Source organism: Campylobacter concisus (assembly GCF_050447505.1).
In the GTDB taxonomy this organism is placed as follows: domain Bacteria; phylum Campylobacterota; class Campylobacteria; order Campylobacterales; family Campylobacteraceae; genus Campylobacter_A; species Campylobacter_A concisus_BP.
This window is the reverse complement of record NZ_JALMFZ010000001.1, coordinates 170,884-1,093,629: the sequence shown is the minus strand read 5'-3', so window position 1 is coordinate 1,093,629 and position 922,746 is coordinate 170,884. Positions and strand designations below refer to the sequence as shown.

Genomic DNA, 922,746 nt, shown 5'->3' with positions numbered 1-922,746 from the left:
AAAGATGACATGGGCATGAAAGACGACATGAAAAAAGATGACATGGGCATGAAAAAAGACGACATGGGTATGAAAAAAGACGAAATGAAAAAAGGCATGTAAAGGTGCTTAATGGTTAGAATTTTGCTCGTTGAAGATGATGAAATTTTACTTGATCTCATCAGTGAGTATCTAAGCGAAAATGGCTACGATGTCACCACTTCAAACAATGCAAAAGATGCACTTGATCTTGCTTATGAGCAAAATTTCGACCTTTTGATCCTTGATGTCAAGCTCCCAAAAGGGGACGGCTTTTCACTTCTTTCTTCCTTAAGAGAGCTAGGTGTTAGCGCACCTAGCATCTTTACCACTTCACTAAACACCATTGACGATCTTGAAAAAGGCTATAAAAGTGGCTGCGATGACTATCTAAAAAAGCCATTTGAGCTAAAAGAGCTACTTATCCGCATACAAGCGCTTCTAAAGAGAAATTTCTCGCACAACAACGACGAATTGGTCGTTATTTCAAACGAGCTTAGCTTTCATCCACAAAGTAAAATTCTAAGTAAAAATGGCGAAAAGATAAGTATCTCAAGCAAAGAGAGCGACCTGCTCGCCCTATTTTTGCAAAACAAAGGCAAAATTTTAACCAAAGATGAAATTTTTAATAAAATTTGGAAATTTGACGAGGAGCCAAGCGAGCTTAGCCTTCGTGTCTATATCAAAAATTTACGCCAAATTTTAGGCAAAGATGCCATTTTAAACAGGCGTGGAGATGGCTATATCTATGTCTGAAAAGACGCAAATTTTATTTAAAATTTTATCCCTCTATCTTGTTAGCTCCGTGCTCTTTCTGGGCTATTTTTTCATAAATGACTATAAAAATAAAAAAAATGCGCTCATCTTAAACGAGGTCAAAATGCTAAAAGAGATAAAGATGGGCATTTACATGAAAGCTAGAATGAATGGACTTGACTCAATCTCAAGTCTAACAAAAGAAAAAGGTGTACATGCTTGTATCGTGCTAAAAAATGATGAGAAAATTTACAAAGACTTTGACTGCCAAAAGATAGACAAAAGCAAAAATGTAAATTTGATAGACGGCAAGGTCGCGATATTTGAAAATATCCAGTACATGGAGGATAACGCCACGGACGAGCTCGCACGCGCAGATATTTTTCTAGTTGGCAAAGATATCAAGGCTGAAATTTTATCTTTGCAAATTTCGACCACACTAAAGGCGCTCTTTTTCCTTTTTGCCCTGCTCTTTATCGCCTTTTACCTAGCAAAACTAAGCCTAAAACCGCTTTATAAAAAGATAGAGACGCTAAACCGCTTCATAAAAGACTCAACGCACGAGATAAACACGCCTCTTAGCGTCATCTCTATGAGCATAGAAACAGCCGATCGTGACAACCTAAATGAGCGAAATTTAAAGCGTTTTAACAACATCAGCCTTGCCGCAAAGAGCCTAAATAACATCTATGACGCACTCGTTCATCTAAGCTTTAACCTAAATAAACCTGGCAAAAAAGAGCCGATAGACCTAAATTTACTAACCACGCAAAGACTAAACTACTTCTCGCCATTTTTTGCTAAACGCGGACTTAAGATAGATGCCATACTAAAGCCTAGCTTCATAAACGCAGACATTGAAGATGTGAGTAAAATTTTAGACAACCTTCTTAGCAACGCCTCAAAATATGCAGCGCCAAATTCAAAGGTTAGCATCATTTTAGAGCCAAATTTCTTTAGCATAAGCAACACTGGGCGTGGCATCAGTAAAGAGCAGCAGATGAAAATTTTTGATCGTTACACGAGATTTAACGACGATCAAGGTGGCTTTGGCATAGGGCTAAATTTAGTTAAAGAGTGCTGCAAGAAAAATGGCATCACCGTAAAATGCCAAAGCGAACTTGATGGCGAGACTACGTTTTCGCTCTCCTGGCAGAGTTAAATTTAAAACACCACCCTATTCTAAACAATAAAATTTATTAAAAAAGAGAATTTATACCAAAAATTTATTTTTGATAAATTTTATTAATATTATAATCCTTTTACAAAATCTTAATCAAGGAGAAAAGTATGAAACTACTTGAAAAATACGGGCTTTTCATAAATGGTGAGTGGCGTGACGCAAAAGACGGCGCTACACTTGATGCTAAAAATCCAGCAAACGGCGAGCACCTTGCAAAGATCGCTGACGCTACCGAAGAAGATGTAAATGACGCAGTTCGCGCTGCACGTGAGGCTTTTAAGAAATTTAAACACACCACAATTAGTGAGCGAGCAAAGCTACTAAACAAGATCGCTGATATCATCGACGAGCACAAAGAGCACTTAGCAAAAGTTGAAAGCATGGACAACGGCAAGCCAATCCGTGAGACGCTAAATGTCGATATCCCTTTTGCAGCCGAGCATTTTAGGTACTTTGCTGGCGTTATCATGGGCGAAGAAGGCAGCGCAAACGTGCTTGATGAGAAGCAACTCTCTATCGTTTTACGCGAGCCAATAGGTGTAGTGGGTCAGATCGTGCCTTGGAATTTTCCATTTTTAATGGCAGCTTGGAAGCTAGCTCCAGTGATCGCAGCAGGCGATGCGAGCGTCTTTAAACCTTCAAGCGAGACAAGTCTAAGCGTGCTTGAGCTATTTAGGCTGATAGATAAAATTTTGCCAAAAGGCTTAATAAATATAGTAACAGGCAGAGGCAGCAAGAGCGGCGAGTGGATCAAAAACCACCCAGGCCTTGACAAGCTAGCCTTTACAGGTTCAACCGAGATCGGCCGTGATATCGCCATAGCTGCTGCACGTCGTATCATCCCAGCCACACTTGAGCTTGGCGGCAAGAGCGCAAATATCTTCTTTAGCGACGCAAATTTAGACAAGGCGCTTGACGGTCTTCAGCTTGGAATTTTATTTAACCAAGGTCAAGTTTGCTGCGCAGGGTCTAGAATTTTCGTAGAAGAGAGCTTTTATGACAAATTTATCGAGGCTGCTGTTAAGAAATTTAGCACCATAAAAGTTGGCGATCCGCTTGATCCTAAGACTCAAATGGGCTCTCAGATCAATAAAAAACAAGCCGAGCAAATTTTAAACTACGTAGAGATCGGCAAAAAAGAAGGCGCAAAAGTAGCAGTCGGCGGCAAAGCCTACACCGCAAATGGTTGCGACAATGGCGCATTTGTCGAGCCAACGCTGCTAGTTGATGTGACAAATGATATGAGAGTGGCTCAGGAAGAAATTTTTGGACCAGTTGGCGTCGTCATCAAATTTAAAGATGAAGCCGAGCTTATCAAAATGGTAAATGACAGCGAATACGGCCTTGGTGGTGGAATTTTCACGCAAGACATCACAAAAGCACTCCGTGTAGCAAGGTCTATGGAGACTGGCAGAGTTTGGATCAACACTTACAACCAAATCCCAGCAGGAAGCCCATTTGGTGGATATAAAAACTCAGGCATCGGCCGTGAAACGCACAAGATCATACTTGAGCACTACACTCAGATGAAAAACATCATGATAGATCTAACCGGCAAGGTTAGCGGCTTTTACGCACAATGATTTTAGGGGGTTTTGCCCCCCTACTGCTTTAAATTTCATAAATAAAATTTCATTCTAAATTTATCAACAATTAACAATCTTTATTTTTAAGCTTAATAGACTAAAATTTGGCGTAAAGGAGAAAATTTGAGCGAGCAAATTTACATTATCGGCGACGTTCACGGCTGTTTTAACACGCTTTTAGAGCTTATCAAGCAGTTTCCAAACAAAGAAAAATCTCAAATTTGCTTTGTTGGCGACGTGATAGATCGGGGGCTTTTTAGCTGCGACGTAGTCGAGCTTATCATGCAAAATGACTATAAAATGGTAATGGGAAATCACGAGCGAAGGCTACTAAACAATAAATTTGAGTTTTTAAACAACAAAGTGCCATTTGACAGGAGCTGGTTCTTTGGAAACGGCGGAGAAGCGACATATAGATCATATCTTGGACAAAGCACGGAGTTTAAGCAAAGGCATGTGGATTTTTTAGAAAGCAGGCCAGTTTATCTGGAATTTAAAGGGTGCAAAAACCAAAATAGCGAGCATCTGGTAGTCTCTCACTCAGCCGTTGGCAATATGTGGGAGCTAAGAAACGATAAATATGCTAGCGAAGAGTTTAGAAGGCACCTGCTCTCAGGCAGAGGCGACGAGATGCAAGTTAGTGGCATATTTAACGTCTATGGACACACGCCAGTAAGAGAGGTAAAATTTTATAAAAATAGCGCAGATATCGACACAGGCTGTGTTTTTAACGAAGTTGGTTTTGATAAACTAAGTGCGTTAGAGTTTCCATCGATGAAAATTTATACGCAAAGAAATGTAGAAAATTTTAACAAAAAGGATAAAGATGTGGTTTTCTAAAAAGAGTTCTAGCTTTGCTAGTAGGGTTGATAAATTTTGGAGCGAGCTTGGTAAAAATTTAGATGCTATAAAGCGTAATTTAGAGGATAAAGAGTACGATACAGCGAGCAAAATGACTGAAGAGGCGCTAAATTTATGTTTAGTAGATCCAACCTTTATGATAGGTATTGTTAATGACAAGATCGATCTAGTGCTCACCCCAGAAGGGATGAAATATAGGCTTTTTTGGCTTAAATTTATCAAATCACGCATGCCAAAAGAGTATGAGGCAAAGCTTACTTGCACGCTTGGCAAACCACGTGCACCACGCGAAGTAGCAACTATACAGATGTATGGCGTGAGTGTTGATGCAAACGAGGTCATGGTCTATGCAAATTTTGAAGAAAAAAGCGTGGATATGTGCCTATACAACGAGACTTTAAGCAAGCTAAAAAGCGAAGATGAAAATAAGGCCTACACACTAGCTTTTATACTTTGCGACAACGTTGTTGGCGAGACGGCGATGATAAACACGCTTGGCGACTTTGAGATCGTAGATGAGCCAAGAGAAAAAGGCGTCGCGCTTACCGACTTTGCCGATCTTATAGATGATAAATTTGGCAAAGAAGCATCAAGCGAGCCGCTAAAGCAGTTTAGTTTTTATGAGCTTGAACCCCGCTCAGACGCACTAAGAGATGATGTATTTATGGGATATACAAGCCTAATCCCACTGCTAAATGAGTACTATGACGGCAAAAGCGATATCTATAATGAAGCCTACGAGCTTGGCATAAATTTCTGCTTTTTAGTATTGTATCACGGCGGCGATGTGCAGTTTGGCGTTGATAGCAAAACCAAGATAGAAGATGAGCTTGAAACTAGCACTTTTTGCGAAGGCATGGGAGCAGCGACTGGCACTAAGCACTCTTACGTTGATCTTATCTGCTTTGACAAAGATGAGCTTGAAAAGGCTGTTAGTAAATTTAGCAAAGAGCTTGATATCAAGATTGAAATTTGCGAATTTAAACGCTAGATACATAAAATTTCACATAAAATATTACATATCCTGCTAGCTGGCAAATTTAAAAAGTCAGCTAGCAATAAATTTATCCTTTAAATTTAGAGCTATTTGAGAGATAGGCGCAAAATTTAAGCCCATATAAAAAGATGATCCACGAGATGTAGATCCACACAAAGAAGAAAAGCACAGCTGAAAACGAGCCATATACGCTTAGATAGGTCTTGTTGTAAAGGACGTAATAGACAAAGGCTGACTTGCCAAGATACCAAACGAGCGAGGCGGCAAACGAGCTAAAAAACGCGCTTTTAAATTTTATCTCGTCATTTACAGAGATGAGATATGTGACACAAAATATCACCCAGATGATGAGATATGGCACGATGCTTAAGAAATTTATCGAGCTTGTGATCACGTTTGAATTTAACATCTCTTGAATAAGGCTTGAGAGGTAAAAACTGCCAGCAAGTCCGAGCGGTGCAAGTGTGATGAGTGTCCAGTACGAGCTAAGTGCCGACCAAAAGCCCCTAGCCTTGCTAGCTCTTGTCACTTTTAAGACTACGTATTCATAATCGCTAAAAAACATAGCTGAAGTAAATATCATCGCCACAAAGCCAACTATGCCTAAATTTCCGCTATTTTGGAGGAAATTTTGCAAGTAGTTTGAGATGATCTCTTGGTTGCTTGGCAAAAGAGCCGAGAAGACAAAGTCTTGAATTTTGGCGTAATAATCCTCAAAGCTAGGCAGTTTTGTAAAGATAGAAAACGATATAAGAAGTATCGGTATGATCGATAAGATCGTGTGAAAACTAAGGCTTGCTGCGTAGTGAAAGAGCTCTTTGTCCTTAAGAGCAGCTAGCAAATTTAAACCACTCTTTAAATCGCTCTTGCTTAAGGACAAACGGCTCATTTATCAGTTGTCTTCTTCAAAAAGTTTTTCGTAGTGAGCATCGTAGTTGTTGATGTGCTCGCTATTTAGCTTCCAAAATACAGTGTCTATGTCGCTAACTCTTGTATAAAATGGTAGTTGATAGTACTCAACCTCGCCAGTTTTAAACTCTTTTAGCACCTTAAAGCTTTGGCAATCAGCAAAAACGCTTCTGCCATCCATCGCAACAAAGATAAGACCAGCTGCACTTTGAGCGCACATTTTTCTAAAGTCATCTCTGCTTGGATTTGGCTTGTATTCGTAGCTTAAGTATGCTCCAACAAGGTCTGGATGGATAAATATCATATTAGGAAATGCGCCCAAAACCTCTTCATAAATTTCTTTATTTGGCACGACGATTAGCGAGCGGTTATAAAGGTAGTTTAGCACGACTATATCGCCACTTACAGGTGCGATGCCAGGGAGTGGGAGAGCCTTTTGCTCAAGTAGGTCAAACACCTCAAATCTAACCTTCGCAAAGCCAGCATTTTTTGAGACAACGCTCACTCTTGCGATGATAGAGCTATCAGTGTCAAATTTATGAAGTACGACGCCGCTTGATCCGATCAAAATTTCAGGACTATCAACTATCGTTGCTGTGCCGTCACTCTCGACGCTAATAAGAGGAGTTCTATACTCATTTAAAGAAAAATCAGCCCCAAAAGCAAAGCCAAAAAACAGCGATAAAATCACGATTATACGTTTCAAAAATATCTCCTAAGTTTAAATTTTTAGAGCGATTATAGCCTAAAATGCTTTATCTTTTGCAAAATTAAAGCAAGTTTTAGTTAAAATCCCTCCCAGCTTTTTAAAAGGATATCGATGCCTCGTATTTTTGTGATTTTTGCAATATTATGTATAAATTTATATGCCATAAAACCAACTGTTGACGAGCTTAGTTGGCCAAATGGCAGCAGCTTTTTAAATTTCCTAGAGACAAATAAAATCCCACTTTCACTTTACTACAACCTAGCAAGCGAAGATCAAGAGCTAACAGAAGAGATCATCGCTGGCACAAAATATCAAATTTACAAAGACGATAACGGCGAGGTAAAACAAGCTCTCATCCCAGTTAGTGACGAGCTTCAGATACATATTTATAGAGATGACAAGGGTAAATTTCAGCTTGAGTTTATTCCGATCTTATACCAAAGCGAAGATAAAGTTTTAGCCCTAAAAGTCGATAAATCAGTCTCTGAAGATATCTTTGACTACACTGGCTCTGGCACGCTAGCGCTTGGTTTTAAAGAGGTTTTTAGCGGCAGCGGGATCGATTTTAAAAAGATAAACAAAGGCGATACGATCGCTATTGTATATAACCAAAAACTACGCATGGGACGCTCTTTTGGCACGCCTGAAATTTACGCAGCGATGATAGAGACTAAAAACAAACGCTATGTGATGTATAAATTTGAAGATAAATTTTATGATAAAAACGGCAAGAAAAATGATAAATTTTTGCTCGTTCGTCCTCTTGCAAACGCTAGGATCACATCAAATTTCACTCTAAAAAGATGGCATCCGATCCTTCAAAGATATAGAGCGCACCTTGGAGTTGATTATGGTGCTCCAAAAGGCACACCGATCAAGGCAGCAGGCGACGGCACGGTCAAATTTGTCGGACAAAAGAGTGGCTACGGCAGAACCGTCATCATCTCTCACGCTGGCGGCTACGAGACGCTTTACGCGCACCTAAATGGCTTTGCAAAGGGCATAAGAAGCGGCCTTAAAGTAAAACAAGGCACGCTAATAGCATACGTTGGTACAAGCGGTATGAGCACTGGCCCTCACTTGCACTTTGGCCTCTATCTAGGCGGCAAGCCGATCAATCCAGAAAGCGCCATCAAAGTCGTAAAAAATATAGAAGATAAAAAAGAGTCGGCTAAATTTAAAGCAGTCATAAATAGAAATGATGAGCTGATAAGACAAGCTCTAAGCAACGACAAAGAGTATCACAAGGTGGAATTTTTCCCTAACGTAATAGATTTTTAAAGGTAAAACTTGAGCCAAGAACTAGAAGAAGCAAAAGAGCTGATAGATCAGCACTTAAATGAAAATTTAGAAGATGGCGAGCTCTCTGCTTACGAGCTAGCCCAGCATCTTAAAACACTTAAAAAGCACGATGAAGAGCTTTTTGCCAAGTACCTTGAAAAGCTAGATCCTGAAATTTTGGGTGATGTGGCGATAGAGTTACCTGATCACATGCTAAAAGACGTGATCGACACGCTCCCAGCTGAAAAGATCGTAGAAGCGCTTGAAGAGCTAGAGAGTGACGATGCGACAGACCTACTTCAATATATCGAAGATATCGATGAGGACAAGGCTAGAGAGCTTTTTAACGAGCTAGATAAAGAAAATCAAAACGAAATTTTAAGACTTAGAAGCTACGACGAAGATAGAGCTGGTGCGCACATGCAAACAGAGCTATTTTCAGCTCATCTTGAAGAGAAGCTTGGCAGCGCAGTCGCAAGACTAAGACAAGAGAAGCAAGAAGGCAAACTAGAAAACGTCTCACAGCTTTTCATCATCGATAAAAACAGTGTCTTGCAATACGCTATCCCGCTTGAAGATCTCATCCTCTTTGACTTCACAAAGACACTAAAACAAAATATCGAATCAACCCAGATCGACCACTACAAGCCTCACATGGCAAACGATATGGATCTCATGCAAGATGTCGCTGATATGTTTCAAGAGTACGATCTAAACGTTATCGCAGTTACAAGTAGCACTGGAATTTTGCTAGGTCGTATCACGTATGATGATATCCACGACTACATCCAAGAGAGCGCAACAGAGCAAATTTATAACCTAGCTGGTGTTGATGACGAGTCAGAAGAGGACGATACGCTATTTAAAGCTGGTCGCGGCCGTGCGGTTTGGCTTGGTGTAAATTTACTAACAGCACTTTTTAGCTCATCTATCATCGGGCTTTTTGACGAGACGATCGCAGCTTACGTCGCACTTGCCGTGCTTATGCCAATAGTTGCTTCAATGGGTGGCAACACTGGCACGCAAGCACTTGCTGTTACGGTTCGTCGTTTGGCACTTGGCGAGATAGAATTTAAAGATGCAAAGAGCGTTTTAAAGCGTGAGGTGACGATCTCACTCGTAAATGGCCTCATCTTTGGCGCTATCATGGGCGTCATCGCCGCTGTTTGGTTTGATAAAGGTATGCTTGGCGTGGTCATTAGCCTTAGTATGGTTACAAATTTATTCTTTGCTGGCTTTTTTGGCACGATCATACCTTTGACACTAAGGCGCTTTAACATCGATCCTGCCGTTGGCTCGGCGGTCATTCTTACTACATTTACTGATGCGATAGGATTTTTTAGCTTTTTAGGACTTGCAAAATGGATACTACTATAACAAATTTAGAAATTTTACCTCTTGGTGAGTCAAAATACCTAAAGCCATTTAAGATGAAATTTGAACAAAACGGCGTGAAAAGAGAGTGGGACTGTGTCAAAGTGATGAATAGCGTCAGTATATTTTTATATCACGAGCAAAAAGATGCATTTTTGTTTGTAAAGCAGTTTCGCCCAGCCGTTTGGTACTCGCAAGAAAAAGAGGGCATCAAAACAAACGAGCAAGGCTTTACTTATGAGCTTTGCGCAGGGCTTATGGATAAGGGGCTAAGCGAAGAGCAGACCGCTAGAGAAGAGGCAGTCGAAGAGGTCGGATACGAGCTAAAAGAGATGGAGCGCATCACGATGACATATGGCGCTTTTGGCTTTGGTGGCAACATGCAAACGATGTTTTACGCAAAGATCGATGAGAGCATGAAGGTAAATGCAGGCGGTGGCGTCGATGGCGAGGATATCGAGCTAGTTTTTATAAAACGAGAAGATATGATGAAATTTGCCTTTGACGAGAGCAAGGTCAAGGGCTTTGGGCTCATCTTTGCCTACTTGTGGTGGGAGAAATTTAAAGGCTAAAAAGAGACCTTTTTGATAAGCGCAAAGACAACAACCGCCACAACAAAAATGCCAACTAAAATAATATAATCCGACATAAGAAACCTTTACGTTTAAAATTTGCACTATTGTAACTAAATTTTTAACAAAATAAGAACTTTATAACCGCACATATCATAAAATAATCAAAAATTATAAGGAGAAAATGATGAGCGAAAATGAAACTCTTTTTATCAACCGCGAATTAAGCTGGCTACGCTTTAACTCAAGGGTGCTCGCTCAGTGTGAAAAGGACATACCTTTACTTGAAAAGCTAAAATTTATAGCCATTTATATGACAAATCTTGATGAATTTTATATGATAAGAGTGGCTGGTCTAAAGCAGCTTTTTGCAGCTGGAGTGACGACAAGTAGCAGCGATGGCATGAGTCCGCTCGATCAGCTAAGAGAGATCAGAAAGTATCTGCAAGATGAGCAAAATTTAGTCGAGGCTCACTATAAAAGCACCGTCGATGCGCTTAGCCAAGAGAGTCTTTTTATCAAAAACTATGACGAGCTTGACGATAGTTTAAAGCAAAAATGCGACGAATACTTTTTCTCAAACATCCTTCCAGTCATCGTGCCTATCGCTGTTGATGCAACCCATCCATTCCCTCACCTAAACAACCTTAGCTTCTCGCTCGCCGTTAAGCTTGCTGACATAGAGCATCCTGAAATTTTAAAATACGGCATGATAAGAATTTCAAGAGTATTGCCAAGATTTACCCAGCCAAGCAGCAACGTTTTCGTGCCGATTGAAACAATCGTGCACCGCCACGCAGAAGAAATTTTCCCAGGATATAAGCTACTTAGCTCAGCTGCCTTTAGAGTGACAAGAAACGCTGATATCGTCATCGAAGAAGAAGAAGCGGATGACTTTATGATGATACTTGAGCAAGGGCTAAAGCTTCGCAGAAAAGGGGCTTTTGTGCGCATGCAGATAGATAAAGACGCAGACGCTGATATCTTAGAGTTCTTAAATTTTCACATGAAAATTTTTCATAAAGATATCTACTTTTCAAGCATTCCACTCACACTTAGCTCTCTTTGGGAGATAGCTGGAAGTAAAAATTTTAGCCACCTAGCAAACCCGCCCTACGCCCCAAAAACCCTGCCTCCATTTGGCAACGGCGTCTCGATCTTTGACGCCATAGACAAAGAGGATGTGCTGTTAGTTCATCCATTTGAGAGCTTTGATCCAGTCGTTAGCTTTATAAGAGAGGCTAGCAAAGATCCAAAGGTGATCTCGATACGCATGACGCTTTACAGGGTCGATAAAAACTCACCGATCATCCAAAGCTTGATAGACGCCGCAAGCGACGGCAAACAAGTAACCGTGATGGTCGAGCTAAAAGCAAGGTTTGATGAAGAGAACAACTTGCACTGGGCAAAGGCACTTGAGGATGCTGGCGCACATGTGATATATGGTATCACAGGATTTAAAGTGCATGCAAAAGTTAGCCAAGTGATCCGCCAGATCGGCGATAAACTCAAATTTTACATGCACTTTGGCACTGGCAACTACAATGGCAGCTCAGCTAAAATTTACACTGACGTGAGCCTATTTACGAGCAAAGAGGAATTTAGCCAAGATACGACCTCGTTTTTTCACATCCTATCAGGATATAACAAAAACCGCCGTCTAAACGCCCTTAGCATGTCGCCCTTTCAGATAAAAGAGCGCATCATCGAAAAGATAAGAGTGGAGGCTAGCAAAGGCAGCGAGGGCAGGATCATCGCCAAGATGAACGCTCTAATAGACGAAGACGTGATAAACGAGCTTAGCCGTGCTTCAAATGCAGGCGTAAAGATCGACTTAATCGTCCGAGGTGTTTGCGGACTAAGGCCTGGTGTAAAAGGCAAAAGCGAAAACATCAGAGTTCGCTCGATCATCGGCAAATACTTAGAGCATGCTAGAATTTTATATTTTAAACACGCTAATCCAAAAATTTACATCTCAAGCGCTGATTGGATGCCACGAAATTTAGAGCGCCGCTTGGAGCTCATGACACCTATCTTTGAGCCAAGGCTTCAAGAGAGACTGCTTGAAATTTTAGAGCTTCAGCTAAGCGATAACGACCTAGCATTTGAGCTACAAAATAACGGCGAATACACAAAAGTAGCTAGACGCGAGGGCGAAAAAGTGATCTCTTGCCACGAAGTTTTAGAAAACTATATCTCTAAAATTTACAAATCCGTCAAGAAAGACACCGACAAAGCAAAAGCAGATATGCTGGCAAGCAAGCTTTTAAAAGAGAGCTAAAAGATAAATGGCTTTTAAATTTAAGTTTAGAAGCCATTTTTACTATAAATCCTAAATCTTAAATCCAAAGACTAATTTTAGTTTCTAGCTAAATTTAACTCCAAATTTAGCTAGCAATTTTAGCAAAAGTAAAATTTCACATTAGCACAAGCTCTAAATTTAGCTACAAAAGCAACCCGCCTAGCAAGCTGCGTCATCAGTAGCGACGGTTTGGCTGTTTTACGCATACAAAAACTGGCATTCACAAGAAATTTATCACAATGGCAACGTTGTTTCAGGGCTTTTATAAAGATCGGCGCTTGCAGGGCGATAGATCGCGACTTTATTGAAAACATAATGATCGCAAACCGCAAAAAGATAGGCGATCTCGTTTAAATAGGTCATAGCTAAATCAAATTTCTAAATTCCCAGCCAAGTGGCTTAAATTTATACGAGCCCTACTCTAAAGCTTTTAAAACTGGCTCTGGTTTTAGCTTTACGCTTGGGGCATTTTTGCTAAAGCTTATGAGATCCTCTGTCGTTTGGATGCTAAAAGGTAGGCGATTGAGGCAGACTTTAAAGATTTCAGCTGCTGCTACCGCGTCATTTAGGGCTCTGTGGTGAGTATTATTTATGCCAAGGAGTTCTTTTAGCGAGCCAAGGCCGTATTTTTGCGAGGCGATGGTGCGGCGGCTAAGATCGATGGTGCAAAGCTTTCTATTTAGCAGTATGCCAAGTCCGATCTCATTTAGACTATGCGAGATAAATCCGTAGTCAAAATTTACGTTGTGTGCGATAAAGACGCTAGTTCCTAGAAAAATTTTAAACCGCTCAAGCACGTTTAGCAAATTTGGCGCACCGACTAGATCGCTCGCTCTTATGCCAGTTAGCTCTGTGATATTTTCAGGCACCACACTAGCTGCTACAAAGCTTTCAAAGCGCCCTATTTCGGTGCCATTTTTCATTTTTATAGCGCCTATTTCTATGATTTGTCCATTTGTTGTGCCACCAGTCGTTTCGATATCAACCACACAAAATTCCTGCTCGCTAATATCTCTAAATCTCGTGCCAAGCTCGATCTCGTTGCTTTCATTTCTAGTGATGTCAAGCCCGAGAGTTCGCCACATATCAAGGTCACGCACGTCAATGAGCGATGAAATTTCCTCGATATCACTAAATTTCAAGATAAACTCGTGATAGCCTAAATTTTGCCTAGTTAAAATTTCAATGCTATTTTCTAAACGCTGTTTTTTTGGTTTCAAAACTCAAGCTTTATGGCGCGAATGGCTTGTTCGTATGAATTTGACGAAAAGATATAGCTGCCAGCCACCAAGATATCAGCCCCAGCCTCTTCAAGATCAGGCGCATTTAGCCCATTTACGCCGCCATCTACTTCGATGAGGCACTTGGCGTTTTTGCGCTCTATTAGCTCCCTTAGCGCCCTTGTTTTCTCAAGCACGACTGGCATAAATTTCTGACCGCCAAAGCCGGGATTTACGCTCATTAAAAGCACCATATCGACTTCATCGATGATGTGCTCGATCGCACTAACTGGCGTGTGTGGATTTAGCACGATACCAGGGCTTACGCCGTTTTTTCTGATGTGATCGATGAGCCTCATTGGATGCTTCTCTTCTTCTATGTGAAAGGTTAGAAATTTTGGCTTTAGTGGCAAAAAAAGGTCAGCAAAAAATGAGTTATTTTCAACCATCAAATGAATATCAAGTGGCTTTGTAGCAGCCTTTGCAACGGCATTTACCACGACTGGGCCGATGGTTAAATTTGGCACAAAATGCCCATCCATAACATCAACATGCACCAGATCACACCCAGCCTCGCAAATGGCTCTTATCTCAGCTGCCAAATTTCCAAAATCAGCCGACAAAATACTAGGTGCAACGTACATTTTAAATCCTTATTTACTTATAAAAATCACGCCAGTTTGGCTCTCTTTTGCATTTAGTGTGGCAAAAATTCCACTGCTTGCTCTGTCAAAAAACATCTCATTTTCGAAAAATTTAAAGTTGCTAAGTTTTACCTTTAAATTTCTCTCGATGAAAATATCTAAAATTTTGCTTGCAATGATACTAAAAATTTGAGAAAATCCGCTTAAACAGCCACACTCTAGATCGCCATTATCTGAAAAAATAGAGCAAATTTTACCAAGCTTGTCCTTTTTAACACCAAGCAAAATTCTCATCTGTACGTCGCCATAAAAGAGGACGCAAGCCCTCAAATAGTCATTTTCGCCCTCTACGTTAAAGTTGCTGATCTTTGCATCAAGGCATAAAATTTCACTCTCTATCAAAGGCGAGAGCACGTCTGTGACACTTGAGATCACAAGTGGCAAAAACTCAACCAAGTTTTTATTCATCTTTGTTGGCTCTATATCGATAAGGCGCTTTTTAAAATAAAGCGTCGAGTCATCTTTGAAAAAGTCATCCATCTTTTTATATAAAAGTATCTTTGCCGCTTTTAAATTTGATGCAAGTGTCTCTGAGATGTTGCCCTCATTTAAGCCACAAATTGCCAATATACCGCCACTTTTTTGGCTCAGCTCAGATAGCTTTATCAAAAAACTAGCACCTATGGTATTTAAAGCGCCAACCGAATCAGACCAAAAAACAAAGAATTTAAAGCCAATTTTTTGCAACCTTTCGTGAAATTTATAGTCAAAATTCTGCACAAAAGAGCTATCTATAAGCCCTGCTGCCTTGTAAATGACAACGTCGCCTCTTACAAAGGTGCTAAACTCTTTTTTACCTAAAACGATGTGATTTAAGGTGCTAATGGTATATTTATAGGCTTGTTTGGCAGCGTTAAATTCTTCTACACTTTTTACAAATTTACACTTGTAGCACTTTTGCTCCAAAAGCGAGTTGATGTAGTCTTTATACTGCTCATTTTTGTTATAAATCACGATGGCTTCGCTGCTATCTGCTAAAGTATCATTTAAAAATAGCGTCGCAACTTTTTCATTTTCAAAGAGCGAAAATCTCAAAATATTTTTTGAAGTCTTTGCGACAAGCTCGTAAAAAGTATCGTCATAGTCGCAAACTGCAAACTCAGCGCCTATCTGCTTAGCGATGCTTGATAGATGCTCGCATGTGCTATTTAGCCAAAGTGGGCTAAAAAATGTGACATTTTTTAATGAAAGCAAAATGGCACTTATCTGCCTTGCGCAAATTTGCTCTATATCGGCCTTTTTGATACTTGAAGGGGTGATATTAACCTCTAAAAATCCAAATGGCCTAACAATGGCTAAAGAGCCCTCAAAAGTTACTTTCATTTTCTAAGAGCCTTTTTTAAATTTATAACCATATCAGCCGAAGCATGGACGCTAACATCGGTGATCCTATCTATGCCAAAGTCAAAAAATTTAGCAGTGCTTGCCTCATAAGAGAGCAAAATTTTAAAGTATTTTAAAACTAAAACCTCTTCTCTATTGAGCCTGTCGCTATCCCATCCTGCAAGCTTTAAAAGTACTCCAAATAGCGAAATGTCAAACCTTCGCTGCAAGATCCTATCAAAGCTCATATCAGAAAAGCCAACGATATGTTTAAGCGAGTGTGGATACTTCAAAAAGATCAGCTCGCAAAATATAAGCAAAATTAGCGCGTAGGCAGCTAGAAACAAATTTTTTTGATTTTTTAGCCCAAGGTAGTTTAGAAGTTTGCTCCAGTCAGATAGAAATTTGGCATTAAACTCCATCATCGAGTGTAAATTTACACCAAAATTTTTATATCTTTTTGGAGATTTGATAAAAACAAAATAAGAGCAAATTATCATTTTTAGGTTGTCTATGCCTAGTGGATAAGCCATAGCATAGATATCTCTAGTGTGGTTTTGAACGCCAAAATCGCCTAAATTTACTATCGTAGCAAAGTACGCTTTAAAAGTCTCACTACCCCTAAAAAGTTCCATAGCAGCAGTGATGTCGCCCTCATCTAAGTGCTTTTGGCACTCATAAAAAACATCGGGCATTGTATAGATAAAATTTGAAATTTCATCTATTTGATTTTTAGTTAGCATTTTTGTTTTACCGATTTTTTATTTTGGGGCTATTTTAGCCTTAATTAAATAAAAAATCAACAAAACTTATAAATATAAATCTCCATTTTAAGCAATACTTTGGTTTTGTTTAGATAAAATCAGCAGAAATTTTTGTTTATAAGGAAAAAAAATGTCAAAAAGATGTGCGATAACTGGCAAAGGACCAATGGTAGGCAACAACGTGAGCCACGCCAACAATAAAACTAAAAGAAGATTTTTACCAAATCTTAGAACTATCCGTGTTACCCTAGAAGATGGAACAACAAGAAGAATAAAAGTTGCTGCTTCTACTCTAAGAACTATGAAAAAGCAGTCAAACTAAGAGATAAAATGAAGAGGAATTTATGTCTTTTCTCTCAAGACTTTTAAAATTCCTCAACTGGTCAAACTCCGCAAAACCAGAAATAAGCCTAGATACTGAGCTTTACGAACAACTAAAACCTTTTAGATTTCCACTAATTTCAGTGGTACTACTGTTACTTTTTGGAACACTAGGTTATATCTTTATAGATAACTTCTCTCTCATAGATGCCTTTTACCAAGCAGGTATGACCTTCACGACGGTCGGTTTTACCGAAGTTGCGCCCATAACTCCAAAGGGGCGAATTTTTACTATAACATTTATCCTTGTTGGCTTCATTATTTTCACGCTATCAATCGGTATCGTTGTAGAAGTTCTAAAAAGAGGCACATTAATTAGCATTTTAAAGGAAAGGCGCATGCTTTACAAGATCGCAAGACTAAAAAATCACTTCGTTATTTGTTACCACAACCTTTACACGATCGAGCTTAGCGCTCAGTTTCGTGAAAATCACATACCATTTGTAGTGGTTGATGACAGAGAAGATATCGCAGAATTAGCTCAAATTTACAAGTATCCATACTTCATAAAAGCTCAGCCTCACACTCAAATCGCCTTTTTAAAAACGCATCTTTCAAGCGCGAAAGGGCTAATCACTCTTAGCCCAAATATCGCTGATAATATCGCACTTATCGCATCTGTTAGACTTTACGAAAAAGAGATAGGCCGCAAAAAACCTTACCATATCATCACAAACTCCGATAGTGAAGATGACACACAAAGACTTAAAAAACTTGGTGCTGATAACGTAGTCAGCCCATCTCGCCTGGTCGCACAGCGTCTAAGTGCCATGAGCGTAAGACCTGATATGGAAAATTTACTCGAGCAATTTCTATACACAAAAAGCTCACCTATCGACATAGAAGAAATTCTTGTGCCTGACTACTCTTGGATCAGGTTTAAAAGACTAAAAGAGACGCACCTAAGAAATATCACAAATGCTGACGTGGTAGGCATTAGAGACATAAATAACAAATTTATCCCGATGCCAAATGGTGACACTCTAATCGGTACAGGCACAAAACTTTTAGTCATCGGCACAGTTGATGGCATACGTCTAACCAAACGCCTAGTAAAGAGCAAGCATAAGCCAGAAGAGCTAAAATACGTTTAGTTTTTTGCATTTTGTGATAAATTTGGCTTAACCACTAAGACTTTATAGATCTAAATTTAGATAGCCAAACATTTACAAAGCCTTGTTAGAATTTATAAATTTTTTACAGGAGCTACGTATGTTACACGAATACACTGATCTCATAAACGAGTTGAAAAAAGTTGATGTTCATTTTGCCGCACTTTGCAAAAAGCATGACGAGCTAAATGAAAAAATAGATAGCAAAGCAGCGCAAGCCTCTGAGCTTGATGCCTTGAAAAAAGAAAAATTAAAACTAAAAGATGAAATTTACGCTCAAATTTTAAAATACAAAGAGCAAAAATAAGCAAAAGCCAAACTAACGATGGAGCTAAATTTCGCTTAGCTCGCATTTTAGGCTTTTATTAGACTACAAATTTAAAAAAGCCCAAATTTCTTTGGGCTTACAAATTTTATATAGCTTTTATCATCACTTTTGTTAGAAGTTCTGAAAATTTAGCTGGATTTTCTAGGCTCATGCCCTCATTTAGCCTTGCCATATCAAGAAGCAAAGGCGCTATGTCATATATCATCGCCTCATTTTTCTCAAGTTTTGCAAAAATTTCATGATCAGCATTGATCTCTAAGATCGGCTTAACTTTTGGAGCATTTGCGCCTTGTCCCATCTGTTTTAACATCTCTTGCATAGCGTAATCAGGGTCGTTTTTATCATATATTAGCACCGCAGCCGAGCTTGAGAGCCTTGAGCTTAGCCTAACATCTTTTACCTCGTCTTTTAATATCTCTTTCATCTTAACAAGAGTGTTTGCAACCTTGCTCTCATCGACTTTCTCGTCGTTTTTGATCTCGTCATTTATATCAGCGTGCGAGACTGATTTTAGAGGCGTTTTGTCAAATTCATTTACCATTGGCATGACGATCGTATCGATCTCTTCATCCATTATTAACACTTCGATGTCATTTTTCTTAAAGCTCTCAAGAAGCGGCGAATTTCTTAGCATATTTTCGTTGTTGCCGCTGATGTAGTAGATCGACTTTTGATCCTCTTTCATCGCCTCTTTGTACTCTTTTAGACTGATAAGCCCATCTCTTTTTGAGCTTTTAAATAGGCAAAGATCCAAAATTTGCTCTTTTTCAGCGTTAAAGCCATAAAGTCCCTCTTTTAAAACCTTGCCAAATAGTTTGTAAAATTTTATGTATTTTTCATGGTCGTTATCTTTTACTTTTGCAAGCTCGCTTAAAATTTTCTTCACACTTTGCTCTTTAACGGTTCGCATGATCGCATTTTCTTGTAAAATTTCGCGGCTAACGTTTAGCGGCAGATCCTCAACATCGATCACACCTTTGATAAATCTAAGATACGGCGGCAAAAGCTCTTTTGCATCGTCAGTTATAAAAACCCTCTTCACATAGAGCTTCACACCACTTTGATAATCAACCCTAAAGAGGTCAAACGGCTCAGTGCTTGGCACATAAAATAGTGTCGAGTACTCGATCTTGCCCTCGGCCTTTGTGTGGATATAAAGTAGCGGGTCGCTGCTGTCATGTGAAATTTGTTTATAAAAGTCGTTGTAGTCTTGCTCTTTGAGGCTAGCTTTATTTAGCCTCCAAAGCGCATTTGCCTTGTTTATCTGCTCGTTTTTAGTCTCATAAGTGCCTTCTTTTTCGCCTTCTTTTGGTGCGACATAGCTCTCTTTATCCATAAATATAGGATAAGGGATGTGGTTTGAATACTTTTTAACTATCTCTTCGATACGCCAAGAATTTGCAAACTCATCGTCGTTTAAATGCAAGATGATATCCGTACCAAAGCCATCTTTGCTAGCCTCTTCTATCTCATAGCTTTTTGCGTCAGATGTCCATTTATAGGCCTTCTCGCCAAGCGCACGTTTGCTTATGACCTCGATCTTGCTTGCCACCATAAACGCTGAGTAAAAGCCCACGCCAAACTGGCCGATCAGTGAGCTATCTTTCTTTGCATCGCCGCTTAAGCTTTGCATAAAGCCCTTTGTACCACTTCTTGCAATGGTGCCTAAATTTGCGATGAGCTCATCTTTATCCATGCCTATACCGTTGTCACTGATCATTAAAGTCTTAGCTTTTTCATCTACTTTGATGTCGATCCTTGGAGTGTAGCTTAAGCTTTTATACTTTTCATCGGTCAAGCATAGGTAGTTAAGCTTGTCAAGTGCGTCGTTTGAGTTTGATATAAGCTCTCTTAAAAATATCTCTTTGTTTGAGTAAAGAGAGTGGATCATCAAATTTAAAAGGTCATTGACCTCGGTCTGAAATTCAAATTTATCTGCCATTTCCTTTTCCTTGTTTTAAATTTTTGGCAGATTATAGCACAAAGTGATAAAAATATACTTAACCTTGATAGCATTACTATCAAGTTTTTTAACATTTTTTTAGGCATATAATGCAATTTATAAATAAAATAAAAATTTATATTTAATTTTCATTATTTAAAATGCTAATTTGTATAGTATTTATTTAAAATAGTGCAAATTTAGCTATAAATCTTTTAGAAAATGTTGCTAGTCTGTCTTTTAAAATAAGAAACAAATACCGATACAAATGGACAACAAAGATCAAAAACCAATAAATTTAAACTATTTGGCTTGAAGTTTTAAACGTTTTATCTATCTTTTAACGCTGCATTAGGTGAAAATTTGAGTTTGAAAACTAAAAAAGTTCTGTGATGTTTGACTTGAAAGGCATGCAAATAATAGCCGCTTTAAAAAATTTAATTTACCAATAATCACTATGCAAGCAATCTTTAATGCCATGCTTTGCAAAATTTTAGCCACTCTAGCTTAATCGCAAAATACGACATAAACGCTGTGTCTTTCATCAAATTTAGCAACAGTAACAAACTAAAAACTAGTCAAAAAAATTCATACGAAAGCAAACATCAAAATAGCAGCTAGAAAGAATCAAATTTAAAGAGGTAGCAGTGGATAAACCACCTCTTCATAAAAGAGGTGGCTATAAATTTCAGTGGTTTAGCAAATTTTGTTTATGAAATTTTCTTTTGTTTTGGGCGGAAAACTTTCATCACGTTTTCATCAGTCTCGATAAACGCACCCTCGATCAAGTCGATGCAGTATGGCACCGCTGGAAATACCGGCTCCAAGCACTCTTTTATCGCTTTTGGCTGACCTGGTAAATTTATGATGAGCGCGTGGCCTCTGATGCCTGCTGTTTGGCGTGATAGGATCGCTGTTGGGACATATTTTAAGCTCGCAGCTCTCATTAGCTCGCCAAAGCCTGGCATCATCTTCTCGCAAACTGCCTCAGTAGCCTCTGGGGTGACATCTCTCACTGCTGGTCCTGTGCCCCCAGTAGTTAGCACAAGGTCGCATCCTAGCACGTCTATCATGTGCACGAGCCTCTCTTTTATGAGATCAAGCTCATCAGGGATCACCTCGTAAAAATACTCTCTCTCGCTTACTATCCAGCCGTCAAGCACCTCTTTGATCGCTGGTCCTGATTTATCCTCGTATGTGCCTTCGCTTGCGCGATCTGACATAGTTAGAATTCCTATTTTTGCTTTCATTTTTTCTCCTTTATTAGTAGTTTTCATTTAAAATTTTAGCAAGCGTCTCTTTATCTACGCTCTCATAAGTAAGCAGATATGAGCTTATCCTTGCGATTTGCTCGTTTGTGCCCTTTAAAAATGAGATTATCTCATCTTTTGCTTGTTTTAAAATTTCTTCCACATCGTTTGGATTTGGCACGAAAGAATTTCCCATGCCATACTCATAAACCATCTTTGAAGCGATCTCTTTTGCCAAATTTAGATCGTTGCTTGAGTTTGAAAAGATGTCGTTCTCATCTATCTCGAGCTTGCACATGCCAGAGATTAAAACCTTTATGCGTGAGAGCATCTGTGACTTTGACTCGATCTCTTGCTCAGTCGCCATAAAGCGGTCTTCAATGAGCGAAATTTTTTCAAATTTCACATCAAACCAGTAAGCACTTAGCGCTTTTGCGCCTTGATAGATGGCTTGAATTTTCTTCTCGCTCTCGCTGTAGCTTAGCACCTTTTTCTTGCCGAGCAAGACCTTGTTTAAAACAGCCTCAAAGTCTCTCATCCTAAGCACGCTCTCGCCATTTCTAAGGGCATTTATCGCAGCTTCATTTACAAGCGTGCTAAGTGCTGCACCAGAAAAGCCAACGCTCATCCTAGCGATATCCTCAGCTGGCACTTCGCAGTTTTTATCTTTTAGATATGTGTTTAGGATCGCCACCCTGTCGTTATAATCAGGCATTGATAAAAATATACGCCTATCAAAGCGGCCCGATCTAAGTAGCGCCTCGTCGATCATCTCGATCCTATTTGTAGCAGCTATGACGATGACGCCAGAATTGTCCTCAAAGCCGTCCATCTCGGTTAGCAGCTGATTTAGCGTGGCTTCTCGCTCGTCGTTTCTAGTGCCACCCCTACTCTTGCCAACAGCATCTATCTCGTCGATAAAGATGATTGATGGTGCGTAGGATTTGGCTCTGCTAAAGAGTTCTCTAACTCTTTTTGCGCCCATGCCGACGTAAATTTGCACAAAGCTTGCACCATTTTGGTAAAAAAACGGCACATTTGCCTCGCCAGCGACTGCCTTTGCCACAAGTGTCTTGCCAACGCCTGGAGGGCCAATCATTAGCACGCCTTTTGGCATTTTGATACCAAAATTTCTATATTTTTGCGGATTTTTAAGAAAATCAACTATCTCACTAAGCTCGCTTTTGACCTCGCTAATGCCTGCTACATCGCTAAATCTCACGTTTGAAATGACTGGCATCGCATTTTGATTTAGTACGCTTTCTATCTCAAAAGCGCCATCTTTTTTGCTTAAAAGGCTCTCCTCTTTCTTCTTGATAGCCCTAAAAATATATGCATACCAAAGCACAAGACAAACAAAGATGATGCTTCCCCAGACCATGCCTGGCGTGATATACTGCACACTTCGCTCGACTGGGACCTTTTTGATGAGCTCTTTTATATCTATGCCCTCTTTTATGATGGCAAAGCGGTTATTTTGCGCATAGAGGATGACCTCATCTTCGTCGATGACTGCTTTATCGATGAAATTTCCATCCATTAGTTGCATATATTGCGAGTAGGTGATGTTTCGTGGCTCTTTACTCACAGCAAAAAGTAGCGCTATTATTAGAGCCACAGCGGCTATTATTAGGATATTTTTCTTGTTAAATTTAAATTTTTGCATAATTGGCATCTGGCTTAATTTCATATTCGCTTACCTCCAACCACTCTTTTGTTATGTCGTTTTGACTAGAAATTTTAGCTTTGTTGTAAAACTGATCAAAGCCCTCGTAAAAGTCGCCGTTTTTTTGCTCGACTAAAATTTTTAAAGCCCCGTTATGTCTTTTTCTAAAATTTTCATTGTTTTTAAAAGCAATGCCCTGTAAAACTTTCAGCCTTGCCTTTGCCACATCGCCACTTACGTCGCTTTTTAGCGTCGCTGAGTGCGTATCACGCCTAGGCGAATAGACAAAAGCATGCAGGTGCGTGATAGGAAATTTCTTGAAATTTTCCACCGCTTCTGCCCAAATTTCTTCACTTTCCCCTGGATGACCCACGATGTAGTCAGTCCCCAAAGCAAAACCAAGGGAGCTTAGCTCATTAAAAAGCTCTAGGTCGCTAAATGCGTTATTTCGCCTGCGCATGATCTTTAGCATCGCCTCGCTCGTGTGCTGAAGTGCGATGTGAAGATGACGCTCCAGCCACTCCTCTTTTAAAATTTCTCTAAAGCTCTCATCTATCTGGCTTGGCTCGATACTGCCAAGTCTTATGCGTCTGATGCCTGAAATTTTGCCTAAATTTGCTAGCAATTTGCCAAGAGAGCTGTTTGTATCTTTGCCGTAGCTGCCTATGTTTGTGCCAGTTAAAACGAGCTCATTATAGCCATTTTGAGCTAAAATTCTAGCTTCTTTTAGTATCATCGCCTCGTCCATGCTCCTAGCTCTGCCGCGCACTGATGGGATGATGCAGTAGCTGCAGTTAAAGTTGCAGCCTTCTTGAATTTTTATAAAAGCCTTTGTGTGATTTTCGTAGTTTGTGACGATGTTTTTATCGACTGAGTTTAAATTTCCAAGCTCAAAAAATGGCTTATCTTGTTTTAAAAGCTCGTTTAGATCACTCTTTTTGCTAGCTCCTAGCACGCCAAAGACGCCACTACTAAAAAGCTCCTTGCCCTTACTAACTGCGCCACATCCTGTTAGTATGACCTTTGCGCCACGTCTTTTTACGCCGTTTATATAGTTTCTAACGCCGCTATCAGCCGAGTTTGTCACGGTGCATGAGTTTATCACGACGATATCAGCGACCTCTTCGTCGTTTGTGATCTCGTAGTCTTTTATGTAGCTCTTTAAAAGCTCGGTGTCATAGATGTTTGTGCGGCATCCAAATGTTTTAAAAAATATCTTTTGCATTAGATATTTTCGCCCTCTTGCTCAGCGTGAGCTACGTGATCGCTTGGCGTTTCTTTTTTGCCTATAAACATAGTTTGTGTTGGGTAAGCTATCTTTATATCATCGTGAGCCAAAAATGCCTCTATGATCTCAGCACTTATCGTGCTTCTTAGAGCGAGCGTGGCGTATGAGTTGGACATATACCAGCATGAGATATTGATGCCATATGGCTCAAAAAATGTGTAAATTCTTGGCTCTACATTTGGATTTTTGATGCTGTACTGGCTTCTTAGCTTGTTCATCTGACGTTTTGCGATGTCTGTATAGCCTTTTGAATATTTTTTAACGATATTTTTTGCTAGATAGGCTGCCTTTTTATGATTGCTATCAAAGCTTATCACGACATCTATGCCGTCCCAAACTGTCTTCATGCCGTAGTGCGAGTAGTTTGCGATGAGGTCTGTAAAGATGTAGTTATTTGGTACAAAGATGATCCTACCTGCACGGCGGTTTGTCTTATAGGTCGAGTAGCTAACGTCTTCAAAAACGGTTAAGCGAAGCAGCGAAATGTCTATCACATCGCCCACAAATTCGCTACCGTCGTGATAGACCCTGACGCGATCTCCCACGTGGATCGTACCACCAAACATGATAACCATCCAACCAAGCATACTCATAAACATATCTTTCATCGCGATGGCGATACCAGCTGAGGCAAAACCTAGCACGGTGACTAGATACGTGACGTTTTCGATGTATGAAAAGAGCAAAATTATGATGATAACGGTTATGTTTAGTACGTTTAAAAATTTATTGACCGTGTAAAATCTCTCGTTATCCGTGATCGTTCTTTTAACGATAAATTTAGCGATAAATGTTAGTCCGATCGTTAAAAGGATGACGATGGCTGTGTAGCCCATGCTTAAAAACTGAGCCTTGATGTCAGAGGTCGTCAAATTTATCGCTTCATCTGCCCTTTTTTCATAGACGCTATAAGTGGTATCAGCGATCTGTTTTGCCGCTTTGAAGTCGCCTATCTCTTGCTTTGCAAGGTTTAGACTTGCCCTATTTTGCTCGCTATCATCTATCAAATTTAGTCTATTTAGCAAATTCTCTTTTGCTTCAAGCTTCTCAAGCAAGGTGTCAAGCTCTTTGATGTGCCTTTGGTACTCGATCTTGTCGCTTCTTATCTTTTTTATGTATGAAAAGCCAGACACCAGCGCCACTGGGCTATTTATCCTAGGCGGATTTTCCATTTCTGGGGCTGCTAGCATATTTGAAAATGGCGTTTTCTCATACTCTTTTAGCAAATTTATCTGCTCTTTTAGGGTTTGACTTCTCTTTATGAGATCGCCACCTCTTTTTGAGCCTTTATCGAGCTTTTTAAGCTCATTTTCATTTTGCTCTAGCTCATCAAGAAGCTTTTGATAGGTGTTGTAGTTAGCGTATCTTGTGATCCAGATATTGTTTTTTAGGGAGTTATCTAGGTTTGAAATTTCTTTTATAAGCTCGCTATTTTGTAAATTTTGTGAGACATTTTGCTCAAGCGTGGCGTTCTCTTCAGCGTAAAGTGCAAAGCAAAAAAGTAGAAAAACTAGGATCTTTTTCATTTAAATTCTCTCAAAGTTTCTAAAACGTCCTCTTTTTTGACGTCATTTTTGATGAACGCACTGCCGATTTTATCTGCGATTATGAAATTTATCTTATCACCTTTTGTCTTTTTATCCATAAAAAACGCCTCGTAAAATGCATATTCGTTTTCTATTTTGTAGCTTACAGGCAGATCAAATTTCACTAATACCTGCTTGATCTCCTCTGCCTGCGCCTCACTCATGAGACCCAGTCTAACGCTTAGGCGATTTGCCATATTCATACCTATCGCCACCGCTTCGCCGTGTAAAAATTCTTTATAATTTGTCTCGTTTTCGATGACGTGAGCAAAGGTATGACCGTAGTTTAGGATGGCTCTTAGACCCTTTTCTTTTTCATCTTGCTCGACTACTCTAGCCTTTAAATTTATAGACTTTTCAACTAGCTTTGCTAAATTTCCATCGTCTAAATTTACGCTCTTTAGCCAGCTAAACATCTCTTTATCAAAGGTTATCGCCATCTTTAAAGCCTCTGCCACGCCAGCTGCAAATTCTCTCTTTGGCAATGTTTTTAAGAAATTTATCTCACAAAAAACTGCCTTTGGCTGATAAAATGAGCCGATTAAATTTTTGCCAAATTTGTTATTTACCCCTGTTTTTCCGCCCACACTTGCATCGACTTGCGCTAAAAGCGTGGTTGGGATATTTATAAAGCTTATCCCTCTTTCATATATGCTTGCCGCAAAGCCGGTCATATCGCTGATGACGCCACCACCAAGGGCTATGAGCGTAGATGCGCGGTCAAATTTACTAACAAAAAGCTGCTCTAAAATTTGCTCTATTGTCTCAAGGTTTTTATATTCCTCGCCGTCTGGCACGCTTATGATAAATTTCTCATCGCACTTTAAAACGCTAAGCAGCTTTTCAAGGTGAAGCCCTGCTACTTTGGCATTTGTGACGATGCCGACCTTGCCCTTTAGCTCTAATCTCTCAAGCTCGTTTATATAAATTTTATAGCTTGACGCCTTTTCCTTAAGGTTTAAATTTATCTGCATTTTCTACTCACTTACTGGCACAAAAAGCTGTGCGTTTTTGCTTAGTTTTTTATAAAGTCTATTTAAATTTGTCGATAAAAAGGCAAAAGCGCTACCATTTGCCACGCTCTTGCTAAACATCACAAAATGAAGCAGATCATTTGTGCCTTTTAGCTTTACAAGCGGGTTTTTGAGGCTGTGATTTTCTATCTTTATGCGCTTTGAAAAGAGCGTGCTAATGCTCTCAAAGTGCTCTTTTAGCGCCTCATCGTCGCTATGTTTGTTGTCAAAATAGTAAAATCTCATCTCCAAATCAAGCTGCGCGCAGCAGTCTGTAATGACGGCTGATTGATTTTCCACCTCTTGGCTTTGATCGCCCAGTATCACGCCCTCTTTTACCTTTGAGAGCAAAATTTTACCTGTTTTTAGCACTGGAATTTTAAGCTCATAAAATAGCTTTTGAAATTTAAAAAAGTATCTATCGTCGCTTATGATTAGTCCGATATCGTGTTTTAAAACGTCATCTTTTATCGATTTATTGTCGCTGTTAAAATAATCCATCAAAACAAGGATATTTTTCTCTTTTATCGCCTTTAGCGTCTCTAAATTTTCGCCTAAAGTTGGGTTTATCACTCTAAAGATAAGGCGTTTGTTATTTAGCTTTGAATGCACATATAAGCTATCTTTTATAAGCTTGCCAACTCGCTCTTTGCTCATTGATCTCATATCGATTAGCGTGTAGATGTTGCTGCCAAATGGACTTGGAAACTGCCCACTCTCGCGTTTTATCGAGCGATAAACGTTTTGAAGCACATTTGGATCACCAACGATTAGCAAGATATCGCTTGGCTGGATCATTGTATTTGGCTTTGGCAAGATGATCTCAGCGCCCCTGTAAATAAGCGCTATCCGCCATCTTTTTTGAGCGATCGAGCTTACATGGCGATACATATATGAGCTACCAATAGGCACCTTAACCTCCATGATCTCGCCCTCACTAAAGCCGATATTATCAGCATATACAGGCATATCTGGCAGATAGTCCATGAGCCTTGAAGCTGCGATATCTCTGATATCAACCACGCTTAGGTGCTTATCGCTTGCAAAAGTCTCCTTGCACTTTTCATCAAGCTCCCACGAGTTCATAAAAATGGTCTCAGTCTTTGTGCTGATCTGTCTTAAATTTTCATAAACAGCAACCGCCTCTTTTTCATTGTCACTCATGATGCAAAACTGGCTAAAATAGCCGTCGCTTACGCTCTTTAGCTTTGAAAGGCTCGTTGGGTCAAACTGATAAAATGTAAAATTTTCGTAATTTGCCTTTTGGCTGTGATCTTCGTTTGAAACAACGATATAGTGGTGTAAATTTGACTTTGCTCCAAGAAGTCTGCTCAAAAAATTTCTAGCAAAAGTTCCGTCTGCGATTATTAAAATTTTCTTCATTAATTCTCCGTATTTTAAAGCCACATTATAACAAAAGGTCTTTAAAATAAGCTATTTTTGGCTGTAAATTTAAGCTTTCACAGCCAAAAAATTTAAGAAAATTTTAGTAGATTATTTCAGAGATTAAAGTATCGATAGCTGAATTTGCAGCCTTATTTATCGTCTCAAAAATGGTGCTTGAGCTTGGATCTGGGCAGAAAATTTCTTTTGTTATCATGCCTGATTTGAGCGAGGTGTTTGCGTTAAATAGCTCATACGCTAGCGAAACTTCGGCCTTGTCGCCACGTATTTGAAGTGAGATGATGCTAACTTTTAGCCTAAGATCCTTTGCATTTGGCGAAAATATCGGCTTTGCAGCGCAGTTTGAGTATAGTCCTTTTACGAGTGATTTATAGACCATCTCGCTTGGTTCAGAGACAAATTTAGCATCGCTCAAATATCTTATCTTGTTATTTTCAGCGACGATTAGTATCTTTCTGGTATCGACCATATCAAGGGCGCTCACGTTTTCGATGAAGACATTTTTTAGCTCTTTTTGCTTGTTTTCAGCCGAGCACTCCTTATTTGAGTAGTGTATCTCATACATCGTAGCTTGTGGTACGTCGGTCTTTAGCGAGCAGCCAAAAAATAAAAATGCAGCCGCTAGAAAGATTAAATTTCTCATTTTTTATCTCCTTTATCATTTTTATCATTTGGCACTGGATTTGTGAAGAAAAACTCGTAAGGATTGTCCTCAAGTCTTTGAAGCGCACCCCTAAACTCACGAAGCGTCTTGTCAAATCCATTTAAAAAATCGCTAGCCTCTCTAAGCAGCGGTGAAACGGTATTTCTAAGGTCATACTCGCCGTTTTTTACCTTTTGAGTGAGGATATCTTGAAGCGAGCTATATCCAGTGACGGCTGAATTTGCTGATTTGAAAACTGAATTTGCGCTTGCGATTAGAGTGTTTAAATTTTTAGCAAGCTCTTTTGTGTCGGTTTTGTTTAAACTATCGGTGAAATTTTTTACATTTTTAACGATGCTATCAACCTCGCTTAGACCATTTTCATCGGTTAAAACCTGAGTAAATTTATCGATATTTCTTAGGATTGACTCGATGTGAGAGATATTTTCAGCCGAGAAAAAGCCATCAACTTTATCAAGGGTTTGATTTATCTTTAAAGTGATGTTTTCAGCGTTGTTTCCAAGCTTTGAAAAAAGGCTCTCTTCAAGCTTTAAAATAGGCTTATCGCCCAGTTTAAAATCCTTCGTGCCTCGGCTTATATTTATACTAGCCACACCGCTAATAGCCTGAACTTCGATACTTGCTATGCTATCAGCCTTGATAGGCAGATCCTCTCTTATCTTCATTGTGATGTTTATAAGAGCGTTTTTATCATCGACAAAATTTATATCACTAACGCTTCCTGCTGGCACGCCGATAAATTTAACCGTAGAATCCACCTTTAGGCCGCTTGGCAGCTCAGTCGTGTGGATGTAATACTCCTTAAAATCAACCTTTGTGTTATTTTTGCTAGTCATCCACCAGATAAATATCGCAAATGCTGTAAGGCAGGCTATGAAAAACATGCCAACAATGGTATAAGAATTTCTATTTTCCATCTACTTTTTCCTCATTTTAAATAGCTCTTCAAGCGGGTTATTTTCAAGATGCTCAAGCTCTTTTATATCTCCCTCAAAGGCTATTTTTTTATTATCTATTATCAAAAATCTATCCAAAATATCAAAAATACTATCCGCATCATGCGTCACCATGACGACTGTTACGCCGATGCTATCACGAAGCTCTTTTATGAGCGCGTCCATCTGGCGCGAGCTAACTGGATCAAGGCCGCTATTTGGCTCGTCCAAAAATAGCACCCTAGGACTTAGCACCAAGGCTCTTGCAAGCGCGGCACGCTTTTTCATACCCCCACTTAGCTCACTTGGATATAGCATTGATACCTCTTTTTTAAGCCCCACTTTTTGTATCCAAAACATCGCTATCTCATCGATCTGGCGCTTGTTAAATTTAGAGTACTCATGGAGCAAAACACCCACATTATCAAGTATCGTCATCGAGCTATAAAGCGCTCCAAACTGAAACATCGTCCCACTTTTTAGCTTTATCTCTTGCTGTTCTTGTTGGCTACTTTTCCACATATTGACGCCGTCAAACGTTATATCGCCCTTATTTGGCTTTTTTAGATATATCATCGTCTTCATTAGCGTCGTTTTACCAGTGCCACTGCCGCCTAAAAAGCCGTAAATTTCAGCCTCTTTGACGCTCCAACTCACATTATCGTGCATTATCTTGTCACCATAACTTGTCGTTATGTTTTTTCCAACTATTATCTCGTTCATATCTTTAGCCACATAAAAATTATCGCAAAAAATGCATCAAGCGCGATAACCCAAAATATCGCATTTACAACGCTAACGGTTGTCATCGCTCCAAGACTTTGGGCGTTTTGACTAACGCCAAATCCCCTCATGCACCCAATGATCGCTATCACCGCGCCAAAAAACGGAGCCTTTATCATACCAACAGCAAAGTGCCTAAGCTCAACCATCTCGCGAAATCTATTGAGATAGTCGCTAAAGCTGATATCAAGTATCGTTTGGCAAATGATCATCTGCCCTAAGATGCTTATGCTATCAGCTATAAAGATGATGACAGGCACGCAAAGCACCATGGCGATGATGCGCGGCAGCACCAAGAAGTTAAATGGTTCAAAACCCATCGTCTTCATCGCGTCTATCTCCTCAGTTAGCTTCATAGCGCCAATTTGAGCGGTAAAACTGGAGGCCGACCTGCCCGCCACGACGATAGCAGCGATGAGCGGAGCGACCTCTCTAAGCGTTAGCATGCCCATGATCTCAACTATAAATATACTTGCCCCAAAGCTTGCAAGCATCGCACTGCCAAGATAAGCAAGCACAACGCCTATCAAAAAAGCGGTGAGCGATACGATGAAAACGGCATTTACGCCGCCATCTTTTATATAGTTGCTAAATTCTCTAAACCTTAAATTTGCAGGATTAAATAAAATCCTTACGCTCTTTATCAAAAACTCGCCCAAAAACGAGCCAAACTCAAGCAAATTTACAAATCCCTCGCAAATTTTCTCCCCCAATCGTGAGAAAAAATTTAGGCTATTGTGCGGTGGCATATAGTTAAAGTCGATCTTTTCGTCATTTAAAAGATCGCTCATCGCCTTTATCTTCTCGTCGTTTGTGATGATCTCAAATTTCTTGCCATTTAGCGTGTTTTTTAAAAGGATCAAAACAGCGTAATCAATGCTCTTTAGCTCGCTAAAGTCAAATTTAACATTGCCGTTAAGCTTTTGGATTTTTTTAAAAATGCTTTGTAAATTTTTAGCCTCTTTGTAGCTAAACTCGCCTGCAAATTTTATGGTCGCAGTGCCGTTTGCTTCGGTAAAAACGATATCATTTCTTTTTTGCAAAAAGTTCCTTTGCCTTAAAATTTCTGGATTATACTATAAATTTTGTTAAAATAAAAAATCAAAAAATTTAAGGACTTAGATGAAATTTGAAGTTATAAAAAAAGATGGCAACGCAAGGCGCGGCGTCCTAACAACCGCTCACAGCGTGATACAAACGCCAGTTTTCATGCCAGTTGGCACGGTTGGCGCAGTTAAAAGCCTAGACGCCTTTGATATGAGTGAAATTTTAGACGCAAAGATAATTTTAGCAAACACCTACCACATGTATCTGCGCCCTGGCAGCAAGGTCGTGCGTGAGTTTGGCGGACTTCATGGATTTTCTAAATTTGAGCGCTCGTTTTTAACTGATAGCGGCGGATTTCAGGCATTTTCGCTTAGATCAAACACCAAAAACGATGATGGCGGGATAAAATTTAAAAGCCACATCGACGGCAGCACGCACTACTTCACGCCAAGATCCGTCCTTGACACGCAGTATGACCTAGGCAGCGACATCATGATGATACTTGATGACCTAGTCGCCTTGCCAGCTGAGCCAAAAAGGATAGATCTAAGCATAAAGCGAACGATAAAATGGGCAAAAGAGGCGATTGATTATCACAAATTTATGCAAAGCAAGGGCGTTGGCTTGCAGCAAAATATCTTTGGTATCGTTCAAGGCGGCACCGACTATGAGGCACGTAAATTTTGCGCCGAAGCGCTAAATGAGATGCCATTTGACGGCCTTGCCATAGGAGGACTAAGTGTTGGCGAGAGCAATGAGGCGATGTATGAGACGGTTGAGGCGGTTATGCCATTTATGGATGAGCTAAGACCACGCTATCTAATGGGCGTTGGCACGCCTGAAGATCTTGTTGAAAATGTGGAGCGAGGCGTTGATATGTTTGACTGCGTCATGCCAACAAGAAACGCAAGAAACGGCACGCTTTTTACTAGCTTTGGCAAGATAAATATAAAATCAGCCAAATTTATAAACGACCACGCGCCGATAGACCCAGCTTGCCAGTGCTACACCTGCAAGCGCTACTCCAGAGGCTATCTAAACCACCTTTTTAAGGCTAGAGAGCTCACATTTTTTAGACTAGCAAGCCTTCACAACCTGCACTACTATCTAAATTTGATGAAAGAGATGAGAGAGGCGATAGAGGTCGGCGAATTTGCTAAATTTAAGCGAAATTTCTACGCAAAAAGGAGCGCAGATGAGCTATAAAAACGTGGTTTGTGGATATTTTTATGGAGATGCATTTGACTACATCACGCTCATCTCGCCGTCACAAAAGCAAGTTTTTAAATTTTTATTTAAGGACGGCAAAATTTATAAAGAAGACTTTGATCATGAGTGTGATAAAGATATGTTTGAAGCTGCTCTTAAGGGACTTTGCAATGAATTTGCAAATAAAATTTTAGAGCACCAAGACGAGCTAAATGAGTATGAGAAAATTTATGCTAGCCAAAAAAATTTTGACAAATTTATAAAAAGACATCACTTTTTAAAGTATGAGATCAGGAAATTTCAAAATAGCATTTCGCACTTTTACGAAGCTCTTGCGATCTGCCAAAGTGAGCAACAAGGTCTTAAAAAAGAGCTTAAAAACAGCATCCATGAAGCAAGCGTCTTTAAGACCATAGCTAACGAATATGCCTGCAGGGTCGAAGACATCTATACATTTATACAAAGCGCCAAAAACGACAAGATAAATAAAAATATCTATCTCTTGACGCTCATTTCGGCTCTATTTTTGCCGCTAAATTTCATCACTGGCTTTTTTGGGATGAATACAAATGGTATGTTTTTAAGCTCATTTAAAGATGGCACATTGATAGTTTTTGCCTTTATAGCGATGCTTTGTGTGCTATTTTTTATATTTTATTACAGATCAAATAAGGATATTAGTTAAATTTATAGTAGGCTTGGCAAGTTGATCCAACCTGCCAAGTAAATTTGAAGTTATTTTTTCTTAATGATGATCTTCTCGCCGTTGCTATCAATGGTGATCTTATCGCCACTTTCAAGCTCATCTTTTAAAATCATATCAGCGATCTTATCTTCAACTAGCTCATAAAGCGCTCTTCTAAGAGGTCTTGCGCCATAAACTATGTCAAAGCCAGCTTTTGCGATAAATTTCTTAGCCTCTTCGCTTAAAACTGCCTTGATACCACGGTTGTGAAGAGTTTTTTCAAGCTCTTTAAACATGATCTCAACGATAGATATCAAGCCTTGCTCGTTTAGAGGATTAAAGATGATAGTATCATCAAGCCTATTTAAAAACTCAGGTTTAAAGTAGTTCTTAAGCTCGTTTTTAACAGCCACGTCACGGTCTTCACCCTTTAGCTCCATTATGAAATTTGAAGCGATGTTTGAAGTTAAAATGATGATCGTGTTTTTAAAATCAACCGTTACACCTTTGTTATCAGTCGCACGTCCGTCATCAAGTATGCCAAGAAGTATGTTAAATACATCCTTGTGAGCCTTTTCAACCTCGTCAAAAAGTATGACTGAGTAAGGTCTTCTGCGAACTGCCTCTGTTAGTTGACCGCCCTCATCGTAGCCTACATATCCTGGAGGCGCACCAAGAAGCCTGCTCACGCTGTGTTTTTCCATATATTCGCTCATATCAAAGCGGATAAGCGCCTTCTCATCATCAAATAAGAACTTAGCCAAAGCCTTAGCTGACTGAGTTTTACCAACGCCTGTTGGTCCAAGAAATAAAAATGAACCAATCGGCCTTTGACCCTCATTTAGTCCAGCTTTGTTTCTCTTAACAGCACGTGCAAGTGCGTGCAGTGCGTCATCTTGACCGACAACACTCTCTCTTATATGCTCTTCGATGCGCAGATATTTCTCTTTTTCGCTTGTTAGCATCTTTTTAACTGAAATTCCAGTCCATTTGCTCAAAATTTCAGCCACAAGCTCTTCATCGACTTGATTTTTAAGAAGCACGCCCTCTTTTTTCATGTGCTCCCATTTTTCCTCAAGCTCGTGTTTGTGCTTTTTAGCGTCAGCTATCTTGCCGTATTCTATCTCGGCAGCCTTTTGAAGATCGCCATTTCTTTTTGCTATCTCAGCTTGTGATTTTAAGCTATCGATCTCTTTTGTTTCTTTTGAAATTCCACCAAAAACAGCCTTTTCGTTTTCAAATTTAGTATCAAGCGCTAGCTTTTTCTCATTTAGATCAGCTATCTCTTTTTCGATCTCGCCAAGTCTTTCTTTGTTTTTATCCGCATCCTCCATCTTTAGCGCTTCTTTTTCTACTTGAAGCGTTACAATCTCGCGTTTTATCTTTGAAAGCTCGTATGGCTCGCTCTCTATTTGCATCTTAAGCTCAGCTGCTGCCTCGTCTATAAGGTCTATCGCCTTATCTGGCAAGAAGCGGTTTGCTATGTATCGGTCGCTTAGCCTTGCAGCGGCAACTAGCGCGCTATCTGTTATCGTGATGCCGTGGTGAACTTCAAGACGCTCTTTTATACCACGTAAAATTTGAAGTGCCTCATTTACGCTTGGCTCTTTGACGTCTATTGGTTGAAAACGTCTTTGAAGTGCTGCATCTTTTTCAAAGTATTTTCTATACTCTTTTAATGTTGTCGCACCAACAGCGTGAAGCTCGCCACGTGCAAGAGCTGGTTTTAGGATATTTGCTGCGTCCATGCCACCCTCGCTCGCACCAGCTCCAACTATGGTGTGAATTTCATCTATAAAAAGTATGATATTGCCAGCTTTTTTAACCTCGTCTATGACAGCTTTTAGCCTATCTTCAAACTCGCCTCTATACTTTGCGCCAGCTACAACCGCACTCATATCAAGCGCGATGACACGCTTGTTTGCAAGACTTGTTGGCACATCGCGAGCCACTATCTTTTGAGCTAGCCCCTCAACGATAGCTGTTTTACCAACGCCTGGCTCACCAAGCAAGATAGGGTTATTTTTGCTCTTTCTTATTAAAATTTGCATCATCCTAGTGATCTCTTCATCACGTCCAATGACTGGATCAAGCTCTTTATTTAGCGCTTTTTGCGTTAGATCGATACCAAATTTCTCTAAGCTATCAAGGGTATCATCGCCAGTTTGGCTATCTATCTTTTTGCCACCTCTTATGCTCTCAAGGTTCTTTTTGATCTCTAAGATGTCGCAAAATTTGCTTAAAATTTGTTTGATCTCACTAAGCTCAAGAGCCGAGATGATCCATGTATCAACAGCTATGTAGCTATCGCCCATACTTACCATTAAAGCTTTTGCATTTTCAAGTGAATTTATAAGCTCTCTTGAAACTGAAACGTTATCTTTTGTGACATTTGAGCTGCTTGGGAGTGACGAGATCTTGCTTTTTATCTCAAGCTCGACTGCGTCCTTGCTTATGTTCATCTTATTAAATACTTGATTCAAAATAGAATTACTATCAGCGAGCAAAGCCCAAAAGACGTGAAGTGGCACAACTTGTGGATTTTTAGAAAAGATCGCTAAGCTAACGCCTTTTTCAAGTGTCTCTTGCATCTGCGCTGTTAAATTTTCTGTTATGTCAGCCATTAAAGCTCCTTAAGTTATTTTATAATGGCAGCATTATATAACTTTAGTCTGATATTGTCAAGTATTTTTATAACCTTTGTCACTCTTTTTATTTAATTGCTAAAATTTGCTGTTATAAATTTGTGTTAAAAATAGACAAAAGCTAAAAATATAAGGTTAAATTTATGCTTTTTTTAGCCAAATGTTAATAAAATTGAGCCAAAAAATATAGGAGATATTTTGAACAAATTTACTAGATCTTTTGCGCTAAAAATAACAGGCGCCCTACTCATCTCAAGCGTAGCAGTAAATGCACTTTTCGCTAAAACTGAAGATGAGGCGAGTGCGAAACTTGAAGCACTTTCAAAACTTACAAAAACCATTTCAACTGTTGAAAAATACTACGTTGATGACATTAAATTTAAAGAGATAATCGACAAAGCCATCGCTGGTTTGATGCAAAATTTGGACGCTCACTCGAGCTTTTTAAATGAAAAAGCATATAAAGATATGCAGGTGCAAACAAGCGGCGAATTTGGCGGGCTTGGCATAACAGTTGGCATGAAAGATAGCGCACTAACAGTTATCTCGCCTATCGAGGACACTCCAGCTGATAAAGCAGGCATAAAAGCAGGCGATATCATTTTAAGGATCGATGGCAACTCAACTATCGGAACAACGATAGATGAAGCTGTAAATAAGATGCGCGGCAAGCCAAAAACTCCGATAACAATTACGATTTTGCGAAAAGGCGAGCAAAAGCCATTTGACGTAAAGATCATAAGGGATCTTATAAAGGTTGAGTCTGTCTATGCAAAAATGATAGAAAATGAAAACATCCTTTATATACGCGTCACAAATTTTGACAAAAACGTTGTCACAAAGGTAAAAGATGCGATCAAAGAGCATCCAAAAGCAAATGGCATCATACTTGATCTTAGAAACAACCCTGGCGGTCTTTTAAATCAAGCTGTTGATCTAGTGGATCTTTTCGTAGATAATGGCATCATCGTATCTCAAAAAGGTCGTGAAGCATCTGAAAATGTAGAGTATAAAGCAAGCGCTAGCAAAACCTTATCAAAACTCCCACTTGTTGTCCTTGTAAATGGCGGAAGTGCAAGCGCTAGCGAGATCGTCAGTGGCTCACTGCAAGATCATAAGCGTGCGGTGATAATCGGCGAAAATACATTTGGTAAAGGCAGCGTTCAGGTGATCTTACCAATAGATGATACAGAAGCGCTAAGACTAACCATTGCAAGATACTATTTACCAAGTGGCAGAACTATCCAAGCTGTTGGCGTAACGCCTGATGTAGTCGTGCATCCTGGCAAAGTGCCGCAAAGCGATGATAGTGCATTTAGCATCAAAGAGAGCGAGCTAAAAGCACACCTCAAAAGCGAGCTAAACAAGATAAATCCAACAAGCGAGGGCAATAAAACTGAAGCAAAAGATGATAAAAATATAATCACACAGAAAAAAGTCGATGAAGACATTCAGTTAAAAACAGCGATTGATACGATTAAAATTTTAAAGATAAAACAACAATAATCTAAAGGAGAACAACATGCAAAAAAGAGAGCTTATCTACGAGGGAAAAGGCAAGAAAATGTACGCCACAGACGATCCAAATCTACTTGTGGCTGAATTTAAAGACGATTTAACAGCATTTGACGCTCAAAAAAGAGGCAACGAAGCTGGCAAAGGCGCACTAAACAACAAAATCTCTACTCAGCTTTTTAAACTACTAGAGAGCAAAGGTATCGTTACTGACCTAGTTGAGACAATAAGCGACACTGAGCAAGTGGTCAAAAAATGTGAGATCATACCTCTTGAAGTTGTTGTGAGAAATATCGCAACTGGCTCACTTAGCAAAAGGCTTGGCATAAAAGAAGGCACAGTTCTGCCTTTTACACTTGTTGAGTTCTACTACAAAAACGACGATTTGCACGATCCACTAGTTACCGACGAGCACTGCATCATCATGGGTCTAGTAAAGAGCGAAAAAGATCTTCAAACATTAAGACACACAGCAAGAGAGATCAACTCTATCTTATTTAAATTCTTTGCAGAGAGAAATTTAAAACTAGTTGATTTCAAAGTCGAATTTGGTATCGACAAAGATGGCAACATCATCTTAGCTGACGAGATAAGCCCTGATAGTTGCAGATTTTGGGATGCGACAACAAACGAAAAACTTGACAAAGATAGATTTAGACAAGACCTTGGTAGCGTAAAAGTAGCTTACGAAGAAGTTTTAAGAAGAATTCTTTCTTAAGGACAAAGATGAAAGCTGTCGTAAATATAGCATTAAGAAGCGGGGTCCTTGACCCTGCTGGTAAGGCAGTGGAACACGCGCTAAATTCACTTGGATTTAGCGGTGTTTCAAATGTCAGGATAGGCAAACAAATCGTTTTAGACATCGACGAGAGCGATAAAAACAAAGCAAAAGAGCAGCTAAAAGTGATGTGTGAAGAGCTTCTAGCAAACACCGTCATCGAAGACTACGAGATCGTGCTATGAAAGTAGCCATCATACTTTTTCCTGGCACAAACTGCGAAGAAGACACAGCTCACGCCTTTAAACTACTTGGCAGCCAAACGCAGATCATCTGGCACAAAGAGGATAAGATCGATGCTGATCTAGTCGTTTTGCCTGGTGGTTTTAGCTATGGCGACTATCTAAGGACAGCTGCGATAGCTAAATTTAGCCCAGCTATGCAGGCTGTAAAAGAGCATGCGAAAAAAGGTGGCTACATATTGGGAATTTGCAATGGCTTTCAGATGCTTCTAGAGCTTGGACTTTTAAAAGGTGCGATGAGAAGAAATGAAAATTTAAATTTCGTCTCAAAATACCACCATCTAAAAGTGATCTCAAATAACAATAAATTCCTAGCAAATTTAGCCAAAAACGAAGTGGTAAATATCCCTATCGCTCATGGCGAGGGCAACTACTACACCGACGAAGATACGCTAAAAAGCCTATATGATAACGAGCAAGTCCTGCTAAAGTACTGCGACAGCCACGGCAAAGAGATAAATCCAAATGGCTCAGTTGATAGCATAGCTGGGATTTGCGATGAGAGCAAAAAGGTCTTTGGTCTTATGCCTCACCCAGAGCGCGCTTGCGAGAAAATTTTAGGCACAGATGATGGCATGAAGATGTTAAAAGGGCTAGTTTGGTAAAACGAACACTTTTTATCGCCCTACTCGCGCTAAATTTATTTGCCGCAAACACTGATGAAGTCAGCGTTTTTGACATGATGGATGAGGCAAGAGAGGATAAATTTGTAAATAGCCCAAGTTCAAAGCCACAAACAAAGACTCCAAGTGAAGAAGAAATATCAAGAAAGCTCGTATCTCCACGCTCTATCGCCCCACAGCCAGAGCGTATCACTCCAGAGCAGATGCGAAATATCGTGCCGACAAACGAACCAGACATCAGCGTCCCTGATAATCAAGTCTATGACAAGATAAAAATAAAAGACCTCCTTTTAAAAGCGACAAATATCCCTAAAAATGTCGTAGTAGGAGAAATTTTTAGCATTGAGATCGTGGCTGATACGCAAAGTGACCTTGAGTTTGAGTTTGAGACACAGCTTGATGAGACAAATATCAAATGGCTAAATAAGAAGAATTTTCAATGGGTAAAAGGCGATGAAAACAAATACATCGGCACTTTCTACCTTGAAGCAACGAGCATTGACGCAAAGACTTTACGAGTTAGCTTGGATCTAAAAAGAAATGGTGAGAACTATCAAAACTCAAACATAAACATCTTTTTACCAAAGCTAAAAGAGCTTAGAAGTGACGAAAACTACAACCACATCGTCGCTGATAACCTTGAGGTAAAGAAATTTAAAACGACTAAATTTGATGATATAAACAACATCATGGTCGTTGAAATTTACGGCAACAATATCGATCTAAGCGCCTTTAATATCGAAAATAAAACGATCCTAAAGCAAGGCGTAGATACGATAAATGGCGACTTTAACTCGCAAAGTGCATATTATTTTGCAGTATTTAAGCCAAACAAAAAGACGCTTGACTTTAACTACTACAACCTAAAAAAAGCTAAATTTGAGAGCTTTTCACTGCCTGTGAGCGTCGAAGAGGACGAGGTTAGCACGCAAATCGGTCTAAATCCAAAACAAAGCGAATTTAGCACCTACAAAGATATCACGATCTACTCTTTGGTCGCTATCTTTATCTTGCTAGCGATCTGGCGTAGAAAGCTAAGCTACTTCTTTGTGGCAGCTATTTTTATCGCACTTGGAATTTACACTTACAATCCTTTTGGCAAAGCAGTGCTTAAGCCAGATGTGAGCGTCACTATCCTGCCAACTAAAAATTCAACCGTTTTCTATACATCTCGTAAAAACGAAAATGTTGAAATTTTAGACACAAAAGATGACTACTCAAAAATTTTATTTGCAGACGGTAAAATAGGCTGGGTAAGAAAGGGTGATCTTGTCAAAAATTAGAGCTTTTTTCTTTTCTATTGAATTTGTGATAAGCGTCGTTCTTGTCGTATTTTTTATGTGGCTCTTTAACTCTAAAAATAGAGCCATAAGAAAATTTTGGGGCAGATCGCAGAGATTTTTTGGCGGATATAAGCTTGAAGTGATCGGTAAATTTAGCGACGAAGCAAATATCTTGCTGATAAATCACCAAAGCATGCTTGATATCATCGCACTTGAAGAGATCCATCCTAAAAATATATGCTGGATCGCAAAGGCGCAGATAGGCAAGATCCCGATCATCGGTAAAATTTTAAGCCTTCCAAAGATGATAGCAGTCGAGCGAGAAAATAAGCATTCACTGATAAAGCTTTTAAGCGAAGCAAAAGACAGAGTAGAAAATGGACGTGTTTTAGCGATATTTCCAGAAGGCACAAGGTCACAAACTAAAGAGCTCTTGCCATTTAAAGGTGGCGCAAAACTGCTAGTTGAAAAGCTAAATTTAAAGGTTCAGCCTATCGTAATCGTCGGAAGCGATGCGATGAAAGTGAAAGAATTTAGCTTTAAAAAAGCTGACATCAAGCTCTTTTGTCTTGATCTAGTCGATACCTCAAAACAAAACTGGCTAGAGGCGACTAGGGAGAGCATGCAAAAAGTCCTAGACGAAAATAGAAAATAAATTTATCTTTGTAAATTTATTTTCTAGATTTCACATTTTAAGCAACCGCCATAAAGAGTTAAAATTAATAAGCGATAAAACAAGTGTTGGTGTGATATTACCTTATAAATTTAGGCAAATCACCTTAGTAAAAGGAATTTTATCCACCAGCGTTTTGCTAATATCTTTTAGAAGTTTTTATATATCAAAGCATGTATCCAAATTTGCTTTTTACCTCCACGAGCAAACAAGCTTTAGTAGATGGGCTGCTCTATACATCATTAAATATAAAAATAACTACATCTTATAACATTTGCTCATATTAGTTCAGCCATTTCATTATGAGCATTAAATTTTATTTAAGCCTAATGCTTAAATTAGATCTCTTGCTGGCTATTTTTATTAGCCATAAATGTGGTTTATGATTGCGGTAATAATAAAACAATAGAAAAATTTAAATTATAAAGATATGACAACTATTTGGCGGAGAGCTCCGCCAAATTTAGTTTTTCTTAAAAAATCTCAATATCTTTGCTTGTAGTTTAAACTGCTCTGAAAGCTCCATTATAGGATATGCTCCAGCGTATTTTTTGCTGCCAGGTAGGTCTTTGCTAACGCCGCCGCGTGCTGCGATCTGTGCGAAGTCACCCACTTTTACATGGCCAGCTGAGCCGCTTTGTCCGCCCATTACGACGTTTCTGCCAAGCACTGTTGAGCCAGCAAGTCCAGTTTGTGAGACGATGAGGCAGCCATTTCCAAGCTCGCAGTTGTGGCCTATTTGAACGAGATTGTCTATCTTTGTGTAGTTTGCGATCATCGTGCTTTCAAAGACGCCGCGATCTATCGTCGTGCAAGCTCCGATCTCGACAAAATCGCCCAAAACAACGTTGCCATTGTGATAAATTTTCACATGCTCACCAGTTTTTGTATGCGCATAGCCAAAGCCGTCGCTGCCTATAACGCAGTTTGCCAGTAGGTGACACTCATTGCCGATGACGCAGTCATTGTAGATGACGACATTTGGATGGATGATGCAATTTTTGCCGATAGTTACGTTATCACCCAAAAAAGCTCCAGCCATCACTATCGTATTTTCACCAACGCTCACGTTTGAGCCGATATAGACATTTGGCATTATAGTGGCGCTCTGGGCGATGTTTGAAGGTTTTGGCTCGCAAAAAAGCGGCTTAGCGTAAATTTTGCTAAGGATAGCAAATGCAAGATGCGGATTGTCGCACACAAGCGCTACCATGCCAGCTGGCACTAAGTCCAAAAGCGATTTTGTCACCAAGATAGCTCCAGCGTTTGAGGTGCTTATAAATTTGGCATTTTTCTCGCCGTCGCAATATGTTAGCTCAGCTTTATTTGCATTTTTTAAAGAATTTAGAGCAAAAATTTCAAGATCTTCTCCGCTAAAAGTGGCGTCTACTTTTAAGGCTATTTCGCTTAGTTTCATCATATATCCATTATCACAGATCCGCCGCGCACGACATCAACTGGGTTAAATTTCTTTATCGATTTTAAAAAGCTCTCTACCCTGCTCGCATCGTCAGCCACCATGACGACGATGTAGTTTTCATTTGTGTTTGTGACGATGCCATTATATGTCTTTAGTATCGCCTCAAGGCCGGCGAAATTTTCGCCAAGCGGGATTTTCACGAGCGCCATCTCTTTTTCGACAAATTCGCCACTTTCTATGACTTTATATGTTGGGATAAGCTTGTGAAGCTGCTTTACGATCTGCTCTAAAACCCTCTCGTCGCCGCTTGTGACGATGCTTAGCCTTGAGAAGTTGCTCTCAGGTATCGGAGCAACTGTGAGCGTGTCGATGTTGTAGCCCCTGCCCGCAAAAAGCCCAGAAATTCTAGCCAAAACGCCATGTTCATTTAAAACTATAACCGAAATCGTTCTTCTGATACTCATTTTTCTTCCTTGCTCTTTAATATCATATTATAAATCGCAGCCCCAGCTGGAACCATAGGAAGCACGTCCTCAAAGCGGTCGATCCTCACGTCGATAAGAGCTGATTTTTTACTCTTGATCGCCTCTTTTAAAGCCTTTTTAAACTCATCTTTACTCTTGCAAACAAAGCCAACGCCGCCAAATCCCTCAGCGATCTTTACAAAATCGGGCTGCAAGCTAAGATCAGTCGATGAGTAGCGCTTTTCATAGAAAAATGTCTGCCACTGGCGCACCATGCCTAAGAAGTTGTTGTTTAAGATAATGTTTATGACAGGGACATTTGTCTCATAAGCAGTCATTAGCTCTTGGATGTTCATAAGTATCGAGCCATCGCCTGTAAAATTTACAACCAAATGCTCAGGCTTGGCGCACTTTGCGCCGATCGCTGCAGGGAGACCATATCCCATCGTGCCAAGGCCGCCACTTGTGACAAGCTGTCTTGGGCGGTTAAATGGATAAAACTGCGCTACCCACATCTGGTGCTGACCAACGTCCGTTGCGATGATAGCCTCAGGACCAACTATCTTTGCAGTCTCTTCAACTACCCATTGAGGTTTTAAGACCTTGTCACTATCTGTGTAGCCAAGTGGGTTTAGCTTTTGATATCTATCTAAAATTTCTCTCCAAGGCGCATAGTTTTTAGGCTCACCTTTCACCTCTTCGTAAAGCTCGCTTAGCACGTTTGTCAGGTCGCCAACTATCGGATAGTGCGCGTTTATGATCTTTGAGATAGAGCTTGGATCGATGTCGATATGAATGATCTTAGCATGCTTGGCAAACTCGTCAGTTTTGCCTGTGACCCTATCGCAAAATCTAGCGCCAAGCGATATGAGAAGGTCGCACTCGCTAAGAGCCATATTTGAAGCGTAGCTGCCGTGCATGCCTGCCATGCCTAAATTTAGCTCATCTTTTGCATCAAGCACGCCAAGAGCCATAAGCGTCTCGACCGCTGGGATGCCAGTTTTTTTCATAAATTTACGTATGATCTCGCTTGCATTTGATGCGACTGCACCGCCACCGATGTAAAGAAGTGGTCTTTTTGCTTCATTTATCGCAGCTGCAGCTTTTTTGATCTGCTTAGAGTTGCCTTTATGTGTCGGTTTGTAGCTTGGGATAGAAATTTCTTTTGGATAGACAAAGTCGCCAAGCCTTGAAGTGACGTTTTTTGGGATATCGATATGAACTGGTCCTGGGCGGCCTGATCTAGCGATATAAAACGCCTCTTTTATAATGCGAGGTAGCTCCTCGACGCTATTAACCAAGAAGTTATGTTTGACACAGGGGCGTGAAATGCCGACTGCATCGATCTCTTGAAAGGCATCTGTGCCGATCATAAAGGTTGGTACTTGACCGCTTATAAGCACAACTGGGATGCTGTCGCTGTAGGCTGTGGCAAGGCCTGTGACTGCGTTTGTAAAGCCAGGGCCGCTCGTCACAAAAGCCACGCCAACTTTACCGCTAACCCTAGCGTATCCGTCCGCTGCGTGAACGGCTGCTTGCTCGTGGCGAACCAAGACGTGCTTAAAATAAGTTTGCTTATATGTCTCGTCGTAGATATTTAAAGCTGCACCGCCAGGATAGCCAAAAACTATCTCAACGCCCTCTTCGTGCAAGGCTTCGCTTATCATCTGTGAACCAGAAATTTGTTTTATCATCACTTTAGCCTTTTGATAAATTTATCGCAAATTATATCCCAAAGCATTTTAAATCCATTTTAACTTTTTGGCGAAATTTGGGCGTTATCTTAAATTTTTTGAAAAAAATTTGAGCTAGAAAAGTAAAGAATACAAAATATTTTACATATATTTATACATATTATTTTTAGTATTTTGATAAATTTGGCAAATTTAGAGCAAAATTTAAAAAAAGTGGAGGGGCGACAGCCAACCAAGCCAACCAAGCCAACCAAGCCAACCAAGCCAACCAAGCCAACCAAGCCAACCAAGCCAACCAAGCCAACCAAGCCAACCAAGCCAACCAAGCCAACCAAGCCAACCAAGCCAACCAAGCCAACCAAGCCAACCAAGCCAAGCCAACCAAGCCAACCAAGCCAACCAAGCCAACCAAGCCAACCAAGCCAACCAAGCCAACCAAGCCAACCAAGCCAACCAAGCCAACCAAGCCAACCAAGCCAACCAAGCCAACCAAGCCAACCAAGCCAACCAAGCCAACCAAGCCAACCAAGCCAACCAAGCCAACCAAGCCAACCAAGCCAACCAAGCCAACCAAGCCAACCAAGCCAACCAAGCCAACCAAGCCAACCAAGAAAAACAGATAAATTTAACTAAAAATTTTATGCTGTGATATAAAAATGGTCTTAAACTAAGCCATTTTTAAGCGCAAAAAACGATCTATTTTAAATTTAAAAACAAATTTAAATTTAGAGGTGAAATTTAGCTCAAATAAAGCGCCAAAAGGATTTAAAATTTAGCCTCAGCTCTTATCAAATTTAGCTTTTTTACAGCCTCTTCGAAGTCGTCAGAGCTTATAAAAACATCAATATTTTCATTTTTCTTATAGACCTTGTCGTAGTATTTTGTGAGTAAAATTTCAGCCACTTTGGTGATGTCGTTTTCGTTAAATTTAGCCACCGCCTCATCTCTGGCCTCTTTGTCGATAAAGGGCGAAATTTTCTTTATACACTCATCAAAAAAGGCTTTATCCACGCTTCTATAGTCGCTTGTGATGCAAGAAATTCTATTTTCTAAACTTGCGCTAACCTCGACACAGATGCCGCTGCGCATCGCCTCATAAAGGCTTTTTGGAAGTGTTAGCGAGCCGATCCTTCTGCTCTCGCCCTCGATGAAGCAAATTTGATCTTTTAGCGTGATGAGCTTTTCAAAGAGCGCATCTTCAAAGCTTTTTTGGCTAGGCTGTGCGCCGTTTATCGCGCCAAAGACTGAGCCTAAATGATTTGCCATCGCTTCAAGGTCGATTGACGGCGAGAGTGCCCTTATTAGCTTACTTTTATAGCAGCCAGTGTTGCCAAAAAGAGTGATAAATTTCGTGCTTAAAGGACGCTCTAAAAACTCCAAAACGTGATTTCTATAAGCCTTATAGCCGCCATTTAGTCTATAAATTCTATATCCTATCATGCTTAGCACATAGGCAACCGAGCTTGATCTAAGTCCGCCCTTTGCGCAGTATATCCCAACTGCTGAGCCAACCTTAGCCCTTTTATAGACCTCATCGATGATACTTTGTAAATTTTTGCAGATGTATTTTGCTCCAAGGCTCTTGGCTAGGGCCCTGTCACTTTTGTAGATCGTGCCTACCTCTTTGTGCTCAGCGTCATCAAGCGCGTATAAATTTAGAGCATCTTTTATATGCGAGTAGGCATACTCGTGCGGCGATCTAGCGTCTATCAGGACTTCAAACTCGCCTCTTTTTTTAAGCCACTGCTCTATATCAAGCTCAAATAACGCCACTAAAAGCCTTTTTTAGCTTTTGATAAAGCGGATGAAACGGAGTGCCATTTACCCTGACATCGGCGATCGTTGTGATGAAATTTGTATCCCCGCTCCACCTTGGCACAAGGTGATAATGCACATGCTCAGCTATGCCAGCGCCTGCTGCCTTGCCTAAATTCATACCGATATTTACGCCTTGCGCGTGAAGCTCGCGCTTTAAAATTTCAACCCCAAGCCTTACAAATTTACTCATCTCAAACCACGTCTGTTCGTCAAGCTCCTCGATCTTGTCGGTGTGGTGATTTGGTATGATCATAAAGTGCCCTGGCGAATATGGATATAAATTCATGATCCCAAAGCAGTGCTTGGCACGAAAAAGCACGCCATTTTTCTCGTCGTCCTCTTTTGAATTTATGACCTCGCAAAAGACACAACTATCTTTTTTTGCGCTGAAATACTCGCTTCTCCAAGGGGCACAAAGGTGCTGCATCACTCGCCCTCCTTTATCTTTTTAACGGCATTTTTTATATCATCTTGCCTCATGAAATGCTCTCCTATCAAGAAGGCATCAACTCCGATCTTGTTTAGCTCGCGAAGCTGCTCATGCTCGTAAAGACCGCTTTCAGCGACTATTATCTTGCCGTTTGGCAAAAGCGACACGAGCTTCTCGCAAAGGCTCATATCCATCGTAAAATCATCTAAATTTCTATGATTTATCCCTATTATATTTGCTCCTGCAAAGACCGCCTTTTTCACATCGCTCGCGTCATGGGTCTCTACTAAGACCTCAAGCCCCAAGTGGTGCGCGTATTCAAGTAGCTCTTTTAGCTCGCCTTGAGTTAGCGCCTTGGCGATGAGCAGAATAAAGTCCGCTCCATAAACAAGTGCTTCTAAAATTTGATACTTGTCAACGATAAAGTCTTTTCTAAGGATCGGCCTTGAAGCGTAGCGGCGAACCTGCGTGATGTACTCGATGTTACCCTTAAACCAGTGAGGCTCTGTTAGGATACTAAAAGCATTTGCGTACTGCTCGTACTCCTGAGCGATCTTGATCGGCTCGAAGTCCTCTCTTATCACGCCCTTGCTTGGGCTTGCTTTTTTTATCTCGGCTATGATCTTTATAGGCTCGCTCTCACTTGCTCTAAGTGCGCCCAAAACGTCTCTTGGCACGTATGGGTTGTATGCGAGCGAGCGGCCCAGCCACTCCTGCGGATAGTCTGCTTTTCGCTTTTTTAGATCCTCTTTTGTCTTTTTTATGATCTCATCAAGTATCATTTTTTAAGCCTTTTATTTAAATTTATTATGCAGCGCTCGATTAGATGCAAGTGCTCTTTTGCCTCTTTTGAAGTCCTAAAATCAACATCTTTCATCGCGTGCATCATTATGCCCTTTGCCTTTTTGCACTCGCCAAGCTTGAAGTAGCCCCACGCTAGCGAGTCCTCGTAGTAAGGCGAGTCAGGCGAGATCTCAAGTGCTTTTTGCACCATCTCCACGCCCTTTCTAGGGTCTATCTCGTGATCAATGAGCAAGTAGCCGTAGTAGTTAAAAAACATATCGTTATTAAGCTTTGGCACGCTAGCTTCAAATTTATCTAAGATATCAGTGATCTTCTTTTCATCCAGGCTATCTTTGTTCATCTCATACTCGTAGATGGCGGCCTTTGCTAAGAAATTTAGATCCCTGCTGTCGTTATAAATTTTAACCGCCAAAACGTATGCATCGCCAAAATTTCCAGTCGCAGCGTAAAGATCCATCAGCGTGGCGTCGTTGTAGCCATATTTTTTCAAAATTTCAATAGCCGCTTTGTAATTTTTAGCATAGACAAAATACTGCACGATCTTGTCAAGATAAGAGGTGTCGTGAGTGATGTCGTATATCTCTTCAAAAAGCTCGATCACCTTTGGGAAATTTCTTTGCTGAGAGTAAATTTCGGCCAAAAGCTCGCATGTCTTTTGAGTGCAGCCCTGCTCCTCGCGGAATTTCTCGAGGTATTTTGTCGCATCATTTACATTATCCATGCGGTTTAAAAGTATATCAACGATGCGGAGTAAATTCTCCTCTTCAGGCTTTAGCGAGTATGCCTCTTCAAAGTATTTTAGCGCCGTTACCGTATCATTTTGCATCATACAAATAGTGCCAAGCATGAGCAAATTTTGAGCGTTTGGCTCTTTTGTGGCAAGCTCTTGCATCAGCTCTTTTGCCTCGTTTAGCTTAGAGAGATTGACTAAATTTGCGACCTTGATCCTAATAAAATCGCTATCATCTTTTAAGCTCTTCTCGCCCTCAGCCATGAGGCTATCTAAATTTTCATTTTTTGTAGCAAAGGCTAGCTTGATCGCCTCTTTTAGATAGGTTTTTTGATTTGTCTCTTTAAAAAGCCCTAGATAGGTCTGGATGCTAGCATTTACATCGCCACTATCTTGCGAGATGAGAGCTTGCATTAGGCGTAAATTTACACTTTTGTTATCATCTGCAAGCAGATGTGTGCTAAAAAATACGCTTATAAAAATTATTAAAATTTTACGCCAATGCATTCTGCTCTTAGCTCCTTTAAATTTTTTTTAAAATAATCCCAAAACGGAAATGTCCTGCACTGCTTAGGTCTTAGCTCATAAACCGAGCAGTTTTTATTTTTCTCATCAAAAAATATGCAAGCAAAACCGTCATCATAAGGCTTTTCTTTGATGCTTCGCCTTACGCCCACTTTTATTAGAAATTTGCTCTCAAACTCATCTTTTGGCATATCAAAAGCGGCACAAAATTTTAAAATTTCACCCTCATCTATCCAGATGTAGCCGCTCTCGCCAGTGCAGCATTTGCCTCCGCAACTCTCGCAAAAGCTAGGATCAAACTCATAGCTAAAACCATCAGCTCTCACGCTATCTCCTTGTAAGAGATGCTGCTTGTATCTGCTTTTTTAAAGATCTCGCTTGCCTCTTTCGTGTGCGAGCCATCTTCGCTCATCACAAGAGGAGGCAGGACTTTTAGCTTTGAGTTTGAGTTGTTTCGCACTTCAAGCAAAGCCAAATTTGCTGGCTTATCCTTTTTAGTATGGACAAATTTTAAGCTCACCAAATTTAGCTTATACTCTTTTAAGCAAGCCGCTATCTCGCTAAGATCATCTGGCGCATAGCAAAAAAACGCCCTTTTATGTGGCTTTAAATTTACGCTTATGCCTCTTATAAAATCCTTTAAATTTAGCGAGCTTGCATATCTGCTAACTTTTATGTGCTCATTTTGGCTTTTTGTAACACCGTCATGATAAAAGGGCGGATTTGAGATGATTAGATCAAATTTCTCACTATCTTTAAAATTTGCAAAATCAGCCGTTATAGCTCTAGCCTCTAGGCAGTTGCTCTTTGCGTTAAAGCTAGAAATTTCGCTATTTAGCTCCAAAATATCAAGCATGCTTAGATCTATCTTTTTAAAGTCACGCTTAAGCAAAAGTCCAAGTATCCCGCACCCTGCTCCAACATCCAAAACTCTGCCAGAAATTTCGCCTACGCCAGAGCAGATAAAATCATAAAGAACAAGCGTATCGCTGTTGTAGCGATAGCCATTTTCAAGCTGGGCTAAGATCATCTATAAACCTTGATGATAAAGCCGCGCGTCACATCTTTTACGATCACTTCGGAGCTAAAGCTGATCCTTGCAAAGTCGCCAAATTCCTCTTTGATAAGCTCAGCAGCTGCCTTTGCACGCTCCTTGCCAACGCCGTAATTTACGTAGTTGTTTAGCTTGCCAAGGTCATCTTTTTTGATATTTTGAGCGACATTTGATGGGATGACAAAATTTTTCTTATCCACGATCGGGATGATCTCATACATATAGTTTGAGTTAAATCTCTGCAAAAACTCACTCACTCTGTTTTTGCACATTATGCTCACTTTGTCCTTTGCGTCCATATCGTCGCACTCGATGCTAGAGATGAGGACGAGCTTTGTTGGAGTTTCAGGCTTTGTCGTAGCTTGTAAGATATTTTTTAAATTTACATTTTCATTTTCAAGCTCGTCTTGCCTGTTTAAATTTTGCTCTATATCTTTTTGAAGCTCGATGATCTGAGCATTTACAGCTCCGCCTTTATGACCGCTCGAGCTTAGCTCGTTTATCTTTGAGTTTAGCCGCTCGATCGTCTTGTTGCTCTCATTTAGCTTTTGCTTTGCATTTTCTAGTTCATTTTGCAAGCTTAGTAAATTTTTGCCGCCACTTTTGTTGTTATCAGTTAAAAATGTTGAGGTATCTACTATCTTTTTTTGTAGCATATTTATCTGCTGGCGCAAAATTTCGTAGTTTTGCATGTCGATCTTTAGCGTTCTTTTTTGAGCTTCAAGCTCGGTTTGCTTAGAAAAGAGCATTTGGCTAGTTTGTGTGACGTTGTTTTCTAGCTCTTTTATCTTTTCATCTTTTGAGCTTAGCTTTAAATTTAGGCTCTTTAGCTCATTTTCGTTTGAACTAAGCTTTTGGCTCTGCAAAGAGATCGTTTGGTTTTGATCAAAAAGTGTCTTTAAAAATTTAGCCATCTTTGCCTCATATAGCTTTAGCTCATCTTGCGCCTTTTTAAGGCTCTCTTCGCTTAAATTTAGCTTTTTACTTAGCTCATTTATGCTCGCATTTGACTCTAAATTTTGCTTATCAAGCTTTTTGTTTGCCACGCTTGCTCGCTCAAGCTCTTTTTTGAGTGAATTTATATTTTCATTTGCCAGCTTGTTCTCTTGCTCACTCTTTAAACTCTTTTGCTTTAGATCGTCAAAACTCTTATGAAGTGCCGCTAACGAGGCATTTAGCTCCACATTTTTGCCGCTATAGTTTTCAACCGCTAGATCTTTTGAGTTTAAATTTTTCTTTATCTCATCAAGCTCGTAAACGCTATCTTTTAGAGCAGTTTTGCTTGCCTCTAGCGCCTCTTCTAGGTCGATGATCTTATTTGTCTTTTTAGAAAGCTCATCTTCCATAACGCTTTTTTGCGTCTCAAAGCCGTCATTTAGCGCATTTATCTCTTTTTCGTAGCTAAATTTTTGAGTGTCGGCGTCATTTTTAACTCGCTCGATCTCCTCTTTTAAAAGCAAAATTTCTTTTTTCTCGCTTCTATCTTTTTCGTTTTGAGCTTTTTCATACTCTTTTATAAGAGCCTCTTTTTGCGCAAGTGTCGCATTTAGCTCGTTATTTTGCTCTTTTAAAGCGGTGTAGTTTGCCTCAAAACTCTCTTTAAATTTATTAAAGCTGGCCTTGGCATCTTTAAGCTTGCTCTCATCGTCACTTCTAGCGTCATTTATCGCATTTTCAAGGTCGATTATCTTTTTCTCGTAAGCTTTTGAACTCTCTATCATATCAGCTTGCGCTTCATTTAGGCGCTTTGTCAAAGCTTGGATATTTTCAAAGTGTTGCGCCTCAAGCTCGCCAAGAGCCTTTTGATTTTTTTCAACTATCTCGTTTTTTTCATTTTCGATATTTCTTTTCATCTCTGAAATTTTGCTTATGAAGTCTAAATTTTTCTCGCTCATATCGACATTATCAGCGGCTAAAATTTCATTTTTTTTGCTTAGCTCGCGCACTTGTTCTTGAAGCTCTTTTACATTGTTTGATAAATTTAGATCCTTATCATCAACAAAATTTTGCATGTAGCTTTTTGGCGTGATGTAGCCGCCATACTCGTAAAGATCATCTTTGCTTACATATCTTTGCTTCTCTTCTTCAGGGAGATCATCAAAATTTATAGAATAAATCGTTTGATTAGTATCTTTTGGCGCCTCGTCCTCTTTTTGAAATTTCAAAAACGAGAGGCAAAAGCCAGCTATCAGACAAACAATAGCTAGTGCGATTTTATTTATCAAGCTTGTGCCTTGCCTTTTAAGATATCTTTGATAACGCTATGAGCGTGATTTAGTCCGACTACTATCGAGCCACCATTTTTTAAAACGATGTCGCCTCCCACGTATAGTCCTGGCACGCTACTTTGGTAATTGCTATCAACTATCGGAGTGCCTTTTTCATCAGTTTTTATCTGGCATTTTTGTAAAAAATCAACCGGACTTGAGCCACCGATCGCATAAACAACCCTATCATAGACACGGATCTTGCCATTTTCATAATGCACTCTTACCTTGCCTGATTCATTATCGATCTCGGTTATATCGTGATTTAGCCTTACTTTTATTTTATTATGCTTCTCAAGCTCCCAAAGTGCGCTTAAATTTGTCTCATTTACACGGCTAAATTTATCTTTTCTGTAAGCGATCGTAGTTTTGTTATACTGACAAAGCTCGATAGCATACTCAACTGCAGAGTTGCCACCGCCCACAACTAGCACTTTTTCGCCGTTTGTGCAGTTATCAAGGTTAAAATTTACAACTGAATTTAGTGATGGCGGGATCTTATAGTCAGGCTTGTTTGGTCGTCCCATTTTGCCGATCGAGACCATCACGTTTTTGGCTTCATAGACAGCTTTTGAGGTAGTTACTTTAAAAATTTCTCCCTCTTTTTTTACGCTTTCAACCTCAGAGTTAAAAAACGCCTCGATATTCTCAGAGTCAAGTAGCTTGTCAAAATAATCAAGCGTGCTCTCTTTTGTGCCATCTTCGAACGAAACTAGCCCATGTATCGTGCTATCTTGCCCTTTATACTCTTTATCCACGCGTTTATTGTCTTTATAAAATTTTCTGATCGTTTGGCTGTGGTTATCGCCTTTTTCAAGGAGCAAAACATTACTTAAGCCATTTCTTTTAGCCTCTACTACGCTAGCTATGCCACAAGGTCCGCCGCCAACTACTATTAGGTCATAAACATTTGTCATATTTTTCTCCAAATTTTATAAATTTCAAGCTTTTTTAACTAGATCAGCCATCAAAAATGCAAGCTCAAGCGCCTGATCAGCGTTTAGTCTTGGATCGCACTGCGTCTCGTATCTCTCTTTTAGCGAGCTTTCAGTGATGTTTAGCGCGCCGCCAGTGCACTCAGTCACATCTTTGCCAGTCATCTCAAGATGCACACCACCTGCCCTTGTGCCCTCAGCTTTGTGAATTTCAAAAAAGCTTCTAACCTCGCTTAAGACCTTGTCAAATTCACGAGTTTTGTAGTTATTTGAAGTCTTGACGGTGTTGCCGTGCATCGGGTCTATGCTATAAACGATATTTAGCCCCTCACGTTTTAGCTCTCTTAAAATTTTAGGTAAATTTTCGCCGATCTTATCAGCACCCATTCTGATTATCACATTTAGTCTGCCAGCTTCATTCTCTGGGTTTAGCTTATTTGCAAGAGCAATGACGTCTTCTGCTTTCGCACTTGGTCCGATCTTAACGCCGATAGGATTTTTCACGCCACTTAAAAAATGCACGTGAGCGTCGTTTATACCGCGTGTTCTCTCGCCTATCCAAAGCATATGAGCCGAGCAGTCGTACCACTCGCCACTAAGGCTATCAACCCTAGTTAGCGCCTCTTCATAAGGCAAAAGTAGCGCTTCGTGAGATGTATAGACTGCGGTTTGATTTATCGCTGGCGTATTTGCTGAAGTGATACCGCAAGCTGCCATGAAAGATAGAGTTTTAGTTAGATCATCGGCTAGTTTTGCGTACTGCTCGCTGATCTCTGGCTTTTTAACAAAGCCTAAATTCCACTTATGCACTTGATGAAGGTCAGCCAAACCGCCCCTTGAAAAGGCTCTAAGTAGGTTCATCGTCGATGCGCTTTGATAGTAGGCCTCTATCATGCGTTTTGGGTCAGGGATTCTTGCCTGCTCGTCAAATTCAAAGCCATTTATGATGTCGCCTCTATAGCTTGATAATTTAACGCCATTTACCTCTTCGTAATCACTACTTCTAGGCTTTGCAAACTGCCCTGCCACGCGGCCTACTTTGACCACCGGACAGCCACCACCAAAGGTTAAAACTATCGCCATTTGAAGCAAGACCTTAAACATATCTCTGATGTTGTTTGCGTTAAAATTTGTAAAGCTCTCAGCGCAGTCGCCACCTTGAAGCAAAAATGCCTCGCCATTGCAAACTTTTGCAAGCTCATCTTTAAGGCTTCTAGCCTCTCCGGCAAATACCAAAGGTGGAAGTGTTTTTAGCTTTTCTTCGATCTCTTTTAGCTCTTGTAAATTTGGATAAGTTGGTTGTTGCAAGATGTTAAATTCTCTCCAGCTATCTCTGTTCCAAGTCATTCATTTTCCCTATCTTTTTACCTTAATATGGCGCAGATTATATCACGCAAAACTTAAAAAATAAAAGCCATTAATGGGTTATTAAAGATATTTTGCATACAATCGCTACTTTAAATTTACCCAGAAAAAGAGAAGATTTTTTTCATGATAAAAGGCATTTTTTATTCGCTTTTGGCATCAGTTTTATTTAACTGCATTTACTACATGTCAGTGCTCATGAACCCCATCAGCACACAAGCTCTTATTGGATACCGCATGATCTTTGCCATGCCTTTTGTCATCGCCGCCATTTTTTTGTTAAAACAGCAGCGAAATTTCAAATTTTTACTTCTAAAAATAAAGCTAAAACCTAAAATTTTACTAGTTTTGCTTGCTACCTCGCTCATCGTCTCATTTCAGATGTGGCTCTATCTCTGGGCACCAAGCAACGGTGCAGCGCTAAAAGTTTCTATTGGCTACCTCATCATGCCAATAGTCATGGTCCTTTTTGGACGGATATTTTTCAAAGAGCACCTCTCAAAAACAAAGATGGCGTCGATATTTTTTGCAGCCCTTGGCGTCTTTAGCACAGCAGTCATTAGTGGTGGCATCTCGTGGGAGAGCGCTGTAGTTTTTTGCCTTTATCCAGTCTATTTTGCCATTAGAAAGTACTACAACCTTGCAAATTTCTCAAGCTTTGTTATAGAGATAATTTTTATGTTTTTATTCTCATTTTATTTTGCGCTCACAGCCGATATGAACTACGTGATGAGCCAAAATCCAAACATCTACTATCTGCTCATCTTGCTTGGTGCTATAAGCGGCATAGCCCTCATCGCCCAGATCCTCTCAAGCACGCTAGTGCCGATAAATGTACTAGGTTTGCTTACATATTTTGAGCCTATAATGATGCTTTTTGTCTCATTTGCCATCGGCGAGAGACTGGAGAAAAGCTCATACTTTTTGATGATCTGCCTAGCCATCTCGGTCACACTTTTGATGATAGATAGTATAAATTCTATAAAAGGCGACAAAAATACCAAGACTAAATGAGAGCCAAAAAGGCGTTATTCTCGCGCTTAGCGCCTTTTTTATGTGGGGCTTTTTAGCGGTTTATTTCAACCTCTTTAGCAAAGAGGTGGACGCTTATGAAATTTTAGCCCACAGGATCATCTGGTCGTTTTTTCTAATGGCTGCAGTCATATATCTTAGCGGCAAAATGAATGAAATTTTGACATTGCTTAAAGACATAGGCTCGCTCAAAGCGCTATTTTTAAGCGGCACGCTCATTAGCATAAACTGGGGCGTCTACGTCTATGCTGTCGGCAACGGTAAAATTTTAGATACCAGCATCGGCTACTTTATCAATCCTTTGATAAACATGCTACTTGGCGTCATCGTCTTTAAAGAGCGCCTTGGCAAAAGTGGCGTCGTGGCCGTTTGTATCGTCATGGTCGCTGTTTTTGTACAAATTTATTTTCAAGGCGGCCTACCGCTAGTCTCTATCATCTTGCCGCTATCCTTTGGACTTTACGGCGTCGTTAGAAAAAAGGCAAAGATCAGCGCATTTAACGGACTTTTTATAGAAACACTCTTTATTTTTCCGTTTGCCTTTGGCTACATTTTGTGGCTGGTTTTTCACTCGCAAAGCCACTTTGGACTAAACAAAGACTCGGTTTTAATGATCACTTCAAGCCTCGTAACCATCGTGCCATTAGTCGCTTTTAACGCAGCTGCCACAAGGATAAATTTAACCACTATCGGCTACTTGCAATACATCTCGCCGACCATAGCGATCCTTTGCGCGGTCTTTATCTTTAACGAAACCTTAGACGTCTATAAGATCGTCTCGTTTTGCCTCATCTGGCTGGCACTCGCCATCATCAGCATAAACAAAATCACAAAAAGGAATAAAAATGAATAGCATCACGATCTACCTGCTCTTAGCGTTTTTTGCGGCGCTTATTTTATACTTTCAGGTGCAAAAACTCACCAAAAAGCTTGACGAAGAAGGGGCGGTACCTGCCTATCAAAAAGCTGCGCAAGAGGTTTTGGAAAATTTAAACAACGCTGAAAAATACCCTAAATTTTGCAATATCATACAAAAAAAGATAAATGCTTTAAGACAAGATATACTCTTTGAAGATGCGCTAAATGAGGCTAATGATAAAGACAAGGCGCTTGATAAGCTCGAGCAGACAAGAGATAAGCTAGAGGCGCTTTTAAAACAAGAAAATGCAAACTGGGAGAGCGAACTTGTTGAAATTTTAGACGAGATCGATGGCTTTGTAAAGGCAAATTTAAAAAACGGCGAAGATAGAGCCGAAGAGCTAAGGGACGAACTAAAAAAAGACTTTGATGGGTTGTGAAAGCGACTTTGCTAAATTTTGAAAATTAAAGGAGTAAGTGTGTTTGAGGATATAGACTATGACGGTTTTAAAGACTACTGCGATAATAATAAATATATGAAGAATAGCTCTGTTAAAGCCTATCATTCTTATTTAAAAAACTTCGTTAGTTTTTTAGAAGATAATAAAATTTATTCATTTTCTGATTATAGTAATACAAATACAACATATTTAGAAAAAGAATTTATAAAAACAGGCAAAAATGAACAAACTTTTGATAAATATATGCGTGCAGCAAATTATTACATGGATTTTGAAAATAGCAAAGGAATAACAATGCCAACAACAGACAACAAACAAGGAAAAAGCAAAACAGATTTATCACTTAATCAAATTTTATACGGCCCTCCAGGAACCGGAAAGACATACACCACAGTGACAAAAGCTATCGAGATAATAGAAGAAAGAAAAGTTGATATAAGCGAAAACAGAAATGATCTAAAAAAGAAATTTGATGGATATATACGAAGTGGACAAATAAAATTTATAACATTTCACCAAAGCTATGGATATGAGGAATTTGTTGAGGGTATAAAGCCAGTATTTGATGACGAAAACGAAGATGGCGATATAACTTATGAGATATCAAAAGGCATTTTTTATCAGTGCTGCGAAAATGCCTTGCTTCTTAGTGATTACAAAGGCAAACTTAGGGATTTTTGCGATTTGCCAAAAGATGAGCGACAAAAGTTTTTTAATGAAAACACACCAAAATATGCCATCTTTATCGACGAGATCAACCGCGGAAATATCTCTAAAATTTTTGGTGAGCTCATAACTCTTATAGAGCCGTCAAAAAGGCTAGGTGCAGATGATGAGATAATAGTCGAGCTGCCATACTCAAAAGAAAAATTTGGAGTGCCGTCAAATTTATACATAATAGGCACGATGAATACGGCGGATCGCAGCATAGCTCTTATGGATACGGCACTTAGAAGAAGGTTTGAGTTTGTAGAGATGATGCCAGAGTATAGTGACCTAAAAAAAGTCGCTGATATAGATATCGGAAAAATGCTAAAAACGATAAACGAGCGCATAGAGTATCTTTACGACAGAGATCACACGATAGGGCATGCTTATTTTATAAATGTGTCAGACTTAAAAACGCTTGCAAATGTCTTTAAAAACAAAATTTTACCGCTACTACAAGAGTATTTTTACGACGACTGGGAGAAGATAAGGCTGGTTTTAGGTGAGAGTCAATTTATCAAAGAAAAGAAGTCAGCAAATGCTTTATTTAAAAGCAACACGGACTATATAAACGATAAAATTTTATACGAAATAGACAAAGATGCTTTTTATAACGAGCAAAACTATCTAAAAATTTACAATTCAACAAGTAGCCAAGTAGATGAAGCAAAGTCAGATAACGATAACTGAGTTTGAGCGTATATATAAGCACGATATAGACAAAAAAGACTTTGGCGATATAGAAAATTTTATCCTTAAAAATAGCGATGAAAATGCGCCTTTTTTAAGGATAGCAAGCGGGGTTGGCGGGAAATTTATACAAGCTAGAAACTATGTCGGGGTTTTGCAAACAAAAAGTGGTTTAACGATAGAAATTTTGCCAAAAATAGCAGACAAAAACGATGCCGAAAGATCGAAAGCAGTTTTTATAAAAATGCTAAGAACGCTAAAAAATTTCCCATTTAAAAGCTCAAATTTAGCCAGTTTAAAAACACAAAATTTACCGCTTTTGGAAATTTTTATCTCTATGTTTTTGTGCGAGCTTGAAGCTCTTGTAAAAAAGGGGATAAAAAGCGACTATGTGGCGCTAGAAGAGAACCTAAATTTCCTAAAAGGGAAGCTTAATATAAACGAGCAGATAAAAAGAAATAGCATCCACAAAGAGCGGTTTTACGTAGGATACAGCAAATTTTTAAGCGACATAAAGATAAATCAAATCATAAAAACAACGCTTAAATTTCTATACAAAAAGTCAAATTCTAGTAAAAATCAGCAAAAAATACGCGAGTTTTTGTTTATATTTGATGAGGTTTCGGAGTGTGAGGATTATAAAAATTTCTTTGCAAAGCTTGTTATAAACCGCCAAGTAAAGCACTATGAGCAAACTCTTTTATGGTGTAAGATCTTTTTGCTTAGCAATTCTTTTACACCATACAAGGGCGATGATCTAGCCTTTGCCTTGTTATTTGATATGAATGCGCTTTTTGAAAGCTATGTTGGAGATTTTATAAAGAAAAGCTTTCCAGGCACTATATTACAGCACTCAGAAAAACATCTCGTAGAAGAGCCAAAAAGTTTTAAACTAAGGCCTGATATATTTTTAGAAAGCAAATTTATAGCTGACACAAAATGGAAGATCATAAAGTCAAAAGATGATATCTCACAAGCCGACCTATATCAACTCTACGCCTACGGCAAAAAACACGAGTGTGACAAGCTTTACCTAATATATCCAAAGATAGAGGATATAAAACAAGAGTTTATGAAGTTTGGATACGACGATGAAATGTGGCTTGAAATTTTATATTTTGATCTTGAAAAAGACGAAAATAACGCAAATTTGCTAGCCTAACTTATAAAAGCCAAATTTAAATCTTCGCTTTTAGAGCCATTATCCTCTTATATGAAGCGTCGATTCGCTCTTTGCTGATCTTTTTCTCATTTACAGCATCGATTATGATCTGAGTGATCAGATCAGCCGTTCTTTGGTTGTTTATTTTAAACTCGCTAAAGAGCAAGATATCGCCACCAGCGTTTATAAATTTCACCACTTTTTGAGCTAATGTCTCGTCGCCAACGCCTTTCATCAGCATATCATCGCTGATAACCACACCATTAAATTTAAGCTCATTTCGCAAAAGATCGGTTATTATTTTTTTAGAAAGTGTGGCTGGATTGTCCTCGTCGATGCCTTTTACAAAAAGGTGTCCGACCATGATGATCTGCGCTCTACCAGTGCTTATGGCGTCTTTGTATGGCAAAAGCGCGTCTTTACTTAGCGTGACCTCACTCTTATTTTTATGTGAGTCCTCTTTTGAGCTGCCATGCCCTGGAAAGTGTTTAAGTGTCGTTAGGATGCCCTGCTCTTTAAATGCGTCCATAAAGGCATCAGCGTAGATCACAACCTTGCTCGCATACTCGCTAAAAGCCCTTTGTTTAGCGGCGATGATCGGTGAGTTTTCATCGTGCAGATCAACCACTGGGGCGAAATTTAAATTTATGCCGCACTCTTTTAAATTTATAGCCATTTTTGAGTAGAGATCGTATGCACTTTTGATATCAAGCGTGCTTGCGACCTCGTATGCGCTAGGATATGGGCCATCAAAGCTCTTGTCCTTCATACGGCTTACGTTGCCGCCCTCTTCGTCGATAGCGATGAAAATTTTAGGGCTTTTCTCTTTAATCGCCTTTATGCTCGCTTTTAGCTGGGCTTTGCTGGTGACATTTCTGCCAAGTAGCATCACTCCGCCAAATCTCTCGTACCCAGCATCGCTTAACATCGCGCGAAACGCAGCGTCTTTTGTGCTAGCGCCGTTAAAGCCGACCATTATCATCTGCGAGACCTTGGCTCTTAGGCTCACCTCAGCGCCATTTAGCCCCAGAGCAAAAATAGCCCCAAAAAGTATAAATTTAAAAGCTCTCATCTTCTTCCCAAAAGCGATTTAACGCTCTCAAAAACGTCTTTGCCATTTAGCATATTTTCTACCTCACTGGCAATCGGCACGTAAATGCCTCTCTCTTTTGCGATCTTGCTAATAGCCCTTGCAGTATCCACGCCCTCTGCCACCTCGCCAAGCTCATTTAAAATTTTCTCCAGTCTCTCGTGCCTTGCGATGCCAAGACCCACGCGGTAGTTGCGTGAAAGTATCGATGAAGCGGTTAAAAACAGGTCCCCTGCGCCACTTAGCCCCATAAATGTCTCATCTTTTGCACCAAAAAATTTGCCAAATCTAGCCATCTCGACAAGCCCACGTGAAATGAGACTTGCTCTTGCGTTGTTACCAAGACCAAGTCCGTCGCAGATACCACCAGCTATGGCGATCACGTTTTTATAGGCTCCACACACCTCAGCGCCGATCACATCATCAGATGTGTATGCCTTCATATAGCTTGGGAAAAATGAGGCAAATTTTAAAGCTAAATTTTGGTTTTTAGAATTTACCACCAATGCGCAAGGCAGCTTTTGCATGATCTCTTTTGCAAAGGTCGGCCCAGAAAGAAAAGCCAAATTTTCACTATCCACAAAGTCTTCATAAATTTCATTTAGAAATTTGAGATTTGCCGTGTCTATGCCCTTGCTGGCGACTAAGATCTTTTGACCTTTGTTTTTGTAGTTTTGCTTTAGCCATAAATTTGTAGCTTGCGTTGGGATCGTGCAGACTAGGTACTCGCACTCCAAAGCCTCCTCTAAGCTTACAAAATTTGGCATCTCTCTTGGCGTTCTTGAGCTAATGACGCACTCGTTATTTTCACTAAATGCGTGAAATAGCGCACTGCCCCACTTACCAGCTCCGATGACTGCTATGCTCATTTTAGCCCTTTTTTAGCCTATTTTGGCCTTTAAAAGCTCATTGACCTTGCCTGGGTTAAAGGCACCCTTGCCCTCTTTCATCACTTGACCGACAAAGAAGCCAAACATCTTATCTTTGCCGTTTTTATACTCTTCGACTTTGTCGGCGTTTGCAGCTAAAATTTGATCTATGATCGCGATGATCGCTGAGTCGTCGCTCACTTGTTTTAAGCCAAGCTTTTCGATGACACTATCTACGTCCGCGTCATGCTCCATTAGATAGTCTAGCACATCTTTTGCAGCCTTGCCGCTTATCGTGCCATCTTCTATGCGTTTTAGTAAATTTATCATCTTGGCGCTGCTAACTGGGCTTGTCTCGATCGTTACGCCGTTATTTAAACGACCAAGAAGCTCGACTATGAGCCACGTAGTAGCAAGCTTTGGCTGAATTCCAGCGGCGATCAGCTCCTCAAAATATCTAGCCATCTCAACGCTTTGGGTTAAATTTAGCGCATCACTCTCTTTTACACCTAGCTCGCTAACATATCTTGCGACCTTTTGCTCGGCAAGCTCTGGAATTTTGATCGCTTCATTATACATCTCTTCTGATACTTCAACAGGCAGCAAGTCAGGGTCAGGAAAATACCTATACTCCGCACTATCCTCTTTGCCACGCATAGATCTTGTCACTAAATTTGTCGTGTCAAACAGCCTTGTCTCTTGATAGACCTCTTCATCGTATTTGCCATCTTCCCATGCTGCACTTTGGCGCTCTACCTCATAATCAATCGCCTTTTGGATAAATTTAAATGAGTTTAGGTTCTTTATCTCGACCCTTGTGTAAAGCTTGGTGTCGCCTTTTGGACGGATAGAAACGTTTGCGTCGCAGCGGAAACTACCTTCTTGCATATTTGCGTCGCTGATGTTTAAAAAGCGAAGGATAGAGTGCAATTTTTTAAGATAAGCCACCGCCTCGTCGCTACTTCTAAGGTCTGGCTCGCTAACTATCTCAAGAAGCGGCGTGCCGGCCCTGTTTAGATCGACTAAACTCTCGTTTTCTTCGTGGATGTTCTTGCCAGCGTCCTCTTCAAGGTGCGCTCTTGTTACGCCGATGCGTTTTTTAGTGCCATTTACGTCGATGATGAGCTCGCCACCTTCAACGATAGGTATCTCAAACTGTGAAATTTGATATGCCTTTGGAAGGTCTGGGTAGAAGTAGTTTTTTCTATTAAAGACTGATTTTTTATTTATCTTAGCGTTTATCGCTGTGCCAAAGCTGATCGCCTTTTTGACCGCCTCTTTATTTAGCACAGGTAGCGCTCCAGGCAGAGCTAGGCAGGTCGGACAAACGTGAGTGTTCGCCTCGTCGCCAAAGCTAGTTGAGCAAGAGCAGAAAATTTTAGTTTTTGTATTAAGCTGAGTGTGAACTTCTAAACCGATAACGACTTCAAACATATTTTTACCTTTAAATTTATGCAAATTTTTAGTGCGTATTTTAGCGATACTTTCTTTTAAAATATCTAAAGGAGTGCTTTGGTGATATATTTATATGGGTTAAAAAGGTTTTTGAAGAATAAATTTAAAAGAGAAAAGCCATATAAAAATATGGCTTTAAATTTTAATGTTCGTGCTCGCTAATAGCGACTGCGCCAGCTAGATAAACGTAAGTTAGCATCATGAAGATAAATGTTTGCAAAACAGCCATAAGTGTTAGAAGTGCAAAGGCAGGAAGTGGAGCAAACCAAGGTGCAAGTGTAAGCATCGCAAGCAAGAACAAGTCGTCACCTTTGATGTTACCAAAAAGACGGAAAGATAGCGAAACTACACGTGAAAGATGTGAGATGACTTCGACTGGAAACATTATAGGAGCTAGAAATTTGTTTGGTCCCATGAAGTGTCCAAAGTATTTGAAAAAGCCATTTTCTCTAATGCCCTCAAAGTTGTAGTAAATAAATACAACCAAAGCCAAAACTAGAGTTAAATTTAAGCTTGAGCTTGGTGACTCAAAGCCAGGGATGATGCCGATGACGTTTGAGAAAAATACGATAAAGCCGATAGTTGCGACAAGTGGAAGGTATTTTCTAGCTAGCTTTTCGCTACCTAAAGTATCCTTGCCCATAGAGATAACACCCTCTAAATAAGCCTCAACTATGTTTTGAAGGCCTCTTGGCACAAGCTGCATCTTGCTTCTTGCGATGTAAGCAACTATGAGGATGATCAAAGCTACAAGGCAAAAGTGAAACGCATAGACAAAGGCATGTGAATGGTTTAGCAAATTTGAGAATAGAAACAAATCTTTCATTGATTTACCTTAGATTTAGAATTTTGCGTGATTGTAACAAAATTATTGTTAAAACATTTTTAATTTTAAGTCTTGAAATAGTCAAAAAGCAGTTTGCAAATGGTCGCTGCGACAACTATCAAAAACATCGTTCTAATAAATTTGACCTCTTTTTTGATGACCAAATTTGAGCCAAAATAAGCTCCTAAAATTTGCCCTACAGCCATCAAAAAGCCAACTAGCCAAAGTATCTGCCCGCCTGCTATAAAAACGCCAAGTGCTACGATGTTGCTGGTGAAATTTAAAGCTTTTGTGTGAGCGACCGCCTTTTTTAAATTTAGCCCAATTAAAGCCACCATCGCAAACATCCAAAACGAGCCTGCACCTGGGCCAAAAAAGCCATCATAAAAGCCAAGAATTAGTCCAAAAACGACGTAAAATAGCCTCTCATTCATCTTTGCAGCCCTGTCGCTCTCGCCTATTTTTGGCATAAAAAGCGTGTAGATGAAGATGGCGATTAGTAAAAATGGGATGATTATTTTTAAGAAATTTGCATTTAAAAATAAGATGAGCGTTGCGCCAATGAGGGCTCCAATAAATGTAAAAACTATTCCAACAAAGCACTCTTTGTAATTAATCAGCCCTTTTTTAGTGAAATTTAGCGTTGCCGTGAAGCTGCCAAATACGCCTTGAAGCTTGTTTGTGCCAAGGGCAAGATGAGGTGGCACGCCCATAGCCATGATGGCTGGCAGAGTGATCAGTCCGCCGCCTCCTGCGATCGCGTCGATAAAACCACCCAAAAACGCGGCGATAAAAAAGACAGTGTAGCTAAGTAGGTCAAATTCCATTTTTATTCTTTGTAAATTTAAGTTTAAAATTTTGAAATTTCATCTTAGAAATGGGGTTAAATTTGAGCACTAAATTTAAAAAGCCTTTAAATATATAAATTTAAAGGCTTTTTGTGAGGTTTAATTATTTAATAACGCCGCAAAGCATTCTAGCACCGCCACCGCCAAGTGCTTTTGGCTGGTCGCTGTGGTTATCGCCACCGACATGAACCATTAGTGAGTGACCTTTTAGCTCGTCAAGATTTTTTATCTTTGGAGCTAGCACTGGGTAGTTTGCATTACCCTCAGCGTCTACGTAAAGCGCAGGTAGATCGCCTTTGTGGCCATTGTCGTCCCATGCAAATGAGTGCATTTTTGTTTCAGCTGGATCCCAGTGACCGCCTGCTTTCATACCAAGACCTTTTTCAGTCGCGCCACAGTCAGCATTTTGGTGAACGTGGAAGCCGTGAAGTCCTGCAGGAAGACCTTTAAGATTTGGGAAAAGTGCAACGCCGTAGTTTGTCTTAACAGCTACTACTTCGCCAACGTTTTTGTCGCCTTTTTCGCTTAGTTCGCTAACTGGGATCACAAGATGCTCGCCAGCCTTTGGATCAAAGTGATGACCCTCGTGAGCAAAAAGTAGTGTTCCTAGAACAGCACTTAGTAAAACGATTTTTTTCATACACACTCCTTATGGATAAAATTGTAGGTGAAGTCTATCTAAAATTTAAAAATTTAGCAATAATTTTTATTTTTTGAGATTTTTTACGATAGTTTCTAGCTCTTTGCTTTGGCCTATTCTGTAAAGTGCAAAGTCATATTTTATCGGGTCAAGCTCGTCAAATTCTCTAAGTTTTTTTGTAAGCTCCATGACTGCTTTGAAGTCGTAGCTCTTTCTATTTATAAGGCCTAAATTTAACGAAACTCTATGCGTGTGCACGTCAAGTGGCATCAAAAGTCTATCTTTTGGCAAATTTTTAAATAGCCCAAGGTCGATGTCGCTATCTCGTACCATCCAGCGAAGGTACATATTGTAGCGTTTATATGGGCTTTGTGGCTCTTTGCTAAAGCTCTTACCAAAGAAAAACTCATATCCGTCCGAGCGGTAAGAATTTAGCCCATAAATAAATTTAATAAGCTCATTTACGCCCTCTATCATCTCGCCATTTTTTGCTAGCCCTCTACCTAAAATTTCCTCTATACCACCCTCTTTTTTCAGGCGTGAGAGCGTGATAAAAATTTCTCTCACATCATTTTCATTTTGAAAGCGGTATTTAAAATTTGACAGATTTTTCTTGATATTTTGCTCGCTCTCATCAAGCAGGTTAAATTCAAGCGAATTTAGAAATTTCACTATCATTTTTGCGTTGCCATAGGCAAATAACGCGCAAATGAGTGCTATGTTTGGCTCTTTAAATTTAGTAGCTACTTGAAGTGGGTCCGGGGCGTCAAATAGCCCCGAATTTGTATTTTTACTAAGTACGTGTGAGTCTAAAAGGCTCTTTAGTTCGCTCATTGTTTTAGTGAAAGAAGCGTATCAAGCATCTGATCAACGGTCGTGATGATCTTTGCAGCTGCGCCGTAGCTTGCTTGAAAGCGGATCAAGTTTGTAAGCTCTTCGTTGGTATCTACGCCACTTGTTGATTGAAACTCCTCTTCGGCAGTCCTTTGCAAAGATGTATTTGTGTCGTGGATAGTGTTGTTTGCCTCGGTATCGCTCGCCATATCGGTCGTAAAATATCGGTAATATCCCTCGATCGTCTCATCTCTATCAAGCGCAGTGCCACTTGAGTAAAATGTCTGCTTTTGGTACTGAAGCTGTATCATCTTGTTTGCGACTTCGTTGTTTCCCACGACTGGCTTTGAGTATGCGCGAAGCTTTGTATGATCTTGGGTGAAATTTTGATTGATGCCTATTGTATTTGAGTTTGTGCCAGAAAAAAATCTGTTGATACCAACAACGCCTGGGAAATTTGTGCCGTGATCGACTATTGAGATGCTATAAAGCCCTTGAGCTTGCTTTGGTATGAGCGCAAATGTGCCTTGGTGCGTGTTTTTATCATAAAAATACGACGCTTCAAAAAAGTCATCGACGTCATTTAGCATGTTGTTGTCGTTGTTATCGTCTGAATTTGAGTTAAAATCCTGCACAACAGAGTTGCCGTATTTTGTATCATTCATCGTCGTTGTGCCGTTTATCTCGATAGTTTTTTTAGCTACGACGTTACCTTTGTTGTCATAAACGATAGCATCAAAACTGCCGTTTCTTATGCTGTTGTCGTGGTTCATAAGTGTCTTGTCATTTTCTAGATAGCTGATCGGATCTGAGTTTGAAATTTCAACCGCAGACTCAGCATAGACGTTGTTTGTGCTAGTTATTAAAGTTTTTGAAAATGTATTTAGGTTGTCGATATATTTTTGGATGATACCATCGCTAAATTTATCATTATCTGGCTCGTAGTTGCGGCCTCTAAGATCAAGTGCAGCGCCTATCTTGCCATTTGTGATCTTCTCCTCCATAGGGATGCGTCTGCCATCTTCTCTTTCATAGTAAATTTTTGTGTATTGCCCACTCTCGGTTGAGCTCATAGAAATTTCATGAAAATTTACGCCATCAACGATGCTCACACCGCCTATGTTTAGGTTGTAGTATCTTCCTTGATCGCTTATGCCTGTATCTATCCTTGACTCGCTTTTTAGATCGCTTTTATAAACGGCTGTATTTACTAGCTTTGACATAGCAAGCTCTAGCTCATCGCGCTTGTCACGAAGATCGTTTGCATTTATCTTGATGCCAGCATCTGCGCCAGATTCAACTCTTTGAATTTGTTTATTGATATTTGCTATTTGCTTGCCAAGTGAGTTTATCTCGTTTATATTTATCTTTATAGTCTCATCTATCTGCGTGTGCATATCATAAAGCATCTTTGATGAGCGGTTGATGCTAGCTGTTAAAACGCTAGCTTTGTTTATCAAATTTACCTTTTGAGCGCCCTCGTCTGGGTTTGAAGCAAAGTTGTTCCACGCAGCAAAATACTCCTGTATATCTTTTACCATGCCGTTATCTTTTAGATCTGGGAAGTATTTTGTCGCCTCTTGTAAAATTCTTTGCTTATAGCCTGTATTTTCTAAATTTGATGATGAATATTTTAATCTTGAATAGGCAAACTCGTCGTGAAGTCTTGTCACAGTATCTACTTGCGTACCTGTGCCAACGCCACCAGGGACAGTGTTCATCGCTGGAGATGCAGACTGGACTACACGTTGTCTTGTGTAGTAGTTACTATCGGCGTTTGTGATGTTGTTTCCAGTTGTGCTTATTTGCACTTGGGCTGCATTTAGCCCTGAAACGCCCGTGCCTAATGACATAAAGATATTAGCCATTTTTTAAACCCTTGATTTGTAAAAATTATTATCTGTGCCGCTGCCGTCTTGGCCGTATTCATTAGTCTGAGTACCAAAGACTTTTTTGCTAAGCGAGTCAAAAAACTCCTTAACAACAACGACGTGTCTTGCATATTCTTTATTTACTTTATGCAAAATTTCAAGCTTTGAACGCATAAGCACCAGCTTTGACTTCACTTCATCATATAAAACGTTTGCAAGTGTCGTAGTGCCACTCTCTTTTGAAACCCTTAATAGCTCTTTATCCAAAGATCTTTTAGTATCTTCAAAAGCGCGCACGAGAGCATTTTTCTTCTTCACACTCTCATCAACGCTTGAGTGCTTTGCCTCTTTTATGTTGGCGATATCTTGCATCGTTAAATTTATAAGCTCGTCTAGCTCGCCTATGGCCTCGTCCAAAAGCTTCTTTATCATTTAAATTCCTTTAAATTTAGAGCAACGCATCAGCCACAGCTTTTGCTGTTTTAGAGATATCTACCTGATAGGTGCCATTTGCTATTGCATCAGCTATCTCTTTTACTCTTGCGTTTTCGTTTGTTTTTACTTCTTTGTTTTCATTTTCAACTCTAGCATCGCTATTTTTATTTAGCGTATTTGCCTGGTAGTTTGGTCTTTGGTTCAAAGGAGTTATCATATCCATACCTCTTAAAATAAAATGTTTATATCACTACATCGGCAAAATATAAATTTACTTAAGAGTCTCTCTTCAAAAAATCGTATAAAAGTTCTGAAAAACCTAAATTTCCACTCAAAGCTTTGCTCATAGCGTCGTTATACATAGACTTGTAAATGTCGCTGCCAGCGGCTTTTGGATAGAGTGAGTTCTTATCATCTTCTTTTAAAGCGATATCAAGAACAGCTTTTACCATAAATGCTTCAAAAGCATCAGTTTGCTCTTTTAAAAGTGCATCTTGTTTGGCATTTGCGTTTTTTATCTTGTTTGCTGAGATATCACTATATGAATTTAGTGCTAGGGTGTTGTCTATTTGCATTATATTATCTCCAGATCGACTTGTATCGCGCCAACTCTTTTTAAATTTTCAAGTATCGAGATGATGTCGCTTGGTGTTGCTCCAAGCTTGTTTAGCGCTCTTGTCACGTTTGCAACGGTTGTTTTCTCGCCTGAAATTTTAAGTAAATTTTGACTAGGAGCTACTGAGGTGTCGCTACCTATATTTACATCATTTTGTGCTGCCTCTTCGTAGCTATTTGGCTCTATCTTTATAGTTATGGCGCCATGAGTTATCACGACTGGACTAACTACCGCGTTTATACCGCTAACTATCGTGCCAGTTCTCTCATCAACTACGATCTTCTCATCTGGCTTATACTCCACATCAAGATCAAGCACAGCGCTTGCAAGCTCGATGATACTAACATCATCTGGCTTTTTAACAATAACCGTTCTTGGATCGATCGCCTTTGCTGTATCGTCTGAAATGTTTGCATTTATGGCATTTTGGATATCAAGAGCGATTTTAAAATTTGTATCTTTTAGGCTTAGTTTTATGCTATCTTGGTTGTAGATATCGTAAGTTACTTCACGCTCCACAAGGGCGCCATTTAAGATAGTGCCAACGGTTGGGTGGTTGCCACCACTTCTGCCCGCGCTCTTGCCACCGATGCTTAGAGGTCCTTGAGCCAAAGCGTAGATATCGCCATCAACGCCTTTTAGTGGAGTCATAAGAAGGGTGCCACCTTGCAAGCTTTTTGCATCGCCGATAGACGAGATCTCTATATCAAGCTTGTCGCCATGTCTTGCAAATGCAGGCAATTTTGCTGTGACCATAACAGCGGCTGCGTTTTTTGACTTGATATCATCTGGATTTATCTTGACATTTACGCCTTGAAGCATGTTTGATAGCGACTGGATCGTAAATTTTGACGTTGAGCCATCCCCTGTGCCGTTTAGTCCAACGACTAAACCATAGCCTATTAGCTGGTTATCCCTTACGCCAACGATGTTTGCAAGCTCTTTTATCTGCGTAGCAAAGGCTGAAGTAGCTATCACTGAAGCTGCTACAAAAGATAAAATTTTTTTCATATTTTTTCCTAAAATTTAGCTATTTTAGGTTTTTAAAGCAAAAGATGTTCCAAATTTTACTGAAAATAAGAGAGAGAAGTAGCTCCAAATTTTTTAAATTTAACAAGCTTATACGCAGAAATTTCATCGCCAAATTTAAAGTCGCTGTTATGCTCAAAAACTATCATATAAATTTTCTCTTTTTTTAGCTGCGAGATCAAATTTACAAGCTTTTCGTAGATATCATCAAAGCCAGCTCTTATGTCAAATGGCGGGTCAAGATAGAGCAAAACCTTGCCATTTTGCGAATTTACAAGATCAGGCAAAAGCGCAAAGCTGTCGCCATTTATCGCTTTTAAATTTGCACACTCTAAGCTAGCAAGATTGCTTTGAGTGATCTTAAAAGCGGCTCTATCTTTTTCGATAGCGATAGCCTCGCGCGCTCCGTTACTAACAGCCTCGCTTGCCATCACGCCGCTTCCGCCAAAACCCTCTATAAATGTAAGCGAGTAAATTTCATCTCTAATGACATTAAAAAAGGACTCTTTTACGATGCTTTTTGTGCTTCTAGTCGTGCTTAGACTTGGTAGCTCAAGCCTTTTGCCTTTAAATTTACCACTTGAAATTTTGGTGTAGAGTTTCACTGATTTGCCCTTAAAATTTCAAGCAGATCAGCTTTAAATTTATCTATTAAAAGTGATACTTTTTGCTCCAAACTCTTTTCATTTACTATCTGATCTGGCTCTTTTGCCTTTGAAATTTGCGTGGCTGAGTAAAACTCCTCGAGCGTATCAAGAAGAGTGGCTCTTGTGAATGGATGAGAGAGATGAGCGTTCTTACCTATTATAAATAGCGGTTTTTTTGTGACGATTTCGCGGTCACTTACTACAAAATCACAATCCTTATGATGAGCGGCTAAATTTCCACAAAAAAGCAGCAAGGTCTTTTGCAGCAAAATGCAGTCGCATTCAAATGAAATTTTCATATCCCGTCCTATAAATTTTGCTCGATTTTAACCTAAATAATCAAAAATTTATATAAATACTAAAGGAATTTAAAATTTTACCGATGTAGGAGCTAGCGTAAGTTTTAAGGAGTAAAACTATGGAAATTTTCAAAGCAGCGGCAAATCAAACACTTGATGCAAACATGAGCACGTCGGCTCAGCGTCAGATAGATAGCAGACCTATCGAGCACTCAGATGTAAAAGTAAATGCCGACAAAAACGGCAAATCAAAGGATGCTAACGAGCTTGACGGACTTAGCAACGAGGATCTTGCTAGAAAGACAAGAGAGGTTACTGATAGGCTAAACTATCAGATGCAGCAGCTCGATACTAATGTAAGATTTGCTTACAACGAGAAGTTAAATTTAATGGTAGTGCAAGTAAAAGACGCCAAAACGGGCGAAGAGATAACACAGCTTCCAAGCAAAGAAGCTATAAAAATCAGCGAGTATTTCAAAGAAAGTATCGGAATACTTTTTGACAAGGAGAGTTAAAAATGGCAGTAGGTAACGTAACAAATTTAGGCATCGGTACAAAAAATAGCGGCCTAAACGATGAGCTTATCAAGAAACTAAAAGAGGCTGATGAGGCTGGACAGATCAAGCCACTTACAACAAGGCTTGAGAAAAATGAGCTTAAGCAAAAGGACCTTGCGGCTCTAAAAACTCTTGTTAGCAACGTAAATGTTAGTGGCAAAACACTTGGCGGCGAGGCACTTTATCTAAAAAGAAATACAAATAACGCTGGCAAAAGCGTCACAGCTTCTGCTGCAAACGGCGTTAGCGTGCAAAGCTTTAATATCGATGTGCAAAAACTTGCTCAAAAAGATACATTTCAAAGCAAAAATTTCAAAAAAGCTTCAGAAATAGTGGGCGCAACAAGCACTGGCTCATTTGACGTTGAGATCGACGGACAAAAATTCTCTATCGGCGTGACAAGATCGACAACTTATCAAGATATCGTTGATAAGATAAATGACATAAGTGGTGGCAAGTTGCAAGCTAGAATTTTAAATGTTGGTGGCGACAAACCAAATCAAATAATGCTTCAATCAGGCAAAACTGGCGCTACGCAGACTATCAAAATTTCAAACGATACATCTGGTATCTTAGACAAGCTTGGCTGGGATGATACGCAGTTTCAAGACACAGATGAGAGCGGCGCACTATTAACAAATCCTGATGGTTCGCCAAAGATGACATCAAATTTGGAAAAAAATAGAATTCAAAAAGCACAAGACGCAGAATTTACATATAATGGCGTAAATGTTAAAAGGGATAAAAATACATTTGATAATCTAAGACCAGGTGTTACTATAACACTAAATGAGGTTGGTAAAACAAATGTTAGCATTTCACAAAATACAGACGAAGTCATAAAAGCGGTTGAAGAGTTTATAAAAGACTACAACTTAATGACCATGAACCTTGGCATCGCGACAAGCTATGATGAGGAAAAAGGCGCCGGCACCTTCCAAGGCGTGAGCGAAATTTCAGGCCTTAGATCAAACATCGGCCGTCTCATAAACGGACAAGATAGTGAAGGAAAGGCGTTAAGTAAATTTGGCATAACGCCTGATAAAGATGGTCAGCTTCAGCTTGATCTAAATAAATTTAACGCTGCTCTTAGCAAAGATCCTGAGGAAATTCAGAGATTTTTCATGGGATCAAACAAGACTGAGCCGATAACTCACATGGGAAATGCTCCAGTTAGCGCCGGAGCTCTAAACATAGCAGCTGGTGATCTTACGATAAATGGCAAGTCAGTTATTTTCTCAACCGCAGCTGGCTCATCAGCTGAGGACAACGCTCTAAAGCTTCAACAAGCTATAAATGACGCAGGTATTGAGGGTGTCACAGCTAGCCTTGATCAAAGTGGCAAGAGAATAATCCTAAAAAGAAATGACGGTCAAAGTTTGGAGATAAAAGGCAACAGCACAGCCCTTGCAAGCCTAGGCATGAGCGAAGCAACTGTAAATCCAGTGACCAAAAAGACAGATGGTCTATTTACAAGACTTAATAAGATGCTTGATGGTGTCGTTGGCAAAGATGGCACAATGATTGCTATGCAAAATCAGCTAAGAGATGAAAACAAATCAATTGCAGACAACAAAGAGGCTACACAAAAGCTTTTAGATGAGAAGTATACAACGATGCAAGAGCGCTTCATCAAGTATAACGCTATCATCGCAAGTTTAGAAAATCAGTTCTCAACTCTAAAATCAATGATAGATGCTGAAATAAACAGTAGAAAATAAGAGAAAAAAATGAATCAAAGCGCATATAGTGCATACGCACAGTCGAGTTTTGGGGGCATTGAGTCCCCAACTAAATTAATAGAAATGCTTTATGATGGGATTTTGAAATTTATATTTCGCACCAAAAAAGCGATCGAAGCTGGAGATATAGAGAAAAAAGTCTATTATATAAACAGAGCAAACGCTATCTTTGTCGAGCTTTTAAACTCGCTTGATTATTCTCAAGGCGATGTGGCTCACTATCTTAGCGGACTTTATACAAGACAGATGCAGCTTCTTGCTATGGCAAATATCCAAAACGATATTAACGCGCTAAATGAAGTAACAAATGTCGTAAAGCAGTTATCAGAAGCATGGAGGGAGGTAACATCAGGTGAATAGCTGGATCAATGAATTTAAGCTAGCGTTAATAAACGAAGATACAAGAAAGCTAGCTGCACTATCACAAAGCTTTAGCAAAGATATGTTTAAAAGCTTAGCTTCGGCTCAAGAGGCAAAGGCCTTGATAGGTGGCGCGATAGAGCTTTTTAAAACTAAATCTTCACACATCCAAAACGAGCTTACAAAACTACAAAAAGCTCAAAAATACGTAAAAAACTAATCTAAACTCAAACTTTCAAGGCACGGCATATCTGCCGGTTCTGTCTTGAAAATCTTTTAAATTTACAAACTGCTTGCTACTTGAAATTTACTCTAAATTTAAGGGAGGCACGGCGTTAAGCCGAGTTCTGTCTTGAGCGATCATTTATCTACGCTTGCTTTTACAAACAAGCTCTAGCGAAGGGTTTTAATATAAGACCAAAACCATCCCTTCTTACTGCAAGTTGGGTTTATATGGCCACGCAAGTTACCAAGCGTGCCGGTGGGCTCTTACCCCGCCGTTTCACCTTTACCGCCAAGGCGGAAGTTTGCTTTCTGTTACACTATCCCTTAGGTTTCCCTAGCCATCCGTTAGATGGAACTTTGTCTTATCGCAGCTCGGACTTTCCTCTTTTGCAAGATGCAAAAGCGACCGCTTACCGTGCCAGAGCGTGATTATATTTAAAAATATATAAATTTACCCTGCGACCAAATTTTTCATTAAATTTTGCAAATTTATCTAGGAATTTTTTTGATTTTTGAGCATAAATTTTGTCACAACTTGGTATGAAATTAATTTTTTTATTTAATCTTTTTAAAATTTCTTTACAAAAACAAGAGTAAAACGCTCCAAATTTCACTTTTTTGTTATTTTGCTTTGGACCTTAAACTAATCTAATAAAACAGACGACAAATCAACAAAAAGATACAAATTTAAATTTTAATCCCTCAAAAGCGCAAATTTCTTGCTTTTGCCAAACTATAAATTTTGCTTAAAAAGCTAAATTTAAATAGCAATTTTTTATAAATTTTTGCTCCAGTTTCATAAAAGTTATAATTATAAATACAAAGCAAACAAAAATTTAAAATTCATTATTTTTCCCTAAAATTCTATATGTTTTACGAGAAAAAATTTGTATAATAAGACCTTAAAATCTAAACCAAGGAGGATATAGATGAATTTGCGTAGCATCTTAGTCAAGGTCTCAGCGATCATCGCTTTAGTTCTTGCCATTTGTATGGCTTGCTTTGTATTTTTTATATCACATGTCTTAGAGCGTGAGATCAAGGAGGGAGTAGAAACAACTATCCAGCAAAACGTTGCGCTTGCGATGGACACAGTTGAGCTATTTGATGAAGATAACGAAGACAATGCAAAACTATATATGCATGTCTTAAAAGAGGCTTTAGGTAATATAAGAGCCACTAGCCAAACCATAAAAACTGAAAATGACGATGCTTTAGAGCTTATCTCAGATAAAATGGGCGTGTTAAATAACAACCACGAGATATCTGATAAGATCAAAAAGCTAACAAACGGCGGCATCCCAACCATCTTTGCAAAATCAGGCAATGAATTTGCTGCTGTATCTACCTCACTTTTACTAGACGATGGCAGTAGAGCGCTTGGTATGCTAAATAAAACGATCTATCCAAAGATGATGAACAAAGAAACATATGTGGGTGCTTTAAATATTTTTGGTAGAAACTATATGTGTGTTTATGAGCCAGTCATTCAAAACGGCGAGGTTGTAGCAGTTTTATTTATAGGTTACGACTTTACTGAAGGCCTAGAAGATCTTCAAAAGACAATGTCACAAATGAAGCTAGGCGAGCATGGCTACTTCTCTATCTTTAATACAAAAACTAACAAATTTGAAATCCACCCAACTCAAGCTGGTAAAGAGCTAAGCAGTGATGTTAAAGCTGCTATGGAAAAAATAGCGAAACAAAAAGAAGGTGTTGAATTCGCTAATACTGGTGATGTTGAACGAATAGTTGCTTTTGAGCCATTTGACAAACTAAACTGGATCGTGCTTGGCTCAGCTGTTACTGATGACTTTTTAACACCTCAAAAGGTAGTTAGTAAAAACTTCATCATCGCAAGCATCATAGTTACATTGCTTCTTATCATAGTATCTATCTTCTTGCTTAAAAAGCTAGTTGCAAATCCTATCGATAGACTAGGAGCAAATTTAAATGCTATAACATCTGACTTTACTCTTAAAATCCCGATCTACGGCAAAGATGAGATAGCTAAAATAAGTAATGATATAAACAACTTCATAGAGCGCATAAGAGTGCTTATAAGCGATACTAAAAACCTTTCAAGTGAAAACAGCTCAGTCGCAAATGAGCTTAGCTCTACATCTCTTCAAACAGGCAAACGCGTAGAAGAATCAACCCAGATCGTTGAAGAGACAAATCAAAGATGCAAGTCTATGCAAGAAAGCATGAAAGAGTCACTTTCAATTGCTCAAGCTGGCAAAGATGATCTTCAAAAGGCAAGCACTCATATAAAAACAGCTACTGAGGCTATCAGATCTCTATCATCTCAGATCATAGACTCTGCTAATGTAGAAAATCAAATGGCTGGCAAGATCGAGCAGCTTAGCCGTGATGCTGAGCAGGTAAAATCAGTCCTTGTGGTTATCAACGACATCGCTGATCAGACAAATTTACTTGCACTTAACGCTGCCATAGAAGCAGCACGTGCTGGCGAGCATGGACGCGGCTTTGCAGTCGTGGCTGATGAAGTTAGACAGCTAGCTGAGAGAACTCAAAAATCTCTAACAGAGATAAATGCAACTATCAACGTTATCGTTCAAGCGATCAATGACAGCAGCGAGCAAATGGGTATCAACTCTAAGCAAATTCAAGAGCTAACCCACGTTGCAAGCGACGTTGAAAAGACTATAAATGATATGAGCGCAACGATGAATAACGCCATAGCGATGTCAGATAAGACTATGCAAGACTACATCGCAACTGGTAAAAACGTAAATGAGATCATGGATGGCATCTCAGAGATCAATCAAATTTCATCTGAAAATGCTAGAAGTGTAGAAGAGATAGCTTCTGCGGCTGAGCATCTAAATAAGATGACAGATGCGCTAAATACTAAACTTAGCGTCTTTAGAACTTAAGTTTTTACCTCTTTTACTTCTTAAATTTAATGTTTTAGGTCTAGCTTTGGCTAGACCTTTTTAAATTTAAACCAGCTAAATTTAGCCAGCCACCCTTTTAAATCTATCTTTAAATTTACCCTACTCAAATATATTTTTATGCAAAATTTCTTCTAGCACAACAGTGGCGTATGAGCCCTTTTGAAGTGTGAAATTTAAGCTAAAATGAGCGTTTTCTTCGTTATATTTGTAGCTTGTATCTTCAAGATACGCCCAGTTAAAGCGCCTTGAGCCAGCGATCTTTGAAGTAAGCGAAAATGCCTCAGCGAAAATTTCATCCTCAAGCTCTTTTGCCACGCCGCTTGCCTCATAGGCCTTTGCACCGACTATGAGTCCAAGGCTTGTGATATCACGCTTAGCAAATCTTTGCGCCTCTTGATCTAAATTTTCACATAAAAAGAGCTTGCCAAACGGATAGTGCCCCAAAACCTCTCCTGGCAAAAGCTTAAAAAAGCTCTCCTGCGCCTTCATCGCCTTTAGATCATCCTTGCTAAAGTTTTTATAAATTTCGCCTAGCTCACTTAGGCTAAAGTCGCTTACAAACCTTGAAATTTCGACCCTTTTGCTAAGATAGCGGTTAAAAAGATCACTTTGATAGGCTGAGATCAAAAAGTCATTTAGCTTTACATTTTTGCTCTTTTTGCCATTTATAGTGCCGTTTTTAAGTAGCTCAAGGCCAGTTTTAGCATTGTCGCCAAATTTACCAAAGCGCTGGTAGCCAAAGTAGTTTGCATAGCCCATTTTATCGATGCTGACAAAGGCCTGCTCGAGCTTTTTAGCGCTACTTTGCAGCACCTTTTTTAGGCGGATAAAAAAGCTATTGCCCTTTAGATGTCCGATACGAAGCTTGTTTTTATGCACGTTTAAATTTAAAATTTTCATCTTTTCGTGGCTAAAGTTTGCAAGCGCACTCTCAAATTTACGAGGCATCGAGATAAACTGCGTCGTCATGCCCTGCTTGTCCTTTAGTCCAGCATAGCCAAAGTCGCGCATCTTAGCCCCTGTAACCTCGCTTAAGGCGTGCAAAGCGTCACTTGTCGTCATATCTTTTTTAGAAATTTCAACGATCAAGTGTTCGCCGTCACCACTAAATTCATAAAGCGGTATCTCGCGCACGACAAAATCATCTGAATTTTTAGAAAAATATGCCTCTATGGGCGCATGGGTGAGCGCATATAGCGGCTTAAAAGTGGTGGCTTCTTGCATTTTGTCTTAACCTTTTGTGTGAAATTTTTGCAAAGATGTTGATCTTTGTCCTAGTTTTTGCGGCGATCCTTTTTATAGCGCTTAAATTTTTAGGGCTAAAGGTAAATAAAACCTCGTACTCCTCGCCGCTACTAAGCTCAAATTTGCTTAGTTTTTTTGTAAATTTAGCGCCCTTTTTGCTAGCCTTTAAAAGCTTGCCAAGGTCGGTTTTTAGCCCGTCTGAGATATCCATGGCAGAGTTTATAAGATGAGCTGCTTTGTAAAAAAACTTATCTCTTAAGATAGGCTTTCTAAAGCGTGAGTTTTTTGAAATTTGAGCCAGTCTTAGAAGCGAGTTTAGCCCCTTTTGGCTGCCTCCAAGCTTGCCTGTAAATGCAACAAGATCGCCAAATTTAGCATTTTTCCTTAGCACTGCTCTGCCCTTTAGCTCGCCGATCACGCTAACGCTTATGTTTAAAAGGGGGCTACTTATCGTGTCGCCGCCGATTATCTTTACGCCAAACTCCTCGCACGCCCTATTTATGCCGCTAGTTAGCTCGCTGATCTGGCGCGGCGTGAAGCTCTTTGGCAGACTAAGTCCAAGAAGGGCAAATTTAGGCTTTGCGTTCATCACGATCGTATCTGAAAAATTTACGATCATCGCCTTGTAGCCGATCTCTTCAAGGCTTAGCCAGCCAAGCTTAAAGTGCGAATTTTGCGCAAAAATGTCCTTGCTAAAGACCATTTTGCCAGCAACCGCCGCATCATCGCCGATATATGCGTTACTAAAGCGTTCAATCGTGAAATTTTCTTTATCCATTGAGCTATTATAATGAAACTCCTTTTAAATTTAGGATAAAATAAGCCCAAAAAAAGGATAGAGATGCAAAGAGTTGAGATTTTTAGATTTGACGCAAAAAGAGATGTTTTGGCATATTTTAAGCCCTATTTTTTAGAGATTTCAGACTTTGCAAACTTAAACGAGCTTTTTGCCCACGTAAAGAGCATAGACCCCTACTTTAGCCCATTTGAAGGCTTTGTCAAGGCAAATGACGTCGTAGTTAGCACCGCCCAGCCACTTGAAAATTTAGCTCAAAAATTTGGAGACGAGCTTTGCATCGCCCCGCTTGATGAAAAAAGAGCGGTTTTAGATCTTGCCATAAACGATGATGACTTTTGGGCGAAATTTGAGCCATTTGCTAGCTTTTGTAAAAGAGCCGACAAAGAGCTTTACGCTAGCTTTAAGCCTTATTTTTACGCTGATTTTGTGAGAGACTACGAGCCAAATTTTATAGGAGCTGCCGCGATAATGCTAGCTCATCATCTTTACAAAAATGAGAAAAACGATGAAATTTTAAAGCTAGTTGGCGATAAAAACGGCGTTTTGATAGCCTGCGAGCTTGATGATTTGCTATTTGAAGGTAGCGAAATTTATAGTGAGGCGATTAGATTTTTCAAAGAAATTTTAGGCGTAAAAGCTGCGCCAAAATATGAAAACGAGCTTAAAAAGATAGAAAAACTTAGTAAATTTAAAGAGTTTAAGATAGCCATAAAAGACAGACTGCCTGCAAATTTAAGCGCATATAGGGCAAATTTTATAGAGCTAAACGCCAAAACGCCTTGTGGATATGATCTTTTAAATGCTGATGAAGAGCTAGCTTGCAAGCTTGCTAGCAAGATAGTTTTTGCTGCATTTGATAGTGGGGCTGACTTTTTACTAGCAAGCAATGAGGCTGAGTTTCATATCTTTGACACGCTAGCAAAAAAGCTTGAGAAGTCTGCCAACAGAAGCTTGCAAGACTTTTATGTCCTAAAAGCGAGCGAGCTAATGGCGCTTGAAAATGGCGAGATACCAAGTGGGCTAAAAGAGCATGTTTTAAAAGTAGGCCTAGTAAATTTGTAAGCTAAATTTATTACGTCAAATTTAAAGCATTATGGCACTTGTGCGATTTTTCAACCTTGCATTTTAGATTTATAAATTTTCTTAAAACAAAAATAAGCTATTTTAAACGCTTGTAATATTAGTCGATGTTTTAATGGCTAGCTAAAATACACCATAAATTTGCCACTAAAGCAACAAAAACTAAGAGCGCTCAAATCAAGAAGTATTTTAAAATCAGATAGCAGTTTTACGATCTAATTTTAGATAAATCTAAAATTTAAGAGTTTTAAGCCAACCAAAACCCCAGATAAAACAGATAAATTTAACTAGAAATTTTTATAAATGGCAAGAAATTTTATGCTCTGATATAAAAATAACCTTAAACTAAGCCATTTTTAAGTGCAAAAAACGATCTGTTTTAAAATTAAAAGCAAATTTTGTAAAACGACTTTTCAAATCAAAGTGATTTTACGCTTAAAATCAAAGTGAGCTAAAAACCGCAGTTTTTCACTTTGATTTCTAACGTAAATTTTTATATTTTTAAATAGCTTTTTATAACCTTTTAAAACATATTAAATAACTAAAATTTTACCCCTCAAACTCTATATCTATTTCATACCCACTCGTGCTAAGCTTATGGCTTACTTCTTTTATGCTAAACTCATTTGCTTCTAGCCCAGGAACTCCACCAAATTTAAGCTTGCCGCCTGCTATGATGTTTTTCCCTTCGCAGCTACATCTACCATTTATTCCGCCACGCTGCAGTTCATTTAGTTTAGCTTCTGCTTGTTTAAAGGCCTCATTATCACTCTTTGGCTGAGCTATCTGCATCTTATATACTTGTTCCCCACTTCCCACCTTAATGCTTTTTACCTTACCAGCTTCGATGTCTTGCCACTCTACTATTACGGCTGTATAAGAGTTTCTATTAGCTTCAGTGATCTCTAGCGAGTAAAGATCAGTTAAATTTAGTGTAAAAGTGGGCAAATTCTCGTTTTTTGAAGTATTTGAGGTTTGGCTAGCATCACCCTTAGCATCTTTGGCTGTTATGATGATGTTATCATTTTTAACAGCCATTAAAAAGCCAAATTTGACGCATAGATCATATAAAAACTCTATGTCGCTTACATTATCCTGGATAACAGAAGCTATGTTTTGGTCGCTACCGCTTGTTTTTAAAGATAGTGCATTGGCACTAGCTATCTTTTTAGCTATCCCAAAAAGCGTTGTATTTTCCCAGCTCACACGTCTTTTCTCTTTTGCAGGACTTGCAAAATTTACAGCAGTTGCTCTAACCTCTGTTGTATTTGCTTTGTAGTCTCTGCTAGCCGTTTGCACGCTAAAAGAGCCACAAAGATAAAGATCATCTCCATATCCGAGCCATAGTTTTAAGCTATCTCCGAATACTGGCTTTGCATATATGCCAAATAGGGTAAAGCTGATTTCATCACTTTCATTGCCCTCTTTATCGGTAAAGCTTAGACTTATTAGGTTTTGTCTGATGATGTTTGTTATGTCTTTGCCGCTAGCTTCTAGCTTGAAAGCCGGTTTTCTCACCATAGTTTTGCCTGCTCTTTCGCTGTTTCTTTTATATCAGGCAAAAACACGCTATCGCCTGCATGAAGTGTTGTGTTAAGCTTTGGGTTTATAGTTAGAATTTGCTCAAAAAACCTTAGATGTCCGTAGTGGTTGTAGGTGATAGTATCAAGCCTATCACCGTCTTTAGCTATGTAAATTTTATCCATCATAATCCCTTTTTAGCTCCAAACTAAAACTTTGTGTAAAAAATGCTCCATTTGGAGTAAAAATCGCTTGTTTTTCACTGATTTTTACTATAACAAAGCGACCAAAATATTTACCATTTCCATTTGTAAGCGGCAAGCTTTGACGTAAGGCAGCTAAGGCATAAAGTGGCTTTAGTGCGCCTTGTTTGTCGCCGTGATATGGCAGTGTTTGACCCTCTATATTAAGTGTGCTGCTCCCTAAATTTGCACTAAATAAGGCTGGATAGTTTTGTATACGCTCTTGTTCGCTTATCCCAAAATCTGTTTGAGTATCGATACTATTAGTTTGCTCCCATCTAAATTTAAACCCACCAAGATTTAGCACCATATTATCCCCTTACATCAGTATTTTTACGATTAAACTCATCACGTCTTAGTGCGTCTTTAACGCCTTTTACTATTTGAGCCTTAAAGCTCTCTAGGTCAAATTTACCATTGTCTGAGTTAAGTAAAAAATCACCATTAAAGCTAATGTTGATGGCGCCACCACCTGTGCTGGCTGCCACTAAAGCTGGAGCCTCTTTTACGTGAGTATCACTCCCTGAGCCAAATGTAGAGCTAAAAAAGCCACCGCCATCATCTTTTGGTTTTAGCTCACTACTTGCTTGCTCATCGTCTCCAAAGCCAAAGAATTCTTTTGTCTTGCTCCAAGCACTACTTAGCCCCTTAATGGCCTCACCGACCATGTCGTTTATCCAGCCAAATTTCTCAGCTATCCAGTCAAAAAAACCGCCAAAGAGCTCATCCCATATCTTGATAACTGGCTCAAAAATAGCACTTAGAAAGTCGCTCACTCCTTGCCAAAGATCACTAAAAAACTTTGTCGTGCTCTGCCAATATGGCTTGACGCTCTCCCATATCTCAAGAAAAAAGGCCTTTACTTCGTCCCAATTTTCTATAAGATAAGCTGCTGCCATACCAAGAGCTACTACTATAGCACCAATGCCTGTGCTAATAAGAGCAAATTTCATAGCCTTTGTAGCTAGAGTTACCACCATTAATCCGCTACGCATAACACCACACGCTACACCAAAGGCTTTTGAAGTAGCGCTATAAGCAGTAGTGATAGCTAGAGTTGCTCTTAGTCTTGCACCAACTAGCCAAATGCTAAAAGCATGAGCTTTGGCAGCTATCGTGGCGCTTGATATACTTACAGCATGAGCCAACCATCTGAGCTTTGCTATTAAGAGCATAGGATTTAAAAATTTCACTACCCTTATAACGCCCAAAAATCCATCTGCTACACTTAAAAGTGCTATCTTGCTAAGAAGCAACACCGGTTTAAAGATCATAAAGCCAGCTGCAGCGCTAACAACTATGGCACTTAGTCTTGGAAATTTTTCATTTAGCGAGCTTAACAATCCAGCTACCTTACTTAAGATAGAAGCTAATAAATTTGTAAGTGGCAAAAAGGTTTCTCCAAGGCTTGAACCTAAATTTCTCCATGCTTGTGTAACCCTTTCGATACCACTTTTTGTAGTGTTTAGCTTTGTTTGTAGCTCACGCTGCATAGATCCTGTGGCTTCGTCCGAGTGTGCCATTTTGATATTTGCTTTAAGAGCATCGATATTTGTTACAAGCCCTGCTATCTCATCGTTAAAATTTCCACCAACTAGATCATAAAGTAGCCCTGCTTGTTTATCTTTATCAGCTCTTGAGATCGCTTCTAAAAACGTAGTTATGGCTCCAGCAGCATCTTTTTGTAGGGCTGTTTTTAGATATGTTGCATCCATACCTATGCTTGCTAGCGCTTCTTGAAAATTTTTACCCTTTTTGTCGGCCATTGAGAGTGTGGAGTAAAGAGCATTTAAGCTAGTGCCTACGACCGAGCTAGCTTTGCCAGTGCTTAGCATTGTAGCACTTATGGCACTAGCGCTTTTACTATCTAGGCCTATTAAGCTGGCATTTGCAGCTGTTAGCGAAGTAGCCTCAAATATATCAGAAGCATTTGCATTAGTAACCTTATTGTCGAGCAAGTTTACACTATCAAAAAAGCTATTAAGCTCCTTTATATCGTTCATCTTAAAGCCAACTTTCATATTATTGGCCGCCTTTGATAAGGCTTCAGAGCTCATTTCAAATGCAACTGAGCCGGTTGCAAGCATCTTTGTATAAGTTACTAGCTCCTCACCAGCTAAATTTATCTTACCACCGCCAGCTGCAATGTCAGCTATATTACTAAAGCTCTCTCCAAGCTGTGAGCTTAACCCTCTCATCTCATTTTTTAGCTTAGCTAGGTTCTCATCGCTATCATCAACATACTTTTTTACATTCGCAAAAGCAGCCTCATCATCAATGGCAAGTTTTATTGGCACTCCTATGGCTACTGAGTTTGTAAGATTGCTAAAATTTGTCGTAAGTTCACCTAAAAGTGCTTTTTGGCTCTCTCTTATTTGGCTAGATAGATTTGATAACCTAGTGTTATCTAAAGATGTTATGGCTTTTTTTGCTTCTGCTATCTTACCTTTTAAACCATCAAACCCTTTTTTTAGCTCTGATATTTTACTTAGCCCTTTTACTGCTAGACCAATACTAATACCAACTTGTGCGTTATCCATATCTTTCCTTTAAAATACGATATAATCCCTTTTAAAAAGGATTTAAAATGGCTTTAATCATTCCTATTTTTATCGTTTTATTCTTCTTCGTTTCACCAAGTGGCTTTTTTGAAACGTTTATTGCCTTAGTTTTTGGCTTAGGGATACTTGGTAGCCTTATTGGCACCGCTGGCTTAGCATTAGGTAAAACCAAAGAAGTTATAACTCGCTCTTAGCCTTTAAGATTTTTACTGAAATTTCTAAAAACTCACTAAAATCACTCAAACTAAGATTTATTATCTCGCTATATCCATAGCCTAAAACATGAGCTATAAGGGCGATATTTTCGTTATTTACTCCGCCCTTACATCTAAAAAATCATTTAACGCCTTTTGTAAAGACATAAATTCTTTAAACTCCAAATTTTCAACTTCATCTTGTGTCTTATTACAAAGTGCAGCTATCATATAGATAGTCTTTGCCATATCGCTACCACCATTTTCATCCGCCATCTTAATGGTTCTTACTTTTGGTGCGTGCATTTGCCAAATTTCATCTTTTATCTTTATCTCTTTCATTTTTGTATCCTTTTGTTGTTTTTGCCTGCTTGGCTACATATCAAAGTAAAACAAGCAGGCTTAGTATAAAAAATCACTCTCCTAAATTTGAGCGAACCCCTGCCATATAATCAACTCCGCCTATAACGCATATCATATTTTCACTATCTTTTAACACCATCGGCACACCATCCACGTTGATGTCCACAAAATGAGCTGATAGCTTAATAGTAACTTCTAGCTCTTTTCCGCTTTCAAACTCAGATACTTCATAACTGATAATATCTCCGGTAAAAGCTGCACTAAAAGGCACGGTTTTACTTTTGCCACTTTGGAAAATGCTAGCTTTAAAAAGCCATGGAATGCGGTTGGTAAAGCTGTTTAGTCCTAAATTTACCCACATGTTTTTATCTAGCACGCTAACCGTAAATTCAACCTCTGTTGCCTTTAGCATGCCAGTTGTGTAATTTGTGCTAAGAGCTCCTTTGCTCTCTATCATTTCAAACTCTATTGTGGGAAGCTTCAGCTTTTTTGTTACACCAAGATAGCCGATGCCATCTATATAAACGTTACCTTCTTGGATTACTTGAGGAATTTGTCTTTTCATTGTTTATCTCCTTTATTTGTTTAACTCATCCATCAAAACGCTACCGTATTTATCCACATAGATAAAATCAAGTGTAAGCTGCTTAACGATTGGATTGTTTTGCATTCTGACATCAAGGTAAAATTTACCAGCCGTGATAGTTGCGTCTGTGTTTTTTGCACTCCAGCTAAGCTCATATCCAAGAAGTACCTTTGCTCCAACTAGCTGACGAAGGAGCTCACTAACCGATCTTTTTGCATGATAAAGCTCACTAGCTTTTCTATCGATCGCAAACAGCACTCCCTTTTGGCAAGCTTGCGAAATACGATCAAATATCCTAACACGTGCTAGATCTTGCCAAATAGTATCTTGATCGCTCGTTTCGCCACCCCAAGCCCTAAAGCCACTCTCTCTAATGATGGTAGAAATTTTAGCCGCCCTTAGCTCATCGGCCGTGCAAGTTTCCCCAAGCTCAAAATCCACGTCTATTTGCGTGCCTGAAACCCCTATCATAACCCTGTTTGAATAGCTATCTGAATATCCAAACTCGCTTGCGCCGTCTGTGTGAGCTATCATGCCGGCTATTCTCGCACTTTGTCCCTCATAGACATAAGCGTTCGTTTCATCATCCCAAACCTTGACATTTGGATAAGCGGCAACTAGCCTATTTGTACCAAAATCGCCCATTTTAACAATGGCTGCTGCTGCGTCATCTGCTTTTAGATCTACAATGCCGGTTGCTTTTAGCCTGGTTGCCATCTTTTCTATCTCGCCTTTTATCGCATCTTCATGGCTAAAGCCAGGTGCGATTATTAAATTTGGGCTATAACCAAAGCGTGATTTAGCTTTAGCAAACGCTGTAACGGCACTTTTACACTCCGTGATCTCATCGTTCGTATCGCTATCGTCGTCTTTGGTGAATACGCTTACAATAATCTGCGTATTAACCGCCTGATCTTCGATGGCCTTTAAAGCCCTATAAATAGAGCCTTTTTTAAAAGCTTGGCTCGCATCCTTTTTTGCTTTGTATTTTGCTTCAAGAGCTTCAAGTGCCTTTGCTGTTGTCATATAAAAATGTAGGCCATTTTCTAACACCTCTTCATACCCTGCTATACCAATAGGCGTAGTACTTTCTACTGCTATTGGTCTTGCCGCCTCAGCTGATACGGTTACGTTTACACCAAATTTTGCTGCCATTTTTATTCTCCTTTTTGATTTACTTTTTTTAATGGATTTATACACCACACTGTTTTTAGATGTTTCTTATCATCTTTCTGGGTGAACTCTTTAAAATTTAAGGCATTTGCCCCTGCTATATCCATAAGCTTCCATCCGACATAAATGCGACAATAAAAGCCGCTTAAAAAGCCTTTGTATCGGACTACTTTATAAAGTCCAAAACGCTCCCTGCCATCTTTTAAAGTGCAAGTAACTTTACAAAAACCACTCTTTTTACCACCATTGCTGGTGATATAGGGATCGCCTAAAGTTTCTATGCTATATGGATTTACATCATCTACTTTGACGCCGTTAATCTCACTCGAAAAGCGTCCTATCTTATTGCGTAAGAGCCAAAGAAGTCTTGCTTTATATGTTCTATTGGTTGGTTCAGGATAGTGCTTCTCTCTCCAGCCACTATCGCCATTGATAGCAGCACACTTGCCATCGTAATAGTCGTTTGCATCCTCAAACCACCTAAATATCTTTGGCAAATGCTCATCATCCTTTTTGCAAAATAGTAATGCAACTGGCACAACTACAAATGAGAGGATCTCAAGCATAAGCTCTACTAAAATGATCGCTATAAGACGCAATATCTCTTTACTCTTTAGCATCATTTTCCTTTTTTGACTTCTTGCTCGGCTTCTCATTCTCTTTTGTTTCGCCCTGTTTGTATTCTGGGCACTTAGGACACTCGCTCCAAGTGCAGTTGCCATCTTTGTCTAACTTGCTGGCACACACTTCACATCTTTTTATTCTTACTCTCATTTATTCTCCTTTGGTCTAGTTTTTACAACATCAGTAAATTCATCACCGCTCAAGTACCAAAACGGCTTTTGTCCGTCTTCGTATTGCATTTTTGCAAAGTCGTCAGGATGTGTTGCCAAGTGACTAAACACTCGTAAAATATTTGTCATATTGCTATTGTCCCAGCCCTCGCACTTGCGTGCTCTTAAAAAGATTACGATAGGGCAAAGTAACACGCCCAAGATTAGCGATAAAACGCAGATTAAAAAATAGCTCATTTTAATTCCTCTCTTTGTGTTATTAGTTCTTTTAACTCCGCCCTTAAGCTTTCAAGCACGGCATTGTTGCCTATGATTAGTGCATGGCGGATGTGATTTTCACACTCGGCGATCTCTGCTTCAAGTTCTGCCAGCTGTTTAGTTCTTTCGTCTATGGTGCTGCTTAAAATATCGTTTATTTCAGTTTCTAAAATGGCCTTAAGATTAAGTCTAGCAATATCACTAGACGCATCAAAGTCATCGTTAAAAGCAAATATCTCATTGTTGTCATTTTTATAATATTTCATTCTCTATCCTTATTTTAGTTCTAGCCATTGTGGACCCACAATGGCTGTTTTGTAAAAATATCCTGCTGGGATTATTATTTCGCATTCTCCTGCTGTTGATGCTGCTGGATGAGATACCCAGTTAATACCATCCTGAGATGTTTGGATAGGAACTGTATTAATATAACAGCTTATTTGTATTGAGCGACCAGTTTCGTTTTTATACGTAACGTTGTTTTGTCTATTAGGTTTTTCATTTATCCATCTCTGCCCTACACCTAGCTCTTTGCTGCTTGGATATATGTTTTCAAAATTAACTGATGTAATACTTTTTGATGTAACTATCACAGAATAAGGTAAGTAAGTTTGTGGCTGCAACCTTACGCCAGTTTTATCATACCAAGAGCCATCAAGGTAGTATTCAGCTGTTGTTGATTTGTGATGAAACTCTGGACGTATATCAACTAGCTCTAGTGAATTATCTTGCTTAACCTTTATGAAGTAAGTACCATTGGCTTTTTGTTGGGCTTTAGGTAATTGAGCTTCTATAGCCTTAGTAGTATTTAAATATCTACCTGGCACCGATGATTTGTCTGATAGATATACTGTGCCTTGTAATGCAAGTGTTGTACTTCCAGCACTGCTTGCTTCATTTTTTACGTTAAAGATTTCTCTGTCACTTAATGCTTTATTAAAAATACGGACTTGGTCAATGCCACCTTTGAAAGGCTGTGCACCTAAGCCTAATTCTATTGCATTAGTTGCTAATGAGCCGTCAGTTGTAAAATTGTCTATTTCGTCTATTTTTTCATCATTCATAAAGAACTCGACTTTAGCACCAGTCCTTTTTATAACTGCAAAGTTCCAATCATCTGTTTTATATTTTGCAAAGGTTGTAAAAGGTTTTTCAGCTCTAGCTACTGTCCACCTACCATTGTTACCTACTCCACAACCTATACCATTTACTATACTAGATATTGATAAGTCTATAAAGAACTGAATACTAAAAATCCTATGGTCTTTATGTACAGCAGCATTTGCTGTGTTATCATAATTAAACCAAAGTGTTACTGTAAAATCATTCTTAAATGCTATCTTATCTGAGTCTTTTAATTTTACAGTTTCACCAGCTACTTGATTAAATCTCAATGCTCTTGTACCAAACTTGGCTTGATTTGAATATTCAGCTTTAGTTAATACAGCTCCCTCTGAGTCATTTTCAAAGGTATATAAAGATACACAGCTATTGTCACCTAGTATATTCTTAGTATTCACAGTGCTACCTATACCTATAAAATCAAACACATCGACTTCAACCTTATTGTAAGGCTCAAATGAAAATGCATTGTTAGCAACTGCTTTTTCAGTTACCACCACATCACTTCTACTGCCAGTTATCTCATTAGTAACTTTAAAGATGCCAGCGCTATCTTCGGTGGCGATGTCTGTCTTTGCTACAAATTTATCATCACTTTCTTGCTTGGTGTATGCGTCGATCTTGTCTTTTAACTTAAGAAACATCTTTTCGCACCATTTTCTGGTTGCTAACACTATATTGTTATCAACCTTTAAAATGATGCTCTCGCTCGCATTTGCGATTTGGAGTTTAAAATTTAATGTGATGTCTTTACTTGACCCCTCATTTAAAAGCGGCTTATAAGTATCTGCTAACCTTGCTATCGCAAAGAGTGAGCCATCATCGCAGTATATGCCAGCCGTTTTTATATAAAATCCGCCAACTTCAGGCGGTATTATGGCATCGACGTCGAGAATGTTATTATCGTTTTCGTCTATCGTTACGGCGTTTATTGCGCCCCTATACTTTTCATTTGGTATTGATGTGGTCTGCTCGCTTAGTTCTCCTTCGTAATCGCTTACTACAACTTCTTTTAATGCGATCTTTGATCCATCGCTAGCGGTTTTTAAAAGCTTATTTATGCCATTAGCTGTTAAAAGTGTGTATTGCTTCATTTATCCGTCCTTTATCTTGTTAAAACTTTTATTGCATCGATTGGTATGCTTATGATCTCGTTTATCTGCGTAGTAGCTCCTACTTTAAAGCTTGCTCTTTGGCTTATATTTGATATTACGTAAGGATCTACGCTTATGTTTTCACCACTAAATGTGTAAGAGTAGGCTTTTAAATTTATGCTAGCTATCGCTTTTATGCTTGCTCCATCATATACGCTACGCACGTTTTTGTAGGTGTTTATGATCTCATCAGATCTCTTTAGCGTCTGTGGGCTTACTCCATTTTTACTTGCATCAAGCTCTAGTTTAAAGTGATAAGGTAGTCCTGCATAATCAAACCACTCTTTAACCTTGGCATCTGCATAAAGTGCGCTTAACGCCTTATTCAGACTGTAAAAAGTGCCTGAGTAGTAATGTATCTCAAAAGCATTTTTTATGAGCTCTCTGGCTTCATTCTCGTTTAGTCCATCAATATCTACATCAAAGCTGGCTGCAAGTACTGGCAGTAAATTTTTTGGAGCTTTGCTTGCAAGAGTATTTATGACGCCAATGTCTAAATCCTCAAACCTTACGCCAAAAAGCAAGTCAAATTTCTTATCAAATTTACTTTTGTGATTAGGTAGTAAGCTCATAATTCAGCCTTTTTGTAGCTTATCTCATAGCTTAAATTTACAAATTCTTTTACGCTTATCTTTTTATCATTAAGTGGTTCTTTAAGGCTTGCTCTATAAACGCCATTAATGTGCAAGTTTTTATAGATGTAGCTTAAATTTAGATCTTCTCCAAGGCTAAGGCTAGTTGGCAGAGCTGATATAGCTTTAGCAATTTCATCTTGAAAGAGCATATCTGTTAGCTCAAGAGTAGCTACTACCTTTATGTCTATTTTTGTGGCATTTAACACGCTTAGATTATCGGTTAGCGGACGCACCTTTTCGGCACTTAAAAAGCTCTCCACATCAGCTCTAGTCTCTTCACTCATGTCGGTAGTTTTTAGATAAATTTGAACTACTCCAGCACCGCCATTTAGCACACTACACTCCAGCACCTTTGCATTTGCGCTAAGTGTTTGATAAGTATATGCTTTAGCACTGCCTGCAGTTGAGAAACGCTCTAGGCTTAAAACTGCACGCTCTCTTAGCCTATCATCGCTTTCACGCTCAGTTCCGCCTTCAAACTCACTTAGCTGTTTTGCTTTTAATACGAAAGGAAGTGGTGTTTGGATATATTCGCACTTTGCTTTGCTGGTTTTTGTAAACTCATCCAAGATGATCACTCCAACAGCTTTTAGCTCGTTTGCTCTTATTACAACTTCACTTTTTAAACTAGCTATTTCACCATTTTCGCTGCGTAAAATTAGCCCTTTTGGCAAATATGTATCGCTGCTTCTTGGCATAGAGAGCGTAAATTCACTCTGCGCAGTTGGCTTCTCTCCTTTTAGTCTCTCTATGCCATAAATCGCTACTATGTTATCAAGGTCGTTTCCAGTAGAAAATGGCAGCAGCATCGCCTTAACGCTATCATTTATCCTGGCTCGCAAGAGCAACTCTCTATACGCTAGTGTTTCAAGTAAAGCCGAGTAGTTGTCGCTTTCAAGTAGTGAAATTTCATCATCAGTTAAATGTTCTTTAAAAAGGTTTTTAACATTATTTAAAATTTCATCATATTTAAGCACCTCAATAACGTTTGGATATGGAAGTTGTTTTAAATTCATGCTCTTACCTCTATCTCATCACCACTCATAAGCACTACTTTAAAGCTAAGCTTATGATCTTTTAAACCTATAAGACGAACTTCATCGATCTTGACTCTCTTTTCCCATTTTTCAACCGCCTCTATCACAAAGCACGCCAGATCAGCACGAAATTCATCATCCACCTTGCGATCTATTAGCTCATAAATTCTGCTGCCATACTCAGGCAGCATCACTCTACTGCCAAGCGGAGTTAGGAGTATGTCTTTGATAGAATTTTCTATATCAATTAGATATTTCATCACTAATCCCTCGCAAGTCCGTTATTTTTATGATCTGTTAGGCTGCCACGCGCATCACTTACGCTGCCGCCAAAGTTTGCATTACCACCTGTTGTGATTGAGCCAGTGATTTTTACATCTCCGTTTATCTCAAAACTACCGCTATCACCATCAACTCCAGCTGTATTTATCGCCCCTTGTATCAAAGTGTTGCCAAGTAGCTTGATGCTTGGACTTTTTATAGTGGTATCGCTAGCTTCTACCATCACATTTTTAGCCTTTACATTTGCGTTATCACAAGTTATGTTTATAAGCTTTGGAGATGAAATTTCAAGGCAAGAGCTAGAGCTGTCATAGCTCATCTTTATGCCATCTTCAAAACTTACATGCACCTTTTTATCAGTAGCGTCTGCCTTGTGAGAACTTTGATAAAGCCCACGAAGCACCACGCCTGAGTTTAACTCATCATGCACAGGTAGCACTAGCACTTGCTCTCCTACACGTATTGGTGAAAAGCTCACTGCATAAGAATTGGCATGTGCTTGAAATACCGGCAAAAAATCAGTTACCATCGAACCAATGGCAACTTTTGCACGGTCTGCTCTTACTTCACTGATAATTCCAACTTCAATCATTTATATGCTCGCTAAATTTTTTATTTCTTGGCATTCTTGTGTACTTTACGCTATGCTTGATCTCTTTTACATCATCATGTATTTCATTGAGCTTCTCTTTATTTATGGCAAAATTTGCTGCTAAAATATCGCTTAGTTTTTCAGTGGCGCTACTTTGTTTATTTATCGCTTCACTATTTTTATTCACCACATCGATCATCAAATCAGTGTTTTTGCTCGTGTATCTGCTAAGCAGCCAAAAGATCACCACGAAGCCTATAAAACCAAAAATCGCCATAAAAACGATAAATTCATTTAACCCCCATGATCCAGCTAAATTTATTAGTCCTGCTGTCTCTCTTATCTCGTCACTAAAATTTAAGCTACTATTTTCCATCCGCTATCCCTATGCATTGTTTTAATAGATCCTCGCACTTTAAAAAATAAATCATCTTCGCCTTGTGTGCTTCAAAGCTACCATCATTATTTGGCTTGTCTGGCATTACAGCATTGCAGCGCACTGGTGTTAGTTTTTCTTTGTAGATGATGGTTGGCTCTTTAAAAGCACAACCACAAAGAAGCACACCTAATGGCAATAAGCCTAATCGCATCAATTTCATCTCTCGCCCTCAAAAAATAACTCTTGGTAAGCCTTTAGCTTGGCCTCACAACTTTCATCTTTTAAGTAAATTTTTTCTACTCTCTTAACCTCTTTGATAGGCTTTTGCTCTACCTTTACACTCATCTTTGAAATAGCTTCATTTTGACTTTCAATGACGCTATTTGCAGCTTTTAAGTTTTGCTTTGACGTGTTAAGATCAAGAGCAATGCTTTTTATCTCAAGATTCTTTTTGTCGATGCTTGCATTTAAAAAATGTATTTTTAGCGCCAAACTACCAATACATAGCAAAAAAACGGCACTAAAAATGATGCAAATTTTGGTATTAAGCAAGTAACCCACTTAGCACCTTCTTTGCACGGTTTGGCGTTTGTTTTGCCCAAAGGCTATTTAGCCCATTTTTATAGGCTGCCTCATATTCGCCAGACTTTATAAAATTAAGAGTGGTAACAAATTTTTTAACTTTTGGCACTCCCATTTGATAGCACATTTCTATTACCACGTCTTGGACATTTTTTGGCTTGTCTTCTAGCCAAGGAAATGCCTCACAAACGCTAGAGGTAAGCTTAATTAGCTTCATCTCTAAAATCTGATCTGCTACCGCTTTACTCATAGGCTCAACCTTGCCACCATTTAAAAATAGTTCGTCTTTACTAAGAGATGAAACCTCAAAGCCATATCCGACAGTAGGATACCCACGAGTATCCTGATATATGTAGCTTTTAAAGCCTTCGTTCTCTTTTATGTTTTCTTTTAAGCTCATAAATCTTCGTTCCCCTCATCTCTATATATATCAACTTCTACTACAAAGCTATACTTAAAAAGGCTATCTTCAAAGCCATCAAATTTCATCTCACTTATGGCATCTTCACCAAAGATAGCAGACTTTGCAATAAATCTTTGCCTTAACTCATCAAGCCTAGATAGAGCGCTAAAATTATCATCAACTAGCGAATGCGATGCAAAAATGATCCTAAAACTTGCGCGATCCTTTTTCCACGCCACACTTTTTATGCCATCAAAAAGTAGATAAACTCCGCCCTGAGGGCTTGCCTTTGATATGCAAATAGCTTCAGGTGCTATCTGTTTTAAAGACTTGTAAATTTGGACTAGATCATTCATACGCACTCCAGCCTAATGAAACTGTTAAATGTTGGCTTGCTTTCAAGTGGGCTTGCTTTTATCTCGCTTATAGCTTTACTTAAAAGCAAACTATCCTCTTCGCTTAGAGCGATTTTTAGATACAGTTTTAAGCGGATGAGAGCAAAGTCCATCATCGCCCAGCTCTTTACTACTCGTCCATTGCACTCTTCGTAGGTCTCAAGAGTAGCTACATCAAGAGCCTCATCTGTGATCTCTTCTGGGTTGAAAAGTACCGATTTAGCTCTTTTTGAAAAAGCCTCTCTAAATTCAGCTTGCGCGATCATTTCTGTTTATTTTTCTTGTCTGGCTTTACAGATGAACCAAGCTCATCTTTGGAATCAGCTCCGTCAGTTGGATCCTGTACTAAAGACGTGTCTGACTTCGTAGACGATAGCTCAGGTTCTGCAGATGGCTCAGGCTTGTTTAGTGGCTCTATCATTAGAGCTTTTTCATAAGCCTCTGCTTTTTCTTGCTCTAAAGTTACGATCTCGCCAGTCCTTACAAAGCTGCCATCTATCGCACTATCTTTTAAAACTATAAATTCCATTAATTTTCCTTTTAAAGAGTTGCTATGCTGACCCATTTTTTGATTATGATCTCATAGTCCACACTTGCATCAAAGATGTATTTTAGTGCTCTCTCTTCTGGGTCATACCAACGGTTGCGATTTATATCAAGGCATACGCCAAGAACTAAATTTTTAAGCGGAGTAGCCATGTAAACGCCTTTTGGCATTAAAGGACTAACTTCAAGCTTTACACCAAGCACACGATCAGCATTGCCATTTATTAGGTAGGTTGGTGCATTTAATGCTGAAATTTCTTTGTTGTACTCCTGCATGTCAGCTGTACTTATTAAGATTACGCTATCGACTAAGGCGTCTGGGTTGATTGATTGGGCAAGTGCTGTTAAGCGTTTGCTTACACTATCATTTGCAACATAAGTAACTTTTGTGACGTCGTTACTATCTTTTGCTGTTTGGATCCAGCCTTTATGTAGCGTCTCAAAGCTATTTGCATAAGTATCACTTGTACCACTAAAGCCAAGGAGTGCAAGATCATTACCAAAAATTTTTCCAAAAGAGTTAAATGTTTCACTCTCAAAATTTGGATTATTTTGGTTGTCTGCTAGTGTATCTTGAAGTACCCTTGCAAAAAGTTGTACGCTTTTTGCTTCTAGCTTTACACCTGCTTTTTTAAGCTGCGTTCTTTGTGTATCGCTTGGTTTTTCGCCACTTGCTACACGTACCAAAACGCCCCTCATAGCATCCCAGCCATCAATCTCTTTAGTTAAGCGGCTCATCTTTTCAACATGAATTTTTTGCAAAAATTCACTATTGTCTTTAATCACATTTATAAGACTAGTTGCTTGCTCTGGAGTTAAGCTACCACTCAGTGTTGCACTAGTAGCATTCATGCTGCCTTTTGCAATATCTTTTAAACCAAGTCCCTCTAACATTAAAGTATTCCTCCTACTATTTTGTCATCTGTTTTCTCTATATTTTTGCTTTGTTTGCTATCTTTTGCGATATCCTCAAGCTCGCTTATACGCTTCTCAAAGCCAAGGAGCTTCTTGTTAAGCTCATCCATACCTTCAACAAGCGTCTTTTTTATCTCTTCTGCTTGTGAAATTTCTTTTGTCTCTTTTTCCACTTTGTCCTCTCCTTTTTTAGTTTTTTCAAATTTCTTTAGTAGCTCGTTAAAACCATTTGCTATGGCAGCAGCTATTGAAGTATCGTTTTTTTGTACCTCTTCACGCTTCGCAAATCCTGCCATTGAAAGCCCTGCGATCTCACCACTTTTTATAAGTTCTTTTAGCTCGTCGCTTTCTATCTTGATACCAACTGCCCAGCTTCCTACCTTCTCGCTCTTAAAGAGAGCATCGTTTTCTCTTACTATCCAGCTCTCAGCCACGTATGCTTTGCCGTCTGGCTTAAAGTCATGCTCCTTGTCTATGTTTTGGCCTTTTAGATCCTTCATAAAAGCATAGGCAGCCTTTTCAATCTCGGCCGCGTCCGTAAAATCCCCCTGAGTATCTACTTCATCTGGTGAATACACAATCCCATATACAACGCCTTTTTCTTCGTCAAATTTGGCGATGCTCACATCTTTTTCAAAGCTTGGCTCACTTGCGTCACTTTTATAAATGATGCTCTTTTTGTTTGCACCAGCTTTTACAAGAGATATGTGCGTGATACTTAGGTTAGTTAGTTTATTTGCCATCTTTTTACCTCTTTCATTTTTAAGCCAAAAGGCTCTTTGCTAGTGGGCATTTTATAAGAAAGGCTATTTTTAGAAATGCTAAATAATGGTCATTTGCTAATGTTTTAAAAAATTTTTCAGATAAATTTACCCCTAGCGTAGATTAAAGATTTATGGTCTTAGTCTTTGCTCAAATTTAGGTAATAAGAAGGAGTGAGTGTGGAGAACAAATTTATTTTTAAGTCAGATGCTCCGAGCTTACAGCTCTCGTCTGATGTGCAAAACGGTGATTATATAGAGCCTTTTATAAGTTTTAGTGATCTTTTAGAGCTTCACTATGCAAACGTATATCACCGCCGTGCCATAAAAATAAAAGCCAATATGCTCTCTCAGATAGAAATAGACGAGAGCGATCTAGCAAAGTTTTTACCTCAAAATGTAAGTGAAAAAGAGTTTTTATTTGAGTTTTGCTATAACCTAGAGCTTTTTGGCAATGCTCCTATTGAAAAAGCTGGAGCTAAGACAAACTATAAACTCTACAATATACCAGCTCATGAGTGGCGAACCAATAAAGACAAGCAAATGTTTCAGGTAGACAAATTTGGCAAAAAGATAAAACTTGATGGATACTATCTTAAATTTTATTCTCCAAGCTCAAGATACTACGGCGAGCCAGACTACCTTGCAGCTATGTGTCAGATTTTGACAAATAGGCAAGCAGACATGTATAACTACTCATTTTTCCAAAATGGAGCAAGACCTGATCTTGCTATCATTCATGAAAACTCAGAGCCTAGCGAAGAACAAATAGCAGCTTACAAAAAATTTTTTAGTGAAAACTATAAAGGAAGTGCCAACGCACACAAAACACTCCTTTGCTATACAAACTCGATTGGTGAAAAGGATGCAAAAATTCGTTTTGAAAAGCTATCAGAAGTACAAGACCTGAGCTTTAAAGCACTAAAGGAAGTAAGCCGTGATGAGATAGCAGTAGCTCATGGTATTCCGCCACGTCTGCTTGGTATTATTCAAAGTGCCCAGCTTGGCGGAAGTGGAGAGCTTATAGGCCAACTTCACCAGTTTAACGAGCTTGAGATAAAACCAAAAATAGAGCTAATAGAAGGCTTTTTTAGAAGCATCGGTATAAAAGTGGTATTAAGTGCTGTTGATGTAACGAATTTTAAAGATGATGGCGAGATAGTTACCCAGCTTGTTGAAAGAGGGATCATCTCAATTTCTGAGGCCAGAAGTATACTTGGCTGGCAAAAGAATATTGAGTAGGATAAAAATAGTGTTTAAAAACGTTTAAACCCCCTTTAAAAACGTTTAAATAATAAAAGGCAATACAAATGTATTCTAATAATATAAAAAGGCTTTAAATGGCTTATAAAGAAGAGTTCAAAAAAGAGTGTATAAATTTATTAAAAAGTGGCGTGAGCTCAGTGCTCGTTTCAAAGCAAATGAACGTATCTCGCCCAACATTACAAAAGTGGTTAGAGCAAGCAAATGATGAATTTAGTCTTGATGATGGCGTAAAGGCACTAAAAAAGCAGGTTGAGTGTTTAAGCAAAAAGAAAAAATTAGTCCCTGATGAGACAGCCCAGCTTGCTGATCTTATAGTGGCGCTAAATAAGATTGAGAGCAAAAACAAAGCAGCCAAAGAGCAAAAAGCCTATGTTTTGCCACCAGTAAGCTTAGACAAAAGTGCCAAAATTTTAAGAGATGAGATACTAAAAAATGGCGAACTTTTTGCTTATCAAAAAGAATTTTTGCAGAGCGATGCTCAGTTTCGTATCGTACTAAAATCGCGCCAGATAGGCTTTAGCTACGTGGCAGCTGCTGACGCACTTATAGGAGCAGTTGGCGGTAGGAACCAGCTATTTTTATCCGCTTCAGAAGAACAAGCGTTAATCCTAATGAGATATTTAAAACTATGGTCTGATAGGTTTGGAGTGGCTTTGGCAAAAGATAGTGAGACTGAGATAAAGCTAGAAAATGGCGCTATTATAAAAGCTCTCGCTCATAACTTTCGTACAGTTCAAGGTTTTACTGGCGATATTTGGATGGATGAGTTTGCATGGTACCCAAATCCTAAGAAAATTTGGCACGCTTTTGTGCCAAGTATCGGTGCTGTTAAAGGTCGCTTAACAATACTTTCAACACCATTTGAAGAAAAGAGCCTTTTTCATGAGCTATACTTTGACGAGCAAAAATATAAGATGTTTAAACGCTTTCATGTTGATATTTATAGAGCTATGGAAGATGGGCTAGAGTTTGACCTTGAGACCATGAAGGCACTCTTTGATGCTGATACATGGGCTAGTGCTTATGAATGCGTCTTTATAGATGATGAGAGCAGCCTACTGTCTATTACGCTTATCAAAAGCTGCATAGATGAAAAGCTAAGCTATTTTAGTCCAAGCTCAAACACTCCGCTTCTTTGTGGGTATGATATAGGAAGAGTTAGCGACCGTTCAACACTTGCAAGTGTGATCAATAGCGATGATACATATACTCTTGCTATGCTTAACGTGCTTGCAAAAGCTAGCTTTAAAGAGCAAGAAGACGTCTTAAGCTCTCACCTGCGCTCATATCCACTAGCAACCCTTGATATGGATAAAACCGGCATCGGTCTAAATTTAACAGAAACTATGCATGCTAAATTTAAAAGTAGGGTAAATGGAGTGTATTTTACAGCCGGCACAAAGGAGCAAATGGCTCTAAATTTAAAGAAACTCTTTGAGGACAAAAAGATAAGCATACCAAACGATCCACTTTTAATCAGTGATCTTCACGCCATAAAACGTACAGCAGGAACAAAAAGCTTTAAGTATGATGCTAAAAGAAACGAGTATGGTCACGCAGATAGGTTTTGGGCATTAGCTTTAGCTTGTCGTAAAATAGAGGCTGTTGTAAAAAGAAAAGGCGGCGGAGCGGTGATATTAAGATAAATTCTCTAATCGAATTTTTGACCAAATAGCCAAGTATTTTGATCTTCGCTAATTTGGAGTATTACTTTTGATTCTATGAATTTTTTATCTTCATTATTTAATATACCTGTATCGTCATTTAATATCTCATTAAATGAAGTATCTCCTATATTTACAAAATACTGCAAATTGTTATCTCTAACCTCGTCTAATATGATCTTGAATATGGTGGCTTTTTGCCTTTTGTCCATTTCTGAAAATAGCTCGCCATCATGTGCTAAAAAACCTAAGATATTAGTATTTAATGTATAAAGCAACATGTCATAGCAAAAGGTCTTCACATTTCCGATAGAAAAAGAACCGTCTTTGGGGATTTCCACATCTATATTAAACAAATTTTTTGCATTTTGAGCCATTGTGATTTTAAGAGAACCTCCGTTGTTGTTATAAAATTTTTTAACGATATCTCTAAATTTGTTTTCTATAGCATCAAGTTTGAGCTTATTGTCCTCTATATATTTAATTGTGTCCTTTTTGATCTCTGCTATTTTATAGTCGATATCGGTCTTATCTTTTTGAAAATTCTCCAAAGTTACGCTATAAATTTCTAAGTCTTTTTTTTCTTTTTCTAGCGTCAATATCCTATCTTTTAATGTATCTCGTTCCTCTAATGCACCACTATTTTTCAGGTCTTTTAAAAGCCCATCTCTTTGGCTTCCTATCAAATCTCTTTCATCTTCTAGTTCTTTGAGTTTTTGGCGTATCTCATCTATTTCTGCCGAGATTCTATCTTTTCTACTTTTAGCTAATTGATTGTGAAAGTTCTGAGCCTCATTAAGTCTTTTTAATACTTTATCCTCAAAAAATACTTTAGCCTCGTCATAGATATTTTTTATCTCTTCTAGGTCTATACTTATATTTTCGGATGTGAGTAAATTTTTTTCTTTTAGTGCTATATTTGTTTGGAGTTTATAAATTTCATTTCTAATATTATTTAAATTTTCAGTCAAAGAATTTGCACGCTCTTTTAATTCATTATAGTTTTTAGCCACAATAAAAAGGTTTAAATTTTCTTGTGTGCTTCGTATCTCATCCTCTATATCTTTAATATTCTTCTTTGGTACTTGTTTTTCATATTTTTCTAGCTCTTTTTTGGCTGTTTTTAGACTATCTAATGCCTCTTTTAGTTTATGGTTTTCCTCTTGTAGCTTTGTATCTATACCCAACAAAAAAAGATTAACAAGTCTTTGATTGTAATCATTTATATCCATGCCTTGCTGTCTTAACGTATCATAATATCCGCTTCTTCTAGCAAAGCAATTAAATACCTGTCTAAAAGAAATTTTATCAGAATTTATTGTGTTGCTAAAAATATTATTTAGTTCAGTTGCATAAGTTGCTTGATTGTATTCATTGTCATTTATAACCCACTTAGTCTCTTTGAATTTTTTTTCTACCGTATAACTTTTGTTATCATGTATAAAACTTAAACTAAATTTTCCGTAGTCTTTTAAAAAATCTTTCATTTTTTGCGGAATTTTTGCATTTAGCATATAGTGAAGCATTTCCAATGACAAGCTTTTGCCTATGCCATTTACTGTGTCTTTTTGGTCATGGTTTAGTTGTTTTCCTACTACTATATTTAGACCTTTATTAAATTTTAAAGCTTTAAATTTTGGGTTATCGCAAATTAAGCTCAATAATGTCATTATCACTCCTTATTTTGCCGATTATAAATAAAAAATCTAAACATAAAAGCATTTTCTCAATAGTAATTTCTTTAAAATAAACCGTATTTAGCTCTCTAAGTAAACTGTCTGTATTAATACTGCCATTTCTTAAAATTTTAAGTATATATGCCGATATGCTAATTATCGAATCAGCTGGTTTGATTATTTTAGTCGGCATTATCATTTTTTGCACCTATATCACAAATTTCAAAGAAATAACTAATAATTATCCAAGTTATGTTTGCTTCGTTAAAATCTTTTATATCAAAGTAACTTGTAATCTCATCATATAACTCGGAAAATATTTCGTTAAAGTCCAAAGATCTATAAAAATTGTAGTGTAGCTCATCAATGCTTTTTGTTTTTATGTCACTAATATCAGCATTTATCTCTTTGATATGTTTTAACAATATCTCTCTATATATTTTACGTACTATAAAATCCTGTAAATTAGACATTGTCGTATCGTCATTAAGCTCTTCTATGCTATCTCTATAATCTAACCCGCGCTTAATTTCAATACTTGTTCTTTCAATGAGGCTATTTATTTTTAGTTTTTCATCAACTTCTTTTGTATTATTAAAATCATCTAAATAATTAATTTTTATTTTTCTATATTGTCTTAAAATATGCTTGATTACTAAATTTAAAACCATCTCTGTTGTATAGGTTTTTAAAATTTTGATATCAAAAAAACTATAAATTTCTCCCAGTTTTGTTTGCTCTAAATTATTGATATCTTTTAATAGGTCTTTTGTATCTATTAGACATTTTTCAACATCTATGCTATATTTGTTTCTCCATTCGTCAAAACTACTATCACGCGGACTAGGCTTGTCTAACAAATATAAGATTTTGATTTTAAAATTCGGTTTTGTTTCTAAAATTTTAAGAGTATTATCTATTTTTGCTTTTGTTTTTGTCGAAGTGACTTGGATAAAAATTTTATTTTTATCATCTACTAGGTCAATATACTCTGCATTTTTATTGTCGGCATTGGCATTTTCAAGATCATATCCATATATAACGTTTAGCATATCTCTGTAGAGATTCTCTGAATATATATTTAAAGAATAGTCACTAAGACTTTGCTTGTGCTCTATCTCATATTTAAGTATAGCTATACTTTTAGTTATACTATCTATAATTTCTTTTCTACTCACACGATACTCCTAGTATATAGGATTATACATCATTTTATATAATTATGTGCTAAAAACATTACCCTTATATCTCTTACCACTTCCTCGCTCATATCGCTAGCTAATTGCTCTTTTGCCTTTACAAAACTAGCACTAGCTACATACTCGCTAAAAGCTTTCTCAAGATATGGGTTTGCCTTTGTGCCAGGGTGGTTTACGCTTTTGCCAAAAATTTGGCCGCTCTTTTTGTTTGCAAGAGCCTTCATCTTTTTTGGTTTTATAACATGTGGCTTTGTGCCAAAATATACAAATTTAGCATAAGGTGCAAGTTTTGTATTTCCCACACTTATGCTAAAACTATCTATTCTCTCATCAAAAACTTGTATGTCTTTTTTAAGGTTGCCAGTTTTATATGGTGCTACTTGCTTCGCTCTATATCTTACCCCTGATCCTATGCGAAATAAAAACCTTTTTAAAGCACTATTAAAATTCATTAAAACCTACTAAGTTCTCTTTTTGGCTACATACTCTAAGCACGAGCACAAATCTCCGCTAAATTTTTCACCATTATCAAAGAAAAAATCATGCTCGCTTCCATCATCTATTGCAGTCTTTACATACTCTATAAAGCTGGTAAGGTCGCCTACACATGAACATACATCAGCACTTTTATCCTTTAGGCTTTTATCGCTTGTTATAATAAGTTCTATGCCACTATCAAAAACAAAATATTTCATATCTGCCACCATCTCTTTATGACTTCGATTTTATCCTTTTTGGCATAATTTTCAAAGTATTTTTTTAATGCTTGATTGTCTTTTGTAGGAAATATAGTGTCTATTTTATCGCCATCAAAAATTATAATATAGCCATTTTGTGTTTTTGCTATTGATTTTTGCTCAACATTCGCATGTGGAGCTATATGTGTGATAGAGTTAAGCGCTGAAACTATCTTTGCTGCCGATGTACGTTGCAACAAATTTGCACTATGCTTTTTATCATTTGCGTTTGTAAAAGTCAGCACCCTCTCCACGCCCATTTTATCTATATGCCTTATGATCTCGTCTTTGCCCGGTGCTTCGCTGGCTCTCATTGTTACGCCATCATTTTCATATTCATCAACCCATGCTGGCACGATCTCAGTCCTACACCTAAAATGATATGGTGGCATGCCAAAGTTACTATCCATCTTATCGCTTCTGCCATTATATGGTGCTTTTGCCCATGTAGCTGCTGCCTTTTTGCTGGCCATATCCTTTGCATTCATGATATTATCGCACTGTCTTTCTATGTGCTCTGCTGGTATGAGCCTACCATTCATCGATCTACATATAGCGCTCGTTCTACTATCCATCACAGCTACTACTTTATAGTATTTTACACCGTATTTCCTAGCCTGATTTACTGTTGATATGTTTTGATTTTGGCTGATGATATGATCACTCACTCCCTCAAAGTATCTCACGCTTTGCTTTAGCTCACTTGCAAATTCGTCTTTTAGTCTCTGTGCTAGTTCGCTTCTTGCTACCTCGCCACGAAAAGCACTCTCAATGATATCTTTTAGCCTATCGCTAAAACCTTTGTTAAACTCTTTGCCAACCCAATAGAAGTTATTTCTCATAGCGTTTATAGCCCTTATGTCTATCTCATCAAAGACTACATTTACAGCTATATTTTTACCTGCAAGCACGGCGTAAATTTCTTCAAGATTATTTGGATTTATACTTAGCCCCATTGATGAAATTTTAGAATTTACAAGCTCTTTTAACACCTTTTTATCAATGTTATAATTCTCATTTATAAATATAAGTAAATTTGCAAGCTGTGCCTCTAGCTCCTTTTTAGCTAGCTTCGCATTTTGCTTTATAAACTCATCTACTAGCTCGCTAACGCTCTTGTTTTTGTCAAATTTAGCCTTTAAAAGTGTGCTTAGAAGTAGCTCGTTATTCATTTTTTATACCCTTAAGATCGCCAAGCTCTTTAGTAGCCTTAGCATACTCTTGCCAGTACGGATCACAAAAAAGTGCTTCGATACTCACAAAGCTTCTTTTACACTTATCACAAACCCTATAACGCTTGTTTTGCAAGCCTTTCATGGTATTTAAAACCTTTGTCTTTTCAAAACCGCAGTAAGGACAAAACATAAAAATCCTTTTTATATATTTTTAAAAAATATTAGCTTTTTTTGGGATTTTTTTCACATTTTATAACGGCACTTAGCCCAGTAATGATCTTTGTAGCTTGGCTTGAGTTTAGTAAGGCTATGTTTGTCACAAGTGCTCCGATCTGGCGGTAGTAAAATCTCCTAGCACTATTGTCATCCCAACCAAGAACATCTAGCAAAACCTCTATCTTTTTAAGCTGTTTTTGTGTGATAGCATCTTTTTTTAAAATGCGCCTACCTTTAATGTCTGGCTCAAAGCCTAACCTATCATCTACTCTCTCTTGCAATATATCAAGGGCCAAATTTAGCTCGCTTATGCTAAGCTCCTTGCTGCTCTCTACACCAAAGCGAAGCATTAGCCACTCTTGCCAAGCTCCATTTTCTACGATCTGCTTGTAAAGTGGGTTTATATGGATGAGTGTTAAAAGTTTCTTTCTATACTCACTTTGGTTCATATTAGCCCCCTTATATCAAGCTCACGTCTTGCAAATTTTTCGCTCACTCCAGCACATCTTGCAAGCTTAGCTACATTTAGTCTGCCATTTTTAAATTTATAAAAATCCTCATCGTAACCAAGTGCATTTTTCAGCCTAAAAAGTGCATTTTCGTGTCTTTTAATAGCTAAATTTCTTAGGTGTTCTCTTTGCTTAAAGCTCATCTCTTGCCCTTATTGCTTCTCTTAATTGGTCAAAGAGGTTGGCTAGATCTTTATCTATCTGCTTTTTAGGCTCCTTTTGTGCCAGCTTTGCGATTACATCGGTGAAGTAAATTCCACTTTGCTTTATCTCTTTGGCGTGTATCTTCCAAAACTCACGCAAATTTGCCTTTATAGGCTCTAAATTGTTGTTAAAATACGCTTGATCATTTGGTGAAACAAAGTAAAAGATCAATGTTTGATACTCTATGCTTGCCCCTTTTAGTGAGTATTTTAGGCAGCTATCTTTTAAAGCATATTCACTCATATCTTTTAAAAGTTCCATTTAATACCCCTTTGTATTTTAGGCTCTCTCATTTAGCTCAAAGCCTTTTAAAATTTGCAAAGCTAGTAGCTCTTTGCCTGCAAATTTCTCTTTTATTTCTGGCTCAAGCATACTAAGCCAATATGCATCGAGCTTTTGGTTAAACTCGGCTATCACTTCATCTCTAGGACGCAAGCATCTAAATTCTTTTGTCTGTGCCTCTTTGTTAGCTGTGTGAAAATTAGCTACCGCTTCTTCAAAAGTCAAAATAGTTCCTTTTTGTTTTTAAACCTTAATCAAGCCCTAAATTTTAGGGCTTTGTTAAAGCTTAGAGCACACTAACGGCTGGTGCTTTCTCCTTTATCTCTAAACACTCTTTTAAGCCATCATCATTTAGTGCAAGCTCCTTTAATTTCTTTTCAGGCTTATAGACGCACTCAGTTTTTACAAGTAGATCAAATTTGTCTGCAAGCAAATTTCTAAGCATCTCTTCATCACTCACTTTTACATCCCAGCCAAAACTAACTTTTACGCCGTTTTCTTCGCCTACAAAGCTTATGGTGGTAGCTTCATTCTCGCGTAGTGCATCCCTAGCAAAACAAACAATAACATCTTTATGCTCCTTTAGCTTCTCGTTAAGAGCATCTATTTGCATCTTTATCTCGCAAAAATCCTCTACTGCGCGAGTTAGTTTTTTGTCGCTTATCTCGTTCTCGCTTTTGCCTATTTTTACTCTCATTTTTTCTCTCCTTTCTTAGATTTTTTAGCCTTTTTAGGCTTTTGTGCTAGTTTTTTGTCTAAACTCGCCATCTTTTCTCCTTTAAATTTCTAACTCACTTATACCAAGCTCTCTTGCATATTCTCTTTCTGTATCCATACCTTTTGAAAACTCACTAGCTGGATGCTTTGAAAAATATACATAAGAGCAGTGGCTAAGCATTTCAAGTCCAGCCTTTAGCACCTCATCTCTTTGCTCCTCACTAAACACACCACTAAATGCAAGCACGGGGCTAAGCGGTATATATCCAGCTTCTTTTACCTTTCTGCACTCATCTCTAGCGACCATGCAAGCCATAAAATCAGCATTTACCTTACCGCTTTTAAAGGCAGCATAAGGGCTAGCAACATATACAAGTCTCATTGTCTCTTTCAAGCTCTTCTCCTTTCTTTTTGCCTGCTTGTCTGGCTTTGCATAGCTTCGTTGTGATTTCGCTTGCCGCACTGCGCCGGACAAAGCGTCCGTCTCATTTGCAAACTTATCACGCCTCGCTCTGCTTTGCCATACTTTGCGATAACATTTTTAGTCAAATTTTGACTTAAAAAAGCCCTCTATTAAGGGCTTTGTAAAATCAAATACTTAAAGTATCAACTACAAAATCACTATCTTTTACATAGATATATAAGCCTCTTACTTCGTAAAATTTCTTTGAGTAAGATGCAAACATTCCCTTTATCATGGCTCTCTCCTTATGCTTTTATGCCTTGATATATCTCATCGCTATCGCTTTTTGCCTTATGCTCTTCAAGCAAAGCCATAAGCTCTCTTATCTCTTGCCATTTTTTAAAATTTCTTGGGTGAGATAGCTTTAAAAGTGCGCCTTTTTCTATTCTGCGCACTTGCTCTACACTTAGATTTAGCACCAAAGCTATCTCTTTTAGTGTCATTTTCTATCCCAAGATAACCATATCAAGTGCCCTAGCAACGACACTCTCATCAACAAGGCATCCATTTAGCTCAGCTAGCCTCAAAGCCTTTTTATATAGCTTTGCACTGCTTCTAAAGTTACCTTTGCAGTAGGGAAATATCTCTTTTATATAGATCTTTTCACTCTCATCTTTGCTAAGTCCTTGCATGCACCATTTGCCACAAATTCTGCTAAAAAGCTGCCTTAGCTCCTTGTTTTTACCCATTAGATTTTTTAGTAGTATCTCTGTGCCGCAAAGTATCAGCGGAGTGCGTGAGAAGTCATAAATTCTTCTTAGATCTTCAAGCGCCTTTAGCGGTAGATGCTCCGCCTCATCTACCATTATCACCTTATCGCTACTCTTTAAAAACCTAGCCACCGCCTTTAGCTTTGTGCTTAGCCCACCAGTAGCATCTATCTTTAAAGCCTCGCATAGATCTTCAAGCAAAACCTTAGCGCTCGTGTGACAAGTCGCCTCTATCAAAACCACATTTGGATTAGTCCTAGCAAACTCTTTTAGAGCTGTTGTCTTGCCACTTCCAGCAAAGCCATATATTAGCCCTATCTCTTTTTCAGCTATCGCCTCACTTATGATGAAATTTGCCATCTTTACATCGCTAGTTACGTAAAACTCATTTTCTTTTGCGTTTGCGTGAAAATTCTTAGCTTTTTTGTTAAAATTATCGATGTAAGCATTGATTTTTGCATTTACTGCATCGCTATCACCATTGTATCTTCCAGCACGAAGTTGGCTTATTAGCGATGCGCTCACTCCTATTGCACGTGCAAGTGCTGATGCGGTTATGTTGTTGCTAGATAAAAATTCATCTAGCTTTTTTATACTTTCACTCATTACTACTCCTTTTAGTTAGTTTCATTGACTATTTCTTGCCAACTTTTTATCTTTTTCTCTTTTTTTACATCACTGCCAGCCACAGCCAAAAGCTCATCATCAAGAGCTCTATTTTTAGTCAGTGATCGGCTGCTTTTTTTGGCTGCTTCGATCTCTTTGCTCTCATTATTTGCGCCTTTTAGCTCAGGCTTTAGCGCTCTTTTGGCTTCAAGGCCAATAACCATTTGTTTAAACTCTTCTTGGCTCTTATCTCTTGCCTCGCTAGCATCAGCTTTTATATCACGCAAGCGTTTGCTAAAGAGCTTTCTAGCTGCTTTTGCTTCCTCAACACTTACGCCCTCATCCATATCAAGAACATTTGCCACGCCTATAAAATTCTTATCATCTTCATCCCAAACAAAGCACTCATTTATATTGTCTATGTTTTCTCGGATGGTAACTCGCTCATATCCAAACATCTGAGCGTTATAAAAATTCACGCCACCCACGCTTACACCCTTTTTATTCACATGCTTTAGCTCTTTTTTACTAAGTCTTGCACTAAGACTTATTGCATCCATAGCCACAGCGTCAGCGATCTTTTCGTTATATGCTTCGTTGCATGTTTTACCAAGGCGCTCTAGGTAGCGTGCGTTTAAGAATTTTTCAGCGTAAATATCCATAAGGTTTTGTACTTCGCTTAGCTCTTTTAGTTTTGCTATATTAGTTTTTACGCCCTTTTTAAGGCGTCTCTCTTTTTTAGAGTAGAAAAACTCTATCGCTTGTCTTTCAGTTATGTTATGTCCGATATATCCAGCTAAATTTTCACTAAAGCTATGTTGAAGCGCTCTAAAATTTCTCTCTACATAAGGTTTTAGCCAGCCACTATATGCTCTAACAGCCTCATAGCGTATCTCAAGCGAACCAAGAACCGAGCTCATATATTCACTCTTAAAGGCCTTGCCATTGTCGCCTTTTATCATTTTTGGTTTGCCATACCTTATTATGTATTTAGCCACAGCTCTTGCTATTGCTAGGCTATTTTCGCTATCGCTTATATGAAAGCTTGCCACCCTTGAGTAGGTGTCGATTAGTGCTATGATCGTATAGCGTTTTTGCCACTGCCTTACGTAGCTCTCAAACTCCTCTTTGCTTGAAAAGATATTATTTACAGCCTCATATCCTATTCTTTCGCATATATCACTAGCATTACATATCATGTCAAGTGGGCTAGCATCTATCTCAACGACTTCATTTATCGTTCTTGCTGCCCAGTTGCTCACTCCAAGTGCTGGCATTTGTCTGCCTATAACACCATCTTCGCCGTAAAGTATTAGATTTTTAAGAAATTTGTTTTTCTTTAGGTAGTTATTTACATACCTATTTACCACCTCATAGCTCACACACTCATCTTTTTTGGCTAAAAACTCATCAAAACTTAGCTCACCGATCTGCGAAGCTACCAAAGCTTTTTGATCGCTCTTAGCGATCTTAGTCTTTAGTGCGGGATCCAACCGATGGGGTTGGTCGTAAGCATGAGCTTGGCTCATCTGCGAAGTTATATAATAGTAGTTAAGCATCTTATGGATGTTTGTTATATTTATTCCACCTTTACCAACGCAAGACTTTATTAGCTCTTCACATTTTTTGCTAAGCCCAAGCTCTTCTAGCTTTAAAGTCTTATTGTTGCTCCTGCTATCCACAAGTGCATCTAAGCCACCCTTTTTAAATTTTCTTTGCCAGTCATAAAGCTTATTTGAGCTTACTTTTATAGGGTATTTATTGTTTGTGTTTAAAAACTCTATAAAACTACTCTCATCTATCTTCCCTTTTGCCTTATCCCACTCCAAAACTATTGCACGCTTACATAGTGCATCAGCTCTTTTTTCATCGCTACAAGTTGCTATTAGCGGCAAATTTGCTAAAGAGTTGCCGCTATTATTAGTGCTGCTACCATACATGGTTCTAGTAGCAGCGCAGCCATTGCCATCATCTATCTTCTCCAATACACCATTACCACAAGGCTCAACAAGTAAGCCATCATTGCTATCATTACCACATTGCTCATCTCTTTTTACCTCCTCTTGTATCCATATATTCCGTGTTTTGTTACTCTTATCACAAAGCCCATCTCTTGCATATTCATCACAAATTCTTCCAGCGCTCTCTTTGCTTTTATCTCCTGCCTCTTTTGCTCCATTGCTTGCTCTTCTATCGCCCTTTGCATTAGCTCCATCTCTTCCGCCCAGCTCATCTGCTCTGGCACGTCCTGTGCTGATACATCTCTCATCATTAGCGCTAGCCCCTTTGCCTGACTTCGCTCCACTTGCTGCATTGTAAGGCACGTCATAGCTCTCTCCTTCTCTTGTTTTACTGATCCTCTCTACGATCTCTGGGTAAATTCTCTCGTCTATATCTATTCGAAGGGTTTTGCCGCCACGACCAATGCCGTCTATATACATAAAACCTAATATATTAGGCTTTATACAGCAAAATTTTTTGCCTGATTTTTCAGCTCTTTTTACTGCTTTTACCAAAGCATCATATTTTATAGCTAAAATTTCAGCTGCAACCCTTGAATTTACCCACATTTAGGCTACCTTTATTCCATCTTTCTCTAGTATTTTTTTAGCCTTTTGGCTCACAAAACCTTTATAAAGGCTACTAAGACTAAGTCCTCTCATCTCACAATAGTCCTTGAGGTCGTGCTTTAGCTTCTGTTTTACCTCTCTTGTCACTTGCTTGACCCTATATGCTCTCATTTTTTCACTCCTTTATTTTAAATTTTTATATAATTTCATTATTAAGATGAGTTAAAAGGAGCAAAGATGTATAAAGACACACTAAGAAAGAAAAAAGATGATAGCTTTATAGTAAAAAACTATGAAAGTAACCTAAAGTTAAGCTACGACTCTATTAGGAAAGATTATGACATTATACTTACAAGTATCATACCAACTCAAAAAAATCTCATAAAAACATATTTATGGCTTAATACTTTCATTCTTGGTATATGCTTTTTCTTTGTCAAGGAAAAACTGATAACATCTTTTGTTCTATTTGAACTATTTATAACTCTCTTACCTTGTGTTATATCAATGGGTATTTTGCTTTTTGCTCTATATCACAATAAGGAAAAACTGTTTATATACTTTGAGCCAAAAACTATTGCCAATATCAAGAATGATAAATGGGGCTATGCTCAAGGGCTTATAAATTGTATAAAAGACACCAAAGAAGCCTTTGACTTTAACTCTAAAATAGTTAGTTTTAGAGCCTCCCTTATTAGATGGGGAGCTGCTTTTCTATTTTTATCCTTTTTATTTTTTGCCTTAACTACAGCTCATATATCATATAACTATTTTTATACAAATTATAGAAAGGAGGTAAAAACTATGGCTGATGATAAACCACCAGTAGAATCTGATGGCAACGACGCAACTAAGATGTTTCTAAGCACCAACAATCAAGTAAAAGTCAACAAAGAAAGCCTTAACGAGAGTGTTGAAATCAGAAAAAGTGGTAGCATTTCTATTACTGCAAGCAAAAAACCAAAACCAAGCAGCGAAACAAATGCTACTGTTTATAAGAAGGACAAAAAGTAGCCACTCATTCTTACAGCTCCTTGCTCTACAAAGCAAGGAGCTATTCATCAAATAAAAATATCCAGCCAAATAGCATAAAAGCCATAAAAAGCATCAATTCATCCATTTTTGCTCCTATATTCATCTCAACAATAAAATTTTAAAAGAACCTTTTAGAAACTTTTTACTTTTTTTAAAGTAATATTTTTCCAAATACATTTTGAATTATAGCCTAATATATTAGGTGTTGTCAAGGACTTTTTATGGATTTAGCACAAAAAATTAAATTTTTACGTTCAGAAAATGGTTGGACACAAGAGGATTTAGCTAATAAATCAGGTATTGGAAAATCTACTATCCAATTATATGAAGGAAAGACAGGTAACAAAAATCCTACGAATGAAAATTTAAAAAAATTAGCCAATGCTTTTCGTATTAGTGTTTCAGAATTAGCCAATGAAAATTTGTCCATAAGTAAGTCCATAAGTGAAAATGAAAATTTGTCCATAAGTAATAAAAATTTAGTTCGTAAGTCTAAAAATTTGTCCATAAGTCCTACAAACCTTAAAAACTCACAAATACAGCAGTTAAAAGAAGATCAGATCCTTATATGTGAGCTAAGCTCTAAAGTCGGAGCAGGCGAAAGTGTCGATATAAACGGCATTGAAGTCTATGACACAACCAAGCTCGTCCCATTTTCTCAGATGCTCTTTAAAACTCGCCTAAAAAACACAAACAACCTACGCTGCATGCAAGTAGAAGGCTACTCTATGGTTCCTATGCTATACCCTGATAGCTGGGTCATTGCTGACGTTACAGCCAGATTTGAAGGCGATGGACTATACATTATAAATTTTTGCGGAAATTTCATGGTTAAATTGCTCCAAAAAAGCCCTGACGGCGTGCTTCATATCATAAGCATCAACAAAGACTATCAAAGCTACGAGATAGATGAAGATAGTAACGTTGAGGTCTATATAGTAGGTAAAGTATTAAGATGTGTGATTTAAAGCCCTTTTAAACGGCTTTTAAAATAGTTTGTAAAAAGATGTAAAGCTTTTGTAAAGTGATGTAAAGAAATTTTTGCCACTTTGATTTTGACCAAAACTCACTCTAACTACGAATTAATCGCACTTTCCTATGCCTTTTTATAACTTTGATATCTAACATAACTTTACAAATTTGAGCTAGCCAAAAGCTGGGTAAATTTAAAGCCAACCTACCCAAATATCTCAAATTTATAAAAAAGCTCTGGCTCATCTTTTACTACGCCTCGCCTAATAAGATCAGCCACCACTTCGCGCTTGCAGTCAGTTTGCATAGGCCAGCCACGCGTGTAGCCCTCTAGCTCACTCTTGCTCGTCGCATCCACGCAAAAATTTTCGCTATCTATGTAGATATCTCGCAAGGCATCTATGTTATTTGTCACGCGCCAAAGCAGCATATATGGGTTTTCTAGGTAGTTTTGCATATCCACTACGACTAAAAGCTTGAAAAACTCCCTAAACTCCAAAAGCTTAGAAAATAGCTCTTTTACAGGGCGATCTTTTTCAAATTTCACCACGCAAATAGGCGTTTTACTCTCTTTTTTAAACTGCCTAAGCTCCTTAACATTTGGCGCAACGCTTTGAAATTTAGCTAAAAGCTCATCGTCGCTTAAAACCGCAGGGGTAAATTTACAAAAGTCATGCGTCGCATCGATGCCAAGCTTACCGCCAAAGCACGAGTTTGGACTAGCGTGATCGAGTTGGTCGCACACACCTTGGCTTATCAGCACGCTCTCACTGCCAAATCTATCAAGCACAAAGTCCGTAAATTTCTCATAGTCTTCAAGCGCAGGTCCCTCGGTGCCCACAAAGATAGCATGCTTTACAAAGCTCATCTGTCCAACTCCCCAAAATGCGTGCATCGCCTGCTTTGCGTGAGCTGGATAAAGGGCGTTGATCTTGGCTAGGATAAGGTTGTGAAAGACGCCATTTTCAGGCATGTTGTAGTCTAGTAGCTCTGGCACGGTCGTTCGCAAAAGTGGCAAGAATATGCGCTCAGTCGCCCAGCCCATATACTTATCCTCAAGCGGCGGCTTGCCAACCACGGTCGCGTGAAAGACAGGGTCTTGCTTGCTCGTTATCGCCGTGACATCCATCACTGGAAATGGCTCAACCGGCGTATAAAAGCCAGTGTGATCGCCAAATGGCCCCTCAAGCTCGCTCTTAGCCGTATCCACAAAGCCCTCGATCACGTAGTCTGCGTCGTGCGGGACGTAAATTTCATTCGTTAGCGACTTTACAAGCTTGGCTGGCTCTTTGCGGATGAAGCCGTAAAGTAACAGCTCAAAGACGCCCTTTGGCAGCGGCGCTTGACCGCACCAGATGTAGAGTGGATCGCCGCCGATCGCCACAGAGACTGGCATCTTACGGCCAGCGCGCTTATACTCGTGAAAGAAATTTGCGCCGTCTTTATGGATCTGCCAGTGCATGCCAAGGCGATTTTTATCATAAATTTGCAGTCTATACATGCCTAAATTTTGCAGCGCGCCATCAAGACTTTGCGTATAGACCTGCCCCATCGTGATAAAAGCACCTCCGTCATGCGGCCATGTCTTTAGCGCAGGTAAGCTCAAAAGATCAGCCTGCTCGCCCATAAATTTGACCTGCTGGCACTCGCCCTCACCTTTTAGCCTTTTTGTAAAAATCTTTCTCATGCTAAAAAGATAGGCTAAAAAATCAAGCTTTTCTTTGAAATTCTCAGGTTTTTTGGGCTTTAAAAGCTTCTCTATCTCAGCTGCGATCTCATCAGGCTGCCCGCCAAATATCAGCTCAAGCGCCCTTTTTGAGCCGTAGATATTTGTAAGCACTGGGGCAAATTTACGTCCAGTTTTTTTGCAAACTGGATTTGTAAAAAGTAGTGCTTGCGAGCCCGCGCGTTTGACCTCGATGTAGCTAGCGTGCGCGATCTCTAGGTCGATATCAGTTGGCTCCTCGATCACCCTAAGTAGGCCGTTATCTTTTAAAAGCTTGATGTAGTCCATATTTTTCCCTTAAATTTTCAAAAATGATAGCCAAAATTTACTTTATTTATCACAGGCAGTTAGCTCGTAAAAAGGCGTTTTGCCTGCCATGTTCTGAAAAATAAATTTACGCCACGCAGATACTATTTGAAATTTAGCAAAAATGGGCTAAATTTGTCGTTTTATTAAGAAATTCTAAAGAGAGATATATGGAAAATTTACTAAAAATAGGCGATCACGTCTTTGTGGATAGAAGCGTGCTTGGTATAAAGCTTTACGAGCATCACGGAATTTACGTCGGAGACGATATGGTCGTGCATTATAACGGCTTGGCGCATGGGATCGTGCTTGAAAAGAGCTGTTTTGAGGAGATATTAAGCAATGTCGTGCCGCTAGATAAACGCAACATCGCAAAGGTGGAGATGACCAGCCTTGAGGAGTTTGCAAGTGGCGACGTTTTGCAGGTAAAAAAGCATGCAGATGCGCCATTTAGCGGGCAAGAGGTGGCACTTCGAGCAAAGGAGCGCATAGGCGAGCAAAAATACAACCTAATCATCAACAACTGCGAGCATTTTTGCAATGAATGTGTATTTGGCGAGCATGTGAGCGAGCAAGTGCAAAATGTGAAGCAAAATTCTGCCATTTTTAACGAGGTAGAGCCGTTTTTAGAGCAGATCATAGGTGAGCTTTTCGGCGCACAAAGCAAGGACGATGTCAAGCAAGTTTTTACAAAGTCACTCACCAAACTCACCCAAAATAGCAGGGATAGCGCAGAACAGAAAGCTCGTGAGATGATAAAAGAAAAAGGCGATAAGATAAATTTACAAATAGAAAAATTTATGAGCAAAAATACCAAAATGAACGCTGCGTTTCAAAATATCAGAAAGGACGTAAAAGCAAAAATTGCAAGGGATTTTAATATCAAAATTTAGATTCAGACAAAGCTGGCTTGAAAAGTGTTTTTTAAAGGGCTTTTTTGGCTATTAAAGCGTTGTAATGTGGTTTTAGTCAAATTTAAAGTGCTAATTTACCTATATACAAAAATTTAATAAAAAACACTTCGTCACTATAAGCTAGCTAGTAGCTTCAAAAAAGTGCAGCAAATTTACTAAATTTAACGCTCTCTACTCTAACAACTCGCCAAATACCTATGTGTTTTTAACTAAATTTTACTAGTGTCTTGCATCAAAATGGCAGTAAATTTAGAAATTTGATCTTTTTTTGACAAATTGATTAAATTTAAAAACTATTCTAGCAGCTCACCAAATATCTCTTTGCAGTATTTCATAAAGCGCTCATTAAGCTTTACACCCTCGGTATCTACGCAAATGAGACTATCTTGCACCTCAAAAATGATGCTCTTATCAGTGATCTTTACTCGTTTGCAAGCGTTGTAGCAAACGTCGCCATTGCACTCGGCGTATAGGCCGTTCATGTCGGCATTTTCGTCGTCATCTTTTTTGAGTTTGATCGGTCTTTGAAAGATTATGTAGTTTTTGTAGTTATATTTGTCGTCTGCAAGACCGATCATATAGTAGTTGTCTTTGATATTTTTGGTAGCACTTAGGGCTTTTGCCTTAAAATTTAGCTCAAACACGCTTACGCCATCTCTTCAGCGCGCTTTAAAAGCTCTTTCGCCCCTTTTTCTATAAATTTATGCGCTAGCTCTTTGCCGATGCTTTGAAATTTATCTTTGCTAGTCTTTAAGCTATCTTTTATATACTCGCTCCCATCAGGCAGGCCAACGATCGCATCGATAGAAATTTCATCGCCTTTTAGCCTTGCGCTGATGCCTATTGGCACTTGGCAGCCACCCTCTAAAACACTTACAAAGTCACGCTCTATGGTCGTTTCTATGACTGCATTTTCGTCGTTTAGAAAAGAGATCTCATCTAAAATTTGCTTCTCATCTCTAGCCTCGACGCCAAGAGCGCCCTGACCCATCGCAGGTATCATCTCGTCAAAGCCAAATGTGTAGATGTGCGCCACTTCAGCCTTGATATTTAGGCGGTTTATGCCAGCCATCGCCAAAATGATCGCGTCAAATTCGCCCTCTTTTAGCTTTCTAAGTCTAGTTTGCACATTACCTCGAAGCGAGATGATCTCAAGATCAGGCCTCATGATAAGTAGCTGCATCTTGCGGCGTAGGCTCGTTGTGCCAACCTTTGCGCCGTGCGGTAGGTCGCTAAATTTAGCAAATTTCTCACTTATCATCGCATCTCTAGTATCCTCACGTGAGCAAATGGCAGCTAGTTTAAGCCCTTTTGGAAAGACTACAGGGACGTCTTTTAGGCTATGCACGGCGATATCGGTCTCGCCTTTTAGCATGCTATCTTCAAGCTCTTTTGTAAAAAGCCCCTTGCCGCCGATCTTTGCAAGTGGCGTGTCAAGTATCACGTCGCCCTTTGTCTTCATGCCCTCAAGCACGACCTTCATGCCCTTGTGCTGCGCCTCGATCCTAGCCTTGATATGCTCGCTTTGCCAAAGCGCTAAGATGCTCTTTCTAGTTGCTATTTTTATCTCTTTCATCATCTCTCCTAATTTACTCTTTTTGGCTCTTCAACGACCTCAACGTCGATGATCTCACCCTCATTTTCTCTTTGGGTGCGCTCGCTAAAATTTTGAAATTTAAACTCCTGATAGCTCTCATTTTTCGCTGCATTTTTCTTAAACACTAAAGAAAAAACGACCACGGCGATACCAAAAATGTCTGTCAAAATCCCTGGCAAAAAGAGCAGCGCTCCGCCAAAGCTAAGCCCTAACTGGCTAAATAAATTTCCGCCAAGAAAGCTCTTAAACGCCACTTGAGGCGAATTTAAGCTAGAAAATCCAGCATTAAAAAGAAGTGCGATGCCAACAAATCCAGAGACCAGCACCTCAAGAAAGTAGTTCAAAAAGCCAAATTTATCAACAAAAAGATAGATAAATACCGCTTCTATCAAAAAAAACAAAAATGCAAAAAATCTCATAAGCTTTCTTTTATCTTTCTAAAGGCATCGTTTGCCTCTATCGTCTCTTTGCTTAGCCCATCTCTCGTGATAAACTCAACCTTGCCATTTGCAAATTCTTTACCCACAAGCAGCGCGTAAGGAAAGCCGATAAGTTCAAAATCATTCATTTTAACGCCAAATCTCTCGTTTCTATCGTCGATAATGACGCTAACGCCAGCTTTTTTGAGGCTCTCATAAAGCTCAAATGCAAATTTCACGCCCGCTTCATCTTTTAAATTTGAGATGATGATCTCCACATCAAACGGCGCGCACTCTTTTTTCCAAATGCAGCCCTTTTCATCGTGACTAGCTTCTATCATCACAGCGATAAGCCTGCTTATGCCAATGCCGTAGCAGCCCATCAAAAATGGCTTAGCCTTGCCATTTTCATCAAGATATGTCGCGTTCATCGCAGCTGAATATTTATCGCCTAGCTGAAATATATGACCGACTTCTATACCTTTGCTAAGTTTTAAATTTCCGCCGCAAACTGGGCATTTATCGCCCTCTTTTACCTTTACAAGGTCTTTAAATCTCTCTTCGTTAAATCCGCTAACACTAACGCCAACAAAGTGATAGTCTTTTTCGTTAGCGCCACATATCATGTTATTTGCGCCTTTTAGCTCGTTATCTATGAAAAATTTAACATCCTTTAGCCCAACTGGCCCGCAAAAACCAGCCACAAGCCCAGCTTTAGCCACGTCAGCCTCGCTAGCATCGACAAGCTCTAGCGCCTTGCAAGCGTTTTGCGCCTTTGTCTCTTGAAGCTCATCATCGCCCCTTACGAAAAAGACCACAACCTCCTCTTTGTCCTCATAGATCGCCTTTTTCATAACAGCTTTTATGCAGTAAAACTCGCTAACTTTGAAAAACTCCGCCACATCTTTTATAGTTTTTGCATTTGGCGTTAGAAATTTAGCCGCGTCCGCCTCTGGCGCCTCAGCCTCGCTAACTCTTGGCTTGCGCCTTGCAGCCTCGACGTTTGCAGCGTATCTGCAAGCCTCACAGCAAAGTATGTCATCCTCGCCGTTACTTGCAAGCACCATAAATTCTTTACTGCCACTTCCTCCTATGGCTCCGCTATCAGCCTCAACAGCTCTAAAATTTAGCCCCAAGCGGGTAAAAATCTTACTATAAGTTGCCTCCATAAGGTCAAACTCACGCTTAAGATCCTCTTTGCTCGAGTGAAAGCTATAGCCATCTTTCATCGTAAATTCGCGACCTCTTAGTAAGCCAAATCGTGGTCTTGCCTCGTCACGAAATTTGGTGTTTATCTGGTATAAATTTAGCGGTAGCTGCTTATAGCTAGTCACCTTGCCACGCACCAAAGCAACGGCTGCCTCTTCGTTTGTCGGGCTTATAACAAAGTCATTATCCTTTCTATCTTTAAAGCGCAAAAGCTCCTTGCCAAAGACATTGTAGCGACCACTTTGCTTCCAAAGCTCGCCTGAAGTGACCACGCTAAAGCTAACCTCCAGCGCGCCAGCCTCGTTCATCTCCTCTTTTACCACGCGTGAAATTTTATCGTGCATGATCTTTCCAAGCGGCAGATAGTTGTAAAGCCCAGAGCCGATCTGTTCGACAAAGCCACCTCTTATCAAAAACTGATGGCTTGGTAAAGATGCATCTTTTGGCGCTTCTTTGGTCGTTGGGGCGTAAAATTTACTAAATTTCATCTATATCTCCTGCTTGAAAATTTTGTTCATCTTTTATGTCAAATAAAAATTTAACTCCGTTTGAAAGCTCGCTCGCTCTCTCCTCGTCTGCAAGCCCTTTTAGCTTCATTGTTGGCTGGTGCAAAAAGGCTTTAAAGACCTGATGGATGAGCTTTTGTGCCTCATCGTAATCGCTATGCTTTAAATAGCCCTTTTTTATCGCCTTTTCTAACTCATTTTTAGCGCAAATTTCAGCCTGTTTGCGGATTGATTTTATAAGAGGCACGCTCATATCTTCTTTTAAAGTCTTTAAAAACTCGCTCGTATCTTGACCAACGATCGAGTAGGCTTTTTGCGCCTGCTCCTCTCTAAGGGCTAAATTTTTACGCACGATCTCCTCCAAACTATCGACCGTATAGACGCTGATAAGCTCTGTGTTTAAAAGATCGATATCTCTTGGCACGGCGATATCAAAAAAGTATCTGTGAAATTCTTTTGGCTCGATGATCTCGCCTGTGATGATGGCGTGCGGGGCTGCGGTGCTTGAAAATATAAGGTCGTAGTTATTTACATACTCTTTTAACTTCAAAATACTATCCCAGCTCGCGTTATCTCCTAGACTATCAACTAGCTGCTCGACGCGCTCAGAGCTTCTGTTTATGATGATGACCTCTGCGCCGCTTGATATGAGGTGCTTTGCTGCTAGCTCGCCCATCTCGCCAGCGCCCACGACGATAGCCGTTTTGCCCTCAAGCGTGCCAAAAATTTCTTTTGCTTTTGCTACGGCGACGCTTGAAACAGAGATTGGGTTTTTAGAAATTTGAGTTTCGTTTCTAACCTTGGCAGCGCACTTACATGCGTAGTGGATGATCTTACTGATATCTTCGCCACATGAGTTGTTGTCATAAGCAAATTTAAAGGCATTTTTTAGCTGGCCAACTATCTGCGTTTCGCCAACGACTAGGCTATCAAGCGAGCTTGCCACAGCAAATAAGTGGTGGGCGGCACCGCTGTTTTCGTAGATGTCAGCTCTCTCATAAAGCTCATCTTCAAAAACGCCTGAAAATATCGACATACACCTGATGATATGAGCAGTGGCAGCCTTTACATCCTCCACGCTAGCTATGATCTCGACGCGGTTGCAGGTGTTTAGCACCATGCTTTCTTTTATGTTTTTGTTTGAGTTTATCAGCTTTAAAATTTGCTCTTTTTTCTCGTCACTATCAAATGCAAGCTTTTCTCTGACCGAAATATCAGTATTTTTATATGTAAAACTTATGTCTAAATAGTGCATCAAAATTCCCTATCTATCATGCTTTTTATAATCCCTTCAAGCTCGGCGTTTTTATACTCTTTTATCGCTTCTATCGCTTCATTTCCAAGCCTTTTGGCTTCGTTTATGGCTTTGCCAACCGAGCTAGTTTTATCAAAATTTTCTTTTAGCCACAAAATTTCGTCCGCGTCAAGCTTCTTTGCCCAAAGCGATCTAAGCTTTGTTTTGCCAGCCTCATCTAGGCTCTTATAAAGATATATGTAAGGAAGTGTCGTTTTGCCCTCGACAAAGTCGTTAAGCGCTGGTTTGCCAAGCGTTTTTTCATCTTGAGTTATGTCTAAGATATCATCAACTATCTGAAATGCAAGACCTAAATTTTTGCCATAAAGTCCAAATTTCTCACTATCTTTGCCAGCTAGCTTTGCCCCACAAATAGCCGTAGCTTCTATCAAAACAGCTGTTTTATAATAAATCATCTTTAGATATTCTTGCTCGTTTTCATTAAAATTTTCAGCCATTTTAACATCCATCATCTCACCGATGCTTAGCTTACTGACCGCATCTGAGATGACAGCTGCGATGCTTGGGTCAAATTTTGTAAGCTCAAAATAAGCCTTTGAGTAGAGAATGTCACCCAGCATGACTGAGTTTTTACTGCCAAAAAGCGCGTTTATGCTTGGCTTGCCGCGTCTTATATTTGCCTCGTCTATGACGTCGTCGTGTAGCAAGCTTGCGAGGTGGATGAGCTCGATGATAGCGCAAAGTTTAAGTGAAATTTCACTCTCACCTGCGATTTTTAATAGAAGTTTTGAGCGCAGCTTCTTGCCTGAGTTTATCTTTAAAAACATCTCAAACGCCTCTTTGTAGCCAAGCTCGTTTATAAATTTGCTCATTATTTCATCGATTTTATCCATTTTTATCCTTCTATTTATCCTCGTGCGGATCTCTAAAACCCACATCCACACGTTTGCTTTCATCCAGCAGCGCCACCCTAAAATGCGCCTTTTTATCCTTAAAATCAACAAATGATATATAAAGGCTCACGCTCTCGTTTGGTGGCATCATAAAATCAGGCAAAACTTGCTGCATGTAGGTGTTTTGTCCTTGTCTTAGCGAAAAGACCATCTGCCTTGGATAGCGCCTAAAAAAGCTTTGCACAGTGATATTTGTGCTGTCAAATAGCGTCCAACGAAAGTCAAATGTTTCAACTTTTTGAGTTTTTTTCTCGGTTATAAAGACCCTCGCCCACTCATCTTTTTTAAGCTCAAACGTATGGACCGAATTTGGGTCAAAATTTGGCTCTTTTGCAAAAAGAAGAGCGGCTAGCAAGGCCGCAAGCGAAAAAATTCTACTCATTTTGGCTTAAAATTTCTCCGCTAAGCTCGATATACAGGTCATTTACTCCGTTATAAATTTTATCTTGTTCGCTGAAAATAAAATTTCTGATCTCATCTTCGCTAACGCCATGCTTTTCGCAAAGCTCACTCATAGCTACAAATTTCTCAAAAATTTTATCTATCTCGTTTTTAACCAAAACGGCATTTGCGTTAAACAAAATGTCATAAAATTTATCTCTCGCACTGCCCTCAAATATATCTATCATCGCTGTTTCTTTGAAAATTTCTTAAGATTATAGCCAATTAAAACTAAGTTAAAAATTTAATATTATCTCCCACGCCTCGCTGACATTTTTAGCATTATAGGTGGCACGTTTGCTCTCCTCGCCAAATCCCCAGCAAACTTGCACGTAAGGCATATTTGCATTTTTAGCGGCTAGCTCGTCTTTTAAGCTATCTCCTACAAAGATCGCCTTGCTAGCTTTAGTTTTACTAACAGCTAGGTGAAGCATCGCAGGATCTGGCTTTTGCGGTATCTCCTTGCTAGCGCCGATGACCTCGTCAAATAGCTCATAAATTTCATTTTTCTTTAAAATTTTCTCTAGCGTATCGTGCGGTGCGTTGCTTGCCAAAACGACCTTATAATGAGCATCTCTACACTTTTGCAAAAGCTCTTTTACGCCATCATAGGTAGTCGCACACTCATCGTAAAATTTCTTAAATTTCTCTTCAAAACCCTCTTTTAAGCTCCTGCTTGGCGTGTCGATGCCGTAAAACTCAAGGGCCAAATTTCTACCTGGCTCGTTGATCGCTTTTATGATAAATTCTTTTTCAAGTGGCGGCAAATTTAGCTCATCTCTTACTTCATTTACCGTCTTATATATCGCCTCGCCACTATCGATCACCGTGCCATCCATATCAAAAATAACTACTTTCAATCCTCATCCTTAAATTTATTTTTATGTTTTTCTTTCTTATATGTCTTTTGATTTTTTAGCTTATCAAGTAGATTTGCCGCCTTTAAAAGCTCCTCTTTTTGGGCGTTTTTGATAAGCAAATTTATAAAATTTTCTAGCGCCTTTGAGTATGGCTGATCAAGATAGACAGCTTCGACTTTTTCGATGACTTTCGCGTTTTTCTCCACTCTTTGGCGAAATTCAGTCTCGTCAAAGTCATCTCTTTTTAGCCCGTTTATCGCTGATTTTGCAAATTTTTCTAGCGCACGAAGATATTTTACACGCTTAAATTTGTCCGTGACTTGGTTCAAATTTTTCCTTTTTTTTGGCAAATTATATCAAAATTTGATTTTATCCCCTAAATTTTGGCTTTGCTAATGTATAATTTACGCCAAAATTACTTAAACAAGGAGCAAAAATGAGGCAAGAAACCGCTGCGATCCACGTAGGCTACGATACAAACGAGGGCTTTGGCACGATGGCTGTGCCTATTTTTCAAAGCACAGCTTATGACTTTGGAAGTGCCGAGACAGCAGCTGCTAGGTTTGATCTAAAAGATAACGGCTACATCTACACAAGACTTAGCAACCCAACGACAGATATCTTTGAAAAAAGGGTCGCCGCACTTGAGGGCGGAGCCGCTGCGATAGCGACGGCAAGCGGTCAGTCAGCTTTGTTTTACAGCATCATAAATTTAGCCCAAGCAGGCGATAATATCATCATCGCTAAGAAAATTTATGGCGGCACAACAGTGCTTTTTACGCACACGCTAAAAAGATTTGGCATAGAGGCTAGAGTTTTTGACAGCGACACTGCTGATGATCTGGAGGGCTTGATAGACGAAAAAACTAGGGCTATATTTTTTGAAACGCTTTCAAATCCGCAAATTTCTATCCCAAATATCGAGAAAATCGTAGAAATCGCAAACAAATATGGCATTATCAGCATCACCGATAACACCGTGCCAACGCCTATCATCTTTCAGCCACTTCGCCACGGAGTCGATGTTTGCGTGCATAGCGCTAGCAAATATATGAGCGGTCAGGGTCTTAGCCTAGCAGGCGTGGTCGTCAGCGCAAACCACCTAAACGAAAAACTAAAAGGCAACAAGAGATATGAGCACTTTAACGTGCCAGATGCGAGCTATCACGACATCGTATATGCCGATATGACGGATCGTTTTGATATCTACACGCTAAGAATGAGGCTTGCCATCGTGCGTGACATCGGCGCTGTGATATCTCCGTTTAACTCTTGGCAGCTCATACAAGGGCTCGAAACGCTCGCTGTTAGAGTTGAGAGACACTCGCAAAATGCTCTAAAAGTGGCTAAATTTCTAAAATCACACAAGCATATAAAAAGCGTGGCATATCCTGGGCTTGCTGACAACGTAGATCACGCAAAGGCACAAAGATACTTTAAAGACGGCATGGCTAGCGGGTTATTTTGCTTTGAGACTGATAGCTTTGAGCGTGCAAAAAGGATGCTAGAGCGCGTAAAACTCTTTAAGATCGTGGTAAATATCGGCGATACAAAGTCGCTCATCACACACCCAGCCTCGACAACTCACCAACAGCTAAGCAGCGAAGAGCTTGTAAAAGCTGGCATCACAAAAGAGCTGATAAGAGTTAGCATAGGTCTTGAAAACGCCGAGGATCTGATAGCCGACCTAGCCCAAGCCTTAGAATAAACAAATTTCTAGCTCATTTTTCTAGCTCATTTTGGGCTAGAAATTTAAAATTTACTCAAGCTTGCCGCATATCCTCTCGCACTCTTTTGCATGCCTTATAAATTTCATAACGATATAGATGACAAGTAGCGGCACGCTTATATACCAAAATGCAAAAAAGGCGAGTATAAAAAACATAAATAAGAATGTTGCAAAATATACCAAGACCGCAAGGATGATACTATCAAGCATTTTGCCTCCCATTTTGCTAGTGTTTTGGTGATTTTATAAAAAGCAAAATAAAATGAGACTGAACGGATTTGTTTTCGGCTCTAAAATTTGAGCTAAGCGGTAAGCGAAGCTAAATTTTAGTAGTCAATTCTTAGGGGTGAGTAGAATTTTGAAATTTGCGCGATAGTAAATTTCTATTTTTAAAAATACAGACCTTAAATTTAAAAACTCTTTTATTCAAAAGGGAGACAAGGGGACTCGAGTTACGAGGCCGTCCCCTTATCCCCCTTTTTAAATCCCCTAAACCCCTCGCACGTTAGAAGTGCATGCGATAAGCACTATCGTGCCGCATGCGGCTAAAAACTCTAGCAAATTTTAAATTTCATGAACGAGTAATTTCGGCTCTAAAATTTGAGCTAAGCGATAAGCGAAGCTAAATTTTAGTAGCCAACTCTTGCGAGTAAATGGAATTTTAAAATTTACAAAAAAGAGGTGGCTAAAAACTAAATAAATTTTTCAAATTTACTTTCAAGAAGTCAAATACTTAACCGTATCTTGGTAGAGCACTTGGTTTTCGCATTGCACCAAAAGTAGGTCGTTTTCTTCAAAGATGGTCGAGCCAGTTGGTTTTAGATATTCGTTTTTGCGCTTTACAAGCAGGATCAAAAACTCACTTGGTAGCTCAAGCTGAGCCAAATCTTTGCCAATTAGTTTTGAGCCATGGTGGATGGTGTGCTGGCGAAGCGTGTAGGTAAGGATCGGCGAGTTTTCTACTGCCTTAACATCCTCTTGCTCACTCTCTTTAACCTTAAATTTATCAGCCGCAAAGCCGATCGACATGCCCTGCATCAAAATGGAGATCAAAACCATGAAAAATATAATGTTAAAAATCATATCCGAATCCGGAATACCATCTACATAAACATAGGTCGCAAGCACGATAGGCACGACGCCTCTTAGCCCAACCCATGAGATGAAAATTTGCTCATTTATCTTAAATTTTGAAAAGGCAAGCGAGGCAAAAACGCCAAGCGGCCTAGCAATAAGCATAAGCCATAATGCCAAAATAAGCGCTAACAGCGCAGTTGCAGGAAGTTGTGAGGGATTTACCAAAAGACCAAGCGTCAAAAAGACCACTATCTGCATCGTCCAAGCGATACCGTCGTGAAAGCCGATCAAATTTTTCTTGTGTGAAAACTCTTTTTTATTTATAAAAATTCCCGCTATATAAACAGCCAGATAGCCGTTTCCGCCGGTCTTGAAACAAAGCGTATACAAAAGTAGTATCCAAGCGATAGAAAAAACTGGATAAAGTCCCCAGTTCTTTAGGCGAAGTCTATTAAAAATGGCCGGCAAAGCAACGCCAAATAAATAGCCCATAGCAATACCTATGCCAAACTGCTTAACCAGTGTAATTGCCCACTCTGACGCACTTGGAGTGCTATTTAGTGAGATCATCTGAATGATCGTCATAGTTAAAAATATCGCCATCGGATCGTTTGAGCCAGATTCAAGTTCAAGAAGCGGTGCTATGCCATTTTTTAGTGAAATTTTCTTCGCTCTTAGTATGGCAAAGACTGCTGCTGCGTCGGTTGATGAGATGATAGAGCCTAGCAAAAAGGCCTCTGCCCATGTAAAATCAAGCAGATATTTTGCAACTGTAGCGATCGCAAGCGCTGTTAGAAAAACACCAAGTGTGGCTAGGGTTAGACCTCTGCCAAAGACTGGCTTTATCGCTGCAAAGTCAGTGTCAAGCCCGCCAGCGTAGAGTATAAAGATAAGTGCTAGCATGCCGACATTTTGAGCAACCACCTGATCGTCAAAATTTACACCCAATAGGCCGTCTGAGCCTGCTAGCATGCCGACACCTAGAAATATTATTAAGGAAGGAATTCCAAATTTATCAGAGATTTTGCTAAATAAAATGCTAGCTATCAGTAAAACTGCAAAAAATAGTAGTAAATTTTCCAATCATCCTCCAAATTTAGATCAAACGATGTCTTCAAAAACTTCAAATTTGTCGTTATTTACTAGCATTTCTAGTAAAACGCCGTAGTTATCCTTGATCTCGTCTTGTAGCTTGATAGTAAGCTCTTTAGCGTCTTTGCCGTCTCTTGGATAGCTTACTACAAGATCGACTGGCTCAGCGTTTAAAAACTCCTGTATGCCAGTTAGTAGCTCGCTAGCGCCTCTCTCGTTTGTGCCGTGAAGCACGACTACATAGTGCTCATTTTCTCTTATAACGACGTCAGTTTGTCTTAAAATTTTCTCAAAAATTTCGCCGTACTCTTTGCTGTTTGGTAAAGAAAAATATATCAAAGATAAATTTTTCGCATAGTCCTTTACGTTTTTGTAGCGTTTGATTATTGCTATCTCAAGATCGATTATTGATAAAAGATCAACTGCTGAGAAGATTTTTGCCGCCATTTTTTTCACTCCCTTTATTTACGGTTTTTATTTTAAGCCGCTATTATATCTTGTAAATTCTCAAAAACAAAGACATTCATTCCGTTTTTGTATTCGTAGCCAAATTTTAGCCCATGAGCCTCAAGGATATTGCTAACTATATATAAACCTAGACCAAAGCTCTTTTGCGCATCCTCGCCTTTGATAAATGGCTGGATGTAAAAGTCAAGGTCGTTTTTTAGCTTCTCGCCTTGAGTTATAAATTTCATATGATCTTTGCTAACCATGATATTTACGTGCTTATCGGTTGAATACTTTATGCCATTATCTATCATATTTTTTATAGCGACTGAAAATAGCTTAAAATCAACCATCACCCTAACCTCGTCAAGCTCGCTGATACCAACGTGCTCTTTTTCAATCATCGCTATATCTATCGCCTCGTCGATAAGGTCTCTCATAAGGCAAGGCGTCTTATTTGTTAGGCCTATTTTTGAAGTGATCTGCTCGATCGCAGCAAGCTCGTTTATCAAATTTTCAAGCTTGTGAAAAACTGAGATGAGCCTCTCTTGATTTTTGCTTTTTTCTATCATTTGAGCGGCGATCAGCCCCTTTGTGATAGGCGTTTTTAGCTCGTGCATGATATTTCTTAAGAAAAGATGCCTTGAGTCATTTAGTGCTTTGATCTGACAAACAGCCTCATAAAATGCCTCTGAAACCTCAGAAATTTCATCCTTGCCGTTGCCGACATTTTGCACGCCGTTTAGCTCGCCATTTGCAAATTTAACGATCTGACGCTTTAGCTTTCTAAGCGGCTTTATCTTATAGATGACAAATATATAAGCAGCCAGCAAAATGACCGCAACTACGGCAAATACAGCCTTTATCACCTCATATCTATATGGCTGAAATTCCTTATCCATAAGCAGTTTTAGCTCGTCTAAATGCTCGATCTTTAGGTAGTGATGCTTGTCGTAAAGCAAGATCGCACTAGATCCTAGATCGCTTGAAATTTCTTCTAAAACGGCTGCATTTTTTAAAATTTCTTCTTTTTCGTTTTTAGCTGTGATCTCTGGCATGTCGATGTTTGAGAGCTGGCGGTCATACTGAGCTTTATTTATGATGCCACCCATGTAGAGTAAATTTGTCCTAGCGACGTTTGAGTATTTGTTATTTAGCTCTCTTGTGTAGTTTTGTTTATCAAAACCCATGAGCCACAAAAAGGCTAGAAATATCGAAACAAGCGCAAGTCCAAAGATAAATGTTATCGTGATAAATATAGATGATCTTGGCATCAAAGGACCAACTTGTAGCCGATGCCGCGGATAGCGTGGATGTATTTTGGCTCTTTTGGATTTTCATTTAGTTTTTGGCGAATTCTGCCGATGATGACGTCGATACTTTTGTTTGAGCTATCTTCATTTATGCTCTCGCAGTTGTAGATGAGCTCCTCTCTAGTGACCGCCCCACCCTCTTTTTGAAGCAGATATTTTAAGATGTCATACTCCGCTGCGGTTAAATTTAGCACGCTGCCTTTAAATAAAATTTCCCGTTCAAATTCTTTTAAAACTAAGTCTTTGTTTAAATTTCTTGCCTCATTTGCAGGGGCTATGCTCTGCCTTCTTAGATGGCTTTTTATGCGAGCTAGAAGCTCTTGTGGGTCATAAGGCTTTGGCAAATAATCATCCGCGCCGTTATCTAGGGCATTTACTTTGTCCGTTATATCGTGCCTTGCGCTTGAGATGATTATAGGGATGTTGTGCTTTTTTCTTATCTCTTTGCACACCTCTAGTCCGTCCATGCCAGGGAGCGTAAGATCAAGGATAACTAGGTCAAATTCGCTTGTGTTTAAAGTAGATAGTCCGATATATGGCTCCTCGGCCGTCGTTACTTTTATGTCGTAGTTTTCTAGGTATTCAGTTAAAATTTCAGCAAGCTCCATATCATCTTCTATCATTAAAATTCTAGTCATGATCTTTCCTGATGTAAATTTATTTTTAAGGATTATAGCAGATAAAGGTTTTAAAAATTTAAAAGAGTTAAGAGCTGAAATTTCAGCTCTTAAGTGGTTATTTTATAACAAGGCCTTGCATGATGCCACCGCGGTTTATCCACACTAGCGTCTTTTTGCCTTTTGCATTTTTAACAGTGCTTGCAAATGTTTGAATATCTTTTATGCTCTCTTCGCCAACTTGAACGATCACATCGCCTCTTTCAAAGCCAAAGTCTTCAGCTTTTGAGCCAGATTTTACGTCAGTTACAAGCACGCCTTGAGTATCTGGGCTGATCTTATATTTAAATCTTATCTCATCACTTAGATTACTAACGCTAAGACCTTCTATGATGACGCTTTTTGTCGCATCTTTTGCGTTGTGATCCATATTTACAAGTTTGATTTTTGTATTCATAACTTTATTTGATCGCTCGTAAGTTATATCAACGCTGCTATTTGGAGTTAGTGAGCCGATGAAATTTTTAAGATCATTTGCGTTTTTGATAGCTTTGCCGTTTGCTGAAATAACCAAGTCGCCTCTTTTTAGCCCTGCTTCATCTGCTGGCATGCCCTGCTCTACGCCGCTTATTAGCGCACCCTCTTTATTTGTATAAAGCTCTTTTTGCTCATCGGTTAAATTTGCTATCGTTACGCCGATAAATCCACGCTCGATCTTGCCGTCAGCTATCAGCTTTTTAGCGATATCTTTTACCATATTTGATGGTATGGCAAAGCCTATGCCGTTGTTGCCACCACTTTTTGAAAGTATGGCTGAGTTTATACCGACTAAATAGCCCCTACTATCAACCAAAGCACCACCTGAGTTACCAGGGTTTATAGAGGCGTCTGTTTGGATGAAATTTTCATATTGATTAAGTCCGATATCATCTTTATTTAGCCCTGAGACGATGCCTTGAGTGATGCTCTCGCCTACGCCAAAAGGATTGCCTATGGCAAAGACTACGTCCGCATCAAGCAGCTTTGATGAGTCGGCAAATGTTATCGCATTTAGCCCGTTTGCCTCTATCTTTATAACAGCTAGATCGGTCTTTGGATCGCTACCTATTAGCTTCGCTTTATACTCCTTGCCACCCTTTGCCAAGGTCACAACGATCTGGTCGCTATCTTCGATGACGTGGTTGTTTGTAACGATGTAGCCGTCATTTGAGATGATAACGCCAGAGCCAAGAGAGGTTGTCTTTTCTTTCTCTTTTGGTTTTGCAAAGTTAAATCCAAAAAATTCATTAAAAAACGGGTCATTAAACATCTGTTCGATGCCAGCGTTGCTTACTGTTTTTGTAGTTGAGATATTTACAACTGAAAGTTTTGCCTGAGCGATAGAGTCATAGTATGAGAGTACACTATTTTTATCGCTTAACGGCGAAACTCTAGTTACATCTTGGTTTGCTTCGTTAAATTTAATATCAGCTCCCATTAGCAAAGAAGCTGCTGCTAATGAAATTAGCATAAATTTTTTCATTTTTTTCCTTTAAATTGAAAATTTTTTGAAATTATAAATAGAGCTTAAAAATAAAAACTTAACGCTTTTTTCTCCTTTGTAAATAAAAATAAACTTGACTTGCATAGACTAAAGTTTTGTGATATAATCCGTGTCAAAAAACATAAGGAGAATATATGAGCGAAAGCTTATATGAAACTTTAGGAGTTTCAAAAGGCGCATCAAGCGACGAGATAAAAAAAGCTTATAGAAAACTTGCTAGAAAGTACCACCCAGACATCAACAAAGACCCTGGAGCAGAGGATAAATTTAAAGAGATAAACGCTGCTTATGAAATTTTAAGTGACGAGAAAAAACGTGCCCAGTATGATCAATACGGCGATAATATGTTTGGCGGTCAAAATTTCCATGACTTTGCCAGAGGTTCAGCCGATATGGGCGATCTAAACGATATCTTGAAAAATATCTTCTCAGGCGGATTTGGTGGGGGCGGCGCTAAATTTAGCGGTGGCTTTGGCGGAGGTTTTGAAGGATTTGAAGGCTTTGGTGGAGGTGGATTTGGCTTTGGCGGAGCTGATCTAGACGTAAATGCCAAAATTTCTATACCATTTGACGTGGCTGTAACTGGCGGCGAACATAAGATAAATTTTAATGGCGAAAGCATCAAGATAAAGATCCCAAGCGGCATAGAGGGCGGCGAAAAACTTCGCATAAAAGGCAAAGGCAAGAGTGCTGGCGGTCAAACTGGCGATCTAATACTTGCCATTAGTGTTGAGCCAAGTGACGAGTACGAAAGAGTTGGCGATGATCTATATAAAGATGTAGAAATTCCACTAAAAACTATGCTCTTTGGCGGTAAGATAAATGTGCATACATATAAAAAAGATGTCACGATAAAGATCGCTGAAAACTCAAAAACAGGCACGAAGATCCGCTTGAAAGGATACGGCGTGCAAAATAGAAAGAGTGGAATTTATGGCGATCTTTACTTAAAAGCTAGGGTAAAACTTCCAAATATCAGTGAGCTTGACGAGGGCTTAGTAAAAGAGTTAAAAGAAAAATTACCGGAGTAAAAAATGCAAAATTACGAAGAACCACTTTTTTTAATAAGCGTTGTAGCAAAGGTTTTAAGCATACATCCACAAACTTTAAGACAATACGAAAGAGAGGGACTAGTTGAACCCTCAAGAACAGATGGCAAGATGAGGCTCTACTCTCAAAAAGACGTTGATCGCGTCAAAACGATACTAAATTTGACCCGTGAGCTTGGCGTAAATTTAGCAGGTGTTGATGTGATACTTCAGTTAAAAGAGAAAATTGACGATTTAGAAGCAACTATTGATGATTTAAATAAAAAATTACACGAAGCTACCAGTCAAACTAGTACCAAAAGATCGCTAGTAAAGAGGAAAAGTAGCTTTGATCTTGTATTTTACGAAGGCAAAAAATAATATATGGAACAAATTTTAGAAGGCTTCTTGCTTGTCGCTGCGATCTCAGTCGCGTTAAATGTCATTTTTAAGAAATTTCAGATACCAACCATCATCGGCTACATCGTAACCGGCACGCTTATATCAGAATTTTTTAACCTAAAAAGCAACGATGAAATTTCTCATATAGCGGAATTTGGTATCGCATTTTTGATGTTTACGATCGGACTTGAGTTTAGCTTTAAGCACCTGATGAGCATGAAAAAAGAGGTCTTTCTAAATGGCGGTCTGCAAGTTTGCTTAAGCGGCTTTGTGATGGGTGTGATGCTTTACTACGCGCTTCATCTAAAGGACGAGACAGCGCTTATCGCAGGTCTTGCCTTTGCGCTATCATCAACTGCGATCGTGCTAAAAACGCTAAATGACAACGGCGATGTGAGTAAAATTTATGGTAGAAAGGCACTTGGAATTTTGCTATTTCAAGATATCGCCGTCATCCCGATCTTGCTTATGATAGATATGTTTAGCTCGCAAGATGCCTCGATAAATGAGCTTTTACTAAAGACATTTACTAGTGCTGCGATCCTTATAGTCGTGCTATTTTTACTCGGCAAATATGTCATCAACTGGATATTTTACAAAGTCGTTCAGACAAACTCTCAAGAGGTCTTCATCGCAACGATCCTCTTTCTAGTAGTTGGCGCCAGCACGCTAGCTCACTTCTTTGGCTTTTCATACTCTCTTGGTGCATTCTTAGCTGGTATGATGATGGCGGAAACGCAGTATAAGCACCAAATAGAGGTCGATCTTATACCTTTTAGAGATCTGCTGCTTGGACTATTTTTTATAACTGTTGGTATGCAGATAAATTTTGTAGTCGTGCTTTCAAATATCTGGTTAGTTCTAGGTCTAGTCTTTAGCATAATGGTCGTAAAAGCCATCGTTGTTTTTGCCATTTTAAATATCTATTTAAAACGCAGAGTAGCTGCTAAGACAGCACTTAGCGTCTGTCAGATCGGCGAATTTGCACTGGCTGTCTTTGGTCTGATGACTACTAGAAACCTGCTTGACGTTCAAACAGCTCAAATTTTCATCGCAGCCACTGTTATATCTATGTTTGCAACACCTTTTATACTTAAAAAGCTTGACGTCATAGCTGATCTTGTCGAGCGCGAGGTGGTAGTCGAGTCAAACGAGACCTTAAAGCCACAAAAACTAAAAAATCACATCGTAGTCTTTGGCTACGACAGACTTGGCCAAGAGGTCGTTTTAAGGCTAAAAGAGACAAAGCTTTTATATCTAGTGCTTGATAACGACATCAGCCTAGTCGAGCTTGGTAGGAGCCGCGGGGAAAATGTATTTTTAGGAAACGTGCTCCAAAGCGACACTCTTGAAAATGCCTGCCTAAACGACGCAGCAGCCGTTATCATAACAGTTAACAACGAGCAAAGAGTTGAGCTCATCGCACAAAAGATCAAAGACTACGGAGCAAATATCCAAACGATCATCAAAGCAAACGGCGAGGGCAACAAAGATATCTTTGGTGAGCTAGGTGCAAATTTCCACCTAATAAGCGAAGAGCGCGTCATGGCAAAAACCCTTGTTCACGAAGCTCTTCAGTGCAAGATCGACCACGACGTAAGAGCGTAAATTTATCACTACCTATATAAATACTAAATTTTATAAAAAAGATAATAACTCAAATTTAGCATTTAAATTTGAGTTATCACTGCATTTTAAATTTGACTTTACAATTACTCATTTCTCAAAGTTTGAAGGACATTTATCTGGGTTGCTTTTTTGGCTGGATAAAATGAAGAGATAGCCACGATAAACACAGCTCCAACTACGATAAGCACAAGATCGATAGTTGAGAGTTCAAGCGGTAGTTTGCTTGAGCCATAGACATCAGCTGGCAGGTCTATGATGTTGAAATTTCCAAGTAGAAATAGCCCCAAAAAGCCAAGCACTAAGCCAAATATAATGCCGCCTCCGCCGATAACTAGCCCTTGATAAAAGAAGCTTCTTTTTATCTCGCCTTTGCTAGCTCCAAGTGCTAGAAGCAAGGCGATCTCTTGCCTGCGGTTCATCACAGTCATTAGTAGAGAGCTTATTATATTTAGCGACGCCACAAGGATAATAAGCATCAAAACTATAAAAAGTGCTCTTTTTTCAAGTGCAAGCGCTGAGAAAAAGTTGCCATTTTGCTCCCACCAGCCTATGGCAACCGTGCCTGCTGGAAGCCCCTCGCGCACCCTTTTTATATCATCAAATGGCTTGCTTGAAAAGATGTGAATTCCATCATAAACGCCCTTTGGATAGTCCAAAATTTTTCTCAAAGCATCAACTGAAGTATATGAAAACGCCTTATCGTAGGCGATGAGCCCAGATGTAAATGAGCCGCCGATGTCAAAGCGCTTCATCTTTGGCGTTAGTGAAAAGCCAGCAGGATCAGCCTTTGTAAAGATAAGCGTTAGTTTTTCATCATCTCTTAGTCTAAACTCGCTCGTTATGCCGCTTCCCACAAGTATCTCAAAGCCCTCTAGCTCTTTATCTTTTAAAGCTTCATTTACGACAGAGTTTATCTGCTTTTCATCTTTAAAATTTACGCCATAAATTAGCCCGCCTTCAAGCGCATTTGCCGAGCGGTAAATGACCTGCGTGCTGATATATGGACTAAATTTAAGGTCGCTAAATTTATCCTTTAGCTCATCTACAAAGCCATCATCGATCGATCCTTTAAAGGCACTTTGAACGGTGATGGGGTAGTTCATCGTAAAAAGTTTGCGCTCAAATTCTTTATCAAATCCGTTCATAATAGCCATCGCAACTATTAAAACCATAAGTCCGATGCTAACACCAAGAAAGGCGAGCAAGGCGCTTAGAGCGATAAATGGCTGAGTTTTATCAAATCTTAAATATTTAAAAAGTAGGTACTTTGGTAAGCTTGTCATCAAATAGCCTTTAAAAGATTAAGGCGCTTGGCGCCTTAAAAGTAGAAATTTTAAGCAAATATGCCTTTTTTAGGGCCACTTTTGCCGTGGCAATCTTTATATTTTTTACCGCTTCCGCAAGGGCATGGAGCGTTTCTTGGTATCTTTTTTTCTGGCGTAAAATTTTCATCTTCGCCTTGGTTGCTATAGTTTAGAGGCTCATTTTCAGCATTTTGACTAGCTTCAAGCATCATCCTAGCTTGCTCTTCTTGCTCCTCACGGCTCTTAAATCTAACGATTTGAAGCGTTTTAACGCTCTCAGTTTTTAGTCTGCCAACTAGCTCCATAAAGAGGTTGTAGCTCTCTTTTTTATATTCAACTAGCGGATCTTTTTGGTTATACCCTCTTAGACCTATACCAGTTTTTAGGATATCCATCTGATAAAGGTGCTCTCTCCACGCATTATCAAGCACTTGAAGGTATAAAATTTTCTCTATATCTTTTCTTTGCTCTTCATTTAGCACGCTCATCTTTTCGTTATATCTAGCCTCTAAAATTTGCGCTATTTTTTCTACTAGTTCGTTATACTCTAGCCCTTTTAGCTCGCTCTCGTCGATCTCTTCGCCACAGTCTGCAAGGACAATAGAGCATAAATTTTTAATGTCATAGTCATCTTTCAAGCCACCATGGAAAATTTCAGCCGTATCAAGTAAATTTGTAGCGTATTCAACTCTATTTTGAGCTATCTTTTCGCTCATATCGTAATTTTTATCAAGTAGCTCGTCGCGGTATTTATAGATAGTCTTTCTTTGCTCATTTGCCACGTCGTCATACTCAAGCAAGTGCTTTCTGGCCTCAAAGTGCAAGCTCTCGACCTTCTTTTGAGCGTTTTCAACAGCCCTTGTTACCATGCGGCTCTCGATGCTTTCGCCCTCGTCGATACCAAGCCTATCCATGATCGCTTTTATGCGGTCGCTACCAAAAATTCTTAAAAGATTATCCTCTAAGCTTAGGTAAAATCTACTCATACCAGGGTCACCCTGACGGCCAGCACGGCCACGCAGCTGATTATCTATCCTTCTACTTTCGTGCCTTTCGGTGCCGATGATATATAAGCCGCCAAGGTCTCTTACCTCGTCATTTATCCTAATATCAACACCACGTCCAGCCATGTTTGTAGCGATAGTCACAGCACCTTTTACACCAGCTTGTGCGATGATCTCGGCCTCTTTTTCGTGGTTTTTAGCATTTAGCACAGAGTGTGGGATGCCAGCTTTTTTAAGCATCTCGTGAAGCACCTCACTGCGCTCGATACTTGCAGTTCCCACAAGCACTGGCTGACCTTTTTCATGAGCCTTTTTAATCTCGTCGATGACAGCTTTAAATTTCTCGTTTTGAGTTTTATAGATAAGATCGTTTTGATCGATCCTCTTAACTGGCACGTTTGTTGGGATCGAGATAACTTCAAGGTTGTAAATTTGAGAAAACTCAGTAGCCTCTGTCTGAGCTGTACCAGTCATACCTGCAAGTTTTTTATACATCCTAAAGTAGTTTTGGTATGTTGTATCGGCAAGCGTTTGACTCTCTTCTTGGATTTTCACGCCCTCTTTTGCCTCAAGCGCTTGGTGAAGCCCCTCGCTAAAGCGCCTGCCCTCGCTTAGACGTCCTGTAAATTCATCAACGATGACAACCTCGCCATCTTTTACGACATAATGAACGTCTTTTTCAAAGAGATTGTGCGCCTTTAGAGCTTGATCTAAGTGGTGGCTTAGCACAGCATTTTCAAGGTTGTATAAATTTTCAACACCAAAGAGCTTTTCAGCCTTGCTTATGCCAGCCTCTGTGATCATTATTGTTCTATTTTTTTCATCTACTATAAAGTCCCCCGTTGGCTTTGAGCCTGGCACGTTTGGATCGGCTGGAGTGCCTCTGGTAAGCTGTTTTGCGACTTGATCGGCTCTTATATAGCCATCAAGCGTGCGGTTTGTTGGACCAGAGATGATAAGTGGCGTTCTAGCCTCATCTATCAAGATACTATCGACCTCGTCCACGATGACGAAGTTATGGCCTCTTTGCACCTTTTGGCTAGCTTCAAATTTCATATTATCACGCAAATAGTCAAAGCCAAATTCTGAGTTTGTGCCGTATGTTATGTCAGCGTTATAGGCAGCTTGTCTTACTTCATCGTCATATCCGCCACTTAGTATCACATCTACGCTTAAGCCTAAAAAGTTATAAAGCTCGCCCATTTGCGTCGCGTCACGCTTTGCAAGGTAGTCATTTACGGTAACTACATGCACGCCGTTGCCACTCATCGCATTTAAGATAACTGGCAAAGTCGCAACCAAAGTCTTACCCTCGCCTGTCTTCATCTCAGCGATCCTGCCCTCGTTTAGCACCATACCACCGATTAGCTGCACGTCAAAATGGCGCATCTTAAGCACCCTTTTGCTAGCCTCTCTAACGATCGCAAAAACATCATTTAAAATTTGATCTAAAGCGACTTTTTCTTCGACAACTTGGGCTTTAAGCTCGTTAAATTTAATCTTAAGCTCATCATCGCTCATCTTCTCATAAGTTGGCTCTAGCGCATTTATCTGCGCCACACGTTTTATATATTTTTTGACTTCTCTATCGTTTTTCGTGCCAAAAATCTTTCTAAATACCGATGAAATCATTATTTTACCTTCCTAAATTTTTAAACTTTGGATCTTAGCATAGTTTAACTATTTATTTAATTAAACTGGGCTAGAATACGCCAAAAAAGGATAAAAAATGAGAAAATTTTTGATAGCTTCTCTCGTTGCAGTTTGCTCATTTGGCTCTGGCTTAAATTTTAAAAGCCTGCAAAGTGACTTTACACAAACTGTCTTTAGCGAGGGCAAAAGTGTAAATTATAAGGGTAGATTTTACGCTAAAAGCGACAACACCGCGCTTTGGATATATGAAAGCCCAACACCAAAGAGGATTTATTTCGACAAAGACAAGGTGGTCGTGATCGAAGATGAGCTTGAGCAAGCCATCATTTCAAGATTAGATGACACGCCAAATTTGACGCAGGTTTTGGCTCACGCAGAGCAAATTCAGCCGACACTTTATAAGGCGATATATGACGGAGTTGAGTACTTTATAACGATCAAAAATACGCTTCCAACGACGATTGACTATAAAGACAAGCTCTCAAATAAGATAAAAATCACTCTAAGCAACCCAGTAAAAGACGCGCTTATCCCAAAAGAGACGCTAACACCAGTCATCCCACAAGGTTACGACATCGTAAATCAATAAATTTGGCTAGCTTTTAGCCAAATTTACTCACTTCTCTCCGAAGTCTTTTCCAAATTCTTGCACATTATTTAAATCGATCGGCTTTTGCACCACGTCATTTGGATCGGGCGAGATGATGATCTCGTTGCCTTTTTTCTTCTTTTCTGGCTTTGTCATCACATCTTCATTTACGCTTGGATCAGAGCATAAATTTTGGCTTTTTATCGCTTTTATGATCTCGCTTAGCTCTAGATTATTTATCACTTTGATATTTAAAATAAGCACGTCATCGATGTCAAGCGAGTGTTTTTTGGCTGCATATTTCATAAAGAGCTCTTTAAATTTCTCTTTTCCCATTGAGGTGAGGATATCCTCCACGTAAAAGCTACCAACAACGACGTTTAGCGCGTCAAGCACGTATGCTTCGTTCTCCTCCACGTCACGTCCGACAACTTCAAGGTTCATGCTTATCTTTTTTGTTAAATTTTGTCCAGCTTTTGAGTAGATATCTGTTTGAAAGTCACTCACTTTTAGCACATCTGCAAATGCAAAAACGCCAAAAACAAGGCTTAAAAGTAGCTTTTTCATAAACTCTCCTTAATATGCAAAAATACGTTTTCTTGGTAAAATTTCTTAACTTCGTCGTCAATTTTAACCACTTTTCTTAAATGCTGCCTAAAATCACTTTTCTTATCATAAAAAAGTTTTAAATTTTTAGGATTTACCGCACGAGAAAGTGCGACGTAGAGCTGTCCTTTGGCAAAAATGTGGTTGATGTTGCAAATGAGTGAGTTTATACTCATGCCTTGAGACTTGTGGATAGTTAGCGCATAGGCTAGCTTAAATGGAAACTGATAAAGCGAAGCTTGCACATTCTCCTCGATCTCGTCTTCGTTTAAATTTAGCGCACAAAAGTTATAAGCGCACTTTTCTATCTCGCAGATCTCGCCACTATCTTTTTGCACGATCACACTTGAAATGGCGCCATTTTCTTTTAAAATTTGCATGATCTTGCCCTGCTCGCCGTTGTAGTATTCGCCCCATTTATTTGAAGTAAAGATGATTTTTGCGCCTATCTTCATCTCCAAATTTCGCGAGATATTTAGCGTATTTGCCCACTTTTCAAACTCTTTTTTGTCTAAATTTTCATCCATAACAAGCACGTCCGAGTTTGAAATTTCAAGTGGTGCATTAAGTGCAAGAAGCCTCTTTTGATTTAGCATCTCAGCCTCTGCATTTCTACCAAAAAGCACGCTAGTCTCGCTATCTGGCTCAATGACATCCACTCGCAAGCTCTCGATATAAGCCATCATCTCATCATCTAGCTCGCCAACTCTAAGACGAGAGAGAATTTCATAAAATTTAAGATCATTTGTGCGTTTTGAGACGAGCAGCTCAACATTTGTAAATTTCATATCCTCCCACGCACTGGAGTTAAAAGCGTATAAAAAGTTAAAAAGTTTGCCCTCATTTTGCTCTTTTTGCACGGGTGGCAGCTGATAAAAGTCGCCCACTATAAGCACCCTGCCCTTAAATTTAGAAGTAAGCAAGCGGTATCTTATCATCTCCATAACATTTGAGCTAACCATCGAAATTTCGTCTATTACTAGCAGATCGCAAGCATCTAGCATATTTCGTAACTTGCTTAGCTTATCTTTTTGGCGGTAGTCAAGCCGTCTTAGCTCCTCGTAGTCCTTGCAGTAGCCAAATTTAAAAAAGCTATGCAAGCTCACGCCTCCAAGGCTAACAGCGCTTATGCCAGTTGAGCCAAGGATGACGACATTTTTGAAATTTTCTTTGTAGTGTCTGATGATGGAGGCGGTTAGATAGCTCTTGCCAACACCGCCGCCGCCAGTTAAAAAGACATTTGAGCGAGATAAAATTTCTAAAATTTGATCTTTCATCTACTCAAACATCTCTGGGCGATACTCAAAATGCATCGTATCAAAGTGCTTCCAGCGTCCGCCCCAGATAAATTTATGCTTCTCGAAAACTCGCACGATCTTTTCAGGGATCAAGTTCTCATAGCCCTTGCTCCACTGCCAGTAGTGGCTCTTTTTTACATTTATATCTATCGCGATGCCGTAGCTGTGAGCGCTTAGGCGGTTTGTGCCAGCGATGATGCGCCACTTAAATGTCCCACCTGGATCTTTTAGGTATTCAAGCAAGGCTGGATCGCTCTTTGCCATCTCATTTAGCTCGTTGCTCACATCCTGCAAGGCGGCTGCAGCGCCATTTTTAGAGTTAAATTTTAAAGGTAAATTTAAAAAATCCTTTAGCCAGATGACATCTACTAAATTTGCTTTTACCGCGCTCTCGCTTGAGCCATAAATTTTGCCTAAAAGCTCGTAGTTTCTGCATCTGCCAGCATCACTAAGTGCTGCACTAAGTGGCGAAAACGCAGCGTAATCGAGCGCGTTCATATCCTCTATGTCAGCGCCAGTGCTACACTCTTCATCTTTTTGTTTAAAATCATCATAGATTAAGCTAGTGCCATCACTAAATTTGACTAAATTTTCCTCCACTTTAACCCCATAAGCACGTTCAAGTGCTGAAATTTTTCTCGCTTTGTCGCTTATAAAATTTTCAGGTTTTATGACGTTTATAGAGTCCACCTTTGAGATTAGCAAATTTGCACTTTGTATGTCGCTTCTATTTTGTCCGATATTTAGCGTAGTTATCGCGGTCGCTCCGATTAGCGCACGGCCGTTGTTTGCAGTCTTTAGCCCCCAAGCATCATGCACCACGTAGATATCATCGCCCTTGTATCCCGCATAAAGCATGATATGGCCTGGCAGATGCACGAGCGTGAGATATGGCACGCCCTTTTCTTTTATCTCTTTGCTCTTTGCAGCGTTGCTAAGGCCTTTTAGATTGATCTTTTCTCCCATATTTGCCTGCGCCCTTGAGTTCCTAGGCAACCACACGCCAAAGCTTGCTAGCAAGTCTTTTGTAAAAAGCGAGCAGTCTCTTAGCTTATCCACCCCACCCCAGCCATAAGGCTGAGTAAGAAGTGAGCTAAGAAGTGTCTTTAAATTTGAGTCATTAAATTTAAGTGGAAAAAGGGCGCTAAAAGACTTTGGGAGAACAAACTCCCTAAGCATATTTCTTACATAAATTTTGCCGTAGTAGTTTTTGTCATCTTGCGCTAAAACTGGCAGTATCGCGCCGACACGTGAGTAAAATAAAAAGTTTCCGCCCTTGTCATAAACTGGCATCTTGTCGGTTTTTATCGTTACAAAGCTTGATTTTTGATAGGCAAGCGCCTCTTCATCGCTTATAAATTTGATATCTTCAACCTTCACCCAGCCCCAAACCGCATCATCACTCACAAACGCCCATGCCCTATCTTTTGAGAGGTGCGATACAAAGAGCGGATGAGCGATGCTTAGGGTGGATTCTTGCAGATAGTCAAACGGATAGCCCTCACCTGGAGTTTGCGGGTTTAAAAATATCGGCTCGTCGGTTGGGAAATTTCTTACAGCTGTGTTTGCCGAAGTTAGAGCGTAAGCTGAAATTTGCAAAAAGCCAGCGAAATTTGCATTCTCCTTTTGCGCGTCAAACCAGCTTTGAGGTATCTGCCTAAAATTTGAGCCAAAATACTTTCTCTTCTCGCTTGGTTTATATACATTAAACGCCCAAAAAGCGTCGTTTGGGTTAAATTTCACTCCTCTTAGAGTAAAAACTTTAAATCTTCTTTTTAAAATTTCATCTTGAGCAAAACTCGCACTTTGCATATTTTGAGGTAGCGACGAGGCGTCTTGTTTTACTTCAAATTCAAGCAAGCTGATGCGCTCATTTGGCTTATAAACATTTTCGTCTGGCAGGGCATTTTGCTGCTTGTTTGGCTCTGGTTTTGTTGTCTGCGAACAACCCAAAAACAAAGCAACACTAAGTGCTAAAAATATACCTTTTTTCAAATTTCTTCCTTATCCTTAAATATAGCTTCGACGATCAAAACAAAGATATAAAACATCTTTTCATCGTTGTTTTTGCAAATTTGCTTCATCGTCTCGTTTTGATCCCTGACCTTTATATCGTTTGATCTTAAAATTTCTGCAATGTCTGAGCCAAATTTCTTTGAAATTTCCCCAACTTTGACATCATTTAGCGCGTTTAAAAACCTCGTAGTATTACAGTCCATCTGCACTGGCTTATGCTTTAAGATATTTTTAAACTCAAGGCTTAGCTTTTTTAGCTTTTTCTTCTTGACGTAGCTGTGAATGATAGTTAAAACAACCAAGCTAAAGCCAAAGAAAATGTGTAAATTTAGCGAATTTTCGCTCATCTCTCCCTTTAAAAAGAGCACGCCGCTTACAAAAAGCCCCACCACGCAGACAAAAAGTAGCAGCAAGATGATGTATTTAAAGACGACCTCGAGCCAGACGTTATCTTTTAGCCTCTCAAACATCAAGCCGCCCTATCTCATCTTCGCTAAAAACTAAAATTTCATTTTCTTTTAGCAGTTTTGCCGCCACGCCGTCACCTAAAATGAGCTTTTTAGTGAAGCTTCCATCATAAATTTGCCCGCTGCCGCAGCTTGGACTTCTAGCTTTTAAAATAGCCTTTTTGCAGCCATTTAGCTTAGCTATCTTTAGGCAAATCTCAGCCCCAAATTTAAAATTTTCGCTCACATCTTTAGCGGTTTTTGTGACGACTAAGCCCTCTTTCATCTCGGCTGGCTCTCTTGGCGTGCTAAGTCCGCCAAAGACCTCTGGACAGATAAAAAGCAGATGATATTTTTTTGAAATTTCATCCAAAATGCCACTATCCAAAAGGTTGTTTTCGCCGTTAAATTTGCAGTTTATGCCAGCAAGACAAGCGCTTATTAAGACCTTTTCTCTCAAAGTCCAGCTTCTTTTAAAAGCTCACTAGCATAAATTTCACGAAGTTTGCTTGAGATTTCGCCCACTTTTGCGCCGTTTATCGCCTTGCCATCAGCATAGATGACTGGCAAAAGGATGAGCGTAGCAGCCGAGATAAAGACTTCATCAGCGCTATAAACCTCGTCCATGCTAAATTTACGCTCCTCTATCTTTAAACCAATATCTTTAGCGATCCTTAAAAGCCTCATACGGCGGATCCCTGGCAAAATTTCATTTGAAAGTGGCTTGGTGATGAGTGTTTTATCTTTGATGATAAAAGCACTCGAGCTACACCCCTCTGTGACAAAGCCGTTTTCTACCATAAAGCCCTCGTCCGCGCCCTTTTTGTGAGCCTCGTTTTTAGCGTAACACTGAGCTAGAAGCGAGATCGATTTGATATCGCGTCTTTTCCACCTGATGTCCTCGACGCTTACCACTTTTATGCCAGTTTTTGCGGCTGGGTTGTTTAAAATTTCACTCTCGTAGCAAAAGATGAAGACGCTTGGGGTTAAATTTTCCATAAAATAGAAATTTCTAAACGCCACGCCTCTTGTTACTTGCATGTAAATTCCGCCCTCTTTTAAGGCGTTTTTTGCGATCATCTCATTTAAGATCGCTTCAAATTTATCTTTTTCGTAAGGCAGGCTTATATCTATCTCGTTTAAGCTTCTCTCAAACCTCGCCCAAAAGCCCTCTTTATCAACCATTTTTGAATTTATCACAGGCACTACTTCATAAATTCCATCGCCAAATATAAATCCTCTATCAAATGCGCTAACTTTTGCCTCATCTTTTGGCAAAAACTCGCCATTTAAAAAGACCGTTTCTAAAGCTTTATCTGCCATTTTTAGCTCCTTAAGTTTGTGCAAATTGTATCTAATTTTGTTTGAATTTATAGATTTTTAGATACAATGAGCTGAAATTTTTAAGGTAAAAAGTCTATAAAAAATGAAAGAAAATCTAAGAAACACTATCATTAAAAATATTTTTTTCGTCTCAAAACAGCCAGTTTTATTTAGAGATTTGCTAGAAGCAAATGCCCTTTTTAACGAAGGTATGCTAGTTGATGGCGCAAAGCTAAATTTTAGATTTAACCACGTGAAGCTCTATCAAATTTACGCACTTATCTGCTTTGTAGTCTTATTTCCGCTTCTCATCATCACGCACCACTTTTTAGCAAAGGCCGACGCGCACATCTCGATAATAGCAACCACCATCGTCACTTCAGCTGTTTTTATCGGCTTTGACATGTTTAAGGTTTGGGCAAGAAGAGAGATAAGCCTAGATCTTATAAAAAAGGCTTGGAGCGTGCATTTTCCATATTTTGGATATGAAAAGTATTCAAGTAAGGTTGAAGAAATTTACAACACCGCTCTTAAAAATGACGTTTCAAAAAAAGATTTAGAACAATATATATATGAAAAGCTAATCTCTCAAAAAGAGAGCGCTGAGTAAATTTCATTTTGTTTTAAGGCAACTCGTAAAATTAGCTTTTTAGCGTTTTCATCTTTGCAAAGTAGCTTCGCTTCTATCTCACTTATGAAATAATATGGAAGTTTTTTGATCTTTTTATCTAGCATCAAAAACCTATCTGAGATGATTTTTATATCATTTTGCAAGGCGTTTTTCTCTTTTAGCTCGTCTAAATTTAGATAATTTCTAAGCTTAACCAGATCGCTATTTATATCATCAAGCTTGCTAGCTATAAATTTTGCATTTTTCATATTATCATCGTCTAAATTTTTACTAACTTTTATAGCGTAGTTTAGCTCATTTATCGAGCCTAAAACCCTTTTTTCATCCGTGCTAAAAGCATCTTTGTTTGACTCATTTAGAGAAATTTGCACTAAATTTCTAAAACCTATCAAGGCACTGCTTAAGCTATCTTTTATCGCTGTATAGTCATTTTTCTTAGTTAGCAGATAGGTAGCAAAAACTATCAAAAAGCCAGCTGCTACGTCAAGCAATCTATCGACCATAAGGGCTAAAAAGTCTCTTTTTATAAGCGAAAAAATGGCTGTAAATTCAAACATAAAAGCCGTTGCAAAGACGATTTGTTTGTAAGATTTAAGATAATAAACCAAAAACATACCGATAAAGACAACCACGTAAAATGCGTATGATTCACCCATAAATTTGACAAAAACAAGCGCGATAAAAAAGCCGATAACCCCGCCAAGAAGGCTATCTCTGCCTGCATTTTTTAAAGCATCTTCGTCGCTTTTGTTTAGGCTCATCACCGCTATGGCGATCCAAATTCCATGATTTATATGCATCGCCTGCGCTATAAAAATGGCTAGCGACATACAAATGGCAAGCCTTAAAGACTCTTTTAATACTTCATTTTTTAAATTTATCTTTTTAAATGCCTCTTTTAGCGTGATCTTTTTTGTGTTGTTAAACGAGAGCTTATCCTCGCCGCCCTCTTTTATAAGTAAAAATTTATCATATAGCACGCCAAGCGAGCTTGCAAAAATTTTAAAATTTGAGTTTTTGGCTAAATTTAGCGCTTCAAATTTTAGCTTTGGAGTTTGATTTTTGAAAATTTTTTTAAGCTCAAAAAGGTTGTAAGCGATCTCATTTTTTACCTCATTTAAAAGCGCCTTGTCCTCAATCCTTTCAAACGAAGCCCCTAATGTTCGAAGCAAAAGAGCGATCTCTTCAACTTTATAAAAATAAAATAGCGCCTTGGCTTGATTTCTAACTAGCTTAACATCTTTTATCTTTAGGCTTTTGTTTGCAAAAATTTCTTTTGATTTGTCAATCGAGCTCATCAAATCTGCAATACTTGCGTAAAAATGGCTCGTGCCAAGCGCTTTGCTCGACAAGATGGCGTTATCTAGCAAAAAGCTGATGCTCTTTTTAGTAAATTTGCCGTATTTGCCAAAATTTTCAAATTTTATGATGATGCTTAGCACGCCAGCAAGCACCAGACCGCCGATGCTATCAGGCACATTTAGCCCTACTGCGGCCTTTGTCACAAAAGCAACAAGCCCTGTTGCATTTACGGCGAGTAAAATTTTATTTAAATTTGAGCTATAAATTTGGCTAATGCCTACAACAAATATCCAGACAAATACGATAGGCGAGAGCCAAACGCCAAGACTGATAAATGGATCAACAAAGGGCATAAAAGCGCAAGAAAGCGCGATGTAAAGTAGCAAAAATGCAAATTTGCTCCTATCTTTGCACTCAAGCTCGCCAAGAAAAAATATACCCATCGTGATATTTACAGCCATGATAGCGCCGCTTAGATGAAAGAAGTAAAAGCACAAAAAGCAGTTAAAAGCGATGGTTGTAGCAGCTTTTAGCGAGTAGATGAGCTGGAAATTTGCAGGGTCGTAGTAGCGGATAAAGCTTTTAAATTTCTTAATTATTTCCATTGACGCTCTTGCATATTGTTTAAAATTTGATTTTTATAACGCAAATTTTCAAGCTTTATGCTAAGAGCTCTGTTTTCTTCAAGGAGCATATCTCGTTTGCCGCTGATGTCGGCGATATCTCTACTTATATAATAAATTTGATTTGCTATATAAATTTTTGGTAAAAATAGAGCCAACGCTATAAAAACCGCCAGATAGATCATCACTAGCGTCTTAAAGCTTAAATTTACCTCACGTTTTTGCTCCTCGTCGTGAAGTGTTAGCAGCTCTTCTTTTTCTTGCATCTTTATCCTTTTATCTTAAAAACACGCAGTTTTGCGCTCTTGCTTCGTGAGTTTTGTGCCAGCTCACTTTGGCTTGCTGTTAGTGGCTTTTTGGTTAAAATTTCACCCAGTTCGTGGTTGTTTCCGCACTCACATCGGTAGATGCCAGGCGGACAGATACAGCTGTTTGCCCACTTTTTGAAGCGCTCTTTTACGATCCTATCTTCAAGTGAGTGAAATGTTATGATCGCCACCAAGCAATCTTTAAAACCACCCTTTTCTATACTATCAAGCAAATTTGTTAGCTCATCTAGCTCGCCATTTACCTCTATCCTAATCGCCTGAAAGGCAAGGATCGCAGGGCTAACACCGCGCCCTTTTATCTGAGCTGTGCCTATTATGTTTGCAAGCTCTTTTGCGCTCGTTATCTCGCCTAAATTTCTAGCATTTATTATCTTATTTGCAACCCCAGCGGCATTTTTTAGCTCACCGTAATCCCTAAAAATCCTAACTAACTCATCAAACGAGTAGCCATTTACCACATCATAGGCGCTAAAACATCGCTCTTTATCCATACGCATATCAAGCGTGTTTGAGCCGATACTAAAGCCCCTATCATCTTTATCTATCTGTAAAGAGCTAACGCCAATATCAGCTAAAATTCCTCTAACGTTTGAAATTTCATCGCTGCTAAGTTTGTTAATAAGCTCAGAGAAATTGCTCTTATAAATTTTCACTCTGCTGCCAAATGGCTCAAGTTTTTTGAGCGAGAAATTTATAGCCTCGCTGTCTCTATCGCAAGCAATCAAATTTAAATTTTCATTTTGAGACAAAATAGCACTAGAATGTCCAGCATATCCAAGCGTGCAATCTATAAAATTTCCACTCAGGTCTTTAAAAAAAGATAGAACTTCGTCAAGTAAAACGCTAATATGCGGACTTTGCAACACTGCCTCTTTAATGAAATTAGTGTAAAAATTTATCGAAATTTTACTTAAAAAGCTATCATTACATAAAATTTTACACAAATTTTAAGATAGCTTAAATATAATCACCCAAACATAGGAGAAAAAATGGACTTATTGCACTCAACAAATGAGATAAAAAAGATATCTCTTTCGATGTTTAGAAAGAATTTTTTTGGTGTTTTTCATGGTTCTATCTCAGCAAGGGTAGAAAAAAATCAATTTATCATCAACAAGCAAAGTGCCATTTTTGACGACTTGCAAGATAGTGATCTAACGCTTCTTTCATCTAAAAAAGACTACCGCTGGAATGATGCGAGCTTAGATGCTGATATACACTTAAATATCTACAAAAACATAAATGAAGCAAAATTTGTCTGCTACGCCATGCCTCCATACGTGACAGCTTATGCAATGAAACATGAAAAGATCGCACCAAAAGACTATTTTGGATGCATGAGGTTTAATGAAATTTTAGTCTATGATCCAAAGCAGTTTGACGACTGGTATGAGCGTGCTGAGACAGAAATTTATAGAGCGATGATAGAGAAAAATACTAACGTTGTCGTGATCAAAGGATACGGCGTTTACGCGTATAGCAGGAGCCCTCAACTACTTGCAAAAGATATAGCTTTGTTAGAAAACAGCTGCAAACTGCTTCATTTTACTGGTGATTACAGCGATTTTAGCATTTAAATTTTTGCTAACAAAGATAAAAAATGTTAGTAAAAATTTAGCAAGAAACGTTTTTATAAAGCCCCATTTTAAGCTTATTTAAGCCAAATTTCTATAAAATATCGCACAAGCTTTGTTAGTATTTTAAAGGAAGAACTTAATGTTATCTTGGATGCAAAAACATAAAAAATACCTAGTCGTGACAATTTGGGTAAGCACGATAGCTTTTGTCGGTGCTGGTTTTGTCGGCTGGGGCGCATACGATCTAAACAGCAACAGAGCTACTTCGGTAGCCAAAGTAGGACATAGAAATATAAGCGTTCAAGAGTTGCAACAAAAATATGATAGGTTGTATCAGTACTACAACAATGTATTTGAAGGCAAATTAACTCAAGAAAAAGCTGAAGAGTTAGGTTTAGAAAATGCTGCACTTCAAGCTGCTATTCAAGAAAATTTACTATTAAATTTTGCAGACGACATCGGTCTAAGCGTTAATAAAGACGATGTTTTAAAGTATATAATCGTCGATCCAACATTTCAAAAAGACGGCGTTTTTGACAAAAATTTATACTACGACGTGCTAAGAAGAGCCAGGATAAACCCAACTGATTTTGAAGACAATCTAAAACTAACTATCTTACTAGATAAACTTAGAACTATTTTAAATTTACCTGCTAGCAAAGAAGATATTGCCATGATGGAAGCTAGCTTTTTCATGCAAGATAAATTAGCTGTGCAAGTAGTAAATGCTGATCAAAACGATATCAAAGTAGATGAGAAAGAACTAAAAGATCTTTGGGAGATAAATAAAAATAACTATATGACAAAGACACTTTATGGCATAGATACATACTTTGTCGAGTCAGAAAAAAGTGACGCAAACGAAAGTGTTTTAAAATCTTACTATAACGAGAACCAAGATAAATATAAGGGTTCTGATGACAAGATAAAACCTTTTAGCGAGGTAAAAGCTGAAGTCAATAAAGACTACAACATAGAGCAAAGCAAAACTAACGCTTTAGAAAAGTATGTCGCTGTTAAAAAAGCTGAACTTGCAACTAATGGTTTTATAAGTGTAAATGAAGACAACGCTACTTTTTCACTTGATGAGATAAAGGGTGCAAAAGTTGGCGAAGTGATAAAACCATTTATCTATAAAGATGGCTATTTAATAGCTAGAATAAAAAGCATAACTCCTCCACAACATATGAGCTTTGAACAAGCAAGAGCCAATGTACTTGAAATTTATAAAAGTAAAAAAGAAAAAGAAATTTTAACAGCAAAAGCAAAAGAGACTCTACAAAACTTCAAAGGCACAGATGTTGGCTTTGTTAGCAGAGAGGTAAATGGCTCTATTGCGGGCTTAAATGAGAGCGATACAAGAGCTTTTGTATCTCAACTTTTTGACACTAACAACACAAAAGGTTATGTTATATTAGATGACAAAGCCGTAGTGTACGATATTTTGGAACAAAGATTGCTTACTAACAATATAAATAACAACTATAAGCAAATAACACAACAAAATGTTGCAATGCTTAAAAACAACGAGTTGATAAAAGATTTAACAAACAAACTTCTAAAATATTATGAAGTTAAAGAATATGTCAAAAGGTAAAATATTTTGAGTACTAGAATTTTAGGCATAGATGTCGGATCATTTCAAATTTGCGCCGTTATAGCAGAGCAAAATGATGATGGCATAAAAATAATAGGAATAGGCACAGAAAAAGCACAAGGTATAAAAAAAGGTGCTATAAACAACATTGAACTAGCTGCAAAATCTATAAAAAATGCACTCATAGAAGCGCAAAAAGTTGCGGGCACACACTACGAAAGAGTAGTAGTTTCGATATCTGGCAAATATACTAAAAGCGTAAATAGTAGTGGCGTAGTAAATATACCAAATCATGAGATAGGCATAAAAGAGATAGAGCGTGCTATGCAGATGGCAGATCACAATGCCGAGACTTCCCCAGAATATGAAAAACTTCATGTCTTACCATATAACTTTAAAGTGGATGGACAAGAATTTATAGAAGATCCTATTGGCATGAATGGCACTAGACTTGAAGTGCAAACACATATCATAAGTATCCAAAAATCACAACTAAGCAATCTAAGAAAGGCTGTAAATTTAGCAGGCGTGCAGGTTGATAATGTAGTTCTTTCTGGTTACGCTTCAGCCATAGCAACACTAACAAAAGATGAAAAAGAACTTGGTGTTGCACTTATAGATATGGGCGGCGAGACATGTAATATGGTAGTGCACGCTGGAAATTCACTAAGATATAACTCATATCTACACGTTGGCTCTGCAAATATAACTATAGATCTTTCAATGGCGCTTCATACTCCTTTGCCAAAAGCTGAAGAGATAAAACTAGAATATGGCAAACTGGTAAATAAATCAGTTGATCTTATCGAGCTTCCAAGACTTGGCGATGAGCAAAAAACTCACGAAGTTTCACTTGATGTTATATCAAATGTCATCTCAGCTAGAGCAGAAGAGACTGTGATGGTGCTTGCAAATATGCTTGAAGATAGTGGATATAAAGATCTTGTTGGTGCTGGCATAGTACTAACTGGCGGCATGACAAAGCTTGATGGGTTAAAAGACCTAGCTTCTGCGATATTTGACAACATGCCAGTCAGGATCGCTAGGCCAAAAGAGATGGATGGTTTATATGAGATTTTAAGAGATCCAGCAAATTCTTGTGCGATAGGACTTTGCATGTATGGCGCTGGCGAATTTACACCTTATGAGATAGACTCAGAAAAAAAGATGAGATATAAAGGTGAGTTAAGATCAAAGCCAAAAGCAAATTTCAATATTTTTGAAGAAGAGAAAAAAGAGAAATTTGAAGTAAAAAAACAGGATAAAGATGATTTTGAAGAGGGCATTGAGCTTGTAAATATGGATATAAATTTAGAGCAAACAAACAACAAAAACGAGCTTGCAAATATCGCTGATATAAGCAAGCAAGAAAAAAAACCAAGTGCTTTAAAGAAATTTTGGCACAGCATGACACAACTATTTTGAGGAGAATTTTTACAATGAGCAACAGTTTCACAATCGAAGAGAACAAGAGCCTATATAGCGCAAAGATAAAGGTAGTAGGCGTAGGTGGTGGCGGTGGTAATATGATAAACCACATCATAAGAGAGAATCCAAATTTAGACATCGATCTAATGATAGCAAATACAGATGCTAAGGCACTTGACAATTCTCCTGCACACACAAAGATACAGCTTGGTGAGAAAAAGACAAAAGGTCTTGGCGCTGGTATGAGACCAGAAGTTGGCAAAGAAGCTGCACAAGAGAGCTACGAAGAGATAAAAAGTGCTCTTGAGACTTCTGATGTTGTGTTTATCGCTTCTGGTCTTGGCGGTGGTACAGGTACAGGCGCTGCTCCAGTTGTTGCACAAGCTGCAAAAGAGATAGGTGCGCTAACAGTTGCTGTTGTGACTATGCCTTTTTCATTTGAGGGTAAAAAGCGCAGCAAACTAGCTGATATCGGTCTAAGCGAGCTTAGAAAAGAGAGCGACTCTATCGTTATCATACCAAACGACAGACTTTTAACTTTGATAGATAAAAAATCAGGCATCAAAGAGAGCTTTAAAATGGTTGATGAAGTGCTTGCAAGAGCGGTAAATGGTATGTGCTCTATCGTGCTTGACTCTGGTGTCAGCGATATCAACCTCGACTTTGCTGACGTTAAAACAGTTATGAGCCACAGAGGTCATGCTTTGATGGGTGTTGGCGAGGCTTATGGCGAGGGCGCAGCTCAAGAAGCTATCAAAAATGCTATCCAATCACCACTACTTGATAACATGAATATAAACGGAGCACTTGGCGTTTTAGTTCATTTCAAAATGCATCCAAACTGCTCACTTGATGATCTTCATAGTGCGATGTCAATGATCGAAGAGGCATCTGATGATGATGCAGATGTGATCTTTGGTACAACAACTGATGAAAATATAGAAGACAATAAAGTCGAAGTTACTATTATTGCAACAGGTTTTAAAGGCGCTGAAAAAGAAAGCGAAGAAAAAAAAATAGCCCAAGAGCCTGAAAACGATCTTTTAAATAAAAATATCGTTTTAAAAAGAAGAGTAAGTGGTGGATATAACAGCGATGAGTACATCTCTCAACTAGATATCCCATCATATCTTCGTCATCAAATGGACTAAGTCCTAACTAAAAATTCTCCTGTTAAATTGCAAGTTTATCTTGCAATTTACCTTTTTATATATTCAAATTTTAACCATTATCTAGCAAACACCTAAAATTATATTCTATAACTCGCATTTTTTTAGTTTTTATTTGAATAAATTTATATGTAAATTTATTCAAAAATTTAAGCGCTCCAAAACAAATTTAACTACGCTTTTATGATTTTTTTAAAATTTAAAGTAGAAGCTTAAGAAGAAAAGCTAGAAATTTGTTAGCTAAGCTAAATTTCTAGCCAAATTTATTAATTCACTCCAAGTTGTGCTTTTACAAAGTCGCTTGCCATTTGGATATTCCACTCAGGCTCCCAAACTAGGTCGATCTCGCACTCTTTCACACCCTTCACACCAAGCACAGCCGTTTCAACCCAGCCAAGTATCATCTCATGAAGCGGGCATGACTTAGTTGAAAGCGTCATCGTCACCTTTGCTTTGCCATTTTCATCGCAGCTCGCATCATATATGAGCCCAAGCGAAACGATGTCAAAGCCAACCTCTGGATCGACGATATTTGACAAAGCATCATAAATTTTTTCTTTCATTTTTTATCCTTTAAAACCAGTAAATTTAAAAACGTTTATCATATTTATAGCAAGCAAAATGATGCTTAAAGCCATAAAAATCATACTTACATAGACTAAATTTCTTATCTCAAAGCTAACCGCCAAAGGGTAGCACACAAGCGAAATGGCATTAAATACTATGGCAAAATAGGCCACCTTTTTTAGTATCATCGCATCGAGCAGCGGCATTTTTGCCTTGCCAACAAATGGCGCCACATAGTGATACCAGATGAGAAATGGCGCTATCTTATAAAGATGAGCCACGATAAAAGCAAACAAAAAGCCATATATCATAAAAAATGCAGCCAAATTTAGCTTTTCAAAAATCATAAATATAGCAGCACAAAGCAAGGCAAGCAGCGAAAGAGCGATATTTACATTCCAGTAGTCATACGCCTTTCTCACGCGCTTTTTCAAGATATAAAAGGCCTGTGCTATAAAGAGTAAAGCTGCCACAGCCACCGCAAAAATGGCTAAATTTTCATCGATTGCCAGCAAAACTCCAGCCAAAATGTAGCATGCAAGTGAAGCCTTACTAAGTGTAAATTTAAGATCATGTGCCAGCGCAAACATCGGCAAAAGCACGCTTGCAGCCCCAAGTATCACGAAAAATACAAAGCCAAGCACAAAATATACATGAAATTTTAACGTCATCATAAAATCAAGCATAAGTGTGCCGCCAAGTATCATCACTAGGCAAAATCCAAGCGTTATGCCAACTAGCAAAAATATCGCCGAGGCAAAGAGTGCAAAGGCAGCAAAGCTTCTTTTTTGATTATTTAAAAAGCTTAGCGCATAGGTCGAGCCAAAAAACACGAGCGAGAAAAATAGCAAAACTGCGCTGATTTGTAAAATTTTAGCCTCGCCAAATATCATCGCATAGCTCATGGCAAGCAGTGAAAAGCAAAAAATGGCTAAATTTATAATAGCCCCTTTGACCGTAAAAAATGGCTTTTCTAGTATGACCGAGGTTAGCTGATAGAGCGCTCCGATGATGATACTCATCACAAAGCCCACGAAAAATATATGCAAAAAGCCAGCCGTATTTAGCGAGCTAATCGCCTCAAAATCAGCGTAGAAAAAGGCCGGAACGCTAAGCGCTAAAAAGAAAATTCCAGTGATAAAGTAGCCGCCAACTAGCTTAAATGGCGGCGCATAGGTGTTTAAAAGCATCTTAGTGGCAAAGGCTCGTGTCTATGTTTTCTATACTTGCACCCTCTTTTAGGCTAAAAGTCATCTTCACAGCCCCGCCATCAAGGTCCTCGCGCTCCACATCAAAGCTCTTTTCTATCTTTGGGATGAGCCCAGCTGGAAATTTGTGATTTACCATCACGATATTTGTATCTTTATCAGCAAATTTTATCGCCAAAAGCGCGTTCATCATAGGCTCTGGCGGCACGCAAGGACGTGAGTCAAAACCAACAAAATTTACTCCATTTTCACTAAATTTATAAAATGGCACCGTCGCACCCTCTACGTTAAACTGCTCTGCATTTTTGAAAAATTCACTCATTTTTTCTCCTTTTGATTTTGGAGAATTATACTCTGATTAAACTTTTCAAACCATTGATTTGCTTCAACAAAAGCTACTTTACGTAGGGGATAAACTCCTCGTATCCAAGCCTAGCCATATCTTCAAGCGGTATAAATTTCAGGCTAGCTCCGTTTATGCAGTACCTTAGCCAGCCCTTGTCACTTGGCCCATCGTCAAATACATGCCCAAGGTGCGCATCGCTGTTTTGCGACTTCACCTCGACCCTTTTCATCATAAAAGAGTTGTCTTCTTTATACGTAAGCGCCGTTGTCGTGATAGGCTTTGTAAAGCTTGGCCAGCCACATCCTGCGTCAAATTTATCTGCGCTTGAAAAAAGCGGCTTGCCGCTTGTGATATCGACATAGATGCCCTTTTTGTCAAATTTATCATACTCGCTGCTAAATGGTCTCTCAGTCGCCGCCTCCTGCGTCACGGCATACTGCTCACTGCTTAAATTTCTCTTTAGCTCCTCTTTGCTAAGCGGCTTAAATTTAGCCTCATCATAAAGCGGTTTATTTGCCAAATTTAGGTCGATGTGGCAGTATCCAAAAGGGTTTTTATCAAGATAGTCTTGGTGATACTCCTCGGCAATGATAAAATTTTTAAGAGGTGCTACCTCAACCACGATCTTATCTTTAAATTTCTTTTGCTCGATCTTTATAAAGCTCTCAATAACTGGTAGATCGTCCTTGCTAACATAGTAAATCCCGCTTCTATACTGCCTGCCAACGTCATTGCCCTGTTTATTTAGCGAGGTCGGGTCGATCACCCTAAAAAAATGAGCCAAAATTTCAGCCAAAGCAACCCTGTTTTCATCAAATTTCACATAAAGCGTCTCGGCGTGATCGCTCTCATGAAGCTCGCGGTAGCTCGTGCTCTCGCTCTTGCCATTTGCGTAGCCCACTTTTGTATCTACCACGCCAAATATCTTTTTAAAATATCCCTGCATGCCCCAAAAACAGCCACCTGCTAAATAAATTTCTTTCAAATTTTGCCCTGCCATCGTCTGCTCCTTTAAAAACTCATCTTTTGCCATCAAATTTACACCCAAAAATACCGCCAAAACCAAGAGAAAATTTAATATCTTTTTCATGAGAGCTCCTTTTTTGAAGGATTATATAAAATTTAAAGTTATAAAGTGTGAAGTAAGGGGCAAAGCGCCCCTAAATTTTAGTGCAAGAAGTGTCTAACGCCAGTGAAATATAGCGACATGCCGTGCTCGTCAGCAGCCTCTATCACCTCATCATCTCTGATGCTGCCACCTGGCTCGATGACGCATTTTACGCCCACTTTGCTAGCGATGTCGATGCTATCTCTAAATGGGAAGAATGCCTCGCTTGCAAGCACGCAGCCATTTAGGTCGATCTTTAGCTCTTTTGCCTTTGCCACGGCCGCACGAGCAGCATCCACGCGGCTAGTCATACCCATGCCAATAGCCACCATAGCGCCATCTTTTACATAAACTACGCAGTTGCTCTTCGTTAGCGCAGCCACTTTCCACGCTATCTGAGCGTCTTTTAGCTCGCTGCCAGTTGCAAATTTCTTGCTCATTTGCTTCATATTTTCAAGCTCTTCGTCTTTTACAAAGTCTCTTTCTTGAAATACAAATCCACCATCGATGTGTTTAAAGTCAAATTTATCATTTGCACGTACTAAAAATTTATTATCCTGAGTGAAAATTTTGATGCGTTTTTTGCTCTCAAATACCTTAAGAGCGGCATCATCAACATTTGCAGCGATGATTACTTCAACGTAAATTTCATTTATCTTTTTAGCTAGCTCCTCATCAAGTGTGCCATTTATCGCGACCACGCCGCCGTATGCTGAGATCGGGTCACACTTAAGCGCTGCTACGTAGCTCTCTAGCAACGTATCTTTTACCGCAAAGCCGCAAGGGTTAGCGTGCTTGATGATAGCCACTGCTGGCGCGTCATCAAAGCTAGTTGCAAGCATTAGCGCGCCATTTATATCGGTCATGTTATTGAAGCTTGCCTCGCCTTTTAGCGCTCTAAAGTTGTTTGTGAAGAAATAATCAAACTCATAAAGCGCGCCTTTTTGGTGTGGATTTTCGCCATATCTAGTGTCAAAAACCTTGCTTCCCACGATAAATCTAGCATCACCAAAACCGCCATTAAATCTATCATTCATATAGTTTGCGATCATGCTGTCATAGGCTGCTGTATGCTCGAACGCCTTTATCATCAGCGATCTTCTAAACTCGTAATCATCGCTTTTTTCTTTTAGGCGCTTTAAAATTTCATCATAATCAAGCACGCTTGTGACTATAATCACGTCTTTAAAGTTTTTAGCAGCGCTTCTTACCATAGCTGGGCCGCCGATGTCGATATTTTCGATGATCTCGCCAAAGTCATCAGTTCTAATCGTAGTCTCTTTGAATGGATATAAATTTACGCAAACTAGGTCGATGCCCTCGATGCCATGCTCCTTTGCCTGAGCCACGTGCGTAGCGTCATCGCGTTTGTGCAAGATGCCACCATGGATCTTTGGATGAAGCGTCTTTACCCTGCCCTCAAACATCTCAGGTGACGCCGTAAATTCGCTAACCTCAGTAGCTTTGACGCCCTCAGCCTTTAAAAGTTTATAGGTGCCACCAGTTGAAAGTATCTGCCAGCCAAGCTCTTCTAGCCCCTTTGCAAACTCTACAATGCCCTCTTTATCGCTAACGCTAAGCAACGCTCTCATTTTTTCTCCTTTATTAAATTTTACTATCTACACTCTCTACTCAAAATATCTCTTATAAATTTTAGCTTATAAGAGGCATATAGCTTGATTATCTCTCCTCTAATCACTTTTGATTTTTCCTCGCCACCATTAGCATCTAAGAAACTTCTACTAACATACAATTCGTTAATTTTTTGCATTTTGGACTCTCTTTTGTCTAACGTGCCCTCAAAAGTGTATGAAAAAAGTATATCTTGTTTGTTATAAACACTTGCAAATCCACTAATATCTAAATTCTCTCCTGCCATATAAGAGTAACAAATACTATCGCCACTACCCGTTGTTGTGATAGTAGAAAATTCCGATCCTCGCTCAAACAGATATATAGTTGCCGACTTCACACCTTTTGTTTTATAAACATTGAAATTTACATAGGATTTGCCACTATTATCTCTAAGTAATACCTGTGTTGCCCGTGAGATATTAGTGTAGTCTCCGAGCAATTTTCCATCTTCATATAATTTACCTTTGTCGTCAAAACTATATTCGACAACCTTGTCTTTCGTCTTAAAATACATAGGCTTTGGCGGAGCAAAACACCCGCTTAATCCTATCGCTATCACAACCGCTAGCAAAATTTCTCTCATTTGTCTTCCTTTTTAAATTTACTTCTCCGCCAAACACATCGCTTTTTCAAGCACCAGTAGCCCCATGGCGGTATCTTTTTTGATATTTTCTTCTGTTAAGTTTTCAAGTTTTTCTAAATTTGCGCCACTTGTTTTTACAGCAAAGTCTCTCTTTTTGACTAAATTTTGAAACTCTCCGCCTGCGATATCCACGCTAAAAGCGTAGCTTGAAATTTGCCTACCGTTAAAGTAGCTAGAATTTAGCACGCTTAAATTTACTGGCTCATTTTTACTAAAAGCTTCACAAATCGGGCTTTTAGCGCTAAATTTCACCACCTTTATGCCGCCCTCATCTGAAAATATATACTCTTTAAACTCATTTAAATTTTTGGTTCTAACTGCCTTAAAATCAACCTCAACGCCACCACTACCAGCTAGGATGATGCTAGCAGCGCTTGTCTTATTGTATTCGCCGATCTTTTTGCCATTTTCATAAAGTGCGCTATCTTTTAGCTCAAATTTGATCTCATTTCCATTAAGATCGCTAACACTTAGCTCTCTGCAAAAGCCAGCCACAGCCAAAAGTAAAATCACAAATTTCTTCATCTAAACTCCAAATTTCTCTTTTAATCGCCCATAAGCCTCGTTTATCTCCTGAAGCTTCTTAGTCGAGCGCTCTATCACCTCTTTGCTCTCGCCCCTGCCCATCAAAATGTCAGGATGATACTGCCTCACAAGCTCTTTGTAGCGAGCCTTTACCTCTTCAAGGCTTGCATTTTTGCTAAGTCCTAAAACCTCAAACGCATCGTTTTTTTGGCTCATCTCATCATGGTCTGCACCAAACCTCGAGCCATAGAAGCTATCAAATTTAAAGATTATCTCATCAAGCGTCTCTTTGTCGATGCCAAATCCATAAGCGATATTTCTTATGACGTCTTGCTCGCTCTTGTTAAACTCACCGTCTATATAGGCTAAATTTAGAAAAAAAGTGAGCCTAGCCACGCAGGTATCGTAGTTTAGATTAAACGCGCGCTTGTAGTTCCTGGCGGTTTCATAGGCATTATCTACATTTTCTTTTTGGCTCTTATAAACCTCTTTTAGATACTCACGCACGCCGCTAACACCGCTAACTTTCTGACTTAGATCATCAAGCACCTGAGTGATCAGCCTAGCCTCTAGCTCGCTAACTCTGCCGTCACTTTTAGCGACTTTTGCAAGCAGTGATACTAGAAATTTAGCCTCATCTACATTTGCTTGCTTCTTGCGGTTACTACCTATTTGGACATTCATAAAGAGAAATATCGCACCGCCTAATATCAGTAAAAACAGGACTCCAGACATATTACCACAAGTGATAGATAGTATTTTTTATCTTGCCATTTACTAGCTCATTTTTGCGCCATGAGCTCTCGTCATTCATCACGTTCCAGCGACGCTCCTCAGGGCGATAAAACCAGTCTTTATCGATCTGATAGTAAATTTGCTTGCCGTTTGTCTCGATGATGTTTGCGATATTGTTATCATGATAGCTGTTCTCATCGTAGTCGGTAAAGGCGCGCTGTCCCATCTCCGAGTAAAGTAGCGTTAGCTCCTGAAGCATCTCGTTTAGATCATCGTCCATTTTCTTAACATGCAGACCGATCTCCTGCGCCTCACGAAAGAGTATCGGATACTCGTGCGCTGGGTAGTCTGCGTTTAGTCGCTCTGAAATTTCAACGATCTTTTTATCATCATCTATGTGATATCTAAGTAGCTCAGAGCAAATTTTAAGAGAGAGCGAACTAGCGCGATCAACCGCACCAAAAACTAGCGGATGGATATACTCATATAGCGAGTTATAGGGGTTTGTGTCGTTTGGTCTATCTTTGTCCTGCTCTTTCCAAAGCTTGACTACACGGCTAAGCTCGTCCATAGAGACACTAACAAGCTCATTGCCCTTATTTGTAGGGCTAAGTTCATGCTTGAGAGAAGTATCAACTGGCGTTAGATAGGCAAGCGGACCCATGACGATCTCGTTTGCGCCAAGCGCCATCATCGTAGCAGCTGAAGCGCAGTTTGATGGGATCAGCGCTATTAAATTTTTGCAGTAGTTTCTAAGCGTGCTAATGATCCTAAGTGCGGCTATACCGCTTCCGCCATCACTTTTTATGAAAAGATAGGCAGTATCTATCTTTTTACCCTTTAAAATTTCATACATCGCGCTTGCGTCGTTACCGCATACGCTGCCGGCATTTGAGTTGTAGTAGGTGATCAAAGTGGCGTTTAGTCTCTTTTCGATCGCACTTATCAAGTCTTGTGTCTGACTAAACAGCACTGGCGGTTTTGCCACGCCCTTTTTCTCGTTTTGCTCTACTTCCTTTTCCCCACTTGCTTTTTCCTTTTTAGAAAACATCTCTTAGTCCTCCTTTTTTACGATTTTCGCAAACTCATTTAGATAAATTTCTCTTACGTCCTCTAAGTTCTCATCTATCTCATTTAGCTTAAATCTCTTGCCTCCGCTAACGCCGATCTTTCCAAATTTCACACCAAATTTAGTCACAAGTGCTTCAAATTTAGCCTCGTCTTTCACGCCCACAACCGCTCTTGAAAAGCTCTCGTCAAAGATGAAATTTGGCTCTTTAAATTTAACTTCACATTTTACGCCGATGTTTGAGATGCTAGCCATTTTTGCCAGCGTGATAGCAAGACCGCCTACGCCTACACTATTTGCAAACTCTAAAATTTGCTCTTTATTTGCCTCTATCACTAAGTCCCAAAGGGCTCTCTCAGCTTTATAATCAACCTCCTTTAACTTGCCGCCAACCACGTTAAATAGTGCCTTTGCGTAAAGCGAAGCTGCAAATTTACCGCTTGTCTCGCCAAGTAGATATATCGCCCTGCCCTCGCTTAAAAATGTGCTTTTTAGGTTTAAATTTGCGTCCTCATTTACACCAACTGTGACGATGGCTGGCGTTGGATAGACGCTAACGCCGTCAGTGTCGTTATAAAGGCTCACATTACCGCTCACAACTGGCGTATTTAGCTCACGGCAAGCCTCTTTTATGCCTTCACATCCCTCTTTGAACTGCCACATAACCTCTGGATTTTGCGGATTGCCGTAGTTTAGGCAGTCGGTGATCGCAAGTGGCACAGCGCCACTCATCGCGACCTTTCTACCAGCTGCAGCGACAGCTCTTGCAGCGCCAATTTTTGGATCAACAAAATTTGCTCTAGGATCGCACTGCGCAGCCATAGAGACGGCCTTTTTAGTGCCTTTTACTCTAATGCTTGCAGCGCCTAAGTGACCTGGCTGTTTTATCGTATTTGTCTGGATATTTGCGTCGTATTGATCGTAGATGAAGCTTTTATTTAGCACCTCTGGCTCTTTTAAAAGCTTGAAAAATGCAGTTTTGTTATCAACATTATTTGGGATTTTTAAATTTACTATCTCATCAAGGTATTTTGGACGTGCGACTGGACGATCAAGCACCGGAGCTGCCTCGCTAAGTGGTCCAATAGGGATTTCGCCTGCAAGCTCACCGTGCCAGTAAAGCTGCATCACGCCGCTACTTGTGACCTCGCCTATGATCTCAGCGTCAAGGTCCCACTTTCTAAAAATTTCAAGCACCTTTTGCTCATAGCCTTTTTTAGCGCATATTAGCATACGCTCTTGAGACTCGCTTAGCATTAGTTCATAAGGCGTCATGCCAACTTCGCGCATCGGTACGCGCTCTAAATACATCTTCATGCCGCTGCCACTTCTGCCTGCCATCTCAAAGCTAGAGCTTGTAAGTCCTGCTGCGCCCATATCTTGGATGCCGATGATGTAGTCTTTTTTAAAGAGCTCCAAGCACGCCTCCATGAGCAATTTCTCGGCAAATGGGTCGCCTACTTGCACCGTTGGGCGAAGTGATTTATTTTCATCGTTAAAGCTATCGCTCGCCATCACAGCGCCACCAAGTCCGTCTCTGCCGGTCTTTGAGCCCACGTAAATAACTGGATTGCCCACGCCTTCAGCCTTGCCGTAGAAAATTTCATCACTTTTGCAAAGTCCAAGCGCGAAAGCGTTGATTAGGATATTGCCATTAAAGCTAGGATCAAATGTAGTTTCGCCGCCGATCGTTGGGATGCCCATGCAGTTGCCATAGTGTCCGATACCAGCCACACTTCCTTTTAACAGATATCTATGCTTTTTAGCTAGCTCGCTCTCGCCTCTTATCTCGCCAAAACGAAGCGAGTTCATATTCGCAACGACTCTTGCGCCCATCGTAAAGACGTCTCTTAAAATTCCACCAACGCCAGTTGCAGCGCCCTGAAACGGCTCGATAAAGCTTGGATGGTTGTGACTCTCCATCTTAAACACAGCTGCAACCCCGTCGCCAACGTCGATGACGCCAGCATTTTCGCCAGGTCCTTGAATGACCCAAGGTGCCTTTGTCGGAAAGCCGTTTAGGTATTTTTTGCTTGATTTGTAGCTGCAGTGCTCGCTCCACATAGCCGAAAATATGCCAAGCTCTAGCAAATTTGGCTCACGTCCTAAAATTTTTAAGATCTCTTCATACTCTTCGTCGCTGATTTTATGTGCTTGTATGGTAGCTTTATCCATTGATGTAACCTTTTAAGAATTTTAAGCTATTTTACAACCTTGCTTATAAAAAGTTACTAAAAAGCCTTTTGAAATTTACTAAAACAAAGCACATTTGAGAGAATTTCACCTTGTCTCACGAGGTCACTTTCGATAAATGTTTTGTAAAAATTTTGCGTTAGCGTCTCAGCCTTAATCTTCTCTTCATCTTCGCTTGAAAGGTTGAAATAATACCTCGTCTCTCTTAGAAAAAAGCCTTGATCATTAGATATATCTGAGCTTAATATCACTGTAAAAAAGCCATTTTTTAAAGGGTGATTTGTCACACTTTTTACTTTTATCGCCTCTTTACCGCCTGCAAAAGCTTCGCAAACCGGCACGCTTTTTGTGCTATAAACCACGCTTTTGATAGCTCCATTTAAAATTTCATAAAATTTGATATTTTTTGCATTTACGAGCTCCTCTATGTCACTAGCATTTGACAAGATGAGCTCATGGTTAGTGCTTAAATTTTTAACAAGCACCATTTTGTCTGCCGCGCTGCCTTGCATGAGATCACCAAGAGTGCTAAATCCTGCATTTGCGCTGACTGCTTTTATCTCAGCCGTGCCGACAATGTTTGCAAATTTATTAAAATCATCTAGGCTGTTTTGAAGCTTATAGAATTTCATCTCATGCAAGGTTTCGTTATTTTCAAGGTAGAGTAAATTTGACTTTTCGCTTGGCGCTAAAATTTGCTTGCCAGCGCACCCTGCAAATAATATAACAGCAGCTAAAAATAGAAATTTTGTCCTCATTTTCCCCACACAAGATAGATATAAATTTAAATGCCCTCTAGCGTAAATGGCTAGAGAGTGGTAGAAATATTTTACGCTTTGAAAACTTTTTCAAGATGCGTCTCATACTCTTTTAGATATCTTGGTACGTCTGGCATCTTGATAACATCGCAGCAGATAAAGTGCGGAAGCGACTTTAAGCCCATAAATTCATTTGCCTTTCTAAAATGAAAATAAACTCCATCAACGCCGCGCGCCTCAAAAAATTCGTTTGGATCGCTAAATGCCTCAGCTGGAGCATTCCAAGTAAGGCTTAGCATAAATTTCTTGCCATTTAACAAGCCGCCTTTGCCATAGTTTTTAGTTGGATCAACCCTATGCCTGCCATCACTCGTATAAAGCTTGCCGTGTCCTGCGGTAAAAACCTCGTCGATATATTTTTTCACTATCCAAGGCTCGCCCATCCACCAAGCTGGCATCTGCCAAACTACCGCATCCATCCAGAGAAATTTCTCAACTTCAGCCTCGATGTCATAGCCTTGATCTATCACGGTTTGCTTTACCTCGTGACCCATTTTTGCTAGTTTTTCATACGCAAGATCATGAAGTGTTTGATTGAGCCTGCCATCTGAATGGCCAAATTTTTTGCCACCATTTATAAGTAAAATTTTCATATTCTCTCCTTTAAAAAGTACAAATTTTAACCAAAAAAGTATCATTTTCCTAAACAAAAATGGCTAAACATCTCGTCTAAAATTTCACTTCTCTCAAATGGCTTTGTGATACTAGCAAGCGCCTTTATCGCGGTATTTAGCTCATAAGCAAAAATTTCTAGTTCCTCTTCATTTAGCCTTAAAAATGCTCTTTTAAAAGCCTCGCTCGCCTCTTTGCAGCTTAAAATTTGGCGGTTTGAGCTTAGCATGATCTCGTCGGTGTCTTGCGTCTTGAGGTAGCCCTCAAGCTCTTTTAAAACTACGCTCGTATCATTTTTTGCTGAAATTTTGATAGCACCGTCCAAATTTATGTCAAATTTAAACGCAAGATCGCTTTTGTTTAGGATAAAAAAGGCTTTTTTATTTGAGTTAGAAACGAGCTTTATTATCTCTTTGTCTTGCTCGTCGCTTAAAGATGAGCCGTCAAAGACAGCTAGGATGATGTCGGCCTCATTTATGGCTGAGATCGAGTAGTTTATGCCGATTTGCTCGATCTTTCCAGCGTCTTTTCTGATTCCTGCGGTGTCTATTATGCGAACTAGATGCGAGCCGATCTTGAAATTTTCTTCTATCCTATCTCTAGTTGTACCAGCCTCGTCGCTAACGATCGCGCGCTCATAAGCCAAAAATGAGTTTAAAATGGAGCTTTTGCCGACATTTGGCTTACCAACGATAGCGATCTTAAAGCCATCTATGAGCCCTCTTCTTTGCTTGCTAAGAGTGGCTATGCGCTCTAACTTCTCGCTATTTTTTAAAAGCATCTCTTTGGTTTGCTCTAGCAAATTTGCAGGCAGATCATCATCAGCGTAGTCGATCATAGTCTCGACAAAAGCGAGAGTTTTGACCACTTCACCCCTGATCTCGCCTACAAATTTACTAAGATCACCTTGCATTTGGCGGGTCAAAATTTTAGCAGCGATCTCGCTTTTTGAAGTGATGAGCCCTTGCATCGCCTCGGCCTTGGCTAGATCCATTTTGCCATTTAAAAATGCTCGCTTGCTAAACTCGCCTGGCATTGCCAGCCTTGCACCAGCTCTTATTAGCTCATTTAAAATTCTCTCGCTCACCATCACACCGCCATGAGTTTGAAACTCAACAATGTCCTCACCAGTAAAGCTTGCTGGGGCTTTAAAATATATAACTATGCCCTCGTCTAAAATTTCATCATCAATGGAGTAAATTTTGGCTAGCTTTGCGTATCTTGGCTCTAAATTTGAAAGTTTAAGAAGTTTTAAAGATGTGGCCAGGGCGTCCTTGCCACTAAGCCTTACGATAGAAACTGAGCCGATGCCATAAGCTGTGGCAAGGGCTGCAATAGTTTCACTCATTTTTTGAAAAAGTCATTTACGACGACAAATTTGCCGTCATTGCCACTTTTTATGCCGACATATTTATCTGGGAATTTATCTCTAAGCTTCTCAAGCGCGATCTTAACCAAAACCCCATCAAGTGGCTTTGTTTGGGCTCTACCGCTATTTTGCACACGCTCGATCACACCATTTAGATATTGATCCATCATCGCTTCTTGATTTTGTAAAAACTGCGCGATCTCTAGGCGGATAGCAAGGTTGTATTTTGAATTTAGCCAGTTGTAAAGCATATAAGATATTGCTTTATATCTATAGCCCTCTTTGCCGATAAGTAGCGCCGCATCAGCTCCGTCTAGCTCGATAAGCACGGTCTCATCGTTAAATTTACTAACCTCTACCTTATCTATCTCAAAGCAGCTTGCTTTAAAGAGACGTGTCATGCCCTCTTTTATCTCAGGCAAAATTTTATCAAAGTCGATTACAACTTTCTCTTTTTTCTCTTTTGGCAAAGCTTGAGGCTCGTTCTCTTCATCTGTATGGTTGAAATTTTCGATGATTGAAGTATCTAGGATATTTTTAGGAGTACTTTTGCTAGCTTGTGACTCTTTTGCTTCTTTTTGCTCTCTTTGTTCTTTAGGCTCTTTTGGCTCATCAAGCCTTTTTATAACATATCCTGGCTCTTCAGCCTCTTTTTCGCCCTTTTCAGCAAAGGCATCTTTTGCAAGAGCTGAGTTTTTCTCGCTTAAATTTTGCTTTTCATTTTTATGCTCTTTTTGCTCAGGCTTAGCCTCATTTTTCTCATCTTTATGCTTTTTAGGATTTCGCTTTTTATCATTATGATCGTGTTTTTTGCTCTGTTTTTTCTCTTCTTTTACAGGCTCGTTTTCATCGCTTTTTTTAGCAAAATTTCTATCATTTTTTGGTTTTTGCTGTGGTTTTGGCTGATTTTCTAAATTTGCCTCAATGATCGCTGTCTTTTTAAAAAATCCAAAAATTCCACCGCTTGGGTGTTGCAAGACCTTTATATCAAGCTCAGTAACCGAACAGTTAAGCTGCTGGGCTGCCTTTTGAAATGCCTCTTGGAGAGTATTTGCTTCTATTTTCATTAAGCCTTTACCTCCGCAGCTTTTTTATGTTTTTCAAAAAGTTTATTTACAAAGACTTGTTGAACGACCGAACAAACGTTATTTACAAACCAGTAAAGCGTAAGACCTGCTGGGAATGTCACAAAGAAAAATGTGAAGATCAAAGGCAAGAATTTCATAACCTTTTCTTGCATAGGATCGGTAAATGTCGTTGGTGTAAGTTTTTGTTGTAAAAACATCGTTAGACCCATCAAGATAGGTAGCACAAAGTATGGATCCATCACTGAAAGATCGTGTATCCAAAGTATCCAAGGGGCACCTTTTAGCTCGATCGCATTTAGTAAAACGCGGTAGATCGCAAAGAATACCGGAATTTGAAGCAAGATCGGCAAGCAGCCACCCATCGGGTTTGCACCATGTTTTTTGTATAGCTCCATCATGTGAACTTGCATCTTTTGCTTATCATCTTTATATTTTGTTTGGATCTCTTTTACCTTTGGAGCAAGCTCTTTTAGCTTATTCATCGATAGCATGCCCTTATATGTAAGCGGGAATAAAACTATCCTTATAACAAGCGTTAGCACAACTATCGCCCAACCCCAGTTGCCGATGTAGTTATGTAAGAAATTTAAGAATGCAAACATCGGCTTTGCTATAAATGTAAACCAACCATACTCGATAACGTCATTTAGTCTCTCATCCATCGAGCTTAAAATTTTATGCTCTTTTGGTCCGATGTAAGCGCCTAGTTTTAGACTATCATTTGCCTTTACAAAGACGATAGGATTGTTATTTGCATCTTTATCCACAACAGCTTCAAATGGCTTGTTAAATGAGTAAAATAGCGTTGTGTAGTATCTATCAGATGCAGCTGCTATGGTTGTGTTTGCATAGTTTTTAACCTCTTTTGCATCGCCATCTTCTATGATGTTTAGGCTATCATCTGTATTTCTAAGCATGACACCATGAACTGTGTAACTATCTATCGCGATATTTGGTCTAAAGCCAGGAGTGATGAAATAATCAACACTTTTACTTAAATTTACTTCAACCTCGTAACGACCATTTGGGTAAAATTTGATATTTTTTGTGACTGTAACACCATCTAAATTTTGAGTGAGTTTTATAGTTTTAGGCTCGCTGCTAGCATCTACCTCGCTAGCGTCACTGCTATATGCAACCTTAAAAGCATCAGTATTTAAAGTGCTATCGTTAAATCTAATCTCAAGTGGCAACGGACTTTGTGAAACAAGTTCGATCTTGTTGCCATCTTCGGTTTTATACTTCTCTTCAGTTAGGTAAAATTTAGAAATTCTTCCTAGTTTATCTATCTTTGCTTCGTAGCTTTGACCTTTGATGGTAGCTATTATCTCATTTGAAGCTAAATTTTCATTTGCTGCTGGAGCATTTTGGTTTGTGCTTGGTGCTTTGCTTTGATCCATTGTTTGAGACATTGTGGTTTGGTTTTGTTCAAGCGGCACTCTTTTTGGCATAAAAAAGTCATATACTATGAAAAACACAATAGACAAAAGTGCTGCAAGAAGCAACCTTTTTTGCATAGACATCTGTTCCATTTAATTTTTTTCCTTTAATTTATCTAATACTTTTACGACATAAAATTTACTATTTTGGCAAGGGATAAACCAGAAATTTACATTTTTGGCATCGCTTTTTTGAAATATAAAACATGAGTTAAATTTTTTGCGGATGATTGGGTAGTTGATACCGCCTTTGAAAAGTTGATTGCATCTTAAAATTCGCATGAATGTTGCAAAAAAAGCAGAGAAAAAGCTGTTTGTTTGAAATTCCCAAATGGCGTATTGTGAGCAAGTCGGATAGTAGCGACAGCTTTTTGGCAGAAGTATGGAAATATATTTTTGATAAAAAGCGATAAATTTAATCGCAAATTTTTTCATTTTAGACATCCCATTTTTTTTGTAGACCAGCTCAAATTTTTACAAATTTTGTCAAATGAAATTTCTGTAATTCCATTTTTTGCGACCATAATGTAAGTGCCATCTTTTAGCTCATTAGAAATAGAAAAAAAAGCAGCTCTTAAAAGTCTCTTTGCTCTATTTCTAACTACTGCTTTTCCCACTTTTTTGCTAGCAACAACTGCTAATTTTTTTTCAATTGTAGGTTTATAAAAAACTACGCAAGCGTCGCAGTGCCATTTGCTGGCCTCTTTATAAACCTGAGAAAATTCTCTCGAGTCACTTAGTGACTCAAAACCAGCTAAGCAGCCAATCTTTTTCTACCTTTAGCACGTCTAGCGTTGATAACCTTGCGGCCATTTTTAGTTTTCATTCTTAAACGAAAGCCGTGAGTGCGTTTTTTAGGGGTTTTATGAGGTTGATAAGTCCTTTTCATTTCTATCCTTAAAGTTAATATAAAAAGTGGGATTTTATCAAAGCAATACTTAAATTCCTTTGAATAAATCAGCCCAAAAAAACTATAATTTAAACTTTAAGTAAATCAAGTTATAATCCAAAAATGAAATTTCATAAGAATAAAGATCTCTTAGAAAAATTACTTTTTTTAAAAGCGATCGGTTACAATTTTATAGATGAAAATTTTCTTAATTTAAGTAAATATCAAGATTATAACAGCATAGACGAGCTAAATAGTGAGATAAAAAAGTGCTCTCTTTGCTTTTTAAGAAATAGCTCAAAGTGCGTTTTTACTGGCTTTGGCGATAAAAATAGCAAGATAATGTTTGTATCGCTTTGCAAAAAAGATGATTATTTTGAAGGCACAAGTGGCAAAATTTTAGAAAATGCTATAAACAATGGCTTAAATTTAGAAAAAGATAGTGTTTATATAAGCTTGCTTTTGCGCTGTGAAATTTCAAATAGTGACGCGAAAAATCCAGCGTTAAAGAGCTCGTTTGAGCTTTGTAGGCCATATCTTTTAGAAGAGATAAGACTTATTAAGCCAAAAATTATCATCACTTTAGGAGAGGAAGCTTTCATGCATCTTTATCCAAATTTGCTCTCAAAGGGCGGATTTTCAAGCATAAGAGGGAGCATTTTAAAAGATGATGATAGGTTTATAATGCCAACTTTTTCACCAGAGTTGATCAGTAAAAACCCAAGTTTTGAAGAAAATTTTATAGATGATTTAAAAAAAATCAAGGGAGTGATATGAAAAGAATTTTTCTTTTTTTAGTTATATTTATAAGCCTTCTTGCAGCGCAAAATGAAGCCTTCAGCGAGATGCAAGACGAGATCACTGAGGCAAAATTTGAAAGCAACATCACTAAAAATCAAAGCCTCTCAAGCATACCGCCAGCAAAGATCACTTACATAAATTTAGAGCCAGAATTTTGTGATAGCTCTTGCCTAAATGAGCTTATTAAGAGCGACATGCTAGCTAGTTTTATGGCGAGATTTGAGCCAGCAAAGATAGATGATAAGGCACTTTTGGACCTTTACACTTCGCTTGGTGGAGAGATGGTTTTAAAGCTTGCCACAAGTGATAAGATAGCAGTCATTGTCCCTCAAAAGGTCATAAAATCATACGCAAATGTCGTATCAAACGCGATCTTAAGCTACATCTTAAAGCAAGATACAAATGTCGAAGTGAAATTTATAAATAGCAGTGACGAGAGTTTGCCTAGCCTTCAAAACGCGCTTCAAAACGCTAGAAACGAGGGTTTTATCTACTTTATAGCAGCCCTTACTCAAAATGGCGCAAACACGTTAAATTCTCTCATCTTGCCAAACGAACTCATCTACATCCCAAGCGTTCATAGCTCTTTTGTGGTAGCTCCAAAGCCAAATTTGATCTTTGGCGGAGTTGATTACAAAGCACAAATTTCAGCCCTGCTCGCTTTTGCCAACGAAAAAATAGTCGCCTTTGACGATGGTAGCGCGCTAGCACAAAAGCTAAATGAGTATGTACGCATGCAAAGTAGCGACTACTACGAGAGCTCGATCACAGGTAAAGATATAAATTTAAACGATACTTTAAGCAAAAAGCCTAAATTTGATAACGCAAGCATCTTTTTAAACATCCCTATAGTTAAAGCTTCTCTTGTGGCAACGCAGATGAGAGGCTTTGAGATAAAGCCTTACGCGCTTTTAAGCACGCAGATAAATTTCTTGCCAAATATCTTTAGCGCCATCACGCAAAGAGATAGACAAAACCTCTTTGTGGCAAATTCGCTAAATTCGCTTGACGAGAGATTTTTAGGGCTTGGAGATCTTTTTGGAGTTGATTTTAGATACTCACAGATCGGCTACTCAAGTGCCTTGGGAGTGGAGTATATCTATACAAATTTCATAAACAAAAGTGCCAGCAAAATTTTTGCTGAGAGAGTTGAGGGCTCACAAGTTTTATATGATGTAAAAATTTATGATACAAAAAGCGATCACTTTAATGAGGTAAATTCGCAGGAGCAAAATTTAGAGCAAAACAGCACAAGCGGGATTTAGCAGTTTTGCTTGCTAAAATTTAACCTCACTTATAAAAGCTTTCATGCTCTCATCTATCTTTGCTAGCCTGCCATCTTTCATAAAAGCTAGCGTGATAGTCGCTTTAAAGAGCATTTTTTCGGCATCTTTTTCACCAAATTTATAAATTTCTTGCTCTAAAACAAGGCTTGCCTTTTTAAGCTCCATGAGCTTTGTTCTCACAAAAACCTCATCGCCAAGCACAGCTGAAGCGAGAAATTTAGCCTCAAGAGCTGAAACGACAAAGTATCCGCCCTCTTTTGTGAAATTTAGCCCAGCTTCAAAAAATGCTTCACTTCTGGCTCGCTCGCAATATTTAATATAGTTTGTATGATAGACAATGCCGCCTGCATCGGTATCTTCGTAATAAATTCTTATCTTCACTGCAAAGCTCCTTTAAATTTTCATTTGCTCTTACTAGGCTTACCTTTAGCGCCTCTAGTTATCGTAAGTGACTGATCATAAAACAAGATAAGCACCACCGAAACGCCCACACCAAGCGCTAGCGAAACCGTCGTAGTCGTGATAGCATTATCAAAAAATATGATCAAATACTCGTTTTTCTTAGCGATACTTGTCTCATTTAAAAATGAAAAAAGCGCCAAAATGCCTTTATACGCAAAAACTCCTGGTACCATCGGCAAAAGCGCTGGAAATGCGATGATCTCAGCTGGCACCTTTAGCCGTTTGGCAAAGAGCATGCCTAAAATTCCGCTCATAAAAGAGACGATGAGTGTTGCGACACTGATGTTAAAAAATCCCATCTGCATGATCCAAAAGCGGCTAGCATGCGCAAATGCAGCGAGCAAGGCACAAAATATGAGAGTTCTTTTTGGAGGCGAGCTAGCATAGGCAAAGCCCAGCCCAGCCACCGCAGCAAAGCCAGCATCTACAAGCGTTTCACTCAAAAGCTCAAACATTTAGTATCTCCGCACTGCTAAGTGTAAGCGTGATATAGACGCCAACAGCCATGCAAAGTATGAGGATGCCCGTGCTTATGGCTCTACTGATGCCAACAAGGGTGTTGTCGTTTAGGATATCAAAGACTGAATTTATGAGAAAAACACCCGGCATCATAAAGAGCACAGACGAGCCTATCGCCACGTCGCTTGTGTGCGTAAGCCCGTAAGATACGCCAAGATAGGCGATAAATGAGACGACAAAGGATGTTAGGACGTATTGAATTTTTAAATTTACGCCCATTTTTGCAAGGGCAAATTTAAGAGTGTAGCCAACAAGCGTTGCAAAAAATATGCAAACAACTGAGCCAGCATCGCCTCCAAAAAGTCTGCAAAATGCCGCATTTGCAAGGCTTATCAAGATAAGCGAGCTAGCAAATTTATTTGCACTCACACTCATCACGCCATCAAAGCTCTCTTTAGCTTCATCTAAGCTCAAGCCCTCATCTAAAATTTGCCAGCTAAGCGATGATAGCTCAGAAATTCTGTTAAAACTAACGTGCCCTAGAGGGATCTTTCTTACATAAGTTCGGCGCAATGAGTTATCCTGTGAGTCCATCACGCTAATAGTAAAATACTTCACAAAAATGGTCACACTAACGTCGTAGCCGTAGTGATTAGCTATGCGGTCGACGCACTTTTCTACACGTGCTGTGTATGTGCCAGCGCTCACCATCGCTGTTGTGTATTCGGCTAAAAAATTCGTTAAGATTTGGATATCAGGCTTGGCGTTCATCTTGACTGATCTTAAATTTCACAAAAAACAAAATGAGCTGCAAAACAAGCATCACTTTCATCACATATTCGCTTGCGCTATGCATCTTGGCAAACTCTGCTGTCTGCGTCGCCTCAGCACCAAGCCCCTGAGCCTGCACGATAAAAGGCGTGAAGATAAAGACAAAGCTAAGCGCTAGGGCTAAGCTTAAAAACGAGAGCATAAATGTGCTAAATTTTAGTGAAAATGCAAGCTTTTTTCTTAGATCAAAGAGCTCGCTAACTGCCACAAATGCGCTTACAAATAGCAAAACATAGTTAAATTTTAAAAATATCTTTGTCATCATCTGTCCGCTCATAAAATGCGTGAGCACCCCCTCGCCTATGATGCTTTGTGGGAAAAATATGACTGGCGCGACCAAAATTCCAAGCGTTAGCTCAGTGCCTATCACCGCTGCTAATAGTAAAAAATAGATACTTCTCAACCTCTCTCCTTTATAGTTTTAATCTCGCGCAAAAGCCTCTGTCAAAGCCCGCTAAGTCCTTGTAAAACGTGCTTTTAAAGCCATTAAATTTTAGCGCCATCTCCATGCTCGCTCTTTGATCATATCCCATCTCGCAGGCGATATTTTTTATGCCGCGGTTTCTAGCGATAAGGATGATGTTTTTTAAAATTTCATCTCCGACCTCGCCACCAAATAGCGCCTCATGCGGCTCGTTTATGACAAATTTATCAAGTTTATAGCCTCGCGCTATATATGGTGGGTTTGAGACCAAGATGTCGATATCGCCTGAAATTTCATCAATATATGAGCACCTTACAAAGTCGATTTTATTACTTACATTAAATTTAATCGCATTTTTTTTAGCTAGTTTTAGAGCCTTTTCGTTTATATCGGTGGCTACTATTTTAGCGTTTGTTTTTAGAGCTAGCATGACGCTTATTATCCCGCTGCCAGTGCCGATCTCAGCAATCTTTGGCTCTTTATAGCTGCTTGCTATCTCTAGCACTTTATCAACTAAAATTTCAGTCTCAGGGCGCGGTATCAAAACGCCACTTTCTACCTCAAACTCCAGCCCATAAAAGCCAGCCTTGCCGGTAATGTACTCAAGTGGCTCGTAGTCTTCAAAGCGCTTTACAAGGGCAAAGTAGCCGACCCCATCAAATTCGCTCTTTTGATTTAAAAATATCCACTCGATGCTCACATTAAGGTAGCTCATGAGCAAAATTTTAGCCACCCTGCTTGGGTTATCACAAAGTGGCTTTAGCCTTAAATTTGCCTCTTTTAGAGCCTCTTCAACTCTCATTTTCTAGCTCATTTATCCGCTCAAAAAGGCTTGGGTGCGAGTGATAGACAAATGAGTAAAGCCAGTGCGACTTCGGAAATGCTTTGTTTTCGCTGCCAAGCTTGGTTAGGGCGTTTATCATGTCAGTTTTGTTTGAAATTTCTTTTGAAAACCTATCTGCGCCAAATTCATTTTTACGGCTAAAGTGCGAGATGATCGGCGAGAAAAGAAAGCTAAAAATAGGCGAGAAAAGCACCAAAAAGATGATGATACTAGCGCCATTTTGCCCTAGTCCTATCGCCTCGTATGCGCTTACGCCAACGTTTCCAAAGATGAAAAATAGACAAAATAGCATAATGGCACTTAGCGCTATCATTTTTAGGATGTCTTTATGTTTAAAGTGCCCAAGCTCGTGCCCCAAAACCGCCACGATCTCTTCGGTGCTTAGCTTTTTTACGAGCGTATCAAAAAGCACCACTCGCTTTGTCGCTCCAAGCCCGCCAAAATAGGCATTTAAGCGGTTGTCGCGCTTGCTAGCGTCTATCGTAAAAACGCCACTACTTTTAAAGCCGCATTTTTTAAGCAAATCCTCTATCGAGCCTTTTAGCTCGCCATCTTCAAGCGGCGACATCTTATTAAAAATAGGCGCGATGAGCGTTGGGTATATTAAATTTATAATTAAAGCGATGCCAAAACTTAGCAAAAACGCCCAAAACCACCAAAACTCTCCAAGAAAATTTATACATAAAAGCACGAGCCAGACGAAGGCCGAGCCAAAAATGAGCATTAGCGCTAGCGACTTTATAGTATCAACTAAAAATATCTTTGCGCTCATATTTGAAAAGCCAAGCTTTTTGTCTTTTACAAAGCTCTCGTAGATATTTAGCGGTAGATCAAGCAGCGACGATATCAGCAAAAAGCTCATCACAAAGAGGATATTTTCAAACGTAGTGCCATCTTTTAGGCAAGCGCTTGAGAGCATTTTTAGCCCAAAGCTTATCCACGCAAAGAAGATAACGGCGTGATAGATGAGGCTAAAAATTTCAAATTTTAGGTTTGTCACGGCGGCGTCTGCGGCGTTTTTGTATTCGCTCGCTTCAAGCACGACTGGCTCTTTTTTGGACTCAGCTCTTACAAAGCTGATCTGCAAATTCGCCAAAAAAAGCTTAAAAATCACATAAAAAATATAGATAAATAAAAGTGTATAAAACATATTCTCCCTTAAATTTCATAAAGACTAAAGCAGCCATAGTCCGTTCTAACTGCGAGTTTGCCATCTATAAATTTAGCCTCACAGCTCTTTACGACATGATCTAGCGTAAATTCCGCCATCACATCGCCACTTTTTAGATTGGCGGCGTATGCCCTGCTTTGATCAATAACCACAAGCTTGCCAGCTACGGCGTCAATGCAAAACTCGCTCACTCTTAAATACTCGTCCTTTATCCAAGGCTGCTTTGTCACTTTTGCGCTCTTTATATCAAGGCAAAATAGCTTGTTTTCAAGATACTTTCTAACTAAAAGTGTCTTTTTGTTCAAAAAACAAATTTTATCAAGCGCGCCAAATTCGGCTCTTAGCTCACTTAAAATTTCGCCATTTTTTGCGTTTAAAATTTGCACTTCGTTCTCTTTGGTGCAAAGCGCAAGCATGCTAGCATTCGCACTAAGAGCCGCACAGAGTATCGGCACGTGGCTTTTTGTACTGCATTTATACTCGCCAAGCATTGAAATTTTACCCTCGTAAAAGGTAAAAATCTGCCCAAACATGCCAAAAACTGCCACATTATTTGAAGCACAGATAAAGCTCGCTATCTCGCTATTTTTCTTAACATTTTGCTCGGCTGAAATTTGGCGAAATTTAGCCTCTTTTGGCTCAAAAATGTAAATTTCATGATCAAGGTCTAAAAGTAAATTTTCGCCTACATTCTCGGCATGCCATGCAAGCGGCTTTGGCAAGGCGATCTGCTCTTTTATAGCGCCGCTTCGATCAAGCTTCACTAAAATATCGCTAGGCATGCTGCCATCTTTTTGACCGCCACTTTTATAGACATAAATTTCATCTCTTACGCTGGCAAATGAGAGTGCTCCAGTGTATCCACCACCGATATAAACGTGTAAGCACGCTTTGCCAGCTTTTGCCTCGCTATCTTGCAGGATAAAGCCCTTTTTTAGGCTCTCCCACTCCTTTTTCGCGCAGGCTTTTTTGGCATCTTGCTCGCTTGCAAATTCTTTTTTACTCTGCTTTGTTTTGCCACCTTTTAAGCTCACGCTCACTAAAGCTTTATCCTCTACGCTAAGCCCTAAACGCTCACCGCTATCAAAATTTACAAGCTCGCGCATATTTTACTTCAAAAAGTTGTCGTAAAAACTACTAATAAATAGCACCAAAATGACAAAAGGCACGATAAATTTGATGTAGAAAAACCAAATGTTTATAAGCTTTGCGTATTTTTCACTGCCTTGCAAGATCTCTTTTTTCGCTTCATCTTTTAGCACCCAGCCGACAAATATCGCACATCCAAGCGAGGTTAGCACGAAAAATATGGTCGCACTTATCGCGTCGTATGCGTCAAAGATATTTTTACCAAAAACACTCACATGGCTTAGCAAATTTGTAGCCATAAGTGATGGTAAATTTCCTAGCACGAAAATGACGCTAAGCACTAAAAATATCGCTTTTTTGCGCTTTATCTTAAATTTCTCTTGCAGCGTAGTAATGATCACTTCATATATCGGTAACGACGTCGTAAGCGCAGCGATCATAAGTAGCGCAAAAAATGCCACCGCGAAAAATCCGCCAAACGGCATGTGCGAAAAGACGATCGGAAGCGACTTGAAAACTAGGCTAGGACCGCTATCTGGCGAGACACCGTAGCTAAAGAGCGACGGAAATATCATAAAGCCAGCAAGCACGGCTATGACGGTGTTTAAGATGCCTGTGATGATAGAAATTTTAACCAGCCCTTCGTCCTTTTTAACAAAACTTGAGAGCGTTATCATCACGCCAAATCCAAGCGAAAGCGCAAAGAAAACCTGCCCCAAAACCTCGACAAAAAGCTTTAAGCTTATCTTTGAAAAATCAGGCGTTAAGTAAAATTTCACACCCTCCATCGCGCCATCAAGTGTGATATTTTTAGCGATCATGACGAGCATTAGGATAAAAAGAAGTGGCATTAGATATTTTGCTGAGCGCTCGATGCCGCCAACCGCGCCTTGCACCAAGATAGCGTAATTAACCAGAACAAAAACAAGGGTCGCAAAGCTTATGGCAAGCGGATTGCTAACGATATTTTGTTCGTAAAATGCGCTAGTTTGCTCAAAGCTCACGATGTGCGAGAGATCAAGCAGTCCAAATGAAATTTGAGCGATATAGTTTAAAACCCAGCCGCCGATAACCATATAATAAGCCATGATACCAAATGCGCCAACAAGCCCCATCCAGCCGACTACCTGCCACTTTTTGCTGATCTTTTTTCCATTTATCGTGCCGCCAAATGCATCAACGGCGTTGCACTTTAGGCGCCTGCCGATGGCGTTTTCAACCAAAATCATAGGAATACCAATGACTATCATCGCTATGCAAAACACGAGAACATAGGCCCCACCGCCGTTTTGACCGACCAAGTAAGGAAACCGCCACGTCGCGCCAAAGCCGACCGTAGCCCCTGCAACAGCTAAAATATATGTAAGTCTTGAACTCCACGATTTTCTATCCATCTATCTACCTTTGTGAAAAATAGGGATTATATAAAAAAAATGATTAAATTTTACTAGCGACAGGCGATACTTGCGTGTAAATTTGGCTTTTTTGATAAATTTTAGGACTTTTATGGACGGAATTTTTATCTTTGCAGGATAATTTTAAATCTATTAATGCAAAACACCAAATTCCACATACCCCTCCATCGCAACGAGCAATATCCAACCCTCTTTGGGGCTGCAAAAATAGTGATGTTGCGCGATATTTTCAACCATAAATTTTAAAAAATCATAAAAATAATCAGGCGTAAATTTAAGCTCTGCGCTTGTCAGACCATCGCCGACGTAGCCTATCTCGCTACTTAAAATTTTGCTTTGGATACTTGGATATGAGCTTAGAAAATTTTTAATATCAACGAAATTTTCATAATCAGCAGTTTTATAATCTTTTAAATTTCGTAAAAGCGGTTTTGAGCCGACAAATGTAAAATTTCGCTCTATAAAATTTGCTACATCATCGCTTTTGTGCCATTTTTGACCCAAATTTGACAAAAAAGAAAGCATCTCATCATAGGCGGAGATGAAATTTGAAACTGGATTTTTCTCGCTCATTTGCCTCCTTTTTGTAAAGTCGCTATACCTTTGTAAAAGAGGGATTATATAAAATTTTATTTAAGCTTTTGATGTGATATTGCAATTTTACGTATCAAAACCTGTGCGTAGCACAGCAACTTCTAACGTGCGAGGGGTTTGGGGGATCTAAAGGGGGATAAGGGGACGGCTTCGTAATTCAAGTCCCCTTGTCTCCCTTTTTAATAAAAATTTGAAAATTTTAAAAAAATAAAAAATTATAGCTCTAGTTTTTGTAAGCTGCTAAGGCGAGTGAATAAGATTTTAAAATTTGCAAAATAACCAGATTAAATTTGCAAATTTGCCCAGAATTTTAAAAATCTAGGCAAATTTCACTCAAATTTACTCTCTTACAACGTGTAAAAATTGCATATGTTTGCGGTATTGCTCGATGACGTCATTTATCAGCGTCGCTTCGCTCCAGCCAAGCACATCGTAGTCCTGACCGCCCTCTTTCAGATAGACCTCAGCCCTGTAGTAAAGATCGTCGCCGTCAAGCTCTCTAGTGTAGTCTGGACTATGGCTCTTGGTGAGATAGACGCCATATCTAAAGTCCATCTCATCGCCAAGTCCAACGTTTAAATTTACAAAATTTTCACCATTTGTAACATTTGCTTCAAGGCCGTTTTTAGCAAATTCCTCTTTTAGCTCGTTAAAAGCTTTTAGCACGACTTCGTTTAAAAATTTCTTGCCATCTTTCTTGCCTGGCAGTGTAATGATCGCACTTAGGCGCTCTTGCCACGGCTTTGAAAGATCACTAATGGGCATGTTGTTAAAGTTATTTGTCTCTTTTTTGGTTAGATCCACACGTAACGCCTTAAATAGCCCGTAAATGGCGCCAAGTAGCACTATGGAAAATGGCAGTGCTGTCGTGATCGTAAGTGCCTGAAGTGAGCCAAGACCACCAGCTAGCATCAAAAATGCCGCCACGACGCCCACTGTAACGCTCCAAAAGACCTTTTGCCAAACTGGCGTATCGTCCTTGCCGTTTGAGCAAAGCATATTCATAACGATCGCCGCAGAGTCAGCGGAAGTGACGAAAAATATGACGATCATAAAGACTGCTATCACGCTTAGCACGCCTGAGAAGCTAAATTTCTCCAAAAACATAAAAAGCGCTGAGGCTGAGTCAGAATTTACCGTGGTCGCTAGCTCGCTAAAGCCACTTTGAACAAGCGCGATCGCCGAGTTACCAAAAAAGCTCATCCAAGCAAAGGTAAAGCCAGTTGGCACGAGAAGCACGCCGATCACAAATTCTCTAATCGTTCTGCCCTTTGAAATTTTAGCGATAAATAGCCCCACAAACGGCGACCAAGATAGCCACCAAGCCCAGTATAGCAGCGTCCAGCCGCCAAGCCAGCTCTCATTTTGCCTCTCGTAGGCGTAGAGATTAAAGGTGTTTGAGATGAGCGTAGAGATGTAGTCGCCGCTGTTTTGCACAAACGACTTTAGAAGCTGCGTCGTATCGCCCAAAAATAGTATCAAAAACATAAAACATATAGCTAGCGCGATATTTGCGTTTGACAAGATTTTGATGCCCTTATCGACACCACTTGCCGCTGAGATGGTAGCTGCAAAACAAAGCACTATTAGAAGCGTGATATGCATAGTCGGCAGGCCAAAAACGTGCGTAAGACCGGCATTTACCTGAAGCACGCCATATCCCAGCGAGGTCGCCACACCAAAAAGGGTCGCTACGACGGCAAATGTATCAATGGCACTACCTATCTTGCCGTAAATTTTATCTCCGATGATCGGATAAAACGCCGATCTAAGCGTGAGTGGCAAGCCGTGTCTATACGAGAAAAAGGCTAGAATTAGCGCTACGATAGCATAAACTGACCATGCGCTCATGCCCCAGTGAAAAAATGTGATATTCAACGCAAGCTTTTGCGCTGCGATAGTTTGCGCGTCGCCAACTGGCGGGTTTAGATAGTGCATGAGCGGCTCGGCCACACCAAAAAATACTAGACCTATGCCCATGCCAGCGGCAAAAAGCATAGAAAACCACGAGATATTTTTGTGCTCTGGCTTTACGTGATCGGCTCCTAGCTTGATCTCGCCAAGCTTACTAAAGCCAAGAATGATGACGCTTAGCAGTATGACGGCAACAACCAGGATGTAAAACCAGCCAAATTTGGCCGCGATGTAGTTTTGCATACCCTTAAAAAACTCATTTGAGAAATTTGGAAATATCGCTGCAAATGCCGCTATTAAAAATATGACAATAAGCGATGGGATAAATACTGAATTATTAAATTTTGACCTTTGAAATTTAAACATTTTTCTCCTTTTTATAAATTTCAGTCTCGCTTTAAAATAACAAAAAAGAGTAAATAGGTCAAATTTTCTCTTTAAATTTTTATGAAATTTTAAGCTTTAGCCACCAAAAATAGCTACTTTGAAATTTATCTCAAGTCTCTTTTATCTCTCTTTGGTTTTGCAAGAGTTGTTAGCACTATGACGACAAAAGCGATGCCAAATGTGATATACAAAATGATCTTTGGCGAGTCAAACTCTATCCTCGACCTTGCGACCTCTTCGCCGCTTGCCTCCACTAGCTCGCCGCGCTTTATCATCTGGCTGATATCTTTTGCGCTAAGCTCTTTAGACGGCCTTGTTAAAATTTCTATGACGCTAAGATCTGCCACCTCATAAACGCTATGTCTAATGCCATAAAATGGCTTTATGCTGCTAAAAAAATAGACCTTATCGCCGTTTGCATAGACCGCGCCATACTCGCCATCTTTTACCAGTCCTATCTCGCGCCATGATGAGCTTGGGGCAAATTTATACAAAGAGACGGTTTGTGCCACTAAGTGCCTGCCGTGCTTTGAGCGCTGCCACTCTTCGCCTTGTTGTAAAAAATATGCTGAGCTATCATCTACAAAAACGTCAGCATAGAGCCTTTTTAGCTCGCCTTTTAGCTGGTAGTCTGAAATTTTAGCCTGCTCGTTTTTACTGCCATCCCAAAAGTAAATTCCATCTTTGCTGGCAAAAAGAGGCCAAAACGAATGCACGTTATCCACGCTATAAATGGCGCTATAAGGCATATTTTGAGCGCTAAATTTACGCTCATTTGCAAACGCCGCCCCACTTTTTGGCTCAAAAAGATATTCTATATCGTGCTTTGGGTCGTAGCATATCTGGCGCGTCTCATCTGAGTAGCTTGTATCAAGCCTATAAAAGCCCATAAACAAGCTTTTGCCATCTGTGTAATATCCGCTAGGAGCGCCATTTTCTGTCGTGATATATCTTAGCTCGCTAGGATCTGCGTCAAGCTTTTCGCCCTTGTAGTAAAGTATGCTGCCATCTCTTGCAAAGCCAGCGTCAAAGATAGGCTCTAAATTTATGCTTTCGACTCTTTTTGTCCTGTAAAAATAAGGGCTATCATCGTAGCTTTTTATAAAGGTGTGAGCAAGGTTTTTCATAATGGCGCCAAATTCGCTAAATCCGGGCTCTTTCTCACTTCTAGTGCTGCAATAATAGCTTATCTTGCCGTCACTTATATAGCCATTACCAAGCACTTTGATGCTGTTTGGATCAAGACCAGGCAAAATTTCTCTAGCGCAATAGACACTGTTTTTATCAGCCGCTACGTTTGAGTAATCATACGCGTGTTTTAGCTTTAAGACCCTAAAACTAGCCTCATCGACGCCTTTTAGCTCATACTTGCCACTGCCTGAAATTTGAACGTAAATTTTACCCTCAGGCGAGCGGTAAAACTCGCTATTATCAATGTTTGCAAAGCTTCTTTGATACTCGCCTTCATGCCAGAGATAAAGCATCGCCAAAACAAAAAATAGCGTCAAAATGACAAAAAGATAAAGTATCTTAGTCGCAATTTTTCTCATTATCTATAGTCATCCACCCTTTTTTTAAGCTCGCTTTTTTGCGTTTTATTTTTAAAAATAGCGCCAACCACCGAGGCCACAAATGCAATGGCAAGAAATATCCAGTAGGCATATTTTTGCGAGTAATCATCAAAGTCGCTTATCGCATCAATCACCACCTCGCCCTCAGCTGGCGTCATAGCGCCTTGATCTACCATTTTTACTATCTCATCAAGTTTTAAATTCTTAACATTTGGACCATAAGGACGAGTGAGAATTTCAACTACGCCAAGGTCGTTTATATCATAAACACTGCTGTTAAAACGCCAGCCATAGCCGACGTTATCAAAATAATATGTCTTATCGCCGTTTGCATAGACTGCTCCGTGGCCATCATTTCTTACAAGCCCTATCTTTCGCCACTGCTCTTTTGTATCAAGCCTTACGATACACGTGTGGCGTGAGCTTAGACTGTGATCATTTTTCGTGTTGTGCCAAATTTCATAGGTTTTTAGAAAATATGTCTTGCCATCACTTATCACCACGTCGCCATATAGCGGCGTTATCTCGCCTTTAAAAGGATCGTCGCCATCTCTTACAAACTCACCCTCATCTATGCTGTTATACCACTGCCACTTTCGCTCCCAGTGATAGATACCGCCTTTACCGCGAAAAAGAGCGTGATAGGCGTGCTCATCTTTTAGGTTAAAAAGTGGCTCGTATGGGGCAAATTTTGGGTCAAATTCATGGTCGTTTGCATAGACCATTCCAGAATTTGGCTCATAAAGATAGTGAATGCGCCATATCTCGCCGATATCACGCATTTGCGGGCTAAATTTGATCCTTAGCTTTGTGCTGTCATAATAGACATTTTCCCCGTCAGTCGTAAAATGCACGCTCTTTCTGCCAGATGCCTGCTCGATGTAGCGCATTTTGCTGGCATTTGCGCCATCTAGCTCTTTGCCCTCATGATAGACCTTCACGCCGTCACTTGCGTAGCCAAAGCCCAAGATCGCTGCTAAATTTGCGTTATCAACCTGCCTAAATTTATAGATATGGGTTTGCGCTTTTGGGGTTTTAAACATTTTATGTGAGAGGATGTCCCAAAACTCTTTAAGTGCGGATATTTCGAGGTTTGTCTCGCTTTCGCTATCGCAAAAATATGTTACATTGCCATCGCCAAAGTAGCCATTGCCAAGCGCTCTAACGCCATTTGGATCAAGCCCACTCATCACAAGGTTACCGCAATACACCGCCTTATCGCTTGCGCCAACGTTTCTGTTGTCGTATTTGCCAGTGTCAATGTATCTAAATTTGCTGGCCCTCACGCCTATTAGCTCAAATTCACCACCACTTGGCACTAAGGCATAGACCTTGTCGTCTTTGACGTAAAAATAGCTATTATTTAACTCTTTACTATCACCAATGTCGTCATCTAAAACAGAAACTAACCCAAAGACAAAAAAGTAGGTAGCAAAAAATATCACAACAATGGCGATTATTACTGAGATTAGCGGATGTTTTTTTAGCATTTTAGCTCCGTTTCAAACAAATTTAGCGACCTCATCATGTCACAAAAACCTTTCATAAATTTAAATTTCAAAGTACCTATCCAAATATAAAATATCTAAAAATCATAAGCCTATAATATACTATCCTAACTGCTGTATTTAGTAGCCAAACAGCATATAATGCCAAAATAGCTCCAATAATACTAAATTTCTTCAAAACCACATAATAAATCACCATCAACAAAAAAAGAGAAAAGCAAAAAAACATAATCATAAAAAATAAATTTTTAATCCTTGCAAAAAGCCCTGACTCTTCGCTGTTTTTTGCGATTAGCCTAATAGTCTCTATCTTATTTAAAAATCCAACCTTTTTATATTTTATCTGGACTAGATCGCCTACTTCATATTTATATATAACAGGTGAAAATGTCTCACTAAACCTCATCTTATCAACGATAATGCTAAGGCTTACAACAGAATTTTGCCTAACAACTCTCGTATTTAGCGCGCTTATCCTACCGATCTTTTTCAAGCTACTCTAGCTCCTCGGCGATCTCTAAAACTTCAAAATACTCATTTTCTAGGCTTTCAAGCTCAGCTTTTGCCTTTTCAAGCTCTTCATAAAGTTTAGTAAGTCCCACTTCTTGATAAATTTTTGGATCACTAAGCCCCTCATTTAGCTCAGCCACCCTTGCTTCAAGGGCTGAAATTTTATCTGGATATGTGTTTAAAATTTGCGTTTGTTTGTAGCTTAGTTTTGCACTGGTTTTGCTCTTTTGCTTGGCTTCATTTTGGCTATTTGCTAGCTCTTTTTCAAATTTATCAAGCTCTTTCATCTCATCTTCAAGCTCCAAATAGACGCTATACTCCTCGTGCAAGACATTTATCTTTGTCCCCTCAAACGCCCAGAGCTTATTTGCCATCTTATCGACAAAATATCTATCGTGACTAACTAGCAAGATAGCCCCCTCAAAGCTTTGCAAGTAGTCTTCTAAGATGTTGATAGTTGCGATATCAAGGTCGTTTGTCGGCTCGTCAAGCACCAGCACATCGTAAGTTTTGGTAAAAAGCATCGCAAGTGCCACGCGGTTTTTCTCGCCGCCACTTAAAACGCCTATCTTTTTATCTAGAAATTCCTTTGGAAAGAGGAAATTTTTAAGATAGCCATAAACATGCATATTTCGCCCACGCACCAGCACGTGATCGCCACCATTTGGGCAAAATGTCTCTATAAGGCTCTTGTCATCATCAAGGACATTTCTAGCTTGATCAAAGTAGCCGATACTCACCTCGCCTCTTTTTATCTCGCCGCTACTTGGCTTTTCAAGTCCTAGCAAAATTTTAAGCAGCGTGCTTTTGCCACTGCCGTTACGCCCGACTATGGCGATCCTCTCGCCCTGCAAGACCCTTGCGTCAAATTTTTCAAAAAGCACCTTGCCGTCTATACTTTTGCTTAAATTTTTAAACTCAAAGAGCATTTTTTTGCGGTTTTGGCTCTGCGTTTGGTTGAAATTTTTACTAGCACGCTCAAGTTCTAGCCTCACGCGCCTTATCACGCCTGGGTTTTTCTTAGCCTCCTCGCGCATGGCAAGCACTCGCTCTTTTCTGCCCTCGTTTCGCTTTAGCCTAGCTTTTACGCCACGCCTTAGCCACTCCTCTTCAGCCTTTAGCTGTTTTAGCAGCGTCTCATGTGACTTTGCAAGGCTTGCTAAAATCTCCTCTTTTTTGGTTAGATAGTTTGCATATCCGCCCTCGAAATTTTTTAAGCTTGCATCCTCGACCTCAACGCACCTAGTAGCGAGTGCATCGATAAAATACCTATCGTGGCTTATAAAAACTATGCTTTGATTTGAGCTTTTAAGCATATCTTCAAGAAATTTGACCATATAGACGTCAAGGTGGTTTGTAGGCTCATCAAGCAAAAGCACATCTGGCTTTTTAAGGATGAGAGCGCCCAGTGCCACGCGCCTGATCTCGCCACCACTTAGTGAGCAAATGGGTCTGTTTTCATACTCTTTTAGCTTAAATTCTTGCAAAATTCGCTCGATCTTGTGCTCGATATTCCAGCCGTCTTTTGCCTCTATAAATTTTAAAAGCCTCTCTTGCTCTTTTAAAATTTCTTTGTTTTCAGGATCATTTGCTAGCAAGACGCCACTTTTTTCATACTCGCTTATCGCGTCAAATATCTCTTTTAGCTCGTTATTTAGCGCATCTCTTACGCTAAATGTGGCGTTAAAATTTGGATTTTGCGCTAGCATCTCGACGCTTATTAAGCTCTGCACTATGCGTCTGCCACTATCTGCTGCCACCTCGCCAGAGATGATCTTCATAAGCGTGCTCTTGCCACTGCCGTTTTTACCGATGATAGCTATCTTTTCATTTTCATTTACGCTAAGACTTACACTGTTTAAAATTTCATTTGCGCCAAATTTTTTACTTACGTCTATTAGGTCGATTAATGCCATTTTTCTCTCAAATTTTAAATTTTTTGGATTATATCAAAAGGGAGCTAAAACCTAATTTGGCTATAATCGCCCAAAATTTAAAAAAGGAGAAATTTATGAATCTTTCTATGAAAAAGCTGGTCGTCCCTATATTTTTAGATATGTTTTTACACTTTATAACGCTTATCATAAACACCTACATGGTGACAAAAGTGAGCGTGCATCTAGTTGGCGCCATGGGTGCGGGCAATCAAGTGATGGACCTTTTTATGACCATTTTTAACTTTTTAAGCATGGGCTGCTCAGTCGTCGTCGCACAAGCACTTGGAGCAAAGCAAAACGAGCTAGCTTCAAGCGTCATACACGCAAGCATCACGTCAAATACGGTCTTTGGCATCTTTTCAGCCATCATCATCTACGTCTTTGGCTACAACATCTTAAATTTACTAAACGTTCCAAACGATCTCATAAACGATAGTTTCTCATACCTTCACATACTTGGCTTTGCATTGCTCTTTGATGGCATCGGCATGGTGCTAGCTGCGGTGCTTCGCGTCTATAATCTAGCAACCGCTGTGATGCTAACCTCGGTTTTAATGAACATCATCACCATCTTTGGCAACGCCATCGCTCTTTTTGGCTGGTTTGATCTGCCAAATTTAGGCCTGCAAGGTGTTGCTATCTCGACATTTGTGGGCAGACTAATAGGCGTTTTTGTCCTACTTTACATGCTCATACGCGTGGCAAAAGTTAGAATTTATCTTAGCAAACTGCTTGTAGTGCCGTTTGGAATTTTAAAGAAAATACTCTCAGTTGGCTTGCCAAGCGCTGGCGAAAATTTACTCTGGATGGCGCAGTACATGGTCGCATTTGGCTTTATCGCGAGCATGGGCGAGGCAACTCTTAGCGTGCAGACTATCTACTTTCAGATCACGCTTCTCATCTTGCTTTGTGGAGCGAGTATCAGCGTGGCAAACGAGGTCATCGTGGGACACTTGGTTGGGGCAAGCGAGTTTAACGAGGCCTATACGAGGACCTTTAAAGCCTTGTGGCTTGGCATTTTTATAACGCTCGTCGTCGTTTTGATCGCCTATGCCTTAAAGTATAAGATCATGGACGCGCTAAATTTAGATGAGGGCTTGCGCAAGATAATGCTACCGCTCTTTACCCTCTCGATCGTGCTAGAAGCTGGCAGAACCTTTAACATCGTCATAGTAAATGCCCTTCGTGCAAGTGGTGACGCTAAATTTCCACTAGCAACTGGGCTTATCTTTATGTGGGGGCTTTCGCTGCCGCTTGGATATTTCTTAGGCATACACCTTGGCTGGGGCATCGTTGGCGTTTGGATAGGATTTTGCGCTGATGAGTGGCTAAGAGGCCTTGCAAATACATGGCGCTGGAGAAGCAAAAAGTGGCAAGAAAAACGCCTAGTTTGAGGCAAAAGAGCCTAAATTTAGACTTTTATGGTCTAAGCGTTTTAGTAAATTTTAAAACAAATGTAAAGGCTATGCGATTAAGAGTTGGCAAGGATGCTAAGATCACGCTTTCTATGCCATTTTACAGCACGCAAAAGATGGCTCTTAGCTTTCTTGAGACGCACAGAATTTGGCTTGAAAACTCATATAAAAAAGCTCTTTTAAATTTACCAAAAGATGATGAGATGAAATTTCTTGGGCAAATTTATAAGATCAAATTTGATGAGAGCGTAAATGTGCCATTTTTTGAAGATAAATTTATCATAACGCCAAATTTAAAGGCACTTGAGCGCTTTAAAAAAGCAAGAGCAAAAGAGCTATTTTTAGAGCTTGTAAGCCATTTTGAGCCTTTTATAAACAAGCCAGTTAGTCGCATCGTCATACGAAATAGCAAAACTCGCTGGGGCAGCTGCAACCACAAAAAAGGCTATATAAACTTAAGCCTAAGGCTCATAGAAAAGCCGCTCTCAGCCGTGCGATATGTCGTGCTTCACGAGCTTACTCACCTACTCTACCCGCATCATCAAAGCAGTTTTTATAAATTTATAGAAGCCATCATGCCTGATTACAAAGCGCAAGAGCAAATTTTAAAATCGTAATTATTTTTCATCAAGTAAGTGTAAATTTAATATGATAAAATTGCATATTACTTTACAAAAGGAAAATTTGATGAAAAAGATGATTTTTATCTCTCTTCTAGCAGCTTGCGCTCTAGCAGGCGACTTTGAAGATGGTTTGAAAGCTTATGCTGACTCAAATTTCAAAGAAGCCTTGGCTAAATTTGAAGCAGGTTGCGCGGCAAATGACGCAAGATCATGCCTAAAAGCAGGTGCGATCTATCAGCTAGGCAAAACTGACGTGCCAGATAGTAACAAAGCGCTAGAGCTTTACAATAAAGCTTGCCAAGGCGGCGAAAAAGAGGGTTGCTCGGCAGCTGGTGGAATTTATCTAGATAATGATCCACAAAAAGCAAGAGAGCTTTTTAACAAAGCTTGCGAACAAAATGACGGCTACTCTTGCGGCATGATAGGCTCGATACTAATAGAAGCTAAGAAATTTAAAGAGGCTTACACCTTCTTAGTAAAAGGCTGCAAGCTAAGCGACAAGCTCGCTTGCGAGTTTGCAGGCGATCTAAAACGCTCAAAACAACTTTGATCTTTAGGCTTTAAAAGCCTAAATTCTCACTTTTTACAAAATCAATGAAAATTTTATCAATAAATTTAAAAGTTTAGGCAAGAGGGCTCTTGCCTAGTGTTAAATCGCTCTTATTTGATCAAGCGGTTTATCTTTTATGCCCCACTGAGTCATAAAGACAAAGCCATAAAGAGCAGCTGCCACGATGTAGGCTGTGTATTCGTTTGGCATCAGACCAAATTTCACGCAGATATTTGGCACAAGAGCTAAAGGCACGACAGGGATAAGTAGCAACCTTTCCCAAATTCTAAGCTTTGTGACGTAGTAGCCTTGCAGCAAGCTAGAAAAGGCAAACATTCCCACGATCGCCATGCCAAATACAAGTAAAATTTCAAGCGGATTGCTCATCCAGACTATCCCTTTTGAATCAAGCGGATCGCTCGTGTTTATGCTCTCAATTAGCATAAGTTTGTTGTTAAAGAAAAAGGCAAATGGCAAGATCGCTGTTCTTAAATCGTAAAAAAATCCTTGCACGCCAACGGTTATTGGATTTGCCTTGGCAATACCCGCTGCTGCGTAGGCTGCGATGCCAACTGGCGGCGTATCATCAGCTAAAATTCCAAAGTAAAATACAAAAAGATGCACGGCGATGGCTGGGATTAAGAAGCCATTTTTGTGCGCTAAAAACAAGATAACTGGCGCAACAAGGCTTGAGACAACGATGTAGTTTGCTGTCGTTGGAAGTCCCATACCAAGGATGAGCGACATAAGAGCCGTTAAAAGTAGGATCATCATGATATTATCGCCTGCTAAAAGCTCGACTAGATCAGAAAGTACTTGACCAAGGCCAGTTAGCGAGATAGAGCCCACGATGATGCCAGCAAGCGCTGTTGCGATGGCTATTGTAGTCATGCTCTTTGCAGCCGTAACCATTGCCCAAAATATATCCTCAAAACCAAGAAGCACGTCGTTTAGCCCTACTTTTTCGCCTGAAGCTAGCTTTTTAGTTGGCTCTTGAAAGATCATTATCAAAAATAAAAATCCAATCGCATTAAAAGCCGCTGAGATAGCTGATTCTTTTGCGATTAGTAGCGTATAAAGTAAAATCAAGATCGGCGTTATATAGTGAAGACCGCTTACAAAAATTTTAAATCTTGAGTGAAATTCGCTCTGATTTATGCCTTTTAGTCCAAGCTTAACGCTCTCTAAATGCACGATGAAAAATAGTGACAAATAACAAGCAAATGCTGGGATAACCGCTGCCATCATGACATTTGTATATGTCATACCTAAAAACTCAGCGATGATAAAAGCAGCCGCACCCATAATAGGAGGCATGAGCTGTCCATTTACGCCAGCTGCGACCTCGATGGCTCCAGCTTTTGTGCGTGAAAGGCCAGCTTTTTTCATAAGCGGTATGGTAAATGTACCAACGGTTACGACGTTTGCTGTTGAGCTACCTGAAACCATGCCTGTTAGGCCGCTTGCGATGACTGAAGCCTTAGCTGGGCCACCTCTATATTTGCCAAGAAGAGAAAAGGCTAAATTTATAAAGTATTGTCCAGCGCCTGCTCGCTCTAACAATGAACCAAAAAGAACAAAAAGGTAGATAAAACTAACGCTAACGCCGATAGGCACGCCAAAAACGCCCTCGGTTGTTAAAAACATGTGCCCTGCGATCTTTTCAAAGCTAGCGCCTTGGTGAGCGATGATGTCTGGCATATAAGGGCCAAAGTGATCATATATCAAAAATAATATACAAATGATAGGAAGCGCTGGTCCCATGACACGCCTGCCAGCCTCAAGTAAGACAATGATAGCCAAAAACGATATGACGATATCTTGAGTGATATAATCCCCTGTCCTATCAGCTAGCTCGTAAAAATAAACCGCTGGATAAAGCACGGCAACAACGCCTACCACGCAAAAAACTAGGTCGTAAAGTGGCAAACTTGAGTGAGCCTTTTTATGAAAAGTGACTGGATAGAGCAAAAATACAAGCCCAACCGCAAAGGCTAGGTGCACTGAGCGCGAAATGTTAGTATTTAGTGGGAAATACGCTATATAAAGCTGAAAAACCGACCAAGAGAAACACGCAAATGCGATGAAATAGTTGTAAATATTGCTATTTATCTCTCTTGTCTTTACTTCGACAAATTGTTCTTCGTTGTCATTAACTTCGTTCATCTCTCTCCTTTAAAATTTAAATATATAAATTTAGAAGAAATTTGCATATTTAAATTTTATCCAGAGGCAAAGCCCCTGGAGATGGATTATTTTAAGATACCAGCCTCTTTAAATGCAGCCTCTGCAGCTGGGTGAAGCGGAGCTGAAAGACCTTGAACGAGATCTTCTTTATTTACTGATTTTAGCGCTGGGTGAAGAGTTTTATACTCATCAAAGTTATCTAAGATAGCTTTTATCACAGCTTTTACAGCCTCATCTTTTGTATCTTTGCTAGTTACCAAAACAGCCTTTACGCCGATAGTATTTACATCGTGATCGACGCCATCATATGAGCCTTTTGGGATCACACCTTTTGCAAAGTATGGTTTTTCTTTAAGAAGATTATCGATCTCGCTACCTTCGATATTTAGGATATCGATAGGCAAAGATGTCGCAGCATCAGTGATGTTTGCAGTTGGGTGACCAACGACAAAGCTATAACCATCTATCTTTTTATCTTTTAGTGCGTGTGGGCATTCGCCAACTGTTAAAACGCCGCGATATCCTAGTTTTGAAACGTCAAAGCCTTTTGCTTTAAAGACTTCAAGCGTACTCACTTCGTTGCCGCTACCTGGGTTTCCGACGTTATATTTTTTGCCTGCAAAAGACTGGATATCACTTGTTAGGCCGCTATCTTTTGCCACGACAAATGCAAGAAGCTCTGGATAGATAGCCACTACTGAGCGTAGATTTTCATCTTTTGCTCCGTCAAATTTGCCAGTGCCGTTATATTTGTCATAGACGACGTCGCTTTGAACAAAGCCAAATGTAAGCTCTTTTTTAAGGACGTTATTTACGTTATAAACAGAGCCGCCAGTTGATTGGACAGAGCATTTTACGTCTGTATTTTTGTTTGCCAAACGGCAGATCGCTCCACCTATCGGATAGTACGTGCCTGTCATGCCGCCAGTGCCGATACTGATAAATTCTTTTGCTGAAAGTGTTGTTGCCAAAAGCAATCCAGCAAGTGCCAAAGAAGTAGTTTTCATCTAAAATCCTTTCAAAAAATTTAAGGCTATTTTATTCTATAAATTTAGCTTTGTATCTTTTTGATATGATATTTTTATGCCATTTTGGTAAAGTTGCAACTATTCTACACAATCAAGGCTTAAAAAAATATTTTCTTAAGAATAAATTTATATTTCTTTTACGAGCATTCTAAATTTTAAGAGCTAGAAGTAAAATTTCTAGCTCCAAATTTAATCGATAAATCTCTTTGTGATATTTGCGTAGGCATCGATCCTGCGGTCTCTTAAAAATGGCCAAATTCTGCGCACTTCTTCGCTTCTTTTCATATCTATCTCAACGATCTTGCAAAGCTCATCTGTGCTGTTTGCACGGAAAAGTTGCTCGCCTTGAGGCCCAAAAACAAAGCTATTTCCCCAAAACTTAATCCCATCCATCACGCCGCTATCATCTTTTTCAAAGCCCACGCGATTTACTGCGACCACTGGCAGGCCGTTTGCCACGCTGTGACCTCTTTGCACCGCCACCCACGCTTCAAGCTGTCTTGACTTTTCATCATCACTATCGCCCTCAAACCAGCCAATAGCCGTTGGATAGATGAGAATTTTTGCCCCTTTTAGCGCCATCAGCCTTGCTGCTTCTGGATACCACTGATCCCAGCAGACCAAAACGCCAAGCTTGCCAAGGCTCGTCTCAATAGGCTCAAAGCCGATATCGCCAGGCGTGAAGTAAAATTTCTCGTAAAATCCAGGATCATCAGGGATGTGCATTTTTCGGTATTTGCCAGCCACACTGCCGTCACGCTCGAAGACAAAGGCGGTGTTGTGATAAAGTCCGTCAGCCCTCTTTTCAAAGAGCGAAGTGACTAAAACTACGCCATTTTCTTTTGCAACCCTGCCCCAAAAAGCGATGTCTTCTTGCCAGTCGTTTGCATGATCAAAGAAATTTGTATCCTCGCTTTGGCAAAAGTACTGCGTCTGGTGTAGCTCTTGGCAGACCACGAGATCAGCGCCACCTTTTTTTGCCTCAGCTATTAGCTCAAGCGTCTTTGCGATAGTTGCCTCTTTTGTCCCTTTAAATTCTTGTTGAAGTAGTGCTACTTTCATCTCATCTCCCTTCTTTGTCGTTGTATGGGTCTAAATGCGTGGTTATCTGCCACGAAAATTCCTTAAATTTCTCTCTTATCTCAGCTTCAAGCGAGTCAGCCACCTCGTGCGCGTCGTAAAGCGAGATATCTTTGTCAAAAACTAAATGCAGCGTTAAAAATATGGTATTTGCGCTCTGTCTTGTGTTTAGGTAGTGAAAGTCTGAAATTCTCTGCTTTGCCTTTATCATCTTGATGATCTCAGCTGTGATCTTGGGGCTTGCTGCGTGATCTAGCAAGACACCAAGGGCGTCCTTGCCAAGACTTATGGCACTTTGAGCGATGTAGCCGCTTATCACGATACCAAAGATCGCATCTATCATCACAAATCCACTAAATTTAATGATAAGTAGCGAGATAATGACTGCAAGGTTGCTAAAAAGGTCGATCTTATAGTGCAGCGCGTCTGCTTTGATGATAAGGTTGCCACTTTTTTTAGAAATTTGGTTTAAAAATAGCACCAAACATAGCGTCACTATGACCGAAAATACCATCACGCCAAGGCTTAAGCCAAGGTCTATCTCTAAATTTGGCTCGCTAAATTTCTTAACACTCTCATAAAATATATATCCAGCAGCCAGCACGATGATGACGCACTCAAATAACGCTGCTAACGCCTCTAGCTTTGTGTAGCCAAAGTTAAATCTCTCATCGGCTTGCTTTCTTGACTTTCTAAGCGCAAATAAATTTAAAAGCGAAACGATAAAATCAAGCATCGAATCAATCGCCGAGCCAAGCACAGCGACTGAGCCACTAAAAAGTCCAGCTGCAAATTTCACAAGTGCGAGCAAAAAGGCGCAAGCTCCAGCTGCGATAACGGCCTTATTTTCGCCTTGCGTGCACTCTTGCTTATTTATGCTGTTAAACTCATAATCAAACGGACTTGACAAGGCTAAGCCCTCTTGTATCTATTTTGACTTGAGCAGTGAAGCGAGCCATTTTGACGGACAAAAACTAGCGAATTTACACCGATGATCTTTCTATCTGGCAGTGCCTTGGCAAGTAAATTTAGCACCTTTTCGTCGTTTTCGTCGTTATATGTTGGCACGATTAGCGCACCATTTATAAAGATAAAATTTGCATAGGTGCAGCCAAGCCTTTTGCCCTCATAAAATTTAGGCTTAGGTAGTGGCAGAGCAAGTAGCTTAAAGCCAGTTTTTTTAAGCTCATCCTCCATCCTTTTTAGCTCATCAAAGTGCTCGTCGCTCTTGTCATCGCAAGCTACGTAAGCAATAGTATCAGGCGTGATAAAACGCGCTAAAGTGTCGATGTGGCTATCTGTGTCATCACCTTTTATAAAGCCATTTTCAAGCCAGATGATACGCTTTAAGCCAAATAAATTTTTTAGTTTTTCTTCTATCTGCTCTTTGCTAAGTGCTTTGTTTCTATTTTCATTTAGTAGGCATTTTGAAGTAGTTAAAAGCACGCCATCTCCATTAAACTCGACACTTCCGCCCTCTAGTATCATATCAACAGGCTCAAGCTTAGTTTTGTAAATTTTAGCTAGCTCTAAATTTATCGCATCATCTTTTGAGCTCTTAAATTTACCGCCCCAGGCGTTAAATTTAAAGTCATAGCTCTTTACACCGTCCTTGGTGCAAACGTCGATCATACCGTAATCTCTAATCCAAGTATCGTCAGTATCAAGCTTAACAAACTCAACATTTTTAAATTTCTTAAACCTAGTGAAATTTGCCTCATCAGGGCAGATAAGCACCACCTTTTCAAAGGGCGTAACAGCAGCCACAAGCTCCTCATAGCCCGCCAAAATCTCCTCTAAATAAGGCTCCCAGTCGCTCTTACTATGTGGCAGCGATAAAAACAAAAGCTCCTGCTCTTCCCACTCTGCATACGCTCTCACGCTTTCTCCTTGTAAATTTTATAAATTCCATAAATCGTAATGATTATCCAAAAGACCTCTATAAAAAATGAGCCGAGGTTAAAATGCACAAAAAGCGAGATTATAAGTAGCACTGCGCCTGCTAAATTTATTATCTGATAGGCTAGATCGTGGCTATTTAGACGGCCGATCTGAAGCAAAAAGTAGCCCATCACGATACAAATCATCCCTAAAAAGCCGATGATCTGAAAAAGATCGATCAAATTTTATCCTTTTTGTAAGCTTAAATTTAAAGCGTGATCATATCTAATTAGTTTTAAATTTATGATTATGGGATAAAATAACTCCATTTTTCAGATTGGATTAAAGTTTATGGATTTTGAGTTTATTGAGAAATTTTACCCCCTTTTTGTAAAAGCTGGGGTGCTCACCTGTCAGATCGCCTTTTTGGGGATCGTCTTTTCTATTTTGATAGGCATTTTTTGCATGGCTGTGAAATTTTACAAGCTAAAATTTCTCTCAAAGCTCGTTGATTGCTACGTTGAGCTTTCAAGAAACACGCCGCTTCTTATCCAGCTCTTCTTTTTATACTACGGCTTGCCAAAGCTTGGAGTATCGATGAGCGGCTTTGCCTGTGCGGTCGCGGGACTTAGCTTTCTTGGTGGCAGCTACATGAGCGAGAGCTTTAGACTTGGTTTTGAGGCGGTGAGAAAGTCGCAGATAGAAGCAGGACTTAGCATCGCTCTTAGTAAAAATCAGCTCCTAAGATATGTCATCTTGCCACAAGCCTTTAGCGTGGCACTGCCAAGCATCAGCGCAAACGTCATATTTTTGCTAAAAGAGACAAGTATCGTTAGTATCGTAGCCCTTGCTGATCTAGTCTATGTCGCAAAAGATCTCATCGGGCTTTACTACAAGACAGATGAGGCGCTTTTTATGCTGGTTATTAGCTATCTTGTCATCATCTTGCCAGTCTCGCTGGCGCTTAGCTACGTCGAAAAAAGGGTGAGAAATGCAAGGAGTTAGTATATTATTTGACACGCAAAATTTGCTAAGACTGCTTGAAGGTCTTGTGGTAAGCACCGAAATTTCGCTTATTTCTATCGTCATCTCCATTATCGGCGGCCTCATACTTGGCGTTTTGATGAGTATGAAAAACAAATTTATCTATTTTGTTTTAAAAATTTGCCTAGAGATCGTTCGTATCATGCCTCAGATCGTCTGGTTATTTTTATTTTATTTTGGCGTTAGCAAGGCTTTTGATATCCATATCTCGGCATTTACCACCTCACTCATCGTCTTTAGCCTTTGGGGCATTTTTGAGATGATGGATATCGTGCGAGGAGCGATCACCTCGATACCAAAGCACCAGTTTGAGTCAGCCGCCTCGCTGGGGCTTAGCAAATTTCAAATTTACTTTTATGTCATCATCCCGCTTGCTACAAGAAGACTGGTGCCTGGAGCTGTAAATTTACTAAGCCGTATGATAAAAACGACCTCTATCGTCGTTCTAATCGGCGTTGTAGAGGTGGTCAAAGTCGGCCAGCAGATCATCGAGCGAAATGTATTTACAAATCCTATGGCGCCATTTTGGATATACACGCTCATATTCTTTTTATATTTTGCGATCTGCTATCCAGTCTCAAAGCTATCAAAAAAATTAGAAGAAAAATGGAGCTAAAATGAGCGAAAATATCTTAGAACTTAAAAATTTAAATAAATTTTATGGAGAGCTTCACGCCTTAAAGGATATAAATTTAGAGGTAAAAAGTGGCGAAGTGGTCGTGCTTCTTGGACCATCGGGATGTGGCAAGAGCACAACTCTTAGGTGTATAAACGGCCTTGAGAGCATAGCAAGCGGCGAGATCATCATAGACGGCGAAGTGATAGACGCTAAATTTAAAGAGTGGCAAAGGATCCGCCAAAAGGTCGGCATGGTCTTTCAAAGCTACGAGCTGTTTGATCATATGAACGTCATCGATAACGTCCTTCTTGGGCCTTTGAAGGTGCAAAAAAGAGATAGGGTCGAGGCTGAAAAAACGGCTGATATGTGGCTTAGCAAGGTTGGGCTACTTGATAAGAAATTTGCCTATCCAAAGGAGCTAAGCGGCGGTCAAAAGCAGCGCATAGCAATAGTAAGAAGCCTTTGCTTAAACCCTGAGATCATGCTATTTGACGAGGTTACGGCTGCACTTGATCCAGAGATCGTTAGAGAAGTGCTCGATGTGATACTAAATTTAGCCAAAGATGGCATGACGATGCTAATAGTAACCCACGAGATGAGCTTTGCAAGGGCGGTTGCTAACAAGATCGTATTTATGGACGCTGGAGCGATCGTGGAGATCAGCGAACCAGAGGAGTTTTTTACTAATCCAAAGAGCGAGCGAGCGAAGAAATTTCTAAATTTATTCTCGTTTTAGAAAAAATAAGAGATAATTTGCCGTTTTTTCAAAATGCGTTTAGAGCGAGACTTGGTCGCTCTTATTTACTAAATTTTCTAAAGGAGAAAGAGTGAGAAAATTTAAATTTTTCTTATTAGCATTAGTCGCTACCGTCTTTCTAACGGGTTGTGGTGATGACAAAGGTGCGGACAAATCGGCCGCTTCAAACCAAGCTGATACGATCGCAAAGATCAAAGAGCGTGGATATATAAGGATAGGCGTTTTTAGCGACAAACCGCCATTTGGCTACGTCGATAAAGACGGCAAAAACCAAGGCTATGACATTTACTTTGCAAAACGCATCGCAAAAGACTTACTTGGCGATGAGAGTAAGGTCAAATTTGAGCTAGTAGAGGCTGCTGGCAGGGTCGAAGTGCTCACAGCCGACAAGGTCGATATCACGCTTGCAAATTTCACAAAGACGCCTGAGCGCGCGCAAGTTGTTGATTTTGCGCTTCCATATATGAAGGTCTCACTTGGCATCGTTAGCCCAGAAGGTGCTGTGATAAAGAGCGTCGATGAGCTAAAAGATAAGACACTAATCGTCAATAAAGGCACAACAGCGGACGCATTTTTTACAAAAAATTATCCTGATATCAAGCTTTTAAAGTATGATCAAAACACCGAAACTTTCGCAGCTTTGGTTGATAAAAGAGGTGCTGCTCTAGCGCATGATAATGCCCTACTTTTTGCCTGGGCGAAAGAGACTCCTGGCTTTGTCGTTGGCGTTGAGGCGCTTGGCGATGTGGATGTGATAGCTCCAGCTGTCAAAAAGGGCAACAAAGCCTTGCTTGAGTGGCTAAACAACGAGATCGTCGAGCTTGGAAAAGAAAATTTCTTCCACAAAGACTATGATGCAACACTAAAACCAATCTATGGCGATAGTGTCAATCCTGAATCTCTAGTCGTCGAAGGCGGCAAACTCTAAATTCAAAGTGAGTGATCATAGTGAATGAATTTAATGAATATGTTCGCGATAGATTTTCTGAATTCGGCGATATTGTCATAAAATCCATGATGGGTGGATACCTTGTATATTTTAACGGTAAACTGATAGGTGACATTTGTAATAATGAACTGTTTTTAAAGAGAACGCCGACATCGGACAGACTTCTTGCAGACTCAGAACTACGTTATCCTTATAATGGCTCAAAGACGTTAATGCATGTATTCGAGAAATTTGAGGATGCGAATTTGATTGGAGAATTGTTGTGCGGCATGTATGCGGAACTGCCCGAAAAGAAACCAGCAAAAGCCAGATAAGTTGGATGTTTAAATAAAAATTTAAAAAGCATTTTGGAGTAAATTTAACCCAAAATGCTTTTATTGGCTACATCAAGCTCTTTAGTAAATTTGTCACTTTTTGTTCAATCTCTTCTAAGAATTCCTTACTCTTTGCCTCAAATCTAGTAACGATAACTGGCGTTGTATTTGACGCACGCACCAGTGCCCAGCCATTTTCAAACTGAATTCTTATGCCATCAATATCAATGATATTTTTTATCTTTGGCAGGTCGCAGCCTTCATTTTTCACGCACTCTTTTAGCTTAGCAACTATCTTAAATTTAGCCTCGTCAGTCGTCTTTATCTTGATCTCATCGGTGCTAAAGACAAGCGGCATCTTATCAAGCTCGCCGTCAAGGTCAAAGCCCTTATGAACTAGCTCAAGCACCCTCATCATCGCATAAAGCGCATCATCAAAGCCAAAATAGCGCTCTTTAAAGAAGATATGACCGCTCACTTCAGCCGCAAGATCTACGTTTAGCTCTTTCATCATTTTTTTGATGTTGCTGTGTCCAGTCTTGCCCATGAAAACTTCGCCGATTTTTGCGATCTCATCATACATATTTTGTGAGCATTTTACTTCGCCAAGCACCTTTGGATGTTTCATATTTAGCGCATAAAGATAGGCAAGCTCATCGCCTTTTATATCTCTTTTTGGCGTTATCACGGCGATCCTGTCGCCATCTCCGTCAAAGCCAAATCCAAGGTCAAATTCCTTCTTTTCGATGAGCGAAAATATCTCTTTTAAATTCTCTTTTTCGCTTGGGTCTGGGTGGTGATTTGGGAAATTTCCGTCTGGATCTTCATATAAAATTTTCGCATTTAGCCCAAGCGCCTTGACGATAGGCACCAAGCTCACGCCTACAGCGCCATTTGCGCAGTCGATGACAAAAGGCTTTTTGAAATTTTTAAGCTCGCTAAATTCTTTTACAAAAAACTCGACATATTTTTCTAAGATGTTAAATTTCTCACAGCTCTCATCGTCTGATATTTGCTCACCAGAGGCGATTATCTCGTTCACCTTATCTTTTAAAATTTGCAAATCTTTGCCAAAAAAACTATCTTTTTTAATGGTGATCTTAAAGCCGTTATAATCTTTTGGATTGTGAGAGCCCGTGATCATGATATTTGCGTCAAAATAGTCAGCATAAACGCTAAAATAGCCAACAGGAGTTGGTAGCAAGCCGATGCTATAAATTTTAAAGCCGCCAGCCTTGTTTAGGCCACTTAACAGACACCTAAAAAGCGTGCTAGCACTTAGCCTTGCGTCAAAACCAACGCTTAAAGTTTTCACGCCAAATTCGTTAAATTTCTTACCCAAAGCAAGTCCTATAGCCTTGACGCTATCTTCTGTCAAGTCTTTTTCAAAAATGCCGCGGATGTCGTATTCTCTAAAAATTTCATCATATTTCATTGTAAATTCTCCCTAAAAGAATGCAAAAATGATACAAGAATAAATTTAAAAAGGAGTAAATAATTTTATAAATTTAGTGAGGTTAAAATTTAAATTCGAGCTAGAAAAGGCTCTAGCTCGAAAAGGGCTGCTACATCATGCCGCCCATGCCACCCATTCCGCTCATGTCAGGCATTGCAGGCATTGCTTTTTCTTCTTTTATCTCACTGATAGTTGCTTCAGTCGTTAGTAGCAAGCTAGCCACGCTAACAGCGTTTTGAAGCGCAACTCTTTCAACTTTAACTGGATCGATGATGCCAGCTTCAAACATATTTACATATTCGCCAGTTGCAGCGTTAAAGCCAAAATTTGCATCTTTGCTTGTCTCAACTGCATTTGCTACCACACCAGCGTCAAAGCCAGCGTTCTCAGCGATTTGGCGAAGTGGAGCACGAAGCGCTCTTCTAACGATCTCAGCACCGATTGCCTCATCACCTTGTAAATTTAAATTTACACTCTTTGAAGCGAGGATAAGAGCTGAGCCGCCACCTACTACGATGCCCTCTTCTACAGCTGCACGAGTAGCGCTTAGAGCGTCATCTACGCGGTCTTTTTTCTCTTTCATCTCAGTTTCAGTCGCAGCACCTACTTTGATAACTGCCACGCCGCCACTTAGTTTTGCAAGGCGCTCTTGAAGTTTTTCTTTGTCATAGTCGCTTGTAGTCTCGGCGATTTGAGCTTTGATCTGAGTTATTCTAGCATCAATAGCTGACTTCTCGCCTGCACCATTTACGATAGTAGTGTTGTCTTTGTCGATAACTACACTTGAAGCTTGTCCAAGGTCGTTTATAGTAGCGCTCTCAAGTGTTCTGCCTAGCTCTTCACTGATGACTTCACCGCCTGTTAAGATAGCGATATCTTCAAGCATAGCTTTTCTTCTATCGCCAAAGCCAGGAGCTTTAACAGCTGAGATGTTTAGCACGCCGCGAAGTTTATTTACAACAAGCGTTGCAAGTGCCTCGCCTTCGATATCTTCAGCGATGATTAGAAGTGGTTTGCCGCTCTTTTGTACTTGCTCAAGCACTGGAAGCAGGTCTTTTAAATTTGTGATCTTCTTGTCAAATAATAATATAAATGGATTGCTTAGTTCAACTTGCATCTTTTCAGGGTTTGTGATGAAGTATGGGCTTAGATATCCGCGGTCAAACTGCATACCCTCAACTACGCTTAGCTCGTCTTGGATAGACTTTGCCTCTTCTACTGTTATGACGCCATCTTTGCCGACTTTTTCCATCGCATCAGCGATAAGTTTGCCGATACTCTCGTCTGAGTTTGCAGAAATAGTAGCGATCTGAGCGATCTCTTTTGAGCCAGAAACTTTTTTAGAGATATTTTTTAGTGCATCTATAAGAGCTGCTACTTCTTTATCCATACCGCGTTTTACTTCGATAGGATTTGCACCAGCAGTTACGTTTCTAAGACCCTCTTTAAATATCGCGTGAGCTAGCACAGTTGCTGTTGTAGTGCCGTCGCCTGCTTGGTCGTTTGTCTTGCTTGCTACTTCTCTAACTAGGCTTGCACCCATGTTTTCGATAGTATCTTTTAGCTCAACTTCTTTAGCCACGCTAACGCCGTCTTTTGTGATGTTTGGAGCGCCAAAGCTCTTTTGGATAAGGACATTTCTGCCTCTTGGTCCCATTGTCACTTTTACAGCGTCATTTAGTTTTTTTACGCCCTCGTATAGGCGATTTCTTGCATCATCAGAGTAAAAAATTTCTTTTGCCATTGTCTTTCCTTTTTAAATTATTTAATCACGCCTAAAATGTCGTCGATGTTTAAAACAAGATATGTCTTATCATCTAAATTTACCTCAGTGCCAGCGTATTTAGCAAATACTACTTTTTCGCCAACTTTTACGCCCTCAGCTTCAGCACCAACTGCTTTTACCTCGCCGCTTAAAGGTTTTTCTTTTGCGTTATCAGGTATAATTATGCCCGAAGCTGTCGTCTTTGTCTCTTCTACGCGTTCGACTAGGACACGCTTGCCTAATGGTTGAAAGTTCATTGTTCATCCTTTTAGTTTAATTGTCTTTTTTAGCACTCTTTATTTTTGAGTGATGAAATGCTAGCATTTTTTTCTGAAAAAGTCAATAATTTATAGTGAATTTTATTAAAAACTTTAGTCTAAGTGACTAAAGTTTTATGATATGTAAAACTAATATAAAGGAATTTTATGAAAAAAGTAGCTTACGTAGTTGGTGCGCTTGTGCTCATAGTGGCTTGCATTTTTGGCTTTATCTTTAGCTCTTTTGGCAATAAATTTATAGCCAGTAAAATAGAAAAAGAGGCACTCGCTCGCGGTATCGATGTCAAATTTAAAGAGTTTAATTTAGGGCTTAGCACCTTAAATTTAGAAGCGACCGTGATGAATGCCATAAATTTAAAGGCAAATGGCGATCTATCCTTGCTTGCTCAAAGTATGAATTTAAGCATAGATATAAACGCCGACAAGGTAAAGGCTAGTGAGCTTGGGCTAAAAAAGGACGTCGCGCTTAAAGCAAACGTGGCTGGTAAATTTAGCGACTTCAAGCTAACGGCAACTGGCACGGCGCTTGGTTCAAACATAAATTTAAACGCAAATTTAAAAGACTACCTGCCAAAAGCGCTAAATCTTGACGCTAAAAACATCGAGCTTTCTGAGATATCAGCTCTTGTGCAAAAGCCAAATTTAGCTAGCGGCAAGCTTGATCTAACGAGCAATATGCAAGGAGTTGATGAGAAAAATGAGCCCATCATAAACGCTCAAATTTTAGCAAGCGATGCAGCGATAAACAAAGAAATTCTTAAAAACGAATTTGGGCTAAATTTAGCAAAAGATATAAACTTTAAAGGCGGTGTAAATGCTAAATTTGCAAATGAAAAAGTGAGCGCAAAAACCCTTATCATCGCACCTGAAGCCACTTTAAAAGCAAACGAGACGACTTATGATCTGGCTAGCAAAAATTTAAAGAGCGACTTTTTGCTAAACGTGCCTGATCTTGCCCTTTTTGGCAAGCTCTTAGGCGAGCAACTAAGCGGCGCCGTGGATGCAAACGGCGAAATTACAATGCAAGAAAATGCTCTTAAAAACCTAAAAGCTGAGATAAACGGTCTTGGCGGCAAGATAAATGCAAATTTTGATAGCAAAAACTTAGCCCTAAATGCGACTAATATCAAGCTAAAAGAGCTTCTAGCGCTTGCCTTGCAGCCTAGCTACGCAGACGGGCAGATAAATTTAAACGCAAATTTTAGTGGCTTTGACGAGCTAAAAAAGCTTGCAGGCGAGGCTAAATTTGAGATAAAAAACGGTCTTATAGATAATGGTCTTGCAAAGCTTAAAAACGCAGCTAAATTTGAGCTAAAAGGCGGTGCCACAGCAAAAGGTGAGCTTGTAAATTTTGACGCAAACGTGCTTAGCGACCTTGGCGAGCTAAAGGATGTAAAGGGCGTTTATGACCTAAAAAACAGCCAAATTTTTAGCAAATTTGCCCTGCTCATTAGCGACCCCGAGAAATTTAAGGCAGTTAGCGGCTTCGAGGTTGACTCAAAGATGGCGCTTGCGGGCGATGTGAAGGTCAAAGATAGCAAGATAGATGAGCTAAATTTAGGTGGCGATGCCTTTGCTGGCAAGTTAAACGCCACCATAAAAAATGAAAATCTTAATCTTAGCCTAAAAGAAGCGCAGCTAGGAGAAATTTTAGCACTTAGCGGCAACGATAGGCTGCTAAATGCCAAGGCAAATCTCCAAGCAAAGGGGCAAAATATCTTTAGCAAAAGCCCAAACGTCACCGCAACTATCGCTTTAAATGATGGCAAATTTAACGCCGCAGCACTTAGTAAAATGCTTGATAAAAAATTCCCTGAAAACGAGAAATTTAGCTCAAATTTGAGCCTAGACTATAAAGGCGACGTAGCGAAATTTAGTGGTGACTTTCTTAGCTCGCTTGCTGATATAAAGGGCATAGATGGCAGTTTTGACGTGGGCAAAAGCACGCTAAACTTAAAGCTTCAAGCGGTAGTTTCAGAGCTAAATAAGCTTGCATTTTTAGCTGGCCGCGAGCTTCACGGTAAATTTGCAGCCCTAGTAACAGCAAATGGCACAATGGATGATCTAAGCGTGAAAGTCACCTCTGATGATCTATTTAAGGGCAAACTAGAGGCAAACTACAAAGGTGGCGCGCTTGATGCGGTCCTAAAAAACTTCGAGGTCAAGGGGCTAACGCAGACTTTGGGGTTAGATCATCTTTATGATGGCTACGGCGATGCTAAATTTGACTACGAGACAAAGCAAAGGCTCGGCAAATTTGACATCTTACTAAAAGAGGGTCACCTAGCCAGCACAAATCTCACAAACAATATAAAAACCTTCACCGGCAAGGACATCACAAAAGAAATTTATAAAGACGGCAAAATTTATGGCGATATAAAGGGCGATAACGTCATCTTTAACGTAAATTTAAGCTCGCCAAAGAGCGATATAAAGGTTGCAGGCGGCACTTATAATACCGCCACAAAAATGCTTAACGCGCCGCTTGTTTGCAGGCTAGAAAAGACCGATCTAAACGTGCAAATCTCAGGCACGACAGACAAGCTAAAATACGACGTCAGATCGCAATATCTCGAAAATAAGGTCAAAAAAGAGATAGGTAGATTTTTAGATAAAAAGCTTGGCAAAGATGATGACGCAAGCGGCGAAAAGCAAAATTTAAAGGGGCTTTTAAAAGGGCTATTTTAGATGAAAAAGGCGGAAAATTTAAAGTATCTAATGGGGCTTGGGCACTTTTGTAGTGACATAAACCAAAGTGCGCTTGGTGCGATGCTGCCCTTTTTCATCGCGAGCTACCACTACGACTACGCTACAGCTGCCTCGCTCGTGACAGCCACAAATTTAGCAAGCTCGCTCATCCAACCGCTTATCGGCCGCCTAAGCGACAAAAAAGAGCTGCCCTACGTCATCCCGCTTGGGCTACTGCTTGCTGGCGGGGGCATGAGCCTCACTGGCTTTGTGACAAACTACTACATCATCTTGGTTTGCGTGATGATAAGCGGTATCGGCGCCGCGCTCTTTCACCCAAGTGCCGCAAGGATCATAAACTATGCCTCAAACACCAAAAATAGAGCCAAAAGCATAAGCATATTTTCATTTGGTGGCAACGTGGGCTTTGCAGTTGGACCCATTTTAGTCGCCGTTTTTGTGGGGAATTTTGGCCTAAAAGGGACGCTGGTCTTTATAATCCCTCAAATTTTTCTAACGCTTTTATACCTTAAAAAGGGCAAATTTATAAAAGCGCTAGAAGACAATCACAAAAAGCAAATTTCACAAAAAACAAGCGCCCTAAAAGACGATCTGGGCGCATTTTTGAGGCTTTGTCTGTGTATATTTTCACGCTCTATCGTCGCTTTTGGCTTTGCGGCATTTTTTAGCATCTATCTCATTAAAATTTTTGGCCTTAGCAAAGAAGTTGCAAATGTAAATTTAAGTATGTTTTTTGCTGCAGGTGCGATCTCTACGCTATTTGGCGGAGCGCTAGCAGATAGATACGGCCTAGTTAGGCTCATCAAAATAAGCCTAAGTATCGCCGCACCGCTAGTCGTGCTAATGCTCTTTATCGACAGCTACGCGCTATTTCTCGCAGCCTCCATGTGCGTGAGTGCCTGCATCAGCCTGTCTTTTAGTCCATCAATCGCCCTTGCACAGCTTTATCTGCCAAATCAAATCGGACTAGCCTCTGGCGTAACGCTCGGGCTTAGTATCACGATCGGCGGTATATTCGCAACAGTCATTGGCAAGATCGCTGACATCTTTAGCCTAACGCACTCGTTTTACTTTATCGCCGTAGTTTCGCTTATCTGCGCGGTGTCGAGCTACTTTTTAAAGCCAGTTAGCAAGATATAAATTTACAAAAATAGCTTGCTAACAGCGGATAGCAACGATAGACGCAGTCAAATGTCTCACCCCTAGCGTTGATTTTGTAAATTTTACTTTTGCTTGGTAGGTGAAATTTGATGTGAGCTGAAATTTAGATAAGCCTTGCCAAAGAGAATAAGTTTTTTGCCTTTTTTGCAAAGAGGTAGCAAGACTAAATTTAAAGATATAAAAGAAACAAACCATGATGCTTAGGGCGGCGGTATTTTGCAGTAATTTTTATTTTAAAATTTAACAACCAAGCATCAAGACAAAGTATCTTGTGACGATTTTAAATGTTTTGCTTCGCTTTGCTCGCAACGAGACTTCGCTACGAGGAGACAAGGCGGATGAGAAAAAACAAGTAACAAAACATGGTTTATCAAATTTAAAAGCATAGAAAAAATTTAAATTCATATAACGGCAGTATTTTGTGATAGATTTAAATGTTGCGTAGTTAAAATTTGCACAAACCAGACAAATATAAATTTAAATTTTAGTTACAAAGCATCAAGGCAAAGTATCTTGTGATGATTTTAAATGTTTTGCTTCGCAAGCTCGCAACAGCAAGCAGAAACGAAGAAATTTTCGACCGAAGACAGAACAAATAAATTTAAGCAATTAAGACAAGAAAATTTTTGTTTTTTGCTTCGCTTTGCTCGCAACGAGACTTCGCTACGAGGAGATAAGGCGGATGAGCAAAACGAGGGAGTGTATAAAAAATACTAAATGCGCGAAACATTAAAATTTAATTTTATTTGGCGGCAGTATTTTGTGATAGATTTAAATGTTGCGCAGTTAAAATTTGCGCAGACTAGACACATAGTCTGTCGAGCAAAATTTTAGCAAGCTCATTTAAAGATGCACAAAAGATAACGCTTATAACTTTCTCATCTTTGCTATTTCGTCGCGTAATGCCGCCGCCTTCTCAAACTCCAGCTGCGCTGCCGCTTCAAGCATCTGCTTTCTTAGCTCTTTTACGATCGCGGCTCGCTCGCTCGCAGGCATTTTTTCCAGATTTGCGCCTTTTCTTAAAATCTCCGTACCGTCCTCGACGTGCAGGCTCTCTTCGATATTTCTGCTGGCAGAGTGTGGCGTTATGCCGTGAGCTTTGTTGTACTCATCTTGAAATTTACGCCTAGCAGTCGTCGTATCGATCGCCTCTTTCATAGATTTTGTTATCTTTTTGGCAAACATTAGCACCTTGCCATTTACGTTTCTAGCCGCACGCCCCATCGTCTGTATAAGGCTCGTGGTAGAGCGCAAAAAGCCCTCTTTATCAGCGTCCATTATGGCTATCAAGCTCACTTCAGGTAGGTCAAGCCCCTCACGGAGCAAATTTATGCCTATTAGCATATCAAACTCGCCACTTCTAAGCCCTCTAATGATCTCATTTCGCTCGATCGCGTCGATGTCTGAGTGCATATACTTGACCTTTATGCCAAGCTCGATGTAGTAGCGGCTTAACTCCTCAGCCATCTTTTTAGTTAGTACCGTAACTAACACACGCTCACCTCTTGCGATGACCGCCTTTGCCTCGTCAAATAGCGCCTCTACTTGATTGTCACTATCTTTTATCTCGATGATCGGATCAAGTAGCCCCGTAGGTCGCAAAATTTGCTCATAGACATGCCCCTGGCTGATACCAAGCTCATACTCGTTTGGCGTTGCTGAGACAAAGAGAAATTTCGCCTTTTTGCTTATAAATTCGTCAAATTTAAGCGGCCTGTTATCAAGCGCTGATGGCAAACGAAATCCATACTCCACAAGCACCTCTTTACGGCTCCTATCGCCTGCATACATGCCCCTAAACTGCGGCAAACTCACGTGGCTCTCATCGACGATAACCAGATAGTCCTCGCCACTTATCTCAAAGTAGTCAAACATCGAGTACGGCGTCTCTCCGGGCTTTTGTCCAGTTAGGTGGCGCGCGTAGTTTTCGATACCTTTGCACATGCCAGTGCTTGCCATCATCTCAAGGTCAAACTCCACTCTCTGCTTTAGTCTCTGCGCCTCAACTAGCTTGCCCTGCTCGTTAAATTCTTTCAAGCGCACATCAAGCTCCTCTTCGATCTCTTTCATAGCGATCTTTAGCCTATCAGCGCCCACGATAAACTGGCTGGTCGGGTAGAGGATAAATTTTTTCAGGTCGTGTCTTTTTTTGTTTTCCAGCACGTCCAGGCTATACATCGTCTCGATCTCGTCGCCGAAAAACTCGATCCTAAACGCCTCGTCGTTAAAATATGCGGGATATACGTCCACCACGTCGCCGTTTACGCGAAAGTCGCCTCGGTCGAAATAAACGTCGTTTCGCTTGTATCCCATATCCACTAGCTTTTGCAGTAGCGTGCGCTGGTTGATTTTATCGCCGACGTTTAGGTATGCGACCATGCCTTTATACTCGCTTGGATTACCAAGGCCGTAGTTTGCAGAGACTGAAGCCACACAGACGACGTCATCAAAGCTTAGCAAGCTAGCAGTCGCAGAGAGACGCAGGCGCTCAAGCTCATCATTTACCGAGCTATCCTTTTCTATATATAGGTCGCTTCGTGGGATGTAGGCCTCTGGCTGATAGTAGTCGTAGTAACTTATGAAGTACTCGACGTGATTTTTTGGGAAAAAGCCTTTAAATTCGCTGTAAAGCTGCGCGGCTAAGGATTTATTATGCGTCATTATCAGAGTTGGCATATTTAGCTCGCGTATGACGTTTGCCATGGTAAAAGTCTTACCAGATCCTGTCACACCTAGAAGAGTTTGATATTTATTGCCTGATTTTATACTTTTTACTATCTCTTTTATCGCTCTTGCTTGGTCACTGCTTGGGCTAAATTTAGATGAAATTTCAAATTTACTCATTAACTACCTTTAAATTTGGGCGAATTTTATAGCAAAGATAGTGCTTTGTCAAATGAGAATTTTAAAAAGAATTTAGCCTCTGCGTGTTAGAATACGGCATTAATTATTATTTTAAAGGAACCTTTATGTTTGAAGATAATGCGATCTTAACCACACTAAGCGATAAAGTAAATGACCTCATCACAAAATACGATGAAGTTTGCAAAGTAAATGAAGAGCTACGTAACGAGATCGTAACATTAAAAGCACAAAATGAGGCAAAGACTAATCAGATCATGCGCCTAGAAGAGGACCTAGATAAGAAAAATAGCGAAGCTGATGATGTAATGAAAAAGATCGAAGCCGTCCTTGGTAGATAAGCTAGGCATTTTTGGCATAAAAGATGAAACAGATCACGCTCACCGTATCATCTCGCGACTACACGATAACGCTTGATGATGATTTTGCTGAAGTTTTTGAGCGTGACTGGCAGAAATTTATGGGGGGAAAGAAATTTATCGAGCCTCGTGAGCTTATAAACGCCTTTGTCGAAAAGAGCTACGAGAGCTACACAAATTTGCGCGTCGTAAAGGACGTCACAAAAGAGATAGAAGAGATACTAAAACCGGAAAATAAATGAAAAAAAAAGCTTTTACCCTAATAGAAATTATATTTGTCATCGTCATACTTGGCGTCTTGAGCGCTATTGCTATACCAAAGCTTTTCTTTACTAGAAGCGACGCCATAGTCGCAAATGCAAAAACGCAAATCGCTGCCATAAAAAGCGGCATCTCACTAAAATACAACGATAGCGTCCTAAAAGGCACTCCAGCATATCCTGACGCGCTTGATGATGGGAATAAACTTTTCAACAAAGTAATAAGCGTAAATATCGCGGACAGCGGCACAAAAAACGGCTGGCACAAAACTGGAGCAACCACTTATACCTTCAAACTAGACGGGCAAACAGCAAATTTCACTTATAACAAAACCACTGGCGAATTTGACTGCCAAAGCAGCGACGGACTTTGCAGCGCCCTTGAGTGATGAGATACTACGAGGTCGTATTTAGCGGGGTAAATTTAGCTGCGCTCACATATAAAAGCGAGCTAGATATTGCGCCATTTCGCGCCGTCACTGCAAAGCTTAGGGGCAAAAGCTTAACTGGCTTTATCCTGCGCGAAGTGGATGAGCCAAGCTTTAAAACAACTCTCATTGATGAAATTTTACCCATTAAGCTAAACGATATCCAAGCAACTTTAGCTAAATTTATCGCCTACTACTACACCTGCGAGCTTGGCGTTGCTATAAATTTATTTGAGCCACAAAGCCTTACTGATGATGAAATTTACAAAGGCGAAAGCGACTTCAAATCACCAAATTTAAGCCCAAAGCAGCTTGAAGCGTTAAATTTTATAAACGAGCGAAAAAGCTCGCTCATCTTTGGCGACACGGGAAGTGGCAAAAGCGAAATTTACATCGCTAAAATTAGAGAAATTTTAAACGCAGGCAGCCAAGCGCTATTTTTAATGCCTGAAATTTCACTCACACCGCAGATGCAAAAGCGCTTAGAAGGCTTCTTTGGCGAGGCTGTGGCTGTGTGGCACTCAAAGATCACACCAAAGAAAAAAGAGCAAATTTTAAAAGACATCAAAAGCGGCAAGGCTAGGCTTATTGCAGGAGCTAGGTCTGCCCTATTTTTGCCACTTGAGAGGCTAAAACTCATCATCATCGACGAAGAGCACGACGATAGCTACAAAAACACAGGCTCAAAGCCCCATTACAATGCAAGGGATCTAGCCCTCTTTTTAACTAGCAAATTTGACCTGCAAGTAGTTCTGGGTAGTGCTACGCCAAGCCTTACTAGCTTTTACAAGCAAGAATGTTTTCGCCTAAAAGGGACATATTTTGTGTCGCAAAAGAGCTATATATTTGACGAGAGCGAGACTGGCATAAGCGAAATTTTAAAAGAGCAGATCGCAAAAACGCTTGAAAACAAAAAGCAAGCCGTCATCTGCCTACCAACAAGGGCAAATTTCAAATATCTTGTCTGCAAAAACTGCGGCGAGACGGTGAAGTGTCCATTTTGTAGCATCGGCATGAGCTACTATAAAAAGCAAAACTTGCTAAAGTGCCAATACTGCGAGCACAAAATGGCCGTGCCAAAGACCTGCCACCAGTGCGGCAGCGAGATGATAGAGGCTAAAAAGATCGGCACGAGCGAGCTTTTAGAGAGGCTGCAAGCTGAGTTTGCAAACGCTAGGATCGCTAAATTTGATAGAGACGAGATCACGACGCAAAATAAGCTCGTAAAGGCCTTGAAGGAATTTAACGATGGCAAGATAGATATCCTGCTTGGTACGCAGATGCTAAGTAAGGGGCATGACTATCACAACGTCGAGCTTGCCGTCATCATGGGCTTTGACGAGCTTTTAAATTTTCCTGATTACAGAGCTAGAGAGCGGACACTTGCCCTTGCCATGCAAGTAGCTGGCAGAGCCGGCAGAAACGGAGCTGGCAAGGTCATTATTCAAAGCAAGCAAAGGGAGTTTTTTGAGAGTTATATCAGCGACTATGATGCGTTTTTAAAGGAGGAGATAAGCTACCGAGAGGGGCTGTATCCGCCATTTACTAGGCTGCTTCGCGTGGTCGTTTCGCACAAAGATGAGAGCACGGCAAAGGGCGCAATGAACGAATTTGTGCAAAGGCTAGAGCCACTAAAAAGCGATGAGCTAGAGATCGTTGGATACGGCAAGTGCCAGGCTGAGTATCTTGTGGGTAAATTTAGATATGAAATTCTGCTTCGCTCAAACTCGCACACCATGCTTTTAAAAGCGGCAAACCTCTGCAAAAGCGAACTTAGCGATATCGATATAGATCCGGTAAATTTTAGCTAGAGATTAACTAATGTTTATTATAATCCCACCAAAAATTTAACGGATACCTATGCTTTTTAACTCTTACGAATTTATATTTTTATTCTTGCCATTTACATTTTTTATATATTTTTATCTAAATAAAAAGCGCCTTACAGAAGTAGCAAAGGGCTTTTTGGTTCTATCGTCTCTATTTTTTTACAGCTGGTGGAATGTCATTTATCTGCCGCTAATCTTAGGCTCAATGGTGTTCAACTACTGCTTTGGGGTGGAGCTAAACAAAGAAAATAGTAAAATTTCTAAAAAATTTATTCTTATACTAGGCATTGTGGCAAATTTAATGCTACTTGGATATTTCAAATATTCAGACTTTTTCATAAGCAATGTAAATTTTATCTTTAACACCCAGATACCTCATTTAAATTTACTATTGCCCCTTGCGATATCATTTTTTACTTTTCAGCAAATAGCATATTTGGTCGATAGTGCTACGGGGGGGGGTACGAAGCAGTATGATTTTTTAAACTACTGCTTATTTGTTACCTTTTTTCCGCAACTAATCGCTGGTCCGATCGTTCATCACAAAGAGATGATGCCGCAGTTTGCAAATTTAAAAAATAGAGTAATCAACTATAAAAATATAGCACTTGGTCTATTTATATTTTCGATAGGACTTTTTAAAAAGGTAGTTATCGCTGATAGTTTTGCTGTTTGGGCAACAAATGGTTTTGACAATGCGGCTGTCTTAAATTTATTTGAAGCATGGGCGACTAGCCTAAGCTATACATTTCAGCTCTACTTTGACTTTAGCGGATACTGCGATATGGCTATCGGTGCGGCACTTCTTTTTAATATCAAGCTTCCAATAAATTTTAACTCACCCTATAAAGCCTTAAACATTCAAGACTTTTGGCGTAGATGGCACATAACACTAAGCAGGTTTTTAAGAGACTATATCTATATCCCGCTAGGTGGTAACCGCAAAGGCAGGCTTCGAACATACGCAAATTTAATGGCAACCTTTATAATAGGTGGTATATGGCACGGGGCTGGCTGGACATTTGTCTTTTGGGGATTTTTGCATGGCGTTGCCTTGGTTATTCACAGAATTTGGAGCGAACTTGGCTTTAAGATGAATAAAATTTTGGCTTGGTTTATAACATTTAACTTTATAAATATCGCTTGGGTCTTTTTTAGAGCAAAAGATTGGGACGATGCTTTAAAAGTTTTAAAAGGAATGTTTGGGCTGAGTGGTATTGTTTTGCCAAATTTTCTATTGGCAAAGCTTGGGTTTTTAAAATCTTTTGGTGTAAGTTTTGGTGATTTTATAGCCAGCATTGAAGGAGATAGATATACTTTCCTATATATTGCATCTGGTTTTGTTTTAATCTTGCTTTTCAAAAACTCTGTCGAGAAAACAGCCATATTTAAACCAAGCTACTTAAACGTCATATATCTTATATTGATTTTATTGTTATCCTTTTGTTCAATGATCGCTGTAAAAACAGAATTTCTATATTTTAATTTTTAGGATTTTAAATGCTAACAAACAAAAAATTTTCTATCATTATATTTTTTACATTTATTGTTACATTTTTTTTAGTATCAATACCTTCTTTTTTCGTTTATAAATTATTACTTAAAGCAAAAGAAGATTTGTCATTACAAGAAGCTACAAAATTTCAATTAGAAAAGAATGCAATATATAACTACTTGAACTTAGATATGTTTCAATACAAATTAGAGTTAATCAAAAACATTAAGCCAAAAATTATAGCACTGGGTTCATCAAGAGTTATGCAATTTAGAGAAGAAAGCTTTAATACAAGTTTTATTACAACTGGCGGAGCAATGCATCATCTAAACGAAGGATATTTATTTTTACAAGAAATGAAAAAAATCTATAAACCAGAAATCATAATTTTAGGTTTAGATTTTTGGTGGTTTAATGAAAAACTTTATCAACCAAGAGTTTTTAATTACTTAAATAAAACAGAAATTGATATAAAAGCAAAAATCAACCAAACACTATCCATAATCCTAAAAAGAGAAATTGACCTTGATATTTTTAAATATATTTTAAAAGACAAAAATGACATAACAAACTACCAAAACATAGGACTAAGGTCCCTTAAATACTCAAATGGCTTTAGGAAAGATGGTTCTTACCAGTATACTAGTTTTATTTTAGGAGATGAAAAAAATTCAGATATAAAATTTTCAGATACTTTAAAAAGAGTAAAAAATAGCGATTCTAGATTTGAATACGCTAACCACATCTCTAAAGAAAGAGTTGAAATTTTCAATGAGATTATAAAATTTGCAAAAGATAATGATATAAAATTAATACTCTTTATACCGCCTTTGGCAAACGAAGTTGTTGAAAAGATGAATAGTCTTGGCGATAAATATAACTATGTTTCTGAATTTAGAAAACTCGTAAAAGAGACGGATATAGAAAATTATGACTTTCACGACATGAGAGATTATTACAATAATAGTTGCGAATTTGTTGATGGTTTTCATGGTGGCGATGTGGCCTATCAAAGGATATTAAAAAAGATGTATGATCAAAACTCAAGCCTATCAAAATACTTAAATATAGAATTAATCAACAAATCAATTAGTGAAAATGCAGGAAAAACTCTAACTATTTTTGACAAGACAAAATACAAAATATATAAAGAGAGAGATTTTTTAGAACTGGGATGTGTAAAATAAAATTTACACACTAGATTATGTTGCTGGCATATAACAAAAATATTTATAACTATTTTTAACAAATTTATTTAAAAGCCAAGATTTTATATAATCCCCAATAAAATTTAAAGGCAAAATTTTGCAACGATACCAGACAAAACAGATAAAAATTCGCGATGTTTTAATAGGCGGTGACGCACCGATCTCCGTGCAGTCGATGACATTTTCAAAGACAAAGGACGTAAAAGGCACGCTAGAGCAGATACAAAGGCTATACTTTGCAGGCTGTGACATCGTGCGCTGCGCAGTTTTTGACAAAGAGGACGCCAGCGCGCTAAAGCAAATCGTCGCAAGTTCCCCAATCCCAGTCGTTGCAGACATACATTTTAACCACACCTACGCGCTCATCGTTAGCGAATTTGTCGATGCTATCCGCATAAATCCAGGCAACATAGGCTCCGCTAAAAACATAAAAGCAGTCGTTGATGCCTGCAAGCAGAGAAATTTACCCATCCGCATAGGCGTAAATTCTGGCTCGCTTGAAAAGCAGTTTGAGGAGCGCTACGGCCGCACAGTGGAGGCTATGGTGGAGAGTGCGATGTATAATATCAAGCTTCTTGAGGATTTTGACTTTACAGACATTAAAATTTCACTTAAATCAAGCGACGTCGAGCGCACGATGCAAGCTTACAGAGCACTTCGCCCAAAGACAAACTACCCATTTCATCTAGGCGTAACAGAGGCTGGCACGGCGTTTCACGCCACGATCAAGTCCGCGATCGCACTTGGCGGGCTTTTGCTTGAGGGCATCGGCGACACGATGAGAGTTAGCATCACTGGCGAGCTTGAAGAGGAGATCAAAGTCGCAAAGGCGATCTTAAAAGATAGTGGCCGCCAAAAAGAGGGACTAAACATCATCTCATGCCCAACTTGTGGGCGTTTGCAAGCTGACCTCATGGCAGCAGTAAAGCTCGTCGAAGAAAAGACAAAAAATATAAAAGAGCCACTAAACGTCTCAGTGATGGGCTGTGTGGTAAATGCTATAGGCGAGGCAAAGGGCGCAGATGTAGCCATAGCCTTTGGCAAGGGAAATGGCATGATCATGCGCCACGGCGAAGTGGTCGCAAGGCTGCCTGAGAGCGAGCTTGTGGATAGATTTTTACAAGAGATCGACGACGAGATAAAGAGCAGAGGATAGAGCCGTGGCAAAAGAGAGACTTAACGAGATAGAATTTAGCAACCTTTACGACCTTGATATGGAGCGAGCTATACTAAGCTCGATCATCGCAAACAACGACGCTTTGGGCGAAATTTTTGACACGATAAAGGCTGGGGACTTTTACTTAAAGGCTCACGCGCAAATTTACAAAGCGATGGTTGATTGTCTAAACGGCGACGTACCTATCGCATCGACATTTATCAAAAACAAGCTTGGCGAGAGCTACGATGATAACATTATGGCGAGCATCTTAGCCACAAACTCTATCATCGACATCCAAAGATACGCAAATGAGCTAAAAGAGAAGTCAATCAAACGCAGTCTAGTCAAGATCGCCCACGACATCCCAAGCAAGGTAAATGAAGACAAAGCTAGCCGCGATATGGTCGATGAGCTAAGCCAGGAGTTTTACTCTCTTGTCGATGGCAGCGGCACTGGTAGCATTAGAGATAGCGAAGATATCATAAAAAGCTTGATCGTACATATGCAAAAGCAAGCGGCCCTAAACGAGCGCGACATCATCGGACTAAACACCGGCTTTAAAAAGCTAAATGAGATGATAAAAGGCTTTAAAAATGGCGACCTCATCATCATCGCAGCGCGCCCTGGCATGGGTAAAACGACGCTTTGCCTAAATTTCATGGGGCACGTTTTAAAAAGTGGCGCTGGCGTCGTCTTTTTCTCACTTGAGATGCCAGCAGAGCAGATCATGATGAGGATGCTAGCCGACAAGACCTCGATCCCACTTCAAGAGATAATGACAGCAACCTTGGACGACGAGAAGCTCGCTCACTTTAGCCACGCATGCAGCGAATTTTCGCACGCCAAACTCTTCGTGCATGATAGCGGATACGTAAATATCCACCAAGTAAGGACACAGCTTCGCAAGCTAAAGTCGGCTCACCCTGAAATTTCACTCTGCGTCATCGACTACATCGGCCTTATGATGAGTACAAATAATTACGCCGACCGCCACATACAAATAGCTGAAATTTCTCGTGGCCTAAAGCTTCTAGCGCGCGAGCTGGATATGCCTATCATCGCACTTTCGCAGCTAAACCGTGGCCTTGAAGCACGTGCGAACAAGCGCCCTATGCTAAGCGACCTAAGAGAGTCTGGTGCGATCGAGCAAGACGCCGACATCATCCTTTTTGTCTATAGGAACGAGGTCTATCTGGAGCAAGAGGAGAACGAGAAAAAGAGCAAGGCAGCAGCTGAGGGCAAAGAGTATAAGAGCGAGCACGTTTTTAACAAGCTTCAAGAAAACGCAGAGATCATCGTTGGCAAAAACAGAAATGGCGAAGTGGGATCTATCGATGTGCTCTTTCAAAAGCAGTACTCTCGCTTTTGCGATATAGCCACCGCGCCGGTGCAATCAACTGAATTTAAAGAGTAAATTTGCCAAAAAGCAGGCGTATATTTTATTTTATCCTGCTTTGCCTATTTATTTTTTGTATAAATTTAGCTATTAAATTTCACGAATATAGCGCGTTTATGGAGCTTGGCGAGCATGACACCCAAGGCAAAGTAAGCGTAAATTTCACCAAAGAGAAAAACGGCAAAAAACGCCAGATAATAAGGATCGACACCTCAAATTTTAGCTTTTACAGCGTTGCTTCTAAAAAAGATGAGATCAGCCTTTATGATGTCGTGGCGCTTAGCGTTCAGCCAATAGACGTTAGTTTTAAAGACTATCTTTCTGACTCATTTTACATGCCTAGCTACGATAGAGCCGTCATCAAAAGAGATGATAGTCTAAGGCAAAGAGCCATAAATTTCATCTCCGCCCAGCACGAAGACGCCAAAATTTCGCAACTTTACTCAGCGCTCTTTCTTGGCACAAATGTCTTTGGCGAGCTAAGAGATGACGTCTCAAACTGGGGCGTGGCGCACCTCATCGCCATTAGCGGCTATCATCTTGGCGTTATAAGCGCGGTTTGCTTTTTTGTTTTAAGGCTCGTTTTAAGGCCCTTTTACGCAAGATATATGCCATATCGCTCATATATCTTTGACATCTCTATCGCCGTATTTTTGGTGCTTTGCTTCTACTTTTATATGATCGGCTTTATCGCAAGCTTTTTGCGGGCATTTTTGATGAGCATGGCTGGCTTTTACATGATCTGCAAAAAGATAAAGATCTTAAATTTCTACACACTCTTTGGCGTTATTTTATTTAGCGTCGCCCTATTTCCACAGCTTCTTTTTAGTGTTGGCTTTTATTTTTCATGCCTTGGCGTCTTTTATATCTTCGTCTATCTTTTCTATTTTGCGCCCAAATTTAGCCTGCTAGCAAACTCACTACTTTTAAATTTATATGTCTTTTTTGCTATGGAGGTTGCGGTGCTTTACTTTTTCCCGCTCATTAGCCTCTTGCAGCTTAGCGTGCTAGCTATCAACTACCTATTTGGCGTATTTTATCCACTAAGCTTCTTACTTCATCTATTTGGATATGGTGGCATTTTTGATGAAATTTTAAGCAAGATGCTAGCTTTTAGGCTAGGCTCAGACAATCTTCACATAAGCACATCTGTCTTTTTACTTTATAACGCCATCACGCTTTTTTGCGTTAAATTTAAGCCAGCAGCATTTTTACCACCGCTCTTTGGTGTGGCATCGTTTTTGCTCTTTTTGATAAATTTTTCATAGTCAAAGTTTTATCTAAATTTGCCGATATGCTTTTAAATTTAAAGGCGAGGCGATGCAGATAAACTCAAATTTTATAAATTTAAACAAAAATGGCTCTTCAAATAGTGCAAATTTAAAGGCTGATGAAGCAAATTTAAAAAGCCAAAATTCACAAAATAGCGATAAAAGCACTATCTTGCATGACGCTTCAAATTTAGTTAGCGAGACAAATAACGAGAGTGAGAGTAGCGCCGATGTCATAAAAAAGCAGTTAGAAAAACTGCAAAAACAGCTAAAAGAGATTGAAGCTGCGATAAAGCAGGCAAGTGCTAGCAAAAATCCATACGCAAAAGAGCTGGTTGCCTCACTTCAGACCAAAAAAGCGGCTATCTTTGCTCAGATAATGCAGCTAAACGCCCAGCTTGTAAAGATGCAAGGCGCTTAAATAGCTCAAATTTAACCCTAAATTTAACCTCAGGCAGCCTTTACGCCGTAAAATTTCATCACTCTATTGTGAATTAATAGCGAGATATACATTATCACAGCGCCTAAAATAAGCCTTGTTAGATTGGTGTCCTTTTGCCAAAAGACCAAATTTACGATGATAGCAGCTGGTATGAGGGCGTTATTCATGATGGCAAGCACGCCGCTATCGACCTCGCAAGCGCCTTTGTTCCACATAAAATATCCCAGCCCACTAGCGACCGCACCAAGCCACAAAAGCACCAAAGTTTGGGTTAGATCAACGTGAAATTTAGCTGGATTGCCAAGTGTTACGAGTGCGATCACTGCTACAAAAAACGCTCCAAAGTGAAAGTAGCCAAAGACCTTTTTTTGATCCACTTCAAACTTCTCCAAAAGCGCCTTATACGCACTCTGCCCTGCTCCAAAGCAGATATTTGCCCCTTGCACCAGCAAAAAGCCCTTTAGCACGCCCTCATTTATCGCGCCATACTTGATGATAAGCGCGCCAAAGACCGCCACGCCAACGCTAAAGAGATAAAGCGGCCTAAATTTAAAGCTAAATGCGTCATATATAAGCGTCACATAAAACGGCGTAAAAATGGTAAAAAGGGCGACTTCTGGCACGCTTAGATACAAAAACGAGTTGTAGTAGCAAAGATACATTAGCCCTATTTGCACTGCTCCGATCGCCATTATGCCAAGGGCGAGCTTTGGACTAACGCCTCGAAATTTCGTAAATGGCAAAAAAACCAAGCTTGCAAGCGTTACACGCACAAAAACAGCCAAATAGCTATCTACTTTGCCAGCTAAAAACTCGCCTATCAAACTAAAGCTAAACGCCCACAAAATGGTCACGAAGATCAGTTTATTCATTCTATCACCACCTCATTTATATTTCTTGCGCATTCAAAAAAGTATTCAAGCTTGTTTAGCTCGAGCAAATCGCCATTTAAGATGAAATTTGCCCTATCGCTAAAATTTTTCTCACTCACAAATAAAAACTGCTCAAATTTTACCTTGCCGCTAAGATAGCCATTTAGCAGGTCATTAAAGTCGCTATCAAGGCTCTCTTGCTTTAGTGAGTCTAAATTTAGCCTAGCACTTAGGCCCTCTATCACGCCCCTTAGATCCTTTAGCCTAGCCATTATCCTGTTTTCTTCGTCGCTTAGATCAAGCGCAGCCTTTTGCTCCTCTATGCGCTTAGTTTGGCTTTGCTTGCTAAGGCTTAGGCTATCTGGCAGCTTCCACTCAAACTCCACCCTAGGCTTGTTCGCATCAGCGTATGCCTCAGCCATCTGCGAAGTCGTCCTATCGCCTTTTTTAAAGCTGTTATTATTCACACTTTGCGTATCTTTTAAGTAAATTTTTGGAGCAAATTTGCTCTTTTGCTTCTCATTTTCTTGCTCTTTTATAAATTTTTCTTGCTCCATCGCCCCAAGCTTGGCACTTAGATCATCCTTGCTAAAATCAGGCATCACTATCTTTGAGCCAGCATTAAAGCCGATCTCGCCGTTTGAAAGCAAATTTATCCTTGAGTTTAGCTCCGCTAGCTTAAGCCCAAGCTCGTCAAGCTCGGCTCTTTTTTTATTAAGAGTGAAATTTATCGCATCAAATTCGCTCTTATCTATCTCACCATACTCAAACCAAAACTCATTTTCAGCCGCAGCCTTGGCAAAGCTATCCACAAATTTTGTCTCTAAATTTATAAGAGAATTTAGTGCAACGGCGTTGAAATAGACCTTTGCGACCTGAAAAGCGGTTAAATTCATCAGCTCTTCGTCCTTGTAAATTTTCTCCACGCCCTTGTGGTCTAAAATCTTATCTGAAGCCTCGCTCGCACCGCCGTCAAAGATGAGATACTCGACCTTTGCCGTGATCGACCCAGCCTTTGTCATATATCCGCCCTTTAGCTCGTCAGGCACAAAGGTATATCTGCCATCAAGGGATAAATTTAGCTTGTTGCTCTTGTTTTTATTTATATATTCATTTTTATTAAATTCTTTCAAACTCTCAAGCTTCGCACTTTGCGCCAGAGCGATGATCTCTAGTAAATTTCCAGCCCAAAGAGGCAAAGCAAAGAGCAAAACCGCTAAAATATTCTTCAAATTCTCTCCCTTTCATAAAATTTTCTTATAAATTTATCAAGATTATAGACCCATGCAAAAAGCACTGGCACGACAAGCAAGCTTAGCAAAGTCGAGCTAATGAGCCCAAAGATGATGCTTATAGCCATAGGCGAGTTGGCCTCATAGCCAGCACCCCTACTAAGCGCAAGTGGCAGCATGGCAAATATCATCGCAAAAGTGGTCATCAAAACAGCCCTTAGACGCTTTTTAGCAGCCATTTTCACAGCTTCGTTTGCTTCCATGCCGCTATTTGCAAAGTGATTTGCAAAATCAACGACCAAAATGGCGTTTTTACCGACCATGCCAAAGAGCAAGATGACGCCAACCATGACAAATAGGCTAAATGGATTGCCGCTTATAAAAAGCCCGATCACGACGCCACAAAAGGCAAGCGGCATGGCGAGCATGATGAGAAATGGCAGCAAAAAGCTCTCATAAAGTGCAGCTAGCACCATGTAAATAAGCACCGCGCTCGCACTTACCGTAAAGATAAACGAAGCGTTTGTATCGTCCATGAGCTCGACAAATCCAAGAAATTTATACTTGAAATTTGCTGGCAAAATTTCATCAAGCTTCTTTGAAATTTCATTTGCCACGCTATTTAGCGGAGCGTTGTTTTTGGTATTTGCTAAAAATTTGATCTCATCGGCTCTATTAAATCTTGAAATACTAGCTGGCTTTTGCTCAAAACTAATCGTCGCCACGTCGCCAAGTGTCACGAAAAAGCCCTCATTACTTCTTATCTTGGTCTTTAAGATATCATCTGTATCGCTTCTAAATTTATCATCAAGGCGCATGTAAAGCTCATACTCTTTGCCATTTTCGTTTTCAAAAACAGAAACCTCATTCTGGCTAAATGCGCTATAAACGGCGCTTGCAACGCTGGCTTTATCTAAATTTAGCCTTTTTGCCTTATCTTCATCGATAGAAATTTGCACACGCTTTAGCAGATCTTCTTCGGGCGAATTTACGTCCGTTGCGTCATTTATCTCTTTTAGCATCTTGCTGATCTTTGGCACAAATTTCTCTAACTCCTTGCCATTTTCAGAGGTGATAGTAAGCTTAACTGGCTGCACATCGCCGCCTTCAACCACCGGAAGATCAGCTACAATGACGCTCATATCATCACTTTTTAGCTTGTCACGAAACCTCTGCATGATAGCGTTTTGCCGCTCGTGGTTAGCTCTATCTTTTAGCTCCTTTAGCCTGACGTAAGCCTTTACAAGATAAGGCTGTTTGGCATCTGTGTATCCAAGGATGAAGTAGGCGTAAGCTACCTGAGGATCGGCATTTATGAGTGAAATTTTATCTTTTAGCCTCTCTTTGCTAGCTTGCAGGCTAAGTGAGGGATCGAGCTTAAAGTAGATGTTAAACTCCGAGTTATCCTCGCTTGGCATGAAGTCGCCGCCTACAAATTTAGCCAGAGCAAACGAGCAAACAACGACCACAAGCGTTATGGCTAAAAATATGAGCTTAAATTTAAGCGCTAAGGCTAAAAGCTTCTCATAGCCATTTTCAAGTGCCTCAAAAAAGGGCTCACTCTTTAGAAAAAAGCCGCTTTCTTTGGCATTTACAAACCTAGCACTAAGCGTTGGCACAAGAAATATGCTCACAAAAAACGAGATGACGATGCCAGCTGCCACGCTCATCGCAAAGGAGTTAAAGTATTTGCCAACGATGCCACTCATAAAGGCTATTGGCACAAAGACGCAAAGTAGCACGAGCGAGATCGCAAAGACGCTAAATGCTATCTCTTTTATGCCTGCAAAGCTTGCTTTTAGGGCATTTGGCTCATCTTTTAGCTTGCTAGCGATATTTTCAGTGACAACTATCGCGTCGTCGATGAAAATTCCGATGCCAAGCGTTAGTGCTATGAGGCTTAAGCGGTTTATGTCGTATCCTAGGGCATTTATGATGAAAAATGTCGCTACGATGCTAGTTGGTATCGCTACGACTGAGATGATAGTGATCGAGAAATTTCTTAAAAACAGATAGACGATCACGATGGTTAGCAAGACGCCTAGGATCATATCAAAGGCGGTTTGATCGATGTGCTTTTGTATCACTTCGCTCTTATCGTAGGCTATTTTTACGTCGTATTCATTGCCAAGCAAGCTTTTAAACTGCTCTAGCTTTGATTTAGCTAGGGCGATCACGGTTAGTGCGTTTGCGTCTGGAGCTAGCTCAAGACCAAGCAAGACGCCACTTTTTTTATCCATTATCGCTGCTTCGTTTGCGTCTTTGTAAGCGAGATCAACACTTGCGATATCTTTTAAAAAGACCCCTTGCTTGATCGTTAAATTTCTTATCTCATCTATGCTTTTGGCGCTGAAATTTGACTTGATCGCCATTTGGATTTTTTCATTTTCTATCTTGCCCAGTGGCGCTTTTAAATTTTCAATCTTTATCAAATTTGCCACTTCGTTTGCGCTAAGAGCAGCCTTATCTAGCTTAAACCTATCAAGTAAAATTTTCACCGCTGGCTCTAAAAAGCCATTTGTCTTGACCTTTGAAACGCCACTAATGCGCTCTAAAAATGGCTTTGCCACATCATCTATCTCTTGCATGAGCTTAGTTTCGTTACCATCAAGCCTTGTGATAAAAAGGCTAAAGACGGCTGAAGAGAGGCCATTTAGCTTTTCTATCTCGTAGTTTGCGTTTAACCTTGCCTTTTGCATCTTGTCGCGGACGTCGTTTGTAGCGCTCTCTAGGTCTTTGTTTAGCTCAAATTCGATGCTTACCACGCTTAGGTTGTCAAAGCTAGTTGAGTAAAGCTTTTTTATCCCCTCGATGCTTGAGACCTCATCCTCGATCTTTTGCGTGATCTTTGTCTTGATGTAGTTCATATCGCCATTTGCGTAGGTTGTGATCTTAACGATTGGGATATTTACTTGCGGGTATAAATTTACATTCATCGTCTTTAGCGAGTAGATACCAAAGACAACGAGGCTTAAAAATATCATAAGCGTAGTTATGGGGCGGTTTATGGCTGTTTTTATCATTTATTTTCGCCGATTATCACTTTTCCTTGACCAAACATGCCTGGCTTTAGCCCGCTGTCATAAGCCTGGGCGTAAAATTTTCTAGTCTCTCGCTTAATCTCTGGGTAAATTAGCGCGATTTTAACCTCTTTTTCCTCGTTTGTTGCGTCAAGCCTAAATTTAAACGTATCGCCAACTTTTACTAAATTTGCATATTTTTCATCGATCGCTATTAAAATTTTAGCCTCCTCGGAGTTTAAGACAAAGGCTGGCTGAAGTGGCGAAGCACTCTCGCCAAGCTCGACATTTTTACTAGCTATTACACCATCAAACGGAGCTTTTAAAACGGCCTTTTTAAGATGATCATCTGCATTTAAAATGGCGATCTCCGCTGCTTGAACTCTTAGAGCTGCCTCGTCAAATTTATACTTTACCTCATCAAATTCTTGCTTTGAAGTGACGTCCTTTACTTGACTAAATTTATTAAAGGTGCTTTTAGCAAATTCTTTGGCATTTTTGGCAAGTGCTAGGTCGCTTTTTGCCTTTTTCAGAGCGATCTCAAGGCTTGTTTGATCAAGGCTAGCTAAAGTGTCGCCCTTTTTAACGTGGCTTGAGACATCTACAAAAATTTTATCCACCTTGCCGCTGCTCTCAAATGCAAGCTTTGAGCTTTGCCTAGCATAGACTTCAAAATCAGCAAAAATCTCCTCCCTTGCAAATGAAAAGATGCAAAATATCATTAAAATTATCAGCTTTTTCAATCCCTAATCCTCTCTAAAATACTCTCGCCACTTTCAAAAAAATACTCCGCCTTTTTTATCTCCAGCTCGTCTTTCGCCCCTTCAAAAAGGCTAATAGCGTCAAATTTTTGCGAGAGTGCTTCAAGCAAGTCGCTATATCCCAAAAGCCCAGAGTTATACTTCTCAAAGCTCGCTCTAAGTGCTAGATCGCTTGCTTTTACATACTCATTTAGCGAGGCGATCTTTGAGCTAAGCGAAATGATCTCGTTTTGTAAATTTTTAAGTTTTGTCTCGTTTTCGCGCTTTTTATACTCTAAATTTAGTCTCGCCTCATCAAGCGCGATCTTGCTAGCTTGGCTCATCTTGCTAGTGGTAAAAAAGTCAAAAATTTTCCACCTAAAGCTAACGCCAAATTTATTGCCGTGCGTATCTTCTTTTAGATATTTGTCAAGATATGGGCGGTAAGCGCTATATTTGCCAAGGTCGATGTCGTAGTTATTTTTGTAAAATCCATAGGTGTCATAAAGCGAAATTTGAGGCAAAAAGCCAGCTCTTGTCTCGCTAAGCTTAGCTTCGCTTAAAGATATATCTTGATTTAGTCTGTCAAGCTCGGCATTTTTTGAAGCTAAATTTGAGCTAATCTCAGCCATTTTTGCCCCGCTAAGTGGCGAAATTTGCTCGCCTGTTAGCAAATTTATCTCGTTTAAAATTTGCTCCATTTTATTTTTGTATTCAAGCTGCGTGCTGTTTGCTAGGTGGTATTTTGCCCGCACATTTTCTAGCTCATCTTTTGCGGCAAGTCCTGCAATGTTCGCCTTTTCAAGCTTGTCTAAAACGCCTTTTAAAAAATTTGCCTGAGCGTTTTTGGCAGCTATTATATTTTCAAGTGCGCAGGCGTTAAAATATAAATTTACAGCCTTAAATGCAAGGTAGTTTTTGGCTTCATCACTTGCGATGGCGGCTTTGTTTTTTAAAAGCTGGCTCATCTTTAGCCTAGCCTCTCTCGCCCCGCCGTCATATAGTAAAAAATCAATCCTTGCCAGCACGCCAGCTGACTCTTTGGCGACTATGCTTGGGAAGGTGCTTGCGTTTTTGCCGTATGAGCCCTCTAGGCTAAGGCTTGGCAAGTAGGCGCTTGATGTCGCCTCGTCATTTAAATTTGCTCTTTTTAGCTCAAGCTCTTTGATCTTTGAAATTTCGTTTTGAGTGGCCTTGTTTGCTATCTCGCTTAAATTTGATCCAAATAGCGCCAAAGGCAAAAGTGCTAATAAAATTTTCTTCATCAGTGAAAGCTTTTTACTAAATTTCCTATTAGCAAATTCCAGCCGTCTACCAGCACGAAGATGAGTAGCTTAAATGGCAGCGAGATCATGACAGGAGGCAGCATCATCATACCCATCGCCATCAAAACGGAGCTTACGACCATGTCGATAACTAAAAACGGCAGATAGAGCAAAAATGCTATCTCAAAAGATGTCTTTAGCTCGCTTATCATGAAAGCTGACATAGCGATGCTTAGCGGGATATCCTCTATATTTGCTGGATTTTGCAAATTTCTTATCCTAAAAAATAGCGCAAGATCCTTCTCTCTAGTGTTTTTCACCATAAATTCTTTAAACGGCTTTAAGCTTTTATCAAGCATCTCCTCATAGCCTATCTGCTCGGCTATATAAGGCTTTATGCCCTCATCGTAGCTTCTTTGCCCGACTGGCTCCATGATAAAAAATGTAAGCACCATCGCAAGCGAGATGAGCACCGTTGAAGGCGGCACTTGCTGTGTGCCCATCGCTTGACGCAAAAATGAAAAGACAATGACAAGGCGCAAAAAGCTAGTCATCATAAAGATGAGTGAAGGAGCAAGTGCAAGAGCAGTGAGGATTAGTAAAACATTTAGAGAATTTACAAGCTGCTCGGCATTTTGCGGTGAATTTAGGCTTAAATTTATAGTTGGTAGCGCAGGATCAGCGCCAAAAACTACACAAAACAAAACCGCTAAACTAAGCAGTGCTTTCACGACTAATTCCTCGTATCAAGGATACTTTTCTTAGTAGCCTCTTTGTTTTTTGGCTCAAGCGAGACGAAGTGAATTTCTACTCTATTGTTTTTAGCTCTGCCCTCGTCTGTGCTGTTGCTAGCGATCGGATCAAAAGAGGCTCTGCCAGAAGTGATAAGCCTCTCTTGTGGTACGCCGTCGCTAACTAGCTCTTCAAGCACGCTTAGCGCCCTTGCAGTTGAGAGCTGCCAGTTGTTTTTGTATATAGAGTCTTTGCTTGGATTTGTATTATCAGTGTATCCGATGATATCTGTTTTTACCTCATTTGGCATTTTGGCTATGATCATGCCTATTCGCTTTAAAAAGAGCTTCGCATCCTCGCCAGAAATTTCAGCGCTATCTTTGTCAAAGAGCATCGCAGCTGGAAGCCTAACGATAAAGCCATCCTCGCTCTCCTCCATCGTGATCTCAGGTGCCGCACTAGCCGTTAGTAGCTCATTTATCTTTTTAACAGTCGAGGTAACCTCATTTTGAGCGCCTTTTTGAGCTTTTGGCTTTGGAGTGCGTCTGCTTTCAGGATCTGTCTCTTTTTCTACCTGACTATCTGGTCTTGCGCCACCCTCTAGCACGCTTAGCGCACCAGCTAGCGAGCCAACAGCAGCCTCCATCTTTTTAGCATCCATCGTCGCCATAGAAAGGAGCAAAACAAAGAAGCAAAGTAGGAGTGACATAAGGTCACCAAAGGCAGCCAGCCACTCAGGCATACACTTTGGGCACTCTTCTGGTTTTATTAATTTACCCATTATTCAAACTGACTTTTTCTATCTTTTGGAGGTAAAAAAGCTAAGAGCTTAGCCTCAAGCGTTCTTGGGTTGTCCCCTGCTTGTATCGCCATGATGCCCTCTAAAATGACTTGCTTCTCAAGCGCCTCATCAGCATCGCGGATCGAGAGGATATTTGCAACAGGCGAGCCGATGATGTTACCTATCATCGCACCATAAAGTGTCGTAAGCAAGGCAACCGCCATAGATGGACCGATCGCACTAGGGTCTGACATGTTAAGAAGCATCGCAACAAGACCGATAAGCGTTCCGATCATACCCATCGCACCCGCAAAACCACCGACTTGCTCGAAAATTTTGATGTTGTTTGCATGCCTTGTGCTAGTCTGATCAATATCGATCTCCAAAAGCGCTCTGATCGCATCTGGCTCATTGCCATCGACCGCCATCGAAAGGCCTTTTTTTAAAAACTGATTTGATTCGTTATTTACTTCGCTCTCAAGTGCTAAGATGCCATCTCGCCTAGCTTTGGTTGAGTAATCAACTACTTTTTTTATAGTCTCAGGTAAATTTACAACAACTGATGGCTTAACAGCGACACCATAAAATTTACCAACACCTTTAAGCGTCTCCATCTTGAAGCCAACCATCATAACGCCGATAGTACCACCAAAAACGATCATCACAGAAGGGATATCGATGTATGGTCCTATACCAACGCCTATCGCCATTGATCCAAACAAAAGCACCAAGGTCAAAACCCAGCCGACGACGGTTCCTAAATCCATTTAAACTCGCTTTATTTATAAATTCTTAAGAATTGCTATTTTATTAGCTTTTTGTTGAAACAATCGTTAAATTAAAAAAAATGTTTGCCATTTTTTGCTACAATCTGCGAAATTTTTAACGTTAAAAGGCTTAAAAATGAACAATAATACTTCAATCATAATCCTAGCTGCTGGTCTTGGTACCAGGATGAAATCAAAACGCCCAAAAGTCCTATTTGAGCTATGTGGCGAGCCAATGATCATTCACATCTTAAAGCAAGCCTATGCGATCACAAATGACGTTAGCGTCGTGCTTCACTACGAAAAAGAGTTAATTAGCAAAAAGATAAAAGAAATTTTCCCTCAAACTAAAATTTTCGAACAAGATCTAGCAAATTTCCCAGGCACTGCTGGCGCGATAAAAGGCGTAAATTTAAGTGGCGAAAAGGTGCTTGTCACTTGCGGCGATATGCCACTTGTTAGATCAACTGATCTTATGCGTCTAGCAAATGCCGAAGCAGACGTGGTTATGAGCTCATTTGAAGCGGCAAATCCTTTTGGCTACGGCAGAGTTATCATAAAAAACGGCAAAGTTGAGGCCATCGTCGAGCAAAAAGATGCGAGCGAAGCGCAACTTGCTATAAAAAGCGTAAATGCTGGCTGCTACTGCTTTAAACGCGAGGCACTAGAGCAAATTTTACCGCTCATAAGCAACCAAAACGCACAAAAAGAGTACTACTTAACTGACGCCATAAAAATAGCAAATGAAAAAGGTTTAAAGTGCGTTGCAGTAAATGTTAATGAGCAAAATTTCATGGGCATAAATGATAAATTTCAGCTAAGCATCGCTGAAAAAATCATGCAAGATGAGATCAAGCAAAATTTGATGAAAGCTGGCGTTTTGATGCGCATGCCTGAGAGCATTTTCATAGATAGCAGGGCTAAATTTGAAGGCGAGTGCGTACTAGAAGAAAACGTAAGTATCCTTGGCGAGTGCGTTATCTCTGAGAGCATCATCAAAAGCTCATCAGTGATAGAAAGCAGCGTCATCAAAAACTCAGACATCGGCCCACTAGCTCACATAAGACCAAATTCTGAAATTTCTGACACACACATAGGAAATTTCGTCGAGGTTAAAAAAGGCGTTCTTAGTGGCGTAAAAGCTGGACACTTGAGCTATCTTGGCGACTGCGAGATAGAAAGTGGCACAAACATCGGTTGTGGCACGATCACATGCAACTACGATGGCAAGGCAAAATACAAAACCAAGATCGGCAAAAACGTCTTTGTTGGCTCAGATACGCAGCTGGTCGCCCCTGTAAATATCGCTGATAACGTCATCATCGCAGCTGGTAGCACCATCACAAAAGACGTTGAAAGCGGCGCTCTAGCTATCAGCAGAGGTCGCCAAGAGAACAAAAGCGGCTTTTTTGAGAAATTCTTTGGCAAAGACGATGTTAAAAAATAAGAAAATTTTACTTGCCGTTTGCGGCAGTATCGCCTTTTATAAGGCATTCGAAATTTTATCGCTGCTTAAAAAGCAAGGCGCTGATGTTTATGTGGCTTTAAGTGACGGAGCGCTTGAATTTTGCAGTGTAAGCGGCTTTGAGGCACTAAGTGAGCATAAAATTTTAAGCTCACAAACGCAAAACTGGCAAGACGGCGTAAATCACATAGCCTACTCTAAAATGGATCTAGTTCTCATCGCACCTGCCTCGGTAAATACGATAAATAAGCTAACAGCTGGCATCTGTGACAACGTCTTTATGCAAACGCTAATCGCCGCCTCACACGTGCCTTTAGTAGTTGCCCCAGCTGCAAATAACAATATGATCGAGCATTTTGCGACGCAAAATTCACTTGAAATTTTAAAGAAAAACGGCGCTTTAGTGGCTGAGCCAGTTCTTAAAACTCTAGCTTGTGGCGACATTGGCAAGGGCGGTCTTGCAAGTCCTGAAGTGATAGTTGAAGCTGCCATTAAAAGGCTTAGCAGGCCACTTTTTGCAGGCAAAAAAGTGGTGATAACTGGTGGCGCAACAACCGAAAAGATAGATGATGTTAGAGCCATTACAAATTTCTCAAGCGGAAAGATGGCAAGAGCCTTGGCTAGAGCCTTTTACTACGCAGGTGCGGAGGTAAAACTGCTTGCTAGCTTTGAAACCGCAAACGAGCCGTTTCTTAGCCTTAAATTTAGCTCAAGTAGCAAGCTTTTAGAGCTTTGCAAGAGAGAGTGCGAGGGGGCAAATTTACTTGTAATGTGCGCTGCGGTGAGTGATTTTGTACCGACAAAGATAGATGGCAAGATAAAAAAAGAGGACGTTGGAGAGAGCTTAAATTTAAGCCTAAAGAGAAATGTCGATATTTTGCAAAGCTTAAAAGAGCTTAAATGTAAAAAGATCGGCTTTAAGCTTGAAATCTCAAACGAAAACGCTCTTAAAAGCGCTAGATCGATGCTAGAGAAAAAAAGGCTTGATGCAGTTTGTCTAAATATTTTAGGCGAGAAAAATGGCTTTGCAAGCGAGCAAAACGAGGTAAATTTCATTACAAAGGGCGGCGAAACCCTACTGCCGCTTGCCTCAAAAGACGAGATCGCGGGGCGTATCGTGGAGCTAGCAGCAAATTTATGATAGAGCAGATCTCACGCGTCCAAAAGATAGCAAAAAACAGCCAAGCTCCGCTAGTAGCGATAAATTCGTCCTTGCCACTTAGCATTTTGGTGAGCCAAAAAGTCGGCTTTAACAGATACATCTTAAATTTCGCAAATAGAAATTTAAACACAAAAAGCGTAAAAGAGCTAAACGTAGGCTCAAGATACTGGGGCGAGGTGCATAGTCAGGGCGAAAACATCGTCATAAAAAATTTATACGAAAAACCAAAAATTTTAGATGAGGACGTTTTGGCTGATGGGCTAAATTTGATAGAAAATTTGGTAAAAAATGAGAATTTATCGTGGCTTTACAACTATTTATTTAAAAACTTAAGCGAAGTTAAAACAAAAGATGAGATGAGAGTGCTAGCAAAAATGCTCTTTGCCCTGCAAGAAAATGTCGTGCATATACCATTTGCGTATAGCGGTACAAACGGCATTTTTCAGCTTAAAAAAGAGAAAAATGAGATGAGAGTTTTTCTTGTTTTTTCAAATTTTGCGCCGCTTATTTTTAAATTTAAAGATGAAAATTTATATGAGATCGCAACTCCATTTAGCAACGTCGCGAGCTTGCTAAAAAGCGAATTCAGCGCCGCAGTTATGGTGCAAAACGTAAGCGCTCTTTGGAGTAAAAAAGAGCAGATAATTGACTTTAAAGGCTAAATATTGAACAAACTTAACCACCTTGCTATCATCATGGACGGCAACGGACGCTGGGCGAAAAAGCGTGGATTTTTGCGGACAAATGGGCACGAGGCCGGGGCAAATGTGGTGAGCGATATGTGCGAATTTTGTATCGATAATGGGGTGAAAATTTTAAGCCTTTACGCATTTAGCACCGAAAACTGGAAAAGACCGCAAAAAGAGGTTGATTTTTTGATGAATTTGCTTAAAAAATTTCTTCTTTTAAAGCGTGATGATTTTATAAAAAATGGGATCAAATTTAACACGATCGGCGACATCTCGCCATTTAGCGATGAGCTAAAAAATGAGATAGAGATCACAAAAAATGCGACAAGGGAAAATGCAAATTTGCTTTTAAATTTAGCGATAAACTACGGCTCAAAAGATGAGATCATTAGAGCTGTGCAAAAACTAAATTTAAAAGGCTGCGAGATAAGTGAAGCGAGCCTAAATGCGGCACTTGACGAGAGTGAGCCGGTGGATCTTCTCATTAGAACTGGTGGCGAGAGCAGGCTTTCAAATTTCATGCTCTGGCAGGCAAGCTACGCGGAGCTATTTTTCACGCCGACACTTTGGCCTGACTTTGGCAAGGATGAACTTGCAAGCATCGTTGCCAAATTTAAAGATATAGAGCGAAGATTTGGCGGAGTTTAGTGAGATAATGGATATTTTGGTCATCTTTTTTGCCGTTTTTGCTTTTGTTTTTGGCATCTGCGTGGGGTCGTTTTCAAATGTGCTGATATACCGCTTGCCACGAAGTGAAAGTATAAATTTCCCAGCCTCACACTGCCCAAAATGCTCTCACAAGCTAAATTTTTATCACAATATCCCGCTTTTTTCGTGGCTATTTTTAGGCGGCAAATGCGCCTTTTGCAAGCAAAAGATAAGCCTTATCTATCCTCTAGTTGAGCTAGCCTCTGGATTGCTTTTTCTGATCTGCTTTTTTAAAGAGTGCGGCGAAATTTTAAGCGTAGAAACTCTGCTTTATGCGCTATTTTTAGGGCTTTGCTTTATCATGCTACTAGCCCTTAGTGTCATAGACATAAGGTATAAAGCCGTGCCAGATGCGCTTCTTTTTGCGGCGCTGTTTTTTGCACTTGCCTATGCCTTGCTGCCTTTTATCTTTAAAGGGAATTTTGCTCAAATTTTAAATTTAATCCTCTTTGGATTTATCTTTTGGACGCTTAGATTTGTCGTGAGCTATGCGATGAAGCGCGAAGCCATGGGCAGTGCCGACATCTTTATCGCAGCGATCATCGGAGCCATTTTACCAGCCAAGCTAGCCCTTGTGGCGATCTATCTGGCGGCACTTCTCACACTCCCAGTCTATGCGATCGTTCGTAAAAAGGGCTATGAGCTAGCCTTTGTGCCGTTTTTAAGCCTGGGGCTGCTTGTCACTTACGCTTTTGATAGGCAAATTTTAGAAATTTTAAGGTTCATTTATGAGTAGAGTAAATAAATATCTTTTGTTTAACTTTTTAGGCACGTTCGCATCGCTATTTAGTACGCTTTTTTTGATCATGTCGATCGTCTTTTTCATCCAGATCGCGCGTATCACTTCATACATCGAGATCAGCTTTGGCGAACTCTTTAAACTCTACTCATTTATGCTCCCACGCGTACTGCTCTTTGTCGTGCCTATCGCGTTTTTCGTCTCACTTGCGATGACGCTCTTTAGACTATCAAAAGAGAATGAAAGTATTGTTATCTTCACACTCGGTGGCTCGCCAAACAAAATAGCAAGATTTTTCTTAGCTTTTTCAGCCATTTTAAGCGCTGCCTTGCTGGTAATTGCCATCGTCATGATACCAATAGCCGCTCAGCTAAATGCAAATTTCATCGACTATAAAAAGACGGTTGCAAAGCTAAATTTAAAGCCAACCCAGTTTGGACAAAAATTCTCCGACTGGATGGTCTATGTGGGCAGCGAGATAGAGGATAGCAACGGCACTACTTACAAAGATATCGTGATGTTTAACCCATTTGTAAAAGACTCACAGCGCCTAATAACCGCTAAAAACGCAAAGATAACAAATGTCAATCAAAGCATCGAACTTTCCTTAAACGAAGGAAAAATGTACGACATAAAAGATGAAATTTACCACCAAAGTAACTTCAAATCAATGAAGATAAGAACCGCTCAAAGTGAAGAGATAAGCGATGTTGGCAGCATCAAAGAGTACTGGATGGATGCAGCTAGCAGCGATAAGCGCAGAAAAGACCTTAGCACCTACGTCCTAGTGGCCCTCTTCCCGCTTGCAAGCACGCTCTTTGCGATCAGCCTTGGCATCGTCACATATAGATACGAAAAGGGCATGGTCTATGTTGGCACTTTTGGCGTTTTGTTTGGCTACTTTACGCTCATAATGCTCTTTTCATCAAAGCCAGCACTTGCCATACCGCTCATATTTTTCGTATTTTTACTAGCTGGCGTCTTGCTTTATAGAGCCAAGATCGCACGAAGATACTGATGAAAATTCAGCTAATCTACAGCTACGATGGCTCGAAATTTCAAGGCTCTCAGACCCAGCCACACGAAAACGGCGTAGAAGATGAACTTGCGCGCGCCCTAGCCCACGTTGGCATTTTTGAAAGAGTGGTCTCTAGCTCGCGCACCGACAAAAGCGTGCACGCAAACAACCAAAGCTCAAGCGTCGTTTGTGGCGATCACTTTAAAGATTTAAATCGTCTAAAAGATCTTATAAACCGTCACGCACACCCAAGCATTCACATAAAACGCATAAATTTAGTGAGTGATAGCTTTCAAGCAAGATTTGATGCAGTCGCAAGGTCGTATAGATATGTGATAGATCACGGTAAATTTGATGTTTTTAGCTCAAACTACAAGGTGTTTTTGCCTAAATTTGATATCAAAAAGGCAAATGAAATTTTGCGTAATTTTATCGGCGAGCATGATTTTAGCGCATATATGAAAACTGGAAGCGATACAAAAAGCCCAGTGCGCGAAATTTACAAAGCATTTTGCTACACATACAAAGAGCAGACTATCATCGTTTTTAAGGCAAATGGCTTTTTACGCGGCCAGGTGCGCCTCATGGTTGCAAATTTACTAAAAGCGCTAAAGCAAAAAGACGGCAGCGAGCTCATCAAAGCTTCACTAAATGGACGTCCTGCTCTAACTCGCATACCAGCGCCTGCTGAAGGTCTATATCTAAATAGAGTTTTTTATAAATTTAACTAATCTAAAAAGTGGTCTGAAAATAAAATTTGGAGAGAAAAAGATGGTGCGCCCGAGAGAATTCGAATCTCTGACCTTTTGAACCGCAATCAAATGCTCTATCCAGCTGAGCTACGAGCGCACATGAAAAATTAAGTTGTGATATTAACCAAACTTTCCTTAAAAAGAGATTGTATTCATTTTAAATTTATAACCTTTTTAGTAGAATCCTTTGAGTAAAAGGAGCAAAAATGAACGATTTTTTCGATAGTCTAAAAGAGATAAAAAAAGAGCTTACAAAAGAGCAAGAAGTGGCAAAAAAGCCCCAAAAAGAGGTCGCTTCTCATACAAAAGAGGAGGCGATCTTGCACAAAGAACAAAAGCTAAGAGATGAGTTTTTGGCATATACAAAAGATGGCAATATCAGGAAAATTTAACTTTGGAACGCTAGTTGCTTTAAATGGGGATATTTTGAATGGAGAAACCCATGAATATAACCCAAACTTTAGAATCTTTAAGCATTTTAACAGATAGCGACACTCTTTTTTGCGAGCTTCGCGCACTGATAAGTAAAAATTTCACAAAAACCCTAGCAAACAAAGACAAGATCATCTCTTTTTACGAAGAGAGCGAGATCCCGCAACGAAAATGCTTCTTAAATTTTATAAAAAAACTCTACGAAAAACAGGGCAACAAGCTTGACGTAACCTTTGCAAAATACAAAACCATAAAACTATCTTTAGTGCAAAGAAACGCCCTAACAAATATCTACAACATCGACATTGAGTTTTTATATGGCGAGATGATCTTTACGCTAAATAACACTCCAAGAGCTTTTGCTAGCTACATTTTGCAAAATTTTAAAGGAAATGAGTCTAAATTTGACGAGAAAAATCACAAATTTAGCCTAAAAATAAAAAAAGATAGCGACTTTGACTTGATAGAAGAGATCATTTCAAGACGCGAGCATCTAAAATTTATAGTAAATTTTAACTACAACGAGAGCAAATTTAAAGAGTTCAAAAGAAACTACAAGGTCCAAAACTCGGCCAAATTTAAAAGTCGCTTCAGTGCTTTGGCAAATTTACTAGAAGAAAATTTTGAAATTTTAGGCTGCTCAAATAGCGACAGCTTCGAAACCGTAAGAGACAGCTACCTAGCCCTTGCTAAAATTTACCACCCGGATAGACACTCAAACAAGAGTGAAAGCATCAAAAACGAGTATAACGCTAAATTTAAAAAGATCCAAACAGCCTATGAGGCACTAAAACCATTTTTTAAAAACCAAGAGAATTTTATAAAAGTTGGTTAAATAAGATAACACTTAATATAAATTTGCTTAGCGGTTTTTGCCTAAGAGCATTTATCGTTCTTGGAGCAATTTATATATTTTAATAAACTTTCTCCCTTTAAAAACTAGACCAGATAGGATCTGGCCTAGCTATCTAATCATTTCTCACCAAGCGGCCAGTAAACAACTGGTTTAGCTCCCAGTCTAGCCTCACCATGATACATACCAAGCTTATCTTTAGTCCAAGCAAAGCCTGTCTTGCCAGACTTATCAATAGAGATGATACCACCACTGCCACCTAGTGTTGCTACCTCTTTTACAGCCTCTTCGGCTGCTTTTTGCACATCTGAAGTTTTGTATTTATAAAGAGCTGAGACTTCATGAGCAGCATTTACACGCATGTAGATATCACCTGTGCCTGTGCAAGAGACTGCCACTGAGTCATTATCTGCATAGGTTCCAGAGCCAATTATCGGACTATCACCTATACGGCCAGTCATTTTATTTGTCATGCCACCAGTACTTGTTGCTGCGGCTAGGTTGCCATTTTTATCAAGAGCAATCGCTCCAACAGTACCAAGATATGGACGCTCATATAAATTTAGCGAAGTTTTCTTTGTCTTTTCGCTATCAAGCATGAGCTTTTGTTTCTCTTTAGCCCTTTGGAGTGCATCATATCTAAACTGCGTGAAAAAGTACTTTTGATCAACCATCTCTAGGCCGTTTTCTTTGGCTAGCTTGTCAGCTCCCTCGCCAGCAACAAGAGTGTGCCAAGTCTTGTCCATTACAACTCTTGCACCAAGGATTGGGTTTTTGATATGCCTTGCCATCGCTACTGCACCTGCTTTTTTAGTAGAGCCATCCATGATCGAGGCATCCAGCTCATTAAAGCCGTCAGCTGTAAATACTGCGCCCTTGCCAGCATTAAAATTTGGATCGTCTTCTAACACCATAATGGCTGCCGTAACTGCATCCATAGCACTACCGCCCTTTTCAAGCACGGCCTGACCAGCTAAAAGCGCCTTTTTCATAGGCTCTTCGCGCACTTTAAACTCATCTTTAGTAAGCTCAAGTCCGCTAGTGCCACCATGTATGACAATAACAGGGCTAAATTTATCCTCTGCGTTTAAGAGTGAGCCTGCGAATAAGGCAACGCCAGCTGCTACAAAAACAGCTTTTGAAAATGCTAGTTTCATACGCTCTCCTTTAAAGAAATTTGATAAATCTTAAAAAAATAATATAACTTAATACTTTTCGTTTAGCTTAATATAAGTATATACTTTTGCATGAGGCAGTGTTAAATTTAATAAATTTAGCATCGTGTTCATTTGTGTGTAATAAAACTTTAACAAGAATGATAAAAATAAGAAACTATCAATACATCACCTCAAAAATGACTTTTTGAAGATCAGCTTAGAGGTCATGCTAATATCAAATAGTTAAGGTTCTGCATTTTTAATAAGCAATGGAATAAATATAGCATAGCAGAAAACCAATTAGACAACTTGTTGGTCTAATATTTGTGCGATAGGTGGCGAATGTAACTAAATAACCAACAACCCTAGCACAAAGCATTGTGTTTACACACCAAAAACACACAATTACAGCATACAGCACAAAATAAAGGTCGCTAAACCAATAATCTAATAATAAAAAAATAAAAACTACTATTTTATACTTAAATAGAAATAAACACTAATAAAAACCAGAATTAATAATATAAGAATTAAAGCAGATAAACAACAAAGCCCGCAACGACCTACTTTTCCAACATCCCAGTAAGGGAGAGTATCATCAGCCAGGACGAGCTTAGCTTCTTGGTTCGAGATGGAGCAAGGCGTTTCCTCGTCTGTATAGTCACGGGCAGTGTTAAATAAAAGATATACTAGATAAATCTCTTATTTAACACTACTAAATAAAGTTAAAAGTCATAAACAAAGTTTTATAAAAACATATCTTATTAAGTTTTTATCCTTAACAAGGAAGTGATGCTTATTAAAAGATAAGCAGACGAGCTATTAGTACTGGTCAGCTAAAGGACTTTCATCCATTACACACCCAGCCTATCAAACACATAGTCTATATGAGCTCTTAAAAGAAGATTCATCTTGGAGTTGGCTTCCTGCTTAGATGCTTTCAGCAGTTATCACATCCCAACATAGCTACCGAGCGGTGCCCTTGGCAGGACAACTCGTACACCAGTGGTTGGTTCGACCCGGTCCTCTCGTACTAGGGTCAACTCTCCTCAATCTTCTTGCGCCCACGGCAGATAGGGACCGAACTGTCTCACGACGTTCTGAACCCAGCTCGCGTACCGCTTTAAATGGCGAACAGCCATACCCTTGGGACCTGCTCCAGCCCCAGGATGCGATGAGCCGACATCGAGGTGCCAAACCTCCCCGTCGATGTGAGCTCTTGGGGGAGATCAGCCTGTTATCCCCGGGGTACCTTTTATCCTTTGAGCGATGGCCCTTCCACACAGAACCACCGGATCACTAAGACCGACTTTCGTCTCTGCTTGACGTGTATGTCTCGCAGTTAAGCTGGCTTATGCCTTTATACTCTACGAACGATTTCCAACCGTTCTGAGCCAACCTTTGTAAGCCTCCGTTACATTTTGGGAGGCGACCGCCCCAGTCAAACTACCCACCAGACATTGTCCTACTTGAGGATAACTCAAGCTAGTTAGCTATCAGAATAAAAAAGAGCGGTATCTCAACAATGGCTCACCATAAACTGACGTCTATGGATCAAAGCCTCCCGCCTATCCTGCACATTTTTATCCCAATAGCAGTGTCAAGCTGTAGTAAAGGTCCACGGGGTCTTTCCGTCTTGCCGCGGGTAGGAGGAATTTTCACCTCCACTACAATTTCACTGGATCCCTCTTCGAGACAGCTCCCATCTCGTTACGCCATTCATGCAGGTCGATATTTAATCGACAAGGAATTTCGCTACCTTAGGACCGTTATAGTTACGGCCGCCGTTTACTCGGGCTTCGATCAAACGCTTCGCAGAGCTAACGTCATCAATTAACCTTCGAGCACCGGGCAGGCGTCACACCCTATACATCCTCTTACGAGTTAGCAGAGTGCTGTGTTTTTGGTAAACAGTCGGGAGGGACTCTTTGTTGTAACCTTCAATGCTTACGGAGTAAATCCTTCACAAAGTTAGGCACACCTTATACCGAAGATACGGTGCTATTTTGCAGAGTTCCTTGAAGAGAGTTCTTCCACGCGCCTTAGAATACTCATCCCACCCACCTGTGTCGGTTTACGGTACGGGCAACTATAACTAAACTTAGAAACTTTTCTTGGCTCGACAGTATCAAGGATTTACGATTCATTCCGAAGAACTTCACGCACCTGTAAGGCCTCGGCTTAAAGGAGTTCGGATTTGCCTGAACTCCAACCTGCACCTTTCGACCAGCACTACCATCCGCTGGCTCCTCTAACTCTAAGCGTCCTTCCATCGCACATTATAGTTGGCATTGGAATATTAACCAATTTTCCATCGCATACCCCTTTCGGACTTTGCTTAGGACCCGGCTAACCCTACGATGACGAGCATCGCGTAGGAAACCTTGGGTTTACGGCGTTGGGGATTCTCACCCCAATTATCGCTACTCATGCCTGCATGCTCACTTGTATTCGCTCCAGCACTCCTTACCGGTATACCTTCAACGCAAATACAACGCTCTCCTACCACTTAGTAAACTAAGTCTAAAGCTTCGGTACTCATTTTAGCCCCGTTATATTTTCCGCGCAGAATCACTAGACCAGTGAGCTATTACGCTTTCTTTAAAGGATGGCTGCTTCTAAGCCAACCTCCTGGTTGTTTAAGTAACTCCACATCGTTTTCCACTTAAATGAGATTTAGGGACCTTAGCTGTTAGTCTGGGTTGTTCCCCTCTCGACGACGGATTTTATCACTCGCCGCCTGACTGCCATGATTACACACTAGGTATTCGGAGTTTGATAGGGTTTGGTACATTGGTGTATGCCCTAGCCCATTCAGTGCTCTACCCCCTAGTGTTACTACATGACGCTATACCTAAATATATTTCGGAGAGAACCAGCTATCACGATGTTTGATTGGCCTTTCACCCCTATCCACAAGTCATCCCATAGCTTTTCAACGCTAGCGGGTTCGGTCCTCCACCGGCTCTTACACCGGTTTCAACCTGCTCATGGATAGATCACATCGTTTCGGGTCTGCAACGTCTGACTAAACGCCCTATTAAGACTCGCTTTCGCTACGGCTCCGGGTTTCCTTAACCTCGCCAGACATCACAACTCGCAGGCTCATTATGCAAAAGGCAGTCCATCACCCTGATAAATCATAGGGCTCTGAATGATTGTAAGCAAATGGTTTCAGGTTCTATTTCACTCTGATCACCTCAGTTCTTTTCACCTTTCCCTCACGGTACTTGTGCACTATCGGTCTAGTAGTAGTATTTAGGGTTGGATAGTGGTCTACCCAGCTTCAGACAGAATATCACGTGTTCCGCCCTACTCAGGATACTGCTAAGTAAAACAAAGCTTTCATATACGGGGGTATCACCCTCTGTGCCTAACCTTTCCAGGTTGTTCTATTAGCTAAGTTTAGTCTATATTGCAGTCCTACAACCCCACTAGTAAACTAGTGGTTTGCCCTCTTACGCGTTCGCTCGCCGCTACTAGCGTAATCTCTTTTGATTTCTTTTCCTGAGGGTACTAAGATGTTTCAATTCCCCTCGTTCGCTCCGTTATACGGTAACTAATATCTCTATTAGTTGGGTTGCCCCATTCAGAAATTCCCGGATCAAAGCCCCTTGACGGCTCCCCGAGACTTATCGCAGCCTGGCACGTCTTTCATCGCCTCTACTAGCCAAGGCATCCACCACTTGCTCTTTGTAGCTTACCTTTTCTATATTAGATTATTCTAATTCGCATCACTTCCTTGTTAAAGATAACTTTATGTTACTACATTTAAATTCTAGCTCTCAAGACGGAAAGCATTGACTACTATTTAGATAAGTTTTAAATCCTAAATAGATTGTGATGTCAAACTTTTGCATTAAATGCAAAGAGAATAGAAATTTAAATCTTTAACAAGTCCTGTAAAATTGTTTTTAAAACTTGCTTGTGACTATTAACAATATTAATTAAAAGAACATTTAGACTTCGCAGACTAGCAAGCTAGCCTTTACGACCAAAGAGTTGCACCCTTTGGAAACCCCTAAAGCACAAAGTTGCTTTCGGCAACTTTATAATCAATAAAGATCAAGTACGCTTAAAAGTCTAAAGTAAATGTTTCTTAAAACACTTAATATAGACTTTTGCTGTTAAACTATTTTATGGTGGAGAATAGCGGGATCGAACCGCTGACCTCCTGCGTGCAAAGCAGGCGCTCTCCCAGCTGAGCTAATTCCCCAATTAAATTCTCTGGTGGGCCTAACAAGACTTGAACTTGTGACCTCACCCTTATCAGGGGTGCACTCTAACCAGCTGAGCTATAGGCCCCTATAGGTCTATCAATCTTTCAAAACTAAACAAGGATGATTGAGAATATCTTTCTTATAGATATCTTGTGAGAGAATATCTATATGTACTCTAGAAAGGAGGTGATCCAACCGCAGGTTCTCCTACGGTTACCTTGTTACGACTTCACCCCAGTCGCTGATTCCACTGTGGACGGTAACTAATTTAGTATTCCGGCTTCGAGTGAAATCAACTCCCATGGTGTGACGGGCGGTGAGTACAAGACCCGGGAACGTATTCACCGTAGCATGGCTGATCTACGATTACTAGCGATTCCGGCTTCATGGAGTCGAGTTGCAGACTCCAATCCGAACTGGGACATATTTTATAGATTTGCTCCATCTCGCGATATTGCTTCTCATTGTATATGCCATTGTAGCACGTGTGTCGCCCCGGACATAAGGGCCATGATGACTTGACGTCGTCCACACCTTCCTCCTCCTTACGAAGGCAGTCTCATTAGAGTGCTCAGCCGAACTGTTAGCAACTAATGACGTGGGTTGCGCTCGTTGCGGGACTTAACCCAACATCTCACGACACGAGCTGACGACAGCCGTGCAGCACCTGTCTTAACATTTCTGCAAGCAGACACTCTTCTATCTCTAGATGATTTGTTAGATATCAAGTCCGGGTAAGGTTCTTCGCGTATCTTCGAATTAAACCACATGCTCCACCGCTTGTGCGGGTCCCCGTCTATTCCTTTGAGTTTTAATCTTGCGACCGTACTCCCCAGGCGGTATACTTAATCCGTTAGGTGCATTACTGCCAAGACTAGCTTAGCAACAACTAGTATACATCGTTTAGGGCGTGGACTACCAGGGTATCTAATCCTGTTTGCTCCCCACGCTTTCACGCATTAGCGTCAGTTGAGTTCCAGCAGATCGCCTTCGCAATGGGTATTCCTGGTGATCTCTACGGATTTTACCCCTACACCACCAATTCCATCTGCCTCTCCCTCACTCTAGATTATCAGTTTCCCAAGCAGTTCTATGGTTAAGCCATAGGATTTCACAAGAGACTTGATAATCCGCCTACGCGTCCTTTACGCCCAGTGATTCCGAGTAACGCTTGCACCCTCCGTATTACCGCGGCTGCTGGCACGGAGTTAGCCGGTGCTTATTCGTTAGGTACCGTCATTATTCTTCCCTAACAAAAGGAGTTTACGCTCCGAAAAGTGTCATCCTCCACGCGGCGTTGCTGCTTCAGGGTTTCCCCCATTGAGCAATATTCCCTACTGCTGCCTCCCGTAGGAGTCTGGACCGTGTCTCAGTTCCAGTGTGACTGATCATCCTCTCAGACCAGTTATGCGTCATAGCCTTGGTGAGCCATTACCTCACCAACTAGCTGATACAATATAGCCTCATCCTACACCGAAAAACTTTCCCTATCTAACTTATGCTAGAGAGGAGTATAGAGTATTAGCAGTCGTTTCCAACTGTTGTCCTCTAGTGTAGGGCAGATTAGCTATACATTACTCACCCGTGCGCCACTAACTCATAAGAGCAAGCTCTTACTTGTCCGTTCGACTTGCATGTATTAGGCACGCCGCCAGCGTTCACTCTGAGCCAGGATCAAACTCTCCATATTAACCTTCTTTAACGTAAAGCAAAGCTTTACTAAGAAGCAACACTAAAGACTAAGATTGCTAATGCAATCTAGTAATAATGTTTTTACTAAAATTGCTTTTAGTATTTATTATGAAGTTTTTAATCAAAAAAAACCTTTAGTTTTTATATTAGTTTGTCTAATCTATTATTTAATCATAATAGACTGGCTCAATCGATCACTTGTTTAGATTTCAAAGATTGACTAATAGTTTAACAATTGTAAGTTAAAAGAACAACGATAAGAAAAAGGCTTTATTAACGTTGAAGTTAAAGGTGGTTTCTCGTTTCGTGAGCTGGAATTATATATGAGGGATGCTTAAATGCAGATTAAAAAATGGCAACTTTTTTTTAAAAAATAAAAACTATAAATTTTTAACTAAATTTAACTATTCTCTTTTATAGATGCAAAACCACTTTCTTTTTCTATAGTAATAGTTGTTTGATTGCCACGTTTATCAGTTATTGTTATACTGCAATCTTTTTTAACAAGTCTATCGTATGGTCGCTTTATACCACCGCCAACTGTGCTTATTGACCACATCGGTCGTCCCATTTCATCAAAAGCGATTTTTTTCTTAGCATTTCCTTTTACACATCCGCCAGACAGAGTTACATCTGTTATACCAAATCTTTTTTCTATATTTAGCTCTTTGTTTATCTTTTTGCAGTCACCACCTGACATACCACTCCAGCCAGCTGTTAATAACTTTCCAGTCTTATAAATATCACTTGCAAACTCATCTTGAGAATTTGGATTTCCGGTCATACTTTTATCATAATAAACGCTATATTTCCAAGTTTGCTCATTATTTTTATCAACCGAACAACCATCTACTTTATCTTTTGCAAAAGCTATCGTCCAGCGCTGTTTTGCCCATCCTTTTTCAGTGATAGAATATTTATCATCCTGCATAGCGAGGTGTTGAGTGTATCTTATATGAGTTAGGATCTGATTTGCGGCTTCTTTTGAGGCATTTCTATTTAGTTTTGGGATCATAATGGCAGCTAAAATTCCAACAACAACAATAACAAAAACAAGCTCTATCATCGTAAAAGCTCTTTTTTTCATATTTTATCGTTCCTTGATATTGAAATTTGCAACTACTTTTCCCATTTTTTCTATACTAAATTTTGACTTCTCATCTAAATCGGCACTTGCTAATAAATTTTTAGAGTAGCTTTTTGTTTTTATCCCATAAAATTTAAGCCTAAGAGCAAGCCTTGTGTCATCAGTCGCAATATCTTGCACTCCAGCCTCTTTTAGTTTATCTGCCAGCTCTTTTGCTACATCAAATTTATAAGTGAGATGTTTTGTAGGATCGTTTAAAAAGATGTAAAAAATTTGATTAAAGATGATCGCTGACCAGTTAAATACCAAAAAAAGCATCACTAAACCAGTGCAAATTTTGTGTCCTTTTCTAAATTTTGGCAGTCTCACGCGATAAGAGTTGAAAAAAACTCTTACCATAAGTGGCGTTGCGATCACGCAAAATGGCAAGAACTGCTCAAGCTCTAGCCTTTGGCGCACAGAGACTATCATACAAAAGCAAAATGAGCAAATGGCGATAAACCACAAAAGATCCTTCTTCTCCTTAACCCAAATTCTATAAATCGTATATACAAAAAAAATAAAGACAAATGGCGAAAATACAGCAGCAAATATGCCAAAAGTATCGATAAAGTGCCCACTTGGTCTGCCATTTGTTTCAAAGCCAAAAAAGTAAAGTGTCAGAAAAAATAAAATGGCACTGAGCCAAGCAAGTGGCGGCTTTCTTTTATAAAGTGCAAATATAAAAAATCCTGCATAAAATATCAAAAAATCGCCATCTATGAAAAAGGCTAGGCAGAAAAAGAGACTAAATAAAATTTTCTTTTTAATATGAAAAAGATATATGCACAAAAGCGCTAAAGTGATGCAAATTCCAGCGTTATTTATGATAAGGGCTGAAGCTAGTGTGCCAGGGAGTAGCACAAAAAGTAGGACGGCTATGATCCTGTCAAACTCAAGCTTGATGTAAAATTTGCTCACCTTATACATCAAAACCACGCTTGCGATGTGAAAAAAGATCATCACGCCTCGCACAGCAAGGTCATTTTGACCAAAAAAATGGGCGCTTAGTTTTAAAATATAGCCAAGAAGGCTGTGCTTTTGAAAGAAAATTTCAGCCTCGTTGTAGCTTATACTAAGAGAATTTGCCGCATAAAGCAGAAAAACAAAATCAATCAAACATATCAAAAATACGCTAAAAGCGATGTGTCTGCTAGCAAATTCTCTAACTCTTTCTAACAAATTTAGCCCTTAAATATGTATATCCCAGAAAAACTCAACCCAGTCATGAGCCTCTTTTACCTTAAATTCAGGCAAAAGCAGAGCCTTTTCTTTATAAAATACAGTCGCTATCTTTATATCTAAATTTGGATAGCGTTTAAGCAGTTCTCTTTTTATCTCGACCATGCTCTCGCCGCTATCGATGATATCATCAACAAGCAAAATTTTAGTGTATTTGCTAAGATCTGGCACGTTAAAAATTTGTATCGTATCAAGCTTGTTTGTATCCTCGTAGTGGATAGAATTTAATGTAAATAAATTTCTATTTTCAAGCGCAACAGCTAGCGAGTGACCAAGCGTTAGACCACCCCTTGCCACAGCTAGTATCACCTCTGGATCAAACTCATCTTTTATCTGTTTTGCCATCTTTTTAGCATCAACGGCAAATTCATCGTAGCTATAAAATATCATCTTTCATCCTTATCAATGCACTAAAAATACGATAAAACTAATGAGCGCTAGCACAACTACGCCTAAATTTATATCGCTAAATTCTCTCTTTATGAGCTTAACTATGACGTATGACATAAAGCCAAATGCAAGACCGTTTGTGATCGAGTAAGTAAGCGGGATGAGCACAACTATGAAAAATGTCGCAACGGCGATGGCTGGATCTTTGAAATTTATGCTAGCAAGCTCAGCAAACATAAGCACGCCAACCATTACAAGGATCGGATAGATGGCGTTACCAGGGATCGCTTTAAAAAGTGGCAACATAAATAATGTAAGTATAAATAAAAGTCCGCAAAATACAGCCGTTAGACCAGTCCTACCGCCCTCTTCTACGCCGCTTGCACTCTCTACAAACGATGTGGTCGTACTTACACCTACAAGTGAGCCGGCTGCAGTAGCAACAGCGTCAGCTTCAAGAGTTTTTTCAAGTTTTATGACGCCATCTTTTTTGTTTTCGTCAAATATCCCTGCCCTCGTGCCAACGCCAGCTAGCGTGCCTATCGAGTCAAAAAGATCGGTCACAAAAAATGTGATGACAACTGGTAGCAAGGCTAGGCTAAAGGCACCTTTTATATCAAGCTCTAAAAATATCGGTGAGATAGAGGCTGGAGTTGAGAAAATTTCTTTTGGATGAGGAGCGATGCCAAGCACCCAAGCTATCACTGAAGTAGCAAGCACAGCTAGGATAAATGCGCCCTTTATCTTCCATGCCCAAAAGCAAACAACCAAAAATAACCCCAAAACGCCAAGAAGCACGTTTGGATCTTTGAAATTTCCTATGCCAACTAAAACCGCATCGTTATTTACGATAAAGCCCATTTGCTGAAATGCCACAAAGCTGATAAATGTGCCTATACCAGCGCTTATCGCTCTTCTTAGATCAAGCGGAATGGATCTTATTATCCACATCCTAAAATTTGTAAAAGATAAGACGACAAATATCACGCCACTTAAGAAAACAACGCCAAGAGCCGTTTGCCAAGGCACTTTCATACCGATGCAAAGACCAAATGTAAAGTAGGCGTTAAGCCCCATGCCAACGCTCATCGCAACTGGCGTGTTCGCCCAAAGACCATTTAATACAGTAGAAAATATGGTAATTAGCGCTGTTGCAGTGATTAATGCCTCATAAGGCATGCCAGTTTTGCTCATAATGATCGCATTTACCGGCACAATATACATCATCGCTAAAAATGTCGTAAGTCCCGCTCCAAATTCCTGCTTCACACTCGTTTTGTTTTGTGCTAAGTCAAAAAATTTCACCCCAAGCTCCTTTAGTAAATTTTAAGTTCGTTATATAAGCTGTCACGCTCAACCGGCGTAAAACCAGATGTTTTAATAAGATCGCAAAATGTCTTTAGTGTAACACCATTTGCGCTATTTGCACCAGCTGCACTTTGTATGCTCTCTTTTTCTATCGTGCCATCAAGATCATCAGCGCCAAATTCCTGAGCGATCATCGCCAAATTTAAGGTCGATGTAGCCCAGTATGCCTTTATGTGTGGGACATTATCAAGCACCAAGCGAGATATCGCCATAGTCTTTAAAATTTCAGCCGATCCTAGAAATTTCACATCTTTTAAGTAGTTATTTTCTCTTTGATAAACTAGCGGGATAAATGCATTAAATCCGCCAGTTTCGTCCTGCAAGTCCCTTATCCTTAGCATGTGATCGATCCTATTTTCGCGGCTTTCTATGTGTCCAAAGAGCATTGTTGCGTTGCTTTGTCTGCCTTTATCGTGCCACATTTTATGGATCTTTAGCCAGTTCTCGCTACTTACTTTGCCTTTGCAAATTTTAGCCCTGATCTCTTCATCAAAAATTTCAGCCCCACCCCCTGGCATGCTATCGACGCCGTATTCGAGCATCTTTTCTATCACCTCATCGTAGCTTAAGCCGTAATGCCTTGATAAAAAGTCGATCTCAGCCGCCGTCATCGCCTTTACATGAAGCTCTGGATGAGCTGCCTTTATCTTTTTAAAAATTTCTAAGTACCACTGCCAGCCGCTAGTTGCGTTGTGGGCGGAGACAATGTGTATCTCTTTTGCGCCGTGGCTAACGCTCTCATCAACGATCTTTAAAATTTCTTCGTGGCTCATTAAGTATGGATTTGGATTTTTTCTGTGGGCTGAAAATGCGCAAAATTTACAGATATCAGCACAGATATTTGTTGGATTGATATGGCGATTTACATTAAAAAAGACCTTGTTGCCGTGCAGTTTTCTGCGCTTTTTATCGGCAAATTTAGCCAAGGTAAAAAGATCAAGCGCATAAAGCGAAAAAGCCTCTTGCTTGCTTAATCTCTCGCCACTTTCTAGTTTTTGTAATAGATTCATTATTTATATCGTCCTAAAGCTGAACTTAAGGCTTCATTATAAGCAAATAAAGCTTTGTTTTTGCAAAAATTATGTAACATTTGCCAAGATATTTTTAACAATGGAAACACTAAATGCTAGCTGATAAAAGTGCCAAAAATAGCGATAATTATTCAAAGATCAAAGAGAAATTTCTTGATTTTAAGGCAAATTTGCCAAAACATTTTCAAAAAAATCAAGGCAGAAATTTCACAAATTTCTTAGCCAAAGAGTATGATGATTTTATAAAATCTTATTTAAATGAAACTATGCGAGAATTTTTTGATGAGTTTGTACCACAAAACGACAGCTTTGCCTTTAGCGTTCTAGCCACTGGCAAATACGCCCAAACGCTACTTAGCGCAAATAGCGAGCTTGAAATTTTGCTAGTTTATAAAAATTTAAAGGGCTACAATATAAAAAATTTCTTAAAAGAACTTTCTGAAATTTTAGATAGCTCTGGCATGAAATTTGTGATAAAAAGCGCCGAAGTGGATGAAATTTTTATAAATTTCAAAGATGACCTTAAATTTAAAAGCGAAACCTCGCAACTTCGCTACATCTGCGGCTCAAAAAGCCTCTACCGCTTAGTAAAAAGCGAGATCATAAAGATAAAAGAATTTGATAAAAAAGCCTTTTTAAACTACCATTTAAAGGCATTTTTGCCATTTTCTAGCATAAGCTACTTAGCGCAAGAGCCAAATTTAAAAAGTGGCTTTGGTGGGATCGATGAAATTTACCGCTTAAACTGCATACTAAACTGCCTTGATAGCGACGTTTCGGTTAGATCACAAGCTCTTAAAGTGATGAATGAAAAAGAGATAGCTAGTTTTAATCTAAATGTGGATTTTTTACTAAGCTTGCTAAGTGCTTTAAATTTAACCCAAAACACCGACACATTTAGCGCTTCAAGTGTCGAGATCACGACAAATTTTATGCAGACAAAGTCCAAAAAGCTGCAAGACAACGAAAGCGTCATCAGTCAAAAGATGCTAAGCTCGATGAATAATGTAGCTATTTATTCAAGATTTATCGCAGCTTCGCTTTGCAGGCCATTTTTCAAAAGCGAGCTAAGTTTCGAGCAGAGAAAATTTGCTAGGCTAAAAAATGGCTTTTACGAGATAAATGGCGTCATCTACGTGCCACTTCACAAAAAGCCAGCCCTTATCGAGGATCTCATAAATGAGCTTTTGGAGCTAAAAGATGTGGATTATAAATTTGATATAAGCGCGATCTTTTATATCAAGCGAGCTATCATCACAAAAGATGGCTTAGAGCGCGCTATAAGCGAGTTTAAGAAGATATTTTTAAGAGAAAATTCCTACGCTATCTTAAAATCCTTGCTCGATGCGCAGATGATACAAATTTTGATAAAACCGATGGAGCACATCTCTCAGCTAGCAGAATATGACGGCTATCACGAATTTACGGTTGATGAGCATAGCATTTTAAGTGTCAAATTTCTTGAAAATATAAAAGATAAATTTATAAAAAATCTCTACTCCGAGCTTTGCTTGGAGGGCAAAACGATGCTAAAGATCGTGACGCTTATGCATGACGTTGGCAAAGGACTTGGCGGCAAAGATCACGCAAACATCGGTGCAAACATCTTTAGAGCCTATGCTAACAAGCTAAATTTAAGCCAAAAAGCTATCAACGTCGGCGTCATCTTGATAAAATACCACACCCTAATGAGCAACGTCTCAAACAGAGAGGACATCTACTCGCAGCGCGTCATATTTGCCTTCATATCAAAGCTTGGCGACAAGCAGGTCTTAAAGCTGCTTTACATCCTTAGCTACTGCGTGATAAACGCCACAAATGAGAGGCTTTACAACGCCTACACAGCAAAGCTTTTAAGAGAGCTTTATGAAATTTCTCTTAGCGCATTTAGCGATGAAAATTTACTTGATGAAGCGACAAGGCGAGTAAAAAAAGAGCAGTCTATAAAACGAAATAGCGAGTTTTTGGCGCTTGAGCCAAAGCTACAAGAGAAAATTTTTAAGATCACATCAAATTTGGTCTTTACAAAATATAGCGCGAGTGAGATCATAAATTTAAGCAAAGTGGCTGACAGCCTAAACGAAACCGAAATTTTCATAAACAATAGTAAAAATTTAAGCATTCAAATTTATACAAACAAGAGCCTAAATTTAAGCGCCCTGCTCTATGAATTTGCTAAATTTGACCTTGCTTATATGGAGATATTTGAGCTTTTTGAGAAGAAATTTTATATCAGGCTTGACTTTAACCAAAATGTAAAAAATCATGAGTTTGAAAATACTAAAATTTTAGCCCTAAAATCCCTAAATAGCGAGGTTTTAAGAGAGCCTTTGAAACCAAATATTAACAAAGATGAGATAAACTTCGAGCTAAATCACTCAAAAGATTACGCCAAACTTAGCATCAACGCAAAAGATCAGCGCGGACTAATGGCTTATGTGATGAGTGTTTTTGATAGGCTTCATTTTCAAGTCACGAGTGCTAGAATTCAGACGGTTAAAAATAGAACGAGAAATCTCTTTTTGATCGAGAAAAACGAGCGACTTGAGAGTAAAGGCGAAGAGATATTAAATTTATTAATAAGCGAGTAAAACATGTGTGGAATCGTAGGATACATCGGAGATAAAGAGAAAAAAGAGGTCATTTTAAGCGGTCTAAAAGAGCTTGAGTATCGCGGATACGACAGCGCTGGTATGGCTGTGATGAGTGATGGCAAGATCGACTTTTTCAAGGCTGTTGGCAAGCTTGAAAATTTAGCCCTAAAGACAAAGGACTTTACATCAGAGGGCTTTGGCGTGGCGATAGGTCACACACGCTGGGCGACTCATGGCAAACCAACTGAGATAAACGCTCACCCACACCTTGGCGAGCACTCATTTGTCGTTCATAACGGCATCATCGAAAACTACAAAGAGCTTAAAGATGAGCTTGAGGCAAAGGGCGTGAAATTTGTCAGCCAAACCGACACCGAAGTGATCGTGCACCTTTTTGAAGAAATTTTAAAAGAGAAAAAAGACCCATTTAAAGCTTATGAGGCGACTATCGCAAAGCTAAGAGGCGCTTATGCGACACTACTTATCACCAAAACTGCACCTGATAAGATATTTTTCGCAAAAGATGCCGCTCCTATGGCGATAGGCAAAAGCGACAAAAAAGAGTTATATTTTGCTTCATCAGATGCGCCGTTAATCGGTAACGCAACAGAAGTAGCATACCTTGATGATAACAACTACGGCTACGTGAGCTTAGACGAGATAGCTGTTTTCAAACACGGCAAAAAGGCTAGCATAACATTTAATGCTTTGCCAAAAGATAAGAGCTATGCCCAAAAAGAGGGTTATACATTTTTTATGGAAAAAGAAATTTACGAGCAAGGCGCTGTCGTATCTGAAACCATCATGGGCAGAGTTAAAAACCACAAAGTGACCCTTGAAAATTTAGACGATGAATACCTAAAAGGCATCGATGATGTCGTGCTTTGTGCGTGCGGTACGAGCTACCATGCAGCGCTAACTGCAAGCTATCTTTTTGAAAGACTTGCTAAAGTTAGAACAAAGGTCGAAGTGGCAAGCGAATTTAGATATAGAAAGCCTTATCTAAACAAAAACTCGCTCTTCATCGTCATCTCACAAAGTGGCGAAACAGCCGACACACTTGAGGCACTTAGGATCGCAAAAGAGGCTGGACTAAAGACGCTTGCGATTTGCAATGTCGATAACTCATCTATCGTTAGACTAGCTGATAATACGCTTCTAACTCGCGCTGGCATCGAAAAAGGTGTGGCAAGTACAAAGGCCTTTGCAACGCAGATCATCGTACTTTGGATGCTTGTGCTTCAAATGGCATCAGCAAAGGGTTCTATCAGCAAAAAAGAGCTTGATCACGAGATCAAAACGCTTCTTCACATCCCACAAATTTTAAATATAGATAACTCTTTGCAAGAGAAGCTTCACCGCCTAAGCAAGCACTATTTGCACGGTCATGGCTTCTTCTTCATCGGTAGAGACATCTTCTATCCGCTGGCACTTGAAGGTGCGTTAAAACTTAAAGAGATTTCATATCTTCACGCCGAGGGCTATCCATCAGGTGAGATGAAGCACGGACCTATCGCGCTTGCAGATGAGAAGCTATTTACGATCGCTTTAATGCCTCAAAATTTGTTATATGAAAAGACAAAAAGTAACGTCGAAGAGCTCGCTGCAAGAGATGCATATATCCTAGCGATAAGTCCGCTTGAGTTTGAACTAAGCGATGACTACGTAAAAACTAGCGTTCAAGATCACTATATGAGCGAATTTTTTGAGATGATGCTAGTACTTCAGCTGCTTGCACTTGAAATTTCTGTTAGACTTGGCAACAACGTCGATATGCCAAGAAATCTCGCAAAAAGCGTAACTGTCGAATAATTTATGCGGCTAGCATCTTGCTGGCCGCTTAAATTTTACTTTTATATTTTTCTTTTAAAATTTAAGTTTTCACAAAATATTATTTTCTTATAATATTTGCACTTCTAATTACATTAAAAAGGATCTTCATGAAAAAGAGATTTTTAGCATCTAAGGTCTTTAGCAGCGTTGCCGCTCTTTGTTTATTTGCTGGATGCGCTAGCAGCAATAGCGGTGTAACTGGTGCCGCAGCAGGTGATACAGCAAAAAATGCCAACACAAAAATCGAGCGTTGCAGCCAAACGCTAGGAACATTGTCTTTTTACGAAGATCAAAGTAGCTCATGGTACTCATATCTAACTAGAGATTATCAGCTTGGCTCAACCGTACCAGTGCTAAGGATCTTAGCTCAGCAAACTGGCTGCTTCGTCATAGTAGAGCGTGGCAGAAGTATGGATAATATGATGCAAGAGCGCGCGCTTGAAGCTAGTGGCGAGCTAAGAAAAGGCTCTAAATTTCACAAAGGTCAAGTCGTAGCGGCTGATTATACCATGCAGCCAGAGATCACATTTAGCAAAGAGGATACTGGCGGTATCAGCGGACTTGTAGGCGCTGTCTTTGGTAACGTTGCTGGCAAGGTAAGCGGAGGCTTTTCAAAGAGCGAAACACAAACATCTTTACTTCTCATAGACAACCGCTCAGGCGTACAGATCGCTGGCGCAGTCGGCAGTGATAGCAACTTTGACTTCTTTGGCATGGGGTCAAATTCATTTTCACGTGTGAGCACTGGACTTGGTGGCTACACAAAGACACCAGAGGGCAGGATGATCGTAAATGCCTTTATGGATGCAATGAACCAACTTATAGTCGCGCTAAAAGACTATAAAGTCCAAAATGTAAAAGGCGGTCTTGGCAAAGGCGGAAATATAAAAATAGGAGACTAAGATGAAATTTATAGCCATTTTGTTTTGTACATTTACGATGTTGCTAGCTGCTAACTATACTAAAAAGATAGAGATCGGGCTTTGCAAACTTATAAACGAAAGAGAAATGGCTAAATTTTATGGCGACACGAGAAACTATGACGCCCTTAGTAAAAAGATAGACGGATATAAATTTCGTTTTGGATTAAAAGATTTTGATGAGGATAGTTGCCGCATGAGTGGCTACTATCCTGTTGATCCAAACTATGCGCCATATCCGCCTAACTACCGCCCATACTATCAAAATGAGTACGAAAGATTTGATAGATTTCAGCGTAGTTACCGCGGAGGCTACTATAATGATGACGACTACGATGATGGTTTTGAGCGTGGATATAGACGTGGCTACAATGACGCTAGAAGAGAGTATAGAAGACCTTATAGATAGGCGAAAGCCATAATCTTTAAAGAAATTTGATGAAAAACCTGTGGATATGGCAACATCCTGACTACCCAATTTCTTTCGATAAAAGTGCAATAGACATCCTTGCAAATAAGCTAAAACAAGATCACGAAATTTTAAAAGAGATAACAAGTAAGACCAGCAGAGATGATCTTTTAAAGGCGCAAATTAGCGCACTTGCAGATGAAATAATAAGCTCATCTCTCATAGAGGGCGAAAGGCTTAATAAATCAAGCATTCGCTCATCGGTAAAAAAGAGACTGGATGAAAATTTTGACTGGCTAGCCGACACTCATGCGACCAGACATAGCGATAATCTAGCCTCGCTAATGCTTGAAGCAAATTTAAACAAAGCCCCTATGAACTTCGAGCGGCTACATGGCTGGCACAATGCCTTGTTTGAATATAGCCATAGCAAAATTTACAAGATAAAAAGAGCTAAATTTAGAGATGATGAGATGAGCGTCGTCTCAGGCTCACAAGAAAATGTGCAAATCCACTACGAAGCCTTGCCAACAGAGCGCATAGAAGATGAGAAATTTTTTAAATTTTATCAATAAAAATCACGAAAACGCCTATGTAAAAAGTGCCTTAGCGCACCTTTGGTTTGCAATCATCCATCCTTATGATGACGGCAATGGCCGCATGGCAAGGGCTTTGGCAAACTACTGCTTGGCTAGTGAAAGCATTAAGCCGTTTTCTATCTCGAGCATTATTTACGCAAATAAAAAAGATTATTATGAAATTTTAGAGCAGACAACAAAGCTTGAAAATAATTTAATCTTTGACTTCACAGCGTGGATAAAGTGGCATTTAGAAGCGGTAAATAGCGCCACGAAACAAGCTATAAGCTCATTAAAAAGATAAAATTTCTATCAAATTTAAGAGCCAAAGCCCTTAAATTTTATCTTTACTTAGGATTTTTGCGAGCTGCTCTTTGATCTCGTCATCAAATTCGCTCACACTTATCACACCCCTACTCTCGCACATCTTAGCGTCATTTACCTCGCAGTAGCCACTCAGCGCGTTTTTGTATCCGCCCCTTATGCAAGCCTCTCTATCCTCTAAAAATCCAGCCCCGCCAAGGATGAGCATGCCAAGGTCAAAGCCGATCTTAAATTTCGCGCTCGCTGAGCTTTTTATCCAGCTTAAAAATATCTCATCATACCTTAGCCCAAGCGCTCCAACGCCATCTGGCACGACCAAGATATCCACGCCATAAAGGCTCTCAGCGTAAATTTCAGGATGAAGCCTGACGCCAAATTCATCGACTATCTCAGGCTTTAGGGCGTAGGTTTTGATGTTAAAACCTTCAAATTTATGCAAAAAATCATAAATTTTGGCAAAGCTTAACAAATTTATCTTGTCAAACATCAAAATGCCAACTTTCATGTTAGCTCCTTTTAATGAAGTGCCTCATTTAGCTTGATTGCCCTTTTGCTCGCACTTGCAGTGATCTGACCTGTTTGGCTATTTTGTCTAAAATGAAGCCCGTTTAACCCGCCAAGCTCAAGCGCTTTGTAAATTTCAGCTTCAAATTTAAAGTTAGGATTTAGCTTAGCTAGCTTTTCGCGCTCACTGGCTGAGATATAGACCTTTGTGCCCTCAAGCACCGCTATGCCAGCATCCACGATGCAGTTATCACCAAGTGGCACGCCTGTGACTGAGTTTGCGCCAAGCAAGCAGTGTTTGCCGATGCTTACAGGATTGCCGTTTGTGCCGCTTAGCACGCCAAGTATGCTAGCTCCGCCACCAACGTCGCTGCCCTCGCCCACGACGACAGAACTGCTAACCCTGCCCTCAACCATCACGCCACCAGTCGTGCCTGCGTTAAAGTTGATATAAGCAGCTCCTGGCATGACGACCGTGCCAGGATGCACAGCAGCGCCCATGCGGACTTTGGCAGCGTCTAAAATTCTCGTGTTATCAGCTGGGATGATGTGACTTAGAAATCTTGGGAATTTATCCACGCTCACGATCGCTGGATACTCACCAAACATCTTTAGAGAAATTTCATTTTCTCTTAGCCACTCAAGCTCGATCGGGATATTTTGGCTAGTCCATGCGACATTTGGTAACACTCCAAAGGCTCCATCAAGCACGATCGTCCTAGGTGCGACCTTGCCAAGTGAGATCAAGTAGAGCTTGAGATAGACGGCCTCCACGCTAAGTGGCTTTGCGTCATCGAACAAAAATACAAGCTTAAATTTATTCTCATTTAGCTCAAGATCGTCATCAAATGCCATCTTCACAGCGTGTAAATTCTCCACGTTTTTATGCGATTTTATATCTTTTTCAAAGACGCCAAAGAGCTTGCTAGCCTTTTTTACTACCTTTGGCGTGAGATCAGCGACAAACTCGGATGCATCAAAATCAACCTCAACATCGCACTTTTGCAAGGCGTAGATAAAAGCAGCTGCGCTTAAAAAGCTCTCTTTATAATTTACAACGGCGTAACTTGCTTGCAAAATTTTGTCGCTATTTTTTTGTCCGCGATCGACCCTTGCGATGCCAAAAGCAACTGGATCTTTGTAACCATCTTTTTTTCTAAATTCTTCAAAAAATTCCTTAAATTCGTTTGCGTCTTTAAACTCTTTAGACATCTATTCTCCTTTAAATTTTTTCTTAGTCTAGCCAAAAATGGCTAAAAATTTTATGATTTTGGATGTTTAAAAAGTTGATAAAACTAAAGTCCAAGCGACTGCTGCAACACATAGCTTACAAATTTGCTGTTTTGGGCGCAAAACCTAAAGCAGCAAAATTTAATCATTTAAAAAACTCTAGCGCCTCTTGATCGCAGCCAATACATAAAAACAAATTTTACTCATTTTTGCAAAGCTTGAAAATCTTAACTAGCTTTTAATGCGTAAATTTAAAAATTTAAACGTTTAGCACTCCTCGCTAAGCTCTAAATTTTCTAAACAAAGCGGCCTTTCACCCTCAAAGATCACCCCTATACCATAAGGTTCACAGATATCAAGCGCGCCATCGGCAAATCTCATCAGCCACTGCTTATCGTGCACATAAAAGGTACATTGCGGTGAGCTAAAGGGCAGTTCACAAACTGGCAAATCAAGCAATTTAATCTCGTCCTTGTTCAAAAAGCGCCCTCGCCTAAGCTCATCTTTTAAAAAGACAAGTGCCTCTTTTATATGCCTGTCAACATCGCTGGCGATGCGCTCTGATAGCATTGTAGTCTCATCATCCACGTCTGCCCTATCTGCGCTAACAAGGCAAAATGGCACCTGCCCAAAAATTTCGCTTCTTAGCTCTGTCTCCGCATACCAAATGAAACCATCATCAGTTGCAACTTTTTTAAGTTCGCCAAATTTCAAAGTCATTTTTTGTTCTCATTTTTTGTGATTTTGCTACTCTTCTAAAAGAGCGAAATTTAAGCAAATTTGTTGTGATTTAAAATAGAGACAGCTTGTAAATTTGTTCTTTTAGCATAAAGCAAAAGCTAAATTTACAAGCAAATTTTCAGTTTTTATCGCTACTTAAAAGCAAAATTTCTCATCAGTGCCATTTTGCTTGCGCATAGCTTTAAAGTTAGCAAGATTGTCTTTGTCTAAAAAGTAATCTTTCTCTTTTTTATTGCGGGCTTCTAGCTTTTCTATGCCTTTTGCAAGGGCTGCTTTTCTATCTTCGTGAGGCGAGCTAAATTCTGGCGAAAACATCGCTTCATAGGCATTTTTCTTAGTCCATTCAAGCGCTTTATCAGCGATCTCTTGTTGCTTTTTGATATCGCAAAATGCATAAGGATTGACCACGTCGCCAACAAGCTTCATAAACGCCCCTATCGCAGCCACCACGTCAGTAAATTTCTCGCCCTCCATGTCTATAACGCCTCTTAGCAAGATCGCGCGATTTTTTGCCGCATAAAACCAAAATACCGCATCATCGCGAAGTCCAAGATCATAAGCGCGAGCTGAGAGGACAAAAAGAGTTATCGGAGAGACCATTTGTGGGGCATCTTGCACGATCTTTTCAGCCTTTTTGAAGTCCTCCTCTTTACCACTTTTTAAAAGCTCATCTATCTTGTCATAGACCTTAACATACTCCACCTTGCCAGCGTTTGCTGAGTAGTAAGGCGTGACGTAGATGTCGATACTTCTTACTTTGCCATCGTTTGCAAAGCCACATACCGCCCCAAAAAGTAGCGCCGTAAGCAGTGATAAAATTTTCATTTTAGCTCCTTGGTTTAAAATTTTTATTATTTTAACTAAAAGCAGTTGAAAAGTTTGGGTAAATTTAAGAAAAAGTCCGCAAATTTAAAGCGGACTTTGAAGATTAGTTTTTAAAACTATGAATTGGTGCTGGAATTTGTCCGCCACGAGCGATGAAATCAGCACTTGAGGCTTTGTTTATCTTCATCACAGGCGCTCTTCCTAAAAGGCCGCCAAACTCGATCATATCGCCCTCTTTACCTAAAGGTATGATACGAACGGCTGTTGTTTTTTGATTTATCACACCGATAGCCGCCTCATCAGCGATCATCGCAGCTATACTCTCGCTTGGCGTGTCCGCAGGTATGGCGATCATATCAAGTCCTACCGAACATATCGCCGTCATCGCTTCAAGCTTTTCTAAATTTAGTGATCCCGCGCGCACCGCAGCTATCATGCCCTCATCTTCTGATACTGGGATAAACGCACCACTTAAGCCACCCACTTGATTGCACGCCATGACGCCACCCTTTTTGACCGCGTCGTTTAGCAGAGCAAGTGCCGCGGTCGTGCCGTGTGTACCAACAGCCTCAAGCCCCATCTCCTCAAGCACGCGAGCCACCGAGTCGCCCACAGCAGGCGTTGGAGCAAGAGAAAGATCGACGATACCAAATTTCACCCCAAGGCGCTCGCTCGCCATTTGACCAACTAACTGACCGATACGAGTGATCTTAAATGCCGTCTTTTTCACAGTCTCAGCCACCACGTCAAAGCTCTCGCCACGCACCTTTTCAAGGGCTCTTTTTACGACACCTGGGCCTGAAACGCCGACATTTATCACCACATCAGCCTCGCCCACGCCGTGAAATGCACCAGCCATGAAAGGATTGTCCTCGACTGCGTTAGCAAAGACAACAAGCTTCGCACAGCCCATCTCTGAAGCCGCCGCCGTCTCTTTTATGATGCGTCCCATGTCACGCACTGCGCTCATGTTTATGCCACTTTTTGTTGAGCCGACATTGACGCTTGAGCACACTTTTGCGGTTTGTGCTAGTGCTTGTGGGATAGAATTTATCAAAATTTCATCGCCCTTTTGATAGCCCTTTTGCACTAAAGCCGAAAAACCACCTATAAAATCAATACCAACCTCAATAGCCGCCCTATCAAGCGTCTTTGCGATCATCACGTAGTCTTTTGCATCCGTTGCGGCGCCGATTATCGAGATAGGCGTCACGCTCACTCTTTTATTGACGATTGGTATGCCTAGCTCGGCAGAAATTTCGTTGCCCACTCTAACTAGGTCTTTGGCTTTAGTGGTGATTTTTGCGTAAATTTTGTCGCAGGCTTTACCTATGTCAGGATCGATGCAATCAAGCAAACTAATGCCCATCGTGATCGTTCTGATGTCAAAATTTTGCTCCTCGATCATCGAGATCGTTTCGGTTACATTTTTGATATCCATCTTTTGTCCTTAAATTTTGTGCATCGCATCAAAAATGGCTGAGCTTTGGATATTTATCTTTACTTTTAGGCTCTCTCCAAGCTTATCTAGCTCCGCTCTTAAGGCTGTAAAGTCCTTATTTTCATCGCTTGAAACCACCGCCATCATCGTGAAAAAGTCGCTCAAAATAGTCTGACTTATATCATCTATGTTTAGACCTAGCTCGCTAAGCTTTGCTGAGACGCCAGCAACGATGCCAACTCTATCTTTTCCGACTACGGTTACGATCGCTTTCATCTTTTCTCCTGTTAAATTTTCTTTTTAAAGTGCATTTTGGCTCCAAAATTTAAGCCCTACATCAAGCAAGCCAAATTTTGGTAGCCAAATTTAAACTGGCAAATTTTAAAATTTGCTCTAAATTTTATCTTTTATAAATTTACTTCGAGCAAGCACTCTTGCCATCATTTACTGGCTGGATCGCTGAGTTATCAGCCCCACCGCCGTTATTTATGTTTTCTATTATCTCCCAAAGCCTTGCAGCTGCGCTCTCGTAGCGTTTTGCAGTGACTGAGTTTGGCTCATAAAAGCTTACCGGCTTGCCATTATCGCCGCCCACTCTAACAGCTGGCTCGATAGGAATTTCAGCCAAAATTTGAGTATTGTAAGCCTTTGCTACCTCTTCAGTCGTGCCTTTGCCAAAGATGTCATACTCTTTGCCATTATCTGGGCAGATGAAGCCGCTCATATTTTCGATGACACCAGCGATTGGGATGTGAAGCTTCTCAAACATATCAAGCGCACGCTTGCTATCGTCAAGCGCTACTACTTGAGGCGTTGTGACGCATACACCTGCTGTTACTGGCACGCTTTGAGCTAGAGTTAGCTGCGCGTCGCCCGTTCCTGGAGGCATATCGAGAAACAATACATCAAGCTCGCTCCAAAGCACGTCCCTTAGCAGCTGCTCGATCGCTTTCATGATCATCGAGCCACGCCAGATAAGGCTCATGCCCTCCTCCATCAAAACGCCCATACTCATCATCTCCACGCCATGGCTAAGTATCGGCTTTAGCTTGTTGCCAACGACTTGTGGCTGAGTATTTACTTCGCCAAGCATCCTTGGGATGTTTGGTCCGTAGATGTCAGCGTCTAGAATTCCCACTTTTTTGCCTAGTTTTGCCATTGAGATGGCTAAATTTAGCGTTGTGGTTGATTTACCAACGCCGCCTTTGCCAGAGCTTACCATTACGAAATTTTTAACTTGCGGCGCGATATTTTTGCCACTTTGAGTGTTACTTTTCTCCTCAGGTATCTTTGGCTGGATCAAATTTAGCACGTACTCGTTTGAGCCCATGACACGTTTGATGTCTGTTTTTAGCTCGTTTGCCACCTCTGGGCTTGAGCTAACGATCTCGACTTCGATTAAAATTTTCTCGCCGATCTCCACGTTTTTTACAAAGCCAAAGTTAACTATATCCTTTTCAAACCCCGGATATATGACGCCTTTTAGTCTATTTAAGACCTCTTCTTTATTTAACATTTTTCTCCTTTTTCTAGATCTTTTGAAATTTTATATGCACAAAATTTTGGTCCGCACATCGAACAAAAATGAGCGCTCTTAAACGCATCTTCTGGCAAGCTCTCATCGTGAAGCTCTCTAGCCTTTTTTGGATCAAAGCTAAGCTCAAACTGCTTGTTCCAGTCAAACGCATATCTCGCGTCACTCATCGCATGATCTTTTTCGATAGCACCAGCTTTGCCAAGCGCGACGTCTGCGGCATGAGCTGCTATCTTGTGAGCTACGATGCCCTCTCTTACGTCATTTTCGTTTGGTAGTCCTAGATGCTCTTTTTGCGTCACATAACAAAGCATGCTAGCGCCATGATATGCTGCCATCGTGCCACCGATAGCCGACGTGATATGATCATACCCTGCGCCGATGTCACTGACAAGTGGCCCAAGCACGTAAAATGGGGCGTCATGGCAGAGCTCTTGTTCGATTTTCATATTATACTCAATTTGACTTAATGGCACATGACCAGGGCCTTCTATCATCACCTGAACATCTTTTTGCCACGCACGAAGTGTAAGCTCTCCAAGCACTTTTAGCTCACTAAGCTGTGCCTCGTCTGTCGCATCATAAAGACATCCCGGGCGTAGTCCGTCGCCAAGCGAGAGCGAGACGTCGTATCTTGCGCAAATTTCTAAAATTTGATCAAAAATTTCATAAAATGGATTTTGCCTATTTAGCTTTGACATATAGCTCGCACTCAAGCTGCCGCCCCTGCTAACTATGCCCATTTTACGCTTTTTCACAAGCGGCAAAAACTCACGCAAAAAGCCAGCGTGTATCGTAAAGTAACTAACCCCTTGCCTTGCTTGCTTCTCTAGCACGCTTAAAATCAGCTCATTTGTGATATTTGTAACCTCTTTTGACTCTTTTAAAATTTCATACATCGGCACTGTGCCAACTGGCACGCTTGAATGCTCTATGATCGCACTTCTGATGGCATCTAGATCGCCGTCCGTGCTTAGATCCATAACCGTATCAGCACCAAATTCTAAGCAAATTTCAAGCTTTCTAAGCTCAGCGCAAATGTCGCTACTTAGGCTTGAGTTGCCGATATTTGCATTGACCTTTGTCTTTAGCTTTCTGCCTATGCCCATTGGCTTTAAATTTATGTGATTTACATTTGCTGGGATGATGATCCTGCCTTTTGCCACCTCATCCATAAGCAAATTTTCGCTCACTCCCTCAATCTTTGCCACATAGCTCATCTCCTTTGTGAGCTCGCCTCGCCTAGCATAGTACATCTGCGTCTTATCTCTCATGAGTAGCCTTTTTAAATTTATAAAAAGCTAATTTTAATCCTTTTCATATTTGAATTAACTAAATAAATCTAAATTTCTACTCTTTTTTAAAAAGATTTTTTCAAGTTTTAGAATGTATAATTCCGTAACAATCTTCAAAGGAGCTACCTTGCTTGATATCTCACTTATAATGCTTGGAGCCGGAAATTCCAGCCGTTTTGAGCTACCTGTAAAGAAGCAATGGCTTCGTATGGGCAGCGACCCACTTTGGCTATTTGCCACTAAAAATTTGAGTAACTTTTACACATTTAAAGAGATCATCGTCGTTAGCAAAGAGTGCAAATATATGTCCAAATTTGCTCCAAACTATAAATTTGTTGATGGCGGCGAGACAAGGCAAGATAGCCTAAAAAACGCACTTGGGCTAGTAAATAGTGAATTTGTCCTAGTTAGCGACATCGCACGCCCTTGCATATCAAGCGAACTCTTTCACAAGATCATCGAGGCGGCCACTCAGGCTGACTGCGTGGTGCCTGCGCTAAAGATCGCAGACACTGCCTATCTTGGCGAAAATGCAATAGACAGAGAAAAGGTAAAACTTATCCAAACGCCGCAGCTCTCGCGCACGGCGCTTCTTAAAAAGGCTCTTAGTAGCGGCGAAATTTACACAGATGATAGCTCGGCTATGAGAGCCATTGGCGCAAGTGTTTGGCACATTTTGGGCGATGAGATGGCTAGAAAGATCACTTTTAAAGAGGATCTTGCCAAAATTTCAGCCCTAAAAGCACCAGAAAACGAGCTCTTTGTCGGCAACGGCTTTGATGTGCATGAGTTTGAAAAGGGCCGTCCGCTTGTGCTTTGTGGCGAAAAGATCGACTATGAGTTTGGGCTAAAGGCTCACAGCGACGGCGACGTGGCACTTCATGCGCTAACAGACGCTATCTTGGGAGCTGCTGGGCTTGGCGACATAGGCGAGCTCTTTCCTGATACGGACGCTAAATTTAAGGATATTAGCTCTATTTATCTGCTGCAGGAGGCCTATAAAAGAGTGCAAAGCGTGGGGTTTGTGCTAACAAATGCTGATATCACGATAATGGCGCAAAAGCCAAAACTTTCAAAACTAAAATCAAAAATGGAGGCAAATATCGCGCAGGCTCTAAATTTAAGCCAGAGCCGCATAAATGTAAAGGCGACGACGACTGAGGGGCTTGGCTTTGTCGGCAGATGCGAGGGGATCGCTGTCATGGCAAGTGCTAGCCTTAAATTTTACAACTGGACACAAATATGAAAATTTTAATAGTAGAAAACGAAATTTACCTAGCTGGCTCGATGGCTAGCAAACTAGCTGACTTTGGCTACGACTGTGAGATCGCAAAGAGCGTAAAAGAGGCTTTGAAATTTGAAAATTTTGACGTAGTGTTACTTTCTACCACACTCCCAGGGCAAGACTTCTACCCTGTCATAGAGAAATTTAAGAGCTCTATCATCATCTTACTCATCGCATACATAAATAGCGACACCGTGATAAAGCCGATACAAGCGGGTGCGGTGGATTACATCCAAAAGCCATTTATGATAGAAGAGCTTGTTAGAAAGATAAGACATTTTGAAGAGTTTAGAGGCTTTAAAAACGAGATCAAAAACTACGAAAACTACATAAATTTCGCCTTAAAAGACTACGAGATAGCTTGCTTTGAAGCTAAAAAGATCAAATTTCCACTTCTTTTAAAATCAAGCAAAAATGGCTACAGCGATAAATTTATCTTTAACTATGTAAAGGGTGGAAATTTGCCATTTTTGTTTTTGGGTAAAGCCTGTTTTAGCGAGCTTGAAAAAGCACTTGCTCAAAGTGGCAACGAGCTAATATACATCACAAATCTTGAAGAGCTAAAAGATGATGAAAAAGAGAAAATTTTAGAGCTTTGCAAAAAGAAAAAAGTGGCTATACAAACTAGCGATTTTGCGCAAAGCGCGCCATTTGACGAGCTTGAACTATCCATCAGAGATAAAAACTTTGACATCGGCGAGATCGTCACGATCGATGAATATATAAAATATATCATCGTTAATTATCAAGATAAATTCCCCGACACCGAGCTTAGCAAAAAGCTTGGAATTTCTAGAAAATCACTTTGGGAAAAGAGAAAGAAATATGACGTCAGCAAGAAAAAATAGTGAAATTTCTATAAACACCGAAGTTTATGGCGCCTTAGAGCTTATCAAAAACAAAATTCTCTCAAATTTTAGTGCTCTAATGAATGATGAGCAGATCAAAGAGGTCGCAAAAAAGGGCTACTTTAACGGCGAGCCGATGCCTTACTCTTTTGGCTTTGCTCCATTTGGCGAGATCAATCAAAATATCGCTAGCAAGCTGCATGCTGGGCAAAGAGTAAATTTAAATATGGACGGCAAGATCGTTGGACACATCGACGTGGCAAAGGTCTTTAAATTTGACGAGAGCATGCGAGCTAAAAATATATTTTTAGCAAATGAATCAAACAGCGAAATGTCGCTAAATTTAGGCAAATACGGCATAAGCGGCGAGTTTGAGCTATATGATGAGAGCCTTCAAATTAGCAAAGATGCGCTAAATGAGCTGATAAAAGAGAGTGGCGCCAAGAAGATAACCGCCGTATTTTTAACGGCTGATCCATTTAACCGCGCTCATGAACGCCTAGTTAGGATGACTATCGATAAGGCCGATCTTGTGGTCGTTTTTCTCATCAGAACGCGCGAAGAGAGGCATATTGATTACGAGATCAGAAAGCAAGTGCTTGACTTTTTTAACCAAAACTATCTGCCGACAAAAAAGGTCTTTGTCTTTGCACTGAAAAACACAACCCTTTTTAGCTCGCACGCCAACCCAACGCTTGAGTGCATCGCGGCTTCAAGACTTGGCGCAAACAAGCTAGTCATCGGGCAAAACCACTCGGGCATCGGCATGTTTTTTGACCACAACGAAGTTCATACTATCCTTGATATCTACAAAAACGATCTAAATTTAGACGTGATCGTCCTACCTGAGCTGGTTTATTGCAACAAGTGTAAGACGCTAGTTAGCACCAAAAGCTGCCCGCACGGACAGCACCACCAGATCAAATACCACCCAGACGTGATCAAGGAGTTGCTATTTAACGGCATCATGCCACCAGCCATACTCGTTAGGCCTGAAATTTCAGCACTCATCTTAAGCAAGCTCTATGTAAATCGCTTTAAAGATATACAAAAGCTCTGCGACGATCTATTTGTAAATTCTGGACTGCTTGAAAACAAAACCGACCGCGACTTTTACGAGGAGCTAATGAAGCTATATCAGACATCATCACTCACTTAAGGAAATTTATGCAAAAGCTATTTTTGACATTTTTTGGATTTGGACTTTTACCAAAGGCACCTGGCACTTGGGGCTCTGTGGCTGGAGCTGTGGCAGCTTATTTTGTGTTATATTTTTTCTCAGCGACCACACTTTTACTGGCTAGCATTTTGCTATTTTTGGTGAGCATTAGTGTTATTGATGATTTTGAAAAAAAGGTAAATTCGCACGACGAGAGCTTTATCGTGATCGATGAAGTTGCCGGCGTTTGGCTTGCTATAGCCATTAGCGGAGCGACGATCTCACAGCAAGTTCTCTCACTCGTGCTTTTTAGAGTGCTTGACATCAAAAAACCATCGATCATTGGCAGGATCGACCGCAATGTAAAGGGCGGACTTGGTGTCATGGGTGATGATATGGTCGCTGGATTTTTCGCTGGTATTATTAGCGCGATGATATATGGTATGGCTATGAAATTTGGCGTAGTTTTGCCGTAAGCTGAGCTAGCTATCTTGCTGGCTCTTTTTAAATTTAACTCTCCCTGCTTTTTATTTTAGACCTCTTTTGAGATGAGAGCTTTATCGATAGAAATTTTCTCATCCCTGCCTGCAAATTTCTCTTTGTAGTGAATTTTTCTAAAAACAATCATATTATAAAGCGAAAATTTTAGCTCTTCAAAAATACTTAAATTTTTAACATTTTCAGGGGTTATCTCATTGCTATTTTTATCGCTATTTTTGCCACCCAAAAATAGTAGATAAAGAAATGGGGTCATGAAGTTAAATCTTAAAAGTAACGCCAAGAAGCAGTTTAAGAAGCCCTGATTGTATTTAATGCAAACATAAAAACCAAAAACGGCGTAAATGGCTATTATAAAAAGTATAGTGTAAAAAATATAAGCTAACCCATCATCGTTTGAAACGTCAAAATACTCACATACTGCACAAAAGATAGCCACAAAGATGGGAAATATCACGAGCGGAAAGATCAGATACAGTCCAACTATGTCAAATTTACTCACATAGACTTTTATATTTCGCCTGCCAGCAAAGATCATCAACAAAATAGCTAGCACTATCGGCGCAAAGACCAAACCAGTATAGAGATCATTGATGTCCAAGTTGCGCTCCTATTTTTACTGATTGCATTTTGCAAATTTGAGTTTTGCTAATGATATTTTGTGCTCTTAAATTTAAAAATAGAGCTAAATTTACCTACGATTTTTGCGGTTTTCTATGCCTATCCTCTCGCTATCTTCGATCTCTGCAACATAGCTTGGATTTTTCTTTTTAGCCTCTTTGTCTAAAAAGCTAATAAGCTTTGCATCGGCATTTTGATGAGAGCAGATGAGGATTATAAAATTTATGTAGTTGCTAGCTTCTTTTGGAGCGATCTGATTTTTTTTTGCTGGTATTATAAATTTCTCTCCAAAAATTTGTATAAGCTCGAAAAGCTCGTTTTTGCTTAGAGTTTTATCGCTAGCAAGCTCTTCAAGCTTTTCGATCGTGATCTCTTCTTCACCCTCGGGCTTTAGCCCTCTTGCCAAGACTTGATGATCTTTGTTCTTTAGCAAAAGATAGATTAGCGCGCAAATGGCCACTATAAGCAAAAAGACAAAAAAGACTATCAAGCCTTTAAGAAGCATCTATAGCCTTGTGCAAAGAGAGCGTTTCGTAAATGCAAGAACGCTCATCGCTATCATCACTACGATGCTTATCCAGACAAAATCAGGCACCGGAAGCGGATCTCCAGCTGCGTATGAGTGCATGCCAGCTAGATAGAAATTTACCCCAAAATAGGTCATTATGATCGACCAATAGGCAAAAAATGATGCAACGGCAAATGCGTATTGGTTATTAAGCTTTGGTATAAATCTCATGTGAAGCACCGCCGCATAGACAAGGATCGAAACTAGCGCCCAAGTCTCCTTGCTATCCCAGCCCCAGTATCTACCCCAGCTCTCATTTGCCCAGACGCCACCTAAAAAGTTTCCAAGCGTGAGCAAGCTAAGACCAAGTATCATCGCCATCTCATTTATACGTGTCGCTTCAGTGATATTGCGTGCGATCTCTGCATTTGGCTTTTTCTTGTTTTGCAAGATGATAAGCAGCAAAGTAAATCCACCAAGCAACGCACAAAGGCCTAAAAATCCATAACTTGCAGTAATGATAGAGACGTGGATAGTTAGCCAGTAGCTCTGAAGCACAGGCACAAGCGTCGTGATCTGCGGATCCATCCAGCTAAGGTGTGCGACAAATAGCGTAACGCCGGCTAATATAGATGTAAGCGCAAGTGCGATCGGACTGCGTTTTGCAAAGATGATGCCAGATAGACCAAGTGCCCAAGCGATATAGACCATCGACTCGTAGGCGTTACTCCAAGGGGCGTGCTCAGCGATGTACCAGCGAAGACCAAGGCCTGCTGTGTGCGCAAGAAAGGCTAGTAAATTTATAATATATACAGCTTTAACTATGCCATTTATCTGCACTTTTGGCGCTAGCATTTTTACAAAAACAAATAGTAAAAGCGCAAGTCCAGCCAAAAGATATATCGGTGTCAAGCGGTCAAATACTTGAAATTTATTAAATAAAATTTCTATATCTATCTTTCTTTCACTTGGCATGACTGCAGCACCGTATTTGTGCTGATAGGCTGAAATTTTCTCAAGCGCCGCATCTGCCTTGCTCCAGTCATTATCCTTTGAGGCTGCATCAACAGCCGAGAAATACTCTCTCATCATGCCAACTACTAGCTCAGCCTCTTTTGGCGAGAAGTACATCATCGCACTAGCAGGCGAATACCAAGAATTTGATGGATCGTCTTGTTTTGGGAAAATTTTGAAAATTTCACCGATAAATATCATATAAAATACATTTAGTCTCTCGTCGATCTTTATCACATCTTTGTCAAAAGTATTGCGTGAGCCTGGGTGCTTGCGGTTTGCTATCTCGGCAAATTTTGTTAGTTTATACTCGCTTCCACCATCTTTTGTTGCTTTAAAAAATTCATCAAAGCTTGCGTATCTTGCATTCTCATCGACACCTAGCTCTTTTTTTAGCTCCTTGCTCTGACCAAGCGCGATGATCTTCTCATTTCGCCAAAAATCAGGCGTTACCATTATAGAAAGCATAGCTTGGTTTGAATTTAGACTACCTATGCTCTCGCCTCTGTGAATTTTATTTAAAACCTCTTTACTAAGCGTATCAAATGGCTTCATCCTGCCGTCTGGACTTTGCACGATGAGTCTAGCAAGCTTGTCTGCATGCTCTTTGCTGATACGTGGCAAGAAGTCCTCAGCCTTTAGCGAGCTAAAATTTAAGCCCAAAAGTAAGACCGCTATGAGCGCAGCCACTTTTTTACCGCTTTTTGTTGATTCATTATCTATTAGTTTTGCTAGCTTTCTAAAGCGGCTGTTAGGGTTTATGACATTTAGCAAGAAGCCAAGACCTAGCAAAAAGTAGCCGATATATGTCGGGATCTTGCCTGGGTCTTTATTGACAGAGAGGATCGTGCCTTTCTCGTCAGTATCGTATGAGCTTTGGAAAAATCTATATCCATCGTAATCAAGCACGTGGTTCATATAAATTCTATAGTCAAACCCAGGATCATTCGTGCCGTCTTTTACCACAACCTCACTTGAGTAGCTCATAGGCGAATTTGAGCCAGGATATCTTTTTAGCTCAAAGTCTTTTAAGTAGAGGCTAAATGGGAGTTTTATCTGCTGAGCTCCCCATGAGGCGTTAAATTTCTGCCCAGCCACGGCGATACGTGAAGGCTCCATTAGGTTGTAAAATATATGCATCTCTTTACTCTCACCTTTGTAGTTTAGCTCAGCTATCAACGCATTAAACTCGCTATCCTTCGAGCTAACTAGCTTTCTTGAAGCGTGCGCTGAGACTAGCCTTGGGGCAAAATTTATATTTGAGATAGTATATAAGCTACCTGTGCCAAATTCATTCACGCTACCAGCTTTTAGCTCAGTTTTAGAGCTATCCGCCATAGTAAATTTTGAAAGATCGGCATTTGAAGTAACCGTAAAATTTCCATCATTTAGTCTAAAAAGAACGTATTTTTTATTTTCATCTGGTTTGGCATTAAAGATAAAGCTGATATCTCCAACCTTTGCCTCTTCTTCTTCAAGCAAAAATATCTCTTCACTTTCGCTCTCGTTTGATACTACAAATTCTACAACAGGCTTCCCGCTATCATCATTTACAAATTTATAGCTTGCATTTGGCACAAATTCTTTAAATTTTAAACTAGCCTCACCGTCTGCCGTTTTTAGCTTTAGATCAAAGCCCTTCTTCACATCAGCAAGTCCCAAAGGCATAGCTGAGCTGATCTCCTCGCCTTTGTCGTTAAGCGCAGTTAAATTTATATACGAAACCTTTGTGCTAACAACGTTTGAAGCAGTGTTTTCACGTATATGCATATCAGCTTCAAAGCCAAGATATCTTGTGATGCCAGCACCGATTAAGATGACGATAAAACCTAAGTGAAAGATGAGTGATGGGAGTTTTTTAGGATCGATTAGGTTGTATCTAAAGATGTTGAAAGCTAAATTTATACCAAGAAGTAGCTGGATGAGCGCAAACCAGCCAGCACCATAAACATAGTACCATGCTGCTTCAGTGCTAGTTTTACTCTCTATTATTGTGGCGGCTCCACTAGCTATGGCAAAGATTATCATCAAAACGATAGCTGAGCCCATACTTAAAAATAATGTTTTTGGATTTAACATCTGCTTCCTTTTATTTATATTGTGGCAAAGCTACCGAAGTGAAATTTATCTTAAATAACTGCCCTGCTTTGTTTCGGTTGAAACTGGTTTATTTTCGTTTGTATCTTGATCTGCAAGTGCGTCTTTACCTTTTAGATAAGCTAGTATTGCACCTAAGTCATTGTTTGAGACGATCTTAGCTTGGTTTTGCATCACGTTTTTACCGCTACCACCAAAGCTTGAGTCGCTTCTATAAGAGATGATGCTATCTTCTATATCTTTAGCATCCATGTTTTTAAGAGGTGTTGAGCCAAATGGTCTTTTGTCTGCGCTTTCGCCATGACAGCTAGCGCATTGTTTCTCATAAAGCTCTTTTCCTAAAGATACGCTATATCTACCTTTTCTATCAACACCAAATTTTAAAATTCTATTATCTTTATAGCGTCTTGGATCTTCATCGACATAGACATTTACTTTTTCATTTCTGTCATTAGCCTGCTTTTTTGCCATTTCGGCAAGCTCTTTACCAAACTCACCACGAGCCTCTATATAATAAACCTGAGAAGCTGCAAAGGCATTAGCCACCAAAAAACACGCCAAAAAAGAAATTTTGATATTTTTCATAAGTTTCCTTAAAATTTTGCTCTAAATTTAAAAATCCCGAATCAGATTGCTCCGACCCGGGATTATATCATAAGTTGATTAACGAGCTAATATTAGAATGAGTATTTAGCTTCAAATCTAAATTTGTCTTCTTTCTTTTTATCACTATCATTATCTTTGGTAGTTTTAAAAGCATAGAACGAACTAAATTTCAACTTTTTGTTGTATTGGTAAGCAAATCTTGGAACAAATTCCTCGATCTTTTCTTTTCTATCATTATTGCTATTTACACCAGCAGTTTTAATATTGCCTCTTACATAGTCTAAACCAGCTGTAAATTTATCAAATGTATATGCACTTGTTGCATAGAAAAAGTTACCTTTTCCTTCTGCATGAGTCCAGTCAAATACATCTTCGCCAGCGTCTATTAAACCACCTTGATCTTCAAAAGTAAATGCTGAAATAGCTTTATCCTGAGATTTCCAGCCAATATAACCACCAGCTAGATCAAGACCAAATAGTGAAGTTGAAAGTTCTCCAGCATAGAAGTTACCATCATTGTAACCAAGCTTGCTTTTTGCACTAACGTCAGCTGTACTATTTACATAGTTAAGTCTTGCGCCTAATTTTACATCATCAGTGATAGCAAAATTTGCTGAAACATCTGCACCAAGTAGATCAGCTAGGTTTGTTAAACTAGCATACCATAGTTGGAAATTTACTGGATCATATGAACCAGCTATACCAGCTGCATATAGGTTGCCTACGTCATAGCTCTTTGCTGCAATTTCTTTATGAAGGTCGCCATCAGCCCATTCGTTTTCAATCGCATCAAAAGCTAAAGCTGTAAGTGTAAGACCTTCGATGTCTTTATTTACTACTCTAATACCTGTACCAACTGCGTCATCAGTAAAGTATGAACCTATAACTTGTTTACCAGCTGTTATAGTAGTACCACCTACATTGTAACCTAGATAAAACTGATGAACTTTAAATGTTCCAGTTGTATTTGTTAGGTCTGTTCCAGTTGCATTATCACCTGAACCATCATTTTCACTGTATCTTAGGCCGATAACACCAAAGAAGTTATCATCAATAGCGGCTTTGAAGTTAGTCACCATTCTGAATTGATGATTTGCATTACTTCTATTTTCTCCTTTTGAAGCAACAGCACTTTTATCTCTAGTATTTGTATATCTATATCTTGCAAATCCAGAAAGATCTACATTTTTTATAGCTTCTTCAAGTGGAGTAGCACTTGCTACACTTGAGAATGCGCCTAAAGCAACCAAAGCGGCTAAACTAATTTTTGTTAGTTTCATTTTTTCTCCTTTTAAGGTTTTTGTGTCGACGATTATAATCAATAAATTTTAAGATGAAGCTTAAAAAATCATAAAATTTTGCATTTTTGTTACCGATCGTTTACCGATTTTAACCAAAAAGAGGTATATTTTGATAATTTAACTTTCAAAAATGAGACTTTAAAAAAGGGATATAAAAAGAAAAAGGGGCCGTTGCTTTGCCCCTTAAAAGGAGTTCTAGTTTTGATTGCTGATGAAATTATATACGCTAGCAGTAAATCAACGGTAATCTAAAAAGAAATTTTCTCCTCTTTTGGTATCTCTATATTTGTTTTTATATTTTTTCTTTTAACAACTACTTCATTTTGCGGTTTTCTTATGCCATTATATGCACCTCTGGAGCCGCCCTCTTTTATAAGAAGCATGTCTATGAGCTTATCTGCGTAAAAAGTCGCATAGACAAGATCACCCTTATCGTAATAATATCTGTTTGCACAAAAATTTGCTTTGTTTAGTTTGTGATTTTTCACATCGCTGGCTACTATCTCGTAGCAGTATTTCGAATCTTTATAGCTAACATCTTTTATGAAACCTTTAATGGAGCTTTTTGCGGGTATAGTTTTAGTGGCTTGCCTTGGTTGCTTGCGGACTGGTGGGTTGTCATCAAAAAATGAACATCCCAAAAACATAGTGGCTACTGCTAAGGGAAGTAAAATTTTAGCTTTCATCTTTTCTCCTTGATATAAAGAGCAAAGTATAGCTTTTAAGATTAAATAAAATTTGCGAGTTTTAAAATTTGAGTTTTGTGCTTACATTACTATATGTAAATTTCTTGGGAGAGCCCCAAGAAATTTAAGCCGATACGTTTAAGACGTTACCGCCAAGCTCGGCGATCTTTTTATCGAGCGTCTCAAGGGTCTTTTCGATAGTCTTTTGTGAAATTTCAGGAAGCTCTCCGCCCCAAATTTTCTTTGCATCCTCAAAGCCCTTTGCCACGCCATCTCTACCAGCTTTTAGCTTCTCTACATCATCACCTGCGCCATTTAGCACAAAGCCAGCTATCCTATCAGCTGTATTTGCGACGCCAAAAAAACCATTTTCACCAACTAGCTCGCTCGCCTCATCGCTACTTAGCTCTCCTAGAGCTTTGCCGTTGTAGCCGATGCCTGCTAGATCAAGTCCAGCTAAAATGTCTGATAAATTTTCAGGCACGTTAAAGCTTAGACCACCTTGAGCTAGTAAATTTGAACTAGCATTTTGAGTAATATCTTTTTGATACTGCAAAAAGTAGCTATTTGAGATCTCTTTTGCACTTAAATTTGAAATCTCAGGCTGCTTTTTAGAAACCTCTTTTTCATCTTTATGAAGCGAAATTTCTGATTTTACATTTTCTTTTACGCTTGAAGTGTTGTATGAGCTTACTATTTGACTGATTTGCATATTTGGCTCCTATAAGTTTATAAAAACTATATCGCCAAAAGGTGGAATTTATTTAGGGTAAAGCGGGAGAGCTCCCGCTGTGATTATTTGCCAAGTGTTGCGTTTAGCATCCAGATGGCTTTTTCAAATTTAGCTATTTGATCTTGTGCGTACATCTGAGTTGTTGTGTCGCCTTCTGCAAGCTCATCAAGCTTTTTAAACTCACCCAAAAGGTGCTTGTAATCAGCCAAAACGATCTCTAAAACTTCAGTCGGAGTGTAGCTCTCTTTTGGCTCGTGTTTTATGTGAGCGACTTTTGCTAGCTCCTCAGCCTTGACGATAGGTCTGCCACCAAGCATAAGAGCTCTCTCAGCTGCGTCATCAAAAATCTCACTCATATCCTCATAAGCTTTTTCAGTATACTCGTGGACGCTAAAAAATTGGATGCCTTTTACATTCCAGTGAAGATCATGAAATTTAATATAAAGTGCATTTGCATCAGCCTGAATTGTGTTTAACTGTAAAATAACTTTTGACATTTTGTCTCCTTCTTTATTGTTTAAATGTGATGAAATTATATTGACTTAGAGTTAATCACTGGTTAATCAAATAATAAAATTTATTATTTAGTATAAATTTTGACTACAAAATAAATTTATCTTGTAGTCAAATGTAGAATTTAGGGATTTGTCTATTTTTTATAAGGTGTAGTTTTATAGCCTTGCTCGATCAAACTACTCATGCCACCATCTAAATTTATAATCTTAAGATCTGTGCTATCTATCGCTGCAGCTGCTGCTGTGCTTCTTCTACCACTTCTACAAACAAGAGCGATAGGTTTTTTGATATCAACCGCCTTTGAAAGCTCATCTAAAAATGCACTCTTATTGCTTGGATCAAAAGTGATGGTCTTTGCACCAGCTATGATGCCAGTCTCTTGCCATTCGGATGGAGTTCTAATATCAACGATCTGATCATATTTTTTGATCTCATCTGGACTTATATTAACAGTTTTAACATCAGCTGACAACATACAACAAACAGCTCCTAAAAGTAAAATTTTTTTCATCTACTCTCCTTAAATAAATTTTTGAAATGTTAGCATGGATTATTAAATATATAAAATTTTTGTTGATAAATTTTATTGATAGTGAGGTCATACAAATAATTCATTAAAAAATAAATTTATTTATATGCCAAACACAACTACTTATAAAAATAAGAATTCTAAATATAAATGATTTAAAGCACTCTATAAAAGATTTTTATGAGGTGGTATTTAAAGCAGGAGTGGTGTCCCCAGCGAGGTTCGAACTCACGACCTCAGAATTAGGAATTCTGCGCTCTATCCAGCTGAGCTATGAGGACAAATTTACAAGATATTTTAAATTTTTATCCAAGTAGTTAAATTTTAAAGGGCAGATCGCTCTGCCCTATTTTGGCTAATTAGCCATTTCTCTTTTTAATGATCTCTTCACTTACGTTTTTAGGAACTTCTTCGTAGTGATCAAATTCCATAGAGTAAGTCGCACGACCTTGAGTCATTGAGCGAAGATCTGTTGAGTAGCCAAACATTTGAGCAAGTGGACAATAAGCAGCAATGATTTTTACACCATTTCTATCATCCATTGAATTTACTTGGCCACGGCGCTTATTGAGGTCACCTATAACATCACCCATATACTCTTCTGGAGTCTCGACTTCAACTTTCATCATAGGCTCAAGGATAACCGCACCTGCTTTTCTAGCTCCCTCTTTAAAGCCCATTGAAGCAGCAAGTTTAAATGCCATTTCAGATGAGTCAACTTCGTGGTAGCTACCATCAAAAAGTGTAACTTTAACATCTTCAACTGGATATCCAGCAAGAACACCGCTTTGAAGCGCTTCTTTACAACCTTTTTCAACAGCTGGGATATACTCTTTTGGAACAACACCACCTTTGATGTCATTAACAAATTCAAATCCACTAGCAGCTGGAAGTGGCTCGATGCGTAAGAATACGTGACCGTATTGACCACGACCACCTGATTGTTTAGCATACTTATACTCTTGTTCAACTGCCTTACGGATAGTTTCGCGGTATGCAACTTGTGGCTGACCAACTTCAGCATCAACTTTAAATTCACGAAGCATACGATCAACAATGATCTCTAGGTGAAGCTCACCCATACCGCTAATAATAGTTTGTCCGCTCTCTTCATCAGTGCTAACTCTAAAGCTTGGATCTTCTTGAGCTAGTTTTTGAAGAGCAATCGCCATTTTTTCTTGATCTGCTTTTGTTTTTGGCTCAACCGCAACGCTAATAACTGGCTCTGGGAAGTCCATCCTCTCAAGGATAACTTTATCTTTTTCGCTTGCAAGAGTATCACCAGTTAGAGTACTTTTTAGACCAACAACGGCGCCGATTTCACCAGCGAAAAGCTCAGTAATCTCTTCACGTTTATTTGAGTGCATTTTTAGTAAGCGGCCAATTCTCTCTTTGCAGTCTTGAACTGTGTTGTAAGCATAGCTACCGCTTTCAAGGCTTCCTCTATAAACACGGATAAATGTTAGCTGTCCAACAAATGGATCGGTCATAATCTTAAACGCAAGAGCAGCAAATTCGCCATCATCTGTACTTTCAACAGTCACTTCAGTGCCATCTTCATAAACACCATTTATCGCTGCAATCTCATCTGGAGCTGGTAAATAGTCAACAACAGCATCAAGTAGAGGTTGGATACCTTTATTCTTAAACGCAGTTCCGCAAAGCATAGGTGTGATAGTCATTCTTAAGCAGCCTGCTTTTATACCTTTTTTAATCTCTTCTTCAGTTAGTTCTTCACCTGCAAAGAATTTCTCCATCAAGCTATCATCTGTCTCAGAAACAGCTTCGATTAGTTTTGCACGGTATTCTTCAGCTTTATCTTTAACTTCAGCTGGAATTTCTTCTTCTACATAGTCAGTTGGCTTTTTCTCGTCATTCCAAACGTATGCTTTCATCCTTACAAGATCAACCACGCCTTTGAAGTTATCTTCAGCACCAATAGGAATTTGGATAGGTACTGGATTTGCTTTTAATCTTTCTCTAATCTGCTCTTCAACTCTAAAGAAATTTGCACCAATTCTGTCCATTTTATTAACAAAAACAATTCTTGGTACATGATATTTATTTGCTTGTCTCCAAACAGTTTCAGACTGTGGCTGAACACCACCAACAGAACAAAATACCGCAACAGCACCGTCAAGAACACGCATAGAACGCTCAACTTCAATAGTAAAGTCAACGTGTCCCGGAGTGTCGATTAGGTTTACTTGATAGCCCTTCCAAAACGCTGTAGTTGCAGCTGATGTAATAGTAATACCACGCTCTTTTTCTTGCTCCATCCAGTCCATAGTAGCAGCGCCATCATGCACCTCACCTATCTTATGGCTCATACCAGTGAAGAATAAAATTCTCTCACTAGTAGTTGTCTTTCCAGCATCAATGTGAGCCGCAATACCGATATTTCTTACCTTATGTAAAGGCGTTTTTCTCTCTGCCATACTAATTCTTTCTTACCAGCGGTAGTGAGCAAATGCTTTATTAGCCTCTGCCATCTTGTAAGTATCTTCCTTCTTCTTGAAAGATGCACCTTTTGAATTTGCCGCATCTAAAAGCTCATTTGCTAGTTTATCAACCATTGTTCTTTCGCTTCTTTTTCTAGCAAAAGTTATAAGCCAGCGGATAGCAAGAGCTTGTTGGCGAGCTGGGCGAACCTCAACTGGTACTTGATAAGTAGCACCACCAACACGGCGTGATTTAACTTCTAAAATAGGTTTTACATTTTCGATAGCGTCGTTAAAAACGTCGATGCCTTTAACCTCAGCATTTTTCTTTTCAATAGCTTTAATAGCACCATACATTATCTCTGTAGCGACGCTTTTTTTGCCATCATACATAAGAGAATTAATAAATTTAGTGATTATTTTATTTCCGTAAATCGGATCAGGTAAAACTTCCCTTACAGGAGCTTTTCTTCTTCTCATTTTGATTTTTCCTTCAAATTTTTATGAAATTTTACTCAAACGTTTGCAAATTTAAGCAACGTCTGCGAACCTAACTTTTTACTTTTTTGGAGCAGCAGCGCCAGCTTTAGGGCGTTTTGCACCATATTTAGAACGAGAAACTGTTCTTTTTGCAACACCAGCAGTATCAAGTGCACCACGAACGATATGATATTTAACACCTGGTAAGTCTTTAACCCTACCGCCGCGAACTAAAACGATACTGTGTTCTTGTAGGTTGTGACCTTCACCGCCGATATAGCTGATGACTTCAAAACCGCTTGTAAGCCTAACTTTGGCAACTTTTCTCAAAGCTGAGTTTGGTTTTTTAGGAGTTGTAGTATAAACCCTAGTGCAAACTCCTCTTCTTTGAGGGCACTCTTTTAACGCTGGAGATTTTGACTTAACAGTCACTTTCTTGCGTTCATTTCTGACCAATTGATTTATGGTTGGCACAATAATTCCTTTCAACTAAATTTATTAAAAAGACCTAATTTTATTTAAAAAAAGCTTAAATAACGGTTAATAAGTTAGACTTATTCATACGTTCCTTTTTTTATAAAACCGCTGTCATCTTTTAAAATTTCACCCTTTGCAACGACAAATTTAATCTCAAATTTATCATCTATTAGCAAAATATCTGCATCGTAATTTTCTTTTATCTCGCCTTTTTTATTTTGCAAGGCCACACTTCTTGCCACGTTTGTCGTAAAATATGGCAACGCCTCCTCGATACTAAAACTATCTTTTACAAAATTTATAAACTCTTCATATAGGCTCTTAACGCTAGCGATGCCTATTTTTAGTAAATTTCCGTCGCTATCATAGCTAGAGTAGCTACCAAAGCCGTCTGAGCTAATGGTTATCTTATTTGTCGGTAAATTTTCTTTTTTGATGCGCTTTACAGCTTCAAGTGGCGTAAGTCCTGGCATGCAGGTAAAGTCGATATACCCGCCATCTTTTATAAATTTAAAGCTTTGTTTAAAAAGCTCCTCGTTTCTATTTACGTGCGTTGGCTGAAATAGTGTGATCGGCATGTCATACTCATTTAGCACTTCGTAGATCAAATTTAAGCCCTTTTTGCCATCACCCATGTGAAGGGTGGTGTGGCCTGACTTTGAGCTGATCATACCAGCCACCCTGCCAGCGGAGACTATGTGAGCGAGCTCATCTTTGCTTACACTTGATGAGCGGTGGTCGCTTATGGCTAGCTTGGTGCCGATTATCGGATCAACAAAGACAATATCTTTTTCGATCTCGCCAGTTATGGTTGGCGTTTTAGAGCTGTATGCGCCGGTGTGGGCGTAGCATGTGATGCCCTCGTCGTTTAGCGCGTGTGCTTTTGCGACTAAATTTTCAACGCTTCTTGTCGTGCTGTCAGTTCCAAGTAAGCCAACAGCCGTCGTTATGCCAGCTTCTATTAAATTTGATAGCATGATCTCAGGCACCCTAGTCTTAAAGCCACCCTCGCCACCGCCTCCAGTGATATGCACGTGCTTATCAATGAGACCTGGTATCGCCGTGAAATTTGAAGCGTCGATCACCTTTACATTTGGTAAATTTGGCTCTAAATTTTCGGCTATGCAGATGATCTTGCCATTACATATAAATATATCTTTTTTGCCAATAAATTTTGGCGAGTAAATTTTGACGTTTTTTATAAGTATCATTTGGCGTCCTTGTTTATCTTAGCTATGCCGATGCCTGTGAGTGCTAAAATGATAGCAAAGACAACGCCCATGTAGTTTAGTATCGCCCATGGCAAATACTCTACCGTTGGCACACCAAGTGTGGCTGTCATATATGCGCCAGCTGCTGACCAAGGTATGAGTGGGACGATCACGGTGCCAGAGTCCTCAAGCGTTCTTGAGAGGTTTTTGGCTGCTAAATTTTTCTCTTTGTAGAAATCTTTAAACATCTCGCCAGGGATGAGGATAGAAAGATATGAGCTACCTGTGACAAATGCGACAGTTAGGCATGAGCCGATAGTTGAGATGATGACGCCTGCTGTTGATTTGACCTTCGCCATGATAGTGTGGAGCACCTTTGTAAGCATGCCAGTTTTTGAGATGATACCTGCAAAGCCCATAGCGCAGATAACTAGGATAGTGGTTGAATTTACCGAGCTCACGCCGCCTCTATTTAAAAGCTTGGTGATATCTTTTGAAAACTCCATATTAATGCCGCTCATCGTGACGTTAAAGCCAGTCATCACTGAGATAAAACCATTTTTAAAGCTAAAATCTTGAACTATAACACCAAGAAGCACTGAAAATAGCGAGGCTATGATCATGACAGGTATCGTTGGCCACTTTAGCACCGAGCCAGCCAAGACAAAAAGCACAGGCAAAAGCAAGATGATGTTCCAGTGAAAAATTTTATCAAGCTGACCTTGAAGTGCCAAAACCGACTCTGAAACATTTGCACCACTGCTTGCTGCCTCGCTACCAAAGAATAGATAAGCCGCTATCGCAACGATAGTTGCTGGGATAGTCGTATAAAACATATGTCTGATGTGCTCATAAAGCTCTGAGCCAGCAGCTATCGGAGCTAGGTTTGTCGTGTCTGAGAGCGGGGAGAGCTTATCGCCAAAGTATGCTCCTGCGACTACCGCACCAGCAGTTGCTGCTAAATTTACATCAAGACCTTGAGCTATGCCCATGATGGCAACACCGACTGTGCCAGCAGAACCCCAAGATGTGCCAGTTACGGTTGAGATGATAGCTGCGATGATAAAAGCAGTTAGGACTAGATACTGCGGACTTATAAGATCCACGCCGTAGTAGATGATCATAGGGATGGTGCCTGAAAATACCCACGAGCCAATGAGCAGACCGACTGCCCAAAGTATCATAAGAGCAGGCAGTGAGCTAGAAATTTTCTCTATCACCCCTTCTTGAAGCTCGCTCCAACTATATCCTAGTCTCCAAGCGATGCCACCAGCCACAAGGGCTGCTATCAAAATGATCGGCTCAACCTTTAGTTTCATATAACCAACACCAAGCGCAAGACCTACGATCATAACCAAGATAGGCGTAAGGGCTAGCAGAAACGAAGGCTCTTTTTTTATAGAGTTCATCATGTGTCCTTTAAATTTGAGATATCTTTGAATTTAAAGGCTAGAAACTTAAATTGTTATAAAAAAATAAAATAAATTTAAATTTTAAACAAAACGTGTGAAAATTTAGCACATCTAATATGTGCTAAATTTAGATCAGTCTTGTTTGATAGCGTATTTGCCACTACCAGTCGAGATGATGCAAAGTGACATAGCGATATAAAGATATATAAGCTCTGCTTTAAAGCCATTTACATTAGTTAGCTCAAGTAAATTTGATAAACCAAAATATGAATACAAAATGACAAGACTAGAGCCAAAAACTAGGAGCGCGCCAAGCCTTGAGTAAAAGCCAACAGCGATCATAATAGGGGCCAAAACCTCGCTAAGATAGGCAAAATATGCCAGAAAACTAGGTAGCCCAGCATCAACCAAAATGCTCTTTACACCGCCGACTCCGTGTAGAATTTTGCCAAAGCCATGCATAAAAAGGCAAATTCCAAGGCCTAAGCGCAGAAATAAAAGTCCAAGATCGACATTTTTCATAATATCTCCGTTACATATTTTTAGTTATGGATTTTATTTAATATTGATTAACGGCTTGTAAATTTTGAAATTTTGCAAATTTAAGTGGATAAATTTATGAGAGGTTTAAGCCCCAGATGCGGGGCTTAATATATTAGTTTTCTTTGATCTTTATCTTTTTATCTTTGTAAAAACCAGTACCAACTGGGATCATACGTCCAAGGATGACGTTCTCTTTTAGATCTTCAAGATAGTCAAATTTAGCAGCGATTGAGGCTTCTGTTAAGACCTTAGTTGTCTCTTGGAATGACGCAGCAGAGATCACACTATCACTTCCGATAGCCGCTCTTGTAACACCAAGAAGGATCGGCTCAGCGATAGCTGGCTCGCCACCCATTTTCATGATGCGCTCGTTCTCTTCTTTAAATTTGTTTCTTGAAACCATGTCGCCAACGATGAAATTTGTATTTCCGCTATCGACGATTTTGACTTGGCGAAGCATTTGAGAGACGATAATCTCGATGTGCTTATCAGCGATCGCAACACCTTGGCGACGATAAACTTGCTGAATTTCACTGATCAAATAGTAGTGAAGTGCCTTTTCACCAAGAATTCTTAAGATATCATGGCTTGAGATAAGTCCGTCTGTTAGTTTCTCGCCAGCATGGACAAATTCGCCGTCTCTTACTTGGATCTGGCGGCTCTTCTCTATCAAATACTCAGCTGTCGTGCCATCTTCTGCTTGGATGATGATGCGCTCTTTTGAGCGAAGCGGCTTGTCAAATCTAACAACACCGTCGATCTCTGCAACGATAGCTGTATTTTTAGGGCGTCTTGCTTCAAATAGCTCACTAACTCTTGGAAGACCACCGGTGATATCTTTTGACTTAGCAACAGCTTTTGGTGTTTTAGCTAAGATGTCAGCTTGAGCTACTTCATCGCCACTTGAAACAAAGATAGCAGTTTTTGGATCAAGTGGATACTTGATCAAATGTCCGCTCTTTGTAGTGATAATGATCGCTGGTTTTACGCCACTTGGCAAGTACTCATTGATAACAAGACGTCTTTGGCCAGTTGCCTCGTCAGCTTGCTCAGTCGCACTATATCCTGGCTCGACATCTTCAAAGCTAACCACACCAGCCTCTTCTGCGATAGTTGGAGTTGAGTATGGATCCCACTCAGCGATTATTAGTTTGTCATCTTTTTCAGGTAGTGAGACTACTGTCGCTCTTTCTACCGCATCATTATCTGATACTTGGATGATAGAATTTCTTGGGATGTAGTGGCGAACTGCCTCACGTCCGTCCTTGTCAGAAACGACAACAAAGAAGCCTTTTTCAGTTACTTTGTGACCTTTTTTGATATCTTTTAGTCTATCAAGGAAGTCACCTTTTAGTATGAAAAATTTAACCACACCATTTGCATCTGCTGTGATCTTTCTAGTTACTGGATCGCCGTCTGAAATTTTAAGCTCACTAGCATAAGGGATACGATTTGGAACGTTCCAGCCCTCTTTGATTATCTCAACGATACTCTCATTCTCTTTTACCTTGTCGCCATTTGCATAAGGGATATACATCTTGCCTTCGATCTTACCGCTAACGCCAGCTAGTTCGTTTGGCTTAGCAAGGTCGTTTCTTCTGATTGTATATTTAACCTCTTCTTTTTTGCCCTTGATAACGATATTTACATCTTCGTGAGCATATTCGATCTCGATTTTACCATCGATTGTTGATTTTATCTTTGGCTCAACAAGTAGTACAGCTGCACTTCTTCTGTTTGCAACGATCTTTTTGCCGTTGTTCTCGTATGTGCTAAGGTTGTAATATCTAATAAAGCCCTCTTTTTGAGCGATGACTTGGCGATCCTGTTGCTCAGTAGAAGCCGTACCACCGATGTGGAATGTTCTTAGCGTTAGCTGAGTGCCTGGCTCACCGATTGATTGAGCCGAGATGATACCGACAGCCTCGCCTGGTTTTACAAGTTTGCCCTCACCCAAATTTAATCCATAACATTTTGCACAAACGCCCTTTGGCGCCTTGCACGTGATAGGTGTTCTAATGCTTACTGATTTTATGCCAGCTTCTGTTATAGCCTTAGCTTTCTCTTCATCAAGCAATGTGCCTTCACTAAATAAAATTTCATTTGTTATAGGATCGATCACATCATCTGCTAAAACACGGCCCAAGACTCTCTCTTCAAGGCTCTCTATTAGCTCGCCGCTCTCTGTGATATCTGTGATCTCAACGCCCTCGTGCGTACCGCAATCATGCATCGTGACTTTAACGTTTTGAGCAACGTCGATTAGCTTTCTTGTTAAGTAACCAGCGTTGGCAGTTTTTAGCGCGGTATCTGCAAGACCCTTTCTAGCTCCGTGGGTAGAGTTGAAGTACTCCATTATGTTTAGACCTTCACGGAAGTTTGAAATGATCGGTGTTTCGATGATCGAGCCGTCAGGTTTTGCCATAAGACCACGCATACCAGCTAGCTGACGAATTTGCGCAGCACTACCTCTCGCACCTGAGTCTGCCATCATATAAATTGAGTTAAATCCGCCTTTATCATTTTGGATAAGCTTCATCATCTCGCTTGCAACGCTGTTGTTTGTATCTGTCCAGATATCGATGATCTTGTTGTATCTCTCGCTATCTGTTAAAAGACCAGCGCCGTATTGCTTTTGAATTTCACGAACTTTTTTCTTAGCTTCATCGATATATTTTTGCTTGCTATCTGGCACGATGATGTCTGCAATAGAGATAGAAATTCCCGCTTTTGTAGCATATCTAAAGCCTAAATTTTTAAGCTTATCAAGGAAGTCAGCCGTTACTTCAAGGCCGCCATTTCTATAAACATAATCAACCAAATTTGCAATATCTTTTTTCTTCATGATCTTATTCCACATATTATCAGGAACAAAATCAGGTAGTATCGCTCTTAAAATCAAACGACCAGCTGTTGTGAAGATGATCTTATTATCGACCATTGTCTTAATTTTTGCGTGAAGACCAAGAGTATTAGCCTCTTCAGCGATCATTACTTCATCAACACTTGAGAAAATTTTATTTGCACCTTTTTCGTCATTTCTCTCTAAGCTTAAATAATAAATTCCTAAAACCATATCTTGTGAAGGGACTGTGATAGCCTTACCACTTGCAGGAAGCAAGATGTTCATTGAACTAAGCATCAAAATTTTACACTCTGCTATAGCCTCTTGAGATAGTGGCACGTGAACAGCCATTTGGTCGCCGTCGAAGTCCGCGTTGAACGCCGCACAAACTAGTGGGTGAAGCTGGATCGCCTTACCTTCAACAAGCACTGGGTGAAACGCCTGGATAGAGAGCTTGTGAAGTGTCGGAGCACGGTTTAGCATAACTGGATAGTCTTTAACGACCTCTTCTAAGCACTCCCAAACCTCATTTGTCTTATCTTCTATCATCTTTTTAGCTTGCTTAACGGTTGTCGCATAGCCTTTTTCTTCAAGGCGAGCAAGCAAATGTGGCTTAAATAGCTCTAAAGCCATCTTCTTTGGAAGACCGCACTGATCCATTTTTAGCTTTGGACCAACGACGATAACAGAACGTCCAGAGAAATCAACACGCTTACCTAGCAAATTCTGACGGAAGCGGCCTTGCTTACCTTTGATAATCTCGCTTAGTGATTTTAGTGGGCGTTTATTTGCACCTTTTACCGCATTTGCTCTACGGCCATTGTCAAAAAGCGCATCAACAGCCTCTTGAAGCATTCTCTTTTCGTTTCTAATAATGATCTCAGGCGCATCAAGCTCAAGTAGGCGTTTTAGACGGCTATTTCTATTTATTACACGGCGATATAGATCATTTACGTCTGAAACAGCAAATTTACCGCCATCAAGATTAACAAGCGGTCTAAGGTCAGGTGGAAGAACTGGTAAATTTGTTATCATCATCCACTCTGGACGGTTGCCTGAATTTAAAAAGCTCTCGATAACCTTTAGACGTTTTACGATAGTTTTTTTCTTGGCCTCAGAATTTGTAGCCTCCATCTCTTCTTGTAGCTGATTTAAAATTTGAGTTAAATCAAGCTCAGCTAGCATATCATAGATGACCTCGCCACCCATTCTAGCACTAAAGCCAGTTTCTTCATATCTTGAAGCTAGGCTTTGATATTGCTCCTCGTTTAAAACGTCATACTTTTCAACTTTTTTAGAATTTTCATTGTCATAATAAGCCTCACCAGCATTATCAACAATGTATGCCTCATAGTAAAGCACGCGCTCGAGGTCTTTCATCTTGATACCAAGAAGCGCACCTATACGGCTTGGCAAGAAATTTACATACCAGATGTGAGCCACTGGAGTTACAAGCTCTATGTGACCCATGCGAGAGCGACGAACCTTAGATGTTGTTACTTCAACGCCGCACTTTTCACACTTGATACCTTTATAGCGCATCTTTTTATATTTACCGCAAAGGCACTCATAGTCGCGGATCGGTCCGAAAATTTTGGCACAAAACAGACCGTCACGCTCAGGTTTTAGCGTGCGGTAATTGATAGTTTCTGGTTTTTTAACCTCGCCATAACTCCAAGACTTGATCTTCTCAGGACTTGCTAAACGAAGTTGAAAAGCTTCAAAATCACGAGGTCTATGCTCTTCTTTTATCTCAACTGGTTTTAAATTAGTTAGTTTCATTTGTCTCATCCTCATCATATACTTCCACATCAAGAGCTAGTGATTTTAGCTCGTTTGTTAGAACAAAGAACGTCTCAGGGATGCCAGTCTCAGGAACGTTTTCACCTCTTGTTAAAGCTTTGTAAGCAGAAAGTCTTCCCTCAACATCGTCTGATTTTACAGTTAGCATCTCTCTTAGTGTATGAGCAGCACCATAAGCCTCAAGTGCCCAAACCTCCATCTCACCAAACCTTTGACCACCAAATAGCGCCTTACCGCCGACAGGTTGTTGTGTAACAAGGCTGTATGGTCCAGTACTTCTTGCGTGAACTTTTTCATCAACCAAGTGGTGAAGTTTTAGCATATACATACAACCAACATTAACGCGTTCTCTTATCTTTGAGCCTGTACGTCCGTCATATAGCTCAGTTTTACCGTCACTATCTATCTTTGCCATCTCAAATAGTTTTGCAAATTCGTCAGCTTTAACGCCTTCAAAAATCGGAGTTGCAAATCTTACACCATTGCTCCAATCTTTTGCATACTCAAGAAGCTTCTCATCACTCATCTTACCAAGAGCTTTTTTAGCGTCCATTAGCTTAGCAACGCTTGCGATCTCTATCATCTTAGCTCTTAGCTCTTTTATCCACTCGCCTTTTTTGGTCTCAAAAATTTCATTGATCTGCTCGCCCAAGCGGTAACCAACAAGACCAAGGTGGCTCTCTAAAATTTGACCGATGTTCATACGGCTTGGAACGCCTAGTGGGTTTAGCACGATATCAACGATCTGACCGCTTGGAAGATACGGCATATCGACTTCTCTAACTATATTTGAAACGATACCTTTGTTTCCGTGACGTCCAGCCATTTTGTCACCAACTTTTAGTTTGCGTTTTGTAGCTATATAAACTTTTACAAGTTTTACAACGCCACTTGGCAAAATGTCATCTTTTTCTAAAATTTCTATCTTAGCGTCGTGCTCTTCTTTGAGCTTTTTCTTCTCATTTTGGAAGTAATTTTTTAGCTCGTCATATTTCTTTTGGATATCTTTTGAAAAGCTCTTTACGATAGCATTTAGAGTAAATCTATTGATATTCTCAAAGTCAGCTTTGTTGATCTTTGAGCCTTTTTTATACTCTTTTTTATTTACCTCTTGATCGCTCGCTAGTGGGTTTTTAGAAAGAAGCGCTGTAACTTTTAGCATCTCTTCGCGGTCTAGCATAAGCAATCTATCGTGGTGCTCTTTTTCTAAAAGTGTCTTCTCCTCTTCATAAGCTTTGTTTGTTCTGCTATCTTTTTCATAGCCTTTTTTAGTGAAAATTTTAACATCAACAACAACGCCTTCCATCGAAGCTGAAGCGTAGAGTGATTTATTTACCACGTGACCAGCTTTTTCACCAAAGATCGCACGCAAAAGTCTTTCTTCCGGAGTTGGCTTAACCTCGCCTTTTGGAGATACCTTACCAACAAGGATCATACCAGGCTTGATCTCTGTACCGATTTTAACGATACCGCTTTCGTCAAGGTGCATAAGCTCCTCTTCTTTGACGTTTGGTATATCTTTTGTTATCTCTTCAACGCCGTCTTTTAGCTCACGAGCCTCGATCTCTTTTTCATAGATATGAACACTTGTAAAGGCATCTTCACGTATCATTTTTTCGCTAATAACGATCGCATCCTCATAGTTGTAGCCATTCCAAGGCATAAATGCGATTAGTGCGTTTTTACCAATAGCTAGCTCACCCTTTTCCATGCTAGGACCATCGGCTATGATTTGATTAGCCTTGATCTCATCGCCTTTTTTAACGATTGGATGTTGTGAAAATGTCGTATTTTGGTTTGTTCTTAAATTTTTCTCTAAAGAGTAGTGATCGATATATGGACCAGCTTCATCTTCACCAAGGATAAAAATGTTTTTATTATCAACCTTTTCAACTACGCCGCCACGTTTTGCCTTAACGCTCTCCCAAGCATCTCTTGCGATAACACTCTCCATGCCTGTTCCAACGATAGGAGCAGTTGAACGAAGTAGTGGCACCGCTTGACGCTGCATGTTTGAGCCCATAAGTGCACGGTTAGCGTCGTCGTGCTCTAAGAATGGGATAAGCGAAGCTGCAACACCAGCTATCATACCAGAGCAAAGGTCGATCAAGGTAACATCTTCTCTACGAGCAAGCATCATCTCGCCCTCTTTTCTAACCTCGATCAAATCCTCAACGATATGTCCATTTTCATCAAGCTTAGTTGATGCTGGAGCTATAACATTACCCTCTTCTTGCGTCGCTGTTAGATAGACTATCTCATCAGTCACTTTGCCATCGACGACCTTTTTATAAGGCGCCTCAACAAAGCCAAGGTCATTTACTTTTGCATAAGTTGAAAGAGTGTTTATAAGACCGATATTTTGACCTTCTGGGGTCTCAACCGGACAAATTCTGCCGTAGTGAGTTGGGTGAACGTCACGCACCTCAAATCCAGCACGCTCTTTTACCAAGCCGCCCTCGCCAAGTGCAGAAAGACGACGCTTGTGTGTAACCTCACTAAGTGGGTTTGTCTGATCCATAAACTGGCTTAACTGACCGCCTGTGAAAAATTCCATGATTGTTGCCGTGATCATTTTTGGATTAATAAGATCATAAGGCATGATCTCATCAGTATTGTTGCTTAGACTTGTAAATTTATCACGGATAGCCTTTTGCATCTTAACAAAACCAAGGTGAAGTTCGCTAGCAAGTAGCTCGCCAATCGATCTTATACGGCGGTTACCAAGGTGATCACGGTCATCAATGTGACCTTGTCCATTTTTAACTTTTATAAGATACTTTGCAGTTTTAATAATATCTTCACTAGTTAGCACAGTAACATACTCTGGCACATCAAGTGAGAGCTTGTGGTTCATCTTCATACGACCAACTTTTGTTAGGTCATATCTTTCAGGATTAAACAATATATCATTTACAAAGCTTTTTGCAGCCTCTTTAACTACCGGCTCACCAGGTCTCATAACCTTGTAAATTCTAATAGCAGCAAGGTCATTTTCATCATCAACGCCCTCAGTTTGTTTTAAAACCTTAAGCATATCATTATCAGCTATAAATGAATTTATGATAGCGTCATCAACGCCAGCAGCAGAGTTGTTTATAATATCAATACTTTCATGCTCAGCTAAAATTTTTGCAAGTTTATTCTCATCAAGAGCAGATAGTGTGTCATATAAAATTTCGCCGCTTTCTGTGTTTATCACAGGGTTTGCCAAATATCTACCTATAAGTGCTTCTATCGGATACTCAACAAATTTAACGCCATCTTCGATTAATTTATCAGCTTTTTTCTTTGTTAAGCGCTTGCCAGCTTGGTGAAGAATCTCTCCATCTTCATTTTTTATATCATACTCAACTCTTCCTAGATAATCCTCTGGATTGAAAAGAGTTAAAAATTTATTATTTTTAATAACTAAATTTTGTATCGGATAAAATAGCTTAATAATGTCTTGTTTTTTATATCCTAATGCCCTAAACAAGATAGTTACAGGCACTTTTCTGCGCTTATTTATCCTAACATATAAAATATCTTTTGTATCATATTCAAAGTGTAACCAAGAGCCACGATCTGGGATTATTTGAGCTGTATAGATAAGTTTATTTGCAACAGTCGCACTCTCCTCTTGTTTAAAGATAACACCAGGGCTTCTATGAAGTTGATTGACAACAACACGCTCAACACCATTTATAATAAATGAAATTCTATCTGTCATCAACGGAATTTCACGTATGAAAATTTCTTGCTCTTTTATATCTTTAACGCCAACTTTATCACCAGTCTTATCATCTTTTTCATGCACGATAAGGCGTATTTTCATTTTTAAATTTACAGAGTATGTAAGACCTCTTTCTATACACTCTCTGATTGTATATTTTGGTTTTCCAATCTCTGAGCTAACATATTCTAAAGTCAAACGATTTTGCGGATCATGTATAGGGAAAATCGACTTAAAAACTTTTTCGATACCGCTTTCTGTCTGATTGTTATTTAGATTTAAAAAATTATCAAAGCTCTTTTTTTGTAGTTGTAGTAGGTTCGGAACGTCTATCTCTTTAACGACATTAGAGAAGTCAACTCTAAGACGATTTCCTGAGTATAAGCTATTTAACATTGCATCTACCTCGTGGTAATTTTGAAAGAAAAGTATAGCCTTTTACAAGGCATCTAAAATTTAAAAAAGAGAGAGCCTCTGCCCTCTCTTGAAATATTAAGCCTAAATAATAAAAAATTATTTAAGTTCAACCTTGGCACCAGCCTCTTCAAGCTCTTTTTTAGCTGCTTCAGCTTCGTCTTTGCTAACGCCTTCTTTAAGAACAGATGGAGTTCCTTCAACTGCGTCTTTAGCCTCTTTAAGACCAAGACCAGTAAGTGCTCTAACAACCTTAATAACATTGATTTTCTTATCACCAGAATCAACCAAAACAATGTTAAATTCTGTTTTTTCTTCAGCAGCAGCTGCACCGCCTGCAGCAACTGTACCGCCAGCTACCATTACAGGAGCTGCGCTAACACCAAATTTCTCTTCAAACTCTTTTACAAGTTCGCTAAGCTCAAGTACAGAAAGATTAGATATAAACTCTAATACGTCTTCTTTTGTAATTGCCATTTTTTATCCTTATTATTTTTTAATTTTAATTAAGCTGATTGTTCTTTTTTCTCTTTAAGCGCATTCAAACCAATTGTGAAATTTTGAATTGGCGCATTCCAAACTTGCAAAAGCATCGCAATAAGCTCATCACGGCTAGGCATTTTAGATAGAGCTTTAACTTTATCAACGCTTGCAACTTCGCCATCAATATAAGCTGTTTTAATTTTGAAAAGATCAGCATTAGACTCTTCAAATTTTGCGGCTACTTTAGTTACTGCTAATTGATCTTCACTCCAAAGATAGATATTTGTATCTTTAAGTTCCATTCCGACTTTATCAGAATTTTTAAGAGCAATATTTGCAAGAGTATTTTTAATAACTTGAACTTTTACATTTTGTTCTTTAGCAGAATTTCTTAAAACTTCAAGTTTTTTAACTGAAAGACCACGGTAGTCACAAACTACAATAGCTTCAGCAGTTTTAAATTCACTCTCTAATTTTGCAACAACTTCAGTTTTTTCGTTACGTGTCACTTTTTCTCCTTTCCGACCGGTAATTTCAAGCAGAGCGGGTCGAATCAATTAAGCCCAATGGCCTCGGCTATCTCCAATCTAAGATATAAATTTCTCTAAATTCTTATTTTAAATCCATAACTTCTTGAGTATCAAGAGTTACAGAAGGGCTCATTGTTAAAGACAATGAAGCATTTTTTACATATCTACCTTTTGCAGTCGCAGGTTTATGCTTATTAATAGCTTTAATAAATGTTGAAATATTTTCATTTAATTGCTCTTTAGTAAAATTGACCTTACCAAGACCTGCATGTATATTTCCTTGCTTATCAACACGGAAATTTACTTGTCCACTTTTTGCGTTATTAACAGCTTGTGCAACATCCATTGTAACTGTTCCAGTTTTTGGATTTGGCATTAAACCTTTAGGTCCTAAAATTCTACCAACTTTACCTACAAGACCCATTAAATTTGGAGTAGCTATAAGAACATCAAAGTTCATTATACCTTTTTGGATATCCTCAACTAGATCATCGGCACCAACTATGTCAGCACCAGCAGCTTTTGCCTCATCAGCTTTAGCATCTTTTGCTATAACAGCAACTCTTACAACTTTGCCTGTACCAGCTGGTAAAACAACAGAACCGCGAACCATTTGATCTGCATGTCTTGGATCAACATTTAATTTTAATGCAATCTCAACTGTCTCATTAAATTTAGCAGAAGCTAGAGTTTTAACTGTATCGATAGCCTCGCTAAGGTTATAAATTTTATCTTGCTCTACTTTTTTGAGCAATTCTTGAAATCTCTTACTAGTTTTTCCCATAAATTTCTCCGCATATAAATTGCTTCCGTCTTTTGAAAATCAACCTGACGGTAAAGGTTTTAGTCTACTACTTCGACACCCATTGAACGAGCTGAACCAGCGATAATCTTAGCTGCTTGCTCTTTATCATTTGTATTCAAATCAACAAGTTTTTTCTCAACAATTTCTAAAACTTGAGCTTTTGTTAATTTACCTACTTTATTTTTTAAAGGATTATCTGTTCCTTTTGTTATACCCGCAGCCTTCTTAATAAGATCTGTAGCAGGTGGTTGCTTTGTGATAAATGTAAAACTTTTATCCGCATAAACTGTTATAACAACTGGGATATTAAATCCAACCATATCTTTTGTTTTTTCATTAAAGGCTTTACAAAATTCCATAATATTAACGCCCTTTTGTCCTAATGCTGGACCAACTGGCGGGCTAGGATTTGCTTTTGTTGCGGCAATTTGTAATTTTATTTCACCTATAACTTTTTTAGCCATTTCTTGCTCCTTAAATTATCTTCTCAACTTGTGAATACAAAATATCAACAGGGGTACTTCTACCAAAAATAGAAACATTGAGTCTAAGCTTACCATGTATCATATCGTATTCTTCAACGATACCTGTAAAGTTAGCAAAAGGACCTTCTGTTATGCGAACGCTTTCACCATCCTCAAAAAATATTTTAGGTTTTGGTGCCGCTCTTTTTTGAACTTTCTCCAAGATAGTATTTATATCTTTTTCAGTCAATGGTGTAGGCTTTTTAGCCTCACCGATAAAACGTCCAACCTTTGGCAAAGACTGAATCTTATGCCAAAGAGCTGTATCAAGATCTAAACATGCAAAAGCATATCCAGGATAAAGAGTTCTTTCATTAATTTTTTGCTTACCGTTTTTTATCTCTATTACGTCTTCTGTAGGAACTATAACTTCTTTTAGTTGATCTTCAATACCGTGATCTCTAACTAAATTTTCAATTCCTCTTTTTACTGCCATTTCGCTACCAGCGTAAGTTTGTATAGCATACCATTTATGTGACATTATTTTTCCTTACTCTATATAACTTTAGAAAGAACAAAGGACATAATAACATCAACAAGAGCTAAAAAAAGTGAAACAACAGCGACCACGATAAAAACTGCAATAAAAGCATTTCTAATTTGTTCTTTAGTAGGAAAGATAACTTTCATTATTTCCAATTTAGATAGCTTTATATAATTTATAAATTTTTCCATAATCTTAACCTTAATTGTGGCAGGGCAAGAGGGATTCGAACCCCCAACCATTGGATTTGGAATCCAGCGCTCTACCGTTGGAGCTATTGCCCTAATAGCTACTTATTCTTAATTAGCTTTTTAACTTAACTTCTTTATGAACAGTATGTTTTTTTAATCTTGGGCAATATTTTTTGAGCTCAACCTTATCTGTAGTGGTTTTGCTGTTTTTTGTAGTAGTATAATTGATATCACCACACTCAGAGCATTTTAAACCGATTTTAATTCTCATATATATTCCTTATAGAAAGCCAAAGGGTTTCCCCTTTGGCATAATTTTATAAATTAACCAAGTATTTTTGAAACAACACCTGAACCAACAGTTCTACCACCTTCACGGATAGCAAAACGAGTACCTTCCTCAAGTGCAACTGGAGCGATAAGCTCAACAGAAATTCTTACGTTATCGCCTGGCATAACCATCTCTGTACCTTCTGGCAATGTAATAGAACCAGTAACGTCAGTTGTTCTTACATAGAATTGTGGTCTATAGTTGTTAAAGAAAGGAGTGTGGCGACCGCCCTCTTCTTTAGTTAGAATATAAACCTCACCCTCAAATTTTGTGTGAGGAGTAATTGATTTAGGTTTGCAAAGAACCATACCACGTTCAACGTCTTCTTTTTTAGTACCACGAAGAAGAACACCAACGTTATCGCCAGCTTCACCTTGATCCATCTCTTTTCTAAACATCTCAACACCAGTAACTGTTGTTGTTTGTGTAGGTTTGATACCAACGATTTCTATTGTGTCACCAACCTTAACAACACCTTTCTCAATTCTACCTGTTACAACTGTACCACGACCTGAAATTGAGAAAACATCTTCGATTGGCATAAGAAGATCTTTATCTGTAGCACGAACTGGAGTTGGGATATAGCTATCAACCGCATCCATTAGTTCCATAATTTTTGCTGACCATTCGCCATCTTGACCAGCTTTAGCCTCTTCAAGAGCTTTAAGTGCTGAACCAGAAACTATCGGAGTATCATCACCTGGAAAGTTGTACTCGTTAAGTAGTTCGCGAATTTCCATTTCAACTAGTTCAAGTAACTCAGCATCATCAACCATATCTGCTTTGTTCATGAAAACAACGATATAAGGAACACCAACTTGGCGAGATAGCAAGATGTGCTCTCTTGTTTGTGGCATTGGGCCGTCTGCTGCAGAAACAACTAGAATAGCACCGTCCATTTGAGCAGCACCTGTAATCATGTTTTTTACATAGTCGGCGTGGCCTGGGCAGTCAACGTGAGCATAGTGACGTTTCTCTGTCTCATACTCAATGTGTGAAGTAGCAATTGTAATACCACGCTCTTTCTCTTCTGGAGCATTATCAATATTATCATAATCTTTTAGCTCAGCAAGACCTTTGCGTGAAAGAACAGCAGATATTGCAGCTGTTAAAGTAGTTTTACCATGGTCAACGTGACCGATAGTGCCTATGTTTACGTGTGGCTTGTTGCGTGAAAATTTTTCTTTAGCCATCTTTTCCTCCGTTATGATATGTGTCTTTATCTAATTCAAATTCGTATAGTAATATAAAATCATATAAACCAGTGGAGCTCATAGCGGGACTTGAACCCGCGACCTCTTCCTTACCAAGGAAGTGCTCTACCTCTGAGCCATATGAGCGAAAAACGCTTGGCTGAGATGATTTTAATCAACATACAAACAACTAAAAATTCATGAAAATAAAGATGGAATAACTGTGTTTAGTAAAATCTAGATACAGCTCCCAGTTTACTTTCCCAAATTTTGGAGCGGGAAACGGGGCTCGAACCCGCGACCCTCAGCTTGGAAGGCTGATGCTCTAGCCAACTGAGCTACTCCCGCATAACAATGGTGGTGAGACGTGGATTCGAACCACGGAAGACATAGTCAGCAGATTTACAGTCTGCCCTCGTTGGCCGCTTGAGTATCTCACCTTAAACATTAATAAGTTATTTTGGTATTTTCTGGTCAAACACTGTTACAAAATGGAGCTGGTGAACGGACTTGAACCGCCGACCCACTGCTTACAAGGCAGTAGCTCTACCAACTGAGCTACACCAGCACCTGTTTTGTGAAGTGGCAATTATAGCCCAAAATAAAATAAAAGTCAAGGAGATTTTGAAAAATATTTTATCTAATTTTTTTTGTAATTAAAACCTATAAATTTTATAAAAAATTTTAAAAATACCTGCTAGACTGAGCCACTTTTACCAAAAATCGAAGATAAATTTTACATATATAAAATTTCATATTTTCATAGTTTTATTTTTTTTAAAAGCTAAAATTTCTATAATTACGAAAAATTACAAAGGATTTAATATGCAATTTTTACCTTGGGCGGTAATTTTACTGCTAATTTACGTGATCTACTTCTTGATGATCCGCTATGAAAAAAAGATAGCGACGCTAAGTAAGATGATCGAGCAAAACAGTGATGGCATCAAAGAAAATAGAGACCTTATAGGTCAAAACAGATCACTAATCGAGAAAAATAAACACAACATTGAGAAAAATACCAAAGATATTACAACAAATGTTGAAAAAATAGACATCGACTTGGAAGATTAATTCTTCCAAAATTTCTCTTCTTTTTCTTTTTTTATCAAATTTTCGTAAGTTTGCATTCTTATATTTACTGGCTCTAAATTTATGCCATCTTTTTTTATCTTAAAATATTTTCCATCCATCAAACAATACTCTGGCACAAGGTCATAACGCTTCGAAAGTGGCAAAACTCTAAAGCTTAGATTATCTAGTATCAAAGGCTCTTTGTGTAAATTTTCCCAAACAGCTAGCACCATATGATATTTTTTCGTATTTTTTTCCTGAACGACTAGAAGGCATTTTTGATTATCTACACCAAGATCTTTTAGGCTATCACGCTTTGATATCGCATACTCTTCGCAGTCTCCACCACCTCGCCTTAAAAACTCGCTCCTAGTACTCCACACATCGACATTTGTATTGTAAAAATCATCATATCTTGGCATTAAGGAATTTAAGTATGAATTTATGAGTTCTAGCTTTCTTATAAAGCTTTCGTGTTCTATTTTTTTCATAAAATTTGCATAGTGATTTAGGATATTTTTGCAAATTTGATTTTTACATTGAGATATATTTTTTGGGGAAATTTCAAAATTATTTGCAAAAAGAGAAGAGACAAAAAAAAGAAGCAAAATTTTACGCATGTAGCTGCTTCATCAAAAGTACAAGACCTATTCTATCTTTCACATTTAGTTTGCTATAAATCGACGTGGTGTGCGCCTTTACTGTCCTTAAAGTAATGCCTGTTTGCTCTGAAATTTCATTGTTTGTTAGACCTTGGTAGATTAAGTTTGCGATCTCTTTTTCGCGTGAACTAAGCTCGCTTAGATCAGACTTTTTCTCCAAAGTTTCACTTTCATTATTTATATATGAGCCAGTTAGCTCTCCGATCATCGCTTGGATAAATTCTGGATAAAGCCAAACTTTGCCATTTAAAATCGTCTCAAAGGCATCTTCAAAGTGAGTTTTTCTCATGTGTGAGTTTGCATATCCTTTGACGCCAAGAGCTAGCAGATGTTTGCCTTCACTAAATTTTGGTTCGTTTGCAAGGATTAGACATTTTATATTTGGAAAAGTTTCATGAATGGTTTTAATATTTTCATCAAGGCTATCTTTAAAAGCATTTGTATCGATACCGACGATATCAACCTCGTCGTTTAAATTTGCAAAAAAATCCTTTTTGTTGTGAGTAAATTTTACATCTTCATCTGAAAAATACCCTCGCCAAAGATTATTAAGCGAACCATTTTGAGTAAAAAAAACCACATTCATAATCATATTTCCTTATATCACATATAGGTTTGCTCGTAAATTTTTGACTCATTTACGAAAACGATCAAGTAGCGTTCCTTGCCACTATTTGCCTCAAATTTATAACTAAAAGTGGATAAAAATTTCTCAACCACTTCTTTGTCTTCTTTTAAAAAGATACTCATCTCAAAACAACCATTTGATATAGCATATCTATATGGCACGCTAAGAGATAGTAAATTTAGATCAAAGTCCAAGCTATCGCTGCTTTCATCGTAGCCACTAATTGATATTTTGATGCTGCTTACTAGCTCATCCTCTATCTTTAGCCCAGCTAAGCTGATGTGCTCTTCTCTTTTTAAATTTATCATCTCATCAAAGCTTTTTTCACAGTCTTTAAAGAGAAATTTAACGACCCCTCTTCCGATTAGATCGCATATTTTGCCATCATTTACAATGACAAATTCCTCAGCCAACTTTGCTCTTGAAATTTGATATTCGCTAAAATTTTGCTCAAAGCTAGCCGACTTTTGCATTATCGCTCCGTTAAAGCGTTTTGTTTTGCTTTTAAGATAGGTTTTAACAGATAGTCAAGTATCGTCTTTTTACCAGTGATGATATCAGCTGAAACTATCATACCAACCTTGATCCTAAGTGGCTTCTCTTCGCTACCAAGATAGTTTTTCTCAGTTTCTATCCTGACTAGATAGTAGCTCTCGCCTGTTTTTTCATTTGTCTCGGTATCGGCACTGATCTGTGTTACTTTGCCTTTTAAGCCGCCATAAATACTAAAATCATACGCCGTAAATTTAACCATCGTATCAAGTCCAGGTCTCAAGAACGCAACGTCAGCTGGCTTAACCTTTACCTCAGCGATGAGCTTATCTTCTAGTGGGACGATCTCAGCGATATTTTCACCTGGTTTGATAACGCCTGAGACGGTATGCACCATCATCTTACTAACGATACCATTTACCGGAGATCTTACATAAGTTCTTTCAACCCTGTCGCTTAGGCTGATTTGCGACTCGTTTATCCTTGCGATCTCAGCAGAGACTTCGTTTAGCTCTTTTTTTGCATTATTTTTAAACGCCAGCTTTGCCTCTTCTATCTTATTTTTCGCCTCTTTTATGGTTGATTCGACCCTTGGCACGGCAAGCACAGATGCGTCAAGCTCGCCCTTTAGGTCATTTACACGTCTTTGAAGCTGGATATACTCGACCTCACTAACAAGACCTTTTTTAAAGATAGGCTCCATGATCGCTTTTTCTTTTAAAACAAGGTTATAGCTATTTTGAGTTTGAGAAATTTTATTTCTAAGCTCGGTTAGCTCACTTTGGCGCTGGTGAATTTGCTCTGTTAAAATTCCTATTTGCTCGTTTAGGTGATCGATGTTTGAGTTATGCAAGCTTATCTCGTATCTTACAGCTTTGCTATTGTTCGCATCTCTTGTTTCGTTGTAGTCAAATTCTTTATCATTTGCCTCAGCATCAAGCCTCATAAATTTAGCCTGAAGCTCATCAAGTCTTAGTTTTGACTCGCCGTAGCTACTTGTAAAATTTTTATTATCAAGCCTGATGAGGATCTGATCTTTTTTAACCTCATCGCCCTCTTTTACAAAAATTTGATCTACGATACCGCCCTCAAGGTTTTGTATCGCTTGGTTTTTACCTGATGGGATGATCTTGCCGCTACCTCTTGTTATCTCGTCTATCTGTGCCCACGAAGCCCATAAAAGTAGCCAAAATACAGTTATACTAACTGCATAAAGTATCTTTTTTGAGGTTGATGGAGCCTTTGCCAAAACCGCTTCTGAGAGGCTTGACATAAATTTTAAGTCATAGGCATCGTAGTTTTTAGCTTGGATGTTTGACTTGATGCCATCTACGCTATTTAAAATTTGATCTCCAGCACTCTCTTGCTCTTTTATGTCGCTTTTTTGAACCGGCTTTTCGTCTGACTTTAAATTTTCATTTTGTTGATTTTTTATATCTTCTTGCATAATCACTTCCCACTAAGTCTAGCTAAAACTTCGTCTCTTGGACCATCTAGTAAAATTTTGCCGTTATCCATCACTATGAGCCTATCTACAAGATCGAGCATTGATGTTCTATGAGTTACTAAAATCATAGTTTTATTTACGGTATTTACCTTTAAATTTGCTTTTAGCTTGCTCTCAACTGTATTATCAAGCGAATTTGTAGGCTCGTCAAGCAAGATGATAGGACTATCAAGCAAAAATGCCCTAGCCACGGCTATACTTTGACGCTGACCGCCGCTAATGCCATCGCCTCTTTCAAAGACAGGCATATCAAAACCAAGCGGGTGAGCATTGACATACTCGTCTACGCCACTCACTTTTGCAGCCTTGATGATCTGCATATCATCAACGTATGGAGCTTTTTGAACGATATTTTCTCTAACCGTTCCCTTAAATAGCACAACATCTTGTGGCACGTAGCCGATATTTCTTCTAAGATCAGCTGGGTCTATTTGATTTATATCGATACCATCAATTAGCACTGAGCCTTCAGTCGGTGCGTAAAGGCCTAGGATTATCTTTTGCAAGGTTGTCTTACCAGAGCCATTTCTACCGATGATGCCTACTTTCTCACCCGGTTGAATGACAAAATTTATCCTATCAAGTGAGCCTTTTGTGGTGTCTGGATAAGTAAAGCTAACGTTTTTAAACTCTATCTTGCCATCAAAAGAATTTCTTCTAACAAATTTCTTGCCCTCAGGTCTTTCAACTGGCATCTGCATGATCTTGCTAAGGCTTTGGTAAGCTGTCTTTGTCTGCTCGAAATTTGCAGCTAGTGAGGCTACTTGACCCATAGGGGCGATCGCACGAGAGCTAAGCATAACAGCAGCGATCAAACCACCCATAGTAAGGTGCGTATCTTGTATCATATAAACACCAAGAACGATGATAGCGATAGTGTTTAGCTGAACCAAAAATGAAGTCACGGTTGTGATTGAAGTAGTGATGATCTTTGACTTGATACTTCTGTTTGCTATCTCGCCAGTCGCCTCCTCCCAGTTCCACTGCACGTGACCGCTAGCACCAAGAGTTTTAATGGTCTCCAAGCTACTAAGGCTCTCTATCAAAATTCCATTTTTCATAGCTGAAGCTTCAAATGTGCTCTTGATCGCATTTTGAAGCGGATCTTTTATAAAAAATGTGTAGCACAAAATAGCTATCATAATAACGATAGGCACAAGCACAAGGTAGCTTCCTATAAAGTAGGTAACTATCAAGAAGATTAACGCAAATGGCAGATCCACAATGGCAGCAAGCGACGCAGATGAGAAGAAATTTCTAACTGTGTCAAATTCTTTCAAGTTGCTAGCAAATGAACCAACAGATTTTGGTTTGTTGCTAAATTTCATATCCATGACGCGCTCAAAGAGGATTGAGCTCATGATGATATCACTCTTCTTGCCTGCGATCTCAAGAAAATATGAACGAACAAATTTTAAAAATAGATCGATGCCATAAACGACGCTCACGCCAAGCGCTAGAACCCAAAGTGTCTCAACTGCGTTATTTGGCACAACGCGGTCATAGACGTTCATCGTAAAGAGCGGGCTTGCAAGGACAAATAAGTTTATGATAAAGCTTGCTATCACGACGTCAAAGTAAATTTTCTTAGAGCGCTTTAAAGTGCCCCAAAACCAGTGATCATTGCCAGCGTCAATAAGCTTTGTCGAGCTTGTATCTTCTGGGACAAATTCGCGTTTTAGATAGTAAGCATAGCCTAGATACTCATCTTTTAGCTTGCTTGTTTCTATCGTGCTAGTGCCAGTTGAAAGATCAGGCGTGATGATGTTTGCCATCTTTTTGTCTTCACTGAAAGATTGCAGGATGCAAGCTTTTTTGCCTCTAAGCATCAAAATACAAGGCAAAACTAAAGGCGAAATTTGATCAAGATCTTTTCTGACAAGCGTCGATGCAAAGCCAGCACGTGAAGCTGCACGAGAAAATAAAGACTTCGAGCTCTTTAGTGAAAAAAGCTCGATCTCTTCGCCATCTTTTACAGGCAGACCGATAGTCAAAGCATCGGCACTATATGGGTTATTGTGAAGTTTGGTAAAGATCACCAAACATTGAAGCAGTTCGTCTTTTATCTTATCGCTATGCATCTATCATCCAATATTTTTGATTTCATCTATGTAAATTCCTTGCATATTTTTAATGCCAAGCTCAATTAGCTTACTCTTTTGCTCTTCACTCTCAACACCAATCGCAATCAATATGATATCTTTTGAGCTTAAAACAACATCTAGTGATTGTTTTGTATTTGCTCCTGATTTATCACTTAAAAAGTCGATTAAGACGCTCGACTGGATCTTTACGTAGTCTGGATTAAATTCTTTTAACTTCTCAATGCCTTTTGCATTAAGATCAAAGTGGTCAAATCCAAAACCAAAGCCGAGTTCTTTTAATTTTTTAGTAAGTCTAACTATACTTTCGATACTAATATCGTCTTTGTTTGGAATTTCTATATAGTTCTTAGACTTTGAAATTTGAGCGATTTTTTTAAGCGTGGCTTCAAGTTTTGAGAAATTTTCATCCGAACTTAATATCTCTTTTCCTAAATTTATCGCCAAGCTTCCTTGAGGCAAGATATTTTCAGGCAAAATTCTAGCGATCCTATTTAGGATATGAAGATCAAGCATCGCACCTAAATTTAGCTCATTTACCATTGGCATAAAGTATGATGCCATGCGCCATTTGCCCTCACTATCAACGAGCCTTAGATAGAGTTCGTACTGCTCAAAGTTTGAGTCAAAACCAACTACTTTTTGAGCTGCAAATTTAAATTTATCCTCTTTTATAGAGTCAAAGATAAGCTCTTTGTATTTCTCTTTGCCGATGACTAGGGTGTTTTGATTTGCATTAAATTCTTTGCAAGCAAAGCAGCCAGCCAGTCTTGCACTAGCCAAAGTGACGTCAGCTGATGTAAGTAGCGTCCTCATGTCAGTGCTTGGCGAGTACTCGACAATAGCAGCATTGACTGGGCATTCGCTATCGTTTATAGAGAAATTTGCATAGAGTTTTTTAAACTCAGCCATGATCTTATCGTCTAAAGCTGAGAAATTTGATGAGTTTTTACCGTAAGAAAGCAAGATAAAATCGTTGTCATTTAGCCTTGCAACGATCGCATTTTGGTCATTTTCGGTTGATTTTTCTTGTAAAATTTGAGCTATTTTTATGATGACACTTTGCCATTTTTCAAAGCCAAGAACGCCTTTTAGCCCTGCTAGATCTTTAAAGCTAACAAGCGAAGCAACACCGCTTGAATACTCTTCACTCGCTAAATACTCACTAAATTTAGTTTGAAAAAATCTTCTATTGTAAGTGCCGCTCATAGAGTCTTTATATAAAAGCTCTTGATACTTGCTAAGTGTAGCCGCCTCTCTTTCAAAGATGTCTTGAACCTTGCTAACCATTGAGTTCATGGCGAGCACCATCTTTTTAAGGTCGGTTGTGAATGGAATTCTCTTTTGAATGATAAATTTATTATCAAGTATCGCTTCAGCTTGATCTTGCACCTTAACAAGTGGTCTAAATATCGCTTTTAGGGCGAAAAATGCCACGATAAGAGCGATGATGATCATTAAAGCTAGAAAGTTAAAAATATTTTTTGAGTTTGAGTAAAGCTCATTGTAAGCAAGTGCCGTGCTACCTTGAACATAGAGTGTGCCAAATTTTGCCCAGCCAGTCATGATCTCACTTGTTGCTACTGGAGCTTCAAATTTAGCGATCTTATAAAACCACTCAGGGATATCTTTAACAATAGTTTGTTGAGAATTTTCTATAAGCACCTTACCATCGACATCTTCAAGCTTAATGAGCTTGTATCTGCCGCTATCAAACATAGAATTTATCATCGTTTGTGCCAAAGACATATCCTCAGGATCGACAATCGGCTTTAAAGCAAGTCCAAGTGAGTTTGCTGTGTGTCTTGCGTTTTCACCGAGCTGGTCGTTGATGTATCCATTTAGGCTCTTAAAATTTAAGTAGCCAACAGCCATAAAAATCACGATGCCAAAAGCTATCACAGCGATCATAATCTGTTTAAATAGCGTCATAAATCCTCTTTTCCTATCCTATCTATTAGTTCCATCCACTTAGGATTTTGTTTTTTATTTCCACCTGGTATTGCCTGACCAAGACCTTCTTGTTTTGCCAAGTATAGCGAATCACCGTTGAAACTATAAACTGGCACGAGGTCTGTTCTTTGCGTTGCGATTTTTATTTTACCATTTATGTTGTCTAAAATTAATGGAATAGACTTTGGTGTATCATAATATGCCAAAACCATATGTGCTTGGTTGTATCTTAAGGCTTTAACGTATGTGAAGTATAATTTTTGAGTTGGAATTCCAAGTTGCTTTAGGGTGAAATACTTTGCGATAACGTAGTCTTCGCAGTCACCAGCGCCTTTTCCTACAAATTCCATTCTGGTAGCCCAGTAATCTTTTTTATGCCAAAGTTGCATATCATCAACCCACCTAAAAGAGTTAAAAAAATCATTTACTTTTATTAATTTCTCTTGTTCGGTTGCATCTTGCAATGAAGTCATTAAAGAATTTAATGCCGATGCCCTTCTTCTTGCATCTTCTCCATAAATTTTAGCCACCTTTGCTATCGTTGTTTGTTTTATAAAATCCCCGACAGCATTTAATGCTAATAACGAAAAAAGGACGCTTAAAGTAAGCGTCCAGAATTTTGCTTTGACCCTCATGGTCATCACTTTTTAAATTTTTATCTTAAGTCGTTTTGAATACTGCAAGCGCCTTGAATATACCTCTTAGCAAAGCCTGGCTCAAAACTATCTGAAACCATACCCATGTTATCTAGCAATCTATATTTTGCATAAGATAGTGCAGTCTCAGTTGTAGCGATCTCTTTTAAAGCTGTGTTGTACTCGTTTTCTGCATCAAGTAGGTTGATAAGGTCGCGGCGACCGATTCTAAACTCATCTTGGTAAGCATCAAGTGTAGCTTTTGCATACTCAACGTGTTGATTTAGGTAGCCCATTTTCTCTTGGTTAAGAACATAGTTTTGCCATGAGAATTCTAAAGACTCTTTAAGCTCTCTTACAAGGTTATCCATAGTTTGTTGCTCTTGTTGAACAGCAAGTTGGCTCTTCTCTTTATCTAGCTTATCGTTACCTTTGTTGTAAAGGTTGTAGTTTAGTCTTAAAAGAGCATCAAATGTTTGCTCTTCATAATCATCATATAAAACATTTGAGTGATCATAAGCACCTGACACAACAAGATCTAGTTTTGGTAAGAATGGTGCATTTTTCTCTTTTACAACAGATTCTGCCATAGCGATGTTTGATCTTTGAACTAGAAGTGTTGGGTTACAAAGAACAGCTTTGTCATAAACAGCTTCTTTAGTGCTTGGTAATGGCAGGTTAAATTCAGGCATTACTAGATTTTTAGCTGCAACTTTTCTTCCATATAGTTTTTCAAATGTAGAAAGTGCGTCTTCATAGTTATTTTTAGCAGCTATATAGTTTGATTGAGCCAAAGTATAGCGTGATCCAGCTTGTCTCTCTTCAGAAGCTACGCCGTAACCTGATCTTGCTCTATCTTTGATCTGGCTATAAATTTCTTCATGGCTTTTTACGTTTTCTTCTTCAATGTCAAGAATTCTCTTTGTTTGAAGAACTTGTAGATAAGCATTTGCAGCGCTTAGTGTTAGTCTATCTGCAGCTTGAGCTACTGTGTAAGCAGCTGAGTCAAGTCTTGCACTTTGAGAGTTGATTCTGTTTTTATCAGCACCACCATTATAAAGGTTTTCAACTAAAGTTAAAGATGCGCCAGATACTCTGCCATCGCCTCTTCTTGTTGAGATGCCATCATCAAGACGTTTTCTCTCATATCCTACTCTAGCAGCTGCATCAAGTGTTGGATAGTAGGCATTTTTAGCTATTTTTAGGTCTTTGCCTACTTGTAAGTAGTTAAATTCTGTAGCTTTTAAGCTTGGGTTTTCATTTAAAATAGTTTTTACAACTTGATCCAAAGTCAATACGCTATCATCAGCTTGTGCTGTAGCTGCTGCTTTAGGCTCTGCTGATATAGTTTGCTCTATATTAGATTTTTTAGCTGACTGAGCATTTGTTACAGGTGACTTAGCTCTCATTAAAGCATCTTTATAACCTGACTCATTTTGAACTTTAGCTAACAACTCATTAGCTTCATTTTCAGAAACTGGAGTTGTATCAACATATAAAAACTTTCTTCCACCAACTTCATAAACGCCAGTAGTTAGTCTGCTATCTGATATTTTGCTGTTTACTTTACTAACAGCACTATCGATTCTAGCAGCGCTATCATCTTGAGCGAATGAAGCTAGAAAAATCCTATAAGGGACATCTTGAGCAGACAGCAACGTTGCTGCGGCCAAAGCACTAATTGCTAACATCTTTTTCATAACTAGATCCTTTTACCTTTTTATTGTCAAGCTTTGGCTCGACTTTTAGTGCGAATTATACACCAAGAAATATTAAACGTATTTTAAATACCTTATGACAAAAAAATAATTTTTATATCGTCTTAGAAAATCGCCTTAAATTTTCAGGAATTTTCTTAAGATACTCATCAAAACACATTGCAATATTTCGTATTATCAGCGTTCCTGTCTCATTTACGCTGATTTTATCTGTCGTAACATCGACAAATTCACTTAAATTCTTTAGCTCCTCAAGCTCATTTTTGAAATGTTCAAAGAAATTTATATGAAATTCATCCTCGACTGCCTTGATATTAAGCCCAAAATTACTCATCAAACTCATGATCACACTTTTTCTAAGCAAGTCTTCATTACTTAGATAAATTCCCTTTGCGTATGGCAACTTTCCGCTATCGATCGCTTTTTCATACTCATCCATATCTTTATGATTTTGCGCGTAGTGTCTTTTGCACTCACCGATACTTGTGATGCCTATGCCGATAAGATCAGCGCCACCCTTTGTCGTATATCCTTGGAAATTTCTATGCAAAGTACCATTTGCCAAAGCGCCAAAAAGCTCATCATTTGGCTTTGCAAAGTGATCCATTCCTATCATTTTGTAGCCATTTTTAGTTAAAAACTCAGCTGTAAATTTTAAAATTTCAAGCTTCACTTCTGGATTTGGCAAGGTTGTCTCATCAAATTTACGCATCGACTTTTTTATCCACGGCACGTGAGCGTAGTTAAATACTGCGAGCCTGTCAGGATCAAGTGTAAGAGCAAGCTCAAGCGTCTTTTTAAAGCTCTCCAGACTTTGATATGGCAGGCCGTAGATCAGGTCCATGTTGATTGATTTTATACCCTTTTGCCTAGCCATTTTTACGGCATTTTGAGTGATCTCATAAGGCTGAATTCTATGAATTTCTTTTTGCACTTTCTCATCAAAGTCCTGCACGCCATAGCTTATGCGGTTAAAGCCGTGAGATATGAGCACATCAAGCTGCTCATTTGTCAAAAATCTCGGGTCTATCTCGCAGCTTATCTCAGCCTCTTTTGAGAAATTTTTAAATTTAGCCTTGATAAGTTTGATGATCTCATCAAGCTGAGCGGCATTGTAAAATGTCGGAGTACCGCCACCAAAGTGCATCTGCAAGACCTCAGTGCTTGTATCTAGGTGGCGAGCTAAAATTTCAAGCTCTTTTTCTATATATCTTATATATCTCTCTTTGCGGTCTTCTTTGCTCGTGTAGATGACGTTACAGCCACAAAAATAGCAAGCGCTCCTGCAAAAAGGCAGGTGTAAATAAAGCGAAAGCGGTCTTTTTTTATCGCGGTTTTCAAGCTCCTTTACGTAAGCCTCATAGCTAAATTTATCACTAAACTCCGGTGCTGTCGGATAGCTCGTATATCTTGGCCCTGGCCTTGAATACTTCACATACGCACTAAAATCAATCATCTGCCCTGCTCCTTGCCATTTGGATCATCTCTTTTATATCTACAAATAAATTTGGATGCTCTTTTTTGATATTTTTTACCAGCTTATCAAGGTCGATGTTAAACTGCCTGCTCTTTTTATCGTGAGCGATCTTTTTGATCTCATCCATCGCAACCACCCAAACATCGCTAAAATCAACCGGTATATTTTGCCAGATCGTCTTTTCAAGCCTTAGGTCAAAATTCTCTTTTTGTGACTCTTTTAAGGCCTCTATTAAAGCTGAGAGCGATTGTACAGAAATGACCGTGTGTAAATTTTGATTTTCATCAATGCCAAACCACGGCTCTTTCGAGTCCCAAGAGCCACTTTTTAAATTTAAAATGTGCTCGTTTGGATTTTTCGTTGAAACTATCTCAAAGACCGTTTTTTCAGGCTCGCTTAACCCAAGGTTATTACCGATCTCATCTATCTCATCATATATATTTTTCTCTTCACTCATATTCTTCTCTCATCTAACCAGACCATCACGCCTTTTTGCGCATGAAGTCTATTTTCCGCCTCGCTAAAAATTTCATCCGCGTGCCTTTCAAAGACCGCCTCGCTCACCTCGTAGCCTCTGTAAGCTGGCAAGCAGTGCAAAAATATCGCATCTTTTTTAGCTAAACTCATCAAATTTTCATCCACGCAGTATCCAGCAAAGTCTTTTAGCCTCTTTTCTTTCTCGGCCTCTTGACCCATCGATACCCAAGTGTCCGTAGTCACTACATCGGCACCATTTACCGCTTCTTTTATATCATTTGTGATAAAAATTTTCGCACCTGAAATTTTTGCGTTTTCATTAGCCATTTTTAAAATTTCAGCGTCCACCTCGTAGCCTTTTGGCGTGGCGACTCTTAGCTCAAGTCCTAGCTTGCTAGCTAGCATGAGCCACGAGTGAGTCATGTTGTTGCCATCTCCTACATATGCGACCTTCTCTCCTGCGCTAAATTCTAGCATGGTTAGATAGTCCGCCATGAGCTGAACTGGGTGAAATTTATCACTTAGCCCGTTTATCACTGGCACGCTTGAAAATTTAGCAAATTCTTCTAGTGTCTCGTGACGATCAACCCTTAGCATAGCCATGTCGCACATCCTGCTTATCACTCTAGCGGTGTCACGGATTGGCTCGCCACGGCCTATTTGTATATCATTTTTGCTTAAAAATAGCGCATATCCGCCAAGCTCATGCATGCCAACATCAAAGCTAACTCTCGTTCTAGTCGAGCTTTTTTCAAATATCATCGCAAGCTTTTGGTCTTTAAGATATGGCTTAAATTCTCTAGCCTTCGCCTCTTTTTTGATTTTGCGAGCTAAATTTATCATCTGCTCGATTTCATCTTTGCTAAAGTCATTTAGCGTCAAAAAGTGCCTCATCTTAGCCCCTTAAAATTTTAGCCGCTTCTTTTGCGTGATAGGTGATGATTAAATTTGCCCCTGCTCTTTTAAAGCCGATCAAGGTCTCCATCATAACGCGCTCATAGTCGATGATGCCAGCTTTTGCGCCAGCTTTTAGCAGTGCGTACTCGCCGCTTACGTTATAGACGCAAAGTGGCAGAAGTGTTAAATTTCTTAGCTCTCTAACGACGTCAAGATAGGCAAGCGCTGGCTTTACCATCAAGATATCTGCACCCTGTGCCTCGTCCTGCAAGCTCTCATTTATAGCTTCAAGGCGGTTTGCGCTGTCCATTTGGTAGCTCTTTCTATCGCCAAAGCTTGGAGCGCTTTGCGCCACGTCACGAAATGGTCCGTAGTAAGCTGAGGCAAATTTAGTCGAGTACGCCATCACTGGTAAATTTTCAAAGCCATTGTTATCAAGTTTCTCTCTTAGCGTTGCGATGATGCCATCCATCATGCCGCTTGGTGCGATCATGTCGGCGCCATTTTGAGCGTGTATCAAGGCTTGTTTAGCTGAAATTTCAAGCGTTGCGTCGTTGTCGATCGTGTTATGTACATGATCGATTATGCCGCAGTGGCCGTGGTCTGTGTATTCGCAAAAGCAAAGATCGGTGACGACTACTAAATTTGGAAATTTATCTTTTATGGCACGAAGCGCAGTTGCGATGATGCCGTTGTTGCTTAGTGCGTCGCTGCCAACGCTATCTTTTAGGCTTGATATGCCAAATAAAATGATCGATTTTATGCCTAAATTTACTATCTCTTCGCACTCTTTTAAAATTTCATCGATACTCATTTGATAGACGCCTGGCATCGAAGCAATCTCGTTTTTAACGCCTTTGCCCTCGACCACAAAGAGCGGATAGATGAAGTCATTTACGCTAAGGCTAGTCTCTCTTACCATGTCTCTTAAAGCTGGATTTATTCTTAATCTTCTAAAACGTTTAAACATATTTTTGCCTTTTCTTTGTTAAAATGCGTGATTTTTAGCTAGTTTAGCACAGTTGGAGTAAATTTAAAATGAAAATAGAAATTTCAAACGCCGCAAATCTACCCTCAAGATTTGGCACTTATAAGGTTCAAGCATTCAAAGAAGGGGCAAAAGAGCACCTCGTGATCTACAAAGAGCCTTTGAGCGAAGTCGTAAATCTTAGAATTCACTCTGAGTGCCTAACTGGCGATGCGATCGGAAGCCTAAAGTGCGACTGTCGCGATCAGCTTGAAGCGAGTCTAAAATATATCGAAGAAAATGGCGGCATGGTCATCTACCTGCGTCAAGAGGGCAGAAATATCGGGCTTTTAAATAAGATAAACGCTTACAGTCTGCAAGACAAGGGCTTTGATACGATAGAAGCCAATCACCAGCTAGGTTTTAAGGCTGATGAGAGGACGTATGAAGTGGTCGATTTTATCCTAAATCACTACGGCATAAAAGAGGTAAATTTACTCACAAATAACCCATTAAAACTTCACGGACTAAGCTCAGTAAAGATCGTAAAACGCGTGCCTATCGTCATCAAGCCAAATAAATTTAATGAAGGCTACTTAAAGGTCAAAAAAGAGCAAATGGGGCACATCTTGTGATGAAAAATGAGCTCTGCTTGCCAGCTGAATTTAGTGAAAAGGTAAAGGCTTACGCTCAAATTTTTGCTAAATTTAACAAGGTTCATAGCTTAAGCAACTATAAAGATATAAGCGAGCAGGTGCTTGATAGCATAAAACCGCTTGAGATTTTTGACCTAAGTGCCAAAACTGCGATCGATGTAGGTAGCGGAGCTGGCTTTCCAGCGATATTTTTAGCACTTGCGATGCCGCAAACGAAGTGGCACCTTTTTGAGCCGATAGCCAAAAAGTCATCATTTCTAAGCTACGCTAAGATCGAGCTTGGCTTGCAAAATTTAGAAGTTCATAGCCAAAAGATCGAGCTTGCAGATAAATTTACAGCTGATCTCATCACTTCAAGGGCGCTTAGCAAGACGAAAGAGCTTATAAAAATTTGCGACGGATTTTATGATGAAAACACCAAATTCCTCATCTACAAGGGCTCAAGCGTCATGGAGGAAATTTCAGGCATCGACGCGCAAATTTATAATGAAAAGAATAGAAACTACATATATTTTAATCTCAAAAACCAAGAGGAGATACGTTGAAATACTTGCTTTTTGTAGCGATTTTGGTTGCGATTTACATCATATTTTTTAAAAATAGAAAAAAAAGCGACAAGATAAGCACCAGTAACTTCGAGGAGTGCAGCAAATGCGGTGTCTTTAGCGACATCGACCAAATGGTGCTAAGGGACGGAAAATACATCTGTAAAGAGTGCATAAAGGGTGAGAGATGAAAATTTTGGGTGATGAGCTGATCAAATTTGAACCGCTATTTCTTTGCAAAAGTGAAGATGAAATTTCAAGCGGCAGGCAAAATCTCTTTAAATTTGATAGAAATTTGATAAAAAGAGCGCTAGAAGCTGGAGCAAGCTTTAGCATCATCGCAAATGACATCAACGAAGCTATCATTGCAAATGCCGCTGGAGCAAAATTTATTATTGCCGATATTACGCTAGCAAAAGATCTGGCAAAAGTTGCGCAAAACTACCTATTTGACGCACTTATCGCTGTTTTGATAGAAAGTGAAGCAAGCCTTTGTGAGCTTGCGAAATTTGAGATCGACGCGGCGATCCTGCCAAATGCTATAAAAGAATAAGGACAAAAATGGAAATTTTCAAAACCGCTTTTTTAATGGTTGCTTTAATGCTAGTTTTTATCGCTGTTGGTGGCTATGTGGGCGGCGAGCAAGGCATGATGATCGCATTTTTAATGGCAGCTGGCATGAACCTATTTTCTTATTTTTTCAGCGACAAGCTCGTGCTAAAAAGATATAACGCCATCCCAGTCGATGAGAGCAACGCTCACGGCCTTTACGAGATCGTCTCTCGCCTCACACAAAAGGCGAATTTGCCGATGCCAAAAATTTACATCATCCCAGAAGAGGTGCCAAATGCCTTTGCCACAGGCCGCAACCCAAGCCACGCAGCCGTCGCAGTAACCGAGGGGCTTTTAAAAATTTTAAATGAAAACGAGGTCGAGGGCGTGCTAGCTCACGAGTTAAGCCACGTAAGGCACTACGACATCCTAACTGGCTCAGTCGCTGCCATACTAGCTGGTGCCATCGCGATGGTCGCAAATTTCGCCAAGATAGGCACCATAGCAGGGCAAAATCAAAACTCACAGCGAAACGCCAACCCAGTAATTATGCTAATCATCGCCGTTGTGATGCCACTAGCTGCTACGATCATCCAAATGGCGATCTCAAGGGAGCGAGAGTACAAGGCAGACAAAGGCGCAGCCTATCTCACAGGACACCCAGAGTGGCTAGCTAGCGCGCTAAGAAAGCTTGAAAACTACTCAAATTCTTACGTCATGCAAAACGCAAGCGAGCAAAGCGCACATATGTTTATCGTAAATCCATTTGGCTCGCTAACTAGCAAGCTTGGCGTGCTTTTTAGAACACATCCTAGCACTAGCGACAGGATAGCTGAGCTTCAAAGACTAGAGCAAGAGATAAAAAGAGGCATGTAAAAATTTAGCCCTTAGTAAATTTGGGCAAAATTTTTTGTTTTTGCTTTAAATTTTAAATAAAGATAGGCAAATTTTAAAATTTCATTGGCAAGCATATCACGCTTCTAAATTTAGTAAGTTGCTAAGGTAAATGAGTGAAGTTTTAAAAATTTGCAAAATAGTAAATTTCTATTTTTAAGAATATAAACTTTAAATTCCAAAACTTTTATCCAAAAGGGAGACAAGGGGACTCGAGTTACGAGGCCATCCCCTTATCCCCCTTTTTAAATCCTCCAAACCCCTCGCACGTTAGAGGTGGCATGCAATAGTGCTGGCGCACTGCATGCATTTGTGTGAGAGAATTTATAGCAAATTTTAAAATTTCATGAACGAGTAATTTCGGCTCTAAAATTTGAGCTAAGCTGCAAGCGAAGCCAAATTTTAGTAGTCAATTCTTGCGAGTGAATGGAATTTTAAAATTTGCAAAGCAATCTAATCAACTTTGCAAGCGAAAAAGCTAAAATTTAACCCCAAATTTCACTGCACTCTCTTGCAATCTTCATCTTTTATCGTGTATTCAAAGATTAGTTCGCCGTTTTCTGAGTAGAAAATTTCATCCAAGCTAACGCCGATACTTAGCATATTTAAGATTTCTTTATCCTTGCAGGCGGTTCTTAAATTTTCTTTTTTTATAGCCTCGATAAATTCCAAAAGCTCTTTTTCTTCAAGCCTTTTGATCTCTTGTTTTCTTGCGTGTTTGACGGCATATCTGTAGATGAGCGTATCGCCCACGTTTAAGATATCATTAAGCGTTAGCGTCGGTGTGCAGATAAATGGGAGCTTTTTTTTGTAGTATGTTGCGTGATTTTTCGCTGCCATATCTGGCGTCAGAGCCAAAGCTAGCGAGCAAAAAAACAGCGCAAAAATGGCTACTCGCAACTACTCTTATCCAGCTTCAAATCAAAAAGGTGTCTGCCCTCAAAGCCGTAGCTGCCACTTAGCGTGATGCCGCGATTTAGCGCAGCTCTTGCCATGCCTGAGTTGCAAAGCGCCTCTTTTCCATTTTGATAAAATTCATCTTTTAAAGCCAAAATTTGAGCTTTGTTGTAGCCTTTTAGCTTCTTTGTCTTGGTCTCGTTTAAGACAAACTCGCCATGTATGTTCAGCCCGTCGCTGCTTACATCTTTTAGCGTGATCATCTCATCGACCCTGCTTGGCAAATTTGGCTTTGCAGTTTGGACAACAAAGGCTGGGATCTGCTTTGTATCAAGCTGATTTAGTATCTGCTCATAGACTTTAAACTCACTCTCTTGCACACCAAAAGCAAGGCTTGCAAGAGCTAATAAAACGATCTTTTTCACATATTACCTTTATATAAATTTTCTAGTGATATTTGGCGAGAGTTTGACCAAGATGTCGTAGTTTATCGTGTCAAAAAAGTTAGCCCAAACATTTGCGTCCTCAAAGACACAAACCCACTCGCCACTATCTTTGCAGCTAAAGCTATCCATCGAAATTTTGCCAAGTATCAGCTCGCCGCTTGCAAGCCTTAGCTCGCCCTCTCCGCTATATCTTAGCAGTCCATCGCCATATCCAAGATCATAAGTAGCGACGTTTATATCATCTTTTGCTATAAATTTAGCCCCATATCCCACGCTTTGACCACTTTTTAAGACCCGCCTGCTAACGCGCTTTGCCCAAAGTGAAAGCACTGGTTTTAAATTTAAAGAGCTATTAAACTGAGCATATCCATACTGAGCGATGCCCACGCGCACCATCTCATCTTTTATCTCGCTCGCTCTTTCGAGGGCGGCTGAGTTGTGAGAGTGAAAGATCGGTTTTTTAAAGCCAAATTCATCGCAAAGAGCTAAAATTTTCGCTTTTGCGGCGTTAAAGTTTTCTCTTTGCACGAAATAATCAGCATTTAGCTCATCGCTTGCTCGAAAGTGAGTATAAGCGCCAAGAAGCTCTAAATTTCTTCTAGCTAAAATTTCAAATGCATAATCAAGCTCGCTTATATCAAGCCCATTTCTATGCATGCCAGTGTCAATGGCGAGGTTGATTTTTGTATTTTCTTTTATCTTTAAAAGTGCGTCTATGTCGTTTATGGCGTAGGTAAATTTAGCGCTCTCATCGCCTGTTGCGATGTGCGATAGGATCAAGATATTTTCAAAGATATCAGCAAGCTCATTTGCTTCAAATTCGCTCTTTACAGCGCAGTTTTTTATGCCAAATTTCCTAGCCTCGCTAGCTATGAGCCTTGCGCCGTGCCCATAAGCGTTATCTTTTAGCACGACGATCACTTTTTCTTTTCCGCCAGCTTTGTCACAAATTTTAGTTAGATTGTGGATATAGGCTGCTTTGTTTAAGCGTATCTCAGACATTGAAATTCACATTATAAGCTTTATAAACGTCAGGCAAGAGCTTTCTTACGTTGTAGTCAAATGCATAAAATTTAGCGTAAATTTCTTTTAGATCAGCCTCTTTGACCTTGCTAAAGTCAAAGACGTCAGTGCCATTTTTCTTTGGCACTTGGCGGTCTAGCTCAGCAAAAAATGCAGACCTCGCCTCTAAAATTTTCTCTATCTTCTCTTTAACTTCTTGAGATTTTTCCACTTCTACTCCTCTATAAAAATTTTCATCTCATCGCCATAAAGCTTGACGTAAAGGGTCTTTTGACCTGCAAATTTATGCGTATCAGCAGCATAATCCTCATAAAAACTCACACGAAAGAGCTTGTCGTTTTTAAGGTTTGGATAAGGTGTGATGAGAAAATTTGAAAAAGCGATATGTTTTTTCTCTTTTTTAGAAAAGATCGCTCGTTTCATATTTTTAAAATTTTCTAAACTCATGCCGTCATATCGCTCAAAATCTTTATCATAAAATTTCAAATAGCTATCGATGTCGCTCTCGCTCCAAGTCTTCTTCCAGTTAAGAATTCCAGAGATGATCACCGCTATGTCGTTCACGCTTGCTTCTGGGCGCTTGTCCTCGTAGATAAAAGCGAGCGTTTTTTTGTGGTCTATAACTTCGTCAAATTTCATCAAGATGTCATTTTGCATAGCTACGCAGCCTTTTGTCTTTAGCTCATCTGTCCTTTGACCATCGAGCGGATAGCCATGTATCCAGATGCCGCTGCCATTACGTTTGGCAAGTTTATCAAGTAAATTTGGATATGAAAGAGAAAAAGCAAGTGGGCCAAGATATCTGTCGTTTGGCGTAAATCTACGCGTGAGCTGATAGACGCCAACTGGCGTTTTTAGGTCGCCCTCAAGCAGTTTATCGCCATTTTTACCAACGATGACGCTTGAGCTAAAGAGTTTTTTTGTAACTCCGTCTTTATAAGAGATGACTTCAAGCTCTTTGTCAGTCTTATCAACCACGCTTAGAAGTATCTCGTTGTCGTAATATCCGTATCTAACGTCCTTGTCTTTGAGCTTGTTTAGCCAGTAGTCCTTACTTAAAATATTTTTTTCAATGGCTTCTATGACGGCAGATGGGCCATTTTTTAAGTAAATTTCTTCGTAATTTTGGGCAAAAAGACAAGGCGCTAACGCGATGAAGAAAAATAGTATCTTTTTCAAGTGAAGTGTCCCAAAAAGTAAAATTTAGTGCGTAATTATAACCTAAAAAATTTCAATTTTTAAATTTTAAAGGGAATTTTAGTTTCTTTATATGTATAATCTGAAAACCATTATTAATTTACCATAAAGGAAAAAATATGAAAAAACTTGTTTTTGGTGCATTACTTGCGGCATCTACTCTTATGGCGGCTGATATAAGCCTAGAAAATGTTAGAGCAAGAGACACAAAGCCTGGCACAAACAACAGCGCTATTTTCATGAATATCAAAAATGCTTCAAATGCCGATGTAAAGCTAGTTGGCGTTCATTCAAGTGTTTGCAAAAGCACTGAAATTCACACTCACAAGATGGAAAATGGCATGATGGCTATGGTTCAAGTTGAGGACGCTGTTATCCCAAAAAATGGTGAGACAAAGCTAGCGCCTGGCGGTCTTCACATCATGCTTATGGATCTAAATAAGCCCATAAAAGATGGCGACAAGGTTGATCTGGAGCTTAAATTTAGCAACGGCGAGAGCATCAAGCTTGATAATATCGGAGTAACTAAAAACTTTAAATAATGAAAAAAATTCTAATCATTTTTTCACTCATATTTATCGTGGCAGGCGCTTTTTGGATAGGTCATAAATTTATGGTAAGCAAAGAGGATCCGCCTGAATTTGCCGATGTAAATACATCGCTTGACCCTCTAAAATGCGATCTAAACAAAGATGCTTGCGAGGTGAAATTTAATGGCGTTAAGCTAAAGATAGACATCTCGCCAAGACCGATCTTTGCGATGAGGCCGTTTAGCTTTAAGATCATTAATGGCAAAAATTTAGGACTAAAAGATCCAAATCTTGTAATCGATGGCATAAATATGAACATGGGTTCTATAAAGGCAAGACTTGATCAAAGGGGCGATAACCTAATAGCCCAAGTCGTGCTAAGTGCTTGTGTGGTCGATCTTATGAGATATAGATTTAAGCTGCTTGATGGCGAAAAAGATACTGGATTTTTTGTCGATCTCGATCTAAAAATGTAAGGGCAAATGATGAAAAAGACACTTTGGGGCTTAATAATAATCTTAATATGTGCTGGTCTTGCGATGCTTTTTATAAAGCCAAACAAGTATGATTTTAAGGCGCTTTCAGAGCATGGCGAAGTGAGCCTTAAAAACTATAACGGCAAATATAAAGCGATATATTTTGGTTATCTTTACTGCCCCGATGTCTGCCCTACTACGCTCTCTCTTGTGGGCGATGAGCTAAATAAACTAAAAAGAGACGACTTTGAGCTACTTTTCGTCACCCTTGATCCTGAGCGTGACACACCTGAAAATTTAACCCTAATGGCTAAAAATTTCTACAAAGATGCAGACGGACTAAAGCTAAACGATCTGCCAAAAGTCGCTAAAAACTACGGCGTAAAATACCAAAAAGTGCATCTTAAAAACTCTGCTATGGGCTACTCTGTCGCTCACAGCTCTGCTATCTATCTACTAGATAAAGATGGAAATTTTTACAGCGAAATTTCAAATTTAACTAGTGAAAATATCAAAGAAAATCTCTTAAATTTGATAAAAGATAGACCATAAATTTATCTTGTAGATCAAAATTTCTTATTTTTTAAAAAAATTTCTTAAACAGCTATACAATTCTTTTTAAACTAGCCGATATTGCGATAATGTAAATCATATGTAAAGGAATTCGTGTGAAGTCAATCACCAATAAAATAGCACTAATGCTAATAGTTGCTCTATGTATATCGTTTGTGGCTATGTCAGCCGCTAGTTACTACACCGCCCAAAACAAAACCATCGAGCTAGTCATCCAATCTCAACGTCAAATTTTAAAAGATGTAAAAAACGCTATGAATACATTTTTTGACGAGAATACACATGCCGCAAATGGCATCGCCCAAAGACTAGGAAAGCTAGAGGATAGAAGCCAGATAAATGAAATTTTAAGCACGACAAAGCTAATCGTATCGCCTGAGATAGAGAGAATTTTTGTTGGATATGAGAGCGATGGTGCGATGTACCGCTCAAATGGTAAGAATGAGATGCCAAAAGACAATGGCTACGACCCAAGAACAAGAGACTGGTATAAGATCGCAAAAGGCGCAAAAGCAACTTTTTCTGATCCTTATAAATCATCAAGCTCAAATGCCATAATGATAGCATTTTCAGCACCTATCGGTGATAAAGGTGTCGCTGCCATGAATGCTGATATTTCAAGCCTCAGTGAAGAGATCATGAGTATCAGCAAGACTGATTATAGTTATGCTTACGTAGTAGATAAAGATGGCAAGATCATCATCCACCCTAATAAAGAGCTAGTTGGCAAAGAAAATGCTACAACGACAAAGCTGGTTGAAAGATATAAAAATAAAGACTTCAATGAAAATGGCCTTATTGCTTATAAAAACTCAAAAGGCGAAGAGAGATATGCTGACTTCATAGAGCTAAACGATCGTGGCTGGCTAGCTATCTCTGCCATGCAAAAAGATGTATTTACGTCAAATACTATGCCCCTCCTAAAGATCCAGCTAATCCTAGCAGTGCTATTTATCGTTATCCTCTCAGCATTTGTCTATTTCTTACTTAAAAAGTCTCTTAACCCTATAAAAACCATCCAGTCTAAGCTTGATGATGTGTTTAAATTTGTAACTTACGAAGCAAAAGCACCAAGCAAGCTAGAGGTAAGATCAAATGACGAATTTGGCGAGATGAGTAAAGCGATAAATGAGAACATCGATAAAGTCGTAGCTGGCATCAAAAAAGATAGCACTATGATAGATGAGCTAAATAAGGTAGCAAATTTAATGATCAAAGGAAACCTTGGAGCAAAGATAAGCTCAACTCCAAACAACCCATCGCTAAATGAGCTAAAAGAGCTACTAAATAAATTCTTTACATCTATCTCGGCAAATTTAAAGGGCATAACAAATGTTCTTAGCTCATATACTAAAAATGACTTTACAGCAAAGGTTGAGATAAATGAAGAGCTAGAGGCTGACCTAAAGGCTATGATACTTGGAGTATCAAATATGGGTGAAGTAATTTGCACTATGCTAAACTCAAATTTAAATGATGCCAAGATGCTTGAAGAAAAAGCTAAACTACTAGCTAGCTCAGTATCAAAAGTAGCAAGCTCAGCAAACACTCAAGCAAATAGCTTACAAGAATCTGCTGCTGCAGTTGAACAAATGTCTAGCTCAATGAATGCCATATCTCAAAAGACAGCTGATGTTATAAGACAAAGTGATGAGATCAAAAACATCATAACTATCATTAGAGATATAGCAGATCAAACAAACCTTCTAGCACTTAATGCTGCAATAGAAGCTGCACGTGCTGGAGAGCATGGTAGAGGCTTTGCCGTCGTGGCTGATGAAGTTAGAAAACTAGCTGAGAGAACTCAAAAATCACTTGGTGAGATAGAAGCAAATACAAATGTCCTAGCTCAATCAATAAATGAGATGAGTGAATCTATAAAAGAGCAAAGTGAAGGCATAAACATGATAAATCAATCAGTTGCTCAAATAGATAATCTAACAAAAGAGAATGTGGTAATTGCAAACCAAGCAAACGAAGTAACAAGCGATGTTGATAACATGGCTAAGACAATAGTAAGCGAAGTAAGAAAGAATAAATTTTAATTCAAACTGCTTCATAAATCTTCATAAATTTCAACCTGGTTTAAGCTGGGTTGGGGTTTGTATGTTTTTAAATTTAATTTTTATCCAACTGCTTTAAATTTAATAATCAAAAAGCTAAAACAAAAATGCATGCAGTGCTTTAGCACAATTGCATGCACCTCTAACGTGCGAGGGGATTGGGGGATTTAAAAAGGGGGATAAGGGGACGGCTTCGTAATTTAAGTCCCCTTGTCTTCCTTTTGAATAATTTGAATAAAAAGAAATTTACAAATTTAATCAAGCTATTTTACAAATTTTAAAATTTCATGAGCGAGTAATTTCGACTCTAAAATTTGAGCTAAGCGATAAGCGAAGCCAAATTTTAGTAGTCAATTCTTAGGGGTGAGTGAAAGTTTAAAATTTGCTTTGAGATGTAAATTTATCAAAAAGGGAGACAAGAGCTTAAATTTAATAAGTTGCTAGAGCGACCGAGTAAAATTTAAAAATTTACAAAACCTATCAACATATTGATTAAATTTCAAACCAAAATGGAGTTAAATTTCACCTCACCTTATAATGCACGCTACCGCCATATGCGATATCTTCGGCTTTTACATCATCGCTTGTTAAAATTTCACTTATCTTGCCGTTTGCTTCAAGCCTTTCTCTATTTTCCTGAGCGTCTTCTTGGTAGCTATAAACCATCGCAACGCTCACCACACCGCTAATGCCCTCTATCATCTTAAAAACTCTGATCTCATCTTCTATGCTCTCTGAGCTAACAACCACCACGATCCTATCTTCTGCGTCAGTGATGATCTCGCACTCTTTTAGCTTGCCTATCTCGCTTTTTACGCTCTCGTTTTTATTATCCGTATAGACTATCAGGCTTGAAATATTCATCTAACTCTCCAAAATAAAATTTTCTTCTCATAAGCAGAGGTTACGACCTCGTTGTCGCTTATAAAAACTATGCTATTTATCGTGCTTTGCCCAGTTTTTAGCATCGCGATATTTTCCAGGCTAGCACTATCAACTAAATTTACATCGCTCATCTCATCGCTCATATATGCAGCGATCTTGCCATCACTACTAAGCCCCACGCCATAAACCAAAAAGCCAGTATTTATCTTTTTTAGCGTTCCAGCTGAGAAGATGCCAACGATCCTGTCGGTGCCTCCACTTATCATGACGCCATTTTTATAAGCGATGTCGTAGATATTATCAGTGTGGATATCTAAAATTCTATCCATCTTTTTAGTGCGAACGTTGTAAAAATAGACCTTACCACTCTCGCAAGCGATCGCTAGCGTGCCTCTGTCCTCGCTTATCTCCATGTCTGAGAGCATTGCGATTGATATCTTAAAGCTATCATAAATTTCGCCACTTTTTAGGTTTAAAAAGTAAATTTCATTGCTGATCGAGGCAAGTGCTATATGCTCATCATCTAAAAATAGAGCCTTTTTTATCGCTTGATTAGCCATTTTTATGCTTCTCATCTGCCCATTTTCTCTTATATAAAGCACCTTTGTAGCGTAGTCACCCTCGCTTAGGATGAGTACCTTGCCATTTAGCTCATCGACATTTAAAATTTTTGGCCTCTCATGATCGCTCACATATGTTTTTATATCATCCATTTTAATGATCTCATCAAATTTAGACTCTTTTGGATCGTAAATTTCAACCGTGCCACCATCAGTTGCGATAAAAAGTTTGCCATTTATCAGCGTGGTATTAAGCACATTTGCACTAGTTTCTATCTCTTTAATAGGCGTTGTGATCTCATTTGCAAAGATAAAATTTAACAAGAAAAAAAGAAAAAACAAAACTCTCATAAAGCCTCCATCTCAAGCGAATTTTTAAAACAAACATCAAAGCATTCGCCGCAGCTCACGCAATTTTGATTGATTATAGGGCGAAAAACACCAAGAAACTCAACCGCTTTAAATTTACAAGCATCAAGGCAGTTGTAGCAAATCGTGTCATTCCACGCCAGGCAGCTAGCGACATTGATGCTAACCTTTGCGTTTATGCTCTTTGGCGAGTTTAAGCTTAGTGTCACGTGACCGCTACTTTGACAAGCCTTCGCACACTCTTCGCAAAAGTCACAGCCTAGCTTTTTAACTTTAAAAACAACTCTTTCATTTTCAAAGCTAAGAAGCTCTTTTTCACAGGCACTTACACAGCTAGCCTCACAGCCAGCGCAGTCAAATTCACCGCTAAAAAATGGTGGATTTATAAATTTGGGAGCAGGTTTTGCCCCCAAAATTTTGCTAAAAAGCTCTCGCCTGCTTTGCATTACTTAACGCCGTCATTTAAAACATCTAGTAAATTTGACTTATGTGAGCCATTTTTGTCTCTAAAGTCAGGCTTAAATTTATTGCCAACAAGCTGAGTTACGCCATTTTGTTGCTCGACGTGGCAAGTTGTGCAGTTATATCTCTCATCATCAAGCTTGCCTGCAAGATCTTTTTTATTTCTGATGTCATAAAGGTGAGAAGCTGGGATCGCAGTTGCTCCGCTATCTTTTGCAAACTCAGGCATGTGGCAGGTTACGCACATATTTGAATCTTTTGTGATCGGCACCAAGCCCTCAGTGTCGTGTGGGATAAATGGAGGTGCATTTTCAAAAGATCTGTCAAATCTCTTTGCCATACCTGCTGGCTCTTTTGTATAGTTGATGTCTTTTAAAACAACGTCTTTATCGTCTAACAAATCGACATTTCTAAGGCCGATTTGCGAATCGCTAATGCTTGGATTATTCAATGCACATGCCGCTAAAAAGGCAGCGCATAGTGCTCCAAGCGCCATTATTTTCATTTTCATTTTTCTCTCCTTAAATTTCTAATACTAAAATTTAACGCCCCGTCGCCGCAAACGTCGATGCATCTACCACAGCTTATGCACTCGCTTGAGCTAACTGCGCGGCTCTCTTTGCCGATCATATCTAGCACTTGCACCTCTGGGCAGACGAGCTTGCACTTCATGCATTTTGTACAGGCATTTGCGTCGTGTTTTACTCTGATGAGTGCAAATTTTGATATCACCGCATAAAATGCACCAAGCGGGCAGACGTGTGAGCAAATTCCGCGCTTTAGCACGAACATATCAAATGCCACTATGCCAAGGGCGATGCCAATGGCGCTAACTGAGCCATAGATGATGCCACGCTGAATGATACCAACAAAGCTAATGCTCTCAAAAGCTGGCAGTGAAAGAGCAAGGCTTAAGACAAGAGCAAGCGCTAGCAAGTAGTAGCGCAAATTTTTACTTACGTTTAAAATTTTCTCACCCTTAAAGCCAAATTTCTCTCTTAGCTTGTAAGCAATGTCGGTTAGTAAATTTACTGGGCAAACCCACGAGCAAAATGCCCTAGAAGCGACGAGTGCATAAAATGCAAAGACGATGATAGCGCCGATTATCGCATTTATGCCTACGCTAAAGCCTGCTAGTAAAATTTGAAGCACCGCAAATGGATCGCTTAGTGAAATTTGTCCAAAAAGCAAAGATGAGCTTAAATTTCCGCTAAGTATCTTAACTCCATAAACATTTCCTAGGATAAATAGCACTAGGATAGAAATTTGAGTTATTCGTCTTAAGATTAAAAATTTCATAGCTCACCACCATTTAGATACTCAGTCGCCTTTTTGATGTCGAGCTTTATCTTGCTGTTGGCATCATCCACGCGCCTTTCATCTTCTTTTACCCAGCCTTTGACGTAGTTATCGCCAACTTTACCAAGCACAACTTCGCGGTTTAGCACGGTAATGGCTGCTTTTTCGGTGATACAGGCTCGCTCGCACACGCCACAACCTGTGCAGATATCGCTATCAACTACTGGTAGTAAAAAGGCATGCTTTTGTGTCCTTTCGTTGCGGCGATACTCAAGATACAAGGCCTTATCTATGAGCGGACAAGATCTATAACAAGCGTCGCACTGTATGCCCCAGTATGCCACGCAGTTTTTCATATCGACCACTGCAACGCCCATTTTGGCTTTGTTTATGTCTAGTTTGCCAGCTGTGCTAACTAAATTTGCGTCCAGTGCCCCAGTCGGACAGGCTGGCACGCAAGGGATATGCTCGCACATATGACAAGGAATTTTTCTAGGCTCAAAATAAGGCGTACCGACGCTTATACCATCTTCAAGAGTAGCAAGTTTTAGCGTGTCAAATGGACAGGCCTCTACGCAGAGCCCACACCTAATACAGCTTTTCAAAAACTGCTTCTCCGCTTTCGCACCAGGCGGTCTAAGAAGTACAAGCGGTGAGGCTTTGGCACTAAGTGACCATATAAAGCCTCCGCCAAGAGCTAAGATCGCTGCCTTAGCTCCAAATTTCAAAGCTTCTCGCCTACTTGAAAATTCCATATCAGCCACTTTTACGCCTTGTAAATTTTAACCGCGCACTTTTTATAGTCAGTCTCTTTTGAGATAGGGCAAGTAGCGTCAAGGCAGACTTTATTTATAAATACGTTTTCGTCAAAGAAAGGCACATAGACAAGTCCTACTGGCGGCTTATTTCTACCTTTTAGATCTACTCTTGCTTTTACTTTGCCGCGGCGTGACTCGACCCAAACGATCTCATTTTGAAGCACGCCAAGCTTTTTAGCGTCATCTTCGTGCATGTAGCAAAGCGCCTCTGGGACGGCTCTATAAAGCTCAGGAACACGCATAGTCATCGTACCTGTATGCCAGTGCTCTAGAACACGGCCAGTACATAGCCAGAATGGATAATCTTTGCTTGGCATCTCGCATGGATCCATGTAAGGGCGGAAGAAAATTTTTGCTTTGTTTGCAAGAGGAGTTTTCTCTTGATTTTTCACACCTTTTAGATCGCCTGTTGGAAGGGCTGCGTTTTTGTTGCCGTAGAATGCAAATTTATCATTTGGAGCGGCTTTTTTAGCGTATGGGTCAAATTTAGTGTTAAATCTCCACTGAGTCTCTTTACCATCGACAACTGGCCATCTAAGACCTCTTACTCTGTGGTAAGTGTCAAAGTCAGCTAGGTCGTGACCGTGGCCAACGCCAAATTTTCTATACTCTTCCCAAAGATATTTGTGGATGAAAAATCCATATCCTTTAAATTCTTTACCATCTGAGCCAATCACTTTTCTGCTGTCGCCAAAGACTTCTGTGTTGTCATAGTTTTCCATGATCGGATCGTTTGCGCTAAATTTCTTAGCATCTTCATTTGCAAAAAGCACGTCAAATAGCGTATCTTCTTCGCTATATCCCATAGCTTTTGCAGCCTCAAGCACGCTTGGAAGTGTCACTTTGTCATTTAGCTTTTTCTCGCCCCAAACATCTTTTAGTTTAAAGCGCTTACTAAACTCAAGCATCTGCCAGATATCAGGCATCGCTTCGCCAACAGGGAGCACTTGCTGTCTCCAGTGCTGTGTCCTTCTCTCAGCATTACCGTATGCGCCCCATTTTTCGTAGATCATCGCAGTTGGGAGGATAAGGTCAGCTACTTTTGCAGAAATTCCTGGATAAGGGTCACTTACGACGATGAAGTTGTCCATTTCGCGAGCTGCTTTGATCCAGTGGTTTGCGTTTGCAGTGTTTTGCCATGGGTTATTTACTTGAACCCAGATAAATTTAACCTTGCCATCTTCAAGATCACGCATCATTTTTACATAGTGTGAGCCTGGAGTGCCGCTTAGTGTGCCAGCAGGAAGTTTCCAAATTTTTTCAGTGATCTCTCTGTGTTTTGGATTGCCGACAACCATGTCAGCTGGCAAGCGGTGAACGAATGTTCCAACCTCTCTTGCAGTACCACACGCACTTGGCTGGCCAGTTAGAGAAAAGGCGCCTGAGCCTGGGAGTGCTTGCTTGCCAAGCAAGAAATGCACCATATAAGCTTGCTCATTTACCCATGTGCCGCGTTGGTGTTGGTTAAAGCCCATAGTCCAGAAGCTAACGACTTTGCGGTTTTTCTCGATGTAAAGATCAGCAAGTGCTTTTAGTTTTTTCTTAAATTCATTGATATCTTCGTTAGGATCGCCTTTTGCTACCTTAGCTGTAAAGTCAAGTGTGTAAGGCGCAAGAGCTTTTTTAAACTCTTCAAATGTTATTTGCCAGTGATCGCCAGCTTTTGCAGCATTTTTATTTTCTAGTGTATCGCCAGCTTTTAGGCCAAGGTAAGAAAGCGTAACGCCCTCAGCCTCGCTTAGCACCTTTGACTTCTCAGTCGCAGCTGTGTCTAGCTCGCTTGGAGCATATTTTTTGTGGTGGATGTCTGGACGAAGACCATATCCAATGTCAGCTGGCCCAGCTGTGAAGACGCAGTGTTTTTTAACAAATTCTTCATCTATCATCTCTGGGTGGTTATAAACTATCTCACGAGCGATGTAGTTCCATATAGCAAGGTCAGATGATGGAGCAAAAATGATCTCGATATCAGCTAAATTTGATGTTCTAGTTGAGTAAGTACTTAAATTTACGACCTTTACTCTATCAGGATCGCTAAGCTTTCTATCGCTCACGCGTGCCCAAAGGATCGGGTGCATCTCAGCCATATTTGCGCCCCAAGCTATGACAGTATCAGTTAGCTCGATGTCATCAAAGCAGCCTGCTGGCTCATCGATACCAAAAACCTGCATAAAACCAAGAACCGCACTTGCCATGCAGTGTCTTGCGTTTGGATCGATACTGTTGCTTCTAAAGCCACCTTTCATAAGTTTAACCGCTGTGTAGCCCTCTGGGATAGTGTATTGACCAGAGCCAAGGACGCCAACGCCGTGAGGTCCAAGCTCATTATAAGTCTTTCTAAACTGAGCTTCCATCACGTCAAATGCTTGTTTCCAGCTTACTTGCTTGAATTTACCTTTTTTGTCAAATTCGCCCTTTTCATTTACACGTAAAAGTGGATGAGTGATCCTATCTTCGCCGTACATGATCTTAGCGTTAAAGTAGCCTTTGATGCAGTTTAGACCGCGATTTACCGGTGCTTCTGGATCGCCTTTTACAGCTACTATCTTGCCCTCTTTTGTAGCAACCATGATGCCACATCCGGTTCCACAAAATCTACAGGCAGCCTTATCCCAACGCCAGCCTTTTTCAGCTTCATTTGCCGCACTTAGCGAGCTTGGCACAGCGATACCGGCACTAGCACAAGCAGCACTAGCTGCAGCACTTTTGATGAAATCTCGTCGATTCATTTTTTCTCCTTAAAAGATTTAAACAAATTTAATAGATATTATCCTCATTAAACTTATTTACCCCTGATTTACATAGATGAAAATTTTGATAAGCTTAAAATATAAAATTACATATTAGTTTAAGAAAATTTATATAAATAGCCCTTGATAAAAGAGATGATATAATAGTTTAAAGCAATTTTTCTACATATTTATTGGGATTTTACAAGTAAATCTTAAAAAAATAAATTATAAATTTATTTAAATAGTTGAGTAGAAAAGTAACACATATAATAGGATAAAATTATGTTTTATTTGGTAAATGAAGTAAATTTTATTAAATATCTTAATTATTTTTATAAATTAAATTTAAAGTCTCCCTCAAGCATAAACTTGAGGGATATAAATGGGGATAAACGGACGGCTTTGTTTCACAAGCTCGTAACTACAAGCAGAGCGTAATTTAAGTCTCCTTGTCCCCCTTTTGAATAAAAAGAAATTTATAAATTCAATAAAGCTTTTTTGCAAATTTTAAACTTTCATTCACTCGCAAGAAATAACTACTGATTTTAGGTCTCGCAAAGCTTGCCACTAAAATTAGAGTCAAAATTACTTGTTTATGAAATTTTAAAATTAAAGGTAAGCTTTTTAGAATAAACCGCGTGCAGTGCGCTAGCACTAAAGCATGCCACCTCTAACGTGCGAGGGGTTTGGGGGATTTAAAGGGGGATAAGGGGACGGCCTCGTAACTCGAGTCCCCTTGTCTCCCTTTTGGATAAAATTTGACAAAATTTAATTGAGTTGCTTTGTAAATTTTAAAATCTTACTCACTCGCCTTAGCAGACTACTAAATCTAGGCTGCACTTCGTTTGGCACTAAATTTAGAGCCGTGATATGCTCGCTTATAAATTTTTAAAATTTGATAGATAATTCTTGAGTCTTAAATTTAAAATTTAGAATTTAAAAAGATTAAACCCCAACCCAGCCTAAACCAGGTTGGAGTTTATTAAATTAAGTAGTTTGCATTAAATAAATTTAAGTTTGTTTATTAAGAAGTTAAAACCTCTTCTTCCTAACCTCTTCAACTATAGCTTTAGCCATCTCATCTACTTCTGATGTTACTTCATTTGCTTGGTTTGCAATTACTACGTTTTCTTTTGTTAGATTATCTATTTGAGCAACTGATTGATTTATCATGTTTATGCCTTCACTTTGCTCTTTTATAGATTCACTCATCTCATTTATTGATTGAGCTAATACATTTGTATTAGCTTCTATCTCACCTAGAGATTTTTGAGTTCTCTCAGCTAGTTTTCTAACTTCATCAGCAACAACGGCAAATCCTCTGCCGTGTTCTCCAGCTCTTGCTGCTTCAATTGCAGCATTAAGAGCTAGAAGGTTTGTTTGATCTGCTATATCTCTAATGATAGTTATGATGTTTTTGATCTCATCACTTTGTCTTATAACATCAGCTGTCTTTTGAGAGATGGCATTCATTGAACTAGACATTTGCTCAACTGCAGCAGCACTTTCTTGAAGTGAGCTTGCTTGTGTGTTTGCTGAGCTTGCTACTTTAGATACTGAGCTTGCTAGAAGTTTAGCTTTTTCTTCTAGTACTTGTGCTTGATTTAGATTGTCATTTAGCATTTTAGATATTTCTATGCCAAGAGAGTTTATACCACTTGCTATCTTACCATCATCATCAAGTCTTTTTGTAAAGTCTTGGTTTTTATAAGTATTTAGTAGATCAAGTACATCTTTACCATTACTTGATATTGCATTTTTAAGAGCAAGTTGTAGATCTTTAAATGTGCTTTTTAGTTGATTTAGAGCTGGGTTATTTGTATCAGCTTCTAGGCTTGCTTCATAGTTGCCATCTTTTATCTCGTTTACGAAGGTGTTGGCTTTTTGGATGAAGGTGTTCTCTTTTTCTTTAGATGTTTGGATCTTTTGGATGTTTTCGTTTATAAGAGAAGACATAACGCCAAATTCATCTTTAGAAACGATATTTGACTTAACTGGCTCTTTGATCTCGTAGTTTAGAAATTTAAAGAACGAAATAAGCGAATCAGATATCTTTGAGAGTGGCTTAAGCGATCTGCTAACGATAAATATAAGAAGCGCTACGATGACTATTATAAATATAACTGAAGAGATGACTTGTGAGACAAGTGTTTTACTAAGGCTTCCGTCATAATCGCTCCAAGAGTTTGCAGAGCATACAAGCCAGTTTGCTTGATCATAAAGCTCGCAAGCAAGAAGCCTCTCTGTGCCTCTAAGATTATAAGTAAATGTTTTATCTCCATTTTTCTTATACTCATTTGAGTAGTCATCAATGATCTTCATAGCTTCGCTAGAGTCTGAAAGGACAAGATCCTTATGAACGAAATGAATTATCTTTTTATGCTCTAAATCAAATAGAGCTATTGCACTACTTGGAGTTTGTTTTATCTTATTAAGCTCATTATCAAGCTTATCTATACCCATATCCACGCCAAAGACACCAACAACCTTACCACCAACTACTACCTTTTTAGCAATAGTTAAATTTAAGCCACCAGCTGAGCTTGTGTATGGAGCTGAAAAGATGATGCCCTCTTTTGCAATAGCGTCCTTGTACCAGCCTTTAACCCTCGCATCATAGTTTTTTCTCTGATCAAAAACCATAAATTTACGCTCTTTGCCATCAAGCACAGCGTTATAAACAGCACCATCAGCTGCATAGCCAAAGTAAAACTCAGAAAAATCAGTAACCTGCGCTGCGTTCATCAGCACTTTTTCTAAAGCCTCTTTGTCATCCAAAATTTGCGGATGCGCCTCGATGTAACTAGCAAAATTTTGAACGGCTGCAAGCTTATCTTCAAAAAATGCATTCATATAAAACTGCAAAATTTTTGAAGATGAAGTCTTAGACTCCTTTGCTAGATCGTAAATCCTCTCCTTGGTATTTGTGTAATTCACCGTTGAAAACACGCCAAGCGAGACAACTAAAAGCACCACGATAATGAGTGCAATCTTGTTTGCTGCTTTTTTCATAAACAAAATCCCTTTGTGTAAAATTTTATCTTTATATCGGCAAAAAATTTTTATGGTTAATAGCTATTTACAATTATTGAGGTATAAAATTTCAAGCTAAATTTCATATAAAACTTAGTTTCTAGCATCTGCTAAAACAAGTGCAAAAAGCACTCTAGTGCCTGCTTTTTGAAGTGTTTCTCTAGCCTCTAGTATCGTTGTGCCAGTGGTTACGATGTCATCGACTAAGATAACTGGCGCAGTGATCTTTTTTAAAATTTTAAAATTTCTTGGATTGTTTTGTCTAAATTTAAGATCCTTGCCACTGTAGCTGACACTGCTTGTGGCATGCAAGGCGTGAAAGATGGGTTTAAGATTTTTAGCACGAAGTTCATTTGCCAAAATAGCCGTGTGTGAGTAGCCATGATGCACTCTATCATCTACCGGTAGGGCGTAAATTTGCTCTGGGAAGCTAAAGCTTTTAGCAAATTTCTTAAATGCAAATTTAGCTAAATTTTTATAGATAAAAAGTCCGTGCATTTGGTGCTTTGAGTGGATGAGCTCTTTGATCTCAGAGTAGCCGTAGAAGCTATAAATTTTAAAGCCCTCTAGCTCTCTTACTACAGGGCTTGGCTCGCTTAAAATTTGCGAGCAGGTTTTACAAAATGTCTTTAGCGTAAAGCTCTTGCAAAACGCACAAAACATCAGCTATTTAAGATAGCGATCGCAGAGCGTTTAACGGCGTCGTTGATGATGTCTGTTAAGAATGGCTTAAATGCTCCGCCAGTGCGAACTAGCTCAAATTTGGTTTGGTTGTTTGAGATATTTTTGATGATACTTTGATCGCCTTTTTGGATTTTAAGAGTGATTCTTATCTTGCCCTTTGTGTTATCGCTGCCATATCCGCTCATATTTGCTTCAAATTCGTTTATGAAAACTTCAACCACGACGCCACCCATGCCATTTACATTTGCGCCACGTGCTGCAAGCTCTCTTTTAAGGGAGTCGCTAAAATAAGTCGCAAGATCGTTTTGAAGCACGACATACTCTTTTACAGTGCCTCTGCCATCTGTTATAGTTGCAATAGTGCTTTTGTTTTTGCGACTATCATGCACCGCACTTATATAGACTTCAAGTCCGTTAGCTTGCTGACTTGCAGCAGTTTTGTAAGGATCAAAGGCAACTACTGTCTGAGTAGGCGCACAACCACTCAAAAATAGGACAAAAAGTCCAAAGATAGCTAGAAATTTAAATTTACTCATATTTTTCCTTTCAAAGTTTAGTGATCTCATCAGCCACTTTTATGGCAGCTTGCTTTACTAAAAGCGCGATGAAGAAGTCAAACTGACCGCTTTTTGACGCCTCAAGCTCCTCCACGTGGTGTCTAGTCGAGATAGGAATTCGTTTTTTGAAATTTATATCTGAAAGCACAAGCTCGCCATATAGATGTCCGTTTAAAATTTCAGAGTTTCTAGAGTAAGTGCCTCTAAGCTCGTTAAATCTAAAATCAAGCCTATATGTATAAGGTGATGTTTGCGTATCCACGACAACGATGCCGCGCGAATTTAGCTCACGTTTTAAAAACATATAAAAGAGCACTTCAAGGCGTGGATTTGAGTTAAAGACTACGCCGCTACCATCTTCTCTTGTGTAGTAAATCGACCTTGCGCTGCTTCTAGCATCCACGATCCTATGAAAATAGACCTTCTTTAGCCCGACATTTATGTCGATCATATTTTTTTCTAAGCAGCAGTTTATCGCCACGTCGCTTCTATACTTGACGCCATTTATAAAGACGCCATCGCCCCTGCCCCTGCAAGCGCTACAGTCAGCTGGGATCCTCATAACCTCTTCAAAATAGATCTTATCTTCGCTACTTATGCTTGCACTTTGCACGCCGTCTATGCCCTCGCACGATAGACAAAGGCTAGCTTTTGCCACGCAGCCAGTTAGAAAGACGGCTGCAAAAATTGCTAATAATGTCGCTCTTAGCATTTCACTTCCTTTTGCTCTTTTTGTTTTTTGCGGAGATTTTTCACGCTCTCGCCTGCGATGCCGTAGTTGTTCATATCGATCTCATCGATAATGACAACGGTATTTTGAGCGCTTCTACCTAAAATTTCGCTTATTAGCTTTGTAACTCCGCTTATCATCTTCTCTTTTTGCTCCACACTTGGGCTATCACCCTCTTTTGTCACGCAAATTTTCACAAACGGCATAGCACTCCTTTTTGTAAATTTAGCACTTAAATTTTAATCAAAACCTATTTGCCAAAATAGTATCCTTGCTGCGGCCGTATCGCAAAGTCAGACGAGGCGTGGGTAAAATTTACGATGGGAGTTACCATGGCAGGTAATGACCGAGTAAATTTTAGACACAACAAAGTATGACAAAGCGAGACAACGCATTAGTCTATTTTTAGGACGGATAAAAACGCCTCCTGCGGCAAATTCACCTTTCCTATGGCTTTCATGCGTTTTTTGCCCTCTTTTTGCTTTTCTAGTAACTTCCTCTTACGAGTGATGTCGCCGCCGTAGCACTTGGCTGTGACGTTTTTACCCATTGATTTTACGGTTTCGCGAGCTATGATTTTGTTGCCGATGCTCGCTTGTATCGCCACCTCAAAAAGCTGACGTGGCACGATCTCTTTCATCGCCTTTACGAAGTCCCTGCCCTTTGTCTGCGCCTTGCTCTCAGGCACGATGATAGAGAGCGCATCGACCGTCTCGCCAGCCACTTTGACATCAAGCTTCACCAGATCGCCCACACGGTAGTCGCTTGGCTCATAGTCAAAGCTCGCGTAGCCTTTGGTGCTTGACTTTAGCTTGTCGTAAAAGTCCATCACGATCTCGTTCATCGGTATGTCATACTCGAGTAAAACCCGGTCAGTCGTGATGTAGTCCATCTTTGTTTGTATGCCGCGGCGGTTGTTTAAGAGTGTGATTATATTGCCCAAAAACTCACTTGGCGTGATGATAGTCGCTTTCACGTATGGCTCAAGGATCGAGTCTATTTTATTGACTGGCGGCAACTGGCTTGGGTTTTGGATCTTTAAATTTAGCCCATCAGTTTGGATGACTTCATAAGTCACAGTCGGCGCTGTGGCGATGAGATCAAGGTCAAATTCACGCTCTAGCCTCTCTTTGACGACCTCCATATGAAGAAGACCTAAAAAGCCAACCCTAAAGCCAAATCCAAGCGCGACCGAGGTCTCTGGCTCGTAGCTAATGGAGCTGTCATTTAGCTTTAGCTTATCCAGCGCGTCACGCAGATCTTCAAATTTATCAGTTTCTATTGGATAAAGTCCCGCAAAAACAAACGGCTTAGCCCTCTCAAAGCCGCCAACTGGCTCTTTTAGAGGATTTCTTGACTGCGTTATCGTGTCACCAACTTGCACGTCGCTAACGTTTTTAAGCCCTAAAACAACGATGCCAACCTCGCCAGCTGCAAGGCTCTTTGTCTTGATCGGAGCTATAGGATTTGGATACATGAGGTCTAGTACGATGTGTTTTTTGCCCGTGCCCATGACCAAAATTTCATCATTTTTTGAAATTTCACCATCATAAACACGCACAAGAGCAAGCGCGCCAAGGTAGTTGTCAAACCAACTATCATAAATGAGCGCCTTTGTAGGCTTGCTTACGTCGCCATTTGGCGCTGGGATCCTCGTGATGATCGCTTCAAGTAGCTCTTTTATACCAACGCCTGTTTTTGCGCTCACTTCGATCGCTCCTGAGCAGTCAAGTCCGATGATGTGCTCGATCTCGTCTTTTACCCTAGCAGGGTCAGCCGCTGGTAGGTCGATCTTGTTGATGACTGGGATGATCTCTAGGTTGTTTTCAAGTGCGATATAGACGTTTGCGATGGTTTGCGCCTCCACGCCCTGGCTAGCATCCACGACAAGAAGCGCGCCCTCGCAGCTAGCTAGGCTACGGCTTACCTCGTAGCTAAAATCGACGTGTCCTGGGGTGTCTATCAAATTTAGAAGAAAATTTTGCCCATTTAGTGCGTAGTTTAGGCGAACAGACTGGGCTTTGATCGTGATGCCACGCTCTTTTTCGATGTCCATCGTGTCCATGATCTGCGAGCTCATCTCACGGTCACTTACGGCGCCACACTCCTGAATGAGGCGATCAGCAAGCGTGCTTTTGCCGTGGTCGATGTGAGCGATGATGCTAAAATTTCTAATGTTTTTCATAAAATCCCTAGTTAAATTTTAGACGATTTTATAAAAAAAATCGTTAAAGTTGAGTAAAAATGAGTTTGCTAGGCTAGCAAGGCTTAAATTTAAAGCTCAAATTTAGCTCTTAAACTTTCACGCAAAGCGCAGAGCACAACGCAAAGTGAATATAAAAAATAAAGATAAGCAAGAAGCGGCAAAAAAACAAGAAAACCTGAAGCATAAACTAAAGCGATAAGCATGTATGTCGCATTTGCAAGCGCTGGCACGTGAGCTCTGGTTGTTCAAACGGAGCATCAATGACATTAAAATACAGAGCAAAATTTAACGCCAGCAATAAAATAAATATATAATCCTTTTTCATACAAAATAGAGCACAGATCAAGGCTACTGCAAAATTTACTGCGATAAGAGAGGTTATATCAATAAAAATACCAAGTAAACCGATAGCCACGACTACCAGATATTCATTTTTTATGCGAAACATTAAATTTAAGCCTTTTGCGTCAAATTTTAGTGATGATGTCCAAAATGCTCGTCTTTATGCGCGCTTTTTAGCTCGCAGATGAGATCGTCTTTATGTCCAAGGCTCTCACTCTCAAACTGAAGCGTGACATGGCCGATGCCTGCGTGAGAAAGCTCGTGTTCTATGCGCTTTATCATCTTTGAAATTTCAGCCACGCTTAGCGCATCATCCACCACCACGTGGGCTATGAGCGCGTTTGTGCCAGCATTTATCGCCCAGATATGCAGGTCATGCACGATTTTAACGCCATCTACGCCCTTTATAACTCCTAAAATTTCATCAGTATCAAGCTTAAGCGGCACAGCTTCGATTAGGATATTAAAGCTATCTTTTAGCAAGCTAGCACCGCTTTTTATGATGAGTAGTGAGACAAAGATACTTGCGATGCTATCGGCCTGCGTGAAGTCAAATTTCATCACAAGAAGCGCCGCGACGATCGCTCCAACCGAGCCAAGCGTGTCACCAAGCACGTGCAGATAAGCCCCTTTCATATTTAAATTTTCTTTTGTATCAGCACTTTTGTGCATGTAAATAGCCACGACTAAATTTACCACAAGCCCCAAAATACTAACAAAAAGCATCGTCTCAGCTTTGATCTCTGGCTCGTTAAAAAGCCTAATGATCGCTTCAACTATGACAAAGATAGCAAGCGCGATAAGAGCGATAGCATTTATGAATGCAGCGATGATCTCGACCCTTTTGTAGCCAAAGGTCTTTTGCAAATTCGCCCTTTTTTCTGCGATCTTAAAAGCAATCAGCGACAAAAAGAGAGCCGCGGCGTCTGAGAGCATGTGAAATGCGTCGCTAATAAGCGCAAGCGAGTTTGAAACGAAGCCAAAAACGGCCTCAACTATCATAAACGTGAAAATTAGAAAAAATGAATTTCTAAGAACGCTCTTGTTGTGCATCATTGTCCTTTTTTTGGGTGTCGATCCTCTTACCGATATCTTTTAAATTTGAAAACTCTTTGATGAGCTTTGGCGAGTCGTCAAGACTGATGACGAAATTCCATATATAGGTCATCACAGAGTAGATGTGGCCGACATTTGTCTGCTGCGAGCTTAGCACTATTATCGCCACCAAAAAGAGCAGCGAAGCGCTAATGCCGATAATAAAATAGCTCATCGCCTCCCTGTTTGAGATCGCTATACGAAATTTAGAAACGACATCGTAGTGCCTATTTAGCGTGCTTTTATTAAAAACACTTATCACCTTTGCCTCTTTTTCTAGGCGGTCATTTAAGCGAAGATAAAGATCGTCATTTTTCTTGATATATCTTGGCAAAAATATAAGAAAAAAGATCATCACTACAAAGCACGCCACAGCGACCTTTGGCCGGGCAAAATGAGCATAAACGCTGAGCCGATGATCGAAATAACCGATGTAAAAAACATAGGAAAATGCGTCTCAAAAAAATTTACAAACTCTCGCTCTCGCGAGAGCGCTACTCTGGCGATGATGGCGGAGTCATCTTTGGCGTTTTGCTTTTCATTCATGATGACATTTACAGCAAGCTTTGCGTAGATATTTGCAAAAACTTGCGTATCCACGCGGCGCCTAATTGCTCCTACAAGCCACGCTATGAGCACAAAAAGTGCGTAAATGAGGGCATTTAACGTGTTTCCTTGCATGATTGCGTTGATCGCATAGCCCGCAAATATCGGATAGGCTAGAAAAAGCCCGTTCTCAGCTAGCACAAAAGCAAAGGTCAAAAAGAGCTTTTTGTTATGCTCGGCCGCTATGCCTTTTAGCGTTTTAAAGGCGTTATTTTGCAAATTTACTCCTAAAAATTTTGCGAATTTTAGCTCAAATTTATAAATTTTGAAAAATTTTTGTTGTAACTCTTGACATTACAACAAAAAATCATTATACTTCGTTCATCGGTTGTAAATAAAAATATTACAACATAAAAAATAAGGAGAACAAAATGAAAAATTATCAGGTTGCAAAGGTCGCAAACGAGCCAAGAGTTGAGCTAAAAGAGGCTTTAAATTTAACTGGCTGTGAGGTATCTATAAACGAGCTTCCAGCAAACGCGAGCGTGCCATTTGTCCATGCGCACAAGCAAAACGAGGAGCTTTACATCATCACTGATGGCGATGGCGAGCTTTTCATCGACGGCGAAGTGATAAAAGTAAGCAAAGGTGACGCGGTGCGCATAGATCCAGATGGCAAAAGGTGCTTTAAAGCTGGCAAAAACGGCATCAAAATGATCTGCATCCAGACAAAACGTGGTAGCCTAGAGCAATACACAATGAGTGACGGCGTGATAGTTGATGACGTAAAGCCAAGCTGGCTGTAAATTTAAAAAGCAAAATTTAAATAGCAATCTTAGGCATAAACGGCAAAAGCGGCGTAAATTTATCTAAAAATGGCTTCAAGTCTCGGCGATCGTTAAAAAGCAAAGAGTAAAACTACGACGTAAAAGTCATCTATAAAAGATATTTTCGAGCCTACAAAAGCTTGATCTAGCAGGCTTTGACGCGGTTATCAGCGCATTTGCAGCATGGAGCGAAGAGACTTTCCCGCTTCACAAAAAAGTGGCCGCTCACCTTTTAAATTTACTAGAAGGCACTAGCACAAGGCTCATCGTAGTTGGCGGCGCTGGCACGTTATTTGTTGATAGCAAAGGCACTATGGTCATGGATACGCCAGACTTTCCAGCAGCATATATGGGCGTGGCAAAGGCTACGGCAGAGTCATATTTTGAACTAAAAGGTAGCACAAATGTGCTTTGGACGTATGTAAGTCCAGCAGGAGACTACGACGCAAACGGCGCTCGCACTGGCAAATACGTGCTTGGCGGGGATGATCTCATACTAAACTCAAAAAATGAGAGCTACATAAGCTACGCAGACCTTGCACTTGCGATCATCGATGAGCTAAAGAACAAGAAATTTATCCAAAAGCGCTTTACCGCGGTCGGCGAGAGAGCGTGAGTTTATAAATTTGACAGCCAGCAAAGGCTCGTAAGTCAAATTTAGCCGGGTCTTTGGTAGAAAATTTAAGTATAATCACGAAAAATTTAAGGACGATCATGCAAGTTGGCATCAAATTTTCAACTGCGATACACGCGCTTTTGTGTGCTAAATTTTTTGAAAACGAGAAGGTTACAAGCGAATTTATAGCTGGCAGCATAAACACAAACCCAGTTATCATTAGGCGTCTACTTGGCACTCTAAAGGCCGCAGGGCTCGTAAATGTCGCAGCTGGAGTTGGAGGAGTGAGCCTTGCAAAAGAGCCAAAAGATATAAATTTGCTTGAAATTTTTAACGCAGTAAATGAAAAAGAAAAACTTTTTAAAATTCACTCTGACTCACCAAAAGCCTGCCCTGTTGGTGGCAGGATAGAAGAGCTTTTATCTGGGCACTTTTTAAGAGCACAAACTGCCCTAGAAAACGAGCTAAAAAGCGTTACTTTGCAAGACTTGCTAGACGAACTTGCGAGATAAATTTAGGCTAGAGCTTGATCCTTTCTAGCCTAAAAATAAATTTACAAACTATTCTTGCATTGCGATCCATTTTTGTGCGATCCTAACGGCATTTGTCGCAGCTCCCACGCGGATCTGATCGGCACTGCACCAAAGGTGAAGCACATTTGATCTAAAGTTATCAACCCTGATCCTACCAACATAAGTCTCGTTTGTATCGCTTGAGATAGTAGGCATCGGATACTCTTTTTTAGCTGGATTATCGACTACGACGACGCTTGGGGCTTTGCTTAAAACCTCTCTTGCCGCATCTGCGCTCACATCTTTGTCAAAGTGGATAGTGATCGCCTCAGAGTGGCTTCTAAGCACTGGCACACGCACACATGTCGCGCTCACTTCGATATCTTTGTGAAGAATTTTTTGCGTTTCATTGACCATTTTCATCTCTTCTTTTGTGTAGTCATTGTCCAAAAAGACGTCGATGTGAGGGATCACGTTTAGCGCTAGGCGGTGCGCAAAGACCTTTGGCTCGCACTCATCAAGCTTAAACTCAAAAAACTTTTGCATCTGCACAACAAGCTCCTCCATGCCCTCTTTGCCAGCGCCACTTGCTGCTTGGTAAGTAGAAACATCGACCCTGTTGATGCCAAAAGCGTCATTTAGGGGCTTTAAAATTTGCACCATTTGGATGGTTGAGCAGTTTGGATTAGCGATGATGCCACGGTTTTTCCACATGGCGATATCACTTGGGTTACACTCAGGCACAACTAGTGGGATATCTTTATCCATCCTAAAATGGCTGGTGTTATCGATGACTACTGCGCCACTGTCAGCTGCAAATTTGGCAAATTTCTCTGAAACTGAGCCGCCTGCGCTAAAAAATGCGATATCGATCTCGTGCTCGCTAAAAACTTTCTCGGTTAGCTCTTTTACTTTGTAGTGTTTGCCCTTAAATTCGATCTCCATGCCAACACTCTTTGCGCTTGCAAGTGGCAAAAGCTCGCCAACTGGGAAATCAACCTCCTCCATAACTCTAAAAAGCTCTTCGCCGACCGCTCCAGTAGCACCAACGACCGCTACGTTAAATTTTCTCATCTGCTCTCCTTGGTTTCTTTTAATTTTCTTAATTTGCATAATTTTACTAGCCAAAAACTTAAATTTTTACCTATTTTTTACTTCTTGCTTGCAAAAATAGATCTTTTGGCAAAATTTCATCGCCCTCGCTTAGTATCGCTGCACGCTGCACGACTGAGATGAGCTCTCTTATGTTGCCTGGATAGTCGTAGCCTAAAAGCTCCTCTTTGGCTGCTTTTGAGAAATTTTTAGCCTCAAAGCCATACTCTTTACAGCACTTTTCCAAAGCATCATTCGCGATAGGCAAAATTTCATCCTTTCGCTCGCGAAGTGGCGGAATGAAAAGCGGGATCGTGTTTAGGCGGTAGAAAAGATCCTCTCTGAACCTGCCCTCTTTCATCGCAAGCTCTAAATTTGCATTTGTAGCGCAGATGATGCGAACGTCTATCTTTTCGCTCTTTGTGGCACCAAGTCTTGTTATCTCGCGCTCCTGCAAGGCACGAAGCAATTTTGGCTGTAAATTTATAGGCATCTCACCGATCTCATCTAAAAATAGCGTTCCGCCATTTGCCAGCTCAAACTGCCCTTTTTTGGTAGTCGCAGCGTCAGTAAATGCGCCTTTTTCAAAGCCAAAAAGCTCACTTTCTATCAAATTTTCAGGTATCGCAGCCATATTTAGAGCGATAAATGCAGCATCTTTTCTAGGTGAGTTTGCGTGGATAAATTTAGCAAAGACCTCCTTGCCAACGCCGCTTTCGCCACTAAGCATGACTGAAGCGTCTGTTCTTGCAGCTTTTAGTGCGATATTTAGCGTCGCTTCAAGCGCCTTTGAAGTGGCTAAAAAGCCGTTATTTTCGCTTTTAGTTTCAACTTTTTTTATGCTTTTTGGAGTCTTTTGCTTTAGCGCTTCTACCCTTTTTATCGCTTCATATAGCGTCGAGACGTCAAATGGCTTGGTTAAAAAGTCCTTCACGCCAAGTCTCACGCTCTCGATCGCCTTATTAAGTGTCGCGTTTCCAGTCATTATGATGACGTCAAATTTGCCGTTTAGCTCCTTAATGAACTCAAGTCCGTCCATTTGTGGCATGTTTATGTCGGTGATTATTAGATCAGTGTCGTCGCTCATCTTTTTTAGAGCCTCAACTGCGCTCTTGTAGCTTTTGATGTTTAGCTCTTCATACTCGCCAAGTGCGATCTCAAGCGACTTTCGCATATTGATGTCATCTTCTACTATGACGATATTCATTTGATCTCTTTTTTATTGAAGTGTGCCGATGATAGCGGATTTTGGCTTAAATTCCACCATAAATCTAACTGGCAAAATTTTCAAATTTGAAGCATTTGTGACCTGCGCATTTTTGACATTTAGCTCATTTTTTATCATCACTTTTTTTAAGGCAAAGCAGTCAAAAATCTCATCTTTGTGTAAATTTAAAAAGCCAAGAGTTGTGGTATTTTCATCTTTAAAAGCGTCTATCTGGCAAAGAAATTTTGGCTTTGGTTTTGGCGAAAGAGTCATCGCCTTTGAAAATGAAATTTCCTCATGCGCGATGATATGATTTGTCGTATCAACCTTCGCCCAGAAGATAAACTCCTCTAGGCAAAAGGCGAAATTTAAAAGTATCGTTAGTAAGAAAAGACTTCTCGCCACTTATCTTCGTCTATCTTAAGCTCCATATTTACCTTATAAAGCCCGTCTTTGAAATTTTCACTTACGATCCTTGCATTTTTGACAAGACCTTGAACCTTTGAAGTGATAGATGAGTCGTTTAGCATCGCATCTCTTACGGTGTCTTCAGCATTGATCTTTACACCATAAAGCTTGCCAGCAAGCTGCGAATAAGCATCAGCCATCGCCGCTCTTTTTGCAAGAGTGACTGACTGAGCGTATGAGAGCGAATTTAGCGGGGCTATGCCCTCGCCTGTGGCTCTAAAAGTGGTCTCTCTTGGAGCGCTATCATATATCATCTTCTCTTTTTTCATCACCTCTCTAAGATCGTCTTTATCGACCTTTTGGATGACTACGTTGCGGTTTGATGTGCTAGTTGGCTCGCCCATAAAACCGTTAAATGAGCAACCGCTAAAAATAGCGATCATCAAAGCAAAAGATAAAATTTTAACCTTCATAAACAACCTTTTTTATGCTTTTATTTAAAATTTAATAGCAAAATTTATTCCAAAAGCCCCATATCTTCGCTTGGTGCTTCATCCTCATCTTCGCCATCATCTGCCTTAGGGCATCTTGCGATACTTACGACATCATCTCCATCGACATTTACGACGATCACGCCACTTGTGTTACGTCCTGCTTTGCGGATGCTTTGCATATCTACTCTTATCATCTTGCCGCTTGATGTTAGAGCCATTAGATCTTGCTCTTCATCAACCATCACAACGCCCACAAGATCACCTGTTCTGCTTGTTAGCTTCATGCAGATGACGCCTTTGCCGCCGCGATTTGTCAAGCGGTACTCATCAGCGGTTGTGCGCTTGCCGATACCTTTTTGAGATATGCTTAAAATTTCTTGATCATTGCTTTCGATGACTGCTGCGCCTACGACCTCGTCGCCTGGCTCTTTAAATTTGATACCAGTTACGCCGCGTGCAGTTCTTCCCATTTGGCGAACCTTGCTGATCTTAAATTTAAGACACATACCCTTTTTGGTAACTACAAACAGCATTGTCTCATCGCCTGAGTTTGCGTCCTCTTCGGCGTTTGCACTATCTTCATCGATCTCGTTTTGTATCTCTTCTATCTCAAGCACTTCGCTCTCTACGCTTAGCTCATTTTCAGGGTAGGTTACTGGCATATCATCGTATGTTTGAGCGATGAGTGCAGTTACTAGCTCGTCGTTCTCATCAAGACTGATCGCTCTTACGCCAACTGAGCGGATGTTTTTAAACTCGCTTAAATTTGTGCGTTTTACGATGCCGTTTTTAGTAAAGAACGCTAGCGATTTGCTCTCGTCAAAGTCAGTCGTTGGGATGATCGCTTTGATCTTCTCATCAGGCTGCAACTGGATCAAATTTACAACTGCTTTGCCCTTTGCTGTGCGGCTTCCCTCTGGGATCTTATAGACTTTTAGCCAGTAGAGCTGTCCGCGGTCTGTCACAAACATAAGCGTATCGTGAGTATTTGAAGTAAAGAAGCTCTCTATAAAGTCATCATCGTATGTCGTGACCGCTACTTTGCCCTTGCCACCGCGTTTTTGCTTCTCGTACTGCTTGCTTGGCACACGCTTGATGTAGCCGCGGTGAGTTATGGTTACGACCATATTTTCATTTGGTATAAGATCTTCAATGTCGATATCATCGTAGTCATCAACGATCTCAGTAACTCTTGGTACTTTAAATTTATTTTTGATCTCAAGAAGCTCTTCTTTGATCAAATTTTCAAGTAATGTCTCGCTCTTTAAAATTTCATCAAGTCTTGCGATCTCAGCCATAAGCTCAGCTAGCTCGGCTTCTAGTTTTTCTCTCTCTAGGCCTGTAAGCTTGCTTAGGCGCATATCAAGGATAGCGTTTGCTTGAAGCTCTGAGAGGTTAAATTTACTCATCAAGCCTTCTCTAGCAACCGCCGTATCAGCACTATTTCTAATGAGCTCGATCACCTCATCGATGTTATCAAGTGCAATCTTTAGACCCTCTAAGATGTGGGCTCTTGCGCGCGCTTTTTCAAGCTCAAATATCGTCCTTCTAATGATAACTGTTTTTCTATGATTTAAAAATAGCTTAAGTAGCTCGATAAGGTTAAATACCTTTGGCTCCTTGTTATTAATAGCAAGCATAATAACGCCAAAAGTGCTCTCCATCGTGGTTGATTTAAATAGGTTATTTAGCACGATGTCGCTCATAGCGTCGCGTTTTAGCTCGATGACTACGCGGATGCCGTCCTTGTCAGACTCATCTCTAACCTCGCTGATGCCCTCTATCTGCTTATCTTTTACAAGTTCGGCGATCTGCTCGATAAGTCTTGCTTTGTTTGTCTGATAAGGTAACTCGTCGATGACGATGACATCTTTGTTTGGCTTTTTTTCTATGTGGGTTTTTGCTCTTAGTTTGACCCTGCCACGACCTGTGCGGTAGGCCTCTATGATGCCCTTTTTACCAAAGATGATACCACCAGTTGGGAAGTCTGGACCTTTTATAAATTCCATCACCTCTTCAAGTGTTGCTTCTTTGTTTTCAAGAAGGAGCAAAAGACCGTCTATTAGCTCATCAAGGCTGTGTGGCGGGATATTTGTCGCCATACCAACAGCGATACCGCTTGAGCCATTTAATAATAAATTTGGCACACGGCTAGGCAAAACATCTGGCTCAACCTCTCTATCGTCGTAGTTTGGCACAAAATCAACCGTGTCTTTGTCGATATCTTTTAAAAGCTCTTCAGTAAGCATAGTCATTCTAGCTTCTGTATAACGCATCGCAGCTGCGCTGTCGCCATCAATCGAGCCAAAGTTTCCTTGTCCATCAACGACTGGATAGCGCATAGAAAATTTCTGAGCCATACGAACAAGTGCGTCATAAACCGCTATGTCGCCATGTGGGTGGTACTTACCGATGACTTCACCGACGATACGAGCTGACTTCATATAAGCACTTCTGCTGCCAACGCCGAGGTTATCCATAGCGTATAAAATTCTTCTATGAACTGGCTTTAGTCCGTCTCTAGCGTCAGGCAAAGCACGTCCGACGATGACGCTCATAGAGTAGTCAAGATAGCTATTTTTTATAGAATCTTCGATATCAACTGAAGCGATATCTTGAGTTAATTCAAGTAGATTGTCTTTCATTTTTATCCTTAAATTTAGCTTGTGGGATTTTAGCCAAAAATTGATAAAAACTTTCTAAGGGCAAAGCGGGCTGGGTTAAATTTAACCCTTAAGCACGCTCATAATATGTAGCTCCGTTTGAAAAACGCTTTGTGTAAAGTGGAGTGTAAGGCACAAGATCAGCGTGTCCTGCGTAGAGTCTGCCCTCTGGTTTAAGCATCCTATGCAGCCTCTCAACGCACTTTAGTCTAAATTCGTCGTCAAAATATATCATCATATTTCTTGAAAGGACGATGTCAAATTTACCAAGATTAAACATCGCATCGTCAAAAACATTTAAAATTTTAAACTCACACCTTGGTAAAATTTCTTTTTTGATGAAAAATTTGTCATCTTTTTTTGTAAAAAATCTCTCCTTTTGAAACTCGCTTAGCCTATGTAAGCTCCTCTCGCCATAGCTTCCGACGCTACAAGCTTGTATGGCTTCTGAGTTTATGTCAATGCCAGTTAGCTGGATATCACTTTGTTTAAGACCAAATTCATAAGCAAGCATAGCAAGCGAATAGACCTCATCGCCAGTTGAGCAAGGCGCGCATAAAATTCTAGCCTCCCCAAGCTCTTTTGCGTAGTAGATCACGTCTTTTAGCTGTGCTAGCTCTCTATAAAAATATGTCTCATTTACGGTGACTAAATTTAAAAGATCTTGCCTAAGCAGCGTGTCAAATCTTATCATCGAAACTAGATCTTTAAAGCTTTTTATCTGGCGATTTTTGGCAAATATACTAACTCTTTGCAGAGTGATGTCCCGCTTTGGCTCTAGATCAACACCGCAAAGCGTCTTTATAGTGCTCATAAATTCGTTAAATCCATCCATATCGCTTGGTGCTTTTGCCTCTAAAACTTCGCTTTGTTTATCCACTTTGTTAAAAAGCATTTAAAAACTCCTCAAGCTCTTTTCTTATCATCATTAAATTTAACGATTTTAAATTTTGATTTAGCTCTTTAGCACGCTTTGGCATGCCATAAACTATCGCGCTCTCTTCGTTTTCAGCTATGCATTTTGCACCTGCTTTATAGAGCTTATCAAGCCCAGCTGCGCCATCATCGCCGATGCCAGTTAGCAAGATCGCAAGTAAATTTACATTTTTGGAGATCTGCGTGCCTGAGTTAAAAAGCACATCAACATTTGGCGTATATATCGTTTTTATCTCAGGTTGTGGCTTTGCGCTAACTGGCAAAGTCGCTGAAATTTCAAAATTTTGATCACAGATATAGACGATATTTTCTCTTAAATTTGTCTTTTCGCTTAAAATTTCAACATTTATGTTGCACTCCCTGCCCATTTGCGTGACAAATGAGTTTATAAACATCTTATTCATATGCTGAGCGATGACGACCATCGCACCATTTAAATTTATATCTTTTAATAGTTTTTTTATATGACCTGGGCCTCCTGTAGAAGCCCCTATTAAGACCAGTTTTTGAGCCACTAATTGCCTTTAAATTTAAAATTTACCACACAAATCAAGTTCTAAATTCGCCAAGTTTTGCATTTAGCGTATCTGTCATCTTATTTAGATGCTCAGCAGCTGAAGCTATCTCTTCTACGCTTCTTGCACTTTGAGATGAAATTTGACTTATGCCCTCCATGCTTTTTACTATATCGTCAATATCCTTGCCAGTCTTTATATAGTCCTCGATAGTTTTATCAGATAGTCCTATGGCTGATCTCATGATATCGCTCATATCTCTTATAGTGTTTTGCGCGTTGTTTGCCACGCCTGTTAGCTCGCTTATTTGTTTAGAATTTATACTCATTTGCTCGCTACTTTCATTTATCGCTTGAACGATGACGTTGATAGTTGCATTTATCTCAGTGAGGCTCTTTTGAGTGCGCTCAGCTAGCTTTCTAACCTCGTCAGCAACGACTGCAAAGCCACGTCCGTGTTCTCCTGCACGTGCTGCTTCGATGGCTGCATTAAGTGCAAGTAAATTTGTCTGATCAGCGATATCGTTGATAACAACAAGCACTGATTTTACCTGCTCCGCATCTCGGCTAAGCTGCTCGATCTTACCAGCCATTTGATTTTCAATATCAGATGTCTGAGCGATCTCTGAAGATAAATTTGAGATAGTATTTAGCGTCTCATCAACGTAGGTTAGCGCCTTTTTAAGATCATCTTTGCCACCTTTTGCAACTTCTATTGAATCTTTCATATATGATTGTATCTCAGTGCAATCCTTCCCAGCACTCTCAACTATCTTACTTGAGTTTTCTACCCCACGACCAGTTTGGACAGAGGTTGAGCTAAGCTCGTTTGCAATGGAGCTGTTTTCATTTGAGATATCTTTTGCCTGAGCTATTAAAACCCTTACTTTTTCTATAAATTTATTTATGGCCTCGCTTGCTTTGGCTATCTCATCTTTGCCTACAACTTCTAGTTTTCTTGTTAGATCGCCATCTCCACTTGAGAGGTTTGTAGCTCGCATGATTAGCTCATTTAGCGGTTTTGTGATAGAAAATTTAGAGTAAAGCATAGCAACTATTAGTGAGATGATTAAAACTACGACGGCTATGACGATGAAATTTGTAGTGTTTGCCTTGGCGTCATTTTGCATGGTAGCTGAAATTTTATCTATCTCTTTATACATACCCTCAAGGCCAACAACAGACATCAGCACCACATCTTCATGAAAGAGGCTTAGTTTTAGCCCTTTTCCTATCTTTCTCGTAGTTGAGCCATCTTTTGACTTAGCCACAAAATTTACAAAAGCGCCCTCGCTATTTTCTGAGGCTTTTTGCATGAGATCTTTTATGTATTTATAGCCATTTGCATCAGTTGCTTCAAGTCTATCAAGGCCGTTATACTCAGGCACTCCAGGACTTGATATAACAACGCCTTTTGTGGTGTAGATACTAAAGTATCCCTTTTTATCATCGCCAAATCTAGCCTTTGAGAGGTAGTCGATAATATCTTCTTTTTGATCTTCAACGGTCTCATTTGCGTCGTCATAGACCTCTTGAATTTTTAGCAAAATGTTTGAAACGATATCCATCTCTTCGCTTAAAGCTGCCCTTTTATCGGCCAAGACCGTTTCGGTTAGCTGCTTGGTAGAAAATTCTATCGCTTTGTTTTGCTCGTAAATGTTTAGAAAGACTAAAATGGCTCCAAGCACCAGTAGGGACGAGACGATCATCATCGTCACTTTTGATGAAATTTTCATAATACCTCCTTTTTAATGTCTAAATTTCCTTAATTTTGAGATTATAGCACTATTAAAGTGCAATATTTACTTTTTATTTGTGATCTTATATAAAAAGCTAAATATCTCAGCCACCGCCTTATATAAATTTGGCGGTATCTCTTGATCGACCTCGACCTTGCTTAAAATTTCAATGAGATCAGGATCCTCTTTGATCGGTATGTCATGCTCTTTTGCAAGGCTTATTATCTTATTTGCTATCTCTCCAGCACCGCTTGCAAGCACCTTTGGAGCGTTATCTTGCGATCTGTTGTAGCCAAGAGCAACGGCTTTTTTCTTATTTACTTGCATCAAATTTTCTTATCAAAGCCCACATCAAGGCCGCCAAAATTTTTAAATCTATCGTTTAGCTTCACCTTTGGCAAGGTTTTGATGTTAAAATTTGAAACGATTAGTCCAAGCTTTGAGATAGCTTGTTTTAGCTCGCTTGAATTTCCTAAGATAAGCTCTTTAAACTCATTTGTCTGCGTTGCCACCGATAGATCGATATAGCGTTTATCCACAAGCCCAACCATCACATTTATCTGCCCAAATTTCTTGAAATTTAGATCGATCTGGGCATAAAATTTATCCTTTTTGCCCTGCTTAAACGCGACATTTCCGCCCTCAACGCCATCCCAGATATAAGGCATATAAGTTTGTATGCCTCCTTGCAAACTTGAGACCATCTGGTGCATCTCGATTTGAGATATCATTTTGTTTGCAGCATTGACGGTCTGGGCATTTTGGCTCTTTTCACTTATGTTTAAAAGCGTGCTTTTTACATCTTGATTTAGCACCTTTGAAATTTCACTGCCGCTCTTTGTCGTGATGTTGTTTATATCATTAGTGGCTAGTTTTAGCTGTTTTAAAAGCGCCTTGCTCTCAGATAGCTCGCTTTTAGCTGTGCTTGCTTCTGGGTCTGCTAGACTTAGGCTATGAGCGAGACGTCTTGCCGCACTTTGGAGCTTATCTTGCAAGCTGCCCTCTTTTGAGACGTCGCTAACCTCGTTAAATGCCTTTACAAGCCCAGCCTCATCGCCTATGTTATTTAGCATTTTTAGATCGTTTTTTAGGTTTTCAAGGATAGCTTTTAACTCTTTGTGATTTGAGCTAAAAGCCACACTTTGATTTAGCTTTTCGCTCGCTAAATTTGCTACCTTTTCGCTTAAATTTGAGATGAAATTCTCCATCTTGCCGATCTGGCTTTTAACCGCGTCTGCGCTTTGCTCTTTTGAGAAGTTTTTATCAAGAAATTTAGCCACATTATCAAGCTTATCCACATCTTTCAAAAGCGTTTTTATGCTTGAGTTATCAAGAATATTTTTAGCGTCACCACTCGCTTTTTCAAGCATAGAAGTAAGCTTCATAAATGAGTTTTGATTATCCAAACTCTCATCATTTAGAGTTAAAATTTGACTAAGTAAATTTTGATTTGAGAGATTTTTTATATCGCTTAGTAGCTTTTGTATCGAGCTTGGCAGTTTTTCTGGAGTAAGCGCATCTTTTAAATTTGCTTCAAGCATGACGCCAGAGTTTTTGATCTGATCATTTAGCGAGCCAGCTTTGAGACCTGCTATTGGTTTTAGAAATTCTTTTAGTTTTAGTGCAAGGCTCTTTATCTCAGGGCTTTCATTTTGTGTAGCTTCTGTCTCTAGGCTTTTTGCAAGGTCTGAGAGCTCACTTGCTAAATTTGGAGCGATCTTCGTATCTTTTGCCTGAGATAAAATTTGCTCTGCTTTACTAAGGCTTGAAGCGCTTTTTAGATCATCAAGCACCCTTGCAACTAACTTACCAACGTTATCAAGAGCATTTGAGACGGTCTGCTCGCTTGGCGTCCCAGCTGGCTGATTTTTAAAAAGCGAACCCTCGTTTTTACGAACAGGCGCGTTTTGGGCGGCATTTTGCCCAGTTTGAACCGAGGTGTTTGAGATATTTAGAGAATTTGCTACGTCCATTTTCTACTTTTTATTTTCTCTATCGGCAAAATTGCCATTTTGCTGAATAGTCGCGATGCCAGCCGTCCTTGCAACGAGCCTGTCGTTGTACTCTTTTCTCATGTGCTGCGGTATGGTCTTTTGCGTTAGCGCAAATAAAATGAGCCCAACATAAAGCACCAAATAGACATAGATAAAGCCAAATGCGCCAAAAATTTTCATCGCATAGCTCATAAGAAGCGGCGAGAAAAGCGAGGCAAAAGAGTAGCTAAAAAGCAGCGCGCGTGCCACTTGGACGCTCTTTGTCTTGTCTGTGATCTCGTCATTTGCCCTAGCAAGTGAAAGTCCGTATGTGCAAAAAATGCCGCCGCCAAAGAAAAACGAAAGTATGTATTGAACGATCAAATTTGAGCCATTTAACAAAAATAAAACCGCACTGATTAAAGATACAACGCTACAAAGCAAGAGCGCTGGGCGTCTGCCATATTTATCTGAAAAGCCTCCGATAAATGTTTGAGCCAAAAAGCCCCCAGCCATCGCTATGGTCATGAAAAATGACGCCTCTTTTGCGCTATATCCTTGAAGCAGGACAAAGAGGCTTGCCATAGAAAAAAAGCCATTTATCGCAAGGCCTGCAACGAGCGCTCCCACGAGTGCTAGCGGGACGATGCCAAAAATTTTTGGGATGTTTATGGGTTGGCGCTGTGGGATTTGAGGCTGGTTGATGCGGATTAAATTTAAAGGTATGCTTGAGAGCATGATAAAGGCTGCGCTGATGATGAAAATTTCAAATGCGCTAAGATCAAGTGCTAAGATCAAAATTCCAAGTCCAAAACTCGTGTAGAAAACGCACTCGTAAAAGGCGATGACGCGCGATCTTATCTTGTTTGGGATCTTAGCGTTTAGCCAGCTTTCTATAACCATCAAAAGTGCGTAGTAGCAATATCCCAAAAAGGCTCGCAAAATCGCCCAAAATATTAAATTTTCACTTATGGCGTGAAGCATGGCTGAGACTGCAAATATAGCTGAAAAGATAGCAAAAGCTCTGATGTGGCCGGTGGTTGAGATGATCCTGTGCGCTGTGATCGTGCTAATTAACGCTCCTATGAAAAATCCAGTGTTAATTAGTCCAATCGCAAGCTCACCTACGCCATTTTGCTTAAGAAGTGCGCTACAAGATGCGATGACTAGGCCATTGCCTATAAAAAGTAGGCTCATGCCTAAAAATAGCGGCCCCATCGAGCGAATGATCCTAAAGCTACTTGCCATCTGCGTCCTTTCTCAAATTATTTTGCATTATCCCAAAGATAAAAGCTCCAATGGGCATCGGAGCAAGCCCCACCAAAAAGCCAGGCACGTTTAGTAAATTTTCATTTTTTAAAAATATAAATCCAAAAAAAAGTATCGCATACGCAACCAAGCGATAAGGCATAAAGGCCGCTGCAAAGCTTCTATCTTTAAATGAAAATTTCTGCTTTTTTAGCCTTGCTTTTTCATCTTTTAGACTAAATTCTTTTGCCTCATTTTGGGGCAAAATTTCATCATCTTCTTCGTCCTCTTCTTCTATCTTGGCTAAAATTTCATCTCTTGCATTTTCTAGCCTTGAGTTTATGCGATTTTTATAGGCTAAAAAGCTAGCCGTTAGGATGATAAGCGAGGCAAAAAATGAAATTTGCGAGCTTATAAAAAATTGATTTGATATAAATTTGCCAACCACGCTAAGGGCTAACCAAAGCGCAAAGTAGCAAATAAAAAGCCTGCTAATCGTCCTCGTCATCATCGTCTTTTGTGTAGCCCTTATATCTAGTCTCATCCTTTAGCTCATCTAGGCTTTTAACCTGCGCTTTGTAGGCTTTATAGACATTTAAAATAGCAGCTGCGATGCCAATAGCAAAGCCTATCCAAAGTGCTGGCGTGAAATTTGTAGCCTTTTTTACAAGATATCCTAGCCCAGTGCCAAGCAAGATCGCAACTACGATTGAAACGCCAAGGCTTAGCTGCTCAGCTCCTGCTACGATATCTTTTATCTTAAATTTTGCCATTAAGCTTTTATCTCCAAAAATGCCTCTTTAGCTGCATTTACCGCTAGATCGATATCCGCTTCACTCATCGCATCGCAGATAAATCCCGTCTCAAACTGACTAGGTGCAAGATAAATTCCGCGTCTAAGCATCACTTGGTGAAATTTAGCAAAGAGTTTTGTATCGCTCTTTAGCGCATCATCGTAGTTTTTCACTGCATGATCTGTAAAAAAGTAGCCAAACATAGAGCCACGAACCTCGGTTTGGATAGTGATACCAGCGCTTTTTGCTGCCTCTTTGAAGCCGTCCATTAATCTTTTCGCTAGTTTTTCAAGTCTAGCGTATAAATTTGCGTCGTTATTTATCTTTGAAATAGCTGCTATACCAGCGCTCATCGCCACTGGGTTGCCACTTAGCGTGCCTGCTTGATAGACAGCGCCCTCTGGGCTTAAGCAGTCCATTATCTTAGCCTTGCCACCAAATGCAGCGACGTTCATGCCTCCGCCTATAACCTTGCCAAATGTGACAAGGTCAGCATCCACCTCGTGAAATGGATATGAGCCAAGGCGAGAAGCCCTAAAACCGCTCATAACCTCATCAAGGATGAGCACAGCGCCAAATTTATCGCAAAGCTCTCTAAGCTCACGTAAGAATTTCTTATCAGCTGGAACAAGCCCCATATTTCCAGCTATTGGCTCGATTATGACGACGCCTATTTTGTCTTTGTTGTTATCAAAAATGGCTTTTACGCTCTCTATATCGTTGTAGATAGCTAAAAATGTATTTTTCACAACATCTTGTGGCACGCCGCCGCTTGAAGCGTTGCCGTATGTCGTAGCGCCACTTCCTGCTTTGATAAGAAGCGCGTCGCTGTGTCCGTGGTAGCAGCCTTCAAATTTTATAAGTCCATCTTTTTTGGCATATCCTCTAGCCACTCTGATAGCGCTCATGGTAGCCTCCGTGCCAGAGCTAACGAAGCGAATTTTATCTATTTGTTTAAACTCGTCACATATTAGCTTTGCTAGAGCGGTCTCTTTTGGAGAGGGAGCACCGTAAGATATGCCTTGTTTTACAGCAGAGATGATCGCTTCTTCTATGTCTTTGTCGCAGTGACCAAAGATGAGCGGACCCCAGCTTTGGATGAAGTCAAGGTATTTTTTGCCCTCGACATCGTATAGATAAGCTCCCCTAGCATGATCTATCATCACAGGCTCGCCACCAACACTGCCAAATGCACGAACTGGAGAATTTACACCGCCTGGGATATATTTTTTAGCTTCACTAAATGCCTCTTTATTTGTCATTTTTTATCCTTTTGATTTTGTGTTTTTAAATTTGTCTTTTGATTATCTTTTTGATTTATTGCTGGTTTTACTGGGGCCTTTTGTGCCTGGGTATTAGCTGGTTTTACGGGCTCAGCTGGCTTAGTTGGTGTGCTCTTAGCTGGCTCTACTGCTTTTGCGCTTGGGGCAGCTTTAGCAGGTTGCTCTGGCTGTTTTTGCGTAGCAGCAGGAGCGGCTGACTTGGTTAAATTTTGCGATTTTGCCGTTTTTGCGGGAGGCTTCATCTGATTTGTGATGTATTCATAAAGGATGGTCGTCTCCTCGTCTGTCAAAAAGTAGCTTGGCATGACGCCTTTTGGCTTTGTAAGAGCTGCTTTAAAGCTTTCAAAGTCTATATCATTTATCTTTGGCGCTCTAAGCTCATCATCGACCGTTTTATTTGCCTTTTTGTCAAAGTGTTTGTATTTAGAGATTAGACTGCCCTCGCCCTTTGCGCCGTGACATTTATCACAGCCTATGCCACGTGGATTTAGGTAGAGCATCTTGGCGTACTCGGTCTTTGTGATAAAATCAGCTCCAAAAATCGCCACGCAAAATAGCAAAATCAAAAAAACAGACCTCATAAACCTCTCTTTTAAAAATTTAATTTATTTTTAGGTATGATACCACCCTTGTGATTAAAAAAGCTTTTAAGTAAGGATCGAATATGAAAATTTTAGACGGAAAAGCCGTATCTTTAAAGGTCAAAGAAAGCGTAAAAGTAAGAGCTGATGAGCTAAAGAAATTTGGTGTCGAGCCAACCTTAGCCGTCGTCTTGGTCGGCGAAGATAAGGCATCTCAAACATACGTTAGAGCCAAAGAGAAAGCCTGCAACGAATACGGCATAAAAAGCGTGGCTCACCGTCTAAGCGAAAATACAACCCAAAACGAGCTACTTGCCCTTATAAACGTGCTAAATTTAGACGATAGCATCCATGGCATCTTGGTTCAGTTACCACTGCCAAAACATATCGATACAAACGTCGTGCTCGCAGCGATCGATCCACGAAAAGATGTAGATGGATTTCACGCTGTAAATGTTGGCAAGCTTGTTAGCGGACTAGATGGCTTCGTGCCTTGCACACCGCTTGGCGTGATGGAAATTTTAAAAGAGTATGGCATTGATGTGGCTGGACTAAATGCGGTGGTGATCGGTAGAAGTAACATCGTTGGCAAACCTATGGCAAATTTACTCCTAAACGCCTCTGCAACGGTTACTGTGACGCACAGCAAGACTAAAAATTTAAAAGAAATTTGCAAAAATGCTGACCTTATAGTCGCAGCCATTGGCAAGCCATTTTTCTTAAAGGCTGATATGGTAAAAGATGGCGCAGTAGTCGTTGATGTGGGCATAAACAGACTAGATGATGGCAAACTTGTGGGCGATGTGGATTTTGACGAGGTCGCACCAAAATGCTCATACATCACGCCTGTTCCTGGCGGCGTTGGTCCGATGACCATAGCCATGCTTTTAAACAACACAATCCTTGCTGCACAAGCAAAAAAAATTAAAGAGTGAGATAATGAAGAGAGCTTTTACTAAATTTTATGACTTTTGCTCGAGCTGGACAGGCACGGTTATCATCGTTTTGCTTGTCATTTTCTTTGTAGCTCAAGCTTTTGTGATCCCGTCTGGTTCGATGAAAAACACGCTTTTGGTTGGGGATTTTTTATTTGCTAAAAAGTATGTTTATGGCATACCAACACCAAGAATTCCATGGCTTGAGGTGAAAATTTTACCTGAGCTAAATGACAATGGGCACCTCATCACAGGCGATGGTCCTGCAAGGGGCGATATAGTCGTATTTCGCTATCCAAAAGAGGAGAAAACTCACTTTGTAAAGCGCTGCTTTGCAACTAGCGAGGACGAGATCGTTTTTACTGAAAAAGCCCTCTATCTGCGCCCAAAAGAGGGAGATAGCTTCATAAAGGCAAACTGCCGTGAAAATTTAAATGGCAAAGAGAGTAAATTTGGCTACTCATGCAGCGACATAGCCGAGCTTGATGGCAAACTTTTCATAAAAGAGCCATATAGATTTAGCGGCATCCACTACGATGAAAATGTAAATTTATTTGAGCAGATGGTTTTCATGCTAAATACAAACAAATCAAACGTTTTTATGAAGCCAGCACTCATTAGCTCACTACCGCAAAATCCAAATTTTAACTTTAATGCATTTTACGTAAAAGTGCCAAAGGATGAGTACTTTATGATAGGCGACAACCGCGATCACTCAAACGACAGCCGTTTTTGGGGAAGCGTGGCTTACAAGGACATAGTCGGTCAGCCTTGGTTTATTTATTTTAGCTGGGACAATAACTACAATGTGCGCTGGGAGCGTATCGGACGCTTTGTAGATACGATAGAAAACGATGAGTTTTTCACAAAACAAGCTCTAAAAGAGGGAGAAGTTGATGGACTTCACTAATTTTGACCCCATAAAGGTCGCCACTATCGTCATATCTTTAATAATCGCCATCGTAGGCCACGAGATCGCTCACGGATATGTCGCTTATAAATTTGGCGACAACACCGCAAAAAGCCTTGGCAGACTTAGCATAAATCCCATAAAACACATCGATCCTATCGGCACTATCATCGTGCCACTGGTGCTTTATCTAAGCACTGGCATGATGTTTGGCTGGGCAAAACCAGTGCCTGTAAATACCTACACAGTCGTGCGAAATGGCGGATACAAGGCAGCTATCTACGTAAGTCTAGCTGGCATTTGCTACAACGTCATCCTAGGCGTCTTGTCGCTTTTTGTGCTAAAGGCTCTATTAAATATAGAAACCTTTGAAATTTTACTTCAGTTTTTATTTACGCTTGCGCTTTTAAATTTGATGTTAGCCATCTTTAACCTCTATCCGATTCCGCCACTTGATGGCTTTCACGCACTGGAGTATGCACTTAGAAATTTTGGCTTTCATGCACTGGCAGAAAAGCTTGAGGGTATCTCAAGATATGGCTTTGTCATCCTTATCATCATCCTCATTTCGCCTTTAAAAGATACTATCTTTTATCCGACAAGATACGTTCTAGATATCGCAAGTGCCTTTATAAATGGCTAAATTTAGAGCAAATTTGCTCTAAATTTTTGGCTTTGTGATCTTATAAGAGTACTCTTTTTTAAATTCCTCTTTTGGCGCAAGGCTAAATTTAAGCTCCACCTTGCCATCTTTGCTGATATCTTTTTTATCAAAGCCCTTTATCTCGACCTTTACCGCCTCGTCAGCAGATACTGGCACGCGATCAACCAAAGTGACATCGACACTTTTACTTGAGTTATTTTTGACACTTATCTCATAGCCCTCTTCGCTTATGCGGTCTTTGCCAAGAATCGAGCTCTTTTTAAATTTATTTAAGCGTTCTTTTTTAAGCTCGATTAGCTCGTTTTGTCCTAAAAATAACTGCACCGGCTCATCTTTAGCTTTCATCTCAAACTCGCTTGGGTTGCCGACACTCACACCATTAACATAAAACTGTGTTTTAGCTGGAGTTAGATCGTCATTTAGCTTAAAACTAGCTACGTTATATGCCTTCAGTGAGCCGTAAAAATCAGCAAAAACGCTAAAATTTGCATCCATTTTTTGTGTATCGTAAGTTATATATTTGCTCTCGCCTTTTGCTAAATTTATCCCATCTATCTTCCAAATTTTGGCAAACTCGTTCTCATCTCTTTGCACACGCATATCAGCGACCTCAGCAGTGACTTTCGCAGCTCTTAGCATATTTTTTGAAGCACCGTAACCATCAGCCTCTACCTCACTCTCCTCGTACCAAGGGTAAAATTTACTTGGAGCAAGCTCTTTTTGATATCTGGTCGGATAGATAGCGAGTTTTAAATTTTTAACATCGCTGGCAAATGGGTTGGTGAGCAAAATTTCTTGTTTTATCAAGATATTTTTGTTTTTTGTGTCTGCATAAATTTCATTTAGCGTCTTTGGGGCCTCATCATCCATATATGATAGCGTCGCCTCTTTTGGGTCGCAAGCAAATTTCATATCAAGCTGCAAAAATCCAGCCATCTCGCTCTTTGGCTCATTTTCTTTAAGCGCTTCAAGCTCACTTTTAGCAGCTGAAATTTTCTCGATATTTTCTAGGCTAAATTTATAAAACTCATCAGCTCTTTTTGTCACATCGTTACTTTTGTTTTCTTCCACCAAAGCTTGTTCTATAAACCTACCTCTTGCATCTAGCGCCTCAATCTTACTACTTAAATTTGCAACTTCTTGCTTCCATTTTATGTAACTTGGGCTATTTTCTTCGCTGATCTTTTTTAGATAAGCATTCGCGTCACAATCCCCATTTATAGTGATGTTCTCACTCTGCACACCCTCTGGCACAAAGGCGCTAAAAGAGCTATTTGCGTCACTAAATTTTTGAGTGATGATGGTTTGATCTGTGTAGATCTCTATTAGATTTTCATTTGCAAAGGCTAGCGTAGAAGCTACTAAAAAGAGTGCTTTTTTCACATTTTCTCCTTTAAATTTTTGGTAAATTATAGCTTCATTTTGGCTGAGAGTAAAATTTTATTTTAATGCAACTTTGACTATAATCAACAAAAAATTTAACGGACTTTTCATGAAGATAGACAAAGTTTTCTTAGCTAGCGATCACGCTGGTTTTGAGCTAAAAAACGAGCTTAAAGAGGCTATTAAAGGGCTTGGATACGAAGTAGTTGATCTTGGCACAAACGATAAAAATAGCGTTGATTACCCTGATTATGCGCATTTGCTAGCAAGCAAACTTGAGCCTAACTGCTACGGCGTGCTAGTTTGTGGCACAGGCATAGGTATATCAATAGCTGCAAACAGGCATGAAAACGTAAGATGTGCCCTTTGCCACGACGAATTTACCGCTAGACTTGCCAGAGAGCACAACGACGCAAACGTGATTGCTTTTGGCGCAAGGGTTATTGGCGCAGGCGTGGCTATCTCGGCGGTTGAAGCCTTTTTAAAGACTGAGTTTGCAGGCGGCAGACACGAAAGAAGAGTCAAAAAAATAGAGCTTGAGGCAGGCAAATGATAGGCGAGTGGATCGTTTTTACCGCTCTTGTTTGTGCTGCGATCTACCTAACCGTCATGGTTTTTTACTTCAAAACGCTTCTAAAAAAAGAGCGTGCGACAAAAGATTTTATGAAAAATAACCTCCAAGATACCGAGGTCGTCATAAGAAAATTTCAGATCCAACTTCAACGAAGTCTGGGCAACATCGACATCTTGACAGACGAGCTAAACAAAACTAAAAACGACGTAACCTCACTTCGCACAAGAAACTCCCAGTACCGCTTAGAAAACGACAAGCTAAGACAACGCATACGTGAGCTTGAAGGCAAGATCGAAGCGCTACTATAACCTCAAATTTAAGGAAATTTATGAAAATTTTAGATCAAAAAGGCAAAGAATTTTTACTAAACTCTATTCGCTGCATAAACGACTTTCCAAAGCCTGGCATAGTCTTTCGCGACATCACGACGCTACTAAATAACAAAGAGGCATTTAACTTTTTGATAGATCATTTGGTGGCTAGATATGAGGACGCAAAGATTGACTACATCACTGGCATCGAGTCACGTGGTTTCATCTTTGGCGCGGCGCTTGCAGCAAGACTAAGGCTGCCTTTTGTGCCTATTCGCAAGCCAAAAAAACTGCCTTTTATCACGCTTTCTCAAAAATATAGCCTAGAGTACGGCGTCGATGAAGTGCAAATTCACATCGATGCTTTTGGAGAAAAAGCGGGTGCAAGAGTGCTTTTGATGGATGATCTCATAGCCACTGGAGGCACTGCAAAGGCTTCAGTTGAGCTTATCAATCAAACTAACGCAACCTGCGTAGAGGCGTGCTTTCTCATAGATCTAGTCGATCTAAAAGGTAGCGAAAAGCTAAAGTCGCTTACTAAAATTTACAGCGTTTTAGAGGTTTAGAATGGAAGAGTTTTTTATAGAACTGCTTAAAGAGTACGGCTACATCATACTTTTTGTCTGGTGTATCATGGAGGGCGAGATGGCCTTAATAATGGCTGGAATTCTCGCTCACACCACGCACATGCACATCGCACTTGCTATCTTTGTGGCTGGACTTGGAGGCTTTGTGGGAGATCAAATTTACTTCTACCTTGGCCGTTACAATAAAAAATACATCGCAAAAAGGCTTCACACGCAGCGGAGAAAATTTGCAGTGGCGCACATAATGCTGAAAAAATACGGCTGGCCAATCATCTTTTTGCAACGCTATATGTATGGCTTTCGTGTCATCATCCCACTTTGCATAGGACTTACCGGCTATGATGCTAAAAAATATGCCTTTATAAATTTGATCAGCGCTTGGTGCTGGGCGGCGATCACTACCATACCTGCTTGGATACTTGGCGAGCATATACTTGTGCTTTTACAAGAAGCAAAAGAGCACTGGTATGTCGCCATCCCAGTGGTTGCCATATTTATGGGGCTTTTGATCTACACATTTAAGCGCATCGAAAATAAAATTTTAAACGAAAGGAGAGACAGAAGACATGCAGTTTCAAATAGTTGATAAGAAATTAAAAAATATAAAAGCTGATATTGAACTAATTTTCGTAGTGGATAAGGAGTTAAAACATAAATTTATAGGCGATAAAGAGGCTATTAAATTTAACAATTACAAAGGCGATAGCGTCCTTATCCTAAGCGAGGCAAAAAGGGCTTACGTGCCACTTTCTAAGCTTGATCTTGACGAGCTTAGAGTTGCGGCCGCGAAAGCTTATAACGCGTTAAAGTCACTAAACATCAAGAGTATAAAGCTAGCTTCTTACGTAGCGGAGTGCCAAAAACTAAGCTTTGAAGCACTTGCTGAGGGCTTTTTACTTGGAAGCTATGAATTTAACAAATATAAAGAGAAAAAAGAGAAATACACCCTAAAAGAGATCATCTTTTCTACTGAAGAATTTGCTGGCAAAAAGATCGATCTAAAGGCAGCAGACGAGGGCTTTAAAGAGGCAGTGATAATAGCAAGCGCTACAAATTTCACAAAAGATATCGTAAATGAAATCCCAGAAATTTACACACCACAAAAGATGGCCGAGGACGCTTTAAATTTAGCCAAAAACATCACAAGCATAAAGTGCGAGGTCTATGACGAGAAATTTCTAGCTAAAGAGAATATGAACGCATTTTTGGCGGTAAATCGCGCAAGCGTGCATAAACCAAGGCTCATCCACCTAACCTATAAGCCTAAAAAGTCTAAAAAACGCATCATCTTTGTTGGCAAAGGCCTAACATACGATAGCGGCGGACTTAGCTTGAAGCCGGCTGATTATATGCTAACAATGAAGTCAGACAAAAGCGGTGCAGCAGCAGCACTTGGCATCATAAAAGGTGCAGCGGAACTAAATTTACCATTTGAAATTCACGCCATTTTGGGCGCAACTGAAAATATGATCGGCGGCAACGCCTATAAGCCAGACGATGTGCTTATTTCAAGAAGTGGCGTTAGCATAGAGGTTAGAAACACCGACGCAGAGGGACGTTTGGTCTTGGCTGATTGCCTAAGCTACGCTCAAGACTTTAAACCAGACATCCTAATCGACATGGCAACCCTAACTGGCGCTTGCGTCGTGGGACTTGGCGAATACACAACAGGCATCATGGGCAACAGCGAGAGCCTAAAAAGCGAGTTTAAAAACAAGATAAAAGATAGTGGCGAGCTAGCGACTACGCTTGATTTTAACCCTTATCTTAGCGAGCTTATCAAAAGCCAGATCGCAGACGTTAGCAACTGCGCCTCAAGCAGATATGGCGGCGCGATCACAGCTGGCATGTTTTTAGCTAAATTTATCAAAGATGAGTACAAAGATAAGTGGCTACACCTTGATATCGCAGGCCCAGCATACCGCGAAAAGGCTTGGGGATACAACCAAGCAGGTGCGAGTGGAGCGGGCGTGAGGATGAATTTATACTTTTTACAAGCACTTAGCAAGGAGAATTGATGGGACTTTCAGTTGGAATAGTAGGCCTGCCAAATGTGGGCAAATCAACGACATTTAACGCACTTACAAAGGCGCAAAACGCCGAGAGTGCGAACTATCCGTTTTGCACTATCGAGCCAAACAAAGCCATCGTGCCAGTGCCTGATAAACGCCTAAACGAGCTTGCAAAGATAGTTAGTCCTAATAAAATTCAATACTCAACCATCGAATTTGTCGATATCGCAGGCCTTGTAAAAGGAGCAAGCTCAGGCGAGGGACTTGGCAATAAATTTTTATCAAACATCAGAGAAACCGAGCTTATTTTGCACATAGTTCGCTGCTTTGAGGATGAAAACATCACTCACGTCGAGGGCAGCGTCGATCCAGTAAGAGACATCGAGATCATCCAAACCGAGCTGATACTAGCTGACATCGAGCAGCTAAATAAAAAGATAGAAAAGCTCACAAGAGAGGCAAAAGCAAATGCAAAAGGTGCTAAAGAGGCGCTTGAGATAGCAAATTTACTTCTAGCTCACCTAAATGATGGCAAAAGTGCGAGCAGCTTTGAGCAAAGAGAGAGCGAGGCGTTTTTAGCGCTCAACAAAGAGCTAAGGCTTCTAAGCGCTAAAGAGGTAGTTTATGGCGCAAATGTCGATGAAGAGGGGCTTAGCGAAGATAATAAATTTGTAAAAGCGCTAAAAGAGTATGCTAAAGCTTCAGATCACGAGGTGATCAAGCTTTGCGCCAAGGTCGAAGAGGAGCTAATAGGTCTAAGCGATGAGGAAGCTCACGAGTTTTTAGCATCTCTTGGCACGAGTGAGAGCGGTCTTGAAAAGATCATCAAAACGTCTTTTGCTAAGCTAAATTTGATAAGCTATTTCACCGCTGGCGTCGTTGAAGTTAGAGCTTGGACGATCACAAATGGCTGGAAAGCGCCAAAAGCAGCAAGCGTCATCCACAACGACTTTGAGAGAGGCTTTATCAGAGCTGAAGTGATAAGCTATGATGACTACATCGCACATGGCGGCGAAAACGGAGCCAAAGAGGCTGGCAAGATGAGACTTGAGGGCAAAGACTACGTCGTGCAAGATGGCGACGTGATGCACTTTAGGTTTAATGTCTAAATTTAGCCCTTTTTGGGCTAAATAGCTAAATTTTGTAGATAAAATATTTAAGCCTTGGGTTGCAAGGCAAATTTAATTTTTTTTATAACAAGTTAATAAAATATCTTTTAAAAATATCAAGTCATAATCCTATGAGCCAATTAAGTATTAAGAAAAATACTAAGCCTAGAGAAATTTCAATATATAAAATAATGCGCTCACTATCTCTTACAAGCTTTCACGTCTATGATAAATTTTAAATACTATGAGTTTATGGATCAAAAACTGTGATACTGTTTTAAGCTTATATAATGAACACGTGAAAACACCACCAAAGTTTAGGTAAATAGACCAATCCTAATAAACAACATTGACCAAGTATAAAAATTTACCTATATGCTTAGCTTATTTATTTTATAAGCCTGATCGCCTCAGTAAATTTAAGCTCTTTGTTTTTAAAGAGGTTAAATTTGGTCGTATCTTTTTTGCTAAGTATAACGATGGTTGAGCCAAGCTCGAAATTTCCAAGACGCTCGCCCTTTTTGATGTGTAAATTTTCATACTCATAAATTTGTGTGAAATTTGCCACCACATTTATTTGGATGTGCTCATCAAAACAAAATCTCATCTTGCTAGCGTTTAGCGCGCCCACAAAAATAAGGTCGTTAGATAGGCTAAATTTATATTGGCATTAGTTATTCTTTTTAAAGCCAAATAATACAAATTTGTTTTTGCAGGTTGATTTACCGCCTTACAAATTTAATTATTTATCTTTTTGCAAATTCTTTTTATAATCCTTATGCACCATAAAGCATGCACATATAAAAACAAAAATCGTTACAGCTAGGATTAGATTAAATTTTGCCCTGGCATAAAAACTCCTACTTTGTAAATTTAAACCTCTTTTGCGCTGTTTTTAAAGACATTTACCACGCTGGCTCGTTTGTGGCAAATTTCAGCATACTCTTTTTCGCTCTTTGAGTCATAGACTATGCCAGCTCCAGCTCCGATATATACGTCACTAAAGCCGTTTTTAGCTGGCACAAAGATGGCTGAGCGGATAAGGATCGCCACCTGAGCGTCGCCACTAAAATGCAAAAATCCAATGCCCCCGCCATAGATATTTCGCTCAAAAATTTCAAGCTCATTGATTATCTGCATCGCTCTGATCTTTGGCGCACCGCTTAACGTGCCAGCTGGGAAGATGCTAGCTAACACGTCAAAAAGGTTAAGCTCCCTAGCGCACTTGCCATAGACGTCGCTCACGATGTGCATCACTTTTTCAAATTTCTGGATATGCATCGCATTTTTTACCGCCACACTCTTTGGCTCTGAGACCCTGCCGATGTCATTTCTGGCAAGGTCGATTAGCATCTTATGTTCAGCGAGCTCCTTTTCATCACTTAATAGCTCATTTTCAAGCGCCAAGTCAGCGTTTGCATCGCCACCTCTTGGTCTTGTGCCTGCGATTGGTGCTACAAAAATTTGCTCACTTTTCATCTCAAAAACAAGCTCAGGCGACGAGCCAACCACATCGCCATAAGGCGTAGGAAAATGAAACATATATGGGCTTGGATTTGCGGTGGCTAGCTTTTTGTAAAAGTCCAAGCTGCTCATATTCGTTGAAATTTCAAGTAGCTCGCCAAGCACCACTTGAAAGACGTCGCCACTTCTTATGTATTCTTTTGCCACTTCAACCATATCTTCAAAGTGTTTCTTTTCACTACTAAGATCAGTTTTTATGCTAAATTCACACTCTTTTTCGCCCTTATGCTCTGCCTTTAAATTTAGCAAAAAGTCATAATACCTCTCTTTATCTCCATAAAAAGTGTAAATTTTACTCATCTTATCAAAGTGCAGATATGCTTTAGCATCGGCGTAGATAAATTTTGGAAACTCATACTTTTTAGCCTTCTCTTCGCCGATATACTCAAAGTATCTCACGCCATCATAAGCAAAAACGCCAAAAAGCCCAGCAAAAGGTGCAAGCGATCTGTTACGATTAGTATCAAAGTAGCTTCTAAGTCCGTAAAAGTCCATATCCTTTTCGTCGATATATTCGCAGTCGATGCCGATTATCGTCTGTGTCTTGTCTTCAGCAAGGTAGCTATTTTTAAATTTTTCTCTGATCGCTTCGTAATAAAAAAGTGGTTGTTCTAAGAGCATATTTTTCCTTTTAAATTTTTATTGATTATAAAAAATTTTCGCTTTTACTTTTTAGAATTTTGGCTAAATTTTTAAATTTACGCCTTTTTTACTATTTTTTTAAGAGCCCCTTGGCTAAAATTTGCACCAGTCAAGGGAGAAAAAATGCTTTTTGTAGAACTATTTATAATCGGTATCGGCGTTGGTTACATTGCTGGGTTTTTTGGCATCGGTGGCGGCACGGTCGTCGTTCCTATCATGGTCGCCTTTGGATATGACGTGAAAACAGCCATTGGCATAAGCGTCATGCAGATGATCTTTAGCGCGACATTTGGCTCGTATCTAAACTACAAAGCCGGCCTTTTAAAGCTAGATCGTGGTGTGGTTTTGGGGCTTGGAGGCTTGGTTGGAGCTAGCTTTAGTGGCATCATCGTATCGCACGCGCCTGCACTTTTGCTTGAGTCTATGCTTCTAGCGACGTTTATCTTTTCGCTTATCAAGTTATACTTTTCACCAAACAGCGACGGCTCAAATGCGAATAATTCGCTCTTTTTGCTATTTTTAGTTGGCGTTTTTGTTGGCGTTTTTGCCATTAGTATCGGCATCGGCGGAGGCGTCTTTATCGCTCCTATCTTGGTAGGCTTTTTGCGTTATGAGCTGAAAAAAGCCGTTTCTATGGGCGTATTTTTCGTTATGTTTGCAGCCATTGCCGGCTTCACCTCACTCTCACTAAATGGTCACATCTCATACGCTGAGGGCACATTTTTAGGTCTTGGCTCGCTAATAGGCGCATACTTTGGCACCAAAAAGACGCAACATACCGACAAAAAAACACTTAAAAAATGGTTTTTGGTCTTTTACATAGCGATGATATGTTTGATATTAAAAGATATGTTTTTTGAGTAAGAGCATGGCTAAATTGCCACGCTCTTTTTTAAATTTCTTCAAAAAAGTAAGCTTCGCTTAGTTTAAAAGCAAGCTCTTTTAGCTCATCTTCGCTTAAATTTACGCCATTTGCGATCTCTTTAAAGCTAGCCTTGCCGTCAAATTTCAATGCAGCTTTGATCTCTTCAACGCTTAAACTAAGCTTGCCGTTTAGCTCATTTGCCAAAGAAATAACTGGCGAGCTAGCCTCCAGAAAATACCCAAGATAGGCCGCTGTCATAGGCTTTAGCCTAGTTTTTTTAGGCTCATAAGCAAGTGCAGCAAGCTTTGAGGATGAAATTTTGGTGTTTTGATCATTTAAAATTTCAAGTAGCCCCATAAATGCTTCACTCTCGCTCTCACCAAGTGCAGCCTTTACTTCACTTAAATTTAGGCTTTGCGGATAGGCTTTGCTCAAAATTTCTTGCGTTTTTGTCCTTGGCTGCTCACTAAAATACGCAAAATAAATCCTATCAAGCTCGCTCTCTCCAAGCACTGCGTCAAAGTCCTCAGCGCCTTCAAGCCTTTCTTTGTGCGCGATGAGGCTCTTTCTAAAGGATCTATTAAACAAAAAGTCGTTTAGCTGCTCTTTTTTGATGCGAGTGTTGTAGCTTTGCTCGATGTGCGCGTCAAAGCGATATATCCCAGTTGAGCTTGCAAAGATGTCATTTAGCGAGGCGTCTATGACGTAGCAAAGCCCGTGTTTATCGATATGCCTAGCAAATTTATGAAAGTATGTTGGCTCGTTGCTAGCCTCCAAAAAGTCATGCAAAATGTAATAATCACTCCCCTTTGCGATGATGCCTTGTAAGAAATTTAGCTGCGTCAAAAGTAGTTTCATGCTGTCTTTATAGACGACGTCGCTTTGGTTTTGCAGGCTAAATTTCAAATAATCCTGCAAGAAATTTAGCTCCTCTTTGACGTGAGAAAGCGCCTCTTTGCTCTCCTTGCCAGCGCTCGAAAAAAGCATGAAGTCTCTTAAGATATCAAGGCTCTTCCAGCCTGGGTAGGTGTTATAAGAGACGTAGGCGATGCCATCTTTGCTAAGTAGCGCCTTTATCGTAGCTAGCAGCGCGTCTCTTACGTTTGGGCTCACCCAGCTATAAACGCCGTGGGCGATGATGTAGTCAAACTCGCCAAGCTCTTTGATATCGTGCTCATTCATGTGTAAAAAGTCACGCTCAAGAAGGGTGAAATTTTTTAATTTCATCTTCTTTGCGATCTTGTTGCCCTCTTCTACTTGGTGGCTTGAGATGTCGATGCCAACGACCTTTGCCTCTTTGTGAGAAGCTGCAAATGGCAAGATATTGCCGCCGTATGACGAGCCAAGCTCCAGTACTCTAGCATCTTTTAAATTTGCTGCCTTTAGGCCTAGAAATTTAGCAACCGCCTCTATCCTAACGGGCGAGCAGTCACTAAATGCAGCTGAGAAATAGGGAATTTCGTCGTAAGCTTTTTTTGCCTTGTTCATCAGCCGTGCTTTCTGGCAAATTCTCTCATGAACTCGCCAAGTTTATCAACGTCGCTTTGGCTAACGGCGTTGTAAATAGAGGCTCTTATGCCGCCAAGATGTCTGTGGCCTTTTAGCCCAAGCATGCCCTCTTTTAGCGCTTCTTCGACGAAAACTGGCTCAAGCGCATGATCTTTTGGTATCGTAAAGCTCACGTTCATATCTGACCTGCTTGATTTTTTAGCGTGACCCACGTAAAAGCCATTTGAGCTGTCTATTATGCTATAAAGCGTGCTTGCTTTTTTAGCATTTATCTTCTCAACCTCGGCAAGTCCGCCAAGATCTAGTAGGTGCTGCATGGTTAAATTTAAAAGATAAATTCCAAAAGTTGGCGGTGTGTTGTAAAGCGAGTTTGCCTCTACGTGCGTTTTGTAGCGCAAAAACATAGGGACGTTTTGGCTGCTCACGCGATCGACTAGATCTTTTCTTAAAATGACGATAGTCACACCGCTTGGGCCTGCATTTTTCTGAGCGCCGCCGTAAAGCAAGCCGATACTGCTAAAATCAAGCGGTCTAGCGAAAAAATCGCTCGAAGCATCGACAACAAGGGGCGATTTGGTCTTTGGCATAGCCTTATACTGCGTGCCATAAATCGTGTTATTTGAGCAGATGTAGGCGTAGTCGGCGTCGTCGCTAAATTTAAACTCAGGGATGTAAGAGAAATTTTCATCCTCGCTACTTGCTACGACATCTACATTTACGCCAAGCACTTTTGCCTCTTTAATGGCTTTGTTTGTCCAAACGCCGGTGTTTGCGTACTCGGCCCTGCCACCTTGATATAAATTCATCGGTATCATGCTAAATTGCAAGTGTGCGCCGCCTTGCAAAAATAAAATTTCATACTCATCGCCGATGCCGTAAAGCTTTCTTATCTTCTCCATCGCGCCAAAGTGGATCTCCTCAAAGGTCTTGCTTCTGTGGCTGATCTCCATGATCGAGTAGCCCTCGCCTCTGTAGTCGGTAAATTCGGCCTTTGCGTGCTCTAAAACCTCTAATGGTATCGCACTTGGGCCTGCGCTAAAGTTGATTTTTCTACTCATTTTTACTCCTTGATAATTGCTTTTTTATGTGTATTTTGCGAGACAAGCTCGATCTCATCATTCAAATTTAAATCCCTAAGATCAGCCCTCTTGCCATCTTTTCTAACCTCGATAAGCCCCTTAGTGCTCTCAAAAAAGAGCTCCCTCATCTCATAAGCCTTCTCTAGCGAGCTAAGGGCTGAGCCAAGAAGCAAGATCTTTCTTTGCACGGCGTTTATTAGGGTGTTTTGCTTGTTTGCCACCTCGCTAAATTTTAGCTCGATCCTAGCTTTTAGGGCGTTTGATGAAAATTTAGAAAGTAGTAAATTTAGCAGATTTTGCTTTTTTGTGATCTTTAAATTTAAAGCGCTATCAAGATCGTCGCTGAGCCTATCAAGATACTGGAAAAACGCCTCTTCATCAGGCAAAAGATCAAGCATGGCTGCACTTGGCGTAAGTGATCTGCAGTCTGCTACAAAGTCACTTATAACGTAGTCTATCTCATGTCCGATAGCACTTATGACTGGCGTTTTTGTAGCGTAAATTTCACGTGCCAAACCCTCGTCGTTAAAGCACCAAAGATCCTCTTTGCTGCCGCCTCCTCTAGCTAAAACGATCACATCAACGCCGTATTTATCGGCTCTGCGTAAGGCTTTTATAAGCGAGCTTGGAGCACTTTCGCCCTGAGTTAGCGCGTCAAATATATAAATTTCACTTAGCCTCCAGCGGCTCTTTACCACCTTTAACATATCCTGAAGTGCAGCTGAAGTGGCGCTTGTGACAAGGGCTATTTTCTTAGGTAAATTTGGTATCTCTTTTTTTGCGCTGATGTCAAAAAGCCCCTCGTTTTCGAGCTTTTCTTTAAGCTGCCTAAACGCAAGCTCAAGCTCGCCCTCGCCATCAGGCAGCATCGCACTAGCCACTAGCTGATACGACCCACTTGGCGAATAAATGGTCACTTTGCCATAAATTTTGACCTTCAAACCCTCTTTTGGCAAAAACTTCACCTTTTGGTTATTCATGCGGTACATCACAGCTGAGATGCTTGACTTTTCGTCCTTTAGCGTGAAGTACCAGTGCCCAGAGGCGTGCTTTGTAAGGCGCGAAATTTCGCCACTTACCTCGACGTAGTCAAGTGTCGCTTCAAGCAGCGCCTTTGCTTTTTCGTTTAGCTCAGATACGCTAAGCATTGATCTCTCTTACCTTTTTAGCGATAAATAGCGTCGAGATATCCATGCTAAAGCCCTTGCAAAGCTCTATCTCAAAGCCAGCTTCAACCAGCTCATCACAAAAACTCTTTGCGTCCAAGAAATTTTCGATCGAGCTTGGCAGATACTCGTATGCCTGTTTGTTTTTTGAGATAAAGCCGCCTATACTTGGCAAAATTTTACTTAGGTAAAAATCTCTTAGCGCAGTTATAAAGCCCTTTTTCTGGCGTTTAGTAAATTCAAGCACGACTACGTAGCCGCCATCAGCCAAAACCCTGTTAAACTCCCTAAGCGCAGCCTTTCGCTCGACCACGTTTCTTATGCCGTAGCTTATGCTTAAAATTTGAGCCTCACCGCTTGCAAGCGTTGTATTATCAGCGTAGGCTTCTATAAATTTAAAATTTGGAAATTTCGCCCTCGCCTTTTTTAGCATGCCACTTGATGGGTCGATGCCAGTTAGGCTTTTTACTTCTACGCCAAATTCTTTTGAAATTTCACTCCAAAGCCCCATCATATCGCCAGTGCCGCAAGCCACGTCCACGATATTTATGCTTTTATTTTTAAAAATTTCTAGCATATATCTGCAGGCAAATTTCCTCCAGCTCACATCCACGCCAAGGCTTAACACCCTGTTTGCGACGTCGTAAGTCGGAGCGATCTGGTTAAACATATCAACTATTTTTTCTTGTTTTTGCATAAATTTGCCCTTTTATATGTAGTAAATTTTTAAATTTCGCGAGATTTTGCGAGTTGCTTTTATAAATTTAAGCCGTTTTTTTAGTATCTCTTCTCTGGTTTTGTAAATTTGTTTGTAAATTTTACTCTCAAGTTTTTCTTTGCCAGCAGCCACTGGCAAGCGCTCCAAGATGCCCAGCCAGACGTCGTAGTCTTGAAGCGCACCAAATATCTCTTGCATATCTTTTAGCCGCTCTTCATACTTTTTAAGCCCGTCAAAATAAAAAATCTCACTCAAAAACTCGTAAGTGTATCTCACCTTTTTAAGCTCGATCCTGATCTTGTGAAAGCTCTCGTTTGGGCAGTCTTGATCTAGGCTTTTTAACCTTTTTTGAGCCAAAACTAGAAGCGTTCTAAGTTTAAACGAGCCAAGGCGCGAAAGGCTCACGTCAAAGAGCTTTGATCTATAAAACTCGCCCTCGTTTAAAAATATCTCCCACTCTTTTAAAAATGCGTAGTTTTCCTCATCACCTAGGTAGCTTTTAACGTTTTCATACTCTAAATTTAGAGCCTTTTGCACAAAATAAATTAGCTCATTTGCATGCTTTTGCTCGCTTAAAAAGCCTAGAAATATGTCTAAGTCTCGCTTTTTGTTGGTTGAGTTTGCCAAAATTTTAAAATTCTCTCCAAAAAAGAGCGTCACTTTTTCATCAAAAACGCCGTTAAAAATTTTAAGTAGCGACCTAACTTTTCTTAAATTTACTCGCAGATTGTGCAAAATTTCTTCGTCGTGATCTTGCAGATAGTCGCTCTTTAGCCTCTTTATCTCTTTAAATATGCTTAAAAACAAAGCTCTAAGAGCCTCGCCGCTCTTTAAATTTGCAGCAAAATTTGGTGAAATTTCTTTGTTTTTAAAGACATTGTAGGCTCTTTTGTAATCAATTTGTTCATTTTCGTTTGCGTGGATGGCTAGAAATTTGTTTTTATATCTTTTATCGCAGGTGACATCGGCCTTACAAAACTGCTCCAAAAATGGTGGCAACTTAAAATATACAGCCTCATTTTCATCAGCAAATTCGATCTCAAATGTGCAAAGTCCATTTAAGCCGTCTTTAAAAACGTCGATGTTGCAGGGGTTATTATTTAGCCGAAAAATGTATCTATCTTTTGTGATTACGCGCCCGATGCGGTTTTTTAGAGCCTTTTTAAACTCCGCCTTTTCGCAAAATTCCTCATTTTCTTCTCTTATAAGATCTTTACCGACCTTGATCGTTTTTATAAATTTGCCCTCTTCACTTCTGAAGCGGATCTCTTCATTTTGCGTGATCTTGGTGTAAAACTGAGAAATTTCAAGGTGCTTAAAAACTACTCCAGCCTCTTTTAGAAAATCTAGAATTTGAGAATTTTTGAGTAAAAATTTACGCTCTATCTCCAAACCCACATTTTTCTCCGAAATTTTTTGTTTATTTTAGCGAGTTAGTGCTTAAAATAATGAGAAAAAAGCTAATTTCAGGCTTGTTTGAAGTGTTTTATGAAGAAAAATAAAAATTTATGTTGCGTAGTGCAACATAAATTTTGCCTTATCGGCAGTGTTTACAGCTTTTTACGCTAGCAACGATATTTAGGCGCTCGATGATGTTACCGATCTTTTTTTCAAGCGCTTCTTGGTATTTGCCAAGCTCTGAGTCATCATAGCTCATATCCTCGACGCTACCGCAGTTTTCGCAAACCACGTGGATGTGCGGATGCTCGTAAATGTCGTATCTCGCCTTTTGATTGACGATATTTACTTCAACCACCAACCCCTCGTCTTTTAGAGTGTTTAGGTTTTTATAAACAGTTGCGAGCGAAACTGATGGATTTTCTTTCAAAATTTCATCATAAAGCTCATCGATCGTTGGATGTGTGTGACGATCAAGAATTCTCAAAACGCTAAGACGCTGCGGCGTTACTTTAAGCCCAGACTGTTTTAGCAACGATACATATTGCATAATTTTCCCCTATACAAATTTTTGCTTTATGCTAGCAAAAGTAATATTAAACGTTTCTTTATTAAATGATATTAATTATTCTCTAGTAATTTTTGGGTAATTTGCTCAGCGCTTATGCCAAGGCTCTTTTCGACCTCAGCTGTCGAGCCATGCTGGATAAATTTATCATCATACTCAAAACTAACAACGCTTACATTTGATATGCCATTTTCTTGTAAAAAGGCACTTACGATCTCGCCAACACCGCCTTTTTTAGCGCTATCGCTAAAGATATACCACTTTTTAGTGCGTTTTGCAAGATCCAGCAAAAGCCCTCTATCAAGCGGCTTTACAAAGACTAGATCGACAAGGATAGATTCGAGCTTGCCAGCTAGTAAATTTCTAACCAAATTTGCCCTGCCAACGCCGTTGCCATAGCCTAAAAATGCGGTCTCACTCTTTGCGTCAGCTAAAATTTCACCCTTGCCAAACTCAAGCGGTTTAGCTTTAAACTCATCTCTTAAGATAAATGCCCCACGCGGATATCTAAACGCACTAACACCCTTGTAAGAGTAGGCAAATTTCATAACATTTTTCATGCTCTCTTCGCACCTTGGAGCAAAAAGAACCATATTTGGCACAGCGTTTAAGAAGCTAATGTCAAAAGCGCCCTGATGCGTTTCGCCGTCCTCGCCCACGATGCCTGCCCTATCCATCGCAAATGTGATGTTTAAATTTAAGATAGAAGCGTCGTGAATGACCTGATCATAGGCTCTTTGCATAAAGGTCGAGTATATCGCGACAAATGGCTTAAAGCCCTCTTTCGCCATGGCTGACATTGAGGTGACAGCGTGCTGCTCGGCTATCGCCACGTCCCAAAAGCGGTCTGGAAACTCATGTATGAGCGCATCCATGCCAGTGCCTGTTGGCATCGCAGCTGTTACGCCAACGATGTCGCTGTGCTCTCTTGCCATCTTTAAAAGCTGCTCGCTAAAGATCGCCGTAGCTGACTTGTTTGACTGTCTTTTTATAAATTCGCCACTTTTTAGATCAAATGGCCCAACTCCGTGCCAATTTTCATAGTAACCCTCAGCAAATTCATACCCTTTGCCCTTTAGCGTCTGCACGTGCACGATGACTGGTTTTTTTATGTTTTTGGCAGTTTCAAATGTGCTAAGAAGTGCCAAGAGGTCGTGTCCATCGACAGGGCCTATGTACTCAAGTCCAAGCTCTTCAAAAAACATGCCAGGAGTGATGAGCCTGATGCCTTCCTCCATGCGTCTAGCCATGTAGGCTGCGGAGTCTGGCATATAGCTTAAAAAGCGCTCAACCCTGCCTTTAAATTTTTGATAAAACTGCCCAGCCATCATCTGGCTTAGATACTTGCTAAGCGCGCCTATTGGCTTACTTATGCTCATCTCGTTGTCGTTTAGGATGATGACGCAAGGATATTTTCTATCCCCCAGCTCATTAAGCGCCTCATACGCCATGCCGCCACTTAGCGAGCCATCGCCTATGACAGCTACTGGCAAGCGCTCTTCATTTTTTAGTTTGATCGCCTTTGCAGCGCCAACTGCAAGCGATATGGATGTCGAGCTGTGGCCTGCTACAAAGTAGTCAAATTTGCTCTCGCTTGGCTTTGTGTAGCCGCTGATGCCGTTAAATTTTCTAAGCGTATCAAAGCTCTCCCAGCGCCCAGTTAGTAGCTTGTGCGCGTAGCTTTGGTGGCTCACGTCAAAGATAAACGGATCTTTTGTAACGTCAAAAATTTTATGCATCGCAACGATGATCTCGACTGCGCCGATGTTTGAGCTAAGGTGGCCACCATTTTTGCTAACGGTGGATAGAATTTTATCTCTGATGTCGTGGCAAAGCGCATTTAGCTCATCGATATTTAGGCTTTTAACGTCTTTATTCATTATTTACCAGCATTTTTAGCTTCTCAAGCCTTGTTTGCATCGTCGCATCGATATTTCCGCCCTCACTTATTATCACCACGCCACCTTTGCTTATGGCATCATCAGCGCTTACTTTTACGCGTTCGTTTTTACTAAACTGCTCTTTTAGATAGTCGCTATCTTCAGGATTTACGCGAATTTCTATATTTTTTACGTCGCTTAGCTCTTTTATAAGCGAATTTGCTAGGTGATGAGCGATCTGGCTAGATGCACTTGAAACCTCTTTTTCTATCACCTCTTTTGCGATCTTTATCGCAGTTTGCCCAAGCTCTTCTTCGCTCTTTTTCAAAAACTCATCAAATTTAACGTACTGCTCATCTAGCTTTGCAGCTGAAGCGCTAAATTTAGCCTCAAGCTCCTTTATCTTTGCTTCATTTGCAGCGTTTGTTTGGGCTATGCCTTCATTTTTGCCATCCTCTTTTGCACGGGCGATCTCAGCTTCAAGACGCTTTGCAAATTCGCTCTCTTGGTTTTCTATTTGCATTTGAAGCTTGATGATGTTGCTACTTAGTTCATCTGTCTTTTTAAGTAGCTCCTCGACAAAACTCGAGTCAAATCCAGGCTGGTGAGCTTGGTTATTTTGAGGCTGAGGCGCAAAGTGATTTTGCATGTTTGGTTGCACTGGGTGCGGCATCTGAGGTGCAAAATTTTCACCACCTTGCTCTAAATTTTGCTCATTTAGCTCTTCACTAAGATTATTTTCTTCTATCAAAACAGGTGCGCTATCTTGGGCTCTTTCATTGCTCCCAAGCACCTTAAATCTATAATTTTCTATAAAGTGAGCCGGCGAGGTCTCACTTGTTATCACGCTACTTTTCATTCTATCATCTCATCTGCTTCGCCAACTTGGAAGACGCCCTGATCAGCTAAGCCTTGGACTACCTCAACGATGCGTCTTTGCGCCTCTTCAACGTCTTTTACACGCACAGCGCCAAGGTATTGCATCTCCTCTTTAAAGGCTTCGGCTGCACGCTGAGACATATTTGATAAAAATTTATCCTTAATGCCATCGCTTGAACCCTTAAATGCAACCATAAGGTCTTTTTTATCGACATTTTTGAGAATTTCTCTAATCGCAGTTGCGTTAAGATTGATAATATCTTCAAAGGTAAACATAAGCTCTTTGATCGTTGTAGCAAGCTTATCGTCACTTTGCTCGATGCGCTCAATGGTGCTTTTGCTAGCTTTTTGACCAAGTCTGTTAAGCACTTCTGCCACAGCTCTTGGACCGCCGACCTCGACCTTGTAAGATGTAAGGCTCTCAAGCTTGCCCTCAAGCACGGTTGAGACACGTTTGATCACTGATGGGCTGATCTCGCCAAGATTTGCCATCCTGATCACGACCTCACTTCTTAGCTCATCTGAGAAAAAGCTTAACGTCTCGGCAGCACTTGTTGAGTCCATGTGGGCTAGGATTAGCGCGATAGTTTGAGGGTGCTCTTTTACGATGAAGTCTGCAAGTTGCTGTGGTTTTATCTTATCAAGATAGCCAAAGCTCTTTGAGTTTTCCATGCTTTTTGCAAGCTTGTCTAAAATTTTCTGAGCAGCCTCTGGACCAAATGTGCGGTATAAAATTTCTTTTGCATACTCTAAGCCGCCACTTCTCATATATTGATTTGACTGCATTAGAGCGTAAAATTCTTCCAAAATAGCGCCTGCAACTTGCTTGTCTATATTTTTTGCAGTTGCTATGTAGCCTGAAATTTCAGTGATGACATCAACATCCATGTGTGAAAATATAAGAGCTGTCGCCTCTTCACCAAGCTGGATCAGTAAAATAGCGATCTTTTCTGGCATCGAAAGATCATCATATATCATCTTTTGCTTATCGGTTAGTTTTATAGACATCAAATTTCCTTACGCATGTTAAAGTCACTATCATTTTTAACCATATCTTGGAGTAAATTTGAAATTTCCTCGCTTCTTTCAGTGACTACTATCTTCATCTTTTCAAGAAGGACGTCGTATTTTAGCTCGTCTTCGTTAAATTCACCGCTAAGACCAAGCTGCTCCTCGACCTTCTTGCGAGCGGCTTTAAATTTCTCAAGCGTATCTTCAGCATCCACCTCGATATCTTCAAGATCGTCCTGGGCTTGCTCCTCTTCTTCTTTCGTCTCTTCAAGCATCTTTTGCATAAATGGCACGATGACTTTTTTGTAGAAGATGTAGAGTAGCAGCGCTGCAAAGATGTATTTAAGTAGCGGCAAGAAAGGCATCACGTAGTTGTTCATAAAGCCATCCATCTTCTCGCCAGTGCTGACATCTTTGCCAGTTTTAAACTCGAAGTTATCTAGGCTCACCTCATCGCCTCTATTTTGATTGTAGCCGATTGATTGTTTGATCAAATTTGTGATTGATTCTCTTTGCTCTTTGGTAAGCGGGGCAAATTCAAGCTCGCCAGTTGGCTTGCCGTCTTTGTCCTTTTTGCTCTGATAAAGCCCGTCTATAACGACAGCTGCACTTACTCTGTTTATGCTAGCAAACTGCCCTTTGACATTTGTCACTTTCTTTGAAATTTCGTAGTTTGTCTGCTGTGAGCTTTTGTTGTACTGCTCTTTTAAAGTGCTGTCATCTAGTCCTTGAACAGGACCTATGTTGCTAACTGCACCAGGCACACCACCCACTTCATTTGGAGCTGAGCCTTGACGCTTTTCTTCGATGTTGCTCTCGCTTCTTACGACGTTATTTGGGTCATAAACCTCGCTTTTTGTATCTTTTTTATCAAAGTCAAAGTCGATATTTACCTTTGCTACGACCTTATCTGCCCCGCCCACGATAGGAGCTAGGACATTTACGATCTTTTGCTCGTAGTTATTTTCAAACTCGCGCTTATAGCGGATCTGCTGAGCTATGGTATCACTATCAAACTCTCCGTCTTCATCGCCAAGTGCAACGCCGTCTTGATTGACGATCTTTACATTTTCGGTGCTTAAATTTGTGACAGAGGCGGCGACTAGGTTTTTAATGCCAAAAATTTGCTTCGCATTTAAACTAACGCCTGGCTTTAGCTCAACAACGATAGAAGCGGTCGGCAGTGCTTGTCTTTCAGTAAAGACACTCTCTTTTGGTATGGCTATTCTTACGGTTGCTTTTTGGATAGATGAGAGGCTCTCGATCGTTCTAGCTAGCTCGCCTTCAAGCGCTCTTTGAAATTTAACTCTCTGCTCAGCGTCTGTTGCGCCAAATTCTTGCTTGTCAAAAATTTCAAAACCGATCTTGCTCTCTTTTGGTATGCCAAGCGTTGCAACAGCGATACGCTCTTTATATACATCGCTAGTTGGCACCAGTATTGTGCCTTCATTTGCTAGTTTATACTTGATACCATCTTTGTTTAGCTGATCAACTATTAAGGCTGAGTCGCTTGGACTGATGTTTTCAAAAAGGACGCTATATCCTGCAAAGCTATCACTTTTACTTTTGTAAAGCGTTAAAAATACCAAAAAAGCCACTACTAAGACGATCGAACTACCTGCGACGATCTTTTGTTTTAGTGAAAGCTTTTGATAAATTTGACTTATTTGATGAAGTAATGCCTTAAAATCCATATCCCTACTTTAAAATTTGCTCTAACTCTTCAAAAACTCTATCGTTTTGCCATGCCTGACCGATGGTGATTCTCACCGCATTTAAGGCGTAGCTTTTTAAATCTCGTAAAATTATACCTTTTTTTAGCATCTTTTCGCATATCTGGCTTGATTTTGGCTCGTTAAATTTAAAAGTTATGAAATTTGTATAGCTTGGGATAAACTCGATGCCATTTTGCTCTGCAAATTCCTCATATCTCTTCATCTGCTCGAAGTTGTTTTGCATAGTTTTTTGCACAAACTCATCATCACCAAGTGCTACGATCGCTGCTCTTAGGCTTGGAGTTGTGATGTTAAATGGAGCTCTTAGCTTTGAAAGAGCGCCTATGATCTCTTCATTTGCCACGCCGTATCCAACGCGCATGCCCCCAAGTGCGTAGGCCTTTGAAAAAGTGCCAAGATAGATGGCATTTTTAAATTTCACCACCTCGCTTGGCTTTATCTCTTTTTTGCTATCTTTAAATTTAGCAAATTCGTTGTAAGCGCAGTCAAGCACCACAAGCGTGTTTTCATCAATGTTTTTTATAAATTTATAGACCTCGTCAGCATCGATGCACTCGCCTAATGGGTTGTTTGGCAAGCAAAGAAAGACGACAGAAATTTCATCTTTGTGCGCGTTATAAATTTCTAAAAACTCGCTCAAATTATGCTCCACACTCTTTGTGCGGTAAATTTTAGCTCCAGTTTGTTTTGCGTAAATTTCATACATCGCAAACGTCACGCCAGCCATCAAAACACCACTTTGTTTGTTCGCCTTTGCGTGAAGTGCAAACTCTATGATTTGGTCGCTTCCAGAGCCGATGATTAAATTTTTGCTAGTTACGCCAAATTTATTAGCTAGCCCCTCTTTTAGCTCAAAGTAGCTATCGTCTGGATAGAGATGTGCGTTTTTAGCGACCTCTTTTAGCGCCTCTTCTACGCGTTTGCTCGTGCCAAAAGGGTTTTCATTGCTCGCTAGCTTTATCACATCTTTTGCATCGATGCCAAACTCTCTAACCACAAGCTCGATCGGCTTTCCAGCCTCGTAATTTACTAGATCATCTAAAAAGTCATTAAATTTCATTACTCATCTCCGTTTAAATAGCTTCCAAGCCAAGTTATCTCAGCGCCGCTCTCTTTTGCGAGCTCAAAGGCGTTTTGCACCTTCTCATCGTCGATATGCCCTTCAAAGTCAAGATAAAAAATTGACTTAAATTCGCGCTGCTTTATAGGACGTGACTCAAGTTTTGTGATATTGATATTCTCATTTTTAAAGATAGAAAGCAGATCAGCAAGGCGTCCTGGACTGTGATCAGTTTTAGCCAGGATCGAAGTTTTTGAGTTTTCAACCTTGGCATTTTTAAAATCGCTTAAGATCAAAAATCTCGTTCTATTTGCCATATTATCTTCGATCGTTTCATAGACGATTGGCACGTTGTAAATTTTAGCTGCTATTTTTGAGCAAATAGCGGCTGATTCTCTATCCATAGATGCCATATATGCAGCTGCTGCGGTTGATTTAGCTGGGACAAATTCGACCTCATTTAGCAAGTGATCTTCTAAAAATTTACGGCACTGGTTGTAGCCTTGCGGATGTGAGTAAATTCGCTTTATCTCTTTTAAATTTTCATTTATGCTAACAAAGCTGTGGTGGATATCTACGTAGAGCTCTGCCACTATCTTTATATCATCAAATTTACTCAAACAATCAAGCGTAGCTCCAACAGCACCTTCAGTGTTGTTTTCGATAGGCACGACGCCGTATTTTGCCTCTTTTTGAGCTAGCTTCGTAAAAACTGCCTCGATCGTAGCAAGAGGCAGATAGGCGCTCATCGCACCAAATCTACTCTGCGCCGCTTGATGCGTATAAGTGCCCTCAGGTCCTAGATAGACGATCTTTTGAGGCATCTCTAAATTTCTACTAACAGCAAAAATTTCAAGATAAATGGCCTCGATCGCAGCCTTATTTAAAGCTTTATCTTTGCTAAGGCTAGTTAAGCGGTTTATGATAGCTCGCTCACGCTCAGGGCGATATATAGGCGTCCCAGTCGTTTGCTTTAGCTTGCCGATCTGCTCGACAAGCTTCATTCTTTCATTTAGTTTATTTAAGATGAGATCATCGATACTATCGATCTCTTTTCTAAGCTCATTTAGCTCTTGCATCAGCGCTCTCCAAAAACTCAATCTCAGGTGCCACGACGTCCTCGAAACTCTCGCGTCTTCTTATCAGCTTATCTTTGCCATCAAGCACGCAAACTTCAGCGGCTCTGTTTCTTGTGTTGTAGTTTGAGCTCATGCTAAATCCATAAGCTCCTGCCCCTTTAACCACGATGACGTCGCCACTCTTGCACTCTGGCAGATTGATATCTTTTGCTAAAAAGTCGCCGCTTTCACAAACTGGACCGACCACATCGCAAGTGCCTAAATTTTCATCCTTGCCGTAGGCGAAAATTTTGTGATGCGCGCCATAAAGGCTTGGTCTTATGAGATCATTCATCGCGCCATCAGTGATGACAAATCTCTTTTTGCCATTAAATTTCTCATATAAAACACTTGCTACAAAGTAGCCAGCATTGCCCACGATAAAGCGTCCTGGCTCGCAAACGACGGTCACATCTTGACCTTTTAGTGCGCCTAAAATTCCTTGTGCGTAGTCGTATAAATTTATCTCTTTTTCATCGTTATAGATGATGCCAAGTCCGCCACCAACGTCAAAGAATTTGATATCGATCTCAAGTGCTCTTAGCTCTCTTAAAAGCTCGCTTACGATCTTTGCAGCGTCTATTATCGGGCTTAGTGAAGTTAGCTGCGAGCCGATGTGAAAATGTATGCCAGTTGGCTCAAGAAACTCTGATGCTTTAGCGTGGATATACATCTTTTTAGCTGTCTGCGCATCAACGCCAAATTTGTTTTCATTTAGCCCTGTCGAGATATATGGGTGAGTTTTTGCATCGACACCTGGATTTACCCTGATGCTGATCCTTGCCTTTAAATTTAGCCCTTTTGCTATCTCTTCAAGCCTTAAAAGTTCGGCAAAACTCTCAACATTTATAAGCAAAATTTCATTTTCCAAAGCCTCTTTTAGCTCTTCATCGCTCTTGCCAACGCCGCTAAAGATGATCTGATATCTCTTAGCACCTGCAAGAAGCGCCCTTTTGACCTCGCCGATGCTCACGCAGTCAAATCCAGCTCCAAGATCAGCCAGAAATTTTAAAACGCTTAAATTTGAGTTTGCTTTTACAGCGTAGCAAACTAGAGATTTTCTAGCGTAAAATGCGTTTTTTAGCGCCTCGTAGCGCTCTTTAATGTAGTTAAAATCATAGACGTAAAGTGGGGTTTTGTATTTGCTTGCAAGCTCTTTAAAATCCATAAAATAGCCTTTTTTAAAATGGCTTGATTTTACAAAAAAGTTGCCAAAATTTGGCTTAACGATGCGATTTTATGAGATAAATGGCGTATGCAAAAAGCAAAATAATAGGAAGCACCATGCCAATCTCTGGCAAGATGACTGAGGTTTGAGCAAATTTACTTAAAATAAAGAGAAGCCCCCAAACTACGAGTGTTATCACAACAAAGATAAATGTTGAGAGTGCGAGGTTAAAAAACCTACCAGTCACTGGCAAATGATAGTAGAAGATAAGCAATAAAAATGGCGCAAAAAATGGCGTGATGGCAAGGTTATAAAATGCAGTCCTTGCGCTATCAAGCCCTATGCCTTCGTTTTTAAATGTCTTTATAAAATTTATCGCATCAGGTATGTTAAATTTCGAGTTTTCAACACTTGCAGCACTCTCGATGCTCTTTGGCTTAAAGCCTCTTAGCGCATCTAAATTTTCACTTTTTACCTTACTAAAGCCACTTTCGCCAAGTTCTAAGCTTTGAGGCAAAAAGGTCTGATTTACATCTTCTAAAACCCACTCATTGTCTTTAAATTTAGCGTGGTCGGCAAAAGTTGTCGAGAGCAAGTCAGTGCCATTAATGTCAAAAATTCTCACGTCATTTGCCCTTTGCTTGGCTGAATTTAGCTCTTTTATATAGATAAATTTACCTTCAAATTTCAAAAATGAGTCGTTTGTGCTTTTTGAAAAAGCGGTGTTTTTAGCGATACTCTTTTGATAGTCATGCGCATAAGCAAACGGCGTAAAATTTAGCCCGACGTAAAAAAACGTCACAAAAAGCGCGATAAGAAATGGCGGCAAAATGAGCTTGTTTTTGTTGATACCAAGAGCATAAAAGCTGATTAGCTCGTTTGAGCGAACCATATTTACATGCAAAATTATTAGCGCAAAGATGATTGAGAGTGGCAAAACGTAGCTAATGGCACTTAGTGCAGTAAGGCCGACGTAGAGTAGCTGAAGGTTCGCAGATGGCGGCAGATCTTTTAAATTTGTAAGCAGATCAATGCCAACATAAAATAGCTCAAGTGCTAAAAATACGATAAGAAAAGATTTTATATAGACCCAGCCAACGTATCTGGCGTATAGTTTCATTTGATAAGACCTTTTTTTACCGTAAATTTTTGTGAAATTTCGTTGATGTCTCTCTTTAGCAGCTCACAAACCGCATTTTTTGTATAGGCTAAAATTTCATCTAAAGCCTTTTTTTCTTCATCGCTAAACTCTCCAAGGACGAAATTTTTAGCATCACCCTCATGCCCTATGCCAACGCGCACTCTTTCGTAGTCGTTGCCGATTAGATTATCGATCGATTTTATGCCGTTATGTCCGCCGCTACTGCCGCCTTTTTTAAATTTAACCGCGCCAAAACTAAGGTCAAGATCGTCGTGGATGACGATGATCCTATCTGGCTTATAAAAGTCTTTTACTGCCTTTACGCTTTGACCTGAGAGGTTCATAAAGGTTGTTGGTTTTAGCAAGATAATGTCGTTAAATTTAAAAACTTCGCCTTGAAATTTAGCTGAGCTAACATCTTTGAAATTTGAGTCTTTTAGGAGGTCTATAAGCATAAAGCCTATGTTGTGTCTAGTGTTTTCGTATTTGGGGCCAGGATTTCCCAGCCCCGCTATTAGTGTCACAAAAGCCCTTTTTATTTAGCTTTAATAACTCCAAGTACCGCAACACGGTCAGCGTCAATGATAGTAACGCCTTTAGGAGCTGTGATATCACGAACCAAAATCGTATCATCAATGTCAAGTTTGCTTACATCAACGTCAAATGAATTTGGTAAATTTTCAGCCGTGCATTTTACGCAAAGACGTCTTTTTGACTGGATCAAAACGCCCTTATTTTTAAGACCAATAGGTGTTCCAACTGGCTTAACTGGGATCATATATTTTGATAAAACGCCTGGAAGTGCTACTTTTAGATCTACGTGTTTAAGATCGCTTGTAACAACATCTCTTTGGTAATCAACAATAACGACATTATAAACTTTTCCGCCTACTTTTACATCAAAAGCAAGGCTCTCTTTTTTGCGTGCCTCTTTTATAAAGTCATTTACTTTAAAAGCAGCTGCAACATTCTCTAATCCCTTGCCATAAATGTTGGCGATTAGATAACCATCTCTTCTCAAAGCCTTCGCAGACTTCTTACCGATACTCTCTCTAACGATACCTTCTAACATCGTTTTCCTTTCATAAAAAATAGGTGCTGATTTTATCTAATGCTTTATAAATTTCACATAAAGCTTATTAAATTTCTTTAAGTGCGATCACTTCAGGTTGATCTTGTTTGCTTTGAGGTTTGCCAAAATTTACACCATTTTCAAAGCTAAAACCTGCCACATTTGAGCTTTTTATCTTAAGCTGCAAATCGCCCCTATTGCTAGCATTGTCAAGCGCCACTTCGGCACTAATTATCTTATTTTCATAAAGCTCAAGCAGGTGCTGATCAAAAGTTTGCATGCCGTAAGTATTTTTTGACTCAGCTATGGCAAGATCGATCTCATCAAATTTCTCTTCAGATATGAGCTCTTTTATGCGGGTATTTTTTCTCATGATCTCAACTGCTGGGCGTCTTGTGCCAAAAAGCGTCTTAACTAACCTTTGTGAGATGACGCAAGCAAGCACTGAAGAGAACATAAGGCTGACCTTATCTCTCTCGCCTTGCGGGAAGCTATTTACTATCCTATTTACGCTCTCTTTTGCATCAAGGGTGTGAAGTGTCGAAAGCACCAAGTGACCAGTCTCAGCAGCTCTAATGGCAGTCTCAATCGTCTCAAGATCTCTCATCTCACCCACCAAAATGATGTCAGGATCTTCTCTTAATGAAGCTCTTAGCGCATCTGAGAAATTTAGCGCATCTGCCCCGATAGAGCGCTGGTTGATTATACTTTTATCGTCGTTAAATACGTATTCGATCGGATCTTCAATAGTCACGATGTGCGATCTTTTTGTTTGGTTGATGAAATTTATCATGCTTGCAAGCGTCGTTGTCTTGCCACTTCCAGTTGGACCAGTCACTAAAATGATGCCACGAGTGGTCTCTGCGCAAATTTTTTCTACCACGCTTGGTAAATTTAGATCTTTTATGGTTGGAATTTTCGTTGGAGTGACACGAAATACAGCAGAAATTCCATTTATCTGCAAAAACATATTTACACGAAAGCAGTACTCGTCATTTAATTTATAAGAAAAATCTATATCTTTTTTATCCATAAACTCATCAAATTTAGCCCCCAAAAGCTCATTTGCGATAGCTATTGCGTCACTTGGGTCTAAATTTTCTTCACTAAGTGGCATGATCTCACCATTAAATCTGCCATAAACAAGACTTGCAGATTTTAGGTGAAGGTCGCTGCCGCCTTTATCGACTAAAGAGCACAGATATGAGTCTAGGTCTTTTTTGGTCATTAAAGTGATTTCATAATCTCATCAAATGCTGCAACAAACTGCTTTAAGCCGTCATTTAAAAGCTCTTTATAAGTAGCATTTATATCGATCTCATTATTTTTTATGATGTGAAAAAAGCTTGAGATATTCTCTTTGCTAGGGGCATTTTTTGCCTCAGCTTTTTCTTTTATAAATTCTTTTATCGTCTCTATCGGAGCTGTGTTTATAGAGTTTTTATACATTAGCTCCCTAACGTAATAATCCCCTCTTAAGCCCCCGCCTTTTATGCCAGTGCTTGCAAAAAGTGTTCTTACGTTTTCCAAGCCAAAATCCTCAATGATATGATAGATATTTGCAGCATTCATTATGCCGATCTGTCCTGTTGGTAGGCTCTTTGCAGACATTGTCTCATCAAGCTTTCTATCAAATCTACTAACAAAAACGCTGATAACGCCTTTTGGCATCGTCGTATCCACAAAGCGGCTTGCATAAGCCTTACTACCCTCTTTAAAAGCCTCTAGGCAGTTTTTAGCCTGATCTGGCGAGAAAATGAGCGTCGCATTTACGCTGATGCCTCTTGCCATAAGCGCACTCATCGCTTCATAGCCTTCTTTTGTGGCTGGAATTTTTATCATAACATTTGGCATTGAGATAAGGTTGTGAAGCCTGATGCCCTCTTCTATCGTTGCAGCTGTTTCGCCACTTAAATTTGGATCAACCTCGATGCTAACAAAGCCATCATCGCCATTTGCGTAGTTTTTTAACATTTTACATGCGGCGATCTTGATATCTTGGGTCGCTAAAATTTCATAAAGATCTTTTGGATGACGCTTGTTGCTATTTTGTATGATCTGTTTGTAAGCAGGTGATGCAAAAGCTGTTTTAAAGATAGCTGGGTTGCTTGTAGCTCCGTTTATAGCACCTTTTTCTAATAAAGAGTTGAATTCGTTTTGTAAAAAATCTCTCTCTATAAAGTCACACCAAAGAGAAAATTTAGCTTCATTGTCATACATTTTTTTACCTTATATAATTTAAAATTTCACACAGATCCTTGACATCCACGCAATGCGTCGCCTCTTTTTTTAAAATTTCTTTCGCACAAAAGGCAATTTTTAGATCACATTTTCTAAACATAGACACATCGTTAGCTCCGTCGCCAACGCACATGATCTCACTTTTATCTAAATTTAATAGCCCCTTTAAGCGATCTATCATCTCGCCTTTTGAGCTACCAAACATCATCTCTCCGCCAACTTCACCTGTTAAAATTCCATCTTTGTGGTGCAAGATATTTGCAAAATTTGCATCAAATTTAAGTTTTTCTTGCATCTTATCAGTTGCGATGTGAAAACCACCACTAAAGACCACGACTTTTATATCCTTTTGCTTTAGAGCAGCTATAAGTTCGCTAGCTCCTGGCATGATGGGTAAATTTTTACAAATTTCATCTGCCTTTGAGAGCGGCATTCCTTTTAAAAATTTTACTCTTGCTGTAAGACTTTCAAAAAAATCAAGTTCGCCGTTCATTGAACGCTTAGTTATGCTAGCCACCTCATCGCTGGCGTTATTAACGGCGGCGAGGATATCAATCGTCTCGCCGTCCATTATCGTAGAGTCAAAGTCAAAAACGCAAAGTTTTATCAAGCTATGCCCTAAAAATCACGCTTTAAAAGGCTCTCGACCTTTAAAATCGTAAGGATGTTTTGATCGCGTTTGCCGATACCATAGATCATGCCTTTGTCTTTTACCAAAGTCTCTGGCGGCGGATCGATCCTGTTGCGGTCTATTCTGATAGCCTCCGTCAAGCGGTCTATCACGAAGCCTGCGATATTATCCTCATCTTTCATGACGATATATCTTGTATTTGAGCTTTGCTTTGTAACATTTAGTGAAAAACGTTTTCTCAAATCAATAAGCGGTATAACGTTTCCACGTAGGTTAAAGACACCAAGAACATAGTCAGGCACGCTAGGAACACGGGTGTATTCGATAGGTTTGATTATCTCTTGGATATTTAAAATAGGTATCGCATACTCTTCCTCGCCAACAACGAAGCCTACAAGTTGGACTATATCTTCGTTGTTTTTTATCTCAGGCTCGTCAATTTGTTGTTTTTGTTTGCTTAAAACTTGGTTTAGTTTATCATTCATCGCCTAACCCCTAACCTAATTTAATATTTTTTCTAACAACGTTTTCAAGGTATTCTGACGAATATGGTTTTGTGATATATTCTGTCATACCAACCTCTACTCCACGCAATCTATCAGTTTTAGACGTTCTTGATGTTACTGCTATTAGCGGTAAAGTGCGATACTTAGAGTATTTGCGAATTTCACCAGCTAGAGTATATCCGTCCATCCTTGGCATCTCAATATCAATGAGCACCGCATCAAATGCATGCTCGCCTGATTTAATTATATTGAGTGCTTCTACTCCGTTAGTTGCTTCTATTATTGTGACGCCGATTGGCTCAAGCGATTTTTGCATGATGGTTCTATCCATCTTAGAGTCATCAACGATTAGGACCTTATAGTCGCTTGGTTTCTCTTTTGCTTTAGCACTATCTTCCATTTCGGCTCTAATATTTACCTTAATATCCTTTGCCATCTCCATCATAGCACCAACATCTATGATAAGAGTTACGCGGCCATCGCCTCTAATAGTAGCTCCAGCGATGCCTGGGATATTTTGTAGATAATCACCCATTGACTTAATAACGATCTCTTCTTGACCAACTAAAGTATCTACTATGATGCCCAGTTTTGCCTCAGCAACGCCGATGATAACGACATAAGTTTGATCTCCGCCATCAAAGACTTTATTAACACCAAAGACGTCTGAAAGCCTAACAAGAGATAAAACCTCATCTCTTAGTCTTAAAACGTTTTTGCCATCGATCGTGTAAATATCATCAATTGGCACGCGAACAGTCTCAAGAACGCTCGCAAGTGGTATCGCATAAAATTCCTCTTGTGTTCCGACAAGAAGTGACTGAATGATCGCAAGTGTGAGTGGAATTTTAAGCTTCATAACTGTGCCTTTTCCAACTTCACTCTCGATATCAATGATACCATTTAGCTTTTCAATATTTGTCTTAACAACGTCCATGCCAACGCCACGACCAGATACGTTTGTAACCTTGGCTGCAGTTGAAAATCCTGGCTTAAATATAAGACCAAATGCCTCTTTCTCACTCATCGCATCAGCTTCGCGCTCAGTGATGATGCCTTTTTCTATAGACTTAGCTTTAAGCATATCAGCATCCAAGCCCTTACCATCATCAACTATCTCAACAACGATGTGGTTGCCCTCATTATAGGCTTTTAGCTGAACAAGGCCTTTTTCAGGTTTGCCCATTGCTTTTCTTGTCTCAGGATCTTCGATACCATGATCGCATGAGTTTCTAATGATATGTACTAGCGGATCGCCGATCTCTTCAACGATTGATTTATCAAGCTCAGTCTCTTCACCTGAAATTTCAAGGTCGATCTGCTTACCAAGCTCACGGCTAAGATCGCGTATCATACGTGGGAATTTATTAAAGACTTTTGCTATTGGAAGCATCCTCGTCTTCATAACAGCTAGCTGGATATCAGTCGTAACTAGACTTAGGCTTGATACTACTTGATTTAGCTCTTCTAAGAATTTCTCGCCCTCATATCTCTCTTCTACGTCATCATAAATTTTTAACAAGCGGTTTTTACCAAGAACAAGCTCGCCGATTAAATTCATCAAGTGATCAAGTCTTTTTACTTCAACACGTATCGTTTGCTCTTGTGCTACTGCACTGCTGCTGCTACTAGCTGCTGGCACTTTTTTATCTGCATCTCTTTCTCTACTAGGAGCTGGCTTAGGTGCTGGTGCTGGTGCAGCGCTTGCAGCTGGTGCTATCTCTTCAGGAGATTTTGGAGCTATGCCTTTTGAAGCACGTCTTGCTTGATCTTCTGCTTTTCTAACTTTTAAAAGTCTCTCTATCTCAGCTTCAACCTCAGAGTCACTTAGCTTTGAAAGCTCAGCATCGCTTACTTCAGGAGCTGCTTCTTCAGCTGGTGCGGCTGGCTCTGGCTCTTTTACTGGCTCAGGAGCTGGTGCTGCTGCTGGAGCTTCTGTGGCTGCACTTGGTGCTTCACCTTCAGAAATTTGAGTAAGTCTTACACAAATATTTTTAATATCGATGCCAGCGGCTGCGTCACTACCGTTATCTCTAATGCTCTCAAGTAGTCTTTTCATCATATCAACTGACTCAAGAACAACGTCCATGATATCTGGAGTGATCTTTAGCTCGCCTTTTCTAGCTTTGTTTAAAACATCCTCCATATGGTGAGTAAGCTCTGTTAAAACGTCAAAATTTAAAAAGCTTGAGCTACCTTTTACTGTGTGAGCAACACGGAAAATTCTATTTAAAAGCTCCAAATCTTCAGGGTTTGCCTCTAGTTCAACAAGGTCATGGTCTATCTGCTCAATAAGTTCGAAAGCCTCTATTAAAAAGTCTTCCATTATTTCTTTCATATCATCCATACTTCACCTCACTTCGCAGATTTAGAATGTGCTTCAATCACTTTTAGCACCTCTTGATAAAATACACCAGCATCAAATTTTGTAAGATACGCAGCACCACCGGCTTCTTTACTCTTAACCTCACTAAATTCATTGCTTAATGAAGAGTTAAACACAACTGGAACATCTTTAAATCTATCATCATTTTTAATAGTTGAAGCAAAGCGGTATCCATCCATTTGTGGCATTTCGATATCACTTAAGATAACTCTAAGCTCTTTTGTTAAGTTATCTCCATATCTTTGATAAAGCTCCTCCATCCTCTCTAAGCCCTCAACGCCGTTTTTAGCTTCAACTACGCTAAGGCCCATCTTCTCAAGTGCATCTTTTACTAGCTTTCTAGCAGTTGAGCTATCATCTAGAACCAAAGCAGCACCTTTGATCTTTTGATCGTCTGTTACGTCAAATTCGATCTTTGGTGAGTAAATTCCTAGCTCTTCAACGATGCTTTCAAGATCAAGAATAAGAAGTACTTCGTCGTTTTCTATTCTCGTTACACCTGTGATCTTGCCCTTATCTAGAGTACCAGCTCCGGCAGCAAAATTTGCAGGCTCTATGTCTTTCCAGTTTATACGTCTGATCCTCTTGGCCTCATGGACGATAAAACCGATCAATATACCGCTAAATTCAGCGATAATAACACGTGGTTTTATGACTACACCCTCAGTTGGCTCGACTATATTCATCCATCTTGCCAAATTTATAACAGGGATAACCACACCTCTTAAATCAAAAATTCCCTCGATATACTCAGGAACGCCAGGAAGCTCGGTAAGATTTGGCATCTTAATGATCTCCCGCACCTTTGCGACATTGACTCCGTATATTCCTTCATATACTTTGTTTTCGGCCTTTTTAAAGATACGAAAATCAACAAGTTCCATCTCGTTTGAGCCCGTTTTTAGTACGTTGTCTCCAAACATCAATGTCCTTTCAAACTCATTTTGAGCAAATTCAACTTTTGCTGGGCGTATTCTACAACAAAATAACTTTGCTCGCATGCAAAACAAGGTAAATTTATATAAAATCTATCGTAAATATCAAATAGCTCACCTTGATGATAGTGTCCCTCTATCACTATACTTGCGTCAAAGCCCTGCAAATGCTTGCTCATTAGCTCCTTGAAGTTTGAAATTTTATAGTGCAGATTTTTCTTAGTAAGTTTGGCTAGTATCGCTTTTGAAATTTTAAAATCCAAAATTTTATCAAGCGCGTTCATAAATTTCAAAAACCATCTAAGCCTTAAAAACCTAAGCGCATACTTATCTATAAAAGGCAAAAATATATCGCCATGCGCGATCTGGACGTGCTCGCCACTTATAGTTCTAAATTTCACTGGCTGAGCGCAAATATCATAGACCTTTACCCCCTCAAAGCTTAGCCTCTCCCCTTTGTCCCAAAAATCTCTAGTTTTATTAAATAAATTTGAAAGTCTAAAATCGTGGTTGCCCTCGAAGTAAAAAATTTCCACCTTTTGTGAAATTTTATTTATAAGCCTTAAGTGCTCAGCGTAAAATTTTTGCGTATATTCGCCCTCGCCCGTTAAAAAATCAAATATATCGCCGAGCAAGAAAATCTGCGGTGGCTCCTTGATCTCTCCGCCATCAACGGCGCGCAAGAATTTCAAAAATCCATCGCGGTTTATGTTTTCATGCGCATCAGCCAAAAAGATCGCACCTTCTTTTATAACGGGGGCATATAGATATTCGCTCAAATTTTGCCTTAATTAAAAATTAACGGAGCCAAAAAGTAGTTTTTAGCTCTTTGCCTCATCTTTTTAGTCAAATTTTATAGGCTTGTAGCAGATCTTAACGATCTCAACGTCGCTTCTGCCTTTTGGTAAATTTAGCGCGACCTCATCGCCTTCAGCCTTGCCTAAAAGCTGCTTTGCAAGAGGTGAGTTTATCGAGATATAGCCCTTGTCTAGGTCACTTTCGCTAACGCCAACTATCGTGTAAGTATGCTCAACCTCAGTCTCTTCGTCCATTATCGTCACACTTGAGCCAAACCTCACCCTATCATGCTCGTAGCTACTTGGATCGATCACTTCTGCGTTTGCCAAAAGTGCGCTAAGCTCAGCGATCCTAGCGTCTATAAAGGCTTGCTTCTCTTTTGCGGCGTGATACTCGGCGTTTTCTTTAAGATCGCCGTGGCTTCTTGCGATGTCGATCTCTATTACGATTTGAGGGCGCTGCACCAGCCTTAGATCCTTTAGCTCAGCTTCTATCTTCTCATATCCGTGCATTGTCATTGGTTCACTCATTTTTTTACTCCATATTTTTTAAAATTTTTACTACATTTTTACTGCTGCCATGCCCTAGGTAGGCCCTTAGCTCATCGCAGCCTTTTAAGAATTTTTGCCTATCGCAGCTCTCATAAGCTCTTAGCAAATTTTCAGCCGTTGCAAACTCCTGGATAAACTCCTCATGAAGCGGCTCTTTGCCCATGAAATCAAACATTATATTTGCAAGTCCCGCGTGCTTGATCTTTACAAATTTTCTAGCGATGAAAACATCTATCGCTTTTGCCTTATATGCTAGCACAAATGGCGTGCCAATGAGCGCTGCCTCAAGCGTAGCAGTGCCAGAGCAAACAAAGGCAAAATCACTCTCATACAAGGCTTCAGGCGTGTTTGAGACGATATCAAAATCGCTCACATCGCCATAAATTTCGCCCACTTTATCAAGCAAAAATGGCGGCACGACAAGTAGCCTTTTAGCCTCTATCTTTTTAGCAAGCTCTCTATAAACTGGCATCAGCCTAGAAATCTCTGACCTTCTTGATCCTGGCAAAAATGCCACTTTGCCACTGCTACTTAGGCTAGTTTTTTTAAGCTTTATCTCATCCATCAAAGGATGACCCACGTAGGTCGAGCGGCTATAAAATTTCGCATCAAATGGTAGGATCGAAGCTAGGTTGTCACAATACCTCTCCACAACGCTTACTCTTTTTGGCTTCCACGCCCAAACTTGAGGCAAGATATAGTATGTCACGGCTGCTTTTGCGCCGGCCTCTTTTATCGCCTTTGCAAGTGGGAGGTTAAAAGCTGGACTATCTATTAGCAGCACTGCATCAGCCTCTTTTGCCATTTGACTCATCACTTTCATCGCCTTTTTTGCTTTAAAGATGAGCGGCAAAACCTCAACAAAGCCCATCGCAGAAAATTCGCTAGTTTTTATATATGGCGTGCCAAATTCTTCGCTAAAAATTCCCATTAGTTCAAATTCGCCCTCGAAATTTTTTAAAATTTCTTTTAAATGCAAATTTGCTGATGGCTCAAGAGCGGAGACTAAAATTTTCATTTTTACACTTTCGGTTTGTCTTTTTTTAGGGGCATTATACGCAAAAATTCTTTAATTTTTTAAGAAAGCTGTGATAAAATCCAAGCCTTTAAAGGATAAAATTTGAAAGAAATTTTGATAACAAATGACGATGGATTTGAGGCCGCAGGGCTGCTAGCCTTAAGAGATGCTTTAAGAGAGCTAAATGACGTAAATGTCACGATCGTAGCGCCAAGCTCTGAAAAATCAGCCTGCGCCCACTCGCTAACTCTCACAAGGCCTCTTAGGTTTATCAAGCTTGATGATGGCTTTTTTAAGCTTGACGACGCAACGCCTAGCGACTGCGTCTATCTCGCACTTCACGCACTTTATAACAAAAAGCCAGACCTTATCATAAGCGGCATAAACCATGGGGCAAATTTAGGCGAGGACATCACTTACTCTGGCACGTGCGGAGCGGCTATGGAGGGCGTTTTACAGGGCATTAGGAGCATTGCATTTTCGCAGTTTTATGTAAATAACTCGATAAATGAGCTTGGATTTGACCTGGCAAAAGAGGTCGTGAAATTTATCGTGCCAAAGGTGCTTGAGGGCGAAATTTCGCTAAATCAAAGGGAATTTCTAAACGTAAATATCCCAGCCGTAACAAGCAAAAATTTCAAAGGCTATACCGCCGTGCCAGCTGGCAGACGCACCTACGCCACGCACGCCGCGCTTAACCGCAACCCAAGGGGAGTCGAGTACTACTGGCTTGGAAACGCAGCACTTGACTACGAGGGTGGCGAGCTAAGCGATATCAGCAAGGTAAATGAGGGCTTTGCGACGATCACGCCGATAAAGCTTGATATGACCTCATACGAGAGCCTAGCGGCTCTACAAGGGAAATTTTGATGCAAGATGATAGATTTACAAGGATAAGATGGCTATTTGGCGAGGATGGTTTTAGCAAGCTTCAAAGCGCAAAAGTGCTAGTTTGCGGAGCTGGAGGCGTTGGTGGGATGTGCGTAGATGCGCTTGCTAGAAGCGGGGTCGGAAGCATCACGCTGATCGATAAAGACATCTTTGACGTGACAAATCAAAACCGCCAAATTTACAGCGAAAACGTAGGCGGCGTAAAGGTGGATGAGTTTGCCAAAATTTATCCTTGCATCACGCCTATGCAGACGCTGATCACGCCTGAGTTTGTCGCTGGATTTGACTTTAGTAAATTTGACGTGGTGATCGATGCGATCGATGATATCACCGCCAAGATCGCCCTTGCAAATGCGGTAGATCCTAGCAAATTTATAGCCTCGATGGGTGGGGCAAAAAGGGTTGATCCAACCAAGATCAAGGTGGCCTGCGTTTGGAAAACTTCGGTCGATCCACTAGCTAGAAAATATAGATATGAGCTCAAAAAATCAGGTTTTAGCGGTAAATTTGACGTGGTTTTTTCAACAGAAGAGCCACTTTGCAAGCAACTTGGCAGCTTCATGGGTGTGACTGCCTGCTTTGGACTAAATTTAGCCTCACTGGCTGTTAAAAAGATAGTTGAGCAGTAAGCCCAGATTTACACTCCGAGTAAAATTTCAAATTAGAGCTGACATTTTTGGATATAAATTTAATAGCTAGCTCTACAAGAGACAAAATCAACAATCCAAGATGAGCAATCTAACAAATTTTAAAATTTCATGAACGAATAATTTTGGCTCTAAAATTTGTGTTTAGCTGTAAGCGAAGCCAAATTTTAGTAGCCAATCCTTGCGAGTGAGTGAAGGTTTTAAAATTTGTAAAGCAATCTAATCAAATTTAAATGTTTGCTTCTTTGTTAAAAAAAAGGGGGAGAGGCTTAAATTACGATCTGCTTGCAGTTACGAGCTTTCGAAGCAAAGAAGCTCCCTTGCCCTTTAACAATCCACCCTAACCCCTACGACGTTCAAGGTGGCATGCTTCAGCGCTTCGCACTGCATGCGTTTAAAAATTCAAGCAAATTTTAAAATTTGTAAAAATAGCTTGATTAAATTTGATTTATCCAAGAAGGAGACAAGGGGGCTTAAATTTTGCTTCTCAGGCTCGCAACTAGGATAGACACGAAACTCCGTCCCTTTATCCCTCTTTAGACCTCACGTCTGCTTGCAGTTACGAAACGAAGCCTTAGTAAAAACCTGCGCGCGTTAGAAGTGCATGCTTTAATGCTGGCGCATCGCAAACCACAACAAATTTCTATTTTAAAATATAGCTTTAAATTTATAAGTCCTAAATTTTAGTAAGTAGTTTAAATAAAAATTTAAAATAGACCTAAAGTTTACATATTTATCTGATCGTGTTTGCTGTTTTTACAACCAAATGCGATTTATCATTTAAATTTTATCTCATCTTTTTTATATTTTCTAAGCAGCTCATTTATCTGGTTTTGAAATTTACCCCATCTTGCTTCGCTGCCGTGCTTTGCGTAAAGCTTTTTGGCATGAGAGATCAAAATTTCACTTTTATCTTTTATCAAAAGATATTCGTAGAGTTGATTTATCGCTGCAAGGCCGTTTTGTTCGAGCATTAGCTCTATTAAATTTTCCTCCGAGCTATTTTGCTCAAAAAATTCAAAAACAAAACCAAGGTCGTTTGCTACATTTTCATAAATTTTAGCCACGTCACTATCTGGCTCTAGCTCGTAGTGCGCAGAAGCAGTGCTGGAAATTTCATGTACTCTGGCTCTAAAATGACACTCATACTCTTTTGGCTTATTAAGCGCTTCTTTGCCAAGAGTAGCCCCTATAAAAGGGGTGTAAATGCCGCAATTTATATAAAATCTCGTATGCTCTGAGCTATTGCCACTACTTTTTTGAAAATTTACAACATATATAAAATTTGTTGTATTTTTGCAGAAATTTAAAGCGCTCTTACTAAAGCCATTATCCTTAAATAGCGACTTTAGCAGAGCAATAAGCTCGTCAAATTTCTCTTTCATAAATTTAACGTGCCAGATGTGTGATTATTTATTTGCGCGCTCGATGTACTCGCCACGAACGGTATCAACGCGGATGACCTCGCCTTCTAGTACGTGAAATGGTATCTGAACTACCGCGCCACTCTCAAGAGTAGCTGGCTTTTTGCCACCTTGTGTATCGCCCTTGAAATTTGGTGGAGTTTCAACTATCTTAAGCTCTACTACTTGTGGCACTTCGACGCCGATTGCGTTGCCATTGTGAAATAAAATTTCAACCATCATGCCATCGATCATCCATTTTTTAACATCGCCCACGTCCTCGTCACTGATCGCAACTTGCTCGTAAGTAGTCGTGTCCATAAATTGGCAAAACTCGCCATCATCATAGAGGTATTGCATCTCTTTTTCTTCAAGGTGCGGCTGCTCGCACTTATCGCCTGCGTGAAAAGTCTTTTCAAGAACCTTTCCATCGACAAAAGATTTGATCTTTGCACGAACAAAAGCTGCGCCTTTGCCCGGTTTAACGTGTTGATATTCTACGATTTTATAAGGAACGCCGTCGATCTCGATCTTTAGTCCCTTTTTTAGATCGCCCATTGAATATGAAGCCATTTTTTATCCTTTCGTAATTTGTTATATAACTGCGTATTGAGCCCAAACACAAGCTTCAAGTGCGTTTAATCTCTCTAGCGTTTCTGTTTTTATATGTTCATCGACCAAGATGACCGCAAGCGCCATGCCGTGCTCATCTCTACCAAGACGGAAGTCTGCGATGTTTATCTTCTCATCAGCCAAAATTTTACTGATCTGAGCGATAACGCCTGGTACATCGTGGTTTTTAAAGATGATCATCTTACCTTTTGGCTTGAAGTCAGTCTTGAAGCCATTTACGGTTACGATGCGTTGTTGATTTTCACCAAACACCGTACCGCCAACGCTTACGATGCCGTTTTCAGTCGTCAGACGAACTGTGATCTTGTTTTTAAAGATGCTGTCTCCACCTGTGCTAGTTTCGGTAGTTATGCCTTTTTCATCGCATAAAAATTTAGCATTTACGTAGTTTATCGCATCGCCAAGACTCTCTTTTAAAGCACCCACAATCGCAAAAGTTAGCATTGAATTTGCATATTCGCCAATCTGCCCGTGAGTCTCTATACGGATAGCTTTGATGGCACTTTTGTTTATCTGAGCTGCAAGAAATGCCATCTTGCTTGTAAGATCGATATAAGGCTCAACAAACGGCGGAAGATCTTCTGTTTTTATAGGTAAATTTAGAGCGTTTGGATAGCTTATACCGCGTGCTGCCAAGATAGCCTGCTCGACTGCCTCTACTGCGATATTTCGCTGCGACTCAAGGGTGTTTGCCCCAAGATGTGGTGTGACGCTTACATTATTTAGATCAAGAAGCGGATGGCTTGTCGCTGGCTCTTTTGTAAAGACGTCGATGCCAGCAAATGCTACCTTGCCACTTTTTAGCCCTTCATAAAGCGCCTCTTCGTTATAAAGACCACCTCTAGCGCAGTTTATAAGCCTTACGCCATCTTTCATCTTTGCTATCTCTTTAGCGCCGATCATATCGGTTGTCTCTTTGGTCTTTGGAGTGTGGATCGTGATGAAGTCGCATGCCAAGATGTCATCAAAATTTTTAGTATAAGTGCCGCCCATATCGATGACTTTAGATGGATCGATATATGGATCGTATGCGATGATATCCATGCCAAAAGCTTTTGCGCGAGCTGCTACTCTTGAGCCGATGTTACCAAAGCCGATCACGCCTAGCTTTTTCTTAAAAAGCTCAACTCCGTACCACTTCTCGCGTTTCCAAATTCTATCTAGCTTTAGATCGTTGTGAGCGTATTCAAGTGATCTTGCAGCTGCTAGCATGTGTGCCATAGTTAGCTCAACTGCTGCGATAGTATTTGCAGTTGGGACGTTCATGGCGATGATGCCTCTTCTTGAACAGCCATCTATATCAACGTTATCCACGCCAACACCAGCTCTAACGATAGCTTTTAGTTTCTTACCAGCTTCTAAAAACGCCTCATTTACCTCAGTCGAGCTTCTAGTGATCGCTACATCAGCCTCGCCTAAAATTTTTAAAAGCTCGTCTTTTGGGATATTAACTGCGTCTATTACATTTATATCTTGTTCTTTTTTTAAAAGTTCAAAACCTACTGGGTGTATCGCATCGCAAACAATGATAGTTTTCATAATTTTACCTCTCTCACACTTGAGTGGATATCGTAAACTCTTAGCTGCAAAATGATATTTTGCAAAAGCCTTGAGTCTTGGGTATTTAAAAAGATCTGGCTCTTAGCGCCATCTCTTACTACAGTAAAATCAACCTCGCTATTTCGCAAAGTCTGCATCAAGCAGAACATAGAGTAGATGTCGTTTTTATCTATCATAAGTTCGTATGCTGTGATCTTTGGCTTTTCTATCTTAGGTCGGTTGTATTCTATAAAAATTTCATTTACGGGCAATACGTAATCTTTTTTCTTAATAGTTGCCAGCTCGTTGATCCAGTTTTCACTGCCAGCTGTATTTTTGGTTATATTTTGCTCATTTGTCATATTTTTTTCAGTAGTTTGGCTGAAATTTACACTTGCAAATTTAACAAGATAAACTCCAACCAAACCTAACATCACAAAGAGCAGAACAACTACTAATAAAAGTGTGCGTCTGCCCATTTATACTAGCGTAATTGTTCTTTTATGATGTCGCCAAGTGTTACTTTGTCGTCGTTGTCATTGATCTCATTTAACACTTCACGCTCTTTTTGTTTTGCTAAACGGCGTATGCTTAGGCGAATTCTATTTTTCTTCTCATCGATAAATGCAATGGCAGCTTCGATCTCGTCGCCGATCTTTAACGTGCTAGCATCTACACTACCTAGATCTTCTTTGCGGATTAACGCATCGACATTATCGCCAAGCTCGACAAATACGCCAAAGTCTTTAATGTCACGGATCGTTCCTTTTACGATGTCGCCTACACTAAATTTATTAGCAAATGCTTGAACTGGGCTTTGTTTTAGATCTTTTAGGCTTAGAGAAATTTTTTGCTCAGCGCTGTCGATTTTGATGATCTTTACTTCTAGCTCATCACCAGCCTTAAACATATCTTTGCACTTGTCATTTCTGTCCCAAGATGCATCTTCATTGTGTAGCAAGCCCTCAACGCAGCCTACTCTAACAAATGCACCAAAATTTGTGATAGTTGTTACAACGCCTTTTACTACATCGCCCTCTTTAAATTTAGCTTTAAATTCATCAAATGGCTTTGGAAGTAAATTTTTAAGGCTCACTCTTAAGCGGTGTCCTTTTGCGTCTATTTCGATAACCTCAACATCGATCTCTTGACCTTCGCTGATGTGATCTTTTGGATTTTTGATATTTTTGTCCCATGAAATTTCAGATATATGTAAAAATCCTTCAATATCATTTCCAAGATCGACAAATGCGCCATAAGGCTCGATATTACTAACTGTTACTTTTATAGTGTCGCCAACTTCTAGACCATCATTTATGATCTCTTCCCAAGGATCTGGAGTAGCAGCCTTGATAGATAGAGATAGGTGGCGTTTTTCGTTGTCATAGCTGATAACTTTAACTAAAACTTTATCACCTTCTTTGTATAAAGAGCTAGGATTTACTGGGCCTTTGTAGCTTATCTCGCTGTAATGCACAAGTCCGTCTACACCGCCAACATCAACAAACATACCATAAGTTGTGATTTTCTTAACTGTGCCCTCTATAACACTATCGTTTTCTACTATATTTGATAGAGCTTCTTTGCGTTTTTTGCGGTCGTCATCTAAAATTTTCTTTCTTGAGACAACGATGCTATTCTCTTCTTTATCAACTTTTATAACTCTTACTTTGTATGATTTTCCAACTACGCCCTCAGCGTTTTTAAATCCGCTGTGCGTTCTTGGTAAGAAAAATTCTACGCCATTTGCATCTTGAGTGATAAAACCACCTTTATTTTTTCCAACTACTTTTACGTCGATTTCGCCAGAATTTTCAGGATCGTAAGCTTCGATGAAAGCTTTAACTTTCTCTTTTCTAAGTGCTTTTTTGTGCGACACTATAGGTCTTCCATTTCTTGATCCAGTTATTACAACTTTGATCGTATCGCCAACTTTATGCGTCAGGTTACCGTTTGCGTCAGTGATCTCAGAAACATTTAAAATGCCTTCTGACTTCTTGCCAACGTCGATTAAAACCTCATCGCCATTGATACTGACGATCTTTGCGTCACTATCTTCTTCAGTCTTTTTAAAAGACTCCTCTAACATCGCAGCAAAATCGATATCTTCGATATCTTCGTCTTTTGCTTTTCCTAATTGAACACTTTTGTTCACAGCCATCTTGATCCTTTAAATTTTATTATGCCAGTAGAGGCAAATTGGCTTATTATAGTTAATTGTGGCTTTAGCTAGGATAAATTTTATACTTTTTTGATTCTGTCAACGACTTTTTGTATGATCCAGTCAGGTGTGCTAGCGCCCGCACTTATGCCGCACAAATTTTTGCCGTCAAACCATGATCCCTCAAGCTCTTCTTCGCTTTCAATGAGGTAGCTATCTTCGCAGAAATTTTTAGATATTAGGTAGAGTTGTTTTGTGTTCGAGCTGTTTTTTCCGCCGATGATTATCATCACGTCAGCTCTTTTTGCTAAATTTTTAGCAGCCTCTTGGTTTTCAAATGTCGCGTTGCAGATCGTGTTAAAAACGCGTAGCTCTTTTACATGAAGCATGAGATAGTTTGCGATCTGCATAAATTTCTCAACTTTTCTAGTAGTTTGGCTAACAAGCGCGACCTTTTGCTTAAATTTAACGCCCTCTAGCTCGCTCTCTTCAAGCACGACATAGACATTGCCCTTGGCATACGACTTCACGCCTTTTACTTCTGGGTGATGCATGTCGCCAAAGATCACCACATCATAGCCCTCTTCGCTCATTTTTTCGCAAATTTGTTGTGGCTTTGTCACAAACGGGCAAGTTGCGTCGATCACTTTTATGTCTGTTTTTTTTAGCTCTGCAAGGTCGTTTTTAGTGATGCCATGAGTGCGGATGATCGCCTTTTTCTCATCTTTTAGCTCACCTATGCCCTCAAGCGTCTTTACATTGTAGTTTTTCTCTAGCCTATTTATCTCTTCGTTATTATGTATGAGTGGGCCGATAGTTGCGGCATCTCCAGCATTTTCAGCTATCTTTATCGCCCTTTTTACGCCAAAGCAAAATCCATAACTACTAGCAAGCTCGATCTTCAACTCTAGCTCCCATTTTCTTTAAAATTTCAGCAAAATTTGGAAACGAAGTAGCGATAAATTCGCTCTTTTCTATCTGCATGCCACATTTTAGTCCAAGTATGGCAAAGCTCATGGCGATCCTGTGATCTCCGTGGCTATCTATCGTGGCAAATTTCGCCTCAGAGCCATTTATGATAAAGCCGTCTTCAAGCTCGCTAGCATCGACACCGCACTGCTTTAGCGCATTTATCGTGACAGCTATCCTGTCGCTCTCTTTTACGCGAAGCTCTTTTGCATTTATTAGCTTGCTTTGACCTTTAGCGCAGGCAAATGCGATGGCTAAAGCTGGGGCTTCGTCGATGAGCCACGAGATATTTTCGCTAACCTCTACACCTTTTAAATTTGGCGAGTATCTAACCTCAATATCGCCGATATCTTCGTATTTGCTTGAGGTTTTATGAAATTTTATCTCAGCGCCCATTTTTTCTAAAACCCTGTAAGCTTCGATGCGAGTTTTATTTAGCAAGATATTTTTTAAAATGATATGCGAATTTGGGATAATTAAAGCTGCGACCGCGAAGAAAAATGCCGAGCTTGGGTCATTTGGCACGTCTATATCAAGTGGCGCAAGTGGGCCTTTCATCGGCTCTAGAGTGATCTCTAGGCCGTCACGCTTTATACCAGCCCCCATACCTGCAAGCATACGCTCAGTGTGGTCTCTGCTTAGCTCAGGCTCGCTAAATTTGCAGCCATTTGAGTAAAGAGCCGCCAGCAAAAGCGCGCTTTTTACCTGAGCTGAAGCGATCTTGCTATCAAAACTAAATCTTTCAAATTTAGTCCCTCTTATGCAAAGAGGAGCGTTGTTTGCGTTATTTGCACCATCTATCTTTGCACCCATCTCACTTAGAGGCTTTGCTATCCTTGCCATCGGACGAGAATTTAAGTATTTATCGCCACTTAGCACGAAAAAGCCATCCTGTGCGGCTAGTAACCCCATAAAAAGCCTCATCGCCGTGCCTGAGTTGCCACACTCTAAAATTTCATTTGGCTCTTTTATCTTTTGTGGCGGAGTGATCGTTATTTCAGCGCCGTTATCTTCGATCTTTGCGCCTAAGAGCTCGACTATTTTTAAGGTATTTAGCGTGTCGCCTGCTCTTAGGTAGTTTCTAACGCGAGATGGCTTGTCACTTAAAAGCGAAAACATCGTGCATCTATGCGAGATAGACTTGTCAGCTGCGATGTCATCGATGGTTAAATTTAGACTTTTTTCTAGTGGATAAATTCTCATCTTATTCCGATATTTAGTTTCTCTTTTAGCTCGCTTAAAATTTTATCCATAAGCGCGTTTATATCGTCATCTTCAAGCGTTTTTTCCATATCTTGGAATGTAAATTTAAGGCTAAGGCTGATCGCGCCGTTTAGTTTCGTATCTTTATAGATATCAACCGGCAAGAACTCTTTTAGCTCTTTTAAATTTAGCCCTCTTATGCACTCATAAATTCGTCCAGCCTCGAAATTTTCAGGCACGATGAGGCTAAGATCTCTTGTCGTGCTTTGAAATTTTGAGTATGGCACTGCTAAGATCGGCTCAAATTTAAGCCTCGCAAAATCAATCTCACAAACATAAGTTTTAGGCAGATCCCTTTTTGCCTCTACTCTTGCATCGACTCTGCCGATATAGCCGATCTTTTCGCCATTTTGATATATGTGTGCTTGCTCGTATGGGCTAAGATATGATATTTCGCGGCAAGGTTTTAGCTCAAATTTACCTATGACATTTTGCACCATCGCTGCAAATGCGTAGAAATTTGCCTCCTCGCCCTTTGCGCCATTTATAAGTGTTGGCTCTTTTAAAAGCCCAGATACGACAAAGCCTAAATTTAAGCCTTGGTTTGCATTTTCATCAAAAACTTCGCCAAGCTCAAAAAGTCTAACTGAGCGTTTTGAGTTTTTGATGTTTTTCTCGCTTGAGCTTAGAAGGTGATTAACAAGTGCTGGTCTAAGCGTGTTTAGCTCGTTGTTTATAGGATTTAGTATCTTGATCTTACAAGGTTTGAAATTTAGCTCACTTAGCTCATCAAGGCTGTCAAATACGTAATGCACGCTTTCAAAAAAGCCATTACTAGCTGCGCGGTGTCTTAAATTTAAAGCATTTTTATAGTCAAAATATGTCTTATTTAGCCTATTTTTCTCTGCGAAATTTAGCGGCGTTGAGGCGATATTGTCGATGCCTATTATCCTTACGATCTCCTCGCAGATATCATGAGAATTTACGATATCGTGGCGAAATAGCGGCACTTTTACATTAAAGCTCTCTTGCTCGACATTTACGCTGATCTCAAAGCCAAGTTTCTTTAAAATTTTAACGACATCGTTTCTAGCAACCTCTTGCCCTATCATATTTTTAAGCTCGCCAAGCGAGATGCTAAGCGTGATAGGCTCGGTGCCAAGTAGCGACTGCTGAGAGCCCGCAAAAAGACTTAGGTTATCTTTAAAGCCTGCAAGCTTTTTGAAAAGATAGTCCGCCCCATAACCTAAATTTGGCTCGCTACCACGGCTTGAGCGATAAACTTGATCGCCTTTTGGTAAATTTTTATTTTCAAAAATGGCTTTTGAAACAACATCTGGTTTTACGTAGCTAGCCTCTACCAAGATCACCTTTGAGCCCTCATCAACCCTAGCTTCATCACTTTGGTAAATTCCAGCAACACCTAAATTTTTATCCTCGCAAAAGACCACGCACTCGCCATTTTCGCCATTTTTGATGTCAAAAACTGCTTTTTCGCCCTCGCCTACAAGCTTAGCGTGATCATAAGCTCTAAACAAGACGCCCGTGCAAAATGTCGCGTATTCAAGCAGTCTTTCTACTAAATTTGTCTTTTGACAATCAATTAAAGCTAGTCTCAACCTAGTTAATAAATTTTCACTTAATGCATTTTTTAGCTCAAAGGCTTTATACAAAAACGAGCCATTTACCTTATCTTCGGTTCGCACAGACGCGATCCTGCCGATGCCTAGTAAATTTTCGCTATCTTCATTTTCGTGGCTATCTTTCATATTTAGATCAAGTGCGGTGCAAATTTCTCTTGCGATGCCGTGTAAATTTTGGCAGTCGCCTCTGTTTGCTGTGACATCAACCTCGATGATCACATCTTTAAACGCTTCAAATTCGCCAAGACTTGTGCCAAGTTTTAGCTTGCCGATACTCTCATCAAGTGGCAATATACCGTCATTTGTCTTAGGTAGTCCTAGCTCAGTTGAAGAGCAGATCATACCGCATGACTCGATGCCTCTTAGCTTTGCCTTTTTGATCTCAAGACCATTTGGCATAGTCGTGCCAATGAGCGCTACTGGCACAAACTGACCAGCCTCGACGTTTTTAGCCCCACACACGATCTGAAGCGTTTCGCTGCCAACATCAACCTGACAAACGCTTAGCTTATCGGCGTCTGGGTGCTTTTCTCTACTTTTTACGTAGCCAACTACGATGCTCTTTGGTAAATTTATCTCTTTATAGCTATCAACTTCTAAACCGATTGAATTTAATGTCTTTGAAAGTGTCTCGCCGCTAACCTCGCTAAGGTCGACCCACTCGTTTAACCAATGCTTTGAAATTATCATTTAAACTGCTCCAACAATCTTAAATCTCCCTCAAAAAGTGACCTTAGATCAGGCACTCTATGAAGCAACATCGCAAATCTCTCAACCCCAAGGCCAAAAGCATATCCACTTACATTTTTATAGCCAACCGCCTTAAATACATTTGGATCCACGACGCCGCATCCAAGCACCTCAAGCCATGTAGTCTGCTTGCACACCCTGCAACCCTTACCATGGCAAAATATACAACTAATATCAACCTCTGCACTAGGCTCCGTAAATGGGAAAAAGCTAGGGCGAAAACGCACTTCAACGTCGCCAAACATGTGCTTTAAAAAGCCCTCTAGCATTGATTTTAAATTTGCAAAGCTAACTTTCTCAGCATCCTCCACCACAAGGCCCTCGACCTGGTGAAACATCGGTGTATGCGTTAAGTCCATATCACGTCTAAAGACCGTACCTGGCGCTATCATGCGGATAGGCGGCTTTTGATTTAGCATAGTTCGCACCTGAACTGGGCTCGTATGCGTCCTTAAAAGCCTAAAATCATCTAGGTAAAATGTATCTTGCATATCCCTTGCTGGGTGGTATTTTGGTAAATTTAGCGCCTCAAAGTTCTGAAAATCATCTTCTATAAGCGGCCCAGTCTCGAGCGAGAAATTTAGAGCTAAAAAATACTCAATTATCTTATCCATCGTGGCCATCACTGGGTGCAGCGCCCCGCTAGCAACAGGCTCGTTAAAGAGCGTAATATCAGCGGCCTCTTTTTTCATCTTGCTATCTATCTCTTGCTCGCTAAGCTCAGCCTTTTTAGCTTCTATAAGCGCGCTTAGTTCATCTCTTTGCTTGTTTAAATTTGCTGCAAATTCCTTTTTCTCATCCTCGCCAAGCTCTTTTAGCTTTGCAAAACCTTGCGCCAAGATGCCCTTTTTGCCAAAAATTTCTACCCTGACCTTCTCAAGATCATCAAGAGTTGAAATTTCATTTTTGATTTTGTTAATGAAATCTTGCAATTTTTTACCTTTATGAATTTTTGCATCGATTTTATAGAAAAAGAGTTAAAATCAAGATAAAAAGCGCGAAATTTAAGCACACTTTGATATAATTTCTCAAACTTTCAAAGGAGCTAAAATGACCATATTTGAAAAGATCGTTGCTGGTGAAATTCCTTGTAACAAAGTGCTTGAAAGCGAGAAATTTCTAGCTTTTAATGACATCAACCCAAAAGCGCCGATCCACATCCTCATCATTCCTAAAAAACACTACAAAAACTTCCAAGAGATGGATCCAGTTTTGATGGGTGAGATGACTAAATTTATCCAAGAAGTGGCGAGCTTAATGGGCGTTGATAAGAGCGGATACCGACTCATAACAAACTGCGGCGAAAACGGCGGTCAAGAGGTCATGCACCTGCACTTTCACCTACTTGCTGGCGCAAAACTTGGCTGGAGCGAAGGCGTAGCTGATCCACAAAGCACATTTTAAAAATAAAATTTAGACTCTTTTTGAGTCTAAATTTCACTTCAAATTTTTACTTCAAAACTCAAATCTTAAATTTTATAAGCTGAAATGCCGTAAAATAGGCATTTAAATAAATAAAAAAGGGGTGAAAAGTCATCTACTTTTTTAAATTAAATTAGTATATTATAGCATATTTTTATCAAAAAGTGTCTATTTTTTTAAAATTTTAAATTGTTATATTCTTTAAAAAAGTTGCTCTTTGTCTAGTATCTTTTGGTAGATATTTAGCATAAGAGCGATAGGTCTCATTTAAATTTTTATGACCCATCATTTTACAACCAACCCACATCGGCTCCTCACCACGACTTAACATTACAGAAGCGAATGAGTGTCTAGTATCATAAAGCTTATGTATTTTAAAGCCAAGGGATCTCTGCAAATCATTAAATTTTAATCTGATAACTGCTCGTGAAAGAGAAAAAATATTTTGATTAATATCGGTATAATCGAGTTTTATCAGTTCATTATAAACAATATCAAGCATATCAATTGTACGATTGCTGGATTTAGTTTTAGGAGAATCCAAAACACCTAGCTCCGATAGAGTTTTATTAATACGTATCTCCTTATTTTGAAAATCCAAGTCATTAAAAGTCAAAGCCAAAATCTCGCCAGTCCTAGCCCCAGTAAAGAATGCAACTATTAAAAATAAGCGTAGCTCGCCCTCGGCATGTTTTATAAGTTGCAAAATCTCACTTAAATTAAAAGGGGTAAAATCACCATTGTCGGCATTATGTAATTCTTGTTTGAACCTAGGTATATAGAATGGATTTTTTGAGATTATATCATTGGCAATAGCATAACGAAAAACCATTTTAAAAAAAGAGCAATACCCATTAATTGAGCTATCTTTTAAGCCCTTGTTTTTACAAAATTTTACAAAATCAATACTATCCTGCCTTTCAAAATCGGACAGATAAAAGATATTTTTTGAATGCAAAAAGTCTATAACAGCCTGACTAGCAACATTATAAAACCTGATTGTTTTATCCTTTAAAAAGGATTTTTCATTAAGCAATCTATAAATAATCCCCTCAAAGCTAAACTCACTAGTATTTTTAATAGGCTCCAGCTTTTGTTCCCCTTTTCTGATTATGCGATCAGTTTGCATATCCTCGAGCTCGTAATATTTGCTCTTAGCAAGTTCAATATCCTCTTCAGAGCCAAGAAATAAATTATAGTTTTTTCGAATAAAATCAAATGCTAAAGTGGATTTTTTCAGTCCAGTGGCACGGCGAATTCTTACGCCATCCTTTTGATAGTCAATATAAAAACGATTATGCTTAATATATATATTTCTATTTTTTTCTAAATTTTTCATGCGGTGATTTTAGCAAAAATTTAAACATAACACAAAAATTCACTTTAAATTAATTTTATTATTTAAGATTTTTAAAAAAGAGTATTTATATCTTTTAAAGCTTAAATAACCATATAAAGGGAAATAAATATTAATAAATGCTTAATATACCTTGCTTTAATGGCTTTATTTTACAAAATGTCCTTTTATTTGTTATTTTTATTTTAAGTTATAAATAAAAAGAATTAATCAAAAATACCAAAGAATAGGGATATTTTTAACTAAGGAAAAATTAAATAAAAAGTTTAATATTTTACAAAATGTCCGCCACGCTAAACACTAATATATAAATACATAAAATTTAAAAAGGGAAAGAAATTTTTTATTAGAGATGTTGTTAATAAGAAAATTTAAATTTTAATAGAATAAGTAGAAGCTTAAAAATTTTTTAAAGTTGTTTTATATTGTTTTGAGTTTTTAAATTTTTTTATTGTTTTATGTGTTGAAAAAATTTAAAAAAGGAATTAGCGTTTAAATTGATTTTAAAGGGGTGTGTTGGCTTTTAAAAAATAATTTAAAGAAAGGATAGCATTAAACGCTTATTTTTGATTGTAGAGCATTTAAAGATTGATTGTGGCTTTTATTAAATTTAGCTTAAAAATGGTTGCTTTATATATCACTTTTTAAAAGTTAGTTGAATTTAATAAAGGGTAAAATTAATTAAATAATCTATCGTTTAAGGAAAGAAAATGGCAGAAGAGCTAACTCAAGATCAATTGGCTGAATGGAGTTATTTGAAAGAGCAAGAAATGGTGATGCCATCCGAAGAATTAAAACAAAGCAGTGTAAAAGAGCAGGTGCTAACATGTAAAGAAGCTATCGATAACACAGGAATTTTTAAAAGCAACGAAACAGGTGCAGTAGCATGTGCCAGAGAATTTTATACAGCTTATGGTAGCAACGACGATAATGAAGTAAGAGAAGCTATTAACAATATCTATAAAACAGACATAAGTGCAGAAGATCTCAATAAAATTAAAACACTCACGATAAGAGAAATGGATATGGATTTGAAAGAGAACTTTGACAATGAAAAAGAATACACAATCCAAGATATAAATCGTAAATTTATTTTTGAAACAGCAGAATTAAAATTAAATAAGAATTTGAATGAAGCCGTTAATACCCTAGAAGAAAAAGAAAAGATAGATGAGCAGATCAAGGCAAAAGAAGCTGAGTTTAATGAATTTAAAAGTCCAAAAGAAAAGAGAGACTTTGTAAGCGATAAGCTGAATGAAATAGACGGCAATGACACCCTAAAAAGTAGCCTTGAAATTTTAAAAGAAAAAGAAAAGATAGATGAGCAGATCAAGGCAAAAGAAGCTGAGCTAGAGAATAAAAATGAAGCCAAGCAGGATATCGCAATTACAACACACTCACAAGAAAGAGAAGCAGAACAAGAAGACTGGAGCAGAAAAGCTGATGAGCTAGAAAACCAGCACGAAAAAGAGCTTGAAAAATTAAGAGATGAACAATCTAGGCTTGAAGCCAATTTTCAAAAATCAATTGACAATCTGATGAATAGTGGCGATATAAAAGACATAATGACTGCTCTGCAGGAGATGGATAGAAGCTTAGAAATGATGATGCGACAGGGCAAAGAAGAAAGCGAAACAAAAGAACGCCAGCGACAAGAAAAGCTAGAGCTAGCCTTTGATAGTCCCAAATTTAAAGATGCAGTGGGAGATCTGGTTAAAGAAGTTTATAAGCAACGCAAAGAAGTCAAGGGCGGTTTAAAAGAATTAGAGAACGAGCATGCAAACTACGCAAAACTAAAAACAACGTATGAAAAAGAAATTAAAAAAGGGCTTGATATAAAAGGATACGAAAAATTAAATAAAATGTTGAACGAAATAGAGAAAGAAACGCCAAATTTTAAAAATAGTTATCCTAAATTTTATAAAAAAGTTAATGATAGTTTAGCGCAGAGCAAAGAAAAAATACTAAACAAGACAAAAGAGAAAGACCAAGAACAAAGCAGGAGCTTATAAAAAATGAGTAGAAAAGGGAAAAAATAATGAAAAGAATGATTATATCAGTTGCCGTAGCATCCTCACTATTTTTAAGTAGTGTTAATGCTAGTGGTATACCAACTATTGACGTAGCTGCGATAGCCCAACAAGTTATGGGATACACCCAAACACTGAAAGACTACGCAGAACAGATCAAACAATACGAGCAAATGGTAAAAGATACACTAAATTTCGAGAAACAAATGCAAGAGCTTGGTGTAGATATGAACAGCGTTTATGAGATATTAGGCGATGCACAAAGTTTAATATCGCAAATGCAAAGCATATACGAAGATGTAAAAAATTTGCCAAAAGACATAATGGGGGATATAGCAAGAGTTAAGACAGCCTGCTCATTCTTAGAACAAAACAGCCAATTTTTTAGTCACTCAGTAAAAGCATCAGGCAATAAACTAGCAAATAAGCTAAATAGATGTACATTTGCACTACGTGATGGAGCAAATATAAGCAAGAGCATAGAAGAATTAACTCAAAAAATGAATAAGGCAGTTGATCCAATAGAACGAGCAAACTATCAGGCGCAGATCAGTAATATTAAAAATGCGGAAAGATTTTTACAAGAGAGAGATAATATAGAAAAAACAAACAATTTATTAGCATTTGAAGACACATTTCATAATGGCGATAAAACGAAAGAGTATACAAGAGATAGAATGAGAGATGATTTAAAGCAGCTATCTAAACAACTAAATAAGGCTAATAATCAGAAACAGGCTCAAGCATTGACAAATACTATACTGCTTAAAATTTTAGAAAATATGCAACAGCAATATGAGCTAAATATCAATTACACCAGCGCAATGGCATCGAGCAGACAAGCCATGAAAGACAATAGTGCTAGAGATTTAACGCCAGATAGCTTTAACCAAAAAGTTGTTGAATATAAGCGAAATGATGCAATATTTGACCCAGAAACAAAGCAAATGCCAAAAGATGAGCTAGGGCTTCCAAAATTTGTATTTTTTAAATAAGGAGTAAAAATGAAAAAAATAGTTTTAAGTATTGTTGCCATAACAATGTTTGCAGGTAGTGCAGTAGCACAGGAAATAACAGGAGATGCAAAGCTGGCATGCGAAGCATTATTGTGCTTATCAAGCCCAACAAGACCGAGCGAATGTGCTCCAGCACTTAAAAAATATTTTTCAATAACAGACAAAAAACCACACAAACAAGCAAAGAAGCGTGAGAACTTTTTAAAATTATGTCCTAAACAATGAACAAAGAAAATTTAGTCGAACTCCCACTAGATGAAATTTTAAAGAATAATGGCTACTTTGAAAAACGAGAGAAAAGTAGCCAAAATTACAAGACACTCACAAACAACAACTCCGATACAATTATCATAACAAGAAAAAGCAACGGACACTATTTATACTTTAACCCAAGCGATGATAATGATAGGGGAAATATATATAATTTCGCCAAAAATCGTGGCGTATCAATAAAAGATTTAATAGATGAAAATATAATAAACGATGTAAAAACATTAAAAAACAATACTAAAGAAATAATAAAACAAAAAGAAAATGATAGTATTATAGTAGAAAAATTTAAAAAATTAAATAAGATAGATGAAAACTCGTTTTTGACTAGCAAAAGAAAAATTAAAAGCGATATCCTGATAAAATTTAGTAGCCTCAAGCAGGATGAAAAATTTAAGAATGCAATAGTGCCAACATATACATTAAGTGTATTGGAACTAAGCAGTGGCAAAAGAGAATTTCTAAAGCAGACAGGGTATATAAGCTACTTATCAAAGCCTTTAACGCAGGATCAGCAAGGAAAGGCATATGCTAAGCCGATAAAACAGCTCTGCAATGGAATAAAGGGGCTTGAAATACTCAAGGCAGACGAAGCACACAAGAATCCAAAGGATTTTAAAAATATTGTAATCTGTGAGAGCATGATAGATACATTATCATATTGTGAAATGAAAGACGTAAATTTAAAAGAAACACTCCTATGCTCAACAAATGGTCAAATATCGGCAACGCAAAAGGAAGTCATAAAAGCATTGACAAAGCTGGCACCAAATGCAGGAGTTGTACTAGGATTTGATAATGACGAACGTGGCAAAGAATTTACAAAAACGATACTAGAAATAGTACCAAATGCGAGATCAGCCAAGCCAATCCTAAAGGACTTTAATGATGATTTGGTAGCAGGCACGGCATTGGGTATAAGTAGTAATAAAATTAGTCTCGACAGCATAACAAAGCCTTTAAAGGAGTTTTCTCGGCAAGTTGAGTATTTGTCAAAGAAATACGACTTTCTCGAGCCAGATGCTAAGAAAAGTAGAATAAAAGACCTATACGCCCTTAATATTGAAAAATTTAGAGAAATAGAACCAAAGATCAAGACATTACAGGGAATGAGAGAAAGCTATAAGCGACTTAACTTGATAAACACAAAAATTGAAAAAGACTACGAAAGATCATCTAAGACACGATAAAAAACAGCCATCTGCTTTTTAGACTTTAAGCTTTAAATAAGTATTGATGAAGTTAGGTTTAGCCCCTTTGTGTGGGAGTTTGACGCATTGTTGAGTAAATTTATTTTTACAAATTGTCCGAAATTTTATGAGCCGTAATCGAATGCAAGCCCTCTGCTTTTTGGACTTTAAGCTTTAAATAAGTATTGATGAAGTTAGGTTTAGTCCCATTGTATCGGCGTTTGTAAGGCTTTTAAATAGTAAGAAGTTTTACATTTTCTCGTCATTAGTTCAGGATTTGGCTAGTCAGGATAAAGCTATGCTTTTTAGACTTTAAGCTTTAAATAAGTATTGATGAAGTTAGGTTTAGCCCCTTTGTGTGGGAGTTTGACGCATTGTTGAGTAAATTTATTTTTACAAATTGTCCGAAATTTTATGAGCCGTAATCGAATGCAAGCCCTCTGCTTTTTGGACTTTAAGCTTTAAATAAGTATTGATGAAGTTAGGTTTAGTCCCATTGTATCGGCGTTTGTAAGGCTTTTAAATAGTAAGAAGTTTTACATTTTCTCGTCATTAGTTCAGGATTTGGCTAGTCAGGATAAAGCTATGCTTTTTAGACTTTAAGCTTTAAATAAGTATTGATGAAGTTAGGTTTAGCCCCTTTGTGTGGGAGTTTGACGCATTGTTGAGTAAATTTATTTTTACAAATTGTCCGAAATTTATGGCAGGCGACCTGCACTAGAGTGCTGGAACGCCAGATCCGAGCCTAGGTCTCGGCTCTTTATGGTATTAAGCGGGGATACCCCGCAACGCCCCGCAATATAGTAGCATCGCCAAAAGCGATGTGTAAATTTAAAAAGGGGGAAGAAAAAAGCATAATGTAACTTAAAAAATGCTTAAATATTATGCTTGTATTTTGATTATTTTATTTTATAAGTTATTTTTTTACTACTGAATATTTTAATTATATAATATTTTATTATTTATAGTTTTATTATTTATTAAGTTTATTTTGGATATAATCTTATTATAAAAAGAAAGGATAAGAGATGAAAGCAAACAGCATAATTAACCTACTTAGTCAATACGGAAAGATAAATGGCGATGAAAAGCATATATCGATGCAAAGAAATGGTGTGGTATACGAAGCTATGTTAAACGACACGGACACAACTAACGTAGTTTATGTGACCTACAATAAAGGTGAAAAGACCGAGTTTACATCATTTTGTGAGTCACTAAGAGCCACAAAAGATGTTATAGAGCAAAATATAAGAGAAAATAGATAAGGAGTAGAAGATGAGAGAGATATTTATGAGCTATTGCAGGCATGAAATGACGCTAAAGGCGTTAAAAGAATGCAAGTGGTTAGGGGATTTGGATGATGAAAGCGAAGAAGTCATAGCCGAATGTGCTAGGCTTCAAAAGTACATAATTGAGCTAGCAGACGAGTTTGGTTGCGAAATTACAAATAAAGAAGATGTAATTAAGAGCATAGAAGATGAAAAGTCAAATTTACTAGCAAACCTAAACAATTAAGGAGTCTAAAATGCAAAAATTTAAATCAAATGACAGCATAGTCCTAAAAAAGCACATGGACAGACCACTTGATAAATTCGAATCTATCTATAGAGTAGTAGATTTTTATAAAGCAACTAGCGACAATGAATACTACTATGTTATAGAACCAGCCGAGCCAGCAGATAAATTTGATAATAGCATGGCACTTAAACAGGGGTATGTTGAAGAAAGCTACATCAATATGGATGAAGTGTATTGGTATTTTGAGAAAAGAGATATTGAAGGTGGGTGGATAAAATATGATGATCGTAGGCATACTTTTAAAGAGATAATAAAAACCATGGCTAAAAATGGTTTTATAGAGAATGTGTATCCGATTTATGCAATAGGTTTTAAATTACCATAAAAGGGACAAGCATGAATAGAGATTATAATAAATTTGAGAGAGCAAATGAAATAATGAATGAGTTAATTAAAGCTCCGCTCCCACTAGAGTCAAGAGAGCTTGCAAACATAAGTGATAGAGAGCTCTCGTTTTTAAAAAGCAGTGTTAGGCTAATGGTTGAATACTTAGACTCTCTTGGGTGCATGATATGGCACGACGACGAAGTAGTGTGTCAGATCGACGAAGAAGAGCAAAGAAGAGCCAGAGTATGATAAAGCTGGTCGAGAAACCAAATAGCCTTATAACGTAAAATTTTATACAATATGTTATAATTTTTCTTAAAAAAAGGATTTACAATGAAAGTAAATAAGGTTTTGATAATTGCAGCAATAGCTGGGTTGTTTTTAAGCGGATGTGCAGAGTTTCAACTGCCAAAGGTACAAAAACAAAAGCACGAGTTGAGTGACGAAGAATGTGAAATCATTTTAAAGAAATACAGAAATACCGAACCAAGCACATCAGACGCATATAATAAATTGAAGTATGACGCATATGAATGTAATACTAGGTATAAATCACCTATAGTTATTCCAGACTTTGAAAAATAGAGAGCAAACACATGAAAACTATAACTATTACAGGCGAAAATTTAAACCAACAAATTATCCAAGCTATAAAAAACGCTGTCGCCAAAGCCAGCAATCCAACATATACGATAAAGTATATCAACACATCGAAAGATAAGATCGACAGCGAAGCCTTGCAGGACATTGAAGATGCAAAGCTTGGAGCAAAGCTTTATTCTGAATATTTGGCTAGCGGAAGCAAATCAACCTCATGGGCTGATATAAAGAAAGAAAATGGCTTATAAGATACGATTTAGCGATTATGCTAAAGAGAAGTTTAATGAACTTGACGGCTCAATCAAAAAACCAATTCAAAAGTTTCTTGATCGACTCGAGGAAAGTGATGATCCACGCAGTAGCGGAAAAGGATTAACTGAGAATTTGAGTGGATTATGGAGATATAGAGTAAAAAACTATCGCTTGATATGTTTTATACAAGATGAAGAGCTTATAGTACTTTTTCTCGACATAAGTAAAAGAGATGAAGTTTATACCGATAGGAATGTAAAAAGTATTTTAAAGAACGTGCCAACAAAATAACACATTTTTTTAATATTTACTATCTTAATTTTTATAAAAAATTACTTTTTTTACTATTCTTAACTTTTATTAATTTTAATTATATATATTTTTTTTGTTATATATTTTATTATTTTTTTAGCAAACTATCAAACAACAATCAAAGAAATTTTAAAATAGTAGATAATAGCATTTATCTACTACGATCGTTATTTTTTTCATTTTGAGTTTTATCATACGAAGAGTAAGAATTTAAGCCCATAGCCTCACGCTCAGCCAAAACATCCTTATAAAGCCTACGCTCATTTTTAATCCTAACAAGTCGTTCGTTAGCAGTAGCCTCAAGCATAGATACGCCTTTAAAATACTCTTTTAAAAGAAAATCGTCCTTACTAATCTTTTCAGATTTTAATAGCTTATTTTCAATGTATGAAAAGCGTTTTTTACATATATCGGCTATAAAATCCTTATTATCATCTAGTCGCTTTTTAAATTCATTTTTCTCAGTATCGCCAAGCTCAGAGTGATGTAAAATATAAAGGCTTTGATCTAAAATTTCAAGTTTTTTATTAAGTTTAAAAAGACTTTCATTGCGACCCAAAAGACGTGTAGCAACTAAGCTATCATCAAAGTATTTTTTAGCATTATCATCACGCCCACGAAGCACAGCAATAGATCGTTTTACCTTTTTAGAAAATAACCAGTCGGCTTTGCTAGAGCCTTTGCCGTGCGGATAAATTTTATTAAAGTTATAACTAAAATTTTCAAGTAATTTAAGGGTATCGGATTGATCCTTGTAGTGAGCCAAATGCATATCATTGATCTGAGTAGCTTTATATGAAATACTATCAAGCTTTTTAATCTCTTTTATTAAATCCTTGCGTTTTTGAAGTAATATTTTATTATTCTCCTTTAGCTCTTTGCCCAGCTTAAAACGTTTTTTGCCCTTTTTCTGAACGTATAGTAAAAATTGCCTAGTCAGCTCATCATTAGCTTTTTTTAACAAATCAATCTCATCATTCATAGCCTTAATACGGCTGGAAGTTGCATTATATTCTCTCTTATTTTTTTCTTGCATTTGCTCGTAAAATTCTAGTGTTTTATCCTTTGCCGTATAGCTATCCTGCTCAAGGTTGACACTAGATTTTATTTTAGAAAATTCTTTTTTTAAATCCTTATGCATAGCGTTTTTATTTTCATATTTTAACCCTCTTGCACCAAGCGAATAGGCAAAATCAGTGCGAACTTCGTCGAAGAAGTCTTTAATCTCGTCACGAGTATCAAAATGAATTTTACGCCTAGTTATATCATTACGCTTGTTAAGAACTACATGCACGTGTGGGTTATTTTGATGTGTGTGAAGCACCAAAGCATACTTATGCCCCATAAAATTTCTACTTAGAATTTCGCTAACACTATCAACTAGAGCGTTTAGTGTTTTTTCGTCATTGCATGGCTCATTGATTGAGAAAATAAGATGCCAAGCGTCTTTTGAATTTTTATTTGTGCCAAAATCCTTACTCCAATTTTTCATAATCTCGTCACTACTTACTCTCTCCCCTTTTTCATTGATGGCAGAGCCATCAATTGAGTTATTTAGAGTGTAGTCAATACATCTTTTAATACTTTCACGTGGTAAATTTGAAATCATCTTCACAACAGATTGTTTTGTATTTTTTGAGAAAGAATTTTTAATCGATGAAATATGGCTCGAGCTAAAAGATATATTTTTGTGCTCATTTATTGAATTTTTTGTTCGTCCAGCTCTGATAGTTTTTAAAAATTCATCCCATTGTGCTTCTGTTCTAGCCAAAATAAAAACTCCAACTATTTAAAAGATTTGTAATGATGTTAGTGTAAGTAAAGTTAAAAAAATATAATGCGAGAAGATAGGCAGGATAACCCCTTTTGTATATCACTTTTTACACTAAACGCCGATAGTATCGGCTTTATAGTGTGATTTTTATTCTTTTTACAAAAGAATAAAAATAAAAAATAAAATTTCATTTTATTTTTTTAAATAAGAATAGTAATTAAAAAGAATATTTGTAAAAAATATAAAATATGTAAAATAGAGATGATAAGAAAAACTATATTTATAAAAAAATAAATTAAAATAGAATATATAAAATTAAAAATATATAGTCAAAGATACAAAATATAATTAAAAATAAAAAAAATACAAATTTTTTATAAAGTGACATTTTGTAAAAGAAAAAATTTATAAAAAAAATAAATGAAGTGCCAAAAAAACGTTACTTTATAAAAATTAAAAAGTAAATAAAAAATTAAGAAAAACTTATATCATATTTCAGAACTCCCTTAAAAACATACATCTTAAAAATATCTATACAAAAAGTCCGTTTTTTAAAAATAATATAGTAACGGAAACAAAATAAATTACAAAGGAGTAGGGAATGAAAAAAATCCTATCAAAAGCTAAAAAGCTTTTCTATATGGCAATGTGCTCACCATTGTTTCTTTTTGGATCAGGTGGCGGACAAAATGTGCTAAAAACACTTGAGCAAAACGTAAATACTCAAGTAACCGAAGCAGGAAGTAGTCTTGCAAGTGTTCTCAATACGATTATACTCGTTATTGGAATTCTCTGGATAATTGTCCTCATGCTTACAGCACTTTTTAACGTGGAACAAATTAAACAGCACATAAGGTTTGTAATTATCGCATCAATAATCCTAGGAGTTTGCTACGGGCTAACCGCCGCAGCAATGTAGATTAAAGCGAGTATAAAATGGTTGTAACTGACTGCTATATGGATTTAACACGAAAAACAAAAATAATGGGGCTAACTACAACAAGCTTACTAATTATTTTTGTAATTGGATTTATCTCATGGTTTATCTTGATTTTGTATTCGTTGGCAGTCGTTGCAGTTTTATATTGCCTTTTTTTCATTTTGGAATTTTTCGATGAAGATATCTATGAGATCATCGGCTCAAATTTGAAAATTTCACAAAGAAAATTTTTTGCATAGGACTAAATAATGGCTCGTGGACTTATAGATGTTTTTAGGGATTGGAAACAAAACAAACAAGACAAGCAAGAGCTTGGAACTGAAACAAAAAAAGAAAAAAATAGCGATATCCGCTCAAAAATAAGTCAAATAAATAAAAAAGCTGACAGAATAATAATGCTGGGCGAACCTGAAATATACACAATGGCAAAAGAGAACAATATCGCATGCAAATACGGCGAGAATGCTATTGTAACGAAAGATGGCAACATAACAATTGCAGTGGAACTAAAGGGGACAAGCTACGCAGGAATTAGTCTTGACGCTGAAATGGACTATCTCTTAAGTCGAATTATGTTTTTTACAACGCTTAAAGATAGCGTAGAAACTAATTTAATTATCAAGAAAACTAAGATCAAGGCTAAGGATTACATAGAAAAAAATATAAATCAATATGCAAATGAGATAATTGAAAAATGGGAAAAAAATCAAGATATTTACTCAATTAAATATTTTTTATTAATTTCAACTACAACTAAAAATATAACTGGATTTCTTGAAAGTTTTAAGACAAAAGTAACTAGCGAACAAGACGAAAGAAAAGAAAGCTCAAACTATAAACAAAAAATGGAGTTGTTAAATAACACACTCTTAAATATAAAAAATCATTTGGCAACGTATCAGCCACGCCAGATGAGTAGCGATGAAATAATTAATTTTTATGCGACGTACTCAAACGCACAGGAAACAAATTTAAGATACACAAACGAGCTAATTACAGATAGCTACATTAACTCTTATGTCGAATTTAAAAAAGATTATATCGAATTCTATAGAAATGATGGCACAACAAAATATGCGAGATTTATTAGCGTTAAGGCATACGAAACAGAGCAAATAAAGTCAATCATTACGTCAAATTTGATTAAGAGTGATCATGAGTTTATGACGATGATTTACTTTAAGGCGTATGAAAAACGCAAAGCGATCAAAAAAATAAAAGATACTAGAGTTTTCTCAGTTGAACTAGTCCAACAAGAACTGGATCATTTGATGGAGTTAATCCAAGCAGATAGAGAAAACCTAGTTGAAACGAGCTTTTCTATATATTGCCTAGCCGACAATCTAGCGGAACTGAATAATCGCACAAACGAACTAAAAAATATCCTTGAAAATCAAGGTTTAAATGTTGTTAGAGAAACCATAAACCAAAAGGCACTATATTTTAGCCTCTTCCCAAGTCGTGGAAATTTGAACGCAAGAAAGAAAACGCTAAACATAAGCAACCTAGCTACGATCGCAAATTTTGAAAACGAAGTAACTGGTTTCAACCAAAATGATTGGGGCGACGAAGCAGTTACGACCTTTAAACACTTAAATGGCACACCATTTTTGTTTAACTTCCACTGCCAGCCTGATGGAGATAGACCAGCAGGTCATACAATGATCATAGGCGGAACAGGAACTGGCAAAACAACAACAATTCAGTTCTTAATGACAAACCTCTTTAAGTATCCTGTAAGTATTTTTGCAATGGACAAGCTAAGAGGTATGTATTGCTTTACAAATTACATGGACGGCGAATATCATGATAGCGAAAGCGATGGGTTTAAGCTAAATCCATTCAGCCTAGCCGATACAGCAGAGAATAGAGAATTTTTAGCGTCATGGCTAAGCTCAATGGCAGAGCTAAAGCCTGAAGAGCATGATGCAACAAAAGATATTAGAGAAACAATAAATAGGCTTTTTGATAATAAGCAAGCGGATCAAATATTGTCGTTAAGTGATTTTATAGACTCACTGCCAGCCGATAATGAAGCAAGATTAAAGACTAGATTTGGAAATTATAAGGGCTCAATATTCGACAACAAAGAAGATGCCCTAAATTTCACAAAACAGCTATCAGTACTAAACATGGATGGAATATTGCCAAACAAAAAGGTATCAGCTCTCACCGCAATGTATGTATTTCACAGACTGAAAAATCAGGCAAAAAATAGCGAAAATATACGTGGCTTTTTTTGTTTCATAGACGAGTTGAAGGACTATTTAAGAGATGAAGTAATGTCAGAGAAAATCCTTGAAGGTATTTTGGAGTGGAGAAAGATAGGCGGTGTTGGATGCTTTGGCTTTCAAAACATAAGCTTATTTAACGGAAATGAGCGTGGCTCATCATTTCTTGACAATATCGCAAATTTTCTTATCTTCCCAACAAACAATGAAGATACGCTAAATCAGCTAAGCGAGATAATAGGACTAACGCCTACGGAAGCTAAATTCTTAAAAGACACTCAATCAAATGCTAGGCAGGTGCTTTTAAACATGAAGCTACGAAACGAGAGCGCAAAACTAAATGTCAATTTGTCAAGCCTAGGAAATTATTTAAGAGTATTTTCGTCAAGCTCAGATAGCGTAAATTTGATAAAAAAATTAAAGACTGAAAGCCCAATACATTGGCGTAAATACTATATAGAACACAAAGAACAAAGGAGCTAAAAATGAAACTAGCAGTAATTGTAACAACGGCTTTAATGATATTTTTAAGCGGATGTGCTGATAAGCCAAGCAAAATAGAAAAAGTAAGCCCTTGCGCTTGCTACGACATCATACAAGTAGGTTAATATGGCATACGAAGACAAAAAAGTAGACCCAAATTTTATTTTTAAGGCGGAGCGAAACATAAAAGCGTATATGTTTTATGTGATCATTGCTTTAACAATAGTCAGCATAAGTTTATCCGTTGCGATAGCACTACTAACGCCTCTTAAAGAGACAAAGCCTGTATTGTTAAAATTTTCAGATGGTGACTCAAGGTTTGTGACAATAGACGATACCAGTCTAAACGTTAGAAACAATGAAGAGCTTTTAAAAAGCATACTTGCAGGATATGTGAAAAATAGAGAGCTAATTAATCGCATAGATGATGCCGAGCGTTACAACGAAATACGTACGCAAAGTAGTAGACAGGTATGGGAAGCGTTCGAAAATTTGGTTAGTGATCCTAATTCAATTTACACTACCAAAAACTACTATAGGGATATAAAAATTCTAAACGTAGCGATTTTAAGCAAAGATGTAGCTACGATAGATTTTCAAGCAGAAATTACAAATCCAACTCGCACTGAAGTTAGCTATAAAAAATATAGAAGTGCAATAGAGTATGACTTCCGTAACCAAACTAGTAATTATGCGGACACAATGAAAAACCCAACAGGCTTTATAGTGAACAAATATCAAGTAACGCAGATAATAGATGAAAAGGATAAGAAATGAAAAATTTAACTAGATTATCTTTAATAGCATTATTTGTTTTAAATTTAAATGCAGCACAAGACCAAGGCGGATTAAGCGAAGAACAAATGAATGAAGTCCGTGCAATTATGCGACAGACACAAGAACTAGTTAATGAACAGCAAAAAAACGGCTCAATGGGCGAAGATATTTTTAATGACAAAAACAAGGATGTTAATAGCCAAGTTCAATCAAATTTTAAGGTAAAACCATTTGGTATGGGGCAGAACAATCATCCGCAACTAGCAAAATTTAATAATTCTCAACCACAAATGGCGCAAATGCCAGAGCAAGATGGAATGGGTGTGGAGCAATCACAAGATATAAGCAAAGAAGAGCTTGAGCTCATGCAAAACGCTATAAGAAATCAAGATTTAAAAGCACTACAAAACAAATTCCACACTAAAAATTATAGCGGATATGAAAATACACAAACAATAAAATACGTACCAAATAAGACGCATAAAATACGTACTCGCCAAGCAATGGCAACAACGCTTATATTTGATAATGATATAGATAATTTTGTATTGGGTGACCAAACAGGATTTAAAGTAGAGCAAATACCAAGCAAAGCAAATGCGATAGCGATAATCCCACAGCTTATAGGAATTGATACAAGTCTAACTATTTTTACAAGCGATGGAAAAATCCACACATTTTACTTGTATTCGACAGATTACAAGAATACGAATGATCCAAGCTTTGTAATTCGCATACAAGACGATGAAGTACAAAAAGCAAAGCAAGCCAAAGCAAAAGATGAAAGCGATAAATATAAAATCATAAAAGATGGCATAGCAGAGCTAAAAGTGCTAAAGAGCGATATTTATACTGGCTATACGCAAAAAGCAAAAAAAGAAAATGAATGGCTTTTGTCAGCAGAAATTTTTAGCGACAAGAAATTTACATATTTTAAATATGCCAAAGATGAAATGCCACAAATTCCTACAATTTTTGCAGTTATCGACAAGCAGGACAGCCCAGTGGAAACAAGAGTAATAGGAGATTACATTATAGCCGAAACCATAAATCCAAAATTTACTATTAAAAGTGGCGATAGCTATGTGTGCGTAGAGAGAAAAGAAACGCAAGAAGAAAGAGATAGAAAAGAAATAAGAAAAAACCTAAATACAGATAAAGAAGCAATAAGACAGCACCAAAAAGAAAACAAAAAAACAATAAATGAAACTAAAGGAATTTAAAATGAAAAAGGGGAATAGACTATTTTTAAGCATAGTTACAATTAGCGTTATATCTGCCCCCCTTTTTGCCACCAATACAGCTACGGCTGAAATATTTGATGACGAAAATATAAGCAAAAAAGCAAAAGATGAGAAGATCAGGAATTTGCAAAATCAAACAAATTTAAATCATCTATTCGAAAATTCAAAATTCCCAGTAGATGATTATATTTATAAAGCTGGCAAGAGAGAGCCAAATGAAGATCAGAATTTAACTGAGATTTTAAACAGACTCGAGAAGCTAGGCAACAAACAACAAAATGCTTTAAATGCACAAAGAAATCAAAATTTGCAAGATCAGACGCCTGAGCAAGATATACAAGAGCAGGAGCAAATGGCACAGCGTGCAAGAGAACAACAAGCCAAGCTTCAAGCCAAACAAGAACAATTGCGACAAGAAATGGCAATAGACAACCAAAGAGCATATAAAAAACGAATGCAGGAGCTAATGCGAGCGCAAATTTTAGCAAATCGCAATAATGAAGTAAAAAGCGTAAATCAAAACAGCTCAAAATATGGCGTTGATAGCTTTTCAAATCAAAAGCCAGTTGATATAAGCACAAATGAGCATAGGCTGTATCGCACAATTAGAGCTGGCAGACTAATCCCAGCCATATTAACTAGTGCAATAAGCTCGGATTTAAGCGGAATAGTTACGGCTCAAATAGAGCAAGATATATATGCCGCAATGGGGCGAGCCGTATTGATACCACGTGGAAGTAAAGCAATAGGATTTTATACCAACGACACCAAAATCGGAAACGAACGATTAGAAATTAGATGGCGAGAGATTATCACGCCACAAGGCATAAACATAATGCTAACAGATGCAATAGTGGCTGATAATATGGGTATGACAGGAGCAGTTGGAGCAGTCAATAACAAATATTGGGAAAGATACGGCATAGCATATTCAATCTCAACAATTACAAATGCTTTGCTTTTAGGCATAGCATCGAAAATTAATAGCGGAAACAATGCAAACAACACCTATGTAAATGAAATTTACTCTAATTCAAGAAGCGATGTAAGTAGTGTAGTTCAAGACATAATCCAACAACAAAGTCAAATTAAACCAACAATTGAAATTAAAAGCGGAAGCCGTATATTTTTAGTACCAACAAATCACATGTGGTTTGCTAAACCTAAAAATGGCGAAGTTTTAATGCAATATTTCAACGATTAAGGAGCAAGTGTGCAACTAGAAGATATTAAAGCGGAAATCAAAAACCAAAACGCTTATAACAAAATTTTGGAGCGTATAGCAAAACAGGTAAAGAAAACCGAGAAAGCTCAAGTGAATGCAGATAAAGAGAAACAAAAGCTTGAGATGTTGCTAGAAGAAAAAAGAAATTTAATGAGCCAAACACCAGACCAAAAGCAAAACGAGCAAGATGAGTGAAAGTATAATTTTAAAAAACATTCTTAATGTTTTAAAGCCATATCTAAATCTAAACGCAAATGAGCTAATTTTTAACCAGCCTTGCGAAATTAATATAGATTATGGCGACCACTGGGAAGTGGTAAAAGACGAAAAACTAGATGCTAAATTTTTAAATAGTTTTTTAGTCGAGTTGGCAACTAGAAGAAATCAACGTTTTGATGAAAGCCATTGTCACTTATCTTGTGAATTGCCAAGTCCATTTTTGCGATATCGTGTCCAAGCACAGCATAAATCAAGCCTATTTAATAGCGAAATAGCAATCTGTATAAGGATACCAAGCAAAGAAATTTATCCACTCGAAAGCTTTATCCTAAGTGAAAAATGCATAAATAACGGCTGGAGCTATGAAAAAATAAAAGACTTGATACACGAAAAAAAGAATGTGCTTTTAAGTGGTGGAACTGGAAGCGGAAAGACAAGTTTTTTAAACTCACTAATGGGGGAAATAGACCCAAGCGAGCGAGTAGTAACCATAGAAGATAGCCAAGAACTAAGAGTTGAAAACATAAATAAAACTCAACTTGCCGTCCCTAAAATAGCAACAGAAATTTATAGCTACCAAGTAGCGATCGACAATGCAATGCGTTTGCGACCTGATAGGCTTTTCTTAGGCGAGATAGATATCAGAAATACGTTTTCATTTTTAAGAGTAAATAATACAGGACACGCAGGCAACCTAAGCACACTACATGCGAACAACCCAAAAGATGCCATAAAAGCAATAAAAACAAACATTATATTAGGCGGTGGATTATCAAATGTAGACGAAAGTATGCTTGATAGCCTAATAATGACAGCAATTGACTATATCATTCAAATAGCAAGGGTAAAAAATAAAAGAGTAATTACAGATATCCTCAATTTGAAAGAGATAGATATTGCAAGGATGATCGCATGAAAAAAGTATCTAGTCATTTTATTTATTTTACCGAAGCCGATGCAAGAATTTTAACAAAAATGATGCAGGCAAGAAATGAAAGTAAATCTGCGATCGTTAGAAAATTAATTCATGTTGAAAAATATGCACAAACCCTAAAACAAATTGAGATTAATAATGAAATTTTAGCTGATTTTTTGAAAGAATTTAAGCATCTCGGAAAAAATCTAAATCAAATAGCATATCACCTAAATGCTCACATTATAAAAAAAGAAGAAGCTAAAAGCGACCTAGAAAAGACTATGTATGAGTTTTTTGACGCAATAGGAAGACTAAGTAATAAGATCGGTAAGCTAAAAATAAAAATAGACGTAGAACGTACAAAGCAACCTAATAACAAAGAGATAAAAGGATTGCAAGGTGAATAGCAAAGAATTTACAGCTAAAAAGTGGATATTAATATACATAACATCCATAATAATGGGGGTAATTGCATATTTGGTAGTTGTAAAACTTATTTTTAACCCTGACATAGTAAATGTGCCAATTGTGGCATTTAAAATTTTACAAAATATTGGCACGCCAACGTTAAAAATGAAAGCCTATGTCGCGGTATTTGCACTAATAGCACCACTCTTGGTCGCTATAATTTGGTGGCTAATGCCATATCTAAGAGATAATGAAGATTATGGATCAGCAAGGTTTGCAACGCCAGCAGATTTTGAAAAGATGAAGATAAACTACAAAACAGGACTTGTGCTAGGATGTTTTGACATTGACAGCACAAGCCCAAAATTTATACGTGCAACGCAACCACTCTCAACATTAGTAGTAGCACCTCCTGGAAGCGGAAAAACGGCTGGTATGATTATCCCAAATTTATTAAGTGTGCCAAATTCTTGCGTAGTATTGGATATTAAAGGGGAGCTTTACGCAAAAACAGCAGGCTATCGTCAAAAATATTTTAACAATGAAATCCAGCTATTCTCCCCTTTTAGCTGGGATAATACATTATTTTTTAATCCGTTTGATCATAGCCTAGTTAAAGATTTACAATATCTTCACATAAAAAAATTAGCCGAGCAGATCGCCTCCACAATATTTGTAGGCGAAAAAGGTAGAGAAAACGATCACTGGATAATATCGGCAAAAACAATGTTTGTATTTTTTGCAGAGTATTTTATGCAAAAAGACAAGCACGCAACACTGGCACAATTAGCACAAGCACCAAAGGCTGATTATTTCGACTATCTTGATGAGAAATTTGGTGAAGAAGCCATGAAAGAGCCTGATGAAGACGATCCAACGAAACCAAGAGAACGAGATTATGATGTAGATACTTTCAAAATTTGGCTCAAGCAGACTAGTTTTGATGAAACTATAGATGAGAATACAAGAAATCAAGCTAGAGCCTACTCAAAATCTGCCGAAAATGAGTTTGCATCGATAAAATCGACATACGATACTTTTATGAAAGTTTTTATAAACCCACAAGTTGCTAGTGCCACCAGCAAAATGAGCTTCACATTTGAAGACCTAAGAGAAAAAAGAATATCGATGTACGTAGTCGTTCAAACCGAAGATATGGACATCCTAGCGCCACTTATTAGAATTTTTATAGAAACATTATTTAAAAAGCTTATGAGTGGAAAAGAATGCAGTGATTTAAACAAATTTATTTATGCATTTTTTGACGAAATTGCTAGATTTGGAAAAATGCCATTCTTGCTAGAAGCACCAGCACTATGTCGAAGCTATGGTTTATTGCCTGTATTTGTGACCCAAAGCTATGAGCAAATCAAAAAATATTATGGCGAAGATGATATGAATATCCTTAAAAATAACAGCGGTTATCAAGTAATTTTTGGCATGAACAGCGACAAAGACGCTGAAGACACAAGCAAACTAATAGGCGATTACACCAATATAAAAATAAGTAAATCGCAAGGCAATATGGATCTTTTTAAAAGCAATATCTCAAAAAGCAAAGAAGCAAAGAAGCTGGTCACAGCACAAGACCTAAAAAATCAGGATAGTAGCGATATTTTGATACTTGTAAAAGGATTTTTTAAAATGCCAATCAAGGCAAAAGTGCCGTATTGGTTCAAAATAGAGCAATTTAAAGGGGCAGATAAAGTAGAAGTAGTATCTACTCAAGAAATTATAGAAACAGCAGAAACAACTAAGACAATTACAAATCAAGAACAAACACAAGTAAAAGATGAAAGAAAAGAGCAAAGAGATGAATTATTAAAATCATTAAGAATAAAAATAGATAAAGAGTAAAAATTTTTTAAAAAAATTTATAAATATTACCAATAATTTTAAAGCAATAGTATTTATAAACTTTAAATATTTTTACTTTTTAATATTTTATTGTTATATATTTTATTATTTATAAAGTTTTTAATCTAAAATTTAATAAAAAACCTAAATTTTAGATTAGAGCCTAAAAACTCTAAAAATCTGTCCTAAGGAGTAGAAAATGACCTATGCAGAAAAGCTAAAGCAAGAAGAAGCATATAAAGAGTATGAGATGTATCTTGCAAAGCAATTCGAAGAGAGCCAAGACGGCGAGTTTGAAATCAACGATGATGAAAGCAAGAAGTGGGATTACCTAAAAAAAGACCACCAAAGCCTCGAAATCATAGAAGAAGAAAATGAGCCTAACTCAAACTTATAGCCCAAAAGTTATAGGTTATTAACAGATGTAAAGGATAAAAAAATGGCTGATTTTAAAAAGTATATCAAGTCAGAACAACAAGAAAATGCCACTCAACAAGAGAGAAAAAGCTGGAATCAGATGGATAACGCTGAAAAGAAAGAGAGCTTTGATAAGTACATGAAATATAAGCTCTTTGAAGCCCACAAGACAGCAAAAGCAGACTGGCAAAAAGATATGAGTAAAGAAGAAGTCGATAGGACAATTCCATACAACGCAAAGACTGGAGCCACGTACTCGAGAGAGACTAGTATGCTATTGAGAGCCGAAATGGCTATAAAAGGTTATGACAAGCCTCAATTTGTGACAATGGAGCAAGGTAACGCAATGGGCGGAATACTAAAGCTAAAACACGATGAGAAAACAGGCGAAATCCTAACCACTAAAAATGGCTTACAAGCTAGAGTCGATGGTGTCAAAATGCTCTATATTGCAGACCACGAGATTAGACCAAAACTAGACAGAGATGGTAAAGAAATCATGGCTGTTGTTAAAGACAAAGACGGCAATATAAAGTATGACAAAGAGACAGGGGAAGCAATGACCTATGTTGTAAAGGAAAAAATCCCAATTAATCCACGCCTAGAAACAAAAACTCTATATCACGTAAGTCAGTTTGATGGACTAGACGAGAGCAAGATCAAAGAAAGAGATCTAACAGCAATCCAGCACTATAGAGAGCAAGCGAAAAATCAAGATTTTGAAGTAAAAATAGATTACAACAAGACCTTGGGAATAAGCGGAAATTTAGAGAAACAGCTAAACAACCTAACGCTAGCTCAAATTAAAGGTGTAGATTATTTTAATCCAGCTAAAAAGATCGACATGACCAAAGAAAAAGCTCAAACCAAAGAGCAAAACAAGGGCATGGAGAGATAAATAGGTCATAAACGAAACTTAGGACAAATAGGGAGCAAAGCTCCCTATTATTTGTAAAAAGGGAAAAAGATGTTAAGCGATTTTATAAATTTTTTAGGGCTGAGCGACAAAAAGAACAATAGCAAAATTCAAACAAATGTGGGCAACCCTGCCACAAAAGAAAATACGGAAAATTTTATCATAGAAATGCAAAGTCCATACTTTGAAGAAGAAATCGCGACAGAAACAATTATAAAAAATAATAAAAAAATAGAAATTAAAAAAATAAAAACAAAAAAGCCATTAGATAATGGAAAAGCACTAATATCAATAAAAACATATATGAAAGAAATAACAAAGGCGTAAAATGGCACAGACAGAAGTAGCAAAAGACATATTAACCGATAGTAATTGGATTAATAAAGTACAAGCCGTTATGCAAGAAAACGTAATGAGCTTATTTGAAAAATTTTATAACGGATCGCATGATTTAGTATATTCAACTGCATCGGAAACTATAATAATTCTTATAGTGGTGTTTTGGCTATTGGGTAGAGTAAAAAATGGCTACCCAACAAGAGATGAGATCTTCGGAGCTATAAAATATTTAATATTGCTATGTTTTATATTTGCAACTCTTAGCTCCTTTAACGCCTATATGGGCGTTTTATATATCCTAACAATCCCAGAAAACGCAATAACTGCAATAGTCAGCTCAATTTTTGAAAATAAAGACTTTGGATCGATTGTGACAGAGTCAGCAAACAGGATCGATAATCTAAGAGAAATGATGTGGAGCTACGGAACAAAAGAGTATTTACAATCGCAAGAGTGGTCATTTTTAGGCATTAGCTTTAACGGCGTAATGGATTATTTATCGGCAGGTGTGATAACAGCAATTCGTATGATACCTTTTTGGATTTTTTATTTAGCATTTTTTATACTTTTGATAGGAATTACAATAGTGATTTTCTTTAGTAAATTTATGGCATTTCTAATACTTAGCACCTTGCCTTTAGTCATACCATTTTTAATAATGCCAAAATTTTTACCATATTTATGGAGCTGGTATAAGCTCTATTTATCATACGCAATTATTGCACCATTAGCGTTTATAGCCCTAAATTTAGCAATGAACCCAATTTTAGAACTAGAGAAATACCAAGATTATATAGGCGAACTATTTACTAAACAATTCGAATACCTAATTACAGGATCGATAACTTGCATAACAGCATTGTTTTTATTAAGGAAAATTCCAAGTTGGATCAACGCAGTGCTTGGTACGCAGATGGAAAATGGAAGTGGCGGTGTAACTGGCGGAATAGTGGCTGGTGCAGTAGCAGGCAAGACCATATTAAGCGGATTAGCTAGAAAAGCTGGTGGCGGAAGTTTTATAGGCGGAGCAGTAAGTGGATTTGGATCAGCTACAGGAGCTGGAGTAGCAGGACAAATAGCTAGTGCAAGTATAGGAGCAGGTGCAAATTTGATAAAAGATATCGGCGCAGGCTCAAAAGCAATAGGACAAGGCGTAGGAAAAGCATATGAAAAGTATAAAACATTTCGTGGCGGATATGTAGCACCATAAAATAGGAGAATAAAGCAATGAATAAATTGGTAATAAATATTTATGGTAGTCCAGGAGCTGGCAAAAGTACGCTAGCTAAAAATTTAAAAAAATACATGAGAGAAAAAAGAATAGATGTTGGCTTAATTTCGGAATTTGCAACGGAACTCATCGAAAACAACCAAAAAGAGAGGCTAAAAGACCAGCCATACGTTACCAAAGGACAGATGTTAAACATCGCCAAAGTGCTTAAAGAGCACGACATAGCAATCAGTGACAGCCCTATAGAGCTTGGTAAATTTTATTGCGATCCAAAAGATAAGAAAAGAACAAATGAACTCATAAAAAAATGTAAAAACTTCTATACGAGTATCAACTTCTTTTTAAAACTTGACAAACAAGCCAAACAGGACTACACAATGGAAAGCAGAGTTCACACATACGCACAAAGCCAAAAATTGCAAGAAAGAATGCTGGCTTCGTCTATTCTTAGAGATGAAACGTTTATGATTATAGACAGAAACACGCAAATCAAGGAAGTTTTAAAAATGATTGAAAAATCAAAACAATGGAAAGAACACCAAAATCAAAGCAAAGGATTAGAGCTATGAACGAAAACACAATAATCATAATTGAAAGTCCAAACAAGGTCAATAAGATAGAGCAAATAACTGGAGCAAAAGTTTATGCTACAAAAGGGCATTTTAAAGAGCTTACAAATCAAATAGTGGTTGATTTTAAGAACTATGAGCCAATATTTGATTTCAAAGAAGATAGCAAAAGCCGAATAAATGCAATATTTAACGATTGCAAAGGGAAAGATGTCGTAATTGCGACAGACCCTGATAGAGAGGGATACGGAATAGGCTATATGGTTTATCAAACTATTAAAAATATAGCAAAAAGCGTTAAACGTGCAGAATTTCACGAGATCACAGAGAGTGGAATAAAAAAGGGACTAGATAGTGCTGTGCCTTTTGCAAACTCAAATTTAAAAGAATTTGATAGCTTCAAGGCAAGAGCGGTAGGCGATAAGCTAGTTGGATTTATCATGTCGCCAACATACATCAATAAGCTAAATGATAAAAACAATAGCGTAGGCAGGGTGCAAACCCCAGCTCTTGCTCTAATTGTAAAGCGAGAATTGGAAATAAAAGAATTTCTAGAAAATAAGGCAAACGCAAAGATCGATTATAAAATAAAAGTAAAACTTAAAACAAAGGACGGCATAGAATTTAATGCGGTAAATGACAATATATTTACAGACAAAGATGAAGCAAACGCCAAAATATCTGAATTAGCTGGTAGCCTAGCAAAGGTATATAAAATTGATGTTAAGCAGGCACAACAAAAGCCTAAAGTACCTTTTAGAACCTCACAACTACAAGAGTACGCAAATAAAAGATTGGGCTTTAGCCCTGACAAGACGATGAGCCTTGCTCAAAAATTATTTGAAAAAGGCTTAATTACTTATCATAGAACCGATAGTAACAGCTTATCAAACGAATTTATAGATGAAGTAGGCGTTAAATTTGGCAATGAAGAATGGTATGAGAAAAAAGAATATAAAGCAGGAAGCCAAAGCCAAGCAGAAGCACATGAAGCAATACGTATCTCACACATACATGATTTTAACCAAATAGAAGAAATAGCAAAAAAAGAAAGCCTAACGGATGACGAAAAAAGCCTTTATGAGCTTATCTTTTTAAATTCGGTTCAAAGTCAAGCCAAAAATGCGATTAACGAAAATACTATATATGATATAGATATAAAGACGCTAAGCTTCAAGGCAAAAACGAGCAAATGTATCTATAAAGGATTTAAAAATGCTATCGTAGCCACAACTGAAGATGAAGACGACAAAGATAAAGAAATTCAAGAGATAACATTAAATCTAGCTCAAGGAGATGAGCTCCAAATATTAGAATTTAATCTACAGGAAGTAAAAAAGCAAGCGCCACAGCACTATAAAGAAAGTAATTTTATATCTCTTTTGGAAAAAGAAGGTATCGGACGTCCAAGCACGTATGCAACATTTTTACCAACACTTATTAAAAGAGAGTACGTAAGCATCGAAACAAAAGGCAAAAATAGCAATATCATAGCAACGCCAAAGGGTATAAATTTTATTGAAACTATAAAAACAAACAACGATGAGTGGATCACGCAAAGCGAATTTACGAAACAAATGGAAAGTGTGCTAGATGAAATTAGCAATGGAAAGGTTGACTATTTAGACTTTATAAGACCACTCCATGAGAAAATGGGCTTCAAAGAGCTAAACGATAGCATACAAAAGCCACCAAGCGAGAAACAACTCGAGTGGGCTAAAAATATAGCACATAGTTTAAATATGCAATTGCCAGACGGCATCGAAAAAGACTGGAAGATTTGCTCTAATTTTATTGATAAAAATAAAGACAAAGTCATAGTACCACCAAGCGAGAAACAAATAGAATTGGCTAAAAAGCTATCTAAAGACAAAGGAATGGCACTGCCAAAAGATTACGAAAAAAATCTACAAATTTGTAAAGATTTTATAAACAAAGCAATAAAGAAAAAATAATAAAACAATAAAAAGGAGAAAACATGCATACATATGTGTCAGTAATAGGAAATTTAACAAGGGATGTTGAGCTCAGATACACACCATCAGGGCTAGCCATAGGCAACACGGCTATCGCATCAACATACAAGTACACTATTAACAATGAGAAAAAAGAAGAAATCTGCTTTATAGATATCACTTTTATGGGTAAGACCGCAGAGATCGCAAATCAATATCTCAAAAAGGGGTCAAAAGTTTTCGTAGATGGTAGATTAAAATTCGACCAATGGACAGACAATAATGGACAAAATAGGAGCAAACATAGCATTGTCGTTGATAAAATGGTAATGCTTGATGGCAAAAAGCAGGAAATTACGCCGAACGAGCGAGAAGAACAAGCTGAAAAAACCGAGTATGTGCAAGGGGAATAAGCAGTAAAATGCAAAATTTAACCCAAAGCGAAAGAGCTCAAAGCTGGTTATCGGACAAAGATAAAAGAGCCAATATCTACTTCATGAGTGCAAAATATGACGTAGATGATGAGTTTTATACGAGTTTCGATGAGATAAGAGCCGAAATACAAGATTATAGAACACATTTTAAAGGCAAAGTAGTAGTATGCCCTTGCAACGACGGCAAGAAAAGCAACTTTTATAGATACTTTGCCTTAAATTTTAAATCCCTAGAGCTAAAAAAGCTAATTACAACGACGTACAATATTAAAGAGCCAAAATCAAAGGGGATGAAAATAGAGATCAGCGAGAGCGGAATAAATGAGACGATGTTGCAAGGAGACGGTGATTTTAGAAGCGAAGAAGTAAGACATATTATAGCAAGTGGCGATATAATAGTCACAAATCCACCTTTCTCCCTTTTTCGTGACCTAATAGAAATTGTAGAAGAACAAAACAAGAAATTTTTAATAGTTGGCGGAACCTACTCAATTACGTACAAAAAGATATTTGAGCTATACAAAAAGGGTAAAATTTGGCTAGGCAATCATCAAGTAAATATTTTCACACGACCAGACGGCAGTAAGAAGCGTTTTAGCAACATATCATGGTTTACAAATTTAAAAAGCATAAAACACCAAAATGGTATAAGATTAACCCAAAAGTATAAGGGTAATGAAAATAAATACCCAGAGTACGATAATTACAAGATCATAGAAGTCAAAAATTGCAAGGACATACCAATTGACTATGACGGAGTAATTGGTATACCGCTAACATTTTTTTTAAGGCACAACCCAGCACAATTTAAAATTTTAGGCTGTGACTTTGAAATTAAAGACAAATACCCTGAGCTAGTTAAGCATACCTACAAAGAAAACAACACAAAATCAGCGGTTCTAAAAGGGCAAGAACTTTTTACAAGGATCATCATACAAAGAAAAGGTGGATTAAAGCCTAGAGCAAGAATATTAAATCAATTTTAGGTAGCAAAAGGACAAAAGTGCATGAAGAAGAAAAACAAGCTACAGCTTTTCAATACCCCAGCAAAGCGGTTTATGTGGGTTTTTGCATTTATAAATTTATTTGGGATCGGCATAAATACTATTTTATATCTTTTAAAAAAACCAAATAAAATAGAGACCCTACTCAATGCAGATGCCTTTTTTATAGCCCTCGCTATTATGTGCTATATAATTTTTAACGTAATGCTATATTTTATTATCAAGATAAATTTTATTATTTCAGAAAGAAAAGAGTAATTTTTTATAAAATACTATTGTTTTATTTATAAAAAAATATTCAATATATAATTTTTATTTTTTAGATATTTATTTAAAATACTATTTAATAATTTGATATTTTATTATTTATTAAGTTTAAAAGTATATAATTATTTAAAAATCTAAGGCAAAGGAATAAAAATGATTGTTTCTATATGTAATGAAAAAGGCGGAAGCGGTAAAAGCACCCTAGCTACTAATATAGCGATAAACCAAGGCATTGTAAAAGGCGAACCACTATTATTGGTCGATACAGACCCACAGAAGTCAATAGCCACATTTTTAAATATACGAAACGAAGAAAATCACCCAAAAGCATTTGACTTTGCATATAAATACGGCGAAGAACTAAAAGTATTCCTGCAGGACAACAAAACAAAAAGGGATATAGTAATCGATACAGGCGGACGAGATAGTCGAGAAATGAGAATAGCAATAGCACTAAGCGATATTGTTATAATTCCGACAATTCCAAGCCAGTTTGACGTAAGCGTCCTTGATAAAATGGTAAACATAATCAAGATGGCAAAGGAGCAAAACACTAATCTGCAAACATATATTGTAATCAATAGAGCGTCCACAAATCCATTTTTAGCCAAAAAAGTAGAAAGTCTCAAGAACTTTATAAAAGAAATTCAAGAAGACTATATAAAACTAGCAGAAACAATTATATTTGAAAGAGAGCGATATAAAATTGCGACCCAGCTAGGACTAAGTGTAGTTGAAATGAACGACGGCAACAAAACTGAACAAGAAATCAAAAATTTATGCAGTGAGATATTTTAAAAAATGAAGATAATAGTAGCATCGCCAAAAGCGATGTGTAAATTTAAAAAGGGGGAAGAAGAAAAGCATTTTTTTATATTTTACTTATAATTTTCACTGAAAAAATATTTTTATGTTATTTAAATTTTATATATTTTTTAATTATTTATTAGTTTATTTTTACTTATTTTATTATTTTTTAAGTAAATTTTCACTATAATAAACTAAATTCAATAAGAAAAGGATACAAAATGGAAAAAACAAGAGATGAGCTAATCAAGGTTGGAGCTTACATAGAATCTAAAAATGGTATAGAGTTCTATGTTAAAATCACTAAGGTAGAAGGCTCAAATGTAACCGTTAGTTGGAGAAATGATTACTACGAAGAAAACTCTCAGGTAATTCCTAAGTCTATCATTAAAGTAGATGGCGATGGCGAATTAAGTGTTCCAAATTGGACAATAAGAAGGTAGTCAGCGGATTGTTAAAATATAGCAAGAAGAAGATATAAAAATGAGACCAACTAACTTCAAACAAGAGACAATGGAACTCATAGGAGATCACAAAGTAGATGAGTATATGCTTAAATTCTCAAGAGATTGGTGTTGCTCTACTATTACCAGCTACAAGGGTAAAGGAGAAATCCCTTGGAATGAGATACAAGCAAGTATGCTTAACTATGACAAAGGATATGGCTCACAATACTGGAAGGGTTGGATAACCTTTAAGGACATCCCTGATTGGCTAGAACGTGAAGAATATGATGGTGCTGAGTGGTGGGCTTGGAGAAGTAAGCCTAGTTTATAAAAAGGCTTAGTATTAGTAGGCAAAGGGATAAAAATGGCGTTAGATACATTATCAACAAATTTCGTAGATTTTATAAATTATACGTTTTCAGCTTTTTCGATTATGCTTTTGACAACTGGAATGTTTTTATCATATCCATTTTTAAGAGGCGAAATCGAAGATGAAGAAAAAAATGAAAGAGAGGCAAAGGCATTTGCTGTCGGTCTTGCTATTAGCATTTTAATGACAATGATATGTCTTTTTGTGATGATTATAACGCCTATTTATGCGATGTTTAATGGCATAAATATAATTGAATTTATAAAAGTCGCATTTAGTATCGTTGGTTACGCAAAGGACGATGGGGATGAAACTTATATTTTTTTAATGCTAATTATCCTTCTCGTCAATTTTTCAGTCATCGCTTGGATAGGTGGTTTAATAACCAGATTTTGGGGAAATAAAATTTTTTATAAAAAAAGATAAAGTAGAAGAAATATGATAAAAGAACAAAAGCTACTAAAATTTATCTGTAAAAAGGAGTAAAAGATGAGTAGAGAAGCTATAGGGTAGTAATAAATTTTATAAAATGTTACAATCAAATTAAAAAAAGGAAAAAGAGATGGATTTTAAAAGAACAAGCAATTCTACTGACAAATTAGATGAATTTATAGCTGGAGCAGATAGTCAAAAGGAACAATCTACAAAAAAAGGCAAGGTATCGGTTGGAACTAAATTTTCTAAAGAACTAGGCATAAAAATACGCAAGAAATATCCAACATACACGCTAGCAAAATTTATAGAATTAGCATTAACAACACCTATACCATATATAAAAGATGAAGTGCTTGTAACGATCTATGACCAAGCAAAATGGCACAATACGAGCATGAGCGAATTTGTAAGATTTAAAATGGGATTAATAGAAGCCCCACAGCCAAATGACGCAAAAGAGAAAGAGCATCAGCAAAACTATATAGTATTTGTAAGCGAAGCAAAAAAAGAAAAGATAAGACAAATCGCAGAAAGCCTAGAAATAAGTATTTTAACCTACTCAGACATTAAAATTCTAGCAACATACGAGCTAAAAGATATTTTCACATTTGATGAACTAATGCAATTTAAGGCGGAAGCGAACAACTTTGACCTAGATCTGGAAGAGTACATAGCCATGAGAATAAGAGGTTGATAAGCCAAGAAACAAAAAATGACTAAAAAAATTAAAAATAACCTTATAAAAATCCATAAAATTTTAGTAAGAATGTTTAAAAATAAAAATAACGATGGTGATAGTAAAAGGCAAAATTTACCTACCCCAAAAGCTGAGCAAATAAATTTTGACGTTCAAAAGCTAGAGCTAGATTATTAGGATAAGTAAGAGTGATCGTAGCTCTAAGCAAAATCAAGCATCCTCATTTAACATAAACCTAAAAGAGTAGCCGATAACGTTCTTTTTAGAGCCTTCAGCAATTTTCTTCTCGAGAACAATCTTTTTAAAGTAGTTTTCGTTTAACTCTTCTATGGCAGGATTTATTACACGGCGATCCAAATCTCTCGTTTCGTATTTTTCAGGAACGCTCATAAATCTTTCGAAATCAGGTCTATTAAAATTTACACACTTAAAGCCATCTTTGTCGGATCTGATATTTTGATATTGTAGTAAGAGGCGATAAAGAGACTTTGCAAATTTACTTCGAATTGAAATAAAATCGTGTAAATTTATTCTCATAAATTTTAGAGTACCAAATAAAATATCGAGAGCTTCTGTATTTAATTTAAATTTTAAAATTTGCGTATTTCTAAAGGCTTTAATAGAAATGAAAAAAACTCCAGCCGTCATAATTTCATCATTATTTGTAATCTCTAAACTTTTGTAGATTGCCGATCCGTTTTCGCCTAAAACCTTTTTACAAAACTCAAGCACCTCGTTATTAAAACGAGTTTTATTTAGACCTTCAGCAAAGAATTGTGATATCTTAGAATACGGCATTTCAATATAATTTCTGCTATCCGAATACCCCAATTGCTTTGCATACCAGCAAATAGTAAAGAAAATATCATAATCCCTAGATGTAAAATTTACTGGAAACAATATAGAATTCATTTTATTACGGAAAACGAGCGTTCCATTGCTTTCTATATGAGCGACTCTTGTGGTTTTAAGCACGAAATTACCTTTCTCAAAATAGAAAGACATTTCACACATTTTTTTTACCTCAAAGTTCAATTTTAGAATCTCGATAGTAAAATACGTTCAATTTATTACAGCTTAAATTTTATAAACTTAAAGTTGTTCTTTAGTTCATTTTGGGTCGAATTTATCTCGCCAAGCTCTGATTTTACGAAGTTTGTAAGCTCTATCTTGCTCACGCTTGGAGATAGGATTTTTATATACTCTTTTTGATTTTTAAGCTCTAAGTTGTTGCTAAAAAGAAGCACTCTAGCATCTAGCTTTAGCCCAGCTCTAAGCTCAGATATCGTAGCTAAAAGCTCTTTTATATCAAAGCCCTCCGCCGTTTCATCCACAAGTGCTAGTGAGCAAGGTTTTGTCTTTATCTTTATCAAAAGTTCGCTAAAGCTATTTGCGATCTCAAGCGTGTTTTGAAACTCGCCAAGAGCGCCAGCAAATATCTTATTTTCAAGCTTCGTGCTCTTGTAAATAACGATATTTTCATTTTTACTAAAGTATCTATTTTCTTTACTTGGCTTATAGTTTTTTATAAATTTAGGCAAAATTTGATTTAGCTCATCTTTGCTAAAAGGCTTTCTGATCTTCTCATCAAACGCTGGCAGCAGCTCTCTTTCAGGGATGTTTGAGGTATTTGAGACCACGGCGACCAAATTTATCTTCTCTTCTTGAAGCGATCTTATCTCTTTTACGAAATTTGCCACGCCATTTTCAAAAAATGAAGCATCGATAAAGGCTGCGTTAAATCTATTTAAAAGCAGTGCTTGTTTAAGCTCTTTGTGGCTGCTAACGCCTATGACTTCGCAGTCTAGGAAGCTAAAAGCACGTGAAAACATCTCAAGACTAAGTGGGTTTTTGTCGCATAGCAAAAAGAGCACCTTCTCTTCAGCCAAGCTCTCGCCCCTATTTTTCTCCATATAGACAAGCCTTGCAACGCTAAGTGGCGTGAGTGGATCTTTTAGCAAGACCGCATTTTTTATATTTATATTTTTACTAGCACTTTGCCTTGCAAAGACGATATCGTAGTTTTTCGCTAGTGCTTGGTTGTTTGAGATGATATTTTGAAACCTAAGTCCCATATCTTCTAAGGTGGCTGCGAAAAATTCATTATATTTTGCATTTATATCAGGCAGATACGCGATCCTTAGCTCGTGATTTAGGCTGAAATTTTGCAGTTTTTGCACCTTTTTTAGACTAAGGATAAATTTAAACTCATTACCAGCTCCACCAAGTGTGCTTATGTCAAGGCTTGAGTTAAAAAGCTTTAGATAAAAGCTAGCAAGTCTTAGATAAAACTCGCTCTCTTCATCATTTATCTCGCTTTCATCTTCTGTGTTTAAAGCTTTTATCTGCTCTTCATTTATGAAAATTTGATTTGTCCTTATCTTTGTTTCGATGAGCAAAAGACCGCTTTGACTAAGAGCATCGCTGACATTTTTTATCTCCACTATCAAGTTGGCAAATTTATCGCATTTTGTCACGACAGCTTGCATGATAGAGCCAAAGACGACGCTTATCTTCTCGCTATCGCCCTCTAGCTCGTCGCTAATGTTTGCATCAAGATAGGTTAAGAAATTTAGCTTTTTCTCTTGCGTGAAAGGTATCTGCGCTTCAAGGATATTTGAAAACAAAATTTGTGGGTTAAATGGCTTTAAATTTAGGCTTATCTCGCCATTTTTGCTATCAAGCAAGCCTTTTATATTGCTATAATTTATCGCGATTATCTGGCTATTTTTTTCTAAATTTTCAAAAACAAGCTCATTTTTTACCACGTTTTCATCTTTTTTTAGCGTAGCGACCGAGCTTAAAATTTGCTCTTTTGAGAGGTAAAATTTCTTATTTAGCCTAACTAGCAGCCTATCTTTTATCGCTGTAAAGCTTCTTTCTTGCTCATACTTTTGAAGTAGCTCTTTATATAGCGCGATGAAATTTTCTATTAAATTTTGTGGATTTCTATCTCCTCTTTTTAAAACCTCATCTCTTACAAGCTTCATTTTTTGGTTTAAATTTTCTAAATTTTTTAGCCAGATATATGTTTTATAGCCAGCGTAAAAGAGCCAAAGTGAAAGAAAAAACATCAAAAATGTTAGACTAAGCACCTTTACTCTAAAGTTATCATTTAGTCTCTTTAGCTCGTCACTTAAGACATTTGCTATCTTGCTAAAGAGCTTGGCTCTATTGCTTTCAAAGGTATATATCTGCAAAATTTCATCACGTGTTAGCTCATTTTTTAGCTTTAGCTTAAGGCGGATCTCGTCATAGCCCTGAGAGGTCTCTATATTATCAAGCCTATCTATATCTCTTATTATGTTGTCTTTTATATCGCCATTTGGGAGCAAATTTGCATTTATATCGTTGTATTTAAGGCTATCTAGAGATTGTTTTAGCGAACTTTCGGTAATTTTTTCTTTGCCCATAAGCACAGCCAAGATATGCTCTTTTGTGGTATTTACGTTTTGAAGCAGCTCATAGGTTCTAAGTAAAGAGAGTATATAGCGCTTGATATCAATATCTAAAGCAACATCTCTAAATAAAATTTGCCCACTTTCAACAGCAGAATTTGCTAACTCAACAAAGCTAAGAAACGAGAGATTAGAGCTCTCCCAACTTGCATTTGCGTTTTTTAAAACATCATTTAGCCTATCTCTCATCCTCATGTCATCTGGTGTGTTAGAAAGGCTGTTTGATAAACTTTTTACAAACAAATTCTTAGCAGCATTTGCCTCTCTTAAAGCCGTCTCGTCTTGTGGCGACCTAGTTTTTTCATATCTTTCGTAAGCTATTCTTTCTGAAACGATCGCATCTAAGGTTTTTCTTATCAAACTTTCTCTTTTTACCTCGCTATTTATGCCATAAGAGATCCTAAATTTATCAAAGTAGAGAGCGCCACTATAAAAGCAAGCCATAGCCGCCAAAAATATCGGCAAAAGAACTAAAAATTTACTAACCCTCATTGCCAAGCCTTTTTGAAAATTTATTGCAAAGTGTGCTTATTTCGCTTAGTCTTTCATTTATCTGAGCGATTTTTTTAATCTTGTTTGGTCTAGTAAGAAGCGCATCGAAATTTGCCACAAGCGGAGTGATCTTTAAATTTAGCGCTGGCTCTTTTAAGATCTTTATGCTCTCTTCTAAAAATTTAGCATCTCGCGCTTGCACCGCACTTTGGATAAAGATCATCTTATCTTTTGCCTTACTTAAAAATATACCAAGGTAGGTCGCAAACTCGCTTTTGCTTAAATTTAAAAAGCTAGCAGTTTCGCTAAACCAGCTCTCGTTTAAGACCTCTTCTTCTTTGTCCAAAAGCTCTTTTTCATCGACCTTTAAATTTGGCAAGCGAAGTTTGGTCTTTGCTTTTATCGCAGCTTGCTGGTTTTGGCTGTAAATTTCTGTTTGATCGAGGATCAAAAGCTCAAAATACTCTTCATTTTTTACTGAGCTGATCTTTGAAAATTTAAGCGTCGCATTTAAAATTTTGCCGTTTTTGGTCTTTAAATTTACTCTTAAATTTGGTCTTTTAGCTAGATAATCTATAAAAACTCCAGACTCTTTGTAGTCTAAAACTAGCTCGTCAATATCTTTATGCTCGCTTAAAAACTCCCTTATATCTTTAAATTCAAGCAGGCCAAGAGAGATATCTCCCATCGCTAAAATTTGACCGTTTTTGTCGTATATTATCACTTCAAATTTCCTTCTTTGAGCGTTAAAAGCTTTGCTGCTACGCTTTTGTTTGTTATTTTTGCCACTTCGTCTAAATTTGCTTCGCTGATTTTATCAAAACTTCCGTAAAAGCTGATTAATTTCGCGATACTGCCCTCAGAAACGCCAGCTTGTCTTAGCACTGATCTTTGCATATCGTTTTTCTGCCTTGTTTTTCTGTGAAAACTGATGACAAATCTATGGCTCTCGTCGCGCATTTTTTGAAAAAACTGCAGCTTTTTATCGCTCGTGCTTAGGCTAAAGCTGCCATTTTTTGTATAAATTTTATCTTTCGCCTCGCCTTTTGCGCGGTGAGCTTTGGCATCGATCTTTTCTTTTGAGATAGCGATCACATCGACGTTTGCGCCGCTACTTGCTAAAATTTCGCAGGCTAAGCTTAAAAGCGCCTCGCCACCATCAATAACCCAAAGATCAGGTGGGCTAAGCTTATCAAACCTAAGTGCCCTAGCAGTTAGGCTCTCTCTCATCTGGTCGTAGTCGTTTTTAGAGCCAAGGTGCATGTGGCGGTAGTTTTGCTTCGCCCACTCGCCATGCTCATAGCGCACCATCGCCCCCACACTTGCCTCGCCAAAAAGGTGCGAGTTGTCGTAAGCCTCGACCACGTAAGGCGTGTGAGCTAGATTAAAATACTCTTTTATCTCGTTTAAGAGCTCGTTATCGTGTGTTTTTAGGTATTTTTCGATGCTAACTTCGGCGTTTTTGGTGGCGATCTCACAAATTTTACGCTTATCGCCTATTTTTGGGCAAGTGATGCTAAATTTACGCCCAAACCTCTCGTTTAAAATTTCCTCAACCAGCTCGCTATCTTCAAAGTCTTCGTGGACGTAAATTTTGGTGCTGATTATTGGCTGACCGGCGATGAAGCTTTTTAAAATAGCCTGCTTATAAGCCTCGTTTATCTCGTCTTTTTGAGCGTTTTTAGCCTGTGTGATATCGGTTTTTACGCCTGTTATCTTGCCACTTTGCACGCTAAATCTCACCGCACAGATCATATCGTGCACGCAAGCGACCGAGTAGGCCTCAAAGTCCTCAAGCTTGGCAAGATCGACTTCGACCTTTGTTTGCATATTTTTAAGCGTTTGCATCTTATCTCTAGTCGCGGCTGCTTGCTCGTAGTCTTCGGCCTTGGCGTAGTTTAGCATGAGCTCTTCAAGGCGAGCGATTAGCAAATTTGGATTTTGCAAAGCGGCTGTGGCGTCAGCGACTATTTTGGCGTAGCTCTCTTTTGAAATTTTGCCCTCACATGGGGCGTAACAGCGTTTTAGCTGGTAAAATAGGCAGGCTTTTTTACCTTTGATGCAGGACTTTTTCTGAACTAGGTTGAAATTTAGATAAAGCGCTTCAAGTAGCTCTCCTGCTCCACTAAAATATGGTCCAAAATAGCGTATATTTGAGCCTTTTACCACCTTTCTAGTGATCTCAAATCTAGGAAATTCATCGTTTAAATTTATAAAGATATAAGGGTAGGTCTTGTCGTCACGAAGCAAGATGTTGTATTTTGGCTTAAGCTGCTTTATGAATGAATTTTCAAGTATGAGCGCGTCTGCCTCGCTTGGTGTGACGATGTATTCAAGATGCACGGCCTCGCTTATCATTTTTGAAATTCTTGGGCTTAGTTTTTCAGCTGGGGCTAGGCTTGGGGTAAATTTAAAGTAGCTTTTGACCCTGTTTTTTAAAATTTTGGCCTTACCGACATATAAAAGTCTGTTTTGAGCGTCAAAATATTGATATACGCCAGGCTCGTTTGGAAGCGTTCTTATCTCGTCTATTAGCATCTTGCCTGCTCGTTTTTCTTTAGCAAAATTTCTCTTAGCTCTTCAAATTTCTTATAAATTTGCTCATTTGTGGCTAAATTTTTAAACTCGCCCTTGCTAGCTGGCATTATAAAATTTGACCTTTGTGTAGGTTGTGGCGTGAAAAATTTTAGATATTTGCTCACGATAAATCTTATATTTTCTTCTTTTTTATTTTTTATATAGTTGATCTCATTAAGAGGTTTTGGCTCGATGACGCTTGCAAAAATGCTATTTTTATTAAATTTGCAAAAGGTTTTTAATAACCCTTTTATATCATTTATACTACTATCACGTCTAAGCTCCAAAAGCCCTGAGGGATGAGTGAGAACGAAGGTTAAAATGCCTTCTCTAACATAGCAAAAAGCTATGTAAAATCGCTTTGCTTTACCCATGAGGCGAAGAAGCTCTTGGCACTCGTCTGCCATGCTTAATTTTTCTTTATACAAAGGATTTTCGTGGATAGCATCTATCATAAATTTGGCGTCTTTCATAAGGCAATCTTATCATCTTTTATTTTAATTTTCGCTCTTTTTGCACTTAGTGGCTGCGGCTACAAGGACGATCCATTTTATGGCGATGCACCTGTGAAAGAGAAAAAAACTGACAAGATCAATAAAATTTGATCTTAAATTTGGCGTAAGATAAAAATGTAATGCAAGCTTAATAAATTTAACTAACCTAAATTTTAGGCTCATTTAAGTAAAATACGCAAATTTTTATCTTACAAGGAGAGTATATGAGGTTATTTGGACTTCTAGGCTTGTTTTTTGCTATAGCCTTTGGTGCTGACGGAGAAGCTGCGGCTATTGACTTAACTACTACATGGGCGGGAATTTTATCGCTTATCATTTTTGTTGTTGGATACTTTTTCATAGCAGCAGAAGAGAATTTCCACATCGACAAGGCAAAACCTGCCATCTTTATCGGCACTTTTATGTTTTTGCTAATCGGCGTTTATATGCTTATAAACGGCATGGATGTGCATTCGCTAGAGCACGAGGTAAATCACCTGATCTTAGAGATAGCTCAGATCGTCTTTTTCTTAATGGTAGCGATGACATTTATCGAAGCACTTGTTGAAAGAGATGTATTTAACGCACTTAAATACAACCTAGTTTCAAAAGGCTACACTTACAGAAAGCTATTTTGGCTAACTGGAATTTTGGCATTTTTCATTAGCCCAGTAGCTGATAACCTAACAACAGCGCTTATCCTATCAACAGTTCTTTTAACGATAGATAGAAATAATACAAATTTCCTAGTCGCAGGTGCGATAAACATCGTCGTAGCAGCAAATGCAGGCGGAGCGTGGAGTCCATTTGGCGATATCACTACACTTATGGTTTGGGCAGCTGGCAAGTCACCATTTTTAGACTTTTTTGCACTTTTCCCAGCTTCATTTATCGGCTGGTTTGTGACAGCGTTTTTACTTTCACGCATCGTGCCAAATACTGCGCCTCATTTTGACGTGGCAAATGAGCCAAAAGTGGTTATGAAAAAGGGCGGTAAAGCGGTTATCTTCATAGGTGCATTTACTATCTTTTGTGCAGTTATGATGCACCAGTTATTTCACTTACCAGCGATGTGGGGCATGATGTTTGGCTTCTCACTGCTTAGCCTTTATACATATTATTTCAAAAAAGCTCACAAAGACGAAGAGCCTATGAATGTCTTTCACTATATGTCAAAGATCGAGAACAACACGCTATTTTTCTTCTTTGGGATTTTAGCTGCAGTTGGCGCTCTTCACTTTGCTGGATTTTTAAATTACGCTGTGTCACTTTATGATAAATTTGGCTCAACACCTGTAAATATCGGAGTTGGCTTCCTCTCAGCAGTCGTTGATAACGTCCCTGTTATGTCAGCTGTGCTAAAAGCAAATCCAGCTATGGGAGCTGATGCGGGCGAGGCTATGAGTCAGTGGTTACTAGTGACACTTACAGCTGGTATCGGCGGTTCGATGATCAGCTTTGGCTCAGCAGCTGGCGTTGGAGTAATGGGTAAATTAAAAGGAATTTATACCTTTGGTGCGCATATGAAATATGCATGGATGGTAGTTTTAGGATACATCGTATCACTCATTGTTTGGTATGTGCAGTTTGAAATTTTTCACATCTACTTTTAAAAGGTTATAAATGAACAATACGATTATAGTTTTGGACTTTGGTTCGCAGTATACTCAGCTAATAGCTAGAAGGCTAAGAGAAGAGGGAGTTTATACTGAAATTTTGCCATTTAACGCAAAACTAAGCGATATAAAGGCGAAAGATCCAAAAGGTATCATTCTAAGTGGTGGTCCAGCTAGCGTTTATGCCAAAGATGCCTACTTTTGCGATAACGGCGTCTTTGAGCTAAACATCCCTATACTTGGCGTTTGCTACGGTATGCAGCTACTTGCTCACACGCATGGTGCTGAGGTTTTAGCCGCTGATCACAAAGAGTACGGCAAGGCTGAACTTAGCGTCGTAAAAGAGCACGATCTTTTTAAAGATACACCTTCAAAACAAATCGTATGGATGAGCCATAGCGACTATGTAAAAGATCTACCAAAGGGCTTTGAGGCGATTGCGATTAGCGAAAATTCGCCTTATTGCGCTTTTGGCGATGATAAGCGTAAATTTTATGCGATCCAGTTTCATGCAGAGGTGCAACATAGCGAGTATGGCACGCAAATTTTAAAGAATTTTGCTAAATATATCTGCGGCTGCGAGAGCACATGGAACATGGGAAGCTTCGCTAAGAATAAGATAGAAGAGATCAGAAGAACAGTGGGCACTCACAAGGTGCTTTGCGCAGTTAGTGGCGGCGTGGATAGCTCTGTGACTGCGGCACTTTTAGCAGCTGCTGTGCCTGAAAATTTGATCCTTGTTTTTGTCGATAACGGACTTCTTAGAACAAACGAAAAAGAGCAGGTTGAGGCTACATTTAGAACAAAGCTTGGTGTTGAGCTAGTTAGTATAGATGCGAGCGAGATCTTTCTTAGCCGCTTGGCCGGCGTCGTTGATCCTGAGAAAAAACGCAAGATCATAGGCGAGACATTTATAGAAATTTTTGAAAAAGAGGCTAAAAAGCATGGCGATGTGAAATTTCTAGCTCAAGGCACTCTTTATACTGATATCATCGAAAGCTCAGTCGTTGGCTCAAGCAAGACGATAAAGAGCCACCACAACGTTGGAGGCTTGCCTGACTGGATGACGTTTGAGCTGATAGAGCCTTTAAGAGAGATTTTTAAAGACGAGGTTAGAAAGCTAGGACTCGAGCTTGGACTAAGTCGCGAGCTAGTTTTCCGCCATCCTTTCCCTGGGCCTGGCCTTGCTATCCGCATCATGGGCGAGGTAAATAAACAAAGCCTAGAGCTACTTCGCAAAGCTGACGTGATCTTGCGCGATGAGCTAAAAAGTAGTGGCTGGTATAACAAAACTTGGCAGGCATTTTGCGTACTTTTAAATGTAAATTCTGTTGGCGTTATGGGCGATAACCGAACCTATGAAAACGCTGTTTGTGTGCGTGTGGTAGATGCGAGCGATGGCATGACTGCAAGCTTCTCAAGGCTTCCTTATGATCTGCTTGAAAACGTAAGCCGCCGCATCATAAACGAAGTAAATGGCATAAACCGCGTAGTCTATGACATCTCAAGCAAGCCACCTGCAACTATCGAGTGGGAGTAAGAACCTCTTTAAAGCTGGCCGATAGATGATATATTACGCTAGCTTTAATCCTAAAATCAAAATATAAAATTAGCTCTTTTAAATAAATGCTTTCAATAAGCTATTTAAAGACAAAAAAAGAGCACTTGAATTTATACCTTTTTTTTAAAGTAAAAATGTAGATTTAAGTTACACAACAAAGTTTCTGTTAGATATAAGCAAAATAGTAAATTTGCAGCTGCCTAGACGGTCATAGAAAATTTATGAGCTAAAAACATTTTGCATCATCTTATAAATACCACTTAAAAAATTATGCAAGTATCAAAAAATGTTTTTCTGAAATTGATGCGTTTTTATAAAAAACCAAACACTTTTTGCTTATTTAATAAGTTCAAACCAAATTCTCAAAAATTGGCTGTAAATTTATATTTCTCTGATCCTGCCGATCGCTTCAGCGAATTTAAGCTCTTTGTTTTCAAAAAGGTTGTATTCGATCGCATCTTTTTCGCTAAGTATGACAATGGTTGAGCCAAGCTCGAAATTTCCTAGGCGCTCGCCCTTTTTGATATGTAAATTTTCATACTCATAAATTTGCGTAAAATTTGCCATAGCATTTGTTTGAATGCGCTCATCAAAGCAAAATTTCATCTTGCCAACGTTTAAGGCACCAACGAAGACTAGCCAAAGTTTTTTGCCATTTTTCATCTCGCAAAGTAGCGCCACACGCTCGTTTTTAGTATAAAGGCTATCGACCTTGCCAAGCCATTTTACTGCCACACTGTAAAGCTTACCAGGGATATAGACCGCTTTTTTTATCGTAATGTCGCAAGGTGCATGATAGTGGTGATAGTCTTTTGGGCTAAGATAGATGTTTGCAAAGTCAAACTCGCCTTCAAGCTCGCCCTGCCCTAAAAGCTCCTTTAGACCGTAATTCATACCTTTTATGCTAAAAGCTTCTAGCTCTTTTGTGGTACCAAAGCTAAGGCAGGTGCCATCAACCGGACTTATAAATATCTCATCTGCTGCGTCAAATTCTCTTGGCTTTAAGAGCTCTCTGGTGAAAAGTTCGTTTAAATTTTTATACTCATTTGCCGGCTTAAACTCACTCATATCGATCTTAAAAAGCTTTACGTAAAAGGAGTTGATGAGCTCTTGAAGCGGTTTGAAAAAATTTAATTTTGCAACTTTACCAAAAATTTGAGAGAAGAGATTGTCCTTGTTCATTTTATTCCTTGCTTAAATTTAAAATAGCGATCTCACTTGGAGCAAAGATCCTAACTGGAGGCCCCCAAAATCCTGCGCCGCTACTAACATAAGCTTGCATTTTATCATTAATCTTATAAAGCCCATGTAAAAAACCCTGATCCAGCAAAACTAGGATACTAAAAGGGAAAATTTGTCCAGCATGCGTGTGGCCGCAAAGGACTAGATCGACATCTTTTTGCATAGTTTTTATAAATTTTGGCTGATGAGAGAGTAGGATGGTCGGCAAATTTGGGTCACATCCTGCTAGCGCTTCGTCTAAATTTGGCTCTAAATTTTTAAATCTTATGCCAGCTAGATCATAGACCCCAGCTAAATTTATGCCAGCTATTTTTTCATTTTTATTGCCAAGTATCCTAATGTCAAGAGCGCGAATTTTTTCTAGTATCCCATCAACTCCGTGGTAGTATTCGTGATTGCCAGGGACATAAAAGGTGCCGTAGGTGCTTTTAAGATTTTTTAATGGATCTAAAAAATCACCTATAAGTTCAGCTCTCATATCAACCAAGTCGCCAACTATCACCACCAGATCTGGTCTAGCTAAATTTATCTCTTTTACAAGCTCAGCCACAAAATCCTTCTGCAAAAACTCGCCAATGTGCACATCGGTTATCATAGCTATTTTTAGATCACTTTGTAAATTTTTTATTTTTATACTAATCTGTCTGATCTTTGGCGGAGTAAGTGCATTAAAAATTCCTTTCAAAAAGCAAGCAACTAAAAAAATGACAAATGTCACATCAAAGCAAAATTTAATAAATTTTCGTCTTGTGGGATTAAAACGCGCTTTTGAGCAAACGGATCTAACAATATCATAAAACAAACTAACACCAAATAAAAATAAAGAAAAACCAATGAGAGTTCCTGCTATCAAATATAGCTCTATATTTAAAAAAGAAAATCTTAGTTGAAGAACAAATACAAACTCAAGCACACTAATAATGTAGAAGAATATGCGAATTTTTTTAAGATGTGGAGTAAAAAAAGATACCTTTTTTATAAAACGTTTATATGAGTATAAATTTGTAAAAACACTAAAGATAAATGCCCCAATAATGATCCGAAAAAGTCCCAAAATATCTCCTTGAAAACAAAGATTATATTTTATATTTTTAAATTTACATTATAAATTTTATTAATTATTTAGAACAATTTGTAGTGCTAAACCGTATGATTTTATAATTTAAATTTATAAAAATAATTATTAAAAGGTATTTGCTTTAGGATAATAACTAAAAGATAAAATTTGGAATTTAAAAATAAAAAGGTGGGAAAACTCCCACCTTAAAAAAGATTACTGGACTTTGCCAGATTCAATTCTTTCTTTATAGATTTTGCGAAGTTTTCTAATGTCGTTCTTAACTTCGAATACACCATGCCAGTGTGAGTAGTCAGGACCACCCATTAGAGCGCCTTGTCTCATACGACGACCTTCGTGGTGCCACATATGATAGTAGATATCTTGGAATTCATCTTCCCAAGCATCTGCAAGTAGTAAGTTTTTAGCTTTCAACTCTTCAAGCATCTTAGTTGCTTCAGCATTGTAAACATTATAAAGCTCTACTTGCTTATCACCCATAATGAAGAAGTTATCTGTATGAGTTGATGTATGGCAAGCTTTACAAACTAGCTTCATCTCAGCTCTTGCTGCTTCTGGTCCATTTGGATGACCTGCAAGTGGCGTTCCTATGGTTAGTTTGCCAGTTTTTTCGTAAACAACAGCAGCTTGTTCATCACCAGCTGTTCTTAGCTTACTGCTGACGCCCCATAGGTTCCATTTTAGTCTTCTTGAAACATTGTGAGTTGTTGTTGTTTCACCAACACCACTCATGTGGCAAGCTGCACAAGTTGGAGCTCTAAAGTCTGGTACATCCCATGTATCAGGAGCAGCATCAAAATTCCATTTGTGAGCTTCGCTATTATAGATATGTCCGTGCATTGAGTTGTTAAAGATCTCAATATCTGGGTGATCAGGTCCAAGGTGGCAAGATGCACAAGCAGCTGGTTTTCTAGCTTCAGCTACGCTAAATGTGTGCGCGCTGTGACATGATTTACAGTTACCTACGCCACCATCTGGATAAACATTGCCTATACCATAGTTTGGCCAAGTCTCTTTTGTAGGTTTGTGATCAGCGTCTAGTTTGATGACGGTTCCGTGGCACTGTGTACAACCAGTAGCGTCTGGAGCCATTTTGTATTCTGGATGATCCATACCTTCATAGTGATACATTAGTTTCACCATTGCAGGATTAGCATACATTTGCATAGCAGCTCTTGCGTGACCGCTCTTTACTAGTTCATCAACTTCGTTTTCGTGGCACTTAGCACAAGTTTTTGGGCTAACTAGCATTGAAACATGGTTGTTAGAATCTTTTGGATGCACCTTAACTGAAGCCATAGGATTATCTGCATTTACAGAGTGGCAATCCATACAACTTACGCCAACGTGAGCGTGGCGACTATTTTTCCAATCGGCAACTATGCCGGGTGTCTCTTTAGCGTGGCACTCAACACAGCTTTTTGATAAGTCTGACATTTTGTGAGCAACTTTAATGTTTTTTACAACATTAAGGTTTAAAGCGTCAGATTTATTTGCATCCATGTTTGCGGCAAAGCCAAAAGACATTAGACAGGCTAATAACATTAGCGACTTTTTAAACATCTCTCCTCCTTACTTGGTTTTATTGTTTTCTTGTTTTTTAATTGCTTCAAATTTATCGATTTGTAGTCCTAAATTCTTGTGACCAACATGCTCGTGGCAGTCAACACATGATTTCTTATTAGGATTTCCAAGAACAAAATAATCTCTATGTGGCAAGAATGATTTACCAGCTTGAATAACATTTTTTAAATTTGAGTGACAAGTCAAACATCCACTATCATAGACAAAGTGAGATGCGTGCTCGCGCTTTTTACGCCAGTCGATCTTGTCCGTATCTGTAAAAAATGTCTTATAGCCATCATTTATCGATACTTTAAGTTTTGTAAGTACATAGGTATAGGCACTTGTATGATTTAGGTGACAGGCTGAACATTCAGCTTTTATGCCAAGCTTGTTATTGCCGCCGTGTACATCTTCATGATATGCAGCATTCATAGGATCCATCGTGTGACAAATGGTACAGATGTAGCCGCTACCAGTCGCATGAAGTGCATCAGCTATGCCCATAGAAGCGATAAGGCCGATTACGATGCCTATTATCACAGATGACCAAACAAAAAATTTCTTCTTAACTTCAGCCAAAATTTCCTCCTGAATTTATCAATATATCGTAAATTTTTACGAAAATTTTAGACGAATACTATCCAAAAATATATAAATTTTTTCTTTAAGTAAATGAAAATATTTATTTGATATTAACTTTCAATAAGAATAAATTTCTTGTAGGCCACCTACATTTTTTTCCAAAATTTGGTTCTTCTCATCAAGTTTGACTAAACCATTTGTTTTAAATTTATTTAAAATTCTCGAAAAAGTTTCTGGAGTCATATTAAGTATTGATGAAATTTTTGTATGCTTTAGTTCATTAAATAGATCTTCGTGATTTAAAATGAACCTAGCCACCTTCTCTTCGGAGCTAAGTATTAGTTCCTGGTGTAGTAAATTTGTAGTTATTCTTATCTTTTGAGCCATTGATTTTAGAAATTTCATGCAAATTTCTGGCTTTGTTAAAAATTGTGCTTCAAATTTTTCATAATTTATCTTTAAAACCTCGCCAGAGATAGTAAAAATGGCGCTTGCTGGATAAGGGATATTTTCAAAATTTACAACTTCGGCCACAAAATTCATAGGCGCAAGCTGATGGATAAAAATTTCCTTGCCATTTGCCGTAGTTTTATAAAGTTTAACCGAGCCAGTTATCAAAAATGTAAGCCACTTTGGCTCCTCGCCCTCTATAAATAAAAACTCGCCTTTTTTGTATTTTTTAACAACGCTTATTGTTTCAAGTTTAGTTAGGTCATCGGCGCTAAGACCTTGAAAAAATGGAATTTGTTCTATCATATTTTACTCGCTTTTAAGATGAAAAAGCATTTTAGCATAAAAAATAGGACAAAATTTAACGGATTTCAAAGGGAGCTTTCTCCCTTTGATTTAAGAATTTATTTTTTAAGAAGATCTCTGATCTCAGTTAGAAGTGCTATATCAGCTGGAGTTTCAGGCTCTGCAGGAGCTGCCTCTTCTTCTTTTGGTAATTTATTTTTAAGTGTATTTAAAGCTTTGATGACGCAAAAAATACAAAACGCAATGATTAAAAAATCAACCATTGTTTGTATAAATGAGCCATAGTTTATCGTAACAGCTGGCGCACCTTCTGCAGCTTCTTTTAGTGTTAGCTTAAGATCAGTGAAATTTACACCGCCTGTTATAGCGCCAACTACTGGCATGATAATATCGCCAACTAGTGATGAGACAATCTTTCCAAATGCTCCACCGATAACAACACCAACTGCCATATCTATGACATTTCCGCGCATCGCAAATTCTTTAAATTCGCTGATAAAACTCATTGCTTTCTCCTATAAATAGTTAAATTTTCGTGCGGATTTTATAAAAACTATGCTTTGCTTAGCCTAAAAATTTAAAATTACATAACTTTAAATTTATCAAGCTAGTGTTATAATCCAAACTTCAAATTTAACGTAAGGAATGAGCTTATGTATCGTTTTGCACCCTCTCCAACAGGAGATATGCACATAGGAAATTTACGTGCTGCTATTTTCAACTATATTTGCTCTTTGCAAGATAAAAGTGGCTTTATTTTACGCATAGAAGATACCGACAAAGAGCGAAATATCGAGGGAAAAGAGAAAGATATCTTAGAAATTTTAAGCAAATTTGGCATAAAACCAGAGCAAATTTACATCCAAAGTGAAAATTTAAAATTCCACAGACAGCTTGCATCAAAGCTCCTCATCGATAAAAAGGCCTTTGCCTGCTTTTGCACCGAAGAAGAGCTTGAGGCAAAAAAACAAAAAGCAAAAGAGCAAGGTGTGGCATATAGGTACGACGGCACCTGCGAGAGACTAAGCGATGCTGAAGTTTTAAACTGCGAGAAGCCATTTGTCATCCGCATGAAAAAACCAGCTGGCACTATGAGCTTTACAGACGCTATAAAAGGCGAGCTAAGCTTCGAGCCAGAGGCCGTTGATAGCTTTGTCATCATGAGAGCAGACAAGACTCCAACTTATAACTTTGCCTGCGCAGTCGATGATATGCTAGAAGGCGTGACCTTTGTCATACGTGGCGAGGATCACGTGAGCAACACACCAAAGCAAGACCTCATACGCGAGGGACTTGGCTACACCGGCAAGATGAACTACGCGCATTTGCCTATCCTTTTAAATATAGAGGGCAAAAAAATGAGCAAACGTGAGAACGAATCAAGCGTAAAATGGCTCTTTGAGCAGGGATTTTTACCTGAGGCGATCGCAAACTATCTGATACTTCTTGGCAACAAAACTCCAACTGAAATTTTTACGATCGAAGATGCAGTAAAGTGGTTTGATATAACCAAAATTTCACGCTCACCTGCTAGATTTGACGTGAAAAAGCTTGAGCAGATAAATAGAGAACACATCAAACTTGCTTCAAAAGAGCGCATAAAAGAGATCTTTGGCGTGGATGAGAGCAAGATTGAGCTAGTTAAATTTTACACTCAAGAGAGCTCACTAGTGCCTGAGATAAAGGCAAAAGTTGAGGCTATTTACTCACCAAAAATAGCTCCAGATGAGTACAAAAATGAATTTGAGATCATCAAAAAAGCAGCTCTAAATTTAAAACCGTGCGAAACATTTGATGAGTTTAAAAAAGAGCTTATGAGTGCTACAAATTTAAAAGGTAAAAACTTTTTCATGCCGCTACGTGCGCTGCTTACAAACGACCTTCATGGCCCCGAGCTAAGCGAGCTCTACCCGCTCATCAAAGATGATCTAGGCAAAATTTTAATCTAGGAGCAAAAATGATACTTTCCACCCTATTTTCAGCGGTCGCAAACATTTTGCACCTTATCATCACGGTCTATACGTGGATCGTCATCGCAGCGGCTCTCATTAGCTGGGTCAAGCCTGATCCTAGCTCGCCGATCGTGCAGCTACTTTACAGGCTGACCGATCCTGTTTATAGCTTCATTAGACGCTACGTCAAAACAGAATTTAACGGCATCGACTTTGCCCCACTCATCGTGCTTTTAGCACTTCAACTCATAGATCAATTTTTAATAAGGCTTTTATTTGTTTTTGCTGCGTCACTTTAGTATCCTCTCTTTAGCCTGCGTTGCTCTTTTAGCTAAAATTTACACCTACGAGGAGCTAAAAAACGAGCCAAAAAGCCTTGCAAAAGACTACTACATAAACCGCCTTATAAACGAGGGCAGCTACACAAAGGAGCAGATAGCTGAGCTTTCACGCGACGTTTTTAGAAAAAGTGGCTTAGTTCAAAAATCAATCAATAAAATTTTACCTCCCAAAGCAGCCCCTAGCAAGTGCCCTGGCATAAACGCAAGCAACATCACAACTGCTAACTTGGCTTGCCAAAATTTACTAACAACGATGAGCTTTTCTCTAAAGCTTGATAGCAAAACTCGTGAAATTTTAGCGGCAAATCTTGCAAATACAAATCCAGAAAAAGCTAGAATTTTACGCACTTTAAACGAGCCAAATCCAGCTCTTAGCTTTGCAAATGCAAACGATACAAAGAGCTTTTTAGAGCTTTTTAACGCTTCAAACCCGCAAAGTAAAAGTGCTCTTTTTAGCGTAAATTTTGAAGCAAATTTTATGAACAAGCTCTACATGCAAAAGGGCTTTACAAATTTACTAAACGATGTAGTTTTTAATAAAAAATATGAAGGCTTTAGAAGAAATTTAATTAGCATAGATCCTGCAGTCACTGAAAAAAGCGACGCATTTACACTTGGACTAAACGCCATCTTGCTTGGTCAAAATGACGTTGCATTTAGTTTTTTCACAAGAGCTAAAAGCACCTTTGATAGGGCTTGGCAAAGAGACAATGCCACATTTTGGCAGTATGAGCTAAGTGGCGATGAGAGCTTTTTAAAAGAGCTAAGTGCTAGTAAAGATGCAAATATCTACTCACTTTACGCAAGAGATTTGGTCGGTGGCGAGCCACTTGAGGTGATCGTACCAAGACCTAGCAAGCAAAATATCGAAAATTTTGATGTGAGCGATCCATTTTTATGGAACAAAACCGCTGCCCTTGCAAAGGATATGAACGCCACACAAGCAAGCGAATTTGCGATGAAATTTTACACAAACGAGAGCATCGGCGCATACGCATACTTCATGCAAAAGGCGCATGGCTGGGAGAAGCAATACTTTTTGATGCCAAGCTCACCAGAGCTTGAGGGCATCAGCACTGAGCGAAAGTCGATGATCTACGCACTTGCTAGGCAAGAGAGCCTCTTTATCCCAAGTGTCGTTTCTACCTCTTACGCCCTTGGTATGATGCAGTTTATGCCATTTCTTGCAAATGCGATCGGCAAAAAAGAGCTAAAAATTCCAAATTTTGACCAAGACGATCTTTTTAAAACAGATGTCGCCTTTAAATTTGCAAATCACCACCTAAACTACCTTGATAAATTTCTTTATCATCCGCTCTTTACGGCCTACGCGTATAACGGCGGTATCGGTTTTACCAAAAAAGTCATAACAAGAGATGATATGTTTAAAGAGGGTAAATTTGAGCCGTTTTTATCGATCGAGCTAGTCCCAGTGGCTGAGACTAGAAACTACGGCAAGAAGGTGCTTGCAAACTACGTGATCTATATGGCGCTTAATGGTTCCAGTATAAAGATTTCGCAACTTTTCGAAAATTTAACAAAACCGGCTTTGACTGATAAATTTCGAAACTAAGCGCGAGATCGTCGCTTTGCTTACTTGGTGCGGTCACTTCATAATAAACCGCCCAAGGCATAGAAAATCCAGCAAATTTAAGCATCTCGTCACTTTCATCAAGCAGCCTTGCATTTGTGGCATTTGAGTCACCATTTACCTTTATATTACTTAAATTTTGCGCATGCTCTTTTGGGTTTATCGCTACTAAAAAGTGCTCTTTGCTCTCGTCTAAATTTGAGTTGTATATTGGATTTAGATAGGTTGCGATTATGAGCGTTCTATCGGTGCCATCAATGATCTCGCTCTTGCTTGTGTAGGCTAAAAGCTCATTTTTTAGTGGCTCATGCACGATCACTTTTTGATCGGCACAACCAAATATCATCAAAATAAATATAAAAAATAGTGTAAATTTTCTCATAAAAAACTCTTAAAACATTAAATTTTCTCGCATTTTAGCATTTTATTTTTTAAATTTCACTCATAAATTTTAAAGCCAATATGAGCTATAATCGCAAGAAATTTTAACGAAAAAGGCTCTTATGAAAAGACTTGCCATTGCTTTTTCTGGCCCTTCAAATAGCGGAAAAACGACGCTTATCTTAAAAGTCGCAAAAAAATTTATAGATGATGGGCTAAAGGTCGTTGTAGTCAAGCACGACCCAGGCGACAAGGCCAAATTTGACGTTGAAGGCAAGGATAGCTTTAAATTTTCTCAGGCAGGAGCTGACGTAGTCGTGATGAGTCCGACTAGAACGACTTACTTTTCGCAAAGCTCACAAGGCATAGACGAGGTCATAAGGATGATCGGCGAGTTTGACATGCTCTTAGTCGAGGGACTAAAGACACTGCCACTGCCAAGACTAAGCGTCTTTAGAGGCGAGATCGACGAAGCATATCTTAGCTTTTCAGATGCGATCGCCACTTATAAAGAGCAGATCCCCTACGAGATCACAAATATAAATTTAGACGATATAGACGCCATTTGTGCGTGGATAATCAAAAATGCAAAGGCTGTATAATGCAAGAACTAAACCAAATTTTTAACACCATTAAAGATATCGCAAAAGAGATAAGCGAGGTCATAAAATACGCCGATCTTGGCTACACAACTCACGAAAACGCAACTGGCGACACCCAGCTAAAACTTGATGTCAAAAGCGATGAGATCATCACAGCTAAATTTAAGCAGCTTTCATGCGTAAAAGCGCTAATTAGCGAAGAGAAAGAGGACGAGCTTGAGATAAATAAAAATGCTAAATTTATCATCGCTTACGATCCACTTGATGGCTCAAGCCTAGTAGATGTAAATTTCGCCGTTGGCTCGATCTTTGGCATCTACGAAGACGAGGTAAAACCAGAAAATTTAATAGCCGCAGCTTACAGCATCTATGGTCCAAGGCTTGAGCTAGTAATTGCTGAGAAAAAGGGCGCTTTACCTAAATTTTATAGGCTTGGCAAAGATGGCGAGTTTAAATTTGTAAAAGAGCTTGAGCTAAAAGAAAAAGGCAAGCTAAACGCCACGGGAGCTACGCAAAAGGGCTGGAGCCAAACGCATAGAAACTTCATAAACGAGCTATTTAACGAGGGCTATAGGCTAAGATACTCAGGTGCGATGGTGAGCGACTTGCATCAAATTTTACTAAAAGGCGGCGGTCTTTTTAGCTACCCAGCAACGAGCGATCATCCAAATGGCAAGCTAAGGGTTGTCTTTGAGGTGTTGCCATTTGCCTTTATATATGAAAACGCAAAGGGCGCAACCTCAAACGGTAAAAACCAAACACTTTTTGATATAAAAATAGAAAAAATTCACCAAACTACGCCATGCTTCTTTGGCTCACGTGATGAAATTTCGCTTTTGCATAAATTTTACGAGCAAAAATGATGCAAGAGGCACAAGCAAACGAACCACTTGACGCATTTGAACTAGCCCTAAAACAAAAGGCTAAAATCATGCAAGAGTGCCAAGAGCAAAAAGGTCGCAAAAGCTGTTTTAACTGCGAGGCTTTTTTTGACTGCGAGACGAGGATAGAGTATGTAAATAGCTGCTACAACTCGATGTCAAAAGGCAACACCGGCAGTGACGGCGGATTTGATTTTTAAATTTAAAGGAAAAATATGAAAGAAAAAGCTTATATAACCACTCCGATTTATTACGTAAATGACGTGCCACACATCGGCCACGCCTACACGACTATCATCGCTGATACGCTAGCTAGATTTAACCGCTTGCAAGGCAAAGAGACCTACTTCATGACTGGCACGGACGAGCATGGTCAAAAGATCGAGCAAGCAGCTCGCGCTAGAGGCAAAACGCCAAAAGAGTATGCTGATGAGATCAGTGCGAAATTTAGATCGCTTTGGGATGAATTTGAGATAAGCTACGACCACTTCATAAGGACGACCGACGAAGAGCACAAGCAAACCGTGCAAAATGTCTTTGAAAAGATGCAAGCAAACGGCGATATCTACAAGGGTGAGTACGAGGGCTTTTACTGCGTTAGCTGCGAGACATTTTTTAACCAAAGAGACCTACTTGAGGACAACCGCTGTCCAGACTGCGGCCGCGTGACATCTTTAGTCAAAGAAGAGAGCTACTTTTTCAAACTTTCAAAATACGAAGACGCACTTTTAAAATGGTACGAAAACGACGAGCTTTGCGTCATCCCAAAGGGTAAGAAAAACGAGGTTGTAAGCTTTGTAAAAGGCGGACTAAAAGACCTCTCTGTGACAAGAACGAGCTTTGACTGGGGCATAAAACTGCCAAAGAGCGCAAACGACGACAAACACGTTATGTATGTCTGGCTTGATGCGCTCATAAACTACTTAACAACACTAGGATACTCAAGAGATAACGCTAGAATGGACTTTTGGCCGCACACGACACACATCGTTGGCAAGGACATTTTGCGTTTTCACGCAGTTTATTGGCCGGCATTTTTGATGAGCCTTGGCTTGCCACTACCAAAACACGTCGCAGCGCACGGCTGGTGGACGATAGATGGCGAAAAGATGAGCAAAAGCAAGGGCAACGTCATAAACCCAAGAGAGGTCGCAAACGCTTATGGACTTGAAAATTTCAGATACTTTTTGCTTAGAGAGGTGCCCTTTGGTCAAGATGGCGACTACAGCCAAAAAGCCTTAATCGAGCGCATAAACTCAGAGCTTGGCAACGGACTTGGCAACCTGCTAAGCCGCATAGTAGGCATGAGCGCAAAGTATAGCGACTATAAAATTGGCTCAAAAGACGTGATCAAATTTCATAAAGCCGAGCTTGATGAGGCGAAGGGCTACCTTGATGAGGCAATTAAAAATTTAGAAAATTTAGCGACAAACCGCTATTTAGAGGATCTTTGGAAGGTCGTAACGCTTGCAAATGCAGCCGTTGCGAAGTATGAGCCATGGTCGCTTGTAAAAGCTGGCAAAAGTGACGAGGCAAACGCACTTGTGGCACTTTGCGCAAATTTACTTGCAAAAGTGGCGATACTACTTAGCCCAGCTATGCCAAAAACTTGCGCCAAGATAGCTGATACGCTTGGCTTTAGCATAGATACTGCTTCTTACGAAAGCCTTGTATTAAAAAATGAAATTTCAAATTTTACTGCAAAAGCCACTGAGCCACTCTTCCCAAGGATAGAAAAAGAGCTAATGGGCGAGGCAAGAGACCTAAAAGAAGGGCCAAAAGTAGAGGCAAAAGCTGAGCCAAAAGAGGAGAAAAAAGAAGAAGATATCATTAGCATCGATGACTTTGCCAAGATCGTGATAAAAGTAGGCGAAGTGCTCGAGTGTGAGAGAGTTGAGGGTAGTGAGAAGCTGCTTAAATTTAAGATAGATCTTGGCGAGGAGCAGCCACGTCAAATTTTATCTGGCATCGCCAAATACTACGAGCCTAGCTCGCTTGTGGGCAAGCAAGTTTGCGTTTTAGCAAATTTAAAAGAGCGAACAATGATGAAAAAATATGTCTCACAAGGCATGATACTAAGCGCATCAGACGGCTCGCTAACGCTTCTTGGCACGCAGGACAAGGTCAAAAACGGCGCGATCGTTGGCTAAATGACGATAGAAAATTTAACCCACATAATAAATGGGCAAATTTTAAACAACCCAAGCATCTCAAGCGTGACTAGCTTCGCGTTTGAGGCTAAAAATATAAAACGAGGCTACGCTCTCATCGCCACGCAAAGCGATCAGATCGCACCTGCGATAAAGCAAGGCGCTTACGCTATCATCAGTGAAGAGGAGATCGTGCCAAGCGACGATGAGATAGCCTTTATCAAGGTGGCAAGCCTACAAACGGCTATCATCAAGTTAATGCGCTTTGAGGCGATCCACAAAAATATCAAATTTTGCGCGGTCAATCCCTTCATAAAAGCGCTTTTAGAGAAGTCGCACCTCGAAAAAAACGCCCACGTCATACCTGAAAATTTGACCGAGCTTTTTTACAAAATTTTTCATGCAAATTTGTTTGACACATTTTTTAGCGACGATACGAGGATACTTCAAAGGCTCTCGCTACTTTACGAGACAGCCTGGACTGACACAAACATAAGCGTGCTAAATCCAAGCTCGATCTTTTTTACAACGCTCATTTACGATGACAAATACTATCAAAATTTATCCATTCCTAGGGTTTTTGCTGGGATGTTTTGCGGACTTCTTGGCTATCTTAAGAAAAACAATATCGGCTTTAAAGTGACAGAAAGCAGGATTTCATCGCACTTTGACCCAGTCTTTATCGACAAAGACTTTAAGCCAGTTGGTTTTGGTGGCAGTTTTAGAGCGGTGATAGCTGAAGAAGACGAGGAGCTATTTTTGACTGAAAGTATATTTCTAAGGCGAAATTTCAGCGAAAGCGAGCTTAAATTTTGCCTGCCAAAAGATAGCACGCTAAAGGTTGAAAACGCCATTTTTTATGAAAATTTAGACGAGATAAAGAAGCTACAAAATTTCGTCTACGCCCTTGTACTTTGCAAAAAAGAAGAACTACTTGATAGCCTTAGCCAAAGCAAAGAGCAAGGCGGGCTGTTTTAAATTTAGAGCCAGAGCCTAAGCCCTGGCAGTTTTTTACTCACCTAAGAAGTATTTTAGATCAGCTTGCGCGTCGCCGCTAATTGGTCTAACGTTAAATTTATCCACTAAGAAATTTATGATCTCTTCATTGAAAAATTTAGGCAAACTTGGTCCTACGTTGATGTTTTTGATACCAAGGCTAAATAGTGCTAGCAAGATGATGACCGCTTTTTGCTCCATCCACATTAGCACGATAGAAACTGGCAAGTCATTTACTGCGATGCCCGTTGCCTCGCTTAGCGCAAGAGCGATCTTAACTGCGCCGTTGCTGTCGTTGCACTGGCCAAGGTCGATGTAGCGTGGTAGCTCGGTGCCTGGGACGTTGCCAAAGTCGATGTCGTTAAATCTAAATTTACCGCAGCTTGAAGTAAGTATCACACAGTCTTTTGGAAGGCTAGCAGCTAGCTCTCTATAGTACTCACGTCCCTTGCCAGGCGCGTCACAGCCAGCGATCACGAAAAATCTGCGGATCTTGCCTGTCTTTATCGCGTCTAAAATTTGAGGAGCTAAAGTTAGGATAGTCTTGTAGTGACCGCCAGTTACTAGGCTCTCGTCGCTATCAAAGCCGCTAACGTCGCCGCAAGCTAAAGCGCACTCGATAAGTGGTGTGAAGTCGTCGTTTTCGATGTGTTTTACGCCGTTTGTGCCTGCGATCGAGTAGCCAAATAGCCTATCAGCGTATGTGCAGTTTGAGCGTAGTGGCACGATGCAGTTTGTTGTCATTAGTATCGCGCCTTTAAATTCGTTAAATAGCTTAGTTTGGTCAAACCATGCCTTGCCGACGTTGCCTTTTAGGTGGCTATACTTGCGTAGTTCTGGGTATCCGTGAGCTGGTAGCATCTCTGAGTGAGTGTAGATGTTGATGCCTTTATCTTTTGTCGCCTCAAGTAGCGCTTTTAGGGCATGCAAGTTGTGACCACTTACCAAAATCGCCTTGCCCTCGACCTTGTTTTGGCTCACTCTAACTGGTGTTGGGATGCCAAATTTAGCTGTGTGAGCCTCGCTTAGCAGGTTCATCACCTCAACGCCAGCACCGCCTACTTCAAGAAGCTGCTTGATGTGCTCATCGAAGTTGAAATTTGAGTTTGTAAGCGTAAAATAAAGCGTATCAGCCATAACGCGATCAACATTGCTAGTATCAGCGCCAAGCTCGTGTGCATGGTGGCGGTATGCGCTAAGGCCTTTTAAGCCAAAAACCATCGTATCTTGCAAAAGCGCTAGTGTGTCGCTCTTGCCACAGGTGCCCATAGGCTGGCCTTTTGCACCGCATCCATCCTCAGCGCTCATCTCGCACTGATGGCAAAACATCTTCATATCTTTCATCTTTTCTCCTTGTGAATTTAAAAATTTAAGCGGATTTTATCCTAGGTGGCTAGCCATTTTGGTTGATAGCAGTCAAGGAAAGTTAAATTTAAATTTTAGTTATTAAATTTAAGATTTTATGATTATGGATATCAAAATATAAATTTGAAATTTGCAAAAAATAGTTAATAAAATTTACAAAAAAACGATTTACATTTGAAATTTATTTAAAAGGATGAAAATGAAAAATTTATTACTAGCGATATTTGCCGCTTTTATGCTTTGTGGCTGCGCTCCAAAAGGGATATTTGTGAGTTTGCCAGACGAGCAAGCACCTTCAAGCATTAGCAAAAAGACAAAAATTTACATCGAAAGCGTCAAAGATGTGAGAGCCTTTGAAAACGACCCAAAACAAGCAAGCACCCCATCTTTATATAAGCACAATGTAAATGAAGTTAGCGCAAAAGAGAAGCAAAAATATATCGGTAGGACGAGAAACGGCTATGGCAAGGGGCTATGGAACGTCATTTTAGAAAACAACCAAAACGTGAGCTCAGTGCTAAGGTCACACATAGAGGAGGCCTTTAAGGAAAACGGCTATCAAGTCGTAAAAGACAAAAGCCTAATCGATGAAAACACGCTCACCGCAAGCGCAAGGATAGTCAAATTTTGGTCGTACATATCGCTTGGTTTTAGCAAGGTTGGGCTAAATATGGATATAGACACACTTTTAAGCGTCAAAGACAAAGAGATAAAGACCGATCTTAAGCACTCTGAGTTTTATTTTCTAGTGACAAATGATGACTTTTCAAACATCATAAAAACATCTTTAAAAGAGTATAAAGAGAAACTTGCAAAGCAGATAAGCGAGCTAAATTTAGAGTAAATTTTAGGCTAGCTACTAAATTTATAGTGGCTAGCTTTTAAATTTCAAGGCAAATTTCACTTTTTGTAAGGGATTTTATCAACGGCGTTTGCTTTTTTAAAGCCATTTAGCCTTAGCCTGCAGCTATCACAAAGCCCACACGCCTCATCCTCGCTCTCGTAGCAGCTCCATGTAAGCTCTATTGGAGAATTAAGTTCAAGCGACTTTGAGACGATATCAGCCTTGCTTAAATTTACAAGCGGCGTGACGATCTCGCAAGAAAAATCAGCCGAAGTGCCTAAATTTATCGCCTCATTTATGCTTTTTATAAAGCTCTCTTTACAGTCAGGATACCCGGAGCTATCCTCCTCGACCACGCCTATGTAGATCGCCTGCGCTCCTTCTTTTTCGGCAAGTGCGGCGGCGATAGAGATAAATACGCCATTTCTAAACGGCACGTAGGTGTTTGGCACGTCCTTGCTAACGCCATCTTTTCTTATCTGCAGGCTCTTATCGGTTAGCGAATTTCCGCCTATTTGAGCGATAAAGCTAACGTCTAAATTTATCTTTTTAACCACACCCAGTCGCTCACATATCTCGTCAAACGCGCGCTTTTCTCGCTTCATTGTTCTTTGTCCGTAATCAAAATGAAGTGCGACCACATCATGCCCAGCCCTCTTTGCCATCACAGCGCAAAGCGTGCTATCCATGCCGCCGCTCATTATACAAACTGCTTTTTTCATATTTTGCCCTTTAAATTTGCTAAAATTATACAAAAATTTACTAAGGACAAGCCAAAAATGATACTTTGCGAAGAGAGTTATCCAGAAATTTTAGATCAAATTTGCTCATATCTAACGCCTGGTGAAGTTGAGCTTCTTTTTATCAATAAAGATGAGATGAGAGAGCTAAATAGATCTGAGCGTGGCATAGATAAAACTACTGACGTCTTAAGCTTCCCCCTTGAGCTTGTCATACACGCCCCACTTGGCTCAATCGTCATAAACAAAGATATGGTAAAAGAAAAAGCTGCCGAACTAAATCACAGCGAAGAGGCCGAAACTGCGCTACTTTTTACACATGGCTTGCTACATATCTTGGGCTTTGACCACGAAAAAGATGACGGGCAGATGAGAGAAAAAGAGTGCGAAGTGATAGCTAAATTTAACTTACCAAAGAGCCTAATCGTAAGAAGCGAAGATGTTAGGCTCATTGATCTTATAAACAAAAAGGGCTGATCTAGCCCCTGATTTAAACAGCTTCTTTTTTTGTCTCTAAATTTTCAACTTTTGGCACAAAAGCCTTGTTTATCTTTCTTATCCAGATAACAAGCGAAATAAATAAGATGAAGTAAAGCACGTAGCTAGCGATAGGCCAGCTGGTGTTTGTGCCACTATCTTTTATCGAGATAGCGTTTCTAAACTCATTTAGCATAGAAATTCTATATCCATAGTATTTGATAGTGACGTTTTTATCGCTATTTGTAAAGCCTTGAGCCTTGGCTTGGATGTCGGCTGAGTTAAATTTAAAATAAAATGGAAAACCCCACGCCGTATCTTCGTTTCTATAAGCCATAACTTTTTCAGCGTTTTTCGCATCTTTTGTGTAGATAAAATAGACATCTCTTACAGGGCCGTCGGCTGGGTTTTTAGCGTCTATTATGCCATCTTTGTCCATGCGTTTTACGTCGCCGCCAGTTATCTGCACGCTTGCGTAGTGCGGAAATGAAAAATCAACCAAAAACGCCAAAAATAGGTGCAAAAGCACAACAAATGTAACGCAAATTCTCTTTAAAAATGTCATCATTTCTATCCTTTAAATTTGCACTATTTTATGAAAAGATAGCTTAAATAAAGGGGCAAAGCGCCCCCATAAATTTAAGCCTTTTTATTAAGCATAAATTTTAAAAGCTGAGCAAAGAAGCAGATGCCGCCGATTATTAAAATCGTATCGCCAAGCATCCTTAACCATCTTAAATTTTGCAAGTGCGACTGCTGTAAAAGCTCAGCACTTCTTGCATACCACATGCCCTGCTCCAAGCTTGCAAATGCTTGATAAATTCCTATTGGAAGTAGTGAAAGCACGATCATTAGCATAAGTCCTGCATTTAGTCCCCAAAAGCCAACTTTCATCAGATTTTCATCAAATTCTTGCCCTTTAAATAGATAAGTAGCCACAAGCCAAACAAAGCCAAGTGCCAAAAATCCATAAACACCAAATAGTGCCGCGTGTGCGTGAACTGGCGTTGTATTTAGTCCTTGGATGTAAAATAGCGAAATTGGAGGATTTATCAAAAATCCAAAGACACCAGCACCTAGCATATTCCAAAAGGCAACTGCGATGAAGCAGTAAAGTGGCCACTTAAGCGTTTTAGCCCAGCTTTGAGCAAACTGGAGTTTGTAGTGCTCATACGCCTCAGCTCCAAGCAAGACCAAAGGCACGACCTCAAGCGCTGAAAAGCTTGCACCAATAGCCATTATAGGCGTTGTAGTGCCTGCAAAGTAGAGGTGATGGAAGGTGCCTGGGATCCCACCTACCATAAAGAGTGACGCACTTGCAAGCGTTGAAAATGTCGCAAATCTTTTTGAGACAAGACCCAGTGAGACAAAGACAAAGGCGAGCGAAGCCGTCGCAAATACCTCAAAAAAGCCCTCAACCCAAAGATGCACGACCCACCAGCGCCAGTACTCCATCACTGGCAATGGACTTCTTTGTCCATAAAATAGCCCTGCTCCGTAAAATAAGCCAACCGCAACCGCTGACATAGCAAAGATAGCAAGTAAATTTTTATCGCCTTTGTTTTTAAACCCACCTGCAAATCCGCGAAGAAGCAGAAGCATCCAGATGACAAGACCGACAAACAAAATGATCTGCCAAACACGCCCAAGATCGATGTATTCATATCCTTGATGTCCAAGCCAGAAGCTTAAATTTATAGGCATGATGTTTGCGATGGCTAAATATTCGCCCACAAAACTGCCAACTACAAGGATAAGTAGTGCGTAAAAGAGCAGATCAACACCAAGCTTTTGAAATTTTGGATCCTTGCCGCCATTTATGATAGGGGCTAAAAATAGTCCAGCTGCTAAAAATCCAGTCGCTATCCAAAATATGCTAGCTTGTATATGCCACGTTCTGGCAAGCGAATAAGGAATGTAGGCTGATAAATTTATGCCATAAAATTCTTGTCCTTCGACTGTGTAGTGAGCTGTAAAGCCGCCTATTAAAATTTGAAACGCAAATAGCGCTAGCGTGACAAAGAGATACTTTTTAAGCGCCTTTTGTGATGGTGTTAAATCTAGCTTTTTAAGCGGATCTTCACTGATAGGCTCAAGCTTTTCATCGTCTTTTTTGCCATAAAACGAGCTAAACCAAACAAGTAATCCAATACCAGTTAGAAGTATCACGACGCTTGCAATCGACCAAAAGACATTCTCACTTGTTGGCACGTTATCGATTAGTGGTTCGTGCGGCCAATTGTTTGTATAAGTTGCCTCGCTACCAGGTCTGTTTGTCGCTGTCGCCCAGGCTGACCAGAAGAAGAAGTTGTTAAGATCGGCTCTGTCGCTAGCATTTGGAAGCGTATTTTCTTTCATCGCATAAGCTTCTCTTAAAGGCTTAAATTTAGGGTCATTACCAAAAAGTGCGGCATACTCGCTAGCTACTTGACTTATCGCTTTTAGTCTATCAGCGCTTAGCACAAATTTATCGTCCTTTACGCTATTTTCTCTATACTCTTTTTTAAGCAAAATCTTTAAATTTGCCTTTTGCTCGTCGTTTAGATCGGAGTATTTTAGATGATAAATTTCATCAGCCTTGATCTCTAAAAAGGCAACTAACTCTTTGTGAAGCCAGTCCGCACTCCAATCAGGCGCTTGATATGCCCCGTGCCCCCAAACAGAGCCAACCTGCATACCGCCTATGCTTTGCCAAGCCTCTTGACCTTTGTAGATGCTCTCTTTATCGATCACGACCTTGCCATTTTCGTCAGTGAAATTTACAACTGGAGGCGAATTTCTATAAACCTCAACGCCGTAGTAGCCTAAAATACTAAAGCAAACTACCAGCACAGCAACAAGTGCGAGCCAGTATCTTTTGTATTCACGCATTGATTCTCCTTTTTTAAAATTTAGGAGAAAGTTTATCTCATTTCAAAATAGTGACTAATGACATATATCAATAAAAGGAGAATATTTATCCTATTAGTTTTATAGAAATTTACAAAAATATGCAAATTTTTCACAATGTATATGCAAATTTTACATAATATTAATGTAAATAGCGGTAACATATCAATCAAACTATTTCACACGAAAAAAGGAAAAAATATGCAAATGAATTTCATGCACAAAGTGGCTAAAATAGGTCTTGTTGCTTCACTTTTTGCGGCTCTTAGTCTAAGCGCTGCTGAGTCTGCTAGAAGCATCACAGATATGAAAGGCGTAAAAGTAAGCGTCCCAGAAAAAGTTGAGAAGATCGCAGCACTGTGGAATGCAAACAACGAGATCATCCTAGCACTTGGCGGTATGGATAAGGTTGTAGCCACAACTGATCTGATCAAAACCAACAAGTGGTTTGAGCACATCTATCCAAAACTTAAAAATTTACCAGCTGCACTAAACGGCAAAGACCTTCAGATCGAAGAGCTAGTTAAGCTTGCCCCTGATGTTATCATAGTTTCTAACAAAAACTACCAAGACGAGCTTATCAAAAACGGCTTTAGCGCGGTAAATTTGATCTTTAGAGACTACCCAGATATGGAAAAAAGCATCTACGCAACAGCTGAAGTTATAGGCACTGATGACGCTAGAAAAAAAGCTGAAAAACTTGCTAGTAAAATCCACGATAACTCTGAGTTTGTAACAGCAAGAACAAAAAGCATCCCTGATGCTAAACGTCCAAAAATACTTCACCTTCTTGGTGGTGCAAATTTGCTAAAAGTTGATGGTACAAACACCATCCAAAACACTTGGATAAAGCTAGGTGGCGGTGTAAATGCTATCAATACTGAGGGTTCAATGATCGAAGTTAGCGCTGAAGAGATCATCAATGCAAACCCTGATATCATCATCGTTGGCGGCAATGACACAGACGCACAGATCAAAAAGATAAAAGAGCACCCTGCATTCTCTGGCTCAAACGCTGTTAAAAAAGGCAAAATTTACGGCAACCCAAAAGGTGTATTTAGCTGGGATAGATATGGCGCTGAAAACGTACTTCAAATTTTATGGGCAGCAAAAACTATCCAACCAGATCTATTTAAAGATGTCGATATGAAAGTAAAAACAAAAGAGTTTTATAAAGAGTTCTTAGGTCACGAGCTTACCGACACAGAGTATGGCTATATCTTAAAAGGCCTAAACCCTGACGGTAGCAGCAAGTAAGATTATGAAAAACGCAAATTTTTCAATAGTTGCTATATTTTTAGCCCTACTAACGCTTGTTTGCGCCTTTGTCGCACTTGGCGTTGGTAGATTTTACATACCATTTAACGACGTCTTTAGCGTGCTAGCTCACGGCTTTGGCTACGGCGAGGGTGCAGCTAGCAACATCACAAACGTAATAGAAAATTTACGCATCCCACGTATCATCGCAGCCATCCTTGTTGGAGCTGCTCTTAGCGTGAGTGGTGCAGCCTATCAAGGCGTCTTTAAAAACCAGCTTGTAAGCCCTGACCTTCTAGGCGTATCAGCAGGCGCTTGCGTGGGTGCTGCAACTGCTATCATCTTTGATCTATCGCTAATTTGGATACAAATTTTTGCATTTGGCTTTGGCCTAGCAGCCGTTGCTATCACTCTAGCCATACCTAAGATGATGGGGCGCACGAGCACGCTTATGCTGGTTCTTTCTGGTATCATCGTAAGTGGCCTCATGGGCTCAATCATCGGCTTTTTAAAGTATGTCGCAGACCCTGAGACAAAGCTACCTGACATTGTTTATTGGCAGCTTGGTAGCCTTGCTAAGCTTGATAGCGATAACTTAATATACATCGCCCCAGTGATGATCATCTGCGCCATTTTGCTAATAGCCATGAGCTGGCGTATAAATTTGCTCTCTCTTGGCGACGAGAGTGCGGCAAGACTGGGCGTAAATGTGGCTTTTGAGCGCGCTGTCATCATCATCTGCGCTACGCTTCTTACGGCGTGTAGCGTCTGCATAAGCGGTATAGTCGCTTGGGTGGGACTTCTCATGCCTCACCTAGCCCGCATGCTAGTTGGCGCAAATAACATAAAAAGCATGCCTGCAAGCATATTTATGGGTGCGATATTTTTGCTTTTTGTTGATACCTTAGCGCGCAGCATAAGCGTGAGCGAAGTGCCACTTGGCGTACTTACTGGCTTTATCGGCACGGTATTTTTCGTCTGGGTTTTATGGCGAAATAAAAAGGTTGCGTGATGCTTGAAGTTAGAAATTTAAACTTTAGCTACCCAAATGGGGCTGGCAAACTAGAAAATGTAAATTTAAAGATAGGCGCAGGTGAGATTTTAACCATTCTTGGTCGAAATGGAGCTGGCAAATCAACAACTCTTGGGCTAATAAGTGGCTCGCTAAAGCCAGTTTCAGGCGAGATCTTTCTTGATGGCAAAAATGTAGATAGCCTAAGCAACAAAGAGCGCGCTAAGATTATGGCGTACGTGGCTCAAAGCGAGGTTACAGAGTATGACTACACCGGACTTGAGTTTATCACGATGGGACGTGCGGCGCACCTTGGCATCTTTGCAAGACCTAGCAAAGAGGACGAAGAGATCGCTAGAATTTACATAAAAAAGCTTGAGATCGAGTATCTTGAGGATCGCTTTATCACGCAGATGAGTGGTGGTCAAAAGCAGATGTGTATGATCGCTCGTGCGATGGCTGCGCAGCCAAAGATGATCATATTTGACGAGCCAACGAGCGCGCTTGACTTTGGCAACCAGTATAAATTCCTACGCACCGTCAAGTGGCTAAAAGAGCTTGGCTACTCGGTCGTGCTAACCACTCACAACCCTGACTTTGCCGTGCTTCTTGGCGGATATGTGGCACTTGTAAAGGGTGATGGCGAGGTTGGATTTGGCACGGTTGATGAGATCATCAGAAGTGAGAATTTAAGCCAGCTTTACGGACTAAATTTAAACGTGAGCTACATAGACGAAGTAAAAAGAAACTGCTGCCTCACTTATCCACTCTAAATTTATCTGCTCTTAATTTTTAAGGGCAGATAGTCGTTTTATCTAAAATTTCTACTTAAATTTGCTAACCATAAATGCTAAAATGCAAAATAAATTTGAAAGGATAACAATGGCTTACCCACTACTAGGCACAAAGATCGTGATCGATGAAGAAAAGGTTTTAAGAGTGAAAAAGTATAATCTAGACGCGATATATGAGTATTTAGACAAACTTGCTAAGCAGTGCGACTTGATCAAAATTGATAAAAATACCTTTCACGCAAAAGGCGATGAGAATGACCTAGCGAATTTGGGTCTGTTTATGTGTAGATATGCAGTAGAGAACGAATGGCTGACAAAAAATATCAAAGAGTGGATTTGCATTAGCGAGCGAAGTGGAAATGAGGATATGGTAGCAAGGTTTAAAAGAGAGAAAATGGGAGTTTGGGAGTGAGCGATAAAAAATCTCGCCATATCAAATTTTCATGTAAATTTTAAAAATAGTCTTCGAGAGATTAGATTTGCTAGGCAAGATAAATTTAGATATAGCAGTTTTAAACCAATTTGTTAGCTATATTTTTTAATAGCGACATTAAAATCGGTCGCGATAAAGCTAAATCAACCACGTAATGGTTGCCATTTTCTATCAAATTTAAAGCTAGCCGTAAAAGTTTGCATCCTCATCTTAAATTTGACGCAAATTTATATCCTCTTAGCCAAAAGTAATTTTCTACTCTAAATTTAACGCAATCCGCAAGCTCAAATTTGAGCTTTATTTTTAAACTCAGCCACTCTGGCCTTTGCAGCCTGCGTGATATCATCCTCGTAGTCATAGAAGTTAAAGGTCGCTCCGTGCTGAAAAAAGCCGTTTAGTATATCGCCGCTTTGGCGGTTTTTCAGATCAAGCTCTGCCACCTTAAAGCCGTCATTTGTCGCGCAAAATTCCTTTAGCCTAGCTGGCGCCTCTTTTAGCTTGGTAAATAAAAAACAGTATCCATCGCCGCCATTTCGCCCAACTCTGCCTCGTAGCTGATGAAGCGTGGCAAGCCCTAGCCGCTCAGCGCCCACGATCACTATCGTATTTAGCCTTGGCAGCGAGATCCCCACCTCAACAACGGTTGTTGAGAGCAAAATTTCGCCCTCTTCTCTAAACCGCCTTAAAATTTCCTCTTTCTCTTTGTCCTTGCCGTGCGTGACGAAGACATTTTTGAAATTCTTTAGCCAAAAGCCCTGCGCCTCGCTTAGACTTTGGTAGTTTGAGCTCTCGCTGCTCTCAACTAGCGGATAGATGATGGCTACTTGAAAGCCGCCCGCAAGCTGCTTTTTAATGTGAGTTAGCAAAAAGCCAAACTCGCTAGTGCCTAAAATTTGGCTCGTTATATTTTTCTTAAATGGCATCTGCTTTAAAAAGCTAAAATTTACGATCTCAGACTGGATTAAACTTAGCGTTCTTGGTATTGGCGTAGCTGAAAACTGCACGAAATTTGCTCGCTCGTCCTCGTTTGAGGCCAGCTCCTCTATCTTTTTGCGCTGATTTGAGCCAAAGCGGTGCTGCTCATCGACCATGACAAGCGGCGAGTTTGGCAGCTCGTGAAAGAGCAGCGCATGCGTGCCAACGATCAAATTTGCCCCGCTAAAGTCTATCTTTTTCTCCCCGCTTCGCACCAGCATCACATTCATAAAAGGCGGCAGCAGTCTCTTTGCTTCGTTATAAATTTGCTCGCTTAAGATGCTTGTTGGCGCCATCAAAATGGCACTTTGCGGATAGACGCTAAGTGCAGCTGCTAGGATCACCAGCGTCTTGCCACTTCCCACGTCGCCCATTATGACGCGCCTTTTTGCCTGCACGGCACTAAGGTCGTCTCTGATGTCATTTACCGCGTTTAGCTGATCATTTGTCGGTGTAAATGGCAAGCTCTTAAGCCAAGAGTCTATATCAAAAAGCTTGATTTTTGGACTTTTAAAGTAGGTTTTTTTCGTACTTAGCTTTTTTATGTAGTTAAAAATTTCTACAAATTTTAAGATTTCTAAGCCATCGCCATCATTTTTTAGGCGGTATAAAATTTGCACGCTTTGCTCGTCTAGCCGCTGCAAATCGGCTAGAAATTTGGCCTCTTTTTCGTTTAAGCCCTCGGCCAGTAAATTTTGCAAATTTAGATATTTTAAGATGAGTTTTTTTAGCTCCTCATCTTTTAGCTCGGTCTTAAATTTAGGCACGATCTGACCTATTTTTGTGGTGATTTTTGGATTTACGATCTGCCATGAGCCAAAGGCGTAGGAGCAAAGCCCATATATCGCCATCTCCTTGCCCGTTTTAAAAGCGCCGTAGTGCCAAGACTTTGCGTTAAAAATGACGATCTTTACGCTACTTTGCCACTGCTCGCAAAAGGCAAGCGCCGTTAGCATGCCAGGGCGCGAGGCGAGCGAGGTGATCTTTACATTTATACAGACTTGCCCCTCTCTTGGGCTCTTAGCGATCGTCGTATCCTCAAAGCCCTTTGGTAGCACGAGAGCAAGGTCAAGCAGGCTAAGCACGCCTATTTTTAGAAGTTTTGCTCTGTCGCTTGCTTCAAATTTCATTTTTTAAGACGCAAAAACTTAGCTGATTGATCTCTGCGTGGGCTTTTATAAAGCTATTTAGCTCACTTAGCGAAAGGGCTGAAATTTTATCCAGGTCCTTTAAAAATGCCCCGAGCTCGCCATGCTCATAAAACTCGCCCTGCGCGATGTCAAGGCGTTTAAATAGCGTCTCAAGTCTAAGCGGCAACGAGCCAAGTAAAAATTTCTTCGCCTGCTCAAGCTCGGCCTTGCTAACGCCTTTTTTACTAAATTTTAAAATTTCCTCTTTTATAACGGCGATCGCCTCATCTTTTTTCTCATTTTTTGTCTGCATGTAGCCGTAAAGCTGGCTGTAAGAGAGATTTAGCAAATTTCTAGCGTAGGCACTATATGCAAGCCCTCTTTTCACGCGTATCTCCTCCATGAGTCTCGAGCCAAAGCCACCCTCGCCTAAGATAAATGTCGCCACTGCGGCCTTGTATTTTTCTTCAGGCTTTACATCAAATGGCGCGCCAAAGTAGATGTAGGCCTGCTCGCTTTGCCTGATGATCTCGCTGCTTTCGCACTTGTCACTTGGGCTAAAGCGCTCTAGTTTTCGCACCTTGCCAGGTTTTAGAATTTCTAAAACGCTAGCAAGCTCTTTTGTCTGCTTCTCGTCGATGTCGCCACCTAGCACACAAAGCAAATTTGAAAGGTCTAAATGCTCGTTTAAAAATTTACTTACATCTTCAAGCGTGATCGCTTTTACGCTCTTTTTTGTGCCGATGCTTGGCTCTGAAAGCACGCTTTTTGGATACAAAAGCTCAAAAAGCCCCTGCCTTGCCACGTAGTCAAAGTCGTTTTCATTTGCTGCGATCTCGCCAAGTGTGACGGTTTTGCACCTATTTAGAATTTCTTCTGTTAAATTTGGAGCGCTTATAAGCTCTTTTAGCTTGCCGCACGCAAAGGCAAAGTGCTCTTTTAGGCAGTTTATTTCGATACAAAATGTCTCAAAGCCGCAGCTTGCATTTAGGCTAATCGCCCTTACTTCAAGCTCTTTAGCAAATTTAGCCGAGCCTAGCTTCATATCGCCCTCGTTTAGCAAATTTGCACTTAGTCTTGCAAGGCCTGCTAGCTTGCCATTTTGTGAGCTACCAGCTGCTTTAAAAACTAGCTTTAGGCTCACTACTGGCATCGCTTTTGAGCTTTCAAAAACGACTGGGATTTTTACATTTTTTACATTGATATCTAAAATTTTCATCTAAAATTTCTCCAAAATATCGTAGTTTGTGTTGCGCTTGGCTGGAATTTCTCCAACATCTTTTATAAGCTCGATCATCTGGTCTTGATTCATCCTAAAGCTAGCACCTGCCGCCTTTACGACGTTTTCTTCCATCATTGTGCTACCAAGATCGTTTGCACCAAAAAGAAGTGCAAGCTGACCTACGTAGCTACCCTGCGTGACCCAGCTGCTTTGGATATTTTTAAAGTTATCCAAAAAGAGCCTTGAAACCGCAAGAAGCCTTAGATAGACGTTTGAGCTTTGCTTTTTGATCTCTGGGAATTCTTGCATGAGCTTTGTATTTAGCCCTTGAAAGCTCCAAAGTATAAATGCCCTAAATCCAGCCGTTTCATCTTGTAAATTTCTGATGTGCTCCCAGTGTTCCACGATCTCGCGAGTGCTCTCAACCGTGCCAAACATCATCGTAGCAGTCGTCTTCATACCAAGCTCATGCGCCTCTTTGTGTATGCGAAGCCAGTCTGCGGTGTCGCACTTTTTAGGGGCGATGATGTCACGCACCCTGTCGCTTAAAATCTCCGCTCCAGCCCCTGGCATCGAGTATAAGCCCTTTTCGTTTAGGCGTCTTAAGACCTCTTTTGTAGAAATTTTTGAAACTCTTGCGATATAGTCGATCTCAACGGCAGAAAAACCATGTATCGTGATGCTTGGATAGTGCTTGCTGATGTAGCCGACAAGCTCCTCGTACCACTCGATCTTTAGCTTTGGATGAACGCCACCTTGAAATAAAATTTGCGTGCCTCCAATGGCGATTAGCTCCTCGATCTTCTTGCCGATCTCCTCAAAACTTAGCACATAAGCGTCTTCCTCTTTTGCGTGGCGGTAAAATGCGCAAAATTTACAATCCACCCAGCAGACGTTTGTATAGTTGATGTTGCGATCTACGATGAAGGTCGTTATACCCTCTGGATGAAGCTCTTTTTTTCTAGCTAGCGCCATCTTGCCAAGCTCGTAAAGCGGTGCATTTTCTATGAGATCGATGGCTTCATTTACACTAAGTCTTTTCAAATTTAACCTTTTATTTTGCTTATTTTTGGGCGAGAGTTTAGCCAAAAATGCTTTTAAATATGATAAATCAGGCGTTATGAAAAATTAATTTTTAAAGGCTAAAATGTGAGAAATTCTTTAAAGGAGCGAGTTATGAAAAAGGTGATATTTGCCGTTATCTGCGGGCTATTTTTAGTTGGTTGTGCCAAAAACGAGCCAAAGCCAGCTGGGCCACAAGGAGCAAGTTGCGGATGTGCTCATCATCAAAAAATGATGCAAGAAAATATGCCAAGCTGCCCACATCATGGCATGCAAGGTGCGATGCATGAGCAAATGCCAGCAGGCTGCCCAGCCCACGCAAAATAGATAAAGTGCCAAATGGCACTTTATTTTAATATAACTTTGTCGCCTTTAGTGCCTAAAACTTGCACTTTCTCGCCGTTTTTTAGCGCTCCGTCATACTTCCAAAGAGTGCCTTTAAAATAGACCATATTTTCTCTGATCTCGCCAACGCCTGGCTCATCTAAAAATTCCTCGTTATAGCTCTCTTTTTTGGCCATAAATTTACTCTTTAAAGGCGCTTTTAAGAGCGCAAGCAAGATAAATGCAAGCACTAAAACAGCTAAAATTTGAAAGCTCCACTCAAAACCAAAGCCAAAATTTACCGCCCCAACGATGATAAAAGCGACGCCAAAAAAGAGCAGATAAAATGAAAATAGCATAAGCTCAGCCACGCACAAGAGCGCGCCGATGGCTATCATTATAAAAGGACTTATCACGCCTTATCCTTAGCTAAGAAATTTTTTAAAACGCTAAGCGAGCCGATGAGTTCAGTCGCCTCGTAAGGGACTAAAATTTTATCTTTTGAGCTATTTTTAGCTAGCTCGCTAAATGCCCCGACCCTGTCACGCGCAAGCAAAAATTCAGCCGCATTTGCATTTTTGCTCATGCTATCATTTATCATATCCATAGCCTCTTTTTGAGCCGTTGCGATGGCGATTTGCTCATATTTTTTCGCATCAGCCATACGCTCGATCGCCTCTGCTTGAAGCACCTTTTCTTGTTTTAGCGCCTCTGCGTTTCGGATTAGCGCCTCTTTTTCAGCCAAGGCTTTTAGCTCGATCGCGCGCTTTTCACGCTCAGCCTTCATCTGCATATTCATCGCCTCTTCGATGCCAAGTGGGACAGAAATTTCAGAAATTTCAACCCTCATGATCTTTACGCCCCAGTTGCCAGCTGCGTCACCAAGAGCCACTTGAAGTGCGGCATTTAGGCGGTCACGTGAGCTTAGTGTATCATCAAGGTTCATCGCTCCTATCTCGCCACGAAGCGTTGTCATGGCTAAATTTGCAATGGCGCGTTTGTAGTTATCTACGTTATAAACCGCCATTTTTGCATCAAATACCTTTAAAAAGACGATGCCATCGACGCTAATATTAACGTTATCTTTTGTGATGACTTGCTGTTTTGTGATATCAACAAGCTGCTCTTTTATAGTTATGATCGCCCTTATCTGATCGACAAATGGGATTATGATGTGAAATCCCCCGTCAAGCACCTTGTGAAATTTACCAAGTCGCTCGATCAGCAAGTTATCAGCTTGCGATACGATCTTGATGCCAGCTTTTAAAAACAAAAATGCAAAAATGACCAAAACAACGACTAAAACGCCAAATGTCTCAACTTGCATCTTCTCTCCTTTAATTTATAATTTGTTATTTTCTTAAGTATTATAATACATTTTAAATTTTATTTTCAAAAAGGATCAGCATGAAAAATTTTATCTTTGCACTAAGTGCGGCTCTACTTTTAGCAGGTTGCGCTACGTCAAACCAAAGCGCGAGCGTCCCACAAGGCAAATGTGAAGTAAAAGGTAGTTGCATGGCTCCAGTAAGCAGCATCGAAGGCACTTATAAGGCGTTTTTACCTTGCGCTAGCTGCATGGGCATAGACTCAACCCTCACACTAAAAAAGGACGGCACATTTGAAAGTGTGATGAACTACAAGTCAAAAGACAACTACAAAGCCGTTAGCAAGGGTAAATACTCTATAAATAATGGCGTTATCACAACCGTTGATGAGTATAAAGAGAAGAGCTTTTATAAGATCGATGGCGAGAGCCTAAAGATGCTTGACATGGATCAAAAAGAGGTCACTGGCGAGCTAAAAGATAAATATATCTTTAAACGCGTAAAATAAATTTTAAAGGCAAAATGATATAATTTTGCAATTTTTAAGGAGTTGCAAATGAAATATCTTTTTGCCATACTTATCTCATTTTTCATCATTGGCTGCGCGAAAAATGAAAATTTAAAGCCACAAAATCAAGAGCAAACACAAAAATCAAAAGAAGAAAAACCCCTAGTTCGAGACGAAAAACCTAAAAAACCAGAAAAACTAACACTTTCAAACTCTATCTACACGAGCTACTACACGACCTTGCCATGCTCAAACTGCGAGGGTGTGAAGACTATCTTAACTCTAAATAAAGACAAAACCTACACAAAAACTATGCTTACGATGGATAAGGCTGCCACCTTGGTAGAAAAAGGTGGCACATTTGATGTCGATGAGAGTGCTATCGTGCTAAAAGATGAAAGCGGCACGCTTAGCTACTTTGTGCCAAACAAAAACTCACTTCTTCAGCTTGATGATAAGAAAAATAAACGAGTTGGCGTGCTAGCTCAAATTTATAACTACGAGCCGGTAAATAAGGCATACAAAGATAGTTTTTTTGCTAGATTTTCTAAATTTAAAGATAAAAATGGCTTTTTAGAGCTCGTGCTTGTGCCTAGCAAAAATGGCGCAAAGATAAGCTTTTATTCATCGCTAAAAGATGGCTCACCACTTTGTAAATTTAACTCAGAGCTGCTTTATGACAAGGGCATTTTTTACCTTTTGGATGAAAAAGGCGTGGCTTTAAGCGTGCATAAAACCGCTAACGACATCTTCATAATTGCAAACGATAAAATTTGCAAAAATGCTCACATAAGCGGACACTACAAAAGAGAAAAAGGCAGATCCAGCCTCTTTGGCAAGGGCTTTTTTGCAAAACTTACAAACGAGTCAGCAAACGCTGATGTGATGAAATTTTATGGCGCAAAAAACATAAAAAGAGACAATACTAAAAAAGAAAATAGCTACATCGTCACAAACAAAAACGAGAGAATTTTTGAATACACCTTGCTAAATGGCATCATCACGAGTATTGAAATTTACTCAAATGAGTTTAAAACTCCTGAAAACATCAGCCTAAAATCAAATTTTAAAGATATAAAAAAAGCACTTGTCATCTCTAAATTTCAAAGCGACGCAAACAATATCTATCTAAAAATAGATAGTCACGACATGCTTATAAAGCTTAAAAATCCGCTCGCACAAGAGATAACAAGCTTAAGCCAGATCCCAGACGAGGCGCAAATAGAGCAGATAACTCTGATGTGGAACCAGTAGTTTGAAAGAGTATCTTAAGCTTTTAAAGGACGAGAGAAATTTCCGCCTTTTAAGCACCATCCAGCTCATGTGCTACTTTGGTGTGTGGTTCTCGCACACTGGCATCTTTACGCTGCTTATCTCGCTTGACGCTCCTGTGTGGGCGCTTACACTAAGTGCGGCGATGGCGTTTATCCCAGGTGTTGTCATCGCTCCATTTAGTGGTATTTTGGTTGATAAATTTAGCCCAAAACCGATGCTTGTTATCATGATGGCAGTTGAGACCATAAGCGTTTTTATGCTGCTTTTTATAAATTCACTTGATTTTTTATGGCTGCTTTTGCTTATCATTTTTATTAGAAACGGCGTTGGCGGGATGTATTTTCAAGTAGAAATGAGCGTGCTACCAAAAATTCTAAGCAAAGAGAGCCTAAAGCTTGCAAACGAGATCCACTCGATCATCTGGGCGGTCTCATATACCGCTGGCATGGGACTTGCTGGGGTTTATATATATTTTTTTGGCATCAAAAGCGCCTTTTTGCTTGACGGCATGCTCTACATTTTTAGCTTTTTCTTTTTGTACTTTTTAAATTTACAAGGCCTAAAACCAGAGCTTATAGAACGCCCACTAAAAATGCTAAAAAACGGCCTTATCTACCTAAAAGAAAATAGGCTCATCGTGCATCTTATATTTTTACACGCCTTTGTTGGCATCACAGCTTATGACGCGTTGATCGCGCTTCTAGCTGACTATAAATACGCAAATTTACTCTCAACCTCGCTAGTTATTGGCTTGCTAAATGCCTCAAGGTCGATCTCGCTTATGTTTGCACCGGCCATGCTTAGTAAATTTATGAATAAAAAAACGCTCAACTACATCTATATCGGTCAAGGAGTTGGCATCATCATCTGGGCGCTCTCTTTGCAAAATTTTTATCTCTCGCTAATTGGTATCATCTTTGCTGGATTTTGCACGTCAAGCCTTTGGAGCTACACTTACACGCTGCTTCAGCAAAACTGCCAAAAAGAGTTTTACGGTAGAGTGATCGCGTATAATGATATGGTTTTTCTTGGATTTAGCGCGCTTATCTCATTTGCGATTGGCTTTTTATACGAGCTTGGACTAAGCGTGGAGATGATCGCAGCCTTTATGGGAAGCCTCTTTTTCGTTGGAGCCTTTTACTACCACGTAGTTTCAAAAAGGTATGAGATAAGATAGTTGCGTCTAAATGGCTAGAAATCCAGCCATTTATATTTGCTTACTTTCTAGCGGCTTTTACCGCTTCAAGCAGCTCTTCAAAGCCTGCTTTACTTGAGTGCTCGACATCTTTTAGTATCTCGACACCTGCTAAATGTCCCTTATCTTTGTCAGCAAAAATCGCCATAGCCTTATCTAGTCCGTGATGGACATTTTCGTGGTGCGCAGCTATGCTTGAGAGGGTTCTTGGATCTTTGATGATGGTATTTTTCACATCTTTTTCATACCACTTGCCAAATCTACACTCATGCACACTTTGAATTTTATTTATCTCGCCAAGAAGCACGCCTCGGTAGCCATTTAGCTTCATGTTAATGTGATCTATCTTGCCGTTACTTACATTAACCTCGTTTGTTACGTTTAGGGCTTGATTTAGGATGTTTTGCGTGTTGGCATTTACGCTTGAGATGTTGCCCTCAAAACCGCCTAAAATTTGCATCGCATTTGCTGAAATTTTATAGAAACTCTCGCTCATTTCGATCATTGTGTTTGCACTTTGCTTAAGGCCATTTATATTTACTTCAACCTCAAGTGTCGCCTTTTGCGTGCGCTCAGCAAGCTTTCTAACCTCATCAGCCACAACAGCAAAACCTCGTCCATGTTCGCCCGCACGAGCCGCCTCGATAGCAGCATTTAATGCTAGCAAATTTGTCTGATCTGAGATATCTTTTATGAGATTTATGATCTCAACGATAGAATTTACGCTTCCATCAAGCGAAGAGGCATCGTTTGAGAGATCGCCGCTCATCTGGCTTACTTGCTCGATCGAGCTTAAAATTTCAGCCGTTTGAGACTTGAGCTCGCCTGTCTCTTTAAAAGTTTTTTCATTTAAATGGTTTATATTTTCAAGCATTTTTAGGTTTTCTTCGATGGTTGATTGTAAGAAATTCATGCCATCTTGATAGCTAGTAAGCAGCAAATTTACAGCCTCTTGCTTATCCTTAGCTTGCTCTTTTGGCTCGCAAGTTTTGGCATTTTTTAGCTCATTTTTAAGTGCTAAAATCTCAGCCTTTAAAGCTTCATTTTCTCTCTCTAAAGCTTCATTTTTACTACCAAGCTCTTTGCTTTTGCTGTCAAAAAACATTTTTCATCCTTTAAAATTCGTAAATTTTGCGTAATTATAACTCTTTTTACTTAAGCCAGTCGTCTAAAATTTTAATTTGCTCTTCAACACTTTTATTTGCCGTGCCACCTTTTGAAGTGCGAGCCTCTTTTGAAGCGTGCAGATCTAGAAATTTAATGGCATTTTCATCTAAATTTTCATCGACACTTTTTAGCTGCTCTTTGTTTAGCTCACTTAGATCAAGCCCCAAGCTTTCAGCCTTTGCGACAGCCTTGCCGGTGATAAAATGCGCCGTTCTAAATGGGATATTTTTCTCACGCACTAGATAGTCCGCCAGATCAGTAGCACTTAGATGCCCTGTTTTTGTCGCTTTTAGCATATTTTTTTCATTAAATTTAGCCGTTTTTATCATCTCATTTAGGATAGTAGCAGAGCTTAAAATGGTCGCAACACTATCAAAAACGCCCTCTTTATCTTCTTGCATATCTTTATTATAAGCAAGTGGCAAGCCCTTCATCGTAGTTAGCAGCGCTACTAAATTTCCATTTACACGCCCAGTTTTGCCGCGTATGAGTTCAGCGACGTCTGGATTTTTCTTTTGAGGCATGATGGAGCTACCCGTGCTATAAGCGTCGCTAATACTTACAAAGCCAAATTCCTGCGAGCTCCAAAGTATGAGCTCCTCACAAAGCCTAGAAGCGTGCGTCATAAAAACGCTAATGTTAAACAAAATCTCCAGCGCATAGTCGCGGTCGCTCACGCTATCCATCGCATTTTGCGTGCAACCAGCAAAGCCAAGCTCGTTTGCAACGATAGTTCTATCTATCTTGTGCGGCGTGCCTGCAAGGGCTGCTGAGCCAAGAGGACTTAGGTTGTTTCGCTCATACGAGCTAACAAATCGCTCAAAATCCCTCTTAAACATAAACGCGTAGGCTAGCAAATGGTAGCTAAGGCTTACTGGCTGGGCGTGTTGAAGGTGCGTGTAGCCTGGCATTAGCGTATCTTTGTGGTTTTTGGCTAAATTTGCAAGCGTGGCGATGATCTCTTTAATGAGAGATGAAATTTCTAAATTTTTCTTCAAAACATAAAATTTAAAATCAAGCGCGACTTGATCATTTCTGCTTCTAGCTGTGTGAAGTCTGCCGCCAAGCTCGGCACCAATGATCTCGCTAAGGCGCTTTTCAACCGCCATGTGGATATCCTCATCCTCTATCTTAAAAGCAAATTTACCAGCCCTTATCTCAGCCAAAACCTCATCAAGCCCCTTTATGATCGCCTCTGACTCGTCTTTTTTCAAAATTCCGCAAATTCCTAGCATTTTAGCGTGCGCCTTACTGCCAGCGATATCCTCTTCAAAAAGATTTTTATCAAAATTTATAGAAGCGTTAAATTCCTCAAGCAACTTCGAGCTAGCCTCGTTAAATCTACCCTCCCACATCTTTTTATGTGCGTTTTCATCTTTTTTCATAGCTTTGCCTTTGATTAATTTTGCGTGATTTTAACAAAATGGTGCTTAACTAGGCTTTTACAAGCATTTTAAAAATAAATTTTTTGGTCAAAAAAGTGAAATGTAATATAAAAATTATGCTAGAGTAGTAAAAAAGTTATATATATAATTTACATTTAAGGTTATTAAAATATAATTCGCCCAGCAACTTTTTAAAAACTATTTCAAGTTTTTTGATTTATTGCCGATATAGTTTTAAATAAAGAAATAAACTAAAAAGGAAGGACGATATGCAAATTGATGCAAATATGAACTCAAATGTTTTCTATCATAACGGCTACACATCTATATCATCAAGTAGCGCTAAAACCAGCATATTAGTATCTTCTGGCTATGGCACAAAAGATATCGTTAGAAGTAATGATGTGCATGTCGAACAAAGAGAAGAAGTTAGACAAAAACCTACAATTATTAGAAAAGAAGATGTCACAGAGTTACAAAAAAATTTAGAAAAATTACAAGATCAAAGAAGCGATATAGCTGATCAAATTTCAAGCATCCAGCACCTGAAAGATCGTGATTCTATGCAGATGCTTCATCATCTAAATTTAGAACAATCAAGCATTCAGAATAACATTTTAAGTATTAAAACTCAGATGACAGAAATGGTACAGGCTTAAGACTAAGCCTTACCGATCATAGTTCTTAGAACTAAACAAAAATCCTCTAAAAAGTATCCCATTGACTTATAGAAGTTACTGCTAGCATTTTGTTCAAGCTCTTTTGCAAGTTGCTCGGCATATGGCAAGAAAAAAGAGAGGCTAAAAGCAGCAAGAAGCTGCATAGACTCTTTTGTCGCCTCTTTTTTTAAGATATTTGCTATCAAAATGAGCTGATTCGAGATGCTATCAACCTCACCCATTTTTGGCTCAAAATTTATAGCCTTGTAAAATTGTGCCAAATCATCTTTTGCGCTTGAGAAATAGTAGCTTGCTTCAAATTTTGCCTTCAAAATGACAAAATCATCACACAAGGCCGCACTACTCTCATCTTTGATAAATTTAGCGTAAAGCTCATTTCCTTTTATGTTCGCATCGCTCTTTGTCTGCGTTATCCACGCATTTGTCTTTTTGATACGCATAAAAGATGAGACACCCAAGATACCATTAAAATTTGTAGCAAGTGCAGCCGCTACGACGCTATAAAGCTCTCCAAGTCTCAAATTTAATCCTTAAGCTTCAAATATCTAAGTCTAAGCGCATTTAGCACGACAGTGACCGAGCTTAGGCACATCGCCATCGAGCCATAAACTGGACTTAGAAGCAGTCCAAATACCGGATAAAGCACGCCAGCAGCCACTGGTATGCAAATGGCGTTATACATAAATGCCCAAAACAAATTCTCTTTTATGTTAGCAATAGTCGCATTTGCAAGCTTTACAAGCCCGCTCACGCCGCGCAAATCGTTTTTTACAAGCACGATATCGCCAGCACCTTTAGCGATGTCTGAGCCTGAGTTCATAGCGATGCCAACGCTTGCTTCTTTAAGCGATGGCGAGTCGTTTATACCATCTCCCACGAAGATCACGCCACCTCGGCTCATAAGCTCTTTTACCTTGTTAAATTTATCCTCAGGCAGCATATTTGCGTAGTATTCGCTCACATTTAGCTTGCTAGCGATATTTGCCACTACTTTTTTATCATCGCCTGAGAGGATCACACTTTGTAAATTTAACCTTGCAAGCTCGTTTATAACGCTATCTGCCTCATTTTTTAACTCATCGCTTAGCGTTAAAAATCCGCTAAATTTTTGATTGACTGCGCAAAGTATGACGCCGCTTCCATCATTTGTAGCCTCTTTTATCGCCAAACTTTCAGCTTCATTTAGCAAGATATTGTTTGCCGCAAGCAGTTTTTCGTTGCCTATTATTATCTTATTGCTTTCATCTTCATAGACGATGCCTTGACCAACTACGTTTTGAAATTTGCCATTTAGCTTTTGTAAATTTATGCAATTTTGTTTTGCATATCTTACGATCGCTTTTGAGATCGGATGCTCGCTTAAATTTTCAGCAGATGCCACTAACTCTAACTCTTTTTCGCTCAAATTTGAACTTTTGACGCTGATTAGTCCCTTACTTAGCGTGCCAGTTTTATCAAATGCTACAAATTTAGCATCTTTTATCAGCTCTAAAACCTCTGGGTTTTTAACCAAAATTCCAGCTTTTGCGCCACGCGCGAGGGAGCTTACTATTGCTATTGGCGTAGCAAGACCAAGCGCGCACGGGCATGAGATGATAAGCACGCAGATCGCGCAAGAGATAGCATAGGCGAAATTTCCACTAAAAATTATCCATATTAAAAATGTAAGAACTGAGATCGCCACGACGCTTGGCACAAAGATATTTGCTATCTTATCAGCCAGCCGTCCGATAGGCATCTTTTTGGAGCTAGCGTCGCTTAACAAGCTTAAAATTTGAGATAGTAAGCTTTCAAAAGAACTCTTTGTTACCTTGACGCTTATGTAGCCATTTGTGTTTAGAGTGCCGGCAAATACGCTATCGCCTACCTCTTTATAAACAGGCAAGCTCTCTCCTGTAAGCATCGAAGCATCGATCTCAGCGCCACCCTGGACTATCACGCCGTCGCTTGGGACGTTGTAGCCATTTTTTACGATGACGATATCCCCTACTTTTAGCTCATTTACATTTACCTCTTTGCTCTGCCCGTCTGGCATGACCAAAAAGGCGGTCTTTGGTGAAATTTTAAGTAGCGTCTTTAGGTAGTCGCCCGCCTTTGCCTTTGAGCGCTCCTCGAGGTATTTGCCAAGCAGCACAAAGGCTATGATCATCGCCACGCCTGATACATATATATGTTTTAGATCGTTTGGGAGAAAATTTGAAAAAGCCACGGCAAATAGCGAGTACAAAAAGGCACTGCCGCTTCCAAGTGCGACAAGTACGTTCATATCGTAGTTTTTGTTTTTTACAGCCTCTATGGCGTGGGTAAAGAAGTCTTTGCCACTAAAAGCTAGCACCAAAAATGCTAAAACTAGCATGAGTAAATTTACTAGTATATTGTGAGGTGCGAACATCTCAAGCGCCATTATCACGACGCTTGCGATAAATGCAAATATAAATTTGTTTCTTATCGAGGTTATATGCTCGTCTCTTTTGGCTTCAAATTCATCGATATTTGTTGCCACAAAGTAGCCAAGCTTCTTTATCTTTTGCTCTAAAACTTCACGCACGCTGGCGTCTTTTAGGACAAACTCACCGCTTGCATTTGCGAAATTTACATTTGCATCAAGCACGCCATCTATCTTTTTAGAAACCTTTTCGATAGCGTTTGAGCAATTTACACAGCTCATTCCCGCTATATTTAGCTTGACTTTTAAAGGCATATCAAAGCTCTTTTATCACGTCAAATCCCAGATCAGCCATTTCTGATTTAAATTTCTCTACATCACCATCTTTTATATTTACACTTACTTGCCTTGGCTCTTTGCTAAGATCGACTTTTATCTCGCCAAAGTCATCTTCAAGTGCGTTTTTTATAGTGTTTGCGCAGTTTTGGCAATGCACATTATTTACCTCAAATGTTTTCATATTATCTCCTTTATCATGTGGTCGTATTCGTGTAAATTTATGATCTTTTTGGTGTTAAATTTAAAGCCAAGGCTCTCGTAAAATTTACGAACTTTTGGCTTATTTACATCAACTATCAGCGAAACCTTTTTATGTCCTAGCTCTTTTGCTCTTGCAAATGAGTGCAAGATAAGCTCTTTTGCTAGCCCTTGCCTTCTAAATTTCTCATCTACGGCGATGCTATCTATATAAAACTCATCATCAAAGCACTCTTTTTCTATCTGGGCATCTTTGCCAAGAGCCTTTAGATGCTGTGAAATTTCTCTATCAAGCTGCCATGCGTCACCGCCAAAGTAAGCGCACATCGCAGCGATGATCACGTCGTCACGTTTATAGACATAGACATTTTTATAGCTAAGTCTGTTTGTCTCGCTTTTAAAAAATTTCTCTAAAATTTCGTCGCTTTTTACAGGATCGTCGTAGCCACTTAGCTTGTAGGCGATATCCTCCATCGCTAAATTTAGTAGTTTTATGCAGATTTTTGCATCTTGTTTTTGAGCATTTTTTATCATGGGTATGATTATATGCCTTTAGCTTAAATTTTTACCAAATATTATTCTCAAATTTACAAATTAAGCGCTTTAGCAGGCAAACTAAAAATGTTTTAAAAAAGTATAAAATTTTTTTAGTTATAATCCGTAAAAAATTTATTTAAGGATATTTATGGGACGAGCATTTGAGTACCGAAGAGCGGCAAAAGAAGCTAGATGGGATAAGATGAGCAAGGTATTTCCAAAACTTGCAAAGGCTATAACAGTAGCGGCAAAAGATGGCGGATGTGATCCAGATATGAACCCAAAACTTCGCGCAGCCATCGCAGCAGCAAAAGCTGAAAATATGCCAAAAGATAACATCGATGCGGCTATAAAAAGAGCAAATGGCAAAGATAGCGCTGACATCAAGACTATCTTTTATGACGGCAAAGCAGCTCACGGCGTGCAAATCATCGTTGAGTGCGCGACTGACAACCCAACAAGAACAGTTGCAAATGTAAAAGCGATATTTAGCAAAAATGGCGGAGAAATTTTGCCAAGTGGCAGCCTTAGTTTTATGTTTACAAGAAAGAGCGTTTTTGAGCTTGAAAAACCAAGTGCAGATATCGAAGAGATCGAGCTTGAGCTCATTGATTACGGACTAAGTGACATCGAAGAAGATGAAAACGCACTATTTGTTTATGGCGATTACGCAAATTTTGGCACACTTCATGAAGGCATAGAGAAGCTAAATTTAGTAGTTAAAAAAGCTTCACTTCAATACTTACCAAATCAAACCGTGAGCCTAGATGAAGAGCAAATGCTTGAGGTTGAGAGGCTTCTTGACAAGCTAGAAGACGACGATGACGTCCAAGCAGTTTATACAAATATCGAGTAAAAAGGAGCAACATGCGTTTTGATGAGTTAAAAGTTTATGATATAAATTTAGACGAGCTAAAAAAAGATAAATTTGCGGTTTTAAAGACAGAAAAAGGCGATATCAAACTTGAGCTTTTTGCCGAGGATGCACCGCAAGCTGTTGCAAATTTTGTCCATTTGATAAAAACAGGCTTTTATAATGGCCTAAATTTCCACAGAGTTATACCAAATTTCGTCATCCAAGGCGGCTGCCCAAATGGCACAGGCACAGGCGGTCCTGGCTGGAGGATAAAATGCGAATGCGACAACCAAAAGGTAAAACACGAGCGTGGCAGCCTTAGCATGGCTCACGCAGGTCGCGACACTGGCGGATCGCAGTTTTTCATCTGCCACAGCAAGCAACCTCATCTTGACGGCGTGCATACAGTCTTTGGAAAGTGCGTTGATGACGAGAGCTTAAAGGTGCTTGATGCTATCAGACAAGGCGACAAGATCCTCTCAGCAGAGATCAAAGAGAGCCTATAAAAGGGGAATTTATGGAGAGTGCAAAAACGCAAAAAAGTCTCTTTGTGAGACTATTTACCAATCTCGCCATTTGGGTTGTGATAGGTATAGTTGGCGGTGTTATCGTCGGTATGGTCGCACCTGAGCTTGGCATAGCGAGCAAGCCAGGCATTGATTATTTTATAAAAGCCCTTAAAATTTTAATCGGCCCTATCATCTTTTTAACAATCGTCTCAGGCATCGTCGGACTTGAGAGCTTAAAAGATCTTGGCACCATCGGACTTAAGGCATTTATCTACTTTGAGATAGTTAGCACGCTCGCTCTTGCTGTTGGTATCATCTTTGGCGAGACGCTTCGTCCAGGACATGGCATGAACCTTGACTACACCCAGCTTGACGCCTCAAGCGTGGCTAAATTTACATCTCAAGCTGGCAACATGGACGCAAATAGCGGCTTTTTAGCACATACGCTTCATCTTTTAAGAGGCGCTGTGCCAGTAGATGACATCTTTCCTTACGTGCATATACTTGATCCATTTATAAAATCAAACACACTTCAAGTGCTTTTCATGGCGATAGTCGTTGCCATCGTGCTTTCACTACTTGCTCATGATAAAAAGCAAGCTTGCCTAAAACCGCTTGAATTTATCCAGCACTACGTCTTAAAGCTACTTACTTGGCTTATGCTATTTAGCCCAGTGGCAGCCTTTTCAGCGATGGCTTACTTGATCGGTAAATTTGGCATTGGAACGCTTCTTGGTATGATGGAGCTTCTTGTTGTTATGGCACTTGCAAGCTGCTTTTTCATCTTTGTCGTGCTTGGCGTCATTTGCTACTTTGCCAAAGTCAATGTCTTTAAATTTATGCGCTTTATCTCAAAAGAGGTCTTGGTCGTTTTTGCGACAAGCTCGAGCGAGACAGCTCTTGCACCACTTATGCAAAAGCTAGAAGCAGCTGGTATAAATAGAGGCGCAGTTGGCCTTATCATCCCGACTGGCTACTCATTTAACCTTGACTGCACCAACATCTACCTAAGCCTAAGCGTTATCTTCTTAGCTCAAGCATTTAATATCCCGCTAAGTTTTGAGCACCTAATAAGCATACTAATCGTGCTAATGATCACAAGTAAAGGCGCGGTTGGCGTTACAGGATCTGGCTTTGTCGTCCTTGCTGGCACACTAAGCGCACTTCCAAGCACTGGCATACCAGTCGTAACCGTAGCTGTGCTACTTGGCGTTGATAAATTTATGTCAGAGATGCGTGCTGTTGGTAACCTTTGCGGCAATGCCGTTGGCTGCATGATAGTTTCTATCTGGGATAAAAAGGTCGATATGGAGAAATTTAGATACGCACTAGACCATCCAGACGAATTTCACTTCCACTCATAATAGAATTTTTAAGGGGCAATCGCCCCTTTTTATCTTAAAATTTACTTCAAAACTTAAAGTGCTTATCCCCTATTTTTACAATATCCAATGAAAATTTAGAAATTTTATTTTTAAATATAGAAACTAATATTATAATTATTGAAAATTTTAATTTGGAGGAGTTATGAAGACATTAGGCATCATAGGCGGCATGGGACCACTTGCCACGGCTGATTTATACAAGAAGATCATCGATATAACCCCAGCAACTTGCGATCAAGAGCACCTACACATCGTTATCGACTCATACGCACAGATAGAAGATAGGACAAAATTTATCATGGGCGAGGGAGAAAGTCCGCTTCCAAAGCTAATTCAAAGTGCTAAACTTTTAAAAAATGCAGGCTGCGAGGCGATGCTAATGGCTTGTAACACAGCTCACTACTTTGCTCCAAGCATCGAAAAAGAGGCTGGAGTGAAGATTTTGCACATTGCAAAAGTTACCATAGATGCCTTGCAAAAGAAATATCCACACGCTAAAAATATCGCTGTCATCGCAACAAGCGGCACAAAAAAGGCTGGCGTTTATGATCAAATTTTAAAAGAGCGCGGGCTAAAGAGCGTGGATTTTAGCAAAGAGACGCAAGATGTCATCATGGAGTGCATCTACAAAGGTGTCAAAGCTGGTAAGCTAGAAGAGTATGTGCCGGTATTTTATGAAGTGCTTTCAAACATTGAAGCTGACGTTTATATCGCAGGTTGCACCGAGATACCGATGTTTTTACCATTTATCAGCAGCGAGTATAAATTTATAGATGCGACATTTGAGCTAGCAAAAGCTGGCGTAGAATTTGGACTAGAAAAGAGAGTATTTTGATTAAATTTAGCCAGATACCTGGCTAAATTTTTGTTTTAACTGCAACTTACACTAAGTACAACAGCGACTTTTATAGTAGAAATTTGATATCAAATTTAGCTGGAGTGTTCTGGCTAAATTTTAGCTCTAACTGTAAAGATTGCTTAAATTAAAATTTTTTGATATCTGAAGGGTGATTTTTAGAGCTTAATAAGTGTGGTTTTATAACGAGAAGCTTTAGAAAATCTAGTGAAATTTAGTATTTTGCTTTAAATTTAGCTGGAGTGTTTTGGCTAAATTTTAGTTCTAACTACAAAGATCACTTGTATTAAATTTTTCAGGCTTATAAAGAGTGGCTTTTGGTTAGAAATTTTAGAAAGTCTATTTAAATTTAACCGAGCTATTTCGCAAAATGTTTTAAATTTTATATTAGAAATTTAAAAAAGAGCTATATTTTATAGCTCTAAAATTTTTGCTATTTGATAGTTTAAATTTAAAAAAGCCTTGCAGGGATTTACCCACAAGGCTATAAATTTAAGCTTTTGGACCAGCTTTGGCGTACTCAACGCCCTCTTTTACATCTTCATAGCGTTTGAAATTTTCAACAAACATTTTAGCAAGCTTGTCGCGTGAAATATTGTACTCAGCTGGGTGCGTCCATGTATTTATTGGATTTAGCAGTTTTGTCTCGACACCATCTAGCTCTTTTGGGATAGCAAAGTTAAATTTATCAAAATTTTCAAATTCGCATTTTGTGATGCTGCCATCAAGGATCGCATTTATGCAAGCACGTGTTGCTTTTATGCTCATACGCTTGCCAACGCCGTAAGCACCGCCGCTCCAGCCTGTATTTACAAGATAGACATTAACGCCGTGTTTATCGATCTTCTCACCAAGTAGTTTTGCATAGACAGTTGGGTGAAGCGGCATAAATGGCTCGCCAAAGCAAGCACTAAAAGTAGCGACTGGCTCGGTGATACCGCGCTCTGTGCCAGCAACTTTTGCTGTGTAGCCACTTAAGAAATAATACATCGCCTGCTCTTTTGTCAGCTTTGCAACTGGAGGAAGCACGCCAAAAGCGTCAGCGCTTAAAAAGATGATATTTTTTGGATGGCCAGCGCTTGAGCTTGGCTCGTAGTTATCGATGTGATAGATCGGATAGCTCACGCGTGTGTTTTCAGTCTTTGAGCCATCTTTATAATCAACCACGCCGTTTTCGTCAGCCACGACGTTTTCAAGTAGCGCATCACGCCTGATCGCTGCGTAAATTTCTGGCTCGCTGCTCGGATCAAGGTTGATACATTTTGCATAGCAGCCACCCTCAAAGTTAAATACCCCATCATCGTCCCAGCCGTGCTCGTCATCGCCTATTAGTTTGCGTTTTGGATCGGTTGAAAGTGTCGTTTTACCAGTGCCAGATAGGCCAAAAAATAGCGCCGTATCGCCCTTTTCGCCTACGTTTGCAGAGCAGTGCATGCTTAGCTTGCCCTCAAGTGGCAACCAGTAGTTCATCATAGAAAAAATGCCTTTTTTCATCTCGCCACCGTACCATGTGCCACCGATCACTGCGACATTTTCCTCGACGTTAAAGATGACAAAGACGTCTGAGTGTAGTCCATCAGCCTTGTAGTCCTCATTTTTTGTCTTGCAAGCGTTATATACTACAAAGTCAGGCTCAAATTTAGCCAACTCCGCTTCACTTGGGCGGATGAACATATTTTTTACAAAGTGCGCTTGCCACGCTACTTCAGTGACAAAGCGGACTGATTTTTGGCTCTTTTTGCTAGCTCCACAAAATGCATCTTGGATGAAAATTTCTTTGCCACTTAGCTGCTCTTTTGCTTTTTTAAGAAGCTTGTCAAAGAGCTCTTTTGTGATAGGCTGATTTATCTTTCCCCAAGCGATGTATTTTTGGCTTGGATCTTGCTTGACAAAGTACTTGTCTTTTGGGCTTCTGCCTGTAAAAATCCCAGTATCAACCATAAATGTGCCGTTACTTGAGACTCTGCCCTCATTGTTTGCCTTTTCAAGCTCAAAAAGCTCGTCGTAGCTTAGATTGTGATTTATCTTTTTGATCTCTTTTAGACCTAGCTCGTCTAGTTTATTTATCATGTTGTTTCCTTTTAAATTTTCGTTTCTTTATAAATTCTGACCTAAAAGTCATCAAAATGTTAATCAAATTTCGCTTAACACTATCTTTTTAAAAGTGGCAAATTTATTTAAATTTAGCCACCACTTGATTGTTTGCGACACTTTGACCTTTGCTAACCTCGATAGAGCCTATGACGCCATCTTTTGGGGCCTTAACCTCTATCTCCATCTTCATCGCTTCAAGCACGACTATGGCCTGACCTTTTTTGACATGGTCTCCTGCGCTTACTAAAATTTTATGCACAGCGCCTGGCAAGCTTGCGACGATGTCATTTTCTGTTGCGCCTGCTGCTGCGCTTTTGGCACTTTTTACACTCTTGCCTTCAACTTCAGTGATCGATTTTACTTGGATGCTGTCGTTAAAGCCTTCGCTTACTTCGACATTGTAGCGGCTGCCATTTACGACGACACTATATCTGCCGCTTTGAGTTTGTCTGCCCTCGTTTGCTTTGGCATTTGGATCGATTTTTCTTACATTTACTTTGGCTTCACCTTTTAAGAACGCGATGCCCTTTTCTTTACAAGCTGCTGCAATAAAGACGTTTTCTTCGGTAACCTTGATCTTATTTTGTTTTAAAATTTCTTTTACATGTGCAAGTGACTTGCTCTCATCTTTATCAGCTATATCAACTGCGTGTTTTGTAGTTGGTTTTAGTCCTAGTTGCTCGCTAGCAAGCTTAATGATCTCTTTATCAGGCGTAACTGGGGTCTTACCAAAGTAGCCAAGCACCATTTTGCCGTATCCCTCAGCGATCTTTTTCCACTTGCCAAACATTACATTATTAAATGCTTGTTGGAAGTAAAACTGGCTAACAGGAGTTACTGAAGTGCCGTATCCGCCCTTTTGCACCACTTCACGCATCGCAAGGATGACCTCTGGGAATTTATCTAAGATGTTGTTATCTCTCATCATCTGGGTATTTGCAGTGAGCGCGCCACCAGGCATCGGTGAAAATGGTATTAGAGGGCTTACTTGCACAGCTTCAGGCGGTAAGAAATACTCTTTTAAACAATCATTCAAAACACTTTCATATTTTAAAATTTTCTCCACGTCAAGGCCGCCAAGATCGTAGTTTTTACCTTTTACTGCGTGAAGCATGGTTAGGATATCTGGCTGACTTGTACCACCACTTACTGGGCTTGCGGCTAGATCTATGCCATCGACACCAGCTTCAAGCGCTGCAAGATAGCAAGCCACGCTTACGCCTGCAGTTTCATGCGTGTGAAGTCTGATATGAGTTTTTTCTGGTAACAATTTTCTAGCCATTTTTATGGTTTCATAGACCTTTTGTGGGCTGCTTGTACCACTTGCATCTTTGAAGCAAACGCTGTGATAAGGAATATTTGCATCTAAAATTTCTCTTAAAATTTTCTCATAAAATTTAACATCATGAGCTCCCACACAGCCACTAGGCAAATCCATCATAGTAACGACGACTTCGTGTTTTAGCCCGTGATGAGCGATCCTCTCGCCTGAATATTTTAAATTTTCAACATCATTTAGTGCGTCAAAATTTCTAATAGTAGTAGTTCCATGTTTTTTGAAAAGTTTTGCGTGAAGGTCGATCAGCTCGCGGCTACCAGTGTCAAGGGTGACGGTATTTACGCCCCTGCTTAGGGTTTGAAGATTTGCTTTTGGTCCTACGATGCTTCTAAATTTATCCATCATCGCAAAAGCGTCTTCATTTAGGTAAAAATAAAGGCTTTGAAACCTCGCTCCTCCGCCAAATTCAAAATGCTCTATGCCAGCCTCTTTGGCTGCTTCAAGCGCGGGCAAAAAGTCGTTCATAAGCACTCTGGCGCCATAAGCTGACTGAAAGCCATCTCTAAAGGTCGTATCCATAACATCGATAAATTTCTTTGCCATATTTCACCTCATTAAATTTATAAATTTACTAAAAAGCGGTCATAAAAAATGGCTAAGTTGGGCAGAAACTCAAATTAGCCATTTTGCTTGTTTTTGGTATTTTACAACCAAAAACTTTTATATCATTTAAAAAGTGAGAGTAAGAAGTTAAATAATCCGCCGTGGCTCGCATCTAGCACCGGCTTTATCTCCATCAAAAAGACACAGAAAAAGACCAAAACTGCCACTTGGATGATGATGTAAGGCACTACACCTTTATAAATAGCAGCTGTTTTTATCTCAGCAGGTGCGACTGATCTTAAGAAAAATAGACTAAATCCAAATGGCGGCGTCAAGAATGAAGTTTGTAAATTCATAGCAACCAAGATCGCTAGATAGACTGGGTTTATGCCAAGTTTTGCAGCGATTGGCACCAAGATAGGAAGCACGATATATGAAATTTCAACAAAATCGATAAAAAAGCCAAGCACAAAGATAACAGCCATACTAAAGATGATAAAGCCCCACTTCTCGCCTGGTAAATTTGTCATGAAATTTTCAACTATCTCATCGCCTCCAGTGTAGCTAAAGACCATAGAAAAGGCAGTCGCACCAACAAGTATGGCAAAGACTAGAGCTGTCGTTTTTACGCTCTCAGCCAAAGCCTCTTTCATCATAGAAAAAGAAAATGTCCTATAAAATATTGCTAAGATGATAGCTCCCACACAGCCAAATGCTGAGCTTTCAGTTGGTGTAGCAATACCTGCAAAAATGGATCCTAGCACACAAATAACTAGCAAAAGTGGAGGAAAGATCGCAATTAGCGCTCTAACAATCTGCTTAAATTTACTAACGCCACTCTCATCTTTTACGATAGGAGCGACCTCTGGTTTAAGATAAGCAACTATCAAAATATAAACTATATAAACCCCAACTAGCGTAAGTCCTGGCACAATGGCTTGGTGAAAAAGCTCGCCAACTGGCACTGAAAAGATATCGCCCAAGATGATAAGCACGATAGAAGGAGGGATGATCTGACCAAGCGTACCAGCAGCACATATCGTACCACAACCAAGGGATTGATCGTATTTATACTTTAGCATTACAGGTAAGCTTATAACGCCCATAGCAACGACGCTAGCTCCTACGACGCCAGTTGATGCTGCAAGAAGCGCACCAACCAAAATGGTGCTTATCGCGATACCGCCTCTGATTTCTCCAAAGAGCATACCCATACTCTCAAGCAGTCTCTCAGCTAGCTTTGACTTTTGAAGCACGACGCCCATAAAGACAAAGAGTGGAACTGCTATAAAAATTCTACTCTCCATGATAGAGAAAATTCTATAAGGCATGAAGTTAAACATATCTTTAAATACTTCTATACTGCCGAGTAGTCCATCGCCATCGCTAAGGCTCTCTACAACGCTGCCAACCATGCCAAATATCATCGCGACCGCACCAAAGGTAAATGCCACTGGAAAGCCAATGCCAAGCATCAATAGTGCAGCTATAAACATTATCAAACCAGCCATTATTCCCCCTTTTTAGCTTTTTTATAAAGGTTAAAATTTCTTATAAAAAAGCCAATCGCAAAAAATACAAGCACATAAAATGAAACAGGGATCATCGCTTTTATGATCCATCTGTGAGTAAGGCCGCCTGGATCTGCGCTAGCCTCTGCTGAGCTATAAGCATCTCCTACAAATCCAAATGATAAATTTGAAACCAAAAGCGCAAATGGTATGACAAAAAATACAGTGCCAAGCATATTTACAAGGGCTTTGTTTTTTGGCGAAAATTTAGCATAAAAGATATCAACTCTGACGTGCGCGTCCTCTTTTAGAGCATAGCTCATGCCAAGTAGAAATATCACAGCAAAAAAGTGCCACTCAAGCTCCTGAAATGCAACGTTGCCGTAGGAGAAAAAGTATCTTGCCACAACGTTAAAAAATACGTCTATTATCATCAAAGCCATAATAAACATACAAATATAGCCGACTATATCGCCAGCTTTGTCAAAAAATCTCTCAATCTTATCCATTAAAAACCTTTAATAGTTCATTTATCATGATAATGAGCACACAAACTGGTGCTACATATCTTAGTAAAAAATACCATGCATTAAATACAAAATCGCTCATATATGGGCTAAATAGCACATATAAAGCATCTCTTTTCATAAAATATCCAACAAATATCGCTCCGCCGATACCACTAATTGGTAGCAAAATATTTGAAGCGGTAAAATCTAGGAAGTCAAAGAAATTTTTACCAAAGAGCATAAATTTATCGCCAACATTTTCTATATTTGATAAAAGGCATAAAAATCCCACTATGAAAATCCCAGCTCCAACTATGCTAAGAGCCTTTCTTCTACTCATGCCATACTCTCTGATCAAGAAAAATACAAATGGCTCAACGATAGAAATAGCTGAAGTGATACCAGCAAAGATAAGTGCAGCAAAAAATGCCACCGCTAAAATTTGACCTATCACACCAAGCTTAGCAAAGAGCGTTGGTAGCGAGATAAAGACAAGTCCTGGTCCTTGAGACGGAGTAGCTCCAAATTCAAATATAAAGGTAAAAATAACTAGACCTATCATGATAGCAAGAGCGATATTTATAAAGACGATACTTAGCGTTGAAGTGGCTAAATTTGTATCATCGCTTAGGCTAGCTGAATAAGTAATGATCGCTGCCATACCAAGAGATAGCGTCCAAAATGCAAGTCCAAGAGCCAGCAAGAGTGAGTTAAATGAAATTTTACTAAAGTCAGGGATGAGCAAAAACTCGGCTGATTTAGAAAAGCCATCCATCGTCATAGAAAATATAAGCATGATCAAAACCATGATAAATAGGCTTGGCATCATCCAAACATTTAGCTTCTCTATGCCGCTTTTTACGCCTTTTGAAAGGATGTAAAAGCAAGCTGCAAATGCTATAACAAAATAAAGCGTCTGCTCTCCAAGACCATGTGTCAAAAGATCGTTAAATATCACTTTTGAGCTATCTATATCACTTGGCAAGCCAGAAAAAGATAGGACAAAATACTTAAACACCCAGCCTATTATCACGATGTAATATGATGAGATGATGGCTGCTGTGACCATGGCTAAAATTCCAACCAGCTGCCATAAATTTTTATTTTTAGCTGCTAGCTTTCTAAAAGCATTTACACTGTCGCTCTCGCTAAGCTTACCGATACTAAGCTCTGCCATAAAGATAGGCACGCCGACTAGAAAAGTTATCAAAAGATATAGGATAATAAACGCCGAACCGCCGTTTTCACCAACCATGTATGGAAATTTCCATGCATTGCCAAGTCCGACAGCCGATCCAGCGACTGCTAGGACATAGCCTATTTTAGAAAATTGTTCTTTTGCCATTATGAGATCTCCCTTATTAGCACCACTAAGACTAAAATAGGTGCTACAAACCTTATTAAAAAATACCAAATTTTAAATATAACCTTGCCCATATAAGGCACAAATAGCTCTTTTAAAAGCTCAAATTTCATAAAGTAGCCAACAAATATTGCAAACAAGATGCCACCAAGTGGAAGCATGATGTTTGAGCTAAGGTAATCAAGCAAGTCAAAAAAGCTCTTACCAAAAAATGTAAGTGCATCTTTAAATTCGCTTGTGCCACTTAATGCACATAAAATTCCTAAAATATAAACCACACAAGCAACGATTAGGATCGATTTGTTTCTACTAAATTTTAGGCTTTTGCTTAAGAAAAATATAAATGGCTCAACCATCGAGATAACCGAGGTGATGCCAGCAAAAAATAGTGATATAAAAAATGTAAATGCCAAGAAATTTCCAAGCAAGCCAAGCTTAGCAAATAGCGTCGGTAGCGAGATAAAAGCAAGTCCTGCGCCTTTTGATGGCTCTGAGCCAAACTCAAATGTAAATGTAAATACGATAAGGCCGATGATGACGCTTATTATGATGTTCGCAAAGACGACATAGAGCGAAGAGGTAAATAAATTTGTATCATCACTTAGACTTGATGAGTAAGTAAGTATGCAGCCGATACCAACGCACATCGTAAAAAAGGCAAGTCCAAGAGCGTTTAAAACAGCTGCTTGATCTATCTTTGAAAAATCAGGCACTAGTAGAAATTTAGCCGCTTTATCAAAGCCCTCCATGCCAAAAGAGTAGCCAAGCATAAGCAAAAGCAGGATAAAAAGAGCTGGTATAAGATAGACATTTATGCGCTCGATGCCGCTTTTTACGCCTTTTGTAAGGATGAAAAAGTAGGCAAAAAATGCAATACTAAAGTATAAAATTTGCTCACCTATGCCATTTGAAGTGAAATTTACAAAAAGCGTCTCTGAGCTTGCCATATCTTTAGGTAGCTCGCCAAAGCTTAAAATGACGTATTTTAAAACCCAGCCAATGATGAGCGTGTAAAAAGAGGCGATAAATAGTCCAGTCACCATGATAATACCGGCAAATTTCCAAGAATTTGCCCCTTTTGTAGCTAGGCTTTTAAACGCTCCAACAGTATCAAGACGTGAAATTTTACCCATCGCCATCTCAGCAAAAAATATGCTAAGACCAACAGCAAAGGCAAAAAATAGATATATAAGGATAAATGCCGAACCGCCGTTGCTGCCGACCATGTATGGAAATTTCCATGCGTTGCCAAGGCCGATAGCCGCTCCAATTATCGATAAGACAAAGCCAATTTTACTAAATCTCTCTGCCATTATTTACCTGCCATCTGGTAGATCATTATCGCACAAATGGCAACTGGCACGACATATCTTAAGAAAAAGTACCAAATTTCAAAAAATGCTCTTCCCATAAAATCACCAAAGAGCAGATACAAACTCTCTTTTTTAAGTTTATAACCAACAAAAAAGCTAAATACGATAGCGCCTATTGGCATCATGATATTTGATGTGAGAAAGTCAAGCGCGTCAAAAAACGGCTTACCACAAATGCTAAAAGCACTTGATGTGTCTGAATAATATGAAAGTATGCAAAAGATGCCCAAGATATAGACAAAAGCGCCGATGTAAAGAAGCGCCATTTTTCTTGAAATTTCAAATTTCCTAACCAAATAATAAGCAAAAGGCTCGATCATCGAAACCGCGCTCGTAATACCAGCAAACAATAACGATACGAAAAATGCGACCGCCATAACGTTGCCAACCATGCCAAGCTTTGCAAAAAGTGTGACAAGCGAGATAAAGATAAGGCCCGGACCACTCGCCGTGCTATCAGCCCCATAAGCAAATATAAAGGTAAATACGACAAGTCCCATCATAATACCTATTAAGATGTTTATAAAGATAATAGAGAGCGTTGATTTTATTAAATTTGTCTTCTCTGGTAAATTTGCAGCGTATGTCGGTATGACGCCAACGCCCATAGATAGTGAGAAAAACGCAAGGCCGAGAGCCTGTAAGACAACATCTGGCGTGATCGCACTAAAATTTGGCACAAATAAAAATTTAGCCGCCTTCACAAAGCCATCACCCATGCTAAGCGCGTAAAAAAGCATGCAAACTAGCAAGACAAAAAGGCTTGGCATCATCCATATATTTAGCTTTTCTATGCCACTTTTTACGCCTTTTGAAACGGCAAAAAATACCATTAAAAAAACTAAGCTAAAGCAAAGCACGGCACTGCTTAGATCATTTGACAAAAGCGTGTTAAACTGCTCGCCTGCCGCTTTTGTATCAGATAAAAGTGGCGAAAAACTAAGATAGATATACTTTAAAATCCAGCCAATAACAACCATATAAAATGAAGCTATAAGTATCGCGCCGATCATGAAAAAGCCAGATAATGACCAAGCTTTTTTGTTTTTTGGAGCGAGCTTATAAAGAGAGCTTACGATGTCGCTTTCGCCAAGTTTGCCGATGCTAAGCTCCGCTAAAAACGCCACAAACGCGATAGCAAATGTAAGAAGCAAATATAAAATTATAAATGCCGAACCGCCGTTATTTCCCACCATAGTAGGAAATTTCCATGCATTGCCAAGACCCACAGCAGAACCAGCCATCGCAAGGACAAAGCCTATCTTCGAAAATTTCTCGTTTATCATTGAAAACCTAAGATTAAGAATAAATTAAATTCTTTCAAAGATAGCATAAAAAAACTTTCATTTTTCTAAGCCAAGAATTTTTTATAGGCAATTTAAAATTTTAGTGTTTTTATTTGAAACAAAGTTTTGTTTTTGTAATATTACGGCTCATAAAGTTTAAGTAGGGGACAGATCCGAAAGAGCTTTAAAATTTTAAAGGAGCAACGATGAAAAAGATCGTGTTTTTAATTCTTGGTCTTGCTGCATTCGCATTTGGTGCCGACGGCGAGATGATCAGATCATATTCAGTTATCGCTGGCGGTATCGGCCTTGGCCTTGCAGCTCTTGGCGGTGCTATAGGTATGGGTAACACAGCTGCTGCAACTATCAGCGGAACAGCTAGAAACCCAGGTGTAGGTAGCAAACTTATGACTACAATGTTTATCGCTCTTGCGATGATCGAAGCACAAGTTATCTACGCACTTGTTATTACACTTATCGTTCTTTACGCAAACCCAATGCTTGGCTAAGCGTAAAGCTTAAATTTAGCCCCTCTTTTGGGGCTTTTGTTCTTTTTTGCGATCATGGTGGAATTGGTAGACACGCTATCTTGAGGGGGTAGTGCCGCTAGGTGTGCGAGTTCGAGTCTCGCTGATCGCACCATCTTATCTCTCTTTCTAAATCAAAATCTTAAATTTCTAAGCTATAAAAAAGGAAAATTTTATGTTAGACAAAAGACTTGCTTTAAAACAATTGCAAAATGAAGCAGACGATGCCGCTATATACTCACTTCTTGAAGCTAGCGAAAAAGTCGAAGAGAACAAAAAGGTACTTCGCAAATTAATCACCGAAGAGAGACGCCACTATGCTTTTTGTCAAAAGATAACTGGCGAGAGCAGAAGTGCAAATTTATTCAAAGTCATCTTCTATACGATACTTGTTAAAATTTTTGGCACATCTTTTACTCTAAAATTTATGGAGTCACGCGAAGAAAATGCTGAGAAATTTTATCTTGACATAGTAGATGAATATCCTGAAGCTCGTGATATTTACGAAGAGGAGATGAACCACGAAAATAGTCTAATCTCAATGTTAAAAGACACAAAGCTCGTAAATGCTGGTGGCATCGTGCTTGGCATGAATGATGCTTTAGTTGAGCTAACAGGCACACTTAGCGGCATCGCGCTTGCCTTTTCAAATACAAAATCAGTTGGCGCAACAGGCCTTATCATGGGCGTGGCAGCTGCACTCTCTATGGCTGGCTCAGCATATCTCGAGTCAAAAGAAAATCCAAGCGACGAAATCAAACCACTTACCTACTCGCTCTACACAGGCGGTTCATACATCATAACAACGGCATTTTTGATACTTCCATTTTTCATCTTTACAAGCGGTCTTTACGCCGTCTTGTCGATGTTTTTCTTTGCGCTGGTTGCCATCATCACTTACAACTTTTATATAAGTGTGGCAAAGGAGCTTAAATTTTTACCAAGAGTGATTGAGATGTGTGTGATAACTTTTGGCGTTGCGATAATATCTTTTGGCATCGGCTTTTTGGTTAAACACTATTTTGGACTAGATATTTAATCCAAAATTTCATACCAAGTGTAACTATCGTCCCCAAAATTCCCACTAAAAAGTGGTTTTAAATTTAGATCAAGGCTCAAATTTTCACCAATTTTGAAATTTGAGCTTTGATAGATAAGTAGCCACTTTACATTTGCTAGCTTGCCCTCTTTTGCAAGTTTTAAAAACTCGCCAGCTCCTTCAAACATGCAAAGTCCTTTTAAATTTAGCTCTTTTTGAATGCTAACTTTGCGATTTGGCACACTAAAAAGTGGCAATGTTTTATCAAATTTATCGCCTCTTGAGTAGATTATGACGTCTGGGTTTTTGCCATTTTTTATAAGTCTGGTATCGAGCCTTGGTCGGTCTGTCCGCACTGTGTTGCCACCGATCACCAATGTATCTATTACGCTTCTTAGTTTATGCACATGTGTGCGACTAAGCTCATTTGTGATGATGCCACCACTTGCCACGCCGTTTTTACTAATGGCGATTTTTAAAAAGCTAAATCCACCATTTTGATATGCTAAAAATGGCTTAAGTAGCTTATCGCAGCGCTCTTTTAAAATGCCAAATTTAACTTTCACTCCAGCGCTTTTAAGTAAATTAGCGCCGCCACTTGCTATTTTATTTTCATCGTGGCTGCCAATTATAACCTCACCAAAACCAAGCTCTTTTAGTAAATTTGCACAAGGTGGCGTTTTACCGTGATGTGAGCAAGGCTCAAGAGTGACATAGGCTTTTGCATTTTTTAGTAAATTTGAGTGGTTGTTTAGTATAAATTCGTAGGTAAATTTTGGCTCTAAAAGGCCAAATTCGCCCTCTTTTATATTAGAGCTAAATTTAGCGTTATACGCTTTTATAAAATCATCTTTAAATTTTTCACTTTTTTTGCAAAGCGCAAAGAGTATCGCTGTCGGTTCAGCGTGTAAATATCCAGCCTTTTCATGAGCCTTGCAAGATAAAATTTGCCCATTTTCATCAAGGACAAGGCATCCAACGGCTGGATTTGGATAGGTCAGGATCTGAAATTTCCAAGCCTCACTTAAAGCAAGGCCCATGTAAAATTCGTCGTTCATCCATGCCTCTTTAAAAAACACACCAGCCTTTGCCAGTGTGTTTTCTTAAATTTACGACAAGCCGTCGATCTTGCCGTCTGCGTCTATCCTCATATTGACCGCAGCTGGCACTTTTGGAAGTCCTGGCATCAGCATGATCTTACCGCAAACCGCGACGATAAAGCCAGCTCCCGTTCTAATGTCAAGGTCTTTTACACTAAAAGTAAAGCCCTTTGCTCTACCCAAAAGCTTCGCATCGTCGCTAAATGAATACTGCGTTTTTGCGATACAAACTGGCAAATGGCTTAAATTTAGCTCTTTTATCATCTCAAGCTTTTTAAGAGCAGCCTCTTCAAAGACCACCTCGCCAGCTCCATAAATTTCTTTAGCGACCTTTTCTATTTTAGTTTTCGTATCGTCGCTCATCTCGTAGGTGAAATTTATCTTGCTTGGCTTATCACACGCCTTTAAAACTAGCTCGGCAAGCTCAAGCGCGCCTTTGCCGCCTTTTAAGAAATTCTCGCAAACTGCCACTTCTACGCCAAGCTCACGGCAGTACTCTTTTACAAAATTTATCTCTTCATCAGTGTCAAAGCCAAATTTATTAAGCGCCACAACTACGTTTTGACCAAATTTACCTTTTAAATTTTCGATGTGGCCGCCAAGGTTTTCGATACCTTTTTTAAGGGCATTCATATCTGGTTTTGTGATCTCGTCTTTATTTGCTTCGCCGTTATATTTTAGCGATCTGATCGTGCTTACAAGCACCACAGCGCTTGGTTTAATCTCAGCAACCCTGCATTTTATATCTAAAAATTTCTCCGCGCCAAGCTCCGAGCCAAAGCCAGCTTCAGTGATGACGTAGTCGGCTAAATTTAGAGCTGTTTTTGTTGCGATGACTGAGTTGCAGCCATGTGCGATGTTTGCAAATGGGCCACCATGCACGAGCGTAGGTGTGTGTTCTAGTGTTTGAAATAAATTTGGCTTGATCGCATCTTTTAAAAGTATGCAAACAGCGTCTTGGCAGCCTAGATCACGCACATAGATAGGCTTTTTATCGCTATCGTAAGCAACCATGATGTTTGCCACGCGCTCTTTTAGATCAGAAAGGCTTGTTGCCAGACAAAGCACAGCCATGATCTCGCTTGCAGCGGTTATATTAAAGCCATCTTCTCTTGGCACGCCATCAGTCCTGCCGCCCTGACCAACGGTGATAAATCTTAGCGCGCGGTCGTTCATATCCATACAGCGCTTCCATAAAATTTTCTCGATTTTTAGTGGATTTTCTTGATAAAGGCTATTATCTATCATCGCTGAAATGAGGTTATTTGCCGATGTTATCGCGTGAAAATCGCCAGTAAAGTGTAAATTTAGATCCTCCATCGGCGCAAGCTGCGAATAGCCGCCACCTGCTGCTCCGCCCTTTATGCCAAAAACTGGCCCAAGAGATGGCTCACGAAGTGCTAGACAGACCTTTTTATTAAGTAAATTTAGTGCGTCGGCTAGACCTATCGACATAGTCGTTTTGCCCTCGCCGTATGGGGTTGGATTAGTCGCGGTGACTAAGATAAGCCTTGAGTTTGATGGCTCAAGTCTAGGGGAAATTTTAGCCTTAAATTTGCCGTAAAGCTCAAGCTCGTCTTCGTTTAAGCCTAGTCTTGCGGCAACTTTACTGATGTGTTCAAGTTTCGTTTGGTGAGTTATCTCGATGTCGCTTAGCATTTTACCACTCCAAATATGTTTTTGCTTTTTTTATCTCACTGATGTTGATCTCAAAAATTCCCTCTTCGTTTTCTACTGCGATGCTCTCTTCGTCCGCTTTTACAAGCCTTCCTGCAAATTTCTCAGCCTCGGTTTGAACTTTAACTAGCTCACCAACGCTCGCTTTAAAATGAGATGGCTTACTAAGCTTTCTCTCAAGGCCAGGTGAGCTAACCTCAAGGTTATAATCCCCGCTAACTGGCGGTGTCACGTCAAAGATAGGCGAGAGTAGACGGCTCACTTTTTCGCAGTCATCAAGGCTCACTCCGCCATCTTTTGTGATATAAACTCTAAAAATAGCCCTGCCATTTTCATTTGCGATCTCGCTGTCGTAAAGCTCAACGCCGCATTCGCGTACTAGTTTGTCTAAATTATCCATTTTTGTTTAAATCCTTTGAAATTTTATCAAACAACTTATCCATATGGTTTTGATACTCTAATCTATCATCAAATTTAAAGTGAAAATTTGGACATCTATACCAGCCCTCAGCCGCCATGCAGTGGTTTTGCAAGTGCCTGCAAACGCGCTTTAGATGCCCCAAAATATACTCTTGCTCGCGCTCGTCAAACATCATCTTGTCAAGATAGACAAAGGCGTCGTATCTGCCCTTTTTGCACTCGACATCAGTGACGCAAAGTCCCTTTAAAATGCTATCTTCAAGAGTGGCTAGAGCCTCTGGTATGAGCTCTTTTAGCACACTCTCTGTTCTCATACGCTTTATTTCGTTAGCGTTCATAGAGTAGCTTTCTCCTTGACTTCTTTGAAGCTTTCGATGTAATCATTTTCTCTAATGTCGTTAAAATTCTCGATGCCAACGCCACACTCGTAGCCTTTTGCAACCTCTTTGACGTCATCTTTGAAGCGTTTTAGCGAGCTAACTAAGCCCTCATAAACGACCACACCTTCTCTAATAAGGCGAATTTTTGCCCCTCTGTTTATCGTGCCCTCAGTGACGATACATCCAGCGATAGTGCCAACCTTTGGCACGTGGATCACTTGGCGAACCTGAGCTTGACCAAGCTGCTCTTCTCTGATGATCGGCGACATTAGTCCGCCTAAAATCGCCTTCACATCGTCGATTAGATTATAAATAACATTGTAAGTTTTTATCTCGACGCCGCTCTCTTTTGCCTTCTCTTTTATCTCGCCAGTTGGCCTTATGTTAAAGCCAAGAATGATACAATCGTTACTTGCGCTTGCAAGTGCAACGTCGCTTTGCGTGATGCCGCCAACACCTGAGTGGATCACATTTACTCTGATCTCGTCATTTGCTAGTTTTTCTAGGCTTGCTTTTAGCGCCTCAAGCGAGCCGCCAACGTCAGCTTTGATGATGACTGGAAGTGTTTTTAGCTCACCCTCAGCGATCTTGGCGCTAAGCTCATCGATACTAACTTTCGTGCTCTTGCTAAGCTCTTTTTGGCGGATATATTCAGCCTTTTTCTGTGCGTATTCACGAGCCTCTTTATCAGTTTTTACGCCTATTAGCGTCTCGCCAGCCTCTGCTATCTCGCTAAGGCCTACTATCACACCACATTCGCCTGGTTTTATCTCTTTTAATGCCCTACCCTGATCATCAAGCAAGCTTCTTATCTTACCGTATGCAACGCCTGCTACGACTGTGTCTCCGACATGAAGCGTACCGTTTTCAACGATGATGGTAGCTACTGGACCACGGCCTTTTTGAAGTGAGCTCTCGATGACAGTAGCTTTTGCATTTGCCTTTGGATTTGCCTTTAGCTCCAAAAGATCAGCTTGTAAAAGCACGATCTCAAGTAGATCATCTATGCCCATGCCTGTTTTTGCAGAGATCGGCACAAATTCATACTTGCCACCCCACTCTGTTGGCATGATGTCAAGCTCAGCAAGACCAGTTTTTACTAGATCAGGATTTGCTGACTCTTTATCCATTTTGTTTATAGCGATGATTATTGGCACGCCAGCGGCTTTTGCGTGGCTAACTGCCTCTTTTGTCTGTGGTTTTACACCGTCATCTGCTGCAACAACGATGATAACTATATCAGTTACACCAGCACCCCTTGCACGCATAGCTGTAAATGCCTCGTGGCCTGGAGTGTCGATAAATGTGATGTTTCTGCCATTTTTATTTACCATATAAGCGCCCACGTGCTGAGTGATGCCACCAGCCTCGCCTGCTGCTACGCGAGACTTTCTTATGTAGTCAAGTAGTGAGGTTTTGCCGTGGTCGACGTGACCCATAATGGTTATGACTGGTGCTCTTGGCTGGAGATTTTCATCATCTTTTATCTCCTCCTCGTAGGCTGCTACGTAGTCAAATTCTTTTTGATCGTCAATGATATTTACCTCGACATTAAACTCATCGGCCAAAATTTCTATCGCATCCTCATCCAAAAAGTCGTTTTTAGTTGTCATCATACCAAGCATAAATAGCTTACCTATGACCTCGCTTGGCTGTTTATTTAGCTTTTCAGCAAATTCATAAACACGAATTTCTTTTGGGATATTTATCGAAGTTACAGCTTCGCTATTTTGTTTATTTTCAGGCTTTTTGTGTTTTTTTCTAGCTCTTCTTTGTATGCCACCCTCGCCAAATGAATTTATCGTGTTATTGACGGTTGTCTTCATCGCACTTGGCTGTTTTGTCCTTTGCATCGGAGCTGGAGCTGGGGTCTTAAAGCTAAAATCAGGTAGCACTACCACGTCTTCATCTTCAAGCACGATGTCACCAAAGTCGCTTCCGCCAAGCAAGTCCATCTTCTCAGCGCTATCTTTTTTGCTTACAACTGCTACTTTTTTCTCTTTTTTCTTTTTTCTAGCCAAATTTTCATCGCTAGCAGAGAACATACTCTTAAAATCACTAATGTTAGTAACAGCCGCCTCGGCCTTTTTCTCCTCTTTTACAGGAGCTGGCGCCTCGTAATCTTTTTTCTTTTTAACTATCACAAGGCCGCGTCTTTTTTGGGTCACATCAGCCAAGCTCTCTTTTGGCTTTGGCGCTTCAGCTGGCTTTTGCTCGACCTTTACAGGCTCTTCTTTTTTAGGCTCAGCTTTAGGTTTTTCCTCTGAAATTTGAACCTCTTTTTTAGGCTCTGCTTTTACCTTTTCAGATTTTGGTTCAGCCTTAGTAGCTGCCTTTTTAGGCTCATTTTTAGGCTTTTCTTCTTTTTTTGATGGCTCTTTTTCCGCCTCTTTTTTAGACTCTTTTTTTGCCTTTGGCTCGCTCTTTTTCTTTTTAAATTTATCTGGTATTACGCCAGTTTGAACGTATTCATATATTGCTTCAGCCTCTTCAAGGCTCACAGCATTTGAGTGAGTTTTGACCTTTAGGCCTAGTTCTTGAGCTTTTTCTACTATCTCTTTACTTGGGTAGCCAAGCTCATTTGCGATCTCTGAAATCCTAACATTGCTCATTTAAGAGTATCTCCTTTAACTTCGGTGCGTCAAGTCCGAGGGCACCTTTAGTTTGTTTATCAATTATTTTTTTTAAAATTTTGTCGTCTTTTTGCAAACAGCCATCACATAGATAAAAACTGCGACCGTTTCCTTTGCCGCACTCTAAATTCTTGCCTACCAAGCGGTATCTTTTTAGCAAGTTTTGAGAAAATTTAACTTTGCAAGCGACGCATGTCCTTACTGGATTATTTTTATTCATTATACCTTTTTAAACTTGTTTTTAGCTTTGCGTAATTTCGTATCCATCGTTATCAAATGAAAAAATTTCCACTCTAAAATCATTAAATTTACTCTTTAAAACATCTTGTAAATTTTTAGCGTCATCTTTATAAGCGATATTTAAAAAGCTTGAGCCTGAGCCTGAAAGCGTGCTCATTAGCGCTCCATTTTCATAGGCTACCTTTCGCACCTCAAAAAGCTCCTCTAAAGCGCTCATTCTGCGCTCTTCGTGCATCATATCTTCACTTGCTACCTTTAAAAGATCATACCTTTTTTCATAAAAACAAGATGTTAAAAATGCAGCGTGAGAGAGGTTATTTACGCACTCTTTCATGGTGTAGTTTTTTGGCAAAATTTGTCTTGATGATGCCGTACTCATCGGCTTATTTGGGATGACAACAACCGTTTTTATATCATCGCTTAAATTTATTTTATTTGCATAAACATTGCCATTTTTTACGATAGCACTGATAAATCCACCGTGAACTGCTGGCGAGATATTATCTGGATGGGTTTCATAGATGATCGCTTTATTTAAAACGACGCTTTTGCTAGCCTTAAATCCAGCCATCTCGTAAGCTGAAGCTATGGCTCCAACGATCACTGCAGAGCTGCTACCAAGTCCTCTTGAAAATGGGATATTGTTTTCAAAAACTATTCTGAAGTTTTCATTTTTGCCAGTTAACTCTAAAAAAATTTCATTGAAAATACTTAGAAAAATGTTGTTTCTTTTTAAATTTACACTATCGCTTCCCTCGCCATTTATCGAGACCGAGCTAAATTTAGATGGTTCGATCTTTACGCTATTAAAAAGCTTTAAACTAAGCCCCAAAGCGTCAAAACCTGGTCCTAAATTTGCACTTGTGGCAGGGATTAAGATATTCAAATTTTCTCCTAAACAGCTTGGATGATATAATCTGGAAGTGTATCTGAATTTAGTTTTAATTCATCTAAATTTAAAGGCAACACAAATCTCACTGGCTCAACTTTTTCAAGTGAAATTTCACCCTCTTTTAGCACAAAACTTAAATTTTTATTTGCCCTGATCGCTTGACCGCCATTTAGACTAAAGCCACTAACTGCGTAAAACTCACAGCCCTTTGCCAAAGAAAAAGTCTTTAAGATAATGTAGGCCACCTTTAGTCCCATAAAACTGCCTGGTGTGTTTGCGTATATGATCTTTGTGATATTAAATTTAGAGGATAAATTTTCTAGGATTTTTATTAGAGCTTCGCTGACATGCTCGTCAGTTGTGATCTCATCAAATTTTACGCCATCTTTATAGACTCCAACTAAAAGCGGAGTCGATAAAGAGACTACAAAAATTTCAATATTTTTTATGCAAATACCTTTTGATACTCTTTTAAAAGCTCGCCACTAAGCGTTGCGATCTCATAATTTTTCTCATCTGCCATTAAAGCAAGCGTTAGTTTGTGATTTAGATCGTGACTACCAGCAAATGCTGTGTAATCCCCAAGCAATGGTGCTCCAAGCAAGCTTAAATCGCCAACTGCATCTAAAATTTTATGCCTTACAAACTCATTTTCAAATCTCAAACCCTCTGGATTTAAAATATGTGTATCATCGATAGCCACGGCGTTATCAAGCGATGCACCAAGGGCTAAATTTTGAGCTTGCAAGCGTTGCAAATCTTTTAAAAAGCCAAAAGTTCTAGCACGAGCGATATTTTTTACAAATGAGCTCTTGCTAAATTCAAAAACATATCTTTGCTCGCCGATAACTGGGTGGTCAAATTTGATCGTATAGTCAAATTTTGGATTTCTTGAAGGCGAAGTTCGCACAAATTTTGACCCCTCAACCACCTCGACCTCGCGGCGGACAAGGATGACTTTTTTACCAGCGTCAAGATGTCTTATACCAGCTTCATCAAGCAACATACAAAAGCTTATCGCACTGCCGTCCATGACAGGAATTTCATTTGCATCAACTGAAATTCTAATATTATCAATGCCATATCCATTTACAGCTGCCATTAGGTGCTCTATCGTGCTGATAAAGCCCTTTTCGTTGCCAACGACGGTTGCCATTTGCGTATTTATAACGTTTTTAGGCTCAGCTTTAAAACTAATACCAAGATCTTCGCGGTGCAAAATAATACCTGAATTTGCATCAAGAGGTTCTAGTATAAGTCTTATCGGCTCACCCTTATGAAGCCCTATACCAACGGTCTCAACGCGTCTTGCGATAGTAGTTTGTTTCAAAAATTTTCCTTATATTTTTTTGTTCGCTTATGATAGCACTAAAAAATCAAATTTGCAAATTTAATTCTTATCTATCATCGCCTTTGCGGCATCCAAGACACTTGTCACATTGTCTTTTATCCACTTTTTATCCATCCATTGTTGAGGCCTTACCTCTTCGCCTTGGACCAAAATTCCAAAGTGAAGGTGATCTCCAAGCGCAAGACCGCTCGTTCCAGTTGTGCCTATTTGATCTCCAGCAGCAACCATGTCACCCTCTTTTACCTTAGCACTTGAGCAGTGACCGTAAAGTGAGTAAAGTCCAAATCCATGATCGATCACAATATTTAAACCATAAATTCCATTCTCAGAAGCTAGCACAACGCGACCTGCATTGCTGGCTATTATCGGAGCTGATGCCACGCTTGCAAAATCTATACCCATGTGCCATGACTCACTTACTTGCTCGTTATTATATGTATAGAAGCGGTGATCGGCAAAATCAGCTACTTTTTTGCCATTTCTAAGCGGGTAAAATGGGATGATATTAAAGCTATTCGTGATTTCAGTATCGACGTTTGAAGTAAGTGCTGTTATCTTCTCTTCGTTTGAATTTCTTAGTGTTTCATTGACAAATTTCATCTTCTCAAGCCTTGAAAGAGCGTTTGGATCTTTGGCGTATTGATCTGTTAGATCAACGATCTTTCCGTCTAAAAATCTATCATTTAAAGCAATAGTTGAAGTTTTGTATTTTACATTTTCATAAAAATATCTCACGTGAGATTTGCTCTCATTGCCTGCAAAGTCTCTTGCGATGACCTCAGCGCTAAAGTTTTCAACCTGTACTGGCCAAGCTACAAGTGCTGCGTAAAAGCCCTCTTTGTAAAATGGCACAGCCTTAAATTTCTTACCAAAATTTGTCTGGACATAGACCTCTTTTAGCTGATTATCAGTCGCTCTAAAGACGACAACTGCACTACCGCCTTTTGAGATAGAGTAAGACTGAGAAAGCACGTAAAGATCAGGCTTAGAGGTATCAAGTACGACTTCAACTTTTTTACTTGCTTTATTGCCTGTAAAAAAGCCCCATTTGCTAGTATCGACCGCTTCTATGCTCATCTCATAAGTATCTTTTTGGGCGAAAAAGCCAGTTTTTGGGAAGGTTAAATTTACATCAAGCTCAGTGCTTGGATTTTGTATGATTTGATTTAGTAAATTTAGGTCATTTTTGCCGTCATTTATGCTAATGCGCACAAATTTTATGCCGCTGTCATCTTTAAATTTGATATTCATAGGCGAGCGAAGGTTCCAATAAACCTTATCAGCAACGCCGATAATTGGCTCATTTCGCTCAAAGTCTTTCGACATCAAAGCATAGCCAAAGCCACCAGCCAATATCAAAACAAGTAAAACTACAACAATACCAAAACCGCCTATTCCACGTCTATACATATATTATTACCTTAAATTTTATTTGCGAAATTTTACATTTTATCAATAAATTTTTAGTTAATTACAAAATTTCTCTTACAGCCCTAGCTTCGCTCATCCAGTCAAAAAGCTCGTCCCAGCGCTCATCTTTTATGATATCTTTGCACAAATTTAGCTCTTTTTCAAACATATTTATCGCTGCAACGACATTATTTTTATTTTGCTTAAAGATATCACTCCACATAAATGGCGAACTCTTTGCGACACGTATCATGCCCTTAAATGTCGGCCCTCCAAGTGCAACGATGTGCCTTTTATCCTCTTCTTTTAAGATCCCGCTAGCAAGCGAAAATGCAATAGCGTGAGGCAGATGTGAGATAAGACCCACGTGGTGATCATGCTCTTTTGCGCTCATGAAAATGATCTTCATACAAAGGCAAGAAAATAGCTCAACGCTTCTTTTTACATGTTTTTCTGCGCTCTCAGCAAAGTCGCAAACTATGACAGTAGCCCCTGTGTAAAGTGACTTAAAGGCAGCCTCTGGACCAGAGTACTCGGTACCTGCCATCGGGTGAGCTGGGATGAAATTTTTACGAATTTTTTCTGGCACGGCTTCTATTATCTTTTGCTTTGTCGAGCCAAAATCAATGATCGTCGTATCTTCGCTAATGTCGGTTAAATTTTGAACGATGCTCACGATGGCTTCGACTGGCACAGCCAAAAAGATGATGTCACACTTCTTTTTCATCTCATCGATGCTTAAAATTTCATGTACCAAGCCAAGTTCGAGCGCTTTTTTGCTGTGATTTTCATCTTTATCATATCCGCTGACACATGAAATTAATTTTTCATCTTTTAACGCAAGACCAAGCGAGCCACCCATAAGACCAAGTCCGATGATACCTATTTTCATAAAAAACCTTTAAAATTATAAAATTTAAATTTTTTAAAAATAAAATATGGTATTATACGCACTTATACTAAAACTCTAGGTTAAATTTAATGAAAAAGAAATTATTTTTACTAGCACTAGCTTTAAGCGGTCTAAATGCACAAACAATTCAGTCAATAAATTTCAAAGGTCTAATCCACCTTTCACCTGATGTAGCCACTCAGATAATGGGGCTAAAAGTCGGTCAAGAGCTAACGCCAAAGCTTAGCGACAAGGCTATCACAAATTTATACAAGCAAAATTATTTTGATGATATCTACATAGAAGATACAGGTAATGGCAATCTTTTAGTAAAAGTAAAAGAGAAGCCAAGCGTGGCTAGAGTCGATCTAAAGGGCGTTGTGACAAACGACAAAACTGCGATCGAATCGCTAATCAACATAAAACCTGGCAATATGTATGATGAGCTAACTATCGAAAAAACAAAAGAGAGAATTCGCCAGTACTACGAGTCAAAGGGCTACTTTGACACAGTTGTAGATGTAGAAAAACAGCCAGTTGCAGACAACGACAGCTCACTTTTCATCACTCTAAACATCAACCGCGGCGAAAATATGATAATCAAAAAGGTAAATTTAGTCGGTGCAAAAGAGTTTGACTATGATGATATCGAGCCAGTAGTTGCAAACAAAAGTAGAGAATTTATGGGCTGGCTTTGGGGCAGAAACGACGGAAAAGTTAAACTTTTCGAGCTTGAAAATGACCCAGCAAGGATTCAAGATAAATATTTTCAGAAAGGCTATTTAGACGCGACTGTTTCATCACCTTATCTAAATGCGTCATTTGATAACTACACAGCTGATCTTACATACTATATCCACGAGGGAGAGCCTTATAAGGTTTCAAATGTAAGCATCACAGCACCTGAAGAGCTAGGACTTGATACTAAAAAGATTATAGATGACTTTAGACTTGAAGCTGGCGATACGATGAACTCAGCAAGACTTCGTCAAGACATGAAAAAGCTTGACGATATGGTCGCTGACAAGGGTTATGCATTTGTCAAAGTCTATCCAAAGACTGATAAATTTGATGAAAATAAAACAGTTGATATCGACTACGAAGTTGATCCGGGCGAAAAAGTATATATAAGAAATGTTCAAATTTCAGGCAATGATAGAACAGTTGATCGTGTCGTAAGACGTGAGCTATATCTAACTGAGGGAAATTTATATAGTAGAACCGACCTTCAAGACTCAAAAGATGCACTAAAAAGAACAAGCTACTTTGATGATGTAGAGATAGAAGAAGATCCGGTTGATAAAAACACAGTCGATCTAAAAGTAAAAGTAAAAGAGGCCTCAACTGGCTCGATAAGTGGCGGTATCGGATACGGAAGTAGTGATGGCTTGCTACTAAACGCTGCACTTTCTGACACAAACATCTTTGGCTCTGGTCTTCAAGGACAAGTAAGCGTTGATAAGAGTGATAGAGAGCTTTCAGGTCAGATAAGTCTTACAAATCCAAGAATTTTTGACTCAGAGTATAGCCTTGGCGGAACACTCTATGCAAACGACTATGACTGGAGAACATATAAAGAGAGAAGCTATGGCTTTAGCACAACGCTTGGTAGAAAATTAACCAGAAATTTAAGTGCATCACTTACTTATAACATCGAGCAAAGTAAAGTTACTCTAAAAGACGATGAGCTAAGAGATATAAATAGATACACAGGCAAAGAAATTTATAGAGAAGGCAAGGCTATAAAAAGTGCTATAACCCCAGCTTTAACATATAATAGCACTGATGATTACTACTTGCCAAGACGCGGTATCATAGCTAGCACATCATTTGAGATAGCAGGACTTGGTGGTGATATGGATTTTGTTAAAAACCGCACAAATTTCAACTACTATCTAGGTCTTAGAGAATACATCGACTACGATCTTATCTTAAGATATAAAGCAAGCTTTGGCAAAATTTGGGAGAGAGGCTATACTCCGATCAACGAAAGGCTTTACCTTGGTGGTATAAGAAGCTTACGTGGTTATGAGAGCAGAACCGTATCTCCAAAAGTAAAATATAATGGCGACTACTATGAATACGGCGGCGAAACATCATTTAACAACTCAGTTGAGATGAGCTTCCCTATAATAGAGCGTGTCAAAATGCGTGGTGTTGTATTTTATGACTATGGTATGATCGGCGAAAATAGTCTAAATGAGATAAAAAGATCATCAGTTGGTACTGGTATCGAGTGGATAACACCTATCGGACCACTTCAACTAATCTTCGCAAAAGCTCTTAAACCTAAAGAGGGCGATGATACAAATACATTTGAATTTACTATCGGAAGACGCTTCTAATAAGATACTTTTAAGGGGCTAGTTTGCCCCTTAAATCCCCCACAAACAAACAAACTTTAAGTCATATAAGAAAAAGCAAGGCTAACATTAGATATAATCCCACAATTTTTAATATAAGTGGGTAAAAAGATGAATTTCTCAGACATTTTTTCAAAGATAAGAAAAGCTCAACCTCGTCCAGAAGAAGCACCTACACACTGGGTAAAATGCGACAACTGTCACTCACTGATGTATTACAAAGAAGTTGAAGCTTGTTTTAATGTATGCCCAAAATGCGGCTATCACATGAGATTAAAAGCTGATGATCGCATAAATTTGATCTGCGATGAAGGTAGCTTTGTAGAATTTGACGCAAATTTAAAACCAGTAGATCCTTTAAATTTTGTCGATAAAAAATCATACAAAAAAAGAATCACAGAAAATAAAGAAAAAACAGGACGCACAAGCTCAGTGATATGTGGCGAAGGCAAATGCAACGGACAAGAGATCCAGCTAGTTGTTTTTGACTTTGGCTTCATGGGCGGCTCACTAGCTTCAGTCGAGGGCGAAAAGATCGTAAGAGCGATAAAACGCGCGATCGAAAAACGCCAAGCCTTAATCATCGTAAGCGCATCTGGTGGCGCTAGAATGCAAGAAAGCACATTTTCTTTGATGCAGATGTCAAAGACTTCAGCAGCCCTAAAACTTCTTGATAGAGCAAGGCTCCCATATATTTCTATCCTTACAGATCCTACGATGGGCGGCGTTAGCGCATCATTTGCATGGCTTGGAGATCTAATAATCGCTGAACCTGGCGCACTAATAGGCTTTGCAGGACAAAGGGTCATCAAACAAACCATAGGCGCTGATCTCCCAGAGGGCTTTCAAAGGGCTGAATTTTTGCTTGAGCATGGCCTCATAGATGACATCGTGCCAAGAAGCGAGCACAAAAAATATATAAGCGATATGGTTAAATTTCTTACAAATAACAAAGCTATGATCTCTAAAAGCGAAGTGACAACTGGAAACGAAGCTGGCTTTGAGCTAAAGCTAAAAACCAAAGGGTAAGTTTGGAAATTTCGGTTTTTAGCATTCAAAAATCATCGCGTGACAACTTTGAAAACGAGATACAAGAATATATAAAAATGAGTGCAAAATTTGCCAAGATAAACGATAAAATCATATTTAATGAAAAGATAGCAAAGGCTCAAAGTAGTGGCAGAAGCGATGCGCTAAGAGCTTATGATGAAATTTACGAGCCAAATTTAAAAGGCTTTTGCGTGATGCTTGATGAAAATGGCTCACAGCTTGACAGCCAAGAATTTGCTCAAATTTTAAACTCAAATTCACAAATCAATTTTTTTATAGGTGGAGCTTATGGGCTTAGCCAAAATCTAAAAAACAAGGCACAAAAAGTCGTAAGCTTAAGCAAGATGACTATGGCGCACAAAGTCGCCAAGCTCGTACTTTTTGAGCAAATTTTTAGAGGGCTTTGCATAAATGCAAACCACCCATATCACAAATAAAGGAATATAAAATGACTCAAAACGAGCTAAATTTTTTCAAAAAGCTACTTGAGGAGCGAAAATTACAAATCAAAAAAAATATTTATGACTCATCAGTTGAAGTAAGCGGTTTAAGAGATAGTGGCGTAAGCGATGAATTTGACATCGCCTCAGTAAATACCGACCAGCTTATAGAGCAGTCTATCTCAACCCAGCAAAGAGCCGAGCTAATGGAGATCGACGAGGCGCTTGAGAAGATAGCAAACAAGACTTATGGAATTTGCGACATGTGCGAAGAGGAGATCGGCGTCCCTCGCCTAAAAGTAAAACCGCATGCAAAATACTGCATAGCTTGTCGTGAGATAATAGAAAAAACAGCAAAAAACTAAGGAGAAAATATGAAAACCAGAAAATTTCTCGTCTACTGCATCATCTACACAGCAGTTGTTGCAGGACTTACCTATTCTCTTAATAGTTCAGACTTCACCTTTGAGCTCTTAGGTCAAGCCATAACCTTGCCAGTAGCTGTCTGGGTGGCACTTCCAGTAGCTCTTTTGGCGCTCCTTGCCATACTTCACATCGCATATCACGGATACGCCTTTTATAGATATAAAAAATGGATAAAAAAAGATAGCCAACTTTACAAAGACCTTGCAAAAGAGACGCTTCTTGGCTTTGAGAGTAACAAAGACTTTAAAACCGATACTTACAAGATCGCCTCACAGCTCACTCGCTCTATCTCACCAGTAGGCGAGCTTAAAGACGTTGGCGTCGATGACGGCGAGATAAACAACATATTACAAACTATAAAAAGCATAAAAAACAAAGAGATCGTCGATCTAAAGAAATTTAGACTAGCAAAAGATAGCAAGCTAAACATCCTAAACGAGCTAAACAAGATCGAACAGCTGCCTACTTACTATCTTGACGTGCTTAAAAATCAAGAACAAAACGAGAGCCTTAAAAAGGCAGCCTTTAACAAGCTCATAAAAACAGCTTCATTTAGTGAGATTAAAAAAATCGATCCAGAGCTAGCAAGTGAAGATATAATGACCATTATCACGCGTTTTGTAGATGATGAGATCGACCTAAGTAGCGATGAAATTTTCGATCTTTTAAACAACGCAAAAGTGACAAAAGCACAATACGACAAAGCAGCTATAATGCTTAAAAATAAACTAAAACCAGACGCATTTATCGGCATCTTTGAGAAGCTAAAAAGCATCCATGCTGACGCTGATGAAGCCTACGTATATGCGCTATTTGAGCTTCAGATGCTTGATAAAGTAAGAGAAGCCATCGAGGGTAGCGACCCTGATGAGTTTAAAGAGATAAAGGTTTTACTATTTTTGCGAGATAACGGCAAAATGGTGCCTAGCTCGCTATTTTTTAAATGATAGACTTTAGCAAAAAGCCACTTTTCTTAGCGCCACTTGCTGGCTTTTCTGACCTGCCGTTACGAAGCGTCGTCAAGAAATTTGGCTGCGACGTCACTGTTAGCGAGATGATCAGCGCAAATGCTCTGGTCTATGAGGGCAGTGACAAAACCCTTGAAATGCTTAAAAAATCCCCAAACGAAGAGCCTTACGTCGTTCAAATAGCTGGTAGCGATATAGAAAATCTAAAAAAAGCCGTGTTGATAATCAATAAATTTGATGGGATTTATGGGCTCGATCTAAACTGTGGCTGCCCCGTGCCAAAGGTCGTTAGACAAGGCGCAGGATCGGCTTTGCTAAACGATCTAGACAAACTTCAAAGCATAATCGAAGCCATAAAAAGCGTCTCAAACAAAGAGAGCCTAAGCGTTAAATTTAGACTTGGCTTTAACGACAAAAACGAAGAGCGGATAGCAAAAGCCTGCGAAGAAGCTGGCGCAGACTATATCGCAGTACATGGTCGCACCAGAGCTGGTGGATACACTGCAAAGGTTGATTATGAAGCGATCGCCAGAGTAAAGGCGAGCGTGAAAATCCCAGTCGTTGCAAATGGCGATATCAACGCGCAAAATGCAGATGAAATTTTAAATCTCACAAAATGCGACGCCCTAATGATCGGCAGGGCAAGCATCGGCAACCCTTGGATATTTCACGAGATAAAGACCAAAAGTAGCGTGGATAAGACGCTAAAACAAGAGATCATCCTAGCTCACTTCGACGCTATGATCGAGCACTACGGCGAGCACGGACTTTGCATATTTAGAAAGCATTTGCACCAATACAGCAAGGGCATCGACGGCGCAACAACCTTTAGAAACGATATAAATTTCATCAAAGATGCCCACGTGATGAGAGAGCGCATAAGGGAGTTTTTTGCCTAGATGCAAGGCTACATCCTGCGCGTGCAAAAGGTCAGAGACGAGGACCTTTTAGTCTTTGTGCTAACGCCAAATTTGCTCGTAAAGTCATATAGATTTTTTGGCGCTCGCCACTCAAACATCATGACTGGCTACAAGATCGACTTTGAGCTCGAGCAAGAGGCGAAATTTCTACCAAAGCTTAGAAGCATACTTCACCTTGGCTTTAAATGGCTGCTAGAGCGCGACAAACTCATCATTTGGCAGCAGTTTATGCGCCTACTTTATGATCATCTAAAAGAGGTCGAGCAGCTCGATGAAATTTACTTTTTTGAGCTTGATCGCTGCGCCAAACAGATGCAGCTACAAAACCCAAAGCGCCTTATCATCGAAAGCTACGTCAAAATTTTAGAGTATGAAGGCAGGCTTCACAGCGAGCTTGAGTGCTTTATCTGCGACGAGGAGATAGAAAGCGAGCTTTGCCTCACTCGTGGCTTTTTGCCATCTCACAAGCACTGCCTTGATAGGAGCGAATTTGACGCTAGCAAGATCAAAAATTTGTTTGATACAAAAAGCACGATCGAGCTAAATGACGATGAGATAAACCGCCTTTATAAAATTTTACTTGACGGACTTTAGGCTTTTACCTTCGTCCTCTCATCAAATTCTTTTAAAACGTCCATTATTTTATTTGCTAGCCCCTCAAGCGTTTGATCTTTTTTAAGCTCTAAATTTCTAAGCTTTAAAATCCTAGCTAGTATATCTTTTATATCTTTCTTGCCAGACAGTATCTCATCATAATAAGCCTTTGGTATGCCTATCTCGCTTCTATCTTGCTTTGTAAGTATGAGTTTGTCTCTATATACATTGCGAGCCTCATCAGTTATCCTTGTTGTGCCACCTTGCAACACAAGACCTTGCTCGTTTTTTAAAAATGCTACAAAGATTTGCTCCTTTGTATAGCCTTGTTCGTTATCATATACAGACATATCAGGCTTGAAGTCATACCCAGCACTACTAACCCACATATAAGGGATAGTATGCTCAGTTGTCATCACTTCTGGAGAGAAGTCAAGAAAATTTCCATTGACTTCTACATTTATATCGCTTAGATCATCCCATAACCTATGTGCATCTTCTGCGTCTTGGGCTGTCCTAAAGATATGAGTTATCTTTTCATTGCTTCTATCGGTTAGTCCATCTATCTCATCACTTGACATCCTACCCATTAGATATTCGAAATGATCCATTTTTTTATCTTTTGAAAAGTAGCCCTTTGGCATCTTTGCCAGATCTTCATTTGAGTAAAATTCTTTACCCTTACTAATAACTCCAGCTGAAATTTGATCAAAAATTTTATAGTATTGCTTGATAGTATTTGCTAGATCGATATTTGCAAAGCTATCCTCTCCAAAGAGCGCATTATCTTTTTTTGTATTCATTGAAAAATTTGTAAAGTTTGGATGTTTTTGATTGTGCAGCACTATAGCATCAAGTGTGCTTTTGTGGATTTTAAAGTCCTGTGGCAGGCCTGCTGCCTTGTTAAAGTCAGCTCCCATAAATCCTTTAGCATCTACACTATATCCATAACCCTCTTGTGAAGTAAATTTAGCCTGATAAAGAGAGTCGATAGCGCTAGATGAAACAAAGTCATTCTTAGGAGTAGTGGTTTGGTTGATCGAATTTATATTTGGAGTGTTAGGTAAGAAATTTGCAAAGCCTTCGCTTTTTGTATGTTTTTGGTAGTGCTGTTTTGTTAAGATGGAGTTATAAGAGACTTTCATAGCTTACTCCTTGAAATTTACTTCAAAGAGTAAGCAAAAGTTGTGCCGTAAATTTTTATCAACAGGGGAGCATTTTGTGTGAAGATAGACTATATATAAACCAAATTGTTAAAAGGTCGATTTACAAACCAAGAAGATTTCACTCAAATAAATTTTGAAAAATCGTTGAGTAATTTAAAATTTACTAAGGATAGTAAAATGCAAATTTCTAGCTCGCCATATCCTTATCTGTCTAGAGAGCACATAGCTAGTGAGATGGGGTTTAAATTTAACGATATAAACGATATCCTTGATAACAATATGGGATATGGTATGAGCTTTCCTAAATACGCAAGGCTAGATAGAAAAGCTCAAGCTGCGGCTTATGATAGACACATATATCCGCTATCTGGCTTTACAAAAGGCGATGAAGCAAAAGTCACTATCATAGGAAAGCTTAGAGGCTATGATCCTGATTTTACAAGCGAGCAGCTATCGGATCTTAAAAATTTCATAAATGAAAGCAAGGGTTTGTTTGTAGAGTATATACAAGGTCAGCAAGCAAAACCAGACAATGATAAGCCAAAAATTTTAAGAGATACCCCATACACTGTAAATGAATTTTTAAATGAATATCGTGGTAATAGCCAGCTGCTATTTATGCAAAACTCAAGGACTGTTGATCTGCTTGATAGCGATATGAGCGTTGATGAGTTTAAAGAGGAGTGGGCTAAATATACACTAAAAGAGCGGTTTAATATAACTTTATCTGGCGAAGATGCTAAAAATGCTGTCAATATACTAAAAGAGATGAATGAAAAAGGTCTTCAGGATATAGAGAGCGTTGAAGAAGAAAAAGACGACACCAAAGAGAAGAAATTTACTCCTATCCAAGCTGAAAGCAAAAACACTGAAACTTATGACATTACTAAGGATGAAAAATTTTCATATTTGCTCAAGCTTCAAGAACTTGAGAGAGAACGAGGTATAGATGTGCTTCGCATTATGCAAAAACTTGAAGAAAATGGTAAAAAGGTTGTCGATAAAAAAGTTTAAATTTATCTTTGTATTTAGTGCAAGTTGCTACTAAGTCATCCTATGACAAGGTAGAGAATGATCATAGCTCTGCTTTATTTATCAAGCCATCTTATTTAAAATTTGCTTCTTATCTATCTTTTGCATAAGCTCTAAGACATCTATGCCTCTTTTCTCTTTGAAATTTAAAAGCTCTCTTGCATAGAGAAATTTTTGATCCTTGTTTATATCATAGGTCTCATACTTCTTCTTAACCTGCATAGGTTTAAATTTCTTCTCGCTTTGTTCTTTGGCAAAATTTGCGTTATATTCTTGCTCTTCTTTGTGTAGTTTAGCCAGAAATTCTTTATGCTCTTTTGTAGTTTTTTCTACATCTTCTCTATAAAGCTTCTTAAACTCTTCTATGCTTAGATCTGCTCTAGCAAACAATCTAGCACCATCATTACTCATCATTGTATCTTCAGGAAACGAGTTCATAAAATCTTCTAGCTCAGCCTCTTCTTCTTTTGTGCCGATACCAACCATTAGCCCAGATATTGTTGGCTTGCCATCTACTGAGTTAGAAAGCAACCAGTCCATGTGAGATTGTAATACATTGATTTCAAATTCCTCTAAGTTCTCTGGATATTTTGATAATAAAGCTCGCCTTTCATTAATGGTATAGCTATACTTTTCGGAGAGCATATTGTCTATCTTCTCTATGGTTTCTGTTATCCAGTTTTTACTACTTCTGTCTTCCTTGATATATTTTTCAACATTATCAATTATTAAATTTTGCATATATGAATCAATTAGAGCCTTTTCTTGCTCCTTTGACATTTTTGCATTTTCTTTTTTATCTTGTATCGATGTGTTGCTAAGTCCGTTTATGCTAGTTATCATTTCAACTCCCCCTACGCCTTTATATCAACATCTCTTTTTATACCAAGCATATCTACTAGATATTTTCCAGCTGAGTTTTCATTTAGCTCTTTTACTAAATTTAAAGGTGGCATACTAAATTTCAAAAAGCTATCCATAAAGTCCTTGCTCTTTTTGCCATCTTTGTCTATCTCGCCAAAGAGTAGCTTTAGCATTTTTAGATTATGCTCCATCATCTTTTTAAATGAGAGTTCGTCTTCTTCGTCTGAATACTTACCAACAAACCCAGTCGTAAGATCTACATAGACAAGGTCTCTTTTATACTTAACATACTCTTGCATATATGCAGGCATACCAGCTAGATCAGAGTCGCTTGCTTTGTTGAAATTTGCTCCAAATTTCATCTCACCCATAAGCTCAAATAGTTCAAATGCTCTACTAAATTCTTTGCTATCTACGCTCTTATCAAAGCCTTGCTTCTTTCCAAAAACGGTGGTTTCACCTTCTTTTACGTCAAGGTTGCTATTTATGACGGCTGCTAAAAGGCCACCTTTGGTTATAGAGCCATCTTTATTAGTATATCTTTCGCCGTGCGGATCGATAAAAACACCACTTCCCACACTCTCCTTGCCACCATTGTTGTTGTTAAAGATATCTGTTGTTGGCTTTAGTGGCTGCCTGCCGTCTCCACCGCTAAAGCTTGGGTTGAAAAAGAGCGTGCTTATCATCTGCTTGTTTGACTCTTTGTAGTTAAAGCTAGAAGCAGCTGCATCAAAGTCATAAATGGAATTATGAATTTTTGTTACTTGCATGCTTTGGCGGTTATACTCAAAGCCTTGAGGGAAATTTCTTATCTCATCTAAGCTAAAGCTTTCTTTTGAATTTAGCGTGTCTTCGCCAACTACTTGTGAGAGGATTTTATAAGCATTGCCAGCAGTCTTTGCTATATCTATGCTTTTAAAGGTGCGACTAAAAAATGAAGTCCCTTCTGCAACATTTACTAACGACTCCAGCGTGCTTGAGTGAATTTTATATTCGCTTGGGATGCCAGCTTGTTTATTAAACTCATCTGTAAAATAGCCATCTTTATCTACCTTGTAGCCTAAAACTAGAGAGCTAGTTTGGTTTGCAGAAGCTTTGGTTGATACCTTTATGTTCTGCTCTAAATTTAAGGGGTAGCTACCAAGTGCGTTTATCATCTAATATCCTTTTAGCTTCATACCAAAGATATCGTCTTTTTTATGAAAAGATTTACCTAGTAAATTTAGCTACTTTGGCTAGAGCAAACGCCGATCTTAAGAGATTCCCAAACTACTTTTGCCTGCCTAAAGTATAAATTTGATTTAGCTCATTAAAAGCTAAATTTATATTATCCTCGCTTGGCTTTAGGGTGCTATTTTTTAGTAGCTCAAGCACTAAATTTTTAAAATTTTCTCTATCTTCTGCTAGCTTTTTAAGGCTAGCCACATCGCTCAAACTTTTGCTTCTATGATCCTTCGTCTGGGCAGCGATGAAAGCGTTATTTAGCAAGACTTCAGGCTTTAGCGCAGTCTCCCCGCCCTCTAGGATCGCGGGGTTTTCTGACTTTAGAAAACTAATAAACAAAGCCTCTTTTTTGTAACCAGACTCCGTTTTATAGTAAGAAATGTCTGGGCTAAAGCCACCAGTGTTTTCCTGCTCTAAATTTGCAAAATTTAGCTTTTTGAGGTTCGTTTTTATGCCTAGCTTTGCTAGATCTTCGCTTAAATTTGATGCGAGCTTCATTTCATCCTCACTACTAAAGATGTTTGTCACGACCTCATTTTTGCGACTATTTAAAAAATCAATATTTGATCTATCACTCAAATCTGCGTTAAAATCGATACCTTTCATCCCTTGCGAGATGTAGCCTTTTGGCAGATTTGCTAGGTCGCTATCTGTAAAACTATCTTTGTTTAAACTCTTGCCCATCACCTGAGAAAAAATGGCGTAATACTGACCTATCGTGTCTGCAATGTCGATATTTTCAAAGACGTCATTGTCAAAAAGCTTGCCGCTTGCGTTGCTGTAAAGGACGCTATTTATGTTATTTTGCTTTGTTGCGAAGTTTAGAAATTCTTTCAACGTGCTTTTGTGAAGCTTAAAGTCCTGTGGCAAGCCGGCTGCTTTATTAAAGCTAGCATCCATAAAGCCAGCCTTGTCGCTTTGATAGCCAAGTTCATTTTTATCTTTAAATTTCACGCTATAAATGCTTTGCTGAGTATCTTTTGTAAGCTCAAGTCTTTGTAAATTTTGTGCAATGTCTTTTGTTTTTTCATTATTTGCAAGAGCGTTTTGAAATTTGGCGCTTTCGGACTGCTCTTTTTGAAGTTTCCTTGCTTTTGCTTCAGTAGCTACTGAGCTATACTTTTGCGTACTAACACTAAAAATGCTCATTTTTCATCCTTACTTATCAAATTTATATTTAATAAGCAAGGGACGTTCCTACTTAAAAATGAGTTTTTTGCTTTTTGGATGTGTTGTAAGAAATTTGGTTGTAAATTTAGCTTTAAGGGCAAAAATGAAGAGTTAAATTTACTCTTCACTGCCTTCGTTGATACCAAAAAATGTATCTGTGTGGATGTTTTCAAATGCTGCTTTAAGCGACGTAAAAAGCTTTGGATTTTCTTTTTCTAAATTTGCCAAAAGCTGCTTGGTCTCATATCTAGCGTGTGGCATCTTCACGTCAAATCTCATCGCAGGACACGCCTCATCGCCAATAACTCTTAGCTCATTTTTGATCGCATTTTCGCGAAGTTGTCTTTCGCGCACAAAGATAAATGGCCTGATAACGACGATGCCATTTTTTGCTTTGTATTTTGGAGCAAGCGTCCTTAGCGCGCCATTGTAGGTGAAATTCATAAAAAAGCTCTCTGCTGCATCGTCTAAGTGGTGAGCGATCGCAAGCTTGTTAAAGCCGTGCTTTAGCGCATAGGTGTAAAGATACCCTCTTCTCATGCGCGAAAAAAAGCTACAAAAGCTAGAATTTTTGCGGATCTTCTCCTTTGATATCTCAAATATCGAGCTATCGATCACCTCGTGCTCTATGCCATGCTCGTTGCAGTGCTTGGTAAGATATGCGTAGTCCTCGCCCATGCCGTAGCTTAGCGTCACTGCCTTAAACTCAAATTTCTCAGGCGTGACGTTTTGGATGTGCTTTAGCACGTGAGCGAGTGCGAGGCTATCTTTGCCGCCGCTAAGACCAAGCAATATCTTATCCCCGCCCTCTATCATCTTATATCTAGCGTTTGTTTGGCCAACCTGCCTAAGCAGCCTTTTGCTAAGCTCTATCATAAGCTCTCCACCATTTCTAGGATAAATTTAGCGCTGACGTTTGCTGAGTCTTGTAAGAATTTATCAAAGTCAAATTCAGCCTCATTGCCAGCTCCGTCGCTGATGGCTCTAAGGATGAAAAATGGCACGCCAAGCGTCTCACAAACTAGCGCAACGCTCGCACCCTCCATCTCGGTAGCACTCGCGTTAAATATCTTTTTGATCCACTCTTTTTTCTCGTTGTCACAGATGAACTGATCGCCAGTTGCGATGATACCTGAATTTAGGCTCATGCCCTTTTTGCTAGCGACATTTTTAGCTAGCTCATTTAGACCTTCATCGCTTTTTACAAAGATGCTTGTCCCTGGCACAAAGCCGTATGGATGTCCAAAAGCCGTGATGTCAAGGTCGTGTTGCACAAGGCTAGTGGCATATAGCATATCGCCTATCTTTAAGCTCTCATCAAGTGAGCCAGCAACGCCTGTAAAAAGCAGCTTTGAGGCCTTAAATTTCTCTATCATCAAGGTCGCAGTGATCGCCGCATTTACCTTGCCGATCTTTGAGTAGGCGATGACTAGATCTTTGCCTTTGTAGTTTGCCTCGTAAAATTTATTATTTGCATATTCGGTAGTTTTATACTCGCCAACCATCTCAAGGATCGGCGTTATCTCCTCTTGCATCGCTCCAAGTATCGCTATCATCTCTCCTCCAAAATCTTCACAACCTCTTCAAGGCTCGCCATGTCAGTGACGCTGTATGTCGGTTTTTCTGTGATCTTTTTGTTTATGCCTTTTAGTGTCGCAGCACCTAGCTCAATAAAGCAATCAACCTCGTTTTCGTAGTTTTTGATGCTTTGCTTGTAGCGAACTGGATGCGTTAGCTGCTCTTTTAAAAGTACTAGCGCTTCGTTTTTATCAGTGTAAATTTTTGCATTTACGTTTGAAACGACTGGGGCAAAATTCGCAGCCAAAACGCCCTCAAGCTCGTTTGCTAGTTTCACGCTAGCAGGCTCAAGTATCGGGCAGTGGCTAGCTACCGACATATTTAAAAGCATCGCTCTTTTTGCACCTGCTTCTTTAAATTTTGCCTCGTATTTTGCAAGGTCAGCTCTCACGCCAGCTACTACTATCTGACCATCGCAGTTGTAGTTTGCGGCGTAAATTTGCAAGCCCTCATCCTGTGCTTCTTTACAAATCCCTTCAACGACTTCGTCGCTAAGTCCAAGCACTACCATCATGCCAGCATCTTTACCAACGCACGCTTCTTGCATAAATTTACCACGCAAATTTACAAGTCTAATGGCATCTACAAAGCTAAATGCGCCACTAACTGCAAGAGCAGTAAATTCTCCGAGTGAGTGACCTAGGCTAAATTCTGGCTTGGCTTTTATGAAATTTGAAAATGCTAAGTAGCTCATAAGCGAGTTTAAAACGATGGCAGGTTGGGTAAATTCTGTCTTGTCTAGTTTGTCGTTTTGTGTAAATAAAAGCTCTTTAAAATCAATGCCAGTTTGGTTGCAGGCGTCGTTTAAAAGTAGCTCGGCTGAAGAGAAATTTTCGTAAAATTCTTTTCCCATACCAATATTTTGCGAGCCTTGGCCCGCAAAAATAAAAGCAAATTTCTTCATTTTGGCTTCTTAGTGGTGATGATGTCCGTGACCGCCACAACCGCAACCACCTTCGCCATGTCCGTGGCCGCCGCAGCACTCATGCTCGTGATCATGATCGTGTCCGCCACAACCGCAAGTGTGAGCGCCTGCTACCATGCCAGTTGCTTTTTCATCTTCAGTTGCGTCTCTAACTTCTAAAATTTCAACATTAAATAGCAAATCTTTGCCAGCGTATGGATGGTTAAAATCAACTGTTACTTCGTCATCTTTGATCTCTTTAACGATGACGCGAACGCTTGAGCCATCTTCATTTTGACCAAAAAGTTCCATGCCTTCATGTAGGTCTATACCAGCAAATTGCTCTTTTGGAAGTGACTGGATGGCATCTTTATTGTATTCGCCACAACCCTCAGCTGCTTTGATATTTATAGTAGCCTTGTCGCCTGATTTTAATTTGCTAACTTCTTCTTCAAGCTTTTCTATAATGTGGCCATGTCCTGTAATAAAAGAAATTTGACCACCTTCTTGCATATTTGACTCTAAAATTTCGCCACTATTAGCGTCTTTTAGCTCATAAAACATTGTTATAACTTGATCTTTACTCACAATAATCTCCTTGGAATTTAGTTTTGATTAATGTGAGATTATATCTAAAAAAGAGTAAATTTTAGTTTCTGTTAGGAGCGGCTTTGGCTTCTTTGCTATCTGGATAGCCTACTTTCAAAGCCTTGTAAAATCTATTTGCGCTTTGCGTGTCGCCTATCTTGTCAAAGCTTATAGCTGTGTGGTATAAAAGCTTTGGTGTATAGTCAGCTTTGTCTTCGCTTTGTATGCTTTTTTTGTAGTATTGTATAGCTGTGCTATATGATTTTTGGCTATATGCGACTTCGCCTAAATAGTAGTTTGAAGCGCCAGTTTTATAGCCTTTTTTGTTTAGATACTCAAAATATTCAGCTGCTTCTGTGCTATTGCCAGAATTTAAAAGCTTAATGCCATCAGCTAAAATGTCTTTGTCACTTTTGCCACTAAAATTTGAAGTTGGCTTATTTTGTTGTTTTGGATTTGCATTTTGCTTTGGTTGAGCAGCATTTTTATCCATTATCGCACCTAATTTATTTAAGGCAGCAGTAATATTTTTATAATTTTTATCTTGTATATCCCTAGTCTCATCAACATAAGCTTTTAATGATGTCAAACTTACACCAGAATCGCTTATACCGCCATTGACTTTGGTTTCGATATCGTTCATTCTTTGCTCAAGCTTGTTCATCCTAGCACTCATGCTCTCGATCAAGCTTTGCAAACCTTGAAGTTGTTCTGAAACATTATCCATGTTTTCTTCGATATTTTGAACGCTTCTTTTGTTGCTTAGAGTTGCTTTTTCATCATCTGTTAGTCCATATGGATTTGCGCTATCCATATTACCTGCGTCAAATGCTGAAACTTCTTGAGCTGAACCTATAGAGAAAGCGGCTCCAAGAAGAGCCGCAATGATTATTTTTTTATTCATTATTACTTACAGATTAAGGAAGTACTTTGAAATCTGCACGTCTGTTTTGAGCGTCGCAAGCTTTTGTTTTGTCTGTACAAACTGGGTTGCTTTCGCCAAAGCTTACTACAGCGATTCTATCAGCGCTAACGCCATTTCTTACAAGAGCGTCTTTAGCACTTTTAGCACGTTTTAGACCAAGAGCATAGTTATACTCATCTGTACCCCACTCGTCGCAGTTACCTTCTACTTTTATAGAAAGAGCTTGAGCGTCAGCTTGGTTAAATACTGATGCATTTGAGCTAACAACACCTTGTTGGTCAGCTTTGATATTAAATTTATCAAAGTCAAAGTATACACTTTTAACTTGGCTCTCGATGTTAGCGATAAGAGCTGCTAATCTATCAGCATCACTCATGCTACCTGAGTTATCTGCAGATTGATTTGAATTTGCATTCATATCAACTTCAGGGTTTTTAGAGCTACAACCGCTCAACAATAAAGTTGCAACTGCAACACTTGCTAGAACTACTTTTTTCATTCCATATCCTTTTTGAAAAATTTGGTCGAATTATAACATATTTTTTTTAAATATTACCAGAATATTACCAATCAATAGATTGAATTTTACCTACTTTTAGTGGAAATTGGAAACTCCTGTTCTCATTTAATCTAACAACGCCAAGCGAGCTTTGACCGCCAAGTTCTTTGATAAAAACAACACTTTGACCATCACTTGAAAATCTTGGATAGTTATTTTTACCATTTGCTGTAAGCTGGCGAATAAAATCAGTTTGAGTTGAGATTAGATAGATATTAAAGCCACCACTAGCCTCTCTACTTGAATAAACTACATAGTTTTCAAAAGTGCTTACTGAGTTATTATTTTTGCCATGAAACACCATTTGCTCAACACTTCCGCCTGAAGTTGCAGGTGTTGCAAAGATGTTTGGATATCCAAGTCTATCTGAGACAAAAACTATCCTACTGTCATTATCTACGAAATTTCCATTTACATCAATGCCTGGATAGTTTGTGATCTGAGTTAAATTTTTGCTACCTGTATTATAGATGAAAATATCTGGTTGATCTTTTGGAGCCATAGTTAATAGAATTTTACTTCCATCTTTGCTAACATCAGATGCTATAAGCATACCCATACTATCTATTATCTTTGTTTTAGTGCCTGAATTTAGATCATATCTAAACAAAGTTGGTCTATTATTTACATAAGATGTATAGTAAAATTTACTCTGATCAGCGCCTGCCCATTTAGGGAAGATATTTAGACCGCCGCTTACGATCGTCTTTTGATACGTAAGTGTGTAATCAGCCACTATAATAGAGCTTTGGCGAGCCGAAGTGTATTTTGCTAGGATGATAAATTTCTCCATCCAGCCAACTGGTGGTAAATTTAGCTCATTTGTTAGCTCAACTATACTTTTGTGTGCCAAAAACGGATACTTCGCGCCATCAGGCATGTTATATACTCTCTCATACCTTGTAGTTGCAGTTTTAGCATCGATGAGTTTTACTCTTAAAGTAAGAGGTGAGCCCATAGAACCCTCAAGAGCATATCTAAAGATAAGCTCAACACCTTTGTCGCTCATTGTATTTGTAGCTGCTGTTCCCTCATAGGTTGAAGGCACATGATCTTCGATAACCTCAAAGTCTGAGCTAACTTTCAAGTCACCTAGCATGATCTTAAAGAATTTATCTTTAAAGCCTGCATCACTAACAGCTGTAGTTGCATCTTGCAAAGCTATCTTTGGCAAAGCAACACCTTGGTTGATAACAGATATCGTCGCATCAGCAGCATAAAGCCCTAGAGCAACGCACAAAAAAAGAAAAATTTTCTTCATCTCTACTCCGTAAATTTATAAATTTTAGTTTATTTTATCTTCTAAATTTAAATTAAAAGTAGTACTTTTGTCTGGATTAAATGGAAATTTCTCTGCAGTAAGCTTTTCCAGACACTCTCTAACCTTTGCATTAAACTCTTCATTATATGATAGCTCTAAAATTTCATAGCTGAAATTTCCACTCTGATCTATCATGACTTTTACTTTGGCAAGGTTTGCAGAGTCAGCTTTATAGCTTTGCCATCTTCTTTGAATTTGTTTTGTTATGGCTCCCATCAATGGATCATAAGTGCCGGTCATTTGTGACTTTGGAGCTGTTGGGTTTTGATCTATCTTTAAACTCTTAATTATGTCGCTAGCCTCTTTTGCAGCTTTTGAGCTAGAAGCCTCGCTTTTTTTGCGACTTTGCACTTTATTCTCAGCCTTTTTTATACCATCATCTTTTTTAAGCTTAGTCGAGTCTATGTCGCTAAAGAGATCTTTTATATTTGGCTCTTTTGGTTTTGGCTTTTCAACTGGCTTTGGCGTAGGTTTAGGTTCAGGTTTTGGCTCTGGTTTGACATCCTCTTTAGGCTCTTCGCTAGGTTTTGGGATTTCAGGCTTTGGTTCTGGTTTTTTAGGCTCAGGTTTTGGCTCTTCTTTTGGAGGAGTTGGCAAGCTTGGGGTTGGTAATGGCTCATCTGGCACAACAGGTTTATTTGTAGTCTCTTGTTTATCTTCTTCTGACTCTTTTTTAGGTTCTGGTTTTGTCTCTTTTACGACCTCTTTTGCTTGTTTTGGCGCTTTTATGGTTTGATCAACTTCTCTATCAACCATAACTACATCCATAATAGCATCTTTGTCATCAGTATATTTTTTAGGAGGTTCGCTAAAAAAAGTAAGCTTTATAAACAAAGCAAGCACAATGATAATGTAAATACAAAACGCTACAAAAAATGAACTAAGCGTTGGAAATTTAACTTTATTAGGCATCTTAACCGTTTGTCTCTAAAGCTACTTTATTAAAACCAGCACCTTTTAAAGTCTTTAATACAAACATAACATCATCGTATTTTAAATTTTTATCAGCCTTTATGTATATAGGCGAGGTTTTATCATATTTTGCACTCATTAGTGCAATGTTATCTGGAAGTTCTGCAAGGCTCATTGTACTTTGATCTATTCTAACTTGTCCTTGTGCATTTATAGAGACTATAAGATCTTTTTGTTTAGACGTAGATGTTTTTGCCTTTGAGCCATCTGGCAATGTTATATCTTCTTGATATGTTATAGTTGGCATTGTAACCATTAAAATAGCCAACAAAACAAGCATGATATCAACAAGAGGCGTTATGTTTAACTCTGGTGTTTCGTCGTCAAATTTAAGAGCCATCTATAACGTCTCGTCATCTTTTTTAAGTGCTATCATAACGTCAGCTTGACGCTCGATAACGCTCATTAATTCGTAAGCTTTTCTTTTTATAAGCAAGTTAAATGTATATGCTGGGATCGCAACAAAAATTCCACAACCTGTCGCAACAAGCGCTTCTGAAATAGCTGGGGCTATAACTCCAAGAGATGAACCTGCACCATTTCCTAGCTGTGAAAATGTCTCCAAGATAGATACAACTGTTCCAAAAAGACCGATAAATGGAGAAGTAGAAGCTATTACACTAAGCCATGTAAGCCCACTTGTAGCATTTTTTTCGGCAATGCTTATGCAAACATTTAGCTTTTCTTTCGAAATTCTACCACTTGCACACTTCTTTAAAGATGAGTCATTTGGTATATTTTTAGCGCCCATAAGTAGTGCTTCTAGCGCATTTTGCTCGCGTTTTTGCCAAGCTCCTATGCCAGCCATTCTTGAAAAAAGAATTGTAAAACTAACTATAAAATATATTGACAACCAAGTTAAAACTATAATTGTAATAAAGCTACTTCTTTGAATGTAATTTAAAAATATATCTATTCCGCCCACTTATCTTGCTCTCACTACATTTTCCATTTTTGATATAGTTGCTGCAAAAGCATTTGTATCACTGCTCATACTCTCTATCAAATTTCTAGCAGCTTCTAATGAATTTGCAAGCTCACTTTCGCTATTGCCAGAGACATAGACCGCACCGTCAGCTAGTATAACTACCTTGCCTTCGTCGATCTTTGCATAGCCCCAGTTAATAGCAACTACATCATGCTTTTTATGCTTATCTTCTATATCTATAATACCTGCTTTTAAAAGAGATATTAATGAGGCGTGGTTTGGCAAAACACCAAACTCACCCTCGCTACCTGGAAGCACTACACTACTCACGTCATCATTAAATATCTGACCTTGAGGAGTTACGATCTCTAAATGTAATTTATCCATTACGCTTCCTTTTTAAATTTAAGCCTTAAGTTTTTCAGCTTTAGCTAAAGCCTCATCTATATTTCCAACCATATAAAATGCTGCTTCTGGTAGATGATCATATTTACCTTCTAAAATTCCCTTAAAGCCAGCGATATTTTCGTCAAGACTTACATATTTGCCAGGGCTACCTGTAAATACTTCAGCAACGAAGAATGGTTGAGACAAGAATCTTTCTATCTTTCTTGCTCTATCAACTGTTAGCTTATCTTCTTCGCTAAGCTCGTCCATACCAAGGATAGCGATGATATCTTGAAGGTCTTTATATTTTTGAAGCACAGCTTGAACGCCGCGAGCTACCTTATAGTGATCTGCTCCTAAAATTTGAGGATCGAGCATTCTTGATGTTGAATCAAGTGGATCAACAGCTGGATAGATACCTTTTTCTGCAATCGATCTGTTAAGAACTGTCGTAGCATCAAGGTGAGCAAAAACAGTTGCAGGAGCCGGGTCTGTAAGGTCGTCCGCTGGAACATAAACAGCTTGAACAGAGGTAATCGAACCTTTTTTAGTTGATGTGATCCTCTCTTGGAATTTACCCATCTCACTTGCAAGAGTTGGCTGATAACCAACAGCTGATGGGATACGTCCAAGTAGAGCTGACATCTCTGCGCCTGATTGAGAGAAACGGAATATGTTATCGATAAACATCAAAACATCAAGTCCCATCTCATCACGGAAGTACTCAGCCATTGTAAGTCCAGTTAGTGCGATACGGTTTCTTGCTCCTGGTGGCTCGTTCATTTGGCCATAGCACAAGGCAACTTTATCCAAAACGTTACTTTCTTTCATTTCGTGATAAAGGTCGTTTCCTTCACGAGTTCTCTCGCCAACGCCTGCAAATACAGAGTAACCGCTATGCTTAAACGCAACGTTGTGGATAAGCTCCATAATAATAACTGTTTTACCAACACCGGCACCACCAAATAGACCAACTTTACCACCCTTTGCATAAGGAGCTAGAAGATCAACTACCTTGATACCAGTTTCGAAAATTTCGCTCTTTGTACTTTGCTCTTCAAATGGAGGAGGATCGCGGTGGATAGACCAGTGCTTATCAAAATTTATACCCTCGCCCTCGTCGATCAAATCGCCAACTACGTTAAAAATTCTACCCAAAACCTTTTCGCCAACTGGCACACTTATAGGTGCACCAAGCGCTTTAGCCTCTAAACCACGAGTCAGACCCTCACTCATATCCATAGCGATCGTTCTAACTCTATTATCACCTAGGTGAGCAGCAACTTCTAATATTAGTTTATGTTTCTTGCCCTCAACCTCAAAGAAAACTTCGATAGCTTCATTGATCTTCGGCAAGTAGTCATTAAAGTCAACATCGACCACAGGGCCCATAACTTGACTAATAACACCCTTCATTCATACTCCTTTTATTTCATTGATTCAACACCACTGATGATCTCGATAAGCTCAGTGGTAATAGACTCTTGTCTTGCTTTGTTGTAAGCAAGATTTAACTGTTTGACGCGTTGTTTAGCATTGTTTGTTGCATTATCCATAGCTTGCATTCTAGCGCTGTGCTCAGCCGCTAAAGAGTCAACTAAAGCATAATACATACTATACTCAAAATATTTATTAAGCAATTCATCCATAATCTTAGTATAGTTGTCCTCTGGCTCAAATTCCATCAAAGAATTTGTCTCAACCGCAACTATCTTAGACGGCTCAATAGGCACAATATCATTTACTCTAATCTCTTGAGAAATCATATTTTTATAGCCATTGTGTATTAGCACAACCTTATCTGTTATACCATTTGTAAAGTCATCAATGGCATCTTTTATGATCTTTTGAGCTTTTTCATATGTAGGAGAAGAGCTAGCTCCAACATAAGTCTCAAGTAGTTCAACGCCTTGGAAATTGAAAAATTCAATGCCTTTTTTACCAACAGCTCTTAGTCTAACTTTGATCTTTTTGGCTTTTAGCTCATCGATCATGCGCCTAACTGTCTTTATGGTCTGGACATTAAAGCCACCGCAAAGCCCTTTATCAGCGGTAACAAATATAATATCAACCTTTTCTACACTCTTTGTTGTGTTAAAAAATTTACTCTCAGTCATAACTGAAGCGTATTGATTGATCTTATAAGCTATCTCCGATAAAACCTCATTGATCTTAAGTGCGTAGACTCTAGAGTAGCGTGCAGCCTCTTCAGCTTTGCGAAGCTTTGCTGTTGAGACAAGCTTCATCGCACGCGTCGTCTTTTGAGTGTTCTGGACGCTCTTGATCTTTCGTTTTATATCTTTTAAATTTGACATATCTTAGCCCTAGTTAGCGGCAAAAGTCGCTTTAAAATCTTTCAACGCTTTATGTAAAATTTCTTCTACTTCTTTATCAAGAACCTTTTTAGTTCTGATCTGCTCAAAAATTTCAGGGTATTTTGCCTCGATATATGGATATAGCTCAGCTTCAAATTTTGTTACATTTGTAGTTGCAACGTCATCTAAATAGCCCTTAGCACCAGCAAATATAATAACTACTTGATTCTCAACTGGAAGCGGAGAATATGGAGGTTGTTTTAGTACTTCAACCATCTTTTGTCCGCGCTCTAGTTGTTTTCTTGAGCTCTCGTCAAGATCGCTTGCAAACTGAGCAAAAGCTTGTAGTTCGCGGTACTGAGCAAGGTCTAGTCTTAACGTACCAGAAACTTGCTTGATAGCTTTGATCTGAGCTGCACCACCGACACGAGATACAGAAAGACCAACGTTGATCGCTGGGCGGATACCTGAGTTAAATAGGTCGCTCTCAAGGAAAATTTGACCATCTGTAATAGAAATAACGTTTGTTGGAATATAAGCTGAAACGTCGCCTGCTTGTGTCTCGATAATAGGTAGAGCTGTTAAAGATCCGGCACCTAGCGCGTCATTTAGCTTACTTGCTCTTTCTAGAAGTCTTGAGTGAAGGTAGAAAACGTCACCTGGGTAAGCTTCACGACCTGGTGGTCTTCTTAAGATCAAAGACATCTCACGGTAAGCAACCGCATGTTTTGACAAGTCATCATAGATGATTAACGCGTGGCGAGAGTTGTCTCTAAAGTATTCACCCATTGTTACGCCAGCGTATGGTGCAAGGTATTGAAGCGCAGCTGCGTCACTAGCACCAGCATTTACAACTATCGTGTAGTCCATAGCGCCATATTCTTCAAGTTTTTTAACGACTTGAGCAACGGTTGATTGTTTTTGACCGATAGCTACGTAGATACAAACAACATCTTGACCTTTTTGGTTGATGATAGTATCGATAGCAACTGTTGTTTTACCAGTTTGGCGGTCGCCGATGATTAGCTCTCTTTGGCCTCTACCGATTGGCACAAGTGCATCGATCGCTTTGATACCTGTTTGAAGTGGCTCATGAACGCTCTTTCTAGCCATGATACCTTTTGCTTTTTCTTCAACAAAGCGAGATTCAGTAGCTTCGATTGGACCTTTTGCGTCGATTGGCTCACCGAGTGAATTTACAACACGGCCGATCAATGCGTCGCCAACTGGAACGCGTAGAAGTTTTTTTAGTCTTTTTACAGAGCTTCCTTCTGTGATACCGCTAGTTTTTCCAAGGATAACTATACCAACACTGCTCTCTTCAAGGTTAAGAGCCATACCTTTTTCGCCGCTTTCAAACTCAACCATCTCGCCAGCCATAACGTTTTTCAAACCATAAACGTTAGCAACGCCATCAGCGACTGAGATGACTTTACCGGTCTCTTCTACATCAACACTTAAATCAAAATTTTCAATACGCTCTTTGATTATCGTGCTAATTTCGTCAGCTTTAATTTTTGCACTCACGCTTTCACTCCTTTTTAAATTGCTTTTAATATATATTCACTCATTTGACTTTTTAGTCTGTCGATAGAGAAATTTACCTCGACACCTAAATCGTCTAACTCAACTTTTACACCGTTGTAATCGCTCTTTGAGCCATCAAGCTTGATCTTAGAGTTAAATTTCTTAGAGAAATTCTCTTCCAAAGCTTTTAGCTGCTCAGCGCTTAGATCAAAATTTCCAACAACTTCGCCGCGATATGTATTTTCAAGCAAAGATTGCTCTATCTTCATCTCATCTAGTATCGCAGGTATAAGCTCTAGTCTTTTGTTCGCACCAAGAAGCTTTATAAAATTTGCAAATTTAGCATCTTGATTTTTAACCAAAGATAGTACAAATTCAACCTTTTGTGAAGCCTTTAATGTCGGCAAACTTATAATGCTTTTAAATTTATCGCTAGCAAAAGCAGCAGCTAGCTCTGATAAATTTTCAACAAATGCATTAAGTTCATTGGACTTTACGTCGCTTAAAATCGCCTTTACGTATTTTTTAGCTACTACTTCATTCATTAGCTAACCTTTTTAAGTATGATATTTACAAGCTCTTTTTGATCGACTTTTAGGCTATCACTTGAGAAAATATCGCTCAAAATTTCATTTACAACACCTTTTGTCATCTTGCGCTCTTCAAATTCTTTTTGCTCTTTATAGCCTTTTTCGATATTTGCGATATCGTTTTGAGCCTCTTTTTTAACTTTAGCAGCTAAATTTACAGCCTCTTTTTTCGCAGTTTCTATTAGAGCATTTGCATTTTGCTTAGCCTCTTCTACACGCTTTAAAACGTCATCTTTTTTAGCTTTTGACTCACGAAGCTTCTCTTGGATGCTCTCAAGCTTATTTGCGATCCTATCGATCCTACTTTGATAAAGAGCTTTTAGTGGCTTAGCAGCAAAATAGACCAAAATAGCAAAGAAAAGTAAGAAGTTTAGCGTTCTCTCGACTATGTCGTAGTTTGTTCCACCATGCTCGCTAGCGTATGCTAGAAATGGAAGTGCTAGAAAAAATAAAATTTTTATCTTCATAAATTTCCTTTAAATTTTAGAGAGTTTAGCATTTAAAGCTGCTCTAAGCTCAGGTAGTTTAGCTGATAGATCTGCCTTTAGGCTATCTTTTTGAGAGCTTAAAGCGTTTAAAAACTCATTATAATCAGCCTCTAAACTACTTTTTACCGCATTTATCTCTTTTAAAGACTCTTCTTTTGCCAAATTTAAGGCTTCTTGTCTTATTTTGTTAGCCTCAGATCTTGCATTTTGTATGATCTCTTCGATCTCTTTTTCATGAACGCTTAAGTCGCTTGCATTTTTGCTAGTGCTCTCTTCGTCATTTTTTATAGAGGCATTTCTGTCATCTATAAATTTAAGCATTGGCTTATATAGCAAAGGATTTAAAATGGCGATCAAGACAAAGAGAACGATAGCCGTTAAAAGCATCAATGGCACGTCTATTTCTAACATCCACTCTCCTTATTTTGTTATTAAGTTTTGTTTAATATTCAAATCAAAGTCTGATTTTACAATAAATTACTAAAAATAAAAATAAATTTGTAATTCTATTTTAGCTTAGCGATAAATTCTTCTACCTGTGAAATATCGCTAAATTCTAATATTAAATTTTTAGATTTTACTTTTGTTTTTATCTTTAAATTTTTAAAAATTTCTTGTAAATTTGATAATTTTTTGCTCATTTCTTCTGAAATTTGAGGCTTTGGCTCTTTTACTTCTTCTTTATTTTTTATCTTTTTTACTAAGATTTCTGTATCTCTAACACTTAGTTTTTGTCCGATGATCGTATCAACAACCATTCTTTCTTCTTCACTGCTAAGCCCCACGATGACTTTAGCATGGCCTTGCGTGAGCTTGTCTTCTTGCAAAAGTCTTTGCGTGTAGTCGCTAAGTAGCAAGAGTCTCATTGTATTTGTTATCTGGGTTCTGCTCTTATGGATGATGTTTGCTAAGCCATCTTGTGTGATCTTATACTCATTTATGAGCTCTTTATATGACTTTGCAAGTTCGATTGGATTTAAATTTTCACGTTGTATGTTTTCGATAAGCGCAAGCTCTCTTAAATTTTGAGACTTGATATCAGCGATGATCGCCTTTATCTTGCTTGCTCCAAGCATCTTTGTGGCACGGTATCTACGCTCACCAGCTATTAGCATATAGCCATCATCTTTTTTGATGACGATTATTGGTTGTATTAGTCCGTGCCTTTTGATGCTAGCACTTAGCTCTTTTAAAGCCTCTTCGTCAAAATGCGTCCTTGGCTGGTAAGGGTTTGGTAAAATTTCATCTATATTTATCTCTTCGACTATCTCAGAGTCGTTTAAATTTGCGATCTCTTTGCTGTAGGCCTGCTCTACATCTTCAAGTATCGCGCTAAGTCCGCGCCCTAATCCACCTTTTTTCGCCATTTTTTTCCTTATTTTTTAGTTTAAAATACAATATGCCAAATTTTGATATGCGATCGAGCCTGGTGACTTTATATCATAAAGTATCACTGGCTTACCAAAACTTGGGCTTTCAGCAAGTTTTACATTTCTTGGAACGACCACAAATTCCTCTTTGCCGTCCTTGCTCTTAAAGAGCTTATTTTCAAAATGCTGCTTTAAATTTGCAATGGTCTCTTTTGAGAGATTATTTTGCGAGCTAAACATAGTCGGTAAAAAGCCCTTTATATTTAGCTTTGGATTTATCGTTTTTTTGATGATCTTGACTGTGTTTAGGATCTGCGCCAAGCCCTCAAGTGCGTAAAATTCGCACTGGATAGGGATGATCACACTATCGCTTGCGCTAAGAGCATTTATCGTGATGCTGCCAAGCGCTGGAGGACTGTCGATGATGATAAAATCATAGTCGTCTACAACTTCTGAAATTTTGTTTTTAAGGATTAGTTTATAGTCTTTGCTTTGATCGTTAAATTCTTGCTCGATGCCGACAAGTCCGATGTTTGACGGAGCTAGAAAAAGCGTTGGGATCTCAGTTTTTAGCACAATTTGTGAGAGTTTTTTTCTATCTGTTAAGACGTGATAGATGTTAAACTCGTAGTCGCTTCTGCTAAAACCAAGTCCAGTCGTCGCGTTTGCCTGTGGATCGATGTCTATTAATAATACTTTTTTCTCAGCAACCGCCAGTGATGCGGCTAAATTTACGGCCGTTGTGGTCTTGCCAACGCCGCCTTTTTGGTTAGCTATTGTTATTATCTCGCTCATCTTAACGAATATACCTTTTCCCCATTTAATAATATCGCTCCATCATCGCAAATTTCAGCATCCTGAAGCGAAACAGCTCTATTTGCAATATGCGTAATAAAACTTTTTGACTTGCAAAAGTCTATCCTAAATTTGCTAAAAATTGGCTTCCATAAAATCTTTTTATCAAGCATGCTAACAAAGCCCCAAACTAGCTCATTTACGCTAGTTTTGATATCCAAAATGCCCGCATTTTCGGGCGCACTAGCTAAATTTATCCCCATGCCACAAATGTAAATTTCATCCACTTTATTTGTCAAAGTACCGCCTATTTTGCGATCATCTACGTAAAAATCATTTGGCCATTTTAGCCAGCACTTTGAGCCAAGTTCGCTCAAGACTTCACGCATCAGCATAGAAAAATATATCGAGATCGAGGGCGGAGGTATGTCGCTTGGCAGCTCATCTTCGCTTATGCAAAATGACATAAACAAATTTCCGCCAAGCCCCTCCCAGCTGTTGCCGCGGCTGCCGATCCCTTTTGTTTGATTGTGCGCTATGATCATGTGCGGGGGCTTTATCTCGCCGTTTTTTAGGGCTTCTATCAAAAATTCCTGCGTCGAAGGCAGGCTTTGAAAAAACTCAACCTTCAAATCACACCTTAAATTTGTAGAAGTGATTTACTGGATTTTGTCCGCCACCGATGATGACAGCATTTTTGATAGCGTTAAAGATATAATCATGCGCGTTTTTCACGCTCTCTTTTAGACTATGACCATTTGCTAAATTTGAAGCGATCGCACTTGATAGCGAGCAGCCTGAACCGTGTGTCGCGGTCGTTTTTATGCGCTCGTCGCTAAAGATTTCATATTCCTTGCCATCATAAAATATATCAAGCGACTTGCCTTCTATCTCGCCACATTTTAGATAGACGCTCTTTGTGCCAAATTTCAAAAGCTCCTTGCAAGCCTCTTTTAGCTCGCCCTCGCCCTTTAGCTCACGCTTTAAAATTTCGCGCGCCTCAAAGATATTTGGCGTGATCACGCTCGCAAGTGGGAAAAGCTCCTCCACGATCGCGTCTTTTGCAGCGCCCTCTAGCCAGATGTCGCCATTTTTACAGCTCATGACAGGATCAAGCACGACTGGTGGTAAATTTTTGATCTCTCTTAGCGTTTTTGCGACGCATTTTATGATCTCAACGCTTGGGACAACGCCTATTTTTATTACATCAACTCTTATATCATCAAATATCGCTTTTATCTGATCCTCGATGAGCTTTGGCTCAACTAACTGCATGCCAAATATGCCCTTTGTATTTTGAGCAGTGACCGCTGTGATCGCTCCCATCGCATATACACCGTGTGCTATAAAGACCTTTATATCAGCTAAAACTCCAGCTCCACCGCTTGGATCAACCCCTGCTATACTTAGCGCATTTTTCATATTTTCTCCTATTAAATTTGATTATTACTCTATCTTGTCGCCAACGCTAAGGCGCTTACCATTTATATATGCTTTTGCGTTTGTTGGCTTTTTACTTGGCTCTTGAAGCTCATAAATTTTGACCGCCCCGCCCTTGCAAGCAACCACGACGTGGTCCTTTTCTACGCTTAAAATTTCTCCGCTTTTGCCACTTTTTTCGCTTAGCTCAAGCGATAAAATTTTTAGTCCGCTTTCCAGATAAAGCCCCGGCCAAGGTGTGAGCGCACGAAATTTATTATAAATTTGCCCCGCCTCTTCATCAAAGCTAAAAAGTCCGTCGCTTTTACTTATCTTTTTGCAGTGCGTGGCCTTGCTCTCGTCTTGCTTTTGTGGCTTTAAATTTTCAAAATTTTTAAGCACTTTTACGATTAGCTCGCCGCCTAGTTCGCCTAGCTCACTAAAAAGCTCGCTTGACATCTTACTCTCGCAAGGCGTGTAGATGAAGTCTAGCATATCACCAGTGTCAAGGCCAGCGTCCATTAGCATTGCAGTCACGCCTGTTTGCTTCTCACCTGCTAGGATCGCACTTTGTATAGGGCTAGCACCTCTATATTTTGGCAAGATCGAAGCGTGTAAATTTATACAGGTGGCGACGTCTAAAACGCTTTGGGGTAAAATTTTGCCATAAGCTGCCACTACGATAAATTTAGGCTCAAATGTCTTTAGCTCGGCAACCACCGCCTCATCTTTTAGCGTATTTGGCGTAAAGACTGGTACGCCTACTAGCTCATTTTGTGCGTAAATTTTAACCTCGCTTGGGGTTAAAATTTGCTTTCTGCCAACTGGCTTATCAGGCTGGGTAAAGACCGCTTTTATGTTAAAGCCAGCCTCTTTTAGGTGCCTAAGTATCCTAACGGCATAATCAGGCGTCCCCATAAAAACTACATTCATCACTTTCCTTTAAATTTCAACGACTTTTATTTTGATCTGCGTTTTGCCTGCTTGGCGGCCAAGAGGCGCATGGATCTTTCTGCCAGCTAATCTTTTGCAATACCAAATTTCTTAGCTCATCAACGCTAACTTTGCCACTACGATCAAGATCCAGCCTTTTAAATTCATCACTAGTGCATAGATCTGGCGCTATTTTAAGTTCAGATGGCGCCTTACATGCTCTCCACTCATCTAAATTTAGCGTGCCGTCACGATCTATGTCATTAAAATCTAAAAACATATATACTGGATCCGCTGGATCACAGCTATATGCACCAAGACAAAATAGCACAATGCAAAAAACTTTCTTCATTTTATCTTCTTAATTTTTTAAGTTTAAAGCTCTTTTTTTAGCAGCTCAAGCAGTGCAAATTTAAGCTCGTCGATGTTCTCATTTGTCGCTGAAGAGACCCGCAAAACAAAGTATGGTTTTTTTGCGTCAAAGCTGTATAGGTCTTGCTTATAGACAAATTTACCAACTTGTTTTGGCTCTAAATTTATGTTTTTCATAAATTCTTTTATATTTTCATCTAAATTTTCAGCCGCATCGACTCTGGTTATAGCGATAGCATAGTCCCTGCTAGCAAGCACACTTGAAAATTTAGCCACCTCCTCTTTTAGCACGCTAAACTGCTCGCTCATGCTTCTGTAGTTCGCACTATCTATCATGAAAAGTAAAATTTTATTTCTCTCGATATGCTTTAAAAACTGCACGCCAAGACCGCGTCCGTCGCTCGCTCCCTCGATGATGCCAGGGATGTCAGCCATGACAAAGCCGCTAAACTCATCGACCTCGACAAGCCCAAGCTTTGGTGTAAGCGTGGTAAATTCGTAGTTTGCGATCTGTGGCTTGGCGTTTGAGACGGCTGAGATGAGGGTTGATTTGCCAACATTTGGAAAGCCAACAAGGCCCACGTCAGCTATCAGCTTTAGCTCGAGCCTAACCTCTACGCTCTCTTCTGGCATGCCCTTTTGAGCGTACTCTGGGGCTTGATTGATAGAGTTTTTAAAGTGAAAATTTCCAAGTCCGCCCTTGCCGCCTTTTAAAAATAGCGTCCTTTGCCCCTCCTCTACCATGTCGCAAAGCAGCTCGTTTGTCTGCGCGTCATAGACTGCCGTTCCTGGTGGCACGATGAGCTCTAAGCTCTCGCCTTTTTTGCCAGTCATGCGTCTGCCCATGCCAGCCTCGCCGTCGCTCGCTCTCATCGCCCTTTTACCCTTGTAGTTTGCCAGTGTGTGGGTGTTATTGTCGCAGACAAAATAGACATCTCCGCCGTCACCGCCGTCACCGCCGTCTGGGCCACCTAAAATGACGTGCTTTTCGCGGCGAAAGCTTACTGCACCAGCTCCGCCGTGGCCTGAGCTCAGGGTTAATTTCACGCTATCTATAAACATTTTTTACCTTAAATTTATCTATTATTTAGTTTGAATTTTAGGCGAGATTATATCTTTTAAATGATTAAAATTTGTTTTGCGTTTAAAATCTCACTTTGTTTTTAGCATCTTATAAATTTAGAAAATCAGCCAAATTTTTGCCTAAATTTCATAAAATGGCGCAAAAAGGATAGAGAATGAAAACACTTACGATTATTGATACTTTTGGCTTCTTTTTTAGGCTTTACTACGCTATGAGCGGGCTTAAAAACAGAGATGGCAAACCAAGTGGCATGATAAGTGGCTTTGCAAATTTCATAGCGAGCCTAAAAGATGAGTACCAAAGCGACTACCTCATCTTCGCACTTGATAGCAAGGGCAAGACCCTGCGCCACGAAATTTTGGGCGAATACAAGGCAAACAGAAGCGAGCCGCCAGCACAGCTAAAAGAGCAGCTGCCAGTTTGTATAGATATGATAGAAAAAATGGGGCTTTACAGCCTTAGCCGCGAGGGCTACGAGGCTGATGACATCATCGCAAGTGCGGTTAAAATTTGCAAAGATAAAGATATATTTGTGCGAATAGTCACGCACGATAAAGACCTTTACCAGCTTATAGAGGACGGCAAAGTGAGCATCTACAGCCCACAAAGCAAGATCGACCACGATAGCGCTAGCTGCTTTGAAAAATATGGCGTCTATCCAGCTCAGGTGAGGGACTTTTTAGCCATCGCAGGCGATAGCTCAGACAACATCCCGGGCGTCAAAGGTATCGGCGCAGTGGGAGCTAAGAAGCTTTTGGCCGAGTATGGTAGCCTAGAGGGAATTTATGAAAATTTAGCCCTTCTTAGAAACGAGCGCACCAAAAATATGCTAGCAGCCGCAAGAGATGAGGCGTTTTTGAGCAAAAAACTAGCCACGCTCTTTGATGATGCGATCACTTCACTTGATCTTGAGCACTCTAAATTTCCAGAGCAAAATCCTTTGATAAACATCTCAGAAATTTTAAAAGAGTACGATCTAAACAGGCTTCTTAAAAGCTTGCAAAAAGAGGAAAATGCTGAATTTAAGCTTGGTTTTAGAGCAAATTTACTACTTGATGAGGCAAGCATCGAAAAACTGCTCTCAAGCGTTACGCCAGAGACCATCGTCGCCTTTGACACGGAGACCACGGGCGTTGATAGCAAGAGCGCAAAGATCGTTGGCTTTAGCTTTTGCTTTAACGACGAGGACGCCTACTACGTGCCAGTGGCCCACAACTACCTAGGCGCGCCAAAGCAAATAGACCTAAAATTTGCCACTTGGGCGGTAGGGCAAATTTATAAAGGCTGCGTGATCGGACAAAATTTAAAGTATGACTTTGAGATCGTGAAAAACAATCTTGGGCTAAATCCGCCTGCAAATTTTAAAGACACGATGATACTTGCGTGGCTTAGCGATCCAAACTCAAGTGTCGGCATGGACGCGCTGGCAAAGAGGCTATATGACTACGACACGATCAAATTTGAAGATGTGGTCAAAAAAGGGCAGACTTTTGGCGATGTGCCGCTAGAAAATGCCGCTAAATACGCAAGCGAGGATGCTTGGATAACGCTTAAGTTTTATAAAACTTTTTTAAATACGCTTGATAAAAATTTACTCGCCCTTGCCGACACGCACGAGTTTCCTTTTATCCTCACGCTCTTTGACATGGAGCAAAATGGCATCAAGATAAATGAAGCTAAGATGCAAAAGCTCATCCTTGAAAACGACACCAAACTAAAGGCGCTAACAAGTGAAATTTACGAGCTAAGCGGCGAAAATTTCAACATAAACTCCGTAAAACAGCTTGGCGTTATACTTTTTGAGCATCTAAAGCTTCCAACCAAAAAGAAGACAAAAACAGGATATAGCACCGATGAGAGCGTGCTAGCTGAGCTTACAGACGCTCATCCAGTGATAGAGAAAATTTTAGCTTACCGCGAGCTATATAAACTGCAAAGTACCTACTGCGAGCCACTTTTAGCGCTTGCGAAAAAGGATGAGGGCTCGCGAATTTACACGAGCTTTTTACAAACTGGCACAAGCACTGGCAGGCTTTCAAGTAAAAATCCAAATTTGCAAAATATCCCAGCACGCGGCAGCCTCGCAAAGGATGTCAGAGAGTGCTTTGAGGCGCGCGAAGGGTATAGTTTTGTGGGACTTGACTACAGCCAGATCGAGCTTAGGCTACTAGCTCACTTTAGCCGTGATCCTGCGTTGCTTGAAGCGTTTAAAAATGACGAGGATATCCATGCAAGGACAGCTATTAGCATATTTGGTAGCAGCGATGGGCAAAATAGAGCCGTGGCAAAGAGTATAAATTTTGGCCTAATTTATGGCATGGGCTCAAGCAAGCTGGCAAATCAAGTAAATATCACAAGGGCTGAGGCAAAAGAGTATATAGAGCGCTATTTTAAGGCGTTTGCGACGATCAAAGAGTTTTTAGAGAGCATAAAAATTTCAGCCAAAAACGATGGCTTTGTGCAGACGCTACTTGGCAGAAGGCGCTACTTTGACTTTAAAAGTGCCACACCTATGCAAATAGCCATGTTTGAACGCGAAGCGGTAAATACGGTCTTTCAAGGCTCAGCAGCAGACCTTGTCAAGATGGCAATGGTAAAAGTTAGAGCAAATTTAGATGAAAACGCAAAAATGTTGCTTCAGATCCACGACGAGCTAATTTTCGAGGTCAAAGACGAATTTGCACAGGAATTTGGCAAGGCGACGCAAAAGACGATGGAGGAAATTTACACGTTAAATGTACCACTTAAAACATCGCTAAATATCGCCAAAAACTGGGGCGAGCTAAAATAGAGCAATTTTGACTAGCTCATTTAAATTTGAGCGAGCTAGTCAAATTTGATTTTAAAATAAAAAGCATATATGAATTAGGTATCTAAATTTACCAAGCTTTGTTTTTTTGCATAGATAAATTTTCAAACATATAAACCAAAATGCAGCCAGCTAAGTAGCAAATAATGTCTGTAAAGTCAAATGTCCCACCAAAAATTATCCGCAATATTGAGCTTTTGACACCTAAAATTTCAAGAATTTTGAGGTATTGTAAGGCTTCTATAAAAAGCGAAATGACAAAGACGCAAATGGCTAAATTTATAGGAGTTACCTTAAATATTATAGCTCGTCCAAACGCATAAAGCATCGCAGTAGCCAGCACATCGCCGATATAGTGCCTTATAAAACCGCCTTTTATAAAGATAGCGATGTAAATTTCTATCGCCAAAATAATAACGCCGGTCGCCGCCCAGCCTGCTCTTTTCTTTTGGCTAAACTCATCTTTTTTTATAGGCAAATTTATGGTTTCTTTAGCAGCTTTTTTCAAATTTATCCTTTTAAATTTATCTCACAGATTTTAACACATATAAAAAATACTTCTCAAATTTTACAAATATATAAAATAAAACTTAAATTTTTTTATTAATAATTTTTAAAAACAAAGTATAAAAATTTTAGATTTTATAGTTTATACAAAGTAAAATTTATAAATTTCGAAAGAGTGGTAATGATGCAGAAATTTAGACCAAAATCACCTAACACAAGCTTTTATCTAATGCAAAACTCTCGCTTTTGTCAAATTAATCTTAAAATATAAGTTTAATCTAAAAGTATAAGGGATATAATAAACAATAAATTTACATTTAACTTAGGAGGTTTCATGGAATTTCTCACAAATTTAGGTGAGGGTACGCAGTTTGCTATCCAGCTTCTCATCGTCCTCGTCTGTCTCTTTTATGGGGCAAAGAAGGGCGGTATCGCGCTTGGTATGCTAGGCGGTATCGGTCTTATAGTTTTAGTTTTTGGATTTAACATCGAGCCTGGCAAGCCTGCTATCGACGTTATGCTAACCATTTTAGCCGTTGTTGTGGCTAGTGCGACACTTCAAGCCAGCGGCGGTCTTGACGTCATGCTTCAAATAGCTGAATCAATACTTAGAAAAAACCCAAAATACGTAAGTATCCTAGCTCCGTTTGTAACTTGTACGCTTACTATTTTATGCGGAACTGGACACGTTGTTTACACAGTACTTCCTATCGTTTATGACATCGCTATCAAAAACGGCATCCGCCCAGAGCGTCCTATGGCTGCAAGCTCGATAGCTTCACAAATGGGTATCATCGCTAGCCCAGTTTCTGTCGCTGTTGTAACCCTTACTAGCTTTCTTATCAACGCTAAAACTCACTTAGCTGGCTTTGATGGATACTTAGACCTTTTAAAGATCACTATCCCATCAACATTTTGTGGCGTTTTGGCGATAGGTATTTTTAGCTGGTTTAGAGGCAAAGACCTTGATAAAGACGAAGTCTTTCAAGCAAAACTTCAAGACCCTGAGTTTAAAAAATACGTTTATGGCGATAGCGCAACACTTCTAGGCAAAAAACTTCCTATGCACCAGTGGGCTGCAATGTGGATATTTTTAGGCTCTATCCTTGTAGTCGCACTTCTTGGATACTTTAAAGATCTTCGCCCAAGCTGGACTACTTATAAAGACGCAACAGTCGTTCAAGTAATAGCAAACCTTCCAACTGAGCAAAAAGTCTTAAAAACCTTAAAGATAAAAGACGCCAGCATCCAAACTGAAGCTGCTGAGTTAAAAGTTTCAAATGATAAGCTAAACTCAAATCAAAAAGCTCAATCAGTTAAAATCATCGGCAAAGACGGCACACAAACTCTTACTCGCACAGCTGATGGTGCAGTAACATATATAAATGAAAAAGGTGCAAAAGAGGAATTTCAAGGCGCTTATATCAACATAAGCAACAAACTAGCCTCTTCAAAGAGCTTAAGCATGGTTCATGTTATCCAAATTTTCATGCTTTTCACAGGTGCAATCATCTTGATTTTCACTCCAACAGATGCTAGTAAGATCGGTAAAAACGAGATCTTTAGATCAGGTATGATCGCTCTTGTTGCGGTATTTGGTATCTCTTGGATGGCTGAGACTATGTTTGCAGTACACACTCCAATGATGAAAGAAGCACTTGGTGGCATCGTAAAAGAGCATCCTTGGACCTATGCGGTTATGCTACTTATCATCTCTAAATTTGTTAATTCTCAAGCTGCAGCATTGGTTGCATTCGTGCCATTAGCACTAAACATCGACGTTAACCCAGCTATCATTCTAGCTTTCGCACCTGCTTGCTACGGATACTACATCCTTCCAACATATCCAAGCGACCTTGCGGCTATTCAGTTTGACAGAAGTGGTACAACGCACATTGGTAAATTTGTTATCAACCACAGCTTCATATTGCCAGGACTTATCGGCGTTATAGTTTCTTGTATATTTGGCTATATCTTCGCTACTGCGTTTGGCTATCTATAATAGATAAATTTCTTGCTGCCTTTTGGTGGCAAGAAATTTCTTCATCAAAGTTTATCTTGAAATTTCTGCTTATTACTCATATAAACAAAGCTTAGCACCTCAGCCACAGCCCTAAAAAGGTGCGCTGGTATCGTATCATCGACCTCACAAACTCTATAAAGCTCCCTTGCAAGAGGTGGATTTTCATAAATTTGCACCCCGTTTTCAACCGCTACCTTTTTTATCTGAAGCGCTAAGAAATCAACCCCTTTAGCAAGTATTATCGGTGCTTCGTCACGGCTTTTGTCGTATCTGATCGCCACAGCGTAGTGAGTTGGATTTGTGATGACGACGTCAGCTTGTGGGATATTTTGCATCATTCGGCGCTTGGCTGCACGCATTTGCGCTTGGCGGATCCTGCCCTTAACCTGCGGGTCACCCTCCATCTGCTTGTACTCGTCCTTGATCTCTTGCTTACTCATGCGAAGGTCTTTAAAATACTGAAAACGCACGATGAGCAAGTCAGCAAGACCGATCACAAAAAGTATAAAAAGCATGACGCTAACTAGGATGATGAGCTTCTCTTTTAGCCACACGAGCTGATCAAACATAGAAAAAAAGAGCGTGTGCGGAAGCTCTTTTATAAACTGCAAGAAAAAGTAAAATCCAACTCCAAAGACGATGCTTACCTTAACGACGATCTTGACGCTCTCGATCGCCTTTTTCATTGAAAATAAATTTTTTAGCCCTTTTAGCGGATTTATCTTGCCAAAATTTGGCGTTATAGGCTTTGTGGTAAATATAAAACCAAACTGCATTACATTTGCGATTATGCCGGCAACCGCGACGCAGATGCAAACTGGCAGGATCATCAAAAGAGCCCTGCCAAAGGTATTTACAACGATCATTTTTACCGTTGGCAAAGTCAGTGGCTGACCGATAAATTTAGAGTAGTAGATGTAAAGCGAGATGACCTGATCTTTCATGAAATTTAGCATCGCAAGCAGCACGCCAATAGCAATAACTAGGGTCACGAAGCCTGATAGATCCTGACTTTTGGGGACGTTGCCATCCTTTTTGGCGTCTTCTATCTTTTTGGGGGTCGCTTCTTCGGTTTTTTCCTGATCTTCGCCTGCCATTTTTGTCCTAAGGTTGCTTAAATTTGGGGCGATTATAGCCAAAATGCGGTTAAACTATCCGCTAAATTTAACTTTTTGTGAGCCAAAAAACTAAGCCATTTTAGGCGTTTTTGGCTAAAATTAGCAAAAATAAGGAGACGCAAAATGTCATTTTTAGAAAGCTTGTTTAATATTTTTAAAGCCAAAAAACCGCCAAAAAGCGATAAAGAGCTGCTTTTAGACGAGTATGCAAGCATTTACGCCGAGATAAAAGAGAAAAATTTAAACGAATACGACTTTTTATGTGAGCTCATACGATTACTCTCTTTTTCAAGAGCTAGACGCTACGACTTTTGCCTTGAAAAGTGCCTAGCTGAGGGTGACGCCGATGCACTAAATGATCTCATCTTTCAATACGCTAAGCTAAATTTACTCCCAGGATGCAGCGGCGGATATGACCAGTGCGAAAAGCTCATACCAGCATTTTTTGCTATCGCTTGTGGCGACACAAATAGTATGGCAAGGATCTTTCCAAAAGGCTTGCCACCTAGCAAAAACGGCTATAAATTTCTATGTGTTATGCATGATTTGCTCACAGCGATGCTTTGGCAAGATGAAAATTTACTCGCCCCTGCCCTAGAAAAGGCTCGCACTTTTGCAGAATCCAAAAAGCCAGCAAATGAAAGAGAGGCGGTTAAATTTATGCTTGCCTTGCATGAAAAAGATACGGCTGCTATGAGCGAGCATTTGCAGAAATTTTGCTCCACTTTTGGTAGGACAGATGCACCTAAATTTGAAAAACGACTTTACATTTTTGCACACGGACTTCATGCCTTGGCGCGCTATTTTTTACCGCTTGAACTCTTTAAAGAGATAAAGCTACCAAAAAATGAAAATTTTAGTAAATTTTATGCGCAGAGTCTCTTTCAAAACGAAATTCCCAAGCCAAAACTTTATTTTGTTTTTCCGCCTGAGCTTGAACTGATAAATGTGATCTTAAGCGCACCAGTAACCAAAACGCTGATATATCAGCCACATTTGCCAAATGACAAAACATTTTTCCTAGATCACACATCTATGATAAGAAATTTAGCTGATGAGATCATAAGATCAGGGGCATTAAAGTAGAATTTATAAACTTTTGGCTAATATTCACACCTTACAACCAACAAAGCTCCATAAATCTTTTGCAAAAAAGTGCTTTTTGGTCTTACCAAATTTTAGAAAGGTAGAGTATGTCAAAATACGCTATATTTAAGCATGGCGGTAAGCAATATCGTGTTAGCGAGGGCGAGTTCCTTAAGCTAGATCACTTTAGCGCTGAAGCTAAATCAACCGTTGAGATTACAGAAGTTTTAGCTGTAAATGACGGCGAAGTAAAGGTAGGTGCGCCATTTGTTAAGGGTGCAAAAGTTGTTCTTGAGGTCGTTAATGAAGGCAAAGACAAAAAAGTAGTTATCTACAAAAAACGCAGACGTAAAGACTCAAAACTAAAACGCGGCTTTAGAAGACAATTTACACGTGTAAAAGTCGTAAGTATCGCAGCTTAAGGAGATAAGATATGGCACACAAAAAAGGTCAAGGTTCAACCCAAAATAACCGTGATAGTATCGGACGCCGATTAGGTGTTAAGAAATTTGGTGGCGAGTTCGTTCGTGCTGGAAATATAATCATCCGCCAAAGAGGAACAGCAACTCACGCTGGAAACAACGTAGGTCTTGGCAAAGATCACACTATTTTTGCATTAGTTGATGGCTTTGTAAAATTTGAAAGACTTGATAAAAACAGAAAAAAAGTATCTGTTTATCCAGCTGCATAATCCCAGGGGCGTTTGCCCCTTTTTTCTTTTTAAATCCACCCAAAATTTAACAAATTTAATTTATCTTACTTATTATATAGCTTGGCATTTTAGCAAAACACCAAACTATTAAATTTATTTTATTTCGCTTTTAACAAAGCAAGCTCTTGCGCTAGGAATTCCCCTGTGTAGCTGCCAGTTTTTTTGTAGTTTTTAGCTACCTCTTTGACACTGCCACAAGCTATCACTTTACCGCCTTTTGCGCCGCCTTCTGGTCCCATATCTACGATATAGTCGCAGTTTTTGATGACATCCATATTATGCTCGATCACAAAGACAGAATTTCCAAGATCGACCAGGTGATTTAGCACCTTTACTAGCCTATCAACATCGGCAAAATGAAGTCCCGTCGTTGGCTCATCAAGGATGTAAAGCGTATTTCCAGTGTCGCTTCTACTAAGCTCTTTTGCTAGCTTTACGCGTTGCGCCTCGCCGCCACTAAGAGTGACTGCGTTTTGTCCAAGCGTGATGTAGCCAAGCCCCACGTCTTGCAGCGTGGTGAGCTTTGAAGCGATCTTTGGCACAGCCTTAAAGAACTCAACCGCCTCATCTATACTCATATTTAGCACCTCAGCGATGTTTTTGCCTTTGTATAAAATTTCCAAGGTCTGAGCGTTATATCTAGCGCCGTTACAAACGTCACAAACCACGTTGATATCAGGCAAAAAGTGCATCTCGATCGTGATCTCGCCCTCGCCTTGGCACTTCTCGCAGCGCCCACCTTTGACGTTGAAGCTAAAGCGCCCTATTTTATAGCCTCTAAGCTTGGCCTCTTTAGTCTGCGCAAATAAATTTCTTATCTCATCCATCACACCAGTATAAGTCGCTGGATTTGAGCGTGGGGTGCGGCCAATCGGGCTTTGATCGAGGTATATGACCTTGTCTAAATTCTCAAGTCCGCTTAAATTTACCCCAGCTATTTTTTTCACTTTTTTAGCTCTATTTAGCTGCTCCTGCGCCTCTGGGAGCAAGGTCTGAAGCACTAGAGAGCTCTTGCCAGATCCTGATACGCCAGTGATGCCAACTAAATTTCTAAGTGGGAATTTAGTGGTTAAATTTGAGATATTGTTGATATTTACATTTGAAATTTCAAGCCACTTCTCAGCTTTTCTATTTTTTTGATAGTCGATCTTTTTCTTACCATTTATGTATTGTGCAGTCTGAGTGTCTGAGCTTAAAAGCTCTTTTGCTGTGCCTGCAAAGACCACACTACCGCCAAATTTACCAGCTCCAGGGCCGATATCTACGATATAATCAGCCTCCTCTATCGTCTTTTTATCATGCTCGACGACGATTACAGAGTTGCCTTTGGCTTGTAAATTTCTAAGCGTCTTTATGAGTTTTAACGTATCTCGCTCATGAAGTCCGATACTTGGCTCATCAAGCACATACATGACGCCACTTAGCCCACTTCCTATCTGGCTCGCTATCCTTATACGCTGTGCCTCGCCACCGCTGATCGTCCTAGCATCACGCCCAAGCGACAAGTAGCCAAGTCCCACGTCATACAAAAAGAAAAGCCTCTCGTTGATCTCTTTTAAGATGGGCTTTGCGATCGCCTTGTCGTAGTCGCTAAGATAGGCAAAATTTTTCTCATTTGAGAAAAAGGCGGTGCAGTTTTCTATGCTCATATCTAAAATTTCACCAAGCCCAAGGCCAGCGACCTTGACCGCTAGACTTTGAGGCTTTAGTCTGTGGCCGTTGCAAGCGTCACAAATTTTCTCACTCATATACTCGTCAAAGTCCTTATAATCCTTCAAAAGTCCGTGTGAAATTTTAACTACTCCGTCAAATTTTCTAAGAAGCTTATTTCGCTTCCAAAAAAACGAAACTTCCTTGACGTTGCCATATAAAACGAGCCTCTTTTCATCTTCGCTAAGCTCATAATATGGCTTTTTAATGTCGATCTCATTTTGCTCACAAAACGCAAGTAAAAATTTATAGTAATAACTCATATTGTAGCCATAAAGTAGCTTGATCGCGCCGTTTTCTATCGACTTTTCCTCGTCGATGATCTTGCTCATATCTAGGCTATACCTTATGCCAAGTCCGTCACAGTGCTCGCAAGCGCCCTTTGGCGAGTTAAAGCTAAAGCTTAGCGGCTCAAGTGGCGTAAATGAAATTTTGCAGTCAAAACAAGCCATGTGCTCGCTGTAATGTATAAAACTCTCTTTTAAGCCCAGCTCGTCGGCATTTGCGATCTCTATCTCGACCTCGCCAAAGCTCTCATTTAGCGCCTTTTCCACGTCGCTTGCAAGGCGTTCGTGATTTTGCTCGTCGATGGCGATCCTATCAACGATGACCTTTATCGTGTGTTTTTTCGTTTTTGCAAGCTCGATCTCCTCGTCAAGCCTCACCACCACGCCATCTATCTGCGCCCTTACAAAGCCTTTTTGGCGTAAATTTTCGATCAAGTCCGCCCATGTGCCCTTTTTCTCACGCACTAGCGGCGCATAGATGATCACTTTTGCGCCAAGTGGGAGCTTTGAAATTTCATTTATGATGTCGCTCGCACTCATTTTTGAGATAGGTTTGCCGCATTTATGGCAGTGCTGTACGCCGACCCTTGCGTATAAAAGCCTTAGATAATCATAAATTTCAGTGATCGTGCCAACCGTTGAGCGAGGGTTTTTAGAGGTTGTCTTTTGATCGATCGCAATAGCAGGCGTTAAACCCTCGATCTTATCGACGTCAGGCTTGCCCACGCGATCTAAAAACTGCCTAGCGTAGCTGCTAAGACTCTCCATATATCTGCGCTGCCCCTCAGCATAGAGCGTGTCAAAGGCTAGTGTGCTCTTGCCACTACCGCTAAGACCGGTAAAAACTACTAGTTTGTTTTTAGGAATTTCAAGGTTTAAATTTTTAAGATTGTGCTCGCGCGCGCCAGTTATTTTTATAGTATCATTCATTAAATTTATACGACCTTTTTAAAATTTTAATCTGTAAATTTAGTCTAAAAGTGATAAAAACTTTATAAAGTAGTTTAGAGAAATTAAGTATGCTATGAAAATTTAAGAGTATATTTATATCATTTTCAGTTTTTTTTGATATTCTACACCAAAATTTTATTTAAGGAGAAAAAATGTCTGTAAAAATAACCGATATATGCATAAGCTGTGGTTCATGCATCGATGAGTGCCCAGTTTCAGCTATTGTAGATGATAGCGACAACCCAACTGGAGCAGATACATACTATGTTTATTCAAACAAATGCGTTGAGTGCGTAGGCTACAACGATGAGCCAGCTTGTGCATCTGCCTGTCCAACTGATGGCTGCATCGTTTGGGACGCCGTAGTAGCAGGACAACCTTCACGTGATCAAATCGGCGCTGACGCTCGCACTGGCAGCACTCCAGTTATCCAATAAATTTACAAAATTTAGGCTCAAATTTGAGCCTATTTTATTTTTAAGCTTTATTTGATATAATTGCCAACTTCATTTAAATAACCTAAATTTTAAGGAAAATTTATGCAAAGAACACTTTCTATTATTAAGCCTGACGCTGTTAAGAAAAATGTTGTTGGAAAGATTATAGATAGATTTGAAAGCAACGGCTTAAGAATCGCAGCTGCAAAGAAAATTAAACTTAGCAAATGCGATGCAAAAGCATTTTATGCAGTTCATAAAGATAGACCTTTCTTCAACGATCTAGTTGATTTTATGGTAAGCGGACCAGTTGTAGTTATGGTTTTAGAAGGCGAAAATGCAGTTGCTAAAAACCGCGAGCTAATGGGCGCAACTAACCCAAAAGAAGCAGCTCCTGGCACTATCAGAGCTGATTTTGCTGATAGCATTGACGCAAATGCAGTTCACGGAAGTGACAGCCTAGAAAATGCTGTAAATGAGATAAATTTCTTCTTTGCTTCAAGAGAAATTTGCTAATTTTGGACTAAAATTTGATTATTCCGTTTTCTAAAATAGCAAACAAAGAGATAAACTTTGAGCTAGCAAGAAACAATGATCTAGTTTTTAGTGGAATTTTAAAAAGAAAAGACCTTTTTTTAGTAAAATGCCAAGGCACTATAAAGGGTGAGATAAAATATATTTGTGATCGATGCGGTGATGAATTTATGTTGCCAGTCGATCAAGACGTAGAGCTAAATTTAAGTGATGGTGTCTATAAAGACAGAGAAAATGAGCTTAGCGATACGGTTGAATTTTTTGATGGCAATATTGATTTAAAAGAAGTTTTTGAAAGTGAGCTAGAAGCTTTTAAGAGCGATTATTTTTATTGTGAAAAATGTAAAAATTTATAAAGGAGAGTAAAATGGCAGTACCAAAGCGTAGAGTGAGTCATTCTCGTGCAGCAAAACGTAGAACACATTACAAAGTTACACTTCCAGTGCCTGTAAAAGACAAAGATGGCTCTTGGAAAATGCCTCACCGCATAAACAAAACAACAGGTGAATACTAAAATATGATTCGCATTGCTATTGATGCTATGGGTGGTGATTTTGGTGCAGATCCTATAATATCTGGCGTTATTGAAGCACTAAAAGAGACAGAATTTAAAGCTGTATTAGTTGGCGATAGCAATGCCATAAAACCACTCATCCCACAACCCTATTTAAAAAATATAGAATTTATAGAAGCTACTGAAGTCATCTCGATGTCAGACGGAGCCACAGACGCACTAAAAAGAAAAGATAGCACGATCTACAAAGCTGTTGAGCTTTTAAAAGACAAAAATGTTGATGCTGTCGTTTCTGCTGGTCACAGCGGTGCTACTATGAGCTTAGCTACATTAAGAGTTGGTAGATTAAAAAATGTATCTCGTCCAGCAATCGCTACACTTATGCCTAATTCAAAAGAGACAGCTACTTTGGTTTTGGACGTTGGTGCAAATGTTGATTGCAGAAGCGAGCACCTTTTTCAGTTTGCCATCATGGGTGAAGCCTACGCAAAAGAAATTTTAGGCAGAAAAGAGCCAAAAGTAGGTCTTTTGTCAAATGGCGAAGAAGAGAGCAAAGGCAATGAAGTCAGCAAAGAGGCCTTTAAACTAGTTTCTAGGCTTGATAGCTTCGTTGGTAATGCAGAGGGCAATCAAATTTTTGATGGCAGCATTGATGTCATGGTTTGCGACGGTTTTATGGGAAATATCCTACTAAAAACGAGCGAAGGCGTTGCAGATGCCATAGGCAAGATCATAAAAAAGCAAGTCAAAAAATCACCCCTTGCTATGGCTGGGTCTGTGCTTATGAGAAAAGTTTTTAAAACTCTAAAAAAACAAGTCAGCTACGATGAGTATGGCGGTGCTCCGCTTCTTGGCGTAAATGGCTGCGTCATCATAAGTCACGGCAAAAGCAACTCAAAAGCTATAAAAAATGCAATCTTTCAAGCAATTAAATTTGCTAACTCGAATATAAATAAAGTTATAGAAGAAGAACTTTCACACTTTGCAAGGTAAAATATGCCAAAAGCTTCATTGATCTCCATTGCGTCATATGTCCCAGAAAAAATTTTAACAAATTTTGATTTTGAAAAAATGGTCGACACGAGCAATGAGTGGATAGTGAAGCGAACCGGTATAGAGCAAAGACACATCGCAACAACCGAGATAACAAGCGACCTTGGCACAAAAGCTGCCGAGCTAGCTATAAAACGCTCAGGGCTTGAAAAGTCACAAATCGATGCGGTAATCTGCGCTACAATATCTCCAGATCATCTTTGCATGCCTTCAACTGCTTGCAAAATAGCTGCAAATTTAGGTTTAAATTTTGGCATTACAGCTTTTGATATAAGTGCGGCTTGCACGGGTTTTATCTATCTTTTAGAGCTTGCAAATTCCCTTGTTACAAGTGGTGCTAAGAAAAATGTCTTGATCATAGGAGCTGAAAAACTAAGCTCGATAATCGACTACACAGATAGAAGCACCTGCATACTTTTTGGCGACGGAGCAGGAGCAGCAGTGATAAGCGCTAGCGAAAAAAACGAGATCATCGACATCCACACTGCAAGCGATGGCAGACAGGCTGAGCTTTTGATAACTCCGGGATGTGGTAGTGCATTTCCAGCTAGCGATGAGACGCTAAAAAATAGGCTAAATTTCATCCACATGAGCGGAAATGAGGTCTTTAAAATAGCGGTTCAAACGCTTAGCAAAAGCGTGATAGAAATTTTACACGCAAACAAAATGCAAAGCGAAGATATCGACTTTTTCATACCTCATCAAGCAAATATCAGGATAATAGATGCCGTAAAAAATAGGCTAAATTTCACTGATGAGCAGTGCGTTTTGACGGTTGCAAAATATGGTAACACAAGCTCTGCTTCGATCCCAATGGCTATAAATGATGCTTACGAGGATGGGCGCATCAAAAATGGCTCAGTTTTGCTTCTTGATGCATTTGGCGGTGGTTTTACTTGGGGTTCGGCGATACTAAAATTTGGCGGTAGAAATTTTAGCGATCTGTAATTAACCGCTTCTGCATCTAAAACTCTAAATTTAATAAATTTTCTACGATATCTTCTATAAATTTTTAAAAATTTCCATTCATTTTCAAATGCATATTAAAATTACACTGTTTTAAATTTCTAGATCTATTTAATTAGAATTTAAATTTTTATGGATATAATTTCGCAATCAATAAAATTTATTATTAAGGAGAAAATATGTTAGTAACAAAAAAAGCACCTGATTTTACAGCTGCAGCAGTTTTAGGAAACAATCAAATTGTAAATGATTTCAACCTTTACAAAAACATCGGCGAAAAGGGCGCTGTTGTCTTCTTCTACCCAATGGACTTTACATTCGTTTGCCCAAGCGAGATCATCGCATTTGATAAAAGATATGACGAGTTCAAGTCACGCGGTATCGAAGTTATCGCAGTTTCTTGCGACAACCAGTTCTCACACTTTGCATGGAAAGAGACTCCAGTAAACAAAGGCGGTATCGGCAAAGTTCGCTTCCCGATCGTAGCTGACATGACAAAATCAATCGCTCGCGGCTTTGACGTACTTCTAGAAGACGCTGGTGTAGCACTTCGCGGATCATTCTTGCTTGACAAAGATGGCACAGTTCGCCACGCAGTTATAAACGACCTACCACTTGGTAGAAACATCGACGAGATGATCAGAATGGTAGATACTATGCTATTTACAAACGAGCACGGCGAAGTTTGCCCAGCTGGCTGGCACAAAGGTGACGCTGGTATGAAACCAAGCACCGAAGGTGTTGCTGACTACCTTTCACATAACGAAAGCAAACTATAATTAATAAATTTCTAGGCAGCTTTGCCTAGAAATTTCCTCTCTACACAAATTTAAATATTTTTTTAATATAACTTTATATATGATAGCGATGTTTTAATAAATAACCTTTTTTGGAGACCCCATGGAGTTTAAGGGCAGGCAAGAACTTGTCGAAAATTGCGAGGATTGCATACTTGGTTTAAGAGCTAAATTTATAGATGAGGGCATCAAATTTTGCAGACAACTAACCCTTGTAGTGCCACACGAGCAGATGAAAATTTGCCTTGAGAGTATCTTTGACGCGCTACTCATCCAAAAGCCAAATGCCACACAAATTCGCGACGACTTAAACAGCCTAATACCAAAACTAAATGCAAAAGATGAGCTAGTAAATTTCTTGCTCTTAAATTTGACACTAAATTTTAGTCACGCCTGCGACAATGCAGTATATGTGGGCTACTTTGTAAATGCCGTCTCAAGGATGAAAGAAATTTTATATAACACGCAGGATCACCAAGAAGCCACGGTAAAAACAATGATCGATACTGGCTCATTTTTTTACGAAGATCCGATCAATACATTTACACGCATGAAAAATGCCAAGGTCCGACCTGAGTTTTTAAATTTATACGACGGACTAAATATAAAATACGAAGCAGAAATTTTAGAGGTTAAAGAAGATAGCGTCGTTTTTCGCGTAGATATGATGCAAATTTTAGCTATGAAGCAAGATGGCAAGGGCTTTATCCTGCCAAACAGCTTCTTCTCAAAGCAACTTCGCGCCGACATCATCGACTACAATATCGCCGATAAAAGCGTCACCCTTTCAAATTTCTCACGCACAGCGACCATGCATGCAAACAAGAGAAAATTTCAACGCGTCTTGCCAAACCGCTTTACCAAAATTTCTTTAAAAGGAGAGCAAGGCGAGCTTGTTGGCAGCCTTTATGACATCTCAGAGGGCGGCATGAGTATATTAAGCTCACAAGCTACAAATTTTAAAGACGGCGAAGAGTTAGAGGCAAATTTTGACATCATGCTCTCACCAGATGAAGTAAAAAACGTATCTTTAAAGCTAAGGCTCGTTACTGAGCTAGCATACAAGGGCTACATCAGATACTGCATGCAGCTAGTTGATGATGACAAAACGATAAAAAACTTCACGCAAAAGCGCGTCAAAGAGACACTTGACGAGCTTCGCTCACGCATAAATTTATACGAATAAGGCAATTAGTGAAAACCATACAAGAAAATTTAAAACTTTTTTACATCGGACTAAAAGATAAAGAGCCATTTTTTTATAAAAACAAGGACCTAACCACCCACGCAGCCATTATCGGTATGACTGGAAGCGGCAAAACAGGTCTTGGCATCACGCTTTTAGAAGAGGCCTGCATAGACAACATCCCCTCTATCATCATCGATCCAAAGGGCGATATCACAAATTTAGCCCTCACCTTTCCGCAGATGAGAGCGGAGGATTTTTTACCATACGTCGATGAAGCAGAGGCTGCAAACAAAGGACAAAGCGTAGAGGAATTTGCCGCCGCTCAGGCCGAGCTTTGGAGAAACGGCATAGAGTCGAGCTTTCAAGACCTTGAGCGAGTAAAAATTTTAAAAGATAGTGCTAGCTTTAATATCTATACGCCAAAAAGCTCAGCTGGCATAGGTGTGGCGTTACTTAGCGACTTTGCCTGCCCAAATATTAGTGACGAAGAAATTTTTAGCAACTATATAAACTCGCTCGCAGCATCGGTGCTATCGCTTATTGGCATGAGTTCAGAGGATATGAGCTCAAAAGAGCAGCTGCTTATCTCCACTATATTTGAGAGCAAATTTAAAGAGCAAAAAGACGTCAGCATCGAGGAGCTTATCAATTTCATAGCAAATCCGCCGTTTAAAAAGATAGGCGTTTTTGACGTGGATACCTTCTATCCAAGCAGTGAGCGCCTAAAGCTTGCCATGAAGATAAACGCACTAATCGCTAGCCCAAGCTTCAAGGGCTGGACGCAGGGCGTTAGACTAGAAATTTCAAAGATGCTTTTTGACGAAAACGGCAAAGCAAAGTGTAATATCTTTACGATCTCACACCTAAATGACGCTGAGAGGATGTTTTTTGTCACCCTTTTACTAAACGAGATTATCGCGTGGATGCGGGGCACTGAGGGCACTAGCTCACTTAGAGCGATCCTATATATGGACGAAATTTTTGGCTTCTTTCCGCCAAATGCAAATCCGCCGTCAAAAACGCCTATGCTCACGCTCTTAAAACAAGCCCGTGCATTTGGTTTAGGCTGCGTATTAAGCACGCAAAACCCGGTCGATCTTGACTACAAAGGCCTTAGCAACATCGGCACTTGGTTCATCGGTCGCCTCCAAACAGCGCAAGATAAGGCTCGCGTGATCGACGGGCTAAGCGGCATCGCAGGCTCAAGCTTAGACAAAGCCTCACTTGAAAATCTCATATCAAATTTAGCCAAAAGAAATTTCTTACTCAAAAATATAAACGAGGACGGCTTAAACGTCATCTCCACACGCTGGGCACTTAGCTATCTAAAAGGTCCGCTTAGCCGCGAGCAAATTTCAAATTTGATGAAAGATAAAAAAGAAAATTTAAGCAGCCAAGGCGTAGATAAAAGTGAGATGAAATTTAGCGCAAAACCTATCATTTCAAGCGATATCACGCAGCTTTATACCAGCTCAAAAAGTCTCACACCAAATTTACTAGCAAGCGCAAAAGTGAGAATTTATGATGCTAAAAAGGGCATAGATAGCATTTGCGAGGTGAGCTACCTTTATGAGCTTAGCGAAAACGACAAAGAGCCAAACTGGAGTGAGGCTAGCGAAGGCATGCGCGTTGATGCAAGCGAAAATGAGCCAAGCGGTGCAAGCTTTGCAGCTGTGCCAAATTTCATAACGAGCGCTAAAAATTTTGACGCTTTAGAGAAAGATTTCAAAGAGTTTTTATATAGAAATTTCAAATTTAACACCTTTGAGGCGATGGGAATTTACTCAAAAGAAAACGAGTCAAAAGAGGAGTTTTTCATAAGGCTTCAAGATAAGTGCAATGAAATTTTAGAAGAGCAAACCGCAAAGCTCACGGCTAAATTTGAAAAAGAGCAAAAAAGCTTGCAAGATAAGCTAAACAAAGCACTTGCAAAGCTTGATAAAGAGCAAAAAGATATGACAGCAAGCGGCCTTGACGCAGCTATAAATATAGGCGCAAGCATATTTGGAGCGATATTTGGTAATAAGCTCTTATCTCGCCAAAACGCCGGCAAGATCGCCTCAAGTGCCAGAAGCGCAAACAAGGTCTTAAAAGAGCGAAGCGACGTCAAACTTAGCGAGCAAAGCGTAAATGATATAAATTTAGCCATAAGCGAGCTTGAAGAGAAATTTGCACAAGAGTGCGATGCACTAAAAGAGGCAAATGATATTAAAAACATCACAATAAATGAAACGCAAATTTCGCCAAAGAAAAGCGACATCTACGACGAAAAAGTCGTGCTTTTGTGGAGATGATTTATAAAAAAATTAGTATTTTTTTAATATCATTTCTCTTTAAATTTAAAAGGTAAAATATGCAAAATTTAATACTTTATGCCGTTAGCTACCTGCTTGGTAGCATCCCATCAGGGCTCATACTAGCAAAAATTTTTGGACATGTTGATATAAAAAAAGAGGGCAGCAAAAGCATAGGCGCGACGAATGTTTTAAGGGTTTTAAAGCAAACTAACCCAAAACTCGCCAAAAAACTAGCCATTTTAACCGTAGTTTGTGACGTGTTAAAGGGCGTTTTGCCACTTATCGTCGCCTCTTTGCTTGGAGCTAGCCAAAGCGTGCTTTGGACGATGGCAGTTTTAAGTGTGGCAGGGCATTGTTTTTCTATATTTTTGGGCTTTCAAGGCGGCAAAGGCGTGGCAACTGGAGCTGGCGTACTCGCATTTTTCTTACCAGTTGAGATAATAATCGCTCTTGTCGTTTGGTTTTTGGTTGGTAAGTTTTTAAAGATAAGCTCTCTAGCATCGCTATGCGCGCTGATAGCTCTCATCGCATCAAGCTTTATCATCCACCCAGAGCTTGATGAAATTTACACTCACGCGCCGATACTTATCATCGCATTTTTGGTAGTTTATAAGCACATTCCAAATATCGTCCGCCTACTTTCAGGCAAGGAGCAAAAAGTCGTATGAAAAGTGAAATAACAACGATTATTAAAGATTATAAATTTCAAACCGTCATCGGGATGTTTGACTTTGAGCGAGTTGCAAAGCAAGAGGTAAAAGTAAGCTTAGAATTTCGCTCGACTAGCTTGATTGATTATGTTTTGGTGGCTGATTTTATAAAAGAATTTTACAATGAGATGAAATTTCAAAGCGTAGAAGAGTCACTAGAAGCGACCTGCAAAGCGCTAAAAGAGAGGTTTAGCTCACTTACTAGCTTGGATATGGAGATTTTAAAAACCGAGATTTTACCAAATGCAATTGTCGGTGCAAAAATCAGCACTGTTTTTTAAAAATTTATTAAAGTATCTTGAAATATTTCTTAATTTATGATACAATCGACCATAAATTTTAGTTTAAGGAAAAGAAATGCGTATTTTAATAGTAGAAGACGAAGTAACGCTAAATAAGACGATTGCTGAGGGGTTGCAAGAGTTTGGTTATCAGACAGATAGCTCTGAAAATTTCAAAGACGCTGAGTACTACATCGGCATCAGAAACTATGACTTAGTTTTGACTGACTGGATGCTTCAAGATGGTGACGGCGTTGATCTTATAAACATTATAAAACATAAATCTCCACGCACTTCAGTTGTAGTTCTTTCTGCAAAAGACGACAAAGAGAGCGAGATAAAAGCACTTAGAGCTGGCGCTGATGACTACATCAAAAAACCATTTGATTTTGACATTTTAGTAGCTAGACTAGAGGCTAGACTACGCTTTGGCGGCACAAATATCATCAAGATAGACGAGCTTATCATCAATCCCGACGAAGAGAAGATCACATATCTTGGCCGCGACATCGAGCTAAAAGGTAAGCCATTTGAGGTGCTTACTCACCTTGCAAGACACTCAGATCAGATCGTATCTAAAGAGCAACTACTTGACGCTATCTGGGAAGAGCCAGAGCTTGTAACTCCAAACGTTATCGAGGTTGCTATCAACCAAATCCGCCAAAAAATGGACAAACCGCTAAATATTTCAACAATAGAAACTGTTAGAAGACGCGGATATAGATTTTGCTTTCCCAAAAAAGCTTAAGAAATAGATTTATACTGCAATTAGCGTCTGGTGCGATGATGCTAATTGCCGTTGTTTCGGTGATGCTCTATCACTACATAAGAGTCACCGTTTTTCAAAGCGTAGTTAGTGAGCTAAACCAGCAAGCCACAGCCTACAAAAACAATCCTCAAAATTTCAATCCTAACAATCTAAAAACTTTTACTATAGAAACCCCAAACAAAACTCTAGCCACCATAAAAGCAGGCGAGCTTAAAGGCGAAAAGCCCTACCTTGTGATGCAAAAGATAAAAGATAAGAGCATAACCACACTAACAACAGGGCTAGATGAAAGCAACTACTTAGTCCTCGAAAAGGATACCACTCTTCAAAGCCAGATAGTCGAAGAAATTTTTATAGATATTATAATCGTAAATGTCACAGCGATACTTTTGGTGCTATTTTACGCACTATTTTTATCAAGAATGCTTTTAATACCTATAAAAATTTTAAGTCACAAGCTTACAAATTTAGATGAAAAATTTTTAAAAGAGATCGACATCAAAAGCTTGCCAGATGAGTTTTTACCACTTGGCAATAGCATAAATAGGCTAATTACTCGAATACAAACTTTTGTCTTATACCAAAAGGAGCTTTTTGTAGGCGTTGCACACGAGCTAAAAACTCCACTTGCCGTTATGAAAACCAAAAACGAAGTTACGCTTTTAAAACCACGCGAGAGCGAAAAATACATAGAAGCGCTAAAATCAAACAACGAAGCGATCAACGGCATGAACGCTATGATAGGCTCAGTTCTTGAGATCGGTCGTCAAGAGGGCGCGCAGTTTGAAGAGCCAGTAAATACCGACGTGATCGCTTTTTTAAAAAAACTAGGCAAAAACTACGAAGTGCTAGCAAAAGGTGAAGAAAAAAATCTCGCACTCGATCTAAAACCTGAAATTTTTAACCTAAACATCCAAACCAGCCTGCTAACTCACATCGTGCAAAATTTCGTTCAAAATGCTATCAAATTTTCTCCAAAAAATAGCACGATTACGATTAGCTCAAGGCTTGAAAAGAGCAAATTTATCATCGAGGTTGCCGACGAAGGAGTGGGCATAGACGAGAGCAAGGACTTGTTTGCTCCATTTAAAAGATATGGCAACAAGGGTGGTGCTGGACTTGGACTATTTCTCGCAAAGGGCGCAGCACAGGCACTTGGCGCTGAGATATCTATCAAAAATAGAGAGAACACAAACGGAGCAGTTGCAAGCCTCGTTTTAAATTTAAAAGGATAAAAAATGGCAAAGAGAACCGCAGTGATCGATCTTGGCTCAAATTCTATGCGTATGGCGATATTTGAGCGCACGTCACGCTTAGCATTTTTTATACTAGCTGAATACAAAACCAAAGTGCGACTGGGCGAAGGCGGATACGGCTCAAACAACGAAATTTCAGAAGCTTCAATGCAAAAAGCGATCAAAGCTTTTAGCGAATTTGGTAACATCATAAAAAGTTACAAATGCTCCAAAGTCCTATGTGTAGGCACTTCAGCGCTTAGAGATGCTCCAAACTCAGGCGTTTTGATCTCGCTTTTAAGAAAAAAACTTGGCATAAATTTAAAAGTCATTGACGGCAAAGAAGAGGCTACTTTTGGAGCGATAGCGGCTAAAAATTTGCTTCACAATCTAGCCGAGTGCGTCACTATCGACATCGGCGGAGGCTCGACCGAGCTTGCAAGGATAAGTAACGGCAAGATAGTCGATGTCCTCTCACTTGATATAGGCACAGTGAGGCTAAAAGAGCTATTTTTCGATAAGAAAAATTTAAACAAACTACCTAAATTTCTGTCGCAGATCACGGCGCAGATAGATGAGCGATTTAAGTGTCCAAATTTAATAGCGATCGGCGGCTCTTTAAGAGCGATCTCATCAGCCATAATGAGCAAAAATTTATATCCGCTCTCATCACTGCATGGCTTTTGCTACAAGCTTAGCGACGAGCAAGCCTACATCGAGAGCATCGCAAACGTTAGCGTGCTTGAACTAAATAAATTCCCTATAAAAAAAGATAGATATGACACCATCAGAGAGGGCGCACATATATTTTTAGCCCTTGCCAAGGCGCTAAATGCCAAAAACGTCATCACAAGTGGCGTTGGCGTAAGAGAGGGCGTCTTTTTAAAAGACTTTTTGCGTCCAAGTCTTAAATTTCCAGAAAATTTTAACCCAAGCGTCAAAAGCCTACAAGACCGCTTTATCCTCTCTTGCAACAAAGCCGTGGCAAGATATGCAAAGGACATCTTTGTGGCGCTTAAAAAGCTTCATGGGCTAAATGAGGGCTATCTTGAGACGCTGCTAATTGCTGCAAAGCTCCACAACGTCGGTCAAGAGATAGGCTTTTACGGCGATCACAAAAACTCAGCCTATATCGTCCTAAACGCCCTAAACTACGGCTTTTCACACGAGCAAAAGGCGCTAATAGCTACGATCATTGGCACAAATGGCAAGAAAAATATTTATGAGTTTGAAAAGTATAAAAATTTATTGCCAAAGGCTGAGTGTGTAAGGTGGCTAAGCTTCATCCTTGCGCTAGCCAAGGCACTTGATATAACCTGTGAGAAGCTAAATTTAAGCTTTGAGTTTAGCGGCCACACACTAAAAATAGAGGGCGCAAAAGAATTTGCCATGGCAAAAGAAGAGATAAAAAAGATCGCAAAACCTGAAATTTTTGCCATTTCGTTTGTGTAAATCAAAAAGCTAGCGATCAAATTTATAAATTTATTTTCTAAAAATAAAAAAAAAGGGGGGGGTAAAGGCTTCTATTTTACTTTGTAGGCTCGCAATGCAAGTCAGATACGAAGTCCCCCCACTCTTTTTATCCTTCAGCACACATTCAAAGTATGCAATAGTGCCAAAGTGCCATGTTCTTAGTGTGAAACAAATTTTAAAATTTCATGAACGAGTAATTTCGGCTCTAAAATTTGAGCTAAGCTGTAAGCGAAGCCAAATTTTAGTAGTCAATTCTTGCGAGTGAATGGAATTTTAAAATTTGTAAAATAGATTTTTATAAATTTAATGTTTATTTCTTTGTTAAGGGGGAAGAGGCTTGAATTACGGTCTGCTTGCAGTTGCGAGACGAAGTCGAAGTAAAGCCCGACGACGTTAGAGGTGCATGCTCCAGTGCTTCGCACTGCATGAGTCTTACATGAGAGAATTTATAGCAAATTTTAAAATTTATGAAAATGCTCTTCTAAATTTTTAAATTTAGTAGCAAAGCGGGGCTAAAATTCCCCGCTCATTTTATCTTTGTAGTTATTTAGGCTATTTTGACGCTCTTGCAAAAATGAACCAAGTTTTTTCTTATTTTCCTCAAAAAATACCGCAAAGTCCTGCTCATTTTGGATCTTATCCTCGCCAAAGCTATCAAGCATGACGTTTGAGCTACCAACTATCACTAGATAGCGTCTATTTTCGTAGCTTAGAAGCATTAGCTTGTTTGTGCGGTCAAGGTATTTTTCGTAGATGATATTGACGCCGCTATTTTGATTTTTAAGTAGCCAGTTCATCGACTTTGTGTCGTTTTGTGGTTGATTTTGTGGCGTTTTGAACCCACTAAAATCACTACTTTTTGAAGTGATATATCTTTTAAAAACATATAAAAATATAAGAAGCGCGATGAGCACACTTAGGACGATGAAGTATCTCGAATCAATATTAACCATAGGTTCATTTTCTGTCTTTGGCGTGCTAGTAGTTTCTATCTTTGCACTAGCTTGAGGCATATTTTGCACTTGCGTTTTTGTGTTTTTTAGCGTTACGCGGATGCGAAGTCCGAAGCTGTCAGTTGTCTTTGAAGCATTTACGATGATCGCATCGTTTGAGCGTAAATTTAAAACTAAAGAGTTTTGCTTTGGCTCAATATCTAGCTCTTGAATGATCTTTGAGTTTATGTCCTTGCTCGCGCTTTGATCGTAGCTTAGAGAATTTAGTATCAAAGAGGTAGTATCTTTTTCTCGCTTTTGAAAGATGTTGCCCTCATACGGCGCATCAAAACTAAGCATGATGTCGACCCTGTCGGTGCGCTCATAGATGTTGTATGTTAGCAGGTTTGAGGCAAAGATCTGCGTAGCAAAAAGCACAAAAAATAGTATAAATTTCATAAAAGTTCTTTTTTGAAGTACTGAATAACTGACTTTGAGTCCAAAATTTCATTTATCCTGATGGCTAAATTTTTCTCATAAACCATTACTTCGCCTTTTCCAAAAATTCTATTATTTATATATAGCTCCACGCTCTCGCCAGCTGGTTTTTCAAGGTCTATGACCGAGCCAGCTTCAAATTTCAAAAGCTCATTTATGCTAACTGTGGTAGTTCCTAGCTCAGCTATAAAATCAACGCTTATATCCATAAGCTCGTCATAGCTCTTAAAAAGCCCTAGCTGTTCTAGTGTCTCTATCGCACCTTCGTCGTTCATTGTATCTTGTAGCCTATTTGAAATGTTCTATTTTTTATCTTATATATAAATTTCTCTTTTAGCTTTATGCCAAAATTCTCAACCTCACCCAAAAATTCAGGCGTTCCGAGTTTATAAGCATTTGGCTCTTTTTCATTTAGCAGATTTTTAGCCTTGCCGATGATTTGATTAGCTATCTCTTTGCAAAGATCGTCCAGATCGCCACCATCGACATCTTCGTGACCAAAAAAGGCGTTCATAAAAATTTTTAAAGTATCTTTTTTAAAAAATAGGTAAAACTGATACTCGCTTTTACCCTTATAAACTGGTATGCTAGCCCCGTAAAATCCTTTACCAAGGCTCTTGCCAAACTCTAAATCCAGCCCCAAAGTATCCTTGCAAAGATAGCTCGTGGCTTCATCTATAACTTTTCTCATATCTCTTCCTTAAGACTTGAAATGCGCGTTAATTATACTTTGGCTTTACTAAATTAGCTATAAATTTATTAAGCATTTTAAAAGAGTTTATCGACCTCTTTAACCAGCTCTTTTGCGCTAAATTTGGCGCAAAGCTTGACTATTTGCGTGCCTATGATCGCAGCGTCAGCATATTTTTTCACTTCACTAACATCATCTTTATTTTTGATGCCAAAGCCCACAGCCACTGGCAGATCGCTCTTTTTCTTAAGCTCTAGGACTAAATTTTTTATCCTATCTTCATCGGCTCTTTTTGAACCACTAACGCCGATAGCACCTAGCACGTAGATAAATCCTGAGCCAAATTTTAATATCTCATCCGCCCTGCCCCCAGACGTGACACTTATAAGTGGCACAAGGCATAAATTTAGCTCCTTACATTTTAGAGCAAACTCCTCACACTCCTCACAAGGCAGATCCGGCACGATAAAGCCGCTAACCCCAGCTTCACGTGATCTTTTTAGAAATTTATCCACGCCGTAAGCAAAGATGATGTTGTAATAAACTAAAAAAACAAGTGGCTTTGTCACTTTTGCCTTGCAGCCTTCAAGCATATCAAAGACAACGTCGGTATTTACGCCACTTTGAGCTGTCTCAAAGCTAGCTTGCGCGATGAGCTTACCATCAGCCAGTGGGTCAGAGTAAGGGATACCGATCTCCAGCAGATCAAGCGTGCTCTCATCTAAATTTTCTAAAAATTCCTTAGTTTTCTCTAGGCTTGGATATCCAGCCACGATGTAGCCGATATTTGCCTTTTTGCCGCTAAATGCGCTTCTAACCTTATCCATAAATTTTTCCTTTTTCGTAGCCGATAACTGTGTTTATGTCCTTATCGCCCCTGCCTGAGACGTTTACGACGATAACGCTTTTTTTATCAAGTTTTGGGCAAAGCTTCTCCAGATACGCCACCGCATGCGCACTCTCGATGGCTGGGATGATGCCCTCCATCTTACTTAAAAAATACAAGGCATTTATGCACTCATCGTCCGTTACTGCTTCGTATTTTACCCTTTTGATGTCGTTTAGGTGGGCGTGCTCTGGGCCGATGCCTGGGTAGTCAAGGCCTGCTGAGATGCTATGCACTGGCGAGATCATGCCGTATTCATCTTGTAAAACAGTCGTTTTCATGCCGTGGATGATGCCAGTTTTGCCTTTGCTAAGCGTAGCTGCGTGATAAGGCGTATCTATGCCAAGGCCGCCAGCTTCTATACCTACTAAATTTACGCTCTCATCGTCCAAAAACGCACTAAAAATGCCAATAGCATTACTGCCGCCGCCAACGCAGGCGATGACGTAGTCGGCCTTTTTGCCGTAGTCTGCAAGCTGGGCTTTTGCCTCTGTGCCGATGATGCTTTGAAAGTCACGCACGATCTTTGGATATGGGTGTGGGCCAACGGCTGAGCCGATGACATAAAATGCACTCTCTATCTCATTTACCCATGCTTGTATGGCCGCCGTAGTCGCCTCTTTTAGCGTTTTTAAGCCATCTTCTACGCTCACCACTTTTGCACCAAGAAGCTGCATACGAAAGGCATTTAGCTGCTGTCTAGCCACGTCAGTTGCGCCCATATAGACATCACACTCTAAGCCAAGAAGTGCCGCTGCAGTCGCTGTTGCCACGCCGTGCTGACCAGCTCCAGTCTCAGCTAAAATTTTCTTTTTACCCATTTTTTTAGCAAGTAGCGCTTGAGCAAGAGCGTTATTTATCTTATGCGCGCCCGTGTGGTTTAGATCCTCTCTTTTTAGGTAAATTTCATGTCCGTAATGCTCACTTAGGCGCTTTGCAAAAAAGAGCGGACTAGGCCTGCCAACGTAGTTTTTCAAAAGATCATCAAGCTCATCTTTAAATTCCCTAGTCTTTGCGATGCTCTCATAAGCATTTTCTAGCTCATCAAGGGCAAACATCACCGTCTCAGGCACGAACTGCCCGCCAAATTTTCCAAAATACGCCTTACTATTCATCTTCTACCTCACCTATGATCTTTAAAATTCTCTCTATCTTTTGCGCATCTTTTATGCCGTTTTCGTCCTCGACTTTTGAGTTGATATCGACTAGATATGGCTTAAATTTCAGCGCCTCTTTTATGTTGTGCTCGCCTATGCCCCCAGCCATGCCAAATTTAAATTTAACCTCTTTTAAAATTTCCCACTCAAAGCTAGTGCCATTTCCGCCGGCATTTTCGCCCTTGCAGTCAAAAAGCGCCATGTCAAAATGCTTAAAATCAACCTCTGGCAAGCTATCTTTCACGCTAAAAACCTGCCAAATCTCAAGCCCCATATCTTTTAAATTTGCCTCTAAATTTTCACTCACCACTCCATGCACCTGAGCCACGTCAAGACCAGCAAACTGGCAAATTTCCATTATCTCACAATCACTTTGCTCCGCAAAAACACCAACCACTTTTTTGCCCTTGCTGTGAGCAAATTTCGCTATCTGCCTAGCTAAATTTAGCTCGACCTTTCTTTTGCTTTTAGCAAATATCAGCCCTATAAAATCAACATCCAAAGCACAAACCGCACTCGCCTCATCTAGCGTTTTGATGCCACAAATTTTAACTAGCGCCATTAGCCCCAGCCTTTATAAACTCTTCATAAAATTTATACGCCCTGCCTGAATTTATAGCCTCTAAAACCATTTTTTTGGCCTCGTCTGGACTCTTTGCGCCATCAGCCGCGTAGAGCGCAAACATCGCGTTAAAGACCACGATGTCAAATTTCGCCCCCTGCTCCTCGCCTTTTAGTGTGCGTATCAATGTTTTGGCATTTTCTTCAGGTGTATCGCCCTCAATATCGCTGTGAAGCGCTCTTTTAAAGCCAAATTGCTCTGGCGTGATGCTGTATTCAAAAATTTCGCCATTTTTTAGCTCAACAACGCTTGTTTCGCTACAAAGCGTGATCTCATCTAGTCCGTCATCACCGCGGACGACTAGAGCGTGCTTTCTGCCAAGGATTTTAAGCGTCTGGGCGTAGAGTTTTAGCACTGGCTTATGATAGACGCCAACTAGCTGGTTTGTAAGGTTTAAATTTGGATTTAAAAGCGGTCCAAGCACGTTAAAAACGGTCCTTATGCCAAGTCTTTGGCGCACTTCTCTCACCTCACCAACTAGCGGATGGAAAAATGGTGCGTGGAAAAAGGCTAAATTTTTACTAGCTAAATTTTCGCGCTGTTTTGCCAGTGATTTTTCACTTTTTACGCCTAAAATTTCAAGCACATCAGAGCTGCCTGACTTGCTTGAAACTGCCTTGTTGCCGTGTTTTGCGACCTTTATGCCAAGACTTGCAAGTATAAATGCCACAGTAGTTGAGATATTTGTCGTCTTAAAGCCATCGCCGCCAGTGCCACAAAGATCGATCATAGGCGTATCATCGCGGTAAGTTTGCGAGTATTTTAGGATATTTTTTGCAAGTGCAGCGAGGCTTTTTGGATAGAGGCTCTTTTCGCTAATTAGCACCAAAAGGGCTGAGAGCTGCACGATCTCGTACTCTTTGCTGGCTATTATCTCGCAAATTTGCTCAAAGTCGCTATCATCAAGCGGGATGTTCTCTTGAAGCTTGATAAGATATGGCTTAAGTGAGCGAATTTTAGGCTCTTTTACCTCTTCTTTTGCCTTGTAATTTACAAAATTTTCAACAATCTTTTTGCCGTATTGCGTAAAGTAGCTCTCTGGGTGAAACTGGATGCCAAAGATCGGCTTATCTTTAACGCTAAGTGCCATAACTACGCCATCATCGCTCACCGCATCAGCGCTTAAGCAAGCTGGGAGCTCATCGACATAGAGCGAGTGGTAGCGCATAACCTCAAAGCGCTCAGGCAGCCCTGCAAAGAGCGGCTCTTTGTTTTTCACGTCGATAAATGAGGTCTTGCCGTGAAGCGGGTCGTCTAGCCTTTTTATCTTTGCGCCAAAACTAAGCCCTATGGCTTGGTGTCCAAGGCAGATGCCAAGCACCGGCACGCCAAGGTCTGCTTTTAAAATTTCTAGGCAAACTCCGCTATCTTTTGGGTGCTTTGGCCCTGGACTTAGGATGATCTTACTTGGGTTTAGTTTTTTGATCTCTTCAAGCGTTATCTTGTCGTTTCTAACGCATCTAACCTCTTCATTTGTGAGCTCTTTTACGTACTGCTCGACGTTGAAGACAAAACTATCGTAGTTATCTATAAGTAAAATCAATCTCTATCCTTTTAAATTTAGCGGCGATTGCGCGGACTAAATATTATAAATTTAGGTGAGATTATAACTAAAAGAAATTTTAATTAGGCTTTTGTGCGGCTCTCGTAGGCTTTTAGAAGTGAGAGCATATCGACGTTTTCTAAATTTACACCAGTTGGCACGCCTTGAGCTATCTTACTAAATGAAATTTCACTCATGCCAAGCTTATCCTCGACGTAAAGCATGAGTGCGTCTGAATTTAGCCCTGGCGTAAAGGCAAAGACGACCTCTTTTGAGCCATTTTGCGTGATAGCACTTCGCAGCCTCTCTATGGCGTCCTCGTCGATCTCGTCAAGCACGAAGTAAAGGCCGTTGTAGATGCCATTTTGCTCAAAAACCAAGATATCTTTTGGGCTCTCAACTAGCAAGATGACCTCGCTGTCCCTGCTCTCGTCGCTGCAAATGTCGCAAATTTCATTTTCGCTTAGCCCGCCGCAACGCTCACAGCGCTTGATAAACCTCACCGCGTCTTCTATATTTTGCGCGAGCCTTAGCCCTGCAAAACTATCTTGCATGCAGACAAAGTAGGCAAATCTCGCGGCTGATTTTTTACCGACACCTGGCAGCTTAGCAAAAGACTCAGTTAGCTCGTTAAATTTCTCTAAGCCCCTTTTCATGCGCGTTTTGCCTTTGCTCGAAGTAAAATTTTAAATACGTGATAGCCGTCCTCGTAGTCATAAGCAAGCTCAAATTTTTGCATCTGACAAATTTGCTCGATGATGTAAAGTCCAAGCCCCATGCCGCTTCCCGCACTCACTTTATCGCCTCTAACAAAGGCTTGTTTGTAGTAGTCAATAGGGTGATTTAGCTTTTTGCCTAAATTTTTAACCGCTATAAATTCGCTATCGCAGATCAAAATGGCTTTCTTGTCCTCTGCGTATTTTAGGGCGTTATCTATCAAATTTTTAATCGCCAAACTAAAAAGCTGAAAATCCACTCTTAGTATGACGTCATCTCTGATGTCACAGCTCACTCGCTCTTCAAATTTATCAAGCATGAGCATATCTTGCACCTGCTCTAAGATAAGCGAAAAATGGCACTCTTGATAGTTTAGCGCGTAGCTTTTTGAAAGGAGCTGCTCAACCTTACTAAATTCATTTATCAGCATCTCAAGGCGCTCAAAAACGTTTATGAGCCTCATCTTTTGAGTGTCATTTGCCACCATCTCAGAGACGATCCTACCCTTGCCAATAGGCGTCTTTAGCTCATGCATGATCGCACGTAAAAATAGCTGCCTTGAGCGGATGAGCTCTCTGATCTTGCAAACAGCGTTGTCAAATTCAACTGCGACCTGCCCGATCTCGTCTTGCTCGTTTTCATTTAGCCTAGCAGTCATCGCCATCTCCATGTTTCCACTAGCAAATTTTCTGATATCTTTGCTAAGTCTTCTAAGCGGTAAAAGGCTTCTAAGCACCGAGACATAAAGCGAGATAAGCAGAGCTGAGATGATCAAAAATGCCACCCAAAGCGGGTCATTTACGTGTCTTGCGTCGTTGCTCTCAAGTAGCAGCATGAAAGATGGATTTTTGATGAGCAGATACAAATCGCCTTTGTAATTAACCGACTGCATCATGCCAAGTGGAGTGTGCTGTGTAAAAATGGCGTTTCCGCTTGTAGTAACTGAGGTGGCTAAATTTTTGTTGCCGACATATTCTAGGTTGAAATTTTTAAAGTAGTGTTCCAAATCTCTTGGAGGATTGCCACGTTCATAAAGCGCCACAAGATAGTTCATAGCGCTTATTTGCTTATCTTTTAGCTTCTCAAGCGCACTTTCTTGCTGAATGTTTGCAAATGTTACAAAGAGCAAGCACATCAGCGAGAAAGCGATGGCAAAGATGATAGTTATCTTGGTAGTTATGGAGTATTTCATCCGATAAGCTTATATCCTATGCCTCTAACTGAAAATATATGTTTTGGCGCTTTTGAGCTATCGCCGATCTTCGTTCTAAGGCGTCCGATGATGACATCTAGGCTCTTTGAGTCCTTGTCTTTTAGGCTCTTGCAGTTATAAACTAGCTGCTCGCGAGATACTGAAAAACTGTGCTGTTTGATGAGATAGGTTAAAATTTCATACTCAGCAGGTGTAAGTGCAAGGGCTTCATTATTAAAGTAAATTTCATGGCGCTTGTCGTCTATCCTAAATGCGCTATCAACGACCTCTTCTTGAACTTCGTTTGTCTTTTTATATCTTCTAATAAGACTTGTGATACGAGCATACATCTCTTTTGGATCGTATGGTTTTGGCAAATAATCATCCGCGCCAAGCTGAAGTCCAACGACCTTGTCGCTGATGTCACTGCGAGCTGAGCTTATGATGATAGGAATGTCGTATTTTTGGCGAATTTCTTTGCAAACCTCAAGGCCGTCTATGCCTGGTAAAGTAAGGTCAAGTATGAGCAGGTCATAGTTTTTTATGCCTGCGCTTAGCCCTAGATATGGGTCTTCAAAATTAGTCACTTTTATATTAAAGCTATCAAGATATTCAGATAAAATTTGAGCAAATTCTGGATCGTCTTCTATCATTAAAACGTTAATCATAAATCATCCTTTTCATTGAAAAATAGTAGAGATTATACGGCAAAAATGTAAATTTTTTTTTAAATTTAAACTTTTTTGGATAAAATCTCACATTTAAAATAAGCTTAATAAACAAGGAAAAATGTGGAGTTTGATTATTACGAGATCCTTGAAATTTCAAGAAATGCAAGTGGCGACGAGATAAAAAAAGCCTTTAGAAAGCTCGCTTTAAAATACCACCCAGACAGAAACGCTGGCGATAAAGAGGCTGAGCAGAAATTTAAACAGATAAACGAAGCCTATCAGGTCTTAAGCGATGAGCAAAAGCGCTCTATCTACGATAGATACGGCAAAGAAGGGCTTGAGGGTAGATTTGGCAGTGGCGGCGGCTTTAGCGCTGATTTTGACCTTTCAGACATTTTTGACTCGTTTTTTGGAGGCGGTTTTGGCGGTGGCTCTAGACAGAGAAAAAGACGAACTGAAAAGTACTCAGCCGACCTTGAAATTCCTATAAATTTAGAGTTTAATGAAGCTGTTTTTGGCTGCGAAAAAGAGATCAAATTTGATCAAAAAGTGCCTTGCCCAACATGCAACGCAACAGGTAGCAAAGACGGCAAAAACAAAACTTGCCAGCACTGCGGTGGAAGCGGCAGGATCACGCGCGGAAATGGCTTTATGAATATCGTTCAAGAGTGCCCATACTGCCACGGATCTGGCGAAGTGATAAGCGAGCCATGTCCTGACTGCAATGCAAAAGCCTATAAAATCCAGCAACAAAGCGTCAAGATCACGATCCCTGAGGGTGTTGATAGTGGCATGAGGATGAGGGTCGCTGGCAAAGGTAACATCGGCACAAACGGCGTTCAAGGCGATCTTTATGTGAGCATAAACGTAAAAGACGACAAGCACTTTATCCGCCACAACGACGACGTTTATATAGAAATTCCAGTATTTTTTACCCAAGCCGTTCTTGGCGAGAGCATAAAAATCCCAACACTTCGCGGTGAAGCCGAGCTAAAACTGCCAGTTGGCGCGAAAGATAAACAGCAATTTATCTTCGAAAATGAGGGCATCAAGGGCGTAAATTCACGCAAAAAAGGCAGACTTGTAGCTCAAATTTCTATCCAAACACCTGACAAACTAAGCGACGAGCAAAAAGAGCTTTTAAACAAACTTCAAGCTAGCTTTGGCATAGTTTCAGGCAAGTCAAGCACCGATGAGAGCGTCTTTGATAAGATAAAAAGCTGGTTTAAAGGCGAGGAGCCAAAAAGCAAAAAGAAAAAATAAATTTAGATTTGTGACGTTAAATTTGGCGTCACAAAATCTTTAAAAATAAATTTTATATCCTAATTTTTACAAGTAAATTTCACACAAATTTTGAAATTTATGAGTGAGCATATCACGCTTCTAAATCTAGTAAATTGCTAAGGCAAGCGAGTAAGATTTTAAAATTTGCAAAGCAATCTAATCAAATTTAAATGTTTGCTTCTTTGTTAAGGGGGAAGAGGCTTGAATTACGGTCTGCTTGCAGTTGCGAGCTTGCGAAGCAAAGAAGCTCCCCCTTAACGATCCCCAAACCCCTCGCACGTTAGAAGTGCATGCGATAGCACTATCGTGCCACATGCGACTTAAAAAGCTCTGATAAATTTTAAAATTTCATTAGCGAGTATTTTCGGCTCTAAAATTTGAGCTAAGCTATAAGCGAAGCCAAATTTTAGTAGTCAATTCTTGCGAGTGAATGGAATTTTAAAATTTGTAAAGACTGCTTGATTAAATCTTTAAATTTCTTTTTATTCAAAAGGGAGACAAGGGGACTCGAGTTACGAGGCCGTCCCCTTATCCCCCTTTTTAAATCCCCCAAACCCCTCGCACGTTAGAGGTGCATGCAATGGCGCTAAAGCACCGCATGCGTTTTATGTGAGAGAATTTATAACAAATTTTAAAATTAGATCCGGCATATCACGGCTTTAAATTTAGTGGCAAAATGAAGAATTTAAATTAGGTAGATTTTCAAGGCGAGTGCATAAAAGCGCATAAATTTAAAAGAAATTTTAGTGCCCAAAGTATCAGGCACTAAAATCCATAAATTTACTCAGTTGCAAGATCAAGGTAATAATCAAGCTGGTCGCGCCTGATAATGCGTATGAGGTTTGTGCTGCCCTCTACGCCTGTTGGGTGGCCAGCCGTGACGAGATAGGTCTTGTCATGCTCGACGTATCCAGCGTCGTAAGCCTTTTTGATGACATTTGCAAGAAGGACATTTAACTTTGTCTTTTCAAGCACAAGCGCTGGCGTCACGCCCCATGCAAGGGTCAGCATGTGAGCTGTCTGCTCGTCGTGCGCGATGGCGATGATGTCGATGTTTGTGCGGTTTCTAGCTAGTTTTATGGCTGATTTGCCTGAGCCTGTGATAGAGAGTATCGCATTTGCCTTGATGCGAACAGCTAGCGAAGCTGCGCTATTTGCGACCATGTCAGTCTCGTCAAAAAAGTCAAATTCGTCAAATTTATTGTATGGATAGATGCTTTGCGTCTGGATGATCGTTTTGCTCATCGCCTCTACGACTGCGACTGGGTTTTTGCCGATCGCGCTCTCCTCGCTTAACATAACCGCATCAGTGCCGTCTAGCACGGCATTTGCCACGTCACTGATCTCCGCTCTTGTGGCAGTTTCATGCTCTGCCATGCTTAGCATCATCTGAGTTGCTGTGATGACTGGCTTGCTGGCTGCATTTGCCTTTTTGATGATGAGCTTTTGTATCGTTGGCACCCTGTAAAATGGCACTTCTATGCCAAGATCGCCACGAGCTACCATGATGCCATCGCTCTTTGCGATGATGTCGTCTATGTTTTCGACCGCGTCAAATTTCTCGATCTTAGACAAGATAGCCGCTTTGGAGCCAAATTCTTTTAAGATATTTCTTGCTTTTATCACGTCATTTGCGTCTTGCACGAAGCTAATGGCGACAAAATTTACGCCCTGCTTTGCGCCAAATTCCATATCTTCTTTATCTTTTGGCGTGATGATATCGATGCCAAGGGCGGTGTTTGGGAAATTTACCCCTTTGTTTGAGTTTAAAATTCCGTCATTTTCGATGATGGTTTTTACCACATCTTTGCCCTCGCCTGTAACTCTTGCTCTGATCGAGCCATCGTAGAGATAAACGTACTCGCCAGCCTTTAGCATAGGTAAAATTTGAGGCTGATTTAGGCTCACTCTATAAACGCCTTTTTCGATCTTCTCGCCCACGATATCCTCTGCGTAGATGCTAAGCTCGTCGCCAGCTTGCAAGTAAAATGGCTCGCTAAGCTTGCCAACTCTGATCTTTGGACCGCAGATATCTTGCAAGATGCCTATGCGTTTGTTTAGTCTTTTTTCGATATTTCTTATCTTGTCGATGTTTGATTTGTGGTATTCGTGTGTTCCGTGGCTAAAATTTAAACGAAAAACATTAACCCCTGCTTTAACCATCGCCTCCATCGTCTCTTCGTTGTCACTTGCTGGCCCTAAAGTCGCTACAATTTTCGTCTTTTTTATCATTTTTATGCCCTGTAATTTGATTTTTGCGATTATAACACAATTTAATAATGTAAATTTTTTGTATAATATGCAAAATTTTTAAAGGAGAGAGTATGAATAAATTTTTATTAGCATCTCTTGGCCTAGCAGCTCTTGCTTGCGCTGCCATGGGAGATGACAAAGTCTATAAGCTCAAGCTTGCAACCTCATGGGAGAGCACTATGCCAGTGCTTGGTGACGTGCCAAAAGAGCTAAAAGAGAAGGTCGAAAAGATGAGTAACGGCCGCATCGAGATCAGGATCGACTACCCGTCAAAGCACAAGTCACCTTTTGCGATGCTTGACTTTGCAAAGAGCGGTCAGTACGACATCGGCTACACAGCTAGCTACTACTACAAGGGCAAAGACCCTAAGACAATGTTCTTTACAGCGACACCATTTATGATGAATACCGACGAGCAAACAGCTTGGTATGAATTTGGCGGCGGCAAAGAGCTAGAGGCGAAAGTTTTTGACCCATATAACATCAAAATTTTTAGAGCTGGCAACACTGGCATGCAAATGGGCGGCTGGTTTAAAAAAGAGATCAAGTCAGTTGATGATATCAAAGGCTTAAAGATTAGAATTCCGGGCTTTGGCGGTGAAATTTACGCTAAACTTGGCGCTAACATCAACACTATTCCAACTGGCGAGCTTTACATGGCACTTGAGATGGGCACGATCGATGCTGTCGAGTGGGTTAGCCCAGCTTACGATATGGCACTTGGCTTTCACAAAGTGGCAAAATACTACTACACAGGCTGGCAAGAGCCAGATGGCGAAACTCAGTTTTTCTTCAACAAAAATGCGTATGAAAAACTTCCAGATGATCTAAAAGCTATCTTTGAAGCGGCTGCTGCTGAAGTGGCAAGAGATGTAAATACTAAGGTATTTTACGCAAACGTAGAGTACTGGGACAAGATGAAGGCTGAGTATCCAGACATCCAAGTAAAATCTTTCCCGCCAGAGGTCATCGCAGCTCTTAAAAAGGCTACAAACGAGCTACTTGATGAAGAGAGCGCAAAAGATCCACTATTTAAAGAGATCGTCGAATCTCAAAGAGCTTTCCTCAAAAAAGCAAGAGAATGGACTAAAATTTCTGACTACGCTTACATCAAAACAAACGAAGAGAAATAATCACAGCAGGGAGCTCTCCCTGCTTTTTAAAATTTAAAACTACCGCAAAAACTAATCACAATAAGACTTTAAAGCAAAAGATAAGACAATAGTGAAAATTTCATAGGGAAAAAGAGATGAAAAAAGTCAAATTTATAGTTTTTATCTGCTTGTTTATACTGCTACCACTTGCTTATTTTAATGGCTTTATAAGAATTTCTGATCTAACTAGTGAGCAAGAGAGCATAGCTAAAAAGTATGGCGGTGTTTATGTGTTTGATGAGAAGCTAGAGAAGGAGATAGATAAGCTTGAAGAGCTAAACAAAGATATAAGAGCAAAAAGATCAAGCCTATATCAAGAGATAAAACAAGAGTTAGATAATAATCAGAGCAAATATTTTCAAGAATTTAATAACAATAAAAATAATTATATAGATATGGTTATGCAAGATATTTTTAACGATAAATTTTGCAAACGTGAATATGATGAATTTATAGCTGCTGGCAAGGACATAATGAAAGTAAGACACGCTTGTATAAATATCAATGAGAGAGCTAGGGGTAAATTTATAGACGAGATAGTAGATAAAACGTATCATGTTTATGATAGGTTGTCTAATGGAAAGAGATACTACCTTAGATGGGTTGATTATGAAAATGAAACTAGAAAAAAAATAAAAACTCCACAAATTTACAAAGATAAAATAAAAGAATTTATTGGCAATGAAGATTATGAAAAATTTAAACCATCTTATGACTTGGGATATTTTTATATCGATGATAATGATGAAGTAAGAGTAATTGATCTAAGTTTAGACTACTACGTTGTAGAAACAACATATACTCTTTCAGGCGATGAAGCAAGTGGGATAAAATTTACAAAAAATAGATATATAAATGTAGCTGGAGATAACTATTTTTACTTGATAGACAATAAATTTAAAAAGATCAATAGGACAAATAAATGAATACTTTAAAGAATTTAACCAATAAAGAGATGGTGAATAAGATAAAAGACTATGCTGATATAGCTGATGTTAGTTATGCGTTTTTTGAGTATATAGATGAGAATGAAATTTGGAGCTTTTCGGATAAATTTTATAATAATGTGATTTTAAAACAGCCCAATCCTAGATGGGATTATGCCGATGGTATAAATTTTGGATATGAAAAAAGCGTAAACGAAAACGGAGTTTCCAAATCAGTTCCTACATCCTATGCCCTTTGTGTTGAAGCTAGATTCATGCAGGATTTAACAATAGAAAAACCTGAAAAGAACGATGATGGTACTATAAAGAAAGTTAAAATTTCAAATGAGATAAGAAATTTCATAACAACCCCAAAAGGAGAGCCACAAAGACTTTTCGTAAACGAAGAAGGTTACCACCAAATCTCTGAACGTACTAAAAAATTTACATCAAGATTTATACTTCTCAAACATCAAAAAAATGATGATGAAGGTTTTAGTGCCACACTTTTTGAAGATACCAAAGACAATAATAAAAGAATACTAGCTTTTAGAGGCACTGAAATAACTCCGGAGGACTTAAACGCAGACGTTCAGCTAACAACTAACGATATACCAGATCAAGCAACATCTTTAATATATTTTTTTATGGATAATGTTATACCTATATTAAAAGAAGGTGAAAAGATAAATATATGCGGTCATAGCCTTGGCGGATACTTAACTCAGGTGTGTGCTTTTACTTTTGCTGAATATATAGATGAAATTTATACATTTAACTCGCCTGGGCTATTAAGTGATCTTATGTTAAAAGTCAAGATGACATCAAGGATAAAAAATATAAATAAAGTACTAACGTCTTCTTATGATGAGATGGCAAGATCTTATAAGATCATACATAAAACCAAATATCTTAACATGGCTAGAGCTCGCTCAGACTATAAGGTAAATCTTAATTACCAAAAAATACTCAACACAAATTTATTCTTAGCAAACGAAGACCACACCTACCTACCAGCACCTTTAAATGTTAATAACATATATCACATGAAAACAGACAATGATAGCTTAGCCTTTAATAATAAACTCTATGAAAACGCTATACAAGACCTTGGAGTTGATATAAATGGCAATGAAGTGCTTATAAATATAGGCAACGTAGATGCAATACTAAATACAAATGTGAGTGTAAGCTCGCACTTTCTCACCTACACGGCAGCTACACTATACTTTTTCTCATATCTTTTAGAAGAAAAAAATAATGATGAAAAGACAAACAATGTTAGCTTAAAAGGTACATTTTTATATCTAAATGAATTTATGGAGCAAAACTATAAGCTTATATTTGATCTTGATACAAATTTATCTATGCAATACAATAGCGTAAATTTCAACATGGACAATAAAGCCACCATTTCACCCATTACATATAATAAAAACAAAAACTGGCTACTACTTATACTGATAAACAACATAAAGCATGACTTAGATATACGCACAGATCACTATCTAAAAGACGAGCAAGAAGCTTTAATAATAGAAGATATATTTAAGCTTAGTGACGAGAAGCGATATACAAAGATAATAAGCAAAGATGAAGTTGAGAAATTTAAACAAAGCGGATGTGAAAGCATAGAAGATAAAAGAGCTATGCACAAGTGTAGGACGTACAAGGTAGTAGATAAGAGCTCTAGTGATCTCACTACTACTAAGGCTGAAGCCAGCAAGCTCTACACCTATACGTCAAATTTCACAAGGTCGCTTTCATCTCAAGATGAGAAGGCATACTTTATGAAAAAATCAGAGCAGACCTACTCTCTTTTATTTGACAACAGCACGCAGAGTGGCTCTATAAATTTATACGACGTAAAAGATAGAGGCGAGATAAAATTTGGCTTTTTATCAGCTAGCTCTAGCGTATATGTGGATAAGTATAAAGAGAGTTTAGCCATATTTACAAAAGATAAAGACATAGTGGATATTGAGAAGATATATGACAAGATAAGAGATAAATTTGGCGTGGAAAACCCAGAAAACTACAAGGTCGATCTCTTTTTAAACGCTACACTTCTAAAAGGTGCAAACGAAGCTAAGGACTATAAATTTGGCTTTACAAATTTCAAAGATGAAAAAGAGCACGATCTCTTTGAAAACAAAGAAGATCAAAAGCCCTTTTACTACTTTAGCCCAAGGGGTGATGAAAGCTCTAAAGGCTCGCTTGATATCACAAATAAAAACACTAGCATAAGAGTGCTTGGCTATGATATAGATAGGGGTAGCATAAAAAGAGATTTTTATAAAGAGATATATCTAGCTGCATAATAAATTAATAATATTATAAATATATTCACAATAAAATTAAAAGAAATTTTCTATCTTGTATAGTTTTAAATTTAAAAGGATTTATGATGAAAAAAGTCAAATTTATAGTTTTTATCTGCTTATTTATACTGCTACCACTTGCTTATTTTAATGGCTTTATAAGAATTTCTGATCTAACTAGTGAGCAAGAGAGCATAGCTAAAAAGTATGGCGGTGTTTATGTGTTTGATGAGAAGCTAGAGAAGGAGATAGATAAGCTTGAAGAGCTAAACAAAGATATAAGAGCAAAAAGATCAAGCCTATATCAAGAGATAAAACAAGAGTTAGATAATAATCAGAGCAAATATTTTCAAGAATTTAATAACAATAAAAATAATTATATAGATATGGTTATGCAAGATATTTTTAACGATAAATTTTGCAAACGTGAATATGATGAATTTATAGCTGCTGGCAAGGACATAATGAAAGTAAGACACGCTTGTATAAATATCAATGAGAGAGCTAGGGGTAAATTTATAGACGAGATAGTAGATAAAACGTATCATGTTTATGATAGGTTGTCTAATGGAAAGAGATATTATACAAACACAAGGGATTATGGGAGTGAATTTAAAAAAAAGGCAGAAATCCCAGAAATTTACTTAACTAAAATAATAGATTTTATAGGAAATGACATATTTTACAAATGGCAACCTTTTATTAGTATGAGTTATTTTTACCTTGATGATAACAAAAACATTATCCCTATAAAAACAGGTGCAAATTATTACAAAGGATATAAAATTTTTGGATTATATGGAGATGAAGCAAGCGGAATACGTTTATACAAAGAAACTAGCATAAATATAAGTGGCGATAATCATTTTTATTTTATAGATAATAAATTCCAAAAAATCAGTAGTCAAAGTAAGGATAAATAAATGAACACTATTAAAAATTTAACTAACAAAGAGATGGTAAATAAGATAAAAGACTATGCTGATATAGCTGATGTTAGTTATGCGTTTTTTGAGTATATAGATGAGAATGAAATTTGGAGCTTTTCGGATAAATTTTATAATAATGTGATTTTAAAACAGCCCAATCCTAGATGGGATTATGCCGATGGTATAAATTTTGGATATGAAAAAAGCGTAAACGAAAACGGAGTTTCCAAATCAGTTCCTACATCCTATGCCCTTTGTGTTGAAGCTAGATTCATGCAGGATTTAACAATAGAAAAACCTGAAAAGAACGATGATGGTACTATAAAGAAAGTTAAAATTTCAAATGAGATAAGAAATTTCATAACAACCCCAAAAGGAGAGCCACAAAGACTTTTCGTAAACGAAGAAGGTTACCACCAAATCTCTGAACGTACTAAAAAATTTACATCAAGATTTATACTTCTCAAACATCAAAAAAATGATGATGAAGGTTTTAGTGCCACACTTTTTGAAGATACCAAAGACAATAATAAAAGAATACTAGCTTTTAGAGGCACTGAAATAACTCCGGAGGACTTAAACGCAGACGTTCAGCTAACAACTAACGATATACCAGATCAAGCAACATCTTTAATATATTTTTTTATGGATAATGTTATACCTATATTAAAAGAAGGTGAAAAGATAAATATATGCGGTCATAGCCTTGGCGGATACTTAACTCAGGTGTGTGCTTTTACTTTTGCTGAATATATAGATGAAATTTATACATTTAACTCGCCTGGGCTATTAAGTGATCTTATGTTAAAAGTCAAGATGACATCAAGGATAAAAAATATAAATAAAGTACTAACGTCTTCTTATGATGAGATGGCAAGATCTTATAAGATCATACATAAAACCAAATATCTTAACATGGCTAGAGCTCGCTCAGACTATAAGGTAAATCTTAATTACCAAAAAATACTCAACACAAATTTATTCTTAGCAAACGAAGACCACACCTACCTACCAGCACCTTTAAATGTTAATAACATATATCACATGAAAACAGACAATGATAGCTTAGCCTTTAATAATAAACTCTATGAAAACGCTATACAAGACCTTGGAGTTGATATAAATGGCAATGAAGTGCTTATAAATATAGGCAACGTAGATGCAATACTAAATACAAATGTGAGTGTAAGCTCGCACTTTCTCACCTACACGGCAGCTACACTATACTTTTTCTCATATCTTTTAGAAGAAAAAAATAATGATGAAAAGACAAACAATGTTAGCTTAAAAGGTACATTTTTATATCTAAATGAATTTATGGAGCAAAACTATAAGCTTATATTTGATCTTGATACAAATTTATCTATGCAATACAATAGCGTAAATTTCAACATGGACAATAAAGCCACCATTTCACCCATTACATATAATAAAAACAAAAACTGGCTACTACTTATACTGATAAACAACATAAAGCATGACTTAGATATACGCACAGATCACTATCTAAAAGACGAGCAAGAAGCTTTAATAATAGAAGATATATTTAAGCTTAGTGACGAGAAGCGATATACAAAGATAATAAGCAAAGATGAAGTTGAGAAATTTAAACAAAGCGGATGTGAAAGCATAGAAGATAAAAGAGCTATGCACAAGTGTAGGACGTACAAGGTAGTAGATAAGAGCTCTAGTGATCTCACTACTACTAAGGCTGAAGCCAGCAAGCTCTACACCTATACGTCAAATTTCACAAGGTCGCTTTCATCTCAAGATGAGAAGGCATACTTTATGAAAAAATCAGAGCAGACCTACTCTCTTTTATTTGACAACAGCACGCAGAGTGGCTCTATAAATTTATACGACGTAAAAGATAGAGGCGAGATAAAATTTGGCTTTTTATCAGCTAGCTCTAGCGTATATGTGGATAAGTATAAAGAGAGTTTAGCCATATTTACAAAAGATAAAGACATAGTGGATATTGAGAAGATATATGACAAGATAAGAGATAAATTTGGCGTGGAAAACCCAGAAAACTACAAGGTCGATCTCTTTTTAAACGCTACACTTCTAAAAGGTGCAAACGAAGCTAAGGACTATAAATTTGGCTTTACAAATTTCAAAGATGAAAAAGAGCACGATCTCTTTGAAAACAAAGAAGATCAAAAGCCCTTTTACTACTTTAGCCCAAGGGGTGATGAAAGCTCTAAAGGCTCGCTTGATATCACAAATAAAAACACTAGCATAAGAGTGCTTGGCTATGATATAGATAGGGGTAGCTTGGATGTAAAGCTAAAAAGAGCTAGCAATGATGAGAAAAAAGAGAAGCAAGCACAAGATAGAGAGGCGGTAAATCATCAAAGCATGCCTTCTGGTGCGGTAGCTACAAATTTCACCGCTCACCCAGTCATAGAAGACGACATCATCACTTGCCCGCATGGTGGCCAAGTGGTGCTAAAAAGCAAAGCTGGCAAGAGTATCACATCTAATGGCATACCGCTTATACTAGGTCAAGACTTCTTAGGCTCGCCGATAGTTGGCTGCTCGGCAAATTCGCCATGCACCTGCGTAGCACACGTGCCAAAGAGCGCACTAAGTGCTAAAAGAGTAAATGACAACCACGCTCTTATGCAAGACCTGGTTCATCACTGCTTAAGTGATAAAGGCTGCGCGCTATCCATAGCCAAAAAGTCAAATTTACTTACATTTGAGGGGATAAAATACGTTGATGCAAACGGCAACGAAGTAGCCCCAAAAGATGTGCAGATCACGCAAAATCCAAGGCTAAGGTTTTTCATGAAGAGTGCTGCATCGCAAAGAGATAACATGCACGTCGCCATATACTCCATAAACGGCACCGAGTACAAAGAGCCAAACGGAGCTGACGAGATCGTGCTAAAAGAGAGCGACGCAAGAGACGTTAGCGACAAGGCGCTTTTAAAGCTATTTAATGAAAATTTTAAGACTACCAGCCAAAGAAAATATGAATTTAAAGAGTACTCGCTAAAGTATGGCGCAGATGTTTTTAGACTAAATTTCATAAAGCCAGAGTATAAGAGCAAGCACGGCATAAACGGCTACTACGAAAGACTTACCGAATACGAAAACGACGTTAGAAATTTGATCTTTCTAACGCCAAATCAAACAAAAGATATCACTATAAAAATAGCCAAAGGACTAGACGCCAAGATAGAAAAAGACGCCGAGATAACCGACGTCGTAGTGCTTCAAGGGCTATAAATTTACCCTTAGCAAGGCATCTTTAAAACTTCTACCACTTCACCTTTTGCGATAAATTCCGTCTCTTTTGGGATGATAAGCAGTGCCGCTTCGTTTGTTAGGTTATTTACGATCGCTGAGCTACCAAGCTTTTTGCCGTTTAAATTTACGAAAATTTTGCCATCTCTGTTTTCTAAATTTACCGCTGTAAATTCCAAAAATGGCGAGCGTTTTTTGTAGTCTTCGTCCATTATCGCCGTGATCTTTGGCTCTTCTTGGCTAAACCAAGCGTTTATAAGCACTCTTACGTAAAGCACGCACATAACCATCGCCGAGTAAGGGAATCCAGGCAGCGCAAAGATATATTTGTCGCCTGATTTTGCCACTCTGATATGGCGGCCTGGTTTTATCGCAGCGCCCTCGATGATGAGGCTAAAGTTTTCATTTAAAGCGCCCTTTACAAAGTCATAGTCTCCCATGCTGATGCCACCAGTAGTCACCAAGATATCAGCTGATTTTAGCGCATTTATGATCGCTTTTTCGACAAGCTCAGCCTTATCTCTTACGATCTCGCAAAGGATCGGCTCTGCGCCCATTTTACGTATCTGCATAGCAATACCTACGTGGTTTGAGCTGTGAATTTGCGCTGGACTATCAAGAGGCTCGCCAAGGTCTTTTATCTCGCTACCAGTTGCTAGTATCGCCACTCTTGGGCGGATGAAGACGCTTACGTGAAAGACGCCAAGCTCGGCAAGAAGCGCGATCTCAGCGTAAGTTAGACGTGTGCCTTTTTTTATTAAAATTTCGCCTTTTTTATAGCTCTCACCCACTGCTCGCACGGCAAAGCCCTTTGGTACGCTCTTTTTGATGATTATTTTTGAGCCGCTAACCTCGACGTTTTCAACTGGCACAAGAGTGTCAGTGCCTTCGCTCATTAGCGAGCCGGTGAAGGTTTTGACGCATTTGCTACCCTCTACATGTAGCCCTTTGTCGCTACCTGCTGGAAGGTCTGTGATAAGCTCAAGCTCGCTTAGGCCCTCTTTAAAGGCAAAAGCGTAGCCGTCCATCGCTGAAACTGGCTTTGCTGGGTAGTTTTCAGCAGCTGTGACATCGTAGGCTATATTTCTATCAAGCGCATCTGTGATGGCTACTTTTTCGACCTTCTCCCACGCATTTATCGTATCCTTTAGAATTTTCAGGCTATCTGCATAGCTCATAAAATCTTTCATCATTTATCCTTTTTATGAAATTTTTGCATATTTTAGCCACTTCTGTTTTACAAAAAATTAATCTTTGTTTTATTTAATGATTATTAAAATGTCGTTTAAGAAACCAGTCTGGTTTTACCCTTACACAGGAATTTACATGAACAAAACACTACTTTACATCATCGCAGGTGCGAGCCTTGGCATACTTGGTCCAGTGCTCGTTCATTTTGGCAACCCAGCAAATATGGGTGTTTGCGCGGCTTGCTTTTTACGAGATAGCATGGGTGCGCTTGGCTTTCACCAAGCAAAAGTCGTGCAGTATCTAAGGCCTGAAATTTTAGGGCTTATCATCGGAGGCTTTCTAGCCAGCATGCTTTGGAGTAGAAATTTCACTCCAGTATCTGGTAGCGCGGCATTTTCTAGGTTTTTCTTAGGCGTGTTTGCGATGATAGGCTGCCTCATATTTTTAGGCTGCCCTTGGAGAGCATTTTTGCGTCTTGGAGGCGGAGATATGACCGCTATCGCTGGCGTTGTTGGCTTATTTGCTGGCGTCTTTGTGGGACGAGCTTTTAAGAAAAACGGCTACGTTTTGCCTGAAAATGAAACCACTGCAAAGGCGATAGGACTTTTGCCACTGATTATTGCTATTTTGCTTTTACTAGCACTTATCTTTGGCCTAAAACTTGGCGAAAATGGCGCATTATTTAGTTCAGAAAAAGGCCCGGGCTCACAGCATGCAAATTTATTTATCTCGCTTATTTGTGCCATCATCATCGGCGCATTTATGCAAAGAAGTAAATTTTGCTCAGTGGGAGCTATCAGCAAAATTTTTGAGCGTGACTTCTCGATGTTTTATGGCATAGTCTCTATCGTTCTTTTTGCAAGCATCACAAATTTAGTGCTAAATCAATACAAATTTGGCTTTGAAGGACAACCTATCGCTCACAATGATATGCTTTGGAATTTCTTAGGTATGACGCTCGCTGGCCTTTGCTTTAGTCTAAGCTACGGCTGCCCTGGCAAGCATCTAGTGCAAATGGGAGCTGGAAATTTAAGCTCAGCCGTATTTGTTTTAGGCATGGGAGCAGGTGCAGCGATAAGTCATAACTTCGTGCTTGCAAGCTCAGGAGCCGGCATCACACCTTTTGCCCCGTATGCCGTAGCTATTGGCTTTATCTACGCTATTTACGTTGGATTTTTCACTAAAAAAGCTTAACTGAATTTGGCTGCTTTTGCAGTCAAATTTGCTTTTTTATATATAAAATTTGTGTGAGATAAATTTTAGCTAAAAATAAGTTCTTAGGTTGTATAATCCAAAACTTATTTTAAGTTGTCAAAGTAGCTCAGCTGGTTAGAGCGCTGGTCTCATAAGCCGGAGGTCGGGAGTTCAAGTCTCCCCTTTGACACCATAAATACCTAAACTACGATGTTTCTACAATATTATATTGCAGTCACCTTTCATTAAATATAGCTTAATGTTTGTAGCAAAACAAAATTTTATGTAGCAAATTTTTAAGCTTGCAGTAATTTTAGCACGTTTTTTTATAAAACAACAAAAACTAATCATATATAACTGTGCAATTAATACAAATTCTAGAGTTCATATTTCGAGTTTTGGTGAAATTTTCCAAATTATAACTGCACACCTGCATGTTTAATCCAAATTTTTACATCTATTTTAAATCTACTAATCAAAATTTATTTATAGCAAAGGCTACTCCTACCAAAAGCAACAATATGAACGAGCTATCACCAAGCTATTACAAGAAAGGTCTTTATATGAAGAAGTGGTTTATGATAAGCAACATAGGATAGCTAGCAACAAACGACTTTGAATGCGTTAGATGAGATAAGTACCTAGCAAATTTTGCGATTAATGTACTACAACACGTAATCTATAGTAACACTTATACCTATGCGACTATCATAGATAAAAAATAAGACACAGCCTACTTTAATGATCAGTTTATTTTAAAAAATCTCTTTATATAAATAGACAATGGTAAATAGGTAATTTTTAGATGAATTTTAATTGATACAATACTTAAATAGCGGTTTCACATAGTTGTCTTATTTGGCCTTAGTAGCATTACGTTCTGATATCAATTTTTTAAATTTTTCCATATCTTGTTTATCTAACTCCATATAGTGCGATTTTAATGCCAAACCAGAAATACCAATATCGACCAAATCTTGATTGGTTATATTCCAAGCGTTAATATTTTCTACAAAATATTTTTGATTTTTTCCAGGAACAGTTACATAGTTATAAATATAAAAAGGCGTTACTATTAAAAACATAATTAGAAAAACAACAAATAACTTCATTACGCTACCTCCACATCCTGCCTAATATTTTTTTTGCCACAATGTTTCATACCTTGAATTAATGCATTTCTAACCTCATCTCGTTTTTGTCTGCTTAGAAACGTAAGTGATTGAGAACCAAACGAACCTGTTACACTTAGATTATACCTGGCATGTTTTTTAGTATATTTTTTACCTTTTTCTCCATGAGTTGTAGACCATCTTTGTGTATCAAGATATACTCCTTCTATATCACGCAAATCTACATCCTGTGTCCAAAATAGTTTAAAAAAAGGTACCAAAATAATAAATGCTATAATGGAATTAGAAATATCAACTGCAGGACATGTAAATAAATTATTTTTGGTATTAATTTTATATGTCAAATTTGCAAAATATATTTTTATTAGCAAAAAAATATATGCAAATCCATAGAATGAAAGTATGGCTGTTTTAATAACTTGAGGGCAATTTAAAAAAGTAATCCCTGTTAGCGTTATATACAAACCAAACAAAAACGGTATGCCGGACCACTTTATGAATACCCATACTCTAAATATAGCAGTTTGCACATCTCTAACAACATACATTTATTCATTCCTCTTCATTTATCTATTTTATTAAAACACTCAAAAAGATACTTATTTAGCAAAACTAAACATGCTGTTTAAAAACCCAGACAAGGTCTCATAAACATAAACTGCCTTATCTGGAATTTAACTATATTTTTACTACTTAAAAAATACTTCACCATCACTAGTTAGGTCTTTAACAAAAAGCCTAGTTGCTTTATTTTTATCTACTTTAAAAATAACTACCTTTCTAACATAGTCATCTAACACTTCTAGCTCATCGCCATTTTCCTCAATTTCATATTCATCAGCTGCGCCTTCATATGTATTTTGCCAAAATGTTTGAGGTAAATAAAGATAGGTTTCATCTCCTTCTGGCGATAACATAGTATCTACACCATCCTCGTTAGCACCCATGCCAAACGATAACTCTATGCTATGAGCTAAATATTTCATACCGCCGTCTACTATTTCATCAATATTTTTATTTTTTACATTTATAGAATAGAAGCTTTTTCCACCCCAGAAAACCATGCTGTAAATACCGTTCTCTAAGCTTCTATTATTAAATGATACTAGTCTTTTTAGGTCTATCTCTGAATGACCTTCTCCATTACCTTGCTCACACTCCACATCTTTAAAATCAATGGGCTCATCTTCCTGCATCCATGGCGTATTCTCATGGCAAATATTGTCTGGTGTTGCGGTAATAATATCATACACCTCTCCACTATCAGCACCAATAATTTCCACAAATTTATCGTAAAACTCATCAGCATCATTTGTCTTATTATATGCCTCTTGTATTTCCTTTGCTTTTTCGCTATTAAATTTACCTATTGCTATTTCTCCGCCGAGTAATCGCCCATTAGAATCTAAACGAACTGTAGAGGATATATCATCTTCGTAGCTCTCATTGCATTGTTCCTCTTCATCATCATGTTCAACTCTAAACTCCTCAAAACTAATTTCTGTAGGATCTATCTCACCACTTGCTATCTTTTCTTTATATAGTGCTTTTGGATCTGGTTTTAGTTGCTCTTTAAAATCCTCAAAGCTTAACTCTGATGGATCAATTTCACCACTTATGATTTTTTCTTTATAAAGAGACTTTACATCTTTTGTCTGAGATATCGGTTTTAGTTCTTTTAAAAATACCTGCTCCGTTTTACTAAAAGACTCTAAATTTTTAGGATCTGAAGCTATTTTGAACGCTTTATTTAATACTTCTGATTCATTATGATCTTCACCCGCAACAGCAACTAGTCGAGAAATCAAGATATACTTTGACAAGAAAGGCAAGACAATTCCTTGTATAAATTTATCGTCTTTTGTTGTAAAATGAATATAATTCATATCTGCACAGTTGTCACTCTTTAGGAATATTTTACGATTTATTGGAGTGCTTACAGAAATACTATCTATATCCTTAAGTCTTATACCTTCTTTGCTGGTAAAAGCATCGCAGTATACTTTTTTGTGGGTAAAAAAGAAGCCTTTTTTTGCGCTTCCAAAAACAGTATCATCAAACAACAAGACAATAGGCTCATTGTTTTCAATATTTGAGTATTCTTTTTTGGCGTTTTCTATTTTTTTATGATACTTAGTATCATCGTTTTCATTATTGAAAAACAAAAAATAGCGCTTGACATCAGAGAACCAAGGTTCGCCAGAAAACATATTTAAAATATTCAACATTATCTATCCTTTATAAGATTTTTTAATTTTATCAAAAATTTATTTTTAAAACTACCTAATAATAGTTTTTAAAAATTCTAGTCCCGAAGCTATAGTCTTAAAAGCTTCATGGTCTCCATTTTTCAACCGATCCAAATTGGGATAATACACTAATGGCAAAAATGCCATAAAAAATACATGTATCTTTTTGTGTATATTATCGTCTATTTTATCAGTCTTATCACGCATTTGCTTTAAAAGTTTGCTCGTATCATCAGTTAGTTTATTTAACCTAAAATCAGCTATTAGTTTATCTATTTGCCCAACCAGTTCATTGCTTTGCATTTTACTCTCCTTTGTAATTGTATTAATGAAATTATAATATATATTTAAGACAATTTTATGTCTTTAAATTAGTAAATATACTCTTTTATTCTAGAGATAAATTCATTTTCTTTGATTTTGATCTCATCGATGCTAGGTTCGTTTAAATTTGTAAGTTCTATGCCATCTACTATAAATTTGGTATTTAAATTTTCAAACCAAGAGTGGCTATGGCATCTATCTATACTAAATTTATTCATAGGATATAAAAGACCGCCAGCTATTACGTTTTTGCCTTGATTTTGATAGTAGCTCATATAGGTATTTATCTGAAAAAAGTCATTTCTATCAACATCACCTAGTCCGTATTGATCCTTGCCTTGCATATTCATACGTTTATACTTGGTATCAAATACAAGCACCTGATCGCCACTACCCATCACTATATCAGGGATGATCTTTCTTGCAAAAAATTTATCTTTATAAAGCTCTATTTTTGGGCTAGTTACACTCCAGCCCTTAAACTCTTTTTGCAAAAGCTTTCGTATATAGATTTCAAAAAGCTCAGCCACATCTACCAAAAAGCCTAAATTTTGTTTGCCATTGCTTTTGGTGCCGGCATTTTCATTTTCTATGATCAGTTTTGCGTATTCTAAGACTTTTTTATATGGGGCGTAGATTGGATTATGCAGTGCTTTTGAATTTAAGGCATTGTGTATGACATTAGGCGTTACAAGTCTTGGCTCCCTTATCTCGTTTAGATAGCTTAAAGTGTTTATGACCGGTTTTATCAGCTCTTTACTCTCTTTTTGCACTATCTTTAATGCTTTATGTAAGAGCAAAACTATATCACTTATATCTTGTCTCTCTCTATTTGTGCTAGATATTTTGCCAGCAAATGGGACGTCTTTTTTTATAAATTTAGCTATATCGACTTTGCCCATAACCTTTGCTTCATGATAGCTTTTGTTTTTATACTCTTTAGGCAGTCCAAGTAAGAATGCACGCTCTAGCGCTTGTATAAAGAGATAATAGATGACGATCCTTGACAGATTTTTCTTAGCATCTATGGACTTGCCAAGTGATACGTCATCTACGTAAATATCATTTGCAAAATTTAGCATCCGCTCTAAAAATTTATTTGAAAATCTAGAGTTTATCTCTATATCTATGCCATTATGGCTAAAGCTTCCTATGAAATTTCCAGTTTGCACGTAAAACCCATCATCTTGCTTTTTTGTACTAATGATAAGCTCATCTTCTTTTTCTTTGGACTCTGGCAAAAAAGAGAGAAATTTGCCACCATTCGCCGCGTACTCACTTAGTGTTAGACTAAATTCCGTCTTTTCTTTCTTTTGTATTTTTTTGTTCTGCTCGTAATTTCCGAAAAAATTATCATTTGTTACTATTGCCATATTTATCAATCAGCTTTGTTTTCATGTCATTTAAACGAGTTTCTATATCTTTGCCACTATACTGAGTTCTTAAGTACTCTTTTAAAAGCGGACTTATATGTCCTTCCCAGAGCTTGCTTATCTCTTTCTTGCTTAAATTTTTTGGTTTTAGGAAATATGAATGCCCAAGTTCGTAGCTGTCATCCAGCCCTAATCCTTTATCGCTAGTTATATACTCATTTATATCTTTGCAAAATTCTACATATGTTTCAAGTTTATCCTCGCTTGATTTATCAAAATGTTCAGCTATTACATCATAATTACAACTATACCTTTTCCAAACAAATCTTCTTCTAAGCGCCATATCAAAGCTATCTATGCTTTTATCTATATCGTTCATTGTGCCGATGAAGTATAAATTTTCAGGCACTCCAAAGTAGCCTTCACCGGCTTCATCTACATAAACAGCATGTTTTTCGTTGTCCCAAAGCGATGAATTTGCTGTTTTGACTAGCATGCCTTGCAGATTACCATCATTGTCAAACCTTAATCTTTTATCTTCCTCAAGACACAAAAGCAGCTCGCCAAAAACCCTTGAAAGCTCAGCTCTATTTATCTCATCAGCTACGAAATAATATTTCTTGGCTTTCTCTTTGTTTTTTTCTAAGTCCTTGAAAGCATCAATGCACATCTGCTTAAATACGCCATTTCTTAACTCAAATTTCATTGCTCCATTTTCTATACCAGTCGGCTTTACACCATCCATGAAGTCCTCGTAGCTATAGCTTGGGTGAAACTGAACTATTTTATATTCGTGATTTTCTTCTATTAGTTTTCTAGCCTCTATGGTTTGTTTGGTTTGATATGTTTTACCGGTACCAGGAGCACCGTAAAGTATAATGTTTTTAGACTCAAAGTCTATTCCGCCACTCCACATATTTTTTACTCTATCATCATAAAAAATATTTTCTTTTAGATTCTTCTCATTTTTTAGAGCATTTTTAAGTTCATCATTTATCTTTTTTAGTTTCTCGTCAATATCATAAGTATCATCGATATTATCAGCATCTACTTTACAGTATTTACTCTCAAAGGTAGCTACGATAGCTTCCTTGTGAGCATTACTTATTATTGGCATATAATTTTTCGGATCAAAAAGATGAAGCAAGGCGTTATAGATCGAAGCCGTTTTTTCTTTTCCGTTTATCGTGATACTATTTCCAAGCTCTTTTAGGATGTCTATTTCTTTGTCATTTTCATCATTTTCTAAATATTTTTTTAAAAATTTTATTATATAAGCAAGTTCAAAGGATTTATTGCTGTAATAATAGCTGCCAGGTGAAGCAAAACCGTTAACTGAAGTAGTTTTAAATTCATTATTTTCATTATCAAGCAAATTTCCTTTTCCAACAATATTTAGAAAATTCTTAATAATTGTTACCATATCTTTTTTTTCAATCCTAGGGGGCAATCTCCAAAGCCAAATAATATTAGCCATAAGGTCTATCACGTCATCACTAGCACCCATTAACTGATCTTTTACTACTCTATCAAAAATGACTTCTTTATTATCTTTTGTTTTTTCTATCTTGCTTTCGTCTAATTTTTCTACAAAATGATCAATAAGAAACTCCACGTTCTCTTTATTTAAAATTTCTTTTTTTGTAAAAATCGATTTTCCATCTTCCAAAAACATTTTTTTGTATTCTAAAAATGCCTCTTTATAATTTTCAAACGCCATTTTTTCTCCTTAAATTGCGTGATCTAAATAAAATATATAATGCAATTATTATCTATTTTTCTAGACTTTTTATGTCTTATTTTTATGCTAAAATTAAAAACAGTGTTATTTTATTTAAATATAGATTAAATAAAACATAATAATTGCTTAACAAGAGGTAAAATAATGAGTAATAAATTTTTATCAAAATCACTCTATGTAAGAGGTCTTCAGTGTCCAAAATCACTATGGCTTAAAAAATATAAATCTGATGTTTTAGAACAAAATACGGATCCTAATATATTTGAGACTGGGAATATGGTAGGAGAGCTTGCTTGTGAACTATTTAGTGGCGGCAAAAGGATAGATTTTGATGGGAGTAGTTTTAATGACAAGATAGATCAAACTAAGAAATTCATAAAAGATGGTGAGAAAATAATATATGAAGCTACATTTTGCTTTGATGAAATTCTCGTAATGGTAGATATCTTACAGATCATTGATGGAAAATTAATCATAAACGAAGTAAAAAGTAGCACGAGCCTATCTGATGTTTATATAGATGATGCCAGCATTCAATATCATGTTATTAGCTCATTGGGATATGAAGTAGAGCGAGTCAATATAGTCTATCTGAATAATCAATACATTCGTAGTGAGAAGTTGGAGCTAGATAAGCTTTTTGTAATAAATGATGTAACGGGCCAAATTTTACTTATGCAAAGCGAAGTTATTAAAAACATTAAGAAATTAAAAGAGACTATAGATGACGACGTTGAGCCAAATTTAGACATAGGGGCTCACTGTTTTAAGCCTTATGAATGTGATGGGATGAATTACTGCTGGCAAAGACAAAGAAATATATCTGATGGAATTTCTGTATTTAATATCACAAGAATTAATAAGCAAAAAGCAACCGAGCTTTATCAAAATGGGATAGTAAATATTACCGACATTAAAGAGATAGATGCCTTTAATGCAAATCAGCAAATACAGATAAACGCCCAAATTAGTGGAAAAGAATTTATAAACAAAGCAGCGATTAGAGAGTTTTTAAGCACGCTTAGCTATCCACTCTATCACCTTGATTTCGAGACATTTCAACAAGCCGTACCAGATTTTATAGGTATTAGACCATATGAGCAGATACCTTTTCAATTTTCTATACATAAAGATTATGGCAATGGTAAAACGGAGCATCTTGGATTTTTAGCTGAGGCAGGAGCTGACCCAAGATATAAATTAGCATTAAAATTAGTTGAGTACATCCCACAAGATGCTTGTGTATTGGCTTATCATGCTAGTTTTGAAAAAGTAGTAGTGCAAAATTTGGCCTCATTTTTTCCACAATTTTCTTCTCATCTAATGAATATATATGGCAATATCAAAGATCTTGAGACGCCGTTTGCAAAGAAATTTTATTACCATCCAAAAATGTGCGGAAGTTCATCCATAAAAAAAGTTCTGCCAGCTATAGTACCTAACTTTAAAGATGCGTATGCAAATTTGAATTTAATCCATAACGGTGGAGAGGCAATGAATGAGTATGCAAAGCTAAATAACAAGACTAAAGCAGAACAAGATATGGTTAGAAAAGCGCTTTGGGAGTATTGCAAATTAGATACACTAGCTATGGTTAAGGTTTTAGAAAAGCTGCATGATGTAGCAAAATAGGCATATAGATATCTGACACTAGAGCAAAACCATAGTAATCAAATTGGCTTTTAAATTACTAACTCTAAAATGCACCCAGCGTTCATAAAAACTATATCTCTTAGAGAATTTTGCTCTATACGGCTTATGTATAGACTTTATCCTTGAGATATCGGGCAAACTCATAGCCATAGAGGTTAAGTCTTCAAAAACTATCAGCAAAGATGACTTTAGGCATATCTACCACTTAAAAGAGAATTTACAAAGTAAATTTGATAAAGGCATAGTCTTTTACGCCGGAGATACGTCCGTGAAACTAGATGATGATATGTTTGCATTGCCATTTGGTTTTATGGATTAGAGACAGCTAAGAAGATGCAATGCTAATGATCTGGCTTCTACAAAATCTATCTCTCCAAACCATCATATCCTGACTTTATATTCTGTTCTTTGGCTTCTGCTCTATTTGATGGTTGTTTTGTTTGCTCTATCCCAAAGTCCCTATCAAGTCCTTGATCGTACAACTCTTGCTTTGTTATTTTTATTGAGCCAAACGATATATGATCATTTGCTAGAGATATCTTATCTGTTTTATAACGCTCCTTTAGTTCATTAAAACCTTGCATATCTTGCCAATCTTTCATATAGGTTTTTATATTATAAATTAAGCATTTATAGTTAATTTTAACTATGTCTGGCAGGTATTTTTTAAAGCTTTCAGTTCTATTTATAAAAGCTAAGTAGTATCTATTTATATCTAAATGGCCATCGATAGCTTTTACGAAGCCTTCATATTCATTTTGTTTAAGTCCTAGCTTTTTAATGAGATCATCATCATAAAACCCAGTTTTTATCTTTCTAGCTGCTTCATCAAATTTATCTCTAATGTAGATATATGGGGTATAGTGTCTATTTTGGTTAAAAGAGTAGACTGTGTTTTCTTCTGGCAAGTAAAGATATCTACCACTCTTGCCAGAAAGTATTTGATGATTTTTATATTCTTTAAGCACAGTACTCTCGTCAAAGTATTCTATTAGCTCTTTTATAGAAATCTTTGAAGATATGGCTTGGTAGCTTACTCTTTTAATATGCAAGTTGGTATCTTTTGGCTCACAGCTAAGCTCATATTTTCTTAGATTTTGTAAATTTCCCTCTATGGCTTTAACATCCATATTATTAATATCTGTTTTTAAGCTGACATCTTCAATGGCTCTTGTATTATCCAAAGTTTTTCCTCTAATGCTTACAACCTCAGATCCTGGCACTGGAGTGTAGTGAAAATTACTAGGATATAGGCTCTGGTTATTTACTATGTTATATAACCCAAGCTCTCTTGTTATCTCTTTTATGTATTCATCATATTCATTTAAGCTTGGAGCCTTTGCTGTGGGTATGATGAGTTTAAATTTCTCCACTTTTGTATCTGGTGTTTGATAAGTGGTTGGATATATGAAACCTTTTATTCCTTTGCTTTGCAGTAAATTTTGAGCATCATTTATAGTAAATTTGGGGCTATATATATCATATATAAGTGTAGGAGTTATGCCATCAATACTGCTATCTTCTTCATTTTTATCCTTAAAACTTGCCACTGATATAGCTGAATAGTTTTTAAGTACCGATTTTAGGTTATATGGCTCTATTCGTATCGTTTTCCAGCTATTTAGCACTTGAGTTTTTGGGTCCTTATTTGGCGCGCCAAAGTCACTACTTACACTTAATGTTATCTTTGGCTCATTTTTATTGGCTTGAAGCTCTATAAGCATTTGCTCTAGTTCATTAACTACGTGAAATAACGCTCCTTTTCTGCCATTATAGACTATCTTACACATTAGATCAGTTAGATTATAAGTTCCATTAAAACCATCCACTCTTACTTTATATTTGTCATTTACCATTTCAGGTTTTGCGGTGATGTTAAATTTTGCATTGATCATAGGCAAAAATTCTCTTATATCCACTGCATTAAGCCTCTTTGCCCTATCATAGTAGTCTTTTTTGAGACTCTCATCTTCTTCTATCATTCTTAATAGATAATCAGCTGTAGAATTTTTAGCATCAGCTAGTAGCTCTTCAACACTTATATTTTGCTCTTTTGTATTTGCTTTTGGCTCGATCACCACATCTGTTTCTATCTTTATCCGTGTATCTTTTTCTTTGCCTTTCCTAACCTTTTGTGCTGCACTTTTAAAGCTTTCATATTGCTTTTTTAGTTGGTCTTCATCCATACTTAAAGGCTCTATATTATTTAGACCATACTTGTTAGATAAGATGTCATTAACTACTCTTTTAAATTTCTCTGCTGATTTAGCCATGATGGCTTTTGCTTGTTGTTTGGATGCACCTTTTGTATATATAGCTCCACCAGTTTTTACACTATGAGTAAATTTCATATTTTCAAAAGAGACTATTATATGGATGTGAGGCTCTCTTTTTAGTGGTTCGCCATTTTTATGTTTTTTATTTAATACTCTATTTTCTAGTGCCCCTTCTGGACGAGGAATGTATGGCTCTTCTTTGATTATAGGCAGATGAGCTTCAGCATAAAAAAGTAGCTCATCTATGTCGTGATTTGGGAAAGTGAGCTTCAAAAAGTCCATTATAAACTCATCTATATTGCCACTTTCATATAGTCTGCTCCACTCCTCTGAAGTAAATGACAAGGATATATGATAGTAGTTATGTTTCTTATTCTTTTTCTTGCTCTGGTGCCTTTCAGACATCTCGATAAGATCTAAATTTCCAGCCAGTGGCAATCTATCATCTTTTTCATCTCTAGTTAGCTTTGAATCTCTTTTCTTACCAGTTTTTAAATAATCAGCTACGCCTTTTTCTCCCTTTGAGATCTTAACTATCATAGCTACTCCTTATTATGCTTAAAATTTCAGTTAGGACTGATTGAACTTTGTACAACTCTTCTTGTGTCTGCAGTATCGTTTTTAAATCTATATCGCCACTAGTCTTATAAACTATATTTAGTTTCTTTGCTATTTGATTGATGTTGCTAAAAGGTCTGGCAAAATTTGCAATGATTGCTGAATCTAGCTCTTGCTTTTTTATAGATTCAGAATTTCCAGCACCATTATCTATAAAAGATGAAATGATTTCTGATCTTGATATTTTTAGTTCTCTAGCCATATCAGATAATTTGCTATTTTGCTGAGAAGTGATCCTTATAGAGAGCACCTTATCCTTGATATTTTTTGGCATATGATATCCTTTCATAAAATGTACTAGCGAGATGAAGCGTTTTAACGCTTCTTATATCTCGCATTGTAGCCCTCGGCAGAGCAAGATTATACAAGGTATGAAAACGAAGTGTCATACATTGTATGTGTCTTGCTATTAGAAAAATTTGCTTACTACTGAACATTGCTGTCACCATTTTTGTTTAGCCATTTAGTAAAATCTTCACTAGCTTTTTGACTATCTTGGTTGTAGATATGGATGATGAAGTCTTTAAGATCGGACACGTTATTAAGTGCTTTATCTAGACTGCTTTGTAGTGCAGATTTGGCTTCATTTGTCTTATGACTATCATAAAACATGTAGCCAAAAAAGAAGATCACTTCTATAAATACAAAGGCAATTAATGCAGATACTATCTTCTTCATCAAAGAGCTAAAAGATGAGTTGATCTTCGATATAGTTTTGTCTGCACCTTTTAGAGTATTTTTAAGGTTGTTTTGAATATCTTTTGTCGCATTTATAAGTTCAGCACTTCCTTGCTCTATAAGCTCTATTTTTTCTTTAAAGCTTTTATCAAAGCTATCTGTGGCTTGATTAAAAAGTTCAATATTATTTCTAATATTTTCACTAGCCTTATTGCCAATTTCGATATGTTCTTGTAGAGCAATTACGGCATTTGCCGCAACTGCTGTATCGCTACTCTTGATTGTTAGTGCCATTGCTTAGCTCCTCATCTTCTTTTTTGTCTTCTTTGGGTACGAGAATATGACATGCATCAGAGGATTGATTGGCATTTGTTTCTTCATACTCTTTCCTCCATTTGGAAAACTCCTTATTTGATAGCTTTACGCTAAAATTTTTTTTGATTAGTAACTTGCACTCTTTGAGTGTTGCTTTTTCTGGAAACAAGACCTCAATACATGCTTGTCTAATCTCCTCTTTTTTCTTATTCTTTCTAATGGTTTTTAAATCATTTAAAATGGCTCTTTTATTTGACATACTAAATCCTCTCTTGTCATTTTAAAAAATCAAGAGATGGCAATAACCATCTCACCAAATAGGCATACTTATAGTGTGCCTTTTATTCTGATATAGTAGTTGTTGATAGGTTTTTATTTAAGTAGTTTAAAAGTAGAGAACTATTACAATAGGAGTGCTAATAACCTATCGTAGAGGTTCTCTTTTAACAACTTAAATAGAGCCTCTGCTTTTAACTAATTTTGATCATATTGCCTCCTTCGGCTAAAATTTTGTTTTAAAAACTAGGATGATTATAGGGCATCTTTATGGCTAGGTCAATAAAATTTAAACTTCGTTTGGAAGTGCGATGTATCAATGATTTGCTCACAACTGCCTCCTAACACTATAATACTTATAAAATGCTTAAGGCAAATATTTATTTATATAATTGAAGTAGTTTAAAAAATTTTACTACATTAAAAAATAATTTTAATATTCTCTACTTTTTATTCATTTCATAGTATATATTCCTCAATAGTTGTATCCAAAACCATATAAAATAAAATTTAGCATCTTTAGCTAATACACTTTTTAGAATATTATAAAAGCTTTTCGAATCTGAATGTATGTCCAGCACAATAAAATAGCTATCAAATATCTTATTATCAAGACCACGCTCTAGATTTTTCGTTTTTTTATTAAGATATTACTTAAATGACGTATCATAAAAATACTTATATTAGTATTAAAAAATATATTTTATTGTATAATAAGGCACAACTTTTAAAAAAGGGAAATAATATGAGTTTGACATTGAGGATTAGTGGCACAGCCTATGAACAAAGGCTTATTGGTTTCAAGGATGAAAAAAGATTTCAACAGGTTGTTAAGGATCATGATGATTCGATTTTTTACGATATATTAGATGAAAATCTAGAAGATACTAAAGAATTATATCATCAATATATTATTGATGCATCATCCACTATATCCTTGGCTACAAATAAAAACATTGAAGAGATTGGTGTTGTTGAGGATCTTTCAACTATATCTAATAGAAAGGTTGAAAAAGAGGATCTACAATCAAAAGGTTATGCTTTTGCCTACTCAATCGAAAGAGGTTTTTTTGAGAGTTATGCTCTACCAAAAGGAGTTACCAAAAAGAACTTCGATATGGATAATCTATACTGTATTGGCTCAAAATTTAATAAAGACATAGATATGGATTGCTCATCTAACTACGCAATGACATCTGGCACACTATATTACATTACCATGGAACAGATAAAAGATGCGGCAATTAAAGATAAGGCTCTTCTAATGGCCAATGATCCTGCTTTTGATATTAATGAACTAGATAGCTATGATATTTCAGATATGCTAGCAACACTAATTTTTGCTGACTCAAGTATCATAGAGAAATACAAGCTAGAATATAATGAAGATGGTGAGTGCTGCGATAGAGAAGTAAGTGGTTATTTTCTAGATAGTGAGCTAAAAAGGAAGTAATTATAAAAGCTCCCTGTCAATATTGATTACCTAATATTGACTGGGAGTTATATGTTTTTAAAGTAAATTTGAACCAATCTAGAAAACCAGACATTATAAACTTATATAAATTTACACTACTTTACATACAAGAATTGTTCAGGTTTATAATTTCATCTCTTACGGCTTAGCTTCAAATTCATCTGCCTTTTGAACGCCAAAGATATCTGACGCATCGCCCTTTTTCATAAGCTCTCTTTTTAGCTCATCCACAGCCGTTAGTGCCTCGTCATATCCAAGAATGAAATTTTCGCCCACATCGCTTTTGCAAGGCCCAAGTGAGCCATCATCAAATTTTTTCAGTAGCGACCAGCTCTTTTTGTAGTATCTGATAAGCTCAAGCGCTTCTTTGTCGTTGCCGCTCATAGTGCCTCTTTGATTAGAAATTTATCTCTTTTAGATACTCGCTAACATCTTTTTTGACCTCGTCAGCTAGCTCTTTTGGCTCAAGCACCTTGATAAATGGCAGGTAGTAGTATATGAGCGGTTTTATCTCCATTATGTGGGTAAATTCTATCTCGATCTCGACTGAGCCGTCGCTATCTTGCCCGGTTATGCGCTGTTTTGCGTGTGGTTTTCGCTCGAAGTATTTTGCCACTTCTGGCGCTAGCAGTAGTCTTGCTGTTTTTGGGGCTTCTAGGTTTGCCCAGGCCGAGTTCATCGCCTTTACACGCTCATCTAGCTCGCCACTTAGCTCAAATTTATCCCCGCTATGCTTTATATCTTTTATGCTTTTTAGGTGAAATTTCTTAAATTTATTGCCCTTTTTGCTATCAAGCAAGAGCAGATACCAAAATCCCTCAAAAAGTGCCAGCTTTAGAGGCTTTACAAGAAACTCAAAGCCATTATACGTGCATGTTATCTCCACTTTTTCTCTTATAGCATCCTCAAGCGTTTGAAAATTTACAAGATCCTCCTCGCTTAGCTTTTCGTTGTTTATGTTTGTAAGTATCGGGTGATTTAGCTGCTGAGAAATTTGCTCTAAAAGCACGTGAGCCTTGCTGTAAAAATTTGAGCCCATGTTTTTTGCCACGTTATCAAGGATGTTTAGCACCACTCTATCATCGCCGTCTAGTCCGTCGTTCGCGTCCTCGTCGTTTAGACTCCAGTAATGCCCCTTTTTGACGGCGCCATACTCTCTTAACGTGTCGTAAAGGTCGCGCTGGATGGTCTTTGAGGTCACTCCAAGCATGGCTGTTAGCTCTTTTATCGTGTGCGGTCTCTCTCTTAGCTTTAGGGCTATAAAATTTATGCGTTCAAATTTGCTGTTTTCTTGTTTGGTTATGATGGGTTTCATTTGCTCTCCTAGTTTGGGGATTATATCCAAATTAGGACTAGAGGATGTCTTTTCTAGCATAATATCTGCCTAAGGCCATCTAGTGCGCCACATTTTAGACTTATGCCGAAATACTGCGAGATGTAGTTATCTCGTGGGTTTATGCGGATAAGCGTTGCTTTTTTTGAGCGTTTAACAAATTTCTCACCAAAATTTCTAATTGTTGGCACCGCAAGCCCAGCGCCTAGCTCTATGATCACAAAGCGGCTATCTTTGTTTTGCTCCAGCCACGTTTCATATCTTTTATATTGCTCGTTTATGCGCCTTGTATTTACCATCCAGTCGTAAAACATCACGATATTTGGGCGGCTCACGCAGCCACACTCTGGGCAAACTGGCATATCTAAAGCGACAAATTTCTCTTCATCTACTTTGATATCGCTACAAGTTTGCCATATAGCGCCATCACGCTTGTGTATGCACTGAGAGTAGTGGATAGAGCCGTGGCACTCATAAATTTTCTCTTCGCTAAAGCCAGCCTTAGCAAAGTGACCATCTACGTTTGAAGTATAGATGAAGTAGTTTTCGTTTTTGCTTTTTACAAGATCTAAAAGCAGTCCAAATCCCTCGTGAGGCTCTGTGTTTTTGTATAAATTTAGCCTGTGACCATAAAATGCCCATGCTAGCCTTGGATCATCTAAAAACCACTGCGGATTTGCCATATCTTCAAAGCTTAAATTTTTATCCCTTAAAAGTGGATACGCCCTCCAAAATCCCACATCTCCCCTAAAATCAGGCAATCCACTATCCACACCCATGCCAGCACCTGCTGTGATGATAACCGCATCGGCCTTTGCGATGATCTTTTTGATCTTATCTATCTTCTCTTGCATTTTGATCCTTTTAAAGAAATTTTGGTAATTGTAATGAGTTTATAAGACAATTTTTTGTCTGTTATCTTTAACATATTTACTTTGTAAAAAATGATATAGCTAATTAATTTTTTAAAAAAGAGAGCTTGTGAATGCAGAGGAGGGTAGTTTTGGTTTTATGCGAGATGAAAATAATATAGAAATTCCATTTTTTCAGCGTCCTTATGTTTGGAGTAAGGTTCAGTGGGAGCAGCTTTTTAATGATCTTCTTAATGGCTTTAAGGAGCAAAGATTGCATTTTCTTGGTTCAATTATATTAAAACAATTACCGAGCTCAATGGTAGAAGGAAGTCGTAGAAGCCTAATAGATGGACAACAAAGATTAAAGACTTTTTCTATTTTAGTTAAGTCTATTTATGATTTATTGGATGAAGATAGACTTGTTGATTATGTAGGTTTTTTGTACGCAGAGCCCACAAAATATAAAAATCCAAAAATAAAACATTCTCATATAAATAGATCTTCTTTTGAGGCCATTATAAATGCTAAAGATTATTCTGAAGTATGTGAGTCAAAAGATGATGGTAAATTACTTGCTTGCTATAAATATTTTTCTGAAAGATTAAAAAATAGTAATTTAGAAAGCAGCGATATTGTTCGTTTCTTGGACTATATATTAGAGATGAAGTTATGGGTTGTTATAAATTTAGATGAAAATGAAGACGAACAAAAGATATTTGACTCTATAAACTCTGCAGGTCTGGTTTTATCGTCAATAGATATCATCAAAATGCAATATTTGATAGACTTATAAAGTCTAGTAATATGAGCGCAGAAAAAGCAAAGGAAATATACAGATATTATGTAGCAAACGCACCTAAATTATATTTTGTATAGCCTCAACTAGTAATTTTTTATTCTCGTTGTTCATCTTGTCATAGTTAAAAATCAAAAATCTAGTATCTACTAAAATTCCTTGCACTATTAAATAATTTGTGCCATTTTTCCATTCCATTATAGCTTTGCCGATATTCTTAAATTTACCATTTATTGCGGTGCTAAATTTGTTATTATTTTTATTGTAAGGCATCAAAAAAGCATTGTAAATATTGCTTGTATCATAACTGTTTTTGCTCTTTATAATATAGGCTGTATATTCGCCATAAGCTACTTGCTTTGTTATATCACTGCTTTGTGGTAGCCCTTTTAAATTAACACCATATTTATAGTATTTTGCATCTAAAATATAAATTTTATCGTCATAAATCATAATGGTATCTGGCTGTAATGAGCTATTATCTTTATCTTTTGTATATCTTAGTTCCCACTGCGTTTTTGGAAAGTATATATTCTTATCAGCAATTCCAAATGCGCTATCTATCATTTTTTCCCAAATCGCATAAAATTTAGTAGTACCAAATTTAAACTCATTTTCTTTTAGTTCATTGTCGTTTTGTAAAAGCATATCTTTCATAGAGCTAAAAAGCAGTCGCTTTTTATCATCAAAAGTGTTGTTTAGTTTGTTTTGTAAAATATAAAGGCAGTGATTTTTGCTTGTTGGTAGATTAAATTTTGGTGGCATAAATGAGTTATAAACAAAGCCAAATTTATGAAAAGCTTCATAAACACAATATCTATTTATGGCTGTAATTAGTTCGTTTTCATTTGTTTGATTTTTCTTGGTTTGAAACTCTGTATAAACGAAAGAACCATTTTTTTGAACCAAAGGGCAATTTTTCTTAATTGTTCTAGCAAAATTTATCTTACCTTTTGTGGCGGTTTGATAAATGGCTTCTCGTTCCATGTAGTAGCTGTGGGCCAAAAAATACTCTATGACATTTTTATAAGCGATGATTGGAAAGGTTTGTTCTATTTGATCGTTATTAGTATCAGTAAAGTGTATTTTGGTATGGGATTTATTAAATTTTAAAAGCACGGATAAGAGCTTTCTAATGTCAGCTCTTATATTTTCATCATCTAAATCAAAACCTAGTGGAAAGCAAATTTGCAACTTATTATTTTTGCTTCTAATGCCAACAAAGTCATCGTTTATGGCATTGTTCAAAAAGCAATGCTCTTTTAAATTAGTTATTTGCTTCATCTATGTTATTTTGTGTCTCTGCTTCGTCTTTTTCGTTTTATTTCGTATTTTTAGCTAGTTCTGCTCTAATTTCGTCATTAAAAATATCAAATTGTAAATCCCCGCTATTTTCATCATTTATAAAATGAACAATAATAGCTTCTAGCGTTTTAAAATTACTATTGAATGCACCCTTGTCAAATTTAAAAACATCATCCCAAAGGTATTTTAAAACCTTGTATGCAAATAGTTCTTTATTTTTTAGCTCATTTTCAGTTAGGAAATACACACCTAGCCTCTTATCTTCCATTGAGCTTGTATTATCGCCACTTTCAGTAATTACACTATTTATAGTGGTGCAAAATTTTTCCCAATTTATGGTTGTGTCTAGGATAGGCAACTCTTTAAATTCTTTTGCTGCATTTTTAAAAGAATTTTCAATCAGTCTCATAGTAAATCTACGCTGAAATGCGGTGTCAAGCGTAAAGACATTTTGGTCACTTGTATTCATTGTGGCGATTATCCATAAATTTGAAGGAATTTTTATAGGTTTATCTGTATTGTTTTTACCATAAACTATTTTTGCAATATTTTCATTATTTATAACATAAACACTGTTGCCGTCCTTGTCTCTATCAAGCAACTGAAAAATTTCGCCAAATATCGCAGGTGCGTTGCCTCGATTTATTTCATCAATGACTAAAAGATACTTCTGGGTTGGATTTTTATAAGCTTTTTCTAAAATTTTAGTAAAAGGTCCGGGTTTAAAATCATAACTTACAGCACCATCATCTTTTAAAGCAGGCATTATCTGTCCAACAAAATCACTATATGAGTAGTCAGGGTGGAAAACTAATTTTTCAAGAATATAATCATGCTTTGGATGCTCGGTTTCTATTGTATGACTTTTACCACTACCTGGCACACCATAGTAAATTATATTTTCTCCGCCTTTTTCTCTTGAATTTTCATCAATTTCTATTTCATCATTGCTGTCTTTTTCGTGACTACTTTCATCTAGTAAAAAATCAATCTCTTTTTCTCGTAGTTTGTATAAAAATTTACCGCTTTTGCAACGATACATAATACTGTATGGCAAATCTATTTTTATCGGTTCTATGTCAATATTTTCTAATTGTCCATTTTCTTTCTTTATAAGTTTTTTTATAATAAAAAACTCTCCGCTTTCGATAGTTTGTACATAGCCAAAAATAATATCATCTGTCAAAACGGTTTCGTAGTTTTTTATATCTTTAATTTCTAAGTCATCTTTTAATGAGCAAATCCAAGTATTCATATTATATCTCCAATCCCGTTAAATTCGTCACATTCTAAATTGGTGTTATATGGAACACCAATGTATTTTTTTGAATAGTGGTCAGTTTTATATACAAAAAAACTACCGTATCCCCTTTTTACAATTGTGTCTGTCCTTAGTATATTAAAATTTCTTAGATAGCTTTCGGCTATTGTGTCATAGCTTTCGCCAGAATCTATATCCAGCAACAAAGTATAATAATCGTTATGTTTTTGCATAACATATCTGTAAAACTCTAAACCATATATTGATATTTTTGCATTATGTTCATTAATAGTTATGTTTAATACCAAGAATTGTCCTGGAATTATTTTTTGATACTGAATATATTTGGTTAGTCTAAACCATAGTCCATCTCTATGTCTATTGTCTTTTATGTGAGCCTCGAAATACTTATTTAAAATCGGGTCAAATATTTGAAAATATGCACTTTTTGTTTCACCATCATATGTTGTCTCTTTGTTATTAACATTAAAGGAACTGGAGTTGCTTATTTTATTAAATAGTTCTGTAATTTCATTTATAGATGTAAGATTTATATATAAATCTCTACCTGAATATCCAGTTAATTGCCTTGTTGCCATAATAAAGTGCGTATTCATAAGCTAACCAATAAGTATATTTTTTGTGTATTGTAGTAAAAAGACACTTATTTTGCTATAAATATTTTTTAAATACCTTTGCAAATACTTTTGACATTAGTGGCGGAACAGCATTACCTATTTGCATATAGGTTTTTAGGTAAGGTCCAAAAAATAGATAGTTATCAGGAAAACTTTGAATTCTTGCGGCCTCTCTTGGGGTAATGGCTCTAATTTGAGTTGGGTGAATATGCGAGTGACAGTCCATTTTTAAATGTGCTGTAATTGTTCTGCTAGGTTCATTTTCTACTAGCTTAAAATATTTATCCTTAAATATGTGATTTCTATGGGAATAAGGCATAATATCTTTTATTGTTTCGGTTGTGGAATCCTCCCCCTGCTTTAATAATGAATATATCTTTAAGTTTGTCTCATTTTGAAATCGTGCCTTATGGTTGTATGTAAGCGAATAGATATTATTATTATTTATCAAATTCAAATACTCATTATTTTTATATTTATTTATAGAAATTTTTGAACCCGATTCGTCATCGCTTTCCGTTTGGTTTTGTTTGCTTGGGCAAACTAAATTTTCAATATTATCTAGTGCATCTTTTAGAATAAATTTTTTATTTTTTTTTGTTTCATTTTCAATATCGCTCATAATTTTATCTACATCTAAATTATGTTTTTTTGAATATTCATTATTTATACCAATATAAATTAGCCTAATTCTTTTTTGTGGAACGGAAAAATTAGTCGCATCATATAACCTATATTTAGCTGTGTAGCCTATTTTATCAAAATCCTCTACTACTTGATTTGCTACTTTTAGCATACCTCTTACATTTTCCATTATTATAAATTTAGGCTTTAAATCATTTACAAATTTTACAAAATATTTATACAAAACATTTCTAGGGTCATCTATAACTCGTTGCTGATTAGCACTGCTAAAAGATTGGCAAGGCGGACCACCTATAATCATATCAACTTGTAAATTTACATATTTATGTATATTTTGAGATATTAATTTTACATCATCGTTAATTATACGAGATGAATTTATTTCAGGGTGATTAAAACTATAAGTTCTTAAAGCATCTTTATCAATATCGTTTGCTAACAATATATTGTAGCCCATTTTGCTAAAACCATAACTAAAACCACCTGCACCGCAAAACAAATCAATAATTGTAGGCGATTTGCTTGTTTTTTTCGCTTGTATAGATTTTCTATATTCATTTGAAAATTTATTAACAGTAGTTATAAAGAACTTTTTATTGTTTGCATAAATTGATAAATTTAGAATCAATCTATCATAGTCTTTTTTTAAAATTTCTTTTAAGATGTCAATTTCTTGTTCGCTTTTTATAATTCCTATATGCTTTAATTCATTGTGTAACTTACTGCTATTTAATTCTATAGTTTTTAAATTATATAATTCTTTGGTTTTTTCTATCATACGATTAATTAAATCAATATTTTCCAAAAAATACTTTTTTTCAAGAGGTGTCTTTATATTTGATGCATTTTTAAAAAACATTGTTAAGCCTCATAAATATTTTTTTAAAACCATAGCTATATATTTTGACATTAGTGGCGGAACAGCATTACCTATTTGTTTATATTGTTGTGTTATTGAACACGGAAAAACAAAATCATCAGGAAAACTTTGCAATCTTGCTGCTTCTCTTGGAGTAATGCTTCTCTCTTGTGTATAATCTGGGTGGATGAATTGATTACCATCTTTATACAAATGAGCAATAATTGTTTTTGATGGGGCATCATAATTTTGAACACAATAGCTATTATTAAATAACCTTTTTTTTATATGTATTAAGCTAGGCTCATTCTTATATAAATCTGATAAATCCCATTTGTTTTTTGCCATAAGGCGGTATCTTTTTCTATCTAGTTCATTATGATTTCTAGCAATATGTCCATGCAAGAGATTATAATTATTTTGCCTAATTAACTTTAAATAACTTGATTTATTGGTTGGATTAAAATTAACTGTTTGCATTCCCTCAGATGGCTTTAATTTTGGCAAATCAGATATAGCATCTCTTACTGTCGTTTTTTTAAGTTTCTTTGTAATATTTTTAAGCTCATCATAAATACTTTTAGGATTTATACTTAAATCTTTTCTTGTGCCTATGATAATAATTCTTTTTCTGTCTTGCGGAACCCCAAAATCAACAGCATTCAATAAAATCATATCTTTGTTTTCAATAATATTGTAGTTTTTTTTCATGCCATCAAATATATCTTTAATTATAGATTTGCCTTTTATTTTCGTAGATAATATGCCACTAACATTCTCAAACACAAAGAATTTTGGTTTAAAGTAATTTAGTATATTTAGGTAATTTTCATATAAATAGTTCCTTGGATCTTTCTTCATGCTAAATGGATCTCTTGCCTTACCGTGTGATGAAAAAGATTGACAAGGTGGCCCTCCTATAATAACATCTATATCACTTGTTTTGCCAATATTGCTCTCTATAATGCTTATAATATTTTTATCTGTTATATCAGTTGGCTTTATTTTATTAATCTCATTTTCGTGATACCCATAATGCCTCATTCTTTCTTGTAGTGTTAAACAAGCATATTTATCAAGCTCTATATGAGTAAGGGCCATATATCCTTCCTGGTAAAAACCCTCTGCCATACCACCAGCGCCAGCAAACAAATCTATAAATGTGTGTTTTTTCATTTTGCTTGCTCGCTATTTTTCCATTCTCTAACAACTTGCAATATATCATCATTTTTTAGTTGCGACAACATATCAAGCACAGCTTTCATAGCAATAGGTTTATTTGTTTCTCTAAGCCACTCTATATATGTTCGCTCAGAAATATTAAGCCTATTTGCCATCTCTTTCTTGGTGATATTTTTAAGCTCATTTGCTTCGACTAATTTGTGGATTTTATGAATAATTTGTGCTAATTTCACTTTTTATCCTTTGTTATTTTGGGATTATATATTATAGATCATAAAAAATCCATAAAACATAAATTGTATTACATTTTAATGTATATATTTTTAGTTTTATTTAATGCATATCTAATTTGGTACAATAACGAAAATTTTATAGGAGAGGAAGATGACAAAGAAATATAAAACTAAAATGGAAGATAGTTTTAAAACAAAAGTTCAGCTATTTTTGTTTGACAAGGCTTTTTCTTGGGACAACTTGGATGAAAATGGATGCAATGATTACTACATTATGAGTAATATTGAAACTATAAAAAAGGATTTTAAAAATTTTAAGGTTACTAATGAAGTAGCAAATTTATATAGTAGTAAATACTATCAACTTGAGATAAATAGTGATAAAAGTAAAATAAAGCACAAGGGCAAAGAGTTAAGCATTATGATTATAGAACAAAGACAATATTTTGTTCAAAAATCTAAAGAATTTACAGAAATTTTAGATGCACTGGAAAAAGAATATGAAGATGATTTTAAAGGAAAATTTTCTGAAACAGATTTTAATAAGATACTTGACAAAACAACTTGCTCATATTGCGGTATAAGCCTAGCTCAGATCGAAGAGCTTGGCAAAAATGGCAAGCTAAACAACAAAAGAAGCGATACCCGCGGATATACGCTAGAGATAGATAGAATGCTACCAAATTTGGAGTATAGCAAAAAGAATTGTTGCATGGCTTGCTACTGGTGTAATAATGCAAAAACCGATGAATTTTCACCAGAAGAATTTAAGCCTATTGCTGAAGGTATTAGAAAGACTTGGAATGAAAGACTGAAGGCTATTGGGTATAGCGAAGAAGAAATAAAAGACGTGCCAGACCCAGAAATTTGGAACACTAAATTTGATACAAGCATGGAGCCAGATATAGAGAAATAATTAAGGCGGTAGCTCTACCGCCCAAATTTCTCCGCCGTTATGCAGTGTAGCGCTCCGCCAAGCTCTATGATCTCGCTTAAATTTATCGTCTCTACATCGCAGCTGCTATAAAATTTCTTGATCTGCTCCAGCGCAACATCGTCATCATCTATCCCATATATCGGAACTATTAAAATATCCTTAATTTTAATAAAATTTAAGTAAGCGCCCCAGTCTCTCTTTTTAGTGAAAAATCCCTCTTTATACTTCATAAATTTCACATCCAAACCGCTCTTTTTAAGGGATTTTATAAGCCTATCGTTAAAGCTTTTGCTCTCATTTGAAAAGTCATTTACTAACACGCTATTTTCATCTATCCACCTCACCATGGCATCGCTGTGCCCTAGCATATCGTAAGGCTGTCTTGGTATGATAATAAGCTCATTTAATGCACATTTTTGCTTTATAGTTCTCACGATCTCGGCTTTTGTTTTTGACGGATTTTCTCTAAAAATTTTATCAGTCATGATGGCTTTGCCTCCAAGTCTTACGAAATTTCCGCCATCAATGACTAAATTTATATGCTCTTTTGATGGCTGGATCTTTGTTCTTAGATGGCTATATTTTTCATCTTTTAGGTAGTCTGGATCGTAGTCGTAAGAGATGAGGCGTCCATCATCAAGCAAAATCGGCATAAAGTCCCTCATCCAAATGTCTTTAGTCTCTAAAAACTCGTATTTGACCCAGTGTTTGTCAAATACCTGGCACAAGCTTTTGGCTGTTTTGACGTGGTGTTTTGCTAAAAGTGCGGAGAGTAGGATAGTTAGCTGAATATTTGCTCCTAAATTTGATAGTTTTTGTGAAATTTTACTAGTAAATTTCTAGACATTTTTTGTCCATTCTAGTTGCTATAATTTCACAGATCGCAAAAAATGTATCGGCGATAAAAATCAAAAAAGGATAATCAATGATCTACGAGCAACTTAAAATTCTCACACAAAACAGCGACAAAAAGGTGCTCTCAAAAGCACTTGGCTACGTTAGAGAGCAAAATTTCACAAGAGCACTTGCAAATTTAGAGGCAGCAAAGAGCCTTGATGAGTTTATCACAAAGGGGCACTTTGACTGGGCGCATAGCTCAGAAACGCTCATCCTAGCTCTTAGCAAGCACTTTGCTCTTAACATAGACGCTGAGCTTAGCGAGGTGCAAAAACTCTACAACGAGCGAGTAAAATTTAGAGGCTCATATATCTATATAGATACGGATTTTAGGCGTAAGGGCGAGCCTATATTTGCCCTTGCTATGGCGCAACACCTAAGGTATATCAGCCTAACGCCGTTTTTAAACAAGCTTTGTTTTAAAGCATTAGATGAGCAGCTAAAAGTCATCTCAAAGATCACCAAAAACTACTATCAAAAAACAAAAACGCTACCTATTTTTGGAGCTATAACTGGCTTTAAGCTCTATTTTTTAGGCAAAAACTACTCGCTTGATACAAACGGAAATTTTACAGATAAAGAGATCGCCGAACAAGTTGCGACGATTAAATTTTAAAGGACAAAAATGGGACAATTTACAAATGAGCAAAGGCGAAAGCTAAATAGCATAAACGAAAGGCTCTATGACCTTGAGCGCCGTATCGTGCCACGTGCAAAGCAGATAAATATGTCGGTAAAAGATGTAAAAGAGGCATGGGATCATGAATGCAGCCTTCTACTCTATTTTTACTCAAAAGATGAACTTCTTATGCGATATAGACAGTTCATGAATCACATAGATGACTACTTTTATACGGAAAATCAAAACGAATTTGAAAACTGGCCCACACATGAGATGTCTAGCGAGTGGCACTGCTGGTTTTACCACTGCTTATATGACCATACGGATCTTGGCTGGGATGAAATTTTAACTATCGACAGGATAGAAGGTAAGCTTCGCTCATGGTACGACTATACGCCTATAGATCTTTGCCTAGAAAAGCTAGAGTGTAGTAAGAGAGAGGAGTACATCTCTGATGCCAACAAAGATCAGTGGGAGCAGATAGAGAAGATAAATAAAGCTCTAGCTAGCTATCAAGATATCCTAACAAGAGATGCAAAAATGCTTGAAAACAGGCTAAAAGCAAGGGTTGAGGGTGGATTTATCGAGGATTATGCTATGGAATTTCGTTTGGTCTTTTATTTGCGCGAAGAGGATCCAGATTATGATGAAAATGACGATAATTTCTTAGCTATCATCAACGAGCCTATCGTCCCTGGCGAAATGAGCAAGAAAAAGAGCCGTTGGACGCAAAACTGTAATGAATATTTTGGTAGCTCTGTCTATTTTGATAAGAAGGCATATTTTTGCTATCTATTTTCAGCTTTTATAAACAACACGCATATCTGTAAGATTAAAGACATACTGCGTATAGGTTCTGTTGATATGACGCTTTGTTGGGACGAGTACTATGAAATTTAAAGAAAAAATAGCATAAGATAAAGATAAAAAATGGAGGTGAAAAATGACAAATCAAACAACGATAAAGTGCCCAAACTGTGGGTGTGAAATAGATATAAATGACGCCTTATATCATCAGTTAGAAGGTAAATATAAAGGTGAATACATAGCCCAAAAAAAGCAGCTTGAAGCTGAGCTTGAGGCCAAAAGAAAGGAGCAGGAGGCTTATTTTGAGAGTTTAAGAGCAAAAGAGCAACAGCTCCAAGAACAAAAAGAGAAATTTGAGGAAGAGATCAAAAAAGCTACGCAAATACAGCTAAAAATGGAAAGAGCAAGACTTCAAGATGAGCTGAGAAAAGAGATACTTGATGAGCAAAATGAGTCGGTGGCACTCTTGCAAAAACAGCTTGAAGAGAAGTCAAATCAAGTAAAAGAGCTAAATGTAGCAAAGGCTCAAATTTTGCAGCTTCAAAGGGAAAAAGAGGAGATGGAGTCTGCCATAACCGCAAAGGCTGAGCTAGCATTAAATGAAAAGCTAAAAGAAGAAAAAGAGAAGATACAAAAGGCTGCAGACGAGCAAAATGAGCTTAAATTTAGACAAAAAGAGGAACAGCTAAAACAGCTTCAAGAGCAACTTCAAATAGCCCAAAGAAAGGCCGAGCAAGGCAGCATGCAGCTTCAAGGTGAGGTGCAGGAGCTCGCGATAGAAGAGTGGCTGAGGGAGAAATTTCCATTTGATACTATTGATGAGATCAAAAAAGGTGCAAGAGGTGCTGACTGTGTGCAGATCGTGCATACAAGGGAATCTCAAAACTGCGGAACGATATATTATGAGAGCAAGAGAACGAAAGAATTTCAAAAGTCCTGGATAGAGAAATTTAAGGCTGACATGAGAGAAAAAGGCGCTGATATCGGCGTCATAGTCACTGATGCGATGCCAAGCGAGATGCAAAGGATGGGGCTATATGAAGGAGTTTGGGTCTGCACTTTTGAGGAATTTAAAGGCTTAAGCGCTGTTTTAAGAGAACAACTCATAAGGATACACCACGTCTTGATCGCGCAAGAGAACAAAAGCGACAAGATGAGCTTGCTCTACCACTTTTTAACCAGCAATGAATTTAAAATGCAAATAGAAGCGATAGTAGAGGCATTTTCAACCATGCAAAGCGACCTAGATAGTGAAAAGCGCGCGATGCAAAAGATCTGGAAGCAAAGGGAAAAGCAGATCGAAAAGGTGCTAGATAATACTATAAATATGTATAGCTCTATAAAAGGTATCGCTGGAAATGCAGTGGCAAATATAAAAGCTCTGGAGCTGCCATATAGTGGCGATACGCAGGAGTAAATAAAGAGCGTTTCAAAACGCTCTTTATAAATTCACCTTTCACAACAAATTTCTCAAATTTTTATAATTATGGACATAAAAATGTCTTTTATGCCGAGTAAAATAGCTTCAAACAAAAACAAAAGGAGCTTGTCGTGGAAAAAGAGATTTTTTACGTAGATAGCGAGATATATGAGCTTGCAACACTTTGGACACTTCGTGCTATTTTTAATCTCGGAGGAGAAAGAGAATTGCTAAGAAGCGGATATGACGATGTTTTAGAGTTTTTGGGTATCGAGTCAAAAGAGCCCAAAAAAGAAGAGATCCAAAATCTTAAAAACAAACTTGAAATTCTTGAAAAAAGTCAAATTTCATGCAAGCTAAAAGATCTTGAACACAACCTAAATTTACTTCAAGCAAATTTAGGTCTAAATAGTGCCGAGAGAGATATTTTGAGATTTGTTGCGATCATGTACAACTACGAAGTGATATCTAATGCTTGCAGTTTACTAGGAGATCTAAACAACATACAAGCCACAAAAGTCATCTCAAAGATACTAAATTTACGTTTCGGCGATGTTCAAAAAGCCTTTAGAAAAGATGGAATCTTTGCCAAGACTTCGATTATAAAGCTAGAAAATAATGTGCATAACCTAAAATTTAAAATCGATGTCATAAACAATAACTTTATGTGTGATTTGTTTGTTAAATGCGAAAGCATGGACGAGATATTTGAAAGCTCGATAAAGCCATGTAGCAAGACAAATTTGACCACAAAAAACTACCCACACATAAAAGAAGATGTGAAAATCTTACTTTCGTTTTTAAAAAGTGTCGTTAGTAAAAAACAAAAAGGAGTAAACGTGCTCTTATATGGCTCAGCAGGAACTGGCAAAACAGAGCTTAGCAAAGTGATAGCTAGTGAGCTAAATTTGAAGCTTTATGAAGTAGCTTATGATGACGGAGATGGATATGCAAATGAGTGTCAAAGACTAAGATCGTATTGCCTTGCACAAAATATATTATCCGCTGGATCAAATTTATTGATGTATGACGAAGCAGAGGATATATTTAACACAAATAATGACGAAAAAAGACAGTATGGTAAAGCCTTTATAAATAGATCTCTTGAGACTAACGAAGTGCCAACTATCTGGATAACAAATAACATTTTTGATATGGATGAAGCAGTAGTTAGAAGGTTTAGCCTAGCTATAGAGATAGGCATACCAACTGAAGATGTAAGAGCAAAGATCATAAAAAAATATAGTGAAAATTTGATAGATAATAAGCTCATAAAAAAGCTGGCCAAAAATGACTTTATTGCTCCAGCACTCATCAGCAATGCGAGCGTAGTAGTCTCAAATTTAAACACAAAGGACAAAAATAAAGCCTTTGAGCGAGTAATAAACAACACTTTAAAAGCACAAGGCTACGAAGAGATAAGAGATTACAATCCAAGAGATGATCTGCCAAGTAGCTACGATCCAAATTTTGTAAACTCAGACTGCGATCTAAACGAGCTAATGCAAGGCATAAAAATAAGCAAAAATGCTAGAATTTGTCTTTATGGTGTGCCTGGAACTGGCAAAAGTGCTTACGCTAAATTTATCGCTAAAAGTCTTAAAAAGCCAATCATTATTAAAAAAGGAAGCGATCTTTTATCTATGTTTGTAGGATGGACTGAGAAAAATATAGCATTAGCCTTCAAAGAAGCCAAAGAAAAACATGCTGTGCTAGTCTTTGACGAAGTAGATAGCTTTTTGCAAGATAGAAGTATGGCTGCAAGAAGCTGGGAGGTAACCCAAGTGAATGAGATGCTAGTACAGATGGAGAGCTTTGATGGCATATTTATTGCCACGACAAATTTGATAGATAATCTTGATAAGGCCTGTCTTAGAAGATTTGATCTAAAGCTTGAGTTCGGATACTTGCTGCCAGAGCAAGCAAGAAATTTGTTTAAAAAAGAGTGTGCGCTGCTAAAAGTCAAATTTGACGAAAACGCAAGCAAAAAGGTCTCAAATCTTGGCTTGCTAGCGCCTGGAGACTTTGCCAGTGTGAGAAGACAAGCTAAATTTAGACCTATAAAAAATGGCGACGACTTTTGTCATAGACTTGAGCTAGAAGTTGCACTAAAAAATGAAGAAAAGAGTGTGAAAATAGGGTTTTAGGGACTATCCCTAACGAGGTATTTTTGTCTGACTTGTCAGACAAAAAGTATCCTCGCCCAGATGGAATAAAATATGACTTTTTGATAGATGATATCACATGTATGCGAATAGTGAGCTGGTTATAAATTATGCTTTTTATTTTCTATTGATCCATTTAAAATAAGTTAAAGAATATATGATGAAATCTTAAAAACTATTGCACAAAATTAACGTCAAGCTTATATCCCGCAGCATTAGCATAGGCATTTAAAGTAGAGATTGTTGGTGAAATTTTAGAGTTTAGGCTCTCTAGTCTTGAGATGTTGCTTTTACTAGTATTCATTCTACTAGCTATCTCCTCTTGAGTTAGATTTGCGGCTTTTCTGATCTTTATAAGCTTTAACTTTAAATCAAATTCAACTTCAAGTCTATCGTATTCTTTTTTTACTTCATCTTTTTCTAGTGCTTTTGCTTTAAAATCTTCAAATGTTGGTCTCATTTTATCTCCTTTGCTCTTTGTATGATGATCCTCATATCTTTTTTAGGGATAGCGTCTGATTTTTTAATGAGCGTATGTAAAATCACTATTTCTCTATTTACGACATTTACAAAGACACTTCTTGCAATACCTTCTTTGCCTTTTGCCCTAAACTCAAATAGTCCATCGCCAAGAGGTGCGCTATGAGGTCTGCCTAAATTTGGTCCAACCTCCCTAGCCATTTCAAGTATGCGAAGTAAATTAGCCAAAATAGTATCTGGCAAAGATAGTGTCTCGTCTTCAACGCTCTTATCATAAAATGTGATTTTCCATAATTGCTCTTTCATGTCGGCTATATTATCATTTTTGATAACTTATTGTCAAATATGATAACTTTTAAGAACGCCTACCCTTTTCCCTCCTTGATCAAAATTTACCTCTTCAACTAGATCCTTTATAATTTTCGGAGTTACGGCTCATCGTAAGTGCTTACAGCGTTCTTTGTTAGGTTTAATATCACAATTACTAGCTAGAATAATTTTTATTTTAAAAAACTAATACCGATTTTTCTTCGTTAAACCAGTTTTTCAAATATTTTGAAATTTTAGACACTATCCAATTTTTGTTTTTCTCATTCTACAAAAATATACCTCTATCCTTTAGGCAATGTTCTATTTGGTTTATCTTACTCATATATAAATACTAATACAAAAACCCAAACAACCATAATGGTATCTTACTTCCGGCCCCTACTTCAATATCATCTGCTGCTATAAATGAATCTGGCATATCTTTTATCTGCTCAAAGCTCTTTTTTGCTCCGCCTATTTCAAATGTAAATTTATCATCCACTATAAAGTCGCCTTTTTTTGAGATATTTAACCTATGCATAGCTTTTAGCTGATTAGCAAAAAAAGTCTCTCTTATTGTGCCAGCCTTACAATCGCCACTGTAAGCGTAAATTAAATTTGTATTATTCATATATATTTTTGCCGGCTTTACTAGCTTACTAAGTCCTCTGCTTTGCTCATCTATCATGCTTACTAGCCTTGCATCGTTTAAATAGGCAATATAATCATACAGTTTGGCTCTACTTATCTCGGCAAGAGCCGCAATTTTAGTATAATTCACCTCAAATGGCTCGCTTTGGCAAACTACTTCAAGCAGTTTTTTAAGCTTATATGTATATTTTTGCTCAACTAACCCAAGAGACGTTAGATCTACGTCTATACTTAAATTAATAGTATTTAGCAAGCTTTCGTAGTATGAGCTTTGCTTATTAAAGTAGAATGGGTAGTAGCCAAATTTGAGATATTTTTTAAATAGATTTTGCTTTATTTTTAAGTCATTTGCTATTGCCTGGTGGTCTTTTAGTATTGTTTCTAGGGCAAATTTATCTATCGTCATACTGTTTTCAAGCTCTAAAAACTCTCTAAAACTAAGCCCCTCTAGGCTAAATACGCTAACTCTACGCGATAAATCGCTCTTTGCATTTAGTATGCTTACCGCCGATGAGCCCGTAAAAATTACATTTAAAGGGCTCATGTCATATATGGTTTTTAGATGTGCAGCAAAATCTTCGTATTTATGAACTTCATCTAGTAACAGATATTCGCCACCATTATCTACAAATTCAAAAGCAAGTTCGCTAAGACTGGTAGAACCCAAAAATGGATAATCAAGACTTATGTATAGAGCCTTTTTATTTTGAGCTTTTAATTCAAGCAGCTTTTGAAATAGCATTGTAGTCTTACCAGTGCCACGAGCTCCCACTATACCGATAAGCTTCTCACTAAAATTTATTTCATTGTATAAATAACGCTTGTATGTTGTATTAAAATTTTTAAGAAATCTTTCTTGATACTGCTCTATTAAATTTAACATTTTTATTCCTTTATGTAATTGTCTATAAACGTAAACAATATTGAGGCATACTAACATGAAATTTTTTAATTGTCAATGTCTATAAACGATTATACTTTCATATAGTATTTTCAAAAATTTATGTAGTTTAGCAAACTTGAAGTTGGACGACAATTATTTTATATGTCGGTTTATTAAAGCCACTATGAAACTTTAGATATACTTCTTTTTCTGTCATTATCTACGGGTTTATTTTAAATACTTATATTATAATCCTTGAATATTTAGGATTATAATAGAATATTCTTATATTTGTGAATTTATTTGATATGCTGATTGGTGCTAATAAAAAGTAAAATCTTATTTGGTCTTACTTTTCTACAATAAAGCCATCTTGCTTGTGAGATGCGAAAAAACCGTAATGAAAAATCAGCTTAAATCAATATCTCTGGGCAAATAGTTAGAAAAAATTTTAACTACCGTATTTTTATCTTCTCTCTCCAGGAAGCGCAACACTTGATTGCAGTATTCTTTATTTTTTAAATTGAAATAATGCCCTACGCTTTCTACAATTCCTTTTTCATTGAAAATTTTTAATATTTCTACATAGTCTTTAGCATTATCATATATTGTTAATTTTTCTTTTTGTATATCATATATTTTAATTTTTGTACGTATGTCTTCGTATATTGTTAGCAAATCACATATTTCTAGCATAGATAGTTGATATTTTAATTCCGAAATAACTGCATTATTGATCTGTTGCTGTTTTTGTTTTAAAAATCTATCTCTAATTTGTCTTTCTAATTCTATAAAGTCAAATTTATCGCATGCCATTTTGTTTGACATAAATTCTATAAGCTCTTTCGCTATAAACAAGTTCTCAACTTCCGCAACTTCTATTGCAAATACATTATCTTTTTTATATTTAGATATCTCGTATTCTGACCTAAAATCTCTATCTATTAAACCAAACGCTTCGTTATCGTGCATATTCTTTATGGCATTAAAAGCTTTTGTGTATTCAATAACCTTTTCACAACTTCCGCAAGGTATTATTTTACAATTATTGTAGATTAATGCGTATAAACGCGCGTCTAAACTATTACCATTTCCTTCTACAAAAATTATTCTTTTTCTGCTTCCTAATATATCAAAAAGCATATCCTCTGGAAATATATCGTCATTTACGTACTCATATTTCCACATCCCACTGTTATATTCTTTTACCCAGACAATGTCTGATCCTGAGTGATTGGCTGCAAATTTTGTGTCATGAGTTATGTATATAAATAAACAATCGTTTCTAATTTTTTCTAACTCACTCCAAAGCTTATTCATTATTGAACCATGCAAGTGCAACTCTGGCTCATCTATTATTATAGTTTTATTTTCTGGTATGCATAAAACCTGTGCTGCCAAATAAAGTACCGAACGTTCACCATCGCTCATCTGCGTTGCAGAATATTTTTCACCATTACAATTACAAATAGCATAAAACTTGCTATCCTCTTCTATAATGGCTCTATGTGGGAAAATGGCCCTCCAAATAGACTTTAATTTATCTAGTGAATTAAGTGGAACATTTGGTTTTTCTTTGCCTTCACATTCAGCTTTTTTACAGTTTTCAACAAACTTTGAATTAGTAGTATTTTTATTGGCCAATAAAGCAGATAATACATAATCAAAATCATCAATAAGTTTTGTCACATATTCTTTACCATCCGACCAACGAAAATTTTTATTCAACGAGTAGTTATCGGATGCATCTTCATATGCATACATGAAACCATTAATCGAAGCCTTTTCACTTTTTAAAGGGACCTCCTCATGAAAATTTAATTTTCTTTGACCACCTATTCTGTGAATTTTATCTAGATCCTGCTGCTCCATCCATGCTCCAAGTCTACTTTTGCCAGAACCATTGGCACCTATAATTATTACACTATTACTTTCTATTGATCTTAGATCAAATCCACCATCTTCTTTTGGTATTTTATATTCAAACACAACATACTCCTAGTTTTAAATTATTAATACAAAAACCCAAACAGCCATAATGGCATCTTACTTCCGACACCAACTTCAATATCATCTGCTGCTATAAAAGAATTTGGCATATCTTTTATCTGCTCAAAGCTCTTTTTGGCTCCACCTATTTCAAAGGTAAAATTATTACCAACCATAAAGTCACCATTTTTGCCTGAGTAAATTTCAGTGATATTTCCAAGCTGATTGGCAAAGAACGTCTCTCTCACATTTCCTATATCAGGGCTATTTATATACATTAAATTCGTATTTTCAAGGTAAATTTTGTCTGCCTTATCCATATTTTTTATAGCTAACTCGTTTTTCATTAAAAGCCTTATAAGTCCAGCGCTATCAAGCATAGCAAGATACTCTTTTAACGTCCTATCATCTCTTATATCAACAAGCGATTTTAGGTTTGAGTAGTTTGGCTGGTATGGGACGTTTGTGCTTATGGCATGAGTTAAGATCTTTAGCTTTCTTGCTGTGTTGCCGTTTAAATTTGGATATATACTTAAAAGATCGCTATCTATTGTTGCTTCTATGCTTTGTCTTAGGGTCTGATAAAAGGCAGTATCATTTGGCATATCATTATAGTATGGGTAGTAACCCGCCTTTAGATATTCTCTAAAAAGTTTAATAACTGCTAGATCTTTTCGTTTTAAAGTATTAATAATATCAACAGCCATCTCCTGATGGTTTGCAAGTAAATTTTCAAGCTCAATCGCTTCTAAATTTATACCATATCTTAGCCCTAGATATTCCCTAAAACTCATTCCATTCATCTTATATACGATTGCCCTTCTGCTTAGATCATGAGAGCTTTTTAGCACTTCAAGAGCAGACGAGCCTGTGGCTACTATGTTTAACTCTTTAAAATTATCATAGGCAAATTTTAATACGGCCGATATATCTTTACTCTTATGAATTTCATCTAGGTATAGATGCTTTCCACCATTTAATACAAACTCTCTTATAATCGAGGTTATATCGTTTGATATCTCTATATCATCTAGGCTTAGGTAAAGACTATCTTTGTTTTTACTAGCTAGCTGAGCTAGTGTAGTTGTTTTACCTATTCCTCTTTGTCCCAGAATAACGATAAGCCTATGAGATAAGTCCTTAGAATCTATAAAATATCTTTTAAATTTATGATTGTTTAATCTTATAAGGTCATTGCTTTTTAAAAAAAGTTGATTTAACATATTATCCCTTTTATTATGTAATGCAATACAATTATATCATAAAAAGATATGGGATAGGATACAAGTATAGTTGATCTTAAAAAGCATAAAAACTCTTCTTTATTGTAAATGGCTATATACATTTACAATAAAAAGTAATCACCCTTCCCCTCCTTGATAAAAATTTACCTCTTCAACTAGATCCTTTAGAATTTTAGGAGTTACTGGTTCACCATAAGTATTCATAGTAATCTTATATTGTTGTTCATGCCCTACTAGAGCAGCTATATGCTCAACTCTTTGGCCACTTTGAATGAGCTTGTTTATGAATGTGTGTCTAAATGAGTGAAATGTCCTTGTTTTATCACCATCTTTTATAACTTGAGTATTGATCTTCTTTCTAAAATACTCAGAGAAGTCTTTATTATCACAGCTAAATAGCCTAACTGCCTTGTCGCATTTCCTAGCTAGCTTCTTTTTACTCTCTATAAATTCAAACAGCCCAATCCTACTTAGCTTAGAGTGGATAGGCACTATCCTTACAGAGTTTCTAGTCTTTAAAGTCTTGCTCTTACCAGTTTTTACATCTATTTTTGTATTTAAACTAAAGCATACTATGTTATATTTTTCGACTATGTCACCTGTGTTTAGCTGTATTATCTCATTTAGTCTCATGCCAGAGTAAGCTGCTATATGAGTAATGAAAAATAGCTCATCTTTGCTAATCCTTTGGCTTTTAGTATCACCACTTGATCTAATCTTACTAACAATATCCAAAAGTGCGTTTACGTCACTATCTTCATAAGGGTTTTTATTTGTAACGTCATCTTGGTTTATACTTATTTGCATATCTATAGCTGGGTTCTTATCTATATAGTCGCTATCGTAGTAGTATTTAAAAAACTCACTAACTCTAACAATATACTTCTTGATGGTTGATTTAGAAATTTTTGGTCTATCTTTTGCTAAAGCCATGATCTCATCTAAGCTTTTATCTTTATAGAGACTATTTTGAGAGAGTTTGGTTGGTAGTTGTAGCAAGATATTTCTGAAATTTAGCAAGTCATCTCTTTTTATCTTTTTGATATCTAGATCATCGCCAAATTTCATAGACATTAGCCGTCCTACATGTCTAACAAGGCCAAATGTGCTATCACTCCAATTATTTGAAATACTCGTGTTTGATACATAGTTTTCAAAAGCACTCTTTAGCGTGACCATGCCAGCTTTGCTCTCGCTTTTAGTAGATGAGACTAGTTGTGATTTAAAGCTTTTAGCTCTATTTGAGAAGAGCTTTTGAAAGAAATTTATAGCTTCATTGAAAGTCATGCCACTAGCATCACTTGTGTCATCTATCGCAAGATCTTTAGTCTCAATGTCACTTAAAACTATGCCTTTATCTTCATATTTATCTGCCTTGTATAGCTTTACCTGACCGCCAAAGGTAGGATCATTTAAATTTCCATATCCAAATTTTAGATCATCGCTTAGCTCGTTATCTCCATCTGGCGATAACTCACAACCAAATATTCTTAGGATATCGTTTTGTGTGAGTGCGCCTTTTTGCTTGGCTAGCTCATTTATGGCATCTCTTAGCTCACAAACAGAGTGTTTTAAGGACTTTTTAGTAAAAGGGAGTACCAAATTCTGCTTTTTTAAAGTCTCTATGTAGTCTTGATAGCTATGCAAGTTACTATCTTTAACGCATTTTGCTATCTCGTCTTTGGTACCATCATCTAAATTTTCGCTCTTATGCTTTTTGCCAAGTGGCACAAATGCTTGTTGCTTATCATTTAGTAGCTTTTGGTTTTTGCACATCTTATATGATATATGATTTATGTTATCTATCGTTGCCTCAAGCACTCTTTTGCCAAGAAGCTTTTTGGTGTGAGGATCAGTGCAAGATAACTTTTTGCAGATCTCATCGACCTCTTTTGATATGAAGCTGGGTAAGCTATCTTCTTTTAAACTCTGTTTTAAAAACAAATTTAGTGATAGTAGCCCATCTAAATTTATATATCTGCCAAGCATATCATGCTCTTTGATACTTTTGGCCTCCTTGGCTTTTAAAAGCATAAGCACCAAGTGCTCTATAAGTTCGCTGCTCAAATTCATCTTCCATGCCTTTTTGATCGCGTTAAAAATTATAGAGTAGATCTTAGCACGATTTTTTGCTGTATCAAAGCGTTTTGTGAGGAAGGAGGTTATGTATTCGGTTTTATTGCCAAAATAAGGCCTCAGATATAGTGGGATAGCTACTCTAAAGTAGTATATGCCATTTCGTTTGACTAGATATTGCATCTTTGTTACCTATGCAATATAACTTTGTAGCAAAATGTAGCAGATACCTAGTGTAAAACTGGTTGTGTGCCGTCTTTTTGGTGCTTACATAAGGTTTATTTTTAAACCCTCATAAGCCGGAGGTCGGGAGTTCAAGTCTCCCCTTTGACACCATAACACCCTATTTTAGGCACTAGCAGTGATGCTTTTGTTCTTTCCCTTTCTTTAAAATTTCCTTTAAGAGTGGAACACTTAGTTACTAAAGTGGGACAGTCTCTTAAAAATTCCAATGATTATAAAACCATCGCCCTTTTAATACCATAAAAAAATAGATTTGCTTTAAATTTTTACTTCTAGCTTTTATCTCAAGACTTCCTTAAATACGCACTTTTGGCATTTATCCTTTTACTATTTTTAATTTTTCTTTCTTAAAAAATAAACTTTTTTACAAAAATTTGCATTTCTAGCGAAGATTTTTTCCAAAATTGGTGTAATTACTATAAATACTTTTTTAAAAAGGATAAAAATGAAAAAATTTTCATTGATAGTAACTAGCACCGCTAGCACGGAAGAAAGTTTATGTAGTGAGGTGATTTGTCATGGCTAATGCATATACAATAAACGGCCACAACCTAGTTTTGAACGTAAGGTCAAATTTTTTAACATATGGTAGAGCTATAGGTAGATTTGCGCATGCGTGCCGCGAGAAAAATCAAACTGGGCATATAAAGTATCTCAACAAGAATCCAATCACTACTAATCGTTACAAACTCCTAAGCGAATTTAATGGCAATGGCAATATGAGAGATGCTAACAGCAAAGATGATGAACTACATAATATGGCCTTTGTAAAGAATTTACTTAAAGGCTTTCAGGATAGCTTTAAAGAAGACTATGGCAAGCAATCCTACACACAAAAACGACAAGGTAAAGATATAGTTATACGTAGAACTTGGCGCAAAGATATGGCTAGTTTTTGTGAAGTCATCATCACATTTGGTACAGACAGAGAGAAGGAGCCAAAAGAAGGGCTAAACGACGAAGAGTCAAAATTTATAAATGAAAACATACATATGGATAGAGTAATGAGATTTGTAAACGCATACTGCGCGAAGTATGGCGCAAAGTGTCTGCTTGTGGCTGAGCATAATGACGAAAAGACCAAGCACTTTCATATCTTTTTTACAAACTACAACTTTGAGAAGCATGCAAATTTGAGATTTAGCGGCAGGTCAAAAACAGCAAAATTTGGTAAAGATCTACAAGATATGGGTGCAGAGGCATTTGAAGGTCAGGTACTTCGTGGTAAGTCAAGTAAAAATAGACATAAGAATTTAACCCAAATGCACAAAATAGCAAGTGAATATAAGAGCGAGAAAGAGTTAAAAGAGAAAATTCAAAAGCTTATAGAAGCGGAAGCAAATAAGTATATGCAAAAGAAAGAGCCTTTGTTGGGCGACGAGTACTTTAGGTTAGAGCCAAATGAAAAAAGAGCTTTAATAGTAGGTCTTAGAAATTCTGTTTTTGAACAAATGCAAGAAAGCATAACCATCACATCTGATGAGCAGCTAAAAGAAAAGGTAGAGCTTCTTGATGAGCAAGTAACAGAACAAAATAAAATCATAGAGGAGGATAGAGAGAAAAGCACAAAAATCTTAAAAGAAAAAGAGCAGCTAGAAAAAGAGCTAGATAGTTTAAGAGAGACCCAAGCTGAGCAAGACAAAGAGATAACGCATCTTAAAAACAGACTAAAAGCACATGCCAATCAGCAAATAAAGATAGATGAACAAAGTGCATTGATAAAGAGCAAAGAAAGAGAAAATCAATCTCTAACACGTAAAACCGAAAGTTTGCAAAGTAAAAATACTGAACTAAGATACCTCAATGACAAAAGCCTAGGTCTTTTAATAGAAATAGCAAGCACCAATCCTGAGCTAAAAGATATGATAGTAAATGAGATACCAGAGCTAAAGAGCAAATTTACAAAAGATGATGCTGGAATGGAGATGGGGTAGAGTTAAATTTTGTAAAAAATAGCTTATACATACCACATATAGCTATCCATTTATTGTAAATTAAAAATAAACAAACAAAGCAAAAAATGTGTAGCTAAAGCTACTATTTATAGGACATATATCCCAGTAAAAGACATAAGTCCTTTTTTAGTTTTTGTTTAATAAAATGACAACAAAAATTTAAAAAGGTATCATTATGAAGTCTTATTTACTTACAGCTACACTTTTGGTTTCATGCCTAAATGCTGATGTGGTTATCAACGTTAAGGGTGATGTTGTTTATAGCATTGACGGCAAAGAGAGCAAGGCTACCACAGCCACAAGTGGTCAAGAGATCAAATTTATATCTGGTAACGGCGTTTTAAAGATAACTGATGATGTTTTAAAGCAAAACTACAACCTAAAATCACCAAACGACACCTACATAGCAGCTACCAAAAAAAGAAGCGGTTTTTTCTCTACACTATTTGCCAAAGCACAAACTACATCTACGACAGCTTCTACGAGAGCAGAAGGAGGATGCGAGGAGATAGATCCTGGCAAAGATGCGTTGGTTATAAGCGATCATATCATTAAAATAGAATACCGCCAAGGCGACAAGTTTTACGAATTTGACGTTAAAAACAGAAGCATAAGCCCAGAGCTAAACATATCTCCTAAAAATGGTGACAGGATAGATATGATGGATAAAGATGGATATGAGTCTCCTTGTTTTATAGTTAAAACACGATGAAATTCTTTACATTTTTAGGCAACAACATTAACAAGATTTTTAATGGTTCAACAGATTCTGACTTGTTTCAAAAGTCTAGCAGTATAAAAAAAGCTATATTCTTAGGAATTCTTGCAATGGCATCTTTTGCCATTTACGGCTTAGTCAAAGATCGTGAGATCGTCAGGGTAAATTTTGGTGACTTTGAGTATGACATCATGCAAGAAATCTATGCTAAAGCACCATCAGCAAGTCAATCGCAAAAAATAGCAGTAATCCTAATAGATCAAGAGTATCTAGATAAGCACGACCTAAGTGACGGACAAGGTGGCATCAAATTTAACTTCACCCCAAGAAGTGTTCTTGCTAATGTTTTAGATGATTTTAACAAAACCTTATCTGGTTCAGGTAGCAAACCAAAAACTTTAGTCTTAGACTACTCTTTAGAGTATCCAAGCGACATAAACTCAACAGTCACTAAGGATGATCTAGGTCTTATAGATAGACTAAATTTATATGCTAGCTCATATCCTATATATCTACCAAAAACTATAAATAAGCCATTTTTACAAGACTTCAAGCTAAATCCTAACATCAAATTTACTCAAACAAATATTTCTAGCGATAAAGACGGAGTTACTCGTGGATACACGCCCTATCTTTGCGATGGTGATAAGACTTTAAGGCATCTTGTCCTAGAGCTTGCAAATAGTGAAGCAAAATTTACTTGTCCAAGAGAGTTAAGCTTTGATGAGAGTTTTAAATATAGGATACTTTATAAAGATCTAAAAATTATAGATCAAGGTGATAATAAAACATATACTTCAAACTATGAAAATATCAAATTCTATCATGCAACCAGGCTATCTCAGATAGATGCAGAGGAATTTGATGATGCCATAGTGCTTATAGGCTCGGACTATCCCAGTTCAGGTGACATTCACAAAACTCCTATAGGTGTTATAAGTGGTGTTATAGCCTTAGCCAACGCACTTAATACCGCTCTTAATCTAAAAGATGGCATAAAAACTATACCAGTTTGGCTAGGTATGATATGTTATCTATTATTCTTTGGCTTGTGTGCCTACTTTGTACCAAAGCTAGCAAAAGCACTCCATATCGACGGAAATTTTGATCTTTTGAGATTGTCTTCTTTAGTGATATTTTTTATACCAGCAATAATTCTATTTTTTAAGGGTCATTATGTCACATGGGTTGTGGTCTTGATAGTATTTAAGCTCATAGATATAGTTATCTCAGTCCTTAAAGCAAAAGAGTTAATAAAAAATCTCAGCAAGACTCTTTTGGCTTTAGTTGTTATTGCTGTAATCATAGCTATTATGATAGTCGGCTTACTACTATTTATGGATATTTAATAATTCACATTAAAGGATTAATCATGCTTAGAAAAATTTTGTTAGCTGTTTTTCTAACCGTTTCAGTTGCGTTTAGTGCTACGCTAGATGACGCCAAAAGCTATAGTGCCACTGCATATAAGTATTATCAAGATGGAAACTACCCCAAATCTTTAGAATTTTTAACAAAAGCTTTAGAGATAAGAGAGAAAGCTCTAGGCAAAGATCATCCTGATACAGCTACTAGCTATAATAATATAGGGATTGTTTACAAAAATATGGGCGATTATCCTAAAGCTTTAGAGTTTTTTACAAAGGCTTTAAATATAAACGAAAAAGTTTTAGGCAAAGAACACCCTGATACTGCTCTCAGTTATAATAATATAGGATCTGTTTATAGTGACATAGGAGATTATCCTAAGGCTTTAGAGTTTTATACTAAAGCTTTAGATATATATGAGAAAGTTTTAGGTAAAGATCATCCAAGTACTGCTCTCAGTTATAATAATATAGGCTCTGTTTATAGCGATATAGGTGATTATCCTAAAGCCTTAGAGTTTTATACAAAAGCTTTAAATATAAGAGAGAAAGTTTTAGGTAAAGAACACCCTGATACTGCTATTACTTATGGTGGTATAGGCTATGTTTATAGTGGTATGGGTGATTATCCTAAAGCCTTAGAGTTTTATACTAAAGCTTTAAATATAAGAGAGAAAGTTTTAGGTAAAGATCATCCAAGTACTGCTCTCAGTTATAATAATATAGGCTCTGTTTATAGCGATATAGGTGATTATCCTAAAGCCTTAGAGTTTTATACTAAAGCTTTAAATATAAGAGAGAAAGTTTTAGGTAAAGATCATATTAAAACCGCAACTACTTATAACAACATAGGATCTGTTTATAATAAGATAGGAGATCATCCTAAGGCTTTGGAGTTCCATACAAAGGCTTTGAATATAAGAGAGAAAAGTTTAGGCAAAGAGCATCCTGATACTGCAACTAGCTATAGTAATATAGGTTCCGTTTATAGTGATATGGGTGACTATCCTAAAGCTTTAGAGTTTTATACAAAATGTTTAAGCATAAGAGAGAAAGTTTTAGATAAGGATCATCCTAATACTGCCGACAGCTATAATAATATAGGATCTGTTTATAGTGACATGGGGGACTATCCTAAAGCCTTAGAGTTTTATACTAAAGCTTTAAGTATAAGAGAGAAAGTATTAGGTAAAGATCATTCTAGTACCGCCAATAGCTATAATAATATAGGACTTGTTTATAACAGAATGGGCGATTATCCTAAGGCTTTAGAGTTTCATGCTAAAGCTTTAAATATAAAAGAGAAAGTATTAGGTAAAGATCATTCTAGTACCGCCAATAGCTATAACAATATAGGACTTGTTTATAGTGACATGGGCGATTATCCTAAGGCTTTAGAATTTTATACTAAAGCCTTAAATATATATGAGAAAGTTTTAGGTAAAGACCATACTAATACTGCTACTAGCTATAATAATATAGGCTATGTTTATAACCATATTGGCAACTATCCTAAGGCTTTAGAGTTTTATACTAAAGCTTTAAATATAAGAGAGAAAGTTTTAGGTAAAAATCATACAGATACCGCCAATAGCTATAACAATATAGGATCTGTTTATAATAAGATAGGAGATCATCCTAAAGCTTTAGAGTTTCATACTAAAGCTTTAGATATATTTGAGAAAGTTTTAGGTAAAGACCATCCCTATACTGCTACTAGCTATAATAGTATAGGACTTGTTTATAGTGACATGGGCGATTATCCTAAGGCTTTAGAGTTTTATGCTAAAGCTTTAAGTATAAGAGAGAAAGTATTAGGTAAAGATCATCCTGATACTGCTCTCAGTTATAATAATATAGGATATCTTTATAGCGACATAGGAAACTATCCTAAGGCGTATAATTACTCTAAAGAAGCTTATAATATATTTAAAGCAAATAGAGATAAAAATTTTGAAATATTAAGTAATGAGCAAAAAAAGAAATTTTTAGAAGCTAATCGTTGGTATTTACCACATCTTTTAATAAGTGGTTACTCATATCAGCAAACTACTAAAGATAAAAAAGCTCTAAGTCAAGAAATTTATGAGATCTTTATAAACGATAAGGGCATACTTCTCGATGACGAAAACACCATAGCTATGCTAAAAAATATCTCACAAGATAAGAACCTGATCTCTAAGATAGATAACCTAAACTCTCTAAAAAGAGCATATGCCAAGCTAGCAGGTACTATGCCTAAGTCAGAAGAGGCAAAAAGCTACCAAGAAAAGCTAAAAGCACTGGGCGAAGATATAGAAAAAGCGGAGATAGAGATAGCTAAGATATCACCTAAATTTAAACAAGAGCTTGGTATAAAGGATCTAAAACTAAGTGATCTCACAAGCCTTTTAAAACCAAATGAACTCTTTGTAGATATAGGATATTATGGTAAAAACTACTATATATTCAGTGTGGATAAAAGTGGCGAAGTGAAGTTTGAAAAACTTAGCGATAAAGATAGTGACACAGTAAATACAACTATAAAAGAATTTAGGGCTGACATAGATAAGATCATAAATGCTACAGATGCAAACTCAAGCAAAGCTCTAAAAGAGCTATATAGCATCGTTATAACAAATGGCATAGGAGATAGGATAGATAAATTTAACTCTCTTATCATCTCTACAGATGGTGCTTTGAGGCTACTACCTTTTGAAACGCTTATGGATGGCGATAGATATCTCATAGAGAGTAAGCAGATACGCTATACACCTTCAGCTAAAGAATTTATAAGAACACATAAATTTAACATCAAAGATGAGGGTAAGGATATCACTATGTTTAGTGATCCAAACTATGAGAGCAAGAGCGGAAAGATCATGGAGATGGTTGCAGATACGCCAAATGTAAATAAAGCTGTGCAAACTAGATCTATAAAAAACATGGGAACATTTAAAAGACTAAGAGGCTTTAAGAAAGAAGAAGAGGTTTTACAAAGCTCATTTAATGGTGTAAAACTTTTCTCTAGAGAAAATGCAAATGAAGAAAACATACTAGCAGTGAAGTCTCCAAAGATCCTACATATAACCACACATGGATACTTCATAAGTGATGAGAACATAACAAACCCTATGTTAAAATCAGGAGTTGCACTTAGCGGTGCAAATATCGGCATAAAGCAACAAACTGGTGAGGGTCTTGCAAATGCGCTTAAGCTATCTGGACTAAGCCTAGATGGAACCGATCTAGTTGTGCTATCTGCATGCGAAACAGGCCTAGTAGATGTTAAAGATACGAGCTCTGTGGCAAGTCTACCTAAGACATTTATACAAGCTGGCTCTAAAAATGTGCTAATGAGTCTGTGGTCTGTAGATGACAATAGCACTGTGGAGCTAATGAAAGAATTTTATACCGACACTAAAGGCAACGAGAAGAAATTTAACGAAGTTCTAAGAAATGCAAAGATCAAGATGATAAAGGAAGGCAAACATCCGTTTTACTGGGCTGCTTTTATAATGAGCGGAGAGTAGTAATACGATAGTTCAAAACCATAGCTACTAGCGATGCCACATAATATCTTGTGGCATCGTGCTTCTTATGCTCCTTTCATACTTTATAATGTTTTAAATTTTTCAACGAAGTTTTGTTTTAGCTTATATAGTTTAAAACTGAGCCTAGGTGTAGATTTGTTAAAAATAAATTTTAATGGTTTGCTATTAGTAGCTCATATCAACTTTATTGAGTGCATATGTATAAGTTATCTTTGGAAATTCTTAAATAATATGAGTAAATGCCTTAAGCAAAAACTTAGACATTTTATCGACAAAAGGTCATCTTTAATGGATAAAGTTTTGTTTAGGTTGTATCTTTGTAAATAAAAATTTCGCCCGTCTGGCTAAGACCTTACAGCAAGCTCGGTCCGAGCTTGCTAAGTAAGTTTATCAACATACTAAAAATGTTGATAAATATACTAGAAACTGGCATTAAATTTTCTTGGATTATAACAAATAAATTCATAATGTAACATACTGCATGTGATGTAATGTGCAGTACTTGATGTCACGTCAAGTATGTGATGTCACATGCAGCACATGATGTTATGTATAGTACATGATGTAACATGCAGTAGGTGACGTCATGTATAGCATGTGATGTTATGTATATTTCGTAGATGAGAGAGTATTAGGATGTGTGAATATTTCTCTAGATAGATATTATTGAAGTTGTATGTCTAAAAAGCGCTTGGTGTATATCTAATAGTGATGATTATAACAGCCTTATCTTTTTCATTTACCCTATAAATCACCGTGTAGTTTTTAACAAATAGCTGTCTATAGCACATATTGGCATATCTGCCAACTTTTCTAATAGCACCACGATTTGGCATCTCATCTAGGCTAAGAATAGCGTTTTTGATAGCCTCTAGCGTAGAGTTTGCAGCACCTGACGAGAGCAAAGATAGTGCGATATATTTATATATTGCTTCAAGCTCTTCATAAGCTTGTGGTGAGATAAGGACTTTATACTTGCTCAAGATACTTATCTTTTAAACTAGCAAAAACATCTTTTGCTTCTAGCATCTTTGTATCTGCTGTTATCTTAGCTTCAGATGATGTGATGGCGCTATCTATATCGGCTGTGGCTACTAGCTTATCATATGTCTTTATACTCATCACAACCAAGTCTCCATAGCCATTTTTAGTTACAAATATTGGTTCATCCTTGCTATTGCATAGCTGTGAAATTTCATTTGTATTTCTAAGCTCTTTTATAGGTACTATTTGAGGCATATGCTATTTCCTTTTAATAATATGACATGATTATAGCATAATTGTGTTAGTAATTTAGATGGCTTTATCTAACTAATTTGGCAAACTAAAAAATATAAGCCCAAGTATCAAACATTTCCTACCTTCCTTTATCCCATAATAAATTAATAATATTATAAATACAATCACAATAAAATATCTAAAACAGTAGTGGTGGCTTAATATGCAAAATAACGAAATAAAAATAACCTACTCTTGTGAAGAGACATTAAAAAAGATAAAAGAGTATATGGCTGATGCAAAATGTGTAACTCTTTATACGTCTAGTTTGAATTCACTCACATCGTACTCTAACGGCATAGCTAATGAGATCATATCTAATCTAATATTTTCTAAGAAGAGAGATAAAAAAGATGTATCGATCGTATCTGACTTTTATATAGATAAAGAGAGCTTTACTGATAGCAAGCTAAATAGAATAAGAGAATTTGAATATAGATATATACCAGTAAAGATTGTCCATAAAAAGAGTGCAGTTGACAAGTTTTTTGCAAATTTAAAAGAGAAGATAAGCCCCATAAAAAGCAAAGCAAGATATGAAGCTGAACTTGAAGCTGCTCAGGATGAGCATGAGAGAAATTTGCTAAAAAGTATGGGCGAAACAAAGACAGAAGCTATAAGCTTTTATGATATGTTTGAGACCGTAGTATCCAACTACGACGACGCCAAAGATATCGTAAAAGAGTGCCTAAATACCTTAAAAAATGATCTACTAAGCGATGCTAGCTCTTTGATATCTAGCGAGGGGCTAGATGGAGCTAAATTTGAAAAAAGTATTAAAGAGTGTTTTAGAGAGTTAGATAAGAATTTAAGCGAGCTAAATAAAGAAAGTGGAGAGTTTTTGCTAAAGCAAATATTTCTTTTTATACTAAGCATAGTTGATCTAAGTGACCCAAAGGCAGCACTTAAAAAGGCAAACGGATGCTTTTTATTCTATGAGCTTAGTAAATTAACCTACAAGATGGTTGAGCATCAAAGTAATAGATCTCTTTATGGCGTAACCTTGCCTATCCTTAGCTTTTTCACATCTAGATTTGCTTCTATTATAAATACCCTAAATATAAACTCAAGTTGCAATGTATTAGTATTTAAACAAGATAAATCTTCTAACTCTGGCTTTTTTATAGACTTTACTCACCTAAATTTAGACTATATCTACTTTAGAGACGACAATAACCTAAATGAGGTTAATTGCAACGCAGATGAGGGATATAGTGTGTTTGGTCATTTAGATGATCTGTCGGTATTTGATCACACTAAGGATGTTTGCTCTTATGATATAGTAAATAAAAACTTAGGCTTTGGCTCTAGTGATGATACGCTCTTTAAAAGACTAAAGGATCAAATAAAAGGACTAAATGCAAATTTAAATTTTATCTGTGCTTCAAATTTCAACTCTATAAAACTAGCCAATCTAATAGCAAACAAGTCCGATAAAAATGGCTCATCTGCAAACGATGAGATGAACAGCAAAGATTTTTCAAATTTAAATAAAAACTATGTAGTCCTCTCAAACTCGCCTTTTAGATCAAGTGCAGGTCTTAGAGAAGAAGTAATAAGTAAATGCCTAGATCAAGTGATAGAAGACGAGCTAAATAGACCCAACAAATCCAACTTTGTAAAACAAAAATTCACCGATATAAAGACCCTAAGTCCTATTAAGGATTACAGTCAGTACAGTATAAATATCAATAAGGAAAACAATAGATCAACTCTTGTTTTAAATTTATCTCCATTTGCAAGGATAGATAAAAAATATATAGACAACATAGAGCAAAAGAGGGAAGAATTTAAAGAGATCGCCTATCAAGATGACACTAACTATCTTGATAATTACACCAAATACGAAGAGTTATTTAAGACAAATTTCTCTCACGTAAATGCTTATGCTAAGCAACCAAATGATATGGAGAAGATCAAAAAAAGTGAAGAAGAGTATATGAAAAAGGTAACTCTCTCTTTTAAAGCAGTGTTTGATAAGGTAAATGAAAACACCTTAAACAGAAGAGAGGCTGAAGCATATAACAATAGCAATATCTCAAGCCAACTTATAGATGATATAAAAAATGGCTCATCAACCGCAGATGAATACCAATCACAAATGCAACGTATAATACAAACCCTCCCAAAACGCTACTCTTTCATAGAAGCACTATCTCTTGGAGTGGCTTACTTTATAATGACTAAAAGCTATTCAAAAAAAATGATAAAGAAAAGCATTAAAGATGGTGATGAATATATAGTAATAGAAGATGATGAGATAAAAGCCCTACACTCAAACTCTATAATAAGAGTTTTTGATAGAGATTTAAAGCTATTTTTCTACAAAGACTCAGTAAAAAGTAGTGGTCTAAAAAGTGGTGAGTATCTATGTATAGAAGAAATTTCTAAATATATGGATGGAGTAAATAACAAGGATGTAGTTAGTGTTGAAGAGCTTTTAGCAGAAAATGAAGTTGGTAAGAATGCAGATATCAAAGGTCCTTTGCAAAAAGATCTGATGAAGCTTCTTATAGAGCAATCTGACAAGATAGATGAGAACTATAAAAAAGATGAAGCTACTATAAAAGAGGATATAGCTACTAAGAATAAAAACACTCTAAAAGAGGCTATAAATTTAAAAGATATAGCATATAGCAATGATAGAGATATAAATAAAGAGGTAACCTCATTATTAGTAAAAACTACTATAGAAGAGGTATTTCCACTGGCAAAATTTGTTGGTGAAGATGGTATATCTAAGATATATGAATCCCTTGGCTCTTATATATTTAATAAAGACGCAAAGGTACTAAGAGAAACTTTTCTTGATGAGCTTGGGGTATTAAATTTAGTAAAAAGCCTACTTGGCGCAAGAAAGACTAAAGAGATAGATAGATATATCTTGCTAATAACCAGTCTAAAAACTACAAGCGTAGTTTTACAACATTCAAAGCTTAATCTAATCATTCAAGCTTCAAATGCTTTTAGGCTTCATATGGCGATGGAGTATTATAAACTAAGTATAACTTATACAGAGATCACAACATATACCTTTATGAGATATACTCATAGGTTTAGCTATACAGATTTTCAAGAGATAAAGAGACTAATAAAAGATTATGCGGGATCACTAGGTAAGAGCATAGGTGCTTCTATGGTTAGTGGTGCATTAGAACTCTGGAAAACATCCTATGAAAAACTAGAAGAGAACTACAAAGAGATAATGCACACAAGATACACATATAAATTTAATGAAGCTTACGCACTAAATAATATCTCATATAAACCTATGTCTATAAAAGAAGCCTATGATAAAAATAGTACAAATAGCTATTGCTACTATCCAGTAATGATCTATCAAAACTATATAAGCCTAAATTTAAATAGACTATTTCTAGGAGCTAATATAAGTAGTGGAGGACTAGACTATAACTCATTTATATACTATGACATAGACCATAAGAACAACAAACTATCTTTTAACCTAGCCTCTAAACTAGCACTAAATAACCTTAGTGCCTATCTATGCTTAGATGAGCTAAGAGGATCTGGTAATGAGATAGATGCAAGATATTTTAAATATGCTAGAAGTAAATATACTGAATCTGATGTAGAGATAAGGGAGTTAAATTTGGATGTTAAAGAGGAGAAAGAAATTTACGATATATATAGCAAAAGTGACAGTCAAGATGGTTATGGGTTCTCATATGCCATAGACAACTACCAATACGCAGTAAGAATCATAAATTTACTCAAAAAAGGAATCTTCAACACGAATTATGGAAATGTCCATCATAATCTTTCACAAGAATTAGTATCGTCACTAGATACCATAGGAAACAATAACATAAAGGGTATATATGTGGGGTGTAAGGAATTTCAAGAATATAAAAATTCCAATAACAAAAAAGCACCTTCAAAACTCCCCCCTCGCCTAGTAGGTCGTTTAGCCACCACCATAATAATGGAAGATGGTCTATATATAGGATAAGAGATGAAGAAGATAATATTTATCATCATAGCTCTTTTAGCAGTAATAGCTTCAGCACTGTTTATCAACAAAGGAAAAACAATGAATAAAGGAAATTTAATGGATAATACTAATACATATACAGTTTTAGCACCAGATGGAACAGAACTAAAATTTGATAAAACAACAAACCTATTGGTGCCAAATAATAATGAGTATAAAAAGGTGCGTACCAGTAAGGAATACTTAGAAATTCAGTCTAAATATTTACTAGAAGCTCGCTCCATCCTAGACTCATCTCCATATAAAAACTATAAACCTCTATACTATAACCCTAAACCAAATTCTCTAGGTCAAACAGACTATCTATCATTTAAACCATGGCTAGACATTAGCTATAAATCAAACTCAAATAAACTATCTCCTTGGACTAAATCAGAAAAAGCTTACTATGAAAGTTTAAAAGATAAAAGAGATAGATATATCTATCTAGTAAAAAGAAGTAATCTAAAATGTACTATGATAGATATCCCAGATGATGCCATAGGTAGAGTAGATAGTAGTGGCAAACTAACAAAGCCAGAGTATGCTGAAATTTATGATGAAGTAAATTCTCATAAAGGGACATTAAAGTCAATGCTGTTTTCGGCAGAGTGGGGAATGTGTGCAGGAATACTTGGAGATCCTATGGGGTTCTCATATGGAAATGAAGCAGGATTTAAAGCAAGAGGATTTCAAAGAGTATTCTTAGCAGCTCAGCTAGGAGTAGTAAAAGCTTTAAAATTTCTAGGTGATTTATTTGAGAGATCTCCCTATAATGTAGGTCTTAATAAAAATTTACAAATGGCTGAAGAGTTTAGAAAACTAGCTAAAAATCCTCCATTAGATGAATATGGGATGATACCTTATCTAGATGAGATAGTAGGAAGCTACTTCGTGATGGATTTTAATAGGGGTGGGGTTATACTTGATCCAATAGCCGATACTGTTCATCACTTAAGAGAAATGGTAGAGGATGAAGGAAAGCTACTAGACCCTAGAGACCTAGATGCTAATGAGACTACTAGGGAAGAATTTTTGAAATATGCAAAAGAAACCTTGCATGATTTTCAAGCTCCTTATGATGTTGCAGAGCCAGATGATACTGAATTAAAGCAAGTTATGTTAAATAGAGACTCTGGTATATTAGAAGCCAAAATAATGTCCCTAACCCCACCAGAAGGCTATCCTAATGCACCATACTACAACACACCAGAAGAGCTAACAAGACTATATGAGGCTGGTAAATTAGATAAAAAGCTAAATCCTTTAACACCAGTCATGTATAGAGATAGCTTCCCTGAAGATCTTAGGCAAAAGATATTAAGCTATGCCAAAGAGCATAATATAAAGGATTAAAGAATAAATTTAATATATATGGCTCCACTTGGAGCCAAACTTCGTCTCCTAATAGGTCGTTATAACATAAGTATCATCTGGAATAGTATGAGAAGCTTTGCTTTTATGAAACAAACTTATATGTTTGACCTAAAAGATGTCGAAGCTATTAGAAATATGCTAAAAGGATATGGTAAATCACTAGGCAAAGATGTAGGAGTAGCTTTTCTTAAAGGCATCGTAGAACTCTGGAAAACATCCTATGAAAAACTAGAAGAGAACTACAAAGAGATAATGCACACAAGATACACATATAAATTTAATGAAGCTTACGCACTAAATAATATCTCATATAAACCTATGTCTATAAAAGAAGCCTATGATAAAAATAGTACAAATAGCTATTGCTACTATCCAGTAATGATCTATCAAAACTATATAAGCCTAAATTTAAATAGACTATTTCTAGGAGCTAATATAAGTAGTGGAGGACTAGACTATAACTCATTTATATACTATGACATAGACCATAAGAACAACAAACTATCTTTTAACCTAGCCTCTAAACTAGCACTAAATAACCTTAGTGCCTATCTATGCTTAGATGAGCTAAGAGGATCTGGTAATGAGATAGATGCAAGATATTTTAAATATGCTAGAAGTAAATATACTGAATCTGATGTAGAGATAAGGGAGTTAAATTTGGATGTTAAAGAGGAGAAAGAGGTGTATGAAATTTACAAGAAAAGCTCATTAGCAAACGTAGTATCAGGCAAACCAAAATATCCTATAAACTCATATCAAAAAGCAGTAGAGATAATAAACAAATTTAAAAAAGGTATATTTAACACAGAAGATAACGATAACTCCCATCGCAACCTCTCAAGAGATCTAGTAGAGGCACTAGATACTATAGGAAACAATAACATAAAGGGTATATATGTGGGGTGTAGAGAAAGTTGGAAAGAAAATGAAAATTTAGAGGAAAAAAATATGCCTCCTCGTCTTGTCGGTCGTCTAGCCACCACCATAGTAATGGAAGATGGTCTATACATAGGATAAGATATGAAGAAAATAATATTTATCATCATAGCTCTTTTAGCAGTAGGATCACTGCTAATAATAAATAAAGGAAAATTACAAGACAAAGGAAATTTAATGGATAACACTAATACATATACGGTTATAGCGCCAAATGGGGATAAGATAGAATTTGATAAAAAGACAAATTTGATAGTCGCTGAAAAAAATCCCAATATGCAGCTAGCTCCAGATCTTGCAGCTAAACTGGTTCTTGACTCTCGCTCCATCCTAGACTCATCCCCATATAAAAACTATAAACCCCTATACTATAACCCTAAACCAAATTCTCTAGGTCAAACAGACTATCTATCTTTTAAACCATGGCTAGACATTAGCTATAAACCAAGCTCAACTAAACTATCACCTTGGACTAAATCAGAAAAAGCCTACTATGAAAGCTTAAAAGATAAGAGAGATAGATATATCTATCTAGTAAAAAGAAGTAACCTAAAATGCACTATGATAGATATCCCAGATGATGCCATAGGTAGAGTAGATAGTAGTGGCAAACTAACAAAGCCAGAATATGCTGAAATTTATGATGAAGTAAATGCTCACAAAGGTACATTAAAATCAATGCTTTTTTCAGCAGAGTGGAATATATGTGCAGGAGTATTAGGAGATATGGGAGGATTTGTAGGAGGAGTTGGACTAGGCTATGCAGGATTTAAAGCAAGAGCATATCAATCAATGTTTTTATCAGCTCAGCTTGGTCAAGACGGAGCCTTAGAGGCATTAGCTGATTTATTTGAATACTCAACCTATCTAGTAGGTCTAAACAAAAATTTACAAATGGCTGAAGAATTTAGAAGACTAGCTAAAAATCCCCCACTAGATGAATATGGAATGATACCTTATCTTGATGAGATAGTAGGAAGCTACTTTGTGATGGATTTTAATAGAGAGGGTGTCATTAATAATGCAGATGGCTCGCTTCATAAACGCTTAAGGAAATTAGTAGAAGATAAAGGCAAACTACTAGATCCTAGAGATATAGATGCAAACGAGACTACTAGAGAAGAATTTGTAAATTATATTAAAAGTCACATGAGTGAATTTCAAGAGGAATATGGCAAAGGTGCTTTCCCTAATAGATGGAGTGAAAAAGATCTTTCTCTTTATATCGATTCTGCTCTTCTAGAAGCTAAAATAATGTCCCTAACCCCACCAGAGGGCTACCCAAATGCCCCATACTACAACACCCCAGAAGAGCTAACAAGACTATATGAGGCTGGCAAATTAGATAAAAAACTAAATCCTCTAATACCAGTGATGTATAGAGATAGCTTCCCAGAAGATCTTAGGCAAAAAATCCTAAACTATGCTAAAGAGCATAATATAAAGGATTAGAATTTAACATCAAGCGATAAATTATGGTTTATAGAAGGAAGTATGTATCCATTATAAACCATACATCTAAAATATCTAATAGCACACCATTTCTACTTTTGCTTTTAAAACACTAGCGTTTATATTTGTAGCATATGTTCCTAGTAAAATTTTATACTGCTTCTCATGTCCTACTATTTGAGCTATGATGTTTGGCTCTACTTCTTGTTGGACAAGCGTATCTATAAAGTAGTGCCTAAACGAGTAAAAAGTCTTTTGTTTGTCGCTACTTATTAGCTTTCGTTGTATTTGTGATCTAAAAATTTCCGAAAAGTCTTTGTTACTTACTTTGAAGATGCTTTTATTTGCACTAGCCCTTTGTTTTACAAACTCCATTAGTCCAAGCTCTATTAGTTTGCTATGGACTGGCACAAGCCTTATGGAGTTTATATTTTTGGTGCTCTTGCCATCATCTCTATTTATGCTAAAGCAAAGCACGTTATTGTGTTGCACAATGTCACGTGCTCTTAGCTGAACTATCTCATTTATCCTCATGCCACTATATGCTGCTATCATGGTTATATAGTATAGATCATTTGCGCTTATGCGATTGCTTGGTGACTTGTTAGTCTCTTTAAAATTTTGAACTATTTTAAAGATAGTATTAGCCTCTTCTTTACTATAAGGTAGCACCTTACGCTCCATTGGATTTATCTCTACTTTTACGTTTAGGTCATTTACGATGCTCTTACTTATGTAGTCGCTGTTATAGCAATACTTAAAGAACTGCACTACTCTTATCATATATTTTTGTATGGTTACTTGTGATAGCTTGGCATCATTTTTGCCTATGCGTATTATCTGCTCTAAGTTTTTGTCTTTATATTTGGCTTTTTGGTTTAGTTTAGTTGGTATGAGGGCTAAAGTATTTCTAAATTTAAGTAGATCATCTCGTGATATGGTTGTGATGTCCTTGTTCGGATGAAAAAATTTAAACAATATATTGCCTACAATATTTACCAGATCCATAGTGCTACTTGACCACTTTTGACTAATGCTAGTGTTAGCTGTAAAATTTTCAAATGCCATTTTTAATGTGATGATCTCCCTACTCTCTACCTTTTTTTGGCTAGTAGCGCATGGTACTATCTGGTATTCTTGCATTGCTTCATCGTTTAAGCTACCCATGCCAAAGCTACTATCTCCTATTTTTATGCGCTTGCCTATTAGATGACTATTAGCAGATAGTATCTGCTCTGCGTTCCTCTCATCACCTTTTGTTTTTACTAGCTTAAAAGGAGTGTTAAGTCCGTATTGTTGCTCAGCAGTTGCCATTATGGCATGTGAGAAATTTTTAGCTAGACTTTTGATATCTTCTTTGTTAAGAGGTAATTCAATTGCTTCATCTAGAGCGTTGATGTTGTCTTGGAAGCTATCTATACCAGTTGGCTCAAATTTATAACTTTCATCTTGTTTGCTTAAAAATTTAAGTCTTTTAGACACAAGGTTTGTGCTCTTATCAAGCTTTGATATTAGGTAGTTTAGGGATAGTATATGTTTCTCAAGCATGGTTTGAGCTATGCTTGCTTTATCATCTTGGTCTATGGCTTCATCTGGACTATTAGATAAAATTTTAGCCATGCCATTTAAAGTCTCATTACTTTTATTAAGTAAATCAGAAAAGGTATTATCTTTTAAAGCCTCTTTGAAGTGCCTATTTAGCGCATCTGCAAAGTCAATATCTATCTTTTTATCATAAAGCGAATGCTCTTTTATGCTCTTATCAACCTTTGCTTGCATAAAACTATCAACTAGTGAATCTATAATTCCTTGATTTAACTTCATATCAACTGCCTTTGCTATGAGATAGATATATCTATCATAGATTCTAGCAGATTTTCTGGCTTTTAATATGGAACAAGTCCCCAAGGAGAAAGATAGCTCTCTTGAGCACTTTAAAAATTTTCTTGCTTTTGGTGCGATGACGCTTCGGTAGTAATAAATTCCATTGCGGTTTTTTAGATGTACCATGGATTTGTAGTGGAACAAAAGTGGGACACTTGGCTAGTGCTTATTGGGAAAAGTTGTTTGTAATGGCGACGTAGCAAGGCTTTAAGTGATATTTAAAAATTTATCTCATAAGCCGGAGGTCGGGAGTTCAAGTCTCCCCCGTGACACCATAGATACCTAAACTTCGATATTCCTATAATATTATATTGCAGTCACCTTTCATAAAATATAGCTTAATGTTTGTAGCAAAACAAAATTTTATATAGCAAATTTTTAAGCTAACTGTAATTTTAGCATTTTTTTGTAAAAATTTTAAAAACCAAATATAACATACAATTTTCTACACACCAACTAGCACGACATAACCTGTCACGCTACTAGGTTAAATTTTCATCGCAAATTAAATCAAAAACAAAAGCAAGTGTTTTTAATAAATGCTTAATTCTTTTTGGATTAACAAAAAGACATGTAATGTCTTGAAAGTTAGTATATAATTAGCAATAAAACAATATTTTTTAAATAAAATATATTTTTTATTTAAATAGTTGTAAAATATTAAATTATTTTAACATGTAAAGGAGTTGTTGTGACAAAATTTGAAGTGGCACTTCAAAAAGAGTTTGAAGATCAGATGACCGCTATAAAAAAACCAAATTTAGCTATTGTTGGCGGAACCGGAGTTGGTAAAAGCTCTCTTATAAATCGTATATTTGGCAAAAATGCAGCAAAGGCTGGTGTTGGAGCTCCTATTACTAAAGGTATGAACAGAATAGAAGATCCGAGCCAAAGTGTGCCGATAGTGTTTTATGACACTGAGGGGTACGAAACAACAAGTACAAATGAGCAAAACAATACAAATTTTGAACAAAATATAATCCCTGAGTTTGAAAAACTTCAAAAAAAGAATCTGGATGAGCAGATACATATAGTTTGGTATTGTATATCTATAGCAAATCATAGAGTAACTCCTTATGACATAAAAAATATCAAATATTTTAAAGACAGTGGGTATAAAATCGCAATAGTTTTTACAAAATGCGATACTGATGAAGAACTGGGAGATGGTAGTGGCAAAGATGCAAACGAATTTAAAGGTATCATCAAAGAAAAAATCGGCCCAATGTATTTTTTTGAAACCACAAATGATGAAAGTATAAAACTTGATATAGATGCTTTGCTTGAGTGGTCTGTTGGTCAACTTGATGATGATATGCTAAGACAAGCCTTCATATCGGCGCAAATTTCTTCGATAGAGCTTAAAAAACAAGAAGCTTATAGGATAGTAAAAATAGCTGCTACAACGACTGCTGCAACAGCAGGGCTAAATCCAGTACCAGTCTCAGACGCCCTTCTTATAGCACCACAGCAAATAACCATGTGCTTAAAGATAACAAATATCTTTTGGTTAAATACCGGTAGCGCTTTAAAGCTAGGAGAGCTTTTACGAACGCAGCTATTGCAAATAGTGGGCAAGGAAGCGGCAGCTAGCCTTACAAAATTTATACCTATTTTGGGACAGCTAATAAATGCAGCAGTTGCTGGAAGTCTTACTTATGGATTTGGCGTGGCGATTGTTGAGGCAAATGCCAAGGCGCTAGACGAGTTTTTAAAGACTGGTCAAATGCCTGTTTGGACTAAAGTTTTTAGCTCAAAATTTATATCTGAGATTATGAACAAATCAATAAGCCAATTCAAAGGATAAGCTATAAGTATTGCCTGTAATGTTTTAATCATAGGAAAAACTGGCACCGGCAAAAGCTCTTTTGCAAACTATCTTTTTGATGTGGATAAATTTACTACTGGTTCAGGAGAGCCGGTAACTAGCTGGGCTGAAAATTTTCAAGCATATCATTTTGAAAAAGAGGGCATAAAGATAAATGTATATGATTCAGTAGGATTGGAACCCGATAATCAATCAAAGTGGATGGGAGAGCTTGATAATTTTTTAGCTCATAAGCAGAGCCAAAAAGATCCAAATAAGATCATACATGCTTTGTTTTACGTTATAAATGCTTCAAGTGCCAGAATAGAGCCTGGCGAGATAACCAAAATAAAAGAGATCAATCAAAAATATGATATAGACGGAACCATTGTCTTTACTCACTGCGATGTCGCTGATGATGACACGCTATATCAACTTGAAAAAAATTGCAAGCAAAATAATCTTAAGAGTATAAAAATTTGCTCAATATCTAGAAAAACAAGAACTGGGGCACAAAGTCAAAAGTATGGCAAAGATGAGGCTGTAAAAATTTTGTTAAACTCATCGTATGAAAAGATAGGTAGAGAACTTAACGAGGCAGTATGTGATAATGTTATAGAACATCTATTAGTTATTAGAGAAAAAATAGAAGAAACTATTTTTATTTTTAACTTTTTATTATTACTTAAATTACAAACCAGTTATATAATTCCAAGATCTTACATACCATACAAAAATTTTCTAGATCAATTCCCACAAGAATATACCAAATTTAGTTTTTTTTATAAAAACTTAAAATATATTAGATTTAATATTTTTATTCTACTTTTTTTATTGATTTCTTTTTGCTTGATATTATCTATTCCGATTTTTATTGTTTTTTTGTTTTCGGTATTGTTTAAATTAAATATGGAAGTTATCTACGAAAATCTAATAAAATTTATTGTATCAATAGTGGATTTTTTCATAAAACGTATTATTCTTAGAAAATATATTGTAAATAACAGTAAAGCTAAAGTAGATACGAATGAAATATATAAATATGAAGCCATGAAAGATTATAAAGAAATTTTCTTGAATATAGAAAACATACAATTTGAAAAATATATCTGCGATGAAGATGTTGGTTTTATGGAGTCTTTAATTAGCATATTTTTTTCTAGTGAAGATGAATTGTTATTTCCTGAAAATAGATATTTATGTAAGTTATTTGACAATATGGATCAGGCTTATACAAAAAAGGATTTTAGAGAACTTTTTATTACAACCAAAAAAATTTATAAATATATAAATAGTTGTAACGATAAAGAGATAAGAAGTAATAAAATAGCAAAACGTCTTTTATCTAGATCTTCCAGGATAATAAATGAGCATTTTGAGAAAACAATAAAAGTGATGGAAAAAATTAAAAATGGTGAAAAAATTAGTTTAAATGAGTGTCTTGATATGAAAAATGTGCTAAGAAACATTAAGTAAAATTTTTTATTGACACAACCTGTCATCTTTTGTTGTTAAAATGGTGCTTATATTTTAATAAAAAGGAGTTTTGAAAATGCCAGATAAAATAAAAGATAATGTATTGGCAACAGTTCTTGCTTTGGACTTTTTAACAACATCTAGTAAGGATTTTGGTCTTGCACATGCTTGGGCGGAAAGAATATTAGGAACCCATCAAGTCTCACCAGAATATCTAATGCATATGTATAATGCTCTCTCTAATAAAGAGGTCGAAATTGATTTAATCATAGAATATGTTACTAAAATAACAGGCGATAGCATAAAAACCGCTATAGCTGATATACAAAAGTGTAAGAAGCCAGACTGGAAAGAGTTAAAAGAAGAAAAACTAATAAATGCATATGATGCCATGCAGACTATATACAAAAAGCACTTCGAGCAAGCCAATCCATACGTTTATACACCCAAACAAATAAGAGATGCTCTAAGTAAAATAAATACGATAGTAGATCAGATAGAATTAAAAATTTTATTTGATGAAGAAGAAATGAAAAAAACAATAAAGCTTTTAAAGATTAAAGATCAGAAGGGGTTGCTAACATATACACATGATCAATCTACAGAAATTGAACACATGGTTCCAAAAAACGATATTAGAATAAACGAAAAAGATATATTAGGCTTTGCACTTTTGCTAGTAGCGCAAAATAAGCTAAAAAATATAATTTCAAACAATCCTATTGCTGTTATAGCCTATTTAAACACTACTAATCATAAAGATTTTAAAAAAGCATATAGCAATATGATGGATAATTATAAAGCAGTAAGTGAATATAGGTCAAAATATTTATATTATTTTCTACGTTACGATATAAAAAATATAAGTCTAAAGAATTTTCCTACAACACCGCCAGAATACAATGCTGAATTACATATAGTGATACTAAAAGACTATTATACTTTTACAATAAATACAAACAATAAGTATGATTAGGTTTTTTGATAGACAAATATTTAATTATTGTGTCTTTTTTTAGCCTCTGCACATATCACGACACAACCTGTCATGCAACTAAGTTAAATTTTCACCATAAATCAAATCAAAGGAGCATAGATGTTAAGATACATAATAGGTGGTGTGGCGCTTGGAGCTATAGGTTTTGGGTTGAAAAAGTATTTTGATAATTATGATACATGCACACCATATAACAACACGCAAAATGAGCATAGTCCGCACAAACATGACGATATAGATATGAGTGATTTAGTCGTTAGCGATGATGTTTTTTTGGAAGAAAACGAGCTAGACGGAAGTCGTAAATTTAATGAAACTATTAGTCGCCTTTTTCTTTCTTTGCAAAGTTTGCAAGAAAAACTCTCTAGCATAGAAAATTTACCAGAGTTAAAGTCTGCCTACACGTCCATTAGCGGCGAAAAAATTTTGAAATTTAACAGATCAGATAGTGAAAATTTTAATAAATCGTTTCATCTTTTTATAAACTCAAAAGAAGATTTGCAAATTTTATGCGATCTAAATTTGATGATAGACTTTACGGTGAGCTGGATGATAACAAATAACATTACTAAGCTTGATCTAGCGCAAAGTAAGAGCGATGACTACAACGAATTTAAAGAAGATGAACAAGTGCTTATCATTAAACTTCTTGAGCTAAACAATAGGCTAGTTAAAGCACTAAGAGAGGTAAAAGCCGCCGCACATATGCAAGAGATCGCGACTATTTTTAAAGATGCTGCAGATGTATATAAAAGATACTATGATGAGAAATTTTTTAAAGAGAAAATTTATGAATAATAGTGTTTCATGTTGTAAAAAGTATTTAAAAAGATAAGGAGCAAAAATGTGGAGACTTTTTCTAGATCTATCATTTGGTTATATTATGTATAAGATCATTAAATTTTTGGCACTAAATTTATATTTGCCAGCACTGCAGGAGCTTATAAAGCAAATTTATATGAAACTAAAGTTGAGTATTTAATTTTAAGTTATATTTTGTTTAAAATAGAATAAAATAACGAAACTTAAAAGGAGTAAGTATGAAAAACCAAAAAATGGGGGGGGGGTAGTAGCCCCATTAAATAAATTTTCCGCATTAGCTCCTCTTGTATCATTATTTTTTAAAAATATAACTTCTATTAATAACATTCAACATAGTTTCAATTACAAAATTTTATTCAAAGGAGCTGAGTATGGAAACAACTCAAAATCAACAAGAGATTCAGATAAATTTAAATGATCTGATAACCAAAGGCAGTGAAGTCTTTAAAGAGATTAAACAAGATTTAACTTCAAAGCTAAACGTTTTAATAGTTGGCAAGACCGGAGCAGGTAAAAGCACACTTATAAATGCTGTTTTTGGCGACAAAGTTGCGGAAACTGCCTCTGGAAAGCCAGTCACGCAAGAGATAAGAAAGATAGAAGTCAATAAAAATTTTAGTATCTACGATACAAAAGGTCTTGAGATGAAGGACTTTGAAAATACTTATGCTGATATTGAAAATTTCTTAGAAGAAGATAGCCATAAGAAAGCTGATGAGCAGATACATATAGTGTGGTTTTGCATAGCAGAACCTAGTAGAAGGATAGAAGAGGGAGAGAAAAAGCTATTTGAACTACTTAAACAAAAAGACTATACCATAATAACCGTAATCACAAAAGCTTACCAAGACAAAGACGAAAATAATGAAAAATTTTCAGATAAGGTAAAAAGTGAGCTTTGCATCAATGACGACTGCTTGCAAAGAGTTATAGCACTAGAGATTGAGGACGACGATGGCAATATAAAGCCATTTAAAGGCGTGAAAGAACTTACTCAAAAAACATACGATGCTTTACCTGCTGCATCAAAACAAGCTTTTGCTAGAGAACAAAAATATAATAAAGAAATAAAATATCAAGCATCGCTAGATATCATCAATAAATATAGTGCAACAGTAGGAGCTATAGCAGCTACACCTATACCATTTTCAGATATAGCTCTGCTTTTGCCTACTCAAATAGCCATGATATCGCATATTACGTATAATTATGACTTTGAAGTCAATGCAGAAAGTATCACAAAACTAGCAACATCTTTTGTTGCAGTGGCTGCTGGAGGTTTTGCAGTAAGATATATAGCTGGCAATTTACTAAAATTTATACCGACTGTAGGAAATGTTGCTGGAGGAGCATTTAATGCCACAGTTGCTGTCTCTACAACTAAGTTAATGGGTAATGCATATCTAGCATATTTAAATGATAATTTTAGTTTGATATATGAGGGAGATTTTGATCTCTTTAAAAATTTAACTGACACTGTCATAAAAGCATACATAGAAAAAGTAAAATAACCATCAAAAGTAGCTCTGTTTGGTTTGTCGCGTCCTTTGTGGTAAAATTGAGAATCACATAGGATGTGACAAACTTTGTTTATTATATTGTTAAGGAGAAAACAATGCCAAGACGTCCAAATCCATTTAAAATGTGTTGCACAAACTGCGGTTATGAAAAGGTGGTTCATTTTAGCAGTGATTGCCTAGATGCTGATGATATGGCCCAGATACCAAAAGTGTGTCCAAAATGCGGCAATGATAAATTTGAGCGCAAACCATACACAGATACTGGTTACAACATATTTGATATGATAAAGAAAATTTTGAAGTAAAAACTATGTCAGATAAAATTCACAACATCCTCATCCTCTACAACCCATACTACCAAAGCGATGTCATCGAGCAGCATCTTAAAATTTTAAATGACAAGAGCAAGGTTGCCTTTGGCAAGATAAAAAGCAAGCGCCGAGATATGATAAATCCTTTTGAGGAGCAAATAGAGCAGTTTGCTCAAGAGTTAAGCTCAAGCGAAGATGCCAAATTTTTGCAGCTCTTTTTAACCGACTATTCAAATTTATTTGTAGCAAAGGTCACCTCTATCACAAGCGATGATATGAGCGAGATCGCACCGAGCTATTACAAAGAAAAAGAGCTAGATGTAGAGAAGTGGTTTGTGATAAGCGACATAAGGGAGCTAGCTAGAAACGACTTTGAGTGTGTTAGAGATAACTACCTAGCGAATTTCACGGTAAATGACCACACATACGCAGTCTATGGCAACGCCTACGTCTATCCACTCATTATAGATACCAAACAAGGCATGAGCTATTTTGATGACGAGAGCAAATTCTATCCTGATGTTTATAAGAGCGATGAGTTTTTAGAGATCAAGAAAAATTTGACTCGCTACTGCTTTGGGCAAAATTTGATAAACCTCATGCATCCAGACAGCATAGAAAACATCATTTCAGCCGAGATAGAGTATCTTGACAACATCTCCAACCCACTCTATGACTTTAGCTCGGTCGTGGTCAAATACTCAAAGACTATGGAGCAAGAAATTTATGCCTTTGCTAAAGTGCTTTTAAAAAAGCTAGCAGATAAAAACCCAGCCATTCTAAAGATAGCCTATGAAGTTCAAGGGTCTAAATTTACGGTTGCTGATATGTTTAACAATAAACCAAATTTAGGAACCTATAAATTTATATTTAAAAACTATCTTGTCCAAGATGCACTAGAAGAAAATGTGCTTCAAGCCTATGTAGCCAAAACTCTGCCAAAAGTCATAACATCGCTACAAGACTTACGCAATGAAACGGTCCATGCCAAAGCCCCTAGCCATGCAGACGTGACAAAACTAAGAGCTAAGATAATAGGTGTAGGAGAAGGCAGTGTGCTAGCTAAGCTCGTAAAAGCTAGAGTTGAGTCAAATAAAATTTAGCTTATACCTCTTGATGTCATAGCAAGTATAGTTATTTTGGCAGTGCCTGTGTTTTTAACATCGCTTGTAGTTCCAAAGACTATGTCACTATCTGGCTCAAGATGCTGCTCTATGATATTTATCGCCTCTGTTAAGTCTGAAAATTCCATACTCTCATCTATCTCAAACCAAGCCGTCATAGACCTAACCGCTGCTTCTGATGAGAGAAGTTTTTGCATGGCTTGCTTAGTAGCATTTTGGATAGCATTTTGCCCATTAGAAATGCCTCTAACGATCGCTGGCACACCTTTATGAGCCATAGTGCTTTTAATGTCAGATATGTCTAGCCCTATGCTTGTAAAGTGGCTACTAAATTCATTTATAAACATAGCGCTGCTAGCCATATCAACTAGGTCTTTGTCTATATCTTTTAAATTTTGCTCATACGAAGCAAAATCATGAAAATTTGAAAGCTTTAGCTCATTTATCTGATGGTTTTCATCATTTATTATCTTTTCCAATGCACTAAACCTCTCTTTGTAGTAACGCACTTTATTTCTATCTGCCTCATCTATTTTTACATTACTTGTTGCTTTATCTATGATCTCGGTTAAGCTCATATCCTCTCCTTTTTAAATTTAACGAAAATTTACACCATGACTCTGACAGGTTGTGTCGCGATCTATTTTTAGGATAAAATAGCGAAAATTTTAAAAGGATTTAAGATGCGCTCTCACGACAAGATAGCCTTTAGGCTCGCTCAAATTTTAATAAAGCTAAATGACGGAGCAAGACTTAGTATAGATGAGCTCACGGAGGAGTTTAGTGTCAATAAAAGAACCATTTTAAGGGACTTTGAGCGCCTAAATATACTGCCTATAGAAAAAGCAAATGGCAAATACTTTTTAGCTGATTATGCACTTGGTAAGCTTAGCTATAAAGATATCCAGGCATTTGCCATACTTAGTGGAGTGAAGTCTTTGTTTCCGGATCTAGATGATAAATTTATAAGCGACGTCTTAAACGAGAAGCTAAACAAAGCCTATCTCATCAAAAATCAAGGCTTTGAGGATCTACAAATTTCAAGAGCTGAGTTTGAAGAGATAAGCGCTGCTATCATTAAAAATAAGATGATTGAGTGCTCTTATAACCCTAAATTTAGATCACTAAAACCATATAAGCTGATAAACAACAATGGTGTCTGGTACCTGCTAGCAGATGATAGTGGCAAGCTTAAAAATTTCACCCTTTCAAAGCTTGAAAAGATAAAGATAAAAGATAGCACATTTAAGCCAAATGAAGAATTTGTAAATCGCATAAAGCAAAACGATACAAACTGGTTTTCGGACGTAAAATTTGAAGTGACGCTGGAGATAAAAAGCGAGGCGATTAGCTACTTTAAAAGAAAGAAATTCTTGCCAAATTTTAAAATAATAAGCGAGGATGAAGATAAGATCGTCCTAAGCACAGAGGTAGCCTATGACGATGAGATCTTGCGTGTGGTCAAATACTGGCTGCCATTTATCAAGATAAAAGAGCCTGAGTATCTAAGGGATAAATTTGAAAATTTACTTGAAGAGTATCTAAAATAGCTCATTTTTAATATTGACAAGAGAAGCAAAAAAGAGTTAAATTTCTTAAATAAATTTAAGGAAAGCACTTGTATAAGATATTAGAAATCTTGCCGCAGGCCACAAATAATCAAGAAATTTTTATCCTAGATCACGGAAAGAGTGAATACGGCACTTTAAAATACAAAGACACCCTAACAAGCTACGAATGGAATATCAAACGTTATAACAAACTAAAAGTCGGTGCTTTTGTCTTAAATAGGCATCCTTGCTGCGTTACTAAAAATAAGAAATTTGAAATATATGCAGGCGGTTACGTAGAGAGTATCAGCGAGCCAGACGCGCAAGGAAATGTCACCGCTAAAATTTCTCATGTTTTTAATATCACACCTCCGCTAAGGCAAGGCGATGCATTTTTAGAAAATTTCAAATGGGAGAGCAAAAACAAAAGGTCAAAAAGCTGGCAATATTTTTGGAGTCAATTCGGGATGAATCAAATTTCGTTTGAGGATTTTTTAAATTTGACTAAAAATTTAAGCTGCTTGCCTATAGAAATTTAGCAAATTTTATAGACAAGCAAAGAGTTTTGGTCCAAAAGGTCGCCCCGTTAGACCAAATTTATTATAGAGTTACAACAACATCCTCTTTGATATCTACGCTTATCGTAGAGCCTGTTACCGTGTATGTTTTGTAACCATCATGCGAGCCAGCCTCTGTAAAACCACCTTGTAATGTTACTCTATCGCCTTCTTCGCCGTCTATTTTCAGCTCATTGTTTCTAAAGATATCATCTTTAGTTAGCGTGATATTTAAATTTTTATCAGCTCCGCCAAGCTCAAGGCTTGTTATTTTCTCAACCTTACTAAAGTCCACAGAGCCATCTTTGATGGTAAGTGTTGATGCATCACTAACCATAGATCCGCTCACTTTACCGCCTATTGTAGCGCCAGAGATATCTAACTCGCTGCCTCCAGCGCGCGTGTTGCCTTCTATATCGCCTCTTACTGTGGCGTTTTCGATGATTATTTTGTTTTTATCAGAGTCTTGAGCTCCGCCATATACATTAGGGTTTTCGCCACGACCTCCGCTTACATATTGATTTACAGTGGCTCCGTCTAAAATTCTAATAGTATCAGCGTCTTCGTTGCCCTGTACATACTCAGTCACAGTAGTGCCAGCGCCAGTTACTGTTATGTCGTCATTGCCCCATCTACCAACTATGCCCTCAACCGTTGCTTGGTCGCTAACCAAGATAGTATCGTCGCCACCTCTGCCATTTACTGCGCTTGTAAATGTGCCAGCACCAGTTACAGTTATGATATCGTCGCCCTCGTCTGCTTGGATAAGTCCAACATGAGCACCCTTTTCTGCCGTGATAGTATCATCGCCGTTTCCGCCACCTATATTTTTTACGCTAGTTCCTGCGCCGCTTATTTTTATGGTGTCATTACCAGCACCATTATCTGTTATATCTAAAGATGGGTTTACTTGTTTTTCATGCATATCGTTTTTAGTCTTTGTATCGCCAAGTACCCAGCCATCTACCTTAGCACCGCCTTGGACTACTATCGTATCTTCGCCAGCGTTACCAAATACATTCTTGCTAACAACAGAGCTATTATCTATCGTTATAGTGTCTTTTCCGTCATTTCCATATACGCTTTTAGCAACTTTTGAGCCATTATCTACATTTATAGTATCGTCGCCATCGTTGCCCACAACCATGCCAGTGATCGTAGTTTTGTTTAGATCGATCACATCATCGCCAGAGCCACCAGAGATGTTGCTAAGCTTTGCAGAATTTATGCCTGAAATTTTATCAGCACCAACACCGCCGTAGACGTTATTGATCTGTGCATTATCTACAACTATTTCATCGTTGATGTCTGAGCCAAAAACGTTTAGCTGTGCATTTGGAGCTACTATCTTTGCAACAGTGCCATCATCTGGGTAGTTGCCCTCATTTGCGTTGCTAGTCACTGCTAGCTTTTTAGCCTCATCTTGGCCGATAGCTAGCTGGCCGTCGTTGCTCACGTACCAGCCATTGTTATATGTAAATTCATTCACACCATCATCAGGCACTAGGTAGCTTCTGCCGTCAGCTTGCTTTTGTACGCTATATCCGCTAGGTATCTTTGTCGTAAATGCCGGTATCAGCTCAGCCGCTGGGTCCTCGCCCTTGTGAGCTGAGAGTGGGATTTTGATTATTCCATTTGGCTGTGGCGGCAATGGTGGTTGTGGCGCTACGTTATCAGCAGCTGCGCCGTCACCTAAATTTTCACCCTGTCCGCCGCCAACTGAGCTAACCGGAGCTTCAAATGTAGCGCCTAGGTCACCAAGATCATTAAAATTCGCACTTATATTTGAGTAGTGACCACCCTGTGCAAAGCTAGCAGCACCAAGACTTACTCCGTCACCTCCAGCGTTTCCACCAGCTTGGTTTCCACCAGCTGCAGTCTCTTCTAAAGCGTTAAGGTCTTGACCACCAAGTATTGCTTTTTGAAGTGAATTTATATCAGCTGTTGTTTGAGAATTTTCACTAACGCTTTGGTCTAAATTTATTGAGTCTTTACCTATTAGGCTTATCTCTTTTCCATCTGCTTTTGCTATTACTACTTTTGCGTCAGTTGTTTCAGTGACTATCTTTTCACCTTGATATACTATGTCACCTACTTTTAATTCTCTGCTTTCACCTGTTAGGCTTACAGCTTTTACGCTTCCTTGCGTTACATTTTTTACTACGCCTATTTCCTTTGACATGTGTCTCCCTTTTTAAATTTTTTCTTAAATTTAGCGGTTTTATTAAAATCAAACCATTGTACTTCGGTACAATTGTGACATATTTATGACTTGAAATTTTGCAAATTTAGATTTTGTGGGGATTGAAAAAGTTAGAAATTTTAGATATTGCAAAGAAATTTATATCAAATTCCTTTGCAAATTTGGATTTATTTTACAAAAAACTCTTGTGCTAGCTTTTTATCTTCAGGTTTGATGATAAATTTCTCATTAGCGATGCTAACTTCAAATTCAACATCTTTACTAGCTTTTGTATAAGCTAGTGCGAGCCTTGCAGCAAGCTCTTTGTCGGCTTTGCTAGCGTTTTTGCTTATGAAGCTAACAGCTCCCACGATGTCGTCGCTCTCTTTAAATTTAACCTGCTCAAATTTATCATTTGGATGAGCCAAAAGTGCGTTATTGTCGCTCTCATCACGTCCTATTATCATTTTTGCGCCATCTACCAAGCGAAGATGCCTACCAAGCTTTAGCCACGTAACGTCGATATCTCGCATCTCTTTATCAAATTTCAAGTAGTCTTTTATCTTGACTGCAAAGCTCTCGATCGTTAGCAAACACCCACCTCCGGGCGTTGCAAAGTCCTCAAAGCCAAATTTCTTCGCCAAAGCAAGTTGCGGCTTTCTATCGCGCCCGCTTATATCAAGCAGCTTCTCTCTATCGACCCAGCCCTCGCGCTCTGGCTTAGTTGGCGGCAAGAGCTTAGCACACATCGGACGAAGCACTAGATCATCCTCGTCATCAGCTAGGCGCTTGACCTGAAAGAGTGCGTCTCTGCGCTGGCTCATCGGCCTTTGTCCTACGACTTCGCCTGTGATTATAAAATTTGCATTTTCGCTTTTTAACATATTAAGAGCGGTTTTAAACATATATCCGTGGCAGTCGATACAAGGGTTAAACTGCTTGCCGTAGCCGTATTTTGGGTTAAAGAGCACGTCACGAAGATACTCGTTTCTCATATCAACCACCTTTAGGCTAGCTCCAGCCAAGGCTGCACGGCGCCTTAAAACTTCGTGCTTCTCCTCATCCACGCCAAATCCGGTATCCATATAAAGCGCGACCACTTCGATATTTTGATCGCTTATTATTTTCATAGAGAGCATGCTATCAAGCCCTCCGCTAAACAAAGCTAAAGCCTTCATTTTTGTCCTGAAAGTAAAATTTAAAGCCTAAATTTACTAAATCTAGGCTTTTATGAAGTTTATTTAGCAGCGTTAATTACGATTTTTTTGATCACTTCGCTTGCGGCTTTTAGGCTGCTAACTGGCAAGTACTCAAAGATAGAGTGAAAGTTGTTTCCGCCTGTGAATAAATTTAGCGTTGGCACGCCCTTTGCAGAGATCGCAGCGCCGTCGTATCCGCCTCGCATCGGCTTTATGTTTGGCGTGATATTTAGCTCGCTAAAGGCATCTTTTGCTAGCTTTATAGGCAGTGAGTTTTCATCTTTTAAGAACTTAAAGACGTTTTCATAGCGTGTTTTTAGCGTGATCTCGCAACGATCGCCATAAATTTTATTAAAAGAATTTGCCATCTCACTTAAAAAATCAAGCCTTTTTTGAAATTTCACCTCGTCAAATTCTCTTATGTCGATCTTGAGCGTCGTTTTTGCGCTGTTTCCGCTAAGCTCTTTTACCCAAAAATAGCCCTCCTTGCCCTCGGTGCACTCTGGCACTTCGCCGCCTGGCAAAAGAGAGATAAATTTATGCGCAAGAAGTAGCGAATTTACAAGCTTGCCCTTTGCGTTCATCGGATGAGCCGAAATGCCTTTAAAGATCGCCGTGCAGTCAGCTGCGTTCCAGTTTTCGTATATTAGCTCGCCTATCTCGCAGCAGTCTAAGCAGTAGCCAAAATCGGCTCCAAGTAAATTTACATCAAGTGCTTTTGCCCCAAGTAAGCCCTGCTCCTCATCTGGTACGAAGCAGATCACGATCTTGCCGTGCTTGACCTCAGGATTTTTCATGAAAAAGCTAGCCATATTTACGATACTAGCGATCGCTGCTTTATCATCAGCGCCAAGCAAGCTAGTGCCGTCAGTCACGACTATATCATCGCCAACATATTTTTTAAGCTCTGGATTGTCGCTAAAATTAAGATAGATGCCCTGCTCTTCGTTTAAGCAGATGTCGCCGCCTGTGTATTTTACTATCTTAGCTTTTGTGTCATTTTTTTGCTCGCTACTTGTATCTAAGTGCGCAAAAAAGGCGATACTTGGGGCATTTTCGCAGTTTGGGGGGATCTTTGCTATCAAGATAGCATTATCTTGCAAGATGATATCTTTTATACCAAGCGAGCTAAGCTCATCTTTTATGAATTTGGCTAGCTCGTACTCGGTTGGATTAGAAGGCATAATGCCTTTTAATCCATTCTCTTTATTCGTCGTGGTGTTAAATTTCGTATAGTTTATAAATCTCTCTACGATATCCATCTTTCATCCTTAGATGACGAAAAATGCGATCGCCACAACAGAGAGAAACATACCTAAAAACGTTCTTTTTGCAAGCTCGACTGGGCTAACCATAGCAATACCTGCACAAACGATAGCTGCACCAGCTATCGGAGAAGCTGAACGTCCAAGTGAGCCTGCGATTGCCGCAGCCATACCAAGCTTATCTTGCTCAAAGCCAAGAGCAGCAGCATTTGTTGTGACAGCTTCGTTAAATGCAAATGTAGCAGCGTCGCCTGAGCCTGTAACTATACCCATGATAAATGGCACAAATGTTCCGCCAAATTTAACGTAGCTTTGATCGGTTTTTAGCCACGCTATGACCACATCAACAGCTCCGCACGCCTTTAAGCCAGCGACGAAGACGCCAGCTGCGATGATGATACCGATAACATCAGCGTAAGCGTGACCCATGCCGTTAAAGAACTCTTTTGTGATCTTTTGTGGGTTTGTAAGGGTAGCAAAGATAGCTATGATAGCACCAAGTATCATCGCCTCAGCAACGCCCATCTTTGTCCATGCCAAAAAGCTGTAGTCTTTTGCTAGGCTAGTTCCGCCGATAACCAATATGACAAGTGGGACAAGTGGCATAAGAGCGTAGATCAAATTTACTTTAAACGCTGACTTCTCTTCGCTTGAGGCACCATTTTCAAGAGTGAAATTTGTACCTTTTTGATAGTCTTTAAATAATATTGCGACGATAGTTAGCATGACAACTACGATAGCAAGAGCTGTAAATGCGCTAGGAATTTGCACTTTTATGATGTCTTGAACTGTATAGTTTGCAACTGTCTTTTTAACAAGGTCAGCCACATATATATTGTGCGCAGAGCCTGGGCTTAGGACTGAGCCAAATGTACCTGCAAAAACAGCCGCACCAGCCATCGCAGGGCGAACGCCTGATGCCATTAGAAGTGGTATAAGCGTCGCGCCAACAGCAGCCGAGCAGCCAGCAGCTGAAGGGATGGCGATATTTATAAAGTAAGTTAGCACGGTTGTTACAGGGATCAAGATAAATCCCACGTTTCTAAGTGGCTTTGTAAGAAGCGCAACAAGGTGCTTATCGCACATTGTATATTTCATAACAAACGCAAAACCCATACTGGCACAAATAGCCTTTATAAGCCCTGCTTTAGTCATATAGTCAGTAAAAGCACTTAGTGCCCCCATCGGTTTTAGTGCGATTAAACAAAGCACCAAACCAACACCTATTAGCACCGTTCTTGTCTCTTTTTTTAAGACTAGAAGTGCTACAACTGCAACGATGCCAAGAATGGCAGCAATTAGCTTGAATGATTCCATACCTCTCTCCTTGTTTAGATTTTAAATTTAGTTCCAACTTCTATTTTTTCTATCTCTTTTTGATACTCAAATTTTAAAATTTCGCTGTGTCCTATGACCTGGGCTTCGTTGTCCGCTATAAGCAAAGCCGTGCCCTCAGGCAAAGCGTAGATAGTATCTTTTGGATTTGCTATCAAAAACTCCTCTAGCCTCTCCTCCCTGCTCTCGCCGTTATGGCCTGCTAGCTTGCCACTTATGAAGTGCGGGTTGATCTGATATGGGAAGATATTTAGGCTGTCAAAGGACTTTGGCATGATGATAGGCATATCATTTGTCGTCATCATCGTCTTGCCAGCGATGTTTGCACCTGCTGACCAGCCAAAGTATTTTGCGCCGTTTGCCACTGCCTCTTTTATAGGCTCAATTAAATTTAGCTTATAAAGCGTGTAAAGCAGCATAAAGGTATTGCCGCCGCCAACTGCGATACTGCTGGCATTTTTGATAGCTGAAATTTTATCCTCGTAGTGGTGGATCGATTTTATATTTTTATTTTTTAGGCGGTCGATCACCTTTTGCTCATATTCGTCATTTGTTCGTCTAACTCCAGCATAAGGGATAAATAAAATTTCCTCCTTGCCACTCTCACCCAAGAAGTCCTTAACCCAGTTTTTGCAGTGTCTCAAGTAGCCAGTATCTTGGTAGCTTGAAGCGCTGATTAGTAAAGCATTTTTCATTTTTTCACTCCATTTAGTTTGTAAGCAGCCCTTAGATAGATATCAACCCCAGCGACCAAGCACTCCTCGTCAAAGTCAAATTTGCTGTTGTGATGGCCTGCTTTTAAATTTGTACCGATCATCATATATCCGCTCTTTGCGCCCCTATCTTGCAAAGCTCTCATAAAGTGAGCGAAGTCCTCGCAAGCGCCAAAGTCAAGCTCTTTAACGATCTTATCGTCATCTATAAATGGGCTTTGCTTTGCTGCTTCATAGAAAATTTCAGTCACCTCTTTGTCGCTATTTGCCCCGCTTGTGCCCCCAGTCATCACGACTTTGCTATCGACGCCGTAAATTTCACTCACACCTTTTACGATATCCATGCATTTTTTATACATAAACTCATTTAAATTTGTATCCTCGCCCCTTGTTTCGCAGGCTAGATAGCCGTTTGGTGCTATGACGTTTCTGCCCTCGCCTGCTCTTAAAACGCCTACATTTATCCTAGTCACGCCCTTTGCGTGTCTTGTGATACCATGCATGTTTAGAGCCATTTGAGCAGCGGCTAAAAGGGCGTTTGCTCCCTCTTCTGGCGCTCCTGCTGCGTGGGCAGAACGACCAGTAATATGCACGTCAAATTTAGAAGTTGCAAGCAGTTTGTTTGTGCCACAAACTATGCCCCCATTTGTTTCTGCTTGAAAGCCGATGTGTCCGCCAAGTAGGTACTCAACCCCATCAAGCACCCCAGCAGCCTCCATAGCCACAGCACCTCTTGTGCCCTCTTCTGCTGTTTGAAATATAAATTTAAATTTACCGTTAAACTCGTCTAAATTTTTAGCGATCAGCTTTGCAAGCGCTAGACCCATCGCCATGTGTCCATCGTGCCCACAAGCGTGCGTGATACCAGCGATGTCTGAGCCAAAGCCCTCTTTACAAGGTCTATGAGCAGCCTCTGCACTCTCTGTCACATCAACGCTATCGATGTCAAATCTAAAAGCGCTAAATTTACCAGGTCTTTTTGTGTCGATGAAGGCTGTTAGCCCAGTTAGGCCATCTTTCATGCATTCAAGGTATTTTGCCTCGTCAGGATTTAAAAGACTTTTTGCTCGCTCGATAGCCTTTTGGCACTGCTCTTTGCTGCCAACGCCAAGCCTTGCATCGCTTTTTACGACCTCTTCGCCAAGCTTCACCTCATAGCCTAGCTCGCTAAGTCTTTTTGCCAAAACCGCAGTCGTAAAAAAGGTAAACCAGCCAGTTTCTGGGTGCGAGTGAAAGTATCTGCGATCTTTGATCATATCCTCTTTTAAAGATAGTGCTAATTTTGCTATTTTATCCATGACTACTCCTCGTTTGAAAGTCTTATTAGTGCGTTTGTTAAAATTTTTGTTGCTGCTACGGCGTCTTTGAAATTTATCGCCTCTTTGGTGTTGTGACTGATGCCATCTACGCAAGGGATAAAGAGCATGCCAACGCTGCTTGCAAGCTTTATTAAATTCATCGCGTCATGCCCAGCCCCACTTGGCAAAGTAAGTGTTTTTATGCCAAGCTTTTTGGCTTCATCTTCAAGTAAATTTATGGCGTGTTCACTTAGTTTTACTGGCTCGTCGCTACTTAGCTCTCTTATCTCGTAGCTAAATTTAAGCTCACGGCTTAGCTCATCTACAAAATTTCTAAGCTCTAAATTTAGCTCTTCAAGGCTTTTTTTATCGATATCTCGCAGATCAACGCCAAGCCTCGCCTCGCCTGGCACGACGTTTAAAACGCCTGGTTTTGCATGAACGTAGCCAACGGTCGCGACGGCTGTTTTTTTGCTTTTAGCAAATTTATTTGCAGCGATTATGATGTGTGAAGCGGCAAGCAGGGCGTCACTACGCATATTCATCGGAGTTGCGCCGCTGTGATCAGCTTTGCCCTGTATTGTGATCTCAAATCTAATAGGAGCTGCGATCCCACTTACCACGCCAACGCTTATGCCGCTTCGCTCAAGCACTGGGCCTTGCTCGATGTGAAGCTCTAAGTATGCGTGTAGGGAGTTTTCTTTTAAGATGGCTTCATCTAAATTTTGTGGGTGAAGTCCAGCAACGCTCATAGCTTCAAAAAGCGAGATGCCATCTTCATCTTTTAGCTCATGAAGCCTTTGCTGGCTTAGTTTGCCGCTTATTATCTTACTGCCGATAGTGGCTGTCTTAAAGCGGCTCGACTCCTCACAGCTAAAATTTATGAGCCAAAGTGGGCGCTTTAGCTTGATGCCAGCCTCTTTTATAGAGCTTAGCGCCTCAAGACCAGCCATGACGCCAAGTGTGCCGTCATAAAAGCCACCATTTGGCACGCTATCTATGTGAGAACCCACACAAACTGGCTTCGCGTCCGCCTCGCAGCCATCATCATAGATAGCGTAGATATTGCCGACATTGTCAATTTTAAGTTTAAAGCCATTTTTTTCTATCAAATTTATAAGAAATTCTCTTGCTTCAAGGTCCTCTTTGCTAAAGGCTAGCCTTGTTAGCCCACCACCTTTTAGCGCTCCAAACTCGCTTATAGCGTTAAAATTTCTCTCAAATCTTTTAGCGTCTATCATCATAAATCCTTAAAATATAAAGCCAATCTTAAAAAGATTTATTACTTTAAGCATTTTACATTTTGTTTTATGATTTGAAGCTGAAAAAGTGTGAGTTTTTAAATTTTATAAAGCTGAGTCTTGATATCTTTGATGATAAATAGCAGTTTTTCTAAAATTTCTATCTTATTTGGGTTGTCAGAGCCTTTTAAAATTTGCTGTTCATTCTCATAAAAGGCGATTTGCATATTTAAAATAGCCTTTTGCAAAGTGGTTGCATCGGTGATCTCATGGATATTTTCGTCCATTAAAATTTCTCTAACCATCTGCTCATCGCTCACGTCGTATCTATAAAGGATGGCGTTTAGATACTCAGGATGCTTTATAAAGTATCTAGCTCCAAGCTTTGAGAGTATCTCATCTCTGTAGTTTGGGTTATTTAGCATAGTTTTAAAAAGTGCAAACTCAAGCGGGTCTTTGTTCATCACAGCTGGCACCTCATCCACCATGACAGAGTTGCTAAATTCATCTTTATCTTTTTTTCTAAATTCTCTTTTAAATTTAGCTTCATTTTTTGGCTTCTGCTTTAGTCCAAACCTATCTGCCACGCTTTGTGGAGTGAGGTTAAATCTTGCCGCAACCTCTGTCACATACGAGCTTGCTATCTCCTCTCCAAGCTCGTCCATATAGGCTTTTATCTCACTAAGGCAGTTATCTCTTTGCACTGAGCGGGTTATGTCATACTTTTGCATGATCTTTTCTATATAAAATTTCACCGCGTCCTCGCCAGAGCCAAAGAGCTCATTAAGCTCCTTTATCTTGCCTGCAAAGACCATATCAGCAGGATCTGCGCCGTTACTTATGATGACTACTTTTGTATCTATCTTATTTATGCTTAGCAGGTGAGCGGATTTTATGGCCGCATTTATGCCAGCGCCATCTCCGTCAAAGCAAAGCACTACGCTTATCTCGCCCCTTTTTAAAAGCGGTAAGTGGCTTGTAGTAAGTGCTGTGCCAAGAACCGCAACAGCATTTGTAAAGCCAGCGTAGTGAAGCATGATGACATCTAAATAGCCCTCTGTTATTATTATCTGATTTTTCTCAAATATGCTTTGTCTAGCTAGGTGGTAGCCATAGAGCAGCTTTGACTTGTCAAATGCCGCACTTTGAGGCGAATTTACATATTTTGCAGGGTGATCTGAGATCGTCCTACCACCAAAGCCAACAAGTCTTGTCGTGTGCGAGTAGATAGGAAAGGTTATGCGCTCGATGAAACTAGCGTAAATTCCCTTTTCATTTTGCTTTACGATGCCAACTTCAAGCGCCTCTTTAGGCTCTATGTTTTCATTTTGCAAAAGCCTAATGGTGCTTTTACTATCCCCAGCCCAGCCAAGCTCAAATTTCTCGATCATAGCGTCATTTATGCCGCGCGACTTGATATATCTAATGGCCGCTTCGTTTTTGTAAAACTCACTCCTATAAAAGGCATTTACCTTTTCTAAAATGTGCTTATTTTCTTTTTGCGTTGGCACCTTGTCGTTTGTGTATTCAAGGCTGAAATTTGAAATTTGAGCGATCTTTTCTATCGCCTCTGGGTAGGTTAGCTTTTCATAATCCATCACAAATTTAACCGCATCTCCGCCAGCTTTGCAGGCAAAGCAGTGATACATCTGCTTGTTTTGATTTATGCTCATGCTTGGGTTTTTGTCGTCGTGAAACGGACAGACGCACTTGTAGCTTGAGCCCATCTTTTTGACAGGGATATACTGCTCGATGATATTAACAATGTCTATTTGGTTTTTTAACTTTTCAATGGATTTTGGATCTATCATAAGCAAAATTATACAACTGCTTTGTTATAATTAAAGTAAAATTTTATTACAAAGTATAAGCGTGGATATTTTTTTCATTGGGCACAGAGATCCGATATTTAGCCTTATTATTCTATTTAGTATCATCTTGATGATCGCAGCTTTAAGCTATGCTTGGGGCATATTTTCAAGCAAAGATGAGAAAAAACGCATCGAGAAATTTATAAAGAAATTTGACAGCAAAGATGGCATAAGCGACGAGCACAAGCAGATGCTAAAAAGCCCAGAAGTAGATATACCAAGCCTTAGCATGCTAGGTCAGACCTTTGCTAAAAATGGCGACTTTGAAAAATCGATCGGCGTCTATCTCATCGCACTTGAAAAGGTAAAAGATAAAAACGAGAAAGAATTTATCCTAAACGAGCTTGGGGAGGTCTATTTCAAGGCTGGATTTTTAAAAAAAGCTAGTGAAATCTTTGAAAAAGCGCTTGAGCTAAGCCCTAGAAATGTCCTCGCACTGCGCTTTTTAACGATGATAGATGAGAAGCTTAAAAACTACAAAGAAGCCCTTTATGCGCTAAATTCGCTTGAAGAGCTAGGGACAAATGTAAAAGATCAAAAGGCCTATATAAAGGCGATTAGTACGCTTGATGATAGAAATTTAAACTTTAGCGAAAAGGTGGAAATTCTCTCTCATCTTAGCCAAAATTTTGAGCTTTTAAAGCGCATGATCTTAGCACTTTTCATAAGACACAATGAAAATCTAGAAAATTTAAAAGATTTTGCCAAATTTGAAGATGTGCTAGACCTGCTTTACAACTTAAAAACGCCTATAAATTTAAGCGATCCAAAATACAAATCCCTCTTTTACGCAAAGGGCGACATAGATGAGCCATGTGAAATTTACGGCTTTGAGCTAAATGCCATCAAGCGACTAAAAGATGCTAAATTTGACGCGGCTGGGCTAAGCTTTAACTACGTTTGCAAAAACTGCAAAAACTCATTTCCTATGCACTTTTACCGCTGTCCGGTCTGTCACGAGCTAGGAAGTGTGAAAATTTTATCCCACATCACAGAAAAACCAAGTGAAGATAGTAACACTTTTTAGCGACGGCTCGTGCCTTGGAAACCCTGGAGCTGGTGGCTGGGCTTATATATTGAAATTTAACGAAGCGCAGAAAAAAGAAAGTGGCGGCGAGGCACATACTACAAATAACCAAATGGAGCTAAAAGCTGCGATAATGGGGCTAAAAGCGCTAAAAGAGCCCTGCGAGGTAAGGCTTTTTACCGATAGCTCATACGTGGTAAATAGCATAAATGAGTGGCTTGCAAACTGGCAAAAGAGAAATTTTAAAAATGTAAAAAATGTCGAGCTTTGGCAGGAGTATTTAGAGATTTCAAAGCCGCATAAAGTCGTGGCTAGCTGGGTTAAAGGGCACGCTGGACACCCTGAAAATGAGGAGTGCGACCAGATGGCAAGAGACGAGGCATTAAAGATAAAAGATGAGAATAAGATATGAAAAATTTAGAAGAATTTGAACGTAATCTTGGCTATAAATTTAAACAAAGTGAGCTTTTAGAAGAGGCGCTAACTCACAAGAGCACCAAGCAGGCGTTAAATAACGAGAGGCTCGAGTTTTTGGGCGATGCGGTGATGGATCTACTCGTGGCTGAGTATCTTTTTAAGAAATTTAGCAAGATCGCAGAGGGCGACATGAGCAAACTAAGAGCCGCGCTTGTCAATGAAAAAAGCTTTGCAAATATGTCTAGACGGCTAAATATGGGCGAGTTTTTAAGGCTTAGCCAAGCCGAAGAAAACAACGGCGGCCGCGAGAAAGATAGCATTTTAAGTGACGCATTTGAAGCAGTGATGGGCGCTATCTACCTTGAGGCTGGACTTGATAAAGTTAGGGAAATTTCGATCACGCTGCTTGAGCTTTGCTATCCGCAGATCGACTTTGCACACCTTGAAAAGGACTACAAAACCGCCCTTCAAGAGGTCACTCAAGCGACCCTTGGCGTCATACCAACATACGAGCTCATAGGCTCTTTTGGACCTGATCATAAGAAAGAATTTGAGATAGCCTTGCTACTAAATGGCAAAGAAATTTCACGTGCCGTTGGAAGCTCGAAAAAACAAGCCCAGCAGCTCGCAGCAAAAATCGCACTAGAAAAAATCAAAAAATAGGATAAATTTTGAATACATTTGGCAAAAAACTAACCTTAACTAGCTTTGGCGAAAGCCATGGGGTGGCGATCGGTGGCGTGATAGACGGCCTACCTGCTGGGCTAAAGATCGATGTGGAGTTCATACAAAGCGAGCTTGACAAACGTCGTCCTGGGCAAAGTAGCTTCACAACGGCAAGAGATGAGGCTGATAAGATAGAAATTTTTAGCGGCGTCTTTGATGGCATAAGCACTGGCGCGCCGATAGGTTTTGCCATTTTTAACAACAACCAAAAGTCAAACGACTATGAAAATTTACGTGAGATTTTCCGCCCTGGGCATGCTGATTTTACATATTTTAAAAAATATGGCATTAGAGACCACAGAGGTGGCGGGCGCGCGAGTGCGAGAGAGACAGCTGTAAGGGTCGCTGGCGGGGCATTTGCGCAGCTACTTTTAAATGAATTTAAGATAGAAGTTTTAAGTGGCGTGCTTGGCATTGGCAAGGCCATTAGCGACAAGATTGATTTTGATTTTGCCCAAAATTCGCAAATTTACGCTCTTGGCAACGAAGAGGCGATGAAAGAGGCGGTAAATAAAGCTAGAAGCGAGCACGATAGCGTAGGAGCCGTGGTTTTAAGTGTGGCTAGAGGCGTGCCAGCTGGTCTTGGAGAGCCACTTTACGATAGGCTTGATAGCGCTTTGGCGGCAGCTTTGATGGGCATAAACGGAGTAAAAGCCGTAGAGATCGGCGCTGGCGTAAATGTAAGCTCTATGCTTGGCTCAGCAAACAACGACGAGATGGACGAGCTTGGCTTTTTAAGCAACAACGCTGGTGGCATACTTGGTGGCATAAGTAGCGGGGCTGAGATCGTGCTAAAGAGCCATTTTAAGCCAACGCCTTCGATATTTAAAGAGCAAAAGACGCTAAATTTAGCTGGCGAGGCGGTGGATTTTGAGCTAAGAGGCAGGCATGATCCTTGCATAGGCATACGTGGCAGCGTCGTCGCAACCGCGATGATAAGGCTGGTTCTTGCTGATATGCTACTGCTAAATGCAAGCACAAAGCTTGAAAATTTAAAGAAAATTTACGGCTAAATTTGACTTTGCCACCAAACTAGGGCCAAATTTATAAATTTACAGCGACAAACTTGATCTCGCCTTTATATTTTTCTAAATTTGCCAAGACCCTGTGTCTGCAGTTGCTTTAAGTGGTGCTAGATGTGCCTTGTCACGAGTTAGGACATTGACGCAGCCGTGCTTGCAAAGGCTCTTTTGCTTAGCACTTCAGGACCATGCCATGCGCCCTCACAGATAGCGATGACGTGCTCTGGGATGATGAGCTACAAGCGCGCCGACTAAAATTTCGCCCCTGTCGTTAAATACTCTCACCATGTCGCCAGTTGCGATGCCTTTTTCTTGGCGTCATTTACGTTTATGAGCATCGGCTCTTTTTCGCTCAGCTTGGCGTAGTTTCTGATCACAGAGCTATTTAGCTGTGAGTGGAGGCGGTATCTTTGGTACGTGGTCTTTGCACTTAAATTTAGCCTTTTTTCTAAAAGATTTTTATTAAAATTTTAAGCCATTTCAAACAAAATTTACAAACTAACTTTTACCAAATTTCATCTATAATCCTCTCATGAAAAATGAAAATCCAAAGAGCAAAATTTACGCCGTTATCGACCTAAAGTCCTTTTACGCCTCGGTTGAGTGCGTCGAGCGCGGGCTTGATCCATTTAAGGCCGACCTAGTCGTGGCTGATGCTAGTCGTGGCAGTGGCGGCATCTGCTTAGCTGTTAGTCCTGCGCTTCGTGCAAAAGGAGTGAAAAACCGCTGCAGGCTCTTTGAGATACCAAGAGATATCAAATTTATCATCGCGCCGCCTAGGATGCAGTTTTACATCGACTACGCCGCAAAGATCTATGAAATTTATCTAAAATATGTCGCCAAAGAGGACATCTACGTCTATTCGATCGATGAGTGCTTCATAGACCTCACTTCTTACTTGAAATTTTACGCTCTTGGCGCAAAAGAGATGGCGAAGATGATGATGGATGAGATACTAAAAACGACTGGAGTGACGGCTACTTGTGGCATGGGGACAAATTTATACCTCGCAAAGATCGCGCTTGATATACTAGCAAAGCACCAAGATGACGGCATCGCCTATCTTAACGAAGAGCTTTATAAAAAGCAGCTCTGGACGCATCAGCCGCTAAGTGACTTTTGGCGTATCGGTAAGCAAACTAGGCTAAAGCTCGAAAAATGCGGCATCTTTTGCATGAAAGATATCGCAAATGCGCCAAAAAGTCTGCTTGAAAAAATTTTTGGCGTCGATGCCTACATCACGATAGATCACGCTAACGGCATAGAACCAACGACGATAGCTGATATAAAGACCTATAAACCAAGCACGAAGTCCTACTTTAGCTCAGAAATTTTGCCAAGAGACTACGAGCGCTGCGAGGCGGTGATCGTGCTAAAAGAGATGGCTGACAGGCTCGCGCTTAGGCTCATAAACAAAGATGTGAGGGCGAGTGGGCTAACGATAAATGTGAGATTTGCCGATAAGCTTGAGCCACAACAACGTGCAAGCGTGAGATTTAAAACTCCCACAAATATCTCAAGCGTGCTGATGAGTGCGGCTGAGGAGCTACTTTTAAACAAGATAAAAAATGTCGGGCTAATCAGGCAAATAGGCATATCTGCAAACGATGTGGTGAAAGAAAATTTGGTTGAGTTTAGCCTATTTGAAGATGACGCTAAAGAAAAGGCGGTGCTAAAGTCGCTAAATTTGATAAAAGAGAAATTTGGTAAAAACTCGATCCTGCGCGCGATCGACCTGCTGCCAGAGGCGACTGGGCAAGATAGAAACAAAAAGATCGGAGGGCACAAGAGCGGTGAGTAAAGATAGGGCGAAAATTTTTAGCTCGTTTAATCCTCTTTCAACATTAGAGCGAGCCTTGCGTCAAAAAGAGCGAGAAAAATGCGAAAAACTAGAGCTTGACGAGAGCAAGGTCGATGAAATTTTAAAAAAGATAAGCGAGATAAAGATAGCTGATGAGGTGCGTGTGAGTTACCACGACGGCTTTACTTACGTAAAAACTAGCGGCCTAGTCTCAGATGTAAATTTCAAAGATAAAATCCTCATGGTCGTAAAAACTAAGATCAAATTTGAGGATATAAATGAGGTGGAGATAGTAAGGAAACGCGTGACTAGAAACGAAATATTAGATAGATCGTTTTTTTAGCTGCATCGTTTTAAAGACTTCTAGAAAGTGGGGTTTTTCTTTTTTGCAAAAGCATCGGTTGTGGATAGAAATTTATACAAAAAGCTGATTAAATTTATAAACTTTGTTTTTAGCTTTATTTCGTTTAGATGTCTAACTCACACAACAAAAACTTGCGGTAACGTCAAAACGCTTGCCTGCTTCTTGCTTGATACGCAAAGACTTGCCCATGTCTTTGCTAGCTTGCGCTCTAATACTATTTAAATTTAATAGGTCAAATTTAAAAATTAGCGCTAGAAATTTAAAAATTTAATCCTTCCAAAGCCACCATTTTAGCTTGGCCTTGTCTGGGTGCGGCGTATTTGCGTAATAACAAACCATGCGATAAACATAGAGGATACACCTATCACTGCCGCGTCCAAGTACCTTTGTGCGTTCAAACATCTCCTCAGGGTCCGCACCCTTTAGCGAAGCGATATCCTTGTAGCCAAGTGCTAGTAGATCGGCCTGCGTCGCCTCACCGACATAGGGGATTTTCTTAAAATCGCTCAAATTTACCTCAATTTTTTTAAGCACCGCCAAACTCGCCGCAATGATTTTAAATTTAATTCCCACGCGCTACAAAGCTTGCTAAATTTCATCTTGCTACTATACTAAGTCGTTATCCAAGCTTCTTGCGAGGTAGTTTAATTAAAATTTCTCGCGAAAAGCCATGCTTAAAATGATTTTAGACCAAATTTTATGCAAGTTAGGGTGCTAAATTTGCTCCAAAATGCGTTCGCAAATTTCTCTTGGATTTGCGTTTTCATAAATCGGTCTGCCAACGACGATAAAGTCGCTGCCCTCTTGCTTTGCGCTAACTAAATTTGCAACCCTCTTTTGATCGCCCGCACTCTCGCCAAAAGGCCTAACTCCAGGGCAAAGCGTGATGAAATTTTGATTTGTCACGTCTTTTATGAGCTTGCTTTCAAAGACCGAGCAGACCATGCCGTCAAGCCCCGCTTCAAAGCTCATCTGGCTAAATTTCCTAACCGAGCGAGATAGAGTATCGTTATAAACCGCTTCAAATTCGCTCTCGCTAAAGCTAGTAAGTGCTGATACAGCAAGCACCAAAGGACGATTTTGCAGCGAACTAAGACGCTCCATCACGGTCTTCATCGCTCGCTCGCCAGCACTTGCGTGCAAATTTATCATATCCACGCCTATCTTTGAGACAACTTCAGCGGCGTCTGCCATCGTGTTTGGGATGTCATAGAGCTTTAGATCAAGAAAGATTTTAAACTCCCCTGCCCCTTTTAGCTCCTCTATAAATTTAGCTCCGTCTCTAAGGTAGCTTCTAAGCCCCACTTTTAGCCAAAGATCAAGCCCTTTTAGCTCACGCACGAGGGCTAAATTTTCATCCTTGCTCGCCATATCAAGAGCGACGCAGAGCCTCATAGATCGCCCTTTATCTTATCTAGCACGCCGTTTATAAATTTTGGTGCCTGATCACTTCCAAGCTCCTTTGCAAGCTCGATCGCCTCGTTTATTATGACAGCTTTATCAGTTTGGCTAAATTTCATCTCATAAAGCCCAAGTCTAAGGATAGCAAGCTCTGTTGCGCCAACCTTGCTAAAGTCACCATCTTTTAGGTGTGGCTTTAAAATTTCATCTAGTTTTTCTTTGTTTGCTAGCACCTCTTTAAATGTTTGCAAAGCTTCGTTTTTGCGCTCATTTCTTATCTTTTTCTCTTCTAAAAATTCCTCTTCAAACTCCGCAGTTACGGGATTTATCTCATTTGAGTAAAGTAGTGAAACGATCGCTTGTCTCACTTGATGACGTGTGGCCATTTTACTCTCCTAGCTTTTTGTATAAATTTAGCATCTCTATAACGCCCGTCATCGCTTCAAAGCCCTTGTTTCCAGCCTTACTGCCAGCTCGCTCGATCGCTTGCTCGATGTTATCTACTGTTAGCACGCCAAATGTGACTGGTTTTGCGTATTTTAGCGTCACGTTTGCGATGCCTTTGGTGGTCTCAGCGCTTACGTAGTCAAAGTGTGGGGTCGCGCCTCTTATCACCGCTCCCACGCAGCAAACCGCGTCAAATTTACCGCTTGCAAGCACCTTTTCAAGCGCCATAGGTATCTCAAATGCGCCAGGGACTAGCACTAAAGTTAAATTTTTCTCATCGCCGCCGTGGCGTAAAAATGCGTCTTTTGCGCCCTCTACTAAGCGGTCTGTGATGATGTGGTTAAACCTTGCGTTGATGATCGCTATCTTTTCGTTGCCTTTTAGGGCTAAATTTCCTTCGATTATTTTCATATTTGCTCCTTAAATTTCTATCCATTGTAGTCCGTGTCACGCGTGATGATGACCTTGTAGCTAGGGTAGGCGCTGCTAACTTGCGATAAAATTTCGCGGTAGAGTGCCGAGCTATCTGGTGCGTTAAAGTCTATGACGATATCAAACGTGATCGTATTTGTCTCTTTATTTATGTAAAATCCATGCATTTGCTTGATAAATTTATGCCCAAAAACTATCTTTTCGACATTTAGCCTTGTTGCGTTGTTCTCTTTATCAAATGCATAGATGCCAATGGTATCTAAAACAATGTTAAATTTCGCAAAAATTTCATTTTGTATGCGCCTAGTAAGCGCGTCTATCTGCGCGGCGTTCATGTCGTGCGCCACCTCTATATGCACGCTGCCTAGCTTCTTGTCTGGGCCGTAGTCGTTAAAGATAAGGTCATACGCTCCAAGCACGCCGTCAAACGAGCCTATGCACTCATAAATTTCCGAGCTCTCACTGCTAGGCATCCTTTCGCCTAAAATTTTATCTATCGCGTCACGTAAAATTTCAAGTGCCGCCTTGATAAGAAGTAGCGATATCGCCACGCCAAGATATGCCTCAAGGCTAACGCCAAAAAATACAAATACTAAAGCCGCCAAAAGCGTGCTAAGCGAGATTAGAGCGTCAAATTTCGCATCCAACCCGCTTGCTATGAGCGAGTCAGAATTTACCCTTTGTCCGACCCTTTGCGTGTAAAGACCAAGCGCAAATTTGACCACAATCAAAACGGCGATCAAAACAAGCGAGGTAGTGTCGTAGTTTGGGGTGCTTGGCGATATGATCTTTTTAGCCGACTCGACCACAGAGGTGCCGCCTGTATAAAGTATGATCACGCCTATAACGATAGCTGTTAGATACTCCACTCTGCCGTAGCCAAATGGGTGCTCTTTATCTGGCCTTTTTCCAGCTATTTTTATGCCAACGATGGTAATGACCGATGAGAGCGCGTCACTTAGGTTATTTACCGCGTCTAAGATGATAGCGATCGAGCCGCTAGCAAATCCAACTACCGCCTTTATAGCCGCTAAAATGGCATTTGTCACTATGCCTATAACACCTGTTTTTACAATGGTCTTATCTCGTGACGTGACCTGCTCTACTATCTCCAAATTTGCTCCTTAAACGATCTTTAACATCACCACGCTAAAGATGATGAGCGATAAAAACAAGGCCTTTTTAAAATTTATCTTCTCACCCTCAAAAACTACGCCAACCACGACCGCACCGATGGCTCCGATGCCTGTCCAGATCGCATACGCCACCGACATAGCGATAGTTTGCATCGCATAGCTAAGCAGCGTTAGAGAAAGGGCGAAATTTCCAAGCAAAAGGATGAAATTTGCCCACTTTTTTACGCCTGTGCTTTTTGAAAATTTCGTGATAAAAAAGACGCCAGAGACCTCGCAACATCCAGCTAGTAAAAGTGCCAAAAAGTGTATCATTGCTTCGCTCTTTTTAGCCCGAGTACGCCTAAAATTAGCGTCGCTATAAAAAATAGTCTAATGAAATTTGGCAAAGCCCCATTTGCTGCGTAGTCACTGATGATCTCAGCTATAACTATAAATATCGTGCCAAAGCCTACAAATACAGCGTAAGAGATGCTTATCGGGATATATTTTAAGGCCTTCATAAAAGAGATAAAGCTCACGCTCACAAGCGCGGTCGTGAGCAAAAACTCGCCTAAATTTGAAGCGTGTTTTAGCCCGTATGCCCAGCCACACTCGGCCACCGCGCCAAGTAATATCCATAAAAAACCTCTATTTGACAAACTACCTAAAACCCTTTTACTATCTCTAAAATTTTTCTCACCATGGCTTTTATCGCATCATTTTCTAAACTATCATCTGTGTTTTGTCCGGCTATCCCCTTTAAATTTCCAAAAAATCCAGGGTCAAACCTTAGCTCGCTAGAGCCATAATGTCTCAAAACTTCGCCATTTCTAATGACTTCTACCTCGTAAGTAAGGTAGATATTGCCCATCCTATCGCTTTTAGCAAAGGTCGATTCGCCCATAAATTCCCTGCGGTGAGTTACCTTTATCTTTAGCTCGTCGCTCGAGTTTTGATCAAGCAAATTTTCTTTTGTAAGCGCCTCAGTAATTTGCTTATTATATTTTTTCTCGATCATTTTTGGGCTTTGATAGAGAAATTTTGTTGGTTCGTGGCGCTGCACATGAGTGTAGCTAATGCCCTCAAATTTATACTTGCCAGCAAGTGGCACCTTTGGCTGAGATGAGCCACAACCTACTAAAAACAACACTCCTAAAAGTAGCGCTAAAATCCTTTTCATCTCTCTCCTTAGTTTAAAAATTTAAAATTTCCTCTATCTTTAGTGTGTCATTTACGACCTTTTCAAGCTCGTCTAAATTTAACATATTTGGCCCATCACATAGCGCTTCGCAAGGATTTACGTGCGTCTCATAGAAAAATCCATCCACCCCAACGCTAGCTGCTGCTCTTGCAAGATATGGCACAAATCTAGCATCGCCGCCACTTTTTTCGCCAAGTGCGCTTGGCATCTGCACGCTGTGGGTCGCGTCAAAAATGACTGGCGCAAATTCTCTCATCATCACTAAATTTCTCATATCAACGACTAAATTTCCATATCCAAAGGTGCTTCCACGCTCAGTTAGCCAGACGCCATTTGCCTTTGCCACCTCGTATCCATCGCCCTTTACGCCGCGCGTTTCAAGCACCTTTTTAACAGAGTGCTTCATAGCAGATGCTGCTAAAAACTGCCCTTTTTTGATATTTACGACCGCTTTTGTCTTTGCAGCTGCCACGAGCAGGTCAGTCTGACGGCACAAAAATGCAGGGATCTGCAGCACATCAGCCACTTCGCCAACTGGCTGCGCCTGATAGCTCTCATGGATATCGGTTAAAATTTTAAAGCCAAATTCTTTTTTCACCTGAGCTAAAATTTCACAACCCTTCTCTAACCCAGGGCCACGAAATGAGCTAATACTCGTGCGATTTGCCTTATCAAAGCTTGATTTAAAGTAAAAGTCAAGCTTTGGATTTTCATTAAATTTAACTAACCTTTTTGCCACTTCAAAAACAAGCTCCTTGCTCTCTATCACGCAAGGTCCAGCGATTAATATCATATTTTCTCCTTTATTTTTCTTTAACAACTAAAATTCCACTCACCACGACAAGCACGATACCTGCTAGTGCTAGGTGATTTGGCAACGCATCGCCCATAAAATAGCCAATAATAAGCGTAAAAATGACGTCTGCATAGCTAACAGCAGCGATCACACCAGCTTTTTTGCCAACCGCAAATGCCTTTGTCATAAACGCCTGAAAATAGTAGCCGCTAAGCCCCATTAGCAAGATAAATACGACGTTGTGCCAGCTTGGCATGGTAAATTTAGAAAATAAAAAATCTAGAGGCTCGTATGTAAAAAACTCCGCAAGCCCCATGCAAATAAGCGGCAAAAACGAGCCCCAAAGCATGAAGCTTAGCACGATGATATTTGTGCCGTAGCTCTTGTTTAGCTCCTTGACACTCGTGTAGGCAATAGCCGCTCCAAGACCGCTCCAAATGCCGATGATATCGGTTTTGTTTATACCTAAATTTGGCTGGATAACAAGCAAAATTCCGCCAAATCCCAAAAAGACAGCAAACCAGCCAAGCGAGCTTAGCCGCTCCTTAAACACGATAGCTGCGAGAATGGCTGTAAATATCGGGTTTGTCTTTTGAAAGGTAAAGGCTGTGGCTAAATTTACATGCGCGACGTTGTAAAAAAAGGCAAAAAGCGCCACCGTGCCCACAAAACCGCGAAACATAAGCAAGAAAAAGTGCCCGCCAGTTTGTTTAAATGGAAATTTATAGATGGCGTAGATGACGATGAAAAGTCCTATTAAATTTCTAAAAAAAACAACTTCGATAGAAGGCATATCTTTGCTCAGATACTTTGCAAATGCGCCAGTCACGGCAAACATAAAGCAAGCAAAGAGCATATAAAAAATGCCAAGATGTGAAATATAAAACCTTTTTAACATCGCAAAACCTCTAAATTTAAAGCACTCATTTTAATAAAAAATGGCTTAAATTTTGGTTGATTTTTTCTTTTATTTTGGCGCTTTTAAGCGTAATTTTATACTTTATATAAGAGAAAAATTTGTATAATCAGCCATCATAAAAAGGACAAAATTTGCAAAAAGTAATATTAGTAGGCAAGCCAAATGTCGGCAAAAGCTCACTTTTTAACCGCTTAGCAAGAAGACGCATCGCCATAACAAGCGACGTTAGCGGCACTACAAGAGATACAAATAAAGCTAAGATCGAAGTTGAGGGCAAAGAGTGTATATTAATCGACAGCGGCGGGCTTGATGATAGCAGCGAGCTTTTTAAAAACGTAAAAGCAAAGACCTTGGCAGAGGCTAGAAATTCAGACGTTATCCTATACATGGTCGATGGCAAGATGATGCCAGATGACGAAGATAGAGCCATTTTTTACGAGCTTAGCAAGCTAAATTTACCAATCGCTCTAGTTATAAATAAAATCGACAGCAAAAAAGACGAGCAAAGAGAGTGGGAATTTGTAAGTTTTGGCGCAAAAAACTCATTTGGCATTTCAGTAAGCCACAACACTGGCGTTGATGAGCTTAGCATCTGGCTAGCAAAGCACCTAGAAGAGAAAGTGCAGATAAAGGCCGATTTGATCGAAGATTTTGATGATTTTTTAGAAAACTATAACGACGAGGGCGAGCTAAGCGACGAGATAGACTACGAGAGCAAAAACATAAGAGTTGGCATCATAGGCCGCGTAAATGTCGGCAAAAGCTCACTACTAAATGCCCTTGTAAAAGAGAGCCGTGCCGTTGTTAGCGACGTCGCAGGCACTACGATCGACCCAGTCAATGAAATTTACGAACATGATGGCAGAGTTTTTGAATTTGTCGATACTGCTGGTATCAGAAAGCGCGGCAAGATCGAGGGCATCGAGAGATACGCGCTAAATAGAACTGAGAAAATTTTAGAAGAGACAGACGTGGCGCTACTAGTGCTAGATAGCTCTGAGCCGCTAACCGAGCTAGACGAGCGCATCGCTGGCATCGCCTCGAAATTTGAGCTTGGCGTCATCATCGTGCTAAACAAATGGGACAAAAGCAGCGAAGAATTTGACGAGCTTTGTAAAGAGATAAAAGATAGGTTTAAATTTCTCTCATATGCGCCGATCATCAGCGTTTCGGCACTTGGCGGCAAGAGAGTGCATAAAATTTACCCACTCATAGTTGAAATTTACAAAAACTACACCCAAAAAATTCAAACTTCAAAGCTAAACGAAGTGATCGGTGAAGCGACCAAAGCGCACCCACTGCCACGCGACAAAGGTAGGGTCGTGAAAATTTACTACGCAGTGCAGTTTAAAACCGCACCTATCATGATAGCGCTCATAATGAATCGCCCAAAATGCCTGCACTTTAGCTACAAACGCTACCTAACAAACAAGCTTAGAGAGAGCTTTAGCCTAGCTGGCGTGCCTATCGTGCTAATCCCTAAAAAACGTGGAGAGAGTGATGAAGACAAAGAACAATAATATCGTTTTGATAGGGTTTATGGGCGTTGGCAAGGGCACGACTGCAAGGGCGCTAAGCAAGGCGCTAAAGACGATGAACCTTGACTGCGACGACTTGCTAGAGAGCTCGCAAAACATGAAGATAAAGGCTATCTTTGATGAATTTGGCGAAGAGCATTTTAGGCAGCTTGAAAAGGATCTAGCCAAATTTTTAGCCACAAGTGTCAAAAATGCGATTATCTCGACAGGTGGGGGCTTTGCAAAGGTTAAAAATTTAAAGAAAATTGGTACCGTGATCTATCTAAAAGCAAGCTTTGATGCGATCATGCAAAGGCTAAAAAATAGCAAAAATAGCGAGAAAAAGATCGCTAAACGCCCGCTTTTAAGCGACCTAAAAAAGGCTGAGGCACTTCATCTGGAGCGAGAAAAGCTCTATGAGAAAAAGGCTGATTATATCGTTGAAGTGGAGGGCAAAACTCCAAAGCAGATCGTAAAAGAGATAAGGATACTTTTAAAAGTTTAGTTGCAAAGTGGCGATGGCTGCTTGCAACGATAAATTTCAAGATCAGGCTAGATGGATGTCTGACGTGGTGTTGGAATTTGACCTTTTTGGGTTAAATTTAACGTTTTGTAGTTAGAAATTTTGGCGAAGTTTTGAGATAAATTTTTGCTTATCTTTGTTTAGAACGATAAAGCGACAAATGTTGTGCAGTCAAATTTTAATCAAGACTAGGTATTTAGCCTGTCATGCTAAATTTTAAGATCAAGCTAGATACATAAAGTCTAACGTGATGTTAAAATTTAAACGTTTTGGCGAAGAGTTTTTTGTTTAGGCGAGGCAAAATTTTGTTTTTAAGTGTGGGCTAGAGCTAGCAAGCTAAATTTTAAGATCAAGCTAAACTAAAAAGTCTAACGTGATGTTAAAATTTAAACGTTTTGGCGAAGAGTTTTTTGTTTAGGCGAGACGAAATTTTGTTTTTTGCCGAGTCAAATTTTAAGATTAGATTAGACGCAAAGTCTGATGTAACGTTAAAAATTTAAAAAGCATTTGGCGAAGAATTTTGAGATGAATTTAAATGTTGTGCAGTTAAATTTTAATCAAGACTAGGCATTTAGCCTGTCGATGATTAAAATTTACAAACTCATTTAAAGGCGCTCAAAAAACGAAGCTAAAATTTGAAAGGATAAGATGAGAGTATTAACCGGCCTCCAACCCTCCGGCAAACTACACCTTGGCAACTATTTTGCCTCGATAAAGCAGATGGTTGATATGCAAGAGCAAAACGAGATGTTTATGTTTATAGCAAACTACCACGCGATGACCAGCCTTAGCGACGGCAAAGCGCTAAAGCAAAACACCTTTGACGCTGCGTGTGCCTTTTTGGCGCTTGGGATCGACCCAAACAAGAGCATTTTCTGGGTGCAAAGCGACGTCAAAGACGTGCTTGAGCTTTACTGGGTGCTAAGTCAGCATACGCCTATGGGGCTACTTGAGCGCGCGCACAGCTACAAAGACAAGGTCGCAAAGGGCATTAGCTCGCACCACGGACTCTTTAGCTATCCAGTTTTGATGGCGGCTGATATCTTGCTTTATAACGCGCAGGTCGTGCCTGTGGGCAAAGACCAGATCCAGCACGTAGAGATCGCGCGTGATATCGCGATCAAATTTAACAACGAACATGGCGAGATTTTTACATTGCCTGAAGCAAAGATCGATGAAAACGTCGCTACCGTGCCTGGCACAAACGGCGAAAAGATGAGCAAAAGCTACGGCAACACGATCGATATCTTCGCGGACGCCAAGACGCTTAAAAAGCAAATTTCAAGCATCGTGACTGATGGCACGCCACTTGAAGAGCCAAAGCAGTGGCAAAACTGCAACGTCTATAACATCGCAAAGCTTTTCTTAGATGAGAGCGGACAGCGCGACTTGCAAGCTAGATATGAGCGTGGTGGCGAGGGGCATGGGCACTTTAAAGCCTATCTAAACGAGCTTGTTTGGGACTATTTTAAAGATGCAAGAGAGAAATTTGAGCACTATCAAAACAACCCTGATGAGGTGGCTAAAATTTTAGATCTAGGCGCTAAAAAAGCCCAAAATGTAGCTCACACAACGATAAAAAAAGTGCGTGAAGCGGTTGGAATTTACAAATAAGGAAAAATATGCAAAATTTATATCCCTACGCGCAGATAATTCACCTTTTTTGTGCGATCATTTTTGTTGGTTATCTATTTTTTGATGTGATCATATTAAGAGCGGCGAGCAAAAAGATGCCGCCAGAGCTTGCTCAAAAGGCAAAGCAAGCCATCGGCTCAGTAGCTGTTAAAATCATGCCTATTTGCGTGCTACTTTTAGTTTTAACTGGTGGCATGATGATGAGTAGCTTAGTCGGTAGCAAGGCTGGAGGTTACTTTGAGACAAATTTACAGATCGCTTTTATGATCAAATTTTGCTTAGCGATGGTGATCGTGGCTGCGGTGATAGTAAATTTAAGCTGCAAATTTATATTTAAGCGCCCTAGCCCACTTGGCAACATCCACCCTATCGCACTTACGATTGCGGTGGCGATCGTTTTGCTTGCAAAAGTTATGTTTATGGTTTAAGGATAGGATAAGGAGAGGATAATGATAAATTTAAAACTACTTGAGACAAACTACGATGAATTCGTAAAAAAACTAGAGGGCAAAAACGTTAAAGCTAGCTTGCTAGACGAGCTTTTGCACACTTTTAACGAGCTAAAGCAAAAGCGCAAAGCACTTGAAAATTTCCAAGCGATCCAAAACGCAAAGAGCAAGGAGCTTGGCGTAAAAGCAAGAGCTGGTGAAGATGTGAGCGAGCTTAAAAACGAGCTAAATTTAAACAAAGCTGCCCTTGCTGACGCTGATGAGATCGTTAAACAATACGAAGAAAAGCTTGAGCAAATTTCATTTAGCGTGCCAAATATCACCGACGATGATGTGCCATTTGGCAAGGACGAGGACGATAATGTCTGCATAAAAACGGTGCTTGAGCCAACTAAATTTGACTTTACGCCAAAGGAGCACTGGGAGCTAGGCGAGAGCCTTGGCTGGCTTGACTTTGAAAGAGGTGCAAAGCTCTCAGGATCTCGCTTTACCGTGCTTCGTGGCATGGGAGCAAGGCTTAGTAGAGCGCTTGTTAATTACATGATCGACTTTAACAGCGTGCGTGGCTTTGAGCTTGTAAATGTCCCTTATCTAGTAAGCTCAAACACACTTTTTGGCACAGGTCAGCTGCCTAAATTTGAAGAGGATCTTTACAAGGTGCGCGACGAGGACCTCTACCTCATCCCAACTAGCGAAGTGCCTGTGACAAATTTATACAATGACACGATCATTGAGGCCGAGCAGCTACCTATAAAGATGACTTGCTACTCAGCATGCTTCCGCCAAGAGGCAGGCTCAGCAGGCCGTGACACTAGAGGTATGATCCGCCAGCACCAGTTTGAAAAGGTCGAGCTTGTAAGCATTACAAAGCCTGATCAAAGCGAGGGCGTGCTTGCTGAGATGATATCTTGCGCGAGTGACTTGCTAACTAGCCTTGGTTTGCCTCACCGCCACATGCTTCTTTGCAGCGGCGATCTAGGCTTTAGCGCGGCAAAGACAGTGGATCTTGAGGTTTGGCTACCAGGTCAAGGCAAATACCGCGAGATAAGCTCTATCTCTAATACTCGTGACTTTCAAGCAAGAAGAGCGAAAATTCGCTTTAAGGATGGCAAGAAAAATATGCTTGTAAATACCCTAAATGGCTCAAGTCTGGCAGTTGGCAGGACGCTAATAGCGATAATGGAGAACTACCAAAAGGCTGATGGCACTATCGAAATTCCAGAAGTTCTTAAAAGGTATATGTAGTGGCTGATGACGAGGTTGTAGTTCTAAAACCACCTGGCGAGCAAGCAGAGCAAGCGCCTGAAGAGGCAAAAGCCGAGGCACCTGAAGAGATCGTCTCGCTTGAGAGCATAGCAAGTGATGGCGTGCTGCAAGATGAGAGCATCCCAGAGCCGATACCTGTAAAAAAGAGCAAGAAAAAGCTCTTTATCATCATCGGTGCGGCTGCTTTGGTGCTTGTCATCTTGATAGTTGTTTTGTTAATCGTCTTGCTAAAAAAAGATAAAAAAGAGGAGATAGACACTACAGCTATCGTAAAAAATATAGAAAACAACTACCAAACGCAAAATTTTGGCGCTTCAAAGATCGATGAGATGATAAACAAGGCTAACCAGCTCTATGAGCGTGGCAATAAATTTGAAGCGTTAAAAATTTATGAAAACATAGCTGTTTATAACCAGTCACTTTCAAACTACAACCTCGGCGTTTCGCAGATGAAACAAGAAAAATGCGACGAGGCGATCATCTCGTTTAACAAAGCGATAACCGACCGCGAAAACACCGCAGTTAGCGCCATAAACGCCGCTGTTTGCTCACTTGAGCTAAATAACACCAAAAATTTCAACTACTACATAGGGCTTGCAGACTCATTTTTGCAGTATGAAAACAGCTCGCCACTTTACAGCTACTACTATGCGCTAGTTAATTATTACAAGGGTAATTATTATGAGGCATTGCAAGCTCTCTCGCACCCTAGCACAGAGGACTACAAGGGCGAGTACGCCTACTTGAGCGCCAAAATTTTATCGCTTCTTGGCGATGATGAGAGAGCCATAGCTAAGCTTGAAGGGCAAAAGGCCTTTAAGGCTGACTTTACACTAGCGCAACTCTACGCAAGACTTGGCAAATACGACAAGGCAAGGGACTATCTAACAAAGGCTTCTAAAAATACGCCAAATATCGATCTTATCAAGATGACTGAGGCACTAATTGATCTAAAAACGGCTGATTATGGCGATGCGGCGGCATTTATCAAAGACGTTTATGACTACAACGCCTCGATGCCAAGTAAAATTTACAAGATAAAGACCATCCTAAAGCCAGATCTTTTTGATGTTAGCCTAGCTCAGGCGCACTTTAGCGACGATATGTTTTTTGATAGAACAAGACGCTATGAGACGCTATTTTATTTTGCGCCGTATAAGGTTTTTGACGCGAAACAGAGCATCGAGCAGATAAGAAAAGGTGGTGTTAGCGTCTTTTTAGATGACACCTCAGCGGCAAATGACTACCTTAGCCAAAGTGCCGCCGCCTCAAAGGTCAATGCCAAACTTAGCGAAGCCATCGCAAAGGCACTTAACTACCGCTTAAAAGAGGCAAACAAGGACTTTGAAGAGCTAGCCAAAGCCTATCCAAACCACTCGATCTTGCAGTATAACCTAGCTCTTAGCTACGCTCAGCTTGGAAATTTTAGCCTTGCTGCAAAGCACTTTATAGCAAGCTACCATCAAGATGTAAATAACCACCTCTCTGGCATCTTTGGGGCTATCTGCATGGATATAAATAGAAATTTAAATCCAAAACTAGTTGAAGAGATCGGTGAAAATTTAGAAAACGACAAGAGCCTAAAGCCTGTGAATTTATACGCCTCACTTTTAAGCCTAGTTAGCGGCAACCAAAGTGCGATGATAAGGTGGCTTGAAGAGCCAAAAGAGCCTACAACATTAAATTTAGCCTTTGATATCATCATCGCTAAAATTTCAAACAACGATGAGCTAATGTCAAAAAAGGCTGATGAGCTGGTTAAAATTTTACCAAATGATATCATCGCAAATATCTTAAATTTCATCTCTAAGAACAAAGATCAAAACGTCAAAGAGTATGCAAAAGCGATACAAATTTACTTCATCGATAAAAATCTCGACTCAAATGCCTTCTACCACGGCGCTGACATCATCAAAAAGCAATACATCAAGCTACTTCAGATCTCAGGCCTGCTAACAAGGGAGCGCGACAAACTAAGAGCCCAGCTAAAGAGCGCGCCAAAAAATATAAATTTGATCCAAACTCTAGCCTACGTGGATATCTTTACAAACGACTTTGATGAGAGCTATAAGCTTTATAATGATGTCATAGACGAGTTTAAGATAAATGACGCTGGAACGCTATTTTTAGCCTCTGTGGCTGCCACTGGAGCGAATAAAATAACAAATGCGATCGCACTTTTGGAGCTTACAAAGCTAAATGATCCAAGTGCTGTCGAAAACAGAGCCGCCCTTGGCTTTATGTATCAGCAAATCGATAACATAAAAGCAGCTCTTATACAATACAGCAAAGTTGGAAACGTAGGATATAACAACGAATTTTATGATTTTATGATAGATAACTAGAAAATTTAAAGCTAGGTCTTTAAAAGCCTAGCTTTAGATAAAAACAGCTCTAAATTTAAATATTAGTAACTTCAAGCCTTATCTGATCTGATACTTCACTAAATTTATAAAGCAAATCACCGCACTTATACTCTATGCATTTTTCATTGATCTCATCTTTTTTATCTTTTTTAGACAAAATTTTCTTCATCACAATAGGAAGCTCTCTTTGCAAAAGCAGTTTATAAGACATACCCATGCCGTGAGTTAGAGACTTTATAAATTTACCATCAACCTCGCTCTCATCTTTTATCATGTGAAGCGTCGCGTCAAAATTTAGCTTCTTAAGAGCCTCATAAAGCTCGGTTTTATCCTTTGCTGAAGCTACTTCTGTATCATTAATGCAGTGATAGCTCACGTAAATTGGCTTTTTATAGCTGCTTTGAACATTTAAATGATCTAAATTTAAGATATTTCTTATCTCTTCTCTTGCATCACTAAAATAATATGGTGATTTATCATTAAGAGTCCAATAAGTTTTATCGCAGAAGTAAAGATTTAAATTTTCATATAAATTTCCAGTGCCACAGCCAAAAAACCTAGTAAAATCAATCTCCTTGCCAAAACCAATAAGTTTCCATAAAAATATAGCGTAAGAGCTATTATCTATCACCCCATCAACTAGCCATGGAGCTATCTTAGCGCACATATGTGCCAAGTATCCACCATGTGAGCTGCCTACCATTATCACTGGTAGATGCTCAAATTTGGCATTATTTATATATTTTTTTGTATAAAGCACGGCATTTAGCACGTCCATTGCTTGCATAACGCCAAAATTTTGGTATTCGTTTTTTGTTGGCAACATAGTCATACTGATATCTAAACTAAAATCGTCTGGCAAGACCCCGCTCTCTTTTCTAATAGTGATCTCCTCGTTAAGACTTTTAAGTAAAACGCAGGTTTTATCATAGTTATCAACTATTTTTAAATCAATAGGTAAAGTTATACCAATCTTTGCCAATTCTCTTATTAGTATCGCGCGATCTATATCATCAAGCCCAAATTTCGCCCCAAGCTGTGGGCGGTTGCCTATACAGTGATAATCCACACTAATACACGCCACATCATAGTTCTCTACCATGCTTCGCATGAGATGGGTTCTATAGCCAGAGTCAGAGTCCTCTCCAAAACCAGAGATGATAACTAAAAGAGCTTTTGCCTCTTTAACATCGTCAAAACAGGCATAAAAGGACAAAGCAGAGCCTCTTTTTATACCAAGCTCCACATCATCACAAGATAAAATTTCGTAGCTTCCATCAACTAGCATCTTAACTCCTTTTAAATTTTGCTAAATTTCTCTACCTTTGTGAGACGTTATAAAAAAAGCTAACGATCTGTTTTGCTAGGCGCTCTTTGAAAAATGGCCAGATATAGCTTGGCGAATAGACATTACCAGCTTGCATGAGCGAGATATTTGTCGCTTTCTCACCGCCATCTTTTGGGCGCACTAGCACGCTTACTTGCATGTAGTAAGCATAGCTGTTTGTGCTAAAGTCATCATCGTCATCATAATCAAACGGGAAAAACATCGAGTAGCCAAAGCCAAAACTTGGTCTGCCAAATCCATATCCCATGCCCATTGAAAATCTAGGATCTCTTTTGGTTGTCCTAGAAAAGCTTTGCACGTCGCCAAGGATGATGAAGTCGGCATTTTTGATATTTGGCTCATTTCTAAAGCCAGCCTTTGCAAATTCGCTTAAAATTTCAGCATTTACATCTTGTCCGGTCGCGCTATTTTTAAAATTTACATAGACGCTTTTGTTTGCTTCACTAAGCGTAAAAAAGATCGGATCGCTCGTTTTTACCGAGATATTTGGCGTGCTGCTAGCACATCCGACAAAAAACACCGCTAGGACAAATAAAAAGAAATTCCTCATCTTCACTCCTATAAGAGCGATCTTATAGCACCTTCAAGCACACTTTTTGGTGTAAGACCGATAAATTTTGATCGCATCTTACCATCTTTATCAAAAAAATAGATAACAGGCACGCCCATAACGCCACCAACTGCCTTGCTGAAGTAATCCACCGAGACCTTGTCGCTTGTAGTTTTAAAGGTGATATTGTGCTCTTTTAAGATTTCGATATCTTTATCAAAGCCCTTGCTAGGTCCTAAAATGCCAATAAACTGAACCTCTTTGCCATACTCTTTTTCAAGCGCGTTTAGATCAGGGATCGCAGCCTTGCAAACTCCGCAGTCCGTGCCAAAGAAAAAGAGCATATATGGCTTATCGCCAATCTTTAGGCGCTTCTCGGTTGGGAAAAACTGCGTATCGATGCCACTTGAGTCATTTAGCGTGATGTGGTGCTTCTCATACTGCTTGACGCAGCCCAAAATAAGGGCTGAGACTAGGCATAAAAGTAAAATTTTATATCGCATTTGGCACCTTTGGATTTTCGATAGTGCGGATCTTCTCTAGTTTGCCGTGTCTTAGATAGACGATCTTATCGCCATACTCGCCTAGATCTGGGTTGTGCGTGACTAGAAGTATCGTCTTGCCCTCTTTTCTTAGCTTGCAAAAAAGATCAAGTATGATCCTCTCATTTGCCTCGTCAAGGTTACCAGTTGGCTCATCTGCTATTAAAATTTCAGGGTCGTTTATGAGCGAGCGCGCGATACAAAGGCGTTGTTGCTCGCCACCACTTAGCTGACTTGGTCTGTGCGTTAGCCTGTGAGAGAGGCCAACTGCCTCAAGTGCCTTTTTAGCGTCTTCTTCATCAACTGAGCTGTGATAATACTGCGCTATCATCACGTTTTCAAGAGCGCTAAGATATGGCACTAGGTGAAACTGTTGAAAGACAAGCCCGATCTTTTCACGTCTAAATTTAAGCGTATCATCTGCATTTAGGTTGCTCGCATCATCGCCGCCAAGCATATAAACGCCACTACTTGGAGTATCCATTAGAGAAAGGATATTTACAAGCGTACTCTTACCACTACCGCTTGGTCCCATGACGCTGACCCACTCGCCCTTTTTAACCTCAAAACTTATATCATCAAGTGCTTTTACATCGCCAAAAATTTTACAAATATTTTTAAGTTCTAGTGCATTTTGCATATCATTCTCCTCTTAGTGTATCTGCCATTTTGTTATTAAGTGCCCGCTTAATCGGGTAAAACGCTGCGATCGCTGCAAAAAGAAGTGATATGACCACAGCTACTGGAATGCTTAGAATTCTAAAATCAATACTAGAATCAAATATCGCATAACCTAAAATTTGAGCTAGTAGATAACCTAAAAACGCTCCAACTAACGCTGAAATGAGCGCCGTCACAAATGTTTCAAAGCCAAATAGCCTTAGCACGTCTTTTTTACTTGCGCCTATGGCTCTAAGAAGTGCGATCTCACGTGATCGAGAGAGCAAGATAGCACTAAGCGTTGTATTTACGCACATTGAAGTGATAAGCAAGATGACAAGGCTCACAAGCGCCATTAGAAGTTTGATCTTTTCTAAGATATAGCCCTCAGACTTTGAGACCTTTGCCACTGGTTTTGCGACTATTTCATCGTTGCTAATAGTCTTTGCAAGCGATGTTATCTCGTCAAAATTTCCAAGCACAACAGCTTCAGCATAGTTTATCTTGCCAGCTTTGTTTGAAATTTTCTGAGCCAAAGATAGCGATGTGATCAAAAGGGCGTCCTCTTTGTCGCCACTTGCCACTACGCCTTTTATCTTTACATTTATGCTCTCATTTGAGCCAATGGCACGAATTTCTATATCATCACCTGCTTTAAAGCCAGCTTGACGAGCAAGATCGACGCCTATTAGCACGTTTTTATCGTCAAAATCGATATTTATCATAGTTCCATCTCTAACATCTAAAAACGGCTTAACCTTTTTTAGATTGCTAAATTTTGTCCCCATGACGATGGCATTTGTCGGACCGATATTTGCCTGAGCAAAGAGATAACCGCTCTCGCCAAGAAGCTTATCTTTTGGCACTTTAGCGATCATTTCATTATAAGTTTTTTCACTCATATCATCACTTGTCGCCATATCTTTTGGAGCAAAGATCATATTTGCACCATAAGTTTTTAGCTCACGTGAGACCTTTGAGTCGATGTCCAGATAGACATTTACAAATGCCGCACACACGCATGCTCCAAGCAAGATCGAGATGACGATAACCATAACCCTTGATGAGCCATTTTTTAGGCTTTTGTAGATTAGATTGTAAAAGAATTTGCTATTTGCGGTCATATAGCACCTCCGCAGGTAGTAAATTTATGACGTTTCTCATTGGCATTAGCGAGCCAACGACTGAGATGAGCAAGGCAAATGCCACACTTATTGGCAGCACTATCCAAGCTATGCCTATGCCGTGAGAGAAGATGATGTAAGACATCACGTAGCTTAGCGCGTATCCTAAAAATGCTCCAGTGATGCCAGCAAAAAAGGCAACCACAAGGCTCTCGCTAGCAAAAAGGGCGTAAATTTCAAAGTTGCTTGCGCCTATGGCTTTTAAAAGGCCGATCTCTTTTTTACGGCGGTAAATTTCACTTGTCATTAGCGATGTTATGCCGATGGCTGAGACCACAAGAGCGATGATACTAACGATACCCATTAAGCTTTGAATTTTCTTTACGATATTACTCTCAGCGTCACTTACTTGAAGGCTTGCCTTTGCGCTAACGTTTGGTAAATTTTCTTCTATCTGAAATGCGATCGATCCTGCATAAGCTGAACAGTACCATTTGTCGTACTCTGCGCTATCAAGGTTGTCTAAATTTCTTCTTGCTTTTAGCGATAGGTCATTTTCTGGGATCGTCATAGCTGAGACCTCAGCTTTTGTGTATGAGCCAGGATGCCCTGAGAGATCACCAGCAAGTTTTAGCGAGCCTACTAGCTTATGTGCCTCATCGCTTGCTCCTTTTAATATGCCAACCACGCTAACCTCTTTCGTGCCGTTTTTGCCCACAAGGCTAAGCTTGTCGCCAACTTTTAAATTTTTAGCCTTTGCAAGCTCATCGCCGACTAAAATTTCATCCATGCTCTCATCTTTTGGCCAAGCACCCTCAACACCCCAAAATCCATACAAGCTCTTAACACCTGTGCTAAATTCTGGCTCGTCTTTTAGTCCGATATTTTTATCAAAATATGTCCCCTCAAAGCTAAACTCATCGCCCTTAGCGTCTTTTACCTTTGTCTCTAAAAACGGAGCAAAAGCAACGATGTTATTTCTCCAAAAGATCTCTTTTATCTTGTAGATATCAGCCTCTGGGAGTAAATTTTGTGATTTTAGTGGGGTGAAATTTTTACCCTCGATCTCGATGCTTAGGCTCTCACCACGTGGTAAAACGACGATATTTGAGCCATATCCTCTAAGCTCACTTGCCACTTGATCGCCGATTTTTAGCGTGATATTTAGCATGCAAGCTATCAAAAGAGCAGCTAGCAAGATAGTGATAAACGCCATCGTCTTTTGCACCTTTGAGCCAGTGATCGAGCTTTTTATCATTCTTAGTTGCATATTTTTCATTTTAACGTTCCATTTGTTTCTACATATTTTTCTGGATTTGCTTCAAATTTCGCCTGAGTTTCGTTGTTCTCAAAGAAATATGTGCGTCCGTAGTATAAATATGATCTTGAATCAAGATTGCTCACCTTTTTATGGCTTACAGGATCAAGCACCATCTTTTCGACGACCTTGCTAAAGTAGTTTGCCCCTGCGACGATCGTTTTGTAATCAACTATGATATTTTTACCATCAAAGGTAAATGCCATAGGGATCGGGTTACAACCGCCCTCTTTGCCAACTGACGGCAAGAAAATTCTAACATTACAAGAGATACAAATAAGGTCGTTTCCTTTCTTGATGTAGCCCATGTCACCGCATATCATGCACGAGTCAAAGACGATGACAGGAGATGGGCGGTCGCTAAAGCGGTTTAGCAAGAAAAATCTTATCTGCTTGCCCTCATCTGTGATGTAGGCAAATCTGTGAAGTTCATTATCTTTTAACATATCAACATCAAATATAAATTTATCTCCCACTGGCTCAACCAAGAGTGGCTCTGAAATTTGAGGTGGGCGAGATGCGTAAAGGTCATAATAAAGCGAGAAGCCAAGCGCTATTAAAACGCTGCAAAATGCAAATTTTGCATTGTCAAAGACATTTTCTCTAATGGCTTTTGTAAAGCGGTATTTGATAGAGCCAAATGTGCTCTTATCGATACTTTTTGGCATAAAGCAAAGCGCGATGATGCATAAAAGTAGGATCACAACTATATAAAAATAGGCACTAAATTCTGTGACATAGATGCCTTTTGCGCTGATAGATAAAATTTGAGAATTTAGCTCGCTACTTATCTTTAAAGCGCCTGCACGTAAAAGCTCGAGTGCAGTTTGTGAGCTTCTATCAACTAGTAAAAATACTAATGTGATAAGAGCTAAAATTTTAGCTACTGGTGATGGTATGCTAGCTTTTAAATTTGAAATGAAGAAAAATAAAAATAGTATCAAGATCATCGCAAAGATCATCAAAAAGAAGCTTATAACTGAAAGCGTGTCAAGCAGCTCGCCGCCAAAAAGTGGGAACAAAGCGCTACTTGAGCTATAGCCAAAGCCAAAGCCGATGCCTAAAATAAAAAATGTTACGGTTTTTGCTATCTTAAGCTCGAAAAATATCCATAAAATGCTAATTAGTAGAAAAACCAGTGTCACTGAATCGATAAAAATTTTAAACTGGTCATCAACAAGCGCATGACGAGCAGCTTTAAAGATAAGCACACCAGCAACAACGCCAAGAAATGATGGTAAAAAGATCGTTTTTAAACTTTTGCCATTGTTATTTAAGGCAGCAAAAAGCGTAAATCCAAGGAGGGCTAAAAAGACCTGATAGAAGTAAATTGACATAACTAAACCCTATGAGAATTTTTAAAAAGGGGCGAGAACGCCCCAAAGTGATTATTTAACAGGACCACCTGTCCATTGAAATTTATAAGTTGTTGTGAAAGGCTCAAACCATTTACCAACACCAGTCTCTTTGTCAGCGTGGCGACCAAAGCCTTGTTTTTCTGGATTGTCGATGTGGAATTTAAGCTCATAGTTACCAACACCTGTATCCATTTTTACGTTAGCACCGTAGTGTGGGCCATCGCTTGCAACCATTGGCATAAATGTACCTTTTTTAGTTTTACCATTATCAAGGTTTTTTAGCTCATAGTTGATCTTTAGGTATGGGATCCACTCGCCTTCGCCAAAGCCGTTTTTGTTGCCTTTTATAGCCTTGATGTCAGCTTCTAAGTGAAGATCAGCCAAGCTTGGAGCTAGATCAACGCCTTTTGGTTCCATGTCGATTGGCTCAAGATAAACAGCAGCTATCTCCATGCCATTAGCCTCTACAGGATCGCCGATTGGGTGCTCTCCAGCAAGTGCAAAACCAGCTGCTAAGCTAAGTGCTAGAGCTGAACTAAGAATTTTATTCATATCCTCTCCTTTATATAAGATTAGTTTTTATTTTGTTTTGATTTCATGATAACGATGCCTATAATTAGGGCAAGCACCATAATGATTTGAGGTACTAAACTCTCGTAATATGGCATAAGTCCTAGCCAGTCTCTCATCCAGTCAGGGAAATTTAGTCCTTTTATGATAGTTGGGATGAAAATTTTGCCCTCAACTAGCTCGCCAACGCCCTTGCCAACAAAGACGATCGACATATAAAAGATGATCGCTGATGTAAATATAAAAAATTGTTTAATAGGAATTTTAACAGCGAAAATTTTAAATAAGAAATAGACTATCAAAAGAACGATAAGACCTACGACAAAGCCAGCTGCGATCATTGAGTAGCCAGCTGAGTCTTTTGCGTCAAAGATAAGTGCTTGATAAAATAGCACTGTCTCAGCGCCCTCTCTAAATACCGCTAAAAATACAGTCCACCAAAGTGCTGTACTTGAGCCACTTGAGATAGACTCAGATACATGTGATTTGATGTAGTCGTTCCATTTTTTAGCGCCAGCATTTGAAAGAAGCCAAAAGCCAACGTAAAATAGAAGTCCCACAGCAACAAGCATCGTGATGCCTTCCATAAGCTCTCTTTTTTGACCTGCTGCCTCGCCAAAGATGATGTTCATTATCCAAGCCATAACAAAGCTTAAGATGACAGCCACGCTAACTGAGCTATATACGACCTTACCCATAGCTTTTGCATTGCCAGTTTTTACAAGATATGCAACGACGGCTGCAACGATGATAAGAGCTTCAAAACCCTCTCTTAAGATGATAGTTAGTGCCCAGATAAATAGTGTCCAAGGTGAGCTTGAACCGCTAGTTTTCTCAAGTGCGGCTGCTAGCTGAGATGACATCTTGCTTGCACTCTCTTCAAGTGTTTTTTCGTCTGCACCTGATTTCATAAGGGCTACAAGGTTACCAAATGTAGCTTCAATAGCTGTTTTTAAATTTACATCTATCGCACCTACTTTGTTCTCCATGCCGCTACCTTCAAACTCATCAAAGTAGATGTCTTGGATATCGCCCATAGCTTTAGCGCTATTGCCGCCTTTGTAAAGCGCGATGGCTGCTTGAATTTTGTCATTTATGTTTTTAACAGTTTGAGTGTAGTCTGTGCCACTATCTTCGCTGCTATCGCTAGATGCTGCACTACTCATATCAACTTTTGCTAGTTTTACTGTTTCAGCTGGGAGTTTTGCAACGGCATCATAAGCTAACTTTTTGATCTCTTCTAGCTTTGTTTTAAAATCATCTTTGCTTATGCCATTTGTGATGCCACTGATCGCTTCACCCATCTTTCTTTGGATGTCGGCATCTATGCTTTTGCCATTTTCTATATATTGGCGAACGGCGATTTCAAGTTGAGTGTTTCTATAATCATTAAATTTAGCATCTTGGATAGAATTTTTAGCATCATCTTGTTTATCGCCCTCGTAGCTTGCTATGGCTTTATCCAAAGTAGCTGATAAATTTTCAAATGCCACCTTCCACTCAGGGATAAATTTAGAAGTATCATAGCCACTTGCAGCAGCTTGTGCTGGGCTGTCTGAGTACTCACCAACAAGCTTATGTCCATTTAAAATAACTGGCAAAACTTCAGCGATTTCGCTATTTATCTGATCTATTCTTTTTTGCACATCATCTGGTGCTTCGCCAGCTTTTATCGCCTTTCTGATCTCGCCAAACTGCTTCTCCATAGAGTAAGCTTTTTTCTGACCTAAATTTATTCTGATGCCAGCTTCGACATCTTCAAACAGACCAAAATAAGCATTTTGAGTATCGCTAACTGCTTGCTCGACGTTGCCAGCTCTATACTCTGTTATTACTTTTTGTAATGACTCTTTTATCTGAGCTGCGACTTGTGTGTAGTCGTCATTTTTTGCCATCAGCCAAACTGGCAGTAGCATGATAAGCATAAATTTAAAAAATTTATTCATTAATTAAACCACCTGTGAGATTATTTTAAAGTGAAATATTACCAAGGCTTTACTTTGATTAAAATAAAAACGATTATCATAAAAGAATGTAATTTGAAAGCATAAATAATATTTTTTACAATCTAATAATCAACTTTACGTAAATTTAGGGCTTTAGAGGGTTAGATCAAAATTTCATATCGAGATAAAAAAGTTATATATTTTTGCTAATTTTAATAGGTAAAGAAAATTATTGATGAAATTTTAGATTATAAAAATCATAAAAATAATTTAAATTTTATAAATTTAAAAGGAGAGCAAGCGCCCTCCTTAGTGTTATACGTTTAGTCCTGTATTTCTTAGCATAACGCGTTTGCGATATACATTTGAAACCTCAGCAGCGTCGCCAACTAAAAGCGCGTTTGTAGAGCAGATAGCCGCACACATAGGCACTTTGCCCTCAGCCATTCTGTTTTGACCGTAAAGCTCTCTCTCCTCGTGTGAGTTAGTTGGCTCTGGACCGCCTGCACACATAGTGCATTTATCCATTACGCCTTTTACGCCAAATGCCCCATCTTTAGGAAATTGCGGCGCACCAAATGGACAAGCATATAAGCAGTATCCACAGCCTATGCACTTGTGTTTATCGTGAAGCACGATGCCGTCAGCTCTTATGTAGAAGCAATCAACCGGACAAACTTGCTCACAAGGCGCGTCGGTGCAGTGCTGGCACGCGATAGTAGTTGAGACCTCTTTACCCTCTATGCCATCGTGAAGCGTGATAACCTTTCTTCTATAAATTCCTACTGGAAGCTCATGAGCAGAAGAGCAGGCGACTTGACATCCAAAGCAGCTGATACATCTATTAGTATCTACAAAAAATTTCATTCTTGCCATTTTTCTCTCCTTACTCTTTACCTAGGGCGTCTCTCTCGCCATACTCGTGATAAAACGATGTTTTAAAGGTGTTCTCCTCAGCTTTTTCTATACGGCAAAGACCTGCGTTAAATTCTGAAATTTGAGTAACAGGGTCAAATCCGTAGTTAGTAACTGTGTTAAAGCTCTCGCCGATAACATAAGGCTTAGTGCCCTCTGGGTAGCGAGCTGAGAGATCGACACCTTGCATAACGCCAGCGAAGTTGTAAGGCATACAAATTCTATCTGGAGTTACCATATAGCTGTGGTAGCATCTTACTTTGATCTTCGTGCCTTGTGGGCTGTGGATCCACATCATATCGCGATCTTTTATGCCGTATTTTAAAGCAAGCTCAGGATGGACGTTAGCAAACATCTCAGGTGTGATAGCTGAGAGGTATTTACTAGTTCTTTCTATCATTCCCGCACCACTTAAATTTACGACGCGTTGCGTACTAAATACGATAGGAAACTCTTTTGACCAGTCTTTTGCTTGTTGCTCTGACTTAAATCTAGTAGAAACACGGAAATTTCTAGCCTGATCATCAAATGTCGGATACTTTTGGACAAGATCCCAGCGTGGTGAGTGGATAGGCTCTCTATGTTTTGGGATAGGATCAAGGAATTCCCAAACGATAGCTCTTGCTCTTGCGTTACCATACGGCACGACACCTTTTTCACGGCATTTTTCTAAGATGATGCCACTGTAATCCATGCTCCAGCTTGGTCCTATCTTAGCTTTCTCTTCTTCAGTTAGAGTGATGCCTAGGACTTTTTCTATATTATCTTTTGTGATTTGTGGATAGCCACCTTTTATAGCTGAGCCAACAAGAGTGCTCTCTTCGCTAGCTAGCTGACTAACGCCGTTATGCTCTAGTCCAAAGCGGTTTCTAAAGCCAGAGCCGCCCTCTGCATAAGGCTTGCTCATATCATAAAGTATCGGTGTGCCAGGGTGTTTTTCATCCCATGCTGGCCATGGCTTGCCGTAGTACTCGCCTTTTACTTCGCCGCCAAGACCTATTAGCGTATCTGGGTCAAATTTATCCCAGTTTGCTTGGTGACGTCTAAACATCTCAGCAGTTCTGCCGCCATAACCGATAGAATTTCCAACCCTTGCTATCTCGTTTGTCGCATCATCTGGCCATACAAAGTCATCTTTAACTTGTTTTAGCTCTCTATCTACGACAGCCATCTTCATGCCTTTTACGTATTCATCATAAAAGCCAAATTTCTTAGCAAATGCAAACATAACTTCGTGATCGCCCTTGCTCTCATAAAGTGGATCAACGACTTTTGTTCTCCACTGACCTGAGCGGTTTGTAGCGTTTAGGTGACCTTCGTTTTCAAAGGCAGTTGCCACTGGCAAGATATAAACGCCATCTTTTCTATCTGAAAGGATAGAAATTTCATTTACAAATGGCTCAGCAACTACGATCATATCTAGTTTTGAAGCTGCTTCTTGAATTTTAGCTAGGTGCGCCATAGATGTAAGGCCAGTTCCTTGAACCCAAAGAACTCTTAACGCGCCACTGCTAAAGGTATTTTCCTCTTTTAAGACGCCTTGCCACCATTTTGAAAGTGACCAGCCTTTTTCATTTCTCCAGTTTCTATCCTCTGGATTTTTAGGATCGTGGTAGTAATACTCTTCAAAAACAGTGTTTTTAACTGGTGTGCCGCCTTGTTTTGGCTCTTTAGTTGAGACTGCAAAGCGTTTGATAAATTCGTCATAATCAACACCCCAGCCTTGGCAGTAGTACTTCCAAGCCGCGTCAGTTAGTCCGTAATACATCGGCAAGCTATCTGAGAGGTTACACATATCGGTTGAGCCTTGAACGTTGTCGTGACCACGGATGATGTTACAGCCGCCACCTGGTTTGCCCATGTTGCCTAGAATTAATTGAAGGATAGGTAAAATTCTCGTATTTGAGCTACCAACTGAGTGCTGAGTGATGCCAAGTGCCCAGACCACAGTGCCTGGTTTTGTATGAGCTAGGATATTTGCAGCCTCTATAAGCTTATCAACTGGCACGCCTGTAACGTCAGATGTGACCTCTGGTGTCCAGTGCTCAGCCTCTTTTGCTATCTCGTCGATGCCGTAAGTTCTATTTTTTATAAATTCTTTATCTTCCCAGCCATTTTTTAAGATGATGTGGATAAGTCCATAAACAAGCGCTATGTCGGTGCCTGATCTTTGTCTTAGGTATAGATCAGCATGAGCGGCTGATTTTGTAAAATTTGGATCAGCTACGATCACCTTTGCGTTGTTTCTATCTTTTGCTTGCAAAGTGTGCTTCATACCGCCAACTGGATTTGCCACAGCTGGGTTTGCACCTATTATAAATATACATTTTGAATTTGCAGCCATATCTCCAAAGTGGTTTGTCATCGCGCCATAACCCCAAGTATTCGCCACACCGGCGACTGTTGCGCTATGTCAAATTCTTGCTACGTGGTCGTTGCTGTTTGTGCCCCAAAACGCAGCAAATTTTCTAAAGTAATATGCTTGCTCGTTGTTAAATTTCGCAGATCCTAAGAATATAACGCTATCAGGACCATCTTCTTTGCGGATCTGAAGCATCTTATCGCCGATCTCATTTACAGCTTGATCCCATGAAATTCTTTGCCATTTGCCATCAACCTTTTTCATAGGATATTTGATGCGTTGTTTGCTGTGTGTAAGATCGATCTGATCGATACCTTTTGAGCAGTGTGAGCCTTGAGATATCGGGTGAAACATCGCCATATCTTGGCGAACCCAAACACCATCTTGTACCTCAGCCTCGATACCACAGCCTGCTGAGCATATAGAACAAATAGTTCTAACCTTTTTTGAGCCAGGGAAAGGATCTTTTATCTCCTCTGCGCTAGCGTGTCTTATCGTATCATTTTGTCCAAAAGCCATTGTGGTGCCAGCACCTAGTGCGGCTAGCTTTAAAAATGAACGTCTTCCTATACGTGCATCACTCATGGTTTTCTCCCTTAGTATGCGATTTTATAGTAGGTTTCCCAGTTTTTGCTTTTTTTATAAAGCACCTCTTTTTTGTTTGACTTGCCTACGACAACGCCATTGTCATCAGGAGCCAAGTCATCACTAGTCACTTTTGCTACGGCTGAGACTGCGAGTACTCCGCCGGCAGCACCGACTTTTAGAGATTTTTTTAGAAAATCTCTTCTTGATCCTTGCATTTTTTCTCCTTATGCCTCAAAAATTTTTGAGAAATTTGGTTCATTGATATGTAAAATTTGCATATTTAGAATTTCTAAAATATCGCAAATAGCCTATTTTATGGCATTTTAGCGCCCTAAAGTTAAACTATGTAAATTTAGCATATTTCTAAGTTAAGCAAAGTAAATATAAAAGTTTAATTAAGAATGTTAAGTATTTATTAAAAATATAGTTAAATATACTTTAAATTTATGAAATTTGTGTGAAGTAGAAATTCTAGGGAGAGCTCCCTAGAAAATGTTATTTTAGATCGCTTTTATTTACGATAAATGGCACTGATCTAACGCCAGCTGCAAAGTATTTTTTGCGTAGATTATCGATCTTTGCGACATCATCTTTGCTAACGCTCTTATCATCTACATTGTAGTCTTCAGCGTAGTATTTTCTTAAAATTTTAACCTTATCACTGTCACTCTTAGCAGCTTTTGCATCTTTGTAGATTAGTGAGCTTTTTTGAAGTGATGAGATGTCATGGACTGGAGTTAGGACGATCTCTACGTTGCTATCTTTTAGCGTTGTCTCGATCTTTGCTAGCTCAGCTCTGCAGTATGGGCACTCTGGGTCTGAAAACATTATGATAGTTGGCTTTTTAGGGTCGCTACCAAGAACGATGATGTTTGCCTTGTCTTCATCTTTATAAATTTTAGAAATTCCCTTTGCGATGACCTCTTTTTTTACTTCAGCTAGGTATGATTTTTGCTCTTTTAGATCGATCACGTCTGGGAAGATGAAGTCACCTTTTGTAAAAACAATCTCATCTTGTGAGTTGCCATCTTTGCTTAGTTTTACCACGACAGCTTCGATGTCGCCTGCCACTTTGTGACGATCAGCTACCTTTACTTTTACGCTACTATCAACCATTTGAGAGTAGAAGTCCTCTATTTGTTTATCGCTTGCTGCCATTAGGCTAGTTGCCGCGATGATTGAGGCTAAGATCACTTTTTTCATTTTTATCCTTTTTAAAAATTTGGCGGATTATATTTGCTTTTTGTAAATGAATACTAACTGCGAAAAACCCTATCATTTCCTTGCTTCATTATGTCACTCTCAAGATCGAGCTGCTCGAGGTAGGCGATTACATATTTTCTACTTAAATTTAGCGCATCCTTAGCGTTTGTGACATTTACAAAGCCTTGATTTTTTATGATCTCTCTTAGTTTATCAAGTGCCATTTTTAGTGAATTTCTAGTAATGAAAAGGTTATGCTCTAGCCTTATGACCCTGCCCATTGCGGTTAGCTTTTTAAGGGCATTGTCGCCACTAACCCTATCGATCTCTAACTCATCATATATATTATATGGTGCAGTTGGGGCTAGCTTGCCACTTTCTAAAATTTCATAAATTTTCTCTTCTAGCCTAACTTTTAGTTTGCTAAGATCAACGCCTTTTTTTGTATAGACGCCATCATTTTTAGAGATTAAGTTTATACTTTCAAGCTCATCAAGTGCTTTTTGGGCTAAATTTTGGCTAGCCCAAGCAAGTTTTAAGCTGATACTTTGAGCTGAAAATACAGCAAATTCATTCTTTTCTATCATAAATTTAATGGCTGATTTTATCCGCTCAACCGCGCTTAGATCATAGATATTTAAAGCCTTTTCATCGACAAAAACATTTGAGACTTTTTTAGCTACACTTACGGCTTCTTCGTGATTTAGACCAAATCTTTGATAAGAAGAGATGATGCCAAAGCCATTTTTGTGAGCCTCTTTAAGTATAGAAAAGGCTTCTACAAAATCATGCTTTAAAAGCGAGGCTAAAAAGAGAATTTTGCCAGCCTTTTTTAGTGGCTCAAGCACAGGGTTTAGCACTCTACCACCGCCTATCACGCGCGCATCTGAGATGAGCACAAAGGCCTCGTCAAATTTCAAAAACATATCGCTTTGAAATTTAAAGCTCACAAAGTAGCTATCATCTTTTTGGCTCAGTATTAGCACCTTTGCAGGGACGTTTTTAGCGCCCACGCAAAATGTCATGCTTTGTGAATGTATCAAATTCTTAGCAGTTACGACCGCATCAACCTCTCTAAATCCCCTAAAAAAGCCCTTTTTGCTAAGTAGCTGACCCTTTTTTAGCTCGCTAAGCTCTATGCCAGTTAGATTAAGCGCCACGCGGCTGCTAACTCCAGCGCTATCAACGAATTTATCGTGGCTTTGCACGCTTCTTACTAGCACCTCTTTGCCAGCGTCGTAGTTAAAAAGCTTCTCATTTTTATTAACGCTTCCCTCTATCACAGTGCCAGTTACGACATTTCCGATACCTTTTAGGCTAAAAACCCTATCGATATAGTATCTAAAAACGCCCTCCTCATCGCGCTTTTTAGCTCTTAGCGTAAAGAGATAGTTTCTAAGCTCATCGATGCTCGCCTTATCCTTTATGCTAACGGCAAAAATTTCTAAAATTTGCAGGTTTTTAAATTTAGAAATTTCATCTCTTATCTCTTTTTTTCTTAAATTTATGGTGGCCTCATCAACCAAATCGCACTTTGTAAGTGCCACGATTATAGATTTCACGCCAAGGAGATTTAAAATTTCAAGGTGCTCCAAGCTTTGTGGCATAAGCCCGTCATTTGCCGCCACCACAAACAAGCACGCATCAAAGCCATACGCGCCACTTATCATCGTTTTTATGAGATTTTCATGTCCAGGCACGTCGATAAATGCGATATTTTCATCATTTTTGCTTAAATTTGAAAAGCTTAGATCGATCGTTATGCCACGCTTTTTCTCCTCTTCAAGATTATCCCCTTCAAAGCCGTTTAGCTCCTTTATAAGCGCGGTTTTTCCGTGGTCGATATGCCCTGCTGTTCCTATTATTAAACTCATTTTTCTTCCGTTTCATTTATTATTTTTATTAGCGTCTCTGCGTCCTCATCAAGAAGCGATCTAAGATCAAGCATAAATTTGTCATTTTCTATGCGCCCGATCACCTTTTTTTGCCTAAATTTTAGCTCGTTTAAATTTGCGTCGCCACCAAATGCCAAAGCCACGCTTGGGATCTTTTTATTTGGCATCGCCCCACCTCCTACAAAGGTAGAAGTGCGCACTATTTCAAGCGGATTTTTTAAATTTTTATTTATAAAATTTGCCAAGCTTTCAAGCTCTTTTACGCTTTTGTGAAGTAATTTTTGCGTTGTTATTAGCTCAAATTCTTTGTTTAGATAGGCTTTCATGCTCTCAGCCAAAAGCGAGATGATCACTTTATCGACGCGAAGCATCCTTAAAAGCTGGTTTTTCCTAAGCTTTGCGATGAGCTCTTTTTTGCCGACAATTATGCCACACTGCACCGCACCAAGCAGCTTGTCACCACTAAAACTAACTAGCGAAACATCTTTTAAATTTTTTAGATCTGGCTCGTTTTTGTCTAAGTTAAATGGCAAATTTCCGTAAAATCCACTGCCAAGATCAAAATAATCTATCAAATTTTGCCTGCTTGCTAGCTCGCTTATCTCATTTGCCGTGGTCTCTTCGCTAAAGCCAACAATGTCAAAATTTGATCTATGAACCTTCACAAGCATCGCCGTCTCTTCGCTGATCGCCTCTTCATAGTCCTTTAGCCTAGTTTTATTTGTCGTGCCAACCTCTTTTAAGATACATCCTGCATTTGCCATCACCTCTGGCACTCTAAAACTACCGCCGATCTCGACTAGTTCGCCTCTACTAACGACCACTTCTCTGCCCTTTGCAAAGGTGTTTAGCACCAAAAATACAGCGCTTGCGTTGTTATTTACGACAATGGCGTCCTCAAAACCAAAAGCCCTTGCTATTAGCGAGCCAACGTAGTCGTATCTGTTACCGCGGCTGCCTGTTTTTAGGTTGTATTCAAGGTTTGAGTATCCTGTGATAACAGGCGTTGCCCGCTTTAAAATTTCTTTATCTATAACGCTTCTAGCGAGGTTTGTATGTATGGTCACACCGGTTAAATTTAGCACCCTTTGAAGGCTGGCTTCATTAAATTTATAGTACTCATCTAGGATCAAATTTATTATCTCTTCGCTCTCAAAGCTTGCGTTTTCATTTAAAATTTTAGCCCTAACCTCATCTAAAATTTGCCTTGCAAGCATAGTGACTAAACTCGTATCAAGCCCCGAAAATGCTTCGTTTTTTATGATCTTATCAACTTGTGGGATATTTCTTAAATCGTTCAATTTGCACTCCTAGTAAGTTAGTTTTACCAAGGCGTGATTTTAACATAAAAATATTATAAATTAAAACTTAGAGCAAAAAAAGAGCATATAAATTTCAGAGTCTATTAATCCCATTAATATTAGAATAAGCCCGTTTTTGATAATAGGAGAAACAATGAAAGAATTTGGCTTTTATAACGATTTTGACGATGCTTTGATGCTAAATGAGCAGATAGAGATCAACAACGAAAATGGCGACTATCTAGTCTCAAACTCTCCAAAGCTAAAAGCAAGCATCATCGCACCTGAGATAAATTTCTACCTTAAAAATACCACCGCAAACGTCTTAGAAAAAGCCAAAAATACCCTTTTACTCTACGAGGCAAGAGCGAGCACCTTTGATATGGCAAAGGATGTGGATTACGAAAAAGAGGTCGGTAAAAATGTTGTCATAGTAAGCAACTCAGGCCGCGAAGAGCTAGCAAATTTACTAAAAGAAAATGGCTACAAAGTGATCGAGCTCACGCACTTTGAGGTTAAATTTATATATGGCGCAGCTGGCGAGCTAAGCGTTTTGGTGCTTAGAGCAAATGATGAATTTGAGGTTGATTGCGACTTTTTCTTGGTTGAAAACGCAAGGGATTATATGCTAAAGCAAAGCGGCTGCTACGAAATTTCAGGGCTAAAAGATGAAAAAGTGCTTGAAATTTTAAATGCAAAAAGCCCAAAATTTAGATACAAAAGCTTTACGCAATACGACTCATCAATCTGCCAGTATCACGAGCGCAGGAGTGAAATTTGCGGACGCTGTGCCGAGGTTTGCCCAACGGTTGCCATCTTAAAAGAGGACGAGACAAAGCACCTCGTCTTTTCAGCGATCGACTGCACAAACTGCGGAAACTGCATCAGCGTCTGCCCTAGCGGCTCGCTAGACTCAACGCTCATGCCTCAAAGCTCGTTTGCAACTATCGCTAAGCTTTACAAAGATAAGATCGCTCTCATCGTATCTGAAGAGATAAATTTAGAAGAGCTTAACGTGAGCCTACCGCAAAATGTCCTACCTTTTGTCATCCTAGCCCCACATCTGCTAAGCCAAACGCACTTTTTGACGCTTCTTCAAGAAAGTGGCGCGAGTGTGATTTTATATAGCAAGAGCCTTGGCAAGGGCGAAAAGGACGCCATTAGCATCTTAAATCAAATTTATGAGCTTAAATTTAAAGAGCAAGCGATACACCACGCAAAAGACAAGGCTGAGCTTGAAATCGCGCTTAAAAAAGCTAAACTAATAGACGGCTCTCAGCACTCTATCAACGAATACGCACTGCCAAAGAGAGAAATTTTTGCCAAAAGGCTTGAGTTTATCGTGGGTGAGAACGATCTTGGCGTGGTAAAAAGCGGCGAGATGATAAGATATGGCGAGGTTAAGATAAACGCTGAAACTTGCACGCTCTGCCTTAGCTGTGTTGGCGCTTGTAATGTAAGCGCCTTGGTGGCTGATAAGAAGACAAATTCGATTTTATTTAACCCAAGCGTCTGCACCGCCTGTGGCTACTGCGAGCTAAGCTGCGCTGAGAAAAACACCATCTCGCTTGAGGTTGGCAAACTAGCACTTAAGCCTGAGAGCTTCGTTTATAGCGAGCTTGCGCATGATGAGCTCTTTGCCTGCGTGGAGTGCGGAAAAGAGTTTGCGACTAAAAAGGCGGTCGAGAAGATCGCAGCGATCATGCAGCCACGTTTTGGCAACGACAGAGCTAAGATAAAAGCTCTTTACTGCTGTGCCGACTGCAAGGCAAAGATCATGGTGCAAGCCCAACTAAACGCGATGAGAGAGGATTTATTAAATGGATAAGAACATCACAAAAGCAAGGGCATATTTTTACGAATTTTTAGCTTATCCGCTATTTTTTCACACGAGCGATGAGAAATTTGCAAGGTGGAGAGAGCAGCTAAGCTACCTAGCGCAAAATCCTTTGAGCGAGCAAAGCGCAGAGGCATTTGCAAATTTAGAAAAATTTAGCTTTAAAGAGCTTGTAAATGAGCAAAATGAAGTTCTTTTTGGCTTTACAAATATCCCTTTAAGCGCCTCATTTTATGAAGAGGGCAGAGACAATGGAGCTGCTAGACTTAGGGTGATACACTGCCTAAACCTTAGCCCATATAGGCGCGATAAGGAGCTTTGCAAAGACAGCGAGGACTACGTTGGCTTTATATTTTTAGCGATGGCGACGTTTTTAAATGACGAATTTAACGGCGCAAAAAATATCAGCGACAAGCTCTTTAGCGAGACTTTAAATTTATTTGTAGATGAGTTTGGCTCGCTACTTTTAGCTCATAAAAATGCAAATTTCTTCCGCTCTTACGCGCTCATCTTAAAAGACTTCATCGAGCTTGAAAGAGCTGTTTTAAGCGTAGAAGCACCTGCTAAGCCACAAGGCGATAGCGTCGCTATGGCAGCACTTAAAAAAGAGCCATTTCAAAGCAAGATGCCAACCTTTAAAACAAAACTTCGCTGGGAGGAATTTTCTCCAGTTATCTCACAAGAGTTTGATGACTAAATTTAAATAAATTTAGGGGTTCTCTCCCCTAAATAGCTATCTCTTAGACTGGGCGCCATTTGCTTTTATAAATTTATCTATTAGCCCTTTGTCTATCTCGCTTTGGTTTAAGCCTTCAAGCATCGAGACTAAATTTCCTTTTGAGCTTAATGCGTCACTTATTTTAGATAGGCTCTTTGTACGCTTACTTCATTTGCGATGATCTTTAGATCAGCCGCTCTTGTGCTTTTAGCCTGCTTTAAATCCGCTTTGAACCACTTGTTTTTACAGATCTAGCTAGCCAATCTACCTATTTATTTGCACCAAATTTGAGCGCAAAAACTCTAAATTTCAAGCTAAATTTACTCTTGCTCGCCTTTTGTGCTGGCATTTGCTAGCGATATCTCTCTAGGTATTGCCTCAAGCTCTTTTACCTGCGTATCTTTGGGATTTATAGCGATCTTTTTAAATTTCTCCAGCCTGCTATCAAGCCCACCTTGACCGCTCACGCTTTTAACGACCTCATTGAAGTTATCATTTATCGATCTCACCGAGTTTCCAAGCCTATTTAGCTTCTCAGCGACGGTGCAAAATTTCTCATAAATTTCGTTTGCACTCTTTAAAATCTCTTTTGCCTCTTTGTTGCCATGCTCCATGCGCCATAAATTTGCCACCACGCGAAGTAGCGGCATGAGCGTCGTGTGCGAGACTAGCACCACTTTTTTCTCATAGCCGTAGTTAAATAAATTTGGATCAAATTTCAAAGCCTCCAAAAATGCCGGCTCAACTGGCACAAACATCAGCACAAAATCAGGGCTTTTCACAAGCGATGAGTAGTCTTTTTTAGCTAGCTCGTCGATGTGCTTTTTTATCGAAGCGATGTGCTCGCCAAGGGCTAGCTTGCTCTGCGCCGGGTCAGCCGCCGCAACCGCCTTTTCGTAGGCATGGAGTGAGACTTTGCTGTCTATTATCATCTGTTTGTCGTCTGGGAAATTTATGACAAAGTCAGGTATGAGCTTCTTGCCGCTCACGTCAAAACTCTCTTGCGTTGCGTAGTGCGTGCCTTTTTCTAGCCCCGCAGCTTCCAGCGTTCGCTCAAGCTGCATCTCGCCCCAGTTACCAAGGACCTTGTTGCTGCCTTTTAGCGCCGTACTTAGCGAGTTTGCCTCTTTTGACATATTTTTGCCAAGCTCGACCACCTCTTTTAGCTGCGCACTAAGCTCTCCTGCGCTCTTTTGCGAGTCGCTGTGGGCGTCATTTACCCTCTTTTCAAAGCTTGTTATCTTCTCGCCAAGTGGCGTTAGCAAGAGCTCAAGCGACTCTTTGCTATTTTTTGAGAAATTTGCACTTTTTTCTTCAAATATCTTATTTGCAAGGTTTGCAAACTCTAAATTTAGCTCGTTTTTCACCTTTTTTAAATTCTCTTCTTGCGATCTTAAGATATTTTCTTTTGCCTCGATCTCGCTTTTTAATGCGACGATAGCTCGTTTTAGCTCGTTTTCACTCTCGCTTGATCTTTTTAGCTCATCCTCTTTTGCGCCAAGTTCGTTTTGTAAATTTAAAGATAGCGTTTTTGCCATCTCAGCCATCTTTGTCTGGCTGCCAAGCTCCTCGTTTAGACGCCTTAGCTCACGCTCTAGCTCATCCTCTTTTTCATCTTTTTGTTTGAGCGAAATTTTATACTCGTCTAAATTTTTAGCTAGCTCGTTTATCTTGTCATTATTTGCTTCAAGCTTTGCTCTTTGCTCGATATTTAGCCGCTCGCTATCTTTTAGCTCATCTTGTAAATTTTCTAAAACTTCTCTTTGCTTTGTTTTTTGCATCTTTGCACTTATCAAAAAAGCCACCAAGATAACGCAAACAAGCGCAAGAGCTGCCACCAAAATATATAAATTTTCTATCGTTAGCACTAAAATTTCCTTTTAAATTTTGGCTTTATTATATTTGAAAATTTGTAAAAGAGTTGTGAAAGGGATAGTTCGTGACAAAATAGGAGAGGTAAATTTTATTTTACAAATATGTCCAGTCGCAGTAAAGCAAGGTTAAAAATTTAATAAATTTAGGCGAAGTATTTTTCGCTTAGACGAGGCGGTTTTAAATTTTGTGACGGGAGTTACCAAGTGGGTAATGACCGAGCAAAATTTAAAACCAACGAAGCATAAGTAGAAAAAGACAAGCCTAATAAGTCTAAATTTAAACTTCGTATCTCTCTCCTGGCTTCATTTCTATAATCTCCCACGGCAGCCCCTGCTTATTTAGCTCGTCCATGAAAGGTTTTGCGTCAAAATTCTCCATATTAAAGACGCCTTTGCCGCTCCAGATGCCTTTTGCGACCATTAGTGAGCCGATCATCGCTGGCACGCCTGTGGTGTAGCTAACAGCCTGCGCGCCTGTCTCAGCGTAGCAAGCCTCGTGGTCGCAGACGTTGTAGATATAAACTTGGCGCTCTTTGCCATCTTTTAAACCACGTATAACGCAGCCGATGTTTGTTTTGCCTTTTGTGCGAGATCCAAGACTTGCAGGGTCAGGCAGAAGCGTCTTTAAAAACTGGATCGGCACGATTTTCATGCCGTTATGCTCGACTTCGTCTATGCGGAGCATTCCCACGTTTTCTAGGCACTTCATGTGGGTTAGGTAGCTTTGTCCAAAGGTCATGAAAAAGCGAATTCTCTTTAGCCCTTTGATGTTTTTAACTAAGCTTTCAAGCTCCTCGTGGTAGAGCAGATAGCTATCTTTGACGCCAACTTTTGGGTAGTCCCACTTAAACATTATCTGCATCGGCTTTGTCTCGATCCACTTGCCAGCCTCCCAGTAGCGGCCATTTGCGCTAACTTCGCGCAAATTTATCTCTGGGTTGAAATTTGTCGCAAATGGATATCCATGATCACCAGCGTTGCAGTCTAGGATGTCGATCTCGTGGATCTCGTCAAATAAATTTTGCTGTGCGTAGGCGCAAAAAACGTTTGTCACGCCTGGGTCAAAGCCAGAGCCAAGAAGCGCCATGGTGCCAGCGTTTTTGAAGTCACCATCCTTCGCCCACTGAAGCTTATACTCAAATTTCGCCGTGTCTGGGTGCTCGTAATTTGCGGTGTCGATGTAGGGTATGCCGGCCTTTACGCAAGCGTCCATGAGAGTTAGGTCTTGATATGGCAGCGCGACATTTAGAAGCAAATCAGCCTTTGTTTGTTTGATGAGCTCCACCACGGCCGCTGTGTCGTCAGCGTCGATTTGCGCGGTGTTTATCTGCACGCCAAGGCGATCTTTTATAAATTTAGCGATCGCGTCGCACTTGCTTTTTGTGCGGCTTGCAAGGGTGATATTTGTAAAAACGTCCGAGTTCATCGCACATTTTACGGTTGCGACTTGGCTAACGCCGCCTGCTCCGATGATTAAGATATTTGACATTTTTGGCTCCTTAAAATTTTAGTGATTTTAGCAAAGTTAATATAAATTTCTAGCTTCAAAAGGTAAAATGAGCCAAATTTTAAAGGTAAAAAGATGAAGAAAATTTTGCCATTTTTAGCGCCTATTTGCCTCTTTGCAAGTAGCTGCGACGAGCTGGTGCAAGAGAGCGTAAATGAGTTTTATAAAAGCGATAGAAATTTGGAGAGAGCCATAAATTTAGCCGAGCAAGCAAGCGAGGCATGTCTAAAAGCTGGCGATGCCCAGCAGGTGATCACTTCACTCATAAATGGCGCTAGCATTTGCATGGTAAATAAAGAGCCTCAAAAGGCACTAGAGCTCTCGCAAAAAGCCCTAGAGCTCGTGGCAAACGTTAGTGACAAACTGCTACTAGCTCGCTCTTATCAAAACATAGGCGCAGCAAAAAAGATGCTAGGCAAATACGACGAAGCGCTTGCTAATTTTCAAGAAGCTCAAAAAATTTATGACACCAACTCAAATACGCCGATGCGTGACGAGCTGCTTTGCATAAAGTCCATCGGCAGCACCTACTACATGAAAAATGACTTTGCAAAAGCCTACGAAAACCACATTTTAGCGTTAAATTTACTTGATATCACGCCAGATCTAAGCAACAACGAGCTTGTGCGATCAGAGCTTTTAATAGAGGTCGCTAACGACCTAGTAAAGCTTGAGCAAAAGGACGAAGCTGCCAAAAACTACAAAGAAGTGCTTGAAATTTTAAAAGGCAAGGAGCAAAACCCTCGCGCACTTGATCTTTTGGAGCGAGCCAACAAGGGACTAAAGGAGCTTAACTAAAGTTTTTCTTTAGGCTCTTTAGCACGAAATTTGCAAGCTCCAGCCCCTTTGAGCGGTGAGAAATTTTAAGCTTTGTCTCGTTATCTAGCTCGCCAAGCGTCTTTGTAAAGCCATCTGGGATAAAGAGTGCGTCGTAGCCAAAGCCGTTTGTGCCGCGCTCCTCGTCGATTGCCGTGCCGTGCATAAAGCCGTGCGCCGTGTAGTCGCCAAATTTTGAGCTAATAGCGATACAGGCGGTATAGTGAGCTGGCGAGCTCTTTAAATTTAGCGCCTTTAGCCTGCTAATTAACTTTGCTCTATTGTTTGCATCATTTGCGTTTTTGCCGCATACTTTGCCATTTTCATCAAGGTCAAAGTAGCGCGCTGAGTAGATCCCTGGCTCGCCACCAAGCGCATCCACGCTGATGCCACTATCATCGCTAAGCGAGATAAACTCGTCCTCAAGCCCTTGCTCTTTAAGCTTTGCAAAAACCGCTTTTGACTTTATGAGTGCATTTTGCTGAAAAGTGCTGCCATCTTCAACGATCTCAAATGGCTTTACAACCTCGCTTAAAGCGTAAATTTCATAGCCTTTTAAAAACTCTTTTATCTCTTTTACTTTGTCTAAATTTGATGTCGCAAGCACGATTTTCATCGCAAAACTCCTTGATTTTTGGGCGTATTTTACAAAAAAGTAGATTAAAATTTTTAAATTTAAATTAGTGTTAAAATGATAAACTTAGTCCTTTTAAAAATAAGGGAAAATTTATGTTAAAAAGCGTTTTGCCACTATCTTTTATCGTAGCTAGCAGATTTTTTGGACTTTTCATAGTCCTACCGGTGCTTAGCCTCTACGCACTAAATTTAAGCGGAGCAAATGAGTTTTTAGTGGGGCTAATAGTAGGTGTCTATGCGATCTCACAGATGATATTTCAAGTGCCCTTTGGCGCTCTTTCAGACAAGATCGGCCGCAAAAAAGCGCTAACCATCGGCCTTTTGATCTTTGTGGCTGGCTCTATCGTCTGCGCGCTGGCAAGTGAAATTTACACGATGCTTTTTGGTAGATTTTTACAAGGCGTTGGAGCCGTCGGAGCGGTGGCAACAGCGATGATAAGCGACTTTGTAGCTGAAGAAAACCGCTCAAAAGCCATGGCGATAATGGGCGCTTTTATAGGGCTTAGCTTCACGCTTTCGATGGTGCTTGGACCGCTTCTTGCTAAGGACTACGGGCTTTCAAGCCTCTTTTATCTAAGCGCCGCTCTTAGCTTGCTTTGCGTCGTGCTACTCTACACCGTCGTGCCAAAAGAGATAAAAGTGAGCGCAAAGGCCGAGAAAGTGCCATTTGGCAAGCTTTTTTTGCAAAAAGACTACATGATCATAAATTTCACCTCTTTCATGCAAAAGATGCTCACAAGCATCGCATTTTTGGTGATCCCTATAGTTTTGGTAAGAGAGTATGGCTACGAGAGCAGCGAGCTTTACAAGGTTTATACGCTTGGCGCTGCGCTTGGCTTTTTGGCTATGGGGCTAGCTGGCGCGCTGGGCGATGGCAAGGGGCTTAGCAAGGTCATCTTGATAGCTGGCACGCTGCTTTTTGCCCTAACCTACGCCATTTTTGCCCTTAGCTTTACGAAATTTATATTTGTGGTTGGCATCGCGATATTTTTTATAGGTTTTAACCTTCACGAGCCAATCATGCAATCAACCGCGACAAAATTTGTAAAATCCTCACAAAAAGGCACCGCTCTTGGCATTTTTAACTCATTTGGCTACTTTGGCAGCTTCGTTGGGGGTGCGTTTGGCGGATACATCATGCACGTCTTTGACTTTAAAGTGCTCGCCATCGTCTGCGTGGTACTTTGCGTGATCTGGCTTGTTTTGCTATTTAGCCTGAGTGATCCAAGAATTTTTAAAAATATCTACCTAAGCCCAGAAGTGAGCTTAAATTTAGAGCTTCTAAACAGCCAAAAAGGCGTGGTGGATTATTACAAAAACGAGAAAAATCAAGTGATCAAATTTGACTCTCGCCTAACAAGCGAGGCGGCTTTAAAAGAGAGCTTGAAGTTTTGATCTACGACGTCATCATCGTTGGTGCTGGCGCTAGCGGGCTCTTTTTAGGGGCAAATTTAAATGGCAAAAAGGTTGCCATTTTGGAGAAAAACAGCAGTGCTGGCAAAAAGATCTTAGCAAGCGGTGGTGGCAGATGCAACATCACAAACCGCTTTGTAAGCGCTAAAAACTACCTTGGCGAGCAGAAATTTATAGAGCAAATTTTAAAAGTGCTAAGCCATGATCAGGTTTTGAAATTTTTTAGTGAGCTTAAATTTAGCGAGCAAAAACAAAATCAATTTTTCTGTGACAGCGGCGCAAAGGGCGTTTTGAGCCTCCTTTTAAAAAGGCAAAATGCTGATATTTTTTATAACAAAGAGGTTATCGGCGCTAAAAAAGTAGATGAAATTTTTGAAATTTTGACAAAAGATGAGAAATTTAGAACTAGAAATTTAGTCATCGCAAGTGGCGGACTAAGCTACAAAGCCCTTGGCGCAAGCGATGTTGGCTACAAGATAGCTAGTGAATTTGGCCTTGAGCTCTCAATCCCTGCCCCAGCCCTTGTTGGCTTTAGCGTGCAAAAAGATGATTTTTGGTTTAAAGAGCTTAGCGGCGTTAGTTTAAGTGCGGATGTAGCGATAAATGACAAAATCGAGAGCCATAAATTTAGCGGCGATCTGCTTTTTACACATAGAGGCATAAGCGGTCCAGCAATACTAAACACCTCACTCTTTTGGCAAAAGGGTCGAATTTGCATAAATTTTTTGCCTAAATTTAGTGAGAAAAATTTAGCAAATGGCAAAAAGCAACTTAGCTCGGTTTTGCCTTTACCAAAGAGATTTGTGCTGGAGTTTTTAAGAAATTTTGGTTTAAAAGATAGAGCTTATTATGAATTTAGTGATGATGAAAAAAGTATCATAAAAAGGCTTTTTGCATATCATTTTGCTCCAGCTGGGACATTTGGCTTTGAAAGGGCTGAAGTTACAAAAGGTGGCGTAAAGACTAATTTTTTAGATGAAAATTTAGAGAGCAAAAGCATAAAAGGGCTTTATTTTATAGGAGAGGTTTTAGATATCACTGGTATGCTTGGCGGATATAACTTGCACTTTGCATTTGCAAGCGCTATAAAGGTAGCTGGCGCTTTAAAAAATAGCTAATAAATAGAAGTGAAATTTAGCTAGTGGCAGCCAAAACTGCCACTAAATTTATTGTTTCTCGCTTAGATACTCTTGCAAGCTTTTTACTTCAAGTGCTTTGCCAGTTTGAACTGTACTCAGTGACTTAGCAGCTGCAAGTGCTGCACGGATCGTTGTAAAATATGGAATTTTAAATCTAGCTAAATTTTAGGCTATCAAGCAACTTTATATCACTAAATTTATCTCTAAATTTTATAAAATTTGCTTCTAGCTCAGCCTTTCGTTTAAGTGCGATATCTACAAATTCTGGCTCTTTTCGATACCAACAAAATCTCTACCTAACAAATTCTAATACGAGCACATTAGTTGGTATATTTTGTTAGCAAATTTATCTAGAACAACAAATCAAATGCAGAATTTACTAAAAGTAAGGATTACCTAGATCAACGATCATAGAAAAATAGCTACATATTTTTTTTATCTATTTAGATCGTTTTATAATAAGTTACAATCAAGAAAATTTATGAATAACATTGCATTAAAATAGTATTAAGCTAAGGAGATTTAATGAATTTTCACTATCAAGCTTCTTTGATAAAGCTAATAGCCTCAAGTGGATTTGCAAATATATGCTCACTAAACTGCCTCAAATCAGACTCTTTGCCATATCCGCATGTAAGGCCAACACCCGTTATAAGAGCAGCCTTAGCAGCCTTTAGATCCATGATGGTATCGCCAACCATAAAGGCATTATCTTTTTCTTTATCTAGTCTCTTTAAGGCTAAATTTATAGGTTCTGGATCTGGTTTTGGATTAATAACATCGTCTCGTCCAACAACCGTTTTTATAAATTTCATAACGCCTAAATGCTCTAACAAAATGATAGAAAATTTTGATGTCTTTGTCGTAACAACACCAATATCAGCAAACGTGCTAGCTTCTTTTAAAGCATCCATAGCATGCTGTAAAAGCACAGTCTCGTCTAAATAGATCTTCTCGTAGCAAGCTTTATACTCTTTTACATATTCACCTATTAAATTCTTTTTAGCGGCGAGTTTTTCAAACATTATTTCAAGCGGATATCCTACTAGAGATTTTAGTACATCATGATCAGGCTCTTTCTTGTCGTGAGCTAAAAATGCTGCATCAAAACCTTTTAAAATAGCAGAAGTAGAGTCTATAAGTGTGCCATCTAAGTCAAAAAGTATAGTTTTTTTCATGATAATCTCCGCAGAAATAAAAAAGGGCTCAGCCGAAGCCAAGCCCTAAAGAAGTAATTTTAAATAATAAAATTATTTATTGAAAGTAGCTTCAACACGTCTGTTTTGAGCGCGACCTTCTTTAGTTTTGTTTGTAGCGATTGGTTTAAGTTCGCCGTAACCAACTGTAGAAATTTTAGCTTTTTCTACGCCGTAACCAGCAAGAACCTCAGCCACTGCTTTTGCTCTTTTTTCAGATAGTTTTTGGTTGTAAGCTTCCGCACCTACACTATCAGTGTGACCAGCAAGTACAACTTTATAATCTGGGTGTTCACCCATAAAGTCAGCTACTTTTTTGATCTCAGCTGCATATTTTGGTCCAACTTTGTAGCTATCAAATGCGAAGTTAACATCTAGGTCTCTAAGAACGATAACTTTCTCGCATCCTCTTTCGTCAACAACTACACCAGCTGGAGTGTTAGGGCATTGATCGATATCATTTGGCACACCGTCATTGTCATCATCAAGAACTGGAGCTGGAGCTGCTGCTGGAGCTGCTGGAGCTGCTGCTACAACTGGAGCTGCTTTTGAATCAAGACCTATGCCAAAGCCTAGTGAATAGAATAGGTTGTGATCAGCGTGCTCAAATTTGATAGCATCTCTTGCCTCTGCTTTAAGAGCAAATCTATCAGTTACTTGGTATCTTAAACCAAGACCATATTGACCAAAACCGCCATCTTCGTTTTTAACAAAAATAGCTGGAACATCTTCATAACCAGCACCGATTAAACCATATAGGCTAACTGGTCCAAAGTCAACGATATTTTTTACAAGGTTAGCGTGATATCTAAGAGCTCTACCCTCTCTTACAACGTTACCTGTTCTCTCTTTTAGTTTTTGAGAGTAATCAACACCAAGTTCAACTTGATCAAAGAAGAAATCTTCAAGGTTTCTAGCCGCTCTAATACCAACAAAATTGTGGTCTTTTACACGTAAATTTCCTTCTGGATGAACACCACCGATAGTTGGAGTGATCTCATAGTTGTATGCTGCGTTAGACGCAAAAACCGCTGTTGCGGCAACCATAGCTAAAGCAATCTTTTTCATAATAGAATTCCTTTCAAATAGGGATTATTTTAAAGTGGTTTCATTTTAACTAAAAAAATATAAACCAACTCTAAATTCTAATTTAATTAATAATGTAAATTCGAAATTTACACAACCTAAATTTTGCAAATGCAAAAGCACTTGCAAAAAACCATTAACGTTTAGAGAATTGTGGGCTTCTTCTAGCCTTTCTTCTACCAAATTTCTTACGTTCAACAACACGAGAATCTCTAGTTAGTAAGCCTTTTGGTTTAAGTGCCGCTCTAAAATCAGCATCCATATCAGCCAAAGCACGTGAAATGCCGTGCCTTAAAGCCTCAGCTTGTGCTGAATAACCGCCACCTAAAGTTGTAGCTACTACGTCTATTAAACTCTCTTGTTTTGTTACTAAAAGTGGTTGAATAACTTTAAGCTTGATAGCCTCGTGACCGCCAAGCCAAGTGTTAAGATCCATACCATTTACTACGATTTTACCGCTTCCAGCTTTTATCCAAACCTTTGCTACGGCAGTTTTTCTTTTACCAGTTGCATAAACTTTTGCCATAATTATTTTCCTTCTTTTTTAGCTATTTGTGCCGTATGAGGATGCTCACTGCCAGCATAAACTTTTAGTTTTTTTATCATCTCTCTTCCAAGTTTTGTCTTTGGAAGCATGCCACGAACAGCTAATTTAAATAGTTTTTCTGGCTTATTTGCTATTAAATCGCCAAATTTCTCGCTCTTTACGCTGCCAAAATATCCTGAGTGTCTGTGATAAAGTTTATCTTCAGCTTTGTTATTACCAGTAAATTCTACTTTAGAAGCATTTATGATGATAACATAGTCGCCACAATCTACGTTTGGCGTGAAGCATGGTTTGTTTTTGCCACGAAGTATAGTTGCTACCTCAGTTAGCAATCTACCAAAGCGCTTACCAGCTGCATCAACTACGATCCAGTCTCGCTTAACTTCGTTTGGCTTTGTTATTTTTGTCATTTTCTTACCTTTGCCAAGTTAATTTTTGAGTTGTGATTGTATTTAAACAATGCTTTGACAAAGCTTAAATTAAGTAGCGTTTAAACTTCAATATATGAAATTTTGCCTTCAAGTGCATAGAAGATGACGGCGATTATACTATGTTTTTCATAAAATTTAGCGAGCGCATCTTTATACTCTTTTACCTGTTTTTTGTTCTCTTCTATATTTTTATCTGTCGTTTTATAATCAATCACGCAAATTTCACGATCATTAAAGCAAAAAAGATCCATCTGTTTTAGCTCATTTTTTACTTTAAATGGCTGCTCTTTGTAAATTTCTTTGCTTTTTATGCACTCTATAAATTTTGGCTCACTTATAAGCATTTTTGCCCTAGAAAAGGCATCTTCAAGTGCTTCAAGCGGCAAAAATTTATGAAATTTATTTAGCATCAAATTTTTAGCTTTTTCTAGTGAAATTTCATCAAATTTCTCACTCATCTCAAGCAGATAGTGAAACGCAAGGCCAAAATATATCGCACTTAAATTTTTACCACTCGTCTTTTGCTCTCTTGCCTCTACCTCTTGCCTCTCTATCTTTAAAATTTCAGGTATTTTTTCATCTTTTTTTAGCTCTTTTTGCTCAGTTTTACTAGGCAAAATTTTGCCAAAGCTAAATTCTTTTAGATCAAGATAGTCGTTTGCTTCGCTCTTGTCGCTTTTTGTGTAAAATGAAAAAAAGCTTGGGCTGTTTCCGCTTGGGACGGCTTGTTTGATGATGATGAGCGACTTTGTTGCCCTTGTGAAAGCGACGTAAATTTTATTGATATTTTCTTGCTTTTCAAGCTCTTTCATCTGCTCTAAAACTCTTGCATAGTCGCTATCAAAATTTTCTCTACCTGAAATTTTACTCTTTACGATCCACTCGCCCTTTTCGCTGTATTCGGTTATGAAATTTGAGTCATCACCCCTGCCCTTGCCCATCATGTCGCAAACTATGACGTGAGCAAACTCAAGCCCTTTTGACTTATGCACGGTCATCACTCTCACGCCGTCGCTACTTTTTGGGCTGATTTTAGAGCTAAAGCTTTCAAGGTTAAATATAAAATCACTTAAATTTTTATACCCCGCGCTTAGCTCAAACAGCTTTAAGATATCAACGTCTGCCATGCTTATGCCTAAATTTTTAGCTAGGTAAAATAGGCTATTTGTCGCGCTCACTTCTGGCTTTATGCTTAGTTTTTTGACATTTGCATTTACTAGTGCTTTTACATTCTTTTCATAAATTTCTTCTTTAAATAGGCAAAATTTCGCATACTCGATGATAGCAGCGACAAGCGGCGTTCTTTTTAGCTCCAAAGTGCCTTCATTGACGCTTTTTATCCCTGCGCTACTAAGCACTTCTGAGATGAGACTAATGTCGCTATTTTTCCAGCAAAGCACGGTTATATCGCTTGCATTTACGCCAGCTTTTAAAAGCTCACTTGCTTGCGCAACGACCGCACCTGCGATATCTTCATCGCTTAACACACGCAAGTAGCCGTAGTCATCTTTTTCTACTTCAAAATAGTCGCACTCGCCGCTTACCTCGTAGCTTAGCGTCTCATCTTTTTTAGCTGGCTCTTGTGGCTCAAAACTAAGCCCATATCTATGATAAATTTCTTCAAAAACAGCATTATTAAATTTCACCAAAGCCTTCAAACTTCGGTAGTTACTTGGCAAATTTTCTATATCTATCTGAGTAAAATCATCTCCCAGCTTGTCAAAAAGCTCCTTTTTGCCACCCCTAAATTTATAGATACTCTGCTTCGTATCGCCGACGTAAAAGAAGCTTCCAAGCCCGTTTTGGCCGTATCCAGAGACGATTTCAGCGATGAGCGGCAAGATGATCTCGTACTGGATCACGTTTGTATCTTGAAACTCATCGACTAAGAGGTGATTTATCCTGCCATCGAGCCTAAAATAAAGCGCCTCCTTATCCAAATTTTGCACCAAAAGCTTAAAAACCAGCTTGTTTATATCAGCAAAACTTAGCGCATTTATCTCCTTGTTTAGCTCTAAATTTGAAGCCTTATAAAGCTTTAATAGCTTGCTAAAGCCACTTAGCCTATACCTTTCGACCTCTAAAATGTAGTTTTTTGCTGCCTCTTTTAGCTCAAAAAAGAGCCTATCAAGCTCAGGAGTATAAATTTTGCTAAAAGTGCGGTAGTCTAGGCTTTCTCTAGCAAAAACCTTACTCTTAAATAGCTCAAATAAATTCTGCTCACCAAATGTCTTTTTAGCCGCATCGCTAGCGCCATTTTGCAAGGCTATATGCTCATTTATCGCCCTTTGCGCCGCCCTTACCTTGCTATCATCTGGATAGCTTGCGCCACTATCTTTTAGCTCGCCGCCAAAGCTTTCATAAAATTTTGCCAAAGTCTGCGAAAAGCTAGCCTCTTTTTGGCTTGAAATGATCATCATTAAGGCTAGCTCGCTAAGAAGCTTTTTATCCTTGCTCGCCTCTTTTACAAATTTTTTCCACGCCAGATCTTGCAAGCTATCTTGCACGCTGTAATCAGGGCTAATGCCTAAATTTTGGCTAAATTTCTTCAAAATTCCAGAGAAAAACGCATCAAATGTATAAATTTTTAGCTCGCTTTGCAAAAAGACGCTAAGCCTTTCATCTCGCCTTTTTAGCGCCTCATCTTGGTTTATACCAAGCTCCGCGCACACCGCTTCAAGCTCGCCCTTTTTGTTTTGCAAGTCCAAAAAAGTTGCGATTATGCGCTCTTTCATCTCGTTTGCTGCCTTTTTTGTAAAAGTTAGAGCGACGATCTCGTTTATATTTTCGCCTCGAAGCACCAAAGCGATGTAGCGAACGCTCAGCGCAAAGGTCTTACCGCTTCCAGCGCTTGCTTTTAGGGCTAAAAAATTTTTCATAACTCTCTCCTACAAAGTGTAACGTATTCGCAAAATGCGCAAGCACCGCTCTTTCTCTCAAAATTTATCTTGGTTTTGTTTATGGTTTTTAGCTTTTCTATCTCGTCACCTAGATCCTCTACGCTTTTTTTAGAGCTAACTAAGCTAGGCTCGTTTTTTAGGGCATAGTAAGCACTTCGCACCTCTCCGCCGTAAAGTGCTTCGTAAAAGGCAAGCTGGAGCGAATTTACATTTGCCTCGCCAGTTTTATAATCAAGTATGAGCACGTCGACGTTTGCGTTTGCATCGATCCTATCGATAAATCCCTTTATCTGCACGCCGCAAAACTCGCTTTGCACCTCTTTTTCGCACTCAAGTACCCTAAAACCAGCCCTTAAACGCTCGTTTTCATAAATTTCATACTCTTTAAATTTATGCGTCCAAATTTCAAACTCAAGTGGCGTAAGATTTTGCTTTGCTAGCATCTCTTTAAAAATGGCTAGATCAAAGGTGTTATTTTGCTTATAAAATTCGCTCGTGTAATACTCAAAAAGTGCGCTATGAACGCTATTTCCTTGTTTTGTGCCAAGCTCTTTTGCTACGCCTTTTGCAGGCTTTATGCCAGCTATCTTTGTGTAGTAGTATTTTCTTGGACAGGTTAGAAATAAATTTAGCGTCGAAAACGAGAGTGGGTTTGTGAAAAAATCATGCTCTAAAATAACCTCATCGTCGCTTAAATTTAAGCTCGCCTCCCCCTTTAAAAATAGCTTCAAATAGGCCTCATCGCTAAATTTCTCATCTTTTATCGTTTTGAAATTTTTTAAAAATCTCGAAGGTATGCTCTCTTCATTTACACAGCAGCTTATCGCCACTTTTTTGGCGTTATTTATGAGGCTTTCGTAGTAAAATCTCTGCAAATTTTCACGCTCCACATAGCTTATAAGCCCCGCTTTTTGCCTCACTTTTGAGTTTAAAAACATCTCGTTTGCGCTTCTTGCTGGGATGAAGTTGTCGTTAAAATCAACTATGATAACGCCATCAAATTTCATCCCACGGCTCTCTAGCATGCCCATGACGCTGATCTTTCCGCCACCCACATCATCGATGCTTAGACGCGATATATTTAGCAAGAAAATTTCACTTAACTGCTTTAGACTAAAGCTAAAATACCTGCATAAATTCTCCATCCTAAAAAGCTCAAGTGCGAGCTTTTCTTCGCATCTTGGCTCATTTTCAAGCACCAAAAGCTCATCTATTAGCTCTTTAAATTTGCTAAATTCACACGCCTCAAAATAGCCAGCCCTAAATTTCTCAAAAAGCTGCTCGCTCACGCCAAATTCGCTTAAAATAAAGCCAAGCTCCTCGTAGCTCTCACACCTGCTTTGATCAAAAACTGGGCTTGCCTCTTCATTGATCGCTCTTGTGATGTAGTAAAGCGCCTCATAAAATTTTGTATTTTTAAAGCTCTCGCCCATGGCGTAGTTGAAAATTTTAGCGCTATCATGAAGCCTTAAAATCTCGCTAAAGCCCTCATCTGGCAAGATGACTGCGATATTTTCAGGCTTTATGCCCTCGCGTACAAACTCGCTCGCCTTTGCCATAGCATAAGCGCACTGCAAGCTTCTTGTGGCAAAATTTCTTACTAAAACTGGCTCAAATTTTGTGATATTTTCTAGGCAGACTAGCTCATTTGTGTTTAAATTTAGCTCATATTTTTTATAGTTTTCAAACTCGCTAATGGCTGAAATTTGCCTTATCTTATCGATTAGTTTTTTGTTAAAAACGCTAGTTTGAAAGATAATTTTTAGCGTGGTTAGTTTTGAAATTTTTTCTAAAATTTCCCACTCAAACTCGCTTAAAATGCCATCAATGTGCAGTGAAATTTCACTAAAACTTCTTATGTAAGCTTCATTTATCGAGTAAATTTTTGGCAGGGTTATATCATCATAAAGATCCTCTTTATCAAGCAAGCTCTCATACTCTTTTAAAACCGCTTCAAGTATGCTTAAATGCTCCTCAAAATCAGCGTAAATGTCGTTAAATTTAATCTCTTTAATGCTTTTTTTGCTGATGGCAAGCTCTTTAAAAAACGAAAAAAGATAGTCGTTGTTTTTCAAAAACTCAAAAAACTCAGTTGGGATTTTAAGCACCGAGTTTGCCTCTTTGACGCTGGCACAGGCTCTGTTCATAAGCACCAAAGCATAGGTGCTATCGCACTCAAAGCGTCCATTTACAAAGATGGCCTTTTTATAAAACTCAGCGATGCTTAAACTTTTTGGGATTAGCTCGTCATTAAAACCAGCGTTAAATTCCCTGATCTTACGCGAGTTTGTAAAGACGAAAAGTTGATTTAGGTTGTGCATTTTTCTCTCTTAAATTTTTAAAAATGATAGCCAAAAGCTGATAAAAGAGCACTTTTTCTCACTTAAGGCAAGCTTTGAAATTTTTTCTAAATTCATTAAAAATTTAAGCCTTAAAGTGCTGGGGGCTACAATTTCAAAAAGGAGCAAAAATGCATAAAGAGTTAAACAGATCTGGCTTTTACTACGGCTTTCCAGTTTTGCTTGCCACCACAAAAGATCAAAAAGGGCAAGATGATACCGAGTACCCCCAGCGGCACGCGAATGCGGCTGATTTGCATGCCGTTTGGATGGCTCCAGCCGCCTAAATTTTCGCCTACGACCTCGGCAAAGCCCGCCACCTCGCGCACGCCCTTCGCCATAGCCTCGATGCGGGCATCCGTTAGTCGCAAACGATCAAGCAACGCCAAGCTAAGGCCCGATTTCTCGCCGTTTGCAAGGTCTTTGGCGTTTGCCGCTTTTATAGCCTCTTTTTGCGCTAGCAGCTCGTCCGCCACGGCGTTTAAAATTTCAAATTTAGCCCTGCTATCAAGTCTCAAAAGCTCGCCGCAAACAGCCTTTGCACGCTTACATATATCTAAAATTTCATTCATTTTCGCTCCTTAATCTATAAAAACCGTGCGCAAGCGTCCCGCTCCCGCAAGCGCGGCATGGCAAATTTTAGCGACGCGTCTACTAAATTTACCTTTAAATTTGACTTGATTATAGCCAAATTCGCCCGAATTTTATGCGATCGTAAAAATACGCTATAATCGCCAAAATTTATAAAAAGGAAGCAAAATGGGCGGAATAAAAGAGTTTTTAAAACACGAAGCCAGCGGCGGGATTTTGCTGATGATCGCTACGGTCGCGGCGCTACTGTGTCAAAATACGTTTTTGAGCGATTTTTACAACGAATTTTTAAATACCAAATTTACCATGAGCTTCGGCGAATACGGACTAAGCAAACCCCTGATCTTGTGGGTGAACGACGGGTTGATGGCGGTATTTTTCTTTCTCATCGGACTTGAGCTAAAGCGCGAGGTGCTGGAGGGCGAGCTAAAAAATCCGTCGCAAATCGCGCTGCCAGCGATCGGCGCGGCAGGCGGCCTGATAGTGCCCGCGGTTATCTTCTATCTTTTTACGAAGCACGACTCCTTCGCGCTTGGCGGCTGGGCGATACCGACGGCGACGGATATCGCGTTTGCTCTGGGGATTTTGAGCCTACTCGGGCCTCGCGTACCGACTAGTTTAAAAATTTTCCTCATGACGCTAGCGATCGTCGACGACCTTTGCGCGATCGTGATTATCGCGCTATTTTACACGAGCGAGCTTAGCGCCCAAATGCTTGCGGTCGCGAGCGTTTGCCTAGCCGCGCTTTTCGCACTAAACAGACTCGGCGTAAAGAGCAAGGCGGCCTATCTAATCGTAGGCGCGGTGATGTGGGTAGCAGTGCTAAAATCAGGCGTTCACGCCACGCTTGCGGGCGTCGTGGCGGCCTTTTTCATACCGCTTAGCTTTAAAGACGAGCCTGGCAAATCTATGCTAAAAAGTATCGAGCACGACCTGCACGGCTGGGTGGCGTTTGGCGTGCTGCCGATATTTGCCTTCGTAAACGCAGGCATCTCACTGCGAGGCGTCGGACTGGACGAGATTTTGTCTCCGGTCGCGCTAGGCACGGCGCTGGGGCTTTTCGTCGGCAAGCAAATCGGAGTATTTGGATTTAGTTTTTTAGCGATCAAATTTAAGCTAGCCAAGCTGCCCGAGGGGTCAAATTTCATCCAGCTTTACGGCATCGCCGTGCTTTGCGGCGTAGGATTTACGATGAGCCTTTTCGTTAACGGCCTAGCCTACAACGACACGGACGCCTTTGCCTACACCGACAAGCTCGCTATCTTGCTAGGTTCGGTAGTTTCGGGTGCCGCCGGGTTTATATTGCTTAAATTTAGCGCCAAAAACCAAAGCGCGCGCATAAAAGAGTGCAAGATATAGATAGAAACGATCGTCGAAAAGTGCGAGATAAAAGAGTGATTTTGCATCGTTACTTGCAAGATAGTTGGCATCTTTGTGGATGAAAATTTGTTAAAAGATGAAAAGCTAGATACTAAAAAATACTCGCCGCTCATCTATAAATTTAAAGAGTACGTCACAACTGGCAAGCGTTTGGGCTTAAATTTTGGCTTTAAAGAGGTTTGAGCTGGAGTTTCGGCTGGCTAGAAAGTAAAATTTGCAGATAAATTTATTTGATTTTGACCTTGGCTAAAAACTTTTGGATGCAAATTTAGCCTATTTTGTAGCGTTAAAATCAAATTTATAATATCTCGTATCTTGCTTGTCGCTTAGCCTTAAAAGTAGCTGCCACCTGCCCTCTTTTAGGCCAACACTCTCGCTTACAAGCTCATTTTCTTGCCATGAGGCGCTTAATGTTTTGTTATCTTTGTTTGTTTGTGGGCGAGTTAGCAAAATTTCATAGCCAAGGCTTGAAATTTCGCCATTTTTTGGCATTAGGTGGAATTTAAATTTACCCTGCAAACCTTTAAATTCTGGCTCAAATTTAAGGCCAAATTTCTCATCAAACCTAGCCTCGCTCTCTTTTATAAATGTGATGTTTTCATCGACACTTTGATGACTTTGCATATAAGCGCTATCCATCTCGACTGGATTGTTGATCGCAACAATGATGGTCGCGGCACAAGCCAAGATGATAGCAACTATGCTAAGCACGATGCCATAAGGCCAAAAGCTCTTTTTAGCCATTTTTTACCTTTTTATAAAAGATGATAAGCACGAAAAATGCTATCAAGCCGTAGATAAAAATTCGCAAGAAATTTAAGGTCGTCTTGTTTGAGCTACCGATGCCGCTTTCTAGCTTTAAATTTAAGGTCTCAGCGATCTGCTCGGCGATATCAGCGTAGCCGTTTAAGATAGCGGCGTTATAGACATCTTTGCCGTTTTTTGAGACCAAAATGGGGATAATGGTGCCTGATTCTGGATTTACACTTAGAATTTGCTCTTTGTTAAAGAGCTTTGAAGTGTTTGTATCGCTAAAAATTTCAACCTTTTGTTTATCTTTTATGAGCGCTAAGAAGACAAAAGGCGAGCTTAAATTTTGCTCTTTAAAAAGCACGTCTAGCTCGCCATCTTTATATAGACCAACTACTAAATTTATGCCGCTTTTTTGATAAAGCTCACTGCCAATCTTATTTAGCTTTTGGCTCACTTTTTGGCTTAAAATTTCATCATCATTGATAACAAAATTTGCACCCCAAGCCAAATTTTGCCACAGCAAAATGATAAAAATGAGTGCAAATTTCTTCAAAATTAACCTACAAATAGGTGATTTGGCGTAAGCACTGACCAGGCACAAATGGCGCCTGCGACGACTATTAGCAGGATAATGGCTTTTTCTATTATGCCTAGCATCGCTACTCCTTTACAATGACGTGTTTAGCGTTATCTACGCTCTTCATCTCGATGCTAGCTGCATCTTTTAGTGAGTAAGGCTTAGTTGCGACCTCTTTTTGCAAGCCGATGCCAACGTATGTAAGCACCGCTAGGATAGAGAGCAAAAGCACCACCGCTATTAAAAATCCGCTAATGCCGTTTAAGGCAAAGATGTTTCTATTTTTATTTTCCATTATTCGCCCTTTGATAGCGATATGACGTACTCGCCAACTGCGCTTTGCTGGATCTCATTTAGCCTGCCATCATTAAATTTAGGCATAGTGCCGATCGCTCCTTTTTTGCTGCGATTTAGCACATCAGCCACAAAGCTAGCCGAGCCATATTTGCTAAGATCAACCGACATGCCATCCATGCCCTTGCCATCTTCGCCGTGACACGCCGCACATGCAGCGTAAAGCTCTTTGCCAGTGGCTACTAAATTTTCATTTTTAGTGCTTTTTATCGCGCTTATCTCTTTAGCTACGTATGCTGCGATCGCCTTTGCGCCATCAGCGTCAGCTAAACCTGCTGGCATCTCACCCATAGGGTAATCAAGCCCTTTTGAGCCATTAAGTATAGTCTCGACTATACCTTTTTCGCTGCCCCAGATTTGTAAATTTGCAGCCTTGCCGCCTATGCCATCGCCTGTGATGCCATGACATGCTGAGCACTGCACAAGATATATGCTCTCGCCCATAGCGTGAAGCGTCTCTTTGCTTGGATTTGCATACTCTTTTTCAAATTTAGCGTTTGCTTCTTTGACCTCTTTGTTGTACTCGCCGATTTGTGAGTAAGAATTTAGTGGGTAGCCCAGCAAATAGTACCAAACCGCCCAAACTAGCGCTAGCAAAAAGACGACCGCCCAGCCAAGTGGGACAGGGTTTTTGTATTCTCCTATGCCGTCCCAGTTGTGCTCGCTAAGCTCAACGCTCTCATCTTTTTTAACCTTCATCTGCCCCACATACCTACCAGCTACAACGATAGTAAGCACGATGATTAGAGCCGCTCCTATAAGAGCTAGTAAATTTACATTATCTTCTAAATTTAGCCATTGCATACGCTCTCCTTTGTAGCCTTACGCTCTAAAATTTCGCCACCGATCTCATCGTTAAGCGCTAGTTTTGAGTATTTCTCATAGTTTCTTCTGCCAGTTTTTTCGCTCTTATAAAGATGAAAAAAATAAGCATACAAAGTGATCGCCAAAAATGCTGTCAAGAAAAAATAGCCATAAGCTTGAAACTCTCTAATGTTCTCCATCTTACGCTCCTACTTTAGGCTATTTAGATAAGCAATCAGTGCTACGATCTGGCGAATTTCACCTTTTGCAAAAGCACTTTTTACCTGCTCATCTTTCATATTTTCAACGATAGCTGCAGCCTCAGCCTTGACATTAGCATTTGTCTGCTCTAGCGTGCCAAGAGCTGGCATATCTTTTTCGTCATAAGGCGTGTTAAAGACCTTTTTAACCGTTAGCGCTTCAGCGTATGCAGTCTCTATGTCAGCATTTTTCTTAAATAAAAATGGATATGCTGGCATGATCGAGCCTGGCACTACTGAGGCTGGATTTAGCATGTGATTTTCATGCCAGTCAGTCGTTCTATAGTTGCCCACACGCATAAGATCTGGACCTGTTCTTTTTGAACCCCAAAGGTGCGGACGATCATAGGCAAATTCGCCACTTAGTGAATACATGCCGTATCTATCAGTCTCAGCTTTAAACGGACGGATCATTTGAGAGTGGCAGGTGTTGCAGCCATTTTGCATATAGATGTTTTTGCCAGCTAGCTCTAAAACGGTGTAAGGCTTTGTGCCCTCAAGCGGCCTAGCTCTGTTTGCAAAGTCTGGCAAAATTTCAACTATACCAGCGTAAGCGATGACTATAAAGACGCAAACTGCAAAAAAGAATGGATTTTTTTCTAACCAAGCAAACATCACATCACCTCCGCGCTAGCTTTTGCCCCGCCGCCCATAGGCGAAGCGCTTTTTGGCTCTGCTAAGATAGCTTTAGCAGAAGTTGATTTGTAGATGTTATAAGCAAACATCAAGAAGCCAACTAGATAAAGAAGTCCGCCAATAGCCCTTATATAGTAGTATGGGATAAGCACGACTACCGTATCTATAAACGAGTAGAGTAAATTTCCGTAGCTATCAGTCGCTCTCCACATCATACCTTGCGTGATACCAGCGATCCACATAGATGCAAAGTATAAGACGATACCTGTTGTTTGTATCCAAAACTGAGCTTCCATTAGCGACTTTGAGTAAATTTCACGCTTAAACACGCGCGGTGTCATGTGATAAAGTGCCGCCATGATCATAAAGCCAACCCAGCCAAGTGCGCCGTCGTGAACGTGTCCTGGTACCCAGTCAGTAAAGTGCGCTAGAGCATTTACAGACTTGATAGAAAGTATCGGGCCTTCAAGTGTTGAGAACATATAAAATGTTGAAGCTAGAACCATAAATTTAATAAGCGGACTCTCTCTAAGCTGCGCCCACTCACCCTTCATCGTAAGAAGAATGTTTATCGCTGAGCCCCATGAAGGCAGGATCAAAACGATAGAAAAAACTGAACCCATAGTCTGCATCCAATCAGGCGTAGCAGAGTAAATAAGGTGGTGTCCGCCAGCCCAAAGGTAGATGAACATCAAGCCCCAAAATGAAAATAGAGATAGTTTATATGAAAATATCGGCTGACCGCTCTCTTTTGGTAAGAAATAATAAATTTGAGCGATGATCGCAACTGTAAAAACGAATGCAACCGCGTTGTGGCCGTACCACCACTGAACCAAAGCGTCGTTTGAGCCAGCGTACATAGATACAGAGTGTAGCCATGAGCCATAACCGCTAACAAGTCTTGTTGGAATTTCCATATTGTTAAATAGATACAGCATCGCAACGCCAAGAAATGTAGCGATGTAGTACCAAACTGAGATATAAAGTGTCTTTTCGCGGCGGATACCGATGAGGCCAAATATACTAACACCCCAAAGTACCCAAACCAAAACCACTGCGATATCTAGTGGCCACTCAAGCTCGGCGTACTCCTTAGCTGTGCTCTCGCCCATAAAAAGCGTAACAACAGCTAAAACCATAACAAGCATATATAGCCAAAAGTGAAGCTTGCCGATAAACATCAAAAATGGCGACTCGCTCATCGAGACCTTTAAAACACGCTGTCCGATGTAGTACCAAGTGGCAAAGATGCCTGAGAGCATGAAGCCAAAGATGATGCCATTAGTATGAAGAGGACGCAACCTCCCAAACGCCGAATATTCGCCGGCTATGTAGTTAAGCTCTGGACAGGCCATTTGAAAAGCTATAACTACGCCAACAACCATGCCTATGATACCAAAGAGTATCGTGGCAAACATAAATAGCTTTGCTACACTATAATCATAGTGTAGTAGCTGAGATGGTCGCATAAAATATCCTCCTAGTTAAATTTATATTAATGATTCGTTATTTTAAAGTATAAGGACTATAAAAAAACTTAATTAATATAAATTCTCATTAACTAAGAAAGTCTTCTGTCTATTTTGTAACCAAGTCCTGGGACATTTTTTATAAAGTTGTTGCCAACTTTGTCTCTAACGCGCTTAACAAAGGTTCTAATAGCTGCTTCTGTAACGCTCTCACCAACCCAAACGACGCTTTTGATCTCATCGTGAAGCACGAGCGTACCAAGTCTTTTTATCAAAAGTGAGATAAATGCAAGCTCTTTTTTAGTAAGTGAAATTTCAACACCGTCTCTGATAAGTACGCGTTTAATTTTGTTAAAGCTATATCCGTTTGCAACTTGGATGATATTTGCAGTTTCTATCTTGCTTTTTGCGACATTTTCTATCGTTTTTAAAAGATCATCTGCCATGATAGGTTTTATGAGATACTTATCAACGCCAACATCGATAGCCTTTAATAAAGTCTCTTTTTCACTATGCGCACTTAGGACGATGACAGGTGTGTCTTTAGAAATTTCCTTGATATATCTTGTCATATCAAGTCCATCACTAATTGGCATAAATACATCTGTAATTACCATATTTGGGTTGTATTTTTTAAATTTTTTCAAACCTTCATCACCATTTTGAGCAGTAAAAACTTTCTCAAAATTGTCACTTAGCACATCGTGCATGATCTTTTTGCTGTCGCTATCGTCTTCGACAAGCAAAACCGTTAGGTTCTTTAAAATTTTATTCATCTATCTCTCCTTTGTGTGGTAACTTTATTAAAAAACAGGCTCCATTATCGCTGTTGCCCGCTGTTATTTCTGCGTTAAATTGATCGATTATTTGCTTTGACATATAAAGTCCTAGGCCAGTGCCTTTGGCATCTTCTTTGGTGGTAAAATATGGCTTAAATATCTCATCTATCACATTTTTATCTATGCCACCACCGTTATCTTCTACGCTTAGGTAAGCAAATTTTTCATCGCTATCAATCTTTATTTTTATATTTTTATCTTCTATCTTTTGTAAATTTAGTGCGTCTTTTGCGTTATTTAGTAAATTTATGATGACTTGCATGAGCCTGTTTTTATGACCATAAATTTTCGAGTCCCCTAACACCTCAAGCTCTATATGAATGCCCTCTTTTTTCATCACACCTTTTACGATCTGTATAGATGCTCTAGCTGCGTCTGCTAGGCTAAATTCTTGTGAAAGTGTGTTTGGATTTAAAAATGAGCTAAACTCATCAGTAGTTTCTGACATATACTTTATGATCTGCATAGCCCTCTCATAAGAGCCGATAAATTCGTTATCTTCGCTGCGTGCTAGCTTTTTCATCTTATATAAAACTAAACTTAGCTCATTTAGCGGCTGCTTCCACTGGTGAGTTATATTTGCCATCATCTCGCCCATAGTAGCAAGCTTAGCAATCCTCATGCCATCGCTACTTGAAAAGAAATTTTCATCTAAATTTAAACTAGGCATTTGCTCTATATCCTAAAAATGATAGATAAAGTCCGTTTAAGATCATTATGCAAGCTGAAAGCTTAAACATGATCTCTTTAAATTTCTCTCTTAGTGAGCCAAAAACGAAGCTAGCTAGCAACATCGCAGGTAAGGTGCAAAGTCCAAAGATAAGCATTATTAAGGATGCGTCAGCCACATTTGCGCTTAAAACTCCAAGCGCTAAGAAATAATAGACCACACCACAAGGCAAAAGCCCATTTAAAAAGCCAAGTAGCAAGAAATTTGCCAAATTTCTCTTTTGGACGCTTGTTTTTGCCATTTTTACTACAAATTTAAGTGCTTTTTCATTTTCTACAAATTTTAAAAGCTCGCCCCTAAAAAGCAGTGCGATGCCAATAAATGCGATCACTAAGCCAACTATAAAAAATATAATGCCTCTTGCTTGCGTGCCAAAGCTAATGGCTACTCCAAAAGCGCCAAACAAAGCCCCCAAAGCCACATAAGCAAAAATTCTAGCTAGGTTATAAAGCGCGCTTAGCATTAAAATTTCACTCTTACTTTTACCTTTAAAAAATAGAGCTTGCAAGCTCAAAAACCCGCTACACATGCCAACACAATGACTAAAGCTGCTAAAGATCGCAACTGAGATAATCATGTAAAGGCTTATGTTTTGCATATTATAAAATTTCTAAAAACTGCTTAAATATATATTTGCTCTCGTTAGGGCCGCTACTTGCTTCTGGGTGATGTTGCACCGAGAAGATCGGATAGTCCTTGTATCTTACGCCCTCGATCGTGTTGTCAAACAAATTTCTATGTGTCACAACCGCTACTTCAGCGATGCTCTCTGGCACATTGTAGTTGTGATTTTGCGTTGTTATCTCGATCGCTTTTGTCTCTAAATTTAAGACTGGATGGTTTGCTCCGTGCTGACCAAATTTAAGTTTATATGTCTCGTATCCAAAGGCATTTGAAAGTAGCTGATGACCAAGGCATATGCCAAATATCGGGATTTTTGCCTCTATCATCTTTTTGATCTCGGCGATTTCAGCCTTTAAATTCTTAGGCTCGCCTGGACCATTTGACAAAAACACCCCGTTTATCTCGCCATTTTTAAATTTCTCTATCAAAACTTCAGCCTTAGTATCGTGTGGCACGACGATGACCTCAAGGCCAGTTTCACATAGTTCATTTAGGATATTTCTCTTTACACCAAAGTCAAAAACGGCTATCTTTTTGCCGATACTTTTTAGAGGTTTATATGACTTTAAATTTCTATCCCAAGCACCTTTTTTATGCTCGTACTCGTCCATTGCGCTAACTGTTTTTACATAGTTTATATTTTCTATGCGTCCGCTGCTTTCAAGCCTGCGCTTTAGCTCATCTTTGTCGCTTATCTGCGTTGAGATGTATGCCATCAAAGCGCCTTCATCACGTAGTATCTTTGTTAAATATCTAGTATCAACGTCATAAACGCCAAATTTGCCCTGCTCTTCAAAAAATTTGCCCAAAGATTTTTGCGAGCGGTAGTTTGAGGGGATTTCGTTATAGCTTCTCATTATGACGCCGCTTGCGTGAATTCTAAGGCTCTCCATATCATCTTCGTTTATGCCAACGATGCCGATCTCTGGCATAGTAAAGACGATAAACTGACCAGCATAGCTTGGATCGCTCATGATCTCCTCATAGCCAGTCATTGAGGTATTAAAAACGAGCTCGCCTGCACACTCGCCGTGAGCACCAAAGGCTTTTGCCTCTAAAAAAACGCCGTTTTCAATGTAGATATAAGCTTTCATTAAAGCATTCCTCTTTTTTTAAGCTCATCTTGATACAAACGCTCGAAAATCAGGTCATATTCGTCAGTTCCAGGGATAAGTTTGCGTTTGTAGTTTTGCATCATCTCATAGACGTTATCTTCTATTTTCTCATAGCTCTTTAGATACTCATCTATCGAGCCATATATCACGTTTTTTACGCGGTTTTCAGATACGCTATAATCAACCAACCCGCTCTTCCAGATAGCTTCAAGTATCTTGTGGGCGACATTACTAAATCTATCTTCATGGGTTAAAATGACGTCAAATTCGCCAGCAAGTTTCTTTTTAACGAGCCAAAACATATTTTTGCGGTCGATTTGCATAGTTTGCATCTCGTCCTCATTTTTCTCTAAAAGCTCATTTACTCGCTCATCTAGCGCTCTTTCTTTTTGAACGTCAGTAGTTAAAATTTCACTTGCTTTTGCTACGATTGGCTCGATACCTTTGTTTAACTTTACAAAACCACAGTTTAAAAGATCTATTGCTATTTTATGTGAAACATAAGGTACGTGTGGAAGTTTTATACGCATTTTAAACCTTTAAATTTTTATGCCATTGTAACTAAATAAAGGTAAAACTTTACTTTGAAATTTTAACGACTTTATCATTGTCACTTCTTAGAAAATAAATTTCTCTTCGTCCGTCATAAAGGACTTTGCCGCTTGTTTTTTGCTCGCTTTGTAAATTTGAAGATATATCCATCTCAAGTGGCTTACTCATAAAATAAGCTTCGCCCAAGCTTCGTCCAAAATCAGGATACCAACTAAGTGCACAAAGCACGAGCAAGAGCAGATAAAAGGCTCTAAAAATTTTTCTAAATGGCGCGTAAAAGAAAAAATATCCAAATATAAAAAACACAGGCAAAAGCCACAAAAAAGGCACATTATCTACAAAAACCACATTAAAATACTCATTTATGCCATAAAATGAAAAGTAGTTGTTGTAAATTCCAACAAATAGCGTAAAAATAGGAGCAAGAACAAATATAATGCCAGTAAAAAATGCATTAAAAATTTTCATAGGCTCTCCTTTTTTCGTGGGATTATATTAAATTTTAGCTTTATTATTGCTCTAAATTTATTTGCTAAGATGTTTTAAACTCCAAAATGTCACAAATTTTCAAATAACGGGGGAGTTAAAACGATAAATTTAAGATGAGTGTGACATTTTTTAGATAAAAAATAAGAGATTTTTTTGAAACTTTTAAGGTAAAAAAGAGAAATTTAAAATTTAGCCTTTGCCATAAAAGCAAAGACTAAAAGGGAGTTTATTAAGCTTTTTTCTTCATATCAAATTTATTAACCATGAAGCCAACAAGACCAACAAAGAAAAGACCACCGCAGATGTTGCCAAGTGTAACTGGAAGCAAGTTTTTGCTTAAGAAATTTGTCCAGTTGATGACATCTAGCTTATCAGCTGTAGTGTGAAGTAAAGCTGCTGCAGCGTTGATATCGCCACCACTTGCTGCTATATAGTGAGCTTTAGAAATGATAGCTTCGGTGATGATGAACATATTTGCAACGCAGTGTTCCATTGAGCAAGCAACGAATGCGCCAATCATCCACATAATGGCAAAGAATTTACCAGATAGGTTGCTCTCGCTTGTCGCAGTCCAGATAGACATACAAACAAAGACGTTACAAAAGATACCACGAAGAAATAGCTCATGAAATGGTGCTGTGATCTTGCCAATAGCTGCTGGTACGAAGTGTTGCAAGATGTAGCCGTCGTATTTTAGTGGCAAACCAGAGTAGTAGTACATATAAGCGATCAATGCGCCGCCAACGAAGTTAAATATCCAAACAATTACCCAGTAGCTTATGGTTTTGCCAAGTGGCAATTTGCCATCATACGCACTAACACCGCTTAAAACAGAGCTAGTAAATAGGTGACCGCCATAAAATACAACCATCATGAGGCCGCAGCTAAATGTGATACCACCGATGAAGTTTGAAAGACCGATAGACTGTTTTTCAGCCATACCAACTGTTGAGTGAGCCCAAAAGATATCACCCATAGCAATAGCAGCACCAGCCATGATAGCAAGAAATATAATGCTTACAAGTGGCGTATGGGCTTTATGCTCCATTGAATTTGAGACCGCTTGAGCGGTTTCTGCCGGATTTAACATCACGTCTCCTTTTTATTTAACCTTCTTTGATCTATAAGAAATAAAAGCAAAGAAGTAGTGCCAAAGATAGACTTTTAGCGTTAAAATTTAATGTTTAAAGCTTAGTTTTTACACTAAATTTCAAATCCAAAATGATCAAATTTATCTTTAGCAAACCCCAGATTTAATTTAGCACTTGCTAAATTTAACCAACTAAATTTTTATCAATCTCTACAATTCTTAAAAAGGCTTTTCTTGCACTTTTTTTAGCCTGCTCGCTTAGGCCTTCTTCAAAGTCAAGGACATTTTCAAGCAAGACACTAATGCCAAGAAAAAGCGTCTTTGGGCAAATTTTTCGCAAATAGCTTAAAAGCACCGGCGTTGGGAGGTTGTGGGTTGAGTAGATATAGTCTCTATCGTCACTTAGGTCAAAAAACTCTATCTTATCCTCATCAAAACCACTCATCGCATCGACTACTATCAAAATGTCAGGCGCAAATTCTCTAATAGCTGAAAATTCATTCTCAGGCACATCTTGCCCAAAAAAGACCTTCCACTCTTTTAGCTCGTGCTCTACGATGCGGCCGACTTCATTGCCAACATCATCATCGCCACGCATAGGATTACCGATGCAAAGGATGGCCTTTTTCATCAAAAGTCCTTCCTAAGCACAATATATCCCTCTTTTAAATTTGCCAAAATTTCTTTAAGCTTACACTCACAAAGCTGTGGCAAGAGTCTAGCAATATGCTCAGCAAAAATTTCAACTTCAAAATACTTGCTTAAATTTCCGATCTTAAATTTCACATATTCGCCTGAGTTTTTGATCATCTCGTCAAATTCCTCATCGCTTAGCTCTAAGATCTTCTCGCTAAAATCAATCGTACCAACGCCGTGTCCCACGCAAGTGGAGAAAATTTTTATCTCCTTTAGCTCGCGTGGAAGCTTCTCGTTGTCGTCCATATGCCTTTTTGTAAGCTTATAAACTTGTATCATCTTTTACTCCAAACCTCACTATCAACATCAATCGCAAAATTTTTACCAGCTTTTGCGTATTTTAGATAGACATCATTATGCAAAAGTGCCATACACTCAGCATATCTAGGATCATCTTCTTTTTTGATAGCTGCTATAACCGCTTCACGTGCAAGCTCTGGGTTGTGGATATCGCTTGAAGCTTTGATAGCGTCCATATATTTTTCAAATAGTGTTCTACCAAAGATATAGCTCATTAGCCTTTTACTTTCAGCATGCAAGTCACGCTCAAACAAGATATCGCCCATTACCGACTTCTTAACTGGAGGAGGTGTAGTGCTGTCATTTTCATAGCTTTTTTTCTGAAGCTTTTGATCGATGATACCAAGAGCCATACCTAGACCATAAATAACACTTGCTGGGTGTGGAGGGCATCCTGGGATATAGACATCAACTGGGATTATCTTATCTATACCACCCCAAACACTATAAGCATCGTGGAAAATTCCGCCTGTGCTACCACAAGCACCAAAAGCAACTACGATCTTAGGATCTGGAGCTGCCTCGTAAGCACGAAGAAGTGGGTAATACATCTGTCTTGTGACTGGTCCTGAGCAAAGCAAGATATCAGCGTGTCTTGGGTTTGCTACAAGCTTAAAGCCAAAGCGCTCTGGATCCCACATCGGAGTGATAGCAGCGAAAATTTCGATCTCGCAACCGTTGCAACTTCCGCAGTCGATCCTATAAACGCTAAAACTTCTTTTGATATTTTTTAAATGCTCTAGCTTTGCAGTTAGGTCATTTGCTGTTTTTATGTCCTCTGGGACTTGATATAGACTCATTTTATAGCCTCCTCAACGCCTTTTGTTAGCCTCTCAGCAGATTGGTTTTTCTTGCACTCTGGGCAGATAAAAAGGTACTCTTTTGCCTCTTCAAGTCTGCCTGGGAGTAAATTTGCTGTGCCAAGCTTTTCAAGAGTAAAATTTATAAGCCTTTTTGGCGTAAATGGCTTGCCGCAGCATTTGCAAGTTTGCATCTCAAGCTCGCCTCTTTGTATAAGAGCGCTCTTGTCAAATTTAACCGCAAGCTCAAAGCTATCGCTAAGTCTTACAGCTCCAGTTGGGCAAACCTCATCGCAGCGTCCGCAGAATATGCAACGACCACAGTCAAACTGCCAAACAAGTCTTGTTTGCTCATCGTTCATCTTAAGCTCTATTGCGTTACTAGGGCAAGCGATACCGCAAGCTGCACAACCTATACAAAGATCGTATGTATAGTCTGGCTGACCGCGGAAATTCTCAGGCACAATATATGGCTCAAATGGATAGGCGTATGTCGCCTTTCCATATTTTTCTGTGATGTCAAATAACTTCATCATCTTAAATCCTTCTTACTAACCCCGCCATCTTGACAGAATTTTTTAAGGTCTTTTTCTGTTAAAATTTTACTTTTTTTAGTCCTTACATCAACCAAAGTAACACGCTCGGTGCATGAGTAGCAAGGGTCAAGTGAGCAAACGATAAGCGCAGCGTCACTTATGTTGTTTCCTCTAAATTGATACCTTAGGCTTGGCCAGTTGTTATATGTCGCAGCCCTACATCTCCAGCGATATACTTTTTGAGCGCTACCTTGCATGATCCAGTGAACATTCTCACCACGTGGTGCCTCATCGTGACCAAGTGCGAAATTCTCTGGCTTGATCATAGTCACAGGATCGATCATGATCGGAGTTTGAGGCATCATCTCAAAGCATTGGCGGATGATATGGATAGAGCTTTTTAGCTCTTTATATCTAACCATCTCACGAGCAAAAACATCGCAACCATGCTCAACTGCTACTTCAAATTCTATCTGTTTGAAGAAGTCGTATGGGTGATCGTAGCGGTTATCACGTTTAAAGCCAGAGCCTCTCATATTTGGACCAACTGGGCTAAAGTCACGTGCTATTTGGCGGTCTAGTATACCTACACCTTTCCAGCGTCCGATTTGGCGTTTATCTTCCAAAACTGCATCCCAAATTTCTGAAATTTGAATGTCAAGTTTATTGATGATCTCTAAGCCTTTTTTGATCTCATGGTTTGTCATATCACGTCTTAAGCCACCCATAACGACGTTGCCGTATGTTTTACGTCCGCCAGTTACAAGTTGAGCTAGCTCCATAGAGTACTCACGAACCCTAAAGATATGCATGAAAGCGTTGTAGTTACCAGTAACCTCACAAGCTAGACCGATATTTAAAAGGTGGCTGTGAAGACGCTCGATCTCAAGACAGATGACGCGTATAGCTTGAGCTCTTAGTGGGATTTCAAGCTTTATAGCTTTTTCTGCTGCTTCGATACAAGCAATAGCGTGAGCATAACCGCAAATTCCGCAAACGCGCTCTGCAAGATAGCCCATTTGATCATAGTTCATTCTGTTTTCAGCTAGCTTCTCCATACCGCGGTGTTGATAGAACAAGCGATAATCAGCGTCGATGATCTCATCGCCATCGCAGAAAAGTCTAAAGTGGCCTGGCTCATCAGATGTAACGTGTAGTGGTCCAAGTGGTACATCAACTACTGCATCGCCTGTTGGGAACAAAAACTCTGCATCAGGCTCATCTCTGTGATCAACCGGATCAGGGCGGTAGCGGTAGTCCATAGCATCTTTTCTAAGTGGGTGAAGTCCGTCTGGCCAGTCATCACTTAAAACTAGACGTCTTTTATCAGGTAGTCCCTCAGCTACTAGACCAAACATATCATAAGCTTCTCTTTCATACCAAACACAAGCTGGTACAAGTGGAGTAACTGATGGAAATGTCGGATCGCTTCCTGGGATAAGTGTTTTAACTGTGATAAAGCACTTATCCTCAGCTGCAAAGTCGTCTGCCTCAGTCATCTTGCTACCTTCCATTGAGATAGCATAGTAAAGCGCATAGCAGCCATTTATCTGGCGCTCGTCGTTTGGTATCATAGTGCTTATAAAGCCACCGATATCATAATAAAGTGTTTTAACAGCTAGTGGAAGATCATTTCTATCAACCAAAACTGTGATCTGATCGTCTGCTTGACGAGTTACTTCTAAAATTTTTACCTTTGTTTTTAGGATTTCAACAAATTTATCGCCTCTCATTTTAAAGCTCCCATCATTATATTAACACCGTTATTTACTAGCGTATAAAAGCTATCTACGTGCCATACGCCAAAGATTATGATAAGGGCACAGAGTGCTATAAGAGGTAAATTTTCAAACAAACTCATCTCTTTATTATGAACAACCACACCTTTTGGCTCGCCAAAGCTTGCCATGTTAAAGTGCGCAAAGTCAGCTATGAAAATAACTGCAAGTGCAATAGCAAATAGCGCAACTGCGATGTATTGACCACTTGTGATAGCTCCAACAAAGACGTTATATTCGCTAACAAATATAGCAAATGCTGGAACACCAACTAGTGAGCATACAGCTGCACCAAACATAATAGTTGTAATAGGTGCGATCTTAACCATGCCGCCCATCTTACTCATATCTTTGTGGCCGTAAATTCTTGCTATGTTACCTGTTGAGCAGAAAGCCAAAGCTTTTGTGAAGCTGTGAGCTAAGCAGTGGAATATCGCTGCAAATAGACCAAATTTACCGCCAACACCAAGTGCAAATGCGATAACACCCATGTGAACGATTGAGTGGTATGCAAACATTCTTTTTACGTTGTGTTGTCTAATTAGGAAAAATCCCGCTACAAAAAGTGTGATAGTTCCTGATACGATCATTATGCCTTCAACAAAGCTAAATCCAACTGCTTGAGCTGCGATAGCGTAGTATCTTAAAAGCGCAAGCATCGCACATTTTAAAAGTACGCCTGATAGCAATGCTGAGATAGGCGCTGGACCTTCAGCGTGAACGTCTGGCAACCAAGTGTGAGTTGGAGCAAGACCAGCTTTTGTACCAAAACCAATTAGCGCAAACACAAAGATAAGTTTTGCTGCATCTGGATTTAAATTTTTAGCGTTAGCCATTATGCTTGAAAACTGCATAGAAGCCTCGCCGTCTCCTAGTGTGCTATATGTAGCTGAATATAGAAGAACGGTTGCATAAAGAGCAAATGCTAGACCGATTGAACAAAGAACGATGTATTTGTAGCCACTCTCTGTTGATTTTTGATCTTTGTGAATAGCAACCAAAAATACAGAAGCTAGTGTAGTAGCCTCGATAGCTGCCCACATAAACGCAACGTTGTTGCAAATAACGCTTAAAGTCATTGTAAAGATAAATACATGGCTTAGTGCGTAGTATTTTTTAAGATCACTTAAGTGGATGTGTCCATCTTCAAGTTCCCATCTCATATAGTGGATAGAGTAGAAATTTACTATAAATCCAGTTACGGCGATAAGCACTAAGAAAACACAGCCTAAGCTATCTAAGAATAAAAATTTATCAAAACTATAAAAAGTTCCGCCACTTAAAACTTTAAGAACATTGTTAAGTAAAGCCACTGATGTCGCAGCAGAAAACAAGACATGAAGTCCGCTAAGTACTGCATAGTTTTTAGGACTTAAAAACAAGATCAAAGCACCAAGGAGCGGTATGATAAGTATTAAAGCTAAACTATCCATCTCTAACCCCTTAAATTTGAAGCTTTAGAAGTATCTAAGCTATCATAAGCTTTATAAAATCTAATCGCTAGAACGCTCATGATAATAACAGCAAATATCGCATCTGTTAAAATTCCAAGCTCAACTAGCTCATGTGAGTTGTAAGCCATTAGAGCAAGGCTTAGATGGATGCCATTTTCAAACAAGCAGTAAGCTAGAATTTGTTTTACAAATGAGTTTCTTAGCATGAAGCCAAAAATTCCCATCATAAAGACTGTTCCAGCAGCGATTAACATAATCTCTTCTTTGATAAGAGAGAATTTTAAAAATATAGGGTGGATACTCATTGAAAGAGCTAGAGAAAATCCCATAGCAATAACAGGACTTACAAAAAATCCACCGACTGGCTCATCTTCGCTAACTACGCCAAGTTTTTTGATAAGCCAGAACAAAATTCCTGGCACGAAAAGAACTTTGGTAAAAAACGCAACGATCGCCCAAGTTTTTAGCTGCTCAGCGTTAAATTTCTCAGATAGCAAGAAAAATATACTAACTAAAAGTAGCGTCTCTATCGCATAAGCGATGATTGAGAGTTTCAAGCTTCTAAGGCCAAAAACCGCAAGCGAAGTTACGATCATGCAAATGGCTAATATATCTAGTGTTTGCATCTCACGCTCCTACTACATAAAGTGTTAGTGCAACAAACGAAATAGCAAGTGCACCAAGAGCATTTTTGCGTAAAGATGAAGTCATTTTAAAGCGTGGTCCAAAGTTGTCTATAAATACAGCTGCGACGTAAAATACTCCAGTTTTTATCACAAAAACGATAATAGCTAAGAAAGGATTGCTAAAATTCCATGGCTCAAATATGCTTAGGAAAAGTCCGATCATAGCAAACTGTTTTAATATAAGTGATGCTTGAACTAAGCCAAGGTCGCTACCAGCATACTCACCAAGAACACCCTCTTGAAGCTCTTGTTCTGCTTCAGCTAAGTCAAATGGCTTTCTACCAGTCTCAACATACATACACCACAAAAATGCGATAGAAGCAACAGCAAAACTTGGAATTTGATATCCGATAACGCCAGTTCTTACCATCTCTTGGATCTCAACTAAATTTGATGTTTTAGCTGCAAGCATAACTACGATTAAACACATAATCATAACTGGCTCGACATAAACACCAAGCATTTGCTCCCTGCCGCCACCTGTTGCCGCAAATGGGTTGCCGCTATCCATTGAAGCTGCACCAAATACAAATCTAAGTAGCGCACCAAGATAGAGGATAACAAATATATCTGAATATGCTCCAAATACAGTGTCTTTGCTATAAGTGATAGGTATAGCAGCTAGCACTGCAGCTGAAGTTGCAAAAAGGAAAAATGGAGCCCATCTAAATACCCAGTGAGAGCACTCAGGGACGGTTCTTCCTCTTCTAAAAAGCTTTATAATGTCGCGATATGTTTGAAAGAAATCGCTACCTTGTTTTGATTGAAGTTTAGCTCTAAGTTTTCTTGCCATACCATCAAACAAAGGAGCTACCAAAACGATAACGACTACTTGAAATATCATTAAAAGTATAGTTTGCATTTTCGTCTCCTAAACTAAAAAGTAGCCCACAGCAAGTATGACACAAAGATATAGCAAGATATAAAGTGCATATACATTTGTATAACCACTTTGAACGATACCTAGCTTATCAGCAAATTTCACACACCATTTAATGACTGGCTCATAAAACATTCCCCACCAAATATCTTTTGGATGGTTGTGATACTCAACCGCGTCAAAATAATTTCTAGTAACTACTTTTTTATCAGCTCTAAATAGCCATTGCATAATTTTTCTAAGGTCGCCAGTAAATGGACCACCTGTCATTTGCATACGTGAGCTATATTTAAAGCCACAAGCCCAAGGATCAGTTTCGCGTGGTTTATCTCTATTTGCTTTCATAACAGCAAGGATGATAAATGGCAAAATCATAGTCGCACATAGGACTAAAGCGATAAGTGGAGTTGAGATCATGCTACCCATAGGTGAAGTTACATTTATAGCACCAAGGCTAGCTTTATAGTCGCTTATAGCGATAGAATTTACAGCTTGCATGATGTAATCAACTATGTAGTTTGCGCCAAGACCAAAGCCAACGCAGCCTATCATTAGGATGATCATACCAAGAACCATACCTATCGGACTCTCTTTAGCATTTTCCCAAATTTTTTGATCTCTTGGAGTACCTGCAAAGATAACAGCGTAAAGTTTAAGGTGCATACCAACCAAAACGCCTGTTAGCGCAAGAGCTACGACACCAAGTGTAAATGCATATCTAACTAATGTTCCTTCTCCCATAGCACCTTGAAGCATACCTTGATATGTAAACCACTCTGAAACAAAGCCATTTACTGGAGGTAAAGCTGCGATACCCATGATACCTATAAACATACCAAGGCTTGTCCATGGCATCTTTTTAGCAAGACCACCAAGGATGTCCATATTTTGTGTATGAGTAGCGTGGATGACTGAACCAGCGCAAAGGAAAAGCAGACCTTTAAATATAGCGTGGTTAACTACGTGGTAGCAACCTGCTAGAAAACCTACTGCTGCAAGTGTTAAATTTCCAGCTGCAACGCCGTAGATACCAGTACCAAGACCTAGCAAGATGATGCCTATGTTCTCAACTGAGTGGTAAGCAAGCAAAGCTTTGAAGTCGTGTTGGCAAAGAGCGTATAAAACACCAAATAGTGAGCTAGCTGCACCAAGAGCGAGTATTGTAAGACCAAAGTATGTGCTAAGTGGTAGGTAAAGTGTAAATTTAACTAGTGTAAATAGAGCAACTTTAATCATAACGCCTGACATAAGGGCTGAAACGTTTGATGGTGCTGCTGGGTGAGCTTGTGGAAGCCAAACGTGGAATGGCCACATACCAGCTTTACTACCAAAGCCGACTAAGAATAGTATAAATACAGCAGCAGAAGCGCCAAATGGCATCTTAACACCCATAAATGCGCTAAATTCAAAGCTTCCTGCATAGTAAGCTGTGATAAGCAATCCACAGGTTATACAAAATGCACCGATTTGTGCGATACCAAGATATACCATAACCGCTTTAAGTGTATTTTTACCGTCATTGACGATGATAAGAAATGATGATACAAGAGTCATAAGCTCCCATAAAACAACAAAGCAAAATACATTATCAGCACTGATTACTAGAAGCATTGAAAGGATGAATGTGTTAAACAAACATGCAAACACACCAACGTTTGCTTTTTTTATGTACTCTTCTGCATAGCTCATACCATAAACACTACTTGCAAATCCGATGAAAACAACGACAAAGCTGAAGAAATTTCCAAGTGGATTTAGCGCAAATTTTGGCGAATACAAAAAGCCATCCATAAGAGCAAAGCTATCACTTACTCCCATATTTGCAACGAAGTGACACATCGCATAAAAGCAGCTTATAGCACTTAGTCCAAAACCAACTTTAACAGCGGCTTTTGGAGCGCAGTAGAGCAAGATACTAACGACGGCACTTACAAGAAATAGCATATAAACCGTAGTCATCTTATGCTCCTTGTCCGTTTAAAATTTTAGTAGCAAATTTATTCGCTGCATCATAGTCTATCCTCTTGCCAAGCTTATGTTTGCCCTCTTCTGGATCTACCATTATAAGAGCACTTGTTGGGCATACATCAACGCAAGCTGGTCCATTTTCACGGCCAAAGCACATATCACATTTTACCGCGATGTTTTTTGCGCCTGATTGTGACTCTACTTCAAGATAGTATTTTGGCTCGACAGCGTAATTTACTGAAGGCATAAGCTCTGCACTTGAGCTTATCGCACCATAAGGGCAAGCGATCGTGCACATCTTGCAACCTATACAAATTTCCTCGTGAAGCTCGATGCAATTATCATTAAATCGCAATGCTCCAGTTGGGCATACATTTGCGCAAGGGCCATCGTCGCATTGTCTGCACTGAGTCGGCATAACACCGCTAGCTTCTCTTAAGACGCTTAGCCTTGCACGTGATAGTTTGCCGCGTTCATAAGCACTTTTAAAACATGCAGCCATACAGGTCGCACATCCTATGCAGCGTTTAGAATCGGCAATCACAAATTTATGTTTTTTCATAAATTCCTCCTAAAAAACAAGGCAAGACCGCCCTGCTCACTAATAGAGTGATTGTTAATCACATGAATAGAGATAGTTAAATTTTTATTTAACATCTCAAACGCTCCTTCCTGAAATTTTTGAAACAATTCTATAACTTCTGGCGATTAAATTCCGTCAGCTATCTGACAAATTTTGTATTTTTGAAATTAAATTTTTATTTTATATTAGTTTAAGATATGCTATTAAACGGCGTTATTATCGTGTGATTAATCAAAAAAGATTAATATTTCATAACAGATAATTAGTAAAAAGAGTAAAATTATCTTAATTAAGTTTAAATTTAAAAATTAGTTTTTTAAGCTTGGGTTAATTAAATGAAACTGAAATTTAAAAATCTAAAATATAATCCAACTTTTAAATTTAAAAAGGTCATTGATGGAAATTTTTATAGTCATAGTTTTGTTTATCGCTTCAGTTTTTGCTTTTATGAAATTTGCCCCTGTTTTTGGTGGCACACCAGACGCCAAGAGCCAAAAGCTCATAGAGGCTTCACCAAATTTTAATGGCAAAGTTTTTATAAATTTAGAGCCGACAATCGATATGGTAAAGAAAAATCCGCAAGCGTCTATGTTAAATTACGTCCCTCAAGCACTCTTTCCACCAAAGGGCAAGCTACCAACTAAGCCTTTGCCAAATTTAAAATTTGACGCAAACGCCCTCAAAAATGGCGAGTTTATCTGGCTTGGACACGTTAGCCTAATTTGCAAGCTTGATGGCAAAATCATCATCACAGACCCAGTTTTGCACCGAGCATTCCCTCTTCCACTTGGCGGCAAGCCCTTTGCCTACGAGCACACCATCACCGCTAGCAACTACCCAGAGGTGATCGACGTCGCCCTCATCTCGCACGACCACTACGACCATCTTGACCATAAAACGATCCTTGAGCTAAAGGGTAGGATAGCTAAATTTCTAGTACCGCTTGGCGTCAAGGCTCACCTCGTAAAATGGGGCGTAGATGAAGGCAAAATTTACGAGTTTAACTGGTTTAACGAGCAAAAGATAGGAAATTTAAACTTCACTTTTTGCCCTTCAAGGCACTTTAGCGGGCGCACATTTAAAAGAAATACCACACTTTGGGGCGGCTGGGCGGTAGAGGAGGCTGGCTTTAGCTTTTACTTTAGTGGTGATGGCGGATATGGCGAGCATTTTAAGATGATAAATGAGAAATTTGGCGGATTTGATCTAGTTTTCATAGAAAATGGCGCTTACAGCGATGGCTGGCCCTACGTGCACATGAAGCCAGAGGAGTCAGTGCAAGCGCTAAAAGATCTTGAAGCTAAGCTTGGTGTGCCGGTGCATTGGGGTAAATTTGATCTTTCTTATCACGCTTGGGATGAGCCGATCAAGCGTTTTGAAAAGGCGGCTACAAAACTTGAGCTAAACTACGCAACGCCAATGATCGGAGAGGTTTTCAGCGTGCAAAATCCGCCTAGAAAAAAGTGGTGGGATGAAATTTAGGAATAAAATTTGCTCTAAATTTTAAAATCCAAAAGGAAGTGCAGATGAAAATTTCTGAAAATTTATCAAATTTAAAAAATGCTATCGACAAGGCTGCAAAAAACGACCTTGATGCAAGCGCTACTGGAAGCTTTTTGCAAAATTTAGAAAAAGCAAACAAAGAGACAGAGAAGATCTACGAAAAGCTTGAAAAAGAGCTAAAGAGCGACGCGCAGATGTTTAAGCAGTTTGACTTCATGCAGATGATGACAAAGCTTCAATACGGCAACCTAAAATCAAGCGAGCGTGAAGAGCTGATAAACAAAATGAGCAAGATCGCCAAAGAAATCTAGCTGTTTGGTGTGATTTTACGGCGAGTTAAATTTGGCTGTTTTGCGTAAATTTATGTGGTTTTGTTGAGTAAATTTGCTAAAAATGTAAATTTACTCGCTTAGTGGCTGTTAATATTCTTGCGTTTGACGCATCTTTTATTAAGCACATCTTTTCTTGCACACTGGGCGTGATAGCATCGGCATATCACATACACAAAATTCCAGCAAATTTCTCAAATACTTTTAACCTCTAAATTTAAGCTAGTCAATCAATAAAGGCAAATTTTAAAATTTACAAGCGAGCATATCACGGCTCTAAATTTAGTGCTAAACGAAGTGCAGCCTAAATTTAGTAGTCTGCTAAGACGAATGAGCAAGATTTTAAAATTTGCAAATTTGTTTTGCTAAATCAGGTAAGCAACAAGTAAATTTTAAAATTTCATGAACGAGTAATTTCGGCTCTGATTTTAGTGGCAAGCTTTGCGAGACCTAAATCAGTAGTCAATTCTTGTGAGTGAATGGAATTTTAAAATTTACAAAAAGATTTTTAGAAATTTAATGTTTCGTTTTTATCCAAAAGGGGGACAAAGGGACTCGAGTTACGAGGCCGTCCCCTTATCCCCCTTTTTAAATCCCCTAAACCCCTCGCACGTTCAAAGTGCATGCAAATGTGCTAAAGCACTGCATGCGGTTTGCTTCTAAGAAATTTCTATCAAATTTTAAAATTTATGAACGAGCATATCATGCTTCTAAATTTAGCGGCGAATAGCTATGAGCCCTAAATTTAGTAAGTTGCTAAGGCGAGCAAGTAAAGTTTTAAAATTTGTAAATTTGCTTTATCAAATCATATAAGTGTCAAGCAAATTTTAAAATTTCATGAACGAGTGATTTTGGCTCTAAAATTTGAACTAAGCGATAAGCGAAGCCGAATTTTAGTAGCCAATTCTTGCGAGTGAATGAGATTTTAGAATTTGCAAAAATAGTTTGATTAAATTTATAAAAGAATAATTTTAAAAAATACCTATTTATATATGTAAATTTACTAGAGAGAATTTAAGAGCCAAGAAGGCTCTTAAATTTTAGTGGAGTTCGCTCCAGACTTTGCGTTTCCAAAGCCAAGCAAAAATTCCCAAGATGAAGAAGTATATCATCACGTAAATGCCAGTGCTCTCGCGCTCAGCTTTTTTGCTGTCGCCTACTTTTTCTATGTAAGATACTATGTCGTCTTCAGCGGCTTTATTTAAGCCTACTCTAGGCATCGCAGTGCCAGGAAGCATCTTTTGAGTATCGTTTATAAATTTATGCAAGTAGTCAGCACCTTTTGAGCGGATCATCATAGATAGATCTGGTGGGTTTGAGCCCATATATGCTGCAAGGCTTACTTTGTTGCTAAGAGTATATTTTTTATCATACTTCATATCGTGGCATCTTTGACATGCGTCAGCAAATACCTTTTCTTCAGTGATCTTGCTCTTTGCATCCGCCTCAGCTGATACCTTTTTAAGATAAGCAACTATGTCAGCGATCTCAGCATTTATATCGCCGCCAGCACCCATAAATGCAGTCATCGGATAAGGATGCTCGTCATTAAATTTATGAGATAGTTTTACAGCCATAGTTGGATTTTTGATGAGTGCAGCCAAAAATCTCTCGTCATAAATTTTACCAGCTGTGCTAAGATCTGGTGGCACTACGCCAAAGCTTTGGCTAGCTGTCTCAGCGTCCATACTAGCTGGCATACCAGCTGCTTCGATGCCGTGACATCCTGTACATCCAGCTGCACCAAATGTCTCAGCACCTTTTGTTGCGTCACCTTTTGCAAGGTCGATCGAATTTATATCAGCCCAAAAAGCTGTATAGTCATCAAGAATTTTTTGTGCCGTCTCAACATCTTTTGTAGCTGCATCGATGCTAGCCTTGTTGCCGCTAGCTTTTGCAGCCTCAAGCGCCTCTTTTTTCTGCTCTAAAAAGTGTTTTGCATAGTCAGTATCTTCTTTTGAGAAGTTATACTCGGCATTTGCAGTGTGCGGATGAAGCTTTGTATGAGCGTAAGGCTCGATACCCCAGTATAAAATACCTGAAAGGATAACAACGATGGCAAAAATTTTAAGCTCTTTCATGATTAGCCCCTTTTTCTTTCAAGTATTGTGATAACTGGAAGTGCGATTATAAATAGCACTAAAAATAGTAGTGATGCGTAAAATCCTATCCAGTCGTTGATGCCGCCTGTTGGGAGCTTGCCATATATAGATAAGACGATAAGGTCAGCAACCAGCACCCAAAACCATACAAAAAATAGTGGTCTTTTGTGAGCTGGAGCTACAAGGTCGCTTCTATCAAAAAGTGGTATAAGCATAAACGCAACACCTGCGAATGCAAATGCGATAAGACCGATATTATAAGCTGAAATTCCAGCTATATCAAAGAAGAAGCCACGTAAAATTTCATATTGCCACAAGAAGTACCACTCTGGATAGATGTGTGGTGGAGTTTTTAATGGATTTGCTGGCTCAAAGTTGATAGGATCCATCGCAAAGTTGAAGTGATAGCAAACAAGATATATGACAAAGATCATAAAAAATGATACATACATAAAGTCTTTTGCCAAAAATCCTGGCCAAAATGGTATGACTTTAGCTTTTGCTCTGTCACCATGCAAGTACTCTTGTGCCTCTACATCAAAATCGATATCTTCGCTTGTTAGGTTATTTACGTGAGGAATCCTTAATGAGTAGAAGTGGATAACCAAAACAACGATAGTTACAAGTGGTAGCAAGCAGACGTGAAGCATGAAAAATCTAGTAAGCGTTGAGTCACCAACTGCGTAATCGCCCCTGATCCACTCAACCAAAGCATCGCCTATAACTGGCACACCACCAAAGAGCTGAGTGATAACAGTCGCTGCCCAGTAGCTCATCTGACCCCATGGGAGCATGTAGCCGCTAAATGCCTCTGCTGAAAAGCAGATAAATAGCACCATACCGCTTATCCAGATGACCTCTCTGCCTCTTTTATATGAGCCATAGTAAAGTCCAGTAAGCAAGTGGATATACATGATAAGAAATATCGTAGAAGCTGAAACTGCGTGGATATGACGCCAAAGCCAGCCATACTCGACCTCTTGCATAATAGTGTAATTTACGCTGTCAAAGGCTAAATGTATGTCTGGTTTGTAATACATCATAAGCAAATAGCCAGTGATGATCAAAAGCAAGAAAAGTGTCGTTAGGATAACACCCATCGCCCAAAGGAAATTTATATTTTTTGGGATCCAGTATTCGCTAACTAGAACCTTCATAAGCTTTGTAAAAGCTAGGCGTTGGTCAAGCCAGTCAATAACGCCAGTTGATTTATGAGATAAAGACATCACTAACCTCCTAAGCTTTAGCTACTAATTTTTCGTATTCTGGGCTTGTTTCGCCTAGAACTAGCTTGGTACCATCTATCTTAAATGGTGGGATATCAAGCGGTCTTGGTGGAGGTCCGTATGTCTGCACGCCATCAACATTAAATTCGCCGCCATGACAGGCACAGACAAACATTTGCTTGCTCGCTTTATACTCAGGGATACATCCTAGGTGCGTGCAAAGTCCGATAAGAACTACATATCTCGCATCTCCAACGACAACATCTCTCTTGTCGTTTTTAGCCATATCTGGGCTTTTTTTGAGGATGAAAATAGGTTTTTTACGCCACTCAACCTGTCTCATCTCGCCATCTTTGATCGGACTTAGATCGACAGTTGTAAAACCAGCAGCTTTTACGCTAGGGAGCGGATCCCAGGTCTTTTTCATGGCAACTAGTGACATCGCGCCACCAACAGCTGCCACGGCACCAAACGCAAGGCCGATAAAGCTTCGTCTTTCTTGCTTTACTGACATTAATTTCCTTTCTATAAATAAAATTTAAACGATTATACTCCCAAAAAATTAAAAAACTATAATCTCACAATATAGTTTGTAAAAATAAAGTGAATTTAAGCTTTTTTTACACTAAAATTTGAACTAAATTTATCTAAAAATGCCTGTATATCATGACTTTAAGTTTTTTATAAAAGAGAAATTTGACTTAAATGACAAAACGTTATTATAAAAAATTTTTCTATTTTAGAGCTTGTAAAATAGAAAATTTTAATAATAAAATTTATTAAACTTAAAAAATTATAAATAGCAACTATTAAAAATGAGCAACTTTGTTTTAAATTTTAAACGCCAGTTAAATTTTAAAACCATAAAAGGCTTAAATTTAAGCCTTTTTCTCGCTCATCTTTATGTAGATATGCAAAATGTCAATCGCTGCTGGCGTGATACCCGAAATTTCACTCGCCGCAAAGAGCGTTGGCGGGGCAAATTTCTCAAGCTTTTCTACCACTTCGTTACTAAGTCCGCTTATGCTTCTAAAGTCAAAATTTTCAGGGATTTTTACATCCATCATATCTTTCATTTTTTCGATCTGATTTTTTTGCTCGCCGATGTAGTGCTGATATTTGCACTCGGTTAAAATTTGATCCATACTCGCATCGTCTAAATTTACAAATCTCTCATCAAGCTTTCTTAGTTTCTCAGCCGTAAAACTCTTGCGTGCGACGATCTTTTGAAGGCTCACGTTTTGGCTGATCGGCTCTTCATCAAGACTTGCTAAAAGCTCTAAATTTGCCTTGCTTGGCGTGATCTGAGTCTCGTTTAAAAACTCCAGCCCCTCTTTTAAATTTCTTCTTATATTTTCGATCTCATTAAAAGTCTCGTCATCAAGAAGCCCAAGCTCATGGCCATATCCGCCAAGCCTTAAAATGGCATTTTCCTCACGCAAAAGCAAGCGGTACTCCGCCCTACTCGTAAACATCCTATATGGCTCTTTTGTCCCTTTTGTGACAAGGTCATCTATCAAAACGCCGATATAAGCCTCATCACGGCGCAAGATAAGCGGTTCTTTGTTATCCAGCGAAAGCGCTGCGTTTATACCAGCCATTAGCCCCTGAGCGCCGGCCTCCTCGTATCCTGTCGTGCCGTTTATCTGCCCAGCCAAGTATAGCCCTTTTACCTTTTTAGTCTCCAAGCTATGTTTTAGCTGTGTTGGCTCGACGTAGTCGTACTCGATAGCATATCCGTGCCTTACGATTTTAGCGTTTTCAAAACCCTTTACAGAGCGGAGCATCTGCACTTGCACCTCATAAGGCAGGCTCGTTGAAAAGCCGTTTATGTAGTACTCTGTCGCTTCAAGGGTCTGAGGCTCGATGAAAAGGTGGTGTCTGTCGCGGTCGCCAAAGCGGTTTATCTTATCCTCGATACTTGGGCAATATCTTGGTCCGATCCCTTCGATCTGACCTGTAAAAAGCGGCGCTTTGTCGAAATTTGAGCGGATTATCTCGTGCGTGGTTTCGTTTGTATAGGCGATGTAGCATGGCAGCTGCGTTGGAGAGAAATTTTTAGTTCTAAAGCTAAAAGGCGTTGGGTCTTGATCGCCATCTTGCATTTCTAAAATTTCAAAATTTATCGTTTTTGCGTCGATCCTTGGGCATGTTCCAGTCTTTAGCCTGCCTAAATTTAGCCCAAGCTCCCTTAGACTAGAGCTTAGATCCTTTGCGCTTAGCTCACCCACACGGCCAGCCTCAAGTTTGTTAAATCCAACGTGGATAAGCCCGTTTAAAAATGTGCCAGTTGTAATTATCACTTTTTTTGCGTTATATGTGTTATTTAGGTGGGTTTTAACGCCTGTTATCTCGCCATTTTCGCTTAAAATTTCAGTAGCGATCTCTTGAGAAATTTCTAAATTTGGCGTGTTTAAAAGCAAATTTCTCATATAAACGCGGTATCTATCCATATCAATCTGAGCGCGGCTACCACGTACTGCTGGGCCTTTACTCTCATTTAGCACGCGAAACTGGATACCAACTGCATCAGTTGTAAGCCCCATTTGACCGCCAAGCGCGTCGATCTCTTTTACAAGATGCCCCTTTGCAAGGCCTCCGATGGCTGGGTTACAGCTTGCAGCGCCTATTTGCTCGGCTAATATCGTGATCAGTAAAGTTTGTTTGCCCATTCTAGCAGCCGCAAGACTTGCCTCAATGCCAGCATGTCCGCCGCCAACGACGATGATTTCATAGTTCATGATAAATTTTTCCTTGTTTTTTGATAGGCGGATTTTATCAAAAAGCATATAAAATTTAAATTTTTTCAAAGAAATTTCACCACAAAATTTATGACTAGAGTTTTTTATTAATGATATTTTAAATATTTTACTGCTAGATTTACAAAATTTTAAATCCAAAAAGGCTTTATTCATGAGGAATTTACTAAAAGTCGCTGGCTTTTTGCCCTACCTTGCGATCGCATTTTTAAACGCAAGTGTCGATCTAGCACACAAAATCACCATCCAAAACGTCCTTTTAAAGACCTACTCAGGCGACACGCTTTTCATCCTAACAGCCGTTATAAACGCGATGATCTTACTTCCATTTATATTTTTATTTTCGCCTTCAAGCTTTATAAATGACAAATTTGCAAAGACAAAGGTTATTAGAATTTGCGCCGTCTTTGGCGTTGTTATCAGCGTTGCGGTGTTTATTAGCTACCTTTTGGGCGCTTTTGGCGTGGCATTTGCACTCACTCTCATACTAGCTGCTCAAAGCGCGATCTACTCGCCTGCAAAATATGGCATCATCAAAGCCCTCGTCGGCACTGAGCGACTTGGCACAGCAAACGGCGTCATCCAAGCGCTTACCATCGTAGCGATACTTGTTAGCTCATTTTTATTTTCATTTATATTTGAAAATTTATACATCCAAGGCGAAAACTCAGAAGAAATTTTAAAAAGCGTCTATCCTATCGGCATCTTTTTGGTCGTTTTTAGCGCACTTGAGGCATTTTTTGCCTACAAGCTACCTTATATCAGCGAAACAAACGAACAAAGCGGAGAATTTGAGCTCAAAAAATACATCAGCCTTAGCTACTTAAGAGAGAATTTAAAAGAGGTAAGATCAGATAAAAATATCTGGCTAAGCATCGCTGGACTTAGCATATTTTGGGGCATCTCTCAGATCATCATAGCAGCCTTCCCAGCTCACTACAAGGCAGTTTTTAATGACGACAGCTCTCTAGCAGTGCAGGCGATCCTTGCAGTAAGCGCCATAGGTATCGCATTTGGCTCATACGTGGCTGGCTCTATGTCAAAGCTACACATCGAGCTTGGCATCGTGCCGATGGGCGCTATTGGTATATTTTTCTCGCTATTATTTTTCGCTTTTGGCTCAAATATCGGCGTAGTGAGCCTTAGCTCATTTGCATTTGGCTTTTTTGGTGGAATTTTCATAGTGCCGTTAAATGCGATGATCCAGTACTTTGCCCCGCAAAAGAGCACTGGCAAGATAATGGCAGCAAACAACTTCTTGCAAAACGTCTCAATGCTGCTATTTCTAGCCATTGGCATAGGCTTAGTATATTTTGAAATTTCAACCACTGGGCTCTTTGTCTTTACAGCGCTTGTTTGCCTAATCGGCAGTTTTTACGCCATTTTACAGCTTCCACATCTTTTTACAAGGCTACTTTTACTGCCATTTTTAAAGACAAAGTACCGCTTTTTCGTTGAAGGGCTTCAAAATTTACCGCAAAGTGGCGGCGCGCTGCTTCTTGGCAATCACATCAGCTGGATCGACTGGCTCGTGCTTCAAGCTGCAAGCCCTAGGGGCATAAGATTTGTCATGTATAGAACGATCTATAACAAATGGTATCTAAAGCAAATTTTTAAATTTTTCAAAGTGATCCCTATAGGCGCAGGAGCTAGCAAAGAGTCGATCGAGCTTGTGCGTGAGTGCCTAAAAAATGGCGAAGTGGTCGCACTTTTCCCAGAGGGGCACATCAGCTACAACGGCCAGATAAATGAATTTCAAAAGGGCTTTGAGCTTATCATCAGAGATCTAGAAGAAATTTGCATCGTGCCATTTTATCTTCGTGGCCTTTGGGGTTCGAGCTTTTCAAGAGCTAGTAAATTTTACAAAGACCTTACTTCTAAAAACGGCAGACGCGACATCATCGTCGCCTTTGGCAAGCCAATAACTACATTTATAAACGCTGCAAAGATGAAGCAAAAGGTGCTTGAGCTTAGCTTTTCATCGTGGGAGAGCTTTATCTCAAGGCAAAAACCGCTAACAAGCGAATGGCTAAATAACGCAAAAGAGGATAAATTTAAAGAGTGCGTGAGCGACAGCACTGGACTAAATTTAAGCAACTTGAAATTTATAACAGCCGTTTTAGTCTTTATCAAAATTTTCAAACGCGAGCTAAAAGATGAGAAAAATATAGGCATCTTACTACCTAGCTCAAGCATCGCAGCCATCGTAAATATGGCGCTTCTTGCAATGGGCAAAGTGAGCGTAAATTTAAACTACACGCTAAATGAGACCTCACTAAATCACGCCCTAAGAAAGGCAAATATAAACACGGTGATAACCTCCAGCAAATTTCTTGAAAAGCTCGCACTTAAGGGCTTTGATCTAAAAGATGCGATGAGCGGCAAGGCTAAATTTGCAGAAGATCTCTCAGCCAGCGTCTCAAAAAAAGAGAAATTTTTAGCACTTTTAACTGCGTTTTTTGCCCCAACTTGGCTTATTAAGCTTTGCTATTTTAAGCGTGTAAGCTTAGAGGATACAGCTACCATTTTATTTAGTAGCGGCAGCGAGGGCGAGCCAAAAGGCATCGAGCTAAGCCATAAAAATTTACTTGCAAACATTAAGCAAATAAGCGAACTTCTAAATTTCAAAAAAGATGACGTGATCTTAAACTCACTCCCAGTATTTCACTCATTTGGCCTAACAGTCACCACGCTCATGCCGCTTTGCGAGGGCGTAAAAATGGTAAGCGTGCCTGACCCAACAGATGGAGCGACTATCGGCAAAATGGCCGCAAGACACAGCGCCAGCATCATCTTTGGCACCTCGACCTTCTTTAGGCTCTACACCAGAAACAAAAAGCTTCATCCGCTGATGTTTCAAAGTGCCAGAATGGTCGTAGCTGGGGCTGAAAAGCTAAAACCTGAGATAAAAGACGAGTTTAGGCTCAAATTTGGCATAGAAATTTATGAAGGATATGGCGCGACCGAAACGGCACCAGTAGCTGCTGTAAATATGCCAAATATCCTAGAAAAAGAGAGCCTAAAAGAGCTTACATTTAATAGACCTGGCAGCGTTGGCATGCCTCTGCCTGGCACCATTATAAAAATAATCGACCCAGAGACGCTTGAAGAGCTAGAAACTGGCACAGACGGACTCATCGTTATCGGCGGATCGCAGGTGATGAAGGGCTATCTAAACGACGAGGCCAAAACAAACGAAGTCATCACACACATTGACGGCGTAAGATACTATAAAACTGGCGATAAAGGCCACATCGATGAAAACGGCTTTGTGTTTATCGTCGATAGGTATTCAAGATTTGCCAAGATAGGCGGCGAGATGATAAGCCTTGGAAGTGTCGAAGAAGAGCTTGCAAAGGTGCTTGGGGGCGACGTCGTCTTTAGCAGCGCAAACGTGCCAGATAGCAAAAAAGGCGAAGCGATCGCACTTTTAGTAAAAAGTGGCACAGAGCCTGAGAATATCGAGCAAATTTTAAAAGAAAGCAGCCTAGCTCCTATAATGATGCCAAGTTATATATTTATCGTTGATGATATACCAACGCTTGCAAGCGGCAAGGTTGATTTTAAGGGGGTAAAAGCTCTAGCGGTCTCACTTTTAGCGGAGTGAGACGCCGCCCTTTTATTTTTGTGATAAAATAGCGCCAAAACATTACCTAGGTCGCAGTTGCGACTGACATTTGCATAAATCTTAAATTTATCTTTTTTTGCAAATTCCATTATTGATTTTATTTTTCTTAATAAGGAGTTTTGTATGAAATTTTCTAGTGCTTTTAAATTTGGTGCGCTCTGCGTAGTTGGCTGTTTGCTCTCTTTAAATTCTGCCTTGGCAAATTCTTACGAGCAGATCAAAAAAGATGGCGTCATAAGGATAGCAACGGAAGGCGTTTATTCGCCATTTTCATTTCACAATGAAAAAGATGAGCTAATGGGCTATGATGTAGAGATAGCAAGAGCCGTGGCTAAAAAACTAGGCGTAAAGCCAAAATTTATCGAAGCTTCATGGGATGCGATGCTAGCGGCATTTGACGCAGACAAGGCGGACGTGGTGTTTAACCAAGTAAGTATAACCGACGAGCGAAAGAAAAAGTATGACTACAGCGTACCATATATGGTCTCTTACTCGGCCATCGTCGTGCATAAAGATAATAGTGACATCAAAAGTTTTGCTGATCTAAAAGGCAAAAGAAGCGTGCATTCAGTAAATAGCATGTGGATACCAACAGTTGAAAAGTATGGCGCCAAGCTAGTTGTGGCTGATAGTTTGAGCGATCAGATAAATTTGATCATCACAAAAAGAGCCGATGATACGATAGATGATGCGGTGATGTTTTATGACTACATCAAACAACATCCAAACGCCCCTATAAAGATCATCGAAGCTGGCGATGAGCCGATGTATACGGCCGCGATTGTTAAAAAAGGTAACAAAGAGCTACTAAATAAGATAAATAATGCCCTAAATGAGCTTAGCAAAGAAGGAGTTTTAAGCGAAATTTCGCTTAAATACTTCGGCAAAGACATTTCTAAATAAGGAGAATTAATGAATTTTAAGCCCATTTTTGGCTTTATCGCAGGTGCTTTTTTAGCTTTAAATTTAAATGCTTCAACTATCAAAAAAGGCGAGCTTATAGTTGCAACTGAAGGCACTTACTCACCTTACTCATTTTATGACGAAAAGGGCGAGCTAGTAGGTTATGACGTAGATATCGCAAAAGCGGTAGCAAAGAAGCTAAATTTAAAAGTTGAGTTTCTAACAGCCCCATGGGATGCGATGTTAGCTGCATTTGACGCTGGCAAAGCAGATGTCGTTTTTAACCAAGTTAGCATAAACGAAGATAGAAAGAAAAAGTATGATATGAGCGTGCCTTACACCATGCCATATCCCGTAATAGTCGTGCATAAAGACAATAACGACATCAAAAGTTTTGCTGATCTAAAGGGCAAAAAAAGCGTGCACTCTGCAACTAGCAACTGGGCAGCGATAGCCGAGAAAAACGGCGCAACAGTGGTCGTGGCTGATGGCTTTAGCAAAGGCGTGGAGCTTATCATCTCAAAAAGAGCTGACGATACGATAAATGATAATGTCACATTTTTTGACTACATCAAACAACGCCCAAATGCACCGCTAAAGATCGCATATACTAGCAATGAGCCGATGCCAACAGCTGCACTTCTTAAAAAAGGCAACACCGAGCTACTAGAAGCGATAAACAAAGCGCTTGATGAGCTAAAAGCCGAGGGCAAGATAAGCGAAATTTCGATGAAATATTTTGGAAAAGATATTTCAAAATAAAGGATCAAAATGAAATTTACAAATTTATTAAAAGTGGTAGCAGTGCTTGCAATGGCTCTAAATTTACAAGCAAAAACTATAAAAGATGGCGTGCTAACAGTAGCGACAGAAGGCACTTACGCACCTTTTACATTTTATAATGACAAAAATGAGCTAATAGGATACGACGTAGATATCGCAAGAGCAGTAGCGCAAAAGCTAAATTTAAAAGTTGAGTTTCTAACAGCTCCATGGGACGCGATGCTAGCAGCATTTGACGCTGGCAAAGCAGACGTTGTATTTAACCAAGTAAGTATAACTGATGAGAGAAAGAAAAAGTATGCTTTTTCAGTGCCTTATACTGTGACATTTGGCACTATCATCACTAGAAAAGATAATAACGAGATAAAAAGTTTTGCTGATCTAAAAGGCAAAAAAGATGCCGACTCAGCAACTAGCAACTGGGCGAAAGTAGCCGTAAAATACGGTGCTGAGCACGTCGTAACAGATAGTTTTGCTAAAAGTATGGAGCTTCTTATATCAAGGCGTGTAGATGCTGTTGTAAGAGATAACATCGTATTTTACGACTTCATAAAAGAGCGTCCAAATGCACCTGTAAAGATAGCTGCCTCACTTGACGAGAAAGACTACACAGCAGCAGCTGTTAAAAAAGACAACGCCGAGCTTGCAGAGCAAATTTCAAATGCACTAAACGAGCTTTCAAAAGAGGGCAAACTAGAAGCCATCTCAAAAAGCTACTTTGGCAAAGACGTCTCAAAATAAATTTATAAACCAACAAGGCAAAAATGGAAAATTTAGATAGAGTGATCGAGCTTGTTTCAAGCTCGACGCTACCGATGATCATCGCACTTTTAAAAGTGACGATCCCACTTACTTTGCTCTCGTTTTCGCTAGGGCTTGTCATCGCCATTATCACAGCAGTAGCGAGGCTTTCAAATATAAAAATTTTAAAATTTATATTTGCCACCTATGTTTGGATATTTCGCGGTACTCCGCTTCTTGTGCAGCTTTTCATCGTATTTTACGGGCTTCCTAGCATCGGTATCACGCTTGATACTTGGAGTGCTGCTACTATCGCATTTAGCCTAAACGTGGGCGCTTATGCGTCTGAGTCTGTAAGGGCTGCCATACTTTCTGTGCCAAAAGGTCAGTGGGAGGCTGCCACATCGCTTGGCATGACACACTATCAAATTTTAAAGCGCATCATCGCACCTCAAGCAGTGAGGATCTCGCTCCCTCCGCTTTCTAACACATTTATAGGTCTTGTTAAAGACACTTCACTAGCGGCTTCTATAACGATGGTGGATATGTTTATGGTTGCTCAAAGGATCGCAGCAAGAACCTTTGAGCCACTCATCCTCTACATCCTAGCAGCACTCATCTATCTAGTGGTTTGCACACTTTTAACCTATCTTCAATCAAGGCTTGAAAAAGCTGTCTCAAGGTATGTCTAATGGCTATAAATTTTAAAAATATAAGCAAATCTTACGGCGATCATTTGGTGCTAGATAACATAAATACAAGCTTTAAAGAGGGGCAAACGACCGTGATCGTTGGCTCATCAGGTTGTGGCAAATCAACACTTCTTAGATGCATAAATTTACTTGAGATCCCACAAAGCGGCACTTTAGAGGTAGATGATAGGAGTGTAAATTTTAAAGAGAAGCTTAGCTCAAAAGAGCTTTTAGAAATTCGTAAAAAAACAGGCATGGTCTTTCAAAGTTTCAACCTCTTTCCACACCTAACAGCGCTTCAAAATGTCACAGAAGCTCCGATCTACGTTCAAAAAAAGGATAAAAACGAGGCGATAAAAGAGGCAAAAGAGTTTTTAGCTAAAGTTGGACTTAGCCATAAAGAAGATACCTATCCAAACAGGCTCTCAGGCGGACAAGCACAGCGCGTGGCCATCGCTAGAGCGCTAGCTGTAAATCCATACTTTTTGCTACTTGACGAACCTACAAGCGCGCTTGATCCAGAGCTTGAGGCTGAAGTTTTAAAGGTCATCTTATCTCTTGCAAAAGAGAAAAAGTCTATGATCATAGTCACTCATAATATGAATTTTGCTAGAAAGATAGCTGATAGAATTTTGTTTTTAGATAAAGGTGTGATCGCCTTTGATGGCTTAGTTGATGAGTTTTTTAACAGCCAAAATGAGAGGATAAAAAGCTTCATCTCGGCTATGGATATATAAATTTAGCTAGAAAATCTAGCTAAATTAACTATGCAAAGTATGGTTTTATCTGCTCGATCCAAGCTGAAATTCTACCCTCTGTCTTGTCACTTTGGTTATCAGCGTCAAGCGCTAGACCTACAAATTTACCATTTCTTACGGCATCAGAGCCATCAAATGTATATCCATCAGTGCTAACTTCGCCAACTACTTTTGCGCCAGCTTTTACAACCTCATCGTAGAGCTTTGCCATGCCGTTACAGTACTCATCTGAGTAGCTCTCGCTATCGCCCATTCCAAAAACAGCGACCGTTTTGCCGTTTAAATTTAACGCTTTAAAGTCAAACGCATCCCAGTCATCTTGCAGGTCGCCACTACCCCAAGTCGATGTGCCAAGGATGAGCTTATCAAAGCTATTTATCTTTGCCCCGTCCACGTCAGAGACGTTTAAAAGCTCGTTTTCAAGTCCCAAGCCCTCGCTTATAAGTTTTGCTGCATCTTCGGTATTTCCCATGCTGCTTCCATAAACTATACCTATCATTTTTATCCTTTTTAAAAAATTTTACTAATAATCGTATAAGGCACGAGCTTTATGCACCCTCTTGCAAAGCAGTGTCTAACCTCAACGTGCCGCCTAAATTCCTCATTTCTAGGGCAAACGATATAGACCATCTCGCACTCGTGACCAAGCGCGCAAACGGCTGCATCGATGTCGTCGTTTAAATTTCTCATATCATCAAAGCTCACCCTTTTAAAGCTTGGCATGACATTGAGTAAATTTTTGCCATTTTTTTTGACCGAGATGACACCACCATTTAGCACGACCTCTTTGTCCAGATGGCGGAGGCGTATTTTATCATAAACAAACTGGCAAAACATCTGCGCTGCATCAATGAAAAACTCAAATTCTCCGCTTTTATAAAGCATCTTTATCATCTTTGCAGCTGCCATCTTTGGCTCTTTTGCTACAAATTTCAACCCTTTAAAGTCATTTCTCAAATAAGCATTTATAACGATGTTTGAAGGTATGCAAAAGCTATCAACTGGTTTAAAATTTAAAAATTTCTCACGCAGTAAGAAATTTATCCTAGCCTCAAAAATGTCTTTGAAATTTAGAAATTTAGCGTAAGAAAGCGGGATCTTTAGCTCGCTTTCAACGCCAACATTATAAAGTGCGATGAAAATTTTCGCACGCGAAAGCTTGTCAAGCTTTGCAAAAATACTTGGAGTTATTTCGCCAATATCTGATAAAAACCCGAACTTCATCGATTATTCTTTGCATCCAAATTCCTTATCTAGTCCAAAGACCTTACAATACTCGCAAAATACGCAACTAACGCTTCTTTTGGCACAAACGATAGGAATATTTCTCTTTTTTGCTTGAGTTTTAATAGTCTTCATCGTGTTGTGGTTTAAAAAGCTAGTGAGCATCACCACGCACTCAGTATCTTGCGGGATCGGCTTGCGATTTACGCGGTTTTCATTTCTAGCATCCCAGTGCTCTATCTTCTCAGCGCCCAAATCATGCAAAACCGCCTTAATAGGCGTGATCTCATCTGCTCCGATAACTAAAACTGACATAACAAGCTCCTAATTTTTATTTGTTTTTCTGATAACGATTATAAAAAAGCTTAGCTAAAATTATTCTTAGTTATGATATTTATTATCACTTATTTGTAGAAATTTGTAACGTTTTTGGTTGTTTTGGGAGGTTAAATTTAAAAGTTAATTTTCTTTTCTAGCTTTTTAAACTCATCTGCGTAGCCCAAAGCATGGTCCACACACTGAAGCCAAAATTCGCTTCTTCTGGCATCTTTTTTGAAGTGTTTTTGCAAAAGATCTTCAACGCTCATCACCCCACTATCTATCAAAAATGCCTTATATCTTACCAGAAATTTACCGCTATCATTTTCAAATTCGCTTATTAAAAACTGCGATATCAAATAGCCGATCATATAAGGATAGTTGTAGATGTATTGATCTGTTTTGTAAAAATGCAGCTTAAAGTAAGGCAAAATGCTCTCACTATCTTTTGTCGTCTCGCCATAAAATTTATCCCACGCTATCTGCATGAAATTTTCTATCTCTTTAACGCTCACAACGCCATTTTGCCTAGCTTTTAAAAAGGCGCTTTCAAACTCATATCTAACGGCGATATTTAACATGAAATTTGCCGCTGACTTTAGCTCCTGCCAAAGGATATCAAAGCAAAATTTATCATTACTGCTACTTTTTCTAAGGTGATTTCTAAGCAGGGCTTCATTAAATGTACTAGCGCACTCAGCTAGGCTCATAGGCGGCTTTTGATGAAGTGCACAGATGTCGCGCATGAGCCAGTAGTGCCAAGCATGGCCTAGCTCGTGAGCCTGCTGTATCACGTGAGATAGAGCACCTGTATAGCTTGAAAAAAGTCGTGGCTGCTTAAATTTACCAAGCCAAACGCAAAATGCCCCAGCCGCTTTATTGTCACGCACCTCGGCCTCTATCCAGCCCTTTTCTAGCATCATATTAACAAATTCACAAGCTTCATTATCAACCTTTCTAAGTGCTGCAAGGATCAAATTTATAGCCTCTTCGTAGGAAAATTTATCCTTGCTAGCAAATGGCGAGGGAGCCAAAAGGTCACAAGCGTAAATTTCGCCGTTTGGAAAGTACTTTGCCCTAAGGCTCACGCACTCTCTTATCTTCTCTAGCCTCATGCAAACTGCCTCAAACATCGCTTCAAGCGTATCTTTGCTGATCTTATTTTGCTCCAGACTTGGCGTTAAAAAGTCGGTTTTTGCGGCATTAAATTTATTAAGCCTAAAGCCAGCTAGCATATTTAGCAAATCTGCGTATAAATTTGCATGCTTTTCATAGTGCTCTTTTAGCCCGCAAAAGACGCTCTTTCTTAGAGTTTGATCTGGTGAGCCTTTTAAAACGCCAGCGCATTTTGCGTAGCTATAGGTGCTTTCTTCGCCAGAGGCGTTTTTTGCTTTTACTGATATGAGGTTGTTTAGGTGCCTAAATATACCGTAAAGCGGCGCAAAGTTGCTAAGTGAAATTTGATCATAAATTTCACCACTTTTTGTGCTAAGCATACGCTGATAGCTATTTTTGTACTCATCATAAAGTGGCTTTATCTTTTTAAATTCATCACTTTTAAAGAATAAATTTGAGCCTTCAAGCTCGTCAATGGCATTAAAAATGGCTAGCTTTGCTTTTTCTAAATTTACCCCACTCATCAAAAGTGGGATCTCCGCAGCGCTTGCTCGCTCGTCTTTTACGTCATTGCTCGCCTTGCACCTGCAAAATGCCAAAAGTGAATTTAGCTCGCAAAAAGCAAGTTCATAAGCATTTATGGCTAAGCTTAAACCTTCTTTTTTGCTGGCTAAATTTCTAGCCTTTAAGATAAGAGCTTCTAAATTTTCAAACGCCTCTTTAAATTTAGCACTATCAATGTCGCCATAAGCATCGCTAAAGTCCCAAACAACTCGCTTCATACCGTCCTCACAATGAAAGTAAAAATACAAAAATATGATGACTTACTAGTCCCAAAATAGCAGGCACACTGCAGCGTTTTACGATATCCATTGGGCTGCACTTTAGCATGCCAGCTATGGCGATGACTACGCCTGATACTGGCGAGATCGGACGAGCGATCGTTGAGGCTTGGTGCATAGGAAGTACCAGCATGACTGAGCTTACGTTTAGTTTAGATGCGATTTGTGGCACCATCTCTATGAGCGGATAAAAGCTCGCTCCGTTTGAGCCAGAGATGATAGTAACTAGCGTTGTGATAACGACAAAGAGCACCGACATGCCAAAGCCAGCAAGTCCTAGAGTATTTGCGAGTTTTATGATCGCATCTATCATACCAAGAGCCTTAAAGCCCTCCGCAAAGACGCCAGCTGCGATGATTAAAACGACAACGCCGCTTAAACTCTTACCCATAGCGTTAAAAAAGACCTTTAGCCCATCAGCAATAACGTCAAATTTAAATTTACACCTTATCGCCTCAAATATCATGGCAATGACAACTGAGATGATGATAATGGCTGAAATATCAAGCTTAATAGAAGTGATAGCGTAGCGTGAGAATACAACGACTAATATCATCGGTAAAAAGGGCAGTAGTGCATAAATTTTAGGCGCCTCTTTAAGCTCGTCCTTTGTCCCCTCAAACTCCATAACATCGCCCACATGCTCACTACAAACCCAGCCCTCTTTTTTATCCAGATATCTGTTCCAAAAGACTAAAGCGATGCCGATAACTAGCGTCGTTGGCAGACCGGCTGGAATTTTATAGGTAAATACATAATCTAGTATATTAAGCTGCGTAGCCTTTGCAGCAGCGGCCGTTGAAGCGCCAAGAAGCACCAGTGAAACGGCTCCAGACATAGCGCAGATCGAGCCAACAGTTAGTTTATTTAGCCCAAGCGAGATGAGTACTGGCCCAAGCAGCGCAAGGCACAAAACGCCCAGCCCAACGGCACTGGTGATAACCATACTAATGAGCTTTGCGACTAAAAATGCGACAAAAACCATAATGTAAGGGTTTTTTATCATCTTAAAGCGCTTTGTAGCAATACCAACGAAGGCGTGGTTTGCTCCGATGTGCGTCATATAGCTTGCAAAACCGACCATAAACATGATGATGAGGCCAAGATTTGAAAGCCTGTTTGAGAACATGTAGCGTATAAATTCTACGATGTTAAAATATTCATTTCCTGTTGGCACAGCCTGCTTTGGCATAAAGTGCCCAGTGCCAAGCATGACCGAGCAGATCAGCATAAAAACGCCAGAGAGAAAGAGAACGAGTGGCGCGTATTTGCCTTTGACGATGGCATATCCCACTACAAAAAGGGTCACTAGACCAATTATAATACCCCCAAAAGCCATTTTATACTCCTTTGAGCGAATTTAACTGGTCAAATTCTAGTGCAGAAAACCTTTTTTTAAACTAAAATAAAAATTTTCATTTAATTTACTTTTGGGGCTCTTTTGCCCTAAATTTAACCGCCGCAACAAGAAAGATGACAAGTCCAGTTGCCGCAAAAAAGCTGCCAACGTTGCCGATATTTTGCTCGCCAAGATGAACTATCGTTTGATGACCTATTAGCGCGCCAGCTCCTATGCCGATGTTATAAATGGCTGAATATATCGCCATCGCAGCGTCCGTGGCATTTGAGGCTAAGCTTAATACCTTTATCTGAAAGCTCATATTTATCCCAGCTATGCCAAGACCCCAGATAAAGGCAAGCGCAAGCATAAAAGTCTCATTAGTAGCGATCAAATTTAACGTCAGTAAGCAGGCTAAAATGATCGCTATTGAAATAGCCGTAAAAGCATTTGGTATGAGCTTATAAAATTTAGAGAAAAGCCAGCTTGCTACGATACCAGCGACGCCAAATAAAAGCAAAAATATGGTGATAAATTTACCATCAAAGCCGCTAATATCTTTAGCAAATGGCTCGATGTAGCTATAAGTGCTAAAATGCGCGCTGATAACGATAGCAGTTAGCAAAAATATCACCATCAAAAAGCCATTTCTTGCTAACTCTGGCAAGCTTTTTAGCGAGCCTGAGTTCTTACTAGGCAAAAGTGGCAAAATTTTATATAGCCAAGCGCCAACGCCCACAGCAAAGATCCCTATGAGCCCAAATGTGACACGCCAGCCCAAGCTATCACCTAAAATCCTGCCAAGTGGCAAGCCAAGTATCATCGCCATCGATGTGCCAAGCGCTAAAAGCCCCAGAGCTTGCGAGCTTTTATTGATAGGCGCAACTCTAACAGCAAGCGAGGCAGTGATCGACCAAAATATGGCGTGCGAGATGGCTATTAGCACGCGAGCTATGACTAAAACAGTAAAATTCCAAGCAACAGCGCAAAGTGCGTGAGAAGCGACAAAGATGATAAAAACCTTTAAAAGTAGCGACCTTCGCTCTAAATTTGCAGTTAGCAGCATAAATGGTAGCGAGAGTATCGTCACACTCCACGCATATATCGTGATGATGAGCCCAGTATCAGCCGTACTCATGCCAAAATCCTTTGCTATATCGCTTAAAAGCGGCACCGGCACGAACTCAGTTGTATTAAATATAAAAGCTGCAAAAGCTAACGCGATAACCCTTAGATAGGCTATTTTATGGACATTTATCAAAATTTTATCCTTTTTACTTTGCCTCTACAATATTAAAATTTGACTTACATCTTAGTTATTTATAAATTTTAATTTTTTAATGATAGAGATTAATGACAAATTTTGGATTATTTCTTTATAATAAAGCCATTTTTAAGATAATTTTAAGGCGGAAATATGTCAAAAATAATGAAAACTATGGACGGAAACGAGGCCGCAGCTTATGCGTCATACGCATTTACCGAAGTAGCTGGAATTTACCCTATCACTCCTAGCTCGCCTATGGCTGACTACACTGACCTTTGGGCAGCGCAGGGCAAGAAAAATTTATTTGGTATGCCAGTAAAAGTGGTCGAAATGCAAAGCGAAGGCGGCGCAGCTGGCACGGTGCATGGCTCGCTACAAGTTGGCGCCCTAACTACGACCTACACAGCTTCTCAAGGCCTACTTTTAAAAATTCCAAATATGTATAAGATAGCAGGCCAGCTCCTCCCTGGCGTAATCCACGTCTCAGCTCGCTCTCTAGCAGCGCAGGCTCTTTCAATATTTGGCGACCACCAAGACATCTATGCCTGTCGCCAAACCGGCTTTGCTATGCTAGCAAGCGGCTCAGTGCAAGAGGTGATGGATATAGCAGGAGTTGCGCATTTAGCAGCGATAAAAGGCAGAGTGCCATTTTTACACTTCTTTGATGGCTTTAGAACGAGCCATGAAATTCAAAAAGTAGAAGTGATGGACTACGCGCACTTTGACAGACTTCTTGACCGCGAAGCGTTGCAGAAATTTAGAGACAATGCGCTAAGTCCAGAGAGCCCAAAAACTCGTGGCACAGCGCAAAATGACGATATATATTTTCAAACAAGAGAGCTAAGCAACCGCTTCTATGACGCGGTGCCAGATATCGTAGCAGAGTATCTAGCCGAAATTTCAAAGATCACTGGCCGTGACTACAAGCCGTTTAACTACTACGGCGACCCAGAAGCGACACGTGTCATTGTGGCTATGGGCTCAGTGACGCAAACTCTTGAAGAGGTCGTGGACTATCTAAACGCAAAAGGCGAAAAGGTGGGCATTATCAAGGTGCATTTATACCGCCCATTTAGCACGAAGTATCTCTTTGACGTGATGCCAAAGAGCGTAAAAAAAATAGCCGTCCTTGACCGCACAAAAGAGCCTGGCAGTCTTGGTGAGCCGCTATATCTTGATATAAAAGCTGCATTTTACGGCCAAAAGGACGCTCCAGTGATCGTTGGCGGCAGATACGGCCTAAGCTCAAAGGACGTCGATCCTGCGCAAATGCTAGCTGTGTTTAAAAATTTAAACCAAAGCGAGCCAAAAGATGGCTTTACGGTTGGTATCGTTGATGACGTGACTTTTACGTCGTTACCGACTGGAGAGAAAATTTCACTAAGCGATGATAGCGTTAAAGAGTGCTTATTTTACGGACTTGGCGCTGATGGCACCGTGGGCGCAAACAAAAACTCGATAAAGATCATCGGCGATAAGACTGATCTTTACGCTCAGGCATATTTTGCCTACGATAGTAAAAAATCAGGCGGCTACACGCGCTCGCACCTTCGCTTTGGCAAAAAGCCGATCCGCTCGACCTATCTCGTCTCAAACCCGCACTTTGTAGCCTGCTCAGTCGCTGCATATCTTGAAATTTATGACGTCATTGATGGCATCAGAGAAAACGGCACATTTTTATTAAACTCTATCTGGGACGCAGAGCAGACGATCGCCAAACTGCCAAATAAAGTTAAGAAAATTTTGGCTAGCAAAAATATAAATTTCTACATCATAAACGCAACAAAGCTAGCACACGACATCGGCCTTAAAAACCGCACAAACACCATAATGCAGTCGGCATTTTTCAAGCTTGCAGACATCATACCTTTTGAAGATGCGCAAAAATATATGAAAGAGTACGCGCACAAAGCCTACGCTAAAAAAGGCGAAGCTATCGTGCAGATGAACTACAACGCTATCGACGTTGGCGCAAATGGCCTCATAAAAGTGCCAGTCGATCCTGCGTGGGCAAATTTAGCAAATGATGATCAAAAAGATGAAAAATATATCGGCAACAGCTTCATCGAAAACGTCGTAAAACCGATAAATGCGGCTCGCGGTGACAGCCTACCAGTCTCAGCCTTCATAGGTTACGAGGACGGACACTTTGAAGCTGGCACGACGGCTTACGAGAAACGCGGCGTTGGCGTCATGGTGCCAAAATGGATCGAGCAAAACTGCATCCAGTGCAACCAGTGCGCATTTGTCTGCCCACACGCTGTAATCAGGCCATTTTTGATAGACGAGAACGAGCTTAACGCAGCACCACAAGGCGTAAAAGAGCACAACTTAGAAGCCAAAGGCAAAGAGGTCAAGGGACTAAAATATAAAATCCAAGTAAGCCCGCTAGACTGCACCGGCTGCGAGCTATGCGCTCAAAACTGCCCAAGTAAAGAAAAATCGCTCGTCATGGTGCCGCTTGAAGAAGAGCTAGGCAAAAACGAGCAAGAAAACGCTGATTATCTATTTAAAAAAGTCGCTTACAAAGACGATCTCATGAACAAAGAGAGCGTTAAGGGCGTTGGCTTTGCTAAGCCGCTCTTTGAATTCCACGGCGCTTGCCCGGGATGCGGCGAAACTCCGTATATCACGCTTATAACAAGGCTCTTTGGCGAGCGCATGATCGTTGCAAACGCGACTGGTTGTAGCTCGATATATGGCGGCTCAGCCCCATCTACTCCGTACACCACAAATGACGAAGGCAAGGGCGTTGCGTGGGCAAACTCGCTATTTGAAGATAACGCCGAGTTTGGCATGGGTATGAACGTAGCGATGGAGACTATGCGCCACCGTATAGAAGATATAATGAGAAACAACATAGATAGCGTACCAAACGCACTTTCAGCGCTTTATAACGACTGGATAAATTTCAAAAATGATGGCGTTAAAACGCAAGAGATCACGAAAAATTTATTGCCTATCTTAGAGCAAAATTTAAGCGCGCCAGGCGTTAAAGAAATTTTAGAGCTTAAGAAATTCCTAGTCAAAAAGTCACAATGGATCATCGGTGGCGACGGCTGGGCGTATGACATCGGATTTGGCGGACTTGACCACGTGCTAGCAAGCGGTGAGAACGTAAATGTGCTAGTGCTCGACACCGAAGTTTATTCAAACACTGGCGGCCAAAGCTCAAAATCAAGCCGCGCAGGCTCGATAGCGCAGTTTACGGCTAGCGGCAAGCCAGCTCAGAAAAAGGACCTTGGCTACATCGCGATGACTTACGGCAACATTTTTGTAGCGCAGATCAACTCAAACGCGAGCCAAGCAAACGTGATAAAAGCGATCGCAGTGGCTGAAGCCTATGATGGCCCAAGCCTCATCATCGCCTACTCTCCGTGCATCGCTCACGGTATCAAAGGCGGCTTATCGCAGTCAGGCGGCCAAGGCGAGCTCGCCACAAAATGCGGATACTGGCCGACATATCTATACGATCCGCGCCTTTTAAAAGAGGGACAAAATCCGCTCAAAATCACTTCAAAAGAGCCAGACTGGTCGCTTTATGAAGAGTTTTTACTAAACGAAGTTCGCTACAACTCGCTTAAAAAGACCAACCCTGAGCACGCAGACGAGCTACTAGCTAAAAATAAGGCCGACGCGCAAAGACGCTACCGCCAGCTAAAACGCCTTAGCCTAGCTGACTTTAGCGACGAGGTAGAGAGCAGCGAAGCTGCGCAAAGCGCTGAGTAAATTTAAATTTCTCTTGCCAAATTTAAACGGCAAGAGAAAATTTCATTAAATTTAGCCGTTTTTGGCGGCTAAATTTTCAAATTTAAAAGGTGGAAAATGAGCCAAACGCACCCTTTTAAGCCAATCTTTGATAAAAACTCTAAAATTTTGATCCTAGGCTCATTTCCCTCTGTCATCTCTCGTAAATTTGGCTTTTACTATACAAATCCGCAAAACCGCTTTTGGCGGGTGCTGGCTGGGATTTTAAACGCTCCACTGCCTGCGAGCACGAATGAAAAGATAAAATTTCTACTCTCTCACCACATCGCGATATATGACGCGGCGATATCATGCGATATAGAGGGCTCAAGCGACGCTAAGATGAGCAAGATCGTGCCTGCAAATTTAAAGCCATTATTTAAAGAGGCAAATATCACGCAAGTCTATGCAAACGGCGGCAAAGCTTATGAAATTTGCAAAAAATATTTAGAAGATGAGATCATAAAAGCAACAAAAAAAGAGGTGATAAAACTACCATCAACCAGCCCTGCGAATGCTAAATTTAGCCTTGAAAAACTTGCAAAAGAGTGGTCGGTGATAGCTAGAGCGCTAGAATAACAAAAATCAAAATGACTTTACCTTTGAATTATTTTTGCCTTGCGCCCCTTTGCATTACAAAATTTATAAATTTACCTCTTTAACTTTCGCTTTTTATTTCTAGATTTTGACCTAAACAGCGGCTCGGTCTTTGGTTTTGGCCTTGTTTCATAGTGTGTGTTATAGCCTTTTAGTAGCTCTTGTCCGCACTTTTCACATGTAGTTTCGCCTATATGATAAAATTTCATGCAGTCAGGGCACCACATGCCCTCTAGCCTTTGCACGACTGGTGGTTCTTTTCTAAAAGCCATCCAAAAACCATAAATACCTAACAGCAAAAAACCAAGTGCTGGTAGTAAGTATAAATAACCAGCATCGTCAAATTTAAAAAACTTCTCACCAACTTTTACACTTTTGTTAGCTAGCATAGAAATACAGTCAAGCAAGCACATAAATCCTATGAAACCCCAGCCTATGCGTTTAAATATACAAAACATTATAAAACTTAAATCTTCACTAATACAAAAGCTAACTATTTTTATATTTTGCAAACAAATTTAGTATTACTCTTGCAGCCAAAATAGTAAATATAAAAATAGCTATATATTTCATATAAGAGCCATCAAAAATATTCAAGATAAGCCTAAAGCCTAGTAGATATATCAAGAGCAACGCAATGAACGACAGAAGGTCAAATTTAATTAAGCCACTTGCTTTGCTATTCTTGACAAAAAATGGCGCAACACAATAGATAAAAGTACAAACAAAAAAGGAGACCGAGAGAAGATCGACTTCACTCCAGCCCCTAATATAGTACTTCCCATAGACCATACATAAAACGAGCTCTACAAACGATATACAACCCACAGCTACTCTTTCACCTTTTTCCATTCCACTTCCTATCTTGGCAATATCGCCTAAATTTTAAATGAATTTATATGGAACTTACATAGCCAATGAAAGAGTACTATATTTTAGATGCTTTTTTACCGTGCTTGTCATTAAATTTAGTTAGTGACTTACCACAATCTGGGCACCAAGAGACATCTTTGCCGATTTTAATTGCTTTGCCGCAGCTATTACACCATTTGCATTCAAATTCTTTCTTGATATCTTTAAATTTAATAGACCTATATCCAAGCCAAAAAAATAATATGGCGCCCGCTAATGCCGTCACACCAGAAAGCAAGTAGAAATCTCCCATCAAAGAGTAGTCGGTACTATCATATGCTCTTGCCATTTTCTTGCTAGTAAAAATTTGAATAGCAGTTATCAAAAATCCAATAGATATAAAGAAATTACTCATTTTTCATTGCCTTTAAGCCAACAAGGGTCAAATTTACAGTTCCTCAACTACTTTTTTAACTCCCTATATATAAAAAGCAAGCCAAGCATCGCCATGACCAATCCGACTGGTATATTTAGACCATAAGGGATAACATCTCCTTTTGGCAGACTAAAAATATTTATCGGTGGAGTTGGATCTATGAGTATAGACAGCCCTCCGGCAAAAATAATAAAACCTATTAAATAGTTCATTTATTTTTCACTTTTCCACTAACTGTCCATTTGTTAGACGGTGCTGCTTATCATTTTTATTTACTATCATATCCATTTCCTAAATTTCTCCCTATGGCTTTTTAATCGAGAAATTCTAAAGAATTTAGGTTTGGCTTTATTAATGTCATTTGGATTTTTGAATTTAACTCTTGCTTAAATTTAACAGATTTAAACGTTGTTTTATCCAAAACGCCAACTTTTATGCTTATCCTCTTGTGGCATTGTAACCAACCCACATTATAAATACAAATATAGCCTGTATCAAAGAGACGCCACCTATTGTGACGTCCATTGTTTTAAAATTCTTTTTCTGAAAGTCACTCTTTTTTATGCCGTTTTTAATTATGTAATATATATTTGTTAAGATTATCCCAGCAAAAATAATATCTCCATAGTATTCTCCAAAGAGAAGTTTTAGGATTACTATAAAGCCGATACATAATATGCTACCAAAAAAAATAATTAGAAATTTTTTCATTTTTTGTTATCTTTTATATCTGTTTCCAAATTTTCTAATTCGCTTGGAAATTGCTTATAATATTTCTCAATTTCTATTGTATCAATATTGCACTTAGGACATTTGCCTTTGATTGTATCACTATAATTGTAGCTCTTTTTACATTTAGGGCATTTTGTGAATTCAGGGTATTTTATTTTGTATTTTGTTCCTAAACATATAAAAAATAACCCAACAATGAAAAATCCAAAAATACTTTTTTCATCAACTGTTTGCCAACCATGAAATCTAAAATAAATTTTGCCACCAAATAAAGCCCAAATGGCTTCCAAAAGAAAAATACAACCTAAAAAGATAAATCCAAATTTAGCGTTCATTTTCTATTCCAAGTGTCTTTTTTATATTGCTATATCCTGTTAAACAAAGAATGTATTATCATTAAACATATTTTTGTAAATTTAACCTCAGTTGCTCCATTTATAAAAATATAAATTTAATTATTTCTATTTTTTGCTTTTACCATTTATACCATTGATGGTTTCAAAAAAATCCAGTATCTTCTTATTTCTAGCAAAAATAAAACATATTATAGAAAATATAAAGCAAAAACATATATTTTCTATGTTTGGCTCAAGTTTTTGTCTCGCACCATAAACGGATATCCCAAAGACTAATAAAACACCTTGGATAAACAAAATTATTGAAAAAATATAAAATACATATTTCATCTATTTTCCATAAAATCTAAAAAGCTTTTAATTCCAATTAACCAGCTTCCAATAATTCCAATCTAGTGCCACGACCATCCGGTAATCTTTTTCCAAAAATGTTATTTGTAACTTTCTTAAATTCCTGTTTTGAGATAGTCATTTTTCTTTTCTTTTATTCAATATTAATAAACATCCACCAATAATCAAAAAGCCGCTTATTGGTATGTATAATAATGGATTTGAAAAATCATGAAAAGCCCCTTGCGACAAAAATTGCTTAACAAACAACACTTTAAATCCAGCAATAATCATAACCAATGCAAGACAATATTTAATCATTTTTATCTTTTTCTAAATTTTTCAACCCATCTGGAAACTGTCTATAAAATTTCTCAACTTCTATTATTTCAACATTACATTTAGGGCATTTGCTATTTTTAGTATCAGCGTAATTATAACTATTTTTACACTTTGGACACTTTGTAAATTCTGGTATTTTAGAATTTAGCCTTATCAAATATATCGTATATGCGATCAACAAAATGATTAAAATTATCTGCATGGTTATAGACTGCACAGTTGATACTACATATACTTTTCCGCCTTTATAGCCTTCCTCTGCGAATAGTTTATATAAATTTAAAGATGATAACAATGTAAAAAATATTGCTATCACGATCCGTATTTTAATCATGACTTAAGCCTATTTACTCGCAAATTTACATCAATCATCAACATTACCTTTATCTTTTTTTCGTTTATTTCTAACGCTTCTTCTTTTGGGTCCTTTTTTTCTTTTTTCTAAAAATTCTAGTTTTCTTATATAGTCACCATATTTACTTGCATCCATCACCTCGCCACCACAAAAATTGCATTTACTTTTATCGCGTAAATGCCCAAACCACCAAGTAGTTTTACATTTAAGACATACTAAATACTCTGGGTATTTTTTGATGTTTTTTGTGGAACGCAAGGCAAGATAGAAAAATGCGAAACTAGCTGCTAAGCTAATAATGGCTGGAATAACATAAGTATCGCCCAAACTGGAAAAATCATGTTCAATTGCAAATCTTTCAAATTTTTTGTTCGCAAATATCCTAATAGATATAAATAAAAATCCAAAACCAATAAAGACATAGCAAAATTTATAAAACATAGTTATTCCTTGAATTTGCTATTATCAGTATTTATTGCATTCACTAGTTTCTTTCCTGATTTTCTTATTGTATTATAGATGTCAATAATCGATTCTCCAAATTCTTCAGGGTGTAAAAATTGATATGTTGCATAACCAATAGCGCCAGCAATAGTAGCATCTGGAACACCTCCTGGAAGATAACTGTTTATATATTCTATGGTCATAGCAGGATTATTTACGATGCTAAAATCGCTAGCTTTCTTAAATTCCTGTTTTGAGATAGTTTTTATACCTGATCGTTGCAATGCGTTTTTCCCAACAGCCAAAAGCCCATCTTGTGTAACTTCATAATGATTTCCAACCAGCACCTTTTCTTTTTTTATTACCCCAGTTGGTCTTATTATATAATTTTTAGTTAAAGGATTATGTCCTACCACTGCGTACTCTTTACCGCCTATATTTATTGTTTGAACACCTTTTATTGTTGTTGCTTGGTCTAATTTAACGATAGAGCTTAACGCAACATCTGTAAAATTTGTATTTTTTACTAAATTTACGCCTTTTGCACCAGCCTTACCTATCGCAACCACTCCATCTTTTGCTAACTTACCTAAACCAACAGCACCTTTTCCAAGACCAACACCCGCTTCTTTTCCTATTGCTGCTACACCAGTTAAACTAGATGTATCAAATCCTGATATTAATGCTATATCATCGCTTATGCCATTATAATCATAAACTTTTTCTAAAATCTTTTTATCGTTGTTAAATATATTATAGTACATATTTCTTACGCCACTTACCCCATTTACGGTTATATCTTTTGCTAAAGATATAGCACCGTCACGCAAGCTAGAAGCGGTAAAAGTCTGATCTTTATACCAGTTTTGCAAGTTGCTTGGTATTTTATCTGCATTAGATGCCAAGTTTAATATACTATTTTTAACTGTTTCTAGCGGTAAAGAGTCTATGTTTGGATGAATATATTTATTGTAAAAATCTATATTATTAATAGCTACATCTAAATTTAATCTATTATTTCTATTGTCAAATTTATCAACAACAAATAGACCCTCTTTGTTGTCAGGTTTTGCCAAAAACTCTTTTGCTAAAGCATCATCTTTATTAAACATCAAAGACCAGACATTATCACTTTGTTTTAGTGCTTGCACTGAAAGTCTTGAAATGGCTTCATCTTGAGAAATGTCTATACCTGTTCTCTCTCTAATGAAGTTGGCGAAATTATTGCCATTAGCCTTTAGCCAGTCTATTTCTGGCTGACTAAATTGTCTATTATCCCCCTTACTCTTATCTAAGCCATTAAACATATAAGAATTTAAGAGTAGGGTATTTAAACTACTTTGATTTTTCGTATAGTTTATCGCTGCATCTTTGGCATTGATGCCACTATCTTGTAAATTTAGAGCTTTACTTAGATAGTCACTAAAACTATCTTCTTTTAGTTTTGCATATCTATCTTGCTTACTATCTCCTGGTATAAATTTGCCAGCTTTATAGTCTATGGCATGTTTTAACTCATGTCCTAGAGTGCTTACAAACTGATCAACATTTTTAATGTGAGCTAAATTTAGTATTATTGATCCGCTATTGAAATGTCCTAGAAATTTTTCATCGTCTTTTCCTTTTGCAAATTTATCATCAATTATTCTTAAAGATATACCATCTAGATCAAGACCTGACATACTTGCAAATAGCTGTATAAATTTATTTCCTAAAGCCTCTTTTTCTTCTATGGTAACACTATCATCCGTTAGTTTTTGAGCCAGCTCTTTGCCTAATAGTTTGCCAGCTTCATACTGTGCAACATTTTCTTTTACTTCACTATTAAAATTAAACTCGCCTGTTTCTATAATTGCATTTAGTGCTTTTGTTATGGCAGTGGCTGTATTAAACTCATCTTTGATATCCTTTTGCCCACTCTTTGTTAGCACCCTTAAATCCATACTAGCATCTACATTTGAGCTTATGCTAGTATTTATTAGATCTTTTGTTAGTTTAGTTGTATCTCTATTTAGTTTTGTTAGATCATCAGAGTTATCTTTATCAGCTATCTCTATGTTACCACTGCCTAGAGTTGCTAGGTTTTTAGATAAGCTGTAGCTTAAATTTCTATGGTTAGATAGATCTATTGATTTAAGACCTGTAAATTTATCTTCTTGATTATTATTTGATCTGCTATCTTTATTGTTTTTATCTTCTAGGATATAGTTAGCCCCTATGCTAAAGTTTGTTCCTTTAGCATAGCTTGTATTTGATAGATTCTCATAGCTTAGGGTATTTGTTTTTAAATTTAGGTTGTGGTTATCTATAAAGGTATTATCTTTATCATACTCTCCTGCTGCTAGAAGTGATCCTTTTAGATGAGTATTATTGCCTACCTCTACGTTTAGCTCATTTGCTGTTATAGATGAGAGTACGGTTTGTTTGGTTATTGTATTCGAGCTTGATCTAGAGAAATTTGCATTGGTGCTAGTTGCTTTTGTGCTAGATGGATTAGCAAAGCTTGAGTTTGGTGATTTATCACTACTAAATCCTATGCCAACACCTACACTATATCCTCTTTCATTGTATGCGTATTTGTCTCTTACACTCTCTAAGTTTAGGTTATTTCCTACTTTTAAATTTAATCTCTCATCAGCTCTTAAATTTGCTCCTTTGATAGTTGCGTCATTAGCTGTGTTTATATTCATATCTTTAGCTGAGTAAAGATGAGAGTTGTTATTTGTTAGGCTCTCTGTGTCACTACTACTAGTAGAGTAGTTTAGGCCAGCACTTCCGCCGCCGCCACCATACATAGTATATCTCATGGTTCCACCTATACTTTTGTCTTTACTTTCTGATGTATAGGTGTTTTTGCTAGAGTTTATATTTAAGTTGTTTGTGTTTATATCTATTAGATTATTGGCACTTAAATTTGAACCAGTGATAGTTGTATCATTTGGAGTTTGTATCTTGATGTTATTTGCACTTAAATTTGATGGATTAGAGACTACTTCATTTGAGTTTGATTTTGATTTGTGACCATTTACACTAGCTGCTACTCCTACACTAAAGCCAAATGTATACCAGTTAGATGCTGCCTTTGCAGCTGCTGCTACTTGAGCTATAAGTGCTAGGCTCTTAGCTTCTACGTTTGCCATAGCTAAAGCTATATTTGCCTTATAGTACCTCTCTTCGTCATTAACATTTTCAAGGATATCTGATAGATCTTCTATATCTGAGCCATCTATGCCAGGAGTTTTACTTTTATAGGCTTGTTTTAGCTCATGTAGTTTATCTTTTAGATCATCTCTAGTGTGTTTATAGTTATCATACTCTTTTTTTACCTTTTTAAGCTGCTTTATAGCTTCTATCAAAGCAAGACTAGCTGGAGCCACCTCTACGTATTCGTTTTGGGCAGTGATAGAAAGAGCTGCTTTTGCTTGTTTTAGTGTTTTTGATATATCAGTAGTGTCGGTGCTATTTAATATATCTATATTTGCATTTTTACTTATTAGATTTATATCTTCTTTGGCGATCAAATTTGATCCAGTGATACCTATCTCTTCGTTTGCATTTAAATTTATATTTTTATCTGAAACAAGGTTTGACGATATAGCTTTAGTTGATGCTACATCGGTGGTAGATTTTTCATACTCTGCGTCTGCTACTCTTGTTTTGGTGCTAGTATCGTACTTAAATTCTTTTATAGGTTTTGGTTTTTGATCATTTGCAAGATCTTTGGTGCTTGGTAGATTTATACCCTTGCTCTTAGATATCTCATAGCTACTATGCTCGTTTTCGGCATTTGATATCTCAATAGAATTTGCCTTTATATTAGTATCATCTTTACTTGATAAATTTGCAGTTATAGTAGCTTCATTTGCTTTTAGATTGAGCTCTTTGGCTGCAGATATGTTTGAAAGCTTTGCTAGTGCGTCAAGACTTCCCTTTTCATTATAGCTTGAGCGATAAATTTGAGTTAAAGTATCTCCAAACATTTGTTCAAATAAGTAGGTATTTGAACCAGTCCCAATAGGATCTATCGCAGAAGCTACCAGCATACCCGGGTATGTCAATAATGAGATTATATTAATGTTTGAGCTCTTATGAACGCTTTTTTCTTTTATTTGCTCTTTGGCTGCTAATATAGACAAGTTATTGCCAACATTTAAATTTACATTTCCACCACTTTTAATATCTGAAGATATTATAGAGATGTCGTTTTTTGCATTTAAATTTATATCTCCTTGACTAGTACTTAAAGATGAGCCTTGTAAGTTTGTCTTAGCAAGAGAGTGCATATCAAGGCTAGATTTTAATCCACCAAATGACTTCTTAGAGCTAGCTCTTGCCTCATCATTTTTATAAGCTGTTGGAGCTAAGCCTATATTATTCGCATCTATGTTTATATCATTTTTAGCACTTAAATTTGAGCCAGTTACTATTGCGTTACCACCAGCCTTTAAGCTGATATCGCCTGCGTTTAAATTTGAGCTGATGACCTTTTGATTTATAGCCATTAGACTAGACTCTTTTTTAGAGAAAAAGCCCTTTGACTTCTCTTTAGTCTCCGTGCTCTCGTTTGTATTAGCGCCCACTACATATATATCATTTCCAGCTTCTATGTTTAGCTTGTTAGTAGCTCTTAAGTTGCTTGAGCTGATCTGTGTGTTTGACTTAGAGTTTAAATTTATATCTTTTGCGTCTAGGTTTGCGCTATTTAGCGTTTGGATGTTTTGGCTAAATTCCACGCCCTTTTCTTTTGCGCTATGGCTATAGGCAAACTCTTTAGCGTTTATATTTATATTATCTGCACTTAAATTTATCTTATCAGCCTCTAAGCCTCCGCCAGCGATGTTTAAATTTTCTTTAGCACTTAAATTTAAGCTCTCGTCTGCTTTTAAATTTGAAGCCTTGCTAAACTGAGATGACTCTTTGTCTAAGCTTATATTATTTGCATCTACATTTATGTTTTTGGCTGAAATTTCACTTGAGTTGATATTTGCTGCGTTCGCTTTTAAATTTAGATCTTTAGAGTTTAGCTCTAGGTGATTTAGGTTTAAATTTTGTGAGTTTAGATTGATATTATCAGCCACTACGCTACCAGCTAGGCTTATGTTTCCTTTGGCGTCTAGGTCAATGTTATTAGCCATTACTAGAGCTGATGCTTTTACGTTTTTATCTTTTGCCTCATTTTTAAATTTACTTATACTCTCGTTTCTTGCTTCATATAAGCCATCAAGGATATTTGCTATGTAAGCAGAGTTTATACTATCAAGGCTGTAGTAATACCCTTGGTTTTTAACCATTCTATTTAGATTTTTAATAATTGGGCTATTAAATATTGGCTCAGAGAATTTATCCAGATCAACATTTGCTAGCTTTATATCGTCATTTAGTGCGTAGCTTGAAAAGTCTTGCGTGCTTCCTACTATGTTATTGCCCGCTGCAAAGACTGCTGGCAAGCCAACATCAGTGTATGAGAAGTTAAAATTCGTGCTTTTTCCGCCCTTAGTCACCCATCTTTTTTGACCAAGGATTTTTCCTCTTTTACCTTTCCACTCTTGTTGCTTCCATTTAAACTCATTAAAACTTCGACCATCTCTTGTTAAATTTAGCGCTACGTTTGTTATATTTTTGCTATCAAGCACAAGGTCATTGCCAGCGTAGATAAAGCTCTTATCATTTAGCACTTCATCTGTTTTTAAATTTATATCATTGCTTGCTACTATGCTACCTGGGATGAAATTTGCCTTATCTTCTTCGTTTAAAATTTCTTTGTTTATAGAGTAGTAAATTCTCTTTAGTACTTCGCGGTCTTTTGCTTTGCTAGTATCAAGTACTACTTCGTTTTTGTCTATGTCTAGTCTTAAGTTATGAAATACCTTTGTCGATGTGCCATATAGATATGAGTCTTTGTGTAAATTTAGAGCATAAAGAGTGCTATCTTTACTTATAGCCTCTTTTAAAATTTCAGCATTTAGCTCATCTTCGCTTAGCTCTTTGCCTAGTTTTTTAAATTTAGCCTCTATCTTTGCTTTTATCTCTTTTAAATTTACCTCTTCAAGTTTAAATCTATTCTCGCCACTTTGCTTTAGAGCTAAATTTTTAGCAAATGAGCTTTTCTCCACCCTAGCCTGCGAGCTTGAGTTATTTACTAGCTTTTTAGCCTCTACATTTATATCTTTAGCATAAATTTGACTAGATGTATTTACCAAAGTCTCTGCTTTTATATTAAGGCTCTCTTTGGCTGCTATTAGCGCTTCATCTTTGTTTGTTATAGTATTTGCTTTTATGTTTGCATCTTTGTTAGAAGCGATAGCGCCAGCATTTACTATATCGCCATCAAGGCTTATCTCTATGTTGTTATTTGCTATGACTAGACCATTATTATTTACGCCTACACCGTTACTTGTGCCAACTAGTTTGATTTTATTAGCATACATACCGCCAAGCGCGCTACTATCTAGGCTAAAGCTGTTTTCTTGGTTTTTAGCTTTTACGTCGTTATAAAGCCTGTCTTTGCTTGAAGCAAGCGCCTTTTCACCGATGATGTTTAGCTCATTTGCGTGGATATTTGAGTTTAAATTTATGGCATTTGAGATCACGTTAGTATAGTCGCTGCTCTTATCGTTTAGGCCGTCCCCTACGATATCGATTGACTTATCAGATATTAGCTCTATCTCTTTAGGGCTTAGTTTATTGATATTGCCTGTTGTTAGTGTGAGTGAGCGAGAGTTGATCATATTTAGACCATCTATGCTTATGCCATTTGGGTTTGCTATGACCACATCAGCTCTGCTACCTGCAACCTCTAAATTTCCTTTTAGAGATGATTTCTCAGCTGAATTTACTTTGTTGATAATAAGGCTTGCCTCTTTATTTAGCCTATAGTTTGCATCTATCTGACCAGCTATCTTTGTATCTATGTTTTTATTAGAGTTATTAAGGATAGTGCCAGTGGTTGGGGTATTAAACCTGCTATATTCATTTATAGATACGCCCTTGCTATCAGGGTTTGTGATGTTTATTATTAGCGTCTCATTAGGAGCTTTTAGTATATCAGGGCGGTTACTAGCACCTGGGTCAGCTATGATACTTGGCTCATTTGCAAGGGCAGGCATAGTGCCAAGTAACAAAGAGAGACTTACGTAGAAATTTAAGCCTATGGTTAAAAGGCTAGGCTTTTGTGCATTTGAAATTTGGTTGTTCTTTAGCATATTTTATCCTTAAAATTCGTAGCTTATGATGAAATTTACATTTGTTGATTTAGATTCAAAGCTCTTTGGTTTATAAAGAGGTTTAGAAACTGATATGTCGTAGCTTAGGTTGTTGTAGGCTTTTATGTTGCCTCTTAGACCTATGGCGTATCCTGCAAGGGTGTTTTTATCCTTTATGCCACTACTTGCTGCTCTTACCATGCCAGCGTCAAGTCCAGCATAGACAGAGTTGCTCTTATAGTAGTTATATGAGAGGGTATTTCTTACGCTTACTCCGTGGTTTCCAACAAGCGAGCTCTCCCCGTCAAATCCTCTAACACTGTAGTATCCACCGATACTAAATTTATCTTGCAAGCTTAGTTTATTTAGACCATATCTTGCGTTGATATTTAGATCATAGCTTAGTGGAAGTTCAAATTTATATTTGTAGTTTAGGTTTAAATTTATTAGAGCAAATCTAGACGTGGCCTCGCCGCTATCCTCCAAAGGATCAGGCTGTGAGTTAAATATACCAGTGCCTTTTTTATAAGCCAGCTTGGCGCTAAAAGCTTGGTTGTAAGAATTCCAGCTTGATTTTACACCTACCTCATATCCAGCATTTCTTCTAGCTTGGTTATCTAGCTCGTAGTCTTCTAGGTAGTTTTTATTTTTTCTCTTAAATAGCTTTACATAAGCGCTATTTTTAAAATTTGAGTCTCTATAAAATGTATAAGCAAGGCTTAGTGAGTCACTCTCGCTTCTACCTTTGTATGTGTAGAGGTTGTAGGCTGCATTTATGATCTGGGCGTAGTCATATTTACTCTTTTCATACTCAAGCATGAAGTATCCAAATGGGATACTAAAGCCGTAATAGTAGTTATTTGAAGCTCCGTGATCAGTGGCGCCATTAAATTTATTTGTAACCTCATATTTTTTAAAGATATCTTTGCCGCGCGAGAAGCTAAAAATTTCGTTAAATCCAAGTAAATTTAGCGTGCTTAAATTTAGCATACCTTGATACTTGCCACTTTGTTTTGAGCCAAGGTTGTCAATGCTTATAGCAGCCTTTAGTGGGAAGCTATCAACTCTAGTGATCACTATATTTGAAAAGCCAGCTCTGTTTGAAGGTAAGAACTTAATGCTAACATCATTTTTCGAGACGTTTTGAAGTGACTCAAGAGCCTGCTCGATATCTCTTATGTTTGCTACTTTATTTTTATGAGAGTACTCACCAAATGCGCTAAATAGGCTAGCTCTATTTCTTTGGCTGTCATTTTCGTTGATGCTTATGTTATCTATTAAGCCAAGATTTATCACAAACTCTAGCTTGGCATCTTTTAGACTCTTTGTAGCTAGGCTCGCACTTGAAGTGATATAGCCACTTTTTATTATCTCGTTGTTAAAAGAATTTATGATTAGATTGATAGAGTTTTTGCCAAGACAGCTGCCAGGTTTAAAATCAAGCTTGTTTAAGCTAGCCTCTAAGATAGAGTTAAATTTAGAGTAGTTTTTGTTATAAGCTTCTCTTATTATAGCCTCATCAGTGCCACTACTAGCGTTAAAGCTAGCAATTTCATTCTCACTAAGAAGTGAAATTTTATCTATTTTAAAGCATGGGGTTTCGTTTAAATTTAGCTTAGCTTCTGAAGTTGGTTTTTCGTTAAGTAAATTTATGTTGGAGCTTTCGTTAAAAGAGCTTGCCATATTCGCCCTAATCTCTTCGTTGTTTAACTCGTTTTTTAGATTAGTCTCATTAGCAAGTAGCGCAGCACACACCATGCTTAAAGATAAGAGAGTTCTCATCTTAACCTTCCTTGGAAATAACTATAAAGTTATATTTTTTAAAATAATTTAGTGACATTATAAAGGATATAATCTTAATCTAATATTAAAATATAATGAGAAAAAAGAATTTTTATACAAAATATTTCAAAAATGAAACTTTTTAGCTATCTAAATGGCAAAGGCAAATTTAATTTGGTTTATTCTCTTGTATATAAAATTTAATTTTATATTGACAATGATTATTATTTTGATATAATTGCGCCACTGATTTTTATTTCGTAATTTCAGTGATTAAACTATTTTTATAGTCATGCTATTTTTATAAATTTGATAAATTAAATTTGATTTTAATTACTAAATTTTCTAAAAATTAGCAAAATTTAGATCTATAAAAATTTAACAATATTTTTGTGACATATATTAGAAATAGAAAAATAGACAATTTAATCTGAAAGGATAGGTAATGAACAAGCATTTATTTGCACTTTTGGCTTTGGCAGCACTTAGCAGCCACTCTTTAGCTCACGAATTTTGGCTTTTTGGAAGCAGCAAAGAGGTAACTAGCGTTGATATCGGCTATGCAGACGACTTCCCAACTGTTGAAAAGATCCCAGATAATAGGATCGCCCTATTTGAAGCCCCATACGTTATAAACAAAAATGGCGAAAAACTGAGCCTAAAACAAAGCGGCGAAAACTACCACTATGAAAGGGCTAAACTAGAAGACGGCTCATACCTTATAGCTGGCGAGTATAAGCCTACGTTTTGGACAAAAGCGAGCGATGGCACATGGCACATGGGCAAAACCAAAGAGGACATCAAGGACGCCAAATACTGCAAAAAAGCGAGCATGAGCGCAAAAGGCATCATAAATAAAAACGCGAAAGATGGCTCAGTTACAAAGCCTTCCGAGCAGCGCTTAGAGATAGTCCCACTTGACAATCCAGCAAATTTCAAAGTTGGCGTGCCATTTAAAGTGAAGATTCTATTTGAGGGTAAACCTTTAGAAAATGCCACGCTTGATGGAACATTTGATGGATTTTTAAAAGAAAAAAGCGCATTTCACGGCCAAACTGAGCCAGATGGCACGATAGAGGTGCTTGCACTTAAACCTGGAAAATGGCTACTACAAACAGTGCACAAAATGCCATTTGCCAACTCAAAAATTTGCGATGATGAGACGATTGCTGCAACGCTTGCGTTTGAGCTAAAAGAGTAAATTTAGCATTGAGCGTATCAGCTTGATACGCTCTTTTGAGTATTATTTTTTATATTTGCAACCACTAGAGTATAAATAAAATCATCTCCATTGTTTTTATAATAATTGTTTATATATTTACTTGCTTTTTCAAAAGATTTTATAAAGTTGCTCCCAGAAAAGCTCCAGCTATCATATGTAATGATGATTTCACCACCATTTAACTCATAAATATCTCCACCAAGCACCATCATCTCTTTTTCTTTGATAATGTCTAAAACTTTTACAATATCGTCAAATTCCCAGCCGATCTCATAAACACCGATTTTTTCTCTTAGAAAAATCCCCCTACTTAATAGTGCTTGAGGCAAGATATTTATAAAGTCTAAATCTATAATCATAAATTTTCTATCATATCCGTCCAAAACGGCACATTTTTATATTCACTTATATATTTTGGAATATCAATACCACAAAATTCATGCAATAAATACTCTTGTAAATTTCTACCGTAATAGACTATATCGTCATAATATATTGACAAGACTGGCGGATCATTATCATCATTCATCTCTGGCATAAATCTATGAAAATAGACTGGTATGATCTTTGGTGCATTTTTATATAGCTCAGCCACAATTTTAACTCTTTGCTCTCTTGATATCTTAGACCATTGATCCGGTAAATAAGTGCTATTTGGTATATATTCTTCAAAAGAGGCGCTTTTCACAAATTCATAAAAATGTTGCATCATATTTTTTATTTTCGTGACATTTCCACTTGAAAAGTCACGCCAATCATAAAAGCCATCCGAAACTGGCAAAGCTGTAGTCAAAAACGACCTTAAATTTAATATCATAAATTTCGTATATTTTTTCAAGCTCGTTTTGAGTAAGGCCGGCGTCAAGTTTAATACCTCTATCTTTCAGGAGTTTAATAATTTCTAAATACACTATTCAATCTTAATAAAACGTTTATAATGATTTAAATAAATTCCAAAATCTAAAATTACTCTTACTAAAGTTGATATTTTAGACTCACAGTAATCATTCTCTAAAGTATTTAATATATTTGTATAGAAATATAGATATTACGACTTATAACAAAATACAAATAGTTGAAACTTACAAGAAAATACAGTTTTTATTTAAGAATTTAAAAAATGGTGACCCATACGAGACTCGAACTCGTGTTACCAACGTGAGAGGCTGGTGTCCTAACCGCTAGACGAATGGGCCAAAAGATGGTGCCCCGTGTAGGTCTCGAACCTACGACCCCATCATTAAGAGTGATATGCTCTACCAACTGAGCTAACGAGGCAAGATTAAATATCAATAACAAAGTGTTATCTTAGAACTTATAATCTTAAAATTTAATTTGATCACTCAAAAAAACAAGAAAAAATAGAATCAAGAACCTTAACCTAAGGTTTAGTAGATGGCGCAGCGGACGGGGCTCGAACCCGCGACCTCCGCCGTGACAGGGCGGCATTCTAACCAACTGAACTACCGCTGCACCTAAAAGTAATGGTGGTCGCTATAAGACTCGAACTTATGACATCCACCTTGTAAGGGTGGCGCTCTACCAACTGAGCTAAGCGACCTAAAATTTAAAATATCTGGCGACCCTTAGAGGATTTGAACCTCTGTTTCTACACAGAGAAAGTAGAGTCCTGAGCCACTAGACGAAAGGGTCATAAACCCAAAAATGGTGTCCTGCGTTGGATTCGAACCAACGGCCCCCTCATTAAAAGTGAGATGCTCTACCGACTGAGCTAGCAAGACATGATTATTTAAAAAAGAATTGAGATTATACAAAAAACATTATTATATGTCAAGAAAAAATTAAATTTTAAATCAAATTAAAGCTATTTTGTCCGCTATTTCTAAGCGAAAAATATAAAATTTTATTTTTAAATCTTATAAATTTAAACCATTTTTACTTTATAATTCAATAAGCAAAACACAATCAAGCACCTAATCCGCTTAGTGGCAAATTTAATCCTTGCCTAAAAACCTTACAGCTGTTTTTCTAGCTTTTTCTATCTTTTCAGCCTCTTGATTTTGAGCTGCGCTAGAAGATATCCACTTTTTACCAAATAAATTTTGAGCTGCTTCTATCATAACTGCGCAGGCGTATAGATCTTTTTCACTAGAGATGCCTTGCAAAAATGCGGCTTTTGTTTTATCTCGCAAGATTGCTTGGCTAACCCTGTGAAAAGACATCTGCATAAGGCCAGCTGCCGCCCATGCCCTGCAAAGGCTATCCTTGCTTTCTAGTATCTCGCTTATTAAAATTTCTATTTGCTCTAACGTGCCAACCCAACCAAGCGCTATTATAAGCTTGCGGCGAAGGACATTTTCTACGCTTGTAAAAGAGAGGATATACGGGATAAGGCGGTCACAAAACGCCGCATAAAAGTCTCTATGCTTAGACTTAGAAAGGATTTGCGCTATAAGATAGATGGTTTCTATTTTTAGTTTTTGATCACCCTCCTTGGCTAAGCGCTCAAACAAAAACTCCAGCCCAGCGCCTCCATGCCTATCAAAACTACTCTCAAAATTTAGCTGCCCGCCCTCTTGCCACTCTTTGCAAATGAGCTCATAGTGATACGCTATCTCATCGCTAGCGCCTAAATTTGCGATAAATTTGATCCTTTTGCCGTCTAAGAAATTCTCTTTTTCTAGCTTTAGATACTCTTTTTCAAGATCATTTAAACTTAGCACTAAATTTTACTTTATCATCTCAAGTTTGGCTTTGCAGGCATCTTTGTAAGCACTTGTAAAATTTGAGCCAATGCATTCGTTTAGATATGGCTTAGCCAGCTTATACTGCTTTTGTCTGATGTAAATTTCACTTGCTAGATTTAGAGCATGCAAGCGGTCTTCTGGCTCAAGCTTCATATTTAATATAAATTTCGCCTCATCAAGCGCCTCATCAAGATTGTCAGTTTTTAGTGAAGCCTCTGAGTAGTCAAAATTTAGCTTTGGCGAAAAGGTATTTATTTTAGCTCTAGTTTGCAGCTCAAGCGCCTTTTTAGCGTAGGTTGCAGCGATAGCATAGTCGTTGCTCTTCATCGCGTAGTCACATATAGCTGCGTATGCCTCGATGATCTTAAAGTCCTGTCCTCTTAGCTGCTCGATCGCACTGATCGTTGAGACTGCCTCGGTAAAGCGCTTTAGCACAAGTAGTGAGTAAAATCTATCAAAAAGCGATGGCGTAGGATCCGAGTACTCGACCGCTGAACCAAGCGAGAGCGCGTCATTTGCCGCAGTGATCGCATGCTCGTAGTCTTTATTTTTATATAAAATTTTGCTCAAATTTACCAGCCACTCGACCCTATCTTCTAAATTTTCATCCTTTACGTGCGCCTTGGCAAGCTCTAACGCATCGTTGTAACGTGCCGTTCTAAAGTAGCAGTTAAAGAGCTTAAACTGTGGCAAAGAGACCTTGCTCACATCGTAGTTTTCGAGTAAATTTACAACCGCTGTGCAGTCATCTTTGATGAAAAACTCTTTTGTTAGCTCAAGCGCAGCCTCATTTACAAGCTCCATTGCCCGGCTTAAATTTTCATCTTTTGCGAGGTTGTTATAAGCTAGCGCATCGGCAAATTTACGCTCTTTTAGATCAAGCTCAAGCTCGCTGATTAGCGCCTTTTGGCTGATATTTGTGCCGGCATATTTTTCTATTAGATCTTTATATCTTGCGTGGAGTGCGGTGGCGTTTTTGTCATCCTCTTCAAAAAATAGCCCATCCTTTGCCTTAGCGACCTCATCGATATAATCGCCATATTTAAACTCTTTTTCGTATCTGTTTAGATACTCATACGCCCTTTTTTCATCTTTGGTTTTGGCTAAATTTAGCGCTAAATTTTTTAATGCAGCCTCGTAAAAATCCTTTGTCCTGTCACTATTATTTACCAAAATTTCATAAATTTTAGCAGCCACGTCTGGCATATCTTTGCTGGCAAATGTATAGGCTAAATTCATCGATTTTGTCGGATCGTTCATGAAAAATTTTTCATTTGCATTTGCGATCTTTAGTACAAATTTCTTCGCCTCGTCAAATTTCTCTTTATCGATATTTGCGTCTGCTAGGCTTAGTGCTGCCCTGCTTGCAAGGTCGATGTCGTTTGTAGAGTAGAGCACCTTTTCATAGTCACTTAGCGCCTCTTTTTGCCTGCCTATTTTATATAGGTAGTCAGCATAATCAAGCGTGGCAAGCTTTGTAAATTTAGACTCCGCGTGCTCTTCGCTTAGTATGTCAAGCATATATTTTGCATCACTTGCGATGCTATCTTTGAGGTAAGCTCTGGCGATGAGATATAGCACCTCTGAGTAGTTCTCATCAGAAGGGAATTTCCTTATCCAAGCTCTACCCTCGCTTACGATATCTTTTGGCTCCAGCCCCTCAAACTCGCTCTTTGTCTCAAAAATTTTATCAAGTGCTCTTAGTCTAAAAAGTAAAAACTCACTTGAAAAAAGACTAGCTGGGTGCCTTTTCATCGCTGTTTGCGTATCTTTTACCACGCTTTCATAAGCGCCCTTTTCGTAAGCTCTTTTTATATTTATGTAGATGTCTATATCGTTGCTATCAAGCCCAGCGATAGGCGCTTTGTTAAGATCGAGCGCTCCGATGCTTGGACTTAGCATATCTCTAAAATCAGGCGAAAAATTTAGCCCAGATACTCTTTTGTTGTTTTCACTGAGTGAAGTGTCGATGATGATACTAAAGTGCTTTGAAATGGTCGTCTTTGGCATATCTTGCACGCTTGGACTGCTGTAAAGCTCGGTTTGAACATTTAGAAGTTTTGAAGGCGCCTTTGGCATGATGACGATAAAGAGCTTGCCGTCTTGCTTTTTATATTTTATGTCCATTAAAGGCAGTGTCGTATCTTCGATCTTTGGCAAGATCCCATCATCGAGCATACAAACGTAGCGCTTCGTGTCATAGGCTAAAATTTGCTCCACACATTCAAATTCTTTCTCGTCGCTTAGCTGAAGGACACTATAAGGCTTATTTGCGTTTGCGCCGCTGTTTAGGCTAAGGCTAAAGGCGGATAGATAAAGCGGTAAAAATAAGATGGTTAAGAGCTTTTTCATGCCGCCATTATAGTTAAATTTTCTAAAATCCTGAAGCAAAGACAAAATGCTCGATAAATTCCAAAATCGCCCCAGAAAATAAAAAGGCAAAGACCGTGCCAGCAACGGCAACTCCAACGATCACTTTTAGCGCCATCGAAACATTTGAGATGTATATATTTTTATCTTTTACGATAGGCTCTTTTAAAAACATAAAGACGATGAGCTTTAGGTAGTAATAAATAGCAATCGCAGAGTTTATCATGATGATGAGGCTAAGCACGACGTAGTCAGACTTTATGAGCGATGAGATAAGCACCATCTTGCCCCAAAATACGCTAAAAGGTGGTATGCCAGCAAGGGCGATCATGAAAATTCCCATTATCACGGCGTAACTTGGCAAAATTTTAATAAGCCCTGAAAATTTCTCATACGGGTGTTTAAAGCGCTTGTCCCAGCAGACGACGTCGTCGCACCTTGCCACCCAGAGCATAGAAAATGCGCCCAAATTTGCAAACAAAAACATGATCCAGTAGAAAAACAAGGCGACATTTGCCTCGTGAGAATTCGCTACAAGCGCGCAAAGCACGACACCAGCGTGAGCTATCGAGCTAAAAGCTAGCATCCTTTTGACGTCTTTTTGCACTAGCGCCATGATGTTTGCAAGGCTCATCGTAAGCACGGCGATGATGTAGAGCATATCTTTTATCCATGAAATTCCAGAGCCCTCAAGCATCGCAAAAATTCTTAACGCGACTATAAATCCCGCAACCTTTGGCACGATAGACATATAGCCTGCTAGTGGGGCATTTGAGCCCTCATAAACGTCTGGTATCCAGGTGTGAAATGGTATGAGCGAGAGCTTAAAACCAATGGCTGAAGCGATGAAAACGCAGCCAAGAAGGATTATTAAATTTTGATTTAGGCTAAGATCTTTTATGACAACGCCTATACGGGCAATGTCTATTGAGTTTGTTGCTAGATAAAACATCGCTATCGCCATCGCAAAAAAGCCAGCTGAGAGCGAGCCCATCGCGAAGTATTTGATGGCTGCCTCGACGCTTTTTGCCTTGTTGTGAAGGGCGATTAGGGTGTAGAGGCAAAGCGAGCTGATCTCAAGGCCTAAAAAGATGATAAGTAGGTTGTTTGAGCTCACCATAAACAAAAATCCAGCGATCATAAACAAAAATAGCGCGTAATACTCGTAAATTTTATACTCAAAATACTCTTTTGTGCTAAGTGCCAGCGGGATGAAAAGGGCTGAGGCGATTAAGATAATGATCTGCGAGATGATAGAAATTCCATCGACTAAAAGCATATCCCAAAAGCTTAGGCTAAGTCCGTTAAAATCAAGCGTAATACCTAAATTTACAAATATAGCGATGATGCAAAATACGCAGTAGAAATTCCTCGAAAGATCCTTTTTTATCGCTCCAACTATGAGGATAAAAAGCGCAAAAACCATCATGCTAAGCATCGGCGAGAGTGATTGCAAAGAGATCTCGTTTAGGTCTAAAAAGGCTATTTCGTTCATAGTTTGCTCCCGCCATTTAAAGATGAAATTTTATCCTTTGTGCCGCTATTTACAGCTCTAGTTTGCATTTTGCTTATGATATTTTGCACGCTTGGCTCAAGTGGTTTTAGTATCAAATTTGGTGCGATACCAAGAGCGATTATGAGCAAACAAAGTGGCACAAGAGCAGCTAACTCTTTAAAATTTAGATCTTTAAGGCTTAAATTTTTCTCCTTGCACTCGCCAAAAAAGACCCTTTTATAAAGTACCAGCATATAAACAGCGCCCACAATGATGCTAAAGCCACCAAGTAGCGCAAAGAGCTTGTTTAGCTTAAAGACGCCAAGCAAGCTCAAAAACTCACCCACAAAGCCAATAGTTAGTGGCAGACCGATACTTGCAAGCGTTGCTATAAAAAATATGAGTGCGTATTTTGGCATCACCTTAGCAAGGCCGCCAAATTCGCAAATTTCTTTGGTGTGAGCTCTCTCGTAGATGACGCCAACTAGCAAGAACAAAGCGCCACTAACGATGCCGTGGCTTATCATTAAAAATATCGAGCCGCCAAGGCCTATTAAATTTAGTGAAAAAATGCCAAGCATGATGACACCCATGTGTGAAATGGAGCTATAAGCGATCACTTGCTTCATATCGCTTTGCGCGTAGGCAACAAGGGCTGCGTAGATGATCATGATGATGGCTATGACGCAGACGAAGCCACTTAAAAGTAGGCTCGCATCTGGAAAAAGTGGGAGTGAAAATCTCACAAAGCCGTAAGTACCCATCTTTAAAAGCACGCTAGCAAGCAGCACCGAGCCGATAGTCGGAGCCTGTCCGTGTGCGTAAGGTAGCCACGTGTGAAACGGAAATAGCGGAGTTTTCACGCCAAAAGCAAAGAAAAATGCTAAAAATAGCCAAATTTGAGCATTTTCTCCGATGCCAAGCTTATACCAATCAAGCAAGTTAAAGCTAAATACGCCGCTTTTTTGATAGCACAGATAGCCGATGAAGATGATCGCTACTAGCATAAAAACAGAGCCTAAAAATGTATAGATGAAAAATTTAATCGCAGCGTAAATTCTATTTTTACTACCAAATGCGCCGATGATGTAAAGAAGCGGTATGAGGCTAAGCTCCCAAAAGCTGTAAAACAAGATCATATCAAGCGCGCTAAAGACGCCCATCATCGTGCTCTCTAAAAATAGCACGCTAATAACAAGGTGCTTTAAATTCCCATCATCGCTAAGTGCTGCGATAGAGATGAAGCTCATAAATGCGCTAAGGACTATAAGCACAAGCGAAATGGTGTCGATGCCGACAAAGTAGCTGATATTTAGGCTTGGTATGAGTGAGACTTGATGCGTTAAAACAAAGTCATAACCCTGAAAATCGACATTGACGCAGATAAAAATGGCTAGCAAAAGCTCGATAAGAGCGATGCTTGCTCCATAAAATTTGATGCTTTTATTTTCTATCAAAAAGCCAAGTATTGCGCTTATTGCTGGGAAAAATATGATTACACTTAGCATTATTTGGCTCCGTTTAATAAAAATATAAAGCTTAAAAGCAAGGCAAATCCTGCAACCATAAATCTAAGCATGACGCTTAAATCGCCACTTTGCATTTTGTTTGCAAGATATGCAAATTTAGTTACCAAAAGTGCGACAAAATCGACACTTTTATCAACTATCATCTCATCAAATTTCTTACAAATTTTAGAGATTAAAGCGTAGCCATTTATAAAAAATTTCTCATAAAATTTTGGGATAAAGTAGGCATTTTGCAAAATTTTGTAAATTTTACTTTCGCAAATGCTCTCTTTAAAAATTTCTTTTTTATAAGCAAACACAGCAAAGCCAGCACTTGCAAGCACTAAAGTAAGCGTTAAAACGAGTAAGAAAATTTCACTGCTGTGAGATAAATTTAGCTTAAAGTCCCCAAGGCTAGCACCCAAAAACTCACTGAAGTTGCTCCAGAAAAAGCCGCTGATGACTGAGAGAACGCCAAGCATGCTCATGCCAACAAGCATGTAGTTTTTGGCTTCATGTACGTGCTCCTCGCTCTTTGGTCTTGCAAAAAATACTAGCATGACAAGCCTAAAGCTATAAAATGCCGTAAGAACTGCGCCAAAGAGCAAGACGAGCCACAAAATTTGATCTTCACTAAAGGCGACCTCTAAAATTTTATCTTTTGAAAAAAAGCCAGCAAATGGATAAAAGCCAGCTAGCGCACAGCTTGCGATGATAGAAAGAAGTGCGGTTGGCTTCATAAATTTATAAAGCCCGCCCATTTTTTTGATATTTAGCTCGTCATTCATCGCATGCATAACGTTTCCAGCACACAAAAAGAGAAGTGACTTAAAAAATGCGTGCGTGACAAGGTGAAAAAGTGCGATCTTGTAAGCGCCAAGACCAGCCGCTACAAACATATATCCAAGCTGTGAAAGCGTCGAGTAGGCGACTATCTTTTTAAGGTCATTATGCACTAGCGCGATGCTTGCGGCAAATATCGCTACAAATGCGCCAAGGCAGGCGATAAAGTGCGAGACTTCAGGCACGTTTGCAAAAATGAAATTTGCGCGTATGACTAGATAGACGCCAGCTGTTACCATGGTCGCAGCGTGGATGAGGGCTGAGACTGGCGTTGGTCCCTCCATGGCGTTTGCAAGCCAAGTGTGAAATGGAAACTGCGCGCTTTTACCCATGGCGCCTATGAAAAGAAGTGTGGCAATGATGCCTAAATTTAACCCAGAAAGGTCGCTTCTAGCGTTAAAAACCTCGCTAAATTTAAGCGAGCCAAAGCTATAAAATATATAAAAAATGCCAACAAGCATGGCTAGATCAGCCACTCTGTTCATCACGAAAGCCTCGTTTGCAGCGACGTTTGCGCTAGGCCTTTTATACCAAAAGCCAACGAGCAGCCAAGAGCAAAGTCCAACGCCCTCCCAGCCGATAAAGAGCCCTATGAAGTTATCGCTTGAGACAAGGACGTTCATACAAAAGACAAAGAGCCCAAGGTAGCTAAAAAAGCGGTTGAAACTCGCGTCATCTCTCATGTAGCCAATGGAGTAGATATGCACGATGCTAGCGACCACGCCCACGGTGCTAAGCATCACAAGGCTGATCGCGTCAAGGTAGAAGCTAAAGCTAAGATCAAGCGAGCCTAAGTTTATAAACTCTTTTAGGGTTAAATTTAGTGGCTCATCTACGCTAAGACTAGCCGTTAGCATGAGTGAAGCTGTGGCGCTAACGATCATGAGAAGCGAGCAAAAAAGACCGATAAATAAATTCTTACTGCTATGCGAAAAGATGCCAGCTATGATGAAGCTAAGAAGCGGAAAAAATAGCGAAATACAAAATAAAATCATCTCTTAGCCTTTCATATTTGTCATCGAATCTAAACTGATGCTGCCAGTCTTTTTATACCAAAGCACGAGCAGACCTAGTCCCACAGCGACCTCGCTAGCGGCGATGGCTACTATGAAAAATGCGATGATCTGCCCAGTTAGGTCAAAGTAGTATTTTGAGATGGCTGCAAGCGCGATGTTTGCTGAGTTTAGTAAAATTTCGCTTGAGAAAAATAGCATTATCAAATTTCTTCTTCTCATTATGCCAACAAGCCCTATGACAAAGACCAGACTTGCTAGGATGAGGTAGTGAGTAAGGCCTATCATAGCATCTCCTCAAATTTGCTTTGCGCATCTAGGTCTTTGTGTATCAAGATGATGCCAGCCACCATCGCCACAAGTAGCATGATAGCGCACATCTCAAAGGCAAGCAGATACTTGCTAAAGAGCAAAATTCCAACCGCTTCGATGTTGCCAAGATTAGCGAGGGTAGAATTTACCACCTCTTGCTTAGCGCTATAGATCGGCGCTAAAAAGATAAATATCAAAAGAAGCGCTATGAAGCTACTTAAAAGATAGACGATGATCTTTGCTTTTTTACCGCTTTTTGGCTCGCACTCCTTGCTGGTGTCAAAAAACATCATCGCAAATGCGTATAAAACGACCACCGCGCCTGTATAGACGACGATTTGCACCACGCCTAAAAACTCAGCCCCAAGCAAGAAAAATATAGCTGATATAAAAACCATGCCAGCAGCTAGCGCAGAGACCGCATTTAGGGCGTTTTTGCAAAGCACGCTAAAAGAAAAACTAACTAATATAAGGGCGCTAAAAAGATAAAATGCAAAGCTCTCATACATCGCTTGACCCTTTTAAATTTATATCCATCACTTCTGCCTTATCTTCATTTGTAAGCGCATTTGGCGTCTTTTTTACTAGGCTACTAGCATTTTTAGGTAGCGCGCCATAGCCCTCAAACTCGGCTTGATCTTTTAAAAATTTATCATCCGTCAAAAACTCAGCCTTTGTACCAAAGAGGATTTTGTTTTCACTTGCGACCTCGTACTCTTGCCCGCAAACTATGGCAAGCTCAGGGCAGACATCAGCGCAAAATCCGCAATAGACGCACCTGCTTAAATTTATCGTGTAGCTTGCAACCTTTTTGCGGCCATCTTCGCCAAGCGAGGTCTTCATCGAGATGCAGTTGCTAACGCAAATTTTCTCACATAGCCCACAGCCTATGCAGCGCTCATTTTCACTTTCAACAAATTTTAAAAGCCTGTGAATCCCCCTATATCTGGCGTTTAGCTCCATCTTTTGCATAGGGTATTTTAGAGTGTGCGACTTGCTAAAGAGCATCTGCTTTAGCGTGATCTTTAGCCCCATTAAAAGATCAAGCTTAAAAGTAGCGGCGATGAAGTGTTTAAATTTATCAAATGCCCCTTTTGGCTCTATCTTTTCGTCTATCAAAATATATCTTTTCTCGCTCATTTTACGCCTTAGATAAGTAGTGCAAAGCCGGTGATTACGACATTTAAGATGCCAAGCGGAAGCAAAATTTTCCAGCAAAGCATGCTAAGCTGATCGACCCTTAGATGCGGCCACGACGCCCTCGTCCAGAGAAAAAAGAAAAAGACTAGGCTTGATTTTAAAATGATCATCAAAGCACCCGGGATAAATAAAAACTCGTTAAAACCGCCTAAAAATAGGAGCGTTATGATGATGCTTGCTGCGATCATATTTGTGTATTCGCCGATAAAAAACATCGCCCATCTCATGCCGCTATATTCGGTGCCGTAGCCTGCCACGATCTCGGTCTCGTTTTCTGTTAGGCAAAATGGCGTTCTGTTGCACTCCACAAAGCTTGCCATCACGAAAAGCACGAAAGCAAGGGGCTGCTTGAAGATGAGCCAGTTAAATATGCCTTTTTGGTAGTTGTTTATATCAACTAACGAGAGCGAGCTAGTCACCATGACAACGCTTAAAAGTGCCATGCCAGCGACCACTTCGAAGCTAAGAAGCGATACGACTGCGCGAGCGGCGCTGATTAGTGCAAATTTATTGTAGCTTGCAAGGCCTGCTGCAAGTGGCGAAAAGACGCAAACTGCTGCCACGCCAGCGATATACAAAACGCCCACGTTTATATCTGCAAGTATCGGTCTAATCGTATGCCCAAAAACCTCAAACTCTGGCAAAAATGGCACGGGCGCAAGCGCTGCAAATGCCGCGATAGCAGAGATTAGAGGGGCTATTAGAAAGATAAATTTATTTGCATTTGCTGGGACGATATCCTCTTTTGTAAAGAGCTTTATCATGTCAGCCACGATCTGAAGCACGCCAGCAGGCCCTACCATATCAGGTCCCACGCGGCGCTGCATGTAGGCTAGCACCTTTCTCTCAGCATAAGTCGCAAGCCCTGCAAGGCTAGCCATGACGGCCAAGATGACGACTGCTTTAACAATAGTTGTTATCACAAAAAATAGCATTTCACTCATTCTCTGCCTTTATTATTTTTACGCTTGCGTAACTCTTGCCCTCAAAAATGGCGCCTACATCAAGCTTATCATCGTAGTCGCCAAGATAGGTTGCCACGCCTCCTAGCTCGCTATCAAGCTCCACGCAAATGGCAAGCTTTTGCCCATTTTTTTCTAAAATGACAGCTTTATTTTGTGAAATTTCAAATTTAGCCATAAACTCGCTGCTTGCGTAAAGCACTGCGCGTTTAGCTGTCTGACTGGCATAGTTTGCAAAAAACGATGGCAAATTTATAGGATTTGCAAGGCTTATTAGCGCTTCGTCCTCTTTTAAATTTAGCTCATTTTTCTCTTTAAAAAGTAGCTCTACGTCCTCTTTTGGCGTGAAATTTGAAATTTCAAGCTTGTAGCCTCTGTGGCTTGTGCCGTCATTTGCGTAAAAATTTTCTAAATCATCAAATTTAACGCCCCTGTATCCCTTCTCTTTTGGCAGCTGCATAGTGTAATCAATCGTATTTTTAGCCACTAGCCCAAGCGCATTTGCGATATCGTTTAAGAAGTAGCCATTATGAGTCAAAGCCGCATTTGTCGGCACTACTTCGTTATTTATGCTTGTAAATGTGCCCTCTTGCTGATTTAGCGCACCAGCGTCAAGGTCGCCCTCAAAGATGCTAAATTTAAACTCGCCCATTTCATTGTATCCTAGCGTCTTGCCAGGCTTTTTCTCGTGTGAAAGCGTACAAATTTTTGCCACGCCAAGCGAATTCGTGCGAGGCGGTATGAGCATCACATGAAATGGCGTAGCTCTTGCGATCACTCCAGCAAGGGCTGCAAGTGAATTTGCATTTTCATGAGCGTAAAAGTCACTACCCAAAATGAGCGTAAATTTAGCCTTGCCTTCGCAGAGGGCGGCTATCTCTAAGCCAAAGCTCTCTTCAAATTTTTCAAGTCTAGCCCCAAGCGCACTAGGTAAATTTTCACCCCAGTTTTTAAGCACAAAGAGTAAAATTTGCTCCAATTTGCCAGCCTCATAGCTCACACAGGCGAAATTCTTTGAAAATTTCTTCACCACCTCATCAGCGATGTGATGAAAGTAAATTCCAGCAGCTTTATTCATTTTAAGGGCGTTATTTAGCTTATAGCTAGTAGCTGGGCTCTCGTGGCGCAAGAAGCTGCCAGCCGTGATGATAAAGTCGCTATTTTTTAGGCTCTCATAGTCTGCGTTATATGAGCTAAGGCCGCTAAATTTGCTAAAAATATTTAAGAAATTTTGAAATTTAAAAGCCTCATCGTTTAATAAATTTAGATCAAATTTCTCTCTCAAGCGCTCCAAAATAAGCGCCTCTTCATTTGTTATGAAGCTATTAAATTTTATATTTTTTATGTTGCCGTTTTTAAAATTTAAGACTAGCTCATTAAATTTCGCCTCATTTTTACGGGCATTTTCGTTGTGAAAGTCGTAGCCAAACCTAGCCGCACCGCTGATCTCGCCAAAGTGAAAGTCGTTGCTAACGCGGTAAATTTGCTTGCTTCTATCGCTAGTGTTTTTTTCTTTTACGTCATAAAAAATGAGTTCGCAGTCGCTTTGGTGCGGATTTGCCGCTGGGACACGGCTTAGCTCCCAGATGTTTGAGCTATACTGAAAATTTGAGCTAACAAGCGCGCCAACAGGGCAAACGCTAATGCACTCACCACAAAATGAGCAGTCTAAGCTTTCGCCAGCGCTTGGGCCAATTAGGCTCTTTTGCATCTTGCTAAAGACGGCGTAGGCATCTTTTGGCATGCTCTCTTTTAGCTCTTTTGGCACTTCAACGCCTCTTGGCACCGTTTTTAGCGCACTCTCGCCGATCTTATCTTTACAGACCGTCACGCACCTCTCGCAAACCACGCAAAGAGCTGGATCGTAGTTTATTAGCCCCCATTTTTTGTGCGGTTTGTGAGTGTCTGTAATGGCAAAGCTTTGCTCATTTACATTTAAATGCGCCGTTAAATTTTGTAATTCACACTCGCCACTTTTGTCGCAAACGCCACATTGAAGGGGGTGATTGACGCAGTAAGTCTGCATGATCGCATTTCGCTCGGCAGCGATCTCTGGCGTATTTGTGTAAATTTGCATATCCTCTTTGGCTTTGGCGTTGCAGCTATAGACCACTTTGCCGTTTGCCTCGACCATGCAAAGCCTGCAAGCAAGCGTTGGCGAGCAGCCGTTAAGGTAGCAAAGCGCAGGGATGTAGATGCCATTTGCCCTTGCGATGTTTAGGATGCTCTCGCCCTCGTTTGCCTCTAAAATTTGATCGTTTATAGTGATTTTCATTTGCTAACTACTACTTGTTTAAATGCATATCCATCAAACTCTTTTGCGCCAAGCAGGGCAACCGTGCCTTTTAGCGTTGGATCTAGCTTAAATTTAGCTCTCACGCTAAAGTCTTTTGCCTTTAAATTTAAAATTTCGCCATCCTTTGCCTTTGCCACTATGCCAAACTGCACGCCGCCCACGATCTCGTCGCTTGCGTTTTTGTTTAGATAGACGACCGCTCCGTCAAAATTGTCAAGCTCTCTTAGCTCGCCAACTTCGCCGCCTGCTGTAAATTCTCTCACTTCGCCGCCTGCTAAGACGACATTTTTGCCTAAAATTTCAAGCAGCCAAAAGATCGCATCTTTGTCTGGATGAGTAAAAAAAGAGTCATCTATGATCACGTTTTTAACGTCCTTTATCCACTCGCCAAGCTCCTCAAACTCCTCCTCGCCCACGTTGCACTCACCACTTATCAGCCCATCATCAAGCTCGTCAAAAAACTCATTTTGCACCAAATTTGCATACTTACAAAGAAGCGCTAAGACATAGCTTATCGATCCTATCTCGCAGCGGATCAAATTTTTACTGCCAAGCTCGCTATCTTCAAAGCATGAGATGTATTTAAACTCGTGCTCTTTTATCTTTTTTGCTAAATTTTTGTCGCTCAAACTTAGTAAATTTGCGATACTTAGGCTCTTGCCTGCTATTAGATCATTAAATTTCATATCTTGCCTTTTTTTATCGTTAATGCCCAATCAACTTGGTTAAATTTAAGCGAGTTCATCACCTCGCAGTTTAGGTTATAAGCCAAATTTACGGCCTTTGTTACACCGCTGTAATCACCTATCTCAAACAAAAATATCACCACTTCGTCTGGCTCGCTCACCTTTATCTGCTGCCCAAGAGCGCTCAAAAACTCGCCCTTTAGATGCCTAAGATCGACCCTTCTCATCTATCAACCTCGCCTAAGATGATATTTGTGCTGCCAATTATCGCAGCCACGTCTGCCACATACTGCCCAACTAGCATATCTTCATAAATAGCGCAGTGCCAAAAGCTTGGCGTGCGAATTTTTAGGCGGTACGGGCTTGCGCTGCCATCTGAGTTTATATAAATTCCAAGCTCGCCCTTTGGCGACTCACTAGCAAAGTAAATTTCGCCCTTTGGTGGCTTTAGCCCCTGAGTTATCAGCACAAAATGCTGCATTAGTGAGTAGTTTTGGCTCATTATCTGCTCTTTTGAAGCGCTCACATACTCTGGCGCGTCGGCGATGATGGCTGGACTACTTGTCTGATACTTGCTAACGCACTGCTTTAAAATTTTCACGCACTCGCGCATCTCTTTCATATAAAGTAGGTATCTTGCGTAGCAGTCGCCCTTGGTGGCGTAAGGCACGTCAAATTCTAGCTCGTCATAGATGAGATACGGCTCTTCTTTTCTGATGTCGCGCGCGATGCCACTTGCTCTTAGCATGACGCCAGAGCAGCCGCTACTAAGGGCTAGCTCTTTGCTAACTACGCCCACGTCTATTAGCCTTGCTTGCCAAATTCTATTTTCACTTAGTAGATCTTCGTAAAGCGTGATGTCGCTTGGAAATTTCTCGCAAAATTTAAGCAGCTCCTCGCACCAGCCATCAGGCAGATCAAGCGGCACGCCACCGATCCTTATGGAGCTATGAGTTAGCCTTGCGCCGCAGTATTTTTCTATGAGATCAAGGACATATTCGCGCTCTCTAAATGCGTATAAAAAGACGCTCATTGCCCCCACGTCAAGGGCGTGTGTGGCTAAAAACAAAAGGTGCGAGCTGATGCGATTTAGCTCTAAAAGCATCACTCTAATGATCTGCGCACGGCGAGGCACTTCTATAGCGCAAAGCTTCTCCACAGCCGCGCAAAATGCGTAGTTATTGGCACTTGATGCGATGTAATCGACCCTGTCAGTCACTGGGATAAATTCCTGATAGGTCATATTTTCAGCCATCTTTTCAACACCTCGGTGCATAAAGCCAACCTCTGGCATCGCACGCACGACCTTTTCTCCGTCAAGCTCAAGCACGAGCTTTAGCTGTCCATGAGCACTTGGGTGCTGCGGGCCAAAATTTAGTATCATCTTGCCGTCATTTTGCTCAAATTCTAAATTTTCAAAAAATGGTTTTAAGCGGTTTGGTGCTTGGCTCAAGGTCTTTCCTTTACTATCTGGCTTTGGTTAAATTTAGCCTTTTTGACAAATCTCACGCCGCCTTCTTCTTGATACTCGTACTCTTCATTTTCGTCAAACACTCTTGAAAATCCAAAGGTATCTTTCTCATCGACAAAGGCTGGGTCGCGGTTCTCTTCGCCGATCTGCTCTCTAAACTCACGCCCAAAAATTTTATCCACCTCGTACCATTTAGCAGCCTCGTCGCCAACTAGCGGGTAGCTCTTTAAAAGCGGGTGCGAGTGCCAGTCATCAGGCATGATGAGGCGCTTTAAGTTTGGATGATCTTTGATGAGAACGCCGCTTAGATCATACATCTCGCGCTCCGCCCAGTTTGCGCTTTTATAAAGCTCGCAAACGCTTTTTAGCATTTCGTCTTTTTTGACAAAGCATTTTACTCGCGTGCGCCTATTTTTGCTAACACTTAAAAGCTGATAAAAGACCTCGTATCCGCCTTTTTGCGCTATATAATCAACCGCCGCAAGCTCACAAAGCTGCTCGTAGCCAAAGCCCTTTAACGTTTCAAGCGCTTTAAAATTTTCACTTGAATTTACGTAGAGAACAAGTTGGTCAAACTCCACGTAGCTAGATAAAATTTGCACTCCGCTTCGCTCTAAAACAGCGAGTTCTTCGTCAAATTTAGAACCACTTACTGCTTCTTTTGGCGTCTCTTTAGCGATATAAAATTTCTCACTGTAGTACTGCCTTTTTTGCAGGTCGTTTTTTAGCTTATACTCTCTCATATCTCAAGCTTTCTTGGCTTTTGCGCCCTAAATGCACTTTGTTTTCTTATCTTTTTTTGAAGCATCATAAGTGCGTACTGAAGCGTCTCTGGGCGCGGGGCACAGCCTGGGATGTAGATATCAACAGGGATTATGCGATCTACACCTTGAACGGTTGAATAGGTGTTAAACATACCCCCAGTGTTTGCGCAGCTACCCATCGAGATAACCCACTTTGGCTCAGGCATCTGATCGTAAAGGCGCCTTGTAAATTCAGCGTGCTTTTTAGTTAGCGTGCCAGCTATGATCATCACCTCCGAGTGCCTTGGACTAGCCCTAAAAATAGTGCCAAATCTATCAAAGTCATATCTGCTAGCGCCACTTGCCATCATCTCGATCGCACAGCATGCAAGCCCGTAGCTAAGCGCCCAAAGCGAGTTGCTCCTGCCCCACTGCACGAGCTTATCAACGGTCGTTAAAACGACTGGCAGACCGCCATTTGCAGCGTAGTTTATCTGATGCTTTGCCATTTAAAGACTCCTTTTTGCCAAGCGTAGGCAAAGCCGATGAGTAAGATCACTACAAAAAGTAGCATTTCTATTAGCCCAAATAGCCCAAGCAGCCTAAAATCCACCGCCCACGGATACATAAAAATGACCTCAACGTCAAATAAAATAAATAAAATTCCATAAAAAAAGTAGTGGATATTTATCTTATTTGGCTGTTTTACGGTTGTCGGTCCGCACTCGTAAAAGCCAACTTTTAAGCGCTCAGTGTTGCGGTTGGCTAGCTTTTTGCTTATCTTTGAAGATAAAAATGTTATCAGACTAAATGAACAAGTAGCTAACAAAAGTATGATAAAAGCGCCAAGATAGGTGCTGTCAAGCTCTGAGTGTGACATACTTCGCCTTTTTTAATTTTTGAAAATTCTACTAAATTTAAATTTATTTGATCTTGAAATAGCTCAAGAGTAGCGCACTCGAATCTCTTTTTGTGTAAAAAATACTCTTATTTTATCTTTTCTACGGCGTCTTTTGCGGCACTTATGCGCTCTATTTCATCAAGCTCACGCACAAAACCATCTTTTACTAAAATGATCCTAGTTGCCACATCAAAGTAGCTATCGTCGTGGCTTACGGCGATGACGCTTATGCCTTTGCTTTGCAAAAACGGCAAAATTTCTTTATAAAATTTACGCTTGAATAATGGGTCTTGATCGGCCGCCCACTCATCAAGGATAAGGATAGAGCGGTGCTCTAAGATGGCTATTAACAAGCTTAGGCGCTTTCTCTGACCGGTTGAGAGCTGCGTGGTGCTAAGCTTATTATCAATGATACTTACCTTTTTATCTATCTCAAGCAGAGCCAAGAGCCCCTCTATATCGCTTTGGCTGGCAAAGCCATCACGACAGAGCGTTTGCGAAAATAGATAGAAATCAGCAAAAATAGCGCTTATCTTTGCTTGATAGCTTTGTAAATTTGCATCATCTATCTTTGTGCTATCAAGGTAAATTTCGCCGCTGCTTGGGCGGATAAGTCCGCAAAGGATGTTTATAAGCGTGCTTTTGCCGCTGCCATTTTTACCGATGATAAATGTTATCTCGCCGCGTTTGATCTCTAAATTTACATCTTTTAGGCTAAATTTGCCGTGGTCGTAGTTGAAATTCAGATCCTTTAGCCTGATGCTTCGCCACTCATCGCTTAGACTATCGTCAAATTTAAAGCCCTCTTTAAATTCATTTAAATTTAAACTCATGATCTTTTCTAAGCTCACTTTTGCGCTAAGTGCGGCTGGTATGGAGCCCACCATACTCATAAATGAGCCTCTTAAAAATAGTATCGTAAGGCTTATGCTAAGTGCTGTTTGCAGGCTCGCCCAGCCAAATGCCACGCATAAAAATACGCAAAGTCCGACTGCGCCAAGCAGCATCACGTTTGTGAAATTATCACTTAGTGCGTGAAATACGTCAGCCTTTACCATGCTTTGGCGCTTCTTATCGCCTGTCAAATTTAGCTCATCAAAGCAAATTTGTGCTCTTGCTCTGTTTAGACTAAGCTCTCTATGCCCTTCAACGATGTCGTCATAGTGCCTTTGCAGTGCGTCATCTTGCGTCCTTGAGTCTTTAAAGTAAAAGTGGATCTTTTTCATCAAAAGCGTGTTTATAAAAAGCGTCGCACCGATCCAAACGGCTAAAAATAAAAAGACTTTTGGCGCGATGTAGGCTAGATAAAAGCTAGCACAAATGATGAAAACTAGGCTTTGTATAAAGCCAGTAGCACTCATAAAGGCAAATGTGATCGTTTTTATGTCATTGTTTAGACTTGCTATGATCTTTGCCTTGCCGATCTCGTTTATCACGCTATTTGGCGTGTCTAAAATTTGCTTTACGCTTTGATATCTAAGCTCATAGATAAATTTATGTCCAAAATTTGTAAGTGAGATGTTTGCAGCTATGGCGCTTAGAAAAAAGAGGAGCAAAACCGCTATAAATTTAACCGCCACAAAGGCGTCAAATTCTTTTAAATTTACAAGTTCGTTGTTGATAAAAGAGAGCGTCCAGACGCCAAGTCCGCTAAAGGCAAGCGTCAGGATCACTATTTTGATTATTGAAAAAAGATTGCTTTTTATTAAATTCGCAAGCATTACATGGCAGCACGTGGCTGGATGATGTTTTGATCAAATTTTTGCTCAGTATTTTCACTCATGATGTGAAGCACCTTGCTGCGTTTGATCTTCGCGTCATCCTTAAATATCGCGCGAACCTTGTCCATACCAGCGTAGAAGTCACGCATTAGCACGACGCAGATATATTTGCCAAAAAATGTTGGCTTGATAACGCCATTTTCTTCGTAGATCGCATTTACAAGTTTTAGCAAGCTAAGCTCGACAAATAGGTCTTTGTTGATATTTGCATCGTTTTGCTCGTTGTAGCTTTTGATATCGACGGCACCGTCAAAAAGCCTTGTTAAAAATGTATATTTTAGTCTCTCTTTTTTGCTAAATGCGCATTTTGCGATGACTGGGCTTTGTCTTTCTTTGACCTTTCTGCCGTAGTCAAGTAGGTTAAAGGCATTTATCACAAGCTGGCCGTCAAGGAAGCTAAACGCCCCGCTACCTACGCCCACGTACTCTAAATTTGAGCCTACATATTCGTCGCGAAGGTCTGCGCTTTTTTCATTTGAAAACGCCCATGCGTTGCTTTGTCTATATCCGCCCTTAGCAAATTCACTCACGATAATCTCGTAAAATTCGCGCTCATTATCGACGTTTGAGACGCCAAGTGCGCGAGCGATGTTCTCTCTTGTTAGCTCTGATTTCATGAGCGGATAGAAGGTGATTTGCTGCGGAGATATTGATTTTGCAGTGTTTATGTCGTTTATTAGCTGCTCTTTTGTTTGATTTGGCAGGTTAAAGATGAGATCTAGGCTGATGACTGGTATCTTGCCGATAGCCTGCTCTATCTTTCTTTTTGTCTCCTTGGCTGAGCCAAATTTATCATATCTGCCAACTCTTTTTAAAGTCTCATCATCAAAGCTTTGCACTCCTACGCTTAAGCGGTTGATGAGCCCATCAAAACGGCCTAGACTCTCTGGCGAAATGTGATTTGGGTCGCTCTCTGCTGAGATGTCCTCTATGCTAAAGAGATCTTTTGCGAGTTTTAGCGTTTTTTCAAGCTCTGGCTCGTTTATAAGCGTCGTGCCACCGCCCACATAAAGCGAGTCAAAGTCAAAACCAGCCTCCTTTATCTGCCTCATCTCCTCGCGTAAATTTTCAAAGTAAATTTTCGCAAGCTCCTGCTCGTAGTGGTACTTGTGAAACGAGCAATACGGGCAAAATGTGTGACAAAACGGCACGTGAGCGTAGAGCATGTACTTTTTGTCTTTTTTTGGAGTTTTGGCGTAAGTCGTGTTTAAAATGTCTATGTTAAATTCGTTATATAGCGATTTTTGTATAGAATTATGAGCGTAATTTACAGCAAAACTCTCAATGATATTTTTAAAAATCATAATTAATCGCCTTAAATAAGTTAATTTTAATTTAGTCCATTAGGATAGCCAAATTTTAATAAATTTAGCCTTGCATTAACGTAAATTTTGAGTAAAAAATGCAATCATTTTTTGAATTTTCTATTTTTACAAACCTGCGATTTTTACATATCTAGCTCGCTTTTGCTCTATAAATTTAAGCTTAGCCTACTTACTCTTTTACTCTTGAGATGACCTTGCTTGAGTCAAGCTCAAATTTCACTCCGTCTTTTGTCTGCAAGTAGTAAAATTTACCGATATTGCAAAGTGACTTCACGTCATAAATTTTAACCGCCTTTTCATCTATCTCGCAAGGCGTTTGCTCTTTGCCTTTTGCCTCACAAAGTGAGCTAGGTAGCGCCTTTAACGCACTTTTATCCACAAGCAAAAATTTATAATCCACATCGCCTATATTAAAGGTTTTTGCTGTGTATTTGATAAACAAAAGCGAGTTTGAAACGATCATAAGCGAAAGTGCGGCGTAAAAAACAAATGAAAAGTCCTTTGTCTCTTTGATGCTCGCAACGCCCAGCATAAAAGAGAGCATAAACGAGCAAAAGAGTATCCAAAGTGCCAAAAATCCGCCATTTTCTGAGACGACAACCGAAATTATAAAGAGCAAAAGCATGAGAAATGACAAAAGATAGATGATGAAATTTGATCTATCTTTAAAGAAAACTGCCAAATTTACCCCAGCATAAGAGAGCAAAAGTAGCGATAAAATGGCACCCCAGCCGTAGTTTAGCTTGAATGCCGCAAAGGCTAAAATGGCAAATGAGATGAGCGTTAAAAAATAGATGAAATTTGAGCTATAAAAAAATAGAAATTTTGGCTTTTTAAATTTATATTTTTTATCATCATTTTGGTAAAGATAGGAGACAAAGACCAAGATAGCGATCTCAAAAGCCGTCACGATCGCGGTCGCGCAAAATAGCAAGATACCTGTAAATATCATCTCTGAGCTGTCTAAACTCGGAAAATAGCCGATCACAAAGCCAAAATACAAAAAGTAGCAAAGCATGCTGACGACTGGGACGATGAAATTTGAGTGCTTGAAGAAATTTATAGCGCACTCTTTTATGAAATTTGCCTTTAAATTTGCCGAGTGCTCGCCAAGACGGCTCTCAAAAAATGAGTTTAAAAGCAGCTCATTTTTGACCTTTTCAAGCTCCTCTGGATCTCTTGAGAGCGCCTTTTTGTAAATTTCATAGTTTTGCTTGCCAAAGTCCTTTATAATCTCATCTTTGATATCCAAAATGACAAGAGTGATCTGCTCTTTTATCTCGCCGAGCCTTTTTGAAACTTCAGTAAAATTTGTCCTATTTAGCCTGTCAAAAAGGTCGTTTTCTTCGTTTAAAAGAGCGATCAAACGCGCTTGTTTGCTGCTTCTTATCTCACAGTTTGAAAAATTTGCCTTTATAAAATTTACAAATTTCTTAGCGTTTTTAACGCTCTCATCTTTTTCATCTAAAATATCTTGGTAACTCAAATTTAAATCCTAAAAATTTACACGAAATGCTATTTAAGCACCTTTGCGATTTCGCTCCAGCCTATTTGCTTAGCAAGTTCAGCTGCGGTTTTGCCACTTTTTGTGCGGGCGTTTTTATTAGCGCCATTTTCTAGCAAGAGATTTACGATCGTTAAATTCCCAGCAAGTGCCTCGTGGTGAAGCTGCGTAAAGCCAAGCTCGTCGGTGTCTGTGACCATGCTTGGATGCGCTTTTATATACTGCTCCACCTGGCCACGCATATTTTTGCTCATCGGATGCTCTATCAAATTTTCTGGATGCTCTTTTTGCTCGAAAACTACCAAAATGTCTTTAAAATCGCCAAAATCAAGCCCCCAAGCCGCGTCATGCTCGGCTAGCTCATCTTTTTGCATGCGTGAGCGCATCGCCTGCACGCTAAAGCCGCCATAAGCGCGTCCGCCAATGGCAAAAAGCCAGTCGCTCATATCGGTAAATTTTGCGCTTATTTGATCGCCAACTTTGACGTTTTGCACGCTATCTGGCTCATTTACGAGCGTGCCATATATCGTCTCTCCGTCAAATTCAACGTCATTTATCCACATGTGTTCGCCCACCTCTTCGCCATTTATGACGTCTAAAAAGCAAATTTTTACCATCGCATAATCAAGCATAGGTGCGATCCTGCGGCGCTCCCAGTAAAGCTCACGCCAAAAATACTTAAAGCTCTCTATGGCTTGCTCAAATGCGCGCTGCATATAGTCTTCGTCGCTACTTACAAAATAGATCGGCATCTGCTCGCCAAGATCTATTTGCTTGCCAAGAATTTTTTCAAAAAAGCCCATTTTTACTCCTTTTTAGAATTTATATAGATCAAATTTAAATAAAACTATAAGGCGAAATTTCATTCACGAATACGCCAAATTTTAGATATAAAATCATGCCAAATTTCACAAATTTATCCGAGCAACTTACCAAATTTAAACACGAAAACCATGCGAAATTGCGCAAATTTAGCCCAAAATCCTGCGAAATTTTAAATACAAAATTCGCACAATTATTTCGCAAAATTAGGCGAGGCGATTTAAATTTTTGTGACGGGAGTTACCGAGTTGGTAATGACCGAGCAAAAATTTGAATCAACGACGCATAATAAAGCGAAAATATGCGATATAGCCTGCGAAGCGAGAATTTTTCTAGCTCCTTTAAAGGCACTCGCGAGAAGCTGTTATTTTAGGTTTTTAAAGCTTATCGGGAGTTCTAAATTTAGCCCCCTAACGAGCTTTATACACTCCTGCAGATCATCTATGTTTTTGCTTGTCACTCTGATCTCTTCGCCCCTGATCTGCGCGCTCACCTTGATCTTTGAGTCTTTGATCGCCTTGGTGATCTTTTTTGAGTTTTCGCCGTCAAGCGTATCGTTTAGTTTTAGTGTCGCCTTTAAATTTCCCCCGCTCGCTGGCTCTCTTTTTGTCTCTGTGATCGCAACTGGTGGGATATTGCGCTTGATGAGTTTTGAGATCACTATATCTTTTAGCGCATCGATCTTGTTATCGCTTGAGCTAAGAAGCGTTATAAATTTCTCTTTTTCATTTAGCTCGACTTCGGCCGCAAGCCCCTTAAAATCATACCTTGCTGCGATCTCTTTTTTAGCCGTCTCAAGAGCGTTTTTAACCTCCATCATATCGACCTCGGCACTTATATCAAAACTATGCTCGCTTGCCATTTTCTATCCTTTTATAAATTCTTCTATATTTTTAACTATGAGTGAGATTAGCCGTTTTCTAGCCTCCAAGCTACCCCATGCCACGTGCGGCGTGATGAGTAGATTTGACTTCTTTTTTACATTTAGAAAAGGGCTATTCTCGCTCATTGGCTCACGCTCCAAAACGTCGGTGCCAAAACGCAGGTTTCTCTCATCTATCGCTCTTGCCATCGCTGCCTCGTCCACTATGCCGCCACGTCCTAAATTTAGCACTATCGCATCATCTTTTAGTAAATTTATCTCGTTTATACCTAGTAAATTTCTAGTCTTTTCATCTAGTGGTGCGTGGATACTGATGATGTCGCTGCTTCTTAGTAGCTCGTCTAGGTTTTTTTGCTTAAACTCGCTATTTTTATTTGCTCCGCTTGTCGAGTAGTAGCTCACGTTAGCGCCAAATGCACGTGCTGCTGCCGCCACGCCGCGTCCTATCTCGCCAAGTCCGATGATGCCAAATCCTTTGCCAGCGATCTCGCTGATATCTGCGCCAAGATAGGTGAAAATTTCACTTTTCACCCACTCGCCACTTTTTACGTAGTGATCATAAAATTTGATGCGATTTGTTAGCTCAAAAAGCAAGGCAAACGTATGCTGCACGACGCTTGCAGTTGAGTAGCCAGCGACGTTTTTAACGACTATGTTTTTAGCTTTTGCATGCTCTAGATCGACATTATTCATACCAGTTGCGCTTATGCAGATAAGCTTTAAATTTAGCGCATCCATCACGGCTTTGTCGATGACGACCTTGTTTGTGATGACGATATCAACGCCTTTTAGACGAGTCACGACCTCATCGCTCTTAGTCTTTTGGTAGCTGATAAACTCGCCAAATTTCTTAAAAACACTAAGATCAACGTTTTCTCCCAGCGTTGCCGCGTCTAAACAAACGATCTTCATCTTTAATCCTTAATGAAATGTCCTACAAATTTAGAGTAGTTATCTAAAATTTTGCCGCCCTTTCTATATCCAAGCGCGCACGCCTCATAAGCGTAAAATACCCCTGCTTGGTAGCTCTCGCCCCTCTCATCTTGATTAAACTCGTAAAATTCTTGATAGATGGCTTTGTTTGAGTCGTATTCGCCATCGTTGCTTGCTATTTGTGTGCCGTTTTCATCATGTATCGAGACGTTTGCGCCTTCTCTGCCAAATACCGGCTTTTTCACATATTTTTTGCCTTTTAGTGGCTCGTTTGAGGTCTCAAGCAAGAGCGGGTGATTAGGATATAGATCCCAAAGGATTTTTAAAATTCCCTTGCTTTGGAAAAGCAGCGTGTAGGCTGGATTTATGATGATAGCTTTTTGATTTTTGACGATGTTTGAGAGTATGAGAGCCAGCTCGCCCTCATCGATCGCTATGCTCTCCCAAGGGACCAGCTTGAACCAATACTCGAAATTTTCATCGCCTTTAAAAATGCCCTCATCATCGTTAAAAACGACCTCATCGACGTAGGCAAAGTCTGTTTCAAAACCAGCCTCTTTTGCGATGTATTGCAGTAGTTTTACGGTCTGCTCGTCCTCGATACTGCCAGCGATGCTGCTAAAGAGTATCCCCCAGCCCTCGTAAAGCTCGTCAAAGTCCGCATCCTCGTCGCCAAGCGTGATGAGGCGTTTGAAATTTTGCTTTAGCGACTCGTAAAGGTCGTTAAACTGGGCAGCCTCGTCCATGTGATTTAGCTTTAGCATCGCCCACTGGATGATCGCCGTCTCAAAAACTGCCGTTGGCGTGTCGGCGTTAAACTCAATGAGCTTTATAGGCTTACCATCAAGCCCTCCAGCTAGGTCAAACCTGCCGTAAAGGTGCCAATGAACGTCATTTTCCCAGCTATTTTTTATGATATCGACAAGATTAAATGGTATGCCTATCTCGTGAAAAAGGTTGTTGTCGATCACGTGCTGAGCGGCATTTACATACATATCATATAGCTCGTTTGCCGCCTCGTAGTAGGCATTTGCCTCTTTTTCGCTTACTTGCACGATCTCATCTGCGATATACGAGCTGTTGTCGTTATCTGTATGCCATGCAAAGCCGATCTTCTCCATAAATTCGTTATTTAATGGGGTGATTTTTCTTAAATTTATCATTTTCAGCCTCCAAAACTTGATGAGCTAGAGCCTGACTTTGAGCCACCACCGAAAAATCCACTCTTGCCACCACTGCTTCTTGCAGCAGAATTTGCCGCTTTTTGCTTGTTAAAGCTATCCACACTTCTTGTGTAGGCACTTGGATTTTTATATGTGCTTTGGCGATTTGCTTGGAAATTTTGGTTGCCAAAGAGCTTACTGCCTATCCAGCTACCAAGTATCGCGCCAGCTGCTGAGGCAAGGATCGTCTCGCCAAGGCTTAGTCCGCCGCTACTTAGCTGTGCGTCGCTAGTTCTTGTCAAATTTGAAGTGTTGTTATCGATCTTTGCGTTTGCTTGAGCTAGAAGCTTATCGATCTCGTCTTTGCTTAGCACGCGCTCAGTGCCGTTCATATCTTTTAGCACGACCCTAGTTTCGGTACTTGGGTACTCTTCTAAGATTTTATAAACGCCAGGTGCGCTCTCTTCGATGATGACAAAGGCGCCATTTTTTTGCGCAACTTCATTTAGTGCGTTTTCGTTACCGCCATCGTCGCTTCCACAACCAGCAAGTCCAGCCATGATAATGGCACCAAATCCCCCAACCGCAGCATAAGTTGCTATCTTTTTGATGTGTTTCATACCTCTCCTATCAACTCTTTTAAATTTTTATGTCTTTTAACAAGTATCACGCCGCGTTTAAATTTGATAAATTTGGAGTGATGTATCGCTTTTATTATCTTTTCACTGATCTTTTTTGTCGCTTTTGGTTTTAAATTTAACTCCTTTAGATATTCGCTTAAATTTATCCATTTTGACTCGTCCTCTATCTGCGCATCTATCGCAACTTCGCTTGCGGCACTTTCGTTTTTAGGTGCTAAAAGTGGCCTTTGCATAGCATTTAGAAACTGCATGAGCTTCTCGTCTCTGTCTTTATAAATTTGCAAAATTTCATTTTTGCGCTCGATGAGCATCTGCTCTTTTTCTTTAAAAAGCCTATCTTTATCGGCTTGTAAGTTTAAATTTAAGCTTTTTAGCTCATTTAGCTCATTTAGCAAATAGCTTACAAACTCGTCGTTTTGAGATTTAGTTTTTGTGCTTTTTGGGGCGGTTTTTGTGGATTTTTCGCTACTTGGCTCCTCATCAAGGATGACAAATTTTGTGCCATTTTCAATGACTGTTTTTAACGAGCCTCGGCGAATTCTATTATAGACTGCTTCTTTTGTTATGCCTAAAATTTCTGCAGCTTCATTTACAGCTAGCTTTTGCATCGGATTTCCGTTTAAAATAAAATAAAAAAATTGCTTTGATTATAAAAAAATAAGGCTAAAAGAAGAGTTAAACAAAGAGAGCAAAGCCCTCTTTGTCTTGGTTTTAGAGTCTTGACTCGTAGCGTCTAAGCATATAAAGACGTTTAAGCATTTTCTTGCGAGCTGCAATTTTTTGTTTCTTGCGGATCTCAGTCTTTGGCTCAAAGAAGCGTCTAGCTCTTGCTTCAGTAACGACTAAATTACGGTCAGTTTGTTTTTTAAACTTTCTGTAACCCTCGTCAAATGACTCGTTAGGATGTACCTTAATACCAGGCAACGTCCTCACCACCTTTCAGATTAAAATAAGCCGTGAGTATAGTTTAACTTTCATAAATTTAAGCTTTTAGGCAAAATTAAAATATTTAATACTTTTTTAATAACCCAAAATTTATAATCTTAAAATTTCAAAAAAGGCTCACCATGTCAAAGGATGTTCATTTTAGCTACGCCAAGAGGCGTTACATTTTTTTTGCCTGTATCACGCTATTTGTATTTATTTTGCCATTTATCAGGATAAATGACGCGCAGCTATTTTTGCTAAGTTTTGATAAGAGCAGGGTTGATCTATTTTTTACAAAATTTGATATGCAAGAGCTATATTTGATGCCGTTTTTGTTTATCACTTTGTTTTTAAGCATATTTTTCTTAACGACGCTTGCAGGGCGCGTCTGGTGCGGTTGGAGCTGTCCGCAAACCATTTTTAGAACGCTCTTTCGTGACCTTTTGCAGACTAAAATTTTAAAGATCAGAAAAAATATCCAAAACAAACAAAATGAGCCACAAGGTCAAATTTTTAAGCGTGCATTAGCAGTTGGAATTTGGTGCGTTTTAGCCCTTATCATAGCTGCAAATTTTATGTGGTTTTTTGTGCCGCCACTTGATTTTTTCGCTTATCTAAATGATGTAAGCGAACATAAAATTTTACTTGCATTTTGGCTTAGCATCGCTGCTTGGCTAGTCTATGACGTGGTCATTTTAAAAGAGAATTTCTGCGTCTATGTCTGCCCGTATGCGAGGGTGCAGTCAGTTATGTTTGATAGCGACACGATACAAGTTATCTACAATCAAAAACGAGGCGGCGTCATATATGATGGCAAAGAGAAATTTAAAAAGCCAAAAGAAGAAGGCGCGCTTTGCACTGGGTGCGAGGCCTGCGTGAGGATATGCCCGACGCATATAGATATAAGAAAGGGCATGCAGCTTGAGTGTATAAACTGCCTTGAGTGTAGCGACGCGTGCGCTAAAGTGATGGGGCATTTTAACGAAAGCTCGCTCATCGAGTGGAGAAGTATAAATTCTCAAAATGAAAATAAAAAGGTGAAAATTTTTAGATTTAGAACGGTTGCTTATCTTGTCATTTTGTGCGTAGTTTTGATAGCTGCGGCGCTGATGAGTGGCAAAAAAGAGAGCATGCTTTTAAATATAAATAGAACAAGCGAGCTTTACAAGGTTTTAGATCAAGGTGAGGTTGAAAATTCTTACGTTTTTTTGGTACAAAATACCCAAAGCAAAGAGCATAAATTTTACTTTGAGATAGATGATAAAAGCATAGAAATTTCTCGTCCAAATAAGCCTTTTACGCTAAAAGCTGGCGCAAAACAAAAGGTCATCGTCACGCTAAAATCAAAAAATGAAAACACAAGCGAAAAAGATCTTTTAAAACATATAAATATAAAAGCTTACGCCACTGACGAGCCAACTATCAGCGTGCAAAGGCAGAGCACTTTTATCTACCCTAAAAGATGATAAAATGGCGAAAATTTAGCGAGAAGTGAAATGGCGACAGAAAAGGGCAGAAAAAGATACGAACTCATCGTAAAAACGGCGCTTGAGCTGTTTTTGAAAAATGGCTACGAAAAAACTAGCCTAAGCGATATCGTCGCAATTAGTGGCGGCTCGCTAGCTAGCATTTATACATTTTTTGAGAACAAAGAGGGGCTTTTTAAGGCGATCATAGAGCAAGAGATAGATGACTTTATAAAAGAGATCGATGAAAAGATAGATCTTAAAATTTCTCATAGCTTAGAGGAGTTTTTAACCAAATTTGCAACCATTATCTTCTCTATCGTCTGCAACAAGAAAAATATCTCACTTGGTAGGATAATGATGAGCGAAGGCTCGAAAAATGGTGGCAAACTTGGCAGGGCTTTTTTAGATCAAATTTTAAATAAGATCGACCTTGTGCTTATAAATTTCTTTGAAAGAGATGAGATAAAATCCCAGCTAAATCCAAAATTTCCAGCCAAATTTGCCGCAAAATGCTTTATAGAAAATGTAAAGGGGTCACATTACTACAACGCCCTCATATTAGACGAGGAGCCAAAACTAAGCAAAAAAGAACGCGAAGAGCACGTTGCTTTGTGCGTGGAGCTATTTTTAAATGGAATTACCAAAAATAAAATTGATTTTTAATTTATTTTTGGTTAAAATCAGGGACTTTTAAAATTTTGTAATGATTATTACAAAACTAAACTTGGGATTAAAATTTAAAATTAAGAGAGGTTTTTATGTTGAAATTTAAAAGTTTTCTTGTGCTCTCAGCTGCCGTTTTTTTCTTTTCTGGCTGCTTTGAAAGTGGCGACAAAAAGGCTGCTGCAGGCCGTCAAATGCCACCATCTCACGTTGATATTTTCGTTGCACAAAAAGCAGATGTGCCTATTAGCTTTGACTACACGGCCACAGTTACTAGCAACCAAGATGTCATAATCTATCCAAAAGTTAGTGGCACGATCATAAAGCAGTTTTTTAAGCCAGGCGATAAGGTAAAGGCTGGGGATAAGCTATTTTTGATAGATCCAGAAAAATACGAGGCTAGCTTTGACTCGCTTGACGCAGCTGTTGGCGTGGCAAATGCAAATTTAAAAAATGCGCAGACTGAGTTTAAAAGAATTTCTGCTCTATATAAGAAAAATGCAGTCTCTCAAAAAGACTACGACGCAGCTGTTGCGGCTTACGACATCGCAAATGCAACTTTAGTAAGCGCAAAAGCAACTTTAAAAAATGCCAAGATCGATCTTGGCTATACAACTATCACGGCTCCATTTGACGGCGTTGTTGGCGATAATAAAGTAGATGTTGGCTCACTTGTAACAGCAAGCCAAACTCAGCTTGTAAGACTAACAAAGATAAATCCGATCGAGGCTGACTTTTACATCGCAGATGTGGATAATCTAAGTAGAAAAGCAAATTTAGATAACGGCGCTTGGCAGCAACTAAATAGCGAGGCTATCTTAAATTTAAACAATGAAAATTTCACTGGCAAAGTGACATTTATAGATAACGTCGTAAATACCGCGACTGGCAGCGTTTTGGCAAAGGCCAGCTTTGATAACAGCGATGGCAAAATTTTGCCAGGTGCGTTTGGTCATATAAAGATGAGTGGATTTGTTCAAAAAAATGCCTTTAACATCCCACAAGTCGCCCTTCAGCAAAGCGCTACAAACACTTATGTTTTAGTCGTAAAAGATGGCAAAGTAAGCCAAAAAAATGTAAAAACTAGCTACCAAACAAAGGATATGGTCGTAGTGACTGAGGGCCTTGAAGAGGGCGATAAGATAATAGTTAATAACTTCCTTAAAATCGGAGTTGGCGCACCAGTTGAAACTGATAAAGACTTAAGCGCAAATTTCTTAAACAAAGATGCAAACGCTACAAGTAGCAAGTAAAGGCAGATAGATGTTTTCAAGATTTTTCATAAACCGCCCGATATTTGCAACTGTTATATCTATCATCATAGTTATAGCAGGTTTTATGGGTATCAAGGGGCTTCCTATAGAGGAGTATCCAAGTCTTACTCCGCCTACTGTCTCTGTAAGTGCGACATATAGCGGCGCTGATGCGCAAACTATCGCTGACTCAGTCGCAAGTGCCATTGAGGATCAGATAAATGGTGTTGAAAATATGCTCTATATGCAAAGCACATCAAGCTCTGCAGGCACTATGAATATAAGCGTCTATTTTAAGATCGGCTCATCGTCAAAACAAGCTACGATAGATGTAAATAACCGCGTGCAAGCTGCCCTTTCAAGGCTACCTCAAGAGGTGCAAAATATGGGCGTAACGGTGCGTGAAAGAAGCGGCTCGATCCTTCAAGTAGTTGGCTTTACAAATCCAAATATGAACCTAGTTGAGCTATATAACTATGTAAATTTAAACATCGCCGACGAGATCAAAAGAGTAAATGGTATCGGCGATACAGCGCTCATTGGCAACAAAGAGTACTCAATGAGAATTTGGCTAAAGCCAGACAGACTTGCTCAGTTTAAACTAACTCCAAGTGACGTCATCTCTCAAGTAAAAATTCAAAACTCACAATACGCAGCAGGCAAGATCGGCGAGCAGCCATCAAAGGGTGAAAATCCTTATGTTTATTCTGTCGTTTCTGAAGGTCGTTTTAAAGATCCAAAGCAGTTTGGCGAAATTTTGATAAAAAGTGAAAGCGGCAGCATTGTAAAACTAAAAGAGGTCGCCACTGTCGAGCTTGGAGCTGCTAGCTACGCATCAGATGCTATGCTAAATGGCAAACCAGCAGTGCCACTTTTACTATTTTTACAAAACGACGCAAACGCACTTGCAACTGCTGAAGCGGTTAAAGCAAAGCTTGAAGAGCTAAAGAAAACCTACCCAGTTGGCCTAGAGCACACCATAGCCTACAACCCAACTGAATTTATCACCGTATCTATCAATGAGGTTATAAAAACTTTCATAGAAGCGATGTTGCTCGTTCTTATCGTAATGTACTTCTTCTTAAAGAGCTTTAGAGCTACCATCATACCAATGCTTGCCGTACCAGTCTCTATCATAGGCACATTTGGCGGGCTTTATGTGATGGGCTTTAGTATAAATTTGATCACACTTTTTGCCCTGATCCTAGCCATCGGTATCGTCGTAGATGACGCGATCATCGTTATAGAAAACGTTGAAAGAATTTTGCATGAAGATAAAGAAATAAGCGTAAAAGACGCCACGTTTAAGGCGATGGAGGAGGTACAAACCCCAGTCATCTCTATCGTGCTCGTGCTTTGCGCGGTTTTCGTGCCAGTTTCATTTATGGAGGGCTTTGTTGGCGTTATACAAAAGCAGTTTGCGCTAACACTTGTTGTCGCCGTTTGTATCTCAGGCTTTGTCGCTCTTACTCTTACGCCAGCACTTTGTGCGGTTATGCTTAAAAAACAAGAGAACAAGCCATTTTGGATAGTTCAGAAATTTAACGACTTTTTTGACTTTAGCACTAGGCTCTTTACAGCAGGCGTGGCAAAAATTTTAAAACACGTCATCATTAGCTTTATAGTCATTGGCATAATGGGATTTGCAACGTATGGCTTGTTTCAAAAGGTGCCAAAAGGGCTTGTGCCTTCAGAAGACAAGGGTGCTTTGATGGTTATCACCTCACTTCCACCTTCAACAAATATGCTAAAGACTAAAGAAGAGGTAAAATCTATCAGTAACGCCATTTTAAGCAATCCAAATGTCGAATTTACCATGGGCTTTGCGGGCTATGATATGCTCGCTAGCTCACTTAGAGAAAACTCAGCCATTAGCTTTGTCAAGCTAAAAGACTGGAATGAAAGAAAAGGTGCAACAGACGGCGCAGATGCTTTAGTAGGTCAGTTTAACGGCATGCTTTGGGGCTCTAAAAACTCGATGACCTTCGTCGTAAACGTACCACCTATCATGGGTCTATCAATGACTGGCGGCTTTGAGATGTATCTACAAAACAAGAGCGGCAAAAGCTACAACGAGATAGAAGCGGACGCTAGAAAGGTAACTGCAGCAGCAAACGCAAGACCTGAGCTAACTGGCGTGAGAACGACGCTTGAGACAAACTACCGCCAGTTTAAGATAACGGTTGATAAAGAAAAAGCAAGGCTATTTGGCGTAAGCGAGAGCGAAATTTTTAGCACGATAGCAGCTAGCTTTGGCTCTTACTACATAAACGACTTCAACCTTGCAGGTAAATCATACCGCGTATATGCAAGAGCAAGTGATAACTTTAGAAACAACCCTGAGGATCTAAGAAAAATTTTTGTTCGCTCAAATGATGGTGGCATGGTGCCATTAAATTCAGTAGCGACGCTCACAAGATCGATCGGACCTGATATCGTTGATAGATTTAACCTCTTTCCAGCGGCTAAGATCATGGGCGATCCAAAACCTGGCTACACATCAGGTGATGCGATAAGAGCGATCCAAGAGGTCGTAAATGACACGCTAAGTAGCGACGACTACGCTATAAGCTGGGCTGGAACTGCGTATCAAGAGGTAAATTCTCAAGGAACAGGCACGGTCGCCTTTATCTTTGGTATGGTATTTGTCTTTTTGATCCTTGCTGCTCAGTACGAAAGATGGCTCATCCCACTTGCGGTTATCACAGCCGTGCCATTTGCGGTATTTGGCTCGTTGCTAGCTGTTTGGATAAGAGGGCTAACAAACGACATCTACTTTGAGATCGGTCTTTTGCTACTCATCGGTCTGGCGGCCAAAAACGCCATCTTGATCGTAGAATTTGCTATGCAAGAGCGTGAGAGCGGAAAGAGTATATTTGACTCAGCTGTAAATGCGGCAAAACTTCGCTTTAGACCTATCGTTATGACATCTATCGCTTTTACACTAGGCGTTTTCCCGATGGTTATAAGCACAGGTGCAGGCGCTGCATCTCGCCACTCACTAGGAACTGGCGTGGTTGGCGGCATGATCGCTTCTACTACGATAGCGATATTTTTCGTGCCTATGTTTTACTATTTGCTTGAAACTTTAAATGAAAAATACTGGAAAAAGGGAGCAAAAAAAGATGAGAAATAAGGCGTTTATACTTATAACAGCGGCGTTTTTGGCTGGTTGCTCGTTTCGCCCAGATATGCCAAATGTGGATACAAATTTCACCTCAACATACACTTTCGAGACAAGCGACATAAGAGATCTTTGGTGGAAAGAATTTCACGATGAAAATTTAAATTCTCTAGTCGAAAGTGCACTTGAGAAAAATACAAATTTACGCATTGCATATTTAAATTTGCAAAAAGCAAAAGCAAGTCTTGGCATTGCTGAGGCTGACTTGCTACCGGGGGTAAATTTAAATGTAAGTTATACCAAGGCAAAGACCAGTGGTGAAACTTACACTGGGCAGCCTCAAACACGTTATAGAAGCTCAAGCATAAATTTAGGACTAAACTACGAGATAGATCTTTGGGGCAGAGTAAGAAATAGCGTGCTTGCAGCTAATGAAAATTTAAATGCGAGCAAATTTGACTATGATAGCGCTAGACTAAGCCTTAGCTCAAGTGTAGCGAAAAGCTACTTTGCTCTAGTGTCACTAAACATGCAAGAAGCGGTGCTAAAAGAGACACTAAAGACCTACGAAGATACGTTAGCACTTCGCAAAACGCAGCTTGATCTTGGCGGCATAAATGAGATGACCTACCTGCAAAGTAAAGCTGAAGTGGAAAGGGCAAAAACTAGCCTAACTTCAGTGTTAAACTCAAAGTCGCAAGCGCTTACTTCACTAGCCATCCTAACTGGCAAGAGCAATGATGAAATTTTAAAAGGAGCCGTTGCTAGTGCGCAAAATTTACCAAGCTCACCTGAGATAAAGGCTGGCATCAGCTCAGATGTTTTGCTTAGAAGAAGTGACGTGGCAAAGGCGCTAGCAGATCTAAAAGCTACAAATGCGCTTGTTGGTGTGGCAAAGGCCGATTATTTCCCTACGATCTCACTCACTGGACTTTTGGGCTTTACAAGTATTGATTTTGAAAATATATTTGTAGGAAATGCCAATACTTGGAATATAGGTGGCTCTTTAGCGCAAAAAATATTTGACTACGGCAGGACAAAAAACAACGTCCGTGTTGCTGAGACAAACGAGCAAATCGCAGCTATCACTTACGAAGCGACTGTTAGATCAGCACTTGGAGAGGTTAGAGATGCCCTTATCTCAAGGCAAAATGCAAAGCTCTCTTTGGATCAGGTAAAAAATTTGCTACAATCTCAGCAAAAAATTTATTCGCTTGCTAAAGATCAGTATAACGCTGGCTATATCGGTCACTTAGAGCTTCTTGATGCGGAGAGAAATTTGCTTCAAGCAAAGCTTCAAGATGTCTCTGCAAAGCTTGATGAGGTAGATAGCGCGGTCGAAGTTTATAGGGCACTTGGCGGCGGATTTAAGGTAGATAAATAAACTCAAAAAGGAGAAAAGTTGATGACTAAGATTTTAAATTTTTTATTTTCTTGGGGATTTTTTGTTTTTGCTATCGCTCTTGGCATAGCATTATGGTTTGCGATAAATTACGTGGATACCATTAGGCTTGAGTCGAGCTTTTATGATATCGGCGAGATATTTATGATGGCAGCTGTTTTTGGTATCGTTTTTTACCTCATCGCAGCGATATTTGTTATACCTATTAGGGCGATGACAAAAAAGGCCTAAAACCTCTATTCATCTAAGAATTAAATTTCTTAGATGACCCCCTCAAAAATATCTTATAAATTTCTTTTTACTTATTTAAATTTTTAGAAGTAGAAAGGGCGAAGATCGCCCCTTGAAGTATAAAATTTGATTATTTTGCGCTTTTGCAGCCGCATGTGCAGCCTAAAATCCTATAAATGATAGCTCCTATGATCGCTCCAACGATAGGCGCAACCCAGAAAAGCCAAAGCTGCTCTAGTGCCCAAGTGCCTTGAAATATCGCAACGCCAGTTGAGCGAGCTGGATTAACCGATGTGTTTGTGATAGGTATCGAGATAAGGTGGATAAGTGTCAAACCAAGGCCAATGGCGATAGGTGCAAAGCCCTTTGGAGCACGCTCATCAGTAGCACCTAGGATGATGATAAGAAAAAACGCAGTTAGAACTATCTCTGCAACAAGTGCTGAGACTAGATTGTAGCCATTTGGTGAGTGCTCGCCGTATCCATTGCTAGCAAAACCGCTTGCAGTAGCGTCAAATCCAGCCTTACCTGAAGCGATAAGATATAGCACGGCAGCAGCAGCGATCGCTCCGATAACTTGTGCGATGACGTAAGGCACTAGATCTTTTTTGTCAAATCTTCCGCCAACTAGTAAGCCAACTGAGACAGCAGGGTTGAAGTGTCCGCCACTGATGTGACCAACTGCGTAAGCCATCGTAAGAACTGTAAGACCAAAAGCAAACGCAACACCTACAAATCCAATACCAAGCTCTGGAAAAGCTGCTGCAAATATCGCACTACCGCAACCTCCAAAAACTAACCAAAATGTGCCAAAAAACTCGGCTAAATATCTCTTCATTTTCTCCCTTTTAGGTAAATTAAAAGGGACGATTTTAGCAAAAACGTGTGACATTACAAAATATTGTAAAGGTAAAGTTTTATGTAAATTTGATTGTGGTTTTGGGTTAAATTTTTAGTGTTTATAACAATCATAAATACTATTAAAATTTTGATAGTTTTTATATAAGCTCTATGTAAAAGCTAAATCGTTTTTAATAAATTTGTAAAAACCCGCCAATTACTGACGGGTTTTTATGTATTTTACAACGCTTTGATATCTCCTCCGATGACTCTTAGTCCCATGCTGTCAAATATCGCTTTTACACCGCCAACTTCTATAACCACGCTTGAGCCATTTATCGTTACTTTAGTGCTACCTACTTGGTGTATGATCTCATTTTTAGCATTGACCTCGTATGTCGTCTCGATCTCGCTAAACTTAGAGTCTGCCATCTCGGTATGCTGCGCGGCTGTTTTTGTTGTGAAATTTGACTTAGCATTTATGTCGATGTAGTTGTTTGCCTGAAGCACGATGTGCTCGTTACTAAACTCATTTATGCCCTTTTGAGAGTTTAGCTTGTAGCTACCATCTATGTTTTGTTCTTTGGTACCTTTTATCTCTTTAGTCTCATCGTTGTGTATGGTTGTGTTGAGGTTTGATTTTATCTCGACAAATTTGTCATTGCCGACAAACTCATGTCTATCTTGACCAACTCTAGTTGTATCATCAACAGCTACATTTAGTGTATTTGAGACGCCTACTACCGTATCTTTTGAAAGTCCAACCGTCGTTAGATATTCGCCACCGACATTTACGTTTTTAGCAAGATCTATCGTTTGGATGTGTGCTTTTTTGACCCTTTCGGTGTAGCTACCATGCACTTGAGAGCTCTTGTCGTTTAGGATCGTTTGAGAAAAGTCGTTATTTACTAGCTCGTCGTAGTCTTTCTCAGCTTTTACATAAATTTGCTCTTTGTTTTTTAAGTTTGACAAAGTGATCTCGTTTATGCCAGTCTCGTTTGCACCGATCGTTTTCGAGCTAAGCGATGTTTGATGGTAGTTGTTATCTACATTTACTAGTGGCATATTTGAGGCATTATAGAGGCTACCGCTTACCACTGGGTTGTCTATGTCGTTTTGCAAAAATGAGATAATCACCTCATCGCCGACCCTAGGTATCGCAAAGAAGCCAGAGCTGTTGCTTGCTATAGGCGTGATCACTCTTAGATAGGCACTTTTATGATAGCTTGCGTTTATGGTGTCGTCTTTATCTATCTGCTCTTGTGTGCTAAAGGCATTTAGTCTTACCTTTACTCTGCCGTAACTATCCGTATGGATAGTGTTTGTTTGGCTGTTTAGCCCATCTTGTCCTACGACAAGACCTAGAGTGATGTCAGGCGCTTTTGGCTTTTGTTTATAGCTCGGTACAAATTTAACGCTGCTTGGGATGATGCTTAGCTCGTTTGTATATGAGCTTATAAATTTCTTATCTTTTAAAGGGACATTGTCACCTAAATTTAGGGTATTTTCTAAAACACTTTCATCTATATAAGTGTGTTTTATAGCTATTATTTTAAACTCATATTCGCCGCTACTTTGATCTATGGCGACCGAGATATTGTCGTTTAAATTTAGAGCAAAGACATTTGAGCTAGCAACAAATTCTTTCAAAAGCATATCGCTTCTTAGCTTTTTAAGATAGGTGCTGACCTCAAGCAACCTCGTATCACTAAATGAATACTCATCTAAATTTATATGCTTATCATAGATATTTACCTGCTCGTCAAATATCTTTTCGTTTTTGCTCTCTAGCACGTTTGGATAGGCTGTGTTTTGAAATGAGTGGGTGAAGCTGTTTGCTTTTAGAGTTTCGCTCTTTGTGATTTTATTTATGTGTTCGCTTGCGAGATTGTTATTTAAATTTACATTAAAGCTTACTTTTCTAGCCTCTTTACCTTTGTTCGGCTCGCTTTGTGCTAGGCCTTCAGCTTGGTTGCTATAAGCTAGGATAAAGGTATCGTGAAAGTAAATTTTCTCATTATCTTCATAAAAATATATACCGCTATCATGGCAAAGTCTTGTTATAAAGGCTAGGTCACTTTCGTTGTACTGCGCTATAAATTCTTTTTTATTGTAGCTATTTTTGATGTTTGAGAAGTCTAGCTCTTTAGTTAGCCTTTGCTTGTTAAAAGACAAAATTTCTTTTACTACTTCAAGCACGCTTTGATCTGTGTAAATTCTATTTGCTCTATTTATACTTAGTCTATATAGCGAAGATGTGAGTTTAAATTTGAAGAAGTACTTTTTGTCTATATTTGTACTACTATCGTCATCAACGCCTAGATATTCGACATCGCTTACTATACCGCTAAAGTAGATATAGTCGCTGCCATTATTGCTTGGGATGATACTCTTGTTTGTAGAAGACGGTCTTTTTATGCTTAGCTTCATGCCTTTATCAAGGTACCTATATATGCCAGTTTGAGCGTTATCATTATATATGCTCTCTAAATTTTCATAAAGCGGATTTTTGACTAAATTTATATAGGCAAAGCACTCTATGCTAAATATATCTTCTAAACTCTCATTTATATCAGCTCTTGTGACAATAAATTTGTCATTTGCTTCATTTGCTATCTGAAGAGTAGAGAAGGCATCGTTAGAATCATCTTTTTTAAGCATATCAATAAGCATTTTTTTATTATTCAATGTATTATCTATAGTCATAGTGTAATCCTGTTTTTTAAAATCATATAAGCATTTGCTGAGTTCTTCGATAGACTTATGGCGCTCTCTAGCCTCAAAAGCCGTATCTGCGATATCTTTTGACAGCTCATCTAAAGCGTCTTTAGAGTTATCCATAAAACTTTCTACTCCCTTTGGTCCTAAATACGATCCAACAATTGCAGAAGCAACTATTAGATGAGGTTGCTTTGTAAATTTACTCATACTTTTTACCCCTGCAATAGCACCCTGCATGCCAGCCCAAACTTTGGCAACTGCCTTTGGCACCTCATATGTCGGATTGCTCGAAGATATTGACTGTAAAACACTTGCAGTATCAGATACTTTTCCAACCCTGCTAGATACAATACCAACAGCAAATGTTAATGTTTTACCATCTCTAAAACTTTTTGTTGCTTCATCAAGCCCTGTTGCAACAGTACCCAAACGATCTAATAAATTATTATTTGCTGTTTTATTTATGTCTTTTATTTCCTGAATTGCCATACTTAGTCCTTAATTATCTATATGCATATTTTTTATGCCTAAAATTTTATAAAAGGTCACAAATATTGATACCGCTAGCAAATAGATGCCAAACCCTGAAAAAAGAGCTTGAAAAAGAGAGATAACTATAAAAATTTCAAGCTTACTTTGAAACATTACACTATAGTCCCAAGCAAAAAAGCTTATACCATCTGTCACTATGTAGCCAGTGTAATATACATAAATAGCAAAAATACTAAATGAAAATCCAAAAATCAGCCATTTAAAATCAAGTCTTTTAATCATTTCTGATGTTTCATTGTTAAAAAAAATGAAGAAGCGGCATATCGTGTAAAAGACAGCTTCCAAAGCCCACAACAAACCAACTACCCACATATAACTTACATAAAATTCTATCTCTTCTTTAAAATAGCTAACTCCGCTAAAAATTTCTATATTAATAAAATACTGCTTCATAAAATTTACAAATTCTTGGCATATTTGAAACTTGCTTAACAAATCACTTGGCAATATAAAGATACCTAAAGAAAAAATAAAATAACTTACCAAAATAAAAATAGTAACCTTCTTATCATGAGCTTCATAGTATCTCTTAAGCAAATTACCTATTATATTTTCTTTTATTTTTTTATTAAATTTCATTAGTTTGTCCATGAAATAATAGATAAACTGGCTTAGTTAGTGATGATGTTGGTGATGTTATGTTTTTGTCCATTTGTTGCTCTTTCAATCTTTTTTCGTTTTCTTCTTCTTGTAATCTTTTTTCAAACATTTCGATATCGGCGTCTGTGAGGTTACGCATAGTTTTTACACTTTCTTCTATTCCGCCTCTTTTTGCTTCTTTGTATTCATTATAAAATTTTTCTTTTTGATCATCTATTCCAGTTTTTGCTACTTCAGTAGCAAGCTCACATGTTTTACAACCCAAAGCGCCAAATGCCTTACCAGTATTGTCAATTACTTCGTTAAATTTTGTAAAAGTATCTTGTTTTTTATAATTTTTTATTTCCAAATTATCGTTTGCTGTATCTAACTTTTTTTTACTAATATTAAAGAAATCCATTATTTATTTCCACCATTCAATAATTTTTCTAAATCTTTTTCATCACTTATAATTTTCAGAATAATCTTTAAAACTTTATAGTCTTTTGGATCTTGTCCATGTTCTAGGAGCTTTTTAACTAACTTAAATTTCTCTTCTTTAAATTCTTTATATTTTGAGGTTTTTATAAATTCTAGTAGCTCAGGGCTTGCTTTTTTATTGTCTATACCGACACCGTTTTCTCTAAAGAAAAATGCAAAGCTCATACCTATAGACGTTGCTAAGCTTGCATTAACGGCTGTACCTTTTGCCAAAAGAGTATCAAAAGTTTTTGTTTTATTTGCATCATAAGCATACTCTAATAAATTTGGTCTTATTGAAAGATCTGGAATTTCAATAGTCATATTAGCATCGCAACCTAGTTTGTCTATATAATATTCTATGTATTTAGCAGTATTTTCATCAGTTGTATTTTTATCAAATATTGCAGCAAACATATTTAAGCAATTTGCTTCATGTGAATATAAAGATGTTATAAGAAATATGATTATTGCTAATTGCCTCATTGTGCTAATTCCTTTTTAATTCCATAACTTAATAAATCCTCTAAATCTTTTTCATCATTTACAAGCATTAGTACTTTCTGTAACAGGATATAGCCTTTCGGATCTTGTCCATGATCTAATAGTTTTTTGATTAGCTTAAATTTTTCTTCTTTAAATTCTTTATATTTTTGAGTTTTTATGAATTCTAGTAGCTCAGGGCTTGGTGACTGCCCTTCTAACTTAACCCCATTTTCTTCAAAAAAAAGCAAAAAGTCTAATCCTATTGAGCCAGCCAACCATGCATTAGGTACTGCGCCTTTTTCTAAAAGTTTGTCAATGCTTTTTGGTTTATTTGCACTATAAGCAAATTCTAATAAGCTAGCTTTCATCGTTAAATTTGGTAAATTTATACCAGCATTAGCATCACATCCGAGATCATCTATGTAGTATTTTATATACTTAGCCGTTTCAACATCGCTTAAATTTTTATTATAAATGAGTCCAAACATATCCGTACAGTTTGCTTCGTGTGAATATAAAGATGTTATGAGAAATAAGATCATAGCTAAGTGTTTCATATCGCATTTCACATATCATGGTGTTTTAAAAGATAATGATAAAAAGGGCTCATTTGTGTCCTTCCAACGAGAAGATTGATATCCCTAGGGAGGATCCCTAGGTTATTTTTTAAGCTTTTTTAGTAGCTTCTCTCCAGTCATCGCTTCCGCTTGTGCCTGCAGCTACGTGCTCCCAAACTATCTTTCTATAGTTCATTGAAACTTTGAAAAGCTCAGTTTTGTCGCTGTTTAGCTTGTCTTGAGCATTTGGGCTTACTAGAGTGATATCTGTTATAGTTGCATCTTCTAGTTTTGTAGTAAAGAAGTGCTCAGCACCACCGCTAGTTGATGTTCTGTACCAGTAGATCTCAACCTCTGGAAGTCTCTCGCCTTGAGTTAGTGCATTGTAAAGAAGTGGAACAGCTTTATTTAAAGATGTTGTAAAGCTAAATGGCTTATGTACTCTTTGTCCTGATGGTTGGCCACTTTGTGGATCCACTGGAACAGTTACAATGTGAGAAACCTCTTGTGCCATGATCTCATCTTCGTGACCTGACTGATAGCGATTACCGATACTAGCTTCTGTTGAAGCACCACTTGAGATAAGTCCTTGAGTAGAACCTTTCACCTTAATATACACTGGTTGTGACATATTTACTCCTATTAAAAAATTTGGTTATTTTAACTTTTATTAACTTTCTATTTTATTAAAAACATTACTTTTTTAACATATAGCTTTCAAGTGCTTTATGTAATAAATAATTAAACGCCTCTTTATCTTCTTTAGTGCTTTTTGTTACAGCACCAGAGAGATATTTGAAAAATGAATTATTCTCGACTATATCGTACATTTGGCTATATAGCTCCTTGCAAATAAGCTTAAGCAAAACAGCATTAACAAGCGTCGTGTTGTCGCTTAGAGGCAGCGTTTTTATAATTGTTTCCATATCTTTTGTGTTTAACGTCCTACTCTGCTCGCTTATAGGGCTCATATTTGGCTGTACTTTTATACTCTCAACTAAATTCATCAAAAGCTCATCCATGCTCTTTGCTGTTAGCATCCTTTGACTATTTATATCTTCTTCATCGAAATTTTGAGCGCTCTCATTTAAATTTAAAGGTACATCATTAACATTTTCATTTAAAGTGATATCTTTTTCTTCATCTATGAGAGAATTTATCTTTGGCTCTTCTTTAAAATCGACATTTGAGATTTTCCCAACTGGCTCAAATTCTTTATTATCAAGCTTATCAAAATTTTTGGTATTTTCTATGACCTTGTGGGCTTTGCCGACATATTCGTCTATCCTAGAAGGATCTATAAATATAAATTTAAGCTCTCCTATCCTAAAAATATCTCCTGGATTTATCACACTTTCATAATCATCAGGCAACTTCGAATAAGAATCGCTATAAAATATCTCGCATCCTTCGTATCCGCAAATGGTAAAAACACCCTCTTCAAAGCCTATATGAGCGTGCTTTGAAGCTATAGAGCCACTTGTATCACTGCACGGAAATTTAACCGTATCTAGCGAGCCTATATCTCCGCCATTTTCATCAAAAATGACATACTGCGCCAAAAAGCTCGAAGCTTTATCGAAATTTTGTATAACCGCTGCTATTTCTTGCATATTTTTTCCTTAATAAAGCATCTTTCTTGGTAAATCAATAGTTGGTATGATATTCATAAGCTCTAAAAGCTCTCCGCCATTTGGAGTAACTTCAAAGCCAAAATATGACTCTTTTTTACCATCAAAGTTAAGCGTGCTAACGCCAATGCTGCTGAAATTTGAAGCCTTTAAGAGCTTGTACCAGCCCCACTCGCCATCAAAGCTGATCTCTTTTTTGTCGCTACCTGCATTTGAAACTGCATTAAATTTAAACTGTGTTGAGATATCAAAGCTTTTACTTGAGACAAGTAAATTTGATGGGATCGTGTGATCATACGCCAAAGAGTTATTTCCGTAGCCTATATTTATGTGGCTGAAATTTGCTGATAGATCAACTGCTTTTAAGTTATAGTTTAGTTTTAGCTCGTCATTTGAATCAAGCATCAAATTTGAAATTCTATCGATATAAGCGATATTTTCAAGGAAACTTTTATTAAATCTTAGCTCTTTTGCATATTTTGGTCTTACTTTGTAGCCACTGCCTGTTTTACTTAAAATTTGTTTTAGATATTTATCATAAAAGCTATTCCAAGTTCCGTCTTTGCCAAAAAATCTCTTAAATTCTTCGATGCTTACGGCTTTTGCTGAGTTTTCATTAAATGGATAATAAGGCTTTATAAGACTTTCAAAGTCATCAAGAACATCATCTTTATAAGCTGTTGCTAAAAGCGATGAAGCTCCGTTTTCTACCTGTTTCCAAGCAAGTTTTGATAGCTTTTGATAGTACTCATTTAGCTCATCTGGAAGCTTTTTAGCGTCATTGTTTAGCACGATAAATGGATCATTCTCATTTTTTATGCCATTTATCGCATAAACGATCTTATCGTCACTGCTTTGAAGCATCTCAAAATTATAGTCGCTAACTTTTTTATATACATTTGTGACGTCATTGCTGATAAGATCTAGCGATCCATCAGAATTTAGCGCATGATAGTTCGTAAATTTAGTGCTAAAGTCTGTAAATACACGTTTTATCTCGCTTGAAGCAAAACCTAGAGAGTAGATGTATTTTAGTAAATTTTCATCATTTAAATTTGTATTTTGATTGGTTAGTTTTATAAGAGAATTTAGTGGGTTTTCTCTTTTTGACAAAATTTCAAGCTCATCTATGACCTCTTTTTTAGTAGCAAATTCATTTGGCTCGATCGCTCTTAAAATTTGGTTCCATTTATCAGCGTAGTTTTGCAAGTAAAGCTCTACAACTGCGATACTTAGCTCTTTTTTCTCATTTGAGCTGATATCTTTTAAAGATGAGTTGGTATCCATCAGCCATGACTCGATACCTGCGGTCTCATCGATATTTGAGCTAAGTTTTGCCAAGAAGTCTCTTAAATTTTCTTTTGTATAAATTTTATTAAATGGATTAAACGCCTCTTTTTCTTGAACTACTTGGTTTAAATTTTCAACCTCTTTTTTGATGTCGTAGAATGATTTTTCATCTTTAAATGATATAAACTCAAGTATCGAGTAGAGCCTTTTTGCTCTTTGAACAGGTGTTAGTTTAGTATTTGCAGCACTTTGAGCACTCTGATCTGCTGAAATGCTTAAATTTTTAGCATTTAAAATGGCTTCAATGTGCGCTAGAAATTCATCCTTGGCAACGCCATATTTTTCAAATTTATCCCAGTTTGCAGCTATCCAAATTTTAAATAGATCTACGTTTGTATAGTTTTTATCAAAAAGTGAATCATACATATAAAAGGCTTTTATAAGCTTATCTGGATCACTCTCTGTTTTTAGGATATTTTCCATCTCAGTTAAAACTGTATTTTTGAAAAAGTCAGCGCTAAGATCGTAATAAAGCGCTTTGACAGGTGCAAAACCCTTATAAGAGGTATCAAGAGTGATGTACTCGAATTTAGTATCACCGCTAAAGATCCTTGGGTAGTCGTTTAGACTTTGTTTTAGCAGATTTAAAAGCTCGATCTTTTGTGTGGCGGTAAGGTCTTTATACTTTTTGCTATCAAGATAGTTAGAAATTTTATCTACGTTGTTAGCCGCAGTTTGCTCTTTTGTATTTTTGATATTTAAAATATAACTAGAACCAAAATAAACTCCCACACAAAGTGCAGCCACTAGAGCGAAATTTACAAATTTAATAAATCTATTTTGTGCGCCAAATTTCGTTACATTTGCTTTAAAAGCGATCTCTTTTAAAAATGATTTTACAAAGTAGCTTTGTTTGCTGTAATTATTTACCGCTCTAAGAAGTGGTTTTTTGATGCTGTATTTATCACAAATCGTATTTGTAAGGTAGTTTATAGGGATATTTTCTTGATATGCACTTACAAAATAAACTCCATTTATAACAGATGTGTTTTTAAGAGCATTTTGAGAGCTTAGTTTTGTAACAAAATCTTTTACCAGCACAAAGAAATTTTCAAGCTGTTTTAAGAACAAATATGAGCGTTTTTTATCTTCTAGCATGTGCGAGATCGAGTTTTTGCTCATTAGGTGTTTAAATAGTGAGTCGCTTAAGCCCTTAAGCTCTGTCTCAAGCGTTTGGGCGGTGAAATTTGAGTCTAAATTTATACCAAGTGCTTTATTTGCCACGTCTTCATTGAATAATTTGAAATAATCACCCATACCATCTATAAGATCAAGCTTGCTAAAGACTACATAAATAGGAAATTTAATGCCAAGGTGCTTCTCACAGTCATTTATCCTCTTTACCATATATCTTATAAGCTCGTCAAAATACTCTTGAGTGCCTTCTAGGAATTTTTTAGTATCAATAATAAGCACGGCACCGCTTAGTCTTGAGTTAAAGTCATTTCTCTTTAAAAAGTGCAAAAACTCATTCCAAACGCCTTTTTTAAGTAGATAGTCTCTATTTTTCTCTATATCATCTTCAGGAAGCTCCTCTGTTGCAGTTGGCTGATAGAGACTCTCTTGTGCAAAGTGAATGCCCTCAGTATCTAGTAATGCGCCAAATTTTGATACATAAAGGTTAAAATTTGTCGTACTTTGGTGTATCTTTTTATATGTATCTAGGCTGTCAGATAGAGGAAATTCGATATTTGAATAGTTTATAAAAGCGCTTTTACCAGCGCCCTCGTTGCCTATTATCATTATTAATGGCAATTTTTTGAAATTTATATCTTTCTTCCAAGTCGTTTTGGCGTCTTTTAGCGAAAGTAAGAAATTTCTCTTTGCTTTGCCAAAACTATCCAATGACTCTTTTTTGATCTCTTTTAGTTTGTCGTTTTTCTCATCTTTGCGTGATGCAAAATAGTTCATCAGCGGTCTGAGCAAGACAAAAAACAATATAACTGCCCAAAAAGCAACCAGCACGCTAACTCGTGAGCTAACGCTAGCAAAGCTGTATATATCGTTAAATGCTACAAGCGGGGCATAGAGCCAAAACAAAACACTAAGAGCAATAGAAGTTACTAAAACAACACTGTGTTTAAACCTAAAAAATGTGAAAAATCTGCGTAAGTAGTCGATAAATGCCATAGCTGCAAATCCTTTTACAAATAAATATATTTCTTTTATGTAATTATATCAGATTTTTTTGTTTTTGTAGTTAAATTTTATGAACAAAGTCTAAATTTTATAAAATTTGACATTTTTTTATCATTTTTAAGCCTTGAACCAAAGCCGATTTGACTACTTGTATATTTTGACCCAAGCTTAAACTGCATCTTGTGAGAGTAATTTATCTTCAAATATAAATCAGAAACAAATTCATCATTAGTAAAATAAGAAAGAGTCTCTTGAAGTTCTTTAAATTTATCTTTTTTGGGGAAGAAATTCACAGCCTCTTCGTACTCTATACCGTTTATAAAGACTGCGATCTTGGTTTGTTTTTCAAAAAGCTTTTTGCCAAGGATGAAATTTTTACCAAGTGTCCTATTTTTATGGCCTAAAGAGTTTAAATTTGATGGAGCTATGAAAATTTGATTAGGTAAATTTTCAAGTATAAAAAGCTTATCCTTTAGTCCAAAGTGGCTCTGAAGCGCAAATTCAACCTCTTTTTTTGGCCTTCTTTGGCTAACTGCAAGTGGCGAAAATGGCAGAAATTTCTTTGCCAGCTGCTTTTCTTTTATATTAAGCATATCAAGCAAGATCTTTGAAATTTTATCATCAAGCTCATCTTCAAAAGATCTTGCGTAGTTTTTCAAACTAATGCTGTCAAAAAATAACCAAAGCAAGTAGTTGTCAAAAAAATCAAAAAATAACTCATAGCTATTGTCATTAGTCTTTGAAATTTTCTCTAAGATGTAGCTTGTTAGGTGCGAGCCACTTCCTAAAAGACCCATAAAATTTACAATTATCTTTGTAAGCTCTTGCTCATCTAAGCTCTCAAGCTCTTTGATCGGGTAGGCAAAACTTGAGCTATTTTTTAAAAATATCTCGCCCCTATCCCTATCTTTTAGGATGTTTTTTATCAGTTTAAAAAAAGAAGCTTGGCTTATCTCTTCGCTCATACTAGCTCTTTCGTGCCGCTTAAAAACCCATAGTCAAATAAAATTTTACTCTTTACACACTTGATCTTAAGCTCGCAAAATGAGTTGATAGAAGCAAATTTTGATAAAAACTTAGCCAAATTTATACCTAGGACATAGACATTTCCAAGGCTTTCAAACTCGCTCTCATCTATATAAAATATACAAAGCACTCCTCTTTTTGCAAAGCCACCATCGACCCTGTGGATCTGTTTTGTCTTTATCTCATGAAGCGAGCTAGAAAATTTCTTCAAAAACTCATCATCAGGCAGCATAAAGGCATTAAGCAGTGCTAGAAAAGAGCCCTTGTTTAGTATGCTTTGATAGCTAAATGACAATATGCTAACCAGCCTCCAGAGTAAATTTCCATCTACATTTACACGTTTTACGCTAGTTGGGATGGTTAAATTTTTGGTTACTACGCCTTGGTGATTTTGGATTTTGTTTATCTCGCCTAGTTTTAGATTGGTCGGCAGATCGCCATTGCAGCAAAGCGTCTCGATGCTCACGGTCTGCTCTTTAGCATCATTTTTAAAAAATGAAATTTCTTTGTAAGAGTTTAGCTTCATATCTATTTTGTTGCTTACAAAGTAATAATCCTTTGATCTTTGGCTATTTAAAAACTCAAATCTCTCAAAGCTTTTGTAGTTTTTAAGTATCCTTTTTTCATTATTGCTGCTGTGAGCGACGACCTTTGTGATAGAGACTACCTCGTAAGCGTTTATGTTTGAGCGGTCTATGAAAATTCTATATTCGCTTCGTTTGTTGTTATTTTGTATAGGCTCAGCGCCTTTTGCAAACAAATTTATCGCTGGCGTGGCAAAAAGAGAGAAATACTCTAGCCTTGGCACATAGCCATTTGGCATATCTTTTGAAAAGACAAATTTGATGTTAAAGCTTTTTGCGTCAAATCTCTTTAAAAAACCAAGTCCATTTATACGGATGAAATTTAGTTTAGATGAAAAATATGAAAGCTCTTTTATAAGCTCAAACGCCTCAAAGCCAAACTCATCGCTCTTTATCAAAGCTTCATCAAATTCATCCAAGCTAAGCTTATCAGATCCAAGTTTTATCTCCTCATCGCTATCTTCAAAGCTTATGACTATAAATTTCAAGTAGTTTTTTAGCCACATCAAAAGAGTTGAAGAGAAGTATATGTTATCGCCAAGGTATAAATTTAAAAAATCAATATTAAGCTCTTTGGTGCTAAGCTCATCTTTGGTGATAGATATGTTTAAATTTAAAAGATAGTCGCTTTTGTTGTTTGACATGAAAGCTTTTGATATCTTTAATGGAAGCAAATTTACGTCATATATCGTCTGAAATTTACAAGCCACGCCGTTTATTGGCTTTGACTCTATGATGCTGCCTTTTGGTATAAATTCCTTTTTTTCTGAAAAGTCATCTCTTAGAGCAAATTCTTGCATGCAAACTGACGGGAAAGGGTTTGTATAGCTTGGCATTAAGATATTTATCAAAGACTCAGCTATTAAAGGGATATTTTCATCTAGCTCTTGTCTGATCCTTGATGTCAAAATAGCCATATTTTCTATGATACTCTCGACATCAGGATCTTTGCTCTTAGTATCTAAAAATGGTGCAACTTTTGGGAAATTCTTTATAAAAAGTGCTCTTGTTTCATCAAGATACGCCATCTCTTTTTGAAAATAAGCTAAATTATTTTCATTATAATCCATTATAAAATCTCACAATATCTATTGTTCTTAAAAATAACCTTTAGCAAATACTCTTTGAAATTGTCGTTTTTATGCTTATAGTTTATGTTAAAGATGATACGCCAAGGCTTTAGCGAGTCATCATAGCCGATAGAGGTTATCTCTATTCTATTTTCGTTTGAGGTGATTAGTTCATATATCGCCATGCCAAGTCTATGACCAAGCTCGTTTATCTCGACCCCAACTGACCAAAGATCGATGATACTATCATTTAAACGGCCGTAGTTTCCTAGCCTTGAGTTTAAGATAGTATCGATGTGATCTTTGATGTCGCTGTCTAGGTCTTTGAAGTAGGGACGAAATTTTGACTCGTCACTAAATTCATATAAAATTTTATCTATCAGCGACATGCTTAAATTTACTCTTTATCCAGCTTACCAACCAAAGAAAGCTCGAAATTTGCCCCCATAAATTTAAAGTGAGGTCTAGCTAGAAGCTCTATCTTATACCAGCCTGGCTCGCCAGCTATATCGCTAACGATGACCTTTGCGCTTCTAAATGGTCTTCTACTTCTTACATCAGCTGGTGGATTTTCTTGATCTGAGATGTACTGTCTTAGCCACTCATTTAAGCCGCGCTCAACGTCACTGCGCTCTTTCCAAGTACCGATCTCTTCTCTTTGAAGTACTTTTAGATAGTGAGCCAAACGAGAGATCAAAAATACATATGGAAGCTGTGTGCCAAGTCTGAAATTTGTCTCGGCAGCTTTGCCTTCTGGAGTATTTGGGAAAACTTTAGGTTTTAGCACAGAGTTTGCCGAGAAGAACGCAGCGTTGTTGCTATCTCTTCTTAATGTAAGCGTGATAAAGCCATTTTCTGCAAGCTCAAATTCCCTTCTATCTGTGATCAAAACTTCAGTTGGAATTTTTGTCTGAACGCTTCCGTAGTTTTCATAAGTATAAGTTGGTAGGTCTTTTACAGCGCCACCACCTTTTGGTCCGATGATGTTTCCGCACCATCTGTAGTCTGCAAAACTCTCTGTAAGTCTTGTAGCAAACGCATAAGCGCCGTTACCCCAAAGCATATCATCGTGCTTATCAACGCTTTCGCGGTAGTTAAAGCTTTTTATAGGGTTATCCTCTGGGATATATGGAGATCTAGTAAGAAATCTATTTACCATACAACCTGTGTATTTTGCGTCTTCGTTCTCTCTGAAAGTTCTCCATCTTGTGTATTGAGGACCTTCGAGTAGGCTCTTTAGATCTTTTATGTTTTCAAGCTCGCCAAAGTTATCAAGTCCGAAGAATTTAGAAGATAGCGAAGTTAGAAGCGGAGAGTGGCTCATCGCTGCGATTGACGACATTTTGTTTAAGAAAGTCATATCTTGATTTGACTTATCTAGCTCATAATCAGCAACTATCGCGCCAACTGGCTCACCACCAAATTGGCCATACTCAGCTGAGTAAATTTGCTTATAAAGCGTGCTTTGAGTTATATCTAGATTGTTTTCAAAGTCGTCTAAAATTTCTTCTTTTGTAGCGTCTAAAAGATCGATCTTTACGTTTTCGTTGAAATTTGTTCTCTCAACTAAAAATCTAATGCCACGCCAAGTAGATTCTAGCTCTTGGAAAGATTTATTGTGTAAAATTTCATCCATCTGAGCTGATAAAAGCGTATCTATATGAGCTATCATCTCATCAAGTGCAAGCTTATTTATCTTCTCTTCAGCATTGTTTGTTGTGATAATATTTGAGATAAACTCGGCAACTCCTTGCTTTACTACGCTATAACTTTCATCCTCTTTTGTATATTTGCTCCTTTGCATTATGCTTTCGATGATAGGAGTTTTTACTTTAGTTTCAGACATTTTTATTCCTTATCTTTTTCGTCTTTAAGCTCTAAAAGAAGCTGTTTTCTACTATCTTCATCCTTAATAGCCTCTAAAACTGCTTTTCTAAAATCAGGCATATTGCCCATAGGTCCTTTTAACGCAACTAAAGCTTTTCTAAGCTGCAATAGCTTTTTTAGCTCAGGTACTTGGTTGATGATATTGTCTGGATTGAAATCCTGAATGCTTTCAAAATTTAGATCGATATTTAGATCTTCGCTACCAGAATTTAGTCTATTTTTTACTGAAAATTCAGTATGAATGTCTAAACTTTTCATAACTTGATCGAAATTTATCTTATTTATAGAGACAACTTCGCGATCTTCAAGTGGAGTTTGGTTTTCACCAGTTAAATTTGAAACTACCATCAGCTTTAATGGAAGCTCGACATCTGCTTCTTGGTTGTTTGTTTTGGTTCTATAAACAATGTTTATACGTTCTTTTGGTGGGATTGAATTCTCTGCCATAATAACATCCTTTTTTTGAGTAAATGATTTAAGAATTATAATTAAATAAAATTAAAGAAGTTTTAAAAAAACATATTTTATCACAAAAATGTTTTTGCCTTTATATAAATATCTGACAAATAATCCTTAAGCTCGGTGTTTTCTATAAATTTAACTATTTGCGAATATACAACTTTTGCATTGTTGTCCATGCCTTGGCTTGTAAAAATTTTGGAAAGCTCTAACAAAAAGCTAAGCTCGCTTTGCGAATTTGTTGTATATTTGCTTCTATCAAGGGCTTTTATCAGCTCTTCAAAGCTCATATCTTTTTTCATATCATCACTAGAGATAAAATTTGCGCTCTCTTTTTTACTAAAAAATTTAGCACTCTCTTCGCTGAAAAATGCCTCTTCACTTTGAAATTTAAGCTTTTTCATATCTGGGAATTTTTCTATAAAATTTAAAGTCATGCTAGAAACGAGTTCGCTTTGCTCGCTTAGTCCAGATGATCTTAAAAGCTCACAAAATATCCTAACACCATCTATCCAAAATGGATTAAGAGCTAAATTTCTTATAAATTTCTCCAAATTTTCTTGGCTTGTTTCTTTCATATTTTTAAAAAGTAAGATCAAATTTTCATCAGGATAGCGTATCTGTGTCACTTGCTCGCTGCTAACTGGCAGAGCCCTGATCCTGCCCCACATCGCCTCAAAAATAAGCGAGTAAGCGGTCAAATTTTTTATATCATTTTTTAAAAGAGAGACGGATAAATTTACAAAGTACTCCCTAAACTCTCTATCGCTAAATGTGTTAATGTCGCTACCACTAAAAGAGACGCTTTGTGAGTAGCTTGGCTCTGCCTTTTGCGGCTGCTGTTTTGGCTCCTCTACTTTTTGAGCTTGCTCGCTTTTCTCTTCTATATAAAGCGTATCAAAGTGCGTGCTAAGCTCGCGTGAGAGCTCAGGCACAAGCTCATTAAAAGCTCTTGCGTCCGCTTCGTCTAAATTTATACCATCCCTATGAGCTTGTGTAAAAAGCTCTATCGTTTGAGCAAATATCTTTTTTTTAGCAGGCACTTGCTTTTCATTTTTTGCTAATAAATTTGGCTCTTGTTTTAGAGTAGTTAGAAAAAATGAAAAGGCCTCGATCAGGGTTTTAAAACTATCTTTTTGGTTTAAATTTATAGCAGAGATCGCTAAGAAATTTAAAAGCTTTACATCGAGGCTAAATTCGCTTAATGCCTTTAAAGACGAGCTAAAAACAAAGTCCCATTTTATCGTATCATGCGTCAAAGTCTTATACTTTGACATCTCGTCTATAAGGCTGATGTAGAGTTCGTTTTCTGAAAAGTTTTCGTTAAATTTGTTGAAAAACTTATCTTGCACTTACTTTTTGTCCATAAAATTTTCTATTTTATTGTTTAGGACGCTGTCGTTTTTAACGTTGTTTTGATCCATCGAGTAGGTGCTATATAAAAACGCAGCCGCGATAGCTGCAAGCGCTATAAGAATAAAATAAAATTTCAAATGTCTTAGTGAAAATATCTCAAAAAAGCTTCTCTTTTTAGTTTTTAAATAGCTCTTTTCAAATACATTTTCATCAGCTTTGATAAGCGGCGAAACGGCTGAGGCTATATTTTCACAAAGGTATGAAATTTTCTCGTTGCAATCTTCTTGCGCTTCATATTTGCCCTTGTAACCAAGCACCAAACAAGCGTAGATAAACTCTAAAAAATCCTTATTTTTACCAACGTTTTCAAACCATTTATCCATGATGCCAAAGAATTTGTTGCCACCTAAATTTTCGTTGAAAAATCTTGTTGTTAAGGTGTTATTTGCCCAAAAGCTATTCATAAAAATTTCGTTTTTTAGCAAGCTCTCATCGATGAAAACACAAAGGCAATATCTAAGCCTAATGATGTCGTCCTCTTCATAAATGCCTAAATTTGAGATCTTTGAAGTGGTGCTTAATATATCATTTATCAGCTTTTCACGTAAATTTTGCATCTCACTTTGTGAAAAATTTTGTAGTTTTGATACTCTGTTTGCCAAAAGAAGCAGTGGTAGCACATGATCTAGGGCAGGATTTGCGCCAAGTCCTAGAAGCTTTGTCTGGCTTAAAACTGAAATGTCATTTTGATTTTCACTCATTTTTTTATCCTTATAATAAAGCCCACATCTTAATGTCAGCGTTTGATAAATTTGCTGTTATATAGACGCTAATAACGCTTTGATTTGCGAAGCTTTTGAAAATTTCATCTTTTTTATCGATCTTGTAGTAGATATAGTCATTTAGCTTTGGCAATGTACTAGGTATAGCTGAAATTTGCTCTACGTTTATGCCGCGAAGCTGTGATGAGACGATACTTTTGATATTTGATTGGGTGTGGATTTTGCACTGCTCTTTGAAATTTTTAAGCAGGTACTCATTTTTTGTATCGCTATGGATAGCAAAGTAAATTTCTGAGTTTTCTATGATGCTTGGATTATCAAAGACGCAGTCAAAAAAGCCGTGATTATTTTTAACGATCTGTGCCATGACGTATTTTGGCGATAAGATATGCGAGAACAAAAGCCTAAGATTGTTTATTAACGGTACGAAAGTTTGACTTAAGTTGTTGTGATCATAAGCTATAAATTCGCTAAAACTATCATCGTGACTTAGGGCTAGCAGATCAGCTTGAAAATCAACTAGCTTTTCATATAGATACTCTGGATGAATTTTGTCTCTTTTGAAAAGATATGAGAATATCAAGTGCCATTTTTTCAGCATATTTAGCGTCAAATATGTTGAAATATCAAGCCTATTTTTCGCCTGATCTATGCCGCCTAAAAGCCCAGTATAGCTCTCTTGATGCTGCTTTGTAGCAAAACTAAACTCATCTATAAAGCTAGTGATGAAAGAATTTTTACTGATATCGATGCAAGTTGGGATAAATTTCTCATCAAGCGTTATTTGCTTATTTAGATCTATGTTTTTTATCCTGCAAATAGGCACGCTAAGCTCATAAGGCGTCTTTGAGCCAAGCACTCCTAGGGCTGATCTTTGGCTTGCTAGGATCAAATTTTCTTTATCCTGCGTAAAAGCAGACGAAAGCTCAAAGTCGTCTTTGTCATCTAGCTCATCTAAGATGTCGTTGCTAGCTTCATCATGCACTCTTGAGCTAATGAGCGCTTGTTTAGCTGTAAATTTTAGATTTGGCAGGTTGTTTTGCAAGCTAACATCAACAAGCCCTGAGCTAACTGGTAGCTTTAGCACTATGACAGCAGAATTTAGCTCGCTAGGGCTTATCTCAAGTGGCTCTGGTAGGTCGTCTTGATCTGGGGCGTTAAATATCGTACCATCTTGTGAGATGCAAGAAATTTTATTTAGCCCTATCTTGCCTTGAAGCAAAAGCTCGCTTGATATCTCAAGCTCCAAAACTCCATATAAATTTGATAAAGACGAGACGGTTTTTAGGTTTAAATTTCTCTCAAAATACCTCTCTTGCTGCTCGAAATGAACCTTATCAACGTTCATCCCGTTGTACCAGACAACTTTTAGTTTATCAGACATTTTATTTGCTTGCTTGGATCTTAGAGCTGCTAGCGTCTATGGTATTTACGCCATTTTTAGTTATCTCAAAAACTATGTTTTTCTCTTTTGCTTCTTTTGTTGATTTGTAAGCTTTGATATTTGTCTTGCTTTGATCAGCATAAAGCACTAAAATGCCTACGTATGGCACTTCGTCTGGATCGACATTTGTAAAAGCATATCTGTTTGTGTTTGGCTGAATTTGCGTTTTTATAGAGTCTATCTTATCTTGACCAAGTATGTCACCATTTTTCTCAGCTAGATCGACTATGCTAGCTTGCTGAAATTTCGCCACATCTCTTAGCTTGTAAGCGATAATGGTCACTGGCACATTGTCACCGTGGTAGTTTAAGTTTGAATTTGGAGTGTTGCTTATGATAAGATCTTTTGCACATCCTGCGATAAATAGCATAAAAATTAAAGAACAAAGAAATTTAAACGTTTTCTTCATGGTTTCCTTTACCTCACGTTAATAATATTATTTTTATGTAATTCTATCTAAATTTATTTTAGAAGAAACTTATTTTAAAATCAATGTTCTTAAATAAAACTTTAATGAGCGTTAATCAATCCTTTATATTATGCTCTTTGGCATAGCTTAATATCTTTTGCCTAAGATCTTCTGGGAAGCTATCTCTATAAATTACTGGTGTTAGAGGATTTAATTTTTTATCTAATTTGCCAGCCTCATATAGTCTTGTTAGCTCTTCTGGTGTGTTGTAGTATGGTGCATTTGGATATCCCTCTGGTGGGGTTAGGGACATTATTTTAGCTTCTAGGAGGGTGGAGTCGATGTAGAGAGACAACCTTCTTTCATCCCACTCTGCAGGGAAACCTCCTTTAAAATCCTCTTTATTGTCATCTAAAACTTTTTTTATAAAGTTATCAAATTCATTTCTTGTAGTCTCATTTGCATCTAGGTCTCTAGGGTCTAGTAGCTTGCCTTTATCTTCTACAAGTTCTCTAAGCCCAGCATAAAAGCCACCATCTGGTATAACTACTAAATTGTCTCTATTAAAATCCATCACGAAATAGCTTCCTACTATCTCATCAAGATAAGGTATCATTCCATATTCATCTAGTGGGGGATTTTTAGCTAGTCTTCTAAATTCTTCAGCCATTTGTAAATTTTTATTTAGACCTATATCATAAGTAGTGTATTCAAATAAATCACCTAAAAATTTGAAAGCCTTTGTTACTCCTAGCTGAGCCGCTAAAAAAATTCTTTGATAATCCCTTGCTTTAAATCCTGCTTCATTTCCATATGAGAACCCCATAGGATCTCCAAGTATTCCTGCACACATTCCCCACTCTGCTGAAAAAAGCATTGATTTTAATGTACCTTTGTGAGCATTTACTTCATCATAAATTTCAGCATATTCTGGCTTTGTTAGTTTGCCACTACTATCTACTCTACCTATGGCATCATCTGGGATATCTATCATAGTGCATTTTAGGTTACTTCTTTTTACTAGATAGATATATCTATCTCTCTTATCTTTTAAGCTTTCATAGTAGGCTTTTTCTGATTTAGTCCAAGGTGATAGTTTAGTTGAGCTTGGTTTATAGCTAATGTCTAGCCATGGTTTAAAAGATAGATAGTCTGTTTGACCTAGAGAATTTGGTTTAGGGTTATAGTATAGTGGCTTATAGTTTTTATATGGGGATGAGTCTAGGATGGAGCGGGCTTGTAGGAGCATTTGAGATTTTTCTTTTAGATAAGCTTCATCATTTGCAATATTTTTTGAAACAATTAAATTTGTCTTCTTATCGATCTCAATTATATTTCCATTTGGCGCTATAACCGTATAAATTTCTTTATCCATTAAATTTCCTTTATTGATTATTAATAGTGATCCTGCTACTAAAAGAGCTATGATGATAAATATGATCTTCTTCATCTCTTATCCTATATATAGACCATCTTCCATAACTATGGTGGTGGCTAAGCGACCAATTAGGCGAGGAGGCATATCTTTTTTGCCTCTAGATTTGTTTTTAGGAAATCTACACCCCACATACATACCCTTGACATTGTTGTTTCCTATCACATCTAATGCTTTTAGTAGTCTTCTTGATTTATTATCTACCTCTGAGCCAAAGGTGTTTAAATTTCCATTTTTAAAGTCTTCTAGTATCTCCATAGCTTCGTTGTATTTGTCTATTGGTAGGTCAGTGCCCTCTTCTACACCCTGACTATATAAATCATAAATTTCACCTCTTTGTTTTATACCTATTGGATTTGATGGACTTATTGTAAGCAATGTTTTAACTCCTTGTAGCATAAGCTCTTTTGGTGAATATGCTAGTTTTTTGTTTCTTTTGTTAAGGTTATTAAAGAACTCTTCATCAGTTTTATTGTTTGTTCTTAGTTCATCTAGACATAGATAAGATATCATAGTATCTAGACTTATATCTTTAGATAGGTTAGAGTCTAGTTTGTTTGTAGTAGTGTTTATATCATAGTAGAAGAAGTTATGATAGTCTAGTCCTCCACTAGATAGTCTTCCTCCTATGATAGTTCTTTTTAGATCTATATTTATAAAAGATGAGTATATCTCTATAGGATAGTAGGTATATTCACTTGTTTTATTTGAATTTGGTTCATAAGATATATTCTTAACAGCATAGGTATCATTAAATTTATTTGTGAAATACTTATGAAGTATTAGTTCATAAGATCTTTTTTGTTGTTCGTAGGTGGCTCCGTTTGGAGCCATAGATATTAAGCTTATTTTCTAATCCTTTATATTATGCTCTTTAGCGTAAGATAATATTTTTTGCCTAAGATCTTCTGGGAAGCTATCTCTATACATCACTGGTGTTAGAGGGTTTAGCTTTTTATCTAATTTACCAGCCTCATATAGTCTTGTTAGCTCTTCTGGTGTGTTGTAGTATGGTGCATTTGGATATCCCTCTGGTGGGGTTAGGGACATTATTTTAGCTTCTAGGAGGGTGGAGTCGATAAAAAGAGAAATATCTTTCTCATCCATTTCTTGCGGAAATCCAGGAACTTCATATTTATCTTGGAAATTTGGTAATTCTTTTTTTACATAAGAAACAAATTCCTCCCTCGTGGTCTCATTTGCGTCTAGGTCTCTAGGGTCTAGTAGTTTGCCTTCATCCTCTACGAGTTCTCTTAGGTCTTTATATAAAGAATTATCTGGCATTGCCGCTACCCCACCCCTATTAAAATCCATCACGAAGTAGTTCCCTACTATCTCATCAAGATAAGGCATCATTCCATATTCATCTAGTGGGGGATTTTTATATAAATTCTCAAATTTTATTTTTGTTTGCAAGTCTTTATTTGAGCCTGAAATATAAGACGAAGAAGAAAAGTATCTAGCTAGTACTTTTAAAGCATCTACATCTCCTAGTTGAGCTGCTAAAAATACTGCTTGTCTGGCTCTTGTTTTAAAGCCAGAGTTATTTAATACAGTAGCTGAAGAAAACGATTGTCTATCTCCTAATATACCTGCGCAAATTCTCCACTCACCATTAAATAATCTTGATTTAAGTGTATTTTTATTTCTATCTACTTCATCATAAATTTCAGCATACTCTGGCTTTGTTAGTTTGCCATTGCTATCTACTCTACCTATGGCATCATCTGGTATATCTATCATAGTGCATTTTAGATTGCTTCTTTTTACTAGATAGATATATCTATCTCTCTTATCTTTTAAACTTTCATAGTAAGCTTTTTCTGTCTTAGTCCAAGGGGATAGTTTAGTTGAGCTTGGTTTATAGCTAATGTCTAGCCATGGTTTAAAAGATAGATAGTCTGTTTGACCTAGAGAATTTGGTTTAGGGTTATAGTATAGGGGTTTATAGTTTTTATATGGGGATGAGTCTAGGATGGAGCGAGAGTCAAGGACTAGCTTAGACAACAAGTCATTATTTGTTTGACCTTTTATCTCATTTTCTGAAACAATTAAATTTGTCTTTTTATCAAATTTTACCTCTCTACCATTGTGGGCTATAACCGTATATGTATTAGTGTTATCCATTGTTTTTCCTTTATTTATAAATAATGCTGATATTGCCGCTACTAAAATAGCTATGATGATAAATATGATCTTCTTCATCTCTTATCCTATATATAGACCATCTTCCATAACTATGGTGGTGGCTAAGCGACCAATTAGGCGAGGAGGCATATCTTTTTTGCCTCTAGATTTGTTTTTAGGAAATCTACACCCCACATACATACCCTTGACATTGTTGTTTCCTATCACATCTAATGCTTTTAGTAGTCTTCTTGATTTATTATCTACCTCTGAGCCAAAGGTGTTTAAATTTCCATTTTTAAAGTCTTCTAGTATCTCCATAGCTTCGTTGTATTTGTCTATTGGTAGGTCAGTGCCCTCTTCTACACCCTGACTATATAAATCATAAATTTCACCTCTTTGTTTTATACCTATTGGATTTGATGGACTTATTGTAAGCAATGTTTTAACTCCTTGTAGCATAAGCTCTTTTGGTGAATATGCTAGTTTTTTGTTTCTTTTGTTAAGGTTATTAAAGAACTCTTCATCAGTTTTATTGTTTGTTCTTAGTTCATCTAGACATAGATAAGATATCATAGTATCTAGACTTATATCTTTAGATAGGTTAGAGTCTAGTTTGTTTGTAGTAGTGTTTATATCATAGTAGAAGAAGTTATGATAGTCTAGTCCTCCACTAGATAGTCTTCCTCCTATGATAGTTCTTTTTAGATCTATATTTATAAAAGATGAGTATATCTCTATAGGATAGTAGGTATATTCACTTGTTTTATTTGAATTTGGTTCATAAGATATATTCTTAACAGCATAGGTATCATTAAATTTATTTGTGAAATACTTATGAAGTATTAGTTCATAAGATCTTTTTTGTTGTTCGTAAGATGAAGTATAAGCACTATCTAGAAAAAAATTAAAGCCGGCTTTTGTGAGATTAGATATTACTGTTTTTCCTGCATTTTTTGCAAATTCTATACCTATCCTTAAAGTTATAAGTTTTCTTGTAGTGCCTTTATACTCTTGTGCTAATTTTTCCTGATTTAGACGTTGAGCTTTGTCTTCTGCTTTTTGTCCAAAATAAGAAAAAAGGTAGTCATTGCTTTTTAGCTTTTGCATCTTAAAAAATTCGCGACCTTTATGAAGATTAATATTTTTTTTATCATTTTCGCCGATGAATATTAAATAAGGTTTTTCTTTTATTAGCGTGACCAATCTAAGCTCCCCGCCCGTTGCCATAAATATGCCTTTAACGACATTAAGAGGAGCAGCGTCTTTTCCTACATAAAACATTGTCCTTATGACACTTTTCCATACAGTTTCACCGCATTTATCTATAAAAAAGCCATAAAATGGAAATATATCGTACAATATATCGTTCATTATAGACTTTAATGAAAAATCTATCATATCCTTATACTCATCATCATTTATCTGTTTTATATATCTTTTAAATTTTTCATCCTCTATACTGCTCGTATCTATATTATTAGGATTACTAAGTGTCTTTTTAAGTTCTTTATATTCTTCGTCACTTAAAGAATTTTCTTTTTTGAATTTACTTGCAAATTTCTCATCACTCATATCATATGTATCTATAGTTGTTGGCTGTTCAAGTATCTTTTTTAACTCACTATATGTATCATCATTCAATATATGATCATCATCCGCCACATGGCTTTTTTCTATTGTTTCCACTATCTCTTCTATACAGATGGCATCCTTTTGTCTCGCTTTTTCCTCTTTTTCTTTTTTTTCTTTTTTTTCTTTTTTAAAGAAATATATAGGAACTTTTGTTTTATCTTCCTTTAGATAATAGGTATTTTTAGATAAAACTAGAAGCGTTTCGCCATATAAATTTATGGCTTCATCCCCGAGATAAGATTCTGGTTTAATTATGGAATTATCAAATATTTGTCTTAATATAAAATATCCCATCGTTAATAAAAATACTTTTGTTGCTGGATAATAGTATTCTGTTTCTATCTTAATTGCACCATTAGACTCCTCTGATAGTAGTTGCATCATACCTCTATCATCGATTGGTATTGAGGTTGGCTTACCCAAAGCATAAACAATGCGATCTCGTTCCGTATTCGAATTCAAATTTAAAAAGAAAGTCTTAAATTCCTCTATATTTGCCTTTAAAAATTCTTTCTCATTTTTGATTATCTCTTCCATGTCTTTAGCATTTTTAAAGTGCTTATCTATATGACTTAAATAGTCGGCAGCTTGTGCAAATTCAAAGAATCTATCTGTGTTTCCAAAGATTTCTTTGCCCATTGACGTGTTAAATATAGAATTTTTTGAAATATTGTTTTTAAATTTCTCGATCTTCTCTTTACTAACCCTTGTAAATGGGCTTAAGCTTAATAGATATAGATCTTCATCGTTTTTGGCGTCTATTTGTATAGAGTACTGACTATAGTCTTTTGTGCCATTTAGTTGTTTAGGATCAGTCACCTTCTTATCATCCGCTCTATTTAGACTATCTACTATCTTATAGTTTAATACGTTTTGTAAAAGATGCTCGTTTAGCTTTGCATTTTCTCTTATTGGGGCATTTGAAATAACAAGATAGTTTTTAGAGATACCGCTACTATTATTTGTATTATGAGTGTTGTCTTTTGTGGTTAAGGATTTGTCTCTTAAAAGATTTGCAAATTTTAAAGAGTTAAAAAATGGATATTGCATATAGACAAAATTTGCTCTATTTGCGATCACGCACTCTTCTATCCTTTTAAGTAAGCTCTCTTCAGTATTATCCTTATCGTTTTTACATATTGATATATTATTCTTTTTGTCTATATTTTCATATTTACTTATCTTTGCATCAAATAGACTTTTTTCATCACCTTCTAATGAAAAATCAGAACAAATTCCGATGTACTCGTCATAGTTACTTTTTGTCCTAGTAGCTGTTATATCAAACCCTGAAAAATCTATAAATGCTCCACTCTTTTGATCGTCATTTGTAAAAACTAAGATATTATTAAACGATACTGTATTTAATAATCCTAGAGTAAAGCCAAACTTAGTAGCTAGCAAACTCATAACCGGACCAGAAAAAGCATAAAATCCTCTTTTTTGGAGAAATTCACTTACATTTTTTATAGCAGAAAGGGCATCTGGCACGGCAAGCAGTAGTGTTAGTGGTTTAAAGGTAGACCTTAAATCAGTTATATCAATAAGGCTAAAAAGAAATTTAAATATCTCTTTTGCTATGTAAAGCTTGCCATCCTTTGAAGCTTTTTCAAGATTTTCTTTGATTTCTGTAAATCCGCTCTTGATTGCCTCTATGCTCTCTTTTCCCTTATCGAAATTTTCATGGTTTAATATTATGGTGACTTTTTCTATTAGTGCGTTTTGTAGCTTATCCAACAATGAATTAATTTGTTGATCTAATTTTTTATAGTTGCTCACTAGCTCACTAGATGCTTCTTCGAAATTTTTAACTTTATCATCTTTATCCCTAAACGAATTTGCAAGGTTTGCTAACTCTTTAGTAAATTCTTCTATAATATCCTTTTCTTGACTAAGCACCTCTAAATTTATACTACTGTTTGCGACTTTTATTTCATCAGTTCTTTCAAAACCACGATCATTTTTAAATAAACTAAACTTATCAAAGTATTTATAAGTCTTTATGCTAACATTTTTACCCGCCTTTTTTTGATCATATAGCTTGGTAAATATCTTATTATATAAAGCATCTCCGTTTAGTATATTTGTATTATAAAAATGATTTAAATCACGACAATAAAAGGTTATATTTTTGTATGTCTCACCATTAACACCAAACTCGAAAAGCAATTCCTCTATGCTTCTAATAATTTTCGTATTATCTAGTCTCAAGAACGATCCTTCACTTTAAATTTATCAACTAACAAGCATTACAAAGCTAGTTGTGTTTATGTCGTTTTCATATCCACTATCTAGCCCTTTAGCTATCTCAAGCTCTATACTTTTAGCGCCGGTTGGAGTTAAAAATACTTTCGTATAAGTTTGCTTGTTTTTATCTGTACTAGAGCTGTTAAACTCATCCAAACTAGCATAAAATCCCACACCACTTTCAGGACTATTTGCTTTTTTATAGTTCTCTTTATCAAGTGCGCTAAAATTCTTTGGAGCAACAAATACCAAATTTAGCTTATCTGCTCCATATCTTAGTTTAAATTCTTTTATATCATAGCGCTTATCGTCATAATTGTCCGCCAAAAGAGCCTTTAAATTCTTATCCTCTACGTCTCTTCCCTTGTCTAAGTTGAGCTTGATCTTACTAAAGCCATTTTTATCTTCAAATTTTTTATCAAATAGATAGTATGTAGCCACCAAAAGGTTATCACTCTGAGAAGCAAAAGCCTTTACATGCAGTCTTATCACTGGCTTGTTTAAATTTGGATTTACCACCGCTGGATTATTGTTTTCAGATGTTGGACTACCTACGCTATGAGCTAGCTTTATCCTATTTTCTTTTTTTATGCACCTTAGCGGTGAGCCAGTGTTGCTTAGGCACGCTGGCACTAGATCTTGCATAACAGCATAGTGGTTATTCATACTTTTTAGACTAAGAGCTGCTCTTGGCACGTATGCCACCTTTGTGCAAGGGTTTTTAGCCGAGCAGCCAACTATCGGTGAGTTTATAAAATCAACATCAAGTATCACACCTTGATCATCTGACCTTATGCTTTTGCCTGCTCTACTTTTTAAGATCACATGGCCGCCATGTGGGCAAACTACCACGTCATCTTCTATTATTGGATTAGCAAAGGCAGTTCCAGAAGCACCTACCGCACTACTTCTCTTTTCTAAATTTAGCCTCTCATTTGCCCGCTCAAGCGACTCTTTGGTCTCTTTGTTTGTTGGTTTTAGGTCTATATTTAGGCTTTTGTTTAGTAAAGAGTAGTTTAGCACACAAGCTCGTTGGTTTTTATAATCGATAGTTAGTCTTCCCTTGTCTTTATCCTCATCCCTTGGCTGATGAGAGAAGCTTAGCAGGTTAGAATTTGACTCCTCCCCGTCCTCTTCTTTTTTAAAGTATAGTGGATAGTCTGATTGCTCGGTGGCGGTGCTTAGAGGCTTATCTATTATATACACTTGTGTTTTTAGCTTTGTAAAGTCTATATCCAGATCAGAGCTAACTTGATTGATATCAAATATACTCTTATCTCTTAAAAATATATCCACCTTGCCGTCACTGATATGCATTAGCTCGTTTGGCTCAAGCCTTATCACATTTAAGTAATCTTTTGCCATATCATTTTTGGCGTCTTTTGCCACGTTGTCTATTAGCTTAAAGTTATGCGTTAGCACTATGCCTCTTGTTATCTTCTTATCAGTATTTGTCTTAGCTATTACCACATAGTGTTTGTTATCGTCCGCATATTTAAAGCTCTCAAATTTTAGCTCATAAGCACTTCTATAAATTTCTAGCCTTGTGTTTATATACTGCTCTAGCTCTTTTTCGTTTGAGTTAGAATTTGCATGCGAGCTTACTATCTTAAAAAAGTCAGATATATAGCCCATACGATCTTTAAACGCTGCTAGATCGACCTTTTTGCTTAGCATAAAGTATCTAACCGAGTAGATAGCAAAGAAAAGATCTACATCGCCGCTTTTTACCTTGCTAGCTATATCTTTAGCGTCTAGCGCCTTTATCTCCTCTCTATCTATCATATCTACAAATTTATCTTTCTCTTTGTAGTACAAGAGCGAGCTTACAGGGTCTTCTAAATTTGGCGCCTCTTTTTCATCTTCAAAACCAAGAGAATTTACATATAAAGCCACAGGGTATATCACGCTCTCAAGTATGCTAAGCCTTTTTTTATCCTCGCTGCCTAGTTTTGGTAGATAGCCTAGAGAAATTTTATAAAAGTAGACGTTAAAGCTTAGGCTTTGTATATAGTCATTTAGATAGTCCAGAGCGGCTGGCACATCTTTGTCTTTTATCTTTGCCTCATTTTTTTCATTGCTTAGCAGGTACTCCATCAAGTATAGGCTCTCAACTATCTGTTTCATAAAGTGCGAAGCAACCAATATATTTATAAGATGAAGTTTCTTTGTATTTTTATAGTCATATTCTGCCAGATGCCCATCTAAACTTTCAGCCCCTAGTCCATATCTAAACCCAAGGTCAGATATCACAGAAGTGCTTGGCTCATAGAGTTGGTTCCACTCTCTTTTAAGGCTATCTCCATCATCACTAGCATCAAAGAGCCCTTCATCATTTTTATCATAAATTTTATGTCTGACGCTATCGCAGTGATGTATCTCTACTTCAGAGCTTCCTTTGCTAGATTTGTTGATATTAGAGCTTACCTTTTTATCTCCTACTTCCTTGCAAGCCTTTTCGTTATTTTGAACTACATTTACACAATCTTTTAGTGTGCTCTTGTCGTCTTTAAAGCCAAACATATTTTTTATCTTGTTAAAGACTGAGCTTGCTATCTTTCCTACAAAGCCATTTGGGTCAAGTAGTCTTGCTATCCACCTTACGCCTTTCATTATTGCCTTAGCTATAAAGCTTACAAATCTTAAAGATATAGTGACTAAACTAGCAAATGCACCGCCAAATCCAGGGGCGTTAAAAGTATATAGCTCTTTTACATCTTTAGTGTATAAAAAGGCAAATGACTGAGCCAAGTGGCCGCCTAGTGAGTGACCTGATAAGACAAGGTTAGAAACTTCGCTTGTATCGTTTGAATTTGCCTTATGCTCTTTTATAGCGTCATACATATCGCTCTTTAGCATAGCCATAGAGGCTATCTGGTTTAGTCCTGCACCCAAAAGGGCTATCATACCATCGGTAAATACTAGGTCCTTAAACCCTAGCTCCGTTCCTCTAAAGCCTATGATGTAGTTATTAAATTTACTATCATAAAAGACCGTCGAGCTAAAGCCAGTGATAGATGTATTTTTGATGTGATGGACTAGCTCATAGCGATTGACAAAGGCTTTTGTGCGAAGGGAAATTTGGTGAAAATTTGGCTTGTTGACAAAAACGTAAGACTCTTTGGTTATCTTATCAGTATAGACAAAACTTTGAATTTCGTTATTTATAGGTTTTACTTCAGGCTTTTCACCTTCACTAGATATAGGTTTGGTTATTACCATATCTTGATTAAAACGAGCTTCTATGGCTAGAGCGTAAGCGGTTGGGTCGCCTATTTTACGATTATTTGCTTGAGATTTATCTGTTTCGTTGCTTTCATCTATTTTATCGCCTTTAGTTATATCATCTGCATATCTCCAAACAGGTTTTTCTACTTCTTGATCTTTATATGAATTTACAATCTTTTCAGGGGCATTATCTTTGCCAACCTTACTATAAAGATCATCTAAGCCATTTTTCTCATTCTCAAAGATATTATGTAAAAAGGCATAACTTGCATCAGCAATATCAGCATAGTCTTTAAATTTAATTATTTGTTCTTTTGTTGAAATTTTACTCATTTTTATTTCACTTTTTCAAATTTATTGTTATTAAGGATAAATTTATTATTTCCACCAATATCTTTTATGTCTTTTCTAGATAGTGAAAAACCTCTACCTTCGTCACCAAATAAGCCGTATTTTGTATAGCCAACTGCATAGTAAACAGATACGGCTATGGCTACTACATTATTATTGTCATCTACATAAAAATAAGATGGAAGCATTGTAGGTTTAAATTTATTGTAGTTTTCAGTGCCTATGTAGTTTATTATTTTTTGTCTATCTTGATTTGATAATTCAGGCTTTTTCTCATAAGTCCTTGCTGGTGTATAGTATGGTTTGCCATTTGAAAGAATTTGCTGCATTTCAGGATTATTGTAAAACTCGAGCTTTAAAATTTCTCTCATTTTTTTATTTCTCTCATTTTTGTTAGGTATTGTCTTTATTCTTTCTAAGATCTCTTTTCTCTTATTATCTCTTATTTGCTCTTGTTTCTCTATCTCATCAACAAATTTTTGATTAAATATATATCCTCCACCATACTTGCTAGCTAAATTCTCTAGTTCAGAGTTACTTATCTTATTGCTTGCTTGATTTGCAGAGCAAGCTATTAAAAATATGCTTGTTAGTAGTAGAAGTATAATACCTATAAATTTCATCCTATATCCTTTTAGAAAATTTCTTTTGCTTATTTTATTGTCTTTGAAATTATAATATTATTAATTTATTATGTTTTATTTGTAGATTGTTAAATTTTTTATTAATTGAGGTTATTTTTATCTATATTATTAACTAGCCCATTTTTTTCATTCTCACTTACCCAGTGAAGCATTGCATAACTTGCATCTGCTATATCTGCATAGTCTTTAAATTTTATTATTTGTTCTTTTGTTGAAATTTGGCTCATTGTTATTTCACTTTTTCAAATTTATTGTTATTAAGGATAAATTTATTTCCGCCTCTAGCAGTATGTATTTCTCCTTTTGATAAAGAAAATCCTCTACCTTCATCACCAAATAAGCCATATTTTTTGACTTTGTAGTTATATGTTACTGTTAGTTCAATAGGCACTATGTTATTGTTATCATCAATATAAAAAGACCAAACATTAATATCTGGTGTAAATTTATGATAATTCTCTTGTCCTATATAGTCTATTATCTTATTGATATATGAATTTGATAAATTTACAGCCTTTTGATAAGTGTTAATTGTATGGTATTGTTTGCCGTTAGAGAGAATTCGTGGGAGTTTTTCATTTACCAATGTCATATCAACATCATATATAGTTATAAATTTATCCCCTTGCTTGATTTTTCTAGGATTTGACCTTATCTTGTCGCCAAGCGATTTGCTTAGCTCTTTTCTCTCAGCTTCTCTTTTCTCTATCTCATCAACAAATTTTTGATTAAACACATAAACCCCACCATATTTACTAGCTAAATTTTCTAGTTCAGAGTTACTTATCTTATTGCTTGCTTGGTTTGCAGAGCAAGCTATTAAAAATATGCTTGTTAGTAGTAGAAGTATAATGCCTATAAATTTCATTCTATATCCTTTTTGTTTGGTTTATCATTTAGATCATCTAGTCCATTTTTTTCATTCTCACTTACCCAGTGAAGCATTGCGTAGCTTGCATCTGCTATATCTGCGTAGTCTTTAAATTTTATTATTTGTTCTTTGGTTGAAATTTCACTCATTTTTATTTCACTTTTTCAAATTTGTTGTTATTAAGGATAAATTTATTGTTACCACTAATATTTTCTAAAGTAGTTTGACTTAAAGAAAATCCTCTGCCTTCATCTCCATATAAACCATAATTTTTCTTTTTTACATAGTAATCAACTGTCATTACGATAGGCACTATACTTCCGTCACTTTCTATGTAAAATTTGATTAAATCTATATATGGTTTATGTTTGTTGTAGTCTTGCATACCAATAAATTCTTTTATTTTATTAATATAAATTTCAGGGACTATTGATTTTTTGCCAGTCTTGTTTTCATAATCTATCCAGCGCGTATAGTATGGCTTGCCATTTGAAAGAATTTGCTGCATTTCAGGATTATTGTAAAACTCGAGCTTTAAAATTTCTCTCATTTTTTTATTTCTCTCATTTTTATTAGGTATTGTCTTTATTCTTTCTAAAATCTCTTTTCTCTTACTATCCCTTATTTGTTCTTGTTTCTCTATCTCTTTCTCAAATTTTTCATTAAACACATAAACCCCACCATATTTACTAGCTAAATTTTCTAGTTCAGAGTTGTTTATCTTGTTGCTTGCTTGATTTGCGGAGCAGGCTATTAAAAATATGCTTGTTAGTAGTAGAAGTATAATGCCTATAAATTTCATCCTATATCCTTTTAGAAATTTTATTTTGCTTATTTTATTGTCTTTGAAATTATAATATTATTAATTTATTATGTTTTATTTGTAGATTGTTAAATTTTTTATTAATTGAGGCTGTTTTTATCTATATTATTTTCTAGCCCGTTTTTTTCATTCTCGCTTACCCAGTGAAGCATTGCATAACTTGCGTCAGCTATATCTGCATAGTCTTTAAATTTTATTATTTGTTCTTTGGTTGAAATTTGGCTCATTTTTATTTCACTTTTTCAAATTTATTGTTATTAAGGATAAATTTATTGTCACCACTAATGTTTTTTAAAGTTGTTTGACTTAAATAAAATCCTCTGCCTTCATCTCCATATAGACCATAGTTTTTCTTTTTGACATAATAATCAACTGTCATTACAATAGGTACTATACTTCCGTCACTTTCTATATAAAATTTAATCAAGTCTATATATGGTTTATGTTTGTTATAGTCTTGCATGCCAATAAATTCTTTTATTTTATTAATATAAATTTCAGGTACTTTAGCTTCTTTACCAGTTTGTCTTTCGTAGTCTACCCAACGTGTGTAGTATTGTTTGCCGTTTGAGAGAGTTCTAGGATATTTATTATCAAACCCTTTTAAATTCTGTCTCATCTCAGCATCAGTTTTTGAAGCATTCACTATTGCTAATTCTGCTTCTCGTCTTATCTTTTCTTTAGTGGTTATCTCTTTCTCAAATTTCTCATTAAACACATAAACCCCACCATATTTACTAGCTAAATTCTCTAGTTCAGAGTTACTTATCTTGTTGCTTGCTTGGTTTGCAGAGCAAGCTATTAAAAATATGCTTGTCAGTAGTAGAAGTATAATGCCTATAAATTTCATCCTATATCCTTTTAGAAATTTTATTTTGCTTATTTTATTGTCGATATATTTACGTTACGATTAATTATCTCGCATTTAAATTTTTAATCCTTAAGAAAAAGAATTAATATTAAGAGTAAATTAGGCTTTTTTAGGCGAAATTTCGCAAATGTCGTATCTGCCAAATATTGATAAAGAATTTCAATATTTTTTAATATCAAAATGAACCAAATATTGAAAAAACTAAAGCATTTTTTTAAACTTGCTTTTAACTTTTTTGTTATAATATCCCATCAAAAATAAAAGGGATATTTTTTATCCGAATTAAGGTTTTAAATTTGAGAGTATATTTAGACAATAACGCCACAACGATGGTTGATCCGGAAGCTTTTGAACTTATGAAGCCGTTTTTTTGCGAAAAATACGGCAATCCAAACTCACTTCATAAATTTGGCTCAGAGACCCACCCAGCGCTAAGAACAGCGCTAGATCAGCTCTACGCCGGACTAAATGCAAAAGATAGCGATGACATCGTCGTTACCTCATGTGCGACCGAGAGCAACAACTGGGTTGTAAAAGGCATCTACTTCGACAAAATAGCAACTGGCGAGAAAAAACGCATCGTCACAACCGCAGTCGAGCATCCAGCCATTTTGGCAACTTGTAAATTTCTAGAAAAATATGGCGTGGATCTTACGGTCTTAGACGTAAATAGCGACGGCATCGTCACTCCAGATCAGTTAAGAGCCGTCATGGACGAAAATGTCGCGCTTGTCGCCATAATGAGCGCAAACAACGAAACTGGCATGATCTTTCCTATAAAAGAGCTTGCCAAGGTTGCCCACGAATACGGCGCTTTATTTCACACTGACGCGGTTCAGGCAGTTGGCAAGATAAAGATAGATGTTCAAGACCTAGACGTTGATTTCCTAAGCTTTTCAGCGCATAAATTTCACGGACCAAAGGGCGTTGGAGCGTTATTTATAAAAAATAGCATGCCACTAAGTAGCTTGCTTCACGGTGGCGAGCACATGGGCGGACGCAGAAGCGGCACGCTTGATGTACCAGGCATTGTTGGCATGGGCAAGGCGCTTGAACTAGCAAATAAATTTATGGATTACGAGCACTCACACGTTCGCCGTTTGCGTGACAAGCTAGAAGATGCGCTACTGCAAATTCCTGACGTTAGCGTCGTTGGTAAAAAAGATCAACGCGTGCCAAACACCATCCTAGCTTCTATCAAAGGCGTCGAGGGTGAGGCTATGCTTTGGGATTTAAATAGAGCTGGCATAGCAGCATCTACTGGCTCTGCCTGTGCGAGCGAGACGCTAGAGAGCAACCCTATCATGGAAGCTATCGGCGCTGACAAAGAGTTAGCCCACACCGCACTTAGACTCTCACTTTCTAGGTTTAACACCGAAGAGGAGATCGACTATGCGATAGAGCAGATAACAAAGGCTGTAAATAGGCTAAGAGGCATATCAAGTACCTTCGCGTACGCCCCAGAGTGGCATAAGAGTGGATTATAAAATTTAAAGGAAAAACATGGCAAAAAATAACTTAATCGGCGGCTCTATCTGGGATGAATACTCAAAGGTAGTGCAAGATAGGATGAATAATCCTAAATTCATGGGCGAACTCACCGAAGAGGACGCCAAAAAAGCAAACGCAAAACTCATCATCGCTGACTTTGGCGCAGAGAGCTGCGGCGACGCGGTCAGGCTTTACTGGCTCGTTGATGAGAAAACTGACAAGATAATAGACGCTAAATTTAAAAGCTTTGGCTGTGGTACTGCGATAGCTAGCTCTGATACAATGGCTGAGCTTTGCATCGGCAAAACGGTCGATGAAGCGGTTAAGATAACAAATTTAGATGTCGAAAGAGCTATGCGCGACAACCCAGACACACCAGCTGTGCCACCTCAAAAGATGCACTGCTCAGTTATGGCGTATGACGTTATCAAGGCAGCTGCTGCAAGCTACAAGGGCATAGACCCAGAGCACTTTGAAGATGAGATCATCGTTTGCGAGTGCGCTAGAGTGAGCCTTGGCACGATCAAAGAGGTGATAAGACTAAACGACCTTCACACGGTTGAGGAGATCACGCAATACACCAAAGCAGGCGCATTTTGTAAATCATGCGTTAGACCTGGCGGACACGAGAAAAAAGACTACTATTTGGTTGATATCTTACGTGATACTAGGGCTGAGATGGAGCAAGAGAGGCTAGAAGCTCAAGCAAATGCTCAAGCAAACAACACGCTTAGCGACGTTAGCTTTGAGAGCATGACGATGGTTGGCCAGCTAAAAGCGATCGAGTCGATCATCGATAAAGAGATCCGCCCTATGCTTATGATGGATGGCGGAAATTTAGAGATCATAGACATTAGAAACGATAACGGCGAAAATATCGACGTTTATATCCGCTATCTTGGCGCTTGCTCAGGCTGTTCAAGCGGCTCGACTGGCACGCTTTATGCGATAGAAAATGTCTTACAAGAGAGTCTAAGCCCAAAAATCAGGGTCATGCCTATATAAATTTATCGAACGGCTTCTTTTGGAGCTGTTCGCCCCCCCCCTTGCTAAATTAAATTTACCACCTAGATAATTTAAATTTAACCAAGCTCAAATTTTGCCTTTAAAAATTTCAAAATTTCACTTCTAGTCTGCGTCAAATCGCCCACAAATTTCTTCTCAAACTGCGATCGGTTAAAGGTTCGCTGACGCTTAGCAAGCTGGGCTGTGTGCGTGGCGATGAGCGTTTCTAGCTCATTTTTTGAAATTTCACCCTCCAAAAACTGCTTGCACTCTTTTAGACCTATTGATTTTAAAGGCTTTGGCTCGCTTTTATACTTGCCAAATAAAAACTTCGCCTCATCTATCAAGCCCTCATCTAGCATATTTCTTGTTCGCTTTGCGATGCGAGCCCTAAGCTCCTCTTTGTCCCACAAAATTTCAAATATCGCAAGCTCTTTTATGACGCTCTCTTTGGTATTTTGCTTTAGCCAGATGCTTGGGATTTGGCCGCTAAATTTATAAATTTGATACCATTTTTCGAGGCGATAAGAATCGTTTTGGCTAAATTTGCCTGCGAACTCAGGGTCGTTTTGTAAAGCTAGCTCGTAAATTTCCTCGTTGCTTAAATTTATCTCGCATTTTGGCACATCTGGCGCAAGACCGCTAAGCATCGCCTTTAGATAAAAGCCACTGCCTCCCGTGATGATGAGTGGGCACTTTTGTGAGCGCGCAAATTCCTTTGCATTTTTATAAATTTCAAAAAACGCCCCAACGCTAAATTCCTCATCAGGGTAAATTTCATCCACTCCAAAGTGCCTCACAGCCCCCAGCTGCCAGGGCTTTGGCTTTGCACTGGCGATATCTATCTCTTTATAAAGTGCGAGTGAGTCAAGGCTTAAGATGACGCCATTAAATTCCTTTGCTAGCTCAAAGGCTAGATCGCTCTTGCCGCTTGCTGTGGTGCCAATTAGTGCTAGCTCGCCAAACAAGCTTAGCCCTCGTAAAATGAGCTAAAAAGTAAAATTTCATCACTTTGCTCGTTGCTTTTGCCATCTTTTATAAGATCAGCCAAAACGCCTGCAAAGTGCGGTGCAAAGCTTAGTTCGTTTAGCCCGTACGCTTGGTTATAGAGTAAATTTTGATATGTCTCGTCGCGTCCGATCGCTGGCTTGTCGTTTGAGCTAAGAAGGACGAAATTTGCCCTAAAACTAGGCTCTTTTAGCTCGCTTATGCCAAGGTGTCTTTTTAGCTCGTTTAAAAATGCGTTGATCTTTTCTGTTTTTACAAGCGTATCGATCGCGCCCACTTGTAAATTTGTGATGATCGTGACGCCATTTTTGGTTGGATAAATTTTAGCAAACATATCATTTAAAATGATCGGTTTTTTAGGGATCTGACCCTCGCTTAGCACAAGATCGATCGTGTAAAATTTAGCCAAGATGGCGCTTAAATTTGTCCCAAGCTCGCTTGAAAGCTCCAAATTTCTACTAGCCACGACAAAGCTATCAGCCTCGTATTCGCCAGCACTGCCAACAGCCTTTTGCACGGCTTGCCCCTGCGTTTTTAGCTCATAAATTTCATCGTTTATAAACTGCGCTCCAAGCTCGTTTAGCTCGCTAACAAGCGCCTTTTTTAGCTCTCCAGCGTCGATGCTTGCGTTTTTAGCTAAATTTAGCGCCCCTTTTATATTTTTATTTATCAGGCCAAAATTTGCTAGCTCACTATCCACGCTTAAAATTTCTTGCTCGCTATCAGCGACCTTCATTTCATCAAGCCTTTTTTTAAAGCTCTCATCCTCGCTAAAAATGAGATAAACGCCACTCTCATCAAAATTTATCTGCGGATATTTTTCGTTTAGCTCTTTTAAAATTTCAAAGCTCTTTTGTCCAAATTTTTTAAACAAAATTCTCATCTTTTTGTCGTGAGCCTTTGTTGATTTAAGCGTGAAATTCGCCATCCAAGCTCTAAAGTTTTCATTTAGGCAAAGCGATATATCAAGCTCGCTTTTTTTACTAACAAGCCCCATAAACGAGCTAGATATCGCTCCATCTCTTGCGAGCGCTGGGGTGTTAAATGGGGTTAAAATTCCGCTCTCAAACTCATCTTTTTGGCTACTAATAACTAAAATTTCTTCACCCTTTTTAGCTAGCCCAAGCGCCGTAAATAACGCACTAAAACCATCTCCGATAATCGCTATTTTACTCATCATAACCCTTCATTTTAAATTACTCTCGCAATGATAATATAAATTTAGATTTAAAGCAAAATGGTGTAAAATCAGACACTTTTTAAAAAACATGGAAATTTATATGATCAAAAAGCTAAAAGATATCGCAGAACTCATCGTTTTTAAGCACTCGGTTTTTGCCCTGCCATTTATCTTTGTGGCGATGATAGTTGCAAGCAAGATAGAAAATGGCTCGGCTTGGTTTGGCTTTAAACTGCTTATTTTAGGCACTCTTTGCGCGGTTAGCGCTAGAAATTTCGCCATGGCGTTTAACAGATACCAAGACGAGGACATCGACAAGCTAAACCCACGCACCGCAAGCCGTCCAAGCGTAGATGGGCGTATCGGCAAGGGCAATATGCAGCTTTTTATCGCAGCAAACGCGTTTATATTTATCATCTGCGCTTATTTTGTAAATTCGCTCGCATTTTGGCTAAGCTTCCCCATACTTGCCGTGCTTGGCGGATACTCGCTATTTAAGAGATTTAGCGAGCTAGCACACTTAGTACTTGGCCTTAGTCTTGGACTTGCTCCTATCGCTGGCGTGGTCGCAGTGAGCGCTGCTATACCGCTTTGGAGCGTGCTACTTTGCCTTGGTGTGACATTTTGGGTGGCTGGATTTGACCTGCTCTACTCGCTTCAAGATATTAAATTTGACCAAGAGAACAAGCTCTTTAGCATACCAGCGATATATGGCGACAAGGCGACACTATTTTTATCAGCTATTTTTCACGCCTTAGCTTTTATACTATGGCTACTTTTTGCTTGGGCGGCTGGGCTTGGAGCGATGGCATTTTTTGGCATTGTGGTAAGTGGCGTGATATTATTTTTCGAGCATAGGATCGTAAGGCGCGACTTTAGCAAGATAGATCGGGCGTTTTTTACGCTAAATGGCTACTTGGGAATTTTATTTTTCATCTTTGTTTGGATAAGTGTATTATGAGCGAAGTAAGGCTTTTTAAAGCACCTCTTAGCATGGTTTATGAGCGTGATAGCTCGGGAGATGAGAAATTTTTAAGAGAATTTAACTCTATCTTGCCAGGCGACGAAGATGCGCTTGGAGCGTGGCTAAAACGAGCCAAATCACGCGGCGAGACCAAAGAGAGCGACCAAGTCTTGCTAACGCTTGTCATCGAGCTTCATAGAAAGATCGACGCGCTTAGTGATTATATAAAAAATGAGCACAAGCAATACTTGCCACTAAAAGAGAGCGCAGATATCGATGAGATCGGCTTTACGCATATAAAAATAAGCGAAGATAAATTTAAAAAAGATGAAATTTACTACGCAAGGATCGCGATGCCTATCTTTCCTAAGAGAAATTTGAGCCTTTATCTAAGGGCGCAGGATGAGAGGCTAGCAAAGATAGAGAACATGCACGAAGAGGATGAGGCCGACTGGAACGCTTACGTGACGGCTAGAGAGCGTGTGATGATAAGAGAGCTTAGAGCGAATTCGTAAAGGAAAAATATGGAAATTTACATTTTTTTAGGTTTTGGCATCGTTTTAGCGATAATAATAGCTTTGATATTTATAAAAGATAGCGAGACAAATAAGAAATTTACAAGATATGAGCGTGCCATAGAGAGCGCCATACAAGAAAACTATAATCTCAAAAAGCAGCTAGCCGCACTGGCGAGCTTTAAGCCTGATGATGACGAGCAGCTAAAAGACGTGAAAGATGAGCTAAAAGAGCAGATAAACGAGCAGATCAATGAAAAAATCGTGCCGATAATCCGCGCTATAAAGAGCATCGAGCGAGTGATAGACGACTTTGCAAACGAGCAAAAAGATAGGATGTTTAACCTTGAGGAGCGAACAAGAGATATCAATAAAATCGCCCCAAGTGTTATAAATGAAGAAGAGCAGATCCTAAAGATGTTTAAAGATGGCAAAAGCGCAGCCATGATCGCTAAAGATCTTCACGTGGGTATGGGGCGAGTTGAATTTGTGCTTAAATTTCATAAATTAGCCTAAATTTGGGCTAATTTTAAAAGACAAAACTACTCTTAAACTACAAAAATTAGCTTAAATTTTTATTTAAATTTAAATCTTTTAACATATAATTGAAAATTAAAAAAGCTCTAACCAAGCTTAAAAAAAGGTGCTTTATGCTAATAGATAAATATGGTCGGGTTGTTGATTATTTAAGAATTTCTGTGACGCAGCGTTGCAATTTTAGATGTAGATATTGCATGCCTACGACGCCATTTAGTTGGACGCCAAAAGAAAATTTACTGACATTTGAAGAGCTATTTTTATTTGTAAAAGTAGCTATCGACGAGGGTGTGAAAAAGATCAGGATCACAGGCGGCGAGCCACTCGTGCGCAAGGATCTGGACGTCTTTATAAAGATGATAAGCGATTATAAGCCAGACATCGATCTAGCGCTTACGACAAATGGCTTTATGCTGCCACACTTTGCCAAAAGACTAAAGGACGCTGGTCTAAAGCGCATAAATATGTCGCTTGATACGCTAAATGAGCAAAAGGCTAAATTTATCGCTCAAAAGAGCGTCTTACACGAGGTTTTAGCTGGCTTTGAGGCAGCACTTGACGCTGGACTAAAGGTAAAGATAAACACAGTCGCGCTAAAAGGCTTTAACGACGATGAACTAGTAAATTTGCTTGAGTTTGCTAAATTTAGAAATTCTCAGATCAGATTTATCGAATATATGGAAAATTCGCACGCCAAAGAGGATCTAAAAGGGCTAAAAAGCGATGAAATTTTAAAGATCATCTCGCAAAAATATAACGTCACAAAAGATGAAAAATTGCCAAACGCACCTGCGTCTATTTATAGGCTTGATGACGGCTATAAATTTGGCATCATAGACCCTCACAAACACGACTTTTGCGAGAGCTGCAACCGCATTAGGCTAAGCGCTGAGGGGCTTTTGATACCTTGCCTTTATTTTGAAGATGCGCTAAGTATCAAAAAAGCAGTTGCAAATGGCGACATCGTCGCAGCAAGCGAGATCTTAAGGCAAGTACTTGCTAACAAGCCAAAAGAGAACAAATGGGCTCTAGGAGCTGAAAATGAAACCTCTTCAAGGGCTTTTTACCAAACTGGTGGTTGATGAGCAAAGAGCTAGAATTAGTTGAGGCATTTTTAAGCATCCAAGGCGAGGGCGCTTATCAGGGTAGGCTCGCTGTGTTTTTACGCTTTTTGGGCTGCAACCTAAACTGCTCTGGCTTTGGCGTAAAGACAAGGTCTTTAAAAACAGGTGAAGAGCTTTTGGGATGCGATAGCATAAGAGCCGTTTTTAAGGGACATTTTCACCACAAAAGATATAGCACAGATGAAATTTTAAGCCTAGTTGATGGGCTTTGTAAAGGCTTAGAGCAAAAGCCTATCATCGTTTTAACTGGCGGCGAGCCACTCATCTGGCATCAAAATGAAAATTTCATAAATTTGGTAAGAAATTTGCTTATAAACTACGAGGTGCATTTTGAGACAAATGGCACGATCTTGGTTGATTTTGATAAATTTGAAATTTATAAAAACTGCCATTTTGCACTTGGGGTAAAGCTAGCAAATAGCGGAGTTAGCGAGCAAAAACGCATAAATTTAGATGCCATTTTAGCTATCAAAGATAACGCTAAAAGCAGCTTTTTAAAATTTGTCCTCTCGCACTTTGATAAAAGCGAGCTGGAGGAAATTTTATATATAAAAAATAGAGTAAATTTGCCAGTTTGGTGCATGGCGATGGGTGCAAATGAGGACGAGCTAAGCAAAAATGCTCTAAAAACAGCGCAGTTTGCCATAAAGCATGGATTTAACTACTCAGAGCGTATCCACATCAGGCTTTGGAGCGATAAAGAGGGTGTTTGATGATTATTAGAAAACTTTTTAGATTTGAAAATGCGCATATCGTGAGATTTTGTAGCTCAAAGCGCTGCAGGACGAGCATCCACGGCCACAGCTACGTAGCGGAAATTTTACTTAGCTCAAATTTCTTAGACAACGCTGGCATGGTCTATGACTTTGGACTGATGAAGCAAAACATAAAAACGATCATAGATAGCTTTGACCATGCTACGACCATATATTCAGGCGATAGTGACGAATACAAAAACGACCTTAAAAAGCACTCTGCAAGGTGGATCGAGATCCCGCTAAATCCCAGTGCAGAGCAGTTTTGCCGTATATTTTTTGTCATGATAGAGCGGCTACTTGAACTTAGCGTGATGAGTAATGGCGAGCGCGAAGTGAAGCTTCATAGCGTCATCGTCCATGAAACCGACACTGGTTATGCGCAGTGCTTCAAAGAGGACGCTATAAACCCGCAAATGGGCGAGATAAGGCTTAGTGATATCAAATTTTCAGAGGCCATTATAGACGAGTGGGAAGATAAAAATTTGCTTGAAAAGATGATAAATAAGATAAAAATAGAAAATCCAAAGGACGTTTAATGAAAAAATTTATAACCTCTTTTTTGCTTATAGCTGGCGTATTTTTGGGATGTGAAGATAAAGAAGAGGCAAAAAGTGACGTTAGTGAGCCAGTCCCAAGTGATGTTACGATAGCTCAGCCTGATGCGAATGTAACTATCGATGAGCAGTTGCCACCTGAGCCAGTCGTAGAAGAAAACGAGCCTCCTAAAGATAAGAAATGAACGAACACTTAAGCTCGCTTTATGCTTATACTTTGCCATTTCACGTGACATTTTTTTACGCACTTCTTGCCTTGGCGGTGCTTTATCTAGCGCTTACTCAGCTTGGAGTGAGGAGTAAAAACTACGTGCTTCGCATAAGGTATTTTTTGCCTATTTATCATATGCTACTTAGCTTTTTGGTGCTAACTGGGCTTATTTTGTGGGCATATTATAGCTATGAGCCAAAATTTAACGCCATAAAAATGCTTCTTGTCTTGATAGCTTTGATCGCACTTAGCGCCGTTGGATATAAAAGACTAAAAAGATACGCCATTGCTGGCGAGCTAGAGAAATTTAAAAAATTTGCCCTTGTTAAAGGCATTTGTGACATTATTTTGATCATCATTGCAGGGATTTAGATGAAATTTTTATATGATAAAAACGCTGGCGATGAGCGCCTAAAAATAGTAAATGAGGCATTTTTGCACCTAAAAGCTAGAAGGGTTGAAGCAGGAGAGCGCATAAGTGTTAGAAATTTATGCGACGGCAAAGAGTATATCTATGAGATCGATGAGATAGAGCGCAGAAGTGCAAATTTAAGCCTTGTTTTTGCCAGCCTAAACTGCGAGCATAAATTTGACTTTACCATCGCTTGGGCGGTCGTTGATCCAAAGACGATCGAAAAGGCACTGCCATTTTTAAATGAGCTTGGCGTTGGCAAGATCGCCTTTGTATATACTAAATTTTCTCAGGCAAATTTCAAGATCGATCTTGAAAAGCTAAACTACATAAATGCGCTTTCATGCGAGCAGTGCGGACGAACGTCGCTAATGGAATTTGAAATTTACAAAAATTTAGACGAGCTAATGAGCGTTTATAAAAATGTCTCGGCCATAAATTTTGGCGGTAAAAATTTAAATGAAAAAAGAGATGATGAAATTTTGATAATTGGTCCAGAGGGCGGATTTAGCGAGGATGAGACGGCTAAATTTAAAAATATCTACGGGCTAAATACAAAAAATATCCTAAGATCACAGACCGCAGTCATATCTGTGGCGGCAAAATTTCTTGCCTAATTTATTTGATTTTTAGATTAGTTTTTATATAATCAGCAACTTTTAAGGTAACAAATAGCCCAAAATAATAAAGGAAAGATGATGAAAAAAGAGATCCATCCAGAGTATGTAGAATGCACCGTAACTTGCGCGTGTGGCAACACTTTTAAGACAAAGTCAAACAAAAGCGAAATCAGAATTGACATTTGCGACAAGTGCCACCCATTTTTCACAGGCAGCGAAAAGATAGTTGATAGCGCTGGCCGTGTTGAGAAATTTAAGAAAAAATACGCTCAAAAATAAGCCTTGCTCTACTTTGTTCCTACTCCAATAGGAAATTTAGAAGATATCTCGCTTCGCGCGATCAAAATTTTGCGTGAATGCGAGATAGCTATCTGCGAAGATACAAGAGTTTGCAAAAGCCTTGTAAATCTGCTAAACGAACGCTTTGACGCAAACATAAACATCTCAAATTTTATCCCGTTTCACACCCACAACGAAGATGAATTTTTTGCAAATTTAAGTGAAGAAATTTTGAGCAAAAATATTGCTTACATGAGCGATGCTGGCATGCCAGGTATAAGCGATCCAGGCGTTAGCCTAGTAAGATACGCTCAAAAAAATGATATCAAATACGAAATTTTAAGCGGAGCAAACGCTGCACTTTTAAGTGTAGTCGCAAGCGGACTTTGCGATAAAGAGTTTGTTTTTTTAGGATTTTTACCAAATACTGGCAGAGAGAGAGCTCTAGCCATACAAAATGCTCTAAATTTAGCCTATCCAGCCGTCATCTACGAAAGCCCAAAACGCATCTTAAATTTGATAGAAAACATCGCAAATTTAGAACCAGAAAGAGAAATCTTTGCCATAAAAGAGGCCACCAAAAAATTTGAGACTAAATTTAAGGGTGCAGCCAAAAATTTAGCCCAAATTTTAGAAAAGGCAAATTTAAACGGCGAGTGGGCAGTAGTCATCTCAAAAAGTGAGAATATAGCCACTCAAAACATCACAAAAGATGAGATCATCTCGCTTGACATCGCCCCAAAAGCAAAGGCAAAACTGCTTAGCAAAATAACTGGCAAGGACGTCAAAAAGATCTACGACGAGCTCATAAAAGCATAAAAATTTAAAAGCTCAAATTTTGCTAAAAAGTTTCAAAAATTCACTCAAATTTAGAAGCAAAATAAGTTAAATTTTACTTGACTTTAGCTACCATAAGCAACCATGATAATATACGGAAAACAGCTATTTTTACATATTTTGAACAAGCGCCCGCAGATCCTAGAAGAGATCTATCTCTCAAAAGAGTGTGATAAAAAACTCTTTTCTAAAATTTGTGGCACTGGCAAGAAGATCATCCGCGTGGATAATCAAAAAGCTCAGTCGATGGCGCATGGCGGCAACCATCAAGGCTTTTTAGCAAGCGTTAGCGAGTTTGAGTTTTCAGACTTTAGCGAGCTAAAAAAGCTAAATTTCATCGCCGTGCTTTATGGCATAAGTGATGTCGGAAACATCGGCGCCATCGCTAGAAGTGCCTATGCTCTAGGCTGCGAAGGACTTGTCATCGTTACAAAAAGTGTAAATATGCAAGGTGTTTTAAGGTCAAGTAGCGGTGCTGCTTACGAGATACCAATAGCGATCTTTGAAGACGGACTTAGCCTGCTAAACGAGCTAAAACAGTGTGGTTTTAGGCTCTACGCGACGGCAAGCAACGGCAAAAATATAAAAGAGATGAAATTTGCTGGCAAAAGGGCTTTGGTGATGGGCTCAGAGGGCGAAGGCATACCGCAAAAAGCTCTAGCAAAGTGCGATGAGTGCGTCGGTATCAAGCTAAAAGATGGCTGGGACTCCCTAAATGTAAGTGCAGCTTTTGCGATAATTTGTGATAGGATGATAGATGAATGAATTAGAAAATTTAAAAGAGATAGGCATAAAGGAAATTTCGCGTAAGACGCACATTGAACCCACATTTTTACAATACATTTTTGATAAAAATTTTGAAAAATTATCACGCTTAAACATGAGAGGCTACGCCAAAATTTTACAGCGTGAGTACGGCGTCGATCTTAGCGAACTTCTCGCTGAATACGACGCATTTATGCAAGAAAACATGCCTGATGAGAGCAAAAAAACAAAAGTTAGCCCAAAAATTTCTTCTTACACACCTGAAGATGTCTCGATCCAAAGGCAAAGTAGCGGTGGTGGGGCTGGATTTTTCTTCTGGATCATCATTTTAGCTATCATCGCTGGCGGCGCTTACTACTTTGACGCTTACAAATACGTCCAAAATTTCATAGCAAGCTTAAATGAAGACAACACAAGCGTGAGCTACTCGCAATCAAGCATCGTAAATGAAGTGAAGAAAAACATAATCGACACAAACGTAACGATCTCTCAAAACGCTCCAAAGATCGATGCAAACGCTTCAAGCGTGAAAATTTCAGCTCCAGCTGAGCAAAACGTGACTGTAAGTCCTGCTAGTGTTGATCAAAATGCCCTAAAACCTAGTATGGCAGCCCAACCAGATCCAAAAGTAGAGCAAAACGTGACAAAGCCACTAAATGAAGCGATCATCACACCAAAACAACGCGTTTGGATAGGCATCATCAATCTTGAAAATGGACAAAAAACATCAAGCGACACAAGCAAAAGTGTCAATATAAATTTAGACCAAAGACAGCTAGTCGTTTGCGGAAATGGCAACATCGAGCTTAAGATCGGCGATAAAGTGACAAAGTATAACCCAAGCCGTCCAGCTAGATTTTTAGTAGAAAATGGCGATATGAAATTTTTAACTTATGACGAGTTTGTCGAGATGAATAAGGGCAAATCTTGGTAAAAAAACTAGCCATATTTCTTCTTTTTAGCGTTTTTTCATACGCTTTTGATCTAAATAGCAGTGCAAATGCACTAAGCAACGGAAAAGATCTGCAAATTTCTTTAGAAAATTTAGACACTAACGGCTCGCTAAACGTTGGCGAGCTAGTCTCAAGGCTAAAGCAAAGCTCAAACTACGATGCTCTCTCTTTTAGCTCAAATAGCTTAAATTTAAAATTTATAAGCACGCAAAAAGCCCCCTCAGCACTATTTGTAAAATCGATAAATTTAGCTCTTGAAGATGCAAATATAAGCGTCGCAAGGGTAAATTCTCTAAAAAATGGCAGTGAAATTTCTTATGGGATTTTAGCTCTAAAAAGTGGCGGCATAGATCCAAATTTACTAAATTTCACGCTTAGTAAAAGTGGCTTTAAGATCATGGGATTTGATAGGCTTGATGGAAATTTAGCGCTTTATTTGGATGCTAAGAATATGATCCTTGATGCGTCAAAAGTAAATTTTAACGAAGAGACCCCACTTGTAAAGAGTGGTGGCGTCTATATCGTCGACGTGGCAGGTGCAAGCAGCCTAAATATCATCTCAAACGAGCCAAACAAATGGGTGCCACTTGTTAGAATTTATGATAAAAATTTAAACCAAATCGATCTAAAAAGAGAAAACGAGATAAAAACTAACTACACCATAAATTTATCTAATGACGCAAAATACGCGTTAATTAGCGATAATAACGACATAACTAACATTAAAAACGAGATAATTATCAAGCTTATAAAATAGGAGCAAACAGTGTTTGATGAGATAAGATTTAATACAATTGAGCGTTTGCCAAACTACGTTTTTGCCGAAGTAAATGCTATAAAAATGGCAGCACGCAGAGCTGGCGAGGACATCATCGACTTTTCTATGGGCAACCCAGAAGGCAGAACACCGCAGCACATCGTCGATAAACTATGCGAAAGCGCGCAAAAAGACAAGACCCACGGCTACTCAGCCAGTGCTGGAATTTACAAGCTCCGCCTTGCCATTTGCAACTGGTATAAGCGCAAATACGGCGTAAATTTAGACCCAGAAACTGAAGCAGTAGCCACAATGGGCAGCAAAGAGGGCTTTGTGCATCTTGCTCAAGCCGTGATAAACCCAGGCGATGTGGCTATCGTGCCTGATCCTGCATATCCGATACACACGCAAGCGTTTTTATTTGCTGGCGGAAGTGTCGCAAAGATGCCGCTTCACTACAATGATAAATTTGAGCTAGATGAGAATAAATTTTTTGAAAACTTAATCCAGACGATACACGCAAGCTCGCCAAAGCCAAAATATGTGGTCGTAAATTTCCCCCACAATCCAACGACCGTGACCGTGCAAAAGAGCTTTTACGAGCGCCTTGTAAGCATCGCAAAGCAAGAGAGATTTTACATCATCTCAGATATCGCCTACGCTGATCTTACCTTTGATGGCTACAAAACTCCAAGCATTTTTGAAGTAGATGGCGCAAAAGATGTCGCAGTCGAGTGCTACACTCTTTCAAAAAGCTACAACATGGCTGGCTGGAGAGTTGGCTTCATGTGCGGAAACAAGAGGCTTTGCGCCGCACTTAAAAAGATAAAATCATGGGTTGATTACGGCATGTTTACGCCTATTCAAGTCTCTGCCACAGTCGCACTTGACGGCGATCAAAGCTGCGTTGAAGAGATACGCCAAATTTATGAAAAAAGAAGAGATGTGATGATAGAGGCCTTTGCTCAGGCTGGTTGGGAGCTTAAAAAGCCAAATGCTAGCATGTTTATCTGGGCGAAACTTCCACCAAAGGTTAGCCACCTAGGCAGCCTTGAGTTTTCAAAGCAGCTTCTTACAAAGGCTTCAGTTGCTGTTAGTCCGGGCATTGGTTTTGGCGAGGGCGGAAACGACTATGTGCGCTTAGCTCTTATCGAAAACGAAAACAGGATAAGACAAGCAGCAAGAAATATAAAAAAATATTTGAAAGAATTTGAATGAATGTAGCGATATTAGGCGTTGGAACCGTTGGTGAGTCGGTTGCAAAAATTTTACTAAAAAACAAAAAGCTAATCGCAGCAAGATGTGGCGAAGAGATAGTGCCAGTCGTTGGAGTGGTCAGAAATTTAAATAAAAAAAGAGACGCTGGCATCCCTTTGACTGATGATATAAATAGCGTCATAAACCGCGATGATATCGACGTTTTTGTCGAGCTTATGGGCGGTGTTGAAGAGCCTTTTAGAGTGGTGAGCGAAATTTTAAAGCGTAAAAAAGCGGTCGTCACTGCAAACAAGGCGCTTCTTGCCTATCACAGATATGCTTTGCAAAATTTAGCCAAAAACACGCCATTTGGCTTTGAAGCAAGCGTGGCTGGTGGCATACCGATCATTAGAGCCTTAAGAGAAGGGCTTAGCGCCAACCACATCTTAAGCATAAATGGCATACTAAATGGCACCAGCAACTACATCCTAACCTCGATGATGAATGAGGGCTCAAATTTCAAAGACGCACTTAAAAAGGCGCAAGAGCTTGGATACGCTGAGGCCGATCCTACTTTTGACGTGGGCGGCTTTGATACGGCTCACAAGCTTCTCATCCTTGCTAGCATCGCATACGGCGTGCACGGCGATCCAGAAGACATCTTGATCGAGGGGATACAAGGCATCACGCCAGAGGATATATTTTTCGCAAAAGATTTTGAATACTCAATAAAACTTCTAGCCATCGCCAAAAAAAGCGAGGGCAAGGTCGAACTACGCGTGCATCCAGCGCTTGTACCACAAAATAAAATGATAGCAAAGGCAAGTGGCGTAACAAATGCGATCAGCGTCGTTGGCGAGGTCGTTGGCGAGACTATGTACTATGGCCCAGGAGCTGGCGGAGACGCGACAGCAAGTGCGGTAATTAGCGATCTCATCGATATCGCAAGAGATAGCAAGTCGCCGATGCTTGGATACAAAGCGCCATTTGAGCTAAACGCCTTAGAGCTACTAGACCGCGACAGGATAAAGACGAAATACTACTTTAGGCTAAAAGTCGAAGACAAAATGGGCGTGCTAGCAAAGATAACAAATTTAATGAGCGAAAACAACCTTTCAATCGACAGCTTGCTGCAAAAGCCAAAAGATGAGAGCGAGTATGCCGTGCTATTTTTCACGACGCACACGAGCTTGGAGGCCGATGCGAAGCGAACGATGGAGCTTTTAAAAGAGCAAGAGTATATAAAAGAAGAGCCATTTATGATGAGGATCGAGGAGTAGCTTGGGGCTAAAAGAATACCTCTTTGGTAAGAGCTCCGAAGATAGGGCTTGCGAGTTTTTGCGTAAGCTTGGTTTTGTCATTTTAGAGAGAAATTTTCACTCTAAATTTGGCGAGATCGACATCATCGCACTAAGTAGCGATAAAATTTTACATTTTATTGAAGTAAAAGCAACTAGCGGAGGGTACGAAGCGGAGTATAGGCTAAACAAGGCAAAATATATGAAAATTTTAAAAACAATAAATTTTTATATGATGAAAAATGAGCCAAACAGAGACTATCAGCTTGATCTGCTAGTTGTAAAAAATGAAAATTTTGAGCTGATAGAAAATATTAGTTTATAATAAAATTTATTATTTAGCTAAAATTTAAATTTGATTTTGTATAATTGCCACATCTTGAAAATAAGGAGAACAAATGGGAAAATACATCGAACTCACAAAAGAAAATTTTGATGTAACAAAAGAAGGCGTTGCTCTAGTAGATTTCTGGGCTCCATGGTGCGGACCTTGCCGTATGCTAGCTCCAGTGATCGAAGAGCTTGCTGAAGACTTTGAGGGCAAAGCGAAAATTTGCAAGGTAAATACTGATGAAGTACAAGATCTTGCGGTTGAGTTTGGCATCAGATCGATCCCAACATTGCTATTTTTCAAAAATGGCGAGCTAGTTGAGCAAATGGTCGGTGCGCAGTCAAAACAAGCCCTAACTGACAAACTAAATTCGCTTCTTTAATGAGCGAAAAAAGAAGAGGAAGTCTGCTTCCTCTTACCTATATATTTGGTTCATTTTTTGGTGCAGCTATGATAGCAGCTGCATTTGCGTATAGCAACTATCGTTTTTCACAATATAAATTTGTTGATTTTGAGAAGCTAGTTTTTTACGAAAAAAGCGAAATTTTCACTCCAAAAGAGCCAAAATACACGCTTTTAATCTTCAGTTCAAATCAATCAAAATTAGACGAAATTTTACCAACCAAAAATGAAACAGTTGTGGCGATCGATATCTTTCAAAAAAGATATGAGTCAAACTCAACACTAAAATACATAAGCTCAGATATAAATACAGTCCTAGAGCTTATGCGAAATTTAAGCATCACGAAGCTTCCTAGCAGTGTTGAGATAGTTCATCAAAGGGGCGAAATTTACAAACAAAATTCGTCCATAAATGTTTTAGAATAAAGGAAATTTATGCTTGATTTAGCGATCATCGGAGGCGGTCCAGCAGGACTAAGCGCCGGACTTTACGCCACTAGAGGCGGATTAAAAAATGTTGTAATGTTTGAAAAAGGCGAGCCTGGCGGTCAGATCACCTCTAGCTCAGAGATAGAAAACTACCCAGGTCAAAAAGCACCTGGCGAAAGCGGCTTTGACTTTATGAGCACTTGGTGGAAGCAGTGCAGTGCATTTGGATTAGTTCATAAGTGGGCAAATGTCGTTGGCGTTAGAAAAAATAGTGACGGCAGCTTTGAAATTTTACTTGAGGGCGGCAAGAGCGAGCAGGCAAAGGCTGTCATCGTAGCGACTGGCTCAACCCCAAGACGTGCTGGCTTTAAAGGCGAGGACGAGTTCTTTGGCAAAGGCGTTAGCACATGCGCAACATGCGATGGCTTCTTTTACAAAAACAAAGAAGTAGCCGTTCTTGGCGGTGGCGACACAGCTGTTGAAGAGGCACTTTATCTAGCAAATATCTGCTCAAAAGTTTATCTAGTGCATAGACGTGATGAATTTAGAGCGGCACCAACTACGGTTGAAAAAGCTAGAAAAAATGAGAAGATCGAGTTTATAACAAGTGCGACTGTAAAAGAGGCGCTTGGCGATAAAATGGGCCTAACAAAGATCGTGCTTGATACTAAAAATGGCGAGCGCGTGCTTGATGTGCCGGGCATTTTCACATTTGTCGGACTAAATGTAAATAACGAAATTTTAAAAGATGAAAACGGTAAATTTATCTGCGAAATGGCTGATGGCGGACAGGTAAAGACTAACCTTAAGATGCAAACTAGCCTAAAAGGGTTATTTGTAGCAGGCGACATCAGAGAGGACGCTCCAAAGCAAGTCATCGTAGCAGCAGGTGATGGCGCAGTGGCTGCACTTAGCGCTATGAGCTACATAGAAAGCTTGCATTAATACTCAAATTTAGCCAAATTTTTGGCTAAATTTCTCTTTCAAAATAAACCATTTTTAGCAAAATTTATTTTCAAAAATTGTATTAATAAAATAACTCTAAACATAGCGAGTCGTCTTTTTTGCACAAAATAGGCAAAGGTAGGTGCGTCTAATAATTAGCAAAATGATAATTTTTAATTAAATTCTAGCCACAAGCAGCTCTTTTCAAAAGCCGTTTCGTAATCTCTATATAATAAATTTTATGTTAAATTTCAACCAAAATTCAAAGGATAAATTTTGGTAAAAATAGGACTTTACGGCGCTAGCGGCAAGATGGCTCAAAGTATCATCTCTTGTTTAAAAGATGAGAAAAATGCGCTTTTAAGTGTTGCGTTTAGCCAAAAAAACGAGGTTGAAAATTTAAGTAGCGAGCTTTTAACAAATGACTTTGCTAAATTTTTTGAAGCGTGCGATGTCATCATCGACTTTAGCCAAAAAGAGGCGACGGTGGCGCTACTAAACTACGCTAGGACCAACCCAAAACCACTAGTTATCGGCACGACTGGGCTAAATGACGACGAGAAAAACTTGCTTCAACTTGCATCAGCAGCTATGCCAATACTCTACGCAACAAATATGAGCCTAGGCGTAGCAGTGTTAAACCGCATAGCAAGGATAGCTTCAAAAGTTTTAAGAGAATTTGACATAGAGATCGTCGAGCAACACCACAGACATAAAAAGGATGCTCCAAGCGGCACTGCGATGACTTTAGCAGGATGTGTGGCAGAAGCAAGGGATCTAAATTTAAAAGATGTCTTAGTAACTGGGCGAGCTGGCATGGTGGGTGCAAGAAGCAAAGACGAGATCGCAGTTATGGCACTTCGTGGTGGCGACGTGGTCGGTCGTCACACGGTTGGCTTTTACAATGACGGCGAATTTATCGAGCTAAACCACACCGCAACTAGCAGAGCAACCTTTTCAAAAGGTGCGATCAAGGCTGCCATCTGGCTAAAAGATCAAGGCAGCGGTCTTTACTCAATAGATGATAGTTTGGGGCTTGATGATTAAATTTAGTCTTGATGACGCGCAGAGCTACAAGCTAGAATTTGGCGATAAATTCTACCTGCCAAAGCGCGAAAAGCGCCAAAATTTAAGAGCTGACGAGTTTGATTTGAGATGATGAAATTTAGTTTTAGCGTATTTGGATTATTATAAATGGTGCAAATAACGGTGAATGTGCCAGCAATTAGACAACAAGTCACTTACAAAAAGTGCTTAGCGTTGGCTATGAAATGTAACTGCAAAGATGAAATTTAAAAGATGAAAAAGGATAAAAGATGTGTGCGATAGTTGGTATCATAAATTCTAAGGATGCGGCGAAAACGGCGTATTATGCGCTATTTTCTATGCAACACCGCGGTCAAGAGGCAAGTGGCATCAGCGTCTGTAACGACGGCGAGATCTCCACTCACAAGGGCAACGGCCTAGTCACTGAGGTATTTAACGAGGAGGTTTTGAGCTCTCTAAAAGGCGACATGGCGATCGGTCACAACCGCTACGCAACAGCTGGCAAAAACTCAGGCCGTGACGCCCAGCCAATAGCCGCCAACTACGCCCTAGGTCAAATCTCGATCGTTCACAACGGAAATTTGGTCAATAAAGACGAGGTTAGAGACGAGCTCATCAAAGATGGCGCGATATTTCAGACAAATATGGACACAGAAAACATCATCCACCTCATCGCAAGAAACCACGACGAACACCTACAAGATCGCATCATCGCAGCACTTGATAAGATAAAAGGCGCTTACTGCCTGCTCGTGCAGTCACGTCACAAGACCTTTGCCATAAGAGACCGCTGGGGCGTTAGGCCACTAAGCCTTGGTAGGCTAAAAGATGGCGGATACATCGTAGCTAGCGAGACTTGTGCGTTTGATCTTGTGGGAGCGACATTTATAAGAGATGTTAGACCTGGCGAGATGATAGTTTTTGAGCATGGCAAGAGCGAGTTTCAAAGCTTGCAAATCTTCGAGCCAGAGCCTAGAGTTTGCGCCTTTGAGTACATCTATTTTGCGCGCCCAGATAGCGTTATAGAGGGCAAAAGCGTCTATGAAGTGAGAAAAAAGATGGGCGAGGTGCTAGCTAGAAAGAGCAAGGTAAAGGCTGACTTTGTCGTGCCCGTGCCAGATAGTGGCGTGCCAGCAGCACTTGGATACGCAAACGAGAGCAAAATTCCATTTGAGCTAGCCATCACCAGAAACCACTATGTGGGCAGGACATTTATCGAGCCAAGCCAAGAGATGAGAAATTTAAAGGTCAAGCTAAAACTTAATCCAATGTCAAGCGTACTAGCTGGTAAAAGCATCGTCGTGATCGATGATAGCATCGTTCGAGGCACCACTTCTAAGAAGGTGGTCGATCTCTTAAGACACGCAGGGGCGAAAGAAATTCACTTCAGAGTTGCGTGCCCTGAGCTCAAGTATCCTGAGCGATACGGCATCGACACACCAAGCTTTGAGGAGCTAATAAGCGCCAAAAAAAGCGTCGAAGAGGTCAGAGAGTATATCGGAGCTGACAGTTTGGAGTTTTTGAGCATCGATGAGCTTAAAGAGAGTATCGGCAACGAGAGAAAATACTCGCTTGTAAGCTTTGATGGTGATTACTTCATAAAATGAGAAATTTAGTAGTTTTGCTGCTTGGGGTGCTCTTTTTTGCGGGCTGCTCGCAAAATACGCCTAGCAAAAAGGATGAAATTTCTATCATGGTGAGCTACTTTGAGCTAAATGGCAAAAAGCAGCAACTACTCATAAAAAGCATGCCAAGCTTAGCTGATAAAAATGCCAGCGTGCCATTTTTTGGTATGGTAAATTTTCTTGATCAAAACAAAACGACAAGTGCTTATTCTCTAGTAAATGGCGTTATAAACGTCATTGAAGCAGATAGTGCCTTTATAAATTTAAACAAAACTAGTGACGTTTTAGCTCTTAAAAAATCTAGCGAGATAAGGTTTTACGAGATAAGGCCTGATGTGATTGAGAGTGTTAAATTTAGATCACAAAATGGCGTTTGCGCTGAGTTTTTAGCTCAAAAGCCAGTTTTTGTAAATGCGAGCACCAACTACTACTTAAGAGATGATAGCTTTTTTGCAAGTTTAATTGATGCAAAATTTGTTTATAAAAAGGGCGCAAAGATACTAAAAAAGGAGTTTGCTTATAGCATCTTAGAGCCCAAAATCCTAGAAGAAGCTAAAGAATTTACACAAAAACCAAACCAGCTTTTCTTAAACGATATGCAAAAGCTTGGCAGACTGCTTGACATACTCTGCACATTTTAGCAGACACTTACACACTAAAATTTATACTTTTTCATGAGTCTGCACCCTTTTAAAATTTATTTTAAGTACGGGGGGGGGGGTAGAATGCCTTTTTAAATCAAAAAGGAGATATCAAGATGAAAAAGCAAATTTTAGCTTCAGTCTTAGCCAGCGTGTTGGCCACAAGTAGCGTATATGCTTGGGGCTTTGGAGGAAGTAGTAAAGAGAAACCAAATTATGATTATAGTGGGGAGAAAGAGCTAATGTCATTAAGTTCTTTCTCGGACAAAGATCTGCGAATTGATGATGCAAAATATTGGTGCCTTGATCAGGGCAATGATCTGGGTTGCATTTGGCTAGACAAACTAGAAGCTTTAGCTAGTAAAGACATTAAGAAAGTAACAAATTTTTATGAAAAAACAGTACCAGAATATTGTTATGACAAAAAATTCGCTCCAGCTTGCAATATACCAGCTCTTGATTTGATAAAATGGAAAATAGTTTATTTTGCAAAGAAAGATGGAGATACTAAATCTATTTATTCTGACTATGCAAAAGCACTTTCTGAGTCAAAAGCAGATGTAAAAATGCTTGAATATGGTTGCAATGAACTAAAAAGTGCCTATATATGTAGGGATCTACGTGACATGTATAAAAACTTAGGCGATAGAGAAAAGACTAAAGAATATAACGATAAAATGAAAAATGGTGATGAAAAGTGGAATTCTGTTCTTTATGACTATCAGCACATGAGATATATAAATAGTAATAACTCTGCATGGTGTCTTTTAGAAGATTAACTATTTAAATATGCGGGATAAATTCCTGCATATTTTTTTAAAAATATCTATTTTTAAGTTGGAATTTTCACTTTAGCTGACTTGTAAATTTAGTAAATTTCTCCATTTTCAAGTCAGCCACTCTAAATTTGACGCCAAAACAGACGCCAAATTTATCCTAAAGCATCTCTATAAATGCCTCGAGCCTTGTCTTGATCTGCCCAGCGTCACTCGTCGAAAAGTCCGTCTCAAGCGCCATATAAGGCGTATCTACGTCGTTACACGCCCTTTTTATATTGGCAGTTTCTACGTTGTAGGTGTGACAGGCTTGAAGCACAACGTCGATCACGCCGTCCGCCTTATACTCTTTTATCATCTCTTGTAGCACATTTTCTCTCTCTTTATTTGGCGACATGATCGAGCAAGGTATCGCCATGTAGCGCTTTGCTATGGCATTTATAGGATCGTCATTTTCATCGACAAGGTTGCTAAAATTTTTAGTCCCAGTGCAGTTTTCGTAAGCCACCACGACGCCGCCTACCTCTTCTATGGCTGGCACGATCTTATCATAGACCCCGCCACTTGGACAGCCTGTGATGATGATGCGTTTGGCATCCTTATGCACGGGTGAAATTTTATCCCTAACGCACTCTTTTAGCTTCTCAACGATGATCTCAAGGTCGCTTATCTGCTCCTTTTTATCAAATATAAAGCCATTTCCATATAGCAGTGCGTGTAGCTCTTTGCCATTCATTGGTGGTGGCGTTAGTTTCATGAAATTTTGAATTTCCCCCATTAGCTCGCGCTCTTTGTTAAATAGCCTGATAGAGTTTCTAAGCTCCTCATCGCTTACGCTCACGCCAAATTTATCCTCCAGACGCTTTTTTAGCTCCCTTACCTCATCTTGCCAAATTTCTAAGCTCTTTTGGCTCTTGAAATGTGGCAAATGCATGACATGCACATCTTTAAATTCGCCCATTAGCTCATACATCTTCTTCTTGCCGTCGCACGTCGTCTCGCCGATGACGATATCAGAGTTTCGCACAAATGGGCACTTGTTCGCTTTTGCAAAGCCGTAGCTTGCCTTTATGAGCGGACAGAGGTTTTTAGGCAGGTACTTTTCGCCCTCGATCACGGCATTATCGCCAGTTGCGCAGACACTCACACTATAAGCGTTTGCCGCGTGGATGACCTCCCTTGGTGTGTAGGTGCAAAAGATAGCCGCGAGCTTTTGACCGCTATTTTTGACTGCTTCGACGTTTTGGGCTAAATTTTTCTTAGCGCTATCATAGGTAGCGAAAATTTCGCTCAAACTCATACTCTCATTTATCGCCATTTTCTCTCCTTAAATTTCTTATTCCTGCAAGGCTAGCGCCTATCGCACCGCAGTAGATCGCATCTTCGTGCGTGCTGACGCTAGCTTGCAAGCAAACTTCTAAATTTTCTCTCACATACGAGCTCTTGCTAAAGCCACCACTTAAGAAATACCTCGTATTTGCCTGTTTTTTGACCAAATTTGAAATTTTATTTATAGCTGAGATGATCACCGCTTTTGCGATATTTTCTCGTGAGACGTTTTGAGCGATGAGGCTTATGATCTCAGACTCCGCAAAGACCGTGCACATCGAGCTTATGGATATATCTTTGTCGCTATTTTTAGCAAGGCGTGTAAGCTCATCAAACCTAACTCCTAGGCGGTTTGACATCACTTCAAGAAATTTACCAGTGCCGGCTGAGCATTTATCATTCATCGTAAAGTCCGTCACCGAGCCATTTTCAAGCTTGATAGCCTTCGTATCTTGTCCGCCCACGTCTATAACTGTGCAGTCACTTTTACAAAAGTAGTGCGCCCCTAGCGCGTGACAGGTGATCTCTGTAAGGGTTTTATCAGCGTATGGCACCGAGACTCTGCCGTAACCTGTCGCAGTAAAATATAGCTCGCCAAGGCCTAAGCCTAAAACTCGCTCTTTTATAAGCATGGCCGTATCTGCGCTGCTCCAGCCAGTTGGGAGTAAAAATAGCTCCTTTATCTCGCCACTACTTGCCTCTATGACGGCAACTTTTGCAGAAGTTGAGCCTATATCAATACCGATTGAGTGCATTTTGTATCCAAAAAAGGTCTTTCTAAAACTTAGAACTGGCGTGATTTTACTCACTTTAAGACAAATTTGTCAATAAATAAGACCCAAAAATTTATAGCCTTTTCACCTTTTAAAATTTATAATTTACCCACACTTTACAAAGGGGATGAAATTTGAAAAATTTGACAAACGAGCAGAGATTTTTCTCAAATGCCGACCTTGCAAGGCTATTTTTCCCTATCGCCGTAGAGCAGTTTTTAGAGTATAGCCTTGGCCTTGCAAACTCGCTAATGGCGGCAAGCGTTAGCGAAAGTGCGGTGAGTGCGGTAAGCCTTGTGGAGTTTGTCATGGCGCTATTTATTAGCATATTTACCGCCATAGCCACTGGTGGCTCGGTGGTCGCTAGCCAGTATCTAGGCAGCAAACAAAGCGGCAACGCCAGAAATACCGCCGATCAGCTAGTTTGGTTTAGCCTGATTTTTGCCATTTTTATAGCCCTTGCCATCATAGTTTTAAAAGATCTCATCTTAGATAAAGTCTTTGGCGATATCGGCGAGCAAGTAAGGAGCGATGCTAGCCACTACCTCGTTTTCTCAGCCATTTCAGCTCCCTTTCTAGCCGTCTATGCAGCAGCTGCGGCGATCTTTCGCACGATGTCAAACGCAAAGCTACCTATGTATATCATGGCGGCTGCAAATTTACTAAACGTGCTACTAACTGCCATTAGCATCTACACATTTCACACAGGAGTGCTTGGCATCGCCATTAGCACGCTCATAGCAAGAGCGATCGCTTGCTTTGTCATCGTCTATCTGCTACTTGATATAAAGCTAAAACTTCACATAAGAAAGAGCCTTATCTATAAATTTGACTACGAGATCATCAAGAAAATTTTAAATATCGGCGTGCCTTATGGCTTTGAAAATTCGATGTTTTACGTGGGTCGCATCATTGTTTTGAGCCTTGTTTCGCTCTTTGGCACGGCAAGCATCGCTGCAAATGCCGTGGGCGGGACGATCGTGATGTTTCAGGTGCTCCCTGGCATGGCAATAGGCACAGGCCTAAGCGTAGTCGTAGCTAGATGCATCGGCGCAAATGACTTCAATCAGGCTAAATTTTACGTAAGAAAATCAATGATAAGCATCTACATCGTGCAGCTTTTTAGCACGGCTGTCGTGTTACTGCTTCTTGAGCCGCTACTTCGCGTTTATAATCTCTCAAACGAAGCCATAAATTTAACAAGGCAGATCGTCTGGTATCACGGCATCGCGATGTGCCTCATCTGGCCGCTTGCCTACACCTATCCGACCGTTTTTCGAGCTGCTGGGGACGCAAAATACCCGATGATAGTAAATTTAGCCTGCATGTTTGCTTGCAGGATCGTGCTAGCTTATATCTTTGCGCTCACCTTTGATCTTGGCATGATAGGCACTTGGTTTGCGATGTTTGCCGACTGGGCGGTAAAGGCGGTGCTCTTTGTGCGCAGATACGCAAATGGCACGTGGATGAAATTTCGAGCCATTTAAAAAAAAGTAGTAATATACACACGATTTTGTCACAAAGGATAAAGATGAAAAATGTTTTAAAATTTAGTGCAGCTCTAGTGATCGCAGCGCTTTTTGCAGGGTGCGCAAGCGAAAGCTCAAGAGTGGTAGAAACTCCAAAAGTAGCAAGCTACGGCTCAGTTTATAACGGCAAAAAGGTCTCAGTTTCTATTGGTCGCTTTAACAACCAATCAGCCTATCAAAATGGCGTTTTTGGTGACGGCGAGGATAGACTTGGCAACCAAGCTCAAAGCATATTGATCACAAATTTACAGCAAAGCGGTAGATTTTCAGTGCTTGATAGATCAAATATGAAGGTGATCAAACAAGAAAGCGAGCTAAGCAAAGAGGCTCAAAATTTAAAAGGCTCAAGATACGTCATAACTGGCGATGTAACCGAATTTGGCCGCAAAACAACAGGCGATCACCAGCTATTTGGCATACTTGGCAGAGGCAAGAAGCAAACCGCTTACTCAAAGGTAAATTTAAACGTTGTCGATACCAAAACCGCAGAGGTCGTCTACTCAGTTAGTGGCGCTGGCGAATACACCCTTTCAAACAGAGAGGTGATCGGCTTTGGCGGCACCGCAGGATACGACTCTACGTTAAATGGCAAGGTGCTAAGTCTAGCGATAATTGAAGCTGTAAATAACCTAGTAAACGGCATAGAGAGCGGAGCATGGCAAGTAAAATAAGGCTTGCCTGCCTTGGCGCTCTTGCGCTCGTGCTAGCAGGGTGCAGCAACGCAAGTGGCCCAAGGTCGCTTTACTACTGGGACGGCACATATAGTAGCTCGCTATATAGCTATCTAAGCGAAGATGGCGACGCAACCGAGCAAATTTCACGCTTAGAAAATTTAGTGCAAACCTCAACCCAAAGGGGCTACAAGGTTGCGCCAGGGCTTTATGCACACCTTGGACTTTTATACTTAAATAATGGAAATTTAGGCGCTGCAAATGCAAATTTTGACAAAGAGGTGCAAAATTTCCCAGAGTCAAAAGAATTTATAAATTTCATCAAGGGCTCTAAAAATTTAACCCCAAAAAAGCAGAGCAAAAAAGAGGGAGCGAAAGATGAAAAATAGCCTGAAATTTATAGCTGTGACGCTTCTTGCGATATTTTTTGCGGGTTGTTCTTTCAAAGAGCCTGAGCCATACGACTACTCAGCCTTTTTGCAAAAAAAGCCACGCTCCATCCTAGTACTCATGCCAACAAACGATAGCACCGAGGTTGCTGGCTCAGCAGCGGTTTTGGCTAACTCAGTAGCCCCACTTAGCGAGGCTGGATACTATGTATTTCCAGTGGCTCTTGTAAATGATACATTTAAGCAAAATGGCATCACTGAGCCAAGCGAGATCGCAGCCGTGCCACTAAATAAGCTTGATAAAATTTTTCACGCCGATAGCGTGCTTTACATCAACATCAAAGACTACGGCACGAGCTACGTCGTGGTCTCAAGTTCTACAAAGGTAGTGCTTGAAGCAAAGCTAGTCGATATAAAAAGTGGCGCGACGCTCTGGCATGGCGAGGCAGAAGCTGCAGAGGATAGCGGCAGCGGGCAAAACAGCCTGCTTGGCATGCTAGTCTCAGCCGTCATCACGCAGGTGGCAAACACCATCTCAGATAGATCATACGACCTAGCAGTAAGAGCCGATGCCTACCTCTTTTCTAGAAACTGCCGCGACTGCATACTTTATGGGCCATACTCGCCTCACTACGGCAAAGACGCTCAGCTACATAAAGATAGATAAATTTAATGTCCAGCCATCAACTTGGAGTGCTTCTTACGCTAGTTGGTGGCGTTCTTTGGGGATTTAGCGGAGTTTGCGGGCAGTATCTCTTCTTGCAAGGCATAAGCGCTGATTTTTTAGTGCCTTATAGGCTCTTGCTAGCTGGAGCTTTTATCGTGCTCTACTACGCTTTTAAGGCTCCAAAGGCCGTTTTTGCGCCACTTACTGACATAAAACTGCTAGCTGAGCTTCTCACATACGCTCTACTTGGACTTATGATGACGCAGTATGCCTACTTTTACTCGATCGAGCTCTCAAACGCCGCAGTTGCGACCGTCATTCAATACACAGCCCCAGTTCTCATCCTAGCCATCATCTGCCTAAAAGAGAAGCGAGCGCCAAGACCGCTTGAAATTTTAGCTCTGCTTTGCGCGATGCTTGGCGTCTTTTTTCTTGCTACGCACGCGCAAATTTCAGCCCTTGTTATCTCGCCAAAAGCGCTATTTTGGTGCTTGGTAAGTGCTGTTTGCGTCTGCGTTTATAACCTAGCTCCCGCAAGGCTAAATGCCAAATACTCAGTCGCGCTCACGCTTGGCACGATATTTGCATTTAGCTTTTATATGACTGGAGTTAAGCTCATAGGCGCCTCAAAGGCCAGCATGATAGCCTGCATAGAGCCACTAAGTGCCGCGTTTTTTGGCTACTTTTGGCTTGGGACGAAGTTCCTCTTTTGGGACTTTTTAGGCTTTGCTCTCATCATATCATGCATATTTTTACTTTCAAAGAAGAGAGATGATATACCTAGCGCAAACTGACACGACGGCTGGCTTTTTAAGCAAAGACTACAAGGAGATAAACCACGCCAAAATGCGAAGTGAGGGCAAACCTTGCCTAATCACGACGGCTAAATTTAGCGTTTTACGTGGGCTTGCTAGAGCGCCAAAAAAATATAAAAATTTCATCCGCCGCTCAAGAAAGACGACATTTTTATATCCAAATTTAAAAGCGATTAGGGTCGTAAAAGGGTGCGAACACGAGAAATTCTTAAGCAAATTTGACTGGCTTTACTCAAGTAGCGCAAACAAAAATGGCATGAAATTTGACGAAACTTGGGCTAGAGGCGTGGCTGATGAAGTTGTTGATGAACGATTTTTTGAAGATACGCCATCAAAAATTTATAAAATTTCAAAGTCAAAACTAAAAAAGATCCGCTAGTTAAATTTGCTCCCTGCACTTTTTATAAATTTAGGTAGCTTTGTTGTGGTTTGAGATGATAAATTTGCCAAATTTCACAGCTTGCAAGAGCGGTTTTAAAAGCTAGTTTTTTAGACAAGGTTTAAATTTAATCTACTAATTAGATAAATTTACAAATGTCCAAACTAAATTTAGCCTATCTCGTATTATAAGCCTCGCTCCAGACTATATTTTGAAATTTAAAGTCTGCCAGATGCTTTAGCCAAGCACTGGCTGATATAAATTTGCGCCAATATCTAAAGTTACCAGCTAAAACCAAATTTAAGTCATTCAGGCTCCGCCAACTCACATAAATTTACAAATTTAGAGCAAGAAAGGACTAAATTTCATTAAATTTAGCTCATTTGTGCGAACAAAGTAGCCATTCGACGCAACACCACTACAACCACGAAAGCAAAATCAGTCACGCCACAAATTTAAAATTTTAGCCACTATCAAAATTTGGGTGCTGAGATGCTCAAATAAGCAAATTTAACAGCTCTCAAAACCTAAATTTAACCCTTTTGCAAATTCAAAAAAGCAAATTCAATCACCACAGCTAGTTGCTTTTTCACGGGCAAAAATAGTCTTTGTAAAACACAAACTACTCTATAAATTTCTCATGACGGCATCAGATCAGACAAATTTACTTATCAAGAATAAATTTACAAATTTGAAGCGCCAGAACAAAAAACAAAAAGTAGCCTTTCTAAATTTACATCAGTTAAAACCAAAAATTCACCTAAATTTAGCCAGCTCCATTTGGCACAAACAGATAAATTTACAAACTAGATTATTAAATTTGGTTTTGGGGATTAAATTTCACTTGCTAGCCCTTTGGCTGGCACCAAAGGGAATTTGCTAGCAAATTTGGATTATAGTTTTGCTTTTCTTTTGCGCTCTGTTGGGTCTAAATAGCGCTTGCGAACGCGGATATTTATAGGTGTAACCTCGACTAGCTCGTCATCTTCTATCCACTCTAGCGCGCGCTCAAGGCTTAGCTTTCTAGGTGGGACAAGTTTGATCGCATCGTCGCTACCACTTGCACGCACGTTTGTTAGGTTTTTACCCTTGATAGGATTTACGTCAAGGTCGTTTGGACGGCTGTGCTCGCCGATGATCATGCCCACATAGACTTTTGCCTGCGGATCAAGAAATAGCACACCACGATCTTGCAAGTTAAATAGCGAATAAGCAAGCGTTACGCCGTTTTCCATAGAAACTAGCGCGCCGTTTGTTCTGTGCTCGACGGTGCCGCTAAGCGGTCTAAACTCCAAAAAGCTGTGGTTCATAACGCCCTCACCTTTTGTGTCAGTCAAAAACTGGCTTCTAAAGCCGATAAGGCCGCGAGCTGGGATCTCAAATTCTATCCTTGTTTGGCCGTCGCCTGTTGGGTTCATAGAGACCATTTCGGCCTTTCTTTTGCCAAGTTTTTCGATGACTGTGCCTGTCGTATCATCAGGCGCGTCGATCACTAAAAGCTCGTATGGCTCACATTTTACGCCGTTTATCTCTTTTACGATGACCTCAGGTCTGCCAAGTAAAAACTCATAGCCCTCGCGGCGCATATTTTCAGCCAAGATAGTGATCTGAAGCTCGCCACGGCCGCTTACTTTAAATTTGCCCTCGCCGATGTTTTCATACTTCATCGCGATATTAGTCTTCATCTCGTTTGCAAGGCGCTCATCGATCTTATTTGATGTGACGTGTTTGCCCTCAGTGCCTGCTAGTGGGCCGTCATTTACAGAAAATACAACGCTAAGTGTTGGCTCTTCGATATGGAGCGGATCAAGCGGATGTGGGTTATTTGGATCAACGACGCTATCGCCAACGTCAAGCGCGTCAAAGCCAGCGATCGCTACGATGTCGCCAGTGCCAGCCTCGTTTATATCGATCCTATCAAGTCCCATAAAGCCGATGAGTTTTGAAATTCTACCAGTTGTCTTTGTGCCATCAGCCTTTGCAAGCATGACGTTTTGGTTTTTAGCTATCTTGCCGTTAAAAATCCTCGCGATGCCGATCTTGCCGACATAGTTGTCATAATCAAGCGTGAAAACCTGAAGCTGAAGTGGGTTCTCGTCACTACCGCTTGGAGCTGGCACGTGAGCTAAGATAGTCTCGAAAAGTGGCTGCATATCTTTGTTTTCATCGCTTAGTTTTAGCTTTGCGTAGCCATTTTTTGCAGCTGCATAAACGACTGGAAATTCTAACTGCTCGTCATTTGCATCAAGCGCGACAAAAAGGTCAAAAATTTCATTTATAACGCGGTCTGGATCGCCTGCAGGTTTGTCTATCTTATTTACGACGACGATTGGGCGAAGTCCAAGTGAGAGCGCCTTTTTGACGACGAATTTAGTTTGTGGCATAACGCCTTCTTGCGCATCGACAAGTAGTAAAACGCCATCAACCATCTTAAGAACACGCTCTACCTCGCCACCAAAGTCGGCGTGGCCTGGGGTGTCGATGATGTTGATCTTTGTATCTTTGTAGCGAATGGCGGTGTTTTTAGAAAGGATCGTGATGCCACGCTCTCTTTCGATATCGTTGCTATCCATTACACGCTCGCCAAGGTTTTGATGCTCGTTAAATGTTCCTGACTGCTTCAAAAGCTCATCAACCATTGTTGTCTTACCGTGGTCGACGTGCGCGATAACGGCTATATTTCGTATCTTTTCCAAATTTTTCTCCGTTTATTAGTTTGATATTTTTCGCTTTATCAGTTTTAAAATAGGGGCAGATTATAGCCAAATTTTTATAAATTTTAAGCTGATATCAAGAAATTAATTTTTGGAATAGATTTTGCATGTAAGCGTTAAGTTTTTAAATTTAAAGGGATTAAATGCAAGCTTACACAGCGAAAAACAACGTAGATTTGCTAGCTCCTGCGGCTACCAAAAAGCCTGCAGCTGCGAAGAAGTCTCAAAACAACGGCGAGTTTTTGTCGATGGTTTTGGATGCGGCTGCGAGCAAGGCAAATAGCGGTCAAAAGATCACCGAAAAGGATGTCAAAGAGATAGTAAAAACTGTTGATATCCAAAAAGAGACGATAGAAAAGGCGCAAAACGAAAGCGTGGCAAAAATTTCGGCCGCACTTGAAGAAAATTTGGACGAAGATACAAAAAATGAGCTCTATGAAAATGCAAATTTCATGCAGCTTTTGCAAGTTTTAGAGATACTAAATGGCAATGAAAAGGTAAGTAAATTTCCAAATTTCAGCGACAAAATAGCAAATTTCTTAAGTGTGCCCCAAAACGTCGAAGAGCTTAGCAACGTTAAAAGCGTTAGCGATCTTATCGACCTTGCTAAGAAATTTGACCTTGGCCTTGAAAATATAGAAATTTCAAACGAAGATGTGCCAAAACTAAACGAGATGTTTAAAAATTTAGGCAAGCAGGAATTTTTCACGCCGATAAAGACCGAGGACAAGCCTTTTTACCTAAAAGAGCTAAAAAACGAGGTCGAACAAACTATCATCAAAAACGAGCCAAAAGAGGTCGTAAAGCTTGATACTTTGCTAAAAGAGGTGGTGGCAAATCCAGTCAGCGAAGTTAAAAATTTAGTCAAAGAAGAGCCTAAAAAGCTAGATGATAGCGAAGTAAAGCTTGATGATGAGATAGTGGATATTGAGCCAGATGAGCAGCCAAAAGAGCCAAAAGTAAAGGTAAATTTACACGAGCAAAAGGCGCAAAAAGCCCCAACTCTTGAGTCGCTACTCTTTCCAGAAAGAGAGCAGATGAGCGAGGCTGAGCCAAGCGAGGAGACCTTTAGCAGCGATAATAAATCAGAGCTAAATCAAATGGTAAAAGATATCGCAAACAGCGCTAAACACCAGCTTCAAACAAAAGCGGAGATAAAAGAGACGCTTAGCAACTTCTCTTCTACGCTAAAAGAGCAGGTGCAAAACTACAAAGCGCCGATCACTCGCTTTAACATCACGCTTAACCCGCTAAATTTAGGCGAGGTCGAGATCACGATGGTTAATCGCGGCAATAACTTACATGTAAATTTTAGCTCAACAACAGCCACGATGAACCTCTTTTTACAAAACCAAGCTGAGTTTAAAAACAGCCTTGTAAATATGGGATTTACCGAGCTTGAGATGAATTTCTCAGACCAAAACCAAAGACAAGAAAAAAGAGAACAAGCAAAGAACAAATATAGCTCAAATCAAAGCGACGAGAGCGAAAACGCTCAAGCGGAACAAAGCTTGCTTGAGCTAGTAATACCAAGATATATTTAGGAGAGATTATGGCTTCAGTTTCAGATATAACCACACAAACAACGCAACAAAAAAATGCCGAGAAAAAGGCTAACTCTAGAATAGATGCAGCAAAAGGCACAGGCACAAACCCAAATTCACAGCTTGACAAAGATGCATTTATGAAGCTACTTTTAACCGAGCTTCAGCACCAAGACCCAACAAGCCCTATGGATACTGAAAAGATGCTAACGCAAACTAGCCAGCTAGCATCAGTCGAGATGCAAGAAAATACAAACAAAGCGATGAAAGAGCTAGTAAATCAGCTAAAATCAAACGCAAATGCCTACGCTATCTCAGCCCTTGGAAAGATGGTCTCAACTGGCTCAAATGCAGTCACACTAACAGATGAGAAAAAAGATGCAAAATTTGCGCTTTACTTTAAGACAGATCTTGCAAATGGCAAAATCGAGGTCAAAAATGCAAATGGTCAAGTCGTAAGAACAACTGATCTAAACGAGACAAATGCAGGCGTTCATAACCTAGCTTGGGACGGCAAAGACGCGTCTGGCAACCAAGTGCCAAATGGCTCATACACCATTTCAGCGACTTACACTGGCAAAGATGGCAAAGAGTATAAAACACAAGTAGGCAACTACCCAGTCGAGGCGGTGAAATTTGTAGATGGCAAGGCTATGATGAAGGTAGCTGGCGAATACGTTTCAATGGATAAAGTATCTGAATATTACGAGGGCTAAAAGCCATGATGAGAGGTTTTTACAACGGGGTTAGCGGCATCAAGACGCAAAGCTTTGGTATGGATGTTTGGTCAAACAACATCTCAAACATAAACAATGTCGGTTTCAAAGCTTCAATCCCTGAGTTTAAAAATTTAATAAACCAAAACCTAGTCTCAGCAGGCAGTGGCCCAACTAGCGATCAAGTGGGACTTGGAGCTACTAAGCAAACGACTGCGCTTGACATGTCAAATGGTAGCTTTCAAAGCACCGATAACAACTTTGACCTTGCCATAGGCGGAGATGGCTTCTTTGGCGTTGTCGATAAAACAGGTAAAAACTACTACACAAGAACAGGCACTTTTGACATAGATGCGGCTGGAAATTTAGTAGATACTAGGGGAAATTTACTACTTGGCACGCTTGCAAATTTCACTCCGACCACGCCAAGCGCGAGCGCTCTTAAAAAATATGGTCAAACCTCAAGCGCGCCACAAGCTTTTACCGTCTCGCAAGAGGAGCTAAGTCTGGGCGATCCTGGCTCGCAAAAGGGCATAACGCTGCCTCATTTTTTATTTATGCCAGCTGAGGCTACTACAAACATCAGCCTAAAAGGCAACCTAAACTCAACCCGCATAACAGATAAAAAAACGACAGCGCTTGATGCTAGCCAATACGCCTACACGCTTGATAATACAAACAAGACGATCTCACTAAACGGACAGATCCCGCTAAGCACCACATCTCTTGGCGCAAAGGCTGGCGACAGCGTGGTCGTAAAAGTAAAAGACGGCGATGGTAAATTTAGCGAGTTTTCAACCACACTTGAGGGTGACGGCACTTGGCAGATAAACGACAAGAGCCTTAAATTTATGGATTTTGCAAATTTAGAGGTAAATGCTGAAGTCACATCGCTCGTTGAAGTGCCAAACAAAGAGAAACTAACCTCTGACATCTACAACGCAGACGGCACAAAGAGTTTGGTCACTATAAATTTAACCAAGCAGATCCCACAAACTGGCGACCAGACTATCTGGGACGCTGTGGCAACGATAACTGATGCTAGCGGAGCCGTGCAAAATACAGCGATGGGCTCGCTTACATTTAATGGCAGCGGCAGGCTTATCGCAAATACGCTAACAAGCGTTGGCGGCGTAAATTTAAACTTCGAGGGCGACGGCGATGCGGACGTTTATAACGGTATGACAAGCTCAGCAAACGCTAGAAAAGACTTCAACATAAAAAGAGATGGCTACGCTGAGGGGCTTTTATCAAAATATAGCGTCGATGATCGTGGCAACATCATGGCAAATTTCGACAACACTCGAGCATTCCCCGTGGCAAAAGTGGCGCTTTATCACTTCATAAATGACCAAGGCGTGGCAAAGGTTGGCGACAACCTCTATGAAGCCACAGCCAACTCTGGCGAGCCATTTTTTTACAAAAACAAAGCTGGTGAGACCGTTTATGGGGCGCAAATTTTAGCAAACAAGCTTGAGATGAGTAACGTCGATCTTGGTCAAGCACTAAGCGAGGTGATCGTCACGCAAAAGGCCTACGAAGCGAGTGCAAAAAGCATCACAACAAGCGACGAGATGATACAAACCGCTATCCAGATGAAGAAATAATCCTTAAAGTAAATTTGGGCGAGCAATCGCCCTATTTTTATAACTTTAAATTTACTTTAGACCTTTCAAATCCCCTAAAATACTTACTTTTCTCTAAATATAGCAATATAATTTTAAGCGTGCTGGTTATAAAATTCATTTAATTTCTTTTTTTAAGGATTGTCAAATGAAAATGCTATTTTTAGCCCCAGTGCTAGCTTGTAGTCTTGCCTTTGGTGCTGATGTGATCGCAAAAGATGCGAACATAACACTTGATGGCAAGATGATCGGTAAGATCGAGGTTTTAACGCCAGTTGAAGTCGTCGAAAAAGGCGATAAAACGAGCAAGATCAAGGTTAGTGGTGTAGTGTCGGCAAACTACTTGGCTCAGCTTCAAAGAAGCGTAGAAGATCCTGAAGTTTTTGTAGCTTTTGATGACGAGAGCGAGGCAAATTTCAAAAAAGTAAAAGACCTTGAAGATGACTATGGCGAGGTTTGGTACCAAGCTGATGGCGTTTATGAAGTGCCAAATGACGCGCTTGGTGGCAACCAAAAAGAGCTTTACGCAAAGGCAAAGAAAATTTACGAAGAGACCTGCTCGGCATGTCACAGACTGCACGAGCCAAACAGCTTTACAGCCGCTCAGTGGCCAGCAAATTTATCTGGTATGGTCGATGCGAAATTTGTTGCACTTGATGAAACTGATCTAAATTTAGTGCTTAAATACCTACAACACAATGCCAAAAAAGTAAAATAAATTTTCATAAGGGAGAAAATATGAAAAGACGAGATTTTATAAAATTTTCTGCACTTGCTGCCACAGCAGCGCAGGCAAACAAGATAGAGGGCGTGACAAAGACCATCTTTGATCAAAGCAAGACCTTTGGCGCAAATAGATTTGGTCTATTTTGGGCAAATACCAACTCAAACCAAATCGTCTCTGTCGATCCATTTGAGGGCGATAAATTTCCAAATACCATGAACAACAGCTTGCCAGACCTCATCCAAAACGAGAGCCGCGTGCTCTATCCATACGTGAGAAAGAGCTATCTAAAAGCAAAAGGCGCAGCAAAGAGCGAGCTTCGCGGCAAAGAGGAATTTGTGCGCGTTAGCTGGGATACCGCCCTTGATCTAGCAGCAAAAGCCTTAAAAGAAAATTTTGATAAGTATGGCCCTGAGAGCATCTACGGCGAGTGCTACTGGTGGGGCGGTAGCGGCAAGATCAGCTGGGGTAGGACTGTTGGTCACAGGATGCTAAAAGTGCTTGGCGGATACGTAGAAGAGAGCGGCGACTACTCAACGGGAGCTGGCCTTGTCATCATGCCTCACGTTTTAGGCAACAGCGCCGTTTATGATGCTCCGACAAAGTGGGAGGCTATCGCTAAAAACGCTAAAAACGTTGTATTTTGGGGTACTGACCCGCTTGTAACTGATCAAATTTCATGGCAGCCACCAACACATGATGGCTATCTTGGCATCAAAAAGATAAAAGAGGCAGGCATAAAAACTTATAGCGTTTGCGTCTTTAAAAACGACACCACAAGATACCTTGACTCTGAAGCTATCGTCGTTCGTCCAAATACCGACGTAGCAATGATGCTTGGCATGTGCCACTATCTATATGAAAACAAGCTTTACGACGAGGAATTTATCAAAAAATACACAGTTGGCTTTAATAAATTTAAAGACTACCTACTTGGCACAACCGACAAGGTGGTAAAAGATATCAACTGGGCGAGCAAAATTTGTGGCGTAAAAGCTGAGGATATCGCTAAATTTGCAACAGCACTTGCAAAAGAGCCAAGCGTCATCATCGCAGGCAGGTCACTTCAAAGACAAGATCACGGCGAGATGAGCTTTTGGGGCATAGTAACACTTAGTGCGATGCTAGGTCAGATAGGCAAAGAGGGTCTTGGTTTTGAGTTTAACCTCTACTACTCAAATGGCGCTACAGACAAGATCGCTCCGTCACTAAAAGGCATCAGCACTAGCATAAGCGAGAAGTACGACAACGTAGATGGCGCTCCTTGGAAGAAATTTAAAAACGTCACCATCCCATCTTCAAGATCGATCGAGGCTTTGCAAAACCCTGGCAAAGAGATAGACTATGACGGCTCAAAGATCAAGCTACCACACATGAGAGTGGCTTACATGGCGTCTGGATCGATGTTTACAAGACATCAGGATGTAAATAACGCCGTAAAAGCGTGGCGTAAATTTGACACCGTAATAACCGCTGAGCCATTTTGGACAAGCACAGCAAAACTAAGCGACATCGTCTTGCCAGTAGCCCTCGAAGTCGAGAGAAATGACATCAACCAAAGCGTGCCTACTAACGAGTACATCGTAGCTTATAAGCCTGTCGTAGAGCCTATGGGCGAGAGCAGGAGTGATTACTGGATCTGCTCACAAATCTGCAAACGCTGGGGCAGAGAAGAGGTCTTTACAGAGGGCAAAGATGAGCTTGGCTGGGCGAAAGAATTTTACGCAGACGCAGCCGAGCAAGCTAAAGGCATAAATGTCAAGATGCCAAGCTTTGATGAGTTTTGGAAAGAGGGGTATGTTAGATTTGAGCAAGATGACGAAGCGAGCAGATACTACACAAGGCTTAGCGCTTTTAGAGAAAATCCTCACAAAAACCGCCTAGGCACGCCATCTGGCAAGATAGAGCTCTACTCTCCAACTATCGCTAAATTTGGCTACAAAGACTTTGCGCCGCACGTTGCTTGGATAGAGCCGTTTGAGTGGCTTGGCAGCGAAAAAGCTAAAAAGTATCCATTTAGCGTCACAACCCCACACTCAAGATACCGCCTCCACTCACAGCTAAATAACTCAATAATCAGAAACTACGCTGAGGTGAGCGCTAGAGAGCCAATGCTAATAAACGTAAATGACGCTAAGGCAAAAGGCATAGCAACTGGCGACGTGGTGAGAGTATTTAACGACAGGGGCGAAATTTTGGTTGGTGCGCTAGTCACTGACATCATCCCAGAGCACGTCATCGCCATCTGCGAGGGTGCATGGTACGATCCTGAAGTGCTAGGCAAAAAGAGCCTTTGCAAGCATGGCTGCGTCAATGTCCTAACTCGCGACAAGGGCACATCTAGCATCGCTCAAAGCAACTGCGGACACACGATCCTTGTAAATTTAGAAAAATATAAAGGCGAGATCAAGCCGATCACTGCATTTTCTAAACCAAAAATTTTGCAATCTTTGTAGAATTTATATAAATTTAGCCCTCGCTTGGGGGCTAAATTTGATCATTTGCTAATTTTAATCAAAATATCTTGTGGCTTAAATTTGATCCATAGTTAGTCAATCAACCTGCCCTAAGGCGCTAAATATCACTTACCAGAAATAACAACTGGCGCTAGAATTTATCTATAAAACCAAAATGATCACTACTAAATTTATTTTTGCAAATTTAGGCACGCTTATCGCCTGATCAAAAGCTACAAAGCAAACAAATTTCTATGCCTTTAAAAAGGCAAACTGCTACCCTGAAGTGTTTTTAGATCAAGATGATTGCAGAGTAAATTTCAAAGTCAGTGTAAATTTGGCTAAAAATTTGCTAGTAAAATTTTAGATTTAAGTCTGAAATGACTAAATTTCGTCGTAAATTTTCGTGCTGCTAAGTTTTCTAGTCAAATTTAATGAGAGCAGAGCTATCATAGCTAGCTCCATTGTCGCTAGTTCTCAAAACACTGCTACCAACACAAGGCAACTATTTTAAATAGCCCAAATTCACAATCCACCCTATTTTTACTCTTAAATTTAGCTCAAGATATAAATTTATGAGTAGAATTTGGCTCCTGAGATGGTCAAATTTGGTCGTAAATTCTATGTTATTAAAAATTTTGATGAGAATACATCAACTATAATCAACTGCGTTGTCGATAGCCACAAGCAATGCCCCGCGCATAATATCAGCATTTTCTAGTAGTTCAAATTTATTACTTCTTTTTGTAAATTTACCCTATTTTATCTTTTTAAATTTAGCTCCAGAAATGTTTAAATTTAGGCGTAAATTTCTATTTATAGTTAAACTAGTAAGCGCACATCAGCCGTAACTATCCGCCTTATATCGCGATCTATCAAGGCATTGCCAGAACATAAACCATAAAAAAGCATCTTTTCTGGTAGCTCAAATTTAGCGCTTTCGTTGTAAATTTGGTCTCTTTTTTAAGTATCGTAGCTTCTAAAATTTAAACCATAGCAAACAAATTTAGCCATAAATTTCTATCTCATTTGGTTTTGTAGTTAAATTTAGTGGGCATATCAACCGCAACCAACTTTACGCTACATTTGATAAACCTTGCCTTCATACAACCTACAAAAGCCGTCTTTACCCGATAAATTTACCGCCCACCTTTCAAATTTGGCTTATTTTATTATTTGAAATCGAAGCGTCCAAATTTTTAAATTTAAGCCCAAAAAACTAGATTTAGCCCTAAAATTTTATGTTTTTATACTTTACGACTAATTGCCATAAACCGCACAAAAATATGCTTATCTAATAGTTCAAATTGACTGCCTCTGTTGTAATCGCGGACTTAACGTTTTAATTTACGCCCAAAATGACTAAATTTGACCCCTAGATTTGTAAAATTTGCGCTCAAATTTTAGAGTAGTGCTTCATCTGCAACCAGCCGATCTTTCTGCCCACGCTGATCGATCTGTTTAAGTCAAAAGCGCATTATCAAACTCATCAAAAATGGCTCAAAATAGCTCATCAAGCCAAACAGCGCGCGTCTTTAAGCATTACTAAAAGCGGCAGCCTAAACGTTACCGCACTTACCCTAGGTTTTTACTATCTCTTTGTTTCTAATGGCATAAGAATTTGATCTATAAATTTTATAAATTTAATGCAAATCGTTTGATAAGTGAAAATTTCTACTAAATTTTAAATAAACAAATTTGATAAAATCAAATAAAAATCGAGTTTTTTAGAAGTTTTAAAAATGGATTTTAAAAAGATGGTGCGGATGAGAGGACTTGAACCTCCACGCCGTGGGGCACCAGATCCTAAGTCTGGCGTGTCTGCCAATTTCACCACATCCGCACAACAATAATAAGTGGTACGCCCATCAGGATTCGAACCTGAGGCCTACGGCTTAGAAGGCCGTTGCTCTATCCAGCTGAGCTATGAGCGCATAAAGTCTTTCAAGTGGCGCGCCCGATAGGAGTCGAACCCATAACCTACAGATCCGAAGTCTGTCGCTCTATCCAATTGAGCTACGAGCGCCCAAAATGGGGTGAGTGATGGGAATCGAACCCACGACCCTCAGGACCACAATCTGATGCTCTAACCGACTGAGCTACACTCACCGTTTAACATGGTCGGGGTGAAAGGATTCGAACCTTCGGCCCTCTGGTCCCAAACCAGATGCGCTAACCAGACTGCGCTACACCCCGCCTGAGTCGTGTTTGTAAGTTTATGCCACTACCTCATTAAAAAGTCGCATTGTATCTAAAAATGTTATTGTTGTCAAGAAAAAATTAGTTTTGGACTTTATTTTTATAAAATTTCAAGAATTAAGTGTAAATTTCAGACTTTAAAGCTTTTTGAAAAAATATCTAGCTAAAAAACGATGCGAACAGCGCTAAAGCTGATATGAGCTGGCAATGCTCCTTGTGCTGGCTTTATCATGGTCTGACTAAAGCGCTTAAATTCTGGAGCTTCCCAAAGCTTTTTGCATAGGCCTTGCTCACTGATATCTACTCCTAAGCAGCTTTGATCTGCGGCAAAGAATTTTAATGAAATGCACCTTTCGTTTTTAGCAAAAAAGCCAAGATCACCAGAGCTATCCACAACCCCAGCATTTGTCATCTCTTTAAATTTAACTTTATTGTTTATAGTATCAAGGGCTAGTTTGCCTTGTGATATATAGTAGGCATTTATCTCTTCTATAGCGGTTCTAATCTCCGCCATAGTCTTTACTAAGACCGCATCATCTCTTGTAGCATTGATCCTTGGGATAGCGATCGCGACTAATACGCCGATGACAACTATAACGAGAATTAGTTCGATCATAGTAAAAGCTTTTTTCATTACTTCATCCTTGAAATTTGAAGTTATATGATTATAGCTAGAATTTTTATAAATGAAAAATAAATTTTTAAGGAAAATTTAAAGAGAGATGGCAAGGAAATTCCTTGCCAAAAAGTAGAAATTATTTATTCCAGTCAATACCTATGCCGCCAAATTTTAAAACCTTTTTATTATCAGTAGTAGTAGTTAGGCTGTCATTAACACTTTTTAAGCCAGGTAGTTGCCATATGTCATTACATAGACCTGCTGTTCCAACCACTACCTCTAAAGCACCACTTGTAGCTGAAGGGCCTTTGACTTCAAAACAATTATCTGCTTTTGCCTTAACAGGATTTGCAACGTTTGTCATCGCAGCTATATCAATATTACTACTAGTAGTGCCGCCACTACTAGTAGTTTTTGTAGCAAATTTACCTTGTGAAGTATAGTATGAACCTAGATCAGAAACAAGTGTTTGAATGTTTGTAGCAACTTTAGCTATCTCTGCATCATCCCTTGTTGCAGCTAGTCTTGGTATGGCGACTGCGGCTAATATGCCTAAAATCACGATCACGAAGATCAACTCGATCATTGTAAAACCTTTTTTCATGGTTCCTCCTTGAAATTTGTGTAATTCTTCGCGGATTATACAACATTTTTTTCAAAAGGCAAATAAAAACTAAATTTTTTACAATTTAGCCGATTTGGTAGTTATGAAAAAGAATTCCGCTATAATGACGCTCAAGAATATGGAGATTTTATGAAAAAAGTTTTATTTTGGATGGTAGTATCTTTTTGTATTTTGAGCGCAAATTCATCATTTGAGCCAGTGCTTTCATCAAAATATGACGAAAAACAAGCCTACATCGGCAAGAAACTCTTTTTTGACAAAAGACTAAGCACCACCGAAAACTACTCATGCGAAACTTGCCACAACTTATACTGGAATTTAAGCGGTACAAACTCATCTTACACCAGCCAAAAGGGCGTTATAAACCCACCTAGCGTGCTAAATTCGGCTTTAAATTTTCTATTTTTTACTGATGGCAGAGTAAGAAGCTTAAAAGATCAGGTAAAAGAGTCGATAAATTCTAGAAATGAGCTAAATTCAAACAAAGATGAGATAGTAAAAAAAGTAAAAAGCATAGGCGAGTATGGGATTTTATTTAATGATGCATATAGTGATGGCATAAACTATGAAAATATAGTAGGTGCTTTGGCAGAATTTGAAAAGGCTATTTTAAGCATAGATTCGCCATTTGATGAGTATCTAGCTGGTAATGACGACTCCATAAATGCTGAGGCAAAAAAGGGCTTTGAGCTCTTTAATAAAATAGGCTGTGTGGCATGCCACAATGGTAGAAATTTAGGTGGAAATTTGATGCAAAACGTGGGCTTAAAGGATGCAAGTGAGAGCAGGCGCCTTATGCGTGTGCCTTCGCTTAGAAATGTAGCAAGAACGGCTCCATATCTAAGCAGTGGCGAAATGAGCGATCTAAAAGAGGTCATAGGCTTTGTGAGCTATCATCAGCTGATCCACACACTAAGTAGCGAAGAGCTGGGGCAAATTTATAAATTTTTGCTAACACTAAATGGACGCAGACCTAGGATACTAAATGAATAAAAGACAAGCAAATATCATCTTAATCGTCCTAGCAATCGTCTTTTTCTTTAGCTCAGCTTACATCTATATGGCAAATAGAGCAGTTACTGCTGTTAGTAAATTTAACGATACGATCTTAAGTCTTATCTTACTAGATAATGAGCTAAGCTTTAACTTAGAAAATAACGTACTTCGTCTAAACTACGACGATGTAAATAAAAATTTAAGAAGCTTTGATCAAAATTTAACCAAGCTTGATGAGCTAAATGTCATCATACAGGTCTTTTACCAAGAGAAAAATGCTAAAACTTTAAAGACCATAAACGATGACTTTTTAAAAAAACAAAGACTTGTAGATAGGTCAAACTACGCTAGCTCGTCAATGGCTGCTTATATCTTATCAGGTGAGTTTGAAATAGCCTCAGAAAAGAAGCTAGATGCGCTTAATGTGATATTTCACGCGATAAAAAGCTCAGCCATAATCAGCCCCGAAACGCTAAATCAAACAAAAGAGCAGATAGAAAAGTATAAAGATACCTACAAAAATGACACAAAAGCGATCTTGGTGCTAAACAAGGCAACTTACGCGCTTGAATTTGCAAAAAACCTAAGTGCCGTAGCTCAAGACTCTGTTGATCTAAAACTTAGAGAAACACTAAGAAAATTTAGAGATGATACCCTAGCCTCTTACAGCATAATGATACGAAATATAGTGATAATGCAAGTGCTTTGTTTTATCAGCTTCGTGCTATTTTGCGCACTGGCCTTTTACCAAGCAAGGGTGCTAACTAAGCAGCAAAAACAGATAAAACTACTAAAAACGACAGTGGATGCAGGACACAGCTCGATAGTCTTTTGCGACAATGACAATAAAATTTTATATGTAAATAAAACCTTTGAGGCAAAAAGTGGCTATAAACTAAAAGATGTTGTCGGAAAAAGTCCTAAAATTTTAAAATCAAATATGCACCCAGAGAGCTTTTACGCTGAGATAAGAAATGCTATAAATAAGCACATCTCATGGGAGAGCGACGAGCTAATAAGCAGGACAAAAAGCGGCAAACTGCTCTATGAAAAGGTGCGTTTTGCGCCATTTTTCTTTGAGGGCAAGCTAGAGGGCTACATGGCTATAAAGCTTGATAGGACAAAAGAGCTTAGCATGCTTAAAGAGCTAACTCAAAAAAATGAGCAGATAAAAATTCAATCCTCAATCGACAAACTAACTGGCTTTGGCAACTACTTCGCTTTGACTGAGATGATAGAGGCGAAAAAAGATGGAATTTTGATCAGCATAAGCATCAAAAACTACAAGATGCTAAGATTTTTCTACCAAAACAAGGTCATCGAAGCCATGCTAAAAGCGGTGGCAAATACGCTAAAACTCTGCGTTGATACCTACTCTATAAATGCTGAGCTATTTAGGTTTCAAGATGATGCGTTTTACATCTGGTATCAAGGCGATGACATCGTTAGAGATATCGGCTTTATAAAAGAGTATTTTAACTTTAGTAGGATGAATATCGAGATAGATGGTAAATTTGAAAACCTACCTGGCATCAAGATAACTCTTGGCGTCTCTTTATCAAATGACACGCCGCAAACAAACCGCCTAATGCAGTCAATCCTAGCTAATCAACAAGCAAGCGATAGCGGCAACGAGATCTACTACTACCTAGAAAACGACGCGATCGAGATGAGATACTATAAAAACCAACTCATAACTGAACTCATCGAGTATGCCCTAGAAAACGACAAGGTGATAGTCGAGTGTCAGGGAATTTTTAACGTGCAAGAAAATGAGACAGAGGCAAAATACTACGAGGTTTTGGTGCGTATAGTCGATCAAAACGGCAAGATCCGCTACCCAGGCGAGTTCTTAGAAATCGCGATGAAAACGCAACTCTATCTTCAGATAACAAAAAAGGTGATCGCTCTAGCCTTTGATCTAGTGAAAAAATATCCAGACTATACATTTTCTATCAACCTTTCAAGCTCGGATCTAACAGATCCTGGTGTGAGAGAAATTTTAGATGAAAAGCTAGAGAGCTGCCCAGATCCAAGTAGAGTTTGCTTTGAGATGCTAGAGAGCGAAGAGCTTAGCGACTACGCCATGGCAAATGAATTTATAAAAAGAGCTAAAAAATATGGATGTAAAATCTCGATCGACGACTTTGGCTCTGGCTACTCTAACTACTACCGAATTTTAGAGCTTGATATAGATAACATCAAGATAGATGGCTCGATCATCAAAAAGCTACCAACTGATGAAAACGCAAGGGTTTTGGTTGAGACTATCGTGAGCTTTGCTAGAAGACAAGGCTATAAGATCGTGGCTGAGTTTGTGAGCAACGAAGAAATTTTAGAGTACATAAAGAAATTTGGAATTTCGTATGCGCAGGGATTTTTGCTAGGCAAGCCACATCAGATGTAAATTTTGCAGTTACTTTAAAGCCTATTAAAAGGCTAAATTTAACTGCTTTTTACTTTTATACTCGCGCAAAACCTCTTTTTTAAATTTTGCTAAACGTGAAATTTGATCTCTTTTACAACAATTAAATTTAAGAATTTGTCTTTAAAAAAGCTGAAAATTTGGATTAACTAGATTTTAAAGCTTATGTGGATAAGATTTTGTCTTTTAGAAGTGGTGACCCATACGAGACTCGAACTCGTGTTACCGCCGTGAAAGGGCGATGTCCTAACCGCTAGACGAATGGGCCACGGTCGGTTATGAAGTTGGGATTATATTACTTTTTAACTTAAATTTACATAAAAGGACAAATCTTTGAAGAAATTTTCACTTATTCTATTATTTGCTCTCATTTTTTCAGGCTGTGTTGCGACTAAAACGCCGCAAAGTTCGCAAGCTTTTCAGGTCACTTTATTTTCTCCGATGATAAAGATAAATGATGTTGGATTTTTTCACACATACAAAAATGATCTAAATTTGCAAATTTATAGCTCTGGCGTAAATACCGCAAATATCAACATAAAGGACAAAATTTGCGTAAATGGCGCTTGTTTTAAAAAGACCGAATTTAACGAGAAATTTTTCCTAGCACCGCATTATGAGAGCCTTTTTGAAGAGATTTTACAAAGGCAAAAAATTTATGATGGCAAAGGTCTAAGCACCACAGAGTGCGGCTTTAGACAAGATCTAAGTTCTTATTTTATAAAATACGAAGTTTGCGATAACTACGTCAAATTTATTGACAGCAAAAATAAAATAAAAGTGATAATAAAAGAGTTAAAATGAGATACATAGGAGCTCACGTAAGTGCGGCTGGAGGCGTATCTAACGCACCGATAAATGCTGCAAAAATAGGAGCAAATGCCTTTGCGCTTTTTACAAAAAACCAACGCCAGTGGAGCGCAAAAGAGCTAAGTGGTAGCGAGATAGAGCAGTTTAAAGCAAATTTAAAAAACTCTGGCATAAGCGCCGATCACGTCTTGCCACACGCAAGCTACCTCATAAATTTAGGCCATCCAGAAAAAGAGGCAAGGACTAAATCCCTTGAAGCATTTATCGATGAGATAGAGCGAGCAAGTAAGCTTGGACTAAAGCTTTTAAATTTCCACCCAGGCTCGCACCTAAAGCAAATAAGCCAAAATGAGTGCCTAGATAACATCGCAAGATGCATAAACGAAGCGCTAAAACGCACAAGTGGCGTAAAACTAGTCATCGAAAACACAGCCGCACAAGGCTCAAATTTAGGCTTTGACTTTGCGCAGCTGGCGTATTTGATCGAGCGAGCAGACGATGAAAGCAGAGTTGGCGTTTGCATCGACACTTGCCACGCATTTGCCGCTGGGTACGATCTAAGAAGCAAAGAGGCTTACGCTAAGACGATGGGCGAATTTGACGCGATCATCGGCTATAAATTTCTATCTGGTATGCACCTAAATGACGCTAAATTTGGGCTTGGCTCAAAAAAAGACAGGCACGAGAGCCTTGGCAAGGGCGAGCTTGGGCTTGGCGCTTTTGAAAATATAATAAATGATGATAAAATAGGCGAAATTCCCTTGATTTTAGAGACGATTGATGAGAGTATTTGGGAAGATGAGATCAAAATTTTAAGAAACCTAGAAAAGGAAAAGCTATGAAAAGAGTGCTTTTAAGCATTGTTGCGACGTGTTCTTTATTAAATGCTGGGGGTTATAAGGTCCCTGAGCAAAGTGCTGACTCTTTGGGGCTTGCTGCTAGTAACGTAGCCTTTAGTTTTGGGGCTGATGCAGCTTATTTTAACCCTGCAAATATGATGTTTTTAGACGGGCTTCACCATTTTGAAAGCACGCTTGGTTGGTTTCATATAAATTCCATCGACTTTAAAAGCGATGATGGCAAGAGCTACAGCTCAAAGAAATTTGACTCTCTTGCTGGCACATTTAGCTTTGTAACGCCAGAAATTTATGAAAACTGGAGATTTGGACTAGCCCTTGCTGTGCCTGCTGCTGTTGGCATCTCGTGGGAGGATCCAGAGACTGCTTTTACTGGCAAGAGGTTTAAACTACAAGTTGTCGAGCTAAATCCAACCGTAGCTTACCGCATAAATGACAAGCTTGCCGTTGCTCTGGGCGCTAGAGGCGTTTATAGCAAGGGCAAGATAGCAAGTGACTTTGGACGCTTTGGCTACAGAGAGATACAAGGCGATGGCATAAACTACGGCTACAACGTCGCTCTTACATATAGACCTATTGAAGAGCTTAGCTTTGCAGTGACTTACCGCTCGAAGGTAAATTTAGAGCTTAAAGGTAGCGCTAATGCTGATTTTAACGGGGCTCTAGCACCTATAAGCTATCATGGCAAAACAAGAGTTGAGATCCCTTTGCCTGCTCAGCTAGTGCTTGCAACTGGATATAAATTTAGCGACTTTACCCTTTTGCTAGCTTTCGAGAGGACTTACTGGTCTAAATTTAAAGATTATGACTTTGAATATGATGACAAGACAGCAGCTCATTCACACCCTATTCTAGGTAGATACTTTAAAGCATTTATGGACGATCCAGTCGTTAAAAATGCAAAAGATACAAACACATATAGGATAGGCCTTGCCTACGATGTAAATGAAAAACTTAGGCTAATGGCTGGCTTTTCATACGATGAGGATATCACTAGCAGCGAGCACACTGGCTTAGAGCTTCCAAACACCACTTCTCAGGCATATTCGTTTGGGGCAAACTATAAATTTACACCAAATTTAGAGCTAGGACTAGGCTATCTCTATCAGCACCGAGACAAAAAGCGTGCGACAGGTATAAAAAATGGTACTGGCAACGGCATTGGCTCGATGTCTGGCGAATTTGATACAAGTAGCATTCAGATAGCTGCAATGACATTTAAATACTCTTTCTAGGGCTAAAAATGCAATACTCTTATAATAATTTTTATGAAATTTTGACCAAAGTAGCAAAGCAGAGTCCAAACCAGATAGCGATCTTTGATGAAAAAGAGAAGCTAAAATACCACGAGCTCAAGCAAAACGTCGATAAAGTGGCGGCTTACTTGCAGCTTTGTGGGGTAAATTTTGGCGACAAAGTGGCTATGGCGGTGGCAAATTCGAAAGAATTTATCATCTCATACCTTGCCATCACGGCTATCGGTGCGGTTGCGGTGCCGATGAATACCTTTTTAAAGACAAATGAGTTTGAGTATATCTTAAACGACTGTGGCGCAAGGGTGCTCTTTGCCTCCAGCTCGCTTGCAAAGGAGCTAATCGCACTTAGCGAGCTTGAAATTTTAAGAAAAATAATCTGGATCGGTCAAACGCCAAAAAAACTTCAAAGCGCCTCAAAGGACGACTATGTAAGCGTTGATGAGGAGTATGGCGAGAGTGCCTATCTCACCTCAACGCCACAAATTTCAAAAGAGGATATGAGCAAGGGCTATGAAAATAACGGCGTTGTAAAAAATGTAAATTTCAGCGAAGCGCTAAATCACAAATACACCCTAAGCATCACAAAATACCCTAAAATAGACGATCTCATGCACATCATCTACACCTCAGGCACCACAGGCAAGCCAAAAGGCGCTATGATAAGCTATAAAAATATCTTCTCAAACGTTATCGGCGCTCATGAGCGTTTTAAGGTTAAAAAAAGCGATAGATTTATCGTATTTTTGCCGATGTTTCATAGCTTTACGCTAACGGCGATGGTGCTTTTGCCGATATTTTCAGGTGCTTCGATGGTGCTTGTAAGATCGGTCTTTCCATTTTCAAATGTGCTAAAGCAGACGCTGCTTAAAGGAGTCACTGTATTTTTGGGTATCCCAGCCATCTACACAGCCATCGGCAAGGCAAAAATTCCTTGGTATTTTAGATGGTTTAACCGCATAAGGCTATTTGTAAGTGGTGCTGCTCCGCTTGCTAAGCAAACGATCGATGATTTTAGAGTGAAATTCCCGCGTGCAACGCTCGTTGAAGGATACGGCCTTAGCGAATGCTCGCCAGTCGTAGCGGCAAATTTATTTGACAAGCAAAAGCTTCTAAGCGTGGGTCCTGCGCTAAATGGCTATGAGGTCAAGATCGTAGATGATGAGATGATGGAGCTTCCACTCGGCCAGATCGGCGAGATCATCGTAAAAGGCGACTGCGTCATGCAAGGCTACTACGGCATGCCAGGCGTAACTGATGAGACCATCATAAATGGCTGGCTAAAGACTGGGGACCTTGGCAAGATCGATGAAGAGGGCTTTATCTACATCGTTGATCGCAAAAAAGACCTCATCATATCAAAAGGCATAAACATCTATCCGCGCGAGATCGAAGAGGTCATCTATAAGCTAGAAGCCGTTGAAGCTGCAGCGGTCATCGGCGTAAAAGACGTGCACGCAGACGAAGAGGTCGTCGCCTTCATACAGGCAAAAGAGGGGATGGACCTGGACGAAAAAAAAGTAAGAGAACATCTAAAGAAAAACCTAGCAAATTTCAAAATTCCAAAAAGCATTTATTTTGCTGAGGAGCTGCCTAGAAACGCGACTGGCAAGGTGCTAAAACGTGTGCTAAAAGAGCAGATAAAGGATAAAATTTAGTGAAGTATTTGCTTGATTTTCTAAACCAAGACCTCAAAAAAAGTAAAATTTATGAGCTTATAAAGTGTGGCGATGAAGAGGGAGAAATTTTAAAATATCTAAGCAAAGCCTATGTGCAAGGCACAGCTAGCATGAGCGTTTTTGAGCTACTTGGAGCTGTCTTTGGCACGCAAAATGACAAGCAGCTTTTATACCTTAAATTTATAAAAAACTTGCTTGATAGTGGCTGGATAGTGCAAAACTACAGCCTCTTTAAAATGCCAGAGAACTCGCAAAAAAGCTCTAACCAAGGGCTACTCTCGCTACTTCACTCTGAAATTTCACTCTCAAGCACATTTTTAAAGATACTTGAAGATGGCAACGCTGATATAAATTTACCAGAGCTTGCACCTTATGAAGATCATTTGGAGTATTTAAAGGATCAGTTTTTAAAGATAGAGCTTTACTCAAAGGCTGCGATATTTGAAGGTGGCTCAAATGACGCTAAAAAGCGCATAAACGAGCAAATTTCTGAGCTTACAAAACGCATAAAAGAGCGAGTAAAACTAAGCAAGATCAGCCTAAAGATAGAGCAAATTTTTAAAGAAAACTCACTTGATGAAAAAGAACAGATCATATTTTTAGCCCTTTTAAAAGAGGAGTATGCGGGCGACTTTGAAAATGGCCGCGACCTAAACACACTAGTTGGGCTAATAAGCAAAGATGAGCTTGAACGCATCAAAAATCGCACTCTTTTAGAGGACGGCTCAAGGCTCATCGAGAGCGCACTAATCGACTACGACGAGGTTTTAAACGCTTATGGCAACGTTAGCAAGAGCTTTTTTATAAACGAAGAAATTTTGCAAAGCATAATGCACCCAAAAAATGACAAAAACAGCAAGAAAATCAAGATCGAAAGCCTGGTAAAAGAGCAAGAAATTTTTGAGCTAATAGAGCCAGTAACTAGCCTAGAAGACGTCGTGCTAAACGAAAAAACAAAGCAGCTTTTAAGCACTATACTAAAGCAAGTCGATAAAAAAGTGCTCGCTAGACTTAGCAGCTGGGGCATAAAAACTAGAAAAAATATAGACGCTAAGATCATCTTTTACGGCGAGCCTGGTACTGGCAAGACGATGAGCGCCGTTGGGCTTGCAAAGAGCCTAAAGAAACAAATTCTAAGCTTTGACTGCTCAAAAATTTTAAGCAAATATGTCGGCGAGAGCGAGCAAAATGTAAGGAAAATTTTTGATACTTACAAAGAAATTTGCAAAAAAAGTGGCAGCGAGCCAGTGCTTTTGCTAAACGAGGCCGATCAGTTTTTAAGCACGAGAGTGGAGAGCTCAAGCGGGGCTGAAAAGATGCATAATCAAATGCAAAATATCTTCTTAGAGCAGATCGAGCGCTTTGAAGGCGTGCTGATCGCCACGACAAATTTCTTACAAAGCCTTGATGTCGCTTTTTCTAGAAGGTTTGACTATAAGATCGAGTTTAAAAAGCCTGATTATAACGGCAGGCTTGCTATTTGGCGTAAAATTTTGCCTGAAAATGCGAGCTTTGAAGATGGCTTTAGCGTAGAAAGGCTGGCTGAGTTTAACCTAAGTGGCGCGCAGATCGTCCTTGCTCTAAAAAATACCGCATTAAAAGTGGCTATAAAAGATGATGGGATTTTTACCTTTGAGGACTTTAAAACCACGATAGAGCGCGAGCTAAATTCAAGCTTTGGCGAGGATAAAAAGATGGGATTTGGCTCTTAAGCCTTATCTTATTTTATAAATTTGACTTTGCGCTGCAAAAAAGCACTGACGTTTATAAGAAATTTGCTTTACTCAATAAATTTAGACAAATTTCGTTGCCAAAACCACGGAAGATGTGAGATAAATTTAATCTTTTACGATGAAAAGAGCTGGTGATTGCTAGTGTGAAATTTTGATTTTGCTTTTAATAACACCGAAAGTGTGAAAATAAACTCAAACTTTGGCGAGGATAAAAAGATGGGATTTGGCTCTTAGCCCTTATCTTATTTTATAAATTTGACTTTGCGCTACACAAAACCGCTGGTTTGATAATAAATTTGCTTTATCCAATAAAATTTAGACGAATTTCGCCGCTAAAATCACAGAAAACACGAGTTAAATTTAAACTTTGGCGATAGAAAATGCAGATAAGTGCCGAGAGTGTTAAATTTTATTTTTATACGGAGCATGCCCTTAAAAGTAATAGGGAAAGTGAGCTAAATTTGAGCTTTGATGAGAATGAAAAGATAAATTTTGCTCTTAGATTTTTAAAGTATATTGCAGGTTTTACACTATCACAAAGGCAAAATACAGATATCAAATTTGCTTTTTATCTATTAAATTTAAAAGAAGCCTACCATTAAAAGTTATAAAAAATGTGAAGCGAATTCGATCTTTGGCAAAGTAAAAAAAGGTTTTTCTCTTTGGCTTTTTTAAATATATGCTTTGCGTCACAAGACAAAGTCTAAAATATCAGTACTTGCCAAACTAAACGTGGAATTTTTTACAATTAAGTTTTGGCAAAAGCTACGATAGGATAGGCACTCGCCCATAGGCTTTTTGCATAAATTTAACTCGCTTGCCTTAAATTTATTACCACGTCCTTTGCAAACAATCATTTTTCAAAAATCCCAAATTTTGAAATTTATCCGCTCTGCAACTCCCGTTTAGGCAGATAATTTTTTACATAATATATTTCTTCACTTTTTCATTAAGGTAGATGACTGCGGGTCAAAGTGTAAAATTTTGCTTTTTTATTAAATTTGAGCAAAAAACTACAGCTTGGCAGATACCAACTTATAGGCACTAGCATAAATTTACTACCCTAACCTTTGCAAAATCCAAAAACCGCAAAATTTTGAAATTTATCCACTCTTCCTTAAACATCAAGCATGCAAAGTGCATATCTCTAGTTGTGTATGCTTTTGCATTAAATTTTTTATCTATGCAAATTTGCAAAAACCACAAGCATGATAAATACACTCACAATCGTCTAATGTAAATTTAGCTGACTGCTTCAAATTTACTACCGCATTTTTTATTAAAAAGCCAAAGAATTTTAAATTTTATCCGCCGTTTGAAGCGTGGGCGTGACTGCTTTTTTATAACTTTTTATCATTTTTCCTAATACAAAAGCCACCCACTTCATGAAATTTAACCCCAAAAACCCAGTAAATTTCAAACACACTTCCGCGACTTTTGCAACATCACTTTTTCGCACCAAAAAAAGCAAAATTTACCGATCTTTTTAATAAAAGGCTATGAAATTTTAGTAGTCAAATTTATAGAGAAATTTACTGATTGATCTTATCAAGCAGCTCTTCGACCTCTTCAAGTGCAAAGGCCTCTTCTGAGCTTTGTTTTAAGAAGCTCTCCATAAATTCTTTCTTCGAGATCGCAAGGTCAAGCTCCTTGTCGCTGCCCTTTTGATATGCGCCGATGCGAAGCAGAACCTCATTTTCTTTTAAAAGCGAGTAGAGGCGCTTAAATTTCATCGCATTTAGCTTGTGTTCTTTGCCGATCACGTCGCCCATGACACGCGAGGCTGAGTTTTGGATATTGATAGGTGGGTAGATGCCAAAGTCCGTTAGCTCGCGGCTTAGCACGATGTGACCGTCTAGGATAGAGCGGCTTTGGTCAGCTATCGGGTCGCTCATATCATCGCCCTCGACTAGCACGGTGAAAAACGCCGTGATACTGCCCTTGCCCTCCTCTTTGCCCGCGCGCTCCATTAGCTGTGGCAAGAGCGTGAGCGAGCTTGGCGGATAGCCCTTTGACGTCGGTGGCTCGCCAAGCGCAAGGCCGATCTCACGCTGCGCCATCGCAAAACGCGTGACGCTATCCATGATGAAAAGCACGTCGTTGCCCTGCTGTTTGAAGTATTCAGCCACGCTCATCGCACAAAATGCGCCGTATTTTCGCATGAGCGAGCTATCATCGCTGGTCGCTACGATGATGACCGTGCCCTCTAGGTCGCCGCCTAGGTTTTTTTCGATAAATTCAGGCACCTCACGGCCACGCTCGCCTATTAGCGCGACTACTTTTATTGGAGCTAACGTATTTTTTACGATCATGCCCATGAGGGTTGATTTGCCCACGCCTGAACCTGCGAAAATTCCCAGCTTTTGCCCTTTGCCACAAGTAAGCAGCCCATCTATCGTCTTTATGCCAACACTAAAAGGCTCGTTTATAAGCCCCCTTTTCATCGCATCTATCGGCGCTCTCATGATCGGCATATATTCAGTCGTATCGATCGCCCCTTTGCCGTCAATTGGCTTCATAAATGGATCGACCACGCGACCTAGTAAATTTGGCCCCACTGGTATGCTCATGCCCTGATCACTCTCATAGACAAAGTCGCCTATCCTAAAGCCCTCGACAAAGCCAAACGGGCTGATATAAGCGCCATCTGTCTTTATCTGCGTGACCATGCCAAGACCGTTTTTACTCTTGTCTTTTGCGACTATTCGCACGATGTCGCCGATACTTGGGCGAAGTCCGGTGATCTCTATCGTAGTAGCTGTGATCTTTGTGATGACACCGAAGGTATTTGAGAGCTTCACGCCCTCTTTAAGCCTTGAATTTATGCGCTCTAAACTCAAAAATGCGTTTCCCTAGGCGAATTTATCAGCGAGAAAAACTCTCGCCTTGTGTCTGCATTTTTGATAAAGCAGCCCCTAAGCGCCGAGGTCGTGGTAGTCGAGTTTATCTTCTCCACACCCCTCATCTCAACGCACATATGCCTTGCCTCGACGACTACTCCAACGCCTTTTGGAGCGATAACGTCCTCAAGCGCCTTTGCGATCTGCTCGGTCATCTGCTCTTGAATTTGCAAGCGTCTGGCGTAGATATTTACCATGCGTGGAATTTTACTAAGGCCAACAACCTTGCCATTTGGGATGTATGCCACATGCACACGGCCGATAATAGGCAGCAAATGGTGCTCACAAAGGCTGTAAAACTCGATGTTTCGCATTAAAACCATCTCATTATTTGAGCTAGTAAAAAGAGCGTCACCAAGCACCTCTTTTGGGTCTTGATCGTATCCGCTAGTTAGAAATTTAAAAGCTTTATAAACGCGCTCAGGGGTTTTGATAAGCCCCTCTCTGCTTGGATCTTCGCCGATGATAGTTAGTATATTTTTAACTGAATTTTCAAAACTCTCTTGCATAAATTTTTCTCCATAATTTTATCGCCAAATTCTACGTTAAAACGCCTTTTATATCTATAAAAATTTACAAATTTACAATGAAATAAGGAAAATTCTGCTATATTTTGGGCTAAAAATTTGTATTCATAAAGGAATTCGATGGAAATCAAAACAAAAGCTCTAGATAGCGTAAATACCCTAGCAAGCACAACAATAAGTGCAGATGCTATAAAGTCTAGCGTAGAAAAACTAGCAAAAAAAGCGGCAAAAACTATGAAAGTAGATGGCTTTAGGCAAGGCCATGTGCCAGTCGCTGTCGTGCTAAAACGCTACGAGAAAGAGCTAACAAACGACGCTGAGCAAGATGTCTTAAGAGATGTAGTCGAAGAGGCTATCAAAAAAGCAGGCAAGAAAAATGACGACCTTATCGGCGAGCCTATCGTTTCAAAATTTGACAAAAAAGATGGCAAGATCGACGTTGAGCTAACAGTTTCATTTAAGCCAAGCGTCGATGTGAGCGGCTATGAGAGCTTGTTACCTGAGTTTTCAAACCCACGCGTTTTGAAAAAAGATATTGATGAGAAGAAAACTGAACTTCTAAAAATGATAGCTCCGCTTGAAAAAATAGATGGCAAAAGAGGCCTAAAAGTGGGCGATTTTGCTAAATTTGACTTTGAGGGCTTTGTTGATGGCGTTGCATTTGAAGGTGGTAAGGCTGAAAACTACGTGCTTGAGATCGGCTCAAATCAATTTATCCCAGGCTTTGAAGATGGCATGGTAGGTATGAAAGCTGGCGGCGAAAAAGATATCGAGGTTAAATTCCCAGAGAACTACGGCGCTGCACATTTAGCTGGCAAAGACGCTGTTTTTAAAGTCAAACTTCATGAAATTCAAGAGAGAAAGATCCCTGAAAAACTAGATGAAGAGATGCTAAAAACTATCCTTCCAAACGAAGAAAAACCAACTGAAGAGCTACTTGAAGAGCGCATAAAAGAGCAAATTCGCCAAGAGAAAATTTATAAACTTATAAACGAAGAGCTAAAACCAAAATTTGCTGAAGCTGCGGTTGAGAAATTTAAATTTGATGTGCCAAAAAATATCGTCGAGCAAGAGATCGATATGCAGTTTAGAAACGCATGGAGCTCATTTACTCCAGATGATATGAAGAAATTTAGAGAGGACAAAGACGCTCTAGCTAAAAAACGTGACGAGTATAGAAAAGACGCTGAAAATAGCGTTCGTCTAACTTTCATCATAGATGAGCTAGCTCGCGTAAGAGGCGTGAAAGTGAGCGATCAAGAGGTCGTTCAAGCGATCTATTTTGAGGCGTATAGAAGTGGCCAAGATCCAAAAGCACACCTTGAGATGTACCGCAACCAAGGCATGCTCCCAGCTATAAAGATGTCGATGATCGAAGAGAAGCTATTTAGCGAGCTTTTCAACAAAGAAAAAGACGAGAAAAAAGCAAGCAAAAAAGAGAAGGCTGAGTAATGAGCTATTACGTTCCTGTCGTAGTTGAAAGAACTAGTAGAGGTGAGCGAAGCTATGATATATACTCCCGTCTTTTAAAAGACAGGATCGTTATGCTAAGTGGCGAGATAGAGGACGGCATGGCTGCTTCTATCGTTGCTCAGCTGCTATTTTTAGAGGCTGAAGATCCAGATAAAGATATCTACCTTTACATAAACTCACCAGGCGGCGTGATAACAAGTGGCTTTAGCATCTATGACACGATGAACTACATCAAGCCAGATGTTTGCACTATCTGCATCGGTCAGGCCGCTAGTATGGGTGCATTTTTACTAAGCTGTGGCGCACCTGGCAAGAGATATGCACTGCCAAATTCTCGTATCATGATACACCAACCACTCGGCGGTGCTAGAGGACAAGCGACTGATATCGAGATACAAGCTCGCGAAATTTTACGTTTGAAAGAAATTTTAAATGGAATTTTGGCAAAAAATACAGGTCAAAAACTAAGCAAGATCGTAAAAGATACTGAGCGCGACTTCTTTATGAGCTCAGCTGAAGCTAAAGAATACGGACTTGTCGATAAAATTTTGGAGAAAAGTTTTAAATAAGGCCCAAAGTGATAAAGATAGATAACGCACCAGATCCAAAAAGAAAAGCAGCTGAAGCAAAGCCAGCTGTCAAAAAAGAAAAGGTAAATATCTATAAATTTTCAGAGGACGTTTTGCACGAGCTAAGCGACGACAACGTCCCATCTACGCCGACAAACTACTCTATCTACTTTGAAAAGATGCTTGATGGGCAGTCAGATGAGTTTAGAAAAGAGATCGGCGATATCATTGTGGCAAATTCTGAAAGCTCGGTGCCGACAAATGGCAATATCTCTATCGAAAAAGAGGTAAAACAAGGCTTTATCCAGATAAAGAGCATGCTTCAAGCAGTCGTGCTCATCTATAAAAATTTAGGCGTTATGAGAGGCCTAGTGCAAAAGCGTATGGATGGGCTTAAAAACAACACAAACGTCCTTGCACTTCAAAACGTTTTAAGCGCCTTTAACCAAGACCTCATCAAGCTAAACGACCTCATGGACAAGCATCTTGACGTCATCAAGATGAGCTACGAAGAGGTCGGCAAGATGTTTAAGGCGATCGAAGAGCAGTCGATCTACGACACAACATACGAGGTCTATAACAAGAAATTTCTAGTAGCGACCATAAGCAGCGAGATCGAATCTGTTAGGCGCTACGGCTATAATGCCTCATTTTTGCTAGTCAAAATAAAAGACAAATTTGCAAACCGAGTTAAAAATTTAAAAGAGCGAAACAATATGTTTAAAAGCATGTCGCAGCTTCTTTTAAGAACTTCACGTAGAAGCGATATAGTCGCTCACTACGGCGATGGCTGCTTTGCTATGGTGATGAAATACACCGACGAAAACGGCACAAAGCAAGCGTGTGCGAGAATTTTAAACATGCTCTCATCTATGCCTTGGAAGATCGACAACGAAGAGTGCAAGCTCGAAGTGCAGATAGTCTCAAGCATGATCTCAAAGACAAAAAGCACCGAAGAGCTGCTATCTCATGCGCTTGACAAGCTAGAGACCAACCAAGACCTAAATGAGCCACTATTTTTAGACGAGAAAGCAGAGAATTAGTTTGATCCTAGAAGTTCTATCCTACCCAAACAAAAAACTTTATGAAATTTCAAAAGAGGTTGAGATTTTCGATGAGAAGCTTCACAAACTTCTTGATGATATGTATGAGACGATGATCGCAAAAGAAGGCATCGGTCTTGCAGCCATACAAATAGGCGTTGCAAAGAGAATTTTCATCATAAATTTAGCCAACGAAGAGGGTGTGCAAGATAGAGAAAATTTAATCGAGATCATAAACCCAAAATTTGAGCTACGTGAGGGCGAGTGCATCTATCAAGAGGGTTGCCTTAGCGTGCCTGGCTACTATGAGGACGTAAAAAGAAGTGAGGTAGTTGCTATCAAATTTCAAGACCGCTTTGGCAAGGAGCAGACCTTAAAAACTGATGGGCTACTAGCGATCGCTATCCAGCATGAAAATGACCACTTAGACGGACATCTTTTTATAGAAAAAATAGGCTTTAACAAACGCAAGAAATTCGACAAGGAATACAAAAAGCAGAAAAAAGAAAAGACATCATGAAGTCCCTAAAATGTGCTGCTTACGGCGACGGGCTAAAGATCATTGATGTTGAGTCGATCTTTTCGCGTGGGCTTCCTGGCTTTAGTATCGTGGGTCTTGCAAGCACCAGCATCAAAGAGAGTACAGAGCGTGTAAAGGCGGCACTTTTAGCGCTTGATTTTGCCTTTCCAGCGCAAAAAATAACCATAAATTTATCCCCCTCAGACCTGCCAAAAAGTGGCTCGCATTTTGACTTAAGTATCGCCCTTTTAATCGCTCTTCAAAAGGCAAAAAGCTTGGAGAAAATTTTTGTTTTTGGAGAGCTTGGGCTTGACGGCAGTGTAAAAAGCACGGCAAATTTATTTTCGATCCTACTTTTTTTAAGCACGCAGGTGCAAAATGCAAAAATTTTAGTGCCAAGTGAGATAGCTGCAAAAGCTTCGATGATACCAAATTTAGAGGTTTATGGCGTTAGCACACTAGAAGAGGCGATAAAGTTTTTTAGCGACACAGAATTTGCTAAAAGTACGCATTTTAGCGCCACACACGAGCTATTTTCAAATGTGATAGAAATTTCTGGCAAAAGATATGTTCCAAATTTAAATTTCGAGCTTGATTTTAAGGACGTTTTGGGTCAAGAAAGAGCCAAAAGAGCCTGCGTCATCGCAGCCGTTGGCATGCACAATATCCTATTTGAAGGCAGCCCAGGCAGCGGCAAGAGCATGTGCGCAAAACGCCTCGTCTATATCATGGCGCCACAAAGCCTAGAAGAGGTGCTAAAGTCCGCCGCCTACCGCTCGCTAAATTTGCAAGATAGCGAATTTACAAGCACTAGAGCCTTTCGCTCGCCGCACCACACCTCGACAAAAAGCTCGATCTTTGGCGGAGGCTCAAACGTCGCAAAGATCGGTGAGATCGCACTTGCAAATGGCGGAGTGCTATTTTTTGACGAGTTCCCACACTTTCCTAAACAGGTGATAGAAAGCCTCAGAGAGCCGCTTGAAGACAATCAAATCCACATCGCAAGGGTAAATTCAAAAGTGACTTACGAGACTAAATTTATCTTCGTAGCCGCTCAAAATCCCTGCCCTTGCGGAAATTTATTCTCCCGCAACCTAAACTGCAAATGCAGCGAAAATGAGATAAAAAACTATAAAGCCAGAATTTCAGCCCCAGTGCTTGACCGCATAGACCTAAAGGTCGCGATGGACGAGAGCTCGCCAGATGATAAGGCAAGTTTAAGCTCACAGCAGATGAGCGAGATGGTCTTAAAAGCCTTTATCTTTCAAAAAAAGCGCGCTCAAGATGAGCTAAATGGCAAGCTTAGTGACGCGCAGGTGGCTAAATTTTGCACGTTAAACGCCGAGGCAAGTGAAATTTTACAAAAGGCTGCCACGAAATACAACCTCTCACAAAGGGGCATAAAAAGGACGCTTAGAGTAGCTAGAAGCATCGCTGATCTTGATGAGAGCGAGCAAATTTTAAAGCCCCACATCTTAGAGGCACTTAGTTTTAGGGCGTAAAATGAAAAATTTATATTTAGATACGAGAGTTTTAGACGAGAGAGCAGGCGAGAAATTTGACCTTAGCGAAGAGCTTTTAATGGAAAATGCAGCCACGTTCATAGCAAATTTCATACGTAAGAAATTTAAAAAAGGCGAGAGAGTGCTTGGCGTTTGCGGTGTCGGAAACAACGGTGCTGACGTGCTTTGCGCTTTAAGGATGCTAGAGGGTGAGTTTGAGTGTGAATTTATCCTGTCTAGCCAAAATTTAAAGCCACTAGCCACCAAACAGCTTGAAAGGGCTAAATTTGCTGGTGTGCGTGAGAGCAAAGATGTAGAAAATAGCCTAAATAGCGCAAAATGCCTCATAGACGGGCTCTTTGGCTCAGGGCTAAATAGAAATTTAGACGAAAAGTACATAGAATTAATCTCAAAAATAAACGCTAGCTCTGCCTATATCATCGCTTGCGACGTGCCAAGCGGGCTAAGTAGCGAGGGCAAGGTACTTGGCGCTTGTGTAAAAGCAGACGTGACTGTCACGATGGGAGCTAGAAAGCTAGCTCTTTATAGTGACGCAGCAAAGGACTACGTGGGCAAAATAAAGGTTGCCACACTTGGCATAAGCGCTCAAAACTACGAGTGCGAGAGCGACTATCATTTGCTTGAAAAATGCGACCTCATGCTTCCAAATAGAAAAAATCAGTGCGTAAATAAGGGCGACTTTGGCCACGCATTTATCATATCTGGCGAGCACATAGGGGCTAGCAAGCTTTGTGCAAAGGCGGCATTTGCCTTTGGGGCTGGGCTAGTTAGCGTGATAGGCGAGCAAGGTTTAAATTTACCAACGCACATCATGCAAGCTAGCAAGATAAGTGAGAAAATGAACGCTGGAGCCCTTGGCATGGGGCTTGGCAAAAAGGGCGTAGAAGAGCTTGAGGTGCAAATTTTAAAAGGCAAAAAGCTTGTTCTTGACGCTGATATCTTTTACAGCCCAAAAGTGCTTGACTTGCTAAGCGAAAACTGCGTCTTGACACCTCATCCAAAGGAGTTTTGCTCGCTTTTAAAAATTTGCAAAATGGCCGATATAGATGTGCAAACTTTGCAAGAAAACAGATACGCTTACGCGAGAGCTTGGAGCGAGAAATTTAATGCCGTTCTTGTGCTAAAAGGGGCAAACACCATAATCGCCAAAGATGGACAAATTTACGTCATGCCTTATGGTAAAAACACGCTTGCAAAAGGCGGTAGTGGCGACGTGCTAAGCGGCCTTGTGCTAGCACTTTTGGCTCAAGGCTACGAGCCACTAAATGCTGCCATCTCAGCCACTTTAGCTCATGCGCTTAGCCTTAGAAATTTTGACAAAAACAGCTACGCGCTGGAGCCAACAGACATCATCAAAGGAGTAAAATGCTTACGAAAAAGATAGCCGTGCTTTTTAGCGGCAGTGGCTCAAATTTAGAAGCGATACTTAAAAAAGTTCATAATCAAATTTTTAACGGCGTAAAGATCGAAGTTTGCCTTTGTATCTGCAACAAGCCTGGTGCATTTGGCATCGAGCGAGCTAAGAAATTTGGACTTGAAACGCTCGTCATAGAGAGCGCTAAATTTAAAAACCGTGAGGAATTTGATGCTGTTTTGGTGGAGCAAATTTTAAAAAGCGGGGCTGATCTAACAGTGCTTGCAGGCTTTATGAGGATACTAACGCCAGTTTTTACGGCACAGATCAAAGCCATAAACCTTCACCCATCTATCCTGCCGCTTTTTAAGGGCGCGCATGCGATAAAGGAGAGCTTTGAGAGCGATATGATGATAGGCGGTGTCAGTGTGCACTACGTGAGCGAGGAGCTTGACGGGGGCAAACTGATCGCGCAAAGGGCGTTTGAGCGTGAAGACGGCATGAGTTTAGATGAGTGGGAGGCTAAAATTCACGCCATAGAGCATGAAATTTTGCCTGAGAGCATAATAAAAATTTTAACAAAGGAAGCAAATGTTTGAATGGTTGAGTTCGCCAGAGGCGTGGATATCGCTACTTACGCTAACTGGCTTGGAGATAGTTTTAGGCATAGATAACATCATATTTATCGCTATTTTAGTAGGCAAACTGCCACCAGAGCAAAGGGGCAAAGGCCGCATTTTAGGGCTTGGCTTTGCGATGATCACTAGGATCATCCTGCTACTTTCGCTATTTTGGATCATGAAGCTTACAAAGCCGCTCTTTAGCATAGGCGAGCTTAGCATCACTGGACGCGATCTAGTGCTCATAATAGGCGGTCTATTTTTGATAGTAAAATCATCAATGGAGATCCACGTAAACGTCACTGGCAAGCATGAAGAGGCTCACGAGAGCAAGTCTCATCCAGGATTTTTTGCAACTATCCTAGAAATAGGCATTTTAGACATAGTCTTTTCGCTTGATAGCGTTATCACCGCAGTTGGCATGGCTCAGCACATCGATATCATGATACTTGCCGTCATCATCGCAGTTGGCGTGATGATGTTTGCCTCAAAGGCGATCTCAGAATTTGTCGATAACAACCCAACCATAAAAATGCTCGCACTTGCATTTTTGGTGCTTGTTGGCTTTGCGCTCGTGCTTGATGGCTTTGGTGTGCATGTGCCAAAAGGCTACATCTACTTTGCGATGGGCTTCTCGCTAGCGGTTGAGTGCCTAAATATCTACACTAGAAAAAGGGCATTAAGAGACCAAAAATAAAAATGTGAGCCAAAATGCAGATAAAAAATTTAGATCACATCGTGATAGTCGTAAGCGACGTTCAAGAGGCACTTAAATTTTACTGCGACATTTTAGGCATGCGACCAGCCCAAAAAGACGGTCACATTAGCCTAAATTTTGGCTCACAAAAGATAAATTTACATAGGTTTGAGGGTGAGTTTTTACCTGCGGCAAAGCATCCAACAAAGGGTAGCGCTGATATATGTTTGATAGTCGAAGATGACATAGAGGACGTGCACTTGGAGCTACTTTCAAAAGGCATAAAGCCAGAGCTTGGCGTCGTTGAGCGAAACGGAGCACTTGGGGCAATGAAGAGTTTATATATTTACGACTTTGATGGAAATTTGATAGAACTTAGCTCATATGAAATTTAACAAGAAGACAGCTTGGACCTACTAAAAGACCCGCTAAATAAACTAATCATCTCGCTCTCGCTGCCAGCTGGCGTGGGCATGATGTTTAACACACTTTACAACGTCACTGGCACATTTTTCGCCGCTAAAATTTCTACCCTTGCAGTTGCTGGCATGGCGATGAGCTTTTTACTCTACCTAAGTGTCGTTGGTATCGGGCTTGGCTTTGGCTCGGCACTCACCGCGCTAATAGGCAACAGCCTAGGTGCAAACAAACCAAAAATGGCTAAGCTTTATGCGGCAAATGGCATCGTTTTTGTGCTTCTTTTTGCCCTATTTATGGGGCTATGTGGCTACTTACTAGCGCCAAATTTACTAGTCATTTTAGGCGCTGATCATCACTACATCAAAGAGGCACTTGACTACGCTGGCGTCATCTTTCTTGCAGCTCCATTTTTCCTACTTATAAAATCGCTTAATGGCATACTTGTCGCACTTGGCGATACTAAAAGCTACCGCAACTGGCTATTTTGTGGCCTTTTTATCAACGCATTTTTTTGCTATCTTTTTGCTTTTATCTTTGCGCTTGGAGTAAAAGGTCTTGCACTAGCAACGGCTAGCGTGCAGTTTTTAGGCATGATCTATCTCTTTTTTAAAGTAAGAAAAAGCAAGATGATAGAGCCTAGAAATTTAGGTTACTTCGTGCCAAATTTCGCCGTCTGGGCAAAGATACTAAAGCAAGCCTTGCCAGCTTGTCTAAACTACCTCTCAATGTCGCTTGGCTCGCTAGTGCTTTTAAAATTTGTAAGCTTTTACGGCGTCAATACAGTGGCAGGTTATGGCATAGCCTTAAGGATCGAGCAAATTTTAGTGCTTCCGACCATCGGCATGGCAGCAGGGGTGCTTAGCATCATCTCAAGAAACTACGGCGCTAATAGCTTTCAAAGAGCATTGCAGTGCTACAAACTATCGCTTCTTTTTTTGCTCATCTACTGCGCCTTTGCCTACATCTTTATAAGGCTTTTTGGCGAGAGCGCGATCAAGCTCTTTGACAGCACGCCAGCCGTGCTAGAAGTGGCAAAGCTCTACCTTGGCATCAACTCACTTGCCTACATGGCTTACGGCACGATAAACATCTCAGGCAGCACGCTACAAGCGATAAAACGCCCAGTGGCGATCTTTTTACTAAATGGCTTTAGACAGCTCGTGCTTCAATGCTCGCTCTTTTACGTGGTAGTCTTTTGGCTAAGACTTGAGATCAAATTTATGTGGCTAGCGCTCTTTTTTAGCGTCTATTTTACGGCGATTTGCTTTTTAGTTTGGACGCTTTTTAGGTTAAAAAGAGCTACGAGCGCAAGCTTTTAAATTTAAAACTAAACGCGAAAAAGCAAAGCGAGGCGACTAAGATGATGCTAGCTCCGCCTGTGAGGTTGAAATAAAAGCTAATCACAAGGCCGATAAAGCAAAAAATGATAGAAAAAATAGTTGAGATTAGCATCATTAGCCCAAGTCTTTTGGCAAAAATTTGAGCAATATATGGCGGTATAGTAAGTAGCGCGATGACAAGTATTAGCCCTACGACGCGTATCGTAGCCACCACGCAAAGCGCCATCATGCAAACTAGCAGATAGTGAAAAAATGTCGTATTGACCCCGCGAAGTTTTGCAAACTCCGCATCAAAACTGATCGCCACAAACTGGCGGTAAAAAAGTGCGATAAGAGCCAAAAACAAGAGGTCTAAAACGCTCATAAAAATAATATCTGTGCCGCTAACTGCAAGGATCGAGCCAAAAAGATAACTCATAAGATCAGCGTTATAGCCAGGCGTTAGATCGATGAAAATGATACCAATCGCCATGCCAATCGCCCAAATAGCGCCTATTACAGAGTCGATGTTTGTCTTATCTTTTAGCGTGATCGTGGCGATGATGAGCGCTAAAAATAGCGAAAATATGCTAGCTCCAAAAAGTGGCTCAAGCGAGAAGAAAAATGCAAGTCCTATGCCGCCATACGCGCCGTGTGCGATGCCTCCAGCGATGAAAGTCATCTTATTTATCACGACAAGCGAGCCTATCATGCCGCATATTATGCTTACTAAAATGCCCGCAATAAAGGCATTTTGCATAAAATTTAACTCTAAAATTTCACTCATTTTCTCTCTTTAAAATTTAAAAACATTGCTCTTTGTTTTTTCGCAGCCGCACTCGCCAAGTGCGATCTCGACATCACAAAAATGGCTGTGCGTTCTAGCTAGATGCTCGATAAATTCTCTCTTTGCAAGGTTTTCATGTGTTTTGTGAATGTGTAAATTTTTACTCACGTAAGCGATCTTTGTAGCATAATTTAGCACGATATTTAGGTCGTGACTTACCAAAACCACGCCCACGCCATTTGTGTTTATGCCCTTTAAAATTTCATAAATTTCAGCCTGCCCTTTTGTGTCGATGCTTGCCGTTGGCTCATCTAAGATGAGCACTTTTGCGTTTGCACAAAGCGCTCTAGCGATATAGACGCGCTGCCTTTGACCACCACTTAGCTCGCCGATCCTTGCGTTTGCAAACTCCCTCATACCAACCTTCTCAAGGGCACTTAGTGCTAGAGCCTTTTCATCTTTTGAGTAAAAACCAAAGATTTTTTTATCGATTAGCCCCATTAAAACGACTTCTAAAACCATCATCGGAAAGCTTTGATTTGAGAGGAAATTTTGCGGCACATAGCCTATAAATTTACTAACCTCGCTTGGCTCTTTACTAAAGAGCTTTATCTCGCCACTTTGAGGCTTAAGAAGCCCTAAAATGAGCTTTAAAAGCGTGCTTTTGCCCCCGCCATTTGGACCAATTATCGCTAAAAACTCGTCGCTACTATAGTCTAAATTTATGTCCTCTAAAACGACTTGTTTATCGTAGCTAAAGTTTAAATTTCTAATTTTTATAACATCTTTCAAAACAGACTCTTTTGCGTAAATGTCGTGACAAAAATGAAAAGTCCAAGCCAAAGCATGATGCCAAGGGCTGCAAATTCTGCGTAGATTTTAAACTTTTTTAGCTTAATGTTCGTGCTGATCTTTGAGCCAAAAACTGCCGCTACAAATATCACCACACTCATGCCAAGCGCCATAAATACGCCACTTATCACGCCTGCAAGGTAGCTGCCTATCTCATTTGCCAGCACAAAGACTAGTATCGTGCCTGGACAGGGCACAAGAGCCGCAGCGGCCGCTACTAGCCACTCCTCTTTGCTCTTTGGCTTTTTAGCTGAGCAAATTTGACAGCCGCATTCGCTTTTAAATTTTGTATTTTTACTCAAATTTTGGCTTAAATTTGATCTAAAAATATAAAATTTAGTCTCATTTTTGCTTGAGAGATAAAATTTGATCTTTTTAACGAGCATAAAAATCGCCACAAAAAAGATCACAACCCCAGAAAACGCGGTCGTTATGCTAGCTGTGTCCTTTGTGAGGTCGCTGCTTACTTCACGAAGTAGCAAAAAGCTAGCAAAGACAAAGACAAATGCGCCCACAACGTGCAAAAAGCCGATCTTTAGCGCAAATAAAAACGCCCTTTTGTAGCTGCCACCAGTTGCGGCAAAATATGAGCTTGTTAGCACCTTGCCATGCCCTGCTCCAGCAGCGTGCAAGAAACCATAGCCAAATGAGATAAATGCTAAAAATAGCAGCGCAAGCGGACTTTTGTAATCCACGCTTCTTAAAATTTGCTTTAGCCTATCAAGCAAGCTTAAGCTAGTTTTTGAGACGATGTCAAATT

General features: G+C 39.0%; 899 protein-coding genes, 23 tRNA genes, 3 rRNA genes, 1 other RNA gene and 11 pseudogenes (2 of these 937 cut by a window edge). 337 read left to right on the top strand and 600 right to left on the bottom strand.

The features are described 5' to 3' along the window. From MTT09_RS05495 to MTT09_RS05470, 6 genes are all read left to right on the top strand, one after another. Window positions 1-102, top strand: the 3' end of a protein-coding gene (locus MTT09_RS05495) for a pentapeptide MXKDX repeat protein (RefSeq protein WP_148789636.1). The gene continues 174 nt to the left of window position 1, outside the view; 102 of the gene's 276 nt are visible here — the last part of the coding sequence; the start codon falls outside the window, past its left edge; it ends in the stop codon at window positions 100-102. Between the two features lie 9 nt (window positions 103-111). Next, complete coding sequence (locus tag MTT09_RS05490; protein WP_103589749.1) at window positions 112-774, top strand: response regulator transcription factor; 663 nt, start codon at window positions 112-114, stop codon at window positions 772-774. Beyond that, window positions 767-1,936: a sensor histidine kinase gene (locus MTT09_RS05485; RefSeq protein WP_429803716.1), complete on the top strand. Its 1,170-nt coding sequence runs from the start codon at window positions 767-769 to the stop codon at window positions 1,934-1,936. The genes MTT09_RS05490 and MTT09_RS05485 overlap by 8 nt, the downstream gene beginning before the upstream one ends. Window positions 1,937-2,064: 128 nt before the next feature. Beyond that, window positions 2,065-3,540, top strand: a complete 1,476-nt coding sequence (locus MTT09_RS05480; protein ID WP_429803038.1) for an aldehyde dehydrogenase family protein — start codon at window positions 2,065-2,067, stop codon at window positions 3,538-3,540. 126 nt (window positions 3,541-3,666) lie between these two features. Next, window positions 3,667-4,383: a metallophosphoesterase gene (locus MTT09_RS05475; protein WP_429803036.1), complete on the top strand. Its 717-nt coding sequence runs from the start codon at window positions 3,667-3,669 to the stop codon at window positions 4,381-4,383. Further along, a complete protein-coding gene (locus MTT09_RS05470; RefSeq protein WP_429803034.1) occupies window positions 4,370-5,395 on the top strand; it encodes a hypothetical protein in 1,026 nt (341 codons plus the stop codon). Before MTT09_RS05475 ends, MTT09_RS05470 begins: the two co-directional genes overlap by 14 nt. Window positions 5,396-5,468: 73 nt before the next feature. Here the strand turns inward: MTT09_RS05470 and MTT09_RS05465 are convergent, their stop codons facing one another. Next, window positions 5,469-6,290 (bottom strand): YihY family inner membrane protein, encoded by an 822-nt coding sequence (locus MTT09_RS05465; protein ID WP_103639446.1) that lies wholly within the window; start codon window positions 6,288-6,290, stop codon window positions 5,469-5,471. Window positions 6,291-6,293: 3 nt separating this feature from the next. Beyond that, window positions 6,294-7,016, bottom strand: coding sequence for a plasminogen-binding N-terminal domain-containing protein (locus tag MTT09_RS05460; RefSeq protein WP_103609604.1), 723 nt, complete (start codon window positions 7,014-7,016; stop codon window positions 6,294-6,296). A gap of 114 nt (window positions 7,017-7,130) precedes the next feature. Between MTT09_RS05460 and MTT09_RS05455 the strand changes: the two genes are divergently transcribed. The 5 genes from MTT09_RS05455 to MTT09_RS05435 all read left to right on the top strand — a co-directional run bounded on the left by MTT09_RS05455 (window position 7,131) and on the right by MTT09_RS05435 (window position 12,902). Next, window positions 7,131-8,300, top strand: a complete 1,170-nt coding sequence (locus tag MTT09_RS05455) for a peptidoglycan DD-metalloendopeptidase family protein (protein ID WP_087581705.1) — start codon at window positions 7,131-7,133, stop codon at window positions 8,298-8,300. A gap of 9 nt (window positions 8,301-8,309) precedes the next feature. Beyond that, window positions 8,310-9,677, top strand: a complete 1,368-nt coding sequence (gene mgtE, locus MTT09_RS05450) for a magnesium transporter (RefSeq protein WP_429803031.1) — start codon at window positions 8,310-8,312, stop codon at window positions 9,675-9,677. Continuing rightward, on the top strand, window positions 9,662-10,246 hold the full coding sequence (locus MTT09_RS05445) for an NUDIX domain-containing protein (protein ID WP_429803029.1): 585 nt from the start codon (window positions 9,662-9,664) through the stop codon (window positions 10,244-10,246). The genes mgtE and MTT09_RS05445 overlap by 16 nt, the downstream gene beginning before the upstream one ends. Window positions 10,247-10,409: 163 nt before the next feature. Beyond that, entirely contained in the window at window positions 10,410-12,527 is a 2,118-nt protein-coding gene (locus MTT09_RS05440) for an RNA degradosome polyphosphate kinase (protein ID WP_429803715.1), read from the top strand. Window positions 12,528-12,737: 210 nt separating this feature from the next. Further along, window positions 12,738-12,902 carry a hypothetical protein gene (locus MTT09_RS05435; RefSeq protein WP_429803027.1) on the top strand — a complete coding sequence of 55 codons (165 nt, stop codon included), beginning with the start codon at window positions 12,738-12,740 and terminating at the stop codon, window positions 12,900-12,902. Window positions 12,903-12,964: 62 nt separating this feature from the next. On the opposite strand, the gene MTT09_RS05430 is transcribed toward MTT09_RS05435, so the two are convergent. Genes MTT09_RS05430 through MTT09_RS05415 form a run of 4 tightly spaced genes read right to left on the bottom strand, consistent with a single transcriptional unit; the run spans window position 12,965 to window position 16,490 of the window. Continuing rightward, the gene (locus MTT09_RS05430) at window positions 12,965-13,768 is read right to left on the bottom strand and encodes a 3'-5' exonuclease (protein ID WP_429803025.1); all 804 of its coding nucleotides are present in this window, start codon (window positions 13,766-13,768) and stop codon (window positions 12,965-12,967) included. Then, entirely contained in the window at window positions 13,765-14,412 is a 648-nt protein-coding gene (rpe, locus tag MTT09_RS05425) for a ribulose-phosphate 3-epimerase (RefSeq protein ID WP_103594286.1), read from the bottom strand. Before rpe ends, MTT09_RS05430 begins: the two co-directional genes overlap by 4 nt. Window positions 14,413-14,421: 9 nt before the next feature. Beyond that, window positions 14,422-15,795: a hypothetical protein gene (locus MTT09_RS05420; protein ID WP_429803023.1), complete on the bottom strand. Its 1,374-nt coding sequence runs from the start codon at window positions 15,793-15,795 to the stop codon at window positions 14,422-14,424. After that, a complete protein-coding gene (locus MTT09_RS05415; RefSeq protein WP_429803021.1) occupies window positions 15,792-16,490 on the bottom strand; it encodes a hypothetical protein in 699 nt (232 codons plus the stop codon). The genes MTT09_RS05420 and MTT09_RS05415 overlap by 4 nt, the downstream gene beginning before the upstream one ends. Window positions 16,491-16,689: 199 nt before the next feature. Here MTT09_RS05415 and rpmB point away from each other — a divergent pair, with 199 nt between their 5' ends. From rpmB to MTT09_RS05400, 3 genes are all read left to right on the top strand, one after another. After that, a complete protein-coding gene (rpmB, locus tag MTT09_RS05410; RefSeq protein ID WP_002942221.1) occupies window positions 16,690-16,881 on the top strand; it encodes a 50S ribosomal protein L28 in 192 nt (63 codons plus the stop codon). A 22-nt stretch (window positions 16,882-16,903) separates the two neighbouring features. Continuing rightward, the gene (locus MTT09_RS05405; RefSeq protein WP_009293929.1) at window positions 16,904-18,034 is read left to right on the top strand and encodes a potassium channel family protein; all 1,131 of its coding nucleotides are present in this window, start codon (window positions 16,904-16,906) and stop codon (window positions 18,032-18,034) included. 118 nt (window positions 18,035-18,152) lie between these two features. Then, window positions 18,153-18,359, top strand: a complete 207-nt coding sequence (locus tag MTT09_RS05400) for a DUF465 domain-containing protein (protein ID WP_002942218.1) — start codon at window positions 18,153-18,155, stop codon at window positions 18,357-18,359. 106 nt (window positions 18,360-18,465) lie between these two features. Here the strand turns inward: MTT09_RS05400 and htpG are convergent, their stop codons facing one another. From htpG to MTT09_RS05345, 11 genes are all read right to left on the bottom strand, one after another. Further along, window positions 18,466-20,322 carry a molecular chaperone HtpG gene (htpG, locus tag MTT09_RS05395; RefSeq protein WP_429803019.1) on the bottom strand — a complete coding sequence of 619 codons (1,857 nt, stop codon included), beginning with the start codon at window positions 20,320-20,322 and terminating at the stop codon, window positions 18,466-18,468. Between the two features lie 710 nt (window positions 20,323-21,032). Next, window positions 21,033-21,572 (bottom strand): molybdopterin adenylyltransferase, encoded by a 540-nt coding sequence (gene mog / locus MTT09_RS05390; protein WP_009293784.1) that lies wholly within the window; start codon window positions 21,570-21,572, stop codon window positions 21,033-21,035. Between the two features lie 13 nt (window positions 21,573-21,585). Further along, a complete protein-coding gene (locus MTT09_RS05385) occupies window positions 21,586-23,238 on the bottom strand; it encodes an ATP-dependent metallopeptidase FtsH/Yme1/Tma family protein (protein ID WP_429803714.1) in 1,653 nt (550 codons plus the stop codon). Then, entirely contained in the window at window positions 23,225-24,463 is a 1,239-nt protein-coding gene (gene mtaB / locus MTT09_RS05380; protein WP_429803017.1) for a tRNA (N(6)-L-threonylcarbamoyladenosine(37)-C(2))-methylthiotransferase MtaB, read from the bottom strand. The genes MTT09_RS05385 and mtaB overlap by 14 nt, the downstream gene beginning before the upstream one ends. Beyond that, entirely contained in the window at window positions 24,463-26,052 is a 1,590-nt protein-coding gene (locus MTT09_RS05375) for a mechanosensitive ion channel domain-containing protein (RefSeq protein WP_429803015.1), read from the bottom strand. Before MTT09_RS05375 ends, mtaB begins: the two co-directional genes overlap by 1 nt. Continuing rightward, window positions 26,049-27,086, bottom strand: a complete 1,038-nt coding sequence (gene aroB, locus MTT09_RS05370; protein WP_107847871.1) for a 3-dehydroquinate synthase — start codon at window positions 27,084-27,086, stop codon at window positions 26,049-26,051. Before aroB ends, MTT09_RS05375 begins: the two co-directional genes overlap by 4 nt. Window positions 27,087-27,089: 3 nt before the next feature. Next, on the bottom strand, window positions 27,090-28,508 hold the full coding sequence (locus tag MTT09_RS05365) for a COG3400 family protein (RefSeq protein WP_429803013.1): 1,419 nt from the start codon (window positions 28,506-28,508) through the stop codon (window positions 27,090-27,092). A gap of 103 nt (window positions 28,509-28,611) precedes the next feature. Next, a complete protein-coding gene (locus tag MTT09_RS05360) occupies window positions 28,612-29,172 on the bottom strand; it encodes an ABC-type transport auxiliary lipoprotein family protein (RefSeq protein ID WP_012001689.1) in 561 nt (186 codons plus the stop codon). Beyond that, window positions 29,169-30,110, bottom strand: a complete 942-nt coding sequence (locus MTT09_RS05355) for an MlaD family protein (protein ID WP_429803011.1) — start codon at window positions 30,108-30,110, stop codon at window positions 29,169-29,171. Before MTT09_RS05355 ends, MTT09_RS05360 begins: the two co-directional genes overlap by 4 nt. After that, window positions 30,111-30,851 (bottom strand): ABC transporter ATP-binding protein, encoded by a 741-nt coding sequence (locus MTT09_RS05350; RefSeq protein ID WP_012001687.1) that lies wholly within the window; start codon window positions 30,849-30,851, stop codon window positions 30,111-30,113. Continuing rightward, window positions 30,848-31,954, bottom strand: a complete 1,107-nt coding sequence (locus MTT09_RS05345; protein ID WP_103558129.1) for an MlaE family ABC transporter permease — start codon at window positions 31,952-31,954, stop codon at window positions 30,848-30,850. Before MTT09_RS05345 ends, MTT09_RS05350 begins: the two co-directional genes overlap by 4 nt. Before the next feature lie 79 nt (window positions 31,955-32,033). On the opposite strand from MTT09_RS05345, the gene tgt reads away from it, so the two are divergent. After that, window positions 32,034-33,164 carry a tRNA guanosine(34) transglycosylase Tgt gene (gene tgt / locus MTT09_RS05340; protein ID WP_429803009.1) on the top strand — a complete coding sequence of 377 codons (1,131 nt, stop codon included), beginning with the start codon at window positions 32,034-32,036 and terminating at the stop codon, window positions 33,162-33,164. Then, window positions 33,154-33,852 carry a CorA family divalent cation transporter gene (locus tag MTT09_RS05335; RefSeq protein WP_429803007.1) on the top strand — a complete coding sequence of 233 codons (699 nt, stop codon included), beginning with the start codon at window positions 33,154-33,156 and terminating at the stop codon, window positions 33,850-33,852. The genes tgt and MTT09_RS05335 overlap by 11 nt, the downstream gene beginning before the upstream one ends. 50 nt (window positions 33,853-33,902) lie before the next feature. On the opposite strand, the gene MTT09_RS05330 is transcribed toward MTT09_RS05335, so the two are convergent. Beyond that, window positions 33,903-36,476, bottom strand: coding sequence for an ATP-dependent Clp protease ATP-binding subunit (locus MTT09_RS05330; protein ID WP_429803005.1), 2,574 nt, complete (start codon window positions 36,474-36,476; stop codon window positions 33,903-33,905). A 252-nt stretch (window positions 36,477-36,728) separates the two neighbouring features. Between MTT09_RS05330 and MTT09_RS05325 the strand changes: the two genes are divergently transcribed. The 6 genes from MTT09_RS05325 to MTT09_RS05300 are packed head-to-tail and all read left to right on the top strand — an operon-like array spanning window position 36,729 to window position 41,593. Next, window positions 36,729-38,003 carry a S41 family peptidase gene (locus MTT09_RS05325; protein ID WP_223227319.1) on the top strand — a complete coding sequence of 425 codons (1,275 nt, stop codon included), beginning with the start codon at window positions 36,729-36,731 and terminating at the stop codon, window positions 38,001-38,003. 16 nt (window positions 38,004-38,019) lie between these two features. Beyond that, a complete protein-coding gene (purC, locus tag MTT09_RS05320; RefSeq protein ID WP_009293856.1) occupies window positions 38,020-38,730 on the top strand; it encodes a phosphoribosylaminoimidazolesuccinocarboxamide synthase in 711 nt (236 codons plus the stop codon). Between the two features lie 8 nt (window positions 38,731-38,738). Next, window positions 38,739-38,975 (top strand): phosphoribosylformylglycinamidine synthase subunit PurS, encoded by a 237-nt coding sequence (purS, locus tag MTT09_RS05315; RefSeq protein WP_009293857.1) that lies wholly within the window; start codon window positions 38,739-38,741, stop codon window positions 38,973-38,975. Continuing rightward, window positions 38,972-39,637, top strand: a complete 666-nt coding sequence (purQ, locus tag MTT09_RS05310) for a phosphoribosylformylglycinamidine synthase I (RefSeq protein WP_429803003.1) — start codon at window positions 38,972-38,974, stop codon at window positions 39,635-39,637. The genes purS and purQ overlap by 4 nt, the downstream gene beginning before the upstream one ends. Then, on the top strand, window positions 39,631-40,938 hold the full coding sequence (locus MTT09_RS05305; RefSeq protein WP_429803001.1) for an SH3 domain-containing protein: 1,308 nt from the start codon (window positions 39,631-39,633) through the stop codon (window positions 40,936-40,938). Before purQ ends, MTT09_RS05305 begins: the two co-directional genes overlap by 7 nt. Continuing rightward, complete coding sequence (locus tag MTT09_RS05300; RefSeq protein ID WP_429802999.1) at window positions 40,919-41,593, top strand: lysophospholipid acyltransferase family protein; 675 nt, start codon at window positions 40,919-40,921, stop codon at window positions 41,591-41,593. Before MTT09_RS05305 ends, MTT09_RS05300 begins: the two co-directional genes overlap by 20 nt. Window positions 41,594-42,074: 481 nt before the next feature. Here MTT09_RS05300 and lpxD read toward each other — a convergent pair whose 3' ends face one another. The 13 genes from lpxD to MTT09_RS05235 form a co-directional block, all read right to left on the bottom strand. Then, window positions 42,075-43,028, bottom strand: coding sequence for a UDP-3-O-(3-hydroxymyristoyl)glucosamine N-acyltransferase (gene lpxD / locus MTT09_RS05295; protein ID WP_429802997.1), 954 nt, complete (start codon window positions 43,026-43,028; stop codon window positions 42,075-42,077). Further along, window positions 43,028-43,489: an acetolactate synthase small subunit gene (gene ilvN / locus MTT09_RS05290; protein ID WP_223227413.1), complete on the bottom strand. Its 462-nt coding sequence runs from the start codon at window positions 43,487-43,489 to the stop codon at window positions 43,028-43,030. Before ilvN ends, lpxD begins: the two co-directional genes overlap by 1 nt. Before the next feature lie 2 nt (window positions 43,490-43,491). Then, a complete protein-coding gene (locus MTT09_RS05285; RefSeq protein WP_429803713.1) occupies window positions 43,492-45,186 on the bottom strand; it encodes an acetolactate synthase large subunit in 1,695 nt (564 codons plus the stop codon). A 169-nt stretch (window positions 45,187-45,355) separates the two neighbouring features. Continuing rightward, window positions 45,356-45,799: a hypothetical protein gene (locus MTT09_RS05280; RefSeq protein WP_429802995.1), complete on the bottom strand. Its 444-nt coding sequence runs from the start codon at window positions 45,797-45,799 to the stop codon at window positions 45,356-45,358. A 155-nt stretch (window positions 45,800-45,954) separates the two neighbouring features. Further along, window positions 45,955-46,962: a tRNA 2-selenouridine(34) synthase MnmH gene (mnmH, locus tag MTT09_RS05275; RefSeq protein ID WP_429802993.1), complete on the bottom strand. Its 1,008-nt coding sequence runs from the start codon at window positions 46,960-46,962 to the stop codon at window positions 45,955-45,957. Then, window positions 46,949-47,434 (bottom strand): HIT family protein, encoded by a 486-nt coding sequence (locus MTT09_RS05270; RefSeq protein ID WP_002942290.1) that lies wholly within the window; start codon window positions 47,432-47,434, stop codon window positions 46,949-46,951. The genes mnmH and MTT09_RS05270 overlap by 14 nt, the downstream gene beginning before the upstream one ends. Further along, window positions 47,434-48,219: an indole-3-glycerol phosphate synthase TrpC gene (gene trpC, locus MTT09_RS05265; RefSeq protein WP_429802991.1), complete on the bottom strand. Its 786-nt coding sequence runs from the start codon at window positions 48,217-48,219 to the stop codon at window positions 47,434-47,436. Before trpC ends, MTT09_RS05270 begins: the two co-directional genes overlap by 1 nt. Continuing rightward, complete coding sequence (locus MTT09_RS05260) at window positions 48,216-49,478, bottom strand: tetratricopeptide repeat protein (RefSeq protein WP_103615472.1); 1,263 nt, start codon at window positions 49,476-49,478, stop codon at window positions 48,216-48,218. Before MTT09_RS05260 ends, trpC begins: the two co-directional genes overlap by 4 nt. Then, entirely contained in the window at window positions 49,457-49,822 is a 366-nt protein-coding gene (locus MTT09_RS05255) for a YkgJ family cysteine cluster protein (protein ID WP_103571887.1), read from the bottom strand. Before MTT09_RS05255 ends, MTT09_RS05260 begins: the two co-directional genes overlap by 22 nt. Continuing rightward, window positions 49,819-50,526, bottom strand: coding sequence for a tRNA1(Val) (adenine(37)-N6)-methyltransferase (locus MTT09_RS05250; protein WP_429802989.1), 708 nt, complete (start codon window positions 50,524-50,526; stop codon window positions 49,819-49,821). The genes MTT09_RS05255 and MTT09_RS05250 overlap by 4 nt, the downstream gene beginning before the upstream one ends. Further along, window positions 50,523-52,775 (bottom strand): hypothetical protein, encoded by a 2,253-nt coding sequence (locus MTT09_RS05245; RefSeq protein WP_429802987.1) that lies wholly within the window; start codon window positions 52,773-52,775, stop codon window positions 50,523-50,525. The genes MTT09_RS05250 and MTT09_RS05245 overlap by 4 nt, the downstream gene beginning before the upstream one ends. Further along, window positions 52,772-53,734, bottom strand: a complete 963-nt coding sequence (locus tag MTT09_RS05240; RefSeq protein WP_012001668.1) for an NAD(P)/FAD-dependent oxidoreductase — start codon at window positions 53,732-53,734, stop codon at window positions 52,772-52,774. Before MTT09_RS05240 ends, MTT09_RS05245 begins: the two co-directional genes overlap by 4 nt. Before the next feature lie 24 nt (window positions 53,735-53,758). After that, the gene (locus tag MTT09_RS05235) at window positions 53,759-55,099 is read right to left on the bottom strand and encodes a class II 3-deoxy-7-phosphoheptulonate synthase (protein ID WP_429802985.1); all 1,341 of its coding nucleotides are present in this window, start codon (window positions 55,097-55,099) and stop codon (window positions 53,759-53,761) included. A gap of 204 nt (window positions 55,100-55,303) precedes the next feature. On the opposite strand from MTT09_RS05235, the gene rarD (MTT09_RS05230) reads away from it, so the two are divergent. The 5 genes from rarD (MTT09_RS05230) to MTT09_RS05210 are packed head-to-tail and all read left to right on the top strand — an operon-like array spanning window position 55,304 to window position 60,028. Continuing rightward, a complete protein-coding gene (gene rarD / locus MTT09_RS05230; RefSeq protein ID WP_429802983.1) occupies window positions 55,304-56,131 on the top strand; it encodes an EamA family transporter RarD in 828 nt (275 codons plus the stop codon). Then, window positions 56,115-57,002, top strand: a complete 888-nt coding sequence (gene rarD, locus MTT09_RS05225) for an EamA family transporter RarD (RefSeq protein WP_429803712.1) — start codon at window positions 56,115-56,117, stop codon at window positions 57,000-57,002. Before rarD (MTT09_RS05230) ends, rarD (MTT09_RS05225) begins: the two co-directional genes overlap by 17 nt. After that, window positions 56,995-57,447: a hypothetical protein gene (locus tag MTT09_RS05220; protein WP_429802981.1), complete on the top strand. Its 453-nt coding sequence runs from the start codon at window positions 56,995-56,997 to the stop codon at window positions 57,445-57,447. Before rarD (MTT09_RS05225) ends, MTT09_RS05220 begins: the two co-directional genes overlap by 8 nt. A 39-nt stretch (window positions 57,448-57,486) precedes the next feature. Then, on the top strand, window positions 57,487-58,866 hold the full coding sequence (locus MTT09_RS05215; protein ID WP_429802979.1) for an McrB family protein: 1,380 nt from the start codon (window positions 57,487-57,489) through the stop codon (window positions 58,864-58,866). After that, window positions 58,838-60,028: an McrC family protein gene (locus MTT09_RS05210; RefSeq protein WP_429802977.1), complete on the top strand. Its 1,191-nt coding sequence runs from the start codon at window positions 58,838-58,840 to the stop codon at window positions 60,026-60,028. Before MTT09_RS05215 ends, MTT09_RS05210 begins: the two co-directional genes overlap by 29 nt. Window positions 60,029-60,044: 16 nt before the next feature. Here MTT09_RS05210 and MTT09_RS05205 read toward each other — a convergent pair whose 3' ends face one another. The 14 genes from MTT09_RS05205 to MTT09_RS05140 all read right to left on the bottom strand — a co-directional run bounded on the left by MTT09_RS05205 (window position 60,045) and on the right by MTT09_RS05140 (window position 71,487). Continuing rightward, window positions 60,045-61,100: a glycoside hydrolase family 3 N-terminal domain-containing protein gene (locus MTT09_RS05205; protein ID WP_429802975.1), complete on the bottom strand. Its 1,056-nt coding sequence runs from the start codon at window positions 61,098-61,100 to the stop codon at window positions 60,045-60,047. Beyond that, complete coding sequence (locus MTT09_RS05200) at window positions 61,097-61,987, bottom strand: NAD(P)H-dependent glycerol-3-phosphate dehydrogenase (RefSeq protein ID WP_429802973.1); 891 nt, start codon at window positions 61,985-61,987, stop codon at window positions 61,097-61,099. The genes MTT09_RS05205 and MTT09_RS05200 overlap by 4 nt, the downstream gene beginning before the upstream one ends. A gap of 12 nt (window positions 61,988-61,999) precedes the next feature. Next, entirely contained in the window at window positions 62,000-63,421 is a 1,422-nt protein-coding gene (gene gatB / locus MTT09_RS05195; protein WP_429802971.1) for an Asp-tRNA(Asn)/Glu-tRNA(Gln) amidotransferase subunit GatB, read from the bottom strand. Window positions 63,422-63,584: 163 nt separating this feature from the next. After that, on the bottom strand, window positions 63,585-64,268 hold the full coding sequence (locus tag MTT09_RS05190; RefSeq protein ID WP_002942300.1) for a F0F1 ATP synthase subunit A: 684 nt from the start codon (window positions 64,266-64,268) through the stop codon (window positions 63,585-63,587). 65 nt (window positions 64,269-64,333) lie between these two features. Further along, window positions 64,334-65,095: a TSUP family transporter gene (locus MTT09_RS05185; protein WP_429802969.1), complete on the bottom strand. Its 762-nt coding sequence runs from the start codon at window positions 65,093-65,095 to the stop codon at window positions 64,334-64,336. Between the two features lie 124 nt (window positions 65,096-65,219). Continuing rightward, window positions 65,220-65,756: a superoxide dismutase family protein gene (locus MTT09_RS05180; protein ID WP_196088398.1), complete on the bottom strand. Its 537-nt coding sequence runs from the start codon at window positions 65,754-65,756 to the stop codon at window positions 65,220-65,222. A gap of 66 nt (window positions 65,757-65,822) precedes the next feature. Continuing rightward, complete coding sequence (locus MTT09_RS05175) at window positions 65,823-66,590, bottom strand: TIGR02757 family protein (RefSeq protein WP_429802967.1); 768 nt, start codon at window positions 66,588-66,590, stop codon at window positions 65,823-65,825. Further along, window positions 66,587-68,458 (bottom strand): flagellar hook-associated protein FlgK, encoded by a 1,872-nt coding sequence (flgK, locus tag MTT09_RS05170; RefSeq protein WP_002942291.1) that lies wholly within the window; start codon window positions 68,456-68,458, stop codon window positions 66,587-66,589. Before flgK ends, MTT09_RS05175 begins: the two co-directional genes overlap by 4 nt. Window positions 68,459-68,461: 3 nt before the next feature. Beyond that, entirely contained in the window at window positions 68,462-68,893 is a 432-nt protein-coding gene (locus tag MTT09_RS05165; RefSeq protein ID WP_429802965.1) for a flagellar export chaperone FlgN, read from the bottom strand. A 16-nt stretch (window positions 68,894-68,909) separates the two neighbouring features. Next, window positions 68,910-69,113: a flagellar biosynthesis anti-sigma factor FlgM gene (locus tag MTT09_RS05160; protein ID WP_035142326.1), complete on the bottom strand. Its 204-nt coding sequence runs from the start codon at window positions 69,111-69,113 to the stop codon at window positions 68,910-68,912. Between the two features lie 58 nt (window positions 69,114-69,171). Next, complete coding sequence (locus tag MTT09_RS05155) at window positions 69,172-69,471, bottom strand: rod-binding protein (protein WP_103605394.1); 300 nt, start codon at window positions 69,469-69,471, stop codon at window positions 69,172-69,174. After that, window positions 69,471-70,523, bottom strand: a complete 1,053-nt coding sequence (locus MTT09_RS05150) for a flagellar basal body P-ring protein FlgI (RefSeq protein ID WP_429802963.1) — start codon at window positions 70,521-70,523, stop codon at window positions 69,471-69,473. Before MTT09_RS05150 ends, MTT09_RS05155 begins: the two co-directional genes overlap by 1 nt. A gap of 56 nt (window positions 70,524-70,579) precedes the next feature. Continuing rightward, window positions 70,580-71,146: a 16S rRNA (guanine(966)-N(2))-methyltransferase RsmD gene (gene rsmD / locus MTT09_RS05145; protein WP_103605396.1), complete on the bottom strand. Its 567-nt coding sequence runs from the start codon at window positions 71,144-71,146 to the stop codon at window positions 70,580-70,582. After that, the gene (locus MTT09_RS05140; protein WP_012001654.1) at window positions 71,143-71,487 is read right to left on the bottom strand and encodes a hypothetical protein; all 345 of its coding nucleotides are present in this window, start codon (window positions 71,485-71,487) and stop codon (window positions 71,143-71,145) included. The genes rsmD and MTT09_RS05140 overlap by 4 nt, the downstream gene beginning before the upstream one ends. A 119-nt stretch (window positions 71,488-71,606) precedes the next feature. Between MTT09_RS05140 and MTT09_RS05135 the strand changes: the two genes are divergently transcribed. From MTT09_RS05135 to MTT09_RS05120, 4 genes are read left to right on the top strand one after another with little or no spacing between them, the layout of a single operon-like run. After that, on the top strand, window positions 71,607-72,002 hold the full coding sequence (locus MTT09_RS05135; RefSeq protein ID WP_021089781.1) for a FlaG family protein: 396 nt from the start codon (window positions 71,607-71,609) through the stop codon (window positions 72,000-72,002). Window positions 72,003-72,004: 2 nt separating this feature from the next. After that, a complete protein-coding gene (fliD, locus tag MTT09_RS05130) occupies window positions 72,005-73,765 on the top strand; it encodes a flagellar filament capping protein FliD (RefSeq protein ID WP_429802961.1) in 1,761 nt (586 codons plus the stop codon). A gap of 9 nt (window positions 73,766-73,774) precedes the next feature. Beyond that, window positions 73,775-74,146: a flagellar export chaperone FliS gene (gene fliS, locus MTT09_RS05125; protein ID WP_009293744.1), complete on the top strand. Its 372-nt coding sequence runs from the start codon at window positions 73,775-73,777 to the stop codon at window positions 74,144-74,146. Continuing rightward, window positions 74,139-74,366 carry a hypothetical protein gene (locus MTT09_RS05120; protein WP_429802959.1) on the top strand — a complete coding sequence of 76 codons (228 nt, stop codon included), beginning with the start codon at window positions 74,139-74,141 and terminating at the stop codon, window positions 74,364-74,366. Before fliS ends, MTT09_RS05120 begins: the two co-directional genes overlap by 8 nt. Window positions 74,367-74,466: 100 nt before the next feature. On the opposite strand, the gene rnpB is transcribed toward MTT09_RS05120, so the two are convergent. Then, window positions 74,467-74,793: RNase P RNA component class A (gene rnpB / locus MTT09_RS05115), an RNA gene on the bottom strand. Window positions 74,794-75,300: 507 nt separating this feature from the next. On the opposite strand from rnpB, the pseudogene MTT09_RS05110 reads away from it, so the two are divergent. Together MTT09_RS05110 and MTT09_RS05105 are read left to right on the top strand one after the other, a co-directional pair. Next, window positions 75,301-76,194, top strand: a pseudogene (locus MTT09_RS05110) (Cache 3/Cache 2 fusion domain-containing protein); the annotation flags it as partial. A 24-nt stretch (window positions 76,195-76,218) separates the two neighbouring features. Next, a pseudogene (locus MTT09_RS05105) lies at window positions 76,219-77,271 on the top strand (methyl-accepting chemotaxis protein); the annotation flags it as partial. 120 nt (window positions 77,272-77,391) lie between these two features. Here MTT09_RS05105 and truD read toward each other — a convergent pair. Next, window positions 77,392-78,516 (bottom strand): tRNA pseudouridine(13) synthase TruD, encoded by a 1,125-nt coding sequence (gene truD, locus MTT09_RS05100; RefSeq protein WP_103646542.1) that lies wholly within the window; start codon window positions 78,514-78,516, stop codon window positions 77,392-77,394. Next, on the bottom strand, window positions 78,494-79,315 hold the full coding sequence (locus tag MTT09_RS05095) for a thiamine-phosphate kinase (protein WP_429802956.1): 822 nt from the start codon (window positions 79,313-79,315) through the stop codon (window positions 78,494-78,496). The genes truD and MTT09_RS05095 overlap by 23 nt, the downstream gene beginning before the upstream one ends. Before the next feature lie 63 nt (window positions 79,316-79,378). Here MTT09_RS05095 and MTT09_RS05090 point away from each other — a divergent pair, with 63 nt between their 5' ends. After that, window positions 79,379-80,398: a DUF5644 domain-containing protein gene (locus MTT09_RS05090; RefSeq protein WP_429802954.1), complete on the top strand. Its 1,020-nt coding sequence runs from the start codon at window positions 79,379-79,381 to the stop codon at window positions 80,396-80,398. A 567-nt stretch (window positions 80,399-80,965) separates the two neighbouring features. Here the strand turns inward: MTT09_RS05090 and MTT09_RS05085 are convergent. From MTT09_RS05085 to MTT09_RS05070, 4 genes are read right to left on the bottom strand one after another with little or no spacing between them, the layout of a single operon-like run. After that, a complete protein-coding gene (locus tag MTT09_RS05085; RefSeq protein ID WP_107805399.1) occupies window positions 80,966-81,937 on the bottom strand; it encodes a phage late control D family protein in 972 nt (323 codons plus the stop codon). Beyond that, a complete protein-coding gene (locus MTT09_RS05080) occupies window positions 81,931-82,122 on the bottom strand; it encodes a tail protein X (protein ID WP_429802952.1) in 192 nt (63 codons plus the stop codon). Before MTT09_RS05080 ends, MTT09_RS05085 begins: the two co-directional genes overlap by 7 nt. After that, window positions 82,115-82,489 carry a phage tail protein gene (locus tag MTT09_RS05075; RefSeq protein WP_054196736.1) on the bottom strand — a complete coding sequence of 125 codons (375 nt, stop codon included), beginning with the start codon at window positions 82,487-82,489 and terminating at the stop codon, window positions 82,115-82,117. The genes MTT09_RS05080 and MTT09_RS05075 overlap by 8 nt, the downstream gene beginning before the upstream one ends. Window position 82,490: 1 nt before the next feature. After that, a complete protein-coding gene (locus MTT09_RS05070; RefSeq protein WP_429802950.1) occupies window positions 82,491-84,719 on the bottom strand; it encodes a phage tail tape measure protein in 2,229 nt (742 codons plus the stop codon). Between the two features lie 47 nt (window positions 84,720-84,766). Between MTT09_RS05070 and MTT09_RS05065 the strand changes: the two genes are divergently transcribed. After that, a complete protein-coding gene (locus tag MTT09_RS05065) occupies window positions 84,767-84,934 on the top strand; it encodes a hypothetical protein (protein ID WP_159070788.1) in 168 nt (55 codons plus the stop codon). A 117-nt stretch (window positions 84,935-85,051) separates the two neighbouring features. Here MTT09_RS05065 and MTT09_RS05060 read toward each other — a convergent pair whose 3' ends face one another. The 21 genes from MTT09_RS05060 to MTT09_RS04960 all read right to left on the bottom strand — a co-directional run bounded on the left by MTT09_RS05060 (window position 85,052) and on the right by MTT09_RS04960 (window position 96,893). After that, entirely contained in the window at window positions 85,052-85,276 is a 225-nt protein-coding gene (locus MTT09_RS05060) for a phage tail assembly protein (protein ID WP_081370933.1), read from the bottom strand. Window positions 85,277-85,349: 73 nt separating this feature from the next. After that, window positions 85,350-85,862, bottom strand: a complete 513-nt coding sequence (locus tag MTT09_RS05055) for a phage major tail tube protein (RefSeq protein WP_021090342.1) — start codon at window positions 85,860-85,862, stop codon at window positions 85,350-85,352. Between the two features lie 12 nt (window positions 85,863-85,874). Continuing rightward, a complete protein-coding gene (locus tag MTT09_RS05050) occupies window positions 85,875-87,038 on the bottom strand; it encodes a phage tail sheath family protein (protein WP_429802947.1) in 1,164 nt (387 codons plus the stop codon). A gap of 2 nt (window positions 87,039-87,040) precedes the next feature. Beyond that, the gene (locus MTT09_RS05045; RefSeq protein WP_429802945.1) at window positions 87,041-87,676 is read right to left on the bottom strand and encodes a DUF7338 family protein; all 636 of its coding nucleotides are present in this window, start codon (window positions 87,674-87,676) and stop codon (window positions 87,041-87,043) included. Further along, window positions 87,663-87,830 carry a hypothetical protein gene (locus tag MTT09_RS05040; RefSeq protein ID WP_429802943.1) on the bottom strand — a complete coding sequence of 56 codons (168 nt, stop codon included), beginning with the start codon at window positions 87,828-87,830 and terminating at the stop codon, window positions 87,663-87,665. Before MTT09_RS05040 ends, MTT09_RS05045 begins: the two co-directional genes overlap by 14 nt. Further along, window positions 87,827-88,087, bottom strand: a complete 261-nt coding sequence (locus MTT09_RS05035) for a hypothetical protein (RefSeq protein ID WP_429802941.1) — start codon at window positions 88,085-88,087, stop codon at window positions 87,827-87,829. The genes MTT09_RS05040 and MTT09_RS05035 overlap by 4 nt, the downstream gene beginning before the upstream one ends. Beyond that, complete coding sequence (locus MTT09_RS05030) at window positions 88,084-88,374, bottom strand: hypothetical protein (protein ID WP_429802939.1); 291 nt, start codon at window positions 88,372-88,374, stop codon at window positions 88,084-88,086. Before MTT09_RS05030 ends, MTT09_RS05035 begins: the two co-directional genes overlap by 4 nt. Before the next feature lie 9 nt (window positions 88,375-88,383). Further along, window positions 88,384-90,324 (bottom strand): phage tail protein, encoded by a 1,941-nt coding sequence (locus MTT09_RS05025; protein ID WP_429802937.1) that lies wholly within the window; start codon window positions 90,322-90,324, stop codon window positions 88,384-88,386. 11 nt (window positions 90,325-90,335) lie between these two features. After that, on the bottom strand, window positions 90,336-90,956 hold the full coding sequence (locus tag MTT09_RS05020) for a phage tail protein I (protein WP_429802935.1): 621 nt from the start codon (window positions 90,954-90,956) through the stop codon (window positions 90,336-90,338). Continuing rightward, a complete protein-coding gene (locus MTT09_RS05015) occupies window positions 90,953-92,035 on the bottom strand; it encodes a baseplate assembly protein (RefSeq protein ID WP_429802933.1) in 1,083 nt (360 codons plus the stop codon). The genes MTT09_RS05020 and MTT09_RS05015 overlap by 4 nt, the downstream gene beginning before the upstream one ends. Further along, window positions 92,032-92,316, bottom strand: a complete 285-nt coding sequence (locus MTT09_RS05010) for a GPW/gp25 family protein (RefSeq protein WP_021090248.1) — start codon at window positions 92,314-92,316, stop codon at window positions 92,032-92,034. Before MTT09_RS05010 ends, MTT09_RS05015 begins: the two co-directional genes overlap by 4 nt. 2 nt (window positions 92,317-92,318) lie before the next feature. Beyond that, on the bottom strand, window positions 92,319-92,930 hold the full coding sequence (locus MTT09_RS05005) for a phage baseplate assembly protein V (protein WP_429802931.1): 612 nt from the start codon (window positions 92,928-92,930) through the stop codon (window positions 92,319-92,321). Next, window positions 92,923-93,306, bottom strand: coding sequence for a hypothetical protein (locus MTT09_RS05000; protein WP_429802929.1), 384 nt, complete (start codon window positions 93,304-93,306; stop codon window positions 92,923-92,925). The genes MTT09_RS05005 and MTT09_RS05000 overlap by 8 nt, the downstream gene beginning before the upstream one ends. Further along, window positions 93,296-93,529: a hypothetical protein gene (locus MTT09_RS04995; protein ID WP_429802927.1), complete on the bottom strand. Its 234-nt coding sequence runs from the start codon at window positions 93,527-93,529 to the stop codon at window positions 93,296-93,298. The genes MTT09_RS05000 and MTT09_RS04995 overlap by 11 nt, the downstream gene beginning before the upstream one ends. After that, window positions 93,526-93,801 carry a hypothetical protein gene (locus tag MTT09_RS04990; RefSeq protein ID WP_429802925.1) on the bottom strand — a complete coding sequence of 92 codons (276 nt, stop codon included), beginning with the start codon at window positions 93,799-93,801 and terminating at the stop codon, window positions 93,526-93,528. The genes MTT09_RS04995 and MTT09_RS04990 overlap by 4 nt, the downstream gene beginning before the upstream one ends. 52 nt (window positions 93,802-93,853) lie before the next feature. After that, entirely contained in the window at window positions 93,854-94,291 is a 438-nt protein-coding gene (locus MTT09_RS04985) for a glycoside hydrolase family protein (protein WP_429802923.1), read from the bottom strand. Next, the gene (locus MTT09_RS04980; RefSeq protein ID WP_429802921.1) at window positions 94,288-94,650 is read right to left on the bottom strand and encodes a hypothetical protein; all 363 of its coding nucleotides are present in this window, start codon (window positions 94,648-94,650) and stop codon (window positions 94,288-94,290) included. The genes MTT09_RS04985 and MTT09_RS04980 overlap by 4 nt, the downstream gene beginning before the upstream one ends. Then, a complete protein-coding gene (locus MTT09_RS04975) occupies window positions 94,647-94,955 on the bottom strand; it encodes a hypothetical protein (RefSeq protein WP_429802919.1) in 309 nt (102 codons plus the stop codon). Before MTT09_RS04975 ends, MTT09_RS04980 begins: the two co-directional genes overlap by 4 nt. Further along, window positions 94,952-95,218 (bottom strand): hypothetical protein, encoded by a 267-nt coding sequence (locus MTT09_RS04970; protein WP_429802917.1) that lies wholly within the window; start codon window positions 95,216-95,218, stop codon window positions 94,952-94,954. The genes MTT09_RS04975 and MTT09_RS04970 overlap by 4 nt, the downstream gene beginning before the upstream one ends. 11 nt (window positions 95,219-95,229) lie before the next feature. After that, window positions 95,230-96,129 (bottom strand): phage capsid protein, encoded by a 900-nt coding sequence (locus tag MTT09_RS04965; protein ID WP_429802915.1) that lies wholly within the window; start codon window positions 96,127-96,129, stop codon window positions 95,230-95,232. Continuing rightward, the gene (locus MTT09_RS04960) at window positions 96,129-96,893 is read right to left on the bottom strand and encodes an XkdF-like putative serine protease domain-containing protein (RefSeq protein WP_429802913.1); all 765 of its coding nucleotides are present in this window, start codon (window positions 96,891-96,893) and stop codon (window positions 96,129-96,131) included. The genes MTT09_RS04965 and MTT09_RS04960 overlap by 1 nt, the downstream gene beginning before the upstream one ends. A 198-nt stretch (window positions 96,894-97,091) precedes the next feature. Between MTT09_RS04960 and MTT09_RS04955 the strand changes: the two genes are divergently transcribed. Continuing rightward, on the top strand, window positions 97,092-98,153 hold the full coding sequence (locus MTT09_RS04955; RefSeq protein ID WP_429802911.1) for a phage portal protein: 1,062 nt from the start codon (window positions 97,092-97,094) through the stop codon (window positions 98,151-98,153). A gap of 98 nt (window positions 98,154-98,251) precedes the next feature. Then, a complete protein-coding gene (locus MTT09_RS04950; RefSeq protein ID WP_429802909.1) occupies window positions 98,252-99,823 on the top strand; it encodes a terminase large subunit domain-containing protein in 1,572 nt (523 codons plus the stop codon). A gap of 5 nt (window positions 99,824-99,828) precedes the next feature. Here MTT09_RS04950 and MTT09_RS04945 read toward each other — a convergent pair whose 3' ends face one another. The 17 genes from MTT09_RS04945 to MTT09_RS04865 form a co-directional block, all read right to left on the bottom strand. Beyond that, window positions 99,829-101,511, bottom strand: a complete 1,683-nt coding sequence (locus MTT09_RS04945; protein WP_429802907.1) for a DUF2326 domain-containing protein — start codon at window positions 101,509-101,511, stop codon at window positions 99,829-99,831. Further along, complete coding sequence (locus MTT09_RS04940; RefSeq protein WP_413784266.1) at window positions 101,483-101,710, bottom strand: ABC-three component system middle component 6; 228 nt, start codon at window positions 101,708-101,710, stop codon at window positions 101,483-101,485. Before MTT09_RS04940 ends, MTT09_RS04945 begins: the two co-directional genes overlap by 29 nt. Next, window positions 101,700-102,695, bottom strand: a complete 996-nt coding sequence (locus MTT09_RS04935) for an SMEK domain-containing protein (protein ID WP_429802905.1) — start codon at window positions 102,693-102,695, stop codon at window positions 101,700-101,702. The genes MTT09_RS04940 and MTT09_RS04935 overlap by 11 nt, the downstream gene beginning before the upstream one ends. Window positions 102,696-102,724: 29 nt before the next feature. Then, a complete protein-coding gene (locus MTT09_RS04930; RefSeq protein ID WP_429802903.1) occupies window positions 102,725-103,168 on the bottom strand; it encodes an HK97 gp10 family phage protein in 444 nt (147 codons plus the stop codon). 9 nt (window positions 103,169-103,177) lie between these two features. Next, window positions 103,178-103,411 carry a hypothetical protein gene (locus MTT09_RS04925; RefSeq protein WP_429802901.1) on the bottom strand — a complete coding sequence of 78 codons (234 nt, stop codon included), beginning with the start codon at window positions 103,409-103,411 and terminating at the stop codon, window positions 103,178-103,180. After that, the gene (locus MTT09_RS04920) at window positions 103,408-104,625 is read right to left on the bottom strand and encodes a hypothetical protein (protein WP_429802899.1); all 1,218 of its coding nucleotides are present in this window, start codon (window positions 104,623-104,625) and stop codon (window positions 103,408-103,410) included. The genes MTT09_RS04925 and MTT09_RS04920 overlap by 4 nt, the downstream gene beginning before the upstream one ends. Continuing rightward, window positions 104,618-104,818: a hypothetical protein gene (locus MTT09_RS04915; protein WP_054196762.1), complete on the bottom strand. Its 201-nt coding sequence runs from the start codon at window positions 104,816-104,818 to the stop codon at window positions 104,618-104,620. Before MTT09_RS04915 ends, MTT09_RS04920 begins: the two co-directional genes overlap by 8 nt. Window positions 104,819-104,849: 31 nt before the next feature. Beyond that, complete coding sequence (locus tag MTT09_RS04910; protein ID WP_429802897.1) at window positions 104,850-105,293, bottom strand: phage protein GemA/Gp16 family protein; 444 nt, start codon at window positions 105,291-105,293, stop codon at window positions 104,850-104,852. After that, complete coding sequence (locus MTT09_RS04905) at window positions 105,290-105,496, bottom strand: hypothetical protein (RefSeq protein WP_054196764.1); 207 nt, start codon at window positions 105,494-105,496, stop codon at window positions 105,290-105,292. Before MTT09_RS04905 ends, MTT09_RS04910 begins: the two co-directional genes overlap by 4 nt. Then, window positions 105,486-105,818: a hypothetical protein gene (locus MTT09_RS04900; RefSeq protein WP_429802895.1), complete on the bottom strand. Its 333-nt coding sequence runs from the start codon at window positions 105,816-105,818 to the stop codon at window positions 105,486-105,488. The genes MTT09_RS04905 and MTT09_RS04900 overlap by 11 nt, the downstream gene beginning before the upstream one ends. Window positions 105,819-105,836: 18 nt before the next feature. Beyond that, window positions 105,837-106,064 carry a hypothetical protein gene (locus MTT09_RS04895; RefSeq protein WP_429802894.1) on the bottom strand — a complete coding sequence of 76 codons (228 nt, stop codon included), beginning with the start codon at window positions 106,062-106,064 and terminating at the stop codon, window positions 105,837-105,839. Window positions 106,065-106,125: 61 nt separating this feature from the next. Then, entirely contained in the window at window positions 106,126-106,536 is a 411-nt protein-coding gene (locus MTT09_RS04890; RefSeq protein WP_429802892.1) for a hypothetical protein, read from the bottom strand. Between the two features lie 81 nt (window positions 106,537-106,617). Next, the gene (locus MTT09_RS04885) at window positions 106,618-107,019 is read right to left on the bottom strand and encodes a hypothetical protein (protein ID WP_429802890.1); all 402 of its coding nucleotides are present in this window, start codon (window positions 107,017-107,019) and stop codon (window positions 106,618-106,620) included. Window positions 107,020-107,264: 245 nt separating this feature from the next. Next, the gene (locus MTT09_RS04880; protein ID WP_054196768.1) at window positions 107,265-107,462 is read right to left on the bottom strand and encodes a sigma factor-like helix-turn-helix DNA-binding protein; all 198 of its coding nucleotides are present in this window, start codon (window positions 107,460-107,462) and stop codon (window positions 107,265-107,267) included. A gap of 3 nt (window positions 107,463-107,465) precedes the next feature. After that, window positions 107,466-108,335, bottom strand: a complete 870-nt coding sequence (locus MTT09_RS04875) for an AAA family ATPase (RefSeq protein WP_429802888.1) — start codon at window positions 108,333-108,335, stop codon at window positions 107,466-107,468. 11 nt (window positions 108,336-108,346) lie between these two features. After that, window positions 108,347-110,905: a Mu transposase C-terminal domain-containing protein gene (locus tag MTT09_RS04870; RefSeq protein WP_429802886.1), complete on the bottom strand. Its 2,559-nt coding sequence runs from the start codon at window positions 110,903-110,905 to the stop codon at window positions 108,347-108,349. After that, window positions 110,906-111,076 carry a hypothetical protein gene (locus MTT09_RS04865; protein WP_180371744.1) on the bottom strand — a complete coding sequence of 57 codons (171 nt, stop codon included), beginning with the start codon at window positions 111,074-111,076 and terminating at the stop codon, window positions 110,906-110,908. It lies immediately after the preceding gene. 66 nt (window positions 111,077-111,142) lie between these two features. On the opposite strand from MTT09_RS04865, the gene MTT09_RS04860 reads away from it, so the two are divergent. The 3 genes and pseudogenes from MTT09_RS04860 to MTT09_RS04850 all read left to right on the top strand — a co-directional run bounded on the left by MTT09_RS04860 (window position 111,143) and on the right by MTT09_RS04850 (window position 112,908). After that, window positions 111,143-111,919 (top strand): hypothetical protein, encoded by a 777-nt coding sequence (locus tag MTT09_RS04860; protein ID WP_103583172.1) that lies wholly within the window; start codon window positions 111,143-111,145, stop codon window positions 111,917-111,919. Between the two features lie 242 nt (window positions 111,920-112,161). Then, window positions 112,162-112,344, top strand: a pseudogene (locus tag MTT09_RS04855) (helix-turn-helix domain-containing protein); the annotation flags it as partial. 18 nt (window positions 112,345-112,362) lie between these two features. Next, window positions 112,363-112,908, top strand: coding sequence for a S24 family peptidase (locus MTT09_RS04850; RefSeq protein ID WP_429803711.1), 546 nt, complete (start codon window positions 112,363-112,365; stop codon window positions 112,906-112,908). A 209-nt stretch (window positions 112,909-113,117) separates the two neighbouring features. Here MTT09_RS04850 and MTT09_RS04845 read toward each other — a convergent pair whose 3' ends face one another. Next, complete coding sequence (locus tag MTT09_RS04845; RefSeq protein ID WP_429802883.1) at window positions 113,118-114,926, bottom strand: menaquinone biosynthesis decarboxylase; 1,809 nt, start codon at window positions 114,924-114,926, stop codon at window positions 113,118-113,120. Between the two features lie 188 nt (window positions 114,927-115,114). Between MTT09_RS04845 and MTT09_RS04840 the strand changes: the two genes are divergently transcribed. Next, window positions 115,115-115,837, top strand: coding sequence for a lecithin retinol acyltransferase family protein (locus MTT09_RS04840; RefSeq protein WP_012001643.1), 723 nt, complete (start codon window positions 115,115-115,117; stop codon window positions 115,835-115,837). Between the two features lie 314 nt (window positions 115,838-116,151). On the opposite strand, the gene MTT09_RS04835 is transcribed toward MTT09_RS04840, so the two are convergent. From MTT09_RS04835 to MTT09_RS04790, 10 genes are read right to left on the bottom strand one after another with little or no spacing between them, the layout of a single operon-like run. Beyond that, the gene (locus tag MTT09_RS04835; protein ID WP_012001642.1) at window positions 116,152-116,502 is read right to left on the bottom strand and encodes an Imm10 family immunity protein; all 351 of its coding nucleotides are present in this window, start codon (window positions 116,500-116,502) and stop codon (window positions 116,152-116,154) included. 2 nt (window positions 116,503-116,504) lie between these two features. Beyond that, on the bottom strand, window positions 116,505-117,434 hold the full coding sequence (gene hemC, locus MTT09_RS04830) for a hydroxymethylbilane synthase (RefSeq protein WP_429802880.1): 930 nt from the start codon (window positions 117,432-117,434) through the stop codon (window positions 116,505-116,507). 8 nt (window positions 117,435-117,442) lie between these two features. Beyond that, the gene (locus tag MTT09_RS04825; RefSeq protein ID WP_012001640.1) at window positions 117,443-117,874 is read right to left on the bottom strand and encodes an FxsA family protein; all 432 of its coding nucleotides are present in this window, start codon (window positions 117,872-117,874) and stop codon (window positions 117,443-117,445) included. After that, the gene (locus MTT09_RS04820; RefSeq protein WP_429802878.1) at window positions 117,871-119,571 is read right to left on the bottom strand and encodes a proline--tRNA ligase; all 1,701 of its coding nucleotides are present in this window, start codon (window positions 119,569-119,571) and stop codon (window positions 117,871-117,873) included. The genes MTT09_RS04825 and MTT09_RS04820 overlap by 4 nt, the downstream gene beginning before the upstream one ends. Next, window positions 119,561-120,844 (bottom strand): glutamyl-tRNA reductase, encoded by a 1,284-nt coding sequence (gene hemA / locus MTT09_RS04815; protein WP_429802876.1) that lies wholly within the window; start codon window positions 120,842-120,844, stop codon window positions 119,561-119,563. The genes MTT09_RS04820 and hemA overlap by 11 nt, the downstream gene beginning before the upstream one ends. Beyond that, a complete protein-coding gene (locus MTT09_RS04810) occupies window positions 120,844-121,737 on the bottom strand; it encodes a polyprenyl synthetase family protein (protein ID WP_429802874.1) in 894 nt (297 codons plus the stop codon). The genes hemA and MTT09_RS04810 overlap by 1 nt, the downstream gene beginning before the upstream one ends. A 10-nt stretch (window positions 121,738-121,747) precedes the next feature. Then, on the bottom strand, window positions 121,748-122,179 hold the full coding sequence (locus MTT09_RS04805) for a hypothetical protein (RefSeq protein WP_429802872.1): 432 nt from the start codon (window positions 122,177-122,179) through the stop codon (window positions 121,748-121,750). After that, the gene (locus MTT09_RS04800) at window positions 122,172-122,426 is read right to left on the bottom strand and encodes a DUF2018 family protein (RefSeq protein WP_103621346.1); all 255 of its coding nucleotides are present in this window, start codon (window positions 122,424-122,426) and stop codon (window positions 122,172-122,174) included. Before MTT09_RS04800 ends, MTT09_RS04805 begins: the two co-directional genes overlap by 8 nt. A gap of 48 nt (window positions 122,427-122,474) precedes the next feature. Beyond that, a complete protein-coding gene (locus MTT09_RS04795) occupies window positions 122,475-123,098 on the bottom strand; it encodes an HAD family hydrolase (RefSeq protein ID WP_429802870.1) in 624 nt (207 codons plus the stop codon). Beyond that, window positions 123,095-123,427 carry a hypothetical protein gene (locus MTT09_RS04790; protein WP_107916669.1) on the bottom strand — a complete coding sequence of 111 codons (333 nt, stop codon included), beginning with the start codon at window positions 123,425-123,427 and terminating at the stop codon, window positions 123,095-123,097. Before MTT09_RS04790 ends, MTT09_RS04795 begins: the two co-directional genes overlap by 4 nt. Window positions 123,428-123,534: 107 nt before the next feature. Here MTT09_RS04790 and MTT09_RS04785 point away from each other — a divergent pair, with 107 nt between their 5' ends. Beyond that, window positions 123,535-124,806 (top strand): O-acetylhomoserine aminocarboxypropyltransferase/cysteine synthase family protein, encoded by a 1,272-nt coding sequence (locus MTT09_RS04785; RefSeq protein ID WP_429802868.1) that lies wholly within the window; start codon window positions 123,535-123,537, stop codon window positions 124,804-124,806. 51 nt (window positions 124,807-124,857) lie between these two features. On the opposite strand, the gene MTT09_RS04780 is transcribed toward MTT09_RS04785, so the two are convergent. The 6 genes from MTT09_RS04780 to MTT09_RS04755 all read right to left on the bottom strand — a co-directional run bounded on the left by MTT09_RS04780 (window position 124,858) and on the right by MTT09_RS04755 (window position 130,895). Then, window positions 124,858-125,049, bottom strand: coding sequence for a hypothetical protein (locus MTT09_RS04780; protein WP_429802866.1), 192 nt, complete (start codon window positions 125,047-125,049; stop codon window positions 124,858-124,860). A 495-nt stretch (window positions 125,050-125,544) separates the two neighbouring features. Beyond that, window positions 125,545-126,987 carry a potassium/proton antiporter gene (locus MTT09_RS04775; protein WP_429802864.1) on the bottom strand — a complete coding sequence of 481 codons (1,443 nt, stop codon included), beginning with the start codon at window positions 126,985-126,987 and terminating at the stop codon, window positions 125,545-125,547. Between the two features lie 18 nt (window positions 126,988-127,005). After that, window positions 127,006-127,443, bottom strand: coding sequence for a pyridoxal-5'-phosphate-dependent protein (locus tag MTT09_RS04770; RefSeq protein WP_012001631.1), 438 nt, complete (start codon window positions 127,441-127,443; stop codon window positions 127,006-127,008). A gap of 32 nt (window positions 127,444-127,475) precedes the next feature. Continuing rightward, entirely contained in the window at window positions 127,476-128,717 is a 1,242-nt protein-coding gene (locus tag MTT09_RS04765; RefSeq protein WP_429802862.1) for an ArsS family sensor histidine kinase, read from the bottom strand. Continuing rightward, window positions 128,717-129,394, bottom strand: coding sequence for a response regulator transcription factor (locus MTT09_RS04760; RefSeq protein ID WP_002940190.1), 678 nt, complete (start codon window positions 129,392-129,394; stop codon window positions 128,717-128,719). Before MTT09_RS04760 ends, MTT09_RS04765 begins: the two co-directional genes overlap by 1 nt. A gap of 97 nt (window positions 129,395-129,491) precedes the next feature. Continuing rightward, window positions 129,492-130,895 (bottom strand): Do family serine endopeptidase, encoded by a 1,404-nt coding sequence (locus MTT09_RS04755; protein WP_103606318.1) that lies wholly within the window; start codon window positions 130,893-130,895, stop codon window positions 129,492-129,494. Between the two features lie 155 nt (window positions 130,896-131,050). Between MTT09_RS04755 and MTT09_RS04750 the strand changes: the two genes are divergently transcribed. From MTT09_RS04750 to MTT09_RS04740, 3 genes are read left to right on the top strand one after another with little or no spacing between them, the layout of a single operon-like run. Beyond that, window positions 131,051-131,947 carry a DnaJ family protein gene (locus MTT09_RS04750; protein ID WP_009293707.1) on the top strand — a complete coding sequence of 299 codons (897 nt, stop codon included), beginning with the start codon at window positions 131,051-131,053 and terminating at the stop codon, window positions 131,945-131,947. A 3-nt stretch (window positions 131,948-131,950) separates the two neighbouring features. Further along, window positions 131,951-132,325 (top strand): heat shock protein transcriptional repressor HspR, encoded by a 375-nt coding sequence (locus MTT09_RS04745; RefSeq protein WP_002940240.1) that lies wholly within the window; start codon window positions 131,951-131,953, stop codon window positions 132,323-132,325. 3 nt (window positions 132,326-132,328) lie between these two features. After that, window positions 132,329-133,954 carry a cation:proton antiporter gene (locus MTT09_RS04740; protein ID WP_429802859.1) on the top strand — a complete coding sequence of 542 codons (1,626 nt, stop codon included), beginning with the start codon at window positions 132,329-132,331 and terminating at the stop codon, window positions 133,952-133,954. Window positions 133,955-134,058: 104 nt separating this feature from the next. On the opposite strand, the gene MTT09_RS04735 is transcribed toward MTT09_RS04740, so the two are convergent. Continuing rightward, window positions 134,059-135,258, bottom strand: a complete 1,200-nt coding sequence (locus MTT09_RS04735) for an ABC transporter permease (RefSeq protein ID WP_429802857.1) — start codon at window positions 135,256-135,258, stop codon at window positions 134,059-134,061. Between the two features lie 50 nt (window positions 135,259-135,308). After that, window positions 135,309-137,915, bottom strand: a complete 2,607-nt coding sequence (secA, locus tag MTT09_RS04730) for a preprotein translocase subunit SecA (protein WP_429802855.1) — start codon at window positions 137,913-137,915, stop codon at window positions 135,309-135,311. A 97-nt stretch (window positions 137,916-138,012) separates the two neighbouring features. On the opposite strand from secA, the gene lolA reads away from it, so the two are divergent. Then, window positions 138,013-138,525 carry a LolA-like outer membrane lipoprotein chaperone gene (gene lolA / locus MTT09_RS04725; RefSeq protein ID WP_107944311.1) on the top strand — a complete coding sequence of 171 codons (513 nt, stop codon included), beginning with the start codon at window positions 138,013-138,015 and terminating at the stop codon, window positions 138,523-138,525. A gap of 27 nt (window positions 138,526-138,552) precedes the next feature. On the opposite strand, the gene MTT09_RS04720 is transcribed toward lolA, so the two are convergent. From MTT09_RS04720 to MTT09_RS04695, 6 genes are read right to left on the bottom strand one after another with little or no spacing between them, the layout of a single operon-like run. Next, on the bottom strand, window positions 138,553-139,092 hold the full coding sequence (locus MTT09_RS04720; RefSeq protein ID WP_107944312.1) for a hypothetical protein: 540 nt from the start codon (window positions 139,090-139,092) through the stop codon (window positions 138,553-138,555). Then, window positions 139,089-140,408, bottom strand: coding sequence for an ATP-dependent DNA helicase (locus MTT09_RS04715; RefSeq protein ID WP_429802853.1), 1,320 nt, complete (start codon window positions 140,406-140,408; stop codon window positions 139,089-139,091). The genes MTT09_RS04720 and MTT09_RS04715 overlap by 4 nt, the downstream gene beginning before the upstream one ends. Next, complete coding sequence (locus MTT09_RS04710) at window positions 140,409-142,424, bottom strand: SH3 domain-containing protein (protein WP_429802851.1); 2,016 nt, start codon at window positions 142,422-142,424, stop codon at window positions 140,409-140,411. It abuts the gene before it with no gap. Continuing rightward, window positions 142,421-142,915 (bottom strand): chemotaxis protein, encoded by a 495-nt coding sequence (locus tag MTT09_RS04705; protein WP_103632225.1) that lies wholly within the window; start codon window positions 142,913-142,915, stop codon window positions 142,421-142,423. The genes MTT09_RS04710 and MTT09_RS04705 overlap by 4 nt, the downstream gene beginning before the upstream one ends. Then, on the bottom strand, window positions 142,908-143,351 hold the full coding sequence (locus tag MTT09_RS04700; RefSeq protein ID WP_149722037.1) for a DUF523 domain-containing protein: 444 nt from the start codon (window positions 143,349-143,351) through the stop codon (window positions 142,908-142,910). The genes MTT09_RS04705 and MTT09_RS04700 overlap by 8 nt, the downstream gene beginning before the upstream one ends. After that, entirely contained in the window at window positions 143,348-144,214 is an 867-nt protein-coding gene (locus tag MTT09_RS04695) for a D-amino acid aminotransferase (RefSeq protein ID WP_021089838.1), read from the bottom strand. The genes MTT09_RS04700 and MTT09_RS04695 overlap by 4 nt, the downstream gene beginning before the upstream one ends. 103 nt (window positions 144,215-144,317) lie before the next feature. Between MTT09_RS04695 and MTT09_RS04690 the strand changes: the two genes are divergently transcribed. Further along, complete coding sequence (locus tag MTT09_RS04690; RefSeq protein WP_002940170.1) at window positions 144,318-144,824, top strand: hypothetical protein; 507 nt, start codon at window positions 144,318-144,320, stop codon at window positions 144,822-144,824. Here the strand turns inward: MTT09_RS04690 and MTT09_RS04685 are convergent. The 3 genes from MTT09_RS04685 to rsmH are packed head-to-tail and all read right to left on the bottom strand — an operon-like array spanning window position 144,803 to window position 147,962. Continuing rightward, entirely contained in the window at window positions 144,803-146,752 is a 1,950-nt protein-coding gene (locus MTT09_RS04685; RefSeq protein ID WP_429802848.1) for an FUSC family protein, read from the bottom strand. The two genes, MTT09_RS04690 and MTT09_RS04685, sit on opposite strands and share 22 nt — an antisense overlap. Then, a complete protein-coding gene (locus tag MTT09_RS04680) occupies window positions 146,743-147,036 on the bottom strand; it encodes a hypothetical protein (protein WP_429802846.1) in 294 nt (97 codons plus the stop codon). Before MTT09_RS04680 ends, MTT09_RS04685 begins: the two co-directional genes overlap by 10 nt. 2 nt (window positions 147,037-147,038) lie before the next feature. After that, entirely contained in the window at window positions 147,039-147,962 is a 924-nt protein-coding gene (gene rsmH, locus MTT09_RS04675) for a 16S rRNA (cytosine(1402)-N(4))-methyltransferase RsmH (RefSeq protein WP_429802844.1), read from the bottom strand. A 126-nt stretch (window positions 147,963-148,088) separates the two neighbouring features. Between rsmH and MTT09_RS04670 the strand changes: the two genes are divergently transcribed. The 4 genes from MTT09_RS04670 to ftsZ all read left to right on the top strand — a co-directional run bounded on the left by MTT09_RS04670 (window position 148,089) and on the right by ftsZ (window position 152,852). After that, a complete protein-coding gene (locus tag MTT09_RS04670) occupies window positions 148,089-148,676 on the top strand; it encodes a class II aldolase and adducin N-terminal domain-containing protein (RefSeq protein WP_002940326.1) in 588 nt (195 codons plus the stop codon). Between the two features lie 139 nt (window positions 148,677-148,815). Next, window positions 148,816-150,273, top strand: coding sequence for a SurA N-terminal domain-containing protein (locus MTT09_RS04665; RefSeq protein WP_429802842.1), 1,458 nt, complete (start codon window positions 148,816-148,818; stop codon window positions 150,271-150,273). A 6-nt stretch (window positions 150,274-150,279) separates the two neighbouring features. Continuing rightward, window positions 150,280-151,698: a cell division protein FtsA gene (gene ftsA, locus MTT09_RS04660; protein ID WP_021086906.1), complete on the top strand. Its 1,419-nt coding sequence runs from the start codon at window positions 150,280-150,282 to the stop codon at window positions 151,696-151,698. 14 nt (window positions 151,699-151,712) lie between these two features. After that, the gene (ftsZ, locus tag MTT09_RS04655; RefSeq protein ID WP_012001610.1) at window positions 151,713-152,852 is read left to right on the top strand and encodes a cell division protein FtsZ; all 1,140 of its coding nucleotides are present in this window, start codon (window positions 151,713-151,715) and stop codon (window positions 152,850-152,852) included. Between the two features lie 284 nt (window positions 152,853-153,136). Here ftsZ and MTT09_RS04650 read toward each other — a convergent pair whose 3' ends face one another. The 18 genes from MTT09_RS04650 to rpmH form a co-directional block, all read right to left on the bottom strand. Continuing rightward, a complete protein-coding gene (locus MTT09_RS04650; RefSeq protein WP_429802839.1) occupies window positions 153,137-153,433 on the bottom strand; it encodes a metal-sulfur cluster assembly factor in 297 nt (98 codons plus the stop codon). Between the two features lie 3 nt (window positions 153,434-153,436). Continuing rightward, complete coding sequence (locus MTT09_RS04645) at window positions 153,437-154,627, bottom strand: peptidase M50 (protein ID WP_429802837.1); 1,191 nt, start codon at window positions 154,625-154,627, stop codon at window positions 153,437-153,439. A gap of 1 nt (window position 154,628) precedes the next feature. Then, entirely contained in the window at window positions 154,629-154,967 is a 339-nt protein-coding gene (locus tag MTT09_RS04640; RefSeq protein WP_149723220.1) for a hypothetical protein, read from the bottom strand. A 73-nt stretch (window positions 154,968-155,040) separates the two neighbouring features. Further along, the gene (msrB, locus tag MTT09_RS04635; protein WP_429802834.1) at window positions 155,041-156,081 is read right to left on the bottom strand and encodes a peptide-methionine (R)-S-oxide reductase MsrB; all 1,041 of its coding nucleotides are present in this window, start codon (window positions 156,079-156,081) and stop codon (window positions 155,041-155,043) included. 77 nt (window positions 156,082-156,158) lie between these two features. Continuing rightward, window positions 156,159-157,691, bottom strand: coding sequence for a bifunctional phosphoribosylaminoimidazolecarboxamide formyltransferase/IMP cyclohydrolase (gene purH / locus MTT09_RS04630; protein ID WP_429802832.1), 1,533 nt, complete (start codon window positions 157,689-157,691; stop codon window positions 156,159-156,161). Between the two features lie 23 nt (window positions 157,692-157,714). Next, window positions 157,715-158,317: a hypothetical protein gene (locus MTT09_RS04625; RefSeq protein ID WP_429802830.1), complete on the bottom strand. Its 603-nt coding sequence runs from the start codon at window positions 158,315-158,317 to the stop codon at window positions 157,715-157,717. A gap of 18 nt (window positions 158,318-158,335) precedes the next feature. Next, window positions 158,336-158,902 (bottom strand): hypothetical protein, encoded by a 567-nt coding sequence (locus MTT09_RS04620; RefSeq protein ID WP_429802828.1) that lies wholly within the window; start codon window positions 158,900-158,902, stop codon window positions 158,336-158,338. Beyond that, complete coding sequence (locus tag MTT09_RS04615) at window positions 158,903-159,637, bottom strand: TerB family tellurite resistance protein (protein WP_429802826.1); 735 nt, start codon at window positions 159,635-159,637, stop codon at window positions 158,903-158,905. A 1-nt stretch (window position 159,638) separates the two neighbouring features. Further along, window positions 159,639-160,688: an SDH family Clp fold serine proteinase gene (locus MTT09_RS04610; RefSeq protein WP_429802824.1), complete on the bottom strand. Its 1,050-nt coding sequence runs from the start codon at window positions 160,686-160,688 to the stop codon at window positions 159,639-159,641. Window positions 160,689-160,691: 3 nt separating this feature from the next. Continuing rightward, a complete protein-coding gene (purL, locus tag MTT09_RS04605; RefSeq protein WP_429802822.1) occupies window positions 160,692-162,881 on the bottom strand; it encodes a phosphoribosylformylglycinamidine synthase subunit PurL in 2,190 nt (729 codons plus the stop codon). Window positions 162,882-162,937: 56 nt separating this feature from the next. Beyond that, window positions 162,938-163,657, bottom strand: coding sequence for a hypothetical protein (locus MTT09_RS04600; RefSeq protein ID WP_429802820.1), 720 nt, complete (start codon window positions 163,655-163,657; stop codon window positions 162,938-162,940). A 71-nt stretch (window positions 163,658-163,728) separates the two neighbouring features. Then, entirely contained in the window at window positions 163,729-164,310 is a 582-nt protein-coding gene (locus tag MTT09_RS04595; protein WP_429802818.1) for an NAD(P)H-dependent oxidoreductase, read from the bottom strand. Between the two features lie 41 nt (window positions 164,311-164,351). Next, the gene (gene mnmE / locus MTT09_RS04590) at window positions 164,352-165,677 is read right to left on the bottom strand and encodes a tRNA uridine-5-carboxymethylaminomethyl(34) synthesis GTPase MnmE (protein ID WP_429802816.1); all 1,326 of its coding nucleotides are present in this window, start codon (window positions 165,675-165,677) and stop codon (window positions 164,352-164,354) included. After that, window positions 165,674-166,765 carry a Jag N-terminal domain-containing protein gene (locus MTT09_RS04585; protein ID WP_429802814.1) on the bottom strand — a complete coding sequence of 364 codons (1,092 nt, stop codon included), beginning with the start codon at window positions 166,763-166,765 and terminating at the stop codon, window positions 165,674-165,676. Before MTT09_RS04585 ends, mnmE begins: the two co-directional genes overlap by 4 nt. Further along, on the bottom strand, window positions 166,765-168,318 hold the full coding sequence (gene yidC / locus MTT09_RS04580) for a membrane protein insertase YidC (protein WP_429802812.1): 1,554 nt from the start codon (window positions 168,316-168,318) through the stop codon (window positions 166,765-166,767). Before yidC ends, MTT09_RS04585 begins: the two co-directional genes overlap by 1 nt. Next, a complete protein-coding gene (yidD, locus tag MTT09_RS04575) occupies window positions 168,319-168,660 on the bottom strand; it encodes a membrane protein insertion efficiency factor YidD (RefSeq protein ID WP_103578381.1) in 342 nt (113 codons plus the stop codon). It lies immediately after the preceding gene. Beyond that, complete coding sequence (gene rnpA / locus MTT09_RS04570) at window positions 168,657-168,992, bottom strand: ribonuclease P protein component (RefSeq protein WP_035142427.1); 336 nt, start codon at window positions 168,990-168,992, stop codon at window positions 168,657-168,659. The genes yidD and rnpA overlap by 4 nt, the downstream gene beginning before the upstream one ends. Next, window positions 168,980-169,114 carry a 50S ribosomal protein L34 gene (rpmH, locus tag MTT09_RS04565; protein ID WP_002940373.1) on the bottom strand — a complete coding sequence of 45 codons (135 nt, stop codon included), beginning with the start codon at window positions 169,112-169,114 and terminating at the stop codon, window positions 168,980-168,982. Before rpmH ends, rnpA begins: the two co-directional genes overlap by 13 nt. Window positions 169,115-169,237: 123 nt before the next feature. On the opposite strand from rpmH, the gene MTT09_RS04560 reads away from it, so the two are divergent. Then, window positions 169,238-169,891: a uracil-DNA glycosylase family protein gene (locus MTT09_RS04560; RefSeq protein ID WP_429802810.1), complete on the top strand. Its 654-nt coding sequence runs from the start codon at window positions 169,238-169,240 to the stop codon at window positions 169,889-169,891. Continuing rightward, window positions 169,888-171,180, top strand: a complete 1,293-nt coding sequence (locus MTT09_RS04555) for a hypothetical protein (RefSeq protein WP_429802808.1) — start codon at window positions 169,888-169,890, stop codon at window positions 171,178-171,180. Before MTT09_RS04560 ends, MTT09_RS04555 begins: the two co-directional genes overlap by 4 nt. Before the next feature lie 12 nt (window positions 171,181-171,192). On the opposite strand, the gene MTT09_RS04550 is transcribed toward MTT09_RS04555, so the two are convergent. From MTT09_RS04550 to abc-f, 14 genes are all read right to left on the bottom strand, one after another. Further along, window positions 171,193-171,582: a YbgC/FadM family acyl-CoA thioesterase gene (locus tag MTT09_RS04550; protein ID WP_429802806.1), complete on the bottom strand. Its 390-nt coding sequence runs from the start codon at window positions 171,580-171,582 to the stop codon at window positions 171,193-171,195. A gap of 20 nt (window positions 171,583-171,602) precedes the next feature. Continuing rightward, window positions 171,603-172,118, bottom strand: a complete 516-nt coding sequence (locus tag MTT09_RS04545; RefSeq protein WP_009293668.1) for a threonine/serine exporter family protein — start codon at window positions 172,116-172,118, stop codon at window positions 171,603-171,605. Next, window positions 172,111-172,893 (bottom strand): threonine/serine exporter family protein, encoded by a 783-nt coding sequence (locus tag MTT09_RS04540; protein ID WP_429802804.1) that lies wholly within the window; start codon window positions 172,891-172,893, stop codon window positions 172,111-172,113. The genes MTT09_RS04545 and MTT09_RS04540 overlap by 8 nt, the downstream gene beginning before the upstream one ends. Further along, complete coding sequence (locus MTT09_RS04535) at window positions 172,877-173,356, bottom strand: DUF4149 domain-containing protein (RefSeq protein WP_429802802.1); 480 nt, start codon at window positions 173,354-173,356, stop codon at window positions 172,877-172,879. The genes MTT09_RS04540 and MTT09_RS04535 overlap by 17 nt, the downstream gene beginning before the upstream one ends. A 10-nt stretch (window positions 173,357-173,366) precedes the next feature. Then, the gene (gene prmC, locus MTT09_RS04530; protein WP_429802800.1) at window positions 173,367-174,179 is read right to left on the bottom strand and encodes a peptide chain release factor N(5)-glutamine methyltransferase; all 813 of its coding nucleotides are present in this window, start codon (window positions 174,177-174,179) and stop codon (window positions 173,367-173,369) included. After that, window positions 174,169-175,371, bottom strand: coding sequence for a M48 family metallopeptidase (locus MTT09_RS04525; RefSeq protein WP_429802798.1), 1,203 nt, complete (start codon window positions 175,369-175,371; stop codon window positions 174,169-174,171). Before MTT09_RS04525 ends, prmC begins: the two co-directional genes overlap by 11 nt. Window positions 175,372-175,379: 8 nt before the next feature. Further along, window positions 175,380-176,498, bottom strand: a complete 1,119-nt coding sequence (locus tag MTT09_RS04520; protein WP_103630430.1) for a hypothetical protein — start codon at window positions 176,496-176,498, stop codon at window positions 175,380-175,382. Between the two features lie 3 nt (window positions 176,499-176,501). Beyond that, on the bottom strand, window positions 176,502-177,875 hold the full coding sequence (locus MTT09_RS04515; protein WP_149700468.1) for a sodium-dependent transporter: 1,374 nt from the start codon (window positions 177,873-177,875) through the stop codon (window positions 176,502-176,504). A gap of 153 nt (window positions 177,876-178,028) precedes the next feature. Next, complete coding sequence (locus MTT09_RS04510) at window positions 178,029-178,469, bottom strand: hypothetical protein (protein WP_149700469.1); 441 nt, start codon at window positions 178,467-178,469, stop codon at window positions 178,029-178,031. Window positions 178,470-178,829: 360 nt separating this feature from the next. After that, a complete protein-coding gene (locus tag MTT09_RS04505; RefSeq protein ID WP_429802795.1) occupies window positions 178,830-180,770 on the bottom strand; it encodes a BCCT family transporter in 1,941 nt (646 codons plus the stop codon). 125 nt (window positions 180,771-180,895) lie between these two features. Continuing rightward, window positions 180,896-182,341: a DKNYY domain-containing protein gene (locus tag MTT09_RS04500; protein WP_429802793.1), complete on the bottom strand. Its 1,446-nt coding sequence runs from the start codon at window positions 182,339-182,341 to the stop codon at window positions 180,896-180,898. Next, window positions 182,341-183,852 carry a DKNYY domain-containing protein gene (locus MTT09_RS04495; RefSeq protein WP_429802791.1) on the bottom strand — a complete coding sequence of 504 codons (1,512 nt, stop codon included), beginning with the start codon at window positions 183,850-183,852 and terminating at the stop codon, window positions 182,341-182,343. Before MTT09_RS04495 ends, MTT09_RS04500 begins: the two co-directional genes overlap by 1 nt. Before the next feature lie 76 nt (window positions 183,853-183,928). Beyond that, on the bottom strand, window positions 183,929-184,363 hold the full coding sequence (locus MTT09_RS04490) for a hypothetical protein (protein ID WP_429802789.1): 435 nt from the start codon (window positions 184,361-184,363) through the stop codon (window positions 183,929-183,931). Between the two features lies 1 nt (window position 184,364). Next, entirely contained in the window at window positions 184,365-186,296 is a 1,932-nt protein-coding gene (gene abc-f, locus MTT09_RS04485; protein WP_429802787.1) for a ribosomal protection-like ABC-F family protein, read from the bottom strand. Between the two features lie 95 nt (window positions 186,297-186,391). On the opposite strand from abc-f, the gene MTT09_RS04480 reads away from it, so the two are divergent. The 3 genes from MTT09_RS04480 to MTT09_RS04470 all read left to right on the top strand — a co-directional run bounded on the left by MTT09_RS04480 (window position 186,392) and on the right by MTT09_RS04470 (window position 188,905). Further along, entirely contained in the window at window positions 186,392-187,711 is a 1,320-nt protein-coding gene (locus tag MTT09_RS04480) for an MATE family efflux transporter (protein WP_009293656.1), read from the top strand. Next, the gene (locus MTT09_RS04475) at window positions 187,666-188,349 is read left to right on the top strand and encodes a M48 family metallopeptidase (protein WP_429803710.1); all 684 of its coding nucleotides are present in this window, start codon (window positions 187,666-187,668) and stop codon (window positions 188,347-188,349) included. The genes MTT09_RS04480 and MTT09_RS04475 overlap by 46 nt, the downstream gene beginning before the upstream one ends. 70 nt (window positions 188,350-188,419) lie before the next feature. Beyond that, window positions 188,420-188,905, top strand: coding sequence for a tetratricopeptide repeat protein (locus MTT09_RS04470; protein ID WP_429802784.1), 486 nt, complete (start codon window positions 188,420-188,422; stop codon window positions 188,903-188,905). Between the two features lie 99 nt (window positions 188,906-189,004). On the opposite strand, the gene MTT09_RS04465 is transcribed toward MTT09_RS04470, so the two are convergent. The 6 genes from MTT09_RS04465 to MTT09_RS04440 all read right to left on the bottom strand — a co-directional run bounded on the left by MTT09_RS04465 (window position 189,005) and on the right by MTT09_RS04440 (window position 195,323). Continuing rightward, complete coding sequence (locus tag MTT09_RS04465; RefSeq protein ID WP_429802782.1) at window positions 189,005-191,071, bottom strand: TRAP transporter permease; 2,067 nt, start codon at window positions 191,069-191,071, stop codon at window positions 189,005-189,007. 86 nt (window positions 191,072-191,157) lie between these two features. Continuing rightward, the gene (locus MTT09_RS04460; protein WP_021085228.1) at window positions 191,158-192,099 is read right to left on the bottom strand and encodes a TAXI family TRAP transporter solute-binding subunit; all 942 of its coding nucleotides are present in this window, start codon (window positions 192,097-192,099) and stop codon (window positions 191,158-191,160) included. A 210-nt stretch (window positions 192,100-192,309) separates the two neighbouring features. Then, a complete protein-coding gene (locus MTT09_RS04455) occupies window positions 192,310-193,182 on the bottom strand; it encodes a carbon-nitrogen hydrolase (protein ID WP_429802779.1) in 873 nt (290 codons plus the stop codon). Window position 193,183: 1 nt separating this feature from the next. Then, window positions 193,184-194,110 carry a cation diffusion facilitator family transporter gene (locus MTT09_RS04450; protein ID WP_103639511.1) on the bottom strand — a complete coding sequence of 309 codons (927 nt, stop codon included), beginning with the start codon at window positions 194,108-194,110 and terminating at the stop codon, window positions 193,184-193,186. A gap of 2 nt (window positions 194,111-194,112) precedes the next feature. Then, window positions 194,113-195,081, bottom strand: coding sequence for an agmatine deiminase family protein (locus MTT09_RS04445; RefSeq protein WP_103599588.1), 969 nt, complete (start codon window positions 195,079-195,081; stop codon window positions 194,113-194,115). Further along, window positions 195,078-195,323, bottom strand: coding sequence for a CBU_0592 family membrane protein (locus tag MTT09_RS04440; protein WP_429802776.1), 246 nt, complete (start codon window positions 195,321-195,323; stop codon window positions 195,078-195,080). Before MTT09_RS04440 ends, MTT09_RS04445 begins: the two co-directional genes overlap by 4 nt. Before the next feature lie 109 nt (window positions 195,324-195,432). On the opposite strand from MTT09_RS04440, the gene MTT09_RS04435 reads away from it, so the two are divergent. The 5 genes from MTT09_RS04435 (at window position 195,433) to MTT09_RS04415 (ending at window position 198,764) form a co-directional block, all read left to right on the top strand. Next, a complete protein-coding gene (locus MTT09_RS04435) occupies window positions 195,433-196,086 on the top strand; it encodes an amino acid ABC transporter permease (RefSeq protein WP_103599586.1) in 654 nt (217 codons plus the stop codon). Further along, entirely contained in the window at window positions 196,073-196,741 is a 669-nt protein-coding gene (locus tag MTT09_RS04430) for an amino acid ABC transporter permease (protein WP_429802773.1), read from the top strand. The genes MTT09_RS04435 and MTT09_RS04430 overlap by 14 nt, the downstream gene beginning before the upstream one ends. A gap of 1 nt (window position 196,742) precedes the next feature. Then, window positions 196,743-197,480: an amino acid ABC transporter ATP-binding protein gene (locus tag MTT09_RS04425; RefSeq protein WP_429802771.1), complete on the top strand. Its 738-nt coding sequence runs from the start codon at window positions 196,743-196,745 to the stop codon at window positions 197,478-197,480. A gap of 91 nt (window positions 197,481-197,571) precedes the next feature. After that, the gene (locus MTT09_RS04420) at window positions 197,572-198,429 is read left to right on the top strand and encodes a transporter substrate-binding domain-containing protein (protein WP_429802769.1); all 858 of its coding nucleotides are present in this window, start codon (window positions 197,572-197,574) and stop codon (window positions 198,427-198,429) included. Between the two features lie 20 nt (window positions 198,430-198,449). Beyond that, window positions 198,450-198,764 carry a TfoX/Sxy family protein gene (locus MTT09_RS04415; protein WP_103634887.1) on the top strand — a complete coding sequence of 105 codons (315 nt, stop codon included), beginning with the start codon at window positions 198,450-198,452 and terminating at the stop codon, window positions 198,762-198,764. 67 nt (window positions 198,765-198,831) lie between these two features. Here MTT09_RS04415 and MTT09_RS04410 read toward each other — a convergent pair whose 3' ends face one another. The 3 genes from MTT09_RS04410 to groES form a co-directional block, all read right to left on the bottom strand. Next, window positions 198,832-200,199 carry a phosphomannomutase/phosphoglucomutase gene (locus MTT09_RS04410; protein WP_429802766.1) on the bottom strand — a complete coding sequence of 456 codons (1,368 nt, stop codon included), beginning with the start codon at window positions 200,197-200,199 and terminating at the stop codon, window positions 198,832-198,834. Between the two features lie 130 nt (window positions 200,200-200,329). Continuing rightward, window positions 200,330-201,964, bottom strand: coding sequence for a chaperonin GroEL (gene groL / locus MTT09_RS04405; protein WP_429802764.1), 1,635 nt, complete (start codon window positions 201,962-201,964; stop codon window positions 200,330-200,332). 17 nt (window positions 201,965-201,981) lie between these two features. After that, window positions 201,982-202,242: a co-chaperone GroES gene (groES, locus tag MTT09_RS04400; RefSeq protein WP_009293641.1), complete on the bottom strand. Its 261-nt coding sequence runs from the start codon at window positions 202,240-202,242 to the stop codon at window positions 201,982-201,984. A gap of 168 nt (window positions 202,243-202,410) precedes the next feature. On the opposite strand from groES, the gene MTT09_RS04395 reads away from it, so the two are divergent. Both MTT09_RS04395 and MTT09_RS04390 read left to right on the top strand, forming a co-directional pair. Then, window positions 202,411-204,951 (top strand): tryptophanyl-tRNA synthetase, encoded by a 2,541-nt coding sequence (locus MTT09_RS04395; protein WP_429802762.1) that lies wholly within the window; start codon window positions 202,411-202,413, stop codon window positions 204,949-204,951. Continuing rightward, window positions 204,952-206,112 carry an MFS transporter gene (locus tag MTT09_RS04390; protein ID WP_429802760.1) on the top strand — a complete coding sequence of 387 codons (1,161 nt, stop codon included), beginning with the start codon at window positions 204,952-204,954 and terminating at the stop codon, window positions 206,110-206,112. Between the two features lie 888 nt (window positions 206,113-207,000). On the opposite strand, the gene uvrB is transcribed toward MTT09_RS04390, so the two are convergent. After that, window positions 207,001-208,977, bottom strand: coding sequence for an excinuclease ABC subunit UvrB (uvrB, locus tag MTT09_RS04385; protein ID WP_429802758.1), 1,977 nt, complete (start codon window positions 208,975-208,977; stop codon window positions 207,001-207,003). Between the two features lie 125 nt (window positions 208,978-209,102). Here uvrB and MTT09_RS04380 point away from each other — a divergent pair, with 125 nt between their 5' ends. The 10 genes from MTT09_RS04380 to MTT09_RS04335 all read left to right on the top strand — a co-directional run bounded on the left by MTT09_RS04380 (window position 209,103) and on the right by MTT09_RS04335 (window position 218,821). Beyond that, on the top strand, window positions 209,103-209,336 hold the full coding sequence (locus MTT09_RS04380; RefSeq protein ID WP_021089317.1) for a hypothetical protein: 234 nt from the start codon (window positions 209,103-209,105) through the stop codon (window positions 209,334-209,336). A gap of 23 nt (window positions 209,337-209,359) precedes the next feature. After that, a complete protein-coding gene (locus MTT09_RS04375; RefSeq protein WP_009293636.1) occupies window positions 209,360-209,596 on the top strand; it encodes a hypothetical protein in 237 nt (78 codons plus the stop codon). Beyond that, a complete protein-coding gene (locus tag MTT09_RS04370; RefSeq protein ID WP_429802756.1) occupies window positions 209,593-210,003 on the top strand; it encodes a type II secretion system protein in 411 nt (136 codons plus the stop codon). Before MTT09_RS04375 ends, MTT09_RS04370 begins: the two co-directional genes overlap by 4 nt. Next, window positions 210,003-211,853 carry a primosomal protein N' gene (locus tag MTT09_RS04365; protein ID WP_429802754.1) on the top strand — a complete coding sequence of 617 codons (1,851 nt, stop codon included), beginning with the start codon at window positions 210,003-210,005 and terminating at the stop codon, window positions 211,851-211,853. The genes MTT09_RS04370 and MTT09_RS04365 overlap by 1 nt, the downstream gene beginning before the upstream one ends. Window positions 211,854-211,902: 49 nt before the next feature. Beyond that, the gene (locus MTT09_RS04360; protein ID WP_429802752.1) at window positions 211,903-213,363 is read left to right on the top strand and encodes an MBOAT family O-acyltransferase; all 1,461 of its coding nucleotides are present in this window, start codon (window positions 211,903-211,905) and stop codon (window positions 213,361-213,363) included. Window positions 213,364-213,371: 8 nt separating this feature from the next. Then, window positions 213,372-214,553 (top strand): hypothetical protein, encoded by a 1,182-nt coding sequence (locus MTT09_RS04355; protein ID WP_429802750.1) that lies wholly within the window; start codon window positions 213,372-213,374, stop codon window positions 214,551-214,553. Between the two features lie 118 nt (window positions 214,554-214,671). Beyond that, window positions 214,672-215,730: a flavodoxin-dependent (E)-4-hydroxy-3-methylbut-2-enyl-diphosphate synthase gene (ispG, locus tag MTT09_RS04350; RefSeq protein ID WP_429802748.1), complete on the top strand. Its 1,059-nt coding sequence runs from the start codon at window positions 214,672-214,674 to the stop codon at window positions 215,728-215,730. 4 nt (window positions 215,731-215,734) lie between these two features. Continuing rightward, a complete protein-coding gene (locus MTT09_RS04345) occupies window positions 215,735-217,147 on the top strand; it encodes a replicative DNA helicase (RefSeq protein ID WP_429802746.1) in 1,413 nt (470 codons plus the stop codon). Window positions 217,148-217,245: 98 nt separating this feature from the next. Continuing rightward, on the top strand, window positions 217,246-218,397 hold the full coding sequence (locus tag MTT09_RS04340) for a ComEC/Rec2 family competence protein (RefSeq protein WP_429802744.1): 1,152 nt from the start codon (window positions 217,246-217,248) through the stop codon (window positions 218,395-218,397). A 52-nt stretch (window positions 218,398-218,449) separates the two neighbouring features. Next, window positions 218,450-218,821 carry a hypothetical protein gene (locus tag MTT09_RS04335; RefSeq protein ID WP_107965569.1) on the top strand — a complete coding sequence of 124 codons (372 nt, stop codon included), beginning with the start codon at window positions 218,450-218,452 and terminating at the stop codon, window positions 218,819-218,821. A gap of 29 nt (window positions 218,822-218,850) precedes the next feature. Here MTT09_RS04335 and MTT09_RS04330 read toward each other — a convergent pair whose 3' ends face one another. Genes MTT09_RS04330 through MTT09_RS04295 form a run of 8 tightly spaced genes read right to left on the bottom strand, consistent with a single transcriptional unit; the run spans window position 218,851 to window position 228,251 of the window. Beyond that, window positions 218,851-219,714, bottom strand: a complete 864-nt coding sequence (locus MTT09_RS04330; protein WP_429802742.1) for an EamA family transporter — start codon at window positions 219,712-219,714, stop codon at window positions 218,851-218,853. Beyond that, on the bottom strand, window positions 219,711-220,946 hold the full coding sequence (locus tag MTT09_RS04325; protein ID WP_429802740.1) for a TolC family protein: 1,236 nt from the start codon (window positions 220,944-220,946) through the stop codon (window positions 219,711-219,713). Before MTT09_RS04325 ends, MTT09_RS04330 begins: the two co-directional genes overlap by 4 nt. Beyond that, complete coding sequence (locus tag MTT09_RS04320) at window positions 220,943-223,969, bottom strand: efflux RND transporter permease subunit (RefSeq protein WP_429802738.1); 3,027 nt, start codon at window positions 223,967-223,969, stop codon at window positions 220,943-220,945. Before MTT09_RS04320 ends, MTT09_RS04325 begins: the two co-directional genes overlap by 4 nt. Then, complete coding sequence (locus tag MTT09_RS04315; protein WP_103598076.1) at window positions 223,966-224,709, bottom strand: efflux RND transporter periplasmic adaptor subunit; 744 nt, start codon at window positions 224,707-224,709, stop codon at window positions 223,966-223,968. The genes MTT09_RS04320 and MTT09_RS04315 overlap by 4 nt, the downstream gene beginning before the upstream one ends. After that, entirely contained in the window at window positions 224,706-225,971 is a 1,266-nt protein-coding gene (locus MTT09_RS04310) for a TolC family protein (protein ID WP_429802735.1), read from the bottom strand. The genes MTT09_RS04315 and MTT09_RS04310 overlap by 4 nt, the downstream gene beginning before the upstream one ends. After that, window positions 225,971-226,693, bottom strand: coding sequence for a flagellar type III secretion system pore protein FliP (fliP, locus tag MTT09_RS04305; protein ID WP_196779718.1), 723 nt, complete (start codon window positions 226,691-226,693; stop codon window positions 225,971-225,973). Before fliP ends, MTT09_RS04310 begins: the two co-directional genes overlap by 1 nt. Before the next feature lie 11 nt (window positions 226,694-226,704). Then, on the bottom strand, window positions 226,705-227,484 hold the full coding sequence (locus MTT09_RS04300) for a flagellar motor protein MotB (RefSeq protein ID WP_429802733.1): 780 nt from the start codon (window positions 227,482-227,484) through the stop codon (window positions 226,705-226,707). Then, window positions 227,484-228,251: a motility protein A gene (locus tag MTT09_RS04295; protein ID WP_004318159.1), complete on the bottom strand. Its 768-nt coding sequence runs from the start codon at window positions 228,249-228,251 to the stop codon at window positions 227,484-227,486. The genes MTT09_RS04300 and MTT09_RS04295 overlap by 1 nt, the downstream gene beginning before the upstream one ends. A 136-nt stretch (window positions 228,252-228,387) precedes the next feature. On the opposite strand from MTT09_RS04295, the gene glmU reads away from it, so the two are divergent. The 7 genes from glmU to truA are packed head-to-tail and all read left to right on the top strand — an operon-like array spanning window position 228,388 to window position 234,763. Then, the gene (glmU, locus tag MTT09_RS04290) at window positions 228,388-229,698 is read left to right on the top strand and encodes a bifunctional UDP-N-acetylglucosamine diphosphorylase/glucosamine-1-phosphate N-acetyltransferase GlmU (RefSeq protein WP_021086716.1); all 1,311 of its coding nucleotides are present in this window, start codon (window positions 228,388-228,390) and stop codon (window positions 229,696-229,698) included. Next, complete coding sequence (coaBC, locus tag MTT09_RS04285; protein WP_429803709.1) at window positions 229,685-230,857, top strand: bifunctional phosphopantothenoylcysteine decarboxylase/phosphopantothenate--cysteine ligase CoaBC; 1,173 nt, start codon at window positions 229,685-229,687, stop codon at window positions 230,855-230,857. Before glmU ends, coaBC begins: the two co-directional genes overlap by 14 nt. After that, window positions 230,854-231,540 carry a hypothetical protein gene (locus tag MTT09_RS04280; protein WP_429802731.1) on the top strand — a complete coding sequence of 229 codons (687 nt, stop codon included), beginning with the start codon at window positions 230,854-230,856 and terminating at the stop codon, window positions 231,538-231,540. The genes coaBC and MTT09_RS04280 overlap by 4 nt, the downstream gene beginning before the upstream one ends. Window positions 231,541-231,543: 3 nt before the next feature. After that, window positions 231,544-232,215 (top strand): polyprenyl diphosphate synthase, encoded by a 672-nt coding sequence (gene uppS / locus MTT09_RS04275; protein ID WP_429802729.1) that lies wholly within the window; start codon window positions 231,544-231,546, stop codon window positions 232,213-232,215. A 7-nt stretch (window positions 232,216-232,222) separates the two neighbouring features. Further along, window positions 232,223-233,011 (top strand): prepilin peptidase, encoded by a 789-nt coding sequence (locus MTT09_RS04270; protein ID WP_429803708.1) that lies wholly within the window; start codon window positions 232,223-232,225, stop codon window positions 233,009-233,011. Next, entirely contained in the window at window positions 233,004-234,032 is a 1,029-nt protein-coding gene (locus tag MTT09_RS04265; protein WP_429802727.1) for an LptF/LptG family permease, read from the top strand. Before MTT09_RS04270 ends, MTT09_RS04265 begins: the two co-directional genes overlap by 8 nt. Then, window positions 234,032-234,763 (top strand): tRNA pseudouridine(38-40) synthase TruA, encoded by a 732-nt coding sequence (gene truA / locus MTT09_RS04260; protein WP_429802725.1) that lies wholly within the window; start codon window positions 234,032-234,034, stop codon window positions 234,761-234,763. The genes MTT09_RS04265 and truA overlap by 1 nt, the downstream gene beginning before the upstream one ends. Window positions 234,764-234,804: 41 nt before the next feature. Here the strand turns inward: truA and MTT09_RS04255 are convergent. Next, window positions 234,805-234,881: transfer RNA gene (locus MTT09_RS04255), tRNA-Arg, on the bottom strand. A gap of 109 nt (window positions 234,882-234,990) precedes the next feature. On the opposite strand from MTT09_RS04255, the gene MTT09_RS04250 reads away from it, so the two are divergent. Further along, entirely contained in the window at window positions 234,991-235,176 is a 186-nt protein-coding gene (locus MTT09_RS04250; RefSeq protein ID WP_429802723.1) for a hypothetical protein, read from the top strand. A gap of 50 nt (window positions 235,177-235,226) precedes the next feature. Next, window positions 235,227-236,051 carry an adenylosuccinate lyase gene (locus tag MTT09_RS04245; protein ID WP_429802721.1) on the top strand — a complete coding sequence of 275 codons (825 nt, stop codon included), beginning with the start codon at window positions 235,227-235,229 and terminating at the stop codon, window positions 236,049-236,051. Window positions 236,052-236,188: 137 nt separating this feature from the next. Here MTT09_RS04245 and MTT09_RS04240 read toward each other — a convergent pair whose 3' ends face one another. The 11 genes from MTT09_RS04240 to mqnE form a co-directional block, all read right to left on the bottom strand. Further along, complete coding sequence (locus MTT09_RS04240; RefSeq protein ID WP_429802719.1) at window positions 236,189-237,226, bottom strand: isoaspartyl peptidase/L-asparaginase family protein; 1,038 nt, start codon at window positions 237,224-237,226, stop codon at window positions 236,189-236,191. 550 nt (window positions 237,227-237,776) lie between these two features. Next, a 5S ribosomal RNA gene (gene rrf / locus MTT09_RS04235) occupies window positions 237,777-237,895 on the bottom strand. Between the two features lie 133 nt (window positions 237,896-238,028). After that, window positions 238,029-240,932 (bottom strand): 23S ribosomal RNA (locus tag MTT09_RS04230). A 434-nt stretch (window positions 240,933-241,366) separates the two neighbouring features. Further along, window positions 241,367-241,442 (bottom strand) — tRNA-Ala (locus tag MTT09_RS04225). Window positions 241,443-241,454: 12 nt separating this feature from the next. After that, window positions 241,455-241,531, bottom strand: a tRNA-Ile gene (locus tag MTT09_RS04220). A 94-nt stretch (window positions 241,532-241,625) separates the two neighbouring features. Continuing rightward, window positions 241,626-243,136: ribosomal RNA gene (locus MTT09_RS04215) — 16S ribosomal RNA — on the bottom strand. The 16S, 23S and 5S rRNA genes sit together here with 2 tRNA genes alongside, the layout of an rRNA operon. Before the next feature lie 402 nt (window positions 243,137-243,538). Further along, window positions 243,539-244,225 (bottom strand): pilus assembly FimT family protein, encoded by a 687-nt coding sequence (locus MTT09_RS04210; protein WP_429802717.1) that lies wholly within the window; start codon window positions 244,223-244,225, stop codon window positions 243,539-243,541. Between the two features lie 3 nt (window positions 244,226-244,228). Then, on the bottom strand, window positions 244,229-245,446 hold the full coding sequence (locus tag MTT09_RS04205; protein ID WP_429802715.1) for a hypothetical protein: 1,218 nt from the start codon (window positions 245,444-245,446) through the stop codon (window positions 244,229-244,231). Between the two features lie 9 nt (window positions 245,447-245,455). Then, window positions 245,456-245,896, bottom strand: a complete 441-nt coding sequence (locus MTT09_RS04200) for a phosphoribosyltransferase (protein WP_012001533.1) — start codon at window positions 245,894-245,896, stop codon at window positions 245,456-245,458. Window positions 245,897-245,908: 12 nt separating this feature from the next. Then, complete coding sequence (locus MTT09_RS04195) at window positions 245,909-247,201, bottom strand: NCS2 family permease (RefSeq protein ID WP_149700969.1); 1,293 nt, start codon at window positions 247,199-247,201, stop codon at window positions 245,909-245,911. 11 nt (window positions 247,202-247,212) lie between these two features. Next, window positions 247,213-248,277: an aminofutalosine synthase MqnE gene (mqnE, locus tag MTT09_RS04190; protein ID WP_429803707.1), complete on the bottom strand. Its 1,065-nt coding sequence runs from the start codon at window positions 248,275-248,277 to the stop codon at window positions 247,213-247,215. 110 nt (window positions 248,278-248,387) lie between these two features. On the opposite strand from mqnE, the gene MTT09_RS04185 reads away from it, so the two are divergent. From MTT09_RS04185 to MTT09_RS04160, 6 genes are all read left to right on the top strand, one after another. Continuing rightward, entirely contained in the window at window positions 248,388-250,886 is a 2,499-nt protein-coding gene (locus MTT09_RS04185; protein WP_429802712.1) for an HD domain-containing protein, read from the top strand. A gap of 3 nt (window positions 250,887-250,889) precedes the next feature. After that, the gene (glmS, locus tag MTT09_RS04180) at window positions 250,890-252,701 is read left to right on the top strand and encodes a glutamine--fructose-6-phosphate transaminase (isomerizing) (RefSeq protein ID WP_107791680.1); all 1,812 of its coding nucleotides are present in this window, start codon (window positions 250,890-250,892) and stop codon (window positions 252,699-252,701) included. Window positions 252,702-252,829: 128 nt separating this feature from the next. Continuing rightward, window positions 252,830-253,624: a CsgG/HfaB family protein gene (locus MTT09_RS04175; RefSeq protein WP_429802710.1), complete on the top strand. Its 795-nt coding sequence runs from the start codon at window positions 252,830-252,832 to the stop codon at window positions 253,622-253,624. Between the two features lies 1 nt (window position 253,625). After that, a complete protein-coding gene (locus tag MTT09_RS04170) occupies window positions 253,626-254,051 on the top strand; it encodes a gamma-glutamyl phosphate reductase (protein ID WP_429802708.1) in 426 nt (141 codons plus the stop codon). 29 nt (window positions 254,052-254,080) lie between these two features. Further along, the gene (locus tag MTT09_RS04165; protein ID WP_429802706.1) at window positions 254,081-254,626 is read left to right on the top strand and encodes a DUF4172 domain-containing protein; all 546 of its coding nucleotides are present in this window, start codon (window positions 254,081-254,083) and stop codon (window positions 254,624-254,626) included. After that, the gene (locus tag MTT09_RS04160) at window positions 254,598-254,933 is read left to right on the top strand and encodes a Fic family protein (RefSeq protein ID WP_429802704.1); all 336 of its coding nucleotides are present in this window, start codon (window positions 254,598-254,600) and stop codon (window positions 254,931-254,933) included. The genes MTT09_RS04165 and MTT09_RS04160 overlap by 29 nt, the downstream gene beginning before the upstream one ends. A 30-nt stretch (window positions 254,934-254,963) precedes the next feature. Here MTT09_RS04160 and MTT09_RS04155 read toward each other — a convergent pair whose 3' ends face one another. The 8 genes from MTT09_RS04155 to thiC form a co-directional block, all read right to left on the bottom strand. After that, window positions 254,964-255,458: a hypothetical protein gene (locus MTT09_RS04155; RefSeq protein WP_084041531.1), complete on the bottom strand. Its 495-nt coding sequence runs from the start codon at window positions 255,456-255,458 to the stop codon at window positions 254,964-254,966. Between the two features lie 11 nt (window positions 255,459-255,469). Then, entirely contained in the window at window positions 255,470-256,669 is a 1,200-nt protein-coding gene (locus MTT09_RS04150) for a tetrahydrodipicolinate N-succinyltransferase N-terminal domain-containing protein (protein WP_429802702.1), read from the bottom strand. Window positions 256,670-256,954: 285 nt separating this feature from the next. After that, a complete protein-coding gene (locus MTT09_RS04145; protein ID WP_429802700.1) occupies window positions 256,955-257,407 on the bottom strand; it encodes a hypothetical protein in 453 nt (150 codons plus the stop codon). 156 nt (window positions 257,408-257,563) lie between these two features. Beyond that, window positions 257,564-258,253, bottom strand: coding sequence for a hypothetical protein (locus MTT09_RS04140; RefSeq protein WP_021084217.1), 690 nt, complete (start codon window positions 258,251-258,253; stop codon window positions 257,564-257,566). Window positions 258,254-258,356: 103 nt separating this feature from the next. Further along, entirely contained in the window at window positions 258,357-259,694 is a 1,338-nt protein-coding gene (locus MTT09_RS04135; RefSeq protein ID WP_103610982.1) for a PFL family protein, read from the bottom strand. 9 nt (window positions 259,695-259,703) lie between these two features. Further along, on the bottom strand, window positions 259,704-259,970 hold the full coding sequence (locus MTT09_RS04130; protein ID WP_002939508.1) for an ACT domain-containing protein: 267 nt from the start codon (window positions 259,968-259,970) through the stop codon (window positions 259,704-259,706). Window positions 259,971-260,109: 139 nt separating this feature from the next. Continuing rightward, the gene (locus tag MTT09_RS04125) at window positions 260,110-261,210 is read right to left on the bottom strand and encodes an Mrp/NBP35 family ATP-binding protein (protein ID WP_103610983.1); all 1,101 of its coding nucleotides are present in this window, start codon (window positions 261,208-261,210) and stop codon (window positions 260,110-260,112) included. Further along, on the bottom strand, window positions 261,204-262,502 hold the full coding sequence (thiC, locus tag MTT09_RS04120) for a phosphomethylpyrimidine synthase ThiC (RefSeq protein ID WP_103610984.1): 1,299 nt from the start codon (window positions 262,500-262,502) through the stop codon (window positions 261,204-261,206). The genes MTT09_RS04125 and thiC overlap by 7 nt, the downstream gene beginning before the upstream one ends. Window positions 262,503-262,650: 148 nt before the next feature. On the opposite strand from thiC, the gene MTT09_RS04115 reads away from it, so the two are divergent. The 4 genes from MTT09_RS04115 to MTT09_RS04100 are packed head-to-tail and all read left to right on the top strand — an operon-like array spanning window position 262,651 to window position 266,291. Next, window positions 262,651-263,769 (top strand): bifunctional 2-C-methyl-D-erythritol 4-phosphate cytidylyltransferase/2-C-methyl-D-erythritol 2,4-cyclodiphosphate synthase, encoded by a 1,119-nt coding sequence (locus tag MTT09_RS04115; protein ID WP_429802697.1) that lies wholly within the window; start codon window positions 262,651-262,653, stop codon window positions 263,767-263,769. Further along, window positions 263,766-264,656: a response regulator gene (locus MTT09_RS04110; RefSeq protein ID WP_429802695.1), complete on the top strand. Its 891-nt coding sequence runs from the start codon at window positions 263,766-263,768 to the stop codon at window positions 264,654-264,656. The genes MTT09_RS04115 and MTT09_RS04110 overlap by 4 nt, the downstream gene beginning before the upstream one ends. Then, window positions 264,634-265,815 carry a sulfate adenylyltransferase gene (locus MTT09_RS04105; RefSeq protein ID WP_429802693.1) on the top strand — a complete coding sequence of 394 codons (1,182 nt, stop codon included), beginning with the start codon at window positions 264,634-264,636 and terminating at the stop codon, window positions 265,813-265,815. The genes MTT09_RS04110 and MTT09_RS04105 overlap by 23 nt, the downstream gene beginning before the upstream one ends. Before the next feature lie 8 nt (window positions 265,816-265,823). Further along, window positions 265,824-266,291: a phosphatidylglycerophosphatase A family protein gene (locus MTT09_RS04100; protein ID WP_429802691.1), complete on the top strand. Its 468-nt coding sequence runs from the start codon at window positions 265,824-265,826 to the stop codon at window positions 266,289-266,291. Between the two features lie 56 nt (window positions 266,292-266,347). On the opposite strand, the gene MTT09_RS04095 is transcribed toward MTT09_RS04100, so the two are convergent. From MTT09_RS04095 to MTT09_RS03945, 31 genes are all read right to left on the bottom strand, one after another. After that, window positions 266,348-266,914: a hypothetical protein gene (locus tag MTT09_RS04095; protein WP_429802689.1), complete on the bottom strand. Its 567-nt coding sequence runs from the start codon at window positions 266,912-266,914 to the stop codon at window positions 266,348-266,350. 90 nt (window positions 266,915-267,004) lie between these two features. Further along, entirely contained in the window at window positions 267,005-267,439 is a 435-nt protein-coding gene (locus tag MTT09_RS04090) for a fatty-acid--CoA ligase (RefSeq protein ID WP_429802687.1), read from the bottom strand. Further along, window positions 267,440-270,535, bottom strand: a complete 3,096-nt coding sequence (gene ccsA / locus MTT09_RS04085; protein ID WP_429802685.1) for a cytochrome c biogenesis protein CcsA — start codon at window positions 270,533-270,535, stop codon at window positions 267,440-267,442. A 45-nt stretch (window positions 270,536-270,580) separates the two neighbouring features. Beyond that, a complete protein-coding gene (locus tag MTT09_RS04080) occupies window positions 270,581-271,138 on the bottom strand; it encodes a c-type cytochrome (protein WP_002941036.1) in 558 nt (185 codons plus the stop codon). Window positions 271,139-271,230: 92 nt separating this feature from the next. Continuing rightward, complete coding sequence (locus MTT09_RS04075; protein ID WP_012001511.1) at window positions 271,231-272,439, bottom strand: major outer membrane protein; 1,209 nt, start codon at window positions 272,437-272,439, stop codon at window positions 271,231-271,233. A gap of 269 nt (window positions 272,440-272,708) precedes the next feature. Further along, window positions 272,709-273,146, bottom strand: coding sequence for a hypothetical protein (locus MTT09_RS04070; RefSeq protein WP_429802683.1), 438 nt, complete (start codon window positions 273,144-273,146; stop codon window positions 272,709-272,711). Between the two features lie 124 nt (window positions 273,147-273,270). Further along, window positions 273,271-273,858 (bottom strand): hydrogenase-4 component G, encoded by a 588-nt coding sequence (locus MTT09_RS04065; protein WP_429802681.1) that lies wholly within the window; start codon window positions 273,856-273,858, stop codon window positions 273,271-273,273. An 83-nt stretch (window positions 273,859-273,941) separates the two neighbouring features. After that, window positions 273,942-274,376: a Dps family protein gene (locus MTT09_RS04060; protein WP_009294499.1), complete on the bottom strand. Its 435-nt coding sequence runs from the start codon at window positions 274,374-274,376 to the stop codon at window positions 273,942-273,944. 152 nt (window positions 274,377-274,528) lie between these two features. Continuing rightward, window positions 274,529-274,906 carry a rhodanese-like domain-containing protein gene (locus MTT09_RS04055; protein ID WP_087582022.1) on the bottom strand — a complete coding sequence of 126 codons (378 nt, stop codon included), beginning with the start codon at window positions 274,904-274,906 and terminating at the stop codon, window positions 274,529-274,531. A gap of 222 nt (window positions 274,907-275,128) precedes the next feature. Next, window positions 275,129-275,205, bottom strand: a tRNA-Arg gene (locus MTT09_RS04050). A 78-nt stretch (window positions 275,206-275,283) separates the two neighbouring features. Further along, complete coding sequence (gene fusA, locus MTT09_RS04045; protein WP_021084241.1) at window positions 275,284-277,362, bottom strand: elongation factor G; 2,079 nt, start codon at window positions 277,360-277,362, stop codon at window positions 275,284-275,286. Between the two features lie 12 nt (window positions 277,363-277,374). Beyond that, window positions 277,375-277,845 carry a 30S ribosomal protein S7 gene (gene rpsG, locus MTT09_RS04040; protein WP_002941142.1) on the bottom strand — a complete coding sequence of 157 codons (471 nt, stop codon included), beginning with the start codon at window positions 277,843-277,845 and terminating at the stop codon, window positions 277,375-277,377. A gap of 78 nt (window positions 277,846-277,923) precedes the next feature. Next, the gene (gene rpsL / locus MTT09_RS04035) at window positions 277,924-278,319 is read right to left on the bottom strand and encodes a 30S ribosomal protein S12 (RefSeq protein ID WP_002941121.1); all 396 of its coding nucleotides are present in this window, start codon (window positions 278,317-278,319) and stop codon (window positions 277,924-277,926) included. Window positions 278,320-278,399: 80 nt separating this feature from the next. Further along, entirely contained in the window at window positions 278,400-279,533 is a 1,134-nt protein-coding gene (iadA, locus tag MTT09_RS04030) for a beta-aspartyl-peptidase (protein WP_429802678.1), read from the bottom strand. Continuing rightward, a complete protein-coding gene (gene nhaC / locus MTT09_RS04025; protein ID WP_429802676.1) occupies window positions 279,530-280,942 on the bottom strand; it encodes a Na+/H+ antiporter NhaC in 1,413 nt (470 codons plus the stop codon). The genes iadA and nhaC overlap by 4 nt, the downstream gene beginning before the upstream one ends. Before the next feature lie 135 nt (window positions 280,943-281,077). After that, the gene (locus MTT09_RS04020; protein ID WP_009294512.1) at window positions 281,078-281,467 is read right to left on the bottom strand and encodes a DoxX family protein; all 390 of its coding nucleotides are present in this window, start codon (window positions 281,465-281,467) and stop codon (window positions 281,078-281,080) included. A 133-nt stretch (window positions 281,468-281,600) separates the two neighbouring features. Then, on the bottom strand, window positions 281,601-286,115 hold the full coding sequence (gene rpoC, locus MTT09_RS04015) for a DNA-directed RNA polymerase subunit beta' (protein ID WP_429802674.1): 4,515 nt from the start codon (window positions 286,113-286,115) through the stop codon (window positions 281,601-281,603). Further along, window positions 286,102-290,247: a DNA-directed RNA polymerase subunit beta gene (gene rpoB, locus MTT09_RS04010; protein WP_429802672.1), complete on the bottom strand. Its 4,146-nt coding sequence runs from the start codon at window positions 290,245-290,247 to the stop codon at window positions 286,102-286,104. The genes rpoC and rpoB overlap by 14 nt, the downstream gene beginning before the upstream one ends. A gap of 117 nt (window positions 290,248-290,364) precedes the next feature. Continuing rightward, the gene (gene rplL / locus MTT09_RS04005) at window positions 290,365-290,742 is read right to left on the bottom strand and encodes a 50S ribosomal protein L7/L12 (RefSeq protein ID WP_429802670.1); all 378 of its coding nucleotides are present in this window, start codon (window positions 290,740-290,742) and stop codon (window positions 290,365-290,367) included. A 29-nt stretch (window positions 290,743-290,771) separates the two neighbouring features. Then, the gene (rplJ, locus tag MTT09_RS04000) at window positions 290,772-291,257 is read right to left on the bottom strand and encodes a 50S ribosomal protein L10 (protein WP_021090459.1); all 486 of its coding nucleotides are present in this window, start codon (window positions 291,255-291,257) and stop codon (window positions 290,772-290,774) included. Between the two features lie 103 nt (window positions 291,258-291,360). After that, window positions 291,361-292,062, bottom strand: coding sequence for a 50S ribosomal protein L1 (gene rplA, locus MTT09_RS03995; RefSeq protein WP_002941167.1), 702 nt, complete (start codon window positions 292,060-292,062; stop codon window positions 291,361-291,363). A 59-nt stretch (window positions 292,063-292,121) separates the two neighbouring features. Then, the gene (rplK, locus tag MTT09_RS03990) at window positions 292,122-292,547 is read right to left on the bottom strand and encodes a 50S ribosomal protein L11 (protein WP_002941145.1); all 426 of its coding nucleotides are present in this window, start codon (window positions 292,545-292,547) and stop codon (window positions 292,122-292,124) included. A gap of 10 nt (window positions 292,548-292,557) precedes the next feature. Further along, window positions 292,558-293,091 (bottom strand): transcription termination/antitermination protein NusG, encoded by a 534-nt coding sequence (gene nusG, locus MTT09_RS03985; protein WP_180385147.1) that lies wholly within the window; start codon window positions 293,089-293,091, stop codon window positions 292,558-292,560. 11 nt (window positions 293,092-293,102) lie between these two features. Next, window positions 293,103-293,282, bottom strand: a complete 180-nt coding sequence (gene secE, locus MTT09_RS03980; RefSeq protein ID WP_002941070.1) for a preprotein translocase subunit SecE — start codon at window positions 293,280-293,282, stop codon at window positions 293,103-293,105. 17 nt (window positions 293,283-293,299) lie between these two features. Further along, window positions 293,300-293,375 (bottom strand) — tRNA-Trp (locus MTT09_RS03975). 19 nt (window positions 293,376-293,394) lie between these two features. Beyond that, a complete protein-coding gene (gene rpmG, locus MTT09_RS03970; protein ID WP_002941157.1) occupies window positions 293,395-293,553 on the bottom strand; it encodes a 50S ribosomal protein L33 in 159 nt (52 codons plus the stop codon). 53 nt (window positions 293,554-293,606) lie between these two features. Then, window positions 293,607-294,806 carry an elongation factor Tu gene (tuf, locus tag MTT09_RS03965; protein WP_002941132.1) on the bottom strand — a complete coding sequence of 400 codons (1,200 nt, stop codon included), beginning with the start codon at window positions 294,804-294,806 and terminating at the stop codon, window positions 293,607-293,609. 72 nt (window positions 294,807-294,878) lie between these two features. Then, window positions 294,879-294,953, bottom strand: a tRNA-Thr gene (locus MTT09_RS03960). 124 nt (window positions 294,954-295,077) lie between these two features. Further along, window positions 295,078-295,154: transfer RNA gene (locus tag MTT09_RS03955), tRNA-Gly, on the bottom strand. A gap of 7 nt (window positions 295,155-295,161) precedes the next feature. After that, window positions 295,162-295,246, bottom strand: a tRNA-Tyr gene (locus MTT09_RS03950). Window positions 295,247-295,298: 52 nt separating this feature from the next. Continuing rightward, window positions 295,299-295,374 (bottom strand) — tRNA-Thr (locus MTT09_RS03945). A gap of 257 nt (window positions 295,375-295,631) precedes the next feature. On the opposite strand from MTT09_RS03945, the gene MTT09_RS03940 reads away from it, so the two are divergent. After that, window positions 295,632-295,880, top strand: coding sequence for a hypothetical protein (locus MTT09_RS03940; RefSeq protein ID WP_002941090.1), 249 nt, complete (start codon window positions 295,632-295,634; stop codon window positions 295,878-295,880). Here MTT09_RS03940 and MTT09_RS03935 read toward each other — a convergent pair. The 12 genes from MTT09_RS03935 to hemB all read right to left on the bottom strand — a co-directional run bounded on the left by MTT09_RS03935 (window position 295,877) and on the right by hemB (window position 309,398). Beyond that, on the bottom strand, window positions 295,877-296,371 hold the full coding sequence (locus tag MTT09_RS03935) for a transglutaminase-like cysteine peptidase (RefSeq protein WP_223228736.1): 495 nt from the start codon (window positions 296,369-296,371) through the stop codon (window positions 295,877-295,879). The genes MTT09_RS03940 and MTT09_RS03935 overlap by 4 nt on opposite strands. A gap of 121 nt (window positions 296,372-296,492) precedes the next feature. Beyond that, window positions 296,493-297,128 (bottom strand): response regulator transcription factor, encoded by a 636-nt coding sequence (locus tag MTT09_RS03930; RefSeq protein WP_103631272.1) that lies wholly within the window; start codon window positions 297,126-297,128, stop codon window positions 296,493-296,495. Window positions 297,129-297,145: 17 nt separating this feature from the next. Beyond that, on the bottom strand, window positions 297,146-297,643 hold the full coding sequence (locus tag MTT09_RS03925) for a DUF5416 family protein (protein WP_429802667.1): 498 nt from the start codon (window positions 297,641-297,643) through the stop codon (window positions 297,146-297,148). After that, window positions 297,643-299,109, bottom strand: coding sequence for an HlyD family type I secretion periplasmic adaptor subunit (locus tag MTT09_RS03920; protein WP_107714439.1), 1,467 nt, complete (start codon window positions 299,107-299,109; stop codon window positions 297,643-297,645). The genes MTT09_RS03925 and MTT09_RS03920 overlap by 1 nt, the downstream gene beginning before the upstream one ends. 2 nt (window positions 299,110-299,111) lie before the next feature. Beyond that, window positions 299,112-301,250 carry a type I secretion system permease/ATPase gene (locus MTT09_RS03915; RefSeq protein WP_021085509.1) on the bottom strand — a complete coding sequence of 713 codons (2,139 nt, stop codon included), beginning with the start codon at window positions 301,248-301,250 and terminating at the stop codon, window positions 299,112-299,114. Window positions 301,251-301,253: 3 nt separating this feature from the next. After that, the gene (locus MTT09_RS03910; protein WP_149725762.1) at window positions 301,254-303,203 is read right to left on the bottom strand and encodes a bifunctional diguanylate cyclase/phosphodiesterase; all 1,950 of its coding nucleotides are present in this window, start codon (window positions 303,201-303,203) and stop codon (window positions 301,254-301,256) included. After that, a complete protein-coding gene (locus MTT09_RS03905) occupies window positions 303,200-303,859 on the bottom strand; it encodes a transglutaminase-like cysteine peptidase (protein ID WP_012001497.1) in 660 nt (219 codons plus the stop codon). The genes MTT09_RS03910 and MTT09_RS03905 overlap by 4 nt, the downstream gene beginning before the upstream one ends. Window positions 303,860-303,879: 20 nt before the next feature. Next, window positions 303,880-305,559 carry a TolC family outer membrane protein gene (locus MTT09_RS03900; RefSeq protein WP_103574048.1) on the bottom strand — a complete coding sequence of 560 codons (1,680 nt, stop codon included), beginning with the start codon at window positions 305,557-305,559 and terminating at the stop codon, window positions 303,880-303,882. Between the two features lie 112 nt (window positions 305,560-305,671). Continuing rightward, entirely contained in the window at window positions 305,672-307,033 is a 1,362-nt protein-coding gene (gene hemN / locus MTT09_RS03895) for an oxygen-independent coproporphyrinogen III oxidase (protein ID WP_429802663.1), read from the bottom strand. After that, a complete protein-coding gene (locus tag MTT09_RS03890) occupies window positions 307,026-307,511 on the bottom strand; it encodes a DUF2603 domain-containing protein (RefSeq protein ID WP_012001494.1) in 486 nt (161 codons plus the stop codon). The genes hemN and MTT09_RS03890 overlap by 8 nt, the downstream gene beginning before the upstream one ends. Continuing rightward, window positions 307,508-308,425 carry an ornithine carbamoyltransferase gene (gene argF, locus MTT09_RS03885; RefSeq protein WP_429802661.1) on the bottom strand — a complete coding sequence of 306 codons (918 nt, stop codon included), beginning with the start codon at window positions 308,423-308,425 and terminating at the stop codon, window positions 307,508-307,510. Before argF ends, MTT09_RS03890 begins: the two co-directional genes overlap by 4 nt. Before the next feature lies 1 nt (window position 308,426). Beyond that, window positions 308,427-309,398, bottom strand: coding sequence for a porphobilinogen synthase (hemB, locus tag MTT09_RS03880; RefSeq protein WP_429802659.1), 972 nt, complete (start codon window positions 309,396-309,398; stop codon window positions 308,427-308,429). 68 nt (window positions 309,399-309,466) lie between these two features. Here hemB and ribA point away from each other — a divergent pair, with 68 nt between their 5' ends. The 5 genes from ribA to htpX are packed head-to-tail and all read left to right on the top strand — an operon-like array spanning window position 309,467 to window position 312,024. Then, window positions 309,467-310,030 (top strand): GTP cyclohydrolase II, encoded by a 564-nt coding sequence (gene ribA / locus MTT09_RS03875; RefSeq protein WP_012001491.1) that lies wholly within the window; start codon window positions 309,467-309,469, stop codon window positions 310,028-310,030. Continuing rightward, window positions 310,030-310,596: a 16S rRNA (guanine(527)-N(7))-methyltransferase RsmG gene (gene rsmG / locus MTT09_RS03870; protein ID WP_429802657.1), complete on the top strand. Its 567-nt coding sequence runs from the start codon at window positions 310,030-310,032 to the stop codon at window positions 310,594-310,596. Before ribA ends, rsmG begins: the two co-directional genes overlap by 1 nt. Next, on the top strand, window positions 310,593-310,787 hold the full coding sequence (locus MTT09_RS03865; protein ID WP_009294554.1) for a hypothetical protein: 195 nt from the start codon (window positions 310,593-310,595) through the stop codon (window positions 310,785-310,787). The genes rsmG and MTT09_RS03865 overlap by 4 nt, the downstream gene beginning before the upstream one ends. Further along, window positions 310,784-311,149 (top strand): hypothetical protein, encoded by a 366-nt coding sequence (locus MTT09_RS03860; RefSeq protein ID WP_149708675.1) that lies wholly within the window; start codon window positions 310,784-310,786, stop codon window positions 311,147-311,149. The genes MTT09_RS03865 and MTT09_RS03860 overlap by 4 nt, the downstream gene beginning before the upstream one ends. A gap of 8 nt (window positions 311,150-311,157) precedes the next feature. Next, entirely contained in the window at window positions 311,158-312,024 is an 867-nt protein-coding gene (gene htpX, locus MTT09_RS03855) for a zinc metalloprotease HtpX (RefSeq protein WP_429802655.1), read from the top strand. A 516-nt stretch (window positions 312,025-312,540) separates the two neighbouring features. On the opposite strand, the gene MTT09_RS03850 is transcribed toward htpX, so the two are convergent. The 5 genes from MTT09_RS03850 to MTT09_RS03830 are packed head-to-tail and all read right to left on the bottom strand — an operon-like array spanning window position 312,541 to window position 315,587. Beyond that, entirely contained in the window at window positions 312,541-312,882 is a 342-nt protein-coding gene (locus tag MTT09_RS03850) for a hypothetical protein (protein WP_180995407.1), read from the bottom strand. Between the two features lie 50 nt (window positions 312,883-312,932). Then, window positions 312,933-313,364, bottom strand: a complete 432-nt coding sequence (locus MTT09_RS03845; RefSeq protein ID WP_103596742.1) for a peptide deformylase — start codon at window positions 313,362-313,364, stop codon at window positions 312,933-312,935. Window positions 313,365-313,373: 9 nt separating this feature from the next. Then, on the bottom strand, window positions 313,374-314,387 hold the full coding sequence (locus tag MTT09_RS03840; RefSeq protein WP_107945693.1) for an alanine racemase: 1,014 nt from the start codon (window positions 314,385-314,387) through the stop codon (window positions 313,374-313,376). Continuing rightward, on the bottom strand, window positions 314,380-314,619 hold the full coding sequence (cmeU, locus tag MTT09_RS03835) for a CmeU family protein (protein WP_004317595.1): 240 nt from the start codon (window positions 314,617-314,619) through the stop codon (window positions 314,380-314,382). Before cmeU ends, MTT09_RS03840 begins: the two co-directional genes overlap by 8 nt. A gap of 2 nt (window positions 314,620-314,621) precedes the next feature. Further along, on the bottom strand, window positions 314,622-315,587 hold the full coding sequence (locus MTT09_RS03830; RefSeq protein WP_004317576.1) for a L,D-transpeptidase family protein: 966 nt from the start codon (window positions 315,585-315,587) through the stop codon (window positions 314,622-314,624). A gap of 137 nt (window positions 315,588-315,724) precedes the next feature. On the opposite strand from MTT09_RS03830, the gene MTT09_RS03825 reads away from it, so the two are divergent. The 5 genes and pseudogenes from MTT09_RS03825 (at window position 315,725) to MTT09_RS03805 (ending at window position 319,229) form a co-directional block, all read left to right on the top strand. Next, window positions 315,725-316,147: a copper chaperone PCu(A)C gene (locus MTT09_RS03825; RefSeq protein WP_009294266.1), complete on the top strand. Its 423-nt coding sequence runs from the start codon at window positions 315,725-315,727 to the stop codon at window positions 316,145-316,147. Continuing rightward, entirely contained in the window at window positions 316,147-316,611 is a 465-nt protein-coding gene (locus MTT09_RS03820; RefSeq protein ID WP_103581939.1) for a hypothetical protein, read from the top strand. The genes MTT09_RS03825 and MTT09_RS03820 overlap by 1 nt, the downstream gene beginning before the upstream one ends. Before the next feature lie 9 nt (window positions 316,612-316,620). After that, the gene (locus MTT09_RS03815; protein WP_429802651.1) at window positions 316,621-317,163 is read left to right on the top strand and encodes an SCO family protein; all 543 of its coding nucleotides are present in this window, start codon (window positions 316,621-316,623) and stop codon (window positions 317,161-317,163) included. 146 nt (window positions 317,164-317,309) lie between these two features. Further along, a pseudogene (locus MTT09_RS03810) lies at window positions 317,310-317,948 on the top strand (cache domain-containing protein); the annotation flags it as partial. A gap of 117 nt (window positions 317,949-318,065) precedes the next feature. Further along, window positions 318,066-319,229: a methyl-accepting chemotaxis protein gene (locus MTT09_RS03805; RefSeq protein ID WP_429803706.1), complete on the top strand. Its 1,164-nt coding sequence runs from the start codon at window positions 318,066-318,068 to the stop codon at window positions 319,227-319,229. A 540-nt stretch (window positions 319,230-319,769) separates the two neighbouring features. On the opposite strand, the gene MTT09_RS03800 is transcribed toward MTT09_RS03805, so the two are convergent. The 18 genes and pseudogenes from MTT09_RS03800 to MTT09_RS03715 form a co-directional block, all read right to left on the bottom strand. After that, the gene (locus tag MTT09_RS03800) at window positions 319,770-320,111 is read right to left on the bottom strand and encodes a chaperone NapD (RefSeq protein ID WP_103574268.1); all 342 of its coding nucleotides are present in this window, start codon (window positions 320,109-320,111) and stop codon (window positions 319,770-319,772) included. Further along, entirely contained in the window at window positions 320,108-321,043 is a 936-nt protein-coding gene (locus MTT09_RS03795) for a WD40 repeat domain-containing protein (RefSeq protein ID WP_429802649.1), read from the bottom strand. The genes MTT09_RS03800 and MTT09_RS03795 overlap by 4 nt, the downstream gene beginning before the upstream one ends. Continuing rightward, complete coding sequence (locus MTT09_RS03790; protein ID WP_429802647.1) at window positions 321,040-321,507, bottom strand: 4Fe-4S ferredoxin; 468 nt, start codon at window positions 321,505-321,507, stop codon at window positions 321,040-321,042. Before MTT09_RS03790 ends, MTT09_RS03795 begins: the two co-directional genes overlap by 4 nt. Beyond that, a complete protein-coding gene (locus MTT09_RS03785; protein WP_103611311.1) occupies window positions 321,507-322,034 on the bottom strand; it encodes a nitrate reductase cytochrome c-type subunit in 528 nt (175 codons plus the stop codon). The genes MTT09_RS03790 and MTT09_RS03785 overlap by 1 nt, the downstream gene beginning before the upstream one ends. Next, complete coding sequence (gene napH, locus MTT09_RS03780; protein WP_429802645.1) at window positions 322,031-322,822, bottom strand: quinol dehydrogenase ferredoxin subunit NapH; 792 nt, start codon at window positions 322,820-322,822, stop codon at window positions 322,031-322,033. The genes MTT09_RS03785 and napH overlap by 4 nt, the downstream gene beginning before the upstream one ends. Further along, complete coding sequence (napG, locus tag MTT09_RS03775; RefSeq protein ID WP_429803705.1) at window positions 322,819-323,577, bottom strand: ferredoxin-type protein NapG; 759 nt, start codon at window positions 323,575-323,577, stop codon at window positions 322,819-322,821. Before napG ends, napH begins: the two co-directional genes overlap by 4 nt. A gap of 11 nt (window positions 323,578-323,588) precedes the next feature. Further along, window positions 323,589-326,369, bottom strand: a complete 2,781-nt coding sequence (napA, locus tag MTT09_RS03770; RefSeq protein WP_429802643.1) for a nitrate reductase catalytic subunit NapA — start codon at window positions 326,367-326,369, stop codon at window positions 323,589-323,591. A 1,035-nt stretch (window positions 326,370-327,404) separates the two neighbouring features. After that, a complete protein-coding gene (locus MTT09_RS03765; protein WP_230855751.1) occupies window positions 327,405-327,995 on the bottom strand; it encodes a methyl-accepting chemotaxis protein in 591 nt (196 codons plus the stop codon). Window positions 327,996-328,580: 585 nt separating this feature from the next. After that, a pseudogene (locus MTT09_RS03760) lies at window positions 328,581-329,225 on the bottom strand (cache domain-containing protein); the annotation flags it as partial. 273 nt (window positions 329,226-329,498) lie between these two features. Beyond that, window positions 329,499-330,068, bottom strand: coding sequence for a ComF family protein (locus MTT09_RS03755; RefSeq protein WP_429802641.1), 570 nt, complete (start codon window positions 330,066-330,068; stop codon window positions 329,499-329,501). After that, the gene (locus tag MTT09_RS03750; RefSeq protein ID WP_429802639.1) at window positions 330,068-330,625 is read right to left on the bottom strand and encodes a YajG family lipoprotein; all 558 of its coding nucleotides are present in this window, start codon (window positions 330,623-330,625) and stop codon (window positions 330,068-330,070) included. The genes MTT09_RS03755 and MTT09_RS03750 overlap by 1 nt, the downstream gene beginning before the upstream one ends. 10 nt (window positions 330,626-330,635) lie before the next feature. Then, window positions 330,636-331,358, bottom strand: a complete 723-nt coding sequence (locus MTT09_RS03745; RefSeq protein ID WP_429802637.1) for a hypothetical protein — start codon at window positions 331,356-331,358, stop codon at window positions 330,636-330,638. Then, window positions 331,352-331,582, bottom strand: a complete 231-nt coding sequence (locus MTT09_RS03740) for a 2-hydroxymuconate tautomerase family protein (protein WP_151227830.1) — start codon at window positions 331,580-331,582, stop codon at window positions 331,352-331,354. Before MTT09_RS03740 ends, MTT09_RS03745 begins: the two co-directional genes overlap by 7 nt. Window positions 331,583-331,770: 188 nt before the next feature. Next, a complete protein-coding gene (lepA, locus tag MTT09_RS03735) occupies window positions 331,771-333,561 on the bottom strand; it encodes a translation elongation factor 4 (protein ID WP_429802635.1) in 1,791 nt (596 codons plus the stop codon). A 208-nt stretch (window positions 333,562-333,769) separates the two neighbouring features. After that, window positions 333,770-334,030, bottom strand: a complete 261-nt coding sequence (locus MTT09_RS03730; RefSeq protein ID WP_429802633.1) for a hypothetical protein — start codon at window positions 334,028-334,030, stop codon at window positions 333,770-333,772. A gap of 26 nt (window positions 334,031-334,056) precedes the next feature. After that, the gene (locus tag MTT09_RS03725; protein WP_429802631.1) at window positions 334,057-334,977 is read right to left on the bottom strand and encodes a cation diffusion facilitator family transporter; all 921 of its coding nucleotides are present in this window, start codon (window positions 334,975-334,977) and stop codon (window positions 334,057-334,059) included. Further along, complete coding sequence (locus MTT09_RS03720; RefSeq protein ID WP_429802629.1) at window positions 334,955-335,374, bottom strand: ABC transporter six-transmembrane domain-containing protein; 420 nt, start codon at window positions 335,372-335,374, stop codon at window positions 334,955-334,957. The genes MTT09_RS03725 and MTT09_RS03720 overlap by 23 nt, the downstream gene beginning before the upstream one ends. 2 nt (window positions 335,375-335,376) lie before the next feature. Beyond that, window positions 335,377-335,844 (bottom strand): ABC transporter six-transmembrane domain-containing protein, encoded by a 468-nt coding sequence (locus MTT09_RS03715; protein ID WP_429802627.1) that lies wholly within the window; start codon window positions 335,842-335,844, stop codon window positions 335,377-335,379. A 152-nt stretch (window positions 335,845-335,996) separates the two neighbouring features. On the opposite strand from MTT09_RS03715, the gene MTT09_RS03710 reads away from it, so the two are divergent. The 3 genes from MTT09_RS03710 (at window position 335,997) to MTT09_RS03700 (ending at window position 337,520) form a co-directional block, all read left to right on the top strand. Next, window positions 335,997-336,371, top strand: a complete 375-nt coding sequence (locus MTT09_RS03710) for a cupin domain-containing protein (protein ID WP_429802625.1) — start codon at window positions 335,997-335,999, stop codon at window positions 336,369-336,371. Between the two features lie 139 nt (window positions 336,372-336,510). Next, window positions 336,511-337,008, top strand: a complete 498-nt coding sequence (locus tag MTT09_RS03705) for an NAD(P)-dependent oxidoreductase (RefSeq protein ID WP_429803704.1) — start codon at window positions 336,511-336,513, stop codon at window positions 337,006-337,008. Between the two features lie 98 nt (window positions 337,009-337,106). Further along, window positions 337,107-337,520: an Rrf2 family transcriptional regulator gene (locus MTT09_RS03700; RefSeq protein WP_103645324.1), complete on the top strand. Its 414-nt coding sequence runs from the start codon at window positions 337,107-337,109 to the stop codon at window positions 337,518-337,520. Window positions 337,521-337,568: 48 nt separating this feature from the next. Here MTT09_RS03700 and MTT09_RS03695 read toward each other — a convergent pair whose 3' ends face one another. From MTT09_RS03695 to MTT09_RS03625, 15 genes and pseudogenes are all read right to left on the bottom strand, one after another. Further along, window positions 337,569-338,594, bottom strand: coding sequence for an aspartate-semialdehyde dehydrogenase (locus MTT09_RS03695; protein ID WP_021090026.1), 1,026 nt, complete (start codon window positions 338,592-338,594; stop codon window positions 337,569-337,571). 70 nt (window positions 338,595-338,664) lie between these two features. Then, the gene (locus MTT09_RS03690) at window positions 338,665-339,819 is read right to left on the bottom strand and encodes a sigma-54-dependent transcriptional regulator (protein WP_429802622.1); all 1,155 of its coding nucleotides are present in this window, start codon (window positions 339,817-339,819) and stop codon (window positions 338,665-338,667) included. 12 nt (window positions 339,820-339,831) lie between these two features. Next, window positions 339,832-340,224, bottom strand: coding sequence for a hypothetical protein (locus MTT09_RS03685; RefSeq protein WP_429802620.1), 393 nt, complete (start codon window positions 340,222-340,224; stop codon window positions 339,832-339,834). Then, window positions 340,200-340,700 (bottom strand): LPP20 family lipoprotein, encoded by a 501-nt coding sequence (locus MTT09_RS03680; RefSeq protein WP_429802618.1) that lies wholly within the window; start codon window positions 340,698-340,700, stop codon window positions 340,200-340,202. Before MTT09_RS03680 ends, MTT09_RS03685 begins: the two co-directional genes overlap by 25 nt. A gap of 44 nt (window positions 340,701-340,744) precedes the next feature. Then, window positions 340,745-343,366: a DNA gyrase subunit A gene (gyrA, locus tag MTT09_RS03675; RefSeq protein WP_429802616.1), complete on the bottom strand. Its 2,622-nt coding sequence runs from the start codon at window positions 343,364-343,366 to the stop codon at window positions 340,745-340,747. Window positions 343,367-343,454: 88 nt separating this feature from the next. Then, complete coding sequence (locus MTT09_RS03670; protein ID WP_103614961.1) at window positions 343,455-344,279, bottom strand: CheR family methyltransferase; 825 nt, start codon at window positions 344,277-344,279, stop codon at window positions 343,455-343,457. Beyond that, window positions 344,269-344,835, bottom strand: a complete 567-nt coding sequence (locus MTT09_RS03665) for a CheB methylesterase domain-containing protein (RefSeq protein ID WP_021087663.1) — start codon at window positions 344,833-344,835, stop codon at window positions 344,269-344,271. The genes MTT09_RS03670 and MTT09_RS03665 overlap by 11 nt, the downstream gene beginning before the upstream one ends. Before the next feature lie 34 nt (window positions 344,836-344,869). Further along, entirely contained in the window at window positions 344,870-346,570 is a 1,701-nt protein-coding gene (locus tag MTT09_RS03660; RefSeq protein WP_429802613.1) for a methyl-accepting chemotaxis protein, read from the bottom strand. Window positions 346,571-346,636: 66 nt separating this feature from the next. Further along, a complete protein-coding gene (locus MTT09_RS03655; protein WP_223227339.1) occupies window positions 346,637-346,903 on the bottom strand; it encodes a FlhB-like flagellar biosynthesis protein in 267 nt (88 codons plus the stop codon). Then, the gene (locus MTT09_RS03650; RefSeq protein ID WP_429802611.1) at window positions 346,900-348,546 is read right to left on the bottom strand and encodes a flagellar hook-length control protein FliK; all 1,647 of its coding nucleotides are present in this window, start codon (window positions 348,544-348,546) and stop codon (window positions 346,900-346,902) included. The genes MTT09_RS03655 and MTT09_RS03650 overlap by 4 nt, the downstream gene beginning before the upstream one ends. A 3-nt stretch (window positions 348,547-348,549) precedes the next feature. Further along, window positions 348,550-349,794 carry an MFS transporter gene (locus MTT09_RS03645; RefSeq protein WP_103598374.1) on the bottom strand — a complete coding sequence of 415 codons (1,245 nt, stop codon included), beginning with the start codon at window positions 349,792-349,794 and terminating at the stop codon, window positions 348,550-348,552. Continuing rightward, window positions 349,784-350,338, bottom strand: coding sequence for a hypothetical protein (locus MTT09_RS03640; protein ID WP_429802609.1), 555 nt, complete (start codon window positions 350,336-350,338; stop codon window positions 349,784-349,786). The genes MTT09_RS03645 and MTT09_RS03640 overlap by 11 nt, the downstream gene beginning before the upstream one ends. Beyond that, complete coding sequence (locus MTT09_RS03635; RefSeq protein ID WP_012001455.1) at window positions 350,286-350,567, bottom strand: AtpZ/AtpI family protein; 282 nt, start codon at window positions 350,565-350,567, stop codon at window positions 350,286-350,288. The genes MTT09_RS03640 and MTT09_RS03635 overlap by 53 nt, the downstream gene beginning before the upstream one ends. Continuing rightward, the gene (gene hemL, locus MTT09_RS03630; RefSeq protein WP_429802607.1) at window positions 350,567-351,850 is read right to left on the bottom strand and encodes a glutamate-1-semialdehyde 2,1-aminomutase; all 1,284 of its coding nucleotides are present in this window, start codon (window positions 351,848-351,850) and stop codon (window positions 350,567-350,569) included. The genes MTT09_RS03635 and hemL overlap by 1 nt, the downstream gene beginning before the upstream one ends. A gap of 266 nt (window positions 351,851-352,116) precedes the next feature. Then, a pseudogene (locus MTT09_RS03625) lies at window positions 352,117-352,452 on the bottom strand (c-type cytochrome); the annotation flags it as partial. Window positions 352,453-352,535: 83 nt separating this feature from the next. On the opposite strand from MTT09_RS03625, the gene folD reads away from it, so the two are divergent. The 3 genes from folD to MTT09_RS03610 are packed head-to-tail and all read left to right on the top strand — an operon-like array spanning window position 352,536 to window position 354,940. Beyond that, window positions 352,536-353,387: a bifunctional methylenetetrahydrofolate dehydrogenase/methenyltetrahydrofolate cyclohydrolase FolD gene (gene folD / locus MTT09_RS03620; protein WP_429802605.1), complete on the top strand. Its 852-nt coding sequence runs from the start codon at window positions 352,536-352,538 to the stop codon at window positions 353,385-353,387. Window positions 353,388-353,391: 4 nt separating this feature from the next. Then, window positions 353,392-354,297 carry a signal peptidase I gene (gene lepB, locus MTT09_RS03615; protein ID WP_429802603.1) on the top strand — a complete coding sequence of 302 codons (906 nt, stop codon included), beginning with the start codon at window positions 353,392-353,394 and terminating at the stop codon, window positions 354,295-354,297. Beyond that, a complete protein-coding gene (locus tag MTT09_RS03610; RefSeq protein WP_429802601.1) occupies window positions 354,284-354,940 on the top strand; it encodes a site-2 protease family protein in 657 nt (218 codons plus the stop codon). The genes lepB and MTT09_RS03610 overlap by 14 nt, the downstream gene beginning before the upstream one ends. Before the next feature lie 18 nt (window positions 354,941-354,958). Here the strand turns inward: MTT09_RS03610 and MTT09_RS03605 are convergent, their stop codons facing one another. Next, entirely contained in the window at window positions 354,959-356,344 is a 1,386-nt protein-coding gene (locus MTT09_RS03605; protein ID WP_429802599.1) for a DUF4139 domain-containing protein, read from the bottom strand. Between the two features lie 109 nt (window positions 356,345-356,453). Between MTT09_RS03605 and rpiB the strand changes: the two genes are divergently transcribed. From rpiB to ychF, 6 genes are read left to right on the top strand one after another with little or no spacing between them, the layout of a single operon-like run. Beyond that, window positions 356,454-356,897 (top strand): ribose 5-phosphate isomerase B, encoded by a 444-nt coding sequence (gene rpiB, locus MTT09_RS03600; protein WP_021086444.1) that lies wholly within the window; start codon window positions 356,454-356,456, stop codon window positions 356,895-356,897. Further along, window positions 356,894-357,226, top strand: coding sequence for a hypothetical protein (locus MTT09_RS03595; protein ID WP_002939538.1), 333 nt, complete (start codon window positions 356,894-356,896; stop codon window positions 357,224-357,226). The genes rpiB and MTT09_RS03595 overlap by 4 nt, the downstream gene beginning before the upstream one ends. A gap of 20 nt (window positions 357,227-357,246) precedes the next feature. After that, window positions 357,247-357,795: an adenine phosphoribosyltransferase gene (gene apt, locus MTT09_RS03590; RefSeq protein ID WP_103571278.1), complete on the top strand. Its 549-nt coding sequence runs from the start codon at window positions 357,247-357,249 to the stop codon at window positions 357,793-357,795. 1 nt (window position 357,796) lies between these two features. Further along, entirely contained in the window at window positions 357,797-358,402 is a 606-nt protein-coding gene (locus tag MTT09_RS03585; protein ID WP_429802596.1) for a DedA family protein, read from the top strand. Next, on the top strand, window positions 358,383-359,834 hold the full coding sequence (locus tag MTT09_RS03580) for a leucyl aminopeptidase (protein ID WP_429802594.1): 1,452 nt from the start codon (window positions 358,383-358,385) through the stop codon (window positions 359,832-359,834). The genes MTT09_RS03585 and MTT09_RS03580 overlap by 20 nt, the downstream gene beginning before the upstream one ends. After that, window positions 359,834-360,937 carry a redox-regulated ATPase YchF gene (gene ychF / locus MTT09_RS03575; RefSeq protein ID WP_429802592.1) on the top strand — a complete coding sequence of 368 codons (1,104 nt, stop codon included), beginning with the start codon at window positions 359,834-359,836 and terminating at the stop codon, window positions 360,935-360,937. Before MTT09_RS03580 ends, ychF begins: the two co-directional genes overlap by 1 nt. Before the next feature lie 388 nt (window positions 360,938-361,325). On the opposite strand, the gene MTT09_RS03570 is transcribed toward ychF, so the two are convergent. Together MTT09_RS03570 and MTT09_RS03565 are read right to left on the bottom strand one after the other, a co-directional pair. Beyond that, window positions 361,326-361,568 (bottom strand): phosphatidylserine decarboxylase, encoded by a 243-nt coding sequence (locus MTT09_RS03570; RefSeq protein WP_429802590.1) that lies wholly within the window; start codon window positions 361,566-361,568, stop codon window positions 361,326-361,328. A 242-nt stretch (window positions 361,569-361,810) separates the two neighbouring features. Beyond that, the gene (locus MTT09_RS03565) at window positions 361,811-363,082 is read right to left on the bottom strand and encodes an anthranilate synthase component I family protein (protein WP_103597405.1); all 1,272 of its coding nucleotides are present in this window, start codon (window positions 363,080-363,082) and stop codon (window positions 361,811-361,813) included. A gap of 144 nt (window positions 363,083-363,226) precedes the next feature. Here MTT09_RS03565 and MTT09_RS03560 point away from each other — a divergent pair, with 144 nt between their 5' ends. Next, a complete protein-coding gene (locus tag MTT09_RS03560) occupies window positions 363,227-363,967 on the top strand; it encodes a sulfite exporter TauE/SafE family protein (RefSeq protein ID WP_429802588.1) in 741 nt (246 codons plus the stop codon). 28 nt (window positions 363,968-363,995) lie between these two features. Here MTT09_RS03560 and MTT09_RS03555 read toward each other — a convergent pair whose 3' ends face one another. From MTT09_RS03555 to lpxB, 25 genes are all read right to left on the bottom strand, one after another. Continuing rightward, the gene (locus tag MTT09_RS03555) at window positions 363,996-365,456 is read right to left on the bottom strand and encodes a methyltransferase regulatory domain-containing protein (RefSeq protein ID WP_429802586.1); all 1,461 of its coding nucleotides are present in this window, start codon (window positions 365,454-365,456) and stop codon (window positions 363,996-363,998) included. Further along, window positions 365,456-366,535, bottom strand: a complete 1,080-nt coding sequence (gene serC / locus MTT09_RS03550) for a phosphoserine transaminase (RefSeq protein ID WP_429802584.1) — start codon at window positions 366,533-366,535, stop codon at window positions 365,456-365,458. Before serC ends, MTT09_RS03555 begins: the two co-directional genes overlap by 1 nt. A gap of 2 nt (window positions 366,536-366,537) precedes the next feature. Further along, window positions 366,538-367,704 (bottom strand): exodeoxyribonuclease VII large subunit, encoded by a 1,167-nt coding sequence (xseA, locus tag MTT09_RS03545; protein ID WP_429802582.1) that lies wholly within the window; start codon window positions 367,702-367,704, stop codon window positions 366,538-366,540. Beyond that, window positions 367,697-368,419 carry a bifunctional demethylmenaquinone methyltransferase/2-methoxy-6-polyprenyl-1,4-benzoquinol methylase UbiE gene (ubiE, locus tag MTT09_RS03540; RefSeq protein WP_429802580.1) on the bottom strand — a complete coding sequence of 241 codons (723 nt, stop codon included), beginning with the start codon at window positions 368,417-368,419 and terminating at the stop codon, window positions 367,697-367,699. Before ubiE ends, xseA begins: the two co-directional genes overlap by 8 nt. A 12-nt stretch (window positions 368,420-368,431) precedes the next feature. Next, complete coding sequence (locus tag MTT09_RS03535) at window positions 368,432-369,838, bottom strand: CHAD domain-containing protein (protein WP_429802578.1); 1,407 nt, start codon at window positions 369,836-369,838, stop codon at window positions 368,432-368,434. Window positions 369,839-369,977: 139 nt separating this feature from the next. Then, window positions 369,978-370,388 carry a Fur family transcriptional regulator gene (locus MTT09_RS03530; protein ID WP_009294652.1) on the bottom strand — a complete coding sequence of 137 codons (411 nt, stop codon included), beginning with the start codon at window positions 370,386-370,388 and terminating at the stop codon, window positions 369,978-369,980. A 71-nt stretch (window positions 370,389-370,459) separates the two neighbouring features. Then, window positions 370,460-372,286, bottom strand: coding sequence for a 1-deoxy-D-xylulose-5-phosphate synthase (gene dxs, locus MTT09_RS03525; RefSeq protein ID WP_429802576.1), 1,827 nt, complete (start codon window positions 372,284-372,286; stop codon window positions 370,460-370,462). Continuing rightward, the gene (fliH, locus tag MTT09_RS03520; protein ID WP_429802574.1) at window positions 372,279-373,145 is read right to left on the bottom strand and encodes a flagellar assembly protein FliH; all 867 of its coding nucleotides are present in this window, start codon (window positions 373,143-373,145) and stop codon (window positions 372,279-372,281) included. Before fliH ends, dxs begins: the two co-directional genes overlap by 8 nt. Further along, entirely contained in the window at window positions 373,142-374,173 is a 1,032-nt protein-coding gene (fliG, locus tag MTT09_RS03515; protein ID WP_012001435.1) for a flagellar motor switch protein FliG, read from the bottom strand. The genes fliH and fliG overlap by 4 nt, the downstream gene beginning before the upstream one ends. Next, entirely contained in the window at window positions 374,173-375,870 is a 1,698-nt protein-coding gene (fliF, locus tag MTT09_RS03510; RefSeq protein WP_429802572.1) for a flagellar basal-body MS-ring/collar protein FliF, read from the bottom strand. The genes fliG and fliF overlap by 1 nt, the downstream gene beginning before the upstream one ends. A gap of 4 nt (window positions 375,871-375,874) precedes the next feature. Further along, a complete protein-coding gene (hisC, locus tag MTT09_RS03505; protein ID WP_429802570.1) occupies window positions 375,875-376,972 on the bottom strand; it encodes a histidinol-phosphate transaminase in 1,098 nt (365 codons plus the stop codon). Next, window positions 376,972-378,051, bottom strand: a complete 1,080-nt coding sequence (gene pheA / locus MTT09_RS03500; protein WP_009294657.1) for a prephenate dehydratase — start codon at window positions 378,049-378,051, stop codon at window positions 376,972-376,974. Before pheA ends, hisC begins: the two co-directional genes overlap by 1 nt. Next, on the bottom strand, window positions 378,035-379,258 hold the full coding sequence (lysA, locus tag MTT09_RS03495; protein WP_429802568.1) for a diaminopimelate decarboxylase: 1,224 nt from the start codon (window positions 379,256-379,258) through the stop codon (window positions 378,035-378,037). The genes pheA and lysA overlap by 17 nt, the downstream gene beginning before the upstream one ends. A 55-nt stretch (window positions 379,259-379,313) precedes the next feature. Continuing rightward, window positions 379,314-380,378: an LptF/LptG family permease gene (locus MTT09_RS03490; RefSeq protein WP_429802566.1), complete on the bottom strand. Its 1,065-nt coding sequence runs from the start codon at window positions 380,376-380,378 to the stop codon at window positions 379,314-379,316. After that, entirely contained in the window at window positions 380,375-380,923 is a 549-nt protein-coding gene (gene pth / locus MTT09_RS03485) for an aminoacyl-tRNA hydrolase (protein ID WP_429802564.1), read from the bottom strand. The genes MTT09_RS03490 and pth overlap by 4 nt, the downstream gene beginning before the upstream one ends. A gap of 11 nt (window positions 380,924-380,934) precedes the next feature. Then, window positions 380,935-381,471: a 50S ribosomal protein L25/general stress protein Ctc gene (locus tag MTT09_RS03480; RefSeq protein WP_002939542.1), complete on the bottom strand. Its 537-nt coding sequence runs from the start codon at window positions 381,469-381,471 to the stop codon at window positions 380,935-380,937. 67 nt (window positions 381,472-381,538) lie between these two features. Further along, on the bottom strand, window positions 381,539-382,699 hold the full coding sequence (locus MTT09_RS03475) for a type IV pilus twitching motility protein PilT (protein WP_148824686.1): 1,161 nt from the start codon (window positions 382,697-382,699) through the stop codon (window positions 381,539-381,541). Continuing rightward, complete coding sequence (locus tag MTT09_RS03470; protein ID WP_148824687.1) at window positions 382,699-383,691, bottom strand: transaldolase; 993 nt, start codon at window positions 383,689-383,691, stop codon at window positions 382,699-382,701. Before MTT09_RS03470 ends, MTT09_RS03475 begins: the two co-directional genes overlap by 1 nt. A 4-nt stretch (window positions 383,692-383,695) precedes the next feature. Continuing rightward, window positions 383,696-384,322 carry a phosphoserine phosphatase SerB gene (serB, locus tag MTT09_RS03465; protein ID WP_429802561.1) on the bottom strand — a complete coding sequence of 209 codons (627 nt, stop codon included), beginning with the start codon at window positions 384,320-384,322 and terminating at the stop codon, window positions 383,696-383,698. 8 nt (window positions 384,323-384,330) lie between these two features. After that, the gene (locus MTT09_RS03460) at window positions 384,331-384,828 is read right to left on the bottom strand and encodes a chemotaxis protein CheW (protein ID WP_021087872.1); all 498 of its coding nucleotides are present in this window, start codon (window positions 384,826-384,828) and stop codon (window positions 384,331-384,333) included. A gap of 10 nt (window positions 384,829-384,838) precedes the next feature. Next, complete coding sequence (locus MTT09_RS03455) at window positions 384,839-387,196, bottom strand: hybrid sensor histidine kinase/response regulator (protein ID WP_429802559.1); 2,358 nt, start codon at window positions 387,194-387,196, stop codon at window positions 384,839-384,841. A gap of 8 nt (window positions 387,197-387,204) precedes the next feature. Next, complete coding sequence (locus MTT09_RS03450) at window positions 387,205-388,158, bottom strand: chemotaxis protein (RefSeq protein WP_021089619.1); 954 nt, start codon at window positions 388,156-388,158, stop codon at window positions 387,205-387,207. Beyond that, a complete protein-coding gene (locus tag MTT09_RS03445) occupies window positions 388,158-388,949 on the bottom strand; it encodes a UDP-2,3-diacylglucosamine diphosphatase (protein WP_429802557.1) in 792 nt (263 codons plus the stop codon). Before MTT09_RS03445 ends, MTT09_RS03450 begins: the two co-directional genes overlap by 1 nt. A gap of 63 nt (window positions 388,950-389,012) precedes the next feature. Next, the gene (gene greA, locus MTT09_RS03440) at window positions 389,013-389,498 is read right to left on the bottom strand and encodes a transcription elongation factor GreA (RefSeq protein WP_103581979.1); all 486 of its coding nucleotides are present in this window, start codon (window positions 389,496-389,498) and stop codon (window positions 389,013-389,015) included. 4 nt (window positions 389,499-389,502) lie between these two features. Further along, window positions 389,503-390,537, bottom strand: a complete 1,035-nt coding sequence (lpxB, locus tag MTT09_RS03435) for a lipid-A-disaccharide synthase (protein WP_429802555.1) — start codon at window positions 390,535-390,537, stop codon at window positions 389,503-389,505. 102 nt (window positions 390,538-390,639) lie between these two features. Here lpxB and surE point away from each other — a divergent pair, with 102 nt between their 5' ends. Together surE and MTT09_RS03425 are read left to right on the top strand one after the other, a co-directional pair. After that, window positions 390,640-391,407, top strand: a complete 768-nt coding sequence (gene surE / locus MTT09_RS03430) for a 5'/3'-nucleotidase SurE (protein ID WP_429802553.1) — start codon at window positions 390,640-390,642, stop codon at window positions 391,405-391,407. After that, a complete protein-coding gene (locus MTT09_RS03425) occupies window positions 391,407-392,057 on the top strand; it encodes a tRNA threonylcarbamoyladenosine dehydratase (RefSeq protein ID WP_429802551.1) in 651 nt (216 codons plus the stop codon). The genes surE and MTT09_RS03425 overlap by 1 nt, the downstream gene beginning before the upstream one ends. Window positions 392,058-392,851: 794 nt before the next feature. On the opposite strand, the gene MTT09_RS03420 is transcribed toward MTT09_RS03425, so the two are convergent. The 9 genes from MTT09_RS03420 to pheS all read right to left on the bottom strand — a co-directional run bounded on the left by MTT09_RS03420 (window position 392,852) and on the right by pheS (window position 403,308). Continuing rightward, window positions 392,852-393,460: a DUF4304 domain-containing protein gene (locus MTT09_RS03420; protein WP_429802550.1), complete on the bottom strand. Its 609-nt coding sequence runs from the start codon at window positions 393,458-393,460 to the stop codon at window positions 392,852-392,854. A 24-nt stretch (window positions 393,461-393,484) separates the two neighbouring features. Next, window positions 393,485-394,051, bottom strand: coding sequence for an elongation factor P (gene efp, locus MTT09_RS03415; RefSeq protein ID WP_004317246.1), 567 nt, complete (start codon window positions 394,049-394,051; stop codon window positions 393,485-393,487). Between the two features lie 21 nt (window positions 394,052-394,072). Beyond that, entirely contained in the window at window positions 394,073-395,653 is a 1,581-nt protein-coding gene (serA, locus tag MTT09_RS03410) for a phosphoglycerate dehydrogenase (RefSeq protein WP_429803703.1), read from the bottom strand. After that, window positions 395,647-396,129 (bottom strand): hypothetical protein, encoded by a 483-nt coding sequence (locus MTT09_RS03405; protein ID WP_103652140.1) that lies wholly within the window; start codon window positions 396,127-396,129, stop codon window positions 395,647-395,649. Before MTT09_RS03405 ends, serA begins: the two co-directional genes overlap by 7 nt. Before the next feature lie 5 nt (window positions 396,130-396,134). Next, a complete protein-coding gene (locus MTT09_RS03400; RefSeq protein ID WP_004317168.1) occupies window positions 396,135-397,811 on the bottom strand; it encodes a 30S ribosomal protein S1 in 1,677 nt (558 codons plus the stop codon). Between the two features lie 80 nt (window positions 397,812-397,891). Next, entirely contained in the window at window positions 397,892-398,716 is an 825-nt protein-coding gene (locus MTT09_RS03395; RefSeq protein ID WP_429802547.1) for a 4-hydroxy-3-methylbut-2-enyl diphosphate reductase, read from the bottom strand. Then, window positions 398,697-399,983 (bottom strand): 3-phosphoshikimate 1-carboxyvinyltransferase, encoded by a 1,287-nt coding sequence (aroA, locus tag MTT09_RS03390; protein WP_149709882.1) that lies wholly within the window; start codon window positions 399,981-399,983, stop codon window positions 398,697-398,699. The genes MTT09_RS03395 and aroA overlap by 20 nt, the downstream gene beginning before the upstream one ends. Beyond that, window positions 399,980-402,316 carry a phenylalanine--tRNA ligase subunit beta gene (pheT, locus tag MTT09_RS03385; protein ID WP_429802544.1) on the bottom strand — a complete coding sequence of 779 codons (2,337 nt, stop codon included), beginning with the start codon at window positions 402,314-402,316 and terminating at the stop codon, window positions 399,980-399,982. Before pheT ends, aroA begins: the two co-directional genes overlap by 4 nt. Continuing rightward, complete coding sequence (pheS, locus tag MTT09_RS03380) at window positions 402,313-403,308, bottom strand: phenylalanine--tRNA ligase subunit alpha (RefSeq protein ID WP_429802542.1); 996 nt, start codon at window positions 403,306-403,308, stop codon at window positions 402,313-402,315. Before pheS ends, pheT begins: the two co-directional genes overlap by 4 nt. Window positions 403,309-403,426: 118 nt before the next feature. Between pheS and MTT09_RS03375 the strand changes: the two genes are divergently transcribed. Then, a complete protein-coding gene (locus tag MTT09_RS03375) occupies window positions 403,427-403,780 on the top strand; it encodes a histidine triad nucleotide-binding protein (RefSeq protein ID WP_004317216.1) in 354 nt (117 codons plus the stop codon). Window positions 403,781-403,982: 202 nt separating this feature from the next. On the opposite strand, the gene MTT09_RS03370 is transcribed toward MTT09_RS03375, so the two are convergent. Further along, window positions 403,983-405,137, bottom strand: coding sequence for a site-specific integrase (locus MTT09_RS03370; protein ID WP_103585657.1), 1,155 nt, complete (start codon window positions 405,135-405,137; stop codon window positions 403,983-403,985). Between the two features lie 728 nt (window positions 405,138-405,865). On the opposite strand from MTT09_RS03370, the gene MTT09_RS03365 reads away from it, so the two are divergent. From MTT09_RS03365 to MTT09_RS03315, 11 genes are all read left to right on the top strand, one after another. Then, complete coding sequence (locus tag MTT09_RS03365) at window positions 405,866-407,167, top strand: hypothetical protein (RefSeq protein WP_234402245.1); 1,302 nt, start codon at window positions 405,866-405,868, stop codon at window positions 407,165-407,167. A gap of 26 nt (window positions 407,168-407,193) precedes the next feature. Continuing rightward, complete coding sequence (locus MTT09_RS03360) at window positions 407,194-408,180, top strand: type IV secretion system protein (RefSeq protein ID WP_103585937.1); 987 nt, start codon at window positions 407,194-407,196, stop codon at window positions 408,178-408,180. Window positions 408,181-408,189: 9 nt separating this feature from the next. Beyond that, window positions 408,190-408,426 carry a TrbM/KikA/MpfK family conjugal transfer protein gene (locus MTT09_RS03355; RefSeq protein WP_103560454.1) on the top strand — a complete coding sequence of 79 codons (237 nt, stop codon included), beginning with the start codon at window positions 408,190-408,192 and terminating at the stop codon, window positions 408,424-408,426. Then, complete coding sequence (locus MTT09_RS03350) at window positions 408,423-409,661, top strand: toprim domain-containing protein (RefSeq protein ID WP_429802538.1); 1,239 nt, start codon at window positions 408,423-408,425, stop codon at window positions 409,659-409,661. Before MTT09_RS03355 ends, MTT09_RS03350 begins: the two co-directional genes overlap by 4 nt. A 1,028-nt stretch (window positions 409,662-410,689) precedes the next feature. After that, the gene (locus MTT09_RS03345; RefSeq protein WP_107770870.1) at window positions 410,690-410,929 is read left to right on the top strand and encodes a hypothetical protein; all 240 of its coding nucleotides are present in this window, start codon (window positions 410,690-410,692) and stop codon (window positions 410,927-410,929) included. Between the two features lie 10 nt (window positions 410,930-410,939). Continuing rightward, window positions 410,940-411,179: a hypothetical protein gene (locus MTT09_RS03340; protein WP_021091986.1), complete on the top strand. Its 240-nt coding sequence runs from the start codon at window positions 410,940-410,942 to the stop codon at window positions 411,177-411,179. A gap of 10 nt (window positions 411,180-411,189) precedes the next feature. Beyond that, entirely contained in the window at window positions 411,190-411,567 is a 378-nt protein-coding gene (locus MTT09_RS03335) for a hypothetical protein (protein WP_103585941.1), read from the top strand. A gap of 11 nt (window positions 411,568-411,578) precedes the next feature. Then, window positions 411,579-411,818, top strand: a complete 240-nt coding sequence (locus MTT09_RS03330; RefSeq protein ID WP_103560449.1) for a hypothetical protein — start codon at window positions 411,579-411,581, stop codon at window positions 411,816-411,818. Between the two features lie 84 nt (window positions 411,819-411,902). Next, complete coding sequence (locus tag MTT09_RS03325) at window positions 411,903-412,154, top strand: hypothetical protein (protein ID WP_103585942.1); 252 nt, start codon at window positions 411,903-411,905, stop codon at window positions 412,152-412,154. A gap of 11 nt (window positions 412,155-412,165) precedes the next feature. Further along, window positions 412,166-412,417 (top strand): hypothetical protein, encoded by a 252-nt coding sequence (locus MTT09_RS03320; protein WP_021091971.1) that lies wholly within the window; start codon window positions 412,166-412,168, stop codon window positions 412,415-412,417. Continuing rightward, the gene (locus MTT09_RS03315) at window positions 412,407-412,712 is read left to right on the top strand and encodes a type II toxin-antitoxin system RelE family toxin (protein WP_051303952.1); all 306 of its coding nucleotides are present in this window, start codon (window positions 412,407-412,409) and stop codon (window positions 412,710-412,712) included. The genes MTT09_RS03320 and MTT09_RS03315 overlap by 11 nt, the downstream gene beginning before the upstream one ends. 172 nt (window positions 412,713-412,884) lie before the next feature. Here MTT09_RS03315 and MTT09_RS03310 read toward each other — a convergent pair whose 3' ends face one another. Next, complete coding sequence (locus MTT09_RS03310) at window positions 412,885-414,504, bottom strand: relaxase/mobilization nuclease domain-containing protein (RefSeq protein ID WP_429802533.1); 1,620 nt, start codon at window positions 414,502-414,504, stop codon at window positions 412,885-412,887. A 604-nt stretch (window positions 414,505-415,108) separates the two neighbouring features. Between MTT09_RS03310 and MTT09_RS03305 the strand changes: the two genes are divergently transcribed. The 24 genes and pseudogenes from MTT09_RS03305 to MTT09_RS03190 all read left to right on the top strand — a co-directional run bounded on the left by MTT09_RS03305 (window position 415,109) and on the right by MTT09_RS03190 (window position 434,691). Beyond that, window positions 415,109-415,426 carry a hypothetical protein gene (locus MTT09_RS03305; protein WP_103574912.1) on the top strand — a complete coding sequence of 106 codons (318 nt, stop codon included), beginning with the start codon at window positions 415,109-415,111 and terminating at the stop codon, window positions 415,424-415,426. A 269-nt stretch (window positions 415,427-415,695) separates the two neighbouring features. Beyond that, entirely contained in the window at window positions 415,696-418,161 is a 2,466-nt protein-coding gene (locus MTT09_RS03300) for an AAA family ATPase (RefSeq protein ID WP_429802530.1), read from the top strand. Window positions 418,162-418,163: 2 nt separating this feature from the next. After that, on the top strand, window positions 418,164-418,286 hold the full coding sequence (locus tag MTT09_RS03295) for a hypothetical protein (protein ID WP_021092012.1): 123 nt from the start codon (window positions 418,164-418,166) through the stop codon (window positions 418,284-418,286). A 1-nt stretch (window position 418,287) separates the two neighbouring features. Further along, window positions 418,288-418,938, top strand: a complete 651-nt coding sequence (locus MTT09_RS03290; protein ID WP_107770680.1) for a type IV secretion system protein — start codon at window positions 418,288-418,290, stop codon at window positions 418,936-418,938. Next, a complete protein-coding gene (locus MTT09_RS03285; protein WP_107770681.1) occupies window positions 418,935-420,161 on the top strand; it encodes a TrbG/VirB9 family P-type conjugative transfer protein in 1,227 nt (408 codons plus the stop codon). The genes MTT09_RS03290 and MTT09_RS03285 overlap by 4 nt, the downstream gene beginning before the upstream one ends. A gap of 1 nt (window position 420,162) precedes the next feature. Beyond that, the gene (locus MTT09_RS03280; protein WP_103587019.1) at window positions 420,163-421,386 is read left to right on the top strand and encodes a DNA type IV secretion system protein ComB10; all 1,224 of its coding nucleotides are present in this window, start codon (window positions 420,163-420,165) and stop codon (window positions 421,384-421,386) included. A gap of 9 nt (window positions 421,387-421,395) precedes the next feature. Further along, window positions 421,396-421,602 (top strand): hypothetical protein, encoded by a 207-nt coding sequence (locus MTT09_RS03275; protein WP_429802527.1) that lies wholly within the window; start codon window positions 421,396-421,398, stop codon window positions 421,600-421,602. Next, entirely contained in the window at window positions 421,595-422,542 is a 948-nt protein-coding gene (locus MTT09_RS03270) for an ATPase, T2SS/T4P/T4SS family (RefSeq protein WP_103587021.1), read from the top strand. The genes MTT09_RS03275 and MTT09_RS03270 overlap by 8 nt, the downstream gene beginning before the upstream one ends. Then, window positions 422,539-422,949 carry a plasmid mobilization relaxosome protein MobC gene (locus MTT09_RS03265; RefSeq protein WP_429802524.1) on the top strand — a complete coding sequence of 137 codons (411 nt, stop codon included), beginning with the start codon at window positions 422,539-422,541 and terminating at the stop codon, window positions 422,947-422,949. Before MTT09_RS03270 ends, MTT09_RS03265 begins: the two co-directional genes overlap by 4 nt. A 52-nt stretch (window positions 422,950-423,001) precedes the next feature. Further along, on the top strand, window positions 423,002-424,807 hold the full coding sequence (locus MTT09_RS03260) for a type IV secretory system conjugative DNA transfer family protein (protein ID WP_429803702.1): 1,806 nt from the start codon (window positions 423,002-423,004) through the stop codon (window positions 424,805-424,807). 199 nt (window positions 424,808-425,006) lie between these two features. Beyond that, window positions 425,007-425,204 carry a hypothetical protein gene (locus tag MTT09_RS03255; protein WP_021092004.1) on the top strand — a complete coding sequence of 66 codons (198 nt, stop codon included), beginning with the start codon at window positions 425,007-425,009 and terminating at the stop codon, window positions 425,202-425,204. 42 nt (window positions 425,205-425,246) lie between these two features. Then, window positions 425,247-426,122, top strand: coding sequence for an ArdC-like ssDNA-binding domain-containing protein (locus tag MTT09_RS03250; protein ID WP_429802522.1), 876 nt, complete (start codon window positions 425,247-425,249; stop codon window positions 426,120-426,122). 69 nt (window positions 426,123-426,191) lie between these two features. Then, window positions 426,192-426,467, top strand: a complete 276-nt coding sequence (locus MTT09_RS03245) for a hypothetical protein (protein WP_103576016.1) — start codon at window positions 426,192-426,194, stop codon at window positions 426,465-426,467. 1 nt (window position 426,468) lies between these two features. Then, window positions 426,469-427,689 carry a type IV secretion system protein gene (locus MTT09_RS03240; protein WP_021091994.1) on the top strand — a complete coding sequence of 407 codons (1,221 nt, stop codon included), beginning with the start codon at window positions 426,469-426,471 and terminating at the stop codon, window positions 427,687-427,689. A 17-nt stretch (window positions 427,690-427,706) separates the two neighbouring features. Continuing rightward, window positions 427,707-428,279 carry an AAA family ATPase gene (locus tag MTT09_RS03235; protein ID WP_103617584.1) on the top strand — a complete coding sequence of 191 codons (573 nt, stop codon included), beginning with the start codon at window positions 427,707-427,709 and terminating at the stop codon, window positions 428,277-428,279. Next, window positions 428,276-430,234 (top strand): type IA DNA topoisomerase, encoded by a 1,959-nt coding sequence (locus MTT09_RS03230; RefSeq protein WP_429802519.1) that lies wholly within the window; start codon window positions 428,276-428,278, stop codon window positions 430,232-430,234. The genes MTT09_RS03235 and MTT09_RS03230 overlap by 4 nt, the downstream gene beginning before the upstream one ends. 23 nt (window positions 430,235-430,257) lie before the next feature. Beyond that, window positions 430,258-430,641: pseudogene (gene ssb / locus MTT09_RS03225) on the top strand (single-stranded DNA-binding protein); the annotation flags it as partial. Between the two features lie 14 nt (window positions 430,642-430,655). Further along, a complete protein-coding gene (locus tag MTT09_RS03220; RefSeq protein WP_429802517.1) occupies window positions 430,656-431,654 on the top strand; it encodes an adenine-specific methyltransferase EcoRI family protein in 999 nt (332 codons plus the stop codon). Window positions 431,655-431,675: 21 nt separating this feature from the next. Further along, window positions 431,676-431,930, top strand: coding sequence for a hypothetical protein (locus MTT09_RS03215; RefSeq protein ID WP_021092014.1), 255 nt, complete (start codon window positions 431,676-431,678; stop codon window positions 431,928-431,930). Window positions 431,931-432,092: 162 nt separating this feature from the next. Then, a complete protein-coding gene (locus tag MTT09_RS03210; protein ID WP_021092016.1) occupies window positions 432,093-432,737 on the top strand; it encodes an AAA family ATPase in 645 nt (214 codons plus the stop codon). A 230-nt stretch (window positions 432,738-432,967) separates the two neighbouring features. Further along, window positions 432,968-433,189 (top strand): hypothetical protein, encoded by a 222-nt coding sequence (locus tag MTT09_RS03205; protein WP_103620035.1) that lies wholly within the window; start codon window positions 432,968-432,970, stop codon window positions 433,187-433,189. A gap of 40 nt (window positions 433,190-433,229) precedes the next feature. Next, window positions 433,230-433,523 (top strand): hypothetical protein, encoded by a 294-nt coding sequence (locus MTT09_RS03200; protein ID WP_103576081.1) that lies wholly within the window; start codon window positions 433,230-433,232, stop codon window positions 433,521-433,523. A gap of 33 nt (window positions 433,524-433,556) precedes the next feature. Then, a complete protein-coding gene (locus MTT09_RS03195; protein WP_429802514.1) occupies window positions 433,557-433,988 on the top strand; it encodes a hypothetical protein in 432 nt (143 codons plus the stop codon). Between the two features lie 136 nt (window positions 433,989-434,124). Beyond that, on the top strand, window positions 434,125-434,691 hold the full coding sequence (locus MTT09_RS03190) for a hypothetical protein (RefSeq protein WP_103576079.1): 567 nt from the start codon (window positions 434,125-434,127) through the stop codon (window positions 434,689-434,691). A gap of 213 nt (window positions 434,692-434,904) precedes the next feature. On the opposite strand, the gene MTT09_RS03185 is transcribed toward MTT09_RS03190, so the two are convergent. From MTT09_RS03185 to MTT09_RS03165, 5 genes are all read right to left on the bottom strand, one after another. Further along, window positions 434,905-435,669, bottom strand: coding sequence for a replication initiation protein (locus tag MTT09_RS03185; protein WP_223154259.1), 765 nt, complete (start codon window positions 435,667-435,669; stop codon window positions 434,905-434,907). A gap of 95 nt (window positions 435,670-435,764) precedes the next feature. Next, window positions 435,765-438,644, bottom strand: a complete 2,880-nt coding sequence (locus tag MTT09_RS03180; RefSeq protein WP_429802511.1) for a hypothetical protein — start codon at window positions 438,642-438,644, stop codon at window positions 435,765-435,767. After that, complete coding sequence (locus MTT09_RS03175; RefSeq protein WP_103607950.1) at window positions 438,634-439,368, bottom strand: hypothetical protein; 735 nt, start codon at window positions 439,366-439,368, stop codon at window positions 438,634-438,636. The genes MTT09_RS03180 and MTT09_RS03175 overlap by 11 nt, the downstream gene beginning before the upstream one ends. Beyond that, on the bottom strand, window positions 439,365-441,182 hold the full coding sequence (uvrC, locus tag MTT09_RS03170) for an excinuclease ABC subunit UvrC (protein ID WP_149700873.1): 1,818 nt from the start codon (window positions 441,180-441,182) through the stop codon (window positions 439,365-439,367). Before uvrC ends, MTT09_RS03175 begins: the two co-directional genes overlap by 4 nt. Beyond that, window positions 441,176-441,628 (bottom strand): hypothetical protein, encoded by a 453-nt coding sequence (locus MTT09_RS03165; RefSeq protein WP_103612417.1) that lies wholly within the window; start codon window positions 441,626-441,628, stop codon window positions 441,176-441,178. Before MTT09_RS03165 ends, uvrC begins: the two co-directional genes overlap by 7 nt. A gap of 30 nt (window positions 441,629-441,658) precedes the next feature. On the opposite strand from MTT09_RS03165, the gene MTT09_RS03160 reads away from it, so the two are divergent. The 3 genes from MTT09_RS03160 to guaA all read left to right on the top strand — a co-directional run bounded on the left by MTT09_RS03160 (window position 441,659) and on the right by guaA (window position 444,871). Continuing rightward, complete coding sequence (locus tag MTT09_RS03160; protein ID WP_012001408.1) at window positions 441,659-441,826, top strand: LptM family lipoprotein; 168 nt, start codon at window positions 441,659-441,661, stop codon at window positions 441,824-441,826. Between the two features lie 113 nt (window positions 441,827-441,939). Beyond that, window positions 441,940-443,328: a sodium:proton antiporter NhaD gene (nhaD, locus tag MTT09_RS03155; protein WP_009294572.1), complete on the top strand. Its 1,389-nt coding sequence runs from the start codon at window positions 441,940-441,942 to the stop codon at window positions 443,326-443,328. A gap of 10 nt (window positions 443,329-443,338) precedes the next feature. Beyond that, on the top strand, window positions 443,339-444,871 hold the full coding sequence (guaA, locus tag MTT09_RS03150) for a glutamine-hydrolyzing GMP synthase (protein WP_103590906.1): 1,533 nt from the start codon (window positions 443,339-443,341) through the stop codon (window positions 444,869-444,871). A gap of 402 nt (window positions 444,872-445,273) precedes the next feature. Here guaA and MTT09_RS03145 read toward each other — a convergent pair whose 3' ends face one another. The 6 genes from MTT09_RS03145 to mscL form a co-directional block, all read right to left on the bottom strand. Next, window positions 445,274-446,074, bottom strand: a complete 801-nt coding sequence (locus MTT09_RS03145) for a phosphatidylserine decarboxylase (RefSeq protein ID WP_103597357.1) — start codon at window positions 446,072-446,074, stop codon at window positions 445,274-445,276. Between the two features lies 1 nt (window position 446,075). After that, window positions 446,076-446,819: a metallophosphoesterase gene (locus MTT09_RS03140; protein ID WP_258032531.1), complete on the bottom strand. Its 744-nt coding sequence runs from the start codon at window positions 446,817-446,819 to the stop codon at window positions 446,076-446,078. Window positions 446,820-447,407: 588 nt separating this feature from the next. Beyond that, on the bottom strand, window positions 447,408-448,775 hold the full coding sequence (locus tag MTT09_RS03135) for a multiheme c-type cytochrome (protein ID WP_103597355.1): 1,368 nt from the start codon (window positions 448,773-448,775) through the stop codon (window positions 447,408-447,410). Window positions 448,776-448,784: 9 nt separating this feature from the next. After that, entirely contained in the window at window positions 448,785-449,357 is a 573-nt protein-coding gene (locus MTT09_RS03130; protein WP_009294580.1) for a cytochrome c3 family protein, read from the bottom strand. 120 nt (window positions 449,358-449,477) lie between these two features. Beyond that, on the bottom strand, window positions 449,478-450,116 hold the full coding sequence (locus tag MTT09_RS03125; protein WP_149725668.1) for a Crp/Fnr family transcriptional regulator: 639 nt from the start codon (window positions 450,114-450,116) through the stop codon (window positions 449,478-449,480). Between the two features lie 98 nt (window positions 450,117-450,214). After that, window positions 450,215-450,622 carry a large-conductance mechanosensitive channel protein MscL gene (mscL, locus tag MTT09_RS03120; RefSeq protein WP_021086457.1) on the bottom strand — a complete coding sequence of 136 codons (408 nt, stop codon included), beginning with the start codon at window positions 450,620-450,622 and terminating at the stop codon, window positions 450,215-450,217. A 147-nt stretch (window positions 450,623-450,769) separates the two neighbouring features. On the opposite strand from mscL, the gene gltX reads away from it, so the two are divergent. From gltX to MTT09_RS03105, 3 genes are read left to right on the top strand one after another with little or no spacing between them, the layout of a single operon-like run. Then, a complete protein-coding gene (gene gltX / locus MTT09_RS03115) occupies window positions 450,770-452,065 on the top strand; it encodes a glutamate--tRNA ligase (protein ID WP_429802506.1) in 1,296 nt (431 codons plus the stop codon). Window positions 452,066-452,073: 8 nt separating this feature from the next. After that, window positions 452,074-452,367: a YggT family protein gene (locus MTT09_RS03110; protein WP_429802504.1), complete on the top strand. Its 294-nt coding sequence runs from the start codon at window positions 452,074-452,076 to the stop codon at window positions 452,365-452,367. Then, entirely contained in the window at window positions 452,345-453,982 is a 1,638-nt protein-coding gene (locus tag MTT09_RS03105) for a lytic transglycosylase domain-containing protein (RefSeq protein ID WP_429802502.1), read from the top strand. Before MTT09_RS03110 ends, MTT09_RS03105 begins: the two co-directional genes overlap by 23 nt. On the opposite strand, the gene MTT09_RS03100 is transcribed toward MTT09_RS03105, so the two are convergent. Beyond that, window positions 453,903-454,382 carry a hypothetical protein gene (locus tag MTT09_RS03100; protein ID WP_035145228.1) on the bottom strand — a complete coding sequence of 160 codons (480 nt, stop codon included), beginning with the start codon at window positions 454,380-454,382 and terminating at the stop codon, window positions 453,903-453,905. The two genes, MTT09_RS03105 and MTT09_RS03100, sit on opposite strands and share 80 nt — an antisense overlap. 121 nt (window positions 454,383-454,503) lie before the next feature. Here MTT09_RS03100 and mobB point away from each other — a divergent pair, with 121 nt between their 5' ends. Genes mobB through MTT09_RS03075 form a run of 5 tightly spaced genes read left to right on the top strand, consistent with a single transcriptional unit; the run spans window position 454,504 to window position 458,992 of the window. Beyond that, window positions 454,504-454,983: a molybdopterin-guanine dinucleotide biosynthesis protein B gene (gene mobB / locus MTT09_RS03095; protein WP_429802500.1), complete on the top strand. Its 480-nt coding sequence runs from the start codon at window positions 454,504-454,506 to the stop codon at window positions 454,981-454,983. Then, window positions 454,983-455,846 (top strand): class 1 fructose-bisphosphatase, encoded by an 864-nt coding sequence (locus MTT09_RS03090; RefSeq protein ID WP_002940090.1) that lies wholly within the window; start codon window positions 454,983-454,985, stop codon window positions 455,844-455,846. The genes mobB and MTT09_RS03090 overlap by 1 nt, the downstream gene beginning before the upstream one ends. Next, window positions 455,846-456,064 (top strand): hypothetical protein, encoded by a 219-nt coding sequence (locus MTT09_RS03085; RefSeq protein WP_002940116.1) that lies wholly within the window; start codon window positions 455,846-455,848, stop codon window positions 456,062-456,064. The genes MTT09_RS03090 and MTT09_RS03085 overlap by 1 nt, the downstream gene beginning before the upstream one ends. Window positions 456,065-456,079: 15 nt before the next feature. Next, the gene (gene metG, locus MTT09_RS03080) at window positions 456,080-458,014 is read left to right on the top strand and encodes a methionine--tRNA ligase (protein ID WP_429802498.1); all 1,935 of its coding nucleotides are present in this window, start codon (window positions 456,080-456,082) and stop codon (window positions 458,012-458,014) included. Then, window positions 458,015-458,992 carry a ferrochelatase gene (locus tag MTT09_RS03075; RefSeq protein ID WP_429802496.1) on the top strand — a complete coding sequence of 326 codons (978 nt, stop codon included), beginning with the start codon at window positions 458,015-458,017 and terminating at the stop codon, window positions 458,990-458,992. A 33-nt stretch (window positions 458,993-459,025) separates the two neighbouring features. Here the strand turns inward: MTT09_RS03075 and hcp are convergent, their stop codons facing one another. Next, on the bottom strand, window positions 459,026-460,354 hold the full coding sequence (gene hcp / locus MTT09_RS03070) for a hydroxylamine reductase (RefSeq protein WP_002940097.1): 1,329 nt from the start codon (window positions 460,352-460,354) through the stop codon (window positions 459,026-459,028). A gap of 220 nt (window positions 460,355-460,574) precedes the next feature. Between hcp and MTT09_RS03065 the strand changes: the two genes are divergently transcribed. Further along, window positions 460,575-461,219 (top strand): hypothetical protein, encoded by a 645-nt coding sequence (locus MTT09_RS03065; RefSeq protein WP_429802494.1) that lies wholly within the window; start codon window positions 460,575-460,577, stop codon window positions 461,217-461,219. Window positions 461,220-461,275: 56 nt separating this feature from the next. Here MTT09_RS03065 and queC read toward each other — a convergent pair whose 3' ends face one another. After that, window positions 461,276-461,974, bottom strand: a complete 699-nt coding sequence (queC, locus tag MTT09_RS03060; RefSeq protein ID WP_429802492.1) for a 7-cyano-7-deazaguanine synthase QueC — start codon at window positions 461,972-461,974, stop codon at window positions 461,276-461,278. 24 nt (window positions 461,975-461,998) lie between these two features. Here queC and ybeY point away from each other — a divergent pair, with 24 nt between their 5' ends. Further along, complete coding sequence (gene ybeY, locus MTT09_RS03055) at window positions 461,999-462,436, top strand: rRNA maturation RNase YbeY (protein ID WP_107969208.1); 438 nt, start codon at window positions 461,999-462,001, stop codon at window positions 462,434-462,436. Between the two features lie 13 nt (window positions 462,437-462,449). Here ybeY and MTT09_RS03050 read toward each other — a convergent pair whose 3' ends face one another. Beyond that, on the bottom strand, window positions 462,450-463,004 hold the full coding sequence (locus MTT09_RS03050) for a DUF1523 family protein (protein ID WP_429802490.1): 555 nt from the start codon (window positions 463,002-463,004) through the stop codon (window positions 462,450-462,452). A 71-nt stretch (window positions 463,005-463,075) separates the two neighbouring features. Next, window positions 463,076-465,307, bottom strand: a complete 2,232-nt coding sequence (locus MTT09_RS03045) for a nitric-oxide reductase large subunit (RefSeq protein WP_429802488.1) — start codon at window positions 465,305-465,307, stop codon at window positions 463,076-463,078. Window positions 465,308-465,526: 219 nt separating this feature from the next. Between MTT09_RS03045 and MTT09_RS03040 the strand changes: the two genes are divergently transcribed. From MTT09_RS03040 to MTT09_RS03025, 4 genes are all read left to right on the top strand, one after another. Further along, complete coding sequence (locus MTT09_RS03040; protein WP_429802486.1) at window positions 465,527-466,582, top strand: ABC transporter substrate-binding protein; 1,056 nt, start codon at window positions 465,527-465,529, stop codon at window positions 466,580-466,582. Between the two features lie 4 nt (window positions 466,583-466,586). Then, complete coding sequence (locus tag MTT09_RS03035) at window positions 466,587-467,594, top strand: FecCD family ABC transporter permease (RefSeq protein WP_429802484.1); 1,008 nt, start codon at window positions 466,587-466,589, stop codon at window positions 467,592-467,594. Next, complete coding sequence (locus MTT09_RS03030) at window positions 467,594-468,367, top strand: ABC transporter ATP-binding protein (RefSeq protein WP_103572933.1); 774 nt, start codon at window positions 467,594-467,596, stop codon at window positions 468,365-468,367. Before MTT09_RS03035 ends, MTT09_RS03030 begins: the two co-directional genes overlap by 1 nt. 109 nt (window positions 468,368-468,476) lie before the next feature. After that, window positions 468,477-468,800 carry a hypothetical protein gene (locus tag MTT09_RS03025; RefSeq protein WP_429802482.1) on the top strand — a complete coding sequence of 108 codons (324 nt, stop codon included), beginning with the start codon at window positions 468,477-468,479 and terminating at the stop codon, window positions 468,798-468,800. Window positions 468,801-469,105: 305 nt separating this feature from the next. On the opposite strand, the gene recG is transcribed toward MTT09_RS03025, so the two are convergent. Genes recG through MTT09_RS03010 form a run of 3 tightly spaced genes read right to left on the bottom strand, consistent with a single transcriptional unit; the run spans window position 469,106 to window position 473,192 of the window. Further along, complete coding sequence (gene recG / locus MTT09_RS03020) at window positions 469,106-470,926, bottom strand: ATP-dependent DNA helicase RecG (protein ID WP_429802480.1); 1,821 nt, start codon at window positions 470,924-470,926, stop codon at window positions 469,106-469,108. Further along, on the bottom strand, window positions 470,916-472,145 hold the full coding sequence (locus tag MTT09_RS03015) for a M16 family metallopeptidase (RefSeq protein WP_429802478.1): 1,230 nt from the start codon (window positions 472,143-472,145) through the stop codon (window positions 470,916-470,918). The genes recG and MTT09_RS03015 overlap by 11 nt, the downstream gene beginning before the upstream one ends. Next, window positions 472,146-473,192 (bottom strand): dehypoxanthine futalosine cyclase, encoded by a 1,047-nt coding sequence (locus MTT09_RS03010; RefSeq protein WP_035142981.1) that lies wholly within the window; start codon window positions 473,190-473,192, stop codon window positions 472,146-472,148. Between the two features lie 132 nt (window positions 473,193-473,324). Here MTT09_RS03010 and MTT09_RS03005 point away from each other — a divergent pair, with 132 nt between their 5' ends. After that, window positions 473,325-473,537 carry a hypothetical protein gene (locus tag MTT09_RS03005; RefSeq protein WP_021087694.1) on the top strand — a complete coding sequence of 71 codons (213 nt, stop codon included), beginning with the start codon at window positions 473,325-473,327 and terminating at the stop codon, window positions 473,535-473,537. 20 nt (window positions 473,538-473,557) lie between these two features. Here MTT09_RS03005 and MTT09_RS03000 read toward each other — a convergent pair whose 3' ends face one another. Next, a complete protein-coding gene (locus MTT09_RS03000) occupies window positions 473,558-473,950 on the bottom strand; it encodes an NfeD family protein (RefSeq protein ID WP_021089632.1) in 393 nt (130 codons plus the stop codon). Continuing rightward, window positions 473,947-474,861 carry an SPFH domain-containing protein gene (locus MTT09_RS02995; RefSeq protein WP_009294606.1) on the bottom strand — a complete coding sequence of 305 codons (915 nt, stop codon included), beginning with the start codon at window positions 474,859-474,861 and terminating at the stop codon, window positions 473,947-473,949. The genes MTT09_RS03000 and MTT09_RS02995 overlap by 4 nt, the downstream gene beginning before the upstream one ends. A gap of 80 nt (window positions 474,862-474,941) precedes the next feature. Here MTT09_RS02995 and MTT09_RS02990 point away from each other — a divergent pair, with 80 nt between their 5' ends. The 3 genes from MTT09_RS02990 to MTT09_RS02980 are packed head-to-tail and all read left to right on the top strand — an operon-like array spanning window position 474,942 to window position 477,822. Then, the gene (locus MTT09_RS02990) at window positions 474,942-475,370 is read left to right on the top strand and encodes a copper resistance protein NlpE (RefSeq protein ID WP_429802475.1); all 429 of its coding nucleotides are present in this window, start codon (window positions 474,942-474,944) and stop codon (window positions 475,368-475,370) included. Window positions 475,371-475,418: 48 nt separating this feature from the next. Beyond that, window positions 475,419-476,624, top strand: a complete 1,206-nt coding sequence (locus MTT09_RS02985) for a copper resistance protein NlpE N-terminal domain-containing protein (protein ID WP_429802473.1) — start codon at window positions 475,419-475,421, stop codon at window positions 476,622-476,624. Between the two features lies 1 nt (window position 476,625). Then, the gene (locus MTT09_RS02980) at window positions 476,626-477,822 is read left to right on the top strand and encodes an MFS transporter (RefSeq protein ID WP_429802471.1); all 1,197 of its coding nucleotides are present in this window, start codon (window positions 476,626-476,628) and stop codon (window positions 477,820-477,822) included. Between the two features lie 40 nt (window positions 477,823-477,862). Here MTT09_RS02980 and MTT09_RS02975 read toward each other — a convergent pair whose 3' ends face one another. The 3 genes and pseudogenes from MTT09_RS02975 to argH all read right to left on the bottom strand — a co-directional run bounded on the left by MTT09_RS02975 (window position 477,863) and on the right by argH (window position 480,392). Then, entirely contained in the window at window positions 477,863-478,171 is a 309-nt protein-coding gene (locus MTT09_RS02975; RefSeq protein WP_374220069.1) for a CZB domain-containing protein, read from the bottom strand. A gap of 57 nt (window positions 478,172-478,228) precedes the next feature. After that, window positions 478,229-478,534: pseudogene (locus tag MTT09_RS02970) on the bottom strand (methyl-accepting chemotaxis protein); the annotation flags it as partial. 457 nt (window positions 478,535-478,991) lie between these two features. Further along, entirely contained in the window at window positions 478,992-480,392 is a 1,401-nt protein-coding gene (gene argH / locus MTT09_RS02965; protein WP_429802469.1) for an argininosuccinate lyase, read from the bottom strand. 269 nt (window positions 480,393-480,661) lie between these two features. On the opposite strand from argH, the gene MTT09_RS02960 reads away from it, so the two are divergent. Beyond that, a complete protein-coding gene (locus tag MTT09_RS02960; protein WP_012001374.1) occupies window positions 480,662-481,051 on the top strand; it encodes a hypothetical protein in 390 nt (129 codons plus the stop codon). 2 nt (window positions 481,052-481,053) lie between these two features. Here the strand turns inward: MTT09_RS02960 and MTT09_RS02955 are convergent, their stop codons facing one another. From MTT09_RS02955 to MTT09_RS02940, 4 genes are read right to left on the bottom strand one after another with little or no spacing between them, the layout of a single operon-like run. After that, window positions 481,054-481,593, bottom strand: a complete 540-nt coding sequence (locus MTT09_RS02955; RefSeq protein ID WP_429802467.1) for a hypothetical protein — start codon at window positions 481,591-481,593, stop codon at window positions 481,054-481,056. A gap of 2 nt (window positions 481,594-481,595) precedes the next feature. After that, on the bottom strand, window positions 481,596-483,773 hold the full coding sequence (locus MTT09_RS02950) for a heavy metal translocating P-type ATPase (protein WP_429802465.1): 2,178 nt from the start codon (window positions 483,771-483,773) through the stop codon (window positions 481,596-481,598). Window position 483,774: 1 nt separating this feature from the next. After that, complete coding sequence (locus MTT09_RS02945; protein ID WP_149720252.1) at window positions 483,775-483,978, bottom strand: heavy-metal-associated domain-containing protein; 204 nt, start codon at window positions 483,976-483,978, stop codon at window positions 483,775-483,777. Beyond that, window positions 483,975-484,529, bottom strand: coding sequence for a GNAT family N-acetyltransferase (locus tag MTT09_RS02940; protein ID WP_429802462.1), 555 nt, complete (start codon window positions 484,527-484,529; stop codon window positions 483,975-483,977). Before MTT09_RS02940 ends, MTT09_RS02945 begins: the two co-directional genes overlap by 4 nt. Window positions 484,530-484,680: 151 nt before the next feature. Between MTT09_RS02940 and MTT09_RS02935 the strand changes: the two genes are divergently transcribed. From MTT09_RS02935 to MTT09_RS02920, 4 genes are all read left to right on the top strand, one after another. Further along, on the top strand, window positions 484,681-485,388 hold the full coding sequence (locus tag MTT09_RS02935) for a YebC/PmpR family DNA-binding transcriptional regulator (protein ID WP_021093135.1): 708 nt from the start codon (window positions 484,681-484,683) through the stop codon (window positions 485,386-485,388). Between the two features lie 11 nt (window positions 485,389-485,399). After that, window positions 485,400-485,894 carry a peptidylprolyl isomerase gene (locus MTT09_RS02930; protein WP_021085768.1) on the top strand — a complete coding sequence of 165 codons (495 nt, stop codon included), beginning with the start codon at window positions 485,400-485,402 and terminating at the stop codon, window positions 485,892-485,894. 11 nt (window positions 485,895-485,905) lie between these two features. Next, window positions 485,906-487,261: a cation:dicarboxylate symporter family transporter gene (locus tag MTT09_RS02925; protein WP_021084182.1), complete on the top strand. Its 1,356-nt coding sequence runs from the start codon at window positions 485,906-485,908 to the stop codon at window positions 487,259-487,261. Window positions 487,262-487,424: 163 nt separating this feature from the next. Then, window positions 487,425-488,117 (top strand): aspartate/glutamate racemase family protein, encoded by a 693-nt coding sequence (locus MTT09_RS02920; RefSeq protein ID WP_012001368.1) that lies wholly within the window; start codon window positions 487,425-487,427, stop codon window positions 488,115-488,117. A gap of 513 nt (window positions 488,118-488,630) precedes the next feature. Here MTT09_RS02920 and pckA read toward each other — a convergent pair. From pckA to MTT09_RS02885, 7 genes are all read right to left on the bottom strand, one after another. After that, complete coding sequence (gene pckA / locus MTT09_RS02915) at window positions 488,631-490,205, bottom strand: phosphoenolpyruvate carboxykinase (ATP) (protein ID WP_201741731.1); 1,575 nt, start codon at window positions 490,203-490,205, stop codon at window positions 488,631-488,633. A gap of 106 nt (window positions 490,206-490,311) precedes the next feature. Then, a complete protein-coding gene (locus tag MTT09_RS02910) occupies window positions 490,312-492,114 on the bottom strand; it encodes a biotin/lipoyl-containing protein (protein WP_429802459.1) in 1,803 nt (600 codons plus the stop codon). Window positions 492,115-492,236: 122 nt separating this feature from the next. Further along, window positions 492,237-493,625, bottom strand: coding sequence for a TRAP transporter large permease (locus MTT09_RS02905; RefSeq protein WP_429802457.1), 1,389 nt, complete (start codon window positions 493,623-493,625; stop codon window positions 492,237-492,239). Beyond that, entirely contained in the window at window positions 493,625-494,134 is a 510-nt protein-coding gene (locus tag MTT09_RS02900) for a TRAP transporter small permease subunit (protein ID WP_103590069.1), read from the bottom strand. Before MTT09_RS02900 ends, MTT09_RS02905 begins: the two co-directional genes overlap by 1 nt. Further along, window positions 494,127-495,479 carry a sodium-dependent transporter gene (locus MTT09_RS02895; protein WP_004317243.1) on the bottom strand — a complete coding sequence of 451 codons (1,353 nt, stop codon included), beginning with the start codon at window positions 495,477-495,479 and terminating at the stop codon, window positions 494,127-494,129. Before MTT09_RS02895 ends, MTT09_RS02900 begins: the two co-directional genes overlap by 8 nt. After that, complete coding sequence (locus MTT09_RS02890; RefSeq protein WP_429802454.1) at window positions 495,479-496,810, bottom strand: sodium-dependent transporter; 1,332 nt, start codon at window positions 496,808-496,810, stop codon at window positions 495,479-495,481. The genes MTT09_RS02895 and MTT09_RS02890 overlap by 1 nt, the downstream gene beginning before the upstream one ends. Beyond that, the gene (locus tag MTT09_RS02885; RefSeq protein ID WP_429802452.1) at window positions 496,810-498,156 is read right to left on the bottom strand and encodes a sodium-dependent transporter; all 1,347 of its coding nucleotides are present in this window, start codon (window positions 498,154-498,156) and stop codon (window positions 496,810-496,812) included. The genes MTT09_RS02890 and MTT09_RS02885 overlap by 1 nt, the downstream gene beginning before the upstream one ends. Before the next feature lie 206 nt (window positions 498,157-498,362). Here MTT09_RS02885 and MTT09_RS02880 point away from each other — a divergent pair, with 206 nt between their 5' ends. From MTT09_RS02880 to MTT09_RS02870, 3 genes are all read left to right on the top strand, one after another. After that, entirely contained in the window at window positions 498,363-498,665 is a 303-nt protein-coding gene (locus MTT09_RS02880; RefSeq protein WP_004317263.1) for a F0F1 ATP synthase subunit C, read from the top strand. Window positions 498,666-498,713: 48 nt separating this feature from the next. After that, window positions 498,714-498,798: transfer RNA gene (locus MTT09_RS02875), tRNA-Leu, on the top strand. Window positions 498,799-498,858: 60 nt separating this feature from the next. Next, window positions 498,859-499,722 carry a VIT1/CCC1 transporter family protein gene (locus MTT09_RS02870; protein ID WP_148823275.1) on the top strand — a complete coding sequence of 288 codons (864 nt, stop codon included), beginning with the start codon at window positions 498,859-498,861 and terminating at the stop codon, window positions 499,720-499,722. On the opposite strand, the gene ribD is transcribed toward MTT09_RS02870, so the two are convergent. The 11 genes from ribD to MTT09_RS02815 form a co-directional block, all read right to left on the bottom strand. After that, entirely contained in the window at window positions 499,719-500,780 is a 1,062-nt protein-coding gene (gene ribD / locus MTT09_RS02865) for a bifunctional diaminohydroxyphosphoribosylaminopyrimidine deaminase/5-amino-6-(5-phosphoribosylamino)uracil reductase RibD (protein ID WP_103609157.1), read from the bottom strand. The genes MTT09_RS02870 and ribD overlap by 4 nt on opposite strands. 51 nt (window positions 500,781-500,831) lie before the next feature. After that, on the bottom strand, window positions 500,832-502,481 hold the full coding sequence (locus MTT09_RS02860; protein WP_429802449.1) for a formate--tetrahydrofolate ligase: 1,650 nt from the start codon (window positions 502,479-502,481) through the stop codon (window positions 500,832-500,834). 1 nt (window position 502,482) lies between these two features. Next, complete coding sequence (gene rimP, locus MTT09_RS02855; protein WP_021089627.1) at window positions 502,483-502,899, bottom strand: ribosome maturation factor RimP; 417 nt, start codon at window positions 502,897-502,899, stop codon at window positions 502,483-502,485. Beyond that, entirely contained in the window at window positions 502,892-503,257 is a 366-nt protein-coding gene (gene rbfA, locus MTT09_RS02850) for a 30S ribosome-binding factor RbfA (RefSeq protein ID WP_004317240.1), read from the bottom strand. The genes rimP and rbfA overlap by 8 nt, the downstream gene beginning before the upstream one ends. Beyond that, the gene (gene infB, locus MTT09_RS02845) at window positions 503,254-505,911 is read right to left on the bottom strand and encodes a translation initiation factor IF-2 (protein ID WP_429802447.1); all 2,658 of its coding nucleotides are present in this window, start codon (window positions 505,909-505,911) and stop codon (window positions 503,254-503,256) included. Before infB ends, rbfA begins: the two co-directional genes overlap by 4 nt. After that, window positions 505,898-506,152: a hypothetical protein gene (locus tag MTT09_RS02840; RefSeq protein WP_021085774.1), complete on the bottom strand. Its 255-nt coding sequence runs from the start codon at window positions 506,150-506,152 to the stop codon at window positions 505,898-505,900. Before MTT09_RS02840 ends, infB begins: the two co-directional genes overlap by 14 nt. 21 nt (window positions 506,153-506,173) lie before the next feature. Further along, entirely contained in the window at window positions 506,174-507,058 is an 885-nt protein-coding gene (gene thrB, locus MTT09_RS02835) for a homoserine kinase (RefSeq protein ID WP_429802445.1), read from the bottom strand. Window positions 507,059-507,066: 8 nt separating this feature from the next. Beyond that, a complete protein-coding gene (locus MTT09_RS02830) occupies window positions 507,067-507,429 on the bottom strand; it encodes a glycoprotease (RefSeq protein ID WP_429803701.1) in 363 nt (120 codons plus the stop codon). Window positions 507,430-507,509: 80 nt separating this feature from the next. Next, a complete protein-coding gene (gene lpxC, locus MTT09_RS02825) occupies window positions 507,510-508,394 on the bottom strand; it encodes a UDP-3-O-acyl-N-acetylglucosamine deacetylase (RefSeq protein WP_004317248.1) in 885 nt (294 codons plus the stop codon). Window positions 508,395-508,454: 60 nt separating this feature from the next. Continuing rightward, on the bottom strand, window positions 508,455-509,825 hold the full coding sequence (locus MTT09_RS02820; protein ID WP_429802443.1) for a M23 family metallopeptidase: 1,371 nt from the start codon (window positions 509,823-509,825) through the stop codon (window positions 508,455-508,457). A gap of 61 nt (window positions 509,826-509,886) precedes the next feature. After that, the gene (locus MTT09_RS02815) at window positions 509,887-510,717 is read right to left on the bottom strand and encodes a prephenate dehydrogenase (protein ID WP_103569826.1); all 831 of its coding nucleotides are present in this window, start codon (window positions 510,715-510,717) and stop codon (window positions 509,887-509,889) included. Window positions 510,718-510,806: 89 nt separating this feature from the next. On the opposite strand from MTT09_RS02815, the gene bamA reads away from it, so the two are divergent. From bamA to recO, 7 genes are all read left to right on the top strand, one after another. Then, on the top strand, window positions 510,807-513,062 hold the full coding sequence (gene bamA, locus MTT09_RS02810; RefSeq protein ID WP_012001352.1) for an outer membrane protein assembly factor BamA: 2,256 nt from the start codon (window positions 510,807-510,809) through the stop codon (window positions 513,060-513,062). 129 nt (window positions 513,063-513,191) lie between these two features. Next, window positions 513,192-514,109: an acetyl-CoA carboxylase, carboxyltransferase subunit beta gene (gene accD, locus MTT09_RS02805; protein ID WP_429803700.1), complete on the top strand. Its 918-nt coding sequence runs from the start codon at window positions 513,192-513,194 to the stop codon at window positions 514,107-514,109. Between the two features lie 2 nt (window positions 514,110-514,111). Continuing rightward, a complete protein-coding gene (locus MTT09_RS02800) occupies window positions 514,112-514,567 on the top strand; it encodes a 23S rRNA (pseudouridine(1915)-N(3))-methyltransferase RlmH (RefSeq protein WP_009294328.1) in 456 nt (151 codons plus the stop codon). Window positions 514,568-514,578: 11 nt separating this feature from the next. After that, window positions 514,579-514,935, top strand: a complete 357-nt coding sequence (gene dksA, locus MTT09_RS02795) for an RNA polymerase-binding protein DksA (RefSeq protein WP_103645666.1) — start codon at window positions 514,579-514,581, stop codon at window positions 514,933-514,935. Between the two features lie 9 nt (window positions 514,936-514,944). After that, window positions 514,945-515,943: a LapA family protein gene (locus tag MTT09_RS02790; RefSeq protein ID WP_429802440.1), complete on the top strand. Its 999-nt coding sequence runs from the start codon at window positions 514,945-514,947 to the stop codon at window positions 515,941-515,943. Beyond that, window positions 515,940-516,863, top strand: coding sequence for a tRNA dihydrouridine synthase (locus tag MTT09_RS02785; protein ID WP_103558849.1), 924 nt, complete (start codon window positions 515,940-515,942; stop codon window positions 516,861-516,863). The genes MTT09_RS02790 and MTT09_RS02785 overlap by 4 nt, the downstream gene beginning before the upstream one ends. After that, window positions 516,864-517,478 carry a recombination protein RecO gene (recO, locus tag MTT09_RS02780; protein ID WP_021085792.1) on the top strand — a complete coding sequence of 205 codons (615 nt, stop codon included), beginning with the start codon at window positions 516,864-516,866 and terminating at the stop codon, window positions 517,476-517,478. On the opposite strand, the gene MTT09_RS02775 is transcribed toward recO, so the two are convergent. Then, window positions 517,475-518,623 carry a Cj0814 family flagellar-dependent secreted protein gene (locus MTT09_RS02775; protein WP_429802437.1) on the bottom strand — a complete coding sequence of 383 codons (1,149 nt, stop codon included), beginning with the start codon at window positions 518,621-518,623 and terminating at the stop codon, window positions 517,475-517,477. The two genes, recO and MTT09_RS02775, sit on opposite strands and share 4 nt — an antisense overlap. 198 nt (window positions 518,624-518,821) lie before the next feature. Here MTT09_RS02775 and MTT09_RS02770 point away from each other — a divergent pair, with 198 nt between their 5' ends. Then, window positions 518,822-519,658 (top strand): hypothetical protein, encoded by an 837-nt coding sequence (locus tag MTT09_RS02770; protein WP_429802435.1) that lies wholly within the window; start codon window positions 518,822-518,824, stop codon window positions 519,656-519,658. Window positions 519,659-519,739: 81 nt separating this feature from the next. On the opposite strand, the gene MTT09_RS02765 is transcribed toward MTT09_RS02770, so the two are convergent. The 27 genes from MTT09_RS02765 to obgE form a co-directional block, all read right to left on the bottom strand. Beyond that, a complete protein-coding gene (locus tag MTT09_RS02765; RefSeq protein WP_429802433.1) occupies window positions 519,740-520,519 on the bottom strand; it encodes a cell surface protein in 780 nt (259 codons plus the stop codon). A gap of 11 nt (window positions 520,520-520,530) precedes the next feature. Next, on the bottom strand, window positions 520,531-521,697 hold the full coding sequence (locus MTT09_RS02760; RefSeq protein ID WP_429802431.1) for a Cj0814 family flagellar-dependent secreted protein: 1,167 nt from the start codon (window positions 521,695-521,697) through the stop codon (window positions 520,531-520,533). 112 nt (window positions 521,698-521,809) lie between these two features. Next, a complete protein-coding gene (locus tag MTT09_RS02755; protein ID WP_429802429.1) occupies window positions 521,810-522,913 on the bottom strand; it encodes a Cj0814 family flagellar-dependent secreted protein in 1,104 nt (367 codons plus the stop codon). A gap of 138 nt (window positions 522,914-523,051) precedes the next feature. Beyond that, the gene (locus tag MTT09_RS02750; RefSeq protein WP_009294334.1) at window positions 523,052-523,810 is read right to left on the bottom strand and encodes a tRNA 2-thiocytidine biosynthesis TtcA family protein; all 759 of its coding nucleotides are present in this window, start codon (window positions 523,808-523,810) and stop codon (window positions 523,052-523,054) included. After that, window positions 523,807-524,490 carry a 5'-methylthioadenosine/adenosylhomocysteine nucleosidase gene (locus tag MTT09_RS02745; protein WP_021084954.1) on the bottom strand — a complete coding sequence of 228 codons (684 nt, stop codon included), beginning with the start codon at window positions 524,488-524,490 and terminating at the stop codon, window positions 523,807-523,809. The genes MTT09_RS02750 and MTT09_RS02745 overlap by 4 nt, the downstream gene beginning before the upstream one ends. Then, window positions 524,487-525,416 carry an ACP S-malonyltransferase gene (fabD, locus tag MTT09_RS02740; protein WP_429802426.1) on the bottom strand — a complete coding sequence of 310 codons (930 nt, stop codon included), beginning with the start codon at window positions 525,414-525,416 and terminating at the stop codon, window positions 524,487-524,489. The genes MTT09_RS02745 and fabD overlap by 4 nt, the downstream gene beginning before the upstream one ends. Before the next feature lie 9 nt (window positions 525,417-525,425). Beyond that, the gene (locus MTT09_RS02735; protein WP_223227314.1) at window positions 525,426-526,010 is read right to left on the bottom strand and encodes an FKBP-type peptidyl-prolyl cis-trans isomerase; all 585 of its coding nucleotides are present in this window, start codon (window positions 526,008-526,010) and stop codon (window positions 525,426-525,428) included. Between the two features lie 55 nt (window positions 526,011-526,065). Then, window positions 526,066-526,908 (bottom strand): tetratricopeptide repeat protein, encoded by an 843-nt coding sequence (locus MTT09_RS02730; RefSeq protein ID WP_002939416.1) that lies wholly within the window; start codon window positions 526,906-526,908, stop codon window positions 526,066-526,068. Window positions 526,909-526,921: 13 nt separating this feature from the next. Next, a complete protein-coding gene (locus tag MTT09_RS02725) occupies window positions 526,922-527,428 on the bottom strand; it encodes an OmpA family protein (RefSeq protein WP_002939415.1) in 507 nt (168 codons plus the stop codon). A 64-nt stretch (window positions 527,429-527,492) separates the two neighbouring features. Then, on the bottom strand, window positions 527,493-528,749 hold the full coding sequence (gene tolB, locus MTT09_RS02720) for a Tol-Pal system protein TolB (protein ID WP_107916439.1): 1,257 nt from the start codon (window positions 528,747-528,749) through the stop codon (window positions 527,493-527,495). Between the two features lie 24 nt (window positions 528,750-528,773). After that, window positions 528,774-529,721 (bottom strand): TonB C-terminal domain-containing protein, encoded by a 948-nt coding sequence (locus MTT09_RS02715; RefSeq protein WP_002939376.1) that lies wholly within the window; start codon window positions 529,719-529,721, stop codon window positions 528,774-528,776. A gap of 1 nt (window position 529,722) precedes the next feature. Then, complete coding sequence (locus MTT09_RS02710) at window positions 529,723-530,121, bottom strand: biopolymer transporter ExbD (protein ID WP_002939405.1); 399 nt, start codon at window positions 530,119-530,121, stop codon at window positions 529,723-529,725. After that, complete coding sequence (locus tag MTT09_RS02705; RefSeq protein WP_009294341.1) at window positions 530,122-530,706, bottom strand: MotA/TolQ/ExbB proton channel family protein; 585 nt, start codon at window positions 530,704-530,706, stop codon at window positions 530,122-530,124. Beyond that, window positions 530,707-531,096 carry an ATP synthase F1 subunit epsilon gene (gene atpC, locus MTT09_RS02700; RefSeq protein WP_002939398.1) on the bottom strand — a complete coding sequence of 130 codons (390 nt, stop codon included), beginning with the start codon at window positions 531,094-531,096 and terminating at the stop codon, window positions 530,707-530,709. Window positions 531,097-531,114: 18 nt separating this feature from the next. Further along, window positions 531,115-532,512 (bottom strand): F0F1 ATP synthase subunit beta, encoded by a 1,398-nt coding sequence (gene atpD, locus MTT09_RS02695; RefSeq protein ID WP_002939420.1) that lies wholly within the window; start codon window positions 532,510-532,512, stop codon window positions 531,115-531,117. A gap of 11 nt (window positions 532,513-532,523) precedes the next feature. After that, window positions 532,524-533,411: an ATP synthase F1 subunit gamma gene (gene atpG / locus MTT09_RS02690; RefSeq protein WP_002939426.1), complete on the bottom strand. Its 888-nt coding sequence runs from the start codon at window positions 533,409-533,411 to the stop codon at window positions 532,524-532,526. Between the two features lie 9 nt (window positions 533,412-533,420). Continuing rightward, window positions 533,421-534,938, bottom strand: a complete 1,518-nt coding sequence (atpA, locus tag MTT09_RS02685) for a F0F1 ATP synthase subunit alpha (protein WP_107916438.1) — start codon at window positions 534,936-534,938, stop codon at window positions 533,421-533,423. A 14-nt stretch (window positions 534,939-534,952) separates the two neighbouring features. Beyond that, window positions 534,953-535,483, bottom strand: a complete 531-nt coding sequence (locus MTT09_RS02680) for a F0F1 ATP synthase subunit delta (RefSeq protein WP_002939419.1) — start codon at window positions 535,481-535,483, stop codon at window positions 534,953-534,955. After that, entirely contained in the window at window positions 535,483-535,995 is a 513-nt protein-coding gene (locus MTT09_RS02675) for a F0F1 ATP synthase subunit B (protein ID WP_012001332.1), read from the bottom strand. The genes MTT09_RS02680 and MTT09_RS02675 overlap by 1 nt, the downstream gene beginning before the upstream one ends. Before the next feature lie 9 nt (window positions 535,996-536,004). After that, window positions 536,005-536,427 carry a FoF1 ATP synthase subunit B' gene (locus MTT09_RS02670; protein WP_009294346.1) on the bottom strand — a complete coding sequence of 141 codons (423 nt, stop codon included), beginning with the start codon at window positions 536,425-536,427 and terminating at the stop codon, window positions 536,005-536,007. Between the two features lie 95 nt (window positions 536,428-536,522). After that, a complete protein-coding gene (locus tag MTT09_RS02665) occupies window positions 536,523-537,383 on the bottom strand; it encodes a ParB/RepB/Spo0J family partition protein (protein ID WP_009294347.1) in 861 nt (286 codons plus the stop codon). A 15-nt stretch (window positions 537,384-537,398) separates the two neighbouring features. Then, window positions 537,399-538,181, bottom strand: a complete 783-nt coding sequence (locus MTT09_RS02660; RefSeq protein WP_002939402.1) for a ParA family protein — start codon at window positions 538,179-538,181, stop codon at window positions 537,399-537,401. After that, the gene (locus MTT09_RS02655) at window positions 538,178-538,813 is read right to left on the bottom strand and encodes a biotin--[acetyl-CoA-carboxylase] ligase (protein ID WP_429802422.1); all 636 of its coding nucleotides are present in this window, start codon (window positions 538,811-538,813) and stop codon (window positions 538,178-538,180) included. Before MTT09_RS02655 ends, MTT09_RS02660 begins: the two co-directional genes overlap by 4 nt. 1 nt (window position 538,814) lies before the next feature. Next, window positions 538,815-539,603, bottom strand: a complete 789-nt coding sequence (gene thiD, locus MTT09_RS02650) for a bifunctional hydroxymethylpyrimidine kinase/phosphomethylpyrimidine kinase (RefSeq protein ID WP_429802420.1) — start codon at window positions 539,601-539,603, stop codon at window positions 538,815-538,817. 24 nt (window positions 539,604-539,627) lie between these two features. Further along, entirely contained in the window at window positions 539,628-540,533 is a 906-nt protein-coding gene (gene fmt, locus MTT09_RS02645) for a methionyl-tRNA formyltransferase (protein WP_103617713.1), read from the bottom strand. Between the two features lie 16 nt (window positions 540,534-540,549). Then, the gene (locus MTT09_RS02640) at window positions 540,550-540,885 is read right to left on the bottom strand and encodes a hypothetical protein (protein WP_429802417.1); all 336 of its coding nucleotides are present in this window, start codon (window positions 540,883-540,885) and stop codon (window positions 540,550-540,552) included. Between the two features lie 23 nt (window positions 540,886-540,908). Beyond that, a complete protein-coding gene (gene obgE, locus MTT09_RS02635; RefSeq protein ID WP_103617711.1) occupies window positions 540,909-541,967 on the bottom strand; it encodes a GTPase ObgE in 1,059 nt (352 codons plus the stop codon). Window positions 541,968-542,143: 176 nt separating this feature from the next. Here obgE and polA point away from each other — a divergent pair, with 176 nt between their 5' ends. Next, window positions 542,144-544,780, top strand: coding sequence for a DNA polymerase I (gene polA, locus MTT09_RS02630; protein ID WP_429802415.1), 2,637 nt, complete (start codon window positions 542,144-542,146; stop codon window positions 544,778-544,780). A gap of 88 nt (window positions 544,781-544,868) precedes the next feature. Here polA and MTT09_RS02625 read toward each other — a convergent pair whose 3' ends face one another. Beyond that, window positions 544,869-545,306: a DUF2809 domain-containing protein gene (locus MTT09_RS02625; protein ID WP_429802413.1), complete on the bottom strand. Its 438-nt coding sequence runs from the start codon at window positions 545,304-545,306 to the stop codon at window positions 544,869-544,871. Between the two features lie 333 nt (window positions 545,307-545,639). Here MTT09_RS02625 and MTT09_RS02620 point away from each other — a divergent pair, with 333 nt between their 5' ends. After that, window positions 545,640-547,307 carry an anaerobic C4-dicarboxylate transporter gene (locus MTT09_RS02620; protein ID WP_429802411.1) on the top strand — a complete coding sequence of 556 codons (1,668 nt, stop codon included), beginning with the start codon at window positions 545,640-545,642 and terminating at the stop codon, window positions 547,305-547,307. A gap of 44 nt (window positions 547,308-547,351) precedes the next feature. Here the strand turns inward: MTT09_RS02620 and flhB are convergent, their stop codons facing one another. Continuing rightward, window positions 547,352-548,425: a flagellar biosynthesis protein FlhB gene (gene flhB, locus MTT09_RS02615; RefSeq protein ID WP_103630863.1), complete on the bottom strand. Its 1,074-nt coding sequence runs from the start codon at window positions 548,423-548,425 to the stop codon at window positions 547,352-547,354. A 144-nt stretch (window positions 548,426-548,569) separates the two neighbouring features. On the opposite strand from flhB, the gene MTT09_RS02610 reads away from it, so the two are divergent. The 3 genes from MTT09_RS02610 to rpmA all read left to right on the top strand — a co-directional run bounded on the left by MTT09_RS02610 (window position 548,570) and on the right by rpmA (window position 550,223). Beyond that, window positions 548,570-549,532, top strand: a complete 963-nt coding sequence (locus MTT09_RS02610; RefSeq protein WP_429802409.1) for a hypothetical protein — start codon at window positions 548,570-548,572, stop codon at window positions 549,530-549,532. Window positions 549,533-549,639: 107 nt separating this feature from the next. Further along, window positions 549,640-549,954, top strand: a complete 315-nt coding sequence (gene rplU, locus MTT09_RS02605) for a 50S ribosomal protein L21 (protein WP_002942523.1) — start codon at window positions 549,640-549,642, stop codon at window positions 549,952-549,954. 11 nt (window positions 549,955-549,965) lie between these two features. Then, window positions 549,966-550,223 (top strand): 50S ribosomal protein L27, encoded by a 258-nt coding sequence (gene rpmA / locus MTT09_RS02600; protein WP_002942569.1) that lies wholly within the window; start codon window positions 549,966-549,968, stop codon window positions 550,221-550,223. 119 nt (window positions 550,224-550,342) lie between these two features. Here the strand turns inward: rpmA and uvrA are convergent, their stop codons facing one another. Further along, a complete protein-coding gene (gene uvrA / locus MTT09_RS02595) occupies window positions 550,343-553,171 on the bottom strand; it encodes an excinuclease ABC subunit UvrA (RefSeq protein ID WP_429802407.1) in 2,829 nt (942 codons plus the stop codon). Window positions 553,172-553,344: 173 nt separating this feature from the next. Here uvrA and MTT09_RS02590 point away from each other — a divergent pair, with 173 nt between their 5' ends. The 14 genes from MTT09_RS02590 (at window position 553,345) to MTT09_RS02525 (ending at window position 565,426) form a co-directional block, all read left to right on the top strand. Next, on the top strand, window positions 553,345-553,629 hold the full coding sequence (locus MTT09_RS02590) for an NADH-quinone oxidoreductase subunit I (protein ID WP_002942606.1): 285 nt from the start codon (window positions 553,345-553,347) through the stop codon (window positions 553,627-553,629). A 102-nt stretch (window positions 553,630-553,731) separates the two neighbouring features. Then, entirely contained in the window at window positions 553,732-554,145 is a 414-nt protein-coding gene (gene ndk, locus MTT09_RS02585) for a nucleoside-diphosphate kinase (RefSeq protein ID WP_002942517.1), read from the top strand. Window positions 554,146-554,159: 14 nt separating this feature from the next. Continuing rightward, complete coding sequence (locus MTT09_RS02580; RefSeq protein ID WP_429802405.1) at window positions 554,160-554,519, top strand: hypothetical protein; 360 nt, start codon at window positions 554,160-554,162, stop codon at window positions 554,517-554,519. An 11-nt stretch (window positions 554,520-554,530) separates the two neighbouring features. Next, window positions 554,531-554,677, top strand: a complete 147-nt coding sequence (gene rpmF / locus MTT09_RS02575; protein WP_002942540.1) for a 50S ribosomal protein L32 — start codon at window positions 554,531-554,533, stop codon at window positions 554,675-554,677. A gap of 3 nt (window positions 554,678-554,680) precedes the next feature. Continuing rightward, window positions 554,681-555,670 (top strand): phosphate acyltransferase PlsX, encoded by a 990-nt coding sequence (gene plsX / locus MTT09_RS02570; protein WP_103650548.1) that lies wholly within the window; start codon window positions 554,681-554,683, stop codon window positions 555,668-555,670. 3 nt (window positions 555,671-555,673) lie between these two features. Continuing rightward, window positions 555,674-556,678 (top strand): beta-ketoacyl-ACP synthase III, encoded by a 1,005-nt coding sequence (locus tag MTT09_RS02565; protein WP_429802403.1) that lies wholly within the window; start codon window positions 555,674-555,676, stop codon window positions 556,676-556,678. Window positions 556,679-556,875: 197 nt separating this feature from the next. Continuing rightward, a complete protein-coding gene (locus tag MTT09_RS02560) occupies window positions 556,876-557,475 on the top strand; it encodes a peroxiredoxin (protein ID WP_002942572.1) in 600 nt (199 codons plus the stop codon). Window positions 557,476-557,596: 121 nt separating this feature from the next. Continuing rightward, a complete protein-coding gene (locus MTT09_RS02555) occupies window positions 557,597-558,679 on the top strand; it encodes a PilZ domain-containing protein (RefSeq protein WP_429802401.1) in 1,083 nt (360 codons plus the stop codon). 8 nt (window positions 558,680-558,687) lie between these two features. After that, complete coding sequence (locus MTT09_RS02550; RefSeq protein ID WP_429802399.1) at window positions 558,688-560,976, top strand: ATP-binding protein; 2,289 nt, start codon at window positions 558,688-558,690, stop codon at window positions 560,974-560,976. Window positions 560,977-561,035: 59 nt separating this feature from the next. Next, window positions 561,036-561,647 (top strand): glycerol-3-phosphate 1-O-acyltransferase PlsY, encoded by a 612-nt coding sequence (gene plsY, locus MTT09_RS02545; protein WP_103607835.1) that lies wholly within the window; start codon window positions 561,036-561,038, stop codon window positions 561,645-561,647. After that, entirely contained in the window at window positions 561,644-561,970 is a 327-nt protein-coding gene (locus tag MTT09_RS02540; RefSeq protein WP_002942574.1) for a dihydroneopterin aldolase, read from the top strand. Before plsY ends, MTT09_RS02540 begins: the two co-directional genes overlap by 4 nt. Window positions 561,971-562,046: 76 nt before the next feature. Further along, window positions 562,047-562,718: a homeostatic response regulator transcription factor HsrA gene (hsrA, locus tag MTT09_RS02535; RefSeq protein WP_002942555.1), complete on the top strand. Its 672-nt coding sequence runs from the start codon at window positions 562,047-562,049 to the stop codon at window positions 562,716-562,718. Between the two features lie 38 nt (window positions 562,719-562,756). Continuing rightward, window positions 562,757-563,974 carry a sensor histidine kinase gene (locus MTT09_RS02530; RefSeq protein ID WP_429803699.1) on the top strand — a complete coding sequence of 406 codons (1,218 nt, stop codon included), beginning with the start codon at window positions 562,757-562,759 and terminating at the stop codon, window positions 563,972-563,974. Window positions 563,975-563,977: 3 nt separating this feature from the next. Beyond that, window positions 563,978-565,426 carry a Ppx/GppA phosphatase family protein gene (locus tag MTT09_RS02525; RefSeq protein WP_429802396.1) on the top strand — a complete coding sequence of 483 codons (1,449 nt, stop codon included), beginning with the start codon at window positions 563,978-563,980 and terminating at the stop codon, window positions 565,424-565,426. Window positions 565,427-565,959: 533 nt separating this feature from the next. Here MTT09_RS02525 and MTT09_RS02520 read toward each other — a convergent pair. From MTT09_RS02520 to MTT09_RS02475, 10 genes are all read right to left on the bottom strand, one after another. Further along, entirely contained in the window at window positions 565,960-566,838 is an 879-nt protein-coding gene (locus MTT09_RS02520) for an excinuclease ABC subunit A (RefSeq protein ID WP_103607850.1), read from the bottom strand. After that, window positions 566,835-567,152, bottom strand: coding sequence for a flagellar motor switch protein FliN (gene fliN / locus MTT09_RS02515; RefSeq protein WP_002942551.1), 318 nt, complete (start codon window positions 567,150-567,152; stop codon window positions 566,835-566,837). Before fliN ends, MTT09_RS02520 begins: the two co-directional genes overlap by 4 nt. Next, window positions 567,149-567,568, bottom strand: a complete 420-nt coding sequence (locus tag MTT09_RS02510) for a chemotaxis protein CheX (RefSeq protein ID WP_002942548.1) — start codon at window positions 567,566-567,568, stop codon at window positions 567,149-567,151. Before MTT09_RS02510 ends, fliN begins: the two co-directional genes overlap by 4 nt. A 77-nt stretch (window positions 567,569-567,645) precedes the next feature. Beyond that, window positions 567,646-568,395, bottom strand: a complete 750-nt coding sequence (gene trpA, locus MTT09_RS02505; RefSeq protein WP_429802394.1) for a tryptophan synthase subunit alpha — start codon at window positions 568,393-568,395, stop codon at window positions 567,646-567,648. After that, window positions 568,388-569,569, bottom strand: coding sequence for a tryptophan synthase subunit beta (trpB, locus tag MTT09_RS02500; protein ID WP_429802392.1), 1,182 nt, complete (start codon window positions 569,567-569,569; stop codon window positions 568,388-568,390). The genes trpA and trpB overlap by 8 nt, the downstream gene beginning before the upstream one ends. Continuing rightward, on the bottom strand, window positions 569,562-570,173 hold the full coding sequence (locus MTT09_RS02495; protein WP_429802390.1) for a phosphoribosylanthranilate isomerase: 612 nt from the start codon (window positions 570,171-570,173) through the stop codon (window positions 569,562-569,564). Before MTT09_RS02495 ends, trpB begins: the two co-directional genes overlap by 8 nt. Continuing rightward, window positions 570,160-571,776 (bottom strand): anthranilate phosphoribosyltransferase, encoded by a 1,617-nt coding sequence (trpD, locus tag MTT09_RS02490; protein WP_429802388.1) that lies wholly within the window; start codon window positions 571,774-571,776, stop codon window positions 570,160-570,162. Before trpD ends, MTT09_RS02495 begins: the two co-directional genes overlap by 14 nt. An 83-nt stretch (window positions 571,777-571,859) precedes the next feature. Then, window positions 571,860-572,432 (bottom strand): recombination mediator RecR, encoded by a 573-nt coding sequence (gene recR / locus MTT09_RS02485; protein WP_021084943.1) that lies wholly within the window; start codon window positions 572,430-572,432, stop codon window positions 571,860-571,862. After that, window positions 572,429-573,685 (bottom strand): ArsS family sensor histidine kinase, encoded by a 1,257-nt coding sequence (locus MTT09_RS02480; RefSeq protein ID WP_021084929.1) that lies wholly within the window; start codon window positions 573,683-573,685, stop codon window positions 572,429-572,431. The genes recR and MTT09_RS02480 overlap by 4 nt, the downstream gene beginning before the upstream one ends. After that, window positions 573,682-574,353, bottom strand: a complete 672-nt coding sequence (locus MTT09_RS02475) for a response regulator transcription factor (protein ID WP_009294394.1) — start codon at window positions 574,351-574,353, stop codon at window positions 573,682-573,684. Before MTT09_RS02475 ends, MTT09_RS02480 begins: the two co-directional genes overlap by 4 nt. A gap of 123 nt (window positions 574,354-574,476) precedes the next feature. Here MTT09_RS02475 and dnaJ point away from each other — a divergent pair, with 123 nt between their 5' ends. After that, complete coding sequence (gene dnaJ / locus MTT09_RS02470) at window positions 574,477-575,619, top strand: molecular chaperone DnaJ (RefSeq protein ID WP_429802385.1); 1,143 nt, start codon at window positions 574,477-574,479, stop codon at window positions 575,617-575,619. 801 nt (window positions 575,620-576,420) lie between these two features. Here the strand turns inward: dnaJ and pyk are convergent. Continuing rightward, window positions 576,421-577,872 carry a pyruvate kinase gene (gene pyk / locus MTT09_RS02465; RefSeq protein ID WP_429802383.1) on the bottom strand — a complete coding sequence of 484 codons (1,452 nt, stop codon included), beginning with the start codon at window positions 577,870-577,872 and terminating at the stop codon, window positions 576,421-576,423. A gap of 92 nt (window positions 577,873-577,964) precedes the next feature. Between pyk and MTT09_RS02460 the strand changes: the two genes are divergently transcribed. From MTT09_RS02460 to MTT09_RS02440, 5 genes are all read left to right on the top strand, one after another. Next, window positions 577,965-579,026 (top strand): TRAP transporter substrate-binding protein, encoded by a 1,062-nt coding sequence (locus MTT09_RS02460; protein ID WP_021089010.1) that lies wholly within the window; start codon window positions 577,965-577,967, stop codon window positions 579,024-579,026. Between the two features lie 116 nt (window positions 579,027-579,142). Next, a complete protein-coding gene (locus tag MTT09_RS02455; RefSeq protein WP_429802381.1) occupies window positions 579,143-579,973 on the top strand; it encodes a hypothetical protein in 831 nt (276 codons plus the stop codon). Beyond that, window positions 579,970-582,294: an Mbeg1-like protein gene (locus tag MTT09_RS02450; RefSeq protein WP_429802379.1), complete on the top strand. Its 2,325-nt coding sequence runs from the start codon at window positions 579,970-579,972 to the stop codon at window positions 582,292-582,294. The genes MTT09_RS02455 and MTT09_RS02450 overlap by 4 nt, the downstream gene beginning before the upstream one ends. A gap of 86 nt (window positions 582,295-582,380) precedes the next feature. Beyond that, window positions 582,381-583,217, top strand: coding sequence for a hypothetical protein (locus tag MTT09_RS02445; protein ID WP_429802377.1), 837 nt, complete (start codon window positions 582,381-582,383; stop codon window positions 583,215-583,217). Beyond that, the gene (locus tag MTT09_RS02440; protein ID WP_429802375.1) at window positions 583,218-586,460 is read left to right on the top strand and encodes an Mbeg1-like protein; all 3,243 of its coding nucleotides are present in this window, start codon (window positions 583,218-583,220) and stop codon (window positions 586,458-586,460) included. An 8-nt stretch (window positions 586,461-586,468) separates the two neighbouring features. On the opposite strand, the gene MTT09_RS02435 is transcribed toward MTT09_RS02440, so the two are convergent. Beyond that, window positions 586,469-587,668 (bottom strand): molybdopterin molybdotransferase MoeA, encoded by a 1,200-nt coding sequence (locus MTT09_RS02435; RefSeq protein WP_429802373.1) that lies wholly within the window; start codon window positions 587,666-587,668, stop codon window positions 586,469-586,471. Between the two features lie 136 nt (window positions 587,669-587,804). On the opposite strand from MTT09_RS02435, the gene yedE reads away from it, so the two are divergent. The 3 genes from yedE to MTT09_RS02420 all read left to right on the top strand — a co-directional run bounded on the left by yedE (window position 587,805) and on the right by MTT09_RS02420 (window position 589,462). Continuing rightward, entirely contained in the window at window positions 587,805-588,863 is a 1,059-nt protein-coding gene (yedE, locus tag MTT09_RS02430) for a YedE family putative selenium transporter (protein ID WP_429803698.1), read from the top strand. 116 nt (window positions 588,864-588,979) lie between these two features. Further along, window positions 588,980-589,056 (top strand) — tRNA-Met (locus MTT09_RS02425). Between the two features lie 241 nt (window positions 589,057-589,297). Continuing rightward, the gene (locus tag MTT09_RS02420) at window positions 589,298-589,462 is read left to right on the top strand and encodes a hypothetical protein (RefSeq protein ID WP_159070952.1); all 165 of its coding nucleotides are present in this window, start codon (window positions 589,298-589,300) and stop codon (window positions 589,460-589,462) included. Between the two features lie 255 nt (window positions 589,463-589,717). Here MTT09_RS02420 and MTT09_RS02415 read toward each other — a convergent pair whose 3' ends face one another. The 6 genes from MTT09_RS02415 to MTT09_RS02390 all read right to left on the bottom strand — a co-directional run bounded on the left by MTT09_RS02415 (window position 589,718) and on the right by MTT09_RS02390 (window position 595,662). Beyond that, window positions 589,718-589,975, bottom strand: a complete 258-nt coding sequence (locus tag MTT09_RS02415; RefSeq protein ID WP_429802371.1) for a hypothetical protein — start codon at window positions 589,973-589,975, stop codon at window positions 589,718-589,720. Continuing rightward, complete coding sequence (locus tag MTT09_RS02410; protein ID WP_149700801.1) at window positions 589,975-590,544, bottom strand: GTP-binding protein; 570 nt, start codon at window positions 590,542-590,544, stop codon at window positions 589,975-589,977. The genes MTT09_RS02415 and MTT09_RS02410 overlap by 1 nt, the downstream gene beginning before the upstream one ends. Before the next feature lie 141 nt (window positions 590,545-590,685). Then, entirely contained in the window at window positions 590,686-592,224 is a 1,539-nt protein-coding gene (locus MTT09_RS02405; RefSeq protein WP_429802369.1) for a hypothetical protein, read from the bottom strand. Window positions 592,225-592,275: 51 nt separating this feature from the next. Next, window positions 592,276-592,548 (bottom strand): hypothetical protein, encoded by a 273-nt coding sequence (locus tag MTT09_RS02400; protein ID WP_429802367.1) that lies wholly within the window; start codon window positions 592,546-592,548, stop codon window positions 592,276-592,278. Between the two features lie 68 nt (window positions 592,549-592,616). Then, window positions 592,617-593,942 carry an McrC family protein gene (locus MTT09_RS02395; RefSeq protein WP_429802365.1) on the bottom strand — a complete coding sequence of 442 codons (1,326 nt, stop codon included), beginning with the start codon at window positions 593,940-593,942 and terminating at the stop codon, window positions 592,617-592,619. Continuing rightward, window positions 593,923-595,662, bottom strand: a complete 1,740-nt coding sequence (locus MTT09_RS02390; RefSeq protein WP_429802363.1) for an McrB family protein — start codon at window positions 595,660-595,662, stop codon at window positions 593,923-593,925. Before MTT09_RS02390 ends, MTT09_RS02395 begins: the two co-directional genes overlap by 20 nt. A gap of 165 nt (window positions 595,663-595,827) precedes the next feature. On the opposite strand from MTT09_RS02390, the gene MTT09_RS02385 reads away from it, so the two are divergent. Beyond that, a complete protein-coding gene (locus MTT09_RS02385) occupies window positions 595,828-597,315 on the top strand; it encodes a DUF2779 domain-containing protein (protein WP_429802361.1) in 1,488 nt (495 codons plus the stop codon). A gap of 386 nt (window positions 597,316-597,701) precedes the next feature. Here MTT09_RS02385 and MTT09_RS02380 read toward each other — a convergent pair whose 3' ends face one another. The 4 genes from MTT09_RS02380 to MTT09_RS02365 all read right to left on the bottom strand — a co-directional run bounded on the left by MTT09_RS02380 (window position 597,702) and on the right by MTT09_RS02365 (window position 601,482). Further along, window positions 597,702-600,152 (bottom strand): aminotransferase, encoded by a 2,451-nt coding sequence (locus tag MTT09_RS02380; protein WP_429802359.1) that lies wholly within the window; start codon window positions 600,150-600,152, stop codon window positions 597,702-597,704. Next, entirely contained in the window at window positions 600,142-600,504 is a 363-nt protein-coding gene (locus MTT09_RS02375) for a hypothetical protein (protein ID WP_429802357.1), read from the bottom strand. The genes MTT09_RS02380 and MTT09_RS02375 overlap by 11 nt, the downstream gene beginning before the upstream one ends. Window positions 600,505-600,656: 152 nt before the next feature. Next, window positions 600,657-601,202: a hypothetical protein gene (locus tag MTT09_RS02370; protein WP_107965030.1), complete on the bottom strand. Its 546-nt coding sequence runs from the start codon at window positions 601,200-601,202 to the stop codon at window positions 600,657-600,659. Beyond that, on the bottom strand, window positions 601,180-601,482 hold the full coding sequence (locus tag MTT09_RS02365; protein WP_107965031.1) for a hypothetical protein: 303 nt from the start codon (window positions 601,480-601,482) through the stop codon (window positions 601,180-601,182). Before MTT09_RS02365 ends, MTT09_RS02370 begins: the two co-directional genes overlap by 23 nt. 675 nt (window positions 601,483-602,157) lie before the next feature. Here MTT09_RS02365 and MTT09_RS02360 point away from each other — a divergent pair. Next, a complete protein-coding gene (locus MTT09_RS02360; protein ID WP_429802354.1) occupies window positions 602,158-602,952 on the top strand; it encodes a hypothetical protein in 795 nt (264 codons plus the stop codon). Between the two features lie 159 nt (window positions 602,953-603,111). On the opposite strand, the gene MTT09_RS02355 is transcribed toward MTT09_RS02360, so the two are convergent. The 3 genes from MTT09_RS02355 to MTT09_RS02345 are packed head-to-tail and all read right to left on the bottom strand — an operon-like array spanning window position 603,112 to window position 605,160. Further along, window positions 603,112-603,357, bottom strand: coding sequence for a hypothetical protein (locus MTT09_RS02355; protein ID WP_199907140.1), 246 nt, complete (start codon window positions 603,355-603,357; stop codon window positions 603,112-603,114). A 13-nt stretch (window positions 603,358-603,370) separates the two neighbouring features. Next, the gene (locus MTT09_RS02350) at window positions 603,371-604,288 is read right to left on the bottom strand and encodes a helix-turn-helix transcriptional regulator (RefSeq protein ID WP_107965033.1); all 918 of its coding nucleotides are present in this window, start codon (window positions 604,286-604,288) and stop codon (window positions 603,371-603,373) included. A 53-nt stretch (window positions 604,289-604,341) separates the two neighbouring features. Next, window positions 604,342-605,160: an SIR2 family NAD-dependent protein deacylase gene (locus MTT09_RS02345; protein ID WP_107965034.1), complete on the bottom strand. Its 819-nt coding sequence runs from the start codon at window positions 605,158-605,160 to the stop codon at window positions 604,342-604,344. Window positions 605,161-605,287: 127 nt separating this feature from the next. Here MTT09_RS02345 and MTT09_RS02340 point away from each other — a divergent pair, with 127 nt between their 5' ends. Next, window positions 605,288-605,953 (top strand): DUF262 domain-containing protein, encoded by a 666-nt coding sequence (locus MTT09_RS02340; protein ID WP_107965035.1) that lies wholly within the window; start codon window positions 605,288-605,290, stop codon window positions 605,951-605,953. Between the two features lie 63 nt (window positions 605,954-606,016). Here MTT09_RS02340 and MTT09_RS02335 read toward each other — a convergent pair whose 3' ends face one another. The 6 genes from MTT09_RS02335 to MTT09_RS02310 form a co-directional block, all read right to left on the bottom strand. Then, window positions 606,017-607,231, bottom strand: a complete 1,215-nt coding sequence (locus MTT09_RS02335; RefSeq protein WP_193798702.1) for an LlaJI family restriction endonuclease — start codon at window positions 607,229-607,231, stop codon at window positions 606,017-606,019. 46 nt (window positions 607,232-607,277) lie between these two features. Beyond that, on the bottom strand, window positions 607,278-608,516 hold the full coding sequence (locus MTT09_RS02330; protein WP_107965036.1) for an McrB family protein: 1,239 nt from the start codon (window positions 608,514-608,516) through the stop codon (window positions 607,278-607,280). Further along, on the bottom strand, window positions 608,513-609,121 hold the full coding sequence (locus MTT09_RS02325) for a hypothetical protein (protein WP_159070954.1): 609 nt from the start codon (window positions 609,119-609,121) through the stop codon (window positions 608,513-608,515). The genes MTT09_RS02330 and MTT09_RS02325 overlap by 4 nt, the downstream gene beginning before the upstream one ends. A gap of 73 nt (window positions 609,122-609,194) precedes the next feature. Then, complete coding sequence (locus MTT09_RS02320; RefSeq protein ID WP_107965038.1) at window positions 609,195-610,664, bottom strand: DNA cytosine methyltransferase; 1,470 nt, start codon at window positions 610,662-610,664, stop codon at window positions 609,195-609,197. Window positions 610,665-610,673: 9 nt separating this feature from the next. Next, on the bottom strand, window positions 610,674-611,840 hold the full coding sequence (locus MTT09_RS02315) for a DNA cytosine methyltransferase (protein ID WP_012001261.1): 1,167 nt from the start codon (window positions 611,838-611,840) through the stop codon (window positions 610,674-610,676). Continuing rightward, a complete protein-coding gene (locus MTT09_RS02310; protein ID WP_012001260.1) occupies window positions 611,837-612,079 on the bottom strand; it encodes a hypothetical protein in 243 nt (80 codons plus the stop codon). The genes MTT09_RS02315 and MTT09_RS02310 overlap by 4 nt, the downstream gene beginning before the upstream one ends. A gap of 151 nt (window positions 612,080-612,230) precedes the next feature. Between MTT09_RS02310 and MTT09_RS02305 the strand changes: the two genes are divergently transcribed. Further along, on the top strand, window positions 612,231-612,995 hold the full coding sequence (locus MTT09_RS02305; RefSeq protein ID WP_107965039.1) for a hypothetical protein: 765 nt from the start codon (window positions 612,231-612,233) through the stop codon (window positions 612,993-612,995). Between the two features lie 14 nt (window positions 612,996-613,009). Here MTT09_RS02305 and MTT09_RS02300 read toward each other — a convergent pair whose 3' ends face one another. Next, on the bottom strand, window positions 613,010-613,795 hold the full coding sequence (locus MTT09_RS02300) for an agmatine deiminase family protein (RefSeq protein WP_262368001.1): 786 nt from the start codon (window positions 613,793-613,795) through the stop codon (window positions 613,010-613,012). Window positions 613,796-613,941: 146 nt separating this feature from the next. On the opposite strand from MTT09_RS02300, the gene MTT09_RS02295 reads away from it, so the two are divergent. The 4 genes from MTT09_RS02295 (at window position 613,942) to MTT09_RS02280 (ending at window position 618,909) form a co-directional block, all read left to right on the top strand. Further along, entirely contained in the window at window positions 613,942-614,529 is a 588-nt protein-coding gene (locus MTT09_RS02295) for a hypothetical protein (protein ID WP_107965041.1), read from the top strand. Window positions 614,530-614,538: 9 nt separating this feature from the next. Continuing rightward, a complete protein-coding gene (locus MTT09_RS02290; RefSeq protein ID WP_429802348.1) occupies window positions 614,539-615,435 on the top strand; it encodes a hypothetical protein in 897 nt (298 codons plus the stop codon). Window positions 615,436-615,478: 43 nt separating this feature from the next. Continuing rightward, window positions 615,479-616,759 (top strand): DUF2130 domain-containing protein, encoded by a 1,281-nt coding sequence (locus tag MTT09_RS02285; protein WP_429802346.1) that lies wholly within the window; start codon window positions 615,479-615,481, stop codon window positions 616,757-616,759. Between the two features lie 134 nt (window positions 616,760-616,893). Then, the gene (locus MTT09_RS02280; protein ID WP_429802344.1) at window positions 616,894-618,909 is read left to right on the top strand and encodes an AAA family ATPase; all 2,016 of its coding nucleotides are present in this window, start codon (window positions 616,894-616,896) and stop codon (window positions 618,907-618,909) included. Window positions 618,910-619,102: 193 nt separating this feature from the next. Here the strand turns inward: MTT09_RS02280 and MTT09_RS02275 are convergent, their stop codons facing one another. From MTT09_RS02275 to MTT09_RS02250, 6 genes are all read right to left on the bottom strand, one after another. Continuing rightward, window positions 619,103-619,387, bottom strand: coding sequence for a helix-turn-helix domain-containing protein (locus MTT09_RS02275; protein ID WP_429802342.1), 285 nt, complete (start codon window positions 619,385-619,387; stop codon window positions 619,103-619,105). After that, window positions 619,384-619,713, bottom strand: a complete 330-nt coding sequence (locus MTT09_RS02270) for a type II toxin-antitoxin system RelE/ParE family toxin (RefSeq protein WP_429802340.1) — start codon at window positions 619,711-619,713, stop codon at window positions 619,384-619,386. Before MTT09_RS02270 ends, MTT09_RS02275 begins: the two co-directional genes overlap by 4 nt. 355 nt (window positions 619,714-620,068) lie before the next feature. Then, complete coding sequence (locus tag MTT09_RS02265) at window positions 620,069-621,250, bottom strand: ATP-binding protein (RefSeq protein WP_429802338.1); 1,182 nt, start codon at window positions 621,248-621,250, stop codon at window positions 620,069-620,071. Between the two features lie 408 nt (window positions 621,251-621,658). Next, window positions 621,659-623,239 (bottom strand): DUF4435 domain-containing protein, encoded by a 1,581-nt coding sequence (locus tag MTT09_RS02260; protein ID WP_429802336.1) that lies wholly within the window; start codon window positions 623,237-623,239, stop codon window positions 621,659-621,661. Window positions 623,240-623,262: 23 nt separating this feature from the next. After that, window positions 623,263-624,462, bottom strand: a complete 1,200-nt coding sequence (locus MTT09_RS02255) for an ATP-binding protein (protein WP_429802334.1) — start codon at window positions 624,460-624,462, stop codon at window positions 623,263-623,265. A gap of 138 nt (window positions 624,463-624,600) precedes the next feature. Further along, a complete protein-coding gene (locus MTT09_RS02250; RefSeq protein ID WP_429802332.1) occupies window positions 624,601-626,742 on the bottom strand; it encodes a tyrosine-type recombinase/integrase in 2,142 nt (713 codons plus the stop codon). Window positions 626,743-627,320: 578 nt separating this feature from the next. On the opposite strand from MTT09_RS02250, the gene MTT09_RS02245 reads away from it, so the two are divergent. From MTT09_RS02245 to MTT09_RS02230, 4 genes are all read left to right on the top strand, one after another. Next, window positions 627,321-628,736: a hypothetical protein gene (locus MTT09_RS02245; RefSeq protein WP_429802330.1), complete on the top strand. Its 1,416-nt coding sequence runs from the start codon at window positions 627,321-627,323 to the stop codon at window positions 628,734-628,736. A 196-nt stretch (window positions 628,737-628,932) separates the two neighbouring features. Beyond that, window positions 628,933-629,469, top strand: a complete 537-nt coding sequence (locus MTT09_RS02240; protein WP_429802328.1) for a hypothetical protein — start codon at window positions 628,933-628,935, stop codon at window positions 629,467-629,469. 116 nt (window positions 629,470-629,585) lie between these two features. Continuing rightward, window positions 629,586-630,824, top strand: coding sequence for a CHASE2 domain-containing protein (locus MTT09_RS02235; RefSeq protein ID WP_429802326.1), 1,239 nt, complete (start codon window positions 629,586-629,588; stop codon window positions 630,822-630,824). A gap of 23 nt (window positions 630,825-630,847) precedes the next feature. After that, window positions 630,848-634,354, top strand: a complete 3,507-nt coding sequence (locus MTT09_RS02230; RefSeq protein WP_429802324.1) for a tetratricopeptide repeat protein — start codon at window positions 630,848-630,850, stop codon at window positions 634,352-634,354. 701 nt (window positions 634,355-635,055) lie between these two features. Here MTT09_RS02230 and MTT09_RS02225 read toward each other — a convergent pair. After that, window positions 635,056-635,358 (bottom strand): type II toxin-antitoxin system RelE/ParE family toxin, encoded by a 303-nt coding sequence (locus MTT09_RS02225; RefSeq protein WP_429802322.1) that lies wholly within the window; start codon window positions 635,356-635,358, stop codon window positions 635,056-635,058. After that, window positions 635,345-635,614, bottom strand: a complete 270-nt coding sequence (locus MTT09_RS02220; RefSeq protein WP_103616219.1) for a type II toxin-antitoxin system prevent-host-death family antitoxin — start codon at window positions 635,612-635,614, stop codon at window positions 635,345-635,347. Before MTT09_RS02220 ends, MTT09_RS02225 begins: the two co-directional genes overlap by 14 nt. 202 nt (window positions 635,615-635,816) lie before the next feature. On the opposite strand from MTT09_RS02220, the gene MTT09_RS02215 reads away from it, so the two are divergent. The 4 genes from MTT09_RS02215 to MTT09_RS02200 are packed head-to-tail and all read left to right on the top strand — an operon-like array spanning window position 635,817 to window position 643,415. Then, a complete protein-coding gene (locus MTT09_RS02215; protein WP_429802320.1) occupies window positions 635,817-639,626 on the top strand; it encodes a hypothetical protein in 3,810 nt (1,269 codons plus the stop codon). A gap of 3 nt (window positions 639,627-639,629) precedes the next feature. Then, the gene (locus tag MTT09_RS02210; protein ID WP_429802318.1) at window positions 639,630-641,003 is read left to right on the top strand and encodes a thioredoxin reductase; all 1,374 of its coding nucleotides are present in this window, start codon (window positions 639,630-639,632) and stop codon (window positions 641,001-641,003) included. Between the two features lie 18 nt (window positions 641,004-641,021). Further along, entirely contained in the window at window positions 641,022-642,044 is a 1,023-nt protein-coding gene (locus MTT09_RS02205; protein ID WP_429802316.1) for a hypothetical protein, read from the top strand. Window positions 642,045-642,047: 3 nt separating this feature from the next. After that, window positions 642,048-643,415 (top strand): thioredoxin reductase, encoded by a 1,368-nt coding sequence (locus MTT09_RS02200; protein WP_429802314.1) that lies wholly within the window; start codon window positions 642,048-642,050, stop codon window positions 643,413-643,415. 75 nt (window positions 643,416-643,490) lie between these two features. On the opposite strand, the gene MTT09_RS02195 is transcribed toward MTT09_RS02200, so the two are convergent. Beyond that, window positions 643,491-645,425, bottom strand: a complete 1,935-nt coding sequence (locus MTT09_RS02195; protein WP_429802312.1) for a tyrosine-type recombinase/integrase — start codon at window positions 645,423-645,425, stop codon at window positions 643,491-643,493. Window positions 645,426-645,990: 565 nt separating this feature from the next. On the opposite strand from MTT09_RS02195, the gene MTT09_RS02190 reads away from it, so the two are divergent. From MTT09_RS02190 to MTT09_RS02155, 8 genes are all read left to right on the top strand, one after another. After that, window positions 645,991-647,106 (top strand): GTPase, encoded by a 1,116-nt coding sequence (locus MTT09_RS02190; RefSeq protein ID WP_429802310.1) that lies wholly within the window; start codon window positions 645,991-645,993, stop codon window positions 647,104-647,106. A gap of 3 nt (window positions 647,107-647,109) precedes the next feature. Next, window positions 647,110-648,582 (top strand): GTPase, encoded by a 1,473-nt coding sequence (locus MTT09_RS02185; RefSeq protein ID WP_429803697.1) that lies wholly within the window; start codon window positions 647,110-647,112, stop codon window positions 648,580-648,582. A gap of 76 nt (window positions 648,583-648,658) precedes the next feature. Then, on the top strand, window positions 648,659-649,558 hold the full coding sequence (locus tag MTT09_RS02180; protein WP_429802308.1) for a hypothetical protein: 900 nt from the start codon (window positions 648,659-648,661) through the stop codon (window positions 649,556-649,558). 120 nt (window positions 649,559-649,678) lie between these two features. Then, window positions 649,679-650,377: a hypothetical protein gene (locus MTT09_RS02175; protein WP_429802306.1), complete on the top strand. Its 699-nt coding sequence runs from the start codon at window positions 649,679-649,681 to the stop codon at window positions 650,375-650,377. A 46-nt stretch (window positions 650,378-650,423) separates the two neighbouring features. Beyond that, on the top strand, window positions 650,424-650,561 hold the full coding sequence (locus MTT09_RS02170; RefSeq protein WP_187424478.1) for a hypothetical protein: 138 nt from the start codon (window positions 650,424-650,426) through the stop codon (window positions 650,559-650,561). A 211-nt stretch (window positions 650,562-650,772) separates the two neighbouring features. After that, window positions 650,773-651,912: a YcjF family protein gene (locus MTT09_RS02165; RefSeq protein WP_429802304.1), complete on the top strand. Its 1,140-nt coding sequence runs from the start codon at window positions 650,773-650,775 to the stop codon at window positions 651,910-651,912. A 104-nt stretch (window positions 651,913-652,016) separates the two neighbouring features. Further along, complete coding sequence (locus MTT09_RS02160; RefSeq protein WP_429802302.1) at window positions 652,017-652,226, top strand: hypothetical protein; 210 nt, start codon at window positions 652,017-652,019, stop codon at window positions 652,224-652,226. A gap of 17 nt (window positions 652,227-652,243) precedes the next feature. After that, window positions 652,244-653,335: an HP0729 family protein gene (locus tag MTT09_RS02155; protein ID WP_429803696.1), complete on the top strand. Its 1,092-nt coding sequence runs from the start codon at window positions 652,244-652,246 to the stop codon at window positions 653,333-653,335. Here MTT09_RS02155 and MTT09_RS02150 read toward each other — a convergent pair. Beyond that, window positions 653,332-653,934 carry a hypothetical protein gene (locus tag MTT09_RS02150; RefSeq protein WP_429802300.1) on the bottom strand — a complete coding sequence of 201 codons (603 nt, stop codon included), beginning with the start codon at window positions 653,932-653,934 and terminating at the stop codon, window positions 653,332-653,334. The two genes, MTT09_RS02155 and MTT09_RS02150, sit on opposite strands and share 4 nt — an antisense overlap. 105 nt (window positions 653,935-654,039) lie before the next feature. On the opposite strand from MTT09_RS02150, the gene MTT09_RS02145 reads away from it, so the two are divergent. Further along, complete coding sequence (locus MTT09_RS02145) at window positions 654,040-654,906, top strand: helix-turn-helix transcriptional regulator (protein WP_429802298.1); 867 nt, start codon at window positions 654,040-654,042, stop codon at window positions 654,904-654,906. Between the two features lie 68 nt (window positions 654,907-654,974). Continuing rightward, window positions 654,975-655,445 (top strand): hypothetical protein, encoded by a 471-nt coding sequence (locus MTT09_RS02140; RefSeq protein WP_429802296.1) that lies wholly within the window; start codon window positions 654,975-654,977, stop codon window positions 655,443-655,445. 61 nt (window positions 655,446-655,506) lie between these two features. Here MTT09_RS02140 and MTT09_RS02135 read toward each other — a convergent pair whose 3' ends face one another. The 8 genes from MTT09_RS02135 to dnaG all read right to left on the bottom strand — a co-directional run bounded on the left by MTT09_RS02135 (window position 655,507) and on the right by dnaG (window position 666,507). After that, complete coding sequence (locus MTT09_RS02135; RefSeq protein ID WP_429802294.1) at window positions 655,507-657,645, bottom strand: retention module-containing protein; 2,139 nt, start codon at window positions 657,643-657,645, stop codon at window positions 655,507-655,509. 188 nt (window positions 657,646-657,833) lie between these two features. Further along, complete coding sequence (locus MTT09_RS02130; protein WP_107944635.1) at window positions 657,834-658,823, bottom strand: argininosuccinate synthase domain-containing protein; 990 nt, start codon at window positions 658,821-658,823, stop codon at window positions 657,834-657,836. Window positions 658,824-658,882: 59 nt separating this feature from the next. Then, window positions 658,883-660,106: a peptidase T gene (gene pepT / locus MTT09_RS02125; protein WP_429802292.1), complete on the bottom strand. Its 1,224-nt coding sequence runs from the start codon at window positions 660,104-660,106 to the stop codon at window positions 658,883-658,885. A gap of 9 nt (window positions 660,107-660,115) precedes the next feature. Then, window positions 660,116-661,426 (bottom strand): C4-dicarboxylate transporter DcuC, encoded by a 1,311-nt coding sequence (dcuC, locus tag MTT09_RS02120; RefSeq protein ID WP_429802290.1) that lies wholly within the window; start codon window positions 661,424-661,426, stop codon window positions 660,116-660,118. Window positions 661,427-661,440: 14 nt separating this feature from the next. Next, entirely contained in the window at window positions 661,441-662,139 is a 699-nt protein-coding gene (gene pepE / locus MTT09_RS02115; protein ID WP_429802288.1) for a dipeptidase PepE, read from the bottom strand. Continuing rightward, window positions 662,136-663,455, bottom strand: coding sequence for an amidohydrolase (locus MTT09_RS02110; protein ID WP_429802286.1), 1,320 nt, complete (start codon window positions 663,453-663,455; stop codon window positions 662,136-662,138). The genes pepE and MTT09_RS02110 overlap by 4 nt, the downstream gene beginning before the upstream one ends. A 2-nt stretch (window positions 663,456-663,457) precedes the next feature. Continuing rightward, window positions 663,458-664,696, bottom strand: coding sequence for a M20 family metallo-hydrolase (locus MTT09_RS02105; RefSeq protein ID WP_429802284.1), 1,239 nt, complete (start codon window positions 664,694-664,696; stop codon window positions 663,458-663,460). Between the two features lie 98 nt (window positions 664,697-664,794). Continuing rightward, window positions 664,795-666,507: a DNA primase gene (gene dnaG, locus MTT09_RS02100; protein WP_429802282.1), complete on the bottom strand. Its 1,713-nt coding sequence runs from the start codon at window positions 666,505-666,507 to the stop codon at window positions 664,795-664,797. Window positions 666,508-666,637: 130 nt separating this feature from the next. Between dnaG and MTT09_RS02095 the strand changes: the two genes are divergently transcribed. From MTT09_RS02095 to aroC, 4 genes are read left to right on the top strand one after another with little or no spacing between them, the layout of a single operon-like run. Beyond that, a complete protein-coding gene (locus MTT09_RS02095) occupies window positions 666,638-667,594 on the top strand; it encodes a tetratricopeptide repeat protein (protein WP_429802280.1) in 957 nt (318 codons plus the stop codon). After that, window positions 667,572-668,006 (top strand): ribonuclease HI, encoded by a 435-nt coding sequence (gene rnhA / locus MTT09_RS02090; protein WP_429802278.1) that lies wholly within the window; start codon window positions 667,572-667,574, stop codon window positions 668,004-668,006. Before MTT09_RS02095 ends, rnhA begins: the two co-directional genes overlap by 23 nt. Further along, window positions 668,003-668,674: a ribonuclease III gene (rnc, locus tag MTT09_RS02085; protein ID WP_429802276.1), complete on the top strand. Its 672-nt coding sequence runs from the start codon at window positions 668,003-668,005 to the stop codon at window positions 668,672-668,674. The genes rnhA and rnc overlap by 4 nt, the downstream gene beginning before the upstream one ends. Window positions 668,675-668,682: 8 nt before the next feature. Beyond that, window positions 668,683-669,750, top strand: coding sequence for a chorismate synthase (gene aroC / locus MTT09_RS02080; protein WP_429802274.1), 1,068 nt, complete (start codon window positions 668,683-668,685; stop codon window positions 669,748-669,750). A 210-nt stretch (window positions 669,751-669,960) separates the two neighbouring features. On the opposite strand, the gene MTT09_RS02075 is transcribed toward aroC, so the two are convergent. Beyond that, the gene (locus tag MTT09_RS02075) at window positions 669,961-670,047 is read right to left on the bottom strand and encodes a hypothetical protein (protein ID WP_429803695.1); all 87 of its coding nucleotides are present in this window, start codon (window positions 670,045-670,047) and stop codon (window positions 669,961-669,963) included. Window positions 670,048-670,291: 244 nt separating this feature from the next. Here MTT09_RS02075 and MTT09_RS02070 point away from each other — a divergent pair, with 244 nt between their 5' ends. Together MTT09_RS02070 and MTT09_RS02065 are read left to right on the top strand one after the other, a co-directional pair. Further along, complete coding sequence (locus MTT09_RS02070) at window positions 670,292-671,560, top strand: DNA repair protein (protein ID WP_429802272.1); 1,269 nt, start codon at window positions 670,292-670,294, stop codon at window positions 671,558-671,560. Continuing rightward, entirely contained in the window at window positions 671,553-671,903 is a 351-nt protein-coding gene (locus MTT09_RS02065; protein ID WP_429802270.1) for a YolD-like family protein, read from the top strand. Before MTT09_RS02070 ends, MTT09_RS02065 begins: the two co-directional genes overlap by 8 nt. A 288-nt stretch (window positions 671,904-672,191) precedes the next feature. Here the strand turns inward: MTT09_RS02065 and MTT09_RS02060 are convergent, their stop codons facing one another. The 10 genes from MTT09_RS02060 to MTT09_RS02015 all read right to left on the bottom strand — a co-directional run bounded on the left by MTT09_RS02060 (window position 672,192) and on the right by MTT09_RS02015 (window position 678,214). After that, the gene (locus MTT09_RS02060; RefSeq protein ID WP_429803694.1) at window positions 672,192-672,434 is read right to left on the bottom strand and encodes a helix-hairpin-helix domain-containing protein; all 243 of its coding nucleotides are present in this window, start codon (window positions 672,432-672,434) and stop codon (window positions 672,192-672,194) included. 204 nt (window positions 672,435-672,638) lie between these two features. Then, a complete protein-coding gene (gene pyrF / locus MTT09_RS02055) occupies window positions 672,639-673,319 on the bottom strand; it encodes an orotidine-5'-phosphate decarboxylase (protein WP_103579072.1) in 681 nt (226 codons plus the stop codon). Continuing rightward, complete coding sequence (nusB, locus tag MTT09_RS02050; protein WP_021085959.1) at window positions 673,316-673,711, bottom strand: transcription antitermination factor NusB; 396 nt, start codon at window positions 673,709-673,711, stop codon at window positions 673,316-673,318. Before nusB ends, pyrF begins: the two co-directional genes overlap by 4 nt. Window position 673,712: 1 nt before the next feature. Next, window positions 673,713-674,183, bottom strand: coding sequence for a 6,7-dimethyl-8-ribityllumazine synthase (gene ribH / locus MTT09_RS02045; protein WP_021084559.1), 471 nt, complete (start codon window positions 674,181-674,183; stop codon window positions 673,713-673,715). Window positions 674,184-674,200: 17 nt separating this feature from the next. Further along, window positions 674,201-675,319, bottom strand: a complete 1,119-nt coding sequence (locus tag MTT09_RS02040) for a cation diffusion facilitator family transporter (protein WP_429802267.1) — start codon at window positions 675,317-675,319, stop codon at window positions 674,201-674,203. A 9-nt stretch (window positions 675,320-675,328) separates the two neighbouring features. Beyond that, a complete protein-coding gene (locus MTT09_RS02035; protein ID WP_429802265.1) occupies window positions 675,329-675,652 on the bottom strand; it encodes a DMT family transporter in 324 nt (107 codons plus the stop codon). Further along, window positions 675,649-675,978, bottom strand: coding sequence for a DMT family transporter (locus MTT09_RS02030; RefSeq protein WP_429802263.1), 330 nt, complete (start codon window positions 675,976-675,978; stop codon window positions 675,649-675,651). The genes MTT09_RS02035 and MTT09_RS02030 overlap by 4 nt, the downstream gene beginning before the upstream one ends. A 5-nt stretch (window positions 675,979-675,983) precedes the next feature. Continuing rightward, window positions 675,984-676,499, bottom strand: a complete 516-nt coding sequence (locus tag MTT09_RS02025) for a hypothetical protein (RefSeq protein WP_429802261.1) — start codon at window positions 676,497-676,499, stop codon at window positions 675,984-675,986. A 13-nt stretch (window positions 676,500-676,512) separates the two neighbouring features. After that, window positions 676,513-677,313: a 3-deoxy-8-phosphooctulonate synthase gene (gene kdsA / locus MTT09_RS02020; RefSeq protein WP_429802259.1), complete on the bottom strand. Its 801-nt coding sequence runs from the start codon at window positions 677,311-677,313 to the stop codon at window positions 676,513-676,515. 10 nt (window positions 677,314-677,323) lie between these two features. Further along, entirely contained in the window at window positions 677,324-678,214 is an 891-nt protein-coding gene (locus MTT09_RS02015) for a DMT family transporter (RefSeq protein WP_103566835.1), read from the bottom strand. 152 nt (window positions 678,215-678,366) lie between these two features. Here MTT09_RS02015 and der point away from each other — a divergent pair, with 152 nt between their 5' ends. From der to MTT09_RS01985, 6 genes are all read left to right on the top strand, one after another. Further along, the gene (der, locus tag MTT09_RS02010) at window positions 678,367-679,755 is read left to right on the top strand and encodes a ribosome biogenesis GTPase Der (protein ID WP_429802257.1); all 1,389 of its coding nucleotides are present in this window, start codon (window positions 678,367-678,369) and stop codon (window positions 679,753-679,755) included. Beyond that, window positions 679,736-680,257: a shikimate kinase gene (locus MTT09_RS02005; protein ID WP_429802255.1), complete on the top strand. Its 522-nt coding sequence runs from the start codon at window positions 679,736-679,738 to the stop codon at window positions 680,255-680,257. The genes der and MTT09_RS02005 overlap by 20 nt, the downstream gene beginning before the upstream one ends. A 666-nt stretch (window positions 680,258-680,923) precedes the next feature. Further along, entirely contained in the window at window positions 680,924-681,889 is a 966-nt protein-coding gene (gene trpS / locus MTT09_RS02000; protein ID WP_429802254.1) for a tryptophan--tRNA ligase, read from the top strand. A gap of 8 nt (window positions 681,890-681,897) precedes the next feature. Next, window positions 681,898-682,338, top strand: coding sequence for a copper resistance protein CopD (locus MTT09_RS01995; protein WP_429802253.1), 441 nt, complete (start codon window positions 681,898-681,900; stop codon window positions 682,336-682,338). 21 nt (window positions 682,339-682,359) lie between these two features. Further along, a complete protein-coding gene (gene serS, locus MTT09_RS01990; protein WP_429802251.1) occupies window positions 682,360-683,604 on the top strand; it encodes a serine--tRNA ligase in 1,245 nt (414 codons plus the stop codon). Then, on the top strand, window positions 683,604-685,970 hold the full coding sequence (locus MTT09_RS01985) for a tetratricopeptide repeat protein (RefSeq protein ID WP_429802249.1): 2,367 nt from the start codon (window positions 683,604-683,606) through the stop codon (window positions 685,968-685,970). Before serS ends, MTT09_RS01985 begins: the two co-directional genes overlap by 1 nt. A gap of 55 nt (window positions 685,971-686,025) precedes the next feature. Here MTT09_RS01985 and MTT09_RS01980 read toward each other — a convergent pair whose 3' ends face one another. The 16 genes and pseudogenes from MTT09_RS01980 to selA form a co-directional block, all read right to left on the bottom strand. After that, complete coding sequence (locus MTT09_RS01980; protein ID WP_429802247.1) at window positions 686,026-687,279, bottom strand: DUF2920 family protein; 1,254 nt, start codon at window positions 687,277-687,279, stop codon at window positions 686,026-686,028. Window positions 687,280-687,310: 31 nt separating this feature from the next. Continuing rightward, complete coding sequence (locus MTT09_RS01975; RefSeq protein WP_429802245.1) at window positions 687,311-687,889, bottom strand: hypothetical protein; 579 nt, start codon at window positions 687,887-687,889, stop codon at window positions 687,311-687,313. 8 nt (window positions 687,890-687,897) lie between these two features. After that, window positions 687,898-688,392: a TlpA family protein disulfide reductase gene (locus MTT09_RS01970; protein WP_149705297.1), complete on the bottom strand. Its 495-nt coding sequence runs from the start codon at window positions 688,390-688,392 to the stop codon at window positions 687,898-687,900. After that, a complete protein-coding gene (locus MTT09_RS01965; protein ID WP_004317741.1) occupies window positions 688,382-689,071 on the bottom strand; it encodes an ABC transporter ATP-binding protein in 690 nt (229 codons plus the stop codon). Before MTT09_RS01965 ends, MTT09_RS01970 begins: the two co-directional genes overlap by 11 nt. 1 nt (window position 689,072) lies before the next feature. Continuing rightward, a complete protein-coding gene (locus tag MTT09_RS01960; RefSeq protein WP_429802242.1) occupies window positions 689,073-690,215 on the bottom strand; it encodes an ABC transporter permease in 1,143 nt (380 codons plus the stop codon). Continuing rightward, complete coding sequence (locus MTT09_RS01955; protein ID WP_149723987.1) at window positions 690,202-691,494, bottom strand: ABC transporter permease; 1,293 nt, start codon at window positions 691,492-691,494, stop codon at window positions 690,202-690,204. Before MTT09_RS01955 ends, MTT09_RS01960 begins: the two co-directional genes overlap by 14 nt. After that, window positions 691,491-692,870, bottom strand: coding sequence for a Fe-S-containing protein (locus MTT09_RS01950; RefSeq protein WP_103573724.1), 1,380 nt, complete (start codon window positions 692,868-692,870; stop codon window positions 691,491-691,493). The genes MTT09_RS01955 and MTT09_RS01950 overlap by 4 nt, the downstream gene beginning before the upstream one ends. A gap of 51 nt (window positions 692,871-692,921) precedes the next feature. Beyond that, window positions 692,922-693,443 carry an iron transporter gene (locus MTT09_RS01945; RefSeq protein ID WP_107791070.1) on the bottom strand — a complete coding sequence of 174 codons (522 nt, stop codon included), beginning with the start codon at window positions 693,441-693,443 and terminating at the stop codon, window positions 692,922-692,924. Between the two features lie 20 nt (window positions 693,444-693,463). Continuing rightward, complete coding sequence (locus MTT09_RS01940) at window positions 693,464-695,407, bottom strand: FTR1 family iron permease (RefSeq protein ID WP_429802238.1); 1,944 nt, start codon at window positions 695,405-695,407, stop codon at window positions 693,464-693,466. A 315-nt stretch (window positions 695,408-695,722) separates the two neighbouring features. Next, complete coding sequence (gene fdh3B / locus MTT09_RS01935) at window positions 695,723-696,283, bottom strand: formate dehydrogenase FDH3 subunit beta (RefSeq protein ID WP_021084543.1); 561 nt, start codon at window positions 696,281-696,283, stop codon at window positions 695,723-695,725. A gap of 10 nt (window positions 696,284-696,293) precedes the next feature. Further along, entirely contained in the window at window positions 696,294-698,960 is a 2,667-nt protein-coding gene (locus MTT09_RS01930) for a formate dehydrogenase subunit alpha (RefSeq protein ID WP_429803693.1), read from the bottom strand. 48 nt (window positions 698,961-699,008) lie between these two features. Beyond that, window positions 699,009-699,203, bottom strand: a pseudogene (locus tag MTT09_RS01925) (hypothetical protein); the annotation flags it as partial. Between the two features lie 77 nt (window positions 699,204-699,280). Beyond that, window positions 699,281-699,487, bottom strand: a complete 207-nt coding sequence (locus MTT09_RS01920; RefSeq protein WP_009294906.1) for a twin-arginine translocation signal domain-containing protein — start codon at window positions 699,485-699,487, stop codon at window positions 699,281-699,283. A gap of 280 nt (window positions 699,488-699,767) precedes the next feature. Continuing rightward, window positions 699,768-700,475, bottom strand: coding sequence for a thioredoxin domain-containing protein (locus MTT09_RS01915; RefSeq protein ID WP_103609445.1), 708 nt, complete (start codon window positions 700,473-700,475; stop codon window positions 699,768-699,770). A gap of 53 nt (window positions 700,476-700,528) precedes the next feature. Next, window positions 700,529-702,349 carry a selenocysteine-specific translation elongation factor gene (gene selB, locus MTT09_RS01910; protein WP_429802235.1) on the bottom strand — a complete coding sequence of 607 codons (1,821 nt, stop codon included), beginning with the start codon at window positions 702,347-702,349 and terminating at the stop codon, window positions 700,529-700,531. Next, window positions 702,346-703,671 (bottom strand): L-seryl-tRNA(Sec) selenium transferase, encoded by a 1,326-nt coding sequence (selA, locus tag MTT09_RS01905; protein ID WP_429802233.1) that lies wholly within the window; start codon window positions 703,669-703,671, stop codon window positions 702,346-702,348. The genes selB and selA overlap by 4 nt, the downstream gene beginning before the upstream one ends. A 154-nt stretch (window positions 703,672-703,825) precedes the next feature. On the opposite strand from selA, the gene MTT09_RS01900 reads away from it, so the two are divergent. Both MTT09_RS01900 and MTT09_RS01895 read left to right on the top strand, forming a co-directional pair. Next, entirely contained in the window at window positions 703,826-705,499 is a 1,674-nt protein-coding gene (locus tag MTT09_RS01900; RefSeq protein WP_429802231.1) for a 4Fe-4S dicluster domain-containing protein, read from the top strand. Next, window positions 705,492-706,205, top strand: a complete 714-nt coding sequence (locus tag MTT09_RS01895) for a TorD/DmsD family molecular chaperone (protein WP_429802229.1) — start codon at window positions 705,492-705,494, stop codon at window positions 706,203-706,205. The genes MTT09_RS01900 and MTT09_RS01895 overlap by 8 nt, the downstream gene beginning before the upstream one ends. Window positions 706,206-706,546: 341 nt before the next feature. On the opposite strand, the gene rmuC is transcribed toward MTT09_RS01895, so the two are convergent. After that, a complete protein-coding gene (gene rmuC / locus MTT09_RS01890) occupies window positions 706,547-708,094 on the bottom strand; it encodes a DNA recombination protein RmuC (protein ID WP_429802227.1) in 1,548 nt (515 codons plus the stop codon). Window positions 708,095-708,377: 283 nt separating this feature from the next. Next, window positions 708,378-709,589, bottom strand: a complete 1,212-nt coding sequence (locus MTT09_RS01885) for a saccharopine dehydrogenase family protein (RefSeq protein ID WP_429802225.1) — start codon at window positions 709,587-709,589, stop codon at window positions 708,378-708,380. Between the two features lie 93 nt (window positions 709,590-709,682). Here MTT09_RS01885 and MTT09_RS01880 point away from each other — a divergent pair, with 93 nt between their 5' ends. Beyond that, window positions 709,683-710,405: a tetratricopeptide repeat protein gene (locus MTT09_RS01880; protein WP_225723772.1), complete on the top strand. Its 723-nt coding sequence runs from the start codon at window positions 709,683-709,685 to the stop codon at window positions 710,403-710,405. Here MTT09_RS01880 and MTT09_RS01875 read toward each other — a convergent pair. Beyond that, window positions 710,398-711,039: a non-canonical purine NTP pyrophosphatase gene (locus MTT09_RS01875; RefSeq protein ID WP_225723773.1), complete on the bottom strand. Its 642-nt coding sequence runs from the start codon at window positions 711,037-711,039 to the stop codon at window positions 710,398-710,400. The genes MTT09_RS01880 and MTT09_RS01875 overlap by 8 nt on opposite strands. Before the next feature lie 113 nt (window positions 711,040-711,152). On the opposite strand from MTT09_RS01875, the gene MTT09_RS01870 reads away from it, so the two are divergent. After that, window positions 711,153-712,454: an MFS transporter gene (locus tag MTT09_RS01870; RefSeq protein ID WP_225723774.1), complete on the top strand. Its 1,302-nt coding sequence runs from the start codon at window positions 711,153-711,155 to the stop codon at window positions 712,452-712,454. After that, complete coding sequence (locus MTT09_RS01865) at window positions 712,451-713,590, top strand: NAD(P)/FAD-dependent oxidoreductase (protein WP_429802222.1); 1,140 nt, start codon at window positions 712,451-712,453, stop codon at window positions 713,588-713,590. The genes MTT09_RS01870 and MTT09_RS01865 overlap by 4 nt, the downstream gene beginning before the upstream one ends. Before the next feature lie 560 nt (window positions 713,591-714,150). Here MTT09_RS01865 and MTT09_RS01860 read toward each other — a convergent pair. The 7 genes and pseudogenes from MTT09_RS01860 to proA form a co-directional block, all read right to left on the bottom strand. Further along, complete coding sequence (locus tag MTT09_RS01860) at window positions 714,151-714,789, bottom strand: HAD family hydrolase (protein ID WP_429802220.1); 639 nt, start codon at window positions 714,787-714,789, stop codon at window positions 714,151-714,153. A 72-nt stretch (window positions 714,790-714,861) separates the two neighbouring features. Then, window positions 714,862-715,875: an OmpA family protein gene (locus tag MTT09_RS01855; protein ID WP_103611550.1), complete on the bottom strand. Its 1,014-nt coding sequence runs from the start codon at window positions 715,873-715,875 to the stop codon at window positions 714,862-714,864. A gap of 154 nt (window positions 715,876-716,029) precedes the next feature. Then, a complete protein-coding gene (rpsI, locus tag MTT09_RS01850) occupies window positions 716,030-716,419 on the bottom strand; it encodes a 30S ribosomal protein S9 (RefSeq protein WP_021084780.1) in 390 nt (129 codons plus the stop codon). A 2-nt stretch (window positions 716,420-716,421) separates the two neighbouring features. Then, window positions 716,422-716,850, bottom strand: coding sequence for a 50S ribosomal protein L13 (gene rplM / locus MTT09_RS01845; RefSeq protein ID WP_002939292.1), 429 nt, complete (start codon window positions 716,848-716,850; stop codon window positions 716,422-716,424). Window positions 716,851-716,930: 80 nt separating this feature from the next. Further along, window positions 716,931-719,750, bottom strand: a complete 2,820-nt coding sequence (locus MTT09_RS01840; RefSeq protein WP_429802217.1) for a RecB-like helicase — start codon at window positions 719,748-719,750, stop codon at window positions 716,931-716,933. Continuing rightward, window positions 719,747-722,092: a PD-(D/E)XK nuclease family protein gene (locus MTT09_RS01835; RefSeq protein WP_429802215.1), complete on the bottom strand. Its 2,346-nt coding sequence runs from the start codon at window positions 722,090-722,092 to the stop codon at window positions 719,747-719,749. Before MTT09_RS01835 ends, MTT09_RS01840 begins: the two co-directional genes overlap by 4 nt. Window positions 722,093-722,322: 230 nt before the next feature. Continuing rightward, a pseudogene (gene proA, locus MTT09_RS01830) lies at window positions 722,323-722,682 on the bottom strand (glutamate-5-semialdehyde dehydrogenase); the annotation flags it as partial. Window positions 722,683-722,869: 187 nt separating this feature from the next. Here proA and nhaA point away from each other — a divergent pair. Both nhaA and MTT09_RS01820 read left to right on the top strand, forming a co-directional pair. Further along, window positions 722,870-724,060 (top strand): Na+/H+ antiporter NhaA, encoded by a 1,191-nt coding sequence (nhaA, locus tag MTT09_RS01825; RefSeq protein WP_429802213.1) that lies wholly within the window; start codon window positions 722,870-722,872, stop codon window positions 724,058-724,060. A 75-nt stretch (window positions 724,061-724,135) separates the two neighbouring features. After that, entirely contained in the window at window positions 724,136-724,264 is a 129-nt protein-coding gene (locus MTT09_RS01820; RefSeq protein ID WP_021084773.1) for a hypothetical protein, read from the top strand. A 90-nt stretch (window positions 724,265-724,354) separates the two neighbouring features. Here the strand turns inward: MTT09_RS01820 and MTT09_RS01815 are convergent, their stop codons facing one another. From MTT09_RS01815 to MTT09_RS01700, 24 genes are all read right to left on the bottom strand, one after another. Then, a complete protein-coding gene (locus MTT09_RS01815; protein WP_429802211.1) occupies window positions 724,355-724,825 on the bottom strand; it encodes a FixH family protein in 471 nt (156 codons plus the stop codon). Next, window positions 724,818-725,387 carry a hypothetical protein gene (locus MTT09_RS01810; RefSeq protein WP_429802209.1) on the bottom strand — a complete coding sequence of 190 codons (570 nt, stop codon included), beginning with the start codon at window positions 725,385-725,387 and terminating at the stop codon, window positions 724,818-724,820. Before MTT09_RS01810 ends, MTT09_RS01815 begins: the two co-directional genes overlap by 8 nt. 106 nt (window positions 725,388-725,493) lie before the next feature. Continuing rightward, complete coding sequence (locus tag MTT09_RS01805) at window positions 725,494-725,706, bottom strand: DUF4006 family protein (protein ID WP_021084770.1); 213 nt, start codon at window positions 725,704-725,706, stop codon at window positions 725,494-725,496. Then, on the bottom strand, window positions 725,706-726,569 hold the full coding sequence (locus MTT09_RS01800) for a cbb3-type cytochrome c oxidase N-terminal domain-containing protein (RefSeq protein WP_429802207.1): 864 nt from the start codon (window positions 726,567-726,569) through the stop codon (window positions 725,706-725,708). The genes MTT09_RS01805 and MTT09_RS01800 overlap by 1 nt, the downstream gene beginning before the upstream one ends. Continuing rightward, a complete protein-coding gene (locus MTT09_RS01795; protein ID WP_002939259.1) occupies window positions 726,557-726,769 on the bottom strand; it encodes a cytochrome c oxidase, cbb3-type, CcoQ subunit in 213 nt (70 codons plus the stop codon). The genes MTT09_RS01800 and MTT09_RS01795 overlap by 13 nt, the downstream gene beginning before the upstream one ends. A gap of 9 nt (window positions 726,770-726,778) precedes the next feature. Further along, entirely contained in the window at window positions 726,779-727,444 is a 666-nt protein-coding gene (gene ccoO / locus MTT09_RS01790) for a cytochrome-c oxidase, cbb3-type subunit II (RefSeq protein WP_021086480.1), read from the bottom strand. Further along, a complete protein-coding gene (gene ccoN / locus MTT09_RS01785; RefSeq protein ID WP_429802205.1) occupies window positions 727,444-728,934 on the bottom strand; it encodes a cytochrome-c oxidase, cbb3-type subunit I in 1,491 nt (496 codons plus the stop codon). The genes ccoO and ccoN overlap by 1 nt, the downstream gene beginning before the upstream one ends. 92 nt (window positions 728,935-729,026) lie before the next feature. Next, window positions 729,027-729,710: a response regulator transcription factor gene (locus MTT09_RS01780; RefSeq protein WP_012001191.1), complete on the bottom strand. Its 684-nt coding sequence runs from the start codon at window positions 729,708-729,710 to the stop codon at window positions 729,027-729,029. Next, window positions 729,703-730,443 carry a sensor histidine kinase gene (locus MTT09_RS01775; protein WP_429802203.1) on the bottom strand — a complete coding sequence of 247 codons (741 nt, stop codon included), beginning with the start codon at window positions 730,441-730,443 and terminating at the stop codon, window positions 729,703-729,705. The genes MTT09_RS01780 and MTT09_RS01775 overlap by 8 nt, the downstream gene beginning before the upstream one ends. Then, window positions 730,436-731,101, bottom strand: a complete 666-nt coding sequence (locus tag MTT09_RS01770) for a sulfite exporter TauE/SafE family protein (protein ID WP_429802201.1) — start codon at window positions 731,099-731,101, stop codon at window positions 730,436-730,438. The genes MTT09_RS01775 and MTT09_RS01770 overlap by 8 nt, the downstream gene beginning before the upstream one ends. A gap of 1 nt (window position 731,102) precedes the next feature. Next, window positions 731,103-732,221, bottom strand: coding sequence for a glutamine-hydrolyzing carbamoyl-phosphate synthase small subunit (gene carA / locus MTT09_RS01765; protein WP_429802199.1), 1,119 nt, complete (start codon window positions 732,219-732,221; stop codon window positions 731,103-731,105). Beyond that, window positions 732,221-732,772: a DUF507 family protein gene (locus MTT09_RS01760; RefSeq protein WP_429802197.1), complete on the bottom strand. Its 552-nt coding sequence runs from the start codon at window positions 732,770-732,772 to the stop codon at window positions 732,221-732,223. The genes carA and MTT09_RS01760 overlap by 1 nt, the downstream gene beginning before the upstream one ends. 49 nt (window positions 732,773-732,821) lie before the next feature. Next, on the bottom strand, window positions 732,822-733,262 hold the full coding sequence (locus MTT09_RS01755; RefSeq protein ID WP_107804718.1) for an isoleucyl-tRNA synthetase: 441 nt from the start codon (window positions 733,260-733,262) through the stop codon (window positions 732,822-732,824). A 250-nt stretch (window positions 733,263-733,512) separates the two neighbouring features. Then, window positions 733,513-734,373: a formate/nitrite transporter family protein gene (locus MTT09_RS01750; RefSeq protein WP_429802194.1), complete on the bottom strand. Its 861-nt coding sequence runs from the start codon at window positions 734,371-734,373 to the stop codon at window positions 733,513-733,515. A gap of 184 nt (window positions 734,374-734,557) precedes the next feature. Further along, window positions 734,558-735,004 (bottom strand): hydrogenase 3 maturation endopeptidase HyCI, encoded by a 447-nt coding sequence (locus tag MTT09_RS01745; protein ID WP_103647389.1) that lies wholly within the window; start codon window positions 735,002-735,004, stop codon window positions 734,558-734,560. Further along, a complete protein-coding gene (locus MTT09_RS01740; protein ID WP_002939326.1) occupies window positions 735,004-735,348 on the bottom strand; it encodes a formate hydrogenlyase maturation HycH family protein in 345 nt (114 codons plus the stop codon). Before MTT09_RS01740 ends, MTT09_RS01745 begins: the two co-directional genes overlap by 1 nt. After that, entirely contained in the window at window positions 735,345-736,169 is an 825-nt protein-coding gene (locus tag MTT09_RS01735; RefSeq protein ID WP_429802192.1) for an NADH-quinone oxidoreductase subunit B family protein, read from the bottom strand. The genes MTT09_RS01740 and MTT09_RS01735 overlap by 4 nt, the downstream gene beginning before the upstream one ends. After that, window positions 736,166-736,705, bottom strand: a complete 540-nt coding sequence (locus MTT09_RS01730) for a formate hydrogenlyase complex iron-sulfur subunit (RefSeq protein WP_002939210.1) — start codon at window positions 736,703-736,705, stop codon at window positions 736,166-736,168. The genes MTT09_RS01735 and MTT09_RS01730 overlap by 4 nt, the downstream gene beginning before the upstream one ends. Continuing rightward, a complete protein-coding gene (locus MTT09_RS01725) occupies window positions 736,702-738,438 on the bottom strand; it encodes an NADH-quinone oxidoreductase subunit C (protein ID WP_009294856.1) in 1,737 nt (578 codons plus the stop codon). Before MTT09_RS01725 ends, MTT09_RS01730 begins: the two co-directional genes overlap by 4 nt. Beyond that, on the bottom strand, window positions 738,435-739,916 hold the full coding sequence (locus MTT09_RS01720) for a hydrogenase 4 subunit F (protein ID WP_429802190.1): 1,482 nt from the start codon (window positions 739,914-739,916) through the stop codon (window positions 738,435-738,437). Before MTT09_RS01720 ends, MTT09_RS01725 begins: the two co-directional genes overlap by 4 nt. 2 nt (window positions 739,917-739,918) lie before the next feature. Continuing rightward, complete coding sequence (hyfE, locus tag MTT09_RS01715) at window positions 739,919-740,563, bottom strand: hydrogenase 4 membrane subunit (RefSeq protein WP_002939315.1); 645 nt, start codon at window positions 740,561-740,563, stop codon at window positions 739,919-739,921. 1 nt (window position 740,564) lies between these two features. Beyond that, window positions 740,565-741,485: a respiratory chain complex I subunit 1 family protein gene (locus tag MTT09_RS01710; protein WP_002939300.1), complete on the bottom strand. Its 921-nt coding sequence runs from the start codon at window positions 741,483-741,485 to the stop codon at window positions 740,565-740,567. A 9-nt stretch (window positions 741,486-741,494) separates the two neighbouring features. After that, a complete protein-coding gene (locus MTT09_RS01705; protein WP_009294858.1) occupies window positions 741,495-743,462 on the bottom strand; it encodes a proton-conducting transporter membrane subunit in 1,968 nt (655 codons plus the stop codon). A gap of 1 nt (window position 743,463) precedes the next feature. Continuing rightward, entirely contained in the window at window positions 743,464-744,033 is a 570-nt protein-coding gene (locus MTT09_RS01700; RefSeq protein WP_009294859.1) for a 4Fe-4S dicluster domain-containing protein, read from the bottom strand. Between the two features lie 417 nt (window positions 744,034-744,450). Here MTT09_RS01700 and MTT09_RS01695 point away from each other — a divergent pair, with 417 nt between their 5' ends. Beyond that, a complete protein-coding gene (locus tag MTT09_RS01695) occupies window positions 744,451-745,536 on the top strand; it encodes an MBL fold metallo-hydrolase (RefSeq protein WP_429802187.1) in 1,086 nt (361 codons plus the stop codon). Between the two features lie 44 nt (window positions 745,537-745,580). After that, window positions 745,581-745,868: a hypothetical protein gene (locus MTT09_RS01690; protein ID WP_087581727.1), complete on the top strand. Its 288-nt coding sequence runs from the start codon at window positions 745,581-745,583 to the stop codon at window positions 745,866-745,868. Between the two features lie 1,058 nt (window positions 745,869-746,926). Here MTT09_RS01690 and MTT09_RS01685 read toward each other — a convergent pair. From MTT09_RS01685 to mnmG, 4 genes are all read right to left on the bottom strand, one after another. Next, entirely contained in the window at window positions 746,927-747,967 is a 1,041-nt protein-coding gene (locus MTT09_RS01685) for a c-type cytochrome (RefSeq protein ID WP_429802185.1), read from the bottom strand. A 2-nt stretch (window positions 747,968-747,969) separates the two neighbouring features. Further along, window positions 747,970-749,214, bottom strand: a complete 1,245-nt coding sequence (locus tag MTT09_RS01680) for a cytochrome b (protein WP_429802183.1) — start codon at window positions 749,212-749,214, stop codon at window positions 747,970-747,972. Between the two features lie 10 nt (window positions 749,215-749,224). Next, the gene (gene petA / locus MTT09_RS01675; RefSeq protein WP_002939267.1) at window positions 749,225-749,728 is read right to left on the bottom strand and encodes a ubiquinol-cytochrome c reductase iron-sulfur subunit; all 504 of its coding nucleotides are present in this window, start codon (window positions 749,726-749,728) and stop codon (window positions 749,225-749,227) included. A 364-nt stretch (window positions 749,729-750,092) separates the two neighbouring features. Further along, the gene (gene mnmG / locus MTT09_RS01670) at window positions 750,093-751,955 is read right to left on the bottom strand and encodes a tRNA uridine-5-carboxymethylaminomethyl(34) synthesis enzyme MnmG (protein WP_429802180.1); all 1,863 of its coding nucleotides are present in this window, start codon (window positions 751,953-751,955) and stop codon (window positions 750,093-750,095) included. 172 nt (window positions 751,956-752,127) lie between these two features. On the opposite strand from mnmG, the gene MTT09_RS01665 reads away from it, so the two are divergent. From MTT09_RS01665 to MTT09_RS01640, 6 genes are all read left to right on the top strand, one after another. Continuing rightward, window positions 752,128-755,580 (top strand): acyl-[ACP]--phospholipid O-acyltransferase, encoded by a 3,453-nt coding sequence (locus MTT09_RS01665; protein ID WP_429802178.1) that lies wholly within the window; start codon window positions 752,128-752,130, stop codon window positions 755,578-755,580. 144 nt (window positions 755,581-755,724) lie between these two features. Then, entirely contained in the window at window positions 755,725-756,504 is a 780-nt protein-coding gene (locus MTT09_RS01660) for an amino acid ABC transporter substrate-binding protein (RefSeq protein ID WP_103575322.1), read from the top strand. A gap of 9 nt (window positions 756,505-756,513) precedes the next feature. Continuing rightward, a complete protein-coding gene (locus tag MTT09_RS01655) occupies window positions 756,514-757,266 on the top strand; it encodes an amino acid ABC transporter substrate-binding protein (RefSeq protein WP_429802176.1) in 753 nt (250 codons plus the stop codon). A gap of 9 nt (window positions 757,267-757,275) precedes the next feature. Then, the gene (locus tag MTT09_RS01650; RefSeq protein ID WP_429802175.1) at window positions 757,276-758,028 is read left to right on the top strand and encodes an amino acid ABC transporter substrate-binding protein; all 753 of its coding nucleotides are present in this window, start codon (window positions 757,276-757,278) and stop codon (window positions 758,026-758,028) included. A gap of 23 nt (window positions 758,029-758,051) precedes the next feature. Continuing rightward, window positions 758,052-758,720 (top strand): amino acid ABC transporter permease, encoded by a 669-nt coding sequence (locus MTT09_RS01645; protein WP_021088124.1) that lies wholly within the window; start codon window positions 758,052-758,054, stop codon window positions 758,718-758,720. Next, window positions 758,720-759,457: an amino acid ABC transporter ATP-binding protein gene (locus MTT09_RS01640; RefSeq protein ID WP_103639045.1), complete on the top strand. Its 738-nt coding sequence runs from the start codon at window positions 758,720-758,722 to the stop codon at window positions 759,455-759,457. The genes MTT09_RS01645 and MTT09_RS01640 overlap by 1 nt, the downstream gene beginning before the upstream one ends. A gap of 28 nt (window positions 759,458-759,485) precedes the next feature. On the opposite strand, the gene fldA is transcribed toward MTT09_RS01640, so the two are convergent. The 6 genes from fldA to MTT09_RS01610 form a co-directional block, all read right to left on the bottom strand. Then, complete coding sequence (gene fldA, locus MTT09_RS01635; RefSeq protein ID WP_429802174.1) at window positions 759,486-759,977, bottom strand: flavodoxin FldA; 492 nt, start codon at window positions 759,975-759,977, stop codon at window positions 759,486-759,488. A gap of 11 nt (window positions 759,978-759,988) precedes the next feature. Beyond that, window positions 759,989-760,702, bottom strand: a complete 714-nt coding sequence (locus tag MTT09_RS01630; RefSeq protein ID WP_429802172.1) for a hypothetical protein — start codon at window positions 760,700-760,702, stop codon at window positions 759,989-759,991. A gap of 3 nt (window positions 760,703-760,705) precedes the next feature. After that, a complete protein-coding gene (locus MTT09_RS01625) occupies window positions 760,706-761,017 on the bottom strand; it encodes a DUF2325 domain-containing protein (protein WP_002939277.1) in 312 nt (103 codons plus the stop codon). Between the two features lie 137 nt (window positions 761,018-761,154). Next, window positions 761,155-762,918 carry a M3 family metallopeptidase gene (locus tag MTT09_RS01620; RefSeq protein WP_429802170.1) on the bottom strand — a complete coding sequence of 588 codons (1,764 nt, stop codon included), beginning with the start codon at window positions 762,916-762,918 and terminating at the stop codon, window positions 761,155-761,157. A gap of 7 nt (window positions 762,919-762,925) precedes the next feature. Beyond that, the gene (gene dcuC / locus MTT09_RS01615; RefSeq protein ID WP_429802168.1) at window positions 762,926-764,317 is read right to left on the bottom strand and encodes a C4-dicarboxylate transporter DcuC; all 1,392 of its coding nucleotides are present in this window, start codon (window positions 764,315-764,317) and stop codon (window positions 762,926-762,928) included. Window positions 764,318-764,402: 85 nt separating this feature from the next. Continuing rightward, on the bottom strand, window positions 764,403-765,578 hold the full coding sequence (locus MTT09_RS01610) for a sugar transporter (RefSeq protein ID WP_429802166.1): 1,176 nt from the start codon (window positions 765,576-765,578) through the stop codon (window positions 764,403-764,405). A 156-nt stretch (window positions 765,579-765,734) separates the two neighbouring features. Between MTT09_RS01610 and nifJ the strand changes: the two genes are divergently transcribed. Both nifJ and MTT09_RS01600 read left to right on the top strand, forming a co-directional pair. Beyond that, window positions 765,735-769,313, top strand: coding sequence for a pyruvate:ferredoxin (flavodoxin) oxidoreductase (gene nifJ, locus MTT09_RS01605; RefSeq protein ID WP_429802164.1), 3,579 nt, complete (start codon window positions 765,735-765,737; stop codon window positions 769,311-769,313). Between the two features lie 96 nt (window positions 769,314-769,409). Beyond that, window positions 769,410-769,910, top strand: a complete 501-nt coding sequence (locus tag MTT09_RS01600) for a DNA-deoxyinosine glycosylase (protein ID WP_429802162.1) — start codon at window positions 769,410-769,412, stop codon at window positions 769,908-769,910. Between the two features lie 71 nt (window positions 769,911-769,981). On the opposite strand, the gene MTT09_RS01595 is transcribed toward MTT09_RS01600, so the two are convergent. The 12 genes from MTT09_RS01595 to MTT09_RS01540 all read right to left on the bottom strand — a co-directional run bounded on the left by MTT09_RS01595 (window position 769,982) and on the right by MTT09_RS01540 (window position 782,759). After that, window positions 769,982-770,386 carry a hypothetical protein gene (locus MTT09_RS01595; protein WP_429802160.1) on the bottom strand — a complete coding sequence of 135 codons (405 nt, stop codon included), beginning with the start codon at window positions 770,384-770,386 and terminating at the stop codon, window positions 769,982-769,984. A 31-nt stretch (window positions 770,387-770,417) separates the two neighbouring features. Further along, entirely contained in the window at window positions 770,418-770,780 is a 363-nt protein-coding gene (locus MTT09_RS01590; protein ID WP_429802158.1) for a hypothetical protein, read from the bottom strand. 76 nt (window positions 770,781-770,856) lie between these two features. Next, window positions 770,857-771,195 carry a hypothetical protein gene (locus MTT09_RS01585; protein ID WP_429802156.1) on the bottom strand — a complete coding sequence of 113 codons (339 nt, stop codon included), beginning with the start codon at window positions 771,193-771,195 and terminating at the stop codon, window positions 770,857-770,859. A gap of 47 nt (window positions 771,196-771,242) precedes the next feature. Beyond that, a complete protein-coding gene (locus tag MTT09_RS01580; RefSeq protein ID WP_429802154.1) occupies window positions 771,243-771,428 on the bottom strand; it encodes a hypothetical protein in 186 nt (61 codons plus the stop codon). Between the two features lie 226 nt (window positions 771,429-771,654). Then, a complete protein-coding gene (locus MTT09_RS01575) occupies window positions 771,655-771,927 on the bottom strand; it encodes a hypothetical protein (protein ID WP_429802152.1) in 273 nt (90 codons plus the stop codon). Then, complete coding sequence (locus MTT09_RS01570; RefSeq protein WP_429802150.1) at window positions 771,924-772,283, bottom strand: hypothetical protein; 360 nt, start codon at window positions 772,281-772,283, stop codon at window positions 771,924-771,926. The genes MTT09_RS01575 and MTT09_RS01570 overlap by 4 nt, the downstream gene beginning before the upstream one ends. Before the next feature lie 126 nt (window positions 772,284-772,409). Then, window positions 772,410-772,634 carry a hypothetical protein gene (locus MTT09_RS01565; RefSeq protein WP_429802148.1) on the bottom strand — a complete coding sequence of 75 codons (225 nt, stop codon included), beginning with the start codon at window positions 772,632-772,634 and terminating at the stop codon, window positions 772,410-772,412. Window positions 772,635-772,772: 138 nt separating this feature from the next. Next, window positions 772,773-772,955, bottom strand: a complete 183-nt coding sequence (locus tag MTT09_RS01560) for a hypothetical protein (protein WP_429802146.1) — start codon at window positions 772,953-772,955, stop codon at window positions 772,773-772,775. Continuing rightward, window positions 772,948-773,178 (bottom strand): hypothetical protein, encoded by a 231-nt coding sequence (locus MTT09_RS01555; protein WP_429802144.1) that lies wholly within the window; start codon window positions 773,176-773,178, stop codon window positions 772,948-772,950. The genes MTT09_RS01560 and MTT09_RS01555 overlap by 8 nt, the downstream gene beginning before the upstream one ends. A 162-nt stretch (window positions 773,179-773,340) precedes the next feature. After that, window positions 773,341-773,772: a hypothetical protein gene (locus MTT09_RS01550; protein WP_149704572.1), complete on the bottom strand. Its 432-nt coding sequence runs from the start codon at window positions 773,770-773,772 to the stop codon at window positions 773,341-773,343. Between the two features lie 2 nt (window positions 773,773-773,774). After that, window positions 773,775-780,977: a hemagglutinin repeat-containing protein gene (locus MTT09_RS01545; protein ID WP_429802142.1), complete on the bottom strand. Its 7,203-nt coding sequence runs from the start codon at window positions 780,975-780,977 to the stop codon at window positions 773,775-773,777. A 9-nt stretch (window positions 780,978-780,986) separates the two neighbouring features. Continuing rightward, window positions 780,987-782,759 carry a ShlB/FhaC/HecB family hemolysin secretion/activation protein gene (locus MTT09_RS01540; protein ID WP_429802140.1) on the bottom strand — a complete coding sequence of 591 codons (1,773 nt, stop codon included), beginning with the start codon at window positions 782,757-782,759 and terminating at the stop codon, window positions 780,987-780,989. A 445-nt stretch (window positions 782,760-783,204) separates the two neighbouring features. On the opposite strand from MTT09_RS01540, the gene MTT09_RS01535 reads away from it, so the two are divergent. Further along, on the top strand, window positions 783,205-783,960 hold the full coding sequence (locus MTT09_RS01535) for a DUF4198 domain-containing protein (RefSeq protein ID WP_429799070.1): 756 nt from the start codon (window positions 783,205-783,207) through the stop codon (window positions 783,958-783,960). A 17-nt stretch (window positions 783,961-783,977) separates the two neighbouring features. Here the strand turns inward: MTT09_RS01535 and imm40 are convergent, their stop codons facing one another. The 34 genes from imm40 to rpsU form a co-directional block, all read right to left on the bottom strand. Next, entirely contained in the window at window positions 783,978-784,340 is a 363-nt protein-coding gene (imm40, locus tag MTT09_RS01530) for an Imm40 family immunity protein (protein WP_429802138.1), read from the bottom strand. Continuing rightward, window positions 784,337-784,774, bottom strand: a complete 438-nt coding sequence (locus MTT09_RS01525) for a hypothetical protein (protein WP_103617757.1) — start codon at window positions 784,772-784,774, stop codon at window positions 784,337-784,339. Before MTT09_RS01525 ends, imm40 begins: the two co-directional genes overlap by 4 nt. A 328-nt stretch (window positions 784,775-785,102) precedes the next feature. Then, a tRNA-Glu gene (locus MTT09_RS01520) sits at window positions 785,103-785,177 on the bottom strand. A gap of 6 nt (window positions 785,178-785,183) precedes the next feature. Next, window positions 785,184-785,259, bottom strand: a tRNA-Lys gene (locus tag MTT09_RS01515). A 118-nt stretch (window positions 785,260-785,377) separates the two neighbouring features. After that, window positions 785,378-785,454: transfer RNA gene (locus MTT09_RS01510), tRNA-Asp, on the bottom strand. A 12-nt stretch (window positions 785,455-785,466) separates the two neighbouring features. Then, a tRNA-Val gene (locus tag MTT09_RS01505) sits at window positions 785,467-785,542 on the bottom strand. A 16-nt stretch (window positions 785,543-785,558) separates the two neighbouring features. Beyond that, window positions 785,559-785,634 (bottom strand) — tRNA-Glu (locus MTT09_RS01500). Window positions 785,635-785,647: 13 nt separating this feature from the next. Beyond that, window positions 785,648-785,723: transfer RNA gene (locus MTT09_RS01495), tRNA-Lys, on the bottom strand. Window positions 785,724-785,936: 213 nt separating this feature from the next. Next, complete coding sequence (locus MTT09_RS01490) at window positions 785,937-786,665, bottom strand: HEAT repeat domain-containing protein (RefSeq protein WP_429802136.1); 729 nt, start codon at window positions 786,663-786,665, stop codon at window positions 785,937-785,939. Between the two features lie 6 nt (window positions 786,666-786,671). Next, on the bottom strand, window positions 786,672-789,041 hold the full coding sequence (locus tag MTT09_RS01485) for a tetratricopeptide repeat protein (protein WP_429802134.1): 2,370 nt from the start codon (window positions 789,039-789,041) through the stop codon (window positions 786,672-786,674). A 22-nt stretch (window positions 789,042-789,063) separates the two neighbouring features. Continuing rightward, window positions 789,064-790,554 carry an NADH-quinone oxidoreductase subunit NuoN gene (nuoN, locus tag MTT09_RS01480; RefSeq protein ID WP_004317979.1) on the bottom strand — a complete coding sequence of 497 codons (1,491 nt, stop codon included), beginning with the start codon at window positions 790,552-790,554 and terminating at the stop codon, window positions 789,064-789,066. Continuing rightward, complete coding sequence (locus MTT09_RS01475; protein WP_107855892.1) at window positions 790,551-792,062, bottom strand: NADH-quinone oxidoreductase subunit M; 1,512 nt, start codon at window positions 792,060-792,062, stop codon at window positions 790,551-790,553. Before MTT09_RS01475 ends, nuoN begins: the two co-directional genes overlap by 4 nt. Further along, window positions 792,062-793,900: an NADH-quinone oxidoreductase subunit L gene (gene nuoL, locus MTT09_RS01470; protein ID WP_429802132.1), complete on the bottom strand. Its 1,839-nt coding sequence runs from the start codon at window positions 793,898-793,900 to the stop codon at window positions 792,062-792,064. Before nuoL ends, MTT09_RS01475 begins: the two co-directional genes overlap by 1 nt. Window positions 793,901-793,903: 3 nt before the next feature. Continuing rightward, complete coding sequence (nuoK, locus tag MTT09_RS01465; protein WP_004317991.1) at window positions 793,904-794,206, bottom strand: NADH-quinone oxidoreductase subunit NuoK; 303 nt, start codon at window positions 794,204-794,206, stop codon at window positions 793,904-793,906. Then, the gene (locus MTT09_RS01460) at window positions 794,203-794,739 is read right to left on the bottom strand and encodes an NADH-quinone oxidoreductase subunit J (RefSeq protein ID WP_054196019.1); all 537 of its coding nucleotides are present in this window, start codon (window positions 794,737-794,739) and stop codon (window positions 794,203-794,205) included. Before MTT09_RS01460 ends, nuoK begins: the two co-directional genes overlap by 4 nt. Beyond that, entirely contained in the window at window positions 794,732-795,370 is a 639-nt protein-coding gene (gene nuoI / locus MTT09_RS01455) for an NADH-quinone oxidoreductase subunit NuoI (protein WP_429802130.1), read from the bottom strand. Before nuoI ends, MTT09_RS01460 begins: the two co-directional genes overlap by 8 nt. 8 nt (window positions 795,371-795,378) lie before the next feature. Further along, complete coding sequence (gene nuoH / locus MTT09_RS01450; protein ID WP_021086290.1) at window positions 795,379-796,374, bottom strand: NADH-quinone oxidoreductase subunit NuoH; 996 nt, start codon at window positions 796,372-796,374, stop codon at window positions 795,379-795,381. Continuing rightward, on the bottom strand, window positions 796,367-798,667 hold the full coding sequence (locus MTT09_RS01445; RefSeq protein WP_429802128.1) for an NADH-quinone oxidoreductase subunit G: 2,301 nt from the start codon (window positions 798,665-798,667) through the stop codon (window positions 796,367-796,369). Before MTT09_RS01445 ends, nuoH begins: the two co-directional genes overlap by 8 nt. Beyond that, window positions 798,664-799,374 carry a hypothetical protein gene (locus MTT09_RS01440; RefSeq protein WP_429802126.1) on the bottom strand — a complete coding sequence of 237 codons (711 nt, stop codon included), beginning with the start codon at window positions 799,372-799,374 and terminating at the stop codon, window positions 798,664-798,666. Before MTT09_RS01440 ends, MTT09_RS01445 begins: the two co-directional genes overlap by 4 nt. Next, window positions 799,371-799,601 (bottom strand): NADH-ubiquinone oxidoreductase subunit E family protein, encoded by a 231-nt coding sequence (locus MTT09_RS01435; protein WP_429802124.1) that lies wholly within the window; start codon window positions 799,599-799,601, stop codon window positions 799,371-799,373. Before MTT09_RS01435 ends, MTT09_RS01440 begins: the two co-directional genes overlap by 4 nt. Next, entirely contained in the window at window positions 799,598-800,827 is a 1,230-nt protein-coding gene (gene nuoD / locus MTT09_RS01430) for an NADH dehydrogenase (quinone) subunit D (protein WP_002942445.1), read from the bottom strand. The genes MTT09_RS01435 and nuoD overlap by 4 nt, the downstream gene beginning before the upstream one ends. Continuing rightward, entirely contained in the window at window positions 800,824-801,588 is a 765-nt protein-coding gene (locus tag MTT09_RS01425) for an NADH-quinone oxidoreductase subunit C (protein WP_429802122.1), read from the bottom strand. Before MTT09_RS01425 ends, nuoD begins: the two co-directional genes overlap by 4 nt. Next, a complete protein-coding gene (locus tag MTT09_RS01420) occupies window positions 801,585-802,097 on the bottom strand; it encodes a NuoB/complex I 20 kDa subunit family protein (protein WP_012001120.1) in 513 nt (170 codons plus the stop codon). The genes MTT09_RS01425 and MTT09_RS01420 overlap by 4 nt, the downstream gene beginning before the upstream one ends. Continuing rightward, window positions 802,079-802,468: an NAD(P)H-quinone oxidoreductase subunit 3 gene (locus MTT09_RS01415; RefSeq protein ID WP_004318039.1), complete on the bottom strand. Its 390-nt coding sequence runs from the start codon at window positions 802,466-802,468 to the stop codon at window positions 802,079-802,081. The genes MTT09_RS01420 and MTT09_RS01415 overlap by 19 nt, the downstream gene beginning before the upstream one ends. A 107-nt stretch (window positions 802,469-802,575) precedes the next feature. Beyond that, window positions 802,576-804,210, bottom strand: coding sequence for a multidrug ABC transporter permease/ATP-binding protein (locus tag MTT09_RS01410; RefSeq protein ID WP_429802120.1), 1,635 nt, complete (start codon window positions 804,208-804,210; stop codon window positions 802,576-802,578). Then, the gene (locus MTT09_RS01405; protein WP_429802118.1) at window positions 804,210-805,574 is read right to left on the bottom strand and encodes a coproporphyrinogen III oxidase family protein; all 1,365 of its coding nucleotides are present in this window, start codon (window positions 805,572-805,574) and stop codon (window positions 804,210-804,212) included. Before MTT09_RS01405 ends, MTT09_RS01410 begins: the two co-directional genes overlap by 1 nt. A gap of 190 nt (window positions 805,575-805,764) precedes the next feature. Further along, window positions 805,765-807,081: a hypothetical protein gene (locus MTT09_RS01400; RefSeq protein WP_429802116.1), complete on the bottom strand. Its 1,317-nt coding sequence runs from the start codon at window positions 807,079-807,081 to the stop codon at window positions 805,765-805,767. A gap of 29 nt (window positions 807,082-807,110) precedes the next feature. After that, a complete protein-coding gene (locus tag MTT09_RS01395; RefSeq protein WP_429802114.1) occupies window positions 807,111-807,902 on the bottom strand; it encodes a DUF2314 domain-containing protein in 792 nt (263 codons plus the stop codon). A gap of 383 nt (window positions 807,903-808,285) precedes the next feature. Then, complete coding sequence (locus tag MTT09_RS01390; protein WP_021086329.1) at window positions 808,286-808,783, bottom strand: YajQ family cyclic di-GMP-binding protein; 498 nt, start codon at window positions 808,781-808,783, stop codon at window positions 808,286-808,288. A gap of 3 nt (window positions 808,784-808,786) precedes the next feature. Next, entirely contained in the window at window positions 808,787-809,716 is a 930-nt protein-coding gene (locus MTT09_RS01385) for a D-2-hydroxyacid dehydrogenase (RefSeq protein WP_429802112.1), read from the bottom strand. 2 nt (window positions 809,717-809,718) lie between these two features. Further along, a complete protein-coding gene (locus MTT09_RS01380; protein WP_429802110.1) occupies window positions 809,719-810,900 on the bottom strand; it encodes a glutathionylspermidine synthase family protein in 1,182 nt (393 codons plus the stop codon). Between the two features lie 2 nt (window positions 810,901-810,902). Beyond that, window positions 810,903-811,520: a UPF0323 family lipoprotein gene (locus MTT09_RS01375; protein WP_004318051.1), complete on the bottom strand. Its 618-nt coding sequence runs from the start codon at window positions 811,518-811,520 to the stop codon at window positions 810,903-810,905. Next, window positions 811,517-812,149, bottom strand: coding sequence for a DNA-binding protein (locus tag MTT09_RS01370; protein WP_429802108.1), 633 nt, complete (start codon window positions 812,147-812,149; stop codon window positions 811,517-811,519). Before MTT09_RS01370 ends, MTT09_RS01375 begins: the two co-directional genes overlap by 4 nt. A gap of 103 nt (window positions 812,150-812,252) precedes the next feature. Beyond that, window positions 812,253-812,465: a 30S ribosomal protein S21 gene (gene rpsU, locus MTT09_RS01365; RefSeq protein ID WP_009294994.1), complete on the bottom strand. Its 213-nt coding sequence runs from the start codon at window positions 812,463-812,465 to the stop codon at window positions 812,253-812,255. Between the two features lie 143 nt (window positions 812,466-812,608). Here rpsU and ccoG point away from each other — a divergent pair, with 143 nt between their 5' ends. The 6 genes from ccoG (at window position 812,609) to MTT09_RS01335 (ending at window position 820,610) form a co-directional block, all read left to right on the top strand. After that, window positions 812,609-813,934: a cytochrome c oxidase accessory protein CcoG gene (ccoG, locus tag MTT09_RS01360; RefSeq protein WP_429802106.1), complete on the top strand. Its 1,326-nt coding sequence runs from the start codon at window positions 812,609-812,611 to the stop codon at window positions 813,932-813,934. 30 nt (window positions 813,935-813,964) lie between these two features. After that, complete coding sequence (locus tag MTT09_RS01355; RefSeq protein ID WP_429802104.1) at window positions 813,965-814,600, top strand: TetR/AcrR family transcriptional regulator; 636 nt, start codon at window positions 813,965-813,967, stop codon at window positions 814,598-814,600. A gap of 95 nt (window positions 814,601-814,695) precedes the next feature. After that, window positions 814,696-815,853, top strand: a complete 1,158-nt coding sequence (locus MTT09_RS01350; protein WP_429802102.1) for an efflux RND transporter periplasmic adaptor subunit — start codon at window positions 814,696-814,698, stop codon at window positions 815,851-815,853. A 10-nt stretch (window positions 815,854-815,863) separates the two neighbouring features. Next, window positions 815,864-818,989 carry an efflux RND transporter permease subunit gene (locus MTT09_RS01345; RefSeq protein WP_429802100.1) on the top strand — a complete coding sequence of 1,042 codons (3,126 nt, stop codon included), beginning with the start codon at window positions 815,864-815,866 and terminating at the stop codon, window positions 818,987-818,989. After that, complete coding sequence (locus MTT09_RS01340; protein WP_429803692.1) at window positions 818,979-820,361, top strand: efflux transporter outer membrane subunit; 1,383 nt, start codon at window positions 818,979-818,981, stop codon at window positions 820,359-820,361. The genes MTT09_RS01345 and MTT09_RS01340 overlap by 11 nt, the downstream gene beginning before the upstream one ends. Window positions 820,362-820,382: 21 nt before the next feature. Beyond that, on the top strand, window positions 820,383-820,610 hold the full coding sequence (locus tag MTT09_RS01335) for an ATP-binding protein (protein ID WP_103645900.1): 228 nt from the start codon (window positions 820,383-820,385) through the stop codon (window positions 820,608-820,610). Window positions 820,611-820,740: 130 nt separating this feature from the next. On the opposite strand, the gene aqpZ is transcribed toward MTT09_RS01335, so the two are convergent. The 30 genes from aqpZ to MTT09_RS01185 all read right to left on the bottom strand — a co-directional run bounded on the left by aqpZ (window position 820,741) and on the right by MTT09_RS01185 (window position 855,173). Continuing rightward, window positions 820,741-821,448, bottom strand: a complete 708-nt coding sequence (gene aqpZ, locus MTT09_RS01330) for an aquaporin Z (protein WP_103598932.1) — start codon at window positions 821,446-821,448, stop codon at window positions 820,741-820,743. A gap of 242 nt (window positions 821,449-821,690) precedes the next feature. After that, complete coding sequence (locus MTT09_RS01325) at window positions 821,691-824,660, bottom strand: type VI secretion system Vgr family protein (protein WP_429802098.1); 2,970 nt, start codon at window positions 824,658-824,660, stop codon at window positions 821,691-821,693. Between the two features lie 9 nt (window positions 824,661-824,669). Beyond that, a complete protein-coding gene (locus MTT09_RS01320; protein WP_429802096.1) occupies window positions 824,670-825,302 on the bottom strand; it encodes a hypothetical protein in 633 nt (210 codons plus the stop codon). Further along, a complete protein-coding gene (locus MTT09_RS01315) occupies window positions 825,292-825,723 on the bottom strand; it encodes a hypothetical protein (protein ID WP_429802094.1) in 432 nt (143 codons plus the stop codon). Before MTT09_RS01315 ends, MTT09_RS01320 begins: the two co-directional genes overlap by 11 nt. Further along, a complete protein-coding gene (locus tag MTT09_RS01310; protein WP_429802092.1) occupies window positions 825,723-826,268 on the bottom strand; it encodes a hypothetical protein in 546 nt (181 codons plus the stop codon). The genes MTT09_RS01315 and MTT09_RS01310 overlap by 1 nt, the downstream gene beginning before the upstream one ends. Further along, window positions 826,265-826,825, bottom strand: coding sequence for a hypothetical protein (locus MTT09_RS01305; RefSeq protein ID WP_429802090.1), 561 nt, complete (start codon window positions 826,823-826,825; stop codon window positions 826,265-826,267). The genes MTT09_RS01310 and MTT09_RS01305 overlap by 4 nt, the downstream gene beginning before the upstream one ends. 109 nt (window positions 826,826-826,934) lie before the next feature. Continuing rightward, the gene (locus MTT09_RS01300; protein WP_021089483.1) at window positions 826,935-827,456 is read right to left on the bottom strand and encodes an Hcp family type VI secretion system effector; all 522 of its coding nucleotides are present in this window, start codon (window positions 827,454-827,456) and stop codon (window positions 826,935-826,937) included. A 64-nt stretch (window positions 827,457-827,520) separates the two neighbouring features. After that, entirely contained in the window at window positions 827,521-828,438 is a 918-nt protein-coding gene (locus MTT09_RS01295) for a hypothetical protein (RefSeq protein ID WP_429802088.1), read from the bottom strand. 9 nt (window positions 828,439-828,447) lie between these two features. Next, window positions 828,448-831,936 (bottom strand): type VI secretion system membrane subunit TssM, encoded by a 3,489-nt coding sequence (tssM, locus tag MTT09_RS01290; RefSeq protein WP_429802086.1) that lies wholly within the window; start codon window positions 831,934-831,936, stop codon window positions 828,448-828,450. A gap of 77 nt (window positions 831,937-832,013) precedes the next feature. Continuing rightward, complete coding sequence (locus tag MTT09_RS01285; protein ID WP_429802084.1) at window positions 832,014-832,910, bottom strand: type VI secretion system baseplate subunit TssG; 897 nt, start codon at window positions 832,908-832,910, stop codon at window positions 832,014-832,016. Continuing rightward, window positions 832,907-834,625 (bottom strand): type VI secretion system baseplate subunit TssF, encoded by a 1,719-nt coding sequence (tssF, locus tag MTT09_RS01280; RefSeq protein WP_429802082.1) that lies wholly within the window; start codon window positions 834,623-834,625, stop codon window positions 832,907-832,909. The genes MTT09_RS01285 and tssF overlap by 4 nt, the downstream gene beginning before the upstream one ends. Next, entirely contained in the window at window positions 834,625-835,014 is a 390-nt protein-coding gene (locus MTT09_RS01275) for a hypothetical protein (protein ID WP_012001091.1), read from the bottom strand. Before MTT09_RS01275 ends, tssF begins: the two co-directional genes overlap by 1 nt. A gap of 8 nt (window positions 835,015-835,022) precedes the next feature. Next, window positions 835,023-836,471, bottom strand: coding sequence for a type VI secretion system contractile sheath large subunit (tssC, locus tag MTT09_RS01270; RefSeq protein ID WP_103650061.1), 1,449 nt, complete (start codon window positions 836,469-836,471; stop codon window positions 835,023-835,025). A gap of 2 nt (window positions 836,472-836,473) precedes the next feature. Continuing rightward, window positions 836,474-836,959, bottom strand: a complete 486-nt coding sequence (gene tssB, locus MTT09_RS01265; protein WP_012001089.1) for a type VI secretion system contractile sheath small subunit — start codon at window positions 836,957-836,959, stop codon at window positions 836,474-836,476. 80 nt (window positions 836,960-837,039) lie between these two features. Beyond that, a complete protein-coding gene (locus MTT09_RS01260; protein WP_429802080.1) occupies window positions 837,040-838,323 on the bottom strand; it encodes a type VI secretion system domain-containing protein in 1,284 nt (427 codons plus the stop codon). Beyond that, window positions 838,324-839,088, bottom strand: a complete 765-nt coding sequence (gene icmH / locus MTT09_RS01255) for a type IVB secretion system protein IcmH/DotU (RefSeq protein ID WP_021086306.1) — start codon at window positions 839,086-839,088, stop codon at window positions 838,324-838,326. 10 nt (window positions 839,089-839,098) lie between these two features. Then, the gene (tssK, locus tag MTT09_RS01250) at window positions 839,099-840,493 is read right to left on the bottom strand and encodes a type VI secretion system baseplate subunit TssK (RefSeq protein ID WP_149720362.1); all 1,395 of its coding nucleotides are present in this window, start codon (window positions 840,491-840,493) and stop codon (window positions 839,099-839,101) included. A gap of 1 nt (window position 840,494) precedes the next feature. Further along, entirely contained in the window at window positions 840,495-840,962 is a 468-nt protein-coding gene (gene tssJ, locus MTT09_RS01245; protein ID WP_021089458.1) for a type VI secretion system lipoprotein TssJ, read from the bottom strand. Window positions 840,963-841,077: 115 nt separating this feature from the next. Then, the gene (locus MTT09_RS01240) at window positions 841,078-842,412 is read right to left on the bottom strand and encodes a thioredoxin reductase (protein ID WP_429802078.1); all 1,335 of its coding nucleotides are present in this window, start codon (window positions 842,410-842,412) and stop codon (window positions 841,078-841,080) included. A gap of 3 nt (window positions 842,413-842,415) precedes the next feature. Next, window positions 842,416-843,231: a 3-deoxy-D-arabinoheptulosonate-7-phosphate synthase gene (locus MTT09_RS01235; RefSeq protein WP_103574205.1), complete on the bottom strand. Its 816-nt coding sequence runs from the start codon at window positions 843,229-843,231 to the stop codon at window positions 842,416-842,418. A gap of 18 nt (window positions 843,232-843,249) precedes the next feature. Beyond that, window positions 843,250-844,602: a thioredoxin reductase gene (locus MTT09_RS01230; RefSeq protein WP_149724254.1), complete on the bottom strand. Its 1,353-nt coding sequence runs from the start codon at window positions 844,600-844,602 to the stop codon at window positions 843,250-843,252. Between the two features lie 3 nt (window positions 844,603-844,605). Next, on the bottom strand, window positions 844,606-848,370 hold the full coding sequence (locus MTT09_RS01225) for a hypothetical protein (protein WP_429802076.1): 3,765 nt from the start codon (window positions 848,368-848,370) through the stop codon (window positions 844,606-844,608). Between the two features lie 24 nt (window positions 848,371-848,394). After that, window positions 848,395-851,967 (bottom strand): hypothetical protein, encoded by a 3,573-nt coding sequence (locus MTT09_RS01220; RefSeq protein ID WP_429802074.1) that lies wholly within the window; start codon window positions 851,965-851,967, stop codon window positions 848,395-848,397. A gap of 2 nt (window positions 851,968-851,969) precedes the next feature. After that, a complete protein-coding gene (locus tag MTT09_RS01215; RefSeq protein ID WP_429802072.1) occupies window positions 851,970-852,608 on the bottom strand; it encodes a tRNA 2-selenouridine synthase in 639 nt (212 codons plus the stop codon). 101 nt (window positions 852,609-852,709) lie between these two features. After that, the gene (locus tag MTT09_RS01210) at window positions 852,710-852,856 is read right to left on the bottom strand and encodes a hypothetical protein (RefSeq protein ID WP_429802070.1); all 147 of its coding nucleotides are present in this window, start codon (window positions 852,854-852,856) and stop codon (window positions 852,710-852,712) included. Window positions 852,857-852,858: 2 nt separating this feature from the next. Next, window positions 852,859-853,497, bottom strand: a complete 639-nt coding sequence (locus tag MTT09_RS01205; protein ID WP_149724154.1) for a tRNA 2-selenouridine synthase — start codon at window positions 853,495-853,497, stop codon at window positions 852,859-852,861. Then, window positions 853,494-853,649 carry a hypothetical protein gene (locus tag MTT09_RS01200; protein WP_429802068.1) on the bottom strand — a complete coding sequence of 52 codons (156 nt, stop codon included), beginning with the start codon at window positions 853,647-853,649 and terminating at the stop codon, window positions 853,494-853,496. The genes MTT09_RS01205 and MTT09_RS01200 overlap by 4 nt, the downstream gene beginning before the upstream one ends. A gap of 2 nt (window positions 853,650-853,651) precedes the next feature. After that, window positions 853,652-854,302: a tRNA 2-selenouridine synthase gene (locus MTT09_RS01195; protein ID WP_429802066.1), complete on the bottom strand. Its 651-nt coding sequence runs from the start codon at window positions 854,300-854,302 to the stop codon at window positions 853,652-853,654. Between the two features lie 101 nt (window positions 854,303-854,403). Beyond that, a complete protein-coding gene (locus MTT09_RS01190) occupies window positions 854,404-854,550 on the bottom strand; it encodes a hypothetical protein (RefSeq protein WP_429802064.1) in 147 nt (48 codons plus the stop codon). A 2-nt stretch (window positions 854,551-854,552) separates the two neighbouring features. After that, entirely contained in the window at window positions 854,553-855,173 is a 621-nt protein-coding gene (locus MTT09_RS01185; RefSeq protein WP_429802062.1) for a tRNA 2-selenouridine synthase, read from the bottom strand. Between the two features lie 317 nt (window positions 855,174-855,490). Here MTT09_RS01185 and MTT09_RS01180 point away from each other — a divergent pair, with 317 nt between their 5' ends. Both MTT09_RS01180 and MTT09_RS01175 read left to right on the top strand, forming a co-directional pair. Beyond that, window positions 855,491-856,681 carry a NifS family cysteine desulfurase gene (locus tag MTT09_RS01180; RefSeq protein ID WP_103615783.1) on the top strand — a complete coding sequence of 397 codons (1,191 nt, stop codon included), beginning with the start codon at window positions 855,491-855,493 and terminating at the stop codon, window positions 856,679-856,681. Between the two features lie 16 nt (window positions 856,682-856,697). Then, window positions 856,698-857,690, top strand: coding sequence for an iron-sulfur cluster assembly scaffold protein NifU (locus tag MTT09_RS01175; protein ID WP_004318029.1), 993 nt, complete (start codon window positions 856,698-856,700; stop codon window positions 857,688-857,690). A 77-nt stretch (window positions 857,691-857,767) separates the two neighbouring features. Here MTT09_RS01175 and miaA read toward each other — a convergent pair whose 3' ends face one another. Together miaA and MTT09_RS01165 are read right to left on the bottom strand one after the other, a co-directional pair. Continuing rightward, the gene (miaA, locus tag MTT09_RS01170) at window positions 857,768-858,658 is read right to left on the bottom strand and encodes a tRNA (adenosine(37)-N6)-dimethylallyltransferase MiaA (protein ID WP_429802060.1); all 891 of its coding nucleotides are present in this window, start codon (window positions 858,656-858,658) and stop codon (window positions 857,768-857,770) included. A 2-nt stretch (window positions 858,659-858,660) separates the two neighbouring features. After that, entirely contained in the window at window positions 858,661-859,875 is a 1,215-nt protein-coding gene (locus MTT09_RS01165) for an NAD(P)/FAD-dependent oxidoreductase (RefSeq protein WP_429802058.1), read from the bottom strand. 103 nt (window positions 859,876-859,978) lie between these two features. On the opposite strand from MTT09_RS01165, the gene mqnP reads away from it, so the two are divergent. From mqnP to MTT09_RS01045, 24 genes are all read left to right on the top strand, one after another. Then, window positions 859,979-860,839 carry a menaquinone biosynthesis prenyltransferase MqnP gene (gene mqnP, locus MTT09_RS01160; RefSeq protein WP_021085628.1) on the top strand — a complete coding sequence of 287 codons (861 nt, stop codon included), beginning with the start codon at window positions 859,979-859,981 and terminating at the stop codon, window positions 860,837-860,839. After that, window positions 860,836-861,357, top strand: coding sequence for a hypothetical protein (locus MTT09_RS01155; protein ID WP_103645846.1), 522 nt, complete (start codon window positions 860,836-860,838; stop codon window positions 861,355-861,357). The genes mqnP and MTT09_RS01155 overlap by 4 nt, the downstream gene beginning before the upstream one ends. 9 nt (window positions 861,358-861,366) lie before the next feature. Then, complete coding sequence (locus tag MTT09_RS01150; RefSeq protein ID WP_004318037.1) at window positions 861,367-861,873, top strand: DUF6115 domain-containing protein; 507 nt, start codon at window positions 861,367-861,369, stop codon at window positions 861,871-861,873. A gap of 134 nt (window positions 861,874-862,007) precedes the next feature. Further along, window positions 862,008-862,976, top strand: coding sequence for a GTP 3',8-cyclase MoaA (gene moaA, locus MTT09_RS01145; protein WP_012001065.1), 969 nt, complete (start codon window positions 862,008-862,010; stop codon window positions 862,974-862,976). Beyond that, entirely contained in the window at window positions 862,976-863,731 is a 756-nt protein-coding gene (locus tag MTT09_RS01140) for a 7-carboxy-7-deazaguanine synthase QueE (protein ID WP_429802056.1), read from the top strand. The genes moaA and MTT09_RS01140 overlap by 1 nt, the downstream gene beginning before the upstream one ends. Continuing rightward, window positions 863,731-864,312 carry a 6-pyruvoyl trahydropterin synthase family protein gene (locus MTT09_RS01135; protein ID WP_429802054.1) on the top strand — a complete coding sequence of 194 codons (582 nt, stop codon included), beginning with the start codon at window positions 863,731-863,733 and terminating at the stop codon, window positions 864,310-864,312. The genes MTT09_RS01140 and MTT09_RS01135 overlap by 1 nt, the downstream gene beginning before the upstream one ends. After that, entirely contained in the window at window positions 864,312-864,515 is a 204-nt protein-coding gene (locus tag MTT09_RS01130; RefSeq protein WP_429802052.1) for a hypothetical protein, read from the top strand. The genes MTT09_RS01135 and MTT09_RS01130 overlap by 1 nt, the downstream gene beginning before the upstream one ends. Then, on the top strand, window positions 864,512-864,913 hold the full coding sequence (locus MTT09_RS01125) for a hypothetical protein (RefSeq protein WP_429802050.1): 402 nt from the start codon (window positions 864,512-864,514) through the stop codon (window positions 864,911-864,913). The genes MTT09_RS01130 and MTT09_RS01125 overlap by 4 nt, the downstream gene beginning before the upstream one ends. Beyond that, on the top strand, window positions 864,914-865,570 hold the full coding sequence (locus MTT09_RS01120) for a 16S rRNA (uracil(1498)-N(3))-methyltransferase (RefSeq protein WP_429802048.1): 657 nt from the start codon (window positions 864,914-864,916) through the stop codon (window positions 865,568-865,570). A gap of 81 nt (window positions 865,571-865,651) precedes the next feature. Beyond that, window positions 865,652-865,852, top strand: a complete 201-nt coding sequence (gene rpmE, locus MTT09_RS01115; protein ID WP_021089480.1) for a 50S ribosomal protein L31 — start codon at window positions 865,652-865,654, stop codon at window positions 865,850-865,852. A gap of 3 nt (window positions 865,853-865,855) precedes the next feature. Beyond that, window positions 865,856-866,671 carry a 16S rRNA (cytidine(1402)-2'-O)-methyltransferase gene (rsmI, locus tag MTT09_RS01110; RefSeq protein WP_429802046.1) on the top strand — a complete coding sequence of 272 codons (816 nt, stop codon included), beginning with the start codon at window positions 865,856-865,858 and terminating at the stop codon, window positions 866,669-866,671. A 102-nt stretch (window positions 866,672-866,773) separates the two neighbouring features. Further along, window positions 866,774-867,454, top strand: coding sequence for a 23S rRNA (guanosine(2251)-2'-O)-methyltransferase RlmB (rlmB, locus tag MTT09_RS01105; RefSeq protein ID WP_012001059.1), 681 nt, complete (start codon window positions 866,774-866,776; stop codon window positions 867,452-867,454). Further along, the gene (locus MTT09_RS01100) at window positions 867,447-868,388 is read left to right on the top strand and encodes a phosphatidylglycerophosphate synthase (RefSeq protein WP_429802044.1); all 942 of its coding nucleotides are present in this window, start codon (window positions 867,447-867,449) and stop codon (window positions 868,386-868,388) included. Before rlmB ends, MTT09_RS01100 begins: the two co-directional genes overlap by 8 nt. Next, on the top strand, window positions 868,382-869,164 hold the full coding sequence (locus MTT09_RS01095) for a hypothetical protein (RefSeq protein ID WP_429802042.1): 783 nt from the start codon (window positions 868,382-868,384) through the stop codon (window positions 869,162-869,164). Before MTT09_RS01100 ends, MTT09_RS01095 begins: the two co-directional genes overlap by 7 nt. Window positions 869,165-869,173: 9 nt before the next feature. Then, the gene (locus tag MTT09_RS01090) at window positions 869,174-870,382 is read left to right on the top strand and encodes an LL-diaminopimelate aminotransferase (protein ID WP_103605192.1); all 1,209 of its coding nucleotides are present in this window, start codon (window positions 869,174-869,176) and stop codon (window positions 870,380-870,382) included. Continuing rightward, window positions 870,379-871,641 carry a homoserine dehydrogenase gene (locus MTT09_RS01085; RefSeq protein WP_429802040.1) on the top strand — a complete coding sequence of 421 codons (1,263 nt, stop codon included), beginning with the start codon at window positions 870,379-870,381 and terminating at the stop codon, window positions 871,639-871,641. The genes MTT09_RS01090 and MTT09_RS01085 overlap by 4 nt, the downstream gene beginning before the upstream one ends. 1 nt (window position 871,642) lies before the next feature. After that, window positions 871,643-871,984, top strand: a complete 342-nt coding sequence (locus tag MTT09_RS01080; RefSeq protein ID WP_004317970.1) for a YraN family protein — start codon at window positions 871,643-871,645, stop codon at window positions 871,982-871,984. A 73-nt stretch (window positions 871,985-872,057) separates the two neighbouring features. Continuing rightward, on the top strand, window positions 872,058-872,372 hold the full coding sequence (gene trxA / locus MTT09_RS01075; protein ID WP_021092602.1) for a thioredoxin: 315 nt from the start codon (window positions 872,058-872,060) through the stop codon (window positions 872,370-872,372). Then, window positions 872,372-872,818 carry a hypothetical protein gene (locus MTT09_RS01070; RefSeq protein WP_429802038.1) on the top strand — a complete coding sequence of 149 codons (447 nt, stop codon included), beginning with the start codon at window positions 872,372-872,374 and terminating at the stop codon, window positions 872,816-872,818. The genes trxA and MTT09_RS01070 overlap by 1 nt, the downstream gene beginning before the upstream one ends. Before the next feature lie 9 nt (window positions 872,819-872,827). Next, the gene (locus MTT09_RS01065) at window positions 872,828-873,766 is read left to right on the top strand and encodes an NAD(P)/FAD-dependent oxidoreductase (RefSeq protein WP_009295038.1); all 939 of its coding nucleotides are present in this window, start codon (window positions 872,828-872,830) and stop codon (window positions 873,764-873,766) included. A 276-nt stretch (window positions 873,767-874,042) separates the two neighbouring features. Next, the gene (dapB, locus tag MTT09_RS01060) at window positions 874,043-874,813 is read left to right on the top strand and encodes a 4-hydroxy-tetrahydrodipicolinate reductase (protein WP_103617337.1); all 771 of its coding nucleotides are present in this window, start codon (window positions 874,043-874,045) and stop codon (window positions 874,811-874,813) included. A gap of 269 nt (window positions 874,814-875,082) precedes the next feature. Beyond that, window positions 875,083-876,420 carry an amidophosphoribosyltransferase gene (gene purF / locus MTT09_RS01055; protein WP_103568745.1) on the top strand — a complete coding sequence of 446 codons (1,338 nt, stop codon included), beginning with the start codon at window positions 875,083-875,085 and terminating at the stop codon, window positions 876,418-876,420. Further along, a complete protein-coding gene (locus tag MTT09_RS01050; protein ID WP_429802035.1) occupies window positions 876,417-877,079 on the top strand; it encodes a hypothetical protein in 663 nt (220 codons plus the stop codon). The genes purF and MTT09_RS01050 overlap by 4 nt, the downstream gene beginning before the upstream one ends. A 116-nt stretch (window positions 877,080-877,195) precedes the next feature. Then, complete coding sequence (locus MTT09_RS01045) at window positions 877,196-877,858, top strand: hypothetical protein (protein WP_429802033.1); 663 nt, start codon at window positions 877,196-877,198, stop codon at window positions 877,856-877,858. Window positions 877,859-878,015: 157 nt separating this feature from the next. Here the strand turns inward: MTT09_RS01045 and MTT09_RS01040 are convergent, their stop codons facing one another. Continuing rightward, the gene (locus MTT09_RS01040; RefSeq protein WP_429802031.1) at window positions 878,016-879,173 is read right to left on the bottom strand and encodes a double-cubane-cluster-containing anaerobic reductase; all 1,158 of its coding nucleotides are present in this window, start codon (window positions 879,171-879,173) and stop codon (window positions 878,016-878,018) included. Beyond that, entirely contained in the window at window positions 879,160-879,939 is a 780-nt protein-coding gene (locus MTT09_RS01035) for an acyl-CoA dehydratase activase (RefSeq protein WP_429803691.1), read from the bottom strand. Before MTT09_RS01035 ends, MTT09_RS01040 begins: the two co-directional genes overlap by 14 nt. 152 nt (window positions 879,940-880,091) lie before the next feature. On the opposite strand from MTT09_RS01035, the gene MTT09_RS01030 reads away from it, so the two are divergent. The 7 genes from MTT09_RS01030 to MTT09_RS01000 all read left to right on the top strand — a co-directional run bounded on the left by MTT09_RS01030 (window position 880,092) and on the right by MTT09_RS01000 (window position 885,290). Beyond that, window positions 880,092-881,444: an MATE family efflux transporter gene (locus tag MTT09_RS01030; RefSeq protein ID WP_429802029.1), complete on the top strand. Its 1,353-nt coding sequence runs from the start codon at window positions 880,092-880,094 to the stop codon at window positions 881,442-881,444. 44 nt (window positions 881,445-881,488) lie between these two features. After that, a complete protein-coding gene (locus tag MTT09_RS01025) occupies window positions 881,489-882,157 on the top strand; it encodes a CsgG/HfaB family protein (RefSeq protein WP_103570524.1) in 669 nt (222 codons plus the stop codon). Further along, window positions 882,142-882,546 carry a DUF4810 domain-containing protein gene (locus MTT09_RS01020; RefSeq protein WP_103570525.1) on the top strand — a complete coding sequence of 135 codons (405 nt, stop codon included), beginning with the start codon at window positions 882,142-882,144 and terminating at the stop codon, window positions 882,544-882,546. Before MTT09_RS01025 ends, MTT09_RS01020 begins: the two co-directional genes overlap by 16 nt. Beyond that, a complete protein-coding gene (locus MTT09_RS01015) occupies window positions 882,536-883,213 on the top strand; it encodes a DUF799 domain-containing protein (protein ID WP_103570526.1) in 678 nt (225 codons plus the stop codon). The genes MTT09_RS01020 and MTT09_RS01015 overlap by 11 nt, the downstream gene beginning before the upstream one ends. Before the next feature lie 5 nt (window positions 883,214-883,218). Continuing rightward, window positions 883,219-884,007, top strand: a complete 789-nt coding sequence (locus MTT09_RS01010; protein ID WP_103570527.1) for a DMT family transporter — start codon at window positions 883,219-883,221, stop codon at window positions 884,005-884,007. Next, window positions 883,985-884,407 carry a Sua5 YciO YrdC YwlC family protein gene (locus tag MTT09_RS01005; protein WP_103570528.1) on the top strand — a complete coding sequence of 141 codons (423 nt, stop codon included), beginning with the start codon at window positions 883,985-883,987 and terminating at the stop codon, window positions 884,405-884,407. The genes MTT09_RS01010 and MTT09_RS01005 overlap by 23 nt, the downstream gene beginning before the upstream one ends. A 640-nt stretch (window positions 884,408-885,047) precedes the next feature. Continuing rightward, on the top strand, window positions 885,048-885,290 hold the full coding sequence (locus tag MTT09_RS01000; RefSeq protein WP_429802025.1) for a hypothetical protein: 243 nt from the start codon (window positions 885,048-885,050) through the stop codon (window positions 885,288-885,290). Between the two features lie 10 nt (window positions 885,291-885,300). Here MTT09_RS01000 and typA read toward each other — a convergent pair whose 3' ends face one another. Next, window positions 885,301-887,103, bottom strand: a complete 1,803-nt coding sequence (gene typA, locus MTT09_RS00995) for a translational GTPase TypA (protein ID WP_004317297.1) — start codon at window positions 887,101-887,103, stop codon at window positions 885,301-885,303. 1,175 nt (window positions 887,104-888,278) lie between these two features. On the opposite strand from typA, the pseudogene MTT09_RS00990 reads away from it, so the two are divergent. The 5 genes and pseudogenes from MTT09_RS00990 to MTT09_RS00970 form a co-directional block, all read left to right on the top strand. Then, window positions 888,279-888,665, top strand: a pseudogene (locus tag MTT09_RS00990) (flagellar hook-length control protein FliK); the annotation flags it as partial. 8 nt (window positions 888,666-888,673) lie between these two features. Further along, window positions 888,674-889,381, top strand: a complete 708-nt coding sequence (locus MTT09_RS00985) for a flagellar basal body rod modification protein (protein ID WP_012001036.1) — start codon at window positions 888,674-888,676, stop codon at window positions 889,379-889,381. 5 nt (window positions 889,382-889,386) lie between these two features. Further along, window positions 889,387-890,988: a flagellar hook-basal body complex protein gene (locus MTT09_RS00980; protein ID WP_429802023.1), complete on the top strand. Its 1,602-nt coding sequence runs from the start codon at window positions 889,387-889,389 to the stop codon at window positions 890,986-890,988. A 166-nt stretch (window positions 890,989-891,154) separates the two neighbouring features. Then, the gene (locus tag MTT09_RS00975; RefSeq protein ID WP_103613530.1) at window positions 891,155-891,724 is read left to right on the top strand and encodes a hypothetical protein; all 570 of its coding nucleotides are present in this window, start codon (window positions 891,155-891,157) and stop codon (window positions 891,722-891,724) included. A gap of 20 nt (window positions 891,725-891,744) precedes the next feature. Next, on the top strand, window positions 891,745-894,186 hold the full coding sequence (locus MTT09_RS00970; protein ID WP_429802020.1) for a molybdopterin-dependent oxidoreductase: 2,442 nt from the start codon (window positions 891,745-891,747) through the stop codon (window positions 894,184-894,186). Window positions 894,187-895,944: 1,758 nt separating this feature from the next. On the opposite strand, the gene MTT09_RS00965 is transcribed toward MTT09_RS00970, so the two are convergent. The 7 genes from MTT09_RS00965 to MTT09_RS00935 all read right to left on the bottom strand — a co-directional run bounded on the left by MTT09_RS00965 (window position 895,945) and on the right by MTT09_RS00935 (window position 897,608). After that, a tRNA-Leu gene (locus MTT09_RS00965) sits at window positions 895,945-896,029 on the bottom strand. A 14-nt stretch (window positions 896,030-896,043) separates the two neighbouring features. Then, window positions 896,044-896,120 (bottom strand) — tRNA-Arg (locus MTT09_RS00960). Between the two features lie 15 nt (window positions 896,121-896,135). After that, a tRNA-Arg gene (locus MTT09_RS00955) sits at window positions 896,136-896,212 on the bottom strand. A 6-nt stretch (window positions 896,213-896,218) separates the two neighbouring features. Next, window positions 896,219-896,295 (bottom strand) — tRNA-His (locus tag MTT09_RS00950). 9 nt (window positions 896,296-896,304) lie between these two features. Further along, a tRNA-Pro gene (locus MTT09_RS00945) sits at window positions 896,305-896,382 on the bottom strand. 166 nt (window positions 896,383-896,548) lie between these two features. Next, window positions 896,549-897,019 (bottom strand): prepilin-type N-terminal cleavage/methylation domain-containing protein, encoded by a 471-nt coding sequence (locus tag MTT09_RS00940; RefSeq protein ID WP_429802018.1) that lies wholly within the window; start codon window positions 897,017-897,019, stop codon window positions 896,549-896,551. 121 nt (window positions 897,020-897,140) lie between these two features. Next, window positions 897,141-897,608 carry a type II secretion system protein gene (locus MTT09_RS00935; protein WP_429802016.1) on the bottom strand — a complete coding sequence of 156 codons (468 nt, stop codon included), beginning with the start codon at window positions 897,606-897,608 and terminating at the stop codon, window positions 897,141-897,143. Between the two features lie 150 nt (window positions 897,609-897,758). Here MTT09_RS00935 and MTT09_RS00930 point away from each other — a divergent pair, with 150 nt between their 5' ends. Next, entirely contained in the window at window positions 897,759-898,622 is an 864-nt protein-coding gene (locus tag MTT09_RS00930) for a cytochrome-c peroxidase (RefSeq protein WP_429802014.1), read from the top strand. Continuing rightward, complete coding sequence (locus MTT09_RS00925) at window positions 898,615-901,032, top strand: bifunctional diguanylate cyclase/phosphodiesterase (RefSeq protein ID WP_429802011.1); 2,418 nt, start codon at window positions 898,615-898,617, stop codon at window positions 901,030-901,032. The genes MTT09_RS00930 and MTT09_RS00925 overlap by 8 nt, the downstream gene beginning before the upstream one ends. 211 nt (window positions 901,033-901,243) lie before the next feature. Here the strand turns inward: MTT09_RS00925 and MTT09_RS00920 are convergent. Next, window positions 901,244-901,318: transfer RNA gene (locus MTT09_RS00920), tRNA-Glu, on the bottom strand. A 65-nt stretch (window positions 901,319-901,383) separates the two neighbouring features. Between MTT09_RS00920 and MTT09_RS00915 the strand changes: the two genes are divergently transcribed. The 6 genes from MTT09_RS00915 (at window position 901,384) to MTT09_RS00890 (ending at window position 907,984) form a co-directional block, all read left to right on the top strand. Continuing rightward, the gene (locus MTT09_RS00915) at window positions 901,384-901,854 is read left to right on the top strand and encodes a hypothetical protein (RefSeq protein WP_429802009.1); all 471 of its coding nucleotides are present in this window, start codon (window positions 901,384-901,386) and stop codon (window positions 901,852-901,854) included. Next, on the top strand, window positions 901,851-902,702 hold the full coding sequence (gene nfo, locus MTT09_RS00910) for a deoxyribonuclease IV (protein ID WP_429802007.1): 852 nt from the start codon (window positions 901,851-901,853) through the stop codon (window positions 902,700-902,702). Before MTT09_RS00915 ends, nfo begins: the two co-directional genes overlap by 4 nt. After that, the gene (locus tag MTT09_RS00905; RefSeq protein WP_429802005.1) at window positions 902,699-903,952 is read left to right on the top strand and encodes an OmpP1/FadL family transporter; all 1,254 of its coding nucleotides are present in this window, start codon (window positions 902,699-902,701) and stop codon (window positions 903,950-903,952) included. The genes nfo and MTT09_RS00905 overlap by 4 nt, the downstream gene beginning before the upstream one ends. An 8-nt stretch (window positions 903,953-903,960) precedes the next feature. Continuing rightward, window positions 903,961-905,628: a fatty acid--CoA ligase gene (locus MTT09_RS00900; protein WP_429802003.1), complete on the top strand. Its 1,668-nt coding sequence runs from the start codon at window positions 903,961-903,963 to the stop codon at window positions 905,626-905,628. Further along, a complete protein-coding gene (locus tag MTT09_RS00895; RefSeq protein WP_429802001.1) occupies window positions 905,628-907,361 on the top strand; it encodes an ATP-binding protein in 1,734 nt (577 codons plus the stop codon). Before MTT09_RS00900 ends, MTT09_RS00895 begins: the two co-directional genes overlap by 1 nt. Before the next feature lie 401 nt (window positions 907,362-907,762). Further along, window positions 907,763-907,984 carry a hypothetical protein gene (locus tag MTT09_RS00890; protein ID WP_429801999.1) on the top strand — a complete coding sequence of 74 codons (222 nt, stop codon included), beginning with the start codon at window positions 907,763-907,765 and terminating at the stop codon, window positions 907,982-907,984. Between the two features lie 930 nt (window positions 907,985-908,914). Here the strand turns inward: MTT09_RS00890 and fliI are convergent. Both fliI and folE read right to left on the bottom strand, forming a co-directional pair. Then, window positions 908,915-910,222 carry a flagellar protein export ATPase FliI gene (fliI, locus tag MTT09_RS00885; protein WP_004317323.1) on the bottom strand — a complete coding sequence of 436 codons (1,308 nt, stop codon included), beginning with the start codon at window positions 910,220-910,222 and terminating at the stop codon, window positions 908,915-908,917. Then, window positions 910,219-910,791: a GTP cyclohydrolase I FolE gene (gene folE, locus MTT09_RS00880; protein ID WP_429801997.1), complete on the bottom strand. Its 573-nt coding sequence runs from the start codon at window positions 910,789-910,791 to the stop codon at window positions 910,219-910,221. The genes fliI and folE overlap by 4 nt, the downstream gene beginning before the upstream one ends. Before the next feature lie 138 nt (window positions 910,792-910,929). Between folE and tig the strand changes: the two genes are divergently transcribed. From tig to MTT09_RS00830, 10 genes are read left to right on the top strand one after another with little or no spacing between them, the layout of a single operon-like run. Continuing rightward, window positions 910,930-912,261: a trigger factor gene (gene tig, locus MTT09_RS00875; RefSeq protein ID WP_429801995.1), complete on the top strand. Its 1,332-nt coding sequence runs from the start codon at window positions 910,930-910,932 to the stop codon at window positions 912,259-912,261. Continuing rightward, complete coding sequence (gene clpP / locus MTT09_RS00870) at window positions 912,261-912,851, top strand: ATP-dependent Clp endopeptidase proteolytic subunit ClpP (protein WP_004317374.1); 591 nt, start codon at window positions 912,261-912,263, stop codon at window positions 912,849-912,851. The genes tig and clpP overlap by 1 nt, the downstream gene beginning before the upstream one ends. An 8-nt stretch (window positions 912,852-912,859) precedes the next feature. Next, window positions 912,860-913,894 carry a GGDEF domain-containing protein gene (locus tag MTT09_RS00865; RefSeq protein ID WP_021092443.1) on the top strand — a complete coding sequence of 345 codons (1,035 nt, stop codon included), beginning with the start codon at window positions 912,860-912,862 and terminating at the stop codon, window positions 913,892-913,894. Between the two features lies 1 nt (window position 913,895). Continuing rightward, window positions 913,896-914,414, top strand: a complete 519-nt coding sequence (gene def / locus MTT09_RS00860; RefSeq protein WP_429801993.1) for a peptide deformylase — start codon at window positions 913,896-913,898, stop codon at window positions 914,412-914,414. Further along, window positions 914,411-915,916, top strand: coding sequence for a YifB family Mg chelatase-like AAA ATPase (locus tag MTT09_RS00855; RefSeq protein WP_429801991.1), 1,506 nt, complete (start codon window positions 914,411-914,413; stop codon window positions 915,914-915,916). Before def ends, MTT09_RS00855 begins: the two co-directional genes overlap by 4 nt. Before the next feature lies 1 nt (window position 915,917). Then, complete coding sequence (locus tag MTT09_RS00850; RefSeq protein ID WP_429801989.1) at window positions 915,918-917,321, top strand: NAD(P)H-hydrate dehydratase; 1,404 nt, start codon at window positions 915,918-915,920, stop codon at window positions 917,319-917,321. Then, window positions 917,303-917,890 carry a phosphoribosylglycinamide formyltransferase gene (gene purN / locus MTT09_RS00845; RefSeq protein ID WP_429801987.1) on the top strand — a complete coding sequence of 196 codons (588 nt, stop codon included), beginning with the start codon at window positions 917,303-917,305 and terminating at the stop codon, window positions 917,888-917,890. The genes MTT09_RS00850 and purN overlap by 19 nt, the downstream gene beginning before the upstream one ends. Then, window positions 917,883-918,608 carry a TerC family protein gene (locus MTT09_RS00840; RefSeq protein WP_429801985.1) on the top strand — a complete coding sequence of 242 codons (726 nt, stop codon included), beginning with the start codon at window positions 917,883-917,885 and terminating at the stop codon, window positions 918,606-918,608. Before purN ends, MTT09_RS00840 begins: the two co-directional genes overlap by 8 nt. Window positions 918,609-918,622: 14 nt before the next feature. Beyond that, window positions 918,623-919,003 carry a VOC family protein gene (locus tag MTT09_RS00835; protein WP_429801983.1) on the top strand — a complete coding sequence of 127 codons (381 nt, stop codon included), beginning with the start codon at window positions 918,623-918,625 and terminating at the stop codon, window positions 919,001-919,003. 12 nt (window positions 919,004-919,015) lie between these two features. Then, window positions 919,016-920,347: an MATE family efflux transporter gene (locus tag MTT09_RS00830; protein ID WP_429801981.1), complete on the top strand. Its 1,332-nt coding sequence runs from the start codon at window positions 919,016-919,018 to the stop codon at window positions 920,345-920,347. Here the strand turns inward: MTT09_RS00830 and MTT09_RS00825 are convergent. The 3 genes in view from MTT09_RS00825 to MTT09_RS00815 are tightly spaced (at most 9 nt apart) and all read right to left on the bottom strand, a layout consistent with a single transcriptional unit that may run on beyond the window. Further along, window positions 920,328-921,134 (bottom strand): metal ABC transporter permease, encoded by an 807-nt coding sequence (locus MTT09_RS00825; protein ID WP_004317440.1) that lies wholly within the window; start codon window positions 921,132-921,134, stop codon window positions 920,328-920,330. The two genes, MTT09_RS00830 and MTT09_RS00825, sit on opposite strands and share 20 nt — an antisense overlap. Before the next feature lie 9 nt (window positions 921,135-921,143). Further along, complete coding sequence (locus tag MTT09_RS00820) at window positions 921,144-921,926, bottom strand: metal ABC transporter ATP-binding protein (protein ID WP_429801978.1); 783 nt, start codon at window positions 921,924-921,926, stop codon at window positions 921,144-921,146. Then, a protein-coding gene (locus MTT09_RS00815; RefSeq protein ID WP_149712408.1) for a nickel/cobalt transporter crosses the window boundary here: on the bottom strand, window positions 921,923-922,746 show its 3' portion. It continues 670 nt past the right edge of the window; only the last 824 of its 1,494 coding nucleotides appear in the window; its start codon lies off the right edge, out of view — the gene reads right to left on this strand; its stop codon occupies window positions 921,923-921,925. The genes MTT09_RS00820 and MTT09_RS00815 overlap by 4 nt, the downstream gene beginning before the upstream one ends.

What these genes read in the sequence shown, in the direction of transcription:
- MTT09_RS05490 (WP_103589749.1), top strand. Translation starts at nt 112, where the DNA reads ATGGTTAGAATTTTGCTCGTTGAAGATGATGAAATTTTACTTGATCTC.
- MTT09_RS05485 (WP_429803716.1), top strand. Translation starts at nt 767, where the DNA reads ATGTCTGAAAAGACGCAAATTTTATTTAAAATTTTATCCCTCTATCTT.
- MTT09_RS05480 (WP_429803038.1), top strand. Translation starts at nt 2,065, where the DNA reads ATGAAACTACTTGAAAAATACGGGCTTTTCATAAATGGTGAGTGGCGT.
- MTT09_RS05470 (WP_429803034.1), top strand. Translation starts at nt 4,370, where the DNA reads ATGTGGTTTTCTAAAAAGAGTTCTAGCTTTGCTAGTAGGGTTGATAAA.
- MTT09_RS05465 (WP_103639446.1), bottom strand. Translation starts at nt 6,290, where the DNA reads ATGAGCCGTTTGTCCTTAAGCAAGAGCGATTTAAAGAGTGGTTTAAAT.
- MTT09_RS05455 (WP_087581705.1), top strand. Translation starts at nt 7,131, where the DNA reads ATGCCTCGTATTTTTGTGATTTTTGCAATATTATGTATAAATTTATAT.
- MTT09_RS05445 (WP_429803029.1), top strand. Translation starts at nt 9,662, where the DNA reads ATGGATACTACTATAACAAATTTAGAAATTTTACCTCTTGGTGAGTCA.
- rpe (WP_103594286.1), bottom strand. Translation starts at nt 14,412, where the DNA reads ATGTACGTTGCACCTAGTATTTTGTCGGCTGATTTTGGAAATTTGGCA.
- MTT09_RS05420 (WP_429803023.1), bottom strand. Translation starts at nt 15,795, where the DNA reads ATGAAAGTAACTTTTGAGGGCTCTTTAGCCATTGTTAGGCCATTTGGA.
- MTT09_RS05415 (WP_429803021.1), bottom strand. Translation starts at nt 16,490, where the DNA reads ATGCCCGATGTTTTTTATGAGTGCCAAAAGCACTTAGATGAGGGCGAC.
- rpmB (WP_002942221.1), top strand. Translation starts at nt 16,690, where the DNA reads ATGTCAAAAAGATGTGCGATAACTGGCAAAGGACCAATGGTAGGCAAC.
- MTT09_RS05405 (WP_009293929.1), top strand. Translation starts at nt 16,904, where the DNA reads ATGTCTTTTCTCTCAAGACTTTTAAAATTCCTCAACTGGTCAAACTCC.
- MTT09_RS05400 (WP_002942218.1), top strand. Translation starts at nt 18,153, where the DNA reads ATGTTACACGAATACACTGATCTCATAAACGAGTTGAAAAAAGTTGAT.
- htpG (WP_429803019.1), bottom strand. Translation starts at nt 20,322, where the DNA reads ATGGCAGATAAATTTGAATTTCAGACCGAGGTCAATGACCTTTTAAAT.
- mog (WP_009293784.1), bottom strand. Translation starts at nt 21,572, where the DNA reads ATGAAAGCAAAAATAGGAATTCTAACTATGTCAGATCGCGCAAGCGAA.
- MTT09_RS05385 (WP_429803714.1), bottom strand. Translation starts at nt 23,238, where the DNA reads ATGCAAAAATTTAAATTTAACAAGAAAAATATCCTAATAATAGCCGCT.
- mtaB (WP_429803017.1), bottom strand. Translation starts at nt 24,463, where the DNA reads ATGCAAAAGATATTTTTTAAAACATTTGGATGCCGCACAAACATCTAT.
- MTT09_RS05375 (WP_429803015.1), bottom strand. Translation starts at nt 26,052, where the DNA reads ATGAAAAAGATCCTAGTTTTTCTACTTTTTTGCTTTGCACTTTACGCT.
- aroB (WP_107847871.1), bottom strand. Translation starts at nt 27,086, where the DNA reads ATGCAGATAAATTTAAACCTTAAGGAAAAGGCGTCAAGCTATAAAATT.
- MTT09_RS05365 (WP_429803013.1), bottom strand. Translation starts at nt 28,508, where the DNA reads ATGAAGAAAATTTTAATAATCGCAGACGGAACTTTTGCTAGAAATTTT.
- MTT09_RS05360 (WP_012001689.1), bottom strand. Translation starts at nt 29,172, where the DNA reads ATGAGAAATTTAATCTTTCTAGCGGCTGCATTTTTATTTTTTGGCTGC.
- MTT09_RS05355 (WP_429803011.1), bottom strand. Translation starts at nt 30,110, where the DNA reads ATGGAAAATAGAAATTCTTATACCATTGTTGGCATGTTTTTCATAGCC.
- MTT09_RS05350 (WP_012001687.1), bottom strand. Translation starts at nt 30,851, where the DNA reads ATGAACGAGATAATAGTTGGAAAAAACATAACGACAAGTTATGGTGAC.
- tgt (WP_429803009.1), top strand. Translation starts at nt 32,034, where the DNA reads ATGAAATTTGAAGTTATAAAAAAAGATGGCAACGCAAGGCGCGGCGTC.
- MTT09_RS05335 (WP_429803007.1), top strand. Translation starts at nt 33,154, where the DNA reads ATGAGCTATAAAAACGTGGTTTGTGGATATTTTTATGGAGATGCATTT.
- MTT09_RS05330 (WP_429803005.1), bottom strand. Translation starts at nt 36,476, where the DNA reads ATGGCTGACATAACAGAAAATTTAACAGCGCAGATGCAAGAGACACTT.
- purC (WP_009293856.1), top strand. Translation starts at nt 38,020, where the DNA reads ATGCAAAAAAGAGAGCTTATCTACGAGGGAAAAGGCAAGAAAATGTAC.
- purS (WP_009293857.1), top strand. Translation starts at nt 38,739, where the DNA reads ATGAAAGCTGTCGTAAATATAGCATTAAGAAGCGGGGTCCTTGACCCT.
- purQ (WP_429803003.1), top strand. Translation starts at nt 38,972, where the DNA reads ATGAAAGTAGCCATCATACTTTTTCCTGGCACAAACTGCGAAGAAGAC.
- lpxD (WP_429802997.1), bottom strand. Translation starts at nt 43,028, where the DNA reads ATGAAACTAAGCGAAATAGCCTTAAAAGTAGACGCCACTTTTAGCGGA.
- MTT09_RS05270 (WP_002942290.1), bottom strand. Translation starts at nt 47,434, where the DNA reads ATGCAGCACCTTTGTGCCCCTTGGAGAAGCGAGTATTTCAGCGCAAAA.
- trpC (WP_429802991.1), bottom strand. Translation starts at nt 48,219, where the DNA reads ATGATACTTGATGAGATCATAAAAAAGACAAAAGAGGATCTAAAAAAG.
- MTT09_RS05260 (WP_103615472.1), bottom strand. Translation starts at nt 49,478, where the DNA reads ATGCATTGGCGTAAAATTTTAATAATTTTTATAAGCGTATTTTTTAGC.
- MTT09_RS05250 (WP_429802989.1), bottom strand. Translation starts at nt 50,526, where the DNA reads ATGATCTTAGCCCAGCTTGAAAATGGCTATCGCTACAACAGCGATACG.
- MTT09_RS05240 (WP_012001668.1), bottom strand. Translation starts at nt 53,734, where the DNA reads ATGACAAATGTTTATGACCTAATAGTAGTTGGCGGCGGACCTTGTGGC.
- MTT09_RS05235 (WP_429802985.1), bottom strand. Translation starts at nt 55,099, where the DNA reads ATGACTTGGAACAGAGATAGCTGGAGAGAATTTAACATCTTGCAACAA.
- rarD (WP_429802983.1), top strand. Translation starts at nt 55,304, where the DNA reads ATGTCAGTGCTCATGAACCCCATCAGCACACAAGCTCTTATTGGATAC.
- MTT09_RS05220 (WP_429802981.1), top strand. Translation starts at nt 56,995, where the DNA reads ATGAATAGCATCACGATCTACCTGCTCTTAGCGTTTTTTGCGGCGCTT.
- MTT09_RS05210 (WP_429802977.1), top strand. Translation starts at nt 58,838, where the DNA reads ATGAAGCAAAGTCAGATAACGATAACTGAGTTTGAGCGTATATATAAG.
- MTT09_RS05205 (WP_429802975.1), bottom strand. Translation starts at nt 61,100, where the DNA reads ATGAGAGCTTTTAAATTTATACTTTTTGGGGCTATTTTTGCTCTGGGG.
- MTT09_RS05200 (WP_429802973.1), bottom strand. Translation starts at nt 61,987, where the DNA reads ATGAGCATAGCAGTCATCGGAGCTGGTAAGTGGGGCAGTGCGCTATTT.
- gatB (WP_429802971.1), bottom strand. Translation starts at nt 63,421, where the DNA reads ATGTTTGAAGTCGTTATCGGTTTAGAAGTTCACACTCAGCTTAATACA.
- MTT09_RS05190 (WP_002942300.1), bottom strand. Translation starts at nt 64,268, where the DNA reads ATGAAAGATTTGTTTCTATTCTCAAATTTGCTAAACCATTCACATGCC.
- MTT09_RS05185 (WP_429802969.1), bottom strand. Translation starts at nt 65,095, where the DNA reads ATGGAATTTGACCTACTTAGCTACACTGTCTTTTTTATCGCCGCGTTT.
- MTT09_RS05180 (WP_196088398.1), bottom strand. Translation starts at nt 65,756, where the DNA reads ATGAAAAAAATCGTTTTACTAAGTGCTGTTCTAGGAACACTACTTTTT.
- MTT09_RS05175 (WP_429802967.1), bottom strand. Translation starts at nt 66,590, where the DNA reads ATGAGCGAACTAAAGAGCCTTTTAGACTCACACGTACTTAGTAAAAAT.
- flgK (WP_002942291.1), bottom strand. Translation starts at nt 68,458, where the DNA reads ATGGCTAATATCTTTATGTCATTAGGCACGGGCGTTTCAGGGCTAAAT.
- MTT09_RS05165 (WP_429802965.1), bottom strand. Translation starts at nt 68,893, where the DNA reads ATGATAAAGAAGCTTTTGGACGAGGCCATAGGCGAGCTAGACGAGCTT.
- MTT09_RS05160 (WP_035142326.1), bottom strand. Translation starts at nt 69,113, where the DNA reads ATGATAACTCCTTTGAACCAAAGACCAAACTACCAGGCAAATACGCTA.
- MTT09_RS05155 (WP_103605394.1), bottom strand. Translation starts at nt 69,471, where the DNA reads ATGCAAATAGACAACACCCTAGCACTAAATTCATATAGTGATATCTCA.
- MTT09_RS05150 (WP_429802963.1), bottom strand. Translation starts at nt 70,523, where the DNA reads ATGAAAAAAATTTTATCTTTTGTAGCAGCTTCAGTGATAGCTACTTCA.
- MTT09_RS05140 (WP_012001654.1), bottom strand. Translation starts at nt 71,487, where the DNA reads ATGAAAATTTCATTTGAATGCGACTGCATTTTGCTGCAAAAGACCTTG.
- MTT09_RS05135 (WP_021089781.1), top strand. Translation starts at nt 71,607, where the DNA reads ATGGAAATTTTCAAAGCAGCGGCAAATCAAACACTTGATGCAAACATG.
- fliD (WP_429802961.1), top strand. Translation starts at nt 72,005, where the DNA reads ATGGCAGTAGGTAACGTAACAAATTTAGGCATCGGTACAAAAAATAGC.
- fliS (WP_009293744.1), top strand. Translation starts at nt 73,775, where the DNA reads ATGAATCAAAGCGCATATAGTGCATACGCACAGTCGAGTTTTGGGGGC.
- truD (WP_103646542.1), bottom strand. Translation starts at nt 78,516, where the DNA reads ATGCAAGAAGCCACCACTTTTAAGCCGCTATATGCGCTCACCCATGCG.
- MTT09_RS05095 (WP_429802956.1), bottom strand. Translation starts at nt 79,315, where the DNA reads ATGGATAAAGAAAATTTCACGATTGAACGCTTTAGTAACGCATATATC.
- MTT09_RS05090 (WP_429802954.1), top strand. Translation starts at nt 79,379, where the DNA reads ATGCAAAGAGTTGAGATTTTTAGATTTGACGCAAAAAGAGATGTTTTG.
- MTT09_RS05085 (WP_107805399.1), bottom strand. Translation starts at nt 81,937, where the DNA reads ATGGTGAGAAAACCGGCTTTCAAGCTAGAAGCTAGCGGCAAAGACATA.
- MTT09_RS05080 (WP_429802952.1), bottom strand. Translation starts at nt 82,122, where the DNA reads ATGGATAAAATTTACATAGCTAAAGACGGTGATAGGCTTGATACTATC.
- MTT09_RS05075 (WP_054196736.1), bottom strand. Translation starts at nt 82,489, where the DNA reads ATGGTGCTAAATCTTGGTGGGTTTAAATTTAGATGGGAGCAAACTAAT.
- MTT09_RS05070 (WP_429802950.1), bottom strand. Translation starts at nt 84,719, where the DNA reads ATGGATAACGCACAAGTTGGTATTAGTATTGGTCTAGCAGTAAAAGGG.
- MTT09_RS05065 (WP_159070788.1), top strand. Translation starts at nt 84,767, where the DNA reads ATGGCTTTAATCATTCCTATTTTTATCGTTTTATTCTTCTTCGTTTCA.
- MTT09_RS05060 (WP_081370933.1), bottom strand. Translation starts at nt 85,276, where the DNA reads ATGAAAGAGATAAAGATAAAAGATGAAATTTGGCAAATGCACGCACCA.
- MTT09_RS05055 (WP_021090342.1), bottom strand. Translation starts at nt 85,862, where the DNA reads ATGAAAAGACAAATTCCTCAAGTAATCCAAGAAGGTAACGTTTATATA.
- MTT09_RS05050 (WP_429802947.1), bottom strand. Translation starts at nt 87,038, where the DNA reads ATGGCAGCAAAATTTGGTGTAAACGTAACCGTATCAGCTGAGGCGGCA.
- MTT09_RS05045 (WP_429802945.1), bottom strand. Translation starts at nt 87,676, where the DNA reads ATGCTAAAGAGTAAAGAGATATTGCGTCTTATAGCGATCATTTTAGTA.
- MTT09_RS05040 (WP_429802943.1), bottom strand. Translation starts at nt 87,830, where the DNA reads ATGAGAGTAAGAATAAAAAGATGTGAAGTGTGTGCCAGCAAGTTAGAC.
- MTT09_RS05035 (WP_429802941.1), bottom strand. Translation starts at nt 88,087, where the DNA reads ATGAGCTATTTTTTAATCTGCGTTTTATCGCTAATCTTGGGCGTGTTA.
- MTT09_RS05030 (WP_429802939.1), bottom strand. Translation starts at nt 88,374, where the DNA reads ATGAAATATTATAAAAATGACAACAATGAGATATTTGCTTTTAACGAT.
- MTT09_RS05025 (WP_429802937.1), bottom strand. Translation starts at nt 90,324, where the DNA reads ATGAAGCAATACACACTTTTAACAGCTAATGGCATAAATAAGCTTTTA.
- MTT09_RS05020 (WP_429802935.1), bottom strand. Translation starts at nt 90,956, where the DNA reads ATGAGCTTACTACCTAATCACAAAAGTAAATTTGATAAGAAATTTGAC.
- MTT09_RS05015 (WP_429802933.1), bottom strand. Translation starts at nt 92,035, where the DNA reads ATGAATTTAAAACAACTTCCATATCCAAACGTTATTGAGGTGCTTAAA.
- MTT09_RS05010 (WP_021090248.1), bottom strand. Translation starts at nt 92,316, where the DNA reads ATGAAATATCTAATTGATATAGAAAATTCTATCAAAGACATACTCCTA.
- MTT09_RS05005 (WP_429802931.1), bottom strand. Translation starts at nt 92,930, where the DNA reads ATGATTGAAGTTGGAATTATCAGTGAAGTAAGAGCAGACCGTGCAAAA.
- MTT09_RS05000 (WP_429802929.1), bottom strand. Translation starts at nt 93,306, where the DNA reads ATGGAAAATAGTAGCTTAAATTTTAGTGACGAGATAAGAGAGACAGCA.
- MTT09_RS04995 (WP_429802927.1), bottom strand. Translation starts at nt 93,529, where the DNA reads ATGAAATTGATGCGATTAGGCTTATTGCCATTAGGTGTGCTTCTTTGT.
- MTT09_RS04985 (WP_429802923.1), bottom strand. Translation starts at nt 94,291, where the DNA reads ATGAGCTTAAAAGAAAACATAAAAGAGAACGAAGGCTTTAAAAGCTAC.
- MTT09_RS04980 (WP_429802921.1), bottom strand. Translation starts at nt 94,650, where the DNA reads ATGAATGATCTAGTCCAAATTTACAAGTCTTTAAAACAGATAGCACCT.
- MTT09_RS04975 (WP_429802919.1), bottom strand. Translation starts at nt 94,955, where the DNA reads ATGATCGCGCAAGCTGAATTTAGAGAGGCTTTTTCAAAAAGAGCTAAA.
- MTT09_RS04970 (WP_429802917.1), bottom strand. Translation starts at nt 95,218, where the DNA reads ATGGAATTTATAGTTTTAAAAGATAGTGCGATAGATGGCAGCTTTGTA.
- MTT09_RS04965 (WP_429802915.1), bottom strand. Translation starts at nt 96,129, where the DNA reads ATGTTAGAGGGACTTGGTTTAAAAGATATTGCAAAAGGCAGCATGAAT.
- MTT09_RS04960 (WP_429802913.1), bottom strand. Translation starts at nt 96,893, where the DNA reads ATGGCAAATAAACTAACTAACCTAAGTATCACGCACATATCTCTTGTA.
- MTT09_RS04950 (WP_429802909.1), top strand. Translation starts at nt 98,252, where the DNA reads ATGGCTTATAAAGAAGAGTTCAAAAAAGAGTGTATAAATTTATTAAAA.
- MTT09_RS04945 (WP_429802907.1), bottom strand. Translation starts at nt 101,511, where the DNA reads ATGACATTATTGAGCTTAATTTGCGATAACCCAAAATTTAAAGCTTTA.
- MTT09_RS04940 (WP_413784266.1), bottom strand. Translation starts at nt 101,710, where the DNA reads ATGCCGACTAAAATAATCAAACCAGCTGATTCGATAATTAGCATATCG.
- MTT09_RS04930 (WP_429802903.1), bottom strand. Translation starts at nt 103,168, where the DNA reads ATGAATTTTAATAGTGCTTTAAAAAGGTTTTTATTTCGCATAGGATCA.
- MTT09_RS04925 (WP_429802901.1), bottom strand. Translation starts at nt 103,411, where the DNA reads ATGAAATATTTTGTTTTTGATAGTGGCATAGAACTTATTATAACAAGC.
- MTT09_RS04920 (WP_429802899.1), bottom strand. Translation starts at nt 104,625, where the DNA reads ATGAATAACGAGCTACTTCTAAGCACACTTTTAAAGGCTAAATTTGAC.
- MTT09_RS04915 (WP_054196762.1), bottom strand. Translation starts at nt 104,818, where the DNA reads ATGTTTTGTCCTTACTGCGGTTTTGAAAAGACAAAGGTTTTAAATACC.
- MTT09_RS04910 (WP_429802897.1), bottom strand. Translation starts at nt 105,293, where the DNA reads ATGAACCAAAGTGAGTATAGAAAGAAACTTTTAACACTCATCCATATA.
- MTT09_RS04905 (WP_054196764.1), bottom strand. Translation starts at nt 105,496, where the DNA reads ATGAGCTTTAAGCAAAGAGAACACCTAAGAAATTTAGCTATTAAAAGA.
- MTT09_RS04900 (WP_429802895.1), bottom strand. Translation starts at nt 105,818, where the DNA reads ATGGAACTTTTAAAAGATATGAGTGAATATGCTTTAAAAGATAGCTGC.
- MTT09_RS04890 (WP_429802892.1), bottom strand. Translation starts at nt 106,536, where the DNA reads ATGAGAGTAAAAATAGGCAAAAGCGAGAACGAGATAAGCGACAAAAAA.
- MTT09_RS04880 (WP_054196768.1), bottom strand. Translation starts at nt 107,462, where the DNA reads ATGACACTAAAAGAGATAGCTTTGGTGCTAAATCTAAGTGTAGAGCAA.
- MTT09_RS04875 (WP_429802888.1), bottom strand. Translation starts at nt 108,335, where the DNA reads ATGAGTGAAAGTATAAAAAAGCTAGATGAATTTTTATCTAGCAACAAC.
- MTT09_RS04870 (WP_429802886.1), bottom strand. Translation starts at nt 110,905, where the DNA reads ATGTGGGTAAATTCAAGGGTTGCAGCTGAAATTTTAGCTATAAAATAT.
- MTT09_RS04865 (WP_180371744.1), bottom strand. Translation starts at nt 111,076, where the DNA reads ATGAGAGCATATAGGGTCAAGCAAGTGACAAGAGAGGTAAAACAGAAG.
- MTT09_RS04860 (WP_103583172.1), top strand. Translation starts at nt 111,143, where the DNA reads ATGTATAAAGACACACTAAGAAAGAAAAAAGATGATAGCTTTATAGTA.
- MTT09_RS04845 (WP_429802883.1), bottom strand. Translation starts at nt 114,926, where the DNA reads ATGGACTACATCAAGCTTTTAAAAGATAACGGCCTACTTAGGGTGATC.
- MTT09_RS04840 (WP_012001643.1), top strand. Translation starts at nt 115,115, where the DNA reads ATGGAAAATTTACTAAAAATAGGCGATCACGTCTTTGTGGATAGAAGC.
- hemC (WP_429802880.1), bottom strand. Translation starts at nt 117,434, where the DNA reads ATGAAAGAGATAAAAATAGCAACTAGAAAGAGCATCTTAGCGCTTTGG.
- MTT09_RS04825 (WP_012001640.1), bottom strand. Translation starts at nt 117,874, where the DNA reads ATGAGATTTTTTGCATTTTTGTTTTTTTTGATAGAAGCGGTATTTATC.
- MTT09_RS04820 (WP_429802878.1), bottom strand. Translation starts at nt 119,571, where the DNA reads ATGAAATTTAGTAAATTTTACGCCCCAACGACCAAAGAAGCGCCAAAA.
- hemA (WP_429802876.1), bottom strand. Translation starts at nt 120,844, where the DNA reads ATGCACTATTTAGACATAAGTTTTACATATAAAAATACTGATATTTCG.
- MTT09_RS04810 (WP_429802874.1), bottom strand. Translation starts at nt 121,737, where the DNA reads ATGGATAAAATCGATGAAATAATGAGCAAATTTATAAACGAGCTTGGC.
- MTT09_RS04805 (WP_429802872.1), bottom strand. Translation starts at nt 122,179, where the DNA reads ATGAGTAGAATTTTTTCGCTTGCGGCCTTGCTAGCCGCTCTTCTTTTT.
- MTT09_RS04800 (WP_103621346.1), bottom strand. Translation starts at nt 122,426, where the DNA reads ATGATAGATATATTTGAGGGCAGTGCGAGAGATAAATTTTATGACATT.
- MTT09_RS04785 (WP_429802868.1), top strand. Translation starts at nt 123,535, where the DNA reads ATGAGGCAAGAAACCGCTGCGATCCACGTAGGCTACGATACAAACGAG.
- MTT09_RS04780 (WP_429802866.1), bottom strand. Translation starts at nt 125,049, where the DNA reads ATGGGAGGCAAAATGCTTGATAGTATCATCCTTGCGGTCTTGGTATAT.
- MTT09_RS04770 (WP_012001631.1), bottom strand. Translation starts at nt 127,443, where the DNA reads ATGGCGGCAAAAATCTTCTCAGCAGTTGATCTTTTATCAATAATCGAT.
- MTT09_RS04765 (WP_429802862.1), bottom strand. Translation starts at nt 128,717, where the DNA reads ATGCCAAGATCATCTATATTTATCACGATAACATTTATCTTTGGACTT.
- MTT09_RS04760 (WP_002940190.1), bottom strand. Translation starts at nt 129,394, where the DNA reads ATGACTAGAATTTTAATGATAGAAGATGATATGGAGCTTGCTGAAATT.
- MTT09_RS04755 (WP_103606318.1), bottom strand. Translation starts at nt 130,895, where the DNA reads ATGAAAAAATTTATGCTAATTTCATTAGCAGCAGCTTCTTTGCTAATG.
- MTT09_RS04750 (WP_009293707.1), top strand. Translation starts at nt 131,051, where the DNA reads ATGAGCGAAAGCTTATATGAAACTTTAGGAGTTTCAAAAGGCGCATCA.
- MTT09_RS04745 (WP_002940240.1), top strand. Translation starts at nt 131,951, where the DNA reads ATGCAAAATTACGAAGAACCACTTTTTTTAATAAGCGTTGTAGCAAAG.
- MTT09_RS04740 (WP_429802859.1), top strand. Translation starts at nt 132,329, where the DNA reads ATGGAACAAATTTTAGAAGGCTTCTTGCTTGTCGCTGCGATCTCAGTC.
- MTT09_RS04735 (WP_429802857.1), bottom strand. Translation starts at nt 135,258, where the DNA reads ATGACAAGCTTACCAAAGTACCTACTTTTTAAATATTTAAGATTTGAT.
- secA (WP_429802855.1), bottom strand. Translation starts at nt 137,915, where the DNA reads ATGATTTCATCGGTATTTAGAAAGATTTTTGGCACGAAAAACGATAGA.
- lolA (WP_107944311.1), top strand. Translation starts at nt 138,013, where the DNA reads ATGAGAAAATTTTTGATAGCTTCTCTCGTTGCAGTTTGCTCATTTGGC.
- MTT09_RS04720 (WP_107944312.1), bottom strand. Translation starts at nt 139,092, where the DNA reads ATGAAAAAGCTACTTTTAAGCCTTGTTTTTGGCGTTTTTGCATTTGCA.
- MTT09_RS04715 (WP_429802853.1), bottom strand. Translation starts at nt 140,408, where the DNA reads ATGAAAGATCAAATTTTAGAAATTTTATCTCGCTCAAATGTCTTTTTA.
- MTT09_RS04705 (WP_103632225.1), bottom strand. Translation starts at nt 142,915, where the DNA reads ATGTTTGAGAGGCTAAAAGATAACGTCTGGCTCGAGGTCGTCTTTAAA.
- MTT09_RS04695 (WP_021089838.1), bottom strand. Translation starts at nt 144,214, where the DNA reads ATGGCAGATAAAGCTTTAGAAACGGTCTTTTTAAATGGCGAGTTTTTG.
- MTT09_RS04690 (WP_002940170.1), top strand. Translation starts at nt 144,318, where the DNA reads ATGAAAGAAAATCTAAGAAACACTATCATTAAAAATATTTTTTTCGTC.
- MTT09_RS04685 (WP_429802848.1), bottom strand. Translation starts at nt 146,752, where the DNA reads ATGGAAATAATTAAGAAATTTAAAAGCTTTATCCGCTACTACGACCCT.
- MTT09_RS04680 (WP_429802846.1), bottom strand. Translation starts at nt 147,036, where the DNA reads ATGCAAGAAAAAGAAGAGCTGCTAACACTTCACGACGAGGAGCAAAAA.
- MTT09_RS04670 (WP_002940326.1), top strand. Translation starts at nt 148,089, where the DNA reads ATGGACTTATTGCACTCAACAAATGAGATAAAAAAGATATCTCTTTCG.
- MTT09_RS04665 (WP_429802842.1), top strand. Translation starts at nt 148,816, where the DNA reads ATGTTATCTTGGATGCAAAAACATAAAAAATACCTAGTCGTGACAATT.
- ftsZ (WP_012001610.1), top strand. Translation starts at nt 151,713, where the DNA reads ATGAGCAACAGTTTCACAATCGAAGAGAACAAGAGCCTATATAGCGCA.
- MTT09_RS04650 (WP_429802839.1), bottom strand. Translation starts at nt 153,433, where the DNA reads ATGAAAGAAAAAATTTATGATGCTTTGTCAAATATCGTCGATCCAGAG.
- MTT09_RS04645 (WP_429802837.1), bottom strand. Translation starts at nt 154,627, where the DNA reads ATGCTTTTAAACACCTATGCGCCGCCATTTAAGCTAGTTGGCGGCTAC.
- MTT09_RS04640 (WP_149723220.1), bottom strand. Translation starts at nt 154,967, where the DNA reads ATGAGTGAATTTTTCAAAAATGCAGAGCAGTTTAACGTAGAGGGTGCG.
- msrB (WP_429802834.1), bottom strand. Translation starts at nt 156,081, where the DNA reads ATGAAAAAGATATTAAATTTTCTCTTGGTTTTGGCGGTATTTTTGGGT.
- purH (WP_429802832.1), bottom strand. Translation starts at nt 157,691, where the DNA reads ATGAGAGCGTTGCTTAGCGTTAGCGATAAAGAGGGCATTGTAGAGTTT.
- MTT09_RS04625 (WP_429802830.1), bottom strand. Translation starts at nt 158,317, where the DNA reads ATGAGAGAAATTTTGCTAGCGGTTGTGATAGCGATAGGATTAAGCGGG.
- MTT09_RS04620 (WP_429802828.1), bottom strand. Translation starts at nt 158,902, where the DNA reads ATGAAGAAATTTGTGATTTTACTTTTGGCTGTGGCTGGCTTTTGCAGA.
- MTT09_RS04615 (WP_429802826.1), bottom strand. Translation starts at nt 159,637, where the DNA reads ATGTCTGGAGTCCTGTTTTTACTGATATTAGGCGGTGCGATATTTCTC.
- MTT09_RS04610 (WP_429802824.1), bottom strand. Translation starts at nt 160,688, where the DNA reads ATGTTTTCTAAAAAGGAAAAAGCAAGTGGGGAAAAGGAAGTAGAGCAA.
- purL (WP_429802822.1), bottom strand. Translation starts at nt 162,881, where the DNA reads ATGGATAAAGCTACCATACAAGCACATAAAATCAGCGACGAAGAGTAT.
- MTT09_RS04600 (WP_429802820.1), bottom strand. Translation starts at nt 163,657, where the DNA reads ATGAGGACAAAATTTCTATTTTTAGCTGCTGTTATATTATTTGCAGGG.
- MTT09_RS04595 (WP_429802818.1), bottom strand. Translation starts at nt 164,310, where the DNA reads ATGAAAATTTTACTTATAAATGGTGGCAAAAAATTTGGCCATTCAGAT.
- mnmE (WP_429802816.1), bottom strand. Translation starts at nt 165,677, where the DNA reads ATGAGTGAAACTATTGCAGCCCTTGCCACAGCTTATGGCATCGGCTCA.
- MTT09_RS04585 (WP_429802814.1), bottom strand. Translation starts at nt 166,765, where the DNA reads ATGAAAATAGAAGCAAATACTCTCCAAGAGGCATTTCAAAAGGCAGCC.
- yidC (WP_429802812.1), bottom strand. Translation starts at nt 168,318, where the DNA reads ATGGAACAGATGTCTATGCAAAAAAGGTTGCTTCTTGCAGCACTTTTG.
- yidD (WP_103578381.1), bottom strand. Translation starts at nt 168,660, where the DNA reads ATGAAAAAATTTGCGATTAAATTTATCGCTTTTTATCAAAAATATATT.
- rpmH (WP_002940373.1), bottom strand. Translation starts at nt 169,114, where the DNA reads ATGAAAAGGACTTATCAACCTCATAAAACCCCTAAAAAACGCACTCAC.
- MTT09_RS04560 (WP_429802810.1), top strand. Translation starts at nt 169,238, where the DNA reads ATGAAATTTCATAAGAATAAAGATCTCTTAGAAAAATTACTTTTTTTA.
- MTT09_RS04555 (WP_429802808.1), top strand. Translation starts at nt 169,888, where the DNA reads ATGAAAAGAATTTTTCTTTTTTTAGTTATATTTATAAGCCTTCTTGCA.
- MTT09_RS04545 (WP_009293668.1), bottom strand. Translation starts at nt 172,118, where the DNA reads ATGTTTGAGCTTTTGAGTGAAACGCTTGTAGATGCTGGCTTTGCTGCG.
- MTT09_RS04540 (WP_429802804.1), bottom strand. Translation starts at nt 172,893, where the DNA reads ATGAACGCCAAGCCTGATATCCAAATCTTAACGAATTTTTTAGCCGAA.
- prmC (WP_429802800.1), bottom strand. Translation starts at nt 174,179, where the DNA reads ATGAGAGTTGAAGAGGCTCTAAAAGAGGCAAATTTAAGGCTAAAGCCA.
- MTT09_RS04525 (WP_429802798.1), bottom strand. Translation starts at nt 175,371, where the DNA reads ATGTTTTATACACTTTTATTTATCTATATTTTTTATGTGATTTTTAAG.
- MTT09_RS04520 (WP_103630430.1), bottom strand. Translation starts at nt 176,498, where the DNA reads ATGCGCGAGCTTGTAAATTTTGATAGCGGTGAGCGTTTAGGGCTTAGC.
- MTT09_RS04515 (WP_149700468.1), bottom strand. Translation starts at nt 177,875, where the DNA reads ATGGATAGAAAATCGTGGAGTTCAAGACTTACATATATTTTAGCTGTT.
- MTT09_RS04510 (WP_149700469.1), bottom strand. Translation starts at nt 178,469, where the DNA reads ATGAGCGAGAAAAATCCAGTTTCAAATTTCATCTCCGCCTATGATGAG.
- MTT09_RS04505 (WP_429802795.1), bottom strand. Translation starts at nt 180,770, where the DNA reads ATGTTTAAATTTCAAAGGTCAAAATTTAATAATTCAGTATTTATCCCA.
- MTT09_RS04500 (WP_429802793.1), bottom strand. Translation starts at nt 182,341, where the DNA reads ATGAGAAAAATTGCGACTAAGATACTTTATCTTTTTGTCATTTTGACG.
- MTT09_RS04495 (WP_429802791.1), bottom strand. Translation starts at nt 183,852, where the DNA reads ATGCTAAAAAAACATCCGCTAATCTCAGTAATAATCGCCATTGTTGTG.
- abc-f (WP_429802787.1), bottom strand. Translation starts at nt 186,296, where the DNA reads ATGGCATTAATCGACCTAATAGACGTAAGTAAAAAATTTGGCGCAAAT.
- MTT09_RS04480 (WP_009293656.1), top strand. Translation starts at nt 186,392, where the DNA reads ATGAATCTTTCTATGAAAAAGCTGGTCGTCCCTATATTTTTAGATATG.
- MTT09_RS04475 (WP_429803710.1), top strand. Translation starts at nt 187,666, where the DNA reads ATGGCGCTGGAGAAGCAAAAAGTGGCAAGAAAAACGCCTAGTTTGAGG.
- MTT09_RS04470 (WP_429802784.1), top strand. Translation starts at nt 188,420, where the DNA reads ATGAAAAAGATGATTTTTATCTCTCTTCTAGCAGCTTGCGCTCTAGCA.
- MTT09_RS04465 (WP_429802782.1), bottom strand. Translation starts at nt 191,071, where the DNA reads ATGAACGAAGTTAATGACAACGAAGAACAATTTGTCGAAGTAAAGACA.
- MTT09_RS04460 (WP_021085228.1), bottom strand. Translation starts at nt 192,099, where the DNA reads ATGAAAACTACTTCTTTGGCACTTGCTGGATTGCTTTTGGCAACAACA.
- MTT09_RS04455 (WP_429802779.1), bottom strand. Translation starts at nt 193,182, where the DNA reads ATGAAAGTAGCACTACTTCAACAAGAATTTAAAGGGACAAAAGAGGCA.
- MTT09_RS04435 (WP_103599586.1), top strand. Translation starts at nt 195,433, where the DNA reads ATGGATTTTGAGTTTATTGAGAAATTTTACCCCCTTTTTGTAAAAGCT.
- MTT09_RS04430 (WP_429802773.1), top strand. Translation starts at nt 196,073, where the DNA reads ATGCAAGGAGTTAGTATATTATTTGACACGCAAAATTTGCTAAGACTG.
- MTT09_RS04425 (WP_429802771.1), top strand. Translation starts at nt 196,743, where the DNA reads ATGAGCGAAAATATCTTAGAACTTAAAAATTTAAATAAATTTTATGGA.
- MTT09_RS04410 (WP_429802766.1), bottom strand. Translation starts at nt 200,199, where the DNA reads ATGAAATATGATGAAATTTTTAGAGAATACGACATCCGCGGCATTTTT.
- groL (WP_429802764.1), bottom strand. Translation starts at nt 201,964, where the DNA reads ATGGCAAAAGAAATTTTTTACTCTGATGATGCAAGAAATCGCCTATAC.
- groES (WP_009293641.1), bottom strand. Translation starts at nt 202,242, where the DNA reads ATGAACTTTCAACCATTAGGCAAGCGTGTCCTAGTCGAACGCGTAGAA.
- MTT09_RS04395 (WP_429802762.1), top strand. Translation starts at nt 202,411, where the DNA reads ATGAAAAAAGTAGCTTACGTAGTTGGTGCGCTTGTGCTCATAGTGGCT.
- MTT09_RS04390 (WP_429802760.1), top strand. Translation starts at nt 204,952, where the DNA reads ATGAAAAAGGCGGAAAATTTAAAGTATCTAATGGGGCTTGGGCACTTT.
- uvrB (WP_429802758.1), bottom strand. Translation starts at nt 208,977, where the DNA reads ATGAGTAAATTTGAAATTTCATCTAAATTTAGCCCAAGCAGTGACCAA.
- MTT09_RS04380 (WP_021089317.1), top strand. Translation starts at nt 209,103, where the DNA reads ATGTTTGAAGATAATGCGATCTTAACCACACTAAGCGATAAAGTAAAT.
- MTT09_RS04375 (WP_009293636.1), top strand. Translation starts at nt 209,360, where the DNA reads ATGAAACAGATCACGCTCACCGTATCATCTCGCGACTACACGATAACG.
- MTT09_RS04370 (WP_429802756.1), top strand. Translation starts at nt 209,593, where the DNA reads ATGAAAAAAAAAGCTTTTACCCTAATAGAAATTATATTTGTCATCGTC.
- MTT09_RS04365 (WP_429802754.1), top strand. Translation starts at nt 210,003, where the DNA reads ATGAGATACTACGAGGTCGTATTTAGCGGGGTAAATTTAGCTGCGCTC.
- MTT09_RS04360 (WP_429802752.1), top strand. Translation starts at nt 211,903, where the DNA reads ATGCTTTTTAACTCTTACGAATTTATATTTTTATTCTTGCCATTTACA.
- MTT09_RS04355 (WP_429802750.1), top strand. Translation starts at nt 213,372, where the DNA reads ATGCTAACAAACAAAAAATTTTCTATCATTATATTTTTTACATTTATT.
- MTT09_RS04340 (WP_429802744.1), top strand. Translation starts at nt 217,246, where the DNA reads ATGGAGCTTGGCGAGCATGACACCCAAGGCAAAGTAAGCGTAAATTTC.
- MTT09_RS04335 (WP_107965569.1), top strand. Translation starts at nt 218,450, where the DNA reads ATGCAGATAAACTCAAATTTTATAAATTTAAACAAAAATGGCTCTTCA.
- MTT09_RS04330 (WP_429802742.1), bottom strand. Translation starts at nt 219,714, where the DNA reads ATGAATAAACTGATCTTCGTGACCATTTTGTGGGCGTTTAGCTTTAGT.
- MTT09_RS04320 (WP_429802738.1), bottom strand. Translation starts at nt 223,969, where the DNA reads ATGATAAAAACAGCCATAAACCGCCCCATAACTACGCTTATGATATTT.
- MTT09_RS04310 (WP_429802735.1), bottom strand. Translation starts at nt 225,971, where the DNA reads ATGAAGAAAATTTTATTAGCACTTTTGCCTTTGGCGCTATTTGGATCA.
- MTT09_RS04300 (WP_429802733.1), bottom strand. Translation starts at nt 227,484, where the DNA reads ATGGGTAAATTAATAAAACCAGAAGAGTGCCCAAAGTGTATGCCTGAG.
- MTT09_RS04295 (WP_004318159.1), bottom strand. Translation starts at nt 228,251, where the DNA reads ATGGATTTAGGAACCGTCGTCGGCTGGGTTTTGACCTTGGTGCTTTTG.
- glmU (WP_021086716.1), top strand. Translation starts at nt 228,388, where the DNA reads ATGAACAATAATACTTCAATCATAATCCTAGCTGCTGGTCTTGGTACC.
- coaBC (WP_429803709.1), top strand. Translation starts at nt 229,685, where the DNA reads ATGTTAAAAAATAAGAAAATTTTACTTGCCGTTTGCGGCAGTATCGCC.
- MTT09_RS04280 (WP_429802731.1), top strand. Translation starts at nt 230,854, where the DNA reads ATGATAGAGCAGATCTCACGCGTCCAAAAGATAGCAAAAAACAGCCAA.
- MTT09_RS04270 (WP_429803708.1), top strand. Translation starts at nt 232,223, where the DNA reads ATGGATATTTTGGTCATCTTTTTTGCCGTTTTTGCTTTTGTTTTTGGC.
- MTT09_RS04265 (WP_429802727.1), top strand. Translation starts at nt 233,004, where the DNA reads ATGAGTAGAGTAAATAAATATCTTTTGTTTAACTTTTTAGGCACGTTC.
- truA (WP_429802725.1), top strand. Translation starts at nt 234,032, where the DNA reads ATGAAAATTCAGCTAATCTACAGCTACGATGGCTCGAAATTTCAAGGC.
- MTT09_RS04250 (WP_429802723.1), top strand. Translation starts at nt 234,991, where the DNA reads ATGAACGATTTTTTCGATAGTCTAAAAGAGATAAAAAAAGAGCTTACA.
- MTT09_RS04245 (WP_429802721.1), top strand. Translation starts at nt 235,227, where the DNA reads ATGAATATAACCCAAACTTTAGAATCTTTAAGCATTTTAACAGATAGC.
- MTT09_RS04240 (WP_429802719.1), bottom strand. Translation starts at nt 237,226, where the DNA reads ATGAAACTAGCATTTTCAAAAGCTGTTTTTGTAGCAGCTGGCGTTGCC.
- MTT09_RS04210 (WP_429802717.1), bottom strand. Translation starts at nt 244,225, where the DNA reads ATGAAAAAAAGAGCTTTTACGATGATAGAGCTTGTTTTTGTTATTGTT.
- MTT09_RS04200 (WP_012001533.1), bottom strand. Translation starts at nt 245,896, where the DNA reads ATGATATTTTATAGCTACGATGAATTTGCCGTTGATGCTAAAAAGATG.
- MTT09_RS04185 (WP_429802712.1), top strand. Translation starts at nt 248,388, where the DNA reads ATGCTAGCTGATAAAAGTGCCAAAAATAGCGATAATTATTCAAAGATC.
- glmS (WP_107791680.1), top strand. Translation starts at nt 250,890, where the DNA reads ATGTGTGGAATCGTAGGATACATCGGAGATAAAGAGAAAAAAGAGGTC.
- MTT09_RS04175 (WP_429802710.1), top strand. Translation starts at nt 252,830, where the DNA reads ATGAAAAAGAGATTTTTAGCATCTAAGGTCTTTAGCAGCGTTGCCGCT.
- MTT09_RS04170 (WP_429802708.1), top strand. Translation starts at nt 253,626, where the DNA reads ATGAAATTTATAGCCATTTTGTTTTGTACATTTACGATGTTGCTAGCT.
- MTT09_RS04165 (WP_429802706.1), top strand. Translation starts at nt 254,081, where the DNA reads ATGAAAAACCTGTGGATATGGCAACATCCTGACTACCCAATTTCTTTC.
- MTT09_RS04160 (WP_429802704.1), top strand. Translation starts at nt 254,598, where the DNA reads ATGAGAAATTTTTTAAATTTTATCAATAAAAATCACGAAAACGCCTAT.
- MTT09_RS04155 (WP_084041531.1), bottom strand. Translation starts at nt 255,458, where the DNA reads ATGAAAGTTGGCATTTTGATGTTTGACAAGATAAATTTGTTAAGCTTT.
- MTT09_RS04150 (WP_429802702.1), bottom strand. Translation starts at nt 256,669, where the DNA reads ATGTCTAAAGAGTTTAAAGACGCAAACGAATTTAAGGAATTTTTTGAA.
- MTT09_RS04145 (WP_429802700.1), bottom strand. Translation starts at nt 257,407, where the DNA reads ATGACTTTGAAATTTGGCGAACTTAAAAAAGTTGCAACTGATGATGGT.
- MTT09_RS04140 (WP_021084217.1), bottom strand. Translation starts at nt 258,253, where the DNA reads ATGAAAATTTTATCACTGCTTACGGCGCTACTTTTTGGGGCGGTATGT.
- MTT09_RS04135 (WP_103610982.1), bottom strand. Translation starts at nt 259,694, where the DNA reads ATGGATATCAAAAATGTAACCGAAACGATCTCGATGATCGAGGAGCAA.
- MTT09_RS04130 (WP_002939508.1), bottom strand. Translation starts at nt 259,970, where the DNA reads ATGAAAGCGATCGTAACCGTAGTCGGAAAAGATAGAGTTGGCATCGTT.
- MTT09_RS04125 (WP_103610983.1), bottom strand. Translation starts at nt 261,210, where the DNA reads ATGTTAAATAAAGAAGAGGTCTTAAATAGACTAAAAGGCGTCATATAT.
- thiC (WP_103610984.1), bottom strand. Translation starts at nt 262,502, where the DNA reads ATGAGAGATAAGACGCAGATGTACTATGCTAGGCGAGGCGAGCTCACA.
- MTT09_RS04110 (WP_429802695.1), top strand. Translation starts at nt 263,766, where the DNA reads ATGAAAATTTTAATAGTAGAAAACGAAATTTACCTAGCTGGCTCGATG.
- MTT09_RS04105 (WP_429802693.1), top strand. Translation starts at nt 264,634, where the DNA reads ATGACGTCAGCAAGAAAAAATAGTGAAATTTCTATAAACACCGAAGTT.
- MTT09_RS04100 (WP_429802691.1), top strand. Translation starts at nt 265,824, where the DNA reads ATGCAAAAGCTATTTTTGACATTTTTTGGATTTGGACTTTTACCAAAG.
- MTT09_RS04090 (WP_429802687.1), bottom strand. Translation starts at nt 267,439, where the DNA reads ATGCTTCTTAAAGGCTTGATAGTCTTTTTTGTCTTTTTGCTTATAGTG.
- ccsA (WP_429802685.1), bottom strand. Translation starts at nt 270,535, where the DNA reads ATGTTAAATCCAAAAACATTATTTTTAAGTATGGGCTCAGCTATCGTT.
- MTT09_RS04080 (WP_002941036.1), bottom strand. Translation starts at nt 271,138, where the DNA reads ATGAAAAATATCAAAATTTCTTTTTTGGCGTGTTTTTTGGTGGCTAAT.
- MTT09_RS04075 (WP_012001511.1), bottom strand. Translation starts at nt 272,439, where the DNA reads ATGAAACTAACAAAAATTAGTTTAGCCGCTTTGGTTGCTTTAGGCGCA.
- MTT09_RS04070 (WP_429802683.1), bottom strand. Translation starts at nt 273,146, where the DNA reads ATGAAAGCTAAAATTTTACTTCCCTTAGCAGTAGCCACTATGTTTTTG.
- MTT09_RS04065 (WP_429802681.1), bottom strand. Translation starts at nt 273,858, where the DNA reads ATGCAAATCAGTCAAATAGTAAGCTCATACAACACTTCAAGCGTAAAA.
- MTT09_RS04060 (WP_009294499.1), bottom strand. Translation starts at nt 274,376, where the DNA reads ATGTCAAAAGTTATTTTACAGTTAAACACAATTCAGGCTGATGCAAAT.
- MTT09_RS04055 (WP_087582022.1), bottom strand. Translation starts at nt 274,906, where the DNA reads ATGAAAAAAATTTTACTTTTAGGAGCTGTTTGTTGTATGTTGTCAGCT.
- fusA (WP_021084241.1), bottom strand. Translation starts at nt 277,362, where the DNA reads ATGGCAGAGAGAAAAACGCCTTTACATAAGGTAAGAAATATCGGTATT.
- rpsG (WP_002941142.1), bottom strand. Translation starts at nt 277,845, where the DNA reads ATGAGAAGAAGAAAAGCTCCTGTAAGGGAAGTTTTACCTGATCCGATT.
- iadA (WP_429802678.1), bottom strand. Translation starts at nt 279,533, where the DNA reads ATGATACTTATAAAAAACGTCAAAATTTACTCGCCAAAATTTATTGGC.
- nhaC (WP_429802676.1), bottom strand. Translation starts at nt 280,942, where the DNA reads ATGAACTCTATAAAAAAAGAGCCTTCGTTTCTGCTAGCCCTTACGCCT.
- MTT09_RS04020 (WP_009294512.1), bottom strand. Translation starts at nt 281,467, where the DNA reads ATGAAAAATGTCGATCTTGGACTTTTATTTCTGCGCTTAGGCCTTGGA.
- rpoC (WP_429802674.1), bottom strand. Translation starts at nt 286,115, where the DNA reads ATGAAACTAACTAATTTAAAACCAGTTGAGATAAAAGAAGAGCATAGA.
- rpoB (WP_429802672.1), bottom strand. Translation starts at nt 290,247, where the DNA reads ATGTTAAATAGCTTATACTCAGGAAATCGTCTTAGAGTTGACTTCTCT.
- rplL (WP_429802670.1), bottom strand. Translation starts at nt 290,742, where the DNA reads ATGGCAATTACAAAAGAAGACGTATTAGAGTTTATATCTAATCTTTCT.
- rplA (WP_002941167.1), bottom strand. Translation starts at nt 292,062, where the DNA reads ATGGGAAAAACTAGTAAGAGATTTCAAGAATTGCTCAAAAAAGTAGAG.
- rplK (WP_002941145.1), bottom strand. Translation starts at nt 292,547, where the DNA reads ATGGCTAAAAAAGTTATAGGTGAAATAAAATTACAAATTGCCGCAACA.
- secE (WP_002941070.1), bottom strand. Translation starts at nt 293,282, where the DNA reads ATGGAAAAATTTATAAATTATATAAAGCTATCTAAATTGGAAATAATG.
- rpmG (WP_002941157.1), bottom strand. Translation starts at nt 293,553, where the DNA reads ATGAGAATTAAAATCGGTTTAAAATGCTCTGAGTGTGGTGATATCAAT.
- tuf (WP_002941132.1), bottom strand. Translation starts at nt 294,806, where the DNA reads ATGGCTAAAGAAAAATTTTCACGCAACAAGCCACACGTAAACATAGGC.
- MTT09_RS03940 (WP_002941090.1), top strand. Translation starts at nt 295,632, where the DNA reads ATGCAATTTTTACCTTGGGCGGTAATTTTACTGCTAATTTACGTGATC.
- MTT09_RS03935 (WP_223228736.1), bottom strand. Translation starts at nt 296,371, where the DNA reads ATGAAAAAAATAGAACACGAAAGCTTTATAAGAAAGCTAGAACTCATA.
- MTT09_RS03930 (WP_103631272.1), bottom strand. Translation starts at nt 297,128, where the DNA reads ATGAATGTGGTTTTTTTTACTCAAAATGGTTCGCTTAATAATCTTTGG.
- MTT09_RS03925 (WP_429802667.1), bottom strand. Translation starts at nt 297,643, where the DNA reads ATGCAAAAGTCGGCTAGCTTTGAGCAAAATTTTAGCGAATATCAAATT.
- MTT09_RS03920 (WP_107714439.1), bottom strand. Translation starts at nt 299,109, where the DNA reads ATGCAAGAAGATATAAAAAATCAACAAAATGAAAATTTAAAGTCAGAC.
- MTT09_RS03915 (WP_021085509.1), bottom strand. Translation starts at nt 301,250, where the DNA reads ATGCATAGCGATAAGATAAAAGACGAACTGCTTCAATGTTTGGTGATC.
- MTT09_RS03910 (WP_149725762.1), bottom strand. Translation starts at nt 303,203, where the DNA reads ATGACGCTATTTAAACAGATTATGATCGCTGTGATAGCTTTTGGCATC.
- MTT09_RS03905 (WP_012001497.1), bottom strand. Translation starts at nt 303,859, where the DNA reads ATGAGGGTCAAAGCAAAATTCTGGACGCTTACTTTAAGCGTCCTTTTT.
- MTT09_RS03900 (WP_103574048.1), bottom strand. Translation starts at nt 305,559, where the DNA reads ATGAAAAAGATGTTAGCAATTAGTGCTTTGGCCGCAGCAACGTTGCTG.
- hemN (WP_429802663.1), bottom strand. Translation starts at nt 307,033, where the DNA reads ATGATTGATTTTAGTGCGTATGTGAAGTATTCAAGGCCAGGGCCAAGA.
- MTT09_RS03890 (WP_012001494.1), bottom strand. Translation starts at nt 307,511, where the DNA reads ATGAGTGAAGAGAAAAATATATATGATGAGATAGATGAGATCGGTAAT.
- argF (WP_429802661.1), bottom strand. Translation starts at nt 308,425, where the DNA reads ATGAGGCACTTTTTGACGCTAAATGACTTTAGCAAAGATGAAATCGAG.
- hemB (WP_429802659.1), bottom strand. Translation starts at nt 309,398, where the DNA reads ATGTTTAAACGTTTTAGAAGATTAAGAATAAATCCAGCTTTAAGAGAC.
- ribA (WP_012001491.1), top strand. Translation starts at nt 309,467, where the DNA reads ATGAAAATAGAAATTTCAAACGCCGCAAATCTACCCTCAAGATTTGGC.
- rsmG (WP_429802657.1), top strand. Translation starts at nt 310,030, where the DNA reads ATGAAAAATGAGCTCTGCTTGCCAGCTGAATTTAGTGAAAAGGTAAAG.
- MTT09_RS03860 (WP_149708675.1), top strand. Translation starts at nt 310,784, where the DNA reads ATGAAAATTTTGGGTGATGAGCTGATCAAATTTGAACCGCTATTTCTT.
- htpX (WP_429802655.1), top strand. Translation starts at nt 311,158, where the DNA reads ATGGAAATTTTCAAAACCGCTTTTTTAATGGTTGCTTTAATGCTAGTT.
- MTT09_RS03850 (WP_180995407.1), bottom strand. Translation starts at nt 312,882, where the DNA reads ATGGCAGCGAAAAATCACGCAACATACTACAAAAAAAAGCTCCCATTT.
- MTT09_RS03840 (WP_107945693.1), bottom strand. Translation starts at nt 314,387, where the DNA reads ATGTCTGAGATACGCTTAAACAAAGCAGCCTATATCCACAATCTAACT.
- MTT09_RS03825 (WP_009294266.1), top strand. Translation starts at nt 315,725, where the DNA reads ATGAAAAAACTTGTTTTTGGTGCATTACTTGCGGCATCTACTCTTATG.
- MTT09_RS03820 (WP_103581939.1), top strand. Translation starts at nt 316,147, where the DNA reads ATGAAAAAAATTCTAATCATTTTTTCACTCATATTTATCGTGGCAGGC.
- MTT09_RS03815 (WP_429802651.1), top strand. Translation starts at nt 316,621, where the DNA reads ATGAAAAAGACACTTTGGGGCTTAATAATAATCTTAATATGTGCTGGT.
- MTT09_RS03805 (WP_429803706.1), top strand. Translation starts at nt 318,066, where the DNA reads ATGCAAAAAGATGTATTTACGTCAAATACTATGCCCCTCCTAAAGATC.
- MTT09_RS03800 (WP_103574268.1), bottom strand. Translation starts at nt 320,111, where the DNA reads ATGAATATTTCAAGCCTGATAGTCTATACGGATAATAAAAACGAGAGC.
- MTT09_RS03795 (WP_429802649.1), bottom strand. Translation starts at nt 321,043, where the DNA reads ATGAGAGTTTTGTTTTTTCTTTTTTTCTTGTTAAATTTTATCTTTGCA.
- MTT09_RS03790 (WP_429802647.1), bottom strand. Translation starts at nt 321,507, where the DNA reads ATGCAAAGCAGGCGAGAGCTTTTTAGCAAAATTTTGGGGGCAAAACCT.
- MTT09_RS03785 (WP_103611311.1), bottom strand. Translation starts at nt 322,034, where the DNA reads ATGAAAATGAAAATAATGGCGCTTGGAGCACTATGCGCTGCCTTTTTA.
- napH (WP_429802645.1), bottom strand. Translation starts at nt 322,822, where the DNA reads ATGAAATTTTTAATCTTAAGACGAATAACTCAAATTTCTATCCTAGTG.
- napG (WP_429803705.1), bottom strand. Translation starts at nt 323,577, where the DNA reads ATGGAATTTTCAAGTAGGCGAGAAGCTTTGAAATTTGGAGCTAAGGCA.
- napA (WP_429802643.1), bottom strand. Translation starts at nt 326,369, where the DNA reads ATGAATCGACGAGATTTCATCAAAAGTGCTGCAGCTAGTGCTGCTTGT.
- MTT09_RS03765 (WP_230855751.1), bottom strand. Translation starts at nt 327,995, where the DNA reads ATGCTAAATGACAATCTAAATCAAGCACAAGTACTAGAAGAAAAAGCT.
- MTT09_RS03755 (WP_429802641.1), bottom strand. Translation starts at nt 330,068, where the DNA reads ATGTTTTGTGCGTTTTGCAAGAGCTTTACGCTAAAGACATTTTGTAAA.
- MTT09_RS03750 (WP_429802639.1), bottom strand. Translation starts at nt 330,625, where the DNA reads ATGAGTAAATTTAAATTTCTAGCTATCTTTGGACTTTTTGTCCTATTT.
- MTT09_RS03745 (WP_429802637.1), bottom strand. Translation starts at nt 331,358, where the DNA reads ATGCTAAGAGCGACATTATTAGCAATTTTTGCAGCCGTCTTTCTAACT.
- MTT09_RS03740 (WP_151227830.1), bottom strand. Translation starts at nt 331,582, where the DNA reads ATGCCGTTTGTGAAAATTTGCGTGACAAAAGAGGGTGATAGCCCAAGT.
- lepA (WP_429802635.1), bottom strand. Translation starts at nt 333,561, where the DNA reads ATGAAAAACATTAGAAATTTTAGCATCATCGCTCACATCGACCACGGC.
- MTT09_RS03730 (WP_429802633.1), bottom strand. Translation starts at nt 334,030, where the DNA reads ATGTTTCGCATAAAAAATGAATATCTGGTAGTCGTGGCTATCGGTTTA.
- MTT09_RS03725 (WP_429802631.1), bottom strand. Translation starts at nt 334,977, where the DNA reads ATGCACAACAAGAGCGTTCTTAGAAATTCATTTTTTCTAATTTTCACG.
- MTT09_RS03720 (WP_429802629.1), bottom strand. Translation starts at nt 335,374, where the DNA reads ATGATCTTTTTTCTTATATTTTTGCCAAGATATATCAAGAAAAATGAC.
- MTT09_RS03710 (WP_429802625.1), top strand. Translation starts at nt 335,997, where the DNA reads ATGAAAAATTATCAGGTTGCAAAGGTCGCAAACGAGCCAAGAGTTGAG.
- MTT09_RS03700 (WP_103645324.1), top strand. Translation starts at nt 337,107, where the DNA reads ATGCAAGTTGGCATCAAATTTTCAACTGCGATACACGCGCTTTTGTGT.
- MTT09_RS03695 (WP_021090026.1), bottom strand. Translation starts at nt 338,594, where the DNA reads ATGAGAAAATTTAACGTAGCGGTCGTTGGTGCTACTGGAGCGGTCGGC.
- MTT09_RS03690 (WP_429802622.1), bottom strand. Translation starts at nt 339,819, where the DNA reads ATGAATATCGTCATAGTAGAAGATGACATCAATATGCGAAAGTCGCTT.
- MTT09_RS03680 (WP_429802618.1), bottom strand. Translation starts at nt 340,700, where the DNA reads ATGAAGGTTAAAATTTTATCTTTTGCTTTGATGATCGCTATTTTTAGC.
- gyrA (WP_429802616.1), bottom strand. Translation starts at nt 343,366, where the DNA reads ATGAAAGACAATCTACTTGAATTAACTCAAGATATCGCTTCAGTTGAT.
- MTT09_RS03670 (WP_103614961.1), bottom strand. Translation starts at nt 344,279, where the DNA reads ATGCTTTTTAACAAAGTGGATAAACAAAGCGAAGTTTTAGAGGCAAAA.
- MTT09_RS03660 (WP_429802613.1), bottom strand. Translation starts at nt 346,570, where the DNA reads ATGAAAATTTCATCAAAAGTGACGATGATGATCGTCTCGTCCCTACTG.
- MTT09_RS03650 (WP_429802611.1), bottom strand. Translation starts at nt 348,546, where the DNA reads ATGGACGTAGCAAATTCTCTAAATATCTCAAACACCTCGGTTCAAACT.
- MTT09_RS03645 (WP_103598374.1), bottom strand. Translation starts at nt 349,794, where the DNA reads ATGGCAAGTAGCTTTAGGATCATTCGCTCGATGGGGCCGCTATTTTTA.
- MTT09_RS03640 (WP_429802609.1), bottom strand. Translation starts at nt 350,338, where the DNA reads ATGAGACTAGATATAAGGGCTACACAAAAGACGATGATGACGAGGACG.
- MTT09_RS03635 (WP_012001455.1), bottom strand. Translation starts at nt 350,567, where the DNA reads ATGGCAAAATTTAAGATAAAAGATATCGTAGCAGGAGCTGAGCAGCTA.
- hemL (WP_429802607.1), bottom strand. Translation starts at nt 351,850, where the DNA reads ATGACAAATAAAGAGGCATTTAGTGAAGCTAAAAAATATATCCCAGGC.
- folD (WP_429802605.1), top strand. Translation starts at nt 352,536, where the DNA reads ATGAAAATTTTAGACGGAAAAGCCGTATCTTTAAAGGTCAAAGAAAGC.
- lepB (WP_429802603.1), top strand. Translation starts at nt 353,392, where the DNA reads ATGAAGAGAGCTTTTACTAAATTTTATGACTTTTGCTCGAGCTGGACA.
- MTT09_RS03610 (WP_429802601.1), top strand. Translation starts at nt 354,284, where the DNA reads ATGGACTTCACTAATTTTGACCCCATAAAGGTCGCCACTATCGTCATA.
- rpiB (WP_021086444.1), top strand. Translation starts at nt 356,454, where the DNA reads ATGAAGATAGACAAAGTTTTCTTAGCTAGCGATCACGCTGGTTTTGAG.
- MTT09_RS03595 (WP_002939538.1), top strand. Translation starts at nt 356,894, where the DNA reads ATGATAGGCGAGTGGATCGTTTTTACCGCTCTTGTTTGTGCTGCGATC.
- apt (WP_103571278.1), top strand. Translation starts at nt 357,247, where the DNA reads ATGAAAATTTTAGATCAAAAAGGCAAAGAATTTTTACTAAACTCTATT.
- MTT09_RS03585 (WP_429802596.1), top strand. Translation starts at nt 357,797, where the DNA reads ATGGAAGAGTTTTTTATAGAACTGCTTAAAGAGTACGGCTACATCATA.
- MTT09_RS03580 (WP_429802594.1), top strand. Translation starts at nt 358,383, where the DNA reads ATGCAGTTTCAAATAGTTGATAAGAAATTAAAAAATATAAAAGCTGAT.
- ychF (WP_429802592.1), top strand. Translation starts at nt 359,834, where the DNA reads ATGGGACTTTCAGTTGGAATAGTAGGCCTGCCAAATGTGGGCAAATCA.
- MTT09_RS03565 (WP_103597405.1), bottom strand. Translation starts at nt 363,082, where the DNA reads ATGCTCTTAGAACAACCACTTTTTTATTACGAAGCGATCAGAGAAAAA.
- MTT09_RS03560 (WP_429802588.1), top strand. Translation starts at nt 363,227, where the DNA reads ATGCTTTTTGTAGAACTATTTATAATCGGTATCGGCGTTGGTTACATT.
- MTT09_RS03555 (WP_429802586.1), bottom strand. Translation starts at nt 365,456, where the DNA reads ATGAACAAGGCAAAAAAAGCTTACGACGAAATTCCCTATTTCTCAGCT.
- serC (WP_429802584.1), bottom strand. Translation starts at nt 366,535, where the DNA reads ATGAGTAGAAAAATCAACTTTAGCGCAGGCCCAAGTGCGATACCATTA.
- xseA (WP_429802582.1), bottom strand. Translation starts at nt 367,704, where the DNA reads ATGCTTAGCGTATCTGAGCTAAACGAAAAAGCAAAGGCGCTGCTTGAA.
- ubiE (WP_429802580.1), bottom strand. Translation starts at nt 368,419, where the DNA reads ATGCAAAAACAAGAAAAAATAGTTGATATGTTTAACCAGATCGCTCCG.
- MTT09_RS03530 (WP_009294652.1), bottom strand. Translation starts at nt 370,388, where the DNA reads ATGCAATATGTATCGTTGCTAAAACAGTCTGGGCTTAAAGTAACGCCG.
- dxs (WP_429802576.1), bottom strand. Translation starts at nt 372,286, where the DNA reads ATGAATAAAGACGTTAAAAGCCTAAATATCGATGAGCTAAATGCGCTT.
- fliH (WP_429802574.1), bottom strand. Translation starts at nt 373,145, where the DNA reads ATGAAAAGTAGCGTGATAACAAGTGAGACCTCGCCGGCTCACTTTATA.
- fliG (WP_012001435.1), bottom strand. Translation starts at nt 374,173, where the DNA reads ATGTCTATAAAACTAACCGATAAGCAAAAGATGATATATGATGATCTT.
- fliF (WP_429802572.1), bottom strand. Translation starts at nt 375,870, where the DNA reads ATGGATTTTAAGGCATTACTTCATCAAATAAGTCAAATTTATCAAAAG.
- hisC (WP_429802570.1), bottom strand. Translation starts at nt 376,972, where the DNA reads ATGAAATTTAATGACTTTTTAGATGATCTAGTAAATTACGAGGCTGGA.
- pheA (WP_009294657.1), bottom strand. Translation starts at nt 378,051, where the DNA reads ATGCAAGAGCTAAATGAGCTTAGAAAAGAGATCGATAGTATCGATGAT.
- lysA (WP_429802568.1), bottom strand. Translation starts at nt 379,258, where the DNA reads ATGGATTTTAAAGAGCTTGCAAGCAAATACAAAACCCCACTTTACGTC.
- MTT09_RS03490 (WP_429802566.1), bottom strand. Translation starts at nt 380,378, where the DNA reads ATGAAACTATACGCCAGATACGTTGGCTGGGTCTATATAAAATCTTTT.
- MTT09_RS03480 (WP_002939542.1), bottom strand. Translation starts at nt 381,471, where the DNA reads ATGTTAGAAGGTATCGTTAGAGAGAGTATCGGTAAGAAGTCTGCGAAG.
- MTT09_RS03475 (WP_148824686.1), bottom strand. Translation starts at nt 382,699, where the DNA reads ATGACCAAAAAAGACCTAGACTCATATCTGTGCTCTTTAGTCGATAAA.
- MTT09_RS03470 (WP_148824687.1), bottom strand. Translation starts at nt 383,691, where the DNA reads ATGTATGACAATGAAGCTAAATTTTCTCTTTGGTGTGACTTTATAGAG.
- MTT09_RS03460 (WP_021087872.1), bottom strand. Translation starts at nt 384,828, where the DNA reads ATGAATGATAAACTAAACCAAGTTTTAAGCAAACAAAAACAACAAATT.
- MTT09_RS03455 (WP_429802559.1), bottom strand. Translation starts at nt 387,196, where the DNA reads ATGGATGATATGAAAGAAATAATGGAAGACTTTTTAATAGAGGCTTTC.
- MTT09_RS03450 (WP_021089619.1), bottom strand. Translation starts at nt 388,158, where the DNA reads ATGTTTGGAGACAACGTACTAAAAACGGGCTCAAACGAGATGGAACTT.
- greA (WP_103581979.1), bottom strand. Translation starts at nt 389,498, where the DNA reads ATGAGTGAACCAATGACAATGCACGGATATGAGAAGATAGAAGCTGAG.
- lpxB (WP_429802555.1), bottom strand. Translation starts at nt 390,537, where the DNA reads ATGAAAATTTTAGTCTCCGCTCTTGAGCCATCAGCAAATTTGCATTTA.
- MTT09_RS03425 (WP_429802551.1), top strand. Translation starts at nt 391,407, where the DNA reads ATGCAAGATGATAGATTTACAAGGATAAGATGGCTATTTGGCGAGGAT.
- MTT09_RS03420 (WP_429802550.1), bottom strand. Translation starts at nt 393,460, where the DNA reads ATGAAAGAGAAATTTGACGAGCTTATTGCTCTGCTAAAGTCGCTATTT.
- efp (WP_004317246.1), bottom strand. Translation starts at nt 394,051, where the DNA reads ATGGCTTCATATTCAATGGGCGATCTAAAAAAGGGACTAAAGATCGAG.
- MTT09_RS03405 (WP_103652140.1), bottom strand. Translation starts at nt 396,129, where the DNA reads ATGGGCAGACGCACACTTTTATTAGTAGTTGTTCTGCTCTTTGTGATG.
- MTT09_RS03400 (WP_004317168.1), bottom strand. Translation starts at nt 397,811, where the DNA reads ATGGCTGTGAACAAAAGTGTTCAATTAGGAAAAGCAAAAGACGAAGAT.
- aroA (WP_149709882.1), bottom strand. Translation starts at nt 399,983, where the DNA reads ATGAGAATTTATCCACTAGAAAAAAGTCTAAATTTAACCATCGATGAC.
- pheT (WP_429802544.1), bottom strand. Translation starts at nt 402,316, where the DNA reads ATGATAATTTCAAAGCATTGGTTAAACGAGTGGGTCGACCTTAGCGAG.
- MTT09_RS03375 (WP_004317216.1), top strand. Translation starts at nt 403,427, where the DNA reads ATGACCATATTTGAAAAGATCGTTGCTGGTGAAATTCCTTGTAACAAA.
- MTT09_RS03370 (WP_103585657.1), bottom strand. Translation starts at nt 405,137, where the DNA reads ATGAAAAATTTAGAAAAAAATAGAAATATATATATTAAGCATAATCGT.
- MTT09_RS03365 (WP_234402245.1), top strand. Translation starts at nt 405,866, where the DNA reads ATGGCAGAAGAGCTAACTCAAGATCAATTGGCTGAATGGAGTTATTTG.
- MTT09_RS03360 (WP_103585937.1), top strand. Translation starts at nt 407,194, where the DNA reads ATGAAAAGAATGATTATATCAGTTGCCGTAGCATCCTCACTATTTTTA.
- MTT09_RS03355 (WP_103560454.1), top strand. Translation starts at nt 408,190, where the DNA reads ATGAAAAAAATAGTTTTAAGTATTGTTGCCATAACAATGTTTGCAGGT.
- MTT09_RS03350 (WP_429802538.1), top strand. Translation starts at nt 408,423, where the DNA reads ATGAACAAAGAAAATTTAGTCGAACTCCCACTAGATGAAATTTTAAAG.
- MTT09_RS03345 (WP_107770870.1), top strand. Translation starts at nt 410,690, where the DNA reads ATGAAAGCAAACAGCATAATTAACCTACTTAGTCAATACGGAAAGATA.
- MTT09_RS03340 (WP_021091986.1), top strand. Translation starts at nt 410,940, where the DNA reads ATGAGAGAGATATTTATGAGCTATTGCAGGCATGAAATGACGCTAAAG.
- MTT09_RS03335 (WP_103585941.1), top strand. Translation starts at nt 411,190, where the DNA reads ATGCAAAAATTTAAATCAAATGACAGCATAGTCCTAAAAAAGCACATG.
- MTT09_RS03330 (WP_103560449.1), top strand. Translation starts at nt 411,579, where the DNA reads ATGAATAGAGATTATAATAAATTTGAGAGAGCAAATGAAATAATGAAT.
- MTT09_RS03325 (WP_103585942.1), top strand. Translation starts at nt 411,903, where the DNA reads ATGAAAGTAAATAAGGTTTTGATAATTGCAGCAATAGCTGGGTTGTTT.
- MTT09_RS03320 (WP_021091971.1), top strand. Translation starts at nt 412,166, where the DNA reads ATGAAAACTATAACTATTACAGGCGAAAATTTAAACCAACAAATTATC.
- MTT09_RS03315 (WP_051303952.1), top strand. Translation starts at nt 412,407, where the DNA reads ATGGCTTATAAGATACGATTTAGCGATTATGCTAAAGAGAAGTTTAAT.
- MTT09_RS03305 (WP_103574912.1), top strand. Translation starts at nt 415,109, where the DNA reads ATGAAAAAAATCCTATCAAAAGCTAAAAAGCTTTTCTATATGGCAATG.
- MTT09_RS03300 (WP_429802530.1), top strand. Translation starts at nt 415,696, where the DNA reads ATGGCTCGTGGACTTATAGATGTTTTTAGGGATTGGAAACAAAACAAA.
- MTT09_RS03295 (WP_021092012.1), top strand. Translation starts at nt 418,164, where the DNA reads ATGAAACTAGCAGTAATTGTAACAACGGCTTTAATGATATTTTTAAGC.
- MTT09_RS03290 (WP_107770680.1), top strand. Translation starts at nt 418,288, where the DNA reads ATGGCATACGAAGACAAAAAAGTAGACCCAAATTTTATTTTTAAGGCG.
- MTT09_RS03285 (WP_107770681.1), top strand. Translation starts at nt 418,935, where the DNA reads ATGAAAAATTTAACTAGATTATCTTTAATAGCATTATTTGTTTTAAAT.
- MTT09_RS03280 (WP_103587019.1), top strand. Translation starts at nt 420,163, where the DNA reads ATGAAAAAGGGGAATAGACTATTTTTAAGCATAGTTACAATTAGCGTT.
- MTT09_RS03270 (WP_103587021.1), top strand. Translation starts at nt 421,595, where the DNA reads ATGAGTGAAAGTATAATTTTAAAAAACATTCTTAATGTTTTAAAGCCA.
- MTT09_RS03265 (WP_429802524.1), top strand. Translation starts at nt 422,539, where the DNA reads ATGAAAAAAGTATCTAGTCATTTTATTTATTTTACCGAAGCCGATGCA.
- MTT09_RS03260 (WP_429803702.1), top strand. Translation starts at nt 423,002, where the DNA reads ATGGGGGTAATTGCATATTTGGTAGTTGTAAAACTTATTTTTAACCCT.
- MTT09_RS03255 (WP_021092004.1), top strand. Translation starts at nt 425,007, where the DNA reads ATGACCTATGCAGAAAAGCTAAAGCAAGAAGAAGCATATAAAGAGTAT.
- MTT09_RS03250 (WP_429802522.1), top strand. Translation starts at nt 425,247, where the DNA reads ATGGCTGATTTTAAAAAGTATATCAAGTCAGAACAACAAGAAAATGCC.
- MTT09_RS03245 (WP_103576016.1), top strand. Translation starts at nt 426,192, where the DNA reads ATGTTAAGCGATTTTATAAATTTTTTAGGGCTGAGCGACAAAAAGAAC.
- MTT09_RS03240 (WP_021091994.1), top strand. Translation starts at nt 426,469, where the DNA reads ATGGCACAGACAGAAGTAGCAAAAGACATATTAACCGATAGTAATTGG.
- MTT09_RS03235 (WP_103617584.1), top strand. Translation starts at nt 427,707, where the DNA reads ATGAATAAATTGGTAATAAATATTTATGGTAGTCCAGGAGCTGGCAAA.
- MTT09_RS03230 (WP_429802519.1), top strand. Translation starts at nt 428,276, where the DNA reads ATGAACGAAAACACAATAATCATAATTGAAAGTCCAAACAAGGTCAAT.
- MTT09_RS03220 (WP_429802517.1), top strand. Translation starts at nt 430,656, where the DNA reads ATGCAAAATTTAACCCAAAGCGAAAGAGCTCAAAGCTGGTTATCGGAC.
- MTT09_RS03215 (WP_021092014.1), top strand. Translation starts at nt 431,676, where the DNA reads ATGAAGAAGAAAAACAAGCTACAGCTTTTCAATACCCCAGCAAAGCGG.
- MTT09_RS03210 (WP_021092016.1), top strand. Translation starts at nt 432,093, where the DNA reads ATGATTGTTTCTATATGTAATGAAAAAGGCGGAAGCGGTAAAAGCACC.
- MTT09_RS03205 (WP_103620035.1), top strand. Translation starts at nt 432,968, where the DNA reads ATGGAAAAAACAAGAGATGAGCTAATCAAGGTTGGAGCTTACATAGAA.
- MTT09_RS03200 (WP_103576081.1), top strand. Translation starts at nt 433,230, where the DNA reads ATGAGACCAACTAACTTCAAACAAGAGACAATGGAACTCATAGGAGAT.
- MTT09_RS03195 (WP_429802514.1), top strand. Translation starts at nt 433,557, where the DNA reads ATGGCGTTAGATACATTATCAACAAATTTCGTAGATTTTATAAATTAT.
- MTT09_RS03190 (WP_103576079.1), top strand. Translation starts at nt 434,125, where the DNA reads ATGGATTTTAAAAGAACAAGCAATTCTACTGACAAATTAGATGAATTT.
- MTT09_RS03180 (WP_429802511.1), bottom strand. Translation starts at nt 438,644, where the DNA reads ATGAGGGTTAGTAAATTTTTAGTTCTTTTGCCGATATTTTTGGCGGCT.
- uvrC (WP_149700873.1), bottom strand. Translation starts at nt 441,182, where the DNA reads ATGCTAATAGACGAGATAAGAACGCTTCCAAACGAGCCTGGCGTATAT.
- MTT09_RS03165 (WP_103612417.1), bottom strand. Translation starts at nt 441,628, where the DNA reads ATGGCAGACGAGTGCCAAGAGCTTCTTCGCCTCATGGGTAAAGCAAAG.
- nhaD (WP_009294572.1), top strand. Translation starts at nt 441,940, where the DNA reads ATGAGGTTATTTGGACTTCTAGGCTTGTTTTTTGCTATAGCCTTTGGT.
- guaA (WP_103590906.1), top strand. Translation starts at nt 443,339, where the DNA reads ATGAACAATACGATTATAGTTTTGGACTTTGGTTCGCAGTATACTCAG.
- MTT09_RS03145 (WP_103597357.1), bottom strand. Translation starts at nt 446,074, where the DNA reads ATGAACAAGGACAATCTCTTCTCTCAAATTTTTGGTAAAGTTGCAAAA.
- MTT09_RS03135 (WP_103597355.1), bottom strand. Translation starts at nt 448,775, where the DNA reads ATGTTTAAAAAGTCGCTAATGTTATTAGCCTGTCTAATGTCTTTTGGC.
- MTT09_RS03125 (WP_149725668.1), bottom strand. Translation starts at nt 450,116, where the DNA reads ATGATAGAACAAATTCCATTTTTTCAAGGTCTTAGCGCCGATGACCTA.
- mscL (WP_021086457.1), bottom strand. Translation starts at nt 450,622, where the DNA reads ATGAGTTTTATCAGCGAATTTAAAGAATTTGCGATGCGCGGAAATGTC.
- gltX (WP_429802506.1), top strand. Translation starts at nt 450,770, where the DNA reads ATGTATCGTTTTGCACCCTCTCCAACAGGAGATATGCACATAGGAAAT.
- MTT09_RS03110 (WP_429802504.1), top strand. Translation starts at nt 452,074, where the DNA reads ATGATACTTTCCACCCTATTTTCAGCGGTCGCAAACATTTTGCACCTT.
- MTT09_RS03100 (WP_035145228.1), bottom strand. Translation starts at nt 454,382, where the DNA reads ATGAGAAAATTTACACTATTTTTTATATTTATTTTGATGATATTTGGT.
- mobB (WP_429802500.1), top strand. Translation starts at nt 454,504, where the DNA reads ATGAAAAGACTTGCCATTGCTTTTTCTGGCCCTTCAAATAGCGGAAAA.
- MTT09_RS03090 (WP_002940090.1), top strand. Translation starts at nt 454,983, where the DNA reads ATGCAAGAACTAAACCAAATTTTTAACACCATTAAAGATATCGCAAAA.
- MTT09_RS03085 (WP_002940116.1), top strand. Translation starts at nt 455,846, where the DNA reads ATGCAAGAGGCACAAGCAAACGAACCACTTGACGCATTTGAACTAGCC.
- metG (WP_429802498.1), top strand. Translation starts at nt 456,080, where the DNA reads ATGAAAGAAAAAGCTTATATAACCACTCCGATTTATTACGTAAATGAC.
- MTT09_RS03075 (WP_429802496.1), top strand. Translation starts at nt 458,015, where the DNA reads ATGACGATAGAAAATTTAACCCACATAATAAATGGGCAAATTTTAAAC.
- hcp (WP_002940097.1), bottom strand. Translation starts at nt 460,354, where the DNA reads ATGAAAGATATGAAGATGTTTTGCCATCAGTGCGAGATGAGCGCTGAG.
- MTT09_RS03065 (WP_429802494.1), top strand. Translation starts at nt 460,575, where the DNA reads ATGAAAAATTTATTACTAGCGATATTTGCCGCTTTTATGCTTTGTGGC.
- ybeY (WP_107969208.1), top strand. Translation starts at nt 461,999, where the DNA reads ATGATACTTTGCGAAGAGAGTTATCCAGAAATTTTAGATCAAATTTGC.
- MTT09_RS03050 (WP_429802490.1), bottom strand. Translation starts at nt 463,004, where the DNA reads ATGATGACATTTTTAAAGAGAATTTGCGTTACATTTGTTGTGCTTTTG.
- MTT09_RS03045 (WP_429802488.1), bottom strand. Translation starts at nt 465,307, where the DNA reads ATGCGTGAATACAAAAGATACTGGCTCGCACTTGTTGCTGTGCTGGTA.
- MTT09_RS03040 (WP_429802486.1), top strand. Translation starts at nt 465,527, where the DNA reads ATGCAAATGAATTTCATGCACAAAGTGGCTAAAATAGGTCTTGTTGCT.
- MTT09_RS03035 (WP_429802484.1), top strand. Translation starts at nt 466,587, where the DNA reads ATGAAAAACGCAAATTTTTCAATAGTTGCTATATTTTTAGCCCTACTA.
- MTT09_RS03030 (WP_103572933.1), top strand. Translation starts at nt 467,594, where the DNA reads ATGCTTGAAGTTAGAAATTTAAACTTTAGCTACCCAAATGGGGCTGGC.
- MTT09_RS03025 (WP_429802482.1), top strand. Translation starts at nt 468,477, where the DNA reads ATGGCTTACCCACTACTAGGCACAAAGATCGTGATCGATGAAGAAAAG.
- recG (WP_429802480.1), bottom strand. Translation starts at nt 470,926, where the DNA reads ATGAAATTTGAAGCAAGCGACAGAGCAAAACTTCTAAAAATAGGCGTG.
- MTT09_RS03015 (WP_429802478.1), bottom strand. Translation starts at nt 472,145, where the DNA reads ATGAAAATTTTAGATATCAATGTAAAAAATGTAAAAATCCCAGTCGTT.
- MTT09_RS03005 (WP_021087694.1), top strand. Translation starts at nt 473,325, where the DNA reads ATGAAAAAGGTGATATTTGCCGTTATCTGCGGGCTATTTTTAGTTGGT.
- MTT09_RS02995 (WP_009294606.1), bottom strand. Translation starts at nt 474,861, where the DNA reads ATGCAAGTTGAGACATTTGGCGTTTTAGTCGTTGTTTTGGTCATTTTT.
- MTT09_RS02990 (WP_429802475.1), top strand. Translation starts at nt 474,942, where the DNA reads ATGAAAAATTTTATCTTTGCACTAAGTGCGGCTCTACTTTTAGCAGGT.
- MTT09_RS02985 (WP_429802473.1), top strand. Translation starts at nt 475,419, where the DNA reads ATGAAATATCTTTTTGCCATACTTATCTCATTTTTCATCATTGGCTGC.
- MTT09_RS02975 (WP_374220069.1), bottom strand. Translation starts at nt 478,171, where the DNA reads ATGAAGCTAAATGGCTACCGAGGCGTGCTTCTTGGCGAGATAAATAAA.
- argH (WP_429802469.1), bottom strand. Translation starts at nt 480,392, where the DNA reads ATGAAAAAAGATGAAAACGCACATAAAAAGATGTGGGAGGGTAGATTT.
- MTT09_RS02960 (WP_012001374.1), top strand. Translation starts at nt 480,662, where the DNA reads ATGCAAATTGATGCAAATATGAACTCAAATGTTTTCTATCATAACGGC.
- MTT09_RS02950 (WP_429802465.1), bottom strand. Translation starts at nt 483,773, where the DNA reads ATGCCTTTAAAAGTCAAGCTAAATATAGCGGGAATGAGCTGTGTAAAT.
- MTT09_RS02945 (WP_149720252.1), bottom strand. Translation starts at nt 483,978, where the DNA reads ATGAAAACATTTGAGGTAAATAATGTGCATTGCCAAAACTGCGCAAAC.
- MTT09_RS02940 (WP_429802462.1), bottom strand. Translation starts at nt 484,529, where the DNA reads ATGATAAAAAATGCTCAAAAACAAGATGCAAAAATCTGCATAAAACTA.
- MTT09_RS02935 (WP_021093135.1), top strand. Translation starts at nt 484,681, where the DNA reads ATGGGACGAGCATTTGAGTACCGAAGAGCGGCAAAAGAAGCTAGATGG.
- MTT09_RS02930 (WP_021085768.1), top strand. Translation starts at nt 485,400, where the DNA reads ATGCGTTTTGATGAGTTAAAAGTTTATGATATAAATTTAGACGAGCTA.
- MTT09_RS02925 (WP_021084182.1), top strand. Translation starts at nt 485,906, where the DNA reads ATGGAGAGTGCAAAAACGCAAAAAAGTCTCTTTGTGAGACTATTTACC.
- MTT09_RS02920 (WP_012001368.1), top strand. Translation starts at nt 487,425, where the DNA reads ATGAAGACATTAGGCATCATAGGCGGCATGGGACCACTTGCCACGGCT.
- MTT09_RS02910 (WP_429802459.1), bottom strand. Translation starts at nt 492,114, where the DNA reads ATGGCAAAGAAATTTATCGATGTTATGGATACGACCTTTAGAGATGGC.
- MTT09_RS02905 (WP_429802457.1), bottom strand. Translation starts at nt 493,625, where the DNA reads ATGGCTGGTTTGATAATGTTTATAGCTGCACTATTGATGCTTGGCATT.
- MTT09_RS02900 (WP_103590069.1), bottom strand. Translation starts at nt 494,134, where the DNA reads ATGGATAAGATTGAGAGATTTTTTGACAAAGCTGGCGATATAGTCGGC.
- MTT09_RS02895 (WP_004317243.1), bottom strand. Translation starts at nt 495,479, where the DNA reads ATGGCAAAAGAACAATTTTCTAAAATAGGCTATGTCCTAGCAGTCGCT.
- MTT09_RS02890 (WP_429802454.1), bottom strand. Translation starts at nt 496,810, where the DNA reads ATGGCAGAGAGATTTAGTAAAATTGGCTTTGTCTTATCGATAATTGGA.
- MTT09_RS02885 (WP_429802452.1), bottom strand. Translation starts at nt 498,156, where the DNA reads ATGATAAACGAGAAATTTTCGAAGATAGGCTTTGTCCTTGCGATGGCT.
- MTT09_RS02880 (WP_004317263.1), top strand. Translation starts at nt 498,363, where the DNA reads ATGAAAAAGATCGTGTTTTTAATTCTTGGTCTTGCTGCATTCGCATTT.
- MTT09_RS02870 (WP_148823275.1), top strand. Translation starts at nt 498,859, where the DNA reads ATGTTAGACAAAAGACTTGCTTTAAAACAATTGCAAAATGAAGCAGAC.
- ribD (WP_103609157.1), bottom strand. Translation starts at nt 500,780, where the DNA reads ATGAACGACGAATTTTACATGGGCCTTGCTTTAAGTGAGGCTTGGAAA.
- MTT09_RS02860 (WP_429802449.1), bottom strand. Translation starts at nt 502,481, where the DNA reads ATGCTAAGCGACATCGAGATAACTCACCAAACGAAACTTGAACACATC.
- rimP (WP_021089627.1), bottom strand. Translation starts at nt 502,899, where the DNA reads ATGGATAATTTAGACAAACTAGTACGCGAATGCGGCGTTGAGCTTTAC.
- rbfA (WP_004317240.1), bottom strand. Translation starts at nt 503,257, where the DNA reads ATGAACGCTAACGAAATAAAGCGTATGAGAACAGAGAGTGTGCTAAAA.
- infB (WP_429802447.1), bottom strand. Translation starts at nt 505,911, where the DNA reads ATGAGCAATGTTAGGATTTCAGAGATCGCAAATGAGCTTGGCTACCCA.
- MTT09_RS02840 (WP_021085774.1), bottom strand. Translation starts at nt 506,152, where the DNA reads ATGAATAAAAATAATCCAGTAAGGACATGCGTCGCTTGCAAAGTTAAA.
- MTT09_RS02820 (WP_429802443.1), bottom strand. Translation starts at nt 509,825, where the DNA reads ATGTATAGACGTGGAATAGGCGGTTTTGGTATTGTTGTAGTTTTACTT.
- MTT09_RS02815 (WP_103569826.1), bottom strand. Translation starts at nt 510,717, where the DNA reads ATGAAAATAGGTATCATCGGACTTGGTCTTATGGGTGGCTCGCTTGGT.
- bamA (WP_012001352.1), top strand. Translation starts at nt 510,807, where the DNA reads ATGAAAAAGAAATTATTTTTACTAGCACTAGCTTTAAGCGGTCTAAAT.
- accD (WP_429803700.1), top strand. Translation starts at nt 513,192, where the DNA reads ATGAATTTCTCAGACATTTTTTCAAAGATAAGAAAAGCTCAACCTCGT.
- dksA (WP_103645666.1), top strand. Translation starts at nt 514,579, where the DNA reads ATGACTCAAAACGAGCTAAATTTTTTCAAAAAGCTACTTGAGGAGCGA.
- MTT09_RS02790 (WP_429802440.1), top strand. Translation starts at nt 514,945, where the DNA reads ATGAAAACCAGAAAATTTCTCGTCTACTGCATCATCTACACAGCAGTT.
- MTT09_RS02785 (WP_103558849.1), top strand. Translation starts at nt 515,940, where the DNA reads ATGATAGACTTTAGCAAAAAGCCACTTTTCTTAGCGCCACTTGCTGGC.
- recO (WP_021085792.1), top strand. Translation starts at nt 516,864, where the DNA reads ATGCAAGGCTACATCCTGCGCGTGCAAAAGGTCAGAGACGAGGACCTT.
- MTT09_RS02775 (WP_429802437.1), bottom strand. Translation starts at nt 518,623, where the DNA reads ATGAAAGTCTCTTATAACTCCATCTTAACAAAACAGCACTACCAAAAA.
- MTT09_RS02770 (WP_429802435.1), top strand. Translation starts at nt 518,822, where the DNA reads ATGCAAATTTCTAGCTCGCCATATCCTTATCTGTCTAGAGAGCACATA.
- MTT09_RS02765 (WP_429802433.1), bottom strand. Translation starts at nt 520,519, where the DNA reads ATGATAACTAGCATAAACGGACTTAGCAACACATCGATACAAGATAAA.
- MTT09_RS02760 (WP_429802431.1), bottom strand. Translation starts at nt 521,697, where the DNA reads ATGATAAACGCACTTGGTAGCTACCCCTTAAATTTAGAGCAGAACATA.
- MTT09_RS02755 (WP_429802429.1), bottom strand. Translation starts at nt 522,913, where the DNA reads ATGAGCATTTTTAGTGTTAGTACGCAAAAGTATAGCTCAGTAGCTACT.
- MTT09_RS02750 (WP_009294334.1), bottom strand. Translation starts at nt 523,810, where the DNA reads ATGATAGAGCTTAGCAAAAGGCTGCTTAGGCAGGTTGGCCAAACAAAC.
- MTT09_RS02745 (WP_021084954.1), bottom strand. Translation starts at nt 524,490, where the DNA reads ATGATAGCGATACTTGGAGCGATGCAAGAGGAGATAACGCCGATCCTT.
- fabD (WP_429802426.1), bottom strand. Translation starts at nt 525,416, where the DNA reads ATGAAGAAATTTGCTTTTATTTTTGCGGGCCAAGGCTCGCAAAATATT.
- MTT09_RS02730 (WP_002939416.1), bottom strand. Translation starts at nt 526,908, where the DNA reads ATGAATAAAAAAATAATCATTGCGGCTCTTCTTGGAGCCGCTTTCTCT.
- MTT09_RS02725 (WP_002939415.1), bottom strand. Translation starts at nt 527,428, where the DNA reads ATGAAAAAAGTAGTTCTAGCAAGTGTTGCAGTTGCAACTTTATTGTTG.
- tolB (WP_107916439.1), bottom strand. Translation starts at nt 528,749, where the DNA reads ATGAAGAAAATTTTTCTTTTTTTGTGCGTTGCTCTAGGGCTTTATGCT.
- MTT09_RS02715 (WP_002939376.1), bottom strand. Translation starts at nt 529,721, where the DNA reads ATGCCTAATAAAGTTAAATTTCCAACGCTTAGTTCATTTTTTGTAGCG.
- MTT09_RS02710 (WP_002939405.1), bottom strand. Translation starts at nt 530,121, where the DNA reads ATGGCTCTTAAATTTGACGACGAAACACCAGAGTTAAACATAACGCCT.
- atpC (WP_002939398.1), bottom strand. Translation starts at nt 531,096, where the DNA reads ATGGATAAATTACATTTAGAGATCGTAACTCCTCAAGGTCAGATATTT.
- atpD (WP_002939420.1), bottom strand. Translation starts at nt 532,512, where the DNA reads ATGAAGGGTGTTATTAGTCAAGTTATGGGCCCTGTGGTCGATGTTGAC.
- atpG (WP_002939426.1), bottom strand. Translation starts at nt 533,411, where the DNA reads ATGTCAAATTTAAAAGATATAAAACGAAAGATCAAGAGCGTCCAGAAC.
- MTT09_RS02680 (WP_002939419.1), bottom strand. Translation starts at nt 535,483, where the DNA reads ATGAATGAAGTAGTAGCTAAAAAATACGTAAAGGCGATTTTAAGCGAC.
- MTT09_RS02675 (WP_012001332.1), bottom strand. Translation starts at nt 535,995, where the DNA reads ATGAAGATAAAAATTTTATTTTTTCTAGCACTTCCATTTCTAGCATAC.
- MTT09_RS02670 (WP_009294346.1), bottom strand. Translation starts at nt 536,427, where the DNA reads ATGTTAGAAATAGACGTGCCATTGATGCTTTTAACGGCTATCGTTCTC.
- MTT09_RS02665 (WP_009294347.1), bottom strand. Translation starts at nt 537,383, where the DNA reads ATGGCGAAAAAAGGTGGATTAGGGCGCGGACTTAGCGCGATACTTGAA.
- MTT09_RS02660 (WP_002939402.1), bottom strand. Translation starts at nt 538,181, where the DNA reads ATGAGCGAGATAATAACAATAGCTAACCAAAAAGGCGGCGTTGGCAAG.
- thiD (WP_429802420.1), bottom strand. Translation starts at nt 539,603, where the DNA reads ATGAAAAATGCGCTAAGTATAGCAGGGGTTGATCCAAGCGGTGGAGCT.
- fmt (WP_103617713.1), bottom strand. Translation starts at nt 540,533, where the DNA reads ATGAATGTAGTTTTTATGGGGACGCCTGATTATGCCGTTAGGATACTT.
- MTT09_RS02640 (WP_429802417.1), bottom strand. Translation starts at nt 540,885, where the DNA reads ATGAAGAAAGTTTTTTGCATTGTGCTATTTTGTCTTGGTGCATATAGC.
- obgE (WP_103617711.1), bottom strand. Translation starts at nt 541,967, where the DNA reads ATGTTTATAGATAGCGTGAAATTAACCCTGAGCTCAGGCCACGGCGGA.
- polA (WP_429802415.1), top strand. Translation starts at nt 542,144, where the DNA reads ATGAAAACACTTACGATTATTGATACTTTTGGCTTCTTTTTTAGGCTT.
- MTT09_RS02620 (WP_429802411.1), top strand. Translation starts at nt 545,640, where the DNA reads ATGGAATTTCTCACAAATTTAGGTGAGGGTACGCAGTTTGCTATCCAG.
- flhB (WP_103630863.1), bottom strand. Translation starts at nt 548,425, where the DNA reads ATGGCAGGCGAAGATCAGGAAAAAACCGAAGAAGCGACCCCCAAAAAG.
- MTT09_RS02610 (WP_429802409.1), top strand. Translation starts at nt 548,570, where the DNA reads ATGTCATTTTTAGAAAGCTTGTTTAATATTTTTAAAGCCAAAAAACCG.
- rplU (WP_002942523.1), top strand. Translation starts at nt 549,640, where the DNA reads ATGTCAAAATACGCTATATTTAAGCATGGCGGTAAGCAATATCGTGTT.
- rpmA (WP_002942569.1), top strand. Translation starts at nt 549,966, where the DNA reads ATGGCACACAAAAAAGGTCAAGGTTCAACCCAAAATAACCGTGATAGT.
- uvrA (WP_429802407.1), bottom strand. Translation starts at nt 553,171, where the DNA reads ATGAATGATACTATAAAAATAACTGGCGCGCGCGAGCACAATCTTAAA.
- MTT09_RS02590 (WP_002942606.1), top strand. Translation starts at nt 553,345, where the DNA reads ATGTCTGTAAAAATAACCGATATATGCATAAGCTGTGGTTCATGCATC.
- ndk (WP_002942517.1), top strand. Translation starts at nt 553,732, where the DNA reads ATGCAAAGAACACTTTCTATTATTAAGCCTGACGCTGTTAAGAAAAAT.
- rpmF (WP_002942540.1), top strand. Translation starts at nt 554,531, where the DNA reads ATGGCAGTACCAAAGCGTAGAGTGAGTCATTCTCGTGCAGCAAAACGT.
- plsX (WP_103650548.1), top strand. Translation starts at nt 554,681, where the DNA reads ATGATTCGCATTGCTATTGATGCTATGGGTGGTGATTTTGGTGCAGAT.
- MTT09_RS02565 (WP_429802403.1), top strand. Translation starts at nt 555,674, where the DNA reads ATGCCAAAAGCTTCATTGATCTCCATTGCGTCATATGTCCCAGAAAAA.
- MTT09_RS02560 (WP_002942572.1), top strand. Translation starts at nt 556,876, where the DNA reads ATGTTAGTAACAAAAAAAGCACCTGATTTTACAGCTGCAGCAGTTTTA.
- MTT09_RS02555 (WP_429802401.1), top strand. Translation starts at nt 557,597, where the DNA reads ATGGAGTTTAAGGGCAGGCAAGAACTTGTCGAAAATTGCGAGGATTGC.
- plsY (WP_103607835.1), top strand. Translation starts at nt 561,036, where the DNA reads ATGCAAAATTTAATACTTTATGCCGTTAGCTACCTGCTTGGTAGCATC.
- MTT09_RS02540 (WP_002942574.1), top strand. Translation starts at nt 561,644, where the DNA reads ATGAAAAGTGAAATAACAACGATTATTAAAGATTATAAATTTCAAACC.
- hsrA (WP_002942555.1), top strand. Translation starts at nt 562,047, where the DNA reads ATGCGTATTTTAATAGTAGAAGACGAAGTAACGCTAAATAAGACGATT.
- MTT09_RS02530 (WP_429803699.1), top strand. Translation starts at nt 562,757, where the DNA reads ATGCTAATTGCCGTTGTTTCGGTGATGCTCTATCACTACATAAGAGTC.
- MTT09_RS02525 (WP_429802396.1), top strand. Translation starts at nt 563,978, where the DNA reads ATGGCAAAGAGAACCGCAGTGATCGATCTTGGCTCAAATTCTATGCGT.
- MTT09_RS02520 (WP_103607850.1), bottom strand. Translation starts at nt 566,838, where the DNA reads ATGAAATTTATACTATTTTTTGTGCTTTTTGCTACGCAGATCTTTGCC.
- fliN (WP_002942551.1), bottom strand. Translation starts at nt 567,152, where the DNA reads ATGAACGACGAAGGTGCGATAGAGACACTAGAACAGCTAGGGCTTTTT.
- MTT09_RS02510 (WP_002942548.1), bottom strand. Translation starts at nt 567,568, where the DNA reads ATGAGAAAAGTTATAGATGAAGCCACGAGCTATCTTTGCAAGGATACT.
- trpA (WP_429802394.1), bottom strand. Translation starts at nt 568,395, where the DNA reads ATGGATAAGGTTAGAAGCGCATTTAGCGGCAAAAAGGCAAATATCGGC.
- trpB (WP_429802392.1), bottom strand. Translation starts at nt 569,569, where the DNA reads ATGAATAGTAAGGCGTATTTTGGAAAATTTGGCGGGCAGTTCGTGCCT.
- MTT09_RS02495 (WP_429802390.1), bottom strand. Translation starts at nt 570,173, where the DNA reads ATGGCGCTAGTTAAAATTTGTGGCATCAAAACGCTAGATGAGGCGAGT.
- recR (WP_021084943.1), bottom strand. Translation starts at nt 572,432, where the DNA reads ATGAAAAGGGGCTTAGAGAAATTTAACGAGCTAACTGAGTCTTTTGCT.
- MTT09_RS02480 (WP_021084929.1), bottom strand. Translation starts at nt 573,685, where the DNA reads ATGAAATACTCCATAACTACCAAGATAACTATCATCTTTGCCATCGCT.
- MTT09_RS02475 (WP_009294394.1), bottom strand. Translation starts at nt 574,353, where the DNA reads ATGATTAACGTTTTAATGATAGAAGACGATCCAGAATTTGCTCAAATT.
- pyk (WP_429802383.1), bottom strand. Translation starts at nt 577,872, where the DNA reads ATGATAAAAAAGACGAAAATTGTAGCGACTTTAGGGCCAGCAAGTGAC.
- MTT09_RS02460 (WP_021089010.1), top strand. Translation starts at nt 577,965, where the DNA reads ATGAATAAATTTTTATTAGCATCTCTTGGCCTAGCAGCTCTTGCTTGC.
- MTT09_RS02455 (WP_429802381.1), top strand. Translation starts at nt 579,143, where the DNA reads ATGAAAAAAGTCAAATTTATAGTTTTTATCTGCTTGTTTATACTGCTA.
- MTT09_RS02450 (WP_429802379.1), top strand. Translation starts at nt 579,970, where the DNA reads ATGAATACTTTAAAGAATTTAACCAATAAAGAGATGGTGAATAAGATA.
- MTT09_RS02445 (WP_429802377.1), top strand. Translation starts at nt 582,381, where the DNA reads ATGAAAAAAGTCAAATTTATAGTTTTTATCTGCTTATTTATACTGCTA.
- MTT09_RS02440 (WP_429802375.1), top strand. Translation starts at nt 583,218, where the DNA reads ATGAACACTATTAAAAATTTAACTAACAAAGAGATGGTAAATAAGATA.
- MTT09_RS02435 (WP_429802373.1), bottom strand. Translation starts at nt 587,668, where the DNA reads ATGAAAGATTTTATGAGCTATGCAGATAGCCTGAAAATTCTAAAGGAT.
- yedE (WP_429803698.1), top strand. Translation starts at nt 587,805, where the DNA reads ATGAACAAAACACTACTTTACATCATCGCAGGTGCGAGCCTTGGCATA.
- MTT09_RS02420 (WP_159070952.1), top strand. Translation starts at nt 589,298, where the DNA reads ATGTTTAATCCAAATTTTTACATCTATTTTAAATCTACTAATCAAAAT.
- MTT09_RS02415 (WP_429802371.1), bottom strand. Translation starts at nt 589,975, where the DNA reads ATGAAGTTATTTGTTGTTTTTCTAATTATGTTTTTAATAGTAACGCCT.
- MTT09_RS02410 (WP_149700801.1), bottom strand. Translation starts at nt 590,544, where the DNA reads ATGTATGTTGTTAGAGATGTGCAAACTGCTATATTTAGAGTATGGGTA.
- MTT09_RS02405 (WP_429802369.1), bottom strand. Translation starts at nt 592,224, where the DNA reads ATGTTGAATATTTTAAATATGTTTTCTGGCGAACCTTGGTTCTCTGAT.
- MTT09_RS02400 (WP_429802367.1), bottom strand. Translation starts at nt 592,548, where the DNA reads ATGCAAAGCAATGAACTGGTTGGGCAAATAGATAAACTAATAGCTGAT.
- MTT09_RS02395 (WP_429802365.1), bottom strand. Translation starts at nt 593,942, where the DNA reads ATGGCAATAGTAACAAATGATAATTTTTTCGGAAATTACGAGCAGAAC.
- MTT09_RS02390 (WP_429802363.1), bottom strand. Translation starts at nt 595,662, where the DNA reads ATGGCGTTTGAAAATTATAAAGAGGCATTTTTAGAATACAAAAAAATG.
- MTT09_RS02385 (WP_429802361.1), top strand. Translation starts at nt 595,828, where the DNA reads ATGAGTAATAAATTTTTATCAAAATCACTCTATGTAAGAGGTCTTCAG.
- MTT09_RS02380 (WP_429802359.1), bottom strand. Translation starts at nt 600,152, where the DNA reads ATGATAGTTAAGATCTCAAAGGGAGAAAAAGGCGTAGCTGATTATTTA.
- MTT09_RS02375 (WP_429802357.1), bottom strand. Translation starts at nt 600,504, where the DNA reads ATGCCAAAAAATATCAAGGATAAGGTGCTCTCTATAAGGATCACTTCT.
- MTT09_RS02370 (WP_107965030.1), bottom strand. Translation starts at nt 601,202, where the DNA reads ATGGCACTAACAATCAAGAGTAGCGATACAGCAGTTGCGGCAAATGCC.
- MTT09_RS02365 (WP_107965031.1), bottom strand. Translation starts at nt 601,482, where the DNA reads ATGTCAAATAAAAGAGCCATTTTAAATGATTTAAAAACCATTAGAAAG.
- MTT09_RS02360 (WP_429802354.1), top strand. Translation starts at nt 602,158, where the DNA reads ATGACGTATCATAAAAATACTTATATTAGTATTAAAAAATATATTTTA.
- MTT09_RS02355 (WP_199907140.1), bottom strand. Translation starts at nt 603,357, where the DNA reads ATGAGCGGCAACGACAAAGAAGCGCTTGAGCTTATCAGATACTACAAA.
- MTT09_RS02350 (WP_107965033.1), bottom strand. Translation starts at nt 604,288, where the DNA reads ATGAAACCCATCATAACCAAACAAGAAAACAGCAAATTTGAACGCATA.
- MTT09_RS02345 (WP_107965034.1), bottom strand. Translation starts at nt 605,160, where the DNA reads ATGCAAGAGAAGATAGATAAGATCAAAAAGATCATCGCAAAGGCCGAT.
- MTT09_RS02330 (WP_107965036.1), bottom strand. Translation starts at nt 608,516, where the DNA reads ATGAATACTTGGATTTGCTCATTAAAAGATGACTTAGAAATTAAAGAT.
- MTT09_RS02325 (WP_159070954.1), bottom strand. Translation starts at nt 609,121, where the DNA reads ATGGCAACAAGGCAATTAACTGGATATTCAGGTAGAGATTTATATATA.
- MTT09_RS02320 (WP_107965038.1), bottom strand. Translation starts at nt 610,664, where the DNA reads ATGTTTTTTAAAAATGCATCAAATATAAAGACACCTCTTGAAAAAAAG.
- MTT09_RS02315 (WP_012001261.1), bottom strand. Translation starts at nt 611,840, where the DNA reads ATGAAAAAACACACATTTATAGATTTGTTTGCTGGCGCTGGTGGTATG.
- MTT09_RS02305 (WP_107965039.1), top strand. Translation starts at nt 612,231, where the DNA reads ATGACAAAGAAATATAAAACTAAAATGGAAGATAGTTTTAAAACAAAA.
- MTT09_RS02295 (WP_107965041.1), top strand. Translation starts at nt 613,942, where the DNA reads ATGATCTACGAGCAACTTAAAATTCTCACACAAAACAGCGACAAAAAG.
- MTT09_RS02290 (WP_429802348.1), top strand. Translation starts at nt 614,539, where the DNA reads ATGGGACAATTTACAAATGAGCAAAGGCGAAAGCTAAATAGCATAAAC.
- MTT09_RS02285 (WP_429802346.1), top strand. Translation starts at nt 615,479, where the DNA reads ATGACAAATCAAACAACGATAAAGTGCCCAAACTGTGGGTGTGAAATA.
- MTT09_RS02275 (WP_429802342.1), bottom strand. Translation starts at nt 619,387, where the DNA reads ATGAGACCAACATTTGAAGATTTTAAAGCAAAAGCACTAGAAAAAGAT.
- MTT09_RS02270 (WP_429802340.1), bottom strand. Translation starts at nt 619,713, where the DNA reads ATGAAAGAGCAATTATGGAAAATCACATTTTATGATAAGAGCGTTGAA.
- MTT09_RS02265 (WP_429802338.1), bottom strand. Translation starts at nt 621,250, where the DNA reads ATGTTAAATTTAATAGAGCAGTATCAAGAAAGATTTCTTAAAAATTTT.
- MTT09_RS02255 (WP_429802334.1), bottom strand. Translation starts at nt 624,462, where the DNA reads ATGTTAAATCAACTTTTTTTAAAAAGCAATGACCTTATAAGATTAAAC.
- MTT09_RS02250 (WP_429802332.1), bottom strand. Translation starts at nt 626,742, where the DNA reads ATGCAATATCTAGTCAAACGAAATGGCATATACTACTTTAGAGTAGCT.
- MTT09_RS02245 (WP_429802330.1), top strand. Translation starts at nt 627,321, where the DNA reads ATGGCTAATGCATATACAATAAACGGCCACAACCTAGTTTTGAACGTA.
- MTT09_RS02240 (WP_429802328.1), top strand. Translation starts at nt 628,933, where the DNA reads ATGAAGTCTTATTTACTTACAGCTACACTTTTGGTTTCATGCCTAAAT.
- MTT09_RS02235 (WP_429802326.1), top strand. Translation starts at nt 629,586, where the DNA reads ATGGCATCTTTTGCCATTTACGGCTTAGTCAAAGATCGTGAGATCGTC.
- MTT09_RS02230 (WP_429802324.1), top strand. Translation starts at nt 630,848, where the DNA reads ATGCTTAGAAAAATTTTGTTAGCTGTTTTTCTAACCGTTTCAGTTGCG.
- MTT09_RS02220 (WP_103616219.1), bottom strand. Translation starts at nt 635,614, where the DNA reads ATGCCTCAAATAGTACCTATAAAAGAGCTTAGAAATACAAATGAAATT.
- MTT09_RS02215 (WP_429802320.1), top strand. Translation starts at nt 635,817, where the DNA reads ATGCAAAATAACGAAATAAAAATAACCTACTCTTGTGAAGAGACATTA.
- MTT09_RS02210 (WP_429802318.1), top strand. Translation starts at nt 639,630, where the DNA reads ATGAAGAAGATAATATTTATCATCATAGCTCTTTTAGCAGTAATAGCT.
- MTT09_RS02205 (WP_429802316.1), top strand. Translation starts at nt 641,022, where the DNA reads ATGGCTCCACTTGGAGCCAAACTTCGTCTCCTAATAGGTCGTTATAAC.
- MTT09_RS02200 (WP_429802314.1), top strand. Translation starts at nt 642,048, where the DNA reads ATGAAGAAAATAATATTTATCATCATAGCTCTTTTAGCAGTAGGATCA.
- MTT09_RS02195 (WP_429802312.1), bottom strand. Translation starts at nt 645,425, where the DNA reads ATGGTACATCTAAAAAACCGCAATGGAATTTATTACTACCGAAGCGTC.
- MTT09_RS02180 (WP_429802308.1), top strand. Translation starts at nt 648,659, where the DNA reads ATGCCAGATAAAATAAAAGATAATGTATTGGCAACAGTTCTTGCTTTG.
- MTT09_RS02175 (WP_429802306.1), top strand. Translation starts at nt 649,679, where the DNA reads ATGTTAAGATACATAATAGGTGGTGTGGCGCTTGGAGCTATAGGTTTT.
- MTT09_RS02170 (WP_187424478.1), top strand. Translation starts at nt 650,424, where the DNA reads ATGTGGAGACTTTTTCTAGATCTATCATTTGGTTATATTATGTATAAG.
- MTT09_RS02165 (WP_429802304.1), top strand. Translation starts at nt 650,773, where the DNA reads ATGGAAACAACTCAAAATCAACAAGAGATTCAGATAAATTTAAATGAT.
- MTT09_RS02160 (WP_429802302.1), top strand. Translation starts at nt 652,017, where the DNA reads ATGCCAAGACGTCCAAATCCATTTAAAATGTGTTGCACAAACTGCGGT.
- MTT09_RS02150 (WP_429802300.1), bottom strand. Translation starts at nt 653,934, where the DNA reads ATGAGCTTAACCGAGATCATAGATAAAGCAACAAGTAATGTAAAAATA.
- MTT09_RS02145 (WP_429802298.1), top strand. Translation starts at nt 654,040, where the DNA reads ATGCGCTCTCACGACAAGATAGCCTTTAGGCTCGCTCAAATTTTAATA.
- MTT09_RS02135 (WP_429802294.1), bottom strand. Translation starts at nt 657,645, where the DNA reads ATGTCAAAGGAAATAGGCGTAGTAAAAAATGTAACGCAAGGAAGCGTA.
- MTT09_RS02130 (WP_107944635.1), bottom strand. Translation starts at nt 658,823, where the DNA reads ATGAAGGCTTTAGCTTTGTTTAGCGGAGGGCTTGATAGCATGCTCTCT.
- pepT (WP_429802292.1), bottom strand. Translation starts at nt 660,106, where the DNA reads ATGGATATCGTAGAGAGATTTATAAACTATACGAAATTTAACACCACG.
- dcuC (WP_429802290.1), bottom strand. Translation starts at nt 661,426, where the DNA reads ATGGAATCATTCAAGCTAATTGCTGCCATTCTTGGCATCGTTGCAGTT.
- pepE (WP_429802288.1), bottom strand. Translation starts at nt 662,139, where the DNA reads ATGAAAAATGCTTTACTAATCAGCGCTTCAAGCTACCAAGATACTGGC.
- MTT09_RS02110 (WP_429802286.1), bottom strand. Translation starts at nt 663,455, where the DNA reads ATGGATAAAATAGCAAAATTAGCACTATCTTTAAAAGAGGATATGATC.
- MTT09_RS02105 (WP_429802284.1), bottom strand. Translation starts at nt 664,696, where the DNA reads ATGATAGACGCTAAAAGATTTGAGAGAAATTTTAACGCTATAAGCGAG.
- dnaG (WP_429802282.1), bottom strand. Translation starts at nt 666,507, where the DNA reads ATGATAGATCCAAAATCCATTGAAAAGTTAAAAAACCAAATAGACATT.
- MTT09_RS02095 (WP_429802280.1), top strand. Translation starts at nt 666,638, where the DNA reads ATGATCGCAGCTTTAAGCTATGCTTGGGGCATATTTTCAAGCAAAGAT.
- rnc (WP_429802276.1), top strand. Translation starts at nt 668,003, where the DNA reads ATGAAAAATTTAGAAGAATTTGAACGTAATCTTGGCTATAAATTTAAA.
- MTT09_RS02075 (WP_429803695.1), bottom strand. Translation starts at nt 670,047, where the DNA reads ATGGTGAGAGTATTTAACGACAGGGGCGAAATTTTAGTCGGCGCGCTT.
- MTT09_RS02070 (WP_429802272.1), top strand. Translation starts at nt 670,292, where the DNA reads ATGAAAAATGAAAATCCAAAGAGCAAAATTTACGCCGTTATCGACCTA.
- pyrF (WP_103579072.1), bottom strand. Translation starts at nt 673,319, where the DNA reads ATGAGGCTCTGCGTCGCTCTTGATATGGCGAGCAAGGATGAAAATTTA.
- nusB (WP_021085959.1), bottom strand. Translation starts at nt 673,711, where the DNA reads ATGGCCACACGTCATCAAGTGAGACAAGCGATCGTTTCACTACTTTAC.
- ribH (WP_021084559.1), bottom strand. Translation starts at nt 674,183, where the DNA reads ATGAAAATAATCGAAGGAAATTTAGCCCTAAAAGGCAACGAAAAGATA.
- MTT09_RS02035 (WP_429802265.1), bottom strand. Translation starts at nt 675,652, where the DNA reads ATGATACACTTTTTGGCACTTTTACTAGCTGGATGTTGCGAGGTCTCT.
- MTT09_RS02025 (WP_429802261.1), bottom strand. Translation starts at nt 676,499, where the DNA reads ATGAAAAGGATTTTAGCGCTACTTTTAGGAGTGTTGTTTTTAGTAGGT.
- kdsA (WP_429802259.1), bottom strand. Translation starts at nt 677,313, where the DNA reads ATGATATTAATCGCTGGACCTTGCGTGATAGAGAGCAAGGAGCTTGTT.
- MTT09_RS02015 (WP_103566835.1), bottom strand. Translation starts at nt 678,214, where the DNA reads ATGTTAAAAAGGTTTTATATTTCACATCTTGGCATTTTTTATATGCTC.
- MTT09_RS02005 (WP_429802255.1), top strand. Translation starts at nt 679,736, where the DNA reads ATGAAGACAAAGAACAATAATATCGTTTTGATAGGGTTTATGGGCGTT.
- trpS (WP_429802254.1), top strand. Translation starts at nt 680,924, where the DNA reads ATGAGAGTATTAACCGGCCTCCAACCCTCCGGCAAACTACACCTTGGC.
- MTT09_RS01995 (WP_429802253.1), top strand. Translation starts at nt 681,898, where the DNA reads ATGCAAAATTTATATCCCTACGCGCAGATAATTCACCTTTTTTGTGCG.
- serS (WP_429802251.1), top strand. Translation starts at nt 682,360, where the DNA reads ATGATAAATTTAAAACTACTTGAGACAAACTACGATGAATTCGTAAAA.
- MTT09_RS01980 (WP_429802247.1), bottom strand. Translation starts at nt 687,279, where the DNA reads ATGCTAGTTGATGGAAGCTACGAAATTTTATCTTGTGATGATGTGGAG.
- MTT09_RS01975 (WP_429802245.1), bottom strand. Translation starts at nt 687,889, where the DNA reads ATGAGGAATTTCTTTTTATTTGTCCTAGCGGTGTTTTTTGTCGGATGT.
- MTT09_RS01970 (WP_149705297.1), bottom strand. Translation starts at nt 688,392, where the DNA reads ATGCGATATAAAATTTTACTTTTATGCCTAGTCTCAGCCCTTATTTTG.
- MTT09_RS01965 (WP_004317741.1), bottom strand. Translation starts at nt 689,071, where the DNA reads ATGCAAAATGCACTAGAACTTAAAAATATTTGTAAAATTTTTGGCGAT.
- MTT09_RS01960 (WP_429802242.1), bottom strand. Translation starts at nt 690,215, where the DNA reads ATGACCGCAAATAGCAAATTCTTTTACAATCTAATCTACAAAAGCCTA.
- MTT09_RS01955 (WP_149723987.1), bottom strand. Translation starts at nt 691,494, where the DNA reads ATGAAAAATATGCAACTAAGAATGATAAAAAGCTCGATCACTGGCTCA.
- MTT09_RS01950 (WP_103573724.1), bottom strand. Translation starts at nt 692,870, where the DNA reads ATGTCAATTTACTTCTATCAGGTCTTTTTAGCCCTCCTTGGATTTACG.
- MTT09_RS01945 (WP_107791070.1), bottom strand. Translation starts at nt 693,443, where the DNA reads ATGAATAAAATTCTTAGTTCAGCTCTAGCACTTAGCTTAGCAGCTGGT.
- MTT09_RS01940 (WP_429802238.1), bottom strand. Translation starts at nt 695,407, where the DNA reads ATGAATAAATTTTTTAAATTTATGCTTATCATGCTACTGCCAGTTTGG.
- fdh3B (WP_021084543.1), bottom strand. Translation starts at nt 696,283, where the DNA reads ATGGCAAGAATGAAATTTTTTGTAGATACTAATAGATGTATCAGCTGC.
- MTT09_RS01920 (WP_009294906.1), bottom strand. Translation starts at nt 699,487, where the DNA reads ATGCAAGGATCAAGAAGAGATTTTCTAAAAAAATCTCTAAAAGTCGGT.
- MTT09_RS01915 (WP_103609445.1), bottom strand. Translation starts at nt 700,475, where the DNA reads ATGAAAAAAGTGATCTTAGCCTCAATCATCGCGGCAACTAGCCTAATG.
- selB (WP_429802235.1), bottom strand. Translation starts at nt 702,349, where the DNA reads ATGAGTTTAATAATAGGAACAGCAGGGCATATCGACCACGGAAAAACC.
- MTT09_RS01900 (WP_429802231.1), top strand. Translation starts at nt 703,826, where the DNA reads ATGAAAGAATTTGGCTTTTATAACGATTTTGACGATGCTTTGATGCTA.
- MTT09_RS01895 (WP_429802229.1), top strand. Translation starts at nt 705,492, where the DNA reads ATGGATAAGAACATCACAAAAGCAAGGGCATATTTTTACGAATTTTTA.
- MTT09_RS01885 (WP_429802225.1), bottom strand. Translation starts at nt 709,589, where the DNA reads ATGTCAAATATCTTAATCATCGGAGCAGGCGGCGTTAGCCAAGTCGCA.
- MTT09_RS01880 (WP_225723772.1), top strand. Translation starts at nt 709,683, where the DNA reads ATGAAGAAAATTTTGCCATTTTTAGCGCCTATTTGCCTCTTTGCAAGT.
- MTT09_RS01875 (WP_225723773.1), bottom strand. Translation starts at nt 711,039, where the DNA reads ATGAAAATCGTGCTTGCGACATCAAATTTAGACAAAGTAAAAGAGATA.
- MTT09_RS01870 (WP_225723774.1), top strand. Translation starts at nt 711,153, where the DNA reads ATGTTAAAAAGCGTTTTGCCACTATCTTTTATCGTAGCTAGCAGATTT.
- MTT09_RS01860 (WP_429802220.1), bottom strand. Translation starts at nt 714,789, where the DNA reads ATGAAAAAAACTATACTTTTTGACTTAGATGGCACACTTATAGACTCT.
- MTT09_RS01855 (WP_103611550.1), bottom strand. Translation starts at nt 715,875, where the DNA reads ATGAAAAAGATTGCTTTAGCTATGGTTGCCGCAACAGCGGTTTTTGCG.
- rpsI (WP_021084780.1), bottom strand. Translation starts at nt 716,419, where the DNA reads ATGGCAAAAGTTTATGCAACTGGTAAAAGAAAAACTGCCGTAGCAAAG.
- rplM (WP_002939292.1), bottom strand. Translation starts at nt 716,850, where the DNA reads ATGACAAAAATAACAAAGCCAAACGAAGTTAAGCGAGACTGGATCGTA.
- MTT09_RS01840 (WP_429802217.1), bottom strand. Translation starts at nt 719,750, where the DNA reads ATGAAAAATTTTTTAGCCCTAAAAGCAAGCGCTGGAAGCGGTAAGACC.
- MTT09_RS01835 (WP_429802215.1), bottom strand. Translation starts at nt 722,092, where the DNA reads ATGCACAACCTAAATCAACTTTTCGTCTTTACAAACTCGCGTAAGATC.
- nhaA (WP_429802213.1), top strand. Translation starts at nt 722,870, where the DNA reads ATGGGCGGAATAAAAGAGTTTTTAAAACACGAAGCCAGCGGCGGGATT.
- MTT09_RS01815 (WP_429802211.1), bottom strand. Translation starts at nt 724,825, where the DNA reads ATGGCTAAAAAGAGCTTTTGGCCTTATGGCATCGTGCTTAGCATAGTT.
- MTT09_RS01805 (WP_021084770.1), bottom strand. Translation starts at nt 725,706, where the DNA reads ATGGAAAATAAAAATAGAAACATCTTTGCCTTAAACGGCATTAGCGGA.
- MTT09_RS01800 (WP_429802207.1), bottom strand. Translation starts at nt 726,569, where the DNA reads ATGCAATGGCTAAATTTAGAAGATAATGTAAATTTACTAGCTCTTATA.
- MTT09_RS01795 (WP_002939259.1), bottom strand. Translation starts at nt 726,769, where the DNA reads ATGGAGAACATTAGAGAGTTTCAAGCTTATGGCTATTTTTTCTTGACA.
- ccoO (WP_021086480.1), bottom strand. Translation starts at nt 727,444, where the DNA reads ATGTTTGCTTGGTTAGAAAAAAATCCATTCTTTTTTGCAGTTTGCGTC.
- ccoN (WP_429802205.1), bottom strand. Translation starts at nt 728,934, where the DNA reads ATGCGACCATCTCAGCTACTACACTATGATTATAGTGTAGCAAAGCTA.
- MTT09_RS01780 (WP_012001191.1), bottom strand. Translation starts at nt 729,710, where the DNA reads ATGAATAAAATTTTAAAGAACCTAACGGTTTTGCTTGTCGAAGACGAT.
- MTT09_RS01775 (WP_429802203.1), bottom strand. Translation starts at nt 730,443, where the DNA reads ATGCCTAGTTTAAATTTAGATGAAAATTTCTTTTCAAGTAGCGATGGC.
- MTT09_RS01770 (WP_429802201.1), bottom strand. Translation starts at nt 731,101, where the DNA reads ATGCAAAACATAAGCCTTTACATGATTATCTCAGTTGCGATCTTTAGC.
- carA (WP_429802199.1), bottom strand. Translation starts at nt 732,221, where the DNA reads ATGAAAGCTTATATCTACATTGAAAACGGCGTTTTTTTAGAGGCAAAA.
- MTT09_RS01760 (WP_429802197.1), bottom strand. Translation starts at nt 732,772, where the DNA reads ATGCGTATAAAACTTCCACACGTACCTTATGTTTCACATAAAATAGCA.
- MTT09_RS01755 (WP_107804718.1), bottom strand. Translation starts at nt 733,262, where the DNA reads ATGAAAATTTTTAATGCATTTTTTACTGGCATTATATTTGTTCTTGCT.
- MTT09_RS01750 (WP_429802194.1), bottom strand. Translation starts at nt 734,373, where the DNA reads ATGTTAAATCCGGCAGAAACCGCTCAAGCGGTCTCAAATTCAATGGAG.
- MTT09_RS01745 (WP_103647389.1), bottom strand. Translation starts at nt 735,004, where the DNA reads ATGAAAAAGGCCATCCTTTGCATCGGTAATCCTATGCGTGGCGATGAT.
- MTT09_RS01740 (WP_002939326.1), bottom strand. Translation starts at nt 735,348, where the DNA reads ATGATACAAGTTTATAAGCTTACAAAAAGGCATATGGACGACAACGAG.
- MTT09_RS01735 (WP_429802192.1), bottom strand. Translation starts at nt 736,169, where the DNA reads ATGAGTCTATATCAAGTCCCAGAGGACATAAAAACAGCAAATGACCTA.
- MTT09_RS01730 (WP_002939210.1), bottom strand. Translation starts at nt 736,705, where the DNA reads ATGATGAAGTTATTTGACATCACAGAAAAATATGGAAAGGCGACATAC.
- MTT09_RS01725 (WP_009294856.1), bottom strand. Translation starts at nt 738,438, where the DNA reads ATGAGAGGCGATAAATTTGTTGAAATCCTAAAAACAAAGGTAAAAATT.
- MTT09_RS01720 (WP_429802190.1), bottom strand. Translation starts at nt 739,916, where the DNA reads ATGGATAGTTTAGCTTTAATACTTATCATACCGCTCCTTGGTGCTTTG.
- hyfE (WP_002939315.1), bottom strand. Translation starts at nt 740,563, where the DNA reads ATGCAAACACTAGATATATTAGCCATTTGCATGATCGTAACTTCGCTT.
- MTT09_RS01710 (WP_002939300.1), bottom strand. Translation starts at nt 741,485, where the DNA reads ATGCAAACTATACTTTTAATGATATTTCAAGTAGTCGTTATCGTTTTG.
- MTT09_RS01705 (WP_009294858.1), bottom strand. Translation starts at nt 743,462, where the DNA reads ATGACTACGGTTTATATGCTATTTCTTGTAAGTGCCGTCGTTAGTATC.
- MTT09_RS01700 (WP_009294859.1), bottom strand. Translation starts at nt 744,033, where the DNA reads ATGAAAAAACATAAATTTGTGATTGCCGATTCTAAACGCTGCATAGGA.
- MTT09_RS01695 (WP_429802187.1), top strand. Translation starts at nt 744,451, where the DNA reads ATGGAAATTTTTATAGTCATAGTTTTGTTTATCGCTTCAGTTTTTGCT.
- MTT09_RS01690 (WP_087581727.1), top strand. Translation starts at nt 745,581, where the DNA reads ATGAAAATTTCTGAAAATTTATCAAATTTAAAAAATGCTATCGACAAG.
- MTT09_RS01685 (WP_429802185.1), bottom strand. Translation starts at nt 747,967, where the DNA reads ATGAAAGAGCTTAAAATTTTTGCCATCGTTGTTATCCTTTCAGGTATT.
- MTT09_RS01680 (WP_429802183.1), bottom strand. Translation starts at nt 749,214, where the DNA reads ATGTCTTTATCTCATAAATCAACTGGCGTTATTGACTGGCTTGACCAA.
- petA (WP_002939267.1), bottom strand. Translation starts at nt 749,728, where the DNA reads ATGTCAGTAAAGCAAGAAAGACGAAGCTTTATCGGCCTTGCGTTTGGT.
- mnmG (WP_429802180.1), bottom strand. Translation starts at nt 751,955, where the DNA reads ATGAACTATGAAATCATCGTCGTTGGCGGCGGACATGCTGGCATTGAG.
- MTT09_RS01665 (WP_429802178.1), top strand. Translation starts at nt 752,128, where the DNA reads ATGAGGAATTTACTAAAAGTCGCTGGCTTTTTGCCCTACCTTGCGATC.
- MTT09_RS01660 (WP_103575322.1), top strand. Translation starts at nt 755,725, where the DNA reads ATGAAATTTTCTAGTGCTTTTAAATTTGGTGCGCTCTGCGTAGTTGGC.
- MTT09_RS01655 (WP_429802176.1), top strand. Translation starts at nt 756,514, where the DNA reads ATGAATTTTAAGCCCATTTTTGGCTTTATCGCAGGTGCTTTTTTAGCT.
- MTT09_RS01650 (WP_429802175.1), top strand. Translation starts at nt 757,276, where the DNA reads ATGAAATTTACAAATTTATTAAAAGTGGTAGCAGTGCTTGCAATGGCT.
- MTT09_RS01645 (WP_021088124.1), top strand. Translation starts at nt 758,052, where the DNA reads ATGGAAAATTTAGATAGAGTGATCGAGCTTGTTTCAAGCTCGACGCTA.
- MTT09_RS01640 (WP_103639045.1), top strand. Translation starts at nt 758,720, where the DNA reads ATGGCTATAAATTTTAAAAATATAAGCAAATCTTACGGCGATCATTTG.
- fldA (WP_429802174.1), bottom strand. Translation starts at nt 759,977, where the DNA reads ATGATAGGTATAGTTTATGGAAGCAGCATGGGAAATACCGAAGATGCA.
- MTT09_RS01630 (WP_429802172.1), bottom strand. Translation starts at nt 760,702, where the DNA reads ATGAAGTTCGGGTTTTTATCAGATATTGGCGAAATAACTCCAAGTATT.
- MTT09_RS01625 (WP_002939277.1), bottom strand. Translation starts at nt 761,017, where the DNA reads ATGTCAGTTTTAGTTATCGGAGCAGATGAGATCACGCCTATTAAGGCG.
- MTT09_RS01620 (WP_429802170.1), bottom strand. Translation starts at nt 762,918, where the DNA reads ATGAAGCGAGTTGTTTGGGACTTTAGCGATGCTTATGGCGACATTGAT.
- dcuC (WP_429802168.1), bottom strand. Translation starts at nt 764,317, where the DNA reads ATGGCTTTTGGGGGTATTATAATTGGTCTAGTGACCCTTTTTGTAGTG.
- nifJ (WP_429802164.1), top strand. Translation starts at nt 765,735, where the DNA reads ATGTCAAAAATAATGAAAACTATGGACGGAAACGAGGCCGCAGCTTAT.
- MTT09_RS01600 (WP_429802162.1), top strand. Translation starts at nt 769,410, where the DNA reads ATGAGCCAAACGCACCCTTTTAAGCCAATCTTTGATAAAAACTCTAAA.
- MTT09_RS01595 (WP_429802160.1), bottom strand. Translation starts at nt 770,386, where the DNA reads ATGTTTTGTATATTTAAACGCATAGGCTGGGGTTTCATAGGATTTATG.
- MTT09_RS01590 (WP_429802158.1), bottom strand. Translation starts at nt 770,780, where the DNA reads ATGGAAAAAGGTGAAAGAGTAGCTGTGGGTTGTATATCGTTTGTAGAG.
- MTT09_RS01585 (WP_429802156.1), bottom strand. Translation starts at nt 771,195, where the DNA reads ATGAGTAATTTCTTTATATCTATTGGATTTTTGATAACTGCTATTCAA.
- MTT09_RS01580 (WP_429802154.1), bottom strand. Translation starts at nt 771,428, where the DNA reads ATGAACTATTTAATAGGTTTTATTATTTTTGCCGGAGGGCTGTCTATA.
- MTT09_RS01575 (WP_429802152.1), bottom strand. Translation starts at nt 771,927, where the DNA reads ATGAAAAAATTTCTAATTATTTTTTTTGGTAGCATATTATGTATCGGC.
- MTT09_RS01570 (WP_429802150.1), bottom strand. Translation starts at nt 772,283, where the DNA reads ATGAACGCTAAATTTGGATTTATCTTTTTAGGTTGTATTTTTCTTTTG.
- MTT09_RS01565 (WP_429802148.1), bottom strand. Translation starts at nt 772,634, where the DNA reads ATGAAATATGTATTTTATATTTTTTCAATAATTTTGTTTATCCAAGGT.
- MTT09_RS01560 (WP_429802146.1), bottom strand. Translation starts at nt 772,955, where the DNA reads ATGATTAAATATTGTCTTGCATTGGTTATGATTATTGCTGGATTTAAA.
- MTT09_RS01555 (WP_429802144.1), bottom strand. Translation starts at nt 773,178, where the DNA reads ATGCAGATAATTTTAATCATTTTGTTGATCGCATATACGATATATTTG.
- MTT09_RS01550 (WP_149704572.1), bottom strand. Translation starts at nt 773,772, where the DNA reads ATGTTTTATAAATTTTGCTATGTCTTTATTGGTTTTGGATTTTTATTT.
- MTT09_RS01545 (WP_429802142.1), bottom strand. Translation starts at nt 780,977, where the DNA reads ATGCTAAAGAACAACCAAATTTCAAATGCACAAAAGCCTAGCCTTTTA.
- MTT09_RS01540 (WP_429802140.1), bottom strand. Translation starts at nt 782,759, where the DNA reads ATGAGAACTCTCTTATCTTTAAGCATGGTGTGTGCTGCGCTACTTGCT.
- MTT09_RS01535 (WP_429799070.1), top strand. Translation starts at nt 783,205, where the DNA reads ATGAACAAGCATTTATTTGCACTTTTGGCTTTGGCAGCACTTAGCAGC.
- imm40 (WP_429802138.1), bottom strand. Translation starts at nt 784,340, where the DNA reads ATGATTATAGATTTAGACTTTATAAATATCTTGCCTCAAGCACTATTA.
- MTT09_RS01485 (WP_429802134.1), bottom strand. Translation starts at nt 789,041, where the DNA reads ATGAAAAAGCTCTTAACCATCTTATTTTTACCGCTTTATCTATCCGCC.
- nuoN (WP_004317979.1), bottom strand. Translation starts at nt 790,554, where the DNA reads ATGAACGAAATAGCCTTTTTAGACCTAAACGAGATCTCTTTGCAATCA.
- MTT09_RS01475 (WP_107855892.1), bottom strand. Translation starts at nt 792,062, where the DNA reads ATGCTAAGTGTAATCATATTTTTCCCAGCAATAAGCGCAATACTTGGC.
- nuoL (WP_429802132.1), bottom strand. Translation starts at nt 793,900, where the DNA reads ATGATTTTATTTTGTATTTCGCTATTTTTTCCGCTTCTTAGCTTCATC.
- nuoK (WP_004317991.1), bottom strand. Translation starts at nt 794,206, where the DNA reads ATGATAGGCCTTACTCACTACCTCATCCTAGCAAGTCTGGTCTTTGTC.
- MTT09_RS01460 (WP_054196019.1), bottom strand. Translation starts at nt 794,739, where the DNA reads ATGTATGAGAGCTTTGCATTTTATCTTTTTAGCGCCCTTATATTAGTT.
- nuoI (WP_429802130.1), bottom strand. Translation starts at nt 795,370, where the DNA reads ATGAGCGAGAAAAGATATATTTTGATAGACGAAAAGATAGAGCCAAAA.
- nuoH (WP_021086290.1), bottom strand. Translation starts at nt 796,374, where the DNA reads ATGAGTGAAATGCTATTTTTTGTGATAACAACTATTGTTAAAGCAGTC.
- MTT09_RS01445 (WP_429802128.1), bottom strand. Translation starts at nt 798,667, where the DNA reads ATGAAAATCACTATAAACGATCAAATTTTAGAGGCAAACGAGGGCGAG.
- MTT09_RS01440 (WP_429802126.1), bottom strand. Translation starts at nt 799,374, where the DNA reads ATGAAATTTAATGATCTAATAGCAGGCAAGAGCCTAAGTATCGCAAAT.
- MTT09_RS01435 (WP_429802124.1), bottom strand. Translation starts at nt 799,601, where the DNA reads ATGAGAAGGGTCGATCTTAGGCATCTAAAGGGCGAGTTTTTGAGCGCT.
- MTT09_RS01425 (WP_429802122.1), bottom strand. Translation starts at nt 801,588, where the DNA reads ATGAGAGAGTATAAGCTAAAAAACGACCTGCAAAAAAGGCAGTACTAC.
- MTT09_RS01420 (WP_012001120.1), bottom strand. Translation starts at nt 802,097, where the DNA reads ATGGCAAAGCATCAGATAAACTACGCTGCAAATGGCGGTCTGCCAGTC.
- MTT09_RS01415 (WP_004318039.1), bottom strand. Translation starts at nt 802,468, where the DNA reads ATGTCACACTCAGAGCTTGACAGCACCTATCTTGGCGCTTTTATCATA.
- MTT09_RS01410 (WP_429802120.1), bottom strand. Translation starts at nt 804,210, where the DNA reads ATGCTTGCGAATTTAATAAAAAGCAATCTTTTTTCAATAATCAAAATA.
- MTT09_RS01405 (WP_429802118.1), bottom strand. Translation starts at nt 805,574, where the DNA reads ATGATTTTTAAAAATATCATTGAGAGTTTTGCTGTAAATTACGCTCAT.
- MTT09_RS01395 (WP_429802114.1), bottom strand. Translation starts at nt 807,902, where the DNA reads ATGGGCTTTTTTGAAAAAATTCTTGGCAAGCAAATAGATCTTGGCGAG.
- MTT09_RS01390 (WP_021086329.1), bottom strand. Translation starts at nt 808,783, where the DNA reads ATGGCAAGCGAGCATAGTTTTGATATAAGTGCCGAGGTCGATATGATG.
- MTT09_RS01385 (WP_429802112.1), bottom strand. Translation starts at nt 809,716, where the DNA reads ATGAAGATCGTTTGTTTAGACGCGGCAACGCTGGGAGAAAACGTTGAT.
- MTT09_RS01380 (WP_429802110.1), bottom strand. Translation starts at nt 810,900, where the DNA reads ATGATAAATTTAAGAAAAATCACCCCATTAAATAACGAATTTATGGAG.
- MTT09_RS01375 (WP_004318051.1), bottom strand. Translation starts at nt 811,520, where the DNA reads ATGAAACACATCAAAAAGATAGCAACTTATGCTGCGGTTGGGGGATTT.
- MTT09_RS01370 (WP_429802108.1), bottom strand. Translation starts at nt 812,149, where the DNA reads ATGCAAAAGCTAGCTGTAAATGAAGCTGCAGAAATTTTAGGCATAACA.
- ccoG (WP_429802106.1), top strand. Translation starts at nt 812,609, where the DNA reads ATGTCAAAGGATGTTCATTTTAGCTACGCCAAGAGGCGTTACATTTTT.
- MTT09_RS01355 (WP_429802104.1), top strand. Translation starts at nt 813,965, where the DNA reads ATGGCGACAGAAAAGGGCAGAAAAAGATACGAACTCATCGTAAAAACG.
- MTT09_RS01350 (WP_429802102.1), top strand. Translation starts at nt 814,696, where the DNA reads ATGTTGAAATTTAAAAGTTTTCTTGTGCTCTCAGCTGCCGTTTTTTTC.
- MTT09_RS01345 (WP_429802100.1), top strand. Translation starts at nt 815,864, where the DNA reads ATGTTTTCAAGATTTTTCATAAACCGCCCGATATTTGCAACTGTTATA.
- MTT09_RS01340 (WP_429803692.1), top strand. Translation starts at nt 818,979, where the DNA reads ATGAGAAATAAGGCGTTTATACTTATAACAGCGGCGTTTTTGGCTGGT.
- MTT09_RS01335 (WP_103645900.1), top strand. Translation starts at nt 820,383, where the DNA reads ATGACTAAGATTTTAAATTTTTTATTTTCTTGGGGATTTTTTGTTTTT.
- aqpZ (WP_103598932.1), bottom strand. Translation starts at nt 821,448, where the DNA reads ATGAAGAGATATTTAGCCGAGTTTTTTGGCACATTTTGGTTAGTTTTT.
- MTT09_RS01325 (WP_429802098.1), bottom strand. Translation starts at nt 824,660, where the DNA reads ATGGCAATTCAGGAAATAAAAGACATAAATAAAACAGCAAATAATAAT.
- MTT09_RS01320 (WP_429802096.1), bottom strand. Translation starts at nt 825,302, where the DNA reads ATGAAATTTAATAAAAAAATAAAAGAAAATATAATAGGTAATTTGCTT.
- MTT09_RS01315 (WP_429802094.1), bottom strand. Translation starts at nt 825,723, where the DNA reads ATGGATTTCTTTAATATTAGTAAAAAAAAGTTAGATACAGCAAACGAT.
- MTT09_RS01310 (WP_429802092.1), bottom strand. Translation starts at nt 826,268, where the DNA reads ATGAGGCAATTAGCAATAATCATATTTCTTATAACATCTTTATATTCA.
- MTT09_RS01305 (WP_429802090.1), bottom strand. Translation starts at nt 826,825, where the DNA reads ATGAAACACTTAGCTATGATCTTATTTCTCATAACATCTTTATATTCA.
- MTT09_RS01300 (WP_021089483.1), bottom strand. Translation starts at nt 827,456, where the DNA reads ATGTCACAACCAGTGTATATTAAGGTGAAAGGTTCTACTCAAGGACTT.
- MTT09_RS01295 (WP_429802088.1), bottom strand. Translation starts at nt 828,438, where the DNA reads ATGCAAGAAATAGCAGCGGTTATACAAAATTTCGATAAAGCTTCGAGC.
- tssM (WP_429802086.1), bottom strand. Translation starts at nt 831,936, where the DNA reads ATGGCATTTATCGACTACTTACGCAGATTTTTCACATTTTTTAGGTTT.
- MTT09_RS01285 (WP_429802084.1), bottom strand. Translation starts at nt 832,910, where the DNA reads ATGAGCGAAGAGATAAGCCAAGCTTCTTTTTTTAAACTGATAAAAAAC.
- tssF (WP_429802082.1), bottom strand. Translation starts at nt 834,625, where the DNA reads ATGGATTATAATGAAAATAATTTAGCTTATTTTCAAAAAGAGATGGCG.
- MTT09_RS01275 (WP_012001091.1), bottom strand. Translation starts at nt 835,014, where the DNA reads ATGTCGCTGATAGATAAAATTTTATATGAATTTAGTGACGAGTCAAAA.
- tssC (WP_103650061.1), bottom strand. Translation starts at nt 836,471, where the DNA reads ATGTCTGAAACTAAAGTAAAAACTCCTATCATCGAAAGCATAATGCAA.
- tssB (WP_012001089.1), bottom strand. Translation starts at nt 836,959, where the DNA reads ATGGCAGAGAATTCAATCCCACCAAAAGAACGTATAAACATTGTTTAT.
- icmH (WP_021086306.1), bottom strand. Translation starts at nt 839,088, where the DNA reads ATGAGTGAAAATCAAAATGACATTTCAGTTTTAAGCCAGACAAAGCTT.
- tssK (WP_149720362.1), bottom strand. Translation starts at nt 840,493, where the DNA reads ATGTCTGATAAACTAAAAGTTGTCTGGTACAACGGGATGAACGTTGAT.
- tssJ (WP_021089458.1), bottom strand. Translation starts at nt 840,962, where the DNA reads ATGAAGAAAACGTTTAAATTTCTTTGTTCTTTAATTTTTATGCTATTT.
- MTT09_RS01240 (WP_429802078.1), bottom strand. Translation starts at nt 842,412, where the DNA reads ATGAAGAAGATCATATTTATCATCATAGCTCTTTTAGTAGCAGGATCA.
- MTT09_RS01235 (WP_103574205.1), bottom strand. Translation starts at nt 843,231, where the DNA reads ATGGCTCCAAACGGAGCCACCTACGAACAACAAAAAAGATCTTATGAA.
- MTT09_RS01230 (WP_149724254.1), bottom strand. Translation starts at nt 844,602, where the DNA reads ATGAAGAAGATCATATTTATCATCATAGCTATTTTAGTAGCGGCAATA.
- MTT09_RS01220 (WP_429802074.1), bottom strand. Translation starts at nt 851,967, where the DNA reads ATGAGTAAAATTTCAACAAAAGAACAAATAATTAAATTTAAAGACTAT.
- MTT09_RS01215 (WP_429802072.1), bottom strand. Translation starts at nt 852,608, where the DNA reads ATGAAATTTATAGGTATTATACTTCTACTACTAACAAGCATATTTTTA.
- MTT09_RS01210 (WP_429802070.1), bottom strand. Translation starts at nt 852,856, where the DNA reads ATGAGCCAAATTTCAACAAAAGAACAAATAATAAAATTTAAAGACTAT.
- MTT09_RS01205 (WP_149724154.1), bottom strand. Translation starts at nt 853,497, where the DNA reads ATGAAATTTATAGGCATTATACTTCTACTACTAACAAGCATATTTTTA.
- MTT09_RS01200 (WP_429802068.1), bottom strand. Translation starts at nt 853,649, where the DNA reads ATGAGTGAAATTTCAACCAAAGAACAAATAATAAAATTTAAAGACTAC.
- MTT09_RS01195 (WP_429802066.1), bottom strand. Translation starts at nt 854,302, where the DNA reads ATGAAATTTATAGGCATTATACTTCTACTACTAACAAGCATATTTTTA.
- MTT09_RS01190 (WP_429802064.1), bottom strand. Translation starts at nt 854,550, where the DNA reads ATGAGCCAAATTTCAACCAAAGAACAAATAATAAAATTTAAAGACTAT.
- MTT09_RS01185 (WP_429802062.1), bottom strand. Translation starts at nt 855,173, where the DNA reads ATGAAATTTATAGGCATTATACTTCTACTACTGACAAGCATATTTTTA.
- MTT09_RS01175 (WP_004318029.1), top strand. Translation starts at nt 856,698, where the DNA reads ATGGCAAAAAATAACTTAATCGGCGGCTCTATCTGGGATGAATACTCA.
- MTT09_RS01165 (WP_429802058.1), bottom strand. Translation starts at nt 859,875, where the DNA reads ATGAGTAAAATAGCGATTATCGGAGATGGTTTTAGTGCGTTATTTACG.
- mqnP (WP_021085628.1), top strand. Translation starts at nt 859,979, where the DNA reads ATGATCAAAAAGCTAAAAGATATCGCAGAACTCATCGTTTTTAAGCAC.
- MTT09_RS01155 (WP_103645846.1), top strand. Translation starts at nt 860,836, where the DNA reads ATGAGCGAAGTAAGGCTTTTTAAAGCACCTCTTAGCATGGTTTATGAG.
- MTT09_RS01150 (WP_004318037.1), top strand. Translation starts at nt 861,367, where the DNA reads ATGGAAATTTACATTTTTTTAGGTTTTGGCATCGTTTTAGCGATAATA.
- moaA (WP_012001065.1), top strand. Translation starts at nt 862,008, where the DNA reads ATGCTAATAGATAAATATGGTCGGGTTGTTGATTATTTAAGAATTTCT.
- MTT09_RS01140 (WP_429802056.1), top strand. Translation starts at nt 862,976, where the DNA reads ATGAGCAAAGAGCTAGAATTAGTTGAGGCATTTTTAAGCATCCAAGGC.
- MTT09_RS01135 (WP_429802054.1), top strand. Translation starts at nt 863,731, where the DNA reads ATGATTATTAGAAAACTTTTTAGATTTGAAAATGCGCATATCGTGAGA.
- MTT09_RS01130 (WP_429802052.1), top strand. Translation starts at nt 864,312, where the DNA reads ATGAAAAAATTTATAACCTCTTTTTTGCTTATAGCTGGCGTATTTTTG.
- MTT09_RS01125 (WP_429802050.1), top strand. Translation starts at nt 864,512, where the DNA reads ATGAACGAACACTTAAGCTCGCTTTATGCTTATACTTTGCCATTTCAC.
- MTT09_RS01120 (WP_429802048.1), top strand. Translation starts at nt 864,914, where the DNA reads ATGAAATTTTTATATGATAAAAACGCTGGCGATGAGCGCCTAAAAATA.
- rpmE (WP_021089480.1), top strand. Translation starts at nt 865,652, where the DNA reads ATGAAAAAAGAGATCCATCCAGAGTATGTAGAATGCACCGTAACTTGC.
- rlmB (WP_012001059.1), top strand. Translation starts at nt 866,774, where the DNA reads ATGATAATATACGGAAAACAGCTATTTTTACATATTTTGAACAAGCGC.
- MTT09_RS01100 (WP_429802044.1), top strand. Translation starts at nt 867,447, where the DNA reads ATGAATGAATTAGAAAATTTAAAAGAGATAGGCATAAAGGAAATTTCG.
- MTT09_RS01085 (WP_429802040.1), top strand. Translation starts at nt 870,379, where the DNA reads ATGAATGTAGCGATATTAGGCGTTGGAACCGTTGGTGAGTCGGTTGCA.
- trxA (WP_021092602.1), top strand. Translation starts at nt 872,058, where the DNA reads ATGGGAAAATACATCGAACTCACAAAAGAAAATTTTGATGTAACAAAA.
- MTT09_RS01070 (WP_429802038.1), top strand. Translation starts at nt 872,372, where the DNA reads ATGAGCGAAAAAAGAAGAGGAAGTCTGCTTCCTCTTACCTATATATTT.
- MTT09_RS01065 (WP_009295038.1), top strand. Translation starts at nt 872,828, where the DNA reads ATGCTTGATTTAGCGATCATCGGAGGCGGTCCAGCAGGACTAAGCGCC.
- purF (WP_103568745.1), top strand. Translation starts at nt 875,083, where the DNA reads ATGTGTGCGATAGTTGGTATCATAAATTCTAAGGATGCGGCGAAAACG.
- MTT09_RS01050 (WP_429802035.1), top strand. Translation starts at nt 876,417, where the DNA reads ATGAGAAATTTAGTAGTTTTGCTGCTTGGGGTGCTCTTTTTTGCGGGC.
- MTT09_RS01045 (WP_429802033.1), top strand. Translation starts at nt 877,196, where the DNA reads ATGAAAAAGCAAATTTTAGCTTCAGTCTTAGCCAGCGTGTTGGCCACA.
- MTT09_RS01040 (WP_429802031.1), bottom strand. Translation starts at nt 879,173, where the DNA reads ATGGCGATAAATGAGAGTATGAGTTTGAGCGAAATTTTCGCTACCTAT.
- MTT09_RS01035 (WP_429803691.1), bottom strand. Translation starts at nt 879,939, where the DNA reads ATGCACTCAATCGGTATTGATATAGGCTCAACTTCTGCAAAAGTTGCC.
- MTT09_RS01025 (WP_103570524.1), top strand. Translation starts at nt 881,489, where the DNA reads ATGAAAAATGTTTTAAAATTTAGTGCAGCTCTAGTGATCGCAGCGCTT.
- MTT09_RS01020 (WP_103570525.1), top strand. Translation starts at nt 882,142, where the DNA reads ATGGCAAGTAAAATAAGGCTTGCCTGCCTTGGCGCTCTTGCGCTCGTG.
- MTT09_RS01015 (WP_103570526.1), top strand. Translation starts at nt 882,536, where the DNA reads ATGAAAAATAGCCTGAAATTTATAGCTGTGACGCTTCTTGCGATATTT.
- MTT09_RS01010 (WP_103570527.1), top strand. Translation starts at nt 883,219, where the DNA reads ATGTCCAGCCATCAACTTGGAGTGCTTCTTACGCTAGTTGGTGGCGTT.
- MTT09_RS01005 (WP_103570528.1), top strand. Translation starts at nt 883,985, where the DNA reads ATGATATACCTAGCGCAAACTGACACGACGGCTGGCTTTTTAAGCAAA.
- MTT09_RS01000 (WP_429802025.1), top strand. Translation starts at nt 885,048, where the DNA reads ATGACGGCATCAGATCAGACAAATTTACTTATCAAGAATAAATTTACA.
- MTT09_RS00985 (WP_012001036.1), top strand. Translation starts at nt 888,674, where the DNA reads ATGGCTTCAGTTTCAGATATAACCACACAAACAACGCAACAAAAAAAT.
- MTT09_RS00980 (WP_429802023.1), top strand. Translation starts at nt 889,387, where the DNA reads ATGATGAGAGGTTTTTACAACGGGGTTAGCGGCATCAAGACGCAAAGC.
- MTT09_RS00975 (WP_103613530.1), top strand. Translation starts at nt 891,155, where the DNA reads ATGAAAATGCTATTTTTAGCCCCAGTGCTAGCTTGTAGTCTTGCCTTT.
- MTT09_RS00970 (WP_429802020.1), top strand. Translation starts at nt 891,745, where the DNA reads ATGAAAAGACGAGATTTTATAAAATTTTCTGCACTTGCTGCCACAGCA.
- MTT09_RS00940 (WP_429802018.1), bottom strand. Translation starts at nt 897,019, where the DNA reads ATGAAAAAAGCTTTTACTATGATCGAACTAATTCTCGTTATAGTTGTC.
- MTT09_RS00935 (WP_429802016.1), bottom strand. Translation starts at nt 897,608, where the DNA reads ATGAAAAAAGGTTTTACAATGATCGAGTTGATCTTCGTGATCGTGATT.
- MTT09_RS00930 (WP_429802014.1), top strand. Translation starts at nt 897,759, where the DNA reads ATGAAAAAAGTTTTATTTTGGATGGTAGTATCTTTTTGTATTTTGAGC.
- MTT09_RS00925 (WP_429802011.1), top strand. Translation starts at nt 898,615, where the DNA reads ATGAATAAAAGACAAGCAAATATCATCTTAATCGTCCTAGCAATCGTC.
- nfo (WP_429802007.1), top strand. Translation starts at nt 901,851, where the DNA reads ATGAGATACATAGGAGCTCACGTAAGTGCGGCTGGAGGCGTATCTAAC.
- MTT09_RS00905 (WP_429802005.1), top strand. Translation starts at nt 902,699, where the DNA reads ATGAAAAGAGTGCTTTTAAGCATTGTTGCGACGTGTTCTTTATTAAAT.
- MTT09_RS00900 (WP_429802003.1), top strand. Translation starts at nt 903,961, where the DNA reads ATGCAATACTCTTATAATAATTTTTATGAAATTTTGACCAAAGTAGCA.
- MTT09_RS00890 (WP_429801999.1), top strand. Translation starts at nt 907,763, where the DNA reads ATGCAGATAAGTGCCGAGAGTGTTAAATTTTATTTTTATACGGAGCAT.
- folE (WP_429801997.1), bottom strand. Translation starts at nt 910,791, where the DNA reads ATGCAAGAGAGTTTTGAAAATTCAGTTAAAAATATACTAACTATCATC.
- tig (WP_429801995.1), top strand. Translation starts at nt 910,930, where the DNA reads ATGGAAATCAAAACAAAAGCTCTAGATAGCGTAAATACCCTAGCAAGC.
- clpP (WP_004317374.1), top strand. Translation starts at nt 912,261, where the DNA reads ATGAGCTATTACGTTCCTGTCGTAGTTGAAAGAACTAGTAGAGGTGAG.
- MTT09_RS00855 (WP_429801991.1), top strand. Translation starts at nt 914,411, where the DNA reads ATGAAGTCCCTAAAATGTGCTGCTTACGGCGACGGGCTAAAGATCATT.
- MTT09_RS00850 (WP_429801989.1), top strand. Translation starts at nt 915,918, where the DNA reads ATGAAAAATTTATATTTAGATACGAGAGTTTTAGACGAGAGAGCAGGC.
- purN (WP_429801987.1), top strand. Translation starts at nt 917,303, where the DNA reads ATGCTTACGAAAAAGATAGCCGTGCTTTTTAGCGGCAGTGGCTCAAAT.
- MTT09_RS00840 (WP_429801985.1), top strand. Translation starts at nt 917,883, where the DNA reads ATGTTTGAATGGTTGAGTTCGCCAGAGGCGTGGATATCGCTACTTACG.
- MTT09_RS00835 (WP_429801983.1), top strand. Translation starts at nt 918,623, where the DNA reads ATGCAGATAAAAAATTTAGATCACATCGTGATAGTCGTAAGCGACGTT.
- MTT09_RS00825 (WP_004317440.1), bottom strand. Translation starts at nt 921,134, where the DNA reads ATGAGTGAAATTTTAGAGTTAAATTTTATGCAAAATGCCTTTATTGCG.